Annotated in this window: 740 protein-coding genes, 7 tRNA genes, 1 other RNA gene, 2 pseudogenes, 3 riboswitches and 1 other annotated feature (2 of these 754 cut by a window edge); of the genes and pseudogenes, 371 read left to right on the forward strand and 379 right to left on the reverse strand. The window is 50.0% G+C overall.

What is annotated here, in order from left to right:
* The 4 genes from AC27N8_RS27135 to AC27N8_RS27150 all read left to right on the forward strand — a co-directional run.
* On the forward strand, window positions 1-612 hold the 3' portion of the coding sequence (locus AC27N8_RS27135) for an aryl-sulfate sulfotransferase (RefSeq protein WP_487071300.1). It extends 345 nt beyond the left edge of the window; only the last 612 of its 957 coding nucleotides appear in the window; the start codon falls outside the window, past its left edge; it ends in the stop codon at window positions 610-612.
* A gap of 313 nt (window positions 613-925) precedes the next feature.
* A complete protein-coding gene (locus AC27N8_RS27140; protein WP_487071302.1) occupies window positions 926-1957 on the forward strand; it encodes a Gfo/Idh/MocA family protein in 1032 nt (343 codons plus the stop codon).
* Window positions 1958-1965: 8 nt separating this feature from the next.
* Window positions 1966-2136 (forward strand): DUF2087 domain-containing protein, encoded by a 171-nt coding sequence (locus tag AC27N8_RS27145; protein WP_487071304.1) that lies wholly within the window; start codon window positions 1966-1968, stop codon window positions 2134-2136.
* A gap of 79 nt (window positions 2137-2215) precedes the next feature.
* A complete protein-coding gene (locus AC27N8_RS27150; RefSeq protein WP_487071306.1) occupies window positions 2216-3058 on the forward strand; it encodes a TrmH family RNA methyltransferase in 843 nt (280 codons plus the stop codon).
* Between the two features lie 167 nt (window positions 3059-3225).
* On the opposite strand, the gene AC27N8_RS27155 is transcribed toward AC27N8_RS27150, so the two are convergent.
* The 7 genes from AC27N8_RS27155 to hflX all read right to left on the reverse strand — a co-directional run bounded on the left by AC27N8_RS27155 (window position 3226) and on the right by hflX (window position 9646).
* Window positions 3226-4098: an alpha/beta fold hydrolase gene (locus AC27N8_RS27155; protein ID WP_487071308.1), complete on the reverse strand. Its 873-nt coding sequence runs from the start codon at window positions 4096-4098 to the stop codon at window positions 3226-3228.
* 109 nt (window positions 4099-4207) lie between these two features.
* Window positions 4208-5122: a helix-turn-helix domain-containing protein gene (locus AC27N8_RS27160; protein WP_487071310.1), complete on the reverse strand. Its 915-nt coding sequence runs from the start codon at window positions 5120-5122 to the stop codon at window positions 4208-4210.
* 180 nt (window positions 5123-5302) lie between these two features.
* Window positions 5303-5689: a MerR family transcriptional regulator gene (locus AC27N8_RS27165; protein WP_487071312.1), complete on the reverse strand. Its 387-nt coding sequence runs from the start codon at window positions 5687-5689 to the stop codon at window positions 5303-5305.
* A 99-nt stretch (window positions 5690-5788) separates the two neighbouring features.
* The gene (locus tag AC27N8_RS27170) at window positions 5789-6511 is read right to left on the reverse strand and encodes an SDR family oxidoreductase (protein WP_487071314.1); all 723 of its coding nucleotides are present in this window, start codon (window positions 6509-6511) and stop codon (window positions 5789-5791) included.
* A gap of 153 nt (window positions 6512-6664) precedes the next feature.
* The gene (locus AC27N8_RS27175) at window positions 6665-7003 is read right to left on the reverse strand and encodes a YciI family protein (RefSeq protein WP_487071316.1); all 339 of its coding nucleotides are present in this window, start codon (window positions 7001-7003) and stop codon (window positions 6665-6667) included.
* A 124-nt stretch (window positions 7004-7127) separates the two neighbouring features.
* Window positions 7128-8222, reverse strand: a complete 1095-nt coding sequence (locus AC27N8_RS27180) for a glycoside hydrolase family 172 protein (RefSeq protein ID WP_487071318.1) — start codon at window positions 8220-8222, stop codon at window positions 7128-7130.
* Window positions 8223-8254: 32 nt separating this feature from the next.
* Window positions 8255-9646, reverse strand: a complete 1392-nt coding sequence (gene hflX, locus AC27N8_RS27185) for a GTPase HflX (RefSeq protein WP_487071320.1) — start codon at window positions 9644-9646, stop codon at window positions 8255-8257.
* A gap of 716 nt (window positions 9647-10362) precedes the next feature.
* Here hflX and AC27N8_RS27190 point away from each other — a divergent pair.
* Window positions 10363-10950 (forward strand): hypothetical protein, encoded by a 588-nt coding sequence (locus AC27N8_RS27190; RefSeq protein ID WP_487071322.1) that lies wholly within the window; start codon window positions 10363-10365, stop codon window positions 10948-10950.
* Between the two features lie 121 nt (window positions 10951-11071).
* Window positions 11072-11557, forward strand: coding sequence for a hypothetical protein (locus AC27N8_RS27195; RefSeq protein WP_487071324.1), 486 nt, complete (start codon window positions 11072-11074; stop codon window positions 11555-11557).
* 42 nt (window positions 11558-11599) lie between these two features.
* Here AC27N8_RS27195 and AC27N8_RS27200 read toward each other — a convergent pair whose 3' ends face one another.
* Window positions 11600-11842, reverse strand: a complete 243-nt coding sequence (locus AC27N8_RS27200; protein WP_487071326.1) for a sulfurtransferase TusA family protein — start codon at window positions 11840-11842, stop codon at window positions 11600-11602.
* A gap of 550 nt (window positions 11843-12392) precedes the next feature.
* Here AC27N8_RS27200 and metG (AC27N8_RS27205) point away from each other — a divergent pair.
* The 3 genes from metG (AC27N8_RS27205) (at window position 12393) to AC27N8_RS27215 (ending at window position 15552) form a co-directional block, all read left to right on the forward strand.
* Window positions 12393-13991 (forward strand): methionine--tRNA ligase, encoded by a 1599-nt coding sequence (gene metG, locus AC27N8_RS27205; RefSeq protein ID WP_487071328.1) that lies wholly within the window; start codon window positions 12393-12395, stop codon window positions 13989-13991.
* A 240-nt stretch (window positions 13992-14231) separates the two neighbouring features.
* Window positions 14232-14384, forward strand: a complete 153-nt coding sequence (locus tag AC27N8_RS27210; protein WP_487071330.1) for a hypothetical protein — start codon at window positions 14232-14234, stop codon at window positions 14382-14384.
* Between the two features lie 376 nt (window positions 14385-14760).
* Complete coding sequence (locus tag AC27N8_RS27215; RefSeq protein ID WP_487071332.1) at window positions 14761-15552, forward strand: glycosyltransferase family 2 protein; 792 nt, start codon at window positions 14761-14763, stop codon at window positions 15550-15552.
* Window positions 15553-15672: 120 nt separating this feature from the next.
* Here AC27N8_RS27215 and AC27N8_RS27220 read toward each other — a convergent pair whose 3' ends face one another.
* Together AC27N8_RS27220 and AC27N8_RS27225 are read right to left on the reverse strand one after the other, a co-directional pair.
* Window positions 15673-17529, reverse strand: a complete 1857-nt coding sequence (locus tag AC27N8_RS27220) for a protein kinase domain-containing protein (protein ID WP_487071334.1) — start codon at window positions 17527-17529, stop codon at window positions 15673-15675.
* A gap of 59 nt (window positions 17530-17588) precedes the next feature.
* Entirely contained in the window at window positions 17589-19289 is a 1701-nt protein-coding gene (locus tag AC27N8_RS27225) for a tetratricopeptide repeat protein (protein WP_487071336.1), read from the reverse strand.
* Window positions 19290-19849: 560 nt separating this feature from the next.
* Between AC27N8_RS27225 and acnA the strand changes: the two genes are divergently transcribed.
* Both acnA and AC27N8_RS27235 read left to right on the forward strand, forming a co-directional pair.
* Entirely contained in the window at window positions 19850-22573 is a 2724-nt protein-coding gene (acnA, locus tag AC27N8_RS27230) for an aconitate hydratase AcnA (protein ID WP_487071338.1), read from the forward strand.
* A gap of 239 nt (window positions 22574-22812) precedes the next feature.
* Window positions 22813-23643 (forward strand): nucleotidyl transferase family protein, encoded by an 831-nt coding sequence (locus AC27N8_RS27235; protein WP_487071340.1) that lies wholly within the window; start codon window positions 22813-22815, stop codon window positions 23641-23643.
* Window positions 23644-23709: 66 nt separating this feature from the next.
* On the opposite strand, the gene AC27N8_RS27240 is transcribed toward AC27N8_RS27235, so the two are convergent.
* Window positions 23710-24393, reverse strand: a complete 684-nt coding sequence (locus AC27N8_RS27240; RefSeq protein WP_487071342.1) for an FHA domain-containing protein — start codon at window positions 24391-24393, stop codon at window positions 23710-23712.
* Between the two features lie 267 nt (window positions 24394-24660).
* On the opposite strand from AC27N8_RS27240, the gene AC27N8_RS27245 reads away from it, so the two are divergent.
* A complete protein-coding gene (locus AC27N8_RS27245; protein ID WP_487071344.1) occupies window positions 24661-26439 on the forward strand; it encodes a CocE/NonD family hydrolase in 1779 nt (592 codons plus the stop codon).
* A gap of 160 nt (window positions 26440-26599) precedes the next feature.
* Here the strand turns inward: AC27N8_RS27245 and AC27N8_RS27250 are convergent, their stop codons facing one another.
* The gene (locus tag AC27N8_RS27250) at window positions 26600-27976 is read right to left on the reverse strand and encodes a serine/threonine-protein kinase (protein ID WP_487071346.1); all 1377 of its coding nucleotides are present in this window, start codon (window positions 27974-27976) and stop codon (window positions 26600-26602) included.
* Between the two features lie 458 nt (window positions 27977-28434).
* Here AC27N8_RS27250 and AC27N8_RS27255 point away from each other — a divergent pair, with 458 nt between their 5' ends.
* From AC27N8_RS27255 to AC27N8_RS27280, 6 genes are all read left to right on the forward strand, one after another.
* Window positions 28435-28632 carry a KGG domain-containing protein gene (locus AC27N8_RS27255; RefSeq protein WP_487071348.1) on the forward strand — a complete coding sequence of 66 codons (198 nt, stop codon included), beginning with the start codon at window positions 28435-28437 and terminating at the stop codon, window positions 28630-28632.
* A 447-nt stretch (window positions 28633-29079) separates the two neighbouring features.
* Window positions 29080-29385: a hypothetical protein gene (locus AC27N8_RS27260; RefSeq protein WP_487071350.1), complete on the forward strand. Its 306-nt coding sequence runs from the start codon at window positions 29080-29082 to the stop codon at window positions 29383-29385.
* A 372-nt stretch (window positions 29386-29757) separates the two neighbouring features.
* The gene (locus tag AC27N8_RS27265) at window positions 29758-30498 is read left to right on the forward strand and encodes an amino acid ABC transporter ATP-binding protein (RefSeq protein WP_487074760.1); all 741 of its coding nucleotides are present in this window, start codon (window positions 29758-29760) and stop codon (window positions 30496-30498) included.
* A gap of 95 nt (window positions 30499-30593) precedes the next feature.
* Entirely contained in the window at window positions 30594-31526 is a 933-nt protein-coding gene (locus AC27N8_RS27270) for an ABC transporter substrate-binding protein (protein WP_487071352.1), read from the forward strand.
* Window positions 31527-31549: 23 nt separating this feature from the next.
* Window positions 31550-32221, forward strand: coding sequence for an amino acid ABC transporter permease (locus tag AC27N8_RS27275; RefSeq protein WP_487071354.1), 672 nt, complete (start codon window positions 31550-31552; stop codon window positions 32219-32221).
* 28 nt (window positions 32222-32249) lie between these two features.
* On the forward strand, window positions 32250-33131 hold the full coding sequence (locus tag AC27N8_RS27280; RefSeq protein WP_487071356.1) for an amino acid ABC transporter permease: 882 nt from the start codon (window positions 32250-32252) through the stop codon (window positions 33129-33131).
* A 1739-nt stretch (window positions 33132-34870) separates the two neighbouring features.
* On the opposite strand, the gene AC27N8_RS27285 is transcribed toward AC27N8_RS27280, so the two are convergent.
* The 4 genes from AC27N8_RS27285 to AC27N8_RS27300 all read right to left on the reverse strand — a co-directional run bounded on the left by AC27N8_RS27285 (window position 34871) and on the right by AC27N8_RS27300 (window position 40552).
* Window positions 34871-35692, reverse strand: a complete 822-nt coding sequence (locus tag AC27N8_RS27285) for a phosphodiester glycosidase family protein (protein ID WP_487071358.1) — start codon at window positions 35690-35692, stop codon at window positions 34871-34873.
* Between the two features lie 38 nt (window positions 35693-35730).
* The gene (locus tag AC27N8_RS27290; RefSeq protein ID WP_487071360.1) at window positions 35731-36537 is read right to left on the reverse strand and encodes a type 1 glutamine amidotransferase; all 807 of its coding nucleotides are present in this window, start codon (window positions 36535-36537) and stop codon (window positions 35731-35733) included.
* 3 nt (window positions 36538-36540) lie between these two features.
* The gene (locus tag AC27N8_RS27295) at window positions 36541-37983 is read right to left on the reverse strand and encodes a MurT ligase domain-containing protein (RefSeq protein ID WP_487071362.1); all 1443 of its coding nucleotides are present in this window, start codon (window positions 37981-37983) and stop codon (window positions 36541-36543) included.
* Window positions 37984-38383: 400 nt separating this feature from the next.
* Complete coding sequence (locus AC27N8_RS27300) at window positions 38384-40552, reverse strand: D-alanyl-D-alanine carboxypeptidase family protein (protein ID WP_487071364.1); 2169 nt, start codon at window positions 40550-40552, stop codon at window positions 38384-38386.
* A 531-nt stretch (window positions 40553-41083) separates the two neighbouring features.
* On the opposite strand from AC27N8_RS27300, the gene AC27N8_RS27305 reads away from it, so the two are divergent.
* Both AC27N8_RS27305 and AC27N8_RS27310 read left to right on the forward strand, forming a co-directional pair.
* Window positions 41084-41707: an RNA polymerase sigma factor gene (locus AC27N8_RS27305; RefSeq protein ID WP_487071366.1), complete on the forward strand. Its 624-nt coding sequence runs from the start codon at window positions 41084-41086 to the stop codon at window positions 41705-41707.
* Between the two features lie 278 nt (window positions 41708-41985).
* Window positions 41986-43371 (forward strand): glutamine synthetase family protein, encoded by a 1386-nt coding sequence (locus AC27N8_RS27310; protein ID WP_487071368.1) that lies wholly within the window; start codon window positions 41986-41988, stop codon window positions 43369-43371.
* Window positions 43372-43374: 3 nt separating this feature from the next.
* Here the strand turns inward: AC27N8_RS27310 and AC27N8_RS27315 are convergent, their stop codons facing one another.
* From AC27N8_RS27315 to AC27N8_RS27340, 6 genes are all read right to left on the reverse strand, one after another.
* On the reverse strand, window positions 43375-45066 hold the full coding sequence (locus AC27N8_RS27315) for a phospholipase D-like domain-containing protein (RefSeq protein WP_487074762.1): 1692 nt from the start codon (window positions 45064-45066) through the stop codon (window positions 43375-43377).
* A gap of 234 nt (window positions 45067-45300) precedes the next feature.
* Window positions 45301-46320 (reverse strand): ABC transporter ATP-binding protein, encoded by a 1020-nt coding sequence (locus AC27N8_RS27320; RefSeq protein WP_487071370.1) that lies wholly within the window; start codon window positions 46318-46320, stop codon window positions 45301-45303.
* 14 nt (window positions 46321-46334) lie between these two features.
* On the reverse strand, window positions 46335-47411 hold the full coding sequence (locus AC27N8_RS27325; RefSeq protein WP_487071372.1) for an ABC transporter ATP-binding protein: 1077 nt from the start codon (window positions 47409-47411) through the stop codon (window positions 46335-46337).
* Between the two features lie 26 nt (window positions 47412-47437).
* A complete protein-coding gene (locus AC27N8_RS27330) occupies window positions 47438-48382 on the reverse strand; it encodes an ABC transporter permease (RefSeq protein WP_487071374.1) in 945 nt (314 codons plus the stop codon).
* A 22-nt stretch (window positions 48383-48404) separates the two neighbouring features.
* A complete protein-coding gene (locus AC27N8_RS27335; RefSeq protein WP_487071376.1) occupies window positions 48405-49367 on the reverse strand; it encodes an ABC transporter permease in 963 nt (320 codons plus the stop codon).
* Between the two features lie 224 nt (window positions 49368-49591).
* A complete protein-coding gene (locus AC27N8_RS27340; protein WP_487071378.1) occupies window positions 49592-51295 on the reverse strand; it encodes a peptide ABC transporter substrate-binding protein in 1704 nt (567 codons plus the stop codon).
* A gap of 615 nt (window positions 51296-51910) precedes the next feature.
* Between AC27N8_RS27340 and AC27N8_RS27345 the strand changes: the two genes are divergently transcribed.
* Window positions 51911-52546 (forward strand): Clp protease N-terminal domain-containing protein, encoded by a 636-nt coding sequence (locus AC27N8_RS27345; protein WP_487071380.1) that lies wholly within the window; start codon window positions 51911-51913, stop codon window positions 52544-52546.
* A 62-nt stretch (window positions 52547-52608) separates the two neighbouring features.
* Here the strand turns inward: AC27N8_RS27345 and AC27N8_RS27350 are convergent, their stop codons facing one another.
* The 7 genes from AC27N8_RS27350 to AC27N8_RS27380 all read right to left on the reverse strand — a co-directional run bounded on the left by AC27N8_RS27350 (window position 52609) and on the right by AC27N8_RS27380 (window position 59884).
* Entirely contained in the window at window positions 52609-53373 is a 765-nt protein-coding gene (locus AC27N8_RS27350; protein ID WP_487071382.1) for a cytidylate kinase-like family protein, read from the reverse strand.
* A gap of 158 nt (window positions 53374-53531) precedes the next feature.
* On the reverse strand, window positions 53532-54431 hold the full coding sequence (locus AC27N8_RS27355; RefSeq protein WP_487071384.1) for an HpcH/HpaI aldolase/citrate lyase family protein: 900 nt from the start codon (window positions 54429-54431) through the stop codon (window positions 53532-53534).
* A gap of 101 nt (window positions 54432-54532) precedes the next feature.
* The gene (locus AC27N8_RS27360) at window positions 54533-54754 is read right to left on the reverse strand and encodes a hypothetical protein (protein ID WP_487071386.1); all 222 of its coding nucleotides are present in this window, start codon (window positions 54752-54754) and stop codon (window positions 54533-54535) included.
* A gap of 259 nt (window positions 54755-55013) precedes the next feature.
* The gene (locus AC27N8_RS27365) at window positions 55014-55709 is read right to left on the reverse strand and encodes a dienelactone hydrolase family protein (protein ID WP_487071388.1); all 696 of its coding nucleotides are present in this window, start codon (window positions 55707-55709) and stop codon (window positions 55014-55016) included.
* Window positions 55710-55926: 217 nt separating this feature from the next.
* Window positions 55927-57534: an ABC-F family ATP-binding cassette domain-containing protein gene (locus AC27N8_RS27370; RefSeq protein WP_487071390.1), complete on the reverse strand. Its 1608-nt coding sequence runs from the start codon at window positions 57532-57534 to the stop codon at window positions 55927-55929.
* 558 nt (window positions 57535-58092) lie between these two features.
* On the reverse strand, window positions 58093-58764 hold the full coding sequence (locus tag AC27N8_RS27375) for a metallopeptidase family protein (protein WP_487071392.1): 672 nt from the start codon (window positions 58762-58764) through the stop codon (window positions 58093-58095).
* Window positions 58765-58972: 208 nt separating this feature from the next.
* A complete protein-coding gene (locus AC27N8_RS27380; protein WP_487071394.1) occupies window positions 58973-59884 on the reverse strand; it encodes an SDR family oxidoreductase in 912 nt (303 codons plus the stop codon).
* A gap of 162 nt (window positions 59885-60046) precedes the next feature.
* Between AC27N8_RS27380 and AC27N8_RS27385 the strand changes: the two genes are divergently transcribed.
* The 10 genes from AC27N8_RS27385 (at window position 60047) to AC27N8_RS27430 (ending at window position 71253) form a co-directional block, all read left to right on the forward strand.
* Window positions 60047-60913, forward strand: a complete 867-nt coding sequence (locus tag AC27N8_RS27385; RefSeq protein ID WP_487071396.1) for a helix-turn-helix transcriptional regulator — start codon at window positions 60047-60049, stop codon at window positions 60911-60913.
* Window positions 60914-61101: 188 nt separating this feature from the next.
* Window positions 61102-61362: a binding site (T-box leader), on the forward strand.
* A 422-nt stretch (window positions 61363-61784) separates the two neighbouring features.
* A complete protein-coding gene (locus AC27N8_RS27390; RefSeq protein WP_487071398.1) occupies window positions 61785-61949 on the forward strand; it encodes a lysine biosynthesis protein LysW in 165 nt (54 codons plus the stop codon).
* A gap of 4 nt (window positions 61950-61953) precedes the next feature.
* A complete protein-coding gene (gene lysX, locus AC27N8_RS27395) occupies window positions 61954-62817 on the forward strand; it encodes a lysine biosynthesis protein LysX (RefSeq protein WP_487071400.1) in 864 nt (287 codons plus the stop codon).
* Window positions 62814-63875 carry an N-acetyl-gamma-glutamyl-phosphate reductase gene (gene argC, locus AC27N8_RS27400; protein WP_487071402.1) on the forward strand — a complete coding sequence of 354 codons (1062 nt, stop codon included), beginning with the start codon at window positions 62814-62816 and terminating at the stop codon, window positions 63873-63875. The genes lysX and argC overlap by 4 nt, the downstream gene beginning before the upstream one ends.
* An 80-nt stretch (window positions 63876-63955) precedes the next feature.
* Window positions 63956-64840, forward strand: a complete 885-nt coding sequence (locus tag AC27N8_RS27405; protein ID WP_487071404.1) for a [LysW]-aminoadipate kinase — start codon at window positions 63956-63958, stop codon at window positions 64838-64840.
* A 30-nt stretch (window positions 64841-64870) separates the two neighbouring features.
* Complete coding sequence (locus AC27N8_RS27410; protein WP_487071406.1) at window positions 64871-67216, forward strand: [LysW]-lysine hydrolase; 2346 nt, start codon at window positions 64871-64873, stop codon at window positions 67214-67216.
* A complete protein-coding gene (locus tag AC27N8_RS27415; protein ID WP_487071408.1) occupies window positions 67213-68364 on the forward strand; it encodes a LeuA family protein in 1152 nt (383 codons plus the stop codon). Before AC27N8_RS27410 ends, AC27N8_RS27415 begins: the two co-directional genes overlap by 4 nt.
* Complete coding sequence (locus tag AC27N8_RS27420; RefSeq protein WP_487071410.1) at window positions 68352-69641, forward strand: 3-isopropylmalate dehydratase large subunit; 1290 nt, start codon at window positions 68352-68354, stop codon at window positions 69639-69641. The genes AC27N8_RS27415 and AC27N8_RS27420 overlap by 13 nt, the downstream gene beginning before the upstream one ends.
* 38 nt (window positions 69642-69679) lie before the next feature.
* Window positions 69680-70168 carry a 3-isopropylmalate dehydratase small subunit gene (locus AC27N8_RS27425; protein WP_487071412.1) on the forward strand — a complete coding sequence of 163 codons (489 nt, stop codon included), beginning with the start codon at window positions 69680-69682 and terminating at the stop codon, window positions 70166-70168.
* The gene (locus tag AC27N8_RS27430) at window positions 70165-71253 is read left to right on the forward strand and encodes an isocitrate/isopropylmalate family dehydrogenase (protein WP_487071414.1); all 1089 of its coding nucleotides are present in this window, start codon (window positions 70165-70167) and stop codon (window positions 71251-71253) included. The genes AC27N8_RS27425 and AC27N8_RS27430 overlap by 4 nt, the downstream gene beginning before the upstream one ends.
* A gap of 75 nt (window positions 71254-71328) precedes the next feature.
* On the opposite strand, the gene AC27N8_RS27435 is transcribed toward AC27N8_RS27430, so the two are convergent.
* Together AC27N8_RS27435 and AC27N8_RS27440 are read right to left on the reverse strand one after the other, a co-directional pair.
* Window positions 71329-72444 (reverse strand): hypothetical protein, encoded by a 1116-nt coding sequence (locus tag AC27N8_RS27435; protein ID WP_487071416.1) that lies wholly within the window; start codon window positions 72442-72444, stop codon window positions 71329-71331.
* Window positions 72441-72950 (reverse strand): DUF4365 domain-containing protein, encoded by a 510-nt coding sequence (locus tag AC27N8_RS27440; RefSeq protein ID WP_487071418.1) that lies wholly within the window; start codon window positions 72948-72950, stop codon window positions 72441-72443. The genes AC27N8_RS27435 and AC27N8_RS27440 overlap by 4 nt, the downstream gene beginning before the upstream one ends.
* Before the next feature lie 357 nt (window positions 72951-73307).
* On the opposite strand from AC27N8_RS27440, the gene AC27N8_RS27445 reads away from it, so the two are divergent.
* The 5 genes from AC27N8_RS27445 to lysS (AC27N8_RS27465) all read left to right on the forward strand — a co-directional run bounded on the left by AC27N8_RS27445 (window position 73308) and on the right by lysS (AC27N8_RS27465) (window position 79721).
* The gene (locus tag AC27N8_RS27445; protein WP_487071420.1) at window positions 73308-73931 is read left to right on the forward strand and encodes a TetR/AcrR family transcriptional regulator; all 624 of its coding nucleotides are present in this window, start codon (window positions 73308-73310) and stop codon (window positions 73929-73931) included.
* Window positions 73932-73950: 19 nt separating this feature from the next.
* Entirely contained in the window at window positions 73951-75177 is a 1227-nt protein-coding gene (locus AC27N8_RS27450) for an FAD-dependent monooxygenase (RefSeq protein ID WP_487071422.1), read from the forward strand.
* A gap of 394 nt (window positions 75178-75571) precedes the next feature.
* Window positions 75572-76651 carry an N-acetyltransferase DgcN family protein gene (locus AC27N8_RS27455; RefSeq protein WP_487071424.1) on the forward strand — a complete coding sequence of 360 codons (1080 nt, stop codon included), beginning with the start codon at window positions 75572-75574 and terminating at the stop codon, window positions 76649-76651.
* A gap of 116 nt (window positions 76652-76767) precedes the next feature.
* On the forward strand, window positions 76768-77697 hold the full coding sequence (locus AC27N8_RS27460) for a hypothetical protein (RefSeq protein WP_487071426.1): 930 nt from the start codon (window positions 76768-76770) through the stop codon (window positions 77695-77697).
* Between the two features lie 332 nt (window positions 77698-78029).
* A complete protein-coding gene (lysS, locus tag AC27N8_RS27465) occupies window positions 78030-79721 on the forward strand; it encodes a lysine--tRNA ligase (RefSeq protein WP_487071428.1) in 1692 nt (563 codons plus the stop codon).
* Between the two features lie 133 nt (window positions 79722-79854).
* Here lysS (AC27N8_RS27465) and AC27N8_RS27470 read toward each other — a convergent pair whose 3' ends face one another.
* Together AC27N8_RS27470 and AC27N8_RS27475 are read right to left on the reverse strand one after the other, a co-directional pair.
* Window positions 79855-80031, reverse strand: a complete 177-nt coding sequence (locus tag AC27N8_RS27470) for a hypothetical protein (RefSeq protein WP_487064165.1) — start codon at window positions 80029-80031, stop codon at window positions 79855-79857.
* A gap of 146 nt (window positions 80032-80177) precedes the next feature.
* Window positions 80178-80669: a beta-class carbonic anhydrase gene (locus AC27N8_RS27475; RefSeq protein WP_487071430.1), complete on the reverse strand. Its 492-nt coding sequence runs from the start codon at window positions 80667-80669 to the stop codon at window positions 80178-80180.
* Window positions 80670-80912: 243 nt separating this feature from the next.
* On the opposite strand from AC27N8_RS27475, the gene AC27N8_RS27480 reads away from it, so the two are divergent.
* The 3 genes from AC27N8_RS27480 (at window position 80913) to AC27N8_RS27490 (ending at window position 82751) form a co-directional block, all read left to right on the forward strand.
* A complete protein-coding gene (locus tag AC27N8_RS27480; RefSeq protein WP_487071432.1) occupies window positions 80913-81113 on the forward strand; it encodes a hypothetical protein in 201 nt (66 codons plus the stop codon).
* Between the two features lie 125 nt (window positions 81114-81238).
* The gene (locus AC27N8_RS27485) at window positions 81239-81397 is read left to right on the forward strand and encodes a hypothetical protein (RefSeq protein ID WP_487071434.1); all 159 of its coding nucleotides are present in this window, start codon (window positions 81239-81241) and stop codon (window positions 81395-81397) included.
* Window positions 81398-81722: 325 nt separating this feature from the next.
* On the forward strand, window positions 81723-82751 hold the full coding sequence (locus AC27N8_RS27490; protein ID WP_487071436.1) for a CPBP family intramembrane glutamic endopeptidase: 1029 nt from the start codon (window positions 81723-81725) through the stop codon (window positions 82749-82751).
* 153 nt (window positions 82752-82904) lie between these two features.
* On the opposite strand, the gene ilvD is transcribed toward AC27N8_RS27490, so the two are convergent.
* Window positions 82905-84599 (reverse strand): dihydroxy-acid dehydratase, encoded by a 1695-nt coding sequence (gene ilvD / locus AC27N8_RS27495; protein WP_487071438.1) that lies wholly within the window; start codon window positions 84597-84599, stop codon window positions 82905-82907.
* A gap of 295 nt (window positions 84600-84894) precedes the next feature.
* Here ilvD and AC27N8_RS27500 point away from each other — a divergent pair, with 295 nt between their 5' ends.
* The 6 genes from AC27N8_RS27500 (at window position 84895) to AC27N8_RS27525 (ending at window position 94491) form a co-directional block, all read left to right on the forward strand.
* Window positions 84895-85680 carry an SDR family NAD(P)-dependent oxidoreductase gene (locus AC27N8_RS27500; RefSeq protein WP_487071440.1) on the forward strand — a complete coding sequence of 262 codons (786 nt, stop codon included), beginning with the start codon at window positions 84895-84897 and terminating at the stop codon, window positions 85678-85680.
* 134 nt (window positions 85681-85814) lie between these two features.
* On the forward strand, window positions 85815-87392 hold the full coding sequence (locus AC27N8_RS27505; protein WP_487071442.1) for a phosphorylase family protein: 1578 nt from the start codon (window positions 85815-85817) through the stop codon (window positions 87390-87392).
* Between the two features lie 180 nt (window positions 87393-87572).
* On the forward strand, window positions 87573-88559 hold the full coding sequence (locus tag AC27N8_RS27510) for an SIR2 family protein (RefSeq protein WP_487071444.1): 987 nt from the start codon (window positions 87573-87575) through the stop codon (window positions 88557-88559).
* Window positions 88560-88563: 4 nt separating this feature from the next.
* Window positions 88564-90141 (forward strand): NB-ARC domain-containing protein, encoded by a 1578-nt coding sequence (locus AC27N8_RS27515; RefSeq protein WP_487071446.1) that lies wholly within the window; start codon window positions 88564-88566, stop codon window positions 90139-90141.
* Between the two features lie 6 nt (window positions 90142-90147).
* A complete protein-coding gene (locus AC27N8_RS27520) occupies window positions 90148-92787 on the forward strand; it encodes a tetratricopeptide repeat protein (RefSeq protein WP_487071448.1) in 2640 nt (879 codons plus the stop codon).
* 222 nt (window positions 92788-93009) lie between these two features.
* Window positions 93010-94491, forward strand: coding sequence for a radical SAM protein (locus tag AC27N8_RS27525; protein WP_487071450.1), 1482 nt, complete (start codon window positions 93010-93012; stop codon window positions 94489-94491).
* 89 nt (window positions 94492-94580) lie between these two features.
* Here AC27N8_RS27525 and AC27N8_RS27530 read toward each other — a convergent pair whose 3' ends face one another.
* On the reverse strand, window positions 94581-95342 hold the full coding sequence (locus tag AC27N8_RS27530; RefSeq protein ID WP_487071452.1) for a 3-hydroxyacyl-CoA dehydrogenase: 762 nt from the start codon (window positions 95340-95342) through the stop codon (window positions 94581-94583).
* Window positions 95343-95677: 335 nt separating this feature from the next.
* On the opposite strand from AC27N8_RS27530, the gene AC27N8_RS27535 reads away from it, so the two are divergent.
* The gene (locus tag AC27N8_RS27535) at window positions 95678-97531 is read left to right on the forward strand and encodes a MutS family DNA mismatch repair protein (RefSeq protein WP_487071454.1); all 1854 of its coding nucleotides are present in this window, start codon (window positions 95678-95680) and stop codon (window positions 97529-97531) included.
* Window positions 97532-97540: 9 nt separating this feature from the next.
* Here the strand turns inward: AC27N8_RS27535 and AC27N8_RS27540 are convergent, their stop codons facing one another.
* The 3 genes from AC27N8_RS27540 to AC27N8_RS27550 all read right to left on the reverse strand — a co-directional run bounded on the left by AC27N8_RS27540 (window position 97541) and on the right by AC27N8_RS27550 (window position 100067).
* Window positions 97541-98443: a SirB1 family protein gene (locus tag AC27N8_RS27540; protein ID WP_487071456.1), complete on the reverse strand. Its 903-nt coding sequence runs from the start codon at window positions 98441-98443 to the stop codon at window positions 97541-97543.
* A 105-nt stretch (window positions 98444-98548) separates the two neighbouring features.
* Complete coding sequence (locus tag AC27N8_RS27545) at window positions 98549-98965, reverse strand: DUF983 domain-containing protein (RefSeq protein ID WP_487071458.1); 417 nt, start codon at window positions 98963-98965, stop codon at window positions 98549-98551.
* 121 nt (window positions 98966-99086) lie between these two features.
* Window positions 99087-100067 carry an acetylxylan esterase gene (locus AC27N8_RS27550; protein ID WP_487071460.1) on the reverse strand — a complete coding sequence of 327 codons (981 nt, stop codon included), beginning with the start codon at window positions 100065-100067 and terminating at the stop codon, window positions 99087-99089.
* A 238-nt stretch (window positions 100068-100305) separates the two neighbouring features.
* Here AC27N8_RS27550 and AC27N8_RS27555 point away from each other — a divergent pair, with 238 nt between their 5' ends.
* Complete coding sequence (locus AC27N8_RS27555; protein WP_487071462.1) at window positions 100306-102288, forward strand: acetoacetate--CoA ligase; 1983 nt, start codon at window positions 100306-100308, stop codon at window positions 102286-102288.
* 14 nt (window positions 102289-102302) lie between these two features.
* Here the strand turns inward: AC27N8_RS27555 and AC27N8_RS27560 are convergent, their stop codons facing one another.
* Window positions 102303-102563, reverse strand: coding sequence for a hypothetical protein (locus AC27N8_RS27560; protein ID WP_487071464.1), 261 nt, complete (start codon window positions 102561-102563; stop codon window positions 102303-102305).
* Window positions 102564-102953: 390 nt separating this feature from the next.
* On the opposite strand from AC27N8_RS27560, the gene AC27N8_RS27565 reads away from it, so the two are divergent.
* A complete protein-coding gene (locus AC27N8_RS27565) occupies window positions 102954-104438 on the forward strand; it encodes an IS4 family transposase (RefSeq protein WP_487064900.1) in 1485 nt (494 codons plus the stop codon).
* Between the two features lie 128 nt (window positions 104439-104566).
* Window positions 104567-104770, forward strand: a complete 204-nt coding sequence (locus tag AC27N8_RS27570; protein ID WP_487071466.1) for a hypothetical protein — start codon at window positions 104567-104569, stop codon at window positions 104768-104770.
* On the opposite strand, the gene AC27N8_RS27575 is transcribed toward AC27N8_RS27570, so the two are convergent.
* Both AC27N8_RS27575 and AC27N8_RS27580 read right to left on the reverse strand, forming a co-directional pair.
* Window positions 104740-105273 (reverse strand): hypothetical protein, encoded by a 534-nt coding sequence (locus tag AC27N8_RS27575; RefSeq protein ID WP_487071468.1) that lies wholly within the window; start codon window positions 105271-105273, stop codon window positions 104740-104742. The genes AC27N8_RS27570 and AC27N8_RS27575 overlap by 31 nt on opposite strands.
* 124 nt (window positions 105274-105397) lie before the next feature.
* Window positions 105398-106633: a hypothetical protein gene (locus AC27N8_RS27580; RefSeq protein ID WP_487071470.1), complete on the reverse strand. Its 1236-nt coding sequence runs from the start codon at window positions 106631-106633 to the stop codon at window positions 105398-105400.
* 717 nt (window positions 106634-107350) lie between these two features.
* On the opposite strand from AC27N8_RS27580, the gene AC27N8_RS27585 reads away from it, so the two are divergent.
* Together AC27N8_RS27585 and recQ are read left to right on the forward strand one after the other, a co-directional pair.
* Entirely contained in the window at window positions 107351-108472 is a 1122-nt protein-coding gene (locus AC27N8_RS27585) for a response regulator (RefSeq protein ID WP_487071472.1), read from the forward strand.
* A gap of 292 nt (window positions 108473-108764) precedes the next feature.
* Window positions 108765-110966: a DNA helicase RecQ gene (gene recQ / locus AC27N8_RS27590; protein ID WP_487071474.1), complete on the forward strand. Its 2202-nt coding sequence runs from the start codon at window positions 108765-108767 to the stop codon at window positions 110964-110966.
* 106 nt (window positions 110967-111072) lie between these two features.
* Here recQ and xylA read toward each other — a convergent pair whose 3' ends face one another.
* A complete protein-coding gene (gene xylA, locus AC27N8_RS27595; RefSeq protein ID WP_487071476.1) occupies window positions 111073-112287 on the reverse strand; it encodes a xylose isomerase in 1215 nt (404 codons plus the stop codon).
* A 297-nt stretch (window positions 112288-112584) separates the two neighbouring features.
* Window positions 112585-112785: a hypothetical protein gene (locus AC27N8_RS27600; protein WP_487071478.1), complete on the reverse strand. Its 201-nt coding sequence runs from the start codon at window positions 112783-112785 to the stop codon at window positions 112585-112587.
* 176 nt (window positions 112786-112961) lie between these two features.
* Here AC27N8_RS27600 and AC27N8_RS27605 point away from each other — a divergent pair, with 176 nt between their 5' ends.
* The 6 genes from AC27N8_RS27605 to AC27N8_RS27630 all read left to right on the forward strand — a co-directional run bounded on the left by AC27N8_RS27605 (window position 112962) and on the right by AC27N8_RS27630 (window position 118898).
* Window positions 112962-113663 carry a DUF4870 domain-containing protein gene (locus tag AC27N8_RS27605; protein ID WP_487071480.1) on the forward strand — a complete coding sequence of 234 codons (702 nt, stop codon included), beginning with the start codon at window positions 112962-112964 and terminating at the stop codon, window positions 113661-113663.
* A 457-nt stretch (window positions 113664-114120) separates the two neighbouring features.
* On the forward strand, window positions 114121-115185 hold the full coding sequence (pdhA, locus tag AC27N8_RS27610) for a pyruvate dehydrogenase (acetyl-transferring) E1 component subunit alpha (RefSeq protein WP_487071482.1): 1065 nt from the start codon (window positions 114121-114123) through the stop codon (window positions 115183-115185).
* Between the two features lie 2 nt (window positions 115186-115187).
* Window positions 115188-116177 carry an alpha-ketoacid dehydrogenase subunit beta gene (locus tag AC27N8_RS27615; protein WP_487071484.1) on the forward strand — a complete coding sequence of 330 codons (990 nt, stop codon included), beginning with the start codon at window positions 115188-115190 and terminating at the stop codon, window positions 116175-116177.
* 2 nt (window positions 116178-116179) lie between these two features.
* Window positions 116180-117457, forward strand: a complete 1278-nt coding sequence (locus AC27N8_RS27620) for a dihydrolipoamide acetyltransferase family protein (RefSeq protein WP_487071486.1) — start codon at window positions 116180-116182, stop codon at window positions 117455-117457.
* 146 nt (window positions 117458-117603) lie between these two features.
* Window positions 117604-118449: a hypothetical protein gene (locus tag AC27N8_RS27625; RefSeq protein WP_487071488.1), complete on the forward strand. Its 846-nt coding sequence runs from the start codon at window positions 117604-117606 to the stop codon at window positions 118447-118449.
* A gap of 110 nt (window positions 118450-118559) precedes the next feature.
* A complete protein-coding gene (locus AC27N8_RS27630; protein WP_487071490.1) occupies window positions 118560-118898 on the forward strand; it encodes a hypothetical protein in 339 nt (112 codons plus the stop codon).
* Window positions 118899-119016: 118 nt separating this feature from the next.
* Here AC27N8_RS27630 and AC27N8_RS27635 read toward each other — a convergent pair whose 3' ends face one another.
* From AC27N8_RS27635 to AC27N8_RS27650, 4 genes are all read right to left on the reverse strand, one after another.
* A complete protein-coding gene (locus AC27N8_RS27635; RefSeq protein WP_487071492.1) occupies window positions 119017-119637 on the reverse strand; it encodes a dihydrofolate reductase family protein in 621 nt (206 codons plus the stop codon).
* 323 nt (window positions 119638-119960) lie between these two features.
* Entirely contained in the window at window positions 119961-121088 is a 1128-nt protein-coding gene (locus AC27N8_RS27640; RefSeq protein ID WP_487071494.1) for an NADH:flavin oxidoreductase/NADH oxidase, read from the reverse strand.
* 94 nt (window positions 121089-121182) lie between these two features.
* Window positions 121183-122439, reverse strand: a complete 1257-nt coding sequence (locus AC27N8_RS27645; RefSeq protein WP_487071496.1) for an acyltransferase family protein — start codon at window positions 122437-122439, stop codon at window positions 121183-121185.
* A gap of 328 nt (window positions 122440-122767) precedes the next feature.
* Entirely contained in the window at window positions 122768-124519 is a 1752-nt protein-coding gene (locus AC27N8_RS27650) for an aldehyde dehydrogenase family protein (protein ID WP_487071498.1), read from the reverse strand.
* Window positions 124520-124831: 312 nt separating this feature from the next.
* Here AC27N8_RS27650 and AC27N8_RS27655 point away from each other — a divergent pair, with 312 nt between their 5' ends.
* Window positions 124832-128104: a S41 family peptidase gene (locus AC27N8_RS27655; RefSeq protein WP_487071500.1), complete on the forward strand. Its 3273-nt coding sequence runs from the start codon at window positions 124832-124834 to the stop codon at window positions 128102-128104.
* A 382-nt stretch (window positions 128105-128486) separates the two neighbouring features.
* Window positions 128487-129863, forward strand: coding sequence for a S53 family peptidase (locus AC27N8_RS27660; RefSeq protein ID WP_487071502.1), 1377 nt, complete (start codon window positions 128487-128489; stop codon window positions 129861-129863).
* A gap of 127 nt (window positions 129864-129990) precedes the next feature.
* Here the strand turns inward: AC27N8_RS27660 and AC27N8_RS27665 are convergent, their stop codons facing one another.
* On the reverse strand, window positions 129991-131772 hold the full coding sequence (locus AC27N8_RS27665; RefSeq protein WP_487071504.1) for a protein kinase domain-containing protein: 1782 nt from the start codon (window positions 131770-131772) through the stop codon (window positions 129991-129993).
* Between the two features lie 299 nt (window positions 131773-132071).
* On the opposite strand from AC27N8_RS27665, the gene AC27N8_RS27670 reads away from it, so the two are divergent.
* From AC27N8_RS27670 to AC27N8_RS27685, 4 genes are all read left to right on the forward strand, one after another.
* A complete protein-coding gene (locus AC27N8_RS27670) occupies window positions 132072-132362 on the forward strand; it encodes a GlsB/YeaQ/YmgE family stress response membrane protein (protein WP_487071506.1) in 291 nt (96 codons plus the stop codon).
* Window positions 132363-132507: 145 nt separating this feature from the next.
* Window positions 132508-132846: a peptide chain release factor-like protein gene (locus AC27N8_RS27675; protein ID WP_487071508.1), complete on the forward strand. Its 339-nt coding sequence runs from the start codon at window positions 132508-132510 to the stop codon at window positions 132844-132846.
* 86 nt (window positions 132847-132932) lie between these two features.
* Window positions 132933-134414 carry an outer membrane protein assembly factor BamB family protein gene (locus AC27N8_RS27680; RefSeq protein WP_487071510.1) on the forward strand — a complete coding sequence of 494 codons (1482 nt, stop codon included), beginning with the start codon at window positions 132933-132935 and terminating at the stop codon, window positions 134412-134414.
* 124 nt (window positions 134415-134538) lie between these two features.
* Window positions 134539-135345: an alpha/beta fold hydrolase gene (locus tag AC27N8_RS27685; protein ID WP_487071512.1), complete on the forward strand. Its 807-nt coding sequence runs from the start codon at window positions 134539-134541 to the stop codon at window positions 135343-135345.
* A 31-nt stretch (window positions 135346-135376) separates the two neighbouring features.
* On the opposite strand, the gene AC27N8_RS27690 is transcribed toward AC27N8_RS27685, so the two are convergent.
* Window positions 135377-136339 (reverse strand): aldo/keto reductase, encoded by a 963-nt coding sequence (locus AC27N8_RS27690; RefSeq protein WP_487071514.1) that lies wholly within the window; start codon window positions 136337-136339, stop codon window positions 135377-135379.
* Between the two features lie 189 nt (window positions 136340-136528).
* Here AC27N8_RS27690 and AC27N8_RS27695 point away from each other — a divergent pair, with 189 nt between their 5' ends.
* Window positions 136529-136951 (forward strand): PPOX class F420-dependent oxidoreductase, encoded by a 423-nt coding sequence (locus AC27N8_RS27695; protein WP_487071516.1) that lies wholly within the window; start codon window positions 136529-136531, stop codon window positions 136949-136951.
* A 250-nt stretch (window positions 136952-137201) separates the two neighbouring features.
* Window positions 137202-137687, forward strand: coding sequence for a DinB family protein (locus AC27N8_RS27700; RefSeq protein WP_487071518.1), 486 nt, complete (start codon window positions 137202-137204; stop codon window positions 137685-137687).
* A gap of 9 nt (window positions 137688-137696) precedes the next feature.
* On the opposite strand, the gene dhaM is transcribed toward AC27N8_RS27700, so the two are convergent.
* The 5 genes from dhaM to glpK all read right to left on the reverse strand — a co-directional run bounded on the left by dhaM (window position 137697) and on the right by glpK (window position 142491).
* The gene (gene dhaM / locus AC27N8_RS27705) at window positions 137697-138101 is read right to left on the reverse strand and encodes a dihydroxyacetone kinase phosphoryl donor subunit DhaM (RefSeq protein ID WP_487071520.1); all 405 of its coding nucleotides are present in this window, start codon (window positions 138099-138101) and stop codon (window positions 137697-137699) included.
* 1 nt (window position 138102) lies between these two features.
* A complete protein-coding gene (gene dhaL, locus AC27N8_RS27710) occupies window positions 138103-138741 on the reverse strand; it encodes a dihydroxyacetone kinase subunit DhaL (RefSeq protein ID WP_487071522.1) in 639 nt (212 codons plus the stop codon).
* Window positions 138742-138759: 18 nt separating this feature from the next.
* Window positions 138760-139761 (reverse strand): dihydroxyacetone kinase subunit DhaK, encoded by a 1002-nt coding sequence (gene dhaK / locus AC27N8_RS27715; RefSeq protein ID WP_487071524.1) that lies wholly within the window; start codon window positions 139759-139761, stop codon window positions 138760-138762.
* Between the two features lie 194 nt (window positions 139762-139955).
* The gene (locus tag AC27N8_RS27720) at window positions 139956-140834 is read right to left on the reverse strand and encodes an MIP/aquaporin family protein (RefSeq protein ID WP_487071526.1); all 879 of its coding nucleotides are present in this window, start codon (window positions 140832-140834) and stop codon (window positions 139956-139958) included.
* Between the two features lie 151 nt (window positions 140835-140985).
* Entirely contained in the window at window positions 140986-142491 is a 1506-nt protein-coding gene (gene glpK / locus AC27N8_RS27725; RefSeq protein ID WP_487071528.1) for a glycerol kinase GlpK, read from the reverse strand.
* 436 nt (window positions 142492-142927) lie between these two features.
* Here glpK and AC27N8_RS27730 point away from each other — a divergent pair, with 436 nt between their 5' ends.
* On the forward strand, window positions 142928-144091 hold the full coding sequence (locus AC27N8_RS27730; protein ID WP_487071530.1) for an aminotransferase class I/II-fold pyridoxal phosphate-dependent enzyme: 1164 nt from the start codon (window positions 142928-142930) through the stop codon (window positions 144089-144091).
* Between the two features lie 111 nt (window positions 144092-144202).
* Here the strand turns inward: AC27N8_RS27730 and AC27N8_RS27735 are convergent, their stop codons facing one another.
* The 5 genes from AC27N8_RS27735 to AC27N8_RS27755 form a co-directional block, all read right to left on the reverse strand.
* Window positions 144203-144940: a thioesterase II family protein gene (locus AC27N8_RS27735; RefSeq protein ID WP_487071532.1), complete on the reverse strand. Its 738-nt coding sequence runs from the start codon at window positions 144938-144940 to the stop codon at window positions 144203-144205.
* 35 nt (window positions 144941-144975) lie between these two features.
* Window positions 144976-150366: an amino acid adenylation domain-containing protein gene (locus AC27N8_RS27740; protein WP_487071534.1), complete on the reverse strand. Its 5391-nt coding sequence runs from the start codon at window positions 150364-150366 to the stop codon at window positions 144976-144978.
* Complete coding sequence (locus AC27N8_RS27745; RefSeq protein ID WP_487071536.1) at window positions 150363-154262, reverse strand: type I polyketide synthase; 3900 nt, start codon at window positions 154260-154262, stop codon at window positions 150363-150365. Before AC27N8_RS27745 ends, AC27N8_RS27740 begins: the two co-directional genes overlap by 4 nt.
* A 30-nt stretch (window positions 154263-154292) precedes the next feature.
* Window positions 154293-159560, reverse strand: a complete 5268-nt coding sequence (locus AC27N8_RS27750; RefSeq protein WP_487071538.1) for a beta-ketoacyl synthase N-terminal-like domain-containing protein — start codon at window positions 159558-159560, stop codon at window positions 154293-154295.
* A gap of 658 nt (window positions 159561-160218) precedes the next feature.
* Window positions 160219-160416, reverse strand: coding sequence for a helix-turn-helix domain-containing protein (locus tag AC27N8_RS27755; protein ID WP_487071540.1), 198 nt, complete (start codon window positions 160414-160416; stop codon window positions 160219-160221).
* 684 nt (window positions 160417-161100) lie between these two features.
* Here AC27N8_RS27755 and htpG point away from each other — a divergent pair.
* From htpG to AC27N8_RS27770, 3 genes are all read left to right on the forward strand, one after another.
* Window positions 161101-162981 carry a molecular chaperone HtpG gene (htpG, locus tag AC27N8_RS27760; protein ID WP_487071542.1) on the forward strand — a complete coding sequence of 627 codons (1881 nt, stop codon included), beginning with the start codon at window positions 161101-161103 and terminating at the stop codon, window positions 162979-162981.
* Window positions 162982-163224: 243 nt separating this feature from the next.
* Window positions 163225-164709 (forward strand): IS4 family transposase, encoded by a 1485-nt coding sequence (locus tag AC27N8_RS27765; protein WP_487064900.1) that lies wholly within the window; start codon window positions 163225-163227, stop codon window positions 164707-164709.
* A gap of 609 nt (window positions 164710-165318) precedes the next feature.
* Window positions 165319-165567, forward strand: coding sequence for a hypothetical protein (locus tag AC27N8_RS27770; protein ID WP_487071544.1), 249 nt, complete (start codon window positions 165319-165321; stop codon window positions 165565-165567).
* 81 nt (window positions 165568-165648) lie between these two features.
* On the opposite strand, the gene AC27N8_RS27775 is transcribed toward AC27N8_RS27770, so the two are convergent.
* Window positions 165649-166509 (reverse strand): aldo/keto reductase, encoded by an 861-nt coding sequence (locus tag AC27N8_RS27775; RefSeq protein ID WP_487071546.1) that lies wholly within the window; start codon window positions 166507-166509, stop codon window positions 165649-165651.
* A gap of 285 nt (window positions 166510-166794) precedes the next feature.
* On the opposite strand from AC27N8_RS27775, the gene AC27N8_RS27780 reads away from it, so the two are divergent.
* The 4 genes from AC27N8_RS27780 to AC27N8_RS27795 all read left to right on the forward strand — a co-directional run bounded on the left by AC27N8_RS27780 (window position 166795) and on the right by AC27N8_RS27795 (window position 170757).
* Complete coding sequence (locus AC27N8_RS27780) at window positions 166795-167940, forward strand: M20/M25/M40 family metallo-hydrolase (protein WP_487071548.1); 1146 nt, start codon at window positions 166795-166797, stop codon at window positions 167938-167940.
* A gap of 49 nt (window positions 167941-167989) precedes the next feature.
* Complete coding sequence (locus AC27N8_RS27785; protein ID WP_487071550.1) at window positions 167990-169201, forward strand: acyl-CoA dehydrogenase family protein; 1212 nt, start codon at window positions 167990-167992, stop codon at window positions 169199-169201.
* A gap of 21 nt (window positions 169202-169222) precedes the next feature.
* Entirely contained in the window at window positions 169223-170077 is an 855-nt protein-coding gene (locus tag AC27N8_RS27790) for a MerR family transcriptional regulator (protein ID WP_487071552.1), read from the forward strand.
* Window positions 170078-170226: 149 nt separating this feature from the next.
* Complete coding sequence (locus AC27N8_RS27795; RefSeq protein WP_487071554.1) at window positions 170227-170757, forward strand: carbonic anhydrase; 531 nt, start codon at window positions 170227-170229, stop codon at window positions 170755-170757.
* A 72-nt stretch (window positions 170758-170829) separates the two neighbouring features.
* Here AC27N8_RS27795 and AC27N8_RS27800 read toward each other — a convergent pair whose 3' ends face one another.
* Window positions 170830-172005 carry a GNAT family N-acetyltransferase gene (locus AC27N8_RS27800; RefSeq protein WP_487071556.1) on the reverse strand — a complete coding sequence of 392 codons (1176 nt, stop codon included), beginning with the start codon at window positions 172003-172005 and terminating at the stop codon, window positions 170830-170832.
* A 481-nt stretch (window positions 172006-172486) separates the two neighbouring features.
* Here AC27N8_RS27800 and AC27N8_RS27805 point away from each other — a divergent pair, with 481 nt between their 5' ends.
* The 3 genes from AC27N8_RS27805 to pheA all read left to right on the forward strand — a co-directional run bounded on the left by AC27N8_RS27805 (window position 172487) and on the right by pheA (window position 174852).
* A complete protein-coding gene (locus AC27N8_RS27805) occupies window positions 172487-173212 on the forward strand; it encodes a hypothetical protein (RefSeq protein ID WP_487071558.1) in 726 nt (241 codons plus the stop codon).
* A gap of 375 nt (window positions 173213-173587) precedes the next feature.
* Window positions 173588-173776 carry a hypothetical protein gene (locus AC27N8_RS27810; RefSeq protein WP_487071560.1) on the forward strand — a complete coding sequence of 63 codons (189 nt, stop codon included), beginning with the start codon at window positions 173588-173590 and terminating at the stop codon, window positions 173774-173776.
* 194 nt (window positions 173777-173970) lie between these two features.
* Entirely contained in the window at window positions 173971-174852 is an 882-nt protein-coding gene (pheA, locus tag AC27N8_RS27815) for a prephenate dehydratase (protein WP_487071562.1), read from the forward strand.
* 157 nt (window positions 174853-175009) lie between these two features.
* On the opposite strand, the gene AC27N8_RS27820 is transcribed toward pheA, so the two are convergent.
* The gene (locus AC27N8_RS27820; RefSeq protein ID WP_487071564.1) at window positions 175010-176044 is read right to left on the reverse strand and encodes a P-loop NTPase; all 1035 of its coding nucleotides are present in this window, start codon (window positions 176042-176044) and stop codon (window positions 175010-175012) included.
* Between the two features lie 294 nt (window positions 176045-176338).
* Here AC27N8_RS27820 and AC27N8_RS27825 point away from each other — a divergent pair, with 294 nt between their 5' ends.
* The 3 genes from AC27N8_RS27825 (at window position 176339) to AC27N8_RS27835 (ending at window position 179435) form a co-directional block, all read left to right on the forward strand.
* Window positions 176339-177028 carry a Crp/Fnr family transcriptional regulator gene (locus AC27N8_RS27825; protein ID WP_487071566.1) on the forward strand — a complete coding sequence of 230 codons (690 nt, stop codon included), beginning with the start codon at window positions 176339-176341 and terminating at the stop codon, window positions 177026-177028.
* A gap of 157 nt (window positions 177029-177185) precedes the next feature.
* Window positions 177186-178217: a decaprenyl-phosphate phosphoribosyltransferase gene (locus tag AC27N8_RS27830; protein ID WP_487071568.1), complete on the forward strand. Its 1032-nt coding sequence runs from the start codon at window positions 177186-177188 to the stop codon at window positions 178215-178217.
* A gap of 447 nt (window positions 178218-178664) precedes the next feature.
* Window positions 178665-179435, forward strand: coding sequence for a polyprenol monophosphomannose synthase (locus tag AC27N8_RS27835; protein ID WP_487071570.1), 771 nt, complete (start codon window positions 178665-178667; stop codon window positions 179433-179435).
* Window positions 179436-179570: 135 nt separating this feature from the next.
* Here AC27N8_RS27835 and AC27N8_RS27840 read toward each other — a convergent pair whose 3' ends face one another.
* Together AC27N8_RS27840 and AC27N8_RS27845 are read right to left on the reverse strand one after the other, a co-directional pair.
* Window positions 179571-180140 (reverse strand): NYN domain-containing protein, encoded by a 570-nt coding sequence (locus tag AC27N8_RS27840; RefSeq protein WP_487071572.1) that lies wholly within the window; start codon window positions 180138-180140, stop codon window positions 179571-179573.
* 221 nt (window positions 180141-180361) lie between these two features.
* Window positions 180362-181330: a hypothetical protein gene (locus AC27N8_RS27845; protein ID WP_487071574.1), complete on the reverse strand. Its 969-nt coding sequence runs from the start codon at window positions 181328-181330 to the stop codon at window positions 180362-180364.
* A 231-nt stretch (window positions 181331-181561) separates the two neighbouring features.
* Here AC27N8_RS27845 and AC27N8_RS27850 point away from each other — a divergent pair.
* The 4 genes from AC27N8_RS27850 to AC27N8_RS27865 all read left to right on the forward strand — a co-directional run bounded on the left by AC27N8_RS27850 (window position 181562) and on the right by AC27N8_RS27865 (window position 186260).
* A tRNA-Asp gene (locus AC27N8_RS27850) sits at window positions 181562-181637 on the forward strand.
* A 270-nt stretch (window positions 181638-181907) separates the two neighbouring features.
* Window positions 181908-183923, forward strand: a complete 2016-nt coding sequence (locus AC27N8_RS27855) for a TIR domain-containing protein (RefSeq protein WP_487071576.1) — start codon at window positions 181908-181910, stop codon at window positions 183921-183923.
* Window positions 183924-183977: 54 nt separating this feature from the next.
* The gene (locus AC27N8_RS27860; RefSeq protein WP_487071578.1) at window positions 183978-185507 is read left to right on the forward strand and encodes a TIR domain-containing protein; all 1530 of its coding nucleotides are present in this window, start codon (window positions 183978-183980) and stop codon (window positions 185505-185507) included.
* Between the two features lie 99 nt (window positions 185508-185606).
* On the forward strand, window positions 185607-186260 hold the full coding sequence (locus AC27N8_RS27865; protein ID WP_487071580.1) for a hypothetical protein: 654 nt from the start codon (window positions 185607-185609) through the stop codon (window positions 186258-186260).
* A gap of 4 nt (window positions 186261-186264) precedes the next feature.
* Here the strand turns inward: AC27N8_RS27865 and AC27N8_RS27870 are convergent, their stop codons facing one another.
* Window positions 186265-187239: a DMT family transporter gene (locus AC27N8_RS27870; protein ID WP_487071582.1), complete on the reverse strand. Its 975-nt coding sequence runs from the start codon at window positions 187237-187239 to the stop codon at window positions 186265-186267.
* A gap of 295 nt (window positions 187240-187534) precedes the next feature.
* Here AC27N8_RS27870 and AC27N8_RS27875 point away from each other — a divergent pair.
* Together AC27N8_RS27875 and AC27N8_RS27880 are read left to right on the forward strand one after the other, a co-directional pair.
* Window positions 187535-187607: transfer RNA gene (locus tag AC27N8_RS27875), tRNA-Asp, on the forward strand.
* Window positions 187608-187712: 105 nt separating this feature from the next.
* Window positions 187713-188288, forward strand: a complete 576-nt coding sequence (locus AC27N8_RS27880; protein WP_487071584.1) for a hypothetical protein — start codon at window positions 187713-187715, stop codon at window positions 188286-188288.
* A gap of 99 nt (window positions 188289-188387) precedes the next feature.
* Here the strand turns inward: AC27N8_RS27880 and AC27N8_RS27885 are convergent, their stop codons facing one another.
* On the reverse strand, window positions 188388-189590 hold the full coding sequence (locus tag AC27N8_RS27885; RefSeq protein ID WP_487071586.1) for a PQQ-dependent sugar dehydrogenase: 1203 nt from the start codon (window positions 189588-189590) through the stop codon (window positions 188388-188390).
* Between the two features lie 56 nt (window positions 189591-189646).
* Here AC27N8_RS27885 and AC27N8_RS27890 point away from each other — a divergent pair, with 56 nt between their 5' ends.
* Window positions 189647-189895: a hypothetical protein gene (locus AC27N8_RS27890; RefSeq protein WP_487071588.1), complete on the forward strand. Its 249-nt coding sequence runs from the start codon at window positions 189647-189649 to the stop codon at window positions 189893-189895.
* A 16-nt stretch (window positions 189896-189911) separates the two neighbouring features.
* On the opposite strand, the gene AC27N8_RS27895 is transcribed toward AC27N8_RS27890, so the two are convergent.
* Together AC27N8_RS27895 and AC27N8_RS27900 are read right to left on the reverse strand one after the other, a co-directional pair.
* The gene (locus tag AC27N8_RS27895) at window positions 189912-193166 is read right to left on the reverse strand and encodes a bifunctional cytochrome P450/NADPH--P450 reductase (RefSeq protein WP_487071590.1); all 3255 of its coding nucleotides are present in this window, start codon (window positions 193164-193166) and stop codon (window positions 189912-189914) included.
* A complete protein-coding gene (locus AC27N8_RS27900; RefSeq protein ID WP_487071592.1) occupies window positions 193163-193807 on the reverse strand; it encodes a TetR/AcrR family transcriptional regulator in 645 nt (214 codons plus the stop codon). The genes AC27N8_RS27895 and AC27N8_RS27900 overlap by 4 nt, the downstream gene beginning before the upstream one ends.
* Window positions 193808-194279: 472 nt before the next feature.
* Here AC27N8_RS27900 and AC27N8_RS27905 point away from each other — a divergent pair, with 472 nt between their 5' ends.
* Window positions 194280-194408, forward strand: a complete 129-nt coding sequence (locus AC27N8_RS27905) for a hypothetical protein (RefSeq protein WP_487071594.1) — start codon at window positions 194280-194282, stop codon at window positions 194406-194408.
* Entirely contained in the window at window positions 194408-194611 is a 204-nt protein-coding gene (locus AC27N8_RS27910; RefSeq protein WP_487071596.1) for a hypothetical protein, read from the forward strand. Before AC27N8_RS27905 ends, AC27N8_RS27910 begins: the two co-directional genes overlap by 1 nt.
* A gap of 79 nt (window positions 194612-194690) precedes the next feature.
* Here the strand turns inward: AC27N8_RS27910 and AC27N8_RS27915 are convergent, their stop codons facing one another.
* On the reverse strand, window positions 194691-195524 hold the full coding sequence (locus AC27N8_RS27915; RefSeq protein WP_487071598.1) for an alpha/beta fold hydrolase: 834 nt from the start codon (window positions 195522-195524) through the stop codon (window positions 194691-194693).
* Between the two features lie 121 nt (window positions 195525-195645).
* Window positions 195646-197226, reverse strand: coding sequence for an alpha/beta hydrolase (locus AC27N8_RS27920; protein WP_487071600.1), 1581 nt, complete (start codon window positions 197224-197226; stop codon window positions 195646-195648).
* Window positions 197227-197559: 333 nt separating this feature from the next.
* On the opposite strand from AC27N8_RS27920, the gene AC27N8_RS27925 reads away from it, so the two are divergent.
* On the forward strand, window positions 197560-198579 hold the full coding sequence (locus AC27N8_RS27925; RefSeq protein ID WP_487071602.1) for an alpha/beta hydrolase: 1020 nt from the start codon (window positions 197560-197562) through the stop codon (window positions 198577-198579).
* On the opposite strand, the gene AC27N8_RS27930 is transcribed toward AC27N8_RS27925, so the two are convergent.
* Entirely contained in the window at window positions 198572-199480 is a 909-nt protein-coding gene (locus tag AC27N8_RS27930) for a ribonuclease Z (protein ID WP_487071604.1), read from the reverse strand. The two genes, AC27N8_RS27925 and AC27N8_RS27930, sit on opposite strands and share 8 nt — an antisense overlap.
* 234 nt (window positions 199481-199714) lie before the next feature.
* On the opposite strand from AC27N8_RS27930, the gene AC27N8_RS27935 reads away from it, so the two are divergent.
* From AC27N8_RS27935 to mutM, 3 genes are all read left to right on the forward strand, one after another.
* On the forward strand, window positions 199715-200692 hold the full coding sequence (locus tag AC27N8_RS27935; RefSeq protein ID WP_487071606.1) for a hypothetical protein: 978 nt from the start codon (window positions 199715-199717) through the stop codon (window positions 200690-200692).
* Window positions 200693-200762: 70 nt separating this feature from the next.
* Complete coding sequence (locus AC27N8_RS27940; RefSeq protein ID WP_487071608.1) at window positions 200763-201446, forward strand: DUF3267 domain-containing protein; 684 nt, start codon at window positions 200763-200765, stop codon at window positions 201444-201446.
* Window positions 201447-201531: 85 nt separating this feature from the next.
* Window positions 201532-202482: a DNA-formamidopyrimidine glycosylase gene (mutM, locus tag AC27N8_RS27945; protein ID WP_487071610.1), complete on the forward strand. Its 951-nt coding sequence runs from the start codon at window positions 201532-201534 to the stop codon at window positions 202480-202482.
* 11 nt (window positions 202483-202493) lie between these two features.
* Here mutM and AC27N8_RS27950 read toward each other — a convergent pair whose 3' ends face one another.
* Window positions 202494-202970 (reverse strand): hypothetical protein, encoded by a 477-nt coding sequence (locus AC27N8_RS27950; protein WP_487071612.1) that lies wholly within the window; start codon window positions 202968-202970, stop codon window positions 202494-202496.
* Window positions 202971-203392: 422 nt separating this feature from the next.
* Between AC27N8_RS27950 and larB the strand changes: the two genes are divergently transcribed.
* The 3 genes from larB to AC27N8_RS27965 all read left to right on the forward strand — a co-directional run bounded on the left by larB (window position 203393) and on the right by AC27N8_RS27965 (window position 205014).
* Window positions 203393-204265: a nickel pincer cofactor biosynthesis protein LarB gene (larB, locus tag AC27N8_RS27955; protein WP_487071614.1), complete on the forward strand. Its 873-nt coding sequence runs from the start codon at window positions 203393-203395 to the stop codon at window positions 204263-204265.
* Window positions 204266-204356: 91 nt separating this feature from the next.
* Window positions 204357-204629 (forward strand): KGG domain-containing protein, encoded by a 273-nt coding sequence (locus AC27N8_RS27960; protein WP_487071616.1) that lies wholly within the window; start codon window positions 204357-204359, stop codon window positions 204627-204629.
* Between the two features lie 91 nt (window positions 204630-204720).
* Window positions 204721-205014: a hypothetical protein gene (locus tag AC27N8_RS27965; protein ID WP_487071618.1), complete on the forward strand. Its 294-nt coding sequence runs from the start codon at window positions 204721-204723 to the stop codon at window positions 205012-205014.
* On the opposite strand, the gene ftsZ is transcribed toward AC27N8_RS27965, so the two are convergent.
* From ftsZ to dgoD, 4 genes are all read right to left on the reverse strand, one after another.
* A complete protein-coding gene (ftsZ, locus tag AC27N8_RS27970; protein WP_487071620.1) occupies window positions 205002-206396 on the reverse strand; it encodes a cell division protein FtsZ in 1395 nt (464 codons plus the stop codon). The two genes, AC27N8_RS27965 and ftsZ, sit on opposite strands and share 13 nt — an antisense overlap.
* A 426-nt stretch (window positions 206397-206822) precedes the next feature.
* Window positions 206823-206948 carry a hypothetical protein gene (locus AC27N8_RS27975; protein ID WP_487071622.1) on the reverse strand — a complete coding sequence of 42 codons (126 nt, stop codon included), beginning with the start codon at window positions 206946-206948 and terminating at the stop codon, window positions 206823-206825.
* A gap of 103 nt (window positions 206949-207051) precedes the next feature.
* Window positions 207052-207489, reverse strand: coding sequence for a response regulator (locus tag AC27N8_RS27980; protein WP_487071624.1), 438 nt, complete (start codon window positions 207487-207489; stop codon window positions 207052-207054).
* Window positions 207490-207850: 361 nt separating this feature from the next.
* A complete protein-coding gene (gene dgoD, locus AC27N8_RS27985; protein ID WP_487071626.1) occupies window positions 207851-208999 on the reverse strand; it encodes a galactonate dehydratase in 1149 nt (382 codons plus the stop codon).
* 355 nt (window positions 209000-209354) lie between these two features.
* Here dgoD and AC27N8_RS27990 point away from each other — a divergent pair, with 355 nt between their 5' ends.
* The 5 genes from AC27N8_RS27990 to AC27N8_RS28010 all read left to right on the forward strand — a co-directional run bounded on the left by AC27N8_RS27990 (window position 209355) and on the right by AC27N8_RS28010 (window position 214078).
* The gene (locus tag AC27N8_RS27990; RefSeq protein ID WP_487071628.1) at window positions 209355-210050 is read left to right on the forward strand and encodes an HAD family hydrolase; all 696 of its coding nucleotides are present in this window, start codon (window positions 209355-209357) and stop codon (window positions 210048-210050) included.
* A gap of 58 nt (window positions 210051-210108) precedes the next feature.
* Entirely contained in the window at window positions 210109-211089 is a 981-nt protein-coding gene (locus AC27N8_RS27995) for a DUF1848 domain-containing protein (protein ID WP_487071630.1), read from the forward strand.
* A 52-nt stretch (window positions 211090-211141) separates the two neighbouring features.
* A complete protein-coding gene (locus AC27N8_RS28000) occupies window positions 211142-211930 on the forward strand; it encodes a PhzF family phenazine biosynthesis protein (RefSeq protein ID WP_487071632.1) in 789 nt (262 codons plus the stop codon).
* A gap of 71 nt (window positions 211931-212001) precedes the next feature.
* Window positions 212002-212075 (forward strand) — tRNA-Arg (locus tag AC27N8_RS28005).
* Window positions 212076-212857: 782 nt separating this feature from the next.
* Window positions 212858-214078, forward strand: a complete 1221-nt coding sequence (locus AC27N8_RS28010) for a pentapeptide repeat-containing protein (RefSeq protein WP_487071634.1) — start codon at window positions 212858-212860, stop codon at window positions 214076-214078.
* Between the two features lie 55 nt (window positions 214079-214133).
* Here AC27N8_RS28010 and AC27N8_RS28015 read toward each other — a convergent pair whose 3' ends face one another.
* Window positions 214134-214613, reverse strand: coding sequence for a hypothetical protein (locus tag AC27N8_RS28015; protein ID WP_487071636.1), 480 nt, complete (start codon window positions 214611-214613; stop codon window positions 214134-214136).
* Between the two features lie 291 nt (window positions 214614-214904).
* Entirely contained in the window at window positions 214905-217619 is a 2715-nt protein-coding gene (locus tag AC27N8_RS28020) for a phage NrS-1 polymerase family protein (RefSeq protein WP_487071638.1), read from the reverse strand.
* Between the two features lie 679 nt (window positions 217620-218298).
* On the opposite strand from AC27N8_RS28020, the gene AC27N8_RS28025 reads away from it, so the two are divergent.
* Window positions 218299-218535, forward strand: a complete 237-nt coding sequence (locus AC27N8_RS28025; RefSeq protein ID WP_487071640.1) for a hypothetical protein — start codon at window positions 218299-218301, stop codon at window positions 218533-218535.
* 386 nt (window positions 218536-218921) lie between these two features.
* On the opposite strand, the gene AC27N8_RS28030 is transcribed toward AC27N8_RS28025, so the two are convergent.
* Together AC27N8_RS28030 and AC27N8_RS28035 are read right to left on the reverse strand one after the other, a co-directional pair.
* On the reverse strand, window positions 218922-219386 hold the full coding sequence (locus AC27N8_RS28030) for a hypothetical protein (RefSeq protein WP_487071642.1): 465 nt from the start codon (window positions 219384-219386) through the stop codon (window positions 218922-218924).
* 5 nt (window positions 219387-219391) lie between these two features.
* Window positions 219392-219604 (reverse strand): hypothetical protein, encoded by a 213-nt coding sequence (locus AC27N8_RS28035; protein WP_487071644.1) that lies wholly within the window; start codon window positions 219602-219604, stop codon window positions 219392-219394.
* A gap of 169 nt (window positions 219605-219773) precedes the next feature.
* On the opposite strand from AC27N8_RS28035, the gene AC27N8_RS28040 reads away from it, so the two are divergent.
* Both AC27N8_RS28040 and AC27N8_RS28045 read left to right on the forward strand, forming a co-directional pair.
* Entirely contained in the window at window positions 219774-219992 is a 219-nt protein-coding gene (locus AC27N8_RS28040; RefSeq protein ID WP_487071646.1) for a helix-turn-helix domain-containing protein, read from the forward strand.
* A 59-nt stretch (window positions 219993-220051) separates the two neighbouring features.
* Complete coding sequence (locus AC27N8_RS28045; protein ID WP_487071648.1) at window positions 220052-223723, forward strand: type ISP restriction/modification enzyme; 3672 nt, start codon at window positions 220052-220054, stop codon at window positions 223721-223723.
* Window positions 223724-223794: 71 nt separating this feature from the next.
* On the opposite strand, the gene AC27N8_RS28050 is transcribed toward AC27N8_RS28045, so the two are convergent.
* On the reverse strand, window positions 223795-224736 hold the full coding sequence (locus AC27N8_RS28050; protein ID WP_487071650.1) for a tyrosine-type recombinase/integrase: 942 nt from the start codon (window positions 224734-224736) through the stop codon (window positions 223795-223797).
* Window positions 224737-225350: 614 nt separating this feature from the next.
* On the opposite strand from AC27N8_RS28050, the gene AC27N8_RS28055 reads away from it, so the two are divergent.
* A complete protein-coding gene (locus AC27N8_RS28055) occupies window positions 225351-225956 on the forward strand; it encodes a hypothetical protein (protein WP_487071652.1) in 606 nt (201 codons plus the stop codon).
* Window positions 225957-226057: 101 nt separating this feature from the next.
* Here the strand turns inward: AC27N8_RS28055 and AC27N8_RS28060 are convergent, their stop codons facing one another.
* Window positions 226058-227092: a DNA-methyltransferase gene (locus AC27N8_RS28060; RefSeq protein ID WP_487071654.1), complete on the reverse strand. Its 1035-nt coding sequence runs from the start codon at window positions 227090-227092 to the stop codon at window positions 226058-226060.
* 269 nt (window positions 227093-227361) lie between these two features.
* Between AC27N8_RS28060 and AC27N8_RS28065 the strand changes: the two genes are divergently transcribed.
* Complete coding sequence (locus AC27N8_RS28065; protein WP_487071656.1) at window positions 227362-228615, forward strand: RNA polymerase sigma factor; 1254 nt, start codon at window positions 227362-227364, stop codon at window positions 228613-228615.
* Window positions 228616-228764: 149 nt separating this feature from the next.
* Window positions 228765-229787, forward strand: coding sequence for a CPBP family intramembrane glutamic endopeptidase (locus AC27N8_RS28070; RefSeq protein WP_487071658.1), 1023 nt, complete (start codon window positions 228765-228767; stop codon window positions 229785-229787).
* A 57-nt stretch (window positions 229788-229844) separates the two neighbouring features.
* Here the strand turns inward: AC27N8_RS28070 and AC27N8_RS28075 are convergent, their stop codons facing one another.
* Window positions 229845-230672 carry a DUF6585 family protein gene (locus tag AC27N8_RS28075; protein WP_487074764.1) on the reverse strand — a complete coding sequence of 276 codons (828 nt, stop codon included), beginning with the start codon at window positions 230670-230672 and terminating at the stop codon, window positions 229845-229847.
* Between the two features lie 394 nt (window positions 230673-231066).
* On the opposite strand from AC27N8_RS28075, the gene AC27N8_RS28080 reads away from it, so the two are divergent.
* The gene (locus tag AC27N8_RS28080; protein WP_487071660.1) at window positions 231067-231831 is read left to right on the forward strand and encodes a hypothetical protein; all 765 of its coding nucleotides are present in this window, start codon (window positions 231067-231069) and stop codon (window positions 231829-231831) included.
* A complete protein-coding gene (locus tag AC27N8_RS28085) occupies window positions 231825-232712 on the forward strand; it encodes a hypothetical protein (RefSeq protein WP_487071662.1) in 888 nt (295 codons plus the stop codon). The genes AC27N8_RS28080 and AC27N8_RS28085 overlap by 7 nt, the downstream gene beginning before the upstream one ends.
* Window positions 232713-233044: 332 nt before the next feature.
* Here AC27N8_RS28085 and AC27N8_RS28090 read toward each other — a convergent pair whose 3' ends face one another.
* The 6 genes from AC27N8_RS28090 to AC27N8_RS28115 all read right to left on the reverse strand — a co-directional run bounded on the left by AC27N8_RS28090 (window position 233045) and on the right by AC27N8_RS28115 (window position 246546).
* The gene (locus AC27N8_RS28090) at window positions 233045-235102 is read right to left on the reverse strand and encodes a hypothetical protein (RefSeq protein WP_487071664.1); all 2058 of its coding nucleotides are present in this window, start codon (window positions 235100-235102) and stop codon (window positions 233045-233047) included.
* A 363-nt stretch (window positions 235103-235465) separates the two neighbouring features.
* On the reverse strand, window positions 235466-238000 hold the full coding sequence (locus AC27N8_RS28095) for a glycoside hydrolase family 32 protein (protein WP_487071666.1): 2535 nt from the start codon (window positions 237998-238000) through the stop codon (window positions 235466-235468).
* Window positions 238001-238517: 517 nt separating this feature from the next.
* Window positions 238518-240296 carry a 5'-methylthioadenosine/S-adenosylhomocysteine nucleosidase family protein gene (locus tag AC27N8_RS28100; RefSeq protein WP_487071668.1) on the reverse strand — a complete coding sequence of 593 codons (1779 nt, stop codon included), beginning with the start codon at window positions 240294-240296 and terminating at the stop codon, window positions 238518-238520.
* 244 nt (window positions 240297-240540) lie between these two features.
* On the reverse strand, window positions 240541-242058 hold the full coding sequence (locus AC27N8_RS28105) for a radical SAM protein (protein ID WP_487071670.1): 1518 nt from the start codon (window positions 242056-242058) through the stop codon (window positions 240541-240543).
* Window positions 242059-242297: 239 nt separating this feature from the next.
* Window positions 242298-244955 carry a tetratricopeptide repeat protein gene (locus tag AC27N8_RS28110; RefSeq protein WP_487071672.1) on the reverse strand — a complete coding sequence of 886 codons (2658 nt, stop codon included), beginning with the start codon at window positions 244953-244955 and terminating at the stop codon, window positions 242298-242300.
* A gap of 10 nt (window positions 244956-244965) precedes the next feature.
* Entirely contained in the window at window positions 244966-246546 is a 1581-nt protein-coding gene (locus tag AC27N8_RS28115) for an NB-ARC domain-containing protein (protein ID WP_487071674.1), read from the reverse strand.
* Between the two features lie 564 nt (window positions 246547-247110).
* On the opposite strand from AC27N8_RS28115, the gene AC27N8_RS28120 reads away from it, so the two are divergent.
* From AC27N8_RS28120 to AC27N8_RS28130, 3 genes are all read left to right on the forward strand, one after another.
* Window positions 247111-248133 (forward strand): hypothetical protein, encoded by a 1023-nt coding sequence (locus tag AC27N8_RS28120; protein ID WP_487071676.1) that lies wholly within the window; start codon window positions 247111-247113, stop codon window positions 248131-248133.
* Between the two features lie 72 nt (window positions 248134-248205).
* The gene (locus AC27N8_RS28125; RefSeq protein WP_487071678.1) at window positions 248206-249789 is read left to right on the forward strand and encodes a hypothetical protein; all 1584 of its coding nucleotides are present in this window, start codon (window positions 248206-248208) and stop codon (window positions 249787-249789) included.
* Window positions 249790-249791: 2 nt separating this feature from the next.
* Complete coding sequence (locus AC27N8_RS28130) at window positions 249792-252455, forward strand: tetratricopeptide repeat protein (RefSeq protein WP_487071680.1); 2664 nt, start codon at window positions 249792-249794, stop codon at window positions 252453-252455.
* A 250-nt stretch (window positions 252456-252705) separates the two neighbouring features.
* Here the strand turns inward: AC27N8_RS28130 and AC27N8_RS28135 are convergent, their stop codons facing one another.
* Together AC27N8_RS28135 and AC27N8_RS28140 are read right to left on the reverse strand one after the other, a co-directional pair.
* On the reverse strand, window positions 252706-254634 hold the full coding sequence (locus AC27N8_RS28135; protein WP_487071682.1) for an ArnT family glycosyltransferase: 1929 nt from the start codon (window positions 254632-254634) through the stop codon (window positions 252706-252708).
* Between the two features lie 278 nt (window positions 254635-254912).
* Window positions 254913-255137, reverse strand: coding sequence for a hypothetical protein (locus AC27N8_RS28140; RefSeq protein ID WP_487071684.1), 225 nt, complete (start codon window positions 255135-255137; stop codon window positions 254913-254915).
* A gap of 155 nt (window positions 255138-255292) precedes the next feature.
* On the opposite strand from AC27N8_RS28140, the gene AC27N8_RS28145 reads away from it, so the two are divergent.
* Window positions 255293-256156, forward strand: coding sequence for a C40 family peptidase (locus AC27N8_RS28145; protein ID WP_487071686.1), 864 nt, complete (start codon window positions 255293-255295; stop codon window positions 256154-256156).
* Window positions 256157-256231: 75 nt separating this feature from the next.
* Here the strand turns inward: AC27N8_RS28145 and AC27N8_RS28150 are convergent, their stop codons facing one another.
* Entirely contained in the window at window positions 256232-257410 is a 1179-nt protein-coding gene (locus tag AC27N8_RS28150) for an FAD-dependent oxidoreductase (protein ID WP_487071688.1), read from the reverse strand.
* 463 nt (window positions 257411-257873) lie between these two features.
* On the opposite strand from AC27N8_RS28150, the gene aroA reads away from it, so the two are divergent.
* A complete protein-coding gene (gene aroA / locus AC27N8_RS28155) occupies window positions 257874-259229 on the forward strand; it encodes a 3-phosphoshikimate 1-carboxyvinyltransferase (protein ID WP_487071690.1) in 1356 nt (451 codons plus the stop codon).
* Window positions 259230-259325: 96 nt separating this feature from the next.
* Here aroA and AC27N8_RS28160 read toward each other — a convergent pair whose 3' ends face one another.
* On the reverse strand, window positions 259326-262472 hold the full coding sequence (locus AC27N8_RS28160; protein ID WP_487071692.1) for an SdrD B-like domain-containing protein: 3147 nt from the start codon (window positions 262470-262472) through the stop codon (window positions 259326-259328).
* 548 nt (window positions 262473-263020) lie between these two features.
* Window positions 263021-263785 (reverse strand): nucleoside phosphorylase, encoded by a 765-nt coding sequence (locus tag AC27N8_RS28165; RefSeq protein WP_487071694.1) that lies wholly within the window; start codon window positions 263783-263785, stop codon window positions 263021-263023.
* Between the two features lie 236 nt (window positions 263786-264021).
* Here AC27N8_RS28165 and AC27N8_RS28170 point away from each other — a divergent pair, with 236 nt between their 5' ends.
* Both AC27N8_RS28170 and AC27N8_RS28175 read left to right on the forward strand, forming a co-directional pair.
* Window positions 264022-264285: a hypothetical protein gene (locus tag AC27N8_RS28170; RefSeq protein WP_487071696.1), complete on the forward strand. Its 264-nt coding sequence runs from the start codon at window positions 264022-264024 to the stop codon at window positions 264283-264285.
* Window positions 264286-264371: 86 nt separating this feature from the next.
* Complete coding sequence (locus tag AC27N8_RS28175; protein ID WP_487071698.1) at window positions 264372-265655, forward strand: radical SAM protein; 1284 nt, start codon at window positions 264372-264374, stop codon at window positions 265653-265655.
* Window positions 265656-265739: 84 nt separating this feature from the next.
* On the opposite strand, the gene AC27N8_RS28180 is transcribed toward AC27N8_RS28175, so the two are convergent.
* Window positions 265740-266726, reverse strand: a complete 987-nt coding sequence (locus AC27N8_RS28180) for an aldo/keto reductase (RefSeq protein ID WP_487071700.1) — start codon at window positions 266724-266726, stop codon at window positions 265740-265742.
* 180 nt (window positions 266727-266906) lie between these two features.
* Here AC27N8_RS28180 and AC27N8_RS28185 point away from each other — a divergent pair, with 180 nt between their 5' ends.
* Window positions 266907-267758: a helix-turn-helix transcriptional regulator gene (locus tag AC27N8_RS28185; RefSeq protein ID WP_487071702.1), complete on the forward strand. Its 852-nt coding sequence runs from the start codon at window positions 266907-266909 to the stop codon at window positions 267756-267758.
* Between the two features lie 43 nt (window positions 267759-267801).
* Here AC27N8_RS28185 and AC27N8_RS28190 read toward each other — a convergent pair whose 3' ends face one another.
* The 5 genes from AC27N8_RS28190 to waaF (AC27N8_RS28210) form a co-directional block, all read right to left on the reverse strand.
* On the reverse strand, window positions 267802-268989 hold the full coding sequence (locus tag AC27N8_RS28190; protein WP_487071704.1) for a glycosyltransferase family 9 protein: 1188 nt from the start codon (window positions 268987-268989) through the stop codon (window positions 267802-267804).
* Between the two features lie 12 nt (window positions 268990-269001).
* The gene (locus AC27N8_RS28195) at window positions 269002-269838 is read right to left on the reverse strand and encodes a GNAT family N-acetyltransferase (protein ID WP_487071706.1); all 837 of its coding nucleotides are present in this window, start codon (window positions 269836-269838) and stop codon (window positions 269002-269004) included.
* The gene (gene waaF / locus AC27N8_RS28200; RefSeq protein WP_487071708.1) at window positions 269819-271168 is read right to left on the reverse strand and encodes a lipopolysaccharide heptosyltransferase II; all 1350 of its coding nucleotides are present in this window, start codon (window positions 271166-271168) and stop codon (window positions 269819-269821) included. The genes AC27N8_RS28195 and waaF (AC27N8_RS28200) overlap by 20 nt, the downstream gene beginning before the upstream one ends.
* A 116-nt stretch (window positions 271169-271284) precedes the next feature.
* Window positions 271285-272535: a glycosyltransferase family 9 protein gene (locus AC27N8_RS28205; protein WP_487071710.1), complete on the reverse strand. Its 1251-nt coding sequence runs from the start codon at window positions 272533-272535 to the stop codon at window positions 271285-271287.
* Window positions 272532-273554 carry a lipopolysaccharide heptosyltransferase II gene (waaF, locus tag AC27N8_RS28210; protein ID WP_487071712.1) on the reverse strand — a complete coding sequence of 341 codons (1023 nt, stop codon included), beginning with the start codon at window positions 273552-273554 and terminating at the stop codon, window positions 272532-272534. The genes AC27N8_RS28205 and waaF (AC27N8_RS28210) overlap by 4 nt, the downstream gene beginning before the upstream one ends.
* On the opposite strand from waaF (AC27N8_RS28210), the gene AC27N8_RS28215 reads away from it, so the two are divergent.
* Window positions 273522-273875 (forward strand): hypothetical protein, encoded by a 354-nt coding sequence (locus AC27N8_RS28215; protein WP_487071714.1) that lies wholly within the window; start codon window positions 273522-273524, stop codon window positions 273873-273875. The genes waaF (AC27N8_RS28210) and AC27N8_RS28215 overlap by 33 nt on opposite strands.
* A gap of 186 nt (window positions 273876-274061) precedes the next feature.
* On the opposite strand, the gene ispE is transcribed toward AC27N8_RS28215, so the two are convergent.
* On the reverse strand, window positions 274062-274991 hold the full coding sequence (gene ispE, locus AC27N8_RS28220) for a 4-(cytidine 5'-diphospho)-2-C-methyl-D-erythritol kinase (protein ID WP_487071716.1): 930 nt from the start codon (window positions 274989-274991) through the stop codon (window positions 274062-274064).
* Window positions 274992-275278: 287 nt separating this feature from the next.
* Here ispE and AC27N8_RS28225 point away from each other — a divergent pair, with 287 nt between their 5' ends.
* Window positions 275279-276259 (forward strand): hypothetical protein, encoded by a 981-nt coding sequence (locus tag AC27N8_RS28225; RefSeq protein WP_487071718.1) that lies wholly within the window; start codon window positions 275279-275281, stop codon window positions 276257-276259.
* Between the two features lie 77 nt (window positions 276260-276336).
* Here the strand turns inward: AC27N8_RS28225 and AC27N8_RS28230 are convergent, their stop codons facing one another.
* Window positions 276337-277134 carry a hypothetical protein gene (locus AC27N8_RS28230; protein WP_487071720.1) on the reverse strand — a complete coding sequence of 266 codons (798 nt, stop codon included), beginning with the start codon at window positions 277132-277134 and terminating at the stop codon, window positions 276337-276339.
* A 380-nt stretch (window positions 277135-277514) separates the two neighbouring features.
* Between AC27N8_RS28230 and AC27N8_RS28235 the strand changes: the two genes are divergently transcribed.
* From AC27N8_RS28235 to AC27N8_RS28245, 3 genes are all read left to right on the forward strand, one after another.
* Entirely contained in the window at window positions 277515-278399 is an 885-nt protein-coding gene (locus tag AC27N8_RS28235) for a tyrosine-type recombinase/integrase (RefSeq protein ID WP_487071722.1), read from the forward strand.
* Window positions 278400-278427: 28 nt separating this feature from the next.
* Window positions 278428-278679 (forward strand): hypothetical protein, encoded by a 252-nt coding sequence (locus tag AC27N8_RS28240; protein ID WP_487071724.1) that lies wholly within the window; start codon window positions 278428-278430, stop codon window positions 278677-278679.
* Window positions 278680-278794: 115 nt separating this feature from the next.
* Entirely contained in the window at window positions 278795-279634 is an 840-nt protein-coding gene (locus tag AC27N8_RS28245) for a purine-nucleoside phosphorylase (RefSeq protein ID WP_487071726.1), read from the forward strand.
* 144 nt (window positions 279635-279778) lie between these two features.
* Here AC27N8_RS28245 and AC27N8_RS28250 read toward each other — a convergent pair whose 3' ends face one another.
* Window positions 279779-280441, reverse strand: a complete 663-nt coding sequence (locus AC27N8_RS28250) for a hypothetical protein (RefSeq protein WP_487071728.1) — start codon at window positions 280439-280441, stop codon at window positions 279779-279781.
* Window positions 280442-280564: 123 nt separating this feature from the next.
* The gene (locus AC27N8_RS28255) at window positions 280565-281257 is read right to left on the reverse strand and encodes a hypothetical protein (RefSeq protein ID WP_487071730.1); all 693 of its coding nucleotides are present in this window, start codon (window positions 281255-281257) and stop codon (window positions 280565-280567) included.
* 504 nt (window positions 281258-281761) lie between these two features.
* Between AC27N8_RS28255 and AC27N8_RS28260 the strand changes: the two genes are divergently transcribed.
* Entirely contained in the window at window positions 281762-282067 is a 306-nt protein-coding gene (locus tag AC27N8_RS28260; protein ID WP_487071732.1) for a Sec-independent protein translocase subunit TatA/TatB, read from the forward strand.
* A 92-nt stretch (window positions 282068-282159) separates the two neighbouring features.
* Complete coding sequence (locus tag AC27N8_RS28265) at window positions 282160-282507, forward strand: 4a-hydroxytetrahydrobiopterin dehydratase (RefSeq protein ID WP_487071734.1); 348 nt, start codon at window positions 282160-282162, stop codon at window positions 282505-282507.
* 6 nt (window positions 282508-282513) lie between these two features.
* On the opposite strand, the gene ispF is transcribed toward AC27N8_RS28265, so the two are convergent.
* From ispF to AC27N8_RS28295, 6 genes are all read right to left on the reverse strand, one after another.
* The gene (gene ispF, locus AC27N8_RS28270; RefSeq protein ID WP_487071736.1) at window positions 282514-282993 is read right to left on the reverse strand and encodes a 2-C-methyl-D-erythritol 2,4-cyclodiphosphate synthase; all 480 of its coding nucleotides are present in this window, start codon (window positions 282991-282993) and stop codon (window positions 282514-282516) included.
* A 5-nt stretch (window positions 282994-282998) separates the two neighbouring features.
* Window positions 282999-283682, reverse strand: coding sequence for a 2-C-methyl-D-erythritol 4-phosphate cytidylyltransferase (gene ispD, locus AC27N8_RS28275; protein ID WP_487071738.1), 684 nt, complete (start codon window positions 283680-283682; stop codon window positions 282999-283001).
* Between the two features lie 298 nt (window positions 283683-283980).
* Window positions 283981-285183, reverse strand: coding sequence for a PIN/TRAM domain-containing protein (locus AC27N8_RS28280; RefSeq protein ID WP_487071740.1), 1203 nt, complete (start codon window positions 285181-285183; stop codon window positions 283981-283983).
* A gap of 487 nt (window positions 285184-285670) precedes the next feature.
* Window positions 285671-287083, reverse strand: a complete 1413-nt coding sequence (gene radA, locus AC27N8_RS28285; RefSeq protein ID WP_487071742.1) for a DNA repair protein RadA — start codon at window positions 287081-287083, stop codon at window positions 285671-285673.
* 58 nt (window positions 287084-287141) lie between these two features.
* Entirely contained in the window at window positions 287142-289676 is a 2535-nt protein-coding gene (locus AC27N8_RS28290) for an ATP-dependent Clp protease ATP-binding subunit (RefSeq protein ID WP_487071744.1), read from the reverse strand.
* A 500-nt stretch (window positions 289677-290176) separates the two neighbouring features.
* Window positions 290177-291688: a 30S ribosomal protein S1 gene (locus AC27N8_RS28295; protein ID WP_487071746.1), complete on the reverse strand. Its 1512-nt coding sequence runs from the start codon at window positions 291686-291688 to the stop codon at window positions 290177-290179.
* 624 nt (window positions 291689-292312) lie between these two features.
* Here AC27N8_RS28295 and AC27N8_RS28300 point away from each other — a divergent pair.
* Window positions 292313-292942 carry an NUDIX hydrolase gene (locus AC27N8_RS28300; protein ID WP_487071748.1) on the forward strand — a complete coding sequence of 210 codons (630 nt, stop codon included), beginning with the start codon at window positions 292313-292315 and terminating at the stop codon, window positions 292940-292942.
* Window positions 292943-293164: 222 nt separating this feature from the next.
* Window positions 293165-293563 (forward strand): hypothetical protein, encoded by a 399-nt coding sequence (locus AC27N8_RS28305; protein ID WP_487071750.1) that lies wholly within the window; start codon window positions 293165-293167, stop codon window positions 293561-293563.
* Window positions 293564-293766: 203 nt separating this feature from the next.
* Here AC27N8_RS28305 and AC27N8_RS28310 read toward each other — a convergent pair whose 3' ends face one another.
* The gene (locus tag AC27N8_RS28310; protein ID WP_487071752.1) at window positions 293767-294723 is read right to left on the reverse strand and encodes a P1 family peptidase; all 957 of its coding nucleotides are present in this window, start codon (window positions 294721-294723) and stop codon (window positions 293767-293769) included.
* A 214-nt stretch (window positions 294724-294937) separates the two neighbouring features.
* Between AC27N8_RS28310 and AC27N8_RS28315 the strand changes: the two genes are divergently transcribed.
* Window positions 294938-295492, forward strand: coding sequence for an RNA polymerase sigma factor (locus AC27N8_RS28315; RefSeq protein ID WP_487071754.1), 555 nt, complete (start codon window positions 294938-294940; stop codon window positions 295490-295492).
* Window positions 295492-296343: a hypothetical protein gene (locus tag AC27N8_RS28320; RefSeq protein ID WP_487071756.1), complete on the forward strand. Its 852-nt coding sequence runs from the start codon at window positions 295492-295494 to the stop codon at window positions 296341-296343. The genes AC27N8_RS28315 and AC27N8_RS28320 overlap by 1 nt, the downstream gene beginning before the upstream one ends.
* A gap of 66 nt (window positions 296344-296409) precedes the next feature.
* Here AC27N8_RS28320 and rpe read toward each other — a convergent pair whose 3' ends face one another.
* The 8 genes from rpe to mutS (AC27N8_RS28360) all read right to left on the reverse strand — a co-directional run bounded on the left by rpe (window position 296410) and on the right by mutS (AC27N8_RS28360) (window position 307458).
* A complete protein-coding gene (gene rpe / locus AC27N8_RS28325; RefSeq protein ID WP_487071758.1) occupies window positions 296410-297069 on the reverse strand; it encodes a ribulose-phosphate 3-epimerase in 660 nt (219 codons plus the stop codon).
* A gap of 13 nt (window positions 297070-297082) precedes the next feature.
* The gene (gene pgl / locus AC27N8_RS28330; RefSeq protein WP_487071760.1) at window positions 297083-297820 is read right to left on the reverse strand and encodes a 6-phosphogluconolactonase; all 738 of its coding nucleotides are present in this window, start codon (window positions 297818-297820) and stop codon (window positions 297083-297085) included.
* A 21-nt stretch (window positions 297821-297841) separates the two neighbouring features.
* A complete protein-coding gene (locus AC27N8_RS28335; protein WP_487071762.1) occupies window positions 297842-299101 on the reverse strand; it encodes a glucose-6-phosphate dehydrogenase assembly protein OpcA in 1260 nt (419 codons plus the stop codon).
* Between the two features lie 102 nt (window positions 299102-299203).
* Entirely contained in the window at window positions 299204-300754 is a 1551-nt protein-coding gene (gene zwf, locus AC27N8_RS28340) for a glucose-6-phosphate dehydrogenase (RefSeq protein ID WP_487071764.1), read from the reverse strand.
* A gap of 321 nt (window positions 300755-301075) precedes the next feature.
* Entirely contained in the window at window positions 301076-302221 is a 1146-nt protein-coding gene (gene tal / locus AC27N8_RS28345; RefSeq protein ID WP_487071766.1) for a transaldolase, read from the reverse strand.
* 108 nt (window positions 302222-302329) lie between these two features.
* On the reverse strand, window positions 302330-304354 hold the full coding sequence (gene tkt / locus AC27N8_RS28350) for a transketolase (protein ID WP_487071768.1): 2025 nt from the start codon (window positions 304352-304354) through the stop codon (window positions 302330-302332).
* A 54-nt stretch (window positions 304355-304408) separates the two neighbouring features.
* Entirely contained in the window at window positions 304409-304681 is a 273-nt protein-coding gene (locus AC27N8_RS28355) for a hypothetical protein (protein WP_487071770.1), read from the reverse strand.
* Window positions 304681-307458 (reverse strand): DNA mismatch repair protein MutS, encoded by a 2778-nt coding sequence (gene mutS, locus AC27N8_RS28360; protein ID WP_487071772.1) that lies wholly within the window; start codon window positions 307456-307458, stop codon window positions 304681-304683. The genes AC27N8_RS28355 and mutS (AC27N8_RS28360) overlap by 1 nt, the downstream gene beginning before the upstream one ends.
* 324 nt (window positions 307459-307782) lie before the next feature.
* On the opposite strand from mutS (AC27N8_RS28360), the gene AC27N8_RS28365 reads away from it, so the two are divergent.
* Entirely contained in the window at window positions 307783-308190 is a 408-nt protein-coding gene (locus AC27N8_RS28365) for a lipopolysaccharide assembly protein LapA domain-containing protein (protein ID WP_487071774.1), read from the forward strand.
* Here the strand turns inward: AC27N8_RS28365 and AC27N8_RS28370 are convergent.
* The 8 genes from AC27N8_RS28370 to truB all read right to left on the reverse strand — a co-directional run bounded on the left by AC27N8_RS28370 (window position 308167) and on the right by truB (window position 317373).
* The gene (locus tag AC27N8_RS28370) at window positions 308167-309831 is read right to left on the reverse strand and encodes a hypothetical protein (RefSeq protein WP_487071776.1); all 1665 of its coding nucleotides are present in this window, start codon (window positions 309829-309831) and stop codon (window positions 308167-308169) included. The genes AC27N8_RS28365 and AC27N8_RS28370 overlap by 24 nt on opposite strands.
* Window positions 309828-310445 carry a hypothetical protein gene (locus AC27N8_RS28375; protein WP_487071778.1) on the reverse strand — a complete coding sequence of 206 codons (618 nt, stop codon included), beginning with the start codon at window positions 310443-310445 and terminating at the stop codon, window positions 309828-309830. The genes AC27N8_RS28370 and AC27N8_RS28375 overlap by 4 nt, the downstream gene beginning before the upstream one ends.
* Before the next feature lie 167 nt (window positions 310446-310612).
* Window positions 310613-312046, reverse strand: a complete 1434-nt coding sequence (locus AC27N8_RS28380) for an FtsW/RodA/SpoVE family cell cycle protein (protein ID WP_487071780.1) — start codon at window positions 312044-312046, stop codon at window positions 310613-310615.
* 395 nt (window positions 312047-312441) lie between these two features.
* Window positions 312442-313884, reverse strand: a complete 1443-nt coding sequence (locus tag AC27N8_RS28385) for an FtsW/RodA/SpoVE family cell cycle protein (protein WP_487071782.1) — start codon at window positions 313882-313884, stop codon at window positions 312442-312444.
* A 105-nt stretch (window positions 313885-313989) separates the two neighbouring features.
* Window positions 313990-314442 carry an FHA domain-containing protein gene (locus AC27N8_RS28390; protein WP_487071784.1) on the reverse strand — a complete coding sequence of 151 codons (453 nt, stop codon included), beginning with the start codon at window positions 314440-314442 and terminating at the stop codon, window positions 313990-313992.
* Window positions 314443-314454: 12 nt separating this feature from the next.
* Window positions 314455-315378 carry a DUF3662 and FHA domain-containing protein gene (locus AC27N8_RS28395; RefSeq protein ID WP_487071786.1) on the reverse strand — a complete coding sequence of 308 codons (924 nt, stop codon included), beginning with the start codon at window positions 315376-315378 and terminating at the stop codon, window positions 314455-314457.
* On the reverse strand, window positions 315375-316337 hold the full coding sequence (locus tag AC27N8_RS28400; RefSeq protein ID WP_487071788.1) for a bifunctional riboflavin kinase/FAD synthetase: 963 nt from the start codon (window positions 316335-316337) through the stop codon (window positions 315375-315377). The genes AC27N8_RS28395 and AC27N8_RS28400 overlap by 4 nt, the downstream gene beginning before the upstream one ends.
* Window positions 316338-316476: 139 nt before the next feature.
* Window positions 316477-317373, reverse strand: a complete 897-nt coding sequence (truB, locus tag AC27N8_RS28405; RefSeq protein WP_487071790.1) for a tRNA pseudouridine(55) synthase TruB — start codon at window positions 317371-317373, stop codon at window positions 316477-316479.
* A gap of 135 nt (window positions 317374-317508) precedes the next feature.
* On the opposite strand from truB, the gene AC27N8_RS28410 reads away from it, so the two are divergent.
* Complete coding sequence (locus tag AC27N8_RS28410; RefSeq protein WP_487071792.1) at window positions 317509-317835, forward strand: hypothetical protein; 327 nt, start codon at window positions 317509-317511, stop codon at window positions 317833-317835.
* On the opposite strand, the gene AC27N8_RS28415 is transcribed toward AC27N8_RS28410, so the two are convergent.
* The 5 genes from AC27N8_RS28415 to nusA form a co-directional block, all read right to left on the reverse strand.
* A complete protein-coding gene (locus AC27N8_RS28415; protein ID WP_487071794.1) occupies window positions 317828-318853 on the reverse strand; it encodes a DHH family phosphoesterase in 1026 nt (341 codons plus the stop codon). The two genes, AC27N8_RS28410 and AC27N8_RS28415, sit on opposite strands and share 8 nt — an antisense overlap.
* A complete protein-coding gene (rbfA, locus tag AC27N8_RS28420; protein ID WP_487071796.1) occupies window positions 318850-319263 on the reverse strand; it encodes a 30S ribosome-binding factor RbfA in 414 nt (137 codons plus the stop codon). Before rbfA ends, AC27N8_RS28415 begins: the two co-directional genes overlap by 4 nt.
* Window positions 319264-319347: 84 nt before the next feature.
* A complete protein-coding gene (infB, locus tag AC27N8_RS28425) occupies window positions 319348-322341 on the reverse strand; it encodes a translation initiation factor IF-2 (protein ID WP_487071798.1) in 2994 nt (997 codons plus the stop codon).
* A gap of 496 nt (window positions 322342-322837) precedes the next feature.
* Window positions 322838-323155, reverse strand: coding sequence for an RNase P modulator RnpM (rnpM, locus tag AC27N8_RS28430; protein WP_487071800.1), 318 nt, complete (start codon window positions 323153-323155; stop codon window positions 322838-322840).
* 18 nt (window positions 323156-323173) lie between these two features.
* Window positions 323174-324424, reverse strand: a complete 1251-nt coding sequence (gene nusA, locus AC27N8_RS28435) for a transcription termination factor NusA (protein ID WP_487071802.1) — start codon at window positions 324422-324424, stop codon at window positions 323174-323176.
* Between the two features lie 680 nt (window positions 324425-325104).
* Between nusA and AC27N8_RS28440 the strand changes: the two genes are divergently transcribed.
* The 3 genes from AC27N8_RS28440 (at window position 325105) to AC27N8_RS28450 (ending at window position 327773) form a co-directional block, all read left to right on the forward strand.
* On the forward strand, window positions 325105-326253 hold the full coding sequence (locus AC27N8_RS28440) for an acyl-CoA dehydrogenase (protein ID WP_487071804.1): 1149 nt from the start codon (window positions 325105-325107) through the stop codon (window positions 326251-326253).
* 51 nt (window positions 326254-326304) lie between these two features.
* Entirely contained in the window at window positions 326305-327192 is an 888-nt protein-coding gene (locus AC27N8_RS28445; protein WP_487071806.1) for a class I SAM-dependent methyltransferase, read from the forward strand.
* Window positions 327193-327323: 131 nt separating this feature from the next.
* Window positions 327324-327773, forward strand: a complete 450-nt coding sequence (locus tag AC27N8_RS28450; protein WP_487071808.1) for an AAA family ATPase — start codon at window positions 327324-327326, stop codon at window positions 327771-327773.
* On the opposite strand, the gene AC27N8_RS28455 is transcribed toward AC27N8_RS28450, so the two are convergent.
* The 4 genes from AC27N8_RS28455 to AC27N8_RS28470 all read right to left on the reverse strand — a co-directional run bounded on the left by AC27N8_RS28455 (window position 327761) and on the right by AC27N8_RS28470 (window position 333144).
* Window positions 327761-329068 carry a hemolysin family protein gene (locus AC27N8_RS28455; RefSeq protein ID WP_487071810.1) on the reverse strand — a complete coding sequence of 436 codons (1308 nt, stop codon included), beginning with the start codon at window positions 329066-329068 and terminating at the stop codon, window positions 327761-327763. The two genes, AC27N8_RS28450 and AC27N8_RS28455, sit on opposite strands and share 13 nt — an antisense overlap.
* A gap of 131 nt (window positions 329069-329199) precedes the next feature.
* Window positions 329200-331326 carry a (Fe-S)-binding protein gene (locus tag AC27N8_RS28460; protein ID WP_487071812.1) on the reverse strand — a complete coding sequence of 709 codons (2127 nt, stop codon included), beginning with the start codon at window positions 331324-331326 and terminating at the stop codon, window positions 329200-329202.
* An 18-nt stretch (window positions 331327-331344) separates the two neighbouring features.
* Window positions 331345-332310, reverse strand: a complete 966-nt coding sequence (locus AC27N8_RS28465) for an electron transfer flavoprotein subunit alpha/FixB family protein (protein WP_487071814.1) — start codon at window positions 332308-332310, stop codon at window positions 331345-331347.
* A gap of 48 nt (window positions 332311-332358) precedes the next feature.
* Entirely contained in the window at window positions 332359-333144 is a 786-nt protein-coding gene (locus AC27N8_RS28470) for an electron transfer flavoprotein subunit beta/FixA family protein (RefSeq protein ID WP_487071816.1), read from the reverse strand.
* A 369-nt stretch (window positions 333145-333513) separates the two neighbouring features.
* Between AC27N8_RS28470 and AC27N8_RS28475 the strand changes: the two are divergent.
* Window positions 333514-334470 (forward strand): annotated as a pseudogene (locus AC27N8_RS28475) (aldo/keto reductase).
* Between the two features lie 21 nt (window positions 334471-334491).
* Here the strand turns inward: AC27N8_RS28475 and AC27N8_RS28480 are convergent.
* Window positions 334492-335202, reverse strand: a complete 711-nt coding sequence (locus AC27N8_RS28480; RefSeq protein WP_487071818.1) for a hypothetical protein — start codon at window positions 335200-335202, stop codon at window positions 334492-334494.
* A 253-nt stretch (window positions 335203-335455) separates the two neighbouring features.
* Between AC27N8_RS28480 and AC27N8_RS28485 the strand changes: the two genes are divergently transcribed.
* Together AC27N8_RS28485 and AC27N8_RS28490 are read left to right on the forward strand one after the other, a co-directional pair.
* On the forward strand, window positions 335456-336817 hold the full coding sequence (locus tag AC27N8_RS28485) for a cytochrome ubiquinol oxidase subunit I (protein ID WP_487071820.1): 1362 nt from the start codon (window positions 335456-335458) through the stop codon (window positions 336815-336817).
* 2 nt (window positions 336818-336819) lie between these two features.
* Window positions 336820-337896: a cytochrome d ubiquinol oxidase subunit II gene (locus AC27N8_RS28490; protein WP_487071822.1), complete on the forward strand. Its 1077-nt coding sequence runs from the start codon at window positions 336820-336822 to the stop codon at window positions 337894-337896.
* 161 nt (window positions 337897-338057) lie between these two features.
* Here the strand turns inward: AC27N8_RS28490 and AC27N8_RS28495 are convergent, their stop codons facing one another.
* Together AC27N8_RS28495 and AC27N8_RS28500 are read right to left on the reverse strand one after the other, a co-directional pair.
* Window positions 338058-338285 (reverse strand): hypothetical protein, encoded by a 228-nt coding sequence (locus AC27N8_RS28495; protein ID WP_487071824.1) that lies wholly within the window; start codon window positions 338283-338285, stop codon window positions 338058-338060.
* A gap of 302 nt (window positions 338286-338587) precedes the next feature.
* Entirely contained in the window at window positions 338588-339106 is a 519-nt protein-coding gene (locus tag AC27N8_RS28500; RefSeq protein ID WP_487071826.1) for a PRC-barrel domain-containing protein, read from the reverse strand.
* A gap of 319 nt (window positions 339107-339425) precedes the next feature.
* On the opposite strand from AC27N8_RS28500, the gene menA reads away from it, so the two are divergent.
* The gene (gene menA, locus AC27N8_RS28505) at window positions 339426-340367 is read left to right on the forward strand and encodes a 1,4-dihydroxy-2-naphthoate octaprenyltransferase (RefSeq protein ID WP_487071828.1); all 942 of its coding nucleotides are present in this window, start codon (window positions 339426-339428) and stop codon (window positions 340365-340367) included.
* On the opposite strand, the gene AC27N8_RS28510 is transcribed toward menA, so the two are convergent.
* Together AC27N8_RS28510 and AC27N8_RS28515 are read right to left on the reverse strand one after the other, a co-directional pair.
* Window positions 340355-340633 (reverse strand): DUF5808 domain-containing protein, encoded by a 279-nt coding sequence (locus AC27N8_RS28510; RefSeq protein ID WP_487071830.1) that lies wholly within the window; start codon window positions 340631-340633, stop codon window positions 340355-340357. The two genes, menA and AC27N8_RS28510, sit on opposite strands and share 13 nt — an antisense overlap.
* 106 nt (window positions 340634-340739) lie before the next feature.
* Window positions 340740-341750, reverse strand: coding sequence for a LacI family DNA-binding transcriptional regulator (locus AC27N8_RS28515; protein WP_487071832.1), 1011 nt, complete (start codon window positions 341748-341750; stop codon window positions 340740-340742).
* 548 nt (window positions 341751-342298) lie between these two features.
* On the opposite strand from AC27N8_RS28515, the gene AC27N8_RS28520 reads away from it, so the two are divergent.
* Window positions 342299-343105, forward strand: coding sequence for an RIO1 family regulatory kinase/ATPase domain-containing protein (locus AC27N8_RS28520; RefSeq protein ID WP_487071834.1), 807 nt, complete (start codon window positions 342299-342301; stop codon window positions 343103-343105).
* Window positions 343106-343189: 84 nt separating this feature from the next.
* Here AC27N8_RS28520 and AC27N8_RS28525 read toward each other — a convergent pair whose 3' ends face one another.
* Window positions 343190-344002 carry an APC family permease gene (locus AC27N8_RS28525; protein ID WP_487071836.1) on the reverse strand — a complete coding sequence of 271 codons (813 nt, stop codon included), beginning with the start codon at window positions 344000-344002 and terminating at the stop codon, window positions 343190-343192.
* 286 nt (window positions 344003-344288) lie between these two features.
* Between AC27N8_RS28525 and AC27N8_RS28530 the strand changes: the two genes are divergently transcribed.
* The 3 genes from AC27N8_RS28530 (at window position 344289) to AC27N8_RS28540 (ending at window position 348972) form a co-directional block, all read left to right on the forward strand.
* Window positions 344289-345341 carry a zinc-dependent alcohol dehydrogenase gene (locus AC27N8_RS28530; protein ID WP_487071838.1) on the forward strand — a complete coding sequence of 351 codons (1053 nt, stop codon included), beginning with the start codon at window positions 344289-344291 and terminating at the stop codon, window positions 345339-345341.
* Between the two features lie 219 nt (window positions 345342-345560).
* Entirely contained in the window at window positions 345561-347309 is a 1749-nt protein-coding gene (ptsP, locus tag AC27N8_RS28535; protein WP_487071840.1) for a phosphoenolpyruvate--protein phosphotransferase, read from the forward strand.
* A 346-nt stretch (window positions 347310-347655) separates the two neighbouring features.
* Window positions 347656-348972, forward strand: coding sequence for an NAD(P)/FAD-dependent oxidoreductase (locus tag AC27N8_RS28540; RefSeq protein ID WP_487071842.1), 1317 nt, complete (start codon window positions 347656-347658; stop codon window positions 348970-348972).
* A 56-nt stretch (window positions 348973-349028) separates the two neighbouring features.
* Here AC27N8_RS28540 and AC27N8_RS28545 read toward each other — a convergent pair whose 3' ends face one another.
* The 8 genes from AC27N8_RS28545 to AC27N8_RS28580 form a co-directional block, all read right to left on the reverse strand.
* Window positions 349029-351935 carry a glutamine amidotransferase gene (locus AC27N8_RS28545; protein WP_487071844.1) on the reverse strand — a complete coding sequence of 969 codons (2907 nt, stop codon included), beginning with the start codon at window positions 351933-351935 and terminating at the stop codon, window positions 349029-349031.
* Window positions 351922-353991, reverse strand: a complete 2070-nt coding sequence (locus tag AC27N8_RS28550) for a vWA domain-containing protein (protein ID WP_487071846.1) — start codon at window positions 353989-353991, stop codon at window positions 351922-351924. The genes AC27N8_RS28545 and AC27N8_RS28550 overlap by 14 nt, the downstream gene beginning before the upstream one ends.
* A gap of 20 nt (window positions 353992-354011) precedes the next feature.
* A complete protein-coding gene (locus tag AC27N8_RS28555; protein WP_487071848.1) occupies window positions 354012-354908 on the reverse strand; it encodes a DUF58 domain-containing protein in 897 nt (298 codons plus the stop codon).
* A 19-nt stretch (window positions 354909-354927) separates the two neighbouring features.
* On the reverse strand, window positions 354928-356037 hold the full coding sequence (locus tag AC27N8_RS28560) for an AAA family ATPase (RefSeq protein ID WP_487071850.1): 1110 nt from the start codon (window positions 356035-356037) through the stop codon (window positions 354928-354930).
* A 4-nt stretch (window positions 356038-356041) separates the two neighbouring features.
* Window positions 356042-357712: a hypothetical protein gene (locus AC27N8_RS28565; RefSeq protein WP_487071852.1), complete on the reverse strand. Its 1671-nt coding sequence runs from the start codon at window positions 357710-357712 to the stop codon at window positions 356042-356044.
* A gap of 101 nt (window positions 357713-357813) precedes the next feature.
* Complete coding sequence (locus AC27N8_RS28570) at window positions 357814-358686, reverse strand: ABC transporter permease (protein WP_487071854.1); 873 nt, start codon at window positions 358684-358686, stop codon at window positions 357814-357816.
* Window positions 358683-359666 (reverse strand): ABC transporter ATP-binding protein, encoded by a 984-nt coding sequence (locus AC27N8_RS28575; protein WP_487071856.1) that lies wholly within the window; start codon window positions 359664-359666, stop codon window positions 358683-358685. Before AC27N8_RS28575 ends, AC27N8_RS28570 begins: the two co-directional genes overlap by 4 nt.
* 17 nt (window positions 359667-359683) lie before the next feature.
* A complete protein-coding gene (locus AC27N8_RS28580; protein WP_487071858.1) occupies window positions 359684-362434 on the reverse strand; it encodes a hypothetical protein in 2751 nt (916 codons plus the stop codon).
* Window positions 362435-363096: 662 nt separating this feature from the next.
* Here AC27N8_RS28580 and AC27N8_RS28585 point away from each other — a divergent pair.
* From AC27N8_RS28585 to AC27N8_RS28595, 3 genes are all read left to right on the forward strand, one after another.
* Entirely contained in the window at window positions 363097-369936 is a 6840-nt protein-coding gene (locus AC27N8_RS28585; RefSeq protein WP_487071860.1) for an RHS repeat-associated core domain-containing protein, read from the forward strand.
* Window positions 369937-370111: 175 nt separating this feature from the next.
* Window positions 370112-371209 carry a WD40 repeat domain-containing protein gene (locus AC27N8_RS28590; RefSeq protein WP_487071862.1) on the forward strand — a complete coding sequence of 366 codons (1098 nt, stop codon included), beginning with the start codon at window positions 370112-370114 and terminating at the stop codon, window positions 371207-371209.
* Window positions 371210-371303: 94 nt separating this feature from the next.
* The gene (locus AC27N8_RS28595; protein WP_487071864.1) at window positions 371304-371684 is read left to right on the forward strand and encodes a hypothetical protein; all 381 of its coding nucleotides are present in this window, start codon (window positions 371304-371306) and stop codon (window positions 371682-371684) included.
* A gap of 236 nt (window positions 371685-371920) precedes the next feature.
* Here the strand turns inward: AC27N8_RS28595 and AC27N8_RS28600 are convergent.
* A protein-coding gene (locus AC27N8_RS28600) for an IS3 family transposase (RefSeq protein WP_487063828.1) occupies window positions 371921-373095 on the reverse strand; the annotation gives its coding sequence in 2 pieces (ribosomal slippage) (window positions 371921-372820 and window positions 372823-373095; 1173 coding nt in all).
* Window positions 373096-373179: 84 nt separating this feature from the next.
* Between AC27N8_RS28600 and AC27N8_RS28605 the strand changes: the two genes are divergently transcribed.
* The 16 genes from AC27N8_RS28605 (at window position 373180) to AC27N8_RS28680 (ending at window position 387572) form a co-directional block, all read left to right on the forward strand.
* Window positions 373180-374211: a WD40 repeat domain-containing protein gene (locus tag AC27N8_RS28605; protein WP_487071866.1), complete on the forward strand. Its 1032-nt coding sequence runs from the start codon at window positions 373180-373182 to the stop codon at window positions 374209-374211.
* A 39-nt stretch (window positions 374212-374250) separates the two neighbouring features.
* Entirely contained in the window at window positions 374251-374880 is a 630-nt protein-coding gene (locus tag AC27N8_RS28610; protein ID WP_487071868.1) for a WD40 repeat domain-containing protein, read from the forward strand.
* Window positions 374881-375052: 172 nt separating this feature from the next.
* Window positions 375053-375709, forward strand: a complete 657-nt coding sequence (locus AC27N8_RS28615; RefSeq protein WP_487071870.1) for a pentapeptide repeat-containing protein — start codon at window positions 375053-375055, stop codon at window positions 375707-375709.
* Window positions 375710-375829: 120 nt separating this feature from the next.
* Window positions 375830-378034 (forward strand): RHS repeat-associated core domain-containing protein, encoded by a 2205-nt coding sequence (locus tag AC27N8_RS28620; protein ID WP_487071872.1) that lies wholly within the window; start codon window positions 375830-375832, stop codon window positions 378032-378034.
* Between the two features lie 297 nt (window positions 378035-378331).
* Window positions 378332-378979, forward strand: a complete 648-nt coding sequence (locus AC27N8_RS28625; protein WP_487071874.1) for a hypothetical protein — start codon at window positions 378332-378334, stop codon at window positions 378977-378979.
* Between the two features lie 188 nt (window positions 378980-379167).
* Entirely contained in the window at window positions 379168-380079 is a 912-nt protein-coding gene (locus tag AC27N8_RS28630; RefSeq protein ID WP_487071876.1) for a hypothetical protein, read from the forward strand.
* A 269-nt stretch (window positions 380080-380348) separates the two neighbouring features.
* Window positions 380349-381365 (forward strand): WD40 repeat domain-containing protein, encoded by a 1017-nt coding sequence (locus AC27N8_RS28635; RefSeq protein ID WP_487071878.1) that lies wholly within the window; start codon window positions 380349-380351, stop codon window positions 381363-381365.
* 97 nt (window positions 381366-381462) lie between these two features.
* A complete protein-coding gene (locus AC27N8_RS28640; protein ID WP_487071880.1) occupies window positions 381463-381873 on the forward strand; it encodes a hypothetical protein in 411 nt (136 codons plus the stop codon).
* A gap of 136 nt (window positions 381874-382009) precedes the next feature.
* Window positions 382010-382462: a hypothetical protein gene (locus AC27N8_RS28645; RefSeq protein ID WP_487071882.1), complete on the forward strand. Its 453-nt coding sequence runs from the start codon at window positions 382010-382012 to the stop codon at window positions 382460-382462.
* Window positions 382463-383066: 604 nt separating this feature from the next.
* Window positions 383067-383693, forward strand: coding sequence for a hypothetical protein (locus AC27N8_RS28650; RefSeq protein ID WP_487071884.1), 627 nt, complete (start codon window positions 383067-383069; stop codon window positions 383691-383693).
* A gap of 429 nt (window positions 383694-384122) precedes the next feature.
* On the forward strand, window positions 384123-384764 hold the full coding sequence (locus tag AC27N8_RS28655; RefSeq protein ID WP_487071886.1) for a hypothetical protein: 642 nt from the start codon (window positions 384123-384125) through the stop codon (window positions 384762-384764).
* Window positions 384765-384910: 146 nt separating this feature from the next.
* The gene (locus AC27N8_RS28660) at window positions 384911-385402 is read left to right on the forward strand and encodes a hypothetical protein (RefSeq protein ID WP_487071888.1); all 492 of its coding nucleotides are present in this window, start codon (window positions 384911-384913) and stop codon (window positions 385400-385402) included.
* A 41-nt stretch (window positions 385403-385443) separates the two neighbouring features.
* The gene (locus tag AC27N8_RS28665) at window positions 385444-385899 is read left to right on the forward strand and encodes a hypothetical protein (RefSeq protein ID WP_487071890.1); all 456 of its coding nucleotides are present in this window, start codon (window positions 385444-385446) and stop codon (window positions 385897-385899) included.
* Between the two features lie 132 nt (window positions 385900-386031).
* Entirely contained in the window at window positions 386032-386706 is a 675-nt protein-coding gene (locus AC27N8_RS28670) for a hypothetical protein (protein WP_487071892.1), read from the forward strand.
* Between the two features lie 144 nt (window positions 386707-386850).
* Window positions 386851-387363 carry a hypothetical protein gene (locus AC27N8_RS28675; RefSeq protein WP_487071894.1) on the forward strand — a complete coding sequence of 171 codons (513 nt, stop codon included), beginning with the start codon at window positions 386851-386853 and terminating at the stop codon, window positions 387361-387363.
* Window positions 387364-387368: 5 nt separating this feature from the next.
* Window positions 387369-387572: a hypothetical protein gene (locus tag AC27N8_RS28680; RefSeq protein ID WP_487071896.1), complete on the forward strand. Its 204-nt coding sequence runs from the start codon at window positions 387369-387371 to the stop codon at window positions 387570-387572.
* Window positions 387573-387675: 103 nt separating this feature from the next.
* Here the strand turns inward: AC27N8_RS28680 and AC27N8_RS28685 are convergent, their stop codons facing one another.
* The 4 genes from AC27N8_RS28685 to AC27N8_RS28700 form a co-directional block, all read right to left on the reverse strand.
* Window positions 387676-388473, reverse strand: coding sequence for an SDR family NAD(P)-dependent oxidoreductase (locus tag AC27N8_RS28685; RefSeq protein WP_487071898.1), 798 nt, complete (start codon window positions 388471-388473; stop codon window positions 387676-387678).
* A 66-nt stretch (window positions 388474-388539) separates the two neighbouring features.
* Window positions 388540-389511, reverse strand: coding sequence for an NAD-dependent epimerase/dehydratase family protein (locus AC27N8_RS28690; protein ID WP_487071900.1), 972 nt, complete (start codon window positions 389509-389511; stop codon window positions 388540-388542).
* A 99-nt stretch (window positions 389512-389610) separates the two neighbouring features.
* Window positions 389611-390261, reverse strand: coding sequence for a hypothetical protein (locus AC27N8_RS28695; RefSeq protein ID WP_487071902.1), 651 nt, complete (start codon window positions 390259-390261; stop codon window positions 389611-389613).
* Window positions 390262-390451: 190 nt separating this feature from the next.
* Window positions 390452-391069: a TetR/AcrR family transcriptional regulator gene (locus AC27N8_RS28700; RefSeq protein WP_487071904.1), complete on the reverse strand. Its 618-nt coding sequence runs from the start codon at window positions 391067-391069 to the stop codon at window positions 390452-390454.
* A gap of 154 nt (window positions 391070-391223) precedes the next feature.
* Here AC27N8_RS28700 and AC27N8_RS28705 point away from each other — a divergent pair, with 154 nt between their 5' ends.
* On the forward strand, window positions 391224-391376 hold the full coding sequence (locus AC27N8_RS28705; RefSeq protein ID WP_487071906.1) for a hypothetical protein: 153 nt from the start codon (window positions 391224-391226) through the stop codon (window positions 391374-391376).
* On the opposite strand, the gene panB is transcribed toward AC27N8_RS28705, so the two are convergent.
* From panB to rpiA, 3 genes are read right to left on the reverse strand one after another with little or no spacing between them, the layout of a single operon-like run.
* Window positions 391373-392215: a 3-methyl-2-oxobutanoate hydroxymethyltransferase gene (gene panB / locus AC27N8_RS28710; protein ID WP_487071908.1), complete on the reverse strand. Its 843-nt coding sequence runs from the start codon at window positions 392213-392215 to the stop codon at window positions 391373-391375. The two genes, AC27N8_RS28705 and panB, sit on opposite strands and share 4 nt — an antisense overlap.
* 43 nt (window positions 392216-392258) lie before the next feature.
* On the reverse strand, window positions 392259-393152 hold the full coding sequence (gene panC / locus AC27N8_RS28715) for a pantoate--beta-alanine ligase (RefSeq protein ID WP_487071910.1): 894 nt from the start codon (window positions 393150-393152) through the stop codon (window positions 392259-392261).
* A 27-nt stretch (window positions 393153-393179) separates the two neighbouring features.
* Window positions 393180-393878: a ribose-5-phosphate isomerase RpiA gene (gene rpiA / locus AC27N8_RS28720; protein ID WP_487071912.1), complete on the reverse strand. Its 699-nt coding sequence runs from the start codon at window positions 393876-393878 to the stop codon at window positions 393180-393182.
* A 416-nt stretch (window positions 393879-394294) separates the two neighbouring features.
* Here rpiA and AC27N8_RS28725 point away from each other — a divergent pair, with 416 nt between their 5' ends.
* Window positions 394295-396349 (forward strand): response regulator, encoded by a 2055-nt coding sequence (locus AC27N8_RS28725; protein WP_487071914.1) that lies wholly within the window; start codon window positions 394295-394297, stop codon window positions 396347-396349.
* Window positions 396350-396374: 25 nt separating this feature from the next.
* Complete coding sequence (locus AC27N8_RS28730; protein ID WP_487071916.1) at window positions 396375-396503, forward strand: hypothetical protein; 129 nt, start codon at window positions 396375-396377, stop codon at window positions 396501-396503.
* 74 nt (window positions 396504-396577) lie between these two features.
* Here AC27N8_RS28730 and AC27N8_RS28735 read toward each other — a convergent pair whose 3' ends face one another.
* The 9 genes from AC27N8_RS28735 to cysS form a co-directional block, all read right to left on the reverse strand.
* Complete coding sequence (locus AC27N8_RS28735; protein WP_487071918.1) at window positions 396578-397435, reverse strand: PspA/IM30 family protein; 858 nt, start codon at window positions 397433-397435, stop codon at window positions 396578-396580.
* A 139-nt stretch (window positions 397436-397574) separates the two neighbouring features.
* Entirely contained in the window at window positions 397575-399122 is a 1548-nt protein-coding gene (locus AC27N8_RS28740) for a flotillin family protein (protein WP_487071920.1), read from the reverse strand.
* A 2-nt stretch (window positions 399123-399124) separates the two neighbouring features.
* Window positions 399125-399856 carry an NfeD family membrane protein gene (locus AC27N8_RS28745; RefSeq protein ID WP_487071922.1) on the reverse strand — a complete coding sequence of 244 codons (732 nt, stop codon included), beginning with the start codon at window positions 399854-399856 and terminating at the stop codon, window positions 399125-399127.
* Window positions 399843-400181 carry a hypothetical protein gene (locus tag AC27N8_RS28750; protein ID WP_487071924.1) on the reverse strand — a complete coding sequence of 113 codons (339 nt, stop codon included), beginning with the start codon at window positions 400179-400181 and terminating at the stop codon, window positions 399843-399845. Before AC27N8_RS28750 ends, AC27N8_RS28745 begins: the two co-directional genes overlap by 14 nt.
* Before the next feature lie 169 nt (window positions 400182-400350).
* Window positions 400351-400842, reverse strand: coding sequence for a transcriptional regulator (locus tag AC27N8_RS28755; RefSeq protein ID WP_487071926.1), 492 nt, complete (start codon window positions 400840-400842; stop codon window positions 400351-400353).
* Window positions 400843-400918: 76 nt separating this feature from the next.
* Window positions 400919-401269, reverse strand: a complete 351-nt coding sequence (locus AC27N8_RS28760) for a hypothetical protein (RefSeq protein WP_487071928.1) — start codon at window positions 401267-401269, stop codon at window positions 400919-400921.
* 214 nt (window positions 401270-401483) lie between these two features.
* Entirely contained in the window at window positions 401484-402413 is a 930-nt protein-coding gene (locus tag AC27N8_RS28765) for an RDD family protein (RefSeq protein ID WP_487071930.1), read from the reverse strand.
* A 313-nt stretch (window positions 402414-402726) separates the two neighbouring features.
* On the reverse strand, window positions 402727-405183 hold the full coding sequence (locus tag AC27N8_RS28770; protein ID WP_487071932.1) for a penicillin acylase family protein: 2457 nt from the start codon (window positions 405181-405183) through the stop codon (window positions 402727-402729).
* 111 nt (window positions 405184-405294) lie between these two features.
* Window positions 405295-406719 (reverse strand): cysteine--tRNA ligase, encoded by a 1425-nt coding sequence (cysS, locus tag AC27N8_RS28775; RefSeq protein WP_487071934.1) that lies wholly within the window; start codon window positions 406717-406719, stop codon window positions 405295-405297.
* 457 nt (window positions 406720-407176) lie between these two features.
* Between cysS and AC27N8_RS28780 the strand changes: the two genes are divergently transcribed.
* Window positions 407177-408454 carry an MFS transporter gene (locus tag AC27N8_RS28780; protein ID WP_487071936.1) on the forward strand — a complete coding sequence of 426 codons (1278 nt, stop codon included), beginning with the start codon at window positions 407177-407179 and terminating at the stop codon, window positions 408452-408454.
* Window positions 408455-408513: 59 nt separating this feature from the next.
* On the opposite strand, the gene AC27N8_RS28785 is transcribed toward AC27N8_RS28780, so the two are convergent.
* The 6 genes from AC27N8_RS28785 to AC27N8_RS28810 form a co-directional block, all read right to left on the reverse strand.
* Window positions 408514-409341, reverse strand: a complete 828-nt coding sequence (locus AC27N8_RS28785) for a hypothetical protein (protein ID WP_487071938.1) — start codon at window positions 409339-409341, stop codon at window positions 408514-408516.
* 112 nt (window positions 409342-409453) lie between these two features.
* Window positions 409454-410863 carry an MFS transporter gene (locus tag AC27N8_RS28790; RefSeq protein WP_487071940.1) on the reverse strand — a complete coding sequence of 470 codons (1410 nt, stop codon included), beginning with the start codon at window positions 410861-410863 and terminating at the stop codon, window positions 409454-409456.
* Window positions 410864-410955: 92 nt separating this feature from the next.
* Window positions 410956-411183 (reverse strand): DUF951 domain-containing protein, encoded by a 228-nt coding sequence (locus AC27N8_RS28795; RefSeq protein ID WP_487071942.1) that lies wholly within the window; start codon window positions 411181-411183, stop codon window positions 410956-410958.
* A 16-nt stretch (window positions 411184-411199) separates the two neighbouring features.
* Window positions 411200-411826 (reverse strand): nicotinate-nucleotide adenylyltransferase, encoded by a 627-nt coding sequence (gene nadD / locus AC27N8_RS28800; protein WP_487071944.1) that lies wholly within the window; start codon window positions 411824-411826, stop codon window positions 411200-411202.
* A 95-nt stretch (window positions 411827-411921) separates the two neighbouring features.
* The gene (locus tag AC27N8_RS28805) at window positions 411922-412983 is read right to left on the reverse strand and encodes a mechanosensitive ion channel family protein (protein WP_487071946.1); all 1062 of its coding nucleotides are present in this window, start codon (window positions 412981-412983) and stop codon (window positions 411922-411924) included.
* A 204-nt stretch (window positions 412984-413187) separates the two neighbouring features.
* Window positions 413188-414246, reverse strand: a complete 1059-nt coding sequence (locus AC27N8_RS28810) for a hypothetical protein (RefSeq protein ID WP_487071948.1) — start codon at window positions 414244-414246, stop codon at window positions 413188-413190.
* A gap of 512 nt (window positions 414247-414758) precedes the next feature.
* On the opposite strand from AC27N8_RS28810, the gene AC27N8_RS28815 reads away from it, so the two are divergent.
* Window positions 414759-415061: a hypothetical protein gene (locus AC27N8_RS28815; RefSeq protein ID WP_487071950.1), complete on the forward strand. Its 303-nt coding sequence runs from the start codon at window positions 414759-414761 to the stop codon at window positions 415059-415061.
* Between the two features lie 444 nt (window positions 415062-415505).
* Here AC27N8_RS28815 and AC27N8_RS28820 read toward each other — a convergent pair whose 3' ends face one another.
* From AC27N8_RS28820 to mutS (AC27N8_RS28830), 3 genes are all read right to left on the reverse strand, one after another.
* Complete coding sequence (locus AC27N8_RS28820; protein WP_487071952.1) at window positions 415506-416465, reverse strand: YihY/virulence factor BrkB family protein; 960 nt, start codon at window positions 416463-416465, stop codon at window positions 415506-415508.
* Between the two features lie 191 nt (window positions 416466-416656).
* Window positions 416657-418435 carry a DNA mismatch repair endonuclease MutL gene (gene mutL, locus AC27N8_RS28825; protein WP_487071954.1) on the reverse strand — a complete coding sequence of 593 codons (1779 nt, stop codon included), beginning with the start codon at window positions 418433-418435 and terminating at the stop codon, window positions 416657-416659.
* Window positions 418432-421125: a DNA mismatch repair protein MutS gene (mutS, locus tag AC27N8_RS28830; RefSeq protein WP_487071956.1), complete on the reverse strand. Its 2694-nt coding sequence runs from the start codon at window positions 421123-421125 to the stop codon at window positions 418432-418434. The genes mutL and mutS (AC27N8_RS28830) overlap by 4 nt, the downstream gene beginning before the upstream one ends.
* 322 nt (window positions 421126-421447) lie before the next feature.
* Here mutS (AC27N8_RS28830) and AC27N8_RS28835 point away from each other — a divergent pair, with 322 nt between their 5' ends.
* Complete coding sequence (locus AC27N8_RS28835; protein ID WP_487071958.1) at window positions 421448-423106, forward strand: mucoidy inhibitor MuiA family protein; 1659 nt, start codon at window positions 421448-421450, stop codon at window positions 423104-423106.
* A gap of 52 nt (window positions 423107-423158) precedes the next feature.
* Here the strand turns inward: AC27N8_RS28835 and AC27N8_RS28840 are convergent, their stop codons facing one another.
* Window positions 423159-424856, reverse strand: coding sequence for an ABC transporter ATP-binding protein (locus AC27N8_RS28840; protein ID WP_487071960.1), 1698 nt, complete (start codon window positions 424854-424856; stop codon window positions 423159-423161).
* A 253-nt stretch (window positions 424857-425109) separates the two neighbouring features.
* Here AC27N8_RS28840 and AC27N8_RS28845 point away from each other — a divergent pair, with 253 nt between their 5' ends.
* The 4 genes from AC27N8_RS28845 (at window position 425110) to AC27N8_RS28860 (ending at window position 428226) form a co-directional block, all read left to right on the forward strand.
* The gene (locus AC27N8_RS28845) at window positions 425110-425721 is read left to right on the forward strand and encodes an ECF transporter S component (protein ID WP_487071962.1); all 612 of its coding nucleotides are present in this window, start codon (window positions 425110-425112) and stop codon (window positions 425719-425721) included.
* A gap of 125 nt (window positions 425722-425846) precedes the next feature.
* Entirely contained in the window at window positions 425847-426665 is an 819-nt protein-coding gene (locus AC27N8_RS28850) for an energy-coupling factor transporter transmembrane component T family protein (RefSeq protein WP_487071964.1), read from the forward strand.
* A gap of 27 nt (window positions 426666-426692) precedes the next feature.
* A complete protein-coding gene (locus tag AC27N8_RS28855; protein ID WP_487071966.1) occupies window positions 426693-427595 on the forward strand; it encodes a ferredoxin family protein in 903 nt (300 codons plus the stop codon).
* A 193-nt stretch (window positions 427596-427788) separates the two neighbouring features.
* Window positions 427789-428226, forward strand: a complete 438-nt coding sequence (locus AC27N8_RS28860) for a YbjQ family protein (RefSeq protein ID WP_487071968.1) — start codon at window positions 427789-427791, stop codon at window positions 428224-428226.
* Between the two features lie 97 nt (window positions 428227-428323).
* Here AC27N8_RS28860 and AC27N8_RS28865 read toward each other — a convergent pair whose 3' ends face one another.
* Together AC27N8_RS28865 and AC27N8_RS28870 are read right to left on the reverse strand one after the other, a co-directional pair.
* Window positions 428324-428698, reverse strand: a complete 375-nt coding sequence (locus AC27N8_RS28865) for a hypothetical protein (RefSeq protein WP_487071970.1) — start codon at window positions 428696-428698, stop codon at window positions 428324-428326.
* 249 nt (window positions 428699-428947) lie between these two features.
* Entirely contained in the window at window positions 428948-431980 is a 3033-nt protein-coding gene (locus AC27N8_RS28870) for a tetratricopeptide repeat protein (protein ID WP_487071972.1), read from the reverse strand.
* Window positions 431981-432175: 195 nt separating this feature from the next.
* Between AC27N8_RS28870 and AC27N8_RS28875 the strand changes: the two genes are divergently transcribed.
* Window positions 432176-433360 carry an aminotransferase class V-fold PLP-dependent enzyme gene (locus AC27N8_RS28875; protein WP_487071974.1) on the forward strand — a complete coding sequence of 395 codons (1185 nt, stop codon included), beginning with the start codon at window positions 432176-432178 and terminating at the stop codon, window positions 433358-433360.
* Window positions 433361-433443: 83 nt separating this feature from the next.
* On the opposite strand, the gene AC27N8_RS28880 is transcribed toward AC27N8_RS28875, so the two are convergent.
* Window positions 433444-434619, reverse strand: coding sequence for a carboxylate-amine ligase (locus tag AC27N8_RS28880; protein WP_487071976.1), 1176 nt, complete (start codon window positions 434617-434619; stop codon window positions 433444-433446).
* Between the two features lie 288 nt (window positions 434620-434907).
* Here AC27N8_RS28880 and metH point away from each other — a divergent pair, with 288 nt between their 5' ends.
* On the forward strand, window positions 434908-438498 hold the full coding sequence (gene metH, locus AC27N8_RS28885; RefSeq protein WP_487071978.1) for a methionine synthase: 3591 nt from the start codon (window positions 434908-434910) through the stop codon (window positions 438496-438498).
* 393 nt (window positions 438499-438891) lie between these two features.
* Window positions 438892-439938 carry a fatty acid desaturase family protein gene (locus AC27N8_RS28890; RefSeq protein WP_487071980.1) on the forward strand — a complete coding sequence of 349 codons (1047 nt, stop codon included), beginning with the start codon at window positions 438892-438894 and terminating at the stop codon, window positions 439936-439938.
* On the opposite strand, the gene AC27N8_RS28895 is transcribed toward AC27N8_RS28890, so the two are convergent.
* The 13 genes from AC27N8_RS28895 to AC27N8_RS28955 all read right to left on the reverse strand — a co-directional run bounded on the left by AC27N8_RS28895 (window position 439935) and on the right by AC27N8_RS28955 (window position 456149).
* Window positions 439935-440612: a Maf family protein gene (locus AC27N8_RS28895; RefSeq protein WP_487071982.1), complete on the reverse strand. Its 678-nt coding sequence runs from the start codon at window positions 440610-440612 to the stop codon at window positions 439935-439937. The two genes, AC27N8_RS28890 and AC27N8_RS28895, sit on opposite strands and share 4 nt — an antisense overlap.
* Window positions 440609-441916, reverse strand: a complete 1308-nt coding sequence (locus AC27N8_RS28900; protein WP_487071984.1) for a class I SAM-dependent RNA methyltransferase — start codon at window positions 441914-441916, stop codon at window positions 440609-440611. The genes AC27N8_RS28895 and AC27N8_RS28900 overlap by 4 nt, the downstream gene beginning before the upstream one ends.
* Window positions 441913-444048, reverse strand: a complete 2136-nt coding sequence (locus AC27N8_RS28905; protein WP_487071986.1) for a tetratricopeptide repeat protein — start codon at window positions 444046-444048, stop codon at window positions 441913-441915. Before AC27N8_RS28905 ends, AC27N8_RS28900 begins: the two co-directional genes overlap by 4 nt.
* Before the next feature lie 32 nt (window positions 444049-444080).
* Entirely contained in the window at window positions 444081-446312 is a 2232-nt protein-coding gene (locus AC27N8_RS28910) for a tetratricopeptide repeat protein (protein ID WP_487071988.1), read from the reverse strand.
* Window positions 446313-446465: 153 nt separating this feature from the next.
* Window positions 446466-447971 carry a hypothetical protein gene (locus AC27N8_RS28915; protein ID WP_487071990.1) on the reverse strand — a complete coding sequence of 502 codons (1506 nt, stop codon included), beginning with the start codon at window positions 447969-447971 and terminating at the stop codon, window positions 446466-446468.
* 300 nt (window positions 447972-448271) lie between these two features.
* Window positions 448272-448739 carry a GNAT family N-acetyltransferase gene (locus tag AC27N8_RS28920; RefSeq protein WP_487071992.1) on the reverse strand — a complete coding sequence of 156 codons (468 nt, stop codon included), beginning with the start codon at window positions 448737-448739 and terminating at the stop codon, window positions 448272-448274.
* A gap of 55 nt (window positions 448740-448794) precedes the next feature.
* Window positions 448795-448995: a hypothetical protein gene (locus AC27N8_RS28925; RefSeq protein ID WP_487071994.1), complete on the reverse strand. Its 201-nt coding sequence runs from the start codon at window positions 448993-448995 to the stop codon at window positions 448795-448797.
* 125 nt (window positions 448996-449120) lie between these two features.
* The gene (locus tag AC27N8_RS28930; protein ID WP_487071996.1) at window positions 449121-449732 is read right to left on the reverse strand and encodes an NUDIX hydrolase; all 612 of its coding nucleotides are present in this window, start codon (window positions 449730-449732) and stop codon (window positions 449121-449123) included.
* A gap of 178 nt (window positions 449733-449910) precedes the next feature.
* The gene (locus AC27N8_RS28935; RefSeq protein ID WP_487071998.1) at window positions 449911-450954 is read right to left on the reverse strand and encodes an NAD(P)/FAD-dependent oxidoreductase; all 1044 of its coding nucleotides are present in this window, start codon (window positions 450952-450954) and stop codon (window positions 449911-449913) included.
* Between the two features lie 66 nt (window positions 450955-451020).
* Window positions 451021-452937: a DNA repair protein RecN gene (gene recN, locus AC27N8_RS28940; RefSeq protein WP_487072000.1), complete on the reverse strand. Its 1917-nt coding sequence runs from the start codon at window positions 452935-452937 to the stop codon at window positions 451021-451023.
* On the reverse strand, window positions 452927-453811 hold the full coding sequence (locus tag AC27N8_RS28945) for an NAD(+)/NADH kinase (protein WP_487072002.1): 885 nt from the start codon (window positions 453809-453811) through the stop codon (window positions 452927-452929). The genes recN and AC27N8_RS28945 overlap by 11 nt, the downstream gene beginning before the upstream one ends.
* Window positions 453812-453913: 102 nt before the next feature.
* Window positions 453914-455482: a tRNA nucleotidyltransferase/poly(A) polymerase-related protein gene (locus tag AC27N8_RS28950; protein ID WP_487072004.1), complete on the reverse strand. Its 1569-nt coding sequence runs from the start codon at window positions 455480-455482 to the stop codon at window positions 453914-453916.
* A 238-nt stretch (window positions 455483-455720) separates the two neighbouring features.
* On the reverse strand, window positions 455721-456149 hold the full coding sequence (locus AC27N8_RS28955) for a hypothetical protein (RefSeq protein WP_487072006.1): 429 nt from the start codon (window positions 456147-456149) through the stop codon (window positions 455721-455723).
* Between AC27N8_RS28955 and AC27N8_RS28960 the strand changes: the two genes are divergently transcribed.
* The 5 genes from AC27N8_RS28960 (at window position 456148) to lipA (ending at window position 462514) form a co-directional block, all read left to right on the forward strand.
* Window positions 456148-458037 carry a PrsW family glutamic-type intramembrane protease gene (locus AC27N8_RS28960; RefSeq protein ID WP_487072008.1) on the forward strand — a complete coding sequence of 630 codons (1890 nt, stop codon included), beginning with the start codon at window positions 456148-456150 and terminating at the stop codon, window positions 458035-458037. The two genes, AC27N8_RS28955 and AC27N8_RS28960, sit on opposite strands and share 2 nt — an antisense overlap.
* Window positions 458038-458144: 107 nt before the next feature.
* Entirely contained in the window at window positions 458145-459233 is a 1089-nt protein-coding gene (locus AC27N8_RS28965; protein WP_487072010.1) for a thiamine pyrophosphate-dependent dehydrogenase E1 component subunit alpha, read from the forward strand.
* The gene (locus tag AC27N8_RS28970) at window positions 459230-460219 is read left to right on the forward strand and encodes an alpha-ketoacid dehydrogenase subunit beta (RefSeq protein WP_487072012.1); all 990 of its coding nucleotides are present in this window, start codon (window positions 459230-459232) and stop codon (window positions 460217-460219) included. Before AC27N8_RS28965 ends, AC27N8_RS28970 begins: the two co-directional genes overlap by 4 nt.
* An 81-nt stretch (window positions 460220-460300) precedes the next feature.
* Window positions 460301-461623, forward strand: coding sequence for a dihydrolipoamide acetyltransferase family protein (locus tag AC27N8_RS28975; protein ID WP_487072014.1), 1323 nt, complete (start codon window positions 460301-460303; stop codon window positions 461621-461623).
* 18 nt (window positions 461624-461641) lie between these two features.
* Window positions 461642-462514 (forward strand): lipoyl synthase, encoded by an 873-nt coding sequence (lipA, locus tag AC27N8_RS28980; RefSeq protein WP_487072016.1) that lies wholly within the window; start codon window positions 461642-461644, stop codon window positions 462512-462514.
* Between the two features lie 157 nt (window positions 462515-462671).
* Here the strand turns inward: lipA and AC27N8_RS28985 are convergent, their stop codons facing one another.
* Entirely contained in the window at window positions 462672-462836 is a 165-nt protein-coding gene (locus AC27N8_RS28985) for a hypothetical protein (protein WP_487072018.1), read from the reverse strand.
* A 465-nt stretch (window positions 462837-463301) separates the two neighbouring features.
* On the opposite strand from AC27N8_RS28985, the gene AC27N8_RS28990 reads away from it, so the two are divergent.
* On the forward strand, window positions 463302-463718 hold the full coding sequence (locus AC27N8_RS28990) for a response regulator (RefSeq protein WP_487072020.1): 417 nt from the start codon (window positions 463302-463304) through the stop codon (window positions 463716-463718).
* Between the two features lie 34 nt (window positions 463719-463752).
* Here the strand turns inward: AC27N8_RS28990 and AC27N8_RS28995 are convergent, their stop codons facing one another.
* The gene (locus AC27N8_RS28995) at window positions 463753-464118 is read right to left on the reverse strand and encodes a VOC family protein (RefSeq protein ID WP_487072022.1); all 366 of its coding nucleotides are present in this window, start codon (window positions 464116-464118) and stop codon (window positions 463753-463755) included.
* 151 nt (window positions 464119-464269) lie between these two features.
* Window positions 464270-464800, reverse strand: coding sequence for a hypothetical protein (locus AC27N8_RS29000; protein ID WP_487072024.1), 531 nt, complete (start codon window positions 464798-464800; stop codon window positions 464270-464272).
* A gap of 168 nt (window positions 464801-464968) precedes the next feature.
* On the opposite strand from AC27N8_RS29000, the gene AC27N8_RS29005 reads away from it, so the two are divergent.
* Window positions 464969-465313 (forward strand): hypothetical protein, encoded by a 345-nt coding sequence (locus AC27N8_RS29005; protein WP_487072026.1) that lies wholly within the window; start codon window positions 464969-464971, stop codon window positions 465311-465313.
* A 129-nt stretch (window positions 465314-465442) separates the two neighbouring features.
* Here AC27N8_RS29005 and mctP read toward each other — a convergent pair whose 3' ends face one another.
* The 4 genes from mctP to AC27N8_RS29025 all read right to left on the reverse strand — a co-directional run bounded on the left by mctP (window position 465443) and on the right by AC27N8_RS29025 (window position 469952).
* Entirely contained in the window at window positions 465443-467020 is a 1578-nt protein-coding gene (gene mctP / locus AC27N8_RS29010) for a monocarboxylate uptake permease MctP (RefSeq protein WP_487072028.1), read from the reverse strand.
* 131 nt (window positions 467021-467151) lie between these two features.
* Window positions 467152-467352, reverse strand: coding sequence for a DUF3311 domain-containing protein (locus AC27N8_RS29015; RefSeq protein WP_487072030.1), 201 nt, complete (start codon window positions 467350-467352; stop codon window positions 467152-467154).
* Window positions 467353-467495: 143 nt separating this feature from the next.
* Window positions 467496-468476, reverse strand: a complete 981-nt coding sequence (locus AC27N8_RS29020) for a hypothetical protein (RefSeq protein WP_487072032.1) — start codon at window positions 468474-468476, stop codon at window positions 467496-467498.
* Between the two features lie 162 nt (window positions 468477-468638).
* Window positions 468639-469952: a hypothetical protein gene (locus AC27N8_RS29025; RefSeq protein ID WP_487072034.1), complete on the reverse strand. Its 1314-nt coding sequence runs from the start codon at window positions 469950-469952 to the stop codon at window positions 468639-468641.
* Window positions 469953-470313: 361 nt separating this feature from the next.
* Here AC27N8_RS29025 and AC27N8_RS29030 point away from each other — a divergent pair, with 361 nt between their 5' ends.
* Window positions 470314-471105 (forward strand): HD-GYP domain-containing protein, encoded by a 792-nt coding sequence (locus tag AC27N8_RS29030; protein ID WP_487072036.1) that lies wholly within the window; start codon window positions 470314-470316, stop codon window positions 471103-471105.
* Here AC27N8_RS29030 and AC27N8_RS29035 read toward each other — a convergent pair.
* A complete protein-coding gene (locus tag AC27N8_RS29035) occupies window positions 471102-472181 on the reverse strand; it encodes a sigma-70 family RNA polymerase sigma factor (protein ID WP_487072038.1) in 1080 nt (359 codons plus the stop codon). The genes AC27N8_RS29030 and AC27N8_RS29035 overlap by 4 nt on opposite strands.
* A gap of 606 nt (window positions 472182-472787) precedes the next feature.
* Here AC27N8_RS29035 and AC27N8_RS29040 point away from each other — a divergent pair.
* Together AC27N8_RS29040 and AC27N8_RS29045 are read left to right on the forward strand one after the other, a co-directional pair.
* Window positions 472788-473435, forward strand: coding sequence for a hypothetical protein (locus AC27N8_RS29040; protein ID WP_487072040.1), 648 nt, complete (start codon window positions 472788-472790; stop codon window positions 473433-473435).
* Window positions 473436-473700: 265 nt separating this feature from the next.
* The gene (locus tag AC27N8_RS29045) at window positions 473701-475356 is read left to right on the forward strand and encodes a HEAT repeat domain-containing protein (protein ID WP_487072042.1); all 1656 of its coding nucleotides are present in this window, start codon (window positions 473701-473703) and stop codon (window positions 475354-475356) included.
* A 156-nt stretch (window positions 475357-475512) separates the two neighbouring features.
* Here the strand turns inward: AC27N8_RS29045 and AC27N8_RS29050 are convergent, their stop codons facing one another.
* A complete protein-coding gene (locus AC27N8_RS29050; protein WP_487072044.1) occupies window positions 475513-476805 on the reverse strand; it encodes an NAD(P)/FAD-dependent oxidoreductase in 1293 nt (430 codons plus the stop codon).
* 15 nt (window positions 476806-476820) lie between these two features.
* The gene (locus AC27N8_RS29055) at window positions 476821-478125 is read right to left on the reverse strand and encodes a DUF1015 domain-containing protein (protein ID WP_487072046.1); all 1305 of its coding nucleotides are present in this window, start codon (window positions 478123-478125) and stop codon (window positions 476821-476823) included.
* A gap of 526 nt (window positions 478126-478651) precedes the next feature.
* Here AC27N8_RS29055 and AC27N8_RS29060 point away from each other — a divergent pair.
* Window positions 478652-480673 carry a protein kinase domain-containing protein gene (locus AC27N8_RS29060; protein WP_487072048.1) on the forward strand — a complete coding sequence of 674 codons (2022 nt, stop codon included), beginning with the start codon at window positions 478652-478654 and terminating at the stop codon, window positions 480671-480673.
* Between the two features lie 85 nt (window positions 480674-480758).
* Here AC27N8_RS29060 and AC27N8_RS29065 read toward each other — a convergent pair whose 3' ends face one another.
* The gene (locus AC27N8_RS29065; protein WP_487072050.1) at window positions 480759-481394 is read right to left on the reverse strand and encodes a YbjN domain-containing protein; all 636 of its coding nucleotides are present in this window, start codon (window positions 481392-481394) and stop codon (window positions 480759-480761) included.
* A gap of 182 nt (window positions 481395-481576) precedes the next feature.
* Between AC27N8_RS29065 and AC27N8_RS29070 the strand changes: the two genes are divergently transcribed.
* The 6 genes from AC27N8_RS29070 to AC27N8_RS29095 all read left to right on the forward strand — a co-directional run bounded on the left by AC27N8_RS29070 (window position 481577) and on the right by AC27N8_RS29095 (window position 488126).
* Window positions 481577-482620, forward strand: a complete 1044-nt coding sequence (locus AC27N8_RS29070; RefSeq protein WP_487072052.1) for an aminopeptidase — start codon at window positions 481577-481579, stop codon at window positions 482618-482620.
* A 439-nt stretch (window positions 482621-483059) separates the two neighbouring features.
* On the forward strand, window positions 483060-484772 hold the full coding sequence (locus AC27N8_RS29075) for a protein kinase domain-containing protein (RefSeq protein WP_487072054.1): 1713 nt from the start codon (window positions 483060-483062) through the stop codon (window positions 484770-484772).
* 182 nt (window positions 484773-484954) lie between these two features.
* Window positions 484955-485650, forward strand: a complete 696-nt coding sequence (locus AC27N8_RS29080; RefSeq protein ID WP_487072056.1) for a hypothetical protein — start codon at window positions 484955-484957, stop codon at window positions 485648-485650.
* A gap of 242 nt (window positions 485651-485892) precedes the next feature.
* A complete protein-coding gene (locus tag AC27N8_RS29085; RefSeq protein ID WP_487072058.1) occupies window positions 485893-486657 on the forward strand; it encodes a Bax inhibitor-1/YccA family protein in 765 nt (254 codons plus the stop codon).
* 206 nt (window positions 486658-486863) lie between these two features.
* Window positions 486864-487217: a thioredoxin gene (trxA, locus tag AC27N8_RS29090; RefSeq protein ID WP_487072060.1), complete on the forward strand. Its 354-nt coding sequence runs from the start codon at window positions 486864-486866 to the stop codon at window positions 487215-487217.
* Between the two features lie 165 nt (window positions 487218-487382).
* Window positions 487383-488126 carry a GntR family transcriptional regulator gene (locus tag AC27N8_RS29095; RefSeq protein ID WP_487072062.1) on the forward strand — a complete coding sequence of 248 codons (744 nt, stop codon included), beginning with the start codon at window positions 487383-487385 and terminating at the stop codon, window positions 488124-488126.
* 255 nt (window positions 488127-488381) lie between these two features.
* Here the strand turns inward: AC27N8_RS29095 and AC27N8_RS29100 are convergent, their stop codons facing one another.
* On the reverse strand, window positions 488382-489257 hold the full coding sequence (locus tag AC27N8_RS29100; protein WP_487072064.1) for a hypothetical protein: 876 nt from the start codon (window positions 489255-489257) through the stop codon (window positions 488382-488384).
* Window positions 489258-489686: 429 nt separating this feature from the next.
* Between AC27N8_RS29100 and AC27N8_RS29105 the strand changes: the two genes are divergently transcribed.
* Genes AC27N8_RS29105 through AC27N8_RS29115 form a run of 3 tightly spaced genes read left to right on the forward strand, consistent with a single transcriptional unit; the run spans window position 489687 to window position 490825 of the window.
* Complete coding sequence (locus tag AC27N8_RS29105; RefSeq protein ID WP_487072066.1) at window positions 489687-490010, forward strand: hypothetical protein; 324 nt, start codon at window positions 489687-489689, stop codon at window positions 490008-490010.
* Window positions 490010-490504, forward strand: coding sequence for a helix-turn-helix transcriptional regulator (locus AC27N8_RS29110; RefSeq protein ID WP_487072068.1), 495 nt, complete (start codon window positions 490010-490012; stop codon window positions 490502-490504). The genes AC27N8_RS29105 and AC27N8_RS29110 overlap by 1 nt, the downstream gene beginning before the upstream one ends.
* Before the next feature lie 45 nt (window positions 490505-490549).
* Window positions 490550-490825 (forward strand): hypothetical protein, encoded by a 276-nt coding sequence (locus tag AC27N8_RS29115; RefSeq protein ID WP_487072070.1) that lies wholly within the window; start codon window positions 490550-490552, stop codon window positions 490823-490825.
* 20 nt (window positions 490826-490845) lie between these two features.
* Here AC27N8_RS29115 and AC27N8_RS29120 read toward each other — a convergent pair whose 3' ends face one another.
* The gene (locus AC27N8_RS29120) at window positions 490846-491316 is read right to left on the reverse strand and encodes a hypothetical protein (protein WP_487072071.1); all 471 of its coding nucleotides are present in this window, start codon (window positions 491314-491316) and stop codon (window positions 490846-490848) included.
* A 273-nt stretch (window positions 491317-491589) separates the two neighbouring features.
* Between AC27N8_RS29120 and AC27N8_RS29125 the strand changes: the two genes are divergently transcribed.
* From AC27N8_RS29125 to AC27N8_RS29145, 5 genes are all read left to right on the forward strand, one after another.
* Complete coding sequence (locus tag AC27N8_RS29125) at window positions 491590-491862, forward strand: hypothetical protein (protein ID WP_487072072.1); 273 nt, start codon at window positions 491590-491592, stop codon at window positions 491860-491862.
* A 279-nt stretch (window positions 491863-492141) separates the two neighbouring features.
* Entirely contained in the window at window positions 492142-493377 is a 1236-nt protein-coding gene (locus tag AC27N8_RS29130) for a hypothetical protein (protein ID WP_487072073.1), read from the forward strand.
* A gap of 12 nt (window positions 493378-493389) precedes the next feature.
* Window positions 493390-493653, forward strand: a complete 264-nt coding sequence (locus tag AC27N8_RS29135; protein ID WP_487072074.1) for a hypothetical protein — start codon at window positions 493390-493392, stop codon at window positions 493651-493653.
* Window positions 493654-493666: 13 nt separating this feature from the next.
* Complete coding sequence (locus AC27N8_RS29140) at window positions 493667-494647, forward strand: tyrosine-type recombinase/integrase (RefSeq protein WP_487072075.1); 981 nt, start codon at window positions 493667-493669, stop codon at window positions 494645-494647.
* 251 nt (window positions 494648-494898) lie between these two features.
* On the forward strand, window positions 494899-496344 hold the full coding sequence (locus tag AC27N8_RS29145) for a tetratricopeptide repeat protein (protein WP_487072076.1): 1446 nt from the start codon (window positions 494899-494901) through the stop codon (window positions 496342-496344).
* Between the two features lie 99 nt (window positions 496345-496443).
* Here the strand turns inward: AC27N8_RS29145 and hepT are convergent, their stop codons facing one another.
* The 4 genes from hepT to AC27N8_RS29165 form a co-directional block, all read right to left on the reverse strand.
* Window positions 496444-497286 (reverse strand): type VII toxin-antitoxin system HepT family RNase toxin, encoded by an 843-nt coding sequence (gene hepT, locus AC27N8_RS29150; RefSeq protein ID WP_487072077.1) that lies wholly within the window; start codon window positions 497284-497286, stop codon window positions 496444-496446.
* Between the two features lie 233 nt (window positions 497287-497519).
* Window positions 497520-497933: a molybdenum cofactor biosynthesis protein MoaE gene (locus AC27N8_RS29155; protein ID WP_487072078.1), complete on the reverse strand. Its 414-nt coding sequence runs from the start codon at window positions 497931-497933 to the stop codon at window positions 497520-497522.
* Entirely contained in the window at window positions 497933-498181 is a 249-nt protein-coding gene (locus tag AC27N8_RS29160) for a MoaD/ThiS family protein (protein WP_487072079.1), read from the reverse strand. Before AC27N8_RS29160 ends, AC27N8_RS29155 begins: the two co-directional genes overlap by 1 nt.
* Before the next feature lie 185 nt (window positions 498182-498366).
* Window positions 498367-498564, reverse strand: a complete 198-nt coding sequence (locus AC27N8_RS29165; RefSeq protein ID WP_487072080.1) for a hypothetical protein — start codon at window positions 498562-498564, stop codon at window positions 498367-498369.
* A 231-nt stretch (window positions 498565-498795) separates the two neighbouring features.
* Here AC27N8_RS29165 and AC27N8_RS29170 point away from each other — a divergent pair, with 231 nt between their 5' ends.
* The 3 genes from AC27N8_RS29170 to AC27N8_RS29180 are packed head-to-tail and all read left to right on the forward strand — an operon-like array spanning window position 498796 to window position 501468.
* Window positions 498796-500061, forward strand: a complete 1266-nt coding sequence (locus tag AC27N8_RS29170; protein ID WP_487072082.1) for a sensor histidine kinase — start codon at window positions 498796-498798, stop codon at window positions 500059-500061.
* Window positions 500061-500693 (forward strand): response regulator, encoded by a 633-nt coding sequence (locus AC27N8_RS29175; protein ID WP_487072084.1) that lies wholly within the window; start codon window positions 500061-500063, stop codon window positions 500691-500693. Before AC27N8_RS29170 ends, AC27N8_RS29175 begins: the two co-directional genes overlap by 1 nt.
* Window positions 500694-500727: 34 nt before the next feature.
* Window positions 500728-501468, forward strand: coding sequence for an SDR family NAD(P)-dependent oxidoreductase (locus tag AC27N8_RS29180; protein WP_487072086.1), 741 nt, complete (start codon window positions 500728-500730; stop codon window positions 501466-501468).
* A gap of 254 nt (window positions 501469-501722) precedes the next feature.
* Here AC27N8_RS29180 and AC27N8_RS29185 read toward each other — a convergent pair whose 3' ends face one another.
* On the reverse strand, window positions 501723-502418 hold the full coding sequence (locus tag AC27N8_RS29185) for a class I SAM-dependent methyltransferase (protein ID WP_487072088.1): 696 nt from the start codon (window positions 502416-502418) through the stop codon (window positions 501723-501725).
* 187 nt (window positions 502419-502605) lie between these two features.
* On the opposite strand from AC27N8_RS29185, the gene AC27N8_RS29190 reads away from it, so the two are divergent.
* The 3 genes from AC27N8_RS29190 to AC27N8_RS29200 all read left to right on the forward strand — a co-directional run bounded on the left by AC27N8_RS29190 (window position 502606) and on the right by AC27N8_RS29200 (window position 505606).
* Window positions 502606-503205, forward strand: a complete 600-nt coding sequence (locus AC27N8_RS29190) for a TetR/AcrR family transcriptional regulator (protein WP_487072090.1) — start codon at window positions 502606-502608, stop codon at window positions 503203-503205.
* Between the two features lie 92 nt (window positions 503206-503297).
* The gene (locus AC27N8_RS29195; RefSeq protein ID WP_487072092.1) at window positions 503298-504731 is read left to right on the forward strand and encodes a phytoene desaturase family protein; all 1434 of its coding nucleotides are present in this window, start codon (window positions 503298-503300) and stop codon (window positions 504729-504731) included.
* A 143-nt stretch (window positions 504732-504874) separates the two neighbouring features.
* A complete protein-coding gene (locus AC27N8_RS29200) occupies window positions 504875-505606 on the forward strand; it encodes an IMP cyclohydrolase (RefSeq protein WP_487072094.1) in 732 nt (243 codons plus the stop codon).
* Window positions 505607-505656: 50 nt separating this feature from the next.
* Here AC27N8_RS29200 and AC27N8_RS29205 read toward each other — a convergent pair whose 3' ends face one another.
* The 6 genes from AC27N8_RS29205 to AC27N8_RS29230 all read right to left on the reverse strand — a co-directional run bounded on the left by AC27N8_RS29205 (window position 505657) and on the right by AC27N8_RS29230 (window position 514063).
* Window positions 505657-507777, reverse strand: a complete 2121-nt coding sequence (locus AC27N8_RS29205) for an ATP-binding protein (RefSeq protein WP_487072096.1) — start codon at window positions 507775-507777, stop codon at window positions 505657-505659.
* Between the two features lie 292 nt (window positions 507778-508069).
* Window positions 508070-509572, reverse strand: a complete 1503-nt coding sequence (locus tag AC27N8_RS29210) for a leucyl aminopeptidase (RefSeq protein ID WP_487072098.1) — start codon at window positions 509570-509572, stop codon at window positions 508070-508072.
* 174 nt (window positions 509573-509746) lie between these two features.
* Window positions 509747-510145 (reverse strand): response regulator, encoded by a 399-nt coding sequence (locus AC27N8_RS29215; protein WP_487072100.1) that lies wholly within the window; start codon window positions 510143-510145, stop codon window positions 509747-509749.
* A 106-nt stretch (window positions 510146-510251) separates the two neighbouring features.
* Entirely contained in the window at window positions 510252-512741 is a 2490-nt protein-coding gene (locus tag AC27N8_RS29220; protein ID WP_487072102.1) for a HAMP domain-containing sensor histidine kinase, read from the reverse strand.
* Window positions 512742-513035: 294 nt separating this feature from the next.
* Window positions 513036-513530, reverse strand: a complete 495-nt coding sequence (locus AC27N8_RS29225) for an anti-sigma factor family protein (protein WP_487072104.1) — start codon at window positions 513528-513530, stop codon at window positions 513036-513038.
* Window positions 513527-514063, reverse strand: a complete 537-nt coding sequence (locus tag AC27N8_RS29230; RefSeq protein WP_487072106.1) for an RNA polymerase sigma factor — start codon at window positions 514061-514063, stop codon at window positions 513527-513529. Before AC27N8_RS29230 ends, AC27N8_RS29225 begins: the two co-directional genes overlap by 4 nt.
* Window positions 514064-514471: 408 nt before the next feature.
* On the opposite strand from AC27N8_RS29230, the gene mtnA reads away from it, so the two are divergent.
* The 5 genes from mtnA (at window position 514472) to metK (ending at window position 520384) form a co-directional block, all read left to right on the forward strand.
* Window positions 514472-515596 (forward strand): S-methyl-5-thioribose-1-phosphate isomerase, encoded by a 1125-nt coding sequence (gene mtnA / locus AC27N8_RS29235; protein WP_487072108.1) that lies wholly within the window; start codon window positions 514472-514474, stop codon window positions 515594-515596.
* A 6-nt stretch (window positions 515597-515602) separates the two neighbouring features.
* Window positions 515603-516256: an HD domain-containing protein gene (locus AC27N8_RS29240; RefSeq protein ID WP_487072110.1), complete on the forward strand. Its 654-nt coding sequence runs from the start codon at window positions 515603-515605 to the stop codon at window positions 516254-516256.
* Between the two features lie 72 nt (window positions 516257-516328).
* A complete protein-coding gene (locus tag AC27N8_RS29245) occupies window positions 516329-517273 on the forward strand; it encodes a PfkB family carbohydrate kinase (RefSeq protein ID WP_487072112.1) in 945 nt (314 codons plus the stop codon).
* A gap of 42 nt (window positions 517274-517315) precedes the next feature.
* Window positions 517316-518584, forward strand: a complete 1269-nt coding sequence (locus tag AC27N8_RS29250; RefSeq protein ID WP_487072114.1) for an adenosylhomocysteinase — start codon at window positions 517316-517318, stop codon at window positions 518582-518584.
* Window positions 518585-518866: 282 nt separating this feature from the next.
* Window positions 518867-518975: riboswitch (SAM riboswitch) on the forward strand.
* 161 nt (window positions 518976-519136) lie between these two features.
* Window positions 519137-520384, forward strand: coding sequence for a methionine adenosyltransferase (gene metK, locus AC27N8_RS29255; protein ID WP_487074766.1), 1248 nt, complete (start codon window positions 519137-519139; stop codon window positions 520382-520384).
* 119 nt (window positions 520385-520503) lie between these two features.
* On the opposite strand, the gene AC27N8_RS29260 is transcribed toward metK, so the two are convergent.
* On the reverse strand, window positions 520504-521796 hold the full coding sequence (locus AC27N8_RS29260; RefSeq protein ID WP_487072116.1) for a TIR domain-containing protein: 1293 nt from the start codon (window positions 521794-521796) through the stop codon (window positions 520504-520506).
* Window positions 521797-522159: 363 nt separating this feature from the next.
* Here AC27N8_RS29260 and AC27N8_RS29265 point away from each other — a divergent pair, with 363 nt between their 5' ends.
* On the forward strand, window positions 522160-523308 hold the full coding sequence (locus tag AC27N8_RS29265) for an acyl-CoA dehydrogenase family protein (protein ID WP_487072118.1): 1149 nt from the start codon (window positions 522160-522162) through the stop codon (window positions 523306-523308).
* A 64-nt stretch (window positions 523309-523372) separates the two neighbouring features.
* Here AC27N8_RS29265 and AC27N8_RS29270 read toward each other — a convergent pair whose 3' ends face one another.
* Together AC27N8_RS29270 and AC27N8_RS29275 are read right to left on the reverse strand one after the other, a co-directional pair.
* On the reverse strand, window positions 523373-525328 hold the full coding sequence (locus tag AC27N8_RS29270; protein WP_487072120.1) for a hypothetical protein: 1956 nt from the start codon (window positions 525326-525328) through the stop codon (window positions 523373-523375).
* Entirely contained in the window at window positions 525325-526137 is an 813-nt protein-coding gene (locus AC27N8_RS29275; RefSeq protein WP_487072122.1) for an RNA polymerase sigma factor, read from the reverse strand. The genes AC27N8_RS29270 and AC27N8_RS29275 overlap by 4 nt, the downstream gene beginning before the upstream one ends.
* Before the next feature lie 394 nt (window positions 526138-526531).
* On the opposite strand from AC27N8_RS29275, the gene holB reads away from it, so the two are divergent.
* The 3 genes from holB to AC27N8_RS29290 all read left to right on the forward strand — a co-directional run bounded on the left by holB (window position 526532) and on the right by AC27N8_RS29290 (window position 529454).
* A complete protein-coding gene (gene holB / locus AC27N8_RS29280; protein WP_487072124.1) occupies window positions 526532-527557 on the forward strand; it encodes a DNA polymerase III subunit delta' in 1026 nt (341 codons plus the stop codon).
* 151 nt (window positions 527558-527708) lie between these two features.
* Complete coding sequence (locus tag AC27N8_RS29285; RefSeq protein WP_487072126.1) at window positions 527709-528509, forward strand: enoyl-CoA hydratase/isomerase family protein; 801 nt, start codon at window positions 527709-527711, stop codon at window positions 528507-528509.
* A 6-nt stretch (window positions 528510-528515) separates the two neighbouring features.
* On the forward strand, window positions 528516-529454 hold the full coding sequence (locus AC27N8_RS29290; RefSeq protein ID WP_487072128.1) for a hypothetical protein: 939 nt from the start codon (window positions 528516-528518) through the stop codon (window positions 529452-529454).
* Between the two features lie 2 nt (window positions 529455-529456).
* On the opposite strand, the gene AC27N8_RS29295 is transcribed toward AC27N8_RS29290, so the two are convergent.
* Window positions 529457-530785, reverse strand: coding sequence for an ArnT family glycosyltransferase (locus AC27N8_RS29295; RefSeq protein WP_487072130.1), 1329 nt, complete (start codon window positions 530783-530785; stop codon window positions 529457-529459).
* 190 nt (window positions 530786-530975) lie between these two features.
* On the opposite strand from AC27N8_RS29295, the gene murJ reads away from it, so the two are divergent.
* Together murJ and alaS are read left to right on the forward strand one after the other, a co-directional pair.
* Window positions 530976-532727, forward strand: coding sequence for a murein biosynthesis integral membrane protein MurJ (murJ, locus tag AC27N8_RS29300; RefSeq protein ID WP_487072132.1), 1752 nt, complete (start codon window positions 530976-530978; stop codon window positions 532725-532727).
* Window positions 532728-533285: 558 nt separating this feature from the next.
* Window positions 533286-534560, forward strand: a complete 1275-nt coding sequence (gene alaS / locus AC27N8_RS29305; RefSeq protein WP_487072134.1) for an alanine--tRNA ligase — start codon at window positions 533286-533288, stop codon at window positions 534558-534560.
* A gap of 132 nt (window positions 534561-534692) precedes the next feature.
* Here the strand turns inward: alaS and AC27N8_RS29310 are convergent, their stop codons facing one another.
* The 4 genes from AC27N8_RS29310 to AC27N8_RS29325 all read right to left on the reverse strand — a co-directional run bounded on the left by AC27N8_RS29310 (window position 534693) and on the right by AC27N8_RS29325 (window position 540643).
* A complete protein-coding gene (locus AC27N8_RS29310) occupies window positions 534693-535982 on the reverse strand; it encodes a S53 family peptidase (protein ID WP_487072136.1) in 1290 nt (429 codons plus the stop codon).
* Between the two features lie 440 nt (window positions 535983-536422).
* Entirely contained in the window at window positions 536423-537604 is a 1182-nt protein-coding gene (locus AC27N8_RS29315) for a phosphoribosylaminoimidazolecarboxamide formyltransferase (protein ID WP_487072138.1), read from the reverse strand.
* A gap of 32 nt (window positions 537605-537636) precedes the next feature.
* Window positions 537637-539154: a glycine hydroxymethyltransferase gene (locus tag AC27N8_RS29320; RefSeq protein WP_487072140.1), complete on the reverse strand. Its 1518-nt coding sequence runs from the start codon at window positions 539152-539154 to the stop codon at window positions 537637-537639.
* A gap of 57 nt (window positions 539155-539211) precedes the next feature.
* A riboswitch (ZMP/ZTP riboswitch) is annotated at window positions 539212-539304 on the reverse strand.
* Between the two features lie 112 nt (window positions 539305-539416).
* Window positions 539417-540643: an acetylornithine/succinylornithine family transaminase gene (locus AC27N8_RS29325; RefSeq protein ID WP_487072142.1), complete on the reverse strand. Its 1227-nt coding sequence runs from the start codon at window positions 540641-540643 to the stop codon at window positions 539417-539419.
* Between the two features lie 398 nt (window positions 540644-541041).
* On the opposite strand from AC27N8_RS29325, the gene AC27N8_RS29330 reads away from it, so the two are divergent.
* Window positions 541042-542373, forward strand: a complete 1332-nt coding sequence (locus AC27N8_RS29330; RefSeq protein ID WP_487072144.1) for a hypothetical protein — start codon at window positions 541042-541044, stop codon at window positions 542371-542373.
* A 62-nt stretch (window positions 542374-542435) separates the two neighbouring features.
* Here AC27N8_RS29330 and AC27N8_RS29335 read toward each other — a convergent pair whose 3' ends face one another.
* From AC27N8_RS29335 to AC27N8_RS29360, 6 genes are all read right to left on the reverse strand, one after another.
* The gene (locus AC27N8_RS29335) at window positions 542436-543587 is read right to left on the reverse strand and encodes a phosphate/phosphite/phosphonate ABC transporter substrate-binding protein (RefSeq protein WP_487072146.1); all 1152 of its coding nucleotides are present in this window, start codon (window positions 543585-543587) and stop codon (window positions 542436-542438) included.
* A 279-nt stretch (window positions 543588-543866) separates the two neighbouring features.
* A complete protein-coding gene (gene ftsH / locus AC27N8_RS29340; protein ID WP_487072148.1) occupies window positions 543867-545858 on the reverse strand; it encodes an ATP-dependent zinc metalloprotease FtsH in 1992 nt (663 codons plus the stop codon).
* Window positions 545859-546217: 359 nt separating this feature from the next.
* On the reverse strand, window positions 546218-546967 hold the full coding sequence (locus AC27N8_RS29345) for a ComF family protein (protein ID WP_487072150.1): 750 nt from the start codon (window positions 546965-546967) through the stop codon (window positions 546218-546220).
* A gap of 355 nt (window positions 546968-547322) precedes the next feature.
* Window positions 547323-548816 carry a lysine--tRNA ligase gene (gene lysS, locus AC27N8_RS29350; protein WP_487072152.1) on the reverse strand — a complete coding sequence of 498 codons (1494 nt, stop codon included), beginning with the start codon at window positions 548814-548816 and terminating at the stop codon, window positions 547323-547325.
* Between the two features lie 227 nt (window positions 548817-549043).
* Window positions 549044-549508: a GreA/GreB family elongation factor gene (locus AC27N8_RS29355; RefSeq protein WP_487072154.1), complete on the reverse strand. Its 465-nt coding sequence runs from the start codon at window positions 549506-549508 to the stop codon at window positions 549044-549046.
* A gap of 93 nt (window positions 549509-549601) precedes the next feature.
* Entirely contained in the window at window positions 549602-550474 is an 873-nt protein-coding gene (locus tag AC27N8_RS29360; protein ID WP_487072157.1) for a biotin--[acetyl-CoA-carboxylase] ligase, read from the reverse strand.
* 1316 nt (window positions 550475-551790) lie between these two features.
* On the opposite strand from AC27N8_RS29360, the gene AC27N8_RS29365 reads away from it, so the two are divergent.
* Both AC27N8_RS29365 and AC27N8_RS29370 read left to right on the forward strand, forming a co-directional pair.
* The gene (locus AC27N8_RS29365) at window positions 551791-551970 is read left to right on the forward strand and encodes a hypothetical protein (RefSeq protein ID WP_487072159.1); all 180 of its coding nucleotides are present in this window, start codon (window positions 551791-551793) and stop codon (window positions 551968-551970) included.
* Window positions 551971-552135: 165 nt separating this feature from the next.
* Window positions 552136-554637, forward strand: a complete 2502-nt coding sequence (locus AC27N8_RS29370) for a sugar phosphate nucleotidyltransferase (protein WP_487072161.1) — start codon at window positions 552136-552138, stop codon at window positions 554635-554637.
* Window positions 554638-554704: 67 nt separating this feature from the next.
* On the opposite strand, the gene AC27N8_RS29375 is transcribed toward AC27N8_RS29370, so the two are convergent.
* The 3 genes from AC27N8_RS29375 to AC27N8_RS29385 all read right to left on the reverse strand — a co-directional run bounded on the left by AC27N8_RS29375 (window position 554705) and on the right by AC27N8_RS29385 (window position 556477).
* Window positions 554705-554959: a hypothetical protein gene (locus AC27N8_RS29375; protein ID WP_487072163.1), complete on the reverse strand. Its 255-nt coding sequence runs from the start codon at window positions 554957-554959 to the stop codon at window positions 554705-554707.
* Window positions 554960-554975: 16 nt separating this feature from the next.
* On the reverse strand, window positions 554976-555998 hold the full coding sequence (locus AC27N8_RS29380) for an NAD-dependent epimerase/dehydratase family protein (protein WP_487072165.1): 1023 nt from the start codon (window positions 555996-555998) through the stop codon (window positions 554976-554978).
* A 272-nt stretch (window positions 555999-556270) separates the two neighbouring features.
* On the reverse strand, window positions 556271-556477 hold the full coding sequence (locus tag AC27N8_RS29385) for a helix-turn-helix domain-containing protein (RefSeq protein WP_487072167.1): 207 nt from the start codon (window positions 556475-556477) through the stop codon (window positions 556271-556273).
* Window positions 556478-556812: 335 nt separating this feature from the next.
* Between AC27N8_RS29385 and polA the strand changes: the two genes are divergently transcribed.
* From polA to AC27N8_RS29410, 5 genes are all read left to right on the forward strand, one after another.
* Window positions 556813-559923, forward strand: coding sequence for a DNA polymerase I (gene polA / locus AC27N8_RS29390; protein ID WP_487072169.1), 3111 nt, complete (start codon window positions 556813-556815; stop codon window positions 559921-559923).
* Window positions 559924-559996: 73 nt separating this feature from the next.
* Window positions 559997-561160 carry an LL-diaminopimelate aminotransferase gene (locus AC27N8_RS29395; RefSeq protein WP_487072171.1) on the forward strand — a complete coding sequence of 388 codons (1164 nt, stop codon included), beginning with the start codon at window positions 559997-559999 and terminating at the stop codon, window positions 561158-561160.
* A 184-nt stretch (window positions 561161-561344) separates the two neighbouring features.
* Entirely contained in the window at window positions 561345-563537 is a 2193-nt protein-coding gene (locus AC27N8_RS29400) for an amylo-alpha-1,6-glucosidase (RefSeq protein WP_487072173.1), read from the forward strand.
* Window positions 563538-563714: 177 nt separating this feature from the next.
* A complete protein-coding gene (locus AC27N8_RS29405; RefSeq protein ID WP_487072175.1) occupies window positions 563715-566894 on the forward strand; it encodes a winged helix-turn-helix domain-containing protein in 3180 nt (1059 codons plus the stop codon).
* Window positions 566895-567006: 112 nt separating this feature from the next.
* On the forward strand, window positions 567007-568221 hold the full coding sequence (locus AC27N8_RS29410) for a cytochrome P450 family protein (RefSeq protein WP_487072177.1): 1215 nt from the start codon (window positions 567007-567009) through the stop codon (window positions 568219-568221).
* A gap of 22 nt (window positions 568222-568243) precedes the next feature.
* Here AC27N8_RS29410 and AC27N8_RS29415 read toward each other — a convergent pair whose 3' ends face one another.
* Complete coding sequence (locus tag AC27N8_RS29415; protein WP_487072179.1) at window positions 568244-568396, reverse strand: hypothetical protein; 153 nt, start codon at window positions 568394-568396, stop codon at window positions 568244-568246.
* A gap of 212 nt (window positions 568397-568608) precedes the next feature.
* Between AC27N8_RS29415 and AC27N8_RS29420 the strand changes: the two genes are divergently transcribed.
* Window positions 568609-570162, forward strand: coding sequence for a hypothetical protein (locus AC27N8_RS29420; protein WP_487072181.1), 1554 nt, complete (start codon window positions 568609-568611; stop codon window positions 570160-570162).
* Between the two features lie 258 nt (window positions 570163-570420).
* Window positions 570421-571368: an EamA family transporter gene (locus AC27N8_RS29425; RefSeq protein ID WP_487072183.1), complete on the forward strand. Its 948-nt coding sequence runs from the start codon at window positions 570421-570423 to the stop codon at window positions 571366-571368.
* 13 nt (window positions 571369-571381) lie between these two features.
* Here AC27N8_RS29425 and AC27N8_RS29430 read toward each other — a convergent pair whose 3' ends face one another.
* On the reverse strand, window positions 571382-573328 hold the full coding sequence (locus AC27N8_RS29430) for a protein kinase domain-containing protein (RefSeq protein WP_487072185.1): 1947 nt from the start codon (window positions 573326-573328) through the stop codon (window positions 571382-571384).
* Window positions 573329-573530: 202 nt separating this feature from the next.
* Between AC27N8_RS29430 and AC27N8_RS29435 the strand changes: the two genes are divergently transcribed.
* The 3 genes from AC27N8_RS29435 (at window position 573531) to AC27N8_RS29445 (ending at window position 575659) form a co-directional block, all read left to right on the forward strand.
* Complete coding sequence (locus AC27N8_RS29435) at window positions 573531-573977, forward strand: HIT family protein (protein WP_487072187.1); 447 nt, start codon at window positions 573531-573533, stop codon at window positions 573975-573977.
* A gap of 136 nt (window positions 573978-574113) precedes the next feature.
* The gene (locus AC27N8_RS29440; protein ID WP_487072189.1) at window positions 574114-575199 is read left to right on the forward strand and encodes a DmsC/YnfH family molybdoenzyme membrane anchor subunit; all 1086 of its coding nucleotides are present in this window, start codon (window positions 574114-574116) and stop codon (window positions 575197-575199) included.
* Between the two features lie 106 nt (window positions 575200-575305).
* Complete coding sequence (locus AC27N8_RS29445; RefSeq protein ID WP_487072191.1) at window positions 575306-575659, forward strand: hypothetical protein; 354 nt, start codon at window positions 575306-575308, stop codon at window positions 575657-575659.
* A 104-nt stretch (window positions 575660-575763) separates the two neighbouring features.
* On the opposite strand, the gene AC27N8_RS29450 is transcribed toward AC27N8_RS29445, so the two are convergent.
* Entirely contained in the window at window positions 575764-577368 is a 1605-nt protein-coding gene (locus AC27N8_RS29450) for a class I adenylate-forming enzyme family protein (protein ID WP_487072193.1), read from the reverse strand.
* Between the two features lie 199 nt (window positions 577369-577567).
* Between AC27N8_RS29450 and AC27N8_RS29455 the strand changes: the two genes are divergently transcribed.
* On the forward strand, window positions 577568-579169 hold the full coding sequence (locus AC27N8_RS29455) for a GxGYxYP domain-containing protein (protein ID WP_487072195.1): 1602 nt from the start codon (window positions 577568-577570) through the stop codon (window positions 579167-579169).
* A gap of 196 nt (window positions 579170-579365) precedes the next feature.
* On the opposite strand, the gene AC27N8_RS29460 is transcribed toward AC27N8_RS29455, so the two are convergent.
* The 3 genes from AC27N8_RS29460 to AC27N8_RS29470 all read right to left on the reverse strand — a co-directional run bounded on the left by AC27N8_RS29460 (window position 579366) and on the right by AC27N8_RS29470 (window position 582091).
* Window positions 579366-579596: a hypothetical protein gene (locus tag AC27N8_RS29460; protein WP_487072197.1), complete on the reverse strand. Its 231-nt coding sequence runs from the start codon at window positions 579594-579596 to the stop codon at window positions 579366-579368.
* A gap of 687 nt (window positions 579597-580283) precedes the next feature.
* A complete protein-coding gene (locus AC27N8_RS29465) occupies window positions 580284-580742 on the reverse strand; it encodes a hypothetical protein (RefSeq protein ID WP_487072199.1) in 459 nt (152 codons plus the stop codon).
* Between the two features lie 473 nt (window positions 580743-581215).
* Window positions 581216-582091, reverse strand: a complete 876-nt coding sequence (locus AC27N8_RS29470; protein WP_487072201.1) for a slipin family protein — start codon at window positions 582089-582091, stop codon at window positions 581216-581218.
* 172 nt (window positions 582092-582263) lie between these two features.
* Here AC27N8_RS29470 and AC27N8_RS29475 point away from each other — a divergent pair.
* The 3 genes from AC27N8_RS29475 to AC27N8_RS29485 all read left to right on the forward strand — a co-directional run bounded on the left by AC27N8_RS29475 (window position 582264) and on the right by AC27N8_RS29485 (window position 583797).
* Window positions 582264-582335: transfer RNA gene (locus tag AC27N8_RS29475), tRNA-Val, on the forward strand.
* A gap of 131 nt (window positions 582336-582466) precedes the next feature.
* Window positions 582467-583105, forward strand: coding sequence for a protein-L-isoaspartate(D-aspartate) O-methyltransferase (locus AC27N8_RS29480; protein WP_487072203.1), 639 nt, complete (start codon window positions 582467-582469; stop codon window positions 583103-583105).
* 167 nt (window positions 583106-583272) lie between these two features.
* Window positions 583273-583797: a hypothetical protein gene (locus tag AC27N8_RS29485; protein WP_487072205.1), complete on the forward strand. Its 525-nt coding sequence runs from the start codon at window positions 583273-583275 to the stop codon at window positions 583795-583797.
* 36 nt (window positions 583798-583833) lie between these two features.
* Here AC27N8_RS29485 and AC27N8_RS29490 read toward each other — a convergent pair whose 3' ends face one another.
* Window positions 583834-584502, reverse strand: a complete 669-nt coding sequence (locus AC27N8_RS29490; RefSeq protein WP_487072207.1) for a TetR/AcrR family transcriptional regulator — start codon at window positions 584500-584502, stop codon at window positions 583834-583836.
* 171 nt (window positions 584503-584673) lie between these two features.
* Here AC27N8_RS29490 and AC27N8_RS29495 point away from each other — a divergent pair, with 171 nt between their 5' ends.
* Window positions 584674-585930, forward strand: coding sequence for a cytochrome P450 family protein (locus AC27N8_RS29495; protein ID WP_487072209.1), 1257 nt, complete (start codon window positions 584674-584676; stop codon window positions 585928-585930).
* A 66-nt stretch (window positions 585931-585996) separates the two neighbouring features.
* On the opposite strand, the gene AC27N8_RS29500 is transcribed toward AC27N8_RS29495, so the two are convergent.
* The 3 genes from AC27N8_RS29500 to AC27N8_RS29510 form a co-directional block, all read right to left on the reverse strand.
* Complete coding sequence (locus AC27N8_RS29500) at window positions 585997-587769, reverse strand: ATP-binding protein (protein WP_487072211.1); 1773 nt, start codon at window positions 587767-587769, stop codon at window positions 585997-585999.
* A gap of 9 nt (window positions 587770-587778) precedes the next feature.
* Window positions 587779-588156: a hypothetical protein gene (locus AC27N8_RS29505; RefSeq protein ID WP_487072213.1), complete on the reverse strand. Its 378-nt coding sequence runs from the start codon at window positions 588154-588156 to the stop codon at window positions 587779-587781.
* 248 nt (window positions 588157-588404) lie between these two features.
* A complete protein-coding gene (locus AC27N8_RS29510; protein WP_487072215.1) occupies window positions 588405-588695 on the reverse strand; it encodes a hypothetical protein in 291 nt (96 codons plus the stop codon).
* On the opposite strand from AC27N8_RS29510, the gene AC27N8_RS29515 reads away from it, so the two are divergent.
* Window positions 588689-588859: a hypothetical protein gene (locus tag AC27N8_RS29515; protein WP_487072217.1), complete on the forward strand. Its 171-nt coding sequence runs from the start codon at window positions 588689-588691 to the stop codon at window positions 588857-588859. The genes AC27N8_RS29510 and AC27N8_RS29515 overlap by 7 nt on opposite strands.
* 59 nt (window positions 588860-588918) lie before the next feature.
* Here the strand turns inward: AC27N8_RS29515 and AC27N8_RS29520 are convergent, their stop codons facing one another.
* The 4 genes from AC27N8_RS29520 to fdnG all read right to left on the reverse strand — a co-directional run bounded on the left by AC27N8_RS29520 (window position 588919) and on the right by fdnG (window position 597029).
* On the reverse strand, window positions 588919-591543 hold the full coding sequence (locus AC27N8_RS29520; RefSeq protein WP_487072219.1) for a CDC48 family AAA ATPase: 2625 nt from the start codon (window positions 591541-591543) through the stop codon (window positions 588919-588921).
* A gap of 138 nt (window positions 591544-591681) precedes the next feature.
* A complete protein-coding gene (gene nrfD, locus AC27N8_RS29525) occupies window positions 591682-592803 on the reverse strand; it encodes an NrfD/PsrC family molybdoenzyme membrane anchor subunit (protein WP_487072221.1) in 1122 nt (373 codons plus the stop codon).
* A gap of 13 nt (window positions 592804-592816) precedes the next feature.
* On the reverse strand, window positions 592817-593830 hold the full coding sequence (locus AC27N8_RS29530; protein WP_487072223.1) for a 4Fe-4S dicluster domain-containing protein: 1014 nt from the start codon (window positions 593828-593830) through the stop codon (window positions 592817-592819).
* A 64-nt stretch (window positions 593831-593894) separates the two neighbouring features.
* A complete protein-coding gene (gene fdnG, locus AC27N8_RS29535) occupies window positions 593895-597029 on the reverse strand; it encodes a formate dehydrogenase-N subunit alpha (RefSeq protein ID WP_487074768.1) in 3135 nt (1044 codons plus the stop codon).
* Window positions 597030-597484: 455 nt separating this feature from the next.
* Between fdnG and ftsH (AC27N8_RS29540) the strand changes: the two genes are divergently transcribed.
* Together ftsH (AC27N8_RS29540) and thpR are read left to right on the forward strand one after the other, a co-directional pair.
* The gene (ftsH, locus tag AC27N8_RS29540) at window positions 597485-599332 is read left to right on the forward strand and encodes an ATP-dependent zinc metalloprotease FtsH (protein WP_487072225.1); all 1848 of its coding nucleotides are present in this window, start codon (window positions 597485-597487) and stop codon (window positions 599330-599332) included.
* Window positions 599329-599907 carry an RNA 2',3'-cyclic phosphodiesterase gene (gene thpR, locus AC27N8_RS29545; protein WP_487072227.1) on the forward strand — a complete coding sequence of 193 codons (579 nt, stop codon included), beginning with the start codon at window positions 599329-599331 and terminating at the stop codon, window positions 599905-599907. Before ftsH (AC27N8_RS29540) ends, thpR begins: the two co-directional genes overlap by 4 nt.
* 18 nt (window positions 599908-599925) lie before the next feature.
* Here thpR and AC27N8_RS29550 read toward each other — a convergent pair whose 3' ends face one another.
* Window positions 599926-601314 carry a pyridoxal phosphate-dependent aminotransferase gene (locus tag AC27N8_RS29550; RefSeq protein ID WP_487072229.1) on the reverse strand — a complete coding sequence of 463 codons (1389 nt, stop codon included), beginning with the start codon at window positions 601312-601314 and terminating at the stop codon, window positions 599926-599928.
* 877 nt (window positions 601315-602191) lie between these two features.
* Here AC27N8_RS29550 and AC27N8_RS29555 point away from each other — a divergent pair.
* From AC27N8_RS29555 to AC27N8_RS29600, 10 genes are all read left to right on the forward strand, one after another.
* On the forward strand, window positions 602192-602515 hold the full coding sequence (locus AC27N8_RS29555; RefSeq protein ID WP_487072231.1) for a hypothetical protein: 324 nt from the start codon (window positions 602192-602194) through the stop codon (window positions 602513-602515).
* Window positions 602516-602616: 101 nt separating this feature from the next.
* The gene (gene ilvB / locus AC27N8_RS29560; protein ID WP_487072233.1) at window positions 602617-604416 is read left to right on the forward strand and encodes a biosynthetic-type acetolactate synthase large subunit; all 1800 of its coding nucleotides are present in this window, start codon (window positions 602617-602619) and stop codon (window positions 604414-604416) included.
* Window positions 604409-604948, forward strand: coding sequence for an acetolactate synthase small subunit (gene ilvN / locus AC27N8_RS29565; RefSeq protein ID WP_487072235.1), 540 nt, complete (start codon window positions 604409-604411; stop codon window positions 604946-604948). The genes ilvB and ilvN overlap by 8 nt, the downstream gene beginning before the upstream one ends.
* Window positions 604949-605002: 54 nt before the next feature.
* Window positions 605003-606025, forward strand: a complete 1023-nt coding sequence (gene ilvC, locus AC27N8_RS29570) for a ketol-acid reductoisomerase (protein WP_487072237.1) — start codon at window positions 605003-605005, stop codon at window positions 606023-606025.
* A gap of 64 nt (window positions 606026-606089) precedes the next feature.
* Complete coding sequence (locus AC27N8_RS29575; protein WP_487072239.1) at window positions 606090-607268, forward strand: 2-isopropylmalate synthase; 1179 nt, start codon at window positions 606090-606092, stop codon at window positions 607266-607268.
* 59 nt (window positions 607269-607327) lie between these two features.
* Window positions 607328-607552 carry a hypothetical protein gene (locus tag AC27N8_RS29580; RefSeq protein ID WP_487072241.1) on the forward strand — a complete coding sequence of 75 codons (225 nt, stop codon included), beginning with the start codon at window positions 607328-607330 and terminating at the stop codon, window positions 607550-607552.
* A gap of 89 nt (window positions 607553-607641) precedes the next feature.
* The gene (gene thrB, locus AC27N8_RS29585; protein ID WP_487072243.1) at window positions 607642-608640 is read left to right on the forward strand and encodes a homoserine kinase; all 999 of its coding nucleotides are present in this window, start codon (window positions 607642-607644) and stop codon (window positions 608638-608640) included.
* Window positions 608621-610120 (forward strand): threonine synthase, encoded by a 1500-nt coding sequence (gene thrC, locus AC27N8_RS29590; protein ID WP_487072245.1) that lies wholly within the window; start codon window positions 608621-608623, stop codon window positions 610118-610120. The genes thrB and thrC overlap by 20 nt, the downstream gene beginning before the upstream one ends.
* Window positions 610117-612243, forward strand: a complete 2127-nt coding sequence (locus AC27N8_RS29595; RefSeq protein ID WP_487072247.1) for an ArnT family glycosyltransferase — start codon at window positions 610117-610119, stop codon at window positions 612241-612243. Before thrC ends, AC27N8_RS29595 begins: the two co-directional genes overlap by 4 nt.
* Before the next feature lie 98 nt (window positions 612244-612341).
* On the forward strand, window positions 612342-612779 hold the full coding sequence (locus AC27N8_RS29600) for a hypothetical protein (RefSeq protein WP_487072249.1): 438 nt from the start codon (window positions 612342-612344) through the stop codon (window positions 612777-612779).
* A gap of 171 nt (window positions 612780-612950) precedes the next feature.
* Here AC27N8_RS29600 and AC27N8_RS29605 read toward each other — a convergent pair whose 3' ends face one another.
* From AC27N8_RS29605 to AC27N8_RS29620, 4 genes are all read right to left on the reverse strand, one after another.
* Complete coding sequence (locus tag AC27N8_RS29605) at window positions 612951-613985, reverse strand: type I phosphomannose isomerase catalytic subunit (RefSeq protein WP_487072251.1); 1035 nt, start codon at window positions 613983-613985, stop codon at window positions 612951-612953.
* Between the two features lie 40 nt (window positions 613986-614025).
* Window positions 614026-614361: a thioredoxin family protein gene (locus AC27N8_RS29610; protein ID WP_487072253.1), complete on the reverse strand. Its 336-nt coding sequence runs from the start codon at window positions 614359-614361 to the stop codon at window positions 614026-614028.
* Window positions 614362-614482: 121 nt separating this feature from the next.
* Window positions 614483-616198: a DNA repair helicase XPB gene (locus AC27N8_RS29615; RefSeq protein ID WP_487072255.1), complete on the reverse strand. Its 1716-nt coding sequence runs from the start codon at window positions 616196-616198 to the stop codon at window positions 614483-614485.
* A 93-nt stretch (window positions 616199-616291) separates the two neighbouring features.
* On the reverse strand, window positions 616292-616963 hold the full coding sequence (locus AC27N8_RS29620) for an alpha/beta hydrolase (protein WP_487072257.1): 672 nt from the start codon (window positions 616961-616963) through the stop codon (window positions 616292-616294).
* Between the two features lie 812 nt (window positions 616964-617775).
* Between AC27N8_RS29620 and AC27N8_RS29625 the strand changes: the two genes are divergently transcribed.
* Window positions 617776-618804, forward strand: coding sequence for a GGDEF domain-containing response regulator (locus AC27N8_RS29625; protein WP_487072259.1), 1029 nt, complete (start codon window positions 617776-617778; stop codon window positions 618802-618804).
* A 59-nt stretch (window positions 618805-618863) separates the two neighbouring features.
* Complete coding sequence (locus AC27N8_RS29630) at window positions 618864-619295, forward strand: hypothetical protein (protein WP_487072261.1); 432 nt, start codon at window positions 618864-618866, stop codon at window positions 619293-619295.
* 15 nt (window positions 619296-619310) lie between these two features.
* On the opposite strand, the gene AC27N8_RS29635 is transcribed toward AC27N8_RS29630, so the two are convergent.
* A complete protein-coding gene (locus tag AC27N8_RS29635) occupies window positions 619311-619985 on the reverse strand; it encodes an antibiotic biosynthesis monooxygenase family protein (RefSeq protein WP_487072263.1) in 675 nt (224 codons plus the stop codon).
* A gap of 268 nt (window positions 619986-620253) precedes the next feature.
* Here AC27N8_RS29635 and AC27N8_RS29640 point away from each other — a divergent pair, with 268 nt between their 5' ends.
* Entirely contained in the window at window positions 620254-621075 is an 822-nt protein-coding gene (locus tag AC27N8_RS29640; protein ID WP_487072265.1) for an alpha/beta fold hydrolase, read from the forward strand.
* 5 nt (window positions 621076-621080) lie between these two features.
* On the opposite strand, the gene ruvA is transcribed toward AC27N8_RS29640, so the two are convergent.
* The 4 genes from ruvA to AC27N8_RS29660 form a co-directional block, all read right to left on the reverse strand.
* A complete protein-coding gene (gene ruvA / locus AC27N8_RS29645) occupies window positions 621081-621674 on the reverse strand; it encodes a Holliday junction branch migration protein RuvA (RefSeq protein ID WP_487072267.1) in 594 nt (197 codons plus the stop codon).
* 103 nt (window positions 621675-621777) lie between these two features.
* Window positions 621778-622320, reverse strand: coding sequence for a crossover junction endodeoxyribonuclease RuvC (gene ruvC, locus AC27N8_RS29650; protein ID WP_487072269.1), 543 nt, complete (start codon window positions 622318-622320; stop codon window positions 621778-621780).
* A gap of 143 nt (window positions 622321-622463) precedes the next feature.
* On the reverse strand, window positions 622464-623231 hold the full coding sequence (locus AC27N8_RS29655; RefSeq protein ID WP_487072271.1) for a YebC/PmpR family DNA-binding transcriptional regulator: 768 nt from the start codon (window positions 623229-623231) through the stop codon (window positions 622464-622466).
* Window positions 623232-623414: 183 nt separating this feature from the next.
* Window positions 623415-626117: a protein kinase gene (locus AC27N8_RS29660; protein ID WP_487072273.1), complete on the reverse strand. Its 2703-nt coding sequence runs from the start codon at window positions 626115-626117 to the stop codon at window positions 623415-623417.
* A gap of 492 nt (window positions 626118-626609) precedes the next feature.
* Here AC27N8_RS29660 and AC27N8_RS29665 point away from each other — a divergent pair, with 492 nt between their 5' ends.
* From AC27N8_RS29665 to AC27N8_RS29700, 8 genes are all read left to right on the forward strand, one after another.
* A complete protein-coding gene (locus AC27N8_RS29665) occupies window positions 626610-627017 on the forward strand; it encodes a YraN family protein (RefSeq protein WP_487072275.1) in 408 nt (135 codons plus the stop codon).
* 60 nt (window positions 627018-627077) lie between these two features.
* A complete protein-coding gene (locus AC27N8_RS29670) occupies window positions 627078-627599 on the forward strand; it encodes a zinc-ribbon domain-containing protein (protein WP_487072277.1) in 522 nt (173 codons plus the stop codon).
* A 177-nt stretch (window positions 627600-627776) separates the two neighbouring features.
* Entirely contained in the window at window positions 627777-628355 is a 579-nt protein-coding gene (gene tsaE, locus AC27N8_RS29675; RefSeq protein ID WP_487072279.1) for a tRNA (adenosine(37)-N6)-threonylcarbamoyltransferase complex ATPase subunit type 1 TsaE, read from the forward strand.
* A complete protein-coding gene (tsaB, locus tag AC27N8_RS29680) occupies window positions 628336-629133 on the forward strand; it encodes a tRNA (adenosine(37)-N6)-threonylcarbamoyltransferase complex dimerization subunit type 1 TsaB (protein ID WP_487072281.1) in 798 nt (265 codons plus the stop codon). Before tsaE ends, tsaB begins: the two co-directional genes overlap by 20 nt.
* 1 nt (window position 629134) lies before the next feature.
* Window positions 629135-629773, forward strand: a complete 639-nt coding sequence (gene rimI, locus AC27N8_RS29685; RefSeq protein ID WP_487072283.1) for a ribosomal protein S18-alanine N-acetyltransferase — start codon at window positions 629135-629137, stop codon at window positions 629771-629773.
* A 57-nt stretch (window positions 629774-629830) separates the two neighbouring features.
* Window positions 629831-630997, forward strand: a complete 1167-nt coding sequence (gene tsaD, locus AC27N8_RS29690) for a tRNA (adenosine(37)-N6)-threonylcarbamoyltransferase complex transferase subunit TsaD (RefSeq protein ID WP_487072285.1) — start codon at window positions 629831-629833, stop codon at window positions 630995-630997.
* 6 nt (window positions 630998-631003) lie between these two features.
* Entirely contained in the window at window positions 631004-632011 is a 1008-nt protein-coding gene (locus tag AC27N8_RS29695; RefSeq protein WP_487072287.1) for an ROK family protein, read from the forward strand.
* A 703-nt stretch (window positions 632012-632714) separates the two neighbouring features.
* Window positions 632715-634340: a DUF7779 domain-containing protein gene (locus AC27N8_RS29700; RefSeq protein WP_487072289.1), complete on the forward strand. Its 1626-nt coding sequence runs from the start codon at window positions 632715-632717 to the stop codon at window positions 634338-634340.
* Between the two features lie 29 nt (window positions 634341-634369).
* On the opposite strand, the gene AC27N8_RS29705 is transcribed toward AC27N8_RS29700, so the two are convergent.
* The 7 genes from AC27N8_RS29705 to AC27N8_RS29735 form a co-directional block, all read right to left on the reverse strand.
* Window positions 634370-634981: a MauE/DoxX family redox-associated membrane protein gene (locus AC27N8_RS29705; RefSeq protein ID WP_487072291.1), complete on the reverse strand. Its 612-nt coding sequence runs from the start codon at window positions 634979-634981 to the stop codon at window positions 634370-634372.
* A gap of 27 nt (window positions 634982-635008) precedes the next feature.
* Window positions 635009-636244, reverse strand: coding sequence for a hypothetical protein (locus AC27N8_RS29710; protein WP_487072293.1), 1236 nt, complete (start codon window positions 636242-636244; stop codon window positions 635009-635011).
* 485 nt (window positions 636245-636729) lie between these two features.
* Window positions 636730-637515: an ABC transporter ATP-binding protein gene (locus tag AC27N8_RS29715; protein ID WP_487072295.1), complete on the reverse strand. Its 786-nt coding sequence runs from the start codon at window positions 637513-637515 to the stop codon at window positions 636730-636732.
* A 21-nt stretch (window positions 637516-637536) separates the two neighbouring features.
* The gene (locus AC27N8_RS29720) at window positions 637537-637848 is read right to left on the reverse strand and encodes a hypothetical protein (RefSeq protein WP_487072297.1); all 312 of its coding nucleotides are present in this window, start codon (window positions 637846-637848) and stop codon (window positions 637537-637539) included.
* Window positions 637849-638037: 189 nt separating this feature from the next.
* Entirely contained in the window at window positions 638038-638874 is an 837-nt protein-coding gene (locus AC27N8_RS29725) for a hypothetical protein (RefSeq protein ID WP_487072299.1), read from the reverse strand.
* A gap of 65 nt (window positions 638875-638939) precedes the next feature.
* Entirely contained in the window at window positions 638940-639566 is a 627-nt protein-coding gene (locus AC27N8_RS29730; RefSeq protein WP_487072301.1) for a peroxiredoxin family protein, read from the reverse strand.
* 509 nt (window positions 639567-640075) lie between these two features.
* Window positions 640076-640555 carry a hypothetical protein gene (locus AC27N8_RS29735; RefSeq protein ID WP_487072303.1) on the reverse strand — a complete coding sequence of 160 codons (480 nt, stop codon included), beginning with the start codon at window positions 640553-640555 and terminating at the stop codon, window positions 640076-640078.
* Window positions 640556-640741: 186 nt separating this feature from the next.
* Here AC27N8_RS29735 and fxsT point away from each other — a divergent pair, with 186 nt between their 5' ends.
* Window positions 640742-643837: an FxSxx-COOH system tetratricopeptide repeat protein gene (gene fxsT, locus AC27N8_RS29740; protein ID WP_487072305.1), complete on the forward strand. Its 3096-nt coding sequence runs from the start codon at window positions 640742-640744 to the stop codon at window positions 643835-643837.
* A gap of 221 nt (window positions 643838-644058) precedes the next feature.
* On the opposite strand, the gene metG (AC27N8_RS29745) is transcribed toward fxsT, so the two are convergent.
* Window positions 644059-645723: a methionine--tRNA ligase gene (gene metG, locus AC27N8_RS29745; protein WP_487072307.1), complete on the reverse strand. Its 1665-nt coding sequence runs from the start codon at window positions 645721-645723 to the stop codon at window positions 644059-644061.
* A 212-nt stretch (window positions 645724-645935) separates the two neighbouring features.
* Window positions 645936-646955, reverse strand: a complete 1020-nt coding sequence (locus AC27N8_RS29750) for a ThiF family adenylyltransferase (protein ID WP_487072309.1) — start codon at window positions 646953-646955, stop codon at window positions 645936-645938.
* A 162-nt stretch (window positions 646956-647117) separates the two neighbouring features.
* Between AC27N8_RS29750 and AC27N8_RS29755 the strand changes: the two genes are divergently transcribed.
* From AC27N8_RS29755 to AC27N8_RS29770, 4 genes are all read left to right on the forward strand, one after another.
* Window positions 647118-647426 (forward strand): hypothetical protein, encoded by a 309-nt coding sequence (locus AC27N8_RS29755; RefSeq protein WP_487072311.1) that lies wholly within the window; start codon window positions 647118-647120, stop codon window positions 647424-647426.
* A 166-nt stretch (window positions 647427-647592) separates the two neighbouring features.
* The gene (locus AC27N8_RS29760; protein WP_487072313.1) at window positions 647593-648489 is read left to right on the forward strand and encodes a class I SAM-dependent methyltransferase; all 897 of its coding nucleotides are present in this window, start codon (window positions 647593-647595) and stop codon (window positions 648487-648489) included.
* Window positions 648490-648614: 125 nt separating this feature from the next.
* A complete protein-coding gene (locus AC27N8_RS29765) occupies window positions 648615-649079 on the forward strand; it encodes a response regulator transcription factor (RefSeq protein ID WP_487072315.1) in 465 nt (154 codons plus the stop codon).
* A gap of 45 nt (window positions 649080-649124) precedes the next feature.
* Window positions 649125-649631: a response regulator transcription factor gene (locus AC27N8_RS29770; protein WP_487072317.1), complete on the forward strand. Its 507-nt coding sequence runs from the start codon at window positions 649125-649127 to the stop codon at window positions 649629-649631.
* 45 nt (window positions 649632-649676) lie between these two features.
* On the opposite strand, the gene AC27N8_RS29775 is transcribed toward AC27N8_RS29770, so the two are convergent.
* The 8 genes from AC27N8_RS29775 to AC27N8_RS29810 form a co-directional block, all read right to left on the reverse strand.
* Window positions 649677-650681 carry an ABC transporter ATP-binding protein gene (locus AC27N8_RS29775; protein WP_487072319.1) on the reverse strand — a complete coding sequence of 335 codons (1005 nt, stop codon included), beginning with the start codon at window positions 650679-650681 and terminating at the stop codon, window positions 649677-649679.
* A gap of 30 nt (window positions 650682-650711) precedes the next feature.
* Window positions 650712-651689 carry an ABC transporter ATP-binding protein gene (locus AC27N8_RS29780; protein WP_487072321.1) on the reverse strand — a complete coding sequence of 326 codons (978 nt, stop codon included), beginning with the start codon at window positions 651687-651689 and terminating at the stop codon, window positions 650712-650714.
* A gap of 32 nt (window positions 651690-651721) precedes the next feature.
* On the reverse strand, window positions 651722-652852 hold the full coding sequence (locus AC27N8_RS29785; protein ID WP_487072323.1) for an ABC transporter permease: 1131 nt from the start codon (window positions 652850-652852) through the stop codon (window positions 651722-651724).
* A 9-nt stretch (window positions 652853-652861) separates the two neighbouring features.
* Window positions 652862-653821 carry an ABC transporter permease gene (locus tag AC27N8_RS29790; RefSeq protein ID WP_487072325.1) on the reverse strand — a complete coding sequence of 320 codons (960 nt, stop codon included), beginning with the start codon at window positions 653819-653821 and terminating at the stop codon, window positions 652862-652864.
* Window positions 653822-654151: 330 nt separating this feature from the next.
* Window positions 654152-654340, reverse strand: coding sequence for a hypothetical protein (locus AC27N8_RS29795; protein ID WP_487072327.1), 189 nt, complete (start codon window positions 654338-654340; stop codon window positions 654152-654154).
* 14 nt (window positions 654341-654354) lie between these two features.
* A complete protein-coding gene (locus AC27N8_RS29800; protein ID WP_487072329.1) occupies window positions 654355-656067 on the reverse strand; it encodes a peptide ABC transporter substrate-binding protein in 1713 nt (570 codons plus the stop codon).
* A gap of 551 nt (window positions 656068-656618) precedes the next feature.
* A complete protein-coding gene (locus AC27N8_RS29805; RefSeq protein ID WP_487072331.1) occupies window positions 656619-658331 on the reverse strand; it encodes a peptide ABC transporter substrate-binding protein in 1713 nt (570 codons plus the stop codon).
* Between the two features lie 116 nt (window positions 658332-658447).
* Window positions 658448-660193: a peptide ABC transporter substrate-binding protein gene (locus AC27N8_RS29810; RefSeq protein WP_487072333.1), complete on the reverse strand. Its 1746-nt coding sequence runs from the start codon at window positions 660191-660193 to the stop codon at window positions 658448-658450.
* A 144-nt stretch (window positions 660194-660337) separates the two neighbouring features.
* On the opposite strand from AC27N8_RS29810, the gene AC27N8_RS29815 reads away from it, so the two are divergent.
* Window positions 660338-660724, forward strand: a complete 387-nt coding sequence (locus AC27N8_RS29815; RefSeq protein ID WP_487072335.1) for a hypothetical protein — start codon at window positions 660338-660340, stop codon at window positions 660722-660724.
* 73 nt (window positions 660725-660797) lie between these two features.
* On the opposite strand, the gene AC27N8_RS29820 is transcribed toward AC27N8_RS29815, so the two are convergent.
* From AC27N8_RS29820 to AC27N8_RS29830, 3 genes are all read right to left on the reverse strand, one after another.
* Complete coding sequence (locus AC27N8_RS29820) at window positions 660798-662252, reverse strand: hypothetical protein (protein WP_487072337.1); 1455 nt, start codon at window positions 662250-662252, stop codon at window positions 660798-660800.
* A 54-nt stretch (window positions 662253-662306) separates the two neighbouring features.
* Window positions 662307-663107: a hypothetical protein gene (locus tag AC27N8_RS29825; protein WP_487072339.1), complete on the reverse strand. Its 801-nt coding sequence runs from the start codon at window positions 663105-663107 to the stop codon at window positions 662307-662309.
* 319 nt (window positions 663108-663426) lie between these two features.
* A complete protein-coding gene (locus tag AC27N8_RS29830; RefSeq protein WP_487072341.1) occupies window positions 663427-665670 on the reverse strand; it encodes a tetratricopeptide repeat protein in 2244 nt (747 codons plus the stop codon).
* Window positions 665671-666008: 338 nt separating this feature from the next.
* Here AC27N8_RS29830 and AC27N8_RS29835 point away from each other — a divergent pair, with 338 nt between their 5' ends.
* The gene (locus AC27N8_RS29835; RefSeq protein WP_487072343.1) at window positions 666009-666440 is read left to right on the forward strand and encodes a Crp/Fnr family transcriptional regulator; all 432 of its coding nucleotides are present in this window, start codon (window positions 666009-666011) and stop codon (window positions 666438-666440) included.
* A 94-nt stretch (window positions 666441-666534) separates the two neighbouring features.
* Here AC27N8_RS29835 and nrdR read toward each other — a convergent pair whose 3' ends face one another.
* The 7 genes from nrdR to AC27N8_RS29870 all read right to left on the reverse strand — a co-directional run bounded on the left by nrdR (window position 666535) and on the right by AC27N8_RS29870 (window position 671866).
* Window positions 666535-667059: a transcriptional regulator NrdR gene (gene nrdR / locus AC27N8_RS29840; protein ID WP_487072345.1), complete on the reverse strand. Its 525-nt coding sequence runs from the start codon at window positions 667057-667059 to the stop codon at window positions 666535-666537.
* 72 nt (window positions 667060-667131) lie between these two features.
* Window positions 667132-667416: a DUF6788 family protein gene (locus tag AC27N8_RS29845; RefSeq protein ID WP_487072347.1), complete on the reverse strand. Its 285-nt coding sequence runs from the start codon at window positions 667414-667416 to the stop codon at window positions 667132-667134.
* A 165-nt stretch (window positions 667417-667581) separates the two neighbouring features.
* Window positions 667582-668220 (reverse strand): hypothetical protein, encoded by a 639-nt coding sequence (locus AC27N8_RS29850; RefSeq protein ID WP_487072349.1) that lies wholly within the window; start codon window positions 668218-668220, stop codon window positions 667582-667584.
* Complete coding sequence (locus AC27N8_RS29855; RefSeq protein ID WP_487072351.1) at window positions 668166-668474, reverse strand: hypothetical protein; 309 nt, start codon at window positions 668472-668474, stop codon at window positions 668166-668168. The genes AC27N8_RS29850 and AC27N8_RS29855 overlap by 55 nt, the downstream gene beginning before the upstream one ends.
* Before the next feature lie 135 nt (window positions 668475-668609).
* Window positions 668610-669245, reverse strand: coding sequence for a ClpX C4-type zinc finger protein (locus AC27N8_RS29860; RefSeq protein ID WP_487072353.1), 636 nt, complete (start codon window positions 669243-669245; stop codon window positions 668610-668612).
* Between the two features lie 31 nt (window positions 669246-669276).
* Complete coding sequence (locus tag AC27N8_RS29865; RefSeq protein ID WP_487074770.1) at window positions 669277-670140, reverse strand: type 1 glutamine amidotransferase; 864 nt, start codon at window positions 670138-670140, stop codon at window positions 669277-669279.
* A gap of 28 nt (window positions 670141-670168) precedes the next feature.
* Window positions 670169-671866, reverse strand: coding sequence for a MurT ligase domain-containing protein (locus tag AC27N8_RS29870; RefSeq protein WP_487072355.1), 1698 nt, complete (start codon window positions 671864-671866; stop codon window positions 670169-670171).
* Between the two features lie 455 nt (window positions 671867-672321).
* Here AC27N8_RS29870 and topA point away from each other — a divergent pair, with 455 nt between their 5' ends.
* Together topA and AC27N8_RS29880 are read left to right on the forward strand one after the other, a co-directional pair.
* Window positions 672322-674778, forward strand: coding sequence for a type I DNA topoisomerase (gene topA / locus AC27N8_RS29875; RefSeq protein ID WP_487072357.1), 2457 nt, complete (start codon window positions 672322-672324; stop codon window positions 674776-674778).
* A gap of 103 nt (window positions 674779-674881) precedes the next feature.
* A complete protein-coding gene (locus AC27N8_RS29880) occupies window positions 674882-675970 on the forward strand; it encodes an isocitrate/isopropylmalate dehydrogenase family protein (RefSeq protein WP_487072359.1) in 1089 nt (362 codons plus the stop codon).
* 151 nt (window positions 675971-676121) lie between these two features.
* On the opposite strand, the gene glpX is transcribed toward AC27N8_RS29880, so the two are convergent.
* Both glpX and gmk read right to left on the reverse strand, forming a co-directional pair.
* The gene (gene glpX, locus AC27N8_RS29885) at window positions 676122-677120 is read right to left on the reverse strand and encodes a class II fructose-bisphosphatase (protein ID WP_487072361.1); all 999 of its coding nucleotides are present in this window, start codon (window positions 677118-677120) and stop codon (window positions 676122-676124) included.
* Between the two features lie 23 nt (window positions 677121-677143).
* Window positions 677144-677788: a guanylate kinase gene (gene gmk, locus AC27N8_RS29890; RefSeq protein WP_487072363.1), complete on the reverse strand. Its 645-nt coding sequence runs from the start codon at window positions 677786-677788 to the stop codon at window positions 677144-677146.
* 381 nt (window positions 677789-678169) lie between these two features.
* On the opposite strand from gmk, the gene AC27N8_RS29895 reads away from it, so the two are divergent.
* The 3 genes from AC27N8_RS29895 to AC27N8_RS29905 all read left to right on the forward strand — a co-directional run bounded on the left by AC27N8_RS29895 (window position 678170) and on the right by AC27N8_RS29905 (window position 681625).
* A complete protein-coding gene (locus AC27N8_RS29895) occupies window positions 678170-680161 on the forward strand; it encodes an Rqc2 family fibronectin-binding protein (protein WP_487072365.1) in 1992 nt (663 codons plus the stop codon).
* Between the two features lie 314 nt (window positions 680162-680475).
* Window positions 680476-680946 carry an RHS repeat domain-containing protein gene (locus AC27N8_RS29900; RefSeq protein WP_487072367.1) on the forward strand — a complete coding sequence of 157 codons (471 nt, stop codon included), beginning with the start codon at window positions 680476-680478 and terminating at the stop codon, window positions 680944-680946.
* A gap of 406 nt (window positions 680947-681352) precedes the next feature.
* Entirely contained in the window at window positions 681353-681625 is a 273-nt protein-coding gene (locus AC27N8_RS29905) for a hypothetical protein (protein WP_487072369.1), read from the forward strand.
* A gap of 151 nt (window positions 681626-681776) precedes the next feature.
* Here AC27N8_RS29905 and rpoN read toward each other — a convergent pair whose 3' ends face one another.
* Together rpoN and rnc are read right to left on the reverse strand one after the other, a co-directional pair.
* A complete protein-coding gene (gene rpoN / locus AC27N8_RS29910) occupies window positions 681777-683213 on the reverse strand; it encodes an RNA polymerase factor sigma-54 (RefSeq protein WP_487072371.1) in 1437 nt (478 codons plus the stop codon).
* A gap of 103 nt (window positions 683214-683316) precedes the next feature.
* On the reverse strand, window positions 683317-684000 hold the full coding sequence (rnc, locus tag AC27N8_RS29915; protein WP_487072373.1) for a ribonuclease III: 684 nt from the start codon (window positions 683998-684000) through the stop codon (window positions 683317-683319).
* Between the two features lie 256 nt (window positions 684001-684256).
* Between rnc and rnpB the strand changes: the two genes are divergently transcribed.
* Window positions 684257-684653, forward strand: an RNA gene (gene rnpB, locus AC27N8_RS29920) — RNase P RNA component class A.
* 92 nt (window positions 684654-684745) lie between these two features.
* The gene (locus AC27N8_RS29925) at window positions 684746-686116 is read left to right on the forward strand and encodes an ArnT family glycosyltransferase (protein WP_487072375.1); all 1371 of its coding nucleotides are present in this window, start codon (window positions 684746-684748) and stop codon (window positions 686114-686116) included.
* Between the two features lie 139 nt (window positions 686117-686255).
* On the opposite strand, the gene AC27N8_RS29930 is transcribed toward AC27N8_RS29925, so the two are convergent.
* Together AC27N8_RS29930 and AC27N8_RS29935 are read right to left on the reverse strand one after the other, a co-directional pair.
* Window positions 686256-686456, reverse strand: coding sequence for a hypothetical protein (locus tag AC27N8_RS29930; RefSeq protein WP_487072377.1), 201 nt, complete (start codon window positions 686454-686456; stop codon window positions 686256-686258).
* A 238-nt stretch (window positions 686457-686694) separates the two neighbouring features.
* Window positions 686695-687843, reverse strand: a complete 1149-nt coding sequence (locus AC27N8_RS29935; protein WP_487072379.1) for a glycerate kinase — start codon at window positions 687841-687843, stop codon at window positions 686695-686697.
* A gap of 174 nt (window positions 687844-688017) precedes the next feature.
* Between AC27N8_RS29935 and AC27N8_RS29940 the strand changes: the two genes are divergently transcribed.
* Window positions 688018-688917, forward strand: coding sequence for a cytochrome c oxidase assembly protein (locus AC27N8_RS29940; RefSeq protein WP_487072381.1), 900 nt, complete (start codon window positions 688018-688020; stop codon window positions 688915-688917).
* Here AC27N8_RS29940 and aat read toward each other — a convergent pair whose 3' ends face one another.
* On the reverse strand, window positions 688918-689523 hold the full coding sequence (aat, locus tag AC27N8_RS29945; RefSeq protein WP_487072382.1) for a leucyl/phenylalanyl-tRNA--protein transferase: 606 nt from the start codon (window positions 689521-689523) through the stop codon (window positions 688918-688920).
* Between the two features lie 47 nt (window positions 689524-689570).
* Window positions 689571-691250, reverse strand: a complete 1680-nt coding sequence (locus tag AC27N8_RS29950; protein WP_487072383.1) for a lipopolysaccharide biosynthesis protein — start codon at window positions 691248-691250, stop codon at window positions 689571-689573.
* Between the two features lie 453 nt (window positions 691251-691703).
* Between AC27N8_RS29950 and AC27N8_RS29955 the strand changes: the two genes are divergently transcribed.
* From AC27N8_RS29955 to AC27N8_RS29975, 5 genes are all read left to right on the forward strand, one after another.
* Window positions 691704-696941 carry a HEAT repeat domain-containing protein gene (locus AC27N8_RS29955; protein WP_487072384.1) on the forward strand — a complete coding sequence of 1746 codons (5238 nt, stop codon included), beginning with the start codon at window positions 691704-691706 and terminating at the stop codon, window positions 696939-696941.
* A 135-nt stretch (window positions 696942-697076) separates the two neighbouring features.
* Window positions 697077-697583 (forward strand): pyridoxamine 5'-phosphate oxidase family protein, encoded by a 507-nt coding sequence (locus AC27N8_RS29960; RefSeq protein WP_487072385.1) that lies wholly within the window; start codon window positions 697077-697079, stop codon window positions 697581-697583.
* 277 nt (window positions 697584-697860) lie between these two features.
* Complete coding sequence (locus AC27N8_RS29965) at window positions 697861-698484, forward strand: TetR/AcrR family transcriptional regulator (protein ID WP_487072387.1); 624 nt, start codon at window positions 697861-697863, stop codon at window positions 698482-698484.
* Window positions 698485-698643: 159 nt separating this feature from the next.
* Window positions 698644-699288, forward strand: a complete 645-nt coding sequence (locus AC27N8_RS29970) for a PPOX class F420-dependent oxidoreductase (protein ID WP_487072389.1) — start codon at window positions 698644-698646, stop codon at window positions 699286-699288.
* Window positions 699289-699294: 6 nt separating this feature from the next.
* Window positions 699295-699396, forward strand: coding sequence for a hypothetical protein (locus AC27N8_RS29975; RefSeq protein ID WP_487074772.1), 102 nt, complete (start codon window positions 699295-699297; stop codon window positions 699394-699396).
* 4 nt (window positions 699397-699400) lie between these two features.
* Here the strand turns inward: AC27N8_RS29975 and AC27N8_RS29980 are convergent, their stop codons facing one another.
* Entirely contained in the window at window positions 699401-701290 is a 1890-nt protein-coding gene (locus AC27N8_RS29980; RefSeq protein WP_487072391.1) for a glycoside hydrolase family 127 protein, read from the reverse strand.
* Window positions 701291-701418: 128 nt separating this feature from the next.
* Window positions 701419-702141 carry an STM3941 family protein gene (locus AC27N8_RS29985; RefSeq protein WP_487072393.1) on the reverse strand — a complete coding sequence of 241 codons (723 nt, stop codon included), beginning with the start codon at window positions 702139-702141 and terminating at the stop codon, window positions 701419-701421.
* 296 nt (window positions 702142-702437) lie between these two features.
* Here AC27N8_RS29985 and AC27N8_RS29990 point away from each other — a divergent pair, with 296 nt between their 5' ends.
* Complete coding sequence (locus AC27N8_RS29990) at window positions 702438-705284, forward strand: helix-turn-helix domain-containing protein (RefSeq protein ID WP_487072395.1); 2847 nt, start codon at window positions 702438-702440, stop codon at window positions 705282-705284.
* A 169-nt stretch (window positions 705285-705453) separates the two neighbouring features.
* On the forward strand, window positions 705454-705999 hold the full coding sequence (locus tag AC27N8_RS29995; protein WP_487072397.1) for a hypothetical protein: 546 nt from the start codon (window positions 705454-705456) through the stop codon (window positions 705997-705999).
* Between the two features lie 121 nt (window positions 706000-706120).
* On the opposite strand, the gene AC27N8_RS30000 is transcribed toward AC27N8_RS29995, so the two are convergent.
* The 4 genes from AC27N8_RS30000 to AC27N8_RS30015 form a co-directional block, all read right to left on the reverse strand.
* The gene (locus AC27N8_RS30000) at window positions 706121-707008 is read right to left on the reverse strand and encodes a carbohydrate ABC transporter permease (RefSeq protein WP_487072399.1); all 888 of its coding nucleotides are present in this window, start codon (window positions 707006-707008) and stop codon (window positions 706121-706123) included.
* Window positions 707008-707964 carry a carbohydrate ABC transporter permease gene (locus AC27N8_RS30005; RefSeq protein ID WP_487072401.1) on the reverse strand — a complete coding sequence of 319 codons (957 nt, stop codon included), beginning with the start codon at window positions 707962-707964 and terminating at the stop codon, window positions 707008-707010. Before AC27N8_RS30005 ends, AC27N8_RS30000 begins: the two co-directional genes overlap by 1 nt.
* A gap of 49 nt (window positions 707965-708013) precedes the next feature.
* The gene (locus tag AC27N8_RS30010) at window positions 708014-709375 is read right to left on the reverse strand and encodes an extracellular solute-binding protein (RefSeq protein WP_487072403.1); all 1362 of its coding nucleotides are present in this window, start codon (window positions 709373-709375) and stop codon (window positions 708014-708016) included.
* A gap of 193 nt (window positions 709376-709568) precedes the next feature.
* The gene (locus AC27N8_RS30015) at window positions 709569-711053 is read right to left on the reverse strand and encodes an alpha-N-arabinofuranosidase (protein WP_487072405.1); all 1485 of its coding nucleotides are present in this window, start codon (window positions 711051-711053) and stop codon (window positions 709569-709571) included.
* 276 nt (window positions 711054-711329) lie between these two features.
* Here AC27N8_RS30015 and AC27N8_RS30020 point away from each other — a divergent pair, with 276 nt between their 5' ends.
* Entirely contained in the window at window positions 711330-712343 is a 1014-nt protein-coding gene (locus AC27N8_RS30020; RefSeq protein WP_487074774.1) for a LacI family DNA-binding transcriptional regulator, read from the forward strand.
* A 12-nt stretch (window positions 712344-712355) separates the two neighbouring features.
* On the opposite strand, the gene AC27N8_RS30025 is transcribed toward AC27N8_RS30020, so the two are convergent.
* From AC27N8_RS30025 to AC27N8_RS30050, 6 genes are all read right to left on the reverse strand, one after another.
* Window positions 712356-714092 carry a class I mannose-6-phosphate isomerase gene (locus AC27N8_RS30025; RefSeq protein ID WP_487072407.1) on the reverse strand — a complete coding sequence of 579 codons (1737 nt, stop codon included), beginning with the start codon at window positions 714090-714092 and terminating at the stop codon, window positions 712356-712358.
* A 17-nt stretch (window positions 714093-714109) separates the two neighbouring features.
* Entirely contained in the window at window positions 714110-715102 is a 993-nt protein-coding gene (locus tag AC27N8_RS30030) for an ROK family protein (RefSeq protein WP_487072409.1), read from the reverse strand.
* Window positions 715103-715121: 19 nt separating this feature from the next.
* Window positions 715122-717569 carry a glycoside hydrolase family 38 N-terminal domain-containing protein gene (locus tag AC27N8_RS30035; protein WP_487072411.1) on the reverse strand — a complete coding sequence of 816 codons (2448 nt, stop codon included), beginning with the start codon at window positions 717567-717569 and terminating at the stop codon, window positions 715122-715124.
* A gap of 22 nt (window positions 717570-717591) precedes the next feature.
* Window positions 717592-718455 (reverse strand): carbohydrate ABC transporter permease, encoded by an 864-nt coding sequence (locus AC27N8_RS30040; protein ID WP_487072413.1) that lies wholly within the window; start codon window positions 718453-718455, stop codon window positions 717592-717594.
* A gap of 11 nt (window positions 718456-718466) precedes the next feature.
* Entirely contained in the window at window positions 718467-719393 is a 927-nt protein-coding gene (locus AC27N8_RS30045; protein ID WP_487072415.1) for a carbohydrate ABC transporter permease, read from the reverse strand.
* A gap of 182 nt (window positions 719394-719575) precedes the next feature.
* On the reverse strand, window positions 719576-720838 hold the full coding sequence (locus AC27N8_RS30050) for an ABC transporter substrate-binding protein (protein ID WP_487072417.1): 1263 nt from the start codon (window positions 720836-720838) through the stop codon (window positions 719576-719578).
* 273 nt (window positions 720839-721111) lie between these two features.
* Between AC27N8_RS30050 and AC27N8_RS30055 the strand changes: the two genes are divergently transcribed.
* A complete protein-coding gene (locus AC27N8_RS30055) occupies window positions 721112-721921 on the forward strand; it encodes a GntR family transcriptional regulator (protein ID WP_487072419.1) in 810 nt (269 codons plus the stop codon).
* Window positions 721922-722050: 129 nt separating this feature from the next.
* Here AC27N8_RS30055 and AC27N8_RS30060 read toward each other — a convergent pair whose 3' ends face one another.
* Both AC27N8_RS30060 and AC27N8_RS30065 read right to left on the reverse strand, forming a co-directional pair.
* Window positions 722051-722533 carry a cupin domain-containing protein gene (locus AC27N8_RS30060; RefSeq protein WP_487072421.1) on the reverse strand — a complete coding sequence of 161 codons (483 nt, stop codon included), beginning with the start codon at window positions 722531-722533 and terminating at the stop codon, window positions 722051-722053.
* A 63-nt stretch (window positions 722534-722596) separates the two neighbouring features.
* Window positions 722597-723517 (reverse strand): NADP-dependent oxidoreductase, encoded by a 921-nt coding sequence (locus tag AC27N8_RS30065; protein WP_487072423.1) that lies wholly within the window; start codon window positions 723515-723517, stop codon window positions 722597-722599.
* A gap of 166 nt (window positions 723518-723683) precedes the next feature.
* Between AC27N8_RS30065 and AC27N8_RS30070 the strand changes: the two genes are divergently transcribed.
* The gene (locus AC27N8_RS30070; protein WP_487072425.1) at window positions 723684-724601 is read left to right on the forward strand and encodes a LysR family transcriptional regulator; all 918 of its coding nucleotides are present in this window, start codon (window positions 723684-723686) and stop codon (window positions 724599-724601) included.
* Window positions 724602-724654: 53 nt separating this feature from the next.
* On the opposite strand, the gene AC27N8_RS30075 is transcribed toward AC27N8_RS30070, so the two are convergent.
* The gene (locus tag AC27N8_RS30075; protein WP_487072427.1) at window positions 724655-726946 is read right to left on the reverse strand and encodes a transglycosylase domain-containing protein; all 2292 of its coding nucleotides are present in this window, start codon (window positions 726944-726946) and stop codon (window positions 724655-724657) included.
* A gap of 903 nt (window positions 726947-727849) precedes the next feature.
* On the opposite strand from AC27N8_RS30075, the gene AC27N8_RS30080 reads away from it, so the two are divergent.
* Together AC27N8_RS30080 and AC27N8_RS30085 are read left to right on the forward strand one after the other, a co-directional pair.
* Window positions 727850-730681: a WD40/YVTN/BNR-like repeat-containing protein gene (locus AC27N8_RS30080; RefSeq protein ID WP_487072429.1), complete on the forward strand. Its 2832-nt coding sequence runs from the start codon at window positions 727850-727852 to the stop codon at window positions 730679-730681.
* Between the two features lie 80 nt (window positions 730682-730761).
* The gene (locus AC27N8_RS30085) at window positions 730762-731343 is read left to right on the forward strand and encodes a cation diffusion facilitator family transporter (RefSeq protein WP_487072431.1); all 582 of its coding nucleotides are present in this window, start codon (window positions 730762-730764) and stop codon (window positions 731341-731343) included.
* A gap of 40 nt (window positions 731344-731383) precedes the next feature.
* Here the strand turns inward: AC27N8_RS30085 and AC27N8_RS30090 are convergent, their stop codons facing one another.
* From AC27N8_RS30090 to AC27N8_RS30105, 4 genes are all read right to left on the reverse strand, one after another.
* Window positions 731384-733291, reverse strand: a complete 1908-nt coding sequence (locus tag AC27N8_RS30090; RefSeq protein WP_487074776.1) for an ABC transporter ATP-binding protein — start codon at window positions 733289-733291, stop codon at window positions 731384-731386.
* Window positions 733291-735018 (reverse strand): ABC transporter ATP-binding protein, encoded by a 1728-nt coding sequence (locus AC27N8_RS30095; RefSeq protein ID WP_487072433.1) that lies wholly within the window; start codon window positions 735016-735018, stop codon window positions 733291-733293. Before AC27N8_RS30095 ends, AC27N8_RS30090 begins: the two co-directional genes overlap by 1 nt.
* On the reverse strand, window positions 735015-735515 hold the full coding sequence (locus AC27N8_RS30100; protein WP_487072435.1) for a MarR family winged helix-turn-helix transcriptional regulator: 501 nt from the start codon (window positions 735513-735515) through the stop codon (window positions 735015-735017). The genes AC27N8_RS30095 and AC27N8_RS30100 overlap by 4 nt, the downstream gene beginning before the upstream one ends.
* A gap of 244 nt (window positions 735516-735759) precedes the next feature.
* A complete protein-coding gene (locus AC27N8_RS30105) occupies window positions 735760-738453 on the reverse strand; it encodes a helix-turn-helix domain-containing protein (RefSeq protein WP_487074778.1) in 2694 nt (897 codons plus the stop codon).
* Window positions 738454-738727: 274 nt separating this feature from the next.
* Between AC27N8_RS30105 and AC27N8_RS30110 the strand changes: the two genes are divergently transcribed.
* Window positions 738728-739357, forward strand: coding sequence for an RNA polymerase sigma factor (locus AC27N8_RS30110; RefSeq protein WP_487072437.1), 630 nt, complete (start codon window positions 738728-738730; stop codon window positions 739355-739357).
* Between the two features lie 73 nt (window positions 739358-739430).
* Entirely contained in the window at window positions 739431-739913 is a 483-nt protein-coding gene (locus AC27N8_RS30115) for a toll/interleukin-1 receptor domain-containing protein (protein ID WP_487072439.1), read from the forward strand.
* Between the two features lie 2 nt (window positions 739914-739915).
* On the opposite strand, the gene AC27N8_RS30120 is transcribed toward AC27N8_RS30115, so the two are convergent.
* The gene (locus tag AC27N8_RS30120; protein ID WP_487072441.1) at window positions 739916-740977 is read right to left on the reverse strand and encodes a hypothetical protein; all 1062 of its coding nucleotides are present in this window, start codon (window positions 740975-740977) and stop codon (window positions 739916-739918) included.
* Between the two features lie 273 nt (window positions 740978-741250).
* Between AC27N8_RS30120 and AC27N8_RS30125 the strand changes: the two genes are divergently transcribed.
* Window positions 741251-741841: a PadR family transcriptional regulator gene (locus AC27N8_RS30125; protein WP_487072443.1), complete on the forward strand. Its 591-nt coding sequence runs from the start codon at window positions 741251-741253 to the stop codon at window positions 741839-741841.
* Between the two features lie 143 nt (window positions 741842-741984).
* Window positions 741985-742977 carry an NAD(P)-dependent alcohol dehydrogenase gene (locus AC27N8_RS30130; RefSeq protein WP_487072445.1) on the forward strand — a complete coding sequence of 331 codons (993 nt, stop codon included), beginning with the start codon at window positions 741985-741987 and terminating at the stop codon, window positions 742975-742977.
* 606 nt (window positions 742978-743583) lie between these two features.
* Here AC27N8_RS30130 and AC27N8_RS30135 read toward each other — a convergent pair.
* From AC27N8_RS30135 to AC27N8_RS30145, 3 genes are all read right to left on the reverse strand, one after another.
* Window positions 743584-744030 (reverse strand): toll/interleukin-1 receptor domain-containing protein, encoded by a 447-nt coding sequence (locus AC27N8_RS30135; protein WP_487072447.1) that lies wholly within the window; start codon window positions 744028-744030, stop codon window positions 743584-743586.
* Window positions 744031-744133: 103 nt separating this feature from the next.
* The gene (locus tag AC27N8_RS30140) at window positions 744134-746167 is read right to left on the reverse strand and encodes a TIR domain-containing protein (RefSeq protein WP_487072449.1); all 2034 of its coding nucleotides are present in this window, start codon (window positions 746165-746167) and stop codon (window positions 744134-744136) included.
* Window positions 746168-746916: 749 nt separating this feature from the next.
* A complete protein-coding gene (locus AC27N8_RS30145) occupies window positions 746917-747348 on the reverse strand; it encodes a Uma2 family endonuclease (protein ID WP_487072451.1) in 432 nt (143 codons plus the stop codon).
* Between the two features lie 370 nt (window positions 747349-747718).
* Between AC27N8_RS30145 and AC27N8_RS30150 the strand changes: the two genes are divergently transcribed.
* Together AC27N8_RS30150 and glgX are read left to right on the forward strand one after the other, a co-directional pair.
* Window positions 747719-748540 carry an AfsR/SARP family transcriptional regulator gene (locus tag AC27N8_RS30150; protein WP_487072453.1) on the forward strand — a complete coding sequence of 274 codons (822 nt, stop codon included), beginning with the start codon at window positions 747719-747721 and terminating at the stop codon, window positions 748538-748540.
* A gap of 157 nt (window positions 748541-748697) precedes the next feature.
* Entirely contained in the window at window positions 748698-750839 is a 2142-nt protein-coding gene (gene glgX / locus AC27N8_RS30155) for a glycogen debranching protein GlgX (protein WP_487072455.1), read from the forward strand.
* A 60-nt stretch (window positions 750840-750899) separates the two neighbouring features.
* Here glgX and AC27N8_RS30160 read toward each other — a convergent pair whose 3' ends face one another.
* On the reverse strand, window positions 750900-751190 hold the full coding sequence (locus AC27N8_RS30160) for a hypothetical protein (protein ID WP_487072457.1): 291 nt from the start codon (window positions 751188-751190) through the stop codon (window positions 750900-750902).
* Between the two features lie 316 nt (window positions 751191-751506).
* On the opposite strand from AC27N8_RS30160, the gene AC27N8_RS30165 reads away from it, so the two are divergent.
* The 3 genes and pseudogenes from AC27N8_RS30165 to AC27N8_RS30175 all read left to right on the forward strand — a co-directional run.
* A complete protein-coding gene (locus AC27N8_RS30165; RefSeq protein WP_487072459.1) occupies window positions 751507-751830 on the forward strand; it encodes an AAA family ATPase in 324 nt (107 codons plus the stop codon).
* 50 nt (window positions 751831-751880) lie between these two features.
* A complete protein-coding gene (locus AC27N8_RS30170) occupies window positions 751881-752663 on the forward strand; it encodes an AAA family ATPase (RefSeq protein WP_487072461.1) in 783 nt (260 codons plus the stop codon).
* Between the two features lie 29 nt (window positions 752664-752692).
* Window positions 752693-752812 (forward strand): annotated as a pseudogene (locus tag AC27N8_RS30175) (DUF3226 domain-containing protein); the annotation flags it as partial.
* Between the two features lie 33 nt (window positions 752813-752845).
* Here the strand turns inward: AC27N8_RS30175 and AC27N8_RS30180 are convergent.
* Together AC27N8_RS30180 and AC27N8_RS30185 are read right to left on the reverse strand one after the other, a co-directional pair.
* Entirely contained in the window at window positions 752846-753055 is a 210-nt protein-coding gene (locus AC27N8_RS30180) for a hypothetical protein (protein ID WP_487072463.1), read from the reverse strand.
* 166 nt (window positions 753056-753221) lie between these two features.
* A tRNA-Leu gene (locus AC27N8_RS30185) sits at window positions 753222-753302 on the reverse strand.
* Window positions 753303-753696: 394 nt separating this feature from the next.
* On the opposite strand from AC27N8_RS30185, the gene AC27N8_RS30190 reads away from it, so the two are divergent.
* The 3 genes from AC27N8_RS30190 to AC27N8_RS30200 are packed head-to-tail and all read left to right on the forward strand — an operon-like array spanning window position 753697 to window position 757390.
* Entirely contained in the window at window positions 753697-754995 is a 1299-nt protein-coding gene (locus tag AC27N8_RS30190; RefSeq protein WP_487072465.1) for a PAS domain-containing protein, read from the forward strand.
* On the forward strand, window positions 754992-756143 hold the full coding sequence (locus AC27N8_RS30195) for a sensor histidine kinase (RefSeq protein ID WP_487072467.1): 1152 nt from the start codon (window positions 754992-754994) through the stop codon (window positions 756141-756143). The genes AC27N8_RS30190 and AC27N8_RS30195 overlap by 4 nt, the downstream gene beginning before the upstream one ends.
* A gap of 23 nt (window positions 756144-756166) precedes the next feature.
* On the forward strand, window positions 756167-757390 hold the full coding sequence (locus AC27N8_RS30200; protein WP_487072469.1) for a hybrid sensor histidine kinase/response regulator: 1224 nt from the start codon (window positions 756167-756169) through the stop codon (window positions 757388-757390).
* Between the two features lie 92 nt (window positions 757391-757482).
* Here AC27N8_RS30200 and AC27N8_RS30205 read toward each other — a convergent pair whose 3' ends face one another.
* Genes AC27N8_RS30205 through AC27N8_RS30225 form a run of 5 tightly spaced genes read right to left on the reverse strand, consistent with a single transcriptional unit; the run spans window position 757483 to window position 764996 of the window.
* Window positions 757483-758670, reverse strand: coding sequence for a VWA domain-containing protein (locus AC27N8_RS30205; protein ID WP_487072471.1), 1188 nt, complete (start codon window positions 758668-758670; stop codon window positions 757483-757485).
* The gene (locus tag AC27N8_RS30210; RefSeq protein WP_487072473.1) at window positions 758660-760978 is read right to left on the reverse strand and encodes a DUF5682 family protein; all 2319 of its coding nucleotides are present in this window, start codon (window positions 760976-760978) and stop codon (window positions 758660-758662) included. Before AC27N8_RS30210 ends, AC27N8_RS30205 begins: the two co-directional genes overlap by 11 nt.
* Window positions 760979-762103, reverse strand: coding sequence for an ATP-binding protein (locus tag AC27N8_RS30215; RefSeq protein ID WP_487072475.1), 1125 nt, complete (start codon window positions 762101-762103; stop codon window positions 760979-760981).
* A 4-nt stretch (window positions 762104-762107) separates the two neighbouring features.
* Window positions 762108-763643, reverse strand: coding sequence for a DUF5691 domain-containing protein (locus AC27N8_RS30220; protein WP_487072477.1), 1536 nt, complete (start codon window positions 763641-763643; stop codon window positions 762108-762110).
* Window positions 763644-763673: 30 nt separating this feature from the next.
* Entirely contained in the window at window positions 763674-764996 is a 1323-nt protein-coding gene (locus AC27N8_RS30225; RefSeq protein WP_487072479.1) for an SWIM zinc finger family protein, read from the reverse strand.
* A 331-nt stretch (window positions 764997-765327) separates the two neighbouring features.
* Between AC27N8_RS30225 and AC27N8_RS30230 the strand changes: the two genes are divergently transcribed.
* Both AC27N8_RS30230 and AC27N8_RS30235 read left to right on the forward strand, forming a co-directional pair.
* Window positions 765328-765708 (forward strand): hypothetical protein, encoded by a 381-nt coding sequence (locus AC27N8_RS30230; protein WP_487072481.1) that lies wholly within the window; start codon window positions 765328-765330, stop codon window positions 765706-765708.
* A 211-nt stretch (window positions 765709-765919) separates the two neighbouring features.
* Window positions 765920-766672, forward strand: coding sequence for a hypothetical protein (locus tag AC27N8_RS30235; RefSeq protein WP_487072483.1), 753 nt, complete (start codon window positions 765920-765922; stop codon window positions 766670-766672).
* A 141-nt stretch (window positions 766673-766813) separates the two neighbouring features.
* On the opposite strand, the gene AC27N8_RS30240 is transcribed toward AC27N8_RS30235, so the two are convergent.
* The 3 genes from AC27N8_RS30240 to AC27N8_RS30250 are packed head-to-tail and all read right to left on the reverse strand — an operon-like array spanning window position 766814 to window position 769682.
* Complete coding sequence (locus AC27N8_RS30240; RefSeq protein WP_487072485.1) at window positions 766814-767935, reverse strand: hypothetical protein; 1122 nt, start codon at window positions 767933-767935, stop codon at window positions 766814-766816.
* 4 nt (window positions 767936-767939) lie between these two features.
* Complete coding sequence (locus AC27N8_RS30245) at window positions 767940-769037, reverse strand: methyltransferase (protein WP_487072487.1); 1098 nt, start codon at window positions 769035-769037, stop codon at window positions 767940-767942.
* 42 nt (window positions 769038-769079) lie between these two features.
* Window positions 769080-769682 carry a hypothetical protein gene (locus AC27N8_RS30250; RefSeq protein ID WP_487072489.1) on the reverse strand — a complete coding sequence of 201 codons (603 nt, stop codon included), beginning with the start codon at window positions 769680-769682 and terminating at the stop codon, window positions 769080-769082.
* A gap of 328 nt (window positions 769683-770010) precedes the next feature.
* Window positions 770011-770091, forward strand: a riboswitch (Fluoride riboswitch).
* Window positions 770092-770160: 69 nt separating this feature from the next.
* Between AC27N8_RS30250 and crcB (AC27N8_RS30255) the strand changes: the two genes are divergently transcribed.
* The 4 genes from crcB (AC27N8_RS30255) to AC27N8_RS30270 all read left to right on the forward strand — a co-directional run bounded on the left by crcB (AC27N8_RS30255) (window position 770161) and on the right by AC27N8_RS30270 (window position 773491).
* Entirely contained in the window at window positions 770161-770547 is a 387-nt protein-coding gene (gene crcB / locus AC27N8_RS30255; protein WP_487072491.1) for a fluoride efflux transporter CrcB, read from the forward strand.
* Window positions 770547-771062, forward strand: a complete 516-nt coding sequence (gene crcB, locus AC27N8_RS30260; RefSeq protein ID WP_487072493.1) for a fluoride efflux transporter CrcB — start codon at window positions 770547-770549, stop codon at window positions 771060-771062. Before crcB (AC27N8_RS30255) ends, crcB (AC27N8_RS30260) begins: the two co-directional genes overlap by 1 nt.
* 173 nt (window positions 771063-771235) lie before the next feature.
* Entirely contained in the window at window positions 771236-772774 is a 1539-nt protein-coding gene (gene xylB / locus AC27N8_RS30265) for a xylulokinase (protein WP_487072495.1), read from the forward strand.
* Window positions 772775-772984: 210 nt separating this feature from the next.
* Window positions 772985-773491, forward strand: coding sequence for a nitroreductase family protein (locus AC27N8_RS30270; protein WP_487072497.1), 507 nt, complete (start codon window positions 772985-772987; stop codon window positions 773489-773491).
* Between the two features lie 133 nt (window positions 773492-773624).
* Here AC27N8_RS30270 and AC27N8_RS30275 read toward each other — a convergent pair whose 3' ends face one another.
* Window positions 773625-778112, reverse strand: a complete 4488-nt coding sequence (locus AC27N8_RS30275; RefSeq protein WP_487072499.1) for a hypothetical protein — start codon at window positions 778110-778112, stop codon at window positions 773625-773627.
* 204 nt (window positions 778113-778316) lie between these two features.
* On the opposite strand from AC27N8_RS30275, the gene AC27N8_RS30280 reads away from it, so the two are divergent.
* The 3 genes from AC27N8_RS30280 to AC27N8_RS30290 all read left to right on the forward strand — a co-directional run bounded on the left by AC27N8_RS30280 (window position 778317) and on the right by AC27N8_RS30290 (window position 780800).
* Window positions 778317-779057, forward strand: a complete 741-nt coding sequence (locus tag AC27N8_RS30280) for an endonuclease III domain-containing protein (RefSeq protein ID WP_487072501.1) — start codon at window positions 778317-778319, stop codon at window positions 779055-779057.
* A gap of 1 nt (window position 779058) precedes the next feature.
* Window positions 779059-780246, forward strand: a complete 1188-nt coding sequence (locus tag AC27N8_RS30285; protein WP_487072503.1) for an MFS transporter — start codon at window positions 779059-779061, stop codon at window positions 780244-780246.
* Between the two features lie 182 nt (window positions 780247-780428).
* Window positions 780429-780800: a VOC family protein gene (locus AC27N8_RS30290; RefSeq protein ID WP_487072505.1), complete on the forward strand. Its 372-nt coding sequence runs from the start codon at window positions 780429-780431 to the stop codon at window positions 780798-780800.
* A gap of 160 nt (window positions 780801-780960) precedes the next feature.
* On the opposite strand, the gene AC27N8_RS30295 is transcribed toward AC27N8_RS30290, so the two are convergent.
* Window positions 780961-783036, reverse strand: a complete 2076-nt coding sequence (locus AC27N8_RS30295; protein ID WP_487072507.1) for a protein kinase domain-containing protein — start codon at window positions 783034-783036, stop codon at window positions 780961-780963.
* 371 nt (window positions 783037-783407) lie between these two features.
* Between AC27N8_RS30295 and AC27N8_RS30300 the strand changes: the two genes are divergently transcribed.
* From AC27N8_RS30300 to AC27N8_RS30335, 8 genes are all read left to right on the forward strand, one after another.
* Window positions 783408-784115, forward strand: coding sequence for a metal-dependent transcriptional regulator (locus AC27N8_RS30300; protein ID WP_487072509.1), 708 nt, complete (start codon window positions 783408-783410; stop codon window positions 784113-784115).
* 115 nt (window positions 784116-784230) lie between these two features.
* A complete protein-coding gene (locus tag AC27N8_RS30305; protein ID WP_487072511.1) occupies window positions 784231-785547 on the forward strand; it encodes an Nramp family divalent metal transporter in 1317 nt (438 codons plus the stop codon).
* A 204-nt stretch (window positions 785548-785751) separates the two neighbouring features.
* Window positions 785752-786987, forward strand: a complete 1236-nt coding sequence (locus AC27N8_RS30310) for an NAD(P)/FAD-dependent oxidoreductase (protein ID WP_487072513.1) — start codon at window positions 785752-785754, stop codon at window positions 786985-786987.
* 283 nt (window positions 786988-787270) lie between these two features.
* Entirely contained in the window at window positions 787271-788722 is a 1452-nt protein-coding gene (locus AC27N8_RS30315) for a hypothetical protein (RefSeq protein WP_487072515.1), read from the forward strand.
* Between the two features lie 279 nt (window positions 788723-789001).
* Entirely contained in the window at window positions 789002-789292 is a 291-nt protein-coding gene (locus tag AC27N8_RS30320; protein WP_487072517.1) for a hypothetical protein, read from the forward strand.
* Window positions 789293-789441: 149 nt separating this feature from the next.
* Window positions 789442-790053, forward strand: a complete 612-nt coding sequence (locus AC27N8_RS30325; RefSeq protein ID WP_487072519.1) for a sulfite oxidase-like oxidoreductase — start codon at window positions 789442-789444, stop codon at window positions 790051-790053.
* Window positions 790023-790781, forward strand: coding sequence for a ferredoxin reductase (locus tag AC27N8_RS30330; protein WP_487072521.1), 759 nt, complete (start codon window positions 790023-790025; stop codon window positions 790779-790781). Before AC27N8_RS30325 ends, AC27N8_RS30330 begins: the two co-directional genes overlap by 31 nt.
* Window positions 790778-791044, forward strand: a complete 267-nt coding sequence (locus tag AC27N8_RS30335) for a DUF6510 family protein (RefSeq protein ID WP_487072523.1) — start codon at window positions 790778-790780, stop codon at window positions 791042-791044. The genes AC27N8_RS30330 and AC27N8_RS30335 overlap by 4 nt, the downstream gene beginning before the upstream one ends.
* On the opposite strand, the gene AC27N8_RS30340 is transcribed toward AC27N8_RS30335, so the two are convergent.
* A complete protein-coding gene (locus AC27N8_RS30340) occupies window positions 791023-791268 on the reverse strand; it encodes a hypothetical protein (protein ID WP_487072525.1) in 246 nt (81 codons plus the stop codon). The genes AC27N8_RS30335 and AC27N8_RS30340 overlap by 22 nt on opposite strands.
* Before the next feature lie 130 nt (window positions 791269-791398).
* Here AC27N8_RS30340 and AC27N8_RS30345 point away from each other — a divergent pair, with 130 nt between their 5' ends.
* On the forward strand, window positions 791399-792316 hold the full coding sequence (locus AC27N8_RS30345; RefSeq protein WP_487072527.1) for a Dyp-type peroxidase: 918 nt from the start codon (window positions 791399-791401) through the stop codon (window positions 792314-792316).
* Here the strand turns inward: AC27N8_RS30345 and AC27N8_RS30350 are convergent.
* Both AC27N8_RS30350 and AC27N8_RS30355 read right to left on the reverse strand, forming a co-directional pair.
* The gene (locus tag AC27N8_RS30350) at window positions 792313-792963 is read right to left on the reverse strand and encodes a response regulator (protein ID WP_487072529.1); all 651 of its coding nucleotides are present in this window, start codon (window positions 792961-792963) and stop codon (window positions 792313-792315) included. The genes AC27N8_RS30345 and AC27N8_RS30350 overlap by 4 nt on opposite strands.
* An 18-nt stretch (window positions 792964-792981) precedes the next feature.
* A complete protein-coding gene (locus AC27N8_RS30355; protein ID WP_487072531.1) occupies window positions 792982-794073 on the reverse strand; it encodes a sensor histidine kinase in 1092 nt (363 codons plus the stop codon).
* A gap of 544 nt (window positions 794074-794617) precedes the next feature.
* Here AC27N8_RS30355 and extP point away from each other — a divergent pair.
* From extP to AC27N8_RS30380, 5 genes are all read left to right on the forward strand, one after another.
* A complete protein-coding gene (gene extP / locus AC27N8_RS30360) occupies window positions 794618-795424 on the forward strand; it encodes a selenite/tellurite reduction operon b-type cytochrome ExtP (protein ID WP_487072533.1) in 807 nt (268 codons plus the stop codon).
* 50 nt (window positions 795425-795474) lie between these two features.
* Window positions 795475-796017: a hypothetical protein gene (locus AC27N8_RS30365; RefSeq protein ID WP_487072535.1), complete on the forward strand. Its 543-nt coding sequence runs from the start codon at window positions 795475-795477 to the stop codon at window positions 796015-796017.
* A gap of 22 nt (window positions 796018-796039) precedes the next feature.
* Window positions 796040-796735 (forward strand): Rieske (2Fe-2S) protein, encoded by a 696-nt coding sequence (locus tag AC27N8_RS30370; RefSeq protein ID WP_487072537.1) that lies wholly within the window; start codon window positions 796040-796042, stop codon window positions 796733-796735.
* Between the two features lie 112 nt (window positions 796736-796847).
* Window positions 796848-797846 carry a cupredoxin domain-containing protein gene (locus tag AC27N8_RS30375; protein WP_487072539.1) on the forward strand — a complete coding sequence of 333 codons (999 nt, stop codon included), beginning with the start codon at window positions 796848-796850 and terminating at the stop codon, window positions 797844-797846.
* 106 nt (window positions 797847-797952) lie between these two features.
* Window positions 797953-799338 carry a hypothetical protein gene (locus AC27N8_RS30380; protein WP_487072541.1) on the forward strand — a complete coding sequence of 462 codons (1386 nt, stop codon included), beginning with the start codon at window positions 797953-797955 and terminating at the stop codon, window positions 799336-799338.
* 107 nt (window positions 799339-799445) lie between these two features.
* Here the strand turns inward: AC27N8_RS30380 and AC27N8_RS30385 are convergent, their stop codons facing one another.
* Window positions 799446-800336: a class I SAM-dependent methyltransferase gene (locus AC27N8_RS30385; RefSeq protein WP_487072543.1), complete on the reverse strand. Its 891-nt coding sequence runs from the start codon at window positions 800334-800336 to the stop codon at window positions 799446-799448.
* A gap of 196 nt (window positions 800337-800532) precedes the next feature.
* A complete protein-coding gene (ilvA, locus tag AC27N8_RS30390; protein WP_487072545.1) occupies window positions 800533-801819 on the reverse strand; it encodes a threonine ammonia-lyase in 1287 nt (428 codons plus the stop codon).
* A 155-nt stretch (window positions 801820-801974) separates the two neighbouring features.
* Here ilvA and glgA point away from each other — a divergent pair, with 155 nt between their 5' ends.
* From glgA to AC27N8_RS30415, 5 genes are all read left to right on the forward strand, one after another.
* Window positions 801975-803444, forward strand: a complete 1470-nt coding sequence (gene glgA / locus AC27N8_RS30395) for a glycogen synthase GlgA (RefSeq protein WP_487072547.1) — start codon at window positions 801975-801977, stop codon at window positions 803442-803444.
* Between the two features lie 247 nt (window positions 803445-803691).
* Complete coding sequence (locus tag AC27N8_RS30400) at window positions 803692-804507, forward strand: sigma factor-like helix-turn-helix DNA-binding protein (protein WP_487072549.1); 816 nt, start codon at window positions 803692-803694, stop codon at window positions 804505-804507.
* 410 nt (window positions 804508-804917) lie between these two features.
* On the forward strand, window positions 804918-806117 hold the full coding sequence (gene larC2 / locus AC27N8_RS30405) for a nickel pincer cofactor biosynthesis protein LarC2 (protein ID WP_487072551.1): 1200 nt from the start codon (window positions 804918-804920) through the stop codon (window positions 806115-806117).
* Between the two features lie 60 nt (window positions 806118-806177).
* Window positions 806178-806738, forward strand: a complete 561-nt coding sequence (locus AC27N8_RS30410) for a DnaJ family domain-containing protein (RefSeq protein WP_487072553.1) — start codon at window positions 806178-806180, stop codon at window positions 806736-806738.
* A 90-nt stretch (window positions 806739-806828) separates the two neighbouring features.
* Complete coding sequence (locus AC27N8_RS30415; protein ID WP_487072555.1) at window positions 806829-811988, forward strand: tetratricopeptide repeat protein; 5160 nt, start codon at window positions 806829-806831, stop codon at window positions 811986-811988.
* A gap of 398 nt (window positions 811989-812386) precedes the next feature.
* On the opposite strand, the gene AC27N8_RS30420 is transcribed toward AC27N8_RS30415, so the two are convergent.
* Both AC27N8_RS30420 and AC27N8_RS30425 read right to left on the reverse strand, forming a co-directional pair.
* Window positions 812387-813199 (reverse strand): hypothetical protein, encoded by an 813-nt coding sequence (locus tag AC27N8_RS30420; protein ID WP_487072557.1) that lies wholly within the window; start codon window positions 813197-813199, stop codon window positions 812387-812389.
* A 17-nt stretch (window positions 813200-813216) separates the two neighbouring features.
* A complete protein-coding gene (locus AC27N8_RS30425; protein ID WP_487072559.1) occupies window positions 813217-813570 on the reverse strand; it encodes a mCpol domain-containing protein in 354 nt (117 codons plus the stop codon).
* Between the two features lie 261 nt (window positions 813571-813831).
* On the opposite strand from AC27N8_RS30425, the gene AC27N8_RS30430 reads away from it, so the two are divergent.
* Window positions 813832-814353 carry a tyrosine-type recombinase/integrase gene (locus AC27N8_RS30430; protein ID WP_487072561.1) on the forward strand — a complete coding sequence of 174 codons (522 nt, stop codon included), beginning with the start codon at window positions 813832-813834 and terminating at the stop codon, window positions 814351-814353.
* A 107-nt stretch (window positions 814354-814460) separates the two neighbouring features.
* Here AC27N8_RS30430 and AC27N8_RS30435 read toward each other — a convergent pair.
* Window positions 814461-814532, reverse strand: a tRNA-Thr gene (locus AC27N8_RS30435).
* A 323-nt stretch (window positions 814533-814855) separates the two neighbouring features.
* Here AC27N8_RS30435 and AC27N8_RS30440 point away from each other — a divergent pair.
* The 6 genes from AC27N8_RS30440 (at window position 814856) to AC27N8_RS30465 (ending at window position 822640) form a co-directional block, all read left to right on the forward strand.
* On the forward strand, window positions 814856-816019 hold the full coding sequence (locus AC27N8_RS30440; RefSeq protein WP_487072563.1) for a S41 family peptidase: 1164 nt from the start codon (window positions 814856-814858) through the stop codon (window positions 816017-816019).
* 23 nt (window positions 816020-816042) lie between these two features.
* Window positions 816043-816240, forward strand: coding sequence for a hypothetical protein (locus tag AC27N8_RS30445; RefSeq protein ID WP_487072565.1), 198 nt, complete (start codon window positions 816043-816045; stop codon window positions 816238-816240).
* Between the two features lie 102 nt (window positions 816241-816342).
* Window positions 816343-816939 (forward strand): RdgB/HAM1 family non-canonical purine NTP pyrophosphatase, encoded by a 597-nt coding sequence (rdgB, locus tag AC27N8_RS30450; protein ID WP_487072567.1) that lies wholly within the window; start codon window positions 816343-816345, stop codon window positions 816937-816939.
* 78 nt (window positions 816940-817017) lie between these two features.
* A complete protein-coding gene (locus AC27N8_RS30455) occupies window positions 817018-820062 on the forward strand; it encodes an exonuclease domain-containing protein (protein ID WP_487072569.1) in 3045 nt (1014 codons plus the stop codon).
* Window positions 820055-822160, forward strand: a complete 2106-nt coding sequence (locus tag AC27N8_RS30460) for a molybdopterin-containing oxidoreductase family protein (RefSeq protein ID WP_487072571.1) — start codon at window positions 820055-820057, stop codon at window positions 822158-822160. The genes AC27N8_RS30455 and AC27N8_RS30460 overlap by 8 nt, the downstream gene beginning before the upstream one ends.
* A gap of 123 nt (window positions 822161-822283) precedes the next feature.
* Window positions 822284-822640, forward strand: coding sequence for a hypothetical protein (locus tag AC27N8_RS30465; RefSeq protein WP_487072573.1), 357 nt, complete (start codon window positions 822284-822286; stop codon window positions 822638-822640).
* Window position 822641: 1 nt separating this feature from the next.
* Here the strand turns inward: AC27N8_RS30465 and AC27N8_RS30470 are convergent, their stop codons facing one another.
* A complete protein-coding gene (locus tag AC27N8_RS30470) occupies window positions 822642-823403 on the reverse strand; it encodes a PspA/IM30 family protein (RefSeq protein WP_487072575.1) in 762 nt (253 codons plus the stop codon).
* Window positions 823404-823808: 405 nt separating this feature from the next.
* Between AC27N8_RS30470 and AC27N8_RS30475 the strand changes: the two genes are divergently transcribed.
* The 3 genes from AC27N8_RS30475 (at window position 823809) to AC27N8_RS30485 (ending at window position 827206) form a co-directional block, all read left to right on the forward strand.
* Window positions 823809-825359, forward strand: a complete 1551-nt coding sequence (locus tag AC27N8_RS30475; protein ID WP_487072577.1) for an RICIN domain-containing protein — start codon at window positions 823809-823811, stop codon at window positions 825357-825359.
* 253 nt (window positions 825360-825612) lie between these two features.
* Entirely contained in the window at window positions 825613-826998 is a 1386-nt protein-coding gene (locus AC27N8_RS30480) for an RICIN domain-containing protein (protein WP_487072579.1), read from the forward strand.
* Window positions 826999-827133: 135 nt separating this feature from the next.
* Window positions 827134-827206, forward strand: a tRNA-Gly gene (locus AC27N8_RS30485).
* A 79-nt stretch (window positions 827207-827285) separates the two neighbouring features.
* Here AC27N8_RS30485 and AC27N8_RS30490 read toward each other — a convergent pair.
* Window positions 827286-828614, reverse strand: a complete 1329-nt coding sequence (locus tag AC27N8_RS30490) for a spinster family MFS transporter (protein ID WP_487072581.1) — start codon at window positions 828612-828614, stop codon at window positions 827286-827288.
* 426 nt (window positions 828615-829040) lie between these two features.
* Between AC27N8_RS30490 and AC27N8_RS30495 the strand changes: the two genes are divergently transcribed.
* Window positions 829041-829388, forward strand: a complete 348-nt coding sequence (locus AC27N8_RS30495; protein ID WP_487072583.1) for a GlsB/YeaQ/YmgE family stress response membrane protein — start codon at window positions 829041-829043, stop codon at window positions 829386-829388.
* Between the two features lie 106 nt (window positions 829389-829494).
* Here the strand turns inward: AC27N8_RS30495 and serA are convergent, their stop codons facing one another.
* From serA to pyk, 3 genes are all read right to left on the reverse strand, one after another.
* On the reverse strand, window positions 829495-831198 hold the full coding sequence (serA, locus tag AC27N8_RS30500) for a phosphoglycerate dehydrogenase (protein ID WP_487072585.1): 1704 nt from the start codon (window positions 831196-831198) through the stop codon (window positions 829495-829497).
* A 108-nt stretch (window positions 831199-831306) separates the two neighbouring features.
* Window positions 831307-832470: a pyridoxal-phosphate-dependent aminotransferase family protein gene (locus AC27N8_RS30505; protein ID WP_487072587.1), complete on the reverse strand. Its 1164-nt coding sequence runs from the start codon at window positions 832468-832470 to the stop codon at window positions 831307-831309.
* 301 nt (window positions 832471-832771) lie between these two features.
* A complete protein-coding gene (pyk, locus tag AC27N8_RS30510; RefSeq protein WP_487072589.1) occupies window positions 832772-834241 on the reverse strand; it encodes a pyruvate kinase in 1470 nt (489 codons plus the stop codon).
* Window positions 834242-834475: 234 nt separating this feature from the next.
* On the opposite strand from pyk, the gene AC27N8_RS30515 reads away from it, so the two are divergent.
* From AC27N8_RS30515 to AC27N8_RS30555, 9 genes are all read left to right on the forward strand, one after another.
* Window positions 834476-835705 (forward strand): NAD(P)/FAD-dependent oxidoreductase, encoded by a 1230-nt coding sequence (locus AC27N8_RS30515; protein WP_487072591.1) that lies wholly within the window; start codon window positions 834476-834478, stop codon window positions 835703-835705.
* Window positions 835706-836019: 314 nt separating this feature from the next.
* On the forward strand, window positions 836020-836337 hold the full coding sequence (rpsP, locus tag AC27N8_RS30520) for a 30S ribosomal protein S16 (RefSeq protein ID WP_487072593.1): 318 nt from the start codon (window positions 836020-836022) through the stop codon (window positions 836335-836337).
* Between the two features lie 44 nt (window positions 836338-836381).
* Window positions 836382-836612 (forward strand): KH domain-containing protein, encoded by a 231-nt coding sequence (locus AC27N8_RS30525; RefSeq protein WP_487072595.1) that lies wholly within the window; start codon window positions 836382-836384, stop codon window positions 836610-836612.
* Window positions 836613-836714: 102 nt separating this feature from the next.
* Window positions 836715-837284 carry a ribosome maturation factor RimM gene (rimM, locus tag AC27N8_RS30530; RefSeq protein WP_487072597.1) on the forward strand — a complete coding sequence of 190 codons (570 nt, stop codon included), beginning with the start codon at window positions 836715-836717 and terminating at the stop codon, window positions 837282-837284.
* 187 nt (window positions 837285-837471) lie between these two features.
* Complete coding sequence (locus AC27N8_RS30535) at window positions 837472-837702, forward strand: hypothetical protein (RefSeq protein ID WP_487072599.1); 231 nt, start codon at window positions 837472-837474, stop codon at window positions 837700-837702.
* A 313-nt stretch (window positions 837703-838015) separates the two neighbouring features.
* Complete coding sequence (locus AC27N8_RS30540) at window positions 838016-838258, forward strand: hypothetical protein (protein ID WP_487072601.1); 243 nt, start codon at window positions 838016-838018, stop codon at window positions 838256-838258.
* A 281-nt stretch (window positions 838259-838539) separates the two neighbouring features.
* Window positions 838540-840408, forward strand: coding sequence for a transketolase (locus tag AC27N8_RS30545; RefSeq protein ID WP_487072603.1), 1869 nt, complete (start codon window positions 838540-838542; stop codon window positions 840406-840408).
* A 247-nt stretch (window positions 840409-840655) separates the two neighbouring features.
* Window positions 840656-842311 (forward strand): diacylglycerol/lipid kinase family protein, encoded by a 1656-nt coding sequence (locus tag AC27N8_RS30550; RefSeq protein WP_487072605.1) that lies wholly within the window; start codon window positions 840656-840658, stop codon window positions 842309-842311.
* A 118-nt stretch (window positions 842312-842429) separates the two neighbouring features.
* Window positions 842430-842927 carry an LURP-one-related/scramblase family protein gene (locus AC27N8_RS30555; RefSeq protein ID WP_487072607.1) on the forward strand — a complete coding sequence of 166 codons (498 nt, stop codon included), beginning with the start codon at window positions 842430-842432 and terminating at the stop codon, window positions 842925-842927.
* 258 nt (window positions 842928-843185) lie between these two features.
* Here the strand turns inward: AC27N8_RS30555 and AC27N8_RS30560 are convergent, their stop codons facing one another.
* The 3 genes from AC27N8_RS30560 to AC27N8_RS30570 form a co-directional block, all read right to left on the reverse strand.
* Window positions 843186-844202, reverse strand: coding sequence for an ATP-binding protein (locus tag AC27N8_RS30560; RefSeq protein WP_487072609.1), 1017 nt, complete (start codon window positions 844200-844202; stop codon window positions 843186-843188).
* Window positions 844203-844270: 68 nt separating this feature from the next.
* Entirely contained in the window at window positions 844271-844642 is a 372-nt protein-coding gene (locus AC27N8_RS30565; protein WP_487072611.1) for a hypothetical protein, read from the reverse strand.
* A 29-nt stretch (window positions 844643-844671) separates the two neighbouring features.
* A complete protein-coding gene (locus tag AC27N8_RS30570) occupies window positions 844672-845031 on the reverse strand; it encodes a hypothetical protein (RefSeq protein ID WP_487072613.1) in 360 nt (119 codons plus the stop codon).
* 435 nt (window positions 845032-845466) lie between these two features.
* Between AC27N8_RS30570 and AC27N8_RS30575 the strand changes: the two genes are divergently transcribed.
* Both AC27N8_RS30575 and AC27N8_RS30580 read left to right on the forward strand, forming a co-directional pair.
* Window positions 845467-847107 carry an NACHT domain-containing protein gene (locus tag AC27N8_RS30575; RefSeq protein WP_487072615.1) on the forward strand — a complete coding sequence of 547 codons (1641 nt, stop codon included), beginning with the start codon at window positions 845467-845469 and terminating at the stop codon, window positions 847105-847107.
* 23 nt (window positions 847108-847130) lie between these two features.
* Window positions 847131-850571 carry a HEAT repeat domain-containing protein gene (locus AC27N8_RS30580; protein ID WP_487072617.1) on the forward strand — a complete coding sequence of 1147 codons (3441 nt, stop codon included), beginning with the start codon at window positions 847131-847133 and terminating at the stop codon, window positions 850569-850571.
* Here the strand turns inward: AC27N8_RS30580 and AC27N8_RS30585 are convergent.
* The 4 genes from AC27N8_RS30585 to AC27N8_RS30600 all read right to left on the reverse strand — a co-directional run bounded on the left by AC27N8_RS30585 (window position 850564) and on the right by AC27N8_RS30600 (window position 853500).
* Complete coding sequence (locus tag AC27N8_RS30585) at window positions 850564-850836, reverse strand: hypothetical protein (protein WP_487074841.1); 273 nt, start codon at window positions 850834-850836, stop codon at window positions 850564-850566. The genes AC27N8_RS30580 and AC27N8_RS30585 overlap by 8 nt on opposite strands.
* A complete protein-coding gene (locus AC27N8_RS30590) occupies window positions 850775-851629 on the reverse strand; it encodes an RNase H family protein (protein ID WP_487072619.1) in 855 nt (284 codons plus the stop codon). The genes AC27N8_RS30585 and AC27N8_RS30590 overlap by 62 nt, the downstream gene beginning before the upstream one ends.
* Before the next feature lie 165 nt (window positions 851630-851794).
* Window positions 851795-852793, reverse strand: coding sequence for a sensor histidine kinase (locus AC27N8_RS30595; RefSeq protein ID WP_487072621.1), 999 nt, complete (start codon window positions 852791-852793; stop codon window positions 851795-851797).
* A complete protein-coding gene (locus AC27N8_RS30600) occupies window positions 852790-853500 on the reverse strand; it encodes a response regulator (RefSeq protein WP_487072623.1) in 711 nt (236 codons plus the stop codon). Before AC27N8_RS30600 ends, AC27N8_RS30595 begins: the two co-directional genes overlap by 4 nt.
* 281 nt (window positions 853501-853781) lie before the next feature.
* Here AC27N8_RS30600 and AC27N8_RS30605 point away from each other — a divergent pair, with 281 nt between their 5' ends.
* The 3 genes from AC27N8_RS30605 to AC27N8_RS30615 all read left to right on the forward strand — a co-directional run bounded on the left by AC27N8_RS30605 (window position 853782) and on the right by AC27N8_RS30615 (window position 857075).
* Window positions 853782-854738, forward strand: a complete 957-nt coding sequence (locus AC27N8_RS30605) for a carbohydrate ABC transporter permease (RefSeq protein ID WP_487072625.1) — start codon at window positions 853782-853784, stop codon at window positions 854736-854738.
* 95 nt (window positions 854739-854833) lie between these two features.
* On the forward strand, window positions 854834-855730 hold the full coding sequence (locus AC27N8_RS30610) for a carbohydrate ABC transporter permease (protein ID WP_487072627.1): 897 nt from the start codon (window positions 854834-854836) through the stop codon (window positions 855728-855730).
* A 19-nt stretch (window positions 855731-855749) separates the two neighbouring features.
* The gene (locus tag AC27N8_RS30615; protein WP_487072629.1) at window positions 855750-857075 is read left to right on the forward strand and encodes an ABC transporter substrate-binding protein; all 1326 of its coding nucleotides are present in this window, start codon (window positions 855750-855752) and stop codon (window positions 857073-857075) included.
* Between the two features lie 127 nt (window positions 857076-857202).
* Here AC27N8_RS30615 and AC27N8_RS30620 read toward each other — a convergent pair whose 3' ends face one another.
* A complete protein-coding gene (locus tag AC27N8_RS30620) occupies window positions 857203-859836 on the reverse strand; it encodes a LuxR C-terminal-related transcriptional regulator (RefSeq protein ID WP_487072631.1) in 2634 nt (877 codons plus the stop codon).
* 83 nt (window positions 859837-859919) lie between these two features.
* Window positions 859920-860366: a hypothetical protein gene (locus AC27N8_RS30625; protein ID WP_487072633.1), complete on the reverse strand. Its 447-nt coding sequence runs from the start codon at window positions 860364-860366 to the stop codon at window positions 859920-859922.
* Between the two features lie 356 nt (window positions 860367-860722).
* Between AC27N8_RS30625 and AC27N8_RS30630 the strand changes: the two genes are divergently transcribed.
* From AC27N8_RS30630 to AC27N8_RS30640, 3 genes are all read left to right on the forward strand, one after another.
* A complete protein-coding gene (locus AC27N8_RS30630) occupies window positions 860723-861733 on the forward strand; it encodes a phosphotransferase (RefSeq protein WP_487072635.1) in 1011 nt (336 codons plus the stop codon).
* Window positions 861734-861802: 69 nt separating this feature from the next.
* Entirely contained in the window at window positions 861803-862807 is a 1005-nt protein-coding gene (gene deoC, locus AC27N8_RS30635; protein ID WP_487072637.1) for a deoxyribose-phosphate aldolase, read from the forward strand.
* Between the two features lie 13 nt (window positions 862808-862820).
* Window positions 862821-865229 carry an aldehyde dehydrogenase family protein gene (locus AC27N8_RS30640; RefSeq protein WP_487072639.1) on the forward strand — a complete coding sequence of 803 codons (2409 nt, stop codon included), beginning with the start codon at window positions 862821-862823 and terminating at the stop codon, window positions 865227-865229.
* Window positions 865230-865231: 2 nt separating this feature from the next.
* On the opposite strand, the gene AC27N8_RS30645 is transcribed toward AC27N8_RS30640, so the two are convergent.
* From AC27N8_RS30645 to AC27N8_RS30655, 3 genes are all read right to left on the reverse strand, one after another.
* Window positions 865232-865822, reverse strand: coding sequence for a hypothetical protein (locus AC27N8_RS30645; RefSeq protein WP_487072641.1), 591 nt, complete (start codon window positions 865820-865822; stop codon window positions 865232-865234).
* 268 nt (window positions 865823-866090) lie between these two features.
* Window positions 866091-867614, reverse strand: coding sequence for a cache domain-containing protein (locus tag AC27N8_RS30650; protein WP_487072643.1), 1524 nt, complete (start codon window positions 867612-867614; stop codon window positions 866091-866093).
* A gap of 125 nt (window positions 867615-867739) precedes the next feature.
* Window positions 867740-868378 carry a DUF4388 domain-containing protein gene (locus AC27N8_RS30655; protein ID WP_487072645.1) on the reverse strand — a complete coding sequence of 213 codons (639 nt, stop codon included), beginning with the start codon at window positions 868376-868378 and terminating at the stop codon, window positions 867740-867742.
* Window positions 868379-868941: 563 nt separating this feature from the next.
* Here AC27N8_RS30655 and AC27N8_RS30660 point away from each other — a divergent pair.
* From AC27N8_RS30660 to AC27N8_RS30670, 3 genes are all read left to right on the forward strand, one after another.
* Complete coding sequence (locus AC27N8_RS30660; RefSeq protein ID WP_487072647.1) at window positions 868942-869697, forward strand: sigma-70 family RNA polymerase sigma factor; 756 nt, start codon at window positions 868942-868944, stop codon at window positions 869695-869697.
* A gap of 382 nt (window positions 869698-870079) precedes the next feature.
* Complete coding sequence (locus tag AC27N8_RS30665) at window positions 870080-870916, forward strand: anti-sigma factor (RefSeq protein WP_487072649.1); 837 nt, start codon at window positions 870080-870082, stop codon at window positions 870914-870916.
* Window positions 870917-871002: 86 nt separating this feature from the next.
* Window positions 871003-873957, forward strand: a complete 2955-nt coding sequence (locus tag AC27N8_RS30670) for a CHAT domain-containing protein (protein WP_487072651.1) — start codon at window positions 871003-871005, stop codon at window positions 873955-873957.
* 78 nt (window positions 873958-874035) lie between these two features.
* On the opposite strand, the gene AC27N8_RS30675 is transcribed toward AC27N8_RS30670, so the two are convergent.
* The 3 genes from AC27N8_RS30675 to AC27N8_RS30685 form a co-directional block, all read right to left on the reverse strand.
* A complete protein-coding gene (locus AC27N8_RS30675) occupies window positions 874036-874596 on the reverse strand; it encodes a hypothetical protein (RefSeq protein WP_487072653.1) in 561 nt (186 codons plus the stop codon).
* Between the two features lie 287 nt (window positions 874597-874883).
* Entirely contained in the window at window positions 874884-875690 is an 807-nt protein-coding gene (locus AC27N8_RS30680; RefSeq protein WP_487072655.1) for a DUF6585 family protein, read from the reverse strand.
* Window positions 875691-875856: 166 nt separating this feature from the next.
* Complete coding sequence (locus tag AC27N8_RS30685; RefSeq protein WP_487072657.1) at window positions 875857-877416, reverse strand: chitinase; 1560 nt, start codon at window positions 877414-877416, stop codon at window positions 875857-875859.
* 532 nt (window positions 877417-877948) lie between these two features.
* Between AC27N8_RS30685 and AC27N8_RS30690 the strand changes: the two genes are divergently transcribed.
* The 3 genes from AC27N8_RS30690 to AC27N8_RS30700 all read left to right on the forward strand — a co-directional run bounded on the left by AC27N8_RS30690 (window position 877949) and on the right by AC27N8_RS30700 (window position 880324).
* A complete protein-coding gene (locus tag AC27N8_RS30690) occupies window positions 877949-879007 on the forward strand; it encodes a DUF4352 domain-containing protein (protein WP_487072659.1) in 1059 nt (352 codons plus the stop codon).
* 35 nt (window positions 879008-879042) lie between these two features.
* Window positions 879043-879417, forward strand: coding sequence for an ACT domain-containing protein (locus AC27N8_RS30695; protein ID WP_487072661.1), 375 nt, complete (start codon window positions 879043-879045; stop codon window positions 879415-879417).
* Between the two features lie 127 nt (window positions 879418-879544).
* Window positions 879545-880324, forward strand: coding sequence for a phosphatase PAP2 family protein (locus AC27N8_RS30700; protein WP_487072663.1), 780 nt, complete (start codon window positions 879545-879547; stop codon window positions 880322-880324).
* A gap of 101 nt (window positions 880325-880425) precedes the next feature.
* On the opposite strand, the gene AC27N8_RS30705 is transcribed toward AC27N8_RS30700, so the two are convergent.
* Together AC27N8_RS30705 and AC27N8_RS30710 are read right to left on the reverse strand one after the other, a co-directional pair.
* Entirely contained in the window at window positions 880426-881115 is a 690-nt protein-coding gene (locus AC27N8_RS30705) for a hypothetical protein (protein ID WP_487072665.1), read from the reverse strand.
* A gap of 233 nt (window positions 881116-881348) precedes the next feature.
* A complete protein-coding gene (locus AC27N8_RS30710; protein ID WP_487072667.1) occupies window positions 881349-881747 on the reverse strand; it encodes a helix-turn-helix domain-containing protein in 399 nt (132 codons plus the stop codon).
* Window positions 881748-882023: 276 nt separating this feature from the next.
* Between AC27N8_RS30710 and AC27N8_RS30715 the strand changes: the two genes are divergently transcribed.
* Entirely contained in the window at window positions 882024-882305 is a 282-nt protein-coding gene (locus tag AC27N8_RS30715) for a hypothetical protein (RefSeq protein WP_487072669.1), read from the forward strand.
* Window positions 882306-882385: 80 nt separating this feature from the next.
* On the forward strand, window positions 882386-882997 hold the full coding sequence (locus tag AC27N8_RS30720) for an ATP-dependent Clp protease proteolytic subunit (protein ID WP_487072671.1): 612 nt from the start codon (window positions 882386-882388) through the stop codon (window positions 882995-882997).
* 46 nt (window positions 882998-883043) lie between these two features.
* Here AC27N8_RS30720 and AC27N8_RS30725 read toward each other — a convergent pair whose 3' ends face one another.
* Both AC27N8_RS30725 and AC27N8_RS30730 read right to left on the reverse strand, forming a co-directional pair.
* Window positions 883044-883880: a hypothetical protein gene (locus tag AC27N8_RS30725; RefSeq protein ID WP_487072673.1), complete on the reverse strand. Its 837-nt coding sequence runs from the start codon at window positions 883878-883880 to the stop codon at window positions 883044-883046.
* Between the two features lie 50 nt (window positions 883881-883930).
* Window positions 883931-884932, reverse strand: a complete 1002-nt coding sequence (locus tag AC27N8_RS30730; protein ID WP_487072675.1) for a GAF domain-containing protein — start codon at window positions 884930-884932, stop codon at window positions 883931-883933.
* A 704-nt stretch (window positions 884933-885636) separates the two neighbouring features.
* On the opposite strand from AC27N8_RS30730, the gene AC27N8_RS30735 reads away from it, so the two are divergent.
* Window positions 885637-888993 carry a GH92 family glycosyl hydrolase gene (locus tag AC27N8_RS30735; RefSeq protein ID WP_487072677.1) on the forward strand — a complete coding sequence of 1119 codons (3357 nt, stop codon included), beginning with the start codon at window positions 885637-885639 and terminating at the stop codon, window positions 888991-888993.
* 15 nt (window positions 888994-889008) lie between these two features.
* On the opposite strand, the gene AC27N8_RS30740 is transcribed toward AC27N8_RS30735, so the two are convergent.
* From AC27N8_RS30740 to fabG, 4 genes are all read right to left on the reverse strand, one after another.
* The gene (locus AC27N8_RS30740) at window positions 889009-889353 is read right to left on the reverse strand and encodes a hypothetical protein (RefSeq protein WP_487072679.1); all 345 of its coding nucleotides are present in this window, start codon (window positions 889351-889353) and stop codon (window positions 889009-889011) included.
* A 25-nt stretch (window positions 889354-889378) separates the two neighbouring features.
* Window positions 889379-890422 carry an SDR family NAD(P)-dependent oxidoreductase gene (locus tag AC27N8_RS30745; protein WP_487072681.1) on the reverse strand — a complete coding sequence of 348 codons (1044 nt, stop codon included), beginning with the start codon at window positions 890420-890422 and terminating at the stop codon, window positions 889379-889381.
* Between the two features lie 368 nt (window positions 890423-890790).
* On the reverse strand, window positions 890791-891666 hold the full coding sequence (locus AC27N8_RS30750) for a class I SAM-dependent methyltransferase (RefSeq protein WP_487072683.1): 876 nt from the start codon (window positions 891664-891666) through the stop codon (window positions 890791-890793).
* A 114-nt stretch (window positions 891667-891780) separates the two neighbouring features.
* Window positions 891781-892548, reverse strand: coding sequence for a 3-oxoacyl-[acyl-carrier-protein] reductase (gene fabG / locus AC27N8_RS30755; protein ID WP_487072685.1), 768 nt, complete (start codon window positions 892546-892548; stop codon window positions 891781-891783).
* A gap of 221 nt (window positions 892549-892769) precedes the next feature.
* On the opposite strand from fabG, the gene AC27N8_RS30760 reads away from it, so the two are divergent.
* Window positions 892770-893651 carry an AraC family transcriptional regulator gene (locus AC27N8_RS30760; protein WP_487072687.1) on the forward strand — a complete coding sequence of 294 codons (882 nt, stop codon included), beginning with the start codon at window positions 892770-892772 and terminating at the stop codon, window positions 893649-893651.
* A gap of 78 nt (window positions 893652-893729) precedes the next feature.
* Here the strand turns inward: AC27N8_RS30760 and AC27N8_RS30765 are convergent, their stop codons facing one another.
* A complete protein-coding gene (locus AC27N8_RS30765; RefSeq protein ID WP_487072689.1) occupies window positions 893730-894497 on the reverse strand; it encodes a pentapeptide repeat-containing protein in 768 nt (255 codons plus the stop codon).
* 360 nt (window positions 894498-894857) lie between these two features.
* Here AC27N8_RS30765 and AC27N8_RS30770 point away from each other — a divergent pair, with 360 nt between their 5' ends.
* Both AC27N8_RS30770 and AC27N8_RS30775 read left to right on the forward strand, forming a co-directional pair.
* Window positions 894858-895199 (forward strand): gamma-butyrobetaine hydroxylase family protein, encoded by a 342-nt coding sequence (locus tag AC27N8_RS30770; protein ID WP_487072691.1) that lies wholly within the window; start codon window positions 894858-894860, stop codon window positions 895197-895199.
* A gap of 206 nt (window positions 895200-895405) precedes the next feature.
* Window positions 895406-895543: a hypothetical protein gene (locus AC27N8_RS30775; protein ID WP_487072693.1), complete on the forward strand. Its 138-nt coding sequence runs from the start codon at window positions 895406-895408 to the stop codon at window positions 895541-895543.
* On the opposite strand, the gene ltaE is transcribed toward AC27N8_RS30775, so the two are convergent.
* On the reverse strand, window positions 895540-896631 hold the full coding sequence (gene ltaE / locus AC27N8_RS30780; protein ID WP_487072695.1) for a low-specificity L-threonine aldolase: 1092 nt from the start codon (window positions 896629-896631) through the stop codon (window positions 895540-895542). The two genes, AC27N8_RS30775 and ltaE, sit on opposite strands and share 4 nt — an antisense overlap.
* A gap of 113 nt (window positions 896632-896744) precedes the next feature.
* On the opposite strand from ltaE, the gene AC27N8_RS30785 reads away from it, so the two are divergent.
* The gene (locus AC27N8_RS30785) at window positions 896745-897866 is read left to right on the forward strand and encodes an AI-2E family transporter (protein ID WP_487072697.1); all 1122 of its coding nucleotides are present in this window, start codon (window positions 896745-896747) and stop codon (window positions 897864-897866) included.
* A 215-nt stretch (window positions 897867-898081) separates the two neighbouring features.
* Here AC27N8_RS30785 and AC27N8_RS30790 read toward each other — a convergent pair whose 3' ends face one another.
* Window positions 898082-899125, reverse strand: coding sequence for a LacI family DNA-binding transcriptional regulator (locus AC27N8_RS30790; RefSeq protein ID WP_487072699.1), 1044 nt, complete (start codon window positions 899123-899125; stop codon window positions 898082-898084).
* A 259-nt stretch (window positions 899126-899384) separates the two neighbouring features.
* On the opposite strand from AC27N8_RS30790, the gene AC27N8_RS30795 reads away from it, so the two are divergent.
* Complete coding sequence (locus tag AC27N8_RS30795) at window positions 899385-900905, forward strand: protein kinase domain-containing protein (RefSeq protein WP_487072701.1); 1521 nt, start codon at window positions 899385-899387, stop codon at window positions 900903-900905.
* Window positions 900906-901040: 135 nt separating this feature from the next.
* On the opposite strand, the gene AC27N8_RS30800 is transcribed toward AC27N8_RS30795, so the two are convergent.
* Complete coding sequence (locus AC27N8_RS30800) at window positions 901041-903233, reverse strand: serine/threonine protein kinase (protein WP_487072703.1); 2193 nt, start codon at window positions 903231-903233, stop codon at window positions 901041-901043.
* A 286-nt stretch (window positions 903234-903519) separates the two neighbouring features.
* Here AC27N8_RS30800 and AC27N8_RS30805 point away from each other — a divergent pair, with 286 nt between their 5' ends.
* Window positions 903520-904767 (forward strand): phospholipase D-like domain-containing protein, encoded by a 1248-nt coding sequence (locus tag AC27N8_RS30805; RefSeq protein ID WP_487072705.1) that lies wholly within the window; start codon window positions 903520-903522, stop codon window positions 904765-904767.
* Between the two features lie 134 nt (window positions 904768-904901).
* On the opposite strand, the gene AC27N8_RS30810 is transcribed toward AC27N8_RS30805, so the two are convergent.
* On the reverse strand, window positions 904902-905096 hold the full coding sequence (locus tag AC27N8_RS30810) for a hypothetical protein (RefSeq protein ID WP_487072707.1): 195 nt from the start codon (window positions 905094-905096) through the stop codon (window positions 904902-904904).
* Window positions 905097-905224: 128 nt separating this feature from the next.
* Between AC27N8_RS30810 and AC27N8_RS30815 the strand changes: the two genes are divergently transcribed.
* A complete protein-coding gene (locus AC27N8_RS30815; RefSeq protein WP_487072709.1) occupies window positions 905225-905959 on the forward strand; it encodes a hypothetical protein in 735 nt (244 codons plus the stop codon).
* 50 nt (window positions 905960-906009) lie between these two features.
* Window positions 906010-906624: an HD domain-containing protein gene (locus tag AC27N8_RS30820; protein ID WP_487072711.1), complete on the forward strand. Its 615-nt coding sequence runs from the start codon at window positions 906010-906012 to the stop codon at window positions 906622-906624.
* A gap of 25 nt (window positions 906625-906649) precedes the next feature.
* Here AC27N8_RS30820 and AC27N8_RS30825 read toward each other — a convergent pair whose 3' ends face one another.
* The 5 genes from AC27N8_RS30825 to AC27N8_RS30845 all read right to left on the reverse strand — a co-directional run bounded on the left by AC27N8_RS30825 (window position 906650) and on the right by AC27N8_RS30845 (window position 914014).
* Window positions 906650-908248 (reverse strand): glycoside hydrolase family 28 protein, encoded by a 1599-nt coding sequence (locus tag AC27N8_RS30825; RefSeq protein ID WP_487072713.1) that lies wholly within the window; start codon window positions 908246-908248, stop codon window positions 906650-906652.
* A gap of 182 nt (window positions 908249-908430) precedes the next feature.
* A complete protein-coding gene (locus tag AC27N8_RS30830) occupies window positions 908431-911364 on the reverse strand; it encodes a tetratricopeptide repeat protein (RefSeq protein ID WP_487072715.1) in 2934 nt (977 codons plus the stop codon).
* 290 nt (window positions 911365-911654) lie between these two features.
* Window positions 911655-912053, reverse strand: coding sequence for a hypothetical protein (locus AC27N8_RS30835; protein ID WP_487072717.1), 399 nt, complete (start codon window positions 912051-912053; stop codon window positions 911655-911657).
* 196 nt (window positions 912054-912249) lie between these two features.
* Window positions 912250-912978: an endonuclease III domain-containing protein gene (locus AC27N8_RS30840; RefSeq protein WP_487072719.1), complete on the reverse strand. Its 729-nt coding sequence runs from the start codon at window positions 912976-912978 to the stop codon at window positions 912250-912252.
* Window positions 912979-913156: 178 nt separating this feature from the next.
* Window positions 913157-914014: a helix-turn-helix transcriptional regulator gene (locus AC27N8_RS30845; protein WP_487072721.1), complete on the reverse strand. Its 858-nt coding sequence runs from the start codon at window positions 914012-914014 to the stop codon at window positions 913157-913159.
* Between the two features lie 144 nt (window positions 914015-914158).
* On the opposite strand from AC27N8_RS30845, the gene AC27N8_RS30850 reads away from it, so the two are divergent.
* The 3 genes from AC27N8_RS30850 to AC27N8_RS30860 all read left to right on the forward strand — a co-directional run bounded on the left by AC27N8_RS30850 (window position 914159) and on the right by AC27N8_RS30860 (window position 916962).
* A complete protein-coding gene (locus tag AC27N8_RS30850) occupies window positions 914159-915319 on the forward strand; it encodes an alcohol dehydrogenase catalytic domain-containing protein (protein ID WP_487072723.1) in 1161 nt (386 codons plus the stop codon).
* Window positions 915320-915520: 201 nt separating this feature from the next.
* A complete protein-coding gene (locus AC27N8_RS30855; protein ID WP_487072725.1) occupies window positions 915521-916489 on the forward strand; it encodes a helix-turn-helix transcriptional regulator in 969 nt (322 codons plus the stop codon).
* A 119-nt stretch (window positions 916490-916608) separates the two neighbouring features.
* Window positions 916609-916962, forward strand: coding sequence for a VOC family protein (locus AC27N8_RS30860; RefSeq protein WP_487072727.1), 354 nt, complete (start codon window positions 916609-916611; stop codon window positions 916960-916962).
* A 433-nt stretch (window positions 916963-917395) separates the two neighbouring features.
* On the opposite strand, the gene AC27N8_RS30865 is transcribed toward AC27N8_RS30860, so the two are convergent.
* The 4 genes from AC27N8_RS30865 to AC27N8_RS30880 all read right to left on the reverse strand — a co-directional run.
* Window positions 917396-918031, reverse strand: a complete 636-nt coding sequence (locus AC27N8_RS30865) for an NUDIX hydrolase (protein WP_487072729.1) — start codon at window positions 918029-918031, stop codon at window positions 917396-917398.
* A 52-nt stretch (window positions 918032-918083) separates the two neighbouring features.
* Window positions 918084-919727 carry an AAA family ATPase gene (locus tag AC27N8_RS30870; RefSeq protein WP_487072731.1) on the reverse strand — a complete coding sequence of 548 codons (1644 nt, stop codon included), beginning with the start codon at window positions 919725-919727 and terminating at the stop codon, window positions 918084-918086.
* A gap of 81 nt (window positions 919728-919808) precedes the next feature.
* Complete coding sequence (locus AC27N8_RS30875) at window positions 919809-921575, reverse strand: hypothetical protein (RefSeq protein WP_487072733.1); 1767 nt, start codon at window positions 921573-921575, stop codon at window positions 919809-919811.
* A 122-nt stretch (window positions 921576-921697) separates the two neighbouring features.
* A protein-coding gene (locus AC27N8_RS30880) for a UvrD-helicase domain-containing protein (RefSeq protein WP_487072735.1) crosses the window boundary here: on the reverse strand, window positions 921698-922746 show its final stretch. 1093 nt of this gene lie beyond the right edge of the window; only the last 1049 of its 2142 coding nucleotides appear in the window; the start codon falls outside the window, past its right edge; its stop codon occupies window positions 921698-921700.

Raw genomic sequence — 922746 nt, forward strand, 5'->3', positions numbered from 1 at the left:
AGCCGTCGAGGATATCTGGTGGCTAGCACAGGACTGGATGTGATCATAGAATTTTCGGAGAGCGGAGAAGTTATCTGGGAATGGTGGGCTACCGAGCATGGTTTTGAGCTGACGCCGACCGGCGAGCCGCGCTATATCAACAAAGAGGAAGACTATCGAGGCGTAAAATTTGGCACTCTGACACAGACCACGCACGTCAATTCAGTCTCCGAACTACCGAATGGCACAATTCTGGCGACGCTCTTTCATCAAGGAACGGTGATCGCTATCGATCGCGCCACCGGAAACTGGCAGATTGTGCTGGATGGTCTGGATCATCCTCATTCGGTACGTATCCTGAACGAAGAATACGTCACGATTGCCGACACTGCTCATGGACGCGGCCTGCTGGTCCAGATCAAAGATCTGAAAAGTGAGATTAAGGCCGAAGTCGATGCTCAGACGAATTGGCTTCAGGATTGTTCCTATGATCCTCGTAACGATCTCTGGGTGCTCGTCGATGGCAAAAAGACGCGCCTGATCCTGCGTTCAGGACCCTCCGGCGAGAAGCTTCATAGCGTCATTGATTTAGATCCAGAATGGCGCCTCTACGAAGCCTTGTTACTCTCGTAGTGCTCTGCCAAAAAGTCATCACGCCTCTGTTGCAGAGAAAATGTGTTTCCACATAGATCCGTGAAGCTGTCGGGTGACAGGCCAGCCGACGTAGCGGCGCGGCTCCGCCGTGCTGTCTGTAACTCGTACGACCACTTTGTTTATGGCGTTGCATTGAGAGACGCCCCCAAGCCGAATCATACGAGCCACAGACAGCACGGCGGAGCCGCGCCGCTACTTTTAGTCTGTACAATCCCTTGACTAGGAGTGACATAATAATCTTTAGGCATAGTAATGAAACTTTATCTATTCACTATTCTAGAGAGAAGCTATTATGACACTACGGATTATTCAGGTTGGACTTGGTAACTGGGGCCAGAGTTGGTCTCGAAACGTGGTCGCAAAAAATAAAGATATTGAAACGGTCGCGTGGGTTGAAATAGATCCGCTATCTCTGGAAGCCGCTCGCGAGCATTTATCGCTACCAGCCGAGCGCTGTTTTACTTCTTTCGATGAAGCTCTGGCTACAGTGGAGGCGGAGGCTGTGCTGATAACTGCCAGTCTGCCCGGACATATTCCCAGTGCCCGTACGGCTCTGCTCGCAGATAAGCATGTACTGATGGAGAAGCCTTTTGCGCCCACGGTGGCGGAGGCTCATGAATTGATCGATCTGGCTGCCAAGCACAAGCGTATCCTGATGATCAGTCAAAATTACCGCTTCTTTCCGGCGGCGCGAGCGGTTGCAGATCTGGTCAAGCAGCAGGCCATCGGACGGCTGGGCACGATCAACATCGATTTTCGGCGCTACGATAATTCTTTGCCAGTGGAGGAGCACCGACATTATCATATCTGGGAGCCTCTGCTGGTCGACATGACGATCCATCATTTTGACCTGATGCGCCTGGTGACGGGACAGGAGCCGGTACAGGTGTTTTGTAAGACCTGGAATTCTCCCTGGAGCAAGTATGATGAGCCGGCGGAGGGCACGATGACGATTACTTTCGATGGCGGAGCAATCGTAAATTATCGTGGAAGCTGGGTTAGTACCGCACCTAAAACTGCCTGGGGCGGCGAATGGCACATGGAAGGCGAGCAGGGAGAAATTGTCTGGACCAGCCGTGGTGATCTGGCAAATGCCGATGATGACGTGGTCAAGCTCCGCCTTCAAAATCGAAAAACTCCTAAAAAGATTGCATTATCCGACATTGGCCCGCTCGATCGTTCAGGAAGCCTCGCCGCCTTTGTGCAGGCCGTCGCCACCAACACGGTGCCTGAAACGTCTGGACAAGATAACCTCAAAACTCTGGCTTTGATGTTTGCTGCCGTCGAATCCGCCAAAACAGGCCTGCCCATCAATCTCAAATAGCATCTGTGGTGCTGAAATGGTTCGCGACACAATTTGAGCCAGGTGTGTCCTATACAGAAAAGCAGGTCAACGAGATCGTTCAGCGGCACCACGAAGATGCTTCCTCGATACGCCGTGAGATGATCGGTGAACAGTTGCTTCAGCGTGCCAATGGCAGCTATTGGTTGGTGTCGCACTAGTTGGCGAGCTGGTTGAGCAGGCTTTTAGTGCCTGAAAAGGCGTTGAAATCCACGTAGATAGCAGAGGTCAAAAATTTCTATGAAGAAGACTACTGTACCACGTGTTGTGAAAATATATTCGGAAAACAACGATTTTCAATATGCGGAAACATTGCGTCGTAAGCGCGAGAAGCGACTACGGCAGCGAGAATTTTTTGTTGAAGGCGTCCGTCCCATCAATCAAGCGTTACGCTACAACTGGCATATCCGTGCCTTCTTATATTCACGCGATAAGCCGCTCTCGGATTGGGCGGAGAACATTTTACGGACATCGAGTGCCGAGGTCCATTACGAGATGCCCTGGCATCTGCACACGAAACTCAGTAGTAAGGCCGAGCCATCCGAGTTAGTCGCGCTGGTGACGATGCCTGATGATGATCTAAGCCGTATCCCTGTGAAAGAGGATCTGCTGGTCGTCGTGTTCGATCGTCCAGCCAGCCCGGGCAATCTGGGAACGATTATCCGCTCATGCGACGCTTTGCGGGTCGATGGCATTGTGATTACTGGTCACAGCGTTGACCTCTATGATCCAGAGACGATCAGCGCCACCACCGGCTCATTTTTTGCCGTTCCGCAGGTCCGACTGCCCTCCCAGAAGGAGTTGCTCCCCTGGATTGATCTGCTCCGACAGCAAGTGGGTGGCGTACATATCGTCGGCAGCGATGAGGATGGCGATTGCGAACTGACTGAGTATGATTTTACGCAGCCAACTTTGCTGGTCATCGGGAACGAGACGTGGGGGATGAGTGCCGCATATCGCGAATTGTGCGATACCGTCGTGAGTATCCCTATTGAAGGCTCAGCCTCATCGCTCAACGTGGCCTGTGCCACCTCGATCTTATTGTATGAGATCAACCGTCAGCGTCGCTCCCAGAGCCGCTAGTACTTAGAAGAAAAAAATTATGAGATATTCACTGAAGGAACGTGCGCACATTTGCTAAAAGAAGGAAAAACATTTCCCTTGGATACCTGCCGATGCGTTCTATAGACGAAACAACATCTCTTATTTGTGGTTTGCGTTAGCAAATGTGCGTACATTTTACTGGTGAGTTAGCGATGAAGCCAGCTCAGTATAGTGCGCGTCACCAAATCGGCTGCATCCCGTTGAACAGCATGGCCAGCTCCGGGGATAGTCAGCAAAGTCCAATCGTTTTCAAGCCACTTCCATGTATTGTTCAAACCATCTGCCAGCAAAGCTTTATCATCCAGGCCATGAATCTGGAGAACTGAAGCCTGGACTTTTGTTACCGGATCTGGCGCCTCCTCGTACGGTGGGCGAGGATAATTCTGCTTGTAATAGTGTAACATCCCCTCAAAGCTCGATCGTCGCAAAGCCTCGATATAATGCGCTCGCGCAACAGGGTCCTTTACCTTCAACCACTCATCAGTAAGCATCTCTGCTGATAGCTGCTTGTGCGCTCCCTCTTCCTGAAATTGGCGAGCATAAGCACTATTTGCACGCTGCTGTGCATTATTGGCTAATGTATGTGTTCTCCCCTTCTGGTGGGGCATATTAAGAATAATCAATCGTTCCGTAAGAGCAGGCAAGTTTGTAGCAAACTGCCAGGAGATTGCGCCACCCCAATCGTGACCGACAAGAATAGCCTTATCGTGTCCCGTGTGGTGAATTACCGACTGAACGTCACCGATCAGATAGCGCATTGAATACTGCTCACCTGCGGTTGGCTTATCGCTTAGATTATAGCCACGCAAATCAAGTGCAGCTACCTGGAAATGCGGAGCCAACGCCACCATCTGATGACGCCAGGTATACCAGAAATCGGGAAAACCGTGGACCATAACAACCAATGGTCCCTCACCAATGCTTGCATAATGGATCTTCACGCCATTACTATCAGCATACTCATGCTTCACATATTTATCGATATCATTAGGAGCAATAGAAGGGATAGCGTTCTGCATCTTTTCAATTCTCTCTTTCCATTTCCTTGGCACAGTAGCATAAGGGTATGATATAGGGAAAGAGACAAGCATATCTTTCACATTCTTGCGTATTTGTGTCAAAACCTGCTTAGATCTCCGCAACGTTTCGATAGGATCGGGGCGTGAGGCCAAGACGTCGTTTGAAGACCCTGCTGAGATGACTCTGGCTGGCGAAGCCGCTCTGCAGTGCCACTTGAGCTAGCGGCGTGTCTGTCTCAGTAAGTAACTGTCGGGCACACTCAATTCGTCGCCCCAAGACAAATTGGTGCGGACTCTCTCCCGTCGTCTGGCGAAAAAGGCGGGAAAAGTGATAGGGGCTCAAGCTAGCCTGCTGAGCCAGATGCTCTAAAGAGAGAGCTTGATCGAGATGTACTTGGATGAAGTCGGTTACGTGCCGCATCTGTTGGCGCGTCAACGTCTGACCGTTTTTCGCTGCTGGAGAGCTATCCCGTAGGAGGTGAACGGCGAGTAGCTGAGCAATAGATTGCAAATAGAGTTTTTCAGCAGGAGCCTGCCGCTTGAGGTCGTGCCAGAGGGTGAGACAGATCTGCATTAGCAACGGGTCCTGAAAACCGATGTTCTCTGTGACTGTTACTTGCTTCATCGTAGCACCTGCCAGTTCCTCAATAGTGTGAGAAACAAGATCTGTGTGCAGCTGGAGAAGTAAAGTCTGGACTGGCTGGGAAGAGATTGCATGCCATCGTAGCTCATAAGGTGCTCTCCCAGCAGGTCTCAAAAAGAGATCACCCTGGCGCAAATACTGACCTTTCCAGGGACCGTTGAGTTCTCGTTGTTCCTTATACATTGTTCCACTCATGAGCAATCCCAATGTGAGGGTGGGGACCAGAGGCATGGTTAATTGCTCGATCTCCCCTGGTTCACGGTAAACATGTACCTCCAACCCATCCCAGGCGTTCTCTTTACTTGAGTGCACGAGAAGGGGAGAGGCCGGTTCATGTCTGGATTTCTCCATCCATGGTGATGATGGCAATTTTTTTGTCATATGGATACCTCGTTTTTGTTAAAATGATCTCGCAACTTGTGGGTGAAGGTAGCTCACTGGATCGTTCCCACGTAGCGACACAAACTTGTAACACTAAAGGGATTAGCAAGAACAAAAAGCCCGGTACTCCTGAAAATGTATCACATGAAATGAAGAGGATGCTTGAGTGGCGACCTATGGTTATGATCTCTTTTGTTGCTTGGTATTCAAAGCATCCTTGTAGACCTGCATTTTTCCCTCGATGCGTACGAGATGGTGTTCCAACTCGTCGATACGAGCATGAACCCGCTGATGATGCTGTTCTAGCAGAAGCAGGCGTTCAGACGCAGATGTGTCTCCCTGACGCCGTAAGTTAACAAACGTACACATCTGCTGGATGGACATACCTGATCCACGTAAACATTGAAGGAAGTCGATCAATGCTAGATGCTCGGCTGTATAACGGCGATGACCATTTGTATGTCTGCTGACAGAATCAAGTAATCCTATATCTTCGTAATAGCGCAAAGTATAGACGGTCAGACCAGTCCGGGCTGCTACCTCTTGAATCGTGAATTCTTTTTCCATAGAGATAGTATAGTAGTTCGAGTGCGCTCGAAGTCAATAGGAGATCGGCACAGGTGTGAATGTAAGGATTCATGATGCACTTACATTCGCACCTGGGAATTACCAGGCGATGGGACCCTTATCGTGGAAGAAGCCGCCGGAAGGACCATCCTCCCCGAGGGTTGCCAGCTGGATTGCCACTACTGCTCCCTGTTCGGGTGTGCGGACTCCAGCGAAGTTATTGAGATCAGTAGCGACGAAGCCCGGGGCTCCGGCGTTGACCTTGATGGGAGTGTCAGCTAGCTCTCTGGCATAGTGGACCGTGATGGCGTTGAGAGCTGTCTTGGAGGTTGAGTACGGCATCGATGGTTGACCAACGAAAGCCCCCTCATCTCCGAGCGAGCCGCGCAGACTCGAGATGTTGACGATCCGGCCTGCCCGGGCTTTGCGCAGGAGCGGTAGCATTGCGTGGATGACTGTCACGACGGCAAAGACATTTGTCTCGTATACTTCCCGAAGCTCGGCGGCGGTTGTCTCGCTCGGCTTTTGACGTATGGCTGCATGTCCTGCGCTGCCCGCATTGTTTATCAGTACATCGAGCCTGCCAAAACGTTCGTCGATTGCTCGCGCCGCTGCCTGTACCGATTCACTATCGGTGACGTTGAGCGCCTGAAAGATGACTGTTCCCGCAGCCTGTAGCTCTGCTGCGGCCTTCTCGCCTCGCTCCCGATCGCGTGCACCAAGCAGCACAATCATCCCCTCTTGAGCCAGTCCTCGAGCAATCGCCTTGCCAATCCCCTTGTTTGCTCCTGTTACCAGCGCAATACGTGTCGTATCGGTCATGTGATTAAACCTCCATAAGCTATCTGTGCATCATGATTTGCGGCACTTGAACCGTAAAATCTTTTCAAAAACTTCTATTATTAAGAGCAGTCTAACAGCTCGAGTGCACTGGAAGTCAAGGAGGAAATCAATCACATAACGTTTTTTAATTCACTATTGTGGTAAACTGTCGCCCGGGAAACTTCGGCACGCATAGATTTCATAAATAAATACTCCAGCTTTTACGCCTGGATCTTCATCCATGATCTTGTGGGCTTCTTCCACTGAAACATTGAGGATGCCAAATCCTCTTACATCGCTTCCATTCATGACTGGACACACAATCGGTAATAATCCATCGGCACGTAACTCAAAATTCCTGCGCCCATGTTCCCAGACGATCTTTTCGGTGCCGGCCTCATTTATTTTAGGTCCAGCCTTTAGAATAACGATGCTATAGGTCCTGGTCTGCGTTAGCATGTGCTGCATAAACTCATCAGTGATTGTTGCCATTGAGAATTATCCTCCAGAGATGTTTTATTTCTGGCTTGTTATTCTTGTTTCTAGCGTGATTTCCGGTGATGATTAGCTGGATAAGGCTCCTGTGGCTGTTCACTTGATGGAGCTTCTCTTTGTTCTAGATAATCTCCATGTCGTCGAGGGTGGGTGCCGGTGGGTAAGGATTGTGTGGCTCGCTTTGATACCAATAGGCGACGGAGGCGATATCGTCCTGGAGTGCCAGATAGCGTCCGCGACTGCGCCAGCCGAGTGCCTGGATGGTGACACGTAGATTTTCTTCGAAGCGAATCGGGTCCATGACGTGCCAGCGATACATGCCGAAGCGCTGCTGACTGCTATAGAGTCCATCGGGCTTGATGACTTGTGGGAGCCCAAGATAAGCTGTCGAGTAGACGCCATATTGTCCCTGTGGATGTTCAAAGTTCCATGCGCCGCCGAAATAATCCTCGGTGCCGGTGCCGCAGATGGTTGGATACTCCTGATCGCCGTCGAGATAGAATTTGATCTCGCCTTCGCCCCACCAGCCTTTGTTGTTGACTTGCCAGGCCAGATAGGTTCCGACGTAGTGACCTTGTCCCGTGACGTTTTCGAGTAGGGTATGGACCTCTTGGGCGACCAGTGGATTGCTTCGTCGCCAGTGGGCATGGAAATAGGCGGCATCGGCCGGGACGCTGGTGAGGGTGTAGGTGATCTGGTAGTAGATGACGACTTCGACGTCGCTGAGATTTTCGATGGTGATGCGTGCGCTCTGTCTGAAGGGCATCTCCCAGTAAGAGTTCATGCCGCCAGCAGGGTTGACAACGATGGGCGATGAGTTGATATTGCAACGTTCGCCCCAGCCATTGGCGAAGAAGTCTCCATAAGGACATTCGATCGATGGTTGATCCTCATCATCCCAGTAGGCGCGTAAGAGCAGTTGCCGCCAGTGATCAGGATAGGTTGTCATCCATATGTGCTGGATGGCTCCCGCTTCCTGGATCTCGGCCAATGTGATGAGGCTATGAGGCGCGATTTTGAGCGATGGCGACACTTTCCATCCCTGACCGAGGTCGCGGGCGTGAAACGCGCCCGTCCCCTCGGTTGCCATTCCTCCTCTACCCTTTTCGCCGCGTATGTTTTCCGCGCTAATCGAACGCGTCCTGGCGTGGGAGAGGCGGGAAAGGTTTCCCAATCCCATCCCCAGCCCATTGAAAGTATCGCCTTGCTCTGTCATGATCTCATCCTCGCTGCTAGCAGGTCAGGATACTACAAAACAACTTGTTCTTTTTCCTGTCCTTTGACAGGAGCTGGCTTGGAGTCCGCTTTTAGTTGGAAGGCATGGAATGGACCACTATGGTTCTCGGGAATATGTCCACGCAGATGCGTTCCACCTTCTTCATACTCTTCGCTCTCGATGGTTCCAAATTGATGGAACTGAGCCACCAGTTCACCATGCTCATAAGGGATTAAGACGTCCATGGTGACGAATTGGGCGATCAATGCCTCGCTAATACAGTGCAGAAGCTCATCGATCCCGGTGCCCTGTACCGCTGAGACTTTCACGGCTGGGAGCGTCGCTGCAACTCCTTGCAACTCTGACTGGGGCTCTTCCGTATCAGCGATCAGATCAGCTTTGTTCTGCGCCAGGACCATCGAGAGTCCTCCCGCGCCGATGTCTTCCAGGACATGCTCGACCGCTTCAATCTGATGCTGTACGTTAGGATGTGAGGCATCTACGACGTGCACCAGCAGATCGGCTTCCGCTACCTCTTCCAGCGTGGCGCGGAAAGCCGCGACCAGCGTGGTTGGCAGGCGTTGGACGAATCCCACGGTATCAGAGAAGAGAATCTCCTGTCCGCCTGGGAGGCGTACACGTCGCGTCGTCGTATCGAGCGTCGCGAAAAGCTTGTCTTCGGCCAGGGTATCCGATCCAGCCAGACGGTTAAGCAGGGTGGATTTGCCCGCGTTGGTATATCCAACCAGTGCCACGACTGGTGAGCCGGCATATTTGCGTCGTTCGCGATGCAGTTGGCGCTGGCTACGTACCAGTTCTAACTCTTCTTCCAACTGATCCTTCTGACGACGCAGCATACGGCGGTCAACTTCAATCTGTTTTTCACCTTCGCCACGCTGATTGGTGCCGCCACCGCTCTGTCTGGATAAGTGAGACCACTGCCGTGTCAACCGTGGCAGATCGTATTCGACCTGAGCCAGTTCGACCTGCAAGCGACCCTCACGGGTGCGTGCTCTCTGCCCAAAGATGATCAAGATCAGCGCAGTGCGATCGAGCACCTGGAGATCAAGTTCACGTTCGAGATTGCGGTGCTGATTTGGTCTCAATTCAAGATCAAAAATCACCGCATCGCAGTCCTGTGCATGTGCCAGATCGGCCAGCTCTTTGACTTTGCCCGATCCCAGCAACGTGCCCGGATGCGGATGATCCATGCGCTGAACCACACGATCAACGCTGACGACTCCAGCGGTCGCGGCTAATTGTTCTAGCTCATCCAATGACTCATCGATCGGCCAATCGGTCTCGGTTGCATCGATGCTCACCAGAATGGCACGCAAGGGAGCATCGGCCAGCAGACCGCGCATCGGTTTTTGCTCATTAAGATCGGTATTTTTTTTTGCCTGAGGAATATTTTGTTCGGGCAATTCTGACTCCTTAGTACTCCAAAGCGGCTGTGTGACAGCTCTGCTGTTGGTAGCTATATATGTTATCTATCGGTTCTGATGTGGGATACTAAAATCCCTTCGTTAGCGCTGGTCTGCCAGTTGGTTTGCCGGTTTGAGTCGAGTGCAGGATATCAGAAGCGACCGATGGTGCAAACGGTGTGTGATGAAGCGTGGATATCAGGATAGTTCCAATGCGTAGGGGAAAGATGCTGATTGTGGGATATGTTCACGAGAAAAAGGCTTCATCACCAGGTACCGCCGCACCTTGCATCCAGCGCCTCGAATGGTCCCCAAATGGTACCTCAAAGCAGCAGCGACAAGTGCTAAACAGTTGATCCATAGTTAGTTGAAGCTTATCACGCGTTATTTCTCCTGTTAATAATGTAAGTACCTACAATTATACCCGAAAATAGTCCAAAAATCAAGGATGGCAGAAAGAGGTCGAGCGCAGCGAAGACCGTGTAGCGTCGCACGCTCGCGTGCGATGTCCCACTCGACGTACGAGACAGCAGCATCTCGGCACACCACGCTGGGGCCTGATCGTACGAGTTACAGGAACATCGCACGCGAGCGTGCGACTGCAAAAAAAGAAGCATATACTATTCTGTAATGAATATACCTGAGTGGCTGTATTTACATATGTACATTGACAATGTTACAATCTTTTTTGTAAAAATGGAGCATGGAAGGATTCAATGTTTTTAATGATTCATAATACAAGGTATGTACCTCTGATTTTGTCAAGGATTGCGATCTTTTCGTCGGTTATAGTAATTTTTGTTTTTTCATCCTTTAACGTGGCACAAGCCGCAGGAAAAACTACTCCGTCCCAGACAACTGCACCTGATTGTTCAGTTCTACAAGTCCAACTACATGGTTCACAACCAGCCACTACTACCTGTTTACAGATCGGAAAGGTAGTAAAACAGGTAGGGATACTACAGCCACTTACATATACGACCGAGTGTTCAATTGCTGCTCTTGAACTCACCGTAGATATCAATGCCGGGGGATTTACTCTATGTTTTCTTGGCACTGGTTTTGTCAATATGACTGATTATTGTGGCCCTGCGCCATTCTGCTGGTCGTTTAACTGGAATGATCAAGCCAGTCATTTTTTAGCAGGATGTTCTGATGGCTATTTTTATAAAGATATAAATGGTAATGGTGTTAGCCAGCATTTTAATCCTCATACTTCTGCTAATTTTCCATATGGAGCAATTCCTAACGATGCTCTCTCTTCAATTCGACTACTTGATGACTGTACAACGGCTAGCCTCTAAATGCTGGAATTGGCTTTCCCTGACGCAGGTTGTGTTAAGGTAGAAGTACGGAAGGTGAGTCAGTGCTTTGGCAATTTTACGCAATGCAACCTGTAAAATAGGCGACTGAATGGAGGTGTTTATGTATTTTCAGGAAAATCATTTTGAGCATCAAGTAGATCAGAGAGAAAAACTGACATCCGGTGTTTCATTGAGAAAACAAAAGTTAAAGAAGCGCATTTTTTTAACTATTATTATTGTTATATCTTTGATGATTGGTGTATGGTGGAGTCTGCTGCTCTATGATTTTGATGGTCAAGAGAAAGGTTTTATTGGTGCTCTACTGACATTTATTTGTTTATTGTCTTTTGATTTCCTCGTGGGATGGATACTTTTCCTGCGTCCAAAGGAGACCCGCATCTATAGATTTCATTTAAGGTTGATTGTTGCAGCAGTTAGTGCGGTGATTGCTATACCCTTTTTGTATTCGATGTGGGCTGCACTTAGCGCACTTGGGAATGTATTAATTGTCATTGCTACTTTTCTGTGTATAAATCTTATCTTAAACGTGATCCTTAACCGCAGAAGAAATATTCCAACCTATCAGCAGCGGAACAGACTATACTGATCTGCGTATCTAAGTGACGATATAGATAATAGATGGCTCAGGTTATTTTTTTTTGATGAGGAACTCGTTCGTGGTCAGATTAGCATTCAGCAGTGTATTTCCCGTTTGACGGCTCCAGACTTTGATGTCCAGCGGGGCGGCCGGATCATTGGCGATGACGAGGAGCGTTTGACCTGATTGTAGATCTTTGAGGGCGTCGGCGATATTTTCCAGTAAACGACTGCATCCTTCGGTCCCTAAATCGAGAATCTTATCTACTCGTGTGGTGGGATTTGAAACATCCATATTGTATTGAAGCCTTTCGCAAGAAATGGTGCTGATGCTCGATGCTGTGCCTGAAATAATCATAGTATGATGAGCTTGCCATTATTGTAACATACCTTAGCCCTGACTAATATGTATATTTATGACAATCTTGATCAATGAGCTATAGATAAATCTTGTCACCTCTGGATCTTGACAAAAAGAACGTTTATGCTACACTTTACATAGATAGTTTCTTCTCAACCATTGAAATATCTGCTGGAATATCCAGACTCCACATATTGTTTTAGTAGATGTATAGCCACATTCATAAGGAGTAGACATATTTTGCGACAACTACAGCCAGCCTCTTTCTCTACAATGCATGTCATGCGCTGCTGGATGCCAGGGTCTCTCATGATGATGACCATGGTATGTCGCCAAATGTCTTTGTCCTCCTTCTGCCCGGGCTGTGAAACGCTGAAACGGTAAACCCGACGGAAAATTATATACGAGGAGTACAGATGACATTCTGTACTCCTCTTTTTTTATGCATTTGCTTGCTGATTGCTGATAGATAGGAGTTTGCTTTATGACGATTGAGCACGTTGATGAGCATGTTAGTGATCCCGCTTCCCAACGCTACTACGTCACCACGGCCATCGATTATCCCAACGGAGCGCCGCATATCGGCCATGCGCTTGAGAAAGTCGCGGCTGATATCGTTGCGCGGTATCATCGTTTGCGTGGACACGATACGTTTTTTAGTATGGGCGTGGATGAGAATAGTTTACACGTTCTGGAGGCGGCCAATGCACGCGATATTGATCCGCATGCCTGGGTGAATATGCTCGACAAGACGTTTCGACGCGCCTGGAAAGCGCTTGATGTCTCCTTCGATTATTGGATGCGTACCACTGAAGAGCGTCATACGCGTGCCTCGCAGGAGATGTTCCGACGAGCGCAGGCGCGAGGGGACATCTATAAGGACGTTTATTCTGGCTGGTACTGTCCCAACTGTAACACTTTTTATGCTACCGAGGAATTGATCGAGGGACGCTGTCCTAATCATCCGACGGTCTCGCCCGAATGGCTGCACGAAGAGAACTACTTTTTTGCGCTCTCCAAATACGGTCAACGACTCTTAGAGCATATCGAGTCGCATCCGGATTTTATCGTGCCGGCCTCGCGCAAAGCCGAGGTGATCGGACTCATTCATCAGGGACTGCGTGACTTTTCGGTCTCGCGTCTGGTGCGTCCGGGTATCGAAGGCTGGGGGATTCCCGTGCCTGATGATCCTCAGCACGTGATCTATGTCTGGTTCGACGCTTTGACGAATTACCTGACAGCCGTTGGTTTTCCCGATGATCAGCAAAAGTTCGAGCGCTATTGGCCTGCGGATGCGCATGTGATCGGCAAGGATATTACCCGTTTCCACTGTCTCTACTGGCCGGCCATGCTGCTCTCCGCTGACCTGCCTCTGCCCAGACAGATCGCCGTCCATGGTTTTCTCTCCATTGAAAGTCAGCGCATTTCAAAGACGCTGGGCAATGTGATTGATCCTATCGCGCTGGTCGACAAAGTTGGCGTAGACGCGGTGCGTTACTATCTGGCGCGTCAACTCTCGTTTGCGTCCGATGGCGATTTTTCTCGTACAGGCTTGCTGCGCTTCTATAATGATGAGCTTGGCAACGATTTAGGAAATTTATTGAATCGTGTTGTTTCTATGATCAAGCGCTATCGGCAGGGGAGTGTGCCTGTCAGTGGCCCAGCAGGTGCCTGGGAATTAGAGGTGCAGGAATTGACGGCGGTAACGCGTCAACGGGCTGAGCAGGCGCTCGATAAATGGGAGATTGCTCAGGCTCAGAACACGATCTGGATACTTGTCCGCCGGATCAACCAATATATCGAGCAGAATGCGCCCTGGAAATTGGCCAAAGATCCCGAGCAAGCACAGCAATTGGATACCGTTTTATATCATGCTGCCGAAGCAACGCGCATTATTGCCATCCTGCTGGCACCATTTATTCCAACCTCCAGCAATCGTATTCTGGAGCAGCTAGGTTTAGTTCCCGTGCAAGCCGGTGCCTGGGAGTATGACACGCAGTGGGGGAGTGTGTCGCTGACACAAATAGTGCCGGGGGCGTTATTATTCCCGCGTATCGACGCAGAGATCGCTGCCAGCCTGTAAATTTTGTGGGTGCCTTATACTATTCTCATAATAGTGGTGCAGAGAGCAGTGGCCACGTCTCGTACTGTATGTAGAAAGAGGTAGATTAAAAGCATCAGGAAGACAAAGTGATTGTGTAGAGACATTCGTTCCAATTACGCTGACACAGCTTTGATTATAAAACATTTTCTACGTCTATATCTACGTAACAATCAAAATGCACAGTTGGAGGTTGTACTCCAGAAGAAGGCAAGGGACACCATGGTTGCATTTCTCGTGACATTTATCATCGTACTTGCCGTTTTGCTTAGTGCTGTATTAGTAAATTTAGCCTTGATCTGGCGCACCGCCCAGAAGGATTGGCCGCGCCGCAGTTCTGATTATTCTCAACTGGATGACATCCTCTTTGAATAAGTATTGTAGTATACGTGTAGATGTTCTAGTCGTGAAAATGCAAGGGTTCCAAATACCTGGCTCCACGTCGCATCCATAAAAACACTCTACCTGCCTTCATCGTTTTTATGAAGTTGGAGTCTTATCCCCCCGAGTGTCTCGTTGGATGAGAAGGAGATAAAGAGATCCGTTAGCTTGTTTGGCCGGATGTCGTCATCTCCTTCGCATCCAATTTTTATTTTTGGCCTTCACTGGTAGACTGATAGTGTAATACCTGGCGAATACTACTCCATTGTTTCAATGCGTCACTGCTTTGATGCGACATGAACGACGTTTCATTGATGGAAGGGACCGTGGGGCGATGATGATCATCAGTTGGGAGAGAGGTTTTCATGCGATGAGACGACAACATAAAGTTGCTGAAATGCATTCGACACATGTTGAGACATTTTCAGTACAGCCAAGCGCGCCAATGTCAGAACCGAGCTTAAGACCCACCATACCATATAGTATCTCTGTTGTGCTGCCGGCCTATAACGAAGAGGCGATCATCCAAAAAACAGTCATCATGGTCGCGCGGGCTCTCAAAAATTGGACCGACGATTTCGAGATCATCGTGGTCAATGATGGCAGTAAGGATCGCACCCAGGATATTGTAGAGCTTCTAACGCATAGTGATACTCATATCCGTCTCCTGAACCATGCTGCCAACAAAGGCTATGGATCTGCATTAGTCAGCGGTTTTAGTGCCATCCAGAAAGATCTGGTCTTCTTCATGGACTCAGATGGGCAATTTGATATCAGCGACCTTGCAAACTTTTTCCCCCTGATCGAGCAATATGATGCCGTCTTCGGCTATCGCAATCCGCGCCGGGACCCCTGGCCACGCAAAGTCAACGCCTGGGGCTGGAAGCAACTAATCCATATCGTGCTCAACGTCCGTTTACGTGACATCGACTGCGCCTTTAAACTCTATCACGCCGACTTTTTTCAGACGCTCAATCTGGAGACCCATGGCGCAATGATTAATACCGAAATCCTGTATAAGTTTATGCGTGCCGGCCATACCTATACCGAGGTAGGTGTCCAGCATCTCCCGCGCCGCGAAGGACAGGCTACTGGAGCCCATCCTCGTGTTATCCTGCGAGCCATCGGCGAATTAATCAGATTTGCTCTCAAACCCAAGTAGCGTCGCACGCTCACGTGCGATGTCCCAGTAACTCGTACGAAACGCTCGATGTCGGCATGCAACGTAGATGTGCTTGATCGTACGTCAAGTGGGACATCGCACGCGAGCGTGCGACGCTACTTAGGATTTGAAGCCCCAGCGGTTGGCGCGGCGGCGGGCCTTCTGGGCTTCCTGGTTATTGCCGAGCGACTCAAAGACTTCGGCTTTGAGGAGCCAGGCGCGTGAATAATTTTTATCCATTTCGGTCGCCTCACTGAGTGCGTCGAGGGCGGCCTTATTGTGTCCCAGATGGATCAGCGCTTCCGCTTTATTGCACCAGGCCACGGCACTGCGTGGATTAATCATCAAGGCGCGGGTATAGGCGTCGACGGCTCCATTGAAGTCGTGCAGGCATGAGCGAGCATTCCCGAGGCCGTTCCAGGCGTGGAAACTACGGGCATCGATTTTGAGTGCTTTTTCATAGGACTCCCAGGCTTCTTCTGGAAGATTCATATCTAATTGGGTGTCAGCTTTCCCGTTCCAGGCGGCGACGTAGGTGGGGTCGATTCCCAGGGCGCGTTCGAAGTGCACGAGCGCTTGCTGATAGCGCAGGAGCCGATTCAAGACTAATCCGGCGCTGACCCAGACAACGGCGTTGTTAGGTTCTATTTCGGTGGCACGTTGATATGATTCAAGAGCTTTGCGATAATTTTGTTGATTATAGAGTGCAGTCCCTTTTCCGTTCCAGGCATAAAAATTAAATTGGTCCATACGCAAGGCATCTTCGTATGCCTGTAGAGCCTGTGAGTAGAGCTGCTGCTTCAGATATTGATCTCCTTCGCGACACTTTTCACGAATGCTGCCAGTGCTAAAATTAACTCTTGCTTGATATGGTTGTTGTTCAGGTTGCGAATTATATGAACTACTGGGATGGACTTGACCTTTATTGGTACTTCTATTAGTGCTCCTATTGATACTTCTGGGTAGATTTCGATTCGTATTTCGGCTTCTGACGATAGATGCATTCGCCTGACCGGGATGGGTCAGGTTGCGCGGTAGCGCGATCGCTGGCTCGGCCATACCGGAATTGGAGAGCGAATTACGCACTCTGGGCGCGGGACGATAGGCCGCATCGAAAGCGTGCATAAAATCCAGCATATCGACGTAGCGATCCTCGGGCCGTGGTGCGAGGGCACGTTGCAGGACAGCATCAAGTTGTGGTGGCAGTTCGGGATTGAGCGAGGTCACGGCTGGAATGGCACCTCCACGTGGGTCGAGGGGATGATAGCCTGTGAGCATCTCGTAGAGCACGACTGCACAGCCATATTGATCACTGCGCGGGTCGATGATGCCGCTACTTTGCTCAGGAGCCATGTAGCCGACCGTGCCACGGACAGTGATCGTTTTGCCAACGCTGGTCCCCGGTTCCAGGGAACGAGCGATGCCAAAATCAGTAATCATCAAGCGGTAATCCTCTTGATGGATCAAAATGTTTTCTGGTTTTATATCCCGATGGATGATCGGGCGTTGACGGGTATGAGCGTAATACAGCACATGAGCCAGCTGATGGAAATCACTGATCACTTCCTGGATCGGTAATGGTCCATTCACCTCAGCCAACCGGGTACGTAAAGAGCCATCTGTATACAAGGGCATGACCAGAAAGACGCTAGAGCCATCCTTCCCATAATCGAGTATGGGGGCAATGTTTGGATGATCGAGCGTTGCAGCGATCCGTGCTTCACGCAAGAAATGATCGCGTTCATTCGGCGTAGTTTTACTGGGTAGCAGCACTTTGATGGCAATGTGGCGAGATAGATTCTGGTCTATGCCGCGGAATACTGCTGCATAGCCACCCTTGCTCAACAACTCTTCCACCAAATACCGACCGGCCAAAGCAGTTTCTAATAACGGCAATCCACATGCTCTACAAAAAAGCTCGCTGTCCCGGTTGTCATATCCGCAGTCAACCTCATCGGCGCAGCGTCGCAGTCGCATTCCTCCTCCGTATATGCGTGACACCCATGAGTGAGCGGGTGTCGGGTGTTCTTCTAGACTTAAATTTCCTGCTTCTGTTTGGCTTGTTGATCGAGAGAACGTGCCCATTCCTGACACGAGACGGCTTCTGGCTTGCGACCTATCTTTTCGAGCACGACTGCCTTATTATACCAGGCGTCGGGTTCGTCGGGCGCAAAGGAGGTTGCTTGATCTAACGCTGCCAATGCTTCATCGAGCCGTCCAAGCGCAAAGAGAGAGAGCCCCTTATTGTTCCAGGCGGCAATATAGTGCACGTCGAGTGCTAAGGCGCGGTCGAAGGCGGCCAGCGCTTCTTGATGTCGTTGTAATTCATGTAATAAGCTCCCTTTATTATACCAGGCAGAAATCAGGCCGTCATCGTTTTGCAAGGCATGATCATATGAATCCAACGCATCCTCATACATTCGTAGTGCTGCTAATACATTCCCTCGATTATACCACGCGCCAGCCAAAGTTGGGTCGAGTCCCAATGCCTGGTCGTAATCTACCAACGCTTCTCCATAGCGACGCAGGTCGCGTAGATCATTGGCCTTATCGAACCAGATCGTTGCATTGGTTGGATCAAGCTTGGCCGCCTGCTCATGCAGTGCCAGCGCTTGATCGGTTTGTCGCAGGCGACGTAAGATATTTCCCCGCGTATCCCACAGCGAGGATTGACTATCGTCGAGGGCAAAGGCGCGATCGATTGCGATCAGTGCCTCGTCGTAGCGATGCAGGCTATAGAGTGTATCGCCCATGGCCTGCCAGATCGTGCTCTGCTGAGGATCAAGCAGCAGGGCGCGATCGAACGCTACCAGAGCCTCTTCAGGCTGTCCCTGTTCCGCCAGAGCCATCCCGCGTCCGCTCCAGGCATAGACATAATCGGGATCGAAGGTCAGTGCCTGATCGTAACAATACATCTCCTCATCGGTGCGTTGAAGATCGTGCAGGACATTCGCACGCGATGTCCATAATTCTGGATCGCGTGAGCTGAGGGCGAGTGCCTGATCATAGGCCTGCAATGCTTCTTCCGCCTGACCTAGATGCAATAATGTTGTGCCTTTGCCGCTCCAGGCCTCAATCGAGGAAGCATCTTGTTGGGTGGCCATCTTATACGCAATCAGTGCCTGCTCATAATTGCTCTGCTCGTATGCCTGATGGCCTTCCTGTAACCAATTACGGCTTTCGGGCCTGGGTGTATGTGCTGGCTGAGCAACCGGCGCGCTCATCGGGACCGCGATGCGTAGCTGTGTCGCATCCTCATCGCCACTGGCCATCTGTGCGGACGTGGATGGAAAAAGGTCACTAGATATACGATTAACAATGCGTGACAGAGTTGCTACCGGCGATGTCGTTACAGGTGTTGTCGTGATGGCAGGATGCGGCATCGTTTTCACCATAAAGACGACAGGACCATCCTGTCCATAATCAAGCACGCGGATGCTGCCAGGATCACTCACATTTGCGGAGAGCGAAACGGCTAATTCGGCATCCTGTAAAAAATCTTCACGCTCTTGCGCACTGGTATCTTTAGGTATGAGTGCTCTTACCGTTACAGGTTGTTGTGTATGTTGATCCATTGCCTGGAGGGTAGCCGTTCCACGATCTTTGCCAATCAAGGATTGAATCTGGTAGCGTCCTTGCAACACCGTATCTCGGGTCGGAATGCCACAATGTGAACAGAAACGTGCCTCATTTCGATTGTCAAACCCGCAACTTTTGAAGTCCAAGCACTTCCCCATAACCGTCCGTCCTCCCTGTCCTACGCAAAAATTGTGTGCATAGAATGTATCGTTTCTCTACTATCTCGAAAGTATTACTGCTTTGCTGGTATTTGCACATAGTGTACCACTGTTCTGCAACTTAAAGCGGACTCTTTATAGGCATATATTTCAATTTTCTATTGCATTATCTGCTATCGTTCAGATGCCAAAAATATCTTCTTGATGAATAAACGCTTACTGATGAGCTTTTACGCTATTTTTGCTCAGAATCTTCCCTCTTTTTGGCGCGTGGATGGGTTGTTGCGAGTGATCCTCTCTCACTATGGTTAACGGAAGAGTCTATGATTTTGGTTTCAGTACTAGTACCTCTGCCTTCTCGACATCCGAGAGAAAGAAACAAGTATTTGTTCTGCCGGTCCTACCTGTTTTTAAGGTGCTGCTAGTGCTCACAAAGGACTTTTGTATGCTATATAATAAGGATGGGTATGTTTGCTCTTTGATTTTGTAGGTCTGGCTCGCGCACACGTTGGTGCAGCACCTGTCTCCCTACACAAAAATACTTCTAAAAGGATTGGCTTATGAATTTGTACAAAGATGTATTTGGTGCTCGTGCAACATTGGATGGTGGAACCGATACGATCCATTACTATCGCCTGGCAGCACTAGCGGAGCGTGGTGTGGGGGGTCTTGACCGCCTTCCATTTACAATTAAAATTATTCTCGAAAACTTGTTACGTCATGCCGGTGGCGAGCTGGTGACCGAAGAGGATGTTCTCTCTCTCGCTGCCTGGACACCAGGTAAAGCAGCATCCAACGAGGCCGAATATCCATTTCTGCCGGGACGCGTGCTGTTGCAGGATTTTACTGGCGTGCCTGCCGTGGCCGATCTTGCCGCCATGCGTTCGGCGGTAGCGCGTCTCAACGGGGACCCGCAAAAAATTAATCCGCTGGTGCCCGCCGATCTCGTGATCGACCATTCGGTGCAGGTCGATTCTTATGGCTCTACTCTGGCTTTTGAGCATAACGTTGAGCGCGAGTATGAGCGTAACAGCGAGCGCTATGCTTTGCTGCGCTGGGGGCAACAAGCCTTTAGTGATTTCCGCGTTGTTCCACCGGGAACCGGCATCTGTCATCAGGTGAACCTGGAATATCTCGCATCGGTCGTCATGACGAAAGATGATGCCGGAGAGACCGTGGCTTATCCAGACTCACTGGTCGGTACAGACTCACATACGACCATGATCAATGGCCTGGGAGTCCTGGGCTGGGGCGTTGGAGGCATCGAAGCCGAGGCGGTCTTACTGGGACAACCGCTCTACTTATTGACGCCTGAAGTGATTGGTATGCGTCTGACGGGTAGTCTCTCGGAAGGGACGACCGCCACCGATCTGGTCCTGACCGTCACACAGATGCTGCGCAAGCGTGGAGTCGTCGCGAAGTTTGTCGAGTTTACTGGACCTGGATTGAGTCAATTGGGATTGGCTGATCGCGCCACCATCTCGAACATGTCGCCCGAATTTGGAGCCACCGCGACGCTTTTCCCTGTAGACGCCATCACGCTGCGCTATCTGCGCGACACTGGCCGCGATTCTAAACTGGTCGATCTGGTGGAGCGCTATACCAAAGCCCAGGGACTTTTCCGCACCGACGATACTCCCGAGCCTCAGTTTGATGATCTCCTCGAACTCGATCTGGGTACGATTGTTCCCAGTCTGGCAGGACCACGTCGTCCCCAGGATCGCGTGCCGATGAGTGCCTTATCGCAGGCTTTCCGTAGCGCGTATGCCGATCGTTTCAATGGATCGAGCAGCGGCGGCGGTGCAGCCACAGCAGTGGCCGAGAAGCCTATCATGATCGATCTGGGCGGTGTACAGACGCACTTACGCAATGGCTCAGTCGCGATTGCAGCCATCACAAGCTGTACCAATACCTCCAACCCTTCGGTTATGATTGCCGCTGGCCTGGTTGCCAAGCGTGCGGTTGAGCGAGGACTTTCCGTGAATCCAGCGGTGAAGACCAGTCTGGCTCCGGGATCGCGTGCGGTTATGGATTATCTGGAGAATGCCAATCTTGTCTCCTATCTGGAGGCGCTACGTTTCCATCTGGTCGGATTTGGCTGCACCACGTGTATCGGAAACAGTGGTTTATTGTCCGAGCCGGTCGCCGAAGCGGTGCAGGATAACGATCTGATTGTGGCGGCTGTTCTGAGTGGCAATCGTAACTTTGAGGGACGTATTCATCCTCAGGTGCGAGCGAGCTTTTTGGCTTCGCCTCCCCTCGTCGTAGCCTACGCGCTGGCAGGCACCGTCGATATCGACCTGACCACCGATCCCATCGGCGTCGATGCCAATGGAGATAAAGTATATCTGCGGGACATCTGGCCCTCTCAGGAAGAGGTGCGAGAAGCAGTCGCGCAAGCCGTGACGCCCGAAGTCTTCTCGAAGAACTACGCGCATGTCTTCGATGGCGATGAGCATTGGCAGGCACTTACGAACGCCACTGGTCCTCTCTTCAACTGGGACCCGGCCTCAACGTATGTGCAGGAGCCACCATTCTTTCAGGATATCAAACCCGAACCGGCTCCCATCCAGGACATCCATGCAGCGCGTGTACTCATCATGGTCGATGACTCCATCACCACTGACCATATCTCGCCAGCAGGCAGCTTCCCCGAGAAGAGTCCGGCGGGAAAGTATCTCATCGAACAAGGCGTTGTGCGTCGAGATTTCAATACCTATGGTGCACGGCGCGGGAATCATGAAGTAATGGTACGTGGCACCTTTGGAAATATCCGCCTGCGTAACAAACTGGTGGGTGGAAAAGAAGGCTTTTATACGCTGCACCTTCCCGATGGAGAAGAGAAAACCATCTATGATGCCTCAGTACAGTATCAGCAGGATGGCGTCCCGTTGATCATCATCGCAGGCAAAGAATATGGTTCCGGCAGCTCGCGTGACTGGGCCGCCAAAGGTCCATTGCTGCTAGGAGTACGTGCCGCGATCGCCGAAAGCTTCGAGCGTATCCATCGCAGCAACCTTGTTGGCATGGGAATTCTCCCGCTCCAGTTTCTCCCCGGAGAAAGTAAAGAATCCCTGGGCCTGACTGGACACGAGACCTATAGCATTGAGGGGATTGCCCAGAACCTCAAGCCGCGCCAGCAGATCACGGTCAGCGCCACCCGACCCGATGGCTCAACCTTCACCTTCCAGACCATCGCACGCCTGGATAGCGCCATCGACGTCACCTATTATCAAAACGGAGGCATCCTGCCCACCGTATTAAGACGCTTATTGCAGGAATAGTAACGTTTAGAGAGTGATACGCACCCCCGAAGAGGGCAAACAAGCAGACATAGCGGCGCGGCTCCGCCGTGCTGTCTGTGACTCGTACGACACCGTTGCCCATGGGGTTCCCTTGAGAGACGCCCCCAGGCCGAATCATACGAGTTGCTGACAGCACGGCGGAGCCGCGCCGCTACGTGGGCGAGCGTTTGCGCTGGGGGCGAAGGGCATTTTATGTGTCATGTACTGGAGAATATTGTATGTCTACGTATATCTCGCCTTATGTTTTGCGGAGAATGAAGCGTATCCAGAGCTTGCTTGATCGTTTGCATCCGGATGAGGCTCCGCAGGCATTGAGCGTTTCCGCTCGTCATGAGCCGCGTGATGCGGTCATTGTTTTTACGGGTTCATTTAATCCTCCGACAATTGCTCATCTGGCGCTACTGAAGCAAGCTCGCAAGTATGCTAAGGCGCATGCATCTATGCATCTCTACGCGGCCTTTAGCAAGCAGACGGTTGATAAGGAGCATGTTGAGCGTCCGCTGGTGCTTGATCGTGTAGAATTATTGCAAACGGTGCTTGAGCAGCGCCTGCCGGATGTGAATATCCTGCTTTTCAATCGAGGACTCTATCTGGAGCAGGCGCAGGCGTTGCGAGCATCGTTTCCGCAGGTGCGTCGGATCTTTTTTTTGATGGGTTTCGATAAGATTGTCCAGATTTTTGATCCGCGCTATTATGAGGATCGGGATGCGGCTCTGGAGGCGTTATTTCAGCAGGCGCAGTTGTTGGTGGTGCCACGAGGTGGCTCTGGTGCCAATGATTTAACTGAGCTACTCCAGCGACCAGAGAATGTACGCTTTGCTCGTTATGTCCACGCGCAGCCATTTGCTGCGACCTATCGAGATATCTCAGCGACCCAGGTACGACAGGGAGGATCGCTCCACGAGCATGATATCCCCTGGGCGGTGCGGCGCTTCATGCGTGAGACACGAGCCTATGCGCCTCCCATCAGACGTCCTGACGGTATTGAGGTAGACCTTTATGGCGAACGTATTGCTTACTTACGTCGTCATCTTGGTCCGGTCTCCTGACGCTCTGGGCTTTTTCTCCGCACGATGCGTGCCGCTACTGGACAGGGAGAGCTGGTTTTCTGCGCTTTAAATATGCGAAGAACGAAATGTGAATGTCGTGTTGCCGATCTGGATCTGATCACCTTCTTTTAATGAGCTGCGTGTAATCGGGTTCCCATTGATAAAGGTGCCGGTGGCGGAATGGTTGTCGACGATTTCGTATTGACCATGGGATATCTCGTGGATGGTGGCATGATGGCGACTGACGCTGAGGTCTTCGAGAAATATATCGCATTCGCGACTGCGTCCAATGATCATGCCAGGCAGCAACTCGATGCTGCGCACGCTGCTGATGGGATTTGTCAGGTGCAGGCGGGCAATGATGGTTGTATTGGGATCGGGCGTTTTTGCGAGCTGTGATTCGCGGCCACGCGATGATGGTAACTGAAATGGCCGTGTCCCCTCATTCGCAAAAAAAGTAATATGGGTATTGCCAAATTGCAACTCATCGCCACTATTGAGTAGCTGCTCCTGAACGATCTGCCCATTGACAAAACTATCACCGCTACCATGATCGTCGCGTAGGATGTAGCCATAATTCGTGAGCACGATGCGAGCTTGCTTGCGATGAACGGTTACATCTTCCAGGAAAATATCACTATCGCGGCTTCTGCCGATAGTTGTGCAATCTTTCCATAATTCGATACGTTTACCTACCAGTGAGCCCTTTTGCAGGACAAGGTATGCTCCTGGTGTTGATTCTTGCGGCATATGGCTCCACTCTATTTGCACGCGATTTTGCAAGGTTTTAGAGACGGATCATCAGGCTTCCGTCATTGGACTGAGTATAACGAATGAGGTCAACGCATGTCAAGAATCTGGGTTCATCATCGCCAGTCATCATCAATCTTTGCCGCTTTCTGTGCGCCAATTTTGTGGCTGAACGCCAGCAGCTTTTACTTGTACGTTGTATTATAAGCATGTTTGCTGTAACTACGGTAGTGTCAAGTAAGCTTAGCAAAAAGGAAGAAAAAAGTTATGTCATCTCAAGCGGGTCAGCAAGTCACTGTGGATTTTGATGTGTCTGCCACTATGCGTGATGGGGTCGTTTTGCGTGCCAATGTGTATCGACCGGTTGGCGATGGACGTTGGCCGGTGCTCCTGACGCGGCTACCTTATGGGAAGGATCTCCCTGGAGCAGGTGGTGTGATAGATCCTCTTGGTGCGGCGCGACGTGGCTATGTCGTCATTATTCAGGATACGCGTGGTCGCTTTGCTTCTGAGGGTGATTGGGACCCTATGCGTCGCGAAGCTCTCGATGGTGTGGATACGATCGCCTGGGCAGCCGAGTTGCCGTATAGCAATGGTGAGGTGGGGATGTTTGGAGCTTCTTATTTTGGCTTTACGCAATGGTCTGCGGCTGTACATAATCCGCCAGCGCTCAAGGTCATGGTACCGTATATTACCTGGAATGATCCTCTCAATGGAGTGATGTTCCGGGGTGGCGCTCTTGAGCTAGGCACATCGGCCTCGTGGCAATTAATGATGGGTGCGGATGTCTTGCTACGCCGACATCGAGCAGATACAGATCCCTCTCACTTGGGCATGGATCTCTATGGTTGGGTACAATCCCTCGATACCCTGGGTCCGCAGGGCTATTGGTCATTACCTCTTAAAGAGTATCTTCCACTGACTTTTAAGAATATCGCGCCAGCCTTTTTTGATGCGATCAACCATCCAATGGATCGCGAACTTCTGGAGCCTATGACTATTCTGGGCAAGCATGAACAAGTGACTGTCCCTACATTCAATATTGGTGGCTGGTACGATGTCTTTCTGCATGATACGCTGGACAATTTTCAGATCATGCGTGAACATGGAAGTACGCCAGAGGCGCGTCAGACCAAGCTCTTAATTGGTCCATGGGTTCATGGAGGCAGTACCAATCCCATCGGTGAAAAGAACTTTGGCTTTGCCTCAACGCCGGCTCTGATCAACTTGCAAGGCGATATCATTAGCATGCAGTTGCGCTGGTTTGATCATTTTCTGAAAGATATTGATACTGGTGTGCTCTCAGAAGCGCCGATCAAGCTCTTTATCATGGGAGCAAATCGCTGGCGTGATGAGCAGGAGTGGCCACTCGCTCGGGCTACTGAGGTTCGCTATTATCTACATAGTGCTGGTCAGGCCAATACCCTCGAAGGCGATGGAAGTCTCAGCCCGACCGCCCCGGCAGATGAGTCTCCTGATCATTATGACTACGATCCAGCGCAGCCAGTTATCACCCGTGGTGGTGCTCTGCTCATGACGCCTGAATATCGTCCGGGCGTTGTTGACCAACGACCGACTGAGCAGCGCCCCGATGTTCTGGTGTATACAACCCCCGTTCTTGAACAAGATGTAGAGGTTACGGGACCCATCTTTGTTCATCTCTGGGCTACATCGAGCGCTCTCGATACAGATTTTGTGGCGCGGCTCGTCGATGTTTATCCCGATGGCTATGCTCAGAATCTAACCGATGGCATCATTCGAGCTCGCTATCGAGACTTCTCCAGAGGAGCTGAGCCATCCTTGCTTGAGCCGCATAAGCCGTATGAGTACGATATCGATCTCTGGTCCACAAGCAATCTCTTCCTGAAAGGACATCGCATTCGTCTGGACATCACTAGTAGCAACTTCCCGCGCTGGGATCGTAATCCAAACACGGGACACGAGTTTGGCACCGATGGTCCACAAGACCTTGTGATTGCTCTGCAAACAATCTTGCATGACGCCGAACACGCATCATACATCACCCTACCCATAATCCCCCAATAAGTAGCGTTGTGCCCTCGGGCACGATGTCCCACTCGACGTACGATCAGGCAGGCCAGCGTGGCTCGCCAAGATCGTGCAGTCTCGTACGAGCTACTGGGACATTGTGCCCGAGGGCACAACGCTACGTTGGCTTGCTCTCTGAATACGATGGTGAGAGATGTCATCGCCCGTGAAATACGAAAAGGATGATGGCGAGCACGCTCACTGCTACCAGTAATAAAAAGACCAGTGCCAGTAGTATGAAAGATAAAATAGGTGAGATGCGTACGAAGTTTAATGGTATCGTCTTTTGCAACTCAGTGAAGGTTGGAATAGCTGAAAATAAGCTGTGATGATCAGTGATAGCTCTCCCTTTGGCGTTGGGAGCCAGATTGCGCACTGGCTGTTCGGTTTCCTCTAACACAGCAACTTGAACGCTGCCTCTTTGGGGCTCCATGTCCTGTCTTGCGGGATGCTGTGTGGCCTTGTGCTGCGTTCTCAATGGTGCAGCTTCACGTGCCTTGATGGTAGTCCTTTGTTCCTTCGCGCTTTCGCGTTGGATCGTGGCCGGACGGCTGGTACTATGATGGTTCTGTCGGCTGTGTAAGGCCGATTGTAAGGCGGTATCATAGGCCTGCGCGAAGGCGAGTATCCCGGGATAGCGTTGTTCAGGTTTTTTGGCCAGAGCTCGAAAGAAGACTTCATTCAGTTCCTGCGGGATCGTGGGATTGAGATTACTTGGTGGCTCTGGCGGCGTGTGATGATGATGGTGTAGGAGCTGAGCAGCTGTCCCTTCAAATACGGCGCGTCCAGTCATCAGCTGATACATCATGACGGCCAGCGCGTACTGATCAGAGGAGGGTCCCACGTGCACTGACGATGCCAGTGATGGATCATCGAATTGCTCGGGGGCCATGTAGAGCGGCGTCCCTACAGAGCGATGCAGCGATCGGCCCGCACGATAGAATGAGGCCAGGCCAAAATCAGCTAACAATAAATGGGGCCTGCCATGCGGAAAGATATCAGCCAGATAAGCATATTGACCATCTTTAAGCGGTCCGCGTTCAACGCGAATTAAAAAATTTGTTGGTTTGATGTCACGATGAATAATACCATGATCATGGGCGTATTGGAGCGCCGCCGCTGCCTGTAATAAATAATATCCTGCCTCTTCGGCCGAGATCGGCCAACCAAAGCCAAATTGTTGTGTCCGCTGCTGCAACCAGTTCCACAGCGAACCTTCAGTTATGTACGGCATGACAAGATACGTAATTGGTCCAACACTCGTGTCCAGATCTTCTTCGCCAAAGTGATAGAGAGGCAAAATATGTTCATGTTCCAATTCGGCCACGGCACGTGCTTCACGCTCAAAGCGTTGTGCTGCTTGTTTTCCCTCGGGTGTGTTTGGAACCGAGCGTAGATCGCCACATACCACTTTGATGGCTACTCTTCTGCCTATACGTGTATGTTGAGCTAAGTAGATATCGCCCATACCACCACTCTCGATGAGCCGTTGTAAACGATACCCTCCGAGATGTTTCCCCACCAGCATATTCATTCAAAATTCCTCGTGATTGTAAGGCGGTGAGAGTATAAATCGCACAGAAAGAGAGCTACTCTCGACCATTTTATATTCTTCCTTATTTTTAGTATACAGGAGGACTATAAAAGTTTTAGAGTTGAATGAGACAATAGTGCTACGTCTTCCCGATCTTTCAACCTCTTGCGCACTTTATCTGCATCTTTGTCGCAACCTTTTACTGGCTCTTACCGCTTCAAAATTGCCTCGTCAGATTCATTCTAAAAAAGACGAACGAGAAAAAATTGGTCGTCTCATGTGTATCTAAACCACTAGATGAGTCGTGTTGTTAATAGTAGTGGAGAGAAGATTCCCACGAAACCTTCTATAGGTACCAGGGAGAATGCATGTCGGGCGGGGAACATAGAGCCATCTAGACTCTTCCGCCTGAATAATTTAAGAGTGGCAATCATACTGCTCTTAGGAGGAGAAAGATAATGCAGACACAAAAAGGTCGGGGTCGGGGCTTCGCTTCTATGACCTCAGAGAAAAAACGCGAAATTGCCAGCAAGGGCGGAAAAGCTGCTCATGCTTTAGGTACCGCCCACAAATGGACCAGCGAAGAGGCCCAGGCTGCAGGACGTAAAGGAGGCTCTATCAGCCGCCGACGTTCCAAATATAATGTCCAGGCATAGAGTTAACTCTTGTCCAAGCAGAAAGAAAAGGTTTATCTCTTTGAGAGCCTTTTCTTTCTGCTTGTTAGGATTGTTTTCTTTATGAGCTACTAAGCGTCGAGTGAGTAGAGAGTACATTTCATTGAGGGATGCTTCAGTGCCAGTAGATGAGAGTCCTGTGAATTAGTAGTAGTGTGCGCCTGTTTTTCAGTTTGGGACTTTTTGACCTGTAACTCAGTGACAAATATCTCTACTGATGCAGAAAAAATTGAGTTATGCTTTCCATGTAAGTCGAGAGAGGTCGGGGTGGGTTGGAAGATGGGCAATGGAATGGGTTTGGATAGTAGTAATTGGTTGTTCGGAGTGTGAGCATCCTCGCATCTCCTCTCGTCTTGCACTGGATCAAGATCCTGAAGCGTCTGTGAGTGACGTAGTAATAAGAAAGAATAGTATGGTTAGAGGCTGTCAATGATAAATAGACACAAATTGCACGTTGATCTGCTTGAGCATCCAACTGCAACTGGCACTTCGAGTAGTTCATATACAGCGGCAGAAAACGCGCTCTCCTCACACGTTCACGTCCGAGCACAGATCGAGAGTGAGGCTCGTAACGCTTTTGTGGATAGTCTTAAAGTCCAGATTGAGACGGAAGATTATTGGATTAATAGCCAAACTCTCGCCTACTGTCTACAAAAAGCTCCGCTGACAAACGCTTTGCTGCACTTAAATGTTGATAAAGCTACCAATAGATTTGATGAACCTCTGCTCACATAAATTACGCTCTGTACTGTTTGCCCTCTCTATTCCAGGTTGAGATGAAGCGTGAAGGTCTTTTTTTCCAGTTCTCTCAGACCTGGAATTGTTTTGTACCAGAACAATTCGTTTCAGTCAGTTGCAACTGGCAGCGCGAATCGCATAATTACAAAAATATTTATGGACAATCTGTCATTTTATGATATAGTTTTTAATGAACAGAATCTCTCTAAGAGAAGACACTGCCAGTGTTTTTTTATGCAAGCGTTGTCCACTTACGTTGTGTATAGACCAAATTTTATGGAGGCTGTATGCATGAACCCAGAGAAGGAGCATATCCCCACAGTTGAAGATGCATCATTAGCGGATCTTGCTCCGATTAAAGATGATGTTATCATTCGCACTGTCAAACTGAACAAGTACTTCGGCGATAAGCACGTCCTGAAAGACATTGATTTTGAGGTCAGGAGACAGGAAGTCGTTGCCTTGATTGGTCCGAGTGGCTCGGGTAAGAGTACACTGATCCGGTGCTTAAATGGCCTGGAGAAATCCACCACTGGCGATGTTTTTATTCAAGGAGATCGTCTTGATCCACGCTTGACGATCAAACAGCTTAGCCCTATCCGCCGCGAATTAGGGATGGTCTTCCAAAATTTTAATCTTTTCCCGCATATGAGCGTGCTGCAAAACGTGATTGAGGCCCCCTTATTGGTGCGTAAGATGCCAAAAGAGCAGGCAGTAGTCCTTGGCGAGAGCGTCCTGGACAAGGTTGGCCTGCTTGAGAAAAGGGATGTCTATCCGAGCCGTCTATCCGGCGGACAGAAGCAGCGCGTCGCAATCGCACGTGCACTGGCGATGCAGCCACGTGCCTTGCTCTTCGATGAGCCAACCTCGGCGTTAGATCCTGAACTTGTGGGTGAAGTGCTCAAGGTCATGAAAGATCTGGCCTATGAAGGGAGCACGATGGTCGTCGTAACCCACGAGATGCAATTTGCTCGTGATGTTTCTGACCGTGTGGTCTTTATGTCTGATGGATCCATTGTTGAAGAGGGGGACCCTGAAGAATTATTCCGCCAACCCAAAGAGGCGCGTACAAAGTTGTTTCTTGAGCGCGTGTTATCAGTTTTGCCATAAACAAGAGCAACGTCACTTTTATGCTTATTCATTGCTGTCCTACATATTCAATTTTAGTGTAGTGAACTGGTGTGTTCCTAAGAAAGGCATACTTAATGACTCATGATGTCAATAGACGCGTCTTTTTGCAGCGTGTTGGTCAGGCGAGTGGATTGGTCCTTGGTGGGAGCGTCATTGAATCCGCCCTGGCTGCTTGTGGCGGAAATATCTCTACTGGTACATCTACTGGCGGTAGCGGCACCAAAACTGCCCAGGTGGCAAATCAAGGATTGAAGCTCTCAGGCGTGTTTCAGTGGGGAGCTACTTCCGATAACGGAGCTCCTTACGTTTATCATGATCCTAAAACCAGTAAATTGATCGGGTTTGAGATAGATATTGCCAATGCGCTGGCTGCCGTGATGGGAGTCACACAAAAGGAGATTGAGACCGACTATACTCAACTTGATCAATCTTTGCAGGCTGGTGCCTTTGACGTCATCATGAATGGCTGGGAAATTACCGACGATAGGAAAAAGACCGAACTTTTTACTGATCCTTATTATCTCAATGGACAACAGATCGTGGTGCGAGCCAATGATTCCCGTTTCGCGAGTAAGACGATTAACGATACGCTCTCGTTAAAAGATCTGGAAGGCTATAAAGTTGGTACTGGTGCTGGTTATAAAGCCGAGGAACTGTTGGGCGAAGACAAGAAGATCACTTTGAAATCATACGATCCCGATCTCCCTTTCAATGATCTGGCGCTGGGTCGCATCGACGCTGTCTTGATTGACTACGCGATTGTCATCTATTACGTGCTGGGCATTGGCTCAGGTAGCGTTGCCAATCAGGCTTTGAAGTTGATCGGCAAGGCCTTCGATGCTAACGGCTATGTGATTGCAGTCAACAAAAATAGTTCCAGTGGAGCTACTCTGCAAAAAGAGCTCAATCAAGCTTTGAATATTTTGAAAGGGAATGGGACGCTGAAGAAGATCTATCAAAACTGGGGTCTTTGGAACGATCAGCAAGCGCAGATTGGTGTTAAGTAGTTCAGGTTGTCTGGAGTAACGATATGGATGTAATCTGGCCCGCCCTGCCCGCTTTTCTGATCGGTGCGCGCAATACCGTCTTTTACTGCCTGGCTTCTTTTCCACTGGCGCTGGTCTTCGGAATGCTGCTGGCTGTCATGGATGGTTCTCGTATTGCCTGGTTGCATGGTCCAGCCCGCATTTTTATTGAAATCGTACGTGGAACCCCCATAGTCGCTCAGATTTTTATTGTCTATTATGGATTGGGCGCACTTTTCGCGCTGCTGAATCCTGCCTGGGCGCTCTGGATCAATGATTGGACCGCAGGGATCGGAACACTTGCTTTGAATTATGCCGCTTATGAGGCGGAAGTCTATCGCGCTGGTTTTCTATCGGTTGAGAAGGGGCAAGCTGAGGCAGCCCTTTCTCTAGGACTGTCATCCGGCCAGAATTTTTTTCGCATTCAATTGCCACAAGCCATCCCCCTGATGATCCCGCCATTTGTGAACGATTTCATCTATATGCTCAAGGACTCGGCCGTCGTGAGTCTGATTGCAGGCTCAGATTTGACGTCGGTTTTGAACTCTTTTCTGCGCCGCAACGGGAGTAATCCGATGCCCTTCTTTTTACTGGCGGTCGTGCTCTATCTCGTACTGAGCCTGCCTGTTTCTTTGCTGGCAAAAGGTCTGGAGCGTCGTTTGCGCGCTGCCTTATAGTGGTACAGTTGCATGAATAAGGAGTACTATGGTTTCTGGATTCCTCAAGCAGCGAGATAAGCCACCTGATGTGCAGGGTAATCTCTGGCCACGCAATCGCATGGTGGGAGCCGACTATCTGTACTATCTGCTGCTAGCCGTGGCCGTTGGCGATTTTGGTTATTATCTCTACATCTATCGAGGACTCTCGCTGCTGTATCTGCCTGCGCTGCTGGGAGGTACATTGGCGACACTGATCGTCTCGCTTGTGAGTGCCATCTTTGCCATTATCTTTGGCTGGATCGGTGCCCAGGGCCGCCTCTCCAGATTCTGGCCCTTACGCTGGCTGGCCACTGCTTATGTCGAGTTGATACGCGGCACGCCATTGCTGGTCCAACTTTTCTTATGGTATTTTGGTGTCCGACTCGTGCTGTCGAACATTGGCTTTGATCCTCACACCATTTTCTTTAATGCTATGACCACGCTGCAAAGCAACAGCCTGGTCCCCGATGGCTTTGATTCCTACTTCTACGGCATTCTGGGACTCAGCTTTAACTATGGAGCATACTTAACCGAAGTTTTCCGAACCGGTATTCTCTCGGTCGATAAAGGACAATCCGAAGCCGCCATGAGTCTGGGACTGGACGCTCGCCAGACCATGCGTCATATCGTTGTCCCGCAGGCGATTCGTGTCGTCATTCCACCATTGACAAACAACTTTATCACACTGATTCAGGATAGTGCTTTTCTCTCTGCCATCGCTGTGATCGAGTTGGAGTATGTCACCTACGGTCTGGCTCTGCCGCAGACTATACCCAATCAAAAAATGTATGTCTTTATCCTGGGAGGATTGCTCTATCTCGCCATGTGTTATCCCCTCTCCGTGGTGGCCCGCATGATGGAGCGTCGTCTCTCCTCCGATCGCCTCTAGCCTGGATATTGATGGAGCTGTGTATCAAATTACATGGTTCCATCAGACCTCATCTAATAGATGGGAAAATAAGGTATTAACTTCTGTCCTCGCATCGCTCGACCTTCTTTTTGAGGATCTTCCGAGTTGCACCTGTGGTCTGCTTTTCAGCAGCGGAACTCGGAAGGACCTCAAACCTGTTGGGGGAACTTGTGTGCAATCCCTCAGATGTGGCTCTCTCATATGCTATGGGAAGACTGCGGTTTCTCTATTCTCGACTTCTTATCGTGGTGTACTTGGAGCCCTGACCACTCTTAGGAGGATCACCTTGCTTTTTGTTTGGCGTATCCCGTGGGGCCACAAGATCTCGGAATATCACACCCTCTTGGGCGGCTGATACCCTTATCTTTGTAAATGAGTTGGCTGTATCTGATCGTCTGGCGCTTTGCTGCTTTTGCTGCTTATCTCCTTGGTTAGCTGTGGTGGGCAGTACGTTCTCTGCGGGTGAGGAGGCACCATCTAGAGCAGATGGGGAAATTTTATTTCTGAGGAAGTCAGTAGCACCATTTAATCGTTGGGTTCGCCGCAGAGTTCGCTCTGGCTTGACTTCCTGGCTTGCTGTGATCGGTTGTTGTACAATCTCTCCGGATGAGGAGGTTGATGGCAGATTTAGGTCTGGTCTATTTCCTCTGATCGTTGAATCATTCCCATTAGAGGATACTGGGGTATCTGGCAGAGTTCGCTGCCGTATCAATCTGAACTCTTCTCTGGAGGAGGGAGCGTTCTCTACAGTTGATGATGAGGGTGGGGAGGGGAGATCGCGCTCTCGCCAGCCTATTGGCAATCTTGTATTGGGTGATAAAACTTCGCCTGGGCTTTCTACCAAAGGACCATGACTGTTTTGTGTGAGTGCAGTGTTTATTCTCAAGTCTTGAGTGCCAGTGCTGCCCTGAGGATCTAATGTTTGAAAACGTGGAGGTGGATCGCTCTCAGTAAAACCTCTATTTACGATTATTCTAGAATAGCCTGGTAATGCATCTATAGTACCTCCGCTTCCTCTAGTGCTTTCTCTTCTTATACGGCTAGCCTCTCTGACTAAATCTAGTCCTTGAGATGTTGTTGCTGCTCTATCCTGTGTGGACTCCAATATAGCGTTTCCTGGTATTCCTGTACCTTCTCTGCTTTCTTGGTTAGCGGGGAGAGGCGGTAGCTCCTGATATAATTCTCGAGGGGTTCTCCCCTGTGAAGTAGAAGGTGCACCGGTATTATCTTGCCGATGCTCTATTGCCCGTGCACGATGAACATCTGGATGTAATTGCTGTGAAATTCTATCCAGAGCTTTATCCGCATCAAAACTAGAATCACTATATTGTGTCGTCTTCCTTGAAAATCGCATTATTTCTCCTATATTATTAAATTTTTAGTAAATGTCAGCAATGCACTTCTGTTGTTCTTTCCTGAGTAAAATCCCGTGTTCAATCAATGAAGATTAATACATATCTATATTCATATAGCTGTATATATGGTTAATTCTTTCCAGGCTTTCGTCGAGAAGATCACTCTTTTTCACTAAATATCCCTATTGTAACATAAGAAATTAGTCTTTTATAGGTATTAGAGGGAATATTTGCCATGTTGTATTGAAAAGGTTGAGGAGGGAAAAACTGTTAAGTAATCTGACTTTGTTTTTAAACTGGGAGGAGAGGACAATAATAAGCTTGGTATTGCCCTCTCTTATGTGAGGAGAAATGCTCGCGACTCTATTTGACGATGATGACGATGGGCAATGGCGATATGGAATCAAGGCTCACCTGTTGGTTGCCTGACTTAAAGTAGAGTCCAGTTGAGGAGCCGCCGTCGAGGTTTAGAGCTATTTTGAGCTGGAGATCCGATTGCTGGAGTAGATCTGCCATCTCATCGAGCGAGAAGGCCGCAGACGGGCTTACAATGAACAGGAGCCGGCCCTGTGTGTCCATTGCAATGATGCTGCGTGGGCTGGTATCGGCTGTCTCCTCAAATTGTGTACGCTTACCATTCTCGATCAGCATCGGTCGACACTGTACGGCCTGCTCCAATTGCTGTGTATTGGGATCATAAGGCTGCTCTGCCAACGATTGAATTGAGTCCTGTCCCTGAGAGTCTACAGAGAACATGCCACAGCAGTTCTGGTAGGAATTTCCGTACGCCTGACCGTTTGAGATGAGGAGCGCGGTGGCCTGGTTCTGCGAGTTAAAGAAGCTCCCATTGATGACCGCTATCGCATTGCTCTGTTTCATCCAGGCCTTGAGCGTCAAAGGGTCATCTGGCTGATAGCCGACATTGACCTGGACTTTTCTGGGATCAAAGCGGGTAATCGTGATGGTATCAGAATTCCCGCTTGGTCCTTTCCAGTTCTCTCGTCGGATATCTACTCCTGATTTGGTCGTCGTCCAGACGTTCAATGTCGACGATCCTCCGTCCTGTTGTTGGGGAGTGACCGGAGTTCCATTCAGTGAGACACTGGGCAACGCATCGCAAGCCAGCAATGAACAGACCAGTAAGGCAATCAGCAACGTCATTTTCAGGGCATGTTTTGCTGGCATGACAAAATCTTTCTTATTCTGCTGCTAAACCCTGGAAGTTAACGCTTCCAGGCGGTTGCTTCAATTGCTGACATGGTGCCTTTAAACTCCATTGCCAGCTTTAAAGCGGCTGCATGAGCAGCATTTTCTGTACTATCGTCTAACGGGACCAACTTGATTGCTTTTCCGTAGTGATGTTCAAGGGCACGCTGGATCAGCAGGTCGGTGAGCCAGGGATTCTTCGGGAGCACTGGGCCATGGGTGTAGGTTCCAAAGGCGTTTTTATAGATAGCACCTTCTCCGCTATCTTTGCCATTGTTGCCCCAACCTGCCAGTACTTTACCAATCGGCTGAGCTTTCGGACCGAGATACGTCCTTCCGCTATGGTTTTCATATCCAACCAGCACTTTTGTCCCTGTCTCTTCAAACTTACATTCGAGAGCCATATGAGTCATATAACGTGTCTGACTACCTTCAGTATACAAATCGAAGAGACCGACCCCCTTTAGTTCGGGTCCCTCAAACGGTTTGTAGTAGTGACCAAGTAATTGATAGCCCGCGCAAACGCTCAAAAAGACGGTGTTCGACTCGGCTGCCTCCAGCAACGAGGATGCCTTGTGCTGGATGTCTTTTGAAGCCACCCCCATCTCGCGGTCGGCGGCCCCGTGGATCAGAATCAGATCATATTTAGTAAAGTCGGGTGTCTGTTTGACATAGATCGGCTCGACTTCAACTCTGATGCCGCGCCATTTGCTGCGGCGCTCGATCGAGTAGAGATTCCCTCGGTCCGCTGCGACGCTCATGAGCGTCGGATAGAGGTGTCCGATCCTGATTACCATGCCTGTATCTGCTTGTTTCTCGCTCATCTCTTACTCCTCCCAGAAGTGCTTGACCCAGCCGCGCTTCTGCATAATTCGACGTAACTCCTGGGTGGGAGTGTAGCCACTCATAATGTAGAGTGTGCCGCCCGGCTCAACTTTTTGCATCGCGGCATCTAAGGCAGATTCACGATCTTCGATTAAGGTGATATTTTTAGTTGGCATCTCGGCATACTTGAGGCGTAAAGCCAATTCTTCCGTTTTGTTTCCACTACAGACAGCATCAAGAATATCGGGCGCGATATCTTCGATCTCAACATCCCACAGCCAGGCGAAGTCCTGCCCATCCACGACCGTATGGCTCATCGCCAGCAGCAGATGCTTTTTTCCTGGATGCTGAGCGATCAGGCGAAGCATCAGGTTAAACGAGGTTGGATTTTTGACGAATGACAGGAAAATGGTTTTATCTCCCGCCTGAATCTTTTCCATGCGACCAAACGCTGTGCGGATGTTGCTCAGCGCTGTCTGGACAGAGTCCATGGGGAAGCCAAGTGCCAGCGCAACTCCGATGGCTGCCGTGGCGTTATAGATGTTGTGGAGTCCAGGCAAAGGAATCTCCAATTTCATCTCGCCAACGGGCGTGCGCAGTTTGATGTGGCTGGGTCCCTCACCGTTTTCTGCCAATGATGCCGATGTGACGGATATATCGAGAGGTGGCAATGTATAACCGCATTCGGGACAGCGATACAAACCGAGATGCGAGAGATAGGCAACCTCGTAGACAAAGTCGCTATGGCAGCGAATACAACGGATAATATCAGCTGACTGCTCCGGTACTGGTGTCCCGACTTCTTTTGTTTCTAAGCCGAAGAAGAGTCGTTTGGCTTTGGTGTTGGCACCAAAGCTTGCCACCTGTGGATCGTTGCCATTGAGCAAGATTGTCGCGCTCTCAGGCAAGCTTTCAAGCATCTTATCTAAGGCATTCGCTACAGAATACATTTCTCCATAACGATCGAGCTGGTCGCGAAAAATATTGGTAATCACGACAACATCTGGTTGGATCTCTGGTACTGCGAGCGGAATCGTGGCCTCATCGATCTCGAACAAGAGCACATCGCTATCGAGTCGACCAAAGAGGTCGGCAAAATTGACGGCGACCGATGTAATGCCCTGGATGAGATTTGAGCCTGTGCGGTTCTGCGAGACGCGATGGCCTGCGGCATCGGCCAGCGCCGCTGTCATACGTGCAGTGGTGGTCTTCCCATTACTGCCGGTAATCACAATCTTCTTGGCTTTACTGGCCCCGACAACCGATTTAAGTACATTGGGATCGATGCGGCGAGCAATCATACCTGGGAGACTGGTGCCGCCACCGATGTGAAATAAACGCCCCGATGCACCGGCAATCTTGCCTGCGGATATCGCGAAAGCCAGGCGTGCTTTGTGTAATCCATTTGGCGTTGCGCCGTCATTGCTTGAATTATCTGTTTGCATAAACCCATACCCTGACTAATTAATGCTGCAAGGCGTACCGATGGGAAATTCCCGGTAGATCACGCCACCTAAAACCCATAAACGTTCAAATACACAAATTTTGTGGCCAGACATGTGCTGCGGCACATTGCTGCTTTGAACGCCAGGCACTATAAACGAAAATGAGCGCCATACCCTGCTATCTGGTAGAGGGCATGTATGTAGGGGGTACTTCACTTTGATACCGGTTCCTACAGGTACGCCGTTTGAAGTATAACAAACATGAGTATAGCGAGCAAGAGATTTAGGCACATGGTCAGGTTGTGTTGATAGCCTGTGCCGTACATATTATTGCTCTTACTTCATGGTAACGTTATGCAACGAGTAAAAGATAGAGAAAAAGTGCCTTTTTCTGACAGGTTTAAGTTGTCTTACATTGTTTGGTCTTTTGATCGCATTGAATCGTGGCTTTTTGGAAGCGTTGATTGAGTAACGTGCTATTGGTGATGGTCGCTGGACCGATCGGATATCCAAACTTTGTCAGTCCCTTATTTTTGTCAAAGTACGCCATGATCGCTCCTGAGATCTCATATTCCGTAAAAATGTAGAACCGTCCCTGATCGCCTGTGGGAAGGGTACGCTCACGCTTATCGCTCTGAAAGTAGGTCCATTCGTTGGCATAGGGAATGGCGTATTGATTGGCATTAATTTCACGTGGCGAGATCCAGGTAAATGTACTGAAGCCATAATTCATCAGATCGCGCATGTCGGTCCACCAATCGTCCGTATGCATGACCACGCCGACCAGTAACTGATTGTTGTGCTTACACAAAACAACCTGCAAGAAGTTTGCACCACCATCCCAGCCGGTCTTGCCTGCCATCACACCTGGATACCAGAACATGAATTGGTTTTCGTTTTGCATATTGTGCTCGGCATGATGGCTTGTCTTGGGAATATCATATACCCTGGTATCGCTGATCTGCTGTACAGCTTTATTTGTCAGACTGGCTGCTCCTAATACAGCCAGGTCATGGGCGCTGGAGTAGTGTCCATCTTCCATCAGGCCATGAGGATTCATGAAATGGGTATTCGCCATGCCTAATTGCTTGGCTCTCTGATTCATCTCATCTGCGAACTTGGGCACACTACCGGCGACGGTGTCGGCGATCGCAATCGCCGCGTCATTGCCGGAGAGCAGCATCAGCCCATAGAGCAGCTCACGCTCGGTATAGCTTTCGCCTGGCTTGATCCCCATCAATGCGCTGTCGGCGGAGAGATCATTGTGCATATCCGTTGTGATGGTGCCACTGATGGAGACGGTTCGATCGAGATTACCGTGTTCGGCTGCTAGAAGAGCCGTCATCAACTTGGTAGTACTCATGGGTGGGAGGCGCAGAAAAGGATTTTTCGCGTAGAGTGTTGCTCCCGTTGTGGCGTCTATCACATAGCCTGATGTGGCGAGCAGTGGCGGCGCTGGATGATTATTGGCGGGCGGCGTGATGACCAGGCTCTGCCCATTTGTCTGTATGACCCTGGTTGGTTGTGGTTGCGAGCCGATCGTGTTGTCGGTGACGAGTTGTGTGTTTGTCGTTGGATGCGAAAAGAGATTGATGCTTAAGGGAATGAGCACAACGATAATCAATATGGAGACGACCGTGATTGAGAGTGGACGATTATTGAGCAGCATCTGCCATTGATCCAGGAGCATTTGCTGCGAACGACGTGTGCGTCGGTTGACGCGTTCGCGTGATGCTTGCACCGTTGGAAGATTATAGACAAAGGCATAGCGTTTTTGCTCTTCGGGCGGATCTTCAATATAGACTTTGGGGCGACGTGGTGCGGCCGCTCTACTCTGTGGAGCATCATCAAACTCATCATCGATGGCAACTCTGGGACGGCGCGGCGATGGTGTGCGCGTCGCTGACTCATCGTCAATATACACTCTGGGACGGCGCGGCGACGTTGCTCTACTCAATGTTTCATCATCGATGGCATTTCTGGGACGGCGTGGGGACGATGGTTCGCTGAGCGTTTCGTCGATGGCGACCCTGGGACGACGTACTGCCCGGGGGGCAGCATCGGATTCCTCGCCGCTGATAGATGGAAGACGGCGTGTGGCTTTGTTGCCGGCATTTGCTTGCGTGCCAGGCCGCTTGCGTGGCGTTGGCTCTTCCGGAGGGTCCTCGATGTAGACTTTGGGACGGCGTCGTGTTGGGGGCGGAGCCAGTTCCTCATTATTTAGATCCTGAGGAAGGCGTCGTGTCGCCTGATTTTTGCGCGACGTCTGTGCGCGCGCTTCGGGGCTGCGTCGCGTGGATTGAGTCTCGACAGAGCGTGCTTGTGTACGAGGCTTATCCAGACGAGGACTCCTACCGGTTTGCGTTGCTGGAGCAGCATCGGGATCAGGATTACGGGATGCTCGCTTTATTCTTGGTTTTTCTGGATGCTCTTCATGGTATTCATCATCGAGAGCATTCATTTTTTGTTGACGTTTATTACTATATCTCTGTGTATGATTTGTCTGATACACATCATCATCATCATCAAAATAGTCGTCTTTAGATGTATGTGGTGGCGTTCCGCGCATCCGCCAATCCTCTCCGTTTCATCCCAGTCGCTAAACCTGGATTATTTTCCCAACGAAATTATATCTAAATCTAATGCTTTATTGTTTGCTTGGCTCCGTAATTACTGTCATCTATCTTACTCAGCCGCACCCGAAATTGTCAACTTGGGATGACTATTTTTGTATGCAAAAAGAATTTACAATTCTTTCAAACTTTCCTCATTGTTTTCTGTTAGAGTAGAATTTAAGAGAATATTGTATGATCATGCCATAGGTATTATACAATATTGGAAGTATTTCTATCATTCTATGCGTCACTTTTGGCTCTATTATACTGCTCAAGCTCATTTTATCCGTCCTTCTTGTCTGCTATAAGGGATTGATCTTTATACAAACGAGATATGCATGACACCTCAGTTTTGATGAAGGTATTCTTTAAGTATAATCAAAGATTGAGATGAATGAGTCCAGATAAAAGCATTATAATGAATGATAGAACAACATGTAACTAAGAATGTGATAAATATATAGAGAGAAACAGGGTATTTTGCCATGCTTTTACTGAATGATACTACGGCTGTTGCGCCGGTCTACTCTGACAACGCACTTATTGTGCAGACACTTTCTGGCGATGAGCATGCTTTTACGCTACTCGTGCAACGTTATCATCTCCCTTTGTCCCATTTCGTCCAGCGCTCTCTCAAAGAGCCTGAGTGGACAAGCGATGTGGTGCAATTTGTATTTATGCAACTCTATCTTTCTCTGCCCAAACTCCAGCATACGCTCTACTCGTCACGCACAGAGATGCCATTAAAATCCTGGCTTTTCCAGGTGGCCTGGAATCGTTGTATCGATGAGCTACGCAAGCAGCGTTCCTTGCCGTTTTCCGAGTTGGAAGCCAGTTGCGACGACGAGGATTTCTCGCTCGTTAATATCATTCCCGATCATGATCCGTTACCCGACGTCATTGCCGAGCAGCATGAATTGGAGACAACACTTCGTCAGGCCATCCGCCGACTCCCACCGCAATTTCGCTCGATCGTCTTACTGCGCTATACGCGAGAACTAAGCTTTGGCGAGATTGGACGCGTCCTGAACATTCCTGAGAACACTGCCAAAACGTATTTTCAGCGGGCACGCCCCTTGCTGCGCGAGTCTCTTTTGCAACGCATATAGACAGGCCTATATAGGAATAGAACTGCTCCCATACTCTCTATTCGTATATCTATGCCGTAGTTCTGGACAGGTCTGGAATACTGCCAACTGGCATTTCGAATGGCTGTCTGTTGCTTGCTTCTTCTGTGAATGCTTAAATACGTCGTGGTGATTTCCTTTCTACAGATACTGTCTTGTTTTAGCTGTTTCTATCTGCTATGCTGCAATTTATGGTAGCATAGAGAGAGATATGACCAGCAGCGGATGGCATATTTCTGCTGAAGAAAGGTAAAATTGCAATGAATCTAGCCGAGGTGAAAAGGATCATCGAGGAAGGACAAGTTGAATACGTTAAAGTCGGGGTGCCCGATATCGAGGGTGTTTTTCGTGGCAAACGTGTCACGGCACCATTCTTCTTAACCTCCTTAGAAGACGGAATTGCACAGTCTGACGTGATCCTTGGATGGGATATCCAGGAGAATGTGCTTCCCAACCTCAAAGTGAGCAATATCGATCGTGGTTTCGGGGATTTTATTATGCGACCTGACCTGGCCACGTTTACGCTTGTCCCCTGGGAAGATCGTGTGGCGACGTGTGTTTGTGACCTCTGGACCGAAGATGGAGAGCCGATTACTGTTTCTCCACGCTACGTCCTGAAGTCGCTGATTGAACGCGCTGGCTCGCTCGGATTGGCGCCCATGGCCGCCTCAGAGCTAGAGATGCGCTTCTTTCGTGAAGATCAGGTCTCCTTACGCGATAAAGATTTTGGTTCTCATCTGACGCCATTGAATCCAGGCACCAACTGCTACGTGATCAGCCACGCCACCGCCGACGATTATTTGATCGGTCAGGTTGTTCGTCAGATGCGTGCTTATGGTATCGAGATTGAGGGCTACAATCGCGAACATGGTCCTGGCATGTACGAGATCAATATGCACTATAGCGATCTGCTCACTGCCGCCGACCGCACTATGCTTTTCAAGACCGGCGTCAAAGAGATCTGCCATCAAAATAATTTCACTGCGACCTTCATGGCAAAGTGGAATGATCTGGAAGATGGCAGTAGCGGTCATACTCACATGAGCCTGTGGGATCGTGATTTCGAGCGCAACGCTTTTTGGGACGATGCTGCCGAGCACCATATGTCTGAGACCATGCGCTATTTCCTGGCGGGAGTCTTACAGAAGCTGCCCGATTTTATGGCGCTCTATGCACCTGTGATTAACTCGTACAAGCGCTACATCGAGGGTACCTGGACCCCGCTCAACACCTTCTGGGGGATCGACAACCGCACCTGTGCTGTACGTGCTATTACCAGCGGACGCAACTCGATGCGCCTGGAGAATCGGGTTCCCGGGGCCGACGCCAACTTTTATCTGGTCTTTGCTGGCATGCTTGCCAGCGGCCTCTATGGCATCGAGCACAAGCTGGATCTGCCTCCGCGCCAGGAGGGGAACGCCTATAGTCCCGCCAAAATAGAGCAGGCCATCGCCCGTGGCGAGGTCTATCCGCTGGCTCGCAACCTGACTGCCGCTATCGACATCTTTGAGAAAAGTGAGGTCGCCCGCGAATATCTGGGGGCCGATTTCGTTGAGCACTTCGTCACGACCCGTCGCTGGGAAGTCCAGGAGTATGAGAAGGCCGTCACCAATTGGGAACGTCGCCGTTATCTCGAACTCATTTAAATATCAGCGCCTGGGTTCTTCGATCCAGCCATGCTCTTGTTGAAAAGGTAGCCCTTGCTCGGTGGCCTCTTCCTCTGTAAGGTAGGGGAGTAGATGTCCGATCAAGGGTTGATGCGCCTTGTAGCGCTTGAGATTATCGGTGGCGCATTGTTGCATCAACTGTACGGCCTGGAATGGATCATGGAGCGCTGTCTCAAGCTTGTGTTGGGCTTCACTGGCGAGCAGTGTTTCTGTGGCGGTGATGCGTTGCTTCCTATAGTACAGCGCGGCAAGATGGAGTTCGTCGGCGTCGAGTAATCCCAGGTGTTCGCCTTGCAACAGTAAGCGGAAACCGTAAGCCAATCTTTGATCCAGCGTGGCAACGTTGAGCTCGGTGTCGTCGTGCATGCCACGATTATTCAGATTGGCGGAGCCAACGGTCATCCAGGTATCATCGATGATTGCCACTTTTGAGTGCACATAGATGGGACGGTAGTGCGATAAGCCATCGCTCTGCTGATAGTGTGAGGTTGCAAGTGTGAAGGCCTGGACTCTGCCCGCCCGTGTCTCGTCCGGTGTCTCAGCCCTGATGCTGCTCAGAACTGCGTCACTGAAGGCGCGTCCGACGTTTGGATGATCCGGCAGGATAATGCTCAGTGTAGCTCCTCTCTGTATGGCAGCAATGATCTGACGGATGTGATGTTTCATCTCTGCGCTATCTCGGCCGGCGATGGAGATATCAACCCCATAGTAGGCCCGCAGCCAGAAATATTGGTTTTCGAGGTAGATGACATGCTGTGCCTGTTTAAAGGCGTTGCCGTAGAGTTGGGTGATCCCTAGAATCGCATCTTTACTAAACGAATAGGTGTGTTTAGGGACGGTGCGCGCAATCTGGACGATGCTCTCGCTCTCGACTGGAGCAGGTAGGGGTGCCTCAGGAATGTAAAGGTGTGCCTCCAGATGCTGATACTTCACGACATCATTCCAGCGTTGGCGAAAATTCAATTCGACATCGGCGACGGCTGGACCTTCGATCAGGGCGTGGGTGTCGTGCCAGGGATGAGGGGTCGTGCCTTTTTGCGTGCGCCGGAGCGGATTGGCGAAGGCATGTTCAGATGTGTCCCAGCGATCGAAATCCTGCTCTTTTTCGACTAATGGATCGATGCCCCCTACGAAGGCGTAGGCGTGATCTACGACGGTGACTTTTTGATGCAGTGATTCTATCTGATGATGCAGTAAGCCCTCCGCACTCTCATCGAGGATGCATGTCACGCCTACCGCTGTGAGTTTCTCATGTGCGGCCTGCGGATCATAGACCGCCAGCGCTTTTTTTGCCTTCCAGAGCAGTACTTTGACTTCAATCCCTTTATGTACCAGATATCCAAGTACCTCTTTGACCGACAGGTCATGATTGAGCCAGAAGGAGATATCCTCCTCTTGCAGCCCTTCGGCGCGTAGCCGCTCGCTAAAGGCAGAGCGAGCTTCGGGATCATCGCTTTCTGGATAGCTCTCGGCTCCGCGCACCAGGAACATATCTGGTTCCATGCCCCAATTGGCGAGATAGATAGCTTGTCGCGCTTTGAAAAAGTGGAGACACATCTCTAACAGCACTGTATGCCCATCGGCAAAATATGTAACACGTGACTGTCTCCGTACTGGAGTATCGCCGGTAGCCCACCAATCTGTCATGGGGGCTTCGTTTTTCTCGCCCTGCATACCCAAAATAAATCGGCCTCCTTTGGACTAAATTTTCTGACGCACTTGCATCCAGCGCAGCGAAGACCATGTAGCGTCGCACGCGAGCGTGCGATGTCCCTGTGACTCGTACGAGCCAGCCCGGCTCTCGGTGCACCACGCGAGCGGTCCTGATCGTACGTCGAGTGGGACATCGCACGCGAGCGTGCGATGCTACATGGTCTTTGCTGCGCTCGACCTCTTTCTGCTGGACAATTACACGACCAGAGGTGTTACCTCATTAGAGAAATGGCAGGCGGCGAAGTGTTCATGCCCCTCTTTGGCCTCAAATTCTGGCTCGACTTCGCGACAGATGGCCTGGGCCATGGGACAGCGGGTATGAAAGCGGCAGCCTGTGGGGATATTAATTGGGCTGGGAAGATCTCCCGTCAGAATGATGCGTTGTCGCTTCTTTTCTATCGTTGGATCGGGAATCGGTACAGCTGAGAGCAGAGCTTTTGTGTAGGGATGCTTGGGCGCGAGATACAGCTCTTCGCGATCAGCCAGTTCCACGATTTTTCCCAGATACATCACGGCTACGCGATCTGCTACGTGCCGTACGACGCTCAGATCATGCGAGACAAACAGGTAGGTCAGATTAAATTGTTGTTGCAAGCGTTGCATCAGATTCAGTACCTGTGCACGAATTGAAACGTCAAGCGCTGAGACCGGTTCATCTGCGATGACTAGTTTGGGATTAATCGAGAGGGCTCGTGCGATCGCGATACGTTGACGCTGGCCGCCACTGAACTCGTGGGGATAGCGGTCGATGAACTCGGGACGCAGGCCCACGACGTTCAAAAGATCTTCAGCACGTTCCCGGATCTCCTTACTATTTCCCAACTTGTAGATGCGCATTGGTTCTGCGATCAATGATCCGATTGTGAAGCGCGGATTCAGAGAGGCGAAGGGGTCCTGGAACACCATCTGTGCGCTCTGGCGCATCTGTCGTAAGGGTTCTCCATTCAGAGTTGCGAGATCCTCATTTTCGAACAGGATCTGGCCCGCGGTCGGTTTATATAACCGAATAATGGTGCGACCAATCGTCGTCTTGCCCGATCCGCTCTCACCCACCAGACCGAGCGTCTTGCCGCGCTCGATGGTGAAGCTAATCCCATCAACCGCGCGTACCTGTCCCACCACATGCTGAAAGATAATGCCCTGCGTCACCGGAAAATGCATCTTCAAATCGCGAATGTCGAGCAGGGTCTCGCTTTTCACCAGTGTCTCTACCATAATATTAAAATCCTTTAAGATGTTAGTAGTGTATTGGTTGCGGCCTCAAGTGCAGCCACTTGCGCTTCTTTTCGAGCTTGTCGACGACGTTCGGCGTATGCCTGCTCCTCCGGGTCTGTCACGTCAACCCAGCAAGCCTTCGTATGTGCGGCTTTTCCAGGGACTATCTCCAATGGAGGCATCGTACGACAGGCGTTGCGGGCAAAGAAGCAGCGTGGCATAAAAGGGCATCCCGTGGGTGGATTCAAGAGATCGGGTGGCGCTCCATCGATCGTTTTGAGTTCGCTATGGCGTTCTTCATCGAGGCGTGGCACCGAATCGAGCAGGCCTAGTGTATATGGATGGCGGGGATTGATAAACAGCTCATCGGTTGTCCCTTCCTCGATCACTTTTCCTGCATACATAACGACGACACGGTCCGCCAGCCCCGCCACGACTCCCAGATCGTGGGTGATAATAATCAGCGCGGTATTAAACTCTGCGCAGACGCCACTGATTAATTCAAGGATCTGAGCCTGGACTGTCACATCCAGAGCGGTTGTGGGCTCATCGGCAATGAGCAACTTCGGGTTACAGGCCAGCGCGATAGCGATCATGACGCGCTGCCGCATGCCACCACTGAACTGATGTGGATAGGCATTGATACGTTCGGCTGGCGCTGGAATCCCGACTTGCTCCAGCAGAGAAATGGCTCGTTTCTTTGCCTCCTCCTTACTTAATTTGAGATGTAGGCGCAATCCTTCAGCAATCTGCTTGCCAATCGTCATGGTTGGATTGAGGCATGCCATGGGATCTTGAAAGATCATCCCGATCTGTCCACCACGTATCTTTTGCATCTCTTTCTCGGACAATTCGAGCAGATCTCTATCCTCAAAGACCAAAGAGCCGCCTGCATATACTCCTGGAGGCTGAGCGACCAGACGCATAATAGATAATGCCGTTACGCTTTTCCCGCAACCGCTCTCTCCAACGATGGCAACCTTCTCACCCGGCTTGACCGCAAAGCTGACGCCATCGACGGCGTGCACGAAACCAGCCTTCGCTTTAAAATGCACTTTGAGATCAGTAACTTCTAACAGGTAGTCATTCAACGTGTTTTCTCCTTATTATCCTGTGCTTAACGTTCAGTCATATACGGATCAAGCGCATCACGCAAGCCATCACCAACCAGATTAAAGCTGAGCACAGTGAGGAAAATTAACAAGGCTGGGATAAGCACGAGCAGAGGATCAGAATCAAAAAAGCCTTCGCCATAGTTAATCATATTGCCCCAACTGGCAAAAGGAGGCTGAATACCGAAACCGAAAAAGCTCAAGACCGATTCGAGAATAATGTTATTGCCGATTAACAATGTGGCGTTCACAATGATCGCTCCGGCGGCGTTAGGCAAGATATGCCTGAACATCAGACTGAAATTTGTAGCTCCAATCGTTCGAGCAGCCATCACATACTCGCGCTCACGCAAGGTGATAAATTCACCGCGCACCAGACGAGCGGCCGTTGTCCAACCAAAGACGGAGATCAAAAACACTACGCTGGCGGGCGAGTGATCTGTCAGGGCCGAGGAGACCACAAAGAGCAAGAGATACAAGGGTACAGCTAAGACAACATCGGTAATACGCATCAGGATATTATCAATGATGCCTCCGTAGTAGCCTGCAAATGCGCCGACGCTGATGCCTACAAGCACTGAAACCAGCATCGATAGGAGACCAACCTCCAGTGAGACCTGTCCACCGGACATGGCACGGGCGAACTGGTCACGACCAACGTCATCAGTGCCAAAGGGATACTGCCACGAGGAGGGCGCAAACGTTCCCACGCCGCCAGTTAAGTTCAATTGGTCTGGTTGGTTATGCCCTGTTAATAGTGGTCCCAGAAAGCATAGGATAATCAGCAAAATGAGAAACGTGGCTCCGATTAAAGCCGGACGATTTTTAATAAAACGATCAAAGATGATACGTCCCTGACTGCGTCGCTTTTGGGTCAGGGCAGGTGTAACCTCAATCGTTGGCTCTAGCTCATCCGCCACAGTCGTCCCCATTTGATCAGGTAGTTCCATGGATATCTCCTTCTATGCAAGACTATGAATAGCGAATGCGAGGATCCATTAATGCATACAATATATCAGCAATCAGGTTAGCAGCAATCACAAACACCGCTCCAAGTACGAGCATCGCCAGGAGTACTGGATAATCTCTGGTTCCAAGCGAGTTGATAAAGAGCTGTCCCATGCCAGGCCAGGAAAAGACGCTCTCTGTAATCGCCGCACCACCTGCAATGGCTCCGAAGTCAATTGCAACGATAGTAATCAAAGGAATTAGAGCGTTTCTGAGTGCATGCTGTATTAGCACCGTGGGCATACTCAGCCCTTTTGCGCGTGCTGTTCGTATATAGTCTTGCTTTCTTACATCAATCATACTGGAACGCATATAGCGACTCCATCCTGAGAGAAACGTGATGGCCAGTACGAGCATTGGCAAGAACAAATGGTTGAGAAAATCCCAGAAGGCATTGAAGGGATCGTAGACGACGCCGGCGGTTGCTATGCCTGATGTGGGTAATACATGCAGCCAGACGCCAAAAATGCCTTGTGCTAACAGTCCGATTAGAAACACTGGCATCGAAAATCCGAAGTAGGCCAGGGTAGTGAGTGTGTAATCTGTGGCTGTTCCCTGGCGTACTGCCGAGATGGTTCCAATCACAATAGCTACGACCAATGCGATGAGTAGAGCCGTAGAAAATAGCTCCAATGTTGGGGGGAAATGTTCAGATAGAACGTCTGTGACAGGTTGGTTCGTTGCGAAAGAAAAGCCAAAATCACCGGTGAAGGCATTGAGTATCCATTTGAAATACTGTACCGGAAGCGGTTGATCAAGGCCGAAACGTGCGTTTAGTGCTGCACGTCCCGCTACACTCAAGTGCGGGTTCAAAAAGACCCCCACCGGTCCTCCGGGTAAAAGGTGTATAAGCCCAAACATGGCGATAGAGACAAGCAGGAGCAACGGGATGGCTTGCAAGATTCTTCTGATGATATATCTTCCCATATGGTTTCTCCACGATTAAAATTTCTTAGGCGAAAAGTGTAATCAATTTTCTTTTCGCTTGTCTTGGATGTAACTGGCTCACCTGTATTCTATCTCATGTAGATAGAAACGAACCTCTGGGCAGTAAAAGTTTGAGTGCTTTCACTACCTCAGAGGTTCCGGCATTAGCGTTGGGAGACGTCAATCAAAGTAATCTCTCTCATGCTTATGCAAGTAGCGCAACGTTAGCATTTGCCGCCTGTGCACCACCAGTTCCAGACATTCACCGTCTCGGATGCACCCTGATCAGCGATGATGTAGTTGTGCCCGACACTTTTGACAATGCCAGGGTTCTGTGGCGCGTACAGGGTAATGAATGGGAAGTCGGTCAGGTAGATGGCGTGGAGCTTGTTAAAGGCCTCCTGGCGCACTGCCGGATCAGCCGATGACTGCTCCTGTTTGAATAATGGATCGAGCGCATGATTACAGTAGAATGAGAAGTTCTCACCGCCATAACCATTAGCTTTGGTTGGAATCTGATCACAGGCCATTGATGCAGAGTCATCTGCGTCATAGGTGTAGGTCTGTGTGAATTCTCCCAGGTCATATTTTCCGACTACTCCTTGTGGTAAGAAGGTGCCGAAAAATGTGCTGGCAGGATAGTTGGTGATATTCAGCTTGATGCCAATGGTCTTTAATTCGCTTTGCAGGATGTCCTCATCCTCTGCACGCCACTGGTTGTTCGATGTCGAGGAATACTGGAATTCCAGTCTCTTGCCATTTTTGGCGAAGACGCCGTCAGAACCAAGTGTGTAGCCGGCATTGGTTAAGATGGCTTTTGCGGCAGTTGGATCGAATTTAGGACAAGGGGCATCTGGCTGGTAACCAGGTTTAAACGCGCTTGGGGTATCTGTGCATAACGGCGCAGCCTGACCCTGGCGAGCTGTTTTGATCAATTGGGATGTGTCAATGGCCTGTGAAATGGCCTGTCGAACTTTGACGTCTTGCAATACAGGATTCTTCAGGTTAAAGAAGATCGCTTCATAACCAGCCGCAGCAGGAGCTTTGGTGAGTGTGTAATTGGAAAGCGTTTTATAGGTTGAGGTTTTCGTGACGTCAAGATCCCAGGCAGAATCTACTGCCCCAGACTGAACATCTTTCAAGATGGTGTTCTGGTCGTTGGTGACACGGAAAACGATCTTATCAAGGTAAGGGAGTCCTTGTGCCGCCTGATAGTAATTCGGGTTGCGGGAGGCGGTATATGATGTCCCGGCTTTAACATCAGTCATCGTGAATGGTCCGCTGCTGACCGAAGGCTTGAGGTTTTCTGGAGACTTGAGGATATCTCCAGGGCTCATTTTGCTAAAGACGTGCTCTGGCAAAGGAGCTAATAATCCATCGGTCCACGTGGTGAGGAAGGGCTCATATCCTGATGAGAGGTGGAATGTGATTGAAAGGCCATCGCTTGAAACGTCGGCTGATTTAATCAAATTCAGACCACTGGTGGATTTGGCACCAAAGGCAGGATTATTCCATAGCTTCCAGGTGTAATCGATGTCTTTTGCTGTTAAAGGCTGCCCATCAGACCATTTCAGATTGGGTTTCAATTTGAAGGTCCAGGTTTTGAGATCTGCCGATATATCACCGTTGGACGATGTAGGTAACTCTGAGGCCAGCGCAGGTTTGATCGTCCCATCAGGACTGCCAACAAAGACTGGTGTCCAGATTGTTTGATCGACAATGTCTGAAAATGTTTCTACTGAGCCATTGGGGATAAGTGAATCTGGCTCTTCATACAAGTCATCGATCCATGTCCCGCCCTTGACTGGTTTCGTATTTGTGGTTGTGGTTGCCGGTGTTCCCGCTGGACCACAAGCTGTGAACAATAAAGCCAGCACTCCTATAAAGGAAACTGCTAACATTAGTGTTCTGACAGGTCTCTTATGCATGAAATCCTCCAAAAATAATACCTGTTGCATACATAGTATCTGGTCGTGTGTAACCCTCTCTGCAACGGGCTACGACTTTTCATTGATAATGGTCATCATTTTTGCAAAGTAGGTCGCGATCCCGCGAGTTATAACGCAATGATGAATTATCTAGTGTAGATGGGGAATGCCAGTGCGATAATCAACTTCGATATACTGACTAGACGTAGCTACATATGATACTACGTCAACTCTTAGATACTTCTCACATAATTTAATAAAAATTTTGCAAAAAATCGTCATGCTATCTATGATGACGCTTAAAACTCATTGCCATAGTGCCTCTTCCTCCAAAATTCAGCATATTCTGCTTACTATGCTTATGATAAAAATGTATGCTTGCCAGCGAATATAGAGTTCTTCCCGCTTGTTGTATAATGCAATGTATGCTCTACCTGAGCTCTGGCTATGCACAATCTGAGAACCTGATTTGCTCGACTATAGCGTGTCGCTATCCCGTAACGCGCATGCCGCTCTTTTTCAAGCGGGTGTGCTCCATTTTTCACGTGTCTGTGAGGGTGGATGGGTAATATAACTATGTGGCGGGCCTACATGAAGATTGGAGAGGAGAGGTCTATGGATGATCGCTTTGATCGCTTTGATGAACAGGCAAAGCGAATTTTGTCGTTGGCTCAGGAAGAGGCCATGCGTTTCAAACATGCTTTTATTGGCCCTGAACATTTTTTACTCGGTGTGGTTCGCGTTCCTGACTGCGCCGCTTGCCAGGTGCTGACTCAGATGAATGTTGATCTTCATGGTATGTATCATACGGTTGAGCAGACGATGCATTCTGATAATCAAGCTCAGGGCGGCGATATCAGGTTGGCTCCTCGCGGCAAGAAGGTAATGGAGTTGGCTGTGGATGAAGCTCGTTTGATGCAACATCACGTGATTGGCACCGAACATATCTTACTGGGCATTATTCGCGAGGGAGCAGCTGACGGCACTGCTATCTGCTCCCAACTGTCTATCGACTTGCAGGAGGCACGTATACAGACACAGAAAATCTTAGCCGCTCACAGCAACAATGATGAAGATGAATCTACTATCGCTAAAAGTTCAGTATTTATCTATCCAACTGATGCTACCCAATCAAGTCGATTAGTGCCCAAAGGAATGCCTGCTGTGATCTGTTCGCATTGTCAGGCTCGCTGTCCCGATTATTTCCACTACTGCTTTCACTGTGGACAGCGCCTGGCTGTCCATGAGTAGTATGCTCTCTATGCATTTCAGTCATCCAGGAGGTATCAGAAAGACACTTGCGCTTTCTTTCATTATGCGGTTCCCTGGATGGCTGGAAAGGCTTGCTGGATCAGGTTTGCAGCGCTCTCAAATGAGAATAGGCCTGTGTTGATGAGTAGATGATAGAAGTTGGGCTGACGGCCATCGGCACCATAGTAGTGGCGTTGATAGCTATCCTGCTCATTATCGCGCTGTTCAATCAATTCCTTTGCCTCATTGGGGCCGAGATGATACTGTTTCATGACATAATCGATCCTTTTTTCCAGGGGGGCGAAGATGTAGATGTGGAGCGTGCGCGGATTGTTGTGGAGCAGGAATTGCGAGCCTCGACCGATGATGATGGCGTTGCCTTGCGTGGCGAGCTCTAAGATGACACGTTGCGTGAGATGAAAGTACGAGAGCTCCTGCGATTGTTCCTGGGCTTTGTTGCTGGAGAGCATATAGTGGACGTTGAATGGATTGCTGGAGCGTAAGGCTTCCAGGATGTTACTGGCCATGCCACTGGCTTGTTCATCCTGACGCGTGGCATAGTTGAGATCGACTCCCAGGCGATTCGCTACCTCGGCAATGATTTGCTGGTCGATATAGTTGAGTCCCAATGCCTGCGCGACAAGATGAGCGATGTCTGTGCCACCACTGCCAAATTGACGCGTGATGGTAATTACCGCTGAGCCCTCGGCAGGGATACCTGTTGGCAACGGATCTGCTGCCAGGGCCGTTTCTGGCAGTATGCGTGTTTCTGTCTGCTTTTTATTTTTCTGTGCCTTCTCTGCTTTTGGATCGAGTGTATCCTGCATCAATTTGGTCCTTTGTGGAAAGAATCAGATCTATATTCTACTGTTTGTATCCTACAACGTAGAGGTTACGAGATGCAAAAAATAGTATGATACTCTATAAATATACTTTGCTATGCAGCTCCCTCTCTATAGAGATACGCGATGGGAGTATCGATCTGTTACATTCCTATCAGATCGGCTTTCTGGATGTTGTTTTTGACGCTTCTTATAATGGCTGCGTCGACCATCTTGCCCTCGAAGGCGATCGCTCCTCGACCTTGCTCTAGCGCCTCTGTATAGGCCGCGTCGAGGCGACGGGCATACTTGACTTCCTCGATTGTTGGTGAAAAGATCTGATTGGCGATATCGAGTTGTGTGGGATGAATGGCCCATTTTCCCGCAAAGCCAAGTGTTTTGGCGCGGAGGCATTCGCGCTGATAGCCAGTTTTATTTTTAAAGTCGGGATACGCTCCATCGATTGCGTCGATGCCCGCTGCGCGTGCTGCGATAACTATCTTGTTGCGTGCATAGTGCCAGAGATCGCCAGGATAGCCATCCAGATTGCCATCAATACCGCGACTATCGATCCCCTGGGAGGCGCTGTAGTCTCCTGGACCAAAAATCAGCGCTTCCAGCCGTGGACTTGCCTGCGCGATCTCTTCCACATGGAGCATCGCCTCGACCTCTTCTATCAGTACTTCGAGGCCGATGCGTCGCGTGAATCTCTTGTGCATCTCAATCTGATTGAGTAGCGTATCCACCCACCAGACGTCACGAGCAGATTTGATTTTGGGGACGATGAGTATGTCGATAGATTCTCCAGCCTCTTCTACGATCGTGATGATATCCTGATAGGCGTATTCTGTTTGCAGATCATTGATGCGTACGGCACGCGTCTTTTTGCTCCAATTGAGGGTGCGCAGACTGGTGATCACTTTCTGGCGTGACGCAACTTTTTCATTGGGAGCGACTGCATCTTCCAGATCAAGCAAGACCAGATCGGCCGTGCTGGCAACTGCCTTTTCCATCATATGGCTATCGCTACCGGGAGTCGAGAGTTCAGAGCGTCGAAGGCGCATGGCAAATATTCTCCTTTTAAATGAAGTTTATCATAACTCAGCGCCCTCTCGTGTGTTTCATTAAGAGGCAGTAGCATTGGACGCCCAATGGAGTTTTTGCTTTAACCAATGACTTGTTGATAAAGATCAGTAATAGTGCTTGTGGCCTCTTGCTCTCCTACCTGTTGCGTGAGCTGTTGATAATATCCATCGACATGTCGCATACGGGCATCGATAAAAGAATGACGGGCTGTGCCGCTGGCAACGCCAGATAAACCACGTTTCATAGCTTCATATTCATTGAGAATGCTCTTTTTAAGCTGCGCAACTTCACTCTGACCCACGGATAGCTCCTTATTCATATAATAGCAGAAGATGGTAGTTGTATTTAAGGTGGCATTACGGTCTGGCACTACTGATTTTTGCTGCTTCATGTGAAGTAAACGCGGAATATGGCGGGGTTGGTGGAGAAATTCGCGTATTTTTTTGCTTTTCTTAACCTGATGAACGTTATTGGTCACGCAAATGTGTCTGATAGGATAGCTCTGGCGCGACGCTCATAGATGCGTCGCGCCAGAGCTTGTGATTTTCTTGCGATTTGGACTACTGGAGATTTTCTCTCATAAAGGAGACGAGGCGGGGCCAGGCATCGGCTGCCGCTTCGGCATTACCCATCCCATGGGTGGGATTGATAAAAGCATGACCTGCATCATACTCTTTAAGTGTAAAGTCCTTATTGGCATCTTTATAGAGGCCTGCAATCTTTTGCCGCTGCCCTGCTGGAACGCTCTCATCCTGTGTTCCATAGAAAGCTAGCACTGGTGCCGTGACTTTCGCCACCTCCTCAGGTGACGGATCGTAGCCAGCTCCATAGAAAGGCGCAACCGCTCCGAGATAGTCATAGCGAGACGCTACTGTGTAGGCTAACATACCACCCAGGCAGAAGCCAATCAAGCCAACTTTTTTGGGATTAACAGACTCTGAGTTGCGAATAGTCTCTAGTGCCCCGATGATTTTCTGGGATGCGATGTCGATGTTGCTACGAATTAACATCGCCAAACGCATCGCATCATTGGGCTCGGTTGCTACTTTGTTATTATATAAATCTGGTACGGCTACCACAAAGCCATCGGTCGCAAGCTTCTGAGCCAGATCTATCACGTGAGGCTCGATGCCCCACCATTCCTGGATCAGCACTATGCCTGGATGTGTCTGGTCATCGTCAGGCTGAGCAACGTAAGCATATGCTCCACTGCCATTGACTTGTAGGTCTACATTCGCAGTACGTATGACTGCCATAAGTAAGCTCCTTTACCGTGTATGAAATACAGCCTATCCAAACGCGACACTGCTTTTAGATAGTTATATTATAGTCACGCAAAGATGCCCACAGGCGATACAGTAGCGTCGGACGCTTGCGTACGATGTCCCACTCGACGTACGAAACCACCCGATTGCGCGCGTTATCATACGAGTTACTGGGACATCGTACGCAAGCGTCCGACGCTACTTGTTATCAGGCGCGTTCCAGCATGTCGTCATACTTCTCGTCGTAGGGGACCAGACGCCCTTCTGGCATCAGCAACATGGTTGTGGGCTTGAGCAGGCGTACGAACTCGACATCATGGGTGACGGTCATGATCGTGCCGTGATAATCTCCTAGTGCCGCTCCAATGATCTCTTTAGAAATCATATCAAGGTGGGATGTCGGCTCGTCGAGTACCAACACATTAGGACCTTCGAGGACCATTTTGGCCAGAGCCAGGCGGGTCTTTTCGCCACCACTCAGGGTGCTGATCTTCTGGAAGACGCGATCGCCGGTAAACATAAAGCGACCAAGCACGCCACGGACGCGTTTGGCATCGGTGGGGAGGACTTCATTTGCCTCATTGATGACGGTGTTGTCGTAGTCGAGACCTTCGCTCTCCTGGGCGTAGTAACCGATATGGACGCGGTCACCTAAAGTGACTTTGCCCGAAGTTAAGGGGACCAGACTTAAGACTGTACGCATCAATGTTGTTTTACCGACACCATTCAGTCCAATGATCACCATGCGTTCTGAGCGATCTACCTCGAAGCTAATGTCGCTGAAGATCTCTTTAGGCCCATAGCTTTTGTAGAGATTTTCGGCCTTGACGACAAGTTGGCCACTCTGCTGCCGCACCGGGAATTCGATCTTCATACGCTTACTCGCCTGGGCTATCTGTGGCTTGCTTTCTTCCAGCGTTGCAACACGTTTATCCATCGCGATACGCTGCTTCACACGTGTCGCGCCGAAACCACGCAGGCGCTCGGATGTCTTTTTCAAGCGGGCGATCTCACGATCCTGTTGACGCTTGGTGCGCTCAGCCAATGCCTGCTCGTCACCGATCGTATTCAGGTACGTTGTATAGGAACCTTTGTACTCTTCGAGCTTATGCGTGAACTCATTGAGGCGCAAGACTTTATTGATGCTACGATCAAGCAGATCCAGATCGTGGGAGATGATCAGTAAGGCACCCTTATACGTCTCCAGGAACTCCATCAGCCACATAGTAGCTTCAACGTCCAGGAAGTTGGTCGGCTCGTCGAGCAAGAGCAGTTCGGGTGATTGGAAGAGCAGGCGTACCAGTGCCAGCTTGGTCTTTTGACCACCACTGAGCGAACTGACGTCGCGCTCCAGATCCACACCACCGATGTTCAGGCCGCTGATCAACTGCTCGCAGCGAGCATCGGCATCGTAGTAGCCAAGGACCTCAAGGGCATTCTGAGCCTCCTCGAAGCGCTGCAAGGCTGCATCAAGATCGTCATTTTCTGGATCAGCGATCTCCATCGAAAGTTTCTCGTAGGTTGTAATCGCTGTATCCAGACCTGTACCACTGAAAATGAAATTGCGGACCGTATTACCGGCATCTATCGGCGTCTCGTGCGCGACATCCTGCGAGAGATATCCATACGTCTTCGAGCGCTTGATATTTCCGCGATCGGCTTCCTGATACCCGCCGATGATTTTGAGTAGCGAGCTTTTTCCCGCTCCATTGATACCAATCAGGCCGGCTTTTTCGCCCGGTGCGACGGTGAATGAGATGTCGTCGAGAATGACTCTTGGACCATATGAGAGTTTAATGTGATTGACCTGTAACATACCTGCTTGTTTCTCCCTGTGTGCTTCTGTATGTAGTTGCTAGCTTTTCGCGTGCGTATTATTTGGATGCTAAATGCAGTTGTAGGTGGACAAAAACGGCGCTGCATCATGATAATACGAGCACTCTCGTATCTCAATGCAAACGGGAAGCACACTGTGCCGCAGACATCAGTCACGAGAGGATCGTGCTGAGCGACACACGCACATTCACAAGGTGGGCGATATAGTGAGTACCCGTTCAGGAAGGAAAAGGACGAAGAGGATGCAAAGGGCATACTTTTCTATGTACTCACACGTAGACACAGGGTGAGTAAGCATCAAGAAGCGCCAATTCCTGCCGCAAAGCCCAGGCGTGGTCGCTCATGCGGCGTGATAAACCGTTAGTAAAAAAGCCCTTTTCATTAATATCCTTAAAAAAATGTTCCATCAAAACCGAGTTATAGAAGTCCAAGACAAATCGTACCATCATATACAACAGATGTCAAGTGCGTACCAAACTGATTTAACATGCTTTTAACACTATTTCGTACATCGATACCTGCCTACTTTGCATAACTCCTACTTGAGCCAGCCAGGCATCTCGTGATGATCGATCCCAAAGTGATGTGCGACCTCATGCAGCACCGTCGCCCGGACCTGCTGTCGAATGCGGTCAGGATCTCCCTGGCAGTACGCTTCGATGGCCTTTTGAAAGATCGTAATCCGCTCTGGCAGTGCACTGTAGTGATAGCCTATGCTGGTAATGGGCGTCCCATGGTAGAGTCCGAGCAGTTGGCGACCATCTGGAACGCCAGCCGAGCGTAATGTCTCAGCATCCGGCTCGTTCTCGACAATGATAGCGAGATTATTCATATAAGGTTGAAAGTTATCAGGAATCGAGATCAAGGCTTCCTGGACCAGTTGCTCAAAATAATCGATCGGGATCTCTGGTTCGGATTGAGTATCGTCGCTTGTCGGTGTGCGATCCTCTTCATTGGCTGCATCTTTAGATGATAGATCTGTCTCTGTGTATGACGTTGCGGGTTTAGGCGTAGTGAGCCAGATAGCAATTATTCCGGCCGCCAGGAGGAATGCATAGAGAAATAACTTGCTCGCATCGCTGAGCGGCAGCTGGATAATCACAATTGCAAAAATGCAGAATGCCAGAAAGAAGCTTGCCACACGAAACAAGCATGATCCACCCTTTGGATGTTCTATACTGGATGGTTGCTCTGATGTTTGATTGAACATTATTTTCTCCATCGTGAACTTCTCTATAATCACATTATACGTTAAAACGCATATCCACAGCGTCGTAAATGCTCATTGCAGCGATGTCACATCAGAGACTTACATCCCAAAAGAGGTACAATCATCGTAAAAACAAGGGATAAAGAAATCGGGTTGGTTTGCCGAGCGCATCAACCCGATTTCTTTATCCCTTCACGCTTCAGAAGGCTTACCTGTCTATTGTGACGTCACTGGATATTTTAAAAGCGAGAGCTTCAGTCAACCCCCAGGCATCGAGTACAGTCTTTTGAAGCTGTGCTTTTGCAACGTTCAAGGATGCTAACCCCAGGTCGCTACCAGCGGTCGTTCGGAGGGGACGCGTCCCTCGTGGTTGTGCAATGAGATCGGCAACCACATCGGCAACGATTTGTGGGTCTGGTGCATCAGGGCTGTTGTTCGCTGCTTCGCTAGCCTGCAATGTTTGTGCCACGATGTCATTGATCGCTCCATATTCGCTCAAGCGTTCCTGATCATGCGGGGCCTGGTTGCTCGACATTAGCTCTGTTGGAAACAGTGAAGGCTCTACAAGGATCGATTCAATACCCAGGGGGGCAAGTTCATAATGATAGCTCTCTGCCAGTGCTTCAAGCGCCGCTTTGCTGGCACTGTATAGAGCTACAAAAGGGAAAACTAAGCCACCGGCAAGGGAGGATATATGGATCAGTAACCCATTGCGTTGCTGACGCATGTATGGAAGGACTGTGCGATCCACGTGAACGGGTCCGAAGAAGTTCACCTCCATCAGCGCTCGAACCTGATCGAGCGTATATCCCTCGGTGATTCCACCATACGAGACACCTGCATTGTTCACGACCACATCAATGTGTCCGGCTTGATCAACCACTGCCTTAACTGCTTGATTGACTGAGGCTTCGTTCGTTACGTCAAGTTCAAGGACGGAAAGAGCAAGTTGTTCGCGTTGCGCAAAGTCGCTTAATTCTTTTGCATATAAAGCGTTACGTCCATTGATATCACGCATAGAAGCAAACACTCTATGGCCTTGCCGTGCCAGTGTTTCAACAATATCGCGACCGAACCCACTTTTGCTTCCTGTTACAAGGACAACCTGTTGATAACTCATGCTATAGACTCCTTTTGTTTGAAAAGAAAAATTAATCGTCCATCAAAGCTTTGCGTGTCAGAGCAAAGTCACATTCATCGGTGTGCTAGAATTATGCAATGAGAATGAAACCAGGACCAGGATCAAAATTATTCTGGTATAAAAACTAATTGGATAAGGAAGATGATGATAAATAAACAAGAGCGACAATCAGAATTAGCCCTGTTTCTGCGGATGCGTCGTGAGCGCATCTCTCCCGGCCAGGTTGGTTTGCCTGTGGGAAAACGCCGCCGAACACCAGGGCTGCGCCGAGAAGAACTGGCACAACTCGCGGGGGTGGGAGCAACATGGTATACCTGGCTCGAACAAGGAAGAGACATTACCGTCTCGACTCAAGCTCTGGAAAGTCTGGCTCGTGCCTTACAACTCGACGCAGATGAGCAAACACATCTCTTTATTCTGGCGCGTGGGCTGCTTCCTGTCACTCCATTTCCGGCGGAGTATAATGTTGATCCTGCCCTTCAATTCATTCTTGATACGATGGGCGTTTATCCTGCCTATGTGGTCTGCTCTAGCTGGCATATCGTTGCCTGGAATCAGGCCGCTTGCCAGGTATATACAGATTTTAGTACGATGTCTCTCCACGAACGCAATTTTCTCTGGGTACTCTTTACAGATCAACGACAACGCACACTGTTCGTCGATTGGGAGGAAGAAGCGCAACGTGCTCTGGCCGTTTTTCGCATCAGCACGCAGCGCTATATTGGAGAAGCATGGCTGAAAAAAATGGTTGCAGACCTCAAAGAGGCGAGTCCAGAGTTTCGCGAATGGTGGCCGCGTTACGATGTGCAAGGATGCAACACGAGCGAGAGGAGTCTTAATCATCCTCGCGTTGGGTTGTTGACCTTACAGACAACGACCTTCCAGCTTGCAGGTCATCCCGGTTTACACATGACCGTGGACACTCCCGTCTCTGGAACAGACACGCAGGCGAAATTGCTCGATCTTTCAAAGTCTGAATCAAGACTTCAATTGCTTGGAGCTATGTAGAAAAGTTTTTTCTCTTCGGTGTCCTCGCTTCACTCGACACAGATCATAGAGATTTTGTCCATAGGAGAGGAAACTTTGTTGTAGATAATATAAACTCTCGCGCCACTGGCCAAAATTGCCTGGAGTTGCCATTGACAATGCGCTGAGTGCATGTTATAACTTCCACAAGACATCAAACAACCGCATAGCAAAAAGCTTTGACAGGACAAGTAGCGATTATCCGTTACGGACAGAGAGTAGACAGATGTTGAGAAGTCTACACGTCAACCAATCGCGAAGAAGACCCTGGAGCTGCAAGAAGAAATCGCTCGCGCGAAATTAGAACTTGCCGGTGGCCGCCGTAATCGGGTGAGAGTATGTATGAAAATACATACTTGCTGAGGTCGATATCGTGAGATATTGGCGAATGCAGGTGGCAACACGAGAGTAGAACGCTCTTCGTCCTGAGTAGTAGGATGAGGGGCTTTTTTGTTGGCCTTTTTGACTCTCTCTAAGGGGAGAGGCGTACTTATACAAAGAGAATAGCGGCGTTGTAGGGACAAGTAACGGACCCCTGGTACATCTAGAGAGCGAGCGGCTGGTGGAAAGCTCGTATGTCCATTCCGTGAAAAAGACCCTGAAGCTACAAGAAGAAATCGCTCTGGCGAGAGTAAAACTTTGTCGACTGATCCTCGTTAGCGGATCGGTGCAGTATCAGGTGATGACTGGTTCTGTGCACTGAGGCTCATACCGCAATGTATGAGTGAATAAGGGTGGTACCACGGAAGCTATTTTACAAGCTTTTCGTCCTTGCAAAGGATGAAGAGTTTTTTTATACCGAAAAATTGAGCTGTAAGAACTGTGATTTTAGATAAGAGAGGAAATTACGAAAATGGCTGCACAATGTCCAGAGTGTGAAGCGAATGTAGAGGTCCAGGGATTGATCGTTGGGGAGATAACATTTTGCCCCGATTGTAACGCGGAACTTGAAGTTATCAATGTAGAGCAACCTGAAGTAGCCCTGGCCCCTGAGGTCGAGGAAGATTGGGGAGAATAACCCTATGCGCCTGGCTATCCTGACATCGCGCGTTCGCGTGGAAGAGAAATTGTTGGTGGAAGCGTTGCGACAGCGCTCGATCGATTTCGACCTGATTGATGATGGCGAACTTCTTTTCGATCTAGCACAGCCGCAGGAGCGCTGGCAAGCGTATGATGCCGTGCTCTGCCGTAGCGTGAGTCAGTCCCGTGGCCTGGCCGTTCTCCACGTTCTGGAGCATTGGGGCATCCCGGTGTTCAACTCGGCGGCCGTGACCGCTCTTTGTAACGACAAATTGTTGACGTCGCTGGCGCTGATCCGCGCTGGTGTGCCGGTCCCGCGCACAATGCTGGCTTTCGATGCTCCACGAGCGATTGAAGCTATCGAGACGCTCGGCTATCCAGCCGTCCTGAAACCGATCAGCGGTTCCTGGGGACGCCTGCTGGCACGCGTCAACGATCGCGACGCCGCAGAGGCGGTTCTTGAGCACGCTGAGACCCTGGGTTCGGTTCAACATCACATTCATTATATTCAGGAGCATGTTGAGAAACCCAATCGTGATATCCGCGCCTTTGTCGTTGGTGGTCGCACCATCTGCGCCATCTATCGCAGCAGCCAACACTGGGTCACAAACACCGCTCGCGGAGCCATCACCGAGAATTGTCCCGTGACCCCCGAGCTGGATAGCCTGTGTCTCCGCGCCGCACGCGCTGTTGGCGGTGGCATCCTGGCGGTCGATGTGTTTGAAGATCCCGAGCAGGGTCTGCTGGTCAATGAGATCAACGCGACGATGGAATTTCGGAATAGTATCGCTCCTACCGGTGTCAATATTCCGCAGGAGATGATCGATTATATCTTCAGTCAGGTGCGCGAGGGAGTGGCGTTATGAGTCGAATACGCGTCGCCATCGTTGGAGGCTCCGGCTACACCGGTGGTGAACTGATCCGCCTGCTGCTCTTCCATCCTATGGTCGAGATCTCGCAGATCGCTTCAGGCAGTCAGGCTGGACACTTTGTGCATAGTGCTCATCCAAACCTGCGCAAGATTACAACGCTGCGTTTCTGTCATCCCGATGATCTGACAGCGGCGGACGTGATCTTTCTCTGCCTGCCTCATGGAGTCTCGTCGGGCGAGATTGAGCGCTATCGCGGGCTGGCACCTCGCGTGGTTGATCTTTCTGGAGATTTCCGTCTGCGCTCACCAGAACTCTATCAGCGCTGGTATGGACACGAGCATAAAGCTCCGGCACTCTTGTCGGAGGCGGTCTACGGACTGCCCGAGCTGCATCGAGCAGAGTTGGCTGATGCTGCCCTCGTGAGCGGAACTGGCTGTATGGCGACGACCTCGATCCTGGGACTGGCTCCTCTGTATCGCGCAGGAGTGGTGAATCAAGCGCTTCCCCTGGTGGTCGAGGCGAAGGTTGGATCATCTGCGGCGGGTGCCAAAGCTGGACCATCAAGTCATCATCCGGATCGCAGCGGGGCTGTGAGATCCTTTCAGCCGACCGGTCATCGTCACAGCGCGGAACTGATCCAGGAACTGGGACAGTTTGGCGGTGGCGATCTGGGTCAAACGGTTGCCTTCTCGGCCACCGCTATCGAGCTTGTGCGAGGTATCCTGATCACCGCTCACGTGTTTTTGAGCGAAGATCTGGAAGAGCGTGCGCTCTGGCGCATCTTCCGCGAGGCCTATCAGCAAGAGCCATTTATCCGTCTGGTGAAAGAGCGCAACGGAGTCTATCGCTATCCCGAGCCCAAGATTCTGGCGGGAAGCAACTTCTGCGACGTTGGCTTCGAGTTGGATCGCGGTCAGCGGCGGGTGGTGGTGATGGCGGCCCTGGATAATCTGATGAAGGGCGCGGCTGGCAATGGAGTACAGGCATTGAATTGTATGTTTGGCTGGGATGAGTCGTTGGGATTGACGTTCCCTGGTTTACATCCCGCATAGTTTGCAGCTAATGATCCTGAATGAGTCGTTCTGGGATAGCAAGACGATAGCAGATATCACGAAGAGAAACGGAGCTTGTCATGACAATTGTGGTAAAGATCGGTGGAGGCGCGGGCGTCGCCACAGCACAGATCATCGAAGAGGTTGCTCAGTATGTCGCTGAAGGACAGCGCGTTGTTCTGGTGCATGGTGGTTCTGATCTCACCAACACATTGTCCGAGCAGCTTGGCCATCCAATGCGGATGATCACATCGCCCAGCGGCATGACGAGCCGCTATACTGATCGCGAGACCTTGGAGATCTTCGCCATGGCGGTCGCCGGACAGATCAATACCGATCTGGTAGCGCAATTGCAGCAGCGTGGCGTCAACGCCTTTGGCATGGCTGGCGTCGATGGACGTCTCCTGGTGGCGCGTCGCAAAGCGGTTGTACGTTCGGTCAGTCCCGAGGGTCGCACGCAGATTTTACGCGATGACTATACCGGACAGATCGAACAGGTGAATAGCGGCCTGCTGGAATATTTATTGGATGCAGGGTATACGCCGGTGATTGCTCCGCTGGCACTGAGTCATCAGGGCGAGCGACTCAACGTGGATGGCGATCGCGCAGCTGCGGCTGTCGCCTCGGCCCTGCACGCCGAGTCGCTGGTGATCATGACCAATGTTGCTGGCCTGCTGGCCGATCCGCATGACGCTGCGACTTTGATCCGTACGATCCCAACCGATCAGCTGGATCGCTATATGGACTATGCTAAAGGACGCATGCGCAAGAAATTGCTGGGAGCACAGGAAGCGCTCCAGGGGGGAGTGGCTCGCGTGTGTATCGGGAGCGCCTCTCTGCATGACGTGGTAGCAGGAGTCGGAACAACGATCTCTCAGATAGCCAATCCCGGTGTCCGCGAGGCAGAGATAATCTATCGACAAGCAGAGCAGGCACCCATCCGCGAAATGGTGTCACTCAGTTAACCAGCGCAAGCATGAGGAAGGAGGTCCAGGATGAGCACAACTTTTATGGATAATACGGCAACAACCGACGATACGACGATTGTGGAGCGCGAAAACATGTACACGAGTGGTGTATATGGGAAGCGTCCAGTTGCGATCGTGCGTGGACAGGGCGCCGTGCTGTGGGATGAAGATGGGCGCTCGTATATCGATTGCATGGCGGGCCATGGCGTTGCCAATATCGGACATGGACGGCCTGAAATCGCCTCTGCCCTCGCGGCTCAAGCGCAACGATTGATCACCTGTCCCGAGGTTGTCTATAACGACGTACGTGCTCGCCTGCTGGAGCGTCTGGCACAGATCACTCCTGAGGGACTCTCACATTTCTTCCTTTGTAACAGCGGAACGGAAGCGGTCGAGGGAGCATTTAAATTTGCGCGTCTGGCGACCGGCCGGACGGGGATTGTGGCGACGCTACGCGGTTTTCATGGTCGAACGATGGGATCTCTCTCGGCGACCTGGGAGAAACATTATCGAGAGCCTTTCGCGCCTCTTATCCCCGGCGTCTCGCACATGCGCTACAACGATCTTGCAGCGGCCGAGGCCGCGATTACTGAAGAGACCGCTGCCGTCATCATCGAACTGGTGCAGGCAGAAGGCGGAGTCCACGTTGCACAGAGAGAGTATATTCAGGGTCTGGCGACACTCTGTCGCGAGCGTGGAGCGCTACTGATCATCGATGAAATCCAGACTGGATTTGGACGCACCGGAACCCTCTTCGCCTGTGAGCAATATGGAGTCAAACCTGACATTCTCTGTCTGGCCAAATCCATTGCAGGCGGTATCCCGATGGGAGCTGTCTGTCTGGGAGCTCAGGTGATGGAGAGCGGACGGATTACCAGAGGAGCTCATGGGAGCACATTTGGAGGTAATCCACTCGCTTGCGCCGCCGCGCTGGCAACCATGGACGTGATTGAACAGGAGGAGTTGCCCACCCGAGCCGCCGCACTTGGCGCTCATGCCCTGGAACGCCTTCGCGCTGTGGAATCACCGCTTATTCGCGAGGTGCGAGGACTTGGTCTGCTGATCGGCATCGAGTTAAAGAAGAAGGTTCAGCCCTATCTGGAAGCGCTCTGCGATCGAGGTATCCTGGCCCTGCCCGCCGGACCAAATGTCCTGCGCCTCCTGCCACCCCTGGTGATCACCGCAGAGCAACTTGATCAGGCTTTGGATATCGTCATCGATGTCCTGGCCGGCAATCCGGCTCCACGCCGCAGCGAGAGCGATACAAGCGTCGAGAATGTCTCCACCGATGACGAAGTGGCTCTGCTGCAACGCATGGTGACCATCCCCAGCCTATCTCGTCAGGAGAGCACACTGGCACATGCGATGGTTGAGCAAGCCAATCAGCTTGGCTTGCATGCCTATGTTGATGAGGTGGGGAATCTGATTGCCAGTACGCATCCCGAGGGTAGCGATCAGACTCCGGTGGTGCTGCTTGGACACATGGATACGGTTCCCGGCAATATCCCCGTGCGTTTGGAGGATGGCGTTCTCTACGGACGTGGAACTGTCGATGCCAAAGGACCCCTGGCCGCTTTTATTTGTGCCGCAGCGCGGATTGCCCGCAAGGGAGTAGCCACGCAACCCATCATCGTGGTGGGAGCGGTTGAGGAGGAGGCAGCGACCTCGCGCGGTGCGCGTGGAGTCGTGGAGCGCTATCGACCATCCGCCTGCATTATTGGAGAGCCAAGTGGTAGTCAAGCTGTCACGATCGGCTACAAGGGGCGGCTGTTGATCAATGGCTGTGTGACGCACCAATCGAGTCATAGTGCTGGACCTTTGCAGAGTAGCAATGAGGTAGCAGCGTCGTTCTGGAGTCGTATTCGTCTCCATGCTGATGAATGGAATCAAAACTATGCTGGAAAATCGGCCTTTGCCGCGCTTATGCCATCCCTACGTTCGATCAATAGCGAGCAAGATGGCCTGGAAGAGCGGACCCGCTTCATGATCGGCTATCGCTTGCCACCCAATCTTGATATCGCGGAGCTGCGCGTCCAACTGCAATGTTGGGCCGATGAAGATGATATACAACTGACCTTTTCGGGTGAAGAGGTTGCTTATCAGACTACACGCACTATCCCCCTGGCCCGATCCTTTATCTCAGCTATTCGAGCCACCGGAGAAAAGCCTACATTTAAGCATAAAACAGGAACGTCAGATATGAATGTCGTAGCGCCAATCTGGGGACAAAACATCGTGGCATATGGTCCTGGAGACTCAAGTCTCGATCACACGCCCAACGAACATATCCGTATCGCGGAATACACGCATGCCATCGATGTGCTCGAATTCGTACTGCAAGATATTGCATCGCAAAGGGAAACAGCATTATGAGACCACTGGCTATACTAGATAGCACCCTGCGCGAAGGGGAACAGTTTATCAAAACCTTTTTCACTCTGGAGCAGCGTGTAGCGATTGCACGCCTCCTGGATCAGATAGGTGTAACATTTATTGAGGTCCCTTCGCCCATCGCATCGCCTGAGACACGGGACTCCGTTCAGGCCATCTGCGAACTGAACCTGAAATCACGTATCGTCGCTCACGTGCGTTGCGCCGAAGCCGACGTCCAGGCCGCCCTGGATACCGGTGTGCATGGCTTAAATCTCTTCTTTGGGACCTCTACTGAGCTGCGCTCGTTCAGCCATGGGCGCGGCATTGAGCAGATCGCCAGAGAAGCGGTACCATTGATCCGTCACATTCGTGACTCAGGTCGCTATGTGCGCTTCTCGGCCGAGGATGCCTTCCGCAGTGATCTTGTTGATCTGCTGACGGTCTTCGATGCGGTCGTGGATGCGGGTGTCGATCGTATTGGCCTCCCTGATACGGTCGGTATAGCAACCCCACGTCAGGTTGACCGGTTGGTGACACTCATCGCGCAACGTTATCCAAATGTTGGTATCGAGTTTCACGGCCATAACGATACCGGATGCGCGATTGCCAATACGATTGCAGCCTTTGAGGCCGGAGCCGATTGTCTGGATGTGACCGTAATGGGGATCGGCGAGCGTAACGGTATCGCATCACTGAGCGGAATTATCTCGCAGCTTTACACACATTATCCAGATCTGCTGGCAACCTACGATCTGACACGACTGCTTGAGCTTGATCAGTTTGTGGCCGATGCCTTGCAGATAACTATTCCATATAACATGCCCATCACTGCTCCCAATGCCTTCACGCATCGGGCTGGAGTGCATACCAAAGCAGTGCTGCGCAATCCGCACGCCTATGAAATTCTCAATCCCGATGATTTCGGTCTGGTGCGTCATGTCGATATTGGCTCGCGCTTTACCGGACGCTATGCGGTCGGACATCGCGCCGTCTCATTGGGACTACAACTAACCTCAGATGAAGTATCTAGTTTGACACAGGCGCTGAAAGAGCGAGCCGAGGGCGGCTCTCTGGCTGACGAAGAGGTCAATACTTTTATTCGTGCCTGGTATGAAGAGAAAGAAGGAACACTGGTATGGGAACGCTAGCAGAAGAAATTTTTAGTTACAAATTGGGACGTCCTGTACATGCGGGCGAGACTGTGGTCGTCGATGTTGATCACGTCATGAGCCACGATACAACGACTCCTTTAGCGATCAAAGCCTTTGCTAAATTGACTGGGCAGACGACAGGCAAAGTATTTAACAAGCAGCGTTCACATATCGTCTTCGACCACATCATCCCGGCCGCCACGATTGCCGCTGCTACCCTGCATCGCGAAGTAAGAAACTTTGCCAAAGAGCAAGATATTCCGATTCTCCAGGAGGGCATCTGCCATCAAGTCTTGCCGGAGAAAGGCTTTGTCGTACCGGGCAGTATCATCGTCGGAGCTGACAGCCACTCCTGCACCTATGGAGCTTTCGGAGCCTTCGGGACTGGCATGGGATCAACCGATATCGGCGTAGCTTACGCGACGGGTCGCAGCTGGTTCCGTGTCCCTGAAACGATCAACGTCAACATCACCGGCACCCTGCCACACGGTATCTTTGCCAAAGACATCTCGCTGGAGATCGTGCGCCGTCTGGGCGTCGATGGAGCAAACTATCGAGCGATCGAATACACCGGCTCGGTGATCGAGAACTTCTCGATGAGTGAGCGTATGACCTTCTCGAATATGGCGATCGAGATGGGTGGCAAGGCTGGCTTGATTGCCGCCGATGAGACGACACGTGCCTGGCTGCATGGACGTACTGAGCAGGAATATCCGCTGCTACGTGCGGTGAATCCTCAGTACGAGCGCGTCATCGAGATCGATGTCACCAACATGGTGCCATTAGTTGCTTGTCCTCCGGATGTCAACATCGTCCATCCCGCTGAAGACGTCACCAACATTACGCTGGATGAGGTTTTCCTGGGCACCTGCACCAATGGTCGTCTGGACGATCTGGAGATCGCTGCCAATATCCTGCGCGGCAAAAAGATCAGCCCCGACCTGCGTATGGTGATCATCCCCGCTTCGCGTGAGATCTATCTTGAAGCGATGCGCCGTGGCTATCTGGAGATCTTCTCCGAGGCCGGAGCATCTGTAGGAACTCCCGGCTGTGGACCCTGTATCGGTCGCCACTTTGGCGTACTGGCTCCAGGCGAGCGAGCACTGACCACCATGAACCGTAACTTCACTGGTCGTATGGGCGATGCGACCGCAGAAATTTATCTGGGAAGTCCCGCCACTGTCGCCGCGAGTGCGCTGACCGGTCACATCACCGATCCCCGTGCGATCCTGACAGAGCTAGGTTCTGCTGTATTGGAAGAGAGTAGAGTATAGGCTGCGAGCAGCCTGAGACGAAAGGATACGTAATCACTATGGGGCGCATTTGGAAACTCGGCGACAACATCAATACCGACCTGATCATCCCTGGACGCTATAATGTCACAACCGATCACGCACAACTGGCGAAATATTGTCTCTTTGAAGCCTATCCAGAATTTTCGCAGAACGTCAAAGCCGGCGATATCCTCATCGGAGGACATAACTTCGGCTGTGGCTCTTCTCGCGAGCATGCACCGACCTCGATCCTGGCCAACAAAGTCAAAGTCGTCATCGCACGCAGCTTCGCACGCATCTTCTATCGTAACGCCGTCAACATCGGCCTGCCGATCATGGTCTGTGAAGAGGCGGTCCTCAACAGCGAAGACGGTCAGGAGCTTGAGGTGAATCTGGAGACTGGTGCGATCAACAATCTGACCACCGGACAGACCTTCCAGGCGGAGCCGTTAGATCCATTTGTGGCGCGGATCGTGGCTGCCGGTGGGATCATCAACTACATTGAGATGGAAGGGACCCTGCGATGACTGCCCGCCAATTTCAGTCACCGCCCACCGTCTGCGTCATAGCAGGCGACGACGCTGCACCGGAGGTCATGCGACCAACGGTGCGCATCCTGCGTCAGCTCGCGCCCGACATTCGCTTCGTCGAGGTGCCCTGCGGACGCGAGGCGCAGGCGCAGCTCGACACGCCCTTTCCCGATGTCACGCGTGAGGCGATTGATAACGCGGATTGTACCTTATTCGGTGCCAGCGGCGGACCCAGTCGCCCAATCCTCTGGTATCTGCGCTGGAACAAAGAGACCTTTATTAACGTGCGCCCCGTGCGCTGGATACCCGGATATAACAGTCCCATGCGGCATCCCGAGCTCATCGACTACGTCATCGCTCGCGACAACCTGGAGGGTATGTATCCTCCTCGTGAAGGCGATGTCTCCGAACTCGCCACGCTCAGCAGCAGCAGCAACTGGTGGATGGCTCCGCCAGTTGACAAAGTCGGGGCCTACTCGATCAAGGTCAGCACCGATGAGCAGATGTACCGCGTTGCCAACTATGCCTGTAAGCTCGCTTTAGAGCGTCAGGCCGCTGGCTATCCTGGTAACGTCACGCTGGGAGCCAAATACTCGATCCAGCCGCGCACCGATGGTCGCTTTCGGACCATTGTCAAGGAGACCGTCAGCCAGCACGCCAGCCTGACCTATCAGGAATTTCTCGTCGACGATATGGCGCGACGGCTGGTCGCATCGCCTGAAGCACTCGATGTGGTAGTTTTGGGCAACGAGCACGGTGATATCCTCGCCGACGTCTCCAGCGGCACCATCGGCGGCCTCGGACTGTCACCCAGCGCCTGCTACGGCGAGAATTATGCCTACTTCGAACCTGTCCACGGATCGGCCCCCGATCTGGCCGGCAAAGGGATCATCAATCCGACCGCCATGCTCCTCTCGGGCGCGCAGATGCTTTATTATCTGGGATACATCGAGCAGGCCCGTGCCCTGGAGTCCGCTATCGAGCAGACTTACGGCGATGGCTCGTTGCTACCAATCGATCAGGGTGGACAGGCTGGCACGGAGGAATTTGTTCAGGCGATCATTGATCGCTTGCCTGGCTAATTGGATGAAATTGTAGTAGTTATGCAAAAAATAAGGTGATACTTTTTAGCCTTGAATCTTTTGGATTTAAGGCTTTTATTGTGCCAATTTAAAATCATGAGGATTTTTCAACATCCATTGCCGCTTGTTCTTTTTCACAAGCTTACCTTTAATACTGACTAATTTATTGTCTCGATGGGCATTACAGGCCACTTGATAATCTTCAAAATTGAGAAAAACAATAACTTTTCCATATATGCTGGACGATATCGTAACTCTCTTATGTTTCTCATCTTCCGCATTTAATAATGTAACTTCTCCGTCGATAATCTTTTCTGCCTCGTTGATATCAAAAGACTGAGAAGCTTCTTCTAATACGCGTGCTGCTTCCTCTAAATAGTAAGATATATTTCTATTTAAACGGATAGGCGGCATTTCAACTAGATCTTGTGATGGCTGTAATTGTAATGACCATGATACTGAAATTTCAACATCCCAATTGCCTATATCTTTAAACATCTCAACTAAAGAAGTACACATGTTCGCGTTTAAGCCCGTTCCAAAATTTTGAGTAATTTCAAATGGATTTTGTGTCGCTTCGGCTTTATGAGCATCTAAGAAGCCCCTCGTAATGCGTTCCACAACTTTTCTTTCTAATGGAGTAGCAGCAATATCTGTTGGATCAAGCATTGGCACTTCAAGGGTGGATTCTAGTACCAATCCAAAGCTTCCGTAGAATGTATGGCCGAATTGGAAATGTTGTGCTTGTTGCTTGCCCTCTTTAAATGGATGAGCAAAATAGCGTTTTTGATCTCTTTCCATGCACGCTGCATAGATGACCAAGTTTCGCCAACTCTGAACAAGATGAGATGCGAGGTCAAGGGATGGAAGTATTGTTGGGGGGAGTAACATTCTCATATTTATTGTATCTCTACTTATGGCATGTATTTTCTTAAGAATATCTTGTAGATCAACTTGTTCAAGTGCTGCTATTATATTGAGTGCTATAGCTACTTGTGTTTGCTCACCTTGAGAAGCTTGGGTTAGAGGAAGTAGAATCCTGATAAGTTTTCCGGTGTCATCTGTCATTCCATTGGACATGGATATTTGATTGGTTGGATAACTAATTTGCTTCCAACCGATGAGATGCAAATAAGCTACTATATCTTCAATTTTTATGTCTTGTATTATTTGTTTGTCAAGCATAATCATAACAAAATTCCTTTATCCATCTTTTCAAATAAATTGTCAAGCGCATCAGGAGTAAAACGCTGACTTCGTGGAATATATACTTTTTTTGATGACGTATTGGGAGTTGGTACTACCTCTTTCCATAGTATCCAGTAACAACATTTGCGAAGTATAAGATATTCTTCACTAATCTCAATCCAGTCGTTAGAATCTTTAGGGAGATGTAGTACTAACAAGAGCAATGGAACTTTGGTAACTTGTTTTATCGTCACCAAACGGTTATATGCATCAGCTGTGATAGAGTAAATAAGCCCATCATCTCTAAGAGCGCATTTTGTAGATGCTTTAAGCTGATATTGTATTATGCGTCCATTCTCTATTCTTTTTCCTCCTATTATATACACTCCATGAAACGATCCATCAATCCCGTAATCATGATTAGGCTTTGCCACAATTGCGCCTGCCCTTGCTGCAATCGTGTAAATATATGCTTCGCTTAAAGACTCTTCTTTGTGCTGTTCAGTCATACCTGAAACAGATGATGTGTTGATGGCAGTAACTCCTAAAAAACCTAGCGAGGAATAATTACATACGTAATATAAGACGATCTGTGTTGGTTTTATTAAAATGTTTTTGGCGATTTGATATGTAAGTAATGCTCTGTGCTATAAAAAACTTATTCGCGGTAGCCCTTTTTGAACAGATAAGGCAGATAAGGAATGCTGAATTCTATGTGACTGTTAGAATAAAAGCGTCGATATTGATTATGAACTGAATACTAACTGCCAATTTTACCGAGTAAAATATTTGACGCACACAAATATTTGTGTTACTATAATTTTGAAATGAAAAATATAGGATTACGACAACACAAAAAGGCGCAGATGCGCCAACATATTGCTGATACCGCGGCGCGCCTGTTCGCTGTCCACGGTTATGATCAGGTCTCAATTGCCGACGTCGCACAGGCAGTAGAAGTCTCAGATCAAACGGTCTATAACTATTTTCCGTCAAAGCAAGATCTTGTGCTTGATCGGGCTGAAGAGATCCGTAAGCGTTACCAACAGGTTATTCTCAATCGGCCAGACGGAACAAGCCCTGCTACAGTTCTGCATACCCTGGCACGCGAGGATATCGAGCGGTACCGTCACGCTGATCTTGATGAAGTACGCGGCCAGTACCCCGTGCTGTGCATTACAAGCTCCAGTATTCGTAGGTTTGCTTTAGAGGCTCGCGATCAGCAGGTTGCAACCGTTGCTGCCGCCATCACTGAAACGTGCCCTACTATTCATCCGGCTGTTATATGCGCTCATGCGTCTGCGCTCATCTCGGTCTTTCAAATGATTAGTGACTGTATTGGCCAGAGCGTAGTAGCCAATACGTCCCCTATAACCGTTGCCGACGAACTGACACTCGCTGCCGAGGCCGTCTTCAGTGATCTGGATAGCCATTTCCGCGCACTTATGGATCTAGCAGTTCGCAACCCCTATAAAAAGTCAAATCTTTAATTTAAAAGGAATACAGCACATGGATCAAAATGCAGTAAGCCAAAAAAGTAACCAATTAAAAAATACGAGAGTTCTCATTTCTGGTGCCAGCATTGCTGGTCCCGCGCTAGCATTTTGGCTGCATAAATACGGTTTCGATGTGACAATCGTTGAAAAGGCGCATGAAGTGCGTGCTGGTGGCCAGGCCATCGATTTCAAAGGCGAGACCCATCTGACAGTACTAAGCCGGATGGGCATACTTGATGATGTCCGACAAAGACGAGTCGTCGGAGGGGGCGATGGGGTCGTTGTCAATGCTGATGGTCGTCAGATCGCTGTTGTACCGGGTGAATTTAGTGGCGGAGAGATTGAGATTGTTCGCGGCGATCTGGCTCACTTGCTTTATGAACGCACCGCCGCGACCTGCGAATACATATTCGGCGACTCAATTACTTCGCTTACCGAGACCAGCAGTGGTGTTGAAGTAACCTTCCAGCATGCGGCATCGCGTGTGTTCGACCTGGTGATAGGTGCCGACGGTATCCATTCAAACGTCCGCAGCCAGGCTTTCGGACCCGAGTCGGATTATGTTCAGTATTTGGGTCATTATTACGCCCTGGCGGATACCAACAGCGAAGTCAGTCGTGAAGATTTGATGTACAACGAGCCAGGCCGTATGGCAGCGGTCGGTGGCCTGAAAGCCCCGGCGTTTTTCGTATTCGCATCTGAGCCACTCAATTACGAGCGTGCTGATGTCGAGCAGCAAAAGAGGCTACTGATAGATGCCTATCGCGATGGCGGCTGGAAAATCCCGGAGTTACTGGAACAGATTCCAAGCGCGAAAGAATTTTATCTCGACTCGATCAGCCGTGTGACAATTGACCACTACGCCAACGGACGCGTCGCCCTTTTAGGAGATGCTGCTTATGGAAATGCTCTGGGTGGATTCGGTACCGGGCTTGCCATTGTCGGTGCCTACGTACTTGCTGGTGAACTACTCTGGGCCAACGGCGATTACAAAAAGGCGTATGCACAATACGAGGCTAAGTTCCGCAATTACGCGAAGGTCGCCCGCAAGGTAAACGCTGGCCGCTTATTGGCTCCATCAACCCGCCTGGGACTCTACCTACGAAATCGAATGTTCTCGGTAGCGATTCTGTTTAAAGGCCTGATGAAGTTGATGGATCACTTTGCTACAGACATCAAATTGGAGAACTACACTCAGGAGCATCAAACCTCCCGAGAAACCTCTGAAGTCCATTCTTGATGATACATTAGAGCCTACTGAGATGCTGCCCTCAGTAGATGCTTGAGTACGAGATATAATGGGCAGGCAGGTAAAGAGGAGTTTGTCCAAGCGATCATAGAGCGTTTACCTGGCTAAGTAGCTTGTCTTAAAAACTATATCGACGCTTCTTAGGGGCCTTAAGTCATCCAGCCGACTTGGGGTCTTTTGTGATGCTGTATGAGATATGTAATGGGTATATATTAAGAGTTTGATGAGTACTTGATGGCTATCTCTTGCACATCTCATCTGAAATTATTTAATAAAATAAAATATTAATATTAATATTAGAAGTAGCAAGGAATTTGATCAAATTATTTCTTGAGCGTTATCTTTATTAGAGCTGGTAAGATAGCTTTGAAAGGCGAATAACATAATGAGAAAACTTGCTATTCTCGCAGAAGGATGCTTCCAAGTAGATGCTAGTAAAACAGCAACAGGAGTGCTTCGTTATAGTAGCGATGAAGTAGTTGCAGTTATCGATAGCAAAAGAGCAGGTCAGGATGTCGCTCATGCGCTTGGAGTAGATCTTGGCAAAGGTATTCCAGTCGTGAGTAACATTAATGAAGCTCTCGATCATCAACCAGATACTCTTCTTATTGGAGCTGCTCCTAGAGGTGGTAGTCTTCCACATAAATGGCGTTGGCAAATTTTAACTGCTATTGAAAATAAGCTAGATATTATTAATGGTCTGCATACTTTTTTTTCTGAAGATGAGGAATTACAAATGGCAGCCCAAAAACAAGGTGTTACGCTTTGGGATGTACGGCTTTCCCATAATCACAAAGCTGTTTCTAGCTATGCTCCTCATCGATCTGGTAGCCATGTCGTTCTTTCAGTTGGCTCTGATTGTTCAACAGGAAAAATGACTACTATGCTAGAAATTAATCGGGAAGTACAGCGACAAGGTTTCAATAGTGAATTTGTCGCAACAGGTCAGACTGGCATCATGATTTCAGGGAATGGCTTGCCTGTAGATCATATTATTAGTGACTTTGTTGCTGGAATGGTTGAGGCAATAGTGCTTGATTTCACTTTCAAACATGATTGGGTTTTTGTGGAAGGGCAAGGCGCACTTAATCATCCTGGCTATTCTTCTGTCACCCTTGGTCTGATGCATGGCGCACTTCCAGATGCAATGATTTTTTGTTATAAGGCTGCTACTACTACTATTAAAGGATATGATAATTGTCCATTTCCTATACTTTCTCGTATGATTGCTATGAACGAAGAGGCAGTGAACTGGCTTCACCCACAGCATAATAGTAAAGTTGTTGGTATCTCACTCTTAACATATCATCTGTCAGAGGGTGAGGCTCTTCGTGAAGTAAAAAAAATAGAGGATGAAACTGGTTTGCCTACGACAGATATACTGCGGTTTGGACCGGGGAAGTTAATTAAAGCGCTGAATCAGCATTTTGGTTCTTCTGTTATCGTTTCTGAGTGCGACAGTTGATGAGTGGTAACAACATTTTTTGTAGCTTATGAATAGGTTACAAAAAATGTTGTTACTATATTAAAACCTCTGAAGTACAAAAAAGAAATGCTTGGAGCATTCGCAGGAGGTATGTTATGACAAATAGGCAATCAGAAAATAAATCAATAGAATTGTACCGTAAGCTCCTTTTTCTCATCCTGCTGAGCCTCTTTTTTATTTTCAGTGCCGTAGTTCTGGTTATTTATATAGTTGGAGGAGGTGATTCATACACATGGTTAGGAAAAGGAGAGCAGTTTTTATTAAATATCTATCCTAATATTTTGCCTGTCCCTGTTACATTGCTCTTTGGCTATTTTTTCTTTGGGCCAATCCATCAGGCAGACCAGGATGCAAATGAGGAGCGATTATTAAAAAAAATGAAGATATCCCTTCTACCTGATTTTGAAAATATACTCGCTGAACATATAAAAGAAATTCCTGGTTCTATAGAGCAATCTACCCTAAAAAGCATATTACAAGATGCTGTTACTATCCAGGATATGGGAATAATGGCTGTTGTACCGCATCTTAATTATGGAGAACTACGAAATCGCATCGCTAGGAGCAAAGAGCGTGTCTATATCTCTGATACCACGATTTTTTATCAACTTAGAGAGTTTGAAAAAGCATTCGAACAGGCCAATTTACATAGAATTCCTTTGCGCATTCTTTTGCTTGATCCAAAATCACCTGTAGCAAAACAGCGATTAATAGATCTTCATCAAGAGAGAGAACAATTAGGTCATACCTCTAAGCTGACCTCTACAATTATTGCAAAACCTTTTAAAACATTATCTTTAGAAAATCTTGAATTAAGGCTTCACTCTACAATGCCAGCAATGCAAATCTTTATCTGTGACAATCAAGCCACTGTGGGCTTTTATTTCCATGGACAAGATTCTCAGATCCTTCCACAATTAGAAGTGCTTATCAAGAATGCTAAAGGTGAGTATACGCCCTTTGGAAAACTGATTGAAAATGATTTTGAAAAGAGGTGGAGCGTAGCAACGCTTGCCCCATTCTAATTAAAGATGCAAATGTGATTAATGTCAAGCTTATTCAGGCATATAGAGACTGTTTGGCGTGGATGCTTGATTCCCTGAGGTATAATTAACAGACATGTGTTCAGACTGTCTATGCCATTGAATAGACCTGCAATCTCTCTTCTAGTAATTTATGCCCTTTTGTGAAGACTACTGTGTGCTAAACTGCTAAAATGGGCATCAAGATATAAAGTAATCATGCCTCTGGCTCTGAGTGAGTCTGTCAGGTGGGGTAGATGTTCAGTATCTATCGATATACATTGCCGCGGTATCGCTCTGATGACGCGAACGTATAATTTGGAGACATTTGAAATATGAAAGCTGATTGGGTTACAAAGGTCGCTGATCGTGTGGAAGCGAGTGTGCGGCAACGTAAGGGTGCGGACGCTACTATTGTGTGTGCGTCGGGCATTAGTCCATCGGGACCGATTCATCTGGGCAATCTGCGCGAGCCGATGACGGTCCATCTGGTGGCCGAAGAGTTGCGTGGACGTGGCTGGAAGGTTGACCATATCCATTCCTGGGACGATTATGATCGCTTGCGCAAGGTTCCGGCTGGTATTCCGGCCGAGTTTGCCAACTATATTGGGATGCCCTATGCTGATATCCCTGATCCCTTTGGCGAGTACGATTCGTATGCGACGCGCTATATGACCGATTTTATTGCTGGTCTGGCTCGACTGGGTATCCATCCGCGCTATGTGCGTCAATCAGAGGCCTATCGCCGTGGCGACTATCTTGAACAGATCAAAGTGGCGATGCGACAACGCGCCGACATTTTTGATATTCTTGCCGAGTATCAGAACCTTGAAGGCCAGAAAGATACTATTGAAGAGCGCCGCGCCGCATATTATCCCTTCAAGGTCTATTGCGAAAATTGTCACAAGGATATGACGCGTGTGACCTCTTATCGCGATGAGGATGTCTTCCTGACCTATACTTGCGATAATTGTGGACATGAGGGTGGCTACAGCCTGAACGATAAGATCGATGGCAAGCTGGTCTGGAAGGTTGACTGGCCGATGCGCTGGAGCTATGAGCAGGTCGACTTTGAGCCCGGTGGCGAGGATCATTCATCGCCAGGGAGCAGCTATACGGTCGGACAGCGTATCGTCCAGAAGCTTTTCAACTGGACAGCGCCGCAGTTCATCGGCTACGCCTTCGTGGGCATGGGAGGACGTTCAAAGATCTCCAGCTCGGTTGGCACGAACGCAACGGTTGCCTCGGCACTCGAGATCATTGAACCAGCTATCTTACGCTGGCTCTATGCACGCCGTGCCAACAATCAGGCGTTTGAGATCGATTACGGTCAGGGACTCCTGCGACTCTATGAAGAATGGGATGCTCTGGTGCGTCAGATTAACAAAGGGGCTGCCAGCGAGGTCAGTCAGAAGTTGTTTGAGCGTGCCACGAAGACGACAAGCGAAGAGATTATCTACACGCATAAGGCCGTTCCATTTCCATTGCTGACCTCCGTGATCGACGTCACGCAGGCCAACGAGGAGCAAGTGCTACGTATTATCTCGCAGACGCTGCCCGATGTTGGTTCAGAAGACTCATCCACGCTGCGTGCCGAGCTTGAGCCGCGCTTTACCTGTGCCCTGAATTGGGTCAACAACTATCTACCCGATGACGAGCGTACCCAGATCGGCACCAGCTTTGATCAGATCGCCTTTGAGCAGTTTTCGCCTATGGATCAAGCTGGAGTACGTCTGCTCGCCAGTCAATTGGATAGCTCCTGGAATCTCAGTGCACTCTCCTCGTTGATGTATAGCATTCCCAAGATTGTGCGCGGCCTGGATGTCGATACTCCTCCCAATGATGAGCTAAAACAGGCGCAACGCTCATTCTTTGTCGCACTCTATACACTCATTTGTGGCAAAGACACGGGACCACGTATCCCCACGCTACTGCTCTCCATTGGCCTGGAGAGAGCCAGGCAGTTGTTGACCCCTTCTGCCGACGACGAGAGCGAAAAGAAAGATCATCAACTGGCAACAAAGTAAGCCTCTCGGGCACGATGTCCTACTCGACGTATGATCAGGCACCCTGGCGTGGTTCGCCGAAATCCTGCAGTCTTGTACGAGTTACTGGGACATCGTGCCCGAGGGCACGACGCTACTACTCTGCCAAAGATCATCACGCCTCTGTCTCAGAGGAGATATGTTCCCAAAACAGATCCGTGAAGTCGTGGGGTGAGACGCCCACCGACGTAGCGGCGCGGCTCCGCCGTGCTGTCACTTCCCGCACGACACCGTCCCACGTGCCGATGGAAGCAACGCCAACAAGACGCTCCACGGTGGGAAGATTGTGCAATGGAACCTCATGAGGAGCATGGTCGGACGAGTCACAGACAGCACGGCGGAGCCGCGCCGCTACGTCGGTGGGCGTCTCACCCCATGAGGTGCATATCTCAGATGAGAGATCGGTACGATGACCGTTGACAGAGTACTACGTATCTATTATGCGACCTCATGCAGGCGCCCGCTATGGACATCGTAGATGAAGCCTTTAATCTCGATACTTTCAGGTATCAACGGTGATGTTTTTAGAAATGTAATATCATCGCGCACTGACTGCTCAAGATCGTTGAATGGCAGGAATGCGATATGATCGGCATCAGCGTGCAGTTCCTGCTTGATCTTCTGATGAATATCCTCATTGGTGAAGGTGAGCATTCCACAGTCCGTATGATGGATGATCACAATTGTTTTGGTTCCCAGTAGTTGCTCGGAAATAACCAGAGAACGAAGCGCGTCGGCTGCTCGCCCGCCAGCGTTGCGGATGACATGAGCGTCACCTTCTTCCAATCCCAGTATGCGAGCGGGATCAAGGCGAGCGTCCATACAAGCCAGTACCGCGACGTGACGTCCAGGTGGCAATGGAAGATCACCTTTATGGAAGTTAGCGGCATACGTATTGTTCGCTTGTACAAATTCATCAATTACTGACATTCCGATTCTCCTTACTCAATACTATAACGTTGGAACTTTAACATATGATGGTTCTTCGCATAACAACAATTATCCCTAATCTGTTATTCCTGCTGCTTATCATATTCATAACCCAGTCATATGTATGCATGTTTCCTTGCGATTTTATGACAATCTCTTCATCTTCTCTTCATATTTGGATGGCATACTGATAATGAGAGGGTGTTATCTCTGTCAAAAACGTTCGAAGATAGGGGAGATTCTATGGATGTGCGTGATGATGTGTTGCCAATGCACGATTATTTTATCTATGTTCCAGTCACGCGTGAAGATGCACATATTTTTGATGAGCAGCCATCAGGACCAAGTGTGTGGCGGCCTGCTGTGTTGCCTGTGCCAGAGCTTGATCTGTCCTGGACCAGAATTGCTCTGGCCGATAGCCTCGCCGTCTACGCCCGCTTCTAGAGCCGACGAGATCTCTTTTTCTTGTGAGAAGTTACCTTGGTCTATTCTGGATGGCGTCATACCTATAGAAGCATACCAGAATCTTTGATCGACGTTGTCTGTGCTTCAAGAAGGAGATCATTGCCATGGATACGAATAAACACGGGTATTCTATGGGGGGCGTCACGGCTGTGCGTGGAAAAGTATACAGTACATCTGAGACGGCCTTTGGATTTCTGGCAATTTTTGGTGCAGTCCTGGCTGTTGCCTGGGGGATGAGTAATCTTCCAGGTGGAAAAGCTTAGCTGTAAGTTACTACGTCCTGGTTGGGATCACATGAGTTCGGAGACATCAAAAAAGGAAGTCCATCATGCAGACAAAGCTGATGGACTTCCTTTTTGTGGGTTGGAGGCTGCTGCTTCTGGAAGGCTTAGATCGACAATTGGTTGCCGGTCTTTTTTTGTGTAAGCTTTTTGCTTGCAAAGGCGACTACTATTAGCGGGTTTTCCTATGGCTAGTCATTGCTTTGAACAATTTGAGGCGCATTGGGAGTTTTGCGGATGACCGCGAAACGTTCCATCCTGTTGTCTGGGATAGTCTAAAGGTCAATCATAATAGAAAGGTATCTCTATGTCTCTTGTACGCCGTGTGTTTTCTTCCAACATCGGGCAATTAGTGCTTGAAATTATTCTGGTTCTGGTACCAGTACTTGTGTTGACTAATCTATTGAGTCTTCTGCCCACCTCATTTCAGGAGAGTGCTGGAGGCGATCTTGTTCTCAACACGCTGGCGGCTATCGTTATCGTGGTTGTGTTTACGCTGGAGATGCATAAGCTCGAACATCGTTCTCTCGACGATGTGGGATTTGGTCGTCGACAGTGGTTGCGCCAGACGGTGCTCGGTTTCACACTTGGTGGTGCTTTGATGACATTTGTCATTCTCGTACTGGCGATTACTGGCTCCTACCACATTACTGGTGCAGATGGATTTGCCATCTTTGAATGTATCTTCCTTACCATTGCGCTGGTCCTGCTCACACTGCTCTTTGCACGTAGCCCCAAGATTGGCTTCTTCCACTATGTGCTTTTTGTGTTGTTGATTGTCGGCTTTATTTCTACCTCCGTCACGATGCTGATCATGATTGGTGGTGCGATCCAGGAGGAACTGATCTTTCGTGGTCTGATCTTTCGCAGGCTGGAGCGCTCCTTTGGTTCCTGGATAGCTCTGGGAGTCAGCGCGGCCTTGTTTGGATTTGCCCACCTACTTAATCCTAATGGCTCGGTGATAGGTGCTCTGGGGATCGCGATTACAGGCGGTGTTCTCTCCGCCATCATCTATATTATGACGCGTAGTCTATGGTGGGCTATCGGTGTACACCTGGGTTGGAACTACTTTGAAGGGCCGTTCTTCGGTGCGCAAGTCTCAGGACATAATGGCCTGCCCGGCATCTTCTCTTCCACCCTCACTGGCCCGGCTGCGTGGTCTGGCGGCACTTTTGGTCCCGAAGCTGGTCTGGCCAGCATTATTCTCATTAGTGCGTTTGGCTTTTACCTGTGTTATCGCGCCTCGCGCCGGAATCTCATGCTTCCACGCAAGCAGCCGCAGCCTCAGCCATCAGGTATCCCAGAAGATTCGCGCTCAGAGAGCGTCGATGTCTGATCTGTGCAAGAGGTAACGAACGTGGCAACCATGCCTGAAGTGACAGGCATGGTTGCCACGTTCGTCCTGCGTTTTCTGCTACTTTACAACTGGTAATAGCAATCTTAACGCGATCCCTATCTATGGCGTATGGAAGCAGGTGATGATTGGATTTTATTCCGTAATTGCACCTTCAGAGGCTGATGCGACAAGCTTCGCATATTTGGCCAGCACGCCTCCTCGGTGGTACTGAGGTGTTGGTGCCTGCCAGGCGCGTAAGCGTGTCGCGATTTCATCGTCGCTGAGATCGATGGAGAGGAGATTCTTCTCAGCATCAATCGTAATCATATCGCCGTTTTGCACGATGGCGATCGGGCCACCGACCTGAGCCTCAGGGGAGATATGTCCGACGACCATACCATGTGTGCCGCCTGAGAAACGACCATCGGTGATCAGGCCAACCGTTTCGCCATAGCCCTGACCGACGAGTGCCGAAGTCACAGCCAGCATCTCGCGCATACCAGGACCTCCCTTTGGACCTTCATAACGGATCACTACCACATCACCATGCGTGATCTTATGATTCATGATTGCGTCAAAGGTTTCATCCTCAGAATTGAAGACCTTTGCCTGTCCACGATGAACAAAGGTCTTGAGGCCGGCGATTTTGCAGACGGCTCCTTCTGGTGCCAGATTGCCTCGTAGGATGACGAGTGGACCAGAGGGATGGAGTGGCTTGTCGAAGGAGACAACGATTTTCTGTCCTTCTGACAAATCTGGGAGATCTGCAAGATTCTCTGCCAGCGTTTTGCCGGTGACTGTGAGCGCGTCGCCCTGGAGCAAACCTTCTTTGAGCAGGAGGCGCATGACAGCTGGCACGCCGCCGACGCGATCCAGATCGGACATCGCGTAGCGACCACCAGGCTTGAGGTCTGCCAGATGGGGTACGTGCTCACCGATGCGCGTGAAGTCGTCGATGGTCAGAGGAACATCGATCTGCCGTGCGATCGCGATCAGATGGAGGACCGCGTTGGTCGAGCCGCCCAGTGCCATGACGAGGGTGATGGCGTTTTCAAAGGCTTTTTTGGTTAAAATATGCTTGGGCGTGATACCTTTTTCGATCAGCTGGATCAGTGCCTGACCAGCTTTATAGCAATCCTCGCTCTTGCGTGCTGTCACTGCTGGCATCGACGAACTGCCTGGTAGGCTCATACCCAGGGCTTCAATCGCAGAAGCCATCGTATTCGCTGTATACATGCCACCGCAGGAGCCTGCTCCTGGAATAGCGCTGGCCTCCACTTTGCGTAGTTGCTCCTGATCAATCTTACCCGAACTATATTGCCCGACAGCCTCGAAGACGCTGACGATATCGACGTCCTGACCGTTGCAGACGCCTGGCATAATTGTTCCGCCGTAGACAAAGATGCTGGGAATATCCAGACGAGCCAGAGCCATCAAACAGCCAGGCATATTTTTGTCACAGCCACCAAGCGCGATGACGCCGTCGAAGCGCTGTGCGTTTGAGACTAACTCGATCGAGTCGGCGATCACCTCACGGCTCGGCAAAGAGAACTTCATTCCCTCAGTCCCCATCGAGATACCGTCACTGACTGTGATGGTGCCAAAAATCTGTGGCATCCCACCGCTCTCGCGTACACCCTCTTTCACCTTTTCCGCCAGGCGATTGATATGAGAGTTGCAGGGAGTAATCTCGGCCCAGGTACTGGCGACACCGATCAACGGCTTATCGAAGTCTTCATCAGTCATCCCGACAGCACGCAGCATCGCGCGATTGGGGCTGCGCACCTCCCCTTCAGTAATCATACTGCTGCGGCTGTTTAACTTCGTTTTCTCACTAATTTTTGCCATAGCTACAATGCGATCCTTTCCATACGAACACATCTGTTCTCGATCGAGCTGCACGTCAAAAGCATTTTTTAGTTTTTTGAGCGTGACTCTCACACTTGCGAATGGGAGCTATCTGGTTACAATGACAGTGGTATCCGACAAGTATAGTATCGAATGCATCGAATGTCTAGTTGCTCAATTAGATATGTGTATACAGATGGTACACTGATAAATAACGAGATTTCTGGCATAAAGATAGCATGACTTTCTTATAGTTTTTTGATTTGTCTCGATGTAGCAACAGGAGAATATACTGATGGGTACTTTGTCTGGACAGGTTGCTCTGGTCACAGGAGCTGGCGTGGGTATTGGTCAGGAGATCGCTATCGAGCTGGCGCGTCAGGGAGCGAAAGTAGCTCTCCATTATGCTAACAGTGCTGCGGGAGCTCATGAGGCGCGAGGAACCATCGAACAGTTTGCCGGTGAAGCGATTGTCGTTGCCGGTAATCTGGGGATCGTCGACGACTGCCGACGCCTTGTCGATAAAGTTATTTATCACTTTGGAGGTATCGATATCCTCGTGAACAACGCAGGCGTCACACATACGAATGCCTTTGAGAATGTGACTGAGGAGGATTTTGATGCTATCTTTGCTTTGAATATCCGGGGATATTTTTTCTGTGCTCAGCAGGCGATAAAATCGATGGAAGAGCGCGGGAGTGGATCGATTATCAATATCACATCGACGCATGGTCGAGCAGGCTTCTCTCGGCACTCGGTCTATGCCTCCACTAAAGGAGCCATCGACGCTTTTACACGCGAGCTGGCGATTGAACTGGCTCCTCGACATATCCGCGTCAACGCTGTTGGCCCTGGTCTGATCGAAGTACCGCGCTATCATGAGATTCCCAACTATACCACCGCCATGGGCAATACTATGGTGCCGCTGGGACGCGTCGGTAGGCCCAAAGACGTGGCTCCCATGGTCGCCTTTCTGGCCTCCGACGCCGCCTCTTTTATCACCGGACAGATTATCTATGTCGATGGTGGCACCGTGGCAAAGATGGCTCTCGATTGGGATCAAGGTGAGCAGCCTCTTTAAAATGATTGGGTGCTATCCTCGAGGATTTTGATTAAACCACATATTCCAACGTCTATAATCTTAATAGCGCTTCATACAGGTGCAACATTGATTTATCTGTATGCTTTTACCTCTTTGGCGTTGGGAAATGTGCTATGACAACTTCGTCATCCTTGAATAATCTAGTAACTGCGCTGGAATTAAGGAAGAAGCAATTCGATGCAACAAGCTATAATCTTCTTTTAACTTCAGCGATTTCATTGACTAATGATGTTATTAAGCGGATCTGTGCAATCAATAGTTGGAAAAAGTTTAGTCGCTATCTTGGAGATATAGGGCTTGCTTCTGATGATTGCTTCAATCTACTTACTGAATATGTAGGTATGCAGAATAACTATGAAGGATATTGGGCACTTGCTCATCTTGTCAAAGAAGGTTATTTCTCAACTATTCTTACGACAAATATCGATTCAACACTCGAGGATATTCTGTTTGAAATGGGGTTAGCCTTTCGGGTGCTCATTGTTGGCCGTGACCAGGACGGGTATATAGCAAGAAGCCTCAATGATTCTTCTCGCGCTGTGCAGATTGTAAAATTGCATGGTAGCCTCAAAGAGAGAGTCCTTCCAAGGCAGTTTCTGGATGCGGTTGATTATCCTTTGCGGCTACGTGCGAGTCTAGGACATTATCTCAATGATGATATTATTGTCGTGGGCTCTGTTGAACGCGATAGAGATATTGTAAGGATTATTCACGCCGGCCAAAAGAGCCGTGTTTTTTATGTGATTCCTCATATCTCTTCCCGTGATTATGTGATCAGGTTGATTACTGCACGTGGAAATATTCCTGCTTCGTCGTTAATTTCAGGCCCTGCAGGCGTTTTCTCAACTTTTTTCAAAATGCTTGAATTCAGGCTGTTGCCTGATGCACCACTTCAATTAGAAAGAGCAACTCTACTTCGTGAGGATGCAGAAAAAATTTGGGAAAAGCCTGAGTATGATAAAGAAAAGTTAGTTGCAGATGTATTGTTAGTCACCGTTACGGAAATTGAGGCCATGGCTGTACTGAATGAGTTTATACCACATCGGCTATGTTTTATCGGTGCGAGAGCTTATTATGATCTTGGCGTTGTGGGTGGTGCCAGAATATTTATGGTGCAGTCTGAAATGGGTTCGGATGGGCTTGGAGGCTCTCGTTTTACTGTGGATGAAGGTATCACCGCGCTCTCCCCCAGGGCTGTAATCGCAGTTGGTATTGCCTTTGGCACCGATAAAACAAAGCAAAAACTAGGGGATATCCTGGTCTCGCGTCAATTAGCTCCGTATGATTTCCAACGTATTGGAAGTGATAGCGCTGGAGCACCAGCCGTCTTCATACGAGGAGATCGTGTTTCTGCTCCCATCTGGCTGCTGGAGAGATTTAAAGCTGGCCTTAAAACATGGCCTTCTGTACCATTTGTGCATCTGGGGCTTATGCTCTCAGGTGGTAAGCTCATTGATAATCAAAGTTATCGTGATCAGTTATTGCGCAGTGTGGGAGAGGCTATCGGCGGTGAAATGGAAGGAACTGGCTTTTATGAATCTGCTCAACGTCATAATGTGTGCTGGCTTATTGTTAAAGCTATTAGCGATTGGGCGGATGGACATAAAGGTGAAAGCGGATCTCAAAAAGAGGCTGCTCAAAATGCAGCACGTTTCACATATCATGTAATTCAGCAAGGAGGTTTTCGTTAAGCTGAAGATTTTTTGTTTACTCTTTATCTAAAGCAAGTAAGCTTACCTTCTTGTGAAAGAGAAGAGTGAAAGATAATTTTGCTATGTAACATTCCATCTTGCTAAAAATTAGATGTATAGTTATACTTAATGATAGATGAACATAGAATAAAAGTATCCTTGATGGAAAGCAAATAGTATATGCCTGGGAAAATAGTAAAAAGAACGATCACGGATTTAGCGGAAGTGCTGAAGATATATGGCAAAAATAATCAAGGCATGGTGCTTTTCCTGGGCTCCCGTGCGGGCGACTTGTTTCGAAGTGCCACTTTTTATAACATAATGGAGCAATATAGCCCCCGAAATTTTAGCCTTCTATCCCGTGACGACCAATTTGCCGAATGTTATCGTATCTTGCAAACAGGTCGTTTCGATGCTAGTACCCTCGACAGTATCTTAAAGTTAGCGCTAAGCGATACTGTGACTATTGAAGCAAGTATCTGCTTGGCTGAATTTATCAAACAAGACTTATTTGACATTATTGTATCGACAAATATCGATGCATTTTTAGAAGAGGCACTTAAAGAGATCGGCGTGAAGGAGCATCATTTCGACGTTTTTATCCCTGAGAGTATGGCATTGGATGAACTTATGTTTTCTGGCAAAAGGCTTACAACGCGGATAATTAAGGGATTTGGAGATTTGTCATCAAGAGTGTATAATATAACAAAGCGTGATTTCTATCTTGACCATGTTCCTGAGCTAAAAAGCTACTTGGAGAGTACCTTGACGCGTGACGTGCTTATCGTTGGTTTTGATCCTGTGTGGGATGCGGAGATGCTACGTGCATTTCCTCCTGAGGGGAAAACTTGCTGGCTTATTTCTGAGGAAGAAGTTTCTACTAAGCATCCTCTGGTACTTCAGGCTAGAAATGGACGTGAGATTGAATGTATTACCGGAAAAGTGGGAAGTTATGGGCAAGCTCTCAAAGCTCTCTACTGGCATTTGTCAGAAGGGATGCCCAATAACTATCAACTTGTACGTGATACCCTGACGGAATTAAGATATATACATAACAACATCAGTTTGCTGCGAGAAATATCTGATGAGGTTCGTGCAGCCCATAAAAAGATCTCATACTTACATAGTCAATTTATACAGCATAATGATGGAGGAGAGACTATTTAAAATAATGGATACTTTTGTAAATAGAGAGGTAGCTCTGGATTATATCGACGGAGCATTTGATGCCTTGCTTGATAAGAAGCGTCTTTTACGTACTCCAATTATTGACTTTTATGGTGTCGGGGGAATTGGAAAGACCTTTTTTTTAAAAAAGGTGCAGCAACGGTGCTTGGATGAGAATCTGCGCTGTGTCTGGATTGATGCAAGCCAAAAGATCTCTACTATTTCCCGCGAGATTATACGTCAGGTACAGATTGGTGGCATGGCGCCATTGTTTGAAGAGAGTGATATAGATGTCCTCGATAGGTCTATTTTCGCTGTTAATCTCTTACTTAAACGAGAGGCCGTGGCTATCTTATTTGATGATGTTGATACAAGCAATCTCAAAGAGCAGCGCTGGCTTGAGACATTGCTAAGAGCGTTAAGTGATGCTGCCAATATTCTTCTCGTTCTGACGAGTAAAAGAAGGCTTTCTTTTGAACATGAGCGTTCATTGGCAAATAAACTTGCTTCTCTTCCTTTAGAGCCATTTGACCTTTCTGGTTGTGAAGCCTATTTAAATGCTGTCGGTAATCACAGTGAGCCAGAGGTTCGTCGTCTGCTCTTCATCTGGTCGCGTGGCTATCCTATCGTATTGGATGTTATGGTCCAGGCGCTGAATAGTGGCTTAGATCTTCTCAATGAACAAGATCAAAAAGCTATTATGTCCAGGATTACTGATCAGGTCTTGGTGCAACATATCCTGATGAAAGTGGATCCTACAGAATATTACTGGTATCAGGCTCTATTATCACTGCTCTCGGTCCCAAGGCATTTTAATCTTGTAATCATGCAGGATCTGATCGAAAAATTTACCCCCGAACAACGTCTTGCCAATAGCCTGGAGTATTTTGGGCTTCCCCGACAAATCATTCAAACCACTGAAGTCCTCAATTGGAGTGTGGCCGGGGCTGGTTATTCTGTTAGTCCCCCTGTGCGTACGCTCTTTTTATTGAAGTTTCAGATTGAACAACCAGATAGGTATTATGCTGCGCATAATTTTCTGGCCCAAATTTACTGGCATTGGGCTCGCGATGAATCGGGAGCGGATAGAATACGTTATCTCTGCGAATATCTTTATCATGGTGCTAGTGGTGAGAAGGCAACACTGTTGGAGCAGTTCCTGTTTACTGCCATTCAGGATACTGCTGAGGCGTACCCTGAATCATTTGCGCAGTTTGCCAATGAAGTTGAACGAGATAAGGATCTTACAGAATTGTTTGCCGGTAGTGTAAGTCACATAAAGTCGTTGATGCATCAACATCTGGTTCACATTTATAAAAATCAGGCTGTAGTATCATCGGGAGTAGAGCGTGTTAAAAACCTGCGGTTGATGTTTGAGCATATGTTGAGCGACTCAGAGATGAACGATCTCTCGTCCATCTTAAAACAGACTATCCAGCAGATCATGCAGCAAGAATCGGCAGATATTACCTCCAAATTATATCAGGGGCTGGCGGCCGATGAGCGCTTTAGGGTGGCCCTTGGAGAGGACTTCGAGGAACTTTCCTTACTTATTCGTACTGATTATAAGCCAGAAGGGTAGGGGCACATGAGAAATTTACAGGTGTCCGAGCATTTTATTGGTCGCACGTCCGAGCAGAAGATTTTTGCACAATGGTTAGATGATCCTCATGCCCCACATATCCTTTATTTTTATGATGCTCTCGAGGCGCCAGAAAAAAAAGGTGGTGTCGGAAAGACGCTCCTTTTAAGAAAATGCCAGGAGATGGCTCGGCTCCAACATCCAGATATGGCGCTTGCTTTTATTGATTTCTTTAATGTTGGAGACCGTAATGGCGTGGTTGTGGCAGAGCGTATCGTTGAAGCATTACGGGAAGCGTTTCCACTCTGGATTCCGGGTTTTTTTCTGGAAGCTATTGCTGAATACCGCGATGTGAATAAGCCAGAGGATGCTGAGGCGACTGAATCTCGTGGTGCACTCTTTAAGGCTTTTACGCTTGATCTGCAACAATTAGATCGACAACTTGCTCAAGATCAGAAAGCGCTACTGGTGTTTTATGATACCTATGAGTTGATAGAACAAAATCCTATCGTTGCGGCCCTTCGCTTTTCTCAACGCTTTCCTGATTCCTACCACTTTCAACATATGTATGCGGTTATTGCCGGCCGGAACGCAATAGATTGGGATCATCCTAACTGGAGAGGGCGTGAACAAGAGGTGAGAACTGTTGCTCTTTCACCTTTTAGCCAGACAGAGATGATTGAATATATTGCGGCTGAATCGGTCTATGATATAGATACATATGGTACTCAAACCGGTGCCCTGTATGAACGAACGCAGGGGCGGCCAATCTTGATAGGTCTGATGACCGATGTGGTGAATAAACATGTTGCGACCTTAGATGAGTTGGCGAGGGTCCCGCAACCTGATTTTGAACCCCATCTCGTAATGCAGATCAATAATCTGGAACACCCATTAAACTGGATTGTTCTGTTTATGGCACACGCCTATCATCGCTTTAATCAGGATATCCTGAACTGGATCTTGCGGGAAGCACACCTGAGACAGCTGGTTCAAGATGGGCAATTTGACGCTATGGTCTCCAGCTTACCTACATTATCTTTTGTGCGCCGTCCTGGATCAGGCAACGATTTTGTGTTACACGATGAGATGAGACGTCTGGTGAATCGTTACTGCTGGCCTCTTCATGATAACGATATGCGCTATCGTGCTGCCATTAGCCGTAAAGTCATTGAGTATTATAACTATCGTATGCGTATTGAACCGTCTCAACAAATGCAGCAAAATTATCGTTTGGAAGTCTTGTTTCATCGTTTGTTTCTCGATGTGGCTGATGGCCTTGATTATTTCGAGGAGCACTTTAATCGTGCCATCTATCGCTGGCAAAGCCCTTTTGCACGCATCTTTCTCCAACAAGCTCAGCAATTTGACGATAGGATGTCTGTAGATCAGCGTAATCTCTTGCGTATGTATTATGGCACACTCTTGCAGGCGGAAGATAATCCTGCTGAAGCATTGAGTATCTATCAGGAATTGGAGCGAGACGCCGATGCTCAATGGAATCATGAGAACCGTTTGAAAATTTTGGATGGAAAAGGTAGCTGCTATCTTGCTTTGAGCCTTTTTTTGGAGGCTATCAACTATTTTGAGGCATGTCTGAAAATTGAACAAGCACAACAAGATGAGTCAGCTATTGCTACTCGCCTGGGTCGTCTCGGTTACGTATACCGACGCCGTGGACAATTTGATACAGCCGTGCGCTATTACGAAGAGAGTATTGCGATTCACAAGCGCAACGAGAATCATCGTGAGACCGCGAATATGCTGAATAATAGTGGCTATGTCTATAGGCTCCAGGGTAAACTGGACGAGGCTTTGCTACGATGCAAAATTGCCTTGCGTATCCGACACGATTTGTATAGAACTGGAACGATTGGAGAAGTTCCCGTCGGCCTGACCTATAGCACGATTGGTCAGATTTATCTTGATATGGATAATATTGAGGAAGCTGAAGAAGCGTTTAAACGTGCATCTGACATTTATACCCGTGCACGGGATAGAAAATCTATCGCTTCGACGATGAATCGTTTTGGTCAGGTGGCCATGGCAAGAAGAGATTGGCAAGAAGCACAACAGTGGTTTGAGCGAGCTCAGGAGGCTTCTATTACTATTAATGCTGAGGCTCATATTAATAGTTTGAATAAACAAGGGCGTATTCTTGCTATACAAGGACACTATGCTGAGGCGATTCCTTTTTTTGAGCAAGCTGTCACTCTTGCCAGGCAGGTTCATGATGATTATCAACGCGTAGAGAGTTTAGTCGATCTTGCGGAATCGTTGACATCGATACAGCAAGCGTCGCGAGCACAAGTACTTTTACAAGAGGCGGACGATATTTCTCAGCAGTGGAATTACTTTCACTTATTGGGCCATGCGGCAGAGTTCCAGGCAGATAGAGATTATGCTGCTGGATGCTATGAGGATGCTTTTGCTCATTATAAGAAATATTGTTATTCCATGTCACAGCGTAATGCTCTGGAGTATAGTAAGGCACGGCGTAAATTGACTGACCAGCTTGTCGGCGTGCCAACAGAGCATCTTCATTCGATAATTACCTCACTGATTGCTTACTGGCGCGAACAGAATATGGTTGAGGCGTATCCAGATTTTGTCCGTGCATGTCAAGAGGTGGCTGATTCCCTCTAAAAATTTTACTGCTTGAAGAAAGTTGCCAGGTCCGATAAAGCGGCCGGGTCACAATCATAATATTGCTTTCTGTGAAGCTTTTTGTCTCTTGGGCAAAAAGGGCTTCATAGCATGTCTCTGCATGGGGATTTCAGTCACTGTAATGCTTGTTGGTGAAATATAGAGGACTTTATCCAGAGAATGTTCAATGTAGCACTGTGTCTCATTCCTAAGGTAATAATCATGAAAATTTGGTTTGATTGTGACTCTTCCTCTCAATCTGCCTACAGCAATGATTGTAGTAGGTATGTGTTTGATAAAGATAACTTGTTGTCTCAGCGAGGAAGTAATTTACAAGCTATCCATATGTACACATTGCGACAGGTTCCAGAGCTTTATTTTCAAGCTTGCGATGACACACACTGGCTTGTTTGTCATGCTATTGGTAGTGGCATGGCTGTTGTGGTAGACATCCAGGCACGCATGCTGCTGGATCTTTTTCGGGAGCCACAAACTATCGATGAAGCGCTGCAGTATATCGATACGTCTTCAACTGCTGCGGTCGAAGGTGCTGTGGCGCTTTTTTTTCAGCTAGGACTGCTTGAAGATATTAAACAGCCTCTTCTCTTGCCTGTTGCGGATCAAGAAGAGGCGTTATCTGCCTGGTTGCATATCACGAATGATTGCACCTTGCGCTGTCCTTATTGTTATCTGGGTAAAACGTCTGAACATATGGCTGACGATACGACTCGTCGTGCTATCGATGCTATCTTCCGTTCAGCTAGGAGGCATGGCTTCAAGCATGTGCAACTCAAGTACTCAGGCGGCGAGGCCAGTTTACAACTGCCTGCTGTGCTGGCTGCGCATGATTATGCCACGCGGCTGGCCCTACAACATGATATCCTTTTGTATGCTTATATCATGAGCAACGGTGTTGTCCTGCCACAGAAATCGATTGACCAGCTTAAGCAGCGTCACATTGGCATGATGATCTCTCTGGATGGCATTGGCGCATCTCATGATAAGCAGCGTCCCTTTATGAGTGGCAGAGGCTCATTTGAATATGTCGACCGTACGATTGCACGCTTGCTGGCCAGTGACCTACGTCCTCATATCAATGTGACTGTCTCGCAGCGTAATCTGGATGGTTTGCGCGACCTGACACACTATCTATTGGAGCGTGATCTCTCTTTTACTTTTAGCTATTACAGAGATAATGAGTGTTCGACTCATCTACACGATTTGCAATTTGCAGAGTTGCAGATGATTGAGGCGATGCGGCAAGCCTTTCAGGTGATTGAGCAGCATCTTCCTCAGAGACGCCTCATAGATTCGCTTATCGATAAAGCCAGTATGCGTGGTCCGTCTCAACATACATGCGGTGTCGGGCGCAACTATATGGTGATTGATCAGCATGGACAGGTGGCGAAGTGTCATGCTGATATTAAACGCACAGTTACCACTATTGATGTGCCTGATCCTTTGCAAGTTATTCGCGCCGATAAAAATGGTGTTCAGGCTTTATCAGTTGAGCAGAAAGAGGGCTGTCGCTCCTGTGAATGGCGTCATTGGTGCACTGGCGGTTGTCCACTTTTAACTTATCGCATGACTGGTCGCAATGATGTCAAGTCGCCGAACTGTGGTATTTATAAAGCACTCTTCCCTGAGGCGCTGCGTTTAGAAGCGTTACGCTTGCTCCGATATGCAACACCTGTTGTCTGGTAGTGATAAATATCCAGATATATACATATTTGTGACCTGCCAGGATGCATTGTCATGTATGGTAAATGTTATGACGATGCATCCTGTGATGGCTATTGCATGCGTAGAGCGCCATCCAGCCGAATCACCTCGCCATTGAGCATCTCGTTTTCCAGAATATGTTTGGCGAGTGCCGCAAACTCATCTGGACGTCCCATACGCTGAGGGAATGGTATCTTTTGAGCCAGCTCGGCCTTGGCGGAGGCAGGCATCATGCCCAGAATTGGCGTATCGAACATGCCGGGAGCGATGGCGACGACGCGGATACCGTAGCGGCCAAATTCGCGTGCGATTGGAAGAGTCATCCCCACCACACCTCCCTTAGAGGCCGAATAGGCGGCCTGCCCCATCTGCCCATCGAAGGCCGCGATGGACGCGGTATTGATAATCACGCCGCGCTCGCCGCTCTCGGACGCTTCGTTTTTGCTAATGACTTCGCTGGCCAGGCGGATGACGTTGAAGGTGCCGATCAGGTTGATGTTGATGACGCGCGTAAACGATTCCAGGCTGGCGGGACCGCTTTTCCTGAGTACTTTCTCGGCGATGCCAATACCGGCGCAATTCAGCACGCCATGCAGTCCGTTGAAGCGCTCAAGAGTGCTCTTGATGGCTTGTTGCACGCTGGCTTCGCTGGTGACGTCTGTCTGGGCGAAAAGTGCCCGGTTGGAGAGTTCTTGTGCCAGGGCTGAGCCAGTCTCGCTATTAACATCGGCGATGACCACGTTGGCACCCGTTTGAGCCAGGAGTCGTGCGCTTGCGGCTCCTAATCCTGATGCTCCACCTGTAATCAGAAACGTTTTGTTCGCTATCTGCATGTGACGTTACCTTTCTGCGTTGATGTGGTGTGATATAGCATCATCGCTACCACATGATTACTGGTACAAATGTCTGAGTTCTAACCATCTTGTGCTTTAGACGTATAAAATAACGGGGATGGCATGAATTAACCTGATATTATTCACAGCTATGGGTGGGGATTCTGCTCTGATAGCTTATACGCCTGTCCTTCTGCTTCACACTCTTCTGTGATTTTATCACATACGCAGGCCAGTGATGCTCGATCGGTGAGCCGTCCCTTGTCGCAATGATTGCGACGTGCTAGACTCTCGTGTGTAGCATGCTAAAGATTGCCAAAGGATTAACTTGTATCGTGAATAATAAGCAAGAACGTATTCAGTTGTTGGAGGCGCAGATAGCCCGCCTCCAGCGACGTATAGATGCTCAGACGCCGCGCAGTAATACCTATTCATGGTCGCGTGTGGCGATCTTTTTCGTGGGGATTGCGCTCGCGATGATCTTTGCCGTCCTGATTGTCTGGTGGATTGGGTTGATCGTCTTTGTGCTCTCGATGATCTGTTTTGGGATCGTGGCGCACTTTCATGGTCAGATTGATCGGAGCATCGCTCGACACACACTCTGGATGCATATCAAGTCAGCCCATGTCGCCCGTATGAAATTGGATTGGGATCATATCCCGGAGGTCTTCTCTTCATCGTCGGTCATAGATCATCCTTTTGAAGTGGATCTAGATATCACGGGACCACGCTCTCTTCATCGTCTGGTGAATACCGGTATCTCGCGGGAGGGGAGTGTGCGTTTGCGCGACTGGCTGCTCCAGACCGCGCCCGATCTGGACATCATCCAGCAGCGGCAGGCACTGGTGCGCGAGTTGGAACCTCTGACACGTTTTCGTGATCGACTGATTCTGAATTCTCTCCTGGCATCTGGAGGCAAATCTGAGCAGTTAGAGGGAGAGCGCTTGCTGAACTGGTTGGGGAAACAAGATCCTCCTTCCACGCTACGCCCTTTACTCTGGGTCTCGGCCGGTTTAAACTTGCTGACTATCCTCTTATTTGTGGCCTCGTTATTTATTGCTATGCCCATGCTGTGGATTTATACGCTCGCCGCCGGTGTCCTGCTCTTCTTTGGCACGGGCAATAGGCGTGGCGATATCTTTGAGGATGCGACCTATCTACGCTATGGCTTTGGCACATTAAGTCATATCTTTTCCTACATCGAGACCTATCCGTATCGTACGCATTCAAAGCTTGAGGCTTTGTGCGCTCCTTTTTATCAGCAGCAAAAGAGTGGTCCAACCGCCTTGTTAAAAGGGACGGCTCGTATCTCCTCAGCAGCTACCCTCAAGAACAACGGTATCGCCTGGCTGCTTGTCAACGCCTTTGTACCCTGGGATCTTTATTGTGCGGACAAATTATTATCCTACAAAGCGCAGCTTCAGGAACGCCTCCCTATCTGGCTGGATACCTGGTTTGAGCTTGAAGCACTCTGCTCATTGGCCTCTTTTGCCTATTTGAATCCCGAATACATCATGCCGCAGATTGAATTCGCGCAGGAAGCAGAAGTAGCGATGCCAGTCATTTTTCAAGCGCAAGAGCTTGGTCATCCACTGATCCCCATGGATAAGAAAGTCACTAATAGCTTTGGCCTGAATGAGCTGGGAGAGGTAGTGATCGTTACGGGCTCGAATATGGCAGGCAAGAGTACCTTCCTTCGTACGCTGGGAGTGAATCTCTGTCTGGCCTATGCGGGAGGTCCCGTGAATGCCCTGAGCTTCGAGACATCTCTCTTCCGTCTCTTCACCTGCCTACGCGTTACCGACTCCGTCACCGACGGTTACTCATACTTTTATGCTGAAGTCAGACGTCTGCATGCGTTATTGGATGCTGTCAAGCAGCCCGATCAACTGCCACTCTTTTTTCTGGTGGATGAGATCTTCAAAGGCACCAATAACCGTGAGCGCCTGATCGGGAGTCGCTCCTTCGTCAAAGCGCTGGTTGGACGCAACTGTGTTGGCCTGATCTCCACCCACGACCTGGAACTTGTCAACCTGGCTGATACTGTCCCGCAAGTCAGCAACAAACACTTCAGGGAAGAAGTTATCGAAGGGCACATGGCCTTTGATTATGTCCTGCGCGATGGGCCATGTCCCACCACCAACGCTCTGAAAATCATGGCTTTGGAGGGTCTACCTATCGATGGCTGAGCGACGGCGTTAGTTGAGTTGAGCGATAGTCTGCTTGAGACCTTTGATATGTTTGCGGATCTCATAGCGATCGCTCGCTTCGGGATTGAGCTCAAGATAGGCCTGGAGGTCTTTGATGGCTTTACCGTAATGCTTGAGCTCAAGATGGAGAAAGCCGCGATCTCTCTGTTCAATGCTGGCGTGGGGGAGGATAAGGATGATGAGATCACTGACGGCCAGTGCGTGCTCAAAGTCGCTTTTGTTGATATAGATGCCTTTGAGGTTATTGAGCATCCGTATCAGGATCTGCTTATGCGTGACTGGCTCTAGCCAGCGTGGATGCAAAGGCGCGTGATGACGGGTGATGATCTGCAACCGATCCATGCATTCTTGTTCGTTCAAGATGAGTCCATCAGAGAATGGGTCGATGTAGATGTTGCCCTCGGACCAGTGATAGCGTACCATGAAATGATAAGGAAATCCCATACCATCTATCTGTACTCCGATACGCTTGCCAATCTCCATGTAGAGTACTGAGAGGCTGATGGGAAGTCCCGTATGCTCCTCCAGAACTTTGTTCAGATAACTGTTTTTGGGATTATTATAATCCTCTTTGTTGCCGTGGAAGTGTTCTTCTGTGAAGAGTACCTGGTTGATGGCTGCGATGACTGTCAGGGGAGAGAGTGAGTTTTCAGCCTCCATAAGGTCTGCAAGCTTATCATCCTCCGAAAGTGAGAGCACTTCCCTGACTCGCCGCGCAAGCGCGTCGAGTTGAGTCAGCGATGGAGTGGGATCTAAGTCTGGATACGCTATGCTGGCAATCAAAAGGGCGGCCTGTGCCAGATCTATCTTGTTTTCGTCATCCATCATCAGCGCGGTAAATGCCTGATATGTGCGTTGTTGTGCTGCTTTTTGTGAATATTTATCTGTCATGCTGCTGGCATTTAACCATATTCCGCCTGCAATAAGCAAGTCTCGCCATCCATTTCACCACCTTTATCCTGTATCAGTCGATAGCTGTCAGGCTATCTGTACGTGTTATTGCCAATCGTCGCGGATACCACGAGACTTTTGTAACAGGGGCGATTCACTTGGTAAGTCATCGCCGGAGGCCGGGTTGAGATAATGATCCATGGCCAGCCAGATACTGCGGCTAGGGCGGTAGAGTATCAGAGGGAGCAACACGACGAAAGGGCCTCCGATTAACATTACGTTCAAGGCTGGAATGGTTAAATTGGCGGCCAGTGGCAAGACGATGGCTGCCGCGATGAGTTCGCTGACGACCAGATCAATCGCCATCGCGCTTGTGAAGTAGCCGGCCTCACGTTCGAATTTAAAGCCACAGACGGCGCACTTCTCATTCATCTTAAATACGCCACGAAAGAGTTTTCCCTGACCACATACAGGACAACGCTGACCTAAGCCACGTGCCAAAAGCGTAAAAAATCTCGACATTGTTTTTCTCTCTATCTCTCCTGATGTCAATGCGTGGTCAATTATGGGATATCAAGTGTCTCTTGTTATCTACATGAACACGTATATCTCATATTGTAACAGATGAGAGCTACCTGTGACGCTATTGGTTATGCTGGGATAAGATCTTTTGTACGAAGCTCCATTTCTCGGTTTCCTGGAAATCGCTGCCGCCCTCGTGCTGGTTATAGGGATAGATTTTGAGCGTCTTGGTACAGGTGAGATGGTTATAGACGGCAAAGCCCGTCGATGGTGGACAGATCGTATCCAGCAGAGCAACTGAGAGTAAAGTGGGGCAGGTGATACGTGGTGCCAGGTTCATACCGTCAAAGTAACTCAACGTCTGATAGCCCTGTTCGACATCGTAGGGATTTTTCTGCCAGAAGTTAACGAGTTCTGCGTATGGCCCTTCGCTGAACAGCTCGACCGCACGTCTGAAATGACAGAGATAGGGAACGTCGGGCATCGCTGCCACAATGCCTTTATCTTGCGCCAGAGCCGCCACTGCCAGCGTTAAGCCTCCGCCCTGACTGGCTCCCGTTAAGATAATTGCGCCAACCTCTGGCTTGCTGCGTATGAAATCGACTGCCCGTACGCAATCCATATAGGCGTAGCGATAAAAATATGAGCGTGGATGTGCAATCCCTTTGGTCATCCAGCCAAGCACGCTGCCGCTCTCGTAGATATGATTATCCGGAGTCTCACCACTCTGGCCTCGCGTATCGACTGCCAGGACACAATAGCCCTGTAGCGCCCATCCCATGTATTTGATCGGTAGCCCTTTAGAGCCGCTATACCCATGGTAGTGGATGATCGCTGGCGTCTTGCCATCAACCTGTAAACGATAGGATTCATTGGGAACGATATACCATCCGGCGATGCGTGTATGCTCTCCAAAGCCATCGTAGCGCACGCGATAGACCGTCACACGATCGCTTGGGAATGGATAGACTTCTGTGACTGCATTGAGCGGCTGACTGGTACTCTCCGCCAGGGTAGAGTCCCAGAACGCATCGAAATCGCTGGCGCGTGTTAAGGCTGGTTGATAATGTTCTAGCTCGGCAAGTGGTTTGTCGACAATCATTCTTTATTTCTTTCTACTGAGAGAACGAAAATAAGGGTATGTTGATAATGATAAGTATAGGCATCAGCACTGTCAAGCTTTTCACTGCCTGCTTGTCTGGTAGATTTTGGCGCAGTGCTCTGTTTGTTCCTGAATATGAGATATACTGTTCATAGGAATAGATAGGATGTTTTCTATCAAATAGTTGGTTTACCAGGGCGAACATACTGCACCGTTTTGATGAAAGGCAGCATGACACATGGACAATCCATTTGGCGAAGAACAGCCTCTCTGGTCGCCATCCGCAGAGGATCAGCGCACTGCAAATGTGACTCGGTATATGCATTGGTTGGCAAGGGAGCGGGGGCTGACTTTTCAGAGTCGAGAAGAGCTCTGGTGCTGGTCGGTGGAAGAGATCGAAGACTTTTGGGCCTCTCTCTGGAGCTATTTTGAGGTGCAGGCATCTCAAACATACACAACTGTCCTGGCGGATCGTAAGATGCCTGGTGCGTCCTGGTTTCCTGGTGCACACCTGAACTACGCCGAGCACGTCTTTCGTCATGCCACAGAGGAGCAGATTGCGCTCCTTTTTCGCTCGGAGCGCCAGGAGCTAACCGAGATCTCATGGAGTGAATTACGGCAGACTGTTGGCGCACTGGCAGATTCATTGCGGCGCTTAGGGGTGCAAGCGGGAGACCGTATCGTTGCCTATATGCCCAATATTCCTCAGACGTTGATCGCCTTTCTGGCCTGTGCCAGTCTGGGAGCTATCTGGTCAAGTTGCTCACCAGACTTTGGCACCAGCAGCGTCATTGATCGCTTTGCACAGATCGAACCAACCATTCTGTTGGCGGTTGACGGCTATCAATACGGTGGAAAAGTCTTTGAGCGCCTGACGACGATCCGAGAACTGCAACAAGCATTGCCGACGCTCAAGCAGACAATCATCGTCCCCTATCTGCATCCAGAAGTTTCCCCGGTTGATCTGAGTGGTAGCCTGCTCTGGCAAGATCTCATCAGCCGGCCGGCCGAGTTGATCTTTGCGCAAGTTCCTTTTGAGCATCCATTGTGGGTTCTCTACTCGTCGGGCACGACTGGATTGCCTAAGGCGATTGTTCAGGGGCATGGTGGTATCCTACTTGAGCATTTGAAGGCGTTGACCTTCGATGTGAATCTGAAGCCAGGGGATCGCTTTTTCTGGTTTACGACGACTGGTTGGATGATGTGGAATTTTTTGATTAGTGGGCTGTTAGTCAACTCGATCATCATCTTATACGATGGCAGTCCAGCTTATCCTGATCTCACCGCGCTCTGGCAGTTGGCACAGGATAGTCGGATGACCTGTTTTGGCATCAGCGCTGGTTATATCACGTCCTGTATGAAGGCTGGCATCGAGCCGGGTCAAATCTTTGACCTGAGTGCGTTACGCTGTGTTGGTTCGACAGGCTCTCCATTGCCTCCAGAAGGCTTCCACTGGCTCTATGAGCATGTGAAAGAGAATCTATGGATCGCCTCTGTCAGTGGTGGTACCGATATCTGCTCGGCCTTTGTTACAGGATCAATTGTCTTACCTGTCTATGCAGGAGAATTGCAGTGTCGCTCGCTCGGAGCCGCGGTGCAATCCTTTGATGAGCAGGGGCGCTCGTTGGTTGATGAGGTGGGCGAACTGGTAGTGACGCAGCCATTGCCATCGATGCCCTTATATTTCTGGAACGACCCGGACAATCAACGCTATCAAGAGAGCTACTTTGCGCAATATCCGGGCATCTGGCGACATGGAGACTGGATCAGCATCACCAGCCGTGGTAGCGCCGTCATCTATGGGCGCTCAGACTCAACCATCAACCGTATGGGCATTCGCATGGGGAGCAGTGAGATCTATCGTGTCGTCGAGGGATTGCCTGAAATCCTTGACAGCCTGATCATAGGAATAGAGCTACCACATGGAAAATATTATCTCCCACTCTTTGTGGTCCTGGGACCTGGAGTTACACTGGATGAGTCACTTACACAGAGGATTAAAAGTGCCTTACGGACAAACGTCTCACCTCATCACGTACCCGACGAAATCCTTGTCATAGCAGAGGTGCCGCGCACATTGAGTGGCAAGAAGCTTGAAGTCCCTATAAAGCGGATCTTTATGGGCGTTCCGGCCGAAAAGGCCGTCAGCCTTGATGCGTTGAGCAATCCACAAACGCTTACCTACTTTATAGAAGTAGCCCAACGCATCTTTCCAACGTAGTACTCTGTCAAAAGTCATCGCGCCGATGCGGTATTGGTGATGTGTGTCCAAAACAGCTCCAGAAGGCGATGGGGTGAGAGGCTCACCGACGTAGCGGCGCGGCTCCGCCGTGCTGTCTGTGACTCGTCCGACCACGCTCCCCATGGGGTTCCATTGCGTGATCTTCCCACCGTGGATCGTCTCGTCTGCGTTGCTTTCAGATGCGCATGGGACGTGTTCGTGTGGGGCGTGACAGCACGGCGGAGCCGCGCCGCTACTACTCTGTCAATGGTCATCGCGACGTTGCCCGGACAAGAGGGATGACCCCTTGAACGAGGCATCCACGTTTGCCGACGTAGCGCCGTGGTCTTGTAATTCGCTTGATCGCGACGTACCCGGCGGCCTCGTGACGTACGTACTGTTCAATTTTGTCACGCAATAGTGAAAGAAGAGAAAAATCATGCGACGAAGATCGTTCTGCCTGTTATTCTTGCTCGAAAAGAAATGCAATTGTGCATGTGGGGGCTGATATTCAGCAGTTTCGCACGTGAACTGGCCGCCGGGCACAAGACCACAATACTTCTCAGTTAGGCAAAGAAAAATATCCTAGAGAGATAGAAAAAGAAGTTCTTTTCTGGCACACTCTTTTTATACCGATATTCCAGTCGCCAGAAAGGAACTTCTTCATGTATAGTTTACGCCATATTGAGGCTCAAGACAAATTGAGTGACCAGCTCAACGGACATCTGTTGCTGTCCTTCTTCCCGCAAGAGATCCTCGATACGTGCTTTGCATCTTTGCTCCCAGCCAAGCAACGCCGCACACGCGTCTTTACTCGAACCCTGTTCTTCCTTCAACTGCTCATGAACGGGCTCTGCCCCGACGAGTCTCAGCACCGGGTGTGGCATGCACTGGCCCATCCCTTTGCCTTGCTGCATCCATCAGAGATCTTCCCATCCCTCTCGACGGGAACGATCAGCTATCAACGGGAACGCTTTGATGCGGACATCCTCCATCGCGTCATGATCGCGTGCTGTCGCCCGCGAGCCCATTGCAGCCGTCACCCCGCCTCCTTTTATCGAGGGCATCGTCTGGTAGCTCTTGATGGGACCAAGTTCAATGTGCCTGATACGGCGGCCAACGTCGAAGCGTTTGGGCGTTCCTCCAACCAGCATGGTGAGGGTCCCTATCCCCAAATTCAAGCGGTGGCACTCATAGAATGTGGAAGTCGTTGCGTGCTTGATGTGGTTCTGGGAACGCACGCGCAGGCCGAGATCCATGCCTTGCCCAAGCTCTTTCCCCACGTGAGATCCGACATGCTCATTCTGGGGGATTGTGGCTTTTTCAGCAGTTGGTTTTTTGAACACGTGCAGGATACGCTCAACGCCCAGGTGATATGTGCACTGAGCAGCACCGTGGGACGTCGCGTCGAGAAACGTCTCAGCGATGGAAGTTATCTGACCACCGTCACCCCCAATCGTCGTGCGAGCAACCATCAGGGGACACGCCCCGTTACGATCCGTGTGATCGAGTATGTGATGACAGATGCCAGATTTGGCACGCCCGGACGATGCTATCGACTGGCAACGACGCTGCTGGATGAACAGGTTTACCCTGCCAGTGAACTCATCGAGATCTACCGTGAACGCTGGGAAGTGGAGACGATGTTGAAAGAAATCAAATCGTCCTTGCGAGAGCAGATCAACGTGCTGCGCTCACGAACGCCTGAGGGGGTAAAGCAAGAGGTGTACGCCCTTTTCCTGGCTCACTATGCGGTGAGCGCGGTGAAATGGGAGGCAGCCGCTCAGCGACAGGTCGATGCGGATCAGATCAGCTTTACGCAGACCAAGCATGCACTCAAAGAAGCAATCAGAGAGAGTCTTCTGGCTGATCCCTCGTGTCAAAGCTGGCTGCTGGACCGCCTCATCCGACACGTGTCCATGCTCACGCTCTTGCCCGCACAGCGTGTCCGCATGAACCGACGGGAGCTCAAGCTGTATTACCAGAAATGGCATCGAAAAAAGCGGGACGTCCCTCCCTATGCGACCTTTGCTCCAGGAGAAAGCTTCCTCGATTTTGTGAAGATCTGGGAGCGACCAGAGGGGGTGGATCCACGTGAACAGGAGTGGAAGAGCAAAAAGCCCTCCCCACCCCAGGAGGTCATCGCATGAGATCCGTTTTCTGACCATCACAATGGTGAACAACAGAAGAAAAGAAACATGTTTAACTGAGAAGTATTGGGCACAAGACCACGGCGCTACGTCGGCGAGCCTCTCACCTCATTGGGATCGCGTTTTCAATGCGACATCGGCGCGATGACCTTTTACAGAGTAGTAGCGTCGCACGCTGGCGTGCGATGTCCCACTCGACGTACGATCAGGCACCCCAGCGTTGTGCGCCAAGATCGGGCTGTCTCATACGAGCTACTGGGACATCGCACGCCAGCGTGCGACGCTACGGCTGGGGAGTGTGTCAGGCTGCTGCTATGAGCTTGCGGCGATAGCGATGCTGGTTGGCTACCCAGAAGGCGATGAAGAGCAATGGAGAGGCTCCAATCGTCCATGCAATCCAGGGAGGCATGGCGCCGGGAGCTCCTACAGTGACCGGGATGCTGGCATTGCCCGTTCCGCGTGGACCATCCAGCGCAACGGCGATATTCCAGGCTCCGCGTACGGGGATCTGGACCGTTGCCTGAAGTGAACCAGTTTTATCTCCGACAGCCTTGAGGTTGGTTGGAATGTTGATGCCATCGGTGCCTGATCCAGGCTCCATGATGACTTTTCCGGTGAGCTTCAGCGATGTGTCATGGGGGACGACGTTGACTGTAAAGGGCTCGCTCGTGTATGGTGGGTTTTTTGAGACGTTGATGGTGACAATGTAGCTGCCGGCAGAAACTGTCTGTGAGAGTGCCGGCTTACTATCTGCATTGGCAATACCCGTCGTCACGATCAAGAAGAGGACACCGGTCAAGCCGAGGCTTGTGATCATGCGCAGAATTGCTTTCATAGAAAAACCTCTTTTATATTTCATGGCGTGGCATGCGGAAACGCTCACGATCGTGACGACGGGTCCGCATGCATATATATTGTGAGCAAGCACATTGAGTCATTAGCTGTGCTTGCATCTGTTGCTAGTGCTTGCTCCAGCGCCAGACATCGCCAAAATCTTCGCCCAGCCACGCGCCAAAGGCACCCATGCCGAGCATGACTACGCTTGCGGCGATCACTATGATGATCATTGATCCTGCTTCGATCGGGATGCCTTGCTCCGGCAGGATAATCGGCGCGTATTGCGTGTACGATAACAATACAAAGGGCGTGATAACTATGATAGGGATGGCGCTAATAATGCCTAGAATGAGATTCTTCTTCATTGGAAGGTTGATATCTCCTGTGCGTTGCTTCTGCCTGTATGCGACAAAGTCAATGAGGAGTGCTGATACAATGAAGGCGATCGGTAAGAAGGCGTACGCCAGACTAAATGATGGCGTGACGTTGGGATCGCGATATGGGATGCCTTGCTGTGCCACTGAGAAGCGGATGGCCCAGGGGACAAAGAGTTCGACGACGATTGTATGAGCGATCAGGAGTATGGCGACCAGTGTCGCTGTCCCTGCTCTCTGCGTGGTGCGATTTGCTGCGATCATGAACATGATACAGCCGGTAATCAATGGTAATGGATACGTCGAGATCTGGATGGTTCCAATGGAGATCAGTGGAAACTGCAAGAAGCCTGTAAGTACATAATTGAGTACGCTGGCCATTGTCATCACGATGCCGATTTCAAGTAATGTCAGCCCAAGATAGCGCCTGGGAGTCTGCTTACTCTGACGCTCTATTGCTGCTTCGGAGGCGAAAACGTAGACCATACCCAGCATCCCAATCAGGCCGCCTGTAACACCCATCATGTGAAATGGAGCCCACAATGCAATGTCGATGCCATAAAGCTCATGCCAGTAATTGTCCAGTGGAGCCGAAATCAGAGCCAGCAGTGCCCCAAAGCCAAGGACGCTGAAGCCCAGGGGAGCATGAAAGAAGCGAAATATCGGTACGGTCGATGTATCGTTGACATCGGGCACATGGTGACGATAGCGATACGTTTCCCAGAGGACAACGATTAAAGCAACGATGCCTGCTCCTGCGACACAGGTGTAAATAAGCGTATGAGGCGGTGTCCAGAATTGATCTCGACCGACGTACGCATGCCATTCGCGATCCCAGACAGCTCCCAATTCACCTTGTAATAAAAAGAAAAGCAGCAGCCATGCACTTGTGCGGCGTAAGATCCGTTCATTGACATGGGTGTTCGCACCTGTCAGAGTGCTGGATGTAACCGATGCGTTTGAATGGACTTCTGACTGAGCCATAACAGCAGTCTCCTATCCAATGTAGTCATTAACGATAGACGTGTATTTTCCCAACCTTTTGTTGTTCATAGTAACATATGTTTTTTTAATCTGCTATGTTTCGATCACTACTTTCATCCAAGGCGAAAATATTGTGATAAATGCGACCATTTGCCTGTATGAAACTCTACGCGTTTTGCGCTGGTAGAGCAGAGATAATCTCTTGTGGATTAGCTTGTAGATGAAGTATAAGAAGATGATAAGGCTATGCTGGTAGATATGAGTTGTTATACCATATTTATTAAGATGAGCAACCAGACAGTAAAAAGTACCTTTTGGTTAAACTTGTCCCTATATTTGCTTAATTGTTTGCTAAGATGATACTATAAAGTTCAGCTACCTGGTATTGGCATCAGTTGTTTGTGGGGTAAGTGTGCGGTAGGTAGTATGTATGTCTGGGGCCTGTTTAACCAGGACACCCCAAGGTGTCTTTTACTTGTATTTGTTCCTCAAATGAGACGGACTTATTAACAATATATTGCGTTAATTTTCAGTGCTACTTGCCCCCTCCGATGACCAGATTATCGAGTGTAAGTTTGCTTCGCATTGGGTCAGGGAAAGCAGGCTGAATGGTTACAATCTTTATCACACATAGCGGCTCTATCTGTGACTCAAGATGAGATATAGCTTATTGGCTACCGCACGGAATGATTTGTGTGTGAAAATGGGGGTGCGAACATGGTGACTACGCCCAAAGTTCTTGTTATTGATGATAGTAATACACAGTGTTTGTTTATGCGGCAAGCTCTACAGAGTGCTGGTTATCAGGTGCTAGTTGCTAATGATGGACAAGAGGGGCTACGTATAATGAAGTTAGAGTCCCCTCAATGTCTGGTATTGGATATAGTGTTGCCGGGCATGAGTGGCTTTGAATTGTGCCGTTATATTCGTGCTCAAGATGCATGGCATAATCTACCAGTTATTATGGTGAGCACCAAAAACTCATCATCAGATCGCTTCTGGGCTATGCGCCAGGGAGCTACACAGTATCTGCCGAAGCCCTTTAAAAAAGAAGAATTAATCAAAGTTGTGATGGAAGTTCTCTTAGAGCCTGCTCCTGATGGACTACCTCCTTTGAGACCGCCTACCCCGACTCCAGGCAGGAACTCGGCTGCCCCACAGCCAACACCAGGTCGTAGATTCTCTTCCACAACCGCAGACAATATTGAGAGTGTTCGCCCTGTTTCTGGTATGACCGGACCTCGTCATATCGTGAATGCGGGTAACCCTGGTCCTGTACCTGGTTCCAATTGGCATGCGTCAGCGAATGGCAATGTGCAATTTCCGCAGTCGAATGCGCCAGTCAATGGCAATGTGCAGTTTTCGCAGTCGAATGCTCAAATGAATACGCCTTTGAATGCTCAGATGAATACGCCGATAAATGCTCCGACAAATACTCCACGTAGTACGGCTCCGGGACCTGGCAACGGTCTGCCATCACGTCCACAGCCGCAGCCGAACAACCTACCGCGATCGTATGTCGAGGCGGGACCAGCGCGTCCGATAAATCAGCAGTCTTTATATGCATTATCAAAGTTTATTCCGCGGCGGATCGATGCTCCGGAATTGCTCTGGTCAAATAGCCCTGAAGTGCTGGCGATCCTCGATCGTCGAGCTCGACAATTCTATATGGCAATCGACGGACAGAAAAACGTTGAGGCTCTGACAACCATCACTCAGATGAATAGAGATGAGATTGTTCATTCATTACGCTTGTTGTTGAATGAGCGACGTATTCAGTTGTATGAACCGGGAGGTCGTCTTTTTGATAACTCTCTTTTTGATAGCTTATTGATATGATCATCGCTTGATCTTGTACATGCATGGGAGCCGATATGTATCGGCTCTGTTGCTGCTGAAATGCTTGTGAGTCATCATTATTGTCATGCCTGCATCCATACAGTTGATATCCTCGCCTCCCATCCTCTCGGCGCGCTGCGCAGTTCTCGCGGATAAGTCGTATCATATAATTTTCATTTTTTTGATCACAAGGTGATCTCAGCACTTGACAAGCTTTTATCTTTTGGTAGCATTTGTGGATAGGTAGTTGGGGTTGGATGATTATTCTGTTGTGATAGGGAGTACACTGAATTTGTTGCATATAGATCAATCTCTTAAGCAGTACTTTGGCTATGATTCTTTTCGCTCAGGGCAGGCAGAGATTGTTGAGGCGGTATTGGCCCAGCGTGATCTGTTAGTGCTGATGCCCACTGGTGGCGGTAAATCTCTCACGTATCAGCTCCCCGCACTCCTCTTGCCGGGACTCACCATCGTTGTTTCTCCTCTGATCGCTTTAATGCAAGATCAGGTCAGTCGCTTACAAGCGGACGGTATTGACGCAACCTTTATCAATAGCTCGCTCTCCTACGCTGAGGTGACACGTCGCGAGCAAGCAGCCATGAGGGGAGAGTTGAAATTGCTCTATGTGGCCCCCGAACGTCTGGTCAAACCTAGCTTTCTTAGTTTTCTCGATCATATCCAAAAAACCGTTGGCCTGTCGTTACTCGCCGTAGATGAAGCTCATTGTGTGAGTGAATGGGGACATGACTTCCGTCCAGAATATCGGCAGTTAGGTGCTGTCCGTCGGCGTTATCCTGATCTGCCTGTACTTGCGCTGACTGCCACCGCTACCGAGCGCGTGCGAGAGGATATTCTTCAGCAGCTTGATCTACACGATCCTATCGTGCATATTGCCAGCTTTAATCGTGCCAATCTTTCGTATGAAGTGCGTAAGAAGGACAAAAGTGCCTATGGAGAGTTGCTTGATCTGTTACGAGGCATGCGTGGAGAGTCTGTGATCATCTATTGTCTGAGCCGGTCGGGGGTCGAGAAACTCAGCGCGGATCTCTCTCTGGATGGCATCTCTAATCTGCCCTATCACGCTGGTCTATCCAATGATGTGCGTTCTCAGCATCAGGAGCGCTTTATTCGTGATGATGTCCCTGTCCTGGTGGCGACCATCGCTTTTGGGATGGGAATCGCCAAGCCCGATGTGCGTGCGGTTATCCATTATGATCTGCCGAAGAATCTGGAAGGTTATTATCAGGAGTCTGGGCGTGCCGGACGTGATGGACAACCTGCGAAATGTGTCCTGTTTTTTAGCTATGGTGATCGCATGCGCGTAGAATTTGTCATCGGGCAAAAGTCAGATGAGAAACAGCAAGCCATCGCACTGCGTCAATTGCAGCAAGTCATCACATACTGTGATAGCAATCAATGCCGACGACATTTATTGCTCAGCTACTTTGGCGAAGACTTGCCCGCCGAGAATTGTCACAACTGCGATAACTGTCTGATGACGACCGTAGAAGAAGATCGTACCGTCGAAGCACAGAAATTATTGTCCTGTGTACGCCAGACACGTGAGCGCTTTGGATTGCGACAAATTGTAGATGTCTTACGGGGTGCCAATACACAAAAAGTGCGTGATTTTCGACATAATCTTTTGCCGATCTATGGCAAAGGCAGTGATTTGAGCGTGGATGAATGGACAACGATCGGACGGGCTTTGTTGCGCGAAGGCTGTTTAAGTGAACGGAAAGAGAATTATTCGACTCTGTACTTAAATGCTCGCTCGCAGCAGATCCTGAATGGCGATGCACCATTTTATATGCGACAGGCCGAGAAACCCAGGGTTGCTGCCACAAGATCCTCTACTCCTGGCGTGGCTGAGAGCGCCGCAGACAACGATCCACTGGCCGTTGCATTGTTCCAGCAGTTGCGGACGTTGCGTAAGAGGCTGGCCGATGATATGGGTGTGCCGCCCTATGTCATCTTTCCGGATGCGACCTTATGGGCAATGGTACATACGCTACCCGTTAATCAGAGCGACTTTTTGCGCCTACCGGGAGTTGGTCAACAGAAGCTCGCTGCCTACTCTGCACCTTTTATTGTGGAGATCCAGAGTTTTCAGCAGCAGCATCCAGAGATTGGAGCGGTCCAGATTCCACGTAACACGGTAACGGAAAGAAAATCAGCGACTGTGCTGAATGGAGTGCGTCGTCATGCTTTAGAGCTTGCCAAACAAGGCTTTGATCTGAAGGAGATTGCAGGTGCCTGTAGTCGTCAGCCGTCGACCATCATCGAGTATCTGGTAGAAGCGTTTGAAAGTGGAGAACAGCTTGATATCATGCGTTTTGTGGCACCTGATCACTATGCGCCAATCTTTGCGGCCTTGCAGCAGAGCGAAGACGGAAAGCTTCGTCCGATCAAAGATCAACTGGGAGAGGCCTACTCATACGATGAGATTCGTCTGGTACGAGCTCAAATAAATGCCCAGGCCCGCCCCCAGTAGCATCGCACGCGAGCGTGCGATGTCCCACTCGACGTACGATCAAGCACGCCAGGATTGGGCTGTTTCGTACGTCGAGTGGGACATCGTGCCCGAGGGCACGACGCTACTAGTGGAGGCCGAGGATGTGTTCGATGGCGAGTTGGTCAAGCTTCTCGTATTGATAGCCGCGCTGACCAAGGGCTGTGGCGTCGAATTCAATGGATTTCAATTGGTTGGCCAGTTCTTTGCTATAGCCGCCATGGATATCCTTGAGCAACGAGATATGGTCAGCATTGCCACCATTGATCGTTGCCAGAAGCTCCTGGACGGCTGGATCGGCATCGAAATGACGCGCCTTCTCACGCAGGATATTGTAGGTCCGCATACAACCGGCTGCGAAGTCCCAGACGCCTTGCTCATCCTCAGTGCGATAGGCATGGGCGTCGAAGTGGCGAGGACCATCATAGCCAGCATTTTCCAGCAGGCGCACCAGGAAGAACATACTCTTGATGCTCTCACTGCCGAAGCGTAGATCCTGGTCAAAGCGAGGACCTTTTTGGTCATTGAGGTCGATGTGGAAAAGTTTACCCGCTTCGAGTGCCTGTGCTACGCCATGGACAAAGTTGAGTCCTGACATATGCTCGTGAGCTACTTCCGGATTTACTCCAGTGAGTTCAGGATGGTCTAACGTGTAAATAAATGCCAGCATATGTCCGATGCTTGGGAAGTAGGTATCGGAGCGTGGCTCATTGGGTTTGGGTTCCAGTGCGATGCGTAGATCGTAACCATTATCGATAATGTATTCGGTTAAGAAGTTGATGGCATCGCGCATGCGCTTGAGTGCATCGATAGGATTCTTACTGGCTTCGCTATCGACACCTTCGCGTCCACCCCAGAAGACATAGGTTTTTGCGCCGAGCTCGACACCTAAGTCGATTGCTCGCATCGTCTTTTGTAATGCGAAGGCGCGCACGCTTGGATCGACGGCTGTGAATGCACCGTCTTTGAAGGCAGGATGAAAAAAGAGATTGGTGGTTGCCATAGGTACAACCATGTCATAATCTTTGAGAGCCTGCTTGAAATCGCGCACAATCTGATCTCTCTGGGCTGGCGTGGCATCAAAAGGAACCAGATCATTATCATGGAAGTTTACTCCCCAGGCTCCTAGTTCAGAGAGTTTTTGTACACTCTTGACTGGATTGAGGGGCGGGCGGACGACATCACCGAATGGATCGCGACCCTGGTTAGCCACTGTCCAGAGTCCAAACGTGAATTTATCCGTTTTTTTGGGGGCAAATTGATCACTCAGACTTTCCTTTGTCAACTGAGTTGGTGTTGTCATGGTTGGTCTCCCTTTATCTTTGAATAGTTTCGTAGATGCTATTCATTATAGACTTTCCGCTGTAGCATTGCAAAATTTGTGGTTGATTTATGGTCGAGTCACAGGATTGTGATGCGTGCATAGAGGCGCTCTCCGCTGTGTATGTGAAGGGTGGGAAAATGGTTTCTGGCCTGAATCTCTGGAGGGCAGTTGTGCTGTGACCGTTGCCTATCACCGATAGGCAACGGTTACAATACAACTACATGTACAAACAGGTCATAGCTATAACGCATCAAGCAATGCGATTATGACGATGCATTAGTTAGCGAAATCTGTGATCTTTCCGCTTTTAAATAACCAGCGCATAAACTCGAGACGGCGATGATCCATCCGGTTCTGATCCATCTCGCTGAAACGAAACTTCTGACGAAACCTGGTAATCCGATCAATCTCTCCATGTTTGAAGCCCGCTTTACGTAACATCTCAACTGCTTCTTTGTGATCCAGATAGTGATACATATACGTCTCCTGACTCAGACTTCGGCTGCACAACGTGAAAGGATATGTACTTTCAATACGATTCCTGGCACAAACTGGATGTATCTCCTGGAAGAAGCGTCTAACCTTTCTCGTATCAGGGCGTAATATATGATAGATATGTTTTTCTTTTCTTTATGGCACGGAGGAATGCTCTCATGAGTACCAATCCTAATCAGAATCAGCAACCTGATCCAGCGCAGCCTCTTGGAGGCTATGGTGGATATAGTGGCTATAATCCATCGAGTCCAGCGGAAGACCCCTATAACGCTGGTGGACAACAGCAGCAACAGGCGAGCACTCCACGGAGTGATCCCAATTACGTCTATGGCCAGGGGGGAGGCCAGCAATATAGTGGTGGGCAGCAACAACAGCAGCAATACGCTACCGGACAGCAACAATCGAACACCTATGTGCCGCCCAGCAGTGTCAGAGGTAGTTATAGTAGCCAGGGTCAGGGACAGACTGGCTTCGCTGTGACCAAAAGCGCCCGACGCGCAGCCTTGATCAGCTATCTAGGGCTCTGCTTTACAGGTATCGGCATCTTCATCTTTGGTCGTAAAAATCGTTTTGTGCAATTTCACGCAGCCCAATCCATCGTGGTTTTTACTCCTCTGGTAATCGCCTACATCGTACTGGGGATATTGGGAGGCCTCTTTGGGCACCTCTTACTCATCGGCGGCTTGATTTCGGGTCTTTTTGGATGCATCACCGGTCTCATTGTTACCGTAGGTTTTGTACTCTGGGTCGTATTGATGGTCCAGGCGTATCGTGGTGTCATGTTCAAGCTCCCCGTTGTGGGAGATTATGCGGAGGCTCTGGTCGCTCGCTTCTCGAAGAGAACTACCCCAACCATTTAAACCCATAGTGTCTATGCGGCAAACAGGTTTTGTTGAGCTTGAGATCTCTTCCGCCAAAGAGATCAAGCTCACTGCCGCTATGTCGGCTTACATTGGTGCCTGGAGTGGCAGGGTATTTCTTCTCTCTCGAGTGAAATATATAGCCATGCAAATTGCTCTTGTGATATGATAGCGGATGGTTTAGACATTTGAAATTGACGATAGGTATAGAAATTGGTAGCTAGCTAACAGTATTTTCTACCTACCAGGGGACCAAGTATCTCTTTTAGCATGGAAAACTTTTCAATACGTGCTACAATTATCTTGGATATGTCGGTAAAGAGATATATCCATGTGGGATATATTTGTTAACAATTGCAAGATGTAGGTCCCTGTTCCAGGCGAGTCAGTAATATCCTGGATAAACGAACAATCTCCAACCCCAGCAACTAGTAAAAAAAGAAAATCAGGAGACATCATGAGTACTGAGCAGCAAAAGCGACCGGATGGACGCGATGCCACCACTACAGATAAGCCTCGTGTCGTCACGCTGCCTGAGGACGAAACTCGAGAGACATTGGTTAACTACTATCATCAGATGTTACTTGTGCGCCGCTTTGAAGAAAAATCGGATGAGATGTATAAGATGGCTCGCATTGGCGGATATTGCCATCTGAATTTGGGTGAAGAGGCCACCGTGGTTGGCTTTTGTGCAGGCCTGGGTCCAAAGGATTACCTCTACACAAATTATCGCGAGCACGGCTACGCAATTGGCCGTGGCATTACCCCCGATGTGGTTATGGCAGAACTATTTGGGAAAGAAACCGGTTGTTCACATGGTCGCGGTGGTTCTATGCATATGTTTAGTCTGGAACATCGCTTGATGGGTGGATATGGTATTGTGGGCGGACAGGTCCCTCTGGCTGTAGGCGCGGCCTTCGCTGTGGCCTATCGTGGTTCCGATGAGGTTGTCGCGGTGCAGATGGGCGATGGAGCCACCAATGGTGGCCCTTTCTATGAATCATTAAATCTGGCCAAAATTTATAAACTGCCAGTGATATTTTTTGTGGTCAATAACCTGTATGGCATGGGATTGAAGGTCGAAGAGGGTTCAGCCGTCTCTGATCTGTATCGTAAGGGGTGCGCCTTTGATGTCAAGGGTGAACGCGTCGATGGCAATGATGTGATCGCGGTGCGCGATGCGGTGCGCAGAGCCGCCAAAGTGGCGCGTGAAGAGCATGAGCCTTATATTGTAGAGGCCGTCAGCTTCCGTCATCGTGGACATTCTGTGATTGATCCTGATCGCTATCGGGATGAAGACGTTGTCAAGCGCGGTCGTGCCCTTGATCCTGTTCCTGCATTTGCCAGGCGTCTGCTCGATGCCCACTACATCGATGAGCAAGGCTTGAGTGACTTAGAAGATCAGGTAGAGCAGACGGTAGCAGCTGCCGTCCAATTCGCCGAGGAGAGCCCCTTCCCGGCCGTTGAGACCCTCTTTGACCATATCTATGCGGCTGAGGATCAGCTAGAGGAGAGTAAGTAATCATGGCTGAGATCAGCTTTCGACAGGCGCTCAATGATACATTGCGCGAGGAATTGACGCGCGATGAGAATGTCTTTTTGATGGGCGAAGAGATCGGCGTCTTTGAAGGATCATATAAAATCACCGCTGGTCTGTTAAAGGAATTTGGCGCGAAGCGTGTCGTGGATACTCCGATCGCCGAAAATGGTTTTGTTGGGATGGCGGTTGGCGCGGCTATGCTGGGACTGCGTCCCGTTGTCGAGATCATGACCTTTAACTTTATCGCTCTGGCTATGGACGAGATCCTGAACCACGCGGCGAAGATCTACTACATGTTTGGCGGACAGACGCCAGTCCCCATGGTTATCCGCACACCAGGTGGTGGTGGACAACAATTATCGGCGACCCACTCGCAAAATCTGGAAGCGTGGTTTGCGCACATTCCAGGACTCTACGTCGTCGCCCCCTCGAATCCGGCCGATGCCAAAGGCATGTTGAAGACCGCCATTCGCAGCAACAATCCAGTTATTTTTATCGAGCATCTGAGCCTCTATAACACCAAGGGTGATGTCCCGGAAGAAGACTTCATTGTTCCCTTCGGGAAAGCGCGGATCTCGAAAGAGGGTACAGACCTGACCATTATCAGCTACTCGCGCATGGCGTCTCTGGCCCTGGATGTGGCAAAGCGCATGGAGCAGGAAAACAAATGGAGCATCGAAGTGGTTGATCTTCGTTCGCTGCGTCCTCTGGATACAGAGACGATTGTGAACTCGGTCAAGAAGACGGGACGTGCGATCATTTTTGAAGAGGATTGGCGCTCGTATGGTATCGGTGCTGAGATTGCCGCAACCGTCCAGGAAGAGGCGTTCGATTATCTGGATGCTCCGGTCAAGCGCGTGGCAAATGTTGAAGTTCCTCTCCCGTATGCCAAACCATTAGAACTGGCCGCAATCAATGGTAGCAAACAGCTAGTAGATGCCATTAACGAACTGGCCCCCCGCCGGAGGAGATAAGTATGCCCGAAATAAACATGCCCCGACTCAGCGATACGATGCAGGAAGGTACGATCACGCATTGGCTGAAGAAGCCGGGCGATGAGGTCAAAAAGGGCGAGATTGTCGCTGAGGTTGAGACTGACAAGGCGAATATGGAGATTGAATCTTTTAGCTCCGGTGTCCTTGAACAGATTCTGGTGAACGAAGGTGACGTCGCTCCGATTGGTCAGCCGATTGCTATCCTGGGTACAGGTGCACAGGCTCAGAATAAGGCCAAAGCCCCTGAAGCCAAAGCAGCTCCTGTCCAGAAGCAGCAGGCCGCAAGCGGCTCTGCCAAAGCCGAGGTCGAAATTCAAGCACCTGTTAGTGCGCAAAATGGACAGGTAAAAGGAGAAGGCGTCAAATCGTCTCCTCTGGCTCGCCGCATGGCGGAAGAGCACAGCATCGACCTGACTCAACTCAAAGGAACAGGTCCGGGTGGACGCATCGTGCGCGATGATATCGAGGATTATCTTGAGCAGCAGCGCTCGGCAACCCCAGCGAGCAACGGCTCTACCTCTGCCAGTAACGGAACCGCGCCAGCCATCCAGTCAGTTGCCCAGGTGACTGAGGATGATGAGGTTGTGAAGCTGACCTCGATGCAGAAAACGATTGCTCGTCGCCTGACCGAATCGAAACTGACTGTTCCGCATTTCTATGTCAGCAACGATATTGATCTGACCGATGCCCTGGAGATACGTCAGAAGCTCAACGCCAATCTCGGCGAAGGTGGAGTTAAGATCAGCGTCAACGACCTGATCGTCAAAGCCTGCGCTCTGGCATTGGAGAAGTTTCCAGAAGTCAATGGATCTTATAACGATGGACAATTTATCCTGCACAAGCACATCAACGTCGGTATCGCCGTTGACGTCTCGGCAGGTCTATTAGTGCCCGTTATTCGAGATGCTAACGTCAAGGGCCTGCGTACCATCGCTAAAGAGTCCAAGGCGCTGGGAGCCAAAGCTCAGGCTGGCAAGCTCACGACGACCGATCTCGATGGAGGGACCTTCTCGATCTCCAATCTGGGTATGATGGATGTTACTGAGTTCTCGGCTGTTATCAATCCACCACAATCGGCCATCCTGGCTGTAGGAGCCAGCCGCAAAACCTACATCCCAATCAACGATCAGCCTGTTGCCCGTGACATCATGCGTGTCACCCTCTCGGCTGATCATCGCATTCTTTACGGAGCGACTGTCGCACGCTTCCTGCAAGAGGTCAAACGCTTGTTGCAGAACGTCTATCTGCTCCTGGGTTAAACTACCTATAGCTAATAGGAGAGAGCTTCTGGGTCTAATACTCTTAGGAGCTCTCTTTTTTTTATAGGCGCCTTTTCTTGTCTATCCTCAACTGTTTTATACTCATTAAGAGATATGCAAATATTGATGGAGGTAGGATTAGATCTATGGGAAAAAATAGCGAAAGATCACGTCGGCCTATAGAGACGGTTTCACCACAGACAGGCCAATCATCTTCTGAGCGTAATATTTTGCGCACAATCTCAAACGAGAGAAGACATCCTACTCGTTTACAGGTAGATGACATCTATCGTATTGGAGAGCAAGGTCTTCCAACATCCGACAATAGCCAACGCCCCACGCGCGAACAAGCTGATGAAATACATGCTGTTGGAAAATTGGCACATCCCTGGTTGAACCGTTATTTACTTCAAGATGCAGAAGTCAAAGCGCATCCCCAGGCAGAAGAAATGCTGATCAAAATTAATCAAGAATTTGATCGTCAAGCCAGACAATATCCGCGGCAGCATGTATCTACATTAATAGCCGATAGTATCATGAATGTGAGAGAAAATATCTCTAACCCAAAAGTCCAAGAGATAAGGACTTTTCAAGACGCTCTTACTCATCAAGAACAAATTGAAAAAAAAGAGCCAAATCTTCAAGCTATAGAGTATATAGAAAGACGCGTGCGTGATATATGGTCAGGGAAAGAGCTTAAATTAAAGGAAAAAGAATTGGCGGTGGATCGTAAGTATGCAGAAAAGCTTGATAAGGAGATAAATGCTCTTCGGGCTACAATGCAAGAGTCGAATGCTAATAAGTCTGGAATTGCGACTAAGATGGATATATATGATGGGCTTCAGAAGCAGCGGCAAATTTTAGCAAAAAGAGAAGAAGCTCTTTTGCCGAATATAAAAAGATTAAAAGATGCAGGGAACATTCCACCCCCTGAAGATCTTCCTTCTTATAAAGATGCCTTGAATGATAATACTCCTCCTTATTCTGAATAGTTCAGCCTTAAAAACGTTACTTTCCTCATCATGTGAAGCGAAAAGCTGTGCCGAGACATATTATTAGTAGTCGAAACTGTTTGCGTTATGATTTTGGAAAGAGAATAAGTATGAATACAATGTCTATCGGCCATGCTGAGCTTTATATCCACCCTGAGAAGGTAGAGGCGCACGATCGGATCGTTTCGCCGCAGCGTATCGATGTGGCGAATACCCAGGAGTTGCTTGAGGTGCTGATTGCGATGCCTGCTGAGACGAGTTTTAGTGTATTGCTGGTAATGAATGATTGTGTGGTGGGGAATGGGAAGTATTTTATGACGCACGAGACGGTGACAATTTTGCATGAATTCGGTGCTTGTGCGGGTTTCCTCATCAAGCCACTGGCGCTGTTACGCGAGGCGCGTGTGGCGCATCAGCAACGCCATCGCGAGGAGCAGACGCAAGAATAGCCGTTGTTGTCAACGGCTATTTTCTTCAACTTGAAGTAGCATTAGTCGCGCAGATTACGATTACTTCTCTCTGTTCAGAATGGTAGCATCCGCGTTCAGGATGACTTTGAAGCCTGCCTCATCGTAAATGATCAGGCAACTGATCGACTGATGCTGTTTTGAGTTCTCCCGCACGTTTGAAGGTAGCAATCATCACTCCAGATGGAGAAGCTTGCGATTCAACCAGGGTAAAAGAAGCGGGAAGTGTCCCTTGCTCAAACAAGCGTTTTCCCTTCCCGACTGTCACAGGAAAGATTTTGAGCCAGAATTCATCGACCAGATCATGCGCGAGTAACGTCTGGATGAAATTACCACTCCCATGTACTTGTAAGTCAGGACCATCTTGTTGTTTAAGTGCGCGTATTTCATCCACCACGTTGCCATTGAAAAAGGCCGACTTCCTCCACTCATGTGTCGTCAGCGTATTCGAAGCAACATACTTTGTTGCCTCATTGATGGGGTTTTTCCCACCGTCAGCATGTGGCCAATAGGTAGCAAATATCTCAAATGTTTTTCTCCCGAGTAAGAGGTCAAATGGCTTACTCATTTGCTCTTCCATGATCTTGCCAACTGCATCATCAAAGTAGGGAACTACCCATCCACCATGCGTAAAGTTCCCACTGGTATCTTCTGTTGGCCCACCGGGTCCCTGCATGACGCCGTCAAGTGTGATAAAAGAGAGGATGATAATTTTTCTCATGGTATTCTCCTTTTATTGTCAAGTAGTAGCACATGAACTATAAATCTGCGTAAAGGTGCTGTCTTGCGCAAAAACGATTTCTCAATGGCTTACGGTACGAGGGAGAAACGTGCTAGCACTTTCACCTGTATATCAGTTCTTTCAGCGTATCTATAAATGTGGTAATGAAGTGGACGGATGGGTAAAAATTGGACAACTCCGCTCATTTCTCCCCTTGTTGACTGGAAAGAGGGAACGGAGCAAGCCGAGCAGACGCAGGAATAGCCGTTGACAACAACGGCTATTCTCTTCAATCTGAGGTAGGGATGTAGCGAAGATTGCGTTTACTTCTTGCCGCGATCATACTGCTTCGGCCATTCAATATCCTGGGATAGTTCGCGAACTGCACGTTGGGGCCAGCGAGGATTGCGGAGGAACTCACGAGCCATGATGATCAAATCCGCCTGATCCTCCTCCAATATCGCGTTGGCCTGAGTCGGCTCGGTGATCATCCCGACGGCGCCGGTTGGGATCTGCGCTTGATGATGGATAGCTTCAGAGAGCGGGACTTGATAGCCAGGTCCAACTGGGATGTTGGCTTGCTTGACGTTGCCGCCGCTGGAGACATCGATCAAATCTACGCCATGCTGCTTTAGCTCGCGAGCCACCTCAACGCTCTCCTCAAGGGATAATCCACCCTCTTCGAGCCAGTCGGTTGCGGAGACGCGTACCAGCAGTGGGAAGTTATCGGGAATCACCTGACGCACCGCATCGGTGACCTCTAGCAGGAAGCGCATGCGGTTCTGAAGCGAGCCGCCATATTCGTCAGCGCGCTTGTTGGAGTAAGGTGAGAGAAATTGATGGAGCAGATAACCATGAGCGGCGTGGAGCTCGATGACCTCGAAGCCAGCTTTGAGAGCTCTGCTGGCAGCGCTAGCGAAGCTCTGGACTATCTCTGCGATCTCGCTTTTTTTGAGCGCGACTGGCACGGGATAGGTATCCGAGAAGGCAATGGCGCTGGGAGCGACGGTCTGCCAGCCACCGTTTTCGGGTGTGACTTCTCCCTCAGGAGTTTTCCAGGGACTATTGGTGCTTCCTTTTCTACCAGCATGTGCGAGTTGGATGCCAGCATGAGCTCCTTGTGAGCGGATGAACGCTGTGATGCGGGAAAGCTCCTGTATATGTTCATCATGATAGATTCCCATATCATCAGGAGAAATGCGTCCACGTGCCTCGACCGCCGTCGCTTCCTGGATCACGAGTGCTGCTCCCCCGACTGCGAAAGAGCCAAGATGGACAAGATGCCAGTCGTTCGCAAAACCGTCGACCGATGAGTACTGACACATAGGAGCTACGACAATCCTGTTGCGCAGCGTCAGGCCGCGTAATGTATATGGTTGAAATAATTTTACTGTATCTTTCGCTGTATCTGTCTGGGCGTTCTTTTCATTCCCTATTGCTTGAGTTGTCATGAATGCGGGCTCCTTGCCACTTTTATGGGTGATGTATGTTTGCTCATAGATATCTTATCTATTTCATCTATCTAAACAAGTCTCTTTAGTGAAATTATTCCACGCGAAGCTTATCTGTAATGAGCGCATTGCCGAATTTTATCCACGGCTGCTCAATCACGTTATGGAAGAGATAGCAGAATGGGATGAGCGCGATAATCATAAAAGACCAGTAGGCTCCATATATAAGGGGATGGCTCCAATGCAGCAGATAGGGCAAGATGAGCGCTTCAAATATCAGGATGAAGGGGAGGTGCCAGATATACATGCCATAGGAGAGTTGACCGATCCAACGTACTGGCCGCCACTCAAAAAAGATTTTGAGATCTGGCGGACCAAACAATAACGCAAGCACACAGAGTCCAAAGCCGCAGGCAAACGGAAGCTCTGAGAGCCATGCATGGGCTCCAATGTATGGAAGTAGTGGACTGTATAAGGATGTGTAAGGCCAGATGATGGCGAAAAAGAGGCAGGCGACTCCAAGTGCCCAGATCAGGCGGCTATATTTCTTACAGGCCACGCTCAGGCTATGGAAGGGCAGTTGTTGCGCCAGTGTATAGAGCATACAGATAAACATACCGATCGCGAAGTCTTCCAGATACTTACCATTCTGACCGTAGATGAAGAAGTTCAGGATACGATGCAGCAGAGTAGGAAGAAGTCCTGGCTGAGATGGAGTATGCTGCCAGGAAAATCCCCAATAGCGTGTGCCAACGCCCCAGATGATAATAAAAAATAAACTCAGCGACAAGCTGAGCAGGCGCCTCTGTAATGAGCCACGTTTAATAATCCAGCTCAATCCCAGTGCCAGGATGGGTAAAATCATGTAGAACTGCCACTCTACCGCCAGCGTCCAAAACGGTCCATTGATAGCTTGATACGTGCTGTGAGCTGAATCCATGAAGAAGGTCAAAAAAAGCAGGCTTTGTTTCCAGTGATCAAGATGCAGATATTCTGGATGGGAAAAGAGAACAAGCAAGGCTAAAGAGATATAGTAGCCAGGCAAAATGCGAAAAATACGTCGGATGTAGTAGCGCTTGGCTGATGGCCAGTGGGCATCAAAGAGCAGTGATTTGGCATAGGGCATAAATAAGAGGAAGCCCGATAAGATAAAAAAGAGTGTGACACCATATGCACCGCTCAGCGATAGACCCGATAAGAATGGTCCCACCTGGTGATACGACCAGAAACGTTTCCCATTGGTGATGTAATTAATATGGTAAGCAATCACACAGACGCATGCAAAGGCACGCACGCCGTCCAATACTGCGATCGTATTTTTCTGCTTGCCCTCTTTTGAAAAGGGTTTCAATGAATTCACCTGTTTCGTTTCTGTTGCTACTGTTATGTTCATATGATTTTCAACCAGCGCTATATAAAAAGAGGTACTAAGAAGCCATATGTACCGGTATGTGTAAGTATGCATTTGCATGCATGTATGTCACAAAGAAATAAGTCCAGCTTTTGGACCTATGTATGGTAGTAAAATGGTCGTAGTTCTGTCAATAGTATGGGACTTGGGTAATCTGAGCCAATAGGATGTTGTGATAATGATGCTGTTTGCTTTTCAGGCTTGCTGCTTTGTCAACGTTGCCGTACTGTGAGCAGTAGACAACGTTGATAGCATCTGTTGGCTGGCTTTATCCCGCGACTGCGGTTTTGACGATGCTTATGAGCTTGAACCAGGAGGGTGCTTTCTCAAAGTAGGTCAGCTTTTTGAAAAGTGGCAGTGCGATCTTCGTCTGGCTGACAAACCAGGGAGGCGTTAAGGGACTCCTGAACGGTGCACGCATGACACTTTTCTGTGCTTTGGAGAACATCAGGCTGTTATGGACGATGTCATTGCCGGATTGAATATTATACATAGAATTACCAGGGAAGGCTCCCCAGGGAATACAGGCCAGAGCATAACACGTCCCGGCCCAATAATTGACTCCGATGGTGCCGTAGCGCAGGTTGGAGATCGCTTGCTCGATCGCTGCGGCGATGGCTGGATCTTTAAGGGAGGCTGGATGGACGATTAAGGTGATGTTGAGTGTGCCCCAGAGATGTTCGTTGGCAAATGTGACGGCTCGCTCGATATAATCCACCACACTATCAGCCTCTAGAGCCGTCTCCGCGCTGAGACTACAGAAGGCTTCCGTGGTGAAGCAAATATCTTCAGTATGCGTTGCATCGATATCGGGAATAAATGTCCAGGGGAGATCTCCCTCGGCCGGCTTGCCGAGGAGCTCCGCTTCTGGATGCGCGTCCAGAAATGCCTGCTGACGATCTCTGGCTCCTGGATAGTAGGCTGCACGTGTCGGTAGATTGGAAAAGATCTGCCTCATGCTTTGGAGCAGCGCTGGTCGTTGTGACCAGCCTTTGTGCTGGATAATCACCCGCGTCGCGTTACAATTAAAGCCGGCATTATTCGCCAACGACGAGACAAGCTGTTCGGCTTGAAAATCGATATCCTTCTGACTCCATGGTCCAGGCACGACAATCACCGGGCTGACGTTCCCCAATTCGCCAGTGAGACGTTTCGTTAATAGTGGTTGTTGTGCTGCCTTGCGCTCTAATCCCTGCGGTCCCGGACCAAAGAGGATGCTATCAAAGGTCTTGTCAGAGCCGGTAATATGGATCTCGTCGATCCCTGGATGCTGACAGAGATAGGCTCCTTCCTCCGCTCCTCCGTAGACGATGCGCAGATAGCCGGGAGTGATCAAGGCTTGAAAGCCCTCCTCGATTAGAGGGCCAAGGTATGCATTGACCATGTTGGGCTTGAGTAATACCACTTGATTGTTCACAAATAATTTGTAGAGGAGATCCATCGGGCCGATACTGCCAATATTGCCAGCTCCCAACACGAGCGTCACTTTGCCCTCCTGATGTTGGGATTGATAACTTATTGCCTGCGTGGAGGGGAGATTTTCGGCAGTGACACCAGGTTGCATCCAGACGTCGGCCGTCACACCGCTAAAGAGCAGACGATCATAGATCCTGAATGGGAAGACTTGAGCCGTTACCTGGCCGTCTGGACGCGTGTGAATGGGTCCTGGAATATGAGGATGGCCATCCTTTTCGATATCGCTGAGGACTTTTCTTAATTGACGCAGGTTGAGCAAGATGGCCCATGCTGAATTGGCCCACTCCTCACTGACAAGTGGCGAATTGACGTCGAGTCCTTTTGCTTGTGCACCAGCCGCCACCCAGCGTGGAGCAACCGCAAGAAAATCAGCGATCAGTGCATCTATGATCGTGATGCGTGCTGCCACTGACACGTTTGTCCATGCCTGTTTCTGCTCTGTCAACACTTGGATCGCAGCGTCCATGCTCGCGCGCGAGGAAGGCACAATCTTTCCATCCGTGGTGGGAAACTGTGGCGCCCCGTGATGTGAAGTTGTTGTCATCGTGGTTTCTCCATTGATACGTGACGATATCATGTATTCATGATATTCTATTTTATTATATAGGGTGCCATAAATGTTTGCGCTTATACGTTTAGTGTAGACAAGAAATCGTTCTTTCCCTGTCGCAAAGAAACGCTCAGGTGCGTAGCTCTCATCATCTGTGTCTCTGCCTCAGCGCCTTTAGACGATTTCTGTGCGCTGTGCTACAATGTCTTTCATTAAAAAGATGCCATAACAGGTGCTACCCATTCTATTTTGTTGCTAGTGGCTGTGTACATCTCGCCTTCACGTACACTCAGGTAAGGAGTAAGTATGCCATCACAGGGTTACGTACGTTTTCCCAACATTTTTCAAGATCGTATCGTCTTTGTGTCTGAGGACGATCTCTGGCTTGTCTCCAGCGAGGGCGGACGAGCCGAGCGTTTGACCGCTGGTGTCGGTGAGGTGAAATTTCCTCACTTTTCGCCAGATGGAGAATTATTAGCCTTTGTTGGACGTGAAGAGGGTCCGAGCGAAGTGTATGTGATGCCTGCTTTAGGTGGTACGGCGCAGCGTCTGACTTTCCAGGCTGGTAGCTGCCGTGTGCTTGGCTGGTCTCCTGATGGGACAGAGATCCTTTATTCGAGCAATGTAGGACAATTTGCCAGTCGTTTCGAAGCTATCTATGCCATCAAGCCCACTGGTGGAGAATCGCGGCGCTTGCCTTTTGGGATGGCCAATGCGATTTCTTATAGTTCTAATGGCGGGGTGGTGATCGGGCGGAATATCAATATACGTGAGTTTTCGCACTGGAAGCGTTATCGTGGAGGAACGGCGGGACATCTGTGGTGCGATCAGGAAGGCGACGGCAATTTTAAGCGCTTATTGCAGCTGAGCGGAAATGTGGCTGATCCCTGCTGGATTGGTGATCGGATCTACTTCCTATCTGACTATGAGGGCGTTGGTAACATTTACTCCTGCTTACCTACTGGCGATGATCTGCGCAAACATACACAGCATACAGATTTCTATGCACGGCACCTCTCGACCGATGGGAAATTGCTTGTCTATCATTCCGGGGCAGATCTGTATCTGTTTGATCCGGAGAGCGAAGAACTGCGCCATCTGGAGATCACTATCCCCAGCCTGCGCACGCAGCGGAGCCGTAAATTTGTGCAGGCTCCCAGCTATCTGGATACCTATGCTCTGCATCCGCAGGGACATATGGTGGCGTTGACAACGCGGGGAAAAGCTTTTGCCTTTGGCAATTGGGAAGGGCCGGTGCTGCAATACGGCGAGCCTGATGGTGTACGCTATCGCTTTCTTGAGTGGCTCAATGATGGCAAACGCCTGGTGGCTATCCACGATGGTTCTGGTCGCGAAGAATTGATCGTCTTTACGCCTGAGTCCGCCGATGCGCCCCAGACCTTTTCAGAGATCGAGTTTGGTCGAGTTACAAATTTTGTGGTCTCGCCGACCGATGATGTGATTGCGCTCTCCAATCATCGCAATGAGCTTGTGCTGGTGAATCTGGAGAGTGGCACTGCGAAGATCCTGGATCACAGTGACTTTGGTGGCATCGAAGGGATTGCCTGGTCGCCTGATGGAGCCTGGATCGCTTATGGTTTTGCCATCACCTCAGCGAAAGTCGCCATTAAACTGTGCAACCTTGCATCCAGTGAAACATATCAGATCACCAATCCTATTCTGCAAGATAGATCGCCGGCATTTGATCCAGACGGGAAATACTTGTATTTCCTGGGACAGCGTGTCTTTAATCCCGTGCACGATAGTTTGCATTTTGATCTGGGCTTTCCGCGTGGTGTCAAACCGTACTTGATCACGTTACGCAATGATTTACGCTCTCCCTTTATTCCTGAATCCAAAGCTCCTGATGAGAAAGAGAAGGAAAAGGAGAAGGAAGATTCCAGCGAGAAGAAGGCGCAGTCCGAGACAGAGAGTACAGATGAGACTTCTGCAGAGGATAAGGATAAAAAAGATGAGGGGACAAAAAAGGTCCCACCTATCACGATCGATCTGGATGGTATCGTCGATCGTGTGCTTCCGTTCCCAGTTTCGGAAGCTCGTTATCGTCGTATCAGAGGCGTCAAAGGCAAAGTCCTGTTTCTTTCCTTTCCGGTTGAAGGGGTCTTGCAAAACTCTTCACACGGCAAAGGTGTTCTGGAATGCTACGACTTTGAGACCTATAAAACAGATCGCTTGAGCGATGCTGTTGGCAACTTTGGCCTTTCACGCGATAACAAATGGCTTATCTATAGTCTGAATCATCGTCTGCGTATCGTCAAGGCCGGTGAAAAGCCAAAGGGAGATAATGGGAGCGATCGTCCGACACGCGATAGCGGTTGGATCGATTTGCAGCGCGTTAAAGTCTCTGTCCAGCCATCGGCCGAGTGGAAGCAGATGTTCGCCGAGGCCTGGCGCTTGCAGCGCGAGCAGTTCTGGAATGAGAATATGTCCGGTATCGACTGGGAGGCCATTTATAAGCAATATGCGCCACTGGTTGAACGTATCAGCTCCCGTTCAGAACTATCTGACCTGCTCTGGGAACTACAAGGCGAGTTGGGCACTTCCCACGCTTATGAGATGGGAGGCGATCTGCGCCACGGACCACATTATCGTCAGGGCTTCCTGGGTGTGGATTGGACCTATGATCAGGAGAATGAGCGCTATCGTCTCGCACGTATTGTCAAAGGAGATCCTTCGGAGAGCTCATCAACCTCGCCACTCACCGGTCCTGGGCTGAATATCAAAGTGGGTGATGCGATCCTGGCGATCAATGGGCAACGTGTCAGCCCGACCAGAGGTCCCCAGGAGCTACTTGTCAATCAGGCCGGGAACGAGGTCCAGCTGCTCGTAGAGTCGGCTGAGACCAAAGAGACGCGGGTGATTGTCGTCAAGGCTCTCAGTGGCGAAATGTCCGCTCGCTATCGTGAATGGGTAGAGAACAACCGCCGTACGGTACATGAAGCCTCTAACAATCGCGTCGGCTACATTCACATTCCAGATATGGGTGGGAATGGCTATGCGGAATTCCATCGCGGCTTCCTCTCGGAGTTTGATTATCCTGCCTTGCTTATCGACGTGCGTTGGAATGGCGGCGGCAATGTCTCAGGACTGTTGCTGGAAAAGTTGGCGCGTCGCCGGATTGGCTATGATTTCCCGCGCTGGGCACAGCCTGAGCCTTATCCATCTGAGTCGCCGCGTGGCCCGATGGTCGCTCTGACCAATGAGCATGCTGGCTCCGATGGCGATATCTTTAGCCATAGCTTCAAGCTGATGGGATTAGGACCATTGATCGGTAAGCGTACCTGGGGTGGTGTGATCGGGATTAATCCCAAGCATCGCTTAGTCGATGGCACCGTGACAACGCAACCAGAGTATTCGTTCTGGTTCAAGGATGTCGGGTGGAATATCGAGAACTATGGCACTGATCCAGACATCGAAGTTGATATTGCCCCTCAAGACTTTGTCAAGGGGACCGATCCCCAACTGGAGCGTGCTCTCGCTGAGGCCCTGCGCTTGAGCGATGAGTATCCGACTCTTGAGCCGAAACCCGGTGAGCGTCCGCACCTCGGACGTTTGTAGCCCACGTTGTTTGTGCCTTCCTCTCCTTATGTGAGAGGAAGGTGTCAAAAGATCTGACCCCTCCGCAAGACATCCTGATAATTCCGGGACTTTTGTCTCTTGGCGCAACAGTCCTTTGGTGAGATAGTTAATGCGTTTCCCTCTGTATGTGTTTACCTGGTATGAAATGTGTCTTCTGAAGAGCTCATGAGGTTGAATGGCGGTGCAAGGCTGACCTATATAATGACCTTAATGGCCTTTGTGGCGGATGATATGTGATTATCTCCCCATATGCGTTTAGCTCTACTGTCGTAGGCGGTTGATCTGGATGCCGGGAAATATACGTAATAGTTGTTATTTACGTACTCTTTGATTGTGATGTGTGGTAGAAAGGTTGTGGGTAGTGCGTGATTCATTGAAATTTATTTCGCAAGTGTCTACGAATGCGCTCACGTTTTTGTTGGTGATATGTTGTTGTGCGGCTTCTTTGATCAGTATTGCGCCGTACCAGCATGCTCATGCGGGGACGCAAGGGCGCTTATTTGGTGGGAGACATGTCACACGCTGGTTGTCAGCATCTCCTCCGACCGATGCTGGCTGTCGCCTGACAAAAAAGCAGCAGTGTTATAGTCCGCAAGAGATACGCAATGCTTATGGAGTGACTCCCATTCTCAAGGCTGGCTTTACCGGTGCTGGACAGACGATCGTCATCATTGATTCGTTCGGCAGTCCAAATCCGGCCGCAGACCTGCATCAATTTGATATCGATTATGGATTACCTGATCCCCCATCGTTTAAAGTGCTCAGCCCTTTAGGGACAGTTCCGTTTGACCCGGCTAATGACGATCAGGCGGGCTGGGCGCAGGAGACGAATCTCGATATCCAGTGGGCTCATGCCATGGCTCCAGGCGCGGGTATCGTCCTGCTGACCAGTCCAGTCTCTGAGACGCAGGGTGTGCAGGGCGTGCCAGAGTTCTTGAAATTAGAACAGTATGCGGTGAACAATCATTTGGGGAAAATTATCTCCCAAAGCTGGGGCACAACTGAAGAGACATTGTTTACTCCAGATGGTAAAAAATTACTTGATACCTTTAATGCCTTTTTCAAGGATGCGACACGCCAAAACATTACCTTTTTTGCGGCTTCAGGCGACGCTGGTACGGCTAATCCAGACGTCAACAACCACAACTACTCATTTCCGACGGTTGGTTTCCCGGCTGATTCGCCATGGGTGACGGCTGTAGGAGGCACAAGTCTCTACGCGGATCTGGATGGTCATTATCAGTCAGAGGTGACCTGGAATAAAGGTTCGGGCAGTGCATCTGGTGGAGGGTACAGCAAGTACTTTAAGATACCTGATTATCAGCAGAAGTATCTCGCACCCAGTTTTGCCAACGCATCTCATGGATATCGTGGCTTACCTGATGTCGCTTTTAATGCTGATCCAGAGACGAGCGTGCCAGTCTACCTGAGCTTTATGCCTGATCCCGGCTATTATCTCTTTGGCGGCACCAGCGCAGGAGCTCCTCAATGGTCTGGTTTGATCGCCGATGCCAATCAGATGGCCGGTCACCCGCTAGGATTTATTAATCCATCGCTGTATAAGATCGGACATAATCCAGTGCTATATGCGCAGACCTTCCATGATATTGTTGTAGGTAACAATAAGCAAGGTGCAGTGGCGGGATTTAACGCGACTAGCGGTTGGGATCTGACTACTGGTTGGGGATCGCCGAAGGCGGAATACTTGCTTCCCTTGCTGGTCAATCCTCCTAAGTAGTGATCGTGTGCGACGTTTTTGATCCACTTTCTCGTGTGAAAGGATATGTATCAAGAGCTAATGGATATTTTTCCTGGTTGTTTTCAATCCAGGAAAAATATCCATTTTCTGTGCCAGGATAGCCCACTCACTCACTCTTGATGTTCCAGACCTGTACCGATCCATTTCCGTTGGCTGAGACGACGTGCTTGCTGTCTGAGAGCCAGGTGATGGCATAGGCCGATGAGGTTCGTACATGGTGCAGCGAGATATTGCTGGCGGTTTCTGTATCCCAGATATGGACTTTTTGATCCTTGCTGGCGGAAGCGATCCAGGCTCCATCGGGAGACCAGAGCATTGTACCTACCCAATCATCGTGTCCATGGTATTCTGTGATCAGATGACCCTTGTTGAGTGGCTCCCAGATCTGGACGTTGTTTTCTTCGCCAGCTGAGGCAATCCGGGTCCCATTGGGAGACCAATCGATGGCTCGTATCCAGCTTGGATGTCCACGATAGCTAAAGAGCTTTCTTCCCTGCATACAATCCCAGATGTGAATCTCGTGCCAGGCTCCGGATGCGATCGCTTTGCCGTTGGGAGACCAGGCAATCGTGCGCACCCATTGGCCATGTCCCTTATAGGCGATCTGAATTTGTGCACTGGCGGCGCTCCAGACATGGATTGTGTTATCCGTTCCGTTGCTGGTGGAGGCGATATATTTGTTATCTGGCGACCAGTCGAGCGCGGAAACGATGCCGTTATGGCCGGTGTAGATCGCTTTGGTCTCGCCGCTACTCGCGTTCCAGATGTGGATGGTGCGATCCAGGCTGGCTGAGGCAATCGATTGCCCATCGGGAGACCAGGCGATCATCGTGACGCTCCTACTGTGCTCTTGATAGGAGAGTGTGCTGTCACCAGTTGTGGCTCCTCGTACTTGAATTGTCCGACCGCGTCCACCGTAAGCGATACGCCTTTTGTCGGGCGACCAGGCGACGGTATAGATGGCGTCGGCGCTCGACTTGATCGGATCTGCTGCGCTGGGAGCGGTGATCTGGATTGGTGGTGCCGGATCTTCATAGTATTTTGCCAATGATGAGGGGGCCAGCGTGATGCCCAATCCCGCGAGATAGGTCTCTTCCAGGGTGCGAGCAAAATCCTGGACCGTGCTGAAACGCAGATGTGGATCTTTCTCCAGCGCTCGCAAAATAATCGCGTCCAGGGCTGGCGTGATCAAGGGGATCGCTTCGCTCAGCGATGGTGGCCGGTTGAAGGCGTGTTGGACCATGATCTCTTCGTAGGTTCCATGAAAGGGACGCTTTCCGCTTAACCATTCATACGCGAGCAGTGCCAGTGCGTATTGATCGCTTGCGGCTTGCGGCTTCCCACGTGCCTGTTCCGGGGCCATATAGGCGATCGTCCCCGAAACGTCCTGGATCTGCTGCTGCGAAGAATTTTGGCTGACAATTGCCAGACCAAAGTCGCTGAGCAAGATTTCGTTATTGCGTCCCAGAAGAATGTTTTCGGGCTTGACGTCCCGATGGATGACTTTGGCCTGATGTGCATAGTATAACGCGCTGGCAATCTGTTTCACGAACGCGATCACCGTCTCCAGCGCGAGAGGGATGCCAGGTGTATACCTCTGGCGTAGCGAGCCGTTAGGAGCATAACTCATGACCAAAAACGGGATATCGTCCTCGACACCGAAATCGAGTACGTGCACGATGTGAGGATGCTCTAATTGCGCGATAATCCGCGCCTCCTGCCGGAAATGCTCAATTTCGGTGGCCGAGAGATGCGTGTCAAGTATTTTGATGGCGGCACAGGTCCCAAGATAGATATGCTCGCCCATATAGACATCTGCAAAGCCTCCATGCCCGAGCAAGCGAACAAGGCGATAATGACCAATCTGTTGACCGATGCGGTCGGACATACATACACTTTCCAGGGGGCAAGGCCCCCATTTTCTTTAGAGAAAGATTGTGACCTGTTCTCTTCGATTCTAGATGCGCAATTACTAACTGTCAAGTACATACCTGAGAAAGCTGAGAAAATTTTTAGAGAATGCTTAACCTTTTGCCAGAAAGCGGCAGAAATGTATCCACTCTCATAAAGGGAAGCGTATATAACCTATAAGGGTGAGAAACAACAAAGCTCCCCAGATTGAATCATTTGTTCCTAATAATACATTTCTACGGAAATTTTGATAGCTTTGATAAAGGAGAATACATTATGATAGCTTTTGCAGATGTAAGCGCGAGTGGTCTCGTTTGGTGGTTGATCGTTGGACTGATTGCTGGTGCACTGGCAAGTATGGTTATGCGTGGCGGCGGTTATGGCATTGTCGGTGATATTATTGTTGGCCTCGTCGGTGCATTGGTCGGTGGTTTCCTCGCTGGCTTGCTCGGATTAGGTTCGAGCAGTTTGATTGGATCAATCATTATCGCTTTCATCGGAGCCTGTGTCTTTATCGCTATCCTGCGAGCGATCGCTGGTGGAAGTGGTCGCAGACGCGCCCTCTAAGCGGACCTGATCTGTATCAGGTATAGAGAAGTAAAAAGGAGCGTCCTTACTCGTGAAAAGAGTGAGGACGCTCCTTTTTTGTATATGGTATAGTAGCGTGTGGAAAGTTCTGAAGAATTGTAGTAAAGAATAGCGAAGGTTTTCATTGTATCCAACTGATCGAGCGTCTCTAGAGCGGGATTGTGATCTTGAGTTTTTTATTGGCAGCGGACCTGGCGGGCAACATCGCAATAAAGTAGAATCGGGAGTGCGGTTGCTGCATCGTCCCACGGGCATCGTTGTGACCGCGACCGAGCGTCGTTCGCAGCACACGAATCGTGACATTGCCTACGAGCGTATGGCCGAGCGTCTGGAGGAGTTACAGCGTCCTCGCATTCGCCGTAAGGCGACCCGTCCAACGCTGGCCAGCAAGGAGCGACGTCTTACGGCCAAGCGTGTGCAGGGACAGCGTAAGCAGAGGCGTTCAATTTCTAGCGATGACTAGTTTAGCTGAAAGGCTCTGATCAAGTATCTGCATATCGCCAGGATGAGATATTGATATTTGTGTATCATGTAAGGAGTGTTGACTGAATGGTTTTTATCACAAGGTTGTTCTCGGTGGCGGATAGACTTTTCAACTTCCAACAAGCTCGGATAGCCTCCCCCCAGCGGACTTATTATCTCCGTTTCTGCATGCTCTGTCTCGTATCTACCATCGTACTGGCTGGTTGTGGTAGTGGAGGAACAACTGGTCAGCAAGGTGGGACAACTACCACTCCTACCACATCGATATCCAGGGAGGCGCAAGCGTCAACGACCCATGGTTGGGATGATTGGTTGGCCTATCATCATGATGGAACGCATAATGGATATTTACCTGCCAGCCCTGATCCCCAGCATCTGACGAATGCCTGGCAGACAAGCCTTGATGGCGCCGTCTATGCGGAGCCTCTGATGGTGAAAGGGCATGTGATTGTGGCTACCGAAGGCGATACACTTTATTCGCTTGATCCGCAATCAGGGAAAGTGATCTGGCAGACAAACGTGGGAACGCCTGTCCCGCACTCCTCGTTGCCTTGCGGGGATATCAATCCGTTGGGTATCACCGGGACACCTGTCTATGATCCGGCCACCGGGCTCGTTTTTGCGGTTGCTGAGATTACTGGACCAGAGCATATTCTGGTTGGCATTGATGCCAACACTGGCAAGGTCAAGGTGCGGCGCTCGGCGGATGTTGCGGGCATGTACAATGCTGCTCATCAGCAGCGGGCGGCTTTGGTGCTTTCTCAGGGGATGATCTATGTCGCGTACGGCGGATTGGCTGGCGATTGTTCTGATTATCGTGGGACGGTTGTGGCTGAGTCTACCAGTGGGCAAGGTACCATCTATTCTTTTCGTGTGCCGACTCCTCGTGAGGGAGGTATCTGGGGGCCATCGGGTCCGATCGTTGATAGCGCTGGGAATGTCTATGTTTCGGTCGGCAATGGTGAGGAAACACATGGCGCCTGGGATCATAGCGATTCGGTCCTGCGCTTGTCGCCTCAGCTCAAGCTTGAAGACGGCTTTGCCCCGGCTAACTGGCAAGCAGAAAATAGTAGCGATGCTGATCTGGGATCCATTGGTCCCGTGCTTCTGCCCAATGGTCTTGTTTTTGTGGCCGGTAAAGATGGGAAAGGCTATGTGTTACATGCGAACGCCCTTGGCGGAGTTGGAGGACAGATGGCAGTGAAGCAGATCTGTAATGGTCTGGCGATGGGAGGAGCGTCATTGGTGGGCTCGCAGGTGCTGGTGCCGTGTACCGATGGTGCACGTCTGGTGACTGTCCAGTCCAATGGCCAGATGTCGATCGTCTGGCATACCTCAAGTCTGACGCTACCGGTGATTGTCGGGGGACATACCGTCTATGGTTTGAATACAAGTGGTATGCTGTTTGCCGCTGATCTCAGTAACGGGCAGGTGCGTATCAACCTTAATACGGAAGTGCAGGTGCCATCATTCTCGACGCCTACCCTTTCGGGAAGAAGTTTATTCTTTGGTACAGTGAACGGTGTGGCTGCTGCCACTTTCTCGTAACTTGAAGCGTGGGCCACTTTCATGTGTCCTGAAGAGTAAGCATCGATACTTTCAGTGCTTGAAGGAACTGTTTGAATTTTGATATACTTCTGCGGAAAGTTGTCATTCATGGAGGAAGAAATATATGCCGATTGCAGAGATCAATCAGACCCAGCTATTTTATACAAGGACAGGAACAGGTATACCTTGTCTGGCGATGCATGGTGGTCTGGGCTTAGATCACACCAGTTTACAAGGTTTAAACGGACTTAGTGACATCTTTGACTTCATCTATTATGACCATCGCTCTAATGGGCGTTCTGGTCGGCCCCCATTGGAAAGCCTGAGTCATGACCAATTTTCTAAAGATGCTGAGGGTCTGCGACAATATCTCAATCTAGGAAAAGTTGCGATATTAGGCCATTCCTATGGAGGTTTCCTGGCTCTGGAATATGCTCTCCGTTATCCAGATAATGTTTCCCATCTAATCCTGCTAGATACCGCACCCGCATTTGCCTACGGTGAAGAGATCGTAAAAAATGCTCTTGCCAAAGAAGCAACTCCCGCCATGCTCGAAGCATTGTCGGCCACTCCTACTGACGCTGAAAATATGAAAAGTTTGTTAAAGTCCATTTTTTCGCTGTATTTTCACCACTACAAACCCGAATATGAAGCCATCCTGGAAGAGACTGTTTTCTCAGTATTAGGCACAAAACAAGAGGAGATGCTTTCCACATACAATGTGACTCCTCGATTGCATGAGATTAGCTGTCCAACCCTTATTATCGTGGGCCGTGATGATTTTATTTGTCCCCCCTCTCAGGCACAAATCATCCATGAGCACATCCGGCAATCATCTTTAGAGATATTCGAGGATAGTGGTCATCTTCCATGGATTGAAGAACCTGAACTTTTCGACCAGAAGGTCAGAGCATGGCTAGCCAAAAATTAATCCATCTTTGGCGTAGATGCTCTTTTTTGGCTTAATTCGTTGAGGGGCTACTGCAATTACTCAGATTTTCGCCCTCATCCTGCGTAAGGCGCAGCGATAGGGCACCCAGTAGCCCGTGTGTCTGCTCAACTGATGTCGCGCTGGCAATCGGTGCCGTGATGCCAGGACGCCCAATGATCCAGGCTAAAGCCACCTGCGCCGGCGTTGCATCGTGCGCCTGCGCGATCTTTTCGACCTCGGCCAGCACAGCAAATCCATGCTCATTCATATATTTGCTCTGCACATTCTGAGCGCGTGCGCTTGCTGGTAGTTTCTGTCCCGAGCGATATTTCCCTGTCAGGAAGCCGCTGGCAAGCGAGGAGTACGTGATCACGCCGATCTCTTGCTCGAGGCAGAGGGCTTCCAGCGATGCTTCGTAGGTGGCTCGGTTGAGGAGATGATATGGTGGCTGGAGCGATTCATAACGGGCGTAGCCATGTTGCAAACTGACTGCGAGGGCCTCCGTCAGACGTTCGGAGGTATAATTGGAGGCACCAATTGCTCGCACTTTGCCCGCTTTGATCAAATCATTGAACGTCTCCAACGTCTCTTCGAGCGGGACATCTGGATCGTCGCGATGCGCCTGGTAGAGATCAATATAGTCAGTCTGAAGGCGCTTCAGTGAGTCTTCAACGCTTTTGATAATGTGCTGGCGTGATAGTCCTTTCTCCCCATTGCCCATCTGCATACCAACTTTGGTGGCAATAATGACTTGCTCGCGATTTTTGCGCCTGGCCAGCCAGTTGCCTATCACCGTTTCGGACTCGCCTCCGCTGTGACCCGGTGCCCATGCTGAATAAACATCGGCGGTATCAATAAAGTTGCCGCCTCCGGCCACGAAAGTATCCAGCACCGTAAACGACGTTGCTTCATCGCATGTCCAGCCAAAAACATTTCCTCCCAGGCAGAGAGCAGAAACTTGCAGGTCGGTACGTCCGACTTTACGCATAAGCATATATATACTCCTTTTATCTATCATGGATTCATTGCTGAACCACTATCCGAACTCTTTGTATTATAAGACATAGTTTGCTTCATTCCCGTGACCAGTGTCCTCGCTTCGCTTGACCTCTTTCCACTTGACTTCAAAGACGATAATGAATAAGGTAATCACTCGTTTTGATGTGAAGAAAGGAAGTATTTTATGGCATCATTTACAGCCGCAAGTCGAGCATTTATTTCGAATGGTACACGTACGGGCAAGCTGGCGACTGTGCGTGCCGATGGTCGTCCACACGTTGTGCCGATCTGGTTCGTTCTGGATGGCGATACGCTGGTTTTTAATACGGGCAATGCGACGGTAAAGGGGCAGAATCTGCGCCGGACCGGACAGGCTTGTATCAGTGTCGATGATGAGGCTCCCCCGTATGCCTTTGCGATGATCGAGGGGACCGTTACGCTCTCGGAAGAACTGGATGAGATGAAATATTGGGCGACAAAAATTGCGGCTCGCTATATGGGGGACGCTCTGGCTGAAGCCTATGGAACGCGCAATGCTGTGCCAGGAGAATTATTGGTGCGTCTCACGCCAACAAATGTCATCTATATGCACGATATGACCAGCTAAACGTCACTTTTACAGAACCTGTGGGAGGTCATCTATGCTCTTGAGTAGGTGACCTCCTGACTTATTTTTACCGCTCGTATTTGACGGATTTAATCTCTTTTGGTGTCATAAGGCAGAGTTTGCTGAACTCATCGTGTCTCTAAAGTAATGACGTTGTGGCTCTGTGCGCTGGATAGTTGAGCAGCGAAGTATCTATCAGGATGGTATTATTAGTACGTAAAGATAATAGTGATAGATTGGAGCATGTCTTATGCAAGCGACAGAGATACTGGAGAATAGCCACTTGTATGTTATTCAGACGGTTGATGACCTGCCAGAACCAATGTGGGATCTGCCTGGTGTCAGCGGAGAATGGTCTGCTAAAGACGTCCTTGCTCATCTCGTATCGTATGAACTCTTACTGACTGATGCGCTGGAAACCGTCCATGGGGAGCAGCCGTCGCCGTATCTGCTCAGATGGCGAGCCTCCGCCAGGGAATTCTCACAGGAGGCGGTTGCGGCACGTCGTTATCACACCGCACAACAGGTGATCAATGAATATCAGGATGTGATGCTGCAATCGACAGCTCTGGTGGCAGAACTTCCTGAGGAGTTGATCCAAAAGCAAGGGACGCTCTCCTGGCTTCCAGATGGCAAGACCAGCGTTGCTGACATGATCAATCTGGTGACTGGACATGTGCAGCAACACTGTGAAGAGATTATCCATTTTCGCCAGGAAAACAAGGCGCTGGAGTGATCTGAGCACTTATGCGGGATGTCCTTTGGGCATATCGCGACCGCTATCGGCAGCCTCAGCCACCTCCTGAAGAGAACTTCCCGCTGAGGCTTCAACGGCGGCCAGAATAGCTCCTTCAACCAGCGGGGCGGCACTGATGAGGGTGCGTGTACGTGCGCTGGCATCAAGCGTCTCGAGAGCCATCTCTGTAATCATGACGGCGCTTCCCAGATCAAGTAGGACGAGTGTGCCATCGGGATTAGCCGCTGTTTGCAAGGCAGCGGTTACTTTGGCGATCGAGGTGCCGATAGTGCCATCATCGGTACCTCCTGCCGCCGCAATCGTCACCTCACCCATTGACATCTGTCTCGCCAGCTCGGCCACACCCTCAGCCAGGCGAGCGCTATGCGAGACAATTACAATACTTACAGACATATCAGGTCCCCTTTTCTAGCGTCTCAGCCAGAGCCTGTAAAAGTAGCCAGCACGATGTCGCTCCCGGGTCCTGATGTCCCACGCTACGCTCGCCTAGATAGCTGGCACGACCCTTGGTGGCTCGCATGGCTATAGTTGACTGCATACCCGCTTTAGCACCATCTGCCATGCGTTGTACGACCGCTGTCAGGGATGCCTGTTCCGCTTGAGCCTGTTGTCCAGCCTCAATGGCTGGCGTCAGAGCATCAAGCATCGTCTTCTCGCCAGTTTGTGCCTTGCCACGGGCTTTGATGCCAGTTAGGGCCGCCTCAAACATCGCGATTACATCAGAAGCGTCCAACGTCTCCTTGCTGGCGGTCGCCGTGCCGGCTCGCAAAAACGCCGTCCCATAGAGAGGTCCACTGGCTCCTCCGACGGTTGACACAAGCGTACTTCCCACCGTTTTAAGGATGGTGCTGATATCAGCATTTTCCATCCCTGGAAGCTTGGCGGCGACGGCCTGAAAGCCGCGATCCATATTAATGCCGTGATCGGCATCACCAATTGCTGAATCGAGTTGAGTCAGTAACGCACTGTTCTCATGCAGCACCAGTACCGAACGTTCCAGCCAATGAAGTATATCCGTATGTGTGACAGGCATCGTCTCCTCCAAAATTTCTCAACGGCCCCAACGCAATGCCGGTGTATGGACAGGCGCATCCCAATATTTGATGAGCTCATCATCGAGGCGCAGCAGGGTGATCGAGCAGCCAGCCATATCCAACGAAGTAATATAGTTGCCGACAAACGAGCGGGCGAGCGTAATATTTTTCCCTTTGAGAATGCGTTGGACGGTATCAAAGACGATGTAAAGCTCGATTAAAGGAGTGCCTCCCATGCCATTGACGAAGGCAAGTACCTGTTCGCCGGATTTGAGTCCCAGATCTTCGATGATTGGGTTGAGGAGCATTTCGGTGAGCTCCGCCGCATTTGCCAGTGGGATGCGATGACGTCCAGGTTCGCCATGAATGCCGATACCAATCTCTACCTCGTTCTCGCCTAACTCGAAGGTTGGTTTGCCGGCCGCCGGTACCGTGCAGGATGTGAGTGCGAGTCCCATGCTGCGACCATGATCATTTACTTTGCGTGCCAGGGCCGCCACCTGCTCAAGTGGAGCTCCTGTTTCTGCCAGTCCTCCAACGATCTTCTCGACGAGTACTGTGACGCCTACTCCTCGACGCCCGGCTGTATAGAGGCTATCTGTCACTGCAACATCGTCGTTAGTGATCACGCTCTCCACTTTGATGCCATCGGCATCGGCCAATTCCGCGGCCATCTCGAAGTTCATCACGTCGCCAGTGTAGTTTTTGACGATGTGCAGGACACCATGTCCGCCGTTGACGGCACGTGTAGCGGCTATCATCTGATCGGGTACCGGCGAGGTAAAGACAGCTCCAGGACAGGCTGCATCAAGCATCCCATAGCCAACATAGCCGCCGTGCATCGGCTCATGTCCGCTGCCACCACCGGAGATGATACCGACTTTGTTATTGAATGGCGCTCCTTTGCGCACGATGATTTGTTGCTCAAGATCTACGCTGATGAGATCGGCATGCGCTGCTGCCATGCCAGCCATCGATTCTTTGACCACGTCTTCGGGTTTATTTATGAGCTTTTTCATTTTGTTTCCTCTGGAGTCTTTGGCTCGGAAAGTGATCCTTTAACTACACAAGTTTTATCACGTGCACTGAAAAGATAAATGCGTCTGCCGGCACTGATGATAGTTAAGAAGAGACGAAAGTTTGCAGGTAAGTTCTTTCTTTGCTTGCAGACCTTCGTCCATTCATCTGATGGTACTGAGATGAGACCGCAAGGTTAATCGCCAGCGGGCTCACGTACCGATTCTCCCATCGTGATTGTATCGCCAGAGGCTTCCATCTTACGGGCGTCAATCACTCTCCCAACGGTGAAATCGTAGATGTAGCCACCCGCGATTCCTCCCAGGATAGGAGCAACAATCGGGAGCCAGGTATAGTAATTGAGACTACGTCCGCCGTCGACGATCGCGATCCAGAGGCGCGGACCAAAGTCACGGGCTGGATTGATCGCATATCCGGTGTTGAGTCCAAATGATAAGCCAATGGCGACCACCAGGAATCCGATGATCAAGGGATTCAAGTTGGCCTGTACTGGCTGATTGCGGGCGTCGGTGATAGCAAAGATGAGTCCTACGAGCAGAGCTGTACCGACAAATTCATCACAAAAGGCCCCAAACATGCCAACGAAGGGCTTCGGGCTGGTATAGAATACTCCACCTGCTGTACTGGTGACGGTGCTACCAGCTCCGGCCAGGCTGACGGCATGATCGATGGCGCCTTTGTAAACGAAGTAGATGATCGCAGCCGCAAGAAACGCACCGATTACTTGTGCGGCGATGTAGGGAAGTACTTTTGACCAGGCGAATTTTCTGCGAGCAGCCAGCGCCATCGTGACAGCTGGATTGAGATGGGCTCCGCTGACTGCACCGGCGACGTAAATGCCGAGCATGACAGCCAGACCCCAGCCCAGCCCGATGACAATCCATTCGTTCGCAAAAGATGTGGCGGCATTATTGGGGCCAATATTATTGTAAAGTGCGAATGTAGCTACACAGCCATCTCCAAAGAGGAGAAGCACGAAGGTGCCGAAGAATTCTGCGACGCATTCACCAAAGGTACCAGCGAGTGCCGAACGGCCAACAACTGGATTTTCCATGAGATTTTCTCTCCCATTCTTAATGGTAAGTCCATACCGACAACCTTATGTATGGTTTAGTCTACGTTGCTACATGACTATAGCGCGATGTGCTATCGGTATGGGCACGGACACACGGAAAAGATGAAATTGTTCTTGTGCTGGATAGCTTCTAATCTTTGGCCCAACCCAGTGATCTCTGGACGGCCTTTTTCCAATGCTCATAGAGGTCTTGACGTTGATCCTCACCCATCTTTGGTTCGAAGGTGCGATCAACCGCCCAGAGTTTACTCAACTCTTGCTGACTCTGCCAGAAGCCAACAGCCAGACCTGCCAGATAGGCCGCTCCTAAGGCAGTGGTTTCAGCGACTTCTGGTCTTTGAACCGCTACTCCTAGAATATCTGCCTGGAATTGCATCAGCAGATTGTTGACGACTGCTCCACCATCGACGCGTAGCGTCTTCGTCTGGATGCCACTATCGGCGGTCATGGCCTCAAGCACTTCGCGTGTCTGATAGCACATGGACTCAAGTGTGGCGCGAGCGATATGCCCCATCGTTGTGCCGCGTGACAGTCCTACGATCGTCCCACGGGCGTAAGGGTCCCAATACGGAGCTCCCAGACCGACGAAGGCAGGCACGAGAAAGACGCCACCATTATCCGTTTCTGTCTGGGCCAGGCCTTCCACTTCGACGCTTGATTTGATAGCTCGTAGACCATCACGGAGCCACTGGACCGCAGCGCCAGTCACAAAGATACTCCCCTCGAGCGCATACGTGATCTGAGGTTTCTCCTTCGTGCCTAATCCCCACGCGATCGTGGTCAGCAATCCGTTCTTCGATGGGATACCTTCGTTGCCGGTATTCATGAGCATAAAACAGCCTGTGCCATAGGTGTTTTTTGCCATTCCTTTTTCATAGCAGACCTGTCCGAAGGTAGCGGCCTGTTGATCACCGGCGATGCCCGCGATACGAATCGGGCGACCAAAGAACTCAGCATCCGCCTCGCCGTAGACGGCGCTTGAGGGGAGGACGGTTGGCAGCATGGAATGTGGAATCCCTAGCTCTTTAAGGATGACATCATCCCATTTCTTCTCGTAGATGTTAAAAATGAGGGTACGGCAGGCATTGGTATAGTCAGTCACATGCACACGTCCCTTGGTCAGGCGCCAGATCAGGAAAGTATCGATCGTGCCAAATAGCAATTCGCCACGGTCAGCTTTTGCGCGTGCTCCTTCTACATTATCGAGAATCCATTTGACCTTCGTGCCTGCGAAATAGGCATCGGTAACCAACCCGGTACGCTCGCGAATCTCCTTGTCAAATCCCTTAGCCGTCAGGGCGTCGCAGATGGGAACGGTCAGGCGGCTTTGCCACACAATAGCGTTGAAGACGGGACGGCCTGTACTCTTTTCCCATACCACAGCGGTCTCACGTTGGTTGGTGATACCGATCGCAGCAATATCCGCGGTGGAGACGCCAGCCTTCTTGATGGCTTCTTGTGCGACGTGGATCTGGGAAGACCAGATGTCTTCAGGATTATGTTCGACCAATCCAGGTGCTGGATAGATCTGGGGGAATTCCTGCTGCGCCAGACTAACAATATTACCATCGTGGTTAAAGAGGATCGCTCGGGAACTGGTTGTGCCTTGATCCAGGCTTAATATATAACGAGCCATTAAAAAAACTCCTCCTCGTAAGACGTTATACAACTTTGTCAACGTCTGCTTGCTTCATCAACATTCGGTAACACGAACTACTGATCGCAGATGTTCCATATTACGATTACATTGTTTGAAATCGACTGCCAGCTATGGCTCCATGAGGGGGTCATGAGGGAGCTTTTAAACGTGAATACGACGCGCCTTTCTTGTGGGTGTATCCTCCTTTAATGATCTGGTATGCTAGAGATTATCTCATTGCATGTATGGACAGAGAAGCGTAAATACTGTCTGATTGAGTCATTTACCACGATATTATATCATTTTGGTAAGAGCGTTTTGCTTTATTTCCTGCTGAGTCCGTTGGGTTGTGTGGCGTTCGACAATGTTATAATGACTGACAATACGCTGTAACAAAAATATGTCTGCAATCATGATGGGAGTATTTGGAAGCATGTCTAGTTCTGCTCGCCGTGTTGAAACCTTTGGGACAACTATTTTTACTGAAGTAAATGTATTGGCTCAACAATATAATGCCTTGAATCTGGGTCAGGGGAAGCCCGATTTTGATACCCCTGCCAATATTGTCGCTGAGCTTGTGAAAGCGGCTCAATCCGGATATCAGAATCAGTACGCGCCTGGTCCTGGTACGGTCTCATTGCGTCAGGCTGTGGCTCGCCATGCGGCTCGCTTCTACGGGTTGGACATTGATCCCAATCAGGGCGTGATCGTGACAGCTGGTGCTACAGAAGGCATCCTCTCGTGCGTGCTGGGACTGATTGATCCGGGGGATGAAGTGGTTGTGATTGAGCCTTTTTATGATTCTTATGTGCCGAATATTTTGATGGCTGGTGCTACGCCAGTCTTTGTGCCGCTCCATCCTCCCACCTGGACGTTTGATCCTGATGAGCTACGGGCCGCTTTTACACCCAAGACACGGGCGATTATCCTCAACTCGCCGCACAATCCAACGGGACGCGTCTTCAGTCGCGAAGAATTAACTATGATTGCCGAATTATGCATCGAGCATGATGTAATCGTAATCAGCGATGAGGTCTATGAGCATCTGACACTGGGCGCCTCGACTTATATTCCTATGGCCACGTTGCCGGGGATGTTTGAGCGCACTGTGACTGTGAGTAGCGGTGGCAAGTCTTTTAGCTCGACTGGCTGGAAGATCGGCTGGGTCTATGGACATCCTGATATATTGGACGGTGTGGCGCGAGCACATCAGTTTACCGTCTTTGCCGTAAACCATCCCGGGCAGGAGGCCATTGCTTACGCGCTCAATCAGCCCGATAGTTATTATACGGATTTTAAGGCGTTGTACGATGCCAAATTGCAACTTTTGATGTCATCGCTGGAGGGCAGTGGCTTGAAGTATCGTGCACCAGAGGGGACGTATTTCATTATGACCGATTTCTCGGATGTCTTCGATGGGATGCCTCTGGAGTTTACGCATCATTTAATCAAAGAGATCGGCGTGGCCTGCATTCCGCCCGAGACGATGTATAGTAAAGGGCATGTGCATATTGGCAAGCACTATGTCCGTTTCTCTTTCTGTAAAAGTGATGAGGCGTTGCTGCAAGCCAAAAGCCTGCTCGCCAAACTGAAGTAAGCGTCGCACGCTCGCGTGCGATGTCCCAGTAGCGCGTATGAGACGGCAGGCGCACGACGCTGGCCTGCCTGATCGTACGTCGAGTGGGACATCGTGCCCGAGGGCACGACGCTACGATTGGTAAAAGGCGCTGATGCTTTGGACGAGTTGCTTCTGATATGGATGAAGATAAAAGTGTCCTCCTGGGAAGGTCTGGAGGCTGAAGGTGCTACGGGTTTGTGAGCGCCAACCTTCCAGATCTTCGACAGGGATATCCTCATCCTTGAGTCCCCCAAAGGCCGCGATTGGATAATCGAATGGTCCCTCTGGTTTGTAGTTGTAGTCTTCGCAGAGAGTGAAATCGGCGCGCAGGATGGGCAGGAAGAGCTCCATCAGCTCCTGGTTGTTCAGGATGGCTTCCGGTGTGCCTCCGAGCTTTTTGAGTGATTCCTTGAATTCATCGTCTGGCTGCATATAAATGGGCTCCTGACGGCGTGGTAGCTGGGGAGAACGATGGGCCGACACAAAGAGTTGTGTCGGCTGCGGAAGCTCTTGACGGCGTAGTTGTCGTGCTAATTCAAAACTAATCAGAGCTCCCATACTGTGTCCAAAGAACTGGAAAGGGACATTTAAGTATGGGCGAATATGCTTGCTCAATTCTGCGACGAGGTCCTCTACCTGGGTGTAAGCGGGATCATTAAATCTGGCCTCGCGGCCTGGCAGCAGTATAGGACAGACCTCTACCTCTGGTGGTAGTTCTTGCTGCCAGGTGCGATAGATGGCTGCTGCCCCTCCGCCTGCATAGGGGAAGCAGAAGAGCCTGGATGCTGGATATGCTTGACGGGATAGAATCCATGGTGACTGTGGCATGAGTGTATCCTACCTGATAGTGCAAATGATCTCAGCTAAAAGTAGTAAACGGCACAACCAACCTGAAGGCCAGAACCAACATTGATAATCAATCCGATATCGCCCTTGTGAGCCTTCTGATGATCATATGTATATTGCAACGCATAGGCCAGAGAAGACGTAAAGAGATCATGTTGAGCCTGAACGTCGACAACTTTGTCTCGTTTCACCTCAAGAGCATTGCTCAATTGCGTGATAAAGTTGCTTGAGATCTGTGGTGGCAAGATGACTTGGATCTGGGAAAGCTTCAGGTTCTCGCGTTTGAGCGTCTCAGCAACTGTCTCCTGGATACAGTGAATGTAATGCTGCTCCAGTTGTGGATGGCTCTTGAAATTCATCAACGTTTTACCATTGCGTATCTCTGAGTTGGCATGGACATCCTGTAGATATGCGGGAAAGGTCTGGAAGACAAAATTGCCGAAGCCAGTCTTGCCATCAGGACTCTCATCGAGCAGGAGCGCCGACCCGGTCTCTTCAATGCCAACCAGTTCTGTCGGTGCAAATTCTCGATTGTTTTCAACCTCCGAGGCGACGATCAATGCCGCGTGTGCTCTCTGCGCTTTGATCAGGCCGATAGCGGCGTAACAGGCATCGAGTGTGCCCAGTCCCCCATTCATGATATCCAGAGCAAAGGTCTTCTTATCCTCCTGCGTCTCAATATCGTCATTGATACCGAGCTGTCCTTCTACCAGAGCGGCTACGGCTGGTTCACACAAGAATTCGTCCCGATAGACCCCTGAATAGATCAGGAGATCAATCGTGCTTTTGTTGTAGGGATAGGCCGCCAGACATGGATCGGCGGCGGCTTGAATCAATTCCAGTGTCTTCTTCTCGACTTGCTGATCCCTGGAGGGCGTGCCAACGCTGGCGATACGGATACGTTGGGTCGTCGAGAGGCGTGGGATGAAGGTCTCATCGCTCACAACTTTCGTCGGCGTATACGTGCCTGCCTCGCGCTGACGAATCCGATCGGGAAGATCATCGAAGGTATAGAGTGCCGTTCCGATGGTGGCGCCGGAGCCAGTGATACCAAAGACGGCGTTGTTGCCAGTGTTGATGCGATTCGAGCGGATATTATCCATCAGAGCGATCATGTGGGTGGTTGTCGCCGTGTTCCCACGCTCCTCAATGTTGTTGATCACGCTGCCATCCTGACAGATCTCCTCGCCAAAGAACTTGTTGATTTCTCGTGGCACGTCGTTGATGGTTGTCTTGGATGTCTGATGCACGATGATGTGCTGGAAGGCTTCTTTGGGCCAGCGTGAGCGCTCCATAATCATCCCGGCGTGCGAGACCGCCTGTTTTAAGTTCACCGATGAGACGGTGACGGCGTCAGTGTACATGATGGCACCACCATGCTCACGATCCGTAGCCTTGCCGATACAAGCTTCGCTATAGTGTCCTAGAGTATACATCTCGAACTCGTGGAAGCCAACCTGATTATTGGGAGCTTGCTCAAGAATCAGAGCCGCTCCACCATCACCGACCGTGAGGCAGGCCAGACGCGAGTCCATAAAGTTTTCGATCTCTTTTTGTGCCGTCAGCGCGAGATGGCTGATGTATTCTCCGCTGACTGCCATGCCGCGTCGAATCAGACCTGTTTTGAGAAAAGCATCGATGACGTAGGCCGCCGTAAATAATCCTGTGCAGGCGTTGGAGACATCCAGCACGATGGCGTTGGTAAAGCCGAAATGCTCTTTGATGCGGACCGCTGTGCTGGGCTCGAAGGTGAATTGAAAGCCTGGAGCGTCGCAGCGCGAGATGTTGCCGCAAACGATCATGTCGATATCGCCTGGATTGTATCTGGAGTTTGCCAGACATTGCGCGACCGCCTGTTGGGCGATGTCGATCGAGAACTCTGTCTCTCCCGCCATGCGGCGTGTCTTGATTCCCGTCAGCTTGGCGAGAGGGAACTTAATTGGTTTGGCGCATCCGGCTAGAATCTCCTCGCTGGTGACTACCCTGGGCGGTAGATATGTGCCAAGGCTTTCGATGAGCGTATTGTTCATCTTTGTCTTTTCGACGATGGGAGCTTCTTCCTTTGGGCTCCTGGCGAGCGGCGTCTGTAAAGAAGAGGTCGCTTCTTCCAGGACAACCGCTTTTTCAGAGCTCTTTGCATCTATCGCCGTGGCTAGCTCGGCAATCGTCTGGAATTCAAAGAGCATCTCCAGGACCATGGGAAGTCCGGCATCGTTGGCTTTGGAGACCACTTCCAGGCTCTGAATCGAGGCCCCTCCCAGATCAAAGTAGTTGTCGTTGACTCCGATACGTGTCAGGCTGAGCACTTCAATCCAGATCTCGGTGAGGATGGCCTCTGTGGATGTGCGTGGCGCCACATAAGCAACCTGGAGTTCGGGGCGTTCAGTATCTGGCTCAGGCAGAGCTGTACGCAACACTTTGCCATTGAGCGCCAGTGGCAGGGCATCCATGAAGACAAAGATGGCTGGCAGCATGTAATCTGGCAATTGCGTTTTGAGGAAGTTGCGCAGGTCTTCAATCGCTGGTTGTGTCCCTGCCCGGGTTGGAACGAGATAGGCGACCAGGCGTTTGTTCCCAGGAGTATCTTCACGCGCAATGACGACGCATTCCTGAATCATGGGATGTTGATTGAGCATCGTTTCGATCTCGCCCAGCTCAATGCGGAAGCCACGAATCTTGACCTGGAAGTCGATGCGTCCCAGGAATTCGATGGCTCCATCAGCGCGATAACGAGCCAGATCTCCTGTCTTAAATAATCTGGCGTCGGGTTGCGTGCTGAAGGGATCTTTGATAAAGCGTTCAGCCGTGAGTTCTGGACGATGATAGTAACCGCGAGCGAGTCCAATGCCGCCGATATGCAGTTCTCCGGCCACGTTGATCGGCATCGGCTGCATGGCTGCGTTCAGGATATAGATCTGTGTGTTGGCGATTGGATGTCCAATCGGCACGCTCTGGACTGGCGCGTTACGCTGGCATTCCCAGTAGGTGACATCAATGGCGGCCTCGGTTGGGCCATAGAGGTTGTGCAATTTCGCTGGCACCGCGAAGCGTGAATAGAATCTCTCCTGGAGCTCAGGTGCAAGCGCCTCGCCGCTACAGATCACGTGGCGGATATGCTGACAGTCGGTGAGATCAGGCTCCGATAGAAATGCTTGTAGCATCGATGGCACAAAATGGAGCGTGGTCACATGCTGCTCGGCGATCAGTCGAGCCAGATAGGTGGGATCTTGATGGCCGCCCGGACGTGCGATGACCAGTCCAGCTCCACTCAGCAGCGGCCAGAAGAATTCCCAGACGGAGACATCGAAGCTGAAAGGTGTCTTTTGGAGGACGCGATCATACTTGTTGAGTTGATAGGTCTGCTGCATCCAGAGCAGTCGATTGCAGATCCCTTGATGCGTATTCATGACCCCTTTGGGTTTGCCGGTCGAGCCAGAAGTGTAGATCATATAGGCAAGCTGATCCGGCCTTGTTCGATTGACTGGATTGGCGATTGGCTCGGTTTGAGCACTATTCCATCCGGGCTCAAGACAGATGATCTGTGCCTGCGTCTCGGGCAGGCGGCTGATCAGATGCGACTGGGTTAGCAGTACGGGCACCTGAGCGTCGATGAGCATGTACGAGAGCCGCTCGCTTGGATAGGTTGGATCAAGCGGAACATAGGCGCCTCCGGCTTTGAGTATCGCCAGGAGCGCGACAACCATCTCAAACGAGCGCTCCATGCTCACGCCGACTAACACGTCTGGACCGACTCCAAGCTCTTGCAGGCGATAGGCCAGATGGTTGGCGGCGTAGTTCAGCTCGCGATAGGTTTTGAGGTTTCCTTCGAAGATCAAAGCGATCTCGTTCGGGGTGCGCTCGACCTGATCCTCGATGAGCTGCTGGAGCGTGCTCTCGACTTCGACTGGATACGCTTGCTGCGTGGAGTTCCAATCTATCAGCATCTGCTGATATTGCTGCTCCGTCAGGAGTGGTAGCTCCTGGAGGCGCTGTGTGGGCTGTGCGATGATACCTGCTAATAAAACCTGAAATTGTTGCGCTATGCGCTCAATTGTGGCCGGCTCGAAGAGATCTGTATTATAACGGAAATCAGCGCTCAGAGCTCCCTCGATCTCAAAGACTGTTAAGGTCAGATCGAGGGGAGCGCCTTGCTGTCCATAAGCGAAAGGCTCAAAGGAGAGATTGGCTTGTGCCAGTTGATGAGCGGTGCCATTTTGTCCCAGGCGTGCGAGATCCTGGACGGTGCGCGTGCGTGGTCGATCCCAGATAAATAGTGTCTGATAGAGCGGCGAATAGCTTGGATCACGTTTGGGCTGAAGTCGCTCGACAAGCAGCGGCAGGGGGAAATCCTGATGCTCCAGACCGTCGAAGACTCCCTGTCTGGTGTGGCTCAGCAGCTCTTTGAAGGTAGGATTATTGGATAGGTCGGCGCGTACCAGAATCGGATTGGCCAGGTAATCAACGACGCGCTCCCATTCGGATTTTGTGCGCCCTAGCGCTGGCGTGCCGACGATGATGTCTTCCTGGTTTGTATAGCGATAGAGGAGCGTTTGATAGGCTGTGAGCATCAAGGTGAAAAGCGTGACTTTTTCCTCTTTGGCCAGGGCACGTAACTGTCGATTGAGATCCGCGTTCAATGTGAAGCCGTGAGATGCTCCCTTGTATGTCTGTACCGGAGGACGTGGTCGATCCAGGGGCAGGTTAAGGACTGGTAGCTCACCCTGCAAGGCCTCCTGCCAGTAAAGCCAATGACGTTCGCCTTCATCGCCAGCCAGCATCTCATCCTGCCATTTGACGTATTCGGCATGCTGTGCTCCCGGAGCCGGGAGCGTGGCCTGGATACCTATCTGCTCGGCTGCATAGAGCAGGAAGAGCTCGTCCACGAAGATATCAAGTGCCCAGAAATCGATGGCGATATGATGCACTATCATGGCCAATACATAGTCGTCGGCCGAGCGCCGATAGAGCTTGATGCGTAGCACTGGACCAGTCTCTAATGACACTGGAAGATTGCTCTCACGTTGCAGCTCTTGCTGGAGGGAGTCGAGCGACCAGGCTGTAGCGTCGATCTCCTCAACCGTCAGGCTCCGGCTGGCGATCAGATGTTGCATCGGGAGCCCATCGTGCATCTCATAGGTGGCGGTTAGAATCGGATAGCGTTGCACCAGTTTGAGCAATGCGGCGTTGAGCGCCTGGTGATTGATCTGCGTGTTGATGCGGGCTGCGTACAAAAGATTATAGGCGGCACTATTGGGAGCCAGACGCGAGAGAAACCAGAGTGCTTTCTGATTTTGTGAGATCGGTACCCAACTCTCCTGAGCGCGAATCTTGTCGCGCAAAAGTTTTGCCAATAAGGCACGTTTGGCGTCGGCTGAAAGATTAGAAAGCTGTTTTGAGCTATCGTTCATCGATTCAAATCCTCTTTCCGTGCAATTTCATTGAGCAATGAATCTACCTGCTCGTCAGAGAGTTGGTCGATATGTGCCAATAGCAGTGTAGGATCCTGGGTAGAAAGCTCTACAGAAGCCTCGGCGTGTCCATTTGGTGGCTGTTCAGGTTCCTCAGGCATCATTTGAGCCAGGAGGGCATCGACATCTTGATCCGAGAGTTGATCTAATTGCGCTAAGAGCTGTTCCGTGTCCTGAGGAGGCGGGGCAGCGGTTGGATATGAGACGGCGAGCGTTGGTGCAGGCGGGGCTTCGTTGGCAATGATGGTCTCTGCCAGTTGCTGATGAAGCTGCTGCGCAAACTGTATGATACTGGGTCCTTGCAAAAATGTGACGATCGGGATACGAAGTGCCAGTTCGCCTTCCAGACGGTTCTTGAGCTCAATCGCCATCAAGGAGTCCAGTCCAAAGGCTGTCAAAGGCTGCTCGTTATCCAGTTGATCCTCGGAGATACGCAGGACGCTTCCTACCTGTGCTCGTAAATAGTCTGCCAGGATAGGCGTCCACTGTTCCGCTTTGGCGCTGCGAATAGTCTCCAGAATCGAGCTTGTCTGTGCTCCGCTGGCTGGTGTGTCCTCGTAGCTCTTGCTGACAAGATGGCGTACCAAGGGAAGGCTGGCAATCTGAGTATAAAATTGTTCAAGTAGCCGCCAATCAAGTTTAATCACACCAATTCTGGCGACACCTTGCGGGATAAGCAATTCGAGCGTATCCAGGACCTGTCTGGGATTGATGCGCTGAATGCCACGCGACTCCCAGTATTCATGGACGCGTAGCCCTTCGGCTGTACTGCCAAAGCCGATCTCGGAGATGGCCCCCCAGTCGATGCTAAGCGCGGACTGTCCATGAGCACGCTGATAATGTGCCAGAATGTCCATAAATTCGCCAGCCGCCGCGTAGTTGCCCTGCGCAGCAGAGCCAAAGAGTGAGGCTCCTGATGAGAAGGACACGAAAAAGTCCAGCGGAGCCGACCTCGTCAAGGTATAGAGTAGCCAGCTGCCGATTACTTTGGGACGAAAGACGGTCGTCAGAGCTTCTGGCTGTGTCTGGACCAGGGGACGTACCAGCGATTGTCCATGAGCATCCTGCCAGACCGAGGCGGCATGGATGACTCCGCGTAACGGGGGATGTCCCTTCTGGTTGTAGTTGGTCAGGAAGGCTGCTAATTGAGCCTCATCAGCGACATCGACAGTTGCGTAATGGACCTGGGCTCCCAGCCGCTCCAGTGAGCGGATGCCGGCTGCCTGGATGGCTTGACGGCTTCCGGCGGGTAGAGTATCCCAGGTTGAGCGTGGCGGAAGTGTGCTGCGTCCCAGCAGGATGAGATGTCCAGCGCCTTTCTCGGCGAAGCGATGTGCGACCTCCAATCCCAGACCCCATAATCCGCCAGTGATGAGATAGCTCGCGTCTTTGTGATAGGTTAGCTGTTTTGTCGCGCTGGCCTGACTCCGAACCATGCGTGCTACATAGCCATGCCGCTCTCGAAAGGCGATCTGGTCTTCTGTGGCATAGCTGCTGACTCCACTTAAAAGCTGGCTGGCTGCATGTCGTGTCGTCTCCTCGGGGTCCAGATCGATTAAGCCGCCCCAAAATTCTGGATGTTCCATGGCGCAGGTCTTACCTAGCCCCCAGAGAGGAGCCTGGGTGAGCTCAAGTTGCTCATTCTCCTGCGTGACCGCTTGCGCTCCTCGTGTCACCAGCCAGAGATGTGGTTGCACCGCGCTGTTACGCTGTGCCAGCGCCTGGATCAGGTGCAGGACATGCTGGGTGCTGATGAGTTGATCATCTTCCAGTGACGCGACGCTGGTGGCTGCCACCGGCGTGGTGTCAAGGCTCCACAAGTGGATGATGCCTTTCACGTCCTGTGTGCGTGCGGCCTCCTGGATAATACGTTGCGTATCTTCTGCTTGCGTTGGATCGATCTGATATTGTCCGGGTGCCAGTTCTCGATAGTGATTGCCGGCGATGACACGGAGACTGTGTGCTCCATACTTATCTAACTGCTCGATCAATCGTTGTCCCACGCCACTCTTGTCTGTAAAGATAATCCAGCTGCCTGTCAGGAGAGCGGGATCGGGCTCTTTGAGGGTGGAAGATTCCCATTGTAGCTCATAGAGCCATTGCTCAAACCCTGTGATGGTCTGAGCCGTCGTCGATTGAGGTGTGTTCGTGGCGATAGATGTATGCTGCAATTGGAGCCCGAGCGCCTCTACGAGTAGCAGTCCCTGATCGTTGAAGATGCGTACGTCGCCTTCGATCACTGCGCTGCTTGCCGTTGCTGCGGTTGTCAGTTGGGAATGGCTCCAGACGACGTTGCTCAAGGGCTGATGCATCTGGAAGCTGCGGATACCTGTGGGTAGATAGAGATCGCTGGCGCTGGCTAACAAGTTGTGTGGTAAGGCGGCGATCAGAACCTGAAGTGAGGCATCCAGCAGGGTCGGATGAATAGTGTAGGCTTTGGCGTCCTGGATGAGCTCGCTGGAGAGCTTGATCTGGCCCAGCGCTTCTTTATTGCCCTGCCAGAGATGCTTGATGCCCTGGAAGCTGTCGGCAAGCTGGACTCCATGCTGTCCCAACATCTGATAGAAATCGGTCAGGTCAACCTGTTGCTGGCAGCGTTGACGCAGCGTTCCCAGTGAAAAATCTATGGCGGGTGAGGGCATGGACCTTTCACTGCTATGCGCCGGGCTTTCTGGCTTATGACCGTTGGTGCGTTGATGCGTGGCGCCGACCAGGATATGTTCTCGTTCATAGACTGGTTGCTGCTGTAGTCGAGCATTGGCCTCATCTTTGAGTTGATTGAGATAAGGCATACTCTCCATTACGAGATCGGTGCTGACGCCAAAATCCATCTGACAGGCGATCTCGGTAACGCCAGCGGCTCTGATCTGGAGGACCTGCTCCAGACAGTCTTCTGGCGTTCCGATCAGGACGCGCTGCGTGGAAATGAGTCTGTCGGTGACAAAGTGGAGATAGTCCTCAAGATCCTGCTCTGAGAGCGTGTTCAGATCGACATTCTGCCCACGGCTGTAGGCGATGGCATTGACCAGATAGGAGGCTGATTTGAGATATTCACTAAATGGCCCCTGGATCTGCTGCCGGACGGTCTCTTTGTCTTTGCCAATAAAGGTGTGTAGCAGGGCCGATACTTGACCCGTGTCTGGATCATAGCCGTGTTCTGCGCGTGCGTTACGGTAAATGTTAATCTTTTCCGTGAGCTCCGGGACGCTTTGATTGTACAGATGTGTCAACAGGTTAGCTCCAATCGCTCCCGCTCTGGCAAAGGTGTTGGGATTGCCAGCGGCAGTGATCCAGAAAGGCAACTCGGCCTGGATCGGGCTGGGATAGGTTTGCAGTTCTACCTGTTTTCCATTACCACCTGTCATCTGAATCTTTTCACCGCGCCACAGGCGTTGGACTGTTTCGATTCCCTTGAACATGATCTCCTGGCGCTGCTCATAATTATCAGGAGCCAGCGCGAAGTCGTTTGGATGCCAGCCGGAGGCAAAGGCAACGCCCACTCGTCCCCCTGATAAATTATCGACCATCGACCATTCTTCGGCGACGCGCAAGGGATTATGCAATGGTAGGACAACGCTACCTGCTCGCAGCTTGATCTGCCGCGTCTCCCGGGCGAGGGCGGCGTGCAGGACGGCTGGATTGGGATAGAGCCAGCCATCTTTGGTGAAATGTCGCTCTGGAATCCAGATCGATGAAAAATCGTGTTGATCTGCGAATTTTGCGCTCTCGATGAGCAGGCGATACTTGTTGTCTTGTGATGATGCTTCACTGCTCGAAAAAAATATAAGTCCAAAATTGATCTGCTGATTATTTCGGGCAGCCAATAATGATGCCACAATATCCTCCAGACTAGTAACCCACATTCCTCATAAAGTTTGGATCTTGCCGGTTGCATACAGGGTCCAGAGGTTGTGTGGTTGATCTGGTACACCAACAGCATGACTATAAATAAAAAATATTGTTTGATTGCTGGTGTCGGAAGAAAGAACAACTTGAACCTTCTGGGAACCTTTCTCAGGTAAGAGCAGAAGTTTTTTCAGCTCAATCTCTTTCAGACGATACGTGCCTGTTCCCAATGCTTCTTTGATGGCTGCCTGAGCCATTTCGATATAGACAGACATCGGAAGCGCTGCGGCACCCTGGATGCGATGATCCCGTAGATAGGGTAAGTATTGGGTATCCAGAGTGCTTTCCCAGATGTGTGTGTTGACTGGATAGGTCAGCGCCATATAGGTGTCGAGAAGCGGATGCCGCTCGGCAAGTCTGGTTTTGTGTACAGGCTCCTGGATACTCGTTTCGTTTTTAACTGCTGTCTGGCTTGTCTGATTTTTCCTCTCTTCAAACCAGCAACGCTGACGCTCGAATGGATAGGTCGGTAAGGACAGGCGGTTACGGCGATAATCCTGTTCGAATGCTGACCAGTTGATATCTATGCCCAGGCTGTAAAGCCTCCCGACACTCTCCAGAAGCGTCTGCCAGTTGCCATGGTCCTTTTGCAGGGATGGTAACCATTGGACGCTTGCTTCAGGGATGCATCGTTTTCCCATGTTGAGTAAGGTTGTGGCTGGACCGATTTCAATGAAGGTATTATATCCTTGTTCTGCAAGAGTGGATATGCTGGCTTCAAATTGAACTGCGCTCTGCGTTTGTGTGCGCCAATAATGTGCATCGACAGTTTCCCCTATCGTCAGTATTTCTCCTGAGATATTGCTGACGAGAGGAATACGCAAGGGAGCAAATGTGATTTCGCTTGCTGCCTGCTCGAATGCATCCAGCATTGGAGCCATCAAAGGTGAGTGGAAGCCGTGTGAGACCACCATCGCATGCGTGGTTATGTGCTCCGCTTCCAATTGCGCGATAATCGTTTGTAACGCGGTTGGATCGCCTGAGATTACGGTGTTTTTGGGGCCGTTGATGGCTGCAATTGAAACTAGCTGTTTAACTGGTTCGATGAATGGCTTGAGTTGCTCGGGTTCGGCGAATACGACCACCATCGTGCCAGACTCTGGAAGCGCCTGCATAAGTCGTCCACGCGCCGAGATTAGCTTGAGACCATCCTCCAGACTAAACATACCAGCGACACAGGCGGCAACGTATTCGCCAACACTATGTCCCATTACGATGTCAGGGATGATACCCCAGGATTTCCAGAGCTCGGCTAACGCGTATTCGAGTGCGAAGAGGGCTGGCTGCGTGTAGGCGGTCTCATCCAGTGATGGATTCTCAAGCGCTGGATAGAGAATTGAGATCAGTGGCTGGTCCAGGTGTTCCTGGAGGATCTGATCACAGTGATCGAGTATGCGCTTGAATGTGGGCTGCGTGTCGTAGAGTTGCTTTGCCATGTTGATATATTGCGATCCCTGACCCGTGAAGAGAAAGGCTATCCTGCGCGCTGCCGTGAGTTGTTTGCGCCCAATCTGCATGGTCGGTGCGGGCTTCCCCTGGATAAAGGTGGCTAGCTGTCCGCGTAAGCGGTCAGTGGTCGTCGTGGTGATGGCAAGCCGGGATGCGAAATGTGCGCGACCTGTGTTGGCTGTGAAGGCCAGATCCGCTACCGTTGTGGCTGGATACTCTTTTAAGTATGTCTGATAGTTTTTTGCGATCTGCACGAGAGCCTCGTCACTCTGCGCCGAGAGCGTGACGATCTGGTGTGTCCGCTCCATCGCGTTTTTGAGCGGTTGGATGGCTGGCCCCGCTTCAAGGATGACGTGAGCGTTGGTGCCACCAAACCCAAAGGCGCTGACTCCCGCGATGCGCTCTTCGGTCGGCCAGGGTTGAGGCTGCGTGGGGATGGCAAAGGTTGTGTTCTCAAACGAGATATGGCTATTGAGTTGCTCGAAGTGCAGATTAGGCACGATCTCGCCTTTTTGCAGGATCAGGACCGTCTTAATCAATCCCGCGATCCCGGCAGCCGATTCTAGATGACCGATGTTTGTCTTGACTGCTCCAAGGATACATGGTTGCTCCGCTGTACGCTCCTGCATCAATACGTTTTTGAGGGCGGCTACCTCAATCGGATCGCCTAATGGCGTGCTGGAACCGTGCGTCTCGACGTAGCTGATCTGTTGCGGCTGCACTTTCGCGTTCTTGAGTGCCTGCCTGATGACTGCTTCTTGCGAAGGTCCATTGGGAGCAGTTATGCCGTTGCTGCGACCATCCTGGTTGACGGCCGAGCCTCTGATGACTGCCAGAATGGTATCACCATCGCGTTGCGCCTCGGAGACCGCTTTGAGCAGAACCAGACCGCAGCCTTCACCACGTACATAGCCATCAGCGGATTCGTCGAAGGTATGGCAATGTCCCACGGAAGACATCATGCGTGCCTGCGAGAAAGTGATTGTCAGTTCTGGCGTGAGCACGAGATTAACTCCACCGGCCAGGGCCGCTGTGCACTCATGGTTGCGTATGCTCTGGCAGGCTTGATGGATGGCTACCAGGGATGATGAACAGGCGGTATCCATTGCGATGCTGGGACCGCGTAGATCGAGTACATAAGAGATGCGATTGGCGGCAATACTATGGGCGTTGCCCGTGCCGGCATACGCGTCGATCTCACGTGGATCTTTGAATTGTAAGCGTGAATAGTCGTCGCTGCTAATACCGACAAAAACGCCGGTCTGGCTCCCGACCATCTTTTCTGGTGCTATCCCCGCGTTTTCCAGCGTCTCCCAGGCAACCTCCAGCAGCAGACGCTGTTGTGGGTCCATACCATCCGCTTCGCGTGGCGAGATGCCAAAGAACTTTGGATCAAATTGGTCGATGTCTGGCAGGAAACCACCCCAGCGGGTATTCATCTTACCAGGAGTGGCGGCGTTTTGATCATAATATGCCTGTTTGTTCCAACGATCGGTGGGAACTTCACTGATGCCATCGACTCCATCGTGGAGGAGCTGCCAGAATTCGTCGGGATTATTGGCGCCAGGAAAGCGGCAGCCGAGACCCACAATTGCGATCGCATCTTCGTCAAATTTGCGTTGCTCAAGATGCTCATCGTGCTGCTCGGAGATTTGCTCTTCATTTGTCAGATAGCGCGCCAGCGCCTCGATGTTGGGATAGTCATAGGCGAGTGTGGGAGATAGCGAACGTTGCAGGAGATCTTCCAGGTCCGCTGACAAGCTGACCGCCTGAGCAGAGTCCATGCCATAATAGGCGAACGGTGTGCTGACGTTAATGGCGTTGGTTTTGACCTTCAGGGCTGTGGCAACGTGTTCGATCAGCCAGTTACGCAGCGTCGGAAGATCGGGTGCCGTCGGCGCTAGAGCGCTCTCCGTTGCCTGTGTTGCTGGTAGCTCTGTCTCTGTCTGTGCTGCTGGTGACTCTGCCTCTTCCACTGCGGCAGTGGGAACCGTCTCAGGCGTTTCGGATGTTTCTTCTGCTTGATCCAGTTTCCAGGCACGCACGATATCAAGCGTTCCCTCAAGGAAGCTTGCTTTTGTGCCGTTGCGCTGCACTTTGCCACTCGATGTTTTAGGTAGGCTGGCAGGTTTGATCAGGTTGATGGCGTATATCTGGATCTCGTGCTGTTGTGCGATGGCTTGTCGTATGTCTGCAATGACCAGATCCAGGTTCTGATGTGAAGATATCGCCGTGCGTTCAATTTCGCTGACAACTACCAGACGCTCCTCGCCGTCTACATCAATGGAGAAGGCCGCTCCACCATTGAGCCGCAGTGCTGGATGGCAGCTCTCTACAGTCTTTTCGATATCCTGAGGATAGTGATTGCTACCACGAATGATGATCAGATCTTTTAAGCGTCCCGTAAGGAAAAGCTCATCGTGATCCATGAAACCTAAATCGCCCGTGCGTAAGAATGGTCCTGAGCCGTCGGCGAGTTGGGCCTGGAATGTTTCCTTTGATTCGATGGGACGTTGCCAGTAGCCTTGCGCAACGCTGGGACCTGATACCCAGACCTCCCCTACGCGGTTGGAGGGACAGGCAGTCTGGGTCTCTGGATCAACCACGAGCACCGTTTGATCGGCATGGCTCTTCCCGCTACTGACGAGCGTTCGAGCGTCGATAGCCTGCTCATCGGTCTCAAGGGCAATATCTTTTTTGAGCGCGTCGCCCTGGAACGATTTGCAGGTTGGATAGACTCCCTTGGTGCCGGCACTGACGACAAGCGTAGCTTCCGCCAGGCCATAGCAGGGATAAAAATAATTGTGGCGGAAACCTGTCGAGGCAAAGGCAGCGGCGAAGCGCTCCATCGTATCTTTACGCACCGGCTCGGCACCGTTCGCGACGATCTCCCAATGGCTGAGATCTAATGTTTTCTTCTGCTCTTCTGTGATCTTCTGGACACAGAGATCATAGGCAAAATTAGGACCACCACTGATAGTTGCTTGCGTACTTGTTAGCGCTTGTAACCAGCGATATGGACGTTGCAAGAAGGTTGTGGGCGCCATGATGGTGGATTCGTATCCCGCATAAAGTGGCTGGAGTACACCACCAATAAGACCAAGATCGTGATAAAGAGGAAGCCACATCACGCTATGGGCGTTGTCAGGATGCTGGCAGTAGCGCTCAACCAGTGACATATTGTGCAATAAATTCCCATGAGTAATCATCACGCCCTTGGGAACTCCGGTTGACCCTGATGTGTATTGTAGAAATGCTAAAGTCTCGCTCTGGATATCTGGCATGGTCCACTGCTCCGCGAGGGTGGATGGGAGCGTATCGGTCACCAGTACAGGTGCTTCTTGAAGTTCTGGCGTTTGCGTGAGCAGCCCTGCCACTTTGGATGAGAGAGTTGTTGACGTGAGAACGACATGAGGCTCAACGTTTTGCACAATGGCACGAAATTTGGTTAATGTGCGGTCCGAGCGTACTGTTGATGGCGGATAGACAGGGACTGCAATGATTCCACTGTATAAGCAACCAAAGAATGCAGCAATAAAATCTAACCCTGAGGGATAGATGAGTAGAGCTCGTCCTCCACGAGGCACACGCTCCTGCAATGAAGCTGCAATTTTTCTGGCTTGGTGATCAAGCTCCGTGAATGTGAGGGCATCTTTTTTTGTTTCTCCGTCAGTCAGAAAAGTGTAGATGCGCTGTTCAGGCTGTTGAGCTGTCCTCCAACGAAGGAGATTGACCAGTGTAGAAAACTTAAGCGAGGGTGGCGATATACGTGTTTCCAATTTTACTATTCCTGGTCGGAAAATATCGAGTACAATTTGCTAGTATATAAGCAAAAATTGCTCGAGTAACATATTTATTTATGCGTCTAATATTGATGATACCTTCAAGTTATGTGACTGTCAACCGTTTTGCTGTACATGGTCCAGGCTTGGTGCGCGTGAAGTGATGCCAGAAAAATCGCAACGACATAGCTTGGCTGTCCTTGCCCTCTGCCTCCTGTGAGGAGATTGTGAGTGGGCAGCTTGTATCGGTATTATGACATTATAGCAGAGTTGCATGGTCTTTGGTATGGAATAACGCCCGATCTACATGACCATGAAGCATAAATATCCTTTCTTGCTAGATAGCTAAATTCTCTGGTGGAGACGGTGTGGGAATTATTTGGTGCCAGCGCTTGTTTTTCGTCTATAATATATTGACGTAGTGAATCGCGCTCACAAGCCTATCTGATTGTAACTTTGCTTGGAGGGGCGAGTGCCGGGGAGCCTCTGGACATGGAGATAGTCTGTGGAGATTGCTGGGTGAACGTAGCCAAAGCCACTTTGGAAGAACATCTAATATAACTCTGTACTTGAACAACTTGAACAATTTGAGTCTGCGTACGCCTCTATCGATTATTCTTATAAGTGGCTTTGCTTGTGCTGCCTGGGACTGTATCTATTCAGCTGTCGTTGGGAATGCAGCATCGCCTAGTACACGATTGAGGGTGTCGCGCTTGATACGATAAGCCTGACGCTCGTTTACGTGGGGAAGAATGACAGCTTCCAATGCACCTTGTTTGACCCAACGTCTGACTGTAGTGTCATCGACACGCAAAATTTCTGCAACTTCTGATACTGTTAATAGCTCGCTCATGGTATTGATCTCCTTTTATATTTTTACATTCCTGTGTATCTATCTATGGCATTGTTTGAGACATCCTGGCCTATAATGTTGGCCAGTAGCCAGAGCCAAGGCCACCGCGTGATAGATATACACAAGACATTGTAAGAGCATTGTACAACAATGTGGTATGCAAGTAAAGTAGATACAACTTTTGGTATGTCTGAGGTGAACATGTATAGGTCAATGGTATGAACGTCATTCATCGGTGATGACTTTAGCATCCAAGTTTTTGAAAATGGATAGGTGAAACTTCTGTTTTCTTACCTGCGCAAAGTCTACAAGACTATCAATAGTTTGGGTAAGTTACATGCTATAACTATGAAAGCCACAATATTAGATAGATGCGTATCTTGTAGATACTACAGGTAGGGGGATCTCTATTGAGCGACGACTGTAAGATCTACGGTTGTTACCTGTTTAAACGAAAAATGTTTTCAGTCCGATACAATGTCTACCGTGGAGTAGAGCAAAGGAGCTATGATAACTCCATCTTTTTTTATGATTTGCAGGCATTCCGCAGTATAAGTGGGTGCAGGTCGTTTTTTGGAGTTGAAAAAAGCGTTCAGTTTTGGTACAGTAACAAGTGAAAAATACCTCTTTGCGTCCTATTCTTCTCTCTTTAAATATACGTTGTTGCTAGGGAGGTTTTGTTTTATGTCTATCGATACACAGAAAGAGACACTTGGCTTTCAGGCGGAAGTCAAACAGTTACTGGATCTAATGATCCACTCGCTATACAGTAACAAAGAAATATTTCTCCGCGAGATAATCTCAAACGCGTCTGACGCCATCGATCGTTTGCGCTTTGATGCTCTTTCAGATGCGTCATTATACGAGCACGACACGGACTTCAAGATCAGTGTCTCGTATGATAAAGAGGCTCGCACGATCACTATCGCTGATAACGGTATTGGTATGGATCGCACTGATGTCGTGGAGAATTTGGGTACGATCGCAAAATCTGGCACACGCGAGTTTTTCCAGGCTTTGACCGGCGATCAACAGAAAGATGCCAATCTGATTGGTCAGTTTGGTGTAGGTTTCTATTCCTCATTTGTGGTCGCGGATAAGGTTACATTCCTGACGCGGCGTGCTGGACTCGCACCAGAGCATGGCGTGCTATGGGAGTCCGCCGGACAGGGTGAATATTCGATTGAGACCGTTGAAAAGCAGACGCGTGGCAGTGAAGTTACTTTGCATCTGCGCGAGGATGAGGATGAGTTGCTTAGCGGTTTCCGTCTGCGTGAGATTATCCGTAAATATTCTGACCATGTGACGCTTCCGATCGTGATGAAGTCAGAAGATAAGGATAAAGAGGACGAATGGGAGGTCGTGAATACGGCTTCCGCTCTGTGGACACGTTCACGCAGCGAGATCAGCGAGGAAGAATATAACGAATTCTATAAGCACATCTCACACGACTATAGCGATCCTATGGCGTACGTGCACAGCCGCATGGAAGGTACGCAGGAATATACCTTGCTGCTCTACGTTCCAGGCCAGGCTCCTTTTGATCTCTTCACGCGAGAGGTCCATCATGGCGTCAAGCTGTATGTACGCCGCGTCTTCATCATGGATGATGCCGAGAAACTGATGCCGCGCTATCTGCGTTTCATTCGTGGTATCATCGACTCGAATGATCTGCCCCTGAATGTCTCGCGTGAAATCTTGCAGCAGAATCGCATGATCGACGCGATCCGTTCAAATTCGACCAAAAAAGTTCTGGGACTCTTTACCGATCTGATGAAAAATGAGCCTGAGAAGTATGAGAAGTTCTGGAGCGAGTTTGGTCGCGTCGTCAAAGAAGGTCTGCTGGAGGACCAGTCCAACCGGGATACGCTGGCCAAGCTCCTGCGCTTTGCCACCAGCACCTCGGGGAGCGATCAGCAGACCGTCACGCTTACTGACTATGTTGAGCACATGAAAGAAGGCCAGGATAAGATCTACTATATCGTGGCTGATAGCTATGCCGCTGCCAAAGATAGTCCTTTGCTCGAAATCTTTAAGAAGAAAGGCATCGAAGTTCTCTTACTTTCCGATCCAGTTGACCATCTTGCCATCCCCGAGCTCCGCGAGTTCGAAGGCAGACAACTTCAATCGGTCTCCAAAGGCGAGGTAGATCTCAGCAATCTGGAGGACGAGGAGGAGAAGGAAGAGCAGCAGAAAAATGCCGATGAGGCCAAAGATCTCTTAGCGCGCCTCAAAAGCGTGCTGGGAGAAGAGGTCAAGGATGTACGTGTCACAAGTCGTCTCACGACATCGCCAGCCTGTCTGGTCGTCGACGAATATGGCATTGATCCCAGCCTGAAACGCCTCCTGCAATCGGCTGGTCAGCAGATACCTAACGACAAACCGATTCTTGAGATCAATCCACAGCATGCCATCGTGCAGCGCATCAAGAGCGAAGCCGATGACAAACTCTTTGTCGACTGGGCACACGTCCTCTTTGACCAGTCAGTTCTGAGCAGCGGCGAGCAACTCGATAATCCGGTCACCTTCGTCAATCGCCTGAACAGCTTACTGGGACAACTCTAACCAGCAGCCCGTTTTCCAAAAGGACCGTATCCATACAAGATGGATACGGTCTTTTACTGTCAAGTGAAGGAGAAATCCTCTTTCATTCGAGGTCGCCAAAGCTCGCCAACGTAGCGCCGTGGTCTTGTGCCCAATACTTCTCAGTTAGGCAAAGAAAAATATCCTAGAGAGATAGAAAAAGAAGTTCTTTTCTGGCACACTCTTTTTATACCGATATTCCAGTCGCCAGAAAGGAACTTCTTCATGTATAGTTTACGCCATATTGAGGCTCAAGACAAATTGAGTGACCAGCTCAACGGACATCTGTTGCTGTCCTTCTTCCCGCAAGAGATCCTCGATACGTGCTTTGCATCTTTGCTCCCAGCCAAGCAACGCCGCACACGCGTCTTTACTCGAACCCTGTTCTTCCTTCAACTGCTCATGAACGGGCTCTGCCCCGACGAGTCTCAGCACCGGGTGTGGCATGCACTGGCCCATCCCTTTGCCTTGCTGCATCCATCAGAGATCTTCCCATCCCTCTCGACGGGAACGATCAGCTATCAACGGGAACGCTTTGATGCGGACATCCTCCATCGCGTCATGATCGCGTGCTGTCGCCCGCGAGCCCATTGCAGCCGTCACCCCGCCTCCTTTTATCGAGGGCATCGTCTGGTAGCTCTTGATGGGACCAAGTTCAATGTGCCTGATACGGCGGCCAACGTCGAAGCGTTTGGGCGTTCCTCCAACCAGCATGGTGAGGGTCCCTATCCCCAAATTCAAGCGGTGGCACTCATAGAATGTGGAAGTCGTTGCGTGCTTGATGTGGTTCTGGGAACGCACGCGCAGGCCGAGATCCATGCCTTGCCCAAGCTCTTTCCCCACGTGAGATCCGACATGCTCATTCTGGGGGATTGTGGCTTTTTCAGCAGTTGGTTTTTTGAACACGTGCAGGATACGCTCAACGCCCAGGTGATATGTGCACTGAGCAGCACCGTGGGACGTCGCGTCGAGAAACGTCTCAGCGATGGAAGTTATCTGACCACCGTCACCCCCAATCGTCGTGCGAGCAACCATCAGGGGACACGCCCCGTTACGATCCGTGTGATCGAGTATGTGATGACAGATGCCAGATTTGGCACGCCCGGACGATGCTATCGACTGGCAACGACGCTGCTGGATGAACAGGTTTACCCTGCCAGTGAACTCATCGAGATCTACCGTGAACGCTGGGAAGTGGAGACGATGTTGAAAGAAATCAAATCGTCCTTGCGAGAGCAGATCAACGTGCTGCGCTCACGAACGCCTGAGGGGGTAAAGCAAGAGGTGTACGCCCTTTTCCTGGCTCACTATGCGGTGAGCGCGGTGAAATGGGAGGCAGCCGCTCAGCGACAGGTCGATGCGGATCAGATCAGCTTTACGCAGACCAAGCATGCACTCAAAGAAGCAATCAGAGAGAGTCTTCTGGCTGATCCCTCGTGTCAAAGCTGGCTGCTGGACCGCCTCATCCGACACGTGTCCATGCTCACGCTCTTGCCCGCACAGCGTGTCCGCATGAACCGACGGGAGCTCAAGCTGTATTACCAGAAATGGCATCGAAAAAAGCGGGACGTCCCTCCCTATGCGACCTTTGCTCCAGGAGAAAGCTTCCTCGATTTTGTGAAGATCTGGGAGCGACCAGAGGGGGTGGATCCACGTGAACAGGAGTGGAAGAGCAAAAAGCCCTCCCCACCCCAGGAGGTCATCGCATGAGATCCGTTTTCTGACCATCACAATGGTGAACAACAGAAGAAAAGAAACATGTTTAACTGAGAAGTATTGTGGTCTTGTGCCCGGCGGACTCGTGACGTACGAAACGATCATTTTTGTCACTCAATGATGCAAAATGATGAGGAACATTTTCATACGTGAACTGGCCGCCGGGCACAAGACCACGGCGCTACGTTGGAGCACATTCACGCTTGAGCGAACAGGATCTCTTGGCGTTATTGAGAAGGATGGGACATCCTCTGCCATTAATTTTGGCAATGTGCACATAAAAATATATGGATTAATTTGTGCATATTGCACAAATGTGTTGTGAGAAGGTGTCATCAAGATAGTCCAATGTGGATGTATATGGGCTCTGGCGAGTGTACTGTAGATAGATGTGCATAAAGATTTTTTAGCTGTTTTTTTTTGGTCATTTTTTGGCCCCCAAACGGGATTTTATGCCGTATTATATATATGTAAGCGAAAGCGAAACGCAAACAAAGATAAAAAGGCCACTGAGGATAGTAGCTTCAATATTGAGCTTTTCCCTCAGTCATGCGCAAATGAGAGTAGTTAGTATCTAAAGGGAAACCTCAAGGAGGAGTGAAGATGAACTCACAGCATAATCATAAAGATCACATGAAAATTGGCCGCTACCAATCCTGGTTAGAAGATGGTCATCTGAAAATGTACTACCATGAATTTGGCAATCCCAGTGGCACCTACTGCAACTTGAACGCAGAGGAGACCAAGGGCCTGCTTGAGTTGTTGAGCCGTAATACAGACGGCATCAACGAAGCCATCTATCTCCATGAGAAAGAAGATCACAAGCAGAATCATGTCTCGCGCTTTCAATAGAGGCTGAAATAAAAAAAGAGCGAGGATATTGTCCAGGACAGTATCCTCGCTCTTTTTTGTCTCTGGTGCAGTGCCGGGCCATTAGACGAATAATGGCTGCATGCCTAGACGAGAGACCATCTGTGCCATCTCTTCGTCCGGAGTGGCTGTTTCGAAGCGACTGGCGGCATCGAGTACTTTGGGGAGCAGATGAATGTCTCCGACGGTGTTGAGGAAGATGTTGGGATGACCGAGTACCCAGTTGACGGAGCGATCGATATCATCCTGCTCTTCTAAGGGAGCGTACCAGACGGAACGATTCTTCGGCTCGTTCATCCAGGGCTTATAGGCGATCGACTTGATGGTCTGTACCGCTATATTTCTTTTCTGACAGGTTTCAAGTAGAGCATTGAAGTTTTCGGCATAGTAGGGACTCTGGAGCGTGACGTAGTTGCATGGCAGCAAGACGGAGTCAAAATCAAAACGCTCCAGACTGCGGCGATGGGTGGCTGCGATCTGTGCTCCGTGGCCGGTGATGCCGATGGCTCGAATCAGTCCTTGCTTCTTCGCTTCAATGGCGGCTTCGATTACTCCACCTGTACTGAGTGCGATATCCCATTCGATAGGATCGGCAAGATTATGAAACTGCCAGAGATCGATGTGATCGACTCCCATACGCTCAAGTGAACGCTGGAGCTCTTCCATCGCCTTTTTTGAGGTACGTTCACCGGTCTTTGTCGCCAGGAAAAACTGCTCGCGATGCTGCTTGAACCAGGGGGCGATGCGTAGCTCTGCATCTCCATAACTGGCGGCCACATCGATGTGGTTTACTCCATACTTCAGCAGGACTTCAAGCGTCTCATCGGCTTCAGCCTGTGTGACCGAAGCTAATGCGGCCGCTCCGAAGAGTGTGCGCGTGCTCATATGTCCTGTACGCCCGAACGGTAGCTTTGCAATTGCCATAAATAGGGTTCTCCTCAGTTATGTGTGGGCCGGTATCCATCCGATACGATGATTGTTGTGTTGCCACATTGCATCACAGCCCATTCTACAACAAATGACATCGATGAGCGCAAGCTGTGACATTGCCAGGATCCTGTTAACGATACGTACCAATGGCGTTTTTCGTTTTGTTTTATCTATCCGGAGTCGCATAATTCTAACTCTAATTTAAATGTGAGATACTATAGGTGTTGGCAGAAAATTCTGGCCTCCAATTAGTTAAGAAGAGGGTTCGAGGAGTAAAATATGGCGCTTTCATCAGAGCAGTTGGACCGCATTCGCCGGGATGCTACGGCACGGATTGAGGATGTTGTTGAGCTTACGCAACGTATTTGTGCTGTCCCGGCTCCTACTGGCGCTGAGCGCGAGCGAGCCGAGTTTGTGGCTGGCCTCTGGCGCGATCGTGGCTATACCCCGGAAATCGATGCGGTTAGCAATGTATATGTGCGGCGTGGCAAGAAATCGGATCGGCCTACCCTGATGCTACTGGCTCATATCGACACGGTATTTCCCGCCTCGACACCTATCAACATTCGCCGCGAAGGCGATCTTCTTTATGGACCGGGGATTGGCGATAACAGTGCCAGTGTGGCGGCGATGATTACGACTCTGGATATGCTGGATGCCTATGGTTGGGAGACCGATGCCGATCTGCTGGCTGTGGCCAATGTGGGTGAGGAGGGATTAGGGAATCTTTTGGGAGCCAGGACCGCCGTGCTGCGCTATCAAGATGAGCTTGGCGCCGTGCTAGTAGTGGATGGCGGTCTGGGCTGTATCGTAAATACCGGAGTGGGCTCAAAGCGGCTTAAGGTGACCGTCACCGGTCCTGGAGGTCATTCGTTTGGCTCCTTTGGCACGCCGAGCGCGATCCATGGGTTAGGCAATATTATTGCCGGTCTTGCCAGCATGAAGGTTCCTGCAGACCCAAAGACGACTTTCAATGTGGGGATGATTGAAGGTGGCACATCGGTTAACACCATTGCAGCCTCTGCCAGTGCTTTAGTTGATCTGCGCTCGGTTGATTCCCACGTGCTTGATCAACTAACGGAGCAGGCGCAGACCATTATTACTCATCAGGCGGGAATTGGCTTGCAGACAACCGTCGAAGTGCTGGGAGATCGTCCGGCAGGCAAGCGTAGTGAGCAAGATCCTTTGATTCAACTGGCGATGCAGGCAGTGCGCTGGATTGGGCTGGAGCCAAGATTCGTAGCTTCCAGCACTGATGCAAATATTCCTATCAGTCTGGATATCCCTTCTGTCTGTATTGGCATCACGCGGGGTGTACACGCGCACACCTTAGATGAGCATTTGTATATTTCACCTATCGGCGATGGCCTGGCACAACTTGTGAGGCTCTCCCTGGAGGCAAGCTCGTTTGCAGCACATAGGTAATCAAGCTTGCAGCCATCGCTAAGCACCATCACTAGCTTAAGGAGTATAGATGAGCTTCCTGTCGTATCCAACTACCAAAGAACAATCTCAATTACTGACTACCACTGGCAAACTGGCCGATATCTTTGCGCAACGCGCTTTAGAGTATGATTGGATTGGGCATTTCCCTCGCGAGAACTTTAAAGATCTCCATGCAGCTGGCTATTTAGCTTTGAGCATTCCTCGTTCCCTGGGCGGTCGTGAGGGCTCAATTGAAGATCTCGTACATGCGCAGTATCGTCTTGCTCAAGGGGACGCTTCAACTGCTCTGGTGGCTGGTATGCATCTGATTCATCTGTCTCGCCTGCTGGATGGATATAGCGAGCATCCGGAAGTAGTGAGGCGGCTGTGTAGCGATGTGATTGAGAATGGTGCCATGATTAACAGTGCAGTGAGCGAGCCCGTTACGGGGAGTCCTAGCCGTGGAGGGCGTCCGCAGACCACTGCACGCCGTCAGGCCGATGGGTCCTGGCGTATCACTGGTAGGAAGACGTTCACGACGGGGAGCCATGCACTGAGCTACTTTATTGTCGGCTGTAGTATTGTCGATGAGGCCGGCGCGGATGCTCCCTTAGCTGCTCTGGAGGCCGAGCGAGGTAATTTCCTGATTTCACACAGCGCCGCTGGCGTGAGTATTGAGGATACCTGGCATACCGTGGCTATGCGCGAGTCAGGTAGTAATGATCTTGTACTAGAAAATGTCCATGTTGGTCCGGAAGCCTATCTGGATATCCTGCTTCCCACCTCTCCGGAGCTCCAGCTCAGACAAGGCGCTCTGGGATTGATCGTCGCTGCCGTTTATCTGGGCATCGCGCATGCCGCTCGGAATGAAGCCATTCGCTTTGCACGCACGCGACGCCCAAACTCCTTAAAGCAGTCGATTGCCAGTGTGCCACATATTCAAGACAAAGTTGGCAGGATTGAGGCACTCCTGTTTGAAAGCCAGGCTGCTCTCTTTGGCCTAGCCGAACAATACAGCCAGGATCGCGAGAGCGTTGATATTGCCCTGGTAGGAGCCGCCAAGTACCTGGCAACTAACAATGCAGTTGAGATTATTGATCTTGCCATGCGCGTCGTCGGAGCCGCAAGTCTCGCGCTCTCCTCACCCCTGCAACGCTATTATCGCGACATTCGCGCCGGCCTGCATAATCCTCCTATGGACGATGTTGCCCTTACTGCCCTCGCCAAACGTGTCCTTGAAGCCCCCACAGATCTCAAGTAGCTTCAAAAAGGAGAACATGAGATGTTTCGTATTGGCGAGTTTTCGCGAATTGCTCAAGTCTCAGGCCGGCTGTTACGATATTATGATGAGATTGGCTTGCTCAGCCCTGAATTTACCGATCCGCAGACCGGATATCGTTATTACAGCGCCTATCAACTATCTCGCTTGAATAGCATCTTGGTTTTGAAGGAGTTGGGCTTGTCGCTTGAACAAGTTGCTCATCTACTGGAACAGGATACCTCGACCGTAGAAATGCGGGCGATGTTGACTCTACGCAAGGCTCAAGTTGAGCGTACGCTGCAAGAAGAAAGGAATCGTTTGCATGCTATTGAGGTTCGGCTTCAGCAGTTGGAGATGCAGGGACATATGGCAGAGCGAGATGTCGTACTGAAATCGGTTCCAGCCTGGAATTATCTGGCTCTGCGCGAAATCATGCCCGGCATGATGGCGATACGACAACTCGTTGGGAACATCGTTGATATGGTCCCACCAGCTGTAGGCAAAAACGCTCTCAGTACTCTGGCCATTGTGAGACATTCACCTATGTATGAGCCAGAAGCTCTTGATGTTGAAGTGGGATATCTGCTTAGCGGAAACGTACCTGAGCGTGTCACATTGTCGGAGGAACGGGTCCTGACCAAGTGCCAACTGCCAGCTGTCGATTTAATGGCGACGCTAATCCACGTTGGCCCTCTCATTGAAAGCCACGGGAGTTACACTATAATTGCCAATTGGCTGGAGGCAAACGAGTATCTGATCGCCGGGGCGGGACGCGAGATCCTGATACAGCCGCCTCTGGGGGGGAAAGAAATGGAGGCTGTGACAGAACTTCAATTGCCTGTGACTAAATTGGACTATCGGACGCGTTTTATTTAAGCTGCTATCTCCTGTTGGACATTGCTGCAATCGAGACTTGACTTTAACGTTACGTCAAACCGTACACTTGGATTGTGAGCGATTGAGTGAGCGTAAGGGCACAGAAATTGACCGTGCCTACGAAAAACTATCTATACAGGAGAATTGCTATGACCACTATTGATAATCTGATGAAACGTAATGCAGATTTCGTTGCGCATCGCTTTGTGAATCTGCCCCTGACCGTGAAAACAATCATCGTTAGCTGTGCCGATCCGCGTGTCGATCCGGCTCAGTTGCTGGGCTTAGAGCCCGGCGAGGCCGTCATAGTACGTAACATTGGCGGACGCGTCACGCCGGGAACGATACAGAACCTGATTATGCTCAGTCAGGTCGCCCAGGCCATCGGTGTGAAACCTGAGAGCGAATTCAACCTCATCGTTCTGCAACACACCGACTGTGGAATCAATATTCTCAATCAAGGTAACTCCGACATGCTGGCTGACTATTTTGTGCTTGACCAGGAGGAACTCAAGACCAAAGCGATCACAGATCCGCGTGCCGCCGTCGCCGTTGACGTTGCCACTCTCAATGTGCATCCCGAGCTCCCCGACTGGTGGCGTGTTTCCGGGCTCGTTTATGATGTAACGACCGGCCTCGTCGACGTCATCGTTCCCCCAACTCCGCTTCGCACCAGGTAGCGCTATATGCGGGCGTACGATGATCCGCTTGATCGCGATATGCCCTGTCCCTGTGGGAACGGAGATATGTATTTAAAATTCCTGGTGCAGGTAGGGTTGCATGGGTGGGAACATCGTTTGCATCATCGTCTGGATTTCCAGGGATGGATTACCCCAGGAGCGGAACTCGAATGTGCTAGGCTCGTGCGTGCCGTAGATAAGGGACGTGAGCGCTTCAATACTTAGTTCACAATCGGCATGTGATCCTTCGCTGATGTGCAGCCCGCCATCGCGGCTCTCAAATTGATAGATACCCTCATTCCAGGGGCAATATTCATCGCGTATACGGGCCGTAAAGCGTCCTGGACCCGTTTGCAAGCCAGCGAGCCTGTTGATGTTAATGATACGTCCAAGTGGTGGCTCAATCGCCTTTACATTGATCTGTAAGTCGGGCCACCATGTCTCTGGATGCTCAAATGGTGGGAGTGTGAGTTCAATTGCTTCAATCTGATCGATGTGGCGAGCGAACCATTCGAGCAAGAGATACTTGCCCTGAGCATCATCATACCAGAAGCGCTCTACTTTCATATCCTGTCCATACTCAATGATTTTGTAGAGCATCGCCCCTTTAATCTCACCTTGCACGCGCGCCAGCGCTACCCAATAGGCGTTTTTTGTTTGCAGTGATGCTTCTATCAATGGCGTGAAGCGCGCCAGTCCATGGATTTTATGCTGCTGTTTTTGCAAGAAGGCTTGATAGGCTTCAAAGCCATCTGCGATCTCCAGCAGCTCAATTTCACCACCGAGATCCTTCTTCAGTAGCTGTTGAAGTGCTGCCGGCGCGAAGCGCACTGTCTTTGGCTGGATAAAGATAGTGTAGCCTAGCCGTGCGTAAAACGATTCGCGAAATGGATACAGTAGTGAGACGGCATGGCCTTGTTCATTGTGATGCTTGAAGAGCTCAATGAGCATCTTTCTGGCATAGCCTTTACGCCTCCCGGACGGATGGGTAGAGACACCTGCGACGCCTCCAGCCGGATAGAGTTGCCCACGAATATTTTGCGTTAAAGGATATATGGCCGCGCCAGCAACAGCTTTCTCATCTTCAAAAACGGCGAAGCAGGCCACTTCATGGAGATGTCCACGCTCGTTTTGCCACGTCTCGGCGTTTGGAAATGGAGGTGTGGACCCGAAGGCATAGGCTGACAGGGGGCGTATAATATTGACGGTTTCGTCGTTGTGCAATTGGCGAATGACAACGTTGCTCATAAAAAATAATCCTTCCAATAAAGTAGTATGATACTCTTCCAATTAATGGAAAACTGAAGCTGTTGAAGAACAAGATCTACTCTATATTAGCACAGCTTATCCTTCACATCCTCTGGATGTTTTAGTTCGTACCAGGTTCAACGAATGAAGAGCTTTTCGTTTTTTTCTCACTCCTTCATTGCCTCATTTCGCCCCAGAGATAGAGACCCTGTTTGTGTACCAGGTTTATAGCAAGAAATTATTATATAAGTGGTATAAAATTAAAAATGTGTGGATTACCCTGGTTAATAGTAACTTTATCTCTAGTATTACATGTATTGACAAGAAGGATCATCTATGTTATTACGGATTAAATAGAGTCTTTAGGGATATATACTCTCTACTGGGGTGGATGCAGATTACACAGTATTAGAGACAAATTATATCCATAATCTTATCCGTCAGGAAGCCTCTGGTTTCCAAACCAAAGGGCTTGTGAAGAATGATCTCTCCTACTTTGGATAAAATTAGGAGACCAGATATTGCTGTAAGGATGCCTTTTATTAAGCAAGGTGTGTTTAGAAAGGAAGTAATAGATATGCCACGAGGGAGTAGAGTTAGCAGGAGTGGGGGAGAGCGTGTAATCAGCCAAGTCGACGGAATTGATAATTATAGCGTAGGCAGTAGTAGTCGTAGAAATAGAGATATACTTCAACATCATAGTGAATTTGTCTCTACAGGCCGGGAAATTATGATCGATCGACAGGGGCATATGGTGGTAGCACCAGCGCGGGATATCCAGAAATCCTTTAAGCGCGAGGCAAAAGAACTGAGGAGGGAGTATGATGGTCAAGTGAAATGGGAGAAGGAACAGTTTGAGCGTGTAGAAAAGGATCTGGATCGTCGCATAGCTACCCATACTGAAGATTATCGTAGATTTTGTGAAAGTAACGTACCTACAGAAGAAAAAAGGAAACAATTCACTGAACAGTACGTTACTCTTCAGACCTGGAAAGAGTCGGCACTTAAACAGCTTGAAAAAAATTTGAGCGCCCTTGAACATAATTATAATTATAAAAAGGAAGCTTTGGATGGAAGAGTGCAGGCTCTCGAACCTATAAATAGGATTGCACGGCAAGGAGGATTCCCTGCACCTGAGGAGGGTGACTACGATAATACGCTTTCAATTACGCCTTCACCTACAGGTTCCTACTACGGAGATAAATAGTGAGGAAAGGTTTTGATCGAGCTGACAATGACGGTTACCTTATTTGTTTCGGGACTCTACGCTCTCAAATTGTGATGGTTGTTTTCCTTCGTATCATCGCTTTATTTTCTTGCATACCCTGATGAATTACGATTGTGTCAGCGTGTTGGCTATGATATACTAGTGCAGTATCCTTGAGGCAGTTTGGCAGCGGATAACGATTCAGGGTTGCAGGCTGTGCTATTGTGTGGCGAAGAGGATACCCGCGACTATCATACAAGATCAAGACATTTGCATCGGGAACAAATGAGGACATCTCTTTGTTTTCTATAGTAGAAGCGCCACATAATAATGGTCTTCTGACAAGACGACTTCAGGCGAAAGGGGATTTCATCAATGCCTAAGAAGGGTGAACTTTCAAAAACAGCTCGTGCCTCGCTGGCGAATCGCGAGACCGTGAACCATCAGACAAAACATCTCTGTGCTTCATGCAGTGAGCCAATTATGTTAGTCGACCTGTATCCAGTCAAAGTTCTGGGTAAAGGTATGGCTTTCTATCACAAGGATCATTACAAAGTACAGTAACTCCTACGGTGAGTTGAAGTGGCTTTATTCAGAGCTGACTCTCTCACGCAGATATCAAAACACAGGCTTCCAGTAATTTTTTATATGGGGCCTGTGTTTTGTGTTACCTCTATAAGTGCTTGACAAAAATTTCATTAGCTGGCACAATCGGCACAATTATCCGTGGACAAGAGAACAGAACGAGGTAGAGTATAGTGCAATCAATCGATAAAGATCGTGTGACCGAGACTTCAGTGGGTACTGAGTCGATACGGGTAGCCTTTCAGGGTGAACTGGGTGCCTTCGGCGATGAGGCAGTACGCGTCTATTTTGGCACGCAACTCCAGAAGCATCCCGAACCAGTTCCTTTGCGTGGATTTTCTGACGTCTTTCGCGCAGTGGCCGCCGGCGATGTGGATTATGGATTGGTCCCAGTTGAAAATTCTCAGGCTGGTAGTATCAATGATGTCTATGACCTTCTTCGCCAGCACGATCTTTTTGTGATTGGTGAGATTGGTCATCCTGTGAACCACTGCCTGCTCGCGCTGCCAGGACAAAAAATCAGCGATATTAAGCGTGTGATCTCTCATCCGCAGGCGCTGGCGCAATCCGATGTATTTCTGCGCGATCTTGGGGTCGAGATTGTGGCGACATATGATACTGCCGGTAGCGCTAAAATGGTGCAAGAAGAGCATTTAGAAGGTGTCGCAGCCGTGGCTGGCGCTGGCGCGGCTGAAATCTATGGCCTGGATATCCTGGCTCGCAGTATTCAGACGGTGAAGGATAATTATACCCGCTTTATTGCGCTCTCACGCGAATCGGTGCCGCGTCGTGCTGGTCCGGCCAAAACAATGTTGGTGATGGCGACATCTCATCAGCCTGGCTCGCTGAATACATGCTTGAACTTTCTGGCCAAAAACCAGATCAATCTTCTCAAGCTAGAATCCCGTCCATCGCGCCAGCGTGCCTGGGAATATGTCTTTTACCTGGATTTTGAAGGACATCGCGACGATCCTGCTGTCCGTAACGCTCTTGCTGATCTGGCAGGCCATACCACCTTCTGCAAAGTCTTGGGCTCGTTCACCAGGAGCATTTGACATAACCAGTGTCGAGCGAAGCGAAGACACAGTAGCGTCGCACGCTCGCGTGCGATGTCCCACTCGACGTATGAGATAGCAGGATCGCGGCGCACCACTCAAGCGTGCCCGATCGTACGTCGAGTGGGACATCGCACGCGAGCGTGCGACGCTACTATTAACGTTTAATTTTCAGTGTATTTGTAAAGTTCGCTGCCAGCTCTTCGTAATCTTCCGAGTAGTACTCTTCTACTCGACCAGCATCACAGAGTGTTGTCAGGGCTGAATCTATTGGGAGAGCTCCCAGGAGTGGTGCACCAGTCATCGTCACAAGTTCTGTGCCATTGCTGGGTCCAAATATCTCGTAGCGCTCGTTATTGGGTGTCTGGAAGAAAGACATGTTCTCGACAACGCCCACGATTGATCCCTTGAGTTGCTGCACCATGTTGATGCATTTCATCACGATCATGGTGGCAAGCATCTGCGGTGACGAGACGATGACCACGCCATCCAGGGGTAGCGATTGCATGACGGTCATCGGAGCGTCCGACGTGCCTGGAGGAAGATCAACCAGTAAGTAGTCCAGATTGCCCCAATCAACATCGCTATAGAACTGCTTGATCGCACTGGAGATCATTGGTCCACGCCAGACAACGGCATCGCTCTCCTTTTCAAGGAACATATTCATCGAGACGATTTTAATGCCACCTTTGCTGCGCAGGGGCTCGATGCCACCATTGGCTGCTTTGGTTGGCTGGCCTTTGGTGCCAAACATCCGCGCAATACTGGGACCAGTGATATCTCCGTCGAGAATCCCGACTTGCAATCCTTGACGGCGCAACGAAACTGCCAGCAGTCCAGTGACCAGCGATTTCCCGACCCCACCTTTTCCGCTCATAATGGCGATGACCTGTTTGATTTTGCGATCGGGTGCTCCAGAAGCCATTGTTAAGGGCACACCGCGTCCCACAGGAGCCTTCTTTGGTGTAATTGAGGTGCTCTCACCACGGGCTGCTGCGTTCAAATCCTTGACGAGTACATCAAGCTTTTCAGCCGAAAAGCGATGGGTGCGGGCTCCGCCAGCGACACTTTCACGAGCTCCAACTGCACATGCCGTGCAGGGCAGTCCGTGACCATGAAAGACTTTAACTGTTGCGGGGTATTTTGTCACCACATCATGTATAACCATGTCGACTGTAATGGTTTCCGCCATGTTGCGTATCCTCGTGCGACACATAAGAGGTTATGCGTCGGCATTTTCTTTGAAAGATAATTAGAAACACGATTCTCAGATACTAACCATATCCGACTTCTGTACTCAGATATTATAGCACATCCCCGTAATCAGTGACCATAAAAAAGGAGCGTTCAACGCTACTTTAGTGGCAGATGCGGTGATACGCGAGCAATTGCATGTCGTAAATGGTTATGCTATCATGATCGAACAAGGACATGCGACAATGTCAGGCCATGCATGCTATATAGTGAGGCCGTAAAGGATGTTGAGATGGAGCCAGAGAACGAGTTTACCTATTTCCAACAAGTAACCATCTTTCAGGGGCTGGGGGACGATGCGATTAATGAATTGTCATCGGTGGCGCGTAGGAGGGCTTTCCGTTCGGGTGAAGTGATTTTTCATCGCGATGATCCAGGACAGGTCATGTACGTGATTAAGGAAGGCAAGGTCAAGATCTGTCTGATTAGCCCGGATGGTCAAGAGATCTCTTTGATCGTCTTTGGGAAAGGTGACTATTTTGGCGAGTTTGCCTTGCTCGATGGCTTGCCCCGTTCGGCCGATGCGATTGCTCTTGAGAAGGTAGAATGCTATACCTTGCAACGTAGCGATTTTCATAGCGCCATTATGAAAAATCCCAAAATTGCTATTCGTGTCATGGAGGTTCTCTGTGAACGTTTGCGCAAAACAGACCAGCAGGTGGAGGATCTGATCTTCCTGGATGTCTATGGGCGCGTGGCTAAGAAACTTCTTGAGCTCTCTGATACCCATGGACGCAAAGTCGAAGATGGTATCCGCATTGAGGTGCGTCTGACGCAGCAAGAATTGGCCTCAATGGTAGGGGCATCACGTGAAAGCGTCAACAAAGTTCTGGGGTATTTTACCGATAAAAAGTACATCAGTACGGATAAGCATCGCATTACATTACATAGAGTGACGGATCTGGAGCGGCGCATTTATTAGCAGATGCCGCTCCAGGATAATCCCGGTGGGTCAGCTTTGCCTGTCTACACCTGTACTTTTGGTTAACGTGTTACCTCCACTAATTATAGTACGTCCCATGATTTCAGGTGCACGTTTTTAACCGTATGTATGTATGCGCTGAAGGAAAATCAAACTCTTGGAGAAAGTTATTACAAACAACGATAGTCACTCTGCACTAAAAGAGGATGAACAGTCTTCGTCAGAGCCAGTTGTAGAGGAACTTGATACGACGCCCGTTTCCTTTTTCGCCCGCGTGAAGGCCTTGATCGCACTGATGAGACCCAAGCAGTGGACGAAGAATGGAGCTGTTTTTATTGGCCTCGTTTTTGCCGGTCAGCTATTTCAAGTGTATCCTTTAGTACGAGCGATACTTGCATTTATCACATTTTGTTTTGTCTCTAGCGCTATTTATGTTTTAAATGATCTGCTTGATATAGAGAAAGATCGTCAACATCCAGTCAAGCGTTTTCGACCACTCGCTTCCGGACGTTTACCAACGTCATGGGCTAAAGGCGCGTTGGTGGGGTTAGTTGTGATCTGTGGCGCTCTGGCGCTGCTTATGTTCATGATTCCATCTCCTCCTGATATCTACCAATCATTGGGAGGGGCAAGCTTGCTGTTTGCTTTGAGCGTGCTGGGCTATTTCGTCCTGATGGTTTTCTATAGCTTCCGTTTGAAGCATGTGGTGCTGATTGATGTGTTTTGTATCGCTGCTGGCTTTGTTCTACGTATCATCGCAGGGACTGTTGCGATTCCTGTTGTGATCTCGCCGTGGTTATATCTGGTGACCTGTTTCCTGTCACTCTTCCTGGGCTTCGGGAAACGCCGTCATGAATTAGTCCTCCTTCAGGGACAGGCAGGGAACCATCGCAAGATATTGCAGGAGTATAGTATTCCTATGCTAGACCAGATGATTACAATTGTTGTCTCTGGCACTGTAATGTCGTATAGTCTCTATACTGTCGAAGGACCGACAGGAGATCATCGTTTGATGGTGACGGTGCCATTTGTGCTGTATGGAGTTTTTCGTTATCTCTATCTGGTCTATATTCGGATGGAAGGCGGCAGCCCGGACGAGATTCTCTTACGCGATCGTCACATGCTGGTGACCGTGGCTTTATGTGTGATTACTGTAATCGGTGCGCTGTACTTGTTCCCACACGCGTAGGATTATCACAGCGAAAATTTTGTCTGGCCATTGTGCTTATAGTGTTTCATGATTTCAGGCTGCATATAGTTTTTTGATCAGAAACAGCGCATTTTCTATTTTGAGTCATGTCAGGTCTGGACTTATTACCAGTCATGATTGTTTTATCTCATCTGTATTCAATTTAGTTGCCTCTATTTTGAGTATCTGTCTCTGGTTTATCCGGGGGGTGAGAAACTGCTGATGGATAGAGGTGTATCAGATCATGTAGTGATCGATTGCTCTATCAGCAAATAGTGGGTGGTGCGGTGACGCTCTTGATTCTTCTCTGTACTCTCTGGTTGGGCCAGAGATCGGATGAGAAGCATGGATGTAGTAGAATAACGATGCCACACCCCCTATACATGGTATGCTGACGTATCAAGTATTTCTACGTTGGCATCTGCGGAGTACAGGAGAATTGTTTTTATGAAAACGTTAATAATTATTCCAACATATAATGAATACGATAATCTGCGTCCGATCCTGGATGACATCTTTTCGTATGCGCCTCAAACCGATGTCCTGATTGTGGACGATAATTCGCCCGATGGTACTGGCAAGCTGGCCGATGAGATTGGGGTTGAAGATCCTCGCGTGCATGTTTTGCACCGTGCTGGCAAACTCGGTCTTGGTACTGCCTATGTGGCTGGCTTCAAATATTCTATCGAAAATAATTATGATGCTGCCTTCGAAATGGATGCCGATTTTTCACATGATCCCAAATATTTGCCCGAGATTTTGAAGGCGATTGAGGATGCGGACCTGGTGATTGGTTCACGCTATGTCCCTGGTGGCAGCACGCCTAACTGGTCATTTACCCGCCGCTGCATTAGCGGATTCGGAAATATCTTCGCTCGCTTTATCTTGCGCATTCCCGTGCATGATTGTACGGCTGGTTTCCGCTGCTATCGTCGTGCGGTGCTTGAGAGCATCGATGTGGACACCTTGCAGTCACAGGGCTACGCTTTTCAGGTTGAATTGGCCTATCGTGTAATGAAGCAGGGTTTCAAAATTGTAGAAGTGCCGATAACCTTTATGGATCGCCGTGTGGGTACATCGAAGATGTCACGTAAAATCGTGGTTGAGGCCTTTACCTTTGTACTGCGCGCACGTTTAGGTATGGTTCCATTACCTTCTCCTGCTTTGCGCAAACAATCAGCAAAAGTTGAAGAAGTCTCCTCGGTAGTACGGCAGTAAGCGTGCTCTGATGAAATGAGCTTATTTGCTTCTTGGGATACACTGGAGTGGCGGCTGGAACATAAGCTATGTTACCAGTCGTCATTTTTATGCCTGCTGACAAGCATGCAGAGCCCTGGAAGCGAGGAGATGCGCTTATTTAAGCGTTCTTTTATTTAAACGTAGCGATTTGTAACGACGCGAGGATTTGCCTTTTTTCTTGGACTGTGGCTGTCTTTCTTCCTCTTCGTCTTGCTGGATCTTGGCGGCTGGATCTATACCGTAGATGCGGCGCATCGCCTGTCGATGCTCGGAGCGTTGCGCAACATCCTTGGGCGCGGCATTTAAGGAAGAGACAAGGCCGTGCGTGGTCAAGGAATGTCCACCTTGTTTGATCACATTTTCTTTTACCTCGCCATCATCGCTAAACGTCATCACCTCCGAGCCCTTCTCACGCGCCTCGCCCGCCAGACGTGCCAGCACCTCGTCCGCCGTTACCCCGTAAGGCGAGTAGATGACACAGATATGGTCCACGTACAATGTCTGCTCTTTGGCACCTTTGCCATCAAAGACCACTACCACGCGGTCGGTCGTGTTGCGATAGCGATTCTTTAAGTGCTTGATCAGCAGATTGCGGGCTTCTTCCCGGTTTTTATCTTCCACATATTTGTACATCGGATTGTTCTTGATGACGTTATAGCCATCGACTAAGATATCGAATCCCATAATTATCACTCCATGCTTGTATTTGATGCTCAAGAGAGAATCAGGTTGGCCGGTTAGCTGGTTGGCGATATAGGCTCATGGAGTGAATGTATTCTCTCCTCCGATCCGGATGGCCTCTTCCGCAACTGTTTTGATAAATAAGATGTATTGTACCTTACTTTGCCGTATCTGGCACGCAGCAATTTGCGGAAGAGAAGCTCAGGCGCTATGAATGGTCTCGCTTAGAAATGTATCTGTCCGATCAGCAGCCAGAGTGCGTAAACTTCGGCACGGATGTCTACATGGAGGTAATTCTGTATGAATGTGTTAGCATGTGCTGAAAACATTGCCAGCGTGATTAAGGCGATGATGCAAATCAAGATGATGCATAACAGCGTTGTGATAATCTGTTCAATCACACTTCCAACGGTATGGGTTGGTATCTCGGCCTCAAAGTCTCTCTCTGACCTCGTTACAGTTGTCTTGATGTGCGTTGGTACGGGAGCCTGTTCATACTGTGCTGTGGCTCTGCGTGTGCGAGGAGGAGGCTGTGTCTCGATTTGATCAACGTCGATTGGTGCCTCATGCAGAGGAGGACGGGTAGCGATATCCTCGATCTCGATCGTCTTGCGGCGGCGAGGAGATGGCGGCTGTGCTTTGCTCTCTGGACGTGCTAGAGCCTGTGGATGTACCTGCTGAGGTTGCTCAATCTGCTCCTCCTCCGCACGTGCCTGTCTGGATGCCGCTGATGCACGCGGCGGGACGATCGCGTTTTGCAGGGGGAATGTCTCGGCTGTATCGATAGAGGCGGCACTCTGAAAGCGGCCAGAACGGATGCAGATCAAGCGTACTGGCGTGGCATGCTTGCGACGGAGCTGAGCCTGACGCGTTGTGGCGAAGAGAACACCTTTCAAAGGAGCTGTCTGTGCACGAAATGGTAAGCCAGCTTCCAGGCAGCATTCGCCGCACACTCCATGGACGTTATCCCAGCAGTGCGGACACGCTGGACGACGGCAGCGAAAGCAAAAATGACACATACTCATGAGCGCGGATTCTAAGACCATCGGCGGCGCTTGTAAGAGATATGCATGTTCCTGAGATGGCGTATAGACAGCCTCGCAAATACGGCATGCAACAGTGTTGGTTGGTCCCTTTTTGACATGATGGCTGCTCGTCGGTTCGGGATGATGTCGGGACTGCGTGTCTGTCACAAAAGCCTCCAGAGAAATAATGCTGCACGTGATTTAATTAAATTTCTGTTATTATTATACCTTGTTCCTCCCAAATTGTGCATACAAACTCAAGGTAGTCTATAATATCTTATAGAAATAAACGCAAATTCGTATGCTTTTCGCTGGGATTTTGATTGACAGTCCCGCGTAAATCTGTTATCATCTACGCATACGAGTCGCGCTGAAGAGCGCTACGACGTAGTCTTACATGGAGCCGTGGTGTAGTGGTCAACACGTCCGCCTGTCACGTGGAAGATCGCGAGTTCAAATCTCGTCGGTTCCGCCAAAACGCTGGCATCTACTTTGAAGTAGATGCCAGCGTTTTTCTTTTTGGTGCTTAAAGATCTTTCATTGCATGCAGCTAAGTGACCATTTTATCTAAATTGATCGTGTAACAAGTATAAAGTAGATAGTTCCCTCAATTAAAATGCGCCAGAATTATTTCGTGTAATAGTACCAAAGTATAGCTTGACGAAGTGTAGCTTAGCTTGTAGAATTATCAAGAAAATCATGTTATACATACGAATTTGTTACGTTTGGAACTGGCTGGAGAATTATGAGCACACAAGCAAAGAATTCACCTGCACCCCTGCGCATAGTCTATTCTTACGCTCATGAAGATCAGCGTCTTGTGAGAGTGCTGGAAAAGCATTTGGCGGTTTTGAAGAGACAAGGACTCATCGAATTATGGTCTGATCAGCAGATTTTACCGGGAATGAATTGGGCGCAGGAAATTCATTCCCGCTTACAAACTGCTGATATTATACTTCTCCTCATTAGCGTAGATTTTCTGGCCTCTGATTATCCTTATCAAAAAGAATTGCAAGTTGCACTTAGAAGACATGAGCTTGGGGAAGCTCGTATGACCCCAATTATGCTACGCCCCACTGATTGGAAAGGTACACCTTTTGGACATATTCAAGCTCTTCCATCTGGTGGAAAGCCTGTTAGCTTCTACGAAAACATTGATGACGCATTTGCTGAAATAACCCGCAGTATACGTTATATATGCCAGGATATGCAAGCTGCTAAAGTTGATTTCTATAGGAGTGGGGAATTCAGGTCTCCTCATCTCGGCATATATCCGCTGGCGCAGGTTTTTGTAAAGTCAGGTTTTCCAAAAATAACATTTGTTGAGCCTGAAGATTTTTACCTTTTAAAGTTGGCTTTGCAGCAACCAGGGCGTGGTGTGATTATCGAGGGGCCTTCAGGTGTAGGGAAAACTACGTCAGTAGAAAAAGTGGTTGAGGATTTGACACCAGGTGGTTTGAATGCCCATTTATCTATAACACATATACTGAGTGCTCGTAATCCGAAACATCGTGAACAATTAAAAACGATTAGAGATTGGCATAAAGAGACTGTGATTATCGACGATTTTCATGCATTAGATGTCGAGAATCGGCAGATTATTGTTGATTATCTGAAAGAATTGGCTGATATAACTTCAACCACCAGAAAACTTGCTATTATAGGTATACCGCGTACAGGCCAGAATCTCGTGGATATGTCGTTTGATCTTGCTACTAGAATAGATGTGTTTATTTTTGGAAAAGCCAGTGATGAATCCATCTTACAGATGATAGAAAAAGGAGAAAAAGCGCTCAACGCGAAATTCGATCGAAAAGCAGATATTGTATTAGCTGCCAATGGAAGTCTCAATCTGGCTCAATATCTTTGTTTTAATGTGTGTGCATTTGCAAACGTTATCGAAACTCAGGAGCAGACACAATTTATTCATTGTGACATCGACGCTGCTAAAAAATCTATGACGACCGATTTAAGTAGAAAATTTTATCGCACTATTCGGGAGTTTATTGCTCTTGGTGGGTCACGAGATTTGACCAGTTTGCGTCTTTTGGAAGAACTCATTCTCAGAGAAAACGGTTCACTGCCCTTATTTCAATTGAAATATACCAACCCCCAATTAGCATCAGGCATCGAGCGTTTTTTAGCAGAAGATTGGATTGGTAAGTTACATGAGGCTTATCCTGAGTCGGAAAATCATTTATCCTTTGACTCTGTGCGCCAGACACTGGTAATCGACGATCCACAGCTTGAATTTTACCTGAAACAAGTGCGCCTGACGAATTTAGCACGTGAAGTTGGTAAGATTCCATTGCTTACCAGGCGCAAAGTATTCATCGCTTATAGCTATTCTGATGTGAAATGGTTGGACATGTTACGTGTTCATCTCAAGCCGATCGAACGAGAAGGCATCCTTGACTTGTGGGATGAGAGCAAGCTTGCAGCAGGCCAGCATCAAGAAGAGATTCTACGAGATGCTTTGGAGACAGCCAGAGTTATAGTACTCCTTATAAGTGCTAATTTTATAGCTTCGAATACTATCCTGGATGGTGAACTCACGGCAATGTTGGATCGTACCCAGGCTAGCGGTACAACCATCATTCCCATCATACTCTCTCCATCTCTTTTTATGCATACAAATTTGGGCATGTTTCAAACCATTAATTCTCCTGATTACCCTATTACAAGTATGGAGCCTATCGAGCAGGAGAACATGTTTGCCAGGGTATCGCAGACCATCATTGAGCGCTTAAGGGAAGCTTGAGCCAAAGATCTTTTTCTGCTGAATTTCTTTTTGACTACATAGGATTGCCATTGTATGAGCGAACCAGATAAAGTAATATATCCGCTTCACCAGGTTTTTGTGAAATCAGGCCTACCACGAGTAACCTATGTTGAGCCAGAGGATGCGATACTTTTAAAATTAGCGCTGGCACAACCGGTGCGAGCGGTCATCGTTGAAGGTCCTTCTGGAACTGGCAAAACTATTACTATGCAACAAATTATTGATCATTCTGTAGTTGACGTACAAAACCTATCCCCGCACATACAAAAATTTCTCAATCCATCCATACAGAAGGATCTTCAAGATATCATCACGCTTCAAGAGTGGCATACTGGCACGGTTGTGGTCGACAGTTTTCACAACCTTGATGCTGAACTGCGTGAGAACCTCACGCACTATTTAATTCATCTTACGAATGAGACAAATGTAGAGAAGAAGCTTGTCATTATAGGTACCCCTTTTATCAATCAAGCACTCTTAGATATACCCTCTCAATTTACAGCCAATATGGAATTTTACAGGTTTAAAAGAGCTGATAACGATCTTGTCCATGAATTGATTAGAAAAGGAGAAGAAGCGCTCAATATTATTTTTGAAGATAAAGATAAAATAATTCAAATGGCTTATGGAAATCTCAATCTTGCCCAACGCCTCTGCCATGATTTGTGTGCGTTGGCACATGTGACTCAAACGCAGGAACAGACGAAACTTGTGCCTCTGCAAATGAGAAATGCGATAAAACAGACGATGGTCTATCTGGATTATCGCTTTACTAAGGCCATCAAGTTTTTTATCAGCTACGGCAATGAAGATGATACAATTTGCTGGCATCTCTTAGAGCGAATTGCATCAGCAGAAGACGGCTCCCTTTCTTTATCGCACTTTAAAGAGCAAGAACCTAGCCGGGCCTATGAAATAGATCGATTGATTCATGAATGCTGGATAGATAGTTTTTATAGAAGGCATCCTGAAGCGATTAACTATCTCTTTTTTGAAAAGGAATCACAAAAACTTATTATTGATGATCGACAACTTTCTTTTTACTTAAGACATAGAGATCTTTCTCATTTAGCGCAAGAAGTTGGAAAAATTCCTAAGCGGCCTCAGGTATTTATCAGCTATAGCCATTTTGATGCAGATTGTATGGAACGTTTAATGATGTGTTTGAAGCCTATTGAACGTGACTTGCTTATCGATGCATGGGTTGATACAAAAATTAAAAGTGGGCAAATCTGGAAAGAAGAAATTGAAAGAGCGCTTCATGATGCTAAGGCGGCTATTTTACTTATCAGTGCTCCGTTTTGGGCTTCTGACTTTATTGTAAAATATGAACTACCAACACTTTTAGCTCAGGCAAGAACACGAGGCACAAAAATTATACCTGTGATTCTGTCTCCGAGTGACTTTGATCATACAGAGGTACGGAGGTTTCAGGCTATCAACGATCCGCATAATCCGGTCAGGGGCCAGGGCAAAACCGTTTGGGATTGGGATACTGTATTTGTTAAGGTATTGAATTCCCTGAGAGAGTATTTTCGCGGGGGCATGACCCGTGAGAGCTAAGCTCTGACATAGATCCGTTTTAAAAGATGGGACCTGCTAGCGATGAACTTGAAAGTGCATGAGAAAATCCTCCGGGATGCACTGGAGGATGGGAATACGATGAGTTCGCAAGCCCTGCGCTGGGTGATCGCTGCCAACAAATGGAGCGATCTTCATCAACTTGCACCTGAGCGTCATTTCGATAACGCGCCCACGCGTGAGATCCTCCGTGATCGTTGGGCGCATGGTCTGAAGGCGTATATGGATCGAGCAGTCGAACTGAGTGCTTGTCAAGGGCAAGGATTGAAGGATCGAAAAGGAGCTCTGCAAGCCTTCGGAGCAGCGTCACATGCTCTGGCGGACTTCTATGCGCATACGAACTGGGTTGAGCTTGGTGTCGCTCGCGGAGATAGCGAGACGCTGGCTCCCTTGTTCAATGATGTTTTTCGTGTGAGCGATTTTCCTGTCGAGCTGGAAAGCGGATATTTCAGTCTTCGCTATGGCATCAGTGGCTGCCCCAAGACGGGGGCTCCGCGAGGATACACCTACTGTCATGAAGGACTTGCCAAGGATCATCCAGACAAGAAGCATGGAGCGGATAGATTTCATATAGCTGGTCCAACGTATCACGAGCTGGCGGTGGCTCAGGCGATCAGAGCGACGCGCCAGTTGTGGACGACGTTGTGTGAGCGTATCCGTGTCAGATATAGCACTCTGGCAGATGTCGATGCCATTATGCTTGAGCTAGCCTGGGGAAAAGATCGGCCCGCGTAGCCGTTCAATCTTTTGTATAAACTACCTCAGCTTGATCGCTTATTGGTAGCTCCGTAAGTGGTTGCTGATTCTCTTTATATAATTTACTGCGTTTATTGACGAGTAGTACGCCAACAATGACGAGAATGCCTCCCCAGAATGCCAGCGTTGAAGGTATCTCGCGGAGCCAGACCCAGGCGATGAGGATGGAGAGGATGGGCGTGAAATTCAAGAAGCTGGTTGCACGCGAGGCAGGCATATGTGAGAGCGTAAAGGCCCAGGTGACGTAGGCGATGGCGGCTGGGAATAGGCCCATGTAGACCACGGATAGCGTCGATGGTAGTGAGGCTGCTGGCAATTGCTGGATAAGTTGAGGGGCGAAAACGAGCATAAAGAGAGTACCCGCCCAGATTGTATATGCGGTTAGCTCAATGCTGTTGTATTTGCGCAGATAGTTTTTCTGGAATATGAAGTAGATACTTTCGGAGAATGCGGCGAGCAGGATCAATAGCGTATCGGGTGTGAAGCTAAATCCACTGCCCGAGCCAAATGAGATGATGGTTACGCCAAGAAAACTAAGCAAAACCCCAGTCCATCCCCAACGATTCAGGCGCTCCTTCAAGAAAAGCACGGCGAATAATGCGGTGCAGCAGGGGACGGCTGAGATTAAAAAGCTGGCCGTTCCTGCTGGCACTGTTTGTTCTCCAAAGGTCAGACCGGCCTGATAGACGGTGATGCCGAAGAAGCCCAACAGCAAAAGCGCTGGCACATCACGCAGATCAGGCAAGCGGAGTTTAGTAATGAAGGCATAGATCATCAGCGCCAATGAGGCAATCAGGAAGCGGAAGAGGATTAGTGCTCCAGGAGAATAACTTTGCAAGGCCGAACGAATGCCCGCGAAAGCAGAGGCCCAGAGGAGTAATGTTATCAGTAGCATCGTCGCGCCACGCAGATTCATTGGTGTCTGTAGCGCGTTTTTCCTGGTCATTTTCATTGACATAGATGAATATTTCCTTGTTATCAATACGTATCTATAGATACTTTCATCAGGTTCATTAGCTAGTATAAATGATATGTGGGCGTAACGTCAGTCAAAAATGAATGTATTTGTGGCATATAGCATGAAATATGAAGGTGAATGAATGTTATCACTTGTGAATTTGTATGTTTCGGGCTTGCCACTCATCCTCCATACGCTTTGAAATTCGGTGGCACTCAGGGGTTGACAGGAGTTGGCTGTTCTGTTATTATCTGTTCACGCCGACAGTACTGAAAAGTATTAGTAAGCAAGGTAAGGAGCCGTGGTGTAGTGGTCAACACGTCCGCCTGTCACGTGGAAGATCGCGAGTTCAAATCTCGTCGGTTCCGTCAATCCCACTGAAAGCATATCCATTATGAGATATGCTTTTTTTGTTGCCTTTTATCGAAAACGAAAACCATTTCTGTATGCGCCAGGAAAGGGCCAATGATGCTATGGTACCATTAGACTTTGCCACCTTTTTTTCTGTGATGGCTGGGGTAGGGGCAACGCTGTTTGGCCTCATATTTCTTGTCATCTCTATTAAGCCTGAGATTGCTCACGCTGGAAATATTCCCGTGATACGACAAGTCCAGACTGCCAGCGCTTATAGTGCCTTAATCAATCCACTCGTTATATCGTTGTTGGCACTTATACCTCATGAAACGATTGGGAATGTTACACTTACTATGAGTGCGATCGGACTTGTCGGTACTATCCTTATGGGTGTGAGTCTGCTCCATGATGTTGGGAATTGGCTGACGAAACTGAAGAATATTTTTTTTATTCTTAGCAGCCTGGTCTTGTTCGGTTTTGAGATGCTCTATGCCATACGATTAGACATAACGCCGGGAGATCTTGATGCTCTGCATGGTCTTGTGATAGTGCTTGTGGTCATCTATCTCTATGGTATTGCACGTGCCTGGGATCTGGTAGGGGCGCGCCAGTTCCATCTGCATGATTTGTTTACTCCTTTCATTCCTAAAAATCTGGTGGAACACACTACTGATACGCCACCCGTTGATAATTAAAATCCCCCTTTGATGCTCTATGGGTAGCGTATCTCTGGCTGGCTTCAGGCAATGTTTCTACGTACATTGTGAAATCTGTCTCTTCAGTGCATGGCAAGGCTACGACGCTTTGTAGGTGATCCTGTAGATCGTGCCAACGCTGTCATCACTGACATATAATGCACCATCGGGGCCTACCACCAGACCTACTGGTCGGCCGGTGGTGCTGTTGTTTTTTTGTAGCCAGCCAGTGATAAAGTCCTGAGCTGCGCCGTTCACATGGCCTTGCGCATCCAGGGGGACAAAGATCACTTTGTAGCCTGTGGGGACGCTACGATTCCAGGAGCCATGGAAGGCGACAAATAGACCATGATACTGTTGCGGAAATTGTGTCGTATTATAAAAGGCCAGCCCGAGTGGCGCTGAGTGCGCTTGCATTTTCACGAGAGGCTTGATGACGCCGTTACAGGAGTCGGGCATGCCGAAGTCGGGATCAATGATGTCGCCAGCGTGACAACGCGGCCAGCCATAATTACCGCCATCCTGCAAAGCATAGACGGTTTCCGGTGGGATATTATCTCCGAGCAGGTCACGACCATTGTTGGTAACCCAGATCTGATTATTCCAGGGATTGATTGCCATGCCGACCGCGTTACGCAGTCCTGTGGCATAGACGTGTCCATTGCTGCCGTCCAGATGATATTGCCAGATGGTTGCTCGATGGGGATCTGTCTCGACGCAGACGTTGCATGATGAACCGGTGGAGACATACAGATAGCCATCTGATCCAATCAGAACGGTGCGTGTGGCATGTCCGCCGACGGGCAGTTTAGAGATAAGCACCTTTTTATCGATAGCCTTGTAGGTAGCGTCGATGGTGAAACGTGTGATGGTTGAGGACTCTCCCACGTACAATGCTCCCTTGTAGAAGACGAGACTGGTCGGATCGGATAGCCCACTTGCTACAACAATCCTTTGTGTGGCGCGTCCACTATGCTGAGCATCGGGGAGTGCTACAATCGCGTTACTTCCGCGCTCTGCTACAAAGAGGGTCCCATCTGGACTGAAGGTGATAAAGCGGGGGGAGCTCAGACCAGAGTAGAAGACATTGGCCTGGAAGCCAGGAGGAAGTTGTAGCTGCGCCGTGTTGCCTGCAATCTCGACGCTCTTAGAAGTGGTTAAGGAAGCAATCTGGACTCTGTTCTGATACAGAATCCCTCCTCCTGCGATAATGAGGATCAGTAAAATGAGTGCAACAATCTGCCAGATTTTTATCCGCCGAGGCGTTTTTACAACCTCTGTATTTTGTTCATGATTATCCATAAAAATCCCCTGCCGAACGCTATATCTACGAATACCTATGGTGGGAGTGCTCGTGGGTGCGCTTCATTTCTTCGCAGCAAGAGGTCGAGCGCAACGAAGACCGTGTAGCGTCACACGCTGGCGTGCGATGTCCCTGTGACTCGTATGAGACGGCTGGATCTCGGCGCACTACGCTGGGGTGCCTGATCGTACGTCGAGTAGGACATCGCACGCCAGCGTACGGTGTTCTCGCTTCGCTCAACACTTGTCCTCTTGATTATGACACGTTCGAGCGGGATGATATTTACTGTGATGCTCTGCTTTAGCATGCTAGCAAGATGACTATGCTGGCCAGACGTCGACCAGGTAGCGCTGCTCGTTGGCGAGATTGGTGAGCCATTGTTCAGCTTCCTGAGCAGATACTCCTGCCTTTTCCTGATAGACGATGGCGAAGGCTTGACGGACAGCGGGTGCCATGTCGGAGGCGTCGCCGCAGACATAGATGGCAGCTCCCTGCTGTATCAAGTCCCAGACGCGCTCCTTGTTGTTCAGGATCTGATCCTGGACGTACATCTTCACGTGTCCTTCGTAGCGAGAGAAGGCGGTGATCAGCTCTGTGACGCCTTGCTCCTCCAGGGCAGTAAACTCATCCTGGTAGAGAACGTCTTGTTCTGGATGACGGCAACCGAAGAAGAGGAGTGACTTGCCAATCTCTTGTCCTTGAGCCTTGAGCACTGCGCGTTCCTGCAAGAAGCCTCTGAACGGTGCAACGCCTGTGCCGGGTCCTACCATGATGAGTGGTACGGTTGGATCTTCGGGCAGCATGAAGGATGAGCGTGTATCCTGGATGAAGGCGTTGATGCGCTCTCCCTCGCGTTGTCGGCTCAGATAATTCGAGCAGACGCCCTGATACTGTCCATGGCCCGACCGCGCTGGAGCGTCGACGACGGCAACGGTGATGCTACACTGTTGCTCTTCCTGTAAGGGCGAGGATGAGATTGAGTAGTAGCGCGGACGGATCATCGAGAGCAGTTCCAGATAGGCGTGAAATGGCAGCTCACAGGCCGGAAAGTCTTCGAGCAGGTCGATGATCGATTTGCGCGGTGCCAGAACCTCTTTTTTGTAGGCGGCGACACTTGCCTCATCATCACCCGATAGAGCTAACAGTTTCTTTTTGTCAGGAGGACATTGCGTATAGTCGGCCAGCGCTTTGATCTGCTTGCGTGTTGCGACATCCTGAAGCTCTACGTACTCGGTGAGCAGCGTATAGACAGAGATTGGCGTGTCGACCGGCATATTGGTCTTGCGGTTGTCGCTTTTGCGCACCTGGATATAGGTATCTCTGGTGAAGTTGAAATGTCGGGCGACACGCGTCACCTGCGCCTCGCTGTTGCCAGGGATGATGCCGAGATGAAAGCCTGTACGATAGCTGACGCCTGCGGGCAGTTCTATCTCAAGATGGCGAGCCGAACGCTCAGAGGGATGAGCTCCGTCCTTTTGATAGAGTTCTCGATTGACGAGCACGGTGGCTGGACGCGCTCCGAAGCTCTCTACCTGGGGATGCGGATGCGTGGTGTTGATGATCTCAACTTCGTACGCTGATCCGACATTGGCCGCCTCGGGCAATTTGGCGTCGATGGAGAACTCCTGGAGTAGTGTGGGCCAGAAGGCTTGATACCAGGACTCGAATTGACCATCGAAATCCTCGCGAGCATCGCCCTCGCCGCGCTGATAGATGCGCTGTGCACCGAACTTCTCCAATTGTGTATCGATCAGGCGCGGGATCGCCTGGAACGTCGCCGACCAATCTCGATTGCCGCAGCCGAAGACGCTGTATTTGACTCCGTTCAAGCTTGTCGTGGCGAGATCGCCGGAGCGTAGCCAGCTGCAAAACTTTTCGGCATTATCGGGTGGCGTTCCGTTGTAGGAGGCCGATACGATCACAACTGCTCCTGTGCGGGGAAGCTTATGGCTATAGTCGTCGAGATCGGCGATGGTGGTCTTAAAGCCGTAGGCATTGCCATCCTCGAGAATACGGTTGGCCAGATCTTCAGCGGTCCCCATGTTTGAGCCGAAGAGCACCAGCAGCGGCGTACCATGTTGTGGAACCTCCGGTTTGGGAGTCACTTTGGGAGTGCTCAGGGTGACTTGCTGGACACTCTGCTGCGGTCGCGCGACGATCGTCCGATCGGCATCGGTACGTTTTTTGATCTTGATCTTGAAGTTGTCCGGCTTTAACGTCAGGGTCTCTTTGATTTTGAATTGATAGTGGTTGTGATCGATGAATTTGTAGCGTTGCAGGATCATGCCCAGGACGAGGGCCGCCTCCTGGAGCGCAAACTGACGACCGATACAGGCACGTTGTCCATTGCCGAATGGTTTAAAGGCATCGGCTGGACGACGCTGCTCCTCCTCAGGAGAGAAGCGCTCCGGCTTAAACTCTTCTGCATCGTCTCCCCAGATGGAGGCGTCTCGATGGAGCATCGGGATCAGGATGGCGATATCTTCATTTTTGGTGACCTTGTATTTGCCGCCAATGATCTCTTCGTCTTTGAGTGGATAGACGGAGAAGGCTGGCGCTGTCGGCCACAGTCTCAGCGTCTCAAAGAGGATCTGGGTGATATAGCGCAATTGGTTGACCTGATTGAAGGTCGGCTGCGCGTTGAGATCATTGCCCAGGACGCGATCCACTTCCTCGTAGGCTTTGGCGAGCACTTCCGGATGATGTAAGAGTTGGTAAATCACAAAGGAGAGCAAGCCACTGGTCGTCTCGTGGCCAGCGATCAAGAAGGTGATGATCTGATAGCGAATATTAATGTCATCCAGCTGTTCGCCTGACTGCTTGTCTATGCCAGTAAGCATATAGCTCAAAAGATCTTTTTTGTCTGACAGGTCTTCGCCTGCTTCTCGTCGTTCCTTAATGATGCGGTCGACGACGGAGTTCATGAACTCAACGTCATGATTGAACTGACGATTCTTGTGGATCAGCAGTTTATCCTCGATGGGGAGGCGGGTACCACGCTCCATCGCTTCGTGGAGCGCACGCACCATACTGTTGATGAAGGGATGCATGTCTTCGCGATAAAAGGAATTGAAGCGATAGTCGAAGCCACAGAGACCGATGGTATCCAGTGTCAGGCGTGTCATATCGCCAGGGACATCGACCTCATCATCGGAATTCAAGCGGTTCCATTTTCCGACCAATTGTTCGGCGATATCAACCATCATCGGCAGATAGCCCTGCATGGCACGCATGCTGAAGTTGGGAAGCAGGATATTGTGGGCCTTATGCCAGTTGGGCTCATGTGTCCACGAGGTGAATAGACCGTCTCCCCCAAAGGGGCGGACGTTATTCAAAGGGGTCCAGACTTTTTTGTCAAAGCGTGTTTCGTCCGAAAGTTCTTTGACCAGCTCGTAGCCGGAGACGACGGTCATCGAGTGCCCGGGCAGGCTGAGTCGATAGATGGGACCGTATTCCCGCGTTAAATTCATCAGATCCTGAACATGATGTCCCGCTTTGAGCTCAAGCAGATTGCCCAGCAGCAATTTTTCTTTTGGTTGTGGGATCTCTGAGTCAGGTTGTATATGTGTAGTCATTCGAGAAAAACCTCCGTTGCTCTATCATCTTGCATCAGTGATGCGGGTAGCCCATGACTTAACAGGGCAATAACTTGATCAGCCATTTCATCTGGAGTTGGCTCATCTTGATCAAACCACCAGATAATACCCTGGGCAATTACCCCTGTTACCAGATGTGCCAACAGCGGGACATTATAGTTAGAAATCATCCCTTGCTTGTCGGCCTTTTCCAGAACTTCGGTTAATCCCTGCGCGATACTGTCCTCCACGCGAATCGTGCGCGTCACCTGTGCCCCACTGGCCAGCGCAATGCTGAAGAGGTCGCGCTGCTCGTAGGCGTGGCGGAAGATAGAGCGGACTATGATTGGTATGGTGATTGTTTTATGGGAGCGCACTTCGGCGATGACTTGCTCTTGGAGGATGTGGAATACCTCATCAATGAGGGTATTGAACGCTTCATCCTTATCTTTGAAATGGAGATAGAATGTCCCAACCCCAACATCGGCTTCTCCAGTGATATCCAGGATACTGGCCTCATGATAACCGCGCTGCGCAAAGACTTTGCGGGCCGCTGCTAACAGATCGGCACGCGTCTTTGCTCGCTTCTTGGCCCCACGATGTTGGCGGCTGCTACTATCCGCATTTGAATTATTATTCATAAGTGAATTGTAATTCATTTTAGTCACAATGTCAAGACATCAAAAAGCAAACTTCGTTGACATTCTTGGTTTCTCCTGTTTATAATTTATGAAATGGAGCAGAAAATGCCTCTCATGAACATTATTCTATATAAATTATAGGATAATGTTCATTATTAACGATATAAATCAATTTTATCTATTATTGCCCGTGTTTACTATAATAGGAGGAAAATAACATGAAGAGATATTCAAAGAAGCAAATTAGTCTTCTTTTTATTAATTTAATACTCGCCGGCATTTTATTTTTTGTGAGTTTGTTTACACATATAAATTCTTATAGTGTCGTAAGTCTTTTTTACCCTCTGTTTCACTATATGGATGCTCGTTATAGTATCAAAAAAGTCAACGAGGTCAAAAAATTAGCTTCTGATCGAATAGATCATTCAACCATCGCTGAAAGTTGATAAAATGAGTGAATTAAGGTTTTGTCATGGATAATAATGAAATCGTTACCACAATATTTATTGCTGTTTTATTCATTGTGGTTTTTGTAGGTGGATTATTTCTTTTAATAAAAATACTTGATAAGAGAATAAAGGAAAAGAAAAAGGATTATTGATGAACCAATTTCAACAAAATCATCGATTGATTTATATGATAACACTCCTACTAGGTATTATTTTTCTCGCCTTTTCTGCTGCCGTAATGTCGCTTTATACATTAGGTATGCTCGATAACAAGCTACTAGGTGTATTTGCTGGAGCTACTTTTATGCTTGGAATAGTTTCTATTGGCATGTCATTCTTTTATAGAAAATACTAAAATGGCTCATTTCTATTTGAAGAGGAGAAAGATTTAATGCAATCTTTAGTAACATTGCAACTTCTTGCATTTCCATATTTCAAAGCATCTGTGCTAAAAATGCCAAAACTGCCTGATTAAACGCCTGTGGATTCTCGATATTAAGTAAAAGATGACTATTTGGGATGTTTACTTTTTGAGATTGTCTCACATCCTGTTCTAAAACTTTGGCTGCCGAACGAACCCTTGGGGATGCGAATTCCCCCTCCATAATTAATACGGGAACCTGTATTTCTTTAAAAAGTGATCTTAATATTTTGTGCACTTCGGGATCACTAGATGCAATTTTGGGTGCGTCAAGTATTAAATGGATGCTTTTCTGTAAAAGATTCATAGTCCATTGATAGGTTTCTGTTGGTACAGTCGTAGGTGTCATATCTTCTAATGCTAAAAACAACTCACATGCTTTTTGTTCATTTCCCTGCTTTAAGGCTTTATAAGCTGGATACCATTCTTTCATAGCAAAGGGAAGTGCGACAAGAGTTTTCAATAATGAAGTATATACCTTAAATTGTGGAGAGGCAAAAATGAGCGCATCAACTAATTGTGGATAGGCGTGAACAAAATAGAAGGCGCCTGAACCTCCCATATCTAATACATAGGCAGAAGATATTTCCAACTGATGCAACAATTGGAAAAGATCCTGTTCTCGGGAATATGGTTTGGTTGAAGCGGGAGACCTTCCATATCCGCGATGGTCAAAGCGTAAGACTCGATATGATTGAGCAAACGTGCTAAATTGCCAATCCCAAAATTGATGATCGAAAGGATTAAATCCATGCAATAACACAAGAGGATGGCCCTGACCCGCTAATTCATAGTAAATTTGTGTTTGGTTAACAGTTGCAAAAGAGGAGGTATAATTTTCCATCATGACTCCGTCGAGCACAGGTTAATGAATGCAACGATTTTCTCATGATAAATTATACCTCTTCTTATCTCTATTCACATTACTGGCGGATCTCTATTTGTATTCTTTACTCCTATCCTCGTTCTCAATCTGGAAGTTGGTAACTATTGTGATTCCCTTCTATCGGTGTAGCGATGCTGTGCTGCAGTGCGTGAGATGTGACTAATTTAGGAGCGGTATGAATTGGACCCCACTGTAACCAGCCGAGCGACTGGTAGAGTTGAGTGCCCCAGACCTTCCATGAATGGTGTCCATGTTCCTGGGCGAAAGTATATTTAATTCCCAGATGGCGGAGCTGCTGCGCATATTGCACTGTATCCGTATAGTAGGGCTTATCTTCGTAGGCATCGCCCAGAAAGATGTGGAGCTGGCGGGCTTGAGGCTGTAAGCCTATCTGCAGGAAGGCGCTGTTGTAGTGGATGTATGCGATGTTTGAGCCCCAGATTGCTCCGACGGCTTTGTAGTAGCCTCCCAACGAGATGACCCAGTTGAAGATGTTGGGATGGTGGACGGCTATATTCATGGCGCCGAAGCCTCCCATAGATAGTCCTCCGATGGCGCGATGTGCTGCGTCTGGGATGGTGCGAAAGTGTCGATCGATGTATTGGACGAGTTCATCAGCGACGTAGTCTTCGAGGAGCTGTTTGTGATCCCCACTATTTCCCCATTCGCTGGTGGCTCCTGGCGCTCCATTGCCGTCAGGCATAACCAGGATGAGCTCCTTGATTTTTTTTGTATCGATTAATGCGTTGGCCGAGTTAGCAGCATTGCCTGCTTTGACCCAATCTGTAATGGTGCCGGGCGAGCCGTGGAGTAAGTAAAGCGTTGGATAGCGTCTGTTTGCATTCGTTCTGGTAAAGTAGGATGGGGGAAAGTAGATCTCAAATGAGCGTGAGCGATTTCCCATGATGGTGCTGTGCATCTGCAATGTCTTGACGGTTCCAATGGTCGGGATTTGTGAGTTGATGCTGACCAATCTGGGGGCATTATGTAATCCTACGTCGGGCGAGATGAAAAAGAGGTCTGTTGACTGGCTGGCGAGCACAAATAGTGCGATCATCAGGATTATGGCTGCCCAACGCTCAGGATGCCAGTTGTGCTTCTGGCTGCGTGCCCACATGATGAGGGTGGGTTGGTCGGCAATATCTCTTTTACTTTTGAGATAGTCTATGGCTGTTTGTAGTAATTGAGTGGGTGGCTTGATGAGTACTTCGTAGAGGCTCAAGCCGATCGCCGCCCCTATGAAGGCGCTGAGGAGCGCTAACGCGATGATGACGAAACCGGTGTGTATTAATGCGCCAGTGTTGAGGAACTCGAGATTGCCTCCGGGGTCCGTTGTGGGTGGTATTTCGCTCTCAATGAAGGGAAGGAGGTACGTGATGATGAATATGATGCCTGCACCAACTATAGCTGCGGATTTGTTGGTGCTCACCAGTGTGCCAATCAGAGCGGCTGCTACGGTAATCAGTAGCGCAGCTATCAACTGTGAGCGCAGAGGATCAAATCCGGTATTGATAATCTGGGAGGTCAGGTTATCGTAGATAGTGTGTTGGAAAAGAAAAATACCACTCAGTATTGAAATGCAGAAAGCTAGCATGGGCTTGACGAATGGCACCATTTGTCTCTGCTGATCGTTCTTAAAGAAAGGAAGCTGTTTGTGTTTCATTCTCTATCATCTTCTATGGCATCACTGCCGATTTTTTTGTGCAGTAGCGAACTGGTAATTCTGCTGTGCTGATCTTGAAATAAGAATAGTGTTGTGCATTATTCTATTCCTCTACCATACTATACGTTCTCTTGCTGAGAAACATCTCTTTGGAAGCCGAGAGACAGATAAATAGGAAAAATAGGTGGAATTACCAGGATTAAATGTATGGAATTAGCTGGAATATGTCTTATTTGCGAAAATAATCGTGTCTTTATGGGCATAGAATCGCGTCTTATACTGTTATAACAAGTGTGACGAAAAAATTAGGTGCTAGAAAGGTTGTGGATTCCTATGTTCAAGTTATCGGACGTGCGACATCCCCGCCCTTCACTGAAGAGCTTTTTGTGGGGGGGATTAGGGAGTAGTGCAGGCGTGCTGGCCGCGGTTATCGGTGTTGGTATTTATATCGTGGATAATATTATCCGCCCAAAGCGTTTGGCTACCTTTGCCTTGTATACCTTTAGTCCATTTGAGTTGGGCTTGCCCGCTGAGGATGTGACGTTCCCCTCCTTACATGATGACCATCAAGTGAATGGTTGGTATGTCCCGTATCCCGATGCGAAGACGACGATTATTATGTCCCCTGGCTATCGGAGCAGCAAGACTGACGTCCTGGGATTGTGTGCCTTGCTCTGGAAGGCTGGTCACAATGTTCTGGTTTTTGAGTACTATGGACATGGTACTGTCGTTGGGATGCCGGTGACGCTGGGATATCACGAGATTAATGATTTCCTTGGCGCTGTGACCTATGCGCAGCAACGTGATCCTCAGGCCCGCTTAGGGGCCGTCGGATATTCGATGGGTGCAGCAGTCTCTATCATGGGAACGGCACGTACACCAGCGATTGAGGCTCTGGTGGCTGATAGTGCTTTTGCCACGCATCGTCGTGTGGTTGAGTATGCCGTACGTCGAACGCTGCATTTACCATTTTTTATCTTTGATTGGGTCACGGACCTTATTCTCTGGCTGCGTGCCGGTTATCATTTTAATCAAGTTGAGCCCTTACGCGATATTGGACGGATTGCTCCACGACCAGTCATGATTATTCATGGCATGAAAGACTCGATCGTTGATCCTCATGATGCTCCCCTGCTCTATCAAGCTGCGGGCGAACCGAAGGAGCTCTGGCTACTTCAGGAGGTTGATCATTGTGGTGCCTACTTCGCTGATCGTGCGGATTATATCCATAAAGTGATAGCTTTCTTTGATCTGTACCTGAAACAGCTCCCCTCTGTTGCTGAGCAGGCTGAGCCTGAACGTACAATTACTTCCTCGGATGGTGATGGGCAGCAGTTGTCCGAAGCTAGCTAGTAAAATCCAGTGTGACAATCATCCCATCTCGTGCAGCTCGCGTGTTACCAAAGACATTACGAGCTGTTTTTTCTGCCTGCCGTGTGTCGTGGACTTTGGGGCTGAAATGGATCAATACTAATTCATGTGCCTGTGCGTCACGAGCAATGCCGGCTGTCTCTTCCGAGGTCATATGCTTATTAGCGTGCGCCAGAGGGAGATCGTCAGCAGTATCATACATGCTCTCACACAGCAGCAGATCAACGTCCCGTGCCATCTCGACGAGTGGTTGGGTCGGACGTGTATCAGTGATATAAGCAAATGAGATGCCACGACGTGGCGCTCCCATAACCTGTTGGGGGACAATCCTTTGACCATGATGCTCTACCGTCTCCCCATGCTGGAGCCTCGACCAGAGCTGGACTGGTAATCCCAGAGCCTGTGCCTGCTCCGCTAGAAACGCTGGACGTCTCTCAAGTTCGGCTCGATAGGCCAGACAGGGAATACCATGATCGGCCTGAACACAGGTTGCCTTTAATTCTCCCGGCAGTTCAAACTGTTCGTTGCCTTTGAGCTCATGAATCAGTACTGGATAAGGCAATTCGGGAGCCAGTCGACGTAAGCCATCAATGATATAGGTCGTTCCCACTGGTCCGTAGATATGCAGTGGCTCCGTACGTCCAGCATGGGCGACCATGAAGAGGATGCCTGGTAAGCCCGCTATATGATCTGCATGCATGTGCGATAAGCAGATAGCTCCCAGTTGGCGAAAACCCCAGCCTGCTGTTTTCCAGGGTATCTGTGTTCCTTCACCACAATCAAACAGGGTGAGCGTCGCCCCCACCCGTACCAGCGCGCAGGAGAGCCAGCGTCCTGGCAAGGGCATCATACCTCCCGTGCCTAAAATACAAATATCTATCATTTCGTATCCTTCGTATTTTGTTTTCTAGCTAGAACATCATATCATGGAAAGGGGAGGGACTGAAAGCGTACTAGCACTGCTGTATCCTGTAATTCTAGCTATGCGAGTATCGCTACTTATTGCCATTCCTGCCGATCTTTTGACTTTTTTAAGCTACTCTGCTATGATGGGGAACCGGCAATACTGCTACTTTGATTGTTTTCCTACTATAATAGAGAAGCACGGAGGGGTGCCATGGAGTGGCGTGAATTTCTTGGTAATATCATCAGCAACCCATCTGAACGTGACCGTATTGCATCGGAAATCAGCGTTCACTCGGTCACCTTGAGCCGTTGGGTGAGTGGCGAGTCGTCTCCACGACCGCATAATATGCGTCAACTCTTGCGTGCCATCCCGAAGCCGCAGCGGCTTCAACTGCAAGCTTTGCTCGAAAAGGACTCATCGGATGTCTCCGATATTGAGATTGATACAGTTGAACAGGAAATCCCTTACAAATTTATCATGGAAGTCCTGGATGCACGAGCAAGTATTCCCGACTTATTGCGCTTCTGGTCTATCACGCGCCTCGTCTTGCAGCAAGCATTGCGTCAACTTGATCCTGAACGTGTCGGCCTGGCCATTACGGTTGTCCGCTGCATGCCTCCGCGTGATGGCAAGATTCGTAGCCTGCGCGAGGGCGTGGGACTGGGGACACCTCCCTGGGGTGGCGATCTCGAAGAAAAGGCTCTGCTCCTGGGGGCTGAGTCGCTGGCCGGACACGTGACCGTCTCATGTCGTTTGGAACATATCGGCGATCTGAAATCTAATAAGACCTTCCTCCCCGCTTATCAGGTAGAGCACGAAGTCAGTGCGGTGGCTTGTCCCATTATGTACGCGTGCCGCGTGGCGGGATGTCTGTTGCTATCGAGTACGCAACAGGATTATTTTGCGCCCGAGGCGCGTCTCTCGCTCGTCCGTGGCTACACCAATCTGGTGTCGCTGGCATTTAATCCGGATGAATTCTATGATCCCGAGATGATTGCCCTGCATATCATGCCGCCACCAGATCGCCAGCAGGACTTTTTTGATGGCTTTCGACAGCGCGTCCTCAAGCGTATGCAAAAATCGGCGGTGATGGAGCAGCGTCTGGCAAGTACCGATGCCGAGCAGCAAGAATGGTTGCAGATCGAAGAATCCTTGCTCAACTTACAGCCCGAAGCCAACTCGATGTAATACCATGCAAGCGGATTACGACGCTACGTCGGCTTGTGATATGATATGGAGGAGCGAGAGGAATCTTTGTATGTCATTGCAGCTAATTGATCGATATCATCCCGAGGAGCGACGCGCAAAGCAGGCGCAGATCGATGCAGGGCACTCCCGAAAAATCGAGGAGGTGGCACTGCTTGATGCTGAGCAGCTACGTCCGCTGGCCTTATTGAGTTTGATTATGCTCATCATCAGTGGCATCTTCTTCATCGCCCTGGACCTGTTGGCTTACTTTGGACACTATCAACGCTGGCTGGCACCACTCTCCCTGGGAGGGATCTTCATCTTCCTGATCCTCAACATCATAGGCTACATCCTCATTTTAGGAGTACACGAAATCATCCATGGGATCGTCTTTGCTTTTTGGGGCGGAAAACCTCATTTTGGAGCGAAACTTCCGCTGGCACTATACTGTGGAGCTCGGCAACAACTCTTTGCGCGTAACTACTATCTCGCCGTTGGATTGGCCCCTCTGATCGTTATCACATTGGTAGGGGTCATCGTGACCGTCATCTATCCAGGTGCTGCCGCCTATCTGTTGCTGGCCTTCGCCGGTAATTTCTCGGGCGCTGCCGGCGATGTGGTTGCATCCCGCAAGGCTGCCCGCTTGCCCGCTCAGGCGCTGATTGAGGATACCGAAGTGGGCTATACCGCCTGGGAGATCGTTCCTGATAGCTCTATAATAGCCACAGAAGCGCAAAAAGTAGAACGTATGTAGCTCGCTTCTCATCCAGGTGAAGTACCCTATGCATAAACGCAGGGTTTTTATGCCAATTTTGATAAAAGGAAATGTAAGGATAGTCATGCCTGAATTACCAGAAGTTGAATATACGGCACGTCAACTGCGAGCCTCAGTTGTCGGAGCCACGATTCAAGAAGCGTATGTCTTCTGGGATCGCACTATTAACCATCCAACTGTGCCAGACTTTCTGGCCGAGATCGCGGGACGCCAGATTGAAGGTGTGCGGCGACGTGGCAAGTATCTCTTAATTGATCTGAGTGGGAACCTGTTCCTCTCGATTCATCGCCGTATGACCGGCAATTTTTTATTGTTGCCTGCCGGTTACACGATTGATACGGCTCTGCGCGAGAGCGATCTGATGGCCTGGAACACCAAGGGTCCGATCTTTTCCATCCAGCAAGAGGCTGGACTATCTTATAGTCACGAGTTAAGATACTGTCGAGTGGCTTTCGCTTTCGAGGATGGTCGCTGCTTACTCTTTACTGATCCCCGTAAGTTTGGCAAGGTGGGCCTGTGGGCGCGCGAGCGTGAGCAGGATGCTTTGAAAGGACTGGGTCCAGAGCCTTTAGAGTCTGACTTTTCTCTGGCAGGCTTTGCGACCACGCTAGCTGGGCGTAGAACTGCCATTAAGCAGGTATTGCTCGATCAGACTGTGGTTGCGGGCGTCGGAAATATTTATGCCGATGAAGCATTATTCGTCGCGCAGATACATCCATTACGCCGTGCGGACAGCCTGACTGCTTCAGAAATCAAACTGCTGCATGAAGGCATCATTGCCGTGTTAACACTGGGAATTGAACATGGAGGAACATCGTTTAACGACTATCGGGATCTTTGGGGTGAGGCCGGCGAGAATTTTAATCATGTACGTGTATATCATCAAGAAGGGAAGCCGTGCACTCGTTGTGGAACGCTGATTGAGCGTATGACCATCGGACAGAGGAGTGCGCACTTTTGTCCAACATGCCAGATTGCTCCGGCGTCCCGAGGCGATGTGGTGGCTTCTGTATAAGGCAGCTCCAATTATTGGGGCGTGAAGAAGGCATGCGAGCACGGTACTTGCTTTCCTGCGATCTTGAAGGCGATATCGATAGTGGCTGCCACAAAGCGCGGCTGTTGTCCTTGTAGCCGAAGATAAAAGGTCACGTATCCGCCGCTGTCGCTGACGGGGACCTGATCGAGTTTCTTATCGCCGTAGGCGTAGTGGATTGTGGCTTGTGCAGGAGCGGCTTTGACGGGAGTGATCCCCTGATCTGTGTGTTGGGTGAGTCTGGCATAGATATTGAGGCTGCTATATGGGTTGGGCGCGTTATTGGATGACCAGGCTCCACAGAGATAGTGAGGGATGGGGGGGAGCCTGGGGATACTTTTCTGGAAGGCTTTGTTGACGGAGACGTTTCTGGTCGCCTGCCACTGGTTGGCCGTGGGGCCGCAGGCGCTTGACGCCATGCATAGTAACAGAAGGAAGAGGCTCGCTAAAAACGTCCGAATGTTTTTCATGAGGCTTTCAATGCTTTTCTGGCGTGCCTGTTTGTAGGAACGTCATAGATAATTATTGTTCCAATACATAACGTTGTTACATGTGATCCTGAAACTACTTATAGTATAACACGCTGCTGCTATCTTGCATGCTGCTCAGCAATTATGGTGATGCGTCCTCTTCGTATAATAGATAATAGCATTTTTTATACCGGTGGAGTTTCACCTGCGCTGATTCATCATGTATGATAAGTTTGCACTAGACTACTTTGCATAGCAAGTTATTGTTTACTTCTATTGAGTGAAAAATAAGTAATCACTACTTATGAGTAAGAAAGTACTACCTTTGGCTTGCTGAATAAGTTAGACTGTGCTACACTGTGACTGGTTGTAGGATGCAGATGATCAATCGTTATGTAATTACTGACTAGGGTGGTACCTTTGTGGATCACGAAATTGATAGACAATTCGAACTCTTAAATCAATTGCTCGGGGATAAACCATTCGGGCACAATACGTTTCAGACGGGACAAACTGAGCAAGGATATACGTCGACCAGTTCTATCGATGCTGGTGAAAAAGCGCAGGAATTACCGCTATCTGAACATACCGATCTCTCTGCTGACATCCAGACCCGTCCTGATAGCGGACGTGAGTTACGAAAAGGGGCTCCTGAGATCATTCTTGGGGCGACGAAGGAAACATCGCAGATTATCTCGATGGCTCATGGTCTCTTGCAGGGGACTGGACGCGCTATCATTAGTCGGCTGCGTCCTGAGTCACTGGCACCTCTTCAACAAGAGTTTCAGGCGTACGCGGTTCGCACGTTTGAGGCTGCTCGCGCCATGACCATTTATCATCCTGACTATCATCGTAAAAGTACGGGTGGGCACGTCGGAGTTATTAGTGCCGGCACATCAGATATTCCTGTGGCGCAGGAAGCGGGTCTCATCGCTGAAGAGATGGGCTGCCGTGTCACAACTATCTATGATGTTGGTGTGGCCGGATTGCATCGCTTGCTGGGGCCGCTGCGTGAGCTGCTCTCTCAGGATGTGGATGTGATTATTGTGGCCGCAGGGATGGATGGCGCTTTGCCTTCAGTTGTTGCAGGGTTGGTGCCAGTATCGGTGATTGGGCTTCCAACGTCGATTGGCTATGGATTAGGCGGTAACGGGGTTGCCGCATTGCTTTCGATGTTGCAAACGTGTGCGCCAGGTCTGTCTGTTGTCAATATCGATAATGGTGTTGGCGCAGGTATCACAGCGGCGCTGGTTGCCAATCGTGTGGCGCAGGCGCGTGAACATCAGTCGCAGTAGGGAAGCAGCGAGATGTTCTGTAGGTAGGATGTCTCACCGCTAAAATGTTGGGTAAACGTGGATTTGAAGTTTAAGAGAGGCGGGACTTTCTATGGCAAATAATAAGCGTGGTCCCGAGCCGGGATCACAAAAGGCCAAGCATGGTGGTCAAGCTGTACGTGAGAAATACGGTCCTGAGTTCTATTCAAAGATTGGCAAGAAGGGTGGTGACACGGTGAAAGAGAAGCGTGGCCCACAATTCTATGCCGAGATTGGAAAGAAGGGTGGCGAGTCAACCAAGCGTCAGCAAGGCTCCGAGTTCTATTCACGAATTGGTAAAAAGGGTGGCGAGCGTGGTCGCGCAGGGACCGATAATCCTGAGTAAACAGCAATAAGACTCTATCAATGTTCATCGTGCTCTGTCAACGGTCATCGTACCGATGTAGCATTGGGGAAACGCATCCTCATGGGCTGAAATGCTCACCGACGTAGCGGCGCGGCTCCGCCGTGCTGTCACTCGACGCACGAAAACGTCCCATGCGCATCTGAAAGCAACGCAGACGAGACGATCCACGGTGGAAAGATCACGCAATGGAACCCTATGGGGAGCGTGGTCGTACGAGTCACAGACAGCACGGCGGAGCCGCGCCGCTACGTCGGTGAGCCTCTCACTCCATCGCCTTCCAGAGCTGTTTTGGGACACACATCACCGATACCGCATCGGCGTGATGACCTTTGATAGAGTAGTAAGGTTTTTTTATTCATCGTAGCGTTTCACAAAGGGTGGCGGATCGATCGGACCATCCTGTCCAGCCGTGGGATGATAGCGGCGTGGAGGATCTTGACGGCGTCCTATACCCCTGATGCCACGTAAGTCGTCCAAGCTGCGTTGCGGTCGTCCATTTTGCGGCTGGTTGGGATCACCAGGCTGTAAGGATGGCGGCATCTGCGTTGGTGGTGGCGTGATCGGCTGGCCTACCGGCGCTGATCGTAGCGCTGGCGATGTACGTGGCATCTGTGGCATGTCTGGAAGTGCGGACGGCTGTCTCAGACCTCCCGGCCTGTCTGAGAATTGGTTTGGCGCTGTGGCCGAGCGTATGGGTACAGATGGATGAGGTTGTGTCTGACGTGTGGACAAGATCTGCTGTGAACGTACTGCATCCATCCGAGATTTATGTAGCTCCTCCATACCGGCAGCAATCAGTGTCACTCGGATTGTATCGTGGAGCGCGGGATCAATTACCGCTCCAAAGATAATATCAGCTGTGTCGTCGATCGCGGCCCCGATCCGCTCCGCTACCTCGGTTACTTCAAATAATGTCATATCTTCGTCGCCACTGATATTAAATAAGACACGCTTGGCACCACGAATAGTGACATTCAAGAAACCACCTGCGATGGCCTCCTCAGCGGCTAACTGGGCGCGATTGGGGCCTTTACCCTGTCCAATACTCATCAGTGCGGTGCCGGCCTCTAATAAGACGCTACGGACGTCTGCGAAGTCGACATTGATCATGCCCGGGACGTTGATGACTTCCGCAATGCCCTGCACACCCTGACGTAGTACATCGTCGGCTACTTTAAATGCGTCTGATAGGTTGCGATCGCGGGCCATCGTCTTGAGCAGGCGATCGTTGGGAACCGTGATCAGCGCATCAATCTCCGCACTCAGTTCGGCCAGACCCTGATCGGCAATCTTTCTCCTCCGCGAGCCTTCAAATGTGAAGGGCAGGGTTACGATGCCGACTGTCAATGCACCTAACTTTTTCGCAATGGATGCGACGACCGGGGCGGCTCCGGTTCCGGTACCACCACCCATACCGGCCGCGATAAAGACGAGATCGGCATCGCCCAGGGCTGCCATGATCTCGGCACTACTCTCGGTAGCAGCACGCATGCCTACGGCCGCATTGCCACCCGCTCCTAAGCCCTTGGTATGGTTTTGCCCCAGACAAATACGATCCGGCGCTTCACAGAGCGCGAGCACCTGGGCATCAGTATTCATCGCCACAAAGCGCACACCACGTACATTGGCCGCAATCATCCGGTTGATGGCATTCATGCCGCCCCCGCCGACTCCGACAACAACGATATCGACATGATGTGGAGCATCCTCAATCATATTCGCGTCGAAAGAATACTGGTTAGACATAGCACTTCCATCCTGGTTCTCTGCTTTTTCCTAGAGGCTGGTCAGCTTTCTTCAGACCTGGCGCCCCCTCTTCTCAGCACGTGTGATGGCAACTGCAATGATGGGCGTAACTGTACTGATTATCTGGTTGAAGATATAGGGCAGGCCTCGCTTTTGGGCGATCGGTACCTGATAAAATAAAAGCATTCCATTCGCATTGTAACAAGAGTGTCAAGTATAAAATTGAAAACTTCTTCTATAGATATGGTTATTTGCCTCTTATAATGCATAACGAAGCACACCCTAAATAAGCTTTACAGATCTTCCATAGATTTAAATAGTACAAATTGGTGTGAAGTAATAAGAGCGTTGGCCGGATAGATCATCAGTTGGATCTATCCGGCCAACGCTTTTACTCTTTCATTAGGATAAGTCGAATGCCGGGTGCTAATCTTTCTTTAAAGAGAGGGAGGCTCCGCCTTTGGATGCCTTTTTCTCTCGCTGTGCCTCTTTCTTCTGTTTATTCGATTTAGGGGCCGCTTTTTGCGTTTTCTTCTGTTCTTTGTTTGCCACGATAAGTATCCTCCTGATCTTCATTGCTGTCGGCCAGCGAAACGGCCGTGGGAATAATCTTATTGTATCAAACTCTGCATATGGGGTGGTAACGTGTTACACTTTAGGGATAATTGTACTGTTCTTGTAGGCGTTTCTCCTCGAATGTCGCCAGGGCATGTGTAATCATACGAATAACACTTCCAATATCCATCGGCTTACGAATCTGATGAATGCCTCGTAACTCTAGTTCTTTGACTGGTAACGTCGCGCTCATCATGATCGTTGGAATGCCTCGTGTCTCTTCTGCCTTTTGCAGGCGATCGTAGAGCTCCAGACCGTTGAGCTTGGGCAGCCGATAGTCGAGCAACATGAGGCAGGGATGCACGTAAGAGGTCTGCTCCAACGCGGTCTGACCATTATCGATCACCGTGGTGTGATATGGAGTTTCCTCTTCAATTAATTGTTGCAGAAATTGCGCGATGTCTGCATCATCTTCTACTATTAAGATTGTTGTGTTCCGTGGCCCTTGAGCCGCTGGCGGAATGACTTCTCGTGGCATGACGAACTCCTTTTCCGCATGCGATAGCTAAGATGCAAATGTTACTGCTATATCTTAATGTAACGGTCGTCGGGTATGATAAGTGACGCATAAAAGTTAGAATACAATGAGAATGGAAATATCTTTCCTCTCGATGTTACCCTACGTGTACTTACCCCCTGAGGCGAATACTCTGATCCATTAAGATAGTTGTGATAGAATAGAAAAATTCTTAAAGCATCCTCGCAACGTCGCAAGCGTTTTTTACTGGAGCAGAAGTGTCTACTTTTTTCTGCACATATTTTCAATAGATAATAAAAATGAAGACATTAATTTCCATATTGTACTTGATATTTTGCTAATCTGAAAGGTACCGTTACTTTTACCACTCTGCCAGGGACCCATCCTGGTTACGCCAGATAGGATTATGCCATTGATGGCCTATTTGTGCCGCTGTACGTACCTTTTCTTCATTAATCTCGATCCCCAGGCCTGGCTGCGTCGGCCTGTGTACAAAACCGTTTTCGTACTGAAAAATCCCGGGATCTACCAGATAGTCTAGCAGATCAGTTCCCTGATTGTAATGGATTTCGAGGGATTGTTCTTGAATGAAGGCGTTGGGGGTGCAGAAATCTAATTGGAGTGAGGACGCCAGCGCAATCGGCCCCAGAGGACAATGAGGGGCGACGGCGACGTCATACGCCTCCGCCATTGCGGCTATCTTGCGGGCCTCCCAGATGCCACCAGTGTGGCTGAGGTCGGGCTGGATAATATCCACTGCTCCACTTGCCAGGAGCGATTTAAAATCCCAGCGCGTGTACATGCGTTCTCCGGTGGCGATGGGAATACTGGTGTGACGAGCCAGCTCAATCAAAACGTCGTTATTCTCAGATAGGACGGGCTCTTCTATGAAGAGTGGCTTATAGGGTTCCAATTCTTTGAAGAGGATCTTCGCCATACTACGATGCACACGTCCATGAAAATCGATGCCCAGACCGATCCCGCTACCAATCGTTGCTCGTACCGTCGCGACGCGCTCCACGATCTCCTCGATTTTTTGCGCTGAATCGATCCATTCCATCGTATCGGTTGCATTCATCTTGAGAGCCGTATAGCCGGCGGCGACACGTTGTTGTGCGTGCTCAGCTGCTGTAATCGCGCGATCGCCGCCAATCCAGGAGTAGACGCGGATTTTATCGCGCACGGGACCGCCCATCAGATCATAGATGGGCACGCCCAGATGCTTTCCCTTGATATCCCATAAGGCCTGATCAATGCCCGATAGCGCGCTGGTCAGGATCGGTCCACCACGATAGAAGCCACCTCGATAGAGTACCTGCCAGATGTCTTCGATATGCGAGGGATCTTTGCCAAGCAGATAGTCAGCCATCTCCGTCACGGCGCTTTTGACAGTATCGGCTTTGCCTTCGACGATGGGTTCGCCCCAACCAGAGATGCCGTTATCAGTCGAGATTTTGAGAAAGAGCCAGCGTGGGGGAACTTTGAATAATTCTAACTGCGTAATTTTCATAGTGTGTGGGCGGTGCATTATCACAGGTATACTACTTGTTGGATAAGCACAGACTTCCTTTCGTATCATTGTTTGGTCTGGATAGAGAATCTGTACAGGAAGAATAAGCTACTATGCTTATGTGCATCTTTGCAGCGGATCTCATTCCGTTTTTTATCCCAAGTTGATCTGAGTATAGAATGAGCTTCCAGCAAATTCAAGTCCCCTCCAATAGATATCCTCTCTATAAAAATATGCTTGTCTGTGGAGAGTCGAATGGATCGGTAACGCACGGCTTATGGTATGATGTGAGCATGAAAGAAGTCTGAAAGCTTTTATAAATTATCCCTTTTTACCCAGGGCGAAAGGTTCCTTCATGATCACGGCACTCGTTTTTGACTTTGATGGTCTTATTCTCGATACTGAAATTTCTGCATATCAATCCTGGCAAGAGCTCTATCAATCCTATAATCGTTTTCTCCCACTGGAAGAATGGGCCAAATGTATCGGTACCGGCCTTGACGTCTTTAATCCTCATTCCTATCTGGAATCTCTGGTAGGGCAAGAGATTCCACCCGAATCGTATGAGGAGAAGCGGCTCCAGCGTCATCTGGAACTGATTGCTCAGCAGTCAACGCTGCCAGGAGTGGAAGAGTATATCGAGGCTGCCCATGCCAGAGGTATGAAGGTTGCAGTAGCATCAAGCTCGCCGCGCTCATGGGTTGTACAGCATCTAACGCGTCTGGGATTAGTGGATAGCTTCGATGCTATGAAATTTGGTGATGAGGTTGTGCATAAAAAGCCGCATCCAGAGCTGTATCTGGCGGCCATCGCTCTGCTCGGAGCCAGTCCGGAGCAGGCGATTGCTCTGGAGGATTCTCCGAACGGTGTGCGTGCCGCGCAGAATGCCGGTATCTACTGTGTGGCGATCCCCAATCCAATCACCGCCCAGCTGCCTCTGGAGCACGCGGACCTGCGTCTCACGGCAATCAATGAGTTATCATTGGATCAACTGATTGAAAAAGTGGAACAACATCAGCAGTCATCATCGGAGAAGCAAACGACTCATTAAGCGATACTTCGGGGAGAGCTTTGCTTGCTGAGCTCTCCCATGAGGTTGAGGGCAATTTATGATTATCTCTGCCAGCTATAAAACCGATATTCCCGCTTTCTATGGCCCATGGTTTATGCAACGTTTACAGCATGGCTATTGCAAGATGGTAAATCCTTATGGCGGTCAGATCTATACAATTGATCTTTCACCCGAGCAGGTAGATGGTATCGTGTTTTGGACTAAAAATATTGGTCCATTTCTGCGCTATCTGCCCGAGGTGGAGCAGATGGGATATCCATTTTTGATCCATCATACCATCAATGGCTATCCCCGCTCGCTCGAATCCCGTGTCGTCGATACCATGCAGACTATCGCCTACATGCATCAGTTGGCTGGTACCTACGGTCCGGAGCGGCTCGTCTGGCGCTATGATCCGATACTGTTTACCTCACTGACACCTCCAGAATGGCATCTGCACAATTTTGAGCGGCTCGCACAAGCATTGCGGGGAACGGTCGATGAGGTCATCGTCTCTTTCGCCTACATTTATCAAAAGAGTGCACGCAATATCAATGCAGCGGCTCGCGAGCAGAACTTTAGCTGGCATGAGCATAGCTCCAGGGAGGCTGAGGAGAACTTCCGTAGTTTGATTACCTCTCTGGCCTATATTGCTCGTGATTGTGACATGCAGTTGCGTATCTGCGCTCAAAAGCGCTTTCTGGTTCCGGGCCTGATTGAGGAGGCGCATTGCGTCGATAGTGCACGCTTGGCACGGGTGGCGCGGCGCGATGCGATTGTGGTCAAGAGACAGAGCGGTGGACGGCAGGAATGCGCTTGTAGCGCCTCAAAGGATATTGGAGCCTACGATACGTGTCCGCATGGCTGCGTGTATTGCTATGCAGTGCAGCAGAGAGAGCGAGCTCTCCAGGCCTACAAGGACCATGATCCATCTGGAGAGTTTTTGTTTCCACCTGATGCAGTCGTGCGGAAGCCATCAACTCCATCCATTTCATCGACCCCATCGTATAAACAACAAACCTTCGAGAATTGGTCATAAAAACCGCAGTCAAGCGCTGCTTCATACGTTGCCTCATAAAAGGAGGAGAAAAATGCAAACGATCATACAAGTCGATGCATTTGCACCGGCGCCATTTACTGGGAATCCGGCCGCCGTATGCATTCTGGCGGAGGAGGCCGATGAGCGCTGGATGCAAAATGTGGCGAGCGAAATGAATCTCTCCGAAACAGCTTTTTTAGTTCCTAATGGTGATGGCTTTCACCTACGCTGGTTTACACCTGCCGCAGAAGTCGAATTATGTGGTCACGCCACACTGGCCAGTGCACACGTCCTGTGGGAGGAGAGCTATCTCAAACCCGACGAGATCGCCCGCTTTTATACGTTAAGTGGACTCTTAACTGCCCGCCGTGATAGTTCGTGGATCGAGTTGGACTTTCCCGCTGATCAAGAACAATCTACTCCGCCGCCTGCGGGACTGCTGGAAGCCTTGGGTGGCATCCACGCAGACTACGTTGGACGCGGCAATTTTGATTATCTGATTGAAGTGCCCACGGCTGAGATCGTCAGGCAGATCACTCCCAATTTCGCGCTCCTCAAAGAGATAGATACGCGTGGCGTGATTGTTACCAGTCGCGCCGAGGATGCAAGTTATGATTTTGTCTCACGCTTCTTTGGTCCACGCGTCGGCGTCGACGAAGATCCTGTCACAGGCTCAGCGCACTGCCTGCTCGCTCCCTACTGGAGTAAAAAACTTGGTCGTGACACTCTGACTGGATACCAGGCATCAAAGCGTGGCGGCCTGCTACGCGTGCATCTTCAAGATGATCGCGTCCTGATTGCAGGGCAGGCCGTCACAGTTATGAAAGGCATACTCGTATGAGCGCGTTTTTTCTTATATTCTATTGACAGCTCATAAGCGTTGTGCTAAATTGAGGAGGTCTTCTAAGATATGCGCCCATAGCTCAGTGGATTAGAGCATCGGTCTTCGGAACCGAGTGTCGGGGGTTCGAATCCCTCTGGGCGCGTCCTCACTCCCAAGCCGCCTGTAAAGCCAACTTTTCCGAAGACTCCACTGAGCTATGGGCGGGAGAAAATAAATGTGTCCTTACCTCGGACGGTCACAAACTTTACTTCGGAGAGCGATAAAACCGTACATCGGAATTATGTTTTTTTGTCTCCGAGGCAAGAATAACACAACTTCTTTTGAAAATGCAAGAGGTCATGTTTATTGATGTTGAAGGCGATAGACACGGCGATAGAAATAATGAATTAACATATATCCTCTGCTCTCCCCCACTTATCTGCTCATGCTGTTGCGTTACATTACTCCGATGAACATATTTCTCACATGTAAGTCTCTACCTATAAAGTAGGTTGATAGGATGACCAGATGTAGGAGTGTGGAATCTGGTAAAACTTGGGATTGCAGCGGTCCTCGATAATGAAGCCGAGACGGGTGGGTAGTTACCTCTCAAAATGAAACGATATTCCTGAAAACTAGGCGAGAGAAAATATTGGTTGGTATCGCTCAATAGCGAAGACTGCTGTTATACAACCCTTCTATTTCTAGCACAGCATGAAAGGCTGTGAAAAGACTGTGTTTGCGAGAGACTGAGCAAATTATTATTTTTGATCTCTCTATGAAATGAAGTGGTAAATGAAGTGGTTGAATGTAATGATCTTTTAAATAATACTTTAGAGCAATGATTTAGTGTAAGATGGGCGTGACAGCTTTTTAAAAATAATCTTCTTCGTCACATTTTGAAATTTGTGAATTTGCAAACGTCTCTATTAACGGAGGTGAATTATGGCAAGCAAAGAACATATGGATGTGTTGAGAGCAGGAGTAGATGTGTGGAACGAGTGGAGAGAGGAGAATCCTGAAATAAAATACCCAGACTTGAATGATGCCGATATTAGTGGAATGAATCTTGAGGAAATAAACTTTGATAATGTTCGTCTTCACCGATCTAACCTTAGTGGAACAAATCTTTACAAAGCAAGTCTTAGGAATGCATGCATTGACAAATCGTTTCTTGGTGGAGCTAGGCTTGATGAGGCTAATTTAAGTGGGGCAAACTTTTACTCCGCAGATATTTTCCATACTAGTTTAATTAGAGCATATCTTTCCAGTGCAGACCTTAGGAGGGCATATATTAGAGGAGCGAATCTTCAAAGAGTGAATCTTCAAAGAGCGAATCTTCAAGAGGCGAGTCTCAGAGATGCAAATCTCGGTTCGGCTAACCTTTATCGAGCAAACCTTCAAGGAGCAGATTTTAGCGATGCAAATTTGAATAAGGCGGATATTAGAAGAGCTAATTTAAATAATGCTATTTTAGTCAGAACAACTCTGGACGATGCTGATTTAACAGGCTGCTCTATTCATGGTATTTCTGTTTGGGATGTTTCGGTAAAAAATACTAATCAATCAAATCTTATTATTACTAATCTTGGTGGTACTAATCTTGATGATATTGATTTTGATGATCCTAATTCTAATGAGTCAGAAATTACTGTAGATAACCTTAAGATCGCTCAGTTTATTTATCTTCTCTTGAATAATAAAGAAATCAGTGATGTTATTACTACAATTACTTCTAAAACTGTTTTAATTCTTGGTCGCTTTACAGAAGAGAGAAAATTAGTCTTAGATGCTTTACGGGAGGAGCTACGTAAACACAACCTTTTACCAATAGTATTTGATTTTAAGTCATCGCCAAAAAGAGATTTGACTGAAACAATTAGTACACTTGCCCATATGTCTCGTTTTATTATTGCCGATCTTACCGATGCAAAAAGCATACCGCAAGAACTCCAAGCCATTGTTCCTCATCTTCCTTCGGTTCCAGTTCAGCCTATTCTCCATGTAGGTGATAGGGGATATTCAATGTTTGAGCACTTTAGGCGCTATCCCTGGGTACTGGAAACATATTGCTATCAAGATATCCCTACTATACTTGTATCTATCAGAGAAAATATTGTCGAACCAGCAGAAAAGAAGGCTGTGGAGTTGGAAGGTCGAAAATAATTGTAGTAGAGATTGATAATCCTTTCAGAAATGGGGGTTAAAATTTACTAGAAACCTAACCTTGGTGCTTGATAAGCTTCTTTATTGATATCCTGATTTTATCATAGGTTTTATCTGATTTACCTGAAATTTGCATGATTTTATCCATTACTTCCTTGGCTGTTAATTTGTCATATTCACACTTAATTTCTCTTATATCAACAATATAATTTCTCAACTCCATGATATCTTTATCCAATGAAGGGGCGTATAAGTCTGTTAACATTATAAGTTTATTGATTGGATTTTGGTGATCTTGAATATTTAATTGGGGTTGTTGGGTAAGTGATCTTCCCAGTATTTGGAACTCTCCATCAATCCATAGTTTTACTTCAGTAGTGAGCTGATAAATCTCTTCTATTTTCTTGCGTATGACCTCGTTTTGATTAGACCTCCTGGTGAAACGATAGGTTAATGTTGCGCCTAATGCCGTTGCAAGTAGGGTTCCTGTGACCGTGACTATATTCAGGACAAGTGCTGCAGTGTTTGAGTCCAATTCCCCTCCATTTTATTACAGTTACTCTTTTAATACCTATATTTTAACATTTATATAGTTATAGAACGAACATGTCTCGTTTTCATCAAATGACCAGGATGTATTTCACAAGCTGAATTTAGTCCATAGCTCTTCTGCTTTTGTTAAAATAAAATGTTTCAGCAAGAAGTTTTTGATGGTGCACACTACGTACTTTACTGTTACCACTACCCATAAAATAATTTATATGGGAGTTAGTAACACTATCAACACAGTGGGTGATGTAATATAGTGTGCCCTTCCTTTTCCCTCTCATCCAGTCATTTCATTCGCCATATTATCCCCTTCCCTTACAACAATGTCACTCATGAATGGAGCAGTTACTCTCTGCTTTGCTTCTTTCACATATGCACCGACCGTTTTATTGTTCATTTTAGAACCATGAAGCCTCTTTAACTCTGCTTGCATTTTCCTTGTCGAGAGCTTTTCTCCGTAGATGCCACTCACTCTTAATGACTCCTCGGCCTGTCTCATTCTCTCCTGGTCATAGTCTGCCTTTGCGTATCCCTCTTGACTAAGTACGGGTAGATTAGTGATCTCTGTTGTGATAGGAAGAAAGCCAACATTTCCATTACTGAGTGTAATCACAATACGCCTATCATAGCGGAGAGGTCTGTTTCTGTGTGCGGCCTGCGTTAGCTCTGCATCTATCAGATAGTCAACCAGTCCTTTTAGACGTTCATCTTTAAACTGCCCATCCCCACCTTTTCTAGCATCTATCGGTTTTGGATCATCCGCATATAACATTTGTGCCCAATGAATAATGCTATCAAGATTAGGCGTCGGAGTACCCACAATAAGCAATATTTCACAGTCTTCAAATGCATTGCTTCCGCGTATTGCCCAAAAGTGCCCTTGCCGCTCTTCTGGTATTGCTAGGGCTTTTCCAATCGTATCTTGACATGCAGCATAGGTTATGAGTCCTATAGATTTTTGTCTATCGGGATCAATCTCTCGGAGGATGTAGCGAAGCTCTTTAATAACACGTTGAAGATCCTTTTCACTGTTTTTTTCATTCGTCAACGTTCCTTTACTATAACGCTTCCCTGTTCTTACTGCGATATGTTTCATGTTGGGAGGTGGGTCAATCTCTATTGTTTTCACCTCGATAGGCCGTCCGAAAAGTTTGGAAAAGAGTTCAGGGTGTGCCGTTGCGTCAAGGATCGCAAGTGGAATATTCCCCTGGAACCTACGTGGCTCCTGAATAAACAGGGTATACTCATCATCGTGTTGGCCTACGTGTATGCGACTATTCCAGTCTTGCCCCGTCTTCCATTGTGGTATCTCTTGCTGGAAGGTATTGACTATCATTGGAATGATGATATGCCCCAACTCCTCTAGGAATTTCACATCAATCACTGGTCGTTCTTGCATGAGCCATGGAGCAGCAGCAAGTTCTTGAAATCCTTCTTCTAGTTGTCCGTTAGATTGTTCGTTGAGCGTATCAAACAAGCCTTTGCCTGTTAGGGACTTTTTTGTCTCTTGAAGGATTGCCTGTAATTCTCTGAGAACATGGTAAGCTTTGTCCGTGTCTGGACGCTTGACTCTCTCTAATGTACTAAGTATCATCTTCGTTGTAATCACATGTTCTATAACCCAGCTCGATAAGTTTAGTTCATCGACGACGACAGCTTTATGTGTCACTGGATGTGATGTCTGAGCATGAGCAATTTGATACACGGCGCTTCCTGGTATATTAAACTGTTGATAGTACTGACAAAAGTGCTTACGGTGAAAAGGCCACATGTTAAAGCCTAAAATGCTTCCTCTTCTGGCAATCTCTGATTCTGGACAATTGGTAGGTGAGCATCCTAGTATGTGTCGATAGTCATGCAACCCTCTGACCTGTTCATATTGATCATGTCTTTCAACAATGTATGCAATATTCTGGTCTTTTCCCCAGTTGGCGATAGTGGTAGATTTTCCTGCTCCTGGGGGGACTTTCACAACAAGAACAGCGTCATTTTGCTCATGGAGGTGGGTGCTTACTATATCTTTTATGTCTTCTATCGTCTTCAGCAGGTTTCTATCTTCCTGTATTTTTTGCCAAGGATAAGCATGCGCTTCACGTTTATCTTCACGCTTTTTTTGTAGCGTATACGTTTCATCAAGATTATCAATCGCTTTTTCTATCGTATCGAAAAGATAACGAGGATGCTCATCCCATTTACTACGGTGGAGTCCTGAGCGGCGTACTATACGTTCTATCTGCTCTATGTTTTGCGTATAGAAGGCGATACAACTACATAGTGCTAAATCTGCTTCAGAATGAGATGTATATTCTTCTATCTCTCCTTGCCAGAGCTGTTCAAACTTTGCTTTATTTGCTGCCTTTTTGAGCAGAGTAAGTACTTCCTCGTCTTTGAGTACTTCGCTTATATTAGGGGCACTTATCCGGTGGCGTATAAATGTAGGGAATGTTTTGTGATACCAGTTTTCTACTTGTTCCTGTCTGTTTTCGATCCTGTTTGTGTTGCTGATACGTTGGCCTGTTACTGTGAAGAATCGCTGTGTATTGTAGACCTCTATGCATCCATCTTTTCTATTTCCTCCACTGAGTAAAATATTGGCCTGAACGAAGATTTTGACCCCCGTTCCAGATGGAGATATTTCTGTGTATCCGTCGATATAATCTATTATCTCTTGCGCCCATGGTGCTATCTTCTCATTAGAAATGCATCCATCTAGATCGATTCCTATAAATGCATCATTGTCGCTGAAGACGAAACCGATACCATCATAGGTCTCTTGCTTAAGAGCCGTTATTGCCTCTGTGTAGGTTATCCACGTTTGTCGACTAACTGCGTTTGCCTCTTTGTGTGTATGTGGGTTGTAGGGGACTTTTCCCATCCTTCCATTAGCACGAGGGACTTTTCTCCACATTACCCACTGTGGGCAATTTTTTAATTCATCGGGGATCGTGAGGTAAGGGTTTGGAGTGGCCTGTCTGCTCGTTAGTTCTACCATGTACCAATATACCAACCTTTTCTAGCAACAAGTCTTTATGATCACTACATGTTGTGTCTATGTGGATGGGTAACACAATATATAGTAGCACGCTTGAATTTGTGGGCGGTGATTTCTAGGACTAATTTCTCATGTAAACGAGCGGTTTACTGGTGGTTTATTGGGATTTTAAGGTAATTAATGACCTATTTATTCTCCTTATTTTGTATGATTAATCAACTGATTGAGCTTAAAACACTAGAGACATACTCACAAACATAATCTTTCAGATGGGGGGACACAAGAGTAACCATTAAAAAGTCCCGATATCCATTTTTTAACCCGTAGCCTTTAAATTATCTGTGTAAATTTAAGAGAGTCTAGCTTAGAGCATATTGGTTTTTATATGGCACTTGAAATATTGTCTGCTTACTTGACATCGTTCTCCGCGTATGTTATTGTTTTTTACACAAAGAACCACAAAGATAACAAAAACCACAAAGATAACAAAAACCACAAAGATAACAAAAACCACAAAGATAACAAAAATGATATTAAGGGCTACAATTATAAATTGCTCTGAGGGAGCATAAGTTTTATTGTTATCAAGGATGTGAAATGACTAATACGTACGTAGCCCTGCGGTTACATGTAACTCCTTTATTCCTTGTTTTAGGCGAGGACGGAGGATATAGTTGCCGTGGAAAGACGTCATTGGATCTATGCGTTTTTTAGACGTATTCTGCCAAAAAAATTTAAAGAGTCATTAATGGTTCTAGCATTAGGTTATGCTATGGCATCGCATGATTCTCGGCTTGTTTTGGAGATTCTAACTCTATCAGTTTCTGGCTCTAGTATTACGACGATTGTTGATACTGTCGCTAAGATAAAGAAGATCAATGGGCGCAAAAATGAACCTCCAAATGAAGAAGAATAAAGGTTGGTTAATTTCAATCCCTTTTTGTAATCTATGCTGATCTTTTTGTTTGGGGGGATAGCATATATACAGAACATAGAGTGCCAAAGAAACCCATATCCAACAATTTAAGGTACTTGGGCAACTTCGGCATTCTATATTGACAAATTTAAGCTGCGTGGACGTATATGTCTGATAACGTGTATCGTTTCTTGGCGAGAGTTGAGAAGGCAGTCATAACTTTTTCTGCAATAATTTTTTGCGTGAATCCACCAACTTCAACGATATATGATTGGTAGAGAGGGATATTTGCTGTCTTTGCGAGCTGGCTAGATGTAATATTATGCTTTCTTCGTAATTCTAATAATGTGGGCTTTCGTTCCATGATACGTAGATCCATCCTTTTTTTATTCGTTATTAATACTTTCTTCTGCTTGTATATAGCCAGGGATAAAAGTTCTGCCAACAGTGAGACCCTCTGGATGGGCTGTGATGTTGCAATGGGGATATTGAGGACGTTGTGCAAGCCATTCCTTTGTTAACTCGGCGGCGTGTTCCTGGTTTTTGGCATAGACAAAGGTGAACTCATCAGGGGTTGATGGCTCCCCATTCGTACTTGCGCGTACAATCCACAGCATTTGATACTCTTCCCATACAACAATATCCACTTGCTCCAACGTGATTTCTATTCCAATATGATGAGCTAACGCCTTCACAATCTTCTCAGCCTCTACGCAATAGATGGGATGCATGAGGAGTGCTTGATAGATCGTCTGTGTACTTATCCCTGCCTCCATCGCAATTGTTGGGAGATCAAAGTGGTGAAGTGTTCTTACCTGTTCCAGTGTTGGTTTCTTCTTTCTTTCACACATGTTCATTATCCTATGGCCTGAATATATGCCTCGACTGCTATCAGTGCTGCTTCTTTCTCACCTACAAATGACGCTAGTTGCTCCTGTAAGCTCCCTATGCTGTTGTATCGATGATTGATAATGTCATGTGAAGATGTAACGCGAAAACCCTCCATTGCTTGTCTCATAGCCTCACATTCCTGCTCTATCTGTTGACGTAACCTTGCAATTTCACTCAAGAGAAAATCCTTTCTTGTCGATAGATGAAATAACACTCAACCCCACAATGATAACATTACACTGTATACATTGCAATGCATATCACTAAAGGCTTATTGTTTAGGTCATATTCTGCTAACCATTTCGCTCTGATACACTAGCCTCGAATGCATATATAGGAGCAGTGCTATGTTACGTCTCAGGGTAAAAGAAGTTGCGGAGGCAAAGAGGATTAGTATCGCCAAGCTTGCAAGAAAAGCAGATTTAGATAATCGAACTGTCTACCGAGTTGTGCATGATCCTTTTGCTGAAATTACTACTATTACATTGGGAAGACTAGCTGAAGCTTTAGGAGTATCTGTAAAAGATTTAGTTGAGGATGCTCCATCCCCCCTGTCCGAGGAATAAGCCTTACTCCTTTGTGCTCTTCTTGGTGAGTAGATTTTAACCTGCAAGGAGTGCTATAGATGACTAATCCGCCCATCGAACTCTTCTATTCATACGCCCATGAAGATGAAGACCTGCGTAATCAACTCGACGATCATTTGATTCTGCTCAAACGGCAAAACCTGATTAGCGGTTGGTATGATCGTGATATTACTGCTGGTGCGCGATGGTCTGAAGAAATACAAAGTCACTTGCGTTCTGCCCGCATTATTTTACTTCTTGTCAGTCGCTCGTTTCTTTCATCGGATTATTGCTATGATGTAGAAGTACAAGAAGCATTGAAAAGGCACGAAGCAGGCGAAGCAGTTGTTATTCCTATTATTTTGCGTTCCTGCTATTGGGAGGTTGCTCCCTTTGGACAATTTCAGGCATTGCCGAAGAATGCAAAAGCTGTTACATTGTGGTCAGATCGGGATGCTGCTTTTACGGATGTAGTAAGGGGGATTGTGAAGGTAATTAAAGAACTGGATAGCCCCAAGAAAACATCACCAACTCAGCAGAACGGTAAACAAAAGCGGAGGAGTGGAGAGAAGATGGAAGAGGATAAATTTGCACCTGGATTGCCAGAAAAACCACATACACCTACATCATTCAATAAAACGCTTAAGAAGGCTATTGAGCGCTACTACAGAGAACTCAAAGAGTATGAAGGCAAAGCAGACTACGAACTAGCTTTAAGATCAGCTTTTCAGAACTTATTAGCGGATGCTTGCCGCCTTGTGAAGTGGATACTTATTCCAGAACAAACATTAGAAGGTGGGATACGGCCCGATGGTGTTGCACGCGATGATTATTTTGCTCGGGGCTACTGGGAAGCCAAGGGACCAAAGAGTGACTTGGAAAAAGAAATAGCGAAAAAGATTGCAGATAATTATCCCCTTACTAATACACTCTTCGAAAATACACGTAAAGCAGTACTTTATCAGAGTAAGAAACGTTTGCCCTATGAATATGATTTAACTCGGCCCAATGATGTAAGTGATCTGCTGCAACGGTTTGTAAATTATACAGAGCCGGATGTTGCAAACTTTGAGACAACTATTAACGATTTCAAGGAAAGTATTCCAGAGCAAGCTACGAAAATCCTTGAGTTAGTTGAAACAGAAGAGAAGAGAAATAGTAAATTTATTGCCGCCTTTGGAAATTTTAGGACTCTTTGTCAAGCATCGCTTGATCCTAAAATTAGTGATAATAATCTGAAAGAGATGCTTGTTCAACACCTACTTACTGAACGTCTCTTTCGTACTATTTTTGATAACACTAACTTTGTTAATCGCAATGTTATAGCGGTTGAGGTAGAGAAAGTCATCCAGGCACTTACTAGTAGAGAATTTATTAGCAATAATTTTTTAATGCCTTTAGATCGTTTTTATGTTGCCATTGAGCGTGCAGCTAAAGATATTGGGAGTTGGGCTGAAAGACAACGCTTTCTGAATACAGTCTATGAGCGCTTCTTTCAAGGTTTTTCTGTGAAGCAGGCTGATATACTAGGAACTGTCTATACTCCACAAGAGATTGTTGATTTTATGTGTGCAAGTGTTGAGGTAACCTTACAAAGAGAGTTTAGCACTTCAATCGCTGAATCTGGAATACAAATTCTTGATCCTGCTACTGGTACAGGTAGTTTTATTGTTAATCTCCTACACCGTATTCCCCGCCATCAATTGAAGTATAAGTATCGCCATGATCTTTTTTGTAACGAAGTTGCATTACTTCCATATTATATTGCATCACTGAATATTGAGCATGAGTATTTCGAAAGAGTAGGAGAATATGAACCGTTTGAGGGAATTTGTTTTGCTGATACATTAGAATTGGCTGATGGGCAACAATTACCTCTATTTGTAGAAGAAAATACTGAGCGTGTACAGAAAGAAAAAAGTGCTCAGATTATGATTGTAATAGGAAATCCCCCTTATAATATGGGTCAGAAAAATGAAAGCGACAATAATAAGAATCGTTCATATGCTATCATCGATAAACGTATCAATCTGACATATGCAAAAGATTCCGATGCAACTCTTAACAACAAACTTTACGATGCATATGTTCGCTTTTTTAGATGGGCTGTTGATCGATTACAGGGAAATGATGGTATTGTCTGCTATGTTTCAAATAATTCTTTTGTCGACCAAATCGCTTTTGATGGTATGCGCAAACATTTATTAAAAGATTTTGATCAAATTTATCATCTTGATTTACATGGCAATGTTCGGAAAAACCCTAAATTATCGGGAACAACACATAATGTTTTTGGTATACAAGTTGGTGTGGGTATTACCATAGCAATAAAATCATCAAAAAGCGTACGTAAGGCTTTATATTACTATCGTGTTCCAGAATTTTGGCGTAAAGAAGAGAAACTTCTATATTTAGAGCAAATGCAAAATATTTTTGAAATCGATTGGAGAGAGTTAAAGCCAGATGCTAAACAAAATTGGATTACGGATAATATGCAAAGCGACTTTCTTGGGTTTTTGCCAATAGGAAATAAAGATGTGAAAAGATCTAAAGGGTCTAGTTTTGAAGCTTTATTTAAAATGTATTCATTGGGGGTGGTTACTAGTAGAGATGTTCATGCTTATTCATTTAATTTAGAACAGTTGCAACAGCAGGTAATTAAGTTCATCAACATTTATAATAGTGCTGTGGATCAGGTAAAGAGACTAGGTAACCAGCTTGATACTACATCTTTGATAGATAACGACGATCCTCGAATTAAATGGACACGCCAAGTTAAGGCATCCTTAAATAAAGCTCAGTATAGCCAATTTGATTCAACACATTTGCGACAATGCCTCTATCGGCCTTTTACAAAGAAGACTTTATATTTTGATGATTTTTGGAACGAGGAGAGATATAAACAGCACTTAATGTTTCCGACACTAGCTAGTGAGAGCGAAAATAAGGTTATCTGTCTCAGTGATCTAGGTTCCGAAAAACCGTTTATGGTTTTAATTGCTAATACTATTGTTGATTATCATTTAGTTGGTGCTGGTGCTAGTACTCAATGTTTTCCTTTTTATCTTTACTCAGACCATGATAGTAATTATCGTGAAAATATAACTGATTGGGCATTGAAACAATTTCAAGTTAAATATGGTGATCAAGTCACAAAATGGGATATCTTTTATTATACCTATGGGCTTTTACATCACTCTCAATATCGAGAGCGTTATATTGAAAATCTTAAGCACGATTTACCACATATTCCTCTTGTCCATAGTTTGGAAGTTTTTACTACCTGCATTAATATAGGTAAGCGCCTTATGGATATTCATCTAAACTATGAGTCATCAAAAGAGTATCCTCTAGAGTGGTTCGAAAGTAATGATATTCCCTTTAGTTGGCGTGTAGAGAAGATGCGTTTATCAACAGATAAGCGCGTAGTTGTTGTTAACGAAAGCTTGAGACTTGGCCCATTACCACAAGAATGTTTTGAGTATCAATTGGGTAATCGTTCTGCACTTGAGTGGGTTATTGATCAGTATCAAGTGACTAAGGATAAGCGCAGCGGTATAGAGAATGACCCCAACCGACTAGATGATGAAGAGTATATTGTGCGCTTGGTTAGTAAGGTTGTGCAGGTAAGTGTTGAGACAGTACGATTAGTGAATGATTTGGCTCAAAAAGTAACTGTGGAGGATTGGACAGAGGAAAGAGTAAACTTGAATGAGGGTGCAGAGATATAGAGCCAGAAGAAAGAGGTATGAAGGGTGCGTATTGTGCTTTTCTCCATACCCCTATCAATTCTATCGCTTCGTTACTTGATACGTACTCGTTGCCTTGTTGGATTGGGTGTCCTTCTGGCTTCTTCGGCCTGGAACGTCTTCAGATAGACTTCTGTGACCTTGACTGAGCTATGCCCCATAAGGATACTCAATCGATAGATGTCACCTCCATTACGCAGGTAGTTGACTGCAAAGGTATGTCTACACGTATGGGCGGAACAGCGTACACCTTCGATCTTGCTCCATCGTTCCAATCGGTCAAATAGAAGATCAATCCCTTTCGGTGTTAAGCATTTACGATAGCGTCCTACAAATACCGTTTCATCCTTTTCTGCATCCTGCCGATATCTGTCGATGTAGCGGCGTAGAGCGCGTCGGGTTTCATTATCAAGCCCTACCTCTCGCCACTTTCTCCCCTTTCCGTAGACTTTGATATGAGCATCTTTCGCGTCCAGGTAGGTATTATTGATGGTGAGTTTGCATAGTTCATTCGCTCGAATGCCCGTGTTGAATAGGACATCTAAGACTAGCCTGTCACGTTCCTGAAGATGGTGATCACATTCTTTCTGACAAGCGCGATAGAGGTTATCAATGTGGTGTTGGGTAAATGTTTCGATGATAACTTCGTCTACTTTGGGCGATTTAATGCGCTTAATGGCTTTCTCGCTGACATGTATTTCGTACTCTTCATCTTGCGTACACCACGTTGCGAATCCCTTGATGACCTGGACATAGCCGTGTATGGTGTAACTGGATAGCATTGCATTTTTGCGAGGTGAGCGCGTGTGTGAGAGATGATCTTGAAACTGTGTGATGGCGCGATTATTCAGATCCTCAAGCTCGATGCCCTTCTCCTGGCACCACGCGGAGAAGACGGCTAGCTTTTGTTCATACCATACCAAAGTCTTTGGCTGTAATGTTTTGCACTCTTCAATATAGTCTTCAATCGCCTGTGAAATTGTCTTGCTGCTCATATTTGGTCCCCTTTAGAGAACCGTACCTCTGTTGGGGCATATTTATTCTATCGGCCTGTGGAGCGGATTCAAAGGGTGTCCTAGAGCATCGGTCTTCGGAACCGAGTGTCGGGGGTTCGAATCCCTCTGGGCGCGCTTTTAAATTTTGAACTCAGTGAGCTCTTTTTTGTTTCTCGACCTCCTCATATGTGAATGTCGGTCTTCCTCAATTGAATGTCGGTTTATCTCATAACCGATGGTGTGTTCCGAGAACTAATGCTCTAACTTCTTGGACTATGTCGTACAAAATGGAAATTAGTATGTACTAGTTGAATTCATTAACAGTAATTTCCAATATTATTGAAAAGAGTGCATATTCGCATTGATGGTAATATATTTGCATATTTAAATATAAAATTTTACGGGACTAAAGGAGTAATTTTTTGTGGACTATAGTCCATAGATCTTCGGTCATCCTCTAGCTAAACTCACCCCATAGAACAAACGTGCGAGCAGAAGCGTGCTGGCCATTCATTTCTTGTTTTCTTGAGCTTAAGCTCTTTGGCAAAAACTATTTATTTGATTTTAAAGGTTGAAATGACCTGGGGATTCCATAGGAAGGAACTAACAATTTTATGAAGATCATGGAAAGAGAACGCTTAATTGATGTGGGTGGTTTCTCTTCGACACAAACTTGGAAAAGGATTGAAGATGATGTGATACAAGCAATAGCTACTATCGAATGGCCACCAAATTCTGGTTCATTTACGATCTATCCACAATCTGGAAAAGGGAGAGGTGAAGGTAATGGAGTGAAGCCAATTAAAGATGCATTTATTCTTCATCTCCAATCGCGTGAGTGGTCATTAGAACAGCCCATCCCAGTACTTGGTACAGGACCAATGGACGCAGCCTTTTTTACTGAAAAGGGTCTTTTTTGTGTAGAGTGGGAGACAGGTAACATTTCTTCGAGCCACAGGTCTGTTAACAAAATGGCAATGGGCTTAATACGAGAGGTTTTAATTGGAGGAATATTGCTAGTACCGACTAAAAAAATGGCTAGATATCTCACTGATCGAATAGGTAATTTTCCAGAATTATCAGCCTACTTCCCTTACTGGCAGGCTCAGGCTCAACTTGTTAAAGAAGGGATACTGGAAATAATTGCTATTGAGCACGATGCTGAAAGTTTAGATGTTCCTAGAATCACTAAAAGCACTGATGGTCGTGCATTGGCCTGATCTGCTGAATAAAAAGAATTTGAGATAGCCGTTCTATCTCAGAATAAATTGTTGACATAATAAGCGTGGAGGAGAAATATTCTTCCCACGCTAAAAAAACTTTAAAAGAACGTACTATTTTTTTTCTTTTCAGCCACTTCATCATTTCCATAGACGTGATCAATCGCTCCATTTTTCCATTCATTTGGTACTTTAGACACTTTCCCTTGTGGTTTATAGAGCTCTCTTTCCATTGGTCGTATTGGTAGTTTACCTTTATAGAAGTCGATGATCCGATTTTTAGCAATATCTATATATGTTTTTTCTTTATCACATCCAATAGCTTTTCTTTCTTGTTTAAGGGCAGCGATGAGGGAGGAACCAACCCCTGCATATGGATCAAGAACCCAGTCATCTTTATCTGTAAGGGCCAGCACACAACGCTCGACCAGTTCAATAGGATACTGCGCAGGGTGCTCTGTTTTTTCTGGATGTGCCGCTTTAACTTGGGGGATTTCCCATACTTCTTCTTCCCATTGTTGAGATAAAAAATCCCATATGTCAGAAGGGTTTTTTCCAAGTGGATTCCCTGATGGCTTTCCTTTATTTGGACCTTTATGATGTCTCTTTCCTGGATATTTAGATGGAATTCTAACTGAGTCAAGATTGAATGTATAATTTTCACTTTTTGTAAACCAAAGTATAGTTTCGTATCGCCCCGAAAATCTTCTAGATGTATGCAAGCCATGATTATAACGCCATATGATCCTATTTCTCAGTTTTAATCCATAGCTTTTGAAAATATTATAGTAAAAAGTGTCTAATGGAAAAACTTCTCCGTCTTCTACATAATTTCCTACTTGCCAGCAAATACTCCCATTATCATTAACTAATCTTATAATCTCTGCTATCACCTTTTCTTGGACTTTGAGATAGGAATATATTTCATCACGTTTTTCATATGCCTTGCCTACATTATAGGGTGGAGATGTAATAATTAGTTGTGCAAATCCATCTGGTAATGTTTGTAAAAATTTATAGGTATCACCGAGATGCAGAACAATTTGGCTCTTCTCTGTGAGTGTATCTGAAATGATTGGGCTATCATCATCTTCATGATAATTGTCATCAGACCATAGTTGCAAAGGTGTTAGCATTCCTTATTTCCTCTTCTAAACAACGATTAATCCTGAAAAATCCTACTTATAAGTTCATTATACATCAGCGGAGCCTGAAAGAAATGTGATAAGCGTAACAGCTAGGACTGAAGGTTGTGTGCCAGCATGCAAAGTGAGGAAGAACCTTTTTTTGTGTAAGCTTTTTATCTGCAAAGGCGACTTTTTAATAGAGGGGTCAAAATATGAGTAAGTAAGAAAGGCTACCTGAGCGTATAGCAGCTATAATGATATTTATGGATAAGTATGTTGTGAACAAGGATGAAACAAGCGAAGATCCATACAAGGCTCTGGAGGAGAATCTCGAACAACTTTTACAGACGGCCGAACCACGCCTGATACAACTTGCCAGGCGGTATGGTGTGCCGCCTGACGTGGTGGGAGATGTTGTACAGGAAACACTTGTTGCCGCCTGGCAAAATCTGGCGCACTTACGCTCGCCGGATCACTTTGCGTTCTGGCTTGACGGTATTTGCCGCAATATGAGTATGCGTTGGGCACGTGCACAGAGGACAGCTGATTCTCACCAGCAATCCTTTTCCTCGCTGCAACCTGAGCACGACTCATTGCAAGCCGAACAGAAACAGCTCAACGAATCTCCTCTCCTCAATATCGTTGATCCGCAATCCATCGATTTGTCTGAAGAGCTTGGTCGTCATGATCTGGCTGTGCTGCTGGATCGCGCGATGGGCTATCTTCCGGCTACGGGACGCAAGGCAGTGGAGATGTATTATCTGGCGGATCTGCCACAACGCGAGATTGCTTTGCAACTCGGCATGACTATCAATGCTCTGGAGGTAAAACTTCATCGTGCCCGTCGCCAGTTACGTCAGATACTCCAACAAGAGTTACGCGCCGACGCCGAGTCCTTTGGCCTGCTCTTTACCGGTGAGATGGCAGAACAGGGATGGCGTAATACAAGTATCTGGTGCTTCTACTGCGGGCAGCGGCGCTTACAGGGATGCTTTGAGCCACACGTCAGCGGCGAGGTTAGCCTACGTTTGCGTTGTCCACACTGCTCTTCGGTGTGTAACGACGACCTCATCAATACCACTACGAAAGTGCCATTCGCGCATATGCGATCCTTTCGTCCAGCGGTCAAGCGTGCGCTACAGATATCGCCATTCCTCTATTTAGAGGATTTTACCACAGGTTGGCAGCGCTGTCATATCTGTGGACAACCCGCCACATTTCGTGGTGTCGAGCCGGAAATTCTGCCCAAGCCTTTCCATACGCGATTCAATATCGTTTTCATCTGTCCAGGTTGTGGACCTCTAACATCCAGTATCTTCTCACTTTGCCTGACCTATCCTTCAGTTTCTCAATTCGTTATTCAGCACGAACGCTTTATCGTCGAGCCTGAGGAATTGATTGAATATCAGGGGCAATTAGCGATCAGTGCCTGCCTTCGCGATCTTGTAACTGGAGAGCATCTCACGTTGATCTTACATCGTCATACCCTTCAATTGCTGGCTGTATTCCAAATCGTGGGGAGTTCTCCATAGAGGCTCTCCTGAGATGGATCATATTGCATACGAACGAGCCCATCAAGCATATTTGAGGGTGGGGGTCTATAAAGGCGCTCTCCCTCTGCCAGCAAACCCGGCAACGAACCATTGTATGTATCTACTTATAGATAGAGAAAGGTATTTCTATGTCTCTTTTGCGTCGTACACTTTCTTCCAACCTTGGGCAGATGGTGCTTGAATTTATTCTGATTGCGATTCCAGTGTTTCTGGTAACAAAACTGCTCGGCCTTCTGCCCGATGATTTTCAGCAGAGCGCCATTGGAGACCTTGTCCTCAATATTCTACTGGCGGCCGCTATCGTTGTGGTATTCGCGCTGGAGATGCATAAGCTAGAGCATCGTTCTCTCGCTGATGTGGGATGGGGTCGCCGCCAGTGGCTGCGCCATACATTGTTCGGTTTTACGCTCGGTGGCTCTTTGATCACCGTTGTCATTCTTATACTGGCGGCTACTGGTTCCTATCACATTACGGGCATAACGGCATTCTCTCTCGCCGAATTTGTCTCTATTGTCGTTGCGCTATCCCTGCTTACGCTGCTCTTTGCACGCAGCCCGCGGATTGGCATCATCCACTATGTGCTTTTGGCTGTACTGCTCTTCGGCTTCTTTTCCACCTTCGTCTTGCTGCTAACCCTGATCGGTGGTGCAATCCAGGAGGAAGTGGTTTTTCGTGCTCTCCTCTTCCGCAAATTGGAGCGCTCCTTTGGCTCCTGGATCGCCCTGGGCATCAATGCCTTCTTGTTTGGCATGATCCATATACTCAATCCCAATAGCTCGCTGATAGGAGCGCTAGCGATTGCAATCGCAGGAGGTGTTCTCTTTACCGGCATTTATATCCTGACGCGTAACCTATGGTGGGCCATCGGTGCATATCTGGGCTGGAACTACTTCGAAGGACCGGTTTTCGGCACGCAGGTCTCAGGACATAATCTGTCTGGCATCTTCTCATCCACCCTCAGCGGTTCCCCCGCATGGTCTGGTGGTAGCTTCGGACCTGAAGCGGGTCTGGTGTGTATTATTTTTGTGAGCGCGTTTGGCTTCTACCTGTGTTATCGAGCCTGGCGACAAAACCTCATCGTGCCACGCAAGCAGCCACAGAGCATTCCAGGTGATACGCAACCAGAAAGTGCAAACATTTTTTCTCGATAAACATGACTCTACCCAAACCCCAGTGTTCGCTGAAATTATGTAGGGAGGCGCTATCTTTCACGATGTTTTCTCCTCATTCTTCTTTCTATCGAATCTTCGATCAGCGAATTTGGTTGAGGAGTTGTCACGCACCAGATCGATCAGTGCTGTAAGGACGAGGAGGTTGGGAATCGTTTCCGTGGGCAAGCTTGCCCACGGGAGCTTTTGTTCTTGCTTATAGATCAAAAGAAACGTTTCTTTGATCTCGAAACGGGCGAAGTGTGACCAGTAAAGCCACATGTCATCATGAAAAAGACCCTCCTGATGAACACCACATGGGCCAAATAAGACCCGCTGGCCCATATCATATTGAGCAAGCAATTGGGGCAAGAGACGTTCACAGAGATGCTCATTGATTATCGTCGTGACCTTGTTTAGGTCACCTTCGTGTTGAGTAAGCATGACCTTGTAGCCGTCTTCACGCTGGATTGTGCAGTTCTTGCTCAATGGTGAACTGTTTCGACTCCCATGTGTGAATGATAGCCAGATGGCTTCGATCTCGTTCCATAAAAAAGGTTGTGCTGCCCCTTTGCGTTTTTGGATAATACAACCTTTCTCATAGATGTACACAAACCAGCCATAGACAATGCTTTCATGCATCCGATAGATGCCCAGGCCAATAAACGAGAGCATCAAAATACCTATTATAAGAAAAATATATTCTATTATGGCAATCCATCTATCTGTTAACCTTCCTTGATAGAGCTGCGTAAATATATAAAAGGCAAGGTAAAATATACTAAATATCATAAGGAGAGAAGTAAAAGCAATAAGAATAAAATTCGAGGTATCGAATTGATTCCGATAGATGGAGTACCAGCGGCCAAGGTGGTGCTCATGTGCCATCTTGGAGATGGGGCGAGACACAATGGGAGATCTGAGTAGATAGTTTGACGAAATATAGGGCACTTCAGCGCTCCTCAATTTTTAACATAAATAGGGTTTTCTCATATGGTATGCAATAGACTCTTTTATATACTTCACAAAGGTCGATTTGCCCAGTTCAAAGCTTTTGATATAGAGTACAACGTATAAAGTGGCTTACATTCCAATAGATTTCTCACAGGATATGATTCTGCAAATCGCCCGCTCAATTGCATCTCTCAAAATTGGTATGTTTATTGCAGCAGTACATGTGTCATCTTCATGGTTGATCGACATTTATCAATGTATACTTACTCAGTATACAGGAAAACTCCTTTTCTAAACTATGGATATGTAGTTCTTCTGAGGGGGATCTATGGATGATATACATGCTATCCTGGTTGGTTTAGTTACCAATTTTGCCTGGTTACCCATTGGAGTCATTTTTACTCTTCTCGGTTATTTTATTCAGGTGCGTATACCTAAAAGGCGTTTATGGCAAGTGAAAGATCCTTCTCAGCTTATTGTATGCTCGGCTGCATCAACGAAGACAAATACAGGTGTGTATCATCGGCCTGCGACCGGTATAGGACAAGTACGCGCTCTGACATTGGCAACCCGGTCATTGAATCAGGCATATAGTAAGAAGTTGGATGTTCGGAATATTTTATTATCTGATGAGAATCTCCATGGGCACATTGAAAATGATCTTCTTCTCTTGGGAGGTCCCAAAAATAATCGTGTGACGGAAAAATTCCTGGATCTTTTGCGAGACGAGCAACCTGCAATGTCATTTGATAGTGTCATTGTTTGGAGGGTTAATCAAGTAAGTGGGCATTGGGTAGATCAAGGTGCTATTAAATATGAGGGGCAAGCAACTAACCGTAAAATTATAATTGATTATGGCCTCATTGTTCGCTCTCAAAATCCCTTTACTTCTCGAAATAGTACTGCTATTCTTTTTGCAGGATCGCATACATATGGTACAGTTGCAGCGGCGAAGTTTTTTACTGAGGATCTTCATAAGCAGCTTCGTAAGCTTACAGGAAATCGTAGAAAGAACTTTGTTGTACTTATAAGTGCACATATCATCGATGGATATCCAGCAAAGATGAAAGTTGAGAGAAGTTACTCATGGTAAATACGAGCGATGAAATTCATCCTCCTGAGTCAAATATTCCTGACTATTCCATTGTTGAGCAGGCATTAATATCGAAAACAGGTCGTGCAGAAACATGTGAAGATGCTCTTTATATGGGTCTTCATTTTGTCGCAGTGATTGATGGGGCTACCTCTAAGACAGAGAGAAGATGGGGTGGAAAGGCAGGAGGAAGAGTTGCTGCGGAGGTGATCAAAGATGCTTTTGATCTTCTTCCTTCGGATGCGACAGCTCGCCAAGCGGTTGATCTTCTTACATCTGCTATCCATGCATTTTATAAGCAACATGATGCAACTGAGATGGTACAGAGTACACCTATCGAGAGAGCAATTGCTGGTTTTGTGGCAGTCAGTGTTGAGCGCAAAGAAGTTTGGTTTGTAGGTGATTGCCAATGTTTGCTCAATCGGGAGCTTATTCAATATAGAAAAGAAATTGATACAGTCACAGCCAATGCTCGTGCTCTGTTTCTTGAAGAAGAGATAGCACAAGGAAAGTCTATCGAAGAACTGCGCCAACACGATACTGGTAGAGAGTTTATTTTACCCCTCTTGGAGCGGCAAATGGCTTTTCAAAACAATCCTCTGCTAGGCCCGTATTGGTTCCCTGTGATTGATGGTTTTACCGTACCGGATGAAGGTATACACGTGCTTACGCTGACGGACGATGTTGATACGGTTGTACTGGCCTCTGATGGATATCCCTTCCTAAAAGACTCTCTGGAAGCATCTGAGCAAGCTCTCCAAGATGTACTTCAAGCCGATCCTTTACTCTTCCGCATGTATAAAACAACCAAGGGATTACAGGATGGGAATATTTCGTTTGATGATCGCGCGTATGTGAAAATGGTGTTGAAGCACCGTTAAAGAGAAGCGTGAATGAGGTATCGACGAGGCGCTGCTAGCGAGTTCTTCTTGTTTGCTATGTATGGTCCCAGAGATGGTATGTATAATTGTTGATCGAAGATGGGATGAATAAGATTGATTATTACAGTGTGTTTTTCATGGCTTAAAACGAGATACAATCCTGAGTCAGTAGATACTGTATAGGATACTGTGTGTAGATATGTAGGTCATTTTGAAGGGAGTGAAACGAAGATTACACGTTTTACTCCCTTATTTCATTTTTCTTACTGTAATTAATTTTATTTGGAGTAATTCCTGACAGTTTTGTTATCAGTTATACTCCTAACGCACTATTATTGTGCGATGAAGTTTGCTGTTGTTAATAGTTGTGGCCCATTTGAATAGTTTAATGCTGTTACATGATAGATTTGGCCGCTGACGAGGTCGTCGGCTTGAATAACCTGAGTAAAGCTGCCATTCTGATCGGCATCTACTGCTGCATATGTTCCATGTGGTAATCCAAAGTTGTTAGGATTGTATGGGAATGGTCCGTCCCAGCCAACAGGTATGTACACACCGGCAGGAAAATGTGTCCCTGTGACGGTGATGGTTGTTCCTGATGGTCCTGAGGTTGGGGTTATCGTGAGGGTCGGTTGGTAGTAGAAGGTAACGACGTCAGAATAATCTGCACCGGCCACCAGGCCACTATTGACGCCCACTGCTTTTACTGAGATATTTCCAGCGCCATTACTGACACTTTCGAGTGCAGGAACTGTGAATGATGTCGTGTATGACCCGTCTGTCGCGCTTGTTGTGGTTGCCACGACTGTATCGTTAAATGTGATATTGATCGTTTCACTGGCGGCAAAGTTTTTTCCTGCGAATGCTACGGTATCGCCCGCATTTCCAACCAAATCCGATCCGCTATCAGGCTGGGGAACAATCGTTTGCCATCCAAAATGTGTGCCTGTGGCAACGAGACCTGTTGCTTGTCCGATAACTGCGAATGGAACAGTTGTCTCATGGGGAGTGCTGGGCCAGGTAATGGCTGAGCGTGCAGAGCCCTCCGCATCGGTGGTGAGCGTTAGCATGTTGACTTGATTGGATTGTTGATAGCGATCAACGATTTGTACACTCTCGTTCGCGCCGAAACCAGATATTGAAACGGAGCCTGATGAGGTATCAAATGCGTAGTTGCTGCTCGTACTTACCTTTGGTGTTGCATAGGTAAATTGTGCCCGCGTGTGGGCAGTTTCCGCCGCGTTTTTTGCGTAGACATAATAGGTTATTGTTGGTGAATAGTTTAGTGGAACCTGAATAGTTGTGCTGAAACTACCTGTGCTATCGGTTGTCACTGCGGTGATACCGTTTTTGACGGTTTGGAAATAGATGTTAACTTGCTCATTCGCGTTAAATCCGCCTCCATTGACCGTGATGGTGCCTCCAGGGTTACTATTGGGATTGTATAGGCTAATTCCAGGGCCTATATTGATGCTTGTAGTAATTGAGAGACCACTTGTTGTCCCTTGGGCAGTAAGTGTGTGGCTACCCAGAGGAGCTAATTGCAGTGGGAACACAAATCTGAATGCACCAGTGCTATCAGCAGCATCATTATAGAGTTGCTGACCACCATTGGCATCCCAGGTAAGATTGACATATTCATTGGGCTTAAAACCAGTGCCACGTACCGTGATTACCTGTTGGTTTTTTGCGCCACCTGGAGCTGAAAGCATCAATGGATAAATTTTTATATGTGCTACAACAGTTGCTGGTGTGCTGTTTGTACGGACCAGGGTGACTGGATATGATCCTTGATCCAATTGATCCGGTAAAGTGAATGAGAAGGAAAGAGAACCTCGTTCATCACTGGTTGCCGTACCCTCAGGAGTTCCAGTGACTGCATCACCAAAGTAAACCTGATCCGTTTCAAATGCTCTAAATGCTTCTCCCTGTATTGTGATTGGGAGGCCAGCATTGCCGGTAAGGGATGTAAGAGTTGGAACGACCTGAATGCTGGTTTGAGCAGTAACAGGAGTTGTATCATTTCTGGATGCTGGATAAAGCAGTACTGGATATGTACCTTGCAAAATAGGATTGAAATTTGAGAGAAATGTAATGGTTTGTGATACATCTCCATTAGCATCTGGCCAGATATAATCGCCGAGAGGGTATAGGCCGTTTTCCTGATAGGCCAGGAATAATTGATATGGCGTGTTTGCTGTTAGTCCAGAGGCTGTGAGCGTTAGTGTCTGCCCTATATGAGCTTTCTTACTGCTGAGTGTGATGGTGGGAGCTGTGGTTGCTGCATGTGCCGTGTTGTGGTACCCAGACAGGAGGGGACCTCCAATAGAGAAAAAGCCAGCGAGCACAAATGCAACTATATACATGAGACGATGTTGCTTAGTATACATTGATACACCTTTTTGCTTCATGGTAGTAAAAAATGAGTATATTTCGATAGAATCATCACATAATATATAGTAAATATAAAGGGAAGTCAATGTATTTAGTGATTGTTTGTATTGAAGTTTAAATCAAGCAAATCTACCAGGATCTCCGCTAAAGTTTTGGAGATCTGATTGCCTTTGTCTATATGTTCTCAGGCTATTGGTGTGCGTGCACCTGGTTCACGTTGCCGCATTTTTAATCTGTTTGATGCACGTCTTTTATAACTAGAACTGTTCCAATGTTCTGCCATTCAATAGTAGCTTATTGGAACATTTCTAGTTATGAGGATACTTTGCCCTTAAGCCATTAATCTATCTATTTTGTAATTATGAGGTAGGAATTAATACATTATCAATATTGATATGCCCCCAGCCCCCGGTTGCTGTATCGACGATTTTGATGTACACATATGTTCCAATGTAAGCTGATGCATTCCAGGTGACCTGCTGGTATGTTTCTGAGTTTTGTCCGGTGGCCTTGAAGAGTTCGGCACCATCTGAGGCCCGTACCAGGGCCACATAGAGGTTAGTGAGATCATCGCCGCCGGAGGTCCACAAACTCACCTGCCCATTGCCTCCCAATTTTACTGCCTGCGAGACCATCACCCCTATAGGAGCATCGCCGCCGCCCTGAAATCCCCAGACATGATAAGTACCGTTTTGGTGAAATGGTTGACTATTGCCGCCGACACCTGGTGTGTATGCGTTTGTCAGTCTGCTCACGGACGCATTGCTAAAGGTTGTGCCACTCAGGACGGCCCAGCCGGTCAGATTGCCCATCTCGAAATCTGGATTGACTAACCCACCTGTTGCTGTGAGGAGAAGGGTTCCTGGCAGATGCACATCGGACAGATTGATATGTCCCCAACCTCCAGTGGCCTTGTCGACCAGTTTGAGGTAGACTGGCGTTCCGATATACATTGAGGCATCCCAGACGACGCGCCGATACGTCTCTGTATTTTGTCCGGTGGCCTTGAAGAGTTCGGTGCCATCGGAGGCCCGTACCAGGGCTACATAGAGGTTAGTGAGATCATTGCCGCCAGAGGTTTGAAAATCGACGAGCCCATTGCCGCCCAAAGTCACAATTTGCGAAATCATTATCCCGGTTGGACTATCACCATTTGCTTGATAGCCCCACAGATGATAGGTGCCGTTCTGGTAAAATGGTTCTCCGTTGCCGCCTACGCTGGGCGAGGATGCGTTTGTCAGATTGCTCACGTCGCCATTGCCAAAGGCGCTCCCACTAATGACGCTCCAGCCTGTGAGATCTCGTGTATGGAAATCTCCATTGCTCAGCGCTGTGCCAGGAGCGGTCCAGGAGGGATTCATCTGATAGAGATCCAGCGTATTCAAGGTAACGTTGCCGCCAGTCGTGTACAGTGCCAGACCGATACTGTTGGCGTCCGGGAAGATCTGATCGGTGATGACGACTTTACCGTTGTTGCCAAAGACCTCAATCGATGAGCGATCAACCAGGAGGCGCAGACTGATGGTCCCGTTGATTGGTGCGAGCGGAGCCGTGTGTGTGGTCGCGAACGAGCTGGTAAAGCTGCTTGCTCCCGACTGTGTGCGATCCACTGAGAGCTGGCTTGTACTGACATTGTAGCCAATTGTTGTCTGCTGAGAGCCGCCAATGCGCACTTTGAAGCCAAAGGCGCTCGCTGTGTCCAGAGTAAATGTCGCGCTGATATCAAGCGCGTCTCCGTTGATGCCGGCTAGCAGATTGGAGCCAGGAGAGATTGTCTGACCGGTCAGGGAGAAATGTTGTCCATGCAGTTGCGCCAATTCTGCGATAGGATTCTGCACCAGTCGGACTCCTTCAGGGAAGGTCTGGAGCGTCAGGCTGCGTGGTTCTGTCATGCTACTGCGCCAGGGACTGGTTGGGGTCTGTTGAGCGTAGCCAGGATTACTCATCCAGCCGAGCCAGAGGTAGCGACCATTGGAGGCTGGAATATTACTCCATGATTGTGCGGCGTAGAAATCTGCACCGTAGTCCGTAGTAAACGGACCGGATTCGGTGGTGAAGTTGTGTCCATCAAAGCTACCGAGATAGTATTGGACTCCACCCATGCTCAGTACCCATTTTTTGTTGCTGCTATTACCATCGATAGGCAACGCAAATAGATCGGGGCACTCGGTGTTGTAGCTTAGCTGGCTCTCCAGTGTCCAATTTTTCAAATTTGGAGAAGAATAGATGTGGACATTACCACCGGCTACGATCATGATCCAGCGACCGGTAGGAGCGTACCAGAGAACCTTCGGGTCGCGAAAATCGTTCAGACCAGGATTAGCAATGACCGGATTGCCCGCGTATTTTGTCCAGGTACGACCACGATCGCTGCTATAGGCGATACTCTGCTGCTGCGGAACCGTGTTGGCATCCGTGTAGATGGCGACCAGGCCAGAACCACCAGAGAAAAAGCCACTGGTATTATTCGCATCGAGCACCGCGCTGCCTGACCAGATATCGCCATTGGCATCGGGATAGAGCGCAATAGGGAGATTGGTCCAATGGATAAGATCTGTGCTAATCGAGTGTGCCCAGTGCATTGGTCCCCAGACGTTGGCGTCCGGATTGTATTGGTTGAATAGATGATACTCACCCTGGTAGTAAACGAGCCCGTTTGGATCGTTGATCCAGTTCCCGGCTGTCGTGAAGTGAAACTGTGGTCGATATATCTCGTTGTATAGAGCTGTCGAGATCGGCGTAGGAGCGGTCCAGAGGGACTGTCGCGCTTGTGCCAGTGCCACTTTACTTTTTGATAGTGTGAGCAGTCCAAGCATACCTGCCCACTTAAGGAAATCGCGGCGCGCCAGCTGATATTGTGCCAGATATTTTTGGACTCTATCCTGTTCTCTCACGTTCGTATCTCCTCCATACTACTGAGTAAGCATGCTGAGGATAATATGGCAGAGCAACATGGGGAGACTTTGGCCGATGTGGCAGGTGTGGGCATGTAAAGACGATATGGTGGGTACGCAAAGATAAGCCCGCAGTGTGATTTGGGATCTCTGAAGGATGATCTGTTTTGTCCCAGCATGTCTGCATACAAACGCCATGCCGTCCCTGGCACGAATGCATGATGTACTCTCATTTCCACGCATTTCTGCATAGATATCTGCCGTCCGTAGCAAATATCCTTCCGCAAGCATACTTCATTATATCCAGACGTTGTTACTACGATGTAAGTGCTACGCCTGACCTGGCTTATGTGTGAAAACTGTCATAATTCAGGAAAAATAAGCATATGAAGGTCTTTGAATCATCGTATTTGCCTGAATTGATTAGGAATAGTATAAATTAAATGGAAGCATAAGTCAAATCATGGTATGAGAGACGTAGATACTGATACGCGGTGAAGATTATCTCAGGTGTGGCTCACAGCTTCCTGGTACGATGATGATCGAAGCCACCGCGTTGTAGCACATGGCGTGTAAACATGGCGGCATTGCTGGCAGCCAGCCTCTGTCGATGATCCATGTCGATACTTTTCGCGCCGTCAGCCCAATCACAGATCGCCTTGACGAGAATCCAATGCACGTTGTGATCGGAAGCGGCATGATATAATCCTATACCTTCCATCTCGCCCCCGATGGCATCTGGAGCGATCGTGCGTAGAGCCTCGCGATAGTCCAGGTTATCGACGAGTTTTGAGCCAGAGAGTATCAGGCCATATTCGACTTTTGGTGGTTCGCCTGACCAGGCGCTGCGGAGAGAGTACTGTCCGGCGATAAAGAGATCAAGTAGATGTGGCGAGGCTGAGGCTTTGTCACCACGATATTCCAGCTTTTGTTTATTATCTGGTCCAAGGCTGATGCGCTGTGGATCGTAGTCCTGTATTTGTCGAGAAACCAGAATGTCTCCGATATTGCCTTTGCTAGAGTTGATGCCAAAAGCAATTCCAACCATAATCACGTACATAGGGGAGAGCGCTTTGATGGCTCTTTCGATACTTGTACGTGAGCCTGCAATGCTATGTGATCCCAGATGTTGAGGCTGCACCAGGGCTATACGGAGGTCATTAATCTCACCCAGTTCATAGTAAATCTTTCTGCTGATGCTAATCTCTTTGTAATCTGGAAAGAGTTGCAGCATCGCCTGTGTCTCAACAGTGGTGACGGTTACCAACAGAATGTCGGCTTTCAGTGAGCGTTTGCGTGCTATGGATGGGAGTTGTTGAGAAGTGTTTGTATACTCATTCGCTTGTTCTATACTCTTACCTTGATTGGATTTGATACGGGTGGGCGGCTTATGCGTGCCATTGGTTGTGGGCTGTATGGGAGGAAGTGGCGGCATGAAATATTCAGGGCTGTGGCGTAGTGGGTGGTAGTAGAAAATGTGTGGCGTGGTCTGGGCGAATAGACCTTTACAAAAGTCCTCGTAAGTGCAGGGAGTATAAAAAAGATTTTTGACATGAGGGCACTGTGCTATAAACTTGTCTTTGACGTATTCGTCTTCGTGGACAAACCAGATCGTTTTGACGGTGTCAGGCAATGCCTTTGGCAGTATTTCATCCCAGGCCGGATTCCAGCCGACGATGAGCAGTTCGTCGATTTTCCATTTATCTAGCAGCTGCTGTGTGTGATTGCTCAGTTCGGCTTGAAAATCTGGATTGTTGAGCCCATAGATAAATGAGCGCTCGTTGTTATAGATTCTGATAAGTTTACAACCATCGAATTGTGTGTACTCGAGGATCTTGGGCACGGTATTTTCTGATGCCCACTTTCCAAAGGGGAGATCAATGAAGTCTTGTTCATTGATCATATCTTGTGCTTCAAATGTGGTATAGAGCATGTCATCTATATTGAGGGAGAAGATGGTATTGAAGATATTTTCTTTGACCATCTCGGCAATGATGATATTGGCTGTCAATTGATTGGCGTCTTCAATGGCGTCTCTGACTATCTGGTTGATTTCTCCGATCGCTTGCCGGGCTTTGGCAGCTTTGAGTGTCTCGTAAGATGCGGTAAAGCGTCCGCTAGTCGAAAGTGACTCCAGATTGGGCAGGCTGAGGAATTTGATATCTTCGTAAAAAGGTTTACTGTGGAAGAGAGTACCGGTGTTTGAACCCAGGATCAGGACGGTTTTGAGCTTTTCATGCTTGCGCTTTTCAATCTTTTTAGCTAAAAGCTCGATCGTAATTCTTGTTTCTTTCATAGGTTTGGTGTCCTACGGGTCAATCTGTACAGGTTGAAAAACCTGTACAGTTGCAATCTGAAAGATTAGGAAGCAAGGAACACGTTGACTTTCACTTCTACTTGTTTCTCTATAAAATACATTCCTTAATCATCAGCACTATTCGCAATCTTTCTGCTACTGTACTTTCATCGTGTATAATAATATCATGTCATATTATGAAAGGATTTTGCAATAGCAATCAGAAAGTATAGGTCGAGTTTGGTTAGATTGTGACAGGTTTGGTATAGGTCAACAAGCGTAATGCTTCGAGTTGTAGGACATCGGGAAAAAGCGCCTGGTAAATGTGGCAGTTGGGCGATTGGATGTCGTAGCGACCAGTCATACGATAGGTGAGGGCAGGGCAACCTCCTGTGCACCAATTGCGCCATGTACAGGTACGGCAACCTTCTTTCTCATCGACTGTCAGACCTTGTACGCCATCTCGATCAGCTCGAATAAATTGCAATGGATCGTCGGCCGCGATGGTCGTGACGGTGTGCTTCATCTCAACCTGACATTTTGCTACTTCGCCACGTTGATTGATGACCATATAGTTTCGTCCGACACCACAGGTATGGCTATGGGTGGCTTTGAGATTGGCTTTATCAATCAGAGAGTTTAGCAGGCTATAACCGGGTACATGCTCTTTGATGGTGGTGAAGGCGTGGCGCATGCCTGCAATCATTCGCTCCTCATCTAATTGCATATCTACAAGATGGGTCGAAAGATCGTTTTCGCGATAATAGTTGAGTGAGAATTGGAGTTCGCGTTTAAGAATATATGCTAATAAGGTTGGTATGCCAGTGATATTGCGCGATGAGACGGTAACAGAGATGAAGGGGTGAAGATTATGCTCCAGTAAACGTGTAATTGTGCGATCTATACGGGCAAACGATCCTCGGCCGTTGACAAAGGGACGCTGTTGATCATGTTCATCTCCCACCCCATCTAAAGAGATCATGATTCCAATCCCGCGACTCTTGAGTTGCTCAATTATTTTTGTGGATATATAAACACCATTACTCATAATATAGGCCGATAAGTCCAGATTGTGCGTGCGAGCCAATGTCGATGCATAATCGTGTAAGGCAATCACATGATCAGCTTGCAAGCTTGCTTCTCCACCAGCGTATTGCAAGCGGACAGATTTAAAATGATGCTTGACGGCCGAGCGAAAAATGGCATCGATGGCTTGTCGGCCTGTATCTTCGTGCATGTGTTCAGCAGATTTTGCGATATAGCAATAAGAGCAATTGAGATTGCAGGCGTTGGTTACATGTATCCAGGCGGCCAGCTCCTCGAATTCGGAGGGCGGCTGCGTGTAGATGGGATCATGTTGCTTGCGTAACAGGCCAGCAGAGTAGAAATAATGGACGGCTGTCTCGATCTGTGTGGTTGACAGGTGATCGAGACGATAAATAATTTCTTTTAGCATTACTGGATGCTGAAAGCATTGTAGTAATGCTAATGCTTCCGTATCAAGTAACACTACGATTCCTGAGCCTGTTGGACAACATACCTGTGTATATGTGTCCAGATAGGGCTGAATGTATAATGGTTGAGCATACTGGAGTGCGTCTATATATAAAGACGCTCGTACTTGCTCTGTGTAGGTCTGCTCTATTTGTTGAAGAACAGCTGTGCGGTGAGGGCCACTAGGACAATCCTTACTGTAGTCGTTTTGTCGTTCCTGATGGAGATCAGGCCTATCTGTTTGCCCCGAATCAATCCAAATTTTCATCCCGAAAATATCCTTATATTTTATATTGATACTCACATGGGCAAAATGCTCTCCTGGGGTGCAAGTAGATACAAAAAGCTTCTGTTAGTACATATATACATTGACGTATATATGATTTGCTTAATAACTTGAGCTATACTCATGTCATGGAATGGTCTATATGGCTATATTTTAATTGCTGTACAAAATGATACATATGTATATTCGTATATATCGACTATTAGGAGATTTAAATTATTTTACTCTTCCATAAGATTATCTACCTCTTCACATGAAATAATAAAGCCCGGGAATTTTTCGTCCATATTTTGTGCCTTCCAATAAGCAATCAGTGATTGGGTAATACCTACGATTTCTGTCCCCGATAACTTGAGAAGTGTGTCAATCATGATGCGTAAAAACTTATTGTATTTGATGGAGTTGTAGGAAGCCATAAATCGGCATGCCTCTCCATAATAGCGAAAGGCATCATGATATTCAGCTCTCTCGGCATGAAAATCTCCCAGTGCCGCCCTGGACAAACCAAGCAAATAATTGTAGTTGTATCTCTGACATATTTCTTCTGAGGTTTCTAAAGCGGCTTCGAATTTTTCTTGCTTATCTTCACGCTTATAAATCTTGATCAGATCTATTAACGCTTCCACCTGTTGATAGTAGTCGTGAAAAATCTCTGCAATTTCAACCGAGCGCGCCAATATCGTCTCTGCTTGCTCGAACTGATTGGTCTGGATAAAAAGTTTTCCCTGAAGATTTAAGCTTTTGATCTGGGAATCTACATCAATGTTTCCAAGCGAGTTGGTATAGGCTTTTTGATACCATTCAAACGCTTCATCTGTGTTGCCTCTGAGAACATCCAGCTGGCCGAAATGATTATATATTACTGCCTGGCCCTTTTTACTACCAATACGTGTGAATATTTCTAACGCTTCTTGAAAAAATTTCTCAGCTGCTAACAGATCATCGATGTCCATATAGATGATACCAATCGCATTCTGGCTCCAACCGACGAAGACTTCACTAATCTCTCCTTGTTTGAACAGATCATTACGAATACGGCTGGCAATCTTTGTGCGTCGTAGCGCTTCATCGATCTTGCCTTGCAGTCGGTAGGTATCTCCGATATTTGTGAGGATACTGGTGTAGGGAACGCGATTCCCCAGTCGTTTGTGGATGACGATACTTTCGTCAAAATACTGCAGAGCCGTATTCCATTGTCCTTGGCGTAGATAGGTCGCACCAAGCCAGTTGAGCATGGATGCATAATCGGCATCGTTCTTCTGTTTTTGTGCTCCATCTTTTACCTGGGTAAATGATGCGATCGCCTCTGGAAATTTACGCAGTTGAAAATAGCAGACACCTTTTTCATAGGTGATATCTGCGCCCGCTTGCTCGATCCATTCAGGATTGGCCTCCTGCTCTAATTGTTCATAGAGGACAAGCGCCTCCTCTCCCTTTTCCTCCTTTTGGAGAAGTTGAGCTTCATAACGCTTGAGCATATATTGTTGCCCTGTTGACAGTGTGGATGAAAACTTTTTTGTCTCTTGTAATAGAGAACGTGCAAATGCTCTCAGCCATAAAAGGATCGCCTGAGCGAAATTCTCTTCGAAAAACTTGTAGCCAGTATTAATGTCCAGGAACAATTTATGATAGAGCATTTCGACAGTGTATGCCTGGCGTAAAGGCTCTAGTTCTGTATGAGAAAGTTTCTCTTGATAGTAAGCAATCACATGCCTGCTAATCTCTTTACGTGATCTTTTGTCTGGATCAAGTTTTTCCCAACAATATTTCGTAATTAACGGTCTCATCTCATCATGTAGCACAAAGTCGTTTCCGGTGCTTGGACGTCGTACAAATGAGAGATCTAATAGTTGTTGCATGAGAGCTTCATCGCTCATGGTCTCGAGCGTCTCCTGCGTATGGGTGTGTTGGAGTAACCAGTTGACTAACTCGAAATTAAAGCGGTGATAAGCATGAGCCATCTGAAGTAGAATTGTATCAAAGGGACGCTCGAAATCATTGATTTTGGCAACCAGGCTTGATTCAAAGTTCTGACGTGAGATTGAGACCAGTTCGGGTAATGAAACGACGCGACGATTGAGGGTATCAGTAACCAGGCCAACCAGTATTGGCCGCCCCTCTGTTCGCTCATATAATGCATGGGCATGTTCGCGCATGAGTGTTTGATCGATACTCGAGTGAAGATCTGAATATTGAAGCACTTCTTCCTCGTCAAAGGGGGCGAGAGCTACTTCGCATACTTCAGATTCACGATCACGCCAGTTTGGCTGTGTCCAATCTAGTCGATTTCTTCCTGCAATCACGATCCCGATACGTTCAAAGTTATAGATATCTGGAAACGACTGTGAATAGCGTAAAACCGCTGCAATGGGATTTTGCTCGATTAATTCATAAGTGTCGAACAAGAGTAGTAAATAGATACGGTCTTCTTGTAATCGCTCTTCTAAGTAGCTGAGATCTGCCAGGAGTGCATCTGCTAGCTGGCTGCGCACAACCCCCAGATGCTCTTTTCCTGAGCGAATCGAGGCGAGATAGGTTGACATGGTGCGTGTATATTGTTTGGGTTTCCAGGTTGGATAGATAGCTCTTAATGCCTGGACGAGATGGTCCGCAATGATAACTCCATCGCGGTCGGCTACATTGAAGAAGTCGATACGCACAATGGCCAGATCTGGATAGATCTGTTTGGCCAGTGTCTCACAGCGTTGCAAGAGCCAGGTTTTACCTACGCCTCCTTTTTTGTCGGCTTGCTCTAAGGCATCATAGAAATACAAGATCCAGGGCGCTTCAGGATCGGGATTGAGCAACCAACTGCGAAAGATGGCCAGTTCCTTTTCGCGTCCAATGAAATGCTGTGTGATTTCCAGATGACTTTGCATGGTTATCTACCTATCCTTCCACTGAAATCTCCTGTAGCGAAGTAGTAAAGACGGTCAAATATTGGTCCAAAGTTTTTCTGAAGCGCTCTTCGTGGGCCAGAGTGGCAAATTCTAATTGTGAAAAGATAGGGGGGGCTTCTGCCATAAGCTCTTGAAGAATGCGCTTCATCTCAGAGTGATGATCATCTATATATGGATTGCGCATCGCAAGATATAAGAAGTTGGATAAATGGTCAAGCCGTTCAGCTTCGAATGTTTGGCGAGCCATTTGAAGCTTCATTTGTGACTGATGTCGGTAGAGCAAAGAATAGATGAATATTACTTGCTCTTGTCCTAACTGCTCTTGAAGTTCTTTGTCCAATTCAAGCTCTTCATAGAACTGGTCGACTAAAATAGGAGGCCCCTGTAAAATCTGCTGCATCGATTGCTGTAAAATCTGTTTCATCTGCTCAGAGTCGACACAAAAAGAACTGTGATACAGATATTCACGGATGTACCAGATGTAATCAGTGCCAGACATCTCGTCAGCAATTTCTTTATTGAGTCTGGTGAGAAAACGGTGGATTTCCAGGTAGAGCTCTTTGCGCTCAATCTTGTTTTTGAGCAGATAGATATGGCGGATGGGCGTCTCGACAGAGAAGCCTCCTTTGAGCCTGTTCCAGCTCATAATTCCCGTTTCACGAATCATCTCTTTCGACAAATTTATGTAGGAGAGGCTATTTTCATACTTTTGTGTGAACTCAAAATTTTCTATTAGTTCCTGCATAATGACTAAATTGAAGCGTCGTGGAATCGAGAGTAGTAGGAGCATGGGATGATACTTGTTACGTCTTAATGGGTTGATGGGGGCCAGCACTTTTTCTTCGACGACGTGGTGAAAAATCAGATTTATTAATGGCTGCTGGTTGGCTGTAATGCGTGGATCAAGTGCCTGCTGGATAATCGCTTTAGTCATGACCTCAATGGCTAGTGGATAGCCTTGTGTCCAACTATAAATGTAGTTGCGTATTTCTATCTCCGCTGGTATGCCCACTCTATCAAGATAGTCGTCGCAGCTCTTTTGATCAAAAGGTTTGAGTGGTACAAGGGTGAGGTTCCGTGCGACCATACGCTCGGATTCAAAGGACAATACTTTTCTGCTCGTCAGGACCACAAAAAGCTTGTTTTCGTTGATCATGGCTCGTAGTGTCGTGGCGATTCTCTCTACTAACTGGTGATTTGCGGTGTCGATGGCATCAAGCAACATCACAACAGCATCGTTTCTGAGTAACTCTCGAAGTTCCTCAATCGAATGCTCAAGTAGGAGTTCATCAGGATAGCTGTCGGAAGAGTTTTGATCATCTTTCGCTTGTCGGATGATATCACGCGAAAAATCCTCTGCATTTTTGGGAGCGCTGATACGTATATAACGCATATTATACATCTCGCACATACGGCCTATGTGCCTTACAATCGAGGTTTTCCCTATACCGCTAATCCCATGAAAATCAATGATAGGTGTACGTAACGTGTTACTTCTACCATTACTCAATGCACGGATAGAGTCTTCTATGATTTTCCTTTCTTCTTCTCGGTTAATAAATGCATTCATCTAGCGTTTTTTCCTCCGACTCTTCAGATGTCTCTGGTTGTGCAGACGACGTACTCGTTTGAAGCTATACATCTTGTATAGCTCGTTTGGCATAAGGCTACCGCCTCTCTGCACTGCTGAGGATACTACAAGCAAAATAAGTATAATACTTTAGAGCGAATATATCAATAGATCAATGAATATATTTACTTGGTGATGAATTGCAAGGCATAATAGCATTGGATAATTTTATGCTAGAAGGAATACATGAAATGCTATCTTAAGTAAGAGCACATATATAAAGTGGATTTCTGTTTTTCTGGGTGAAACAGTGGCTCATCGAAGGTTCCCCGCAAGGATAGAGATCCTTTTAATTTTAGCTTTAGCAGAAGATATATTGTAATCTCTCTTAGCATGTACTATAGTATCCCATATAGCATAATATTATAGGTTTGTAGATTGTGATTGTACGGCTCAATCAAGATTTTTATGGTAGTATGGGCCAAGTGCCAATATAGACGTATTATACTTTTTGAATGAGTATTCGTTTTATAAAGGGTAAAGTAATGGGAATTGTAGGATGCCATGCCTCAAGAGACAAGAATAGAAATTGAGAATTTAGCCAGGGAACTCGAAAATCGGAAGCACGAAAAATCTAAAACTGTTCTGATTCTTGGATCGAGGGCGGGCGCACTATTCCGTAGTCCAAAGTTTTACGAGGAGATGACTTATTATAGCCTGAGTCCTCAAAATCTGTCCTTACTCTCGACCACAGGACAATTCAGTGAGTTTTATTCCATCCTTAAAAAGGAAAGAAGTAGGAGTTTAGTCGAGGATATTATCATTTTGTTGAATAGCGCGATTACAGCCTCAATGAGCTCGACAGAAGATACCAGTCTGGCAGTGCTTGTAGGTCAGCATATTTTTGATAGCATATTTTCGTTAAATATGGATGATTTACTCTACAATTCTTTTATCAAGCATGGCTTAGAACTTCATCAGGATTTCGCGGATTTTGCTTTTGGCCAGTGGCAACCAGAGCACATTGTCCAGGATATTCTTGATTATACACGCCTAAATGTCTGTAAACTCATACGCGTTTACAACGATGAGCAGTCATTTATTTCTTGGCTGAATAATGAGAAGGCACACAACGAGGAATATAGTCGTTGTATGAAGTTACTACTCGAAAAATGGAGGATACGGGAAGTATTAGTGGTTGGTTGGGATCAGGTCTGGGATGAGATGCTTCCGTTGGCACTTCCTACCTCACTCGATACTGTCTGGTTTGTGAATGAAGACGAAGATACCAAAAAAGCTTTTTTGGCCCGCTGCCAACCGTTTGAGAACCTTTATTATATCCGTACCACCTATAAAGCTTTTTGTAATAATTTGTGTATGCAAGTTGTTCCCGATGCTATCTCTCAACAAGAATTTTCCAGTACAGTCCTCCATGATATGCGTGCTCTCCGCAGTGAGATGAAAGAACAACAAAATCTGATTGACCAGTTGCAAAGGAAAATGGGCCAGATACATCAAACTATCATTTCCACGCACAATGAAATGATCCATCTGCTATCAAATCTAGAACGAGAGAAACATGATTGACGGCTTTCCATTGAAAAGGGGGAAGATAATGCTTCCAGCTAGCGTCGTAGTGCATATACATGGGGTGCAGTAATGACGGTGTTTATTAATCGTGAAAACGAAAGAAAGATTATAACAGATTCTTTACAGACCTTGAAAGGTGATAAGAACATTTTATTGCGCGCACCTATTCTCAGCTTTCATGGCATTGATGGTATAGGTAAAACGTCAATATTAAGTTATATTGAGGAACGATGCAATGATGAGCAGATGAAATGCATCTCTATTAAGGCCAATAAAGATGCTCAAGAGTTTTCTCGTGACATCATTGAGCAGGTTCGCCGCTATAATGTCATTATTGATGAAAATGATGATCACTATCTGCTGAGGCAATCGATTTTGGCAACCAGGGACTTGTTAAGTAAAGGCGTTGTTGTGATGCTGCTTGATGCCATCGAGACCTCTAATCAGGAACTGGTAGAGAGGATTGCTCATACGCTCAGTGGTGTAATCGAAGAGCATAAGCTTTTTGTTGTTTTAGCAAGTAGAAAAATATTATCATTTGAATCGGAACGTGCGGTAGCACGTAAACTCACTTCCGTCATCCTCAAACCTTTTGATCGAAAAAGCTGTGACGAGTATCTTGATAAAGTTGGTAATGTGTTAGAACCGGAGGTCCGAGATTATATTTATAATTGGACGCAAGGTTATCCATTAGCACTAGAGGTAATGACGAATGCTGTTATTCAACATTCACTTGACCCGCGTATTGTTGCGCACCAGAGACCGCTCATGGAACGCATCTTCCACCAAGTTATAGAAGCAAAAGTGCTTCTGCGCATCAAACCGGCGATGCGTGAGAAATATCAACGGTTGTTGTTGCTCCTTTCGATTCCACGACGTTTTAATCTTGGAATTATGCAAGAACTTATCGAAAAATTTGAGCAGCCATACAAACTTGAAAGTAGTCGTGCCTATATAGATCTGTCGCAAGAAATGATTCGAGAAACAGGCGTGCTCAGTTGGAGTATGTTCAAAGGGGGATTCTCCGTTGATGCTCCTATTCGTCACATTTATCTTTTAAAAAAGAAGATTGAGCAGGGAGAACGCTACCTCGATATTCATCGTTTTTTGACGAAGCTAAATGCAAGCTTTGCAGAATCCATCAGTGGTGCTGACCATATCTGGTATATACGTGAATATTTGTACCATAACTCTTTTACGCTAGATAGCACACAACTGACAACTGTCTTAGCACAAACTGTTGAAAACATTGTGGTCGGGCCTCTAGCCTTATTTAAACAGTTTTATGAAGAGTTTGATCAAGATATAGAGCTACAGGACCAATTAGGCCATGAACAGGTTCTATTTGTCTACTCTTTGCTTTATCATCACCAGGCGCAAATAAGCCTTAGCTTAGCCCGTCAGGCGATAAATGCTGAGAGGCTTGATCATCTGCGTTTATATTTTGATTTTACAGTCAAGGATCAACTCCTAATCGATCATCGCTCTCATCTTAACAAATTACTTCATAATCTTATTGGCGAAAACCCTCAAGACTTCTCTCCTCAGCTCTTCGCAGAATTGGCTCAGGACGAACGTTTCAAAATAGCTCTTGGCCACTATTCTGCACTCTTCTCGGCTCTCGTCCAGGATATTCTCACAGAGGAGCAATAGCTATGCAGTATCAACAAGAGAACGCACAATATTTTATTGGACGAGAAAGAGAACTAGCCATCTTTCGCGAGTGGCTACTTACCTCCGATCCTGGAAAGCCCTGGATCTTGTATTTTTATGATGCTTTACGAGAGGTCGAAAAGAAAGGCGGGGTAGGCAAAACCTGGCTCTTGCAACGTTGTGAAAGCCTTGCCAGACAAATATATCCAGATCTAGCCATTGTGCGTATCGATTTTTTTAATTTTGCAGATCGTGGTGGTACTATCATTGGAGATCGGGTCGTTCATGCTTTAGAAACGGCTTATCCGTGTTGGCAGGCCAGACGATACGCACAGCGTGTGCCTGCCTATTTGGATACTATTCGCTCGGGGCTAGAGAAGGTTGAAGAGGTGCGCTCTCGTTTGGCTGATGCATTGCTGGCTGATCTGAGTGAATTGAGTGAAATTCTGCAGGAACAACGCACATATCTTCTCCTGCTATTTGATACCTATGAACTTATTGAGCAAAATCCTAGCATTGCCGTTCTGCGTTATTCACAATCATTTCCAGATGATTATCATTTTGAGCACATAGGGGTGGTGATGGCAGGGAGAAATCAACTTGATTGGATGCAGCCAAATTGGCGCGATCGTGAATCTGAGGTTCTCGAGGTGGCTCTTGCGCCGTTTGATGAGGCTGAAATGGTGCAGTATTTCGATCAAATCTCGTCGATTAATCTGGATGTTATTCATCAATATACACGCGCATTGTATCAACGTACGGAGGGGCGTCCGATTCTTGTTGGCCTGGTGACTGATGTCTTAAATCGCCGTTTGATTACTATTGAGGAACTGGTCACCATATCACAAACGGATTTTAATGCGAGTCTGGTTGCGAAGATCAATGAGTTTGATCGGCCTTTTGATCAGATTATTTTATATATGGCTCATGTCTATCATCGCTTTAATTTTGAACTATTATATTGGCTGTTTGATCAAACACACAGTTATGCCATGCTGAGCGATATGGATACTAGAGCACTTTGGCAGCAATTGCTGAATCTTTCATTTGTGCGTCGTTCGGGGACTGATGGCGAAGATTTTGTGCTGCATGATGAAATGCGTCCATTGATTAACAAATATTGTTGGGAGATGCTTGATCCTGATAAACGCTTGCGTAAAGAGATTAGCGGGCATGTGATCAAGTACTATGAGAACAAACTTGCGGTGAAAGATCTTTCGGAGCAGTTGCGTCAGGCCTATATTGTGGAAATGCTCTATCATACATTATTTCTTAATGTTGATGATGGCTACGCATTTTTTGAGGAAAGTTTTCATCAGGCCAATCTTTTCTGGCTTAACGCTTTTGCGCGTTCTCTGCTGGATGAAGCAAGCAAGTTTTCCCTTTTATTATCGGCGGAACAACGCTATATGTTGAAGCGCTATGAAGCACAGTTGCTGCAAAGAAAAGAGAAAGGCGATGAGGCACTTGTCCTCTATGAACAATTAGAGCAAGAGGCCAATCCAAGATGGCTTGAGAAGCAGAGTGCGGATATTGTCTATGAAAAAGGTGTCTGCTACTACCAGTTGAGCAAAATTCCCGAGGCAATAGTATCTTTTACGTATGTAAAAGATCTGGCAAAAAAAAATAATGATGATGCAGATTATGCCTCCATGCTGAACTGGCTTGGTGCCACCTATCTGCGTCAGGGTCAGTGGGATACCGCACTTCGTTACTTTGATGAAAGCATTGTTATCCATAAACGATTGGGTAATCGTGTACCTTACGCCAGTATTCTCACAAATATGGGTGATACGTATCGCCTGCAAGGCAAGATCGATGAGGCTCTGCGACGCACAAAAATAGCTCATCGCATTCGTTATGAGCTGTTTACTCAGGGGAAGATTAGCGAGGTTTTTGTCGCCTGGAGCCTGAGTGCTATCGGCACTATTTATATGGATGTGGATGATCTCGTGCAGGCTGAAAAATCCTTCATCGATGCTCAAGAGATCTTTACACGTATTGGCAGTAAAAAAGGTCTGGCTACGATGTATAATCGGTTTGGTCAGTTAGCTAGTTTTCGTGGCGGGCAAGATGAGGCACTAGAATGGCATCAAAAGGCCTATGCGAGCGCCCTCGGAAATATTGATATGACCTCACAAATAAATAGCTTGAATAAGCAGGGTGAGCTACATATCCAGCAGAAAAATTTAACCGAAGCCGAGACTGTGTTGACACGTTCCGTTGAAATAGCACAACAATGTTTCGATTACTATCAACAATCAGAAGCGTTAATTAGCCTTGTGAAGGTGTATAAAAGACAAGCACAGTTGGAGAAAGCAGATTCATCTCTTCTCTCCTTGGAAGAGATTTGCCAGAAGTACAATTATAATTACTTGTTGGGTCTCTCACGGTCAGCACTGGGCGATTTTTATGCTGAAAAAGGGGAATATTCAGTCGCGTTTCGGTATTATGGTGAAGCTTGCCGTTTCATGGCCGCGTATAATACGATCAAGTATTATAAATTCCTACGCTCAATGATTGATTCATTGCTGCCACTAGCGGAAAGTGAAATTGCCGCTATCACACAGTCATTGGTTACCTATTGGCGAGAGCAGGATCTGGATAAAAAATTTCCAGATTTTATAACCTCTTGTGAGGAGGTTAGGAGTTTGATGGCTTCCTAAAGGCTGTTTACTAAAAATAGAGATGTGAGGACTGCTATCTCCGATTGGGGTGATGGTGATAAGAACAAGGAGAAAGCTTATCGGCAGCAGCTAGCTGCTCGTAATGCTGCTCTTTTTATGCATTGCGTATTGCAACGTGGTGGTTTCACGCCTCACCGCACAAAAAGGAAAAAGTAAAAGGACTCAGAATCGATTCTGAGTCCTTTTACTTTTTCGTGTGAATAGATGCTTTTCTCCACCCGAAAGAAATTTATGGATTTCTTTGCAGGATGTAGCAGTAGATCGTATTGCCACCCATGATTGTATGGACAACATGGTACTGTGTGGGCCATTGGTTGCCGCGTTGTAGTACGTGTTTAGGCCAGACGACATAAGGATAATCTGCTGCGGCCAGATTGCTGAGTAGCTGTAGATTGACGGCATTGGCCGGTTTTTGCGCGGTATTGGTTGGATCTATCTGATAGAGATCAAAGCGTTTCGTGAGATCCGAGTTATAGTAAAACCAGTTCGAATTTGAGCCATAGCCGTTGAGGCTACTACCGATCAAGCCGACTGCATCGTGATCAGGCGTCTGTGTCTCAATCCACTGGAGCGCTTCGCGATAGGCGGGATAAGCTACCTGGAGTCGTGAATTCTCATCATTATTAAAGAACTCATTGGTATATCCCTCGGCTCCATAGACTGTTGTGATCCCGATCAGGCCGGGCACAATTGCCAGGATGGCGAGCAGTAGTGTTGGGACCAGGACGCGTAGCTCCGTTGTCCTCTTGCCTCTCTGTCCAATAGGAGCGGCGTTTGTGTGCTTGTTGCTGGTCTTATTCGTGACGTCTTTGGGGAGAGTGTCCTGAACGGTTGTATCTGAGTCGTCTCCGGATCTGCTCTCTGTGCTGGCATCGCTGCTCTCTTCGGATGTGGTTTTGACATTGTCGGTATCTGTGACCGCGCTGACAGGTTTTTTCCAGATGAGGCCGGCAAGATAGTTCAAGATGATGGCCAGTCCGGAGACTCCTGCGATGGAGAGAGCCGGTGTCAGTGGCAGATAGTAATGAGATCCGACGGCGATGTTGAGCAGGCTGAACATGCCCAGGATGCTGAGAAACCAGATGATCAGATAGGCATGGCTGGCGGCCCGAGTGATATCAAGGTTGGATTTGCGCAGATGGAAGCGTACCAGTGCGATCAGAGCAAAGATGACAAAGAATGCCGCAGGTATGGTCAGGAAGGCACTCATTTTTGTGAACACCATATAGACAATTGTCCACTTTGGCACGTGTGTCAGCGTTTCACCAGCGACATAGATCAGATGTCCATTGGTTGAATGAGTTTCTTCAAAGGCAAAGCTATGCAGCAAGCGTCCGATTGGATTTGCCCAGATAGCCGGATCGACGATCAAAAAGCTGATTGGGGCGATGATGACGGTTGCTATCCACCAACGCCAGGGCAGGGCAGGACGCTGTTCTGCGGGCATCATGGGGCGTAGTAGGAAGTAGTAGTAGGCGGTATATACGACGACGCCTGGTACAACGAAGACGGCTGGATATTTACTGGCGGCTCCCAGTCCGACCAGGATGGCTACGACAGGGAAGAGCCAGGGACGGCGTGTGGCGTGCCAGAGGACCAGATAGGCCAGGGTGATAAATGAGGCCATGGTCATATCCAGATAATCGATGGCGCTAAAATAGACGAGCCAGGGACTTACGGCCAGCGCCAGTGCTGCGATCAGGGCAATCGTATCTCCAAATGGTTTGCGCCCCAACCAGTAGACTGCTAGCACGAGGATCGTTCCCATGATGACACTGGGTAAGCGACCTGCGAGCAACTCGGCCAATGGATGTCCAAGCACATTATTCAGTTCGATAAAGATGCCGATCAGGATTTTGACCAGTGGCGGATGCTCGTAATTTGCACTGGCCCATTGCTCCGAGCCGAAGTTGAGATGCGTAATTAATGGCAGATAGACTTTGCCTCCCCATATATAGACAACTTCATCGGTGACGATATCAAGTTGGATTGCCAGGATCAGGCGTGGAATCAGTGCTGCAATCGTTAAACCGATCAGTGCCAGCACGGGGAGTGAAACGAGCGAGCGTCTATTATGAGTCGTGGTAGGAGATTTTTTTGAAGCGCTTGATAATGAAGGAGGACGATCTTCAATTGTTGTCGCTGGTTCCTCTGGCATAATTCCTCCAGTATATATATGACTACATCAAAAAAAAGAGCATACGATCAGAATATGCTCATCAGCGAGAATATGAAATTATTTGTATGGCCTCAATGGCATGCTTTTTATTGCATGATCAATGGTGCATCTGATGATTATCTCAAATAAAGTGTTGTCTGGCACTCTAACTAAGAGCATAGTATATCATTGTAGATATTTAAAATCGCGCTATCCTGCCAGAACACGACCAATATCTTATGGGAAGCACTTCCCTACTGCTGCCCGGTTACTTCATCTCAGTCCTGGACCTGCACGCGTTGGCTGGCAGTTGTACCATCGTTAAAATCGACCACGAACTCTATCTCAGTTGGCTCATCTGGATTATTTGGAATAATCTCTATATTCTCAACGCTCTCGATTGGTCGGTGTAGCTCTTCTGTGATCCAATCAACCAGAAATTTTACCGATGGATTCTCTTTATTGGCCTGTAGCCATGCCTGTGCCCTGGATGGTGCTTCCATATCTGTCTCCATTTGCAAATTTTGTATAGTATAACAGGTTCGTGTAGCTGGAAAAAGAGACTATCCCTGTTGGTGGGACTTCGTGATGAGTTATAATAAGGGGAAAGAAAAATGTACGTGACGTTTTTGTTTCTCATCAATGGGAGGGTTGTACATTGACTCTAGAGGATATCATTACATCCGATTTTGTGATTGCCACAGCTGTGGCGGATATACACCGTGATCCTGATCCGGAATCTGAGCTCGTGACGCAGGCTTTAATGAATGCTCCTGTGCTGGCTGGCGAGACTTCTGGAACCTGGACGCATGTGACTCTGTCGGATTATAGCGGCTGGATTGCGACTGATAAGATTGAGTTACCTATTGTACGCGGCATCTGTGATGGTGGAGAAGGTACCTGTGGAGTCGCTTTGCCTTATTCGGTGGTGGTGACGGCAACACATGCCCCTGTCTATACACAGGCGGATGGGGATGAGCAGCTTGTCGATGTTTATCTCTCGACTGTGATGCCCTATATCGACTTGTCGCATCCGCGCCGTATTCGTGTGGCCCTTCCCGATGAGCGTGCTGGATGGATCTCCCGTGAATATGTCGACCTGCGCCATAATGATGCTCTCTTTCCTCTTCAGGAGATATCCACCGTGACTGCCTATGCCAGGGAGTTTCTTGATGTACCCTATCTTTGGGGCGGAACAAGTTGGCAAGGCATGGATTGCAGCAGTTTAGTACAACTGGTGTATCGCATGGGTGGCACTATTCTCCCACGTGATGCGGATCAGCAACACGATAGCTTGTCTCACACGATCCCTCGTCAAGAGATGCAGGAGGGCGATTTGATCTTCTTTGGGCGCACAAGGATTACACATGTTGCGCTGGCCCTTAACAATCATGAATATATCCATGCCGAAGGTGTGCAATATAATCGCGTTGTCATTAATAGCTTTGATCGTCAAAGTTCGGTTTATAATGAGCGTTTGGATACGATTGTTTGGGCCATTAAACGTGTTCGCCAGGTTTAGCGATTACAAATCAATGCCAGCGACAAGCATGCCTTTCTGCTGAAAGATCAACCTATGTGTCTCTCTTTTTCTTTTTCAGGCTACAGAATGCTCCGCTCTGAGCAGTGGACTCCATTGGCTAAAGCGTGAAAGCTGGAATCTCTGTGTCGATACCACAGGTGCTTGTTCCCATAAAAGATCACTTAATAGCTCCCCCAGCAAAATACCAAATTTAAAGGCGTGACCAGATAAACCTGTACCCAGGATAATACGTTTATCATCTGGTAAATAATCTAAAATAAAATCCTCATCCAGGCTCACATCGTACATGAATGCCTCGACATGTGCCAATACCGCATGTTGGAGCGCCGGGATAAGCTTATAGAGCCTTTGTACCACCTGATTGATTGGACGCTCGTCGATAGTGTGTGGTTCATCAGGATCAGCTGGCGCACCAAAGTTATGGGAAGCTGCTTTGAGCCAGCTTGGCCTATTCTTTCCCATGGGATACATCGGGCAACCATAGAGATCATCAGCCATAAAAGAAGGAAATGCATTGATACCATATGTCTCTTCGGGGAGGTGCGCAAAATAGAGAAGATATTGATGGGTGAGGCGTACTGGTAAGTTTAACTTGCCTAAAAGGCGATGTACCCAGGGACCAGTGGCGACGATAACACGATCCGCTAGCATTGTCTCTCCGTTTGCCAACTGTAGACAAATAGGCCTGTGTATATCTTCATGGTCGATATTGAGTACACAATGATGTTCCAGTACGATGCCCCCCATATCGATGATACAGTCGCGTAACGTTTGTAGACAAGTTGATGCGTGTATCATACCGCCGTTTTGATTGTAGGAAATAAAGTCGTATTCTTGTGTATCAAATTGAGGAAAATTTTTTGCACAGGCGCTGTATGTGAGTCTTTCCGGCGACTGACCAAGATTACGTAAGACATTGTACGCAGGTTCGACAAAATTATCATCCTCGTGGCCGAGAGTCAGTATACCTGTCGGCGTATAGAGATGTTGTCCTGTTTGGCGCTCGAGATCTCTCCAACGTATCTGGCTCAAGTGGACCATTTCGGAGTAGAGGCTATCGCTGCCGTATTCGAAGCGTAATAATCTTGAGGAACCATGCGATGATCCTCGATCGTGATCAACGGTGGCTTGTTCGAGGATGACGACGTTTGTCATCCCTTGCTGTAATAAATTATAGGCTGTTGCAAGTCCGATGACACCTGCGCCTATAATAACAATATGTTCTTGGGTCACTGTACATTTGCCTCTCTGGATATCTAAATAAGACGATTATAACAGAGGAGAAACTAAAATTCAATTATGTGGTATGTTCAGGTAAAAATCAGTTGTAAAGTGAAAATAATAAGTGCAAAAATAAATTTGAATTGAATAGCATTGAAATAATATATTTTTCTATAATAAAAGTGAGAAGAGGAGATGTATCGATCGTGATTTGCCATTGACCTGGATAAGATCGGCTCTCTCGACAATGCTCTATGATGTGGATTACAATGAGTCAAGGTGTCGTGCTTAATTAAGCTCCTTACATGAGCTATTAGTATGACGTGTTACTATAATCACTTATCAATTTGCGGTTCTTGTGTCCTTGCATTGTCTGATCTGATAGTTGTAATCGCCGAATTTGGCCATTGATACACTTGCACTTGCATTGTCTGACGGAGAGGCTCAAGAAATTTTAACTTTGTGGAAAGAATGAATGAATAATAAACTTGTCGAGCCTGTAGTACAAAAGTTGTTTATTGCGCCATCAACCCTGCTACCTGCACAACCAGAAGTACCATCCTCCAAATACTACACCTTGCGCTATGTATTGGCTGCGACCCTGGCTCAGGGGGAGAGCCGCATTATCCTGCCAGCCTTTAGTGATGATAGTGATGCTCTTTTTCGAGGCTGCCGCGCTCTTGGAGCCGAATTAACCTGGGAAGATGAGCAAAAAAGTATTCTCATCGTGCGCGGAGTAGGATATCCTCGGAGCGCTGGTCCTGTCACTATCGACGTTGGGAACGCTGGAGCTGTATTGCGCTTGCTGCTTGGTCTGGGTGCCGTTTTACCCGATGTAACGTTTGTCACTGATCATCCCGAGTCTTTAGGCAAGCGTCCTAACCGTGAGTTACTGGAAGCTCTGACGACTTTAGGCGTCGTTTGTGAAGCAACAGGGCCTGAGGGATACTTGCCGATCACACTGCATGGGGAGCAGATTCATGGTGGCCATGTTACTATTTCAGGGGCACGTAGCTCGCAATATTTGAGTGCTTTACTCTTTCTTGCTCCTCTGCTGCCTGCTGGTCTGGAGATTGATGTGGTCGATGGCCTGAAGTCTCAGCCGCTGGTGTATGCCACGCTTGATGTCTTGCACGAAGCGGGGATCACTGTTCTCTATGATGATGGCTTGCAGCATTTCAGTATTGCAGCTGGACAGCAATATCAGCCACGCACCTATCATATCCCGGGTGACTATCCATCAGCGGCGGCTCTTCTTGCAGCCTACGCCGTCTCTAACGATCCGACTAGCGAACTGCGATTGTCGCGCCTGCGTCAGGGCGATGAAGTCGGCGAGCCGTTACTCCACGTCTTTCAGCAGATGGGCGCGGATCTCCATATCGATGGCGAAAATATCACGTTACGAGGTGGACGTCGCGTGCAGGGCTTCTCCCTGGATGGCGATCCAATTATTGACTGTATTCCGGCTCTCGTTGCGGTTGCCTGTTTTGCCGAAGGGGAGAGTATCATTTACAACATTGAAAGCCTGCACTATAAAGAGTCCGATCGCATCAACGACCTCTGTGCCGAGTTGCGTAAGCTGGGATGCGATGTCGAGCCACAGCAGGATGCGATTATCATTCAGGGGCAACCGCAAGGGATTGAAGGTGGCGTGACCGTTGATGGACACAATGATCATCGCGTTCTGATGGCTCTGACAATTGTGGGCCTGCGTAGCCGTCGCGGTCTGACCCTGACTGGCGTTGAACATATCGCCAAAAGTTATCCTCGCTTTTTCGATGAACTGCGCCGTAGCGGCGCTGATATTCACCCTGTGGTTTCTCATCAATAGTAATTTATTGTCTACAAGCTACTGATCGCAATGATGAGAAGATCCAGTGCAGTTCAAAAGATGAGCCGCACTGGATCTTTTGGCTTTCATATTGATCTACTTTCTCTGTCGATGCTGGTTATGCTGATGATGGTTGTCCTTACATTGATCATCCTGTTGCTGTTTGCATGCATGATGGTGATGATGATAGTTTCCGCATTGATCATCCTGTTGCTGGGTGCATGGATGGTTTTGAGGATTATTGATAGGCTGATCGTGCGGGGTATGTGGCTGATGGCGCGGATCATGTAACTGATAGTTGTGTTCCAATGCTATGATCGTTGCTATTAGCGGCGGTACGGGGGTGGAAAGTGGTACGGCTGTTGATTCTGGTATCGGCGTGGATAGTGGTGTGATCGTTGCTTCTGGTATCGGTGTGATAGGTACCGGTATCGGCGAGACATTGATTGCTGCATATCCAATATTACTGGCTGTCGTACTATCATTTGGTGTCAGCAGGGTGGCTGTGTTAACAAAATCAGGTACCGCATGTTGTGTCAGCTTGCCTGTCAGGGAAATTGGTGGCAGGGAATTTCCGGGCTCGATCGGATAGGCTCCGGTATAGGTCGCAATTAGCGTGGCTGGACTGATCTTACTGCTGAGCGTCACGTTCCAGCCATTTTCAGAAACAGTCAGATTGGTTAAGCCTATTGGGAGCGTATCGATCACTGTAATAGGATTTCCTGCTACGACCGGTCCATGTGCGGCCTCTCTGTTATGGGTCGTCAGGATATAGTTGACGTTCTGGCCTATGTGATAGTTGCTACCAGTTATGATCTTGATTAAAGACATACTGGGCTTATGGGCAAAACCAACATCGAAGGTGTGATCATTTTGACCAGGCGAGAGTGCCTCAATTGCGATCTGTGGATAGTTACCGTTGCCAAGAGGTTGATCAGCGATTGGCAGTATGCCTTTGGAATTAATGCTTGCATTGTTTCCTTGCATGGCCGCCGTGAGTTGAAGTCCAGCCATTGCTCCATTGGCGGCGTAATCGGCTGGATTATCCAGCTTTATAACGTGAGCTACATAAGGAGCAATCCCGGCAGTACCATTTTCTGTCACGTTGGATGCGTTAAAGTAGTAGTTTCCGTGCTGATCCGTGATGGTTGTGCCAAGTGAAGTGGTCCCATCGGCAGCATAGAGGTGTATTGTTGCGCCTGCAATAATCGGTTCACCAGGGTCCTGAATGCCATTGCCGTTGTTATCCATCCAGACACGATTACCAATCTCAAGCGGTGCGGGCTCAGTGAGGGCGACTAAGGAGCCTGTACCATTCGCTTTCCCAAATCTGCCTGGTTCTAAATTGCTATAAATCTCGTAGGCCATGGCATTTCCGTTTAACAGCTCAATCGCTCCAGTAGCATTATTATAAACGCGTGTTCCACCGGCAAAGTATCCACTCAGAGGATCATAAACGGTATTCATCACGCCTGGAAAGCCGGGTATCTGTACCGCTCCACCTAAACTTATATAATCGTGAGCGAGAAAGATGGCGTCGAGCAACGGAGGTACAGTGTTCTGCTGCTGATAATAATATTCACCACTACCAGGACCACCTGCATTATTTGTTCCATTTGTGGTAATGCTCCCGCATGTAGCATCGCTTTCAAGTGTCCAACCGCTAGCAAGATCCCCCGGCGTATTCAAGCACGCTCGCAAGAGATCGCCAGCGGTCCGAGCATTGATCCCGAGATTAAAGGGAAGATTGTATCCACCTTCATCGCCGATGCGGTCACGTAGACCAAGTATCAGGTTGCCATTGTCAAACGTAAGTGCCGTCAACATTGGCATTGGATAGCCGGAATGTCCAAACCTTGGATAAGAAATAGTATGGTTATACTCCCATGGTAGCCAATTTGCAGGGTGAAATTGGTGGCAATTTGCAAAACGAGCGCCATCGTAACAGAGGCGGGGATAGGCTAGGTTTGTGATCTCGAAGACGGGCGTAGGATTGAACTTATGAATCGTGGGAGAGTACGCAAAGACGTAGGCATGAAGATCCGTTTTCTGCTGTGTTGTCTCTGCTGAGCAGACGGCTCCTACATAGATGAGATTATCGTGAGCGGTCACGGCAAAGGGACGAAAATTTATATTCGCGTCCGGACAATCGGCCGCTTGAGGAATTGTGATGCCATGCGGAGTACCCACTGTAATCGCAGTAGGAGAAGTACCAAGTGGAATGCTGTAGAGCTGACGGTCAAACAGGTTGACCGCATATAAAATTGAATTATCTTCTGACATCGCTAGTCCACCGATGCCCACCTTGCCAACAGCATCATAGGCAGAATAATCTGGCAGATAGTTGCCCGCAGGATCGTGTGGATCGGCTCCTGCATTCAATGTAATCAATGGTGCTGTCTCCACTGCTGGCGTTGTGCTGTCGGCTCCAGAAATCAGATAGATACTACCAGGATTACCACCGGGTTTATATGCTGCCAACTGTTTAGTATAAGTCGCTGCAAATAAGCTATCGCTGCTGTTTCGATATGCCAGCCCCCAGGTTGTTCCTAATTGTGAGGCATTGGCCAGCGTCGTATAGGGGGCCGTTTGGATTGAATCATATGGGAAGCGTACAAGTACCGAGTTACGCTGTGTCTGATCTCCCTGAATGTAATTGGATGTGGCCATGTTCGGATTGGGCTGGCTGTACTCGCTTGGACGCTCAATGCCCAAATTGACCGTATTGATCGCCTGTAGACCATCCACAAACGCTACCGTGGTACCATCCGTTGCTCCATGCACTGATGGATAATATCCAATCAAGGCAGGCACCGTCGAGAAGCTTCCAAAGTTACTAAACTGTACGCGCACCGGACCTGTACCAGCAGGAATGACAATCGCGTATTGACCAGGGATATGGGCGATAGTTGTGCTGGTGGTTCTACTCACGACTCGATTGTTGACATCAGAGGCTGTAACAACAACGCCATTAATGCCCGGTTCATGAATATTTTGAGTCCCATTTTGATTATAGTCATCAAATACAACGCCATCGATGAGATAAGGAGTTGAAGATAATGCTGCGTGTTGTTGTTTGGTGGAGTGTGCCTGTGCAGGCATTCTTGGAGCGAGTATTGTCGTGAGGTTGCTCAGAAGCATGAGAGTCAGACAAAATCCGCGTATCACTCTGCTTAGAATGGATAGGCTGAACCTTGATGCTGCCTTATATTTTTTTATGCTGGGATCAGACACTGCTTTCATCTTTCTTTTCCATAGAGGGAAAATTCAGGAATACAAATAGCAAGAGTTTCTTTATACAAGAAGCGTTAATGGATATTTGCTTGCTTGTTAGCTCTATTTTAGTATAGAAGGGCTCTCAAATATGTAGGAGTACTGGAAGGGGTTGTTTTCGACTTTAGATAAGCATATGGCTCCACTGAAGAGGTCAAGCAAGCAGACGTAGCGCCGTGGTCTTGTGCCCGGCGACCAGTTCACGTACGTAACGTTCAATTTTGTTACTCAATGTCGAAAGAGGAGAAAGATTTTCATCGTATGATCGTTCTGCCTGGTATTCTTGTCCAAAAATACAGGCAATTGTGTATATGTAGTGAACTGGTCGCCGGGCACAAGACCACGGCGCTACGTTGGCGAGCATTTGCGCCTGATGCCAAGAGAGCTATTGGCTGACTGAAGTGTATTGTGGTCAAGCCGACGCCGCTACGTCGGCTGGCCTAGATGCCTGACACATCGCGATCAAGCGAATTGCGCAGGATCATCCGGGTTGGCTGGACCACGGCGCTAGGACATATCTACAATTGCAGGCATGCCTCGGCTGCCAGCCAGAAGAGCTTTTCGCGCACGGAGGTCTGAGTGATCCAGTTGCGAGAACTCCAGGTTTCGCTGCCGACATCGTCGCCTCCATACAAGATCTGTGCGAACTCGACATGACGAAATTGCGCGACGGCGAAAAAGGCCGCAGCCTCCATATCAACTGCCAGACAGCCTTCCTCTCGACGTTGTTTTACTTTCAGTGGGGTTTCACGATAGATAGCATCAGTCGTCCATGTTTTTCCGCGCACATATTCGCAGTTGTGCTTCTGAAGCACCTGCTCTATTGCATCGACCCCGCGCTGACTCGCCATTACTTCCCTGCCCGGTGGTAAATAATGGTAGGATGTTCCCTCATCCCTGATCGCGCTGATTGGAACAATCACATGACCGACCGCCAGCGTATTATCGAGTACGCCCGCGCCCCCGCAGGCCACAAATTTGGTCGCCCCAAGTGCAATGGTTTCTTCCAGGATGCCGGCTGCCAGTGGAGCTCCTACGCCAGGATGCGCTACTGCCAGTCGTTGTCCATCTATCTCTATTTCGTAGATGGGATGAGGTCCAAGTTCGCTGCGCAGGCGATGGATGATCCGTGCCTGATGCTTGTGAACTAGTTGGGTGATGACATCTTGAAAGAAACAGATCACAGCATGCCTGGGGATATCGATTTTTTGCACAAGGCTGTGAGGTTCTAAAAGCGCGTGTGGATTGCTATCGAACTCCAGTATAGGATAGTCCTGTGGCATTGAATAGTCCTTCGTCTCTACCTGTATTGACAAATATTAGCGTGCAGAAGCTGGATAAATCGGGACGTTTTCGGTGTCGGGTATAGCAAAATTTGTAATAGAATGATACAATACTTTTCGGTCATAAAGGATGCTATTTCTGATTGTCTGGTGGGTGTGCTATTTTTGCATTCAGCCGAAAGGATAGAAATTTGTACAGGTTTAAGGGCTTTGATAGCGCTATCTGTGGAGGAAGTATGTCCGCACTAGAGGCTATCATCAATGCCTGGATGGATGAGGAACACCCACGCATTCGGCATATGAGTCAGAGTGTTCGCGGTCAACATATTGTCTTAAGCTTTGTCTATGAGGATGTTGGCACGCTGGAGCAACGCATCTCGACGCAGCAGGCAACTACCATTACCGGTGCCTTCCCGCGTATTTTTGACGAGGACCTGACCGAAGATCGGCCAACGAGCCCAAGCATTCCTGCGACCCCACCTCCGATGCACTTGCACTAAAAATCTTTTCGCGAGCGATCGATCCGACGATAGCCGGCAACAAAAATATTCAAAGCAGATCATAAGGGAAATTAATAAGGACAAACATGGCGACTCCATATCTACTCTATGTAACACCAGAGGGCGAGATCCTCGAAGACACACGCTTACAGGCGCTTTCTTTTGGAGATCATCCTTTAAAAGCGAGCGATCTGATTCCGCTCCCCGATGGGGTGACTCTTTCCATGATGCCAGATCGTCTGGCTGTTGGGCAGAAGCGTTCGGGACAGCGACAGATCCTGCCCGCATCGCGAGGCTGGGCGGTGGCTGCTCTTTTGCCGATTGGTTATACGCGCACCTTATTGCCGGCCTACGAAAAGGTGCCTGATACGGAGCCGTTACCTTTCTTTGGGTATAGCGCTGTGGCTGGTATGAATGGCAAGCTGTATGTCGCAGCTGTGAAGACGGATGAGATGCGTAAATGGCATCCGCGCTCGTTTCCGCCACAGAAATTAGAGCGTCTGGTGCGTGCGAAGCAGGAAGCCTATCCAGAAAATCGTATCATCGGACAGCATGCGCATTGTGCCCTGGACTATTCCTGTCCCACGGCCAGTAACTTGTTCTTCGAGCGTTGGGAGATGGCGATTGCGGTCTCTCCGAGCTGTAACGCACGCTGCGTTGGATGCATCTCCAAGCAGGAAGAAGAGGATCTGATCTCGCCTCAGGATCGTTTAACCTTTGTGCCTTCGGTTGAGGAGATCGTTGAAGCGGCGATCGGACATCTGGAAAAGGCCGAGGATGCGATTGTAAGCTTTGGTCAGGGTTGTGAAGGTGAGCCGCTCCTCCAATGGCCGAGGATCGCCAAAGCCATCAAGGCTTTGCGCCTCAAGACCGAGCGCGGCGTGATTAATATCAACACCAATGGCAGCAATCCGCGCTGGGTTCAGCATCTCTACGACGCCGGTCTTGACACTATCCGGGTGAGCACGATCTCTGGTCATACAGAGACCTATGATGCTTACTATCGTCCTCTGGGCTATACTTTTGAGAACGTCAAAGAATCGTTGCGACTTGCTCACGACGCAGGCGTGTACAGCTCTATCAACTTGCTCTGCTATCCCGGCCTGATCGATCGTGAACGCGAAGTTGAGGCATTGTTGACCTTTGTGCGCGATACCCACTTGAAATTGATCCAACTGCGTAACCTCAATATTGATCCTGAAGTCTTCCTGCCGCGTATGCCGGACTTCAATACGATGGGTAAGGCGCTGGGCATGCGTAAGCTGATCGATATCCTGAAGCAAGAACTGCCGGACGTCGAGATCGGTAATTTCAGTCGCCCGATCAGCCGTCCGGCACAACAAACTTCGTTAACTCCCACGCTTTCGTAATGTATTGGGTTATTTAATAACTTGCTTGATCTTTTGGGGGAATGCCGATTCTCCCATTATTCTCCCATTTTGTTGGTTTGCCCATTACCATTGAGGCATCATAACGGCTGGATATCGACTACCAAATGCTCCGTGAGGTAAGATTTGGTGTATGCGGTCGAGATCAGCCTGATTGAGTATGACGTCCGCCGCCGCCACATTTTCCTCCAATCTGATAGGGCTGCGCGTTCCAGGAATCGGCACAATATCCGGCCCCTGTGCGAGCAGCCATGCGAGTGCTAATTGCGTTACTGTGATACCTTTGGATGCTGCGAGCTCCTTGAGTTGTCCTATGGCCTGGACGTTTGCTTTGTAGTTTTCCCCTTGCCAGCGCTCGTCGAAGGTACGCATATCGCCTTCGGGATATTCGTTTCCTGGCTTGACGGTGGATGTGAGAAAGCCCCGTCCCAGTGGAGAGTAGGGGACAAAGCCGATGCCCAACTCGCGGATCACGGGTAAGATATCTGGCTCGACGTCGCGTTCGAAGATTGAGTATTCTGTCTGTAGCACGGAGACTGGCTGTACTGCATGGGCTCGTCGGATAATATCTGGTCCGGCCTCACTGAGCCCGAAGAAGCGCACCTTGCCCTCGTTGATGAGCTCTTTGACCGTGCCAGCTACATCCTCGATTGGTACGTTCGGATCGACGCGGTGCTGATAGAGCACGTCGATATAGCCTGTTTTTAGGTAGCGCAGGCTGTTCTCTGTGACCTCGCGGATATGTGATGGTCGGCTGTCCGTCGCTATACCGATTTTCTGTGGATCGGACAGGTCGAATCCGAATTTGGTGGCTATTACCACTTTGTCGCGGAAATCCTTGATGGCTTGACCGAGGAGCAACTCGTTTGATCCCGCTCCCATACCATAGAGTTCGGCCGTGTCAAAGAGCGTCACGCCGAGTTCGTATGCGTGGCGGATTGTGGCAATGCTCTGCTCATTATCGCTGGGTCCGTAGGCCATTGTCATGCCCATCGTGCCCAGACCGAGGGCTGAGACATCAAGTCCCTGTTGACCAAGTGTGCGGTGTTTCATGCTGATCTCCTGTGAATTATCGCTCTGATATAACTTGTATTCTTTATGTGCACACGTTTTTCATTTGTCTCGATGCTATGATCTCGTGTGATAGAATTATGCAGTCCTTTTTGATTTCGAGCCAGTACTTAGCTTATCCAGGGATAAAAACTGTCAGGCTAGATAGGGAAAGAGGGAGCGATGAACGAGAACAAACGACGTCAGGAACTGGCGCAATTCTTACGCACACGACGAGAGCGGCTCTCGCCAGAACTGGCGGGATTGCCGGTTGGTTCGCGACGGCGCACACCAGGATTGCGCAGGGAGGAATTGGCACAATTGGCTGGGATTGGCGTGACGTGGTATACCAGATTAGAGCAAGGACAGGATATTGTCGTTTCTCCGCAAGTTCTAGAGAGTCTGGCCAGGGTATTTGATCTGAATGCAGATGAGAGAAACCATCTCTTTGTGCTGGCGCGAGAGCAGGTGCCTGCCTCTTCATATCCATTAGCGAGCACGATCAGTTCTCAATTGCAGGCTGTGCTAGACACGATGCACAATAATCCTGCCTACGTAATAAATCCTCGCTGGGATATAGTTGGCTGGAATCAGGCTATGCTCCACGTTTTTTTCGACTTTAATAGGCTTCATATTCATGAGCCTAATATACTGCGGGCCATGTTTCTCCATCCTGCGCAGAGGACATCATTCAAAGACTGGGAAAAAGAGTCGCGGATGATATTGGCCATGTTTCGTGCGAGTACCGATCGTTATGTTAGAGAGCCATGGTTCAAAGCTCTGGTTGCGGAGCTTCAGCAAACGAGCCCAGAATTTCGAGCATGGTGGCCGCAACACGACATCCAGTCAATGTATACAGGGCTAAAAGAACTGAATCATCCTTCGCTTGGGAGGCTGATCCTTCAAACAAGTACATTTCAAGTTGCCGATGCACGCGATCTCCAGATGCTCATTTTTACCGCAGCAGAAGCCGAGACTGAGAGAAAATTGCTCCAACTGACGTCGCCGCAGGAGGCTCAGCTTGCCGGACGGTGATGATCTTTTTTCATCGCGCTGAGCCATGTGGTTCTGCTTTGAGTTATAGACGATGCTCATTAACTGTGAGACGCTTATAGTTGCTGACATCCCGCAGCATTTTGCGAGCGGCTATGGCGACTGGATCCACCTGGAGCTGTGTGATGCAATCATGGGTGGAGCATCCCTCTGGCGTCCCCAGCAGATGGCCGCTATAGAAGCAGGGCATACAGGGCAGATCGAGGCGTACAATGGAGGCGCGTTTGCTGTTTGGATCGCCGGTATAGGGTCCCCAGGCCTCTGCGTTTGAGAGACTGAAAATAGCCACGGTCGGAGCTCCCACCGCGGCTGCCAGATGCATCACGCCTGCATCGTTGCCCACAAACACATCCACGAGTTCCAGGACCGCAGCAGTCGTTTTGATGCTGCCTTTCCCCGCCAGACTGCGTATGGGAACCTCTGACCTGACCTGACTGATGATCGTCTGGTGCAATTCTTTTTCCTCAGGACCGCCCAGTATGATCACTTGACCTCCGAAGTCACGATAGAGCGTATCGGCCAGCTGTGCAAAACGCTCGGGGGCCCAGCGTCGAGCGATACTATAACCACCGCTCCCCGGATGGAGAGCGATCAGCGGGCGAGCAATGGGCTCGTGCGTGTTATCGCTGCCAAAGACGATCTGTCGTGCCTGTTGGCGTTCTGTGTCGCTCAGGGGTAGGATCAGATGTTTGTCCTTGACGACTGCTCCCACAGCCTCGGCGATTGCCAACGCATAATCTGCTTCATGCATGGCTCCAAAGCCTCTATCCTTGACGCGTACATTGAGGAACCAGCCGTGACCATTATCCAGACCGACGCGCCATCGCGCACCCGTGGCACGCATCAGCAACTGATGCTTGAGACGTCCGAAGGGAAGCGTCAGATGATGCAAGAGCAGTACCGCGTCGTAATGTCCAGCTCTGAGTGTCTGCCAGAGCTCTTTGAGCCGTAGGAGCGTTTGAGGTCGCTTGATGATCTGCTGTGGACGGTCAAAGAGGTATTTGTCGAGCACGATGATGTTGTCGATGGCTCTCCAGCCGTTGAGTAGTCCTGCGGAGTCGGGCGTGACAAGCAGATCGATCTGCGCCTCCGGATAGGTGTCACGGAGCGCCTGTATCGCTGGTGTGGCCAGGAGCAGATCGCCTATGCCTGCCATCTTGACAAGCAGTATATGCGCATTCGGAGGTAGTTTTCTCTGTATGTTGTGCTGCATTGCTTTTATTTCTCAAGCATCTGCTGACGCAAACGCTAATCTATAATGGTGTAATTGACAATAATCTTGAAAGCCGAGACGTCGATAGAGTGCGTCGCTCATTTCTGTCGGTGAGAGAGTGACAAGGGCGTACCCATGTCTGGCTATTTCGCGCAGGATATGGTGGATTATAGTGGTAGCCGCCCCTTTTTTCCGTGCATGAGGTAGTGTTGCGACGCCGTATATGCCAGCCACTCCTTGATGTAAAAGAACGGCAGCCACCGTGACTGCCTGACCATCTTGCCAGCCGATATAGTGATGCCAGTGTGCATCATGACCAAAGCCACTCTGCATATATGTCTGATAATAATCTTGAGCGACGCGCTCCGTCGCATCGAAGCCGATTCTTTCAATGCTGCATTTTAGCAAGAGCTCGTCACTTGTAAGGACTTCCTTAATCTCGATGCTCTCGTTTTGTGGAGATGCGATGAAGGTGTCTGTGACCTTCATAATCATGCAGGTGGTGGTGGCTTTATGGCTGAGATTATGGATTTCTAGATAGTTGGCCAGGTCGGGTGGATTCGAGGTTGGACCAATACGCCAGCCGATCTCGCGTACCTGATGCGACCTGAACAGGTTGAGCGTTTCTTCAATGCGATTATCTATATAATCCTGCTCATCGTGTGTGAAATTTGTGAGCAAAATACCATTGGGACCCGTTGGGCCAGTGAGAAACCAGGTCAATTCATCATCTTGATGGAGCATACTACCTGCTAAGCTGCGACCAAAACAGGCCATCTCTTCGGCAAAGTTACCTTCTACTGCTGCCAGCAATCCTGGTTCTGAAAGACTATGAAAGATCTTGCTCATGCGACAATCCTTCTGCTGCTACCTGCTTCACTGCTGTAGGGAGTACGTGCTGCTGCTGGAGTTTGTTCTGTACCGCTTTGAATACCTGATCGGGTGAGATGTTTTTCATACATTGGGTCGTATAGAAGCGGCAGTCCGCTGGGAGTCCTTTGGCTTGATAGCAGGGACTACACCAGATTGTGTCGCGTAGGATCGTTGCCTGTGGACTGACTGGACCGCTCAAGCGTGGATCGGTTGGTCCATGAATGGCGATCAGATCGGTTTGCACTGCGCCTGCGATATGCATTGGTCCACTATCGCCTGTCAGTAGCAGATCGACGCGTTGTAAGAGCGCGGCTAGCTGTGTCAGACTGGTTTTTCCGGCCAGATTAATGGCCTTTTCGTGCATACGTGCGTTGATGGCGGCGATCAATGGCTGATCGTCTGGTGCGCCTGTAAAAAGAATGGTTGCCTGTGTCTCATGGATCAAACGATCGAGCAGCGTGGCCCAATATGGAAGCGGCCAGCGCTTGGATTGTCCATTATTTGCGCTGACGTGGCAGGCGATTAAGGTCGCTTCATGAGATATCCCCTCATGTTGCAGCAGGAGTTCGATCTCCTGGCGGGCTTGTGCTCCCACATGAAGCACCGGGATGCGGTCCGTGGGCTCGATAGTTGCTCCTGCGGCCTGTGCCAGCTGAACGCAATAATCGACCTCATGCAGATAGTCATGGGGAGCCCAGTGTTGTCCTGCCACATTATCGGTCATCAGACCTGGATAGCTCTCTTTTTCGTAGCCGAGACGTCGTTGAGCTCCACTAAAGACTGCCAGGATGGCCGCCCAGGGACCGAAGACGCTGATTGCCAGATCATATTTCCTGTCGTGGAGCTGTCGATAGACTTTGCGTGCCGTCCGCCAATTTCCCACTTTTAACAGGCTCTGCGGACGTCGCCAGATATTGGGATCATAGGTGATGATGGTATGTATATCTGGATCGCTGGCAATCACTTTGGCGCTGGATGGTAGGGCCAATATGTCGATCTCGGCCTGTGGATACGTTCGTGTGAGGATGCGTACGATGGGTAGAGATAAGACCAGATCTCCAATCAGATCCATGCGAATGATCAGGATACGTTTGGGCTGAAAATTTTGCGGATTCAGCTCTGGATACTTTTTTCCAGCACGTTGACTCCGTAATAGCGTGCCAAACCCGCTCATAAATAGATAAATGATAGTTAGAAGTGTCTTTTTACTGAAACGCACCATGGTGTTCCGCACCCTTTTGCGTACAGTCGGTGGTGGCGGATAACCATAGTCGTCTCTATTGTATATTGGTAATGCTCGTGCCATATTTTTATCCCTGATTGATTCATAGGAGATTTCTCCCTGTCATTATAGGAGGCGGAGCATGAAGTTGCAATCAAACGGTAGTTATGGACTCTTCTTTTTACGAGCGCAAGTGCTACTCACTCACTACTCATTGTTGGTCGCGTCGGAGTGCTTACCAGCACCTTTTGTATTTCTTGTTCGACCTGCTGCTCAGAAATACGGCGTACACAGGGATGGTCAGGTAGCTCTGCGGCTGAGAAATCCAGGCGACCGCAGGGAATCACTGGACATCCAGGACAAGGGATGGTCGCTGCGAGGACTCTTTGCTTCTCAGGATCTCCCCAGGGACCAAAGATGTGAGGATCGGTTGGTCCAAAGAGACGCAGCGAGGGCGTGCTCTGGGCCGCGGCGATATGCAATGGTCCATTATCGACGCCGAGCACGAGATCAGCACGTGCCAGCAACGCGGCTAATTGCCCGACGGTCATATCGGACATCATCAGAGGCGTTTGGGAGCTCTGCTGAGAGATATGTTGTGCGATCTCTTCCAACATTGGTTGCTCAGACTTGCTTCCCGTGAGGATGATCTGTGCTGGTGCGGAGAGGAGCTTGTTACTTGAGAACTCTTGCGCAATATGTGCCCAACCATCTACTCTCCACAGTTTCACGGCTCCGCCAGTGCCTGGATGAATCACCACCAGAGGCATCTCATCAGGGACTCCGGCTTCGTGCAAACGTGCCTCGACCCATGCTTGCTCAGCTGGTTGTGGCTTGAAATACAGTGGATATAAGGAGGGCGTGTATGGCTCTGTCAGAGCTACAGCTCCCAGGGCTTGTATGCCCGCGCTCGCCAGACGCAGGTTGGACACGGTTGCATGCTCCGCCGCTGGGAATGGAAGTGCTTGCGTGAGAAATGCGCTGGTGAGCTCGGTGGCATAGCCGATACGTTGGGGGATGGCGGCCAGATAGAGTAATGCTGCACCCCACCAGAAATCGGGACGTAGATTGATCGCCAGATCATATTGAGCGCTACGCAGTTGTCTGGCTGTACTGAAGAGCAATGTATACGGCTCAAGCGCTTTCTGCGAGGCACGTTGGAAGCCGGGGAAGGGACAAGTAATGATCTGATGAACATCTGGATGCCTGGCGATGATCTCTCGTGACCATGGACCGACCATCATTGTGATCTGAGCGTTGGGTATCTGTTGCTTGATAGCCTGGAGGATTGGAGTCACCAGGATCATATCTCCCAGATGGTCAGGCCGTACAAGTAGGATGCGTGGCGCTGTATGTGATCCTGGGATGCTCTTTTTCGTGGCAGACCGAGCGCGATTTGCTCCATAGAGACGGACGAATGTCAGGATCAATGATCTAAGCAAACGCTTCATGCATGCACCTCTTGTGTGTCTGTATGACCGATCAGCTTCAGCACGGCATCCCAGACATTATCAACCGTTACTGACTGCATGCAGGTGCAGTTGGCACAGGCTTGCATCTTTCCCAGGAAGAAGCATGGTTGTCCGGTGGGATGATTCCAGATCGCGATATGCCGTGGATCATCAAGAGGATAGGGTCCGTATTCCGTAGGACTGGTAGGCCCGAAGATGGCGATGACTGGTGTGCCTACGGCTGCTGCCAGATGCATTGGACTGCTGTCGTTTCCAATGAAGAGGATGCAGGCTTCGATTTGAGCTGCAGTCTGTCCAAAGCTTGTCTTGCCAGCCAGATTGATCACGGTGCCGTCTGGCACATCGATGCCGTCGAGTAACTGCTGATTCAAAGCCATATCGCTCTCGCCGCCGATCAGCAAGACCTGCATCCCCAGTTCACGGACCAGCCTGCTTGTCAATTCTCGATAGCGTGCGATCGGCCAACGCTTGGAGGTCAGATCCATCCCAGGATTACTCCCCCCGCCCACAAAGACCGCGACCTGTTTGCCGTTGGCGGGATATATGCTCTGACGTTCCTGCTCTGTCGGGATAAAGTGCATGTGGGGATGGTCGACATGCAGGCCGATGGCTCGTGCCAGATCGAGATAGATCTCCGCCTGATGCTGAAGTTGTGTTGGATCGGCAGAGACCTTCACGCGATCGGTGAGCGAGAAGCCGCGTCCCAGACTATCGGGACCAACGCGACGCGCCACACCGGCCAGCCACGGCAGCAGAGTCAACATAGGTGAGCGATCGAGCACAAAAGCCAGATCGTAGTGTTGAGAGCGTAACTGCCGTGCTAATTTCAGATAGTCATTCATCTTATAGCGTCCAGGGATGCCCACGCTGCCACAATCGATGATGTTATCGACCGCCGGATGATGTTCGGCAATCGCTTTCGACCATGTTCCCGTCACATAGGTGATTTTGGCATCAGGATAATTTTGCTTGATCACTTCAAGCAGGGGAGTAGTCATAATCAGATCACCGATACAGCAAGGCTTAACCAGCATAATCGAGCGTGGATGTCTTCTTGCTTGCCTGGTCCAGGGCCTGAGCAGTATATCGAGCAGCGCGAACGGCAGGCGCAGGGCTGTACAGATGGTTGTAATAATTTGTTGACGCAGAGTATTAATCCTCCTGATTCAATATCTGACCAAGACACGCATTTTTGCTACCTTCAAGCATCATATCTCTTTGCTCCAGGAGCAAATGCTTGCCGACGTAGCGCCGTGGTCTTGTGCCCGGCGGCCAGTTCACGCACGAAAACGCCCGCTATAAGGATCTATGAACAATAATTACCTATCTTTTCGATATTGAGTGACAAAAGTGAACGTTCCGTACGTCACGAGTCCGCCGGGCACAAGACCACGGCGCTACGTCGGCTGGCTCGCTCTCTTCAGTTGAGCCATATACTTATCTGAAAAGTATTGTGGTCTGTGCCCGGAGACCAGTTCACACAAGAAAACGTCCATTCTATGTGTTTATACGAAAAAATCTATCTGCTCTCCTGATGGATTGATTGGCTGTGTTACATAGACCTCATATCCCTGCTCGCGCAGACGGCTCTGGACTTGCGCGGCGTCTGCGAGATTGTCAAAGACTGAGAAGAGTGTTGGACCACTCCCGGAGAGCCGTACATTGCTTGCTCCCGCCTGTAAGAGATCTTTTTGCGCTTGCGCGACTTCGGCGTATTGCTCCAGCACACCTCTTTCCAGGCTATTCGACAGATCATCTGGTCGTAGCGCGCTGCTTGTCTGTAGCGCCGCCTGTACTTTTTGGCTCTGAGTACCATCTGCATAATCGCTGGCGCTCAGCTGGCGAAAAACGTTGGCCGTTGATACGCCGATGGCTGGTTTTAGCAGTAGGAGCCAGCGCATTGAGGCAGGCCAGTGTGATGCCAGTGGCGTGATGCGTTCACCTCGTCCTGTGCAGAGTGCCAGGCCGCCGTTGAGAAAAAATGGGATATCTGAACCAAGCGCTGCCGCAATCTCCCAGAGATCGGTCAGCGAGAGCGGGAGTTGCCACCATTGCTGGAGCGCTATCAAGACCGCCGCCGCGTTACTGCTACCGCCTCCCAGGCCAGCAGCTACAGGTATACGCTTGTTGAGCTCGATGCTCAGTCCCTGGGTCAGTCCCAGCTTCTGACGGATAGCCTCGGCTGCTCGTACCGCCAGATTATCATGGGTACTCAGCGCCGATTGGTTGCAGATCATGCTGACACTATCCTCATCTGTTGTGGTTAAACAAATGGTGTCATAGAGATCGATGGTTTGCATGATGGTTATCAGTTCATGATAGCCGTCCGCTCGCTTTTTTAGTACATCCAGGGTCAGATTGATCTTGGCGTACGACTGGACAAAACGCATTTTGCCCGCAGGAAAGTTGTGTCTGATGTGCGTTGGTTGACTCATACGTGCATTGTGCCCAGAAAAGGGGGAATTGTCAAGATAATTGGTATCCAGCGCTAGCCAATAGGTCAAATAGTTGTGCTAAAAGCTTGCGACGCTCCGTTCATTTGTGATGATGGGTAGTAATTTTTACTTTAAAAATAGAATATTTTGGATATCTATATATAGCCTAAAGCTCCCTATATTTAGGCTATTTTTAGCTATCATGTTATACTGTGAAGAATGTGTGTGGGTAAAATATTGTACAAATTCCTCCGCTGTTTACTTTTGCGGCCTCAGGGGTAGGTAAGATGGATATCACAATTGCATATTTCCACCCTTTATTTCGTCAGGATATGGTTAAGCGCGATTTTGAGCAGATCCGTAGTTCTGGTGCAAATAATATCGTTTATGCGCTGCATGAACAGGAAGAGCAGCGCTGGCCTCGTGATATAGAGCGCGGTTTGCGTCTGGCGCACGAGGCGGGTTTAAAAGTATATTTGAGTCTGGGTCGTTTTGGGAACCTCTTTGCTGGTCCCAGCTACATGCCCAGTTGGTATACCTTCCGTCACGCGGAATCCCTGGTCAAAGATCGCCATGGTCGTGCTCACGAAATGACGTGTTTTAATCATGAGGCATTCCGATCCTGGCTCTTCAACGAGATAGAATATTATTTAAAAACGTATGCCTTTGATGGAATTTTGATTGACGAGCCTCGTGTGCCAGATGTCACCTGTTTTTGCTCTGTCTGTCGAGCGCTTTGTCCTGATATTACCGATTTGCAACATTTCCGTCGTCGTTCAATGATTGATTTTTTTAATGAATTGTTTTCTTGCGTCAAACGCGTCAATGATCAGGTCAAGACGACGATTGTTCTCCTACCTCAGGACCTGAGCCTGATTGAGGAGCTGGCCATTATTCCCACCCTGGATACCGTTGGTTGCCATCTCTTCTGGCAATTGTTGGGCTCGGATGTCTCGATGGTCGAGACATGGGGACAACAATTGGTTGAAGCGACGAAGCGCAATGGGAAGCGTAGTCAACTCTGGCTGCAAAATTTTAATCTGAGTGAAGCCGATGAGGAATTTCTGGAGCCTGCCTTCTCTGGACTTCTGAGCGCTGAGCCCGATGAAATTGCTGCTTATTTTTATTGGCGCAATAATGACAATCCCGATCATATCTGGCAGCAGACACGTGGCCTCTTACGGCGTATCCCGCGCCGCCAGCTCTACTGGCAGACCACTCCTCGCATACCTGTTCCGCAGGTCGAGAGCAGTAAAGAAGATGTTTGAGTGCATAACTATATGCCTATATGGAAAAGGAGCGTATCGACACGGCGATACGCTCCTTCTTTTTCTGGCGGAGAAAACTACTTTTTACTCGTTCCTGGGAGGGAAGGAGCATCTTTCGCATTCTCGTCTTCGTGTACTTTGGCCAGCAATGTACGCAGGTCTTTGATCTGCTCGATCGTCTTCTCTTCGACATCTTTTGCACTGAGCACGACTGCCTGGATGCCCAGGGTGTTGATGGTATAGGCATCGGATTCGCTCACCGTGTTGCTTACGTTGATGAAGGCTGGAAAGCGCACTGCTTCTCGTACGGCGCGATAATCGAGGATCTCCTCGATGGTCATCTTGCCGACCTTGTCGCCCAGACCGAAGTCGAGCAGAACGGCTGCGATGTTATCGAATGCGGTCAGGTTGCGGATGTAGAGAGGATAGCTTTCCTCTTTACGCATCGGGACAACGATGACTTTTTCCAGATCTTTCGTCTCCTGCGCCAGTAAACGGGCGGGGGCGGTAAACGGTAAGATGATGTATTGGATGCCTTGCTCTTTGATGCTTTTTAAGGTCTCTGCTGTCAGCTTGTCCGCGCCACCTGTGATTTTTAGACCGGTGACTGCATTTTCGCTATGAGCTTTGGCTGCCTCGGCTTCCGCCTTGAGCGTTTCGAGTTGTGCCGTATCGCCACCTTCCCAATTGAAGAGGATACCATCGGCACCAGCCTTTAAGGCTGCTTCAGTGTTTCCAGCTGTAACTTTGTCAAATTCGACCACAATAGCGGCTGAGCGGGGTTTGGTCTCACTTCTATTTTTCCCCAGGAAACCCATGCCACCATTACTTTGTGCTCGGCGTGCCTGCGAAAACATATCTTGCAGTTTAGCCATTCGTCTTACTCCTTATCATAAATCGAGCTTGCTGCTACCGACTCGCGTATGTGTGTAGAAAAACCCCTATGGAGGTGATCTGTGCTTATAGAGTGTCTAGATAAACTCTCTAATTGTTCTCGTCACGCGACTCTATGCGCTCAGCGCGAGGTAAAGTGAACGTTACTGTATTATAGCACTTACAGGAGCACAGTGTTTCCTCGTGGATCATGTTCATCCAGACCTTCTCTCGCGTGACGTGCCAGACCTTTTCCGTGCCTTTATCTGGCAGGAGGTACTAGATGCTTTGCCTCTTATGCCCGTATAGATTATAATGGCGGTACTGAATTGCTAAATTGGGCGGTAGGAGAGAATTGTAATTGAATAGAGGTGGAATGTGTATGCTGTTGCAAGGTGCTGTTGATGATTTCGTTGTTTCTCTCGCGAATGGAGAGGTTGATCGTAGTGGTGGAAGTCGCAATACGATGATGGCGTACCGCAACGATTTAGGGCAGTTATGTAATTATATGCTCGCTCTCGGCATGACCGATTGGCTTTATGTCACGCACGATCACTTAGATGAGTATATTCGCGAGATGCGTGAAGGACATGTGTATCGACCGACGACGATTGCGCGGAAACTGGCGGCCGTAAAATCCTTTTTTCGCTACATGTATCAAAAGAAGATCCTCCTGTTTGATCCGGCGGTCGGATTAGCTCTGCCCTCCTTTGAAAGAGAGTTGCCTCAAGTATTGAGTCCCGATGCGATCTATGATCTTTTCAGTCGCATTGAGGTCGACACCCCCATTGGTATCCGCGATCTGGCGATGATCAAATTACTCTATGCCACGGGCATCCGCACATCTGAATTGGTCTCGCTCGATACCGATCATTTCCAGGCAGCCAATGCCAACTTGCAATGTGTCAGCATGCGGGGGAGCGTCAGGCGTGAGCGATCGTTGCCGCTCACATCCGTCGCCGTAGATGCGATGGACAACTATATGCTGCATGGACGTCCACGTTTGCTGCGCTATACAGGCGAACAAGCCCTATTCCTCAATCATCACGGCGAGCGTCTGACGCGTCAAGGCTTCTGGCTCATCATCAAGGGATACGCGCATCGCGCCGGCATCGACGATCTCACGCCGCACCGCCTGCGCCACTCCTTTGCCATCCTGATGCTCAATAGCGGCATGGACCTGGGCTCGGTACAAGAGCTATTGGGGCATGCGCATATTTCAACCACCCAGCTGTATTGCCAACTGGTTGAAGCCGAACAGATATAGATCTGGGGAAAGGAGAACTTTCCCCGATGTGATCAAGCAAGCATGCGTAGCGGCGCGGCTCCGCCGTGCTGTCTGTGACTCGTCCGAAAACGTCCCACCTGCATCTGAAAGCAACGCAAACGAGACGATTCGCAGTGGAAAGATCACGCAATGGAACTTCATGAGGAGCGTGGTCGGACGAGTCACAGACAGCACGGCGGAGCCGCGCCGCTACGTCGGTGAGCGTCTCACCCTATTGGGATGCGCGTCTCTAATGCAACATCGGCGCGATGACTTTTGACAAAGTGCCATCTGGCAGGCTTTTGTGTCATGGGTGCAGGACCTCCTATGTGCTAAACTTTCTTGCAGACCACAAGCAAGCGTGGCGTTTCTGAAAAGACAGAAGGAGACAAATTATGCTTTATGATCAGGTTGTTGAAGCGGTGCAGACCATTCAGGCGAAGAGCGCTCTCAAGCCGTCAGTGGCGATCATTCTGGGCTCCGGCCTGGGTGATCTGGCGGCAGAAGTTAGAGACGCTGTTGCGCTTCCGTATACAGAGATCCCTCATTTTATGCAGTCAACGGTGGTTGGGCATGCCGGACGTTTGTTGCTGGGTACGTTGCAAGGGATACCCGTGGTGGTGATGCAGGGACGCTTTCATATGTACGAGGGTCATGCTGCGCAGCTGACGACCTTGCCGGTACGTGTGATGCGTCTGCTGGGAGCCGAGACATTGATCGTCAGCAACGCCGCCGGTGGAGTCAATCCAGCGTATCGTCCGGGGGAATTTATGCTCTTACGGGACCATATCTATCTGCCGGGGATGACTGGAGCCAGTCCGCTGGTAGGACCTCATGATGAGCGGCTGGGAGCGCGTTTTCCTGCTGTCGCCAGATCGTATGATGCAGGATTGCGCGCCCTCGCGCACTCAGTTGCCAAAAGGCATCCTGACGTGACGCTGCACGAAGGTATCTATAGTATGCTGGTAGGTCCCAGCTATGAAACTTCTGCGGAGCTTACCTTCTTGCGTATGATTGGTACCGATGCGGTTGGGATGTCGACCGTGCCAGAGGTGATTGTGGCTCGTCAGATGGGGATGCGCGTGCTTGGCTGTAGCCTGATCACCAATATGGCCACAGGCAATGAAACAGCAGAGGTTAATCATGCGGAAGTATTGTCCACCGCCGATGCTGTGCGTACGAAGTTTGCCGCTCTGATGCTCGGAATTCTACAGGAGATCGGTGAGCAAGCCTGATGACTTTTCCCTGTCGGGTTGATTGTACATTTTTGCATCTTATCTCTTGCCGGGAAGCGATGACGCAAGCTTATGTTGCATCGCATGATCGCTTCTCCGGAAGGATGGTTGCTCCTCTTATTGTTTATCTGCTGCAAACCTGGTTTAGAAATTGTACTGTATCCAGCTCCAATTATAAAACGTTCCATTCCAATCTGTCAGCCCAACGACGTAGTAGGTTCCCTTCGATAATGTCTCAGAAAAGTTTACGTTCCATGTGCCCAATCCATTTTTGCAGGGCTGCGTTTGTGGGGTTGCACTATCAAACTGGAGTCCGCCCGCGACTTCATTGGGGACCGTTTGTGTCAGGTTGGCGATATTGCTGGCCGCCTTTTTGAAACTTGCCGAATTGGTCAGCTTGGTCGGATTCGAGCGGGTAATCCAGATGCGACATGTTACTCCATTAGTTTTTACAAGAGCTTTACTTCCAAGGTAGAGCGCCTGAAGGGTAAAAATATTTTTGTAATTACCCGTTAGCAATGTACTTGTACCCATGGCAGGACCATCCAGTTTTTGGGCTGGCGCAGTTGGCGATGGTATTGGTGTTGGGGAGGTGGCTACTGCTGTCCTGGTGTTTTTGTTTGCGGAAGTGTTTGACTTTGAACTATTTGTTGCTGGTGAGTTCGCTGTTGGATGGTGTGTCAATGCTCCCACGGAGAAGCCCAGGATAGCTCCTGCCAGTGCAAAGAGAGTTATCGCAGTGATAATGATAGATTGAACTTGTGGAATTCCACTATTATTGTGTTTGGATTCAGGTGTATATTGCATCCCGCCTAAACTTTCTTCTTAACTTGTTCTGAATAGTGCTCTACTTTTTATCGCTTGTCTCCTCCACATCTTTGGAGTTCTGTTACTCTGGGTGAGATTATTCCTGGCTGTTTCTTTTACTGCTTAAACGGTTAATATTGCCGACCAGCTCCAGTTATAGAATGTGCCGTTTGAGGTCAGAGCTACTATGTAGTAATGACCTTTTGCCAGGCTTGTAGCTAATTTGATATTCCATGTGCCCAGTCCATTTTTGCAGGGCTGCGTTTGCGGAGTGGCTGTATCAAAGATGAGCCCGTTCACAACTTCATGGGGTAATGGCTGTATAACGGTGGCAATTTTTTGAAACTCTGCCTCATCACTGGCATCAATCTCTGGACCGTTCGAGCCTGCTTTTGCCAGCCAGATGCGACAGGTCACTCCATTATTCGTAAGCGGCTTTTCAAGGCCAGGACTGCACCCAGTGCCTGTTGCACCTGTTTTATCCATCACTTGCAACGTAAAGGTATATGTGAAATCGCCGCCCAGGGGAGTGCCCATACCAGGAGCAGGGCAACCTAGTGGTACGGCTGTTTCTGTTGGAGTATTGTTGACCGTCGGTGTTTTGGCTACCGCCGGCTGCGTGGATTTTGTACCATTAGACTTATTTGTGTTATTGTTGGCCTGGGAGGGGGGCGCTCCATGATGCGTTAATGCTCCCACGGAGAAGCCCAGGATGGCACCTGCCAGCGCAAAGAGGGTGATTGCTGTAATAATGATAGATTGAACTTGTGAATTTCCACCATTGCTTTTATTATTTAAATTAGCTGGATGTTGCATTCCGTCTAAGCTCACTTTATGCTTTTATAAAAATATTCTTGCCTTTATCATACCATGGCCTGTGTTAGTGGCTTGCTCCAAAGATGCAAAATAGCCTGAATTGGTATTCTTCCTGGCTTTTTCGTACGTATCACAGGTAGCATATTATAAAAAAAGAAGCTGATCACTATCTTGGGGGAGATGTGACCAGCGCACTCAGCGTGAGGTGGGGGAATATCCGAGTGCGATAAACATCGCATGCTGGCGAAGGATCGGCTCACTTTCCGTGGCATCTCTGGGGAACATGTCAACGGATACGTTAGGTCGCTCCTTCACCATCGAACGTTTATTCTTATCAGAAAGAACAGCTTTTTGGCAGAATTTTGGGCACGTTGGCTATGATATATTATTCTGCTTGTGGCTTTTGCCTGCACAGAGATATAAATCGACGTAGCTGTGGTAGAATAAGAAGAGTAAATTGCAAAGAATATTCGGCGCTGATGCCTCGCTCTAAAGGAGTATTTTATGCGTATCTTAGATATCATTGTGATTGCTGGCATTGTGCTGGCCTTATTCGGCCCCAAGACGCTACAATCGCTAGCACGTCATGCGGGAAAAACTACTGGTGGAGTCAAGAACGCGAAAGATAAGTTTATGGCACATGAGGATGTCTCAAGTGTGCATAATGCCTTGACGAAGGTACCTACCAATTCGCAACAGGCTTTAAATATGATCGTCTCTTCAAACGATAACGGAGCTAAAACTGCCGCTGTGGATAACCAGAGTGTTAATCCTGTGCCATCCGCGAAAACGGTTCCCAATAATAGCTAATCGAGCTGATATCTGGTCGTATCATTTCTCGCTACCTTTTTTACCTCTTAAGACTGACTGCTAGTGCCACTACTGCTACTGGAGGCATAAACATGGAAGAATTGACACAGATGAAGTGCGAAGTATGTCGCGTCGGAGCGCCGACAGTGACCGAGGAAGAAACGGTCGAATTTCAGAAGCAGATCCCCGATTGGGTGATCCTGGAGCGCGATAACGTCAAGCGCCTGGAGCATGTCTATAAGTTCAAAGATTTTGTCACGGCTCTCGCCTTTACCAACAAAGTTGGAGAGATCGCCGAAGCCGAAGGTCATCATCCAGCGATCCTGACCGAATGGGGATCAGTGGGAGTTGCCTGGTGGACTCATAAGATCCATGGCCTGCATCGCAACGATTTTATCATGGCTGCGCATACTGACGATCTCTATAAAGAATTTGCTTGAAAAACGCTACTTTTTTTCGAGTAAAGCGACGGCGTAGCAAGCGATCCCCTCACGACGACCGGTGAAGCCCAGCTTATCGGTGGTAGTAGCTTTGATGCTGACCTGCTCAATCTCAAGTTGCAGGTGTTTGGCCAGATTTTCGCGCATGCCCTGGATGTGGGGAGCCATCTTGGGACGTTCGGCGACGATGGTGGCGTCGATGTTTCCGATCGTCCACTGATGTCGCTGGAGTAGGTCAAGCGTGTAGATCAGGAAGACGCTGCCAGGTTGATCTTTCCAGCGCAGATCGTCTGATGGGAAGTGCTGTCCAATATCTCCCAGCGCGGCCGCCCCGAGTAGCGCGTCGACGATGGCATGGATCACGGCATCGGCATCTGAATGGCCGGCGAGGCCGTACTGATACGGAATCGTGACGCCGCCGAGCACCAGTGGACGTTTTTGAACGAGTGCATGGACATCGTAACCTGAACCAATGCGTATAGTCATAATTATTATCCTTTTAAGCAGACTTCAGCGAAGAGTAGATCTTCCTGCGTTGTGATTTTAATGTTCATATAAGAGCCCGTAAAGATGGCTACCTGATGTCCCAGACGTTCGAGTAGCAGGGAGTCATCAGTTGCATCCTCCTCTGCCTGTGGGGAGTGATGGGCCTGATGAATGAGATCAAAGGCGAAGACCTGTGGCGTCTGGATTGTCCAGAGAAGTGCACGGTCGGGAGTCGCGATAATCATCTCGTTTTGGACTTGCTTGATCGTATCCTTGACAGGGACGGCCGCAATGGCTGCCTGATGTTCCAGCGCGGCGTGTAGGCCCGCAGCTATGATTGTCGCTGTGACAAATGGACGTGCCCCATCATGTATCATCACCCACTGACAGGGGTGCGCACAGCTAGCCAGAAAGTCTAGCCCCTCGCGTACAGAATCTTGTCGCCGTGCTCCTCCCAGGATGACGGCATCCACCTTATCCCAGCCTTCTTGAGCGCAGAGCTCTTGCGTATCTGTTAGCCGCTCAGCGCTGGTGACGATCACGATGCTCTCGATCAGAGATGAATGTTGGAATGCATCGATTGTGCGAGCGAGCGTGATGCGTCCCGCCAGAGGTATCCAGAGTTTATCGCGACCCATGCGCCGGCTGGCCCCGGCTGCTACGATGATCACGGCTGCTTTTTCTTGCATATGCTATGTGACAGATCTTTGCCTGTCGATCCTCTCCACAAAATGGGTGCAGTTCTTTTTTTGCACCAAGACAATCAGGTCGAGCGCTCGCGTGCGATGTTCCTGTAACTCGTAAGAGACGGTAGGATCTCGGCGTGCCCCGCTGACCGGCCTGATCGTACGTCGAGTGGGACATCGCACGCTCGCGTGCAACGCTACACAGTCTTCGCTTCGCTTGACACAGGTCAAGCGCACCCCCACAAAAATAAAGAGCACCGCGTGGGTGCTCGATAGCTACGTCTCTTTGCTCCACAGGCAATTACGCCGGTCTCTGCTTGATCGATGATTGGGGAGCAGGTGCGACGCTGGTACTATTGTTGTTGTTGCTATTGTTATTATTATTGTTACTATTAGCCTGCTTGGGATGGGCGAAGATCATGCGTCCCGCGACTGTTTGCAGTACGCGTGTCACCGACACTTCAATCGTCATATTCATATACTGGCGACCATTTTCCACCACAATCATCGTTCCATCGTCCAGATAGCCGACGCCCTGACCGAGCTCTTTGCCGTCTTGCATGATTTTGATGTAGATGTCCTCTCCGGGCAGGAGCACTGGCTTGATGGCGTTGGCAAGCTCGTTGATGTTGAGGACTTTTACACCTTGCAACTCGGCGACGCGGTTGAGGTTAAAGTCGTTGGTGATGATTGGACAGTGCTGATCGCGTGCCATCTGTACCAATTTGCCATCGACGTCGGCGATGCCTTCGACATCGGTATCGACGATCACGATCGGCACCGTTGCATCTTTCTGCAGGCGGTTGAGGATCTCAAGGCCACGGCGACCGCGATTGCGTCTCATGGTATCCGCTGAGTCGGCGATGCGTTGCAGCTCGTTCAGGACGAAGCGTGGCACGACGATGGTGCCAATAATGAAGCCTGTCTGGCTGATATCGGCGATGCGTCCGTCGATGATGGTACTGGTATCGAGCAGAATCTGGGTCAATGTGGGAGTTGGTGGCAATGGTGTCTCTTTCTCCAACTCGCGTCTCTTATTGCGCTCGCTGCGTGTCTCGCGCTCTTCATCGCGCTCGCGGCGGCGGAACTGGAACAGGTGCACGATATCGTTTTTACGCAGTACGGCTGCGCTGAGTCCGATGTAGCCAAAGAGGACCGCTCCCAGAAATGGAGTGATCTGACCTAATCCGAAGGGGAGGTACTGTAAGGGGATTGCTAACAAGACAGCAAGAATAAGTCCGATGGCCAGGCCGATGGCGGCAGCCAGAAGATCACTGGCTGAAGCTGCGCGAATCTTGTGGATCAGCCACTGATACGGAATGACGGTAACGTATGGTGTAATAATAAAGGCTGCAATTGCGCAGACGGTGGCGATAATCACGATTACCCATGGCGTGGGAAGCGGTAATGGTCCCCAGGTTGTCGCACGGTACAATGAGATAGAAATCGCGGCGCAGATTGCGACCAGGGCTCCTATGATGCGGGTAACTGTATTTACTGACATCCCTGCATCCTCCAAGCGTGCACCCCGAGGGTGCTGTCTAAGCTCAAGAGGGCTACGCTACTTCTTTGTGTGATTGGCAGGTCGAAAACGAGAAATGATGAATGAAAAAAGATAATTCCTGATGAAACACCTTGGACCTGCTGTCCAAAAAATAGGTTCCTGTTGAGCGACCGATTTTAACATGTATACGAATCAATGACGATATTGTTTTAGTTTAGGACCAGGTCTTCCCTTTTGCGAAAGGTCTCCTGATCTTCCTTCGCTACATTCATGGAATGATGTGTAAGCAGCAAGAACGTTCTTTTTTGCTACGAACTGATCCTTTTTCAACTTTGAATGTAGTACGTGTACCAAATATGCAGTATACACCGTATTTACTGAAGAATCAATAGATTGGTATCTCTATAAACTTACGCTATCCGATGTACAGGGACGGATACAAGTTAAGGATACGATTTGGAAAGAGTTCAACTTCTTTCCTCTACTGTTAATGTAATGCTATCTCAAGTGCCACCGCTAGCGTACTGGCCGTGATCACTTTGAAGTCCGCAGGAAGCCCCGCTGCCTCCAGCTCACTTTTGATGCGCGTACCCTGTCCGGCATTGGGGATCAGGCAGCGCTTAAAGCCTAGCTTGGCAGCTTCCCTGACGCGTAATGTGAGACGACTGACTGCACGGAGCTCTCCTGAGAGTCCTACTTCGCCGATCAGGACCATATCTGCTGGTATGATGCGCTCCCGATAGCTGGATGCTATCGCTGCTGCCACACCAAGATCGATAGAAGGCTCTTCAATGGTAAAACCTCCGACAACATTAGCATACACATCATGGCCTCCAACTGCAAGCCCAACCCGCTTTGTCAGGACCGCCATCAGCATTACCAGGCGATTATGATCTATGCCATTGGTGGTGCTGCGTGGATTTCCGAAGTTGCTGGGTGTGACCAGCGCCTGGACCTCAATCAGAAGTGGGCGTGTGCCCTCCATGCTGACAGTGACCACCGATCCGCTTGCATTGACGGCGCGATCGGAGAGGAATACCGCTGATGGATTAGAGACTTCAATCAAACCTTCGCCCTGCATCTCAAAGACGCCGATCTCGTGCGTTGCGCCAAAGCGATTTTTGACGCCTCGTAGCAGGCGATAGGAGTGATAGCGTTCGCCTTCGAGATAGATCACTGCGTCGACGATATGTTCCAGGACTTTGGGGCCAGCGACTGTGCCTTCTTTGGTGACGTGTCCAATGATAAAGATAGGTATCTGAGAAGTTTTGGCTAGCTGCATTAGCTGGACCGTGCATTCGCGGACCTGACTGATACTCCCGGGGGCGGAAGTGAGATGTCCAGCCATGACGGTCTGAATCGAATCGACGATCACGAGCGCTGGCTTGAGACGATTGACCGTCTCGACGATCATGTCCAGATCTACTGCAGCCAGTAGATACAGCTGTTCGCCGACGATATCCAGGCGTTCGGCCCGCATTTTAATCTGCTCGATCGATTCTTCGCCTGAAATATAGAGGACGGGACCTACATTCTCTGCGATCATGCCAGAGACCTGTAGGAGAAGCGTTGACTTGCCTATCCCTGGTTCGCCGCCTACCAGTATCAGTGATCCTGGTACGAGGCCACCACCGAGCACACGATCCATTTCTGGATAGCCCACGGGAATTCGTTCTTGGACTAACGGTTTGATTTGAGGGAGAACGATCGGGGTAGTTGATCCATGTGAAGCGCCAGCTCCTCCAAACATCAATTGACGTCGCTGCTGTGCGGGACTGGTCGGGACGTCCACCACTTCTTCCAGGGTGTTCCAGGCTCCGCAATCAGGACATTTTCCTAGCCACTTACTTTGTTCCCCACCACACTGCTGGCAGATATATTTTGTGCGTACTTTTGGCATGAATCCATTTTGCTTGAGAGAAAGGGGACATGATTGCTCACATCCCCTCTTTTAAATCTTAATTGTCGCTACTAACGCTGCTCTCTCCGCCGGCCGAGAGGGCCGCTTCGGGAGCAACTTCGGCCGGGGCTGGCAACTGCTCGATGCGGTTGCGTACCTGCAGGTGCAGATCATCATCGACGACGCTGGCTTCCACCAGATCACCAGGATGATACTTCCCTTGCAGCAAGCCTTCAGCTAATGGATCTTCGACCATGCGCTGGATGGTACGGCGTAATGGTCGCGCACCATATTGAGCATCGAAACCCTTATCGATCAAGAAGTCCTTGGCGTTCTGAGGAACGACCAGCTCGATCTGTTGCTCGGTTAACTGAGTGCGTACGCGGTTCAGTAACAGGTCAACAATCGAGTACATCTCTTCCATACGCAGGGAATGGAAAACGATGATCTCGTCGAGACGGTTCAAGAACTCTGGCTTGAAGGTATTCTTCAACTCACCTAATACTTTATCCTTCATAGCATCGTAGCCAGCTTGATTGGCTTTCTGCTTGTCTTTCGACTGCTTAAAGCCGATCGAGGCCTCTTTGTTCAAGAGGGCGGCACCAACGTTCGATGTCATGATGATGACTGTATTGCGGAAGTCTACCGTGCGTCCTTTAGCATCCGTCAACTTACCATCTTCCAGAATCTGGAGTAGCATATTGAAGACGTCGGGATGAGCCTTTTCGATTTCGTCGAGCAGGATCACGCTATAGGATTTGCGGCGCACCGCCTCGGTCAATTGACCACCTTCCTCGTAACCGACATATCCGGGAGGGGCACCGACAAGCCTTGCGGCCGCATGACGCTCCATAAACTCTGACATATCGATTTTGATCAGGGAATCTTCGCTACCGAACATGAATTCGGCCAGTGCTTTGGCCAGCTCTGTTTTACCAACACCGGTAGGACCCATAAAGATGAAGGAGCCGATCGGGCGCTTCGGATCTTTCAGTCCAGCACGGGCGCGGCGTACAGCGCGAGCAATTTTTTCTATCGCTTCGTTCTGACCGATCACGCGAGAGTGAAGTGCCTCTTCCATCTGGAGCAATCTCTGTGACTCTTCCTGAGCGATTCGCATCACAGGGATACCTGTCCACATGGAAACGATCTGAGCGATCTCTTCTTCACCGACCGTGGGTTTTTCGTTCCCACGCTCTTTGTGCCAACCAGATTCAAGTTTTGCAATACGATCGCGCAGTTTCACTTCGCGGTCGCGGAGCTCGGCTGCCAGTTCATACTCTTGCTGCTGGATCGCTGCCTCTTTCTCGCGCAGGACAGACTCCAGACCCTTCATCGCCTCTTTGAGGTTGAGAGGAGCCAGTGAATTCTGCATACGCACGCGGCTAGCGGCCTCATCGATCAAGTCGATGGCTTTATCCGGCATGAAGCGATCAGTGATATAGCGGCTGGCCATATCGGTCGCGGCCTTGAGAGCCTCGTCTGTAATGATCAGGCGATGGTGCTGCTCGTAGCGTTCGCGGATACCTTTGAGAATCTCAACGGTCTCCTCGACGGTTGGCTCGCGGACAATCACTTCCTGGAAGCGTCTCTGCAAGGCGGCATCACGCTCGATATACTTGCGATATTCATCGAGTGTCGTTGCGCCGATACACTGCAATTCACCACGGGCGAGCGCGGGTTTGAGTATATTGGCGGCATCAACCGCACCTTCAGCGGCGCCTGCTCCCACGAGTGTATGAACTTCATCGATAAAGATGATACAATCGCGGCTGTTACGAATCTCTTCTATAATTTTCTTCAGGCGCTCTTCAAATTCACCACGGTATTTGGTCCCTGCTACCAGAGAACCGACGTCCAGAGTCAACAGGCGCTTGCCTGCCAACGTTTCTGGCACCTCGCCAGAGATCAGGCGCTGTGCCAGACCTTCGACGATAGCTGTCTTACCAACACCGGGCTCACCGATGAGAGCCGGATTATTTTTATTTCTACGGGAAAGAATCTGAATGACGCGCTCAATTTCTTGATGACGTCCGATGACGGGATCGAGGGTTCCGGCGCGAGCGGCGGCGGTGAGGTCAATGCCCATCTGATCAATTGTGGGAGTCTTGGAGTGCTTGGCGTCGCGCTCGTGTGGAGTACCGGACTGACTGAGCACTTGAATAGTTTGCGTACGCACTTTTTCAAGGTTTACGCCCAGGCTTTCAAGCACGCCAGCGGCGATACCTTCACCCTCGCGGACCAATCCCAGCAAAAGATGCTCTGTCCCGATATAATGATGGTTCAGACGACGAGCTTCATCAACTGCTAGCTCGATCACCTTTTTTGCACGCGGGGTCAGACCAATCTCACCGAGAACAATCCGATCGCCACGACCAATAATAAATTCGACGGCGCTGCGAACTTTGTTGAGCTCAACACCGAGGTTGGCAAGTACTTTGGCTGCCACCCCTTCGCCCTCGCGAACAAGGCCGAGTAGGAGGTGTTCTGTACCTATGTAGTTATGTTGGAAGCGCTGGGCTTCCTCCTGTGCCAGGCTCAGAACTTTTCTGGCCCGCTCTGTGAACTTATCAAATCTATCTCTATCGTTCACCTGTTTGTCACCCCCCTATTTACATTGGCAGAGGGTGGAACCGAGCCCTCTGTGTCGCTCAGGTAAATTATGTGTTTCATCATACAACACCCATCATACAGCGTCAAGGATAACAACTGTCGCCTCCCGTCTGTCAATAAATGCGTTACATCCTATTTAGAAGTCTCCGTGTATCTCCTTTGATGTCTTGACAAGCGAGTGGCTGCGCGGATTGGCTCAGCCAGGGTTGTCGTCCCTCCATTATCAATGTTACTGGTAAATATGCAATATTGCTATGCTTTATTCTACAACAAAATGATGCAAATAACCTAACGATATTTACTATTTACTTTGTATAACTTGACGCCGAAGAGAATCTACAGTTACTTTTTTTAACTGCTCATTTCATCATACTACAACTCTTTTTATAACGTCAAGAATTCCTCTTTTGAAAGAGAACCTCCCAGAAATCTCTGGGAGGTTCTCAGTGCTATTGGTTTGTGTCTTCTCGACGTCTGCGCTTACTGCTCGGAAGAAGCATCATCCTCTTCTTTGGTCGTTGCGCGCTGGCGAGCTGCTGCGCGGAAGGCTTCCGCCATCGCTGTCAATTCGCCCTCGTCGTGTGAGCCACCGTTGTCGCCACCGCGCTCATTGCGGTCGCGGCGCTGCTCGTTGCGGTCGCGCTTGGGAGCAGATGTTTCCGGCAGGGACTCCAGTGAGGGAGTTGCTGGAACGGCTGCCTCAGGTGCCACCGCAGTCGCACTTGGCTGCGTCTCGGCATCAGCCTCTTCGACCGAGCCCTCTTCAGGAATCTCGATCTCGGCTGGTACCTCTTTGGGATCGACCTCGTCAGCCTGGCGCAGGCTCAGTCCAAGGCGACGGCGCTCGGCATCGATGCGCAGGATGCGCAACTGTAACTGAGCTCCTTCGTGCAGGATGGACTTCGGATCGGTGCCAGGTGTGAGTTCGGACAGATGGATCAGTCCTTCGATGCCGTCCTCAATGCGGGCGAAAGCACCAAATGGAGCAATTTTTGTAACTGTACCGGTGACAACTTGTCCGGGTGTGTATCGCTGTTCTACGGTCGTCCAGGGATCGACTTCGGCACGTTTGATTGAGAGTGCGATTTTCTTTTTCTCTTTATCGACACTCAGAACCTGAACTTCGACTTCCTGTCCGACATGTAGGACTTCACTTGGATGGTTAACACGGCTCCATGCCAGTTGGCTGATATGGACCAATCCGTCTGCGCCACCCAGGTCAACGAAGGCTCCAAAGTTTGCCAGGTTGCTTACGACACCCTTACGCACTTCGCCCGGTTTTAACTCATCGAGCAACTCTTCACGACGGCGCTGGCGCCATTCCTGGACTGCCAGGCGCTCAGAGAGGATCAGGCGGTTACGAGCCCGATTAATCTCGATGATTTTGAGCTGAAGCTCTTTGTCCTTCATGCTTTGAAGTTTGGCTGCTGTTTCCTGGTTTTCACCACCAGCGGCGACTTCTTCACGCTTGAGGTTCAATATTTGTGAGATCGGCACAAAACCGCGAATTCCTGCAACGTCTACGATCAAGCCACCTTTATTGTAATCAATGACTTTGGCTTTGAGGAGTTCGTTGTTTTTGTACTGCTCTTCTGCGATGCGCCATTGGCGCTCCGTGTTGGCTCTCTTGAGAGAGAGGACAGCATGCCCTTCCGAAGTTTCTGGTTGGATGACATAGACCAGGACTTTGTCGTCAAGGTGTAGTTCGCTAAAAGAGCCATATCCGCCTGATGGCAACTCTTTTGTTGAAAGGACGCCTTCGGATTTGAGACCGATATCAACCAGGATTTCGTCCTGATCAATACGCACGATTACGCCTTCGACTACATCGCCTCTTTTAATGCTGACAGGATTGGTTAATCCTAGCAATGCAGCCATTTCATTCTGGCTATACGCTTCCGACTCTTCCGGGTTGCTGCTGTTTTGTTCTTGTAGGTCATTTCCTTCGATCATCGTCTGTACCCGCCCGCTGTTTTGATTTTCCGCTGGCATTGTCGAAAGGTCGCCGTGCTATTGCGCATGCACAGGTAGTTAACCCCTTCCGATCCACGGTTGGTGCCTCGTCGACGATACTACACTCGTGCCTGCCCTCTTGATTCTGTGCTGTCTCTTTTGTCAGTTATGCCGCACTGACTTTTCCATGGTGCCATTCTCGAAAACAGTAAGAATAACAATACGGATTGTCTTACACGCTGGAACCCTGGGGAGTGTACCATCGGACTTGGGCTTAATCGGAGGAGTTGCTTAGGCGGTCATCGTTTCGGTTTCTGATATCCCAGTTTTTTTCCAAGATATAGTTGTAGAACCTCTTGTTTGCTTTACAGAACGGTGATACGAAACGATACGCGCAGGCAGTACGTCATCATGCATATGACAATGAGCGTCTGAAATGTAAGCATACTCCCACTCGATACTCTTTATTATAACAAATACTCTCACCGATTGCAAGGCAAAATCCGCCCTTTTGACAATTTACCCCGATATTTTTCCTGTTTCAAATTGTATCATATTGATGCAAGCTCTACATGAGTATACTTCTATCCTCTCGGCTCGAAGATTCTTTCACAAGCTCTACCCGAGTATGTTACAATACGCAGTATGGATGTGTTGAACTTAGTGAATACTAAAGATGTGCTACAGCTCTTGCGTCAACGCCTCTATCCTGCCGTGATGGCCGCCTCTCTGATCGATGCGATTGAGGGCGAACAAGAAGAAGCGCGCAAGTCTGCTGTCCTTCTTCCTTTTTTCGTGCAGGATGGCGTACTGCATTTGACTTTGATTCGACGTGCCTCGAGCTTGCGTGCGCATGGCGGTGAGATCGCTTTTCCTGGTGGTAAGGTTGAGCCTTCTGATTCGTCTTTGCTTATGACTGCGGTGCGCGAAACTCATGAGGAGATTGGTCTTGATCCCGCACGGATTGAGATCCTGGGCGTGCTCCCACCTGTCTTTACGGTGGTGACCAACTATTTGATTACGCCCGTAGTGGCATTTTTGCCACAAGGTCCAGGCACGTTGAAGCTTCAGGAAAGTGAAGTCGCTGAGCTGGTGATAGTTGCTCTGCCTCGTCTGGCTGATCCAGCTATCGAGCATACCGAACAGTGGACACGCAATGGTCGAACGCGTACGATCCACTTTTATGACTATGATACGTATCGTATCTGGGGAGCGACTGGTCGCATCCTGGCCATGCTCCTTGAGCTTCTCAAGCAGGACGAAGTTGTCCCACATAGTGCGTCCACATCGTAAGTGAAGCGCGAACGATGTTGTTATTCGACTACTGTTTTGAAATCAAGTCATAATTGGATAGTAATGGGGTAGAAAATCCCCCAATAGTCATAGATATCTTGCGGAAATTGGCTCGATGACTACAATTAAGAGTAGTCGGACAAGAATGCTGTATGTAGTGTGTACGTTGTAAGCTGTCCATTGTTGATGCGGTTAGCCTGTAAGCGCCTGTGGAGAAAAGCTGTGACGTTACCTGTGCGCGATACGCAATCACGGAGAACTTTGTCTCACCGACCACGAATAATCTCACCCGATCACTCGATGCCCGAAACGAACCCGGTATCTCCCCCTTTTGCGCCCTCAAACCCTCCCCCCGTGGTGGCCCAGACAGACTCCAATCCTGCGCAACACGAGCACGCCTTAGACTTCGCAACTCATTCCTGGGATCTTGCAACCGGTGGTTTAAAGACCCTGACTGCTAAACAAGAGCTTCCTCTACGATCGGAACGACGTCCTAGCGGCTTTGTTCCAGACATCCTGGCAACCTCCAGGAGCTATATGTTTGTACTGGTCATTGTAGGAAGTATGCTGCTGATGCTTGTCGGTATAAGCATCGTGTTATTTGTAATGCTGCAACCTTGACAGACAGGATTGGAGTTCGCTATTCGTCGCAAAAAAGGATTTTATTAATTTCTATCGCTAACAGATAGCTGCCTATAAAAAGCAATCGTCAATGCCGCGCTTGCGCGGCTAGCGAAGTTGCTTATGTGTCCACGACAAGTTAATCAGTTGAACTGAAAGGTGTCGCCTCTTTGGTGACTTCGCTCAGACGATTGAAAGGTATACTATGTCGTGGGACTGGCCGCTGGTATACCATGCAGAGCACGCGCTGCGCGGATCGCTTTTACAATTGCACGCGCCAGCGTTGTGGCCGCCGCTGCTCCTAACAAGCTTACTTGTTGTGCAGCGATTGCCCGGTCATGCGGTATGCTAGATGTCGTGTTGCCTGAAGCCAGCGCGAAAACGGTATCGCCGTCAAACATCGTATGTGCAGGTCGAATGACGTGTGCCATGCCGTCGTGCGCCATCTGAGCAACCTTATTCGTCTCAGCCTTGGTCAGGGCCGCATTTGTGGCAATGACCGCAATCGTCGTGTTGCCAAATGGATTTCCTGGTACAGCGCTCTGCTCGCTCGTCTGGCGGGATGCTGCTATAGCTTGCTGTGTCTGAACATCGATTACATCACCCAGTGCATTCACGATCGCAAGCGCCCCCACGATCAGCCCACCTGGAAGCTCTGTGCTGGCCGAGCCGAGACCTCCCTTCATCGCGCCCGCTGGTCCGCGTAACTTTCCCACTGTCGCGCCTGTGCCGCCGCCGATATTGCCCTGCTCGACTGGTCCACTACCGGCCTGCTCGCAAGCTGCATAGCCATCTCTCGCCTCTGGACGTACCGTTGCGGACCCGAAAGCCAGATCAAATATCGCTGCTCCTGGAACGATGGGGATGCGAGCCACACCGCTGTCATAGCCGATGCCGCGCTCGTCGAGATAGCGCACCACGCCACTGGCCGCGTCCAGCCCAAAGGCGCTACCGCCAGTGAGCAGGACTGCATGCACCTCCTCGACCATGCAGAGCGGATTGAGAAGATCGGTCTCACGCGTTGCAGGAGCGCCACCACGTACATCGACACCGCCGATTGCAGGCGTATCGCATAAAATCACCGTACAGCCAGTACCGGCTTCTAGATTCGTGCTATGACCCACACGAATACCGGGGACATCTGTGATATCATCAAACATTTGTCTACCTCTATGAATGTATCTTTCTTATAGGGATTAACATCGAGATCAGCCTATCCAAAACTCTCTTTGGTGTCAAGCTTCTGCCATCCGATGCTGGCTGTGATGATTGATGACACATAGCTTATTTTCGTCTGAAAAACAAAATGGCGTCACACTTGGATGCTCAATTCCGATAGATACAGTGAGATCTCAAGAAACTATAAAGGAATGTATGATGCATCAACCAGACGATTATTCTACACATGAAGAAATCGATATGGATACCCTTTACAAGCAGCACTCGCAAACCGTTCTGCGTTATCTCAATGCTCGTTTGGCTGTCCGAGAAGATGCCGAGGATCTCCTGGTTGAGGTGTTTATGGCCTCATTGGAGAATCCAGCCGTGCAAACAATGAGCGCTACAGAACAGCTGACATGGTTATTGCGTGTGGCTCGCAATAAATTAGTTGATCACTATCGGCGTAGTCGCCAGCAGGCAGGTCAATCCTCAATCGACATAGTGATTGAAACTCTGCTGGCGGACCATGTTGATCAGTTACCAGAACAATTCACTTTGCGCAATGAAGACCATGCTCAATTGAGGGCTTATATTGGCACATTAAATGCTCTTCAGCAGGAGGTCCTACAACTGCGTTTTGCCTATGGCATGCATTCTGTGGAGATTGGCGCGAAATTACATAAAAAGGCGCCAGCGATTCGGGCGATATTATCTCGTACCCTTAATAAATTACGTGTACGCTACGGCCAACAGGAGGAACTGTATTGATGGAAAAGCATGATGACCAATTTTATCCTCACAGCGTAGACGAAGTTATTGATCAGCTCCTACAGACTCAGGAGCAAGCCAAGAGCAATCTACCAGAGCAAGCTCACTTTGTCCAGACGCTGAGTGATCTCTATCTGGAGGAGTCTCAGGTGCTGGATCGTGCCTGGAAGCGCCTTTCTCATCAGGTATCATTACAAGAAAAAACAACATTACACACAAAACCAATCTCAATTCAGCAATATCGAACCCCAGAAAGGAATAATCACATGAAGGATCAAACCATTTCTAGTCGTCAGCACGTCATTGCCTGGAAGCGCCTATCCATGATTGCCTCAGGATTGGTTGCTGCGCTCCTGATCGCGAGCGTATTGATTGTCTTTTTCATGTATCAGCAGAGTCAGACAGCGACTATCCGTCACACCAGCCAGCCTGCGGCCACTCACCAACCGAGCCAGACGAATGATCCAGCTCCAGGGACGAAGGTGGCAGGTCCGGCAGCAAGTTCTATCATTTCAATACAGCTGACGGAACTGACTACGAAGATTGATCCAACAACGAAAAAAACCATTTTCGGTAGCAATGATTCCTATGTTTTTCAGGCCGGACACACCTTCAATGTACTCCTTCATTCGAAAGCCTATCACGACGTGGTTGGGAATAATACTTTCAAATGGTATCAGAATGGCACATTATATATGGAGAGAACACCTTCGACCACTAGCAGCGCGCAGGGGAGGGAGGGCGAGTTTCGAGAAACTCTACAAATGGTATATGAACAGCCAGGATCAGATAAGGTCGAGATTTATTCTGGGAATGAACTTGCCTTGACTGTCTACTTTATCGTGAAGTAGTCCTTATGACAAAAAGGAGCGCAGGTAATTCACCTGCGCTCTATTCGTTGTAGAAATTTCCTATAGTTAGTTTGGGATTGTGTTGCGTAGCTTTGCTAGAGCCTCTTCGACACTCTCCTTGTTATTATAAACAGCTGACCCTGCGACTAGCAGATTGGCACCTGCCTCTACGGCTAACGGGATGGTCTGTGCGTTGATGCCGCCGTCGACTTCGATATCGCACGTCAGATTGCGCTGATGCAGCATCTGATGCAGTGTACGTATCTTTGGCAGGGTTTCGGGAATAAACTCCTGGCCGCCGAAGCCGGGATTGATGGTCATGACCAGGATGAGGTCGCAAAAGGTTAGCATATCCTGGAGCATGAAGACCGGTGTCGAGGGATTGATGGCGACGCCAGCTTTTTTCCCGAGGTCGTGGATCTGTTTCAGGTTTTTGTGCAGGTGCGGGCTGACTTCTTGATGCACAATGATGACGTCCGCACCGGCTTTAGCAAATGTTTCGATATAATCTTGCGGATTGCTGATCATCAGATGGGCTTCGATGATGCCATCGAAGCAGCTCCGCACCGCTTCGAGTACCATTGGTCCCATGGTGATGTTGGGAACAAAGTGACCATCCATTACATCGACCTGGATGCGTTGGGCTCCGGCCGCCTTGGCTGCGCGAACCTGTTCGCCCAGACGGGTAAAATCGGCAGATAGAATTGATGGTACAATCTCAGCCATAGAATCAGCGCTCCTACTTATATTTAGTCAATAAAGATGCGGCAGCCGTATCGAGCATCCATGTTACCTCGCCGTGCGTGGGGCGGATAATCTGGGCTGGAAACTCATCCGGTTGATAAGGCTTCTCCAGCACTGCCTGGACGGCTTCGCTTTTGTCTGGTCCGGTGACCAGGAAGAGGATGTGAATAGCCGCGTTGAGTAGTGGTGGCGTAAATGTCAGGCGTGCCGGCGGTGGCTTCGGGACCGAGACCGGCATGATCAGACGTTCCTGTTCTTTGAGCGATGCTTGATGCGGGAACAGCGAGGCTGTATGACCCTCAGGACCCATGCCAAGTTGGATCAGATCAAATTGCGGGATATCCTCTGTGCCAAAGACTCGGTGCAGCTCCTGAGTGTAGTTCAAGGAAGCAGTATCGAGATCAGGCTGCTCTGCTCGCACACGATGAACCTGACTGGCTGGTATCGGCAATTTTGATAGCATGACTTCCTGTGCTAACAAGTAATTACTCTCAGCATTATCTGGTGGCACACAACGCTCGTCACTCCAGAAGATCTCTGTCAAGGCCCAATCGATCTGGCCGCGATAGGGCTCATCGGCCAGCATAGCATACAACTTGCGTGGCGTGGAACCACCTGATAGGGCAAGCGTAAAGCGTCCATGAGCCGCAATCGACTCCTGGGCAACGCGCACGATATACTCGGCGGCGGCAACGCTCAATTGTCCTCCATCTGGAAAAATAGAAACGTCCATACAACACTCCTCAATGACAGATTAATTTGATCCCAGCAGGGCAAACACCTCATGCAATGTTTCTTCGTAGAGGTGATCTCGTCCCGTGATCTCTAGTTCGCTATGTAGTAAATTACTCTCTTTATGTGTCGCCGCTACGTTCACCGTCCGTGGTGGATGTGTGCTATCGGGCAAGATAGCCACCGTCTGGACGTGATCTCCATCGTCGCACCGCTCAATCGTAAAGGTGGCGTGCTTCCCATGAGAGCTACCTGTCAGCCTGACAAGGTAGATGGTTCCAGGCGAGGCGTCGCTGATCTCGCGTGGCAGAATCGAGATACTGATCCCATGCAGCGGCGTGCTGATATGATTCCCGTTGGCTATCTCTGGCCTGGGTTGTGTGACGACTCTGGTCATATCACGGGCACGCATATGCCAGCCGTAGCGGCCAGATTGGGTGTCGCGTTGATTGTCGGCGGGGTCGTCAGAGAGTTGCCAGCCCAGGCGCGTTTTGAGCCACGCGGCCAACAGAAGTGCACTGATGGGATTAGGTGGTGCGGCAGGCGTTTGTGTCGCTGGAGCGACTGCATGTTCGATTGTAATTGAATCGGCCCCCATCAAGTATGGCCGGTAGTCAGCGACATCGAAGAACTGAGCAATGAGTTCGCGCCATGCTGTCAGACGTCCCCAGGTAAGGTCGCTCAGAGCGCTCTCTGTGGTATTATCCTGTAAGATCGCGGAGACCGCACGGACCTGCTCTTCGGGCTGTGAAAAATGGCCTGAGTCAATCAATACGCGCGTACTGATCCTGATCAGGCGTTGGAAGATTTCCTGATTTTCAGGCAGGTCGTTCAGCCACCAGAGATACACTGGCAAGTCTGGTTTCAGCAGTGTCTGAACTATCGAGTCCACATATTGGACGGCTTTGCCATGGACGGTGACGGAGACCTGTTCGAAGTGATGGCGCATGACGTCGGAAACGATGGGGAAGGAGCGCAATGTAATCCAGGTAGAGACTCCATCGGGACTATCATTGCGCGGGTCAAGAATTAAAAGGGTGACTCTAGCGATATGTGTACTGGACAAATCACGTAAGAGCATACTGGCCTTGTAAGCTGATTTTTCATCCTGAGCACAGATGACAAAGTTCAGCACGCTCGCTCGCACATTCATATTCTGACTGATACGCATATTATCAGCTGCTAAATGCCAGAGGGTCGTCAATTCTTCTTCGACTTTCTCCTGGCTTACCTGTTTCCCTGCCCAGGGCAGACGTGGTTTTGTGATTGCAGAGTTATCCATTGCCATTCTTACACCCTTCTTCATCGTTAGAACATCGATGTTCCCTAAGACGACACTGTGATCTTGAGTTTGTTACTTGCTCTTTCTGCCTATGATGGTGGATTAGGGGCGTCGCCAGCGACGGCCATCTCGCCAGATAAACTCATCTGCTGCCTGCGGTCCCCATGATCCTGATTCATAGGTGTGAATAGTATCGCGTGAGGCACTATTCCAGCCATCAAGGATACCTTGAACGAACGTCCAGGCGGCCTCTACTTCGTCACGTCTTGTGAAAAGAGTGGAGTCACCGTGCATTGCATCGAGCAAAAGACGTTCGTACGCTTCAGGTTGTTCGCGTACAAAGGACGATCCATAAAAGAAATCCATATTCACCGAGCGAATCTGCATGTCGGTGCCTGGAACCTTCGCGCCAAACTTGAGCGAAATACCCTCATCAGGCTGAATACGTAGCGTCAGGACGTTTGGTTCCACTTGCCCTTGCGTATCGCTGTCTTTAAACAGCATCAGCGGGGGCTGCTTGAACTGGATGGCTACCTCACTGACGCGCTTGGGTAAATGCTTCCCCGTGCGTAAGTAGAAGGGGACACCGGCCCAACGCCAGTTATCAATGAACGTTTTGAGTGCTACATAGGTTTCAGTCGTGGATGTTGGTGCGACGCCATTTTCTTGCAGGTAGCCGGGAACTTGATGTCCTCCGACCCAGCCGGGACCATATTGAGCTCGGATGGTGTTTTCAAGCACATCGTGACCGGTCATGGGTTGCAGGGCGTGCAAGACTTTGACTTTCTCGTCACGAACCGAGTTCGCGTCGAGTGCAATCGGCGGTTCCATCGCAACCAGTGTTAATAATTGTAGCATATGATTTTGGATCATATCGCGAATCGCGCCCGATTCCTCGTAATAACCGGCTCGCCCTTCCAGTCCCAGATTCTCTGCCACGGTGATCTGTACATGATCCACGTAGCGCCTGTTCCAGACTGGCTCAAAGATCCCGTTCGCCAGGCGGAAGACGTTAATGTTCTGCACCGTCTCTTTGCCCAGGTAGTGGTCGATACGATAAATTTGATCCTCTTTGAAGACTCTTCCGACTTGTTTGTTCAGCTCATGAGCCGTATTCAGGTCGTGTCCAAAGGGCTTCTCGATAATGATACGTGTCCAGCCCTTGCGGTTCCTGTTCAAGCCTGCCGCCCCGAGGTTCTGGATGATTTCCGGATACTGGCTTGGTGGAGTTGAGAGGTAAAAGATGCGGTTGCCGCTTGTGCCACGTTCCTGGTCGAGCTTGTTTAAGAGCGTGTTGAGCTTGGTGTACCCTTCAGGATCGTTGAAGTTGGATTGCAGATAATGGAGTCCAGCGACAAAGCTGTCCCATACCTGCTGGTTGACTGGCTTTTGGCGCGAGTATTGATTGATGGACTCAAGGGCCTGCTGGCGGAAGATATCGTCGTCATACGGCCGTCGTGCAAATGCAACGACTGAGAAGCCTGCTGGCAGTGGATGCTCCAATGCTAAATTGTATAGGGCAGGCAATAATTTACGGTGTGTCAGGTCGCCAGTGGCACCGAAGATGACCATGACACATGGCTCAAGGCTCTCTTTAATGCGTAACCCCTCGCGAAAGGGATTAGACGCCTCGACGACATTACGCTGAGGCATGTAGTAATCTCCTAATAATGTGGCTTTAGTTTTTTTACAACGAATGACGTATGCATAACTGTGGGATCACACATATAATTGCTGGAAGCACGAGAAAGGGATAAACCATAGGATTTCCACCTAACATCATGTGATTACTTTTGCTTGCTTGTCAATATATATGATCCAACGGTCCTGGCTAATCTCTGAATTTTCTGTAAAGTGTAAGTGTGCGCGGGCTCGCTTGTGACGGACCCGCGCACACTTACACTCACAGCGTTGCTCGATGCCATGCATCGAGCAACAAGTACTGCTGAGCATTGGGAACGCTCTTTACTCCACTTAGTCGGCTACACCTGAGGTTTTGATAGCATTCTTTTTCTTATCGATGCCCTCAAATAACTGATGGAAGGAGTCTGCGAATTTCTTCACACCTTCATCCAACAATTGTTGTGTGACCTGCGCATAGTGAATACCGCTCTTCTCAAGAGCATCCAGGGCAGCCTGCGAGCCAGGAATGTCATCCTCGATGCTGAAGCGCGCTTTCCCATGATCGCGGAAGTTGTTGATGGTCTCCAAAGGCATGGTATCTACCGTATCGGGGCCGACCAGTTCTTCTGCATAGAGGACGTCGCGATAGGCTGGATTCTTGGTGCTGGTGCTGGCCCAGAGCGGACGCTGTACATGTGCCCCGGCTTGCTTGAGTACCTCGAAGCGAGCATCGCCAAAGATCTTTTTGAAATCCTGATAGACGACGCGTGCATTAGCGATGGCGGCTTTCCCTTCCAGGGACTTCAGTTGAGCCTTTTCGCTCTCATCGTTGCTGGCCTTGATCTTATCCTCAAGCAACTGGTCGACCAGTGTATCGACGCGGCTGATGAAGAAACTGGCGACCGATGCCAACTTCTTGATGTCTTCGCCACGGCCGTGACGAGCCTCAAGGGCGCTGATGTAAGCCTCTGTGACGTCTCGATAAGCCTCGATCGAGAAGATCAGTGTCACGTTGACATTGATCCCGCTGCTGATCACCTCGTGAACTGCTGGAACGCCCGCTGGTGTGGCAGGGATCTTGATCATCAGGTTCGGACGATCGACCATACTCCAGAAGCGTTTGGCCTCTGCAATTGTGCCCTCGGTATCATTGGCCAGTTCGGGAGAAACTTCCAGGCTGACATAGCCATCCTTACCCTCAGTCTTATCATAGACAGGGCGCAGCAGATCAGCGACGGTACGAATGTCCTGGATCACGACTGCGTCGTAGATCTCGTTGGTGCTCTTGCCTTCTTTAATCAATTGAGTGATCTGGTCGTCGTAGGCGTGGCCTGCGCTGATGGATTTCTCAAAGATGGTTGGATTGGCGGTAACACCCAGAATGCCGTCGGTCTCCAGCATGGTTTTGAACTGGCCCGATGCCAGTTGTGAACGGTCAATGTTATCGTACCAGACGCTCTGGCCTTGGTTTTGTAGGTCTACTAAAGGATTCGTCATGTGACTGTGCCCTTTCTTTTTACTGACTGCGTAAATTTTTATGGATCTGGCGGTGCACACGAGCGGCGTCGTCAGGTCTTTTCCGTCGTCACTCAGAACAACAGCTGTTTACTTCTGCAAAAGAGCTTTTGCTCTTGCTACGACATTTTCTACTGAGAAGCCAAATTCCTTGAACAGGATCTGTGCGGGCGCGGAGGCACCGAAGTGATCCAGAGCGATGATGTCACCATCAAAACCCGTATATTTCTCCCATCCCATCGATATGCCTGCTTCAATCGCGATACGGGCACGCACATCTTTTGGCAAGACAGCTTCTTTATATTCTGCACTTTGTGCGTCGAACAATTCCCAACTGGGTACACTTACTACACGGACGGCAACGCCATCCTGACGCAACCGATTTGCTGCATCAAAGGCCAGAGACACCTCGGAGCCGCTCGCCATGAGGATGAGATCCGGTGTGCCTTCGCTATCCACGAGCACATAAGCGCCCTGAGCCAGATTATTGGCCTTTGGATAGACATCACGATCCACCGTGGGCAGATTCTGACGCGTCAAAGCGAGCGCGACTGGACCACCTTGATGCGTGATCGCTACGCGCCATGCCTCAGCTGCCTCGTTTGCATCGGCCGGACGAATAACGGTGACGCCTGGAATTGAGCGCAATGCTGCCAATTGCTCGACTGGCTGATGGGTTGGACCATCTTCGCCTACCCCTATACTATCATGTGTGAACACATAAATGATTCTCTGCTTCATGATGGAGGCCAGACGAATCGGGGGGCGCATGTAGTCCGAGAAGACCAGGAAAGTCGCGCCGAACGTCACCAGTCCGCCATAGAGCGCCATCCCATTCAGTACGCTTCCCATCGCATGTTCGCGGATGCCAAAGTGCATATTGCGACCAGTTTCGGTGGCGCTGAAATCGCCCAGCCCTTTCATGTTGGTATTGTTGGATGGAGCCAGATCGGCTGATCCTCCAATCAGATTGGGCAGGTTGACGGCGATCGCATTGAGTGTTTTACCGGCCGCTACGCGGGTGGCTACTGCTTCACCAGCTGGAAAGACAGGAATATCCTTATCCCAGCCATCCTGCAACTTGCCGCTGAGCTCCGCCTGCCATTGTGCTGCCAGTTCTGGATACTCGGCTGCAAAAGCGTCATAGACCTTCTGCCACTCGCGCTCCTGCTCCTCGCCGCGCTCGATAGCCTGACGGAAGTAGTTCAGGGACTCATCGGGAACGAAGAAAGGCTCCTCAGAAGGCCATCCAAGGTTCTTTTTGGTCAGGATGATCTCTTCAGCTCCCAGAGGTGCTCCATGGGCGTCGTGTGAGCCCTGTTTGTGAGGACTTCCATAGCCAATCTTGGATTTGACGATGATGAGCGATGGTCTATCGGTCTCAGCTTTGGCGGTGTTGATTGCTTGATCGAGGGTGTCGAGGTCATTGATGTCCGCTACATGCTGGACATGCCAGCCATAGCTTTCGAAACGCTGGCCAACATTCTCAGAAAATGCCAGGCTGGTGCTTCCTTCAATGGTGATACTATTGTCATCATAGAAATAAATCAGTTGACCCAATTTGAGATTACCTGCCAGGGAGGCAGCTTCGGAGGAGATCCCTTCCATCATATCGCCGTCGCCAGCGATCGCGTAGATATGGTGATCAATGACTGTGTGTCCGGGGCGATTAAAGCGGCTGGCCTGGAAGCGCTCGGCGATCGCCATACCTACGCCATTACCCACGCCCTGTCCCAGTGGACCGGTGGTGGTTTCGATCCCGACCGTATGTCCGTATTCGGGATGTCCCGGTGTGAGGCTTCCCCATTGGCGAAACTGTTTTAACTCCTCTAGAGGCAGACCGTAACCGGTTAAATAGAGTAAGCTATATTGTAACATCGAGGCGTGGCCTGCCGATAGCACGAAGCGATCGCGGTTGGTCCAGGATGGATTTTTTGGATTGTGGCGCATGTGGCGAGTGTACAGTACATAAGCGAGAGGGGCTAGCGCCATTGGGGTGCCAGGGTGCCCTGAATTTGCTTTTTGTACACCGTCCATGGCTAGTGTGCGAATGGTATTAATGCAGAGATCTTCAAGTGCTTTTTTATCGAGATGTGTCTGCTCTTGCGTTGTCATCTTTCCTCCAAATTCGGTCTTTGATTATTGTACACAATACACTAACCACTGATATCATACCACATTTTGACGCTCTTTGCCGCACAAATCGGCGCTTAATCTCTCATCTGGCATAACCCTTTGCACCAGGCGTAAAAGCCAGCCGACGTAGCGGCGCGGCTCCGCCGTGCTGTCACTCGACGCACGAGAACGTCCCACTGTGGGAAGATGTCTCAACGGAACCCCATGAGGGTCATGTTCGTACGAGTCACAGACAGCACGGCGGAGCCGCGCCGCTACGTCGGTGAGCCTTTCACCCCATTGGGATGTATGTCTCCAGTGCACCATCAGGAATCCTGCCTGGCTTTTTGCTGGAGCGCGTATAATTTACTGATCGCTTCGATGGGCGTCAGCTCATCAATTGCCAGATTTTTGATCTCTTCAAGCAGCGGATGCGGCTCCGCTGCCAAAAGTGTCATCTGCCAGGCTGCGGGCATCGTCATGTCGCGCATGGCTTTGCGACGTGTTTTTGCATCTCCTTTACGTTCTAACTCTTCCAGGATCTCCTGTGCCCGATGAATCACCGGACGCGGGATGCCAGCCAGTTGCGCAACATGGATACCATAACTTCTGTCTGCGCCGCCGGGCACAATTTTGCGCAAGAAGATGACCTGACCGGCCTCCTCTGTCACTGCGACATTCAGACAGCGAATCCGAGGAAGCAATTGAGCGACTTCAACCAACTCGTGATAGTGTGTGGCGAAGAGGGTGCGTGCTCCGCTGCGTTTGTTATTGTGTAGATATTCGACCACTGCTCGGGCGATCGCCAGACCATCATAGGTACTGGTGCCGCGACCGATTTCATCCAGAATAATCAAGCTTCTGGGCGTGGCGTGATGGAGAATATTTGCGGTCTCAACCATCTCGACCATAAATGTGCTCTGTCCGGTTGCGAGATCGTCCTGAGCGCCGATACGTGTAAAGATACGGTCGACCATACCGATCGTGGCGCTCTCGGCCGGAACATAGCTGCCGATCTGAGCTAATAAGACGGCGAGGGCTACCTGTCGCAGATAGGTTGATTTTCCGGCCATATTGGGACCTGTGATAATACCGATCTGCGCTTCGTGATTTGAGAGATTGACATCATTGGGGATAAATGGTGTATCGGACTGTGCTTGCTCGACCACGGGATGGCGTCCGGCGATGATATGGATGGTGTCTTCTTCGTTGAGCGTGGGACGACAATAATTCTGTCGGGCGGCGACATCGGCCAGGCTTTGATAGACATCGATCTCAGCCAGCGCATGAGCGGTCTCCAGAATCCGCTCTGCCGCATGTACCGCGATATCTGCTCTGAGTTGCACAAAGAACTCATTCTCCATCTTATTGACGCGCTCTTGCGAATTGAGAATCAGTGTCTCATACTCTTTGAGATCGGGAGTGATATAGCGCTCGGAGTTTGTCAGCGTCTGGCGGCGAATATAATTTGCGGGCACGCGGCTGAGATTGGAGGTGGTTACTTCGATGAAATAACCGGTGGCCCGGTTAAAGCTGACCTTCAAGGTACTGATCCCTGTCCGCTTGCGTTCGCGCTGCTCCAGGTCTGAGATCCACTTCTTCCCATTTTTAGAGGCATCGTGTAACTGATCCAGCTCAGCACTGAAGCCTGCGCGAATGATGCCACCTTCGGTGATACTCATTGGAGGCTCATCGGTAATTGCGCTTTCGATCAGCTCAATGATGTCGTCGTTATTGGCCAGATGCTCGACAAATTGGAGCAGCGTGGGCTTGCTGGATTGATCCTCTTCGGTCAGGCTATTGCGTACTTCTGCTGCTGCTCGTAAGCCATTGGCAAGAGCGACCAGATCGCGTGGAGAGGCGATGCGCTGTCGCACGCGATTGATCAGGCGTTCGATATCGCCGGCTTTTTTGAGTCCCTCGGTCAGCCGGGCTTGCAGGAGCGTATCGCCGAACAACTCGCTCACCGCCTCCTGACGTTTATTGAGGATGGCGATATCCAGGAGTGGCTGACCGATCCAGCGACGCAGCAGACGGCCTCCCATCGGCGTACGTGTGCGATCGAGCACCCAGAGCAGTGATCCTTTGACCGAGCCGCCGCGTCCGGTTTCAAAGAGCTCAAGGTTGCGCCGGGTATAAGGATCGAGCGTCATAAAGCCATTTGTGAAGTAAGTCTCCAGCGCGTTGAGCTGTTGCAGCAGTCCTTTTTGCGTCTCCTGGATGTAGGCCAGGATAGCTCCTGAGGCGCGAATCGCCAGCGGCAGATGCGCACAGCCAAAGCCTTCCAGCGAGGCTACCTGGAATTGTCTCAGTAGACGATGGCGAGCATCATCTTCGTTGAAGTAGCGTGTATCGTAAGGAGTCACATGACCGGCCACACCTTCCATTAATTTTGCCAGAGGTGCTGCATCATCTTCCTCCTCATCCAGATCCGGGATGTTGGCATTGGCATTGCCGTTGCTGCCAACTTTGGTGACTTGCTTTTCGTTCATCACCGCCGCCAGCCAGCGACGTTTACGACTGCCGGCGCGACTATAATTCGCTTCGACCAGCACTTCAGCGGGTCCGACGCGAGCGATCTCCTGCTGTGCGGAGAGGTCAGGCTCGGATGAGCTGAACTGGGTAACGGCAAATTCTCCTGTGGTGATGTCAATGTAGGCGATGCCAACCGCGTCGCGGCCAGTTACGACGGCGGCTAAGAAGTTGTTGCGCTTGGCGGCAAGCATCGAGGGATCAATGATGGTTCCTGGCGTGACGATGCGGATCACTTCGCGATCGACGAGTCCTTTGGAGAGAGCCGGATCGGAAGTCTGCTCGCAGATGGCAACGCGATATCCTTTACTGACCAGGCGAGCAATATAGCCATCGGCTGCGTGGTGGGGGATACCGGCCATGGGAGACTTCTCTCCACGGCCAAAATCGCGGCGTGTCAGGGCAATCTCTAACTCGCGAGCGACGATCTCTGCATCATCGTCGAACATCTCATAAAAATCGCCCATGCGGAAAAACAGGATTGCGTCAGGATTTTGACTTTTTATGTTCAGGTACTGTGTGCGTACCGGGCTGTGATTCGGATTGGCTTTCTCGAAATCTTCAAATAGCAACGTATTACCTCCCTCGTGACCCACCCAAGTATATGCCTATTGTGGCACCTCGTCAATTTGCCCCAGGGCAATGAGGTTCTATTGGGTTCCCTCTGTTTTAAGAGTCCTATTTTGTCATTTTGAATATAAAATGCGGCATTCTGCGTATTAACAATAAGTCCAATGGTTCAGGTATGTGTGTAGATGTAGTAGATCTGGCAGATGTGTTAGCCATTTGTTTCACTGCTTGCCTACTGGTCTGCGTTCATGTAATATGGCTGCATGAGTCATTATAGATAGTTCCTGTATTCTGGCAATTATATTTGATAAAGAAAGGAGGCCATTATGTTTGTCCTCATTCTGATACTATTCTTATTGGTATGCGGAGGATTGGCAGCGCTTACCATTTTTAACTTTGCGACACAAGTGCATCTGGTTTTCATGTCCTGGCAGTCGCCCGACCTCCCCATTGGCATGTGGATGTTGATCGCGTTCTTCATCGGAGCGTTTTTACTTTATCTTGTCTCGGTCGCTTCAGCGTGGGCCGATCGACGCGAGATCAAGAAGTTGCGTAAGCACAATCTCGAGTTGCAGCAACAAACTCTGGATTTGCAGCAGCAATTGATGGCATCGCATCCGCCAGTATTGAGTGTGCCGGAAAATTCGCATAAGTCATCGATGCCCATGCCAAACTCGAATCCCCCCTATTCAGGAGCGCGAGAAGGAAACTTAACGTCGGAAAGTTCCCGCTAATAAACGTCTAAAAAAGCCTGGCTTTTTTTTTTCCGGTCCTTGAGAAGCCTCTTCGCGAGGCTTTTTTTTTACCTCTTCTGGCTGAACTGGTGCGCTGGCGAGCGTTTCACTTTGCCTACCAGCATCATCCGGCAGCGAGGCGGGTAGGGATGTATTCTCTATCTCTTGATACGCATAAGGCCATTGGGTAGAAGATCCTTCTTGCGGCTCTTCTACCGCCTCGGTTGTGGTGATCATCTCTGGCTCCTGCTCGCTCGCATCCTGGGTCAATGCTTGATCTTCAACCAGCGTCTCTTCCGGACTATGCACAGTTGCCTCTGTTTCATCACCCATATCTGGTAATAAAGATTCGACAAATGCGGGTGTTACCAGATTATCATCTGACTCTGAGGCAGGAGGCGTATCATCTGGACTGATCACAGGAGGATCGGGGATGAGATGCGTCTCGTCTTTATCCTCGCTCTCATTCTGGACAGTTGCAGTTTCTCCATCAGAGAATGCTTGTGCAGTTGGTACGTCTGTCTGGATGTCCGCTAATGCCGAACTGTCCTCCGGGATGGCATTATCTGCTTCATTTTCATCTGACTCTGGAGTAATCACCTCTATCTCAGCTGGTCCCGCCACTGCTTGTGGAGACGCAATTGCGCTGGCTTGCTCGGTGGATTCCTCAGTCTCCTCCCACTCGCCTCCTTCGGTGCTGCTATCTGTCTCAGCCGGAGGTTGCTGTACTTGATCTACTATCTCAGCCGTAGCGTGAGCAGGCTCCTCAATCTCTACCGGGAACAGATCCTCAAGCTTTTCGGCCTGCTCGTCCGCTCGCAATTTCTCCTGATACGACTGCTGCTCGGCGATGGAGCGCGCTCTCTCTTCCTCATCTGTCGAGTGAGACGCACTTGCAGGCTCCTCGATCTCGATCGGAAAATCGCTGCTATCAGCATCCTCCGCCTCTTCGGCTTCCTCAACTTCAGAGGCTGTAGCTACTCCGTCCGGCGTCTCCACCTCATCCTCGTGCGTCGGCAGCGGTGGGAGATCCTGTGTGATTCTGGCCAGCGGGACGGTAATTCTTTTGCTGGTGCTTCCATCATCGCTCATGAGCTTGCGTAAGAGCTGATCTTCGGTGACGATATCGGTTGGATCGGTATCCATCAGAGCCTGTAAAGGCAGTTCCTCGGATGCGGCCTCGGCATGGAAATAATCGTGTAAGCTGGCGTCATCCATCGAGCCCATCCACTCGTATGCGCCCTCCAGAGCATGTTCGCACCACTGTGTGTAGTTGCCGCGGATCACGTTGAGATCTTCGCAGCGCTCAAGGAGTTGCATCGTATGATCGAGCCATTCTTCACCGCGCTCAAGCATGCGATCGAGCAGATCGATGTCATCGACTCCACTGGCTCGTAACTGTGCCAGCGTGGCGAGCGCGACCGCTGAGGGAGCCGTTTCTTGCATGCGGAGAGCATTCTGTGCCTGCTTCTCCCGCAGCTTACCGATCTCTTGCTGGATGCGTGCAAGTTGCTGATGCTTTGACCAGAGCTGGTAGGTTTTGTAAAATTGTTCAACTTCCTGGGAGGTGATCTGGGAAAAGAGCTCGTTGATTTCAGCCTGGTTGATCAGATTATGTGAACTATCGTGTCTATTTTTCATTGGCCGGGCTTCTCCTGCGCTTTTTCTGACTCAGTGGCGCTATTTCCCCAGCGTTCAAACCAGCGTTGGACGTACTGATTGGTGCGCTGACTTAACTGATCAATGGGTTGCGTGCTTTGTGGATCTTCTTTTGTGGGTGGGTGAGTATCGCGGAGCCACCAGGGAACTTTGATCTGTGGATCGGTCTGACTACTATCTTCTGTGAAGGTGCTGAGATCCTGGGGGAGCAGATTATCGTGGGATGGCTGAAACTGAGGTGCGAGAGGCTGGTTTTGCGTGTCAGTGATTGGACGCTGGATATCCTGCGTGTCGAAGTTTGGTAGATTGCCCCAGCCAAAGAGTGCCGCTGAGACGCTTCCTCGCTGCAGATCTGGTATGCCCTGCCCTTCGAATAAGCCGGGAGTATGCGCCTCTGATCTCTTGCGACCTGCTTTCTCGGCCTGTTGGATGCCAATGAGCATTTGCAGAATGAGGTTCTCTGGATAGTTTGTATCAGCTTCAAGCTGGTCTATTTGTGCATAGAGCTGGGCCAACTCCTGCTCAGATTCTTTGATCTGGCTCTGGAGCTGCTGATCAGCTTCGCGATAAGATAGCCATTGGCGGTATTGCCCCATAGTTTTTTCACACTTCTTGCAAAACAATTTTCAAGGGCAGTATAACATGTGCCCTCATTTCAGACAAGCAAAGAGCGCCGATCTATGCCTAATGTTTTGTTGCCTCCATCTTTGAGGCCCATGCCACATCGGCCTCAAACGATCGGCGCAATGCCTATCTGATGGATTTAGTAGATTTTTCCTCGTTCGATCGCTGTATTATGCGAGATGCGCAACAGGATGCCGACAATGATAAAGTTTGCCAGGATCGCATTACCGCCATTGCTCAGATACGGTAACGGGATACCGGTTAGTGGCAAGAGCTTCATGTTGGCTGCGACAATAATGATCGTTTGCAGTGCAAAGATCGATGTTAAACCGGCGGCAAGCAATTTACTAAACGTATCCGTAGCTTCGGCGGCGATACGAAATCCGCGATGGACAATCAGCAGGTAGATGCCGATGATGGCAAACAGTCCGACCAGACCAAATTCTTCTGCGTAGGCTGAGAAGACCATATCAGCGTCGACCACTGGCAGATCAACTGGATAGCCTAAACCGAGTCCTGCCCCAAGTATGCCACCACTGGCTATATTAACGATGCCCATGAAAATCTGGAAGCCACCATTTTGTTCGAAGGATTCCTCCGCTGGCGTTAGTTGCGCCCAGTTGACGGGATTAAACGTTAAGGCGGCGAAGCGATTGCGTACATAAGCCAGCAGGCTATAGCCAATAAAGCCGAGCACGACGAAGGCAATCAGACTCACAATGGCGTACGATTTTTTGCCGGTGCCAATATAGGTGATGCAGAGGAATAGACCATATACCAGCATAGCCAGACCGAGTTCGCGCACAATCAGAAAGCTGATCAAGCCGATGAAGAGCATAAAGACCATTGGACCAAGTTGGCGTAGTGGTGGCAAGCGCAGCGGTCCGAGACGGTAATGCCCCTCCGCCAGAATATCGCGATTATCCGTGATATAGCCTGCGAAGAAGATGACCACGCCAATTTTCAAGAATTCAGATGGTTGAAGATTAAGTGATCCAATTCCCAGCGTGTCGCGTGTTGGATCGCCACTTTTGAGCGTCGTGATACCTTTGATCACGCTTGGGAGTAGCACAACGAAGCAGAAAAGCATCCAGGTATACTTGTAGCGCGAGAGCCAGGTGACATTGCGCAAGATAAACATTGTTGCCAGACAAAGTGCCAGACCGAGTAAGACCCAGATCAGTTGTCGTGAGCCCAGATTGGGGATTGGCCCACCATATTTCACCAACATATCTGGACCGAGCCGTGTCATCATAATCACACCCAGCCCACTCAACAGAGCCACCAGAGGGAAAAGTACCTGATCAGCGCCACGGAAGAAAATCGTGAGGATGATATGTACTCCCAGTATCGCGGCGAGGAAGCCCAGGATTGGAATGAGACCATCCCAGATAGGGAGCGTGCGTAGCTTGTTGAGATTATTTAACGTGATACCTGGGTCAGTGCTGGATCTGATAATGAGCAACTGACTCATCAGCAGGAGTAAAATGAGGGCTGGAAGAATTAATAGCCCCAACTCATTCCAGCGATACTGCCGGATTGTTCCTGTCGCTCGCTGTAGCATTTGTGACATCTCTCGAAACCTCTTATCTCTAGTGCAAAGTACATGCTCATTACCAAAGAAAAACTTCCCACCATCATTACACTAGAGTAACCCTTCATATCGAGGATGTCAATCAATTCAACCTGAATTCTTATACCATCATAGCTTTTTATGCGATATCTTGTCCCTTTCTGAGAGCAATCCCTTTCCCCAGAAGAGATCAAGCAAGCCCACGTAGCGGCGCGGCTCCGCCGTGCTGTCTGTGACTCGTATGATTCGTCTTGGGAGCGTCTCTCAATGGAACGCCATGAGGAGCATATTCGTACGAGTCACAGACAGCACGGCGGAGCCGCGCCGCTACGTGGGGTCTCTTTTGTGCCGCAGGCGAAAGGATCTTTCACCTTATTAGGTCAAGAGGTAAGAGGTCAATATATGTCGCCGCGCTCGATCGCCGTGTTATGCGAGATGCGTAACAGGATGCCGACGATAATAAAATTTGCCAGAATTGCGTTACCACCATTGCTCAGGTAGGGCAATGGAATACCGGTCAGGGGCATAATTTTCATATTGGCGGCTATAATAATGATGCTCTGGAGCGCAAAGACAGAGGTTAATCCGGCTGCGAGTAGCTTGCTGAAAGGGTCTGGAGCTTCGGCCGCGATACGGAATCCGCGATGGACGATCAGTAGATAAACACCTATAATGGCAAATAGTCCCACCAGGCCAAATTCTTCTGCATAGGCAGTGAAGACCATATCAGCGTCGATGACGGGTGTTCTTACGGGATAACCCAGCCCGAGTCCTGCGCCCAGTATGCCACCGCTGGCGATATTGATGATCCCTTGAAAGATTTGCAGTCCTCCATTTTCGACATACGTTTCCTGCGCTGGAGTTAGCTGTGACCAGTTAGGAGGATTAAAGGCTACCGCTGCAAAGCGGTTTTGTACATAGGGGAGTATGCTATAGCCGATAAAGCCTAATACCAGGAAGGCTGCTAAACTGACGATTGCATAGGATTTTTTACCGGTTCCAAGATAGGTAATACACAGAAATAATCCATAGACAAGCATGGCCAAGCCGAGTTCGCGCACGATCAGGAAGCTTAACAGACCAATCCCAAGCATGAAGATGATAGGCCCCAGATGCCTCAAAGGTGGGAGCCTTAAGGGACCAAGGCGGTAATGACCTTCCGAAAGGATATCGCGATTGTCGTTGATGTAACCAGCAAAGAAAATCACGACACCAATTTTCAAGAATTCTGAAGGTTGGATATTGAGTGCACCGATACCTAGCAAGTCGCGGGTTGGGCTGGCATCTTTAAATGATTTGATGCCTTCAATGACGCTGGGAAGCAGCACTGCAAAGCAGAAGAGCATCCAGGTATATTTATAGCGGGCTAGCCAGTTCACATTACGTAAAATGAACATTGTTCCCAGGCAAACCGCAAAACCCAGTAAGACCCAGATCAATTGTCGTGTGCCAAGACTTGGAATGGGATAAGGGAGCATATCCGGCCCGAGTCGCGTCATCATCAAGATGCCCAGGCCACTCAGAAGAGCTACCAGAGGGAAAAGTACTTGATCCGCGTGGCGAAAGAAGATATTAAAGATAATGTGCAATCCTAAGATCGCTGCGAGGAAACCCAGAATAGGGATTAAGCCATACCAGATAGGCAGATTACCTATCTTATTGAGATTGTTCAATGTAACGCTTGGATCGTCGCTGGAACGAATCAAAAGCAACTGAGTCATCAATAAAAGGAGAATGATGGCGGGAAGAAGTAGTAAGCTTAATTCTTTCCAGCGGAATTGTCGGATTGTCCCGGTTGCTCTTTGGGACATCTGTGATATTTGGGACATTTGTGCCATCTATTGTAACCTCATGTCTACAAGGGAGTAGATGCTAAAGGACGTTGTGTCTTGGGCACAATAATAGCCAGGTACCCTTTTTTATCTGGCAGGGTCTCCTGGCTATTATTGTGTGAGTTTGAATTGAATGTAACCGACGCGTACAATATCGCCAGCCCGAGCTGGAATAGGCTCACGCGCTGGTTGATTATTCACAAAGGTACCATTCACACTTCCTGCATCCTGGACATACCAGACTCCGTTGCGGAACGAAAGTCGTGAATGTTCCGAGGAGATAAAGTTGTCCGAGATCTGAATGGTATTGGTTGGTCCACGCCCGATATTCGTTTGTTGATCCAGATCGAAGCGCATCCCCGGCTGAACGACGGTGCTGGGGCCGCTGTCGACTACCACTAGATGACCCAGGACATGCGAGATACGACCTCCTTCAGCGTCATCGCCGATGGCGGCCGCTTTGCGTAGGTCGCGCGTGATCGCGATTACCACCTGCATCAAGAAGAGATAGAGGAGAACGATGAATAAGAGACGCAATATAAGTAAGAATGTCGTAAGTTGCATAGGGCGGAGATCTCACCTTCTCTCGAAGTAAAAATCATAGCTGCCTATGGTGAACTGATCACCATTGCGCAGAATATGTTGGCGCATATGCGGCGTATTATTAATAGTGATGCCATTAGTGCTGCCAAGATCGAAAATGGCAAATTGTCCATCTGGCTGATATTTAATTTGAGCATGAAAGCGTGAAACGCGTTTATCTTCAACTATAATATCATTACTTAATTGTCGACCGATATTGACCGGCGACTTTTCTATCCGATAGGTTTGCTGTCCCGCCTGGGGTAAACGAATTGTCAGCCATGCCTGCGGTATCGCTGCTGGTGCCACTCCTGCTTGTGAATGGGCCGGCGGATTATTAAGTCCAGGATTGCTGTATCCAGGATTACTGTGTCCAACGCCGCTATTGCGATGGCTGGCCCCTGAATGTTTTGGCGCGCTGTTGCCGGTGATCCCTGGTAGCTGCTGATCTGGCGCGAGCTGCGCACGTATCTGTGCTAGCTGCTCGGCACTCAGTGCCTGAGTAGACATCATGCCGCCTTCGCCGTTAGAGCTCGCTTCTGCTTGCTCCGCCTCGATGCGTACCGTGCCGGGGCGCAGGGATGTATCAGAGTGCAAGCGAATCACGGGCACCGTCTTCAATGTATAGTGGCGTCGACGAGCGAATTCTACCAGTTGATTCTGCCAATCACGTGTCAGCGAAACCTGGCTGGGTGCTATCTGCTGATGGTCTTTGATACTCAGATAGATATCATAACTATTGGGTGCCAGCCGCCGGCCTTCGCCTTGTAGCATCGTATTATCGTCCATTGAGCGTTCCAATTTGCGGGCAATCTCAATCGGCTCTAACTTTGAGGGGAAGAGCCAGTTAAATGGACTTTCGACAACACGTTGCATAAACGTTTCTAATTTTGCTAATGGGTTCTGGCGAGCTTTCAATTGCTCACTCTCCTGCTTGCTAGAATCTGACGTGCGTGTTGCACATCCAGAGAAATTTGATCTTTCAAGGCCTCAACTCCTGAGAAGCGTTGCTCACCGCGTAGATACTCAATGAACTCGACACGTAGATACCTGTCATAGAGATTCAAATTGACATCCAGCAGATGCACCTCTACAAGGCGGTCTTTTCCATTAAATGTAGGGCGAATACCGATATTAGTTACACCATTATAGACGGTAGAAGCTTCTTCTAAGTCACGTGTGTTACCATTATGGATACTCGCACGTACGGCATAGACGCCGTTGCCGGGCAAAAGCTGATGCGCATCATTATGAATATTAGCTGTAGGAAATCCAATCAGGCGTCCGCGTTCATTCCCATGTTCCACGATGCCACCCAGCACGAAAGGATGTCCCAGTAAGGTATTGGTCTCAGCTATTTTGCCTTCACTTACTAATGAACGGATACGGGTGCTACTTATGCGTGCCTGACTGGCTTGTTCTAATGTCAGTGCACGCACCTGTATCCCATGTTGTCGTCCATATTCTTCAAGAAAGGCGACATTTCCCATCCGGTTATGTCCGAGACTGAAGTCCGAGCCAATAATCAAGCCGCGTATAGTAAAACGTTGACAGAGGCTATCCATAAAATCCTCAGCCGATAAAGCGGCCACCTCAGGGGTAAAATGGATCACAATCGTATCTTTGACGCCGCCGTACTGTTTGGCCAGAGCTAATTTCTCTTCGAGCGTGGTTAGACATTGAATTGTTAACTGTGGGCGTACCACCATCAACGTATGTGGATCAAAAGTAACTATGACTGGTTGACACTCTAGCGCCTGTGCCATCGAGGCAAGCTCGTGTAAAAGATACTGGTGCCCAAGATGGATGCCATCGAAATTCCCAATGGTAATTGCGATCGGTGTCGTTTCTGATAGGGTTGTCTGGTATTCGGTCATACTTATCGCAGGCCCTCCGTTGTTGTTATCCCTGGAGGTACCTAATCCTTGTTATTCTCTTGTTATAGTATCACAGCAATTGCCCGCTCGCAATAAATGAGACGTGTGCGACACTCAATTATGGCAGAGCTTTCTCTCTTTATGCGAGAACTTTCTTCGGCTTCCATTGTTGTTGTTGTGCATCCCAGGTCGCGATCGCCAGAAATTGGCCATCAGAACCGTACACGCGACCGATTCCTGCGGATGTCATACTGTCCAGATCGGGATCTGCATAGCTAAAGGCATTTCCGTGCAGCACACGCTGTGTGATCTCCGCGTCGAGATGCAGGGCTGGATAGCTTTGGAGCGCAAAGTCGGCCGGAAAGAGATGCTGCGCCAGCGTATCTTGCTCGCACGCTTGTGCTAACTGCTCCAACGTGATACTGTCTGACAGCAAAAATGGACCACTTTGAGTACGTACAAGTCCTGTCAGATAGGCGCCACAACCAAGATGCTCTCCTATATCATACGCAAGAGAGCGTATGTAGGTTCCTTTACTGCACGAGACATCCAGAATCATGTTGGGCTTGTCCCAGGAGACTATCTCAAGCGAGCGAATCTCAACTGGCCGTGGCTCTAGCGTGATCTCTTCGCCGGCACGTGCGCGTTTATACGCAGGCTGCCCCTGGATTTTAATGGCTGAGAAACGTGGCGGCATTTGGAGTTGTGGACCGCGAAAATGTTCTAGAACCTCTGTAATCTGTGAGCGTGTCAGAGAACTGATATCAGCGGTGCGGAGCACAGTCCCTTCGGCATCATAGGTATCGGTGACCGTCCCGAACGTCACGGTCGCCCGATAGGCTTTACCGCTCTCGCTCAGATACTCGGCGACGCGTGTCCCCTGTCCCACGCAGATAGGCAAGACTCCGCTCGCCTCCGGATCAAGGGTCCCCGCGTGACCGACGCGCTTCTGCTTGAGTGTTTTTCGCACCTTTGCCACCACATCATGCGATGTCATATGCAAGGGCTTATTGATATTAAGAATTCCATCCACCACGTCCGGTATCTCTCCTTTGCCATTAACGTCATAATCTGCTTAATCGCAACGTCACCCAGACCAGAAGGATGACCCCTGGCACCAGGCATCCAGGCCGCGCCGCTACTACACCGTCAAAGGTCATTACAACGTGGTTTGACTAACCAGGATGACCCGCTCGTTCCCGATATATCCGCTCGCCAGCGTAGCGCCGTGGTCTTGTGCCCGGCGGCCAGTTCACGTACGGAAACGTCCCCCATCGCCGATCTTTCGTCTCATCTTACCGCATTGCGTGGCAAAAACGAACGAATCATACGTCACGAGGCCGCCGGGCACAAGACCACGGCGCTACGTTGGCTGACGTGTACGCTTGGTGCCAGGAGTCATCCTTCTGGTCTGGGCGACGTCGCGATGACCATTGACAGAGCACTACGTCGGTGTGCCTTTCACCCCATTGGGATGCATGTCTCCCACGTTACTTGAGCATTTCGCGTTCGATTTCGGCAATGACCAGAGGGATCGCCTCCAGCATGGGCTTCTCAATGGTCGCACCAGCGGCGCGAACATGTCCGCCGCCGCCCAGGCGCATGCAGATGGCCGAGACGTCATAGGGTGCGCTGCTGCGCAGGCTGACACGCGTCTGAGCTGGATTGCCGTAGTTCGTAAAGAAAGCAGCGACGCATACACCCTCTATATCGCGCAATATGCCGGATGCATTGGTATCCATATCGCTGGTCGCGCCTGTCTGTGCCATGATATGGTCGTTGGCGTAAGACCAGATGATGCGTCCATCCTGCGATGTCTGAGCGTTGTTGATGGCCGCCGCGCGGAAGCGTTCCTGAGCCAGCGGCTGTGTGCGAAATACAGGTTTGACGATGGTTTCCGCATCCGCTCCTGCCTCGATCAGTGCCGCGCCGACCCTCATTGTGCGTGGAGTTGTGTTGGAATATTGGAAAGATCCTGTATCGGTGATCAATCCTGTGAGCAGACAGATGGCGGCATCTTTTGTCATTGGCAGTTGAGCCTGTTGCTGAAATAAGACCAGCAATTCGGTGGTAGAAGCTGCATCTGGCTCGATAATATTGACCTGTCCGCAGCCGGAACTGCTGATGTGGTGATCGATGTTGATGATGCTGGCCTGATCAAGAAAGGCGCGATGGTTTTGATAGAGCGCTCCATAGCGAGTCAGCTCGCCGGCATCCAGTGCGATCACCAGATCGAACTGCTCATCGCCCAGCGTGGTTTGCAGCGTTTCAACGCCTGGCAGAAAAGTGAATGAGCGAGGAGATGGATCGGCACAGGCTGGCACGCATGTTTTGCCTATCTGACGCAGGATCTGCGCGAAGCCGAGTACTGCTCCAAGACAATCCCCATCGGGACGCTCATGAGCGAGCAAAGCGATCCGCTGTGCTCGCTCGATCAGAGCCATGGCCTGCTGGACTTGCGTGGGATTGAGTTGGTCGGCGAGTGATGGGTTGGTGGGACAAGGAGTTTCGTTCATTCGTCCTCTTTCGTCACCTCTGCTGCCTGCTCTTTTTCGCGCTCGGCCTTGGTGATGCGATCCTCTTCGGTGACGCGGCTGATCAAGCCCAGGATGCGTGCACCTTCCTCGATCGAGGCATCAAGTTTAAAGGAGAGATCGGGCATATAGCGTAGGGTCAGGCGACTTGCCATCTCGTGACGCAGATAGCCACTGGCATTTTTCAGTCCCTGCATCGTCTCGGCCTGCTCCTCGGGCGTGCCCATGACGCTGACTAAGACTTTTGCGTGGCGCAGATCGCCACTGACTTCGACGCGGGTGATGCTGGCAAAGCCTACGCGTGGATCTTTGACACGGGTTCGAATGAGCTCGCTCAGATCCTCAGCCATCAGTTCGCCGAGCTTTTCTTGCCTATGGAGATTGTTTGGCATGGTTATACCCTCCTGAACAGTGCAGAAGTGGCCATCGAATGTAGAGCCTGTCTGGCACTCGATGACCACTGAGCATCCTGCATATTATGCGGTTGGTAGTACGCGCTCTTTCGAGTAGGTCTCGATGATATCGCCAACTTCGTAGGCGTTGTAATCTTCGAGTAGAATACCGCACTCGTAGCCGGTTAAGACTTCTCGTACGTCATCTTTACCACGACGCAGTGAGGCAACTTTTCCGTCGAGGACGACCTCATCCTTACGCTTCAGGCGAACCTGTGCGCCACGGGTGATCTTGCCATCCAGTACACGACAGCCGGCGATAACGACCTTGCCAGCCTTAAAGGTTTGCATGATCTCGGCATGACCGTCGATGACTTCGCGGAACGTTGGCTCCAGCATACCCACCAGAGCGGCCTGGATGTCCTCGATCAGCTTGTAGATGACGGTGTAGTAACGAATGTCGACGTGCTCACGCTGAGCCTCCTGCGCGACTGCTGCATCCGCTTTAACGTTAAAGCCGATGATGATCGCTTTCGAGGCGGCTGCCAGATGCACATCTGTTTCGCTAATGTTACCGATACCTTCGCGGATCAGGCGTACCTTCAAGTTATCCTCGCTCAGCTTGGAGAGCGATCCCTTGATGGCTTCAAGCGAACCCTGCACATCACTCTTAATGACCACGTTCAGCTCTTTGACGGTGCCCTTCTGCATCTGCATATAGAGCGTGTCCAGACTGATCTGACCCAGAGGCTGTGCTTCGTCTCTACGCTTGGTGCCTTCAGCTTCAGCTTGCTGCTTGGCTGTACGCTCGTCAGAGGTCACTTCCAGGCGATCACCGGCGTTTGGTACTTCCGGTAAGCCGAGAATACTGACAGGTGTACTTGGCGTTGCTTTCTGAATGCGTTTGCCGCGATCATTGAACATGGCGCGAACTTTACCTGAGATAGCTCCTACGACGACGTTGTCACCCATTTTGAGCGTTCCCTGCTGGACCAGGACGGTGGCTGTTGCGCCGCTGTTCTTCTCCAGTTTGGCCTCAATGATGACGCCTGTGGCGAGTCGATCAGGATTGGCTTTGATGTCCTGAACTTCTGCGACCAGCAGGATGTAGTCGAGTAGCTCGTCGATACCTTCGCCGCGTCGTGCAGAGATCGGTACACAGACGGTATCTCCACCGAACTCTTCGATGACGATACCCATCTCTAGCAATTGCTGCTTGACATGGTCTGGATTCGCGTTTGCTTTGTCGATTTTGTTCAACGCGATGATTATCGGCACTTTCGCCGCCCGTGCATGGTCGATGGCCTCACGGGTCTGCGGCATGACGCCGTCATCGGCTGCTACGACGATAATGGCGATATGCGTCACCTGAGCTCCACGAGCACGCATGGCCGTAAAGGCTTCGTGACCAGGAGTATCCAGGAACGTAATCTTCTTACCGTTGACTTCTACCTGATAGGCACCGATATGCTGGGTGATACCTCCAGCTTCGCCGGCCGCCACCTTCGTTTTACGGATGGTGTCCAGCAGCGATGTTTTACCATGGTCAACGTGTCCCATGATGGTGACCACCGGTGGAATGGTGACCATATTTTCTTCGTTGTGCGTGGCAAGCATGGCTTCGTTCGCCGAAAGCGGACGTTCGCCACGTACTGCCGGGCTGTCGGTGACGGCGACCGGACTTGGCTCGAAGCCGAGATCCTGAGCTACCAATGAGGCTTTATCGTAGTCAACTACCTGATTGATGCTGGCGAAGATCGCATGCTTATTAATCAGATCTCGTATGACTTCGATGGGCGTCACTCCAAGCATGTCGGCCAGATCTTTTACGACGATCTGAGGTGGCAGCGAGATTGGTCCCGTTACCTTTTCTTTGACTGCCGCTGTTCGACGCTCTTGTGCTCTATTGTTGCTGTGTCCGCCTGGACGTCCTCCCGGACGATGACCATGAGCTCCGCCTGGGCCACTATGCCCGGTATTGCCTCCCGGACGTGCGCCTGGTCGAGCTGGTCCTCCTGCCCCACCCTGTGGACGAGGGGCTCCTCCTCCACCATCGCGACTATGGTCACGACTGCGGTCGCGATCACGGTTATGGTCAGGTGAGTAAGGTCGAGGTGCCACACTGGTATTACCTACTGGGCCTGCACTCGGCCCTGGGCGTGACCCCTGTCCGATTGGTGCGCCGCCGCCACGATATGGTGGACGACTGCCGCCGATCGGTCCATTTGGTCCGCTGCCTTGATTATTGTAAGGGCGAGGGCCAGATCCTGTTCCACCCTGATTATTGTAAGGGCGAGGGCCAGATCCTGTTCCACCCTGGTTGTTATTGTTGTTATAGGGAGGACGTGGTCCGTTGCCCTGATTGTTATATGGACGCGGTCCTGTTGTTGGTCCGTTGCCCTGATAAGGACGAGGACCGGAACCACCCTGGTTGTTATTGTTGTTATATGGACGCGGTCCGTTGTTATTGCGTGGTGGATATCCACCCTGGCGCGGGGCACCACCTTGTCCACCCTGGTTATTGTTACGATACGTTGCCTGCGGTGCTGATGGATTAGCTGGCGCAGACGTATTCTGTGTTGTTGATGTGTTTGCTCTTGGAGCGCTTTGCTCCGGTGCGCCAGGAGCGGCTGCTCGAGGCGTTGTCGCCCTGGGAGCGGCCTGCTCGGCGGTACTGGAAGCGGCTGCTCGAGGCGTTGTCGCCTTAGGTGTGGCCTGCTCAGCGGTGCTGGGAGCGGCTGCTTTAGGCGTAGCTTTTTCAGCGGCATTTGCGCTGGCTGCCGCCTTGGGAGCGGCTGCTTTAGGAGCGGCTTTTTCAGTGGTACTCGCAGTAGTCGCCTTAGGAGCGGCTTTTTCAGCGGTACTGGCGGCTGCTTTGTGAGCGGTCTGCTCGGTTGCAGTCGCACTATCATTTGCTGGCGTGGCTGTGCGACGCCGAGGCGCGGGCTTTGTTTCTGGTTCCTGGCTGCTTATGGTTTGGTTCTCCTGTTTTGCTCGAGGGGTCGATTTAGGTTTTGGGCTGGTCGCTTTGACCGGCGGCTGTTCGGTCCCCTCTGGAAGCTCTGATATATCTTTCATGAAGAAGACTCCCTTCTTATCGGATGATGCGCCAGAATTGGCGGCGGAATCTCTCTTCACAGCCATAAAAAAGGTCTGCCGCCCTTATCAGAATCGAAAAAGGGGACAGATCCTCGTTAGTGCAGTGCCAGGCGAATATTAGTCTGCGCTCTCAAGCGTAGGCTATGGTTTATCTAATCATAGCAATGTGCTCCGCAAATATTCGCTTCAAGCTGCCCAGTCTACGAGGGGCTGTGTCTCTATCAAGAGTAGAGAAAAAAAGAAACATTGTTCAATCCTCATCTAACCCGTAGATCAGATGCCAGTATTGAAAACTCTATTCCAAATAGTTGGAATAGGGACAACATACATACCGACTCTCAGTATAGCGTACTGAATAGATCCTGGCAATATCATCCTGCTTGCTTATCTGATGAGTTTTGACATCTTTAAGGTAAGTTGATGATATTGCCTCGCTCACATTCTGGCGCTTACCGGCACTTTTGTGGTTGTTGCCTCAGGATAATCTAGGATCACCCTTTGGCAAGGTAGCTATATATTCATCGAGAGCTAGACGATCTGCCTCGGAGATCTGTATTTCGAATTCTTTCTCGATCCGATGCTCTTTGAGCGCCTTTTGCCAGCAAGAAAGTTTGGCGCAGAGATATGCTCCTCGCCCAGATTTCTTTCCGGTGGCGTCAATGAGTACCTGACCTTCGGGGGTACGTACGATGCGTAAGAGTTCGCGCTTCGGTTTGCTCTCATGACAAGCGATACATGTCCGCAGCGGGAGGTGCTTTGGTTTCTTTTGTTGTGTTTTGACGGCTTTTACCATTGATGCCCCTCTCCCTCTCTAGTCGCGTTCATATCCGTAGCCGGACCCTGAATGACTATGACGATTCCCATTGCCACTACGATCGCGGCGATCATTGTTGCGTCGAGTCGACGAGCCATTGTCTCGTTCGTGACGACCCGTCGAACGTTCAGAACGTTCGCGTCGTGGATACGCATTCCCATGAGAAGATTCTACACTATCGTCAGCCCGCTCCTCAAAGACCTCTCCTTCGACCGGCTTCGTCACATCGACGCGCCATCCGGTGAGCTTTGCGGCCAGACGAGCATTCTGTCCATCTTTTCCGATTGCCAGAGACAATTGCTTCTCCAGCACCGTCACCAGCGCTGTATGATCCTCTTCACGCAGTTCCACCTTTAATGGTTTCACCGGGCTCAGCGAATTCGAGACAAAGGTCGCCGGATCGGGACTCCACTGGATAATGTCAATTTTTTCGTCGTTCAGCTCACGCACAATATTATTGATACGCGAACCACGCACTCCTACGCATGAGCCAATGGGATCGAGTCCCTCTTGACGCGCCACGACTGCCACCTTGGATCGACTTCCGGGCTCACGTGCGATCGCTTTGATCTCGACTGTGCCCTCATAGATCTCGGGTACTTCGGATTCAAACAGACGGCGGACGAGATCACGATGAGTTCGCGAAACAAGTATCTGTAACATACGTCCCTGGACGCGTCGCACATCATAGACCAGCACACGCAGGCGCTGACCCACGCGATTGCGCTCGCTTACCACATCCTCATTGGGAGGCATGATGCCCTCAACTTTATCGACCTGATCTAGATCGAAATCGAGGATCCAGCCACGCACAGGATCTTTACGCGTGAGCGTCCCCAGGCGGATTTCACCCACCCAGTTTTTGATTTGATCATAGAGATGCTCATGCTCAGCTTCACGAATGCGCTGGAGGATAACTTGTTTGGCTGTTTGGGTTGGAATACGAGCGAAGATGAATGATGAATCCACATCGATCATTTGACCAAGCGCGGCATTGGGAATGACCAACTGAGCCTCTGCCAGAGATACTTCCTCATTGATGTCTTTTACCTGAGCAACTACGCGCTTTGAAGCCCATACATGCACTTCACCGTTTTTATCAACCTCGATGCGAACATTTTCTCCGCCTCCAAAGCTTTTCCGGTATGCTGCCAGTAGAGCAGTAGCCACAGTCTCCATCACCACTTCGCGGGGTAAACCCTTTTCGGCAATTAGTTGTGCGATCGCCGCCTGAAATTCGCTCCTCATAACGCCATGCTCCTCCCACTTGGTGGCTGGGTAATAATTACATCAATTTGTTCGAGTGCAACGAAAAAGCGTCTGGCAAACAGAAAAGTGGGGCTTGCCCACTTTTCTTTCCATGTCCACTTAATTCTGTAGCTATTATATCACGTAGATCGTCGTTTGGCTAGAGGGAAGCTAGCCTCTTACGCCCGTAATCCCGTTACCTCAGACACCCGTATTTGACCCCCTGTGACTCGTATGAGCCCGCTTCTCAAGAATGCTTACAGTGGAACGAGATCACTGCCTGATCGTAGTGATCAAGCGAATTACCGCGCCGCTACTACGCCGTCGGCCGCGCCGTACGGACGGGCGTGGGCGTCGGAGCCGGGGTGCGGCCGCCGACGTAGCGGCGCGGCCCGCCGTGCGTCACTGCCGCGACGCCCATGCTGTGGGCCGCCTGGCGTCCCGGTGGGAGCACGCAGGCCCCATGGGGGCGTGGCGACGAGTCCGCGCCGGCGGAGCCGCGCCGCACGTCGGGAGCGCCCCCACGCCCGGGGGGACGCCCCCTACCGTCGGCGCGATGACCTTTGATAGAGCGCTACAACTGTAACGTTAGCTAGCTTCATCTATTTATGATCTGGTATATGCTATACTCGCATCTAGATAGAGTAATCGTTAAATTCCAGCAATAAAGGAGTTGGGACATGGCTGTTTCTCATGTCAGTGCAGACGAACGGGCTTTGATCGATGCTATTCGGGCGCTTGCTCAGGAGCGCATAGCGCCGCGTGCGGCTGCGATAGATCATAGCAGCGAATTCCCCTGGGATATGAAGGATCTGCTGGCTCAGCAGGATATTCTGGCGATGCCTTTCCCGGAGGAATATGGTGGCCTGGGGGCCAGCGAATTGGCGCTGGTGATGGCGATTGAGGAGATCTCACGTTGCTGTGCGACTACTGGTTTAATTCTGGCTGTACAACAACTTGGTAGTACTCCTATCTTACTCTTTGGCACCGATGAGCAGAAGCAGAAGTACTTTCCGCGTTTAGCCAGTGGGGAGTGGTTGGCGGCTTTTGGCCTGACCGAGGCTGGTTCGGGCTCTGATGCGGCGGCCATGACGACGACGGCGGTACGTCAGGGTGATAAATATATTTTAAATGGCTCGAAGCGTTTTATTACTAATGGTGGACTGGCGCAGGTCAACTCTATTTTTGCGCAGACCGATTCCTCTCAGGGGACGCGAGGCATTAGTGCGTTTATCGTCGAGAAGGATTTCCCAGGCTTTTCTGTGGGACGCATCGAGGATAAGATGGGGATCAAGGGGTCGCAGACCGCAGAACTGATCTTTAACGATTGCGAGGTTCCGGTGGAGAATCTGTTGGGCCGCGAGGGCGATGGTTTTAAGCTAGCAATGATGACGCTTGACCGTACGCGTCCAGGGATTGGGGCTCAGGCTGTGGGTATTGCTCAAGGGGCATTGGATCTGGCGGTCGCATATTCCAAGCAACGCATCCAATTCAACAAGCCTATCGCAGATAATCAAGGCATCCAATTTATTCTGGCGGATATGGCGACCAGGGTTGAAGCTTCTCGTCTTCTGGTCTACAATGTGGCTGAGCTGATTGATAGTGGCGAGAAACAATTCAGTCAATACGCTGCGATGGCCAAGCTGTTTGCTTCCGATTCTGCGATGGAAGTCACAAATGATGCGATTCAGGTGCTGGGTGGCTATGGGTACATGACGGAATATCCTGCTGAGAGGATGATGCGGGATGCCAAGATCACGCAGATTTATGAGGGGACAAACCAGATCCAGCGCCTGGTGATTGCTCGGGCTTTATTGACTGCGCAATAGATTGATCCATGCTCAGAGTCTCTATCTCACACTGAGCAAAAGGAGATGCTTATGTCCTCATTGTCTTTTGATGGGGTTGCTCATCTGTATGATCAGACGCGTGGTTATTCTGATGATGTGGCCACTCATGTGACGCGTGCCATCATCGAGCACGCGCAGGCCACTGCTCAGACCGACTTTCTTGAAGTAGGTGTCGGCACTGGTCGTATCGCCCTGCCCCTGGCTACGCTTGGACATGCATACACGGGAGTCGATATCTCTGCAAAGATGCTGGCCCGTTTGGATGAAAAGGCTCAGACTTTGGGATGGCATAAACATTCTCAGCCCTGGGGAAGTTCTCCAGATGAGGAGAAGCTAGCTTTGCCTACCTCATCTGTACGCTTTGGCCGTCTGGATAGTGCTTCGACTTTGCGTCTGGTCAATGCCGATATTACCCAACTCCCATTTCACACGGCCTCCTTTGACTGCGTCATCGCGGTGCATATCTTTCATCTCGTCGATGGTTGGCAGCAGGCTCTGGCCGAAGTGATACGCGTCCTGAAGCCCGGTGGACGGCTCTTACACTGCTGGGATACGTATGAAAAGTCCGAGACCTCGGTAACGCAAACTATGCACGAGCAGTGGTATACCATCATCAGTGAGCTTGGAGGGACGGCCCAACGTCCTGGAGCCTCAATTCCGGTCGTCAAGCACTGGCTGGCTGCCCGTGGTTTCTCGGCTGACGATGAGCCAGTCTATGCCTGGAAACAGCCAGTAGTGCCTCGTGATGCCCTTGAAGCTATCGCCAGACACTACTGGTCGAGTACGTGGTGGGTCCCCAATGATCTTTTTGCCGCATCGATAGAACGTCTCAGGGCCTGGGCCTCCGATTATTATGGCGATCTGGATCACGAATATACGCAAGATCGTCAATTTATTATCAGCACCACCATCAGGTAACGTCGCTGTGCTACTTCATTTAATCCGTGTCGAGCGAAGCGAAGACACCGTAGCGTCGCTTGACCTCTTTCTGTTTGTCTTTCAGGGCAAAACGAATGATACCCCTGATCTGTTATACTTGTCCTATGGATATGATTATTTTTGTGGGATTACAGGCTTCGGGGAAGAGTACCTTTTATCGTACCCAATTTGCATCCACATATGCCTATGTAAGTAAAGATCTGTTGCGCAATAAGAAGCGTCCGGCCATCCTTCAACAACAATTGGTTGAAGAGGCATTGCAGGCCGGACGCTCGGTTGTGATCGATAATACAAATCCCACTCCAGAGGATCGAGCGCCTTTGATTGCTTTGGGACATCAATATGGCGCTCAGGTGATTGGCTATGCGTTCGAGCTCCAACTGAAACGCAGTCTGGCCTGGAATGCTCAACGTACGGGAACCGCTCACGTTCCCAACGTCGGGATTTATGCTACGCTCAAAAGGTTAGCTGCCCCTACTTATAAAGAAGGCTTTGATCAGCTCTATACTATCAATGCTCTCGCAGATGAGCGCTTCGAAATTACTCCCTATTTGCGTTGAATGAGCACCTTATCGATGCGTCGCCCATCCATATCCATGATCTCGAACACGAAGTCGCTGATCGTCACCTTATCCCCAGTTTTGGGAATGCGACCGCTATGTGCCAGTATAAAGCCGGCCAATGTATGATAATCGCGACGCTTATCCTCATCGTTAGGGATACCGATCTTGAGCAGGACTGTCTCATAATCGGTCATCGCATCGACGAGCCAGCTACCGTCCTCACGCTGAATGATGGCCTTATCCTCGGGCTGATCATATTCGTCCTGGATCTCACCGACCAACTCCTCCAGGATATCCTCTAGTGTGACCAGGCCCGTAACCTGACTATATTCATCGATCACGATAGCGATATGAATCCCTTTGCTCCTGAACGTATTGAGGAGATCATCGACGTGCTGAAATTCGGAGATGAAGAAGGCTGGGCGCGCCAGGGCTCGCACATTGATATCTTCATCCTTCTGATTCTCGGCCCGCGAGCGCAGCAGATCCTTGGCATAGATCACTCCGACGATATTTTCCAGCGAATTTTCGTAGAGGGGGAGACGCGTATAGCCGGAGGTCATAAACATCTCAATTACCTGTGAAAAGGGCGTCCCAACTTCTATTGCCACGATTTCCGTGCGTGGAATCATCACGCTACTCACCGAGCGATCGGTAAAGCGGAAAATGCGACTGATAAATTCCTCCTCCTCGGACTCTACGGTTCCGCTCACCGCGCCTTCGCGAGCCATATAGACAATATCTTCTTCAGTCACTGTCTCTTTGGTTGGATGGTATTGTCCGATCATGCGCAAGAGCAGCACTGCCGAAAAGGTGAGCAGCATAACTATCGGCCGACCAATTTTTGAAAGCGTGTTCATGAGTGGCGAAACAGCTATGGCGATCTTCTCGGATGACTGGAGCGCCAGACTTTTCGGCGCGAGTTCTCCGATCACCAGGGTGAAATAGGTGATGCCGATCACGACGAGTGCAAGCGCGATAGTGTTCGAATAAGGCCGCAGTAACGGAATGGTCGCAATCCAGCCACTTAGAGGATCGCTGATACTTGCCCCGCCAAAGACGGAGGCCAATGTACTGATTAATGTGATGCCTATCTGCACTGTCGCTAAGAAGCGATCAGGATTTTCTGAGAGCAGCAGTGCTTGCTTGGCACCAGGAGTTCCTGCATCTGCTTGTTGTTGTAAACGTCCGCGCCGTGCCGAAACAATAGCAATTTCTGAAGCAGAAAAAAAGCCATTGGCGACAATAAGTATAAAAATAAGGACTATTTCAATGCCCATAAAACCGCTCATCGTATTGATCCCCTTCGGAATAGAGATTATTTTAAGGTTTATTGTATCATGGAGGAGTGCCTTAGGGGCGATTGACATAAAAATAGGAGGATCGGTCACAGGTGTAACCTCTCCTCCCCATTTTTTAGGACTTACTTGGCTTCGATGGCGCGCACGATGATCTCTGAGATATCCTCAATTTTCATTTTCTCTTCGGCCTCGACGCCCTTAACTCCGTCCTCGAACATGGTGATGCAGAAGGGACAGGCGGCCGCCATGACTTCTGCCTCTGTCTCCAATGCCTCATTGACGCGGGTCTGATTGATGCGCTTGCCGACCTTTTCCTCCATCCAGACGCGACCGCCGCCGCCGCCGCAACAGAAGCTCTTGTTGCGATTGCGACGCATCTCAGTGACGCCATCGTTGTTGAGCACCTTCAGGACACGTCGCGGCTCCTCGTAGACGTCATTATAACGTCCGACGTAGCAAGGATCATGATACGTCATCTTACGCGTGTCGAATCCGGCTGGCAGCTTCAGCTTATCGTTCTCCATCAACGAATCGATGAAGACAGTGTGATGGATGACTTCATAGTCGCCACCCAACTGTGGATATTCGTTTTTGATTGTATTGAAGCAGTGCGGGCAAGCAGTGATAATCGTGCGATGTTTTGTCTGTGTTGCCACAGCTGTCTGACCGTCTTGGCCATCGCTGCTGGCAGGCTTCTTTGTATTGAAGCCGTAGCCATCGAGGGTCTCGATATTCTGTGTGGCCTGCATCTGCCAGAGATATTCATTGCCGATGCGCCGTGCGGGATCGCCGGTACACGTCTCCTCGGGACCCAGGATCGCGAAATCGACGTTGGCCGCCTTGAGCACTTTGGCGACCGATGTGGCGACCTGCTGATTTCTCTGATCAAACGATCCCATGCAGCCGACCCAGTAGAGGACGTCCGCATCAGGATTCTCAGCCAGCAAAGGAATCTCCAGGTTAGCGGCCCATTCGGCACGCTTATCGTTACTGATCTCCCAGGGATTGCCGTTGCGCTCGATGTTATTGAAGAGCGAAGTGACCTCCTGGGGGAAGTCGCTCTCCTCCATCACCAGCGAGCGGCGCATGTCGACAATTTTCGGTACGTGCTCGATCGATACTGGACAGATCTCTACGCAAGCCATGCAGGTCGTGCAGGCCCAGAGCGCTTCTTTCGAGATGATGCCGCCGATCATTGGCTCATGATGCGCATCCTTCTCTGCTTTCGTCTCATCGGCTTTGACCGCTGCGATCCCAAATCTGTTGTAGATAGAATTTTCTCCCAGGATCGCAGCACTCTCGACGAACAGCGCCTCTTTGGCTCCCAGGATAATCTCCTTAGGAAAGAGCGGCTTGCCAGTCTGCTGAGCAGGACAGACTGTATTGCAGCGACCACATTCGGTACAGGCATAGCCATCCAGGAGCTGCTTCCAGGTGAACTGCTCCACCTTCGAGACGCCATAATCGTCGCGCTCCTCGATATTTTCGATCAGCGGTAGAGCTCCTTTTGGCTTATAGCTGCGGAAGAAGACGTTAAAGGGAGTCGCCAGTAAGTGCAGATGCTTGGAACGTGGCAGATAGATCAGAAAGCCGAAGACCGTGATCATGTGAGCCCACCAGAAGACGCGGTAGATGATGGTATCGGCGGCCGGGCTGATGCCTTTGAGTAATGGATAGAATACGGCTCCGATAGGAGTCCAGGCGGCTCCTGCGGTCGCGGCATACTCAAAGGCTTCCACGAGGGCGAGCGTGATGATAACCAGAAGGATCAGGCCGAGAATGATGAAGCCATCCCAGGGACCATGCAGCGAGCTGCTAAGCTGCTTGGGGCGGACGATGCCACGCCGAATGGCGAAGACGACGAGTGCAAAGAGCACCAGCACGACAAATACATCGAGAATTGTGGCAAAGGCTGGACTCGCGCCGATCCATGGCAGCGATCCATTAAAGGCTCCGAGCATGAGATTCAGGAGGCCGAATTGGATCAGGATAAAGCCCCAGAAGGTAAAAAAGTGTGCGATACCTGGGATGGGATCGCGTAGTACTCCGCTCTGTCCCAGCACGACTTTGAAAAAAGCACCGACACGATCGTTCATGTGGTCGGTGCGATTCTCGGGACGCGCTTTGACGAGGAGGGTGATTAATCTTCCTGCACGCGTCCCAAAGAGTGCCAGTGCTGCGATAAACAGCAAAACAAAGAGCGTGGTACCAAGCCATCCCCCGGTGGGTGAAATTGCAGGGGGAGTCATATAAGAACCTCCGTTGGTTTATGCTTTTCGTCGTTTCACTTCGCTGGTGAGTTGTGGTAGGATTGTGACTGCATCGCCAATGATTCCCAGATCGGCGACGGAGAAGATTGGAGCATGTTCGTCTTTGTTGATCGCGATAATATATTTTGCTCCCTTCATTCCGGCCAGATGCTGGATCGCTCCGCTGATACCTGCGGCGATGTAGAGCGTTGGCTTGACTGTCTTGCCTGTCTGCCCCACCTGATAACTATAAGGTAGCCAACCCAGGTCCACGATAGCGCGTGTGGCACCAGGAGCGCCATCCAGCACGACCGCCAGCTCCTCGATAAAGTGATAGTTTTCCGCTTTGCCGAGTCCGCGTCCGCCACTGACAACAACCGTAGCATCTTCCAGAGCAGGACCTTCGCTCTTGACCTCGATCGTCTCAATCACGCGTATTGTTTGTGCTTCCGCGCTGATCGTATCGCTGAGCGTCGTAATCTCGGCCGTACGTCCCTCATATTGCTCGATGGAGAAAGCTTTGGGACGCGTCAGCACGATGCCTGGACGTTGCTGTGTGAATGTTGTTGTGACAACCGTCTCGCCACCCCAGGGAACGGTAACTTTCAACCCAGCGCCGTCTACCGTCAGATCGGTGGCATCTGTGATCAGTCCCATCTCGCTGCGAATGCTCAGGCGAGCCGCAATATCGCGCAGGTCATAGGTGGTCGGGAGCAGTAAGACCGTTGGTTGCTGCTGTTTCAGCAGGGAGCTGATTGTCTCGACGGCTGGCAGCGTTAGATAGTTGTCATACGTGGCATCTTCATGGACGTAGACGTGTTCCGCGCCATATGTTCCCAGAGTTGCGGCAACGCTAGCAGCGCCACTGCCAAAGATAATCGCCTCGGCCCGACCAAGTTTGGCCGCTTTGCCCAGAACTTCTAGCGATGAGCGTACCGGGACCCCGCCTTCCAGCTCTACCAGAACCCAAATAGTGTCTGTCATTATGTACCTCCTCGTGCAAAATCACGTCATCTCTCATGGATACAGGTATTAGAGTAACTGGTAACGCTGCAAAAATTCTGCGATCTGCTGCGCGGCGTTCCCGTCGTCTTTGATGATCTGTCCAGCGGCGCGTGCTTCGGCTGTGCCGATCGATAGCACCTGCTCGCGTGCGCCAGCCTCACCAACCAGTGTCGCATCTACGCCGATATCGGCCAGTTTCAATTGTGAATAAGGCTTTTTCTTTGCCCCCATGATCCCTTTCATGGTTGGATAAATGGCTTCATAAGAGCCACTCGCAATTGTGATCACGGCTGGCAGAGCGCTCTCGACGGTTTGATATCCTTTGGGGATGACGCGTTTGATAACGGCTTTCTGTCCTTCAATCTTGATTTCGCGTGCGAAGGTGAGCTGGGGGATATTTAAAAATTCTGCGATCCCGCCCGGGACCATACCTGTATAGCCATCGGTGCTCTCAGTTGAGCAGAAGATCAGGTCCGCGCCCTCTTTTTTGAGCACTGCGGAGAGCACACGTGCGGTACCAACTGCATCTGAGCCAGCCAGAGCCGGATCGGTCACCAGGATTGCGCGATCCACACCCATGGCCAGAGCGCGTCGCATCGCCTCTTGAGCCTTATCGGGACCCATGCTCAGAGCGACCAGCTCGCTATTGCCGACCATATCGCGTATCTTTATCGCCGCAGAGATTGTACTCTCATCGCCCGGGTCCAGGACAAGTGACACACCACTACGTACAAGTCGTTTTGTATCTGGATCAAGTTTGCTTAGCGTAGTATTCGGATCAGGAACCTGTTTTATACAAACAAACATCTTCATTGTTTAGCGCCTCGTCTTCTAGTGTAGTGGACGTAGGATTATAAAGGGAAACACCATCGTTTCTCAGAGCTATTTTATTGTACCCATCCGAAAAATCACGTGTCAATGTAACTGGCTAACAATATTTGCGTAGCTACCGCCTTGCCATCCCTCTCAACGTGATGATTTTCCGCTATAGGGATCATCTGGTTGCTATGGCGAGCGTAGATGATGCACTGTTTGCGCCTGGCTGGATGCATGGGATAAGATAGGATGCAAAGAAGATGCTTTACTATTCATCTTTCCCGGCGTTTCGATGAGGTTAGTTTTGGAAGACTTTTCTGGTCGGAAGTGACGTAGAGATTAGCTGTTTGATCACTGGAGAATCACATGCAGAAAAGACATTTAGGTGATACCGATCTCGCTATTACCCCGCTTGGCCTGGGAACATTTGCGCTGGGTGGAGAGGGTTGGCCAGCGGCCTGGGGTCCACAGGATGATAACGAGTCGATTGCCACGATCCAACACGCGCTCGACCTTGGCATCAATTGGATCGATACGGCTGCTGTCTATGGTTTCGGGCACGCCGAGGAGATCGTTGCTCGTGCTCTTCATGGACGCAGTAATCGTCCTTATATCTTTACCAAAGGCTCACGGCTTGCTACCGCTGATGGCAAGATCAAAGGTAGCTTAAAGGCCGCCTCGCTACGTAATGAGGTAGAGGCAAGCCTGCGACGTTTGCAGGTCGATGTGATTGATCTCTATTAGATCCACTGGCCCGATCCAGATGCCGATATCGAGGAGGGCTGGACGACGCTCGCTCGTCTCAGAGATGAAGGCAAGATTCGCCACATCGGGGTATCAAATTTTAATGCCCGACAATTAGCGCGAGCGCAACGGATCTCACCCATCAGCTCATTGCAGCCACCCTATTCTTTAATCAGGCGCGAGGTCGAAAATGATGAGCTCGAATTTTGCTTGCAGCATAATATCGGAGTGATTGTCTACTCTCCGATGGCCTCAGGTCTGCTGACTGGCACATGGAGCGAGCAGCGTGTCAAAGATCTTCCAGCCACCGACTGGCGTAGTCGCAGCAAAGATTATACGCCGCCGCGTCTTCAGCGTAATCTGGCGCTCGCGGAGACATTGGCGGAGATTGGCCATTCCCATGGTCGTTCAGCGGGCGAAGTCGCCATCGCCTGGACCTTACGTCATCCAGCCGTCACGGGAGCCATCGTTGGAGGACGTCATCCGGCTCAAGTTGATGAAATCATTGGAGCTGGCGACTTCCGTCTCGATGATCAAGAGATTGGGCAGATCGAGGCCTACGTTCAGGAGTATCCCTGATCCCATTTCGTTTCTATTGATTTATTTTTTTGTTAAGCGGGATAGGAAGCTGGCTCCGACGGCTACGAAGCCAGCTACGAACAATGGGATGCTTGTGCTTGCGCTGTGTGTGATCGATAGGAGATAGATGCCGAGGATTTCGAGCAAGATACCTCCGACTAACAGCAATGTTGTAGCCAGAGGCGTCTTCTCAAATGGTCGGATGATCTCTTCTTGAGCGTAGATGGGGGTCTGTGATGCGTCGGCCTGGACTTGTATTTGATCGGCTGACGGTTGCTCGTTGGTATCCGTCTCCGTTGCCTCCATGGAATCCGGCGAGATCTCATCTGGCGTTGCTATGTGCGTGTTCTTTTCTGTAAGCATACGCAGGGTGTCGTAGAGTTGGACGCTTTTTTGTTGAGGAGTTCGAATGTATACTTTATGTGTACTATCACTGATCATAATCTCGCGAAAGATCGGTTCATAATTTTTTTTCCGCCACATGACTGTACCTATATCGGCGAGAGTGATCGTCTCAATGAAGATGCGTTCACGAGGAAAACTTCGATAATAATAGCCCAGCAGGCGTTGGTTTGTGACAATCACATCGCATGCCGTGCTATGGTTATTCGTACCACTATCCCAGATGGCGGGGAGGGCTAAGATAGGCTCCTCACCTGCTTGCATCTGTGCACGTAATCCTCTCAGATGCTTAAATATTTTGTCCGCTGCTGTGCTTGTTGTATCCGGCATGCTTGATCAGAACCTCTCTCTCTCATTTGCGAAAATTATAGCACATGTGCTCTGGTTGTCCATGCTGCTCTCTTACTCTGATGGGGGATGTAACAGATGAACAACTGGCAGCAGACAAATCATACTCGATATTGCTCACTTTGCAGCTCTGAAATGGTACTCTTAAAATAGAGGTATAGTAACTAACTGCCTGGAGGCAAACGTCTATCGAGGATTTCTATCTTCACATTTAGATGTAAAGGAAGCGCATAGTATGTCTGATCTTTTTGCTGCCCGTGCCCAGATGGGAACATCACTTGCATTTCATATTATCTTCTCAGCTCTGGGTGTTGGTATTCCCTTGCTCCTCTGTATTGCTGAGGGCCTGGCTCTCTATACAAAGAATCCCGTCTGGATGATGCTGACACGGCGTTGGGCACGAGCTGCTGCGATCCTCTTCGCGATCGGAGGCGTATCTGGCACCATTCTCTCCTTTGAACTGGGATTGCTCTGGCCGACCTATACGCGTTTTGCTGGTGCTGTGATCGGATTGCCGTTCCTTTTGGAGGGCTTTGCCTTTTTCGTCGAGGCCATATTCCTGGGACTCTATCTCTATGGCTGGGATCGCTTGTCGACTCGTGCTCACTGGTTCTGCTCTTTCCCGATCTGGATCAGTGGGATGGCTTCCGCCTGGTTTATTGTCAGCGCCAATTCGTGGATGAATACTCCGGCGGGCTTTGTGTTCAAAGATGGCAAAATCGTCGATATCAATCCTATCCAGGCCGTTTTCAATCCCAGCACCCCGTTTGAGACCGTCCATATGATCCTGGCTTCCTATGTGGCGACCGGCTTCGCGGTTGCGGCCGTCTATGCCTTTGCCTACCTGCGCGGCAAACGCGAGGAATATTATCGCAAAGGATTGATACTGGCTATGCTGCTGGCTGTTGTTGCCACGCCCCTCCAGCTTGTCAGCGGAGACTTCAACGCCCGCTTTCTGGCGAACTATCAGCCGGCCAAGTTTGCTGCGATGGAAGGCATCTTTCACACAGAGAGCGGAGCACCCATCTCGATCGGAGGTATCGCCGATGCTCAGACCGGTCAGGTAATCTACGCGATTGAGATCCCTAAAGCTTTGAGTATCCTGGCGTATAACAATCCGAACGCGGTCATCAAAGGGCTGGACCAGTTTCCCCGGTCGGATTGGCCTGATACCATGATTGTTCATACCTCCTTTGATGGCATGGTAGGGAGCGGGATGTTTATCCTGTTGATGGCTGTCTTGTTCTGGGGACTCTACTTTTTGAAGAAGCGCAACTTGCCCCAGAATCGTCTGCTCCTCTGGGGTCTGGTGATCTGTGGTCCATTGGGATTTCTGGCGATTATATTAGGATGGATGGTGACTGAAATCGGTCGACAGCCCTGGGTCATCTATAACTATCTGCGCACCAAAGATGCGGTGACGACAGCCCCATTTCTCAATATAAGCTTTACCATCTTTACACTTATCTATGTTCTGCTGGCGGTGGCGCTCATCTGGCTACTGCTTAAAGTAGTTCGTCGGCCGTTGCCGCAAGTGACTCTTACCGAGGATGGCTATGATGTACAGGAGCCTGAGTTAGAAAAGGTCGGTATGTAAAAATGGATGTTGCTTTAATTGCGCTGGTCGTACTCTGGTTTGCTTTGATTGTCTATGCCTCGCTTGGTGGGGCCGACTTTGGTGCAGGCGTCTGGGACCTGTTCGCGGTCGGTAGTGATGCGACGCGCCAGCGCCGCCTGATCAATCATGCACTTGGACCTGTGTGGGAAGCAAATCACGTCTGGCTGATCTTTTTGATCGTTGGATTGTTTAATGTTTTTCCCAGTGCCTTCTATGCGCTCTCAATCGCTCTGTTTTTTCCGTTTTCGATTGTCCTGATTGGTATTGTGCTCCGTGGGGCCGCCTTTGTCTATCGCTACTACGCCATCGATGAGAAGAGCATCTTTGCACGTGTCTGGAGCCGCGTCTTTAGCGCCACCAGCATCATTACTCCCTTTTTCCTGGGAGTATGTGCGGCGGCGGTGGCCAGCGGGAAGTTAATTGACTCATCAGGTATACCTGTGGCAACGAATATGGCTCCCTTTCTCTCACCTTTTGCGTTGGTCATTGGCTTGATGGCTATTACTCTCTGCGCGACGCTGGCGGCGAGCTATCTGCTGGTTGAGGCCAGCACGTCAAAAGATGATGAGGAGCTGCTTGCCACTTATCGACTCAAGGCGCTGATCGCAGGAGGCATTACGGCTGGGCTGGGGGCGTTGGGATTATTCCTCTCTATCTCGGAAGCTCCAGGTATCTGGAATGGCATGCTCACCCATGCTCTGCCGGTGGTGATTGCGACCATGCTTATCGGAGCGGCTACTGCGATTACGCTATTTGTCCGGCGCTATCGACTGGCCCGGACTTTGATGATCGCTGAGACGGCTTTTCTATTGGGATCATGGGGACTTTCCCAATATCCATATGTGATCCCGCCGCACTATACTATCGACAACTCATCTAACGCTCCTACTGTTATTGTCACCTTGCTGATTGCTATTTTGATCGGCATGCTCATTCTCATTCCTTCATTATATTATCTCTTTTCAGTCTTCAAGCTGCCATATCCCATTCCTGGCCTGCGGCGTAAAGAGCAGCAGAAGCAAACGCAGGAGCGGCGCAATGAGGAGACGATTGCGTGATACATCGCCTATAAATAGAGGGTTTACCATTGTAGGTTAAATTAAATATGTCGTGGTGGAGGTGGAAGAGTAGTTGCTGTGAGGCAAAAAATATTTGTATGCATGAAGGTACTCAATGATTATATATTGAGTACCTTCATGCATACAATCAATCAAACAGCTTAGTGGGTGCTTGGGCGAAGTATTTTATGAAATACGCCAAACAGCAGGAAGGTTGGAGGCCATTGGCCCACAAAGATGCTCCAGTCACGTTTGTTGGAAACAAACAAGATCGCGGATGCAATAATTGAAGCTAATGCTGCCCAATACCAGATCTCTTCTGGTACCTCATCGGTAATACGAAAGTATTGTTCCTGGGCACTTTGCGTTGCGTCTTTTACATCTGCCATTGAATATGTCCCTTTCTTACTAAATTTATCTCTATGCATAATGGTCTGTTGTAAACGGGTTCCTGATATAGGACGTGCTCTTTGTAAGAAGCGGGTACACTTTTTTTGTGGGATTACTTTCTTTATAATGGAGGCTTGTCTGGCTGGAGATATAGCTAATTGTAGAGTATATTTGTATTAGCTATATCCTCTTTCCTGTGCTTATTGTATATAAAATGGAATATATATCAAGCAATAGATGAGTCTGGATGTCAGCTTATCCTCTAGTGGTTCACGCTTTGAGGTTTTCAGCTGTGGATACCTTATTTCGAAAGCTCGGTAGCGATCGCATCGGGAATGACCAGCACATCTTGTCCATAGCGCATGATCTGCTGTGAATCGAAGGTGGCAAAGTGCTTGGTCAGGCGTTCACGCATGCTTCGCGAGAGCTCAAAGGCGCTGATGCTGATGGCTTGCGGGAGGGCCAGCGAAAAAATGGCATCACCGACCGTTCCTATTACGGTACCTCCCTCGCTCAGGACGCGATAGCTTAAAACGTCTTTTCCTTTCAGAGCTACGTTCAACGTTTGTTCCGCTTGCTCTTTCAGCAGTGCATCTTCAGAGGCGAAGGTCAGCGCGTCCGTGCCGATGCCGTTGAGCGATGCCAGTAGAAGAATACGATGGGCAAATAGTCCAGTTTTAATCTCAAAACCTAAAATGGCATGATTCTGGGTGTCCAGATAAAAATCTTCAACGGTACCAACTTTTTTGCCCGTGTCGATAGTCACGGCTGCTAGCCCTTTAATTTCTGACCATTTCTTGGTCACAATGGTATTCTGCATAATTGTCTTCTTCCTCTCATTGCCTTCCCGCTGCCCGGGGAATAGCTCTCTCCTTGACGACGTTATTGCTAACAGGAAGGGGAGTTCTCTTTTCATTATATGCTATCTGCCTCTGCATAAGATGGAATCTTCTGCCTCTGCTTGTAAGACGGAATACAGAGGGCATTCGGCTACGCCTCAAGAGCTTTGCGCTAAAATCGGAGAGGTTTGAGATTATGCCGGATTTTTGATATCCTTGAGGGAAGCGTGATTATAGATTTTGCGCCCTGTTGCTACTTAAATCATCAAGCCATCGGGCCTGTATACGAGAGAATTTATTATGAGAGATGCACAGACTGTCAACGAGCCATCGATTCATACGCTCAATTGGAAAGCTATCTTAAAGACGAGCCGTCCTTTTACGCTGGCGGCGGCCGTAAGCCCGGTCATTGTGGGGACCGCGCTGGCCGGTTATCAAGGAACCTTTCACTTCTGGATTTTTCTGACAACCTTTTTGTCTTGCCTCTTTTTGCAGATAGGCACCAATTACTTCAACGAATACTTTGATCATCGCTATGGCTTGGATCACGCAGGCTCGCTGGGAGCGTCAACGGTGATCTTTACACGTGAGATGACGGCTGCACAGGTGCTTGGTTGTGGCATCTTCTGCTTTGTCGTCGCCACGTTGCTTGGTATTGTGCTGATCTTTACTGTTGGACCAGAGATCATCCTCTTTGGCCTCGCAGGCGTTTTGATTGCTTACTTTTATAGCGCCAAGCCCTTCAAATTTTCCAATCGAGGCCTCGGCGATGTGATGGTCTTTCTCGCCATGGGCTTTCTGATGACCTGGGGATCATACTATGTGCAGATCCATCACTGGTCATGGAACGCCCTGGCGGCCAGCATACCTGTGGGTTTTCTCGTCACAGCCATCCTCAACATGAACAATGTGCGCGACTACCAGGATGATCTTGCCGTCAATAAAAGAACCTTGCCTGTGCGCTTTGGACTTAAATTTGGTCAACGTTTCCATGCCGGCTTATTAATCGGCAGTTATGTCATGCTCACCCTTTTTGTTGTCGTTGGACTGCTCCCCTGGCTGGCGCTGCTCACCTGGATAACTTTTCCACTGGCCTTTATCAATGTGCGTGCCGTGTTGAACGCCACCGAGCGGAAGGTCTTCATGATTGGTATCAAGAAAACCTCCATGCTCCATCTCGCCTTTGGAGTTGCTTTCGCTTGCTCCTTGCTACTCGCAACCCTCCTACGCTACCTGGGGTGAACGATGGGATAGAAATTCACTGTCCAGCCCACACCGAAGGGGCGTGGGACCAGGATCTGTGAGGTTTCGCTGTTCCAGAAAGAGCTGCGGATACTTTCTCTGGTTGGGATACGGAAGTCGTAGGGGATGCCGAATACTTTGCCTTGCCAGGTGCGTTGCTTGGGTGGCAGGCTGAGTTGTTCTCGGACGGCTATGGTGACCAATGTGGCACCACCGATTCCAATCAGGGCTCTGACCAGACGCTTGGTTGATTTTTTCTTGCTCATAATAAATTTCCTATACTTTCTCACATAAAAATAGCGTTATTGGACTATCAATGATAAATACGGAAGGGCTATCTAAAAGTTATGTATTTTTGCGTAAAGTACCGCTTTACGCCGATTCGCGCTTGATAAATTGATAGGGGATTGTGATGTGACGGCCTGGTCCGTGATAGGTGCCGCGAATACGATCGAGGAGTAATTGTCCGATCGCCTGTCCAATTTTGTAGGCGGGATTGAGGACGGTGGTCAGCGTTGGATGAATGAGGGCGGCCGCTTCTATATCATCATAGCCGATCACGGCAATATCTTTGGGGATAGAGAGCTTCTGCTCGCGGATCGCATCCATGGCGCCGATGGCGACCATATCGTTGGCACAGAAGATCGCTGTGGGACGTTGCTCTCGCTTACTTCCTGCAAAGCGCTTTAAGAGTTGTTGCGTCGCTTCCATTCCGCCACTGCGCGTGAAATCTTTTTGGGCCACAATTGACTCATCGTAGAGAATACCCGCAGCTTGTAAAGCATCTTTGTAGCCCGATTTGCGGATCTCATAGGTTGGATGTTGCTGAGAGCTCCCGATCATCCCAATGCGGCGATGGCCTTTTTTGAGCAAATACTCTATCGCGTGTTTCACTCCGCGATAGTCATCTGACGTCACCGTATCCACATGTGGCAGGCTGATACTATATTCGAGCGAAATGAGCGGTATTTTTTCGTCGATAAACTCGCGTAAAATGCTGGTGCGATCGTAGTGCGACGCCAGCACAATGCCATCCACACGTCGACTGATCGCTTCCGTTAGAAATGTGATCTCTTGCTCAAGTGCGCTCTCGGTATTGCAGATGAAGACATAATATCCTGCCTGGATGAGGAGATCCTGTAGTCCGCGAGCCAGAGTGGGATAAAACGGATTGGTGATATCAGGAATCACGAGTGCTATCGTCTGTGTCTGCTGCGCACGGAGGCTCCGCGCCAGGGCGCTCGGACGAAAGTTGAGGTCCTTGATCACCTGCGCGATGCGTGCTTGTGTCTGTGGGGCAACCGGGCGTTTGCCACTTAATGCATGAGAGACTGTTGTCTGACTGACTCCCGCTTGCCTGGCTACATCGGATATGGTTACCACTTTTAATACCATCCTGATGATCAACTTTGTAATTGTATATGGAACATAGCATAACTTTAAGCATAGATCAAGGGAATTTTGTCCATGGTTGAGCCTTCTTTGATAGAGTCTTTATTCATGAGCCGTGATTTCATGGTTGACAAGTGGTTTCATTGTCTGTTATGCTTGTAAAAGTAGAAAAAAATAATGTCTGGCCCTGAGTTATTGTGACTCACAACAGCGAAAGGAGAGTGTCTCATGCGATATATTCGTAGAGCGTCACGTCTCCGAGAGGGCCATCCGCATCTATTCAGGGGCGATCTGCACTTGTAGTGATCGCTACTGTCATCCAGTGACAGCGTCCTGATATCGGCCATCTCATGAGAAGATGGCTTTTTTCATGTCTGTGAGAAAGCCGTAAGCGTGATGCTTACGGCTTTTTTTGTTGGTTTCTGAAAATATATATGGAGGTGCTGTATGCAAACTGTTCTTATCAACCAGATTGGCGGATGTTTTGAAAGTCAATGGATCTATACATGTTATGAGAAATATAAGAGGAGTCTGAAAAATTGTCTAAGCGAAAACAGATACGTGCTATGGAAGAGCAGGAAGAGTTAGAAGCTTTACAGGCGCTGGAGCGTCCGGGATCTGATCCGGTGCGGGCGTCCCTGGATAGTTTCTTTGCTGATGCTGTGATCACAGAGATTCTCCATGTAGTTAAGAGCGGGAAAGAGGCGACGGTCTATTGTTGCCGTGCACATCCATCGCAGGGAGTGCCTTACCTGGCGGGTAAGGTGTATCGGTCGCGCAATAACCGTGGTTTTAAAAACGATGCGGTGTATCATGAAGGACGCTATATGGGCGATCAACGTACGACGCGAGCGATTAAAAACAAGTCGAACGTCGGTCGTGAGTCGCAATTTAGCCAATGGGTGGGACACGAGTTTGCTACGCTGACCATGCTCTATGAGGCGGGAGCGGCTATTCCCAGGCCGATTGCACGTAATAGCCACGCGATCATCATGGAGTATCTTGGTGATGAACAGGAGCCCGCGCCAGCTTTGCAGCATGTGGAGTTGGAGCCGGATGAGGTCTATCCCACTTTTGAACTGCTGATGGATAATATTCATCTCTGGCTGAAGCACGATATTATCCATGGGGACCTCTCGGCGTACAACATCCTGTACTGGCAGGGCAAAGCGACTATTATCGACTTTCCGCAGGCGATCGATCCACGCTTCAACTCTCATGCCCTTGAGCTGTTGACACGCGACATCGAGAACGTCTGCACCTACATGGCGCACTACGGTTTGAAACGAGATGCTCTTCAGATTGCACAGCGTCTCTGGTATCAATTTCAGAATGCTCGCTTATAGATGGCATAAGCTGCTTCCGGCGAGCTCTATCGCTGGCGGGGCATTTCCTGGTTGTCCCGCCAGTTGGCGTTCATTGTGAACACGTTACTTATGTATGATGCTCGTCTTTGACGTGTCCTGGAGGGCTGCGTTGAGGGATTGCCAATCGGTCTCGCTTTTGGCGAAGATACTGATCAAAACCGAGATAGCCAGAAAGAGAATCGTTAATCCTCCGACAAAATACCACCACTGATTGTTGGGGATCAGATTTGTCCACGAGAAGAGTAGCGTGTCGACGGTCGTGAGGATACAACTCAGCAGCCCTATGATCACGCTGGCCCAGATGATTGCCATCGGGAAGATATGCTGACTATAGAAGAAATGGGGATTTTGTAAGTAGCTGCCCATGAGGCAGATAAAGAGAAATGCTGATGAGATGGTCCAGACCAATGCTGCCGAGGCCTGGCTGATATGGTAAATTTCGACCGAGAAGTCTTTTGGGCGGTCCGCCAGGATGATAAAGGGGGCGATATTGAAGATCAAGATGGTAAAGGCAATGGCCAGGATGGTCTGCAAGACAATGGCATTCATCGGGGCGTGTTGTTTTGTATGCTTGTCGATACTTAGAGCAACTCTCTGGTCAACTTCAGAGACGAAGAGCAGCCGTGCGTAGAGGTAGGTGTAAACCAGGATTGTGGCGAGAAATGAGCACATCAGACAGATACTGGTCACGATCGCGAAATCGTCTCCCAGTATCCTATGCACCATGGTAATCAGAGCAAAAGGATCATAGGCTGTCTGCTTGCCCATCACAAGTAGAATTGCCAGCGTATTAAAGACATAGGTGAGAAAGAGGAGAATTGCTCCCCATTTCAAGTGACGCGTCACGACATAGCGCCTAGTAATTTCTCTAGCCATCTTGAGAGGACCTTCCGTTCCAAAATATGCAGATGTGACAAGACTAAACATGACAATATTTCCAGGCATGAGACTCCAAAAGCTATCAACTTCTAATCCTCCCTGACCCTCCTTCGAACACCTTATGCACTTTTATCAAAGTAAAATAATGTAATGTTCTACATCTTACTCAGTTAGCACATTAATGTCAACGCCCATATTTTGCCGTGCATGTATGGTACTATTTGATCTTCAAAGTTGTATACTATATTGATAGTTGTATCGACAAAGATGAAAGGTTTTATCGTTGAAGGCTGTTATGATTACTGAGCCGGGATGGGCTCATGTGACTGAATTGGAACGACCAACGATTCGTCCCGATGAAGTGCTGGTGCGGGCGCGTGTCGTTGGATTAAGCGAGAGCGATAGTGAGGTCTATCAAGGGAAACGTGCCAAAGAATATGTGCGTTATCCACTGATTCCCGGCCATGAGTGGGCCGGGGAGGCTGTTGTGGTTGGAGATTTTGTCCAGAACATTGTGCCGGGAACCAAAGTGGCCGTAGAAAGCATCTACTTTTGCGGTCTTTGTCGTAATTGTCGTGATGGTCAGACCAATCTCTGTGAGGCTGGCTACGATGAGATGGGTTTTACGCGGCCTGGTGGATTGGCTGAATATGTAGCTGTCCCGGCGCGTCTGTTGCACGTTTTACCCGACACTGCTTCGTTTGAGGAGGCTGCTTTATTAGGGACCGTGGCAGTTGTTGTTCATGCCTTTCAGCGTGCTCAGCCGCGTCCAGGCGACACGGTGGTGATCGTTGGTGACGGCCCGAGTAGCTTGTTGGCGGTCCAGATTGCGCGGCTATTTAGTCCCGCTATGATCATTCTGCTGGGTTTTCGTGAGGAGAGGCTCCAGTTAGCGCGTCAGTTTGGAGCAACTCATACGCTCAATATGAGTAGAGAAGACTCTCAGGAGGCTTTACATACTCTGACAGGTAATCGTGGCGCTGATCTCGTCTTTGAAGGCACTGGCCATATCCAGGCTGTTGAAGAGGCCCTTCTTGCCGCCAGGCGCGGTGGAACCATCCTCCTGAGCGGGCTTGAAGCATCGACAGCCACCTTAAGCGTCTCAAACGACGTCTTTATCCTCAAGCAACTCACCATCAAAGCCGTCTTTGGAGCCAGCTCATCGGCCTGGAGCTATGCCGTCCAGCTCTTCAGCCAGGGAACGTTGCAACTGGCCGAGCTCGTCTCGCATCGCTTCCCACTTGATGAATATCAAGAAGCTCTCGAAGCGCTCATTTTTCGTCCAAGCAAAGCCTTCAAAGTACTGATTGTGCATGAGCTGTACGTCCCATGGTAATATCTCTTAACTTATGCGATACTTAGGGATGACAAGTATTTGTTCTTGAGTCTTGATGCAGGCTTATCTATCTACATTATTTATAATGGAATGGGCCTGCTATTTTATTCGACCAAGTTGCACGGACAACTAGATAACATAATAGGTGTTTAGCCTATATGAGATGCTCCGAAGATGCAACGATTGAAACTTATTGATAGAAAAAGGATGAGATTACATATGTCTTCAAAGTTACATGGTATCGCAGTTACTGGTGGAGTGGCAATCGGCTCCTGGATTGTCTATGATCCTGCGCCTCCTATCATCGCCAGGACATCGATTGAGGCGGACGCTGTCGCGCATGAGAAGGAGCGCTTTCAGCAGGCGGTGCAGGGATCGATCGCCGAGGTGACACTACTGCGAGATCAGGTATTGGCACGTCTGGGGGAGGAAGAGGCGGCCATCTTTGATGCTCACTTGCTGATGATTGAAGATGAGTCTCTTCAGGATGGTGTTTATCAGCGTCTTGAGGGTGAGCACATGAACGTGGAGCGGGCGGTCTGGGAGGCTTCTGAGGAGATTGCTCAGATTTTTACGGCGATGGACGATGCTTATTTTCGAGCCCGTGCTGCTGATGTCTATGATATTCGTTTGCGTATAGTCAATCATCTGCAAGGACGCCCGACGGCTCAGTTACGTTATCTTGACCAGCCAGCCATCGTCATGGCGCGAGATCTGCTGCCATCCGACACGGCGGGACTTGATCCAGCGCTGGTACTGGGACTGGCCACCGAACAGGGAGGACCGACCTCCCATACAGCCATTCTATCGAGGCAGATGGGCATCCCGGCGATCGTAGGGATCAAGGGACTGATCGAAAAGATTGCCACACTTCCATCCGATGCCAGTCAGAGCACAATGGTGCTGGATGCCAGTAGTGGGGATGTCGTATTCAATCCCGATGCCGAGACGCTTCAGCATTATCGAAGCGCCTCGGAGACATATCAACAGCAACAACAACAGCTACAAAGCTTGCGGACACTCTCCGCGACAACCACTGACGGCACAACCATCGACGTCGCAGCGAACATCGGGCGCTCTCGTGATGCCCAACCTGCGCTTGAGGCTGGTGCGAATGGCGTCGGATTATTTCGGACCGAATTTCTCTTTTTAGATCGGGCAACTGCGCCGTCCGAGGAGGAGCAGGTAGCATCCTACACCGAAGTCCTGCGGACCTTTGCGGGCAAAGCTGTCATCGTGCGTACTTTGGATATTGGTGGAGATAAAAGCGTCCCCTATTTAGACCTACCAAAGGAAGATAATCCCTTTCTCGGCGTGCGTGGTATTCGACTCTGCCTGGCTCCGGAGTATCAGCACCTCTTTCGTACCCAGATACGAGCTCTGTTGCTCGCCGCCCAGACAAATCTGGCCTCCCTGTGGATCATGTTTCCCATGATCTGTGACCTGCGCGAACTGCGACAGGCTAAAGCCTTCATTGCCGAAACAGAAGCTCAACTATTACAAGAAGGCAAATTACAACAATCCGTGCAAGGGCTCTTACGCCTGGGCATCATGATTGAGACCCCTGCCTCTGTCTGGCTGATCGATCAACTGGCCACGGAAGCCGATTTCTTCAGCATCGGTACCAACGATCTGGCACAATACACCCTCGCCAGCGATCGTATGAATGCTCAACTGACCGAACTACATCGTCCCTTTCATCCTGCTGTCATGAGAACCATTGCTCATATCGTACGCACCGCGCATAAATATCAACGTTGGGTCGGTATGTGCGGCGAAATGGCCGGCAACCCACGTGCCAGCGCATTTCTGCTGGGACTTGGCATCGATGAACTGAGTATGGAAGCTGGCTCGCTTAATGCCGTCAAGCAGATCATTCGTAACACTACCACGGCACAAGCGCAAGAAATTGTCGAGCGCGTCCTGGCTGCCGACAGTTCGGCTCAGATAGAGACCTTGCTGGCGTAGCTAAAGCTGGGATCTTTGCCAGGCGGGATTGGTGAACTTGGTATCGTCGGACTAAAAGATCGCCATATCAATAGATATATCCAGCATGCATCAAGTATACAGAACTTAAAGCGCTTTAAGTCTAGCGTGATTTTGCTTGTTTTTGAGAAGGCATGTACCTTCTCTGCATGAATGTAGGGAGGTACGGTCTTCTTTGATAAGACGATACATAGACGATCCCAAACGATCTTTAAGCATATGTCTATTACCTTTTATACTATTAACATAGGATTTCTCTCACTGTTAAGAGAGAGGCGAGAAAAGAAAAATATATATCATGATAAAAAATTTTGGAGAATAACTATTTATGCTCAACAGAAGTCTTTTCTTTCCTCGAGAAAAAGAGACCTGTGCTCTCGTGATCGGGGGAAGCATCGCAGGATTGCTTGCCGCTCGTATACTTTCTGAGTATTATGATCAAGTTCAGGTAGTTGAAAGAGATATATTGCCAGCACCCCTGGAGTATCGTATAGGTACTCTACAGGCGTTCCATTTGCATCGCTTGATGAGTCGTGCTCTCGCGGGCATGGAACACTTTTTCCCCAATATTAAGCATGAATTATTAAATCACGGAGCTATCTCAACCTTTCAAAGAAATATACATGTTGTAAACCAATTTGGACAATTTGATATCCGCCATCCCAGAAGAGAAGTATCATGTAGCCGCTCCCTGCTGGAATGGACGATGCGTCAGTATGTGCAGGCGCTTCCCAATGTCCTGTTTATTACCGGCCTGGAGGTGACCGGCTTGCAGATGCAGGTATATCTGGGGCAAAAGTGTGTCACAGGGGTCCATGCCAAAAAGTATGGTGATAAAGAGCAAACGGCAACGCTCACAGCCGATCTGGTTGTTGATGCCACTGGCTGTGGCACGAAGCTCACAAAATGGCTCCAGGCACTGGATTATGAAGTGCCAGCACCGGAGCGTCTCAAGACGAATCTGGACTATAGCACATGTCATTATCAGATTGCTGAATGCGTGCGTCAGCGCTTTGATCAAATGGAGCATTGGCCGGCGGGTCTGTTAGTGATGGGCGATGCCCTTTGTAACCTGGACCCTATCTATGGTCATGGCATGACGGTTGCTACCTTAGAGGCGGAAATCCTGGAGTGTTGTTTTAAGGAGCAACTAAATAATCCATGTTTTGATTTCGAGCATCGTGTACTCGCCTCTTTTCAGGTAGCGGTTGAGCCGGCGTGGTGGCTTGATGCGCTCCTTGATCAACGCTGGGCGGGAGCTACCTATAACGAGCAGGAACCATCCCCACAGACCAGATTGCTTCAACGCTATCTCGATTTGTATCTGCAAGAGGCGACCAGACGCATGGAAAAGCAGGCCCTTCGTGGCAGTGTTGGAGCCTCATCTGTACTGGATCCTTTTTCTCCTCAGCCGGCGTATGCTACGTATGCCTTGGTCACCGAATTGACACTATCTCCCAGGATCATTTTCAATGCCACTACCTATCATTTACTGCTGGAGATTGAAGCCATGCAGGCAGGACCACGCCGCTTACAAGCGTTGACAGACGAATATCATCTACCGCTTGACGTGATCCTTGATCAGCTTCTTCCGGCGTTTTCTCTACCTTTCTTAAGTCCTCTGGCTGAACCAGTATTCAATTAGCGATATTGCTCTCTGCTATTGCCGTGTGTTGGTATCCAGGGTGATCAGTACAAAAATCATTTTGTCTCTTGTGCTCTTTGACGCTTTGCCTTGATGAGTTGAGCTGTCGTCGATACCTCTGTTGCACCTGCCGCCGATTCTGAGCGGGCAGAAGATTGAGTTGGTCCTGTAGCTGGGAGTGGTCGCGTTTCTGTTACTTGTGTGGCAGATCTCTGCATTGTTTTCTCTGCCGCTGCTGCTTTTGTGACGCGTCTGGGATGTTGAGTAAGCGACTCTTCCATTTGACGTTTCTTTTCTGTGCGTTGTGCGCGTATGGTCTGGAGAGGAGCAATATCCGTATGTGATCCTGGGGTAGCGGAGGTAGCCAATTGCCTTGTGCTCGACCTGCTGAGTTGCTGCACCAGCCATTTGTACGCGACCACGAAGAAGTCTAGATTGGCCAGTCGGCGGGCAGCGATATCGATGGGAAGTAGCAGCGCCGCCAGGATCAGGAGCCAGAAGACAATGGGAATGGAGGCGCTGGTCGGGATGAGCTTTTGGCTGAAGGCTGTCGTGACGTTATTTGGATCGAGCAGGATACCGCCTCCGGCCTGGGCTAACAATGTGAGGAAGCGCGTATCGACTCCCTGAGTATGATATTCAGGCGAATAAGGCACAACCAGGCCCGTAGTGGCGGTGAGCAGGCTTTCCTTTTTATTTGCTCCTTGCCAGGTGACTTGCACCAGATATGCTCCCACCTGCGAGGCTGGAAAGTCTCCCTGCCAGCGTTCGGGCGCTGTTGGCTGGAGGCTGATGGTGGATTGCGAAAGGTCCGGGGCGATGATATGTACCTGTACCTGTTGTTGTCCACCTTCGGCGGTCGTGTTGGCTGGAAGGTCGACCGTTAGCTGTCCGGTACCATTTGTCACGCTTCCATTGATATTCATACCGCCATCGGTCGCAGCAGGCAGCGTCCAGGTGACCAGATTGGCCCACCAGCGAGGAGCATCATTCCAGGACAACCAATTTTTGGTCCATAGACCCAGGGCATCGCTGGTCCAGGCGGCCACGCGTCCCAGCCCATACTGCCACACCGCCAGGACGGGATCGTCAAGTTGGCTGATCAGTACCTGTTGTGCGGCAGGCTTGGGCGTCGTGGCGACATAGCCTCCGAGCGAGGGAAGGCCGTCCAGACCTGTAAGTATCGGATGATTTGTGACGATAGCCGGATTGAATGTTTCGTTGATCAGAGAGCGTCTGGAGGCTCTCTGGGTCTCTTTGAGCAGGATCTGTGGGATGACTGCTGGATTATCGGCACGATAGAAGCGTCCTTTGCCCCATTGAGCAATATTCTGCATCGTGGCCAGATCTTGATTGCTTAACGCATTCGTCTCGACGGTTGAGATGGTAATGCTCTCACCTGCCAGCCTGGTAGCGATGGGAGCATAGTTGTCGTAGGCATCTCCATCGCCGAGTAAGATGATGTGCTTGATTTGCGCGTTCGTGTGCAGCAATTGCTGTTCGGCGTTGGCCAGATCGGGGATGTAGCTGGGTGGATCTGTCGGATTCATGGCGTCTATCGCCTGATCGATGGCGTTTTTGTTGGTGACATGCTGCATGGGGATACTGAGTGTGCCGTATCCCGATGAGATGCCCACCTGATCCTGAGGAGTCAGCAGACCGATCACTTCCTTGCTTGCTTCTTTGGATACGTTGATCTGGACCTGTGACTCCAGACTTTCAACGATCAGCACCACTGCAATACTGGGAGTATCTTTATGCTGCGGAATCTTCATACTGACTGGTAGTGTCTCCTCCAGAGGAGTATCTGTGTAGCCTCCCACTCCATAGCTATTCTGTCCGCCGCTCACGACCAGACCGTGACCAAGATCGCGCACAAATGATTGGAGTATCTGCATGCGTGTATTGCCTAGCTCAATGGCCGGGACATCGGCCAATACCACGCTACTATAAGGCAGAAGCCCATCGAGCGTCTCCGGGACGTCGCTCGGCGTGCCGACTGTGACGTTGATGTTTGTGGCCTGAAGCGCTGCCGCGATATTCTTTCCGTTGCCTGGTTGTCCCTCGATGACCAGCACGCGGGGAGGCCCCTGCACGTTGACAAAGGCGGCTGCCTCGTCATTCTGGGTGATGGAATCCTTAGGAGCATCGAGCGTGATGCGGAAAGTATGGAAACCAGCACTGGGAGCAGGAATGTTATAGCTCAGCTCTTGCTCGCCCGGCGCTAGCGAGACTTTTTGTTGCAGGATAATGGTGGTATCCAGATAAACGCGCACGGTAGTGCTCTGTGCGACGGTGCTATAAATTTTTGTCTGTAGCGTAAAATGCTCGCCTGTATGGATATTTGTAGGAGCATTGAGGCTATCGACGCGGGCGTCATCGCCGCTGATGGCTGGAAGCGGCACGATATCCAGGCGGATGCCTTCTTGCTGGAGCAGTTGTGCTTCCTGAAGCGCATCTTCGATATTCTGCTGACCGTCGGTGAGCAAGATAATATGGCGCTGGCTGTCGGTGGGCAGGATGGCTGAGGCCAAGCGCAATCCTGCGGCGAGATCGGTATAGTTGGTGTCGGGAGTGGATTCAAAGTGTGAGAAGTCGGTGATCTGTGTCTGGACCGATTGTTCAACGAGTGCGTTATGTCCGGTCGCGACGATGCCGATCTGATCATCGGGACGTTTATGCTGGATTGCTGCACGTATCCATTGCTCGATAAAGCTGCGCTGTGGACCTGTACTGGCGGAGATGTCACCCACAAAGACGGTCGCTTGTCGTGAGACAGGCATCGCCCAGGCTGCCCCCGACAGCGCGAGGATGATCGCGCTGAAGAGCATAAGACGGCAGCCTAAGATGAGCCAGCGCTGCTTTTTGGAGTAGGGGAGTGACATGCGTTTCCATGTCAGATAGACCAGCAAAGCAATTGGCAGTAAGAATAACAGTAGCAGTGGTTGCTCAAATGTTAACACGGCGTCGTCCCTTCGCTTGTTTCTTTAATGTTGTGCGTACGCGTTTTTGCAACCTCCTGCTACGCTTCCGTGCCTGATCCCATCCATCAAGCCATTGATCTTGCCAGCGGGCGAGCAGAGGATATGCGTCGATCGCTCTCCGCCGTGCTTTACCGCGCTGCGTTGTCTGTGGCTTCTCGCTGCTGTGCTGACTGGCCGTGCTTTGTGCGCGATAGTTGCGGCTAAAGAGCCACCATTCGGCGCACAGGATGAGAATGAGTAATGCTGCGATCCAGGGCCATATTTCACGTAACTGGCGCGAGACAATATTCTTATTGGCCGTCACGGTTGTGCTGTTCGTGACAGGAAGCGTGTGTGCTGGCGCGAGATTTGATTGATCGGGATTAAACAAGTTGACGGTAAATGCTCCTCTGAGAACCTGCCCGTGTACGCGCTGATTGACTTGATAGATGCCGACAGTGTTTGTATTGGCATCGGGCATGACTGGAAAAGGTGGTCCCACCTTTGTGGTTTGTTGATCAGGTCCGGTGATCGTCACCTGATCCGCGCCGGGCCATGTCTGAAGCGTGACCGGCGCGCCAGGGATAACCTGTCCATCGCCTGCCACGGGAGCCGGTAGGAACCAGTTCATCATGTTCGTGATCAGGATGGGAAATGCGGGCTGGAGTGGGAGATCTGTCTCATGCATATCAAAGCCAAAGGCGGCGACGCGGCGATTGTCAACCTCTCCCGCTATGAGCAGCGGCGTCTCAGGCGTATTGATGATCGTCTGTGCCCACAGCGCTGGCTTGAGTTGATGGCTAGAGCGCATCGTATGAATACTACTGAGATCGATATTGCTGAGCAAGTTCTGCTTGTCGTCCCCCGAGCTGATGTGCGAGACGGCGATAAGTGGTCCCGCTGTGCCAAAGATGTATTGATGATCTGGCGGATTGATAAAGAGTAAGTTTCCTGTCGGGAGCGTGGGCGGATTATAGCCATCAAAGATGGTGAGATCGTAGCTGCCGACGCTATGTGGATATTTATCGGGCGTGATCGTGAACAATGTGATGTTGGATTGCAGTCCCAGAGCGGTCTCCAGATACGTATTGCCCTTAGTGACCAGCAATACGCGTCCCGGGAGTGCATTGCTGACCAGGGACCAGGCGTCGTGATCGGATGTCATGGCATCCTGTGAGAGCAGGCGAGCATGGAGTGTCGTCGTCTGAGCTGGTAGTGGTCCCCATTGTATGGTGCCGCTGGCTCGGGCATTCAATGTGACGGTTTTGACGCCAAAGAGCTTTCCATTCGTATAGAGCTCCACGGGCAGTGAACGCTGAGCAGGGCTGTAATTTGTGACTTGAGCGAACGCGGTCAATTTTCCCTCGACCGAGCGTGAAGAGAGAGCCATTAAGGCGACATTGGGCGTATCAGTACCGATCGACATATAGCGCACCGGGAATGGCGTATCGAGCGTCTGGCTACCATTGAGTACATGACCATCGCCGATCACCAGCACCTGAGCATTCTCCTGCCCCGCCACCAGCGAGCCCGCGAGCGAGAGAGCTTGCTCTAAGTCGGCATCTTGATTTGTCACGCGAGCACGCTGTAGAGCTTGCGTAAGCAGTCCCTTATCCTGCGAACCGGCGATTAAGACCTGTGGCGTGCGAGCCATCAGGATGAGCGAGAGATGATCGGCTGGACCGAGTGTATCGATGTAGTTGCTGATCGTCTCTTTGGCCTGCTCGAAGCGATTAGGGGCGACGTCGGTGGCCTGCATGCTAGCCGAGGCTTGCAGGATAACGATAGTGTTTCCGCTGATGGGGCTGTTCATGAAGATCGCTGGACGGATCAATATCAGCACGATGATGATCGCTGCCAGCAACTGGAGCAGGAGCAGCGGCGTGATGCGCAGTCGTTGCCAGGGCCGACTCGCCTGGAGATCCTGCATCGCCTGCCGCCATAAGAGTGTGCTGCCCACAGTCCGCTCTTGACGCTTGGGACGCATGAAGTAGAGCAGCAGAATGATTGGTATAATCACAGCGAAGGCGAGTGCGGCCGGAACAAGTATACTCATAAATAGGTTATCCTCATAGACTACCGCACCAATTCTACTTGCCGTAACAAGCGTTGAACGACATCCACAATATCGGTATCGCTGGCAATCAACGTATAACTCCCCATCGCATTGTGCGCTACCTTTGCCAGCTCCTCGGTGAAGAGCGCCAGCCGCTCGCGATAATTCTGAAGGATATGCGACGATGAGCTAACCTCAACGCTGGCGCTCCCTTCGCTATCGCGTAAGCGCCAGTCGCCCTGAATCTGCGGATCGATTTCGTCAGGAGCCAGGATCTGAAGCAGAGCTACCTCCTGGCGCAACTGACGCACCGCTCGCACGCCTGTCTGATATCCCTGCGGAGCCATAAAGTCGGAGATGACGATGGTGAGTCCGGGAGCGCTGACTGCACGTCCAATATCGTAGAGCGCTCGATTTAGATCCGTATTGCCAGTCTGAGGCAGGCGTTGCAGAAATTCTCCCACCTGCCAGATCGCGTTTTTTCCCCCACTGATGCGTCGATAGTTGACCAGGCGATCGGTGAGTGCTCCCAGGATGACACTGTCCTCGCACTTGAGCGCGATGTAGGAGAGCGCTGCCGCGATTGCTATTGCTAGCTGTGCCTTGGTCGGCGAGCCATAGTGCATCGATTCCGAGCAATCGAGGAGGATAGTGACGGCGATATTCTCTTCAGCCTCGAAGACACGTAAAAAGAGTCGCTCTAAACGTGCGTAGGCGCGCCAGTCGATGCGTCGAAAATCGTCGCCGGGTGTATAGCGTCGATAGTCGGCGAATTCCAGCGACGAGCCTGCCAGCGGAGAGCGACGACGTCCCGGCCGACCAGTCGCCATTGGATGGCGGGTGAGCAAGGCGATATTATCCAGACGCTGCAAGACGCTTGCGTCCAGTGGAAAGCGTGCTTTTTCGCTATCAGACATAGGGATTCTTTCTCATTTGCTAGTCCTCATCGATCTCAGCGATAATCGTCTCGATCAGCTGTTCTGTCGAGATATTATCGGCGAGTCCATCGAAGTTCAGCACAATCCTGTGGCGCAGCGCCGGATAGGCGACCGCTTTAATATCCTCGATCGAGACGTTGTAACGCCCTTCGAGGAGTGCACGTACTTTCCCAGTCATGATCAGCGTTTGCAGGCCGCGTGGACTGCCTCCATAGCGCACATACTGGCGCACTTTCTCGGGAGCGGCGGGCTGATCGGGATGCGTGGCGAGCAGCATACGGACGGCGTATTCTTTGACGTGTGTGGAGATAGGGACCGCTCGTGCTGTCGTGATCATCTGTGCCAGTTGATCGCCGCTGGCTACCGTCCTGGCTCGAGCTACCTGTGTGCCGAGCGTGCTCTCAATGATCTGCATCAGATCGTCTGCTTTGGGAAAAGGCACAATGATCTTGAACATAAAGCGATCGAGTTGAGCCTCGGGCAACGTATAGGTGCCTTCCATCTCCAAGGGATTTTGTGTGGCTAGCACAAAGAACGGCTGTGGTAACGGTCTGGTGCGATCGCCGACGCTCACCGTACGTTCCTGCATCCCTTCGAGGAGCGCGGATTGGGTTTTGGGGGTGGCACGATTAATCTCGTCGGCGAGCACGATATTGGCGAAGATTGGTCCAGGCTGAAAGGTAAAGGCGCGTTTGCCACCGGTCGAGCCTGGATCGTTTTGTTCAGAGACAATATTTGTACCAACGATGTCGGCGGGCATCAGGTCGGGTGTGAACTGGATACGGGCGAATTTGAGCGAGAGCGCGTCGGAGAGCGTGCGCACAAGCAATGTTTTACCCAATCCAGGTACGCCTTCTAGCAAGACATGTCCACCGGCCAGCATCGCGAGGAGAAGCTCATGAACTACTGTCTCCTGCCCCACGATAATGCGCCGTAGCTCCTGCTCTAAGAGTTGCGTGGTCTCAATAAACTGTGTTATATCCTGTTCACTCGGCTCTGCACCAGCTTGTGATGTGGATGTCCCGGTATCCTCGTCCGCTGTATGAGCAGCTTCCGCGTCGGCAGGGAGCTGTGAGGGTTGCGCTGTATGATCGTTTGACGCTGTCATAAAATTATTTTTGTCCTTCTAGATTATTAAAGTAGTTGTGAACTAAATCTTTTACATCGGGTGAAACATCGCTGCTATCAATCGAATCGTGGGCTTGCTGGTTGTATTGCTGAATGACTTGCGAGTATGGGACATCTGATCCCGGTTGGATAGCTCCAGGGTTGTTGTCTGTGCCTTGTGTGCTCGATCCGCTAGTTTTTTGACCACCGACATAGACTGGCTCATCTTTATGGGTGCCCGTGCCTTTCGAGTTCCCTGTTCCACCAGTGCCCCCTTGACCTTGTCCACTTTGCCCCTGCCCCTGTCCCTGCCCTTGTCCTTGTCCCTGACCAGATTGCTGCCCCTGACCCTGTCCTTGACCAGATTGCTGCCCCTGGCCCTGTCCTTGTTGCTGCCCAGATTGTTGTCCCTGACCTTGTCCTTGCTGCTGCCCAGATTGTTGCCCTTGTTGGTTTGATTGTTGACCTTGACCCTGCTGTTGCGCCGTTGAGTTATCTGTCGAGTTGGCAAGATTGTTCGCCGCTGCCTCGACACCTTGCGCTGCTTGATTGATGGCCTGCTCATTCGCTTGCTCTGTGGCGGCCTGACTATTGGCCGCTTCGACCGCTTTAGCAGCATCTGAGATCTCGCTTGCATTGCCATCTGTCAGCGATTTTGCCAATTGATGCAGTGCGGCGCTCTGTTGAGGGTCCTTGCCGGCCTGATTGGCAGCTTTTTCAATATCCTGTGCCATCTGCTTGCGCTGTGCTGGCGAGGCCGTACTGGCTTGCTTTTGCAGATCCTGAAGTGCCTGAGCCAGACTTTTACTGTCGCCATTGCTGATAGCCTGTCCAGCGCCTTTGATGCTTGAGTTGCTACTGTTTTGCAAGGCTGAGCCGGCGGCGGTGCGTGCCTGATTCTTGTTGGTGGCCTGGGGATCATGAATCTGATTGAGCTTGCTCTGCGCATCTGAGAGCGCTTGCTGTGCTGCGGTCGCATTATTGGCTTGTTGGAGCTGTTTTTCGAGGTTCTGTAAAATCTGATCAATTTTCTTTTTTTCGGCCGGCGTGCTGGTTGGATCATGGGCGGTCGCCTGTTGTATTTTCTCGATCGCGCTGATCTGCTTGGCTATCTGTGCCTGGAATGCCGCTTGCTGCTTGAGAATGGTGTCCATGGGATTCGGCACATAGATCAAGGTGGCCAGGATGAGGAGCAGCAGGACGATTGTGATGCTGGTGGCTCTACCTGGACGTAGTGAAATGCTGCCGGCCGGTGTATGTGCATGCAATTGTTTGAGAGCATCTTGCCTCTGTAAGCGTGGCAGTACCGACTCCTCTGCGCGCAGCTCCCAGGCGGTACCGACACGGTCGTGGAGTGCCAGACGTTCGTCAACGTCGTGAGCGGTTGTGCTCAAGGAGGGCCGTAACCAGAGCGCCAGTGCCAGCGCCAGGATAGGACATAGCACGCCACAGCCGATGGCCCACAAGGATGCGCTGGCCCACGGAATTAAACGCGAGATTACCAGGATCAGGCAAGCCAGCAGTCCTCCTGGTATTAATGCTGCGACAGCCCACAAGATTATCTGCTGCATCCAGAGTCGCCCGCGCCAGGGGCGCAGTGCAGCCGTAAGTTTGCTTCCACTTGAGGACGCCAGCCTGTCCGTGGGTATCTGCTGCGATGGCATTAACGTTGCCATACCGCTTCCTTTCTTATAGCATTGATTGCTATGCAATTGTATGCTTGAAGCCGCCTGAGAGGCTTATTTATGCGTTTCTTTTTGCTATGCTTCATTTTCCATTACGCTGTCGCCGTAGCTTTTGTTTCGGAAGTATGGGGCACGTTCTTTTGCCTGTTGAAGCGCTGCTTGAGTCTTCTCCACGCCTGAGGCTTGACCGACCAGATGCTGATTGCCAGCAATAGCAACGTTGCGATACCGCTGATAATACAATACACAAGCCAGACGCTGATTTGTAGGAATCCGATAGATGGGAGGTTGACGAAGTTGGTAAATGTACTCATGATTGCTATCACGGGGTGCCAGACGAGATAGATGGGCAGATTTGAACTTCCCCCTGTGCTGGCTTCGTAAACTATAGTGATGAGTAGCGGTAGGCCGAGCCACAGCAGCAGAAGCATATAAGTGACAGCTGTCGAGATGGCCGGACGGCTTATTAGCGTTGAGCTACAGATGCCCAGGCTGGCTGTGAGGATGGCTGTGACGATAAATATCACCAATCCCAGCAGAGCTTGTACTGGTGAGATGCCTCCGAAGAAGAAAACAAGGCTGAAGATAGGTAAGGAGGCTGCAATCAGTAATAACGAGTTAAGCAATCCTGCGAGTAGTTTGCCGATGATGAGCGTGGTCGCTGAAAGACGTGAACAGAGGAGCAGGTCGAAGGTCTGTCTCTCTTTTTCTCCATTGATTGCCGTCGCCGTAAACGCGGGCGTGACAAAGATGATCAGCAGGAGCTGGATGATTAAAAGATAGGTATATAGGGTTGTTCCGATGTTTGACCAGTTTCCACTACTGCTGGAATTGATGCTGTTGGCGCTGATATATATCCAGCTGATGAAGCCGAGCAGCACGATGTAGCCGATGAGCAACCAGATGGTGCGTTCTCGCCGCAGCCTTAAGCGCATCTCTTTTACCAGAAGCGTCATAAATATCATGATGGATTACCTCTTTCAGTAATGCGTAAGAAGACCTCTTCGAGCAAGCCGCCGCCGGAGCGCGGGGCAAACGAGACGACGGGAACCTGTCTGGTTATCAGTTCGACGAGTACCTGGTGGAGCGCTTGATCATCGCCACTGAAGTTGGCCTGGATCGTTGTCTCATCGCTTTTTGTGATCACGCTCAATTGAGGGATGGTTTGCAATACCTCGATCGCCTCTGCAACGTGAGCCTCATCTAGGATACGAATTTCGATCTGCCGACTACCATCCAGCTGATGCGTTACCTGCTCAACGTCGCCTGCGATAACCAACTGTCCATTCTGGAGGATCGCGATATCTGTACACATCTCAGCCAGTTCCAGGAGAATATGCGAACTGATCACAATTGTCTTGCCCATATCTCGCAACGTCCGCACCAACTCGCGTAGCTCGATACGAGCGCGTGGATCGAGTCCTGAAGCAGGCTCATCCAGCAGGAGAATCTCTGGATCGTGCACCAGCGCACGCGCCAGACAGAGGCGTTGCTTCATACCACGGGAGAGCGTTTCGACCAGTGCATCGCGCTTGCTGGTCAGTTCGACCAGTTCGAGCAGATCCGACACAAGGCTGATACGCTTCTGACGTGGTATGCCATGAATCCCCGCATAGAACTCAAGATATTCTACCGAGGTCAGATCTGGATACACGCCAAAGAAATCGGGCATATAGCCCACCTTACGCTGAATGACTGATGGCATCATGCTGACTTCCTGATGATCCAGCCAGACCTGCCCCGATGTGGGCTGGAGCAGGGCGGCTAAGATGCGCATCAGCGTCGTCTTACCGGCGCCATTCGGACCAATCAGTCCATAGATAGTCCCGCGAGGGATTTCTAGATTGATGTCCTGCAAAGCGTTCGTGGTGTGATAGCGCTTGGATATATGCTGTATTTTTATAAATGCGTCTGTCTCTTCTAACGTCGGTGGTGATACTACCATGGACGGACCCCCTCTGATTATTTTACCGTTACTTGTGCATCTAAGTCTGGTTTGTCAAAGAGCACGGTTGATTTTTGATTGTTCAGATGCAGTAGGAGACGGTTGCCCGGTCCAATATACGCTTGTGCATTGTCCACTTTACAGGAGAAGTTCTTAAAGGTCACAGTATCCCAGTTGCCTGTCTGCCAATTATAGAGAGAGGCTTGCAGGCTATTAATATTCGTAGTGGTGCCGATATTTGGCGCATTCACCATGCTGAGATTGGTCGATGATGAGAATGTAAGTTCACTACTCTTGAGCTCTGCATTGGTGGGTAGTGAGTATTCGAAAGTCATGTCCCCGTTTGCCAGCATGTATGTATTGGATGACAACTCTTGAATATCAGATGCGCTGCTTTGTTGCAGGTGGACGATCTGGCTGCTGATCAGGCTGGGGATGATGTGAACGCTTCCAGCCATGGTGACGTCAAGAGGTGCTTGTACGAGCGTTTCCTGCGCTGTATTGGCGCTTTGTCCATTGACCGTGATATTGCCGCTCTTAATCTGTGAACTTGGTGTCCAGCCAATAATCGTGGCGGCCGATCCGGGCAGCAGTAAGGAATTTTGACTGATGCCCGCAGCGTTGTTTTGAACTGCTTTGACGGTCACTCCATTGTTATTCGTAATCTGAGTAATTTGGTTGTTGCAGAAAGAGTTGATATTGCAGTATTCACCACTCATGGCCTCAAGCATCAGCACGTGATTGTGGGCGGCATCCTTTGGAGTGTTACTGCTATTAGTGCCAGATCCATTGCCATTATTAATATTCACACCACCGCTATTCATCGCAGGCTGCATGCCTCTACTTATCGCGATTTGATCGGCAATGGGTAAGTCATCTGCCGTATTGGTTGAGCTTTTATCCAGTGTGATATGTATTTTCTTGCTGCTATGTGACGCCAGGTCACCAATCGAAATGTAGGAATTTCCTATCACGACAAACGCGTCCGAAAGTGTATAAGGCAGCCCATTGCTGACGGTGCCGCTGACGACGTTCTGCTCCAATTGTAGCTGTGAGGTGATGGCTCCCGTGGTATGGATGTCGTTCTGAGCAATTAAGGTCTTTGAGGTCCAGATATTGACGCTTTGTAGGTCGACATCTGTGCTATCACCATTGATGTTCACGATGGATCGCTGATCGCCTGTGGCTGCGCCAGAACCAGAACTGTATGTATTGGTTGAGTCTGTCGGCTGCACCAGACTGGCTCCGGGCAGGTGGATCTGGAAATCTCCCTGATTGGGCACAAAAACTCCGACAAAGGTGGTCATATGACCATCGGTCCTATTGCCATCGGGCGCTTGCAACTGCACTACGCTGAGGCTGCTATTGATGATCTCCGAGCCCTTCTGCTGAAGTGCCAGACCATAGCTCAAGAGCGTAAATGCTACGATGGTTCCCAACACAATGCGCCAGGTCCAATTGCGACGCTTGAAGATGCGCACAATCAGCAGGCGAATCGGTCCCAGTATGAGGATATAGCTGGCCAGTAAGATGAGGATGAGCCAGATGGATGGATAGGTGTTGGGAAAGAAGCTTTGTAGAAAATCGATGACATTCGATGTGTTGTAGCTTGCGTTTTGCCATGATGTCGTCGAGATGTTGCTGGCATTCGTATTCACGTTTGCATTGGTATTGGATGCGTTTATAAGGATGCCATTAGCCAGCGTGCGGATGAGGATGGATGACCAGATTTGACTTGTCTGCGACCAACTGGCGAGAGGCTCAATCGTTGGATCGTAGGCCAGATAGTCGGTCATACCCGCTCCCAGACTCTTTTGCACGATGATGGGGATCGCTTTGGAACTGAGCAATACTTTGCTTCCGTCTGTCGGCTGCGCGATACTGATCGGTACGGTCGATGTCAAAGTATCTGTTGCCGGTTGGTTCGATTTTGTGGGATCGTTAATCGGTAGGAGATGCGTACCGGCTGGCAGCGTTCCATTGCTCTTGCCCGTAGCTGCGAGCAGGCCGACAGGAAGGTTACTGGATGTGCGCTTCCACTCGGGTCCACCTGTCACGATGAGCGTGCCACCCTGATCTATCCAACTATGCAAGGCTGAGATCTGCTGCTGGCTCAGCGTCGAGGTAGTAAAGTTATCGATCACCAGAGCTGCAAAATTTTGGAGCACCTGTGCTTGAGAGGGAAGTGTTGCCGCCGTCAAGTTCTGGAGTTGTCCAGACGTCTTCAACAGCGTCGAGAGCGCCAGATTGAGCTGATTGAAGTTGTTGGGCGTATCAGATAACACGCCGATCAAGGTAAGCTTGGCGTCATTTGTGGGAGGCTTGAACGCTCTATGCACAACAACATGGTTGTTGCTATCTACCAGATCGATCGAGACTTGAACAGTACTACCCTGTAATGCCAGACTGATTGGTATCTCTATCGTCACCTGCTTTTGAGATCCTGGCGGCAGATTGACGGCCTCCTGATAGGTATTGGTCGATGTGTTAGTGTTGACACCACCCAGCGAAGGTACAGGCACGCTTACCGCTATCTTGCCATTGAAATCCTGACCAGTATTGCCGAGATCAACCTGGATCGGAACCCAATTGCCATCCTGATAGAGTCCATCGAAGCCGACGCTCACTTTGAGGATATCTGGGCCGCTGGCCGTGCTCTGGACCTGCTGCGCAAAAACGTGGACAGGGAAAAGGAGCGACATGAAAAGTAGAAATACTATCCAAAGGACACCTCTAGAGGAGAAGCATCGCATCTGTGCTATCTTCAAAATTTGACTCCCTGAATTTCTCTTCATATATAGATATATGTATTTGCATCATAGAATATACAAAAGAGCTTGATGATGTAAGACCCACTCACATCGCAATAGTTGCCAAATGCAAAAACATTCAGACCATATATACGTAGAACCACCAATATAGTTAGTATAGTAGACGTTCTGTGCCATAGTTTTGTTACACAGGTAAAGAAGTAAAGGATGTATGTTTCATCTTTACCCAATCATACCAGATGATCATATGAAATACCACACAATTTAGTTATCTTTATGTGCGTACATTATGACAATGGAACGAGCATTGGATGATATGAGCTAATGCTTTATTGTTCATCGAGATAGACGTCAAAAAGAATTCCCTGCTGTTTTATACGTAGTTAAAAAAATATGATAACCAACTACTCTTTTATGAGTAATTCACCAAGTGGAGAAATATAACCTTGACAAATAAATAGATCAAAAATATACTTTTATTGATATCAATACTTTTCTATCCTTATGGTACTTATGGATGAACAAGCGTTCTTTTCTTGAATCTATGTATGTATATTTATTTCACATGGATATGAGCAAGGAATCATGCTAAGTGGAAAGAGGATGAATGGGAAGGATAGTCAGGCAGCGATACCATATTTTGAATCGTTGGAGTTCGCATGCATCGCAGTATTTTTCGTATCCTGCCGACGCGAGATGGATCTCGTGGGCAGGGCAAACGTCCGTTGCCTTTTTGGATGTCGTTCTTTATCGTTTTTGTCGTGCTTACCCTCTTGGTGAATACCTACGGGACTGTGACACTCGTTCATGCTGCGGCCGCAGCAACCGATCCCAATCCCCCCATTGCTGCTCCAGACTGGCTCACTCCGCCAGCGGCAGTGCCGCCACCTGATCTGGGCATCTATAATAGTGGTCAACCTGATACTTCTCCACAACTTATCTCGTCTCCACCACTGCCACAAGTTCCTCAGACGTTTCTTCTCACGCCCGAGGCTCAACAGATTACCACACAGGATCAACACCTGGAGGTTGATGTGGTGGCCGATACCGTGAGCGCTCAGCAGGTGAGTGATGCGGGCGGGAAGATTCAACTCACGATTGTCCAAACGGATGCTGGAAGTGGAAGCTCTCTGAGTGGGGAGATCATGTTGGGTACGTATCAGTTGTCGCTCACTGATGCGCAAGGAAATGCACTGACCACGCTGGTGCTCGCTTCTCCTCTCACGATGCGTTATCATGTGTTAGCGGATCAAGGGACGTCCTTGTGGCAAGACCAGACTGTCTATGCGCTCTGGAATACGGCCACTCCAACGACGACGACCACCTCTCAGGCGAGCAAGATAGGACCTCAGGTCAAAGCGGCGGCAACAACCACCGCCCCGATCTTCCTCACGGCCAAAAAAGATGCTACCAAGGCAAGTTGGAGCACCTCGACCAACCTCTCGACTGTTGTTTCCAGCCAGCCATCGGCGGTGAAGAAAGCGGCGAGTCAGGCGACGACCACGACGGCCGCAGCCGCAGCCAGCAGTACCATTTCCTTTAGCACCCAAGCCCCGGTAGCCAGCTGGGGAGCTGCACAACAGGTCGATGTTGGATTAAGTGCTGGATCATTGGACTATAGCTATCCGATCAGTGTTCCGCCAGGTCCAGGAGGCTTTGTTCCCAATCTGAACTTGAGCTATTCCAGTGGCTCGGTCAGTGAAAGCCACAATGCGCAGGCCACGGCTCCCTGGGTCGGAGAAGGCTGGAACTTAAGCCTGGGGTCGATTACCTGGAGTCAGATCACATCCAATGCCGATGTGACCCCCGTTAAGTTGGATAACGTCTGGAGCATCAGTGACTCCAATGGCATCAGTGGACAGTTGATTCCTCCCGGCTACGGGACCACTGCGACGGATATTGACACCACGGCTGTCTGGCATTCGGCCCCCGAGAGTCATGCCAAAATTAAGCAGGTCAATTTCAATAATCAGATCTGTTGGCATGTCTCACTGCCCAATGGCATCATGGAAGAGTTTGGCTGTACCAATGAATCACGTCAATCCGCCACCGATGCCAATGGGGTCTTTCACCCCTATCGCTGGGATCTCAATCTGATGGTGGATCGTTTCGGTAATCAGATTCGTGTGCATTATCAACAGAATCGCCCCGGCAACGATGTGCGCGATTCGACTATGTCCTTTGTCGAATATGATGATCCCACGTGCCATAATACCTCGTACGCGAACAATGCGGTCACCGCTGGCTGTAGCACCTGGAATCCTCAGGTCACGATCGCGCTTAATGCCAAGACCGCAGCCGATCATATTCTGGCGGGTGGGACCGTCTGTGATACCTGGAGTGCCTCGCAGGCCAATCGCTGCGACGTACCAGAGGACCTCTCGGGATCAGGTGGGTTACCGGCTCCCAAAGCCTTCAATACCTATGTGCTCAACAATATTATCATCCAATCGCAGGGTCATGTTGAGCATCGCTATGAGTTTACCTACAATCAAAAGCCTGCTTATACTGTTCGGGATGCATTGAGTGGCCTCAATGAGAGTGTGGCAGGCTATCTGCTGTTGCGCCGCATCGAGGAGTGGGGCACCGATGCAGACCCATTGAATGCGCCTATCACCAACATGTCCTATATTGCAGAAACCGAGCATTATGAGGCATCTGATAAGGCCCATCCGGCCCAACCGGCGACGAATTGTGGTCCGGCCTGGACGCCACATTTGTATGATGGAGGTCCCTGTTGGCTCTGGCAACAAACCTATAACAAATATTTCATCCAAAATCTGGATAATGGTCGAGGATGGAATGAGACGGTGAACTGGGCGGAAGCCCACGGCAATACCCATAATACGGGTGAAGGTGCGGGCAATAATGCGCTCACCTGTAATAATTATCGGACAACAGATATATTGTGTGCCAAGGCTGATGACCGCAGTTGGAGCCGTATGGTGGTCTATAATCGGACCGCCGTCACCAATGGTGTCTCGTCGACCTGGCAATATCAATATTATGTGAATACATTGACGGCCAAATGGTGTAATGCATGTATTTATGGCTATACCTGGGGTGATGTCAATGACGAGGATTATGCTGACTATTATAACGGACAATTTACGAGCTTTGCCCATGTTCAGGTGACCCTGCCTGATAACTCATCCCAGCAGCACACATTTTACTCGACGAGGGGATGGGGGATTGCGAAAAGTAACATTGAGTGTGACTACCAATATGAGACAGAGCCGAAGAATTGTGGCGTTGATCCCTACTGGGACCCAGATCCAGGTTTAGCCGGACGCGAAAAAGAGGTCTTGAACTATGGTATCGATGGTAAACTGCTCTCGGCCCAGACCTCGAATTATCTCACGATGTGTCCCCCACCTGGGGTAGGTCACAGCGAAGGGGCTGGAGGGGGCCAATATGATGTTGGAACACAATACCTGACCAGCCAGCTGGATCGCAATAACCCGGTGATGGTCTGTGATCCTCGTGTCACGCAGACCGATGACTATCAGGTGGATGGCGTGACCGACGAAAATGGCTATCAAAGTAACGCCAATGTGGTGCATAAGACGACAACCTATAGCTACGATGGCGATGATCAGGGAACGAGTCATATCTCAGGCTATGATTATGGCAATGTCGATAGTGTCGATGTCAGTGGTAATGATGTCAATGGGAGTCATTACATCTCAAGTGCGACCTATTATCCCAATGACACCGCTTCGGTCTATCTGACCAATCTGCCGGGACGCACGACGACCGAGGATAGTGCTGGCGTGCAATATGGCTGCCACGTCAATTTCTACGGTGGATCGAGTAGTTATTCGGCTCCTCCCTCGTTGCCTGATGTGACACGAGAGGAAGATCATACCGGCTACAGTGATCCCAGCAATGGCTGCGCCGCAGCGGGCTCGCTGATTGCGACTCAGGCCACCTATGATGCATCGGGTAATGCTATCACGACGATCGATGCCGACAATCATCTCGGCTGTACGAGTGGATCTTCAACCTACAGCGCCTGTGCAAGCTATGATAGCCTCAAGGCGCATCTGGTCTCGGCAAGCAACGCGAAAGCCCAGGCGGCGACGGTCAGTTATGCGAACACGACAGCCGGCGGCTATGGACAATGGGTGATGTCCACGACGGATGCCAATGGACAAAGCACGGCGTATCAATACGATCTGCTGGGGCGACTGACGGCTGTTGCCTCCCCGGGAGATACCCTGTCCAGCCCGACTGTCTCCTACACCTATAATAATAGCTGCGCTGTGGGGACCACGGCCCCGTGTCTTGAAATCGATACCACGACGCGTCAGACGGTGGGTGCGAGCCAGACCATCACGACGAAGCAATGGTACGATGGGCAGGGCAATGTGGTGGAGAGTAAATCCCCTGGTCCCAATGGCTCGCTCTGGCTGGTGACCTACACGATCTATGACAAACTCGGGCGAGCCGTCACCAAGAGCCTCCCCTATGCGGTCTCAGGGAGTGGCTACGTCGCACCCGATCTCACCCAGGCTCGGACGACGACGACCTACGATGGACTGGGACGTGCGTTAGGAAGCGTCACATATGCAAACGCGAGCACGATCAAGCTTTCCAGCAGTATCGCGTACACGGTGGCGCAAGGGTTGCCCGCGTTTACCCAGAGTACGACGCTGCCCTTCGAGCGCACGACGACGCTGGATGCCTATCATCATCAATCGGTCAGCTATACCGATGCCATTGGTCGACAGCGGTATACCCAGCTCTTTGCGGGGACCGGCTCTCCGTATACGGTCGTGCGTACGGTGCGCTATGACCGGGACGTCAAAGGAAATCTGTATGCCACATTGACCTTTGATAACACAACCACGCAACTGGCCTATCAAAAAGCGACCTTTGATGGAGTCGGGCGCAAAACGGGACTCAACGATTCCGATTCCGGCTCGTGTAGCAATACACCGTTGCCCGCAGGATGCAGTAGTAGCAGTGATACCGCTTGGGCGTACAGCTACGACAGTGATGGCAATCTGCTCAACCAGCAAGATCCACGTGGGCAGAACACGTACATGAGCTATGATGCGCTCAATCGCCCGCTCTGCAAAGGAACCACGTCTGCATCGGTCAATCCTTGTGGAAGTAGTGCCTATGCGACCTTCTTTTATGACAGTTACACGAATAGTAGCAATTCAGGTGTGACCTTTCCTACGGGGTGTGTCGCTCCCAGTGGCTCGTATGCCTCTGATCCTATTGGCAAGGAAACGGCGGAGACCTTTCGCGCAACGGCTGGCACTGGCTGGCGTTGTGCTGGGTACAACCAACGTGGGCAGACGGATCAAAGTGGCCTTTCTGTCACCGCTGATGGCACCACTACGACGCAGTCGGTGTCATTGTCCTACAACGACATGGGACAGCCTACCACCTTGATCTATCCCGATGGTGAGGCGTTGACCGCTCAGTATGATACCAACGGATATTATCGCTCCTCCTACTTTGGGACTCCAACGAGCACCGGTTCCGTCAATTTTCTGGTGGGACAGGCCAGCTATACCAACGCTGGACAGATCGCAGGATTATCCATGGGAGGATCAGCGGCGCTGACCGCTCAACCCACACCGGTCTTTTCGACCGTGGACAGCTACGATGGGATTCAGCGTCCGGTAAGCAATAGCGCGACTGTGAATGGGACGACCATCTGGAGTCAGACCAAAACGTATGACAATGTAGGAAACACGCTCAATCTGAGTACTACCCTTCCAACGACCTCGGGAGGCACCCAGACCGACTCCCAATCCTTTTGTTATGATTCCTTGAACCGACTCATCTGGGCCGGAAACACGGGCACGCCCTCCGGAGGAGATCATTGTGGATCAACTCCCAGCGGTACCACCGTTTCTCCCTATCAACAATCCAACAGTTATGATGTCCTGGATCGTCTGATCGCGGGACCAGCGGGGACAGAGACCTATGGGACCACCCCGGTTCATGGTGTCAACACCCTGAGTACGGTGCCTAATCAGTATGCCAGCTACGACGCCATGGGCAATATGACCTGCCGCAACGTCGATACAACGGTTGGATCAACACAGAGTTGCGGAACGACACAAACTGGCGCGTTAATGAGCTATGACAATGAAGGTCGTCTATCCTCCTGGACAGCACCTGGTCTATCCACACCCAGCGATCAATTTCTCTATGACAATGGAGGAAATCGTGTCCTGCAACGGATAAGCACAGGAACTGGAAATCCTACTGATACGATTACCTTTGACAGCTTTACCGATACGAGTATCAATGGTAGTCAGACCTCAACTACGAAATACTATATAGCGTCTGGACAACGTATCGCCATGCGCAAGGATGGGGTCGTATCCTATCTGGTTCCTGATCTCCTTGGAAGTGTGAGTCTTGCTCTGTACGCTGATGGATCAACACAGTCTGTGCAACTCTATGCTCCCTATGGCACTACGCGTTATAGCGATGGAGTAACGCCGACTACCTATGGCTTTACTGGTCAGCGCGCTGATAGCTTGACCGGGTTGATGTATTATGGAGCGCGTTATTATGATCCATTCAGTGGACGATTTATCAGTGCAGACACAATCGAGACCAATCTTTTTGGCCTTGATCCCTATGCGTATGTCGCTGATAATCCGGCAACATTTACTGATCCAACAGGTCATTTTATTCCTCGCGATTTAGATGGTGGTGGTGGTGTGAGTGACGATGGGGTTGGTGATGGGGATAGTAATGGGGTAAGGGGTGGAGGAGCCGAGGGTGATGGTCGTGGAGGAGATGGTGGAGAAGCCGCTGGAGGTGGAGGCGGAGAACTCAAAGGAGGTGGAGGAGTTGCCGCTGGAGGTGGAGGCGGAGGAATGGCTGGGGGAGGAGGCGAATTTGTAGGTGGCGGAGAAGAATTTGGTGATGGGAGTGAGGAAGAACCTACAAATAGTGGTAGCGAGAATACGAATTCTGGCAATTCTAGTGTACAAGAAACACCCAATTCAGGATCACAATCGACAGATGATCCGATAAAAACGGTAGGCAATACTAGAAGCCCATTGCCTGCTCCCACCTCTAGCATGGCGGATATTGCTAAAGCAATACTTTCGAATTTACAAATGATCAATGAGAATGAAGATTTTCCAGGAGGGACTACTGTTTGGGAAACTGATAAGGGATTTATCTTGCGCCATTCCGTGAAGTTGAGCAAAGATCTCAATGGTTTTGGTCAGTGTGGAGAGAGGCAATGCCTTGGCTTTACGGATAAAATAGATGCATTTCCTCTCGTTGATGATGGCGATTTTGCTCAAATGTACGAGTTTCAAATTTATATGAGAATGCCTTGTGAGGAGTGTACTCAAGCTTTAAAAGAAAGGTCAATGGAATACGGTCCCATAAGAGTATGGGGAGGATATATAAATAAGTACGGAGATATTTCTCAACTGCAATATCAAGATTTTGTAGAAGGTGACTCTTATGGGCCATTTGAGCCAGGAATGATATTTGATGAACCATAAAGAAGGAGGCAATTATGTAAAAGAATTTATGCATTTTTAAACGTTATACAGCATAGTGCTTCTACATTTTATACAAGTTGAGGCCTATGCTGTTAGATACATTGTATAATAATCTTGGTATGTTCTAGAAAAACTATTCACTTTGATTTAGGCATACATATAGAGGTGAAAATGCATGAATGATAAATCTCTGAGAGGCATTCCTGACAAAATAGCTGTAAACCTTTATCAGACATTGCAAGGTCATGATGATTCGGTGCTTCGTGCTCGCTTTTCCCGGGATAGTCATCTGATCGTCTCCAATGATTTTGGTGCCATTCATGTTTGGAAAAGAGATCATCAACACCAGTACGTTTCTCATCGTGTGATTGAAGCTGAAACGACCTTTGTTGCAGTGTCTCAGGATGGGTCCTTGATTGCTTCTATTTACGAGCATAGAATCTTTGGGATAAAAGTCAGTTTGTGGTCTTCTGAGGGGGCATGGATCACTGATCTGTCTCACGATAGTAGTGCGCTGGCAGCTATATTCACTCCTGATACAAGACATCTTGTGGTGATAGATACATTTGGGATACTGACGCTTTGGGATGTAACAACATTCGCTCTTCTCTGTACGTCAGAAGCCCCTCCAAATAGTACTAAAACAGGATTTAGGCCAAAGATATCCTATGTTGCTTTTGCTCCTGATGGCCAACGCCTCGCTTTTGCGTGGTTTACAGGAAATGGTGCAGTACAAATCTATAATATAGGAGAAAATCTTGATGAAGAAGAGGTACAATACAATATAAGATGGAGTGGCGCAGTTGCTCCTGAGATGTTACAACAACGTTCTCGTGTAAGAGGGCTTTGTTATTCACCTGATTGGCAATATCTAGCGGTAGCTTCAGACAGGGAATGTATGGTTCGGATTTTTGATGCTTTTTCCTTAGATTTGGTACGATCTTTTGAAATGCCAAGAACTCTTGCGGGCATCGCGGACATTGTATATTCTCCTGATGGAATGTATTTTGCGCTTGCACATGCTGATGGCACAGTGTGGATCTGGGATGTAGAAAATCAAGATCCCGCCCCAATACTTGTCTTTACTGCGCATCCGACGGAGATTGCTTCCTATAGTACTGTGATTGGCACGATTGACTGGTCACCAAATGGCAAGTTGCTCATGACGACTGGTGTTGGGCGGTATGAATATCCGGAGTCGAAAACAGGTGTCTTTGAGAAAATGGATAATACCGTAAAGTTATGGAAAATACACAAAAACCCTTCCGTATAGGTAACAACGTTTAACTAGCTGATGGGAAAAGCGTTCTTTGAATGTTTAAAGAATAAAGTTTCTGCCCTGAATGAGATAGACAAAGGTGGTATACATGAGTGAAAATATCAGTAATGACGGGCCAATCGCAACAGTTTTATTGAATACAAGTGATCCCAACCATCCGATTGTGAGAAACACGACATCACCCGTTTTTGATAACGATTTTGGACTTGTGACATGTGCAGAAGGCAGTTGTCTCGTTGAGGCGAAGAATCTGATGGCAAAGGGGATCAAGTTTCCAGGTCAACAAGGAAATATCAATGAGATGTATGTGTATCATCGATTGGGTGAGATGCCATGTGAGGTCTGTCAAAAACAACTCCAGTTGGCGTCGAAGATGATGGGACCGTTTCGTGTATGGGGAGGAAAAGAGGGAAAAATGTGCTATCTGGATATTGTGGATGGTGTACTTTACGGCCCATTTGATGTGTAGATGATGAGAAAAAAGGTCAGAATAGAGCTTTTTGAGCTTGATCAGTACCATTGATGATTGTGCACAATGCTCCTGTCAGGAGAAACACGTGTGAGAGGATTGCGTGGAAAGAAGGAAGAAACGCAGTATGCCTCCAGATGCAACCCCAACTCTCTTGCAACCTCGTGGGTCATTTCTCTTGCCTGAACTCCAAGAGCAGTGGAAGTGACCCGCAAAGATAGAGAGACAAAAGATGGTTAGCTCATCGGTTGATCGTTTGCCTGCTCAAACGAGATCGGACTGACATAGGCTAACGTAGAATGAAGCCGAATTGAGTTGTAAAAACATTCTAAGTACTCAAAAACCGCTTGACGTGCTTGTCGCCGTGTTTGAAAAGAGGATCGGTAGATACACTCTTTCTTCAGTGTTGCAAAGAAAGACTCCATCGCAGCGTTATCCCATGCGTTCCCGGTCCGACTCATACTCACCTGAATTCCTTCCCCGGCCAAACACGCTTGATAGCCCAGGCTGGTATATTCGCTGCCCCGATCTGAATGATGTAACAGTGGAAAACAGTCACTTTCAGGCTGCCGCCGAGCTAAGGCCATGCGGAGTGCCATCGTCACCAGCGCCTCGTCCTCAGTAGCGGCCATCGCCCAGCCCACAACCCGACGTGCGAACAGATCAAGGACGACCGCGAGATAGAGCCATCCTTCCTGTGTCGAGATCATGGTGCAATCGGTGACCCACTTCGTATTGGGTGCCGATGCATTGAAATCACGATCCAACAGATTGGGTGCAAAGCGGGCCGTTGGATCGCTCGCGGTGCCCATGGGACGACGAGACCGCTTAGGCAAGGCTGAAAGACCCAACGATTGCATCAAGCGCACCACCCGTTTGCGTCCACAATGAATCCCCTGTGTGGCGAGCAGCGCATGAATACGTGGGCTCCCATAGACCTGGCGATGCTCGAGAAAGAGTTGTTGAATCAAGGCGGAAAGTTTGGCATCTTCTCGCTCGTGCGTGCTGGCCGGACGGGTTTCCCAGGCATAATAGCCACTTTCTGAGACGTCCAATGTTCGACATAACACGCGAATAGAGTAGTCCTGACGGTGATCCGCAATAAACTGATACGTCAGATCTGGTGTCGTGAGAAGATGCCGATAGCTTTTTTTAAGATGTCACGCTCCTGTCGAAGGACATCAACTTCTCGCTTGAGTTGTCGATTCTCCTCTTCTAATGGAGGAAGATGCCCACTTCCAGGAAATGCTTGTTCTCCTCGTTCGATGAACTGTTTGCACCAATTGCTGAGCGTGCTGTCTGCAATACCCAGGTCTCTGGCAATTTGCGCTTGCGATTTCTGGCTCGATTGCAAGAGCTGCACTGCTTCCAGCTTGAATTCTTTCGTAAACGTGCGTATCATTTTTGCCATGTTCTTGACCCTCCTCTTGGAGTCTTTCTCCAAGTTTACCATATCCATCCTAGCGGGTCAAGTCCACAGGGTTTTACACGAAGAATGGGAGAGGGACAGCTTTTTCATGCGATTCCCATCACCGATAAATATCTTCTTATCCATACCGATGTCTCTGTCTCTATACGCTCGATCTACACGCCAGAAATCCTCTGGGAAATTGACTGCCCATCTTTTAGCTGGGTTTGCAACATCGAACACAATCTGCTGGCGCTTGCTCTTGAAGATACGACGATCATTCTGTGGGATCTGCGCACTGGTCAGATCATGCAACGCTTCACCTATGAGGTATTCGGTGAAGTGTATCGCGTGAACATCCATGGATTGGTATTGAGTCGGGATGGCAACATATTGGCGGCCAGCCTCAAAGATCATGTGGTCCTCTGGGATGTAACTACCGGGCGGCGTTTGCATGTCTTGTCAGTTCCGCCAGGCAGCATGTGGACCGAAATTCATCTTCTCGCATTTCATCCTTCTGGGACGGTCATCGTGGGAGGGAGCTTTTACGACCATAGAATTTGGTTCTGGAGTGTCCACGATGGCAGTCTTCTTACGACCTGGGAGCTGCTCGGTGATGATGACTCCAATGCCCATCCTCATACTCTGGAGTTTACCAATGATGGAACCCTCCTCTTTGTGGCACTCAGACAATTCGGGCTCTGCATCTGGGATTGTGAACGCGCCTGCCAGATTGCTAGCCGCATAGGCGATCTGAGGCCAAGTGCCTGTGTGATTGATCCACTGGGGCGCTATGTGGCGGTCTCCCAATTTGATCGACAAAGGTCGGTAGTTCAATTGTTAGAGATGGAACAGTGGAAGGTACTCTATGAATGGAGTGGAATAGGACCTCGTCCCCATTTTAGTCCGGATGGACATTTTCTCACCATCACTGAGTCGATAAAAGGATGTGTGACTCTTCGAGAGGTCGAGAGTGGTCAAGAACGGGGAAGAATGATGCTCAACACCGCTATCGGCAATTTTCTGGCATTACATCCTTCGGGTCAGCTATTTGTGTCTGGACCGAGTGATAGCACCACTTTTTTCCTCTGGAATAGCATCAATGGTTCATTGCTTTAGCGATTTACTCTGCCTGAGGGGAGACATGCAGGAGATGCCGTGGCCTTGAGTCCAGATGGCCGCTTCTTTATCGCGACAGAAAGCACTCCTCGCAAAAGAGTTTCTTTCTGTCTCTGGCACGTTGGTAATGAGGCTGCACCTACCATAGTCATAAATCTTACACATTATATATCATGTGTTGTTTTTCATCCTAATAGTCGCTTATTTGCTCTTGGAAGCGCAGATAAGACCATTCGTCTGTGGAACACCACACAAAAGCAAGAAATGCTGTGCTGGGAAGCTCATACTGCCGCAGTGCTCTGTCTGGCATGTGCACCTCATAGTTTCATTCTGGCTTCAGGCTCTCGTGATACCACGATCCATCTCTGGGAAGCTGAAAGTGGGCGCTTGCTGGGTGAGTTACATGGTCATGATGCGGGTGTATGTATGCTTGCGTTCAGCTCCAATGGACAATTTCTGGCATCCGGTGATGAGCAAGGCAGGCTTTGTGTGTGGGATGTTGCTGAGCAGAAACAGACACAGCAGGCGCACCTGTCTGACCAAAAGATAGCAAGTCTGGCATGGAGTCCTGATGGACGCTTCCTTTGGATCAATTCAGTATTGATAACTTACTGCCGGCTTTCTATTTTCTCTCCTTTTCTAAAAAGGATAACTACATTCCAATATTAGAAAAATACATCCATCATCCCAACAAGATTGTGAGGGATGATGCAGTAATGGCTATAGAGGGTATTCAAGAGAAGAGGTCTTTAGGCTGGGAGAGGAAGCGATAAATTATTTGTAACTACTCAGAGGATATTCGTGATGATTTTCTATGCACAAAAAGAGGCAGTATTTAGTTATGGGGAACCAACATTTGCTTGATCTTCTTTTGGATGATGTTTTTGCGTGGAATAAATGGAGAGAAACGCAACCAAACGATATAGATATTGACTTGAGCGATGTTGACTTTGTGACCAAAGGACAGAAGGTCAATTTAAGTGGAGCTAATCTATATCAAGCTCGCTTAGTACGAGTGAGGCTTGACATGGCTGATTTGGATGGAATTAACCTGAGTTTAACTGATCTTACCGACGCGATTTTTAATGCAGCTGTTTTGAATGGAGCATATGTAAAAGATGCAAATCTAACGCATGCTGATTTCTCAGACACTGTTATGCAGGGAGTTACATTTGAACGATCTAATCTTACTCATGTGAGTTTAGCTTGGGCCATGTTGAATGGAGCCCAATTTATCAAGACCAATCTGACAGAAGCAAATTTAACACATGCGAATCTATCTGGATGTACATTTCATCATGCGATTCTTCGAGGTGCGAATCTTCAGCATGTTAATCTGAGAGGGGCTGATCTAACAGATGCAGATTTGACCGATGTGGATCTAAGGCATGCAGATTTAGCAGGTTGCATACTTCATGGGACAATACTTAAAGGTGCGAATCTTCAGCATGCAAATTTGAAAGGAGTTGATTTAGCTGATACTGATTTGTCAAATTAATGTCAGGTGTGGTAATGGTTGGCGTTGAACAGAATATACAGTATAAGGTGGGCTTTCAGCATATGGTAAGCAATAGCGCAACCGTGAACGGGACGACTATCTGGAATCAGACAAAGACGTATGATAAATGTGGGCAACACGCTCAATCTGAGTACTACCCTTCCAACGACCTCGGGAGGCACCCAGACCGACTCCCAATCCTTTTGTTATGATTCCTTGAACCGACTCATCTGGGCCGGAAACACGGGCACGCCCTCCGGAGGAGATCATTGTGGATCAACCCCCAGTGGTACCACTGTTTCTACCTATCAACAATCCAACAGTTATGATGTCCTGGATCGTCTGATCGTGGGACCAGCGGGGACAGAGACCTATGGAACCACCCCAGCTCATGGTGCCAATACTCTGAGTACAGTGCCCAATCAGTATGCCAGCTACGACGCGATGGGTGATATGACCTGTCGCAACGTCGACACCACCGCCGGATCGACGCAGGCCTGTGATGCCTCTCAGACCGGTGCCCTGATGAGCTATGATAACGAGGGACGCTTATCATCGTGGACGGCTCCAGGCACATCGGCACCCAGTGACCAGGTCCTCTATGATAACGCCGGGCACCGGGTCTTACAACGGATCAGCAATAGTGGTACAAATCCCACCGATACCATTAGCTTTGATGGCTTTACCGATGTGACCATCAATGGCAGTCAAACCTCAACCACCAAGTACTACACCGCTTGTGGTCAAACCGTGGCGATCCGCAAAGATGGCGTGCTTTCCTATCAGCTCCCCGACCTGTTGGGAAGTGTGAGCCTGACCCTGTCTGCCGATGGCTCAACGGAAGCCGTTCAGCTCTACACGCCCTATGGGACGGTTCGCTACAGCAACGGAACGATGCCCACCGTCTATGGTTTTACCGGACAGCGCTTCGATAGCCAGACCGGATTGATGTACTATGGGGCGCGTTATTATGATCCCATCAGCGGACGTTTTCTCAGCGCGGACACTGTCGTCACGAATGCGACCGGCAATGATCCCTATGCCTATGTCAAAGGAAATCCGGAGACCAATACAGATCCCACAGGACACGCTGCCTGCCCGATGTTTGCCGGGGGATGTGGCGGGAAGCCACCAGCACCGCCACATCCAACGCCGACACCGCCAGTTGGCACGGGAAATCCTGGATCAGGTGGAGGCAGTGGTGGCGGCGGAGGCAATGGTGGTAGTTGCATTTTTGAGCTTGGCTGTAGTGGTGGGACAACAACTGGTTCGAGTGGGTATCCTGCAAATGCTCCATCTGCCTCCTCGGGTCCAGCGCCCTGTGAATTGGCTTGCCAGCTAGCTCTGTGGACTCTCTTATTGGGATTCAATTATTTTCAACCAGAAACGATCAGTTTAGATTCTGGAGTAGTAGCCTGGGAAGTGGAGGAGAGTCAAAACTCTGTAGAGGCTGAATCGGAAGAGGCTGTAGAGGCTGAATCGGAAAAGGATGAGGGAAGTTTCACTTGCAGTTTTATGGCCTCCACTCCAGTAGCGACAGAAAATGGGAAGCAAGCAATTGGTTCATTGAAGACAGGTGAAAAGGTTGTCTCATATAATCCAAAAGCAAAGCAGACAGAATTAGAAGTGATTCGTCATGTGTGGATTAATCATGATGATGATCTTGTTGACCTGACCCTTACCACGAATGCTTCAGCAACGAAAGAGAAACCTGCTCATCAGACTAGCGAGACCCTCCACACAAATATGAAGCATCCGTTTCTCACGGTAGAGAAAGGTTTTGTTCCTGTTGCTCAGTTGAAGCGTGGCATGCATGTGGTAGAAGCAGGAAATCGTATAGGGGTAATAACCGGATGGAAGAATGTGTCCGGTGCTCAGACGATGTATAATTTGGAGGTCACACAGGATCATACATTTATTGTTGGCGTTGGTCAATGGGTTGTCCATAATGATTGTGATCCCAATCCTAGAGAGCAGTATGTGGCCGACCATCTTGATCAATTGGTTCCGGATCATGGTGGTAATGTAATAACTGACCAAAAAGCCATGCCGTCCTTCAATGGTTCGAGACCAGATATTATTACTAAAAATGCTATCATCGAAGTTACCGGAGATAGTGGTTATGGGCAGGCTCCTGATAAACTTCTGTCTAATGCTAGAGGAATTAATCAGCTTACAAATTTTGCGAAAGGGGCAAATGGCAGAACTGTGTATTTACTCTATGATGGAGATACTAGTAATATCACAGCAGACACTTGGAAAATACTAAACAAGTGGAATATACAAGTTGTCCCGTTCTCTCTTGTAAAGTTCTCTTCACCATAAAGTTGAGTAACGAGCTTGAAAACATAATTATAATATGCTTTATCATCAATGTGACATTTCACCCTCAATTTTTGAGACACAAGTTATAAGATAAGTTAGAATGCAGTGATAAAAAACATCTCTGCATTCTGAAGTAGCCTGAGATGCCAAATTAAGATTCGCTGGTGGTAAGTAGATATTTGAAATACCTTAATATATAAAAAGTAAAAATTTATATATTAAGTATATTGTGGAGATATAAAACTTGCAGTATTTACATTTATATACTGCAAGTTTTATATGAGAAATGAGGGTGTTATGAGCGATTATTTGTATGCAACATTTTGTCTTGATGCGAAGAAAGAGGAACAATACTGGTGGCCACTTATCTTTGAAGCTATGTATCGTGCCTCATTGACATTTACTTCTCCTCATGAAGAGAGTGGAAATGGCGTGTATTTTTCTGGCCGTGAAAGTGATGAAATTGCTTGCTCTTTTCGAGATGTCTGGACCACTATTTACGATCAAAAAGATAGTGTTATTCTCTCTTTCTGGATACCTGGTGAAGATTTTTGTCTTAATGTGACGCTTGTTTCAATGGAGCATGCTTGGAAACTTGATATAACCATTGAAAACAGTCGTTTGGACTATAATAATCAGACGAACATGAAACGTCAGGTCAACGTTTTTGTGGAAAGCTGTTTGGCTGTATATGATATATGTAAGCCAGACACTGTACGCATGTATTGGGATGAAGATATATTATCCTATCCAAGACAATTGAGTTTGATTTCTCTGATCTCAACGACTACACATGAAATATCTCCTCAAGATTTTACATTTAGAGAACACTATTTACAATGGAGAGTGGTTGCATCTCTGCATGATCATACGCTATTTCTCGTTGATCCTTTTCCTTTGTGGTTAGGAAACAACTGGGAATATATTTCATTTGTTGACGTCTAGCCAAAAAAACTGTAAAGGAGGTCAATATATTTATATGATGGAAGTGTATCCAATAAGGGGCTAGTAGCCTTGATGATCTGGTGACACGGAGATCGGACCAAAAAATGACCTCCAAAAGTTTTAAACTGATTGGTGTCGTCTTTGACGTTGATAAAAAGGGCTTTTTAGTGGTATAGAGAGGCATACAATTGGCATCAACTGAGCAACTCCCATCCCTTGATCAATGGGATACATATTTACCACAGGAATGTGAACAAGTCGCATTAGCTCTCCTTCAATATCTCCCTTCGTCATTTCGCTATCTTAAGGTTGAAAAACATGTACAAGGGAGCAAAAGTCATTGGGTTGCCTCTTTTGAGTGGAGATCGCCTGTACAGGATCAGGAATCAATCCTCTTTGCATTTCTGCCTGGAGGAAAGGTGACACTTGGCTATGATCGCACACATCCTTTTCGCCCGACGGCTGAACAATTAGAGAGTTGGCAACTCACGGTGAAAGAAGGATGGCTTTCCTGTACACTTGAAGCTTATTTGGACATGGTGATGTCACCTCTGAGAGAAGTGACACTTGACCCCTTTTTATTGCAAGTTAGCTTAACGAATCCTATGACCCCTGAGGTGCTACCTGATGGAAGAATAAAATATCATCGATCCATTCGGTTTGATGATGTTCGTAGGATAGTAACAACTGAAGGTTTTCGTCTCCCTCATTCTGATGAGTGGGAATATGCTTGTTCTGCTGGAGCACGAACCCTGTTCCGGTGGGGGAATGAAACACCCTCTGAAACAATTCCTGATCCTGAAGAAGATGATGAATTTGAGTGGAAAGAACATCTTCGGCCAAATGCGTTTGGATTATCTATTGCAATGAATCCATATCATTGGGAACTATGTGGTGAACCTACTGTGACGATACGTGGAGGTGACGGCGGTGCCGCTCTTCATCGAGGTGTCGGTACATTTACTGAGTGGCTTACTCTTGCCTCTCCTTTTGTCCGCAAAATTCGGAACGTGTTTCTCGAAGATGGAGAGATATCTGGCTTGCATTTTAGGCGACTCTATCCTTTAAAGAATATTTTTATTGAACGATCATCAGATTAAATCCGAATAGGCGCAAAAGGGAGAAAGAACAGCCTTTTCCTCAAGAAGGAAGATTTCTTTCTCTTTTATTATTGCTTCACCTACGTTGGGACTCCAGAAAGCACTATACTGTTTCTCGTGAGAAATGATCCCATAGGGGAAAGTAAAGCAGAGGTGTCCACTATGTTGATTGATCGGAAGCCAAAATGCATGAATGATAAATCTTTGAGGGCATTCCCGACAAAATAGTTGTGCGCCTCTATCAGACCTTGCAGGGTCACGATAACTCAGTGCTTCGTGCCCATTTTTTTCAGGATGGTCGCCTGATCGTCTCCAATGATTTTGGTGCCATTCATGTTTGGAAAAGAGATCATCAACACCGTTACGTTTCTCACTGCGTGATTGAAACGAAGACCGTATATGTCACAGCTTCTCAAGATGGACGTCTGATTGTCTCTATTTACGAGCATAGAATCTTTGGAAGAAAAGTCCGTTTATGGATATCTGAGGGGACATGGATCACTGATCTGTCTCACGACAGTAGTGCTCTGGCAGTCATATTTACTCCTGATACGAGACATCTTGTGGTGATAGATATTGTTGGCGTACTGACGCTTTGGGATGTGACAACATTCTCTCTTCTCTGTACATCTGAACCCCCTCCAAATAGTACCCAAACAGGATTTAGGCCGAAGATATCATATGTTTCTTTTGCGCCTGATGGACAACGTCTCGCCGTTGAATGGTTTACAAGGAATGGGGCGGTACAATTCTATGATATAGAAGAAATCTTGAACAAAGGAGAGATACAGTACAGTATACGATGGAGCGGTACAGTTGCACCTGAGATGTTACCACAAAGTTCTCTTGTGAAAGAGCTTTGCTATTCGCCTGATTGGCAATATTTGGCGGTAGCTTCAGACAGGGAGTGTATGGTTCGGATTTTTGATGCTTTTTCCTTAGATCTGGTAAGATCTTTTGAAATGCCAAGAACTCTTGCGGGCATCGCGGACATTGTATATTCTCCTGATGGAATGTATTTTGCGCTTGCGCATGCTGATGGCACTGTGTGGATCTGGGATGCAGAAAATCAAGATCCCACTCCAACACTTGTATTTACTGCGCACCCGACGGAGATTGCTTCTTACAGCACTGTGATTGGCACGATTGACTGGTCACCAAATGGCAAGTTGATTATGACAACTGGTGTCGGGCGGTATGAATATCCAGCGTCGAAAACAGGAGTCTTTGAGAAAATGGATAATACCGTGAAGTTATGGAAAATACAAAAAAAACCTTCCGCGTAGATAAAAACGTTTCACTAGCTGATAGGGCAAGCGTCCTTTGAATGTTTAAAGAATAAAGTTTCTGTCCTTGATGAGATAGACAAAGGTGGTGGTAGACATGAGTGAAAAAGCCAGTAATGAAGGGCCAATCGCAACAGTTTTATTGAATACAAGTGACCCCAATCATCCAATTGTAAGAAACACGACATCACCCATTTTTGATAGCGATTTTGGACTTGTAACATGTGCCGAAGGCAGGTGTCTCGTTGAGGCGAAGAATCTGATTGCAAAGGGGATCAAGTTTCCAGGTCAACAAGGAAATATCAATGAGATGTATGTGTATCATCGATTGGGCGAGATGCCATGTGAGGTTTGTCAAAAACAGCTCCAGTTGGTGTCGAAGATGATGGGGCCGTTTCGCGTATGGGGAGGCACACAGGAAGCATTACAATTTTTGGATGTAGTTGATGGGGTCCTTTATGGTCCATTTTATTTTAATGAGGATATTGCAAAAAAGCGTCAATCATAGATATGTTATCTACAACTCACCCACCCTCGATTCCGTGGGGAAGGCCACTGCGACAACCTTTGGCTCAGCAGCAGACAGCGACTGGGAGTGTAGTAGCTATGATCAATGAGGAGAGACCGATCAACGTGGTCTCTTGGTGATTGCAGATAGGACCACTACGACACAGTCGGTCGAGCTATCCTACAACGACATGGGACAGCCTACCACCTTGATCTATCCCGATGGCGAAGCGTTGACGGCTCAGTATGATACCAACGGGTATTATCGCGCCTCCTACTTTGGGACTCCAACGAGCACCGGTTCCGTCAATTTTCTGGTGGGACAGGCCAGCTATACCAATGCCGGACAGATCGCTGGATTATCCATGGGAGGAGCAGCGGCGCTGATCGCTCAACCCACACCGGTCTTTTCGACCGTGGACAGCTACGATGGGATTCAGCGTCCGGTGAGCAATAGCGCGACTGTGAGCGGGACGATCATCTGGAGTCAGACCAAAACGTATGACGATGTTGGAAACACGCTCAACCTGAGCACGACGCTCCCAACGGCTTCGGGAGGCCGCCAGACCGCCCCCCAATCCATGCCTTGAGTCGACTCGTCTGTTCCGGAAATACGGGCACGCCCTCCGGAAAGCCAGCCTGATATTGAGATACCTAATGCCATTATTGAAGTAACTGGTGCAAATCCAGATGGATCAGTTCCCAGTAAACTTTCACTGGGTGGTAGAGGAATTAGACAACTTACTAAGTTTGTCGAAGGTGCCAATGGCAGGCAAGTATACTTAGCTTATGATGGTGATACTAGCCAATTTAGTGCTTCTCTAAATCGCTTTTTACAAAGCAATAACATTATAGTAATTCAATTCAGTACTGAAACATCAGGAGAATAATGAAGGGCTTCAGTAGATATTTAGAGTGTTGAGTTGGAATACTACCTTGTAAAATCGCCTTATGTGAAAAAAACACCAACTTATGATTTTTCGTTATAGAAACAGCTATATAAAAATGCTCAAGGTGATTTATTTACGCGTCTCTAGTAGAGGCTTGGTAATTTAATTAAACCTACAGCGTTTCGTAAGTCAGTACTTTATATAGAAATTATCATAAGTTTGGTGGCTTACTTTTGAGGATCAAATTCTGTTTATCTATATAGTATAGGTAAACATCAATCAAAAAAGACTTAGGAGTTTATGTATGTCGCATTACTTATGCATGACGATTGAAAAAGAACGACATCTAGTCCAACAAGCATACTGGTGGACACTTGTTTTTGAAGGAATGCATCAAGCCTCCTTTCAATTTTATAATCCAAAAAAAGAAAGAAAAGCAGGCAATTATTTTTTTGAGAAAGAGGAGGAAGGCTCCTTTCAAAAACTTTGGAATTTACTCTATTCCACGAGTGATACTCCACTTGTTTCATTTTGGTATACATCTCCTGTTACCTCTTTCTCCTTTGATTGTGAGGTTTCTGTGAAGGAACATGTTCATGATCATTGGGAAATCTGTATAACTCTCGATGATACGCATTTTTGGGATAAAAATGGTAAAGATCGTTTCTACTTTTTTCTCAAAGCAGGAATTTCCCTGTATGAATTGTGTATGCCTTGCTCAATTCATATGTATTGGGATGAAGAGTTTATTTCTCAACCACTTTTACAAGTAAGTTCAACAATATATGAAGACCATTTAGATACACTAAAATTCTTTGAAAAAAAGTTAACCTGGAAAGAATTTGCACAAGTAGATGGAGAATATATATTCATCCCTGACCCTATGCCTATTTATGTAGGAGGAAAAGAAGTTTTTCGTTTTCTTGAGTAAAGCATCTTATGATGAACATATGATATGACATTGCTGGTGGGAGTCTTTTTTTCTTCACATAACTATTGAACACAAGAAGTAAGAAGTGCTCGAATTTCTAACAAGGAAATAAGATAAAATTGCGTATACTACTCAGAAGGGCTCTACCCCTTGTATTCATGAGCAAACTCACGCATAGTAAAAGTATGGAAAAAGATCAAGAATATATTACACGTCAGATGCATATTTTGCTATGATAATGTAGGAATCAAATATATGTATATGTTTGTGTAAGAGGAGCATTTCCATAAGATTTGTTGATGTAGTGAAAGAAATAGTCTTACTGCCATTCCGTCAGAATAAAATTGAAGCTATGGATAGCATAGATCTGATCGAGGAAAAATCATAGTAGAATTACCTAAACCACTTGAACTCGTGGAAAAGATTGTTTTGGAAACCCGATCTGGCAGAGCATGGATCGCTCTCAGTATTGGCGGCTGTGGTATTCTCGCCAACGCAAGCATTGGCAGGCATCTGAGAGAGCACCAGGAGGAACGAAGCATTGCCTTGAAATTTGCGTCCCGAGTCCTATACGCGCTGGGATCTTCTTCTGCTGATGAGCGACCTCCAACGCCTCAAATCCTTGTTGATACTGCCGTTGCTGTGATTGATGATCCGCAGCACGTTGGTCTATTTTGCACGACCTGGCAGTGTATATCAATAGGTATGGAGATCTGTTCAGTGGGAACGAATTCTGTGCTTGTTTTTGAAGGAGATGATGCTATACAGGAGGCTGTTGATCCCCATTCTGTGAATACAATCCGGCGTAACGAGGGACTTCCCGCTGATCCAGTAAGAGGAGGACGAATACCTACACATGTACTGGGAGGCCAAAAAAGTTGTACCATTGATGACGTGAGGGTGGCTCATATTCCATTGTTACCCACAACGACGATCGCTATTATTGAAGACAGGCGCTTAGCGGATGCAATTATAGAGCAGGCTGTGCCACAGAATGAGCTTCCATCTTTTATTGAAGCATGGAACCCTCGTGGGAAAAGGATCAGAACCAGCGTGCTTATCTCACTTTAAATGGACAAGTTGTCTATTTGATGTATAAAACTGAAGAGATACGATTCTCTTCAGTTTTATAATGGAAATGACGTTTTTAATGTGCAGACAAGAGCTAATCTAGGAGTGTGAGATCTCTCTTTTTCGCGTTGAGAGGAAGGGATAAGATGAGTATGGTCACAGATATCATGAATATCTATCAAGCATACATTGCAAAACCCATGGATGAAAATGAACTTGACTCAGAATTAGCGAATATCTCCTATCGCTTTGAAGTAGATCATTCGCTTTCAACCGCCGATCTTGTCACTGCGGTCTCTCTGCTTACTGAATATGCTCTTGCAACGGATAGTGTATCAGCGAGGGAGTCTTTATTTGAAGCTATTTTTGATGCAATCCTCTATAATCAGGTGAGCGAATTTGTCAATTGGGATGATTTAGTGGCTCATTTAGATCAATTGAGTATTGATAACTTACTGTCGGCTTTCTATTTTCTATCCTTTTCTAAAAAGGATAACTACATTCCAATATTAGAAAAATACATACATCATCCCAACAAGATTGTGAGGGATGATGCAGTAATGGCTATAGGGGGTATTCAAGAGAAAAGGTCTTTAGGGTGGGAGAGGAGGGACGCTTATCATCCTGGACTGCTCTAGGCACAGAGGAAATCTTTTTGGTACGATGAGAGGAGGTTGCAATGAACATTATCACACATGTACAACACTTCTGCCAGGAATACACGTCACATCACCTGGATGATGATGACCTGGATAGTGCGTTAATATCTCTTGGCATTTTCTTTGAATATGATCATTCGCTCTCCATGGATGATCTTGTTGAGATTGTGGCACTTCTTGTCGACTATGCAGTCGTCACGACGCGTCCATCTGCTCGCGAATCTTTCTTTAACGCCATTTCGCAAGCAATTCGTTATCGAGGTGTTAGTCCATTTATACCCTGGGATCATCTTATCGCTCATTTAGATCAATTGAGTATCGATGACTTGTTAGAAGCGTTAGTGTTTTTGGCTTTTTCAAAAAAAGAAAGCTATATTCCAATTATAAAACCTTATACCAATCATCCTCGCAGCTCTGTGAGAGAATATGCACAAAATGCCATAAGTAGCATACAATCCAAACAAAATGTAGAATAATGTTGGAAACGAGCTCAATTTAAGTACGACACTCTTAACCACCTCCCAAAAAAGCTGTTCAGGTAAATGAGTTAGCCCAATTATTCTTCCATATGTTGGCCTTACTTGAAACAGAAAGAGGAAAACGTTATTATGGCTAGAACGTTGCAATGCGATTTTTCCCTCAAAACAGAAAGAGGACCGGCCTATTGGTGGCCATTACTGTTTGAACGTTTGTGGGCTTATAGTTTTCAATTTGCATCTCCACAATCTCCGGAGGGGTGGGGATATTATCTTTCATCAGGAGGATGGGACACGGTCAATAACAACTTTACAGCGTTATGGGATGAAATATATGCTGAGAGGAAAGAAGGCCTATTAGCCGTTTTCTGGTTTGGGGAGGGTGATGATTCAAGGACTCTTGAGCTGGTCTCAAGTTGGAACAAAGGCACCTCTCTTTTTACGTTTTCCTTTAATATGCCTGGTGCTGACTTTGCACTCCTCTCATTGGAAGAAGCTCGCAAGTGGTTATTGCATATTCTTTCCTTGACCAAAGATGTGTATGAGCTCTGTCTCCCTACATCCGCTCAAATATTATGGGAAGACTCAAGTGGTAACTTTGGGCCGTGGGCATCATTTGAAATTGCTCCAAAGCTTGCCCCTGAAGTTGCTCCGATACAACTCTCGGAACAAAAATATCTCTCAAAGAGAGATGCCCAACATCTATGTTCTGAAGAACTTGCAAGTGGGAAGATGTTTTACTATATTGATCCTGTCCCTCTTGCACGAGAGAATGGTTGTCGGGATGCAAAAGGAAGTGAAGTTTGATAAGCTCTCTCATCCTTCTGAGGCCCAAGAGGAGTCGTGATAGGATTTTCAATGGAGTTGCAGTTATAATTTTGGAGCAGTGAAATGTTTATATGCCATATAGGCCGATACAATTTTCACCTTTTTTCTGGCGACCTCCCAACCATGTATCGTGATTTGTATCTTCCCTTTGCTGAGCTTATTGATGAGATTAATTTGGACATAAGAGAAAAAGATCCTGTTGATAGTAGTATCTGTTTTCTTGCTGTGCAGCGTGCTGGAGCAGTTGGGAAATATGTATTAGTTCTTGCTTTAGGATATGCTCCATCTGAGCCAGCGTTTATACCTGCTATGATTTTTGTTCCTGAAACTAGTACAGTCTACATTGGAGCCGGAGAGAGTGTTCTTGCGTACCAATTAGATCCCCCTGTGAAACGATCTGAAGTAAAAGCAGATGTTGGTTTTCTCTCCTGGGAAAGGCATCTGCAATATATTATGATGAGCGCAGAGATGAAAATTGCAGTTTGGGACCTTGCGGGAAAACTGTTATGGTCTCAGTTTGTTGAGCCGCCTTATACATATACTTTTGATAAGAATACAATGCATCTGACTATTGTTGGAAAAACTTTTTCTTTCCCTCTTGCTACAGGACCAGAGTCTCCTCTCCAATGGATGTAATAATTGTGATGGCATTTATTATTGATATTGAAGGGGCTTTTGAGGTAGATAGATTTGTCTTTGATCAGGAGAATGAAGAATTAATTGTGTATACAAAAATAGGGAAAGATATTGATACTGTTGTAAAGGTACAACATTTATTCCTTGAGGTATTTAAAAATTTTAGTGAGGACTATGGATTCTTTTTGCCGCTTCATACGAAGGTGTGAAGTTGGTGACCACTGAGTAACTCCCAGACCTTGATCAATAGGATACATTTTTGTCAGATGAATTGATCAGGTATGGAAGCTACCTCTGGTCGTCTCTTTCTCTCTAAAGTACTGCTTTGAGTGTGCCACCATCTATGATATAGTCGGCACCAAGTATTGCGGCTGCATGATCTGATGCCAGAAATACGACGAGAGCCGCTATCTCATCGGGCTGAATCATGCGGTCGATGGTCATATTGCTCAACTTTGGTAACTGGCTTAAGACTGTCTCTCGATCTGCCCCGAATGCCTTTCCCATTATATCGGCATTTCCTCCATCGCTGTCCCATTGTGGAGTAAGAACAGCTCCTGGAGATACAGTATTGACGCGCACACCTTTGGGGCCGAACTCTTCCGCTAAAGCTTTTGACAAATTGCTGGCAGCGGCCTTCGCTGCACAATAGTTTGTGATTTGTGCAACTGGCAAATGCGCATTCACAGAGGAGATATTGATAATGACCCCGCCCCCATGTTCAATCATATGCGGCAACACAGCTCTCGACGCTCGCACAGTACTCATGACATTCATATCAAAGGTCTGATACCAATCGCCATCGCTGATAGAGAGGAAACCACCAGCGTGCATAGGAGTCCCACCAACATTATTGATCAGGATATCAACTCTCCCAAATCTACTGACTGCACTCTCTATGAGTTGTGTTGGACCATCAGGCGTACTGAGGTCTACCGCAACAGGGAGCACTGAAAAGCGCTCTACCACATTGGTCAGTTCATTACTCGATCCACGACTTGCCGCTACCACGCGCACACCTTCCTGAGCCAGAGCCTCAACAATAGCTAGCCCTATTCCTTTACTTGCTCCTGTGACAACTGCAACCTTATTCTGTAAACGAAGATCCATTATTTTTCTCTTTTTCTGCTGAACAAAAATTGACAACATTCGTTATTGATTAGGGGTGACTCGTGTTCAAACGCTCACGCTCGCTGTGTTGACCTGCTGCTGCTGATACCATTGGATGGTGGCATGAATGGCATCCTCTAGAGGTGTGGCATACAGACCAAACGCTTGCTCAATGGCGCTGGCATCAACAATTTGTGGCTCAGTATATTGGTAAAACATTTCAACCATCTCATGCATGACTGGATTAAACAGGCCAACAGCCTGAATGGCTAGTTTAGGGAGAGCTTGAATGTGGATCGGCTTGCCAAGTGCCTTGCCGACCTGTTGAGCCATCTCGCGCTGACTGATTACCGGAGTTACCACAGGCACATGCCAGACCTTTCCCAGCGCTTCCTCGCGTGCTCCCAGCAGTGCTAGTGTGCTCGCCACATCTCCCATGTAGCTATAGCTGTGAGGGAGATCAATATTACCTAAGAGTTGGATCGATTTGCCTGCCAGTGTAGCGGGAAAGACGCGATCTCCGAACGACGAATTGAGGACACGTGGACCAAAGAAATCAGCCGATCGACCAAGGGCAACACGCACTTTGCCCTCGCGATGGGCTTTGAGATAAGTCTCTGCAACCCGTGCTCGCATCTGCCCCTTGCGTGTGGTGGCGGCATATGGACTACTCTCTGTCATGACCTGCCCATGGGTCTGTCCATACATATAGAGCGTATCCGTCACAATCAACTTGGCTCCAGTCGGCGCAATTCCTTCTATCATGCTCTCTTGTAAGCGAGGAATAACAGTCACTTGCTGGTCATAGGCAACGTTAGCACAATGGTAGACGTTAGTTGCTCCCTGACAGAGGGTACGAACGACCTCCGACTGTAACCCATCGCCAGCCACCAGTTCAGTCCCTGCCGGAGCATGCCCCTTGCCGCTGCGATTCACTAGACGTACCCGCTTGCCTGAGTCCCTCAACTGCTCAGCCAGCGTGATCCCCACCGGACCAGTTCCGAAAATGACGTGCAATTCCTGATCTTTATTTTCCATGGAAGGTTCCTTTCTCTCTAATGTCCACGCTCCAGGTGAACATGACATATAGCAATTTATTATTTTCGAAGTATCACGCGCATCCGTTTTCACACCAGCTTATCCACGAAGCAGGCGGCTAGAAGAACGCTGGACGGTGATTGCTTGAGATTGCCTGCTTTGACCACGACGCAGACGTCTGGTGAGCACTATATTTGTCCATCCTGAACCCAGATTGATAAGCCCACAGACGATCCCATTGGTGACTGCCCAGCCTGGCAGCGTATCTCCTGTTTCTGGCATGAACAAGACGCTGACAATGGGGAGAACCGTGAGGAGACCTCCTACGAGAGAGTAATGTGGGAGTCGTAGGAGAGGCGCGAGGGCGAGCATGAAGAGACCAACGGACACGATAATTGCTGGTAATGCGAGGGATGCGTACCCCCACAGTGTGAGAAGTATCGGCCCAACGACACTGGCGACGAGCTGGATGATGCTCACAATGGTGATGTACTGGCCTGCCTGCTTCATCGCCCGTTGGTCACCGACGGGAGGGAATTGGCGTGCCGTTATGAAGAGACGCAGACATGCAATGATCATGCTCAGTGTGAGGAGTGCCAGGGCTCCGGCAAGCAAGAGCGTCACCTGTGCTGAAGCTTGTAGCGCATTGATCCCCTGGGCAACCCACATGGTGCCGAAGACGGCAGTGGCCGTGGCCCCTATCGTAAGTGAACGCGCAATGTAGAGGGGATCAAGTGATTTTGGAAACATGATAATCTATCCTTTCTTTTTTGTCCAGAAGATAATCTAACGATGGTATAAAATCTAATGGCAGTAGATAAAGAGCAAAAAAATAATGAAATTTCTTCCTGTCTGCTTTTTGGCTCCTTGCTGGCTATTCTCAATGGCGCTCTTCGTAGAAGGGGAACATGAGAGGAGTCTGAAGAGGGCGAGAAACCACTCATTCAGTGTGTTGCTGCATCGTTCCCCAGATCAGCAGTGCCTCAATGCCCTGGTGCAGTAACCGCCTGGCTTTTGGCTCTCCTCCTTCAATACGCTCAACCATCGTCAGGCTCACCAGGCCATGCATCAGGCTCCAGGCCATTTCAACTGAGCCAAAAGCATCTTCCAGAACGATCCCCTGCTCCTGTGCCCAATCCTCTAATGCTGCCAGTGAGACCATGCCAGCCTCGCGTCCTACACGCGCTGTTTCCTGAATATCAAGTGGGACGCCTCCCAGCCCATTCATGATTTGATAGAGTTCCGGGTTGTTCTGAGCAAAATCCCAGTATGCATCAACGATTTTGAAGAGACGTTCTCGACGATCCTCTGTCGAGAATCGAGCCTGTTGCGTACTGGCGATGAGTTGCCGATAGCCCTCACGCATTAATTCCAGGAGAATCTCGTCCTTATTAGCAAAGTACTCGTAGATCATCGGTGTACTATACTCGATGGCATCGGCCACTTTGCGGATTGTGAGCGCAGACCATCCATCTTGCCGCGCAATCCGATGTGCCGCAGTCAGAATACTCTCTCTGGTAATTTGCTTTTCGCGCTCGCGCCTCTCTTTGATACCCATTTATCTATCTCCATTAGTAAATCTAACGTTGTTAGTAATAATACTACCAGAAGATATCCTGAAAGTCAAGGGCTTTTTCTGCCATCCACTCATATCGGCTGTCGTGAGGGTGATTCATTTTTTATCGGATAGGCTTCGTGGAGGATCAGGTTGCATGAGTGTCGAGCGAAGCGAAGACATCGTAGCGTCGGACGCTTGCGTACGATGTCCCACTCCACGTACGATCAGGCAGGCCAGCGCGGTGCTGCGAGATCCAGCAGGCTTGTACGAGTCACAGGGACATCGTTATCATCCCATTGGATTTTAATACAGTTCGCGTAATTTTTTCGCCACATCGCTATTTGTGTGATACGTCTCGCCATCGGCGGGGAAGGTGCCGGACTGGACGTCGGCGCTATAGTGCTGGAGAGCCTCGGTTGCCAGTTGAGCCAGTTGAGCATATTGGCGCACAAATTTTGGCAGATGATGATCCGAGCTAAAGCCCAGGACGTCATGGAAGACCAGCACCTGTCCGTCGCAGGAGGGTCCAGCGCCGATGCCGATGGTGGGTATGTCGATAGCCTGCGTGACGATTTCGGCGAGTACGTCTGGGATGCCTTCCAGGACCAGCGCGAACACACCTGCTTCGGCCAGGGCTTTGCCGTCGTCGATGAGCTCCTGAGCAGCCTCAAGCTCTTTTCCCTGGACGCGATAGCCGCCCATGGCATGGATCGATTGTGGGGTGAGTCCAAGATGTCCCATGACAGGAATCTCGGCTGCGAGGAGGGCCGCGATGACCGGTAAGCGCTTGCGTCCGCCTTCTAATTTCACGGCTTCGGCATGTCCCTCGCGGACCAGGCGGCCGGCGTTGCGTATAGTCTCTTCGAGCGAGATGTGATAGCTGAGCCAGGGCATGTCGGTGACCAGGAGTGCTGATGGCTGGGCGCGTGCGACGGCTGCGCTGTGATGGATCATGCTCTCGACGGTTGCCGCGAGCGTATCTGGATATCCCAGGACGGCTGTGGCTAACGAGTCGCCGACGAGGATCATATCGATGCCGGCGTTGTCGACGATCTGAGCCATCGGCGTATCGTAAGCCGTAACCATTGTGAGCTTTGGACCCTGTTTTCGCGCTTTGATAGCTGGAACTGTCATTTTAGTACGCATTAGTAGTTCTTTCTGCTTGCTTGTCTACAACGGACGCGATAAGCTAATGAGATGTCTCTGGATGCTTCGCTGGCGTGCCAGTATTCCAGCTGCCATCGGGTTGGAGCGCAAAATTATCGATCAGGCGTGTGCTCCCGATGCGTACGGCTATCAGTATGATGGCTGGAGCTTGCAGGATGCTATAGGATTCAAAGGTGGTAGGGTTGCGGATGTCGATATAGTCCACCTGCGCTTCTGGCACCTGAGCAATGACCGCTTGTATCGCCTGGATGACCTCTTGCGCGGAGGTTTTCTGCTGACTTGTGAAGGCTTCCTGACCGGCTTTAAGGGCTCGATAGAGAGCTGTTGCGTGCGCCCGTTCGGTCGGTGTGAGGTAGCTATTGCGACTACTCATGGCGAGTCCATCGGCTTCTCGGATGGTCGGTAGGACACGGAGGGCGATCGGCACATTGAGATCTGCGATCATGCTGGCGATGACTGCGACCTGTTGAGCATCTTTTTGTCCAAAGTAGGCTGTGCCTGGCTGGGTGATCTGAAATAACTTGAGGACGACCGTCGCGACGCCACGAAAATGTCCGGGACGCACGGCTCCCTCGCCCATCTCGACCAGAGGTCCTTGCGGCGTGACATAGGTTGCGAAGCTCGCTGGATACATCTCTGCTGCCGAGGGGATAAAAACTGTATCTACATGCAGCGCTTCGAGCATCTGGAGGTCGCTCTCGATATCTCTGGGATAGGCTGTGAGGTCTTCGTGAGGACCAAATTGGGTCGGGTTGACGAAGATGCTGACGATGACGTGTTCATTCTCGGCTCGCGCTTGCTCGACGAGCGAGAGATGACCCGCGTGAAGATAGCCCATAGTTGGGACCAGTCCAACTGAACTGGTCCATTGTGCGCGTTCATGCCTCATCGCTTGCACGGTGCGAACTATGCGCATTGATGACACCTCTTTCTCTACTGTATACTATTGGGGATAGATCTCGACTCCCTCGGGTCCGCCAATGATGATCTGTTTGGCGAGATTGATGAAGAGTCCGGTCTCGATCACGCCGACGATACTGTGGATGCTGGCGTCAAGCTCGGCTGGATCGCTGATACCATCGGGGAAAGTGCAGTCGAGGATCACGTTATGGTTATCGGTGATAAAGGTGGTTCCATTGCGTTGACGTAGCTTGACCAGAGCTCCTAGCTTTGTCAGGCGCAGCGTGATCGGATGAATTGCCAGTGGCACGACTTCGACGGGGAGGGGGAAGAGATGTCCGAGCTGCTCGACCTTTTTGGTGGGATCTGCGATGACGATGAAGCGCTTGGCGGCCGATGCGACGATCTTTTCGCGTAAAAGTGCTCCGCCAGCTCCCTTGATCAGACGCATCTGTGGATCAATTTCGTCTGCGCCATCGATATAGAGGTCGAGTTCGGGATAGATATCCAGGGACGTGATGGGAATGTTGACGCTGGCTGCCAGCTCGGCGCTGGCCTGCGAGCTGGGAACGGCTCCCACGATGTGCAGTCCATTGTGTACCCGTTCTCCCAGCGTCTGAATCAGATAGTTCGCTGTAGTGCCTGTCCCCAGGCCGATGATCATGCCATCGGTGACGAGATCGGCTGCGGCCAGTGCCGCATGTTGTTTCCATATATCTTGTGGATTATTTATTTGTGTCATGTGCTATACTCCTTTTCTTGTGGCGCCTGTGCCAGCATTGACGCGAACGGATGCCTTGAACGATGATTTTTCTGCTCGGAGACCGTTCGCTGTGTCGAGTATAGCACGTGCGATGAATAGCCTACAAATCGCGTTCTTGAGTTGCGTGGTACCTGCTGCTATTTGTCTTGCCAACCCTACAGTGTCGTGATACACTCTCCGAGTAATCATAGAATCTCGGCTGGTGCGCATTGCACAGGGACGTGACTGCTCTGGCTTGCCGCGTAAGACCATCGCTCAGGTTATAAGCGTATAGAAGGCGATGTATCTACGTCGCAGGAGAGCGAATTTCTGTGACCGCTTATTGTCGATACACTATTTTTGGTCTGCTTTGATACGGTTAGAATAGCCGAGTCTGTTTCAGGTGGTAATAAATAATGTCTGATGTCTGGCGCATTGTTGTGGTCGCTGGTGAAGAGACCTTCAACCAGAATTTAGTCAACTCTCTTCGCAAGGATGGCTACGTGGTACTGGGGGTGACGAGTGGCGCGGATGCAGTGCGTATCCTTTGGTCAGAAGAGTATGATGTAGTCATTTGCGATTTGAAGACTCCTGTTACTGATGGCTTTGAGCTGCTTCAATGGTTGCGTGCATATCGTGCCAGTACACGTATGATCATGCTCGGAGATGCCGGTTCGGCCTCGGTACGTATGCAGGCTCTCGAGAGTGGTGCCGTTAGTTATTTTGAGATGCCCTTAGATATCCGCTTGCTCAAGGAAGAACTTCGTCGCCTGTTGCAGCAAACGGGCTTTTCGGCCAGCCTGGACTCCTTTGATCTGCTGGATGTGATCCAGATCATCAATATGAGTCATAAAAGCATCACGTTGTTGATCAATACTGGTCTGGAGGAGCGAGGAGTGCTTCGCTTTCAGAATGGTGATCTGATCTGGGCCGAGTATGGTGTGTTGCGTGGAGATGAAGCCTTTTTTGCCCTGGCGGCGCACAAAAATGGGACTGTGACTCAGCAAGCTTGGAACGAGCAAGTCTCCGCGAACGTCCAGCAGCCGCTCTCGCGTCTCATCTTTCAGGCATTGCAATATCGCACCAAATATGCCGACCAACAGCCTTACAGCGGCGAGATGGAGACCGTTGGCGGTCCCTCTCTCTCATCCCCGTTTTCTGACGAGATCGATGATACTCCTTTTGCGGTCCTTACCGAGTACGAACCGCCGGCCGGGACGCCAGCTCCCATGTCTGCGACGCCCGCGCCCATGGCATCTCCAGAATGGTTAGGTAAGCTGGGCGAGCAGAAGCCTGCGCAGCCCAATGCAGCCACCTCCAGCTTTGATAAGGAGTGGTGGGAGAATACCGGACACCTGCCTCGTGTTGATGCACCTCCTCAAGTCTCGCCGGGCTCTTTTGATAGTGATACCTCGGCTGCCTCTACATTGGCTCTGGATGGCAATGAATTGCATAAATTGTTGCAAAGTATGAATGCTCAATCATCCACCATCGAGGCGCGAGCCAATGCTCAGAATCAGCGCTCCGATCTGCCTGGTTGGTTGACCGATCAGCCCACGACCTCGCAACGAGCTATACCGCGCACGACGCAGAATTTCCAGGTGGGTGGGACTCCACCTGTCCCTACCACGCCACAGATCGATACGAATATTAGTGAGTGGATGCCCACTACTCCGACATATGAGCCGTTGCCCACTACGCCCACATACGAGCCGCTTGTGACAAACGAACATGTCTCTCCTCGTCCACCCGAGCGGTCGGCGACCGGACAGATATCGAACGCCGGAAGATTACATCCATCGTCTGCTGAATGGGGATCTGATCCCTATCTTCCATCGCCAGTCGAGATGAGTAACTCTACTCCCATCTTGCGTAGCGTTCCGGTCGAGATGAGTGGTTCTCCCGAGTTTTATCTGCCACCGATCGACCGAAGTGGCTCCTCTGACTCCTTGAGCTCGATCTATGCCAGCCAGCACCTCCCCATCCCTGATGTTCAGGTGCCCAGAAACCCAGCGCCAGCGCCGGCAGAAGTATCTCCTGCGCAGTCAGACGTCCAGCTATCGGCCGGTATCAAGCAGGCGCAGGAGGCGGCACGGCGTAATTATGCCACCCTCGTCTCCGCCTTGCAGACGTTGGGATATTCGATTCCGGGCTTCATCGCCGCCGCCATCGTCACCGTCGATGGACAGTCGATTGCTCAGGTGACGATGGATGATATGGATATTTCTAAACAAGCTCGTGCCTTGAGCAATATGCAAAAAAGTGTTTTTCTGGCGGCCTTTGACCAGGAAGGATGGGGTCCACTGGAGCATACAATTATCACCAGTAGAGATCGTCATCTCCTGATGCGCATGATTACTGGCGACGTCAGAGCTTTCCAGATCTTGATTACGACGCGAGAGGCCGACCCAGGCGATTGTATGGAGACGATGGCAAATCTTGAGGACACTATTAGTGCAGCTTTACGCTGATTTTGTAGAAGGAGGAATGATCGTGATGAGTAAGAAGACAGAGCCGGTGGTACACATAGAAGAAGAGGAAGAGCCCAATAAGATGTACTCTTTTATTATTGGTGGAGTCATCGTCATCGCCATTATGGTCCTGTTCGCCATCTTGTTTCACTGAACCAACCATCTGTGGCGGCACATACATAACGCATGCTCGTAGCAGCACCACCAATCATGACAAGGGCATCTTTTTCAGGCATCTAAATGTCGTGAGGCTTCAAACAGCTTTTTGAGGTATTCGAGATCGAGATCTTTATCCGTCGATACTTCCGTTGAGGGGTTGACGGCTTTGGATTGAGGTCTGACACGCTTTTTATTGGTGGTCCAGTTGTCCGAGGATAGAGGTACCAGTGGGCCTGTCTTAGGTTGTCGCACCTCATTTTCTACGGATGGCTTTACGCTTTGCTGCTTGCTTTTGATGTTAGTGAGTTGCTGCTCGATAGCCTGTTCGCTGCTCAATTGATCGAGTTCGTCGTCTACGTTGCTTTGATCCAGACTGGCCAGAGCTTGCGCTCGTGCTTCATCATTCAGCAAGGTCTCTTTGACTTTTGTGGTCTCAAGATCTTTATGTCCTACCTTTTGTAAAGCCTCGAACACGCGTTGCTGGATCAGGGCATTGCGCTTGCGGGTTGCCAGCAATTCAATCGTTGTTTCCGCCTCGGAGATCTTTTCATCCAACTTTTGGAGCGCATGGCGCAGAGTTCCGACGAGCTGTTCCTGCTCTTTTTTTTGTTGCTGATACCGTCCGACGATCTTGTTGATCGAGTTGTAGTGGATCAGTGCCTGACGTGCCAGCGTATCGTTCCCTTGTTGGACGGCAGCCTCAGCCTTTTTCAGCCATATATCCGCCTCTGCCTGTTTCGCCTGGATGCGTTTCAGCAACACGTGACCTTCTGCGATAGCTTTGGCGACCTCAGTCTTTACCTGAACAAGTTGATTACGCATATCAAGCTGAAGTTGTCGTAGAGCTTTCTCTGGCTCGGCGGACTTTTCGGCTACCGAGTCGAGGTTTGCTCGTAGCAGGGTGAGGACACGTTCCAACAAGTTCATAAGCTATCTCCAGTAGTTATTGTATGTAGTTATTGTCTGATTTTTGCATATATGCGGGCTACCGACAATGGCATCCCTCCTGTCTGGCTAGAGGGAGTAGCTTCTCTCTGAATCTACTCCCTCTGCTATGTATTACGACTTATTTGACGATAGCATCAACGGCACCGGTACCATTGGCTTGTGCATTCTGATCTCGGACTTTATCCTCTTCTTTGGTGCGTAGCGCGGGGATGTTGTCCATCAGGTCGCCGATGCGGGTTCCGCTAAGTAGTTCGAAGAGAGCTGGCACCTGAGCGACCATGTTCATGACGTCACCTGTGAGGCGACTCGCTCCGACACCGTTATGTGCACCATCGCCGCCAGTGGAGACGATCGTCACCTTATCGACTTTGCTCAGAGGCTCAGCAATCGCACGGACGATTTCCGGCATGCCTGTCAGGAGCTTATCCAGTACAGCGGCCTGATTGTATTCGTGGAAGGCGGCAGCTTTCACTTTCATTGCATCGGCTTCTGCTTCACCTTTGGCGCGAATGACTTCAGCTTCGGCGAGACCACGAGCGCGAATAATTTCGGCTTCGGCAAGACCACGGGCGCGGTTGGCATCTGCATCACCGATACCGCGAGCTTTCGCCGCATCAGCTTGACCTTGAGCTTCCAGGATTAAACGTTGACGTTCGGCAGTTGCGACTGTCTCAACGCGTCTGCGCTCAGCCTCAGCACTCTTCTGGATCGTTGCCTGCAACTCTAACTCACGGCGCTGGATTTCAGCCTGCTGCACGCGGATCTGAGCGTTCTTCTCTACCTCGGTAACACGTACGGCTTCCTGGATTACCTGCTGCTGTGTGATGTTCGATTGGATATCATAAGCTTTGTCGGCGGTTGCCTGCTGCTTCTTGATTTCGGCCTCGAACTCAGCTTTTTTCAGCGAGAGGTTACGTTGTGACTCAGCCTGCAAGGCCAGTGATTCGGTTTCTGCTTTCACCTGCTCTTGATTGGCGAGCGCACGGGCGACCGCCGACTCACGAGAGGCGTTAGCCTGCTGGATCTGTGTATCTCTTTGAGCCAGAGCGGCGGAGATATCAGCCTGCTTGCGAATCTGAGCAATCTGTGGACGACCCATATTGACGATATAATCGTTTTCGTCACGGACGTCTTTAATCGTGAAGGAGATTACTTCCAGTCCCATCTTCTGCATATCTGGAGTGACGGTGCGTAGCATCTTGCCGCCAACGCTTTCGGGATCTTTAACCAGATCTTCGACGGTCAGCTGACCAACGATACCACGTAGATGACCTTCCATGACCAGACGAATCAGATTTTCTCGATCATTTTGTGTCTTACTCAGGAACTGCTCGGCGGCTGTCAGAATGCTCTCATTATCTGAGCGCACTTTGATCTGGGTGACGGCTTCGACGTTCATCGCGACGCCCTGGGTTGTGTAGAGAGCCTGACGTGGTGCTACATCAAAAGACATCAATTCCAGAGAGAACTCCTGGGCTCGTTTCAGTAAAGGAATCACAAGTTTGGCTCCGCCAGTGATCACCTGTGTACCGCCCTGACCGTAGACAATCAATGCCTGGTTCGGGCCTACTTTACGTAGGAGGCTTCCATATACACGTACGAATATGGTGACTATGAGCACAAAGGCGACGATGCCAATACCAATGGAAATTAATAAGGGATCCATATTTACTGCTCCTTATGACTATCATTGCGCATAACATATTCAGAATCAGAATCAGTTTTTTCAGAACCTTCAAGCAAGGCGCGTAAGGTGGCGAGATCGTCGGAGTCAGGAGAGGGAATACTGACGGCGTCTTCCTGGTTTACAAAGTGATCCCAGGTATCAACTTCTGCCACGCCGTGTTGATAGTTTACCACTACAACCTCTTGATCCCGTTCGAGTCGGCGACCATCTACACTACGAGCCGGTACACTCTTACGCATCCCTCCGGGGGAAACGTAGAGCATCTCGCCCATACCATTTTCCTGGATGGTGATGCTAACCTTCCCTAATAAGCCGGTGCGGTCCGAAACGTCCTGAACCGTTGCGGCTTCACTCTCTCCAAAGATACGCGAGAGCATTACCAGTAAAAGTGTTGCTACAACGAAGCCACTTACACATGCCAATGCTAAGATAAATGGTATAGTAAAAGATGTACTTATATGTAGAGCATATCCAAAGAAACCAAAGCCGATTAGAAAGAGTACTACACTACTGGGATTAATCACAGTGAGAAGCGAAAATTGGCTTTCTCCTCCCGCTTGATGATGACCAGTCCCGACATGGCCTACATGGACATGGTGTATCAGCCCATGACTATGGGCTAAACCGCCAAAGAGCGAGCTCACCAGCAGGTAAAGGAAACCCAGCAGAAAACAGCCAATAAACAGCAAAGAAAGCGGATCAGTTAAGATCATAGCGCTGCTCCTTTATTTCTGGAGATACGAGTGCGAATGCTCTCCGCTGCTCAACATGCTCAATGATGTTGACAATACCGGTGAGTATCCCGCATGTTCCTGACACGCACGCCAATAAGAGACATGGCATGACAGGTGAAGCTCCAACAACTGCGAAGATAGGAAATAGGCTGTCAGCATAATAGCTGGCGATGGCGAATGCGAGCGAGCTACCAATCAAGATGAATGGAACGAGCACTGGATGCCGTTGTACAAGCGGATGGCGCTTCTGCCAGTGATGAGTGTAGCTTCGTTGACTGCGGACATTGTACTGTCTCTGCGTCATTTCCTTCCTTCTTTTTTTAGAGAGAGTAGCTGATGCATAAAGTGATGACATCATCGAACGAGAAATTGGCTCTTCCAGTCTGGATCGTTGTTCTACTAATATTTCACTCCGATGCACTGCGCTATAGAGTATAAACGTTGCATAAAAGTAAAAATACAATCAGCAGGACCTATTCGTCTTCCACTATCTCCTCTTGCATATCGAGTGCATCGACAATCGCTTCAAGCTCTTCAATCGACAACTCCATAAATGTACGGAAGACCGCCAGATAACGTCGAGGCTCCTCTTCTTCTGAGAGCAACTGTAAGAGATCGTGTAGCACAGGTTCGCCCCGCCATTCAGCCGCACTCGCCATCAGCCAGGTTCCCAGGCGATCGCTATCCTGACCCATCTCAGTCAGCAAATCCGTGCTATAGTCGGCAGGATCACTCACCAGATAGCCCGGATGCACCTTGAAGAAGCGCGAAAGCAGTTCCCGACTCGATGCCGTAAGATGCACTCTCTTCGACTTCTCCAACTGCGACAGGTACGCCTGACTGATACTTTCTCCCAGTTCCTGCTGCATCGTCTTGACCACTTCCATTTGTGTCATCGGACGATTAAACCCCCGTAGCTCACCTTCAACATCGCGTAAATGTTTAATCTTTTCTGCCAGATTCATATTCGTCCCCATAACTATTTGCTATAAGGAGTATAGCTGTCTGCTATTTAATTGTCAAGAGGAAATAGAGGTATTTTTATGCAACCGGTGACCTGTGTCGAGCGTAGCGAGGACACCGTAGTACTCTGTCAAAAGTCATCACGCCGATGCGGTATCGGTGATGTGTGTCCCAAAACAGCTCCGGAAGGCGATGGAGTGAGAGGCTCACCGACGTAGCGGCGCGGCTCCGCCGTGCTGTCTGTGACTCGTCCGACCACGCTCCCCATAGGGTTCCATTGCGTGATCTTTCCACCGTGGATCGTCTCGTCTGCGTTGCTTTCAGATGCGCATGGGACGTGTTCGTGCGTCGAGTGACAGCACGGCGGAGCCGCGCCGCTACGTCGGCGAGCCTGAGTGCCTGGTTCAAGGAGCCATCCTCCTTTGCCACGCAACGTCCTTCTGTGTCTTGACTGAGTTAGTGGCGTCGCACGCTCGCGTGCGATGTTCCACTTGCCGTACGATCAGGCAACGCGAGCGTTGCTCGCCAAGATCGGGCTGTCTCGTACGAGAAACTGGGACATCGCACGCGAGCGTGCGACGCTACACGGTCTTCGCTGCGCTCGACCTTTTCTGCTTCATCATTTTTTGTGAAAGCGGCTCTCTTACGGAGACTGATCACGGCAGACTACCTGCGAATTTGCGTAATCTGGTAGCCAGGACTGTGTCGTCCACTGCCAGATGAGTGTAACGACCCCTTTACACGCATGTATTTTGTTGGCGGACGAATATATTGAGAGGAAATCAATTGGATAACTGACTATCTGTTGTCCTTGTGTATTGTGTCCCCAGGATTTTGCGCCCAGCGTATAGTGTGTGATGTGTTCGCCTGGATAGAGTACATGTGTGCTGATGTTGTTCTGGATAAAAAGAGGTGGTTGCCCGAAGTAAGTAAAGATCGGACATCCGATGACGATGATCAGACACAATCCGAGCATTACCTGGACTCCGTACCTGACGCGTTGTCGAGACATGGTGAGGGATGGTACCGATGCTTTGTCGACAACCAATGTATCTGCGAACATATCACCTAATCTTCTGCGTCTGGACGAGCCAGCGCAGACTAATCCCCCTAATAGGTACATGCCGAGGGCGTCGATGAAGCGGGCAAGGTTGCGGAATAGTGCACCTGGAATGATGAGCGTGCTGTATTTGGTGTAGTTGTAATGGCTGATCACGCGCAACTTCATAATCATCTTTCCTATAGTTGCGCCAAAAAACATTTCTTGTAGAAAGAAGTATAGGAATACCACTATGAGTTGCATGGGTAGGCTTAAATTGATTGTCCAGGTTATTGTGCCACCTACTCCATTCGGTAGGGGATAGTGGGGGCCTCCACTGCCAAATAGGAGTCCTGGAATTGGGGATGCTGTTTCTACATATGCTACTCCAAATGCTCTGGCGCTCCAACCTATGGTAAGTGCTACTATGCATGAATCGATAAATAATGCGACCAAACGCCTGCCCATCACATGGCTATCAGGCTCTAAGATGCTGGCTTGCGTGGTATTTATTGGGGTGTTTATCTCCTGCATAAATCTGCTTCCTTGCTCTTGCGTATTATTCTGCTTGAGTGAAGTATGCCCAAATATATAGGACGTAGCTTCAAGAGTGGTGTCAAATGTGTATGCTGTGGGTCTGGGAAATGGATTGCGTAGATGTTGTGGCGGTTTATATGGAAAAGTCGGTGGAAAGAGATAAAAAAGATGGAGGCTTGTTCGCATGTACAAGCCTCCAAGTCGAGCGAAGCAGAGCCTGTGACTCACTCTTGCTGTTCACATGAGAGAAGTATACTCTTGAATCCTCAAGAAAGCGTCATAGATTTGTAAAGATTTATGCAGATGCAGCTTACAAATTTTTTGGAAACAGGCGTAACTTATCCTCCTCGGCTGCCTCCACGGCTGGGCGACTGAAGAGCATCTTATGATAGAGTCCGTCGAGCCAGAGCTGGATGAAGTCATCATAGTGCTTGCTGGCCGGATGCCCTGATTGGCCGGGTGAGTGGATGCTCTGGGAGTTGTCGAACTGCTGCGTGTCTATGATCTGTCGATACGAGGCGACGGAGACGACGTTGTATGGATCAGCTACGGTGGCGTGGCTGACGTTGGCGGTGTCGCTGTTGCCTCCGATTGGGAATGGTCCGCGATTGAAGAAGTTGGCGAGTGCTTTGACTTCTCCGAGCGCATGGGGATAGGTGATGGTGTGTATGCCTCGATATTGCCAGCGTAAGATATTGCCTCCGAGCTTCTCCGTTAGTTCGCCGATGGTCGCATCGAAGGCGCGTTCCAGGGCGATCTGCCAGGAGGTGGGACCATTTGTCAGGATCGAGTTGGCGAACCATTGGTCGTCCTGCTGGTGGATGAGGCGCAACAGCAGGGGCAGGTTGCGGTTGAGGTTGCCATTGGGCAAGTTGAAGCCACCGGCTCCTTGTCCCAGATAGTGGTGGAGCAGAAGGTTGTCGTGACCGAGAGGGGCGTCAAAGACGATGCGTTCCAGCTTGTGCACAAAGGTTGTGTAGATGCTGGCGGCGATACTATCCGTCTTCAATTGATAATCCCAGCCTTGCAGAATTTCGTTGGCTGCGCGTTTGATGCCGGTATTGGTCTCGATCTTAAGCATCAGGGGAACGATCTCTTCGGCTGGTAGGGAGTATTGGTCGAGTTGGATAGCAGCCATATCGTCGAGCGTGAGCTTTTCCTTGCTGGTCAGGAGATCCTGGATGCGTTTGGCGCGGTAGCCATTGGCCCATTCGTTGGTGATGTAGTATGGATAATTATCATCAACGACGCGATTGTTGGCGGTGACGATAAAATGCTGCTCCGGATTATAGGTTTGTGGGAGTTCATCAAAGGGAATTGTGCCGGTCCATTCGTACTCGCCGGTCCAGCCCGGAACAGGGATGATCGCCTGTCCTTTGGCACGGATGGGGATGGCTCCGGCCATGATGTAGCCAATATTGCCTTGTACATCGGCGTAGACAAAATTTTGCGGAGGGACATTCCAATTGCGCAATGCCGTTCGAAACTCCTCCCAGTTCGTGGCGCGGTTGAGCTGGCGCACTGCTGAGACCAGCTTGCCGGGCTCAAAAGCTGTCCAGCGCAACGCGAGAGGAAGCTCCGCACTCGCGTTTGTGCCGTCGGCCTGTTGTGCCTGCTGGATCGTGGGTAGATGTGTCAGAATCGGACCGTGGCGCGTCACGCGTACCTCTTCTATGAGAGGCTGATCCATATCTTTGACCACAATCTCCTCGCGAATAATTTGTGCCTCTTCCCACTGCCCGGCGAACTCGTATTGGCCTGGATGTTCGGGATTGAATTTTTCGATGTACAGATCCTGGATGTCGGAAACCGCATTGGTGACTCCCCAGGAGATGTGCTGGTTGTGCCCGATGATAATCCCTGGTGCGCCTGGGAAGCTGGAGCCGATGACATCGATATCGTTGGCGATCAGATGGCATTCGAACCAGATTGATGGCAATGCTTGCCCCATATGTGGGTCGTTGCAGAGCATGGGAGCTCCTGTCGCGGTCATCGTGCCATCGACGACCCAGTTGTTGCTACCACCCATCACGCTAAAGCCGCTCATCAGCCTGATCTGTTCGTATTGTTCTAGAATCTTGAGATTGGTTCCCTGATAAGAGGCACCAGGTGGAATAATCAGGGGAAGTTGGGCCTCGTAACCGGCTTCGAGTTGCGCTGCTCGCTCAGCGCCCAGCTTATCGACGATCCTGGCCCGGATCAACTCATTCTCCCAGTTGCTCGACAGGCTCAACGCCTGGAGTTTCCCCCATTGTAAGGTATCGATCGGTTTCCATGGCTCGGGCTGGATGTGCAACAGATTAAATTCAATGGGGAGCTTCTGTCTATTTTGTTGGATAAACCTGTTCACGCCATGCGCGTAGCATTCGAGTATGTGGAGATCTTCTTTGGGGATGGTCTCGATCTCGGCGGCTGCTGCGCGATGCAAGCCCAGACGCCGTGCGAAACGATCGACTTCTAATGTCTGCTTGCCCACTATTTCTGAGAGTCGACCAGAACTGACGCGTCGATTAAACTCCATCTGCCAGAGCCGCTCTTGAGCATGGATATAGCCCTGCGCAAAATAGAGATCATCTTCGTTGTGTGCATAGATATGAGGGACTCCATAGCTATCCGTGCTGATCTCGACTGGTTGCTGTAGCTCTTCGCAATAGATGGTGCCGCTCTTTTGTGGCTGTCGGCGGTTGGTGAGGAGTGTGACTGCGCCGCCTGCCAATGTTGTGAGATTGTTGGTTGTGGTACGGGTTTTTTGCCACCAGGATGCCATATTTCGTCCCCCTTGGCTAGAAAGACTCCCTGTCGACGCATCAAACGTCGTAGGTGGTGCCAGTCATATCTCAGAGAGAAGCTGGCACCTCTTTTTATGATCTTCCCCTCATTATACCAACTTTGTGCCCTGTGGCGTATCGCGTACCTCGAAGCCCAACTCTTTGAGTTGATCACGCAGGCGATCAGACTCTTTCCAATTGCGAGCGGCGCGAGCGTCGTCGCGTTGTCGTACCAGATCCTGCACCTCATTATTGATCGCCTGCGTGGCCTTCGGCTCAACCTTATCGAGCTGGAGCCCCAGCACGCGATCGAAGTCCAGCAGTAGATGCCGCCGCTCGGCTGGATCAATTTTGTTCGTTCGCGCTGCCTCTCGCGTGATGCTGAGCGCGATCGGGAAGTCAAGATCGTTGTTGATGGCTTCATGGAACGCTTCACGTGTGCGTTGTGCCTCTTCAGACCAGGGACCTGGAGCTGCTGTGGTGGGCAGATCCATCAGATCTGAGCGCAGATTGTTCAAAGCATTCTGAGCGGCATTGATCGAATCGTCTGTGAAGTTGAGCTTTGAGCGATAGTGAGCGGTCAGGAGCAGATAGCGGTATGCCATCGGCTCAATGCCGCGCTCTTTAAGTGTGCTGAGCAGTACGACATTGCCGATCGAGCGAGACATCTTGCTGTTCCCGAGATCCAGAAACTCGTTGTGCACCCAGTATTGGACGGGCTGCTTGCCCGTTGCTCCCTGACTCTGTGCGATCTCATCCTCGTGATGTGGAAAGACAAGGTCAATCCCGCCGGTATGGATATCGAATTGTTCGCCCAGATATCTGGTCGCCATTGCCGAGCACTCGATATGCCAGCCAGGGAAGCCAGCTCCCCAGGGACTCTCCCAATTCATCTGCCGTGTGGTGTCTCCATGTTTCCAGAGCGCAAAGTCCTCATTGTGCTGCTTATCTTCAGCGACCTCCATCTGCACGCGACCATGACCGCCCGCCCGCAGATTTTCGACCGTGTTGCCGGAGAGGGCACCATACTTTTTGAAGTTGCCTACTGCATAATAGACGTTGCCATCGCTGACGTATGCCAGACCACGCTCTATCAGCTTTTCCGTCATCGCGATCATCTCCGGAATATGATCAGTCGCCCTGGGCAGGAGATGGGGCGGCAGGATATTCATCGCGTCGCAATCGCGCAGGTATTGAGCGGTATAATGGGCCGCAATCTCATAGGCGGAGCGTCCTGTCGAGCGAGCCTCATGCTCAAGCTTATCCTCGCCGCCGCGAGCATCGTCATCCTCGTGCAGGTGACCGACATCGGTAATGTTACGCACCAGCGTGACATCATAGCCATTATATTCCAGCACACGGCGTAGCCAATCCGTGGTCGTGAACGAGCGCAAGTTGCCGATATGCACATCCTTATAGACCGTTGGACCGCAGTTATAAATGCCTACTTTGGGTGCGTGCAGCGGCTTAAAGAGCTCTTTGGTGCGTGTCAGCGTGTTATACAGGTAAAAAGGCTTCTGTGAGACCATAGTCATGGCTAATCTCCTCTATGATTAAATTCTGTTGTTTGGCTTGTCTGTTTGTTTCGTGCTCAAAAAATCTTATAGCTCTCGTAGAGCCAACGCATAACAGCGTGCGAGGTGGTCTTAGCTCAGACTGAAGACGTGTGGGGGGATGATACCGGAATATATTGGAGGACACGCCAATTACGTTCACAAAGGGCTGAGCTACTTCTGGGCACTGCCTCTGTGAACGTATCGACAGGTGTAGTTGTGCATATATATGTTGATGCTTATTTCAATAATGCTCACAAATTGCTCCAACGTCATCTGGATATGGGTTGGATGACTTCACTACCAGTATACCATAGAAATCAAAGTGCGCCTATACCTGTGCCTCTTTTTAGCTGGACTGCTCTAATTAGGACCCCTTATGTCCACATGCAGTGATAAATTAAGGCAAAGATTTAATTGATGGGGCATGGAGATACTTATGAACCTCTTTTTTTCTTCTCAAGGTCCGCGCCTGACACGAGCCTTACAATCAAGGGCGTTCACCTGGTTCTGGCTTGGGCAGACAATTTCGACGCTTGGCGATGGTGCCTTTATGACTGCTTTAGCTATTGCAGTCTATCAATTGACGGGATCAAGCCTGATCATGGGCTTCTTTTTGATGGCTCAGATTCTCCCGGAGCTGCTTTTCACCTTGTTTGGCGGCGTGATTGCTGATCGTTTCCCACGGCGTTTGGTGATCATTTGTGCCGATGCGGCCCGGACCGTGATCGTACTCTCGATTGCGGGATTATCCTGGCTTCATCTCTTGCAACTCTGGCATCTCTTTGTGCTGGCCGTGCTCTTTGGCTGTGCGCGTTCCTTTTTTAATCCGGCCTATCGAGCCATTACTCCAGAGCTTGTTAGCAAAGATAATCTTGCATCGGCCAACGCGCTGACCAGTTTGAGCGTGCAGTTTGGGCAGTTGCTTGGTCCAATTCTGGGAGCGGCCTTTGTTGGTCTGGCGGGAGGATCTGCCAGTCTGGCCTTTGCCTTTGATGGTCTCACCTTTGCCATCTCGGTCTGTTCACTCTTCGTGCTCCGCTTGCTCCCATCGATTGCCGATGGCGCTGTGAGTGATGCGGAGCCACTTCCGATGAGTTTGCGGAGTCTGCTACAAGATGTATCTGAAGGCTTTGGAACTATCTGGTCCTCGGCCTGGCTGCGCTGGTCGATGCTGGTGGCTACCTTTGGATTGGTCGCTGAATTAGGTGCCATGTCAGTAGCGCTTCCGAAGCTCGTTTTTGCAGTCTATAGCAATGGTCCCTGGCTCTTAGCCGCGATTGCCACCGCCTCGGGACTTGGCGCTGCCGCCGGAGCAATTTTTGTGGGCCAATTGCGCTTGAGGCGGCGAGCGGTGCTTGGCTTGCTTGGCTATGTAATCACAGGACTGGCCTTGAGCGCTTTTGCTCTCCCACTACCACGTGACATAATTCCCTTTGTGGTCCTACCCGCCGGATTTCTGGTGGGAGCCGGGATGAGCACGATGTATACGATCTGGTCGACGCTCCTCTATGAGCTTGTCCCTGGGAAGATGCTGGGTCGTGTGGCGAGTGTCGATCTGCTCGGATCGCTTGGCTGCTTACCTCTGGGTTATGTGCTGGCTGGTTGGCTTAGTGATCGCTTCGGGCCGGCTTCGGTCTTTTTACTGGGCGGATTGGGTATGGTCGTACTGGATCTGCTCCCTTTGTTGCTCCGTGACATCCGCGACCTGCAATAGGATTACTGCTCGTCTGGTTCTATCTCAATCTATCGCTTGCGATCAGAAGCTGTTTGAGGTCAACGATAGACAAGATAGACCAGCGCTTCGGCTATGATTGCAAAGATAATGTCGAGTACGAGCAGAATACAGAGAGCGAAGTCGATATGCGATGAGACAAGCGTTGCGACGATAAAAAACTGGTCGAGCAGCTGCAGATACCAGATAAGCAGGAACACCAGCGCCAGGATAATGCCTAGACCCAGGACGAACCAGCGTGCTCCCTGCCAATCCTGGCGACTGGGCCAGAGTTCGGAGGTGATGGTGAGGATTAAATAAGGTGCGAAGCTGAGGGTCCAGAGTGGCCAGCCAGGTCGAATGATCTGCCATTGATTGTGCGTGAAGTCAAAAGGGATTTCCCAGATATAGTATCCTGTGGCGACCCAGTAGAGGAAGATAAATGCAGCGATGCCGCCGATCAGAGGAGCAATGCCGCTTAAACCATCCCCAATGTAGCTGCTCACACGTCCCTGTGGGCGCATGTACTGGACCTCTCCGAGTTGGAGCGATTGTGGTCCATTGCTGCGCACGATCCGCCCTCTGGGATCGCGCTGCGCGATCGGTCTGATACGGAAGAGGGTGACACTGGTGATGCGGAAGCCAAACGGGGTGAAGAGTAGGACTACAATTGCATGGCTGAGTTCATGAATAATCACGCCTGGCGCATTCAGCCAGAACCAGATCAACAAACCGCGTTCGCGCATAAAACGATACCCGATGGTATCTATGCGCCGCCGTAACGATCTCCTGGTGATGCGTAACAGGGTAAAGAGAACAAAAACGCCGGCAATAATCAGCCAGGGTTGATATGGAGCCATCAGGTCCATAAGTTCTACGCGTGGGTCCATTTCTCTTCTTCCTCGCTTATATTCGCTTTATCGTCTTTAGTATAGTGTAGATCTTATAATTTTTACTAATCAATAGTACCTGCTATCGTGTTCGGATTGGTACTTTTAGATACTAACCCTGATGGCTTTTTTGTATTTGTAGCTCGGCCTCGGCTATTTTTATCGTTGGATGCTTGCGCTCGTAATAGACTCCCCAGATGCCAAAGGCTAAATTGCAAGCTGCCATGATATAAAGAACGCGATCGATCCCCAAAGTATCGGAGAGCGCTCCAATCGATAGGATGATTGGAATAGCACAGGCATTGTACAGGACAAGTTGTAAGGCCAGAACACGTCCTTTAATCCATTCCGGTGTCAACTCCTGCATCGCTGTTTGCGCTGGAATATTGATACAATCGAGCGCCATACCTGCAATAAACATCAGTAAACCCATCACGAGCAACAACTTGGGATCGCCATTCCAACTTTCTGGCTCAATCCACTTGAAGAACATGGTTGCCAGTGGAAGAAAAAGCGTTGTAACCGTTAAGCCAAGGCTGCCAATGAAGACCGTACGCAGCTTGCCTACTTTGGTGGCAAACCTGGGCATAAAGATCGAACCAATCACCAATCCAACACCAGCCGGCGCGAAGACGACCGCCATCAGATTTGCTGATAGGTTCAAGAGCTGGGTAACGATCGGCGTGGCGATCTGTCCAATCACCAGGATCAGCACACCCGCGAACGAGAGCTGAATCACAGCCAGAAGCAGTGCATGCCTCTTGCGGATAAAAATCCAACCCTGACGCATCTCATCATTAATATTGTGCAGGATGCCAAGCGTCTGTACTGCGATATCTGGTGCAGGCTCTCTTTGTATGCTCTCCTGCTGTTTGAAGCCAGTTTGTGGGATGGCGAGAATCAATCCTGCGCAGACAAGATAGAGGATGGCACCGATCGCATAGAGTTGCACGATCGAGTCGAATTGAATATGAAAGAGCGTAAATGTCGGTAAGAGGCTTAAGGCGATTGGCGCTAAGAGTACATAGCCCAGGGCCTGTGAGAGCATAAAGGTGATATTAAACAGCGACAGTGCAGGCATCATCTCATCTTCATCGACCAGCATCGGGATCGTTGTGCCCTCGGCTGGCGTAAAGAATTGGCCGATCGATGAGATGACAAAGGTGAGCAAATAAATAAAGACAAGCACGCTTGAGCGGTTTGCCAGCAAGATGCCTACAAAGAGCACGGTGGCCGCAGCCCGTAAACAATTACTGCCCCACAGCACGCGACGTTTATCCATGCGATCAACGAAGACGCCCGCAGGAGCTCCAAAGAGCACGGCGGGAGCGCTGAAACAGATGATAGCCAGTCCTAACATCGTGGTGGAGTCGGTGATGTTATGGATCAAAATAATGAGTGCATAGTTGGTGGCATTCAGACTAACCATGGAGATAAGTTGCGCGAGCCAGAGACGTAGAAAGTTTTTATTTTTCAGCAAGGTCAGAAAGCCCTTATTCGGCTTGGGCTGGTCTATTGCCATCGTACCATATCCTTGTCCATTATAACCTCTCTTCCTCTAACGCTGAGTATACAGGGATTTGGCAGCAAGACGCAAGGGGCCATCTGCTTCCTCTATTCTTCATCGAAAAAATCATCATCAGTACGCTCTTTAGGTGGCAGAACCTGTTTGACACGGCGTTCCACCTCAGCACGTGATAAGAGAATGCGACGCCCACATTTTTCGCACAGGAGCCCTATATCTGCTCCCAGACGTACAACCTCCCAATCGAAGCTTCCGCAAGGATGCTTTTTACGGAGGCGTAGGCGATCTCCCATTTGGAACTGCATTGGCTTCTGCATGATACTCTTTAACTTTCTAGCTCTGTTGGTGCTTCTGATACAGACCATGGGAAAAAATATACTCTTCCACAGCCTCTGGTATCTGATAACGAATTGGCCTTTTTTCCGTCACACGTTGCCGTAGATCGGTGGAAGAGATATCCAGTTGAGGGACAGGCACGATGCACAGACGTTCCGTTAAGCCGGGCAAACGCGTCTCCTGGCGCTGATTGTAGCGCTCATCGTCCACGTGTCCCGGTCGCCGCACTGCTACCAGATGATCAAGGAGAGCAAGTATCTCCTGTGGCCGATACCAATCTGGAAAATCTTCTAGACTATCCCATCCGATCACAAAGGAGAGCTCGACATCGTTGTCCCACTGCTTGCGGAGCAGGCGCAGCGTCTCGACCAGATAGGATGGTCCGGGACGGTCGAGCTCGATGCGCGAGATCGTGAAGTGAGGATTGGAGGCGATGGCTAATTCGACCATTGCCAGGCGATGATGAGCTGGCGTGGTTGGACGCCCGGTTTTATGCGGTGGTTCGCCAGCTGGAATAAAGACCATCTCTGAGAGGCCAAGCGTTGCACGTACCTCTTCCGCGATAATGAGATGGGCATGATGGATAGGATCGAATGTGCCACCCATTAAGCCGATTGATCGCATACCTCTTGCTCTTCCCCCTTATGTCAGCGCTCTTCAAATCTCTACCAGAGATTTTATCTTATCATAAAGGGAAGCATTCTGAATAGGGACAGGCATCAGACTGGTTCTTTGACTGTAATATTGGCCTCTGGCAAGAGCTGATGGAGCTCGTAGAGAATGGGTGAAACATCGATGACCTGTTCAGTCGCGACCCAGAACCGCACATCCAACAGAATATTGCCACCTTGATAGCCGTTCACCATCACGATTGGCTCGGGATGCTCCATCACTTCATCGTGGTTTTTGAATAAGAGCATTATCTGACTGGTTGTCTCGTCGCGTTTGAAATCATCCTGCGGGATTGCCAGCAAGAGCATCGCACGTCGTTCGCCAAAGTGCGTATTGTTGATGACTGCGTTGCTAAAGATGACCAGGTTGGGCACACTGACCTCTTCACCGCTCGTCAGGTGCAGGATCGTTGTCCGTAACTGAATATCCTCTACCTTGCCCACATAGGTAATCGTGCCCGAGGTAATATTTACCTGATCGCCGATATGAAATGGTCGCTCGACTAAGATATAGAAGCCCGCCACCAGATTTTTGAGGATATCCTGCAATGCCACTGTGAGCGCGACAGTAAATGTTCCCAGCACGGCAACTGGCACGCCAATGGGAACGTTCCAGACGGTGAGCAGAAATGCGAGTGTCACACAGAGCGCAATAATATAGAACACGCGGGCCAATAGCGTCCGAATATTGATATCGATGCGACTGGTCCCCACGCTATGGAGTGTCACGGCCCTGATCGTTCTTGCAATCCCGTAGCCTATCACCACGATTAACACCGTTTGGACAATACTCCCAACGCTATTGAGAAGATAGAGCTGAGTGCTTGCTGTCCAGTTCTTTTGTAGCTCAACAACGACAAAATGAGCATAAAAAATGGCCAGTATACCGATAAGTCCAAGGATAGATGGGATTACGACCACGAGGATGCCCAGTGTGTGAATAATCCAACCATCCCACACCGTCTTTTTCAGTCGATGTAACAGCACGCGGCGCAGCAGGATACCCAATCCGATCGCCGCCACGACCATTCCGATACTTAGAGCAATATCGGCAACCTTACTTGTTACTACCACTGCTGTAAGCGTTATGCTATTGATTGTCCATCCCATAGCTAAAAAGAAACCCGCCCTCTGATTTGTTGTACCTACGCATCTATCCGTAACTCTATCACAAAGCGCAAGACAATTCGCTGTATCCTGCGCTTTTGATAGTGTTGTATATTGGGCGCATTATATCATATTGTTTTTATCAAAAAGAAGAGGCGGGATGATACTTACTCATACCGCCTCTGCTTATGAAGAATGTAACCATGATTACTTTTTTGGGGCGCTCAAATTTTTTTCGGCTTTCTGATAATCGTTGGCACTTCCTATATGGAAGACAATCTGCGTTGTCGTATCAGGGGCTCCAACTTGATTTAAGGTCAATGTATCGTTGTTATCATTGATTTTGCCCATCAGCGTGTCTGGGTTTCCATTGACGATGACTACGACGTAAATGATGTGATTATCTCTATTGTACATTCCTGTTGTTGGCGCAGTGAGCGTTTGTGGTGAGCCATTGGTGGCCACGCCTGCGAGCTGGAGTTGGCCCTTTAATTCGCCATTCTGATTTGTCCAGTGCAGATAGTAGATGATCTTTTCACTGGTACCCGTTGTCGATGTCGGTGTTATACTGGCGATCCAGTCAGTTGGTGGGTCTTGCGGGCGGTTGATAAACAACAGAAGTGAGACAACTATAATTGCGAGCACAAGTATAATCGCCGCCCCAATAAGCACTCCGCTGTGTATAAAGATGCCTGTACGCGACTCTTGAGCAGGAATTGGCACTTCCTGGGCTGCCTCGAAACTTTCATCGCCATCTGTCGGAGAGGTTTCAGACCAGGCTGGCGTGGCTGTATCTGACCACACTGGAGCTGCTGCCTCACCCTCAGACCAGCCCTGTGCCGTCACTCCGGCTTCATCGGGAGCAGAAGCCTCGGACCAGACCTGAGTAGGAGCTTCGGCCTCGTCAGGCGTAGCATTCTCAGACCAGACCTGGGTAGGAGCTTCGGCCTCGTCAGAAGTAGAGGGTTGGGACCAGACCTGGGTAGGAGCCTCGGACTCATTAGAAGTAGGGGGCTGGGACCAGACCTGAGTAGGAGCTTCGGCCTCGTCGAGAGCTGGTTGTTCCGCTTCATCTTTTGGTGGCTCAGTTGCTGATGCCGATTGGGTAGGAATATCCTCTGAAGCAGAGAGTACTGGTTGCTGTTCTGTCTCATCAGTAGGTAGATCGGAAGCAGGCAATGTCTGTTTCGGCGTTTCTTCTGAGGAATGGAGAGCGGGTTTCTGCTCTGGTTCCTCGGACGATGGAGGCTGTGGAGGTAGACTCATGAATGACCAATCCTTTCATCTTAGCAGAATACCATCGCTTACGTCAGCTGAAGCGCTTTACAGGTACTTGCAGCATAAATAACTGTCTGGCAATTATATATATAATGTAAATTTTGTCTGATCTACACTATATAATTCAATTTACGCATCTTAACAGAAATTATTATCTCTGTCTAGGCCACAACCATCAACGTGCGGAAAAAAGAGAGCTATTTAGTAGCTCTGGCGGCATGCTAAAGATACCTTAAAAGAGGAGAAACTGAAAAGTTATTATGTGCAAAATCAGTGTGAGAAAAAGCGATTGAGCAATGCCATAGCTCAGTCCTGGCATTGCTCAATGCATTACGGATCACTATCCATTAGATTGTGGTTAGAAAGTATCATCCACTTTCAAGGAAAAAGACGAGTAAAAATCACTCTATCTCCAAGCGCGCGTCGTTCAGACGTGGGGTATTTGGAACTATTCTCGATTATGTGAGACCTCTATGAGATTGTTGCATGCCATGGAGGCGGTGGCGAACCGAAATGCGGAGGTGGAGGTCCCCAGTGAGGTGGCGGACCGAAATGCGGAGGTGGAGGTCCCCAATGAGGTGGAGGAGGCCCCCAGTGAGGTGGAGGAGGTGGAGGTCCCCAATGAGGTGGAGGAGGCCCCCAGTGAGGTGGAGGAGGTGGAGGTCCCCAGTGAGGCGGAGGAGGTGGCGGGCCAAAATGAGGCGGAGGGGGTGGTGGGCCAAAATGAGGTGGAGGAGGTGGCGGGCCAAAATGAGGCGGAGGGGGCGGCGGGCCAAAATGAGGCGGAGGGGGCGGTGGACTAAAATGAGGCGGAGGAGGTGGATATAAGGGTGGGATTGGAGGTGGAAGTGATCGGGATGTATCTTTGTTCAATGCTGTTGATGCTTGATGTATCTGTTGAATATGTGTCATGGCATGTACATGAGAGGGTGTGTGTATGGCGGTAAATCCCAGGAAGAGAGCCGCGACGCCTAGCACCTGTGTACTTTTGGCTAGTGTTTTGCGATGTTTCCTCATTTATTACCTCTTTTTGTTAATTACTGTAGTAGTAAACTTTACCCTACAATTGATGGATTTATACGATATAAATCCTATTTATATTATAAAATTTGTGACAATCGAAAATAGCCAATTAACATGATTATGGACACATTTTATAGAGCTATAGGGAGTTTTTGCAGGATTAAAGGATAAAAAGAGCCCCCGATTAATATTTGTCGTTAATCGGGGGCTCTTTTGGTAGTTTTTTAGTTGCTGTGGCTGGCGCGGGTCACAAAATCGTGGGGCGTAGGTTGAATATTTTCAACGAAGTATGCGTTCACTGTTGCTCCTACCAGCGTCACCATGGAGATGAGGTAAAAGAAAATCATGAAGACGAGCGCAAATGCGATCTGGTTTACTACGCCGCTTGTATATTTACTTGCATACAAAGGGAAGAGGACCAATCCTATTTGTAAGAAGATTGCGGCTGTTGCTGCGCCTAACACGCTTGACTTGAGCTTACGCTGTAAATTGGCCTGACGATTGGGAAGAAATGTGTAGATAATTTCAAACAGTAGAAAGGAGACAATTAAACTGCTTGCGATACCAACGATACGATTGAGAATATTTGTCGGCGCGTTGAGCGCTGTATTCTGTAGCAGAGATAGTAGCGCTTCTGGCACGATGGAGGCGAGCACCAATAAAGGCGTCAAGACCATAAAGACCAGTACCATGATAATTGCCCGTAGATTTTTTTGCTTGGGCGAGCGCTGGGGCACGCGATAGATGATATCAAAGCAAGCCTCCAGCAATGTAAAGAGACGAGAACCGAAGACAATAGCGGTAATGATACTGATAACAATCCAGATGCCCGAACTCTGGGAGAACTTTTGGAGCGCTGACTGTGTGATCTGTGCTGGTAAGATCTGCGCTGGTAGAAATGATTGCAAATGCTTCACAAATTGCGTACGAGCCTCATTGTTAAGTGTCCCAATGAACTGGCCCACAATGGCTACGAGTAGAATACCCAGGGGGATGATCGATGTGACCAGGCTGAAGGTGAGTGCCTGTGTCAGGTGTAAAGACCAATCATGATAAAACTTTTTTATGAAATCTCTAAACGTCTTTGTTCCGGACTTGAGTGTATCTGCCGCATCAGAAGCCATATCCTGAGCCTTTTGTTGGGTCTCTGAGTCCCCTTTTTGTGTGGATTGGTGCGCTGCCACGCTAGGCCCTCCTCTATGTATAGCTATATTTATAAATCCATATGATTTTAGCGCGCAAAAAATAATTGCATTTCAAGAAATCGCAGTGTCAGGTGCGAATTACTCGCTAATGGGTCTACGGATGACCTTGTTCGATCGTTTCAAGCACCTATTCATCTCCTGTAGACGTGCCGGAGAGGCTGGAGGATCGACTACCAATCGAATCTGTCGATCAGAAACGAGCGGCTATAGTGGAGCAATATGGGGCTTCCATGTGGGCAGACTGCAGGTGCTGCGGCTCTAGCAAGCGCTTTAAGTAGCGTATATTGCTCGCCGGGACTCAATGTACGCCCGCGACGTAGTGCGGAGTGACAGGCCAGACTTATCAGGAAGTGCTCTTCCCACTCTATGCTATCCTCGGCGGCGATCTCGACCAATTCTTGCATATGAGCCGCAAGCTGTTCGCTACCCTGGCTGGCTGGAACTGATCGAATCAAAAAGCTGCGTCCACCGAAGCGTTCACAGTCGATGCCAAAGCTTTTGAGCATCGGCAGGCGCTGCTCAAGCAGTTCAGCCTCGTAGCGTTTCATTTCGATCATCACGGGTTCGAGCAGGAGGTGGGTATTATTCTCTGTCCCTGCATCGGTGACTCCCGTATAGGTGCTCCGCAGATGTTCATAAATCACGCGCTCGTGAGCACGATGTTGGTCGATGAGATATAAGCTGCCATCTGGAGCCTCGGCCAGAATTACCGCTTGCTGCAATTGCGCCAGGCATTGTAAGCTGGCGATCACCTCCGCCGTTCCTGGTGTGGCTGTCTCGATGCGATAGCCTTCCGAGGTTTCTGAGACGTGTAAGCCCTGTCGCCGAGGTCCAGGAAGGCGTCTCTGGGTCGCGAGGACGGGTCCAGGAAACTGCACTGCAAGCGGTGAGGCAGGAATCCTCTCCAGGACAGCTTTGATGGTCTGCGTGATGGCTTCTTTGATGGTAGCTTCACGAATGAGATGAATATCTGTTTTTGCTGGATGTACATTGACATCCACCTCTTCAGGAGGCACGTCCAGGAAGAGCACCAGCAGAGGATGCTTCCCCTTTGGGAGCAGGTGTTTGTATCCTCGCTCGATTGCATCCTGGAGGGTACGCGATTGGATCGAGCGACCGTTGATGAACAGGGAGATGTATTGACGGCTGTTCTGCGATAAGACACGATTGCCAATGATGCCGTTGATCTGATAGTGTACGCCATCATCGCTATGCATCTCCTGTAACAGATCATGGAGCGAGAGATGATACAGCTCGGTAAGCGTTGTCTCCAGATTGCCGCTTCCGCTTGTCTGTACGGCGATATGTTCATCGATGCTGAGCGCAAAGCGGACGTCCGGATAGCCAATGGCGTAACGGCGTAGCAGCTGAATGATATGACCATTTTCTGTGCGGGCGGCTCTAGTATAGCTCAAGCGGGCGGGAACGTTATAGAACAGATCGGCGATCGTTACGGTTGTGCCGTGTGGACGCGCACGTCGTCCGCGCTGTATCAGCTCACCGCCGCGCCAGGTGATCCAGAGGGCTGACTGGACTGCTCCATCCTGCTCCGTCTCCACGGCGCGGCTCAGGATGGTCGTCTCAGAGACTGTCGCGATACTTGCTAAGGCTTCGCCGCGAAAACCCAGCGTCCGGAGGTGATCAAGATCCTCAAATGCCTGAAGCTTGCTGGTCGTATGTCGAATGCTAACCTGTTCCAGCTCCTGTTCGGGGATACCATAGCCATCGTCGCTGACACGGATCAGACGTAGCCCACCCCCTCTGATCTCAATCCGTATCTCATGGGCGGCGGCATCCAGAGCGTTCTCCAGTAATTCTTTTACGACCGATGCTGGACGTTCGATCACCTCGCCCGCAGCGATGCGCTCGGCGACCGCTGGCGGCAGCGCCTGTAACGGTGAGCGCTTAAAATCGGCTACTTGTCTCTGTGAATGAGAAAATTGCTTCATCGATAAGATATCTTCTTCATTTTTTGTTGGAGAAACAACAGGTTCAAAGCATCGAGTGGAGTAATGGCATGCACATTGATATCGTCCAGAGCGGACTCCTGACCGCTTTGTTCTAACCGTTGGGCTATCTGTCGTGCCTCCTGGCTCTGCCACGCGAAGGTGTGGGAGCGTTGATCTCTTCCTGTTGTAGCATAAGATCCATTGGTTTCAGCCACGCGGGTTGCTTGTTGTGTGGAGTGGGCTGGTCCAACGGCATGTGTGCCCGTTTCCAGTTGCTCCAGCACCGTCTCTGCGCGTCTGATGATCTTCTGTGGCATGCCAGCCAGTCGGGCAACGTGGACGCCGAAACTATGTTCAGCGCATCCCGGCACGACATGATGCAAAAAGATAATCCCGCTCTGCTCATCTTCACTGATGGCGACCGTGTAGACATGCAGATGAGCCAGTTCGTCGGCCAGTACCGCGAGCTCGTGATAATGTGTTGCGAACAGGGTGCGCGCCTGGATATCGTTGTGCAGATGTTCAACGACGGCGCGAGCGATAGCCAGACCGTCGTAGGTGCTGGTCCCGCGTCCGATCTCGTCGAGAATAATCAGACTGTGACTGGTGGCATGATGCAGGATGGTCGCTGTCTCTTCCATCTCCACCATAAAGGTGCTTTTGCCCGATGCGATATCGTCTTCCGCTCCGACGCGTGTGAAGATACGATCCACCAGACCGATCCGAGCCTGGCGAGCTGGAACGAAGCTCCCAATCTGAGCAAGCAGCGTGATCAATGCGACTTGGCGCAGATACGTCGACTTTCCGGCCATATTCGGCCCTGTCAAAAGCAGGATACGCTCGCCATTCTCAGCCTCCAGACGGGTATCATTGGTGATAAAGACATCGCCATTGAGCGTATACTCTACCACTGGATGCCGTCCGCCTGTGATCTCTAAGCGTTGGCCTTGCTCAATCACAGGTCGTGCATAACCCTGATGCGCAGCAACCTCAGCCAGACTTAAGAGCACATCGATCCTGGCGACCGCCGCCGCACTGGTCATGAGTGTCTGATAATGCAGTGCCAGCTGGCGTAAAACATCGGCATAAATTGTGTGTTCCATCTCTTCGATGCGCTCGACGGCGCTGAGTATACGAGCTTCATGCTCTTTGAGCTCCGGCGTGATATAGCGTTCCGCATTGACCAGTGTCTGCTTGCGCATATAATCATCTGGTATCAGCTTGACATTGGCATGACTCACTTCGATATAGTAGCCGAAGACCTTGTTGAAGCCGACTTTCAGCGCTTTGATATTCGTACGTTGACGTTCACGTTGTTCGAGCGAGATCATCCAGCGTCGCGAATCGCGGATCGACGTAAAGAGCTCATCCAACTCGGCGTGATAGCCTGGACGAATCAACCGCCCTTCATCGCCCTGCTCAAGCTCCTCATCGCGTCCGACCAGAGCGTGTTGGATTAATGCGCTGACCTGCGGACAGGGATCAAGCTCTTCAGCGATCTCTAACAGGAGCGGCGACTCACAGCTTTGCAGGAGATCGCGTAACGTGGGCAGGACGGCCAGATACTCGTGTAATCCCAGAACCTCATTGCGCACGGCTGTTCCCTGTCGTATGCGTCCAGAGACGCGTTCCAGGTCCCCCAGTTCTTGCAGACACATCGAGAAACGGCTACGGATAGCCGGACTCTCATACAGCTCTTCGATACTTTGCAAGCGTCCATTTAACTCCTGGAGATCTAGCAGAGGCTGTGTAAGCGTACGTCGCATCTGTCGTGCGCCCATCGGAGTGATCGTGCGATCCAGTACACCGAGCAGGCTGCCCTGGAGCGATCCGCTGCGTGTGCCCTGGAGGAGCTCCAGATTGCGTTGCGTATGGGCGTCAAGGACCATAAAATTCGTTGTGCTGTATGAACGCAATGATGTCAGCAACGCCAGCAAAGAAGCATTCATCTTTTCCAGATAGGCAACAATCGCGCCAGCCGCCGCGATGGCCTGTGGCTGTCGGGCGCAGCCATAAGCTTCCAGTGATTGCACACCAAATTGTCGGCACAGACGTTGCTGAGCCGCTTCCTGCTGATAAAAATATGGCGGGCAGTGCGTGATCGTGATGTTGCGGGACGGAAATTGATACGCATCTTTGGGGCTACCCTCAATGAGCAGGCATTCAACCGGAGCCAGACGTTGCAACTCGGCATCCAGAGCCAGAGGGAGCTCATCGGGAGTAAACCAGCTGACGATAAACTCGCCTGTGCTGACATCCACTGCTGCCAGCCCGGTCTGTGTGCGTCCAGGCGCAATCGCCACCAGATAATTATTCTGGCGTGCTGGCAGCAGATTGGGCTCGGAGAGTGTCCCCGCAGTCAGGATGCGCGTCACGGCACGGTCAACCACATCGCGGCCTTTGGGAACCTCGCTGCTCGTCTGCTCGCAGATGACCACCTTGTAGCCGCGTTGCACCAGCTTGCCGATATAGTTATCCAGCGCATGAACCGGGATACCAGCTAACGGAACGCGCTCTTTTCCTTTGCCATAGCTACGCGTTGTGCGCACAATCTGCAACTCGCGTGCAGCAATATAGGCATCCTCATCGAAGGTCTCAAAGAAGTCGCCGACCTGATACATGAGAATCGCATCAGGGAATTGTTTTTTGAATTCAAGATATTGTTTGCGGGCGGGACTCAAGCTCGACATAGCCACACATTTCTTTGTATTGAGATGAAAAAGAGAACCTCTGTACATTACCGTATTCTGCACATGTTGTCAAAAGGTGGTACTTGTCGAAACGCCAATCAGGGGATTCCTACGGCACAAGCAGACAGAAGGGCTAGAGAACCGCTGAAAAAAAGCTGTGACAAAACTTTTTCGCTCATAGAGCGTATTTTATACTAGGGACATTTTACAACCCAGGAATGCACACGTCTGAAAAAGAGAAAAATCACATTTCTACACAACACAGCAGATCCCCAGAGCCAATCTCCAACGTTCTCAAGACGAAAGAAGGAATTTTACTATAATGACAGACCTTATCGCACCGATTACAGCTGTCACCGTATACTCAGATCGTGCTCTAGTCACGCGTCGCGGGAAACTGACGCTCGAAGCGGGCGAGAATGAACTACGTATTAACAACCTGCCTCCATTTTTGCGTGACTCACTCAGAGCCTCTGGCCGTGGACCTCAAGGAACGCGCATTTTAAATGTTGACGTGACAACTGCCTTTTATCCACGTCCGCCCGAGGCTGACTTTGCCCAACTGCAAGCCGATCTGGAGCGCTTACAGCATCAGAAGCAGCTCCTTCAGGCCAGGCAAGATGCCTTGCAAGATCGAAGACAATGGCTGCGTGCGCTTGGTGAGCAGTCAAAGGACTTTGCGCGTGGTCTGGCTCAAGGACAGATCAAGCCCCAGGACTGCGCAGATTTCTTTCAGTTTATGTCGACCCAGGCCGGTCAGGATGCGGAAGCTGCCCTCCAGTTAGAGCTTCAGATTCAGCAGGTCCAACAAGAGATTGAGGCCCAGAAACGGGCGTACAATCAGCGCCAGGGAGACTTAATCGTTGCCGATCGACAGGCTGCCGTTGTGGCTGTCGAGCTTGGAGAGCCCGGTGAATTAGAGTTAGAAATCTCCTATCTCGTCCGTAACGCCTCCTGGTATCCACAGTACGACGTGCGTGTGCAGACCGATGAGGTGCAGACGCGTGGCACGGTCGAACTTACCTATATTGGCATGGTACAACAATCCACTGGCGAAAATTGGGATAATGTCGAGCTTTCGCTATCCACCGCCCGGCCCAGTCAGGCATCCATCTTGCCGGAGCTTCAGCCCTGGTATCTCAAAGAATACACCGCGCCACCTCATCCTCAGGCCGTCGCTGCGCCCATGATGGCCATGACATCCAGGCCCAGAAACAGATCGGTATTAGCAAAAGCGAGTGCCATCGGCGCAGCCAGCGAAGAATCATTTGGAAGTGAAAGTCTTGACCTGGATGTAGCCGAACTATCTGCGTCATCGCTGTTCGAGGCCGAAGTAGCTATTGCCGCCGTCGAGAAAAGCGGCACGGCACTTGTCTTCCGCGTCGGACGCTCAATCGACATCCCATCGGACAACTCGCCGCACAAAACAACCATCGCTCGCGACGACCTGCCCTGCGACTTTGACTATGTCAGTGCTCCTGCGCTTGAGACTAACGCGCACATGCGAGCCACCATCATCAACAGTACCGAGCGCACCCTGCTTGAAGGACAGGCCAGTATCTTCCTCGGAGCCGAATATGTCGGCACAACCACGCTGGCCTTCACCGCCGCCAGAGAAGAATTTAAAGTCTTTCTGGGCATCGATGATGGCCTCAAGATCAAGCGCGAGCCCACCGAACGTGCCGTCGACAAAGGAAACCTCTTGCAGGGAGACATCCGGCGTAGCACCTATGCCTATCGTATCAACATCCACAACTACGCCGCCGGTCCACGCAAAGTCATTGTTCGCGATCATCTGCCCGTACCCCAGCACGAGCGCATCAAAGTCAGAGTGCAGAGCATCACGCCACCGCCCGTCGAGCGCACCAAGCTTGAACTGCTCACCTGGGAATTCTCATTGGCTCCTGAAGGAGAGTACACCATAGAATATCGCTTTATCGTAGAGCATCCACAAAGCCTGCCCATCATCGGACTCCCGTAGGGCTCTGTTAAGGATCTATGGCTCCACTGAAGAGAGCAAGCAGGTGGACGTATCACCCGATGGCCGTCACCACCTGCTCCATTGTTAATAAACCGGGTGTGCCAAGGCGATCCGCGAGTTCTGTGAGTGGTGGCCGGATCAAGTTGGCTTGGGCAAGTAAGTCGGGTCGTGTAAAGAGAGAGGCAGGTGTGTCATGAAAAATGAGCTTGCCCATACTCATAACAGCCACATGTTGTGCATATTGCGCGACCAATGTCATATCATGCGTGATGATCACTATCGTGTGCCCTTCGTTGTGGAGCGTGGATAGTAGATACATTAAAGCTTCTGCATTGCGTTGATCCTGACCAAAGGTCGGCTCGTCAAGGATTAAGATATGTTGCCCCGCTGCAAGGACGGTCGCGACGCTTAAGCGGCGCTTTTCGCCATGGCTTAGTGTAAAGGGATTGGCCTTCCTGAGACGTGTCAGGCCGAAGCGCTGGAGTAAAGCCATCGTACGCTCTTCTATCTCCGCCTCGGATAGGCCGATGACGCGCATGCCGTAGCTGATCTCATCAAAGACGGAGTCGGTGATAAATTGATGTTCGGGATTTTGAAAGACGTATCCTATCTCATGCACGAGATCACGCGGGGAGAACCTGATGATATCCTTGCCATGGAGTAGAACCGTGTTCGGAGCAGGATGAAGAATATCTACCAGATGATGTGCCAGTGTTGTCTTGCCTGCTCCATTGGTGCCTACCAGAGCCAGGAAGTCTCCCTGGGGGACGCTCATGGTGATTTTGTCGAGGATTGTGCGCTGGCCATGGCGAAATGAGAGCTTCTGGACCTCGATGGCGGCTGGTTTGTGCGTCTTGTCGGAAGCCGTCAAGATCGGGGTGACAATGCTTGATCTGGTTCTGCGGCTTGCTTGTTCTAAGGCATCCTGTGCCTCGATGAGAGTGATTGGATATGCCTGAGTAGCGATTCCCTGTGCATGTAACTGCTGCATCAGCAGGACAATCTGTGGCACCCAGACACCGTAGACTTGCAGGATCGTAATCGAGTCATAAAAGACACTGCGTGCTGGTCCGTCAGCGATGATAGAGCCGTTCTGACCAAATACAACGACGCGATCTACCAGATCCATCAGATCATCAAGCTTGTGCTCAATTAAAATAATCGTATGCGTCCCCTGAGTCTTGATTTCGCGCAGCAGAGCAAAAACATCGCGTGTCCCCACGGGATCTAGATTGGCAGTCGGCTCGTCAAAGACGAGAATCCTGGGCTCCATTGCCAGCAGCGAGGCCAGAGCAATACGCTGCTTCTCGCCACCAGAAAGCTGATCTACCTTACGATAACGATGCTCCGGCAGCCCGACAGCCAGCAGTGCTTGCTGGATACGTGCATTCATCTTTTCGGGAGGAAAACAAAGATTTTCTAGCCCAAACACAATCTCATCTTCGACTGTCAAGGTGGCAAACTGCGCCTCTGGATCTTGAAAGACGATTCCTACGCGTTGAGCCAGCTCAGCCACGGTCTTCTTTTGCGTATCCATGCCATCGATGTGCACATTTCCCTGGATGATAGAGCCGATCTCGTGCGGTACCAGACCATTCAAGGTGAGAGCCAGCGTACTTTTTCCACATCCCGATGCTCCCAACAATAGCACTGTCTCACCTGCCTGGAATTGTAAATTGACAGCTTCCAGAACAGGCTGTTTGCGTCCAGGATACTTGACTGTCAACGCACTCATTTCAATTAATCCCATGTTATTCCTCTTGTCTGATTGCTGGCAGAGCTCATGATTATTTTTTATCTCTGCCCCTTGACAAGTATATTAGCATGACCTAATATCTTAGTAAAGAGGTCGGATATTAGCATGTGCTAATGTCTTTGTTTTGTGGGAAGCAATCGATCTCTTGTGTGTAACAAACATGGTCAGCCTTATTTGGATCAGGCCCCAGCCTGATGAAAAGTAAGGCGTGATTATACAGGCGTCTACGTCTGGAAGGAAACGAACAATGAGTGAATCTTCTGCCATATCTCATAAGAGGTATAGCTGGCTCGCGTGGAGTACCAGGGATATTTTGTTGATCGCTGCGATTGGAGTCGTCTTTGGTATTGTTCTGACAGTGCTTTCATATCCCTATCAACTATCCGTCGTCTTTGGACCATTGGTGGCCTGGGCCTGGATTGGCCTCTATATTTTACCAGGCTTTTTTATCGCGTACATTTTACGTCGTGTGGGAGCTGCCTTTCTTATAGCTATACTGTACAGTCTGGTTATTTTGCCTTTTTCACCCTATGGGCCTTCGGTTTTAATCACAGGTCTGATGTATGGTCTTGGTGCTGAAATAGCCGTTGCCCTTGTCACACAATATCATCGTTTCAGTGTCGTCTCCATGCTGCTCACTGGTGCGATTGGAGGCGTCGTATTGTTAATTATCTATGCTATTCTCTACCCGACTGCCTTTAATCTGGCAGTGCCGGTGCTGGTGGGCGTGATCGTAGTGACGATTCTGAGCAGTACTGTAGGGGCATTTCTGGCCAAGCAACTGGCTGATGCCGTTGCCCGCACGGGTGTGCTCTCAAGGACGGCCCTGAAGGCCGGAGGCTTGCAAGAAGAGATCTAAGGAGTTAGTTCTCCCTTAAACTCTACGCGATGTGGGTGAAAAGCTGATCCTATTTTCAGAGAAATTTTTACTCATATCGTCTGAAGTTTGAGGTTCAAGACAAACATAGAAAGCATCAAGTGATCGTGAATACGTTTTATCAGGAGACGGACTCGCCGCTTCATCGGCTTAATCCGCTTAGCAAGTTAGTCGCGCTGATCCCTATCCTGCTCTTTGTGTCGCTGACCAACGCTCCCTGGCTCCCGCTGGCATTTATCATCTTGCTTATCGGCATCATCCTGTTGATTGGGCGCACGTCTGTGATGCGTTTCATGCGTATTAATGGACCCCTGCTATTTATGATGCTTGGCTTTTTTATCTTTTATCCATTGACCATTCGCCCTGAGCTCGTGGGATCTTCGCCGGTGCTTTTTCGTCTGGGACCAATCAATGTGTACCAGATCGCCATCTACTATGGAGTTGGCGTTGTGGTACGTGCTTATGCGCTCATCTTGATCTCGCTCTGCTTCAGCTTGACAACTGACTCAAGTGACTTTATTCGTGCGCTGGTTCAGCAATGGAAATTGCCTTATAAAATTGGTTATGGAGCTCTGGCGGCTTTTCGTTTTGTCCCGATGTTGCAGGGAGAATTGAAATTGATCCAGGCGGCCCATAAGATCCGTGGTGTCGTGGATCAGAGAGGTTTACTTAGCTTCTATGTGCGTATGCGTCGCTACGCCGTTCCTTTGCTGGCGACGGCCATTCGTCGTGCTGAGAGAACCGCGCTGGCGATGGATGGTCGTGCCTTTGGCATGTTGGCGACACGCACATATTATAAACGCTTTCGCTTTCATATCCGTGATTATGTCTTTGTGGGATGCTTCTGGCTGATCTGCATTCTGCTGATCATAATCTTCTGGTATTTTGGCTGGCTAGGACCCCTGTCATGGTTAAAGCAGCTTTAAACAGTCGTGTGAGAAGAGGATAGCACCGTGGACGATAAATATTTTTGTGCTCAGATCTCTGAAAAACGGCAAGATCCGCTTATTGGTCTGGCGACCCATGCGGAGCTCTGGCTGATGGTAGAGTATACAGGTCCGTGGGAATATATTGCGGTATATCATAATCGGTTGCCGGAGCCTGTCAGAGAATGGCTTAAGGAACTGGCCAATAGCTATGCGACGACACATACTATTGTGCTCTTCATCCGTAAAAGCGTGCGGCCTGTGGAGGGGATACATTGCTTTGTTGGTGTGACGTGTGAAGAGCGGGAAGCACTTTACTCCTTTCGCTTTGATCGTTATGAAGATCTGCTCGCGCTCGACTTTGATGCTCTGAGAGCTGGTGCACCCGCTTATGATAGCGCTCTTACCTCCGAGCCAATGTATCTGATCTGCACCAATGGGAAGCATGATCGCTGCTGTGCCAAATTTGGGATGCCGATCCATCAAGAGGCGTCTCGCCTGGCAAGTGAGCACACGTGGCATTGTACGCACATGGGAGGAGATCAATTCGCCGCTAATCTATTATGTCTTCCACATGGCGTCTGCTATAGTCGTGTCACAACGGCTGAGGTAGCGCCTATCCTGGAAGCGGATCGACAGCGCTGCGTCTATCTTAATAAATATCGCGGCCGCACCTGTTATCCTGATTTTGTGCAGGCTGCCGACTACTATCTGCGCGTGCAGACCGGCAATACCTCTCTGGATGCTTTTCGCCTGCTCGATGTCAGGAGTGAAGATCATGATAAGAAATCTATCCTTTTCCGTTGTGTCTCTGATCAGAGTCTACACGATGTGAGTATCAGTGGCGTATTGAGTGAGTTAGCCCCCACGCCATGCCTGTGTGAGAATCCTGCCAAAAATGTGCGCATGGAGTTCCAACTCCTTGGATAGCTTCCTGGCATAGTTTCTTTCCGCAGATGTGTGGAAGTTGCTATTGGAAATTGTCTGCTAAAGCACGTTTATCCTTCACAGAGGGAGATCCAGGGGCTGATGTCGTGTAACATGGCGTTGCGCCTCTGGTTTATCTTCTGCGATCGACAAAAATTTCAGGCGGATGATACGTAAGAAAGCGAGTAACCTTCACATGGCTGGACCTAGAAATGCAATGGATGTCAAACCAGGCTATCGCGGCCGTGCTTTCACATCAGATCTTACCGGACAAGAGTTTTGGCTGGTTATCGATAAAGGATTTCAACCGATGGGTATGGTGGTTGGGAACTGCATCTATTCCATGGGAGCAGTGCGTAACTGGCTCGTGGGTATTAAAGGAAACTTCCAGGGAGAACTGAAAGAATATTCCGAATTGATGTATCAGGCGCGTGAGCTCGCGATCAGTCGTATGCAATTCGAGGCTGATCAGCTAGGTGCGGATGGTGTCATTGGGGCCGATGTGAAGGTTGAGTTTATGCATAATAACGAATGGATGGAAGTCACTGCTATTGGAACTGCCGTGCGTTATGTTGGGGCGGGACCTAACTTGCCACCAACGAATCAGGGGCGTGTAGTAATTCCTACCAATTAGCCACCTGTATCAGGCAACCAAAGCCCCATCTGTAACAGAATATAGTTACAGATGGGGCTTTGGTTCATTATGAGAATAAGTTATACATTTTTATAGGCTATACATGTTCATAAGAATTTTCGGGAAAGATCTTTTTACTTAGCAGCAGTTCTATAATGTCATGACGGAGACGATAGATTTCTTGCAGGTCATTGAATTCTTGCCCGCAGGAAGCGATAATTTCACGTGGTTTGAGGCCGCAATGATAGAGTAGATACGCCAGACGTTGACTACGGGGATTGGGTAAAATCTCCTGGATCTTTTTCCATAGATCTTCGCTATTTGTAGGAGAATTCTCCTTAATTTCAGGAACCTGTCGCATTGAAGACCATAGCGCTGTTTGTGTTGCAGATAGCTCTTGAGCTTTCTGCTTTTGTAACAGATGTTGTGTTTGATTAGCTAGTGGCCCAGTAAGCATTGATCTTTCTATCATAATACGCTTAAACTTTCTTCCTTTGCTTTGAGCCTGACGAGACAAAGCATGTGAACACACAATTGCCGTAGGTTTGGATGAAGGCTGATACAGATAGTGTACTGTGCTAAAAATGATCGTGCATCCCTAAAAAGAGGGAATTTTGTACCGGTTTGTAGATTGCCGATCCAGGAGTTATCCACCTATTTCTAGGTAGATATTCCTGGATGGTCTGAGATATATCAGGAGCGAAAGCGGGAATGGATGATCTTATGTGAGATGATGGTCAATGGCGTAGCGCGTGGCTGCACTGCGAGAATTTACGCCAATTTTACTGTAGATAGAGCGAATATGGCTATTGACTGTCAGAACAGTAATGAAGAGTGCCTCGCTGATCTGGGCACTGCTGAGACCAGCTGCAAGTAAGCGTAGGACATCTTTCTCGCGTGTTGTGAGTGCGGCCAGGGGGGCCTGGGATGTTATTGCCACTGGTGTGGAGATTATCACAGGTTCCTGACCATTGATTACCTGTTCAAGTGTCATCGTCCTCCCCGTCTCCCATGCGCTTTTAAACGCGGTCTCACCCAATTGGGTGCGTAAAACGGCGATCAGTCTTTCGTAGACAGGGCGGAGGATGGGTGGCACAGGAGGACCGTCATCTGTGGTGCGGATAGTTTCAGCGGCACCCCAAAGGCGCGTCGCCCACGCTAGATGTCCCTGTGCCGAGACTGCACTGGCCAGTCCTTCCAGCCCCAGGGCAATAAAAGATTTGTAGGCATAGTCAGACCGCATGAGGATGATAAGACTCTCTTCGTAATAGGCGCGTGCCGCTGCAAAATCTCCCTGGCTGAAGAATGCCCAGCCGAGCCCGGAGAGCGCCCAGACTCTCCCGCGTCGATCGCCGACCTCCATGGAGTATTTTATGCTCTCTTCCAGCGAGGCGCGTCCGGCTACATAATCGCCTCGTATGCAGGCTACATAGCCTATGATGGCTAATGAGTATGCGAGAGTCCTCTTATCCCCGATTTTTCTCGATAATGACACAGATTCAGTCAGTAATGGCTCTGTTCGGGCGAGATTGCCTTGCGTAAAGGTGACGAATCCCAATCTATCGAGTGAGCGAGCGATGCCCCAGGTATCGCCGGTTGCGCGGGAAAATTCCAGCGCCTGTTCGCCATAGAAGAGTGCCTGACTAAATTCTCCTTCATCCGTTGCGATAGAAGCCAGGCGTTCCAGCGTGGAAGCGATCCCCCAGGAAGCGTCGACCTCCCGAAAAAGCGTCAACGCCTCCTCCTCTAACGAACGGGCCGCCGCACAATTGCTTTTCATCAAAGCCACATTGCCCAACATCCAGAGAGAAATCGCGCAACTTTGGATATTTTCTTGCTCCCGGAAGAGCTCAAGGCTCTCCTGGCAGAGCGCCTCTGAGCGGCCAAAGTCTCCCTGCATACCGGCAAGTACTCCAACGGCGTTGAGTGCCTGTGCTCGTACACTTATCGGGATGTCAACTTTTTGACTGGAGTTGAGCGCTTGCTCTAATGTCTGACGGCCTTCGCTTAAATAGCCGCGAGCCCACCAGAAGCGCCATAAGGCGTTCCCCATGCGCAGCGATTTCTCCCACTCTTGCTGCTGCATAAACCACTGCCAGGCCGCCTTGATATTCTCATAATCCTGTTGTAGACGCTCGAACCAGAGACCTTGTTCCACTCCAGTCAGCTTGAGTTCTGCTGTTTCGGCCAGTTCTAGATAATAGTTGGCGTGTGCTTGTCGCATGGGGACCATCTCGCCGCTGGCGATTAGCTGTTCCATGCCATATTCACGGATCGTCTCCAGCATCACCAGACGAGACTCGTCATCATCCTGTATTCTCTGATGGAGCAGGCTTTTGTCGACGAGCGAAGTGATCGCGTCTAAGACCGAGAATGGATTGTTCTTGGGAGTAGCATTGCCTGGCTGACAGAGCTCCTCTGCGGCTTCTAATAGACAGCCATCCACAAAAACAGCCATCTGGCGAAAGAGCCGTTGTTCCTGAGCATTCAGAAGATCGTAGCTCCATGCCAGTGTATTGCGTAAGGTCTGCTGGCGTGTTGGTATATCTTGCTGTGTGCTGGTTAATATCTGCAAGCGATGCTCCAGTCGCGTGAGCAATCCCTGGGGAGAAAGCAGCTTGATCCGTGCCGCTGCGAGCTCGATGGCCAACGGTAAGCCATCCAGGCGTCGGCAGATAGCCGAGATGGCTTCGATATTATTGGAGGTCGCTTTGAAATCGGGTTTGATGACCTGAGCACGCTCTAAAAAGAGATTAATGGCTGAATAACGTGTCACATCTTCGCGCGTAAATAGATGGTTTGCTACGGGTAGCGTGAGTGGTTGGACCGGGAATGTATATTCGCCACGAATATGTAAAATAGCCCGGCTGGTTACAACAACCTTCAACAATGGGCAAGCATCGAGCAGTTCGGCAATCCTGGGGGCGGCGGGAACCACCTGCTCAAAGTTATCGAGCAGGAGCAGCATATGTCTATCGCGGAGCGTGGCATGGAGTCGTTCTAGCTGTGACCAATCACTGGCTTCTCTCAGTCCGAGTGTATACGCGATGAATGAGATGACCTGATCAGGATCGTCGAGCGAAGCCAGCGGGACGAAACGCACCCCATCTGCAAAATCGGTGCGTAGCTCGCTGGCGATCTGCAAGCCCAGACGAGACTTACCAATGCCGCCCGTTCCTGCGAGCGTCATCAAGCGCACCTCGGGGCTTCGTAAGAGCGTACAGACAGTCTCAACGTCCTGTTCGCGTCCGATCAAAGGGGTCAATTGTACCGGGAGCGCATAGGCTCCGGGGATGGCAGTCTCTGCTTGATAGAAAGAATCTGCATCTTGCTCTATATCATAGGGAGAATGATGCTCTCTCATGGTTGAATGGGTGCTGGAGAGCGTTGTATCCTCCGCGAAATCATTTGCGGTCATCTCTACTGTTGTTTCGTCGGTATCCTTGCCGATGAGCACCGCAATCGCCATATTCAAGCGCCGGAGCGTTAAATCTTTACTTCTACCAAGATAAGCCTTGCGCATCTTCCCATCTTTTTTGCGATAGGCATACCAGTACCAGCCCTTACCCTGTCTCTCTCGCTGTACCGTACAGGTCCCGAGATGACTTCTGAACGAAAACGATCGATGTTGCTCGTCTGCCAGCCAATGATACCAGTCTTCTGATCCGACGATCACCGCAGGGAGAAATCCGCTTTCCATGGCTGGTATTAACAGACGGTTACCAGACACAAACGGAATGTGGACAGATGACATCTTACATAATCCTTCTCTGAGAAACTCTTCACTACCAGTTACCTAAATCATCACAAATGTACCATTTTTTAGGTAACCTGTCGAGCTTGCGCGTGAATGTGTTTTCTTCAAAAAGGAGAAGCAGAAACTGGTAGGATTTGTATAATAAGTTATGTCGGGTCTGCTACAATAGAGGTTAAAAATAAGGAGTAGAGCATGCCTTTATTTGATATTGAGAGAGCACGTCAGGAGACGCCAGGTTGCACCAATGTCCTGCATTTAAATAACGCAGGCTCGTCGCTGATGTCGCAGCCGGTGCTGGATGCTACGATTGGATACCTGCAATTGGAGGCGCAGATTGGTGGCTATGAGGCGGTTGCCAGAAGCCAGGAGACACTGGAACATGCCTATGATGCTGCTGCTGAGCTCATCAATGGTACACGTGAGGAGATTGCCTTTGTTGAAAATGCCACGCGTGCCTGGAACATGGCATTCAGTGCCATCCCCTTCAAGGCGGGCGATCGTATTCTTACATCGATGGCTGAATATGCCAGCAATTATATTTCATATATACAAGCTGCGCACAGAATTGGCGTCGTTGTTGAGCCGATTCCCGACGATACGTATGGACAGGTCTCGCTGGAGGCGCTACGCAATATGCTCGATGAGCGGGTCAAGCTGATCTCGGTGACGCATGTACCGACCAACGGTGGACTCGTTAATCCGATTGAGGGGATTGGGAAGATTGCGCGTGAGGCTGGCATTCTTTATCTGGTTGATGCCTGTCAATCTGTGGGACAGATGCCGATCGATGTGCAAAAGATTGGCTGTGATATGCTTTCGACCACTGGACGTAAATATCTGCGAGCGCCGCGTGGGACAGGTTTCTTGTACGTACGTCGTGGAATCATCGAGCAGCTAGAGCCAGCGGGTATCGATATGCACTCGGCAAATTGGGTCGCCCCCGATCGTTATGAGATGCGCTCAGATGCACGACGCTTCGAGAATTTTGAAACCAGCTACGCCAGTAAAGTTGGACTGGCGACGGCCATCGATTATGCTCTGCAATGGGGAGTAGACAACATCTGGCGCCGCATCAAACTGCTATCCTATCAACTGCGCACCCAATTGAGTCCTCTCCCAGGCGTGATCGTCCATGATCGTGGCATTACGCAATGCGGCATTGTGACCTTTACCGTTGAGGGGATTGATCCGGTTGCCATTCAACAAACATTGTCTCAACAAAATATTAATGTATCTGTGACGATACGCAATTCGACCCTGCTGGATATGACCGCTCGGGGTCTGACGACAATGGTGCGAGCATCAGTCCACTACTATAATACTGAAGAAGAGTTAAACCGTTTCAGCACTGCTATTGAGCAGCTGGCCGAAGCCTGATTGTCTCAGAGGAGCACTATATACATCCATTTTGTGAGGGAGTACGCTTGCTCCTCTGATTTTTTTGGAATGCCTCTGGTTTTTTATTGCGCTTGTGTGATGTTTTGAGCTGCAAAACGAAGAAATTTATCGTGGAGCATCGCATCATCGAACTGGACTCCTTGCATTGTCTGTTCGATCAGGAAGGCGCTGACTTTGTCGACATCGTGCGTCTCGTTGTAGATGGCCATCTGCCGATCCGCACCCGTGCCACGCTTATCGTCGAGCAGGTTCTGAATATACTCTATTTCGCGACGGCTTCCTAGTTCATCGACGACATCATCGACAAAGGCCAGCAACTCACGAATCGAATCGCGCATACTCAGGAGGCGACGTTTCGAGAAATCCACGATCTCGGCATCCAGACCGTAGCGCATCGCACGCCATTTATTCTCATCGATATAATTGCGTTCCAGGACAGGGACCTTCTCGCCACGATCATCCAACTGTGTCAGCTTGGCGACCAGAGCCTGGCAGAGTGCGGCCAGTGCCAATGTGTCCTCGATCGTTGCAGGCATATCGCAGATACGAAACTCGATCGTGTCAAAGAATGGATGCGGTCGAATATCCCACCAGATCTTTTTTCCGTTATCGATACATTGCATCTCGACCAGATCGTTGACAAAGCCATCAAAGTGAGCCTGATTCTGGAAGACCTCTGGTGTGCCGCTGCGCGGAAAGCGTTTCCAGACGACTGAGCGATACGATTTAATCCCGGTCATGCGCCCGTTCCAGAATGGCGAGTTTGATGAGAGGGCCAGGATATGGGGAAGCCAGGTACGTACCTGGTTCATGATGGTGATGGCCTGTTCTTTAGAAGCGATTGAGACGTGGACATGCATCCCAAAGATCAAAATTGAGCGTGCCACATCCTGATATTCTTCGACGAGTTGTTGATAGCGTTCATCCGGGCTAGGCTCCTGATCCTGCCAGATGGAAGATGGATGCGTACCAGCACTGATCAGGGCTAAGTTTTCGTCTTGGAGTACACGTGACAACAAAGCTCTTGAGGCATGTAATTCCGTCCGAGCGGTCTGGATATCTGGTAGAATTGGTGAGACATACTCTATCACCGACTGGAGCATTTCAGGCTTAATCTGCTCTTCAAATATAGGTGTACTTTTATCCAACATGCCCGGCGCGCGCGAAGCCAGCTTACCCGTCCTGGTATCGACCAATTGAAACTCTTCTTCAATACCGAGCATAAAACGCTTAGCCATGACCAACACCTCAACTTTCTTTACTCTTCATACGGTTAACAGAGGCGTAACGTTCCAAAAAATGATGCGCCCATCCAATACATTTCAAAGAGGGCGAAATCTCTCTTCTCCTCAGGCGGAGCCGCGCCTTTACGTCTCTCTTAAGGAAAGACGATCTCGGCTCTGTAACTCATGGTATAATACAGCATGACAGCTAAGCACCAGGGTGGAATAATATAATATAACAGGCTATTTTTTTTCAGCCATCATCGTTTTAAGATCGCAACCCCTGGAATCTGGAGGGAATTTATGAGTCTATTTCTTGATACACTGGCCCAGCGTATTTTAATTTACGATGGAGCTATGGGTACCAATATTCAAAATTATCAACTGACCGCTGAAGATTATGGTGGCGAAAAAACCGAAGGTTGTAATGAGTATCTTGTCTTGACCAAACCTCAAGTCATTGAGGAGATCCATGCGGGCTTTATGGAGGCGGGCTGTGATGTGCTCGAGTCCGACTCGTTTACGGCCAGTCGCTTGAAGCTGGACGAATATGGGATCGGTCATCTGACGCATGAGATTAATTTTGCTGCTGCTCAACTTGCTCGTAAAGTTGCAGATCGCTATAGTACTCCAGAGCAGCCGCGCTTCGTGGCTGGATCGGTAGGCCCGACCGGCATGCTGCCATCTTCCGACGATCCCATGCTCAGCAACATCACCTATCAGCAACTTGTCGATCTGTTTTGCGAGCAAGGGACAAGCTTGCTTCAGGGTGGTATCGATGTCTTCATCATTGAGACCAGTCAGGATATTCTTGAGGTGCGTGCGGCGATCACTGGTTTGCGTCGGGCGATGCATGATGTTGGACGACAGGTTCCTATCCAGGCGCAGGTCTCTCTCGATACCAGTGGACGTATGTTGCTGGGCACCGATATCGCTGCCGTGATGACGACCCTGACCGCTTTGCGTGTAGATATTGTGGGCCTCAACTGCTCAACTGGTCCAGAGCATATGCGTGAGCCAGTACGCTATCTGACCGAAAACTGTCCCCTCCCGGTTTCGACCATCCCCAATGCGGGCATTCCGCTGAACGTCAACGGATTAGCTGTCTATCCCATGGAACCTGAGCCGATGGCGCAAGCTCTGCGTGACTTCGTAACTGAGTTTGGAGTGAACATCATCGGAGGCTGTTGTGGTAGCAGCCATGAGCATATGCGAGCGATCGTGCAGGCTTGTCGTAACGCTCCCCGCCAGGCGCGTCCTATCGCGGATAACAATATCCTGGATAAAGATTTCCGCAAGATCATTCCGGCCGCAGTCTCCAGTGGTATCCGAGCCGTCACTATGCAGCAAGATCCAGCGCCTCTGCTGGTGGGTGAACGTGTCAACGCGACCGGCAGCCGCAAAGCCAAGAAGGCCTTGCTGGCCGATGATTATGATACGCTACTGGCGATCGGGCGTGAGCAGGTTGAGGGTGGTGCTCATGTGTTGGATGTGCAGGTTGCTCTGACCGAGCGGACCGACGAGGATCTCCAGATGGCCACGCTGATCAAGAAGCTCTCGATGGGCCTGGAAGCGCCGCTGGTGGTTGATAGTACCGAGGCGAATGTTATCAAGGCAGCCTTAGAGATCGCTCCGGGGCGTGTGATCATCAACTCGATCAACATGGAGACCGGACGCGAGCGTATCGATAATGTGATACCTATGGCTCTCGAACATGGTGCCGCTGTGATCGCTTTGACCATCGATGAAGTTAGCATGGGTAAGACGACCGCCCGGAAGGTTGAGATTGCGCATAAGATCTATGATATCTGCGTCAATGAATACGGCCTGCCACCGAATGCCCTCATTTTTGATGCCCTGACGTTTCCGATTACCACTGGTCAGGAAGATCTCCAGACGGCCGCGATCGAGACGCTGGATGCGATTAAACAGATCAAGGCGGAACTTCCGGGCGTCTCAACGATTCTGGGTGTTAGCAACGGCTCGTTTGGATTAAAGCAGCACGCACGGGCGGTCTTAAATAGCGTCTTCCTCTATCACGCGGTCAGGGCAGGATTGGATATGGCGATCGTGAATCCGACGCACATCACGCCCTACGCCGAGATCGATGCCGAGCAGCGACAATTGGCCGATGATCTTATCTTCAACCGTCCAGACGCTCTTCCTCGCTTTATCGCCTACTACGAGGAGCATGGACCTCAAAAAAATGAGGGGAATGACAAGGTTGATCCTACCGAGGGTATGAATGTCGCTGAGAAGATCCACTGGCAGATTCTCCATCGCCGCAAAGAAGGCGTCGAGCCATTGGTCGACGCAGTTGTGGCAGAGCGGGCGCTTGAATTGAATTGCACGCAGAACGAAGCCGCCGTAAATGTCCTGAACACGGTGCTCCTGCCTGCCATGAAAGATGTTGGTGATCGCTTTGGGGCTGGAGAGTTGATCCTGCCCTTTGTGCTGCAATCGGCCGAAGTCATGAAGCGCTCGGTGGCGCACCTCGAAACGTATCTGGAGAAGCAAGAAGGCTACACCAAAGGGAAAGTCGTCCTGGCGACCGTCTTTGGCGACGTTCATGACATCGGTAAAAACCTGGTCAACACCATTCTGAGCAATAACGGCTATACTGTCTATGATTTAGGCAAGCAGGTTCCGCTGAATGTGATCCTGGAAAAGGCCATCGAGGTGAATGCCGATATCATCGGACTCTCCGCCTTGCTTGTCAGCACCTCCAAGCAGATGCCGCTCTGCGTCAAAGAGTTAGATAAGCGTCATTTGAATTTCCCCGTTGTCATCGGCGGGGCCGCCATTAATCGCTCGTATGGTCGACGCATTCTCTTCGTCGATGATCAGGCTGCCGACACGACTCCTCGCGCCTACGAGCCGGGTGTCTTCTATGCTCGCGATGCTTTTGAGGGTCTTGACATCATTGATAAACTGACAAATTCGCCGGAAGAGCGCCTCAAATTTGTCCAGAGTAATCAGCAGGCCGCGCTCAACGAGCGCCTGAAAAAGCAGGAGAAGCCAGCAACAAAGACATCAGATGTAGATATCGATCACACGACGCCATCCAGTAGTATCAAGCCAGCGCTCTCCATCCCCGTGCCGCCATTCTGGGGAGCTCGCGTGCTCGATCGGATCGGGCTTGAGGATGTAACTGCATGTATGGATCTCAAGACGCTCTATCGTCTCCACTGGGGAGCGAAGTCGCATGGAGAAGAATACAATCAGATCGTCAAGCAGGAGTTCGAGCCGCGCCTGGAGCGGATGTTACGAGAGGCGCGTCAACAGCGCTATCTGCAACCCAGAGTGATTTATGGATACTATCCCTGCCAATCATCGGGCAACGACGTGCTTATCTATGATCCAGAGCTCTACCAGCGCGACGGCACCTTGCGCGAGTTGGAGCGCTTTTCCTTCCCGCGACAGACTGAGCGTGAGCGCCTCTGTATGGCGGATTACTTTGCCTCCGTGCAGAGTGGCCAGGTTGATGTCGTACCGTTCCAGGTAGTCACGATGGGAACGCAAGCCAGCGAAGCCATCCAGGTCCTACAAGACCGAGGAGACTACTCGGAAGCCTACTTCCTCCACGGCCTGTCCGTCGAGATGGCTGAGGGACTCGCCGAATATAGCAACCGCCTGATTCGTCGCGAGCTAGGCATCGAGCAGGATGAGTCCCGTGGACGCCGTTATAGTTGGGGCTATGCCGCGATACCCGAGCTAGCCGATCATGCCAGACTCTTCAAGCTCATGCCCGTCGAGCAAAGCATTGGAGTCCATCTGACCGAAGGCTACCAATTTGATCCCGAGCAAACAACCGCCGCCATCATCACGCATCATCAGCAAGCCGTCTACTTCGCCGTACGAGCTCAGGAAGAGCCCGTAAGCGCCCTCTCGTAGCGTCGTGCCCTCGGGCACGATGTCCCAGTTTCTCGTACGAGACAGCAAGATCCAGGCAAGCCACGCTGCCCTGCCTGATCGTATGTCGAGTGGGACATCGTGCCCGAGGGCACGACGCTACGAGAGGGTCTGTATTACCATTATCCTATTTGTGTATTTGCAAAATAGGTAAGCTACGTATATACTGGGGCTGGTAATCACCAATGAAATGTGATGCGTTTAATTGCTTTTTTGATGCCTATTGTTTTTGACGCGTTCCACTGATTGTGTTTCTATATACATCGGAAAGTCTAAACCGGCCTATCATAGGCTTCCGTTGTCTTGCGATACTGACTCATGCATTTGTCAGAGCGGACTGAATATGAGTCTACATCTTTGAAGGAGACAACTTCCATGGTTGATGGAAATGGTATTTCCCATCTATCCCCATCGCGTTTTGCCAAAGAATATGCTGAATTAAAGCGTCAGGTGAAAGTTGCAGGGCTTCTCGATCGTCAACCCGTTTATTACATGTCCAAATTTATCATCTTGCTGTTGCTGCTTGCCATCAGCATCGCCATCTGCATCTTTGTGAAACCTTTCGGCTTTCAACTCCTTAACGCCGCTTTTCTCGCCATTATTACCACTCAACTGGGACTGCTCGGGCATGCTGCTGGTCATAGGCAGATTTTTAAGAGCACCAGGAAAAATGACATCGTCGGGCTGATTGCTGGCAATCTGCTTGTCGGCCTGGATATCGAGTGGTGGATTGAGCGTCACAATAAACATCATAGCAATCCCAATCAGCACGACGTCGATCCTGATGTTTATATTCCCATCATCGCCTTTGCGCCAGAAGATCTGGAAGGGAAAGGGAAGATGCTGCTTAGCCTGATGCGCTATCAGGCCTACTTTTTTTTCCCGATGCTCTCGCTCGCGCTGATTGATATGCATATCAACAGCATCCGCTTTATGTTCAAGCGAGACCTGAAATACGCCTTTGCTGAACGATTGCTACTGTCGTTGCATTTTGTGCTCTACATTGGTCTACTCTTCACCTGTTTTAATATCTGGCAAGCCATCACCTTCATACTCGTGCATCACATCCTTTCGGGAGTATATCAAGGATCGATCTTTGCGCCCAATCACAAGGGGATGCCGGTGCTGGAAAAAGATAGCCAGATGGATTTCTTACATCGTCAGATCCTTACTGCTCGCAACGTCTATGCGCATCCGGTCACCGACTTCTGGTATGGCGGCCTGAATTATCAGATCGAGCATCACCTCTTCCCGAGTATGGCGCAGAATAAATTGCGGGAAGCACAATTGATCGTCAGAGCCTTCTGTCGGGAGCATGCGATCTCTTACTATGAGACTAATCTGTGGCAGTCTTATCAGGAGACGTTATCATCTCTGCATGCGGTAACGGCTCCCTTGCGTGAGGCGCGCGTGCTTTCTTAAGCGTGGCGCGTCGTGTTGATATGACACTTTTCAGACCATGGGCACGCTGTCGTTGTGCATCCGCTCGCTTGAGGATGTATAGAGAAGCGTGCCAGCAGGTCTATCAGCGTACACAGAGGTAGTCCAACGACGTTGTAGTAGCAGCCATCGATGTTCGCGGTCGGCTGAAACTGTGTATGCTGGATACCGTAGGCTCCAGCCTTATCCATTGGATCGCCGGTGGCGATATAGCCTTCAACCTCCTCCTCGCTGTACGCACGCATCAGGACGGGCGTGCTCCGGCTGGCCCCATGCATTTGTAGCTGGCCGTCGATCATGCGACTGACCACTATACCGGTCACCACGCGATGCCAGCGTCCACGCAGTGAAAGCAGGAGCTCGCGGGCATGAGTCTCATCGCGTGGCTTGCCGAGCACCTGATCATCGAGAAGCACCGTTGTATCGGCGGTAATCACCACAAAATCCTTCGTCGTAGGCAAAGAAAACATCATCAGAGCCTTATAGGTAGCGGTCCACTGGGCCAGATCCTCGCTTGCGCCATGAAATTGTGCCTGAGCGGCATCCTCATCGCCGGGAGGGACGGCGACTTCATAGGCTAGTCCCAGCTGTACCAGGATCTGTCTTCTGCGTGGAGATGCCGACGCCAGTAACAATGGATGTTCTCTCGTACTCATAGGTATGCCAGCTCCAATACTGCGACGTTTTCGATGTGCGCAGTCTGTGGAAACATATCCAGAGGTTGAACCGAGCACAGGCGATAGGTTGGGTTGATGTTACAGAGAATGTTGAGATCACGGGCCAGTGTCTCTGGATCACACGAGACATAGACGATGCGTGCCACGGGATGCTGAATGAGGGTCGCAAGTACGCTTGGTTGACAGCCAGCTCGTGGTGGATCGATCACAAAGCCATCGATCTGTGATGAGAGCGTCGGGAGGATATCTTCGACTTTGCCTTTGAGTATTTCGACATCTTCAACATCACGCAGATTCCATTGTGCATCCTTGATTGCGCTGGCTGACTCCTCGATGGCAATGACCTTGCCCACGTGCGGAGCCAGTAGTGCCGCGAAGGTGCCCACGCCGCAATAGGCATCCACCACCGTCAGCTTTTTGCGCTCTTCTGGCAATTGATCGGCCAGCAGACCGTGTAAGACCATCTGAGCCATCTTCTCGGCCTGTGCTGTATTGGTCTGGAAGAACGAGCTGGGTCGAATACGGAACGCCTGCCCGCCGAGGACCTCATCCATGGTTTCGGGCTGAACGGCGATATCGATCTTTGCCAGTTCCTGTAGTACCTCGGGAGGCTGTGCGGGCTGCATGAGCATCTGATTGTTGTCGGTGGCGCAGCGGATCAGCACCTGTGGCCTTGGATTGATCTGCTGATTGACGATGCTGAGTGCCTGATTGATGCGTGGATGCGCGATTGGACACGCTTCAAGCGGGAGTACCCGCCGTGATCCTCGGGCTGTCAGGCCTGCCAGGCCGTCGCGGTTAACCGAGAAGCGCATATGGTTGCGATAGTGCCAGGGATCGTCGCAGGGAACTGTGTCTAGCAGTGGAGGATCTGAGAAACCGCCGATCTCGTGCAAGAGCTGGCGTACGATCTCGCGTTTCCATTCCAATTGTGCTGCATAGTTCAGATGTTGTAGCTGGCAGCCGCCGCAGGTGCCGAAGACAGGACATGGAGCTTGAATGCGGAGCGGCGAGGCTTCATGGATCTCTGTAATCCAGACGCGTGGAGGTCTGACCTTCCAATGGCGGCGTTTGCGTCCCGGCCTGGGTAGGGGTGGGGCTTCGACTGCGATGGTGACCCGCTCTCCAGGTAGTCCTGCGGGTACCTGAAGTGAGCGAGTCTGTGACTCGCCCGCTTCAGCTTGTTCTGTGATCTCCGCTGAGGCATGTCCCTCGCGGATGAGAGCGCCCAGCGTTACGGTATAATACGTAACGATCGGTTCTTCAGTTTGTGTTTGTGTCATCTCTTCTTTGCTTTGTTTTTCTTGTGCGATTTATTGTTCGTTGTGTGTGGTCGCTGTTTGATCACCTCGTTATAACGTTGACGAGCTTCCAGGACAAAATCATCTTCGCTATCGAGGGACTCGGCTTTGATCAACTGTCTATTAGCGCTGGCCAGATCATTATTATGCACATAGATCAAGGCCATGGCAGCATAGAGGTCTGCCGCCTCAGGATTTTCATCCAGCCCCCTCTGGATCGTCTCGCGAGCCAGTCGGGCATTGCCCTGGATGATGTAGATACCTCCCAGTTCTGTGTAGGCTTCCGTCATCTCTGGATCGAGCTCAATACTCCGCCGCAGGGCTTTGATCGCCTCGTTGGAATGCTCAAGGTTTTGATGAATATGACCAAGGCGATACCAGATGTGTGCCTCTTCGGGAACCAATTTGCTCACCGCCTGGAAGTGTTTGAGCGCTTTCTCATAGTCCTCGTTCAGGATGGCGATCTCGCCGAGCCCGGTCTCGACATTTACCGTGAGCTCTGGTGTGAGTGGACCCTTTTGCGCTTCGACGAAGAGTTTTTCCGCTTCTTCGAGGTCGCCGTCGTTGAGGACAAGGATCGTTGCCAGGGCCGTCAGATTGACCGGATTTGGTTCAGCTGCAATCGACTCGCGCAAGGCTGGTTCAATGAGATCATCAAAATGTTCCTCACGCTCATGATCATCCTCTTCGTGCATTCTGATGGAGAGCGATTGATAGCTCATCGCGAGATTGGCAAAGGCGATGCTACGTTCATCAGGGGCATAGACTGTCGCCGCCCGAGCATAAATGATTGCTCGCTCCAGATCATTGATCGTGCGCGATAACGTGAAGGCATCTTTATAATAGTAGGCGTAGGTGGTAGGATCTTTGGCAAAGATGGCATCATAATAGTGTAAGCCCTGGATTACCAGACGTACCATTGCATCCATATCATCGAGTGAGCTATCGAACAGTTCAGCCACCTCATCAAAATCCTCGTCATCCTCATCCTCATCGACGATTTCTGCATCGAAGGCCGGGGGGAAGTCAATCACCTTGGCATTTTCACTGGGGCCGCTCGGGTCAAATGTTATCTCGATATTGCCATTTTCATCGATGGACTCTTCAATCTCATCCTCCTCGTCCTCGTCATCCTCGTCCTCATCCTCCTCTTCTCCAGCCCTCTCTGCGACGCGTTGGCTTATCTGCTCAATCTCGCTGCGGTTGGCCTCGATCTGCTGAAGGATTTCTTCTGCCGGTAATTCCAGGAGAGCGCTGGCTCGGTTCGTCACCGACTGGATGACCCAATTTTCCTCTTCTTGCACTACCGCAAAGCGTAGCCAGTACCAATGGCGTCCGGTCTCTGGAAAACTGATCGTGGCTGGAGGCCACTCTGGTAATGGTTGCGGATCAGTCATTTCGAGCGATAAGCCGACCTCAACGAATTTTGGTTGTGCCGCGTTCTCGTTTTGAGTCGTCTCGTCCGGACGGATAAACATAATCTGCATGTCATTAGGGACGGTCTTACGTACCCATGTATCACGCTTATCTAGCCAATCATCGTAGTCGAGACCTTCTTTGATAGGACTCTCCTCGGACAGCAGAGCATAGACATCGACAAAATCCTCATTACTCCAACTCTCAAGAAAATCCTCAACGGCCAGTTGAAAGCTTGGCCCGTCACTTACTCCTTCGTTCTGGCTAAAAAGCGCTTCTAAATCCGATAGGATGGCTTCTGCCTCTTCGGGTAGCTCTTCTGTCTGTCGGACACTTTCCAAGGCTTGAGCGAATGTGGGAGTGGTCTGAGGAAGTGTCCAGTTGGCGTAGATATCGCTGCCTTCCAATTGAATCTGGCGACGACGGGCCTCTTTACGTACTTCTTTGCTGGGGTTCAGTGTGTTGATGGCTTGCGTGATATTCGCTGCTTCGATGTTTTTCTCTTTTGCCAGGGCTTTGAGAAACGCGATCTGGACGCTCTCTGTCTGGCTCTGAATGGGCTCTAATGCACTTTCCGCCTCTTCCGGTGCTTGATTGTCCTCTAATGCGGCGGCAATTGCGGGATATTGTTGTAATAATGCCGCGACTATCTGCGACTCATCATCCTGGTTGGATGTGTGAATTTCTTGATCTGCCATGATGAATTGTTTCCCCTCCACATCTTAAATGTTCAGGCGCGTTTGCGCCCGGCTGTAATTTGTTCACGGACCGCTTCAGTTAACGGTGACTCGGGATCGAGGCGTTCGGCCTCTTTGAGATGGATGAGCGCCTGCTGGTTCTCTCCTTGAGCTCCCAGGACAGAGGCCAGCAATGCGTGTAGTGAGCCTGCTTCAGGATAGCGTTTCAGTGCCTCCTCCAGGAATGTTTGTGCTTTGGTCCCATCTGCACGCTGCATATAGATCGCGGTAAGTTCGCTATACAGGCGAATATCTTCGGGTTCTCTTTGTAGTGCCTGTTGGTAATACGCTTCAGCCTGAGAAATGTGTCCGAGTAAGCGATGTGCAAAGCCCAGACTGAAGTGGATCCTTGGGTGGTCAGGATTGTTGTCGACGACATGTTCGAAGTGGGTAATCGCCTCGTCGATATGTTCCTGGCGCATGGCAAGATTACCTAATCCGGCCTCAATGGTCGCGACAAGTTTGGGATCTGCTCCTTGTTGGGGGAGCAGTTGCTGCCCTGTCAGTAGCTCCTCACGAGCTTCATCATTGTGGTTGATGCTCATCAAGAATTCACCCAACAGGATATGACCTACTGTCGTGTTATCGATGGTATTGGCTTCGCGTAAATGTGCCTCCGCTCGTTCCAGCAAGCGTTGACGCCGTTCTGCGTCCTGAGGATTATCGTATTGGAAGGCCCATTCAACCAGCGTTGCGCCCAGCGTGCGTATCTTATCGGCGCTCACGTTTGGAAAACGCTGTATCAGACGTTCCAGGTAGGCCACAATCCGTTCGGAATCCCCTGATAAGATGGAATGATTGTATGCCGCTTCGTTTACCTGCATATCCTGCGGCGCTTGTGCGATGAGTGCGTCGTGGAAATGTAGCACCTGATTGATGCGCCAGGACATCTCTTCGGCAAATTCCTCGGGATTGTTCTCTCTTTGTCTGGCACTCTCTTCGATGGCTTTGAGATAGTCGTCGATGCGTTTTTGTAGCTCGTTGGCTGAGAGGGCTTGTAGTGCCAGTCCCTCGTCTCGCAGTTGCTGGATGCGCCACATATTTTGCTCTTTGACCAAAGTGAAGTTTGTCCAGAACCAATGGCGCCCGGTCTCCCTGCTGATTGTCGTCCCCATTGGCATGTCTTTGAGTGTTCCGCTCAAGGGTGTCTCAATTAGCTCCAGTGACCAACCAACTTCAAGCTCTTTTTTTGTGCTGCTGCGTATGCTGAGCGCCGAGTTGGGGAGCCAGAGGGCGCTCTTCACTGGAGCCGCTTCATGGACAAATTTGAGCTGCATGCGGGCCGGATGTGCCTCATCGCTCCATGCACGATGCTCCTGTATCCACTCATCGCGTGTCAGATTAGCGCGTAAGGTATTATCAGTTGTGAGCAGATCGTAGGCAAGTCCATAGTCTCCAAAGGACCAGGCTCCGATGAAGTTTACCACGACCTCTTGTTCCTCCAGGACTGGAGTGATCAAGCTTCGTCCGCTATCTTCACCGACCTCACTGGCCTGGAGAATGAGTTTATTGATCAGTGGTAACTGCGTGCGATAGTCGTCAGATGGTTGGACGTGTCGCCAATCGTTGATCTCCAGAGCCTCTTCGAGCAGGCGCTTGCCTTCGGCCAGCGTACAGGGAACCAATTCACCTTCAGGCATCTCATGGCGTATCTTCTGAATTTCGCCCTCGATCTGCCTTTTGGTTCCGGTCACTGTAAAGCAATCCTTCACGCCATCGTGCCAGAAATCAAATAAGAAACCGAGCAGGCGAGTCTCACTATAATCATAGCCCTGCTCCCAGCAGAGTATGAGCTGCATCTCACCGGCTTCCCGGGTCTGCGTCACGAAGCCGCTTGAGAAGCGTGGAGGATTCGATGTTGCAAGCTGTACGGCGGCGGGGGCTGCGGCGGCTGGCGCAGTCCAATGTGGTCGTGTTTTGGCGCTTTCCAGGCGTAGCAGGCCGCGACGCGCTTCCTTACGAATCTCTTTGTGAGGGCTGAAAGCATTTATCGCGACGAGGATGTCAGCGGCCGCAGATCTGTTTGCTTTCGCCAGCGTCTTGATCAGGACTAATTGAGCGGCTTCTGATAGGTCACTGATTGGAGCCAGTACGGCCTCAATCTGTGCCTGATCTTGACTGGCATGAAGTTGTTCGGCTATCGATGGATACTGTGAAAACAGATTGTCGGTCTGCGTTATCTCCTCTGGAGAAAGCTGAATTGTTGGTTCTTTTTTTTGTGGCATAGTGCTCTCGACTCCTCACTGCAACATTTTATCCTGTCGATTGTACCACGTCGCGCCGGAAGAGTCGAGAATTCTTGTTGAGAAGTGAAAAAGATAGAGGCTGCTGAGAGAGGCTTATCGTCGTCGATGAAAACTCTCTCAAAAGCCTCCTTGTTACAGGGTGGCTGTGGTTGGAACGCGGCTCTCGCTCTTCAGCGCGTGCAGGAAGGCGAAGGCTGGATGTGGATTTGTCGCTTTCTCGGTCGTCTCGGTAGCTGATTTTCTGTATGCTGCCAGGAGGATAAAGGTAGGAAAGGCAACACAGTAGAAGTAGGACGAGAGGCTACGCCAGGCCAGGAAGAGAGGCAAGGATGCTAAGAGCAATGCGGCCTCTGGTCGTTGACGGGCGATGCGCCAGTACCAGGCATACGTGAGGAGCATACCACCATACTCCAATCCTGAATAGACCCAGGTTGGCAGGTAGGGGATAAGATGACTGGTGCTCAAGCTGATGATGCCCACTCCCATTGGGAACATGGGATCAGCGATGGGGGCCATGATGCCTGCGAACCAGGTCTGATAATCCCATATGATGAATGGCAGGTTGATTGCCAGTGTGAGTGTGCCTGCGATCGCTAGACGCGAGATGGTATCTTTCCAGCCATAATGTTGTAGTGTCATGATGGCATAGAGTGGTACATAGTACCAGGCGATCTGTTTGGTTGATAGGGCTAATCCCAGGAATATGGCTGACCACCAGCGCTGATCGCGTTTGAGAAAGCAGACCATCAATAGCAGCGTATTGAAGATGTCGAGATTTCCACCAATCGTGGAGGCGAGCATTGGAACGTTGGCGATTGCCAGCACGACCACCCATGGCCGTAGCTCTCGACGAACTGTTTTCCAGGCGATAAAGACGATCAGGAGGTAGGAGAGCAGGTAGAATGGGAGGACGTTGTAGTCCTGGAACAGAACAAAGGGGATCAGTGTCAGGAATGAGAGCGCGGGGTAGCTGACTTTGGCTTCAAACTCTGGTACGACTCCGGCTTTGTAGGATGTGTTGAGCACTGACTGTAGGGTGGACATACTTGGATAATCAACGAGGTTGGCGAATTGTCCGCGACGGAGAGGAGTGGTCCAATTGGCCTGAATGGAAAAGCGGCGGAACAGTTCAGGAATGTTGGAGTCGCTGTAGGGATTGCGTCCCTCGACGAGTAAGATGGCGGCGTTTGTATCCAGTGAGGTGCCATCGTTCGAGAACTTGGGTGCCGATACGGACCATAAGACACCGCTCCCGAATTGAAAGGCTCCGGCTGTCGTCAGGAGAAGGATCAATATCAGTACGATGCGCTGCCAGAGTCTGGGACCCTGATGGGTTAGCATCGACCTGGTTTGTTGTCGCTCGGATCTAGGTCGTAGCGCCATCCACAGTGCTGCAAAGCTCCCCAGCATCAAAATGGTTGGCAGCAGTTGGCTGACATCCGCGATGTGAGGGATCTCGTTGCAGGCTTGTAGCAGAGTGGCGACTGCTATCCAGGCGGCACGTTGTTGCAATGCAATGATGGGGCGGTGGGCGTGCGCTGTATCCTCAGAAAAAAAGTGCCGCATCCACCGGTATTGAAAAAGTTGTGTATCTTTTTTTGTCAGAGTGGTCTGTGCTTCTACAGATCGCTGTGCCATAGATGTACGCTTTGCCTCGTCATTGCCACGCGTTGTATCGTCAAGAGTATATATACTGTATATGTATATTGCACGTGAAATGATGATTATGAGGCGAGGCGCTTTTACCTCCCATCGAAGTACCGAGAAAGACAATGACTTATAATCTATAGGCTTATATCCGATTATATGCGGAGGTTTTCTCGGTCCGATTCTTAAGACGAAGAGCATAAGTCATCCGTCACAACTTAGATGATGAGTTGTGGAATTTTGAAGAAAGTGGAGGTTTCCTCGTGGCTATTCTTTTGTAGCAGATTGCAATTATAGTGATAAGCGGTAATAGAGCTCCCGGTGTTTCAATTGGAATCCCAGTTTTTCGTAGAGACGGATGGCCGAGTGGTTTTGATCCCAGACATGCAAGTCGATCGAATGCAGTCCCAACTCATTTTTTGCATAGGCGATTACATACTCGATCATTTTTTGCGCGATACTTTTCCCGCGCTGCTCTGGATGCACAATCACACGTTTAACATATCCGACGGCGGGATTAGCGTCGCCGGAAGGGATCATCAACTCTGCCTTTGCGATCACCTGTTGATCAAGCTCTGCCAGGAAAATGAGCGTGCGCTCGTGAGTCGTTGGATCAATTGAGCCAAAATATTTATCCATGGCACGATGGATATCGCGCGTGGGCGAGGCACTAAAGCTATCAAGCCACTCAATCAACTCGATATCTTCAGGGACGGCTAAACGGATGACCAACGAGGTGGCATGAGAATTATCTGTCATACAATTTCCTGGCTCGCTAATAGGGTCTGTGATAACCCGGGATGTATCGTATCTGTTATGATTGCCTTTTACGTGGTAATTTTAAAATGGCCACGAGAGCTGTCACCGAACAGGCGAGAATTAAAAGCGCATACACAACGCTTTCGCCATCGACTGGCTTGGTTGTCAGACTGCCCTGGAGCATGACAATGCCCCACCATAAAAACCCGATAAAAACCGCAAACAACAAAATCGTGCTGGTATATTTCTTATTCATGAAAAAAGATCCTTGATAACACGGTGAGACAACAATGAAGGGTGCTCACCATTTGGCTAAAATTATATCATACGCCACCAATGGATGACCTAAAATAGGATTGTTGGATGGCTGGCGTACAGTTTTTACGCTTGTAGAGCCTCCCAGACTACGCGATGAGCAATGGCTCTGAATCGTCCCCAATCATCCCATTCGCCGCGCAGCTCTGGACTATATTCATCACCCAGGTTTGCCAGATGATCTGCCTGGGTCAGCAACTCGTCAGGCGTGACCTCACGAAAATCCTGCACGTCCTCCTCCTCATCTTCGGGTGCCAGAACCCCGGCGACCTCATCGAGGAGAAACGCAAAGGTATAGAAGATCGGCTTACGCTCCTGGCTCTGATCAGCATCGGGCTGATAATAGCTGATGGCTGTCAGAAAGCGCCTGACCTCAACCTGCAAGCCTGTCTCCTCTTGTGTCTCGCGCAGGAGAGCATCGAAGACGTACTCACCATGATTGATGCCGCCCGTCAAGAGTCGATAGCATCCCTGGGGATAGTACGACTTGATCATCGTCAGTAAGCGACCGTTTTTACGGCGGACCACCATGCATACTTCTCCATAGCGATCCGTTTTCCCTAAGGGATCAAAACGCTTGCTGGCCGTTAGATCGGCATCCCTGACGAGAGGCTGTCCATAGCGTTGGGCAAGCTTTTGTAGCTCATCTTGAATAGATGATGGTAAAAATGAAAACATAAATCTCCTCTTATTTGTAGCGTCGCACGCTCGCGTGCGATGTCCCAGTAGCTCGCACGATTCAGCAGGCTCTCGGCTCACCACGCTGACCTGCCTGATCGTACGTTGAGTGGAACATCGCACGCGAGCGTGCGACGCTACGGTGTCTTTGCTTCGCTCGACACTTGTCTTCAATGAATCACATCCGATGCTGGCTTGTGATGATCTGATTGCCGATGGTGATGCCGTGCTCAAGTGCGAGATGCAGGCGTCCTCCGACAAAGGCGTCGCCCGCGAACGCGAGATGGTATGGCATCGTGCTGGCATTGAGGAGGTCTCCGTTGGCCTTCTGTGAGGGTAAGCCGTATGTCCAGCGCTGGACATCGCTGAAGATGGGTTCTGGCAGTTCTTCGTGGATGATTTCGGCGACTAACTGCGCCGCATCGCGTGCAATCTCCTCATCGGTAGCCTGCATCTGCTGTGTGCTATAGGCCGGAGCCATCTGTACGAGGAGTAATCCCGTTCCTGCGGGCACGCGCTCTGGAGCCTTCTCGTGTTCCCAGGCCAGCCAGGAGATGGGATGCTGCTTGTCAGTGTTGACCAGCGCGTAGTATGGACGTACATGTGGTTGGGGCTGGTAGCCCAGCATGACGGAGATGATGGGATTATAGTGAGCGGCATCCAGTTGCGTGCTGATGGTTGTTTGCAGTTCGGTATCTAGCTTACTCGCTTTGATCAGTGCGCTAGCTTGCGTGGCTGGTATCGTGATCAGGAGTGTATTAAAGGGACCATAGGCTTGTTCTGTCTGATCAAAGATATGCCAACCCGTGGACTGTTGCTGGATCTGAGCGATGGATGTCTCACGTTTGATGTTGAGTCCTGTCGCCATCTGCTGGGCCAGGATATTGAGTCCGTGCCGATAGTTGAGCTTCTGCTCGTTATTTTGCTCCGTATCACCTTCCTGGATCTGGCCCTGTCCATCAAAGGTCCAGATGGGCTTCTGAATATCAATCAGATCGGGTGACTTGAAGCGCTCGGTGATCAATGCCAGGCTGATAGGTGTCCCTTCCTTTACGTACTGGGCACCGTGATCATAGATGAAGCCCTGTTGCTCGCGTGTGGCGGCGCGTCCGCCGACCTCAGGGCTTTTTTCAAAAAGTGTCACTGTAAATCCGGCATCGACGAGCGTATGAGCGGCTGAGAGTCCACTCAATCCAGCTCCAACAATTGCGACAGATGGCATAATAGACCTCATTGTGCTTTGCTTGCTCTGGCTTCTGTTCAATGAGTGCTTCTGGCTGCATGAGCTCTACATACTCAATGTGGGTCGTCGCCAATTGTCTTTCCACAAGTTAGAACGTCCCAGCATTTCCTCAGCACTCTTCATCGTGATCTCGGTGACGTTGCCGCCCATGATGTGAGCGATCTCGCGTACCCGTTGTTCTGGACGCAATTCGTTCACGATGGTCACGGTGCGATCATCGAAAATTTGCTTATTTACATTGTAGTGCGTATCCGCAAACGCTGCAATCTGAGGCAAATGTGTAACGCATATTACTTGATGACTACCGGTCAACTGCCAGAGCTTTTCTCCGACCACACGACCGCTCGCTCCACTGATACCAGCATCGATCTCGTCAAAGATCAGTGTTGGAGTAGCATCGGCATCGGCCAGGATCGTTTTGAGCGCCAGCATCAGGCGCGACGTCTCACCACCGGACGCGATTTTAGTCAGTGGCTTGAAGGGCTCGCCTGGGTTGGGCGCGATCAGAAATTGGACGCGGTCGATGCCGGTGATATCGCAGGCATAATTTTGTTCGTCTTGACCTGCGATGCTGGCGGGCACGCCCTGCTCATCGGGTATCTGTACGATCTCAACCTGGAAGCGAGCGCGGCGCATATTGAGATCATTGAGCTGCTCCTCCATCGCCGTTGAGAGCGTCTGGGCGGCCAGATGGCGCTGCTCTGAGAGGACCTGTGCGAGCTTGCCGATCTCCTGGCGGAAGATGCCATCCTGTTTTTTGAGTTTCAGAATGATATCGTCGCGATTGACAAGCGTATCCAACTCCTCCTGATCCTCGACCATACGTTGCAGAATCTCCTCGATCGTATTCCCATACTTGCGTTTGAGGCGGGTAATCATATCGAGTCGGTCTTCAATTTCGGCCAGACGATTGGGATCATCCTCGATATCGTCCTCATACGCGCTGATAGAAGCCGCCACATCCTCTAATTGATAGATGGCACCGGCTAACGTCTCTTCGTATTCTTCCATCGACTTATCGAGGCGAACCAGTTCGCTCAGGGAGCGCTGTGCCTGTCGCAGTTGATCAAGTGAGGACTGCGTGCCGTCGCTATTGAGATCAGATCCCTGAATAGAGCCGTATATGTGGGCGCTGAGCTCGCGCAGGCGTTCGGCGCTGCCGAGTACCTTACGCTCCTCTTCCAGCTCTTCGCTCTCGCCGACATGTAAGTTCGCCTTCTCAATCTCCTCGATCTCGTATTGCAGAAACTCGGCTCGTCGCTCCTGCTCGCGTCTATTCTGTTGCAGGGATTGTAGCTGCTTGCGAGCATTGCGCCACTCGCTCACCTTCTCGCCAATCTGATCGCGTAGAGGGAGTGTTTCGGCATAGCGGTCCAGGAAATTGATATGCTGATCGGAGCGAAGCAGGCTAATGTTCTCGCTCTGACCATGAATATCCACCAGCCAGGTTGCTACCTGCTGCAAGATCGGCAAGGAGAACGTACGTCCATTGATACGTGCAACAGTACGTCCGGTACGGTGAATGTCGCGTGTGAGAATCAGCTGACCATCTTCAGGCTCGATGCCGTAGGCATGCAGCAGCGATGCCAGCGCAACGTGAGCATCGGCACTGTGCGACGCGACGGCACCATTAGAGGCGGCAGCTTGTTCTGTTTGTTCTATGAGGCTGAGGAGTGGCGAGCTATCTGACTCGTCCACTTCAGGCTGCTCCTCAAAGGGCAGCCACTCAGCTGGTGGGGTTGGAGATGCTTCAACCGTGAAAACGCCTTCGACGGTCGCGTTGCGACAGCCAGCGCGTACGAATTCAGCACCGATTTTCCCACCTAATAATGCATTTACCGCATCAATAATGATCGACTTGCCTGCCCCTGTCTCTCCTGTAAATACATTGAAGTTGCGATCCAGGCGGATTTGCAAGTGATCAATGATGGCGAAATCTTTGATTGTTAACTCAATTAGCATGGTTTGTTTCGTTTACAGACGGACTTTCATTATTCAACTTCGCGTTAATAATCTGATAAAAATAGGTTGGTGGCCGACGCCTGAGAAATCTGGTTATGTACTGGCTCTTCTTCACCGTGATGATCGCTCCATCTTTAAGCTCGCGATTCAACTGACCATCGGCAGAAAAGACGCCATTCTGTGAGCCGGTAAAAATTTGTAGCTTGATCTTTGCTTCCGGCGGGATGATTAATGAGCGGTCAGCGGCGAGATGAGCGGCGATAGGTGTCAGGACCGAGTTTTGCACTTGTGGATGGAGCAAAGGGCCTCCAACAGCCATATTATAAGCGGTTGAGCCTGTTGCCGTTGAAATAATCATACCATCCGCATAACTTGTATTATAATAATAATCATCCACCCAGGCAAGGACTCGCACAACACGCGGCCAGGTGCCACGAGCGATCACAACGTCATTCAGGGCCAAAAACTCTTCGCTCTTGCCATCCTGCTCAAGGACTGCCTGAAGCATTGTGCGTTCATCTACCCAGACCGAGTCATCGCCATCGAGATAGTAGCCGAGATCGTTCATCAACTCGCCTGGTTCCATTTCGGTCAGGAAACCCACGCGCCCAAAGTTGACGCCCACAATTGGGATGCCTGTACTGGCGCACATACGTGCGGCGTGGACAATTGTACCATCTCCACCCAGGACCAGAATCAGATCGCAATCCTGGAATAAGGGACGATCGTTAATCGACTCAGCTTCAAGACCTTCTTGATGAATGTCGATGGCATGCACCTTATGTCCTTGTTTTTGCAAAGTCGGAACAAGTTGGGCTGAGAACCTGGACGAATCTTGTTTGCGTCCCTGATAGAAAATCGCAATCGTCTTCACAAACATCTCCAATTGGCAAGCGAGGGCGAACACGATGTGCCGCCCTTACATGTTTAGCCTCAGTAATGGTACGCCATGAGACGTGTCTTGTCAACACTTTTTTTAGTATAAATGTTCTTGTTTTTCTCTTGCGGACCGTAATTGTTGTAATTTTTCTTCCGCGAACCAGATGACCTCATATTTGGAATGGAGCTCACCGTCCGCCTGAGCTTCAGAGATCGCTTCCAGCAATTGTCCTACCAGAGGTCCTGGTTCAAGCTGGAGGCGGCGCATTAACTCATCCGCTTGCACCAGACGGGGAGGAATAATACTTTCTCGCTCGCGGATATAGCGCGTGAGCAAGAGCCGTACAGTGGCGCGATGCCGCTCCCAATGCACCGTGAGTGGATCGGGTCCGCGCATCGCCAGATGATCTGCCAGAGAGATCAGCGCCACATAGAGCCCATGTGGTCCCATATCCACAAAGAAGCGCCGTACCGCCCGAGCCGTAATCGGTGCCTGACTGAGCTGTCCTGGCCGCATATGGTTGGCTGCTACCTGCTGAATCAAGCGATTATCGTGCGTGCTGAGAGCCAGCCTCCGAGCGATCTGCTGGGCGATTGGCACTCCTGCTTGTGGATGATGGTAAAACGTGATATTCCCTTCCTCGTCGATGGCGTATGTGGATGGTTTCCCTCCATCATGTAAGAGCGCCGCCAGTTTCATCTGAGGCGATGTCAGCACTGCGAATGAGAAAAAACCTTGCTGCTCAGCCTCGGTTAAGAGTTGCTTGATCGCCAATAGATCACCCTGACCGCCGACCTCCAGCGGTGAGGCTTGCATCTCAGCTGGCGTTTGCTGTAGCGTCTCCGCCAGCTTTTCCAGCATCGAGACGGTCTCTAGCGAATGCTCAAAGACATCCCAATGATGGAGGCTTGGTTGCATCATACCACGCGCCGGATCAAGTTCTGGAAAGAGCTGGCTCAGCAACTGGAGTTGGTCCAGGAGGCGCAGGTGTTCTGTGGCCGCACCGAACTGCAAAATAGCATAGAGCTCTTCACGGATACGTTCAGGCGCGACTTGAAACAGTAGCGTTGCGTTTTGCTTGATCAATGCCTCTGTTTCGGGGTCGAGCGTCAGGTGATAAGCAATCATGAAGCGTACCGCCCGGAGCATCCGGAGTGGATCGCGTTGAAAAATTGTCGTGGACGTGGCGCGTAATCTCTGTGCTGCGAGATCGCTACTACCGGCGAGCGGATCTATCAGCATGCCGGAGAGTTGTAACTGTGTGGATTGATCATCGTGTGTGAGTGCCTGGATGACTGCTCCAAAGGGGGCCGCGATCGCATTGAGCGTAAAATCCCGCACAAGGAGATCTTCCTCTATCGAGGCTCCCTGGAGAGGCGAAACGTCAATGATTAGATCTCCTTGTGGATACTTTATCACCACGCGATTGGCTCGTTCGTGTAGAGGAGCGTAGAAGCCTCCTAACGTATCGGCCAGCTGGCGAGCGATCGAGCGTGTATCGCCGGCTGTGGCGACATCCCAATCAACACAAGGCTTGTGGAGGAGAAGGTTGCGTACTGATCCACCAACCAGATAGGCCGGCTGATGCAGTTCTTCAAAGAATGCACTGCTTTGTTGTAACGCAGATAATACCCACTCAGGGAGCGTTACATCTTGTTTCGTCATGCCCTCTCTCAAATAAATCCCTACTAATAATAGATTGTGATTGATAGCCTCAGACTTATAGTATCATCTCTGTCTACCTGATAAAGGCGTACCGCTGATGTGTGCCTTGTCATATCGGATCTCTACATGTATATTAAGAGCAGAGATGCTCTCGGGACCTTCTTGCGACATGGTACAATTGACAGTATCATGCGATAAAAAGCATTTGTCAGCGCCGCGTACACGCGGCTAATACTTTTCAGATAAGCATAGGGCTCCACTGAAGAGAGCAAGCAAGCAGACGTAGCGCCGTGGTCTTGCGCCCGGCGGACTCGTGACGTACGTAACGTTCAATTTTGTTGCTCAATGTCGAAAGAAGAGAAATATCTTCATCGCACTGTTCTTCTTGTCCAAAATGACAGGCAATTGTGTATACACAGAGCCTGATATTGGACGTTTTCGTACGTGAACTGGTCGCCGGGCACAAGACCACGGCGCTACGTTGGCGAGCATGTGCGCCTGGCACGTCGCGATCAAGCGAATTGCCAAGAGAGCAATTGGCTAACTGAAGTGCATTGTGGTCTTGTGCCCGGCGGGCGTGGTGACGCTGTGGATATGTTCGTGTGCATACAAGAAAAGAGGGATGGAACTGGTGTTGGCTTTGTCCTTGTTCGTTGGAGATGTGCATGAGTGAGAAGCAAAACTACGGCGTCCTGCGCGTTATTCATGTGCCCTCGCACAATCAGAATGTCCATAATAAGAGGATGAAGCACCTGAGCCATCCCGGCAGCCGACTGTTTGAAGAGCGTCAGGTGTACGTGCTGACCGGCCGCGAGACGACGATTGGGCGTGCGCTGAACAACGACCTGATTGTGATGGACCCGACTGTATCACGTGAGCATGCGCGTCTGGTGCTGAGCGCTGATGGCTGGTGCTTACACAATACCACTGAGCAGAATATTCTGCATGTGAACGGCGATGTGATTCAAGCAGGATCTCATGCCTCCATTCAATCGCAGGATTTTTTTATCCTTGGCCATACGATGCTTCAGTTGATCGTCCCCAAGGGCGGCGCTGAGACGCCTCGACCAGATCTGGATGTCGAGCGGCAGCTTGAACAATTTCCTGTTACTCCTCAAAACGGTGATGCTCAAACGCAGATACCTGTCTCGTCGCTGTCTGAGATTCAGCATGCAGAGCAGATATTAGCTACTTCCTCTATAAATCAAGACGAGCAACAATTGTTGCGTGAGAAATACAGACATCGCTTTACATCTCATGCAGCGAAAGGCTGGTTTACTACTACTGATCCTGCTCATAGCCTCAATGGCCGCCCGTGGTTTGAGGATATCCGCCTGTTTAAAAGTGAAAACAATCTGGAGTATGCGTTTCTTCAACATCTAAAAACGCATATCAACTGGATGGTTGGTAGTATCGCACTCATTTTATTAGTTTTGGGTGCGATTGTTATTATCATTCTCAACAACTTGCTAGGCATCGTCTCTCTGGTGCAGGAGAACCCTGTCACGCTCTTCTCGGTGATCTCGATCCCGATTGTCACGGCGCTCGGTATTAATCTACTGGTCAATTTTATCGACCGTTACGAGCGAGAGCCCTGGTTTTTGCGCCTGTCCGCATTTTTGTGGGGAGCTGTGATTGCGATTCCACCGATTACCTTCATTGAAGGCAATGTTGATGCGTGGCGCTCAACGATACTGGGACCTCAAGCGGGAAAGGCGCTCAATGCACTTTTTTCTGCCTTGAACGCCGGGATTACGGAGGAGACCGTCAAGGGATTAGGATTGCTGCTGCTTTTTATGGTGCTGCGCGATGAATTTGATAATGTGACCGATGGCATCGTGTATGGAGCTTTAATTGGTGCCGGCTTTGCGATGGTTGAGAATATTATTTATTTTGCTGGCAATCCCAAAGCGATTCTTTTTCTTTTGATTGGACGGATCGGTTTAGGCTGGCTCAATCACTCGACCTTTACCGTCTGCTTTGGGATGGCTCTGGGATATATTCGTCATACGCGCTTGCGCTGGCAACAACTCGTTGTTCCGTTGCTCGGTTATCTGGCATCGGTTGGTGTACATACCGCCTTCGACTTCATCTATTCTTTCTCCAGTGCTCTCTTTCTTGCCGCGCCGGATAACGCCAATATTCGCACCTTCTTCTTGATGGCGAATATTGGTGATTATTTCCTGCCCTTTATCGCACAGATGGTGATTATCTACTGCTTGATCAAAGCGCTGGCCCACGAAGCGGCCATTATTCGTGAATTTTTGACCTCCGAAGTCAGCGATGGCATTGTGACCGTCGAGGAATACGCGCTCTTGCCGCATTCATTTTTGCGTACCCGGATCGAGCGTCAGATTCTTCGTCGTAGCGGCATCAAGCAATGGCTCCGCGTCAAAGCGCTCTATCAGACCGAGATAGGGCTCGCCTTTCGCAAATGGCATGTCCACATGGGTGACAAGCCCAAACTCGGCTATCTCCAACCTGAAGATGCCTATCGCAAGCGTATCCAGCATCTGCGCCATCTCATACTCACAAAAGAGTTGCCTCGATCCTGAGCGTCATAGGCAAACAAACACAAGCAATGTAGCAACCTTGACACCCCTTCTGATTGCATGTTAGCATGGACGCGAGTGTAGCTTATACAGAAAAGGATAGGTGATTTATGGAACTGGGGCGAGCTACCCTGTTACAGATCTATCACTTTATGCGCCTTACACGTGCTCTGGAGGACCGCATTCGTACGCTGTTTCTACAGGGACGCATTGCTGGCGGTGTCTATACGGCACAGGGGCACGAGGCGACAACTATCGGGGCAGCGATGATGCTCCACGATGGAGACTGCATTGTTCCGCAGCACAGAGATCTGGGAATGCATATTGTACGAGGAACTGATCCTCGCAGTATAATGTGCCAGTGGCTTGCTCGCGGGAACTCTCCTACGCTGGGGCGTGATGGTCAGATGCATATTGGTGATATGCATCACGGTATCGTTCCTATGATAAGCATGCTGGGAGAGTCGCTTCCGGTAGCTTGTGGTGTGGCGTTGACCATGCAGATGCGTAAACGCTCGACCGTGGTGCTGGCGTCCTGTGGCGATGGCGCTACGAATACTGGATCATTTCATGAGGCGCTGAACTTTGCGGCGGTCCAAAAGCTGCCCCTGGTGCTGGTGATTGAGAATAACGGCTATGCTTATTCAACTCCTACTGCCAGGCAGTGCGCCGTGCAAAATCTTGCGGATCGTGCACTGGCCTATGGTATGCCAGGGGTGAGCGTTGATGGTAATGATGTTCTGGCCGTGATCGAGGCGGTGGAGCAAGCACTCGCACATGCACGTAGTGGTCAGGGACCAGCCTTGATCGAATGCAAGACCTTTCGGGTGCGTGGCCATTCGGAGGCGGATCAAGCGGACTATGTGCCACCTGAGTTGCGTGCTGAATGGTTACAAAAAGATCCCATTCGACGTTTTGAAGAGTATTTGACTGCGGAAGGTGTGTTAACTGTGACTGCTCGTGCTGAGATCGATGCGCAGATCAAGACGCTGGTCGATGATGCTGTACGGTATGCTGAACAGAGTCCTGCGCCGGATGGAGCAACGGTGGCGCAATATGTATATGCTCCCGATGGACCAATTGCTATTGTTGGCGAACCCGGTGCGAACGATCCTCTGTATGTCAATGCTCGTGATAGCCGTACAGGACAGCCGTTCAACATCGTGTACAAGGCAGAGGAGGCCGCTGGACGACGATGAGTGACAAAAAAGTAACCTATCTTGAGGCGATCAGCCAGGCTATCCGCGAGGAGATGCTACGCGATGAGGCCGTTTTTCTCCTGGGGGAGGATGTGGCTTCTTATGGCGGGGCCTTTAAGGTAAGCGCTGGACTCCTGGAGGAATTTGGCGCGGAACGCGTGATCGATATGCCTATGTCTGAGGCTGCTATTATTGGCTCGGCTGTCGGCTCAGCTCTGATGGGGATGCGTCCGATTGCTGAAATGCAATTCATCGATTTTATTACCTGTGGCTTTGATCAAATTATCAATATGGCCTCCAAGATGTATTGGCGCGTGGGGATGCCGGTCCCGATCGTGGTCCGTGGACCTTCAGGTGGTGGGACGAAAGGCGGTCCCTTTCACTCTGCGAGCCCGGAAGCCTGGTTCTTTCATGCGCCGGGCTTAAAAGTGGTTGTGCCGTCCACCACCTATGATGCCAAAGGCATGCTCAAAGCAGCGATCCGCGACAATAATCCTGTTTTGTATTTAGAACATAAGTTGCTGTACCGCATGCCCGAACTGCGCGAAGAGTTGCCGCTGGACGACTATACCGTCCCGTTGGGGAAGGCGATCGTGCGGCGTGCGGGCAACGCGATGACGATGATTACCTATGGAGCGATGGTCCATCAATGTTTGCTGGCGGCTCAAGTTTTGGAGGAGCGCGACGATCTGGCGGTTGAGGTGCTGGATCTACGTAGCCTCTCGCCATTGGATCGTGAGGCTATCATGACATCGGTGAAGCACACGAATAAAGTTCTCATCGTGCATGAAGATACGTTAACGGGTGGCATCGGGGCCGAACTGTCAGCGATGCTGGCCGAGGATCTGTTTGAGTATCTGGATGGACCGATCACGCGTGTGGCCGCACCAGATGTTCCGTTTCCTTATGCGCCTCCGCTGGAGGAGGCATATCTACCAAATGCCAAAAAAATACTTACGGCTGCCAGAGAGTTGGCTGCATATTAAGTAGAGGGAGTATATATCTATTATGAGTCCTGATACTGAATATAGGCTTGTCACAACAGGAGAATTTGAAGAGGTGTATAGATGCCCACTCCAGTAACGATGCCGCGCCTCGGTGAGTCGGTGGCGGAGGGCACGATCGGTGCCTGGTTGAAGCAAGAGGGTGATGCGATCGAGCGCGATGAAGCTATCGCGGAGATTATCACCGACAAAATTAATGCTGAACTACCATCACCGATTGCTGGTCGTCTGGTTAAGATTCTGGTACAGGTCGACGAGACTGTACCGGTTGGCGCTCAGATCGCTATGATCGAGGAAAGCGCCGATGTTCCTGCTGCGGCAGTTGAACCTGAGGATGTTCCAGCTCAATCTGCCGCGCAGGTTGCTACTCCTGTAGCCGAGCCACAATATGCCCAGGTCAGCGCCGGCAATCATCGGAATGGTTCCATGCACGCGGCTACACAGCTCGAAGAGGAAGAGCGTCTGCGCATCTCGCCGCTCGCTCGTCGTCTGGCTCGCGAGCACGATATCGATCTGCGGGCAATCGCTGGCACGGGTGCTGGTGGACGGGTACGTAAAGAGGATATCCTGGCATATGTAGAGCAGCGGCAGGTCTCTCAGAGCGTCGCTGTGAAAGCACCGAGTGTCGCGCCCATCGCTCCTGTAGCGGCTCCATCTCTAGAGGCTCCGGTAGCGGTCAACGCGGGCGATGAGGTAATTATCCCTGATCGTATGCGCCTGGCTATTGCTGAGCATATGGTGCGCAGCAAGCGGACATCGCCGCATGCTACTACGGTGGTTGAGATCGATATGACCAACATTACCAGGTGGCTGGCTAAAAATAAAGATGAGTTTAAGCGTCGCGAGGGCTATGGCATCAGCTATGTCCCATTTGTGATGAAAGCCGTCTGCGAAGGCATCCGTAAATTTCCGGCCATCAATTCAACCTGGACCGCAGATAATCGGATCATTATTAAGCGCAGCATTAATCTCGGCATGGCGGTAGCGACCGAGACAGGGTTGGTGGTTCCTACCATCTATGATGCCGATCAGTATACGCTGGCTGGACTGGCCAAACAGGTGCAGGCTATCGCGCAGCGTGCCCGTAGCAATAAATTAACGGTTCGGGATTTGCAGAACAGCACCTTTGTGGTGAATAATCCCGGCGTATTTGGTACAATTATATCAATGCCGATTATCAATCAGCCGCATGCAGGCATTCTTAGCATGGATGCGGTCGTGAAACGGCCCGTTGTGATTGAAGATGATGCAATCGCTGTACGTTCGATGATGTTTATGTCATTAGCATTTGATCATCGTATTCTGGATGGCGCGGGCGCTGGAGGATTTCTCCAGGCGGTACGCACCAGATTACAAAGCTATGGACGTGAGATCGACGTATATTAGTAACCTAAGGAAATATCCATGACGACCAGTATCCCGGAACGCCGTCCCGAGTGGCTCCACGTACGAGCCCCAAAGAGCGAGAACTATCAACAACTGAAGCAACTGATGCGCGGACAGTCGTTACATACTGTCTGTGAAGAGGCCCGCTGCCCCAACATCGGAGAATGTTGGAGTAATAAAACAGCCACCTTTATGATCCTGGGCAGTGTCTGTACGCGTAGCTGTGGCTTTTGTGCCGTCGCCACCGGACGTCCTCTCGGCCTGGATTGGGAGGAACCGAAGCGGGTAGCGGAGGCGGCGCGAGAAATGGGATTGCGTCATGCTGTGGTGACCTCTGTCAATCGTGATGAGCTGAAAGATGGTGGAGCAGCAGTCTTCGCATCCACTATCCGCTGGATTCGCCGCCTGAATCCCGAATGCAAGGTCGAGGTCTTGACGCCCGATTTTAAAGGGGATACCGCCGCCTTACGCGTGGTGATGGATGCTAAGCCGAATATTTTTAATCATAACGTCGAGACCATCCCCAGACTCTACAGGCAGGTACGCCCACAGGCCGTCTATCAGCGCTCATTGCAAGTGCTCAAGAATGCCAAAGAACTGTATCCAGAGACTCGTACCAAGTCCGGCTTTATGCTTGGTCTCGGCGAGACCTGGGATGAAGTTATCCAGGTGATGCATGATATGCGCGAATATGATGTCGATATCCTCACCATTGGACAATATCTGCGCCCCTCGTTCCAACATCTGCCGATTCAGCGCTATGCCTCTCTCGAAGAATTTGCCGCGCTCAAGGCCGAGGGTCGCAAGATGGGCTTCCGTCATGTTGAATCTGGACCTTTTGTGCGTAGCTCATATCATGCTCATGAACAGGCCGACGGCGCAGCCAACTAAAAGTAGCGTCGCACGCTCGCGTGCGATGTCCCTGTGACTCGTATGAGACTGCAGGCTCTCGGCGCACTACGCTGGCCTGCTTGATCGTACGTCGAGTGGGACATCGCACGCTCGCGTGCGACGCTACTACTCTGCCAAAGATCATCACGCCTCTGTCTCAGAGGAGATATGTTCCCAAAACAGATCCGTGAAGCCGTCGGAGTGAGACGCCCACCGACGTAGCGGCGCGGCTCCGCCGTGCTGTCACTTCCCGCACGACACCGTCCCACGTGCCGATGGAAGCAACGCCAACAAGACGCTCCACGGTGGGAAGATTGTGCAATGGAACCTCATGAGGAGCATGGTCGGACGAGTCACAGACAGCACGGCGGAGCCGCGCCGCTACGTCGGTGGGCGTCTCACCCCATGAGGTGCATATCTCAGATGAGAGATCGATGCGATGACCTTTGACAGAGTACTACTTTAGAGGTGCCATGATCATCGGCAGAACTGCATAGAGCAAAAGTACGATACACATAGCCTGAATTTTTCATGTGTTTGGAAGCAATTTCTTATTAGTGGCTTCCAAATAGTGCATTTGTAATTGCAATTGTTATACAATGTCGTAAGTTATTTGCGACGAATTGTCAGGAAGTATATCAGAGTATCCCAGGTGGATAATGCTAATCCATCTGGGATACTCTGATATACTTCCTCTCTCTACGTGTCAGATCTTATGTGTACGCTGTTTTGTTCCAGGGATTTTGTGTGATGAAGAAATTCTGGTGTAGTGAAGGACCGGAGGAGCATGATTCAACCATCGCTACGGCATGAGGGGCGTTCGCCTGTTGTACTTGTTGTTGATGATAACCCTGCGATTCGGAATATGGTTTCCTGGGCGCTGACTCTCGAAGGATACAAGTCAGCTGAAGCCTCTGAAGGCCAGGAAGCCCTGGATTGGGTACGTCGTGCAGCTCACGAGGGATGTTATCCAGCCGTAATTCTATTAGATCTTTCAATGCCTGGTATGGACGGTCCAACATTTTTACAACGTTTGCGTGAATATTGGAATACGGATAGTGTCATGCGCCAGCATCCATCAGTAGTTGTCATCACCGCCAGCACCGACGCGCCAAATGCCGCCTCACTTGGAGTGGAGCAGATTATTGTCAAGCCATTCCATGTACAGGAACTGCTTCATACTGTACGCTCCCTGGCAAAATGACGCGCTGGCGAGAGCTGTTATGACCAATTGATATTTACGCCGGGCGCTTTGAGTGGAATAATCCGAGTTGGTTGCCGGCTGGATCGGCAAAAACAGCCCATGATCCCACCAGCGGGATATCTGTTTGGGGGAGGATCGTTTTTCCTCCGTGTGCCTCTATCGTTGCCAGTGTGGCATCGATGTCGTCTGTGGAGAGATAGACAAGTAGCCTGCCTGGTTGGTAGGTGGGCTCCTTGGGATCGGTAAAACCACCACGGGGACCCCCCTCGGAGTTGAATGTGACATAGTTGTACGTTTGATTAGTCTCAATTGTCCAGCCAAATACGTCGCTGTAAAACTGTCCGGCTACGCCAGTATCTGTGGTGGGAATCTCAATATGTGCGATTGAATGATTTGCCATGAGTTGTTTCCTTTCCTGGTGATCGATGCTCTCGTGCGTGAGAACTATTTACCAGGAGAGTATAGCAGCGCAATGGTGACAACCCTATGTCACATTTCAGTGGAATGTTGAGCAATTTTCTATATCATCTGCTATATCTGCTTAATTCATGCTAATCCTGTTCATAGTTAGCTGCCACACGTTCTACTCGCTGTAGCACTTCTAACAGAGCCTGCACACGAGGCGTTTCTTCCTGATCATGTTCCTGTAAAGCGGCCTGAACTTCTGTCTCAAGCTGTAGATAATATTCTACCAGCAAGCGTTCTCCAATCGTCGTGTGATCCACACAATCTTCCAACCAGACCTCCGCCTCTGTAAAGGTGTCCAGGCGCTCCTGATCCTGCACAAACGAGAGCTGGAGTCGTTGGACCCGCTCCATCTGTTCCTGATAGGCGCGTCGACGTAGTGGGACTCCACCCTCGCTCTGCTGAGAGTCCTGTAACTCCAGAGCAGTGTTGCCCATTGTCAGCTTGATCTCACGTTGTCGGCGCTTGAACCAGGCTCGGACTGCGTGCAGACGCACCAGCGTATTCGCGTCTTCGGGTAGGCGTAGATTATCATCGGAGAGCAACTCATCGCTGCCAGCCTCTTCGGTATCGTTACTATTTATCAGATCGTCATCCTGCTCATCATCAAAATCCATCGCGGGTCATCCTTTTGCTAGAGATACATTTGTCGTAATCGTAACATAGCCTGCAAGCAGGCAACATCCCAGGCAGTGCTTGAATGATACCGATTTTTGCATCTTGTATACCTGTGTTATTCTTTAATCGTAAATATTTATAAACGAGGTAAGAGGGGTTTTTATTCCATGAGAGAAACCAGGTTTAATCCTGATGGTCCTATTGCTAATCCAACATCAAACACTAGAAGTAGCAGCCCAGAATCAAGCTCTAGAAGTGGTAGGCTAGAATCAAGTTCTGCAATAGCAGATGCGGGATCTCACCAGAAGGATGTTCTACGCCAAATCGCGAAAAGTAATTTGCTGAAGCACGAAAGCTCTTTGAATCAGACAAGCGACAAACTGAAAAAGTCTATGGACAGAGAACAGCTTGAACAAGAGGCACAAGCGCTTCTACCTAAGACGCAGGAAGATTTTAATGCGCAGCAGAGAGCTAAAGGAGAAAAAGTGGGGCTGTTAAGAATCCAGTGGTAGCATGAAAGATTTTTTGCATAGAGGCATAATTTATGCTTTTTATGCTCGTATGTCAGAGCATTAAACCGACTCACTGACAAAATAGAAAGTTGAAAGTGAGTCGGTGTTGTCCTCATAGTATATTCAATGTTAGCCTAAAGCTTCTTGTCCCGTCTCTGGAATCTCGACTGGAGCAAGCTCTTCGTCATAGTCGGAAGCTTTGGTGCTATCTTCTCCTCGCCTCAGCCCGACCAGCTCAAAGAGTGAGGTGAGGATGATGGCGAGCAGGAGATTCAGGATCAGGACCGCGACGGCGATGTAGATGGGTACATTGAAGATAGCCAGCGTGGGTTTATTGCCTGCTGCGATAAACATCCATGTGCCAGCGATCATCGCTGCTGCCCAGCCGATGAGTAGCGCCCAGCGATTGAACCAGCGGGTATACAGTCCCAGGAAGACCGATGGTAACGTTTGCAGAATCCAGATGCCTCCCAGCAATTGGAAGTAGACGACTTGCGCGGGATTGATGGTGACAATAAAGAGCAGGGCGCCAAATTTGATCACCAGTGAGGCGAGCTTGGCACTTTGAGACTCTTCGCGCTCTGACGCCGTTGGACGAATGTATTCTTTGTAGATATTGCGTGTGAATAGATTGGCGGCCGCAATCGACATCACTGCTGCGGGGACCAACGCTCCAATGGAGAGCGCCGCAAATGTAAAGCCCGCAAACCAGGGTGGGAAGATGGCATTAATCAAAGCGGGTATGGCGCTATTGTTGCCAAAGTTGCCAAAGGGCTTGACCTTTTCCGCGATCGCCATATAGCCCAGCAGTGCCAGAAAACCGAGCATCAGCGAATAGATAGGTAGTAGAGCAGCATTGCGCCTGACCACCTTGGTGCTGTTGCTGCTGAGCACTCCTGTGAGCGAGTGAGGATAAAGGAAAAGCGCCAGCGCCGATCCGAGTGCCAGCGTTGAGTAGGCGATGGCTTGATTAGCAGGAATAATATCCGAGAATGTTTTGGGATTAGCCAGCGCCTTTTGATGTGCGGCATCAAAGATAGGTGCAAAGCCATGAAAATGGATGGGAACGATGGCCAGGATCGCGAAGAGCACAATAAAGATCATCACGTCTTTGACCAGAGCAATCATCGCCGGAGCCCGCAGACCGCTTGTATAGGTGTAGGCGGCCAGGATCACAAAGGCGATCAGCAGTGGTAGGTCAACGGGAACTCCCAGGATCGGCACTGTCACCGGGATACCTATCGCTGCCAGCGAGATCTGGATACCGTACATTTGTAGCGCGATATACGGCATAGTTGCCAGGATACCAGTAAACGCGATGGCCAGGGCCAGACCTCTACTGCCAAAGCGATCTTTGACAAAATCTGACGCCGTCACGTAGCCACGCTGCTTACAGATGGTCCAGAATCTCGGCATGAGCATAAAAACGAGCGGATAGATGAGAACTGTATAGGGGATGGCGAAGAAGCCCGATACCGCGCCAACTCCGTACATGGCAGCTGGGATGGCGATAAATGTATAGGCCGTATAAAGATCTCCACCGAGTAAAAACCATGTCACCACAGTCCCAAAGCGGCGACCGGCCAGGCCCCATTCCTGAATCTGATCGAGATTGCCGCGCCGCCAGCGTGCGGCAACGAAGCCGAGGACAGTCACAACAACAAAAAAGAAGATAAAAACGGCAATGGCTGTTGTGTCTAATCTCATTGACACTTGCCCCTTCCTTGTATAAATAGAGACGATCGTTACGCATGCGTGTTATGGATGTAATCTTGTCCTGAAGTTGAGGCCGTCAATATTGGATTGGCAGCGTATCTCAAGCTGATCAGGAGTATTGTCTAGGTGGTGGTGAAGTACACAACAGCCGTAATGATCGAAGTGATGATGATCCATACCATCTGATACCAATAGAAGAAAGGAATGCCAATCAGTGGGGGAGTCAACGAATTGTAAAAAGCCGGGATGAGTAAGAAGATGAAAGGAATGATCAGTAAAAGTCGAATCCAGCGCTTTTTGCTTTTTGCTGGGCGAGTTACCATAGCTTTGCTCCTTTGCTATTTTACCTGGGAAACCAGCCAACTACAGGGATCATATGTTATTCCTGGCTGCTTTGTCAAATAGTATTAGCGCTAGATTGTGCTCGTGTTAGCTGCATATCCATCTGCACAATCCGCTACTATGATTAGATGCTACAGAGGAGCCCCAATTTATATTGGGCTGCCATGCGGATGACTTTGATGAATGTCCCGGCATGCTCAGGTAATATTTCGTCGAGCAGGCGCACCGACTGTCCTGACTCTTGTTGATGAAGACGGAAGAGTGCATAGTCGCCTTTGGCCTGTACCTCATCGTGTGGCTGCACGTGGCGGAGACAATGGGCGAGCTGTTTGACCTCATCGGGGGTCAGATAGCCAATTGTATCCTCGAAGGGCTCCGCCGAGCGATAACCAAAAGGCATGCTCCTTCGTCCACATGCCAGCAACTCGAAGAGCGCCATGGCTCGGATTGAGATGCTCGCCAGCCAGCCACGCATCTGGATGGTGTTTGGGTTACGACCAATTTCGACGCCGCCAGCTGCTGGATGACTCTCATGGTCGGGTAAGTCATCTGCTATGGAGGCCCGCATATCCTGAAGAGATGTCTGCCTTCTAATATTTTGTGCCAGCTCATTGAGTCCGGCCGCCGTCAGTAATGACAGGATTTCTCCCCGGCTCGTCGTTTGCTGATGCGTTATCATCTCCTCGTCGTGTACGTTCTCTTCCTGAGCATTTTCGGGGGGGATGGTAAAGCAGGATTGGCAATATTCTTCGATGATGGCTCCCCAGATTGCTCGTAGTGCATCCGAATGCTTATGTAACTGTGGCGGATGCCTGTGAACGTATCTATCGCTGAGGTCCGTGAAGGCTGTCGCTGTGCAGAGTATCTGATATTCATGCCGTGTCTGGGCTCCCTGGGGGAGTTGCTGTACAAATATCTGCGCACGATTCCAGGTACGTACAGTCAACATGGGGAGCGGGAGAAATTTTTCTTCACGTGCACAGCGTGTGTTTTCATATAGTTGATAGATGAGCGTCTCATCGCCCTCGGTCAGCCAACTCTGGAAAGCGGGCATCACACGCCTGGTATAGTTTTCCCAGTCGAAACCGTAAATGCGCACAAACATACTATCCTCTTCCACATACTATTTTTCTCTCTCCATATCGTACTGATATTTGCCTCGATCTCCAAATCTATGGCTCTAGAGTACTTCTGGCCAGGAAAATGAAAAAGGTAGTACGTCATGCGCATCTTTTACCGTTGCGTCATTGAGCGTTGTCGATGTGCTCTACGACAGGAACGAGTCATTCATTTCATCGCTGGGATCGCTGGGAGCTTTATCGGCAATGGCATAAATGCCCATTTGCGCTTGCCGCATGATGGTCTCCAGGATTGGATCATCCTGGATGCTCGGTGCGATGAGCGATGAGGCGGCAATCGGATTTTTTCCGGTGTTGGTTGGTACATCCCAGATTGATTCGTTGCGTCCGCTAGCTGGCGGCAGGATACTGGCGAAATCCAGATTGTCCAGCGGCAAGGGATTCATATCGCTGGTGCTCACTGGATTTTTCTGGGGGAAGCCTTTCCCAGGTGCAGGCATCGGGGCTGTGATTGGCCGTAGGTCGCTCGATGATGGATACGGTATCGTTTCGTAACCTTGCTGATTAAATGCGGGCCTGGCTGGAGGCGACACAACCTGGCGCTTTTGCGTCGTACTCGGCATCGGGATAGCTATCTGCGCACCGTTATAGGCCGATGGAGGCGCCGGGGTAGTAGAAGCTATCTGTTGTAGCTGTGTCTGCTCATTCGCTGCGGCTACACGATCTCCTCCCGGAGTGACAAATGCGGCATGCGCGTTCGCCTGGTTGAGCCATGGCGTCGGCTGTGCCGTTTGCGCTAATGCCTGACTGAATGTGCTGAAAGGGATTGGTTTGCTGCCTTTTTGCTTCCTTAAAAAGAAGATACCTAGAAAGATACTGATCAGAAATGCCAGAGCGAGCCCAATAGCAATTGATCTTACCAGGGGACTCATCCCGCCACCGTTTGCATTTTGACTTTGATCCGGTGTGGAACCCGATGTACCATCTGTGTTGGCGGATGCCGTGGCTTCCGCCGTGGGCGTGCTTGCGGTTGCGGTACCAGTCGCTTGCGACGAAGGCGTCGGTGAGGGATTCACGGTTGGCGTTGTCGCGGTGGTTGGGATGATACCTGGTGGAATGATTCCTCCGCCCACAGGAGTTGGAGTTGCCTGCAGGATCGGTATCTCTGGCGTCGGTGTGGCTGCCGGAGCTTTGGTGGGCGCAGGAGTCGGTGTAGCTACAGGAGCTTTGGTGGGCGCAGGAGTTGGCGTGTCTACCGGAGCGGTTGTGGGTATAGGAGTCGGCGTGTTCGTTGGCACGGTAATAGTTATGCCTATAATGGGGGTCGGTGTATCGTCTAACACAAGGGTTGGATCTGCTGCGGTTGATTGCATAAGGATGGTGGCCTTTGCAACGCTGAGATATGCTGCGTGAGCTCCCGTTTTTGTGATGATGATGCTCAGGCAGACACAAAGTATGATAAAGAATGCGCCACAGACGATTGTTGCCTTGAGTTTTTTCAAGGGTTGTTTCCTTCTATTTTTGTTCACTTGCCTCAGTCTCCCGCAGTCATGATGTGTGATTGGAGTTTGCCGGTCCGCCCTGACTACTCCATGTTTTAGTGGAGGTATAGGGGATTTTTCCATGCATAATTACAGATCGACTCAAGTGTAGATGTAATTTGTCTGCGGCGTCAAGCCCATGCCAGAATGTACTAGTGTATGTCAATATTTAAACGTTAGTGCGTTATTGAAAAAGTAACTTACTCTCTTCTCCACATTGTATGCTTGGCTATATATTGTGTAACACTGGAAGATTTTTGACGTAAATAGTTTAGGCAATCTACCACATGTTGTGTCGCCCACTAGAGAAGGAGTAAGACTCATGCTTGTTTCTGGCAGGGTTACTTTGTGTTGTGGCGAATTTCTCCGACAAGAACTTGAGAGCACGTTAGTGCAACATGGCTGCCTTACCGTGATGGATATTGTTGATCTTCCTTTCAACGAAGATTTCATTATTGCGGCGATTGAGGTTGTGATTGTACGTACGTTATCTCTCTGGTGCGATCTCGAAACCAGCGCTCATGCACAACGTTTGGTTGGATTAGCGGAGGCTGTTGGGATCTCCTTACAACTCGATAAGAATGATCTCATGTTATTGCGTCTGGCGGCTTTGCTGCACGATATTGGAAAAGTGGCGATTCCAGAGGCTATTTTGCAGAAGAATGGTCCTCTGGATGGCGATGAGTTGGCCTTAATGCGTTTGCATCCAGAGCTAGGTTGCACGATTCTCCATCATGCTGGCGGATTTTTTGAGCAGGTTGCCCTCCTGGTCGTTGCTCATCACGAGGCGTGGGATGGTGGTGGCTATCCCATTGGATTGGTTGGGAAAGAGATTCCTCTTTTAGCGCGTATTCTGGCGGTTGTCGACTCATACGATGCTATGACCTCTTATCGCTCCTATGGGAAGCCGCTGCCGATCTTACAAGCATGTCAGGAGTTGTTGCGTTGCGCCGGCTATCAATATGATCCACTGGTGGTCGACGCCTTTTTGCGCTTGTTCGCTTACCTGCCGATTGAACTGGAATGGCAGCGATCAGGTATGCTGTTCCACCTGCCGTGGCGCAAGGCATACCTGATCAAGCTACACGAGCTGGACGAACTGATGATCTCTTAGGCGAAATCACGTAATAAATGGACCTGGATCGGTTGACGAAGCGTGCGCAGCGCTTTGACTTCTATCTGACGAATGCGTTCACGTGTTAACTTGAAGTAGGCGCTGAGCTCTTCCAGCGTATGACAATAGCCATCCTGTAAGCCATAGCGCAGCTCGATGACCTGACGTTCGCGCTGGCTCAGGCTCTCCAGCGACCGTGAGATCTGGTCACGCAGCACCTGATGCGTGACTACTTCGGCTGGAGCCGCTGCGTGTGGATCTTCAATCACATCGGCCAGATGATACTGCTCATCATCGATAATGGGGGCATCCAGTGACATGGGTGCCTCGGCCATGCTTTGGAGTTCCACAATGCGCTCCTTGGTCAGATGAATCGCCTGCGCAATCTCTTCTGGAAAAGGATCGCGACCAAGATCCTGATATAGTTGACGACTGATGCGTTTCATCTTGTAGATCAGCTCTACAACGTGGACCGGTATATGGATGATACGTGTATGTTCGGCGACCGCTCGGCTAATCGCTTGCCGAATCCACCAGGTGGCATAGGTGCTAAAACGAAAGCCGCGCACGGGATCAAATTTTTGGGCGGCCCGGATTAATCCCAGGTTTCCCTCCTGTATCAGATCCAGCAGGGAGACGCCATGATTATTATAACGTTTGGCGATGCTGACCACCAGGCGTAAGTTGGCTTCGACCAGATGCTGCTGTGCTTTGATGTCTCCGCTGATGACCAGGCGTGCCAGATGCATCTCCTGAGCGGCTGATAGCAGTGGATAGCGACCGATCTCTGCCAGATATTGTCGGATGGCATTCTCGGCTTCGAGATCTCCACCCTCTTTTTCTTCTTCTTCCTCCTCCTCCTCTGTATATTTTTCACTTTCTTCTTCATATTTTAAATCTATGTAGGTGGCGCTTGCTTGATTTTTGCGCTGCCCTTTCCCCGGCTTGGGAGTTGGCTGCATAATGTTTTGTTCTCCGCCTATAATGACTGTATGGATGGATGAATCCTGCTCCTGGGTATAAGGGACTTTCTTTCCGGCTTTTTTGACTATTGCTGTGGGGTAAGTTGCTGTCATAGGTTCTTTCTTTACTATTGATTGCTTCTCATGGTGTTCTGTCGGTATATATTGCTGTAGTGCGATGGGGTCCATTTCTCTTATAGATAACTGTTTATTCATGGCTACCATATACGTACTCCTCCTTATGCCTCAAATCCCAATCCACAAATCTGGTAACCGGAGATATTTATCATGCCTCGAACAATGAAGCATGATGCCCGAAATTTTCTACGGGCATATCCCCCTACATAGTACATGTGCAAGATATGTGCCAATATAGAGCTTTAGGGATATATTCTGGCTTCAGCCTCAAATTTAGCTAATTTTGAGTGAAATTTGAGGACTCATGGGCGAAAGTACTCTGTATTACTAAGTAGCAAGTGGAAAAAATTTCCATCAACTGCGTAAAATTACGCAGCACTGTATATTGAAGAAAGTGCTGCTATCATCACGTACATCTGTTCGTAGAATCAGCAAAAAACCCTTATGGTCTCGTTCATTTACACGAGATATGCCTGTGAGGGCGATCTCGAAGGAAGATACAATTGTCTCAATGGCAGATACGATTGGTTGTATTGGAGCGAAATTTTTTTGACTAACCATGATATTTAGGGATCAATAACTATGGCAACATCAATCCATACAGCAGGCCATGCCTTCCGTTCACGCGGTGGACATTTTTTAGTCGGTGATTATAGTCCTGCCCAGCGAGCATCTGCACTCTCGGTTGTCCCGGCTCGTACCTCGGGGCATCCTGATGAAGTTGCCAATGTTCGTTCGCGCTATGCTCGTACGACGAGCGGAGAGACGGCCAAAGATTTTACCTGTGTCCCAACTATGCCGCGACCACGATCCGTCTGGCGCTATGAAACACTGAACTACACAGCTGGCAGTAGCCTTGAGCATCTTTCTGTGGCGCTCACCGATACTGATACTATTTTGAAGGCGTTACCGTCGCGATCGCTCACTATCGTTTCGGCGAAACAGAAGCAGTATGGGGATCAGCCACGCGAGCGTTCCATTATCGAACGTTTACGCAAGCATGATGTGACAGATATCGATACCTTTCCTCCGCTTATCTCGCATGCTTTTGGAGAGAGCATCAGCACTAAATTTCCGCTGCGACCTGGTGATAAGTTGCGCTGGTGGTTGCTGCGGCCCGGGCGTTTAGAGTTCTTGCTGTGGTTTGTGGGGACGCTTGTTCTGATTGCTGTGACAGTTGCCTTACTATTACTTTTGTTGTCGAGTCTGGGTTATCTGACCATTCGCTAATGGGTGAGTTGATGTAATGTGGGCGTGATACTCCTTCGGACACACTTTTTCCTGCCGGCAATTCAAGGCTGAGCAGGAAAAAGTATACTCCTTTTGTATTTTTATGCCATCTCTAAGAGTGATAATGGTATATCAAATTGCGGAAACCTCTGCTATCTGGGTGAGTGATCTCGACTCTTGCGAGTCAACGTGGTACAATTTCTTGCATTGATGCTTGCCCAGGATGGGTGTGCTTTATTACTCTACTAAAGGAGAGCGAACGCTTATGCCAAAAGGACGCAAGGGATCTCCTCAGGAGAGTGTGGATAGTATTCTGCTTGCGATTAGTCGGCGCGAAGATATTGATACCGACTCGATGGCTCACTATCTGGATCGTCTGGATGAAGAATGGGCCGAGGGTGCACGCGAAAAAGTTCTGCACCTGCTGTGTAGCAGCGATGCCCTGGCTCAGGCTGCTGCCCTGCGCATTCTTGCTGAGTTGGCAACCGATTTTGATCTGGAATGCCTCGAAGATTTTATCGCTGATCCGACCGTGGGTGATCTGGCAAAGCTTTCTCTGTCTCCTATCCTGAAGGAGCTGGGATCAGAGATGGCTGATGATGGTATCGTCGAATATCTCAACGATCCCGCTGGCGCAATTCGACAGATGCAGATGCGTCTCCTGGAACTCGTCGGGCAAAATGAGATGGGGGTGGAGACGATCCTTGAGGATGTGGTGGCTATGCCTGTGGAGCGGCGTTTTGCTTTTATCAACTGGCTCGGCAATAGTAGCGATCCACGTGCCGCCAACCTGTTGATTCCTCTACTGGAAAATCAGACCGGAAAAGTTGTGCTGGCCGTGATCGATGCTCTTGAACAATTGGGACCGATCGCTGTCAATCAGACGATTCCTGCGCTCAACCATATCATCGCCGTCAGTTCGAATCGACAGGCGAAGCAACAAGCGCGTACTGTGCTTGGACGCTTGACGATGCAATCCATGCTTGGTTCTGAGGATGCAGCGATGTTTGAGGCGCGTCAACAGCAGTATCCACAACATCAGGCTCGCGTGAGCTCCATCGATGGTTCCGGCACACAGCTGATCATGCTTTCCTGGACACGTCCCGATGGCTTAATCAAAGGCGTCAACGTTCTCTATCAAGACCAGAAGGGGATTAAAGATTGCTATGGCGTGGATGAGATGGATGTGGAGCAGTGGGAGGCTCTCGTCGGCGATCTTGATGAACAGGGCTTTAGTAGCTTTACGGTCCCGTTTGCCTACGCTCTGGCCGTTATCATGGAGGCACGTAGTCTCAATCGACGCACGCGCTCGAAATTGCCCATTGCCTATGCCATCTGGCGTCCTCTAATCGAAGCCGGCCTGCGCGATAAAAAAGCCCTGGCACAGCTTCCATCCACCACCCTGGGGCCACTGCCCCTCAATGACGATACAATCAAGCAGGCGCAGAAGGGCGAAGAGATCTTCTATTTAAAAGAATTTGCATCCTGGCTGTATGAGCCCATTGATCGCATTGAGCCATACATCACTCGTTACTGGACCGCCCAAAATTCAACTGAGTCCAACTCCGCAGGAAAACGCAAGAGCAAGCCAAGACAAAAAGATCAGCAGCAAATGCTGGATAATCTGGTGGATGAGGCTTTGAAGGAGTTGCTCGACGATAAGTGGCGCAGTATGTATACCGCACGCCTGGAGCGTCAAGCCGCGCTCTTTCAGCAAGTCCAACAGAAACAGCACGTCCCACACCTGCTCGCCATCGCCGCGCTGCTCCAGCCAGAATCCCACATCCCCCTGCAAGAGCAGGCGTTTCCACGCACATTCCTGCGCATCTCCATTGAGCAGGGACCCCTGCGCCTGATGGTTGAATCGTTGCGTAGCGGCAGCCTGGGCTCCTTCCCCGTAGAATTTTTACAACAGGAGTAAGGAATCATCACCCCCGCAGAGAACACGCCAGCCCAAGTAGCGTCGTACGCTTGCGTACGATGTCCCGGCTCATCGTAAGAGACGGCTTGCCAGTGCCGCTATCGAGGTTATCGTACGAGTTACTGGGACATCGTACGCGAGCGTACGACGCTACTTTTAGGAGGGGCTTGGTACCAGGTGGGGAGCTTTTAATACCTCGCGTGCGGCATATTCTCCGCTCAGCATGGCGCCGTGGATGCTACTCGATTGGGTATATTCGCCGGCGATATAGAGTCCAGCCACATCGGTAGTGTTGTTGGGCAGCTGCTCATATATGCCTGGTTGCTGCGCAAATTGGGCAAATGGGATGCGGTAGACGGCCAGCAATTGCCAGTAACTCAGGTCATGATGAGGGAACCAGCCTGCGAGCTCTGTCCGGCAGCGCTGAGCGATCTCCTTGTCGTCTTCTTTCGGATTTCCCAGCACGGTCGCCGATAACAGATGTTTACGCGGTGGAGCGTAGGTCGGGGCGATGTTGCTGACCAGGACGGCATTGTTGACGTAGGCATGGGGATCTGTGTTGAGGAGGATTTTCCGTTGCCCATAGAGACGTTCGTCTCCTGCGAAATAGACGCAGACCGCACTGACCGCTTGATCTGGTAGTGGCTTCTGGATGAATTTTTCGGCGATGGGACTCGATGTCGCGATGATTACTGTATCCCCCTGGATACGTTCGCCGTTGATGAGACGCACACCGTCCACGCTGCCAGCGTTGATGAGCAACTCGCCAACGCGAGCGTTACAGCGTACCGTTCCGCGTGGTAGTTGTGCCGCAAGCTGTTCCGGGATGCGCTGGATGCCTTCCGCCGGGAGGATGATCTCTCCCGTTGACAACATCTTAAAGGTGAACTGGAACATGCGAGCGCTCGTCTGTAGGGAGCGATCGAGAAAGATGCCTCCATAGAAGGGGCGGAAAAAATTATCGATGATCTTCTCCGAGAAGCCCAGGCCTCTAAGATACGCCTCAGTTGTTTCATCCTGCCCATCTTTTTGAGTGCGCCCCGCGAAGATGTCTTCCGTCGGCGTGTGTGCCAGTTTCCTGCTTAGGGGCAGGATGCGCAATTTGTCTGCGGTCGAGATGAGGGGATTAAATAATCCCGGGAGCGTATGGGCTGGTTCGCGTGAAGGGTCGGTAATCGTATAGTGTTTGCCTTTTTTGATCAGGATTGCTCCCGGATCAAATGTGCGCTTTTTTAAAGTTGTATAGTTTAAATGTCGTCTGGCTGCTTCATAAGAAGTGAATAATACCTGAAAACCGCGATCTAAGCGATAGCCATCCTCATGATAGTCGGTTCTTATGCGCCCCCCAACCTGATCGGCGGCCTCAAGCACCTGTACTTTATGACCAGCTTCGACCAGTAGTTTTGCGCAGGTAAGACCCGCCAGACCTGCGCCGACAATGATTATCATTGTGTGTTTTCTCCCTTACCATAAAGGATTAATGACCAGACCGGTGATGAGCTTTGGATAGAGATATGTGGATTTCTGTGGCATTTTATCGTCTGCCAGAGCCACATCGCGTACTTGCCGGAATGGAATGCCGTTGAGTAGAATAATTGCTTGTGCCTCTTTTGTTTGAAGCGTCTGCAGTGTCTGTTGTGTGTCGTGTTGATAGCGGATATGCTGACCAGCTGCGACATCCTCTGCTGTAATCTGGAGCAGGGTTTCGAGCAGGACTTTTTGCACGATGGCGACGTCTAGATTATTCCATGCAGCGGAATGATCACTCGTCTGCATGAGCTGCTGGCCCTGCTGATTGAGGGTGAGCAGCAACGTCTGAGTTGCAGTTTTAAGGGCCAGCGTTGGCTGTTGGGTTCCGGCTGTGGCAAGTTGATCCAGTAGTGCCGCATCGGTCGCGGCGTCTGGCTCTGTGATGTTGAAGTAGGATGCTAGATTCTGAGGCGTGAGTTGCTGAAGTTGTGCCTCGGTCAGATCGAATAAGATGCGATGCGTCGGGAGCACCAGCATCCCCGGATCATCCACATCGATCAGGGCCATGAGCATAAAGTTTGCGCCATCCTGTGGATGTAGTGAGCGACGCTGCTCCTGCACTTCATCGCGATAATTCAAAGCGGTGGTGTAGCGATGATGTCCGTCTGCAATATAGAGCTGGCGCTGCGAGAAGAAATCCTGTATCAGGGATACATGTGTGGCATCCGTGATTGGTTGCAGAAGATGTTCTTCGCCTGCCTCATCGAGTAGTGAGATCTCTGGTTGCTGCGCGTAGCTTGCAAGCAAGCGCCGTATCCGCTCTTGAGGATCATCATACATGCACATAATCGGGCTGAAATTTGTCGCGCAGGAGCGTAACAATTGTAAGCGATCCTCTTTATCTTTTGTTCTGGTGTGTTCGTGAGGAAGAATCACGCGAGCGCTCCAGGGCTCCAGTCGCACGCGTGCCAGGAGGCTGGTGCGTGTATAGCTCTGACCAGCGTAATTGAAGCGTTGCTGATACAGATAGTAGCAGGGAGATGGCTCCTGGCGCAGGATACCTTTGAGACGCCACTCGGCTAACGTGACCGCTGCTCGTGTATAGACATTATTCAGCCTGGTATCCTTTGGATAGCTTCTTCCCAGTTCCAGGCGGATGATATTGTAAGGGCTGCGTTGATAATAACGTTCTTGTGCTTCTGGACTGATCACATCAAATGGTGGCGTGATCATTTGTGTTGGCTCTCCCGCTAGCTCCTGGTTATATCGTAGTCCGTGAAGTGGTTGAACATCTGCCATACAACAATTCTCCAATCCTGCTCTACCAGCGCTGAATGCCATAATGCGCTGGCTGGTTAACGCATCTACTGATGCACTGTTGTCTGAAAAAGTAGACGATAATTCCTCGTGTGTACGTATGAGGGAAAGATCTTCAGGGTGTATTGTACCATTTTTACCAGAGACGAGCCCTCAACATGGGACTATGGCGGGTTGGTTGAGATTGTATGTGTATCTGGTTGAGGTTCTATGTGAATTTGTGATCCACAAGTCCTGTTTGGCGCTCGTTAAATTGACTCACTTTGGTTATAGAGTGTAAATTTAGCTATGTAGATACATGGACAAAGACACTTTCCCATACAATTACTCCTATTGGTGAAAATTTGTAGTGATTGTGACGTGGAAATTATGAATAGATACCAATGGTCGTTACTAATGAGCTGTTGCGGGTGTGCCTCTCAACGCAGATGTAGGTAGTACCAACCAGGGAATTGATAGAAGTGTACGTTGTTGACAATATGGAATTTGTACTTTGGAGAGATGTTGGATGCAGATATTATCAGAAGAGCAACTCGTCGGACAGACGCTTGGAAACTATCGTATAGAACATTTGGTAGGTAAAGGGCAGTTGACCGCTGTCTACCTGGCTCGTCATATGGGTGAGCAGCGTGTTGATGCTCTCACGCTTTATCTGATGCCAGAGAGCTTTTCAAACGAATCCCATGCGTTATTCCTGACACGTTTTCGCAAGGAAGCGGCTTTGATTACCACCTTAGATCATCCACATATTCTGCCTGTCTATGCCCATGGCGAGGTCAGTGGATATCCTTATCTGGTAACACCTTATATGATGCATGGTTCTCTGTCCGATATGATTAAACAGCAAGGCCGGATCGAGCATACTCAGGTTCATCAGTTGCTGCATCAGATCGTCGAAGGATTGAGCTATGCTCATAATAGGGGCTTTATTCACGGGACGCTGAAACCTGCCAACGTCGTGTGGCGTAAAGATGATACATTGCAGGTAGCTGGTTTTGGTCTGATGCATATGCTCCAACGGAGCGGAGTAGACCCGGCTCCACCGCAGTATGCGCATCTGCTCAGCGTGGCAAACACCTTTTTAGCTGCTCCAGAATACGTTGCGCCGGAGGTAGTCGCGGGCCAGTCGATTGACCAACGCTCGGACATTTACGCAGTCGGTTGTATTCTCTTTGAACTTTTAAGTGGGAAGACCGCTGTTTCCGGTAGTAATCCCTTAGAAGTTGCGCTTCAGCATACCAAAGCGCCGGCGCCCTCCCTGCGGACAGTATGTCCTGATGTACCGATTACTCTGGCCCTGGTGGTTGCTCAGGCCATGATGCGCGATCCATCGCAGCGTTTTCAAAATGTGAATGAGCTAGATGAGGCGTTTGCGCAGGCATCCCTTGGATCAACTCAGCATAGCGTTCCAGCTGTGAACGTGCGCACTGTGAATGAATTCACGACAACTGGTCAAAGGACCGCCACCGGTTCCTGGCAATTCTTGCCTCCCATCGTGACGGGTCGTATGCCATCTGTCAAAGCGCCGGCGGACAATGTGGCGTCCCTGGGCATCTCTAAAAGTACCATTCCGGCGGTAAAGCGTCCTGGAACTGGTTCATACCCGGTACCGGCTCCACCAACCCTGCCGCCACCGCTACCTGTTGCGCCTCCTGCGGCCGTTGTTGCTGAGCCAAAGCCGAAGTCGCGTGTACAAGTTGTTCAGCCAGCTCCTGTCAATGAGCTGACAATGCGGGCTGCCAGGGATCCCAATGCCATGCCGATGCCTGGTGTGACGCAAGCTGGAGAACTCCTGTCACAAGAAGAATTGATGAAAACCTATGGCTGGTGGTCTGATTCTGAAGGCTTGAAATCGGCTACTGAGTCAAATAAAGCGGCACCAAAACCCGCCGCACCGTCGCCAGATCCTAAGGCGCTGGTCTTGCCTTCTACCGATACACTGGATTGGGGCCTGGATGATGTCAATCCTTCATCTCGGAATAAAAAGCGTCGGACGACGACGACTCCACTGGCGGAGCCAAAGCGTAAAATGAAGCGTCGTCGTGTGCTGGCTTTGATGGGGACCAGCGCGGTCGCCGCCGGAGTGGGGATTGCTGTGGCCTTTCGGATGCGTGGTATTCCTGGCATGGATGCTATGCAGCAGGCCATGCAGTCGTCTACACAGACGACCGGCTCCACTGGCACAACGAATCCTAATATTAAGAAGAACACAAAGGCCACGCACACAGGTACCGTGGTTGCCATGCAGACGCTGGCTAAAAACTCATCTGCCATGTTTACCAATCCGACAGATAAGCAGAGCAGTCTGTTGATCCATCTGGCGAGCGGAAGCTTTGTTGCCTATGAGCAAGCCTGTACGCATCAAGGAGTCCATGTTAACTACGATCCCAAGACCCAGATGCTGGTCTGCCCGGCGCACGGAGCCATCTTTGATCCTGCTAAAGGTGGAGCCGTTGTACAAGGACCAGCTACCACGCCAATTGCGAGCGTCAAGGTGAGTGTTAACAGCGATGGCACGATTACTGTCTGATGATGCTAAAGATAAAGTAAAAGATGATCTGATCCGGATGTAAATATCCTTAAAGGGCATAAAGGATGCTTACATCCGGATTTTTCTACTCTTGACGTCTCTTAAAGAGGAGTTCTACCTCTGCCAGTACTTCATCAATATCTAATTCAGACGCCTCTTCATCTTTGACGGAGTTTGTAGTCTGATGCTCAGTGACATGAGCCATCATCGTCGATGCATACATCTCTGTTTCATGGTGAGTGTTATTGAAAAAGTCATCTTCACAGGCTTTGATTGCCTCTTGGGCCGATATATCGCCATAGATAATGCGAGGTAACAAATCCTGGTAAATAGAAACTGTCTGTATCAGGGCACTGAAAGCCAGACGGAATTGCTCAAATGAGACGCTCTGCTCAGCCAGAGGGATACTCTCTTCAAGGCGGACCTCGCCATCCACCGGATCAAAGCCGAATTTTCCCAGCGCGATGCGATAGTTGACAGTAAGTAACGCTTCAAGACATGTAAGACGCTTTTGTGTGGTGACTGTTCCAAGGTTTGGTGCAATCAGCATCAGCTTGCTTGCACTTCCACTATGATGAATACCCACAATCATCCGCCATTGTCCATGTTCACTGGTAAAGGTTAGATCGATCGTTGTTTGGGCGTCTTTGACCGGGGGGAATTTAAGTCCTAGTCGTTTGAGGTATTCAGCAACGTGGAGAATGCTGAAACTATCTGCCATGAAGCTCTCCTTGGTAGTGAACTGATAGTGAAGGTGACTAAGATAAAAGGGTCTGAAAATAAAGAGCTTACCCCATCAATAGGGATTGGCTCAAGTATAACATATAGTGTAATCCTTGCACGCTCACAACGAATATATTTATAATGACATATTGAATGTTTTTTTAGAGGAGGCATATTTCGATGAATGATAGAACAAATCATCCAGGGTTGGATCTTCAGACACTTACTTTTGATGAGCGCATGCAACTGGGCTCTGATAATGCTCTCAATTGTATGGGCGTTTCCGCCGGAGAGCGCGTTTTTATCCTGACCGACTTTGCGCGTGAACATATTGCACGGCGCGTGGCGGCCGGTGCGCTTGCACGTCATGCTGATGTGACTGTGCGTTTTCTCGAACATTATGGAGAGCGTCCACTGACCGCCTTCTCCGATCAACTCCGTGCCGATCTGATCCAGGCGCGCCCAGACGTCTCCTATTATATTGCGACCGCTCAGCCGGGCGAGATTGCCTTCCGGCTACCGCTGTTGCCTCTGCTGGTGAGAGAGTTACGGGTGCGTCATGGTCATATGATTGGGATCGATGATCGCTTGATGACTGAGGGCATGTGCGCTGATTATGATGAAGTGTATACGATCACTAATCGCATTTATGAGATTGTCAGGCATGCGAAAACGATCCACGTTACCTCTGAGAAGGGGAGCGATGTCACCGCCACATTCCATCCAGAGTGGAAGTGGATACCTTGTAATGGACGCTATAGCGAACCTGGCAAGTGGGGGAATCTGCCCGAGGGTGAGGTCTTCACAGCTCCCGCGACGGTTGATGGCGTGCTGGTCTGTGACGTTTTAGGCGATTACTTTTCTGAAAAGTATGGTGTGCTTGAGCAGCCGCTTGTCATCACTGTCAAAGATGGCTACATCACCGAACTGACCAGCGAGAATGCTGCAATCGCTCAGGAAGTACGCGATTATCTCTTTTCCGTCCCGAACGGCAATCGTGCAGGAGAATTTGCGATTGGCACCTTGACCAGTCTGACCGGTCTGGTGGGTAATCTTTTGCAAGATGAAAAACTCCCGGGGCTTCACGTCGCGTTCGGAAATCCGTATCCAGAATTCACGGGAGCAGACTGGGACTCCACTGTCCATGTCGATGTTATTCCCACTAAATGTACGATTGAGATCGATGGGCGCGAGATTATGCGTGCAGGACAATTTGTCCTTTGAGGCGTGTTGGCCTGTTGTGGAACCTTTGCCGCTCCCACCAGGCCAGTACATTTCAAATGAGAGAAGAGTGTTTCCTCAGAGAGGAGATAAGCAGGCGTAGCCAAATATTGATATGCCAAATAGGATAGTTGACAGAGTATGTAAGACAGGATTACAATTGTTATAATTCCTACATGCATGGGTAGAAACAAATATATCTTATTCTGTTGCACATCTACATAGATCGCAGATGGTTTTCAGGAGGGAACTCAGAACCTTCTTCTTCTTTTTTTGCCGCCTGGAGGCGGCATCTTTGGCGAATTCAGACGCGAGCGTGTGCACAGGGAAATCTGAGAGGCATGCCTGAATTTCTCGCGACTCACTACATCTTACAGTGTTGTGAGCATAAGAAGGAACATTGGTACGAGTTCTGATGGGGAAGCGAGAGAGGAGTTTTGGCGTGGTCGCACTGAGGGGACAGCATCTTATTGGCAAGATGTTAGGCTCATGTGTCTTAGAGAGATTACTTGGTCATGGTGGCACTAGTGCTGTATTTCTGGCACAGCAACAACATCCCGACCGCAAAGTAGCGATCAAGGTTTTTCTACCACGGGTGGCGATGGATCTCCGCATGCAACGCGATTTTTATCGTCGCTTCTTGCGTGAGGCCGAGGCTGCCAGTAAATTAGAGCATGCGAATATTTTGCCCATCTATTCGTATGGTGAGCAGGATGGCTTGCCGTATATTGTGATGCCTTATATGCCTGGAGGTACTCTGGCTGACTATCTGGCCCGGAGGGGACCTCTCTCTTTAAAAGAGGCGCAGTGGTATCTGGAACAGATTGCGGCTGCGCTTGATTTTGCACATGCACATGGCTGTGTGCATTGTGATGTCAAGCCTGCGAATATTTTGTTGGATAGCGATGGGCTTGTGATGCTCTCTGATTTTGGTATTGCGCATCTTACTCAGAGCGAGATCGATCCCGGACAGACAGACGCCAAGCATCAAGAGGCTGTCATGGGTACGCCCGACTTTATCTCACCTGAGCAGGCCTTGGGACAAACTCTCGACGGGCGTTCAGATGTGTATTCTCTCGGCGTGACCTTTTTTTTTATGTTGTCGAAACGGCTCCCCTTTCAGGCCGACTCGGCGATCGCTCTGGCCTTATTGCATGTGCATGAGTCTCCACCATCGCTGGCCTTGCTGCGTGCTGACATCACACCCCTGCTTGATCGCGTGATACGCAAAGCGCTTGCCAAAGACCCTCAGCGACGTTTTCAGTCGGCGGGAGAATTCTCGGCGGCTTTTTCAGCGGCAGTGGCTGCCAGCGAGAAGCGTTCCTCTGGTGTCGATCTGCCGCTCTTTGGAGATGAGGCTGACTTTTATGAGGAGACTCCTAGTGCTCCTATCAAGTCTTTTGTGAGCATTAAGCCTGTGCGGGGTCGCGAAAAAAAAGGATCGTCGTTCAAAAACATCTTTGTTGTCTGCATGGCTCTGATTATTGTTGTCTTTTCTACCGTGCTTATCTTCGCATTGCTTGGTCAGAAGTCTGCTCCGCCTGTCGCGAATGCAACGCCGATAGCCACAACGGCCGTTGTTACAGGCAATGTGATGCCACACAATCCCCTCACGTATACCGATGTCTGGCCGACATCGCAGAGAGCTTTTTTTGATAGCAAGCATCGCTATCACCTGAAGGGAGATCCCAAAAGGGGGGTCAGCCTGGCACTCTTCCCCAATGCTCAAATACAGAACTTTAAACTTAGCGTGACCATGTCAGAGATTACTCCCAATGATGCCACCTTTGCCGACTTCCAGGGGGTTGTCTTTCGGGCCACGTCGGATGAAACGCGCTACTACATGTTCGAGATTGCTCCATATAGCAACAACGGCCAGTTTAATTTTGAAAGTTATAACGAAAGTAGTAAATCGTCTCCATGGGACCATCTTGCTGGTGGCATGAGTCAGGCTATCATTCCTGGACAAAGTAATACGATTACCGTAGAGGCTCGTGGCAATGCTTTCACCTTCCTGGTCAATGGCACGCAGGTGCTGCATACAGAGGTGAAGGGTTCTTCCAGCATCTTGCAGGCTGGTATGATTGGTCTTTACGTTGAAGATGCCACCGAAGAGGTTGCGTTCTCGCAGCTCTCTGTCGAGGTGTACAAATGATCAATTGGATGAAGAAAAAGTGAGCAGTTGCCAGATGCAAAAGTTCAATGATAGTTGCCGCTGGCAATTGACATCATCCCTATAACCCACTATACTGAAGTTGGTTCCCAATGGAGTGTTGCCGTGGTGCCTACATTTCTTTACACACATACACAACATCTTTTCTTATGGAGTGAACCTCTATGCCTATTACTCGACGAAGACGTGCTATAAATCCACCTGAGTCAGCAGAGCAGACAAATGCCGCGGCAGAGCGGACAGAGCCAGTTGCAGATGCTGTGGCGACTGACAAGGTTGCTGAGGAGACTTCACAGGCTCCTGAGCCTCAGACGCCAGCTACTCCGACGCGCTCGGATCAGACCGCTCCCGCAACCTTTGCCGCTGCTCAGCCGCCGGTAACGCCTGTGCTGAACAATGAGCGAGAGCATAACTCTGCTCCATCTACGACGCCGACACCGCGACCTGAGCGTCGTCCAGAGCGTCACGAGCGCCATGATTTTGCTCCCGGTATTGAAAGCGGACGACGTACCGCGCGTGGCGAACTATTCCGCCGGCCTCCGCAAGTACCGCCTTCTCCGGCGCAGCAGGCGACTCCCGCGGTGAATCCGGCACCCTTGCAGCCACCCTCGCACGAAATCAGCCTGCCTCTGGGGAATCTGTTACATCTTGCCTATAACCCTGGTTATACAGGCTCAGATGAGGCTCGTAGAGCCTTGTTACAGCAGTTATCCGATGAGAGTAAGGCCGGTGGACGCGCTCGCTGTTGGAGCTGTGGTTCCCTGGCGATTGTGTATGATCGCTGGAATACACGCAGCAAAAATTTTGGTGAAGTTGGCGTGGCTTTTTGTGAAATTTGTGGTGTCTGGAGCGTCATGTAACGGCTGGCTGCGTATCTATCCTCTCTATTACGAGATGGGGATGTTTGCTCCCGGTTCCCGACGTCCAGGCAATGGATAACCTCATACTTTCTTCATGTGTGTTTGTGGTAGCGAGTGGCCAGCCAGCGTATAGCGTGACGTGCAACCAGATTTGTTCTTGTGCGTATATATACGTTGAAAGTAGTCTTCTGAGGAGATGTCTCCTGAAGGTCATTGAGAAAGTTTTAAGCTGAGGTTCATGTATGTTTAATCAAAATAATAATTCACCTTACGGGAATAGCCCCTTTGGACGCGGAAATGGTCGGGGAAACAGCTCGTTCGGTAGCCAATATCAGTACCAGACACGCCCCTATGGCTATCAGGGAGCCACGAGCAGCGGCCTGATTGGGAAAGTCATGGCATTGCTCGCCTTTTCGTTTCTCTTTGCCACGCTCGGCACGCTTGTGAGCGCCTTGTTTTTGCCAACCATGGGCATGGGTACCTACCTGATTATCATGCTACTTGGTTTCGGCGTCTTGATTGCTCTACGCGTTTTTATCCAGAAGGAAGGCTTGAACCTGATCCTGCTCTACCTTTTCACCTTCATTGAAGGGATCTCTCTGGGACCAATTGTCAGCGCCTATACTGGTGCTGGCATGAGCAATATCCTGGGTGAGGCTTTTGTGATCACCGCTCTGACTTCGCTCGGATTGGGCCTGTATGCCTGGACGACCAAGCGAGACTTCTCAGGTATTGGGGATTACCTCTTCTTTGGGGTGCTGTTGTTGTTGGTGACAGGGATTATTGGCATTTTCTTTCATAGCACGCTCTTCGCATTAATTGTCTCTTTTGTGGGCGTCGCGATCTTTTCAGGCTATGTCCTGTTTTATGTGCAGCGTGCCAAATATATGGAAGATAACCTACCGAACGCGATTGGTTTAACCGTGTCGCTCTTTATCACAGTCTTGAACCTGTTTCTCTATATCCTGGAGATTCTCTCAATTGTGAATGGGGGACGCCGACGCTAAGGATAGCTGAGGGGTTGCGATCTTCCAGCTCTCTCAAGCATGCTCGCGTTGTACTTACATACTCGGTAGTGCGTAATGGGCTCGGTTCAGCAGATGGAATAATATCCTTACTTACTGTGTTTTCTCTAGTAGTAAGAACAAGTTTCCATCCCGACCCGATGTGAAGCATCAAATAAACTTAATTTGGAAAGTGAGTGTGAAGTAATATGAGCGAGAATACAAATCTTTTTCATGTTGGCGACCAGGATTTTGACGCCAAGGTATTGAAATCCTCAGCACCCGTAATCGTTGATTTTTGGGCAGCCTGGTGTGGTCCCTGTCGCAATATTGCCCCTGTTTTCGAGCGCTTGAGCAGCGAATACAATGGGAAGTTGCAGTTTGCGAAAATGGATATTGATGAGAATCCTGCCGCACCAACACAGTTTGGCGTACAGGCTATTCCAACTCTGTTGATCTTCAAAGATGGTAAGCCGATTGGACGTCTCGTAGGTCCTCAGCCAAGTCGCTTGAAAAACGAAATTGATCGCGTATTAGCCGAAAACGACATTGCAGTGGCTTGAGCACAAAAATATGACCTGGTATCTCTTCGAGTTTACCAGGTCATATTTCATGTTTATTCAAATTTATTCTACTACCCCCTCGACTCTCTTCCCTTTTTGTGATATATTCTTCCCATAATCTTACATATCCTAAAATTTGTTGTATGGACATAAGGGGAACCGTATATGCCAATATTGGAGCGCTCAAATCCTCTACCGCTTTACTATCAATTAAAAGAAGTATTAAAGCAGCAGATTCGTGCCGGGCACCTGGCCCCGCATACCGCTATACCTTCAGAGCCAGAACTTGTCACACAGTATCATGTCAGTCGTGCCACCGTTCGTCAGGCTCTGACTGAGTTAGTTCATGAAGGCCTTTTGTATCGCCAGCATGGCCGAGGTACCTTCGTGTGCGAGCCACGCGTGCAGCAACAGACCATCAGTGAACTAACCAGTTTTTCTGAAGAGCTACGTCGTCTTGGGAAGCGTCCGGGTGGAATGCTTTTCAAGAGTGAACTCGTGCGTGGATCACAAACGGTGCGCGAGCAACTGCGTTTGACCGATGAGGAACAGGTCATTCGCCTGGAACGACTGCGGACCTCTGACGATGTCCCCGTCTCTTATGAGGTCGACTACCTTCCCTATCCCCGTGCTGGTGGTGTCTACCAGCGTGCTAAGGAGACCGCCGATGGTTCTCTCTATAACTTGATGTCGTCAGAAGGTTTGCATCCCTATATTGCCGAGCAATCCATCAAGGCCGATGTCGCTTCCGAGCGTGAGGCGGAATTGCTACGCGTCGCGCAAAATGAAACTGGCTTGCGCCTCTTCTGCACCGCTTTTGACGATACTGGTGCCCCCATTGAGTATACCGAAGCTTTCTTCCCGGCGAATTTGTATGAATTTCGCCTGACTTTGCGTGTTACAAAGTAGCAACACGTATAGTGTTACGCGTCTTTAAGATAATGAGGTCCTGCATGGATCAGTCTTAAAGGCGCGTCTATCACGTCCGAGCCGTGATAGCCAGTCGCCCCCCTTTTGCAGAGTAGGATCGCTTGATAAAGAGGGAAAAGTATCCGCTGCTGTCTGTTTTTGTCGTCTGCTCTAAAGCAAAGCAGGGGCAAGGCGTGCTATACTACGCAACTATTGGAATGTGTGAACTGGCTCTACAGGCTGGTTCACACTACTTTATGCTCTTGAGGTGATATACTTACCGGTTTGCTTCGTTTTTTTGTTTTCTATGTTTAGTTGCTTTGCTTCTTTCCGTGATTTGATTGCATCTTTATATTCTAGTAGCAGCTTGGTTTCTGCTTGTTGAATATCCAGTTCAAAAGTGAAGCGACCTGCACTTACCTCTTTAATCTCTTTGAAACCTGCATGCCTGATAATTCTTATGCCTGACGGTGTGTTACTTGCTGCGTAGACCTTTTCAATATCGATGTCGCTTTCTCCCCATTCTTTGAGCGTTTTAGCAAAGTTTTCTAGTAGGATTTGACCATAGGTGCCTCGTCTAGCCGGTGGTACTGCTGGGGTGGTTGCCAGGTCGATTATGATGCATTCAAGGGGTTCGTTTGGTTTGAAAAGTTTAACTTTGTCTGCTCCCAATATCCATCCTCTTGTGCCTTCTTTGAATTGCTCTATTGCATCGTGTTGCATAGGGAAAATGTTTATATATGCAACTAGATGATCTCCTTCATATAAGTGGAAAGTAGTGTCTGGATTCTCTTCTCTAAAAGCTTTCCTAAGTGCTACAGCTTCAGGTAGTCCTGCCCTGGCACCGAAAACAAGGCTAGCTAGCTCCACTTCTGCGTCTAGATCGTTGAGAGTAGCTTTTCGATACTCTAGCCCTATAGCTCTCTCTGAAAGCATTGTTGCTTCGATTTGGCTTGCTATTTTATTGATTTCTTGCTTTGAGTAGACAGGATGCTTTCTGCCTGGGAGATAGGTTCGTTTGATGCGCTCTGTTTTCCCCCAGTATTGAAATGACTCTTCGTCTAGCCCCAGCACTTTTCTGGCCTCTGCTGCGGAATAATAGATTTTCGATAACTCACTGCCTAATTTCATAACCGCCTCCTTTGTGTTTCCTTGGAAAATCAATAAAGTATGATACTTTAATTATATTATATATTTTATGGTTTGTATATATTGTACGGTTATAGCATTTTTTCCGTATTGTATGGCTTTTGATGACAGGAGCCATTACTTATTTTACGGAATTTACGGAATGTGTTGACAATCCGCATTTGTTTGGAGTATACTATTAACATGGTTACGGAATTTGTGGTTTTTGTAGATGTTACGGAATTGGTTTTTAGCGGCAAGCCATTAGAGGATAAATAAGCCGTGTAGTGTGTTTTTGTAGGGGTGCTGGCCTGGGTCGGTCAACTCAGGTCCAGCGATTGAACACTAGTTTTTGCCGATAAGCGTTGCTAGGTGCTCATGTCCAGTATGCGTGACATGGGGCTAGCTTGTCAATCCATGAGGGAGCAAGCCATGAACATGAAACAAGTCCAGGTGACGGAAATCACTATGTTAGTGCCTCTTGATGTTGTCAACATTGATGCTAGTATGGCTGGTCCGTGTGTTGGTGCTACGTATTCAGTGTGGTTTATTCGGGATAGGGAATGTGGTCAACCCGCTACAAGTCGCATTAACCGCTTTTGTATTTTACTGATTTATCATGACAGCTATGGTGAACGCCACCTTGAAATCCATAGAGGCTGTCGAACGGGTAAGCCTGTTTTTTTCTCTCGTGAGTCTGATGCGAAACGCTTAGCTGCTGCCTTAAATAGGGAGCTTGTCAAGGAGGTGGCCTAATGGAACAGGATTTTGCATCATTGGTTCGTGAGTATCGCCGTAGTATGGGATGGACACAGACTTTCCTTGCCGAAAAGTGGTCCTATTCCTTTGAAACAATCTCGGCCTGGGAGCGTCGAAAACGCATCCCAAGCAATCAAGAAATACACCGATTATCCAACTTCCTCAGCATGACTGAAGATGAGTTGTCTGCCATAATAGCAAGAAGCAAGGGACAAGCTCGTCCATACGTTTCAATGGCTAGCCGTGAGACACCTGCACCGCCTTCTGAACTTCCCTTTCCCTCTGGTCGTTTGTTATGGAGTCTTCATCTGGGCATGGATGAAGACGGTCTTCAATGTGTCATTTCGTGCCCTCTTCCCTCTGGTGAATCCTGGCAGGTCGCGCTTGATCCTGAGCAGGACTCACATGATATTCAGCATATGTACCAACTCGTCAGTGAGCGGATATGTCGTGGAACTGGTGGGGGTCGTTCACAGTTGAGAGTTGTTTGATGTTTTCTGACTGGTTGAGGCCATAAGAAAGTTTGGAGGTGGCTTATGGGATTTTATGAATATTGGCATGAGAAGCATGCACAGCAGATAGAGGATTTGCACATGCTAATTGAGCGTTCTCAATCCTGGGTTGGATGTCGTGTGTGGATTACACACCATATGGGCGTGCATGGTGCTCCTCAGACTTACGGTGAGATCGAAAGTATTGATGAGCGTGGAACGGTAAAAATCATCATTGGTTATAGCCCAGATGATCAGCCTTTCTATTACACCGCGCACGTTGCTGCTCTTGGTCATTCTGTAACGCTTACTTATTCTTGATGGCTAGCCATTAGTCACTATCATCGTTTGTTTCTTTTCTGTCTTTTCTGTGGTGCTAGTTGGCTTTTCTCTGGTGAAGTGGTAGGAACCGGCTTTTGTTCCTTTTGTGGGGAGGCAACAGGGAATATACGGTGTCCTGTGAGGACCATGATTGCAGCAAGAAAGGTAAGCCCAACAAAAGTAATACTAATACTAGAAGAAAATCGCCAGAGGGCTGAAGCAATGCCTACAGCGGTATTGGCGAAAGCAAGGGTACCTAGTATTGCATCAATAGGCGTACTCTTTTGGTGGATGCGCCTAGCAATAATTGCTCCTGCTGACGCTGGGATACCAACTGAGAAGTTTGTAAGTGCGGTATTCACATAAAATCCTGGATCAGCACTAAGGAGGTTTTGAAGAAACAAGAGATTGATTGCAAGCATTCCGGTATAAATGGTGTCGAGGATTTGACTCCTTTGTTCTTGGGAAATTTTGTGAAGCGGTGGTTGCATAGGCTTTACCTCCCATTGTTTATTCTGCTAGCTGTACTTTTAGTGTAGTAAACGATAAATGGCAATATGTATCAAATAATGAGGAAGAGGTGATTTATGATAGATGCGGTTTTTTCTATTGTGGCGATTGGTACTCCTGTATTGTCGATGATTGTGATGGTCTCTCTGGCTGCATGGTCACTTATTCAATCATTCAGGCAGAGGTATATAAATAAAGAATATTCTGAAGACACATTGTCGTGACGGCTACATATGGCCTGCCATTAGGGAGCCATGTTGACTGCTGCGGTGGGGCTGGAGGTGAGAGCCAGCGGCTCACCAAGCATCCTTGGGAGTCTTGAGGCAAAACCTCGAAGGGCGTTCATGCTGGCTCATGTCAATGGTGAGGAACAAGCGATGCCGCCAGGCCCGACCCTTGACCGGGTGATTACACTGACCGATCAGAGAGCGACCGGGCTGCTGTTCGGTTCCAATGCAGTACCAGGTCGCTCTCGGCAAGTGCCGATCAATCACCCGAGTCAAGGGCGGCATCGCCCTCACCATTGACTGCGATAATGCTGGATTGGCGTCAGCTTCCACGCTAGGGGCGTTCGTTCTGTTCGCTCTTGGCCTGGGTGGCCGGCTTGTACGCGCCGGGTGGGGTAGGGGCCCCGCACGGACGACGTACAAGCCTTCGGCGCGAACTAAGTATATCGCGCCGATTAAAATACAAGGGGTGTGAGCAAGGGACTGGTTCATATACAAAGGGAGCGAGATACAAAAATTTGTGGATAAGAGGAAGCCATAGTTTCTAATGGCTAGTCATTAGGATGATTGGAGATGTGTATGGAAAAAGTGAAGATAGTGAATCAAGGCATTGATACCCTGGTGATCAATGGATACTACACAAGCCATAGTGGCGAAAAGGTGAAACGAGAGTTAGGGGATTCCTTTGTGGAGCAGTTGGAAGAGTGGAAAAAGGAAGCACAATTGCAGGGTGAGTTGTACCCTACGCCGCTCGTCTTTAACGGTGCCCGGTTACATATGTGCCCCAATGGAGCGATGCATGGTCAATATCCCTGGATGCTCAAGACCGATGATATCACGTTATATGTCTCGCGTGGTCAATTCAATGGGGTTGCCTCTGTTCGCTTCAATTCTCGTTTTTTGTGGTCCTGTCAAAGTTTGCTCGAAGCAATTATCAAAGTGCAGGAACTTCTTGACGACCTTTTTCAAGGCGAAATGTATCTTCAAGTATCTGCCGTTGATTTGTGTGTAGACGTTGTTGGTTGGGATGATATCACGGCATTAGATCGCACAAGGAATTTTGTGTCCCGCTCAAGAAAAAGGATGGTCCATTCTGAGCCGGGTTGGGGATATGGTGAGACGCTTCAAGAGCACTCCTATGGGATGCAAGAGACTGGGTTTGATTTCTCAAAACGTGGTCCGATATCCTGTACCATTTACGATAAAACGCGGGAATTAGTGCGTTCTGGAAAGGATTGGTTTTATGACTTGTGGCGTGCTCATGGGTGGTCTGAGGAAGAGGGCGGTAAAGTGTGGCGTGTGGAGTTCAAGTTTAAGCGTGAAGCCTTGCACGAACTTCAGCAAGGGGATGCGTTCCATGGGATAGAGGATGTCTACGAGCTGCTTGACCGTTTTGGTCTTCTCTGGGCATATGCGGCTGGTCACGTCGCTGGAGGTGATGATGGGTTGCCTGATGGCTGGCTGCGTTGTGTGGTCTCTAATGGGGATAAGAATCGCTCACGGTGGCCGACACATCCAGCATGGCAAGTTATACAGAGTGCCTTTGCTGAAACGATGGAAAAGCCCGAGCAGTTTGGAAAGGTGGTTCGTAAACGGTGGGAAGATCACAACATTGATCGGGGAATAGAGGCAGTGATTGGATATCTGAGTTCTCTTGCTGCCTGGTCGGGTGGTGAACTAGCAGAGGATGGCGTTGATCTCTCCATTGTGCTTCACTGGCTCGCTATCGAGGGACAAGAGTATCTTAATCGGGTAGATCGTGATTTCTCGGCAGAGATATTACGTAAGCGTATCCGTATTGGTAAAGGTGAGTAAGGAGGCGTGTCTATGGGAAAAAAAGCCAAAAAGATATATAAGGGTGGTCGGGTTACTAAATGGCAAGCCATTATCTTTCAAGCTCGTCAAAAATGGCTTGGGAAAACTGTCAAGCTGAGTGAGCAAACTGGGTATAGAGATACCTACTGTAAGGTGTTAAGCATTTCTAATAGTGGTGATGTAACTGTAGAACCTCTTCCTGGTCAGGCTGATCAATTTGCTGGTGCGGTGATGTCTCTTGGGTACATTGATCAGATGTTAATCATTGTGGATTAGAAAGGGGTGTTCTATGAGACTTGATGAGACAGTGAGGCATTATCTGTTGAGCCTTGTAACTCGGCGTCTTTCTCCTCATACGCAACTTGCGTATCGTCATGCTTTGACGTTGCTTACTCGTTTGTTGTTTGAGGTATGCGGTGTGGTCGATCTAGAGCTTATTACAGTGTTCCATCTTCGTCAATGCGTGAATCACCTTCTTACTGTATCTGTAGAGGCTGAAAAATCACGTCGTCCGCCTATAAACGGCGTTACTCTTTCTCCTGTAAGTGTGTGTGATTATATTCGTCGCTGGAAGACGTTCTTTAATTGGTGTCAGAGAGAGGAGTTGATTGATAAAAATCCGGCTACCCGTTTGGAATACCCGAAAGTTGATGAGAGGATTATTGACGCTTTCTCTGTTAATCAAATTGAGCAAATGATTAACATCTTTGACCTGTCCACTCCTGATGGCTTCCGTGATTATACTATCCTGCTGCTTATGCTGGATACGGGCATTCGGCGTTCTGAGGTGGCTACGTTGCGTGTAGAGGATGTTCATGATACTTATGTTACTGTTTTTGGTAAAGGACGTAAGGAACGTCAGATAGGCATTCATCCTGATATTAGTAGCCTGCTATGGAAATATGTTCATAAGTACCGTCGTCCTGCTCGTGCCGATGAGCCTATCTTGTTTATCTCCGTTGGTCGTGGCAATACTGGTCAGCCTTTTGGTCGTGGTGGTATGAATGCCTTAATGAAGAGATTGAAAACAGCTACTGGTATTGATGACGTGCGTTTGTCTGCGCATACATTTCGTCATACCTTTGCCTGCATGTACTTAGATGCGGGAGGCGACGTTTTTAGCCTGTCACGTGAAATGGGGCACACAGATATAAAAACAACTGAGAGATATCTTAGAAGCTTTAAGAGTAAGAATGCTCGTATGCATCATGACGAACATTCTCCTATTAATAGCATAAAACTGCGTTCTGGCAAGAAACCGAAAAAGTGAAGTATAGCACTTGTGATGCTCTTTTGAGGTGATATACTATTATAACTAGGTGCTTGAAAAACTGGGCCATTGGGGAATAAATCCTTGATGGCTATTCGTCTTGGTTCGTCTTGCAGACTTATCTCGTGATAATTTGTGAAAATATTTGTCCTGGGGTTGGATGGGTCGACGTGTGATATACTACGCAAGGATTTATCATGATATTTTTGCGGACAGTACAACGTAAAATATAGAGGAGAATAAGCTACCTTATGAGTGACACACAGGATGAAACCAACATCAATCCTAAAAATAATAGTGTACCCATCCAATTTGTAAGTCGCAGCGATATGGCAAATGATGAGCAGTCCTGGACTGATCGCGGCAATACTGCGGCCCAGAAGGGTGATTATGAGACCGCTGCGGAAGCCTTTGCACAGGCTGTAGAGGTCAGTCCCAATAATGCGCGGGCTCGTTACAACCTCGCGCTTGCGCAGCAATATCTTGGTGACGTTGAGACGGCGATTGCGGGCTATCGCCGTGCTATTGACCTTGATCCACAGCTGATCGATGCCTATGTGAACCTGGGGAATCTTAATGGCGAACTGGGTATGTATGAGGAGTCGCTTGAGACTTTCCAGCAGGCGATCGAACTCGATCCCGAAAATGACGAGCTCTACTTGAGTGTTGGCGATGCATATCGTACACAAAATCTCTATCAGGACTCGATTCAGGCCTATCGGCAGACGCTGATGCTCAATCCAGACAATCAACTGGCCGCCAACAACCTGATGGATGTCCGTGAGCGCGTCAACGAGCAGTGGCGTCGAGTGATGGAGCAAGAGCACAAAATCGATGATCTTCCGACGGATGCTGCACGCTATGCCGAACTGGCCAATATCTATCTGGATATGCGCCGCTATGATGATGCTTTGTCCACCGCCAATCAGATCTTGACCCTGGACCCCGAGGGACGCATCGGCTACGATACGCTGGCTGCTATCTACGAACAGATGGGCGAGCGCGATCAGGCTGTTGAGATCTATCGCCAGATTGTGGTGATCGATCCAGAGGATGCCGAAGCCTGGGAGCATCTGGGGACCTGGCTCTCGATCCAGGAAAAGAGCGATGAGGCCATCGATGCCTATACCAGAGCCGTACAGATTGATCCTCAGCGTGTGACGACACGTTTCAGTCTGGCTGAAACGTATCTGGAGACCGAGCGCTACGATGATGCTCTGGCTATCTACCAGGGATTGGTTGAGTCCTCTAATCGTGGCGAGCTACAACTCGACGATCTGGCCGCCGCCTATGCTGGTCTGGCCGAGACGTACAACTCGCTGGGACGTTATGAGGATGCCATGCAGACGGCTGAAACGCTCTTAGAACGCTCTGAGGACGATCCAGAGGGTTACTACCAGCTGGCCACGGCCTATGACGCTCTAGGGAGATTTGATGAGGCTATAGAGAGTTATCAGAATGCCATTGAAAGTGATCCGCTGAACGCAGACTACTACAATGACCTGGCTGATACGTTGCGCGAGGTCAAACGCTACGATGAGGCGCTTGATACCGTGCAGCAGGCGATCTCTATGGACCCGACGATGCTGCTGGCTTATGAGACTATGGCTCAGATTTATGAGGCCACTGGTCGCTCAGAGGAAGCCGCCAAAGCGATGAGTCAGGCCAATGCTCTGCGCTCAGTCAGTGAAGTATAACGTGCTTGCTCGCTGGGGCATAGAAAAGCGGATATCTTTGTCAGGAGGATATCCGCTTTTCTATGTGTCGCGCACATGATTACGGGTGATCACTGGTGCTTAAGCATCGCGCTTCTTTTCCTCGATTGTGGTTGCGAACTCCAGGAAATCTCCCAACTTGTCTTGCATATAGTCATACAGAAGCGCTCGATTAAGCGCCTCCGGTTCATGGACCAGCGTATCACGCAGATTGGTGAGTTGCTCCAGACGATAGGCCAGGGCGCGTGGAATGATATTCTGGGATGCAATGATGCTTAATAGCTCATGATAGCTTTCGGCACGACGCAGGCCGAAGGCTGCGATGAGCGTACTACAGGTGGAGAGGCAGGACTCGACTGCGAGCTGCATATAGCGCTCGGCCAGGCCATAGATGTGATAATCCTCAACGAACTTTTCAAGTGGATGTTGGCTGAGCTCCTGGAGGATCTTTACGGCAGCGCGCAATTGCTGCAAGAAATTCTCCACCAGGTTTTTGTCGAGGGGCAGCCGATGTCCATAGAGCCGTCGACCGAGCGCCTGATTTTGGATATCATCAAACTTTTTAAAATCGAGATAGTCCATCACCGCACGCGTCTCAAAGGTCACACGTTGCTTCTCATTACGACTGAACAGAATCTGCCCATTTTTAATTACCTGGAGCTTGAGGAGCAACGAGGCTTGGTTCAAGATGACCACATCGATCGTATCTGATTCCATTCTTTTTGCCAGCTCACTGACAAAGTAGAGCTGATAATCAAGAAATTCATCGGATTTAATCTGATCCATCATGAGCACAGCGACATCGACGTCACTTAGTTGACCAAACGTGCTTCGGTTCGAGAGAGAACCTGCGAGGTAGGCAGCATTAACGGGGCTCTGAGTAAACAATTGATTAAGACGGGATTGCTTTTCGAATAAGTTCATCAACGACCTCCAAGAAACCCCTGGAATCTGTCCCAGATCGTTGTCTTTTAGTATGGAAACGCACTTAAACTATACTCGCTTGTGCCAAGTATACCATAAAAAAAGTGCTAACCCCAGCTTTTTGGGAGATGATTATCTCCTTTTGGATCGTCACGCGAACAACTCGTTATGACGTCATAAGTATAATAAGTCAGCTATTAACGTGTGGTGCTCCTACGTAATGGGATTGATCTCTAGCCCTCTACCCACTCTTCGCCGTTGGTGGCAACCTCTTTCTTCCAGATGGGCACACTACTTTTGAGCGTATCGATAATATAGCGGCATGCATCGAAGGCTTCGCCGCGATGAGGGGTGGCGACCACAATAATCACGCTGGCCTCACCGATCTCCAAACGGCCAAAACGATGTGCCACAGCCACATGTTCAATCTGCCAGCGTGACCTGGCCTCGTCGATGATGCTGGCGATCTGCTGTGTCGCCATCTCCACGTAGACATCGTATTCCAGATACTGTACCTGCTTGCCCCGAGCGTTATCACGAACGATGCCCTCGAAGACAACAATCCCGCCATCGCTCGGATGGCTGACTGCCTTTACCAGAGCATCACGATCGAGCGGCTCACGCGTCAACTGAATAATGGGATCCATTAGCAACCACCTCCTGTGGGAGGAATAAAGACCAGCTCATCGCCCTCATGCAACTCTGTCTCAGCCTTCACGTAGCGATGGTTGACCGCGTTGACTGAGCGCTCCATGATAGGTTCCAGACGTGGATCGCGCTCGCTAAGTAGCATGCGGACATCCTCAACCCTGGCTGTATCGGCTATTGTGAGCAGCTCTTCGCTCTGCCCAACAATATCGCGTATTGAAGCAAAATAGCGCAAACGAATTTTCATCTCACGATTATACCACACTTCACAGGAGACTTAATGTACATCCCAGAATGCTGTGGGCGAAATTCGTAGAATTCTGCGGGGCATTCCCTGCCAAACGTCAGTAGTGCAGAGACTACTTGCCCACTCAGAGAAGAGCCGTCAAATCTCCCGCAGCATTCTGGGATGTACCATAAAAAATTGGCGCTTCAGGCAGCTCTTCGTTTCGACCGAGCAATCAGTGAGGCGATAAACCAGGTGACTAAAAAGGTGAAGACCCCGATAATGAGCGCGACAATGAACGTGTTTTGCTCGAACCCATTGGTGAAGATGGAGTAAAACATGTAGTACATCGGGAGGGCGATAAGGGCTGCGAGTAGCGAGCTGTAAACATTTTTCGGATTCATGAGTGTCTGGACTCCTTTCTTATTCGTTGAGATTCCTACTCTCAATGAAATCATACTTGCCCCGGTGCTGTCATCGATCACCTGATGCATTTTGCTTTCACCAACTGGTGGATAGACACCCTCCACCAGTTGGTGGATGCATTTTCGCACTTCGTCTGTTATACTGCAGGGGAGCTTTTCTCCATTAGACGAGCAAGGATGAGAAAGCCCGACGCAGAAAAGAGGATCACGATGACGAGCTTTTCGCAGGAAAACCACGTAGGATCGCTCCACCAGGATGTGCCGCAGCAGTGGATGCTTTTTTGGCATGGTGCGTTCTACGTCTCTCTCATCGTTGCCACAGGCTTAGCGTTGACGCTTGGCGCTTCGACCTTTCAGCAAAACCTGGTTCTCTGCGCGCTCTCATTGATGCTGGGAATCTGGTATGTAGGATGTGTCTTTGTCTCTCTGGAGTACTGGCGCGGCCGAGTATTGTTCACCTGGAGCTATCTGCTGATCGGTTGGATCATCTGGACCGGACTGATTACCGAGAGTCCCATCTATCTCTTCGTCCTCTTTGGCCTCTATCCGCAGCTCTTTGTCTTCCTACGCCTCCCCTGGAGTATTGTCGGTGCTTGCATCCTGCTCGGGATTTCCCTCTGGAGCCAGGTGATAGGACAAGGGAATTGGAGTATGGGCGTGATCGTCCTCTTGAGTGGGCCTGCGAGCATCGGCTTAGGCTTGTTCATTGAAGCCCTTATCAGACAGAGTCGGGAGCGCGCACAGTTGCTCCATGAGCTTCAGGCAACCCGCCAGGAATTAGCGCTCGCCGCGCGTCAGGCCGGGATCATGCAAGAGCGCCAACGGCTCGCGCGCGACATCCATGACACCTTTACCCAGGGCTTGAGTAGCATTGTGATGCAGATCGAAGCGATGGACGTGACGCTTTCGGCAGACGATACAACGGGCAGGCAACGCCTTTCGCGGATGCGTCGGATCGCCCGCGAGAATCTGGCGGAGGCGCGTCGTCTGCTCTGGGCTCTGCAGCCTGAAGTTTCTGAGCGGGCCTCGCTGCCCGAAATGCTGCCGCCACTGACTGAACGGTGGACGGAGGAGAGTGGGATAAGCGTGCGCGTAACTATCACCGGGCAGGCCACCTCCCTGCGCCCAGAGATTGAAGTGACCCTGTTGCGTGCCACCCAGGAAGCTCTGGCCAATATCCACAAACATGCACAGGCCGGCTCCGTGGTACTAACGCTTTCCTATATGGAGGATATCGTGGTGCTGGATATTGCTGATGATGGGATTGGCTTTGATCCGTACTGTCTGCCTGCTCCATCGTTGGGAGAGACGAGCGGCAGATTCGGGCTCAAAGCTCTTCGTGAACGGATCGAGCAGTTGGAAGGAACGTTCACCCTTGAGAGTACTCCGGGCTCGGGGACGACCATCGCTGTGGCGCTGCCTGCTGTGGAAGCCAGCGTGCAGCCTGAAGATCTTCGCGGAGAGGAGCAGTGCTAATGGGCCGCATTCGTCTCGTGATCGCTGATGACCATCCAGTCGTGCGAGCAGGTCTGCAAGAAATGCTCAGCAGCCAGCCCGATTTCGAGATTGTGGGCGAGGCGAGCAACGGGGTCGAGGCAGTCGCTTTGGTGAAGCAAGTGCAGCCAGATGTGGTGCTGATGGACCTGCGCATGACGCTGCTCGATGGGGCTGCGGCCACTGCTCAGATTCGCGTCCAGCAAGCGAAAACAGCGGTGCTGATCCTGACAAGCTATGAGAGCAATGTGGATATTCTGCGTGCCATCGAAGCTGGCGCGATGGGCTACCTGCTCAAAGATGCGAAGCGGGAAGACCTCTTTACCGCTGTGCGCACCGTGGCTCAGGGGAAAGCGGTCTTCGCGCCAACCGTCGCCACCCTCCTACTGCGCCAGGTGCAGAACCTGAGCAAAGGAGCACTCAGCTCCCGCGAGTTAGAAGTCCTGACCCTGGTCGCGCGCGGGTCCAGTAACAAAGAGATTGCTCGGACGCTGTATCTTTCGGAGGCAACCGTCAAATCCCACTTGCTCCACCTCTTTGCCAAACTCGCGGTCTCTGACCGGACTGCCGCCGTGACTGCCGCTCTTGAACGAGGCTTGCTCCATCTGGATTGATAAAAATCTTGTGCACACAAGTAAGGAAGTGAATATGTCTACCACTCAAAATACCAATCTCCAGGACCAAAGGGCGCTCGTGACGGGTGCGACGTCCGGCATCGGTCGTGCCATTGCTCTCCAACTGGCCAATGACGGAGCCGAGGTTATCATCCACGGACGCAACGCTGCACGTGGTAAAGAGACTGTCGATGCGATCATCGCTGCCGGTGGTCGGGCAAGCTTCGTCTCCGCCAACCTCAGCGATCCCGCTGATATTCGCCATCTGGTTGAAGTCATAGGTGATATTGATATTCTGGTCAACAATGCCGGTTCGGCCGTGTTCGGCGCAACCGTAGACCTCGATATCGATGCTTTTGACTCTATGTTCTACAACAACGTACGTGCACCATTCTTACTGGTTGCTGCGTTTGCGCCAGGGATGGTCGCAAGAGGCAAAGGCAGCATCATAAATGTTGGCAGCATGGCCGGTCAGATCGGGCTCGCTAATGGAGCGGCCTATGGAGCAACCAAGGGAGCTCTCGCTTCGATGACGCGGGCCTGGGCAGCCGAGTTCGGTGCCAGCGGTGTACGCGTGAACGCCATTGCTCCAGGACCAGTGTATACCGGAGCCCCAAAAGATGAATACATTAAAATCCTTGGGGACACAACTCTGCTCAATCGCGCCGCCGAAGTCGGAGAGATTGCTGAAGTCGTCGGATTCCTGGCCTCCCCTCGGGCAAGTTACATCACAGGCGCGATCATTGCCGCCGATGGTGGGCGCACAGCGGTCTAGCTTTCTCGGCAGCCCAAGACCTGACGCTACGTGATTGACCGTGACTCGTACCCACGAGTCGCAGACAGCACGGCGGAGCCGGCTTGCTTGCCGCATTTGGTGGGAGGGGTTTGATGCCTCCGGCTGCAACAGATAAATAGCATACAAACATTTCTAAATCGATCGGCGCCTGGATGCTTTTGTTTCCAGGCGTTTTCATGATCTCAGCGCCTAAAATTCCGTTGTACTGTGACGATTTTCACGCCTGTACGCATTCAATTCGAGTTTTTGTGGGCCAGGACAAAGCCTGCTCCGGGGAATGCAGAGAAGCGTGAAGGCTGCATCTCCTCCGTTTCTATTTGCGAGAAACCGGCCTCCAAGACGAGAGCAGTCAGATCCTGCGTGCGGCTTCCCCCGGCGTGGAAGTGTGCGGCCTGACCCTGTCGCTCCCGCTTGTGGGTGAAGTCGACAATGACCAGCCGTCCTCCGGGCTTGAGTACGCGGGCGATCTCCGCCAGTCCCAGGCGTTTGAGGGGAGCAGGCAAATGATGGATCATCAAGCTTGAGAATACCACGTCAAAGGTCTGGTCGGGGAAGGAGAGTTGCTCAATCGCTCCGATTTGCAACTCGATGGGCTCCTTGCGGCGAGCCGCTTTTGCGCTGGCCCACATAATCTGCTGGCTTGAGGGATCAATGCCCACAACGCGACCCGTGTGGCCGACGCGGCGAGCTACCTGCATCAACAGTGTTCCTGTGCCGCAGCCCACATCCAGCGCTGCCTCGCCCGGCTGAAGGCGGGCCAGATCGATAGTTTTCTGCCTCAACTTGCGCACTTTGCCGCCAAACTTGAAGATGTCGGTGAGCCATGTGTGCAGATCGTAGCGCCATCCACCGCGCCCCAGTAAACCTTTTGTTGCCAGATCCGAGGTCTCGTTCGCAGCGCTATGGTGATGCTGTGAAAACGTATGCATAGATCTTACTCCTTTGAGATGAGAGAAATTTCTCTTTTGCTAAAAGTTATTCGTTGACAGTCAGACTCGTTTGAGACATACTGTCTCAAACGGATCTCTGTGATCTTTTTCTCAGTGTAGTTGGGAGAATGCCGAAAGACAAGGTTCAATCAAGGAGATGTGTCTCGAATGAGACAAGGAGCACAAAATGACTCAAGTGGCGCGTAATCTACGCGTGAGACGTACGCAGAAACTGTTGCGGGAGGCGTTAATCGAGTTGATCGAGGAGCGGGGCTTTGATGCGCTCACCGTTGGCGAATTGACCGAACGTGCTATGGTGAGCCGAGCCGCGTTTTATCGCAATTATCAAGATAAATATGCCCTCGTGGAGCAGATCTTTGAAGAAGCCATGAGTGCCTTGCTGAATGCGGTTGGAGAGATGGGTCCGGAGCAGCATCCCCCGGAGGTCTGGGTGACGTTCTTCGAGCATATCGCACAATATGATCGGCTCTATCGAGCGCTGCTGGGCAGCAAGGGAAGCCCCTGGTTTGTGCGGAAGATGCGTGCGTCTATGGCTGATCTGATCAAAGATCATGGGCGTGGACATGGCATGGCGCGGCTGTCCACAAATGGCGCGCCAGTCCTTGTGTTTTCCGATGATCTGGTACCAGATCTGGTATCCACGATGCTTGTGGAGGCCATCACCTGGTGGCTTGAACAGGGGAGAGTGTCCACTCCTCGAGAGATCGCCACGCGTTGCACCCTGCTGGTGTCTGCACTCTTCAAGGAAGTGAGCACCTGGCACTGAGTGTCTGGTCAGAGGGAGATCGGATCAGGGTTCCTTGTGCTGGTCTTTCATTGCAGCTATGTGCTACAACTCTTAAGAGGGAGGTGACTTTTATGGCTACTCATTATGCTTATGACGCTGTCGTGATTGGTTCTGGACCGAATGGTTTGGCGGCGGCACTGGTATTGGCGCAAGCGGGTCATGCGGTGCTGGTGGTTGAGGCACAGGATACTATCGGTGGAGGTGCGCGTTCAAAAGAGTTGACTTTGCCAGGCTTTATGCATGATATCTGTTCAGCGTTTCATCCGCTGGGTATCGGATCGCCCTTCTTTCGGACATTACCGCTGGAGCAGTTTGGCCTGGAGTGGATTCATCCCGATGTGCCGCTGGCCCATCCGCTCGATGATGGGACGGCTATGCTGTTGCAGCGTTCTGTCACGGAGACGGCCCGGACGCTGGGTGAGGATGCGGCTGCGTATGAGGCGTTCATGGGATCATTTATCGCGCACTGGCCGCGTATCGAAGCGGCCTTTCTGGGACCATTGAGGATGAAGCCGCTGCTTCATCCCTTTGCGCTGGCGCCCTTTGGTCTGGATGCGTTACAGTCGGCCTCCGCATTGGCGCAACGACTCTTTAAGGGGGAGCGTGCGCGGGCGTTGCTGGCGGGGGTGAGTGCTCATTCGATGCTACCTCTGGAGCAGATGATGAGTGCGGCGGCTGGTGTGCTGCTCATGACGGCTGGACACGTCTACGGCTGGCCGCTGCCGCGTGGAGGCTCGCAGTCTATCGTCGATGCTCTGGCGGACTATCTGCGCTCTTTAGGCGGTGAGATCATGACAGATACCGAGGTGAAGAATATCGATGATCTTCCGTCTGCTCGTGCCTATCTATTTGATATCACACCGCAGCAGATTATTCGCGTGGCCGGACATCGTTTGCCCGGGAACTATCTTCGTCAGTTGGAGCGCTATCGCTATGGACCGGGCTCGTTCAAGCTTGATCTGGCGCTGGACGGTCCTATTCCCTGGACTGCTCAGGAATGCTTGCGGGCGGGCACTGTCCATCTTGGTGGAACGTTAGCTGAGATTGCCGCTTCGGAGCGCCAGGTCTGGCGCGGGGAGCCATCAGAGCGTCCCTACGTATTGGTTGGACAGCAGAGTCTGTTCGATGCCACGCGTGCCCCTGAGGGGAAGCAGACGGTCTGGGCGTACTGTCACGTGACGAATGGCTCTAAGATCGATATGACGGAGCAGATTGAGGCGCAGATCGAGCGTTTCGCTCCCGGCTTTCGCGAGCGTATTCTGGCGCGTCATATGACGGGTGCCGCTGAGCTTGAGCGCTATAATGCCAATTATGTGGGTGGCGATATCAATGGAGGCGTACAGGATATCTGGCAGATGTTTACGCGTCCCACGTTACGTCTCGATCCTTACACGACTCCGGCGCAAGATATCTTTATCTGTTCGTCCTCGACGCCTCCCGGTGGTGGTGTGCACGGTATGTGTGGATATTTCGCGGCTCGGTCGGTACTCAAGCATCGCTTCTGAGTTTCTGCTATCATGATGGTGACGTGTGCGCAAGATTGTATGCGTCTCCGATTGTCGCGTATACTCGACAGCGATGCTATTGCTGCGGTTACGCACACCTTTAGTTTATCAAGATGCTTACACAAAGAACAGGGAGATATATCATGGATGCTAATGCTATCGCAGCTGCGAATTTTGAGCTTCTTAAGCACAATCCTTATCCTGGAAGGGGACTTGTGATCGGGCGTTCGTCAGTCGATGACGCCTGGTTGATGATTTATTGGATTATGGGGCGTAGCGCCTCCAGCCGCAATCGAAAATTTGTTGTCTCGGGCAACACGTTGCGCACCGAGCCGGTTGATACGCAACAGATGGAGCATCCCGAGCTGCTGATCTATGATGCCATGCTTGAGTTGCCTGATATCTATCTGATCAGCAACGGTGATCAGACGCGCACAATTTATGATGCTCTTCTGGCAGGCGGCTCGTTTGATTCGGCGCTGGAGAAACGTGAGCGCGAGCCTGATGCCCCTCATTACACACCGCGTATCAGTGGCATGCTCGATCTGCGCAACTATCCTGGGGTTGTCACGCTGAGTATTCTCAAAGCCAACCTGGCCAATCCTGCTAATACTGATCGCTTTACCTATCATCCGGCCAAGTCGCCGAGAGGTTTTGGGGTCGGCTTGACTACGTATCGCGGGGATGGCAATCCGCTGCCGAGCTTTAGTGGTGATCCGCTGCTGCTGCCCTGTAGTGGCAAGGCTGAGGCGATCCTTGAGGCCTATTGGAATGCTTTGAACGCTGAGAATCGAGTCTCTCTGGCAGTCAAGCAGATCTCTGCTCAGGAAGGCACCAGTCGCCTGCTGATACGTAATCGCTTTGCGGCTCAATAGCTGCTCGTAGTGTCAAACGCTCGCGTTCGACGTTACATCTAAATCTAAATCTAAACCCAATTCTGTCTTTGATCGGCCAGGCGCTGGTTCCACTCTTCCGCTTTCGTGGGAGAATTTGCCATCTGATAATGGTACGCGATCTGTTCGGTAAGAGCGGTGATGACGTGTTGTTCTGCTCCACGCGTAATCATCGCTTCGGCGGCGCGTCGATGGAGGAGGCAGCGTCGTGCCTGGCTGGTCTCGTCGTAGATGAGCCGGCGCAGTTGTCCATGTTTGAACGTATAGAGCAGATAATGCATTCCCTCATTATTTTTCTCCTGCTGCGCTGCGGGCACCTCTCGAATCAATCCCTGATTGATTAGCTGCTCTAACGCGATAACCATATCCTCCTCGCCGTGTCCACTGATCTCGCGCAGCATATCGAAATCGAACGCGTACCCGATAATCGAGGCTGCGCTGAGAAGTTCCCGCCCAATATTTCTGACGGATGTCAGTTGGGCGATCAGCATATCGCGTATCCTGCGCGGAACCGGCCAGACATCGTCTTCGGGATGGAGCATACCACTTTTAATCGCCATGATATATTCCGTGAGAAAAAAAGGTAGCCCTTCAGTCTCTGCAAATAGACGCCTGGCCAGCTCTATCCTGACCTCTTCTTTGAGGAATGTCAGGCGTTTATGCACCCACTGGAGAACCATCTCTGCGTCCAGGCGCTGCAGCGTTGGCCAGGTTGCCAGCCCTTCGTAGAAGAGATCTGTGATGACATGCGCGAAGGATTGAAGTTTTTCCGGCTGGGGTGAGCGCCATGTGAGGATCAGGCAGAGCGAGGTTCCATAGTAGCGGTGGAGAAAGTATGTCAGGAGTTGGATGGATTCTACGTCGGCCCATTGCATATCGTCAAAGAAGATGATGTTGGGAGCGGTGGTCTGATTTTGTGCGCTGAGCGTGATGAGAAATTGGCTCATGGCATCGTAAAAGCGATGCAAGACTTCCGGCCGATCTGTGATGGAGGGGATGACAGCCGAGGATGTGAATTGTGGCAGGAGACGTACAATTTCTTGCAACCAGGAGTAGGCACCCTGTGAAGCGGAGTTTGGATTCTGGTACTCTGTTAGTGCGGACTGGAGTCCATTGGCGATCGGGCTGTATGCGATGTTGCTTTCATTTTCGTAGCAACGGACGCGTATAATCGACGCGCCCTGTTTCTGGGCATAGGTCATGATCTCTTCTGCCAGGCGTGTTTTGCCAATGCCAGCCTCACCTTCAAGCAAGATAACCTGTCCATGAAATTGTGCCTGGGCATAGGCGGCAAGCAGCTGAGTCCAGACCTCGGTGCGGCCGATGAGCGGATCATTTTCGGTTGATGTTGCTGCATCGAGTGTCGGAGATGTTGTGTTTAGGAGGCTCTGACTACTGCCTGTCTCCGCGAAGATGTTCTGCTCCGGCTGGATCGGAATGGAGGTGGGGAGTGCGAGACTCTGGTTTTCTTTGATTGCTGTATAGAGTTGTCGTGTCTCAGGCATCGGCTCAATGCCAAATTCCTGGCGCAGAATACGCACGCACTCTTCATAGTATTGCAGGGCTGTGGCGCGATGCCCGGCCCAGGCATACAATTGTATCAATGCATAATAGGCAGGTTCATGGTAACGATCCAGATTGAGCCAGCGCTGAGCATAGTCTATCGCCACATCGAACTCGGCACGCTGGATATAAGATTGCACCAGTTGCTCAAGGGCATACGCATATTCGCGTTTGAGGGTATCGGCATGAAAAGACTGCCAGCTGTCAAAGTTGATACTGCTTTGAGAATGGAAGCCCGCCAGAAAATCGGCTTGATATAAGGTTACAGCTTGCTTGAGTGCTTCTATACGTGCCGGATCCACCTCGGCTGCTGGATAGGTAGTCATGCGGCATTCGGCAATATATTGGAGAAACGTCTCGCTATCGATCCAGATGGGCATAGAGGGATCAAGGGCAATCGTATCGCGATCAGCCAGCAGCCAATTGCCATCCAGTGCTTTGTTGAGCGCTGATAACGTGCGACGTAGTGTGGCGCGTGCGTGAGCCTGATCATATTCAGGCCAGAGCAAGTTGGCCAGCATATCACGTCTGTGGCCTTGTCGCGTGATTGCCAGATAAATCAAGAGCGCCACCGCTTTACGGGTATCCATTGTAACGCTCGTACCATTATATTTTATGCGAGGAGAGCCGAAAAGAAATAAAGACAAAGTAGAAATAAAACACCTCCACCCCAATATAAGTAGTGAATCTTTCTTTGCACTGGTAAGGAAAACACAATATCAGTTCCTACATTATCATGCCTTACACGAGAGTGTCTATATTTCTATATATTGCCAAACTATTGTGCAGGAAACTCGAATAACGGTGTGTCGCGATCGAGCGAGCGTTACCTGAGCGCCTGATCGCGACCGCCGCCTGTGCGGGCGTGTTTTCCTCGATGGACTAGTTTTGGGAGAGGTGGATGGCGAGTTCGGCTAATGTGCGTACACCGACACCTGTGCCTCCTTTTTCCTGATACGATTTGACATGCTCTTCGTAACTGGTGCCCGCGATATCCAGATGAGCCCATTTGGCGCTGCCGACAAAGTTCTCCAGGATCTTCGCCGCTGTGACTGAACCAGCTTCGCGTCCGCCTGTCTGCTTGATATCGGCAATGTCGCTGTGGATATACTCGGAGTATTCAGGGTCGAGAGGCATGGGCCAATATTTTTCGCCACTGGCCTGACCGGCAGTGATCACATCCTGCGTAAGTTGCTCATCATTGCTGAAGATGCCTGTCATCGTATGACCCAGCGCCACGATCATTGCCCCGGTGAGCGTTGCCAGATCCAGGATCGGCGAACAGCCCTCATTGACGGCGTAGGAGAGCCCATCGGCCAGGATCAGACGTCCCTCGGCGTCTGTATTGACGATCTCAATGGTTTTGCCATTGGAGATGCGCACGATATCGCCGGGGACGAACGCGCTGCCGCTGGGCATATTATCGCAGGTGGGGACGATACCGGTGACGTTGATGTGTGGCTTCAGGCGCCCGATGGCTTGCATGGCACCGATAACTGCGGCCGCTCCGCCCATATCTCCCTTCATCTCGTCCATGCCAGCGGCGGGCTTGATCGAGATGCCGCCCGTGTCGAACGTAATGCCCTTCCCGACGAAGGCGATCCCTTTATCCGTACTGGCACCGCCGCGATAGCGCAGCACGATGAAGCGTGGCGGATTGACACTGCCCTTTGAGACGGCCAGCAGTCCGCCCATCCCTAATTCCTGGATTTTGGCTTTATCGAAAATCTCGCACTCCAATCCGACTTCTTTCGCCATTGAACTGGCGCGGTTGGCGAGCTCTATGGGGGTAAGGACGCAGGGAGGCTCGTTGATCAAACTGCGTGCGAAATTGGTTGCTTCGGCCAGTGCCTGTGCGCGGAAGAGTGCTTGTGAAAAAGCATCTTTCTGATCTTCAGGTGTATGGAAGAGTACGGAGGTGACGGCCTGTGTGTTTTCGTTACTCTGGTAGCTACGGAATGTGTAGAGCCCTAGCTGGACACCTTCAGCGGCTGCTTGCGCTTCCTGGATCGCATCAAAGCTACTGCTGCTGAAACCAGTAGCGACCGCAATTTTTCGGGCACCTGTTTTTTGTAAATGGCGTGCGGCAATGGCGGTTGCGCGTCGCACGGACTGTGTATTCACTTTATCCTGGGCACCCAGCCCGACGACTATGACGCGCTTCGCCGCGAGTTTTCCCGCCGGATGCAGCGTCAATAACTCACCAGTATTTCCTTTAAATTCGCCGTCAGCGCTGATCTCATAAATTAGCCCTGCCAGAGCAGCATCGATTGTCGTAGTGGAGCTGGCTAATTCCACACCAGTATTCGTCTTACGAGCTGCACTCACAATCAAAGCATCACAAGCGATCTGTTCAACGGCCTGCGTTGTCAGGTTGATCTCCATGCTCTCTCTCCTTTGTGTGCACTTAGGAGGATGCTCTTTCTGTATCTCACCTATGGAATGCACGAAAATAAAATAAACCGCTCAAACATACGTGTTCTTGTCGGTTGAAAACGGCGTTGGATATTTATCCGTTTCCAGTATGACACATGGTGGTAAAGGATAACAAGTTTGTCCTCAGGGCTGCGTGTTGAGCAAGCGCTCAACGACTTCTAGTAGCTGACGGGGCTTGAATGGTTTGGTCAGATACTCGGTGCAACCTATCTGCCGGGCGGCTTCACCTTCATCGCTGAGGGCAAAGGCGGTGACGGCGACGATGGGGACATTTTCCAGCCCGGGACGGGAGCGGATCAACTGTGTGGTGCGATAACCATCGAGGACAGGCATCGAGAGATCGGTCAGAATCAGATCGACATGCTCGTGATCCAGCAGTGCCAGAGCTTCGCGCCCGTTGCCGGCCGATACACAGCGATATCCACGCGTTGAGAGCACGCGCTCGATTAAAATGCGATTTGACGCCTCGTTTTCGATGACCAGAATTGTAGCCTGGGAGGTCTCAGAATTTGATGTATTCATTATTAGCTCTCTATATATCTGCATCCGTTTTGTCTTCAGATACTATTATATGCGTAACGATAAATTAATCATACCTGATGGTGGTGCAGATCCGTCTAAAAAATCATCAGGCCAAAATCATGGGCAAGGTAAAAGAGAAAGTGGAACCTTCGCCTGGAATACTTTCCACTGCGATCTCGCCACCCTGTAACTCAATCAGCTTCTTGGCGATCGTCAAACCCAGTCCCGTGCCACCGAAGCGCCGTGTCGTACTGCCATCGGCCTGACGAAAGGCCTCGAAGATATAGCTCAGAGCGGCTGGCGAGATGCCGATGCCTGTGTCGGTGACAGCGATCTGTACCATGCCGCGCTGTTTCAGATGGATACAACGGATGGTGACTCCACCCTTTTCTGTGAATTTTAATGCGTTGGAGACCAGATTGATCGCCACCTGCCTTAAACGATGTCCATCTGCGGCCACCATGGGCAATCCGTCCTCCAGTTGCAGTTGAAGCGAGAGCTCTTTGTTGTTGGCGAGCGGCTTTAATTGTTCAACGACTTCGGCCAGGCTGAGCGAGAGTGTGATAGGCTCTGGCTTGACTTCAATGCGATCCGCCTCGATTTTGGATAGATCTAGCATATCATCAACCAGATGCGAGAGATCTTCGGCTCGGTTAACCATAAACTGGATATGTTGTTCCTGCTCGCTTGTCAATGTTCCATCCAGGAAGCCTTCCAGGATCAACGCGCCATAGCTAATGATACTGTGCAGGGGCGTGCGTAGCTCATGTGTGACGTTGGCCAGAAACTGGGATTTCAGATTATTGGCACGTTCCAAAGCGGCATTTTTATCTTTGACCTCTGCAAAAAGCAGCGCATTTTCTATCGCCATCGATGTCTGTAAGGCTGCCGTACTCAGCAAAAACGTGTCCCGGCTACTGATCGGACGTGCCTCTTCAGTATAAAGTATAAATGCGCCAATGGCCTGATCTTGCAAGAGCAATGGTACCGAGATAGCTGAGCAATAGCCGGTCTCCAGGGCCAGGCGCGCCCAATCCTCATGACGCTCCTTGTAGATGGCTGGAATATCTTCACCATAGACTATTTTTTGCTTTTGCTTGGTCATACGGGCCAGGAGCATATCTAGTTCGCGTAGCGCGTGATTGGGAATGCGCGATGGTCGACCGTTATGCGTGGGAAATGCCAGGCTGAAGGTGCCTGGTTTGTTGACATGTGAAATGGCGGTTAGCTTTGTTGTTACCGCCATGGTAATATCGTTATCCGGATCGGTATACACTGCGACTGCGTGTGACTCCTCCGTACTCGGACTCATCACGCCCTCAATGTCGCCGGGCCAATGAGCTACCACCCAGGGAGCGATACTTTCGCGCCCATAGAGCAGTAAGGCTACATGTTTGGCTTTCATGACGTGTCCCATCCGCGAGATAAATTCACCCAGCAATTGTTCCAGATTCAGAGTTGACATCAAGGCATCGTTCATAATCAGCAGATTGCTCATCTGATTGATGAGGGCGTGGCTTTCATTGTAAAGCGATTCATCGAGGAGATGAAATGCCTGTGCCAGCATTGGTAGCTCGTTGTCGCGTGTGATCTCGATGGATTGTCCCGTGTTTTGCGTAACCAGGATCTGCGCGTGCGCCTGTAAGCGTCGTAGGGGACGGATCAACAGGATGCTGGTAAAGAAGGTGTAGAGCATAATGCCTGACGCAATGACGGTTAGACCTATCCCGATGATGAGCAATCCTACACGTCGGTTGAGCCGATAGAGCGGCTCGACTGTAGCCATTGTGAGTTTAGGTGCCTGGGCGGCCATTTGTGGCAAGATCATGGTCTGTGCCTGGAACCAATAGGATTGCGAGTCTGAGACGATAGTTGATGATCCTGGATGACAAATGGTCACGGCTGTCGCCGGGCTGGAGGCCGTTGTGGAGATGCTCAGCAGCGTGGTTGTGTCCAGTAACTGATTGCCGAGGCAGACCACCACTTGAGCGTCTGCATGCTGGCTGAGATCTTGCGCCAGGATACCGTTGATGGGCTGGGCTGCGACCAGCATCCCACTGACTTGCTGATCCTGGGGCGTAAAGATTGGCACCGCTATTGTCATTGTCCATTGATGTGCGATCTGCGCCTGACCTTGAGCCGTTGCTGTTGAGGGAATATCTTGCAGTGTCGTCGCCGACTGTCCATGCTGTACCTGAGCGATAAGCTGGCGGATTGTCGCAGTATTCAGGCTATTGCTACCAGCGACCACCTGACCGCTCTCATTGAAGATAGCCAGCGCCATAAGATGATCATTGATGGCGTATTCATCCAGAAAACTACGCGTTGAGACCTCATCGCGTGGGCCTGTCAGGGCCGCGCTGACACGTTCATCGTGGGCGATAGTGATGACGTTGTTGGTGAGTGTCTGTGTATGTTTCTGGTATGCTTCGTGAATCAGGATAAGATGTGCTTGAGCGCTTTTCTGGGCCTGTAAGGTCGAATAAAGTTTGTATCCACCCCAGGACAAGAGTATAAAGAGCAGCAGACAAAACAAGAGTATCATGGTTGTAATCACGATGAGTTTGCCGCCAAGAGATCGTGCCGTGAGTCGCATACGCCCCTTCCTACCCATGCATAAAAGCAAAGGGAGAACGGGGTGCCAGCTCGTCCTCCCAAATGCCACGCGCCTGCATCTTGCGCGACGCGAAACTCCAGGAGGTGCGCGTGCGAACCCCATGGGGAAAAGGTTGCACGTAATATCTTAGATGTACGCTACAAGCTGCTCGTCGAGGTGGATCTACTTGCCTACGCACACCCCGCCATCCATCCCAGGCCTATGTATTATAACGTATAATCTCACTCAAAGTAAATAGCTCTGAGAAGATTTTGCCTTTTCTTTATAAATACTTTATGTATTGTACTTAACTTTTCTTATGCCATCCCAGCAGTAGCGTCGTGCCTTTGGATAGGAGATCCACTTTATCGTATAAGATGCCCGATAGCGACGCTCCACGTACCAGCGAAAACGAGCAGAATGCCCCGGAAGCGCATTGGTGATCTGCTTCGTACGCGCCATAGGACGACAGCTCTGTCCCTGATATGACGCTCTGGAATAAGTTTTTTTGGATAAACGCACCAGCGTCAGAACCGTTTTCTGATAGTCCCTGCCATGATGCAGATGATATCGGTTGGGAGTCTGGCAGATGGCGCTTTTTCGTTGTGAGGATGGTGGTGTCAGATAGGGAAGCTGGATCAGGAGGGCGTCAAAGCGATAATAATCGGAGAGAACCGCGCTACACTCAACGCAGGTAGCGAGATGCGCTGTTACGCTTTGACGCTCGGGCACTGAGAGCTGATCATCAAGGTATGCACTGAGCAACCCTCTGATCGGCTCACAATTCATCTAGTGCCTCCTCCTTGTTCCAGGACTCGATAATGTTCACGAAATGACTGCCGTGCACGTGAAAGATACATTTTGACACCACTCTCGGCAATATTGAGCGTCCGTGCGATCTCACTATAGGAGAAGCCCTCTTGCGTATAAAGAATCAACGCCGCCCTGTATTGCTGAGGCATCCGACGGAGAGCGGCACGCACCATCTCTGTCGTTCCATATATCTCCTGTGGATCTGCGCTTTCGACATCGGCTGGCTCATGATCCAGATCCTGCCAGGGCAACCAGGCGATCAGCTTGCGACGACGAAGCGCGTCGTAGGCTGTATTGGTCGCAATACGATAGAGCCATGCCGATAATTTGAGATTCGCATCCATTTTAGGCAGTGCGCGAAAAGCTTTTAGAAACGTATCCTGGGTTAAATCGTCAGCTTGCTCGCGATCACCGACCAGGTGATAGACATAGTTATAAATAGGTGTCTTATATTCATCGTAAATTTGTTCGAAAGACCAGGAGTTTTCCTTGGTTTCCACCCGGACCATGCGCTACAATCCCTTCGATAGCTACTGTTTTTTCTTGACCGTTCCATGCAAGAAGTGGCAGTAGCTGTCTCCGAGCCGAGGCGTAAATGGGGATGACATGAGTGATCAGTCATACCTCCAGGCGGGTACGGAAACGCAATTTCCTTCTGTCTAGTGGAACGGACAACTAACGCTATCAGTAACATGATAGAGTAGTCCATGCATACTTGCTGTTGAGTGATGTATCGTTTATCATGGTAGCATACTCGGGTGGATTTCTAGCAATCATTAACTAATATCTTAGTACTATTGGGTGACGAAGGGTAGCTGACGTTACCCCTTCGTTGAATATGGGGCAATTTGCCATCCGCTCTTTTCCCGCTGCGAGAAGTGTATGGGGGAAAAGATTTGTAAGGAGGCCGAATTTTCATGAATGATCAGCGGGTACGAACAATCTGTTGGGAAGCAGGAACGTCTGATAATGCGGATGTATCGATATGCATACTTGATCAGACGCTGTTACCACAAAGGATTGTTTATGCTCATCTTGTCCATGAGCAACAGGTCGCAGATGCAATTATGCAGCTGCAAGTGCGCGGTGCACCCCTGATCGGTGTGACTGCTGCCTTTGGGGTTGCTCTGGCGGTGACACGGCTCTGGCGGGCCGCGCAAGCGCAAGAGGTCACGCTTTCATTGGATGAGGCCATGGCTCAGGTCCAGCAAGTGAGCCAACTCTTGCATGCGACGCGTCCGACGGCGGTGAATCTGTTCTGGGCACTCGATCGAATGCAGCACCGCGCACGAGATGCTGCGTCCCAGGGATTGTCCGTGCCACAGTTTGTGGCTGCCTTACAAGAGGAGGCACAGATGATCGCTGATGAGGATGCCCAGTCTTGTCTACGCATGGGCATGTATGGAGCTGAACTTATTGCTGATGGTGATACACTCTTAACGCACTGCAATGCCGGCGCACTGGCGACAAATGGAATTGGCACCGCACTGGCGCCGATCTATGCCGCTGCCTCCAGTGGCAAGCAGCTCCACGTATTTGTCGATGAGACGCGACCGATTCTCCAGGGGGCACGCTTGACGGCGTGGGAACTCCAACAAGAGCATGTGCCACTTACTTTGATTACCGATAGTATGGCGGGTCACTTTATGCGACAGGGACGTATTCAAGCTATTTTTGTGGGCGCTGACCGTATCGCGCTCAATGGTGATGTGGCGAATAAGATTGGCACGTATAGTTTATCTGTCTTAGCGCATGTGCATCATCTTCCTGTCTACGTGGTTGCACCCTGTTCAACGATTGATCTGACGCTTCCGACTGGTGCGCACATCCCGATTGAGCAAAGAAAGCCAGAAGAAGTCACGACATTTGCGGGAATGATCACTGCTCCTGATGGCATTCACGTCGCGAATCCAGCTTTTGATGTGACGCCTAATTCCTATGTCACTGCCATTATTACCGAAAAAGGGATCGCCCGACCTCCATATAGAGAGACTTTGACCGCTCTCTGTCTGGAAAATTCTATTCCATTGGAAGGTGTGTAGCTTTATATGGTTATTGCAACAGATGTGATGCAAGCGGTTGCTCAGCATGCGGAAGAGGTGATGGGAAGTGAAGGCTTTCTCTACGTATGTGCTGTCGTCGCGAATTGTAAGATGCTGGCGTTAGAGCTAGAAACGCCAGCGGAAGAGAAGGATGAGGAGGCGTCCGTGTCGATTGATACCGACGCTTTAGTCATCGCTGGCTATCTGCATGATATCTCCACCGTAGAACATGGCTTTCAGGATCATCAAATTAAATCTGCCGAGATGGCGGCCGAATTCTTGCAGGGTCTCAAGGTTCCTGAGGAGACGGTTGAGAAGGTGAAGCAGGCGATTTTGACTCATACGACGGTGGTCGATCCCGAGCAGAAGGATGAGCCAATAACGGAGGGACGCATCTTATATGATGCAGATAAGCTTGGTCGCCTGAGCGGTCTGGCGATTGTGACTTCGCTGATCGAGTTTGGCGCTCGCTATCCTAATCGAGCCGTCACCGGTGAGGTCCTGGCTGCCATCTTGCGTCATGTCGAGGAGCGCTTCATTGAGCTCTACCAATCGCTCAACACCGAACCGGCTCGCAACATGTCACGCGAAAAATTTCATCATGCGCTGGCGTTTCTTGATGGCGTAATCGAGCACCTGACCGACGCGACGCCTGTATAGTCTCTATCTGGTGAAACTTTATGAGAAGAAATCTTCTCTCATTCTATGATACAATTTTTATGGAGGCGAACCTTGCCTATTCTTGTTGTGGGCTCAGTGGCCCTGGATACTGTTGAAACTCCTTTTGCTAAGATGGAAGGTGTCTTAGGAGGGGCTGCATCTTATTTCGTTACTGCCGCATCTTTATACGATCGGGTCAATCTGGTCGGGATCGTTGGGAGTGACTTTCCACACGAGCACCTTGATTTCTGGAGTAAACGCTCGGTGGATCTGGCTGGTTTGCAAATCCAGGAGGGAAAGACCTTCCATTGGCATGGGCGCTATCATATGGACATGAATTCTCGCGATACGCTGGATACTCAATTGGGCGTTTTCGCAGATTTTCATCCGGTGGTGCCAGAGGCCTACGCCGATAGTCCACTGGTCTTTCTGGCCAATATTCAACCAGAGTTACAGTTAGAGGTGCTCAAGCAGATGCCACGCGCCAGACTTTCCGTGCTGGATACGATGGAACTGTGGATTGAGACAGCTCGCGCTCCTCTGACTGAGGTGATGAAGCAGGTGGATGTGCTTTTGATGAGCGAAGAGGAGGTCCGTCAGTATACCAATCAGGCGAGTATCCTGGTAGCTGTGCGGCACTTCTTTACACTGGGCATAAAATATGTGGTAGTGAAACTTGGCAGTTATGGTGCTTTGCTCTTTGGTTCAGATGGGACCTATTTTAGTGCTCCATCGTATCCATTGGAAGAAGTAGCCGATCCCACTGGAGCTGGCGACTCCTTCGGTGGTGGGTTCCTGGGATACCTGTCGACTGTACAGCCTGATGCATCCGGGCGCTACTCGGTTGATGATCTGAAGCGTGCGGTCGTGCATGGCAATATCCTGGGTTCTTTCGCCTGTACCGACTTTGGTATCACTGGTCTGTCCTCACTGACGATACAGGATATCTCTACGCGCTATAATGAGCTGGTTGGCTATTCCCATTTTGATCCCAACTGGACTTCTGCGCGAGCATAGTCTGTTTTATATCCATTAGATGGAAGGAATGTAATAAATTCAATGACAACAACAACGAGCGGAGACGTCAAAGACCTCTCCCTGGCTCCTCGCGGTAAAGACCGTATCGAGTGGGCTGCTAAAGAAATGCCTGTGCTACGCCTGATTCGCGAGCGCTTTGAGAAGGAACTGCCTCTCAAAGGTATTCGTATGTCTGGCTGCTTGCATATTACGACTGAGACGGCTAATCTGGCTATCACCTTGAAAGCCGGCGGAGCTGATCTGGTGCTGTGCGCCTCCAATCCTCTGTCAACTCAGGATGATGTGGCTGCTGCTCTGGTGAGCGAGTATGGGATTCCTACCTACGCTATCAAAGGCGAGGATGAGCAGACCTACTACAATCACATCAATGCAGTGCTGGATCACAATCCTCAGATGACTATGGATGATGGCTGTGATCTCGTTTCAACCATCCATACGACCCGTAAAGACCTCATCCCTGGCATCATTGGTGGCATGGAAGAGACCACAACCGGCGTCATTCGTCTGCACAGTATGGAGAAGCAGAAGGTCTTGCAATTCCCTGTTCTGGCTGTCAATGATTCCGATACCAAGCACATGTTTGACAACCGCTATGGTACAGGCCAGAGCACTCTGGACGCCATCATTCGCTCCACCAACATCTTGATTGCTGGTCGCACAGTGGTCGTCTTCGGCTATGGCTGGTGTGGTCGTGGCGTTGCCTCACGTGCCAATGGTCATGGCGCGAACGTAATCGTCTGTGAGGTCGATCCTACACGTGCTCTGGAAGCTCTCATGGATGGCTATCGCGTCATGCCTGGTATCGAAGCAGCAGCTGTCGGAGATATCTTTATCTCAGTGACGGGCGACCTGCACGTGATCGATCAGGCTTTGATGGAAAAGATGAAAGATGGCGCTTTGATCGCCAATTCAGGCCACTTCAATGATGAGATCAACATCCCTGCATTGGAGAAGCTGGCAGTCAACAAGCGCCGTGTCCGCGACTTTGTCGACGAGTACACGTATGCCGATGGACGTAAGGTCCACCTGCTGGCCGAGGGTCGTCTGGTGAACCTCTCAGCCGCTGAGGGACATCCTGCCAGCGTGATGGACATGAGCTTTGCGAACCAGGCTCTGGGCTCTGAGTACATGCTTGAGCATGCCAAAGAGTTAGAGCCTCATGTGTACACGCTCCCAGCTGAGATGGACAAAGAGATCGCTCGCCTGAAGTTGCATGCCATGGGTGTCAAAATTGATACCCTGACCCCTGAACAGGAGAAGTATCTCAATTCCTGGGAATCGGGAACCTAAGCCACTATCTTGATCTGTGCTGGAAGCGACCAGAGTTGTGTATAGATTGCCAATGCTGATCGCTTCCAGCTACACCTGCTCCAGGCTCCATGGTGCTCTTTCTCGGATATATGTTATACCTGTCCACCAAATGTTCAATTGGACCATGCGTTGTGCACGCATTATCTCTTTCACATCAATCTCTTATTGACATTTGTCTTAACTATAGCGTACAATCTAGAGAGATTACAGGTAGTTCTACACTATCTGGCACATGGACAACTGAATACATGAGTGTAATCACTCTCATCAAGAGAGGTGGAGGGAAACGGCCCGATGAAGCCCGGCAACCCGCTGTCCAGACAGGACGGGTGCCAATTCCGGCGGTGCATGCTATGCCGCAAGATGAGGGGACTGTGCAAGATGTACAACCCCTGCAAAGAGGGGTTTTTTTGTGCCTGAAAATCCCATATCTAACTCTTTACGCCTTCAGCATAGATAAAAATGAACCGCGCAGATCACTATAAATCCTATAAAAAGTATTTGTGAAAGGAAAGGCCCATGACAAGTTTCATGCGCAGCCCAAAAACGTTCTTTACCAGTGAATCCGTGACAGAAGGTCATCCCGATAAGTTATGCGATCAGATCTCTGATGCCATTCTGGATGCTATTTTGTCACAAGATCCGGTTGCTCGCGTCGCTTGTGAGACCGCTACGACCACGGGCCTGGTGCTGGTGGCAGGTGAGATCACAACTGAGGCCTGGATCGATATGGCGGCGGTGGTCCGTAAAACGATCGAGCAAGTTGGTTATGTCAATGCGGATTATGGCTTTGACTATCGCACCTGCGGCGTCACGACCTCTATTGGTAAACAGTCGCCCGACATCGATCTCGGAGTCAGCACCTCGCTGGAGTCCCGCGGTGGGCGATCCCAGCAGCTTAGCGACGATGAACTGGAGCTGATCGGCGCTGGCGACCAGGGTATGATGATCGGTTTTGCCTGTAACGAGACTCCCGAATTGATGCCGATGCCTATCAGTCTGGCTCATAAGTTGACCCGGCAACTCTCAACGGTTCGCCGCTCCTCATGGAGTGGGAAGGGGCCAATGACGTATCTGCGCCCAGATGGTAAGGCTCAGGTGACTGTACAGTATGAGAATGGCGTCCCGGTTCGTGTTGATACGATTGTCGTTTCGACTCAGCACGCCGACTATGTCGATCGCGAGCAGATTCGTCAGGATGTGATTGAGCATATTATCAAACCAGTCATTCCCGCTGAATTGTTGGATAGCGAGACCAAGATCTTTGTTAATCCTACTGGTCGCTTTGTGCTGGGTGGCCCCATGGGAGACGCTGGCCTGACCGGTCGTAAGATTATCGTCGATACCTATGGCGGCATGGCTCGCCATGGTGGCGGTGCCTTCAGCGGCAAAGATCCGACCAAAGTTGACCGTTCAGCGGCTTACGCAGCCCGCCATATCGCGAAGAACATCGTGGCTGCCGGACTGGCGGATCGCGTTGAGTTGCAGATCGCTTATGCCATCGGCGTAGCGCGTCCGCTCTCCCTCTTTGTCGAGACCTTTGGCACTGGCAAAGTCGCCGACGAAGAGATCATTCGTCTGATCAACGAGCACTTTGACCTCCGGCCCGCCGGGATCATCCAGGCTCTCGACCTGCGCCGACCGATCTATCAGCCCACAGCTGCCTTTGGTCACTTCGGACGCACGGATGTCGATCTGCCCTGGGAAGCCCTCGACAAAGTACCGATGCTCCGTAAGGGCGTTGGTGCCAATGTGCAGAGCGGCGAAGCTGTCTCATAAGAAATTTGCTCTTGTAAAAGCCCCTGTGACTATCCATTGGGATAACCACAGGGGCTTTACTTTTTGCTCCTACTTATTAGTATATAGCACCATTCTGTGTAAGAGTGGCGCCCTGCGATCTATGGTTCCCAAAGTTTTAAGTTCTGAAAGAGTGCGACTGTTACTCCCTTTAGATCTGGATCGGCGTTTACACCAGTTCCGATAGTGCCTCCTGGATATGTATCATCACTGATTGTTGGAAGTTGAATGCCATTGATCCAAAATTGGAAGGAGTCGTTGACGATCATCACAGCCAACGTATTCTTTGCCTTTACTCCTCGACGGATAGCCGAAGAAAAAGGAGAGCCTGTTGTCAGTCTTTGATCGCTTCCACCTCCACTTTTATTGTGCCTTGTGATGATGTATGTGCCATCGATAGAAATATCAAAGGCATAATAGTTGTCGTTGAGTACCCGACAGACGAGTCCTGCTTGATGACCTTGAAGAATAGTTACATCGAGAACAAAAGCTAAATCAGTAAAATAATGCCCATTTCCATAGATACAATCATCAGACCCCTCACCTGTCTCTTGATAACCATTCGGAGGATAAGTACAATTTGAGTCCCCTGCCCAGTCTGAATGGTCCGTCGGTGGAGAAACACCGGCAACCAGATGCCAGGTTGATGGAATTTTTGGCCCCGCTGAGCTTATCGATGCGGTTGGGGTTTGTTGTGATGATGTGTTTGTATGATTGGCTGTTGCTCTCGATGTGATGAAATCATTTATTGCCAAACTACCAGGTACTATTAGTATAAGTATGAGTGCGACTATGATCGCAATCTGCGTAGGTGTTTTGATTCTCTGTCTTTCTGGCCCAGGGAGCGCGTTTGAGTATGCTTGTACCATGTTGGACGACTGTTTTGTTTCCGTATATTTGCTATGTGTGTGTTGACTTTCTTTATTCTGAGCAGAGTTCGGTATGTTTAATAGGTTGACCACACGATGAATCCCCTGGACAACATTATCAAGTGCGTGATCCTGGTCTGCCCAAAGTGTGATCGCTTGAGTATTTTTCGGAAGAACGCTGAGATGTGCAATAGGGGTGCTTTGCCAGGATACAGGACGAAACAGAATCGGGATAATACTGATCTCCTCTTTTTGGTCTGGCTGCGTTATTTCTTGCATGATCTTATAGCAGTCATCTGATCTGAAAAAATCCGGGCTGATAAGCAAGAGGACGATCTGAGCGTTATGAAGATGCGTGTTAATCTCATCTTGTGATGATTTTCCAGGAATAATCTCATCGATTGACCAGATAGAAATAATCTTCTCTCGTTCTAGTGGTGCAAGGTGTGCTTCTAACTTGTGAAATAATATGATGTCTTCAGGATTAGGATCATAGCAGCAAAATATTTCTATAGTTCTACCCACTTGTGAACCTCATCTTATGTCTAATATGACAATCCGATTTTATATTTAAGAGATATTATAGCATTTTTATTATGATTTTTCCTTATATACAATTTATAGATTACATACGTTAGTAGCGTCGCACGCTCGCGTGCGATGTCCCACTCGACGTACGATGAGGTAGGGTAGCGTAGTGCGCCGGGATCGGGCCGTCTCATACGAGTCTCAGGGACATCGCACGCGAGCGTGCGACGCTACACAGTCTGGTCTCTTTCTGCAAAAATATGCTTACCTATATCTCCATATGGAGATATGGATTATACTATGGAGAGTACAAAGTAAATATGCTTATCTTGATAGTGGTGCAGAAAGGGAGCAATCTCCATGGATTTTACACTCAATGAGGAGCAGACGGCTATCCGTCAAACGTGCAGGGAATTTGCCGAGCAGGAGATCAAGCCTGTGGCGGAAGAACTCGATGCTACCGGGGCCTTCCCCTATGCGCTGATTCGTCAGATGGGTGAGCTTGGTCTATTAGGCTTACCTTTTCCGGAGGAATATGGAGGCGCGGGCGCGGACTTTCTTTCTTACTGTCTGGCGATTGAGGAGATTTCGCGTGGAGATGTCTCCGTCGGGATCACTATGGAGGCGCATACGTCGCTGGGGGCGACGCCATTTCATCTTTTCGGTTCTGAGCAGCAGAAGGAGCAGTATCTGGTGCCGCTGGCGCGTGGAGAGCAGTTGTGGGCCTTTGGTTTGACTGAGCCCGAGGCGGGTTCGGATTCCGGCGGGACACAAACTCGTGCGACGTTGCAGGATGGCTACTGGCACATCAATGGCTCCAAGGCTTTTATTACGAATGCTGGTACCGAGATGACTGGCGGCGTGACGATCACGGCTGTGACCGGCATGCGTCCCGATGGGCGTAAGGAGATCACCAATCTGATTGTGCCCAGGGAGACGCCTGGCTATCAGATCGGGAAGGCGTATAAAAAGATGGGCTGGAAGGCTTCTGATACGCGTCCATTGGCCTTTGAGGATTGTCAGGTGCCGCAAGAAAATATGCTGGGCCAGCCAGGCGATGGTTTTAAGCAGTTTATGGGCATTCTGGATGCGGGACGCGTTGCCATTGCGGCTCTTTCGGTGGGATTGGCTCAGGCGTGTCTGGATGAGTCTCTGAGCTATGCTCAGCAGCGCAAGCAGTTTGGCCTACCGATCAATAAGTTCCAGGCGATCCAGTTCAAGCTGGCCGATATGGATATGGAGATCGAGTTGGCTCGCTTGATGTATTATAAAGCGGCCTGGCTGCATATGCAGGGATTACCTTTCACACGTGAAGCGTCGATGGCGAAGTTGTTTGCTTCTGAGATGGCCAAACGAGCTGCCGATCAGGCGGTCCAGATTCATGGCGGCTATGGTTTTATGGATGAATATCCGGTGTCGCGTTATTGGCGCAGTGTGAAGATCAATGAGATTGGCGAAGGGACCAGCGAGGTTCAGCGCCTCTTGATTGCCAAGCAGCTTGGCTGTTAGATGGCTATAATCTGTGCGCAGATGAGCAAGAGACTTTGGCCTTTTGCTCATCTGCGCACAGATATTATTTGGGCCATTTGATGGTATTGAAGGTCACCTTCGTCTCGCTTGAGGCGTTAGGATCACTTTTGGGGGCTACATATTTTGTCCAGACAATGGTGTTTCCGTTGACTGAAATGAAGGCTGTGCTTTCCCTATCAATACTATCGATGCCATTGACCATGACTTTCTTGCTGGCGTCATACATCGCCAGATTCTTTTCGCTATCCTGCCAGATCAGGAATGAGCCACCGCTTTGCAGATCCGAAACGATCGCATTGTCGTTGAGTGTGGTGGTGGCCGCTTCGCTGCCATCAGATGTGAAAGCGAGCAAATGTCCTGACACAAGCGTATCAATCTGTGCTGTTAGCACCGTTGGGTCCGTGCTGGTCGGATTCATCAGCAGCTTGGAGACATTCTGTGCTCGTACTGCCGATGTCGCCGAGGCATCGGGTGTCGGTGTGGCGGCTGGTGTACTGGTGGGCAGTGCTGTCGGCGTTACAGCAGGCGTCTGCTGCGTCTGGGTAGCGGGATCGCTATTCGATTCTATCGTATCCGCAGGCGTTTTATTCAGCAAGAAGAGTGTTCCTCCTGCTATCTGGGGCCGGAACGAGAGTCCGTCATCGCGATAGAGATAGGACTGAGTCTGTGTATGAGGTGTCCAGCGTCCAGACTGTGGCGCGGCGGCTGTTGTTTGTTGCGTCCAGATATTGCTATTGAGTCCATCGGTAGCGGTAAGCCATTCTTCTGACCAGTAAATGCTATTCCCGTTGCTGGTCGCCGCTGGCGAGGTGAGTACATGTTGGTCAGTGGCGCTGGCGAGCAAGGTATGTTTGACGACTTTGCCCTGCTTGAATTGATAATTGATCAGATCGGCGTTGCCGGTACTATCGATCAAGGCAAGCAGTGCGTGGTTGTCGTAAAAGGATAGGCCCTGGATCGGTGTTGTGACCCAGGATGGAGCTGTCACTGGATTAAATGTACCAGTGTCCAGAGTAATAGGCGTCACGGTATCTGTTGCGCCTGGCTGCTTGCCACTTTGTGCCGTCTGGATCTTTGGTCCGATATAGAGTGCTTTAACGCTCCATGGTCCAACAAAGTTGCTTGCGGCTGTCGAGGATGCGGATGTATTTTGTGTTGTTGATGTTTTCCCTCCAGATTTTTTTTCGGGTTCCATCTGAAGCCAGACAAGCCAATCCTGATCGCTCCCTAAAATAATGATAGGACGCGTGCTCGGAACTGTCAGTAAGGGAGTGCTTTCAGGAATCGAACTGGTCGTGTTTTCCTGGCTGAACGTTTCCAGCATCCAACGGCTCTGGTCATCATTGTAGGCCGAGTAATAAATAGATGTGCTATTGGCGTTGGCGCTGGCAATATGAGGATACAGCGTCTGCGTGGCTGCTGCTGCTGTATCAGCCTGGGCTACTTCGGGATGTGTCAGGTTGGCCTGGTTAGAGGGAAGCTCAACCGTTTGTGATCCCTGATTGGCCATAAAAAGAAGCGACATCAATCCACCCATCATGACGACAACCATAAACGAGGCGGCCAGGCCAATCATAGTAAAGGGCTGCATCTTAAGTGTCCTGCGGCGAGGTTTCATGGCTCTCACGATGGGCAAGGGACCTGTATCAGCTGTCGAGAAGACAGCCAATGAGTCGGCTCCCGCTTCTTGCTTCGCAAGATCGTTTAAATATGGTGCCAGGAAAGCGGGTGCGGGTATAGCGGGTGCTGATGGTGCTGCATGCTGTAGAAAGCGGACGTGTTCAGCTGCTAACGCCTGCATCAGGTTGTGACGTGCTTGTTCAGAGGGTTCGATCGATGGCAGAGAACGTATGCGCTCCCCAACAAATTGGGCTTGAGCGTATGCATCTTTGCAATCAGCACAATCAGCCAGATGATCATTCAAGTCAGGCGTATCCGTCGGCTCCAGTATATGTTTACGTTGGGTGGCGAGCAGTGCTCGCGCTTGATGACAGTTCAATCTTCTTCACCGACCTCTTTTTGATACAAACCAATAAATCGTTCTCTTGCTCGCATTAAACGCATCTTGACTGCCGATGAACTGATACCCAAAACATCGGCAATTTCGGCGCAAGATAAACCATCATTCTCGTAAAGCCAGAGGCAGACCGAATATTTCTGGGGGAGTTGCTGAAACACACGCTCCACGATCTCACGATCTGCAACCCGACTTTCAAAGCGTCCCCCATCGTAGCCATTGCGCTCATACATCGACGTAACTGTGCTTGGACGCACCGCTGGACCGTTTTCTTCGCCGCTGCTCAGCCCATCCACAGGATTTCCTCCGGACTCTGAGACCATGCCCGCGCCGATACCTCGATCTTCATTAAACAGAGAGAGCGGTAACCACGAGATCAGACGTCTGCGCCGAAGAGTATCGGTAGTGGTGTTGGCTGCAATGCGGTAGAGCCATGCCGATAGTGCTCCCGGTTGGACGACTGTTCCTCCTAAAAGTGCTTTGTAGGCTTTTACGAATACATCTTGAGCAAGATCATAGGCCTGTTCGCGATTCCCAATGAGATGATAGATGAAATTGGTGATTGGTCCCTGGAAGCGTGTAAAAATTGCTTCAAAATCGGCGACATTAACCTGCTCCGGTTGTGTCACCAGATCGGGGGGAGAAAGTTCTGGCAACGTCTCCGTGGCTTTTTTCTCCTCATCACCAACGCCCTCCGCAGGCATCGGGATCGTCGAATGGCCCTGCTGTTCATCATTTGTAGATGAACTCAATCTGCTATTCGTATTGTAGAAACGTATAGAGGTATCCATCGGTTACATCGGCCTTGTATCTTATAATGTTTTGGTCAAGCGTGTACATGCAGCCACTGAGCTTATAATAGATATGCATTGGAAGTAGCATTGCGCATATGCAATATAGTAGCGATTATAGAAGCTTTGATTGTCGATTTATCACCACCTCCGCTAAAGGTTATGAGATCATCCATCGATATTTTTTGCATTGCTTACATAATCTATAGATGGAGCGGAAACAAGCACCCATAGGCTACAGTATACCATATTTGTCCTGAGATTGATGTCGTTTCTGCACTTCATACGACAAAAAGGATAGCAGGTGTAGAAGATTTTATATAACTTCTCTTGACAGCACTCCTTTTCCATACTTTTACTTGCCATTCTGGCATATTTCTGCTAGGATGCTCCTATGACAACCCATCAAATGCAAACACCTGGCTGGAATATTGTTGGTCATGAGCACATTATAGATATTCTGCGCCGCACACTGGCGGCACAGCAGGTGCGCCATGCCTATCTCCTTACCGGTCCCCAACATATCGGCAAGAGCTTGCTGGCCCAGCGTCTCGCTCAGACGCTCCTCTGTACCGGTGGACCTGATCCGGACATCTCGCCGTCAGAGCCATGTAATCGTTGTCTCTCCTGCCGCAAAGTGCTCCATGGGAACCATCCCGACATCCACGTCATCAGCAAAGCCGCCGACAAGCAATTTATCCTGATCGAGCAGGTAAGAGCGCTCCAGAGCGATGCCTCGCGCCGTACGTTGGAAGGTAGACGCAACATCTTCATCATCGAGAACGCGCACGAAATGAACGTGCAGGCGGCCAACTGTATCCTGAAGACGCTTGAAGAGCCGGAGCCTGACGTTGTTCTCCTGCTGACCGTTCCGGATGCTGGTTTGCTGCTTCCGACCATCTTGTCGCGTGTCCAATTATTATCCATGCAGCTGCTGACGGCTCAGCAGATCAAAGACGCCCTGATCGAGCGCTGGGAGGTTGAAGCGCAAGAGGCCGCACTGATTGCCTCCCTCTCGGCTGGACGGCTTGGTTGGGCGGTAGAGGCGGTCGAAGATGAGGATCTGCTTGACGAGCGTCGTACTCAACTCGAGGGACTCTCTAAACTTCCCACACTGACACGGGTGCAGCGTTTCGATTATATCCAGCGCCTGGGTACCGACGCCGAGAAGGTTCGCCATATGCTTGAGTTGTGGTTATTATGGTGGCGTGATATGGTATTAGCGGCCAATAATTGTCTGGATCTCACGGTGAATGCCGATATGCGCGATCTGCTCAAGACGCAGTCCGCGAAAGTGAGCACGCTTGAAGCCGAGCGTATGGTGCGTGCCATTTTGCAGACGCAGGAATCGATCGAGCAGAACGTCAATGCGCGTGTGGCGCTCGAAGTGTTGATGCTCGACACCCCAACCATTAAGTAGCGTCGCACGCTGGCGTGCGATGTTCCTGTGTCTCGTACGAGTCAGCCTGATCTTGGCGAGCCACGCTGGGGGTCTGATCGTACGTCGAGTGGGACATCGCACGCGAGCGTACGACGCTACTGTTGCTAAGGAAGAAGAGGAGTGTAATTTTATGCGCAACGATTTTCAGCATGTGCTGGTGCAAGTTGATGATGGCGTTTTGACAATTACCATGAACCGTCCCGCGGTCTTGAATGCCTTTAACGATCTGATGATCCATGAATTGATTGAGGTTGTTGCAGAGGCTGCGCAAGATGATCAGATACGCTGCCTGGTCCTGACAGGAGCCGGGCGAGCTTTTGGGGCTGGTCAGGATCTGTCAATTTTTGTACAGGAGCGTGCTGCATCTACAACTGGCCAGGAGACAGTTAATCATCTGCAACTATATCACAATTTGATCCAGGCATTGCGACAGATACCGAAGCCCGTGATCGCAGCCATTCATGGGGCTGCTTCTGGCATCTCGCTCAACATTGCGCTGGCCTGTGATCTGCGGATCGCTGCCGATAATGCTCGGCTCTCGGAAGCCTTTGCGCGTATTGGCCTGGTCCCCGATGGCGGCGGAGCTTATTTTTTGAGTCGTCTGGTCGGAGCCGGGAAGGCATTGGAGTTGGCTTTGCTGACCACTGAATTGAGCGGCGCAGAAGCTGAACGTCTGGGACTGGTCAATCGCTGTGTCCCGCTGGCCGAGTTCGAGGCGACGACAAGATCCCTGGCACAACGTCTGGCACACGGTCCAACGCGCACGTATGGTCTGATTAAAGAGCTTTTTCAGCAGTCTCAGGACAAAGATCTGGCATCAGTGTTACAATTAGAGGGTGCATTTCAGACGAAAGCACTTGAAACTGCTGATCATCATGAGGGGGTGCAGGCATTTTTGCAGAAGCGACCTCCGAACTATACCGGGAAATAACAGATCGTGCGAATAGATACACTTATTTCTTATAATAATCAGATGCAAGGAGCGGAGCGGCGTGCCTGGTTTCGTCAGCACGCCCCGCAGCATCTAAAAAACTGCGCCTCATTTGTTTCCAAGGGACTCTTGCAGAGACCCGTGGAGACATCACGTAGCAGTGTGGTGTTGGGCGCGGGAGCCTGTACCGAGGTTCCTCTCTCCGATCTTGCGCGCTCCTCCGATGAGGTTGTCCTGGCCGACCTGGATCTGGTTTCTATGCAGCATGGACGCGATGAACTGTCCGCTGCCTCCCTGCGTAAGCGTATTCGCTTTGTGCAATGCGACATGACCGGAGGTGTCAGTACTAATCTGACGCGTCTGCTACGTCGTGAGAACTGGGAAGAGCTAGCGCAACAAAGCAGCCAGGCTTTTTTTGATAAGGCGGCGCAATGTCTGGATCAATGTGCTGTTCCTGATCCGCCTTCAATCTACACATTGGGGACTGGAAATTTTGGGCTGGTTGTCAGCTCGCTCGTCTTATCGCAGCTTTTCAGCTATCCGCTGCTGGACATTCTGGATCGCGCTCAAAAAGTGTCTCCGGAACTGGCTGTCGAGCAGGAGCGTCATCGCCGCTATCAGGATGCAGCTCAGTCCTTCCGTATTCGCGTTATCAACGCGCACCTGCATTTTATCCGCGATCTCCTTGATCTGGGAGGCGTGGCCGTGCTGCTCACAGACATCCGTGGCTTCGCATTTGATGTCCTTGGTACCAATCATGATGCCCAGCATCGACGCATCCTTCCGCTTGTCCCACGAACCTTCCCGGAGCTTATCCGTGTGCCATTTACCGTCGCCGAAGAGGCGCAATGGGAGTGGTTAACCGATTTGCCCGACAACGATCGTCCGGGTCGCGGTTACGAGATCGCGGGCTATGTGCTGAAACCTCTGGTAGAACCAGACTGACATTATGCCTCAGCTAATGAAGAGTCATGGCTCTCCGGCAAGGCATTTCCTATAGTTTTTGAGCGCTGACGCCGCAGTTTCTGCCAGAGATGCCAGCCGCCTCCCACAGCGAACAGGACCAGCCATGGCTCGATGGGAGCACGGAAACGTGCGATGCCGTAGAAGGCAATACTTTGTGCTACGGTGATGAAGATGGTGAGATAGATGAAAAGAAGTTGACGCCAGCGCCGCCACATGATGATGGCACCCCACAGCGCGCATAGAAAGATGGGAATGGGGATGGTTTGCATCATTCCTGAGACAACATATGATGAGTATTGCATAGGGAAGCGATCCCCTGGTAGATCTGCCTCATGGATACTGGGCGTCCACATCTTCAAAAAATGGCTGGTGAGCATCATTGGCATCTGAGACAGGTGAGTTTTTATCCAATAAAATGCTGTCTGTTTATAGATGTCTTCGCGCTTTATTTCGCACTGAGCATCGCAGGCGACCACGGGAAATGTTTTGGCGAGTGCCGGAGATGAGTGTAAGGGATTGATCCAGGTGATTTGTGACCAGGGTTGCGCGGCGACCTGATCGTTGTATGCACCAAGGAGAACAGTACCATCTCCGCTGGCAATTGGTACAAAACTGCGTGTTACCGTATAATTACGAATGGCCCAGGGGGTGACCAGTACCAGCGTAATCGCTATAATGATCGCAGCATGTTGTAACGTCGTCTTCCATCTGGTCAGATCTCGTCCCGCGAGCACGCAGAACCATACTAGAAACGGGACCAGTACCAGCAAGCCATTGGGTCTGGTGAGGGCCAGGAGACCAAATAAGAGACCACTAACCAGTACATAGATGATCCGTCGTTGCTGGTGGTAAAGATAAAGGATATAACTGAGCATAAAAAGTAGAAAGGTATAGAGCGTCTCTGAATAGAGCCAGCCAGTATACACAAATAGCCCGGGATAGAAAGCCGCAATGATGCCGGCGATGATGCCCAGGCGCTGATGAAATAATTTGCATGCAAAGGCATAAATGATCAGACAAATAGTGGCATTTAACACGCAAAGAAACAAACGTACTGGTAAATCATTCGTATTAAAGACAAACGAGAAGAGACCCAGGATAATTGGCCACAGCGGTGCCCTATTAACGGTAGAGTAGGGCAGATGAAGGCAATAACACTGATTTTTCAGGAAGTTGATGCCAATCATTTGATATTGTAGAGAGTCACGTTGGGGCGTATAGTGAGTTGCTACTGTGAGATTGTAGATGATGCAGATAAATAAAGCTAAAAGGAAAATAAACGTCGCATTACGTGCTGATATTTTGTGCAAGAGTAGATCCTTGTCAATGCAAGAGCAAAAAAAAACGTTCTATTAGTAAAAGTATATCACCTGTCATCGTAGAGGATCAAAATTGGATGTGTGGCGCATCATTTTATTACCAGTCAGCCACAGGGCGGCCTTGATAAGGTGAAGTTGCCACGATGTTTCGCTGTTTTCTTAGAGAAATGGATCATTTTGAATGACACAACAAAATAATGAAAGAGAAGATAAACAAACAGGCATAGATATAGATGGCCAGGAAGATAGAGATGCTGCTGGTGCTGATGTGGCTGTGAGAGTCGAGGATGCTGCGGTTGTACCTGTCGGTATCCTGGAAAATGCACCTGCTACGCTGGTAGAGACAGAGGAGACATCTTCCTCGACCGAGCGCAGACATCTTGTCCGCTCGGCTGCGCTGGTCTCGATTGGTAATCTTGGCAGCAGCCTGTTGGGAATGGTACGCCAGGTTGTCTCAGCAGTCTCATTGGGGGCTGCGAAATTTGGGGATTTCAATGCGGCCATCACTCCGGTCAACAATTTTTACCAGTTGCTCGCCAATGGCTCGACGGACGGCGCGTTAGTTCCGGTGTTTAATGAATACGCTACTCCTGAGAAGCGCCTGGAAATGCGGCGTATCGTGTTTACGGTGGTAAATCTGGTTCTGATTGTTGCTTTGATCACTTCTATTCTTTATTTCTTTATTTCTCCATGGTTTATCTCTTCTCTGGTCAACGGTTTTAAACCAGAGGATCAAGCGCTTACCTTACGTTACTCACGGGTGATTATCTTCTCACTGGTATTTCTCGGCCCCTTTGCTGTACTGCTGGCTGCGCTCTTTGCCCTGAAGGAGTTTGGTTGGCCGGCCTTCGCTACGGCCGCTTATCATCTCGGAGTGATTGTTGGAGCAGTCGTTGCCAGTAGCTCCTCTTCTTTGGTCCTGGCCTTGCCGATTGGCCTCTTAATTGGCGCTGCTGGTCAGATAGTGCTGTTATTGCCTGGCATTCGCAATCGACGTCTCTATTATATGTTTGTGCTGGATCTCAAGCACCCGGCGATACGACGCATTCTAAAACTCTATTGGCCTATTGCTATCAGCTATGTTTTCTCTATGCTATTGGTTTTGCTTGATCTACATTTGCAGTCAAATACGCCCGAGCATAGTCTGGCTACATCTTCGATGGCTCTGGCTACGACTTTGATTCAGTTCCCCGTGGGGATTGTGGCCCAGGCGCTTGCTGTGGTTGTGCTTCCTACACTGGCCGAGCATGCACGCGCGGGAAACAATGAACGTTTTAAAGAGACGCTCTTTCTGGGTTTTCGTCTTGGTTCGCTGCTGATGGTTCCAGCTATGGTTGGTTTGATCGCGTTACGAACTCCGATTATCTACCTTATTTTTGCGCACCATAATTATCACACTGGTGATGCTAATCTATCGGCTCTGGCGCTGCAATATTACGCCTATCAGCTACCATTTTTAGTCGTCGATCAACTTCTCATCGCCGCATTCTATGCACGAAACAATACCAAGACACCGGTAGTGATTGGGATTGTAAGTATCCTCTTTTATCTGAGCATCGCACTGCCATTCTATCAAACGGTCGGCATGAAGGCTCTGGTGATTGCTAATACCGTACAAAACTCTGCCCACGCCGTGATTTTGCTGATTCTGCTGCGCCTGGCTATCGGTCCATTGCATATTCGTAATAACTTGCTGGTCTTCTTAAAGATTGGCTTGTCGGCTGCTCTGATGGGATTGGCGGCCTGGGGAGTTCTGGCAGTGCTGAACAACATTGCTTTTTTCGCGCTTAATCACTTTCTCGGTCAAATAGCGACCGTGCTTGTGGCCGGAGCTGTTGCTGTTGTTGTGTACTTCGGCTGTATCCTGCTTTTCAAGGTGGAGGAAGTTCACCTGATCAAAACGGTTGTCCTGGCAAAGCTGAAGAGAGCTTAACAATCCAATGTTTTCGCTTGACTTGCTGGCCTTAAGTAGCTATACTTGATGTATCATATGCATAATCGTTGCGAGGGACGAGTACATGTTGCTATGAGGACCAGCGAGTCGGAGCCAGTGGAAGTTCGACATCTCATGAGGCGCGTGGAATGCCCCCCTCTGATAGGGAGCCTGTGATGGCTCTGTATCGCGATGCGGGACGAACACAGCATCTATGCTGTCAGTAATTCTAGCCGGTAGCCCACCGTTATCGAGGGGCAGGACATCGAATGTAGGTCGTCGTACACAATCGTATATTCCGTGTCTGATAAGTGGGAAATTCGCACACTAGCGTGGATTCCAATCCAGGTGGTACCACGGGTTTTGATAAAAAATATATCAGCCCGCCCTGAGCTTCTGCTCAAGGCGGGCTTTTTGTTGTGTTGCGGCTGTGTGTGGTTCTAGCTTGCAGATCAGGATGGATGTTGATGAGTTGGACAAATTGAACCCTGTCTACCATGAGATCAGCGTAGATAGGTGCGAGGTTGTCCCGTATGAGTTGCCAGGAGGAGTGACACGATGGATAGTAATCAGGTTCGACAGATGTTTCTCGAATACTTTCTACAAGAAGATCACAAGCGCTTGTCCAGTAGTCCGCTTGTGCTACCAAATGATCAAAGCTTATTGTTTGTCAATGCGGGCATGGTGCCATTCAAGAACACATTTCTGGGTCTGGAGAGCCAGCCGTTTCAACGCGTTTGTAGTGTGCAAAAATGCCTGCGTGTCTCTGGAAAGCATAACGATCTGGAGCAGGTTGGCATCTCGCCTCGGCATCTGACATTTTTTGAGATGCTGGGGAATTTCTCCTTTGGCGCTTACTTTAAGCGCGAGGCGATGCTTTATGCCTGGGATTTGTTGACCCAAAAATTTCTTCTGCCTATTGAGCGTCTCTGGGTGACCGTCTATATGGATGACGATGTCACGGCTCAGCTCTGGGAGGATATTGGGGTGAGCAAGGAGCGTATTCTGCGCTTTGGTGCTAAAGATAACTTCTGGTCCATGGGCGATACCGGACCGTGTGGACCGTCCACGGAGATCAACTATTATCAGGGGGCTGACCTTGCATTGCAGCGTCCTGAGGGTGTTAATTCGGATGATGATGACTACCTGGAACTCTGGAACCTGGTTTTTATGCAATACAACCGCGATGAGCAGGGACAATTGACACCACTCCATACTCCCTCGGTGGATACCGGCATGGGACTTGAGCGTATCACCACGGTCCTGCAAGGAGTCAAGAGTATCTATGACACCGATCTTTTTGTACCTCTGCTTCAACATATTAAAAAGATCTCCTGCCAGGGAGAGGAGATCTCTACCGAACATCGCGTCGCGGCGAACGTGATCGCTGATCATAGTCGTGCCATGGCATTTTTGATTGTAGATGGTATCCGACCCGGTAACGTTGGACGTAGCTATGTGCTCAGACGAATTATTCGTCGTGCTGCATACTTTGGTCGGACACTTGGTCTGACTCAGCCATTTCTCGCATCGGTCGTGCAGGTGACCGTTGAACAGCTAGGATTTTATTATCCGGAGCTCCAGATGCGCAGCTCCGAGATCTATGATGTGGTTACGGCTGAAGAAAAACGTTTTCAGCGGACGTTGAGCAGAGGTTTACAGCATTTAGAGAATCTGACCGGCCAGATGGTGCAGCAGGAGCGCCGTATTATGTCCGGATCTGAAGCGTTCAAGTTGTATGATACCTTCGGCTTTCCTCTCGATCTGACGCAGAGGATCTTGTCTGAGTGTGGTTTGAGCGTTGATGTTGTGGCATATGAACTTGAGCGCTAGGAGCAGCAACAACGTTCGCGGGCACATGCGAAATTTAAGTAAAAATAGCAGTGGCCCTCGCCAATGTTTTATCACATTGGCGAGGGCCACTGCCTCATACGTTTTAATTAATGCGTTTGACTGCATCGATGATTAGAAGCAACTTAATCCATTGGGCGAACCAAGGCCGGCCTGGAACTCGTAGGCTGTGTTGTCGACTGTATTTAAGCAGCTGCTGGCGTTGGCGCTATTATTGGTCCAGGGAATGGATGCTGAACTGGTAATGTTGGCTGTGCCGCCAGCGAGTGCGAATGTCGCGGCGATGATTGGTGTGGCGGCGCTAGTTCCACCGGCCTCGAAGCCACCACCTTTTCCATATGTATCATAGATATACACGCCGGTATTAGGATCGCCCACCGCGGAGACATCAGCTGTTGCGCGTGTGGCGCAGCCCGTGGTGGCACGTGACTGCCAGGAAGGGACTGGTATCAGTGCGCTACAGCCGCCACCTGCTGCTGATGTGGTGCTGGTATTCCAGGCTGTCTCGGTGCCATCCGCATTGAGGGATGTTCCGCCCACTGCGGTGACGTTGGGACAGGAGGATGGAAACCTGACACCGAGTCCGGTATCGCCGGAACTGGCTGTGACTGCTATCCCTGGATGATTGTAAAATACCTGGCAATAGGTGCTCTCGCCAACAAACTCAGCGTTACCGTAACTATTGCTGATCGCGGTGGCGCCAAGCGTGGCCGCCTCATTCGTAGACGCACCCAGGTTTGCGAAGCTGGCTGAGTTTGCCTCGACGAGCAGGATGTTGCAGTTCTGGCAGATTGCGCTGACCATATCCAGATCCAGCGAGATCTCCATCGCCCAGCTGACGTTCGCCGCTGGATAGGTTGTTCCACCGGTTTGATTGACTTTGCGGAAACAGCCATTGGCGGTTGAGCATTCGGGCAGGCCAAACATCGAGCGATACGTTGCCAGATCGGTCTCCGCATTTGGATCATCGAACGCATCGATAATCGCCACGGTCTGAGGGGTTGGCGCAGTCGTCGGAAGATTATATGCGTTGTGGAGCGCTGTCGGACTATAAGGGGCCGCGCTTCCAGTGGCATTGGCTATGAGAGCAGGAGTAGCGTTTGTGCTCATACTTTTTGCGAACCTGTTCGTATGAGCTTTCGCCTTTGCAAAAGTTGGCTTCACTGTTTTTGTGGAGACCATTGCAAGACAGCGTGCGTAGCCCGCTGGTGCATCTGAACAGGCGGGAGCATAGGACTGAGGAGAGGCGCTACTGCTCGTGGGAGCAGTTGGGGTCCCAGTGCGATGACTTTGCCCGATCGTCGGATTGGCTGCATGAGCTGCAAACAGTTGAGTCGTCGGGATAGCTATCGCTATGGTCGCAAGTAAAATAATCACAGTGATAGTTGGAAGGTACTTTTTCAAAAAATTACTCCTTTGTCTCAATCAGGAACAACCTGCTCGCCCGCCAGCGTTGCCGTTTGTTGAGACTCATTATTCTGGTTGCCTGCTTGCACTCACGGATAAGACAACCGATAAACATACATAGGTCAGAAGCATAATTGTTAATTTGGCATATATGAATATATTGTTAGACCCTACCATATTCGTTACCTGATCTATTGTAACTTTATTTTCGTGTATATCTGTACAATTATTCCCAAAAGTACTAAAAGGTACTATTCAAGTGGGAATTGAATGTGCTCTTTTTTTGTACGACGTAGCGTCGTGCCCTCGGGCACGATGTCCCAGTAACTCGTACGAGACAGCAGTATTTCGGCGCATCACGCTGGCTTGCCTGATCGTACGTCGAGTGGGACATCGTGCCCGAGGGCACGACGCTACGTCGTTTCTCACAATGTGGCTTAATGATGAAAAAGTCGTGTATTGGTAAAGGCCATCGCCATCCCATAATCGTTACAGGCCTCAATCACCACATCGTCGCGGACCGAGCCGCCGGGCTGGGCGATATACTTGACGCCGTAGAGGGCGGCGCAATCGATATTATCGCGGAACGGGAAGAAGGCATCCGAGCCAAGGGCGACGCCTTCGAGGGTCTTGAGCCACTCATGTTTTTCATCGCGTGTCAGGCGAGGTGGGACTGTCTCAAAGTTCTGCGCCCAGGCTTCTAGCTCGACCGGTGTGGCGTCGTCGATCAGATAGAGATCTATCGCGTTGACGCGATCCTGGCGCTTGACGCCTTCCTTCCATTGGAACTCTGAGATGCGCGGATGCAGACGTAGATACCAGGTGGCGGCTTTCGAGGCAGCCAGGCGTACGCATTGGATGCGTGATTGTTGTCCCGCGCCGATACCGATGCATTGTCCGTCGACGGCGAAGCAGACGGAGTTGGATTGTGTGTACTTGAGCGCGATCAGAGAGATCAAAAGATCACGCTGAGCGGCTGCGGGGAGATCTTTATTCTCGGTTGGAATGTTGGTCAGCCAGTCGGGACTGGCCAGGGCGGTGTTATGCTTCTGCTCGAAAGTGACGCCGAATACTTCGCGCCGCTCGAATTCTTCGGGCTCATAGGTGGGATCGATTTGCAGGACGATATAGCGTCCCTTTTGTTTGTTGCGCAGGATCTCGAGTGCTTCGGGCTCATAGCCGGGAGCGATGACGCCATCGGAGACCTCGCGGTTCAGCAGGCGAGCCGTCGGGACGTCGACGATATCGCTCAGTGCGGCCCAGTCGCCAAATGATGCCAGCCGATCGGCTCCGCGTGCGCGTGCGTAGGCGGTGGCGAGAGGTGAAAGCTCCAGTGTCTCGACGCCATAGGCTTTTTTGAGCTCATCGCTCAGCGGCAGACCGATCGCTGCTCCGGCCGGGCTGACGTGTTTAAACGATGCCGCCGCTGGCTGTTGCAGGACCGTTCTCAACTCTTTGACTAATTGCCAGGAGTTGAGCGCATCGAGCAGATTAATGTAGCCGGGAGCACCATTCAGCACGGTAAAAGGCAGATTACCTTCTTTGGCGAAGACACGCGCAGGCTTCTGATAGGGATTGCATCCATAGCGCAACAATAATTCGTTGGTCGTTGTTGTCATAATCTCTTTTCCTGTTATCTGATGGCTAATACTTATGCTTCTGACTGGAGGAGTTCGAGATCCAGCTCTGGATAGAGCGGATATTGTGCCAGTAAGGCTTGTATGCGTTGCTGGGCTTCGTCACGGATCTGCTCATCCAGGATGTACTTGTTGAGACTCTTTTTGCCGCTGGCGGTCTTCGCCGCGGTGACGTTTGCTAGGACGCGTTTGAGGATACTCGCGATCTCGCGCATCTCCTGTGGACCCATGCCCAGTGTCGTCGTCGCTGGCGTGCCGATGCGCAATCCGCTGGTATACCAGGGTCCATTTGCGTCGAAGGGTAGCGAGTTGCGATTGAGCGTGATCTTACATTCGCGGAGTACCGATTCCGCCTGACGTCCGGTCAGTCCAAACGTTTTGGCCACATCGATCAGCAGCAAGTGATTATCCGTGCCGCCGGTGAGCACGTTCAGTCCTTGAGAGACACTGGCCTCTGCCAGCGCCTGCGAATTCTCAACGATCTTATGAGCGTACGTCTGGAACTCGGGGCGAGAGGCCTCACGGAAAGCGATGGCCTTCGCAGCCATCACGTGTGGGAGTGGTCCACCCAGCAGGGCGGGACAGCCTTTGTTGACCCATTCGACGAATTCTTCCTGGCAGAGCACCATGCCGCCGCGTGGTCCGCGCAACGTTTTGTGGGTGGTGGTGGTGACAACATGCGCGTGAGGCACTGGATCAAATTCGCCTGTAAAGACCTTACCAGCGACCAGACCAGCGAAGTGAGCCATATCGACCATCAGAACCGCGCCTACCTCATCGGCCAGCTCGCGCATCTTAGCGAAGTTGATCTTGCGTGGATAGGCGCTATAGCCGGCCAACAGGATCAAGGGACGAACCTCATGCAGTTGTTGACGTAAATGATCCAGATTAATCAGGCCATCCTGGGGATCGACGGTGTAGCTGTAGACATCGAAGAGATGGCTGGAGATATTATGTCGATAGCCATGGGTGAGGTGTCCGCCGGAATAATAATCCAGTGCCAGCAGACGCTGATTATGTACGGTAGCGCGAACCTTATTCCAGTCCTCGCGACTCAATTTCGATGGATCTTCTTGTCCGAGCTCGCTCAGGATCGGCTTTTGTGCTTTAGCCGATAAAATTGCCAGATAGGCGACAAGGTTCGCGTCGGCGCCAGAATGAGGCTGGACATAGGCATAATCGGCTCCAAAGAGATCTTGAGCCAGCGTAGCCGCCTCCGCCTCAATGGCATCGACGTTATCGCAACCGGCGTAGAAGCGATGCTGTGGATAACCTTCGGCATACTTATCGGTGAGCAGATTGCCCATCGCCAGCTGTGAAGTAAGCGAACTATAATTCTCGCTTGCAATCATCTTCAAATTGCTGCGCTGATCGCGCAACTCCTGGATAATCCCTGCCGCAATTGTCGGAGAGACTGTCTTGATCTGATCGAGGGAAGCGTAGAAAGCCGCCGGTGCGGACTGAGGAACCTGTCCATTTAAGCCCTGGAGGTAGCGTATCAGGAAGGATTGATCGGTAGCGATAGTAGTCATCGTCGTGGACTCCTTTGCTGTCGACATAACAGAACGTTGCAGTCAACGTTCATCCATATGTCCAGCCCAGGCGAGCGACTGTGAAATCAGATTAAATTCTTCGGGCTTCCTCGTGGTTAATCCACTGTATCGCCAGTTGCCGGAAGAAGGTCAAAGTTTTTTTGGAGAGGCGCATGCACAAATGTGATGCGCCTCTTTATTAGTATAGCAGCCACAGTAGAAGAGTCAAGTGCTTCGCGAGGAGATTTTCTCCCGCTATCTTTTACTGCTGTGCGGCTGGCAGTTCGGCTACTTTGGCGAGCGTCTTGTCGAGAAGCTCGGTAGCTTCATCGATATCTGCTACGCTGAGGATCAGGGGTGGCAGCATGCGTATGGTATCGGGCGCCGTGCTGTTGAGCAGGAGTCCATGCTCCAGAGCGCTTTGGACAATGCTGGCACCGAGGCCGTGTTTGACGTTGACGGCACGCATCAGACCGATACCGCGTGGGCTATCGATAAATTCATACTTGGCACACAACTGCTCCAGCTTGCTGCCCCAATAATTGCCCATTTGGGTGGCATTGTCGAGCAGGTTGAGCTCGTTGATGGTCCTGATGGTGGCACCGGCAGCCGCGCATGCAATTGGATTGCCTCCAAACGTCGTGCCGTGATCGCCAGGAACAAAGATATCGGTGCGTGGATCGGTCAACATGGCACCAATGGGGATGCCGCCCGCCAGACCTTTGGCCATCGTGACGATGTCCGGGCGAATGCCATAATGTTCCCAACTGAAGAACTTGCCTGTGCGTCCCGACCCTGCCTGGACCTCGTCGCAGATCAGAACAAGATTCTGTTCATCGCACCATTGGCGCAGTCCTTGCATATACTCCAGGGAAGTTGGCCAGATGCCGCCCTCTCCCTGCACCGCTTCGACCAGGATCGCTGCCGTCTTGGGGCTGGTGGCATCTTTGATTGCCTGGAGGTCATTAAATGCTACCTGCTTAAAGCCGTCTGGCAGAGGAGCCCAGGTAGCTTGATAGGCTGGCTGACCGGTGGCCGCCGTTGTGGCCAGCGTGCGACCATGGAAACTATTATTGACGCTGATGACTTCAAATGCCCCGTTGCGCTGCGTGCGACCATATTTGCGAGCGAGCTTGATCGCCCCCTCATTGGCCTCCGCACCGCTGTTGGAGAAGAAGGAGCGCATGCCGTTGCTCTGGATACCGAGCAGTTCGGCCAGCTCAATCTGACGCACATTGTAGTAGAGATTAGAAACGTGGACCAACTGAGTTACCTGTTGCTGGACGGCCTCGATAATCGCTGGATGGCAGTGACCGAGAATATTCACAGCAATACCAGCCACAAAATCGAGATACACCTTTCCATTGCTGTCCCATACCCGTGTACCCTCGCCGCGTACCAGCGTTAGCGGTTGGCGTTTAAACGTGCCCTGATAATATTGATGTTCAAGACTCACCCAATCTCTTTGGTTCAGTTCTGTGGTCGTCATTGCTTGCTCCTCTTCATCCGTCGTAACTGTCTCTATTGATGCATAGAAATCGTATCGAGGCTGATCAAATAAAAAAAGCAAAGCTCCAGATCTCTGCCTGCACCTCTCCGCTCAGTTTTTTCTGCTGAGAAAATGCGCGTCTGGAACTCTTTGAATACTCCCATTGTACTATGTGCCCTCAAGGGGTGCAAATAACCAGAGCTTTCCCCGGCTGCTCGTTTGGGTAATAGTATAGATAGAAGCTATCTCGTTTACATTTTGTTATTGTGAGATAAACGCGGCCAAAGATTTTTTATTGACACATGTATCTGTTATTGTGTATAAATTATTCTATGATATCTAATGAAAAAAGTGTATCACAGACAAAAATTTACCTTGTCTGTGGATGTATCGTTGCTGTGATAGCACTATTTGTCACCATCCTCTACTATCTCAGTCGTCCTTATGTAGAAGTTACCGCTGATACGTCCAGCTACCTCGCCGTTGTAAACCAGATGCGCCTCACTGGAAATCCTCTGAACATTTTTCGGCTTCCCATCTATCCCCTTTTCATCCTGATTATCTGTGCTGTGGCGGGTCGAGATAACCTATTCGCCGTAAGCATCGTGCAGGGAGGCCTCTTTGTTCTCACGACGCTTGAGCTTTATCTGCTGACCGCCTTGATCTTCAGACGTAGCTGGTTGGCTTTGTTGATTGGTATATTCGTCGGGACGAATGTTATTCTGATCTCCTATAGCAAGCCGATCATGACTGAGGGATTGTCTCTCTGGCTATTGACGACAAATATCCTGCTTGCAGTCTCCCTGATGCGGACCTGGAGGCTGTGTTTGGTCTGGGTGCAGTCTCTCTTTCTGCTATTACTCTTCTTTACGCGGCCTGAATGGGTCGCTTTTCCAGTTCTCTTATTTGGCTATCTGCTGCTTGTTGGCAGAGGCCGTTCTTTTTTTCGCCCTCTGCTGATACGTGTATTGCTGGTCGTTGGCGTTCTCTACCTCCTCGTCGGAGCATATATTGCTGGTAATAGTATTGTGAATCATTATGTAGGACTCACCTCAGTTGAAAATATGAATCTGCTTGGAAAAGTTATTCAGTATCGTATGTATAATGAGACAACTCCTGAATATCAATCAACAGGTCAGATCATTGCACGGTATGTTGCGCATGGTCAGACGAGTCCTTATCAGATTCTGGGAAACGAGCCAGCATTGGCGGTCCATAATGCTCAACCAGTAGGAGACTTTGCTCGCTCAGTCATCCTGCATCATCCACTGGAATTTGTGGTTAAGACCCTCTCAATTGTCTACCCTTCGCTTGTCAACTACTATCCAGTCTCGATTGTACCAGTCACAGACGTAGCGCTACATACTCCGTATGACAATGTTCTGGCGTGGCTTTTCGCATTCCAATTGCTATTGTATCGCTGCAATGGACTTTTCCTCATATGCGTTCTGCTCTGGCGTAGATTGCTTGCCTGGCATGTGACGAGAAAGAGCTATCTGGTACAGGGGATGGGCCTGGTTGTGCTGACTGCTGTATGGGGGATTATAATTACGGCGCTGGGAGGCTACTATCTGGCTGATCTGATGCGTGTGCATATCGTTTTTGATCCATTGATCACACTTGCCGTCTGGGGAAACTTGTGCTCTGGTCTGTGGGTGATTGTACGCGCTCTGTGCAGGCATGCACTCGGATTTTATAGAGGTAGCAAGAAGGGGACGTCGTTGTCCTGATCCTTTATAGTGCCGGGGACACCGTAGCCTTCTGGAATAGTTCTGGTTTGCAAGACAGAGGCTTACTCATAATGAGATATATCAATATTGAGTTCTTTTGCCACATCGAGTAAGAACTCATATTTTCTATCCGTTATCTTGGCAAATCCGGCGATCCCGATGGTATTAATAATCACAGGATCTATGTCTTCAACTGTCAAAAAAGCGTCCTCGATGCGCAGAGCATCGTAATGTTGGATCTCTTTACGTACAACAATCGGCCCCTCTGGAATATCACTACTTTTAAACAGAATGACAATTTCACCTGTCCGAAATCTTCCTTGCCGCAAGGCCAGATTATACATATTGCTTGAAATCGCGCCAGCAGAGACCTTTCCGCTCAGGACATCGTTCAAGACGCTTAGATGTGCTCCTGAATAAGAGCTAATGATGTCCTGATTGGCGTCCAGGCCGGCCTTTTTGAACGCATATCTGGGCAATAGATTGCCGCTTGTCGATAAAGGATCAACAAAGGCAAACGTTTTTCCTTTGAGTGCTTGTAGTGTATGAATGTTGCTATCAGCCCTGGTGATCATATAAGACTGATAGGTCTTTTGACCTTTAGCAGTCAAGCGGCATAAGATAACGCTGGCACCATAATTTCTGGCTGCATAGAGGTAACTAAGTGGGCCAAGCCATCCCACTTCAATCTCTTTATGCGCTAAAGCGTTGACGGTATCCATATACGTTTTTCCTGGGTACAACGAGTGAACCGGAACAGCTAGTTGATTGCTGACGCTATTTTCAAACATACTGGTCTGGAATTTTCCTAACGACTCAACTCCTGCTGGTAGAAAACCGATGCGTAGAATGGACAATAGACCTTTCTTTTGAGTATCCAGCGCCTTTTGTTGACGCTCCAACTGTTCTGCTTCTGCCTTCAGATCGGTCTCCTTTAGCAGGAGAAAACTTCCCAGTACTGTCAAGAGTGTGACCGTGCCTACAGATAAACGGGCATGCTTGAAAAAAGCGCGGCGCTCTTCGGGATCGGCGGGCCTGCCAGCTTTTACTATCTCGGCCAGTATATAGAGTGCGGTGAATGCAATAACGAGAAAGAGGGCTACAGTATTTATCCAGGTAGGTAGCGAGATCGCGTTAGTGAGTAGATTGAGGATGAGACTCAGGAAAATGCCAATCAGTAGAAAAAGACGGGATTCATTCGCAGGATTGCCCATAATAATCAAATTCTCCGTAGCATGATTTTTCTAGGCGACAGAAGTGTGAAGTAGAGTATCCCCCTTATATAAACGGATAGTGCACCTATATATAAAACTAGCAGAATAGCACAAAGTATCGACAGGCAGGATAAACTATTGGCAGAATCTACATAGTGGTGATGGAAGGGGAAATAATAGACCTTATGCAAGTGTAATAGAAAGACCTGTCAGATCCTGTGTGGCCGCCTCACCAGGGGGCAACTTTGCCCTCTGGGATAGTAAGTACGCGGGAGGCTCTTACGAGGCATCAGTGCTTTTGTAAGGAGGCTGTAGTTGCTGCGGATAGGATGGACGAGGTAGTGCGAGACTTTTAGGCATTTCTGGATCAGAAGTTGGGACTTCGGGAATGCCGGCTAAAATCGAAGGAGACTCATATTGTTGGTCGTCGTTCATGGGTTGGTTGAAGAGCGACTCAAAGAGAGGCCCTTCTAACGTCTCTTCTTTGATCAGGCGCTCGCTGATCATGATTAAGCGGCTCTTGTTTTGTAAGAGGATGTGATGTGCTTTATTGAAGGCTTCTTGAATGATGCGATGAATCTCTTCATCGATCTCGCGGGCAGTCTGCTCGCTATAGTTGCGTTGTTCGCCAAAGTCGCGTCCAAGAAAGACCAGCTCTTCTTTATGTCCTAAAGCCATGGGACCGAGTCGCTCGCTCATGCCATACTCTGTAACCATCGAGCGAGCGACCTTCGTGACGCGCTCGATGTCGTTCGAAGCTCCGGTGGTGACCTCGCCAAAGGTGATCAACTCTGCGACATGTCCGCCGAGCGCATAGGCAAGCATATCTTCGAATTGCGGCTTGCTCCACAGATAGCGATCCTCGGTTGGCAGGAGCATGGTGAAGCCTCCGGCCTGTCCACGGGCGACGATGGAGACTTTGTGAACTGGATCGGTGTTGCGGAGCATCCGTGCGACGAGTGCGTGTCCGACTTCGTGATAAGCCGTGATCGACTTTTCGCGCTCGCTGATGATACGGCTCTTGCGCGCAGGACCGGCCACAACGCGATCGATGGCCTCTTCCATCTCACTCATCCCGATCTTGCTCTTATCGCGGCGGGCGGCCAGAATCGCGGCTTCGTTTAAGAGATTTGCTACATCGGCCCCCGAAAAGCCAGGTGTCTGCTTGGCGAGCACTTCGAGCGAGACATTCGGCTCCAACGGTTTGCCCCTGGCGTGCACTTGTAGAATGGAGATACGTCCGCGGATATCCGGTCGATCCAGGATGACCTGACGATCGAAGCGTCCTGGACGTAGCAGCGCGGGATCTAAGACATCGGGACGATTCGTTGCCGCAATGACGATCACATTCGTATTCGTATCGAAACCATCCATCTCCACCAGAATCTGATTGAGGGTCTGTTCACGCTCATCGTGAGAGCCTCCCAACCCGGCACCACGTTGGCGTCCCACGGCGTCGATCTCATCCACAAAGACAATGCACGGACTGTTACGCTTGGCCTGCTCAAAGAGGTCACGTACGCGACTCGCGCCCACTCCGACAAACATCTCCACGAATTCAGAGCCGCTGATACTGAAAAACGGAACGCCCGCCTCGCCGGCTACGGCGCGTGAGATCAACGTTTTGCCGGTTCCTGGCGGCCCTACCAGGAGTAGGCCTTTGGGGATGCGGGCACCGAGTGCGGCAAATTTATCTGGATACTTTAAAAATTCTACAATTTCCTGGAGCTCCTGCTTGGCCTCCTCCACACCGGCTACATCCTTGAAGCTCACTGAAGGCTTATTGCCCATAAATATGCGGGCACGGCTCTTTCCAAAAGATAAGGTTTGATTATTGCTGCCCTGAGCTTGTCTCAACATGAAGATGAAGAGGACGCAAAGTAAGATGAAGGGGACAAATCCTAATAGCGTTCCAAGCCAGCCCCAGATGGGGTTTGGGTTATCAAATTGTAGTTTCAGGAGCTGCGGATTGGAGTAATCGATATTGCTGTTTTTCAGGACGTTGGTGATATCGATGTTATTATTGATGCTCGCAGTTTCCTGTAGTGCGTTTTTTGTCTGTCCTCGGATCAGGATAACTGTTCCGTTGGTGACGGTGAGTGTATCGAGTTGATGCCTGTTTATATCGGTCTTCAGATCGCTCAGCACCATTGATAGCGATACCGACTGGTTGCTCTGTGCACGCACAACAAAGACGATGCTCAGAATGGCGATCAACAAAATCAGGAGCCAAAAAAAGCTCGTTTTAAGCCATTTTCCACTAGTAAACATGGAGGCTCCTCTCTAAAAATGAGCAGGCACAAATAAGAGCAGAAAAACGTGTAGCATGCTCATTAAGGCTATCTGGTATGGAATGTGTTACACTTGTGTGCTTTATTATAGCATACTTGTCCGTCGATCTCTGACGGAGTGTATGAGAAGAGATCTCTCTAGCGCTTTCTATGTTGATATCTATAAATGCTTGCATATCAGTCAATCTTCTGATGTTTCCCTTCCTTAAGTAATCTCTATACCATATGCATATCAGACCGCGAAATTCTCTTTTTGGGAGGAGGAAGAGTACTTTTTTCTCATAATTTTTGTCAGTATTGGATCAAAATTATCGTCAGTGAGAAGTTTTTCTACTCTCTTTACGTGAGAGGGTTACACTTTGTGACAGAAGGATGGGCAAGTACCAGTCCCCAGACTTCCCGGCAGCCAGCCGCAAAGAGGAGATTGGCGCATGCTTCGAGCGTTGCACCAGTTGTGCATACATCGTCTATAACAAGAATTTTACGATTAAGCAGGGCCTGGGTTGTAACACTAGAGTGATAGTCGAATGCCCCTTGAAGATTTGATCGACGTTCTTGCGCTCCAGATCTCACCTGTGTAGTCGCCTTGTGCCTGCGTGCAAGCACGGTCGTGGACATGGGAAGCTGTAGTCTTTTGGCACATGCGGCCGCCAATAATTGCGCTTGATTATAGCCCCGTTGCCGTAAACGCTCCGCATGGAGAGGAACTGGAATAATCAATTCGGCCACCATACGATGTCGAAGGTAGGTCTCTGCCAATAATGCCCCTAATGGATCTCCTAAATGCGTGTTTCCCTTATATTTGAACGCATGAATAATTGAGCGCAAAGGCTCCGTATAGTCACTAAAAGCACGCAAGCCATTAAATTTGAGCGGCCTGTAAGCACAATGGAGGCAGATACGTCCTCCCGCTTGCGGATCGCCGCATCGCGGGCATATAGGAGGAACAAAACGCGGAAGCGTCGCCTGACAACCAGCGCAGAAACTTGAGCCGACGCCGTGACATCGCACACAGCAACGTGGAAAGAGCATATCGAGCAACTGCGTACACGATTGTTTGAGCATGGAAAGAGCTTGTAAATTTTTCATAGGCCTCCTCGTTATTCTTTAGATGTTCATTTATTCAATAGGCGGGAGAACCTTTCAGAGAGGAAAAATATACGGGCCAGATCTCTTCCACCGAGGAGGTATGAAACCCGACGTAGCGCCGTGGTCTTGTGCCCGGCGGCCACGTGACGTACGATTCACTCGTTTTTTGTTGCCCAATGCTGCAACACGATAAGGAATGTTTTCGTACGTGAACTGGCCGCCGGGCACAAGACCACGGCGCTACGTCGGCGAGCATTTGCGCCTTGAGCGAAGGATATCTCATGTGTTTTTTGGAGGAAATCTCTCCACGTTAAGACGTCAAATTCTGGTGCTACATTTACTGCATGATTATATGTTATTGTTCTTCGCGAGCCTGTTCTTCGGCTGTTTTGCGCATGGTGGGGAAGAGGATAACGTCGCGAATCGACTCCTGATTAGTCATGAGCATTGCGATGCGATCGATTCCGAGCCCGACTCCGCTGGTGGGAGGCATGCCGACCTCAAGCGCCTCAAGGAAATCTTCGTCGAGGAGTTGCGCCTCATCATCGCCGTGTGCACGCTGCCGAGCTTGATCCGCGAAGCGCATGCGTTGCACGATGGGATCATTTAATTCGGTGTACGCATTGCCGCACTCCAGGCCACCGATAAAGGGTTGGAAGCGTTCAACCATGCCTGGCTGTGTGCGATGCTCCTTGGTGAGCGGTGAGACGTCCTCTGGATAATCCAGGAGAAAGATGGCCTGCTGAAGTTCGGGGATATTTAAGCGGAACATCTCGCTTTTAAGATCGTCGATCAAGCGTCCGTGGCCGGCTTTGGGATCAGCCTCGAAGTGTTTTTCACGCATGGCTGCGGCCAGACTGTCGCGATCAGGAAATCTGCGCACGTCGATGCCTGTGTATTCGGCGATGGTATCCAGGAGCGGGAGGCGTTTCCAGGGAGGTGTTAGATCGATCTCCCGGCCTTGATAGATAATCTGAGTTGTCCCTTTGATTTGTAGGGCAATAGCCGCGATCATCTGCTCGACGAGATGCATCGTATCATTGTAGTCCGCGTATGCCATATAGAACTCGATCATGGTGAACTCTGGATTGTGACTGCGATCGATGCCTTCGTTGCGGAAGTTGCGTCCGATCTCGTAAACGCGCTCGAAGCCTCCGACGATCAGGCGCTTGTGATACAGCTCGATGGCGATGCGCAAGAAGAGGTCGCGGTCCAGTGTATTGTGATGGGTGGTGAAGGGGCGAGCGTTGGCACCTCCATAGAGCGGTTGGAGTATCGGCGTCTCGACTTCGATAAAGTCGTGCCTGTCCAGGAACTGGCGCATCGCTGTGATCATGCGGCTCCGCGTCACGAATATCTGCTTGATCTCGTCGCCGTTGGCGATCAGATCAAGATAGCGCTTACGCTGGCGTGTATCGCGATCTTCCAGCCCATGATATTTATCGGGCAGAGGACGGAGTCCTTTTGACAGCACGGTCAGGTTCTGGACATGGAGTGTGCGCTCATCGGTGCGGGTACGGAACAAGAAGCCGTGGACCTGGATAAAGTCTCCGATATCGAGCAGCTTGAGGAGTTGATAGGCATCCGCTCCCACATCGTTCAGGCGTAGATAGACTTGAATTCTGGCTGTCCCATCCTCTATCTGAGCGAAGGTAGCCTTGCCCATATCGCGTAGCAGGCGGATACGTCCCACCAGTGTATAAGAGCCCTCGGGTCCGGCAAATTCATCAAAGTGTGCGAGAATATGTTCAATCGTGTGTGTGCGTTTGACTGCCTGAGGATAAGGGTTCAAGCCGAGGTCGCGAATCGACTGGAGATGGTGCAGACGTACATCCCGTTCTTCTACCATGATGAATTTAACTTTCTTGCTATCTAAACATGCATCTTTTCTTTCTATGCTCCTGGCATATCTGTGGTTTATTATAGCATGTTTTGTGGCGCGATACACGAGGGGAGCTTGTGTTCTATGTGGTGAGCAAGAGAGCTACCGTGCGGTAGCTCTCTTGCCCGTATGTCTGCTTTGTCTGCCCACAAGCTGACCTGGATCAGTGGCGGGACTTTTGTGGAGGGCAGGTGTTATTCGATGGAGGTGATGGTATATTCTTTGACGCCTCCGGGAGTGGAGACAATGACGAGTTCGCCTGCTTTGTGTCCGAGGAGTGCTCTGCCGACCGGAGACTCATTCGAAATACGCCCGGAACTGGGATCAGCCTCGAAGGCTCCCACTAATTTATAATGATACTGGCGTCCGTTGCTTGTCTCAAGGTGGACCAGAGAGCCGAGAGAGACGATCTCGCTGTGGACATCGTCGATGAGCTGGGCGCTGGCGAGCATATGCTCAAGCTCATGAATGCGCCTCTCGAGTTGTGCGTGTTGGACCTTAGCCTCTTCATAGGCTGCGTTATCGATGACATCGCCTGATTCTTTGGCGTCATGCAGATATTGGGCAATTTCGGCACGTTTGACTGTGCATAAAAAGTCGAGCTGATTGGCTGCACGCTGTAAACCATCATTGGTGAGGAATATTCCTTGTGATTCCATATATGCGTTCCTCTCATTGTCTGAAGGAGGGCGTCCCTCCACATTATCTAGTACATCTCTTGATGATTTTGGGAGACTGTCTGAATAGCGCTTTTATCCGATCAGCGCGACATCTCCCCAGGTAATAACCGTACATTCCCCAGAATGATGGCGGAGTAACAGCTCTCCTTGATCATTCACATCCTCAGCCACGCCGCTGAGTAGCTTTGATCCCTGTCGCACTTGGACGGTACGTCCGAGTGTCGAAAGATGGTGACGCCATTCTTCTCGTATCAAGCGAGAAATAGGTCCAACATGATACGTTGTGGTCTCTTGCGCCTCTTGCTGCAATGCCAAATAGCGTGTTTCGATCTGGTATAGCAAACTTGCGATGAACGCTTCGCGACTCACTACATGACCACTTGCTTCTTCAAGTGTGATGGCTGTCGTAACGAGCCCTTGCTCGGTCTGTAGTTCTGCCTTGACGGGGGCGTATTGAGTCATGCTCCCGTTCACATTCACGCCGATGCCCATAATAGCCACAAATTGGCCTGCATGATCCTTACTGGTTTCAATCAGGATACCAGCAACTTTACGCTCACCAATCAGAACATCATTGGGCCATTTAATCGTTGCCGTCACCCCACAGGTAGAAGTAATCGCGTCGACGACAGCCAGAGAGGCGATCATCACAAGTTGATATGGTGGAAAGAACGGACGGAGTACAGTCGAAGCCAACACATTCCACCCCTGCACATCCACCCATTGCCTTCCTTGTCTTCCGCGACCGGCCGTCTGACTATCAGCAAGCACAACCACCCCTTCTTCTGACCCCTCGCGGGCCAGTTTCATCGCTAAAGAGTTGGTTGAATCGACTGAAGAGACGTATACAATATGATTGCCATTCCCTACTTTTTCGGTATCCAGCAGACGATATATCTGATCAACAACGAGTTTTCTGGGTGGCGGAATCTCAATCTCGTTCAAGCTCTACCACTATCTATTTATCAATCTAACGTGTTTTTTCTTTACTCCATCTGCAAGCCCCCGTCGTTCAGACGTGGGGTACTTGACGAGCCTGTGAACAGTGTTTTCGGAAGTACAGCATGCGCATAGGTGATCTGAATGCATCATTCAGGGCTACCTGAACCGTGATAGGTAATGCCTTGAGAAATAGTTCGCAGAACTATGCTCTCCGCGAGAGGTGCTGTCTGTGAAAAGACAACTGGTGCATGCTTGCAACATGAGAAAAGTGAATTATCGGATGAGATACAGGGATCTACAAAAATCCCAGAGCAAGGGCAAAAGTTGTTCTCGCCAATGCTCTGGGGGTGCTGCACAGGCAGGTAAAATGCACTACCCACCAGTGTGTTCTTAATAAGCCCTCACCAAGCTCTAGAGCCAGGTGTTTAGAGCAGGCGACTTAACGCCTAACCCCTCTCAACTGGAAGGTGTGGGATTCAACACCGCTGCCTGTGCAGCGACTAGGTTCACTCATTACACACCACCTCCTTTCGATGTCGATAGTGTACCATCAGCTTTTAGCGTTTGTCAAGATTACTCTTAAAACTCATTGCAGGCATGGTCGGTATTTGCGAGGACAACTGGCTTCTGATGAGGATTGAGCGCGCAAAATTGCCTGTGAAGATTGTGTGAAGATATATCACTGCCTGCTTGCCGAATTGTTGTGCTAAAATCACTGCTAGAGCCGATGCGTACCTTTTGCTGCTGATGTAGCATGGGGAAGCACCTATGTGCTATACTAGTGTAAGTAACCCGTAAGAGAGCAGTAAGTGATTGCCTATGGTGCTCGGGGTTACATAGCGTATGCTCCTGTTCATGCACGGCGTACTGTTGACACATTGATCGGGACCTCCCCCCCTCAGTGGCAGGTGTGCAGCTGCGATTGGATCGCTTGCGTGTACACAAACAAAGCTGTTTGGATCTAGCCAGCAGTTGGTCGCGTGCTTCTAAATGAGTAAGAGCATTTGACCTTCGTATACAGATGATCTAACTGTTTCTCACTGACTATAGCGACGTATCTAGTTTTCTGTACCGCCCATGGTCTCTGGAAAGAGTATCGTCTTGTCACTTCAATCGACCCAGCTAATGCATGCTTATCCGCCCGTAATTTGTGACGGATTGGTCGTCTCCCAAAGCAGGGGGACAGCGTTGATGGTGTCCATACCAGTGCTGTCGACCTGGCGCGTCGAACATTGTGTGCGAAAGAGAGTTCGACGTTTTCCTCAGGGGTCGGTTGGTGCATGTGTCGCGGTAAGAAGACAGGAAGGAGGACTTTAATTATGCAGCAATATATAGATCTGCTCGTCGATGCCCTCCTGGACGAGGGTTTTAGCGTAGAGGAAGCTCAAAGGCTGATTCAGATGCAGCAGCAATATGAAGAGCGGAAGGCAACAGAAGAGACAAATTATCATCGTTTTGTACGCTGGATGGTAGAACATGGGCGTTTTAGCGAATGGTAATCCCCTCGCGATCGTGCGAAAACGGTCTTGCGACGCTCTTTATGGATGTTGTACAATGAAAGTAAGCGGAGCAGATAGGACGGCGTGGCATTGCTACGCCGTCCTTGTTTTTCCTATAGCACTTCGAGTAACTATGCAGGTTACTTGGACACAAGGGAGGCCTCTATGAAAGCGGTTGTTATGGCCGGAGGGGAAGGATCGAGGCTACGACCATTGACGATTCGACGTCCAAAACCGATGGTTCCGATCGTTGGGAAACCTGTGATGGAACATATCCTCAACCTGTTGAAGCGTCATGGAATTACCGAGGTCGTCGTTACGGTTCAGTATCTGGCGAGCAACATTGAAGACTATTTTGGGAATGGTTCTCAGTTAGGGATGCGCATTACCTATTCGCGTGAAGATGTGCCACTGGGTACGGCGGGGAGCGTCAAGAATGCTGAAGAGCAGTTGACCGAGCCTTTCCTCGTGATTAGCGGCGATGCTTTAACTGATTATGACTTGACCAAATTAATTAATTACCATAATGAGAAAAAATCACTGGCGACCCTTTTGCTGGCGCACGTGCCCAACCCTCTTGAATACGGTGTGATTATTACCAATGAAGAGGGCCATATCACGCAATTTCTGGAGAAGCCTAGCTGGGGAGAAGTGTTTAGCGATACGATCAATACCGGCATTTATATGCTTGATCCCAAAATTTTTAGTTACTTCGAGAAAAACAAAAATTTTGATTTTAGTCAGGAACTCTTTCCGCAAATGCTCAAGCAAGGCGATCCTATCTATGGCTACGTCGCGACCGATGGTTATTGGTGCGATGTTGGCAGCCTGAGCGAGTATATGCGTGCCAATGCTGATATGTTGCAACGCCATGTCAATCTTGACATTCCGGCCAGACATATCGGAAACAATATCTGGTGCGAAGAGGGCGTCGAAATTGACGAAGATGCTCAAATCTATGGTCCGGTCTATCTGGGACGAGATTGCAAGGTTCGAGCGGGTGCGATTGTCCATGGGCCAAGCATGATTGGCAGCTATTCGATTGTCGACGAGCGTGCCCAGGTGGATCGCAGTATCGTCTGGAGCAACTCCTATATCGGTGATCGAGCCGAGCTACGGGGTGCCATTGTTGGCTCCTCGACAAACATCAAGAGTAAGGCCGTGATGTTTGAAGGTTCGGTGATCGGCGATAACTCGATTATTCAGGATGGCGCTATTATCCAGCCCAACGTGAAAATCTGGCCTGATAAAGAGGTTGAAGCCGGTGCCGTCGTGAACACCAGTATTATCTGGGGCTCGCAGGGACGCCGTAGTCTCTTTAGCCGCTATGGTGTTACCGGGTTGGTGAATGTCGATTTAACGCCGGAGTTTGCCACCAAACTGGGTGCCGCCTATGGAGGCATTTTGTCCAAGGGCTCGATTGTCTGCCTGAATCGCGATGCTCATCGCACCTCCAGGATGATTAAGCGCGGTATCAACGCCGGACTCCCCTCTGCTGGCATCGATGTACATGATATCAATCAAGTGCCTTTACCGGTAGCTCGCTACTACATACGCACAACTGAGTCGGGCGGTGGTGTTCATGTCAGTATGTCTCCCGTCGATAGGCGTGTGGTGGAGATCAAGATTTTTGATCAAAATGGTCTCGATATCAATAAAACCACTGAGCGCAAGATCGAAAATCTCTATTTCCGCGAGGATTATCGCCGGGTGTATCTGGATGAGATCGGCGCGATCGACGTGTTAAGCAATACCGATGTGGTCGGCCATTATCTTGAGGGCTTTAACCGTGTCGTGGACTTTGGAGTTGTCCGCAAGCGAAAATTTCAGCTGGTTGTGGACTACGCTCATGGTAGCACGATTGATATGTTGTCAAGTATCCTGGCAGATCTGGGCTGCGAAGTCATTGTGTTGAACTCGGGTGCTGAAGAGGCCACAACGGCTCGTACCCCCGACGAGTTGAACAAAGATATGCAGCGTCTGGCTACGATTAGCTCGGCCTTGAATACTGATATGGGTATTCGTATTGATCCCAGTGGCGAGCGCATCTCTGTCATTGACGATCGCGGACGCATTCTGGATGGCATGAAACTGCTTGCGGCGATGTCGAGCTTATTCTTACGTCGTCATCGTGGTGGCACTGTGGCGGCTCCTGTGACTGCACCAAGCGCCATCCAGCATATTGCGAAACGCTATGACGGTTTTGTGCAGCAGACCAAAGTTTTGCCTCATGCCTTGATGACTGCGGCTGGACGTGAGGGCGTTGTATTGGTCGGGGATGGTAGTGGACAATTTGCCTTCCCAGAGCTGCATCCAGCCTTTGATGGCCTGCTGGCCATCGCCAAACTGCTGGAGTTACTGGCCGTCTTCAATATGCGTCTCTCCGAGGTCGTCGATGATCTTCCCGCTTACTATATGAGCAGCGCCAGTGTCGCCTGTCCCTGGGAGAGCAAGGGCAAGGTGATGCGTATTCTCAGCGAGCAATATCGTGAGCGCCGTTCTAAGCCGATCGATGGCATTAAGATTGACCTTGGCAAAGAGTGGGTGCTGATTCTCCCCGATGCGGATAGCCCCTTCTTCCATATCTTTGCCGAGTCTGTCTCTAACGAGCAGGCCCAGGCTCTGGCCGAGAAGTATGCCCGTGTGGTCAGCGGCCTCCAACAATAATCACCAGACTTGATCACACAAGCAGGGCAGATCGACAATACATTCGATCTGCCCTGCTTGTGTCTGCTTATATGCCAGGATATGTCGCCACCACCATTTTTGTCAATGACCATTTGAAGACGGTGAGCCAGCCAACGTAGCGGCGCGGCTCCGCCGTGCTGTCACATCCCGCACGACAACGTTCCCCATGATGCTCCATTGAGACGGCCTTCCCCGAGAGACGCCCGCGAACCGCTTCGTACGAGTCACAGACAGCACGGCGGAGCCGCGCCGCTACGTCGGTGAGCGTTGGCGCCGGGAGCGAATGGCGTTGTTCGATCATGTTTCATGGTCAAGTATCAGGCGTGCGTGAGTGCGTTCTCTGTTGTCATGCTGGGATAGGGTGTAAAGGGTGTGTTGGTGACAAGCTGCGGGATTTTTTGTGCTTGCTGTTCTGGCAGTAGGATGCGTCGTGTGGCCAGGCGGATACCTTCGGAGAGGGATATCTGCGGTTGCCAATCGAGAGCCAGACAAGCCTGTGTGTTATCCAGAATGATGGCCGAGCTCACCAGATGTGATCCCGCAATATATAAAGGTTCCAGATGACTATCCTGGACGAGTGCCGCAACGTTATATAATTGCTTCAGTGAATATCCCAGCCCTGAACTAATATGAAAGGTTCGGTTTTCGGCGCGGGGCAGCGCTTTTTGCAGGCGTAGATGAGCCTGGATGACGTCGTCGATAAAAATATGATCTTTGACTTCGTTGCCAGTGCCTCGAATGACGGGACGTTGTTTTTCGCGCAGCATGCGTATAAAATAGCTGACTGGATGATGAAATGGCAGTCGTTCGTCTTCTCCATAAATATCTGCATAGCGCATGATTGTGTGCTTGAGTCCGTATTGTTGGCTGTAGTAACGCACGTACCATTCTCCTGCAGCCTTGCTGATATCCTGGGCGGTACGTGGATGGAGGGGCGTGGCTTCTGTCAGCGGGAGCTGTTCAGCGTCGACGCGCCCGTATAAATTATTTCCGCCTGAGGCAAAGATAAATCTTTTCACTGAGGCGTTGACACAGCTATCTAAAACGTTAATTAAACCTCTCACGTGGACATCAGCGTCCGCCAGGGTGTGTGCACCCGTTCCTGTTTCGTGCTGTTGAGTTGCATGGTGGATGACCATATCTGGGCGCTCTCCCTGGAGGATATCCAGAAGTCTCTTGTCACGGATATCCACTTGATAGAAGCGTGCTCGCGGATCGACAACTTGCTGTAATCCTGATGTCAGGCTGTCTATCACAAAGATGTCGTGTCCCGCGTCCAGATAGGCATGCGTTAGATGGCTTCCAATGAAACCTGCTCCACCCATGATAGCTATTTTCATATCGGGCCTCTCCATGTATTCTAATTTTGCTATGCGTCTACGGTAGAAGACCTGCCTCTCCTTTTTAGTATATGGATGTGTCCTAGTGTTTTATGACGAGACGTGTCAGGCGTAATCAGTCAGATGATAGAGAGGGGTTTGGAGCCGTTCCGTCACAAAACGGCTCTCCCGCAAGGGACGTTCCCATCCAAGGAAGGAAATGGAGGCGCACTCCTTCCCAAGCTTCAAGATAGGGGTATCCGTGCAATTGAATGATGATGTTGGGGGTGTGTTTAGTTGGTTGGGATTGCCCCCTCCAGCAAACTCTCCAGGGTGGAGCGTTTGATACGATAGGCCTGGCGTTTGCCTCGATGCGGTAGAGCGATTGCTTCAAGTGCATCGCTTTTAATCCAGCGACGTACCGTTGTATCATCGACGCGCAAGCGGCGAGCTACTTCACGAACCGTTAGTAATTCTTCACGTTTATCATCTGCAATCATGTCAACTCCTCTAAGTGGCTGATACATAGTAGAAACATCGTCATCAGTGATACTGGTGCCATTCTGATTATACAAGTCCCTCCATACTATACGTCTTCAGGATGTACTGAAGACGTGTCCTTCTAACTAGAATTTCATCAGAGAACGAACTATCTAGCTGCTTTGACAGAGAGAAGGGACATTAACTATACTATACATCTCGACCCAAACATACTAAAATACAGCCAGCGCATTACCAGATTCGAAGTATCGATCAAGAAATAGAAAGAATAAGACCATCGTTTGTATGCTATCTAGGCGCGTTGAAGAGTAGTAGAGAGAAAATTGGATTAATCATGACAAAAGAGCAGAAACGTAAAAAGCTGGTTTTAATCGATGGACACGCCATTATTCATCGTGCCTTCCATGCTGTGCCAGAAGACTTTTCAACGAGCACGGGCGAGCCGGTCAATGCTACCTTTGGCTTTACGTCAATGTTGATGAAGGCGTTGCTTGAAGAAAAATCCGACTATGTTGCAGTCACCTTTGATCTGCCCACGCCAACATTTCGTCATCTTGCCTATGCCCCTTATAAGGCGCAGCGCCCGACGCTGCCGGATACTATGAGACCTCAGTTTGCGCGTATTCGTGAAGTTGTGCAGACGTTCGGGATTCAGATCTATGAAAAAGCCGGTTTTGAGGCTGATGATATGCTTGGGACGCTCTCTGTGCAGGCGACGCAGCAGGGGGTCGATACCGTGATTTACACGGGCGATATGGATACGCTTCAACTGGTGAATGATCATGTGATGGTGAAGGTGGCGAAGCGTGGCATCAGCGATGTGACCGAATATAATGAGCATGAAGTTAAGGTGCGTTACGGTTTTGAGCCGCGTAAATTGCCTGACTTCAAAGGGCTGGTCGGTGATAAGTCGGATAATATCCCGGGGGTGCCCGGTATCGGTGAGAAGACGGCGAGTCGTTTGCTCAACGAATACGGCGATCTAGAAGGCATTCTGGCGCATATCGATGCGTTGAAGCCGAAGGAACAGAAGCTCCTGAGCGCCGCTGACGAGCAGGCACGTCAGAGTAAGTATCTGGCGACTATTGTGCTGGATGCTCCCATTGAGCTGGATCTGGAATCCTGTCGTATGACGCATGTTGATGGTAAGCAAGTGATCACACTCTTCCGCCAATTGGAGTTTCGGACACTGATTGAGCGTACCTTATCGCTCTTTCGCCAATTAGGTATTACTGTTTCGGATGCTGCCGGTTCCAGCTCAGCTTCAGACTCAGATGATGAAAGCGGCGAGGATGGCACGCCTGAACTGGCGTTGGGAGAGAATCCTCTTTATTTGCCTCCAATCGGTGTTGTCCCGATTCTTGAACCCCCTCTTCCTCCAGGCGAGGAGACCGTCGTTCCGCTGGATGTCAGAGATCCATTGTCTATTCAGAACGCTAGCGTGGAGCGCATCGGGGCCTCGCATGAGTCGAGCACAAGCGCCGTAGCGCTTCAGGACCAGCCAGCCCAAATGAGTCTCTTCGAGGTAGAAGTGCCGCACGAAGAGATTGTCCATACCCTGCACTTGCCGAGTCTTCCGGGCGTGCGTGATGGCCTGTTTATTGATAACGAGCAGGTGAAGCAGACGAATACTATGGTCGTTGATACTGAAGAGGCTCTGCGCGTCCTGATTAAAAGCCTGACCGATGCTGGAAGCTTTGCTATCGATACTGAGACCACTTCGGAGGATGCGCGTCGTGCTGAACTGGTCGGCATCTCTTTATCGATGGCTGAGGGTGAAGCATACTACATCCCTGTTGGTCATCAGCGGACCCTTGAGGGCCTGGAGTCGACGACACAGTTGCCCTGCGCCTATGTGATGGAGCAGCTGAAGCTGGTGCTGGAGGATGAAAATGTCCTCAAGTATATGCACAATGCCAAGTATGATCTGGCGTTGCTGCTGCGCTATGGCGTTGATGTTAAAGGATTGGCTTTTGATACTATGCTGGGAGCCTATCTGGCTGAGCCGGGACGACGTGGCGTTGGCTTAAAGGATCAGGCCTTTCAACGGCTTGGGATTATCATGACCTCGATTAGCGAATTGATCGGTACGGGAAGCAAGACGATCTCGATGGCTCAAGTCCCCATCCGCAAGGCCGCCGACTATGCGGGTGCCGATGCCGATATGACTCTGCGATTGGTCGAACCGATCCAGGCTGAGCTGCGTCAGCACGGCTTGATGGACATGTATCAACGTATCGAGCTGCCACTGATCCATGTTCTGATGCAGATGGAGCTCTATGGTGTCGCTCTGGATGCTCTCTTCTTGCGCGAATTTGGTCAGTCTCTTGAGACGCAACTACACATTCTCGAAGAGACGATCTATGCCGCTGTTGGACATCACTTCAACATCAACTCCACCAAGCAGCTGGCCGATGTCCTGTTTGTGGAACTGCATCTGCCGACAGGTAAAAAGACGAAAACGGGCTTTTCCGTCAATGCAGATGTGATTGAAGGACTGCGTGGCAAGCATGAAGTCGTTGATTACTTGCTGGAATATCGACAACTGAGCAAACTGAAGTCGACCTATGTCGATGGCTTGCTGACTCTGATGGATGGGAATACAGGAAGGGTCTATACATCCTTTAATCAGACGATTGCTTCGAGTGGACGCCTCTCCTCAAGCAATCCCAACCTGCAAAACATCCCTGTGCGCACAGACCTGGGTCGTCAGATCCGTCGTGCTTTCATCGCCGATCCCAGCTATGTTCTGCTCTCGGCCGACTACTCGCAGTTTGAGCTACGTATCCTGGCTCATATTACGCACGAGCCACGTCTGGTTGAGGCCTTCAACAACGATGAGGATATCCATACCATTACAGCTTCAACGCTCTTCTCCGTGCCGGTTGAGGAGGTGACCAAAGATCAGCGTCGTCTGGCAAAGACCGTGGTCTACGCGACACTCTATGGTCAGTCCGCTTATGGTCTGGCGCAGGTGACTGGTATGAGCAATGCTGACTCGGCTGAGTTCATCAAGCGCTATCATGAGATCTTCCCGACCGTCAAAGGATATGTCGATCGTACCTTGCAACAGGCGCGTACGCAGAGTTATGTCAACACGCTCTTTGGGCGCAAGCGTTTCTTTCCTGATATGCAAGCGCTCTCGCATACCGAGCGGCAGGCGCTGGAGCGTGAGGCTATCAACATGCCGATTCAGGGAACCAACGCCGACTTGATTAAGATTGCGATGATCCAGTTACATCATGCCTTAAAAGAGCAGCGCCTGAAGACGCGTATGATTCTCCAGGTGCACGATGAGTTGGTATTTGAGGTTCCCGTTGAAGAACTTGAGCGCGTGAAACGCTTGATTAAAGATAAAATGGAGCATGTGACACAATTGGACGTGCCAATTGAGGTGGAAATGAAAATGGGTAAGAACTGGTTTGAATCAGAACCTATGGTATAACATAGGGGAGAGCAGCAAGGTATATGTTATCTCCTTGCTGCCATAGTCCCGTTAGATGTGAGGAGTTCTACCCGTGCAATTGTCCAATCTCATTAATAGCTTACCGCCGTATCACTTTGCGAATGCGCAGAAAAAGATCGCCGATCGCGTGGCAGCTGGTGTCGATGTGATCTCGCTCTCGATGGGAGATCCAGACCTTCCAGCGCCCGCTGCCGTGATCGAGCGCTTATGTACATCGTTACAAGACACAGCCAATCATCGCTATCCCGAATATCGTGGTATGCGAGCGCTACATGAGGCGATCGCCGCCTGGTTTGAGCAGCGTTTTGGGGTGCAGTTGACTCCTGAGCAAGATATTTTACCGCTGCTGGGATCGAAAGAAGGATTGGCTTATGTAGCGACATCGGTCCTCAACGCGGGAGATATTGCCTTAGTGCCAGATCCCTATTATCCCGTCTATGTCTCGGGGACCACGACAACCGGGGCTGAAGCCTATTTATTGCCCATCACCGAAGCCAATCATTATCTCCCCGACCTGGAAAATATCCCGGCCGATATCCTCAAGCGAGCAAAATTGCTCTGGCTGAACTATCCCAACAATCCCACCGCAGCCTGGGCGGATCAGGAATTTTTTGAGCGGGCCGTCGAATTTGCTCGCCGCAACGATATCGTGATTATTCACGATATGGCCTATGCGGAAGTCTACTTTGACGAGTTTCGCCCCATGAGCATTTTCCAGATTCCCGGGGCTCGTGACGTCGCTGTTGAACTCCATTCGCTCAGCAAAACGTACAATATGGCTGGCTTTCGTATCGGGATGCTGGTAGGAAATCCTGCCCTCGTTGACGCGGTCGGACGCCTGAAGAGCAATATCGATAGTGGTATTTTTCGTCCGATTCAGTACGCAGCCATTGAAGCGCTGCAACTTCCCCCATCCTGGCTGGCTGAGCGTAATGCTATCTACCAGCAGCGCCGTGACCTGCTCGTGGAGGGCTGCAACGCTCTGGGCCTGACGGCACAAAAGACACGCGCTGGCCTCTATGTCTGGGCACATGTGCCTGAAGGCTATTCATCACGCGATTTTACTACCTGGCTCTTCGATCAAACAGGGGTCTTCCTGACGCCTGGGACCAATTTTGGGGCTGGTGGCGAGGGGTATATGCGTATCTCTATGACTGAACCCGCGGAGCGTATTAGTGAGGCACTCACGCGTATAAAGCAGAGCTTGCAAAAATAATTGCTGATCTTGATCCGGAAAGATGATGTTAGATCTGAATATATGCTATTATTGATTCTACTAAGTCTTTCGGAGAAAGAAGTTTCATCGTTTTTTAGGCGTGTTTGTGCAACAGCCATGCGCATTGAAACGTGTACCATAGGCAAGATGTCGTCTACAGCAATAATGGCAAGAGGATATAATTATGGTCCTGAAACAAGGTGCATTAGTACCTCTGCATACGCAAGCGACTCCCTGGAATCTTCAGGTTGGGCCTGAACTTTGCCATGATGTCCAATTTGGCCTCGATCACGAATGGCTGGTAACAAATGGATTAGGAGGATATGCTGCAGGTTCTCTCGTTGGTGCGGCCACGCGTCGCTATCATGGTTTATTAGTTGCGGCACTGCATCCTCCTGTTGAGCGTACTGTACTGGTTACCAAGGTAGACGAAGTTGCCTATCTTCCCAATGGACAAAGAGTAGCTCTTGGCGTCAATGAATACGCAGATGGAACTATCGATCCATCTGGATATTCATATTTTGAGACTTTTTTTATCGATGGAGATATTCCTTGCTTTTTTTATCGCCTGAGCGCAAATTTGACACTAGAGAAACGCATCTGGATGGAATACGGACAAAATACCACCTATATTCAATATGTTGTGCATGGCGTTTTAGACGATCTGGAGGGTCAGGACACTCCAGACGTCACGACGCCATCACCAACGTCTCTGACTCTGGAGGTTATTCCTTATTGCCTTTCGCGTGATTATCACGATGTGACGGACGGTAGGGCTGATTGGCATTTTCTGGTCGAGAGCCAGCCACATCGTTGTCGTATTCGTGCCTCTGAAGACACGCCTGCTTATCATTTGATCGCTGACCGTTCCGATACCTTTACCCCTACTGGCGTGTGGCACTGGCATATGTGGCATCGCCGTGATCATGAACGGGAGCTGCCCGCGCAAGAGGATCTGTATGTGCCAGGTGTATTTCGTCTGGCACTGGTACCTGGAACGCGTAAGACTCTTGTCATGACGGCTGAAAACAAGACGACGTGCTCATGGGGCTATGGTGGTCGTCGTCATGAAGAGATCATTTCGCACGCACTGATGAGTCATCAACGTCGGGTGCAGCAGATTTTGATGGAAGCTGATCGCTCCGTCACGAATCTGGCAGAGTCCGACCCGATGCAGGCCCGGCTGGTAATGGCCGCCGATCAATTCATCGTGGCTCGCCCGGATTATACCCAATATACACCTGGCGCCTCTGATAATAAAAAAGCCAGACCTATTCTCAAGGATCACGACCCATTACGCCTCACGCCGGATCGAAAAACGATCGTTGCCGGATATCCCTGGTTCACCGACTGGGGCCGTGACTGTATGATCTCGTTGCCCGGTCTGCTCATATGCACGGGACGCTATGGCGAAGCCAGGGGATTACTCAAAGCTTTTGCTTCTTTTGTCCATAATGGATTGATTCCCAATCGCTTTCCCGATCATGGCCAGGACCCGGCCTACAATACGGCCGATGCTACGCTCTGGATGTTTCGCGCTCTTGATTATTATGTGCTGAGAAGCGGCGATTGGTCGCTGATCAAAGAGCTTTTTCCGACCATGTACGAGATCATTCAATGGCATGTCACGGGGACCGATTATGGCATCCGCATGGACCCATCTGATGGTTTATTGCAGGTCGGGGCTCCCGATGTGGCGCTCACCTGGATGGTCATGCCACGCCGTGGCAAGCCTGTTGAGATCAATGCGCTCTGGTATTACGCCCTGGCGGCAATGGAGACCTGGGCTGTCCGCATCTCTACCGATGCAGCCTTATATGGTCATCTACGGGGTCAGGTGCGGCAGAATTTTGCTGCTCGCTATTGGTATCCAGAGGGAGGCTATCTCTACGATGTGATTGACTGCAATGGCGTGGCGGGACAGCATGATACGTCGCTGCGTCCCAATCAACTGCTTGCGGCCTCGCTCACGCGGGACCTCTTGACCGAGTCGCAAACGGCGAGCATGTTGGAAAAAGTCACGCACAGCTTGTTAACCCCTGCTGGTTTACGCTCGCTTGATCCTGCTGATCCTGCCTATCAGAATCATTTCAATGGGAATCAGCAGCAGCGCTATGCCGCCTATCATCAAGGGACCGTCTGGCCGTGGTTCATTGGACCCTATGTCGACGTGCACTTGCAGGTGCATAATGATCCTGATGCTCTGCTGCCTGTCCTGGAGCCCTTTGTACAGCAACTTTGGGCCGCCTGTCTGGGCACGCTCAGCGAGGTTGCTGAGCCCGAGCCGCCCTTTGCGGTCGGTGGATGCTTCGCTCAGGCCTGGAGCGTGGCCGAAGTGTTACGCAGCTGGTTTGTGGTGAGAACCAGTCGCCGTTGAGCGTTTCTAGTGTGTTAGATAGAGTGGGAAAGGATCAACTCTCATAACTTGTTCGGGAAGCCTTAATGATATCCACTTGCAGCTCTTTTGAGCGCGCTTTGTGGATATGATCTGCTGTTCGGGAAGCCCTGGTACTATTCTGGCTGACAAGATTTTGGTTGCAAAGAAAGTTACTCTATGGAGTTGTTATCTGCCCATACTGGTACTGTCTCCCATGATAAATTAACGTATCAACAAGATGGACAAGAGGTGTCGATCGAGATTAGTTCTCCCGCCTGGTTCCAGTGGTTAGATACTGCGACATCGTTTACTTTTCAGAGCGCTGATGGGACGTTTACGGCGCACAAAGAGCGAGCCAGTAATCATCGAGGTGGATGGTACTGGCGAGCTTATCGTCAACAGCATGGACGTCTGCATCGCTTTTACCTGGGCGTCTCCTCGCGCCTGAACCTTGAGCGCTTGTATGCGGCAGCTTCTCAACTGGAGTTGCCCAATCATCGTGCATCTGATCATTTTGCACAGAAGCATCCCGTATCATCGACTCCTGCGGCTGAAAGATCTCTTGCGCCCGTCTTGAACACAAAATTTCAGCTTCCCCGCCTTTCCGCGCAACATATTCCGCGTCTGCGTGTCGTTGCGTTGTTGGAGCAAAGTGTCCAGCGAGCCCTTACGATGGTCTGTGCGCCTGCTGGATCAGGTAAGACTACCCTATTGGCGGAGTGGGCCGTGACAGCTACCTGTCCGCTGGTCTGGATCTCGCTTGAAGCAGCCGATAACGATCCGATGCGCTTTCTTTCTTACCTGATAACTGCTCTGGCCCGCTTCGATGGAGATAGTGATCCTACTACATCTATCCAGGCTCTAGAACAGAGAGATGATTATGTATATGCCCTGACCAGCGTGCTGAATCGCCTTGCGGACCGGCTCCAGCAGGATGTGGTGATGATTATAGATGATTATCACCTGCTAGACGCTCCCATGATCCATACTATGCTCCAGTTTCTGCTTGATCACCTGCCGACACGCTTGCATTTGATGCTTGGGACACGTATTGAGCCGACGCTGCCGCTGGCTCGTCTGCGTGCCTCCGGCCAGTTGAGCGAGCTGCGCTCCGCCGAACTGCGTTTCGCTGTGGATGAGGTGGAGGCGTTTGGACACGCGATGGGACTTGCTCTCTCGCCCGAGACGACCCAGTTGCTGGAGCAGCGTACTCAGGGCTGGATTGCTGGGGTCCAGTTATTGATGCTCGCGTTGCGCCTGCAACCTGATCCACTCGAATTCCTGCGCACCTTCCGAGGTAATCATCGCTTTCTGGTCGATTATGTCGGTGAAGAGATCTTGACGCAACAGACCCCAGACATCCAGCGTTTTTTATTGCGAACCTGCTTTCTAGAGCGTCTATGCGGCTCTCTGTGTGATGCTGTGACCGGTCAGCCTGGAGGCGAGGCGCATCTCAAAGAACTGCTACGTGCTAATCTATTCGTGCAGGCTCTTGATGATACAGGGAGCTGGTTTAGCTATCATGCGCTCTTTTCTGAAGCGTTGCATGTGCATCTTGAGGCGCTAGAGCAGGCGTTGATCCCTGAATTGTATCATCGTGCCAGTATCTGGTATCGAGAACATCACTACCTTGAGGAAGCCTGTGAGTATGCTCTCCTGGCGGGAGATCAATCGCTTACCATGGAACTGCTTGTGGAGCTTTTCCCTTTTTTGATCGAGCAAGGAAAGTTAGCGCGCTTGAGTCAATGGCTTGATCGTCTTCCATCGGCGTTAATTGCGACATCTCCTCAACTCTGTATCCTGTCGATCTGGATCAGTATCATTCGCAGGCGTTCGCTCGAAAGTATCGAGGAAATTATCGAGGAGATGGAGCAGCATATTCAGAGGCAACCTCAAGCTACAATGGCAGATTGGGCGGAACTGCGGAGTGAACTTACCTTGCTGCATGCTGCTACCACCTTTTTGCGCCATGACTTCTCTGGCACTATTGCTCTGCTCCAGGAAGTCTCGCGTTCCTTGCCAGAGCGCGAGACCTCTTTGAGTCATATCATTTCCTTGCAGAGGAGTATATTCCTGAGCCTTACCTATCGCCTCAGTGGAGATCTCATCACTTCCGAACGCCTGCTCCTCGAAGCCAGCGTGCCAAAGCTTGCCGAAACCTATCATCCCATGAACATGGTGGTGGCGCGGAGTCTGGCGGAATTCTATGAGGCGCAAGGAAAATTGCGTAAGATCGGATCTCTCTATGAGCGTATTTTTCAGGCGCTTGGATCGGGTAGAGAGTCTCCATCAGCCCCCCTGGCTGCCATCCAGATGAATTACGCCACGCTGTTGTATGAATGGAATCGCTTACCTGAAGCTGCATTGGCTATGCAGCAGGCACTGGAGACGGCTCAAAAAGTTGGACTTGTTGTATTTCCCCGGCTGCATCTATGGATACAGACGCGTATTGCTCTGGCACAAGGTCATCACGAGGCTGCCATGCAACTGCTTCAGAAGCAGCAACGCGAGAGCAAGCTAGCGGTCACGAAGATTGAGTTGCACAATGTGATGCTCTCTTTGGGGCACATCAGCCAGTTTGTGGTGAGGAATAGTGGAAGTTATATCCTCGATGACTTTGCCGAAGAGGCGTATATGAATACACTTCAGGTGCGCCTGGCGCTGATCTGTGGTCAGATGGAAGAGGCTCTGCATTGGAGTGAGTCATGGACGAGGCATACTTATGAGAAGCCATTGGAGAGTAGAAGCTATTTTGACGATGTGACACGCGTACGTATTTTGATCGCTCAAGGACGCCTTCAGAGGACCAGTGCACCTGTGAAAGAGGCGCTGAACTTGTTGGAACATTTACGTCAGGTCATCTCCAGGATGGAATACAACGGCTGGCTGATAGAACTTCTGATGCTGACTGCGCTGGCGCTACAGGTGCAGGGAAAAACCAGGCAAGCCTTATCCAGATTGGGACAAGCTCTGGATCTGGCCGAAGCTGAGGGGTATATTCGCCTTTTTCTCGATGAAGGTGAGCCGATGTCTCATCTGCTGGTTCAAGTCGCAGCCTACACGTCTGCTTCGGCGAGCTACCTGCAAACATTACTCACCAACTTTCCTCCTATCCAACCTGCACAGCCTCTTTTAGCGCAGCAGGCGCCTCAACGCTCACTCATTGATCCGCTAAGTGAGAGAGAGCAAGAAATTTTGCTCCTTCTTGCCACCGGACGTTCTAATCAGCAGATTGCCGATCAGCTGGTGATTAGTATTCATACCGTTAAACTGCACGTCAAGCACATTCTTGCCAAACTCACCGCTACCAATCGTACTCAGGCTGTTGTGCGTGCTCGCGACCTCCACCTCCTGTAAAGAAAGTACAAACACTCCCTCCAATACTTCTTTCGAGGTAGGACAAACTTCATCTATTGCCGTAAGCTATCTGTAGGACACGTACCATAGACACGAAAGGAAGTTAAACACAATGGTACAGATTACCCTCAAAGATTTAATCTCGCAAGAAGTTAAGCGCGACCCGGCTACATATTATGCGCATATGCGTGAGCAAGGTCCCTTTGGCTATCTGGCAGACTTTAATGGTGCCGGGCCTGCCTGGATCGTGACCGGTTATGATGACGTACTGGCGATCCTCAAAGATCCACGTTTTATCAAAGACCCATTGAAGGTTCCGGCTCTGACTGGTGGAAAGCCAATTGTCTTAGGTGGTTCGTCAGTGGACGGAGATCTTTTTCAATGGAGGCGCGATATGCTGATGGTTGATCCGCCCGATCATGGTCGGCTACGCAGTCTCGTCTCAAAAGCGTTTTCGCCGCGCATGATCGAGCAACTGCGTCCGCGTATCCAGCAGATCACCGATGACCTGTTAGATGCTATCCAGGATAAGGGAAAGATGGATCTGATCAACGATTTTGCCTTTCCGCTGCCCATTACAGTCATCTCGGAACTGCTGGGCATACCTGTCGAGGACCGTCCACAATTTCGTGTCTGGACGCAGGCGCTGTTAACGATGCTTGATCATCCTGATTCAGATACCGTCAAAGCCTTTCCGCGCTACATTCAAACGTTATTGGCGGAGAAGCGCAAGCATCCCGGCAATGATGTGACAAGTGGATTGGTGCGTGCCGAGGAGGACGGCGATCGGCTGAGCGAGCGGGAGCTCACATCAACCATTTTCTTGTTGATCGTTGCTGGTCATGAGACGACTGTCAATTTGATCGGCAACGGCATGCTGGCGCTTCTGGAACATCCTGAGCAGCTGCACCTGCTGCAAAAAGATCCATCTTTGGTCGCGTCCGCGATTGAAGAATTGCTGCGCTATACTGCACCGGTAAGTCTGGCCTCGCCGCGTTGGGCGAGCGAGGATATCATCATACACGATCAGCTGATCAAAAAAGGTGACATGATGTTTGTCTCCTTAATCGCCGCCAATACTGACGCGCAGCATTTTACTGATCCAGAGGTGCTGGACATCACGCGTCAGGAAAATCAACACCTCGCCTTCGGAAAAGGGATTCACTTTTGTCTGGGAGCCCCGTTAGCACGCCTTGAGGGACAGATTGCCTTTGAGACATTGCTGCGTCGCTTACCCGCTATCAGTCTGGCAATCGATCCTGATCAGTTGACCTGGACGCGCACGCCTATCTTGCGCGGTCTTACGTCATTGCCTGTCACTTTTTAGTCAGGCGGTACTGAAAAATCTCTTATTGGCCGCGAATAGCGCTGGCAGCCAACGTAACGTCAGCGCCAGCGCTATTCGCGGCTTCTACCAGCATATAGGCCAGCTTCTGAGGCCATCTCATTAATCGAGGATCGCTTTGAGCTGCGCCAAAGAACTCTTTCCTCTGAATAGCCATTTTTTGCTATCATACTATTTTGCCAAAGGACCTTGGCTTATGCTATAAAATAGGAATGGTTTGGCTATAAAGAATTTGTAGTAAAATTACTATCCACAAAACTAATTAACGCCATTCTTTTTAGAGAGGCAGTCGTGCTGTATGAATGGCTTATTTTCACATCTTATTTTATTTTGCTAGCTTTGTCTATATTGCTTTAATTTGGAGGGATTATGTCCACACTATCCAAAGTCTTTATTACTACGGTAGTTGGAATCTCATTGATAGTAGTCATTATTGTCACTTTCCACCTTGGTGGTACGACTGCCTTACATATTGGACAATTTGCTCCCGTCGTTGGAGCGCTTGTTGGTGGTTGCCTCGTTCTCTTTCATACTGATGCAGCAGAGTTTGTTTTTGGATCTAAGGCTGAGCCATTAGGAAGTAATGAGCGCATGGCATGGAGGTTCATTGGCCTTGGTATGCTTGCATGGGGAATTGGTGATGCTATCTGGCGTCACTATATTTCAATTGATAAATCTCCTTTTCCTTCATATGCTGATATCGGTTATAGCTTTTTTCCCTTATTCGTTTTTGTTGGGTTACTGCTACTGCCAACGGCGAACTTGCGAGGACGGCGCTTCGTGCTGATCATGGATTGCTTGATTACTATGGGCTCCATCCTGGCCATTGCCTGGTATCTTTTATTAGGGAATCTGGCTCAAGCACCAACCGAACCTAATTTAGGAAAGTTCCTTGGTCTCTATTATCCACTGAGTGATACAGCACTTTTGAGCTGTATTATTTTTTTACTCCTGCGTGGACAGGAAGCCAATGCTCCTCAAGCCTGGGCAAGGCGTCTTAGCTTATTTGCGATTGGCCTTGGGTTGTGCTTTTTTGTTACATCTGATTTTATTTTTAATATTCAGCAGAATGCCGGCACGTATGTTGAAGCGACGTGGATTGATCTTGGTTGGCCTGTAGGCATGCTAACGATTGCCATTGCGGCGCATTTACGTCGTTATCCGCCAGCTCCTTCGAAGCGTCTGAGCGTTGTCGTCGGCGAACAGGCTGACACATATACGCTCAATCCTTTACAATTTCTGCCCTATGTGCTTGTACTGGCTCTCTTTATGACTCTGGCTGCCAATGTACTAAGCCTTGATGCCGGTCAACGAGCCATACGTTTCGTGCTTGTGGTTGCCACGCTGAGCGTTGTCTTTTTGATTATTGCGCGTCAGATCTTTACCATGTGGGAAAATTCTTTGTTGTTGAGGAGCCAGATGGATGCTTTGAGTCGTTTGCAGCAGGCAAATAAGCAAATGGCTATTCAATCAGAGCAGATGGCGCAACAAAATGCTGAATTAGAACGAGGCATTGATCATATCAAGGGAGTGCATGCGAGCCTGTCAAATGGAAATTTCCGTGCACGTGCCACTCTTACACGCGGCATTCTCTGGCCTCTGGCGGCCAGCGTTAATCTGATGGCAGAACGTTGGACACGTGTTGGCCAGGATCTCCAGCGTACTCAGCGTCTCATAAGTGCGCTTGACCAATTAACTGGCATTATTGAAAGAAGGGCTCCGATCCTCTTTGCGGATATGTATGATGATCTGCCTGAGGTTAATCGCCTGATCACTGTCTTGTCAAAAAATGATGAGAAACCTGATAATAATGATGCCTTCAAAACAACTATCACTGATGTGACCAAGAAAAATAGTCAACCATTATCTCCTAGAATACCACGTTCAACCGGCTTACGGAATATGCTCCCAAACGAAGAATAGCGGTGCCATAAGCTAAGTATTGCATTGGTGATATGTCACCAAACATATGGTAAGAGTGTCCGGAAAAAGCAGAACAAGTGCGCATCTACCTCTTTTTCAGACGTTATCTGCACTATATGTATGAGAGAAACATCGTTTGCTCTCTTTTGAGATAGGATTTAGGTGTGCGCATTTTTAGGTTGTCGCATTAAACTGTAGCAAAGGAGAGCGGCTCTTTCTCTCAGTGTAGAGGTTACCTGAGCGTTTCAGTCGTACAGAATGATTTTATCTGGTATTGTGTTTGGCCTGACGGCCAGTCTTACTTTTGGTGTGCTCGATATACTAATCGCTTCAACTTCTCGTAATACTGGTGTTATTCGATCTTTAGTATTAGCACAAGCTATTTCAGCCGGCATTCTTTTACTTTATCTTCTCCAGGATTTTCTCAATGGTTTTACCCTACTAGACTTTTTATCTTTGCTTATGGTCGGTGTCTTACTTGGGATTGTCAATACCGGAGCCAATTTGAGTCTATATAAAGGTTTAGAACTTGGCCCCATCGCTGTCGTTTCTCCCATCTCTGCTTCCTATGGATTGGTCACTGCTCTTCTCGCACTATTTATCTTCCACGAAACTCTTTTTCCGCTTCAATATCTGGCACTCTCTCTCATCGCTTTAAGCCTTATACTTTCTTGTTCGAAGGGCTTTCGCATGTTGTTCGGTTTGCTTCAGAACAAGAAGCGCGTTCATTTTTTACATCCGGTTGATTTATTTATGCATACGCGCAATATCTATAGTTATCAATATAAAGGTCTGCTCTTCGGTTTTATCTCAATGTTCTGCTTTGGGCTGGAGTTTTTCGGTATCAGTGTCGCAACCGAACACTTTGGACCACTCCAGCCGATTTTCTGGTCGCGCCTCTGCTCTGTGATTATTTTGCTGATCTTTACTTCGTCCACGGCAAGACGTGTCTCGAATAAGATCAATGTGAAGCAGTTGGGCGTGATTGCTATGATTGGAGTGCTCGATACGATCGGGATGGCCTGGTACGATTTGGGGACGGGAAGGAGTGCTACAAGCGTGATTGCTGCCCTCTCTTCCACCTATACGTTGCTGCCTGCATTGGCTGGCGTTATCGTCTATCGTGAACGTTTGCCACTCTCGCAATGGGTGTGGATTGGGTTATTGATTGCTGGTATTTTGCTCTTTTCTTTGCCTATTCATTGATCTTTATCTTCCTTTACTGGACGCGAATGGCGATGGCGCTGACGTTACGTTGGCCGCCAGCGCTATTCGCGGCTTCTACCAGCATATAGGACAGCTTCTGAGGATCATCTTCTTGATCGAGGATCGCTTTGATCTGTGCGTCAGAGAGCATATGCCAGAGTCCGTTGGTGCAGAGAATGATCAGATCATTGGGCTCCAGATCGCATTGCAGCAGATCGGTTGAGACGGTATAGTGTTGTCCCAGATAGCGATAGAGCTCGTAGCGTTTGGGGCTCTGCGCGACCTCGTGAGGCTGTAGCAGATTGGCTTCGACCAGATTGGCGGCCAGCGTGTGATCTTTGGTGAGGCAGTGGAGCTCTTTCTTTGCATTGTAGTGATAGGCGCGACTATCTCCGACACTGGCGACAAAGAGCCGGCGTTTATAGAGCAGAGCGAGTGTGAGCGTGCTGGCCATTGTGGCATCATAGTCGGCGTTACAATGATAGATCACCTGATTAGCCTGTCTGGAGGCGTCGCGTATCCACTGCTCTAGTAGCGCGTTGGGCGGGATCTGAGGACGATGCTGCGTACCTGATGGTGTCGTGGGCCGACTGGCAGTATTATGATTCTGCTGCGATGGTGTGATTGGCGGTGTGGTCAGTAGTGGCAGCAAGATATCGGCGATTGTCTCAATTACGAGCCGGCTGGCCTCATGACTTTTTGCGGGTTGTCCTGGCCGCACGTGTAGGCCGTCGGCGACGGCAAAGAGTCCGAATGGACGTGGTGGAGGCGCGAGATTGCTGCATAATCCCTGCACAATCAGGAGCATATCTTCGTTCTGTTGCGAGGCGTTGCCACTCTCGCTGAGATAGCCAACCTGACAGGCATCATGAACCAGCGGCGATGTATCGCTCAGGCTATGTCCGCAGTAGCGGCAGAAGCGCGACGCGAGACGGTTTTCGTGACCACATTGTCCACATGGATTTTCTGGAATGATCATGCGAACCAGGATATTCTCTTGCGAGTTGGCCATTAACGTCGCCATTGCGCCATCGATGATCGTAGGCTCGGACCAGAAATCGTGTCCGGATAGAGCCATATTCAGCGCATCGGCGAACTCCTTGCCGGAGTGATAGCGCTTCCCAGGATCGATCTCAATCGCTTGTAGTATGACGCGATCGATGGCGATGGGGAGTGCGCTATTCAATGTGCTTGGACTTGGTAGTTCGGTAGCATGGTTTTTGATCACTGCTTGAAAAGGGAGCAATCCGGTGAACATCTGATAGCAGACGACGCCCATCGCATAGATATCGCTGGCCGGTTCGGCCTTCCCATGTTCCTGCTCGGGAGCGGTATAATGCTCTGTGCCCAGCGACCAACCCTGCTGCGTTAAAGCTTTCTCCTGCTGCATGGCGCGAGCGATCCCAAAATCGGTTACAACCAGGCGCTGGTCGTCCTGATGGATCAAGAGATTGGAAGGCTTGAGGTCACGATGAATAATCTGTTGTGGATGTGCATGAATCACGTCGATCGCCTGCGCCAGCTCATTGAGATAGCGTTGTGCCAGCTCGGTAGGCAATGGACGTTCTCCCTTGAGTAACGCTTTGAGTGTCCCTCCTGTGATCAACGGCATCGTAATGTAGAGGAGTGGCCCATCCTGTCCGAAGTTGAGGACCGAGACAATGTTGGGATGACGCAATTGATGCGCATAGCGAGCCTCGCGACGGAAACGCTCGCTCGCCGTCTCCAGATCCATCGCGCTGGAAGCGACGCTCAATATTTTCAGTGCCACCTGCTCGCCTTCGAAGGTATCGCTGGCCCGGTAGACAGCTCCCATACCGCCAATACCGATCAGCGTCTCAACGCGGTAGCGTCCCGCTACAATCGCCTCCGGCAGCAAACAGCGACAACGGGGATTGGTACATTGGGTCGTTCCGGCCGTATAGACAGATTGGCAACGGGGATTCGGGCAAGTTGGCATGCTTTCTCTCTCAATAGTTGATCTCTGGAAACGTTGAAAGATTCTTTATCTGGACATACCTTCTTAGTCTAGATGAATTTCGAGTGCCTGTCAATATAAGCCTGAATGCATTTGTCGGCAGGACCGATTTTATCGACGTTTCATGTGCTATACTCATATGCCGGCTTCTATAGTTATAGTGTCACAGAAATGAGGATCATTGATGGAATGTCTGACGTGCTTGAGCCTGAGTGGTGAGCGACGCATCTCACCTGGCCCCTATATCTATCAGACGGAGCATTGGCTCGTCGATCATGCCTATCCCACGACGCAGCCTGGTTGGCTGGTTATTCTTCCCAAACGCCACATTGAAGCTCTCCATGAGCTGAGCAGAGAGGAATTTTTAGAGCTGGCGGAGCTGGAATATAAGCTTGTCCAGGTGATGCACACCGATAGCTCTATCCAGAAGGAGTACATGATGTGTTTCGCCGAGGGCGAGGGATTTCACCATGTCCACATTCATGTCGTGCCACGCTCTGTTGATCTGCCTGCCGAGCTCAAAGGGCCGCGTGTTTTCGCGTTGCTGGCGGTTGACGAGGCTGATGCGCTTGCTCCTGCGGTTGTGACTGCCTTCTGCGAGGATTTCACGCGCAAGCTCCAGGATCTGTAAATGGCGTCATCGAGCATATCGGTGAAAGCGTTTAGCAGTTGTCGAGAGCATGGAACAGCGTTATAATCTTAACGGTGCTGGAAGATTTCATGCTCCAGACACTGATTGATCGCATTCATAAGGATAAAAGGATATCATGCTACAGACGTTACCGTTAGTTCTTTTTATAGTCATGGCCGAGGTCTCAATTGGCGCAGTCAGCGTGCTTGTTTTTCTAGATTGGCGTAACGAGGTGAAGCGTGGTTTTCTGGTCTCGTACGCACTTATCTATCTTGTACTGGCGGGTCTAACCTACTGGTTCCAGCAAGGTTTTTCGACACCAGAACTATTGAACACCTATCCCCAGCTCGATAAAGCCTGGACTGGATACCAATCGTTACCACTCCTGCTCTTTTTTCTATTGCTGATTCCATACAGCTTTTTTCTGCTCATCGACCGCTCGGCAGGTGTCCAAAACGTGCCCGAGGCGGCAAATGAAGTGGTTGGCGCAGAGGGCGAAGATCTTCCATCAGATGCTGATGCGATTGCCGCCGTTGTTTATGAGGAAACTGCGATGTCTGAGGATCTCTCGGATGTGGCGAAGACGGAGCCAGAAGCAGTGCGACCACCCAATAAGACGATTCGCAATCTGCGGCTCTTGAGCGGTGTGGCAACCGTCGTGGCAGGACTGATTACCTTATTTGTGATGGCGATGATCTATCGACCGTTATCGGCTGGCACCCTTGGTGGCTTTTTCACCGTTGCAGGCTTTTTTGCCGCCGCATTTGCCCTGGGTGGTGTCCTGACTGCCATGTGGCTTGGTCACTGGTATCTGGTGACTCCTGCGCTCTCAGGGAGGCCATTACAATTCTCAACCACCCTGGTCCTGGTAGCCATTGTGGCCCAGGTGCTCTTTTTTCTTGTTGGCGGATCAGCTTCGACCGATGCCAACCATACAAACACATCTAGTATACCAGTGATTACTGCCCAGACTACTCCAGCCTCTACTGGTGGAGTCAAGCCAGCCGATGCAACCGTGGTCACACCCCTGAGCTCGGGTGCGATCAGCTGGATTCGTATCCTGGTCGGCTTTGTGATGCCTTTAATCTTAGGAGCCTTGGCCTGGAAATTAATCCGTGACCGCTCCTTCCAATCGGCAACAGGCATGCTCTACCTGGTCGTCGTCTGCACGCTGGCCGGAGAGATCATGTCGCGTGGACTTTTCGTCGGCGGCCTCCTGTAGCGTCGTGCCCTCGGGCACGATGTCCCACTCGACGTACGAAACGCTTGCGCACGGATGTCCCACTCGACGTACGCAAGCGTTTATGCTACCGAGAAAGGTATTCACAATGTTATATATTTTCCTTCTTTCCCTAAATCTTCTGGCTTCCTTCGCTTCAGCGGGGGCGGCAGTGATTGCTCTTCTCCGACCAGCCTCTTTTTCTGGCTCAAGCCACGTTGTCAGTAGTGGTGAGATCTTCTATGTGCGTATGTACGCTGCACGCTCCATTCCGTTCGGGCTTGCAGCCGGAATCCTGCCATTTTGGCCTGGTGGGCCAGCGGTTGCATGGGTTCTCTTTACTGCTGCAGTGATTCAAATCGTGGATGTCGTCATTGCGGCAGGGAAGAAGGAGTGGGGTATGATGACAGGTGCATCTGTTGGGGCAATCGTGCATCTTCTTTGCGGCATGGCGATCAGGTAGGTTTGTTGCCATTCGACGTACGATCAGGCAGGCCAGCGTTGCGTGCCAAGATCGGGTTGTCTCGTACGTCGAATGGGACATCGTGCCCGAGGGCACGACGCTACTTATTGTTTTTGACGTGTTTTCTCGCGTTCCTGGAGTTCGCGGCGTAGAATTTTGCCGGAAGCTGTTTTGGGAATAGCATCGGTAAATTCGATGAAATGTATGCGCTTATAACCAGCGAGTTTTCCATTGGCAAAGGAGAGTACATCCTCAGTTGTCAGCGTAACGCCTGGTTTGATGATCACGATCCCTTTAATCAGTTGACCGGCCTCATCATCGGGCACGCCGATGACGGCTGCCTCGATGATGTGTGGATGTTCGAGGAGGAGCGCTTCGATTTCAGCCGGGGCTACGCCAAAGCCGTGATATTTAATCATCTCCTTTTTACGATCCACGACATAGGTATAGCCATCATCATCGACATAAGCTACATCTCCGGTATGGAGCCAGCCATCTCGCAGTGCGAGAGCGGTCTCCTCGGGAGCATGCCAGTAGCCCTGCATGATCTGAGGGCCACGGATCAATAACTCGCCCCGTTCTCCTGGAGGGAGTTCGCGTGTGCCAGTCTCGATATCCACAATCTTCTGTTCCGTATTATGAGTTGGAAAACCAACGCTTCCCATGCGTACCAGCTTCGCATCTCGTGCATGTGAATGCGTCAGGGGAGAGGCTTCCGTCAAGCCGTATCCCTGGATGACGGTAGCGCGAATCTTTTCTTGTAGTCTGCGTGCGGGATCAATTGATAAGGGCGCGGCTCCGGAAAAGATATAGTTCACCGAGTTCAATTTGCTTAGATCGACGGGGGCATTTGCCAGACCCAGTATGATTGGTGGGACGGCAAAATACATGGTGACGCGATGCTTTTCACACAGTTCTAGCGATTGAAGCAGGTCGAAGCGTTCCATGATGACCTGTGTGCCACCGCAAGCGAGCATGCTTCCTGTCAACATCACGCCGTAGATATGATAAAAAGGAAGGAAGAGGAGTGATATATCGGTACGATTGATGCCCATTGAGTTGCAGAATTGCAGATTGTTGCTGACAAGATTGCGGTGGGTTAACATCGTCCCTTTAGGAAGTCCGGTGGTGCCAGAGGAGTACGGTAAGGCCAGGAGATCGTCACTTGTGACCTCAACATGCGGCGGTTTGCGCGGTGATGAGCGGCGTAGCAACGTTCCAAAGGCCAGCGCATTGGGCAATGTCTCCGGCGCACTTTCACCCGTGACGATGATGTGCTTCAGTAGAGGGAATTTACCTTGCGCCAGTGCAAGATTAAGTACAGGGACGAGTTCTTGCTGTACGAGAATCGCTTGCGCTTCTGAGTTCTCAAGCTGATAGGCGACTTCGCGCTCTTTGTACGAAGGATTCATCGGGCTGACAACGATGCCAAGGGTGGCGGCGGCGATAAATGTGATAATGTATTCTGGCCGATTGGCTAGAAACAGGTTAAGATGATCTCCTTTACGTAGTCCCAGGTCGTGCAAGCCATTGGCAATGCTGTTGACCATTGAGACCACTTCTCGGTAGGTGAGGGAGAGATCATGGTAGATGATTGCTACCTGTTCAGGATTCTGGGCGGCAGCTATGCGCAGGAGGTGATCGTATGGAACTTCTGGAATATCCAGTGGGGGACGGAACAACTCTGGTGCAAACATCTTTTTTGACATGCCATGCGTCCTTTCTGGGTGAACTCGACTATGAGTATTCAGAAAACATCTACAAAGACAGGAGGCTTTTAATGATGGAATGCTCTCGGTGCAGCTCTTTTTATGCTTGTATATGCAAGCATACTCTGCTTTTTGGGGAAGGTCAAGCATGTCTTTTTATGAAGTAGCGTCGACTGTTGGATAAGAAAGAGGAACCTGTATGCGTAGCGAAGTTGCCAATCTAGATTGGTCCGCTGGACGAATTATCCCTGCCTTTCAGCCTGTCGCTCAGCTGGAGGTCTATGATCTGCGTGGTGCTTCACGTGCGGATCAGCTCACTGCCACTATTGTTGCCGGGTTGGTGAATCGTCCTCAGCCCCGGATCTATCTGCTGACAAACGCTGATGATCTCTTCTGGTTACAGCAAGCTTTTAGCCATCTGCCTCAGACCATTTCTCCCGCCACGGGATTAGCTGCTCTACATGCGATGCTCTTAGCGTATCGCTCGGTTGTTCAGGGGATGATTATTTATAATCCGAACTTGCCTGATACCATCAATGTGGCTACTACGCTGGCGGGACAGCTGGATTGTATGATTGTCTCTCCCACTCAAGCTGAGGATCTTGGTGCAACTTATCAGCTAACCGTGCTCGACGACCTACGTAAGTATCCATGGCGTAATCGCCTGGAAATATATCGCTGGGCGCAGCAGCACCTGCTAACCAAGTCATCATCGCGAATTATCGCCGGCTTAAATCCCGAGGCGTTCTGCGGCCTGCGCTCGTTTCTGGTGGCCACACGAGCTTTTGTCTACTGGCTGGACTCGCATCAGTATCGTCCTGAACTCTCAGCTCATCTACTCTCTGAGCGAGCTTTGCTGCGACAGATCCTGGCAAGCTACTCAGCAGGTGCTGTGCATATGGGATGGGTTATCCATGAGCAAAGCGGTGTCTCGCTGGCCTCTGAAGTTGGGATGACTGTGCTTGCTTCTGACTACGCCTTGAATCTTGAGGTGTGGACCGCATTACCTCATGCTGCTCAGTCCTTGCCACGGCCGCTTAAAAAGCTAGAGTTGCCTGCTGTCCAGGAGAAAGTCTACATCTCGTTTACGATGAGCGATGGAGATAACCTTCAATATTGCCAGTATCGTATGCGCTCGCTCTGGCATGATCCCGCACGAGGCGCGGTCCCCATCGGCTGGACGCTGTCGCCACTTTTGGTCCAGGCGGCTCCTGCCATGGCGGCGTATTACGCTCGCACCGCCAGTGCCAACGATGAGTTTATTGCGGGACCAAGTGGTATGGGGTATATGTATCCCTCGCGCTGGCCGCGGGCACAATTGGAGCCGTTTTTACATCAGATGGGCGCAATGATGCAATCGTTGGGGATGACTTCGCTCAATATCCTGGATGTGGATACTGTGTATGCGACCGGACTTCCTGTGTTAGCCGCTTTTAGCTGGCATGGGATGCGTCTGACGAAGCGTCATGTTCAGCAGCAGTTTGCACAGGTGCTTGCCGACTACGGTGTCCAGAGTATGCTGAATGGATCTGGTTTTACAGGGTTACCGGCTCATTGGAAGCATATTGGGCAGCTACCCATTTATAATAATCTTGGCTTCACCAGCACGGTTGCCCAGACTGTCAGATTGATCAAACTGGCGACACTGTTGTATCGTCGTCGTCCACTCTTTTTGAATGCCTACTTAATTGCCTGGCAGATGACTCCCACGATGGTCCAGGAGGTGATGCAACAGCTTGGTGATGAGTATGAATATGTCCTTCCCGGTACGTTACTGACATTGCTTCCTCAAACTCATTGAACAGCATCGTCATTCCGGGTCGTGAGGAGATGTTGTTGGTCTGTCTTGCTCGTGAGATCTTTCCGGTGGAGATGTCGTCGATTGAAGGGGATTAATCTGGATGGTTGAGTCTGGCACGTACAAGCGGCCAGACTCAACCATCCATCAACGCTGTATGCGTGGGATAGAATTTGAGGAATTCTGATCGTGAAAGTCGCTACTTTTTTTGCGCTTCTTTCTGGGGAACTGGATCGCTTTCTATCTCCTCATCTTCGTCGAGTGCTAACTCTTCCTCAAAATCATACTCGTCGTCATCATCCTCTAGTTGCTGACCGATCCATTGTGTTCCGCGTGCATCGCGTTTGTATGGTTGACGCTGTTCTCCATCAGGACGACGTAATGTGTCGCGTCTGTTAATGGAGCTTTTGTCGCGTAATTTTCCTCTCATGCTATCACCCCCTCCCTGCGGAGGCGGGAATGCGCCCATAGCTAGCATGCACAAATAATAGATTAAGCAAGTGTTGTTTTTCCTACTTTACTGATAGAATAATGATCTGGCCATTGTCTACATACAACAATCTTGTAAAGTGTAACAATCACGTACAATGCACTACTTTCTCTCTTTGAGAAAAGTAGCTTTAGTTGAGATGAGGAATATTGTGACGCGGTGGGGGATCTGCGAGGTTGGTAGATAAGCCAGGACTGATCCTGGCTCCAGCTGTGCTTGGCATCATGTGCCTGTCGCTTATGCTGTAATGATGCTGCTCGGTTGTGTCCCATGTCCCCGCCCATAATAAAATGCGAGTATCTGTATATCTTGCATAGGACGTACCTCCGAAATCTGTTTCATGAAGCGATTGCCATTTATCCGCTAATAGTACAAAACACCTACTAACTGCTAGTGAGTTTACTTGGCAACTGGATAATTGTCAAGCCATTTTCATGCCACATTTTGGAGATCGTTTGATAGTAGCAGAATCTGGCTATGTCTGGCTCTGGTGGAGGGACTTCTGCCTTATGATGAGGAGGACTTCAGGGGAAGTTTGATCGACCTGTTTACACCTTGCTGTGGATGCAAACAGGTCAGTATGCAGGCTGCTTGTCGAAAATCTGTGCTTGCTGGCTGCTCTCTCTGCTAGCGTGCAACTCGATAATTTCCGGCTTGCGTCAAGAACGTTTTTAGGATGCCACGTGCAATCACAGCGAAGATACCCAATTCGACAACGATCATCGTGATCCAGACCCAGATTAATTGTGATTCCTGTCCCTGCCCGGTTTTGAGGGCTGAAATAGAGTTGTATAGCAGTGGTATCAGGATAACCAGGGGGATAACAAAGAGCGCGACGCAACAGATAATCACGACCGCAGGCAGCAGAACGCGCCAGAGGCCCGAATCGCGTAAATTTTCGGTCTTAGCTGTCCCGTAGGCTTGTCGATGGTCACGATCGGCCCGTTCCGTTGAAGAGCCAGCATCCTCGACCACCGTAGCTTTTTTATCTGTAGAAGTATCTGACGCCGGAGCGGATGAAGTATCCGGCTCTGTAGTGGGTGTATCTGACTCTGTCGTAGAGTTTACATTACTTTTTTCGTCCATAAAGTCTCTCCTGAAGATTTTTTATGATAACTTTGCCTTTAAGTATATCATAAATGCTGCGCTGTCCCCCTGAGTACAATGTCCCAGGGGTGCGCTCCCATAACCAGTGTCAAGCGAAGCGAGGACACCGTAGCGTCGTACGCTCGCGTGCGATGTCCCACTCGACGTACGATCAGGCAGGCCACCGTGGCGCGCCGAGATCCAACAGTCGCGTGCGAGTCACTGGGACATCGCTTCGCTTGACAGCTTTCTACCGGCCTCCAGGGGTACGACGCCACGGGAGGCGACGTTACAGGTGTTTGTCGATCTGCTCGAAGAGACGCTTCTGGACGACTGAGATAATAATTGGGACCACGATGAGGCTGACGACCCATTTGGCAACAGTCTTTTTCATAAGTTTAGATCCTTTCATGACGGCAAGCCCTCTTCATTAAGAGCTTGCCTTCTCTCTCAATTAGAACGTATGGTAAGTGCTAATCGTTTCTCGCACGTGCGGGCAGTGGCTTCGTCTGATCGGGATAGACGTTCAAGGGAATCGAATTTCCCTCTTGCTGCTCCGCTGGCCTCTCTGGAGTCTTCTGACTATTCTCTTGATCGTTTTGCGGGAGCGATTTTAAGAATGGTTGGATGATGTCCATGGGAAGTGGGAAGACAATCGTTGAGTTTTTCTCGACGGCTATCTCCGTGAGCGTTTGCAGATAGCGGAGCTGCAAGGCGGCCGATTGCGAGCCGATGATGTTGGCAGCTTGCGCTAACTGCGTTGATGCCTGTAACTCACCTTCGGCATGGATCACCTTGGCGCGTTTCTCTCTCTCGGCTTCAGCCTGCTTGGCCATTGCACGCTGCATGGTGCTGGGGAGCTCGATGTCTTTGACCTCGACGGCTGTGACTTTGACGCCCCAGCTCTCTGTATATTCGTCGATGATGGTCTGAAGGCTCTGGTTGATCGTCTCGCGATGGGCGAGCAGTTCATCCAGCTCTGACTGTCCGAGCACGTTACGCAAGGTAGTCTGCCCGATTTGCATGGTGGCGTCGATGAATCTGACGACGTTGATAACTGATGCCTCGGGATTGACGACGTGGAAGTAAACGACGGCTGTCACTTTGATGGTGACGTTATCGCGGGTGATTACTTCCTGTGGTGGAACTTGCATCGTTACGATACGCAGATCAACTTTTACCATGCGCGATATGAAGGGAGGAACCCAGAAGACACCTGGCCCCTTGGCTCCATGCGAGCGACCCAGTACAAAGACAACTCCTCGCTCGTACTGTTGTACGACGCGAAGACCGGGTAAGACAAATAAGACTATGATAATCGCTAATATTGTCACAAGAAAAAAGCCCATGGCTTGACTCTCCTTCAGCTCGATTGATGTATCCAGCGCGCTAGCTGTACCAGAAACACCGTCGTTTTTATCGGTCTAGTATAGCATAGAGAGAACTATATGAGACCTGTGGTCTGTTGCATAGCTTGACAATTTGATCTGCCAGTGATATAGTGATTCTCATCAGTTGTTAGGGCGCTTAGCTCAGTGGGAGAGCGCTTCGTTCACACCGAAGAGGCCACTGGTTCGAAACCAGTAGCGCCCATCCTTTTCTCCTGATGAATATTTACCCACCTCTTATTGTTATTACGATCCTCCCCCTGTTGAAGTTGTTAAAATTATGCTATCGAGATTGTATGTTTTGACCGCTTGAAAGATGTTCTTCCGCTGGTTGTTATGACAGACGCTTTTGCTTTGCAACGACAACAATTGATTGCTCAGTTGGCACAAAACGGTATCAAGGATGCACGTGTTTTGCAGGCTCTAACCGCTGTGCCACGTGAACTATTTATCGATAATCAACTGCGCTCCATGGCGTATGCCAATCAGGCCTTGCCGCTCGTGTTGGGCCAAACGATCTCACAACCTCTCATGGTTGCTGTCATGACACAAGCGCTTCAACTCACAGGCACGCAGCGCGTCCTGGAGATTGGGACCGGTTCGGGCTATCAAACCGCTATTCTGTCACGTCTAACCTCTCACGTATATAGCATTGAGCGTCACGCCCAGCTCTCTGAACAGGCGCAGCTACGGCTGGCGCAACTTGATTATAAAAACGTCTCTCTGCACGTTGGTGATGGCTCTATGGGTTGGCCTGAGCATGCTCCTTATGATCGTATTTTAGTCACTGCGGCAGCTCCTCATATCCCCACGCAACTGGTCTCACAACTGACGCCAGGAGGTATATTAGTCATTCCCATTGGCAATCAGAGTCAGCAGGATTTGCGGGTGATTCGGCGTGTTCCCTGGGGGAAATGGGAACGTTCTCTTGGAAGTTGTGTCTTTGTGCCTCTGATTGGTGAAGATGGATGGTAAACAGCTGTTTTTTCTTTTCAGCCTTCTACCTGATTATATTTCGATATTGTGGGTGAGATTATATCTATTTTGGCTGTACAATTGCATGAATATGAATTGGTGCTTTATAATAGAGTCAGTAGAACGTGTTCTCTAAACTTCAGCTTCTTGCCGTGGAGGGATTTTGCATGCCAGGTTTTTTAAGTGGTCTCCGTATTACAAATGTCCTGGGTTTAGTCATGCTTCTGGTCATTTGGATTATCCTCTGTGAGTTAACGCATGTTCTTGTATTGTTATGGCGGCATGAACCTCTCGTTGGTTGGGCTGTCGGTCCCTTTGGCTTAACGCTGATGTCTCTGCGTGAACCTTCTCTCCTCTCTATCTGGCTTGATGTCATCGGACCGGCCTGCGTCTCTGTTGGAGTCCTGATGGTTGGATTATTTTCTCCTCTCAGCCCCATCAAATACGCTGCTGAACCGCTCGCGAAAGTTGGAGTTATTGTCTGTGGCGTCCTGCTTGCAAGTGCCGCTGATCTTATCAATGCACTGCGAGACTTACGCTATCCTCTATGGGGAGAGGCACGTGTGTTGCGCACAATGCAATTGCTGCGTGCGAATTGGTCACAGATTCATTTTACTCCCTTTGGCCACTCTTATGTACGCACACGTTTTGGCTCCAACCCATCTGAACTGTTGCAACTGCTCTCATTGTAGCCAGCCAATCTAGAGTTCTGGCGGTAGAGGTAATTTTTAGCCCCACGTGTTCGCCTCAAGTAGGCTGGCATGAATGAGATGCTGGGAATACTCAGCAATCTGTTTAGGGGGATAAGGGCGGTCATGCTCCAGCCACCAGCTGATGGCATCAATTAGCTGTCCAGCCAGGAGCGTTGGCAAAAATCCTTCCTCTATCACTTGCCGCTTACCCAGAGGTGTCGTATTCTGCCCTGAAGGTATATTTTTCGCGCGCTCAAGTAATAGGTCTGCCAGGTAATTACGCATTTTTTTGCGAAACCAGGAGCTTCCATTGTCTCCCAGAAGTGCTTTATAAAGATGTTCATATTCGGCAAAATGTTCAAAGACCTTTATCCAGGGAGCGAGTGGTAAATCCTTATTGGCCAGACGCTGACGATAATGAGCCTCCGGTGATGATGATGGGATATCTTGTATGGTTTTCTGTCGCCACTGATCTAATTCTTTCATCATCGTTGTGAGAGTTTCTTCAAATATTTGCTCGACCATGTCGTATTTGTCCTGATAGTAGCGGTAAAATGCAGCTCGACTGACCATAGCACGTGCGGCTATTTCTCCGACAGTGATTTCATCGAAACTCCTCTGCTCCTTCTCAATCAAGCTAATTAAAGCTTCTCTGAGCAGTTTACGTGTGCGCCGTACTCGTAAATCCTCAATTTTTTGAGTCATTTTTCACCTTTTGTCTTATAACTGACAAATCCCATAAATTGCTTCTTGTTCCTTCTCGCTTGTTGACTTACACTTGTATGGAACAGAGTGTCTCAGAATGTTCACTTTGTCATAGCAAAGCATGTTTGTCAAGCATATAGACATAAATAGAAAGAAAGAGTGTGAAACGATATGCCACAGACACGATCACTAGCTTCTATCACCCGGGATGACCTGGTCAACCCCGAGACGAAACGTCATCCATCTGCATTCTATGCCCGCTTACGCCAACAGGGACCCTTGACCCGCTTACCTAACTTTTTTGGGAGAGGTGATGGCTGGCTGGTTACTCATTATGATGATGTGATTGCTGTACTTAAAGATCCTCGCTTCGTCAAGGATATCCATAAATACGCACGCCAACCCGCTGGACAGTCCACTTCAGGCGCGGCTGAGATGACTGATAAGCAGCCAGCGTTCCCTGAACGCTTTGCCTGGCGTCGAGATATGCTTACCAGCGATCCTCCAGATCATACACGCCTACGTCATCTCGCTTCTAAAGCCTTTACGCCGCGCATGATCGAGCAATTACGCCCCCGCATCCAGCAGATTGCCGATGAACTCCTGGATGCAGTCGAACCTAAAGGAGAGATGGATCTAATCGCCGATTTCGCTTTTCCGCTTCCGATCACGGTCATCTCAGAAATGCTTGGCATTCCATCGGCTGATCGCCATCTGTTTCGCACGTGGACACAAGCAATCCTCAACTCAGCCAATCGCACTGATGCTGCGGCTACTGACGCTGAAGCAGCCTTTATGCAGTACCTTAAGGATCTACTTGCGAGCAAGCGTGCCCAACCAGGCGACGATCTGATCACTGAGATGTTGCGGACCAAAGAACAAGACGACGCTCTGAGTGAAGATGAGCTCATCTCAACGATCTGGTTGCTGATCGTGGCCGGACACGAAACAACGGTCAATCTCATTGGCAATGGAACATTAACGCTGTTAGAGCATCCTGATCAGCTTAATTTGCTCCGACGCGATCCATCTTTGATAGTAACGGCTGTTGAGGAATTGTTACGTTATACGTCTCCGGTCAGCCTCTCAACGTTTCGCTGGGCCGACGAGGATATCGTAATGCATAATCAGCTCATTCGTAAAGGGGATCAGGTTTTCGTTTCTCTGATTTCTGCCAATACTGATCCACAGCAATTTGCAGATCCCGATACCCTGGATCTCACGCGCCAGATCAATAAGCATCTGGCCTTCGGCAAAGGCATTCATATCTGCCTGGGAGCTCCACTGGCGCGGCTGGAGGGACAGATCGCCTTTGAGACACTGCTGCGCCGTCTACCAAATCTGCAATTGGTAGGGGACCCCGAAAAACTGGGTTGGACCCTCAATCCAATTTTGCGCGGTCTGACAGGTCTTCCTGTCACATTTTAAAACTGGCTCCATACTACTAGAGATCCCCCGAATATTTTCAAACGTTCGGGGGATCTCTGCATGCCGTTACTCCTGGTTGGTATTAGTTTTTTTTATACTTTTGGAGGGAGGCACAGCTGGCACTGTAAAGTGGAATGTTGATCCTGTACCCTGGTTGTTTTCAAGCCAGATATGTCCTCCATGCCTGGAGATGATAGCTCGCGCGACATAAAGTCCGAGTCCAATGCCGGCGTAATGTTGGCTGGCGGTGTTGTGGATGCGATAGAAGCGTTCAAAGATGTGCTCGAAGTGTTCTGGATTGACTCCTACTCCTTGATCTTTGACGCTAACGTGGTAGATGCCATCGTTCTGTCCTTGCAAACGGATATGGACCTGCCCTCCATGGGGAGAGTATTTAATGGCGTTATCCAGGATGTTGCCAAGTACTTGTTCGAGCCGAGCTCGGTCTGCTGTCACAGGGGTGTCAGATGTTTGTACCTCGAGTGTCAGCATATGTTGCTCTGCGCTGGCTTGTACAGAGCGCACCATATCGTTAAGCAGATCGGACATCTGGAAAGTATCATAATGGAGCTCGATCTTGCCCCATTGTACCTGTGAGAGATCTAACAGGTCGCTTACCAGGCGTTCCAGATGTTCTGTCTGACTCTGAATAATTGCCAGGCTATGCAGATCACTTGTTTCTGGTATCTCTGACAACGGTGTATTTGTCGTTTCGCGTATCTTACGCGAGCGTCGCTCGATGCGTCGTACCAGATGTTGTGTATATCCCTTGATAGCAGTCAATGGAGTGCGTAACTCATGTGAAACGACCGAGACAAAGTCATCTTTGAGACGTTCTACTTGTTTGCTTGAAGTGATATCATTGAGCACCGCGACCACACCGATCGGATGATGCGTAAATTCGTTACCCTCACGTAGAGGAGCTGCGCTGATACTCAACGTCAAAGGCACGCGTTCATCTTCTTTGCCGGCGACCAGCTCCTGACTCTTGACTGTCTGGCCATTCAGCGCCTGATGAATAATCTTTACGAGTGAAGGCAGCCAGGGGACCTGGCTGGTTTCTGCTAGTGTTTGCAAAGGAACACCGGGGATGAAGCTTGTCTGGGCCTGGGCCAGGAGCTTTTCGGCTGATTTGTTCAGGGATGTGATCGCTCCTTTGGCGTCGGTGATCAGCAAGCCCTCGGCCATGCTTCCAATGATGAGCTCCAGACGCATACGTTCGAGCTCTGCTTCGCGCCAGAGAGCATTTTCACGCTCACGTAAGCGGACATTATCCAGTGCGACCGCCGCATAATCGGCGATCATCGTCGTAAGCTTGAGCGCATCGGTATCGAAGGTCCCATGTTTCTCATCGAACAGGCTCAGGATGCCGATGATCCGATCTTCAACCGTCAAAGGGATACTCACGCAAGAGCCGATTGTCGTGCTGGCGATCGTCCCTGAGGCGCGGTTCTGTGTCAGGATATCCGGGGCATCGAAGTAAGCTGAGCGGGCAAGTTGTTCGGGGGTTACAGCGGGGAAGTCAAGTGCGTTGGCAGCGCCAGCGATGCGCTGAATCATAGATTCTAAAAACAGTCCATTTAAGGGATAACACGGAATGATGAAGAGGTCGAAGGGGTCGCCTTTAAGTAGGATACAACAGGCTGAAAAGCTGTAGAGTTCTTGAAGCGCTGCTAATAAAGCTCGATGGACATGAAAGCGATCGAAGGCGGCGACAAAGCGTTTCCCGATCGTATTGATATACTCCATGGCGATCAGACGGTCCGCGCTCTGACCATGGGGAGGGCTATAAAAACCAGACTGTACCGTGTGTGACTCAGTTTTTAAACTGCTCTCCATTCTGCTCCCTTACTGTAGTTGCCTTAATTGATGTACTACTTCATCACGTAGGGGTGGAGCGATCAGATCACCTGTCAATTCGCGCAGTCCCGCAAAGCACGCATCCAGTAAAGCATTGAGGCCTTCTGTAAGTTCAGACAGCGTGACACCATGAACATGCTCGTGAATCATTGATGGGACAATATGAGTATATGGACGATTAATCAGGCAAGTAAGAAACGGGTAAGCATCAGCCATGCTCCTGGCGGCACCTTGCACAAGAACACGAGTCGTGGCTTTCCCCAGATAAGGGGCTACTCGCTCATCAATCAACCCAATGGCATTCAGGTACGCCTCTGTAACTTGCTCACGGGAGACGGAAGAGGAGTCATCATGTGTGGATAACACTGTATCCTCCCTTCGCTTGTTGATAATGTTCTCCGTGTTAATTATAGCATAGTCACCTATATATTGTAAGTGTATAGTACCTACATATTGTTCACTTTTCATGTGTGCAAGCACTTGTAGGGTTCTGTTTATTTTGTATAGAAATATATTTTTTATTTGTATAATAGCGTCGCGCCCTTGGGAACGATGTCCCACTCGACGTACGAGCCACTCGATCTCGGCGCGCGACGCTACTACTCGGTCAACGGTCATCGCGCCGATGCGGTATCGGTGATGTGTGTCCAAAACAGCTCCAGAAGGCGATGGGGTGAGAGGCTCACCGACGTAGCGGCGCGGCTCCGCCGTGCTGTCTGTGACTCGTCCGACCACGCTCCCCATGGGGTTCCATTGCGTGATCTTCCCACCGTGGATCGTCTCGTCTGCGTTGCATTCAGATGCACATGGGACGTGTTCGTGCGGGAAGTGACAGCACGGCGGAGCCGCGCCGCTACGTCGGCGAGCCTGAGCGCCTGGTTCAAGGGGCCATCCTCCTTTGCCACGCCACGTCCTTGGATCGTCTCGTCTGCGTTGCATTCAGATGCACATGGGACGTGTTCGTGCGGGAAGTGACAGCACGGCGGAGCCGCGCCGCTACGTTGGCGAGCCTGAGCGCCTGGTTCAAGGGGCCTCCTCCTTTGCCACGCCACGTCCTTCTGTGTTTTGACAGAGCACTACTGCGCTTGATCGTACGTCGAGTGGGGCATCGTGCCCAAGGGCGCGACGCTACGCCAGGCCGAAGAGGCGGGCGAGCCAGAGGCGGAAGCCTCTCAAAGGTGGTTTGCCATCGGCTTGCTCGTCGGCGGCCATCTCGATCAGGCGTTGGCGACCGCGGTCCTGGCGCTCACGCTCTTTGTCAAAGCCCTCCTGGATCGAATAGCGAGCTTTCTGCTCCTCGATGGCGTGAGCAAAGTGTTCTGGACGAATCTGGAAGCGTCCAGGCAGTGCTCCGGTGGTGCTACTGAGCTGTTCCGGATTGGTCGCAACGCTCTCGGTCTCCGTAGTTGTCTTTGTGCTCTCGATGACGTTTGGATCGTTGACGGGCGTGACCTGGACCGGTGCTGGATTGATCCGAGGTGCGATCCATTCGCGCAGAGCCAGCATGGAGGCGCGTCGGCAGATGGCTTCGATATCGGCACCGCTGCGTCCAGGAGTGATCTGAGCGAGTTCGTCTATCGTGACCTCTGGCGCGATCGGACGGTCGTGCAGATGGACTGCGAAGATGGCACGTCTCTCCTCCTCCTCGGGATATTTTAGCTCGACGGCCAGATCAAAGCGTCCAGGACGTAGGAGTGCGGGATCGATCATATCGGGACGGTTGGTGGCCGCCAGGACAATCACACCTTCGCGCCCTTCAATGCCATCCATCTCGGTCAGGAGCTGAGCGATGACTCTGTCACCGACATTGCCATCGTTGCCGCTGCCGCGTCGAGGTGCCAGAGCATCCAACTCGTCGAAAAAGATGATGCAGGGTGCAGCTTGCTTGGCGTGCCGAAATGTTTCGCGAATTCCCTTTTCTGATTCGCCGACCCATTTTGAGAGCAGCTCTGGTCCTTTGATCGAGATGAAGCTGGCTTCGCATTGATTCGCCAGTGCGCGAGCGATCATCGTTTTACCCGATCCGGGAGGGCCTGACAGCATCACGCCGCGCGGTGGCTCGACATGGGCGTTGGCGTAGATCTCAGGATAGCGTATCGGCCACTCGACGCTTTCCGTCAGCAAGTTTTTGATATATTCAAGACCGCCGATATCGTCCCATGACGTGTCGCTGACCTCGACATAGACCTCACGCGTCGTTGATGGTTCAATCTCGCGCAAAGCGGCCTGGAAGTCAGCCATTGTGATATTGAGATTGACCAATGTCTCGTAGGGGATGTAGCCGCGCTGATAGTCGATATGCGGCAGGACACGCCGTAATGCGATCATCGCCGCTTCGCGGCAGAGCGCCTCCAGATCGGCACCAACGAAGCCTGGTGTCAGCTGAGCCAGGCGCTGGATATCGACATCATTTGCCATCGCCGCATCGCGACTATGAATCTGAAGAATCTCCATGCGACCATGCTTATCGGGAACGCGCAGACCGATCTCGCGATCGAAGCGTCCGGGACGTCGTATGGCCGGATCGAGCGCATTTGGCTGGTTAGTGGCACCGATGATCACGACCTGTCCACGTGACTCCAGACCATCCATTAATGCCAGCAACTGTCCCACGATACGGCGCTCCACCTCGCCACCGGTTTCAGCTCGCTTGGGAGCCAGCGCGTCGATTTCGTCGATAAAGATGACGCTGGGTGCACGTCGTTGTGCCTCCTGAAAGACTGAGCGTAGCTTTGATTCGCTTTCGCCGTAGAATTTATTGATGATTTCTGGGCCGTTGATAATGAAGAAGGCCGCATTAGTTTCGGTGGCGACGACGCGAGCGATCAATGTTTTGCCGGTCCCGGGAGGTCCATACAAGAGCACGCCCTTTGGAGGCTCAACGCCCAGGCGGTCAAAGACGGCTGGATATTTGAGTGGCAATTCCAGCATCTCGCGGATACGTTGCAGCTCTTTTCCCAGCCCACCGATATCCTCATAGCCCACATGTCTGGGCGTACCATTGTTGGCGCCGCGAGCCTGAGCTCGTACGATCGTGCCCTGCTGGACCAATACCGCTTCTACTTCGGCCGATGCTGAAGGGGTCTCTACGATAGGCAGATCACCAACTTTTCTATTTTTTAGCGTATAAGCTGGCGTGGCTGGACTTGAGCCGATAATTAAGAACTCGCGTGGCGCTGTCCCGGGCGTGCCTACGCGTAAGAGATCGCCGATTGTCACCGGCAATCCTATCAGATAGCGAGCGATATATTGGAGGTCTGTCTCCTGGATCGGAGCGCCTCCGCTTAGAGGTAGCAATGTAATCTTTTCAGCTGTCTGGACGGCTGCCTTATGGATTGTCACGCGCTCGCCCAGGCCAGAAGCGCTATTTTGCCGCACCTGACTATCCATCTGAATCGATTGCTGTCCACGATCGGGTAGATTATTTGGGATCACCTTCGCCGCCGTCGTACGAGCACCCTCAATCATGATGATATCGCCGGCCTGACAGCCAAGCCGGGCCATATCGCTGGGATCAACCCGCGCAACGCCGCGACCCACCTGGAATCCCTCAACCACCGTCAACGGTAAACGATCCATCGCCGCCTGAGTATCTTGCTCCGACTCAGTCGCAGTTGCTGTACCTGTCTGATCGTCTGCTAACAGTTTGGCCGTCGTATGTTTAGGAGTGCCATTGGAAAGTCTCGTTGTCGTTGCTGTCTCGGAATGTGGAGTGTTCTGTGTATCTGTGTTGGAAGTGTGTGGCTCCTCCATATGTCCCTCTCTTTGCCTACGTCTGACGTAGGAATAGCATGTTACACCATTCTGGATGTACAAAGCATGTACGATGAAAGCGAAATAAAGTTCTATCCCCTGGAGGAAGGGGATAGATGTCTTACTCTGCCCTATTGTTTAGCGTCTGGCGTTCCACAGGGTTGTGCGTGGATCGTTGCTGGAGGCGTGTCCGGCATGAATGATCGTATGGCGTAAGAAATAGCCACCTATCAGTACGAGCAGTGAAACGAGCAGCCCCATGCCGCCACGCTTAATCTTTTTTGTCGCCTGCCTGGGTGCGATGATCAGCAGCAGCGTTTGCAGCAGCCATGGGAGCATCAGACCTCCGCCAAACATGAAGCGCCAGAAAGTTGGACCTTGTTCGCCTGGTTCTGTCCCGACGAGCGCCTTGGCTGCTCGTCCCGATGTGCGTAAGTAGGTGAGCAGGCAGATAATCTCGATGAACATATTGGCCCATTCGATCTGCTCCAACTTATGCAGCGTCTTTTCGGGAGCGCCGATGATGCGCAAGACGACAGAAATCAAGGCGGTGCTGGTCGATGCCGCCGATGAGACAAAGACGGCTCCGAGCATCTTACTGCGTGACCAGACGGAGATGCTGGTCGATGTGATCAAGACGCCGGTATAGCCCCCCAGAAAGATAGCCAGGAGGCTGCCAGGGATCGCGATCAATCGCTGAGGGAGTCGAGCCAGCAGACGGGCTCCCCACCAACTTCCTAACAAACCGTCGCGAGCGACCTGGATCATACCAGTGAGTCCACTAAAAGCGGAGAATGATAGTAAGCCCCAGGTGCCCATAGACATCGCAGATTTAATCTTGAAGACACGTAGCATATTAAAGAACTTGGCAGGCCGTCCCAGATCCTTAATCAGCAGTGGTGGACAGGGAAGGAGAGCCAACAAAGAGGCATAATAGCCGATGCGTGTCACAACGCGATCCTCTTCGCGTCCAAAGAGAGAAGCGATCGTCGCGAGCAGATAACAGCCTCCAGCGAGACCTCCCATAAAGAAGTACCAGATAATCTCCCATCCCCACAGTGGAGCTTTCACGGCTGGATAGTCGTAATAGGTCTTTTCCTGGAGCTCGCGTGTCGGATCAGGAGTATAACCGGTAGTCAGGCTCGCCATCTTATCCAGCAGCATCGAAATAGATCTCTGCGCTGTCGCCATATCAGGCAGTCTACTGCCGGAACTGGAAGGCAGTGGTAGACCAGCTCCAGGCACAGATGTCTCTTTCATATAGTTATCCTGTCTAATCTTTGCTAAAGAAGAATGATCCTATCAGGCCCATCACTGCTGCTGTCACGACGACTCCCAGAGAGGCAGGCCATATGTGCGTGCTTGGGCGTGATGGATTGCTTGGTAGGTTGTATACTTCGGGCTCATCCATGATTAAGAAAAAGGAATGCAGGCCGCCCTCAAGGATAGTATCGTCGGCACCATAGAGAGCCGCGTCCTTTACCCCTAGCGCCTGCAACTGGCCCACCCGCTCCTGAGCGCGGAGCTTGAGCGCGTTTACCTCTCCATATTGAATAGATTCGGTCGGACAGGCTTTAGCACAAGCCGGTACCATATCGTCTTTGAGCCGATCATAGCAGAGCGTGCACTTATGAGCTTGCCCATCGCCTTTGGAGTCGCGGGCAATGACGTTGAACGGACAGGCCACCACGCAGTAGCCGCAGCCATTACAGATATCCTGTTGCACGTAGACCGTATTGAACTCTGTATGGATGATGGCACCTGTCGGACAGGCTTCCTGACAGGGAGCGTTGGCGCAATGTTTGCAGACATCGCTATGCATCAGCCAGCGATCGCTACTGAAGAAGGGCAGAGCCGTCCCGGTAGGTTGGCCAATAGGGAGCGTGTCAGAGCTGCCCTGGAACGCTGAGAGCGATGGATCAAGCAGAGGGAGATTCAGCAATCCGATGGTCTGTGTGGATGGCTCAATCTGCTCGGCCGCCGCAGGCGTGTGACGCTCGATCTGCTCGATGAATTGGACGTGACGCCAGGTTGTCGCTCCCAACGCCTGCGTATTATCATAGCTTGTCCCGGTCCAATCGGGATCGGCGGCTGGCAACTGATTCCACTGCTTACAGGCTATCTCGCATGCCTTGCAACCGATACACAGACTGGTATCGGTAAAAAAGCCCATATCAGGCTGTTGCGGGAGAGGCTTTTCTTTCTTGAGATTGCTAATTAGCTGTGTGACCTGCTTGACGCCTGCCGCGATGGGCGCGTACGTCACGCGCCCAACTTCTGCATTCATCGTTGAATCCCTCTCTAACTACAAAAAACATGAACTTTGCAGCGTTCTCATGTGACATCTTTTATCAAAGACGTCCGGGACGCACATTACACGTAAATGCCTTTGCCTCCTCGATGCTTACATTCGGCTCAAGCACAGCGTGTGTCAGATCGTTGGTGATGCTACCGGTGACGTTTCCCTGGAATCCCCAATGGAAAGGCAGGCCAATCTGATGGATGACGCGTCCGCGTATCCGTAACGGTTGCATGCGTCGCGTGACGAGAGCACGTGCTTCTATCTCGCCGCGTGGCGTACGGATCACCATCCAGCCGCCGGGAGTGATATTCTTTTGCGCTGCGAGTTCAGGACTGATCTCGGCGAACATCGAGGGCTGTAGCGCATTCAGCCACGGCATCCAGCGCGTCATGGGGCCGCTGACGTGATGCTCTGTGAGCCGATAGGTGGTCACAATGTATGGATAATCTGGATCATCCACTTTGGACAGCAGATTATCTTTCCGCTTCCGATTGTATTTTGCGGCTGGATTGCTCTGTTGCTTATACAGCGCATTATGGACCGGTGACTCTATTGCCTCATAGTGCGTCGGGAGAGGACCATCCTTCAGGCCAGACGGCGCGTAGAGCCAGGCTTTACCATCCGGCTTCATCATAAAGGGATCGATGCCGGAGATAGCATCCATACCGACCGCATTGGGAGCCGGTCGATAGTCAGGAGCCTTATTCACCGGAAAATCGGGAATATCGTCTCCCACCCATTTGCCCTGCTCTTTATCCCACCAGATATGCTTTTTACGCTCCGACCACGGATTCCCGGCGGGATCAGCCGACGCTCGATTGTAGAGAATACGGCGGTTGGCGGGCCACGAGAAGCCCCAATCCAGATTCATCTTGCCATCATTGATGCGTGAAGCGGCGCGATTCCTTCCGGGCTCGGGATAGATGCCGCTATAGATCCAGGAACCACAGGCTGTACTCCCATCAGCTTTAAGCGCCGGGAAGTTTGGCACGTGCGGAGCCGTATGGAAATCATACTCGGTTGTCTGACCCTGCTCATCGGTTTTTGTCAGATAGTAGCCATTGATCTCCTTCAAAACCAGCTCTACCTCTGGCTCTACGAAGCGACTTGAGCCGGGCTCTTCCTCGTAGTCCCAGGTCAGATTCAGCAGAGGCTGATCTTTGGGCTCCGTACTGTTGGCATAGAGCTCTTTAAGTCGTTTACCTAGATTGTAAATGAACCAGAGATCTGAACACGCATCTCCAGGTGGATCGACGGCTTTATCGCGCCATTGAACCAGACGCTGCGTATTGGTAAAGCTGCCTGCCTTCTCTGTCGAGGCAGCGGCGGGTATGAAGAAGACCTCTGTCTTAATGGTCTTGGGATCGACAGGACCATCTACTCCGTTATACCAGAATGCCGCCGTCTCCACCTCGTATAGATCCGCCACCACCATCCAATCCAGATGGGCGAGGGCCTTGCGCTGCATGCGCGAATTTGTGCTACCGGCAGCGGGATTCTGTCCCATCAGGAAGAAGCCCTTCACCTTATCATCGAGCATCTCGTAGCTGGTCATGATATGGGAATGATCGCCAACTATCTTGGGAATCCAATGATATCCCCAATCATTCTCTTCGGTGGCCGCCGCGCCATACCAGGCTTTGAGCAGACTGGTGATATAAGCGGGCATATTCGACCACCAACCGAGCTTCTGCCCGGCTGTATCGATATATTCTTGTAGCGTCTGTTGCGTACGCTTGTGAATATGTTTGTCCTGTGTTGCGCCCCAGGTCGTTGAGTTCGGCTCATCCTTTGTTTCTGGTTTCGCCGTGAGCATCTCGCTGGGTTGCGGCATATAGCCGGCGAGCAGATCGTAGAGCGTTGGGACATCGGTCGAGCCCTGAATTGAGGCATGCCCACGTAGTGCTATGACACCTCCTCCTGGACGACCAATGTTGCCCAGTAAGAGCTGGATAATTGCGCCTGCACGAATGATCTGCACACCCTTGGATTGTTGAGTCCAGCCCACCGCGTAGCAGAGCGCACCCGTTTTTTCGCGACCTGAATTTTCTACCAGCGTCCGAACGACCTGAAACCATTGCTCTTGTGGCACGCCGCATTCCTCTTCAACCATTGCTGGCGAGTAGCGAGCAAAATGGCGACGCATCACCTGAAGCACGCAGTGCGGATCTTGCAGCGTGGGATCGCTTAAAGGTTTGCCATATTCGTCGCGTTGATAGTCCCAACTGCTCTGATCAGAATAGGTATTGGTTTCAGTATCAAAGCCAGAGAAGATCCCATCAAGCTCTTCAGTATCTTTGAAATCCTCGCCCACCAGCATCGCGGCGTTCGTATAATTTTTGACGTATTCTTCGAAGTACGCTTTATTCTCCAGCAGGTAGTTGATGATTGCGCCTAAAAAGACAATATCCGAACCTGCCCGCGTGGGGACATAGAGATTTGCCAATGCGGATGTGCGCGAGAAGTGCGGGTCGACATGGATAATTTTGGCACCGCGTTCCTTGGCTTTGACGACGTTCGCAAAACCGACCGGATGTGCTTCAGCCATGTTGCTGCCCATAATCAGGACGCAATCGCTATTGACGAGATCTTGAGGAAATCCTGTGGCACCGCCACGACCAACCGTTGTGCCCAGACCGGGCACTGTAGCGCTGTGTCATATGCGGGCCTGGTTCTCGATCGAGACGATACCCAGACCGGCATTGAAGAGCTTTTTAATTAAATAGTTCTCTTCATTGTCCAGTGTCGCGCCTCCCAGAGAAGCGATGCCCAGAGTATGATTGACTTCGCGTCCATCGTCGAGACGCTCAACGAACGTCTCATCGCGAGCCTGCTTGACGCGCTGAGCGATCTGCTCCACGGCCCACTCAAGCGAAACGGTATCCCAATGATCGCTATAGGGAGCGCGATGCATCACCTGCGTGACGCGTTTGGGATTAATGGTATATTGGTAGGTCGCCGATCCTTTGGGACAAAGCGTCCCGTGGTTGATAAAACTATCGGGGTTGCCTTCGATATCGAGGACTTTGCCATCCTTGACGTAGACATTGAGGCCACAGCCGACAGCACAATAAGGGCAGACGCTGTGAACAACCTGGGCGTCGCGAATACGTGGAGTTTTGTCATGGCTCTCTTTGCTAAACGGTTGTACCCGGGACCCGATCTCTATCACATCTGATAGCATCGGTAACACCTTGCCGGGTATGCGTGATCTTTCTCGCATCGCTTGCTATCTCCTTATTCCAGCACTTCTGACCTCAGTGATTTCTTCTCTTATTGTACCATGTCGGATGGTTGATATATAGCTGTTAGGCCCATTTGGCAGTCTCTGCATGATTGGTATTTCGCTTTTATTCGGGTTCATGCACAGAGTTCTGACTAATGATAGTGTTTGATGTACCTTAGTACTACGCTCTAAGTATTCTAAGCATTCTAAGCTTATACTTATCTTGCTAAGCAAATTTTTATCAGCTATACTATTTTTAAGCGTCATAATGAATAGGAAAAACACACCAAAATACACATTGATATGCAGGTGCGTGCTCACAGAGGCATGCACTTTGATGCGAATGAATAATGTCCCCCTTATGAAGGTAAGTACGTATTTAAAAAATAAATAGAAGGGTCTACTATTAACGCATGGAAATGCCTCCAAAGGACAAGCGAGAAATAAACAACTCAAATTCGCGTAAATCAGCTCCAAAGGCCAGCAAGAAGCGTAGTTTCCTGGCTCGTTATGGCTTCCCGATGGCACTCGTTATTATTGGAGTGTTGTTATTGGGAATCGTTGGAGTAAGACTGCTCTCTGTGGCACAAAGCGCTGCCGCTGCGGAGTCGCGACCCATCAGCACCGTATTAGATATGGCAGATCAGCATCATTTGAAATCAGTTATTCTCACTGGCGATAGCGTGACTGCGACGGATGTTAATGGGAAAAAGTACACCTCATTTAAAGAGAGTGATCAAGCGGTCACAGAAATATTTCGACGCGATGGCGTACAGGTTAACATCGAAAATAATCAACAGGATCAGTGGTTGCAAGAGTTGTTGGGGCTGGTGTTGGTCTTAGTCCTTGTTGGCCTGACCTTTCTTTTCCTGCGCCGCAGTGGTATGGGCGGACAAGCGTTGCCATTCTCGCGTTCAAAGGCGAAACGTTTCTCCGAGTCTCGTCCGTCGGTGCTCTTCAAGGATGTTGCCGGCGTAGAAGAGGCGAAGATTGAGTTGCAAGAGATTGTAGAATTTCTGAAGCAACCCGAGCGCTTTACCGCCATGGGAGCGCGTACTCCGAAAGGTGTCTTATTAGTCGGAGCTCCCGGCACTGGTAAGACCTTGATCTCACGTGCTGTTGCTGGAGAAGCTGGTGTCTCATTCTACAGCGTGAGCGGGTCTGAATTTGTCGAAATGTTTGTCGGTGTTGGTGCTGCACGTGTCAGAGATCTCTTTAAAGAGGCCAAAGAGCACGCGCCATGTATCGTCTTTATCGATGAGATTGACGCCGTTGGCCGTCAGCGTACTAACTCTGGTACGGGTGGCAACGACGAGCGTGAGCAGACCTTAAATCAGCTGCTGGTTGAGATGGATGGCTTTGATAAGAGCTCAAATGTGGTCGTCATTGCCGCAACTAACCGCCCAGACGTGCTTGATGCCGCCTTGCTCCGTCCCGGACGTTTTGATCGTCGCGTCATGTTGGATGCTCCAGATATCCGTGGACGTCATGCCATTCTTGAAGTCCATGCCGCCGATAAGCCGCTGGCCGAGGGTGTAACCTTGCTCGATTTGGCGCGTCAGACCGCAGGCTTCTCCGGTGCTGATTTGTCGAACCTCCTCAACGAGGCTGCTCTGCTGGCTGCGCGTAAAGGCATGTCGACGATTGGCAAGATTGAATTGGAAGAGGCAATTTTACGTGTCATGGCCGGTCCAGAGCGTAAAAGTCGTCTGATGAGCGAAGCCGAAAAAGCCATTATCGCCTACCATGAAGTCGGACACGCAGTCGTGATGCGCTCTATGCCCGGTGCTGATCCGGTTCAGAAAGTCTCCGCCATCGCGCGTGGCATGGCACTCGGTATCACCGTCCAGGCGCCTGCTGAGGATCGTTATCTGCAACGTCGCTCCGAACTGCTCGCCAAGATGGCTGGAGCGATGGGGGGGCGTGCCGCAGAAGAGATTATCTTCGGTGACGTTACGACCGGAGCCAGCCAGGACATCGAGTATGTCTCGAATATAGCGCGTCGCATGGTCTGCGAATTCGGCATGTCACCTTTAGGAATGGTCTCTCTCAAGGCCGACGCCGAAGGCAACACCATAGTCGGGGGAGAACTGGCTGGTCGTATCGATCGAGAGGTCTCTGCCCTCATCGATCAAGCGTACTCGACCGCACTAAGAATCCTGCGCGAGAAACAGGACAAATTATCCTTGATCGCCGAGCACCTGATCCAGGTTGAGACCATCGATGGCGAAGAACTGGATAGAATGTTGTTTGCCGCATGACCCGCACGTTTATCTCCCTTGAGATGAATGAAGCGCTACAGCGCCACCTGCACGGAGTGATCCGGCAAGTGGCGCTTGTGCTTCCCAACATGCGCTGGGTTGATCCGCAGAGCATCCACCTCACCCTGGCTTTTCTGGGTGAACTCGATCGAGATCAACTCGCTGCCGCACATAAAGCCACACAGAACGCTGCTCAACAGGCCTCTGCCTTTACCTATCAGCTCACGCGCTTGAACATCTTTGGAACCCCACAGCAGCCACGCGTCCTATGGATGGGCATAGAAGAGCCTACGGGCACGCTTAAGCGCCTCCATGGAGTCTTGCAGCGCCAATTAGAGCAGCGTGATTTCTCCACTGATCACCGACCTTTCTCTCCCCATCTGACCCTGGCGCGAGGAAAAGCTACTCTGCGACCAGATGAGCAAGCCGCGCTCCAACAGCTGCTCACAGGCACTTCGGAGCAGATGAGCAAGCCTCAAATATATCCGGCGGCCCATCTGCACGTCATGAAAAGCGAACTGAGCTCCGCTGGCGCAAAATATACCTCCCTGCATACTTATCCTCTGCGCCCGTGACGGCTCTCTGGTCATCGATCATTTTTCTAACGCGTGAATGACTTCTGACCAGCGTACTTGGGCGCTTTTCAGCACAGGCAGTGTTGGTGTGATCTGTTCCTGGTTGCCTGTTGGTTGGAGAGCCTCTGCTTGATTGAGCAACTGCCAGAGTGCGTCTTCTCGTTCTTCTGGCGAGGACAGCTGTTCTGGCTCACAGAGCAGGCTTGTCGCCAGACGCAGACGGAGCACCTCTGGCTCTTCATTGAAGGCCGAACCGGGGAGCGTTGCAAGGTCCCATTCCTCCAGCAGATATTGTGCCAGATCCTGGCTGGTGCTGATGCCGCGCTGCTCCAGAGCCGCTTGCCATGGGGAGAAATCGGGATAGAGATAGAAGCCTCCAGCCGGACGTGGACAGGAAACACCGAGTTCAGTTAGCGTGTCATAGAGCTGACTTGTGACATAGCCGTGTACAAGAGCAGAGTGTCGTACGTATTGTTCAATGGCTGGATCTGGCGTCAAGGCGGCGATGGCGGCTGCCTGGATCGGTGCTGCGGTCGAGGTCCAGATTTCGCTGGCGAGTGCACGTAAGGCTGCAATGGCCGTTCTGCCTGCTGAGGTGGGAGGAAGCATCGCGTATCCGAGCCGCCATCCTCCCACTGAGAAAGTCTTCGAGAGCCCACCAGTCACAATACATCCTGCGGGATAGAAGCGGGCGGGTGAAATGTGCTCGCGCCAGCCATGAGCCAGTTCGGCATAAATTTCATCGCTGATCAGTGTTATCCCCTCTTCCTGAGCCCACAGTGAGAGCGCCTCTACATCGGCGGGATCAAACATGCCCCCAGTGGGGTTGCTGGGCGAGTTTACCAGCAAGATCCGTGGATTGGCTCCCTCTTTACGTGCCTGCGCGAGTGTCTGGGAGAGCACCTGAGGAGTCAGGCGATGGTGATCATTACGATCAGTCTGCACGCTGATGACACGTCGGCCAGCCAACTGCGCCATTGGTGCATAGCTGACCCACGAAGGATTTGGCAGGAGCAGATCACCGTCAAGGATCTGTAGTAGCGCATAGAGCAGTGGTTTGCTTCCCGGCCCGACGACGATCTGATCTGCGGAACATATAATCCCACGCGTGCGTTCGAGGTACGATGCGATGGCTTGACGGAGCGCTGGTGTGCCGAAAACAGGTGTATAGTGTGTCTGTATTGCCGCCTCAATCAACGCGCTTTTCAGTCGAGGATGCAGAGGGAATGAGGCTTCGCCAAAGCCCATATGGATGATCTTCCGTTCAGATGTACGTCTCCTGGCGACAGTCTCATGTATGGCCAGCGTCGCAGAGGTTGGAAGATTTTTGGCGCTCTCCGTCAGGCGGAGAGGCATCGGTATAGCCGCTTCTCCTGTGTTTGTCGCTTCAGGATGAGTTGTATTCATCGTGGCTTCCTTTGATCTTGTTCTCTATCGCCCATAGGTACGAGCGTAAGCGAACCCGGAGAAAAAGAGCCCCACTCGTTGATAAAATGCGTCTCTTTAAACCGTTTTTGTCAAAAAAACCATAAATGTAGTAAAGGGGTTTTACGCCCCTGTGAGATTCCTATGCCGCTTGTGCGACATCACAGCTTCCAGATTCTCCTTGAAAAACAATCGCCAAGAGACTTTGACGGGATGGAAGCTCACAGGGGCGTAAAATCCCTGTGCTACATTTACGTTAAATAAAGGAAAAAATGTATTTAGAGCACACACTTTTTAGAGAAAAGATTGTAATCGCTTACGTTTGCATCTATGGGCTTGCCCCTTGCAACTCAGTTTTACAAGCGGTCTGAGTGCTTGAGAACAGAAGTTCTCAATATCTGGGACGACTCATGTCTATCTACCTGTATTTTACAGAATTGTTGTGTGCATCGTACAGAAGAAATGAAAGATGTTTCTCGTCTTTTCGCCCGAAAGGTAAAGGGAAAAAGCTCAATGACTTTACATGTTGTGAAAGAGAGGGGAAGGGGAAGATTTGTTATTCCTATGTAGGACTATATCCACATAGTATAGCATAATCAGTACCAGCAATCAAGCCTCATAAGTAAAAATCAGTGTGATAAACATACATAGCAGCTTCTTTTTGTGTGTATGCTTTCTCCAAACTGTTGGTGGGAGCATTATTTAGTCTTGACAGTCTATAGCAGGTAGTGTATTCTCAAAAACATCAGCGGGATGTTGTGAATCGATCTGGCGATGTAGCTGGAAATCAGATACGCAATTGAGAGCGGATTCCAATACTTTTTGTTAGCACGAGATAATCATGAATGGAGCTGGAGCAATGATGGCAATGTCTGCACGAGGGATGATGGCTATAAGTGCCAATCAACGTCCTTCTCGACATATGCCCTGTTCGGCGGCCGCCTCTCGTAGTATGGCCCCTTCTGCGGCTGCTACGAGTGCGATAGCTTTCATGATTACAACCGACGTTATTACGTCGGTTTCTTTATTTGTGCTTTTGCACATACTTGTTCCCGTTTCCCTGCTCGTCGGACTTGTGGTCCTTATTAGCCTTCTCCTTACCGGCCTTACCGGACTCATGAGGCTTGAGAGTCTGGTAGGGCTGAAAAGTGAGATAGCCACAAGATGTGCACAGGGAGTTTAAGCGGGAGCAAAGAAGCCACCCAATCCAAAGAAGGTATCCTTACGAGGGCCTCCCTGCACAGGGAGGTCTTTTTTTATAGGTAAAGTTTTTTAGGAGGAATCATGGCAATCGCAGCAAAGGATATTCAAACGGCGGGTAAGGCTGATCAGATCGCTACCGGCCAGCATGACGATGAGGTTCGCGAGTTAACGGGAACTGAGATAATGTGTGAGGTTTTGATTCGTGAAGGCGTTGATTTGATGTATGGCTATCCCGGTGGCGCCATCATGCCATTCTACGATGCTCTTACCTCATATCCAGCGTTGCATCACGTGCTGGTGCGCCATGAGCAGGCTGCTGCCCATGCTGCTGATGGCTATTCACGTGCCACGGGCAAAGTTGGTGTGTGTATGGCGACCAGTGGTCCTGGAGCAACCAATCTGGTAACTGGTCTGGCGACTGCGTTCATGGACTCTGTCCCCGTGATTGCTTTAACCGGTCAGGTAGCGCGGACATATCTCGGGCGTGATGCTTTCCAGGAGACCGATATTCTGGGTGTTACGCAGCCGATCACCAAGCATAATTTTCTGGTACGCAACGTTGAAGAGCTGGCATCGGTGATGCACGAAGCGTTCCGTGTCGCGAGAAGTGGCCGACCTGGACCTGTCCTGGTCGACGTGCCGAAGGATGTGCAGAATTCTCGGGTTGCTTATCGCCCCTCCGACAACATCACGTCCGACGAATATCTGGCCCAGCAGAGCGCAGAGACTGCTCCCATTTCAGAGCAATTATTATCCCAGGCCGCAGAATTAATCCAGCAGTCGAAGCGTCCAGTAATCATGGCGGGACATGGAATCATCCTATCAAATGCTTATGCTGAACTCAAAGCCTTCGCCGAGAAATCCTCGGTACCGGTGATCACGACTTTGTTGGGTCTGAGCGGATTTTCAGATACGCATCCATTGCATATAGGTATGCCTGGCATGCACGGTCCCGCCCATACCAATCGTGCCATTGGTAGCGCTGATCTGATTATCGCTGTTGGCATGCGTTTTGACGATCGTGTGACAGGTGACGTTACGCGCTTCGCCACGCAAGCCAAACTTATCCATATTGACATCGATCCTTCCGAAATCAACAAAGTGAAGATCGCAAACGTCCCGATCGTATCCAATGCGCGAGAAGCCCTGGCCGCCCTGGCAGCAGCCATGCAGCCCTCAGATCATAGCTCCTGGCTGAACGAGATTCGTTCCTGGGAAGCTGCTAACGACGAACGTGGGAAGCAGATCAAGCGCAACGATGACATTCCAGATCCGATCAGCATCTTGAGTGCGATCCACAAGGCCACAGACGGCGAAGCGATCGTGGTCTCAGACGTTGGTCAGCATCAGATGTGGACCGCTCGCTTCTATGATTGGACGCGTCTGAACAGTCATATCACCTCCGGCGGCCTGGGCACGATGGGATTCGCTCTGCCGGCTGCTATGGGTGTGAAGATGGGTGTTCCTGATGCTCCTGTCTGGGCTGTCGCTGGTGATGGTGGTATTCAGATGAATATCCAGGAACTGGCAACCTTGCAGCAAGAAGGTGTCGCCGTCAAAGTTGCCATTATGAACAATGGCTATCTGGGCATGGTGCGACAGTGGCAGCAATTCTTCCATTCTCGCAACTATTCTGAGACTCCGATGACCGGACCCGATCACGTCAAGCTGGCTGAGGCCTATGGCTTGAAGGGCATTCGTGTTAAGCATAGCTCTGAGATCGAGCCAGCCATTCGCGAGGCAATGGAGACCCCGGGGACCGTCATCGTTGAATTTATCATTGAGCCAGAGGCTAACGTCTATCCGATGGTAGCTCCAGGTAAAGCGATTACCGAAATGATCGAGGAGACATCGAGCCAGGAGAGCGAGAAGCATGACTAATAGTTCACCCATCATCTCCCGTGCGCATCATACCAATGCTGCGCAGGGGACCGAAAAAAATCATACGTTGATCATTTCCGTTGCGGATCGTCCGGGAGCCATCGACCGTGTGGTCGGAGTGTTACGCCGTCGACGTTCACAACTGCAATCATTATCGCTCGGCCCTGGTGCCAGGCCCGAAACCTTTCGGGTCACCGCGCAGGTACGCGACGCGGAAGTTGTCATCGATCATCTGATCGAGCAACTCCGCAAAATCATTGATGTTCAGAATGTCACTCAAGTTATTGCCGAGCAAGCGGTTACACGTGAATTGGCACTGATTCAGCTTGAGACCACCGTTGCTGGTCGTCAAGAGATCATCAACGCTGGAGCGCAGTTCTCTGCCCGCGTCGTTGATGAAGCTCCCGACACTGTCACCCTTGAGGCGACAGGAAGCAGCGAACAAATTGATCAGCTATTGATTGTCTTGCAGGCCTATACTATTCGTGAGATTGCGCGCTCTGGCAGCGTCGTAGTCTTCCGAAACAAGTAAATGCCGATTATTTAAAACATGTAGATTTACATAAAAACAGAGGAGTTAACGATAATGGCACAAGTTTTATATGACACTGATGCCAACTTGGACCTTCTTCTTCAGAAGCGTATCGCCATCATTGGTTATGGTAGCCAGGGGCATGCGCACGCGCTCAACCTGAAGGATAGCGGTTGTGACGTGGTGATTGGTCTTCCTGCTGGCAGCAAGAGTCGCGCCAAAGCTGAGGCAAATGGCTTGCGCGTCCTGACGCCAGCCGATGCGGCACAGCAGGCCGATGTGATCATGATCTTGATTCCTGACGAACTGCATCGCGAAGTCTTCGAGCGTGATATTCGTCCAGGCCTGGCGGCTGGCAAATTGCTGCTGGTGGCCCATGGTTTCAGCCTGCATTTCGCGCAGATTGTTCCACCTTCCGACATCGACGTTGCCATGGTTGCTCCTAAGGGACCAGGCCACATGGTGCGCCGCGTGTATGAAGAGGGTGCCGGCGTTCCCGCGCTCTGGGCGGTCTTCCAGGACGCTACTGGACAGGCTCAGGCTGCGACGCTTGCCTATGCACGTGGCATCGGTGCTACTCGTGCTGGTGTGCTGCAAACGACTATTCGCGAAGAGACCGAGACTGATCTGTTCGGTGAGCAGGCAGTGCTGTGCGGTGGTGTATCGGCATTGATCCGCTCCGGTTTTGAGACGCTGGTCGAGGCCGGTTATCAGCCCGAGATCGCTTATTTTGAGTGCTTGCACGAGATGAAGCTGATCGTTGACCTGATCTATGAGGGTGGCATCAGCAACATGCGTTACTCCATCAGCAACACCGCTGAATATGGAGACTATGTCTCTGGTCCTCGTATCGTCAACGATGAGACGCGAGCTGAGATGCGCAGCATTCTGCGTGAGATTCAGAACGGTACATTTGCGAAGAACTTTATTCTGGAGAACCAGGCAGGCAAGCCAAGCTTCCAGGCCATGCGTCGCGCCGGAGCAGAGCATCAGATCGAGGCCGTTGGTCGTGATCTGCGCGCCATGATGCCCTGGCTGAAATCGAAGCAGGCTGAAAAGGCCGAATCGGCAAAATAGCGGAAGGGATGGGGCTCAAAGGCCCCATCCTTTCTGAACATGATCGCAAGGAGGTTACGGGACAATGGGAGATTCCGAAGTAGTAAAGATTTTTGATACAACGTTGCGTGATGGTGAACAGTCTCCGGGTGCTACCATGAGCATTGAGAAAAAGCTCCAGATTGCCAGTCAGCTTGAGCGCTTGCAGGTAGACATCATCGAAGCCGGTTTTCCGGCGGCCTCACCTGGAGACCTTGCGGCCGTCAAAGAGATTGCGCAGCGCACGCATGGCATCGCCGTTGCGGGACTTGCCAGGGCTCATAAAAGTGATATTGACGCCGTCTGGGAAGCCGTTCGTGATGCAGAACTTCCAGTTATTCACGTAGTCCTTGCCACCTCCGATATTCATCTTCAGCACAAACTCAACTTGAGCCGAGAAGAAGTGCTGCAACGCGTCCGATCGATGGTTGCCTATGCTCGCAACCTCTGTCCCACCGTTGAGTTCTCGGCCGAAGATGCAACCCGTAGCGATCAAGATTACCTCTGTCGCGTGCTGGAGGTCGCCATCAAATCTGGAGCGACCACCGTCAATCTGCCTGACACCGTTGGCTACACGTTACCGCATGAGTATCAAGCCTTGTTTCGCAGCATGCGCGAGCGCGTACCGGGGATAGAAAACGTCACACTGAGTGCTCATTGTCACGATGATCTGGGGATGGCCACCGCGAATACGTTAGCAGCCATCCAGGGTGGAGCGCGTCAGGTAGAAGTGACCGTCAATGGCCTGGGAGAGCGTGGAGGCAATACCGCTTTGGAAGAAGTGGTGATGGCCTTACGGACGCGTCCAGATGCATTTAATCATTGTGATACGCGGATCAACGCCGCACAGCTTCTGGCCACCAGCCTGCTTGTCAGCAAACTGACAGGCATGGTCGTCCAGCCCAACAAAGCGATCGTAGGCATCAATGCATTTGCGCACGAATCCGGTATTCATCAGGACGGAGTGCTGAAAAACGCCCTGACCTACGAGATCATGACACCGCAGTCCGTCGGATGGGCCGAGACCAATATCGTGCTGGGCAAGCATTCCGGCCGTCACGGCCTGGACGCTCGCCTGCGCAAACTTGGACACCATCTAGACTCGCAAGAATTGCAGTCTGCGTATCAACGCTTTATCGCCCTGGCCGATCAGAAGAAGTCCATCACCGACGCTGATCTCTCGTACATTATCGAAAGCGGAAAAGACACGCCCGCCGCCATATAGTAGCGTCGCGTCGGATCTTGCGTAAATACTGTGAAGATAGGGAGAAATCCCTTTCCCTCATGGCATCAACGCTCACCGACGTAGCGGCGCGGCTCCGCCGTGCTGTCTGTGACTCGTCTGATTCGGCCTGGGAGCGTTTCGCAATGGAACGCTATGGGCAACGTGGTCGCGCGGGACGTGACAGCACGGCGGAGCCGCGCCGCTACGTCGGTGAGCTTGATCTCTTTGGGGAAAACCAATGCCCTTCTGGATACGCTGCAACCTTACTTTGGTACCCGGAATAGCGTTGGCATTGCATACCATGATAGAATAGATTGATCAAAGAAAGGATGAACAATGCATTCATCATCATCAGAAAGGCAGGTAGCCGGAGATGGCACTGGTATTACCTGTTACCGTTACAGTCTTAACTCCCGCAACTTCCGCTAATCTTGGTCCGGGCTTTGACAGCCTGGGATTGGCGTTACAACTCCACAATCGCTTTGAGGTTGAGGAATGGGGAAGTGATCCCGATCATCCAACGATTGAGGTGATTGGTGCCTTAGGCGAAGGCTTATCCACTGGACCAGATAACATGTTCTTTCAGTCATTTGCACTGCTCTTTCGGCGTTTGCAATTGCCCGTTCCAGCGGTACGTATCCGCATGTTGATCAACATCCCACATGGCTGTGGCCTGGGAAGTAGTGCGACAGCGGTCGTTGGTGGTCTGATGGCAGCGAACGAATGGGTACGCCCTCAAGGTTTGGCTGTTCCCAAAGAAAAGTTACTGGGATTAGCCGTTGAGGCAGAAGCAGGCAACCATCCAGACAACGTCGCTCCCGCTCTGTTGGGAGGGCTTGTGGCTACTACCAGCCGTGATGGCGAGTTTCAGGCCATCAGGACGAAGTTCCCTGATGATCTCAAGGCCGTCATCTTTACCCCCTCTTTCCCGATGGATACTGTGGCGGGACGCAAGTTGTTGCCCGCAAGTTATTCGAAAGCGGATGTGACCTTCAATACTGGTGGTGTGGCGCTGTTATTGACCGCGCTCCAAACCGGGCGCTATGAGTTGATTGGCGATGCTATGCGCGATCGACTGCATCAGCCATATCGTGAAGTGCTTTTCCCCGCCATGCCTGACATCATCCGTGCAGCGATAGAGGCGGGAGCACATGGGGCTTGCCTTTCGGGAGGTGGTTCATCTCTGATCGCGTTTGCCAGTTCACGTTTTCACGATGTGCAGCATGCGATGCAGAGGGCGGCTACCGATGCGGGTCTGAGTGGAACGGGCAGGATCTTACGTGCAGATCAGAATGGGGCACGCATTGTGAAGACGTCTCGTAGTCGCATACGAAAGGAAGTCAGTGCGCGTTATGGCAATCAATTCTACTAGTCCCCAGTCTGACCTGGGAGCCGACAATAATCGTTATCGATCATCGACATCCCCTGCTCCTGATGTGGTTGAGGCTTTAGCCTCAACCTCGTTGCGTTGCGTGGAATGTGCAACCATCTATCCCGCGCTGGTCGTGGGAGCGCCTCCGCGCTATCGCTGTGACTGCGGCGGTGTCCTGGATGTGGAGATGGATTTTCAGCTCCCGACGGCGTCTGCCAGGACAAAGACAAACCATGAGGCCGATTCGATGCTTTATGGTCTGGATTCAGATCTGGATGGCGGCACTCCTTCCGCTGGCTCGGCCTGGAGACAAGTATTTGACGAGCGAGCATCGAATCCCCCCATCTGGTCGATTAGCTCAGATGCAATGTTGCTTGATGGGAGCGGTGTCTGGCGCTATCGTGAGTTAATCCTGCCCGCGCCGGAACGCTTTGTCGTCACGCGCCCGGAAGGTAATACCAGCCTGTACCCGGTAGGTATCGAGAACTGTAGTGGGAGCCGTGCCGGACATCGGCAGATTGGTGCCTACGCAGGTCTGGAACGCTTCTTTCTGAAGCATGAGGGTGAGAATCCCACCGGCAGCTTTAAGGATCGCGGTATGACCGTCGGCGTGACGATGGCGAATATGCTGGGATCAAAAGCTGTTGCCTGTGCCTCAACCGGAAACACCTCGGCCTCGCTGGCATCCTATGCTGCGCAGGCAGGCATGCAAGGCATCGTCTTCTTGCCAGCTGGAAATGTCGCCGCTGGAAAGCTGGCGCAATCCCTGGCCTACGGTGCGAAGACGGTGCAGATTGAGGGCGATTTCGACGATGCGATGCGTCTGGTGGAGCAGGTTTGTAACGAGATGGGAATCTATTTGCTCAACTCGCTCAACCCATTTCGTGTTGAAGGGCAGAAGGCGATCGGATTTGAGATCTTGCAGCAATTAGATTGGCAAGCTCCTGACTGGCTCGTTCTGCCAGCGGGCAACCTGGGAAACACCTCAGCCATCGGTAAAGCGTTCCGACAGGCGTACAATCTGTCATTGATCAGTCATATCCCGCGCATTGCCTCGATCCAGGCAGCGGGGGCCAATCCATTTTATAAGAGCTTCAAGCAGGGCTTTGCCCAGCGTGAAACCGTTGTGGCCGATACTGTCGCGACCGCGATTCGTATTGGGAATCCTGTCAGCTATACGCGAGCGCGTCGCGTCATCGAGGACTGTGATGGCGTGGTGGAGCAGGTTACCGATGAGGAGATATTGGCGGCGAAAGCTGTCATTGATCGCTCCGGCATTGGATGCGAGCCGGCCTCCGCTGCGACCCTGGCTGGCGTGCGTAAGCTGGTTGCGAGCGGCGTCATCAAGCGTGATGAGCAAGTTGTTGGCGTATTGACTGGCAATCTGCTCAAAGATAGCAAAACAGGCATCCCCCAGGTTATCAGCGGGGCATCTGTGAAAGCCACTATTGAAGCTGTCAGGAGTGTTTTGAATTCATGAGTGTGGAAACGCAGAAGGATACTTCTGCCACAACCGATAAAGATAATCCCTCTGCTTCAGCACGTTTACCTCTCTGGATGTTACTTACATCCTGGGAGGTATATATTATTTTGTTGATTGCAGCATTCTTGCGCCTGTTTCGTATCGGGACCACCGAGTTCGATGGGGATCAGGCCGATATTTTTATGATGGCTTATAATGCTGTCAGTCATGGCCATCTCGTTGCCACGAGCAACGTTGCATCCATCCATATATTTAATCCGCCCGCTATTATTTATGCCTTGATGATCCCTGCCGCGCTCAGTTCCAATCCTGTCTGGGGATCTGTGCTGATTGCGCTGCTGGCGATCGCCTCTGTCCTCTTAACATATCTCTTTACGCGTAAATACTATGGCCGGCTGGCTGCTACTATCGCCGCCTTATTCTATGCGGTTGCCTCGGTGCCAATCTTCTATTCGCGCTTCATGTGGAACCAGAATATGCTCTTGTTTTTTGTCCCCCTGCTGATCTGGTTTCTCTTTCGCGGAGTGGTGGCACGGCGAACGAACTGGCTTTTTCCATCAGTGATTCTGATCGCTTTACTGGTGCAGTTTCACGCCTCAAGCATTGTACTGACTGCTTCGCTGCTCGTCGCCATCGTGCTGGCGCCACGAAAAAGTATGCGCTGGTATGATATCCTTTTGAGCGTTGTGGGTATTCTTGTCATCTATGCTCCCTATATCTTGTGGCTGGTGCGTACGAACTTTCAAGATGTCCACATTCTTCTGGGAACCTCAAACGGGCATAGTATCGTCGATACGCAGGACTTGTTTTTTTATTTGCAGTTTCTTGGTTCTTTTGCGGCTCCGATTACCAATCCGCTTTCGATCCTGTATCGCTATCAGCCAATCTTATCCTTACTGGAACCGATCATGACCGTGCTGCTGATTGCCGGTGTGCTGCTCGCGTTGAAAAATGCGTTCTGGTCGCATAGCCGTGTCCAGGGAAAGAGCTTTATGCATGCGGCGGGGAGTAGCCTCTATCGCTGGTGGCAGGATTTGCGAGCGTCACCTGAGCGTAGTGGATTATGTATTCTCTTATCGTGGCAAATTGTCCCCTTGCTCTATCTGATGCGTCATGATATAAATCTGCATTTGCATTATTTTATTATGCTTATGCCTGGACCATTTATCCTGATTGGCATCCTCTTTAGCAGTGGATTTGCATGGCTCCGCTCGCACATCGCTGAAAAAGTGGTCCTGCGTGGCCTGTTGATCGGCGTCTCCGTGGTCCTGATTATCGCTCAGGGAGTGGCCGCGCTTGGCTATGTGCTTGATTCCTCGACTGGGCGCTATGATGATCATGCCTGGGCTGGTCAGTATTATAATGATTTAGCGTCGCTTCAGAATGCGATGCAGCAGGCTGATCAGCTTGCGCAGCAGCGCCACCTGAACCACATCTACGTCAGTGCTGACCTGGCGACCCAATCCGCGTTTTTCTATCTTGCCGGTCAGACGAAGACACCGACAACCGTTGTTGATGATAGCTGCCTGGTTGTTCCTGGAGCACAGTATGGTTCAGCCGTCTTGCTCATGGCTCCGCACAGTTATCGACTCGATCTGGTGACCGCGGTTGACCATGCGACTCCGGCCGGCACCATGCCGCATCCGGCCGGACCACCGTTCCGCTACTATATCCTCAACCCGTTAGCCAATGTGTCAACCCACAGCGATAATTACACCGAGGATCTGAACTTCGTCTCAACTATCCCCTTCCAGAGCGGCGCTACCAAACAGTTGGCGACGCGTTGGACGCTTGAAGGTTCCGCGCAGGCAAAGTATCGTACGAGTTATAATTATACGTTTACGCGCAGTGCCTCGGCGACAGATACAGTGATAGCGCAGCGTCAATGTACTGTTGATTCTGTTCGCAGTGGTGATCAACTGCTTGCCAACCTGGGTGAGGCTGCGCCAACAGCATCCAAACTGAAAGCAAGTACATTTACAACCTTGTCTACAACCCTCTCGTATAATTTAATGGGTGTCTTCCATATGCAGTTTGACACGTTCCAGCTGTATACTACTCCGAAAAAATCACTCAAAACGAAAGCTGGAGCAACTACGATCAACATTGCTGGTACCTGATCATCCTGACACAGAATGCAAAAAAGAGGAAGCCATCTACTTGATGGTTTCCTCTTTTGCGTTGCCAATGCATTTCAATTGGCTAAAGAAGGTCTATCGTGCGTAGATACAAACATTGGCGCGACTTGATTCCTGCCTGGAACATGCCGTCAGATCCAGTCAAAGCCGTCTGGTGGTTTTTGCACTGGTTTTTAAAAGTCCTCATGAATTTTTTCTGGCTGCCCATTATTGTGATGGTCATCTATGAAGCCATCACCAACGGCCTGGTCGGAGGCATTTTTAACGGAGTCGTGAGTGGTATTGTGACCTTACTGATTGGACTCGTCGTCTGGGGAGTCTTATCGGCCGTTGTGGTTGTTCTGAATATCAGTACCGGAGTCTCACAGCTTATGGAGAATGTCAAACGTGGACAGCAGCAAGACTTTCTGCATCAGACCTACAACCCCCCGATGGGGAGCAGATCAGGCAGCGAAGAGCGCATTGTAGAGGGAACCATCACCGACCTCGACGAAGAACGCCAAAAGCGCCGTAGCTAGGGAGAAATATCCTTTTAATCTCGATGTGGACGCCCACTTACGTCGCGATCAAGCGAATTGCCGCGCCGCTACGTAAGTGGGCCTATCACACTCCATTGGGATGCATATCTCCAATGCCACATCGGTGTGATGGCCTCTGAAGTGTAGTGGCGTCGTCGATGTGGTTAATGGTTACGCATTATTTTGTGCTTGCCAGGCCTGTCGGATCTTATCATCTGAGGCGGGCACGTATGAATAGAGCAGCGTGCCACTCCCCTCGATTTTAAACGCTCCTAGCGCCGCTGGTAGCACGACTGTATGGCCGCGGCTAAAGTGCTCGCTCTGGGCAAGCTTATCACCGTAGAAGACCTGTACGTCGGCTCCTAGAGACGTCAGGATGATGCAGCTTCCCTGTGTGGTATCCTGAAATGTGCCAGACTTTAAGAGAATCTCGCGTGTCAAAAAGTAGTCGCAGGCGACGAGACAGCGATCCTCATAGGTTTCCGTCTGAGCAACCTGGACCGGCTGCATCTTGACCCTGGGCGAGGATGTGTAGTGGGAAACTTCCAGGGAGCGTTCGACGTGGAGTTGGCGTGGCTTCCCATCTGCGCTGAGGCGTCCATAATCGTACATGCGGTAGGTGACATCGGAATATTCCTGGAGCTCGTAGAGCAGGATGCCGCTACCGATGGCATGGACTGTGCCTGCTGGCACAAAGATTACGTCGCCGGGCTGTACGGTCTCAGGATGCATCAGATCTTCGAGCTGGACCTGCTCGATGGCGTTTCTGACCTGCTCTGGTGTGGTATTGGTGTTAAAGCCATGGACGATCGTGGCGCCGGGATCGGCGCTCAAAATATACCAGAACTCTGTCTTGCCCAGTTTGCCGCCTTCAAAAGTGTTGGCGTAGCGGTCGTTGGGATGCACCTGGACGGAGAGTTGTGCGTTGGCATCAATGAATTTTGCCAGGAGCGGAAAACGCTGCCCAAAGATGGCGACGGCCTGCTCTCCCAGGAGAGACGTTCCTAATTCATCGACTACTGCACCGAGCGTCTGACCTTGATAGACACCATTTTGCACGATATTGCTGACTTCTGTCTCCCAGGATTCACCGATGAGGACGTTCTCGGAAGGGAGGACTTTCCACTGATCACGTTCCAGGCGGCGGCCACCCCAGATGGTTTCGTGAAGGGATGAGTGCAAGCGGATAGGGTAAAGATGCAACAAAATACAACTCCTCTATAGTGACAATTGGAATGGAGGGAGTTTAGCTCGCGAGCAAGACACCCTCGATCTGGCGGCGCAACTTCTCGCGCATCACAATGCCAGTAATGCGATGTTTTTCGTTGCCGCCTTTGAAAAAGATCAGCGTCGGAATGCCATCGACTTTCCATTGCTTCGTTAAATCTTCTTGTCCACTCACATCCAGGCGAGCGAACGTCGCGCGGCCATCGTAGCCCTGACTAATCGCTTTGAGTTCTGGCTCTTGGATCTTACATGCAGAACTTTGCTCGCTTGCAAAAAGGACCACAACTAACTCTGGAGCCTGTAATACCTTTTCTGCAAAATCAGTAGGGGTTACCTCTATATAGTTATCTGCCATGTCATCCTCTTGTAATCAATAATAAATGACAATCTTGCTTCACAAAGTATCACCATGCATGGGTAGATGTCAAGAACCACGCTGCATGACTGCTCTAGATAAAGTTGAGTTTGCTGTCTCTCTATGGTTGTGGAGCCATCAGCGTTTCTGCATCTTCAATCGAATAGCGATAGCCCTGTTCCGTCAGGAAGAGCTGTCGATTGGCGGAAAACTCCTGATCACGCGTATCGCGTGTGACCACCGAGTAGAAGTACGCTTTTCCACCATCCTCTTTTGGTCGCAGGATACGGCCCAGACGTTGCGCCTCTTCCTGGCGCGAGCCAAACGTGCCCGAGACCTGGATCGCGACGTTGGCGTCGGGCAGATCGATAGCAAAGTTTGCGACTTTACTCACGACCAGACGCTTGATCTCTCCCTGCCGGAACTTTTCATAGAGTTTTTCACGCTGTGCGGTCGGCGTGCGGCCGGTGATAACGGGAGCGTTTAACTCTTCGGTTAAGACTTTGATCTGCTCAAGATACTGCCCGATGATCAAGATCTGATCGTTTTTGTGCTGTTCGATCAGATGACGCACTATATCTAACTTGGCCGGATTTTCGGCGGCGATGCGATATTTCTCACGTGTCTCTGCCATTGCATACGTCAGACGCTCATCCTCGCCTGGGAAATTGACACGGATCTCATGGCATTCGGCGGTTGCGATCCAGCCCTGATGCTCAAGCTCACGCCAGGGGACATCGAACTTCTTGGGACCGATCAGGCTAAAGACATCGGCCTCGCAGCCATCCTCGCGTACCAGCGTCGCGGTCAGACCTAAGCGGCGACGAGCCTGGATCTCAGCCGTGAAGCGGAAGACTGGTGCTGGCAGTAGATGCACTTCGTCATAGATAATCAGTCCCCAATCATAATTCGTGAAGAGGGAGAAGTGCGGATATATTTTTTGGGGAGCGTCGTGCTCCGGCACTCCCTCTTCGTTGCGGCGATACGTCAGAATCTGGTAGGTGCTGACCGTAATCGGCGCGATCTCTTTGCGATCGCCGGTATACTCGCCGATCATCTCGGGAGGGAGATCAGTCTTGTCCAGGATTTCATGTATCCATTGGCGTACGGCAACCGTATTGGGTGTCAGGATCAGCGTGGCACGTTGGATTGCAGCCATCGCAGTCAGGCCAACGATCGTCTTTCCTGCGCCACACGGAAGCACAACGACCCCACTGCCTCCGCTGGGAGCGCCTCCGGCATAGAATGCCGCCACGGCGTCTGACTGATACTGGCGTGGGACGAATGCTTTCTCGTGCAGGGTTGTCTCGCGCAGTTGCAGCGGTAGGGGAGAGCCTTCGGTATAGCCGGCCAGGTCTTCGGCTGGAAAGCCGATATGGATCAACGCTTGCTTGACGTGTCCACGACGTGAGGGATCAACCTGGATTGTGTTGCGATTGAGCTGCTGCTCCAGGTACGGCTGCATCTTTTTGTGTCCGACGATTTCGGCGATTAAGGCTGGATCGTCGGAATGCAGCAGGAGCAGATCACCTTCGCGTATCAGTTTGACGCGTCCATAACGATGAATATATGTGCGTATCTCAGTAGTGATATTTGAGGGCAAGGGATATTTGCTGTAGCTCGTGAGCAGATCCACAATCGAAGCCGCATCCATACCGCCCGCCGCCGCGTTCCAGAGCGAGAGTGGAGTCAGGCGATAGGTATGGATATGTTCCGGAGATTTTTCGAGCTCTGCGAACTGTGCCAGTGCATCTCGTGCCTCCGAGTGCAATGGATGATCCACCTCAAGCAAAATGGTACGGTCACTTTGGACAATCATCGGATTTGCTGGATTCATTATTCCTCTTCTCCCACTTCTGATCGCATCTCATATCCGGTTACTAACGAAAGATTGCAAGACTGCTTTATCTGCATGCAAGGAATTATCACTTCAGACTCCGGGCATAGCCGCCCACGCTTTCACATATTTCAGGATCGCTTGCGTCGCTTGTTCTTCATAACCATGCATCAGATGCCGGGCTCCAATGATCACTTTGATGCCCTTGGGACCGCTCTGCTGCTCTACAAATGGTTCAAGTTTAAATAGTGGACATATCTCATCAAATTCGCCGGTGACGAACAATTTTGGGCGCTCGAACTGTCGTGGAAAGCCGCTGCTGGCGCGAAACAGAGGTAAGCTGATTGCCACAATCGTGCGGATACGAGCATCAAATGGAGCATACAGCATTGTGGTATACGCGCCAAATCCATGTCCGATCACGCATAGCTTGCCTGGATCGACTCCCGGAAAGGTCAAAGCGGTCTCAACGGCCCCTGCCAGATCGAGTGGCTCCAGACGGCCATCTGTTTGCTGGCCCTTGCTCTGGCCGACGCCGCGAAAATTAAAGCGGAACGCTACCATTCCTGCCTCGGCTAGCGCTCGTGCCAGCGTCACATTGAGCGTGTCATTCATATCGCTGCTCGCTGGCTGAGGGTGACAGAGAATAATGATCGGTGCCCGTTCTGCTTTAGGGGGTGTATGTACAACGCCTTCGAGAAGATGGGCTGGTTGCCCTTTGCTTTGGAACGTGATTGGTCGTCCCGTTTGTACTGATAAGGTCATCAGTGATCCTTCTGCTTCCCTAGTAATCTGCCTTTGTTCTCAATAGTATATCAGTCGGACGCATGCGTCAACATTTTTATTTTCTTTCCCGAGCGAGCCGCCAGATTCGTATTTTTTTAACTCCAGCCCCCTATCACATTGGGAAAGAAAGCTCTTCCAGGCTTCATTTTAGCACCAATTGATTTTATATGTGTAGTTGTCGATCGTCTGTATCCTGATGGGTGTATTTTTCCCCTCCCTTGCCTGCTCGTTTTTGTTTGGAGCTGACCCAAAAGTCACAGTTCTGTGACTTTTTTGCAACTTGTAACGAATCGCGTTGATTTGTTCAACAAAACCTTTGCATGCAAGCCGAAGAATGTTATACTAACTATGACATATGTATACTTATTTTTAACCATGATGGTACATGTGTTCATATGGAAGGCAGCCAATCCTTATCTCTTTTCATGGTATATCGTGTATAACACTGGCTTTCTAGCGGGCTTGATGACCTTCCTTTTGTCATGGATGGGTTGTATTTGGAGGAGGTCTTACTCATCAAATACGCACTGCCGCGTATATTGTGCCACCTATGCTCTGATGGCTTTAAGACACATTTTATTTATTGGGGATCTTTATGTGATGCGGGGAAATGTGCACAAGATGTTGAATCTACCACGTCTAGATGTCTACTGCAAGCGGTGGACCCTATAGTTACATGACTCGTACTTATTTTTTTACAAATGTTCACCAGGCTAGCGGTAAAAAAATTGATGCAGGGTCTTCTAAGGTGTACACAGTGTATATAGTGAAATGTAGAGGTAGGAGCATATATGTCCAGCATTTTAGTCGTCGAAGATGAAGAAGTCATCACAAAACTGGTCCAGAAACGGTTCTGCGATGAGGGATACCAGGCCGTTAGGGTTGTCAGTGGCGAAGATGCTGTACAGTTTGCCATGCGTGAGATGCCAAGCCTGGCAATTCTTGATGTGATGTTGCCCGGCATAGATGGTTATCAAGTTATTCAACAATTGCGCGACCATCCTAAATGTATGCATATACCCATTATTATGATCAGTGAATATGCATCGCTCGCCGATAAGGTACGCGCCTACGAGTTAGGCGTGGATAGCTACATTACGAAGCCTTTCAATGCCGACGAACTTATCGCTCACGTGCGCCGTCAATTATGTCGCATGCAGCAAAGCACCCTCTCTCCTTTGACTCGTCTTCCTGGTGGCCTGCAACTTGAACGCGCTATCGACTACAAACTGCGCGGTTCTGATCCCTGGAGCGTCCTGTATCTCGACCTCGACAATTTTAAAGCCTTCAACGATGCCTATGGTTTTGTGGCTGGCAACGATATGATCCTTCTCGTTGGGCATATCTGCCAACGCGTGGTCTATGAGTATGGCAATGCCGATGATTTTGTTGGACATGTGGGTGGCGATGATTTTGTGATCGTGACCACTCCTGATCGCGAAAAGATGCTCTGTCGCCATATTCTGGCCCAGTTTAAAGAAGAGAGCCTGCTTTTTTATCGGCCTGAGGACGTCAAACGAGGATCGATCATCGGTGTCGACCGCCATGGGCGTCCCTTTCAATTTCCGCTGGCTTCGCTCTCTATTGGAGTTGTCAGCGATCAAATTAAATGTTCCCATTCCATGGGCGAGGTAAGCACCCTGACGGCTGAAGCCAAGCGTCTGGCCAAGCAATCCTCGAACAACGTCTCGCACGTCTCTCCGCAATGGAGTATGCCTACACCGGTCTCACATACGCCAGCTGCATTTCATCTTGTGGGGAACGGGGGAAGGAACATGTTTCAGTTTTCGGAAGAAGATATCCTCGCAAAATTTAAATAGCTATGCTATGCTAATATATACGCTGTTTTAGATATTCATTTATTGCGTGGAAGGTTGTCATGTCTACGAGTCAGGACTATCCAGAAGCTTCTCTTGAGCAGGAAGACGATTTAGCCGTACAGGAGCGTGAAGCTCATCGCTTAGCCATACGCGAAAACTCCAAGCAGATCCTCCGCGAAAGCGGACTGGCCGAAATGATGCAGAGCATCAACAAAAATCTCCTCAAGGGGCGCGGACACTTTGAGGACTACGATACATTTGTGCTTTTCCGCTGGGGGACGCAATCAACGCTGCGTCACATGTGGATAGAAGTTCGTGGGAGCTCAATTTTGTTTCGTCTGCACCCGCATCGCAAATGCGCGGCTGCGGCCCCCATCTGTGATGGAGAATATCATACCTTCACCAGTTCCATGTGGACGCAGCAAGATTTCTTCAAAGCCGAGCTCAAAAAATATTACGATCGGCCCGTCGCCGAAACGTCTGCCGATTAATCTCGTGCGCGTGCCTTAGATTGGCTCCAGCGCGATCGTATGGATGGCACCCTCGCGCTCTGCCATACTTTTGATGCTCTGATAATGGGGATCGGCATAAAACTCTTCGCGTTCAACCTCGTTGCCCCAGCTCAAAAAGCTGACGAGTAGCGAACTTTGAAGCTTAAAGATCTCACGATAGCCTCCTGCGTGGGGAGCGGCAGCGATTCTGGTCGCAGTCGGCGTATCGTTGATGCCGCGTGCCAGAAAAGCAAACGTGAGCAGCGACTGAAGCTCTGGCTGGCGCAATCCCCCCATCCATCCCTCCTGGACCGCCTGGATCATCTGAGGTGCTACTGTGATCATCTGCACGGCTGCTAGCTGTGAGGGATTGGTTGGCCGGGTCCAGCCCCAGATATAGTACATGAGCCATTGTTCGGGAATCGCGCTGAGAATATCCTGTGTCCCGAGCAGCAAGCTTTTAGGCGTATGACGCTCTTGAGCCTTGAGCCAGCTCTCCTCATCCTCCCAGGTTGTCAGGAAGAGATAAGCAATTCCGTTATCACGACCGCGATAGATCTGCGTCGAAATCAGACCCACTGCACTCTGCAACGCTTCCGCAATCGAGCGTATGTGGGCACGAGCCTCTCTCTCTTTGCCTGGCAGCACATGGGCCAGTGTCACAACCAACAACTCCGTACTTTGTTGCAAAATATCTTGCCTCATTCTCGCTGCGCGTCTAAATTGAGCCGTCATCCTCCGCTAGGATAGCATAGGCATAATGTCTATGCAAGGGGCTAGCAGGTAGAAGGTGCTCTTTAGCAACGGAAACGCAGCAACCAGTGTCAAGCGAAGCGAAGACAGTTTCTGCCAGCCTCCCTGGTATGCGGCATGATTCTATCTGCGTAAATAAATGATATGATGCTTAAATCAAGTGGGGATTTTTGTGTGATCATGTTTTTGGTCAAGGGAGATTTTTATGATAGTGAAGCAGCGAGAAACTGGCTTTTTGGGAGAAGAAGGAGCACGTTTGTACTATGAAGTTGCTGGTACTGGTTTTCCGCTTCTCTTGATCCATGCAGGGATCGCAGATAGCAGGATGTGGGATGAGCAATTTGATGTTTTTGCTCAGCAGTATCGCGTTATTCGTTATGATGTGCGTGGCTATGGGCAGACCGAGGTGCCTGCTGGAGCCTTCTCTAACACTGGAGATGTGGCTGCTCTATTTAAACATTTGGGAGTTGAGCAAGCTCATATGCTTGGCAACTCCTACGGTGGTCTGGTGGCACTGGATTTTACGCTGGCATATCCAGAGATGGTTGCTTCATTGACGCTGGTGGCTCCTGGTGTCAGTGGGCGTCCTGCGTCGGACCAGATCAAGCAATTTGGCGCTGATGAAGATGCATATCTTAAGCTGGGGGATCTGGTTAGCGCGACCGAACTTAATCTGCGTATGTGGGTTGATGGTCCCAAACGCACGCCCGAGCAGGTTTCGCCGCGGGTTAGAGAGCGTGTACGTCAGATGCAAATGCACGCCTTTACTGTTCCTTTCCCGGAGGAGGCTGAGCTAAGCGAGCTTATTCCGCCCGCCATAGAGCGCCTTGCGGATGTACATGTTCCAACATTGCTCATCGTTGGCGATGCTGATGTCCCAGATATGCTTGTCACGGTCGACGAACTTACCGCGGCTATCGTAGGAGCTCAACGCGTGATCATCCCGGACGTTGCTCATATGGTCAGTATGGAGAAGCCAGAGGAATTCAACCACATCGTGCTTAAATTCCTGGCCGATCAGCCATAGCTTTGCTATTGGCGTGCAAAGGAGCGTAAGGCGAAGGTGACCTGCTCTTCCAGAGTGAGTTCCTGGCCGGCTGGAATTTTTGCCAGGGCCGCTTGAGCTTCGGCACTGGAATATCCTAATCCCATCAACGCCTCTAGTGCTTCTGCCTGAGCTTTGACGGAGGCGGGAATGGTGCCGCCGGGGCTGAGTGCCGCCAGGGATGGTAGCTTGCCTTTCAGTTCGAGGACCAGATGAGCGGCCAGCCGTTTGCCGACGCCTTTGGCCAATCCCAGTTTTTGTTGATCTTCGTTAGCGATGGCCTGATAGAAGCTGGCTGCGTCCATGACTGAAAGGATTGCCAGAGCGACTTTGGGGCCAACGCCGCTCACGCCAATCAACTGCTCAAAAGCGTCGCGATCGACCTCGGTTGCGAAGCCATAGAGAGAGATCCCATCTTCGCGCATATGGAAGTGTGTTGACAGTGAGACCTCGCTGCCGGCTTCGCCCAGCTGATTGAGCGTTGAAGACGGAGCAAATACCCGTATGCCGAAACCGCCCACGCGTACAATCGCGTGATCTATGCCGGCTGCCTCAAGAACTCCATGAATGCTTGTAATCATCGTCCCAACAAATCCTCTCCCATGTCTGAATACAGATAGACATAGTACTCATAGCCACAAAGATCTTTTGCCCAATCATTTGTGAGGCAAGAGTTCCTAGTAGCTATGAGCGGTTATAGCGCAAAAGATTGGCCGCATAGGTTGCCGTGTGTAGGTGGCAGATAGCGATGGCGGCGGCATCTGCGGCATCATCAGGCTTGGGAATGGCGGTCAGCTTGAGCAGGACACGTACCATTTCACCTACCTGATTCTTATCGGCCCCTCCGTATCCGGTAACGGCCTGCTTGACCTGCTTGGGCGTGTACTCGGCAACGGAGAGACCACCGTTCGCCAGGGCGAGCATCGCGACGCCACGTGCGTGTCCAACCGTCATCGCGGTGCGAGCATTTTTCGCAAAGAACAGCTCTTCCATCGCTGCCTCATGCGGTTTATAGAGCACGATGAGCTTACTGAGCCCCTCATAAATAATTTGCAAGCGCTGAGCCAGAGGCATGCCAGCCGGGGTTGTGATCACGTCGCATGCGAGCAGACTGAGTTCACTTCCCCGTGCCATGACCACGGCGAAACCAACGATTGCTGTGCCTGGATCAATCCCGAGCGTGATACGCCCATCGGGAGGCGGAGGCGGCGTCAGGTCTTTGTGCATCTGCCATGTTCCTTCATTTCAGTACGTCAAGCATTTCATCACCCTCAAGCGCATCGACACGACGTCGCTGCGGGCCTCTCGCTGCTTGAGAAGCGTCTGGTGGGAAAGCCGCAAAGGCTATCTTGTTGGTGCTAAGGATCTGCTTAGTTGTAAGAATCCGCAAATTCCTCAGGGAAATCTGCATTGGTGTACACATTTTGTACATCGTCCAGATCTTCCAACTTATCGATCAAGCGAATCAATTGATGCGCTGACTTTTCATCGGGCAATTCGATTTTTGTTTTAGGCACCAGTGTACTCTCGGCTCGGCGGACATGATACTTGTGCTCTTCCAATCCTCGCTGAACCTTCTCAAGCTCTTCATGTGAGGGATCGGTATAGACGATCAAGACCTCGTCATCGGGTTGCGCGGGCTCGACGTCATCGGCTCCCAGGTCGATGGCTTCCAGTGAAAGCTCATCTGGATCATGCCCTTCTAACTCCACTTCGATCACGCCTTTGTTCTCAAAGAGCCAATCGACGCAGCCATTCTCACCCATATTGCCGGCGTTCTTGTTAAAGGCGTTTCGTACCTCTGCGACGGTACGATTGCGATTCTCTGTCAGTGTCTGTACCAGGATGGCGGTACCTGCTGGGCCATAACCTTCGTATGTGATTTCTGCGAGATTGTTGTCCTCGCTTCCGCCCAGTGCACGTTTGATTGTGCTATCGATATTATCCTTTGGCATATTGGCATCGCGAGCTCTTTGGACAGCGATGCGTAGGCGGAAATTCATGTTGGTATCGCCACTATTGCCCTCGCGCACCGCGACCACAATTTCGCGTCCCAGTCGAGTAAATAACTGACCTCGGCGCGAATCATTGACGCCCTTTGAGCGACGAATCTGTGCCCACTTTGAATGTCCTGACATGATCTAGCTCCCCTCCTCTATTCAGACGGTTCTTTCTGCTATTGTTAGCGTCTATACGTAATTATGTGCATTACATATATGTGCTCTATCCGTGCTGGTCTATGATAAATTGCTTTCGGGCCTTATTTTAACACGAACGGCTATAGAGAGTCGAGGGGGGGCGATCTGCCAGCAGGTTGCTGATCAATGGAACGTACCCAACACTTGCTGGATGTCGATTTCGTTGCCGTTTTTACCGTTCTGGACGGATAATAAGACCAGCGCTTTATCGATTGGATTATGATTTGCGTCGAAGCGGATGCTTCCACTGACTCCTTGATAGGGGGCTATGGTTCCCGTGCCTAGAGTCATCAACGCGGCGCGTACCCCGTCGCCTGTGATGGAGCCGTGTATCAGGGCCGCTGTATGGACAAAAAGCCCTGTAGCATCATAGATCATCAATCCTTTGTAGCTGGGGTCCGGTGCATTGGTGCCCAGAGAGCCTTGATAGGTCGACTTCCAATCGCTGATAAATGCTGGCCACTGAATCTGAGGGATATTAAGTGTCGACCATTCTTTGAGATCGGCAAAGGTCGTAAATGTCAGACGGCGCATATCCTGTGGAAAGTTGAGTGCCAGCGTCGCATCGTCGCTGCTGCCCTGTCCCAACAGCAGCCCCGAGTCGACGGCATCGCCACCAATGACTTTGAGCTTGCTCAAGGACAGATTTGTGGGATTGGCGCGGGCTATCTCGCCGATGGCGTGTGATAGGCGCACCGCATCCACATTGTAGCCGGCCAGAAAGATGACATCGGCAGGCGTCGTACTGTTGATCTCGTTGTTCACAATCATTTGCTCATATTGGTCGACCGTCGTCGTGTTGGAGGTAAAGGTGTCGTTGGATAAGGTCCCTCCTAGTGTTTGTGCACTGGTCGCGAAGGCATTTGCCAACGAGACGCTATATGCATCGGTCGGATCGCGCAGAATCAGCACTTTTTTGGCTTTGAAGGTTTGAATTGCCAGCTTGCCCAGGACCTGTCCCTGGAAATTGTCGGGAGGTCCGATACGAAAGAGGTAAGGACTTGAGCCAATCAGCTTCACGCTTGATGCTGTCGGAGCGATCAGCGGCAGATGCACGCTGGCTATGATATCGCGTGCGTTGATGGTCTGGCTGCTGTTATACCAGCCGATGACTCCGATGAGATGATCAAGGTTGCCATCCTTTGAGACGCGATTGGCTATGAACTGGGCTACCGTGGCGACATTGGCGTTATTTGAGCCGGAACTGGCTATGATGATGCGTAGCTTTAGACCATCAGGGAGCTGATTTTTGCTGTTGGCAGTGTGTTGAGCGAGGTAGACAGATTCGAGCTGTTCGCGTACTGCTCCTAGATGTAGCGCTGTATTATCGATCGGCAAGCCTACCACCAACGTGACGGTGGATGCATTGCTCTGTAGCAGATGCAAGTTTTCGTTATAGATCTGTGCCTCACCGTCTGTCGGATCTGCGTTGACCGCCTGATTTAGAAAGTTGACAGCGGCGCTGGTATTCTTCTGCTGGATAGCCGTCGCTGCCTGTTTCTTCAAGCTGACGTCGGTACGTCCCGTAAATGTATCGAAGACGATCCGCCCATCGCTCAGACCGATATCTTTCTGCTGATAGTTCTGCAACTCCAATGCCAGCTCGGCATTCAGTGCCGTTGTATCCTGATTGAATTGAGCCACGCTGGTGGCCGTCGCATTGGCCTGATTGAGCGCGGCCGAGCGGCTCGACATATAGGGGATCAGGAAGATAAGCATACAGGCGACAATGACGCTGATAGTGCCGATAATGATCATATTGTTTTTGCTGAATAGAGTACTGTTACGGGTTACCTGATTGGCTGGAAGCGACAAGCGTGCAGTGGGATATGGCGACGCTGGCATCTCATCAACTGCGGGATAGGATAGGAGGAGCGCATCTAAGTCTTTCTGCATATCTTCCGATCTCGCGTAGCGTTGCGAGATAGAAAAGCGAAGTTGACGTGTCAGAATGGACTCCATGCCTGCGCTGACCACTGGATTGAGGCGCCGGGCCGGAGGATAGAAAAAAACCATACGTTCATGCGGATCGAAGCCTGTCACTGCATGATGCATCACCGCTGCCAGGGCGTACAGATCGGAGGAAGGTTGCGTCCCGCCACCGCGAGCCTGCTCGGGTGCGGCATAACTTGCTCCTATATTGTCGCTGGGCAAAGCTTTTGCGGGCGTAAAGAGTGGGAGATAGACCAGAGAGACGCGGCGCTCATCCGAAATAATGATGGTATCGGTGCTGATCGCGCCGTGGATGAGCGGTGGTTGCTGCTGAGCAAGGGTGGTTAAAATGCTACAGAGCTGTCGCCCATATTCTGCTACATCTCGTTCCGGCAACGAACCACCTTGTTCATGCATCAATGTGGAGAGGCTTTTCCCATTTGGATATTTCTGGACAATATAATAAATACCCCGTTCTTGAAATGCATCAATAATCGGAGGCAGGCCGGGCTCTTTGGTTAAAGGGGCCGTACGTTTAATCGCTTGATCCATCAATTGTGGAGCCTTGTCCGGCATCGCACTTAAAAAATCTAGCTTGTGTACCAGAACACGATTTCGAGTTGACTGTGTATCCATCGCGAACCAGGCACTTCCTTGCTCTTGCTGGTTTTTTGGCAGGACTACATCTTCTATCAGGCGATAGCGTCCTTTCCGGATCGTATCGCCGCGCATCAAAGACCATCCAGGAGCACCTGTATTGCTGGTTACTCCTGTTAATGATATAGCTTGGGGCTGTGATTGCTTTTTTAGAGCGGTCAAATCGTACACATATCCACAGCGAGTGCAGGTACCTTGTGGTAAGGAGACGATAGATCCGCATCGAGGACAACGCATAGGCTTACTCCTCAGGTTTACCTTCGAGCGATGAAAATAGATTATTTGAGAGAAAAAGATTGATAAACTATTTGATTCCCGGTCCTTCTGTACTATCACGTTTTGATTAAAAAAAGGTACTCTAAATATTGTAAAATTGTAGCTCACTATGTCTATTAAAGAAGTTACATTCTTCCCTTTATATATGGAAGAATAACCGTGTAACTCACATAATGTCCATCCTCTAGGAGAAATAGCTAGAGTGGTAGCTGAAATTCCTCGGATCTGACAACTTTTGCTGTGTATTACAACGTTGTTCCCGGACACAACTCTACAAGGTCTTTGCTTCGCTCGACCTCTTTCTGCTGACCTCCTAATATTATGTGCTAAAATATATGTTTGTTACTCTGCTCTGCGCAATATCTGGGAGATAACCGCGGCTGATAAATGGTACGTTGTTAACCGTACAACATAGTGGCTTATGTCACGTACATGCTTACAGAGGGGATTTGTGTGGGAAGGGTGAAGCAGGATTCTGGAGATGCGCATCCAGGAGGAAGTCGTCAGGGCTTAGGACGGACTGGTGAGCGTCTGGCTGCCGAGCAATTAGTGCGAGCAGGTTATTGTATCCTTGAGCGCAATTTTCGTTGTCATTATGGAGAGATCGATTTAATTGCCGAGCATCAACGCGAGCTTGTGTTTGTCGAGGTCAAAACGCGGCGTGGTACAGCGCATGGCTTGCCCGAGGAGGCTGTAGATAGACGGAAACAACGTAAAATATTACAAGTAGCTGCATACTATCTATCTATACAACAAACGACCATTGAGCTATCCTGGCGTGTAGATGTGGTAGCGGTCCAGCTCAGCACTGTTGGAGTGCTTGAAGAGATACGCATCTACCAACATGCATTTAGCGAATGAGGTAGAAATACCCATTGCATATAATATACGATTGCAAAAGAGATATAAAAGGGGAAAAGAATGAGTGATTTCCTATCATCAGCCAAAAATTTTGTCAACTCGGCAGTCAGCCGGACCGGTTGGGAGGCCCAGAAACAGTTACGTGTGCGTAATAAGCAGACCGAGATCGATAAGCTTGTAGAGCAGCGCCAGCATCTCATGGATGAGCTTGGTCAAATAGCGATGAACCTTTATCAGCAGGGCTCACTGACCGACACTCAACTCTCGCGCATCTGTGCCGCCATCTTCGAATTGGACCACGATCTGCGCAGTCGTGAACAGCAGATGCAAGAGATCAAGAGCGAAGGATATTCCGTAGATCAATTTGCTCCCGAGCCGACCGTTAACTACGCTCCGCCCTCGTCAAACACACCGCCGCCCTCGTCGGCTACACCACCACCGCCGCCACCGCCGAACAATGGCTTTGGTGCTCAACAGTCGTCTGGAACCTCCGCTGCATACCCGCAAAATTGCCCACATTGTGGTAGCACCCTGCGCTCCAACTCCCTCTACTGCCGCAGTTGCGGCTCCAAGGTGATGTGACCTGCTCATAAAACGGGCATAAAGCACATCTGTAGCCTGCGACTTCACGGGAGCGTAAAACTCCCGTGCTACGCAGGTTTGCGTATGCTATAATGAGTACGCTGTTCCCTTTTTGCTGGGGATAGGTATTTTTATGGCCGTTGAGGCGGTGCTAGCAGACGATGTAGGAGGGTTCCTGTGCGTGAGTGGAGCGATGCCGGTGGTCAGTCAACTCAGGACAAGACGTGTTCTCTTGAGGTGATCAGTCAGCGTCCTACGCAGACGCAGCGCCTTGGGGCTGCTTTGGGTGCGTTGCTCCGGAGGGGGGACCTGATTTTGTTGGATGGTCAGCTTGGCGCTGGCAAGACGACTTTTACTCAGGGCCTGGCAAAGGGGATGCATATCTCTGAGGTGGTCAATAGCCCGACTTTTACGCTCTTGAAAGAGTACATGGGATCGTCGACTGCCCCTCAGGGAGCGGATGCTGATCCTGCGGGGGCGACGAAGCTGGCTCTGTATCACTTCGATCTCTATCGATTAGATGATCCCGATGAGATCGTGGATCTGGGTTTCGAAGAGTATTTTTATGGTTCAGGTGTGTGCGTGGTTGAGTGGGCTGGCAATGCTGATGAGCTCTGGCCTGATGATCGCTTGTACGTTCACCTGAGCTCTGTGGATGAAAAGAAGCGTCGACTGTTGTTTGTAGCATCAGGTTCGCGCTATTGTGAACTGCTCCAACAGTTTCAGAAGAACATACATGTTATTACTCGCACTTGACACCTCAACTCGTTACGCCAGCGTAGCTTTATGTTCGGAAGACGAGTTGTTGAGTGAATATACCTGGTATGCTGAGAACAATCATAGTGTCGACCTGCTTGAGCGTATTCAACGCAGTATCGTAGAACGACAACTCTCGTTGTCACAGCTTGATGCTATCGCTGTGGCGACTGGCCCTGGATCTTTTAATGGTGTGCGCGTAGCGCTCTCGACGGCCAAGGCTCTGGCCTTCGGCTTGCAGAAGCCTCTGCTTGGCATTCCTACACTGGATCTTATCGGGGTACAGCAGCAGTGGCAGGGATTTATCTGTGCTGTCCTTGAGGCTGGACGTTCAGAGCTCTACGCGGCCTGTTATTTCTCGACTGCGTGCCGCCTGAGTAGTGGTGAGGTGACGTATCGCCTTGAGTTGCTGGGTGATTATATGCTCTGCGCGCCAGAGCAGTTAGTCGAGACCCTCCAGAAGCATCTACTCGCCAGAGCGCAAGCTCAAGCGCAGGTGCTTTTTTGTGGGGAGATCAAGACGGTCTCCTGGCAAGCTATACAGCAAGGATCAGAGGAGCAGTACCTGCTGCGCGGTGCTCTGTCATCGACGCGGCATGCATCTTTCCTGATTCCGCTAGCGATGCAGCGTCTACAGGCCGGGCAAACGGATGATCCTCTGCTCTTAGAGCCTCTTTATTTACGACGTCCGTCCATTACGAAGAGCACTCGCAAGCAACCATTGTTTGGCGAGCGACTCGCAACGACCAATGGGCCATATACGACAGAAAGGGAATAGGGTGCGTTACGTCATTGATAGAATGACGATGTCGGACGTGCCTCGCGTGATCGAGATTGAGCGTCTCGCCTATCCATCGACGTGGCCTCCGAGCGCCTATCGCAAAGAGCTACAGGATAATCGCTGGGCGCACTACATCGTTTTACGCGACAAGCATGTTCTTGAAGAGCAGGCAGCAGTGCCGTCCGAGCCGGAGAAGCTACGTAAAAACCGTCCCTTCCCGCTCTCACTCTTGCCGAGTCGTCCAGCTGCCATCGTCCCATCGCCAGATCTCGCGTCAATTATCGGTTTTGCAGGCCTCTGGTTAATGGTTGATGAGTCGCATATTACGACCATTGCCATGCATCCAGATTATCGTGGCCAAAAATTGGGTGAATTTTTGCTCGTCAGTTTGATTGACATTTCCTATAATATCGGAGCAAAGTGGGTGACATTGGAGGTTCGTGTTTCGAACTATACGGCCCAGAATTTATATCGTAAATATGGTTTCCGTGAAGCAGGCGTGCGTCATCGCTATTATAGTGATAATCAAGAAGATGCTTTAATTATGTGGACCGATGAGATCAACTCTGCCAGTTATAAACAAAAATTTTTAGCATTAAAAGCGACGTTGTTACAGAGACTTGAGGAGCAATCGTGATCTCTGCTTGCATATCCTCTGCCCGCAACGACGTTTTTCGCCAGGAAATAGACTGCTATGCTTGTACTTGGAATTGAAAGTTCCTGCGATGAGACTGGTGCTGCCCTTGTCCAGGATGGTCGTTATCTACGTTCCAACGTTGTTGCGTCCCAGATTGAGATCCATAATCGTTATGGAGGTGTCGTACCAGAAGTTGCCTCACGGCATCAATTATCAGCGATCATCCCGGTGGTTGAGACCGCTCTGGAGCAGGCTTCGTGCTCCTGGGACGATATCGACGCGATCGCGGCAACCTATGGACCTGGTCTGGCTGGATCATTGCTCGTTGGTCTCACTGTGGGAAAAACGCTGGCGCTGGCGCGTGACCTGCCTTTTCTAGGCGTCAATCATCTGGAAGCGCATATGTATGCCAACTGGTTACGCTCGGGAGCGGCACCAGCTGAGTCTGTTGCCGCGCTCGATCAGGAGGGAGATCCTCTCTTTCCCTTGATCTGTCTGGTCATATCGGGGGCGCACAGCGAGATCGTGCTGGTGCGCGATCATGGTGATTATGAACTGCTGGGGCGCACACGCGATGATGCCGCCGGTGAGGCGCTGGATAAGGTGTCACGCGTGTTAGGTCTGGGATATCCAGGTGGACCTGCCATTCAGAAGATGGCTCAGCAGGCGGAAGCGCCCTATGCACAGCAAAGTAAAGCACTCAAGAAGGCACGGAATGCGTATCGCCTGCCGCGTGCCTGGCTGCATGGTAGCTATGACTTTAGCTTTAGCGGTGTCAAGACTGCGATGCTCCATCTGGCTGAAGGAGCTGTTGCAGCACCGATCACCTATGAGGACGGGAAGCCTTCCAGCCAGCACACACGTTATACACGTATGGGCGAGCAGGCTGTACAGGGTGGAGAGCTTGATGTGGCTTTATTAGCCTCAAGCTTTCAGGAATCCATTGTGGATGTGCTGGCGGTCAAGACGCGTAAGGCGGCCCAGCAATACAACGTCAAGCAAGTCATCCTGGCGGGAGGCGTCGCTGCGAACCTGAGCCTGCGCGAACGCATGGTGCAAGAATTGCAGCCGCTTGCGATTCGCTTGAGTTATCCGCCCATTGATTTTTGTACAGATAATGCCGCAATGATTGCGAGTGCAGCTTTTTTTCATCTGAACTTAGGCGAGCGTCACGGGATGGAGCTCGATGTTCAACCTGGATTGAGCCTGCCTTTTAGAAAGTGAGAACATATGTCAAAGCCAAAGACTTATGCATTAGGGATCGATCTGGGCGGCACAAAGACGCTGGCCGCGGTGGTAGATCTCTCCGATGGAAGTATCGTCGCTTCCGCTCGCAAGCGTACACGCGCCGAGCGTGGACAGGATTTCGTCACGCAGCGTACCATTGAACTGGCGAATAACGCCATTGAAGGTGCCAAACTTTCTGAGGAGGATAAATTAATCGCGATCGGAGTCGGCGCCGCTGGCCAGATCGATCGTGAAAATGGTATCGTGCTTGATGCTCCCAATCTTGGCGTGCATAACATGCCCCTGGGGAATATCTTGAATAAGAGCTTTAACCTGCCGGTCTTTGTTGGCAACGACGTCGAAGTGGCGGCGATGGGTGAAAGCCAATTTGGTGCGGGACGCGATTATGATAACTTTGTCTGTCTATTTGTCGGTACCGGGATCGGCTCAGGTATTGTCCAGCATGGCCAGATGTATACTGGACTGACCGGCACCGCTGGCGAGGCCGGTCATATGACGATCCAGGCCGATGGACGTATCTGTGGCTGTGGCTCGCGTGGTTGCCTGGAAGCGTACGCCTCGCGTACCGCCATCACCAAAGCCATCCTGGCAGAGATCCATCACGGACGCTCCTCCATCCTCTCTGACGATTCGCTGGGACAGCTCAAAGAGGGCGATACAGTCATTCGTTCGGGGATTATTGCCAATGCCATCCAACAAAAAGATGAGCTGGTCACCGAGGTCGTGATCGATGCTGCCAACTTCCTTGGTTATGGCCTGGCATCAATCATGAACTTCTACAATCCAGATGCTATTATCCTGGGCGGTGGCGTCATCGAAGCCGTAGATCTGCTGTTTGATACCGCTGTGCATCGCGCTCGCAGCGCTGCCCTCTCCGCCTCGTCCAAAAAGACACCCATCCTGCGTACCAGATTGGGTGATTTCTCAGGTGTCGTCGGCGCTGCGGCTCTGGGAGCCATGAAGACCGGTTTTACTATCAACGAAGACTGAAATGCTTAGCGCCTGCGTTGATTTGAAATCAAAGTAGCTGTTCCAATCATTCCTGCGAATAGGAAACATAATCCCATGAATGTATTAACATAGGGTCCGGGTGGAGGAGGATACAAAGCTTCCATCGTAAGACCCACAACTGCTAAAACAATGCATACGACAACAGGAAAGACTACATTCTTGAAGAAAGACATAATTGGTCTCCTTTTGGGGTAACATCAATCAAAAATGCAATGATATGCATTTTTGATTGATCATCTCTTCATGCAGAGGGTTTCATACCCTCTGCACCTTTGTTGTTTATCAGACTTACTTCTTGCAAGTTCAGCATGAACTGGCCTTCTATCTTTAAAAGACAGTATTAATACTCACTTATATTAATCAGTTTACGTCGATGAATACTCCTTTGTTTCCACATAAATTATCTTCGATGGCGACTACTGCGCCTGGAACTGCGACAATTAGTACGGCAATAAATGCTCTTGCAACATCTCCTATTATGCCTCCAATTGATTGAAAACTATATTATACAGTATTGAAGTTTTATGAATCGATAAAGAGATGCGTTGCTATGGGCGCTACTTAATACTATAATAACTTATAGAATGCATAGCTCATCTAGGCAAAAGGTACAGTAAATGAATAAATAAAAGACAATCCTATTTTTTAGTGGAGTTCCGTGAAATATTTAGGAAGAAGTGACATGTATAAACCTAGCAAATATACATTTGGAGAGTATCTAAGACAATTCCGTGTGCGTGAGCAAATGAGTCAGCAAAAACTAGCGCAGGCTGTAGGCGTTCATCGTAACAGTATTGTTGCCTGGGAACAAGGTGATACCCTTCCAAAGGGTCGGTCGAGAATAATGACTTTGGTTGATGTTTTGCATCTTGATGACCAAGATACAGAAAAATTACTTCAAGCAAGTTTGCTTGGCATCTCTAAAGAACAACCGTCACCAGTTTCTACTAGTCTTTGGAGCATTCCTTACCAGCGTAATCCATTTTTCACAGGTCGAGATGCTATCATTGTGCAATTACATGATGTTTTCTTAAGTAAAGGGCAGAATTTTATCGTAACACAAGCTCAAATACTGAATGGATTAGGTGGGGTTGGGAAAACTCAAATAGCTGTAGAATATGCCTATCGTTTTCATCAAGAGTATGCTGCTATTTTTTTTGTGCGTGCCGAGAATCGTGAGGTTTTTACGACTGATTTTATGACGATTACCTCTCTGCTTGACCATTCTCAGGAATATGAAGCGTATCGATTGAGTCGAATTGAGGTAGTTAAACAGTGGTTGAAGGACCATGATAAGTGGTTATTGATTTTAGATAATTTGGAAGATATGGCTATATTTCAGCAAATTTTTAATTTCGAAATTCGTGGACATGTGCTGATAACAACGCGTAATCAAGCGGCCGGAAATTTGGCTCAACAGATTTACATTGAGTGCCTGACTTCCAATGATAGTATTCTTTTTCTTCTGCGCCGTGCCAAATTGCTTTCTCTGACGGCTTCTCTCAATGCTGTATCTGAGTTAAATCGATCAATCGCATTTACACTGACCCAGAAAATGGGCGGTTTGCCATTAGCTCTTGATCAGGCAGGGGCTTACATTGAGGAGACTGGATGCGGTTTTGATGCTTATCTTGCTCTTTATGAATGTCAGCCGGGAAGGGCTCTCGCCTTACGTGGTAAGGATTTTGATTGCCATCCTCATTCGGTATATACAACATTGTTGCTTTTATTTGATAAGATTGAACATCTCAACCATTCTGCACTCGATTTTTTACGCCTTTGTGCTTTTCTTTATCCAGATAGCATTCCTGAAAGTATGATTATGAAGGCTAGCACTGAGCTTGGCCCTATCCTTGGACCAATCGTCTCGGATACCTTCTCATTTGATATGGTGGTTGCTACTTTACGTGCCTCTTCTCTTTTGCATCGAAATGCTGCATCTAAGATATTTACTATCCACCCACTGACTCAGATTGTGCTTAAAGATAGCATGGATGATCTTGCTCAACGTGAATGGGCATATCGCATCATAAACATGGTAAATCTTTCCTTTCCTGATGGTAACGATGTTATGATGTGGCCTCAGTGTCAATATTTACTTCCTCATGTGATGATTTGTGTAGAGCTTATTAAACGTTGGGAGATAACAACGCAGGCATCTGAGCGTCTTCTCAACGAGGTTGGTATTTATTTGAGGGTACAAGGTGTATCGGCTCAAGCAGAGGAGCTTCTTCACTATGCTAAATTGATGTGCGTAAAAGTATTGGAGCACGAACACCTGGATCGAACTCAGAGCTCTAGTGATTGAGTGTATTTGCCTTCGTCTGAGAAGCTAAATTATCTCCGTTTAACGAAATAGCTAGAGGCTGGAGGCTTCATCGATGGCGTATGTGTGTTAAATAACTGTTTTGAAGATATAGTCATTGACTGTACTTGATATAAACCCCATAATATACGTATAAACAATATACAAAATGATAAAACAAGAGAAATCATGATAGATAAAATTTGTTGCATCGTAAAAAAAGAACCGAAAGAAGAAAATCCGATAGTTGTCCTCATCACAGTGATCAGCACAAATAAAAACAACAATGCATTTCTTGTAAGAGCAACAGGGTAAGATGTTATGCTATTGCTCTCTCCAAAACAGTTACAAGAGATTTCTCGTTTTTGCGCCCAACTAATGACCAATGCTCCGCTAAAAACAAATAAAAGCGCAATGAGGAGAAAAGATGGCCAGGGATACAATAGATTAAGAAAAAGTGAAATACTGGCCAAAATTTCAAGACAGGGAAATATCCAAGCAAAAATTTTACTCCCTCTGTTTGATAAAAGCTGAAAAGCATGTATGGAACGATAAAATTGTGGGATGTCTCGCAATTTTTGAATTCCTGCGTAAAGAAAAAGAATACTTACAAAGGAACGACTACACAAAAGGATAAACAACATAATAGTTTTCACCTCACTTATAAGTCTCTACTGAAACAGTAACACTGTACGAAGTTTATGCCAACCCGCAATGTAAACAAAGATAGGGCTAAGAAAACTGACAACAATTAAAAGTAAAAAGATATGGTCTCCTTGTGGAGTTCCTAAAGGCAAGTGAGTCAGGCCAGTCAAGATGGTTAAGAGCAAATTTCGTAGTGAAGCATCAAGTGTAGAAAAGACAACACGTACTAAAAGAGACTCGAACGTGATATAAAGACATGTATTTGTAAAGAAAAAGAGGAGTCCTCCAAGACGAGAGTCATTTTTATTCATTTCACTATCTACGGCAAAAGCACAAGTAGCTACCCCCAACATGCTGATAATTAATGCACCACATGTTCCATACAAGAAGGTCATTGTCACTAAGTATAGTGGAATGCGCAAAAGAAAAAACAAGGGCACACTGATAAACCAGGTAAGTAACAATGCAGGTAGAGAAGTAGCTAAAATACAGCTCCACAAAATTGTCTCGCTCGAAACTGGAGAGGATTGTAGCCATCTTTTAGCTTCCATGACACGACTGAGGGAGCGCAGCCCAATAATCCGTACAACCAGTGTGCTAATGCCCATCATCATAGCCAGCAAAAGAGGAGCAAGAAGAAAATTGACAGATAAGCTGGGTAAAAAGATTAAAATCATCAGTACCGAAGTCACTACTGTATACCAGCGGGTCCAATCATACAGAGCATCTTGCCAACAAAACCCCATGATCCCAACCACCTGAGAAGAGAGAAAGGGGATTCTCCATGCTAAACGCCAACAAAAACCTCCATCGACAATGGACAAAGACTGTACGCCAGTTTCTCTTAGGACCGAAGATTTCTGTTTGCCTGGAGCAGATTGTAAACCTTCCCAACCGACCCAGTAGGTAGAACGCCCAATCAATATACATACTCCTATCAGGAGCAACGGAATACTTACAAGAATACTCATTTCACTCATAAGTTCCCAGCCATGTGGCTGTATAAAGCCGATCACAACCTGATCAGTAAGGGTTAGTGGGACACTTGCCAGAATCATCCCAGGAGCGTAATGGCCCAATAAAATAGGGGTAAGCACATGGAGAAGAGGTTGCGTAAATGTGGGAATACTAAGCAACACCACCAGGATAATGGGTAGGAGACACAGAGATATGGCACATATAAGAATCATTGACCGTATATGGTGTCTACCGAACGTATAGACCAGCGCAAGATTCAAGATCAGGGCAAGTTGTGTTGCCACAAATGTTTCATAAAGTAGGATGCATGCCCAGGCAAAAAATTGTACAGGACTAATCTGCAATGAGCGCATGACGGCAATTGTACACGCAAGAAGCAATATATCTGCGCTTCTTGACCCACTCAATAGACGCAAAGTGGCTCGACCTAAGATATAGACAGTGGATACAGGTGCGCACGCAAACCACAGTGCATCAGTCATATTCCATAATGCTTCTGGGGCCTTCAGACATTGCCAACCAAAGATTACAAAAAAAAACAGGCAAAAGCCAATGGGTAGTAAGACCTCTAAATGCAGTAATCCCTGTAGAGGTAAATTAGCCGCTCGCCATGAACCCAGCTCCCATGCTCCTAAAAGAACAAGAATAATCACAACCAATTCACGTATGGAACGCATGGGATGCTCCCGCCATGCCTTGCTTCGTACACGCCATCCCAAATGGAAAAGTGTCAGGGTTTGACGATAAGATCCCATAAGAAAAGCATACTTCATATTTGAAATTCCATTTTCGTTTGTTTTTGTTGCTCATTTAAAGCAAAGAAGACACTCTCCAGTGTAGATTGCTCCGATTGATGTGACGTTTGGCGTAGACGCTCCAAGGGACCATCGGCAAGTACTAGTCCCTCTCGCAAAATTATTGAGCGTGGACAAAGCCGCTCAGCCACATCCAATAGATGGGTAGAAATAAGAATAGCACACCCTTTCTGACAGAGGCGTGTAAACATATCTTTTACCGCTCGCACATGTACTGGATCGAGCCCATTTAATGGTTCATCCATCAATAATAATTGAGGTTCATGCATAAGGACAGCACATAATGCCAGACGTCGACGCATACCTTGGGAATAGCTCTGGATGCGTTGATGGGCTACCTCATCTAGATTCATCTCATGTAAGAGAGATCGGGCACGAGTTGCACAGAGTAATCTGGGTAAGCGATAAAGGGCTCCGGCAAAGGCCAGGAATTCAAATCCAGATAACGTTGGATAAAGGAAAGGTTCTTCAGCCAGATAACCAATCTGTTGTTTTACGGCATTCTCACGTCGAGTAACCTTATTTCCTTGCACTATTACGCTTCCACTATCAGGGGTGAGAATACCTGCTATGATCTGGAGGATAGTGGACTTACCTGCACCATTTTCTCCTAAAAGAGAAACCAATTCTCCTGCTTGAAGTTGAAAACTTACCTCTTTGACTGCACAATGCTCACCGTAAAATTTTTTTACATCATTTACGGATAAAAGAGGTTCTAGAAGTGAATCAGATGGATGCAATTTTTTCTCCTTCTAAACAGATTATTGATGGAGCAAGACAAACTGTTGAATTAGAAAGGCAATGCCGATGATCAAGATCACAATAGAAAGCAGAAAAAGCCGGAAATTAGATCTTCTTGATGTACTACTATTTGATGTTGTACGTGCCAGTGGCAATGAAAAAACGAGACCGACAATACCACAAATGAGGAGAAGTATACCCAAAAGCACAGTGGCATTTATGAATCCTTGTCTATGGCCATTAAGAATAAGCGTTTGTGAAATAATCGTATATAACAAAATGAGTAGTACGGGAATCGCGGCAATCGCGACCATTCGTGGATTAGGCTTCATAAAGCTTTTCCTTCTTCTTGATTACGAATTGTGATGAGTTGCAAGCCAGATCTTTGATGACTTGCAACTCATCAGCAAACAAATGTATTTATGTCAACATCGATGAGTAGGGTGCAATCACATATATGGAATACAATTCTGGGCAAGGTATTTCATGTATGTGTTTATTCCCATTTTTCACCGCGTCTCTCAGCAATAGCCATTGCTGAAACAAATGCTTTGACAATTGGTTTCGCCTGCACTACAAATCGCCACGAAGAGAACGCCACAAAGAATCTCACATGGGACGTCCTCAGGTCCACCACACCACAGAACACACGAAGCAACACCCCAGAAAGAACCCAACCCGCAAAGTGTCGCAATACCTCCGCAAATACTTATGCAGAGAGAACAGCTAGCACTATTAGGCTGAACAACGTTCTCTGTGAGAAGCTGTTGTTTTTTCGAGATTACTACGTCAGCTTGATTGACAGGCTTCAATATGATATCGGAGCCATTTGCCTGCATTGTACCCAAATAGTTAATTGTATGAGGCGAAACTTCATAGACAGCCTGGCTCAATGGAGTTGTATTCTGACGGATCGTAAAGCCAACGGTATAATCGGCACTACTATATTGGAGGGCCAGAAATGCACTTTCACTGCTAGAAGAATAACGTAGGATTAACACAGTATGGGATGCCCAAACAGTACCAGTCTTAGTAAAAACCTGGACCCCACTAGCAATCCGATCACTGCTGCTAAAGCCTTTCGCCTCCAAAGAGCGACTGGCAATTTTATATTCTTGACTGGTAGTAAACTTCTTTACCTCAGCTTTCAATACAGAGCCAGTCAATTCAGCAATGCGAATATCACTTGACATATTCAGGCCCAGTGCTGATGCATGCACTCCTGGGACATTAGCTAGGACCGAAGTAGCGGCTGCCGCACCAGTACCAAAGATAAGCGTACGAAGAGCACGGCGACGATCAATTGTTTTAGCAAATGACTGAGCGAGAGGGCTATCAAACAGGTTGCCAAGATTCATAATTTTACTTCTCCATTATTAATAATAATCTGACTGTCAAGATATACAATATATCTTGGTTCTACTCACAGCCCCGGAACAACAGGTGAAGGAATATTGCCTTTTCCATACAATTCTGTCATATTGATCTCTATCTGAGCAGCTTCCATTAAACCTACTATTTGTTCAACTTTACCAAGTGGACCTTTCCCTGCTATCTTGCCATCAGCCGAGATAGCAATTCCAATTGGAGCTGAAGTTACTTGATACTTACGGGATAGCTCCCATTGTTCCTGAATCAGAATAGGAAAATTAACCCCCAGGTGAAATGCAATACGTTGCATTTCACCTGGATCGCCACTACTCACCCCCAAAACACGACCTCCTTTCTGCGTCCACTGCTCTTGTATTGCCAACAACTGCACCATGACTTGGTGGCAAAGTGGGCAACTGGGGGAGAGAAAAATAAGCAACGCGGGATGACCAAAAAGATCATTTAAAGAAAATGTACGGTGCTTGTCCAGAGTGAGAAGTTTAAAATCAGGTGCCACCTGACCTAACAAGGCTTCTGTATGTACTGGTTTCTGGGACTCTGATTGATTAACGTAACGTACTAAATCCGTGTGTGCCCGACCAAGCACTAAGAGTAACAAAGCTATCAGCCCTATGACTAACCAGCACAAGATGTTTGAAACAATCAGCAGAAGTGTCATATACAACCTTTCTTACCCACATTTTGCAGGGGAATTGACAAAAAAACGGAAATTAGCTAACGAACACGTGACTGCCATTATTCATTGCTACTTGCGTGATCCGCGAGGATTTCAAGCAATGAATATTGACTTTGCTAATATACATGAATGTGATATTCCGCTGTTTTTGTAGCCGCTGCATCGTAAGATCATTTCATTACTCGGACCAACCTATCAACAATTCTATTTTCCAGATTGAAACTGCGAAATGTAGATATCAAGTAATGAAAAATCATATTATGGGACATTAAAACTTTGTGGATATGTAGAACGATATGTTGCTAATGCATCATTCGTTACTATAGTACTTTATCTTGTGCATAGTTTACCCGGGCAAAATGCACAGTATGTGCACAGTAAATAAATAAGGATAAATTCGTTGTGCATTTTCCTGAGAAGAGGCTCTCCGCACTTATATATACCCCTATGGGCTTTTGCCCCTGCTGAGGTTCGAGATGACTTCTATCTCTTCAAGAGAGTATCAGAGGGATCGAAACACCTGGCTGCTGATGACTCCAGATAAACATTGATTGCTCACAGATGTGAAGTAGCCAGGCACAAAGGCGCGAGAGTGCGTAAGCCAGTTGGAGTGGAAAGGCTGGTTTGGCAGGATAATGAAGTTGTTTTTTGACCACGAGAGTTCCATAGACCAGTTTCCCATAGCGAATGGGAAAATCGCTATGGCAGTCCAACGGAAGTTGTGCCGTTTCAGGTGATTGCTGAAAGAAAAAGCAAATGTTATGATGCGCTCTTTGCTCAAATGATGCTAACAAATTTTTGATCTCTTGAACCGTCGTATGCTCATTGAAATGTTGCCAAAAGACGATTATATCTTCAACATAAGCCAGAAGTTCCACGGAGGTATCAACATCGGGAATACACAGCCCGTTTATCCAAGTTTCAGGATGTGTGGTTTCTAAAATGAGCTTGTCCGATGATACAACTGCCATATTAATGCCTCCATAAATCTATTCAAGTCTCCCTTTATGATTATTTAGCGTAAGAGACCCGATATTTTAATCAATAGCGTTATATATTTACTCTGGTACTAGTATTATGATAAATTATTGAGTGCATGAAATAGCTGTGCATTTTCTTGTAATTTTTTAGTTTTCTTTAGAAGATGAAAGGCTAGCATGGAGACTAATTTCTCCGGTTTCGGAGATCTGCTCAAATTATGGCGCAAACGACGCCAACTAACACAGAAGAAACTTGCGACACTGATGGGAGTCCACCGCAATACCATTGGAACCTGGGAACTTGGCAATTTCCTTCCTGAGAGCAAAACAGTTGTGTTGGAACTTGCCCGTCAGTTACAATTAGATAACAATGAAACGCGTCGGTTAATGGAAGCTAGTCTTACTGCACTCTCTCCCTATTGGCATGTTCCCTATCGACGTAACCCCTTCTTTACCGGTCGCGAAGAGGTGCTTCAGCGTCTGCACGAGTCCTTAGTACAAGAACATTCGGCTATCCTGAGCCAATCTTATGCTTTGAATGGGCTGGGAGGCATTGGTAAAACGCAGACTGCTATCGAATATGCTTATCGCTACGCTGATAACTACAACGGCGTCTTCTGGATTAGTGCCGAAACCGTCGAAACAATCCACTCTAGCCTGATCGCGATTGCAGATATCCTCAATTTGCCCGAAAAACTGCAAAAGGAGCAGGAAAAAGTCGTGGCTGCTACCACGCGTTGGTTTAGTAATCATAGAGACTGGCTACTGATCTTTGACAATACCGAAGAGCCAGCCCAGATCAAGCCTTTTTTGCCTTCAATACGTTCTGGTTCAATACTCTTTACCTCGCGTCGCCAATCGCTGGGACTCAGCGCGCAGACGTTGACTCTCGAACGGATCCCTCCCGATGAGGGGTTACACTTCTTGCTTCAGCGTACTCAAAGGAATGCACTGGCGCAACTTTCTGCCAGTGAGGGTGCTCATGCTCAAAAAATTGTCTCTGCGATGGATGGCCTTCCACTAGCATTAGATCAGGCTGGAGCATACATTGAAGCAACGCAATGCAGTTTTGCGACCTACTTGCAACTCTTTCAGAGCTCGGAGGTGCGTCTGCTAAACGAACGGGACGCTTACGATGATCACCCCTTATCCGTAACCAAAACCTTTCAGATGGCATTCGCGCAATTGGAGAAGCATGATCCAGCGGCAGCCGAGTTGTTGACTATTTGTGCCTATCTCGCTCCGGATGACATCCCCGATATGTTTTTTCAACAGGGTGCAGTCTGGCTAGGCTCAACGTTTGAAAAATTTGTTGCCGATCCATTGGCATTCCATGCTGCGCTCAAAGCGCTGTTAACCTATTCCTTAATACAACGCAATAGCATACAAGAGACGCTCTCCATCCATCGCCTTGTACAGGCGGTACTCAAAGTACATATCACAGCAACGATGCGCCATCCATGGATGGCGCGTGTGTTGGGCACCATGGCGCAGCTTTTCCCTACCCCCGAAGATAATCAGATAAACGACTGGAAGATGAGCGAGCAACTCCTCTCGCATGCACTTCTATGTATCAGCCAGAGTGAGCAATTGAGCAATGATAAGGCACTACAGACGACATTGATCACCTTGATGAGCCATGTCGCAAGCTATCTTTTTAAGCGTGCTCGCTATACTGAAGCCGAAACGCTCTTCCAACAAGCATTACAGCGAGGAGAACAGATACTCGAACCGGAAGACTTCTTGCGTACGGAAGTCCTCTACGAGTTAGCCAATCTCTACAGAATACAAGGAAGGTATGACGAGGCTGAGCCACTCTTCCAACGAACCATCCAGATCAGAGAACGCACCCTGGGGCCAACACATCCCTCACTGGCGGCACCTTTGACAAAGCTTGCCACAATATACTTCAATCATCAAGCGAGGTATGAACTCTCAGAGGAACTGTTCTTGCGAGCTTTATCTAATCTGGAAGGAAGAATAGGTGCTGAACGTTTGCAATTCACGGCTACGCTGAACAACCTGGCGACTCTCTATATCAGACAATGTAAATACAAAGAAGCCGAGCGCGTGTTAATGAACGTGATGAACATCTGGGAACATGAATTAAAAGCTGATGATTTAACCATCAACCATCCACGGATCAACCTGGCAGCCTGTTACTCCTCACAGTGGAAATATGCACAAGCAATCCCTCTTTATCAACAAGCGTTAAGCTCCTGGGAGCAACAGCTAGGGCCAGAGCATCCTCAGGTTGCATATCCGCTTTATGGGTTAGCGATCACCTATTATCAACAAGGACAATATGCACAAGCCGAGCTATATGGACAGAGGGCTTTACTTATCCGTGAAAAAGCATTTGGATCGATTCATTATGATTTAATAGAAACATTAAATATCCTGGCAATTATTTACCAATTTCAAGGAAAATATGTGCAAGCTGAGGAGTGCTACCAACGAGCATTACATATCTGTGAACAAATCCTGGTGCCCGAGCATGCCCTTGTAGCCCGTGTGCTCAATAATGTAGCTGATCTCTATACTAAACAAGAAAAATATACACAGGCTGAGACTTGTGGTTTGCAAGCAATGCACATCTCCACACAAATTTATGATTCCGATCATTTAAATATGACCTATGCGCTCCATGGATTAGCTAATTGCTATTCCAGGCAGGGTAAACATAAACAAGCGGAACCCTTTTATCAACGTGCACTATACATACGAGAAAACCAATTAGGGCAGCATCCAGATACCGCCGAGATCCTCTATGACTTCGCAGTATTCCGAGAAGCTCAGGAGAAGTTACAAGAGGCGATGTCACTGTATTATCGAGCCCTCACAATTCGCGAACAAATATTAGGTCTAACACATCCAGATACAAAAAAAACACAAACGCAATATACACGCATCTTACATACATTAAAGTCAGCAAATGAAACAGAGCAACTCCTCCGCCTTTCAGAGCGCAGGAGACAAACATCTGATGTGTCGAACCAAGCAGATATTGAACCAGGCAGAGAGGGCTATCCGTTTTGCCCCACCTGTCAACGCACTGACACAGTCGTACAAAGTGGTGTCAATCGCACTGGCACGCAACGCTTCCGCTGTCGTTCCTGCCAACGCTATTTCACGCCTGGAGCAAAGCAACGTGGTTATGATGCAACATTCAAAGAGCAGGAGTTGAAACCCACACGAGCAGGAGTCACCACCCGTAAGCTTAACATCCATCACAATACCGTCAGTCACTGGGCCAGCGAGGATCATAAATAAATGGAAGCTTGCCTTGCTGCGTCCATTGCCTTTGTGTTGTTCACAGCTGCATCTTTGTTGCATTCTCGTATATATTATTTGGCTGCTTATTAGCCCTGACTTTCTGGCTTTAGATTATTAATATTGTAAGGTAGAGCTATGGCTGTCTCCATAAAGAAGGGGCCTGGCACCTATAGGTGTAAGGCCCCTTCTGCTACTTTTGCGATATATTTATGATAGCGTCAAGCTGTAACAGGAATCTCCAACTTGGGGAAGAGAGGTCCGGGCTTGGGCAACGTGATCCCAGCCGCGATCTCCTGATACTTCCATGCCTGCTGGCTGACATCGCCCTCGATGCCCAGATACTCATTCAGTTTCTGTGAGGAGAATGGTAGGTAGGGACAGAAGAGGATGCGTAGTCCGCTGATGACTTGCAGGATGACATAGATGGTCGTCCCGGCGGCTTCGCGATCAACTTTGATCTGCTTCCAGGGAGCCTGCTCGTCCAGATAGCGATTGGCGGCGCGTGCGACGATCATAGCGGCATTGAGACCATCTTTGAAGTGGCAGAGTGCGATCTGATTGCCGACCGCTTCAAATCCTCTCTCAAGCTCGGCCAGGATCTCCTGATCGGCGGGGCGTAACGTCTGAGGTTGCGGCACGACGCCGCCAAACTTGCTCTGTAAGAAGGTCAGGGAGCGATGGACCACGTTGCCATACGTTGCGACCAGCTCATCATTATTGCGACGCAGCATCTCATCGAACGTGAAATCCGTATCGCGTCCCTCTGGAGCGGTGGCCGAGAGATAATAGCGCAACGTATCCGCGCCGAATTTTTCCAGCACGTCGCCGGTCCAGATCACATTTCCGCGACTACTCGACGCTTTCGCGCCGCTCATCGTCATAAACTCGTTGGCAGGGACGTCATAGGGAAGATTGCGGTCTCCATAGCCGATGAGCATGGCGGGCCAGATGATGGCGTGGAAGGGGATGTTATCTTTGCCGATAAAGTAGTAGGGCTTGACCGCTGGATCGGTCTGGCCGGGCACCCACCAGGTCTTCCATTCGTCGGGCGTGCCCTGTCTGGTGGCCCATTCAACCGAGGCTGACAGATAGCCAATCACGGCATCGAACCAGACATAGATGCGTTTATCCTCATAGCCTTCGAGAGGAATCGGCACACCCCAATCCAGGTCGCGTGTAATGGCGCGAGCCTTGAGTCCTTCATTGAGCCAGTTCTGCACAAAGGCCACCGTGTTGGGACGCCAATGCTCCTTGCCTTCAGAAAGCCAGGCGGCCAGAGGCTCCTGTAACTTTGGCAGATCGAGGAAGAAATGCTCCGTCATGCGCATCTCAAGCTTGCTCTCTTTGCTGCCACAGAGGCGGCAGCGTGGATTGATCAGATCGATGGGATCAAGCGTATGTCCGCAGTTATCGCATTGGTCTCCTCGAGCGTCTGGATAGCTACAGTGGGGACAGGTGCCTTCAACATAGCGGTCGGGCAGGAAGCGACGATCGGTGGGACAGTAGGCAGACTGCATTGTATCTTTAAAGATGTAGCCTTTATTGTACAGGGTCAGAAAGAAATCCTGCGTAATGCGATAATGGTTCTCGGTGCCAGTCTCGGTATAGAGATCCCAGGAGATCCCGAGCTGCTCCCACACCTTTAGGATCTGGTTATGGTACTTGGCCACAAAGTCACGTGGCGAAATGCCCAGACGCTCGGATTCGACGAGGATCGGAGTTCCATGCTCATCGCTTCCTGAGACCATCAGGACAGAATCTCCTGCCATGCGATGATAGCGTGCGAAGATGTCAGCAGGCAGATAGGCGCCTGCGATTTGTCCAACATGAGTAGCGGTTTTCGCATAAGGCCACGCTACGCAGACAAGAAAATGCTCGTTCATTCAGTTATATATCTCCCTTATTCGGCTTGAAGGATTGCTTGCTTGCTTGCTTGATTGATAGGTGGGGAGGGTAAATCCACTCTTCTGATTATCTCGGTTCGTGCGGAGCGAGAATGACAGGAGATGAACCACGGCTATTATAGCAAAGTGTGATAGGAGAGTACAAGAACCACAAAGCGGACCCCTGACCACGGTCCCATACTATCCCCATCTCACATCCCAATATAGCGCGTATAGACGGAACGAGCGACCAGCTCATCATCCGTCCCCTTAATGATGGCGCGTGCATCTGGAAAGACCGTAAATTCATAGCCCTCAACGTGAAAGCGCAAGAGATGCGCATTATAATTGACATCCCCGACCGTTTGCAAGCGCTGGGCCAGCTCAGAGAAATTCAGGCGCTGGCCATGTTCATGCAGAGTGCTGCGCACCTGTACGGCATCACGGCCACAAAGGCTGGTACTGGAGTTACCACGCGCCTCAAGAAACGTATATTCGTGCTCTCCGCAGGTGGGACATTCCTCTTGACGTGGGATTTCAAGGCGCTCAAACGTATTATCCCAGAGATCGAGCCAGGTCAGATCGCGACTGATCTTATCGCTCCCGAGCAAGATTTTTAAGGCTTCGGTCGAAGCCATCCCTGTAATTGCTCCCACAATCCCATTCAGCACGCCGGCCGTGTCACAGGTGGGAGTTGCTCCAGGATAAGGGATATCCGGAAATGCGCAGCGCAAGCAAGCGGTCTCTTCGGGCAAAATATTCATCGTGACCCCGTAGGCCGCGATAACTCCGCTGTAGATCCAGGGAGTATGATGCTTCACGCAGGCATCATTAATGATATAACGCGTCTCAAAATTGTCGGTTGCATCCAGAATAATGTCCGACTCACGGACCAGCGACTCAATCCCATCGGCCGTAATATCATCGACCAGAGCCTCAACCCTGACATCGCTATTGATCCGTTGCAAGCGATTCTTCGCCGCGATCGCCTTGGGGAGATGCTGAGCTACATCATCTTCATCATAGAGAATCTGGCGCTGTAGATTATTCAGCTCGATATAGTCGCGATCCGCTATCACAAGATGACCAATACCCGCACGACACAGATTATTCGCCAGCACCGTCCCCAGCGCACCACAGCCAATAATAGTCGCCGTAGCAGCCTGTAGACGTTGCTGTCCATTTTTTCCAATCGGCGCAAACAACGTTTGTCGTGAATAGCGGTCCAGCATCTGGGCACCCCCCTTTGTGTACTCGGTAACAGATAAGGTCTCCCTGTATTGTAGCATACCAAACTGAAACATCGTACGCTCGCGAGGGACGCAAACAAGTGGGTCACGCTGCATCAAGCGGATTGCCGTGCCGCTACTACTCTGTCAAGACACAGAAGGACGTTGCGTGGCAAAGAAGGATGGCCCCTTGAACCAGGCGTAAAAGCCAGCCGACGTAGCGGCGCGGCTCCGCCGTGCTGTCACTGGACGCACGATCACGTCCCACCAGCATCTGAAAGCAACGCCGACGAGACGCTCCGCAGTGGAAAGATCACACAATGGAACCTCATGAGGAGCGTGATCGTGCGAGTCACAGACAGCACGGCGGAGCCGCGCCGCTACGTCGGTGAGCGTCTCACCCTATGGCTTCTCGGTGACATTTTGGATGTATGTCTCCAAAGCATCGGTAAATGTATTTGTATATATCATTAAAAAATTATGTAGATCGTTATTTTACACTGGCAGAGAGTAGCAAAAAATTATTTTGTCATTTATAATGTATTTCGAGTTGTCAGGGAGACCAGGAAAGCTGAACAAAGAATGGGAGACGATAAAGAATCATCTCTCTTATATATCGCCAGGGAGGGAGTCCAAGGATATGCGATTAGTTCGATGGATCATGGGAAATAAAGATGCCGCGCATTCATCACAAGCTTCAGAGGAGCCGCAATATACGCAACCTGCTTCCGCGGAACGGGCAGGTCTGGCTGATATGCCCTATGTGCTACCCAAAGATAAGCTGGAAGAAGAACGCATGGCCTTTCAACATAGATTTCTCAAGGGAATATTTAATTTACACAACGTTCCTTTTCCCGACAATGCCAATATTCTTGATGTCGGATCAGGTGCTGGCATGTGGTCCAGGGAGATGGCACATGATTTTCCGAAATCCCAGGTGTATGCTATCGATCTGGAGGAGCCAAAGATAACTGGACACCTGGAACCTATCAACTATCACTACGTGCAAGCCAACATCCTCAAGAAATTTCCCTTTATCGAAAACACCTTTGATTATGCCTACCAGCGCCTGCTGGTGGCAGCTATTCCGACCACGATGTGGTCATTTCTCTTTTTGGAAGAGATGCGCGTCTTAAAAAATGGAGGCTGGCTAGAAGTCCTTGAGGTGTCAGATGTGTGCGTGAACACCGGCCCGATCATGGATCAATTTCTGGACTGGGGTCGTACATCATGTGCCAAGAACGGTATCTATCTGGCGGCCGTCAAGGACATTGGTAGCACGCTGAAGAACATCGGATTGAAAAACGTGACCAGTAAAGAGGTCAGCGTACCGATTGGTGCGTGGGGAGGACCCAACGGTAAGAAGTTTGCCATTGATATGTTACATATCTTTGGTGCCTTAAAATATTTTTATCAAAAGAATGCCGATGTTCCTCTTGAGAAGTTTGATTATTTTCTGCAATTACTGCCCGAGGAGTGGGAGCAATATCAGACTTCCTACGTTTATTATCATGTCTACGGACAAAAAATAGTCTAGCGAGGTGAGGAGCCCTGCTATAAGTTGGCAGCAGGGCATAACTGTGTTACAATGCGAGAGGTGCGAGATCCTTTTTTGACAATCTGTAAGCAGTGCATTGTGCGACTCTTTGCGGAGGCGGCTATATGAGCAGTGTGAATGCGATAAAAAAAGTATTGGTTATCGACGATAACCCGACGATAGTCGAGCTCATCAAGTATGCTGTGAATTTACAAGGTTCGTACCAGGTCGTAGTTGCATACGATGGCGTTCAAGGTCTTGAGAGCGTCTTTGCCGAGCAACCCGATTGTGTCATTATTGATGTGAAGATGCCTAAAATGGACGGCTATCAGTTGGTGCGCTGCTTGCGCGGCGATATGCGTACGGCGGATGTTCCACTCATCATCTTGAGTGCCATGACCCGCGATGAAGATCAAATGACTGGCTTGCTTTCTGGCGCTGATGAGTATCTGACTAAACCGTTTAAACCGACCGCTCTCAATGCTGCCATCGAACGTGTGTCACGCCTGACTCCTGCTGAGAGGCAACTTCGTACTGACTCTCTGGCACAAAATCACTATGACCCCTATCAGCAAGATGGGAACGACTAGCCGTGTTTTGTTTCGTTGCGACGATGTTAAGGGCTGACTTGTATATTGAAATATCGAGAAGCGCTGGCTGTATTCTGCTCTGCTGAGCGGAATATCGCTGAGCGTTTCTCTCAAGTCGTGATAAGAGAGCGCTTGCGCTCGTGTGGGCTACAGGCATTGCGTAGGTTACAGATTCTTTTTGTGGAGAGCGATTCACGCGTACATGCAAAGATGGAACTGGCGCTGGGTGCTGGATATACTATACATAGCGTCGGGTCTGTTACTGAGGCGAAGGCGTATCTTTCTGTATCGCGGCCCGATATTGTGATCTCGGAAGTGGTTGTCGGCTCAGAGAATGGATTAGATCTGTGCCGCTATATACGTACCGTCCTCTCTCTTCGGCATCTCCCCATTATGCTATTAACATCGAGGGCAACCCTCTCTGATAAAGTGGCCGGCTTCCAGGCTGGCACTGACGATTACGTTGTCAAACCTTATGATGTACGTCATCTGGCTGCACGTATCAGGTTGCTCACACGAATCAAGCGTCTTGAGGATCATGACAACCCTTAGACGCCTGCTTCTTATGCCTTCTAATCTGCTTGCTTCATGGCTACTCTAGCCGGGGAAGTGACAGGCCGCGTAGTGGTTGGATTGCTTTTCTTCCAGCTGCGGAATTACTTCACGGCAGATGGACTGGGCTTTCCAGCAGCGTGGATGGAAGTTGCAGCCGCTGGGTGGATTGACCGGACTCGGCACGTCTCCTTCCAGAATAATACGTTTTCGGCGTAGCTCAACGTCTGGATCAGGGACCGGGATCGCTGAGAGGAGCGCCTGCGTGTAGGGATGCAATGGTGTCTCATACAGGTCTTCACTCTTGGCCAGCTCCACCACGCGTCCCAGATACATCACAGCGACGCGGTCGCTGATATGTTTTACTACCGAGAGGTTGTGGGCCACAAACAGGTAGGTCAGTCCCATTTTCCCTTGCAGATCTTGCAGCAAGTTGAGGACCTGCGCCTGAATGGAAACGTCGAGTGCAGAGACTGGCTCGTCAGCGACGATGAAAGATGGATTGAGGGCCAGGGCGCGAGCAATTCCGATACGCTGACGTTGACCACCACTGAACTCATGCGCGAAGCGGTTGACGTAGTAGGGATTGAGTCCCACGGTCTCCATCAAGTTGGCCACCTGATCGACGACCTCTTTAGCGTTGCCGCGCTGAAAGTTCTGCAATGGCTCCGAGATGATCTGCCCAATCGTATAGCGAGGGTCCAGTGAGCTATAAGGGTCCTGGAAGACCATCTGCATATCTGCACGCCTCTGACGTATCATATTGGCAGGCATCGTGGTGAGTTCTTCTCCGTTGAGCTTGACAGTGCCCTCGGTGGGCTTGATCAACTGAAGAATGGCACGTCCAGTGGTCGATTTGCCGCAGCCACTCTCTCCTACCAATCCTAGCGTCTCACCACGGCGGACGAAGAGGTCTACACCGTCGACCGCCTTTACGTGGGCCACCGTACGTCCCAGGAGACCTCCCTTGACCGGGAAGTGAACCTTCAGACCTTTGACCTCGACGAGGGTTGTTCCGATCGCCTTTGGCTTCTGAACTTGTTGTACCATCTTTTTCCTCTCATACCTGGAAATATCGCGCTAGTTTGGATAGAAGCATGCAGCGGCTTGTTCACCACGACCTACAAGTTGCAGTTCTGGTCGCTCCTGCCGACAGCGGGTCTGTACTTTCGGACAACGCGCCGCGTATGGGCATCCCGATGGTGGATTGATCATGTCGGGTGGCTGACCGGCAATCGGTGTCAGGCGTGTGCCACGCAGATCATCGACTCTGGGAATCGATTGCAGTAATCCTACCGTGTAAGGATGCGCTGGCGTAGAAAAGATCTGTTTCACTGGTGCTGATTCTACCACGTGCCCCGCATACATAACATTGACATATTGACATGTACCTGCAACCACGCCCAGATCGTGCGTGATCAGCATCACGGCGGTCCCGAATTCCTGTGAGAGGCCTTTCATGAGTTCCAGCACCTGCGCTTGAATTGTCACGTCGAGAGCGGTGGTTGGCTCATCGGCAATTAACAATTGTGGATTACAGGCCAGAGCGATGGCGATCATCACGCGTTGGCGCATACCACCACTGAACTCATGTGGATAGCTCTTTGCTCGTTTGGCGGCATCAGGGATACGCACCAGATCGAGCATCTCGACGGCTCGGCGCCAGGCCTGATCTTTATTGACATCTTTACGGTGCCGCTTGACCGTCTCAGCGATCTGATAGCCTACAGTAAAGACCGGATTCAGAGAAGTCATCGGGTCCTGGAAGATCATTGAGATCTTACTGCCGCGTAATTCGGTCAGCTCATCGATGCTCTTGTTTAAAATATTATCGCCATTGAAGATGATCTCTCCGCCTGCGATCTTGCCGGGGGGAGTTGCAATCAAGCGCATCACCGAGAGTGCGGTCACGCTCTTCCCGCTGCCGCTTTCGCCGACGACTCCCAGGGTTTCACCCGGCTTCATTTTAAACGAGACATCATCAACGGCTTTGATGACCCCTCCTCTTGTATAGAAGTAGGTTTTCAGATTGTTTACTTCCAGCAAATTTGCTGCCATTTGTCTATCTCCACTCCCTCATTAAATTGTGATCAGTCTTTTGAATGAGGATCGAATGCATCTCGTAAGCCATCACCGATGAACGAGAATGCTAGCACAATGATTACCAGGGTTAAAGATGGGACTAAGAGTTCCCAGGGATAGACCATCAGAGAATCTGAGGCATCAGCGATCATCAGTCCAAGGCTTGATCCTGGAGGGACAACACCCAAACCAAGATAACTAATACCTGCCTCGCCGATAATCGTGCTGGAGATATTCAGCGTTGAAGCCACCATCACGATACTGAACAGGTTCGGTACAATGTGTCGCCAGAGAATTGTCAGGTCGCTACTGCCCGATGTTTTTGCGGCTTCCACAAATTGCTGTTCGCGTAGCTGAAGCGTTTGTCCACGAACGTACCTCGCCATCAGCGGCCAGGCGGTAAATGCCAGCGCCATTGAGACAAGGAGCAGACGTGCGTCACCATTGGCTCCAATGATTGGAATGGAACTCAGGTTGTCCTGAGCCCAGGGTCCTAAAATACCTGAGATCAAAATCACAAAGAGCAATCCTGGGAAGGCAAAGAGTAGATCGGCCAGACGAGCGAGCAACTGATCTATTATACCACCATAGTAGCCAGCAAGTACGCCTACGGCTACGCCGAGCACGATGTCGACCACTTCCACGGCGACTGCCAGGACGATTGAGACTAACATTCCTTGCATCAGGCGAGCGAGGATGTCGCGTCCGATGCCATCGGTCCCCAGCCAGTATTGAGCCGAAGGTAGCTCATCCGTGCGATCCAGTTCCTGGTGATCGAAGGTGTGATAGACTTCGGGTCCAATGGTTTTGGTACTGAATGCTCCGGTGTAAGAACCGCCGATATGCTGGTAGATAAATGGGCCGATCAGCGCGATGACGATGATGACCAGAATGATAATCAGGCTGCCCATGGCACGCTTATCGCGGCGGAAGCGGCGCAGTGATTCCTGAAAAGGGGTAGCGGCTTTTCTGCCATCGTCTTTGATTGGTTTGGTCTCAGCGATCGCTGCATCTGTCAGTGGAGTTCCTGCTGAGAAACCTACGACGTATTTGGCCTCCTGTTCTGGTTCTACTGCCCGACCGGTGGGAGCGATAAATCCAGACGCACGTGTTTCTGAATTCGGATCCTGTGTATTCATATCTGTCTCCTACGAAACTTTGATGCGCGGATCTACGACCGTATAGAGTAGATCTGATACCAGATTGCCTAGCACGACGGCGGCAGCTAGTAAGACGGTTGTTCCCTGGATCACAGGATAATCACGCGTGTTGATGGATTGGATGGTGATGTATCCGATGCCTGAAATGTTGAAGGCGTTTTCGATAAAGAAAGCACCCGTGACGAGAAAACCAAGGGATACGCCCAAGACGGTGATAATTGGGATCAGAGCATTGCGCAGCGCGTGCCGATAGATAACAACCTGTTCACGTAATCCTTTGGCGCGTGCAGTACGAATGTAATCCTGGCGGAGAACTTCGAGTGTGCTGGTACGGGTCAGCCGGGCGAAATAGGCTAAGCCGGTGGCTCCATAGATAATTATCGGTGCCAGCTTAAATTGAATATCCGTTAAGCTATAGCGCCATGTGTTTCCCCAGCCTTCGACAGGCCAGAAGAAACCGGTGGAATTATGGAGATACACAATCAGTACCTGTACCAGTACGGCGAGCACAAAAGTGGGAATGGCGTAGAGAAAGATTGCCACGCCCATGCTGGCTGAATCGAACCATTTTCCTGCATAGAGTGCAGCCGCAATACCCAGTGGCACTCCGACTCCTAGTTCGATCACCAATCCCCAGAAACCCAGTTCGAGCGATGTAGGAACGCCATCCTTAAGAATATCCCAGACCGCACGGCCCTGCGTTGAAAACGATATTCCTAAGTCACCATGCAAAAGATTGATTACATAATTGAAGTATTGCTGATACCAGGGAAGGTCTAACCCATACAGATGCTTGAGTCGCAAATAGGTGACCATATTGAAATGGGGACCGAGCATCCCTTGAATAGGATCGCCTGGGGCCTTGAATCCTATGATAAATGTAATAAAAGTTACACCTATCAGGACGAAGATCAGGCCGAAAAGCCTTTTGATCAAAAATTGAGTCATGTTAAATACCTTGTACTTCCCTTATCGAACACCCAATTGGTCAACGATGGTTGTATCTGCACAACTGGCATAAGGCATAAAAAGGGACTCAGCGCTCAACAGAGTGCTTTCTTGCTACCTACACAATGGCACCGTTGGGTAGATATTCGTTGAAGAATTATGACTGCTGGTGATGATGCTTGAGTCAGGCTTTTTTGCTATTTTATGTGAGGCTACTCATAATGTCAAGGCGATAAAATAGTAATAATGGAATATTTCACCAGGATTGTCGCGATTATTTGGTAGAAGTATCCATGCCACCTGCTATCTCTGTATGCTGTTGTTGTGCTTCTATTCCTCTGGGTGTAGAAGCTGGCACGCAGTTGGGATAATGATCAGCAAGCCGATCATTATCCCAATGGGATGCCATTCAATCGTCTGAGCGAAGCCGCGTGAGCGTGGCGTTGACGATTGTCTTTTACAACGTGTGATGCCTGGCGACGTCATTTCAAGCGTCTTGCTTGATCCTGACGCGCCCATCACTTGCGCCGTGACTAATGGTTGGTGATATAGACCGCAGACCACTCAAATGGTGGGACTAAGCCACCGGCGTTAAAGGAGTATCCTTTGACGTATGTTTTGAGGACCGCTGACGCATTTGCCTGATAGATGGGCAACCATGCGACGTCATTCACCAGCTGCTGCTCGGCTGTGTTGTACATTTGCAGACGCTTGGTTGAATCTTTCTCGATATCGGCTGCGGCCAGAGTAGCTTGCGTGGCAACCTGTGTTACGGCGTTAGCTGCTTTGTTTTGACCGTAGTTGGTCGCGTTATTGGGGGAATTTGGTGTGAACTGGAGGGTTGTGAAGTCCTGAGGATCAGGATAATCATCGATCCAGCCACTCTGGAACATCGCCAATGTGGTTTTGCCGTTGTTCTGAGACTGCTGCGAGCTCAAAGTCTCGAAGTCTGTTGGAGCAGCCTGAACGGTGACGCCCAGTGTATCTTTCCACTCCTGAACAGCGATTGCGATCTCCTTGTCTTCGTCTGCACTACCACTTGCATAAGGGAATGAGATTTTTGGCAAGGCAGAGGCACTGGCGTAGCCCTCTTCTTTTAGTCCCTCGGCGAGCAGTTCCTTGGCTTTGGTTGGATTGCCACTGGTGCTGGCGGTGCCATCCGGGCCTTTCAGATTTTCGTCGTAGCCAGGCATGCCTGATGGGACGATATGGTTGGTTGGTGTCAGTACGTTTTTGTAGACGACGCTGACAATCTGCGTTTTGTTAATGGCGAGCTCAAATGCCTGCCGAATCTTGACATTGTTGAAGGGCTTGCTTAAGAAGTTCAAGCCATAGTAGAAGATCGCCAGCTCAGGTGTTTTGTGGTACTCGGGGGAGTCTTTCACCTGGCTCAGATTGGCGGTTGGGACGCCTGATTCATCTACCTGACCATTGCGATAGGTCTGATAGGCGGTGGTGGAGTCTTTGTAGAAGGTGTAGGTGACTGTGACGATTGGCTTGGCTTTGATGTAGTTTGCATTTGGCTCGAACACGATGTTTTTGCCGTGCGTGTACGATTTGACTTTGAATGGGCCAGATCCGCCGCCTTCGGTCAAATGATCGGTGAATTTGGTATTGCCATATTTGTCGATCAGCTTCTTCTCGACGACATCGCCTGTCGAGTAAGTCAAGGTGGCCAGGAAGTAAGCCACAGGCTTGTTGATCTTGATGACCACGGTATTGGCATCAGGAGCTAAAACGCTGTCACCGATGATCGTTTTGATCTTGCCAGCCAGCAATTGATCGGAATCTTTGATCAGGTTCAAGTAGCTAGGAGCCGCTGGAGAAGCAAGAGAAGGCTGAAGCGCCCGATCAAGACTATAGACCACATCGGTTGATGTTAAAGCTGTACCGTCGCTGAATTTCAGATTCGGCTTCAGCTTAAAAGTCCAGGTGAGGCCATCGCTGGATGTTGTCCAGGATTCGGCTAACTCGGGCACTACTTTCTGGCTGTTGTCCAATGTGACGAGCCCTGTGTAGACCATGCTGATGGCGTCGAGGGAGGTTGAGGTTGTTGCCATCGCAGGATCGAAGGTCTTGATGTCTGAAATACCGGACAACGGCAGATTAAGTACCTGCTTATTTGCTGGAGCTTTTCCGCTGTCTGTTGTCGTACTACTGGTAGCCCCGCAGGCGCTCAGCACTACACCCATGACGACTAATAACGTCGTGATGATTGCCAATGCTGACTTTTTCGATGTTCTCATTTTAAGAACTTCTCCTTGTTAGTGAAGGAATAATGATAAGTAAATTGTACATTCCTGATGGGATTTTTAATGTGATCTATGCACACCTGCATAGATAGATATAGACTGGTAATTTAGTTCAAATAAGTGAGTATTCTCCCTCCTGGTATTTGTCATGAATGCCTGTTGCATATTATTGCATGTCATCCATGCTCTATAGGCTGTAGCTTTTTGATCATATATACGACATATAGTCGGCATGCATAGATTGTTTGGCCAGGCCTATCTATAGTAATTACGTTGCATTTTACATAAATCTCACAAAGAATAATCGCTATATTCTACTAGCAATAAATCAAAATCTTATCGAGTTATGATTTACATACAAAGTAGTAAAAGATGGAAAGAAATTTTGGGGGCGTCGGATGTTATAGTGAGATTAAGAGTACTCTACAATTGCTAGAATTACTAGAATCATAAAGTACTCTCAAGAAAATAAAATTGTATCTAAAAAAGCTCACTTGCTTTCCTACAGGAAAGCAAGTGAGCTAAGTGCTCGTCGGCACAGGCATTTAATGCTTTATGATATAAACCTTTGCCCAATTGAACGGTGGAACAAGATTTGTCGCATCAAAAGTATAGCCACTGACATATGTTTTCAGGGCATACGATGTTGCACCCTGATACATAGGAAGCCAGGTTACATCATTCACTAATTGCTGTTCCGCATCGTTATATAATTTTTTCCGCTGATTTGGATCTTTCTCAGCGTCTGCCGCGCTCAACTCTTGCTGCACCTTGACCTGTTGTGCTGCTACTGTCGTATTATTTTGTCCATAATTAGTCGAATTGTTTGGCGAGCCTTTGCTGAACTGAAGCGTGGTAAAGTCCTGAGCATCGGGATAATCATCGGTCCAACCTGTCTGAAACATCTGCAATGAGCTATTCCCTACAGTTTTTGGCTGCTCGCTTGTCAACGTCTCGAAGTCAGTGGGCACCGCCTGGATATCCACTCCCAGCACCTCTTTCCACTCTGCAATGGCAATTGAAAACTCTCTATTGGTGTCCGCATTGCCACTCGCATAGCGAAATTGGATTTTGGGTAAGGCTGCAACGTTGGCGTAGCCTGCTTCCTGGAGTCCCTGAGTGAATAGTTGCTTGGCGAGCGTTGGATTGCCGCTGGTACTCATTGTGCCGTCTGGACCTTTGAGATTGGGATTATAGCCCGGGATGCCATTCGGGATGATATGGTTGGTCGGAACGACGACATCTTTATACACGATTTTGACAATCTGGCTTTTATCGAGTGCCAGGTCGAAGGCCTGACGAATTTTGATGTTGTCGAACGGCTTGGATAAGAAATTCATGGCGTAATAAAAGATCGCCAGGATAGGCGTTTTATGGTATTCTGTGCTGCTCTGCATCAGGCTTAATGCGGTACTGGGGATCGGGGTGAGATCCAGTTGACCGCTGCGATAGGCCTGGTAGGCCGTGTTGACATCCGGGTAGAAGAGGATATTTACTGTGATGCCTGGTTGGGCTTTGATGTAGTTTGGATTGGGTACCAGCACGATGCTTTTGTCATGCGTATATGATTTGACTTTGAAGGGACCTGATCCTCCGCCTTCATTGAGATGGTCCGTGAAATTTGTGTTGCCATATGTGTCGATCAGTTTTCTCTCAACCACAAAGGCGGTTGGATAGGTGAGAGTGGCTAAAAAATACGAGACTGGTTGATTGATTTTGATCACCACCGTATTCGCGCTCGGAGTCAACAAGCTATCTCCAATCAGCGTTGTCAGCTTGCCAGCTAGCAGCTGATTGGCGTCCTGGATCAAGTTTAAATAACTGGGAGCTGCTGGCGAACCGAGATCTGGCTGAAGTGCTCGATTAATGCTATAGACTACATCGGCGGAGGTCAAAGGGGTGCCGTCGCTGAATTTTAAATCAGGTTTGAGGGTAAAGGTCCAGATCAGGCCATCGCTGGAGGTCGACCAGGATTGAGCTAGCTCCGGGACTACCCTTTGATTGTCATCGAGTGCTACCAGTCCTGTAAAGACCATACTGATAGGCGTCAATGATGTGATGGTCGATACCATCGCCGGATCAAAGGTCCTGATGTCAGAAATACCGGTGAGTGGTCGATTTAATACCTGCTGGTTTGCTGGTGCTCGATTGGGGTTAGTGGTGGAAGTTGCAGAGCTCGCGCAGGAACTCAGTATGAGGGTTAGGGCTGTCAGCAAAGTGGGAACGACTCCAAATGCTGACATTTTTGTCAATCGCATGAAGGGCTTCTCCTTTGTGAAGGAATAAAGATACATATTGAAGGGAGTATCAGCAACGTCAGATACGGTGGCAGCCAGCTTTGAGCGAGGTGCCACCGTATCTGTTTTCTTCCGGGCTATTGGACGCGATAAATATTGGCCCAGTCATCAGGGGGAATGATGTTTTGAGCATTATCTACGATGCCAATGATATCCATGTTTCTCAGAAAGACTTGCTTCTCTTGCTCTATTGGTAGCCAGGCGACGTCATCGACAAGCTTTTGTTCGGCTTGCTGATAGCTTTGTATACGCTGGCTCGCGTTGCTGGTATTGGCGTCGGCGCTGGCGAGCTGTTGCTGGATAATTTGTTGCTGTGCCGCCGTCGAGCTTGTATTCTGACCATAATTCATATTATTGTAGACGGTCCCCTTGCCAAACTGTTGCGATAGCCAGTCTTGCAAGTCAGGATACTCGCCGACCCAGGACAGTCCCCACATCTGGATGCCATTGGCGTTGCCAGTGGCAGCAGTCACCTGGTCGAGGAGTGTATTGTAATCGACGGCATTGGCGGTCACCTGCACATTGAGTACCTTGTGCCAGTCCTGTATCAGAGCAGTGACTTCTTGTGTGGAGGCGGCTATGCCTGAAACATAGGTGAGTTGGATGGTGGGCATGTCAGCGACGGAGTTCCAATTCTCTTCCTTGAGACCTTGCTGGAGAAGTTTTTGCGCTGTTTTGGCATTTCCTTTGAGATTGGTGGTGCCATCGGGACCGGTGAGATTGGCATTAGAGCCAGGCATCCCTGTGGGAACAATATGGTTGGTGGCGATAACGGTGTTGTTCCAGACGTTTTTGGCGATCGCTGTCTTGTCGATCGCCAGTGCAAAGGCCTGCCGGATATGGATATTATCGAATGGCTTGGTCAAATAATTCATCGTATAGTAGTTGATCCATAGCTGTGGCGTTTGTACAAAATCCTTGCGCTTTTGATCGCTACTGTAATTACTTGCTGGCACGCCTGTCATGTCAAGCTTGTTGTTGAGATAATCCTGATAGGCGCTTTGCTCGGCTGGATAGATAACATAAGAGACTTTTTGCAGTTGCGGCGGCTTGTTGTAGTATTTTGTGTTCGGCACAAAGTCGAGATGAGAGCGATGGACATAGCTGGAGACTTTAAATGGTCCATCTCCGCCGCCTTCGCTGAGATGATCGGTAAAAGTGGCGCCGTATTTGGTGATCAGGCTCTCCTCGACAACGTAGGCGCATGGATTAGTTAAGGCTGCCGGAAAATAGGCCGCTTGCTCTTTTGTGACAATCACGATCGTCTGAGCATCGGGCGTCTGAATGCTATCCCCGATCAGCGTCGAGATGCGTCCCGCCAGCAATTGATCGGAGTCTTTAATTAATCCTAAATAGAGTGGCGCGACCGTCGATTTGGTCGCAGGGAGCAGGGCTCGATTCAGGCTGTAGGCGACGTCTTTCGAGGTGAGTGGTGTACCATCATTAAATACGAGATGGGACTTGAGCTTGAATGTCCAGGTGACGCCATCGCTGGCGAGCTGATACGATTGGGCCAGTTGAGGCTGTACCTGAAGTTTGTCGTTGAGCTGGACCAGTCCCGTGTAGATCATTTGTACCGCGCTGCTTGAGGCTGGATCGTGTGCCAGAGCCGGATCGAGCGTATCGAAATCAGAGATACCAGTCTGAGGAATGGTATACGTCTGTTTCGAGGCCGGTGCCTTTGTCAACTGTTTGGAGTTCGTGTTGCCTCCAAATGGATTGCTACAGGCTGCGGCGGTAATAGATAAGAGACAGAGCATAAGGCATAATGATTGGGTGATGGTCGCTCTATTGATACGATAATCTCTTTTTTTGACAGGCATATACTGCGCTTCAGCTTTCTTCTAGGGTAAAAATAACTATGATGATTTTCTCAACAATTTGATTTTTTTCTAACTATACCTGAAGTATAAGTTGTTATTTTGGTATTGCCAAGCGTCATGGTAGAAAATGGCAGGATTGTATATATGTCTTCTAGTACTGCTCAATCAAGATTTACCGTAACCCAACGTAGCGTCGCACGCGAGCGTGCGACGCTAATACTCAGTCAAGACACAGAAGGACGTTGCGTGGCAAAGGAGGATGGCCCCTTGAACCAGGCGCTCAGGCTCGCCGACGTAGCGGCGCGGCTCCGCCGTGCTGCCACTTCCCGCACGAACACGTCCCATGTGCATCTGAAAGCAACGCAGACGAGACGATCCACGGTGGGAAGATCCCGCAATGGAACCCCATGTGGAGCGTGGTCGTACGAGTCACAGACAGCACGGCGGAGCCACGCCGCTACGTCGGTGAGCGGCTCCCCCCATCGCCTTCCAGAGCTGTTTTGGACACACATCACCGACGTAGCGGCGTGATGAATTTTGACAGAGTATTACGTTGGGCTATGAGCGATTGTGCCTGGTACAACCGCTCACAGCAGGGTTTTTCTTATAGTTGAGAAACGAGCGCATCGCGTTTGCCGAATAGGGCTGCGCGCAGGGCAATTTGTAGATACACGTTTATGTTTGTGCTTTTGAGATCGCGAGGCCAGGTCGTATATTCTTCACCGGCCGCCTGTATGATCTGGAGAGAGTGGCCTTGATCGATGGTGGTATCATTCTGGGCGGCTACCAGGCCGATCGTGCCAAACAGTGCACGGGGATCATGTCCGAGCATCAGATAGCGCTGTGCTGTGTTGGTGGCGGCATGGAGATCCTTGTTCAGCAACTCTTCTTCCAGCGCTTCCAACTGGTTGACGGCGATGAAGCCACCGCCTCCGACTGCTTTTGCGCTGGTCGCGGGGACTTCGGTGTGCTGGGATGGCGTTTTCCCCAGCGCGGAGACCTCTTTGAATAAGTTGTTGATGTATGCGGCTGCGGTAAAGAGTAAGTTATAGGCTTCTACGTCCTGGACCTGACGATAGACGTTGTGTGTGGCCGATGCAAAGAGCAATCCATGGGCGGTGCGAATGAAGAGATCTCTATCTTCGTCATCTACTGACTGGGTGATCTGCGTGGCGGCCAGTGCAATCACAGCGGCTACCGCTAATGGTGCAGCTTCTCTGGTAATCAGTGTTGTATAGACCTGCTCGCAGACGGTTGCGGTATCGGCGTTACTGAGGATAACTTCTCGTAGAGCCAGAGCCTGCTCATTTTTCGGTGCAGACAGGCGTGTCCGAATACTGGCCAGACTATGTTTGGTGTCTGCCACATAGTCGCGCACGGTCTGGACCCACTCCGGTTCTGGTTTGGCGGGATTAATTGACAGTTGCGGCGTGAGCCAGTGTAAAAGAACAGGAACTTCTTTGCCCCATTCGACGGCATCAAGCAATTGGAAGCCGCGCACGGTGTCCTGAAGGGGATGCCCGCCATTTGAAAAGGTAGTGGCGATGGCTTCGTATGCACGTACCTGCAATGTACGGTAGTCTGCTCCCGTGCCATAGAGGCCCAGCAGGATGCGTTCTGCCAGTTCTGGATCGTTCTGCTGGATTGCGTCGTTCAATGCCTGGTTGACGCTTTTATTCTGATCGATGAATTCGCTGGGAAAGAGTGGTGCCGGCGTCTCAGTGGTTTTATTCTTGCCGTTGCGTATCGCGGGTCCTGCTGTGATTAATGCTCGGATGAAGAGCGGCAGGGCACGTATTTGGGGTGGCACTTCCGTATCCAGCGGTGCCGGTCGCACACGTAAGAAGCGAGCAAGCATGGCTGCCGCCGCCAGCGTGATGGTGACATGGCCTTCTGGATCACCCTTTGAGGCCAATAAACCGATACGACCAAGCAGCACATCGGCGTTACGTTCCTGTTCTAAAAGACTGCGCGTGCGGGAAACCATGCCGACACTGTCTCCGCTCAATACTGCGTCAATAAGAGCTGAAAGATCAACTCCTAGTTCTACTGCGGCCATAGATTAACTCCTACATGTGTAAGTATATATGTATAAGGACATGCATTGAGAGCGCTATTCATCTTTTAAATTGCGAATAGCGCTCTCAATGCCAGGAATTTCAGCATATTCTTCATCCAGCAGCTTATAGGCCCGGCTCAGATATAACTCGGCTAACCTGGCACCGCGCTCGCTTGGATCTGTCGCCGCTTTAGCGATCTCTGTCCCACGATACTTGTCGGGGAGGGAGCGTGTCAGGCGCTCAATCCGCTGTCTGGTATCCTGAAGGAGAGTAGTATCCTGACCCTCCAGAGCGTAGCGTGCCATCCCGACCAGTTTGCCGACTTCGGCCAGCTTCTGCCGTTCGGAGAGCGTCTGGACAAACAGGTCGTCAGCATCCAAATCCCTAATTGGTGTCGCGTGGGTCTCTTCAAAGGTCGCCTCTTTTGGCACGGCCTTCGGTTTGACTTTGGGGAGTTGCGTTGTTTGCGAGAGAGCATTGGCGTATAATTGTGCATACTCCTGACAATGGATCGTGGCCATCTGCATACGTTCCATCTCCTCGGAAGAAGAGGACCCCAGATCGCAGAGATCATCGTCGCGCCGCTCAGCCAAAATTTGCAATTGTTCGAGGCTCATTCCCTCTTCCAACATTGGAGGAATGGGCATACCCGCAATACTCTCCGCGCCCTGCAATTCTTCTGAAGGAATCTGTGCGGCGAAGAGAGGTGGTAGGTACTTCGCAATTGACATGGGTATTGGCGGTACAAGACAATAGGTACTATAGACAACTCGCGCGTTGTTTCTACTTCTTGCTATGAAAATAGCATGCCCTTTGGGAGCTTGTGGATTTCCACGTAAGAACTGTATACCCATAACGAAGTGTCCCTTCAGCTTTTCAGTGCGGAAGGCGATGGTTCATAGATCGCCGCGCCTGCCTTGTTTTGATTTTTACCTATTCAGCGCTGTGATGACAACTGCTTGTTGGCATCATACATGGTGTGTTGCGTATTGAATAGTCCATTTGAATCCCAGTTGCTGTCTACTAGCTGGGAAAGACGTCTGTAGAAGGAATGCTGGATGGTTGCTTTGCCCTTCTTCAGGCCCACAACACGCCTTCTAGTATATCATCGATTGCAAGGTATTCACCCAGCCCGCTTACAACGATCGTGCTCTTCTATTAATCATAGCGTCATTAAAGAATACGACGCAACTGTGTCAAACGTTTGACGAGATCTGTATTGGTCTGAATATCCTCGGCTGACAACTCTTCTCCTCCCAGCGGGATGGCGGCCTCGTACGCCTGGAGATGCTGCAGGAGTTCGACTGATCCCGCAATACGTGTGAAATCCTGGAGGAGCTTACTGGCCTGATCATCTTGATGCTGGCGCAGGTCGGTAATTGCCGTCTCCGCATATTGCTCTGCATATTGGCGCAGGAACGTACCCCAGCGTTGTGGCGTACTGATACTATTCATGACTTTTTCTACCTGGACGATCGCTTTACTTTGTTCATCGCGTGCCTGTGCCAGATCGCCGCGCAGCAGCATGACGGAGCCACGAGCAAAGCGCGTATCCGCGACTCCTAAGGGACGGCGTTGCTGATGGTAAAAGCGTAGCGCCTGCTCAAAATCGACAAGTGCGGTATCGAGCTCGCCCTTGGCGCGTTGAGCCAGTCCTCGTGTGAGGATCACATCGGCCTCGCTTAACTGATCATCTGTTTGTCGGAAGCGAATCAGGGCGGCCTCGCAATTATCGAGTGCCTCCTCCCATTGCTGCTGTCCCATATGGACCTGGGCCACGCCCAGCACGGATGCGCCATCGCCATTGGTATTTTCCAACAGTTGGAATTGTCGGCCGGCCTCAAAGAAGGTTGTCAGTGAGGACTCCAACTCGCGCTGTGCCAGGCGAGCCTGTGCCTGTCCGAGCAGTGCCTCGATGGCCAGGGTGGATTGCTGTAACGCATCTGCCTGATTATGCACTGTGCTGTAGATGGACTCTGCATCCGCAAAATCTCCTTCGGTCAGACGTAGCTGAGCTCTGACTGCCAGGATCTCTGGTTGGAGTTGGCTGGCCTGGATATTGGCTGGCGCTGCTGCCTTTTCTGCATCTGCTAGATGACTCTCGGCATCTTTTAAATTGCCGCCTAAAATGTCCAGGCGAGCTAAGCCTATGTTGGCCTGGATGCTATAAGGAATGCCCAGCAGCGGATCAATCTTTTCGGCTTGCTCACGAGCATCGTTGAAGATATTTCTGGCGGGACTCAACTCCCCCTTTTGACGTTGCACCTCTCCCAGGCCAAGCAAGCCCCGGGTCTCGACTGGCAGATCGTGGAGCGTATGAGCCTGTTGCATCCCATTTTCCAGGGTTTGTTGTGCACGGCTGAGGAAGCCGCGTCTGGCTTGAATCAGACCCAGTCCAATCGTCGTTTCGGCCTGTCCCAGACGATAGGCGACCGCCTGATAGGTGCGCAGCGTGCGTTCCATAATCGAGTTTGCGTAAGAGAGCTGTCCACGGCGTAGATTGACTTCTCCCAGGATGCGTCCCGCGTTCGCCGTGCCCAGGGCATGGCGCTGGTCAGTATAGATCTGAAGCGCGGACTGAGCTCCAATCATCGCTTGATCGATCTGGGACTGCAAGAGATTCACTTCGGCCAGACCCAGATTCGCATCTGCCTGACCAAGCTCATACTCGATCAAGCCGGCCCGATTGAGTGCGTCGGCCAGGATCGTCGTGGCCTCGTCCAGTCGCCCCTGATCGAGGTAGATACGGCCGAGTCCGGTCTGCGCATCCACAATGCCGTAGTTATCTTTTGTCTCCTGATAGATCTCCAGTGCCCGCTGATAGGCTGTCTCGGCCTCCGCAAATTGACGGTTGAGGCGCTGGATATCTGCCAGACTACGACTGGCATCGGCCTCACTGGTGCGCTCATTGGCCTCTTTAAAATAGCGAATTGCGTCCTGATAGTGATCGGCTGCGTAGGAGGTGTTTGCTCGCTGCAACTCGATGTGACCCAGCGCCAGCTCAACGTTGCCCAGACCTTTGGAAGATTGCTGTTTCCGATAGATCTGTTGCGCTGCCTGATACGCGTCCTGAGCCTGATCCAGATGGGCTAAACGTCGTTCAATGTGGCCTTTGGCAAGCTCGCTGGCTGCGACCAGCAGTGGCAGATCGGCTTCATTATAGTGGCGAATCGCCCGTTGATAATTGTTGATCGCCTGCTCAAGCGCGTTATTCTGCTCAGAGATATCGGCGATCATCGCACGAGAATCGCCTGCTTGCTTAAAATCTCCGCTCATGCGGAAACGAATCTCCGCATCCCCAAACGCCTCGGAAGCCTGATCTAATCGGCCCTCATTGTAGGCTGTAAAGCCAGCTTGCAGGCGCTTCTCTGCCAGTTGACGATCTTTTTCTTTCTTTTCGTTTTCTGATGTCGTCATAAAAATATATCCTTAAAACTCATCTATCGCCGAGTGATGTCGTTGAAGTATTATTGTGTTCTTGCCTCATTGTATATTCCGTGGCTTTCGAAAGTCAAAGATTGCTCAATTCTTGAGGTTAAAATGGAGTAGATGAGTGCAGAGAAAATTGTCATACTATCCCTGCTGTATGCGCAGAGTCTGGTTAGCTGATGTTATAATGAAGAGCAAAGAATGCTCCTGACACAGAGATAATCTATCGTCTGATAGCATTTATTCATTCCCAGCGGCTTGGAGATTTTGGGCGTTATAATTTGCTAGCAATCATATGCTACTTTTTTCGAAAGGCAATGTTCACTATGCATGAAGACACTCTTGGACGCGTCGATCTTTTTTCGGTGCTAGATAAGAAAGAAATCCAGTCACTTGCGAAAAGCAGCCAGGAACGTTCCTACAGTGCCGGGACGGCCATTATTGAACAAGGCTCTACTGGTGTGGGACTTTACATCATCATCAGTGGAACGGTGCGCGTGACGCAGGCCAACGATCCTGACCGTGCGGAAGCGGATCTGGGCCTGCTAGGTCCTGGGAGTGTCCTGGGGGAGATCGCGCTGATTGATGATCTGCCTCGCTCTGCCTCCGTGACTGCGGTGGACGATGTTGTGGCTTTATTGCTGCCCGTCTGGGAATTTCGCGGGTTCTTACGCGATCATCCGGAGGCTGCGCTCAAGCTGCTGGTTGTCTTGAGTCGTCGCCTGCGCAAGGCGGAAAGCCTGAGAGCGGCTGAATAAGCAGCTCTGGTTTGTTCAGCGTGAATATCGCAACACAAAAGCGCGACATTCACGCTGAACTTTTTTTCTACGTGTGAGCAGTACAGTCTTGGCGCTAAAAGTCGTCTGGATTAAATGAGTTGTTGAGCGGTTCGCTCCTGGTTAGTGGATTGAGCTTTTCGGGGTCAGGCTTTTCTCGATTGAGCAGCTTCTGGATCTCTTCAAACATCGTTTCGACGTCGCCAAATGATCGATAGACACTCGCAAAACGAATGTAGGCGATCTTGTCCATCCGTCGTAGATGTTCCATCACGAGCTCGCCGATCACGCTACTGGGAATCTCTTGTTTCCCAAAGCGATAAAGCTCCAGCTCGATCTCCTCGACAGCCTTCTCAACCTCGCCCGCAGGCAGGGGACGCTTCTCACAAGCTTTACGCAGTCCGACATAGAGCTTTTGTCGATCAAAGGCTTCACGGCGCTGATCCTGTTTGATGATCATCAAATGAAACTTCTCAACGCGCTCGTATGTGCTAAAGCGACCTTTGCAATGATCGCATTCGCGCCGCCTATGAATAGCGTCACCAATATCCCGCGAATCCTTCACCCGTGACTCGCTCTTTCCACAAAAAGGACATTTCATCCCACAGTCCCCAAATCCTTGTTCCGAATACAGTTTAGGGACATTCTATCACACAAGCTATAATGATGAGCGTTAATTTATGGCACGCGAGACCGAACCGGCTGGATATCCTTCCGTTAACCCGGGCTGAACCCGCTCGTTTGCGTCGCTACCTGAGCGGCTTAGGGCTCGCGTTTTTTGAAAAAAGGGACGAATTTTTCCAATATATCCCGAGCGCAGGCGGGAACCCTCGCGCCAATAGGCGTACCAATAAGGACCATGTCCCTGACCGTTGCGACACGTACTGCATGAAGTCTTCCCGCATTTGCGATATTGTAATTGATAAGTAATATGCTGATCACTAGGTATCTCTGCCATAATCATGCCCCCTTCCACAAAGCAATATACTTAAACTTGATTTTTAAATGCATTACTATAATACCATCATTGTATGAACATTTTATGAATATGTTGTGCAATAGTATTAAACAATGTTCATGTGCGAGGGGGATTTCTGGCGCAATATGTTATATTGATAACACATTATTCATACTTATAAATATGCCGTTCTCTAAAGGTCATTGTATCAATGTCGCATTGGAGACGCGCCGCTACTACTCTGTCAAAAGTCATCACGCCGATGCGGTATCGGTGATGTGTGTCCCAAAACAGCTCCGGAAGGCGATGGAGTGAGAGGCTCACCGACGTAGCGGCGCGGCTCCGCCGTGCTGTCTGTGACTCGTACGACCACGCTCCCCATGGGGTTCCATTGCGTGATCTTTCCACCGTGGATCGTCTCGTCTGCGTTGCTTTCAGATGCGCATGGGACGTGTTCGTGCGTCGAGTGACAGCACGGCGGAGCCGCGCCGCTACTGCTCTGTCAAAGGTCATCGCGCCGATGCGGTATCGGTGATGTGTGTCCCAAAACAGCTCCGGAAGGCGATGGAGTGAGAGGCTCACCGACGTAGCGGCGCGGCTCCGCCGTGCTGTCTGTGACTCGTCCGACCACGCTCCCCATAGGGTTCCATTGCGTGATCTTTCCACCGTGGATCGTCTCGTCTGCGTTGCTTTCAGATGCGCATGGGACGTGTTCGTGCGTCGAGTGACAGCACGGCGGAGCCGCGCCGCTACTGCTCTGTCAAAGGCCATCGCGCTGATGCGGTATCGGTGATGTGTGTCCAAAACAGCTCCAGAAGGCGATGGGGTGAGAGGCTCACCGACGTAGCGGCGCGGCTCCGCCGTGCTGTCTGTGACTCGTCCGACCACGCTCCCCATAGGGTTCCATTGCGTGATCTTTCCACCGTGGATCGTCTCGTCTGCGTTGCTTTCAGATGCGCATGGGACGTGTTCGTGCGTCGAGTGACAGCACGGCGGAGCCGCGCCGCTACGTCGGCGAGCCTGAGTGCCTGGTTCAAGGAGCCATCCTCCTTTGCCACGCAACGTCCTTATGTGTCTTGACTGAGTACTACGCCTGCTTGCTTGATCTCTTTGGGGGAGACGATTCCTTCACTTGACGGAGTTGGACGCAAGCGTACAACTCTACTTTAGTTGTCGTACGCTCGCGTATTGGTTTACAAAGTGATGTCGAAGTGCCAGGCTTGAGGGGATGGTTCTTCGAATTGTCCTAAGGGATCAGCGGCGCGAATTGTCAGAGTCTGCGCGTCGGGAGCGGGTAGTGGTCGGAAGCGTGCGTTGCCCTGATAGACGGCATTGTTCGGGCCGCTAGCGAGGTCGGGACGTGCCAGAATCATACCGCCGCGATCGCCGGTCCACTGGGTACCGGAACTGTCTTTCAGGAAGAAGATGATGCGTGGGACAAAGGTAAAGCCGGCTGTAAAGGGTGGCCGAATCCAGAGATACTGGAGTTCGAAGGAATCCTGATAATAGTGGATGCGATGCAGCAGTAGGGTCATCCCCTGCTGCTTTTGTTCTATTTCGAGGGTCACCGTGCGCAATGGGTCGCGTGTGCCTACCTGTTCGCTACGATTCTGTGCCGGCGCAGGTGGAGCGGCTACGACTATCGGAGGGCGAGATGCTAACTCCAAAGCCTGGGTTGAAAAGGGCGTTGGATCACGGAGAATATCATTACACAACTGTAGACAATCGTCGCAAATGTATGCGGCCCCCGGTCCAGCGATCATGCGCCGGACGTCTGATGAGTGGCGGCCACAGAATGAGCAACGAGCCATTGACCGATCAAAACTCATAGCTTATATTCCCCATCAATTGAAAACTGACTTAACCCTGGTGAGTGCGCCAGACGGAGGCCGCCTCACTATATAATCCGAGACGCTCAAGTATCGAAGCGTGAGCCTCCCATTCTAAAGTATCGTTAAGAGGAGTCAGTAATGGTGACAAATTCATTTGTTGTAACTCTAATACAGTCGAACCATTTTCAGATGGAGAGATCGCGTGGGTTCCATTGGATAACGGCGGCTCTTCAATGGATTGATATGCATATTTTCTTTGTAGTGCCAGTTCGATCAAGTGATCTGCAAAATGAGGATTCTTGGGGAGTAGTGAACCGTGTAAGTAGGTCCCGTAGGCATTGCGGTAGATAGCTCCCTCGGTATGATCTTCCGCATTGTTGCCATATCCCTTCAGCACTTTACCCAGTGGGAGTGCTGTGCCCAGATAGGTCCGACCACCATGATTTTCAAAACCGACCAATGTTTGATTCTGCCATCGAATCGCGATATCTCCGACACAACGTGTAGCTTGCGAACCTTTATGTTCTGTCCAAGCATCAAAGACGCCTAAGCCGCGCATATCGGGTCCTTCAGCTGGCCGATAGTAATGGGCCAATAGCTGGAAGCCGCCGCACACGGCCAGAACAGGCATATCATCTTCGATCGCAGCCCACAGCCCAATCCCTTTGAGCTCGTGGAGATCTTGCGAAACGGGAGCCTGTTCTTTGTCTTGTCCACCGCCTATAAATAACAAATCGTACTCGTCAGGAGCCAGAGCATCACCGACGCCTAGACCCACTACTCGTAGCTCGATGCCGCGCAACTGACAGCGTCGTCGAAATGTGAGAATATTGCCGCGGTCGCCATAGAGATTCAATTGGTCTGGATACAGGTGTCCTAAAGTTAGACTCAGAGGCTGGTTTCGATTGTTCGACAGCATGTTACGCATCTCTGCCCTCCCAGTAATGTGGTGCGAAACCGCGCTGTTCCAGCTCACGATGTACTTCCAACAGACCGGTATACGAAGGAACGATAAAGAGTGTCTCTCCGATGGGCGTGTATTGTAGTGCGCTATCGAGAGCCTTATTCAAACCATAACGATGCTCCGAGAACTTTTGGTCCTCTTGGATAGTATACTCTAAAAATTCACTTTGTGTGACATTTTTACGCGTTCTTTTAGATCTTTTGGCGGGCAATGTCACGCTCTTTTTTTGTGCTTTGAGTGGAGCTGGAGGAACAATCACGATCTCTTTTTCGCCAAAGCCGGCGTATTTTAAGCGGATCGCCAGGTCCAGAGCGCGGGTGCCGCCAACCACCAGCGTTTGCACATGACCGACAATACTTTCAAAATCGACATCCCAGATCCAGGAAATATCCTGACCATCTGCAATGTTATCATTGAGGACAAACAAAATGTGACGCGGCGTGCCGTCCGCGAAGAGCGTACGCAGGACTTCGTTGAAGCCGGTGGGATTTTTCGCGAGCAGCAAGCGCATAGTGCGCCCTTCCGCCTGGATACGTTCTCCACGCCCAAAGACAGGCTTGGATTGTTCGATGCCTGTAATGATTGGCTCCCAATCGATGCCGAGTGCCACTGAGGTCGCCACCGCCGCCAGTGCATTGTAGATATTATAAAATCCTGGCAGCGGCACGATAATTTCACGTTGCTGCTCAGCGTAGGCAACTTGTAAGCGTAGGCGATCGAAGCTATCCACGTGGACCGAGGTCACACGTACCTCCGGGTCTGGACGCTTGTTGCCACAGTTGGGACAATGATAGTGTCCCATATGGCTATAGAATTGTCGATCGTATTCATAGGTGTGTCCACAGCGTGGGCAGACACGCGTATCGAGTACCTGATGTCGTTCTACAGTTCCGGTCTGCTTCTCTGCATCGAGAGGAATGTCGTCGATGCCATAGTAGAGGACACGGCCCGCGAAGAGCTCTCCGAGCTGTGCGACCGTGGGATCATCGGCGTTGAGCACCATGATAGTACTTGTGGGTAGCTTCGCAATCGCTCTCTTCCACGTGCTGACGACCGTATCGACTTCGCCATAGCGGTCGAGCTGGTCTCGAAATAGATTCGTAAAGACCAGGACGCGGGGAGGAATCGATTGTACCAGGGATGGCAGGGCGGCTTCATCGACCTCTAAAATGGAGATAGCTTCGCCCGCTCGGCGTAGATGGCCATTGGGACGTGCGCGGATCACGAGTGAGCTGGCTACTCCGCCCACCAGATTTGATCCTTCGCGATTGCGCCAGACGCGTAGACCGTCATCGCGCAGAATCGCGGAGATGAAACTGCTCGTAGTCGTTTTGCCGTTGGTGCCAGTGATCATCAAGCTGCCATGTTCAAGCTCGGTCGCGAGATGTCCAACGATATCGGGGTAGACGCGTTGTGCAACCACCCCAACAATACTGGTGCCGCCGCCTAAGTGCAGGCGACGGCTTAATGCTCCAGCGGTGCGACCGGCGATGACAGCCATCCCGGCTCGGACCGCGCCATATGAGCGCCTGCGTGGTGATTTTTTATGTGCCTCTGTTTGTGCAGTAGGAGGCAATGCAGCATCCGTAGGAGTCTCTTGTGGCGGATGATCTGTGTCAGGAGAGTCTGGCTGAGAAGGGTGTTGTTTTCGCATGCTGTTCCTCCGAGTTGGCGCTTCTGCTTCTATCCTCTGTAGTAGATGTATGCAGCATAGCATGCATGCCCAATGGGGTCAAGGTCCATGGTAATGATAGGTTCGCTGCTACATTTTTTTCGGCTCAGAGTCGTCCGAAACAAGATTTTCTGGTGTGATCAGATTATCCAGGGGAGAAATATTCTCTTGCCACATATGGTATGCTTCAAAAGAAAATTTTGACGGTTCCTTTCACCTTGTCTGATTACCTTGTTGAGAATAATATCCCGTAGATACATCTGCCGGTTGAGAGCGTAAAGGTAGGGTTCTGAGGTAGGACATAGGCGAAAATTTTAAATAGATGCAAAATCGGATAGAATACCTACTTGTCAACCTGTGCTATTCTATCCTTGAAGACGAACACAAAAAACTATGCGGGTTTTGTTCAGAGTATTAAAGGTCAGGTAAACAGCTCAATGGCAAAAAAACTTGTAATTGTTGAGTCACCAGCCAAAGCAAAAACAATCGAGAAGTTTCTTGGTCGCGACTATGAGGTTCGCGCTTCGCGAGGCCATATCCTTGATTTGCCCAAAAAAGGGCTTGGTGTGAATACGCGGAAAGATTTCGCTCCTAAATATGAAGTGATTGAGAAGAAAGATCAGCTGATTGAAGAGCTGAAGGCGGCGGCCAAGCGTGCCGATGAAGTCTATCTGGCTCCAGACCCGGATCGCGAAGGCGAATTTATTGCCTGGTCGCTGAAAAATCTGCTCGATTTGCAGAATCCTCGGCGAGCGGTCTTCAACGAGATCACGAAGCGAGCCGTACAGGAAGCGATCCGGAAACCTCGTCAGATCAACGAGGATCTTTTTAACGCACAGCAGGCTCGTCGTGTCCTTGACCGGCTGGTCGGCTACAAGATTAGTCCCTTACTCTGGCGCCGTATTCAATCCGGTACCAGCGCTGGACGTGTCCAATCGGTTGCCTTACGTCTCATCTGTGATCGCGAGGCCGAGGTGCGTGCCTTTATTCCCGAAGAATATTGGAGCATCGCCGTGACGCTGAGTAAGCATCAGCAGAGCGAGCGCTTTGAGGCGATGCTGATCTCGCGCTTAAAAGATATCGACGAGGTGAGTCGCGCTGAGGATGCTGTCGAAGGTGCGGAGCCGGCCAAAGCCGAAGCCGCTCAGAATGGAAAAGCCGCCAAGGCTGCGCCAAAAGCTGAGAAGGGACGCATCAAGATTACCTCTCAGGAAGAGGCGCAGGCGATTGTCCAGGAATTGCAGAACGCAACCTATAGCGTCTACAAATACGAGGAGCGTGAGCTCCGTCGCCAGCCACCTCTACCTTATACTACCAGCACGTTGCAGCAGGATGCATCCTTACGGCTCTACTTCAAGCCGAAGAAGACCATGAGTCTGGCGCAGCAGCTCTACGAAGGTATTGAACTGGGCGAGCGTGGCCATCAGGGTCTGATTACCTACATGCGTACCGACTCGACGCGCATCTCTGATGAGGCTCAAGGCAAAGTCAAAGAGCATATTGAGCAAGAATATGGCAAACCATATGTTGGTTCCGGCCGTGTGGGCAAATCCAAGGCGACAACCCAGGACGCTCATGAAGCGATTCGTCCTACCGAGGTCTCTTTGACCCCTCAGATGGTGAAGTCTCATCTGACACCGGATCAATTCAAACTGTATAACATCGTCTGGCGGCGCTTTGTGGCCAGCTTTATGACGCCGGCTGTCTTTGATACTGTGCGTGCCGATATCGTTGCCGCACAATATATCTTCCGTGCCACGGGATCGAACCTGAAATTTCAGGGTTTCTACGCCGTCTGGCCGCGTGAAGAAGATGAGAAGTTGCTGCCACTGATGCAGGTGAAAGAGGTCCTGGATAGCCATGGCTTGAAGCCGGAACAGCACTTTACGCAGCCACCTCCACGCTTCTCGGAAGCCAGCCTGATTAAAGAGCTGGAAGAGCAAGGTATTGGACGACCAAGCACCTATGTGCCTATCATCAGTACGATTCAGGATCGTGGATATGTAGATCAGGAGCAGCGACGCTTTGTGCCGACCTGGCTTGGTGAGACCATCAATGAGGTCATGAACAAGCATTTTCCCAACATTGTCTCTCCAGGTTTCACTGCAGACATGGAGCGTCAACTGGACGATGTTGAGGATGGCAAACGCTCCTGGACAGAGTTTTTAAAAGCTTTCTATGGCGATTTTAAGACCTCGCTGGAAAAAGCTGAATTGGAGATGAACCGCGTTCAGAAGCCATTGGAAGAGACCGATGAGATCTGTCCCGAATGTGGCAATAAGCTGGTGATCCGTACTGGACGCTTTGGCAAGTTTGTCTCCTGTGGGAATTTTCCCGAGTGTCGCTATCGTCGCTCGGTACTGAATAAAACAGGAGCCCTGTGTCCGCAGTGCGGAGGTGATCTGGTGGAGCGCAAGACGCGTCTCAAGAAGCGCGTCTTTTATGGTTGTGCCAACTATCCGACCTGTAACTTTGCCAGCTGGGAGCGTCCCGTCGAAGAGCTCTGCCCGCGTTGTGGAGGCTTGATGGTCATCCCCAGAGGGAGCAAAGAGGCTGTCTGCTATAGCGAGTTTATTACCGCTCAGCAGAATGCCGAGGCCAAACCTGGTCAGGCGGGAGAGGAGAAGCCCACGCGTGTCAGTCGTGCAAAAGCCAGCGCGACGGCCGATGGAGTGACGGCTCCCGTACGTGCTCGCACAACCAGAAGCAAGAAGGCTGGCAGCGACAAAGCTGTCGTGGGATCTGATGGAGTGGTTACGGAAAAGAAGGTTACGAAACGCACCACCGCCAGTAAAAGTAAAGCCAAACCAAAATCAAAAGCTCCTGCACGTCGTGCAGCAGGGTCTACATCAACTGCCGCTACTGCTGTCAGACGAACAAAGGCCACAAAGTGATCAAAAAAGCAGAAAAATATGGAGAAAGTGTGCTATAATCGGAAAAACCTACTCTCTCTAAATTACGAACGTCGAGAGAGTTCTGCTTACGATGGAGGATTTCATGCCGCATGCAGTGACGCTGATTCCCGGCGATGGAACTGGCCCAGAGATCGCGGAAGCGACCTGTCGTGTTCTTGAAGCAACGGGGGTGCAGTTCGATTGGGATGTGCGACAGGCGGGAGCAGAAACGCTGGCAAAGCAAGGGACGGTTTTGCCAGATGAGGTTATTGAGTCGATTAAGCGCACACACGTTGGACTAAAAGGTCCTATCACTACTCCGATTGGCAAAGGGCAACGCAGCGCCAACGTCACCTTACGCAAACGACTCGACCTCTATGCTAATCTGCGTCCTGCTAGAACCTATCAGGGACTGCGTTCCCGTTATGAGAATATTGATCTTGTGATTGTCCGGGAGAATACTGAGGATCTTTATGCCGGAATTGAATTTCAGCGTGGTTCGGCTGGTCATGACGAATTAATCGAGTTGATCGGTCGAACCAGCGGCCATAAGATAGATCTCGACTCTGCACTGAGTATTAAATATATTTCTGCAGCCGCCTCACGCCGTATCGTCAAATTTGCCTTTGAATATGCACGAGCGAACAAACGTCGCAAAGTGACCGCCGTCCACAAAGCCAACATCATGCGCTTATCTGACGGATTATTTCTCTCCATTGCGCACGAAGTCGCCAAAGAATATCCAGACATCCAATATGAAGATCGTATTGTAGACAATATGTGTATGCAACTGGTGCAAAAGCCTGAATTATATGACGTCCTTGTCTTGCCCAATCTCTACGGAGATATTATTTCTGATCTCTCCGCTGGCCTGATCGGCGGACTCGGAGTTGCTCCAGGAGCCAATATCGGCATCGATTATGCCGTCTTCGAGCCCGTACACGGCAGTGCACCCAAATATGCCGGCCAAAACAAGGTTAACCCTATGGCCATGATGTTCTCCGGCGTGATGATGCTGCGTCATTTAGAAGAGCGTGAAGCGGCGAATCGTCTCGAAAAAGCCCTGATGCGTGTCCTGGCGGAAGGGAGATCCACCACTTATGATCTCAAGCCCCGCCCCGACGATCCCAGTGCTGTAGGCACCTCGGATGTGGCTGATGCCGTCATCGAACATCTCCGAGCCCAATCTTAAGGCGAGAAAATATCAAAGCCGAACTTTGACGTAGCGTCGGACGCTTGCGTACGATGTCCCAGTTCATCGTACGATCAGGCAGGTCAGCGTTGCTCGCCGAGATTGTGCTGTTTCATACGTCGAGTGGGACATCGTACGCAAGCGTCCGACGCTACTGGGGTTTTTGACGCCACTTGTGGCGCGCCTGGATGTAGCGCACGGTGCCGGAATGCGAGCGCATCATGACGGATGATGTGCGTGCGCCCCAGCCAAAGTATTGGATGCCGTCGAGCATGTCGCCGCTGGTGATACCGGTAGCTGCGAAGCTCACGTCGTTACTTTTGACGAGGTCATCGGTGCGATAGACGCGCTCAAGATCGATGCCATCGGCCTTGAAGCGCTCGCGCTCCTCCTCAGTGCGGGGCCAGATCTTGGCCTGGATCTCGCCTCCCAAACATTTGAGGGCGGCGGCGGCCAATACCGCTTCTGGTGCTCCACCGATGCCCATCATCACATCGATGCCGCGAAAGTCCTCCATGGCGGCCTGGATCGCTGCTGCGACGTCTCCATCGGTGATCAGGCGGATACGTGCTCCGGCTTCGCGAATCTGGCGAATGAGATCCTGATGGCGTGGGCGATCCAGTACGACGACCGTCAGGTCATCGATATGGGCTCGGCGCTCGCGTGCGATCCGATCGAGATTGACTGCCACTGAGGCATTGATATCGATCACATTGCGCAGGGCCGGTCCAACGGCGATCTTATTCATATAGTAAACGCCGGGAGGGGCCGAGTACATGCTGCCTCTTTCGGCGATCGCGATCACAGCCAGAGCGCCGGGGAGTCCCAGGGCCAGCAGGCGTGTGCCATCGACTGGATCGACGGCCACATCCACATCTGGCTTATTGCCGTTGCCGATCTCTTCTCCGACGTACAGCATGGGAGCTTCATCTTTTTCTCCCTCGCCAATTACGACCACTCCGTGCATATCGACGCCGTCAACCGCGTGACGCATCGCGTCGACGGCGGCCTGATCGACCATCTCCTTATTGCCCCGACCCATCCAGCGTCCAGCGCTCAAGGCGGCGGCCTCGGTGACACGTATCAACTCCATACCAAGATTGCGCTCTATCGTGCGCGACGGTTCAAAACGTTCATCTATTTGAGACATGTTTTCCTTAACCTTTTGCTTGCTTAGATGTCAACATATGAGGGACGTGTACGACAATGTTCTGCTTGCATGACTGCATGTAGATTGTTGACGGCATCGGCAAGTTGTCCCTGGCGGTTCACTATCACATAGTCATAGTGATCCTGCTGTGCTAACTCATGTTGGGCGTCGGCGAGGCGACGCGTGCGTTCGGCCTCAGTCTCCGTATCGCGGTTCGTCAAGCGTTCAACGAGCTCATCGGGTGTACCGGGGACCAGGAAGATAAAGATTGCTCCTGGCACTTTGGCGCGTACGGTTGCGGCTCCCTGGACGTCAATTTTGAGCAGCACATCGTATCCTTGTTGTAAATTGTCTTTGATCTGTTTGAGAGGTTGTCCATACCAATTGCCGTGCACTTGTGCGTACTCAATGAGTTCGTTGTGCTTGATCATCTCCTGGAACTGGTTATGGCTCACGAAATAATAGGGATGCCCTTCGCTCTCGCCGGGCCGGGGAGAGCGTGTCGTTACTGACGCCACCACGTGAAAGGGCACGCCCTTCTCTTTGAGGGCGTTAATGACGGTATCTTTCCCAGTTCCAGAAGGTGCTGAGAGGACGAATAAGAGTCCTTGCCGGGGTGACGCGGCCTGCTGGGACTTTTCGGTAGTTAGTTGAGTCTCAACTTGCATGCTTCTCTTCCTGGTGTGGCTCTACCCATAGACATTCATACACGCTGGTGCGCGAATTACGTCGCGTTCAAGCGAATGAGAAAGATACTATGACACCTTTCTGATATGAATGCAAGGAAAAAGCAAATAGAGAGAGAATGTGTGTACGAACAAACCTCTCTTTGTTATACTGTAAGTTATGGCTGCGAGCACAGGGCCGGGAAGATCCATATGCATTTCATATAGATAAGTCTATCCGTACTTACGCTTGCACTACTATTGTACAACATGGTCAGGTAATCTCGAAAGTTGTCTTGTTGAAACCTGTGGACGTCGTTCGGAGACATCCAGCCTCAGCAACGATTATACCTGCTGGGATAGCGAAATAGATCGGAAATTACTATGTATGTTGATGCGCTTACTCTGGCGGCGGTTGCCGATGAATGGCGGAAATTGTTGATCGGTGGACGGATCGATACGATTATCCAACCGACAGAGCATGCGGTGGCCTTGCAGTGCTACGTGCCGAGTGCGCAAGAGGGTCAGGGTGGGAAAAATCGCTGGATCTATCTCTCCGCGCACCCGCAGCTGGCGCGAGCGCATATCACCGCGCTGAAGCCGCAGCGCATTGCGCACGAGCCGCCAGCCTTTGTGATGTTGCTACGCAAGCATCTGGAGGGCGCACGGATCGAATCGATTGTGCAGCCTGAGTGGGAGCGTGTAATTGAGATCGTAGCGGGCTATCGCAAAGAGAGCGAAGGCGATGAGCGGATCCGCTTTCGCATCATTATCGAGATCATGGGACGCCTGAGCAATATCATCTTTTGCGATGAGCAGGGGATGATTCTGGGAAGCTTGAAGCGTGTCGGTGCGGATGTCAATCGCTATCGCGTGATTGCGACTGGCGTGCCGTATGTGCCGCCGCCGCCGATGCTGCGCACGATCGCGGGACAGTCATTGCCGCGACTAATACCGGGTCATGTGACGGCTGCTCAGTTAGTGATAGCGGCCGGTGATGTGACTCCCGAGCCAGTGACCGACAAGAAGCGCAAGCGCAATGCCGAGGCTCCAAAGGTCTGGCAGCTACTCTCCAGGCAGATCGCTGGTTTTAGTCCTCTGCTGGCGCGTGAAGCTGTTTTTCGTACGACCGAGGATGCCGAGACGCTGATGACGCAGACCAATCCAGCCACCTGGGAAGAGCTGGCCTGGCATATCAACGATCTGGCGGAACTGTATCGACAGAAGCGCTGGCAGCCGCGGCTGATCGAGCGTCAACTGACGCCGGATGAGCTACAGAATACCTTTGCCACTGCAGGAGCCGAGCGCTACGTGCCGCAAGCCTTCGCCGCCTATCTGCTGGAGCAATATGCGGCCAGGGAGGACCTGCGTGTGCAGGAATCGCCCTCGATCAACGTCGTGCTGGATGAGTATTTCGCTCGGGCCGAATGGCGTGATGCGCTTGATAGCTTACGTTCACCGATCCGTAAGGCGCTCCAGACCAATATCGATCGCTGCCTGCGCAAGGCCGACCTGTTGCGTCAGGAGATGGTGCAATCTGAGGAAGCCGCGCAGTATCGTCTCTATGGAGATCTGCTGCTGGCGCATCAGCACGAAGTGGGACAGGGGCCGACAAGTGTTGTCCTGGTGAACTACTTTGATCAATCGGGTGCTGACGAAACCGCTCAGATCAGTGTGCCCCTTGATCCACGCTTTGATGCTGTGACCAATGCGAACCGCTACTTCAACAAATATCATAAATTGCGCCGCGCACTGGAACTGGTCCCGGCTCAGATCGAGCAGAACAACCTTGAATTGACGATGGTAACTCAGTTCATGTCTGATCTGAAAATCGCGGAGAACGCTGCCGAGATCACTCATGTCCAGTCCGAAGTCCAGGCGGCGGGCTACATGCGTGGCAGCAAAGTCGTGGTCGATAAGAAAGCGCTCAAAGCGGCCAAAAAGATCCAGGGTAAAGGAAAAGGAAGCAAGTCTGCCAAAGGCAAGCCAGTGCCACCGGGTGGTGGTGTCCCTCTGCATATCCAGAGTCGTGAGGGTTTCACTTTGTTAGTAGGCAAAAATAGCCGTCAAAATGAAGAAGTTACGTTTCATCAAGCGACCTCGAATGACCTCTGGCTGCATGCTCGTGGCGTGGCGGGAGCTCATGTCATCATCAAATCCGCCGGACGTGAAATCCCGCATAACACCATCAATCAAGCCGCCAGCCTGGCCGCCTACTATAGCGAAGCGCGTGGGACTACCAGCGCCTCGGTTGATTATACTTTGCAGCGTCATGTACGCCACATGAAAGGTGGTGGTCCCGGCATGGTCATTTATGAGCGTGAACGCACTATCTATGTCGAACCCGACAAAGCCATTGCGTTGCTTAAAGTATAGAACTCCATAAAATGTAAGTGTCCCTTTTTGCTCTATGCTCACGGATTTTTTCATGCTTATCCTCCATATTTGAGAACAACAAAGTATCAAGATTTGTTTTAATCTGATACTTTGTTGTTTTGTCAATTTTTCTCAAAAATGCATCTATAGATAGAAAAACGCAATATCTGATATTTTATTACGAAGAACCAATTGCATTAATCTATCTTTATTGTCACTATGTACCACACTGTCAAGGCAACCCATAGGTGTTCCAGCATCGCTCCCACAGGAAGCGGCACCTATACTGTTACCTTCCAGCAAACTGGCGAGCAATGGGGCTTCAATCAGTATGGCTCCTTCGCATCTGTATCATCTATCCTAACAGTACCGGCATGCTGTTTAGCTTTGATGCCGCCGGACGCGAGCTCACCAACACAGGTGGCACCATGAATAGCCTCCTTTGTACTGGCTCGACGGCAGTGACAACCCCGATAACCGGGTACAGCTACAACTATGGGACCTCCACAGCTTCCAAAGATGTGATGCACACAGCAACGATCCATGCAGCAGGTAACTATTCGACGGTCGTCACGAGCACTTATACGTATGATAGCCAGAACCGTTTGACGAAAGTGGTCAATCCAAGCCAAACGTGGACGGTGGGCTATGATCCCAATGGGAACATGACCTCCAAGACGTATGCTGGAGCTTCAACCTTCAATGCTTCGTATACCTATCTGTGGTGCATCACAATGGGAATGGGGAGGCTAAGTAATTGGATGCCTAAAGTTATACTAGACTAATTTACAAAAAATTTGCAATACTATCTACAAAAATGTACTTAAAGATTTTGTAGATAGTATACGAAGCTTATTAAATCCGAACATCATTAGTAATCATCAATAAAAACCATCATGGGAGGAAATAAACATGCTCCTTACAATTTTTCGATGCACTTTAATCTTTGTGAGCCTATTTGGGCTCGTATTTATTTATAATAAAAATTTTCGTACAAATCGTTTACATTCTAAACGCGCTAACTTCTATTTCATTTTAACACTTTTTGCTGTTATTCTTGAGTTTTTTGTGCTTTATGAAAGTTTTGTAAGCCCTCACAAAATTTTCATAGATGAGACGCTAGCTATTCTATTATTGACAGCTCTTATTGGTTTTATATATAGATACTGTACGCCAGATAAATAATTTTGTATGCGTCAGTCCTTAAGTAGGCTAGAAAGGGTTGAGCACCAACAGCAACGTTATGATCTACACCAGCCTGGGTTTAGTAGCGAAAAAACGTCGGCGACCACCGGCAACGAGTATGTGCGTTGTAGTTGTGGCCCGCTCAACAGCGAACGGACCTCGGCAGGACAGGTCTACTACTCTCTCTTCGATGGGCTCGGCTCTATTGCGGGCATGACCGATAGTAGTGGAGTGCTGGTGGTAACTTGTAAGATAGGGAACGAGCGCGTTACTGCATAGCAGCACGTTTCTCGTTCCATCTTTCGAACTGGAGGTGTCATTCAGCTCTCCATGCTTGGACACTTCTCAATCATTTGCTCTATTGAGTATCCAACGTAGATTTTTGTATGATCGGTCGCCCCTTCATATACATTGCTTGAGTAGCGAACCCTTACGCATTGCGTTCGCGTGATGAGCCAATGCCGATCTCCTCGCGATACTTTGTGATCGTGCGGCGTGCCAGAGTAATCCCGCTTGAGGTCAGGAGGCGCGCCAGTTCCTCGTCGCTGAGACGATGCTGCGGATCTTCAGATTGAATCAGTTCGCGTAGCATATCCTTGATTCTCAGTGAGCCATCGAAGAAATCCGAGATCGGGATCAGGCGACCGTTGGGCAGGAGGGCATACTTGTTCGCGGTGGCGCGACTCACCGTGCCCTCATCCAGATGCAGGTTAGTGGCCACCTCGGCTCGTGTGAGTGGATAGAGATAGCGAATGCCTTTCTCCAGGAAGTCCTTTTGATGGCTGATCACGACCTCCGCGACGCGCTTGAGCGTGCGCCAGCGCCTGTGGATGCAGTCGACAAAGAAGCTGGCGCGATCTCTATTCTGATGCATATAGCGCTGAATATCGTTGTTCGTCTCAAGTGGCTCTGGATGATCGGTATAATGTGAGCCAACGCGAAAATTATAGCGCTTTTCTTCGGTGAGCTCTACCTCGAAGCCATTTTCTCCCTCGCGAATGATGATATCTGGATGGATATAAGTGGTGCCGCTGCCCAGAGCGGTGTCGTTGCTCGCAGCGCGGTACAGATGTCCGGGATAGGGATGTAAGGTGCTGCGTATATAGTGTGATGCCTGACGGACTTCCTGCTCGCTGACCATGAGCTTGCGAGCGATCTCAGCATAGCGATTGTGTCCGAGCTCTTCCAGATAATCCTCGATGAGCCGATACGCCAGCGGATGAGGTTCGTGCTGCTCACTCATGGCGACGAGTTGGATCTGGAGGCATTCGCGGATATTACGAGCCCCGATGCCACACGGTTCGAGCGTCTGGAGCTGGCTCAGGACATAGGCGACGCGTTCATAGGGAACTTGTAAGTGGTCGGCGATCTCTTGCAGGCTGATCTCCAGATAGCCACGTTCATTGAGGTTGCCTACCAACTGCTCGGCGATTAACGCGTCGTCCGGGGAGACCTGCGCTTCTAGCTGCTGGAGCAGATCCTCAGAGAGCGTCTCGCCAGTGGCGATGTGGGCCATGGGATCATAATCGTCATCGGCATCCGAGAAGCCATAGTTATCGCTGTCATAGAAGAAAGGTGGCTGTTCCCATTGACCCTCCTGAGGAATTTCCTGTTGGCTGGGCTCAGGAGTATGGTGGACATTTTGCGTAAAGCGTCCACACACGGTGCAGGACTGTCCATACAAAGGTGTTGAGCAGAAGAGACAAATGCGTTGTTCTGTCACCTCCAGCACGGGATTGTCTGTCTGCTCCTGATTGATCGTGCGTTCAAGCTCATCAGCTGAAAGATGTAAAATGGTGCTCGATGTGACGAGACGAGCACTTACTCTCACGGTTTGTTCGGTTCTTGGCGTTTGTTCTAATCGCATCCCACGTACCTCCGACCCAATTCCCTGTATGCGCCTGTGTCGTTGCTCTTACATCCCTGCCAGACCTTCACGATTTCGACTCTTCAACATTAGAATGAGATCTCTATGTCCAGTTTCGACTTACAAGAGCGTTGCGTGCTGCTTCCTGTTCCGCCGTCTGTTTATTGCGACCCTGACCACGACCAGCCACCTGTTCTCCCAGCATGACTTCTACGGTAAATTCGCGATTGTGTGATGGTCCCTCTTGACTGACCAGGCGGTACGAAGGAGTAATTCCTTCATGAGCCTGCGCTTGTTCCTGGAACAATGATTTATTATCCTTAAACAGGCGCTTTGTCACAATCGTCTGTGCGAGTGGCTCAAGACGAGGAAGCAAGAAAAGCCGGGCCGCCTCCAGACCTTGATCCAGGTAGATTGCTCCCAGCACCGCCTCAAAGGCCGATGCCTGGACGCGCTGTCCTCCTCCACTATTTTGTTCACCTTTTCCCATCAGCAGGAAGGTGCCCAGATTAATTTCGCGCGCAAAATTCGCAAGCGTCTCTGTACGCACAAGCACTGCGCGTACATCTGTCAACTCACCCTCGCTCAGATCAGGAAAGGTGCGATACAAAAAATCCGCACTGATCAGAGCCAGAATCGAGTCCCCCAGGAACTCCAGACGTTCATTCGAACTTTGTCCGACGCCAGACGTTTCATAGATATATGAGCGATGTGTTAGAGCCAGTTTCAGAAGGAGTGGGTCCTGAAAGTGTACTTTCAAAATCTCTTCCAATAACGGTTCGTGCATGAATATACCTCAAGATGACATTGGTTCTCTGCATATAATAAGTCTTATAGAAATCACTTTCTAGCAGACACGCAGCAATTTTTGTAGTAGCCGTCATTGTAGCGCGTTTTGACACGAACTGCAACGCTCTTGTATAGGAATATTCGGCAGTAATAGCGGCCAATAGAAGGTATTCGATACTTTTGACGGTAATCACGTCGCCTCTGTAGTGCTAGACGGCCCGTGTCAGATATGTTACTCTAAGGGACGGTAGGTTTGAGAAAGACTGGTAATTGCGGATCGAAAGGTCCGAGGAAAGTCCGAACTCCCTAGAGCAAAGATGCTGGCTAACGGCCAGTGGAGGCGACTTCAAGGAAAGTGCAACAGAAACATACCGCCCGGCCAGATGCCATCTATGGTCAGATGGCCGGGTAAGGGCGAAATGGTGAGGTAAGAGCTCACCAGCAATCAGGTGACTGATTGGCTGTGCAAACCCCATCTGGAGCAAGACTAAATAGAGGGGACAGGTCCCAGACCTGGCAGATGGCTCGTCTGTTAACCTTCGGGTTGGTCGCTTGAGGCAATGGGCAACCATTGTCCTAGATAGATGATTACCGCCCGGACGCGTGTAAACGTATCCGAGTACAGAATTCGGCTTATGGCTTTCTCAATCCCACCAACCCACCTACTTTTTTGTTGAATAGACTGAAATATTTCAAACAACAAGCATTAAATAAGAATTATGTCGTATCTCTGTGGAGTTTTCATGAAAATTCGGAGATTTCTACCATCATCTTTTGCCATCATTTTTATCTTCTTTTTAGCTTTGGCTGTAAGGCTACTTTATAATGCGACGGTTGCGAAAGGCTATCAGCCTCTTTTTGATGCTGGTAACTATCAAACGATTGGCTTTAACCTGCTTTATTTACACTCCTACTGCCCTAAAGGCGATCTGCAAACGTTGGGCTGTCTGGCTGGGCGTGCACCTTTGTGGCCATGGATTATTGCTGTACTTGCCTGGCTCTTTGGACCAGCTAACTTGTATTCGCGTCTTTTCTTTTGCTTGATTGGATCAGGTACCTGTATTATTCTTTATCTTTTCGCGCGTGATTTATGGGGTAAGCAGGTCGCATTCATCACAGGTATATTGGCATCGCTCTATGTTGGGCTATTTCTCTATGATGGTTGGATGTATACTGAGTCCCTGTTTACTTTTTTGCAGCTCAGTTTCTGTTACCTACTTTTCCGTTTTCAGCGTAGTGGACAGTATAGATGGATCATATTGAGCGCTATTGTCCTTGTACTGGCATCGTTAACGCGCCCTAATGGTCTTGATCTATTGGGACTGGCCCTCATCTGGGCTCTATTGCTTCTCTGTTCGCATCATTTCTCCTGGCGGCAGGCTATCTCAGTACTACTGATCATTTTTATACTTACGATAGTTCTGATTGCTCCCTGGACGATACGCAATTATCGTGTCACTCATCAATTTATTCCGATTGCAGTTGGGAATGGAGCAGTGCTTGCTGGCGCGTATAATGATACTGTTTTACACCCTAATCCGATGGGTGATTATAAGTGGATGCCTGCTGATAGTCCGATGAGCAAATCTATCTGGATAAATTTACAAGGACGAGGTCTCTGGGTTTCTTCTGCAGAGATAGAACCTCCCCTAGATTTGCAGCATCATACAGATAACGACGCTTATCGAAGCGCGTATGCCTTCCATTGGATTAAAGGGCATCTCTCTTCCATGCCATATCTGCTGAGCTTACACTTCGTTAATACCTGGACTCCCTATACTTCTGAAGAGGGATTACCCATGGTCCAATTCCCTACGCGCCTCTCTTCACAGATTGTGTGGTATATGATCTGGTATGTCACACCAGTTGTTCTTCTTCTGGCAGTTTGTGGCCTGATTGCAACCTGGAGGCGCTGGAAGCAAGATTTAATTGTCGTCTACCTCTGTATCCTCTTTACTGTTGGTCTTAACATTGCATTGTATGGGAGCTCGCGTTTTCGTGCGCCCATTGAACCCTTTTTTGTCTTGTTGATTGGTGGATGCATCTGGTGGCTTGTGCAGTATGCGTCGCGTGTCAGGTCTTCATCCAGTCGGCCAAGAACGTCCGAGGACTGAATTCCAGGCTTTAGAGGCTTTAGAGCTCTCATCTGGCAGATAGATTGGCAATCACAGCAGGTATGCTAGCAATAAAAAGGGAGCCAGGATTGGAATATCCTGGCTCCCGATGACTCATCTATCTGATAGGTATCAGCGCTTAGTGGCTGATACGATTATGTTCATTGAGCCAGCGCATAAAGTCGAGACGACGACTCTCTTGCAGCATTTCTCGATATTCAGTTTGCTCGGCGACATGATCCCTCATATGAACGAGTTGTGTGGCTTCGGCTTCTGAAAATCCTAGCGAGAGCAGACTTTGTAGATCGGTACTTTCGGTGGCGTATGAATATTCTGACATGATGGCAGCTCCCTTTACTATGACCGAACAAACTTCATGAATAAGCCCGTCCTTGCAGAGATTTTGAGTGTTGCTAGCACAGCCCCACAAAGAAAGCTATTCCTACTATATGTAACGTATTCCAGCGACTAAAAATTTCCGGCGTCACGAACACATATCGAAAAGAAGTGTACCGACGTTTACATTCCGTCTTACATTATTATAAACGTTTGGCATAGTGGGTATTTGCGGACCACGCTTACATTTTTTTGAAGTTGATGCCCATTTTGAGGAGTTTGAGTGCGCGTTCGGTTGCTTCGCTTGTCAAAAGATAGGCATGTTCCATGGCGTAGACGAGCGGCATGGGACCCGAAGGGAGCACGGTGATGGCGTCGATGCCGAGATCATACAGACTCTTGTACTGCTCGCCTAAGCCTCCGGTGAGAGCCAGTACGGGGACGCTGTATTTCTTGGCGAGTGTGGCGATGGCGGCGACGCTTTTGCCATAGGCGGTCTGTTCATCGAGTTGTCCCTCGGCGGTGATGACGAGGTCGGTGTTTTTCATATATTCATTAAGATGCAAGGCGTCGATCACGATCTGCGCGCCTGGACGCAGTGTGGCTCTCAGGAAGGCGATGGCACCCGCTCCCAGACCGCCAGCCGCGCCAGCTCCTGGGATGTTACGAACGTCGATCTGGAGATCGCGCTGAATAATCTGTGCGTAGTGGGCGAGAGCGGCGTCGAGTTCGGCGACGACGCTGGGTGATGCTCCTTTTTGCGGGCCGTAGATCGCTGATGCTCCTGTGGGGCCGCAGAGTGGATTGGTGACATCGCAGGCGACCTCAAAGGTACATTCCTGAAGTCGGGGATCGAGAGTGTCTATGCTGATGTGGGCAAGCGTTGTGAGAGCCGCTCCTCCGAAGGCGATTGGTTTGCCATAGGCGTCGAGTAGACGAGCACCAAGTGCCTGAGCCATCCCAGCGCCGCCATCATTGGTGGCACTGCCGCCGAGGCCAATAATAAAGTGTCTGCGACCTTGATCAAGTGCGGCTTTGATCAGCTCTCCCACCCCGTAACTGGTTGCGATGCGCGGATTGCGTCTCTGTGTGGGAACAAGCGGCAGTCCTGAGCTGGCGGCCATCTCGATGGCTGCGGTTCGACCGTCACCAAGCAGGCCATAGAAAGCCTTGACAGGCTCGCTCAGTGGACCTGTGACTATCTGGGTGCGTATCTCTCCTCTGGTTGCATCGACCAGAGCCTGGACCGTTCCCTCACCACCGTCCGCGATCGGGATAATCGTGATCGCCGCATCGGGAAAGGCCGCATGGGCTCCCTGTGCGATCGCTGCTCCCGCCTCGGTGGCCGAGAGACTTCCTTTGAGTGCTTGCGGAGCAATCAGAATACGCATGATACGTGCCTCTTTCTTTCTGCTCAATCCGTAGTTGAGCTACGTGCATTATATCAAATGCGCCAGGATCTTGTTTGCACGATCTCATAACCTGTCCTATACTATGAGATGGTTGTTGTCGGGCTGAATCTTCTCGTGCCTATCTCTGCTGAAAATAGTTTGTGGAGTCTTTCTATGTTGTATGGTCTCTCGCTCGCCTGGTCGTGGAGCCTGGGCGGATTTCTTTGTTTTGTGCTTCTGGGAGCGCTTTATCTGTTTGGCTTGTGGCGAGTACACGTCCGGCATCGCAATGATCCGCAATCCCCCACCGTCGGCGTGCTGCGGATTATCTCATTCTGGATCGGCCTGATTATTTTTGCCCTGCTATTCTTCTCGCCGGTTCAGATCATTGGTCGGACGCAACTTTTTTCGGTGCATATGGCAGAAGTGGTGGTCTTGACGACCTTCTGTGCTCCGCTCCTGGTGGGAGGCTGTTCGGCGGTGCTTCTGGAGCCGGTGTTAAAGATTCCGGTTGTCAGCTCGATTGTGCGCTTTCTGACGAATCCGATCGTGACGTCGATCATCTTTAATGCGACGTTTCTGCTCTGGCACGCGCCGAAGATCTATAATGCGGCTGTGGGGAGTGTGCCTATCTACAACATCATGATGATCACCATCTTCCTGGCCTCACTGCTCAACTGGTGGCCGGTCGTAGGGACGCTATCGGAACTGAAAAAGATCGGTTATCCGCTTCAGATGCTCTATATTATCCTGGATGGAGAGCCGATTGACATCTTTGCCTTTATTCTCGTCTACAGTAACGTGCCGCTGTACACCCACTACGCCATCCCTGCCTCTTTTGTCCAGATGGGCTTCACGACCTTTGGCGATCAATCGGCGGCTGGTGCGATGTTGTTGCTGCCTGGCCTGATTGATCTGGCTGTCATGACGCCGCTCTTTATTGCCTGGATGGGACAGATGGAGCGCCGTACGCGGCTGGCTGATGAGCGTCGTCAGGCCGAGCTTGAAGAGGTCTATTATGATGAAGATGAGAATGAGGATGAAGCGAATTTGCAGCAGATGAACCTCTCGTAATCACGCACGGCTGTACTCGGTCCAGATGCAGTCCAGCTCCAGAGCGGCTTGCAGGCGTTCCTCATACTTGTGGCGTGGGACCTCGGTGACACCGAGTGTGGCGAGATGGGGAGTAAGAAATTGTGTGTCGTGGAGGACGTAGCCGCATGCCTGGAGATGCTCTACCAGCGCGACCACACAGACTTTGGAGGCGTCCGTGGCGAACGAAAACATACTTTCGCCCATGAACGCGCCTCCAATCGACACGCCATACAACCCGCCGACCAGATCTCCATCCTGCCACGCCTCGACACAGTGAGTGAATCCATGCCGATAGAGATACGTATACGCCTTGATAAACTCCTCATTGATCCAGGTCTCCGGGCGTGCCCCGCAGCAGCGCATAACCTGCTCAAAAGAAGTATCCATACGTACCTGATAGATCTGCTTACGTATCGTCGCCCGCAGAGAGCGCGAGACGTGCAGATCGGTATGCTCCAGGATCGCACGTGGATCGGGAGCATACCAGTTGATTTTCCCATTTTCATCCGCCATCGGGAAGATTCCCTGGGCGTAGGCGTTAATCACAAGGATTGGATCAAGCGGCTCAGGCCTCGGCTGTGTCATGAGATTACTCTTCCTCTTCTTCTCGCCACTATCAGGTTGATGTTTATCTATGCAAGTTTCTTTGTTGACTGTCGGGTAAAGGGATGCAAAAATTTCGCGATTTTTGGATTCATCTGCTGAAGCATCGCTATATCCATCGAGCTGAAAGGTTTAATCCATAGTAAAAGACCCAGGCATAATAGCACAAAGACGCAACCAGAAATACCCAGCAGTATCCGGCTGCTTGGATGCCAGAGTAAAAATGGCAGTGCGGCAATGGCCAATGCCAGCATAAAGCGTAGCGTGAAAACGCTTAAATTGATACGATTCTCGCGCGGAATATAGCTCAGGATGGAGATAAGGAGCAGGAGGCCGGTTGTGAGTTTTGCCAATCCGTCAGCCATCAGAGCTCCGGCCGCTCCAAACATGGGGATGAGTATACAGCCGGCTCCGATCACAACGCCGATACCGATCCACTGGCTAAAGACGACCAGCTTGGGATTCCCGACGATGTAGAGGCTGGCTTGATGGATGGTTGCTCCTAGTATGCGTACAAATAAATTGAAGAGTAGAAAGATCATCAGGAGTTCTCCTACGGGAGCATATTTGCTGCCATAGAGCACCTGCGTAATGGTACCTGCGTTGAAGAGGCAAAAGACCAGTCCAGGGGCGGCCAGTACTGTTTCGACTTTAATCAAGGACTGCCAGGTTTGCCCTAAGCGCGCATGATTCTTTCCTACGTATGCCGCCGATAGTGCTGATCCACCAACGCCTGAGAAGCCTCCGACGAGCAGGACGTTAGCGGCGTCCGCCAGTTGGAAGGAGAGGTTAAAGTAGCCGATGTCGGTGTAGGATATCAGGTAGATACCCAGCAGAATCACTGATATCTGCTTGAGTAGCGCTCCCGAGGCGAGGTTGGTCAGCCAGGCTGAAATACTGAGCTTGAGCACGGCTCGCAGCGGCGTTTTATAATTTGTCCGGGGCGAAAATAAAAATGGGAATTGCCAGATAACAAAAGCGAGCGCATTGGCTATCGCTAACAGCGCTTGCAGCCATAGAATGGCTGTGATGCTCCCTCCTTGTGAGAGCAGTACAAAGCCAGCGATCAGGAGAATGACCTGTGTGCCGCCACTAATGGCTAAGACGATCTGTGTGCGTAACTGGGCTGAGCAGAGTGCTGTGAGCGTGTTGCCAATGCCAGTTCCAAAGACATAGAGCATAATTGGTATATTATACGTCACTAAGATAGGATCTTGTAATCCTGCGCTGATACTTTTTGCTCCTGCGAGGGGAATGAGCTCGATACCCGAGGCGAGCAGTGGTAAGCCAAAAGCGAGGACAGCAATGCTGATGACAAGCATCAATAGACGTAATCCGACAATCTGTCGGGCGAGTTTGGCCGCATCCGCCTTCCCGTTTTCGGCCAGAATGCGTGGGATAAATGTGGTGGTGGCATCTTCGAGTCCCAGCGCGGCGATATAGGTGATTGTATTGATGGTGGTCTGGATGACTGCGTAGATGCCATACTGATCTGGTCGAAGCTCGCGGGTGAGTAGAATCGTAAAAAGAAATGAGGAGACAAGAAACCAGAAGCTATATACCTGATTGAAAAGATAGCTGCTTGGGGCACGTTTGAGTAAGTGTAGTGCTCCCGTCTGGTGCGATAAGGGCGCCGTATCAGCTGTCGAGACGTGCATCGTCCTTTTGTTTTCTGGCTGTGATTGGTTTGCGGCAATTTTTCTAGACACGATATAAACCTGTAAAGCCGTTTCCTGATCGCATACCGGCTTGTTCCTTTCTTAAGGTACGGTGACTCCGTTGATACGTGCGTGTTGTCACATGTTTGCGGCAAAGCAGCACTACACTCTGGTCGTCATAATTTCCGATGACATCTGTAGGCTGCAACGGTAATTTTTGCATGCTTCCATTTTAACTCATTTTTGACACTTAGGGCTTTTACTAGCTAATAGATCCTAGCGAGTTAGCGGGCTTGACCATAGTGACTTCCTTTAGCGCGTAATTGATCGCTCTAGAATAGAACGTTCCAAAGGTAGATTTATGGTTGCCGGTACTATTTGGGGTCTTATTTGCTCTGTCATCTTGATGCTTATAAGGACTATTTCGTATTGCTTGTTCGGATGGATTGATTGCGATATACTGTTTTTACTATGTTTATAAAAAGAAATTTGGAGTAATTATAAATGGAACAACAGGTTCAAAAAACAAATGCCTCCCCGCCGTCAGGCGGAGGACGAGGGATGGGGACGGTCTTGCCGCGCCTAATCCCCTGTGTTCTGCTGGGCCTGGGCGCGACTGCGATTCTAACACTTCTACTTGTCTTTGGTCTCCTTTTTCCCTTGCATCTTCTGGCTCAATTGACATTGTTTCTCTTACTGGCTATACCCGAACTTTTAATCTTTACTGCAATCTTTTTCTTTCTTGCCAGACCCTGGGCCATCGTGCGTTATCTGCGCACCGTGCATGGAGCTCAACAATCTTATCATGATCTGTATACGCCTCTGACCACTCTGACTAATATTCGTACTACCAGGGACCTCGCCCAGGAGCAACCGCAAGCTCTCGATGAGCCGGTCCAGCACAATGAATATATTTCTCTTTTGCAACTGGTTGAACATCAGCAGACGCCTCTCCTCATCCTGGGTGTACCGGGAGCCGGTAAAACGATGGCTTTACGAGCGTATCAATATCTTACCTCCGAGCAGCCCTTTAAAATTGCTACCAGCGGCGGCAAAATTCCCATCTATGTGCCGATGAAGAATTATAGCCTCTACCTGAAACAATTGCAGGTCGAAACGTTGTTAGCTGATGAAGAAGCGCTCTCACCCTCGCTGCTCTCATACCTCGTTCAGAGCGATCTACCGGGGATGCGCTACCTCCATAGCTATATCATTCCTTTATTTAAGCAAGGACGGCTGCTGTTCCTCTGTGACGGTCTCAATGAGGTTGATAGTGACTATCTGGCTCAGGTGGGGACCGAACTGGCTGCGATTATGCGCACGAGCCAGAATCGGCTGGTCATCACCTGTCGCGAGGTGGATTATCGGGAGCAGGCCGATTTCGTTGAGCTGGTTGAGGATGGTCGAGCGACCCGCGTCGTTGTTTATCCGTTGCAACTCGATCAGGTCTATGCCTTTGTCGAGCGCTACGTCGAGCAGCAATCCGATCAGTGGCGGCATACGGCCGGACAGATCATGACGGTCATCGATCGCAGTCGCTTGCGCTATCACTGCACGAACCCGATGATGCTCTTCACATTGATGGGCATTATTGATAAGATCGGTGTCGAGTATGGGAAGCTGATAGATACACGTGGACTCTTGTTACGCGAGTCTGTTACGCAGCTCATCGCTCAGGAGAGCGATAAGTGGGATGGTACTGCCCCCGCTGAGCAGGATGTTGTAGGCTTTCTGAGCGAAGTCGCCTGCGCGGCTCGCTGGGCGCAAGATAGAAATGCGATTCAGTTGATAGCTCCCACGCGTACGGGCCTGACTGTGCCACGCGGAGCGCGTAACATCGAGGTGATTCGCGATGAGCTGACGTCCTGGCTACAGGAGCATCGTGCTCAAGGACCTTTTGTGGTTGAGAGCGAGCCGGTGCGTGCCTCTTATGGTGATACAGCTCCCCTGCTCCGCTTCGCGCAAAGTGCGGGACTGATCGACATCAGTTCGGATGGCGTGCTGAGCTTTCGACATGAGCTGATCGCTGAGTATCTGGTCGCTGAGTATTTTCTGGCCTGCGAGCAGAACGATTTGACTCAGTTAGCGATCCGCTCCGAGCTGCTGGAGGATGTTGGTCGCTGGAGCGAGCCAGTGGCGATCTGGGCTGGTCTGCTGGATGATCCTCTGGAGTTGGCCGAATGCTTTGGACGCTTAGGCGTGAATAAGCAGAGCTATGTGCTTCAGGCTCTCACGTTGGGATTAATCTGTGTTGGTGTGCTGTGGACCCCTCCCCAGGCTGATATCCAGCATCATGTGGAACTGCCTCCCTCCATTGGTGAAGCGCTGTCCATCGCGGTACAGAACAAAGCTGCTCGCGAAGAACTGGCTCAGCTTTTTACGCATAGCGCTGAGGAGGGTGGCCTGGAGGTCTATCGTTCCTTGCTGCCTCTGGTAACGCTGGATGGCATCGAAGAGTTGATCATTTTATTGGATCGCACGGTGGTGCCGGATCTGCTCTTTACACAATTGCAGGATGCTATCAGTAATCCTGCGTATGAGCAGCAAGTGAAGCGTATTATCCGTGTCCTCGGCCTGTTTGGAGCGGTTGTGGTGCCCCGTGCCACTGAACTGAGCTTGCCAGCTCCTGAACGCTCTTTGCGCTTACGCGCCGCCGCTGTGAATACCCTGGGAGGCACGAACGATATTTCTGCGGTTGAGCCTCTGATGGAGCGTTTGCAGGATACTGAGATGTTTATTGCTCAACGTTCTACCAATGCTTTGATCCGTCTGGGGCCGCAATTGACTTTGGAACGTGTGCTTGAAGAGCTCGATGCCAATGCCAATCGGCCATTTTCGTCTCGTGTGCATCAGGCGGTGCTGACCGTGGTTGATCGCTTTCTGGACGATAAGGATAGCACCAGATATCTGGTTTCGCTGGCACAGTATCAGCAGATTCTGGAGCATGTGGTGCTCATGCTGACTTCGCGCTATCAGAACGAAGCGGAGACACAGCAGATGGCCCGCGAATTCCTGGTCAAGCAGGCCAAAAATGCTGCGCCGCTGGCGCTCCGCGAGAAGCGTGGTGAGAAGGCAATTGATGCTTTACTGGGCTATCTGTCGTCCCAGGATGCTTCTGCGGCTCGCAATGTGTTGCAGGCCTTACAGGAGATCGGAGCGGCAGCCGTCCCGCGCCTGATTGAACGCTTGAGCGATCCTTCAGAGACCGTGCGCGTGCGCGTGATCGATATCCTTGTCGATCAACGTGATTTCCGCGCTCTGGATGCTCTTTTCCGCTTACTCAGTGATAGCCAGGCGACGGTGCGTCAGCATACGATGCGAGCATTAGAGGTCTACGCTCCCGAAAGCATTCCTGGGCTGATCGACGTGATCCTGACTGGCCCCGACGATATGGTGGCGGAGCGAGCCGCGACCGTTCTGGAAACTATCGGTGTGGCGGCAGTCGATCCTGTGATTGAAGTGCTGACCTCAGCTATCTCTGCTCGTACACGCTTCCTGGTCCAGGTCCTGGAAAATCTGCACGATCCACGTGCCATTCCTGCTTTGATCAGCCTGCTGGCTCAGCCACAATTGCCAGTGGAAGAGCCTTTGTTAGCTGTTTCGATTATCCGAGCGCTCTGCCTCTTCTCCGATGCACGCGTCGTCCAGCCCTTATTGAATCTGTTATCTGTCGGTAACACGCTGGTCTACGAGCAGGCGATCATGGCGCTGAGTCAGTTGGGTATGGTTGCCTTTGATGAGTTGATCCTGGCACTCGATCAGCCTGCTGAGCCAGTGGTGATCCAACGCGTACGTCGCGCACTTATCCTGATGTCCCCCTTCCCCGGCGAGCAGCTTATTGAGGTGTTGGAGCAGCGTCGTAGTGCAAATCAGGCCGAACAGGTCATCGAGATCTTGCGCGATAAAGGCCAGGAGGCGGCTCCGGTATTGGTCTCTCATCTACTGCATCGCGATGAGTCTGTGCGTGAATATGTGCAGCAGGCATTGGGACAGATGTCTGGTACGGTTGTGGTTCCCGCTCTGCTTGAAGCTCTCTATCGACCCGATCTGCGAGCAGTTGTATCTGCATTGCTTCTCCGTTATCCCGATGCCGCCATGCCGCCACTTGTCGGTCTGCTCGGCGAGCACGAACGTAGCCTGATCGCCGCTGATCTGCTCCCGCGCTTTGGACCGGCTGTGCTGCGACCATTGGTGGCGGGCTTGAACGATCAACGTGCTTCGGCCCGCGAGCTGTCTCAGCATGTGATCATCTCGCTGGCTCGTCAGCGACAGGGTCAAGATCAGCAGGAGATCCTGCTGGGAATCGTCCGACTCTTTCATCCGACGCTGCCGCCGTACGCCCGTGAGGCTCTGCTCGAACTACTCACCGATACTGTCGCGGATGTCAGCATGCCTGCTCTCATGGATGGCTTAGAAGACGCTCGCTTGATCGAGGATGTCGCCGAAGCTTTTGTGCGTCTGGCCCGCAAGCCAGAGCTCCAGGATGTCGTGCTTGACCGCCTGATCGGAGCTCTCTTCGTGGATGAACAGCGTCAGGGAGCCGAGATCGCGCTGATTAGAAATGGGGGCCTGGCAGTGGCGCGGGTTGGAGAGTTGATCGTTAATCCAAACGCAGCTGTAGCCCGCTCGGCGCAATTTATCCTGGGAGAGATCGGTATTCCGGCGCTCTCATTTATCTGGACTGCTCAGAGCGATCGCAGTAATCTGACGCGTCGCGAGGCTGCCATGGCGGTTTTCCGCAATATGCCTCCTGAGGTGATCAAGGATGAGTTGGTGACTCTGCTGGTGGGCGATGATCGCGATGATATTGCCATGGCGGTCTCTCTCCTGCTGGCCCGCGTCCATGAGGAGGCCAAGCTGGAGTATCGCGATCATGTGATGGTTCCCGAACTGATCGAGTTTGTGCAGACAAGTTCGCAGCCGGAGACGAAGCTGCGTATCATGGCGTTGCTCCTCTTGATGGGCGAGCCAATCATCACCGATCATCTCGTGCAGGCTCTCAGCGATGATCCACAGCAGAGTCGCAGCCTTCTCTATCTCTTCTTCCTGCTGGGACCCTCCACTCAGGATGTGTTGCTGCATATCTTTAACGATACATCTGCTTCGCTGACTTTGCGTGCGGAAGTTGCAACGATCCTGAGCATGACCACGGTCCCCGAGGCCATCAATGATTATGTCTACACGATCAGTCGTCACGGCATCGCCAATAAACGACCTGGAGGTGGATATCCTGAGCAACTGGCCGTCTCGTTGCGAGCGCTTGGTGGCCTGCTCGCCAGCGGGCAGTGGGATGTGGATAAGCTCCAGGAGCTACGCGAGGATGAGGACGATGAGGGAGCTTTGCGTGAGGTGGCGAATGTCCTGCTGGGATGGCGTTATGAGCCTCAACTCACAAAGTTGCAGCAGGATCTGGCTATCCAGCGCGATACCTTCAAGAAAGAGCTACTTGTTTCGACCATGAAGATGGCCGAGCAACAAAATCGTATTAGTTCGCTGGAGGATGATGTCGAGCGGATGCGTGAGGAGCAAGGCGAGCACGATGATACGCTTAAAAAGGTCATGCGTGAGAAAGAAGCGCTCAGTGCCAGTATCAGCAAACTTACGCGTGAGCACAGGCTTTTGCAGCTAGAGCATGATCGTCTTGAGCGCGAGAGAAGAGATCTGGCCGTAGAAAATCAGTCCCTGCAAAGACAACAGCCGCCGCAGCGAGGCTCAGGGAGTCAGCATCAACAAATCCGTTGATGTGAGCTTCAATTGTTCGGGTAGCTTGCGGTTACGTATTGCATCCTCTTATGCAATCGCATCGTGTACTCAGTATCTATGGGAAAAACTACTATTGTAAGCGTTTTTTGATGATGGAGATTGGAGGGCTTTTTCATGAGTTCACATACCGAGCATAAGAGCGATGCCGCACTGCTGAGCGAGAAGATTAAAGATATCCGTATCGCGATGATGACGACGATTGAGCCAGATGGCTCTTTGCATAGCCGTCCAATGGTCACGCAAGACATCGAGGCTGTCAAGTTTGATGGGGATTTCTGGTTTCTCGCCTCGGCAGGCTCCCCAAAAGTTCGTGAAATGGAAGAGCATCGGCAGGTCAATCTGAGCTATAGCAAGCCAGATAAAAATCTGTTTGTAACCGTCTCGGGCACAGCTCAACTGGTCGATGATCGTAAAAAGATCAAGGATCTCTGGAACCCTGTTGCCAAATCCTGGTTTCAGACCGGTCCCGAAGATCCCGATGTCATCTTAATCAAGGTCCATGTGGAGAGTGCTGAGTTTTGGGAAGGTCCGTCGAGCAAAGCTGGTGGCCTGTTTAAACGCTTTGCGTCACATGAGGAAAGCTCGGGCGGTGCTGATGTGAAACTTGATCTACATTCCTGATCATGAAGCACGAAAGAGGGGCAGACCCTGGCCAGTGTCAAGCGAAGCGAGGACACCGTAGCGTCGCACGCTCGCGTGCGATGTCCCTGTGACTCGTACGAGACAGTTAGAACTTGGCGCGCCACGCAGGCCTGCCTGATCGTACGTCGAGTGGGACATCGCACGCGAGCGTGCGACGCTACACTGTCTTCGCTTCGCTTGACATTTTCGGAGTGTATATATTATACTGAAAATGTCCGATCGGTCGGACATTTTCAGTAGAGACGGTGGCTTTGACATGGATCTGGTTGTAGGAAAAAAAAATAGCTCACGTGGTCGTGAGAGTATTCTTCACGTGGCGTTGCAGCTCTTTAGTACGCGAGGTTATGATGGGACGTCGATCGACGATATTCGGCAGGCGGCCGGCTTTAAGTCGAAGGCGAGCTTGTATACACACTTCAAGAGTAAAGATGAGATTGCTGCAGCTCTCTTTCAAGAGATTGTGATGGAAGAGGATCAAGTGTTAATGCAAGCGTATCATGCAGCCAGTCCAGATCCAATGCATCAATTTGTCGCCATTGGCAAGGCTTTTGTCGCGTGGAGCATCGATCATCCCCAGGCGTATGCGTTTTGCTTTCTGCGCGTGCAGCAGGATGCATTGATTCAGGGGAAATCTGTGTCCGAGGATGCACGTCCGCCTTCGGAACACATCTTGCTTCAACTTATTCACGATCTTCGTCGTGAGTATCCCGTGCGCGATATAGCTGATCGTGCGCTTTTAAGTATGAGTATGAGTATAGTTAGTCGGGTGGTAATCGATCCGGCGGCTTTCGGCGCCGTTGATCGTGAGACAATGGTGCAACAAATTATAGAAAGTTGCGTGGGCTTACTCTTTCTTGAAGCTGTACCTCTGCCTGAATAGTATCCAATTTTTTTTGTTCTGTAAAAAGTCCGAACGTTCGGATGTTCTAGTGTGAAAAATAACAATGTAATCTCTCAAGAGACCTTGCCAGTCTTTGTCAAAGAGAGAGATGCAACGTACTGTGATGAGCCACAGCCAGTTATATTGGAGAGATTTCTTATGATAGATTTGAACAATCCACAACTACAAAAGATACTTCAAGCTCAGAATTTTGCGCATCTGGCCACTCTGGGCTCCAATGGTGAACCACAGTCCTCACCGATGTGGTTCTTGTGGGATGGTGAATATATCAAATTTACCCATACCACCAATCGCAAGAAATATCAGAACATCAAGAGAGATCCACGTGTCTCGATCTCCATTACGGATATGGATGAGCCATATTCCTATGCCGAATTGCGCGGCGTGGTTGAACGAATTGAAGAAGATCCTGATGGAGCCTTTTTTAATACGCTCGCCGAACGTTATGGTTCTTCTTTGCTCTATGCGGGAGATCCTCGTGTAATATTATGCGTTAAGATTCAGCATATTGCCGGCCAGGTCCTGGCGAGTCGTTATACTCAGGTATTGATAGCCAGACCTGATATGGACATCTATGCAGCATTTGCTAATTTCGCCGGCTTGCAGGGGCAACAAATTCAGATTGTGCAGGAGGTCAGGACCAGTGAAGCACTGATCTATGTCTTCAAGACCGGTGCAGTGCTCAGTGCTGAAACTGCTGAGGAGATGCTCCACGCTCCCGGTGTATTGTACATCGGCGCAAATCTGGATGGCACGCAAAGATCCCCGTACTTATCGTTGTGAAGCGCTCTGTGGACGCAGCTGGTTGCCGAGCTGCCGTTCTATGAGGCATATCAGCAGAAAACGACGCGAGACATCCCGATGGTAATCCTGCATCCTGCTGTTGCATAGGACACTAAATCCTTATCCAGATCCGCATCTGCGAAGAGCCTCGCTGATCCCAGGCGTAGTAAGGGATGGCGGTTAGTTGATAGTCTCTACTCTTTGGCGGCGTGTTGCGATAGAGTTCATCAGACCAATCATCTGTGCTGGGGACCCGCGCTGCACCCTGGATGACGACGACACCGTTGAGCAGTGTTGGATTGAAGACGCTGCTCAACTGAGCATCTGCTGGTAAATGAGTCTGCTGTAAAGGGACGGTATTATCTATCCCTTCCAGACAGTAGACCAGAGGACCACGCTGGAGGGCGATGCAATCTCGATCGGCGTCGATAGAGGGATGAGCATAGATCCGCTCAATGGGCATCTCCAACCTGAGCACGACCTCGTCGCCAGATTGCCAGGTGCGTGTCACCTGTACATAGCCTGTCTGATCGATCGTGAGTGCTATCTCCTCGCCTGCAACTGTCAGATGGGCCTCGTTACACCATCCAGGGATGCGTAGGTTGAGACCGAAGGTGGCAGGCTGATCCATCTGCATTGTCAACTGGATTGTTCCATCCCAGGGATAGTCTGTTTTCTGGTGCAGCACGATGGTCGTGTCACCAACTTTGAGGGTGCTGGTACTCTGTGCGTAGAGATGGACGAAGATGTTATCTGCATTCATGGAGTAGACGTATTGTCCCAGCGACAACATCAGGCGGGCGAGATTGGGCGGACAGCAGGCACAGGTGAACCAGGGCTGGCGATGATGCTCTCCGGAGCTCTCTAATGGATTGACGTAGAAGAATGCTTTTCCGTCGAAGGAGATGCTACTCAGCACACCATTATAGAGGGCTCGCTCGATGGCATCTGCATAGCGGCGTTGGGTATCCAGAAGCAAGAGACGCTGCGAGTACATGATGAGTGCGATAGATGCGCAAGTCTCTGCGTACGCTGACTCATTGGGCAGGTCATACTCGGTGGTGAAGCCTTCGTTACTTGCCGAGGGTCCCAGGCCGCCCGTGATGTAGAGTTGCTTGGAGTAGAGATGATGCCAGAGCCGTTCGCCAGTCTGCTTGAGTTCGGTATCCTGGAGTTCGCGTCCCAGATCGGCTACGGCGCTGCCCAGGTACATCGCTCGTACGGCGTGCCCAACCACCGCCTGCTGCTCGCGGACGGGGATATGCGATTGGTTGTATTCGTAGGATGCGGCCCAGAAGGCGTCAGGATCTTCTCCCCGAGCGCGTGCCTCGCTGTCGAAATAGTGAGGCTGTCTGCCACGCTCCTCGATAAAATAGTCGCTGAGATCAAGATAGCTACGCTTGCCGGTCGCATGATAGAGTTTTATCAGTGCCAGCTCGATCTCCTCATGACCACAATAGCCGCGTCGCTGCCCCTCGTCTCGACCAAAGACCTGCGCGATGTAATCTGCGTAGCGACAGGCTGCATGCAGGAACTCAGTCTTGCCCGTAGCCTGAGAGTGCGCCACGGCGGCCTCGATCAGATGTCCGGCGCAGTAGAGCTCGTGATAGTCGCGCAGATTAGACCAGCGTTTATCGGGCTCGACTTTGGTGAACCAGACATTAAGATAGCCATCCGGCTGTTGCTGCGCTAAGAGAAAGCCGATCGCCTTGTCGACGAGTGCGGCCAACTGCTCGTCTGGAAGTGTTGCCAGGCTATAGCTGGCCGCTTCTATCCACTTTGATATATCTGATTCCCAGAAGAGATAAGGCAGTGGAGGCTTACCGGGCTGCCAATTATCATCGGAGGCGGACAAATGTCCATCGCGCAGCATCTGCTCATAGATAAAGGGCAAGGTTTGTTCGCGCATCGTCTGGATGCGTGGTGCCCAGAACGTGTCTTCGAATGCAACTGCCGTGTACGGGACATGCTCTGTCGGCTGTGAGTGGGTTGATGATGTCATGCTCTGCCCTTTCTCTAAACACTGTGTTTGAGGTAGCTATCTACGTGTATGATATGACTTTGGCGAGCAATGTGTAAATACTCTTGTACTTGGCCTATATTATTTCTGCTCATCCTGCTCTGGCAACTTTACTCTCGTAGTTGGATTGCGTAAGAGCTCAGTTCAGATTGATAGCGAGTGGATATTTGGGTGATAACTGTCCCAACGGATTGTTGCATGTACACCTGGGGGCAATAGAATGGTGTACCGAGAGTTGATGCCATGAGACGTCGATTGAGACGTTCCGGGAAGTGAAATTGGGCAAGAAACTGATCAGGGTTTTTGGGAAAAATACATAGGTATCTATATTTGGGATAGCCATAAGTGAGATAAACAGGGTCATAGGAAGATGAGGAGATCATAATGATCTCATTCCATGGGATGAAGAAGCTACTATGCAGAGGCATTTTATATACTCTAATCCCTTCGCTATTAATCACCAGCATCGGTATGGCTGTAGGATAGAGTAGAGACGCCATGCTCCAGGTCGTTTTGCCCATGAAAAGGATTAGAGCCAGGAAAGCTACAAATACCACTACCATAAAGGGAATTTCTTCAGGATCAAAGGCATTGTCATCGGTGAACGTGAAACTGAATAATGAAACCATCAATCCAATTAATAACAGCAAAACACCAGTCAGAAGAGCTGTAAGCACGATAATATACTTGCGATTGGTATTGACAATAATCTCTAGTCTGTGTGTTGCAGTTGGGCGACTCTGTTGATCTGGCTGGACAGAGGGCGCGTCAGATGGAATCTCTGATGACGAGGGTGGCTGAGAGTCCTGCTTTTGATATTGTGGATCTTGCATAACCGTTTCCTCCTGAGAATACATTTAGATGATCCATTATAGCATAGTAGTAGGAGGAATTTGTAAATGATGTGCTGCACCTGGCTTGTTTTTCTCGTGCCTTTGCTCTGTGTAAGCGTGGAATATATTGCAGCAATTGATATTTTGCTAGTGCAGTGCTATTTTGTATGAAAGTAGCCATATACCGTCTATGTTGGACTGGCATTTTGCGATGCTGCGGCTGTATAATGCTGTTTGGGAAAGCTCTGCATGAACTGATCTATCAATAAGAAATGTTACGCTCATGGAACGGCGAAATGATGAAGAAGCCTGCGAAACTGGTTCCCAATCTTCAAATCAAGCGTGCACGTGCGAGTCATGGTTGGTCGCAGGAATATGTGGCACGTGAGATTGGTACTGATGCTTTTACCGTCAGCAGGTGGGAGCGAGGCGCGACTATGCCCAGCCCACACTTTCGCCAGAAACTTTGTACGCTTTTTGGTTTGAGTGCTACTGAGCTAGGCCTGGTGCCGCTTGAGTTACATGAATCTGCCAGTAACGATTCTGCTAGTCAGGAAGCGCTACAACTGGATCATGGCGTATCTCCGCAGCCTCCACTGCTTGATCCAGCCATTCCACCTCCCTTCCTGGGCGAACACGATCTTGTTGGACGTGATGAATTGTTGCGTGGTATCAAGCAGCAGCTACTCGCGGGTAAGCACGTGGCTCTCGCGGCCCTGTATGGCTTGCCTGGAGTTGGCAAGACTGCTTTGATTACTGTGCTGGCTCATGATCAAGAGGTACAGGCACATTTTCATGATGGTGTCCTCTGGGCTGGTCTGGGCTATCAAGCCGACATACTGGCCTTATTAAGTCGCTGGGGAGCTATGCTCAACTGTGTACCTTCAGATCCGGCGCAATATAATCATCCAACTGCCTGGGCTGCCAGTCTGCGTGCGGCCATTGGACAGAGGCGTATGCTGCTCGTTATCGATGATGCCTGGGATCTCGCCGATGCTCTGGCCTTTCAGGTTGGTGGACCTCATTGCGCCTATGTTGTAACAACGCGCTTTCCCGAACTTGCGCAGCGCTTTGCTCTCAATGGCACGACTGTGGTGCGCGAGTTGGATAATACAGATGGTCGCATGCTGCTGATGCGACTGGCGGCTGATGTGGTCCAGGCTGAGCCGGAGGAGGCACAGGAGCTTGTTGCGGCTGTTGGAGGCTTGCCATTAGCTTTGACCTTGCTCGGCAATTTTTTGCGTGCGCAGTCTTATAGCGGTCAGCAACGCAGAATCCACGCCGCCTTTGAGCGCTTACGCAGCGCCGACGAGCGCTTGCGTTTGACTGAGCCGCAGAGATTGCTCAGTGATCGTCCTGGTTTATCATCCTCCATGCCTTTGTCGCTTCAGGCGGTAATTGGGATGAGCGATCAGCAAGTCAGCAAAGATGTGCAAGCTATCTTGAGAGCCCTCTCGGTTTTTCCTCCTAAACCGAATACTTTCTCCGAGGAGGCTGCTCTGGCTGTCAGTGCTGGATCTATTGAGTCGCTTGATGCTCTGGTGGATGCAGGATTACTGGAAAGTAGTGGCTCTAATCGTTATACGCTGCATCAAACGATTCGCGATTACGCACAGGCTCATCTCTCCGAAGAGACCGTCGCTGAGCGTCTGGTATACTACTTTGCTGCTCGTTTGCAAGCTCAGGGAGTGACCTATACGATCCTGGACTATGAGAGTAGTAATATCCTGGCTGCTTTGGATGTGGCGTTTACGCGTACAATGTGGCCTGAGTTGATACAGATGGTACGAACGCTGGCTCCTTTACTGATCACGCGTGGACTCTATCGCGTTACTGAGACGCAACTCCAGCGCTCGCTGGAGGCAACGATCGCGTCCAATGATAGTGTAAGTCAAGCGCTTCTCTGGTGCTATCTAGGAAAAGTAGCGCAACTGCAAGGGAATTATGCGCAGGCGAAGGATCATTACGAGCATGGATTGCAGTTGGCTCATCAGTATGGCGATGATAGTAGTATCGCTCAGACGCTGTTAGAATTGGGCAATCTGGCCTGGGAACAAGGAGAACTCCAGCAAGCGCATCGGTTTTTAATGGAGTCGCTGGATATCTTACGTCAACTGGGTGATCAGAGCGGGGTGGCAGGGACATTGAAGAGCTTAGGCAATCTTGCGGCGGATCAGGGACAACCTGTGCTGGCTCAACAGTTTTACGAAGAAGCTCTCGCAATGTTCACTGCCTTAGGACATCAACTAGGTGTCGCCTTTACCTTACAGAACCTGGGGATTATGGCGCGAGAGCGGGGACAGCCAGGACGAGCTTATCAACTTTATCAGGAGTCGCTTACGATCTGTCGTGCTAGCGGCGATCAGCGTAGCGCTGCTGTGATATTGAATAATCTGGGCAACCTCGCACGCCAGCAGGGACAGGCCGAGCAGGCGCGTCAGTTCCTGGATGAAGCTCTGGCGACGCAGCGCTATCTGGGACACCGTCGCGGTGAAGCTTTCACCATATTTAATCTGGGCATCCTGGCCGTGGATCAAGGAGCGTTTGATGAAGCACATCAACTCCTTGATGAGGCGCTGACCGTTTTTAAAGAGCTTCATATGCAACGTTTTATTGGGCTTGCCCTGCTGGAATTGGGTATCCTGGCGCGCAAACAGGGCCAGTTGGCGCGTGCCCATCAGCATTTGGACGAGGCTATGCTCATCTTCCAGCATCTCCATGATCAACGGCAGGAAGCGTTTACACTGCGCGAACGCGGTATTCTGAAGCGTGAACAGGGTCAGCTAAAGCAGGCACAGATATTTCTGCGTCAGGCATTAACTATCTTGCAGCAGTTAGATGATGCGTATGAAGAAGCGATCACGTTGCGAGAATCGGGCATACTGGCACAGATCCAGGGACAACCCGAGATAGCTGATCAACTCCTGCGAGAGGCGTTAGTGACGCTTCGTCGCGTGGAGAACAGGTATGAAGAGGCGATCACATTGCGAGAATTAGGCTTCCTCGCACAAGCGCAAGGACAGCTAGAGATGGCTCATCAGTTTTTGGACGAAGCGCTTATCATTCTAAGCCAGCTAGGAAATACCAGGGTGGAAGAGTCGATCCGTCAGGAACTTACTCGTCTGGATGTTGGAAAAAAATAAGACTAGTAGATGACTAGTTGATGATCTTATTTTCAAGAACCTTCTGCGGCATACTTTGGACATCGAAGTGGTCGCGTCTCCTCATTCCAACGTGAAAAGTGGTGGCCGCGACAAAATGTTCAATATGTTTACACCAGTGGATTTACCACGGAAAGGTTCAAGAACAAGCATGAGTAATCTATGGACTATGATCGGGACATATCGTTTTAGCGGCAAAAGATTCTTCCCTGCGGTGATTTTAGCCGCGCTTCTCCTGGGAATCTTCTCAACCACATCTATCACCAGTGCACATGCCGCCAGTGCAGCTCCAGATAGTAATGTTCTGATGCATCAATCAGCGCAGTCTATGCATTGTGCGCAGGCTATCTGCTCTGCCGTTCATCCCAATGGAACGAATGGCCAACAGCTTGCCCTATGGATCGGTTCCAGCCTCCTGTACGAATCGGTGGCCGCTTACGGCACGGACCAGAATGGTAATTATTCCTCTGTCTGCTTCATCGGCCCCAACGGCACAGCCATCCCTGCAAATCAATGGCATTATTATGGTGGTTATTGGTGGGTGGGCAATGTTTCTCTGCACTATTATACCGGCACCCAATGTTCTGGTACAGATGCGTATGATACGACTACAAATGTTCCAGGCTATAATTTCTGGAGTGACTACTGGTGTGTCTCTCTGCGCACATCTCTTGATCCCACGCCTGGCGGTTGCTAAGTTCGATCTGCTCGTGAAGTAAGCCTATCTTCGCCTCGAATGCGCATCTCTTTCATTGATGAAGATAAGAAGGTCACCGCTTACGCTTAAAGCAAGCGGTGACCTTCTTTTTGCGTGTGCGTTATCCTTTTATGCCGGTTCCGGCGATGCCCGCAACGATCTGTCGTTGGAAGAAAATGAAGACGATTAAGGCTGGGATGCCTCCCAGTACAGCGGTGGCCATGATCTGGGCGTAGTGAATACCAAAGGATGTTTGTACGGTTGCCAATCCGACTGGCAAGGTCATGAGGTCGTTACTTGAGATGACGATGAATGGCCAGATGAAGTTGTTCCACGAGGTGACAAAGGTAAAGACGGCGACAGTGGCGATGGCTGGTCTGGCTAAAGGCATCCAGATTTGCCAGTAGACGCGCAAGCTGTTTGCGCCATCCAGGACCGCTGCCTCTTCGAGTTCGTGGGGGATGCCGTCAAAGTACTGCTTGAAGATGAACATCGCGACCGGCGAGGCGATCTGCGGCAAGATGATCCCCCAATAGGTGTCGATCAGGTGGAATGTCTGCATCTCCGTGAAGAGCGGCACGATCAGGATCTGCCCCGGTACCATGATGCCTGCCAGGAAGATCCAGAAGAGCAGATTGCTGCCGCGAAATTTGATGCGCGAGAAGGCAAAGGCGGCCAGACTCGCCAGAATGACGGTGAGCAGGCTGATGATCGCGGAGGTCAGTGTGCTGTTCCAGAGCCAGAGGAGCAGGCTACTGGACGTCAGTGTGGTAATAAAAGCGTCCAGAGTAAAGTGCGAGGCAAGCCAGGAGATGGGAATGTTGGTGGTCTCGCTCTCGGGCTTTAGCGATGTGTCGATGGCCCAGGCAATCGGAATGATCCAGATGATGGCGAGCGCCACGAGTAGTATGTAGGCTACCCAGGAGGCAATCCGCCCCGGCAAGCGATTGGAACGTTTTTGCTGCTCGGTGGACGCAACGGTTGCTACATCTATACTTTGTGCGGACATCAATTATTCCTCCCCGGGCGCATGAACAGCGCAAATTGAGTCAATGAGACCAGCAATACAATGATAAAGAAGATATACGACATGGCAGCTCCATAGCCCAGCCGGAAGGTGGTAAAGCCCGCGTCGTAGATGTATTCGATGACTGGTCGGGTGGAGTAGTTTGGACCTCCTGATGTTAACAGATAGGTCTGTGAGAATAGTTGGAGCGAGGCGATGACCTGGAGCACGATGATGAGCGATGTAAAGCGATTGAGCAGCGGAATAGTGATCCAGCGGATGCGAGCGCCCGTATTTGCGCCATCGATACTGGCGGCTTCATAAAGCTCGGTAGGTATCTGCTGCATGCCAGCCAGGTAGAGGACAAAGTTGAAGCCGAGAGTCCACCAGACCGTGAGGATAATAATGGCGATCATCGCAACTTGTGGCTGCGTCAGCCAGGGAACCTCTTGTAGGCCCAGTCGATCGAGTGTACCGTTGATCAGGCCGAAGCCTGGCTGATAGATCCAGTTCCAGATCAGTGTGATGACCGAGACTGGCAGGATAAAGGGAGCAAAGAAGATGGTACGGAAGACTCCTTGTGCGGGTATGGCCCGATTAACCAGCAGTGCCAGTCCCAATGCTCCAAGCACCAGGATCGGGGTGCTGATGACAGTAAAGATAATCGTCACACCCAGGGATTGCCAGAAGGCCGCATCCGCAAAGAGCTCTTGATAGTTTGCGAAGCCGAGAAACTGCGACGATCCATTGCCACCAATGGTCCAATTGAAGAAGCTCATGCGCAGACCAAAGAGGATGGGCCAGACGAGGAAAATGAGAAAGACGATCAGAAATGGGAGGACAAAACTGAAGCCGACCAGATCTCTGCGCCAGCGTCTGTTGTTGCGCTTGTGCGTCTGGACCCGGCTCTGTGTTGTAGTGGAAGCATGTAACTCTTCCTTAAGTGACATCTCTGACATAATTATTCCTTTCGTTGACAGCGTTGTCAATCAATCTGATATGAGCTCTTCAGTTTAAGAAAGGAGGGATATCCAATAATTTTTGGATGGCGGCTTGAAACTGCTTGAGACCTTGTGCGGGTGTCAACTGCCCTGTAAAGACTCCCTGGAAGGCTGCCCCGGCCTGATTTTCCAACTCGGAGCCGGAGCCGCTGAACCAGGCGGTCGGATCAACGACGACGTTGGCTGCCACGCTGGCATAGTTGGATTGAGGTTTGAGGTCCTGATAGGCGCTGCTGTTGGTGACTGGTAAATAAGCAGGAATGTGTCCGCCCAGCGCCCAGGCCTGACTCGTCTTGAGCATATAACTGATAAATTCAAGGGCCGCCGCCCGGCTTTTTGTATCGACTGCGAGTTGATGAGGCAGTACAAAGGAATGTGAATCGGCCTGGACCCGATAGGTGTCATATAATTTGGGAAAGGGAACCATGTTGAATTTCAGATTTTTCTCAGCCTGGAACGTGGTAACTTCCCATTCGCCATCCCATAGAAAGCCCGCCTGACCGCTGCCAAAGAGCGCGACTGCTCCTGCTGCATCGACCTGCGGCGAAGCTACCTTGCTTTTCAGCGTCAGATCGGCCATAAACGATAAGACCTTAACTCCCTTATCCTCATCGATGACTAGCTGCTTGCCATCTGCCGAGAGCACCTCGCCGCCCAACTGTGAATAGAGCGTATAGAAGACCCTCCACGCCGTAATTGCGCCGGCTTCGGCGGCCAATCCCAATCCTCCCGTGACTTGCTTGGCGCGTGTGAATGCATGGATGAGAGCGTCGGGACTGTCCAGGGGCTTGAGTGAGTCATCGTCGTTTAGCAATCCGGCTTTTTTGCAGATATCGATGTTGTAGTAGAGCACGAAGGGATGTGTGTCAAGGGGGATACAATACAGCTTTCCGTTGTAGAAGGCTCGTTGCCAGATGGGAGCGAGAAACTTATCTTCGGTGATACCTACTGTGGCGAGCTCATCGATATCGAATGGATCAAGTAAGTGTTCGGCGGCATAGATAGGAACGCGTGTCATGTGGGAGATAGCCACATCGGGAGCGCGTCCGCCGGCTGCGGCCATCGCCAATTTCGTATAGTATGGAGCACCCCAGGCGAGCGTGACCGACTCCAGATTGATCTGACGCTGGCTCTGTGAAAAGCCATCCTCCATTCCGACCATGCGTACACCATCGCCACCCGTAAAGAGGTTCCAGTAGGTGACTGGCGTGCCAGATGCGTTCAGAGGATTTCCGCAGGCGTTAAGTAGAGTCAGAGCGGCACTACTCCCAACTCCCAGGGCCAGCGACCGTTGCAAGAAGTCGCGGCGTGTGAAATGTCTCATGCGGTTATGTTCGGGTTCCATTGATGGGCGTTGCTCAGAGATCATAACATCTCCTCCTGAAATGATATCGCAAACCGTGCGATACAGCGCTACAATGAACTGTTATCTCAAGCTATTCTGCCCCGCTGGCCGATGATGATGTCTTTATGTGTTCTTGATCAGTCTGTCTTCCCTCTCTATTTATATGCAAAAGATACAAAATCGTTTATTTATCGGTGACATTTGATGACGTATTCTATCAAGCTAACTCCAGGTGGAGCAGGGTGAGCGAATGAGCTGGAAATGTGTATGCGAAATCCTGCTGGCTGACATCGACTTGCTGTTCCTGGATGGTGACTTGATCAGGGTTTTCAAATGAGTTGGATGTGTTTGGATCGTTGGCATTGACTTCGTAGGCTCTAGCGCTCTGTATCCTGGCTGTGTCGGCGAAGGTGATAGTAGATGTCTGGGCTTTTTCTCGATCACGATTGACGACTGCGATGGTCAGGACTTTGCCCGCCGTATCGCGAGTAGCTGAGACGTCGAGGACTGCAAAGGGTCCGAGTGCTCCAAATTTGGGGCCGAAGGGAGAAGTCTCCTGCGCCCTGGTGAAAGGGATCGACTCGCACTCAACGAAGATGTCGAGGGCGATCTCCTGCATCTGCTCCACGAAGAGGCGTAGCGGATGATAGATTGTCTGGAGAAATAAACCCTCTTTGTTAGTGAAGATGGGGGCGATGACGTTTACGAGCTGTGCCAGATTGGCGATCTTGACGGTGTCGCTATGACGAATGAAGCTGTTGAGATAGGATGCTACGGCGAGCGCATCCGCCAGATTATAGATCTCTTCGAGGGCCGTATCGGCTTCGCGCTTACGATACCAGACGTTCCATTCGTCGAAGGCTATGTAGATGGGATGCTCGATCTGTTGATTGTAGCGGGCGCGCTCGATGATCGCCTGACAGCTTTCGAGACCGAAGTCTACCAGAGCGGTAGGGGCCAGGACATTGCTATAGTAATCGGCGCTGCCAGTATAGGCGTGCAGGCTATAATAATCGATATAAGCAGCCAGTCCCGGAACGACCGTATTATCCCACTCGGACCAGCCATTCTCTCCGCAGCCTACCAGCTTGATGCTGGGGTCGGTCCACTTCATGATCTTCGCAAACTCACGTGCCTTCTTAACATAATCATCAGCATCGAGGTGTCCAATCTGCCAGGGACCGTAGACCTCATTGCCGAGCCCCCAATATTTGACATTGTATGGCTCCTCGTGTCCATTCTGACGCCTCAGATTAGCCCAGTAAGTATTATTTGTTCCGTTGCAGTACTCGACCCAGGCTCGCGCCTCATCCAGCGTGCCCGTACCCATATTGACGCAGAAGTATGGCTCAATCTTGAGCGTGCGGCAATACTCGATAAACTCATCGGTGCCAAAACGATTGGACTCAATCCAGTGCCATGCCAGGTCGGTATGTTGCGGACGCTTCTCGACTGGTCCAATCCCATCGGTCCAGCGATAGCCACTGACAAAGTTTCCACCGGGCCAGCGTAAAAGCGGCACCTGCAAATCCCGTACAGCTGCCATCACATCCTTGCGGAAGCCATGCTCATCGCTCAGAGGCGAATTTTCCTCATAGATGCCTCCATAAATACAGCGTCCCAGATGTTCGGTAAAGCCTCCGTAGATGTTGCGATCGACAGGTCCCACCACACGATCGTTATCTATTTTAATCGTTGACAAAAATATCCTCTCCTTCTTTGTAGAGAAAGCTACTCTGCTTGCCGTTTACAACGTTGTAAATTACATACCATATCCGATTTGTATTTGTCAATGCCATGTAGAGGTCCTCGCTTCGCTCGACACTGGTCATGGGAACGCTGCATATAGATATGCATAGGGACAAATTCTTTATGAGAGGGTATTTTCCCATGGCAGTAAGGTTGTGCTTTTGGATTGTTCCTAAGGTACAATAGAGATGATGATCGTTGTTGAAGAAAGATGGTGCTACGATTGGCTGTGACATTGAAGGATGTGGCTCTGAAAGCGGGTGTTTCGGTTAAAACTGTCTCCAATGTGGTCAATGACTATCCCTATGTGACAGACGAAATACGTACGCGTGTCCAGCGTGTACTGAAGGAGCTCAATTATCAACCAAACCTGTCTGCGCGTTATCTGCGCAAGGGACGTTCTGGTATCATCGCATACGCGATCCCTGATCTGAGCAACGTCTACTTCTCAGATATTGGAACGGCCATCATAGAGGCAGCGGCAGCGCAATCATACACAGTTCTGATAGATCATACTATGGGCACTCGTGCCAACGAAAAGCACGTAATTCAGGGATTGACCCCTCATCTCATCGACGGTGTTATTTTGAGTCCCTTTGCTCTGAAGCCAGAAGACCTCCTGCCGTGGAAAGAATCTATCCCCATCGTGCTACTGGGAGATCGTATCTACGACGTCCCATATGATCATGTTACCTATGACAACGTCTCCACCGCTCGACTCGCCACGCAGCATCTGATCGACATAGGCAGAAGGCGCATCGCAGCTATCGGCGTTCAGGAGACCGATGCCCGCGAAACCGAAACTTCTCGCCTGCGCCTGCGTGGTTATATGGATGCCTTGAATGCGTCTGGCTTGTCACTTGATCCAAATTTGATCGTACGAGGCATCCCTATCTTTAGCCGCCTGCTAGGAGCCAGTGCCATGCGGCAACTGCTCTCCCTGGACGAACCACCCGATGCCGTCTTCTGCTTTAACGATCATCTTGCCCTGGGAGTCATGCGAGCTATTCACGAAGCCGGCTACCGTGTCCCTGATGATATCTCTGTCGTTGGCTTCGACGATATCGAGGATGGCCAATATTCCGTCCCATCGTTAACGACCATCTCGCCCGACAAAAACAAGATCGGCGAACTGGCTATCACCTTCCTGCTCGGTCGCATCGACGGCTCCCGTACTGGCCCGCCCGAACGGATTGAAGTTCCATGTCGTCTCATCATCCGAGAAAGCAGCCAGCCTGTTTGAGTTGTTCTGGACTCATTTTACAAAGGCCTTGACTACTTTACAACTGATACTGCCCTTGTTGCGCAGGATATAGCTATCTACACTGGCTGGAATGATGATACTTTCAGCGAATCTCAACTCAACCAGTGAGCCATCTGAGGTGATAATCTCGCAGCGATCTCCTTCGACGAGATTGAGGGCGACAAATTTGCCATATGTTTGATCCTCAATGGTGTCGATAAATTCAAGCCGATGAATGGCGAAGAAGAGATGCTCAATGTCGCCGATACAATATTCGGCCCAGCCTGATCCTTCTCGTATCAGCTCTGGCTGCGGTATCAGATGCTGTTGCACCCAGTCTGTTGTGCGTGTGCTGTCGATGTTGGCGAAGGCATGATCAAGGTGAACGTGACGTCGATTCCCTGACAGGTCTGTACGGAGGTAGTCATAGATCTTGAAGGTGAAGATATAGGGTGTGGCGCTAATCTCCAGCACCAGATTATTGGCCCCACTACAATGGACTGTACCACTGGGGATGAGGAAGAGGTCGTGTGGCTTACTGGGAAAACTATTCACGTGATCGGTGATCTCAAATGGGATATGCTCATCGCGTGCCGCTACGGCATCAATTTTGAGCGCCTCCACGCTTGTATCCTCGCGCAGACCCAGGAAGACGCGAGCATCCTCTTCACAGGCCACAATATAGTATGTCTCATCCTGTGTGAGCGGCTCGCCAAACTCGCTGCGGATATAGTCTATGCGTGGATGTACTTGGCAGGAAAGATTTGTTCCTCCCATGGTATCGAGGTAGTCGAAGCGAATAGGAAAATAGCTACCATAGCGAGCGGCTACCGGAATACCAAGTACTGCATCTGTTTCAGCCCACAAAAGATAATCGAAGGCACATTCAAAATACTCTGCGGTATTGCCCAGCAGGATGCCATTCTCCGGAGCGATCAGTTCAAACGACCAGGCATAATTGGGAGCTTCAGCAGGTAAGCCGAACTGTTCTTTCATCCACTGCCCACCCCAGGGACCGGGCGCAAACCAGGGCTTGACACGAAATGGCTTTTGCGCCATCTCATGCAGGACGCGTCGGAAGTCAGCTCCACGTACGAGTTTGGGGAGGAGGGGAAGACTGCCATCGATAAAAAAGTCCATCCTGGCTAATTGTGTACGCTTGATACGGTTCAGCAGAGGCCAATCCACAAAATAAAAGCGCTTATACATCAGGCCAAAGGCATCAGGCTCCTGAGCACCCAGATTACAAATCTTTTTTTGCCCGGCCAGCTGTTGACTGAGATCCTTGGGGATGTCGATGTAGACATGGATGCCCTCGGCTGTGACAAGTGAGGCTCCAAAGCCATAGATTACGGTGAGAGGTTTCTCTTCAGCTGCTGCTCGTGTTTGTAGCCGGGAAAATTGCTCTGGCTGCCAGATGTCTTGCAGTTCTCCGTGAAAGATGCGTCCGAAGACTGGATCTTGTGTCAGCGAGGTGGCCAGAATATGTTGTATCTCCTGGGCGGGACGAAAACATACCTCAGTTGAAAGCCAGCATATCTCTTGGGCGAAACTGCTCAACTCGTCGCGCAGCTGGCCAATGAAGTCCTGCCAGATGATGCCCATAAAACCATCGATGACAATCGTTTTGGGACCGGATTGTTGGCTAACGGCCTCAAAGAGTGTTTGTGCCAGCAGTTTATAGCCTGTCTCTAGCTCAAGCCAGGAAAAATTTTGCACGGGATGGGTCCGATATGTAGATGATTCCATTGGAATATGTTCTCTTTTCATTGTAAGACAGATATGCCACGAGCAAGCGCAGCCGCACCTACCAGTGCAGCTGTATCCCCCAGTGCAGCCGTTGTCACAAGCACTCTGCCACGGGGATATGTCCAGGTGCGTTCAGCGACATATTGCTGAAGCGCTGGCAGAAATTGTGGGGAAGAGCCAGCAATGCCCCCACCCAGGATGACTATGTCTGGATCGTAGGTATGGATTAATGAGACAAGGCCCGCACTGAGATAATGCGTAAAGTAGGCAACGACTTCTCTGGCCACCTCATCGCCATTTGCCGCCCGCATAAATATCTGTTGGAGCGATGATGCTTCCCCGGCTGGCTGTGGTAATGCACGCATCTTATACAGCTCTGTCGCTTTCCTCAACAAAGGAGCCGTACCGATAAAAGCCTCCAGGCAGCCGATATTGCCACAGGTACAGACTGGACCATCCACCTGAACGGTAATATGGCCGCCCATCGTGCCGAAGAGCCCGCGTGCGCCTCGCAGCACACGACGCTGTAGCGCTACACCACAACCAATCCCGGTCCCCAGGGTCAGGCAGAGCAGATTGTCTACCTGCCTACCTGCCCCGCAGAGCATCTCGCCCACCGTATACATGCGGGCATCATTTTCGACGAAGACCGGAAGGTGTAACTCCTGTGCCAATACCTGAGCCAGAGGCATCCCGATGAGAGCAGATAATGCTTCATTTACATCCAGGATCGTGCCCTGTCGAGGATCGATGATCCCTTTCATACTGACACCGATTGCCTGGCAGGCGTGATCGACCTGGAGCCGTTTCCCTGCCTGGACTAGCGTATGGATCACGCTGGCGGCATCTTTCTGTTCAGGCAGAGCCGTTATCATCAGCTCTGATACCGCCGCGCCGCGTACGATTCCCGCTTTGATGCGTGTTCCACCAACGTCAAAAGCCAGGATCTCGGCCTGCTCAGATAATGGTTGCCTGACAGCGTCTTGATTGCTCTCCCCTGGTATAGTCACAGTGTTCTCCCCTTGCTCGCTAATGCCATCCCAGCGCCTCGACCGGCATCACCGCATCGATTGCCTGCTCCGCATTGGCAAATCCTTGCTGACTGACAAATCGATAGCGCAGACGAAAGGGGCCGCGTTGACTGGTCGGGAAATTCGTGTGCCAGTAATGATTCACCGGCATCGAAGCCAGGAAGCCATTCCACTCCCAGGGCTCGGTCTCCCAACGATTGAAGTTCAACTCATTGGTCATCACGAGAGGAGCATCAATTGGCAGCCAGAAAGCCTGTGCCCCATTTTGTCCAGTCATCCGAGCGGCCCGCTGAATCGTATAGTAGCTTGAACACGTCCCAGGCAGTTGCCCTCCTGTTTGATGACTACCGGGCCGGAAAAATCCCCCGCCGGTCTCCAGATCAAGCGTCATCTGTTGTTGATTGAAAGGGAAGGTCACATAAGCGGCCTCAGGTAGATCGCTCCAGGGCTTATCCCAATCAATTACCAGCTCGATACAGGGAAGCGTATGATAAAAGCGCCAGCTGAGATGAGTCGCTCCCAAAGTTGTGTCTGTGCTGGAGAACTTCAATTCATCAAAGAGCGCACCTCTGGTTGTCACAGGCTCCGCCTTGAAGCGGGCTGAAGATCGTTCAAACACGGGTACATCTGGATAGCTTTGCTTGAGCTCTTCATTGGCGACATCGAGTGCCATCAGACGTTGCTCGTTGCCAACCGCCTTCCAGCCCCAGGGATGCACGACGCGCTCATGGACAAGTTGTCCAAAACCATACTCATGGTGTGTATTGACCCACTCGTTAGCGGTTGCTCGCTCATACAAACTGTGTATGCTGCCATTGCTTGCATCGATGCTTATCTGCCAGGCGGCTGTTCCCACTTCAATGAGCCCCGCATTGTGCGAGACGCTTATCGCAGACGAATGCTGTGGCGGCGGGGTTGTTGTCAGCTTGAAGGCTGCAACCGTTGCTGATGTCAGCGGAAGGTGCGAGATAAATTGAGCCAGCTCATCATTTTCAGACTGAAATGCATAGTGCTGTCCATCGCTTGTCTGGAGCGATTGCCGGGCCGGATCAAGATTCAGTTCTTCGGATGTGAAATGGACGAGATACATATCATCTGGTCGTACTGCTGATCCTGCATAAAGGGTAGAGTTCGAGGTATCTGATTTGGGATGTGCGCGGAGCGCCGTACTGGCTGTCTCGTTCAGGTAAAGTTCGGAACGCTGAAAAAAGAGCTCTTTGACGCTTTGCTCAAAGCTGTTGACCCATGCTGTTGGACGCTCGGTGGTAGACCAGGCCCCAAAGGTATGTTCTAAGGCCATGCGCTCCTGTTCCAGTGCCCTGGCAAAATAAGCGGTAGCTCTCGGCGAGTGATGCTGTGAAAGTAGGGCACTGATATCGGCTCGACGACGTTGCGAGCGTCTTACCTGAGCCACACGCGCTGTACTGGAACCCAGACCGTGCGCCCAGGAATCCGGCCATGCTACCTGGTAGGTGGGATATGACGATTGATGGCTGTGCGTGGGGAGATCATTGAACCATTCGCTGATAGTGGCTGTGCGCAGGTGAATATCGTCGTGTTTCTGATTCCATTTTTCAATCAGTTGATACCAACGCGTATCGGGAGGAGCGTTATCAATCAAGAACCCTCCAGTACTGATCAGCAGTGCATTAAAGGCATAGCCATTGGCCCGTAAACGTTCCACATAGCGCGTCACGCGTTCTTGTGCCAGGACATAGAGATCATCGACACTATCGCGGTCGGCCTCAGTGAAATAGCGTGTCTTATCTGCATGAAATCTCTTTGTTCCTGATAGAGCCAGCACATTTCCCAGCAGATACTGATCACTGAGCCAATGCAGAACACTTCCTCCCTGTGGCCCCTGCCACTGGAACGCCTGAGGAATCCGGAATGGAGCATCGGGGCGTAGCAAATTTTCCCAGTGGAGCGACAACTCATAGTTAAGGCTCCCGCGACGTCCCAACGGATCGGTTCCCATATCGAGATTGAGATGGCTGACAAAGTTTGGAATATGGTTTTCGGCTAAGATATCGGCGACGGCCCAGGGCCAGCCGTTGATGTCGCAGTGCATGGCTGTACGTAAAGGGAGATCGTGTTGTTTGCAGTAGTCGACCGCCAATGAGACGCTTTTCCGATAGGCATCCGCATCGATCAGATCGGTGAAGTGTGCATATACGGCAGTAATCTCAATCTGCCCTGTGCGGACATAGTGTAAAAAATCATCTTCGCGTTCAGGTCTATGCGAAAGATAATGACGCACCTGCCAGAAGGTTTCACACGTCCACTTGAAACGATGCTCTTCTGGCGCATGCTCTGTCTCGCGGCACAGATCGAGGACACGATCATAGTAGTCCAGATACATGTCTTCGAGCTGTTCCTGTGGATGCGTATAACCGATATCCGTGTGAGCTGACTGCATCACATAGATCGTAAATGGCTGAGTCATGATATCCCTTTCTATTGTTCTGCTATTTCTTCACGGACAACGTTAAGCCTTCGAGGAAGTATTTTTGCAGTCCCAAGAAGAGAAGTAGCGTTGGAGCAGATGCCACCAGCGCACCGGCCAGGACGATGGTAAAACTTGATCCTCCATACACGCCCGATAGACTCGATAAGCTGGGCATGACAGGGCGAACGTCGTTGGAATTGCTTAATACGAGGCCAAAGAGCAGATCATTCCATATCCAGGTAAATTGCAGGAGGAAGACGACCAGCAGTGCTGAGAATGACAATGGCAAGTAGATATGCAAGAAGACTCCTAACTCGGTACTACCATCGACGCGAGCGGCAGCCGCAATCTCCTCTGGAATCGTGCTAAAAAATCCGCGCATCACCAGTGTGGCGAAGGGGATACTGATGGCCGTATAAAAGATGACCATGCCGATCTGCGTGTCGTATAGATTGAGTGCATTGTACATTTGATAGATGGGTACAATGTAGATTTGGAACGGGAAGAGCGTTCCGCTATAAATGACCAGAAACCAGAGGAACGAGCCAGGAACTTTCAGCACGACCAACCCATAGCTGGCCAGACCTGCCACGAAGATCGCCAGGACCGCTCCTACAACGCCATAGATGAGACTATTTAAAAAGCCTTGCCCTAAACCTGCTCCGGCCCACGCCTGAGCCATATTTTGAAAGAGATTGAACTCGCGTGGGAGTTGCCAGAAAGCATTATTGATAAAATCGGGCGTTGATTTCGTGGCGGTTATGAGCGTGACGCAGAGTGGTAATAGCCAGATGAGCGCCAGGATGATCGCTATGGCGTAGAGTACAAGTGAGTTTATTTTGATGGGTCGTCGTGGTTGAGTGCTCTTAATCAGACTGGACATACTTTTCCCCTTTACACGCTTTTCCGTAGATAAAATGCCGAAATCAGCAACACAATGATCATGAGTACGACCGCAATCGCTGATCCATATCCTACGCGGAAGAGTGAAAATGCTTGCGTATACATCCAGACGGCGAGCGTCGACGATGAGTTATAGGGTCCTCCCTGTGTCATGACCCAGATAAGATTGAACGATTGTAAGCTATTCACCAATGTGATGGAGATAATCACGGCTGTTACCGGTTGTAACAAGGGAAAGGTCACATAGCGAAACAGCCTGAAGCCTCCAGCGCCGTCCAGGCGCGCGGCCTCCAGAGCGTTTTTGTCCAGGCCATTGAGGCCCACCAGGAAGAGCAACATATTCGTGCCCATGCTTTGCCAGGTGGCGACGATGATCATGGCGAATGTGTTCATTGGCACAGAGGTGAGAAAATTATACTGTGCAAACTGTTTGAGTCCAATCGTTGCCAGGAGCGTTGGGAGGCCGTCATTGGATAGTAAAAAGGTCCATATCACGCCAGTTGAAGTCAATCCAATCGCGTAGGGCAGATAGAAAACATTTTTGAAGATGCTCTGTCCATGCAAATTTTGTAACATAATGGCTGCGGCCAGACCTATACCGACGGGTAATATAACCATTCCGATAACCCAGATGAGGGTATTACTGACACTGGTACCAAATACCGGATCATGCACCATATTGACGTAATTGGTGAGGCCAATAAAATTAGGGGCAACCAGACCTTCTGAGTCCGTAAAACTTATCATAATTGTGAATATGACGGAGTACCAGAACATACCTACCACCAGCACGATGGCCGGCAGGATAAATGTAAAAGAAATGCCTCGTCTTATCCATGTGCGTCGTTTGATTTGCACCTGTATATCGTGGGAGGATTGGATATAGTTTGCCGTGTGTAGCTTTGTAGCTTGTGCCATATATCTCTCTTTATCTAGCTGGCTGAAAACAACTTTATTTTCATGTAGACAAATAGCTGCCCTGTCCTGTTCGATGGAGACCTATAAGTGTGTCCGGTCTGACTCGCGAAGAAGGTCCATCTTCTGAGCGAGCCTTCCTTTTACCATATCTCGACACAACTCTTGTTCAGATACAAGCGTATCTACTTATTTGTCGACCAGTATTGCTTTGCGATTGATTCACAATTGTTTAGCACTTGCATATAGGTGTCTGGATGCAGGACAAATTGTATCAGCGCTGCCGCCGCCGGGACCGCGATCTGGGATGGTGTAGCCTCCCAATAGCGGTTGTGGAGGGTGACACCAGTCGTTGTGACGTCCTTATTGATCTGAAGATTGACGTCGTTGTTGGCTGGCACTGAAGTATCCGCGCTGACAAAGCTCGTTGCGGCGACCCATTTCTGCTGGACGTCAGGGCGCATAAAGGTGTCAACAACTTTAATCGCCTGATCCTTATTGGCATTATGGGCTGACACGACGATCGGACTGGTCTCAAAGATAAGCTGTGGCTTGATACCAGGAGTGATGGCTGGCATGATAAAAGCCCCAAAGTCTGACCCTGCTTTCATGCCGGCATCGATCAAGCTGGACTCATACCATTGACCAACCAGATCCATGGCGACTTTCCCTTGTACAAAATCTTTGGGAGGATTCGCCATGTTCGAGGGGGTACCGAAATAGCCTTTGTCTTCCATTGACTTCCATAGCTGCATCACTTTGACCACACGTGCGTCTGTATAGGAAGCCTTCCCTTGCATCAAATCCTCATAGAGTTGTGGATCAGTGTTCACCAGTAGATTCTCAAACCAGATAAAGCCAGTCCAGGAGTCTTGTGAGTACTGCATAAGTGGAGTTACCCCATGCTTTTTCAGGGTATCATTTAATTGCATAAACTGCTGCCAGTTGGTTGGTGGTTGCAGGTTATACTGGCTGAAGACGTGCTTGTTGTAGAAGATAACCCAGTAAGAGAGATAGCTGGGAGCGCCATAATAATGCCCATTATATTCAAAAGCCTTGGCAACATTAGGATTCACCCCATCATTTTTGATCCACCCTTGCATTTGAGGGGTGAGGTCAGCGATGGCTCCAGCCTTCGCCAGGTCTTGAATCTGCGTCCCTGACCACCAGGTAAAGAGCGGGGGAGCTTTTGAGGTCATCGCAGCAGAACGAATCACCCCCTGGTAGGTCGGTGTGTCAGAGTAGGGTTGGGATTGAAAGCCGGCCTGATATTTGCTGGTCATGTATTGACCAACAGAATTGAACCAGGGAGCCCATGTGGCCTTGTCATTTGCCAGAGAGAGTTTGCTGGGATTGGTCGTGGCAGCACTCGATCCACACCCGGAGAGGATGACCATCAACGTCAAGAAACCGATGAGCACGATTGGTAAAGATAGGCGTCTTTGCACACTAAATCTCCTTCCTGGACATATACGCTTGAAAGAACAACAGGACGTTAGAATCTCTTAATGGATACGCTCGATTAAGGTAGCAATCCAAGTCACTATGTCGTTATAACGATATGATAACCAGTATTTGAAAGCTTGTCAATCCCTTGACTAGTTAATCCATCTCAATTAGAATATCATTATAACGTCATACCTATTCTTTCGCGTGACGGTGACCATTTCTGTTTGATTCATAGGGTAGGAAATGGTAGAACGACTTTCAGAGGATTGTATATGGCACTCAACCAGGTTCCGAGTATGCAGGCGAACAGCTCAAATGGTCTTCCTGTTCCCAAATATTATCATCTCAAAGAAACGATTCTGGCCAGGATCGCTAATGGCACGTGGACGGCGGGATTGGCCATTCCACCGGAGCCCGAGTTATGCCGGGAGTTCTGTGTGAGCCGTATTACGGTGAGGAGAGCTATTAGTGATCTCGTGCATGAAGGCAAACTCTACACCATCCAGGGGAAGGGGACGTTTGTGGCACGACCCAAGCTCGATGAGCGCTTCGTGCAGCGTGCCTTTGGCTTCTATGAGGATATGGAGCATCAGGGACAACCTTTGACGACGGAAATCTTGCAACAGCAAGTTATCCCCGCTCCTGAAACGGTGGCGACCTGTTTAGAGATTTCACCCGGGACGCCTGTGCACATCCTGGTGCGTGTACGCTCGGTCCACAATGAAAAAGTATTAGTTTCCACTACCTACATCCCGGAAGCGCTCTGTCCTGCTCTGGTGAATGACGACCTGACGACTGTCTCGCTCTATCGCTGGCTACAAACCCACTATGGATTGACTGTGGCACGTGCTGAACGCAACGTCGAGGCCGTCGCGGCCCAGCAAAAAGAGGCTAAAATTCTGGATATCGCGCTGCACAGTCCCCTGTTACTCCTTGAGAGCGTTGTCTATCTGCCCAACGACAAGCCGCTTGAATACTCGACCACCTTTCATCGAGGAGATCGCACACGTGTCAGTATCAGCTTTGTGCCAGCCGTTGATGGGCAGGTCCAGTTGAATACCCATGATGCTGGTACGAAATAGGGAATGTATCCTTCAGCCTCCCAGAATGCAAGAGGTCGAGCGAAGCGAGGACACTCGCTTCGCTTGCTACGGATGCAACGTTGTTCTCTATAAAGTCTATCTGATTGCAAAAAAGTAACTTTTACCTATCTAGTGTGCATCTGCTTCCAGAGGTGGTCCAACTACCACGATCCCATAGCGCTTATCGATGGGCTCGAGCGCTTTTGGATCGAGCGGTCCCGGCATGGCTACGGCGCTGACCTCTGCGAAGTACTTACTCATTCCTCCTCCGGGATACGCCTCGATGAGCAGTTCTCCGTCTTCCGACCCTATATTGCGGAAGGTATGAGCCAGGCCACGAGGGATGAAGACCCAGCTACCTTCAGAGACTTCCGAGATGTGTCCATTAGCTTTGAAGAGGAACCTGCCTTTCACAACCCAAAAATTCTCATCGTATTGGTCATGTATATGTTCAGGTGGTCCCATATCGGGTGGAGTCACCTCAATCCATGCATCCAATCTTCCATCTGTAGTCTCTCCTGTGGCTTTCCACACCTGATACCAGGTTTTTGAGAGATACGTCATTTCACCCTGACTTGCTTTTAGTATGGTTGGGACTGAATCCGATGCCATCTGATTTCTCCTTCTGATTTTTAAGAGCGCAAGCGCTTAACGAAAAAAGTTGTCTCTGACAGGCTAGGCAATATGGAGTATGATGCGGCCTCTACCATGGCCATTCTGACTAAACTCCTGGGCTTTGTCTGCTTCGCTCAGTGGAAAAGTGGCGGCAATAGAGGTTTGGAGCTTACCATCGTTAAGCGAGTGGGCAAACATTGCCAGCAGATCCGACGAGACTTGCATATTTAAGAATTCGGCACTAATGCCTGCTGCCTGTGTTTGTGCTTCGTTAGCCGGCGCTGCGATGGTGACGACGCGCCCACCGCGTTTCACGGTGGCAAGGGCGCCTTCTGTCGCTGGACCGCCTACCGTGTCGAAGAGCAGATCAACGTCATGGATCTCATCCTCTACCCGTGTTTTGGTATAGTCAATGACAGTATCGGCACCAAGCGCACGCACAAATTCTATGTTGCTTGTCGAGGTGGTTGTGATCACAGAGGCCCCTTTTTGATGCGCAAACTGGATTGCAAAACTTCCAACACCTCCTGCACCCCCGAGGATTAAGACACGTTGTCCTGCTTGCAGATGACCAGCATCGAAGAGCGCTTGCCAGGCTGTACTTGCTCCCACCGGAACCGCAGCCGCCGCGTCAAAACTGAGTTTGGCAGGTTTCAAGGCAAGATTTTTTGCGGGGACGGCACCATACTCGGCGTAGGCGCCCGCCGCGCTATGACCAAACACCTCCTGACCCGCTTGAAGCGTCGTCACGCCAGGACCAACGCGTTCAACCACGCCGGCCAACTCAATACCAGGCACGTAGGGGAACGTCAATGGCATAAAGCTCTGCATCATGCCTGAGCGGATTTTCCAATCGAGGCCATTAACTCCGGCCGCATGGACATGTACAAGTACTTCGCCTGCCTGGGGTTCTGGTTGTGAAATCTCCTCAAGACGAAGCTGGCTGGCATCACCATAGCTATGAACTTGTATTGCATGCATATATCCACTTCTCCTCTACTTTTTAACTGTGTTGTATCTCATTTTTTAATGTATCTCATCGTCCAGGTTACTCTCTTATCTTATGTTGACGAGGGTGTGATAAACAAGACATAATGATGCATGTATCCATAGACTCAAAGCTATCAGTAGTGAAAGAAAAGAGCACATGGACCTTCTACAATTACATTATTTCCGCGTGGTGGCACGTACTGAGCATATGACGCAAGCGGCTGAGGAACTTTCTATTGCTCAACCTTCGCTTAGTAAGACGATTCGCCGTCTGGAAAACGAGTTGGGCGTTCCTCTGTTTGATCGTCAAGGAAGATCTATCCAACTGAATCGGTTTGGCAAAGCATTTCTTGAGCATATCGATACCATGTTTTACTCTCTGGAGGAGGGAAAACGTACCGTACGAGATATGGCTGGCCTTGAACATGGAGTAGTTTCGCTGGTGACTGCCTCTATCTACTGGCTCCCAGACTTGCTCTACCGCTTTCAGATCCTCCATCCTTCTGTGCGCTTTCACCTCTTCCAGAGTGCACTCGCCGAGATGCCACGGCGACTCGAAACGGGAGAGTGCGATTTCTGTTTTCTCTCCATACCTTTGAACAAGCCGGGCATTCAATGGAGATCCTTACTGACAGAAGAAATTTTGCTGGTTGTTCCCACAGGACATCGGCTGGCCAAACTGGATCAGGTGCCTTTGTTTGAGGTCTCTCAGGAAGCTGTGGTGATTGAAAAAGTTGGGAATGGTCTGCGCGATCTGGTCGACAAGTTTTGTTACGAGGCAGGTTTTACGCCTCAAGTCGCGTATGAGATAGATGAGCCTGCGGCACTCTATGGATTTGTCAAAGCTCATCTTGGCGTAGCGTTTGCCCCCGCATTGATGAAGAGACAGATTGAGGAACAGGGTCTGGTCGCGCTGCGATTGATCAATCCAACCTGTCTGCGTACCTTCGGCATTGCCTGGCAGGAGGAGCATTATCTCTCCGAGGCCTCGCGCTCCTTCCGCCAGTTTATCATGGAACATTTTGCTCATCTGGAGCAAGAGATGCTTTCTTTGTCGTCTTTCTCCATTTTTTAAAAGATGCTTGCTGCTTTTCTTCAGAGGCGGTTGATCTAGCTGAAGATCTTTTCTTATTTCTGCATTGTTGTCAATTGAATTTGTGGATTGGGTCCACAGCTTACATTGTCCGAGCGAAAATAGGGGCTGTCGGTGGGAGTGGTCCCGCACCACCCCAGTGCTCGTTCGATGACGCTGTGCCAGATTGGCAGCGCTCCGGTTGCGCCCACGACGGCGCTATTCATACGCGATCCATTGACATTGCCGACCCAGGTGCCAACGACCACGTTTGAGGTATAGCCAATTGTAGTATTGCCGTCCTCCGTCTCGTCGGTGTTACTGGTCTGGACGGCGACTGGATATTTGCAAGCTGATACACTATCGGCGCATTGAGGATCTTGATCGGCAAAAGAGATCCGTTGATCGTCGCCGAATTTATCGGCGCGGGTCGGATTATCGCTCAAGTCGGTGGTAATACTCCTGGCAATTGCTGCGGAGACTGCTTGTGTGGCCGGAGGTTGTGTCGTGTTGTAGCGATATACTTGCTTCCCATTTCGATCATAGATATCGAGTATCCCTGTGGGGGATACGATTTTTCCCTGATTGGCGAAGGCCTGATAGGCACCGGTCATTTGCAGGAGCGACGCATTGACCTGACCATTGGCAAACTTTAGCAGATTATTGTCCTCGATTGACTGAGTAGTCTCACCTTCGGCGTTTGGCTCGGGCTTGACAATTGACGGGGCTGTCATATTTTTTGGGGTTGTGATACCCAGACGATGTGCTGTCGCGATCATTTCTGTCGGGCCAGCAGTCAAAGCTGCTTTTAAACCGAAATCGCTCGATGACAGGGTCAAGTCGGCGTCGGAGGGAAAGTCTGAATCATTTTGGCGGGACAACGTGCTTTGAAGTGAGGCTGCGTAGTCGATAGGATACATGGTTGTGCCTGGTAAACGTCCTGCCGGAATATTTGGGTCCCAGCTGGAAGGCACAACCATATTATATTCGCCACCAACTTCTGGATCTGTGGAATTATAATCGGCACCGCCCACCATTGCCAGAACCTCACCGGTCTTTGCATTTATCACGACGACGGCGGCGCTATGGATGTTCAACTGCTGACTGAGGACCATGTCGCCACGCAGACTCAGGGGATAATATTGATAGTCGGGCTTGTTGATGTGTTGATCAATTGCCCGTGCGACGTACTCTTCCAGATTCACATCGATTGTCGTATGAATGTTATAACCACCATGTTCCAGCAGATCGATACCTGCTGCGTAGTTGCCATCTCCCAACTGCAAGGCAATCTGATTGACAACCCAATCCACAAAATAGGGAGCGCGTTTTGTGTGCGGATAGGCTGCAAAATTGGTCTGAGCTATCAGCTTTTCGGCTTGATGGGCCATTGAAATCGTAATGGCCTGTCCATCCACGCTCATATGCTGCAAGATCATAGCCTGTAGCACGATTTTTTGCCGTGCGAGGGCTCGCTGTTTAGCCTCTGGCCCGAGCGTTGGATCGATGGTGCCAGGAGCGTTGGGCATGGCAGCCAGGAGCGAGGCTCTTGCCAGCCCCAGAATAGGATCAAGCTGTCCTTGTGCGTTATATTCCAGGCGTGCGATGCCAGGCTTACATTTGTCATGTATGGAGCAGTCGCTTCCCAGGTGAAAAAATGCTTCTGTGGCGGATTCTACGCCGACGTCGAAGGAGCCAAAGGCGGCGACATTAAAATACATGTCCAGAATTTCAGCCTTGGTGTATTTTTGTGTCATGCCGATCGCGAGGAGCGCTTCCTGAAGCTTGCGTGCCTTTGTGTGTTGCGCGTTATGTGAGAGGTTCTTGATGACTTGCTGAGTGATGGTACTTGCTCCTCCATCTCCTTTGACCGCTGCACGAAGAGTACTCTGCACGTTGACGCCGGGATCAGTCCAGAACGTTTTATCCTCGGTTGCGATCATCGCATCCTGCATCACCTTTGGGATATCTTGTAGGGCCACGGGAACTCTCCGCCCACCGTTGACCTGATTTCGATCGTAGACGTCGTAGAGCAGTACATTGTTGCGATCATAGATGTGTGAGTCCTGAGAGATGTTTTGATGGGCGTACTGATCGACTTTTGGGAGTAGCTCTTGATAGTCAGAAAAAAGAAATCCCGCTATGGTGAAACTGAGGGTATAGGCGACGGTGAGGATGGTTAAGAGTATATTTTTCCCTATGGTTCGCAGCTTTTTTCTTTTTTTTCTGCGTCTATCGAGAGGAGATACTGGCTCCTGAAGCTTTTTCGTCTCGACCTGATTAAGAAAAAGGTTTTGCGGATTTTTATCTGTCGATACAGCCGTTTTTATTTGATCTATACTATCCATATATTTACAGGTTGTCCGGTAGGCAGGATATAATAAACGACTTCACTACCTGTGAACGGACATTCTCCTTCCTCTATCTTCGCTATTGAACAGCCTTTTCACTGGAATTGTTTGGATGATGAGATCTCGTGCAAAATTAGATCCCATCGGTAATCCAGAGCTGTGCAGTGCCATCCTTGCTCTGCGCTTGCTCGACACTTTATGCCGGGCGCATCTTTTATTTCGTATCGATGAGAAGAGTGTGACATCAGTACTCATTTGGGTCATACGTCGCTGGTATATAGAGTATGTAGCTTGGTGATTGACTCAACCTGTTTCTGAGTATAGCAAAATAACTGGCATGCTTCTTCCCCTGAGTGGGGGATTTTATGAGTCGGTAGAGCTATACTAGCGAGGTGTAGTGGAGACATATGCCCAATTGATCAGAGCGTGAATGATTTTGATATCATATAACAACGCATCTCTCGTATTATGACTGAATTCTATTCCTGGTATCCTTGAATTTTTTGTCGTTTTATGGCATATAGTACGTATATGCTTTTCCTAAAGAATGAGGTGTCCAGATCTGATCAGGGATATAATTATTTTAACTGTTATAATGGTGCCAATTGCATTATAACAAATGAATACTTGTGTGGCGCATAGCTTTTTCTTGCTTTCATTGTGTGGTTTTTGCCTTTTTCTCTACATATGTGGAACACATTATATTATCCCCCTGTGAAATATGCTGGTTTTTGATGTATGCTTTCTCTACAAATTATGTTAGTTGTTAGTAGACGATTTGTATTGATGTATGCGCCTGCATTTCTCCTCATTCTTCGGGTATGTAGCATAGAGAGTATTCATGAGCGATCTGCTCTGACACTCTCTATGCGAGGCTAGAATATGGAGGTTCATGCCAATATGTTTCTACGACGCTATACGTTTAAATCGCGGCACCTTGCCTGGCATTTGATCCTGGTGCTGGCTGTTTTGGTCTTACTCCTGCCAGGCAACTCTGCATCAGCGCTTCCTTTACAATCTCACTACAACCATTTTCTGGCGACTCATCCAGAGGATGGTATCGATGATAATGGGAACGATCAGGGAACGGGCGATGCAAGTGTAGATGCCCTGACTCAGCAGCAATACGCAGACAGTGCCTATCCGCATACCAATGTGAGCTATGCCCAGACCATCGGTGCCTATAACGCCTTTCAGGGTGTGATGGGAAATGTGGCAAAATGGAACAATCAAAATTGGCAGCTGGTAGGTCCCAGTGTTGGAAATGCTGCCACTGAAGCGACATATACAGGGAGAGCTACGACAAACTCTGGTCGCGTCACCGCGCTACTTATCTCCAAGAATTGTACGCAAGCATTTTGTCCCGCCTGGCTTGGAGCGGCTGGTGGTGGTGTCTGGGTGACCTTCAATGGTCTGGCCGCGCAGCCCACCTGGAAATCCGCTTCTCTGGGTCTGGCATCCAACGCAATTGGTTCACTCTATCAAGATCCAACCGACCCAACAGGTCGCACTATCTATGTCGGAACTGGAGAGCCAAACGGCTCAAGCGACTCTGAAGCAGGCGTTGGTCTTTACAAATCGACGGACCTGGGACTCTCCTGGCATCTTGTCACGGGCAGTATTGCGGCTGCCAAAGATCGTTCGATCGCTGCCATTGCCATTGATCCTCTTAATCGCAAGCATATCTATATTGGAACAGCGCTCGCCCGCCATGGAGCTTCGGCCGTGAATGGTGGACGTTGGACCCCTCCCGATGCTCCCAAGATTGGTTTATACGAATCAATTGATGGCGGCGCAACCTTCAAGCTCACGTTTTCTCAGGCCACCGACACAACGAATCCCAACTCTCCCAATGGCAGTGACTACTTCCGTGGCGGTGTCTCTAAAATCTTGCTTGATCGTACTGGTCTGGCGGCTCATGCCTCTTCACGTGTCTACTTCTCTGTGTTTGACTATGGCTTGTACCGTAAGACAGAGAATGGAGTTTTTGAGCAGGTCTTTGCCTCCGCCGGTGGTGGAACCACTGCCAATAGCCTTGGAACTCGGACCGAGTTCGCACTGGCGCCAACGGGGAATAAGCTGCGCATCTATGTTGGTGATACAGATGGTACTACCTCGCTGCTATTCCGTGTTGATAACGCCAATGTAGCAGCCAGCACTTTGACGAATGGAGTCGCTAATCCTGGCTGGATCTCACTTTCCAATCCCACTCAGGGGACGGCTGGTTATACTTCCTACGACTTCTGTGAATCGCAGTGTAGCTATGATATGTTTGTGGCATCGCCTCCAGGACATCCCGATACGGTCTGGCTGGGTGGTTCAATGAACTACGATGAAGTCTTTACCTCGACCCCTCCATCCAATGGTCGTGCGGTGCAGCGCTCAACTGATGGGGGGGTGACCTTTACCGATATGACCGACGATAATGAGAATCCTCCTTTAGGGATGCATCCTGACCAACACGCGTTGGCCTTCTCACCGACGAATCCAGATATCACTTTTATCGGCTCTGATGGCGGTGTGGTGCGCACCGATGGACAGTTCACCGATGCTTCCAGCCAGTGCAATACGCGAGGATTAGATGCGGCAGGTTTGGCCGAGTGTAAGATCTCGCTGAAAGTTATTCCCACCCATATCACCAGCCTGAATCCTGGATTAGCCACGCTGCAATTCCAGAGCGTTTCGATGAATCCACAAGCGCCCACCACAGACCTGATTGGTGGCACGCAGGATAATGGATCATGGGCCTTCAGCGGGAGTAAGGATACAGGTACATCCTCTCTTGAAACCGTAGGTGGTGATGGAGGACAAACGGCGATTGACTATGCTCATCCATCGATCCGCTTCCACATGTACTACAATCCAAATGGTGATGTGAACTTCCACGGTAACGATCCAGCTGGATGGGACTATATGGCTCAGCCTCTGGCTGCTAGCGGTGAACGTAGTTCATTCTATATACCCCTCATTGCAGATCCTGCCGTCGGCGGAACCGTCTTTGGTGGGCTCGAACACGTCTGGCGTACCACCGACGATGCTGGCAATCAGGCGTACCTGGATCAGCATTGTAACGAATATACAGGAGACTTTTCCGTCGATGCTGTCTGTGGCGACTGGGTACCGCTTGGTCAAAATCTCTCCGATACGACCTTTGGGACCGATAAGACGACTACAGCATCCGGTGGAAGCTACGTTGTGGCTCTGGGACGCACATCTGGTGATAAGAATACGTTGTGGGCTGCAACCCGACTTGGACGCCTCTTCATCTCGAAGAATGCCAATGCGACCGACGCTGCCAGTGTCTCATTTACACGCCTGGATACAGCGGCGCAACCTGCGCGCTTCATCAGTGGGATCGCCGTCGATCCAGCTAATACCAATCATGCGGTAGTCACCTTCTCCGGGTATAACGCCTACACGCCAAACACGCCGGGGCATGTCTTCGACGTAACCTATAATCCCACAACAGGTAAGGCCACGTGGATCGACATTAGCCACAATCTGGGTGATGCTCCCGTAACAGGTATTGCTTACAATAGTAGTACGCGTGACCTGTACATCTCAACCGACTTTGGCGTTGCTGTCCTTGATCATGGTGGAAATCGCTGGCATCCAGCGGCCTCGGGACTGCCCACCGTTGCTGTTTATAGCCTGGCGATCGATCCAAAGAATACAGTTCTCTATGCGGCCACCCATGGTCGTAGTGTCTGGAAACTCAACCTCAAAGCGTAAGCGGTATCGTTTGAAACATGACGGCCTCCTCGTTCATCTGAGATACAATGTAGGTGTTTATTGATGAACTGGAGGTCGTTTTGAGTCAAACTGCTCTCCTCAAACGAGGATTACTGCTGGAATATCTTACCCTGGGATGGAATATCGTTGGTGTCATGATCGTTGTCCTGGCGGCGCTTGCCGCTCATTCCGTGGCACTGGCTGGATTTGGACTCGATTCTCTTATCGAGATCTTTGCCTCGGTCGTCGTTGTGTGGCAGCTTACTGGCGTGAATCAAGATCGTGAACGGCTGGCGCTCCGCCTTATCGGAAGCGCATTTGTTGCCCTGGTGATCTATATTGTGGCACAACTGCTCTACGTCTTTTTGACGGGGACGCATGCTATCACATCGTTGGGAGGCATGCTCTGGATTGCCGCAACCTTTATTGCCATGCTACTTCTGGCTGCCGGCAAAAGGATCACGGGACGGCAATTGAAGAATGAGGTCTTGCTCACCGAGGGGCGTGTCACGCTGGTTGATGCCTATCTGGCTGGTTCCGTCCTGGTTGGGCTGCTGCTGACAGCTCTCTTTGGCTGGTGGTGGGCAGATCCGCTGGCCTCGCTTGTGATTGTCTACTATGGAGTGCGGGAGGCGATGGCGGCTTTCAAGGGATCAAGCTAGCAAGTGTACGACGCCACTTCGGCGTCGTACACGTTTGTGTTTAACTGGCCTTGACAGGGATCTGAGGCTCCTGAAGTTCCTCTTCTGATCCGGTGGAGAACTGGCTGTTATAGAGATCGGCGTAGAAGCCTTTCTGTTCGAGCAGCCCTTCGTGTGTACCCTGTTCGATGATGCTGCCGTGGTTCATGACCAGGATCAGGTCGGCGTCTCGGATGGTTGAGAGCCGGTGTGCGATGACAAAGCTTGTGCGGCCTTGCATCAACTGGTTCATGGCTTTCTGGATCAGTATCTCTGTGCGGGTGTCGACGCTGCTGGTCGCTTCGTCCAGGATCAAGATCGGTGGATTGGCGAGCACGGCGCGGGCGATCGTCAGCAACTGCTTCTGACCTTGCGAGATGTTGGTAGCCTCTTCGTTCAGGATGGTGTTGTAGCTATCGGGTAGCGTCCTGATGAAGTGGTCCGCGTGCGCCGCCTGCGAAGCCTGAATGATCTCAGCCTCCGTTGCGCCATCGCGACCGTAGGCGATATTATCCCGAATAGTTCCGTTGAAGAGCCAGGTGTCCTGGAGCACCATGCCGAACATCCTGCGCAGGTTGCCGCGCTTGAGCTCGGTGATATTATGTCCATCGACCAGGATGCTGCCGTCGTAGAGCTCGTAGAAGCGCATCAACAGATTGACCAGCGTCGTTTTGCCGGCTCCGGTAGGGCCGACGATCGCGATGGTCTGTCCCGGCTTGACATTGATATTCATATCCTCCATCAGGATCGCATCTTCTTTGTAGCCAAATTTGACGTGATCGAATTGCACCGATCCCTGTGGTACCTCGATGACCTCGGCATTGACTGCTTCAGGAATCTCTTCCTCCTCATCGAGCAGTTCGAAGACGCGCTCGGCCGAGGCGATGGTTGATTGGATGATATTGGCGATGTTGGCTAGCTGCGTGATTGGCATCGAGAACTGTCGTGCATATTGCAGGAAAGCCTGGATATCGCCGATCTCAATCGCTCGCTTGGTAACCATGATGCCACCGATGACGCTGACGAGTACGTAGCCCAGGTTGCCTACGAAGGTGATCAGCGGCATGATGATGCCGGACATGAATTGCGCTTTCCAGCCAGCGTTGTAGAGATTGTCATTGAGCTCGGCAAATGTTTCGATGGATCGTTTTTCAAAACCGAAGGCTTTGACGATTTTATGACCGGTATACATCTCTTCAACGTGTCCGTTGAGCTGTCCCAGCGCTCGCTGCTGATCCTTAAAGTAGTTCTGCGAGCGTTTGGCGACGGTCATCGTGGCCAAGATGCTGAGCGGCAGGGTGATGATCACTACGCCGGTCAGGAGCAGATTGATGGTCAGCATCATCACGATGACGCCTACGATCGTCACAATCGATGTTACAAGCTGCGTGAGACTCTGCTGCAAGGTGCTACTGATATTATCCATATCGTTGACTGCGCGGCTGAGGATCTCTCCATGCGTGCGGGAGTCATAGAATTTCAGCGGGAGCCGCGTCAGCTTCTCATCGACCTCTTTGCGCATGTCATAGACGGTTCTCTGTGCCACGCCTGACATGATATATTGTTGCAGATAGTTGAAGCCTGCACTGATGACATAGAGCACTGCTAAGATCATCAAGATATGCATGATATTGGCGAAATCAACGCCGGGTCCACCATGCATCTTTGAGATGATGCCATTGAATAACGTTGTTGTGGCCTGACCCAGGATCTTTGGGCTCAGGATGGTAAAGATGGTGCTGATGATCGCTGCGACAAAAACTGCCACCAGAGCGATGGTATATGGTTTTAAGTAGCCCGTAAAGCGCATCAGGGTGCCCTTAAAATCTTTTGGCTTTTGCACAACCATGCCAAAGCCACTCATGGGGCCTCCGCCCATCGGGCCACCACCCATCGGACCACGTGCGGGACCACTCGTGGGTCTATTCATCATGCGATTTCCTCCGCTGACAGTTGTGAGGATACAATTTCACGATATACCTCACTTGATTCCATCAATTCGTGATGGGTACCGATACCTGTGATTTTGCCTTCATCCAGGACAATAATCTGATCGGCATCCATGACGGTACTGACTCTCTGAGCGACGATCAAAACGGTTGATTGTCTGGTCTCTTGGTGTAGTGCGGCGCGTAGACGAGCGTCGGTCTTGAAATCGAGCGCCGAGAATGTATCGTCGAAGATGTAGATCTCTGGCCGTCGGACCAGGGCACGGGCAATCGAGAGGCGTTGTTTCTGTCCACCCGAAATGTTTGTGCCTCCCTGAGAGATGGTGGCGTCAAAGCCATCTGTCATGCCTGTGATAAATTCGGTGGCCTGAGCGATCTTTGCTGCGTGCTCGATCTCTTCTTGTGTGGCATCTTCTTTGCCATAGTACATGTTGTTGGTGACGGACCCTGAGAAGAGCACGGCTTTTTGCGGCACGAAGCCGATCTTAGCCCGCAAGCTTTCCTGCGTCATTTCGCGCACATCCAGATCGTCGACCAGCACACTGCCGCTATCGACATCGTAGAAGCGCGGGATGAGATTCACGAGCGTCGATTTACCGGCTCCGGTGCCACCGATGATCGCTGTGACCTCGCCGGGCTTTGCGCTGAAGGTGATGTTTTTAATCGCAGGCTCTTCCGCCCCTGGATAGCTGAAGGTCACATCTTTAAACTCGACGTACCCCTTCTGGTCACCTGTCTCTTTGGGCTGTTCAGGATCAAACAAGGCTGGCTTGGTCTCAAGCACGGCGTTGATTCTGACGGCGGATGCTGAGGCGCGAGGGATCATGATGAACATCATCGAGACCATCATCAGCGCAAACATGATCTGGATCGCATATTGCAGGAAGGCAATCAGCGCTCCGACCTGCATCTGGCCAGCATCGATGCGTACACTGCCGAACCAGACGATCGCGATGGTTGAGACGTTCATCACCAGCATCATAATTGGCATCAGGGCTGCAATGATGCGGTTGGCGCTGATCGCGGTCTGAGTGAGATCCTCATTGGCGTGATCAAAGCGTGCCTTTTCGTGGCTGGTACGATCGAAGGCACGAATGACGCGCACACCGACCAATCCCTCATTTAAGATCAGATTTAACTTATCAAGCTTTTCCTGCATGATTTTAAAGAGCGGGATGCCTTTGCTGGTGATCAGCAGGACCGAGATGACGATGATGGGGATGACCGCGACGATGATCCAGGCAAGGGTAGCATCCTGCAGGACAGCCATAATAATACCGCCGATACAGATCATCGGAGCATAAATCATCAGGCGCAGCATAATGATCAGCACCTGCTGAATCTGCGTGGTATCATTGGTCGTGCGTGTGATCAGCGATGCCGTACTGAAGGTATCGAACTCGTGCAGCGAGAATGTTTCGACATTATTGAAAATCTTGCCGCGCATGATCTTGCCGAACCCGGTAGCGATCTTCGATGAAAAGTAACTGGCCACGATCGCGCAGAGAGCGCCTCCGATTGCGATTGCCAGCATGAAACCACCGACGCGCAAGATGTAGTTGGTGTCGCCCTTGACGATCCCTGTGTCGACGATATCTGCCATCAGCGTCGGCAGATAGAGATCAGATAAGGCTTGTAATAGTACAAAGACTAAGACGATACCGATCTGAGGTCGATAGGGCTTTAAAAATCTGAATAATTTGATCATACTTCCTCGTCTCCACTCCATGGTGACTGATTATGACTGGCTTCCTTCTCGTGAAAGTAGGTATTGACGCTGGATAATAACTCGGCAAGTTGTTGGCTCTGCTCTTCCCCCAGATACTCAACCAGACCATTAAAGGAGGATATTACGTGCTCGTGTGCTTTTTGTGTGATCTGCTCACCTTTTTGTGTCAATGTGATCACCACGGAACGCCGATCAATTGCATCGGTCTGGCGCTCAATCAAGCCACGTACTTCAAGGCCCTTGAGCAATTGTGTTACTGTCGGTGATGTTACATGCAGATACTTGCTGATCTCAGAGACTTTTATCTTGCGATGAAGATGCTCTTCGCTCTTCTGGATAATGAATAAGACCCTGATTTCGCTTGGCTTACAGCCATCGATGGGACTTTGATGCCATCCACCATGTTTGAACTGCATAATCGAAGTCATTAGCTTCTGTGCCAGTAGATTTTCGGGTGGATCGCCAGATATGTGCATTGGCTCACTTTCTCTGTCAGGTAGATTGGTAACTAATTTAGTTGGTAACCTAAGTATATTTGATCATGGCTGAGTTGTCAAGTTATCTGACAGGGTAATGAGAATACAATGCGATATATCGTTATCCGCTGTTGAGAGTATAAACGATATATCGCATTGCTGTCAAGACTAATCCTGGCAAGTCGAAAGAGTACCCGATGGCGAAAAATGTCTCACTTTCTATAGACGACAAAAGCCAGCAAAATCATGAAAGGCAGCGTAGAATATTCTCAAGAGATGTATTCTTTTCGTAATCTAATTGTGCGGTAATATGAGCAGCTTCCAGTAAATGCTTGACTTTCTCTTGCATCACTAGGAAAATTTTGCGTTGCTGTGGATGCATATCAAAGGTATGTATCCAGAATGTGGCAGCTTCCAGGAGCATAATAGCGAGATCGTTCCTTTCTCTTTCCAGCATGATTTGAGCCAAACCGATCAGACTACGGCCAACCTGCTTTTTATCACCAGGCTCTTTGTAGCCTTGCAGGACTGCGACATAGCAGTCTTGCGCATATGTCTGATCGCCAGCTGCCAGTTGGAGATCTCCCAGGATACATAATGAACTTGCGGCCTCGGATTTGTCACCTTGTTTCTGGAGGAAGTCCAGTGCCTTTTTGACCATATTGGGTGTTTCTTGCGCGACATCTCCGAGTGCGAGCGCCACTTCGGCTAATTTTAACTGCCGGCTGATAACGGTTGAGATGTCTCCAAGTTGCTCGGCGATGCCAATGCGCTGTGTGAAGAGCTCTCTGGCCTCCAGGTAGTTTCCCTGGTATAAGGCGACGTCGCCTAATCTATCAATCGTCAGAGCAATCAGAGGTTTGGTGCCCAGTTTCAGAGCAAGCTCATGGCTTTCCTGTGCAAGCTCCATGGCGTGCTCGAGATTGTTTTGCGCTATTTCTATGTTGACTTGTGTTGTCAGTATGCGTGCCAGACTTTCTGGGTCTTGCGTTCTGCGGGTCGCCGCAATACTCTCTTCCAGGAGTGCGTGGGCTTCCGCGTTTTTCCCCTGGCTGTGCATGAAGCGTCCCCGACTTTCCAGCGCATTTGCCAGAACCCAATCGTTTTTTGATTGATAGGCTACCTGTACGCACTCCTGAAGCAGATTATTGGCCTCTTCGGGTTCGTTTTCACGATACAGGACCCAGCTTAGCGAATTCAACGCACCTGCCAGATTTTCCAGGTCATGGATTTCACGAGAGTAGGCTGCACTCTGTTCAAGCTGCCAGCGTGCATCGACCAGGTCACGGAGACGATACGAGAGATGTCCTGCTCGTCGCAGTACTTTAGCGCGAATTGCCTGCTGCTGTGCTCCTGGAAGCGCGGGAAGTTGCAGAGCCTCTGTGAGACAACGCTGTTCCTCCTTCCAATATCCACGTAAGCCGCAAAATTTGCCAAATGCCTCACTAAAGCGTAAGGCCAACTCAGTCTCTTGTTGTTCAAGTAACCAGCGCAAAGCATTGCGCAAATTATCTACTTCCAGATCTAATGTTGCCAGCCAGTGTGCTTGCTCTGCCCCTTTCAACAGTGGGGCCGCTTGCTCAACGAGCTGAAGATAATACAAGGCGTATGTACGATACTGAGCCTCTAACTCACCGCTTTCACGCAAACAATCCTGTGCATACTGGCGGATCGTCTCAAGCATGATGAAACGAGGTTCCTCGTTTTCCTGTGGTTCGAGGCGCTGAATCAACGTTTTGTTCAGGACCGAATCGACGACCTCTACCATGTCTTTGATCATGGACGCTGGCTGCATGACTGCATTGAAACAGGCTTCGATCGTCTCAAGTTGTACTCCGCCAAGAAAGACAGAGAAGTGTTGAAAAAACCATTTTTCCTGTTCGCTGAGCAGGTCATAGCTCCACTTTATCATATAGTCAAGTGTGTAGTGTCGTTCAGGGACAGAACGCTCGCCATTTTTCAGCATATGCTGATCCTGATTTAGTTTTTTAAGGAGCGCCTGGGGAGTGAAGAGCTTAATGCGCACCGCTGCAAGCTCAATCGCGAGAGGCAATCCATCCAGGCGTATACAGAGTTCTGCGACGGCATTCGCGTTGGCCTCTGTAAGTTTGAAGGAGGGAAGATATTCTTGCGCTCGCTTTACAAAGAGCGCAACGGCTGCATATTGCATCATATGATCAACTGTGGGTAGGTTGTCCCGATCTGGCTTGGTGAGGGCCGGGACCGCAAAAATGTGTTCGGCCGCCAGTTGCAGCACCTCGCGACTTGTCACCAGCACCTTGATGTATGGACAATCCTGGAGGAGTTCCTCAATTATGCTAGCGGCATGGATGAGATGCTCAAAATTATCCATGACGAGCAGCATATGTTTATCCTTGAGGATATTTTTAATCTGCTGCATGGGCGTTTGCGATGTACTGTCCTGGAGGCCAAGTGCTGAGGCCAGTGTAGGAATGAGCATGTCGGGATCAATGATTGGGGCGAGTGATATATAGCACACGTCGTCAACAAAATGCTCCTCTACCTGTCCTGCGGCTACGATTGCCAGGCTCGTTTTTCCGATGCCTCCTGTTCCGAGCAGGGTCAATAAGCGGACATCGGGACGTATGAGCATCTCATTTACATCGTCGACCTCTTGTTTGCGTCCGATAAAGGTTTTAAAGATGATGGGTAATTTATGCAGCTGCAAGACTGCTGTCGGTGGTTCAGTTTTCTGGGGAGGGGATTTTTCGAGACCGAGTTCCGCAGGCGTCATCCCAAAAGCCTGGCAGAGTTGTTCACGATAATGAGGACTAGGGGTGACGATACCACGTTCCCAACGCCCCACTGTCTTAGGACCAGGCTCACCGACTCGTTTAGATACCTCATTTTGAGTCCAGTTACGTTGCTCGCGTGCGTTTCGTAGCTTATAGTTGGGTTGTTTTTTTGATTGGTCCATATTTGTCACGGGTTTGCCACGCCTCCTTATAGAATCAATCTGATTGCATTAATGTCGCTGGGAGTCTCATCGGTAAAAGTGTCACAAGTTGCCCCCATACTTGCCCCCTTCATGATGTTTTTTCTTAAGTCTTTTTGAGTTACGATTTCACTAAGCTCACTGCTTTGTTGTCTGGTTCTCCTGGCGAGCATCGCCGGAAGGAGAAGTACATCAATGCATCTACACTCCACAATAACATAAACGCAAAGAGTTGTCATAAATCATAGGAGTTATTATGAGTAAGACAAATGAGATGATACTTGCAGAGGTTGATGGCTATATCCTCGTTCAGGTAAAGAAGTTACTGTATGGACAGCAGAATTTCAGGTATGAAGATTTTAATGACTCGGAAGTAGATGAACTCACGCAACGTGTACGGATTAAATTCTGGAAGACGTTGGAGAAAGGGCTGGTCTCGCATCCTTATTCCTACGTCAAGCGCGTCGTTTATAGCGAGTTCATCGATATGAAGCGCCAGGAGAAGCGTATGGTCGCAGTACCGATCGATGATGAGGAGGTGATCGATCTATCACATGGAACGGTCGATCCTGCTGATGAGGTGATCCAGCAGATAGAGTTTCATCTCTTCTTGCAACGTCTTGTACGTATGCTGCTTGATCTTCCTCCGCGCCAGCAGCTGGCAATGATCTGCTGGCTGTGGGAAAAGGTCGATGATACCGTCCAACTGCGTAGCGTCCTGATCGGGTGCGGTTTTGATATCGATCATATGCAGCTGCCATCAGCCCGCTCCGAGCGCCATGCGATGCTGGCCTCGCTCTCCGTAGCGCGGCAAAAACTGGCTAAAAATCGTGCCCGCGTTAATGCCGAGGGCAGAGAGTTGGTTGAGGCACGTCTCTGCGGATAGGTCTGCGTTGACTTGATGCTATGTATCGTAGCAAGTGAAGACTTTTTATGCTAATCATTGAGGAGGAATTTGTATGCACGATGAATCTGTTCCGTCCCGTACCGATGTCTTTGTAAGTTATAATCGCGATGATCAGAGGTTTCTCGATGAATTTCATGTACATCTGGCCTTTTATATTCGCAAGGGGCTGATAAAATCCTGGGACGATACCCAGATTCAGGCCGGAAGCGAGTGGAAGAAGGATATTCACAAGGCTCTGAATGCTGCGAGAGTCGCAGTTCTGCTGGTGAGTGCGAATTTTTTTGCCTCTGACTTTATCGATAGAGTCGAGTTACCTCCGTTGCTCCAGGCGGCAGAGCAGGGCGAAGTGACCATTTTTTCTGTGGTAGTGGGATTGTGCGTGTTTGGTGACACTCCTCTCAGTAAATACCAGACTATTAACAACCCTGCTCTGCCTCTCAATCAGATGTCTCGTGCCAAACGCGATAAGGTCTGGACGACTTTAGCTAAGAAGATCAGGGACGAGTTGCCAAAGTCTGCCAGATGTGATGATTGAGATCATGTTCTGACACTTTCACTTAATGCTGCCTGGAAACAATCACTGGCCAGTGCCAGGTTTTCGTCGTGCTTGCCTCGGATGCGTTCCCAATAGATCATACCAGCGCATTGTTTCACTTTGGTCCATTCAAAGTGATACTCATCTATGGTATAGACCTGAAGGGCCGCATCTAGATGTCGGAGCGCTTGTTCTTGCATGACTGCTTGACCACTGTAGAGTTCTTGTAGCTCTTCATAGGCTGCTGCCTGGCGATAGGCTTCACCCAGGTAAGCGTGAACTTTGGCCCATTCTAAGGGATAGGTCGAGCGGGTAAGGACCCGTAAGCTGGATTGTCCTAGCGTGATTGCTTGTTGTAAATGGTCCGCTTTGAGAGCATCTCGCCTCATAATGGCGATCAGGACCAGCCCCTGCTGGATAATTGCCCACTGAACAGGATCGTTCTCTTCCGTGATGATTTGTAGGGCTTGTTGATAATGCGCGAGTGCGTTGTCCAGCATCTCTGGCTGGTCGCTTAGAAAGTAGCTGATCTCACTATACACGTGACCGAGTGTGGCGTGCGTGAATGCCCACTGGAATGGGAGCGTTTCACGGGTATGCACTTGCAAGGCTTGCTGACAGTACTCCAGCGCTTGTGTGAGATTTTTTTCTCTCTCCTCGGAGAGCAGGTTTCTACAAATCTCTCCTCGTGTGAGTTGTACCAAAGCCCATGGTTGAGGCTCATTCTCGCGTGTCAAAACTGTGAGCGCACTGGCGCAACACTGGTTAGCATACGCTATATTTGCCTGTTTGTCTCCAGTAATGCGCCTCACATAAGCGATTCCTAAGATCGCATGAGCGAATGCCCATTGCAATGAGCGTATCTTTTTACCCTCAAGAATGGATTGCAACCTGGTAATAGTCTTCTCCTGGTTTTTACTTTGTACGCTTATCAGCAATGGCTGCTCTTGTCGTAAAATATGCAGCACGCTTTTCCAGGAGCTTGTGTCTATTACGTCGTTGAAAGGTGAAGAAATCTCTAGAGAATGAAAGGTATTCGAATATGAAAAGACATCATTGAGCATTTTTCTATCCCTTTTACTATAATCACGATTTTTTCACTACTGTAGGGACGAAGTGTCTGAGTAAATATACAAATATGCAGTACCCAAATAAATTGTTGTAACGTATATCCTTTTCATGCCCGTACAGTAACCGTTTCTATAGAGACGAATACAAACTATAGATATACAAAAGGGTTTACCCCTTTTATTTTACTATCCTCTTGACAATGTTGTATCTACATGATATATATCTGTTAGATATATATCATGTAGATGTAGAAAGATGAGATACACATGGCGAAAGAAAATAAAAGTAAGTATGCGGTTATGGGGGTGCTGAGTTTCTATCCAAGCTCTGGCTATGACATCAAGAAATTTATGGAATGCAGTACCGGCAATTTCTGGAGCGAGAGCTATGGGCAGATTTATCCTATTCTAAAGCAATTAGTCGCAGAGGGGCTGGCAGTGCGCCATGCTGAAAAGCATGAGGGGAAGCCTGAGAAGTATATCTATACGCTGACCGAGCCAGGAAAAGAAGGGCTGCGCGACTGGCTCTCAGAGTCGGTTGAGTCTGATGTAGAGCGTATCGAGTTGCTACTCAAACTCTTCTTTGGTGCCCATATCCCACTCGCGAAGAACGAAGAGCATATTCATACCTTCCAGCAGCTTCAGTTGCACCTGCTCGAAAAATATGAAGCGATCGAGCGCGATCTGCTAGTTGCCGTGCAGGCTGATCTGCTCCTCTCGTATCGACTCATAACCGTGCGTTATGGCATTCTGCGCTGCCATGCCTTGCTGACGTGGTGTGACGAAACGTTAGAGACCTTACACCAACTGGCGCAACTAGAGGGTGCCGTACCGCAAGACGTGCAAGCTTCTATTTAAGCGTACCCAGGCGGACAGAATGAACTGGTGATTGTCTCATCGCTACTATCTTGCAGAATTAACATAGGACATCGGCTCTTCTGGAAGGAGCTGAAGAGATGTTCTCATTATAAAGAATAAGAAAACATGAAAAGGAAGAAATCATGACACAAACAGAGAAGACGACAACCGAGACAATGCGTGCCGTTGAGTATAATCAGTACGGAGCACCAGATGTGTTGCAGATAAGCATGGTAGCACGTCCTCAGGTTGAACCCGGTGAAGCGCTTGTGCGCATCCTTGCATCGAGCGTTAATCCGATCGACACGATCGTGCGCTCCGGCAAACTGCGCTTCCGTACAGGCAAGCAATTTCCTAAACGCATCGGGATCGACTTCGTGGGAGAGATTGTCGCTCTCAATACCGATGCATCGGACTTCAACATCGGTGATCGCGTCTGGGGCGTGATGCCGCTCACAATTGAAAAAGGATATGGCCAGGGCAGTGCTGCAGATTTTGTCACGATCTCGACCGCCCGTATTGCATTGAGCCCGAAAAGCCTCACCACAATTGAGTCTGCTTCGATCTCCAGTGTGGGTGCGGTAGCTATCATCGCCTTGCGCGATAGGGCCAGATTGCAGCCAGGTGAACGCCTGCTTGTGCGCGGAGCTGCGGGTGGAGTCGGGAGCATGGCGGTCCAGGTGGGGAAACTACTCGGTGCGCATGTCACTGCGCTCGCCTCGGCCAGAGATCTTGGCTTTTTGAAAGACCTCGGAGCCGACGAGGCACTCGATTACCGTACAAATCCACCATCCTCTCTGAAGCCGTTTGATGTCGTGCTCGACCTGGCAGGAACGGACTTGAATCAATATCGCAAGTTGTTAAGCCATAGCGGCAGAATGTTCTGTCTGGCTATGGGTTCGCAGAATATCGCCTACATCCTGGCTTCAAATATCTTTGGACCTAAAAGAGTACAGTTTTTTAGCGCTGCGCCTATGCGGGAGACCATGATTGATCTTACTGCATATGTTGATGCCGGGTCCATCCGTCCGGTGGTCCATAGCATCTACGACCTGGATAAAATCTCCGAGGCGCATCGGTCGCTCGAAACCGAAGGTGGTCGAGGAAAGCGCGTTGTCAGACATACAGACAACTAACGTAGAGCTAATTAAGAGAGTGGTATCTTATCATTTGTTGCATTCTTTGGTTTGCTCTATCTCCAAAGGTTATGGCAGTAACCAACAATCAGAAAATGTTACAAGTAGCTCCATTTAATATGAATAGATGAGCCTGGTTATTGATTACTCCTATTCCATACGCCATTGAAGCTGGAGACTCGTTAGATACGAGATGATTGGGTCGCTGTGATCTGGCTTTTTATTGTGCGAGAGCTCCATTCTATCTTTGCAGGATTGTATGTAAAGCTAACTAGCAAGATCTCGTTCTTGATGTTTGTGGGGGCTGGTATTCTTGATCGATCTGCTTTCAGTGAAGCTGCTGGTCTACTGGTTACTGACAGCTTGATGAATAGAGCACTTTCTGCTTACCTGCCTGTTTGATGACGTTACTGGTATGAGTGTGACAGGTGCAGTTGTCCTTGGGGTGATTGGGCCTATTCTGCCCTTTTTGGGTATCTTCAGATCCAATGCTTTTGCTCGGTAAGGAGTGGGAATTTTCAGGATCGTATTTCATTCAAGCATCATAGCATTGATGCTTGAATGAGTGAGTTCTTCTTAGAATTCTGGAAAATGAGTGAGTTCTTCTTAGAATTCTGGAAAAGGAACTGTAGAAGGTTTGGCTCGCCCTGGATGTATTCCCTTTAGTAATTTGTCGCGAGCTTTTTCTTCATTTAGGCCCACTAAGTCAATATAACCAATAGGACCAAGTAATCCAGGTATATCAAATTTTTTGATTTTAATAGGAATCAATGATCTTTGTTGAAAGGCAACAGTCCATTCATCACGTGCATATTGGGACTGTAAATATTCAGGTGAAAGTACTGCAATTGTTTGCTTGGCGATTTGTGCTGCTCTATCCATTTCCTCTATAAAGTTACAACCGGGCCGAAAATCCCAAGCTTGAATAATTGTCTTATAGTTAGCTTGCTCCAGTTCATGAGCAATCCATTCAGCCTGGGGACGATCGGTATTAGTGTAACTAATAAAAAAGTCTTTCTTGTTGTCATTACTTATGGCTTGCTCTTTTTCCATGTAAATATACCTCTATAGCTTGCTATTTGAAAAACATCGTGATAGAAAGAAATACAGTAAATAGTAACAAAATAGAATAGTATATTGACTAGCATATCTAATATTATACCATCTTGTTGTGATAGTTCTTGTATGCAGTGATGATTTGATTAGCAATAGGTATGTGAGGCCCAAAATTTGCTCGTTGGTTCCATAATCCCTGCTTGCCATTATAATAAAACAATTGTAAATCACAAGTGTGATCATCACAGGGTTCTATATGCATCATCGAGATATATTCGTATAGCACATGATCGATAACGGTTTCTTTATTGATATATTCAATGAAACCTTCTGGCATTAGTATAAGTAATGCCTCTCTATTAGGTATTTCCATTATAATACCAGGCGTGTTTTTGATTGCATTCATCATTAGAATACTGAAAAATAATACTGCGCAAGTATCCAGGAAAATTGTTAAAAAAAATATGATAGTCGTATCAAAACCTCCTGCACCCTTTGCTATAGTAATTGCAAGTGCTAAGCAGGTAGTCGTAATAAATAATAGGACAAAACATGCCCTTATTAAGGCAACTTCAAGATCTATTGTTGTGTGTGTAAGATCAGTAAAAGAGTATTTATCGTTTCGGAAAACTTTCCACGTATCAGGGATATTCCCTAATCCAATTTGGTCAATAATATCTTTTGCACTTTGAAATGGCCTGGTTGGAGGTTTGAGAGTCGCATTTGAAGAAGATATATCGCTGTTTAGAGTGGATACCGAACTAGTGGTGTTGGGTAGACTTGATCTTGTTTCTTGTTCAAGTGTAGGAGCCAATACTCTTGTTGTATCTAAATCATAAGCAATCCATTTATTTCCTATACGTATTTTATCTTCTTTTTTTAATATCACTGGAGTCTCAGGTAATATTCGTTGATGATTTACAAACGTTCCATATTCGCTCTTGAGGTCAATAATATAAAAATGATTACCTTTGAAAAAGATAATAGCATGATGAGGAGATATAGATGCATCTTCTAGAACTATGCTATTATCTTTTTCTCTACCAATACTATTATCCTTGAGTTCTAGGTGAATATGCTCTGAATTTTCACTATGAAGAGCAGTACTAACTAGTTTATCAAGTCTTTGTGTGAGTTCGCTTTCTTCTTGAGTCAATTCATCAATTTCAATGAGAACACCAATCTTAGCGGTTTCACGCTCTCTGGTTGTGATAATGATATGACCAGTATTTAACCGGGGCAAAAACCACTTGATTTCAGCAGTATCCTTGATGTTATCAAGAATTAATAACCAATTATGATGAGTTTCTAACCATTCTTTGAATAAATATGCATCAGCTTTAGTATTATTAGTTTTGCTCCTTGGAATTTGAAGTTCTTGGATTATGTTTTTTATACTTTGATGTAAACGATCGTTTGATGAAACAATTTGTGCATTGTATTGAAGCCAGAAAATGAAATTATAATTGCTTTGGTATCGATACATATATTCAATTGCAATTTCTGTTTTACCAATACTTGCTTTGTTTTGAGATATAATACTATGGGTGATAATGGGTATCAAGTTACTGTGAAGAGCAGCATTTATTTGTTTGAATGTGTATCTGCGTCCAACAAAACAAGGATTTCGATTATGCTTTGTCTCAAAGAAGCGTGGTGTGATCCCAGGAAATGGTGGTTCATCTTTTGTTTTTCTCCTTGCACCTTTTATTGAATCAATTAATTTGGTGCTGGCTTCTTTGGGATTGAGACCAATCATATCAATAGGCAGAAATTTTCCTAGAAATCCTTCTATCTCGCATACTTCGATGCGAATAAGTAATAATTGCCTTTCTTCATCAGAAAATTCGTCGGAAAATGATGTTGACCATTCTGGATGAGCATATAAATTATTCATATAATGTGGGGAAATGATAATGATAATAGACTTCACATGTGAGGTGGCTCGGTGAAGTTCGTGGATTATGTTCATTCCTGGTCGAAAATCCCATTCTGGAAAGATTACCGAGAATCCTTGATCTTCTAATTTCCATGCGATCCATTCAGCCCAACGTTGGTCAGCAGTTTCATAGCTGATCAAAAAATCTTTTTGGGAAACCTGATTGTCGAACAACCTTATTTCATGACTTTGCATTTTTTCTCCTTGATTAGACATCATCTTAAATGAGAGGATTATATAGAAATAGCTCTCGAGGGATTTCTTCCTTTGCTAATTAAAAATGACGTAGAAAAAATTTCTTTGTCAAAGCTTTTTTGCAATTTATACCCTTTATAATCTTAATGTTCCTGATATATAATAAAACTTGTAGAAAATCATGATAGCTCTTGTAGAATCTACAGGTTTTTTGTAAATAAAGGGAAATCTTTTTCATCTCTCTTCTATAAGGCTTATATGCTTTAATCAAGCAGTTTATCAATGTCACATTTGGGAGGGATGCGTTGTCTCATTGATTGCTTGATAATGTATTCTGTTTTTGCACGGGTAATTTCCGAGAGGTCATTTTTTCAGCTTGAATGTTAATTGGTGAGGAAAATCATGGGTGATATCATTTTTTAGGTAAAATGAAATCTTATTGTAAAAAAGAATATTAATTGATATAGACGAAAATTATTGTATTGGTGTTAATAAAGGGTAATTTTGGTGGTCATAGTAGACTCAAATATATGGGATTGTTGAATCGTTCAAGTGCTGATTGTGAGGTTGCTTTTCTTTTTATCGATGAAGTAAGGACTATTTCTGCTAGTTATCGTCCCTATATGTCAGCAAGGTATTCGCAATGGCAGGGAAAATCTTAAAGGTCAGGGAATACTGATTGATCATTGAAACCCGATGTAAGAATCTTTTTGCGCGTGATCTGTAGATCCACGCCTCGATATAAAGTATCAACGGCGAACTCGATGTTCAGATGTTCGAGTCTGGCCATGCTTCCTGGTCCATAAGTGCGGAACCTCCATCCGTCTTTCTTGCGATGATAGACCTCTATCCATATGCTGAAACGACCAGGCGAGGCAGGGATGCTGGATCGAGCCATCAAGTGCCTGATCGCTTTCTTCGCAACTCACACTGAGATCAGGATAGACGTAGTAGGATTCTGAGAGCTCCAAGCGTATATCTGAGTTATATGTCCAGTATGGGCTCTTTTCTAACGATTGCTCTAAAACTGCCCCGAGTCGTGAGCTGAGTGCAGAATGGTATGTGCTTCCACCTGCTAACATCTTGACTTCCCCATCGAGATATTCGTAGCGCGCATCGAGACTATGATTATCTAGCGCCAGGTAGTCGTCCACACTCATAAATAAATATTCGGGTTTCATATGGTTGCTCCTTCCAAATTATATCGTATAATAGTATCTTAAACGGTTTACGAGCACTTCATATTACCTATGTACTTGGTCAATGGTGGTAATACAGGTGGCATATAGCGAGTACTTGTTATGCCTGCTTGTTATTCGAGTAATTGCATAGATATAGTTTAATATGAATACGGGCATGCAGATTTTGGCATGTCCCACCGTTTACCTGGCAGATTGTGTCTACACAAAAGATTATTTCGCGAGCGAGCCCTCATTTCTGTCCTGGAGTGTTATTACCTTGTTTTATGATTTCTATTGCTGTCCTGGATACGAAATGTATTGTGTGTCTATGGAATTTGTACGTAGCACGTAAGAAATGAGGAAAACTGTTATGATACAACCACCAACAAATCTCTCTTCAACTGTCGGCGAAAACGCGACTGTCAATTCGGACTGTTTTGCTGTCTGCCTGGGTCAGTTTGAAATAAGGTATCGAGACACCCCGATTGAACTGTGTGCTAATCGCAATGGGCAGGCTATCCTGCGCTACTTGATTGCTCAGACCAGCCACAGTGCCACTGCGGATACGCTGATGACTCTTTTCTGGCCCGAAGAGAGTACTGAAGTGGCGTTGCGCCGATTACAAGTGACAATCAGTATCCTACGTCGCTCGTTGAGGGCTGTCGGCGAATCGCCGGGAGGCTATATTCGTTATAAGAGTGGCATGTACTTTCTCAATCCGGCAGTTTCTATCAGTACCGATGTTGATATCTTTCTGGCTCTCTATGAGAAGGGAAGGCGAGTCGATGCTCATGCTGCCGTTGCCTACTTTGAACGGGCATGTGCTTTGTATGTTACTCCCTTTCTGATCGAGGATCTGTATACCAACTGGTCTTATACGCGCCGGCTACAACTGCGTCAGATCCATGTGAACATGTGCCTGGCCCTGGCTTCTTATTATCTGGAGCGAGGTTCCTTTGAGACTGTTGTGCATTGGGTTGCCACGATCATGCAAGAGAATCCCTGCGATGAAGTTGCCTATCAATTGCTGATGCAGATGTATGCCTTGCAGGGGAGACGGGACGAATCTCTACGTGTTTATCAACGCTGTCGCCATGTGCTTCAGGAAGAGCTTGATGCCAAGCCTTTGCCGCAGACTGATGCATTATATCAGGCTATTGTGCGAGGTGAACTGTATCAGGGCATGTACTGATTTTTCAGGCTACAGGGGGAGATCAAAGATAGAGCCTCTACAAACCGTTTATAAAGCACTCTATGGTACACTAAACCAGGGCAGAAACGAAAAACTACCACCATTATTGTAGTGCATATGTTTCGACTAATCGTGTCATACTTGCGTGGAGTGAAAAATGGCTGATGCAGTACATAATATATTACAGATGGATGCCGCGTTATCTCCGTATCAGATTGAGCAGGGATATCCACGTCCAATAGGAGCAACGCCGGATCATGATGGTGTAAACTTTTCTGTTTTTTCCGAGCAGGCGACGTCGGTCGAACTCTTATTGTTTGATCGTGCCAATGATCCCGAGCCGCGACAGATCGTGCGCTTTGATCCCGATAATAATAGGACGTTTCATTTCTGGCATGTGTATGTGCGAGGATTGAAGCCTGGCGCGCACTATGCCTATCGTGTTGATGGCCCTGACGATCCTCATGGGCGCGGGACACATTTTAATCCCCGCAAAGTACTGATTGATCCTTACGCCAGAGGCAATACCGATGATCTCTGGGACCGCGTGCGAGCATGTGATGATGCTGATAATCTGGCATACTCTATGCGGAGCGTGGTTGTCGATATCTCTGGCTACGACTGGGAAGGTGATCATCCTCTACGACGACCGATGAAAGATACCATCATTTACGAGATGCATGTGCGCGGCTTTACGCAGCATCCGGCCTCGGGAGCGCAACATCCCGGGACGTTTGATGGCATTATCGAGAAGATCCCCTACTTGCAGGATCTGGGTATCACGGCCGTTGAGCTCCTGCCGATCTTTGACTTTGATGAAAAAGAGGCCAAGCAGATTAATCCTTTCAATGGTCAACCACTGACAAATTATTGGGGATACGATCCCTTTGGTTTTTTTGCGCCGCAATCCTCATATTGTATCTCGCCGGAAAGTGGTGGTCATATCACAGAATTTCGAGATATGGTGAAAGCGCTGCACAAAGCGGGCATTGAGGTGATTCTCGATGTAGTTTTCAATCACACCGGTGAAGGCAATCACCAGGGACCCAGCATCAACTTCAAAGGCTTTGCAAATGCCATGTACTATATCCTCTCGAGTCAGGATCGGCAATATTACATGAATTACTCCGGTTGCGGTAATACCCTGAATGCGAACCATCCTATCATGGAGGTGCTTATTGTCGATGCCTTACAGTATTGGGTTAACGAGATGCACGTCGATGGCTTTCGTTTCGATGAGGCTGTGATACTGTGTCGAGATGATAATGGACAGCCATTGTCGTATCCGCCAGTGGTCTGGGATATCGAGCTGTCAAACGATCTGGTCGAGACGAAAGTGATCGCGGAAGCCTGGGATGCTGCTGGTCTCTATGAGGTTGGCTACTTTCCAGGCTATCGTTGGGGCGAATGGAATGGACGCTATCGGGATGCGCTGCGACATTTTGTCAAAGGCGATAGTGGCTACCTCGAGAGCAAGACGCTGGTTGGACGCATGGCTGATGTGATCGCAGGCAGTGCAGACATCTATGAACACTCTGACAAGTCGCCGATTAACAGTGTCAATTTCATCGTTGCCCATGATGGCTTTACACTCAATGATCTTGTCAGCTACAACTATAAGCATAACGAAGCGAACGGCGAAGGCAATCGCGATGGCATGGATGATAATATGAGCTGGAATTGCGGGGTAGAAGGAGAAACAGACGATCCAGCCGTCGAGGCGTTGCGTAAAAGACAGATTAAAAACTTTACGGCGATTCTTATGCTCTCACAGGGAGTCCCGATGTTTGTCTATGGCGATGAGGTCAGGCGCACACAAAGGGGCAACAATAATGCGTACTGTCAGGACAATGAGATCAGTTGGTTTGATTGGAAGCTGGTGGAAAAGAACCAGGAGATCTTCCGCTTCTTCAAAGGCATGATTGCGTTTCGGAAAGAGTATCCTCTCGTGAGGCGCAACAAATTTTTTACCGGGCAGATGAATGAGCGCGGTCTGGCGGATATCTCATGGCATGGTTGCCAGCTTTATCATCCCGGCTGGCAGGATCAGAATTCGCATGTACTATCATTTACCCTGGGCGGGGTGGCGAACGCTGCTGACATTCATGTAATGCTGAATATGGATTGGCAGGATCTTGATTTTGAACTTCCCGTCCTTACAAACCGGCAGTGGTATCGGGTAGTGGATACCTTTGAAGCTCCTCCTCAAGATCTCGCCGCACAAAACGAACAGATTGTCATAACAGGGAATAACTATCATGTAAGAAATCGTAGTGTCGTTGTGCTCGTCTCACGCTGATATACCTGATAATACAAGATAACACAATCTCCATTTTTGTGTTATCTTGTATTAATTCCGCTACTCATCCTGCTCCCACTCCAGATATGCTTCATCTTCTTGAGTAATTATCTGCTGACAGTTATACTTGACATTGTTTGTACTTTGATCAAATGTCCATGCAAGATAAAAACCGTTGAGCTCGGCCTCGATTTCAAGCGCCTGTATCTTATTGTCGACCTCTAATCTGAAGTCGTAAGCACCTTGACTGATGCTTAGTTGAAGGTCTGGGCAGCGTTCGATCTCGCTGCCTCGTTGCTTGTAGAGTTCAATGAAGCGAGCAAGCGTTTGCTCCGAATTGAATGCTTCCATACCACCTCTCCCCTGCGCCAAATTTTCATTTAAAGCCCGATTTGCTTCTTATATTGTAGCATTAGAGGCTATATATCTACTTCCGGAAAGTCGTTAATCTGATTAAAGGTGTATTACCTGATAATTCTAATATTAGCTACCAGTGGATTAAGCCAGACTTTGTAAACATAAAATATTGAATTTACGGGCTTACGAGTGGTGATCTGTCATATTTGAATTTTTATATATATTTTTGTACAATTATATTATGGAGGGTAAATTGAGAAAGTGTTATAATAACTTTGGGATAGATACTTTCTGGTGAGGGGCTACTTATATGGTAAGAGAAGGAAATGATGTGAGAAAAATTTTGTTAAACTCCCTTATGATTCAACAGTTTAGGGGCTTTAAAGACCTGCGTATTCGGCAATTGGGTCGAGTAAACTTAATTGTTGGTAAAAACAATGTAGGGAAGTCAAGTCTTTTAGACGCATTGCAAATTTATGCTCATAGGGGTTTTCCAACTATATTATGGCAAATGTTAGAAGCTCATGACGAAGGGGTCCTTTCGCGACGAAATTCCAGCATTAGACTTCAAAATCAGGTTGATGAAGATGCCTTGCTTTCTGCAAAATATTTATTTTATGGTCGTGAGATGTAAAGGATATTTCTAAAGCTATCCATATTGGGCCAATTGGCTCTTCCGATAAGATGCTTTCCCTCAGTATAGAATTTTTTTATTCAAAAGAAGATGAAGAGGGAAAGATAAGTTTACAGCCTGTGTTATTTGAAGAAATGACTGTAGTAGAGGACCCTATTCCTCGCTTCTCTATAAAATATGGCAAAAAGAATCGTGGATCAACTTATCCTATCTCTTCTAATTCGCCACGTATGCTGAGAGGAGAGTCACGTGATGTCAATTGTGTCCTCATTAATGCGAATGGCCTGGATAAGCGTACGATTAGTACTCTTTGGGATCAAATAGCTCTAACAGATCATGAGGGAGAAATATTAAATGCATTAAAGATCATTGCTCCTGGTGTTGAAGCAATTAGCCTTGTTGGTGATCCTCAGTCGGCGAGAGAGCGCTATACCATTGTGAAAGTAGCGGGAATACGAGAGCCTCTACCTATTCGAAGCTTAGGGGATGGCATGCAGCGTGTGCTAGGTATTGCGCTCGCCCTGGTGAATGCGGAGAATGGTATCTTACTTATTGATGAGGTAGAGAACGGTTTGCATTATTCTGCACATACAGATATATGGAATTTGATTTTTCATATAGCACTTAAGCTTAATATTCAAGTTTTTGCTACTACTCATAGTTGGGATAGTGTTGTTGCTTTTCAACAGGCTTCTCAATCTAATGATGATCAAGGGGCGCCCGATGGTGCTTTCCTGGTCCGTCTTGAGAATCGCAATGGAGATATAGACGCAACAATTTTTGATGAACAAAAATTGCGTATCGCAACTCGAGAACAGATAGAGGTTCGCTAAACCATGAATGAAGGACTTATGAAGAACCCAGCAAACCTATGGGGCAAGCCATTACTAAACGCTACTTTAATCATGAGGCTTCCCATGCTCAATTATTTGTTTCCTGGATACAACAGTTATTTGATATTTCTGTTAACATTAGCACATAGATATGCAGTGATTGTAGAAAAACTGCTATATTATTATGTCATAGTAGAAGATTGCAATTTGCGTTTGAGGACGGCTGTAAATTTTGTGGGCTCATATGCTGGCTGTGTGGAATAAGGGACTAATTCGTAGCGTAGCACAATCATACTGGCCAGCTCCCAACCATTTAAGCCATAGTGATCAAGGGTTGGTATAATTTCTTCTGCCAAGAGCTTCAAGTGGAGATATTCCCACTTTTCCATCATTTTCTTCTCCACGGGATAAAAATTATTTATCTTCACTCTAATGATCTACAGGTGGTACTACACTATTAGACGTCCTTGCTATAGAAAAGTAAAAGTTTTAGGAGCACAAAAAAAGTGTCTCACGTGAGCGTTTAAGCTATGTGAGACACTTTTTTTAACTACAGAGTGCCGATGGAGAGAGTCGAACCCTCAACCCTTGCGGGACCTGTTTTTGAGACAGGCGCGTATACCATTCCGCCACATCGGCAAGTACTTGACGGAATGAATAATACCGCATCCACAGCGGGAAGTCAATAGTTTTGGGGAGATAATTTTTAATTTGCTGCGGCCTGGACAAAGTAGGCTGTGCCAGTGATGGCGTGGTACTATGGGGCTGTGATGGCTCTGGATCTGACGAACGGTATGATTTTGTTCGTGTACATATATGTATGATGAGTTGTTGAGGCTATTTTGTAGGAAACGCATCAGTTTTGAACACTTGCGTATTGTGAAAATGTTCTGTTATACTTTTTGATATCTCTTCATTCTAAGAATGGATATAAGGTGCCGAATTATCTGTCTATGCAGCTACGGTTGAGTGCTTTGAGGCTTGGGCGTGGTTTGTCTATAAAGGTTTTGTTTGAGAGCGGAGGGTAATTTCCATGCTTGATCATAACACGCACATCTCCACAACGTCGCAGCACGCGGGAAGCAAGTCGATCGGGTCTCTTGATGCAGATATTATTATCAAGAATGCACCCGATCCAATTTTTATTTCTGATCTGGAGGGGAAGATTCTTTCGGCCAATGATGCGGTTTACGAGCTGCTCGGTTTTCGCAACGATGAGGTGTTGGAGCAGTCGTTGTCGCGCTTTATCAGTGCTGAGGAGACGCGCGAGTTTACGGCTGCGTTGCGTGAGGTGATCGAGCGCGGCGTGACGCGGAATGCGCGTTTGAATCCGCAGAGTGCATCGGGAGAAGTGATCCCGACGACGCTGAATGCGTCGGCACTGCGCGATACGGATGGCAAGGTGATTGGTGCGATCGGTATCCTGCGCGATATGCGTGAGCTGGATAAGGCTCGCGCTTACGCGGACAGCCTGATCAAGAATGCACCGGACCCGATCTTTGTGTCAGATCTGGAGGGGAAGATTCTCTCGGCTAATGATGCGGTCTACGATCTGCTCGGTTTTCGTACCGATGAGGTGTTGGAGCAGTCGTTGTCACGCTTTATCAGTCCGGAGGAGACGCGCGAGTTTCTGGCGGCGCTCGAGGAAGTGATCGAGCGTGGGACGACGCGGAATGCGCGTTTGAATCCGCGGACGGCGTCCTATGAGGTGATCCCGACGACGTTGAATGCATCGGCGTTGCGCGATACGGATGGCAAGGCGATCGGCGCGATCGGTATCCTGCGCGATATGCGTGAGCTGGATAAGGCTCGCGCTCTGGCTGATAGCCTGATCAAGAATGCGCCGGACCCGATCTTTGTGTCAGATCTGGAGGGGAAGATTCTCTCAGCTAATGATGCGGTCTATGAGTTGCTCGGTTTTCGACCTGATGAGGTACTGGAGCAGTCGTTGTCACGCTTTATCAGTCCGGAGGAGACGCGCGAGTTTCTGGCGGCGCTTGAGGAAGTGATCAATCGTGGGACGACGCGAAATGCGCGCCTGAATCCACGGACAGCGTCCAATGAGGTGATCCCAACGACGTTGAATGCGTCGGCGTTGCGCGATACAGATGGCAAGGCGATCGGTGCGATCGGTATCCTGCGCGATATGCGTGCGTATGAGAAGGTCTTGCAGGATTTGCAGGAATCCAAGTCTGAGTTGCAGGAGAAGATCCTCGATCTGGAGAAGTTTGAGGAGGTGGTGGTTGGTCGCGAGCTGAAAATGATCGCTCTGGAGAGGGAGATCGATAATTTAAAGCGTGAATTGGAAAAGGTGAAGGACCAGCGTAAATGAATCTCATGCTTCAGTCTGTACCCGTAGCTGCCGATTATCAAGAGATGGACCTGGATCAACTGCGCCGGGCGTATCAGCGGCTCATGGACGAAAATACTCTGCTTGAAAAGCGGATCGTCAAAAGCGAAGAGCGTCGTCGTGCATTTATCCATATTCTCAGTGATCTGAATATGGTCAATCGTAAGTTGAATGATCAGCGCAAGGCGATGATTCATATCCTCGCCGATTACGAGAATGATCGTAGTCGACTGGAGAAACAGACGGAGCGCCTGGATAATTCTCGTCGCGCATTGATGCATATCTTGCAGGATGCTCATCAATCGAATGTGCGCCTGGAGAATAGTCGCAAAGCCATGATCCATATCATGAGCGATCTTAAAGAGACGTCGGAGGAGGTGCAGCAGCGCGAGTTGGAATTGCGCGAGAAGCAGGAGCAGTTGGTGCAGGCGGGCAAGTTGGCGACGTTAGGGGAATTGACAACGGGCGTTGCGCATGAGTTAAATAATCCATTGAACAATATCGGCCTATTTGTGGGCAACGCGATCGATCTAATTGAGCTGGGGATGGCTGATACTGAGCCTGAACGCATCCTCCAGGAGCTCGATAGCGCCATGCATCAGGTTCGTAAGGCGACCGAGATCATCTCACATCTGCGCACATTTGGCCGCGCCGCTTCGGTGAGTCGGGAGCCCGTGGTGTTGACACGTGTGATTGAGAGCTCTATCTCGCTGATGCAGGAGCAGTTGCGCTTACGGCAGATCGAAGTGATCCGCCATTTTCCTGAGCAGGATCTCATCGTAACCGGGAATGCGATCCAATTAGAGCAAGTTTTTATCAATCTTTTGACCAACGCTCGTGACGCTATGAACGACGTCACACCGAAAGTCATCACTATCACCTGTACGGTTGAGGAGCAGATGGTGCTGATTAGCGTCGCAGATACCGGTCCGGGGATACCTGAAGGGCTTGAGCAGCGTATCTTCGATCCATTTTTTACGACCAAAGATGTCGGTGCTGGTACAGGTCTGGGACTATCAATCACCTATGGCATTATCAAAGAGCATCAAGGAACCATTATGATCGAGAACCATCCTGGAGAGGGTGCCCTATTCTGGATTCAGCTTCCGTTGACCGAGGGCGAATTGTGAAGTGAGTGAGTGGACTTGCTATTATGAGTGAAGCATATATTCTCATTGTCGATGATGATACGGCTCTGTTACAGGCGCTCCCCCAGGCGCTCCATCTGCGCTTGCCCGGCTCCAGGGTAGATGTCTCTGATAGCGCTTTGGAGGCCCTGGAGCTGATAAAAAGCAATGACTACGATGCCATTGTGAGCGATATTAAGATGCCAGGCATGGATGGGCTAGCTCTTCTCGCTCAGGTGCAGGAATTGCGCCCTGCGACTCCTACGCTGCTGATCACCGGGCATGGGGATCACAGCCTGGCTATCAGAGCGCTACGCGGCGGCGCATATGATTTTATCCAGAAGCCAATCGATCGCGAATACTTTGTGGCAGCACTCCGTCGCGCCACGCAGACGCGACAGCTGAGCCGTCAGGTCATCTCGCAGCAACAGGCACTGGAGCAGCATGCCAAGTCCCTGGAGCGCATCGTACAGGAGCGTACGCGTGAATTGGTGGAAGCAAACGCCGTTAAAGATGAATTTCTGAGTATGGCTTCGCATGAATTAAAGACACCCCTGTCGAGCTTAAAGGGGATGACTCAACTTCTCCATCGGCGCCTGGCACGCGCCAATTCACCAGAGATTCCCAGTTTGGTTAGCATGGAAAACTCCATACGCCGCATTGAAGTCCTGGTCAACGACCTGCTCAATATCTCCTTGCTTGAAATGGGCATGTTCGACCTCTATTGCCGCAGTTGCAATATCTCTGAACTCACTCACAGTCTGGTTGATGAGTTTGTGCTGGGCACCAACCCGCGTCCAATCATCCACATGACGCTGGCCGATCAGCCCATCGAGGCGCATGTGGATATTGAACGTCTCAGTCAAGTGATTTTAAACCTCCTCTCGAACGCCCGTAAATATTCAGCCCCAAATTCTGCAATTGACGTAGCCGTAGTGCGTCTGGAGCATGAATATCGCATCAATGTGCATGACACCGGCGTTGGTATTCCTCCCGAACGGCTGCCATTCATTTTTGAGCGCTTCTATCGTGTACCGGATATTGAGGTACAAAGAGGCTCTAGCGTCGGATTTGGTCTGGGATTGTATATCTCCAAGCAGATCATTGAACGCCATGGTGGACATATTGAAGTTGAGAGTGAGCTCAAAAAAGGAAGCACATTCTCAATTGTATTACCTTTATCGATCGCAGCACCATCTCAGAACCAGCCCGATAGTAGCGTCGTACGCTTGCGTACGATGTCCCAGTAACGCGTACGATCAAGCCCCCCGGCGTGGCTCGCCGAGATGCTACTGTGTCGTACGTCGAGTGGGACATCGTACGCAAGCGTACGACGCTACTATCAGGCTTGGGTGCGCGTTGAAACGATATCGTTGCTGGCTGCCCACATATTCAGATCTTGACGCTGGATCGCTGCCGCCATCAGATCGGGAAACAGCTCTGGCGTGCAGGCGAAGGCGGGGATGCCCAGCGCCGCCAGCGCTTCCGCGTTGTGATGATCATAGGAGGGACTTCCCTGATCGCTGAGCGCCAGCAAACAGATGACCTGCACACCACTTGCTACCAACTCGGCGGCTCGGCGCAACATGCCCTCATTGTCACCGCCCTCATAGAGATCAGTGATCAGGACCAGAATTGTCTGGGTTGGTCGCGTGATCGTCTGCTGGCAGTAAGTGAGGGCGCGATTGATATCGGTGCCGCCGCCTAGCTGTGTCCCGAAGAGCAGATCGACCGGATCTTGCAGATCGTCGGTTAGATCGACTACTGCGGTATCAAAGACGACCATGCGCGTGCTGACCGCTTTCAGGGTTGCCAATACGGCTCCGAAGATACCTGCGTAAACGACCGAGCTTGCCATCGAGCCGCTCTGATCAACGCACAGGACGATATCGCGTAACGAGGAGCGTTTATGCCCGTGTCCGACCAGGCGCTCGACGATGATTGAGCGCTGCTCTGGCAGATAGTTCTTCAGGTTGAGGCGAATGGTGCGATCCCAATCGATCTCGTTGGCTTTTGGACGGTAGTTTCTTGTGGCGCGATTCAGGCTACCTCGCACGGCTTGTAGCAGGGGATTGGCCAGCTTGCGCTCCAGTTCCTCGACGACTTTGCGTACGACCTGACGAGCGGTCTCCTTGGTCTTTTCAGGGATGACCCGACTGAGCGAGAGGAGCGTCGCTACGAGATGCACATCGGCCTCGACCTGCTCAAGCATTTCTGGTTCAAGCAGCATCTGCGTCAGATTCAAGCGTTGCAAAGCATCCTTCTGCATCAGGCTAACGGTCGGAGATGGAAAGTAGGTACGAATATCGCCGAGCCAGCGTGATACATTAGGGGCCGAACTCCCCAATCCGCCGGAGCGCTCAGAGTCATAGAGCGCTTCTAATACCTGATCCATAGAGCGATCGGCGCCGGCTAAATCAGTTCCTCCCTGTTCTTCGCCCTGACCCTCACTCCCTGTGAGCCCCTCTGCCGCGTGCTTTCCCAGGACCAGTCTCCAGCGACGCAGGCGCTCGGTTTCATCAATTGCCATATGAGACCCCCATGAGTTGTGCTAGTATGGGGAGCACAAGCTGTGCGTGCTCCTGGTTGAGTCGTGCATCCTCGGATGTACCACCGGCACCAGCGGCCTGCGTGGTTGGACGATGTAATTTTGTGACTTTCTCTCCCATTTTTCGACGCTCGGGCGGTTGAAAGTTTGAGAAGGCGCGCCGTAAAATGGGCAGGAGTGCAGTAAAATTGTCGCCATCCAATGTATTGAGCCAGCGATCGAGGGCATACCAGAGGTCGTCCTGATGGAGTATGAGTAGCGCACTGCCTCGGATGACTCCTTCGATCCAGGCTGCTGCCTGCGTGATAGGGATCGCCGATGATAATGATAGGTTTGTCAGGCGTTGCATGTCGGTATCAGTAAGCGCCTGTTGATCCAGCAGCAGGCGGCAGCAGCGTCCACGGACCAGGCCATGGATACTCTCGCGCTCGGCCAGCGTTCTCAGAGTTGCGTGCCAGATGGCTCTCTGATCCTCACGGTCGAGTAGCTGGACGCTCTCCTGGACATGATCCAGGCTACCGATCATCTTTTGAGCGGCATCGTCGTCGAGTGAGGAGCAGGCCGCAGGCAGACCAATCATGCTACGCTCGAAGAGGCCGTCTATGATGGGTAGGATGTGCTCAGCTTTGGTCTGGCGGACATCGCTGTAGCGAGCGACACGTGCCAGTGGCGGCAAGGCATCCATCAGATGTTGAACATCGGCCGACACCGCTGCTCTCTGCTGGATCGCTGCCAGGAGCTGCTCAATAGCTTCCGGTAACTCGGCCAGGATGGTCTCATTCAGGATCTCGGTGAGCTCAGGTAACTCGCTCTGTTTGTGTGCGGTGTCACAGATGTAGGAACTGGCTGCAACCTCAATCGTGTTGCCCCAGATATTGGCTTCAATGATCGCCAGCGCAAATTCGACTTTCCATTGGACCTGCCAATGTTCGTGGAAAGAGCCGGCTTTTCCTCGCACCTGTGTCTGTTTACCCCAGGGAATTGAGAGCAGTCGTAAGCGATGGAGTAACTGGCTGCGAGCGCGATCGGTAGCCTTGCGGATATCTAATTCCAGCGTTGCTTTTTCTACCGATGGTTTGAGTCGTAGCCGACGCTGGAGATTCTCCAGATCATATTGGAGAGGAACCGCCGGAACATCTTTCGAGACATGCCCAAGCTGCTCACCAATCTCAAGCTGCTCGCGAATGAGCTGCATCGGAGCGTTATCGCCGTTGCAGAGTACGGTCAGGATCGCTTCATTATGCTCTGCCATGCCCGGCTGAGGCAGATCACGCATCGCAGCCAGCGTCTCGCTGAGACGGACTGTTTCGATGACGTTGGCCGAAGAGGCGTTGAGTCCCTGCTGACGGAGCAGATGAGCTGCCCTGGTGATCCAGCGGATCGTAACGCGATCTTTCGTTTGCCAGAGATGAGCGTACCAACCTGGCGAGCTGACGCCTGCGCCATAGCCACTCTTATACGAAAGCCGTGAATTTGTCCAGGGAATCCAGGTTGTTGCCACCTTGATCTGCTTCAGCCCGCGCAACGTCTCGCGATCTGCTTGCTCAGATCCGGGATCGACCAGCACTGGAGCATGCCAGGCACCGCAGACGACGGCGATGCGCTGAAAGCCCTCAGCTTGTGCCGCCCGGATTGACTGACGCATCCATGCCTCGCGTTGAGCCTCCTCCTCATCTTTGAGTGGAGTGCCGCTGCGCAACTCAGTCATCGCTTCTAAAATGCTCTCAAAGAGATTGGAGGCTTGCTGACGCTGCTCAATCTGGCGCTCCCACCACAGTTCCTGATCGGTATATCCGGCCGCCAGAGCCAGCAGCGTCAGAGGATCTTTGCTCAGCTCTGCCTGCTCCTCTTCCTGATCCTGATCGGTTGGCGAGAGCGTCTGCGTATTGTTTTGCGTTGCAGGTGGTGCTGCGGTTTCCTCTTCTTGAGTGAGCGCCTCTGTTTCAGCTGTGATTGCCTCATCATCAGATCTCTTTGCCAGCTGAATCGCCTGTGGAAGATCCATGAAGCGTGCAGGGATCTTCTCTTTAATCGCATACTTCAGCGCCTGCCACTCCGGCGAAAAGGTGGTAAAGGGATAATAGACGGCTTTTTTCGGTTGTTCTGGTGCGTAGATCAGCAACGCGATAGGTGGCTTCATATCGCTCTGCCCCAGGAAGTGTAGAACCTCCTGAGCGTCAGGAGGTCCCTCGACCAGCACGATGTCTGGCTTGAGCTTCTTGAGGGAGGCAAGCAGTGCGCGTGCACACCCCGGACCATGATGGCGAATGCCAAAGACAGTTGTCGTCATTTAGAGCACCTCATTAAACGCTCGATATAAGTCTTTCCAACCGTCGCGCTCCTTGACCACGGTCTGTAGGTATTCTAGCCAGACGATGCGATCCTGAACTGGATCTTTTATTACTGCGCCAGTCAAGCTAGAAGCGATATCGGCGGCATGGAGTTTTCCATCGCCGTAGTAGCCGGCCATGGCCAGACCGCTGTTGAGCACTGAAATGGCTTCGGCTGTCGAGAGCGTTCCGCTGGGGGATTTGATCTTGGTTTTGCCGTCTCTAGTAATGCCGGAGCGCAGTTCACGAAAGATGGTGACGACGCGGCGGATCTCTTCGAGGGCGGGCTTCTCTGCGGGCAGCTCTAACGCTTTGCCCAGGCTCTCAACGCGTCGATCCACGATCTGGATCTCTTCTTCGATCGTATTTGGCAGTGGCAGAATGACGGTATTGAAGCGGCGCATCAGTGCGCTGGAGAGCTCATTGACGCCTTTATCGCGATTGTTGGCGGTCGCGATCACGCTGAAGCCTTTACGGGCCTGGACCTCGGTATTGAGTTCGGGCACGGGCAAGGTTTTTTCGGAGAGGATGGTGATCAACGTATCCTGGACTTCGCTGGGAATACGTGTCAGCTCCTCAATGCGAGCGACCTTACCTTCCTGCATCGCATTCATCATCGGACTTACTACCAGAGCAGCCTCTGATGGACCTTCGACGAGTAAGCGCGCATAATTCCAGCCGTAGCGAATGGCGTTCTCGTCTGTGCCAGCAGTTCCCTGGATGAGCAGAGTCGAATCTCCTGTGATCGCTGCGGCCAGATGTTCGCTGACCCACGATTTGGCTGTGCCTGGGACGCCGTAGAGGAGAAGGGCACGATCTGTCGCGATAGTCGCAATGGCGATCTCCATCAGGCGCGGATTGCCGACGTATTTGGGAGTGATCTCAAAACCATTGGCGAGCTTACCACCCATCAGATAGGTGCGTACCGCCCATGGCGAGAGGAGCCAGTTGGGTGGGCGCTGACGGGTATCGACTTTTGCCAATTCGGCCAATTCTTCCGCGAATTGCTGTTCTGCATGTTGTCGCAAGATCGCTTGTGGTGTGCTGGTTGAGACGGCCGTTGTATCGCTATTTGTAGTAGTCATACGATTAAATCTCCTCTAAAATGCGTTTTCGTAGTTGAATGAGTTCGATAAATTGGGCGATATGACGATATTTGTGTTGTAACTGCCAGGAAACTTTTTCAGGCTGCGGTAGATTATGTAATGCCTGTGTTTGTTCGAAGCAAGATGGGTGTAGAGCCTCTACGACGGTTGTGAGAATCTGAGACCAGAATGTATAGTTTTCATTCTTCTCGTCCCGTGCATAGTCGGTGAGCATCTTCAGACAGTGCTGGCTAAAGGTGCTACTCCACGGAGCTGGCAGTAGTTCAATTGCCAGGTGCCAGTGCTCTTGATCCGTTTGGAGTGGCGCAATCAGCTCTTCTCTGGTAGTCGCCGGGAGTCTGCTCAGCATCTGACTGCATACCTCGTTCATCGGTGTTTTTTGATCTGTGCGCAGATACCAATCCAACAGCGGAGTATACCAATCAACGCTTTTATGCAGGGCGGCTGCTTGCATAATGTCCAGCAGGAGCACTTTCCCATGAGGCGAGTCTTTGATCACGCTGACCAATGTCCCTGGCGTACTGGCAAAGCGTTCTTCCCAGTGTTGCGGCGGGATATGCGCAAGCCCAAGATGTAGCCAATAGTCAGAGTTATGGTCGTCATCCTGCTTAATCTTGCTGATAGCGATCGCACTTTTCCACTCCAGCGTCATCTTTTCAGGCAATGTCACGATCAGCCGTTGTCGAAGCTTCACCTTCTTATAGTCTAACATCGCATCGATCGTCTTGATTAAGAGCTGCATTTGCGGCGATTCAGGCAGCTGATAAAGCAGAAAGACGGCTGTCTGTCGTACTCCTTCGCTGCGATCCTCTAATGCCCGCTCGATAAAGGCTTGATCATGATTCGACAGGCCCTCTTGCAGGCATGACAGGAAAGCTATGCGCTCCTCAGCCTTCTCATCTTGCCAGACCGCTTGCAGCCAGGCAAGAGCTTTATCTGGATCCTGCGCACGTAGGCGTTGTAAAATTGCCTGACGCTGCTCACGTTTGCCTTCTTGCCAGATTGTCTCGGCCTCTATGGGAAGTATTCCATTTGTCTCAGTTATCCCATCGTCGACCCAGTTCCAGAGATCTTTGAACTGACTGAGCCAGCGAGCACGTTCGCCAAGGACAGGGATCAAAGCAGCGCGGAACTGTTTATTTTTTGTTCCATAGTCCAGATACTCATTTAAGAGCCTATAAGGAATTCTTAACTGTGCTCTCTGAAGCCGCTGTAAGGCTTCTTCGGGTAATGCTGTATGGCTCGCTTTTGTGAGAAGATCCCAGAGAGAATACGCTATCCGTTCCGAGCAGGCTGGGAGCGTTTCAGGAGCGGCTGGTGCTGGTGGCTCCGGAGCTTCTAATGCTCTCTTGCCGGCCTGTTGATAAATGGCTCGCGCTCCGGCAGCCAGTAAGAATGCGCGTTCTTTTTGTTCCGACGTGCTTTGTCCGGTGAGCGTATCTACTGCGCTCTGCGTGACCGGTAAGGTGGTTTTATAATGAGCTGTCCCCACCACGGCGGCAGTAAGAAATTCATCCATAAACTCAAGTCCATCTTTCTACAAAGGTTTTTACGGGCGGTGATACGTCTGATCAGCCAGGATACCCAGTGGTAAGAGCGTCTCACCATTCCATTCGCCGACAAAGTCGACCGGATACCCTCCAGCGGGCGCAAGTAATCTCCAATACTCGTATGATGGAGTGAGCGGGAGTGCGCGTCCGGCTTGATCGCGTAGCGACCAGCGTTGTTGTGACGGTTCGTAGAGTAGTAGAGCGGAGGATAGAATGCATAGAAAGCGTTCGCGCCACGGCTGATTAGAGAGTTGTTGGGCAACTTGCTCGAAAAAAGCGTCGAACGTTGCCACACCGGGTAAGGAAGCTTGAATAGGAGTAATCTCTCCCACTTGTTGCACCACCAGTGCGCGTTGTGGATCAGCTCCGGGCCAGTAAGCAAGCTCGGCTCTTTGTCTGATGCCAACCGGATAGTTTGCGTTAAATGGACTGCCGGCAAAGGAAAATTGGAGTATCAATGCCGTTTTTCCTGTGGTAATGCCCTGAAGCCAGTTATATTTTGTTTCAGAACGTTCGGCATGCTCAGAATGCTGTCCAAGGAAAAGCCAGTCATCAGTTACATGTGTTCCGTGTTCCATGACTTCAGGTTCTTTGCGGGTCCAGCCTACCATTTGCTGAATGTCCTCCTGTAGCGGTTCTGGAGCACGCTCAATGTGCTGATAGGCTTCCGTCAGCAGCGCTAACTTTCCCAGTTGTCCCAGCAGTTTCTCGGACCATGCCTGCGATGAGTGTGGCGTGGCTGCCATACTACGAATGCTGGCCGCGAGGCCTGTGGCTTGCGCATCGACCATTTGAGCCGCTTGCTGCTCCCAGATTGAAGTCGATTGTGACTCCAAACTGCCCAGGCCGTTGCGTATCAGGTCATTGAGCCAGAGATCAAGCTGTTCAATGCCTTGTTTGACTTTGGCTTGACGCTTCTCCTTGCTTTTCTGTGTATTTTCGGCCGACTTTGGCTCTGCCGGCTTGGCTGCGATAGTCTCCTTGCGCTTTTGATTGGCAGCACGCTTGGCTAGCCAGCTTACCACCCATTCAGGTGGCTCACCTTCGATGACGGCCGTGGGCGTGTTGACGCTCAGGAGCAAGAGTCCCAGGCTATGTTTGCAGGGCAATTTACGGCTGGGACAATTGCATTGCGCTGTGAGTGTGGCAAGTTCGATCCGTACTTGATAGAGTGCACTTCCCTGACACTCTCCCCAGAGCGCCTGGGTATTGTATCCTACGTTCTTCCAGTTTTTTTGCGCGGAGAGCTTTCTACCAGCACTTGCCGCACTGGCATCTGGTGCTAATGATGTTATTTGATCGGCTGTGATAGCTAGTTCCACGGGCAATTCCTTTAAAATCTTTTTTGTATTTCTACTCAACTATTCTTTTGCCGCTTCCTTAAAGCGGAAATAAAACTGAGCCATGTAGTTAGATCTGGCGTGTCTATCATACATCTCGCCAATGGCGTATTTATAGAGCGCAAAACCTCAATGCTGGAAGCTCTGCGCATGCTGGATTGAAACTTCTGCCCCGCTCTCATACGTGAGAGTTGTAGTACTTATCGCCCTGAAAAGGGGTCAAGGGAAACGAAGACCTCGTAGCGTCGCACGCTTCGCTCGACACTGGTCAAGTGAATTACACCCGCATTTAGATAAGAATGGAGCACTGAATATGGATAATCATCAAGAGCCGACACGTATGAGTGATGATGAGCGTAAGGCTTTGAATGCTCAGGCAATCGCTGAAGGTACAACTCCTGAAAGAATACAGCAGAGGCAGACGCAAGGCAAGCCAACCAGGACTGTGCCCGGACAAAAGGATCGTGAGGGGCTCGTCGACGGCTATGCCGAGACTGAGGGTGAGGATTATGCCGCTCCTCAAGGCGAGGAGCGTGAGGGTTATGATCCTGCACATAGCGGGGTGCGACATGCCATCAATAAGCCTGGGGCCTCCGCTCAGACACCCGGTCGCGACGAGGGAACCGCCTGGTCATCGCAAGAACAGATGGGCAGCTTGCGCGATACATATGATCAGAAAAATCCCGCTCAATAGAGTAGCGTAAAAAATCAGAGGATGCGTCAGATCGCTATGCCTCTGATTTTTTTGTGGAATTTTTCTTTTTCCGTAACGTTTCCGTAACGATCAGCCTGTACAATGAAGATGCATGAATAATTAATACGTGGTCGTGGTATGTGAATCCTTAGTATCATTTATAGATGCCAATTTTTAGATTTGTACAAGAAATATTAATTGAGGTGTATGTGTGTCAGTAGAATATGCAACAGTTACGGCTGGTCCAATGATGTCCTTGTCGCTACTATCCACTCCACTGCATGTGAATTATATGCATCTGACGGAGCTAGCCGCATATTGTAAAGAAGAAATGCAGAAATATTGTCGCGGTGAGGTTGGGGATGATTGTTATGCGCTCGAAATTTTTCGTCGAGCTATGAAATTGCAAGATGAGCAAGCCTGGGACGTATTACAGCAGTGTTTCGGGGGATTGGTCTTCAGCTGGATGCGTCGTCATACCAAACGTGAGCGTGCCTACGCTCTTGATACCGAAGAGAACTATGTCGCACAAGCCTTTACGCGACTCTGGCAGGCAAGTATCAATAATTCAGAACTCCACTTTGTTACACTGGCCGCTGCTCTGAATTATTTACGCGCCAGCCTCAATGGTGCCATCATGGATACGTTACGTATTTACACCCATCCCAATGAGATATCCCTGCCTGATGCTAACGATGCAATGGAGATCGGAGAGATGGCTGCCGAAGAACAAGATGATAGCGAAGAATTGTGGCACATTGTCCGCTCGTTGCTCAGCAATGAACGTGAGATCCGCCTCGCCTATCTGCATTTCCACTGTGGACTCAAAGCGCGAGAGATCATCTCTTTCTGCCCAAAAGAGTTTCAAGACGTCCAGGAAATATACCGTTTGCGACACAACATCTTCAAGCGCTTGACGCGTAACGCCGATCAAATTCGCTGGCGCTTAAGTGGCATGGCTTAGCCACAATCCGAGAGGCATTTAGAACGCTCTCGCTCGAAAACATCACAAAGTATGTTTTGTCAACCCGCTTCACTCATCGTGTGTGATGATCACAATCGCTCAGATAATTACTATTGCGATCGTCACACACGATATCTTCATTTACCTTGCTGTATGCAGAGCGTGCAGCAAGGCATCGAGAGGTGTATTACGGCGCGGCGGGATCTTCATCAGACGCTTTTCCCTTTGTGCCTTGCGCATTTCCAGGACAAGTTCATTGACGGCTTGTGCTGTTACCTCTAGCGTGGCTTCGGAGGCGCAGGCGTTACGATAACGGTCAAAGAGCCGATTGAGCTGTTCTGCGACGGTCCAGAGTTCGTGCGTGGATGAGAGACGTACGCGTGTGTCATAGTGACTGTTGGACACGCTTTGAATGGCCTGGCTGATGGCCTGTATTCCCGACTCGAACTCTTCCTGGCGCTTGTCTGCCTCCGCTCGACTTTCTGCCAGCATCAAATTGAGCGCCACGACCTGCTCCGCTTGATTTTCGCGCTTTGTGGCTTGCAGCAAGCTGGAGACAAGGAGCGCGCTGAAGAATGCTGTGATGACTTGTAGCATAATGGGTCGTGCATAGACATCGCCAACATCGGCGGGTGAATTGAGGACCGCGACCAGATCTGGTGCGTGTGGAGCAAAGGCCATGAGCGCTATAATCACAACAATATTGAAGCCACCGACAGCGAAAGCGCTCCAGGCTGGAAGCAAGGCCACAGCGATCAAGATCGGTTGCACGAGGATATCAAGCATGGGGAGCGTGAAGACGTTGATGCCTCCCGTCACAGTGACGACTTTTAGGATGACGGTGGCTTCTATCGATGCAACCATCAGAAGACCCGCAATGTTCAGGTTCCCACGGCGATTACAGAAGAATGCGAGAAACAGGGATAAGATACAAATCAATAGTGGCCCTATCACGATGCTTCCGTTTGAGCCTGCCAGCACCACTGGTACGACAGGAAGCTCGATCAGCACGAGTTGCGCCACGAGGATGATGCTGGCCATGCGACTGCGGCGGGATTTTTCTCGATCTTGAAAGTTTGCGAGTCGATCCGTCGGCAAAGGATACGCCGCCAGGCGATACCACATGGCGCGCCAGGGGTGATTAATATCTTCATCTGTCGACAAAAAAGTTGATGAGGATTTAGGTCGCTCCAAAAATGTATCCTGTTGTCCCTGAAATTCTTGTATATGAACTGTTGCTTCTGGTCTTCCCTGGTTGCGCATAATACTAATCCTTCCCTTCTACCTGCGACACCGCTCGTCGAAACTCAAGTGCTAGTTGCTCTAACCCCAATGGGATAGCATGCGTCAAGTCAAATCCGATTGTCGCGAAGAGCGCTTGATGCTCCTCTAACGTCCGATGATGTGCCCCTCCCATCATGATCGCCATCTGAAGCGTAAAAAATTTGGTGAAGGCAGCTTCTTCGCTGATGATTGGTTCAATGACCAGGATGCGTCCAGATGGGGTATCCATGGCTCGCTTACAATTGGCAATAATTTGTAGATATTCTGAATCGGGCCAGTCCATCAGGACATTTTTGAGCACATAGCAATCGGCCTGGACTGGAATCTGATCAAAGAAGTCTCCACTTTGGCGTTGATAGCGGGGAGCGATCTCCGGTGGAACCTCTTTGGCTGGTCCTTGCTCTACCTGTTCAATGATGGCTGGGCGATCAAAAAGCGTTGCTGTCAGTCCGGGATACTTTTGTAATACCTGTACGGCGAGTTTGCCGTGTCCTCCTCCCACGTCCACCAGATGCCGCACCTCAGCAAAATCGTAGGTTGCAAGTACCGCTGGGAGTACGAGCTGGGAGGCGACAGTTAATCCGCGTTGAAATGTTCGACTCTCTTCTGGTGCGCGCTGGAGCAGTGTCCAGATGTTCTCACCCTCGCCATACAGTCCGGCAATGGCGGATTCTCCTGTCCGAATCGTATGGCTCATATGTTGCCAGGCTCGCCATTGATAACTTGCCGTCGCTAAGCGCACCAGATCTGCATCTGACATCAGTCGTAGCGAACGTTCTGTATGGACAAAGGCATGCGTATTTTCATCGACTTCGCTGAATATGCCGATGCTTGCCAGCGCACGTAGGAGGAGATAGAGTGAGGGCTCATGAGCATCTATCTCCTCCGCCAGGCGAGCCAGTTCTTTGGGTTGATCTGGCTGGATATGATTGATAAGATCAAGTTCGAGCGCCGCTTTCACCGCAGAGATTACCATCAGGCCGCCCTGCAACGAAAAGACAAAGGGATCAGGGAATGTCTCATTGAGCCGGGATAGGAGAGGGAAAATGGCCTCCTCTTGTGAAAAGGGTAAATTTGGCATCACGAATCCTTTCAAAAATGTTTCAAAAGCAGAGCAAAGTAACTACTCATCGCGTAGATAACGTACGACATGTAAGGCGGCAAGCTTGTTGAGGATTGGGATGAGTTGTTCATAGGAGAGATGAAGCATATGACAGAGCTCATCGACCGCTCGTGGACCATTCCCGAGAATCATCCATACCTGCCGATCTCTGCGCGGAAGCGCGTTGAACTGTTCCTCCGCACAATCCAGGTAGCGTGTGACATAAAATGGTGCAGGAGTACTGCGTATGTGGCTTTGAGCTTCCTGCTTACGACTATCATGATTTGGAGAATACTGAGAAAGTGCCAGTGAGTGTTTGGGATCAGGACGCACGATCCATGAGAGCTCTCCACAGAGCGCACAGAGCTCAAGTGCAGCCTGCCCCTGGAGTTGCATCTGCCCCTGTCGTCCCACGATCGCGCAAGAACGGATACGCCCCTGGATGATCGAGAGTTCAATGGTGCAGGCTGTGCTGGTCCCGCTGATGCCTTTGGCTTTGCGTGCAGCCCCAAGTGTGGTGGCTGATACCTCGGCCCACAGTTCGCATGTTTGACGATTTGCGCCGAGCACCGCCAGGAGCATATCAAGTTTCAGATTATAGACATGGTTCCCCCGACTCTCCATAATATCCCTCCTCAACTCCCTTATCTGTCCTCTTTCATGATTCATCGGCGATATGGAATGCAACTTCTGATTAACGTTAGCTCTGCTCTCCTCGTTTTTGAAGGCAGAGTGACTACATAGAGAAAAATAGAGACTATACGTGTTTAAATGATTTTATTGAAGCAGCTACATACACTTTACCATAAAGCAGCAGAGATCTCATAAGAATGTTGTAAAGATTTGCGGTATTTGGAGATCATATGGTATTTGATAAGTCGAGGATTAATGGATGAGATCAGGATAGTACACAGGGCGAGCTGATATGGTATAGTATAGATAATATCTTTTCGCATTTGATGGTGATGGAGCTCGCCAGGTCAAATAATAATTTTGACTGAACCGCAAAGTCGCTAATAGCTCCTGACAATGTCTCGTAAGACGACATTGCCAGGAGCTTTTTTGTGCATGTAGTGTGGATTAAAGAGGTGACATACTGCTTATGTCTATTGCGTTCTTATTACAACTGAGCCTTATTGGGCTGGCCGGCGCTCTCGGCGCGATCGCTCGCTATTTGCTGGGCCACTTGATTGCCAGCCGGGTCGGATCGACTTTTCCCCTTGGCACGTTGGTGATTAATGTCAGTGGTTCCTTTTTTATCGGTTTGCTCTTTGGACTCACCGCTCATCATATCGTGAGCCCGGCTGTACAGCTGGTACTTGCTACTGGCTTCCTTGGCGGTTACACGACCTTTAGCACGATGTCCTGGGAAGGGGTGCAGCTCGCTCGGGGTGGTAGTCTACGCATGAGCGTGCTGTATTTCAGTGAAAATGTGCTCTTTGGTCTGCTGGCGACCAGTCTTGGCATTGCGTTAGGATGGTGGCTGTGATGTCAAAAGAGCATTTTCATTGGAGACGCTTGCTAGCTGTCTTCTGTGGTGGCTTCCTGGGCACGATCACGCGCTATCTCTTGAGCCGTGCCATTCAGGGGACGCTGGGCAATGGCTGGCCCTATGATATCTTGCTGATCAATGTGACCGGAGCCTTTGCGCTGGCGTTCCTGACGGTACTGGCCGAGGCGGCTTTCCTTATAGGTCCCACACGTCGCCTGCTACTCACCGTTGGCTTTTTGGGGGCTTATACGACGTTTAGCAGTCTGGCTCTAGGTGATGTCACGCTGTTCTCCACACAGGAGATATTTCTGGCCTTACTCTATCTGGTTTGTAGCCTGGCTGGAGGCGTGATTGCTGTCCTGCTGGGACAGATCAGCGGTCTCTGGCTACTTCGTTCTGTCAGGTCGATGAGTAGAGAGCCTGCGCCTGAATTATTAGCTGCGACATCCGCTCATCCCATGGGCAAGCGCGAAAGCACGCAGTCGCTCAAGACAGAAGAGCAGACCTATTGATAGCTGTGATGGATTTGTGCTCAGTGGAGTTGTGCAATCAGATAGATTTTGGCGTACAATCAAGCTAGATATGATCCTTTCTTTTGTGGGAGAGGATGAACATTGCCAATTTATGCACCTGCATATATGTTGCTGTCTGAGGATGCTTTTTATTGTAAAGGAGCAAGTACATAATGCAAACTCTTCTAGGTATTGATCTCGGTACGACGGGAGTCAAGGCGGCTCTTTTCGCTGCTGATGATGGGCATGTCGTCTCTGATGCTTTCGTTGATTATGAGTTATATCATCCTCATCCAGGATGGGCTGAGCAGTTGCCATCTGACTGGTGGCAGGCGACTATTTCGGCGATCCGATCCTGTCTCACCGCCGCCGCTCAGCAGGGGGCTTCCGCCGAGGATGTCCGTGGAGTTGGCCTGTCTGGTCAGATGCATGGCGTGGTCCTGCTGGATAGCGATCAGCAGGTTTTGCGTCCCTGCATTATCTGGGCGGATCAGCGCAGCGACGAGCAGTGTCGCTGGATTACTGAAAAAGTTGGGGCCAGCAAGTTGATCGAATACGTCAGCAATCCCGCGCTGACCGGCTTCTCCGCTCCCAAATTGCTCTGGATACGCGATAATGAGCCGGAGATATTTGCTCGCGCCAAAACGATGCTGCTGCCAAAGGATTATATTCGCTATCGTCTGACCGGCGTCCTGGCGATGGAGATCTCGGATGCTGCCGGAACAGTCCTGCTTGACGTCAAGCATGGTACCTGGTCGCAGGAAGTGCTCACGGCGCTCGAACTTGATCCATCGTTATTGCCTCCCGTTGTGCCAGCCGATGCGGCCAGTGGCTCGATCACCGCTGAGGTTGCTGAATTGACCGGACTTCATCAGGGCACGCCCGTGGCCGGCGGCGGAGCTGATAATGCCTGCGGTGCGGTCGGCAATGGTGTTGTAGAGCCCGGACTGGCTTTGCTCTCGATCGGCACCAGCGGGATTGTCCTTGCACATTCGAACACTCCCCAGGTTGACGTCTCTGGACCCGTGCCACGCGTGCACACATTTAATCATGCCGTCCCTGATGCCTGGTATCTGATGGGCGTCACACAAGGTGCTGGACTCTCTCTGCATTGGGTACGCGATAATATCGGCTTGCCCGAACGTGCTCTGGAGCGCTGGACCGGCCTGGATGCTTATGAACTGCTCTCAAGAGAGGCTGAAAGTGTCCCGGCTGGCAGCGAAGGATTGATCTTCTTGCCATATATGCAGGGCGAGCGCACGCCCCATCTGGATGCCTATGCTCGCGGCGGCTGGATCGGTCTGACAGCCAGTCACGATCGACGCCATCTGGTGCGCTCCGTGCTGGAAGGTGTCGCGTTTAGCCTCAAGGATTGCTACTCAATCATCCAGGAGCAAGGACTCCAATTGGATCAGGTACGTGCAACTGGCGGCGGAGCCAAGAGTCCACTCTGGCGGCAGATCATTGCCGACGTGCTGGGCGTTGAACTGGTGATCACCAATGCCAGCGAAGGACCTGCTTTTGGAGCGGCTCTGCTTGCCGGTGTCGCTGGAGGCGTCTACTCATCTGTCCAGGAAGCCTGTGCCAAAACCGTCAAGATCGTTTCGCGGACCGCTCCCAATAAAGAGCTGGCTCCAGCTTATGAGCAAGCATACGAAGTCTACAAAGCACTGTATCCGGCTCTCAAGCCAATCATCAGTCGTCCCCTCTAACATCAGGTAACAGATGGTCGTGCTATAGAGATAGCGCGACCATCTGTTATTATGCAAAAAATCGTGTTGAATTGCTCCTGGTAATTATATACTAGAGATGTTTGTGTGATTTTATTGTATCTTGAGCGTTTGAATCAGATACTTGATAGAAGCTATTGAGTATGAAATTTTTGCTTGTCTATTTGTGAACTTGAGAAGGAGTGCTTTACCATGGAAGTCTTCGAGGCTGTTCGCACCGTGCTGGCCGTGCGTCAATTTCAGGATAAACCGATTCCAGAAGACCTTGTGCATCAGATTGTTGAAGCGGGACATCTGTCCGCGAGCAGTATGAACGGTCAGCCGTGGCATTTTGTTGTGGTACAGGAGAAGGAGACGTTACATCAACTGGGTTCTCTGGCACGTTCAGGACCATACATCGCGCAAGCTCCCGTGGCGATCGTCATAGGGCTGGAGAAAAGCCCTTATGGAGTCTCGGATGCCAGCCGAGCTATTCAGTCGATGATCTTGACGGCCTGGGAGCAGGGGATCGGCTCGAACTGGGTCGGCTTTGATAATCTCGGCCAGGTTCGCTCTCTGCTGGGCATCCCCGACGAGATCGATATTTTAGCTATCTTACCCTTTGGCTATCCCGTTGCGAACATCGGCAAGGGAGCAAAAAAGCGGAAACCGTTAGGCCAGATCGCTCATCGCGAGCGCTGGGGACAGGCGTTCGAGTAGGCGCTACTCTTTTTATCGACGCGATGCTGGCTTTACTACCGTTTTGTCGTAATCGCATAGATCAGTGATCGCGCACCTGTGGCAGAGAGGACGCTCGTAGATACAGACTCTCTGCCCTAGTCGCAGCAGTGCTTTATTTCTTCCCACTAAGAAATTCATCGACCCACTGAAACTCCTGGTAGAGGATCATTCCTATGTCAGGCTTTAGTGGAACAAGTCCTCTTACCACTGAAGAAAAAATGTCGAGTGCAAACGTTCTTGTCTCTGCCTGTAACCATGACCGCTCTATGAGCGCATATCCTCGTTCGTACTCTCCTTGTTTGAAAAGGAGATCTATCAGATAATTGAGCGTATTGACTTGTTGATAGCTATCGGAGATGGAACGAGCGATGTTTTCAGCTCGATCCCAGAGTTGAGCTTGTGCGAGGGAGTGTACCAAATCCTTCAATGCCCAGTCTTGCTGAATGCTCTCTGGGATGGAACGAGTGATGGCCTCAGCCTGTTTCCATTGTTGAGCTTGTGCAAGAGCTTGTGTTAAAGCAATTAATGCATTAGCTTGCTGAAATCTCTCAGGAATGGAATGAGCGATGTTTTCAGCTTGATCCCAGAGTTGAGCTTGTGCGAGAGCTTGTGTTAAAGCAATTAATGCCCAGGCTTGCTGATAACTATCGGAGATGGAACGAGCGATGGCTTCAGCCAACTCCCATATAGGTTCAGCCTGTTTCCAGAGTTGAGCTTGCGCGAGGTTCTGTGCTAATGTAATTAATGCCCAGGCTTGCTGATAACTATCGGAGATGGAACGAGCGATGGCTTCAGCCAACTCCCATATAGGTTCAGCCTGTTTCCAGAGTTGAGCTTGTATCAATATTGCTGCCAAGGAACTTAATGCCCTGGCTTGTTGATAGCTATCGGAGATGGAACGAGCGATGTTTTCAGATTGATCCCAGAGTTGAGCTTGCGCGAGAGCTTGTGTTAAAGCAATTAATGTTCTGGCTTGCTCATTGCTATCGGAGATGGAACGAGCGATGTTTTCAGCTTGATCCCAAAGTTGAACTTGTACGAGAGCTTGTGTTAAAGAATTCAATGCCCTGGCTTGTTGATAGCTATCGGAGATGGAACGAGCGATGTTTTCAGATTGATCCCAGAGTTGAGCTTGCGCGAGAGCTTGTGTTAAAGAATTCAATGCCTTGGCTCGCTCATCGCTATCAGGGATGGAACGGGCGATGTTTTCAGATTGATCCCAGAGTTGAGCTTGCGCGAGAGCTTGTGTTAAAGAATTCAATGCCCTGGCTTGTTGATAGCTATCGGAGATGGAACGAGCGATGTTTTCAGATTGATCCCAGAGTTGAGCTTGTGCGAGAGCTTGTGTTAAAGAGCTCAATGCCCTGGCTTGTTGATAGCTATCGGAGATGGAACGCGTGAAGGCTTCGGCCAACTCCCATACAGGTTCAGCTTGTTTCCAGAGTTGAGCTTGCGTGAGGTTCTGTGCTAATGTACTTAATACCCAGGCTTGCTGGTAGCTATCGGAGATGGAACGAATTATGGTTTCAGCAGTGGTACATAGACTCTCGATATTTATATATTGCTTTTTTTCAATAATAGCTATTCCCAGTTCACTCAATGCGCTTACTTGCTGATAGCTATCGGAGATGGAACGAGCGATGTTTTCAGCCTGTTCCCAGAGTTGAGCTTGTGAGAGAGCTTCAGCTAAAGCATTCAATGCCTTGGATTGCTCATCGCTTTCAGGAGGGATGGAACGAGCAATGTTTTCAGCCTGTTCCCAGAGTTGAGCTTGTGAGAGAGCTTCAGCTAAAGCTTTCAATGCCCTGGCTTGCTTATCGCTTTCAGGAGAGATGGAACGAGCGGTGGCTTCAGCTTGATCCCAGAGTTGAGCTTGTGCGAGAGCTTGTGTTAAAGAATTTAATGCAGTGGCTTGTTCATTGCTATCGGAGATGGAGTGAGCGATAGCTTTAGCCAACTCCCATACAGGTTTAGCTTGATCCCAGAGTTGAGCTTGTGTCAAGGCTGCTGCTAAAGAACTTAATGCACTGACTTGCTCATCGCTCTCGGGAATGGAACGAGCGATAGCTTCAGCCAACTCCCATACAGGTTTAGCTTGATCCCAGAGTTGAGCTTGTGCCAATGCAGCTGCTAAAGAATTTAATGCCCTGGTTCGCTGATAATTATCGGAGATGGAACGGGCGGTGGCTTCAGCTTGATCCCAGAGTTGAGCTTGTGCGAGAGCTTGTGTTAAAGAATTTAATGCAGTGGCTTGTTCATTGCTCCATGGAATTGAATGAGCAATCTCTTCAGCCAGTTTCCATATAGGTTCAGCTTGATCCCAAAGTTGAGCTTGTGAGAGAGCTTCAGCTAAAGCTCTCAATGCCCAGGATTGCTCATCACTCTTGGAGATGGAACGAGCGATGACTTCAGCCAATTCCCATCGTTGGGCTTGTGAGAGAGCATGTGTTAAAGAAATTAATGCCCAAGCTTGCTGATTATTCTCCGCGAAAGATCGAGCTAATTCAAACATTCTCAGAAAGAACTGCTGGCTTTCGCTTTGACGATCTGGTTGTGTTGAGAGATACTCAGCGATCATAAGAAAGACTATTGCCTTCCTTCCTGGATTGGTCAATAACTCTGCGTGTCCGAGCACTTCTTGTTCTCGTCCTTTCAGGAGGAGGAGCCGAAACAAGGCATCAGGATAGTTATCAGCTTGACTTCTTAAGCTACAGCGAAGCAAGGTATAGCACCACAACCGTGGGAGATGCTGCAATGCTTCTTCCAGGTTCCATTTCCAACCATGCCATATGGAAGCACGACGGCCATAATCAAGATCTTCAATGTATGAGCGGGCACTTACATCATAACGTTCTTTCGCTTTGCCATAACTTCCTTCATCCAGAATCGCAAACATACGATCCCACTCATGAGCAAAATACCAGTGGGCAATCGTATGCTTTCTAGCATAAAGCCGTCGTTCTTGCTCGTTGACTTCATGAGTATTTTCCCAGATAGAACTCAGTCCCTCCTGCTCACACCATGTCGCAAGTTCAGCATGCCAACCTTCTTCTTCATCTGCGGCAAACACATATTCCTGGTGTGGATTGTGCTCATCTTGTCTGAGATAATCGCGTAATTTGAGGTGGAATAACGTATAACGGCGCGATCCTGTATCTGTGAGCAAACCTCCTAAGCGTTGTATCCCATCGCGTAGTCGTTCATCGTCGATTAGCAAGATGGATCGGAGCGTGCGTAGTCCCAGTGGCTCACGTGCGGCTAACAATAATCCGAGCAAAGGTTTGAGCACTTCTCGCCATTCTAACCGTTGCCGCTTGAAACGAGCGATGGAAAGCGAGAAAAGATTGTTGGGATTATGAGCAAGACGAGCAATTAACTCGTTGGCTGGAAGTGCTCCTACCTCGCTTAGTTCTCTTGCCACGAGATCCAGAAAGAGTGCATTTTGCTCCATGGTGGAATAGAATTGATCCGCCAGCGTTCTTTCTAGTTGTACATTCCGATGTGCGAGGATGAGACCAAAATCTTCGCGGCTCAGATTCGGGAGCTTATATTTCTCAAACGGCTTGAGCAGTTCAAGTGGGTGTAGCGTATCATCAGGACGGGTGCCAAGCACAAAAACGATGCCAGGGGGAGGATTATTGGGTAAGAAACTCAGGTCCCGATAGCCATTCAAGTCTTCTTCAAGTTGATCTAAGCCATCGATAAAAATGACCTCGTGCTTTTCCAGTGCAGCGATGTCGTGTAACACCTTGGGAAAATAGTCGCGCAGAGCAGCGCGGCTATCACTTGCTACATACAGATCAGAGAGATCGTACTTGAGGATGAGGCGTGCCATGAGGTTGCGCAGCAGTCCGACTTGATGATCGGGGCCGGGATTGAGCGGAATAAAATGGAAGGCTATATTTTCACTCTCTTGACCAGCCATCTCAACCAGTTTCGCAATCATACTACTCTTGCCCTGTCCGGCCTGTCCGGTGATAGTGACATATCCCCCGGTTTGCATTGTGTCATGGATGCGTTGCTGGATCTCGGCGAACTCGCGCTGGCGTCCTACGAAACTGGCCAGACGATCCTGCATAAAGCCGCGATGATCGATCAATAAGGCTTGTAGTCTTTGTTCTCTCTCTCCTCTCTGTTTTGTGTGAGGTGAGGATTGAGCTGAAAGAATATCACGAATTGCACCTAAAATTTCTTGAAATGCTTCATCACGATTTCTGCATTTATCGATAGGCGGGCCACTGCGTGGAAGGCATTGGAGCCGCTCAATCGGTGTATCCTGAAGGTTCACGCCGCGTAATAAGATTGGTATGATGATTGCCGATGGACAAGACGAGATGGCAAATTCCATTTCCTCGTAACACTCACTGATAAAGTCGGCACTCATCAATAGCAGGATAATGGATGCCTCGGCAAGCTTCGTCTCTTTTATCTTCTGTATATCTCCTCCTGGAGGAATCTGTTGATGATGCCAGAGACGGATACGATGTTGTTTCTTTAACGCAACAAGGTGTGTTTCTAATGCTTTGCGTAGATTCTCATCTTGAGAGGCTGAGGCAATATAGATTAAGGGGAGAATATTGGCATCCATGAGCGTTTCCATACCTTTATCCACAAACACAAGTTATGCTCGTTTGCATCGATGAGCTATATTATACCTGTTTATCCAGCATGGTGCAAGAATGGATAATCTGGCGGGGCGGAAAGATGTCTTCGCTTCCATGGCAACGCAGATGTGTTGAAACAGTTTTTGAAGGCAATTCGTGTACACTACAAATGGCTTGCCACAAGAGAAGAGGAAAGAATCGTGAAACAGCCGCCCCAGCGAGCTCGGAATCCTGCGGATTATGGTTATCCGTCTGCCGATATGATTGCCCTTTCAGCCAAAGCGCTCAGAGTGATGACACGATTGACGGAGCAGTTCGGAGAAGCATCCTTTTCCCAAAAAGACCCGATGAGTATGCTGGTTGATATCCTTCTCTCGCATCGAACACGTGATGAGCAGACAGCAGCAGGCTACGCCAACCTTTTGAAGCGCTTTGGATCATGGGAGGGGGTACGAGACGCGCCAACCATGGAGGTACAGGATGCTATTGCTAACGTCAACTTTCCTGAAGTCAAAGCGCCGCGTATTCAGGCCATCATGCGCCAGATCACCGAGGAGCGTGGCAACCTGGATCTCAACTTCCTCCGTGATCTTCCTCTCGAGGAGGCTGCCGCCTGGCTCAACCGCTTTCACGGGATCGGGCCTAAAACCACTGCGTGTGTGTTGCTTTTTAGCTGTCAGATGCCCATCCTTCCCGTTGACGTCCACGTTCATCGCACCTCGATTCGGATTGGGCTGATTGGCAAGAAAGTCACGGCAGAAAATGCTCATATGCTTTTGCAAGTCTTGTTGCCTGATGATGCAAGGACTATCTACAATTTCCATAAAGGACTGCTTCGGCTTGGCCAACGGATCTGCGTCTATGAACGACCTCGCTGTAGCCAATGCCCGCTGACTGAACTATGCGATTATTATCATACAGTGGTAAAACACGAAAATTGATATGAAAAACATCTTAGATTCTCGCTCTCCTCGTCTGGACTCGGCTCTGGTCGCCTATCTATTTTTTGTGGTTATGGTGGTAGCGGTACTACCGACACCATTGTACGCGATCTATGCTCGTCAACTGGGGTTCTCGGCGGCTCTGGTCACAGCCATCTTCGCGGTCTACGCTGGCGGAGCGTTGACTTCGCTACTGACTCTGGGTCGGCTTTCTGATCACATCGGCCGCCGATCTGTGCTGGTTGGTGCGGTGATCCTGGCGTCAGTAAGTGCGCTGATTTTGCTTACTCCTTCGTCACTACTGGCGTTGTTCACAAGTCGACTGGTCTCCGGAATCGCTGTCGGTATGGTCACTGGATGCGCCACCGCCTATATTGCCGAACTCGGAGTACGGAGACCCGGATCAGGATCTCCGGTGGTGATAGCGCTTGTTGCCAACGTTGGAGGTCAGGCGTTCGGGACGGTGCTTTCGGGAGTGCTTGCCGAGTTTGCGCCCAGTCCGCTTCAGGTACCTTACTTAGCTGGTCTGGTGCTGTTATTGCCTGTCGTTTTCTGTCTCGTTCTCCCCGAAACTGTGACCAAACGCGACGGGTGGCGTGCCGGGATTCGCCAGCACGGTATCGGTGTGCCTGGCAGTATCCGAACTCCGTTTGCTGGTGCGGCCATCGCAGGCCTTGCCTCGTTCGCATTCTTCGGATTCCTGACCGCCCTCACCGGTAACATCCTCGTTTCCAGCGTACACGAGACCAGCCACCTGATTGCTGGGCTGGTAGTCGCCGCTATGTTCGTCGCCAGCGCTGTGGCGCAGTTCGCTGCCCATTCTCTTCCGGCTCGCAGAGGGGGACTCATCGGAGTGGCGACCCTGCCTCTTGCCGCTGGATGTGTCGTGGTCGCTGTGGTTGCTGCCTCGTTGCCGCTACTGGTAGTTGGAGCTATCGTCGGTGGGATTGGGGCTGGATTCGCCTTCCGTTCCGGCCTCGCGATTGTCACGCGTATCGCACCGGATAATGTACGAGGGCAAGTGACGTCGAGCTTCTACGCTGCGTCCTACATCGGCGCCGTCGTGCCTACGGTAATTGCGGGCTTGTTAACTTCCGTCTCAAGCCTGTTCGTGGCAGCCCTGGCGCTGGCGATTTTTATGGGGGGGCTCGCGATCGTGTCGGCGATGATGATCAGGCGAACCGTCTAAAATGGGTCAAGCTCAGTATGATGACAGAACGAAGAGTGTCTCTGCACGTCTGAAAAAAGTAAGATTCGAGAAGTTTTCTTTTACTTGATTGGGATATACTCAATCTGCCGATTGGGGATACTTTATCCAGTTGGCAGACTTCCCAACAGGGGCTTCCAATGAAGAGAAAGAAGAGAGGAAACATGTTTACGAAAATCGGTACCATCACGATAGGGGTCAGCGATCAGGACAAAGCCCTCGACTTTTATGTGAACAAGCTTGGTTTTGAAAAGGTAGACGATCAGCCTATGAGCGAAACTGAGCGCTGGCTGGAAATTGCTCTTCCTGGTACTCAGACCCATATCATGCTCGGCTTGCGTGGACAAAGTGGCAGTGATAAAACCGGCATGACTGGCTTTGTTTTGCACACTGACAATATAGAAGAGACGTGCGCAACGCTCAAAGCTCGTGGAGTTACGCTTACCCAGGAACTGACCACTGAACCCTGGGGCAAATGGGCGCAGTTGACAGACCTTGATAGCAACGAATTTGGTATCTGGGGACCTGCTTGGTAGCTTTCCTGGTCAGATTGTTACAAAAGTAGCGTCGGACGCTTGCGTACGATGTTCCAGTAAATCGCACGATTATGCTCGCCAACGTACTTCACCGAAATTGAGGCGAATCATACGAGCAGCTGGAACATCGTACGCAAGCGTCCGACGCTACTTTTGGGTATTACGAGAGTTTAAAGGCGTTGATCTCGTTGTTGCTGATATAGAGCCAGCCGTTGCTGACGCAGGGACGGCTGATTTTCCCGTGTCCGATCCTGAGCGAATGGATGCGTTTGCCCTGTTGGGTATCGAGCATATAGAGGTCCTGATTTCTGGTGATGAGATAGATGATATCGTTTTTGATGAGTGGGACGGCATCGATCTCGTTTCTGAGATAGGTGATCCACAGCTGCTCGCCGGAGACGATATCGAGGGCGAAGAGTGTGGTCCGCGCCGATGAGTTTTCAATGGTGCCTCCCAGGCTGACGTAGGCGATGCCGTTGACGATTTCGACATCGGTGGTCATATCCGGCTCGATCCGTATGGACCAGTAGGTCTCTCCGGTATGCATGTCGAGGGCGTAGAGCTGGTTGTCCTGCGTGAAGAGGCAGACGGTGCTCTCGTCGAGCTTGAAGATGGCGTGTAGGCGACCGACATCTGTATAGGTGGCGAGTTTCTGTCCATGATCGGCGTCGACGGAGTAGCAATGGCCGCGGGTGGTGCCAATATAAACGGTGTTGTCAGTGATCATGGGCCGGCCCTGGAGCTCGGCTTTGAGCGTGACGTCCCAATATTGCTGTCCGGTGGCGGCGTTGATCGCGTAGACGGCGTGCTGTGAGTGGATATAGACGATGTCGTTGTTGATGATCGGTGATGCTTCAAGCACTTCATCGGTTTCCAGAGACCAGAATGCCTCGCCGGTATCAGCGTCCAGAGCCCAGATCTTGCCGCCGTCGTCGGCGTGTCCCGCGCAGAAGTAGACGGTCCCGAAGGCGACGACGGGAGCGTCGTAGATGCCGAAGTTTGTCTTGTAGGACCAGAGATGCTCACCTGTGGAGGCGTCCAGGGCTCGTAGATGCTTGTGGCTCGCGACTGTCCAGGGAGCGGTGCTGTAGGTGCCTGCGTAGATGATCCCTTTTTCCACGACTGGTTCGGCATAATATACTTGATCAAGTCCCGATGTAGTGGTCCAGGTGGGAATAAATTGCGTCGTGACGTTCCTGCTCGATTGCTGCGCTATGCGCGCCGGGTTGCGCTTCGCTCCTGCGATAGGAGCTGTTATCGGACGCTCACCATCGCTAACACTTTTTCGTTCGGTGCCTGCGCTCTCGCCCTCATTCTTTTGTTCCTGTGCTGGAGCTTTTTTCGGTTTTTTGGGGACGACTTGCTTTCCTGTGCGGCGTGTGTCGAGCGCGGATGAGCGTTTGCTCTGCGTTTCCTGGGTGGCAGCATCCAGCAGTGCCTGCACGAAATCGGCCACAGAGTCGTAGCGATCGTTGTGCTCTTTGGAGAGCGCTTTGAGGATGACTCCTTCGATCAGTGGCGGGATGCCTGGATTGAGCGTATGTGGTTCGGCCGGTATTTCATAGATGTGCTTATAGCCAATAGTATAAGGATCGTCGGCGATAAAGAGTTGCTGTCCGGTGACAAGTTCGTAGGCGATGCAGCCCAGGGCATACTGATCGCTTTTCTTGCTGATCTTGCCCTTGAATTGTTCTGGCGACATGTAGGCGGGAGTGCCAATCTCATCGACGCGCCGTGTCCTCTGGACCTGGAGCGCGATCCCGAAGTCGGCGAGCATCGCTTCTCCATTGGCGTCGAAGAGGATGTTGGCTGGCTTGAGATCCCGGTGGACCACATCGAGATCATGTGCGTGCTGTAGTCCGTCCCCGGCCTGCTGTAATACCTGCAATGCCTCATCCAGCGGCATCGGTTCGCCGTTGAGCTGTTCCAGCCGATCTTGTAGTGATCCTCCCTGTGCATATTCTGCTATAAAGTAAGGATACCCTTCATATAGGTTAGCATCGAGGATGGGGAGAATATGCGGGTGGGAGAGGGTATCGAGGAGCACGGCCTCCTGAAAGAAGCGATCAAACTCTTCTTGTGAATTCAACGCGGTATTTAGGATCTTGATCGCAACTGGCGGTTTTTGTGTCAGAAGGAAGTGTTTGCCCAGGTAGACACTGCCAAATGCTCCTTGCCCTAGTAACTGTACAAGCTGGTAACTCGCTAACTGCTTGCCTAATAATTCATCTTTCACCTTACGCATCCTTTGCACCGGGAAACTATACTCGCCATATCAAATAAAATTATACCTGAATATGCAACCAGCCTGGTCACCTTACTGGAGGTCACCATCGCTGACGTTGTTTATTATACTATGCACAACATTTCTTCTTATATGCTATAACAACTATGCAAGCAAAATACCTTCTCGGGATGGATATTTTGCTGTCTATCTACTTTATCACATGCGTGACAGCTTTAGGAGGCTTGCTTTGACGCATGAAAAACTGTGGGAGCCGGGAACAGCTCACAGCGTTTATTTTTGCTGTCCTACTTGACTTTATTTTATTGTAATGGTACTATTTTTTTAGGGAGCTAAAAAATTAGTTTGGAGGAGCAGAAAAAGTGCAAAAGCCTATTCAGGAACTTGCACCGCGTATTAGCGATGGCCTAAAGCTCATCTATTCGATGCAGGAACGAGGACAAAAGGTTTCTACTTCGGCGGTGAGTGAGCATCTCGGGGTGAGCGATGCAACTGCGACGACGCTGTTTAAAGATTTTGCTGCGGCTGGTTGGGTCGAGCATGTCCCCTATCATGGGGTACGCCTGACGCCATTGGGAGAGCAGAAAGCGATGGAAGTGATCCGCCATCATCGTTTGCTTGAGCTCTATCTGGCTCGTGAGTTGGGCTATAGCTGGGATAAAGTGCATGACGAGGCGGATAAATTAGAGCACGTGATCTCTGAGGAGTTTGAGGATAAGCTTGATCAGCTGTTGGGATATCCTACGGTTGATCCGCATGGCGATCCCATTCCTAGCAAGGATGGCGTGATGATTGCGCGTGAAGGGATACAGCTCTCTCTTTTGCCTGAGGGTCAGTCGGCACATATCGTGCGTGTCAGCGATCAGGAATCCGAAAAACTCTGCTATCTGGGACAACTCGGTCTCTATCCGGGATCTCATATCGAAATCATTTCACGAGCTCCTTTCGGTGGTCCTATCAGCGTGCGCGTCGGTGAGGCTCCGCTGCAGAGCGATCATATTCTGGGTAAAGAGTTGGCGGAACATATCATTGTGACGGCCTCGAAGGTAGAAGAGTCGCTGGTTAAATAGATATATTTATAACTTACCAGACTTTATAACAAGAAGCCTGATCAAACTTTTTCTGTATGTCGGTGCTGTGTTGTGGGATGGACAGCAGCTATCAAGTAGTTTGAGGTGGTCTAAGATGGCGTTGTTATCAAAAGCACGAAATAAAGTCGAATATGATGCTCCAATTCATATTCGACTCTTATCCGGGTGGAAGCGCTCCTGGGGAGGCGAGAACCGCTGGGGGGTAGGACTCCAGGATATTCTGCGGGCTCTTGGTCCGGGTTTCCTGGTGAGTGTGGGCTATATGGACCCGGGCAATTGGGGAACTAATCTGGCGGCCGGAGCTGGCTTCGGCTATCAACTACTATGGGTGATTCTAGTAAGCAATATCGTCGCTATCTTTTTGCAGATTGCCGCTGCGAAACTCGGTGTGGCGACCGGTAAAGATCTGGCTTATCTGATTCGCGAACAATTTCCACGCCCAATTGCAAACTTTCTGGGAGTAACCTCTATTATTGCAATCATGGCAACCGATCTGGCAGAGATCCTTGGTGGGGCACTGGGTTTTAACATCTTATTCAAAATTCCTCTTTTTCCGGGCGCACTGCTCACAGGCGCGATTGTGATGGGCCTGCTGGCCTTGAGTCGCTTTGGCCTGCGTAAGATCGAATATCTCATCATGGGCTTCGTCTCCATTATTGGATTGGCCTATGTATATGAGACGGCATTATTAGACCCCAATTGGGGGGCCATTGGTTTTCATACAGTTGTCCCACAGGTATCGAGTGGAAGTATCCTGATCGCTGTCGGCATTCTCGGAGCCACCGTTATGCCGCATAACATCTTCCTGCATTCGTATCTGGCCCCAAAACGCCTGACCAGAGACGCCACTCCCGTTGAGCGGCGCAAAGTGCTACGCCTCTCTAAAATCGATACGATTGCAGCGCTGAATGTGGCCTTTTTTGTCAATGCGGCCATGCTGGTCGTCGCCGGAGCCGTCTTTTTCGGACATATCTCGGCTGATGATCTGGATTTGCAGACCGCTTATGTGACACTCGTTCCAAGCCTGGGCATCTTTGCCGGTCTGGCCTTTGGGATTGGCCTGCTGTCCGCTGGTCTTTCTTCGACGATCACAGGGACACTGGCCGGACAGGTGGTCTTGCAGGGTTTCCTGAACAAGTCTGTGCCGATGTGGCTCTGGCGTGTGATCACGCTTATTCCCGCCTTGATCGTTATCTCGTTGAATATCTCCTCCGTTAAAGTCTTAGTGACAAGTCAGGTCGTGCTGAGTTTACAATTGCCGTTCACCATCGTCTCACTGATTGTGCTGTCGCGACGTCGTGATCTGCTGGGCGAATTTGTGAATACACGCTGGCTGACAGTTGTTCATGTCTTGATCGCCATTGTCGTGATCAGCTTGAATGTCTGGTTACTCTACTCGACACTTTTCTAGTGCTGCCTCGATCTTTTTTGACATAAGGATTGTGGCAGCTATAGAATACTCGACTATGGTATTTGTTGGTCGACTGTGCTAAGATTTTTTATATTTCCTTGCATTCAAATGAGAACTGGGCTATAGCCCAGTTCTAAACACGAGCATGGCATCTTTGAATGCGTATGGGTATCACACAACAATGTGAAAGAAGGAGAGACTTTTTTGGCAACTCATGAGAAAAGATATGTGATCATTGGGAATGGTGTCGCTGGCACGACCGCAGCTGAGACGTTACGTAAGAACGATCCGAATTGCAGCATTCACCTTTTGACAAATGAACGCTATCCGCTATACAACCGTGTCTCGCTGCCGCGCTTTTTGCAAGGAGTTATTGTCGAGCAGAAGGTGATGATCCGTGATTTTGCCTGGCATGAACAGCGGACGATTCACTTGATTACCGAGACAGTAGTGACACGTGTGAATACTGAAGAGCAGGTTGTGCATACGGAAGATGGACGCGAGTTTCCTTACGATGCCTTATTGGTTGCCAGTGGTGGCTGGGCCAATCCTCTCAAAGTGCCCGGCGCAAGTGATACAAAACATATTTACAACTTTGTGACCCTCGACGATACGAAGACGCTGGTTGAGCGTATGCAGGAGTCCCGCACGGCTCTGGCGTATGGTGGAAGCTTCATCGCCTACGAGCTTTGCGATGGCTTTGCGATGCGCAAGCTGGATACTGTCTGGATGATGCGCGGACCGTACTGGCTGCGTAATTCTCTGGATACCGATGGCGGCGAGGTGGTGGATGCGATCGCGAAGAAGTTTGGGGTCGAGGTGATTCACGGCGATGAGATTGCGTCGGTGGTGCCTTCCAACGGTGTCCCGAGCTATGTCAAAACCGTAAAGGGACGCGAGATCCAGACCGATATGATCGGTGTCGGACTTGGTATTACGTTGAACACACAGATCCTGGCCGGTTCGCCGATTGAAGTCAATGGTGGCGTGGTGGTCAATGAGTATCTGGAGACCAATGTCGCAGGTGTCTATGCCGCTGGCGATGTCGCCAATTTCTATGATGCTACGACAAAGTCTCATCACACGATGGGTACCTGGGATAACGCCAAAGGTCATGGTCAGATCGCTGCGATTAATATGGCCGGTGGTCATCAGGCGTACGTCGATGTTCCTACCTATACGAGTCCTCTGTTTGATGTCAATATCGCGGTGGTGGGCAGCGCTGAATCCAATAATCCAGAGATGGAAACGATCGCCTTACGCGAGCCGGGCGAAAAGGGCAATGAAAACTATCGACGCCTCTTCTTCCTCGAAAATAAGTTGGTCGGCGTGTTGATGATTGGTAGCCCAAAGGGACGCAAGAAGCTGGTCGAGTTGGTCAAAAATCAGCAGGTCTTTGCCACTGCCAGCGAACGCGAGGCGATTCTCAGACTCAAATAAGCGCTTTTCATTGGTCGTGCGCTAGCCAAATTGGATACGTAGATACATTTTCCTTTACTGTTGCGATATTCTTAGTAGAGAAATGTGTATTCTACGTATTTTTACTTTGATTCTTTTGTTGATCTTTTGATAGCTGAATTGAAAATGCATTATTATGTCTATGGTATTGTGTCTATATATTATGTGAATCTATATTGCTTGATTGTTTGCTGCTTTTCGGCTAGTAGTCATATGAAAAATAGAACGTAGAATTTGTTAAGAGCTAGATAGTAGGAGATGCTCCGTGGCAACAGTTTGTGCTTTTTGTGGACAGGAATTACCGCGAGGAGGGGATGCGCGGTTTTGTACTCACTGTGGGACGTTGGTTCCCGATCAAGCATCAAAATCTCCGGCTGCTCCAGTAGTGAAGAATGATCCACCGTCAATCAACAAGCGGGCTCCCGTGAGTCCCAATCTTGGATGGCATGAGCAACTAGCGGCGCAGCCACCAGCTAGACCTGCACAGCCGCAAGACCCCAATGTGACTCCCTGGCTAGGACTGCCCGGCGGCAACGATGTGGGTAATGTGACGCCGTGGCATGGTTCGTCAGGACAGAAGGCGGACAATGTGACTCCCTGGCATGGTCTTCAGGGACAGGACCTGCCCCGGCCATCGGACCCGGAAGCGACACAGCCAGTTGACGAAGTCGACTACCTTCCGACCATGCCTGTTACTTCTCACAGTCCGAGTAACGCGACGGCTGCCCCTGATGTTCAGATTGAAGACTTTCCCACTGCAACCATGTCAACATCAAATATGCGTGGCGACGCGGATGTGGAAGACCGACCAACCGCGATCATCTCCTCTGATTCAGTTGCCGCTGAGCAATCTGTCAGAGATCGGAGAGAGCAACGGGAGCGTGTTAGTCGTCAACAGGCAGAAGAGATTGATCAATTGTCGACCTCGCAGATGCCAAGCCAGCTCAAAGAACAGCGACCATCGGCGGCGGGACCAGTAGCCGCTGATGCGCCGATGAATATCAACGTATCCAGACCACCTTATTCGCAGTCTCGGCCATCGGCCTCGCGGCCGCCAGTCACGCCGAGCCAGCCGATCTCCTCTCCAGGTTATGGAGCGCCAGTGCCGGAAACGCCCGGCATCTCGCTCTCGGGACGTCACTTTGAGACGCAAGCGGCTACCGCGAAACCATTGCGGGCCTCGCGTCGGCGAGGACGTGGCTGGATTGCCGGCGCCATCGCAGTGGTTGTGGTCCTGGCGGCAGCAGTGGGTAGCTGGCTTATCCTGGCGCAACCTTTCGCCGTTTCGCCCGACACAAATCCCTTGCAAACGACGACCAGCACCTCACTCGCTCTGACGATCATGTATCCGGCTGGCTGGACTGCAACACAGAATGCGACATCGCTCACGTTGTCCGATAGCAACAGTACCGATCAGATAAAAATCACGCAGTCGCAGAGCTCAGAGACCGATCAGACCAACTATCTCAAGTCGCAAGCGACCAAATTGGGCATGACAGATGCCAAAGCTGGTCCTACCGTCAGCTTTGCCGGCAGTAGCTGGCAGCAGATCCATGGAGACTTTCTGGTCAGCGGAGCAGGCTACATTGGCACCATCTATGCCACAGTCCACAATAATCAGCTTTATACACTGACCCAGATGGCACCCAAAGTGACCTTCTCGGACGAGGAGAATCTGGTCTTTGCTCCGGCACGCACGTCTTTACATTTTAAATAATATTCTCTCTGGCTGGGAATGGGCTTGTGGCGGGCGGGTATGATATAATGTGAACTTGACTCCTGTGATGCATACTTGTGAGATTTGAATGCTATATCAGGTGGATGCAGGCTGGTTATAGATGCTATGTATCCACCTGTGTAATAAATAATATATGTTCGATATCTGGAGAAAGGAGCGCGTAAGAAATCAAATTCCTACGCACATTTAACAGAGCAGATGGATGATATTCACTTCGAGCGTCATTTTCGTACGCCACACTCGGAAGGTTATTATATTATGCAGGGCAGTAACTTGCAGAGTAATAATCGTCTGGGGACGGTTGATATCCACTTTACAACCACGGCGGTTCATGGAACGCTGATTTTAGAGCGTGAACTGGAAGAGGCTGACTTGACGAAGCTGATTGAGCAAATCGATGAGGATCTGGTCCTTTCAGCAGATATGCCCCGCGATGATTTCCTGGTGAGCGTCTATGTGGGTAAGGATGTCGGCTTCTATAGCGATGAGTATTTTGCCGAAGAAAATAATGAGGGTCTCGGTCTCGATGAGGGCGATGGCCTGCTCTAAAAATAGCCTGCTATAAGCTACGATCCAGCCACCAAACGTCGCGTCGTGCCCTCGGGCATGACGCGACGTTTGGTTTGTGACGAATTCGCTCTTGTCAACGTGATTATGGTAAAATGTTGAAAAAATAGACATGATCAGGAGGTGCTGAATTGGGTGAAAATTTCATCTCGCGTGGTTTCCGAGGGCATCGTCAGCAGAGTGACGTCAGCGGCAGAATCCCTCCCGGACAGTATCTTGAGCGTGGCTTCCCGGTTCTTTCTGCGGGTCCGACTCCCCGGCCTGCGCTGGCGACGTGGGATTTTTCAATTACCGGCGACGTTGAGAAGCCGTTGCGCTGGAGTTGGGATGAGTTTCATGCCTTGCCCCGCGAGCCGATCAAAACCGATATCCATTGTGTGACCAAGTGGACGAAGTTGGATACGCAGTGGGAAGGTGTCTCCGTTGATACGTTGCTGGGCCAGGTCAAATATGACGCTAAATATCTGGTTGCTTTCTCCGATGGTGGCTATACCACGAATCTTCCCGTTGAGGAGGTTCTTGGGGGGAAAGCCTGGGTGGTCGATACTTACGATGGACAGCCTCTGGCTCCTGAACATGGTGGGCCGGTGCGCTTTCTGGTTCCTCACCTCTATTTCTGGAAAAGTGCGAAGTGGATCAGAGGTCTGCGCCTGGTCTCTCGTGATGAACCGGGATTTTGGGAGTCGCTTGGCTATAATAATCACGGTGATCCATGGAAGGAAGAACGCTATTGGGGAGACTAATCTGGCAGGTTGCTGAGGTGGTTGCGATCCGCGCAGAGACGCCTCGGACGAAAAGTCTGACCCTGGCCGTTCCTGACTTGATGAGGTATCAAGCGGGTCAGCATGTTGATGTGCGTCTGACGGCCGAAGATGGCTATCAGGTTGAGCGCAGCTATTCGATCGCCTCGGCTCCCGAGGATGAACCGCATCTGATGCTCACCGTCGAGCGGCTCGACGATGGAGAAGTATCGCCTTATCTGGCCGATGAGCTACGCGTCGGCGATAAGATAGAGCTACGCGGTCCCATCGGCGGATATTTTGTCTGGGATACGTCCCTGGGAGGTCCTCTCCTGCTCGTGGCGGGTGGATCAGGGATTGTGCCGTTAATGGCGATGATCCGTCATCGAGCCGCCGTGAGGAGTGATATCCCGACACGCCTCCTCTATTCCTCGCGCTCCTATGAGGACATCATCTATCGCGCCGAGCTTGATCAACTGGTGAAGCGTAGTACACAGCTTGAAGTGGTGCATACTCTGACACGGACACAGCCGCCTGACTGGATGGGTTATCAGCGCCGTATCGATACTGATCTACTGCGTGAGGTCGCCTGGCCGTTCGGACAACGTCCTCTGGCATACATCTGTGGACCTACACCCTTTGTTGAAACAGCATCCGCGAGCCTTGTGACGTTAGGATATGAAGCGGGACGCATCAGGACCGAACGCTTCGGACCAACAGGAGAAGCATGATGGAAAATAAACTTGATGGTAACGTGAGCGGAGGAATTCTGCAAGAGATCTTCCCATTTGATATGACACGTGCCCAGTCGACATGTATTGGCTGTGGTGCAACCGATATGATTGGTGCTCTGACCGCTTATAAGCATGGCATGGGAACCGTGCTACGCTGTCCTTCCTGCGACCATGTATTGATCCGCGTGGCGCAGACAGGCGGACGTTATTGGCTCGATATGCAAGGTGTACGTGTCCTTCAGATCAGCGTAGAACAGTAAAGTCGGACGCTTGCGTCCAAATACCGTTCAAATAAGGGGGTCTCTCCCCCAAAAGGATCAAGCAAGCCGACGTAGCGGCGCGGCTCCGCCGTGCTGTCTGTGACTCGTCTGATTCGGCCTGGGAGCGTCTCGCATTGGAACCCCATGGGCAACGTGGTCGTGCGTCCAGTGACAGCACGGCGGAGCCGCGCCGCTACGTCGGTGAGCATTAACGCCAGGAGCAAAAGGATTTTTGTTCCTATCTTAACAGTATTGGACGCTTGCGTACGATGTCCAGTTCATCATACGAGACAACAGGATCTTGGTGAGCCATGCTGGCCTGCCTGATCATATGTCGTACGGGGGGAATTATTTATGCATGCGGCACAAAGTGGGATCTTTGCGCTCGGAACCAATTCACATGCCTATCTGGAATTTGATCTTCTGCCGGGCAGTAATCCACTGACTCTGGTTCAGACGATTGCTGATCTGGAGGGGCCGGGGATGACAACTGGCGGTGTGAATCTTGTGATCGGGTTCAGGCCATCTCTATGGGAACGCGTGGCTCCCACAGAGATGCCGGTTGGAGTGTCCGACTTTGATCACGAAGTGCGTGGTGTTGATGGCTATACTATGCCAGCCACGCAGCACGATCTGTGGTTATGGGTGGCGGGCCATGCCTATCACACCGTCTTTGACGTCACGCGAGCAGCGATGCAGGCTCTTGCGCCGGTCGCTCATCTGGCCGATGAAGTGGTTGGATGGACGTATAAAGAGAGTCGCGACCTGACTGGCTTTATCGATGGCTCGGAGAATCCTCGCCTTTCGATCGCTCCCGAGGTGGCGCTTATCCCCGATGGAGCTGTGGGCGCTGGTGGAAGTGTGGTGCTGGTGCAGAAGTGGACCCACGATGTGACGGCTTTCGAGTCCCTGACGGTTGAGGCGCAGGAGAAGGTAATTGGACGAACCAAGGCTACCAGTATCGAGCTGGATGAGGAAGTTCGTGGCGCTCATGCGCACATCACGCGTACCGTACTGGTCGTCGATGGGGAAGAAAAGCATATCTTTCGTCGCAACACTCCTTTTGGCACAGCTACCGAGCATGGGACCATGTTTATCGGCTTTAGTTGTGAACAATATCGCCTGTCTCGCATGCTTGATCGTATGGCCGGCGTGGAGGATGGTATCCGTGATGCCCTGACGCTCTATACCACAGCCGTCAGCGGCTCCTATTATTTCGTCCCCAATGTTGAGGTGTTGCAACAGTTTGCATCTCCTGAGGAAGATGATTAATCTTCCAGTAGGCCGCGACGCATGGCATATTTGACAAGTTCGGCTCGGCTATGCAGGTTGAGTTTATCCATCACGTGTGTGCGATGCGTGTCGACGGTCTTGGGGCTGATGATTAAGCGTTCGGCGATCTGATTGTTGGTATGCCCTTCGGCTACCAGCTTGAGGATCTCCCGTTCGCGCTCGGTCAGGCTGCTGTAGCTATCACGCTCTTCGCCTGTGCGCACGCGCTGGAGGTAGTCGCCGACGACGACCGACTGCGCGGTGGGCGAGAGATAGAATTGTCCGCTTTTGATGACATGGATGGCTGTGATGAGCTCGGTGTCGGCGGCTTCTTTGAGCATATAGCCAGATGCTCCCGCACGCAAGGCCTGAAAGACGTACTCATCGTTCTCGTGCATCGTGAGCACGAGGATTTTGACATCGGTCAGGATGCGTTTGATCTGTCTGGTTGCCTCGATGCCATTGAGATCGGGCATGGTGATATCCATCAGAATCACGTCTGGCTGAAGCCTCTGGGCTTCCTGGATCGCCTGCCGCCCATCCTGTGCCTCACCTACAATCTCCATATCGGGCTGAGCATTCAGCATCATTTTGAGACCAGCGCGGAGAATCGTGTGGTCGTCGGCTAATAATATGCGTATTTTCATCTTTTTTTGTCCTATGTCCTAATCTGCGAGCTGTGCCGTTGTGACGGCTCTGTCTGTGGCTGCCAGTTGTACCGGGATGTGGATGTGAATGCTGGTCCCCTTGCCAATCTGTGATTCTATATGTAAGCTGCCATCCAATAATTGGGCTCGTTCAAGCATACCGACTAATCCCCAACCGCGCTCCTGTCCAATATCGGGCTTTTTGAGGAGCTTCTCAACGTCGAAGCCGCCGCCGTTATCGGTGATGATGGCATCGATGGCGTTTTGCTGCTCCTTTAGAATAACGCTGACCTTTCGTGCGTTGGTATGTCGGGCAATGTTGGTGAGCGCCTCCTGGACGATCCGATAGAAGGCGGTCTCTATTTCAGAGGTAAAGCGTTCTTTGATGCCGGTGGCTTGAAAATCTATCTCGATGCCAAACTTCTGTTGATATTCTTTGATGTACCAGCGTAGCGCAGGTAGCAGTCCCAGATCATCGAGGGCGCTGGGACGCAGGTCGATGCTGATACTGCGGATCGCTCGCAAGGTCTGATGCGCCAGCTGACGCGTCTCGGCGATGCGATCACGTGCCTCGGGTGAGGTGATGGTCTCTTCGAGGACGGCCAGGCTGATGAGCAGCGATGTGAGTACTTGCGAGGTCTCGTCATGTAGTTCGCGGGCGACACGTTTGCGCTCCTCTTCCTGCGCGTTGATGATCTGCGAGGCACGATGGCGATTGGCCTCGTCGATCGCTTCGAGCATGGTATTCAAGGTACTGGCGAGTTGATCGGAGAGCGGATCAGCTCCAGTGATGGGTGCTCGCAGCGTGCGCTCGCCTTTCTGGATACGGTTCATGACCTTGCCCAGATAGATCATGGGACGAAAAGCGATCTGGAGTAACACAAAGTTGAGCGCCACGCTGACAAGCCAGCCGACGGCAACGAAGATCACCAGTGGTATGTATGAAAATCTATCAAGTTGGGTCGCCAGCCATGTTCCTCCTGTCGCGCCGACGAAAATGATGGCGCTATTCGCGATCAAGACGCGATAAAAGACAGGGATCGTCGCCAGAGAGTCCAACAAGCGATTATTTTTTGTTCCTTTGAGGGTATTGGTTTTAGTGTCAGACATAGCAATAATCTCTTTATGGATACTTTGTTTATTGGTCACAGATAATACCTACAGTAATTGTATCGGTTCTGCGCATGAACGTCAAACGAGCAGATCTTTTCACTTGTACGCAAGAAATCAGGTATATCTGACAAGAAAATCAGGTGTGTACCTGATGCCTGCTCTTGGAGGGCGGGGTATCTTAGATTCAATGTCTAATCGAAGGTGAGAGACACTTGGGATAATTATCCATTCCTCTTCCACTTCCCCTAGACAATCCATTATAATCTATTGTAAGAGAGCAAAGTTGTTTCTTTTTCTCTTCTCTCCTTTTCATCTGCGCAAGCTCGCACTGTTTTGTGTGGGAGGTGTGTTGCTCAGCCTGGTCTAAGAGCGGGCGCTACGCCTCCCACACAAAAAGCTGGCTTAGCAGCGCAGATAGTGCTGAGGCGTCAAGAAGAGGAGATCTGAGGAGCAGTAAAAGAAAGATCTTTGAAAAATGATATCTTTCCAATTTGATCAGGCTCTAATTCTCTTATAGGTTTGATTCTTTTTAGGAGGCACAGTGAGCTCTACCAATAAAAGCTTACTCGACACGGCAACAGAGAAGATGGTCGAGAGTCAGCTTTGGCGTTCTATCTTTCGTCACGGCTATCCCGACACTCCCTTGAACCAGTCTCTGGTCATGATGAGTAACGTATTTCTACATCTTCATCCGGTGAAGGTGAGCCGCAAGGCTATGAAGATTACGTATACATGGTGTATGGGTGGAATCTCTTTTTTCTTGTTCCTGTTGCTGACCATCACCGGCGTTTTCCTGATGTTTTATTATGTCCCGGACACCAGTACCGCGTATCAAAACATTAATCAGCTCAGTAGTGCGGTCTCATTTGGTCATCTTGTGCGTAACATGCATCGTTGGGCGGCCCACTTGATGGTAGTTTCTGTGACGCTGCATATGATCCGCGTCTTCTATCACGGCGCGTATAAGCCACCGCGAGAATTTAACTGGGTGGTTGGCGTCCTATTGTTCTTTGTCACGCTGTTCTTGAGCTTTACTGGGTACCTGCTACCCTGGGACCAGATTGCTCTCTGGGCGATTACCGTCGGTACGAACCTGGCTCCTTATGCGCCATTGGTCGGTAATCCTGTGTACAAAGTGCTGGTGGGTGGAGGTGCCGTAGGTCAGGAGACGCTGATACGTTTCTACGTGGGGCACGTTATTCTCTTGCCTCTCGCTGGTGCTATTCTAATGGCCGTTCACTTCTGGCGTATTCGTAAAGATGGTGGTGAGGCTGGTCCTCCGCCCCCTTCGCGCCGTGAATTGGAGACTCGAGTTGAGCGTGAGAGTGCTTTAACTGGCTCACGTTAAGCACGAGATGTCCCGTAGCGCATGCTACGGTTCCATGAGAGGATGTCTCTATGTCGATTGAACAGAAAGATCCACAGGTACAGACGCAGTCGGCGGCGACGCAGAGACGCTATCGTACTCTGGCGGTTGTGAAGCAGGAAGCGATTACACGCGTAGAGAAGCCACTCGAAGACTCAGTCTTCGTGTGGCCGCATCTGCTGGTACGCGAGTTCTTTGCGGCAACCGCTCTGATGGTGATGGTGACCTTGCTTTCTCTGGTGATCGATGCACCATTGCAGGCGCCCGCCGATCCAAGTGCGACACCGAATCCTGCGAAAGCGCCATGGTATTTCCTGGGCTTGCAGGAGCTGTTACACTACTTTCCACCAACTTCGGCTGGTGTGCTGGTGCCAGGATTTACGCTGGCGGCGCTGGCGGCGCTGCCTTACATTGATCGTAATCCGAGTCGTGCCTATGCCGATCGCAAGGTGGCTATTGTCACCTTTACCATGTTTCTTGTCTTCTGGGCTGTGATTACGCTGGCTGGTAGCTTCTTCCGTGGACCTGGTTGGCTCTGGGTCTGGCCGTGGCAGCATATCTACTTCGATCTTTAGGCGAGGAAGGAGAATTTATATTATGGGTATTGATACTGAGACACCTCCTATATCACCTCAACAATATGAGGTGCTGCATGGCGGTGGAGCGGAAGCGGCTGAGATCGCGAATCAGCGTCTCTCACGCCGACGCTTCCTGCGCCGATCAATGCTAGCTGTCTGGGGCGTCTCGACTGTTTCTGCGGTAGCAGGGGCTTTGTACTACATGTATCCGAACATCGCCACCGGTTTCGGAGGCGTTCTAAACGTAGGGACAAAGACCGAGTTTAAGGCCGCTCTGCCCAAGGATTTTGCTTTGGAAGCTGCGGGCGTGTATCATCGACCAGCTGCGCGTACCTATGTTATGCATCTGGATGCTAAAACTGAATTCTTGCTCAAAGGCACCGATTTGAAGGACCAGTTGACGTCTGAAAACGTCTTTACTGATCCCCAGGATGGTTCCTTCTGGATTGCACTGTATCAAAAATGCGTGCATCTGGGCTGTACGGTGCCATTTCGTGATAACTGTGTCAGTTTTAAATGTCCATGCCATGGTTCGCACTACAATGTGACTGGCGAGTTCCTGGATGGTCCTGCTCCTCGTAGCCTTGACCGCTTCACCGTTTCTTTTCAAGGTGATAGTGTGATGGTCAATACGGGCGCAATTAATGCACATGTCGCACATCCAGATGCTACTACACGCCTGGTTGCTGTTCCGACTGTCGATTGTACCGCTTAGTCGCAGGACAGTCTTTTCTTCACGAGAATGAAGATAGGTGAGAATGCCTTGCCGTGACGCTTTGCTCCTTTGCGCGCGTTGCGGCAAGGATGCATATCAAAAGGTGTGTGTTATGGCGAATTTAGGACCGCAAACTGCTATTGGACTTATCATCCTGATTATAGTTATTGGCGGTTTGCTGTATATAGTGAATTCAAAGACCAACGCTGTCCAAAAGACCGGGTTGGGTTCTGTTATTATGTTGGCCATTGTGGCTTTGATGATTCCTGTGTTCTGGATCGCTGAGGGGAGCAATCAGGCTGCCGCTACGGCATCTCAGAACGAACTGGCGATTGAGCGCGGTATGGAAGTCTATGGCGCCATCTGTACTCCTAGCTGCTTCGCTATCATTACCGATGCCAGTGGCAAAGATTCAGTTAAGGATGCTGTCTGGGATGGCTATCCAATGAGCCATTTCTGGAAGATGACCGATGACGACCTGCGCGTGGCCGTGGCTTCGGGCAATTATAATCCGCAAGCGCTCATTCAGCCTGCAAATCTGAACGCGGTGCCACGTTCCGACGAATTTGGTGGCTCTATCTCGAGTAGCCAGGTTGACTATTTGATGACATTTATTCGTTCGACGAATCCCGACAGTAAAGGTACGAATGGTCTGGATCTGTTGCCATCGTATCTCAAGCTGAATAATACCACCATCTATGCCAATGCCGTGACGTTTGGCAAAGAGGGTCAATTTGGTGCGTCTCAGGATCTGTCGAAGCAAACGAGCGTGACGATTCAGATCGTCGATCCTGGCACTGATGGCGTTAAATGTCAGAGTCAACAGGGTTGTTTCACGCCGATCAATGCTACGGTCAAAGTTGGCACAAAGATTACCTGGATTAACAAGTCGAAGCTGGCCCATACGGTGGTGGCTGTACAGGGGACCGATATCTCCTCGCCCAAACCGGCCGGCCAGATTTTTGAGACGAAGAACCAGATTCCAACTGGTGGAACCTTTACGTATACTGTGACTGAGGCGGCGTATAATTTTAATTCATCGACGCACAATGTCCTGTATTATTGTTCGATCCATCCGGATATGGTTGCCCAGCTCAACATTGTGAAATAACTGCTTATCGTCGCACCTCCTGCGAGGTGCGACGGTTTTTCAGACTCTGATCGCTGCTCATGCCGATACATAAATGCAAATGGCATGTCGAAAGGGACTGCGGTTCATGCAACAAGCTACACAACAACGTGAAGTGCCAGAAAGAATGTCGTGGGCGCGTGCGATGGTTTTTGGCATCGGTTTTTTTCTGCTGGCCTCGCTGCTGGTGGGACAGATTCCGGGGTACGTTTATAACGCGATGACATCATCGAGTCTACAGACGTTTGAGAGCGGCACGTTTAGCCTCGGCCTGATCTGTCTGGCTGGCTTTGCGATTGTGATGATTATCTTGCTTCTCTTTGATCCCAAGCCAGTCGTGCCTCCTGTGGCAGTGGCCGGACTCGGTGTCGTACTGACTTTGGTTGGCCTGGCCGTTACTATCTGGGCTGCACAATCGAATAATCAATTCTTTCCAACGACGAAGACAAGCTTTCTTCCCCTGCTGGGTGGAAATGCGCTCTGGTTTCAGCCAGAAGCTGTCGATGTCGTCGCTGTTGGCCTGACGATCATCTTCGTTGGCCTGGCCGCTTTATTCTACGGCGTACTGGCTATCCGTGAGAAGAGTAATCCAGATCGTCGTGATCTGGGAACAACTCCTGCTATACGCATTATGATGATTGTGTCCAGTCTCTTACTGATCGTCTTTTTATATGGTTATAACTATCATTCCTTTCCTGATATAATTGGGAATGTTCTGATAGGTGTCGCTGTATTTCTGGCTCTTGGCGCTCTGGCCTTGCGCCTGCATTATCTGATGCGCCCTGTACGTAAGAAGACCATGTCTGGCTTGTATGCCATTGGCGCTTTGGGACTTGCTCAGACTGGTGCCCTTTTCCTGGTGCTCTGGTTTGTCTCTTATCCTTTGTTGGCCTGGCTTCATCCATTGCCTGTCCTGGGCTCATTCTTGACCAACTGCACCCGTGAGTCGGTGGTGCCTGGCACCTGCTCGTTTTCACAGGATGCTGGCTATATCGTGGATGCTCTGATTACGACCAACTTTTTTGTCGCTATGCTGGCGGCGGTCGCTGTCTGGAAGTCTCATCGTAATCTTGTCGTGATTAGCAGTATTGTTGTCACTGGCGTCTTAGCCCTGACAACGCTGGTGATGCATGATACTCCAGCCATGCTGCCAACTGCTATGATGCTCACCGCCGGCCTGCTGATTTTGGCCACAGTCTGGACGATGACTGCTCGTGACGAGTTCTCAGTCGTTGGTGAGAATAATCTGGGATGTCTGGGACAATGGTTAGTGATGGGCACCTGCCTGTTTGTCTACCTTTCAGCGTTTGCCTTCTTCTCAATCGCCAATTTTGCGACAGAAGAGACCCCGCCGAATATTCCTAGTCCCGTTCCTCCCGCAAGCGCCACCGATGCGTTCGTCATGTTTGCGCTCTTTGCGGTCTTAGGAATTATCCAGTTCTTCTTCCTGACGCGTAATCGTTATCGTGTCTGATGATTCTGCTGGATTGTTTCCTGGCTTGCTCTGATAAGTAAAAAGAGCAGGATAGTATGAGTAGTCATGCCATCCTGCTCTTTTTTGTCTTGATAGTACTCATCGCGCTATGTGGGACACTGACCGGTGGCGATATAGACAACTGTAAAACTGTGACCATTCTCTCTTGTTAATTCTGTTTTCGCCAGTGCAAGCATGGCATCGTAGTCACGTGTCGAAGCAATGTTGAGGGTAATGACTGGTCCTCGTACTGCTTCAGCCAGGGCAATGATGTTTTGTGCCATGAGATGTCCCGCCTTGCCACCGTGATCGCCAATGGGAAAGTTGACCTCATGTCTGGCGATATTCGTAAATCCGGCCTCTTTGAGAAAATGATCAAGTCGATTGCTCGCGCCTACGTCGATTCCGCGGCGGCTCGCAAATTCCAGGAGCCATTTCCAGACCGTATCGAGCCCGGTGCCGGCGTTGTAAATGATGCCCGGCTCAGCCAGTTCGATCCAGCCCCCGGGATGCACGACGCGCTTCAACTCATTGACGACGCTCTGGAAATTAGCGATAGGAAGGGCACCGATCAAGAAACGCATGTGGACATAATCAAAGATGTGATCGGTAAAGGGGAGACCTTTGAGTATATCGCGTTGGAGAAATAAGACATTTTTTGGACGCAGAGCGGCATCCGGGGTGGGTTTGATAATGTCCAGACCGACTATCTCGGCAGAGGGGAAGGCGGTCGCCATCTCGATGGCCCAGCGACCAGTTCCACAGCCGACATCAAGCACGCGACCGGGTGCCTTGAGTGGGGCTAGATAATTTTCATGCAGCATAAAGCGTAAGACGTAATGTTGCAGATCCAGACGATCAATCTCCTGATCATCTTTGGGGAACATATAGGGCGCATCTTCAACATACTCGCGTTCCCCCAACGAAACAAGGCGCTGCTTAGACTGCTCTGGGGGGAGACTCTGGCGGCCTTTCGTTAGCCACTGAAATAGTCCCATGACATTGAACTCCTAGATACTACGGCTGTATAGTGTACCGGAAGGCCTCCGACGGCGAAGCAAATAATTGTAAAACATTGTTCTCTATTGTATGTGCATTGCAACTATATTACCATAGTTTTGTACCAAAAGTAACATTTCGAGCTATCATGTAGTCATGTTGAGAAGCGTACTCATATAACATGTGCAGATAAGCTTAATGTAGGGCTTGAATCTCTTCAACCATATAACCAGCACTCTGCAACTTTTGTAGAATGTCGGTGCTTTGAGCTCGATTACGCGTCTCGAGTGTGATGATGGCTTCGTGTTGCATAAATGGCATCTGGCTGCTAATTGGCTGGTAGTGGACGTCGAGAATGTTGACGCGCATGCTTGCAATCAGGTTAAGCATTTGTGCCAGCTCGCCGGGCTGATCCATCAGGCGTGTACGGATGCTTAGATAGCGATTGGCCCCGATCAGCGCATGTTCGGTAATACGGCCGAGCAGATGAATATCCAGATTGCCGCCCGTTAAGGGGACGAGCACGTGCTGCTGCTTCAGCGAGAGATTTCCCAGGAGCAAGGCTGCTACTCCGGCTGCACCTGCACCTTCAACCAGGATTTTATGACGCTCCATCAGGAACAGGATGGCGTTGATAATCTCCTCATCGTCGACCAGTACAATCTCGTCGACAAGTTGTTGGATGATGGGGAAGGTGATCTTCCCCGGCTGCTTGATAGCAATACCGTCGGCGATCGTGGCAATGGCCGGTAATTTCTGGATCTTCCCCGCTTTGAGCGAGGCGCGCATGCTGGCTGCCCCTTTGGCTTCTACACCGATGATCTTGATCGATGGCTTCATGGCGCGAGCGGCGATGGCAATGCCTGAGATCAGACCACCGCCTCCGATCGGGACGACAATCACGTCGGCCTCAGGAAGTGCTGTTAGCATCTCCAGGCCGAGTGTACCCTGTCCTGTAATGACGTCAATATCATCAAAAGCGGGTATATAAATCGCTCCTAGCTCTTTTTGCAATTTAATGCTATGTTGAACGGCGTCATCATAAGTGGTACCGGAAAAGATTACCTGTGCTCCGTAGCTCTGGGTCGCTGTTATCTTGGTCAGAGGAGCCGTCTCTGGTACCACAATCGTGCATGGGATGCCGTAGGAGGCCGCCGCAATCGCTACTCCCTGAGCATGATTTCCGGCCGAGGCGGTGATGACTCCGACACGACGCTGTTCCTCGGTCAATTGCGAAAGCTTATAGGTTGCGCCTCGGACCTTGAATGATCCACCACGCTGCATCTGCTCAAACTTGAGGTAGATAGATGCATCTACGATCGTGCTCAAGGCGCGTGAGTGGATCAGTGGCGTGTGGTCGATGAGCGGTGCCAGAAATTGTCCCGCTTGCCAGATGGCAGCAAAGGTGATCTGTGCAGTCGCATCGTTCGCTTCATCGGGAGATGGTGAAGCGTTAGAGAGCTCTTTTTCGGCAGAAGACATGTGGTTGGCAGCCTTTCTTCGTAGATAAAATAGCTATTGCGAGTATCTTAGCACAGTTTGCATTAGAATGGATGCTTGCTGAAAAGCTTGCCTTCCGCCCAACCATGCTGACATGCTATAATGGGGATTACATTCCGTAGTGGGAGGGAACTTGTATGCAGTCTGAACAACCTCTCAAGGTGCTGATTCTTGCTGCTGAGATCGAGCCATTTGTGAAAGTTGGTGGCCTGGCTGAGATCGTGGGTGCGTTGCCGAAGGCTTTACAGGCTTTTGGTCATGATGTGCGCCTGGTAATGCCACGCTATCGGCAGGTCGATTCAGAACATTTTCAGTTGACAACGGTCCTTGATACGCTCTCTGTGCCCATGGGAAATTTCCAGGTTTCTGTCAGTATCCGCCAGACAGAGATAGGTAATCATATCCCGGTCTACATGATCGATGCTCCTCGGTTCTTTGATCGAGAAAATATATACGGCTATACAGATGATGGCGAGCGCTTCATTTTGTTCTGTCGTGCCGCCCTTGAGGCCATGAAAGCTCTGGATTGGTCACCCGATATCGTGCATTGTAACGATTGGCATACCGGTATCGTTCCCAATTGGTTACATACTATTTATCGCGAAGATGAATTTTATCATCGCACCGCGTCGGTCTACACGATCCACAACCTTGCCTATCAAGGAATCTTTGGCTATCGCTTACTCGAAGTTGCGGGCGTAGCCGCCAATGGCTTTGTCTATCCGCAGATCGAAGAGCTGGCCAACGTCGTCGATATCATGGGACGCGGTATCCTCTTCGCCGACGCGATCACGACCGTCAGCGAGCGCTACGCGCAGGAGATCCTGACGCCAACCTTTGGCGAGAAGCTGGATCATATGCTGCGCTCAAGACGCGATCGCTTATTTGGTATCTTAAACGGTGTCGATTATCAGGAAAACAATCCGACGACCAATAACCATATCCAGACCCAGTACGATGCCAACGATCTGTGTCTGCGACTCGAGAATAAGGCCGCCCTGCAGAAGCAGGCTCATCTGCCCGTCGATCCCGACATCCCGATGCTGGCGATGATCTCGCGTCTGACCGATCAGAAGGGCTTTGATCTCCTGGCGCAAATTATCCATCCGCTACTAGCACAGGGGATTCAATTTGTGCTCCTGGGCGTCGGCGATCAGCATTATCAGGAGATGTTTCAGAAGCTTGCAGCCAGTTATCCTGAGCAGGTGGCGATCTTTTTGACCTTCAATACCGAACTGGCACAGCGCATCTATGCCGGCAGCGATATGCTGCTGATGCCTTCGCGTTTTGAGCCTTGTGGGACCAATCAGATGTATGCCATGCATTATGGTTGCGTGCCGATTGTTCGTCATGTCGGCGGACTGGCCGATACGGTGCAGGAATATCAGCCGCACAGCAACGAGGGCAATGGCTTCGTCTTTCAGAATTATGATCCCTGGGAGTTCTTTGCTGCTATCGTACGTGCCCTGGCGCTCTATCCCTTCAAGGACATCTGGCAAGCGCTACAACTGCATGGCATGGCTGCCGATCACTCCTGGAGAGCGTCGGCGATCAGATATGTGGAGATCTATCGGAATGCTCTGGTCTATCATCAGACCGGAAAGTAGATTGGCTCGAATCACCTTTCAGCATCTATTGAAATTGTAGCCAAACGGGAAAAAAGTCATTGATTTTTTTCCCGTTTGGCTATTCTTGATGGGTATTGTATAAAGGAGAATACCTTTCTCTCTGGGACAAATTAACGCGTATCTTGGCTTACATTATAATATGCGGGTTGCATGAGAAAGATGCGAAAGGTGCATGTAATGATTACGGAACAAGAGTTTTGGCTGTTAGCGAGGGTGGAGGTGTGTGGTGGAAGAGATATCTACGCTGGATAATGTAAGAGCCCGTCGTAATGAGCTACTAAAAGTTTTTAATGAAATACCTCCCTATGGCTCCGTTGAATTCTGGCAAGTCGTCGAGCAGGCAAATTTTCCACGTGAGGTTTTGGTCAAGATTTTGCGCTCTACTCCTGCTATGTATCATACCGAAATAATGTGCCAGCGACTCTTATCGATGATTGTCGTTGGCATACAAAAGAAAAACGAAGCCTGGGCACTAAGTGTCTTAAAAAAATATCCCTATCAGAACTGGGATATGCTCTATAATTTATGTATGGATTTATGCGCGGATTTAAATGAAGAGATTCTTAAAGATATTCTTAATCCACGTTGTCGCTTCTGGGAAGAAAACTTCGGCCATTCTCTCAACTATAAGCGTAAACATGTCTTGCGTTCTCTGATGAGGAGAGAAGGGTATCTGGCTCGCCTCGGGCGCGGAAGGCGGATACCCCGCAGTTTACTATGCAGTTTAGATCAGCAGTTTTTCTTCTGCAATGACAATTTTTGTAATCCCTACGACATCGAAGATGAAAAAGCATATGCCCTTATGCATGCCCTGGATTCTAGCTTTCTAATGGATATTATTGAGCGCTTGCCACAGCGTTTGAAGTGCGTTGTCATGCTTGTATTCTGGGCTGACAAGACTGAAAGAGATACGGCCAGACTCTTGCACGTCACCGAGCGTACCGTGCGCAATCGTTTGCAGGATGCTATCAATCGCTTATACAACGCTCTGGTGACCGAAGCTGATTTTATCGCCATCGCGCATCAATATATTGATACGTAGAGCCAACGTAGCACTTGTCAAAGGTCATCGCGCCGATGTCGCATTGAAAACGCGATCCCAATGAGGTGAGAGGCTCGCCGACGTAGCGCCGTGGTCTTGTGCCCGGCGGCCAGTTCACGTGCGAAAATGCTGAATATCAGCTATTGCGTGACAAAATTGAACAGTACGTACGTCACGAGGCCGCCGGGCACAAGACCACGGCGCTACGTCGGCAAACGTGGATGCCTCGTTCAAGGGGTCATCCCTCTTGTCCGGGCAACGTCGCGATGACCATTGACAGAGTAGTAGCGGCGCGGCAATTCGCTTGGGTGCATCGAGAGTCATTGGCCGTTGACAGTGGTAAAATATAAGTATAAGTTTGATTGATGATAACCCTTTAATCTGTGAAACCTCTGGCGAAGGCTGAGAATATGTCTGCTAAGATTGCTTATATGGATGCTTCTAGAGGGGTGAGTGGCTCTTTATTCATCGGCGCATTATGTGCGCATGGCTTTTTGGAGACCACGCTACAAAAGATCATTGCCTCTGTCGTGCCGGATGAAATTTATCGTGTTGAAGTTCAGGAGGTGTATGAACAGGGGATACGTGGTGTCCGCGTGACGCCGCGTTCGTCTGTCCCTCCTGTCTTGCGCACGTATGCTGCCTGGATGCTTTCTCTACAGAGATCATCGCTGCCCGAACGTATCCTGGAACGGGCTCTGGCCTGTCTGGAGTGTCTGTTGAAGGCTGTGGCGAGTGTGACTGGTCAGGAGCAAGAGACGCAGCTTCTTGACGTTGCTACGGTGGTTGAGGTGCTGGGCGTTGTGGCTGGCCTGGATGATCTGGGGATTGAGCAGCTCTCTGTTTCTCCACTGCCGCTGGGTCATGGCGTGATACAGACGGCTGCGGGGATTGAGTCGGTGCCCTCGCCGATCACGCTTGAGATTCTGCGCCACGTACGGGCTCCCTGGCAGTCGAGTCCTCTGGCGGACGCTATCGTGACGCCTGAGGCAGCGGCGCTACTGGCGGTCTGTGCCGACTTTGAGGAGCTGACGCTGACTATTGATCAGGTCGGCTATGGTTTCGCCGCCGACAGGGGTTCTGGCGGACCCTTACGCATCTGTCTGGGGCAGGCGATGCAAGCGCAGCCGCTCACAGAGATACATCCGGACGGGCAGCTAGCCGATACCGATTGGGTTACTGTGATCGAGTCGCATCTTGATACCATGACCGGCGAGCTGTTGGGGGGATTGATGGAACGTCTCTTTGCGGCTGGTGCCCTTGATGTGACCTATACGCCGATCCAGATGAAAAAGAATCGTCCCGCCACGCTTATTACCATCATTTGTCCGCCGACTCTGGGAGAGAGGTTTGCGTTGCTGCTGCTGCGCGAGACGACCACTCTCGGCGTGCGGACGCAGCAGATTCGTCGCCTGAAGGCGCAACGTGAGCAGATCGAGTTGAGTACTCCTCTGGGACTGATGCTTGTCAAGGTCAAGCGTCTGGGCTTGGAGATTATCAGTGCAGCCCCAGAATATGAGGAATGTCGTCGTCTGGCTCAAGAGCATAACCTTCCTCTCATCGACGTCTATGAGGTTGCACGTCAGAGTATCAAAAGCGCTATAATCTAAGTAGATAACTGTTCGTAGAGCAGCCAGGCTCCCTGAAGATAAAGTATAGGATTAAGAAAGATGGATTTTATTGATTGGCGTAAAAGGGCGGATAAGCCTTCTTTAGAGAATGAGAAACAGCAGAAAGCTGCGAAGTATCGTGGTCGCCGTATGAGTGACCATGTCGAAGAAATGATCCGTGAAGCGCAGGCGCGTGGCGACTTTGATAATCTGAAAGGTACGGGGAAGCCTCTTGACCTTGAGAAGTATCGGCGCTCCAACGAATACAGCATGGCGAATAGCCTGTTGCAGAACAACGACATCCTTCCTCCAGAGATCATCTTGCAGCGACAGATCGAGCGCGACCTCGAACGTGCCAGGGCCAAAGTGCAGCGTGTCATCGACTGGCATCAGCGCCTGACGACCAGGAGCATCGCCCCATTTGAGCGTGAGAAAAGATCCTTCAACGCCTCCGTCGAAAAAACAGCTGTCGAGTACGACGAAGCGCTCAGAAAGATCAATAGCAAGATTTTATCCTTCATCTTGTCGACCCCCTCATCCATGCATCGTCCGCTCCTGAAAGTGAATGAGCTTGTCGAGGAGTTCCGCGAGGCATGCCCTCTTTTCCCTTTAAGTCATTAGGGAGCTACGATTTCAATATGGTATACTAGAGCATATTTTTCGTAGATCAAAGTAGCGTCCAACGCTACTTTTGCCTCTCAGGGGGTCTTTATGCCGTTTGTTGATGATGATAGGAAGCCTCGTCAGTCCCCGATAGATGCGAAGAAGCTTTTTATTGGACGCGCTACAGAGCTTTCCTTTTTTATAGAAAATATTCTCGCGCCAGAAAAACCCTCTTACAACATAATCTCCGTGTGGGGGCAGGGCGGTGTCGGTAAGACCACGCTTTTGAACCGCTTTATCAGCGAGGCTAACGCCAGCAATTTTAAGGATTACTGCTTACATGCCTTTGTCGATGAGCGGCAAACCACGGCTTCCAGTATTATGGAGAAATTGGCTCATCAGCTCCAGATAACAGGTACCTTTGAAAAAGCGTTGAATGGCTATAAAGAGACGCTGCGCAAGATACAGACTGAGCAAGATGCGGCGAAAGATAGCACGTTGCGCAAGACAGCGGGCGTGGTAAGTTCCCTGGTCAAAGAGGTTCCTATCCCTATCGTTGGCAGCGTTGCGGGCCAGATGATTAACGTGGCCTCTGAGTACGCGTTGGAGGAAGTGCATCGTCGGCAACTCATCAAAGATGCCAGGCGTTTAGAAGATCCGATCGGTGATTTAACGAAGGCGTTTGTTGAAGAACTGAATGCCCGTGTCAATACGCCGGTCTCCGTTGGAGGGGGGAGAGAAAAGCGTAAACGACGTATCCTTCTCTTCTTTGACACATTTGAACAATTGGCTCCTGAGACTGCCCCCTGGCTGCTCGACTATTTCTTAGAATTGGATGTCAGTCAAAGTATCGTGCTGATCGTGGCGGGTCGTAGCTCGATAGATCGTACAACTCCAGATGATCCCAAGCGCTGGCTCATGTATAAGGACTATATCTATTCAATTTCGCTGGAAAGTTTTACCGAGGAAGAAACTCGCAAGTACCTGACTGAAAGAGGGATTACCGATGATCAGAGTATCACGACCATCTGGCAACTCTCACGAGGTCTCCCTCTCTATCTCGGCTTTTTAACCTTTAATCCACAGGGAGCTGTTGATCCTACCGCAGACGTTGTCGCCAATTTTTTGCGCTGGATTCCCGAAAATGAGCTGGTGAAGCGACAACTTGTGCTTGATCTGGCCTTGCTCTCAAAGCCCTTTAATCAGGATGATTTCGAAGCGTTTAAGTCTTTTTCTCTCTCCGAGGATGAGCAGAGCCACCTCTATCGCTGGCTGATAGGGCAACCCTTTGTGCAGAATATCCCGATCGATGGACGCTATCGTTATCACGATCTAGCCCATGAACTATTTACGCGCCATCTGTACCGCAATTTCACCAAGCGGTACTTTACATCCCGCAGAGCCTTAGCGGACTACTATATCCAGAACCTGGAAGCATTAGAAAAATCTGGTGGAAAGGATGCCTCCAATTCGACAAAATGGTTAGAATTGGCATTAGCAATTATTTATCAGCTCTTTCTTTTAGAGGATGAAGCAAGCTCTACTAAGGCGATTGAGTTTACTTGCATGGCGTATAAGTTCATCGAGCAAAAAGGAGAGATCGTAAGATACCTGCGAGAATTGGAGCGAGAGCCAGGCAGCAATCAGCAGGACGAACTTATTACATTGCTCATCATGTATGTTCAAACCGCTGAAAATACGCGGGAGTTCATCGATGTCGTGAGTAAGCTCATCGATAAAGTGACTGCGAGGCCATCGTTTTCCTCAAGCCAATTAGCTGGCCTGTATAATGCTCGTGGCTCTGGCTATTACTACGAGTTTAATGAGAATGATCTGGGTCTGTCTGATTTTAGCCGCGCTATCGTACTGGATCCTGGGGTTGATGTCTACTATAATAATAGAGGAAATACCTATTATACACTTGGCAACTTTGAGCAAGCGATAGCTAATTATAGTTCTGCAATCGAATTAAATGATACTGATGCAGTTTATTATAATAATCGTGGCAACGCTTATTTTTCCCAGGAAGATTTCGAGCATGCTCTGGCAGACTATCACAGGGCGCTCAGTCTGGATGCTGCCTATGTGGTCGCGTATTACAATCGTGCCAGTACATATGCTCAGCAAAAAGACTATGTGCGTGCATTAGAGGACTATTCGCAGGCGATCAAGCTGACTCCAGATCAGCCACTATACTACAATGATCGTGGCAATGTGTACTATATTCAACAGGACTACGAGCAAGCGCGTGCTGATTTTACGCAGACAGTGAATGTGGACCCTACCTATGCGGTAGCGTATTACAATCGCGCCAGTACATATGCTCGGCAAAATGACTATGCGCGTGCTTTGGAGGACTACTCGCAGGCGATCAAGCTGGCACCGGATCAGCCACTGTACTACAACGATCGCGGTAGTGTTTATCTTGTTCTGAAGGACTACGAGCATGCCCTGGCCGATTTCACGCAGGCGGTGCGTGTGGACCCTTCCTATGTGGTGGCTTATGATAATCGTGGCAGTATGTATGCCCAGCAGGAGGATTACGAGCATGCCCTGGAGGACTACTCGCAGGCGATCAAGCTGACTCCGGATCAGCCACTGTACTATAATGATCGCGGTAGTGTCTATTATGCTCAGAATGACTATGAGCATGCCCTGGCCGATTTCACGCAGGCGATCAAGCTGAACACCAAAGATGCGATAACATATTATAATCGTGGTAGCACGTATGTCCAGCAGCAAGATTACACGCATGCGCTGGAAGATTTTTCGCAAGCGATCAACATGGCTGCGGATCGGGCACTGTACTACAATGGTCGTGGCGATGTCTACTTTGCTCAGGAGGATAACGAGCGAGCATGTGCTGATTATTCGCAGGCAATCACCCTGGATGCTAACTACGCGGTGGCTTACTACAATCGTGGCAATACCTATGTTCGGCAGCGGGACTATGCGCATGCGCTGGAAGATTTCTCACAGGCAATTACACTGGCGCCGGAGCAGGCTCTTTGCTATAACGATCGCGGCAATGTCTATTATGCCCAGAAGGACTACGAACGGGCTCTGAAAGATTTCTCACAGGCAATCACCCTGGATACCAACTACGCGGTCGCCTACTACAATCGTGGCAGTACGTATGTCCAGTTGCAAGATTACGAGCATGCGCTGGAGGAATTTTCAACGGCGATCAGGCTGGCGCCAGAGCATGCGCTATACTATAACGATCGCGGCAATGTCTATTATGTCCAGGAGGATTACAAACGAGCTCTGGAAGACTTCACGCAGGCAGTACGGGTAAATCCCAACTACACGATAGCCCGTTATAACTGTGGCAGTGCCTATGTCCAGCTGCAAGATTACGCGCAGGCACTAGAAAGTTTTTCAGCAGTGATCAAGCTGGCGCCCGAGCAGGCAATATACTACAATGATCGCGGCAATGTTTATTATGTCCAAAAGGACTACGAACGGGCTCTGAAAGATTTCTCGCAGGCAATCACCCTGGATACCAACTACGCGGTCGCCTATTACAATCGCGGCAGTACGTATGCTCAGCAAGAGGATTACGAGCATGCGCTGGAGGATTTTTCAACGGCAATCAAGCTGGCACCGGAGCGGGCGCTATACTATAACGATCGTGGCAATGTCTATTATGTCCAGGAGGACTATGAACATGCCCTGGCAGATTACGCGCAAGCGATCAACCTGGATGCCGACTACGCGGTGGCTTACTATAATTGTGGCAGTACGTATGCTCAGCAAGGGGATTACGAGCATGCACTGGAAAGTTTTTCAGTAGCAATCAAGCTGGCGCCCGAGCAGGAAATGTATTATAACGATCGTGGCAATGTCTATTATGCTCAGAAGGACTACGAACGAGCTCTGAAAGATTTTTCGCAGGCAATCACCCTGGATACCAACTACACAGTGGCTTACTATAATCGTGGCAGTACGTATGCCCAGCAGGAGGATTATACGCAGGCACTAGAAGATTATTCAGCTGCGATCAAGCAGGTGCCGGAGCAGGCGCTGTACTTTAACGATCGTGGCAATGCCTACTTTGCTCTAGAGGACTACGAACATGCCCTGGCAGATTACGAGCAGGCAATCAACCTGGGTGCCAGCTACGCAGTAGCCTATTACAACCGTGGTCGTGCCTATGAGCAGCTACAGGATTATGAGCATGCGCTGACTGATTACTCACAGGCGATTGCGCTGGCACCAGAGCAGGCACTGTACTACAATGATCGCGGCAAAGCCTACTTTGCTCAGGAGGACTACGAACAAGCGCTGGCAGATTTTTCTGCTGCACTCAATCTGGATGCCCACTTCATTGTAACCTACTACAATCGAGCTACCACCTACGTTCGGCTGCAAGACTATGAACATGCGCTGGAGGACTACTCAGCGGCAATTGCGTTGGCACCGGAGCAGGTGCTGTACTACAATGATCGTGGCGATGCTTATTTTGCTCAGCAAGACTATGAGCATGCGCTGGCAGATTACGCGCAAGCGATCAACCTGGACGGCTCCAATGCAGTAGCCTACTACAATCGTGGCAATGCCTATGCTCAACAACAAGACTATGAGCATGCGCTGGCGGACTACACGCGATCGATTGAACTTGGTCTATCTGATGGCTTTATCTATCTCAATCGAGGCCATATATACAGAGAACGAAAAGAATATACTAAGGCTTTGGCTGATTTTGAGAAGGAGCTGGAACTGCATCCTGATGTTGCCCAGGTGTACATATATCTGGGCCACCTATATTTGCTCATGAAAGATCTTTTTCATGCGACAGATATATACAGAAAAGGCTGGGAATTAGATACCTCTAATGTCGCAGCCGGATGGTTGACCGCATGGTCTGAGATGTGCTTACATGGCCTGAATACAACAATCAGAGAAAGATTAGCAGCCTTAGCTACTACCGAAGTAGATCTATATTTTCCAAGCGTGTGTCGAGGAGCTCTATTTTTTATAAATAATCAATTTGAGGAAGCCTTACAGGTATTTGATCAAGCTATCTCACTTAATCAGCAAGAGTGTGATGCATATTTCTGGAAAGGGATGACTTGTGCCTCTCTTGGTTTGGACGAAGAAGGGGCAGCGGCACTCAATGACTCTTTGGAGAGGGCATTGCCACCAATCTTACTTCTACCACTAGATTGGCTGAAAGAGAAAAAACCAGACTTCTATGAAAAATATGCTCTCCCATTGCTCGGTCGGCTTCCAGAAGATGCTCTTCCCAAAAGCACTGATCATTAGAAAATCATAAAACTGCGATGAATTGATAAGTCATTTTTTTACCTCAATCTTTCCTGGCCAATTTTCAAATTGAGAAAAATAAAAGCCGAAGATCGGATTTGATAACAGATAGCCGTTACTGCTTGCTATCGTGTTTTTTTGTGCTGGTGATCAATATCTTACTTCCCTTGCTGATTGCCATTGTCCGCCATTGACCGTCTGGGTTGCTACATTTATTGCTACAGTATAGCAATAAACTTTGGTTTTCAATTTATTTTCAGCTCGTGTGGTCATATTATTATAAACGATAATGCCGATAATAAAAGCCATAATACTACAGATTAAAAAGGTTAACCTGGCGATCCAAACAATATTCCATTTAATAATTTTCGCGCCATCGATGACTAGTAATTTATTTATCATTTCTTAAAAAATTTTAAGCCGCCCCATGAGTCTATTATAGGACCTATACCTCCGAAAAGCTCTACTGCTCCTATTGCAATTATTAGAAGCCAACTTAAATTATTATTTGGTCCAAGTGTTGATTGAACCCATTGCTGAATTACAACTAATGTGAAAGAAATTATTATCGCTATAATTACTCTTCTGAATTTTTTACGATTTTGCTGAGCAGAAAAGAATTCAATATTACCTATCAATGGTTTCCAATTTGGTAATATTAAGTATTGAAAATTAGGTGTGTTTAATAGTTTATGATAAAAAGTATCAGCTCCTTGTGGCTTGATTTTTAGTTCAAATAAAGAAACATTTTGTATTTCAATAGCTAGACATGCAGTTAATATATCTATACTTACTCTTTTAGATACACCAGATATATCGATGATGACATTTTCCCCGTAAGCATGTTTTAATGCCTGTAAATCATCTTTTAAAAATTGGTAGTTAACGGTTTCAATACTGTGAAATGTATTTAATATGTTCAGGATTTTTTTATATGGTTCAAAATCTTTTGCTTCAGGAGTTAGAGTAGTTACTATTTTCCCTGATCTATTTTCATTATAGTTACCATCTAATAAATCGGTTAAAGTATGTCTTAAAGAGTCTCCTATGAAATCAGCAAAATTAATTTGTTCATCTTCACCGGATTGAGAGTCAACAATGTTGACAAAAACTATTCTATCAATATTAATAGTATTTACTACATGCGCCATAGTGTTAATATATGCACCGATGCCTGGCGACATTACGAATAAAAGGAGAGTACGAGTCATAATGAAAATCTTTCTAATTAACTCATTTTATAGGTAACAATTTTTCCCCCGCCTTCAGCCTTCGCTAACTTAAGGCCGAGGTATGCCTCTGTTGCTGATGTCCCTATTCCCATTGATGCTGTTCTCCCCGTTTTTTGAACAAATATGTTGAGCAGCAATTTGCATATCTCGTCATCGAAATCACCTTTAAATAAAATGCTGTCACCCCCAGCAAATATCAAGATTCCGTTGTTATTTGACACAATTTTTTCTATTTCGTTAATTGCATTAGTGATTTTAGTACTAAAGTCACTTAGCTTGGCCATGTCATTTTTAATAAAAAAAGCTTCTATTTCTCTTCCCATTTTGTCACCATCAATGCCATATATCATATGTATTTTCTCCTTATACCCATGAAGTATAGTTTATTGTATTATACATAAATATAAGAAGGAAAATCAAGTTTTTATGCTTATTTTATATCTAACATGCTTTACGATTTTTTTTATTTTCGATTGGCTGTGATTTTCTGAATATTTTTTTGTTTTAACGAATTTTAAGTATATGAATGATAAAAACGGATCAATAAATTTTTATTGTCGTATGTATTGTGTTTCCGGGTTTGTGGTATTCTTAGCCGTGTTCCAACAAAGATGGTTGTTGAGCTAGGATCTGGTTATATAGAAGCAGAGAAAAAAACAAAGAGACGTCGTAGAAGCATTGTACTTACAAGCTTTGCTGTTGAGGCTCTTCAACAACATAAAGGAAAACAGGCAATCATAAGACAGAAAGCTGGGAACTTGTGGCAAGAACATGATTATGTCTTCTGTTCCGCTAATGGTACATTTCTTGGGCCGAATCATAACGCACTTTTTCAACTAAAGAAATTGCTTGAAAAAGCAGGATTACGAGATATTTGTTTTCATGATCTGCGGCATAGCACTGCAACGATGCTGTTTAAAATGAAAGTTAATCCTAGGATAGTTCAAGAGATACTTGGGCATAGTGAAATCAGTATGACTATGGATATCTACTCGCATATGGTACCTACGATGCAAGAGGATGCCATTGAGCGGGTGGACCAAAATTTTATGAAACGGAAGAAAAACCATGATGAGGCCAAGGATAATGGATTGGAAAATGGGGAGGAGCCAACGGACGAAACAGAGAGCTAAAAATTTGGTTGCTACAGAGTTGCTATACTAGCTCTACTTGAGCAAAAATAAAACCTCCATGAAGCGAGTAATAAAGCCACTTCATGGAGGTTTTGGGCAAAAAGAAAAGCCGAAGGTCGGATTTGAACCGACGACCCACGCTTTACGAAAGCGTTGCTCTACCCCTGAGCTACATCGGCTGGGTGCTGCTTTGAGCGCTTTTCTGCTTGCTAGCAGATAGCTTCTCTTAACACTGCCGATTATACATGTAAAGCCGCACCATGTCAAGGCTATTTTTAGAGAAATTTCCCTCCGCTGGAAATTTTGTCGCTTTCCATATAACAGGTTTTAGCCTCAAAAGATTTCTAAACAGTGTTTGTTTTTATTATTGCATGATAATCCATAGTGGCTTATAATATTTTTGGAAGAAATGCATCGGAACGTAAATATATGGCAAGTGATGTGCTAGATTAATTATCGTACACAATGGACTGTGTAAGGAATTTGAAATATGGAGGGAGCCATGACAGAAGAAGCTCTACTATATCTGAACAAAGCTCTGGATATAATGCAGACCTACTCGGTCAGGAGAGATTTGATCGATTGGCCAGAACTACGCCAGGAAGTTTCTGAACTTGCAGCACAGGCACAACAACCTGCCGATACCTATCCAGCTATCGAGCAGGCACTGAAGCAGTTGGGGGATCGTCATAGCTTCTTTCGCCGTCCGGAGCAACAACTGCTACTCAATGGAGGCAAGATAAAACGTTCAGGGGTGTACATGACCTTTCCAGAAGGTGTCATTGCGATGATTGATCCTGGTAGCCCGGCTGAGCACGCGCATGTACACGTTGGTGATCGTGTTAAAACAATCAATGGCCAGCTATTTTCTTCTCTGACTATGGAACAATATCGAAAGATACCGAGCACTACCCAATTTGATCTAACTATTGAGCCATTCTCAGGAGGATCACTCTATCAGGTGAACTTGCAAGTAGATTCCTATGAAGTACTTTGGCTGCCTCGGGGACGGCGACTTGCTAATGATATAGGCTACCTTTATCTTCCCGGGCTTCTGGCTGGTGGTGATCCAGCATATAGAAAAACCTATGCAAAGACCCTTCAGCACATTATTCGCGAGCTTGATCAACGAGCTATTCATGGTTGGGTTATTGATATACGTCACAATATCGGTGGAAGTATGTGGCCGATGTGGGCAGGAATTGGTCCCATTTTAGGTGATGGAGAGATCGTCTCTTTTGTGGCACCAGGAGAAACATTCAAGGCGATGTATCATCAGGGTAAAGTCACTGCGGAACCAAGAGGAGTGATTGATGAAGTGGAAGATCCCTATGAACTTAAACATCCCAGATCTCCTGTCGCTGTATTGACCAGTTTTTTTACGACGAGTGCCGGGGAATTTGTGGCACTCGCATTTCGTGGGCGTCCACAAATGAGTAGTTTTGGGGAGCCAACATTTGGTGTGCCTACAGGCAACGATAATTATCAGCTAAGCGATGGAGCCATGATACTTCTGACAACCCATATCGGAGCTGATAGATCAGGCCAAACGTATGGAGGTCCCCTTGTGCCAGATTATCCAGTACAGATTGATTGGACACAGTTAGATACCGATGATGATCCAGTGCTTCAGGAAGCTGTTGGTTGGCTTGCTACTATCGTCTGACTGACTTTAGAAGGAGAGTGTGTATGAGGCAGGATGTTAAAGATAATCGCTCCAGGCAGAATCCACTTGTTGGACTGGTCTTGTGTGCTGCACTTGGAATAGGCTTTGGCTTGTTTGTCGGTGATGTCTATCATACCTTTATTTCAGGCTTCGCTGTCCTGATGATTTTTTGTCTGGTCGGATTGGCTGTCTACCTCTATCAAAATAGCCGTCGAAAGTAAGATCAAGCGGCTATGCTGCTCGTAGCTTTTTGCCTCGACAACGCTACCGCGGTATGCTACAATGGGTCAAAATGTTTCGCTTCTGCTAGTTTGGAGTCTTGTATGCGCGTTCTATTGGTTGCAACCACGAATCGTCATAAGTTGGAAGAGTATCGAGCGATGCTAGCGGATCTGCCGTATCAACTGTGTTCGCTCAGCGATCTTCAGATAGATTTCGATGTCGAGGAGACTGGTACCACTTTTCAGGCGAATGCAGAATTAAAGGCCCTGGCATACGCGCGTGCTGCGGGCGAACTCACTCTCGCTGATGACTCTGGCCTGGAGATTGATGCTCTTGGAGGTGAGCCCGGTGTGTATTCTGCTCGTTTCGCCGGGGTTAATACTCCTTATGAGGAGCGTTTCCGCATTATTTTTGAGCGCCTTCGCGATGTTCCTCCAGAGCAGCGTACCGCTCGCTTCCGTTGTGTGATCAGTGTGGCTGATCCAGCCTCGGGCTTCCTTCAGAGCGTTGAGGGGACGATTGAAGGTCTGATTACGGATACGGCTCGAGGAACAAATGGGTTCGGGTATGATCCTATCTTCTACGTCCCTGCGTTGGGCAAGACTACCGCTGAGATTTCGCCAGAACATAAAAATAGGATCAGTCATCGTGGATTAGCGGCGGTGAAAGCTCGCAGTCTGCTTGAGAACTGGCCTTAATTTCTTCTTCTCCCACGTTGGTGTCTGGGATAATATTGATTAAAAGTAGTCGAGTGAGACGTGAGGAACAAAGATTGTATGGCGAAGAGATCTGCTATTCGTGTTGCCCTTGATTTAGAAACGACCGGCCTGCATGCTGAGCAAGATACGATCCTTGAGATTGCAGCTGTGAAGTTTCAGGGAACCGAAGTTATTGATACATTTGAGACATTTGTGACGCCTGGTCGCTCGATTCCCTACCGCGTCCAACGCTTGACCGGTATTACCCCTGACCTGCTGGTGGGAGCGCCTCCCTTTGCGGCCGTGGCCAAAAAACTGCAATACTTCCTGGGTGATTTTCCTATAGTCGGACATAGCATCCCCTTTGATGTGGGCTTTCTGCGTATGCGTGGCCTGGCTCGTACCAATCCGCTGATTGATACTTTTGAACTGGCTACTGTATTGTTGCCATCGCAGGTGAGCTATAATCTTGGTCAGGTGGCGGAGACGTTAGGTGTGCGCGTGCCTGAGGATCGTCATCGCGCTATGGTGGATACTGTGCTGGCGATGGATGTCTTTGTCTCGCTGCATCAGCGCCTGCTGGCGGTCGATCTCGATGTGCTCAATGACCTCACTCATCTCGATGCTCCACGTTCGTGGCCATTGCTCCACTTTTTCCGTCAGGTACTCCGCGAGCGCCAGGAGGAGGAGGGCGTGTTTGGGACGCTTTCTCGTGGCAGTTTGGGAGATCGCTTTGCGGCTCAACTGGGCATGGACCCACGCGTCTTATCTTTCGCGGTAGGCAAGCCGCAGGAGGCTGAAGCTGCTCCCGCCAAAGCACTCACTCCCGTCGATACAACCTCCCCAAAGCAGCAAGCTGGATCTCATGAGCCATTGCCGATCGTCAATCCTGCTGCGCGAGCGGCCATTCGTCAATCGTTAGAGGAGCGCTCTCCATTGCTCCTGGAACTCACCGTTGGCGGACATGACTATGTCCCGGCGTTGTTACCCGCGCTTGAGTGGCTGGTCGCGGGCTCTTCAGAGGAGTCCACGGAGCCTAGACGCCTGGTAATTGCCTGTTCTAATCAGCAGAATGCGCGACGTCTCACCGGGACGATCTTGCCGAACTTGCAGCGTGCCCTCGATTCTCATCTGCCGACAGCCTATCTTGCCGAGCACGGTGGCTACTTATGTACGCATCGTTGGTTTGGCGCGGCTATGCGTCGGACGAGTGGCGAGTTGACAGCCGAGCAGGCGCGCGGATTGGCCAAGCTGCGTCTGTGGACGCATGAGACGCTCCACGGCGAGCGTAGCGAGTTGACGCTCCTCCAGCAGGAGATGTCGGCCTGGGAGCGGATCTCATCCGGCTTTGAGCAGAAGCGCTCGGTGGATGCACGCTTTGAGACAACCTATCAACGCTGTACCTATCGTCGCAAAGGTTACTGCTTTGTGCAACTGGCCGAAGAGCGCGTGAATGCCGCCCAGATCATTGTGACGACACATGAGGGTCTACTGGATGATCTTTCACTGCCTCGCTCGCTTCTCTCTGCGATCGATCGACGTTTGATCCTGGATGCCGATGCTATCGAGGAGGAGAATATGCGCTGGGGTGGCGCTGAGGTCGATCTGGTACGCCTGCTGCGCATCCTATATAGTATCGGGGCAGAATTGCCTGAAGGACGCTATCAGGGCCTGCTGGCGCTTGCTGCTCCTCTGTTGCGCGAGAATGGGCCGGGCGGATTGTCAAAGACTCCGACGGTGGCGAAATCCGAACTGGATACGCGCTTGCTCCATTGGTTTCAAAGTCTGAAGCAGGCCAGCAATGCGGCCGAGAAATTATTTCTCTCTTTTGCTGGTCTAGTAGAAGATTTTAATCAGCAGAGCGGACGCGATAAGGGACGTGGCGAGAACGCTAACCGCTCTCATGCACGTGAGCGTACAGATCAGCCATTGCGCTTGAATAGTAACACACGCCATCTGAGCGCCTGGAATGAGACCGAGGAGACCTGGAAGCAGGCGTTGCACCGCCTTCAGACGGTTGTCGCGCTGGCGAATGAGGCCGAAAAGATTATTTTAGGTACCCAGAGCGGTCGTCGTCGCGGGACGCAGACCAGTGGCGAGGATAGTTCGGTTGCGGCCGAGCTGGCCGATGCCGCTTATCAATTGACTGAAATGCTATCTGTGATCCAGCAAGCGTTATCTCATAGCGAGAACGACTCGGTCTATTGGTTGCGCATGCCACCACCCGTGTTGGCCTCTGCACAATACAACCGACCATCCGAGCCGCATATGCCATCCGAGCCAGTGCCTACTGTCTACTCGCAGGTCGTGCAGCCAGCTACATTGCTCCGGCGCTTTTTGCTCAAGGATGATGTCAGTAACATCTTCGCGGGCACCGCGCTGTCTGTGGATGGCTCCTTTGCCTTTGCACGTCAGCGGCTGGGCTTTGAACATGACGACGTGCCGGTCTGCTCGGTGATTGCCGAGCATCATGAGCAAACGCTGATCTATCTTCCTGATGATGTGCCGGAACCGAACGCGCCACAGTATCAGCGCCATCTTGACGAGGCATTAATCAACCTGGCAACCGCCATGGAAGGTCAGGTCGTAGCACTCTTCACATCGCACGCCGCCCTGAGAAGCACCTATACATCCATCAAGCCCATTCTCGAAGCGCGCAACATCCTCGTGCTGGGACAGGGCGCGGATGGATCGCCGCGTCAATTATGGCAGGTCTTTCAATCGCAGGAGCGGGTGATCCTGCTCGGCACCGGCTCTTTCTGGGATACGATGGATGATATCAATAAGCAGCCGACCTGCTTGTTTATCGCTCGTTTGCCGATGCCGGTCCTCAACGATCCGCCCATCGCCGCCCGCGCCGAGCAATATTCCGATCAGTTGCATCAATTGACCGTGCCTATTGCCACCTTGCGCCTGCGTCGCGTGCTCGATCACTTGATGTGGGGCGAAAAGGCACGCAATTCGGTTGTCCTGTTTGATCGCCGCGTGACCTCAAAAGAATATGGAGCGACCATTCTGCACAGCCTCCCGCGCTGCTCACAAAGGCAAGATGCGGTCTCGCTGATGCCCGATACTATCCTCGATTGGCTGACGGCCGAAGGAGCATGGCAGACCGATGATTAATCAGGAGCGTCAGAACTTACGCATGGTTCATGGGGCTTGTCCACATGATTGCCCTGATACCTGCGCCTTAGAGACGCTGGTTGACGAGCAGGGACGTGCGGTGAGCGTGCGTGGCCGCTCGGATCATCCTGTGACGCGGGGATGGCTTTGTGCCAAAGTGAACCGCTATCTGGAGCGTGTCTATCATCCCGAGCGTTTACTTTATCCTCTGCGTCGCAGCGGGCCAAAGGGGAGTGGACAATTCACGCGCATTTCGTGGGATGAGGCAATTGCGGAGATCGCTTCACGCTGGCAGGAGATTATCGCGCAGCATGGAGCGCAATCTATCCTCCCCTATAGTTACGCTGGCACGCTTGGACTTGTCCAGGGGAGTGTCACGAATGGACGCTTCTGGAATCGTCTGGGAGCCAGTCGCTTGAAGCGGGCTATCTGTGGCTATGCGGCTGAAGAAGCGGTAGCACTTACCATCGGTGGTCGTCTGGCACCTTCTCCTGAAGACATCGTCAAGAGTAAGCTTATCCTGATCTGGGGAAGCAATCCAGCCAGCACCTCTCCTCATCTGATGCCTTTTCTGCGCGAAGCTCAGCGCAATGGGACCCGCATTGTGGTGATTGATCCTATTCGCACACTGACGGCGCGTTCTGCCAATCAACATATTCAGCCGCTGCCCGGCTCTGATGCCGCTCTGGCGCTCTCGATGATGCATGTGATGGTCTCTGAGGGCTTGCATGATGCTGCCTGGATCGCTCAACATACGCTGGGCTGGGAGCAACTTTTGCCGCGCATCCTGCAATTTCCGCCAGAGCGAGCTGCTCAGATCACCGGTCTGGCTCCCGAGGTAATCATCGATCTGGCTCGATCGTATGCCACTGTCAGGCCGGCCCTGCTACGCATCTCGGATGGCATTAACCGACATACGAATGGCGGCCAGACGGTGCGCACTCTGGCCTGCTTGCCGGCTCTGATTGGCGCTTATGGTGTGGACGGTGGCGGGCTGATGTATAGCACAAGCGATTGGCTCTCCTGGGACAAGCAGGCGGTCGGTCATGAGAGCGAGAGCAGCTGTCCGCCAGCTCCACGTACTCTGAACATGAATCGTCTGGGAGCATTATTGACCGGCGAAGCCGATCCAGCGCTCCACTCGCTCTACGTCTACAATGCCAATCCCGTAGCCTCAGCCCCCAATGCCAGCAAAGTGGTTGAAGGACTACTGCGTGAGGATCTCTTTACGGTGGTTCATGAGCTCTTTGAGACCGATACCGCTCGCTATGCGGACATTATTCTGCCCGCCACCAGTCAGCTAGAGCATGCGGACCTACATAAGCCCTATGGACATCTGACATTGCAATATAATACTCCTGCGATTGCTCCGTTGGGAGAGGCGCGCAGCAATTGGGATGTCATGCGTGCTCTGGCGAGTGCCATGGGCTTTGAGGATACGTGGCTGACCGGCGATGCTGAAGCGGTCATTGATGAGATTTTGCAGGCTACGGCGAGAGATCAAGCGATGCTGCAAGGGATAACCTTGGAGCGTCTCCGCTCAGAGGGGTCTATTCCGCTCGTGATCCCGGAGGAGGAACGCGTTCCTTTTAAGAACGGTATATTTCGTACTCCTTCTGGTAAGGTAGAATTGTATTCCGCTCAGGCGGCGGCGCAAGGTTATGATCCTGTTCCAGGATGGGAGCCGGAGGTTGAGACGCGGCCGGAACCTCTCAAGCCAGCGTTGAAAGATGAGCGCCTGCCGTTATTGTGTCCGGCGGCACATCATTTTATCAGCTCAACCTTTGCCAACCAGGATAGCATGATCGCGAAGGAACGCACGCCAACCTTGCGTATCAATCCCGTCGATGCTGAATTGCGTGGTATCCGCAGCGGACAGCTTGTCCACGTAAGCAACGAACGTGGCTGGTGTCGCCTGGTGGCCGAGCTCTCTGAAGACGTGCGGCCCGGTGTCCTGGCGACGACGACCGTCTGGTGGCCGAAGTTTAGTCCCGATCAGCGTAACGTCAACTGGACCACCTCCGATCGCCTGGCCGACTTCAATGGAGGAAGCACCTTCTATACTAACCTCGTTTCCGTCAGCCCCGCTGCGCTTTGATCTCTTTGAGAAGACATGTCATGTAGCCATGTGGTCTTGATCAATTTGACGCGTTTTACGCTCTATGTTACCATAGCCTTAAGCGGATTCTTTGTGGTCTGCTATTTACGAGGGGAGTAACTGATGAATTTATATGAGCAATTATTGGTAGTGAAAGAGCGACTTGAAGGCATTGGGGCACATGATGATAGCATGGATCTGGTTGAGATGTTGCTGAAAAAGGCTGCTCCTGCTAGAAACGATCGCACCAGTATCTCGCAGGTACAGGTGTTACGCCACATGTTACGAGTGCCCGAGACGCTCGATAACTACAATGTATACAATGATTTACAAGAATTAATCAGTGAGCGAGACGATGTTGAAATCGCTGCACGTGAGGATGCTGCTCCGGCAGCCTATGTAGATACTGAGCGTCGTCCGAAGCCTAAGTCCTACTATAAGGCAAAGGCACTCAAGGATAAGGAGCAGAAAAAGGGCTAGTCTACGATTCCGTAGCTGGCCCTTTAATTTGTTTTTGTGGACTGTCTGGACTTTCGAGTTGCAGTTGTTGTTTCATCGCCTGCAATTGGGCATCGACATTTTGCTGGGCGCTAATATGCTGCAACTCACGTTCGAGTGTATCACCACCGCCAGCACCGAGGAGTCCCTGTTCCTCCATTGTCCCCTGCTCGATCAAGCTATCCATCGCATTGGCGCGTGCCTGCATGTTAAGCACTTTATCCTGAGCACGCTGCATCGCCGAATTCATCTCGGTCATCTCTTGCGAGATGCCTGTTAGCGACTCGTTGATCTTTACCTGCGCCTGCGCTGCGCTGTACTGAGCCTTGACCATCTCCTTTTGTGTGCGGAACGCCTCCACGCGTCCAGAAACGCTGCGCTCCATATTGATCAGCTTCTCTTCCTGCGCCTTGAGCTGAGCAATCTGCTGCTCATAATTATTGAGCTGAGATACGATTGTCTCCTGGCGTTGTAATGCCAGGCGTGCGAGATCTTCTCGATTGGCCTGAAGCGCCTGCCTCGCTTGATTATCTAAGGTGCGAAGCTTCTCTTTGAGCTGCGATTGTTGGAGTTCAAGACGTTTTTCCTGCGTCACGACGTCCGCGATAGAGCGTTTGAGCTGTTGCAGTTGTTCGAGCTGCTTGCCATATGAATAATCCATAACTTGTCCAGGGTCTTCCACCTTGTCAAGCGCTGAACTGGCTCGCATACGAAAGAGATTGACGAGCCGAGAAAATATTCCCATAATTCCCTCCTATTACCAACAGAATAGGATCTATATAATCCTGCAACAATATACGATGCCAGAGGAAAATCGTTGCTTTTTTCTCTGTTATCATACCATACGTTGTTTCTTTTTGGCCTTCTTTTCCCCGGCGTCCAATCCTTTTTTTGTGGTAATTTCGGCAATCTATTGTAAAAAGGTAGGAATCGAATGACAATATACTAGCCCACAGGGCTGGAAATATTGACTTTGATAGCGAAAGAATATACAGTTTTTATAGAGTGATTTCATAGAGGGACATGCGTCTATAGATAAATGTCACAAAGCGCTCTCTATATGCAGAGTGTTCCTGACACCTCATTGTTTCTGTGGCAATCATTTTTGGATATTTATAGTAAAACAACAATCTTTCGGAGAGGATGTGGCATGAAAATTTCGCGCCAACTGATTTGGTCTGTCACAGCGAGTTTTCTTGTGCTAGCGTGTGTTTTTGGATTGATCTTAGAGGCAAAATTTCCTCAGGCTCATGCGGCAAGCTGGCATCAGATTTTTGATGATGAATTTGATGGTGCAAGCAATTCAGCTGTCAGTTCGCAGTGGCAATTTGATCAGGGGACTGGCTGGGGAAATAACCAGGAGGAGACTGATACCAATAGTACGACCAATATTTATCAAGATGGTAGCAGTCATCTGGTCATCAAGCCGATTAACTCGAATGGCTCCTGGACCTCCGGGCGCATCGAGACGGTGAGGGATGATCTTGCTGCTCCGGTGGGCGGTGAATTGCAGATTACCGCTTCAATTCAATTGCCCAATGTGACTGGAACTGAGGCTCAAGGGTACTGGCCCGCCTTCTGGATGATGGGATCGGGTATGCGTACCGGAGGCTCCTGGCCTGCCTCAGGTGAGATTGATGCGATGGAAAGTATCAATGGCACGAATGTAGAATATGGAACGTTGCATTGTGGTGTCGATTCGGGTGGCCCCTGTAACGAGAAGGGTGGTATCGGTGGGCATACTTCTTGTACGGGGACAACGTGTCAGGGTGGTTTCCATACTTACACGGTTGTTGTCGATCGGAGCACTTCTCCTGAGGAGATTCGCTGGTATCTGGATGGCACTGAGTTCTGGCATGTCGATTCTAACAATCCAGGTATGGATGCCACTACCTGGGCCAACGCCGTTGATCAAAAGCTTTTTGTGATTCTGAACGTCGCGATTGGTGGTGCATGGCCGGGTTCTACTACTTCTGCCACGCAGTCTGGCGCTGGTATGCTGGTCGATTATGTACGTGCCTTCACGTCTGATGGCTCGGCTGATGTTTCTGATACGAGCGTCGTGAATACTGGGTCGCCGACAGCAACGGATACGTCGACGCCGACGCCACCAACCACGGATACGCCACCAGCGACAGATACACCGACGCCGACAGCGACAGATACGCCGACGCCGACGCCGACAGCGACAGATACGCCGACGCCGACGCCGACAGACACGCCGACGCCAACTCCTACTGTGAGCTCAGGAACGCCGGTTGCTGATGGATCTTTAGCGGGTAACCATATGATCACGAATCGCCATAGTCATGAAGTATTGGATGTGGTGGATTCTTCAATGAATAGCGGCGCTAAGATCAAACAGGCGGATAAGGTAGAGGGACAGACAAGTCAACAATGGGTGTTTTTGCCTCTGGGTAATAATAATTATTATATTGTGAATCTGAATAGCAATAAGGTTCTGGACGATACTGACTGGTCGACAGACAATGGAAGTCCGATTCAGCAATGGTCACAGTGGAGAAGTCAGGATAACCAGAAGTGGCATATCGTGCCGGCTGACGATGGCTATTATTATATTATTAATCTCTATAGTCACAAGGCTTTAGATGATACTGCCTGGTCGACAGCTGATGGAAGCCTGATCCAGCAATGGTCCAAGATCGGTGGTCAGACGAATCAGGAATGGAGTCTGTCCTAAATAGGTCAGGTCAGATCTTACTCTCATCTCTGGCCGAAAATTAAAAAGTTCTGCCACAGGGCTGGAAATATTGATTTTGATAGTGAAAGAATATACAGTTTTTATAGAGTGATTTCGTAGAGTTGCATGCGTCTATAGATAAATGTCACAAAGCGCTCTCTATATGCAGTGTGTTCCTGACACCTCATTGTTTCTGTGGCAGTCATTTTTGGATATTTATAGTAAAACAACAATCTTTCAGAGAGGATGTGGCATGAAAATTTCGCGCCAACTGATTTGGTCTGTCACAGCGAGTTTTCTTGTGCTGGCGTGTGTTTTTGGATTGATCTTAGAGGCAAAAATTCCTCAGGCTCATGCGGCAAGCTGGCATCAAATTTTTGATGATGAATTTGATGGTGCAAGCAATTCAGCTGTCAGTTCGCAGTGGCAATTTGATCAGGGGACTGGCTGGGGCAACAATCAGCAGGAACATGATACCAACAGTAGAAGCAATATTTATCTGGATGGTGGCGGCAATCTGGTGATAAAAGCCATTAACTCCAATGGTTTCTGGACCTCTGGTCGTATTGAAACAAAGGCCAGCAGTCTCGCGGCGCCAGCAGGTGGAGAATTACAAGTCACCGCATCTATTCAGTTGCCCAACGTGACCGGAGCGGCTGCTCAGGGCTACTGGCCGGCTTTCTGGATGCTGGGATCACGGATACGTACAGGTGATTTCTGGCCTGGCACTGGTGAGATTGATGCGATGGAGAGCGTCAATGGCACAAACGTAGAGCATGGAACATTGCACTGCGGCGTTGATCCTGGTGGCCCTTGTAATGAAACACAGGGTCTGAGCGGTAGCACTCCCTGTACTGGCACTACCTGTCAGGCTGGATTCCACACATACACTGTCGTAGTTGATCGTAGTGCTGCTCCTGAAGCGATTCGCTGGTATCTGGATGGCAAAGAGTTCTGGCATGTCTATTCCAACCAGGCTGGCATGAATGCTACTACATGGGCGAATGCGGTTGACCAAAATTTCTTTATTATTCTTAATGTCGCCATTGGTGGTGGTTGGCCTGGCAACGCAAGCTCCTCCACGCAGTCAGGTGCTGGTATGAAGGTCGCCTACGTACGTGCCTACACTGCCGTTGGCTCTGCAAGCCCGGATGATACGGCTCCGTCAAACACGAACCCTCCCTCGACGACATCCAATCCATCGAATGTGACTATTACTGGTACGCACACCATTACTAACAGGTATAGTCACAAGGTCTTAGATGTAGCCGGCCAATCGTCCAGTAACGGTGCTAAGATTCAGCAATTTAATCCAGTCGGAGGCGAAAAGAGTCAGCAGTGGACTTTCACGCCAACGGGCGATGGCTATTATTACATCACGAATCTCAACAGCAACAAGGTTCTGGATGATGACAGTTGGTCCACTACTAAAGGTACTGCGATGATCCAATGGATAAAGCGCGACGCACAGGCCAATCAGGAATGGAGCGTCACGTCAACCGGCGACGGTTATTACTACATTACCAATCGTTACAGTAACGAAGTTCTGGATGATAGTGGCTCGTCTAACAGTAACGGCGGCCAGATCATCCAATGGACAAAGGGCAATGCGTGGGCCAATCAGGAATGGGGTCTATAGGATCGCGATGTGTCCATCTCGCTCTTGGCTCTCACGTAAACGTGAGAGCCTCTATCGTACATGTAACCCATAACAGGCGCTTGACAATGGCTTGCGGATCGGTTATAATTTTTATATTACTTCGAGAGACAAGATGCGGGTTTGGTGTAGTGGCTAACATGTAACTTTCCCAAAGTTGAGATCACGGGTTCGAATCCCGTAACCCGCTTACGACAAAAAAGATGCCCAGACGAAATCAAGTCTGGGCATCTTTTTTGTCGTAGTTGACCCATGTTAGAGTTCTTTTTCTAATCCTGATTGTCTCTATCCAATTTTTTCTGCATGGATTGCATGTCTTTGGCGACAGTCCTGATGCCAATAATGCAGATCAGGCCAGCCAGAAAGAGGCAGGTGGGTGCGGTGACGCGCAGGGCGAAGCCGAGCGAATGGGTGGCCTCGCTGATAGCTCCAACAATCAAGGGTGAGGAGGCATCTCCTAACAGATGTCCCAGCAGGAGCGCCAGTCCGATGGCGGTTGAGCGTATGTCTGGTGGGGTGATATCTTGCAGGATAGCTTGAATCGGTCCCAGGCAGAGGCTCAGGCAGACGATGGCTATGGCAAAGATAATGATAAAGGTGGTTAGATTGTGAAATGAGAGGGCTAACAGACTGAGTGGCGCTCCTACTAGAAAGGCAGCGGTCGCGACGATCATGCGGCCTTGTGGTAGGCGTCGCTGTAGGTAGTCAGCTAACCAGCCGCCGATCAGGGTACCAATTAAACTGCCTCCTGCCAGAACTGCTCCGGCCATTGTCCCTGCCTGGGCGATAGTAAGGTGGAAGTCACGATGGAGATATGTTGGTATCCAGGCGAGGGCCGCTCCCACGATGAAGAAGCTGCATATAAAGGCTGCCACGATGACCCAATAAGTGGGCGTTTTGAGCAGCTGGCGCACGACGCTGATGATATTTCCACTCAGGCTCCCATGTGCTGCACTGACGTTGTCGTTTGCTCCATGATCAAAAGTTCCCCTCTGTGGCTCGGCCGCACGCCAGATAAGCAAAGCAGCGAGTAGGCCAGGTATCCCAACGATATAAAATACCCAGCGCCAACCGAGAGCTTCTGCAACCACCCCGCCAAGTATCAGGCCGATCGCTGTCCCGAGCAGATTGCCGGTGGACCAGATCGAGAGCATCAAGCCACGCTTCTCCTTTGGAAAATAGTCTCCAATCATAGAGACTGAGGCGGGGGCATAACCAGCCTCCCCGATGCCGAGCACCGAGCGTGTCAGGAAGATCTGGATGAAGTTGCGCGTGAAGCCGCTGATCGCAGTTGCCAGGCTCCAGATGGTGACGCAGATGGCAATGATGTTTTTTCTAACCCCTCTATCCGCCCAGATGCCGATTGGCAGTGTGGCCAGGCCATAGATGAAGAGGAACGAAGAATTGAGTAGTCCTAGCTCGATATCGGTCAGATTGAAATCTGTCTGGATCAAGCTTTGGACCGACGAGAAGATCGAACGGTCAATGTAATTAAGGACGTTGATGACAAGCAATACGGTGAAGGCAAAACGTGCCTGATTACGCGTTGGTTGGATGAATTTTTTCTGCTCAACAGATGGTGAGGCTGTTGCTCTCATAAATGTTTTCCTGACCCCTTCTATATCTATCCATTGGCTGTCACAGTCAATCAATGTGGAAATAGCTCTTCTTATGAACCTATAAAACCTACGTTGTGAAGGCTCTCTCTGTTGTACTTTTTTCTTGAGATCTGCAAATAGTAATAGATCAGCAAGCTTTCTCTGTATTGTATCCCACATTCTTGTCTGATGAACGTTTGAGCTCCGTTTTTTTTGTGTGTTACGGCTACGTGTATTTTTTCAACTCCTGGTGTTTTTCGAAACTTTATGGTAGTGTTAGTACGTATAGATATGTAAGCGCATCGGTGTTCATAGATAGTGCGCATCCTCGCGTATAGCGGAATTATTTGTTTCATTTAAAAAGAGAAAGCACAATTTAGTCATATGACAGCGTTCATAAAGAAATTGGTGATGAAGGAGTAGACTATGGTGATCGGAGCCCTACCTGACGCTGTTACTATCTCAATAGGTAGTAATTCGTGGGTCATTAGCATGAGCTTTATTCTGTACCTCATTATTGCTGCTATTATTGGTGTGGTTGCAGAATTTATCGTTGGCTGGAGAGTTCCATTTGGTATTGTCGGAGCCGTAATTGCTGGCGTGATTGGCATCTGGCTCTTGACCTCAGTGATCAAGATAAATGGCTTTAGTGATATTTATCTCTATGGCGTGCCACTGATCCGTGCTCTGATTGGGGCGGTTATCTTTATCGCTATCTGGCATGCTATCACTGGTGGCTTCGGACCTCGGCGTCGTCGCTATCGTGCGGCCTGATAGGTCATAGATCCATATCAAATTCAAATTTGCCATGGGACTGAAAAGCGCTCATCGCTCGTTAAGAGCGATGAGCGCTTTTCATATAGTTTTCTTGATCCGGGTCTTAAAGTGTAACCATCTTGACGTCAAAGAATTTGCCCGTCTGATTGATCTCTTTGAGAGCCCATTCGGGAATAGCATTGTCAACCGAGATAACCATGAGCGCTGATTCTGTCGGGCGTTGAGGATCATAGGAACGAGCTTTACGTACGCTTGGACCGACGTCCATATGGCGAATGTTGACGCCCGCTTTGCCTAAGACTGTTCCAACCATACCAACTGTGCCAGGCTGGTCCATGTTGCGGCAAATGATGATTGGTCCTTCAGGCACAAACTCGGTCCAGAAGCGTCCGACCTGGACGATACGTGGCTCGTCGTGCATGACTGTTCCGCTGATGACGCTGATCTGCGCATCTTTATCAGCCCCCGCCGGATTGTCGCTGATGACGCGGAAGGTGACCTGATTGGCAAACTCTGCCGGGATCGTCGATTTATGCTCGATGATCTCAAGTCCCCACTCCTTGGCGAGCACCTGGGCGTTGATCATGTTGACGTGCGCATCGGAGACCGATTCGAGCAGACCTTTGATCAAGGCTGCTTGCAGTGGACGCAGATCGTAGGTGGCAATCTCGCCGCTATAGGTCAACTCGATTTTGTGCAGTGACTCGGGTTGGAGCTGTGTATAGAGACGTCCCAACTTCTCGACCAGAGTCATATAGGGCTGTAACACCTTTAATGTCTCGGGCAGGATCAGTGGCGCGTTGACGGCAGCGCGTGGGAAACCTCCACGCACTACGGAGACGATCTGATCTGCGACATCGGTGGCGACACCGACCTGTGCCTCTTCAGTTGATGCTCCCAGATGCGGGGTGGCGATGACGCTTGGATGTGCCACCAACTGGTTGAGCAGCTCATTGTCGCGGATGGGTTCCTGACTGAATACGTCGAGTGCTGCCCCGGCGATATGTTTGTCGTTGAGTGCTTTGAGCAGCGCTTCTTCTTCGATCAGGCCACCGCGAGCGCAGTTGATAATACGTGCTCCAGACTTCATCATCCGAAGCTCTGGCTCTCCAATCAAGCCACGTGTCCCATTGGGACCACTGGTGAGTGAGGTATGCAGGGTGACGAAATCGGCTTTTTGTAAGACCTCTTCCAATGACATCATCTCGACGTTCGACTTGCGTGCCTGCTCTGGCGACACGTAAGGATCAAAGGCGATGATGTTCATTTCGAGACCCTGCGCCCGCTTGGCGACGGCCATACCAACTTTACCCAGTCCTACGACTCCCAGCGTTTTGTTGCGCACTTCGATGCCCAGGAAGCGACTTTTTTCCCACTTGTGTGCCTTAATACTGGCGTCGGCGGCGGGAACGTGCCTGGCGAGGGACATCAGCATGGCGATGGTGTGCTCGGCGGCGGCAATGATGTTGCCGGTGGGCGAGTTGACGACGATGATACCAAGACGAGTCGCTGCAGCTGTATCGATGTTGTCGACACCAACGCCAGCGCGTCCGACGATCTTCATATTCTTGGCTGCTTCAAGCACATCGGCGGTGACCTGTGTCTCGCTACGCACGATCAAGGCGTGATAGTCACCAATAATGGCTTTGAGTTGATCGGCTTTGATGCCCAGTCTCTCGTCTACTTGAGCATCCGGGAGCTGTTCGTGGAGAAGAGCAATGCCTTCCTGAGCGATACGATCAGTAATGAGGATCTTGATCGTATCATTTTGAGTTTGAGGTGCTACCTCATCGCGTACTTGTACCATTGAAAATGACTCCTCTGTCTTTTATACCCATCTGCATCCAGAAAGGCAGTTCTCGCTGCGAGCAAGGCGTCGCGGCACCTTGCTCATCTGGACCTCAGGGGATAATACTTAGGCCTGATAACCAAATTCGTGGAGGCGTCGTTCAACGGCATCCATCGCCTGTTGCAGGTCGGCATCCGTGACGTATCCCAGATGTCCCACACGGAAGATCTTACCCTTCATGTGATCCTGACCATCGGCTAACACAACCTGATCTTCCTCGCGTAACTTCTTTAAGAAGCCTTTGATATCAACGCCCGCAGGCGCTTTGATGGCTGTAACCGTGTTTGAGGCGTAACGTGGATCGGTTGCTAACAACTCTAACCCTAACGCCCGGGCACGTCCGCGCACATACTCGCCAAATCTGACATGACGCTCAAAGATGGCGTTGCGTCCTTCTTCTACCATCAGGTCAAGAGCGACATCGAGCGCATAAAAGAGCGAGACTGGCGGAGTAGTCGAGTGCTGCCAGCTGCTCTCCAGGATTTTGCGCGCCGAACTCCAATCCCAGTAGAAGCGTGGCAGCTTCGAGGTCTTATGAGCCTGCCAGGCACGCTCGCTGGCGGCGATCATCATGATACCCGGAGGAATCATCCAACCTTTTTGTGATCCAGTAAAGACGACGTCCAGATCCCAGGGGTCCATCTCCAGCGGCAGGCTGCTGAGCGAGCTAACCGCGTCCACAACGATCAGTGCGTCTGGACTGAGTCGACGGACGATGCTTGCGAGCGTCTGGACATCGTTAGTCACGCCAGTCGATGTTTCGTTGTGCGTGATCAGAACGCCCTTGTAGTCGGCGATCTCTTTGAGGCGCGACTCTACGACGTTGGGATCAGCAGCTTCACCCCACGGGAATTCGATTTTGGTGACCTTGAGTCCGTAGGCTTCTGCGATCTTGGCCAGGCGTGTGCCGAAGTTTCCGATAATGATCGATACGACGTGGTCGCCAGGCGAGAAGACGTTGACCAGCGAGCATTCCTGTCCACCGGTTCCAGATGCTGGATAGGTGAGGACGGGGGAGGCTGTTTGGAAGAAATATTGCAGGCGTGGGGTAACTCTCTTCATGATGGCGGAGAATTCTGGCCCACGGTGATTTATCATGGGAGCGGCTTGTGCATCCAGGACCAGTTGGGGAACGGGAGTTGGTCCGGGAACGCGTAAGTTTTGTTTGGGAATAGGGATGCGTGCCTCTACCTGTGGCAGAGGAATCGCTTTGCTTTCTTGCGTGGTCATTGCTTGTAGTACTCCATATCTCTAGTGCAACTTCACTTGACCTTTTTCGGTATCCTGCCTATACATCTCTCTATAGACGGCAGGAGCCACAATTTTTCCTCGACCCCTTGAGGGTGCGAAACGTTGAGGGTACTGAAAGAGGCTGACACCAGTCCGGCTTTGTACTGATGCGCTGCAACGATATGCGGCGGGTAACTACGCTGTTATCCGCCGCAATACTTCTGGGTATTCTTTCCAAAGTATAGCATATATGCACGAGCATCGGATAGGTGAGAGGACGTGAATGATATGTTTATTTTATCTACTTCCTACTGTCTACACAATGCAATTTTACAAAATTCGTCCGCGCCTCGCTCGCCACAGGCAGGCCGCCCATGATGACAACACTATCACCTTTCTGCATCAGGTGATCCTCGATCAAGCGCTTTTCGACCATATAAATAAGTTCATCGGTTGTGCCGCCGAGGGGAATCTTGTAGGACCAGGTGCCCCACCAGAGTGCCAGGCGGCGATAGACCTGTTGCGAAGGCGTATAGGCAAAGATGGGTCGCGTGGGACGATCAGTGGAGATGAGATGCGCTGATGCTCCCGTACGGGTAAAGACGACGATCGCTTTGACGCTGGCTTCTTCGGAGAGCGCACGCGCTGCATGACTTACTGCATGCTCCTGCGTGAGCTTCTGACAGTGTGGCTGACGCGTAAGCAGACCCTTGGTCTCAATCTCATGAGAGATCCTCACCATCATGCGCACAGCCTCGATGGGATAAGCTCCCACAGACGTCTCCGCGCTTAGCATAATCGCATCGGTTCCGTCGACGATAGAATTTGCGACGTCACTGACCTCGGCTCTGGTAGGTGTCGGATTGGTGATCATCGACTCAAGCATCTGCGTCGCCGTGATCACGGGTAAGCCGAGATCGTTGCAACGCGCAATGATATGTTTCTGGATCAGGGGGACTTGTTCGGGAGGCATCTCGACGCCCAGATCGCCACGCGCCACCATGGCGCCATCGACGACCTCCAGGATCTCCTCAAGGTTTGCCACCGCCTCGGGCTTTTCCAGCTTCGCAATGAGCGGAATCGGTCGCTGATCCGGTCCATGCTGATACTCTTCCTGAAGATTTTTGATCTGCTCCTTGGCATCCAGCACATCCTGAGCCTTGCGCACAAAGCTCAACGCCACATAATCGACATCCAGAGAGACGCCGAAGCGTAGATCCTCTAAATCTTTTTCTGTCAGCGAAGGCGCACTGACATTGACGCCGGGTAAATTGATCCCCTTGTGCTCTTTTAGCAGACCTCCGTGGATCACCAGACAACTCACATCGGTCGCATTAAAAGAAAGCACCCGTAGCTCCAACAGCCCATCATCCAGCAGAATCCGATCGTCTACTTTCACGTCCTGGGCCAGCAGTTGATAGGTCGTAGGAATCTCAGAACCTGTGCCAGCCACCCTGCGCGTCGTAATTGTCACCGTCTCACCATCGACCAGCTTGATTGGCTGTCCATCTTGCAACGAACCAACCCGGATCTTCGGACCTTGCAGGTCCAGTAGAATAGCCACCGGGATACCTAAACGCTCGGAAATGCGTCGTACGCGCTCAACCACCGCCGCATGCGCCTCGTGTGCTCCATGAGAGAAGTTGAGACGTGCAACATTCATCCCGGCCAGCACTAACTGCTCGAGTTGCGCCTCACTCTCAGTCGCCGGACCAATCGTACAAACAATCTTCGTGCGCCGCATATAATAATCCCTCGGTAATTGAATCATGTGTGGTTCCGTCCTTTACTGGTTATTCACGCCACATAGGACCACATTGTCTACGCGTATTGCACTCGCAGTGTACCTTAATAGCTGGCAAGCGGCAAGATATCTATATGGGAATATGCGGAGAGTGCTTGAGATTTAAGTATCCCAGTTCTTCTATGTTATACTTTTGGTGTCAGGCTACAACTGGAGCGCGTTCGATTATGCGCTTACAATCAATATGGATAGGATGTCTAGATGTTTACAGCAAATACGTATGATGTTCTTGTCGTCGGTGCTGGTATTTTTGGGATCACGACCGCGCTAGAGATGAAAGCACGAGGTTATCACGTTGCCGTGTTTGATCCCGGTCCTTTGCCGTATCCCTTGGCGGCTTCTACCGATATTAGTAAAATGGTTCGTATGGAATATGGCTCGGATGAAGCGTATATGACGATGGCAGAGCAGATGTATCTGGGCTGGCTTCAATGGAATAAAGAACTGGGTGATGAGCTCTTCCATGACGTGGGGATAGCCATACTGAGTAGCACTCCTATGCCCGCGGGAGACTATGAGGATGAAAGCTATCGCTTGCTCCTTAAACGAGGGCACGCTCCTGAGCGTCTCACTGAGGAGATAATCTCGCAACGCTTTCCGGTTTATAAACCGGGAGCCTTTGTCGATGGCTTCTTTCATGCGCAAGGAGGCTACGTCGAAAGTGGTCGTGTGGTTGCAGCTCTTGTGCGGCAGGCCCGGACAAAAGGTATTATGCTCTATCCTGATCAAAGCGTTGCAGCCTTGATCAAAGAAGATTATCAGGTGCGGGGAGTACGTACGCGTACAGGCGATACTTTTTATGCCGAACATGTCATTGTCGCTTCAGGTGCTTGGAGTGGATTACTTGTAGATGATCTTGCGCCTGTTTTAAAGATCACTGGACATCCTATCTTTCACCTGAAACCAGCCAATCCTGATCGCTTTACTCCTCCACATTTCTCGGTCTTTTCTGCTGATGTCACACGGACTGGCTGGTATGGTTTCCCTTTTCATCCGCGTGAGCAGGTGGTCAAGATCGCCAATCATGGCGTAGGACAGGTGCTCCATCCCGATAACGATGAGCGGGTGGTAACCGATAGGGATGTAGAGCAGTTGCGAACATTCCTGGCTACGAGCATTCCGGAGCTTTACGATGCGCCTCTGGTTGCCACGCGCCGTTGTCTCTACGTCGACACACCTGATGGTGACTTCTTGATTGATCATCATCCTCACTACGCAGGTCTCACAGTGGCAACAGGTGACAGTGGACATGGCTTCAAGTTTGCACCGATCCTGGGAGAGCTTATCTCAGATGCGGTTGAAGGGAAAAAGAATCCCTGGCTCCCAAAATTTCGCTGGCGCGAATTCTCCACGTATGTTGGCAAAGCGGAAGCATCGCGCTATCAAGGGAAGGTCAGCAGAAAGAGGTCGAGCGAAGCGAAGACCTTGTAGCGTCGCACGCTCGCGTGCGATGTCCCTGTGACTCGTACGAGACGGCTGGATCTCGGCGCACCACGCAGGCCTGCCTGATCGTACGTCGAGTGGGACATCGCACGCGAGCGTGCGACGCTACAGTGTCGAGCGCAGCGAGGACACTGGTCATGGGAACGTAGCATCTATGAGGTATGGCAATTGACAATTCCGGCCCCACATGCTATCCTAATCACGCCGTAATTTAGGGGCACAACCACGTGCTGTGTAAAAATAGCACTGCTAAAAATATCAGCCCCCCGTTTGTAGTGGGGCAGAGGTGGATTAATAAAAGCATGACTGTCAAAATTCGTTTAAAACGTACTGGGATGAAAAAAGCCCCTAGCTATCGCGTTGTCGTTGCTGATGCACGTTCTCCTCGTGATGGCCGCATTATTGAAAACATTGGTTGGTACAATCCACGTGTAGAGCCATCCACCATTGTCATCGACGAGGCAAAAGCGCTTGGTTGGTTAAGAAATGGTGCACAGCCTACGGAATCTGTGGTTTCATTGCTCAAACGTGCTGGCATTCTTGAGCATTTCACACAGGAGAAGCAAGAGCAGGCGACTGCTAAAGCTGCCGCTGCTGCTGAGAAGAAGTCAGCGAAGTAGTTTTCATTTTGGACTCAGTATCTGAAAGTTAATAAGGATGCAGTATGCGGAAATTGATCGAGTATATCGCTCAGTCATTGGTGGATGACCCTTCGGCTGTCCAGGTGCGTGAAGTTCGCAATGACCGCAATGCGCTCGTGTTGGAACTGCATGTGGGCGCGGACGACTTTGGTAAGGTCATTGGACGGCAGGGGCGTGTTGCGAAGGCTATGCGTACACTGATGCGGGCCGGTGGTACACGTGAGGGTCGCCATACTTCACTTGAGATTCAGTAGAACGAGCCTGTCCCAGATCGACACGCATGGCGTGTGTGGTTATTTTGGGATGCAGGCGTTGACTGGAACTCTCCTCAGGCGGTTTTAAGAGATTAAGAGCTGATGAAAAATACGACAGAATGGGCTACTATCGGAAAAATAGTGGCCCCTTTTGGTATCAAGGGCGAACTAAAATTATTCTCGTTGAGCGATGTGCCCGATCGTTTTGTGGCTTTAAAGGCTGTCTATCTCGGTCCAGAGCATGTGCGCTATGCGCTGAAGGCGGTGCGTCCGTACAAAGGAACGATGTTAGTGGTGAAGTTCGGAGGCGTCAATGACGCGACGACTGCCGATAAGCTGCGTGGTTATGAGGTGGTGATCCCCCTTGCTGAGCTGGCAAAGCTCCCGGAGGATTCCTATTTCCAGCATGATATCCTGGGCTTGCAAGTCTTGCTGCTCGATGGTCGCGAGGTCGGGACGATTACCGATATCTGGACTACTGGCGGCAATGATGTCTATGTGCTGAAGGGATTAGATGGCAAACAAGTTTTGATCCCGGCTATCAAAGATGTGGTAAAACAGATTGACCTGATCCGACACGTGATGTATATTGATCCTATGAGGGGATTATTGGACGATGATGCGGTAATAGATGGTCCGAATGATGATCCTGATCAGGAGGAGGTTGAATAATCCGGTCGCTGTACCTCTGTATGGAGAGTGCCTTTATGCTCGCGTAGAGCGCTCCATTGCACGCTCATTATTGATGAGTTGAAACTAGTTTGTGCAACTCTCCGTATTTGTAAGTGAAACCCATATTTTCAACTGTAGTTGCGTCGATTGTATAACACGCCGCAGTATACTTGTAGGGGGGCGTCTTATGTCCGACCATATCCCGACTCTTGCTGATGTTTGTAGTGCAATTGCTGAAGGCCGCCTGGCTGTCGCTTCCGATGGCTCCGTGTATCAAGTCAACGCATTTGAATTGCGCCGCCACTTTAACAAGCTGTATTCTTTGCCAGCACTCACGTTTCTCGACACCATGCTGACATCCACCTCTCCCGAATCTCACGACACGATTCCCTGCGATATTTATAGCTGTGGCCGTTAGGGCCATTTTTTATACGTAAAAAATAGAGCGGAGACTACAAAGGGTGCGGATGAACAATCCGCATCCTTTGAGCATCAAGGTAGAACGAGATGCGGAAGTTTTAGCGCCTGGCTCGAAATGTTGCTTTGCTGAAAACGAACGACTATAATACGACTTGAATTGAGATAGACCGTCGCACGATGGTCTATTCAGCATATATCATCTGTAACTTGCCTGATCTGGCAGCGGTGTTCTCGGTCAAAAGAGAAACATAGCGTGTGGCTGGCTCATAGCCGCAGGTTGTGGCAGCAGATCATGAAGGAAAGGTATTTTAATGGAGCCACTTGACTCAAATTATGAAGTAGCTGCTCGGGAATCTGATCCGAAGGCGCGCTTTAACTGGCTATACATCTTCCCGATCTTAGGTGCAGGCTGGATAGTCTTGCTTGTCGCGGCCGCTGTATTCCAGTTTCCGCTCACAGGATTGGTTGATCCGATCATGGGATTTATGCTGATCCTGTTCTTTGTCCTGGTGGGCCTGTTCTTTTGGACACACGCACCTGCTGCTAAGAAATAATAGGTATCGATCCTGCCCGCAAGAGAGCTCTCGTCCGCGTGATTATCACGGATGAGAGCTCTCTTTCTTGCCTGGATGTCTCATGAAACTATTTATCTGCGTCGATGCGTGTTATTAGCAGCGAATAGCAAAAGAATGTAGAATATAATTATTGAGATCCATTTTTTGCCCCTTTCTTTTGGAAAGGGATAGATGAGTGTAGAGATTATTACTAGCTACCTGCCAGACACAAGGGAAATATGCCGTGCATGGAAGATACTGGTAACGCGAGGAGTTTTTTTATGACTACAACAGAGACAACATCTCAAGTGCAACAGTGGACAAATCTGGCGCAGCAGTTACGTGTCGATAGTATTCGTTGTACGACGCAGGCCGGCTCAGGTCATCCCACATCTTCTATGTCGGCGGCTGACCTCATGTCCGTGTTAATGCTGAGTCATCTCCATTATAATTTTGATGAGCCGAAGAATCCCAATAATGATCACCTTATCTTTTCCAAGGGTCATGCTTCGCCGTTGCTCTACTCGATCTATAAGGCGGCTGGAGCGATCGAGGATGAAGAGCTGATGACGTTGCGCAAGTTTGGGAGCCGTCTGGCAGGACATCCTACCCCCGAGCTTCCCTGGGTCGATGTCGCAACGGGCTCGTTGGGTCAGGGCTTGCCGATTGGCGTCGGGATTGCGGCCATCGGAAAATACGTTGAGAAGCTTCCCTATCGTGTCTGGGTCCTATTGGGAGATAGCGAGACGGCTGAGGGCTCGATCTATGAAGCCTTTCATCTGGCCTCGCATTATAAGCTGAATAATCTGGTCGCGATTCTGGACTGTAATCGTCTGGGGCAGCGCGGCGAGACCGAGTTGGGATGGGATACGGAGGCGTATGCAGCTCGTGGTCGGGCCTTTGGCTGGAACGCGATTGTTGTTGATGGCCATAATTACGCTGAGATCGATAGCGCTTACAAGCAGGCCAGTCAGACCACGGATCGTCCGACGTTGATTGTCGCTAAGACCATCAAAGGAAAGGGCGTCTCCTTCCTGGAGAACAAAGAGGGCTGGCATGGCAAGGCTTTGAACGCTGAGCAAGAGGAACAGGCGATTAAAGAACTAAATCCTGTGCGCAGCACGGTCTTCCAGGTACAGAAGCCGCAAGAGGGCCAACCCGCTCAGGATCAGAAAGCGGCAGCCAAATCGCTTGAGTTACCTCGCTACGAGCTTGGCACTTCTGAGGCGACCCGTAAGGCGTACGGAGATGCATTGCTGGCACTGGGCGCATCGAATCCCGATGTGATTGTGATGGATGGCGAGGTGAGCAATTCCACCTATGCCAATGAGTTTGCCAAAGCGTTTCCCGAGCGCTACTTTGAGCAGTATATCGCGGAGCAGCAGCTGGTGGCGTTCGCTGTGGGCGTGCAGGTACGTGACAAGATACCTTTTGCCTCTACCTTTGCCGCTTTCTTTGCGCGTGCTTATGACTTCATCCGTATGGCAGCTATCTCGCAAGCCAATATTCGCCTGTCTGGCTCCCATGCGGGCGTCTCGATTGGTGAGGATGGCCCTTCTCAGATGGCTCTAGAAGATCTGGCGATGATGCGGGCTGTTTATGGGAGTACAGTTCTTTATCCCAGCGATCCTAATCAGACGGCCAAATTGGTGGCGGAGATGGCGAATCACGATGGTATCCTGTACATTCGTACGACTCGAGCCTCCCTGCCAGTCATCTATAATGCCGATGAGGAGTTTCCCATTGGTGGCAGCAAAGTGCTACGCCAATCTGAGCAGGATCAGGCGACCATCGTTGCGGCCGGTATCACGTTGCATGAAGCTCTGGATGCTTACGAGCAGCTCAAAAGTCTGGGTATCCATGTTCGCGTGATCGATGCTTACACGGTGAAGCCGATTGATGCTGAGACGCTGATCGCCGCCGCTCAGGAGGCTGGTGCGAAGATCGTGACTGTTGAGGACCATTGGCCAGAAGGCGGCCTGGGCGAAGCTGTTCTCGAAGTCTTTTCCGAGACGGATGCCCCCTTGCCACAGGTAGTCAAATTGGCTGTAGAGTCTATGCCCAGCTCTGGTAAACCCGATGAGCTATTAGAAGCTGCTGGCATCAGTGCTCATGACATCGTTGAAGCTGTGAAGATTCTTGTAAAATAAGCTCTATCCTCTAGAATAAACACGGGACCCTCGATCGTTGGGACGATTGGGGGTCTCGTGTTGTGACAATGAAACTGAAGAAGCTTTTTTTGCGTGTCTATTTCAGTATCGTATCTCTGACAAATCGATAAGAAAATAGTCTGGATACTACTCCACCTCTCTCTTCATTGTACTCGCTCAATCTAATCAGTCGAGTGGTAAAACACCAGAGAGATAAAAAAATCTATCAGGGCATGAGAGGATATATATGTCTAAAAAAGCGATTTCTTTACTGATTAATCCGCGAGCAGGAGCAAATACTACGAAGCTAGCAGATGTGCTTGCTGTTTTATCGGCTGGTGGCTGGAAAACACAGGTACGCTTGAAAGAATACGGCAAACAGGTGATGGTCCTGGCCCGTGAGGCGGCGGAACAGAAGCAAGAGTTGGTGATTGCGTATGGCGGCGATGGTACCTTAAATCAGGTAGTCAACGGCCTCATGAGCTTGCGTGGGAAAGGGAAGCATACGACTGCTGCCCTGATCCCTGGTGGGACAGCAAATGTCTGGGCTGGAGAGGTTGGCATTCCGACTGATCCTGTCAAAGCTGCATTGGCGATCATCAATAGCGAGGTGCGCAAAGTCGATGTCGCTCGCATTGCGATCGAGTCGTTGCAGTTTCCTGGCTCGGAGCAACCTGTTGTACCTGTAGAGCCTGCTAAGGTGGGCAAAAAAGCTTCAGAGGAGAGCAGCAAAGTTCGCCATCATTTTCTGCTGATGGCTGGTATGGGGCTGGATGCCGCGATTATGAGTGGTGTCTCAAAGCCACTCAAGTATCATATTGGGCCGTACGCAGTTGGCGTCTCAGCTGCTCAGGTCTTGCCAGAACAAAGCGCTTTCCCGATCGAACTTCAGGCTGGCGAGGCTGGCGACGCTCTCTGGAAAGGTGAGGCTCTTCAGGTTGTGATTGGTAATACTCGCCGCTATGCCAAGGCCCAACGTATGACCCCGGACGCCTTTGTCAATGATGGTCAGGTTGATGTATGTGTCATCACAGCAGGCAACCCTCTCACAACATTGCAGCAGGTCTCTTCGTTGCTCCTGCTCAAAAAGCCGGATAATACGACGGCTGAATACTTTAAAGGGAGCCACGTGCGCATTAAGATTCCTGCCAGTGTCCCTTTACAGGTTGATGGAAGTGCTATCAAACTAAAGGATTATCTGAACTCGGAGGACTACGCTAAAATTGCCCATCTGGACCATGATGGACTTGAGAAAGTCTTGATTACTTATAAGATTGATGTTTTGCCAGAAGCTCTTTCCATCGCTATTCCGGTTGAGTACGACAACGAATTGTTTGAACATACCGCTTCTCCTGAAGATACTGTGCTCGAGGATGCAACGGCTAAGGAACAAGCAACCGTTGAGCATGAGAAGGAGGAAAAGCCCGATCAGCAGCTCAAACGCGGGATCTTCCAGCGCTTTTTACATCAGGATAATAAGTCAGGGGATACAGCCTCGCAGCAGCGCACCGTCGCGGTTGAATCGCTTCCCGAGTCCGAGCTGCATAGCGCCAACGGTTCTGAAGAGGAGCAGAGACATGAGGAGGAGCTTCAGCAGACGTTGCCCGATGTAGTAGAGGGACTGGTACGTCATGGACGTAAGGTCACGGTGATCGGCAAAGTTCCTAACCCTGCTCAAGCTCATACGTATGTTATTGCGGGCACACTTCAGAAGAGTTCGGGTGAGAGCGCTCCTGTTGCAGTCGTCGTCAATGAGAAAACGACGATGTTCAATCGAGATGGACATAGTGTGGCGAGTACTGCCGACGCGATCGAGGAGTTGGCTGAAGGTTCAGTCTTGATGGTCGAAGGATCAAAAAGTAAATATAGCGTCATCAAGGCCAAGCGTGCTGTATTCGCTTGATCTTGTTGATCCTCTTGCCGTTCATAGATGGATATTGCTACGTGCTTGAGAGGTTTGCTCTCTCTTCGATAGAGGTGCAGGCTTTTCAAGCGCATGGATGCAGAAAGGTACGTTGAGCATGCGCTATCATTTGCGTGAGCGGGCGTGGAGCCTGACCGAGTCTTTTACGATCAAAGATGAGAGAGGCCATGCGGTCTTCGAGGTCCATGGCAAGTTTTTTCATATCGGAGATAATCTGGTTCTGGTCGATCGGCAGAGTGGTGAGCAGTTGATGCAGATTAAGCAACGGCTGATCGCGATCCGCCCGAGTTACGATCTGTATCGCAATGGAGAACATTGGGGCAATGTCCACGAGCAGATCCATCTCTTCGGCGAGCGCTTTAAAGTCAAAGGCGAGAACGGTATGGTTTTCGAGATCGATGGCAGCGTCTGGAACTGGAACTTCACAATTAGCGATCCGCAAGGAAATTTGCTGGCCCGCATCGGTCGCGAGTTTTCGCTCTTCCGTGATAGCTATGCCGTCGACGTCGCTCAAGGGGTCGACGTGCCGTTTGTGATTGCGCTCACAATTGTCCTAGAGATGGTCAAAGAACATCATGAGCGACACGAACGCTAGCGGCGTGCTACAAGTTGAGAAATACTTTCGACCATGGTGCAAATGCTCGCCAACGTAGCGCCGTGGTCTTGTGCCCGGCGACCAGTTCACGTACGAAAACGTTCAATATCAGGCTCTGTATGCACAATTGCTTGTCTTTTCAATCAAGAATAACAGGCAGAACGATCCTCATCGCATGATCTTTCTCTTGCTTCGACATTGTGTGACAAAATTGAACATGACGTACGTCACGAGGTCGCCGGGCACAAGATCGCGGCGCTACATGGGCTTGATGTCAGCGTCCCTGAGCCTCTGGATCGATGCGAGGAGATCTTCCATCTCTACGGAGTCCCTTTGCTTTCTGGCTACGCGCACGGCTGTATCGATAATGACATTTTTTATGTCGCGTCCGCTCAGGCCTTCTGTCTGCGCTGCCAATGTGTCAAGCTCTGGATCGTGTACAGGGAACTCAGGGACGAGAAGTTTTTGCCAGATCCTGTAGCGTCTCTCTGTATCCGGCATTGAGAAATAAACATGGCGTACACGCGTTTCGAATGCTTTGTCATAGTTCTCGACCAGGTTGGTGGCGAAAATGGCAACGCCATGAAACTGATCCAGGCATAGAAAAAGCTGGCTGCGCATCGAATTAATGGCCTGTTCGGCTCCCTGCATTACATGTGTTAAGCGTCGGGAGAGTAAGGAATCGGCCTCGTCGATAAAAAGGACTGCGTTGTTGCGTTCTGCGGCCAGAAACAGTGCCTGGATGTTTTTTGGACCATCGCCTACAAATTTGCTCTCCACTTCGGCATAGCTGGCCACGAGGATGTTTCGACCAAGTTGGTGGGCGATGGCGTGGGCGGCTAGCGTCTTGCCGGTCCCTGGAGGTCCATGCAAATTCATGATGGAGTGCGCAAAGGGCTCGATCTTTCTTAATCCCCAGCGATCGAAAACAAGAGCTTCAACTTCGATGGTCTCTATGGTTGAGAGCAGGGTATCCAGCAGATTATCTGAAGCGATTAGTTGATCAAACGTGTAGAGCGGTTTTTGGGGAGTGTAGAGCTGAATTCGCTCTTCAAGCGAGACGTGTTCGTTGGCTGGCGCTTTCTCGACAGGCACCTCTCTGGTCCGCTCGTTCATAGATGAGGCCGTTCCTACAACGATACGAATTTGAGGTAGCCTTGTGGCTTTTAAGAAGTTGCTGATGGCGAGTGATATTCGGCTGCGCAGGACGGCGGCGTCTTCAGGAACCTCTTTATCTGGAATACCCTGAAAGATCAGTTTTTCGTGTGGTTGCATATACGTTACCTGTATGTTCCCTGAAGACTGTTGTCGGTGCTGGCCCTCGGATGAAGCATCGCTGAGATTTACTCAGCGATGAGGAGGTTCGTATCATCGAGGGCTGTAAGTAATTCATCGTCAAGTCGGCCAACCAGTATCTGGCGTCCATAGGGGATGTCTTTTTTATCGGCTTGCACGATGATTTCGTCCTTCTCATCCATAAACGCCTGGATAATATAGACTCCCTTTTTGGTCTCTTGGCGCAGCAGGATGGCTTTTTTTACCGGCTGATCTTTTGGAGCTTGCGTCTTAAAATACTTGATGGCAGCTTCGAATGTCAGTTCTGGTACGTATTCATCTCCTGACAGTGCATTCTTTCTCCCAATGGGCATCGCTTGGAACTGCTCGTTGGAGGCAAGATGCCGTGTCGCTCTGGAGAATATCTGATAGAAATTCATCTTTGCTCCTTTTCCTGGATGGTTGAATGCTATGTCAGAAGCACAATATCGTTTTCTTTCTTGAGGGTTTGCTCAAGTTTGTTTTCAAGTTTTTCTGCTTCGTAGATCTGCGTCGTCAGGATCTGCTCCTCTTCGACATCGTAGAAGCCGGTGATCACGCGTACTTTTCCGCTACTAATCGCTGTCTTGATGGCAAATGCGACCGCCTCTTTATTCAAGGGCTTATTTTGTCTGAGCCAGTTGTGCACAGTGTCGGTGGTAAGTGTCACAAGATAAATAATCACGGAACTTGTGAGGAAGGAGCCAGCGATGACACTGAGAAAAACTGAGAATGGATCTAGCGTAACTGTGATGAGTAGACCGATGCCGAGTAGCGTTAAAAATTTCATCTTTTTCCCTGGCCTCCTTACTTTTGCAACCATGCATCCACATGAACCTATTTCCGTCGTGACGGCATGTGCGTGTAGCTTGTATACCGTCTTTAGTATATCATAAAGCCTTCTTGCTATGGAGATGAAATATCCCACCCTTATGGATGCTTTCCACCGCAAAGTATTGCATTCTATCTTCTGGTCGGATTATAATGTTCTCGCCAATCTCTCTCTATCTATGCTGTCGATCAATACAACTCTCTTTTATAGTTATGATAGGGGACACCTGGCAACTTTCTATGCTAACAAGAATGTTTTTAGATTTTTGCACGATGAGTGGAGAATACTATTAGTATGTAGGGATGTTGGATGAAAAATGCGCGCTTTTCCAAAATAATCAGAACTTTATTGATAGTATTCCTGGTAGTTTTCTTTCTCCTGGTGATACTGTCGTTGATCACTGCTATACTTAATCCCCTGCATATCCCAGGTATCTCACCTGATATTATCCCGGTGCTCCTGGCCGCGATTACTGGCCTGGCGAGTATCATCCCGGTCATTACGGAATCAAATAAAGCCTCCCAGGAGGTTGAAGAGGGCAAAGCGCAGGCTGATGCGTCGAAACGCTTGCTCCCCTCCAAAAGGAGTCTCTCTCAGGGGGAGCAGACATATCGGGATTGGTTATACCATGCCATCGCTCAGTTTCGTCCCGAGGCGATGGGACATCCATTCAACATACGATCTTTCTATGTGCCAGAGAAGGTGTTCAGAGTCATTGTACGGAACTCTTTTGTCAGTCACACCGTCGCCATGCCTTGTCCTGCCAATGATATTTTTTATAATCAGCAGGATACACTTTTAAAGTATTTCAATGAACAGGGAGTACGGCTGACAAGCGTGCTTGATGCTCCTGTCAGCACAACTGAGGATGCTTTTCCACGCTACTTGCTTCTGGGTGAGATTGGCACTGGAAAAACCTATTCGCTGAAGCATTATGCATTGGAGATGTTGGATGTACCAACTCCCAGGAGTGGCTCAATCTTTCATCTTTTGAGGGACCGCGAGCTCTCATTTTCCTCCAGGAAGCTTCCCATTTACATCGAACTAAAAGAATTCGCCGGGCAGCTGTCGAAAAATGAATTGACGATGTTCGATTTTATTGTTGGTAAATTGGAAAGTATCGGTGTATCTGCGGCGCGTGAGTTATTGGAAGAAAAAATCAGGGCCGAAGAAATCATTTTTCTTTTTGATGGCCTGGATGAAACGCTGTCCGGTAAGAATGTGGAGGAAGCCAAAGCCTTGTATCAAAAAGTGATAGAGGCTATCAATATCTTTGCCATTAATCAGAAAAAGGTGATCCCGATCGTTGTGGCGACCCGCAAAAGCCGATATTATATCTATTCAGAGCAAGGATACAGCCTCAAGGGCTTTTCCGAGCTAGAAATGTTTGGCTTTAAACCTGAAGAGGATGTAGCTGATTTTGTTGAGCAATGGTTTGTTGAATATCCCAATCCGCTACCGCAGGTGAACGCCTCTCAATTAAATCTGCAATTAAAGCAGCAGATTCGTCTTCAGTTGCTGGCCACCAATCCACTGCTCCTCTCATTTATCGTGATTTTTTATCAGAACCAACCGGAAGATCTGGCTCACAATATGGTGCCGTTCTACGAGCAATGCGTGCGTGGCTTAGTCCACTGGAATGAAGGTCGTTCTCTCAACGTTTTTGAAAGCAAGCCAGATCTGATGGGCGCGATTGCCTGGAAGTTTCATCATGGAGCAGAGATAGCTTATCCCCAGGAAGAAATCCTGAAGACGGCCAGAGAATATTCGGCTGAAATACGGGCGCTACTTCAGAACGAGAACGTGCAGCCAGCCGAGATGTTCGTGGAGGAGATTATCGCTATTCATGGTATACTCAAGATGCAAGGCCAGAAGGGTTTAAAGAATTATTACGGCTTTTTATGCTTGCCACTGCAAGAGTACTTTGCAGCCAGACATGCCGCAGAGCACAGAGATGCCAGACGAGAGGTGCTCCGTCGACCGTCGGATGATCCATGGTGGAGCGAAGTTCAATTGCTCTGTAAGGCTATGTAACCTATCAAAGGGGCGTAAGCAGCATGAGTAAAGTCATAGAGATCTGTGGTTTTGTGATCGGGATGGCTCTACCGATAGCAGGTCTTCTACAATATATCTTCAAACATCAACGCCGTCTACATAGAAATGTGCTGATATTTTCCAGTGCCATTTGTATCTGCTCTGTGATCCTGATTGGACTAGAGATCTTGATTTCTATGGCGGAATACGAGACAAGTCAGGCATCCTTTAATCCACTGGAATTATTGATCGGGCTGATCGCAGCCCTGATTGGAATTATCTCTTTTCTGTATCAGCGCTGGTTGATCGTGCGAGCTGAACCAGCAAATTTTCAGCCAGGGAGCGCACAACTGGCGCACGATGGAAACATCAAGGGCTATTTAGCGAAGTTGCGTACCGATCCCTACATTGCGAGCATCCAAATTCTGGATATGGGTTCACCGATCAGCACAAAGGGCTTGTATGTCCAGATGAGGCTATTTAAGGTCCCCACATCGGCTTCCGAGGTCAAAAAGGACCAGTATGATGTCGATGATATCTTAGAGCGAAAAGAAGAAGAGCTCAAATCGCTGGCACAGAGATCGCTGTATCCAGGTAGAGCTATCAAGGAGTATCAACGCTGTGTGATTGTGGGGGATCTGGGTTCGGGCAAGACGACCTTGCTGAAACATCTGGCATTGGAGGCTCTCGATGGGCATTTCAATGACGAGCCGGATATCTTGCCCATCTATATTTCGCTGCACGCTTTCGCCCGCTCCAACGCCGATGATCTCCTGCACTTTGCCTCTTCGACCTGGGATCAGTACTATGGTTTTCCGCAGGCGGAAGCGTATGCCTACATGGAGCAGAAGTTGCGGACGGGGAAAGCGCTCTTGCTGCTGGATGGCTTGGATGAGACATTTATCGGGGCGACAACTTATGAGGCCGAGACTTCTTATGCTCGTGCGTTTGACAATATTCAGGAGATAGCTCTCCAGCCGCAATTTGAGCACGCCTATATCGTCGTGACGCTACGTAAGGCGGCTTACGAAGAGGGCTCGCGTACATTCTCGAATTTCACCGAGTTTGAAATCGTGGGTTTCCTTGAAGAGGATATCAAACAATTTGTGATGGCCTGGTTTAAATATCAGTTGCCGGGTGTCTCACAGATCAGCCCGGTGGAGCTGAGCGTGCAGCTCAATAGTAGCCAACGTATCAGAACGCTGGCCGCCAATCCGCTCTTGCTTTCATTGATTACGATGACGTATGACGTACATAAGGCTCTGCCCGAACAACGCGCGGTTCTTTTTGCCCAGGGCGAAGAGGCTCTGATGAAACGCTGGGATGCGACACGCGCTATTAATCGTCATACGGAGTTATCGCTTAACGAATTGCGGCAACTGTTAAAAAAGGTGGCCTGGCAGTTACAGCTCGATGGCTATTATGATTGGCCGAAAGAACGCCTCCTATCTATCATCACGGCCTTTACGCAAGAGAAAAAATTGGATGTGAATAGCGAGCTGGTCTTGCAGGATATGGTGGTGCAGAATGGTTTGCTCACGGTCCTGGAGCCCGAACTGTATGGTTTCTTGCATCCCTCGTTGCAAGAATATTTTGCCGCGCTCTATGCCATCGATCAAAAACAGTTAGCCGTCCTGCTGGAGAATCGTGCCAATACGCGCTGGGAAGAAGTGTTGCTCCACTATGCTGCGTATGCTCCTGATGTAGCTCTCTTGCTGCAAAAACTTTTAGAGCCAGGCTCCTCTTTCTCTTCAGATGAGGTTCTTTTTCATACGAGCCTGATCCTGGCTGGACGCTGCTTAACCTGCTATATTGGTCCCGGCCCGCTGGCGCACGAGCAGGAGGTCCATACGGCCCTGCTACAGACTCTGATTACTACTTCGTATGCCCTGACGCGTAAAAGAATCGCAGATACGCTGGTGGAAATTGGTGGAGCAGAGATTAGTCGACAACTGCTGGCGCTTCTCTCTCACGATAATGAGAAAGTACGTGAAGCCGTCGCAAGCAGTATCAAGCGCTATGGAGGTGGTACCATTGCTCCCTACTTGCTGGAGTTGCCTTCCGAGCAGCTCAGCGAGACCACTGCTCAAATGCAGGATGATAATATGGTTGATGGACCTTCTATCGTGCCTGGTCTGGCGCAATTGCTGGCGGCCGCTCAATCGAACGAGAAGCCATATAAGACCATCTCGGGGAGCTTAGATCCGCTGGAGGGACAAGCCCTGGTGGCTCGCTTGATGTCCTATCTTACGCAAGAGCAGATAGCCCCATCCATGCGCGTCTCCATCGTGCAGACGCTTGGCACCATCGGAGATGTCACGATTGCGTATCAGTTACTTACTCTGCTTGAAACTGCTGATGATCTTCCTTCAGATGTGCGTGAAGCGCTTGTCCAGGTGATTGGTAAGATCGGAGTGCCTGAGCTCGCTCCGCGACTGTTACAAATCCTGTCCACTGAACAGCATTTTGGTGTTGGCAGTTCGATTGTGCAAGCTCTGGGGAATCTTGGCAATACGACTATCATTGCAGAATTGGTGCAAATGCTTCAGAATGAGGAACTGGATGCCTCTGTACGTGCCTATATTGCCACTGCGATTGGCACATTGGGAACGAACAATACGGATACTATCGTTCCTGCTCTTGTCCAGATACTTGCTCGGCCAGATCTCGAATTGATTATTCGCAAGAACATCCTCCAGACTCTTTTAACACTGCGAGCAAACGTCAGCGTGCCAGATTTAATCCAGCTGTTTTCTCATCCGGCATTTGTCTCTTCTCCTGATCTGCAAAGTAGCGTCATTCAAATCCTGGGGAAGCTGGGTGATCCATCGATCATTCCCGAGCTTGCTCGTCTGGATATCGCTCCCTCTGATGTGACGCTGCGGGCGCAGCTGGCCAATACGCTGATACAACTGGGGGATCTGAGCAGGGTTTCTGAGCTCATAGACCTGCTCACAGACCCTCAACTCGATCCCTGGGTAGGAGTCGAAGTCGTGCATACCTTAATGCAAGAATCGCAGACATCGATCCATCCTCGTCTAATCCAACTCCTGACGAATCCGACACTGCACGTCCTGATCGGTACAGCTATCACACAAGAGGTACGCGAAAATGGCACGATCTCTTTGGAGTCAGATGTTGAGCAGGAACTGATCGCGATGCTTGAGAATGACAAGCTCGATTTGAAGATACGCAAGGGGATTGCTACCGTGCTGGGGACCGTGGATAATCATGAGATCATTCCTATTCTGCAAAGATTGTTGTCGAATGAGCAGCTGATACCGCTCGACGTACGATTCTCGATTGCTCAAAGCCTGGTCAAGCAAGGCGAAAGCTCTTTTGTCGTCCCCTTTCTGCGCTCCTGGCTTTTTGATGAGCAAGACGTGGATGAAAATCTGGCCGACGCCATCCATCAATTGCTCTGGAAAGTGAGGCGCAGCGAGAAAAAATTTGGCCTCACGTAGCGTCGCACGCTTGCGTGCGATGTCCCACTCGACGTACGATCAGGCACCCCAGCGTGGCTCGCCGCGTTCCTGCTGTCTCGTACGCTTGCGTGCGATGTCCCACTCGACGTACGATCAGGCACCCCAGCGTGGCTCGCCGCGTTCCTGCTGTCTCGTACGAGTCACTGGGACATCGCACGCAAGCGTGCGACGCTACAATGCTCTCAGACTTTGTATTTGGTTGCCAGGGCTTGTAACCAATTGGTTTGTTTTTCTGTCGGGGCAAAATCGCTCTTTTGGAGTCGTTTGGACATGTCGTCGATGAATTTACGTTCCTGCTCGCTGACGCGGGAGTTGTTGGCGTCAATGGCGTCAAAGAGTATTTTGAGGTTGCTGGCTTGCAACTTCAATTTTGACATCTGTGCTGGAGCGACAGCGCCCTCGGCCCGTGTCGCTACGGTTGCACTCTTCTTGCCCGGTGAGGTTTTTTTTGCGCGTGCCTCGGGTGCCTGTGATGTTTGCCAGCTATTGAAGGCATCGCGACTACCATTCCAGGCACCCAGGCCAGCGAGATAGTCGGCACGCTCATTATGTTCCTGACCGGCGTGTCCACGTACCCAGATGAATTTGGGGGCGTTTTTCCTATAGCTGAGCATCTTGCGATAGATCTCCCAGAGGTCGGGATTGGCTTTCATCTGATAGGTGCCGGTAGCTACTTTGATCGTATACTCGCTGTCACTGTATATGGTTAGCGGCAGCGCGGGCGGCGCTACCGAGAGAACTGCTAAGACGGCTGATATTTCTGCTCGATTGTTTGTCGTGGTTTTGGCTTTAGGGATATGTCCATAGCATTCAACATGGGGAGCCCCGGTAGAAATAGTTCCGTTGGGAGCGTCGGCCGCTGCCCAGAATAAAGCACTCCAGCCGGCCGGTCCGCCGGGATTTTTGATACAGGCACCATCGGTATAAGCGACAACGCCGCCGGGCTCGAGAGACGGCAATGAGGCCCGCAGATCAATGTTGAGAACCGCATCGAGAATAGATCGCCATTCGAGTGACTCTTGAATTTCGCTTACCACATCTCAACCTTTCCATGCATCTAAGTGAGACTTTTCTATAATAAATCTTGCCTTAGTATAGCGCCTCAGTTTTGCCATGTCGATACTTACGGGCATATTTGTACAAGTGTACTAATCCTACCACGCAGCGAGGAACTACTCACTGCCGTTCATCCGGGCTTAACCTTAACGCACGCCTGTATGTGTACGATAGAAGAATGCCAGATGGAAGGTTGTACCCTTGTTGACCTCAGATTTCACGGTGACAGAATGCTCAAGCTGTTTACATGCTTCCTGTACAAGGTAGAGGCCCATGCCAGTTGATTGACGATAGGTGCGTCCATTTTCGCCGGTGAAATATGGCTCAAAGATACGTGGGAGGTCAGCTGGAGGGATACCTATCCCCTGGTCAGAGATAGTGAGCGTCGCACGATCACCTTGCACCTGTGCCATCAAGCGCACTTTTTTGTGTTTGCCAGAGGAGTATTTAATCGCGTTGATCACGAGCTGATCGATGATACATGCCAGCCATTTCAGATCGGACAGAACCAGAATGGAAGGGTCGATCTGTACTTCAGGATAGACGGTGTTGCGCAGAAAGAATTGTTTGTTTTTGCGAATGATCTCGTGCGTGATTTTGTAGAGTGAGACCGGTTCGACATGAAAGTCGCTTTCAAAGGTATCAAGGCGTGCTGTATAGAGCGTCATATCCAAGCCTTGCTGAAGGCGATCCGTCTCTTCGCGAATACTCATGAACCGTGGATCATCCTCGTCTTGCGTGATGAGCGAGATCACCGACAGAGGCGCTTTCATCTGATGAACCCAGATGTTGGTGAAGGTCATATGCCTCTCCTGAGAGCGTTGATAATGGAAAAGACGTTCCTGGTAGAAACGGTATTGGGTATGTAGCAGGTCGGTCAATGCCTCACCAAGAGGAGAAGAGCCATAATTCAGCAGAGATTCATTGAGCGATGTCAATGGAGCGTTGAGCCGTCGATAAAAGATAAATTGGGTGAAATAGCGATAAAAAAGATATGTCATGAGGGTGAAAGTACAAAGCAGGAATGCATAGAGAAGCAGGTTCAGATTATGAAATCCTGCTAACCAGCAGATGAGAAGAAGGAGGCTGATTTGCAGCAAGTTGAGAAGTAGCAAGCTCGTATGATCGCGCAAAAAAAGTTTCATTGGGCTTTTCTCCAGGTATTGTTTAAACGATATCCCGACCCCCGAACAGTCTCCAGAGCGTCCTCGACTCCCAGCTCTTGTAATTTTTTGCGCATACGTGTCACGTACACATTCAACGTATTCTCCTCGACAAAGGTGGTGTCATCCCACAGAACTTCGAGCAGACGCTCACGACTCACCACACGGTCGATACGGTTGAGGAGACACTCCAGAAGTTGTGCCTCCTTTTTGCTGACGTGGGTGGTGCGTTCTGTCAGCGACACCTGTAAGCGCTCAGGATAAAGTATCAGCCCGGCGCATTCAACGATGCGCTCATCCGTACGTGCGGCGTAATCACCATAGGCACGACGCAGTTGGCTGCGCACTTTGGCAACCACGATCTCGTAGGAGAATGGCTTTGTAATGTAGTCGTCCGCACCATTTTCGAGAGCCATCACCTGATCCATCGTGCCCTCACGCGCCGAAACAAAGAGGATCGGGCAGGTGGAAACGTTGCGTATCTGCCGACACCAATAAAAGCCATCAAAAAAGGGCAGGTTAATATCGAGCAAAACAAGATCTGGCTGTATACGCTTGAACTCCTCGAGGACGTGCGCAAAATCGGTGAGAGGAACAACCACAAAGTTATATTTTTCAAGGTGAGATTGTAACAATTGCGCAATCTTTGGATCGTCTTCTACAATCAGAATCGTGGATGTTAAAGACATACCAGAGATACTCCTTTTTTATCGTCAGTATGCTCAGTATACCGTAAAATTGTATCAAGACATTGCATTTCATAAAGAATGAACCCAAAAGTAGCGTTGGATGCTTTGCATACTCTGCAATCAAGTGGATTGTGATGTCTACTTGACGTAGAAGACAATACAAAGATTTGTTAAAAAAGGACGCGATCCCTTTTAACAAATCCTTTTTAGTCCCTTTAATATATGTTAATATCAAAGAGATAGAGTATTACCGTATCTGTTGATTAGTACAAAGGAAGATTATGGAACGTGATCTTATGGTGTCATCCGCCGATCTGGCAAAAAAACGACGCTCTAAGATATGGCATGTACGGCGTTGGTTCTCGACCGGTCAAGCTTATCTGTATCTGCTGCCAGCATTTATCATTCTGGGCATTTTTTTCTATGCTCCATCGGTTTTTGTCTTCTATATGAGCTTATTTAATTGGAGCTTCTTACGTCATACGGAGCAGCCATTCATTGGTCTGGCGAACTATGCGTATCTGTGGACGAGTCCGGTCTTCTGGCAGGCTGTACGTGTGACGCTGGTCTATGTGGTCATCGCCGTACCCATCCAACTTTTTCTGGCGCTCCTGCTCGCGCTCTTTTTAATGCCGGGTATCCGTGGACGAGCGTTCTGGCGTCTGGCAATCTTTGCGCCGTTTATTACGCCGCTGGTTGCCACAACAACGATCTGGCTCTGGATGTTTGATCGCTATTCTGGCTTCTTCAATGGGATTCTGCATCTGTTTCGTCTCTCATCGATTGATTGGCTGGGCGATCCTCGTTGGACTCTGGTGAGCCTGATCTTGTATACCACCTGGAAATATACTGGCTTTAGTGTGGTGCTCTTTATGGCGGGCCTGGGAAATATTTCCCCCTCATTATCTGAGGCTGCTCGTGTGGATGGGGCACATGCGGGACAGATTTTACGCTATATTATCTGGCCGTTGCTGCTTCCGATTACTCTGGTGGTGATGCTTCTGACGACGATTGAGTCCTTTAAGATGTTTCAGCCGGCCTTTCTCCTGACAGGTATGACTGGTGGCACTGATAACGTGGTTCGCACGTTAGGTTTATATCTGTTTGAGGAAGGTTTCTCGACCAATCCACGTGATGGGCGTGGTGCGGCTATCTCGGTCGTGCTTTTTTTGTTGGTCTTTACGATCTCAATGGGACAGCTCTTTTTGACGCGGCAGAGAGATTATGCCATGGATTAGTGGCAGTAATCCTCATAGCGGTCTCCCGGGCAACTTCTTTTGATTGTACTCGTGCGCCTGACACGTTTTGTGCTAACACAATAGGAGTGGTATAGATGGTTCGTACTTATCATGCTGACGAGAGCAGCTCACAACTCTCTCGTCTCAATCGCCGTAAGACATCGCCATGGTCTGGGAAACGTTTGCAAGTCGGCATCCGTTATTTTATCATTCTCATTGCCGCCATCTGTTCAATCTTTCCGCTCTTCTGGATCGTTGTCACCTCGCTGCTCACAAAGCAGAGCGCAGCCGATGTTAATCCTCATTTTATCCCTGACTGGCAATGGTCAAATTATGTGCAGACCTGGAATCTAGCGCCCTGGGCGCAGTATTTTTTCAACAGTATCTTTATCTCGCTTTGCACCGTGGCCCTGGCTCTGATTACCTCGTTGCTGGCAGGATACGCCTTTGGTACTATGAAATTTCCTGGCCGCCAGGCCTTATTTTTGTTGATCCTGGGGTTGATTATGATCCCTTCGGAAGCAACATTGATTCCGAACTATCTGATCGTCTCTTCGCTGGACTGGATTAATACCTATCAAGCGCAAATCATTCCTTTTGGGGTGAGTATTTCGGGGATCTTTCTGCTGCGGCAATTTTTTCTCTCGCTTCCTCCGTCGCTGTGGGAGGCGGCTCAATTGGATGGCTGTAATCGCTTTACTTTTCTCTGGCGCATCGCCGCGCCGTTGGCAAAGCCAGCCCTGTCGGTTGTTGCACTACAAGTCTTTATCAGTAGCTGGAATGCATTTATCTGGCCGTACCTGGTGACCAATACGGACGCGTTGCGCCCGGTTGAAATTGGTTTGCAGGCGTTTGTCAACGGAGAGGGCGGAAATGATCCAACGGGATTGGCCGCCGCTGTGACATTTACTACGTTACCAGTTTTGATTGTCTTTCTGATTGCCCAGCGCCAGTTCATCGAAGGGATCTCGGCTGGTAGCGTCAAGGGTTAATATCAAAGAAAGGTTTTTTATGACTCATTCATATTCTCGTTTGCTCTCTGTATGTGCAGTGATCATGCTGCTTGTGCTGTCCGCGTGCGGAGGTGGAACGACGCCGAGTCCGAGTACAGATAGCAATATTGGTGTTCTCGACTCGAACAAGCAATACACGGTCAACTTCTGGGAGGTTTTTGCGACAGGTGCTAACAAGACGGCGCTGGCTTCGCTGGTGAAGCAATATACCGATACCCATAAAAACGTCAAGATTAATTTGCAGGCGTATGATTCCTATGGCACTCTCGAGACGAAAATCAATGCAGCCATTGCGGCCAAACAGCCTCCGGCCATTGCCCAGGTCTATGAAAGCTGGGCCACGCAGTATCAGCAGAACGGCGATATCATGTCCTTGCAGCCCTTGATTGCGGGGAAAAATGGTTTGAGCCAGTCGGACTTGTCCGATTTCTATGGACCTCTCTTGAAGGATGGTCAGATCAATAACGTGCAATATATGTTGCCCTTTAACAAGAGCGACGAAGTCCTGTACTATAACGACACACTGCTGAAGAAAAACAACTTACAGCCGCCTACGACGCTCACCGACTTCGCCGCCGATGTCAAGAAACTGACGAAAGCTGATGGGTCGCAATGGGGACTGTCACTGACCCCGAGCGTGGATGAATGGGCCACGATGTTTAAAGATCTGGGTGGCAAAAACTTCGTTTCGGCAGACAATCAGAGTGCCCTCTTCAATCAAGGGAGCGATGCACAATATGCCAAACAGGCGCTTGATCTCTTAGCACCGCTGGCAAAGTCGGGCGCGGTGCATGTTACGACATCATATAGCTGGCAGAACGACTTTGCCAGTCAGAAATCAGCCTTCGCTTTGAGCACCATTGCCAGCTATCCATTTATCAAAGATGCCGCAGGTGGCAAATTTGCGTTTAATGAAGCCGCCTTTCCTGGTGGGCCAGCGGGTCAGTTCACCGAATTATATGGCACGAACCTATCGATTTTTAACGGTATCAGTGACGATACGCGTAACGCTGCCTGGGATTTCATGAAATTCCTTACCAGCACCAGTGCAAACGCCTCGTTTGTGCAGCAGACCGGCTATATGCCGATCCGCCAGACCGCGTTTAACAGCCAGAGCTTACAGAGCTACTATGCTCAGAATCCTGCGCGTAAGGTTGGCCCTTTACAAATTCCCAATACCTATGTCGCCTCAGCGGCTCCTGGTTGGGATAAGTGTAGCTCTGAGATTACCAATAATTTTGCCAGCGTCTTAGGCGCGCATAGCACCTCTGACGCTGCGCTTCAGAAGATGTCGCAAGCCTGCAACAACGATCTGAGCCAATAATTTCCTGATCTCTATTGTGAGGAGTACATCCTTCTGTTAAGACAGGTACTTTCAAGGAGGATAGCAGGTCAGCCTGCTATCCTTATTTTATGGTAAGTGCTTTATGCGTTTTCATCAGGAGAGTGCGCTATATAATGTGCTGCTCATGTGCAACGCGTATGGCGGCACTACGCGATGATACCTGGAGCTTACTGTAAATATTCCCTAGATGCCAGTTGACGGTTCGTGTACTGACGACAAGTTCGGTAGCGATCTGAGCATCAGTCAAGCCATGGACGACCTTCTGCAATATTTCAAATTCGCGCCTGGTCAGCTCAAATGGGAGTGGCGTGCTGACTGGCTGCACGGTTGGTGCGGTAGATGGCGTTACGGAGTCGCCATTTTGCGTCTCAATGATGGGTTTCTGGATCAACTGCTGGATACTGCTCTGCTGGCCTGCTTGCCAGAGCTGATGGAAGTATTTCTCTGATAGCTTGCTACGCAGAGTCTTGATCATCGTCTGGTATTCAGCCTGCTCGGTAGTATTCATCTGAATCTCAATCTGGAAGCGCCTCTCGGCTGCTCCCAGGAGTCGTGTGGCCTGCTGATATTGTTGCTGGGTAATCAGGAGACTTGCCCATCCAGTGAGATGCCAGCCCATCTGTGTATCATTCTTCAACTGATCTGCCAGTAGTAATCCCTCATGAAAGGCATCGGTTGCCAACGCGCTATCTCCTTGCCGTGCTGCAACGTAGCCTAAGCTGTGGAGCGCATTCGCGATCAATAAAGCATAACCCAGCTCGCGAAAGATCGCCAGACCTTGCTGGACAAGGGCAATCGATTGAGCGTTATTGTCCATATGAGCGCTTAAATATCCCAGATTTTGCAGTGCGGTGGCGAGAAGATAGCGATCCTCTAGCTGCTGAGCCATCATGAGGATCTCTTGATTGAGGTCCATCGCCTGAGCGAAATCATGTTGCAACGTGACGACGACGAGCAGGAGAGATAAAACTTTAGCTGTCAGGGACGGATCACCAATGTTGCGCGCAAGTGTCAGGCTCTCGCGTGACAGTGTATCGGCTTGATCACTTCGTCCCAGGCTCCAGGTCAGAAAGCCCTGAGCGCGTAGAATCAGTGCCAATTCCCATTGATAGTTCTCTTGGCGACAGATCTGCTCCGCTTCTGTCAGGCATTGCTGCGCCATCGCGACATCATCCTGCTCTTGATGATAGTAGAAGCCAAGACGATAGAGGCTATAGGCGCACTCACGCTGTAATTGTAAGCTGTGACCCAGCTCCAGGCTTTTTACTAAGAACTGCTTTGCGGCTGGCATGTCATTTTGATAAAAGGCAAGTTCTCCATAATAGGTCAGGACACGAACGTAGGCTGGCGTTGGAGGTAACCTCTGAGCCAGATCTAAAATAGTTTGCATCGATGCGCGTGTCTCGTTCCAATATCCACGTAAATATTCAAAGCGAAAGAGGGCACTGGAGAGGCGTAGCGCTGCGTGAATCTCATCCTGCTCAATAAACCATTGCAGAGCGGTTCTGAAGTTCTCGCGTTCTTGATCGAGTTGATGAAGCCAGAATGGTTGTTGCGGTCCTTTGAGCAGGGACTCGCTTTGCTCGGCGTAGGCGAGGTAATAATTGGCATGGCTTTGATGGACTGTCATGACATCATCAATCTCTTGCAAACGCTCATAGGCATAAGCCTGGATGGTTTCCAGCATTGAGTAGCGGCGCTGACCTTCGCGTCCATCTTGAAATGTCAGCAGGCTCTTATCGAGCAGCGAGGAAATGATATCGATGGTTGGAAGTGAGCTCTTATCTGCTTGCATGGCTATTATCTGCTCAATGGCATCAATGGTGGCACCGTGACGAAAGATTGAGAGTGTTCGAAAGACAAACTGCTCTTGCTGATTGAGCAGATCGTAACTCCAGGTCAACGTCTCCCATAGCGTCTGTTTGCGTTGCGCGTGGAGGGTGCCTCCGTTGGTCAGGACAGTGAAACGTTTTGAGAGCTTTGTCAGCAGCACCGCTGGCGGAAAGAGTTTCATCCTGCGTGCCGCCATCTCAATAGCTAACGGGAGACCATCCAGTCGCTTGCAGATCTGAATGAGGGTTACGATATTTTCATCTGTGATGTCGAAAGTTGGGATAGTTGCCTGGATGCGTTGAAGAAAGAGTTCAACCGCAGCATACATCAATGCTGTATCTCTGGTCAGTCTCTCCGTATCTGGCGGCAATTGAAGTGGAGCGACCGGATACTCCTGCTCTCCCGGTATATACAGGACGCTGCGACTGGTCAGCATGATTTTAAGCTGGGGACATCCCTGTAATAGTTCCTCTACCAGGGAGGCTGCGTTGGTGATGTGCTCGAAGTTATCAAGAATGATCAGGACTTCTTTGCCGCTGAGGAATTGTTTGATCTGCTCAAACACGGGCCTCTCACCCTGAAGTTGAAGCTCAAGTGTGAGGGCGATGGCGCTATAGAACTGATCTTGCCTGTCGAGTGAGAGTAATTGTACAAAATAGATGCCATAGACGAATTGCTCGCGCATCCGTTGGGCTACCTGAATGCTTAAGCGTGTTTTGCCAACTCCGCCCGGTCCAATCAGTGTCAGCAAGCGTAGCTCAGGCCGTTGGAGCAAGTCACAGATCTGCTGTAGTTCCTGTTGGCGTCCAACAAATGAGGTGAGTGGCGATGGAACATTCCAGATAGGTAACCTGGGCGTTTGTTGGAGTAATGATTCTATGCTTGCTGATGTCGCAGAGTTGTTCATCACTAAATCATCCTTGATATCCCAGATGTTGCTCACCTGGCGTTTAGCCGGACCAGGCGAGCTGTTTTGTATCATGTTGGGAGTTAAAGAGGACGCACATGCATGCTCTCAAGTACTATCCATGGTAATGGTGGGGCCAGGGTGCCAGGATGCATCGCGGTGGGATCAGGATTGGTCGGATTGGGTGGTGGCGGATCAGATTCAGTAGGCTCAGGAGCCAGGGTGCCAGGATGCATCGCGGTGGGATCGGGGTTGGTCGGATTGGGTGGTGGCGGATCAGGCTCTGTGGGATCGGGATCTGTTGGGTCGGGAGCCAGAGTGCCAGGATGCATCGCGGTGGGATCTCCATGGTGAAAAGTAATGATCGTGTTGCCCTGGCTGTCAGTACTTTGAGTGGGATTTGTGTGATCCTGTGCCAACATGATTGTATTCCCGGAGATTGTAAATATGATAGCACCGCATTCAGGACATGTACCTTCCAGGCTGGCAATTCCACTACCTTTACTATCTTGATTACTCGAACTTGTCATAATCGCCTCTCTTGCTGTGGGCTTTTTTATCCAATACCCAAACATACGCTTAACCAGTGCCCGTATCAAATGTCGAGCAGAAATAGGGACAATATTATAGAAATCTCTTCTTCTGATCTGTCGAGGATTTCTATTCCTAAACTATTCTGATAAACGCGTATATCTACATTAATTTGGGTATGAACAGTTTCTATGAACAATTTGGATACTCTTAATCGTACAAAATCCCAAAGGTGTAAGAGATAGGGGACGAAATGTGGAATGTGATGGTTTATGGTAGAATTGTGTTGTTTGGAGTTTGCACACTGTGTAATGCAGTGGTTTTGAGATCGTTGGTTTTTGAAATTATGGTGTCTATGCATACAACGCAAGTTACACGTCTATGTAGTATGGGCGGGCTGGGCGATCCGCTAGCTGAGCCTACAGTGGTTACTGGTGGTTTGCTGCATCGCATGTGGAAGTTGAAGACGACGCAAGGGACGTTTGCGGTGAAGCAGCTCAATGCGGCTATTATGAAGAGGCCGCATATTCATGAAGAGTATCGTTTAGCGGAGCAGGTTGCCGCCACGATGGCTATCCATGGCATTCCGGCGCTGGCGGCTTTGCCAGATACGCAAGGCGATGTGCTCTATGATGTCGATCAGATGTCTCTGCTGGTCTATCCGTGGATCGATGGAGAGACGCTCTCGGCTGCTGCGGTTGATCATGTGCGCGCTCGACAGATAGGATCGGTCCTGGCTCGCATGCATGCACTTCAGCTTGAGGTTCCAACGACTGCATCGTTGGAATGGGAACATTTTCACGATGATGATTGGGATGTGCTGACATTCCAGGCATCTGAACTGGCCCTCCCCTGGACGAATCGGGTGCGAGCGGCGCTCCCTCGTCTGCTGGAGTGGACGCGGGCCTATGAGCGGGCTGGCCTGTCGCTGGGACAGCGTATGGTGATGAGTCATCGCGATCTGGGTCAGAAGAATGTGATCTGGAGTGATGCCACTACTCCCTGGCTGATCGATTGGGAGGGGGCTGGCCTGATTAATCCGACGATGGAACTGCTCAGTGTGGCTCTCTATTGGAGTGGCGTGGAGCTCGGCCCTCCTGCTGAAGATGTCTTTTCTGCGCTGATCGATGGCTATGTGGAGGCTGGTGGGATGATCCAGGATACCGGCATGGATGCTTTGCATGGGTTTATGGGAACCTGGCTTGCCTGGCTGCTTTTTAATATGCGTCGCTCGCTGGGAGAATCGGTGACGAGCGAAGAAGAACAACTACTGGGGATACGGGAGACATCTACTACGCTGGCCATCTTACAATCTCTGGCGGCTCATGAGGAGACATGGGCTGCTTTGATCGATGCTCGACGTTGATCTACATTTTGTTATCTCGATGCTTATGAGATAACGTGTCGCTGTTTGCCACCAAAAGGATATTTTCACATGACTCTGACAACATCGCGTACCGCTTCTGGAGATGGAGTTCAGCCGTCAGCTGAGACTTCGCTGCCACGTAATCCAGGCATGCCTCTGGATATGGGATGGGTGAATCGCGTCCATATTAATCGTAGCGCCATCGAGCGACGTGCCGCCACGCTGCCCACGCGTCGCTCTGTGAAGAAAGTGTGGCAGGCGGCCTGGCTCTTACGTGCCGTCACCTGTCTGGATCTCACCACGTTGTCGGGAGATGATACGGCTGGCAATGTGCTGCGTCTATGTGCCAAGGCGCGCCAACCAGTGCGTCAGGAACTGCTCGATGCTCTCGGCTTCAAGCATCTGCATGTTGGAGCAGTGTGTGTCTACCACACCTTTGCCGCTATCGCCGTTGAAGCTTTAAGAGGTTCTGAGATTCCAGTGGCGGCCGTCTCGACCGGCTTTCCTGCAGGGCTGAATCCTTTTGAGCAGAAGTTACAGGAGATCACGGCTTCGGTTGGGGCGGGTGCACGCGAGATCGATATCGTGATTTCGCGCCGCCATGTGCTGACTGGCGATTGGCAGGCGCTCTATGATGAGGTGAAGGCTTTTCGCTCTGCCTGTGGTGAGGCACATATGAAGACGATTCTGGCTACGCACGAACTGGCGACTCTACGCAATGTTGGTATGGCGAGTCTGGTCTGTATGATGGCGGGAGCCGATTTTATTAAGACATCGACCGGGAAAGAGCCGGTCAACGCGACACTACCGGTCGGGCTGGTAATGACGCGGGCGATCCGCGATTATTATGAACAGACCGGCTATAAGGTGGGTTTTAAGCCTGCGGGCGGTATTCGGAGCGCGAAGGCGTCGCTGGACTGGCTGGCACTGATCAAAGAGGAATTGGGGAATGAGTGGTTACAGAATACGCTCTTTCGCTTTGGGGCCAGCGGCTTGCTGTCAGATATCGAGCGTCAATTGGCGCATTTTGTGACCGGTCAGTATGCGGCGACCTATGAAAATCCGCTGGTCTAGTTGGAGGTTGTGCATGAGTATTATGGATATCTTTGAGACCATGGAGTATGGTCCCGCGCCAGAAGCGCCTGCTCAGGCCCTGGGCTGGATTCAAGAGCATCAGCCCTTTCAGCTCTTCATCAACAATAAATGGATACAGCCTGCGCAGGGCAATTATTTTGAGAGTAGCAATCCTGCGACCGGACAGGTACTGACGCGTATCGCCGCCGCCGACTCATCCGACGTGGATGCGGCTGTGACGGCGGCTCGGAAGGCTTTTACATCGTGGAGTAAGACATCTGGTCATGTGCGTGCCCGCTATCTATATGCGCTGGCTCGCAACATCCAGAAGCATGCGCGTCTGCTGTCAGTATTGGAATCGCTCGATAATGGGAAGACGATCCGTGAGACCCGCGATCTCGACATCCCTCTTGTCGCTCGTCATTTCTACTATCACGCGGGCTGGGCGCAACTGATGGAGAGCGAGCTTGCCGGCTATCAGCCAGTCGGCGTGGTGGGACAAATCATCCCCTGGAACTTCCCCCTCTTGATGATGGCCTGGAAGATTGCTCCGGCGATCGCGATGGGCAATACGGTGGTGCTGAAACCCGCTCGCTATACCTCGCTGACCGCACTCAAGTTCGCCGAGATCGTGCAGGAGATTGGCCTGCCGGCTGGCGTGATCAATATTGTGACTGGTGAGGCCGGACAGGCCGGAGAAGCGCTCGTCAATCATCCAGATGTGGACAAGATTGCTTTTACGGGCTCAACTGATGTCGGTCGCAGTATCCGACGCTCGACGGCTGGCTCTGGCAAAAAGCTCTCGCTTGAGCTTGGAGGGAAGTCTCCGTTCATCGTCTTTGATGATGCCGATCTGGATAGCGTGGTCGAGGGCGTCGTGGATGCGATCTGGTTCAATCAGGGACAGGTCTGTTGCGCGGGCTCGCGTCTGCTGGTGCAGGAGAATATCGCGGAGCGCCTGCTCACAAAGTTGCGTGCACGGATGGAGCATCTGCGTATCGGCAGTCCTCTCGATAAGACGATGGATATCGGCGCGATCATCTCGCCCGCGCAACGTCAGGAGATCCAGAATCTGGTCGATAAAGGCGTCGCCGAAGGTGCGCAATTGTGGCAGCCCACGACCGCTTGTCCCACCGATGGCTCCTTCTTCCTGCCAACGCTTTTGACCAACGTCTCTCCCGCCTCGACAGTGGCGCAAGTCGAGATATTTGGTCCAGTACTGGTTACGCTCACCTTCCGCACCCCTGCAGAAGCGGTTGAGGTGGCGAACAATACGCGTTACGGTCTGGCGGCCAGTATCTGGAGCGATAATATCAACCTGGCTTTGGATATCGCTCCGAAGCTCAAAGCTGGCAGTGTCTGGATTAATAGCACCAATCTTTTTGATGCGAGCAGTGGCTTTGGCGGCTATCGCGAGAGTGGATTTGGGCGTGAAGGCGGCAAGGAGGGTTTATATGAGTACCTCAAGCCGTCCTGGATGTCGCACAAAGCGAAGCCGCAGAAAGCTGTCCAGTCTCCCAAAGCTGAAGACTCTGAGGAGCTTGATGATCTGGATGATCTGACTGGTAGTTTGCCAGAGATTGATCGTACGCCCAAATTGTTTATCGGTGGCAAGCAGACGCGTCCAGATTCGGGCTATAGCATGGTGATTACGTCTCCCAACGGACGCGTGATTGGCACTGTTGGCGACGGCAATCGAAAAGATATCCGCAACGCCGTCGAGGCAGCCCATAAAGCCAGTGGATGGGCGAATAGCTCGCCGCATAGTCGCGCCCAGATTCTCTACTATATCGCCGAGAACCTTGCCTCACGCGAAGCCGAGTTCGCCCGTCGTATCGTCGAGCAGACCGGACACAGTATCAGCGATGCTCGCGACGAGGTCCAATTAAGCCTCTCACGCCTCTTTAGCTATGCTGCCTGGACCGATAAGTTCGAAGGAACTATCCATCGTCCACCCATGCGTGGCGTTGTCCTGGCGATGAAAGAAGCGGTTGGCGTGATTGGCATCGCCTGTCCCGATGATGCTCCCTTATTAGGTTTTATCTCGCTGGTCGCGCCCGCCATTGCCATGGGAAACACCGTTGTCGTTGTCCCCGCGACACAGTATCCCTTGAGCGCCACCGATAGCTATCAGATCTTCGAGACCTCTGATCTGCCAGCAGGTGTCGTTAATATCGTCACGGGCGAGCGCGGCGTCCTGAGTCAGGTGCTGGCCGAGCATCATGACGTCAATTCCGTCTGGTACTTCGGCTCAGCTGCCGGATCGAAGCAGATAGAGTTGGCTTCCGGCAGCAACATGAAACGTACCTGGGTCAATTATGGGCAGCCACGTAACTGGTCCGAGCGCGTCCAGGGCGAAGGAGAAGAATTTCTGCGCGAGGCGACCCAGGTAAAAAATATCTGGGTTCCCTATGGAGAGTAGTCTTAACTTTTAAAGACGATATCGCCTGCTTGTACGAGCACGGGCGTGGACATGTCTGGTAGTCGGGCATAAAATCCCCGTGTACCGTAGTTGAGAAATTGCAGCGCCTCTTTGATCTGTCCCCCGGACAGATCGGGGGCGTTTTTGAGCACAAACTGACTGAATTCGAGACATGGTGTGGCGATGGTGATACGATTGAGATAGATGAAATCTGATGTTTGGGATGATTGAATGGCCAGCGTCTCTCCCAGGTCTTCGAGCAGATAGCACTGCTCGGTCTCGATGAGGATGTTTTCGCCGGCCGCTCCCTCGTAGACGTGTTCACCGTATCTCTCGTGGATCTTTTGATAATGAGAGGTGAAGTTGAATGAGATATCGTTCTCGCCGCCTCTGTTGCGCGTCTTGATGTGTTGCAGATTGTGTACATCGATGAAGGACGTATCATCGTCGGCGATTCCAATGGCCCCCATGGTTGTCAATTGAAGCGCTTTGACGATTTGCAGGGGACTGGGATCGTAGGTCTGCGGCTTGGGACCGAGTTTCAATCCAAAACGTTGAATCTGCACGTGTTTAATCTGTCCGATTGGCTGCATAGCTGTCCCGCTTTCATCAATGCTTAAATAACCTCTATATCTAGAAACCCTTAACTATAGTATAGATGTTTTTATGCAAGAATGAAAGTTGTATATTATATGTGAGTGCGATTCATAAGTGTCGAGCGCAGCGAAGACGTAGCGTCGCACGCTCGCGTGCGATGTCCCTGTAACTCGTATGAGACTGCTGGCTCTCGGCGCACCACGCTCGCCTGTCTGATCGTACGTCGAGTGGGACATCGCACGCGAGCGTGCGACGCTACGTCTTCTATTTTCCAACGACTGAGCGTAGATCCTGCACAACCTCCTCCAGTTGTTCGGCTGCTTGTGTTGCCGATGTGGCTCCCAGATTGAATTGCTCGGTCACCTGCGTGGCGACCTTCAGGGCGGTGGCGAGCTTCTGGTTGCTGGCATTTTGGAACTGCATGGCGTTTTCAAGGTACTCGGTGGCGCGATTGACGGACATGAGTGCCTGTTCTGCCTGTTGGGGAGGGATCATTGCCCATTGTTGTTGCAAGTGTGCGGTGATCTCTTGCAGGTTGTTGGTGGCAATGATGGCGGCATCGGTATAGTATTGGATCGATTGTAAGCCAACCTGAGAGGAATCCACGACCCAGACTTGCTCGCTGGCGGCCTCTTGTTGTCCTTCGGCCAGAGTAGTCAGTGCCTGGCTGCTGCCCAGTAGATAGTCGACGACTCGCATGATGGGACGCGTGATGCCTTTTCCTGCGATGAACCCTCCGATAGCGACGATGAGCGAGGCGATGCAGGCCAGGATGACAATGTTGATCATCTGCTTGTTGGCGATGTCTGTGACGGTATTGCCGGGGCTGACGACGAAGTATTGCCAGGGCATACTGGTCAATGCATGGCGTACAACCTGGAAGTTATCCTTTTGTCCGCCTAACTGATCCTCAAAGGTTGCAGTTGCAGTCTTTTGCTGGTTACTGGTGGCGATCGCTGGATCGGCGTTGACTTTGACCTGTGATTGGTCGCCGTAACGTTGTTCGGCCTGGATCTGTTGCTGGGCGGTTGGATCAACTGGAGCTACGCTGGTAAAGAGTTGTGCCGTATTATCATCCGCCACGCGCACCCCATTATTATCCAGGATAAAGGCGTAGCTGCCCTGCCCAATCGTATTTTTATCCTGCCCGACCACATTTTGCCAGATATAATCGAGTCTCAGCGTGGAGCGTATGAAGCCGGTAAGTGGCGATTTTGTTCCTGGCAGGGCCGGTGCATAAATGGGCGAGTAGATATCGACGGATGCTTGCTTCTTTTGTGGATTGTAGAAGACGGGCGAGATAAATGTTTGTCCTGCCTGCACCTGCTTGAGTTGATCTGTGGTGAGATATGCCTCTCCGTGCTTCTGTGGAGTTGTTGGATAGGCAAGAATCACGTTGCCCCTGGTATCGAAGAGCGACCAATTCGTATAGCCTTTATCACGGCTCAGGCCTGCGACCAGCGCGAAGTTGGCGTGCGTTCTGGCGTTTACATCTCCTTGAGTGGCGGCGCCTCCAGCCAGGAAGGTCTGGACACTGGGTACCTGCGTGAGCGTCTGAGCATCCAGGCGGCGCTCTTTGAAGTAGTTATCGATCAACTGGACGCGCGTCTGAGCATCGCTCGTCATGGTATTGCGAGCCTGCGTGATCAAGGTTGGACGCGTCTGCAAGTAGATGAAGGCCAGTACGAGCAGTAACGGGATGACTGCCGCGAAGACGTAGCCGATAGCGATGCGTGTCGGTAGAGGAAACCAGCGACGTCGTCTGGCTGGCGATTTTTTTTGATCCATAATCTATCGTTTCCTTTGATCGGTGTATACCTATGGACATTCAGATTTGCTGTAATCAAGCGTCTCTGTAATAAACTTACAAAAAATGTGTTCAGGCACATCCTTTATCCGAATGCAAGGAAATATTATTGAAGTTGAATAATGCCAACGCGTTCTAAATCTTTGAGTAGCTGTATGACTTCTTCTGGCTGACGATTTACTAAACGCACTAATTCTGCGCACGATCTCTGGCCATCGATGAGGAGGTAGAGATGTCGATGAAGGCGCGAAATGTTTGCCTGTGCAAGCCGATACATTCCTTCATCCGCAGCATAGATGCGGCGTGGCACTAGAGTTGCATATGTCGATATAGGCTCTGTTCTGGGAGAGAACTGTTGTTGTCTGGGCGAGAATTGTTGCATGGGAGAGAATTGTGTTGGGATACCTTGCGCAGGCAAGTGGGCAGAATTTTGCCTCTGTATTGCCGGCAACGGTGACGATGGCTGACGACTCTGCGGTAAAGGAGCAGTCTCATTTTTAACCACCACATTGGTAAAGACAAAACGACATTGCCCCCAACTCTGTAACCAATGTAATGCGGCCTGTCCCTCGAGTTGTCCACATTGCGCAAATGTGACCTGACCATGGACAAACTTAAGCACTCCCTCTTCTCGTTGGGAGCCAATCTGGCGTTCCGCCTGGAGCTCACCTGTCTTGCGGCCCATCTGTAACACCTGAATTACATTAATGAGTTGATCTGTTGCAATACCCTGTCGTGATGGCATGCGTCTCTTTCACCCGTCCTCTCACTAGCACATTTCTATCTCAATGGTAACTTCGTACGAATGCCCCCAATGTATAGATTACACAAGCATAGCATAAAGAACGAGATTTGTAACATTTTTTTTGTGAAAGCAGACATAATGGTCTATATAGAAGTTGGGAAATCTGTACTAGATGACGTGATTTTTTCTGTTTCTCTGTATGCCGAGATGCTTCTTTTCATTTAATAGAACGTTCATAAGAGACCTTTTGGCGTGCCTGTTTTTCCACCATGGTATCCATCTGGACCTATATGTTCAGGGCGACATTGGTGTGATGACTTTTGGTGCAGTCTCTACGCCGGGTCGCAAGCCGCTCCGGCCTGTGCACGGTTGGTACCGGGGGATGGTGTTTCGTTGGCTATAACTTTTCGGACGTGCGATAATAGATAAAAACAGTTCGTGGATGTATTCGCGAAGAAACAGAGACATCTCATCTTCCAATATCTCCTGGTTTACCTGTGGATGAGTTGAGCAGCCTATAGCTGAGAAGTATGTCGTAGTCTGGAAGCAGGGAGCTATTGCCAATGGAGCCTTACAACCTCTCTAAGTCGTCTGATCTACCGCCCCACGTGAGAGGACAGAGGGAAAATGTATTACCGATTGAGCTATTATCAGTGACTGAATTAGCTCATCATTGCACGGTGGAGACGAATAAGTTTCTCAAGCAGAGCACGTCCAACGATCGCTTCTGCCTGGAACTGTTTCGCCGGGCAATTATTAGCCGTGATGATATGGCCTGGACCAGTCTTTATCAGCAGTATGCGCCCCTGGTTTTGACGTGGGTCACTCAGCATCAGAGTGCGGCGTCGATCCTGATCCAGGATGGAGGAGCCCCGTTGGTAAATGCATCGTTCGCCAAATTTTCTCAGGCACTTACTCCGGCCAAGATTGGCAAATTTGATTCGTTAGCTGCTCTCTTGAAATATCTCAAGATGTGTGTGCATAGTGTCGTGGCTGACGAAGTGCGTGTCCGGCAGTCGCGGCAGTTGGAGGATACACTCGATTCTATTGAGCAAGAACCTGCCAGCGATGATCCCGCCGATGATGTGGTGTCTAACTTATCCGCGCAGGACCTGTGGCGCATCATTCTTGAGGAGGTCCACGCTGAAGATGAGCGCATGTTGATCTATGCTGCCTATGTGCATGGGATGAAGCCAAGCGAGATCAGTAATCAGCATCCGCATTTATTTACCTCCGTCGATGAGGTGTATCGTATCAAGCGTAATGTGCTGGAGCGCCTGCGGCGCAATCGACGTCTCCAGGCATTGATACGCCATTAATCTATTTGCATAGATCTCCTGTTGAGTGTTCTTGCATGAGTTGAAAAAAAACATGTTCGAAAAGCGTGGATAGGTTCGTTTATTGTGAAGAGAAGAGAGGCAGGGTAGGATATCTTTGACGCAAGAACGCGAATCTGATTCTACAGCTGCCAGGTGTATCTGCTGGTGATCTTGGAAGTAATTTGGGGCAGTTACGAAAGTAACATGACCTGCAACAGGTTTTAGGCATGTGGAGCATATCTTTCTACTGATCTTGTATCGTAGAAGTGTTGAGTTCCGTTCTATACTTATATAGAGCTGATCATATAGGACGACCTTTCGCAAGGGGAAGAAATATATGTGCTTGAACCTGTATCCTATGTTGATGTAGAGGAAAACGCTCATGGAGTGTAGTGAACCAGGTGCGATTCGTGATGAGGAGCTCATCGCCTATCTCGAAGGCGAAAAAGTGCGGCCCATGGTTGCAATGCACCTCGCGCACTGTCAAGAATGTTCGTCTCGATTGGAGATGTATCGGGGCATGGAGCGCAATCTGATGCGCAGGCTCTATCGATGGGATTGTCCGTCGAATCAGATTCTGGGCGAATTCCAGCTGGAGATGCTGGATAGCCATCTCGTTCAAGCGGTACAGGCTCATCTGATGCGCTGTGTGCTCTGTGCCGCCGAGCTGGCGACGCTCAGCAATTTTCTGACTGCTGATCCGTTGTTAGAACAGCGTGTGAAGGTCGAAGAGCTTGTCCCGGTCATGTCTGGTCAGGAAATTCTTCGTGACGCTTTTTATCCGCTCGAGGATGCAAAGAAAAGGATTGAGCATGTACGTGAGCAGGCCCTGACCGGTATGCGCCGGATAGCGGCCTGGCTCCTTCCTACTCAGCCGGGGTTGGCGTATCAGCGCGGTTCGGCACCACAGGTGGTGTCGTGGCCACGCAATTATTTGGCGGAGGATGTTACTATTTCTTTGCAACTTGAGCAGAGCATGAAACAGCGAGGCTCGCTGCAATTAATCGGCTTTGTCAGTCGTCAAGGTCTGGCTGTCGAGGCTTTGCAGGGGACCGTCACGCAACTTATGACCTCTGAAGGTGTGGTCCAGGAGCAGCAGATCGATGATTTAGGCAACGTGATCTTTGCTGATCTGGTCCCTGCTCTGTATACCATGGAGGTGCATTTGCCAGAAGGCATCGTTGTGATTGATCAACTGGCTGTTCAAGCACAGGAATAAGCTGTAGCACTGGAGGAGATGGCGGTCCGATGGCTGTAACCAGTCGGATTGCCATCTCCTCTATCTAGATGATTTGAAAAAGAACTATGACTCCTCAAGATCTTGTATCCTCTCTGCTGGATATGCACGCCGAGCAGGGCAGACAGCTACTACAAGCGTACGTTCCTCGTTTTAGCAATGCCGCTCTGGATCGCCTGGTGTATACGCTGAAGAAAGAGACGGATCGTAGCTGGAATACCGATGCAGAGCGCTCACTGACTCTGTCTGGCTACCTCCTGCTCATCGGCGACCTCACAAAAAACACCTACTATCACGCGCTGGGCCTGATGGCGCGTGGTGATGCCCTCCGACGCCAGAGCCGCTTCCAGGAGTCCCTCCCTTTTTTTGATGCTGCCGGCGATGAATTTTTGTCGATTGAGGATGAGGTGAGCTGGGCACGGACACGTTTTGGACGTATCAATTCCTGTCTCGGCCTTAATCGTACGACCGAGGCACTTCAGGATGCTGAGCGCGCCCATGATATCTTTATGCGTCATGGCAAGTTGTTACGAGCCGGTCAGATTGATGCCAATGCTGCGATTATTAATTTTGAGCTGGGACGTTATGAGCAGGCTTTGCATCTCTTTGATCGTTGTATCGAGACCTATATTTTGCAGGGCGAGAACGTCGATCTGCATCTGGCGCGAGCGCAGGGGAATAAGGCTCTGACACTGGCGGCCCAGGGCAAGTTTCGTGAAGCGGGCGCTCTCCACGAGCAAGCTCGCTCGACTTTTGATCGCTATGGCGAGCGTGAAGAGATCTCTGTGGCTCGCGAGGAGCTCAATATCGCCGATATCGCGGCCGCGCAGGGACACTTTAGTCAGGCGTTGCTACTGTATAATCAGAGCCGTGAGCGTTTTGTACGCCATAATATCGAGTTTGCGGCCTATGAGGTCGCGCAGCAGATGTGCACCTGTCTGGTGCGTCTCAATCGCGCTCAGGAGGCATATGATCTGGCCGGTGAGACCATCGAGTATTTTCGCGTCATGCCAGGACAGCGTCATAATCTGGCGCGTTCGCTGATGCAGCAGGCGGCAGCAGCTATCCAGCTGGATGCTCTCCGCGAGGCGGAGGAGATGTTGCGCGAGGCCAGTTACCTGCTGGAGGAGGGAGGCTATAGTCGCCTGGCCGCTCTGGCGCGTTTACAGCGTGCCGAGCTTTATTTTGCCGATCAGCAGATTGAGGCGAGCGCCACAGAGGTAGAATATGTCGCCGATATCTTTGCTGAACAGGAGGATCTGCCTCGGCTGGCTCAGGCTGTCCTGTTGCAAGGGCGTATCGCCTATACACGCGATGATCTCTCAACCGCTCAGGATCTCTGTTCTCAGGCTCTGGACGTGGCGCAAAATCAGGGCCTGCTGGATCTATTGTATCGTTGCTTCGATATGCTCGGTCAGCTGGCGGAGCGCGGACGCAATTGGGATGCGGCTGCCGATTATTATGAGCGGGCGATCCAGAGTATCGATGAGGTGCAAAGTCGCCTGGTGCTGGATGCTCGTGCCAGCTTTCTTGAGAATAAGGGCGATATTTATCAACGCGCCATTATTCTGGCTCTGCGCCGTGACGATGTCGAGCAGGCATTTACCTATGTTGAGAAGGCCAAATCGCGCATCCTGGGGGATTATCTGCGTCACAATATCGATATTCGCTTGCGTTCCGACGATCGCATCAGCGACGAAATTTTGGATGCGCTGGTCAAAGCACGTGAGGAGCAGGCCTGGTTTAGCTCGATTGTCTATCATACAGAGGATGAGTCCAACCTCAGCGATACCGCCATTATGCGTATCCGTTCGGTCGATCCGGCCACGGCTCGCCAGGAGATGCAGAAACGCGAGCGACGCATTGAGCAACTCTTTGAGCAGATCCAGCTGCGCTCGGCTGGATCTTTTGTGGCGCGTCCACGTTCCAACTGGATCAATACCGTTGTCGCGTCGGTGCGTAGTCAGCTGGATGCCAGTACCTTGCTGGTCGAATACTACCTCAGCGATCAAGATCTCTACATCTTCTCCATCAGCGCTCAGGGAGTCAAAGTACGTACCGTCACCGGTGCCGTCGCGCAACTTGAGCGCCTCTACTCGCTCTGGCGTACCAATCTGGATCTTTCTGGACATGCCGCGAATACGGCTGATCAGGCACAAGCCTTTCTGGGCCTCCAGGGGAATAGCCAGGGACTCCTCAAACGCTTCTATGATCTCTTACTGCGACCCATTGATGACCTCCTCAACGTCTCGCAGCGCCTGCTGGTGGTGCCCTATGGGATCTTACATTATATTCCGTTTCATTGTCTGTTCGATGGTATGCGCTTCGCAATCGAGAAATGTGATATCTCGTATGTCCCATCCGCTACCCTGATCGATATCTGTCGACGGCGTGGACAATCGGTACTCGATCAGCATATATCGCCGCAGGAGGCTCTGGTGATGGGACTCTCCGATAGTGGGCGTCTGATGTATGCGCTTCAGGAGGCCGAGACGGTTGCTCGGCAGCTGGGAGTTCCTTGTGCTCTCAATGAAGCCGCCACCAGTGATCTCTTATGGGAACGCGCTCCTCATTGTTCAATCGTTCATATCGCGGCGCATGGCCTCTTTCGCCTGGATGCCCCCAACTTCTCGCATGTCCAGCTGGCTGATCGCCAACTGAGCACTATTGAAGTCTTTAACCTGGACCTTTCCCGCTGCTCCCTGTTGGTACTGAGCGCCTGCGAGACGGGACGCGCTGTCGTTGGTGGGGTCGATGAGGTAATCGGATTGGGGAGGGGATTTCTGTATGCCGGTGCCGCGTCTTTGTTGCCGACTCTCTGGAAGGTGGATGACGAGAGTAGCGCCGAATTGATGGAGTTGTTTTATCTGGCTTTATTGCGTGGAGCTCCGAAGGCGGCCGCCCTGGCCTATGCTCAGCGCATATTTATCGCACGAGCACGGGCATCGGGATCTCCCTATCGGGTGCATCCCTACTTTTGGGCGGCTTTCCATCTTATCGGCGATGCTGGCCCCGTGCTCTGATGTCTGCTCGCATCCGATTTGATGTACAACATCGTATTGGATACAAGCAGACATGATTACTTCAGCGCTGCTGCACTCTTAGTTGAAAACGCCATTGAATACGCGGTGGTCCTGGCTCAGGTTGATGTTGGGGCTCAAGGATGAGAATTGGGAACCATCACTGGTTGTGATCGTCAGGGTAGCATCGAATATCCATGTATCATGACCGTTAGGAGCGATCGTGATGGTAAACGTCGGTGCTGTACTGAGATCGCTCAATTTGATGTTTGAGCTTGCCAGGTTCAGGCTGTATGCGTGGACTGAAGGTGGGTTATCCCCAAATTGAGTTGATCCAGCAAAATTTGAAAGGCTCGCCAGAGTTTGATTGAGAAATCCTACCTTTTCCTGTACCAGCACCGATATGAAGGTATCAGAGTCCTTGTTATCATTATGGGTAAGAAACGAAATGCTTATATTTGTGATGGTGGCATTCGGGTCTACAAGCGGTTTTACTGTCTTTGGCAGATTTGTTGAGCTTCCACTTATTTGCGCTGCATGGGCTACATGGGCCAATCCGCCTTGTGCTATTAAAATGACAGCCAATAGACATAATGTGGCTAGAGCCCAAACAATACGTGTCCGCATAGTTGCTGTTTGCATAGTCGAATAGTTCTCCTCGATTATATGAGTGAAACGACAACAAGAGAAAAGGATCTTTCGGGAAACATACGCATTCACGGTTAATAATATGCTGCAGTCACATTGGTAAACCGGTGCTAATGCTTTGCTTACTTGTAGAAGCTTTTTTAGTATATCTGAGAGGAGGAGAATGTACATCCGTAAAATTACCGGATATAATTATTTTTATGGTGAGAGGCATGCTTTGTTTTATTAAAAAAACCAGGTAAAAATACCTGGTTTCTATTTAATTAGTAGTGCTGGTGGTTTTAGCGAGAGTTGCTGCGTGCGTGGTTGACAACTGCGTTGAAAACGCCAAGATTGGGAATCTTCCCTACAGGAGAACTTCCCCAACTGAGCGTTTTACCAATCTGTTTGACGACAAGGCTCCCTTGCCGATTGGTGATCTCTGAGATCTGATTCCAGGGGAGTGGTGCTCCATTTGTTTTGGCTATGCCTTGCTGGCTGACCGTGAATGGACCAAAGGGAATCATCTGCCCGCTATTGAACGTAGCAATTGCATGAGGCGTTTGTCTCTGCGTGACCTCATATTGGATAACCTCTCCAAGCTGTTGTACGTTGTGCACACCTGTACTGTCGATAGAGAGTGTTACGCCGTCGTTGCGTTGCAGCTTATAGCCTACACGCATATTCGAGCGGAAAAGTAATGCCCCGATCAATCCCAACGAGCCATAATAGCTCTGGCGTCTCTGCTCTTGCCAGATTGCCGCTACTTGATCCCAGCGAACTGCATCGATCTTTTCGCCCTTGGCATAGATAAGTCCTTGTGCAAATGTATAGATGCGCAGTTTGTAGTGCATTAATGCATAGATGCCATAGATGATAGCGGCAATGGGAATAGCGATAAGGATATAAAAGATGTAGTCGGTAGCCAGGAGAATGACGAAGAATAGGATGATATCGGCGACGATGGTACCAATAACGATGCCAAGAATTGCCAGAGGATTAGAGACGCGGGGCTTGTACAGTCCCGTCAATGGTCCCATCTGGGAGACGGTGGCAACCTGAGCGATCTCATTTGGCAGAGTTTGAGCTACCGGTGGATTTTGAATCATTGATCGAACTCCTTACAAAAAAGTCGTATAGAGAGTATCACAGAAAATTGTATTGAAGCATTTCTATTGGCTCTACTATACTACACTGATTCTGAGTGTAAGGCAATAATATGGAAATCGGGTCGACTGTAGTACAATCGACCCGATTTTTTGTAGATGTGGCTATTTATGGTAGGGTATTGAGATGACTTTTGACGCCAGTAGCAAAACTGTTGCCATTTGAGGCATCCCAATTGGTCGACCAATCCATGGCGCCACGGATGCCTGGATAGGTGGCCGAGGGCTTAAACGATCCACAATTGGTGCCGCTGGCGAGGCAGTCGAGGGCGGCGTTGACGACGGATGGCGAGACATAGCCGCTGCCGGCTGCCGAGGTGGAGGCTGGTAGTCCGATGCCAACCTGGCTGGGACTGAGTCCTCCCTGGAGCTGGATGCAGGCCAGAGCGGTTAAGAAGTTCTCTGTTCCCTGACTATAGACGTTGCCGTCACAACCCAGCATGGAGCCGGAGTTGTAGTACTGCATGTTGACGATGGTTAAGATGCTCTTGATCTTCAGCGCGAGCTGAAAATAACTGCCGCTGGTTGATTGCATGTCGATGGTCTGAGGCGCCAGCGTGATGATCAGGCTGCTGCCCGCTTTGGATGACAATTGCTGAAGCGCACTTGCCATGTAGGTGGGGTTGAGCCCGTTCTCAAGATCGATATCGACGCCATCAAATCCGTATGTCGTCATGATGCTGTAGACACTGTTGGCGAAGTTGGTGGCACTTGTTGCGTCAGAGACGCTGATTGTGCCGTTCTGTCCACCAACCGAGATGATGACTTTCTTGCCCTGCGCATGTAAGGTGGCGATGTCGCTGCTGAACTGAGCGCTTGTATAGCCTCCCAGTGCGGATGAGAGCCCCGAATCGACGCTGAATGTAACTGCTCCAGGATTGCCAGGATCTGCATTGGCAAAGGCTACCGCAATCAGATCATAGTTCGAATTTACGCCACTCAGGCGCTGTACGGCGGCTCCGTTGGTGAAGTCCTGCCAGTAACCGGTGAGTACGTGCTTCGGTAGACTCCCTGTTGCAGGGGGGGTGGCGGTCGCTGTGGGGATGGGGGTCGGAGTAGCTGTCGGTGCCGGTGTGGGAGTAGCTGTCGGTGTCCTGGTTGGTGTCGGAGTAGGAGTGGACGTAGGCGTTTTAGTCGGCGCAGGCGTGGGCGTTGGTGTGCTTGTGCCCGCTGGACCTCCCAGTACGATGTCATCGACACCGACACTTGCCTGAGCATACCAACCATGGACATAGATGGTGATGGTGGTCGCCGTTGTCCCGGTGGTGAATGTATATGAGAGGTTGGTAAAGCTGGTGCTGCTGGTCCAATTGGTATTGTAGCCGTTGACGCCGATGTAGGCATAAGGCCCATCGACATAAGCGCTTAAGGTGTAGCTGGTGTTGGCTTGCACGCTGATGGTCTGGGTGCATTGACCCGTGGTAGAGTTGCTGGGATTGAGTTGCAATGCATGCGCACCGCTATGAACCGGGCTGGCTACAACTGTATCACCTGCATCACAGCTCCAACCAGTGAGATCTCCAGTTTCGAATCCTGGATTGGTCACAAGATTGGTTGTATCGGCAAAGGCACTGATCGTCCGATGCGAGAGTAGAAACGCGCCTACACCACTTAAAATAATCAAGGCAATGACGGATGTAAGCATGAGAAGACGACGGGGATGCCGCATGTTAGCCTCCTTGCGTATGATTGTACCTGATTCGTGCAGATATGAAACAGGATAGAAATAATGTCATCAGGATGACACACTATGCTAACGAAGATCGCTTGTTTGTCGTGTGAGTCTAGCAATAAAGTCCCAAGAGAATAATAATCGATTTATGCTCATATTGTCAAGATGTCTATACCACTTGGCTATTGCATCAGAAAATGCTGTACATGGACTCGGAATTCCGCCAATTCTAGAGAGATAGTACTATTGTAACGAGAAATTGAGTTGAACTTCATCGCCGCGTCCGTGTGATAAGAGGTGCACTGCTTGCCATCATCTGTTACAGTGGTGGTTGTCTTCTATAATTCTTTCGTTTATACTAGATCTTCATTCAAACATTTAGAATTATAATTTTGGCAATTTTTGTTTTCTTGCGTTGAGATAATTATGCAGGTTTTCTTTTCATTCCTCCTTGGTGCGGAGTGGATGGTTATTGGAGAAGCTCTGTGTAGTTGCTGGTATTATTATTATTTAGGAGGATGTTCGTTCCATGAGTCAGGATCCTAATCAAAACCCACAAAATAATTATCCGCAGGGACAACCCTATGAGCCAACACAGGCAGCACCTGCCCCAAATTTTGATAGCCAGGGAAACCCATCGGGACAGTCGCCATATAACCCATCGCCCTCGGGACAGTCACCATATAACCCATCGCCCTCGGGACAGTCGCCGTATAACCCATCGCCCTCGGGGCAATCGCCGTATAACCCATCGCCATCATCGGGGTATGGTAGTTATCCTGACCCATCAGGTTATCCTCCGACCACGGGAAGTAACCCTTATGAGACCCCGACGCCCTATATGCCTCAGCCCCAGCCCGGCACGTTTCCACCTCAGACTCCTTATGGAGCCCCGAGTGGAGGCTCACCCTATTATCAGCCGCCTCAGCCGCCGAAGAAGAGTAAGACCTGGCTCTGGGTTACCTTAGGCGTCGTAGGTGGAATTCTCGTCCTGGGAATTGTTGGCTGTATGCTTTTCACCTCTGCCATGTCATCATTTATCAAGTCAGCCAGCACTGAGACGGCAACCATTACCGTTGATGCTACAAGCACAGCAGAGCCTACGAACACGAATAATGCTACTCCCGAGAGCACAAGTACTCCAGTCAGCAATAGTACGCTTGCTCCCGGTGAGACAAATATCTCGCCTGCCACAGTCGGCAAAACGAATACATTGCAAGGAGTCGATTGTATCGTGACATCGATCAAAAAGGTTCCTGGCGATGATTTTGCGCAGCCGAAAGCTGGAGATGAATATATCGTTATTCATGTTAAGATTACAAATAAAAGCTCAGAAAAAGAGCATTACAATCCACTTGACTTCAAGATTACTAACTCAGCGGGGAAATCATCGACGCACACCTATATTGTGCCAGATGCGTATGAAGATCAACTGTCATTTGGTGATCTGCAACCGAACCATTCAGTCGAAGGTGACCTTGTTTTTGAGGTAGCTTCAAGCGATCACACGCAGACCTTCAACTGGGATCCAGTTTTCAACGATTTCGCCGATACCCCTGGTACCGCAAATTGGACCTTGAACCTATAGAAGCCCTATGGTCCACATCATCGAAGGAGATCGCGATGCAACTGACACTCTTGCCAGACACACTAGCTGTCTGTCGACTCGCTTCACAGGAAGAGATTCCTGCCTGGGCGTTACAACGCTCGTCCTTCTTTGCTGTGACGTGGACCAGTGATGAGCTCTCGATTGTCTGTCCGGCTGCTCATGTGCCTGAAACTATTCGCTGCGAGCAGCCCTGGAAAGCGCTTAAAATAGTTGGTCCGCTCGATTTCGCTCTGGTGGGGATTCTAGCTCCGCTGGCTACAGTGCTGGCGCGAGCCAATATCTCTATCTTTGCCGTCTCAACTTTCGATACCGACTATATTCTGGTCAAAGCAGCGCAGGTCGCTGGTGCTATCGAGATATTACAGGCCGAGGGCCATAACATCCTTTGACGCGGTGCCAGAGCACTGTGATGCCTCTACCACAAATTTGATAAGAAATGTATCCTGTTTTGTTTTGTAGAACGTATCCTATCCAGTAGGTTTTCATTGCTGTGCTAGTGAAAAGAGAAGGATTGCCATGCTTTCTACCACACCTTCCCAGGATATACAGCCATCAAAAACTGATGGTGAAAAGAGTCAGGATAGCAAGATAAGCAAACGTATCCAGTTTGCATTATGGGGTCTTGCTCTACTGATCTTCATCATAAGTTGTTTCATTATTCATGCCCATCCGAAGCCATATCCCATTGATCTGACGATTACGCAAACCGTGCAGCATCTGCAACTGCCAGCTTTTGTCAATGCCATACTAATTTTTCCCAGCGTACTGAATAATCCTCTTCCATCCGAAATCGCACTGGGACTCTGGCTCATTGGCCTGTTGCTGATGGCTCTCCTTGCCAAACTACGTCATCACTCACCCTGGACCTGGTTGCAGGCGACCTTCTTTTTGATTGTCACCGTCATGAGCTCAGCTGGCCTGAACGTACTGGTGGATGATGCTGTCGGCCGACCTCGCCCTGATCCTCATACGGAGCCCGTCCACGTCGTAGGCGCGATTGTGCCCTTTCCCACTTTTCCGTCTGGTCATACCGAGCATGATATCGCATATTATGGCTTTCTCCTGTATCTAAGCTGCACAAAGGCAGTGCGTGAGTGGCGCTATCGCTGGTTTTTGCTGCCATTTCAGGTTTATGCCGTCTATGACATTCTTTGCATTGGCTACTCACGCATTTTAGAGGGAGATCATTGGTTTACCGATGTGCTAGGTGGCTATCTTGAGGGATTGATCTACCTCTTCTTCTTCATTTTTCTCTATCGCTGGTGCACAACTCTACTGGCAAAATGGCAAAAGTAGCGTCGCACGCTCGCGTGCGATGTCCCACTCGACGTACGATCAAGCAGGCCAGCGTGGCTCGTACGAGTCACAGGGACATCGCACGCGAGCGTGCGACGCTACTATGTCCATTGCGTAACGGTAACCTTGGATGAATCCTTGGCCAGTTTGCCACTAAAGACCGGATTTTTCGGCTCAGGCACGTCCTTCAGGCCGGCGCCGCTTTTCTCGTCAGTCTGCTTGACCTTGTCGTTATCGATCTGCGCTTCCCAATCCACGATCCAGCCCAGCGACGCAATGGGCGTTAAGCCCTGGGATGCAGCATCTCCCACCATGAGCCAGACTTTATGGACATCATGGCCTTCTACCTTGAACAAAGTCTTTCCTTCACCAGGGACGGACGGATCTTTGAGTTCGAATGCGCATAAAGGATTATCTTGATAAGAAATTTTGATGGTATGTGTTCCTGCTGTCGTCGGAATAGGGGTGGGGGCGACTGCAAACGGCTCTTCTGTTCCATCTCCATCGAGACACTGTCCAGGGATCGTTACGATCGCTTTCGTTTTTTTGCTTGAGTGATAGTATGCAGTCCGTGTGCTGGAAATAACATTGGCGATGAAGCCGAACTCCAGAGGGGCAGTCAAATCCTTTTTCAAAGTTATCGCCAGGGTAGAGGTGCAGAGAAAGGAATTAAGTTGCTGAAAAAGTGTAGCATCCAGGCGAACCTGGTTCATTTCTTCTACACTGCCTCCCAGACTGTATTCGATGGGAACAATCTGTCCATCTTTGAGCTTCAAATCAAATGTGGTCATCTTCTTTTCTCCGTTCCAAATCATCAATTGCTGAAAACACCCTTAGAGCTTTTTAGTATATATTATGTTTTGCATGCAAAGCAAGATTGGAATGGTATGATAAGAAAATCTTTATGTGAGAAGATTTTTATGGAACAAACAGCGGTGATGAAATGATCTAAGCTATTTCATCACCGCTGTTTGTTCCATAAAGACTGCAAGTCGCCGGAAGAACGTATCTGGCAGTCACGGTCTTATCTTGGAACGAGATGCTGGGAGAGCAGGAAGGCGCTAAAGCTAGCGACGCTTTCAACGTCTCCCTCATCGAGCATGTTCACTATGCGCTTGACGACGGTACGGCGGGGCTGTCCGTGTGTGACAGGGACGGTAAAGCCAATCACGCTGGTATATTCGGGATTGCGCTCGCGACGAATCTCCTCGGCCATCAAATCGAGCAGCTCAGCCATATCCAGGCTGAGTGCCTGTGCCAGACTCTCCAGTACTTTGGCCGATGGATACTTTTGTCCGCGCTCGATTTCTCCCACATAGATCTCTGATAGTCCCGCTTTTTCTCCCAGCTCTTTGATGGTGAAGTTGCGGTATTGTCGCTCTTGCCGAACGACGCGTCCGATAGTTTCTTGTAGATCAGGCATATGCGTGGAACCTCTTCTACTCTCGTGATTACTCTACTGCTAACAATCTTTTTGAGCAGATGCGCTCTGTTGTACCTATGCTTAGAGCATTGTTCAGCAAAAAATCTATGCTAACAGCATAGTTATGCTCTATCAGTATAGGCTATAAGGCTGCTATATTCAAGGAGTACAGGAAGTGACTGACGACGTGTAGCGTTTCTCCTGTTTTTAAGAAATCAAGTATGCTGATACGAAAAACGTTGACCAACAACATGAGCAAGAAAAAGGAGACCATCCATGTACTCAACACCTCTTCATTATACATCAAAATTCGCAGGACCAGATGAGCGGTCGTCCTTACCGATTCCTACCATCTACGAATCGATACCAGAGCGGCCAGCGAAATGGGAATATCATCTGCTGAGCATCGACCCTTCTGAGACTGAGCTACCAGGGACCGAGCAGCTCAATGCTCTGGGGCGTGAGGGCTGGATTCTGGTGAGCGTTGTCGATGAGCGTACTTCGGGGAGAGGGAAGCAGATTCATTACTACTTTGTGCGACAAGATACGACTGTCTAGCTACTGTTTTATATGTTTTGCTACTTATCAACGTGACAATCATCCGACTGTCAGGAAATATACACAAGGAGACAATTATTATGCTTTCAAGCTTATTGGTTCCAACAGTTTTAGAGAATACCGGGCGCGGCGAACGTGCCTATGACATTTATTCGCGTCTGCTGAAAGAGCGCATCATTATGGTAAATGGTCCGGTTGAGGATACGATGGCGAATCTCATCGTGGCTCAACTCCTGTTTCTGGCGGCGGAGAGCGCGGAGCGCGAGATCAATCTGTATATCAGTAGCCCTGGTGGAGTGATCTCGGCAGGATTGGCCATCTACGATACGATGCGTTCGCTGCCTTGTCCCGTTTCGACAACCTGTGTTGGCTATGCGGCTAGCTTTGGCACCATCCTGTTGTTAGCTGGCGATAAAGGCCGTCGTCGAGCGCTCCCGCATGCGCGTATCCACATGCATCAGCCACTGATCCAGGGCGGCATCGGAGGGCAGGCGACCGATATCGATATTCATGCTCGCGAGATTTTGTATACCCGCGATGTGATGAACGGGATCATTCAACATCATACGGGACAGACCCTGGAGCGTATTCGCCACGATACTGAACGCGATTTCTTCTTGAGCGCTGAGGAGGCGAAGGAATATGGCATTATTGATGAGGTATTGCCGCTGGCTGAGAAGGTAGAACTCTAGCGTTGTCAATCTCGGCGTATGGCTTTTGTTCTCCCCTGAACAGGAGTCATACGCCAGTTTGTGAAATGCTGAGGTCTGTGACCTCCAGCCATTGCGCAGCGGTTGGCGTGGCACCGAAGCGTAGCAATCCTTGCGGCGTGGCGATGGCGAATTGATTGTCGAGCCAGGCCACAAATCCCAGAGCGCGTGTCGGCGGATTGGCGGCGCGCAAGACTTCTTTTCCATCGACTTGGAAGCGGACCAGATCTTTTTGCCAATCAAGCGTATAGGTGTGCCAACTTGTCATCTCAAGATCCAGTATCGCCTCCTGTGCACCGCTGAGCCTTTGCAGCCAGCGGCCCGCTGGACGACTATCCCGCTTCATCAAGCCCCAACTGGTGGCGAAGGCGGTCGGAATGATGGCAAGGAGGGATTCGGCACGCATGGCATGTACCACCTGTGCTTTCCATCCCCAGCCCGGGATGCCGGGCACGAGGGCCATGTTGGATGGCGGCGCGGCGTAAAAGAACCAGATGGCCTCTGGTAGCATCAAGATGTCTCCTCGGACCGAAAATGGATAATTCCAGAAACCGAAGCCTGCGGTTCCACGCAGATATGTACTGTCCTTGACCGTACTCTGGCTCGTGGCCGCCGGATGCGATGAGCGCGAGCGGATCTCCATCCGCAGCGGTGGATGCCAGGGGAACTGAGATCGCGCTAGCTTTCCATAATCATCGATCTGAGCATCGGCGTACTGGTGGGCGGGCGTCTCTGCGAGCTGCATGCGCAACGTGGTGTCGCTCAGCGCGAGCGAGCCACCGCCTACACATGTCTGTGTCCAGCGTGGATGAATAATCGGAACCTGTCCGGAAGCATCGTAAAGAGTGGTGTCTGTCTTTGTCATAGCCTGTCTTTGTTGCGCTGTAGCGTGGCCGATCGGTAGTTGTTTGGTAGTTATTGGTAGTGTTTTTTGATCGGAATTTGTAAGAGTTCTTCTTCTAATTGTTTCCATACCAGTATATCAGCTTGCTGATTATTGAGCGATTGATTGTGGGCCGCTGCCAGCAAGATCTTTTGGGTCGCTATGTGTCGAAAGTTTTTGAAGTATTCTTGCTGTTCTGTTTGCAATGGCATGATGCAGAGTGCGATCTGTTCGGGTGTATAAAAATCTTCTGGATTGAAGGCGAGTGCCATCAGGTCCGCGTAGTTCTGGATCAATTCTGTACGGCCTTGAACCATAAAATAGTCGACCTGGGTGCTCGAGACCATGATGGCTCCAGCGATGCGGCCCGCATAGAGAATGGGATAGATGGCAACGCTTTTCTCGTGTTCGATGTGTGAGGCCGGGATGAGGTTGTGTTCCTTCTCCAGATTTTGAATGACGCCGGGCCGACATAACGTAACAACATTGCCGGCTAACGATTCCGCCCCGAGAAACATGGCATTTTGCTCCAGATTGCTGTTCCATGGAGGTGTGCCGACTCCGTTCCTTTCGCGGAGGCTGCGGACTTTGTTGTATGGCCCCGATGGAGGCATACAACTGACGATCCAGATGGAGAGTCCGCGCCGGTCTGGGTCCAGTTGGCCCAGTGCTTGTTGCAAGATAAGATTACTGGTCGACCAGAAACGTACATTCTCGAGCGTGGATGTATAGGTTGTGAGCACTCGTGCGTAAAATTCAGGTGGGATGCTTTGAATGATCGGATCAAACGTGCTTTGTATAATGTGATTTTCTCCTCGGACCTCGCGCACGAGTTGACGCATCTGATCTTGATATCTGGTGGGAACTTCATTGATCAGCTGGCGCAGATTTTGCAGTCGGGGTGCGGATTCCCCATTGACCCAACGTGTCAGTGTGATGGGAGTGATCTTCAATGCATCGATCAAACGTTGCTTTTCCTGGCTATCGGCGATAATATGCTCCAATAGCTCACGCCACGTCCGTGCTTCTGGCATATTTTTCGTCCTATCGCTGAATTTGCTCTGAAAAGCATCCGGTGTTCCCTATCATAGCAGCAAGTCTACATTACGTCAACAGAATCTATTTGTGGTCGTCGATTGTTATTGCTATCTCCTGGAGGCGCTGCTTCGTTCCTTTCACTCTACTTCTATGAGGAAACTTTGCATGATTTATGCAAATGTGAATAGACTATCTTGCAAGTTTAACATCTATCGAGGAATTGTTAGATAGTTTATTGCGATCTATCTATGAATAGCTCAGCCTGAAGTCTATATCTGATGGGCGTATAGTTCTTGACTATACAATTGAATTACTTGCTTCTTTTGTGTAGCTTATGCTATAGTGTTTTTAGATATCTATCCATCAAAAGAGAGCAAATCTCTTTGTGGTAGAATATTTTGCTCGTGTGAAGCGGCTTATGTGCCAGCAGTTTCTGTAGGGATGGCTTTATCAAGCGTGACTATTGTAGAGCGTGTTTTGGTGCTGGCTGGGGAACGAGAGCAGATAAGCTGATTTCAACTGACGAGCAGCGTAGATGGCATACTTGTTGAGAGACGGAGAGCTGAGATGTGACTCTTTTGCGACTTTGTATCGACACGATGTGCTGGCAAGGCCGCTGCATAAAGATCTCATACGGCATCCAGATGCTCTGATGCTGGTATGCGTATATCGTTGCTGAAACAAGGAGGAGACAGCAATTATGCGCTCCCAAAACAGTATGAAGCGTTCTTTAGCGACTATCATCACGACGCTCGCACTACTCTGCGCGATGGGTCTTGTGACCACGAACGGCAGTGTTTATGCCGCGTCGGCAAGCTTACAGAAAGCCAATGCCTCATCTACCACAAATCTGTATGCTGATGTGGATCCATTTACGGGAACAGGCGTCCAACAAGGAGCCGTTTATGGTGGTGGCGACACGTTCCCAGGTGCCGATGCTCCCTTTGGTATGGTGCAGTGGAGTCCGGATACAGTGAATTATGCTCCGGGTGGCTATGACTATACCGATAATCAGATCAAAGGTTTTAGCTTAACCCATCTTAACGGTGCAGGCTGCACCGCGTACGGTGATCTGCCCTTTATGCCCTATGTTGGCACGGTCACGGACTCACCGGCCACCAATCCCTCAAAATACGTCTCTGGCTTCTCTCACGCCAATGAATCGGCCAACGCTGGCTACTATCAGGTCAAACTGGCGAACGGCGTCAATACAGAATTGACCGCCTTACTGCGCAGTGGTGAGGGACGCTTTACTTATCCCGCTGGAAGCACAGCCAGCCTGCTCGTAAACGTCTCTGGCTCGGCCGCTGGCACCGCAGATGCTCAAGTTACTGTGACCAAAAATGCGATTTATGGTTACGCGACGAGTGGATTTTTCTGCGGAGCGACCAACTCTTATCGTGTCTACTTTTATGCCACATTCAGCCAATCGTTTGCCAGCACTGGCACATGGCATAATGGAGCTGTGTCGACAAGCTCTGCTGCCACCACAGCATCGGCCAGGGGTGGAAGTCCTATCGTTCCAGCCGTGAAAAAGGTCATGACTGCTCAGGCAAAAGTGGCGGCCGGCAAAGCCACCAGCGCAGATGTCAAGGCCAGCAAGGCGCATCCTGACACAACCGTCTCGGGTCCAGGCTCCGGCGCGTTTGTCACTTTTAATACCAGCAAGACGCAAGCGATCTCTGTGAACGTCGGTCTGTCCTTCGTGAGTACAGCCAATGCTCAGGCCAATGCCAAAAGTGATGCCTCTTCTGTAAACTTTGCCAACTCTCTTACAAAAGCTCATAATCAGTGGAATAGCGCGTTGAGCGCCATTAAAATCGCAGGCGGCACAACGACGCAGGTCAACACCTTTTATACCGCTTTATATCATGCTTTACTCCAGCCCAACGTCTTCTCTGACTCCAATGGACAATATATTGGCTTCGATGGACAGGTGCATAAAGTCTCATCTGGTCATGCTCAATATGCAAACTATTCTGGTTGGGATATTTATCGCTCGGAGATCCAATTGTTAGCCTTATTGGCTCCCGATAAAACCAGTGATATTGTGCAATCGATGGTCAATGATTATACTCAGGGAGGATTGTTACCGAAGTGGTCACAGGCAAATGGTGAATCTTTTGTGATGGTTGGTGATCCGGCTGATCCTATCATCTCCTCGGCCTATGCCTTTGGGGCCACTAAATTTGACACCAAGAGCGCTCTCGCCGCTATGATCAAAGAAGCTACCGTTGCCAATGACGATCGTCCTGGATTAAATTATCTGGATTCGCTTGGCTATGAGCCTTCGGATGGCAATTATGGTTGCTGCAATTTCTATGGAGCAGCTTCGACGACGCTCGAATACAATACCGCCGACTTCTCTATTGGAGCGTTTGCGAAGGCGCTCGGCGATACCACGAACTATCAAAAATTCACGGCACGCGCTCAGGATTGGCAGAACCTGTTCAATCCAAGCACAGGCTACTTGGAGCCGCGTAACGCTGATGGATCGTTCCCCTCTAGCTTTAATCCCTCCAGTCAGGATAACTGGGTCGAGGGAAATGGTGCACAGTATAACTGGATGGTGCCATTTAATCTAAGCGGTCTCTTTGCGGCCTTTGGCGGCAATGCCAAAGCGTCTCAACGCCTGGATACTTTCTTTACGCAGACGAATGCTGGTCCTGATCTACCCTACGCGTTTCTTGGTAATGAACCTACCCTGGAGACTCCATGGGAGTATGACTATCTGGGGGCTCCTTATAAGACCCAAAAGATTGTCAGACAGGTCCAGAACACGCTCTATACGACCGGTCCTGGTGGTCTGGCCGGTAATGACGATCTGGGTGAAATGTCATCCTGGTACGTCTTTTCCGCGTTGGGCTTCTTCCCGGAGACTCCTGGTACGGCCGATCTGGCTTTAGGTAGTCCTCTGTTCACCAGCGCCACCGTCAAGCGCTCCAGTGGTCAAACCATCCAGATCAATGCCCCACAGGCATCGACGACCACTCCATACGTCCAGAGTCTCAAAGTCAACGGCACCGCCAGCACAAAGCCCTGGCTACCGGCCTCCTTCGTCGCTTCCGGTGGCACGCTCGATTTCACTCTGTCTGATACCGCTAATACGACCTGGGGCAGTAGCAGTAGTGATGCTCCTCCATCGTATCAGTATGGATCAACCTCGACATTTGTCTCGCTGGCACCGGGTCGTCCTACCGTTGTTCCAGGCAGCAGTAGTCTTGTTACCATCAATGCCCAGAACATCAGCAGCAGCGATTCAACCGTCACCTGGAGCGCCAAGGCTCCCGCCGGGCTGACAATCACGCCGACCAGTGGCAGCCTGACAGTTCCTTCAGCGAGCACAGCGCAACAATCTTTATCCGTTGCCGCCGGTGCAGATACCGCTGAAGGCATCTATCATGTTACCTTTTCCGCCAGCATCAATGGTGGGGCCGCGCTCCCCATTACTGGCTTTACCGTCGTCGTCGCGAAGCCTGGCAACTTGCTTGGCGTCTTTAACAATGATGGCATTTCGAGCGATGGAACCTCTGGCAGCGCGAATTTCGATGGCGATGGATATAGTTACTCCATGCAGGCTCTGGCCGCAGATGGCATTACACCGGGGAGTACTTTCACCGTCAATGGCGCAAGCTATCTCTGGCCGAATGTCCCGGCCGATACGTATGATAACGTTGAAGCCTCTGGACAGGTGATCCAATTGCCACAGGCCAAGGTAGGTGCTACCAGTCTGAGCTTCCTGGGCAGCGCATCCAATGGACCATCCACTGGCACGCTCACTATCACCTATACGGATGGTAGCACGCAGACAGCGCAACTTGGTTTTAGCGACTGGACTCTCGGAGGAGGTGGAACGTCATCACCATCCTATGGGAATGTCATCGCTGCCACCACGCCTTATCGCGACACCTCGGGTGGTAGCTCCCAGCAGGTAAATACTTACCTCTTCTCAACCGCTCCGATCTCCCTTGACTCAAGCAAGCAGGTCGCCAGCGTTACCTTGCCTTCCTCGGCCAATCAGGGATCACTGCACATCTTCGCCCTCTCAGTCTACTAAACCGCTTATTCATAGTCACGCAATTGAGGAGAAGCAACTTGCTTCTCCTCTTTTTGTGCCGGGACTCTCCCGATGCAAAGTAGCGTCGAAGGCATCATCTCCCCTAAAGAGATCAGGTAAGCCGACGTAGCGGCGCGGCTCCGCCGTGCTGTCACTGGACGTACGACACCGTCCCACATGCAGATGGAAGCAACGCCGACGAGACACTCCACGGCGGGAAGGTTGTCTCAATGGAGCCCCATGAGGAGCGTAGTCGTATGAGTCACAGACAGCACGGCGGAGCCGCGCCGCTACGTCGGTGAGCCTCTCACCCCATCGCCTTCCAGAGCTGTTTTGGACGCACATCTTCGATGCTCTCACGCTGTGATGACCTTTAACAGTGTACTTACTTTGATTCATTCACACGCGACTCAATCTCGTTGTAGTCCTGTGCGGCTTGCTGGCCTAATTTGGTGACAAAAGATGCAGTGATAGGCGTCTCGCTGGCGCGTCCTGAGTGGGCAGTTGTCCCCTTATCCTTGCCAGTGGGCAAGAAGCGATTGCTGAGACTGAAGATGGAGATGACTGCTTCTGGTAGGATACCATGTGCCAGCGTCAAGATCTGTGCTGGCAGCGAGATGATCAGTTCGGCCTGTCCGCGTTTGGTGGCTCTGAGGATCTGTTTGGCGGCCTGTCGGGCACTGATTGAGATGCCGGGCAGGGTGTCGAGGAGTGAGAAGAGGGTGTATTCTGTGCGATGGCTTGCGCCTTTGATGAGTGTATTGATCTGCGAGCCGGTGCGCATCAAACCAGGGACGACTGTGGTGACCAGGATACCATCCTTGATGAGTTCGGCACGTAGTCCCTCGGAGAAGCCGACGAGGGCGAATTTGGCGCTTGAGTAAGCGAGCAGATGGGGGACGCTGACTTTTCCTCCAACTGAGCTGATATTGATGATGCGTCCGCTTTTGCGCTCTTGCATGCCTGGTAGCACTGCGGTAGTCATATTATAGTTGCCCCAGAACATAATATCCATCGACTGCTCAAAATCGTGCCGGGTCAACGTCTGCCATGGTCCGGCGCTGATAATGCCTGCGTTGTTGATCAGGATATCAATTGGACCAAAGTGAGCGCTGGCTTGTTCTACGGTCTGTCGTGCCTGCTCTGGATCGGAGACGTCACAGACTAGCGTGAAGACTTCGGCCCCCCGGGCAGTGAGTTGATCTTTTGCGCGAGCTAACTCCTGCTCATCGCGTGCGCAGAGGACAAGTCTGGCCTTTTCCTCTGCGAATGCCTCTGCAATTGCTAATCCCAGGCCGCGTGAGCCTCCGGTGATCAATACAACCTTGCCCGTGACCTCGATGCTCCTCTGGCGTGCGATTACTTCGCGTACAATGCTATATCCCGCCAGCGCCGCTAGCAGCTTCCAATTGCGTGTAATAATGCCCATAATTATTTCTCAATCTCCAATTTCTTATATTCATTTTTTAGCTGGTTGAAGAATATAGATGCTCTATCCTTTACACGCCTGGCATGTTAATTTGGGTGCTTTGTGTAACCTTTTCTGTGGGAGGAATGAGATTGGATGAGTTGGAATATGTTGTGCGAATTGTACGAGGAGCGGATCGTACGAGGTTGTAGGTGCGGTACGCTCCTGATACAGTATAGCTGGTGAAGCACCCTATGCATAAATGTAGGGTTTTTACGCCGCTCTTTGATAAATCCCGAGGTAAAAATAATTGTTTAATTATGTAACATCGGTTTTTTGGTATGAAGATTCTTTGCGTCAATACGCTACAGTATAGCGCATTTGTCGTTTTATTCCTTGATTGCGACCATTTGTAACCAGATACGTGGGACTACTTGTAGCCCTAGCTCTTCGCCAACTTTGTAGACGGCCGCTCCTAAGGCTTCAGCTCCCTGTTGCAGGGGTATGCCTGGCAAAGCTCCTTCAATAAATAGCCAGTAGTGTCCAAGGTCGTTCCAGGCGTCGAGCGAGATGGGAGCGACAGTGTATTGTGCCTCGACATCAACGAAGCCGCTCTGCTTGAGGTCTTGAATATAGTCTTCGGGTGTAAGCCATTGTCTGGCCATAGCTTTGGCGTCGCGTGATAGCCGTACATCTGGATAATTTTGTCTGAGCCAGCCCACGGCACGACGTGTCCATGTGCGGTAGAAGCGCTCGGTACCAGGTACGTAGGCCCCCTCATAGAAGGAACTGTTGCAGCCAAAGATGCCTTTGGGGGCGAGGATGGATGCGACCAGTTTAAAGGCAGCCAATTTGTCGGAGACGAGGTGGATGGCGTTGCAAAAGAATGCAGCGTCGACGTTCTGAACGATCTTAGGCAGATCTTCTGACTCGCCCTGAATAAATTCCGCTTTGATCGTCTCTGGCAGTCCTAATTCGTCCATGCCCTTCTGGGCGCGGCGTAGTGCTTCTGCTGAAGGATCGACCCCGATCAGCCTGATCTGTCCGGTGTGTCCCTGGGCGATAAGTTCTTCGGCGACCAGACGTGTGACCGCTCCAGTTCCACAGGCCATATCGACGATGGTCAGTGGTTTGTCATCACCTTGTGAACGCAAATGGGCAAGTGCTTGTTTGACGAAGACATGATTGACCTCGGTATAAAACTCCTGGGATGCGAATGGCTCAAACGTGTAGAGATTTGTTTCATCAGTTTCAATAAGACCCATAATAAAGTAAGCCCTCCTTAACCTAAATGTTTACTAGAAGATTAGATCAATTTCAACGACAACATGTTTCACTAACTTTTTGTAGTTGAGGAAGGCTCACCCGTTATTTGGATTTTACATGTGCATGGATAATCCACCATCGACGCTGAGTACTTGTCCGGTAATGTAACCAGCCTCAGGTGAGCAGAGGAAGCCGGCGGCGGCGGCGACTTCTTCGGTCGTCCCAAACCGGCCCAATGGTGTACTGTCTAACATAAACTTGCGCTGTGTGTCGTTGACGATCGATGTTAATTCGGTGGGGATGAATCCAGGAGCAATGGCGTTGGCGGTGATGTTCCGACTGGCCATCTCACGCGCGGTGCTGAGCGTTAAGGAGATAATGGCGGCTTTCGAGGCTCCATAGTTGGCTTGTCCCGCCGGACCCATCAGGCCGGCGATCGATGCAATGTTGATGACGCGCCCCCAGCGTGCTTTCATCATGCCACGTAGGACCGCCTTGGTGCAGAGAAAAGCGGCTCGTAGATTGGTGTCCATGACATGCTCGAATTCGGCGAGAGACATCTGGATAATCAGTTTGTCGCGCGTCGTTCCTGCGTTGTTCACGAGAATGGTGACTGGCCCGAGATGGTTGACCGCTTCAGCGAAGAGGCGCGTGACTTCTTCTTCTTGACTGACATCGGCTTGCACGGCAATACATCGTCTCCCCAAAGCCTCAATACTGGCTTTGGCATCTTCAGCTGCGCTAGCATTACTGCGATAATTGATGACGATATCTGCACCCATTACGGCCAGCCGCTGGGCTATTGCCCGTCCAATGCCCTGGCTGCTCCCGGTGATCAGGGCCACTTTCCCTCCTAGTGGAAGAGGATGTTCTTGTGACATTCGTTTTATTACCTCAATAAAAATAATTTTTGTTGGCTCTATGCATGTTGTAGTATAACATACCTGAGTTCTCGAAGCTTGTGCCACGCATGACGTGTTGATGCCTGTCCTGGCGCAGAAAATGAGCAGTTTTGCCACAATGAGAGAAGATCGCAAGAATGGCACACTAGAACGAATTTTCTCCTGCTATACTCCTGGCAGCGGTCGAAAGGAGGGACGCAATGGACTATCGCATGTGTATCCAGAGCAGTATCGATTATATTGAAGAGAATCTGCGGGCATGCATGACTGTGGAGGAGTTGGCACAGATTGCCGGTTTTTCTCCCTATCATTATTATCGGGTCTTTAATGCCTATGTGGGTTTGCCCGTGATGGAGTATATCCGACGTCGACGTCTGGCGTATGCGGCGGCGGAGCTTGTGCGCGGTAAACGTATCCTCGATATTGCGTTGGATTATGGCTTTGATACCTATAATGGCTTTGCGAGGGCGTTTCGTAAAGCCTATGGCTGTTCCCCCGAACAATACCGCACGCATGTCTCCGGACAGATCCCCAGAAAGGTGGATCTGCTGCTGATGAAGGAATATAACTTACGAGGAGGAATTGTTGTGGAACCAAAGATTGTGACAAAACCCGTGGCGAAGATTGCTGGCTATGAGCTGAAGACATCCTGCGTGGAGGGCAAAAACCTCCAGGAGATTCCTGTATTCTGGAATAATATGACACCAGATCATTTTGCGACGTTGCACAAAAACCTGCATGTTGTACATCATAGTGAACTTGGGGTCTGTTTTCCCCCTGACCGCACGACTGGCGAGTTTTCTTATGTGATTGCGGTCGAAGTTCATGATTACGATGATGTTCCGTCTACTCTGTTCCGTGGCGAGGTGCCAGAGGCCACGTATGCGGTGTTTAAAGTTCCTCCCACTGAGCATGTCGGGACGGCGTTTTCCGATGCTATTCAGGGGACGTGGAAGTACATTTATACTACCTGGCTACCTGGATCTGGCTATGAGTTTGCCGAGGGCAAGGCGGATTATGAGCTCTATAACTCGGGGACGGACGTTGAGATTTATATCCCAATTGTGAAGAAAGCTGCGTAGTGATAGACTCATTGTAGTTGTTCGATACTCCTATGGACGCAGAGGATGCTAGCTCCTGTGCGTCCATGCAGTGCCTTGTCAGGCCATTGAAATGCGTGGGATGCGTGGTAGGGTGATATCGATGTGGCTATCCAGGCGCGTCGTGTGATCAACGATCGCCATCTGCACCTGTTCGCTGCTCAGGTTACGCGTGTGGAGTAGCGAGGCTCCTACCAGAATCGTATCGTTCAGGTCTGTGACCAGCAGATTAGCTCCGGTGAGATTAGCTCCGGTGAGGTCTACGTAGGAGAGGTTAGTGGCGGAAAGGTCTGCCTGCACGAGTTTGGTTCCGCGCAGACACGCTCCGGTGAGGTCGGCCATGAAGAGGTTGGCCTGGGATAAATCTGCGTTGCTCAGGTCGGCGTTACGCAGATAGCGGTAGGACAGATCATGACCGGATAAGTTTACTCCCTGGAAGCTGTGTGGCAGGCTGCGGGCGAGTTGATGATGGTCGTGTGTGAGATCTGGTATCTCGAGTTGGCTGCTCAGTGGTAATGGAGTGTCTTCGATGTAGGGCAGATGCGCTAGTTCGTATTTGATACGGTCTGCTTCGCGGAAGAGACGACGCTGCTCTTCGATGTGGAGCCTCTCTATGTGCGCCAGTAGGGTGTGCTCAAGCCTGGATAGGTCTTTCTTTTGCTGTTCTTGCCAGTGCTTCTTTTGGGTATCCTGGGCTTTTTCCCAGGCGTGCTGCTGGATCTGTAGGTGCTGCATACCTCGCTTCTGGAGCTGTAAGACGCTGATCGCCAGATATATTATGATTAACCAACAAATGATCGCTCCGCTGATGAGCAATATCTCAGTCACAATCATCACTTTCCCTTTCCACATGATCTATCTGTATGTACAACGCAAGAAGTTTATCAAGAGTAACGGATAACTATCCAATCATTCAATATTTTTAGACAGATTATAAGATAAGATGATAAATATTTCTACTGGCTTATTCCTCTAGAGAGTGCCGTCGGATGATAATATGAGGATATAATAAAGTCTGCTTTTAGCATCAGTCTGGCTAGACCTGACCAGAATAAAGGACTATAATAACATTGCCCACTACTATGATTGTTCCTTTTTACCAACATGCGCTTGCCTCAACATATTGCAGTTTGTGTGACGGGTATGTGCTTCATTATACCGTAATTCAATTCACAAGAGGTGTCTTTTATGTCACAATATAGCCATCCAACTCCTACATCGTTTTTTTTGGATGAAGAGAAACGCATTCTGTACTTATCCTGGTCGGATGAGCATGAAAGCGTCCATAGTTGGGAAAAGGTACGTTGGGCCTGTCCATGTGCCTGGTGCTCCGGCGAGGGCGGACAGCCAGGGGTGCTGGCGAGCAAGCAAAGTTTGAACCGCGAGGAGACAACGTTGATCAATATTGAGCCTGTGGGCCGCTATGGTTTAACTCCTATTTGGGAGGATGGCCATAAGACGGGGATCTATACCTATGAGAAGTTGCGGGCAATGTGCGAGTGCGACGAATGTAGGAAAAAAGGGCGATAGAAGCCCCAAAAGTTAGTATTCCAGTGCGCATCACGTTGTAGCTTATGGGCACGGAACGTAGCGTCGCACGCTTGCGTGCGATGTCCCAGTAGCTCGTATGAGACAGTTGGATCTCGGCGAGCCACGCTGGGGGGCTGATCGTACGTCGAGTGGACATCGCACGCGAGCGTGCGACGCTACTATTAACATTATTTGGGAGTATTGATATGGGTACACATGGGAATACATCTATGCATAAGCTGGCCAGTAGTCCGCTGGCATCTAGAATTATCTTGCGTTTGCTTTTTGCGCTGGCGGTGAGCGTGATACTGGTGCTCGCTATTTTTGCGACCAGCGCTCATTAGTGGCTGCTGGCTGTTTTCTCCTCGACTTTGCTTAGATCTATCAGGGCGTGTCGAATGCCTGTCAGCGCTGCCTCAATGTGATGGGCCTCGATGCCATAGTGGGTGACCGCTCGCACGTTGGAGCCGCCGATAAGTCCGAGGAGGATGCCATGTTCCTCTGCTTTTTGTAAGAAGAGATTGGTCTCTTGCTGCGAAAGTGGTTGTTGTTGTGCGTCTCGTAGCGAGAAGACAAGTATATTGGTCGTGACCTCTTCTGGTTTGATCTCTATCTGTGGAAACTCCGCCAGCCCGTACGCGAGTTGTCGACAGTTTTCATGATCTTCTGCCAGGCGTTCTATCATCTGATTCAAGGCGACAATGCCGGCGGCGGCGATGATACCTGCTTGCCTCATACCTCCACCCAGTAGCTTGCGTATCCGTTTGGCTCGCCGGATAAATTCGGTGGAGCCTACGAGGACAGAGCCCACTGGTGCACTGAGCCCCTTTGAAATACAGAAGGTGAGCGAGTCAGCGTTTTGGACCAGAGTACTTACCGGCAGGTTGAGCGCGACCGCTGCGTTGAAGATGCGTGCTCCGTCGACGTGAACTGGAATGTGATGCGCATGGGCCAGAGCAGCAAGCGCGTCCATCTGCTCGACGGTGAGGACTTTTCCTCCACGGCGATTATGCGTATTCTCAATGCAGATTAGTCCTGTGGCCGCCACATGCTCGTCGCTATCATCGGCGATTCCGGCCTCAATCTCAGAGAGATCAAGCATCCCGTAGGCATCTGTGGGCAGCACATACATTGGAGCGCCTCCGAGCGTTGAGGGGCCACCGGCTTCGTAGTGGTAGATGTGCGATTGATCACCTACCATCACGCTTTGTCCGCGTCCTACATGCGTCAGGATGGCGGCCGCGTTCCCCATGGTACCCGTTGGGACGAAGAGTCCCGCCTCCTTGCCTGTGATCTCAGCCGCCAGCTCTTGCAAGCGATTAATGGTGGGATCTTCTCCGTAAACGTCGTCTCCTACTTCTGCATGGTACATAGCTTCGCGCATCGCTGTAGTCGGATGTGTCACTGTATCGCTTCGTAAGTCAATTGTCATCGAGGTATACCTTCTCGTAGCTAAGATTTTTTGGTTCTGATCTTCCAAGTATACCATTTCTCAAGCTCGCTACAATGATAAAGAGACATTGTCATCACGAAAGGATCATTGCTATGTCTACGACTGGGCGCTTGCCTCTTGATACCTCTCCCGCAGATGCGGCTGCAAAGTGGACGCGTAGACGCGATATTCCTCTGACTATTCTGGCGTGGGTAGGGGTGGTTGCTGTGATTGCATGGGGGGCAACTCATGTTGTGCGGATATTATTCTTACTGATTATTGCGTCTTTGCTGTCCTATGCGCTGGCGCCAGCCGTCAAGTGGCTGCAACGTTTGATCTCGCGTCCGCTGGCTATTGTTGTTACTTGTCTGGTGGTGCTTGTAGCTCTGGCCTTATTGTTTTACATTATTGCCTTAACCGCCTTGCATCAGTACGCCGCGCTATTTCGCAGAGTCACCTATCTATTAACTCCGGCGCGTGGACATGTCTCCCCGCTGGAGCAGACGTTGCTCTCATTTGGTGTGACCGATGTGCAGATCTTGACCTTTCGGCAACAGGTTATCTCGCGCCTTGAAGGTTTGGTTGGCAGCTCTTTGCCGGTATTTACCCACGTCCTGGACTTTTTGTTGGATACAGTGGTGGTCGCAGTAATCACGATCTATTTATTGATCGATGGTGCACGCATAACGAATTGGTGTCGGCACAATTTCCCCGCCTCCGCACAAGCCGGCTTTGTGATCGATACCTTGCAGCGCGTCGTTGGAGGCTATATTCGTGGTCAGTTGATTCTGGCGGTGACGATTGGCTTACTGGTTGGGATTGGCATGGCGCTCTTTCATGTGCCGTATGCCCTGTTGCTAGGGGTTTTAGCCTTTATGCTGGCATTTGTTCCCATCCTGGGGACGCTGGTCTCGGGGGCCATCTGTATGCTGATTGCTTTGACTCATGGTTGGCTGATTGCTCTGGGAGTGCTAATCTATTTCATTGTCATTCACGTGCTCGAAGGAGATATCATTGGTCCGCGTATCGTCGGCGAGGCTGTGGGACTTCATCCCATCGTCTCGATTGCCGCTATCATCGCAGGCTCAGAACTCTTTGGCATCGCAGGAGCATTGCTGGCCTCACCGGTCGCGGGGATGATTCAGGCTTTTATTGTCGCGCTCTGGGTTCACTGGCGCACCACGCGTCCTGAACAATTCGCTCCTGCCCCCGCAGGGGATGTTTCACCGCTGTAATACTCTGTCAAGAAACATGGGGACGTTGCCTGGCAAAGAAGGATGGCCCCTTGTAATTCGCTTGATCGCGACGTGCCGGGCGTCGACGCTACGTCGGTTTGCCTGATCGGAGGAAGCCAACGTAGATCAGGGCAATGAGTATGATGAAGAAGAGAGGGATCAAGGCGTAGGCTAAATAGGATTCTATCATGGCAGTTGGCTCCTTTTTGCGTCTGCTAGATGGTCAGGGCACGAGTTGATCCGCGTTTGATGATAGTGGTGGGTACGATTTCTATGAATGATGCTTGCACTTCGTGATTCAGGAGGGCCAGGATTTTTGTTGCGCCAGCCTGTCCAAGTTCACGCAGAGCGATGTGGGCCGTGGTGAGTCCAGGTGTGACCATCTTTGCCATCGGAATGTCGCCGAAGCCGCAGATAGAAATATCCTCTGGGATACGCCATCCCTGCTGGCGGAGTCCGCTCATGAGCCCAAAGGCGGTCTCGTCGTTGCTGGCGAACACGGCGCTTGGTCGATCGGTGGCAGAGAAATATCCAAGCAGATAGGCGGCGGCTTCTCCCTGTGCCTGGGTGAAATCTCCATGGAGCACGTATTGGGGTTGGAGTTCGATGCCGGCCTCTGCCAGTGCTTGCTGATAACCTTGTTTGCGCTGCTCGGCTACTTTGAGGTGTTCTGGTCCCGCGATAAATGCGATGCGTTGATGTCCCAGTTCAATCAGGTAGTTGGTGAGCGCGTAAGCTCCTCCGAGGTTATCGGGCTGGATGGAGGGCGCCTGGAGGTCGGTCGATGATAATGAGATGATGGCTGCTCCTCGCCCCTGGATGTTGCTTATGATATCTGTGACAAGCTCTGCTGTATTCGATATCTCAAAGCTACTACCTGCAAAGATAATCCCATCCGCTCGATAATCTTGTAGAGTGCGCAGGTACATCAGTTCGCGGTTGGGATCACGTTCGGTGTTGCAGATGATGGTGAGATAGCCATTGGCGTTGGCGACCTCTTCGATGCCTCGGGTGACCTGCGCGAAATACGGGTCAGCGTTGTCTCCAACCAGGACGGCGATCAGTCTGCTGCGCTGTACCTTCAAGCTACGTGCCAGTGAGTTTGGTACGTAGTCGAGTTCCTGGGCGGCTATGATCACTTTTTGTCGTGCTACCTCGCTGACCGGATAGGTCGAACTACTCATCACACGACTTGCCGTTGCCACAGAGACGCCGGCCTTTTTTGCCACATCAACGATAGAAGGTAATTGTGTTGACATCTCATAGCTCCCACCACCTGCTGCCAGAAACAATGTTATGCCTCTCACTTTAGCAAAATTTCGCTCCATTGTCAATTATACGATTTTAGCTTTTTTGATGAGATTTTGCTGTATGGAGGGTAGCATGCGCTTCAGGCACCTCTGTCCTGATAGCTAAAAGACGTGCTATAATTGATCTTCGGATTCGTGGCTCTTCGATGCAACTGGCGCATTTTTCCGGAAAACAATCGTCCATTCTATATATATTTTGAGGAGGCTTATGGAGCTCCAGGTTGGTCAGCAGATAGGTAATTATCATCTTGTGGATATCATTGCTCAGGGCACCTATGCGAATGTTTATAAAGCAGAACATAATGTGCTCTCTCATCGTATTGTCGCCATTAAGATCCTGCATACAGCATTTGTTGATCCAGAAGGGGAGCACGATGTGCTCTATCAAGAGGCGCATATTCTTGAGCAGTTGAAGCATCCGCATATCCTGGCGGTTGTCGATTTTGGTATGTATCAGAGTTGGCCCTATATTGTGAAGGAATATGCTCCCAATGGCTCGCTGCGCGATTATTTACGTAGCCTGCGTGGTCGTCCGATGCCGATCAATGAGATTATCTATGTACTGAGTCAGGTGGGGGATGGTCTCCAGTTTGCTCATGAGCATAAGATCGTACATTGTGACCTGAAGCCTGAGAATATCTTATTCGACTCTGACAATGTGCTCATCTCGGATTTCGATATTGCACGTGTACTCGAATCTACCAATTCATATCAACGTGGCATTGGTGGTACGCCAGCGTATATGGCCCCCGAGCAGTTCCAGGGCAAGGTGCGCTTTGAGAGCGATCAGTATGCCCTTGGCTGTATGGCCTATGAGATGGCAACAGGGAAGCGTCCTTTTGAAGGTGATAGCACGGAGTCGATCCGCTACAATCATTTTCACCTTGATCCGATTCCGCCCTCGGAACTCCGTCCAGATCTGCCACCCTATATGGATCAGGCTATTTTGCGGGCAATGGATAAAAAGTATAGCCAGCGTTTTCCTCATGTCGCCGACTTTGTAGCGGCTATTGATCCCGTCCAGCAGCAGCCCGCCCCTGATAACTGGTCTCAGCCCACGGCGGATAACTGGTCGCAGATTGTCCCACAAAGCGGACCGAAACTTATCCTGCACGAACGTGGGAAGGGCAAAGCTGCCGCAGACGAAAGTATCTTTTATGAGGATACGGTGTCGATGTATGCTGAAGCGACCGATGTCGATGTAAAACCGGTGCGACGTCGTGCTCCCGCCGCTAAATCTACCGCAGAAGGTACAGGCGCAGTCAAAAGTCGGAGCCGTTCCACGTCTGCCGCAAAGAAAACGACGACGAAAACAGCCACCCCCAGGAAAACAACTGCTAAAGCGGCTCCTGCGAAGAAAACAACTGCTAAAGCAGCTCCAGTGAAGAAAGCGACGACGAAAACAACTCCAGTCAAGAAGGCAACCATCGCGAAGAAGACCACTGCGGCTAAGGATGTCGCGTCAAAAGCGGCAGTTCCCAAGAAGGCGACCACAGCGAAAAAGACGTCGCCGAAAGCAACCACTCCCCGGAAGGCCACTACGGCTAAAGATGTCGCAACCAAAGCACCGAGAAAGAAGTCTCCCAGCAAGGATACGGCATCGTCCGAGCAAATGATCCCTGATCCTGTATCGAAAGCGCCTATTTTTGGCTTTGTGCATACCGACGGCCCTGAAAAGGCAACCTCTTCACGTAGCCGAAAGAGGTCGAGCGTAGCGAAGACCCCGTAGCGTCGCACGCTCGCGTGCGATGTCCCACTCGACGTACGATCAAGCAGGCCAGCGTGGTGCGCCGAGACCCAACGATCTCGTACGAGTCACAGGGACATCGCACGCGAGCGTGCGACGCTATGATGGGTTGCTGCTTCAGCCGATGTTGATCAGGCGCCCAACGATGCTGTAGATGATGAGCAGTACAAGGCTGATTGCGATGTTCCCCAGGATGATTAAACCAATCGCTGGAAAATGGTTGAATTCTCTTGTGTTGTAGAGGACCAGTCCTACCACGATGGCTAATGCGATGGCAGCCAGTGTGACAGAGCGTATCGATGTTCCAATACTGGGGAATTTCCTTGATCCGAGCATCGAGAGGCCAGTGGCTAATCCTGCGATACCATAGAAGGCCATGGGAAACCACCATGTATGAAATGTGCTGAACGAACTGTTGCCGAATAATGTGGCGATGATTGGATCTCTACCGGGATAGAGAAATCCCGCGAACATATCTCCGATGACTCCCACAATGATGCCGGGCAGCAGGCCAAAGGCTCCTCCAAAGAAGAGTGGAAGTACGAGGACAACTGGAATTTGATGCCCATATATGACTGGACGGAAATCATGAAAAGCACAAAAGAGTATGATACCTACAAAGGTTGAGATGATCGGCAATTTGTAGGTGTTGAGCGGTCCCAACCAGGTGGCCATTGATTCATGCGCTTCGTATGGATCACGTGCCGCCGATCGTCTGGGAGCTTCGCGGCGTGGTGGTGCCGATCGATAATCCTCTTCGTCCTCGTCGTAGTCGTTCTGCTGCTGGGGAGGATACTGATTAGGTCTGTTTTGCGCTGCCATGCCTGGATGCGATGCCTGTGGTCGGATTGGCTGACCGGCGTTTGCTTGAAAGTTGTTTGGGCCTTGTCCTTGATAGGGAGGTTGTGGCGTGTTGTTGTAGCCCTGATTTTGTTGCGGTGGGAATTGTGCCGGTGGTCGCTGCATATTGGGATTATAGGGTGGGGCACCAGCTTGTTGGAAGTTATTTGGTGGTCCGACCGGTGGCCGTTGCGGTTGATTATTCAAGCCGTTGAAGCTATTGGGGCCGCCTTGATTCGGTCCTGCGGGCTGTCCAGGATGCGCGGGAAGTATCATTTTCGAGGGACCGAATTGTCCGCCAGGCGCAGGCTGCTGTTGCTGCTGAGGATTTCTTGGATCAATACCCGTCTGTGCCACCGTTGGAGCTGAGTGCGCCGTAGGACCACTGGTATTCTGTCCCATTTGACCTGTAGCGTTTTGACCCATTTGACCAGCGGTGTTCGGCCCTGCCTGGGTTGGATTGTTAGATGGTTGAGAATTGAGTCCGGTGTTGCGTGGATCGTTGGTGGCTGATCCATATTGCTGCGATTGGAGCATGGTGTATGGAGCTGGTGTGGGTGCTGCTCCTGGTTGCGAAGGCTGTCCCGTTCCGGTGGGCATGAAGACGGTACTGTATCCTTGATTTGCCGCCGTCGGGGGCATCAGCTCGGTCTGGTAGGATTGTCCCGCTTGCTCCAGAGCGTCGGCGAAGCCTTTGATGGTCTCGAAGCGCCGCTTGGGATCTTTGTCAAGCCCCTTCATGAGCGCTTGCTCGACGGCTGGCGAGATCTGCGGCAGCCTCTCGCGAATCGGTGGCGGCGGTGCAAACATATGCTGGGTACACAGCTCGGTAAACGATCCACGGAACGGCCTATCTCCCGTCAGCCATTCGTAGACGACGATTGCGAGCGAGTACTGATCGCTGGCTGGTCGCGGCTTCCCCTGGATCTGCTCGGGGGACATATAGGCGACCGTTCCAATCACGTCCTGCGTGCCCTGATAGCGAGAACTTTGCGCGACCAAGGCGATGCCGAAGTCGCTCAGCAGGACCTCGTTTCTTTTGCCCAGGAGCATGTTCTCGGGCTTGATGTCGCGATGGATAATGTGTTCATCATGGGCATACTGTAAAGCGTCCGAGACCTGTTTGACGTACGTGATGATGGTTTCCAGTGGTAGGGCGGTGCCGCGTGGATGGATGCTGCGTAGCGTTCCATTGGGAGCATAATCCATCACCAGATAGGGAGTCTCGCCATCGATACCAAAATCCATCACGCGTACGATGTTGGGATGGGAGAGCCGCGCGATGGTTTGGGCTTCTTTTAAGAAACTATCCGTGTCGTCAGCGCCGGAGAGTCGGGTCTGTAATACTTTGATGGCAGCTTGTGATTTTAAGTAGAAATGTTCGCCGAGATATACCTCGGCAAAGCCTCCCTGACCCAGGAGTCGTACCAGTGTATAATTCCCAAGTCGCTGCCCAATGCGATCGGCCATCCTAGCTCCTTTTTTTGCCTGCGATGTCTACACGCATGCTTACTATGTTGGCACAATTGTAAAGAAACACTGCACGAACGTCAAGTCTCGATCTCACAAATAGGACACCCGAGGACTCTCATTCTTTATCTGCCTCTCTACTATGAACTGAATAGATCATGAGATAGCTGGGATTTTCTTGATGAATACTTACATTTTTGTGGACATAATTCATAAGCATTCTTTCAGTGTACTATAGTATAAAGAGATGAACCTTCTCTGTGCTCTCTATTTTGTGGAGGAATATATGCGGCAATGGTTTCGACATATCAGTATCCGTAGTTTGATCCTGTGGGTAAGTGCTTTGTTATTTGTCCCACCGACCTTTATCAGTGTGCTTCTGATTATCATTGATCATTCACGTAAGCGTCGACGTTCGCAGGGACATTTTGTTAGCTTACGCGATGAACCTTCAGTGCGCGTGGTCGATACCGAGGTGCAACTCTATACCTATGGCAACGATCTCTATATGGCGATGCTCGACGCGATTAAACACGCTCAGCGGCGCGTTTTCTTTGAAACGTATATCTGGAAAAATGATTTGATGGGTCAGAAGTTCAAACAAGCTCTGACGGAGGCGGCTCATAGAGGTATTGAGGTGTACATTATCTATGATCAATTGGCTAATCTTGTTGTACCAGCCAGCCTGTTTAAATTTGATCCGGCCATTCATGTCGTGCGCTATCCTTTAATTTCATTTCCTTACATCCCCTTTCAACTCAAGACGTATGCGCGTGATCACCGCAAAGTAATGGTGGTCGATGATGAGATTAGTTTTATCGGTGGCTACAATATCGGCGATACCTATGCCCGTGAGTGGCGCGATACTCACGCTCGCTTGATTGGACGAGGCACATTAGAGGTCGAGACTTCTTTTGTAGACTTCTGGAATACGTATAAGAAGGCGTCTCAGGTCGCTATTACAGATCCTCGACAGCGCGACTGGGATACACGTTTGTCGGTGCATAGAAATGATCCCAAGCAACTGGCCTTCCCTATTCGCTCCATCTACCTGGAATCGATCGAGCGCTCGCTCAAGAACTTTTACCTGACAAACGCTTATTTCATTCCGGATCGTGCCATCTTACGGGAGCTTATTAATGCGGCACAGCGCGATGTCGATGTGCGCGTGCTCGTGCCGGAGGTCTCAAATCATGTCATTGCGGACTGGCTCTCTCATGGATACTATACCCAATGTCTCAAAGGTGGCATACGTCTGTTCTTGTATCAAGATGCAATGATCCATGCGAAAACGGCGACCGCTGACAACATCTGGTCAACCGTCGGGACCGCGAATCTGGATCGCTTGAGTATGGTGGGAAATTTTGAAGTGAATGTCGAGTTTTATCACGAGAAAGTAGCTCGGCAGATGGAGAAAATCTTCGATTTCGATTCCGCTCGTGCTCGTGAACTGACTCTGGAAGAATGGGAAAAGCGTCCTTTTTATCGGAAGATAGCTGAGACGATGCTCTATACATTTCGTCCCCTGTTTTAAGTGTAGCGTCGCACGCTCGCGTGCGATGTCCCACTGGACGTACGATCAGGCTCCCCAGCGTGGTTCACCTAGATTTTACTGTCTCATACGAGCTACTGGGACATCGCACGCGAGCGTGCGACGCTACTTTTGGGTTAATAAATTATATAAGCGGTGACGATGAAGGCGACGATAACGATCAACAGACCCCATAAGAACCACTTTTCGAGTCTGTTGGAACCATTTTTATGGCTATTCGCCAGTTTTAAGTTACGCATCATGGCAAAGTCATTTTCTACCCGTGCCTGCCGAATTCGCACGCGCTCATTAAAACGATTCCCTGGCTTCATAAATTTTGAACTCCGATACATTTCTTTTGAATACTATTTTTAATGTGAGATAAGCTAAATGAATATAATATCTGGCAATTACATTGTCAAGCCTGATATACAATTGGTTGCTATGATAAGATAGGCACATGAATAAAAGTGATGATTTTCTGTTGCTCACAGCGTACAACAACGCCATATGGTGTGATCTCATCTGCCGCTCTCACGAGAGTCTGGGGGAGTTTCATGAGACCTTCTGGATCAATCGGCAGCATACACTTCCGTATTATCCCAATCTGGTGACTCTTTCTCCTGATGCGATGCTGACTACTGCGTCAGATGACCTCACTCAATTTCTGAGTGAGAAGAGCGATGCTACTATTTCTGTAAAGGATAGTTTTGCTACGCTGGATCTCACTCCCTTTGGATTCCATCAGCTTTTTCGGGCGCAGTGGATCATGCATCAGCCATTGCCGATAGCTGCTTCTGAGCGGGAATCTGACCTCCAATGGAGACGTGTCACGTCTGACGAGGAGCTGCTACGCTGGGAATCTGCCTGGTCGCAGCGATCTGCGGTATCCCAGCGACTCTTTCTGCCAGCGCTCTTATACGAAGCGGATGTCCGCATTCTGGCAGCTTATCGTGGAGATGCTATTGTGGCTGGAGCGATTGTGAATCAAACACAGGGCGTGGTAGGATTGTCTAATGTTTTTACTCCTGACCAGGATGCTATACTCTATTGGGTGGGATTGATCAATCAGGTAGCCACCTCTTATCCGGGCGTTCCGATGGTCGGATATGAGCAGGATGAAAGTCTGGCGCTCGCTCTGGGATTGGGATTTACTGTCCTCGGCTCGCTTGTCGTATGGATCAGAGAAGGTTGATTGACTATGCGGATCTTGTATCTTGCTCTCAGGAAAAAGGATTAATTATCATGGATACTCTTGTCATACAGGCATTTCAGCTTGCAGCTCAACTTCATGCGTCTCAGACGCGTAAAGCTTCGCTTGTCCCCAATACGCCATACCTGAGCCATCTGATGGAAGTTGCTGGCATCGTGATGTCAAATGGAGGCGACTCGGTGGTTGTGGCGGCGGCACTTTTGCACGATGCGATCGAGGATCAAGGCTCACAAACGCGTGCGCTGATTCACGATCGCCTGGGTGCTGATGTGCTGGCTCTGGTCGAGGAGTGCACTGAGCCAGGTACAGGAGGCGAACAGAAAGCTCCATGGCAAGAGCGTAAGGAGGGCTATTTGCAGCATGTCCGTCAGGCATCTCCGCAAGCGCTGCTGATCTCTTGCGCCGATAAGAACCAGAACGCTCGCGATCTCCGCAAACAGGTCTATGTGTATGGCGATGAGGCTTACGCGACCTTTACCAGAGGTAAGGCTGAAAAGAATCGCTTCTCGCGAGCGTTTTTGGAAGCGGCTCGTCAGCGCCTGAGCGAATTGCAATCCACGCAGCCAGCCGAACCTCTATTGAAAGGCATTGACTATCTCCTCTTTGATATGGCCGAAGTATTGACATATTTGGAAAATTACTCATGATGTGGGTTTTCACAAGCGTATAATGTTATGGCGCAAAAACGACATGTGCGTCTTTGGCTATGATCATGGCGGAGGATGCGTCGTTTCTGAGCGCGCCTGCGACGTTGAGATTCTTAAACGTGACGTCGACCACGTTGCCGTCCAGTCCGGCTATGACCGAGTCGTTGGAGCTAAATTGATAGGCGGTATAGTTTGCGATAGTGACGTTTTTTATATTTCCGATGCCTTTTCTATCGCTGATGCTGATATCTATCAGGCGTTGTTTGCCGTCTCCTCCGACGACCTCGGAGGAGGTATTGAAGAAGTTGACGTTGTTGAGCATGGTGCCGTCGGCCATGTAGAGTGCGATGGCACGGTCTGCATGGATGACGTCGTTCTGCATAAATGTGATATTTGAGAGCCCGGCACGTGTCTCAGTACCTACTTTGAGCGCCGATTTTTTTGTGTAGCAGACAGAGTTTTTGATCATAATATTCTGTGTCGGTTGGAGGATATGTAAGGTTCCGCTTGTTTTGACTGCAAAGCAGTCATCTGTTGTATAGATGAAGGCTCCATCGATCGTTACATTACTTGAGCCATCGGGATCGATACCGTCGTTGTTGGTGTTGGCTGAGTCGTTGATGATCTTGAGGTTGGTGATGCGGACGGAATCTGATCCTAAAATGTGGACGGTCCAGGACCCTGAGTCGCGTAGCAAGACATCCTGGATGTCGATGTTGGTTGAGCTGATTGTGCGGATGATTTTAACGCGTCCAGCATCTCCCGCGCTATTGCGTAGCGCCATGCCGTGGAGGTCGATGGCTCCGTGGCCATACAGGCGGACGCTATGGACGTTTTTGAACTGTAGGAAGTTTCCGGGCGTGTCCTGCGCGTTGCCTGTACCTCTTAACAACGCTCCACTGGCCAGATAGATATTGGCATAGCTGCGCATTTGTAGCATCCCACTGACGTATTTTCCACGTGGAAAGTAGACGGTGCTATGCGTGGTGGAGGCTGCATCGAGCGCACGTTGTATGTTCGCCGTCTGTGGCGTGGCTCCATTGGTATCAGTGACATATCTGGTCACGTTCAGCACATTTGAGCTATACGGTGTGGGGGGACTCTGTTCGGGAGCATCGGCGAAGATAAACAGTTTATCCGCTCCCGCCTGAAGGATAAGTTTACTGGGTGTGGTCAGTGCGAAGGCGAGCATGTTACCCTGTCGCTGGGCCTGAATGTTGAATCTTTTGGGGCTGATACTGTAGTTGGCTGCGTTGGTTGCTGTGATTATTATATGAGCGGTTCCAGTAAATGCGAAGCGTCCATAACTTATATCTTTATAGCGCTCCACAAAAACGCTTTGCCCATCGACTGTCATATGTATGGGACTCGTGAGTGCATCAGGTAGCCGATCGTATTGGATGATCTGATCGCTGCCCCGGTTTTGGGCTGACGCCGGGGGGATGAGTGGCGTCTTCGATAGCGAGAGCGACGTTGGCGATGCGAATGTCTGACTCGCGCTGGGCATAATCGCTGGCTTCGAGACGCTTTGTGCTTTACATCCAGGCAGACTGACACCCATGAGGATGATCCCACCGCAGATACTCAAGCAGATACGCGCATATTTTTTGGATAAAAATAGCATGTGAATTTTTCCCTCTACTCTCTTTACATACAAAAATGATAGATCTCGTGTTGAATAGAATAAGCTGTAGCAATGTGCTCTCATACATAGAGTATCGGGCGCTTTTCATATTACGTCAGGGAGAGTTGTGAACTGCTTTGATGCGTAGGGGATATGGAATGGGGGCATCTGGCGGTAAAAATTTAGTTCCGGGCACTCTCTAATGTTTTTTCAACGATCTGCTGCATTTGTGAGGGCGTGTTCGAGCTCAGTGCATCAAAATCTTCCTGGCTCATTTTTTCTTTGATACGCGCAATTTGTGCTTGTATTTTGTGCTCATGATTATCTTCTATATCTTGATCATTGCTTTGTGCCAGCATGAAAAAGGGGAGGGCGATTGTGTATTGCTGCTGTGCAAAATATAAGAGACCGATCTCGCATAAGATGGTTCCCGCTTCCCAATGGTTGTTGATGCTTGTGTATCTACTCAACGCTTTTTCATAGCATTGGAGGGCCAGATCGTTTTTCCCCATCAGAATGTAGGTTCTGCCCAGATTCTTGAGGATGCGACCGTCGCGCCAACTATGTTCAATCTTATCGAGAACGTGGAGCGCCTGTGTAAAATATGTCTGTGCCTTATCTATTTGTTTCAGATTCGCATAGGTCTTGCCCAGATCGGTCAACGCTCTGACTTCTCCGCGCCGGTTGCTCACCTCGCGGCGGATGCGTAGCGCCTGTTCGAGGGCTGATATCGCTAGTTGTTCCTGTCCCAAATCTACATAGACTCGGCCCAGATCGTTGAGGGCAGTCCCTTCGCTGCTCAGATCGCCGACTTCTCTGAGGATCTCCAGGGCTTGTTCAAGATACTCCAGCGCTTTTTTGTGATCTCCCAATCGATTGCTGACCCGACCCTGGTTGCAGAGCATAATCCCGACGCCATTGCGGTCTCCCACTTCTTTTAAGACCTCCAGGGCCTGCGTGTAATATTTTTGCGCTAAGAGAGTATGTCCCATATCGGCGTGGACGCGCCCTAGATACCCATAGGTTGATCCTTCACCGGGCTGATCATGGCCGTTTTTGCAAATCTCGAGTGCCTGCTCGAAGTATGCCAGTGATTGCTCAAGGCTTCCGCGATCATAGTAGAGCCATCCTAGATTGGTAAAGCATCTGCCTTCACCATCCAGGTTGTCGATGTGCCGGAATAGATCCAGGGCTTGCTCAAGATACGTCAGGGCTTTTTCGCTTTTTCCTAGCGTGTTGTAGATGCGGCCCAGATTGTTGCGAGCCCATCCCTCCTCGAACGGAAGTGAGATCTCCTGGCATATCTGCAAGGTTCGATCGTAGTAGTGCATAGCTTGCTCAACCTGCCCCAATATCCAGCAGACGTCACCCAGATTGTTGCAGAGGTCCGCGCACTGTAAGCTGATCGAGGACCATTGAGTGGATTGCAACAACGTTTGACAGATCTCTAGCTGCGTGGCGTTCCTGCCCCAGCGCTTCAGGGTAGGGAAAATCTGTTCAGTTTTTATCAGATCGTAGGCCGCTTGCCATTCTCTCGCCTGGCAATGATGCCAGATCGCTTCCAGGAACGGATGGATGTCGTTCACATCTCGTCGCTTCTCCAGGCTCGGGGATGTCCTCGCAGCCTGACGTAGATAGTAGATGGCTGCTTTTTTATGTGCTTCGAGCAGGATCTGCTGATTGGTCTGATCATCCCCCTCGTCAAAGTGGTTTTGTGCATAGCTGGCAACCATTGTATGCAGTTGATAACAACCGTTTCCTGTCGCCTGCAGTAAGTGTTGTCCCAGAATGGCGTACAGCGCGTTTTGGATGGCCGATGTTCTGCTCTCCATCTCCAGAATCGTGCAGGCGGCTTCTATGTGTACGGGCTCGCGATAGACGGCAAAGCTGCTGAGCAGGCGGCGTTGGATCTGGTTGAGCTGCTGCTGATAGATGTTGTCGAGCAGGTTGCGGGCGATGTCTCCCTCCCAGAGTTGGGTATAGGTATCATCGAGGAAGAGCGTGTGTAAGGTGAGGTTGTGGTTGCGGGTGAGCAGTGCCAGCAGGATGAGGGCAAAGGCATGACCATTGCAATAGGCGACGGCTTTGCGTAACTCTTCATCCGTTCCCTGCACCTCCTGGCGACGGAGTAGTTGCATACCCTCATCGATAGTTAATCCCGCCACGCGATACTCTTGCATGTGGATCGATGGGTATTCGCGTGTGCCCCTGGGCCAGGGACGGCTCGTGAGTAGGATACGGCAGCGGCATTGTTGACTGTTAATCGCATCGAGCCATTCACCAATGCCTGGACGGCTCGCCAACGTGTGACCTGTCTGCCAGTCCAGCAAATTCTCAAACTGATCCAATACAATCAAGCGCGGTTGACTGATCGTGTTGAGCATGTTGAAGAGACGCGTCGCTTGCTCTTGTGGGAACATATTGTTAAAGTCAGGCAGAGGTATCTCGACGAGTTCAAAGAGCGTTCCAAACAGGTCGACCATGGTCATTGCCGGATCAACTCTGAGCCAGATCGCTGGAGCCGCGAATGGTCCCGCCGCGAGACGGCGTTGCGCTTCGGCATAGTGATAGACCAGCGCGGCGAGCGTCGATTTTCCAATCCCACCAATCCCGGTGAGCACAAGCGCAGTTGTATCCTCCTGGATAACGCGCTCGTAGATATCTCTGACTTCCTGCTGACGCTGTTGAATAACTCTGGCGTTGGTTGGTGGAGGAAGTCCCGCCATACTTCGATAGTTGGTCGCTGGCGGCGCTAGCAGTGTGCCAGTGATAGAAGGGGCGATTAATGCGCCAGTGAGCGGTGTAGACAACAGGTCTGTGTTGATTTTGACAAAGACGGGCGTTGTGGCCGGATCGGGAGGGGCTGTCCTGGCTTTCTCATGCTCTGCGTTGAGCGATGGCAAGATAGCTACAATAATACCAATCACTGTGGAACTGACCGAGAGCGCTGTGGCCCAATAGCTGGGGATACTTCCCAGGCTGCTGAGAATCCAGATGATGATGATGGCCAGAGCGATAAAGATAATTGTAGTAATCAGGATATATTTTTGATTTCTGTTTTTCCTATGCGATGATGTCTGATGAACCTCGGGGCGTGGCTGTGGCTCTTCTAGCATCCCATTTGCCTCACAATCGGAAGATTGTTACGTGTGAAAGGTGAGCACTGAAATGGATGCAATGTCGTATCTGGCTTGGCCTGACAACGTATATCTATTTGCATAACTCTTTAGCTTATGGCAGCTTACAATTGCTAGTGAAGAATCATCTAATTATAAAGTAATCTCATACATTTATAACATGTGGTAATTGGATCGTCAAGATAGAAAAGGAAAACGGAGCAGGATTGTCTTGCTGCAAAAAAAAGAAGCGTACTCGTAGCGTCGCACGCTCGCGTGCGATGTCCCACTCAACGTACGATCAGACAGGCCACCGTGGCGCGCCGAGACCCAACGATCTCGTACGAGTCACAGGGACATCGCACGCGAGCGTGCGACGCTACTACTCTGTCAAAAGTCATCACGCCGATGCGGTATCGGTGATGTGTGTCCCAAAACAGCTCCGGAAGGCGATGGAGTGAGAGGCTCACCGACGTAGCGGCGCGGCTCCGCCGTGCTGTCTGTGACTCGTACGACCACGCTCCCCATAGGGTTCCATTGCGTGATCTTTCCACCGTAGATCGTCTCGTCTGCGTTGCTTTCAGATGCGCATGGGACGTGTTCGTGCGTCGAGTGACAGCACGGCGGAGCCGCGCCGCTACGTCGGCGAGCCTGAGTGCCTGGTTCAAGGAGCCATCCTCCTTTGCCACGCAACGTCCTTCTGTGTCTTGACTGAGTACTACACTGCCTGACAGCTTTCTGCCGACCTCCCAGGGGAAAACGTTCCTCTGTAAAGACCATGGAGCTACGTTGGTATGCTTTTGCCCGCAGCGCAAAAGCGTATTTCTCCCTATCTGAAATGTATTACCTGACTCAGTCCTTGATCCTATATCCAGGTGTGTTATCTTAGATGCTGGCGATGGCGGTTTCTTGCGCGTTGACGCTGCCCACATAGGCGCATTCTTTATAGAGAGAACATTCCGAGCATTTTGGCCTTTGTGCATGGCAGATGAGTCGTCCATGTGTGATCAGGTTGACGTGCAGCGGATAGACCCATTTGGCAGGAGTTACGCGGGCGAAGAGCACATGCGCCTGATTGACGTTTACTCTGGGACCAATCAAGCCGAGACGCTGCGCCGTACGAAAGACGTGTGTATCCAGCGGGAGCACCGGCTGATCCAGATTGAACATCAAGACGCAGGCAGCGGTCTTTGGTCCCACACCCGGGATGCGTTGCAGATACTTCCAGCCCTCCTCGGGAGAGAGCTTCGCCAGCTCGTCGGAGAGATAGTCGCCGAGATCCTTTGATCCGCCTTGTGCCTGCTGTTGCTCTGTCAGAGTGGCGAGAGCGTCCTGGATGCGCGGCGCTTTGATGTTGGCAAGTCCACCCGAGCGGATCGCGTCGGCGACCTGATCGGTCGGAGCATCACGAACCTTGTCCCAGGTATCGAAGGTGGCGCGGAGTTTGCGATAGGCTCGCCCCGAATTGATGTCAGAGGTGTGTTGCGAGAGGATCGTCCCGACGAGGCCGCCCAGCGGATCATAGTCAGGCTCGTTGACCGGCTCGCCATAAATTTCGATAAGTTTTTCGTAAACCAGCGCTAAGTGCAGCGTTGGCGTAATGGATGTTGTCAATGCTCTGCCCCTATCAAAATAGTTTGTGGTAAGCACTTATTTTAGCGTTGTACCCTTGTATATGCAAGCAATGCGAGGTCACTGACACGGAAGCCTGATAGATTGGACAAGCCATAGACAAAACGTGAGCCATAGACACACGATTGTACTGGTTCACAACCAGTGCAGCAATCCACCCTTAGCGTGTCACGCCTTCTACAATTTCCTCCTGTTTATATAGCTGTTCGAGTTTGATGGCGGTTTCCTCATTAGCTGGAAGATAGACTACTACTTTCAATCCTGGAGAGCCATCGATCTGAAAAGTGCCATGGTCGAGTTCAAGCAAACCTGCTTGAGGATGAAGAAGTTTCTTCTGTCCATCCTGCCTCCCTAACACCTCATGACGCGGCCACCAGCATGCAAACTCTGGACTGCAATGCTGCAAATCTGTAATCAGTGCACCTAACTGTTCATCGTCGCGATATTGGCTGCTACTTGCACGGAACTGTGCCAGGAGCCGTTGTGCCATTGCTTCCCAACCCACAAGATGGTGGCGAGATTTCTCATCGGTGAAAATGATACGCACAATATTGCGCTTCTCTACTGGCAGTGCCGCAAAGTTTGCAATAACCTGGCAAGCCGCACGATTCCAAGCCAGCACATCCCACCTCCGCCCCATAACATAGGCAGGGTTGCTTCCCTGGCAATCAAGAAACTTTTGTATAAAAGGACTGATGCGTTCCTGCTGCGGCACAGGATGCTGAAGTGATACCTGACCGGCCAGAAGAAACAGATGCGCTTTCTCTTCTGTGGAAAGCCGTAAGGTTCGTGCCAGACTGTCGAGCACCTGGACAGAGGCATTGATGTCTCTTCCCTGCTCCAGCCAGGTATACCAGGTAACCCCGACCCCGGCAAGCAGTGCCACTTCTTCTCGTCTCAATCCAATCGCCTTGCGGCGCGCTGAGCCCGGCAATCCCACATCGATTGGTGACAGTCTGGCCCTGCGCGTGCGTAAAAAGTTTGCCAGTTCACCACGTGGCTCGTTGTTCTTCACCATTTTATACTCCTTCACTGGTGGTGACAATACTAGTATCGACACGCTCTGGTAGTATCCCAGAACCTGTGGCATGCTCATATCAGGTTTAGCATGCTCGCATGAGAGCCTCAATGTCAAGTCGTAAATACAGAAAGGATATAAGTCATGAAAGCCGCAATATTCAAAACCATTGGTCAACCTCTCACCATTGAGGATATCCCTGAACCAGTACCGGGTGCAGGCGAAGTACTGGTTCGTGTACTCGCAGCTCCAGTTCTGCCCTATACCCAGGAAGTCTTCACCGGACAAAGGCACTATCCCCTCTTGCTACCACTCGCTCCGGGTTGTGGAGCTATCGGGATCGTAGAAAAAACCGGCCCCGATGCTACTCGACTCAAGTCTGGTCAGCTCGTTCTCTGCGATCCTACCATACGGTCACGCGATGACGTCCTCTCCCCAGATGTCATGCTACAAGGGTGGATCGCTCCTGGCGAGGGAGCACAGATACTTCAGTCACACTTCAGGCATGGTTCATTTGCCGAAAAAATGCTCTTACCCCTTGAGAATGCTTACTCTCTCGACCAGATACGTTCTATTGATGCAGCCAAACTTTTAGCGTTGGAATTGTTGTTAGTTCCCTATGGCGGACTCTTAGCTGCGGGCTTCCAGGCGGGGCAGGTTATCATGGTGAATGGAGCAACCGGTCACTTTGGCAGTGCAGCAGTGGCCGTCGCTGTGGCGATGGGCGCGGCTCGTGTTGTTGCTCTTGGTCGCAATGAGCGAGCCCTCAAGGCTCTTGTAGATCAATTTGGCCCACGTGTCCGCCCTGTGCTACTCGCCAAAGAAGATGATACCAGTAAAAACGAATACTCCAGAGAAGCTGCCGAAGGCTCTTCCAGCATATATTCGGCCTATTCATTGTCTGAAAACGAAGCGACGAACCGCAAGCGCTTCATAGAAGCTGCTGAAGGGCCAATCGATTGTCTGCTCGATATACTGGGACCCATCCATGATTCCGCCCCAACCCGCCGTGGGATCATGTCTGTACGCTCTGGAGGAACAGCCATTTTGATGGGAGGAGTGCAAGCAGATCTGGATATCCCTTATAATTACGTGATGCGCAACAATCTGGTGATTCGCGGGCAATGGATGTGTCCAAGACACGCACCTGTGCAGCTTATTGAGTTGATTCATAGTGGCCTGCTTAGCCTTGAACCATTCTCCGCCACTACCTTTCCGCTTGAACAGGTAAATCAAGCGGTCCAATATGCTTCTAATCACGGAGGCCCTTTCCAATTAACGGCGCTCACGCCTTCCAGTTTTTAAAGGTCAGTAGGTCACGACAGTCTGCCTTGCAGATACTTCCAGCCCTCCTCCGGGGAGAGCTTTGCCAACTCGCTGGAGAGATAGTCACTGAGATCCTTATTTGCCTTTACTTGTTAAGACGTATTATGATGCTAATCTGGGGTGGGCTACCTTGATGGGTTACAATACTATAAAGTAGTTGTGCATGTAAAGGAAGGTGTAGTGAATAAAACTGATCGTTTGTTAGCCATCGTCCTGGAACTGCAAGGGAAGGGGCGGCAAAGGGCGGAGGATCTGGCTAAGACATTTGAAACGAGCAAGCGTACTATCTATCGTGACATCCTGGCGTTATGTGAGGCAGGCGTGCCGATTATGTCCGTGCCAGGTCAGGGTTATTCGCTCATGAAAGGCTATTTTTTGCCTCCTCTGAGTTTTACTACCGAGGAGGCGACGATGTTGCTTCTGGGTAGTGGTTTTATGGCACAAAATTTTGATGCTCAGTATCGTGCGGCGGCCGAGTCGGCCAGCCGCAAAATTGAGGGCGTCCTTCCAGAGACTTTGCGCGATGATGTGCAGTATCTCCGCAGCAATATTCGCTTTATTAAAACGATTGTCCCCCCCGATTCTAAGGAGCATGAGACGCTGCAACAGTTACGTCGAGCTCTGATCGATCGTAATACGATCCGCTTTTGTTATCATGCGCGCCATCCTGGCAATGAGCCGAGCGATGCTCAAATCCGTGAGGCTGATCCCTATGGCCTGGCGTATTTGTTGAATAGCTGGCATCTGATTGCCTACTGCCATCTGCGCCAGGCTATTCGCCACTTTCGTCTTGATCGTATTGAGGATCTTGAACTCTTATCACGAACTTTTCTCCGTCCGGCTAATCCCCCGCTTGTGCAGAGCCAGAGCGATCCGTTGAGGAATATTCCCGTGCGCGTGCTATTTGATCGGGAGATATCTCGCTGGGTGCGCGAGGGACGCACTTACTACGTTACCTCGGAAGAGGAGACTCCCGAGGGTCTGTTAGTGACACTGATGGTCCGGCATACAGGAGATATTATACAATGGCTCCTGAGCTGGGGGAGCCATGCCAGGATCTTAGAACCAGCTTCGCTAAGAGTGCGTCTGGCCGAAGAAGCGCGTGCAATGCTCCAGAATTATCAGCCTGAGAACAGTCTCAAAATTTGAAAACGCTGCTGACATACTGTTGTCACAACCATACACTACACTACTGGTATAGATAAACGTGCGATGGTGCTTTACTACATAACGAGCATTGTCCTAGCTTGAGAGAGGGATTTAATTTTATGTCTACTATGCCAGTTCTCGACTTTGTAATCTTCTACGTTACCGACCTCGATGAGTCTTTGAAATACTTTACGGAGAAGCTGGGATTTAAGGCCAACCCGGAGCAGAGCGGACCAGTTTTTCGTGCCCTGACAGGTAATGAGGAAAAAATCAGCTTTGGCTTGAATGTGGTGGGCGAGAATACTCCGCCTGCCGGTACCGTAGAGTTGTACTTTAAGACACAAGATCTTGAAGGACTTCATACAGAGCTTACCGCAAAAGGAGCGGGCACGACCTCAATTGTGAAATTGCCCTTTGGCTCGATCTTCGGCGTGCAAACGCCCGACAGGCATGCGCTGGTGATGTTACAGTAGCCCGTACAATAAAGGCCATCGCGCCTTTATTGTACGGGCTACGAGCATCCAAAATATGTCAGGGAGGCGATTGGGTGGCACGTCCATCGACGTAGCGGTGTCGGCTTGGCCTGTCTTTTACCCAATACCTTTCTCGGGCAGTAGCAGAACAGAAATGCAAGCGATGGGATAACAATTTTGCATCTTTTATATGAATATAACGCAAATGTAGCACGGGGGTTTTACGCCCCTGTGAGGTCCCATAGCGTCAAAGGCCCTCCATGGATCATATTGCCAGGGAGGCGCTGGGAGCCGAACATGGGGACATGAGCGGCATGGGAACCTCACAGGGGCATAAAATCCCTATGCTACATTTGTGGATTTTACAGGCAAAAGGGGAAATTTGATATTCACTGGCGCTACGTCGGTGGGCTTGGACGCCTGGTGTAAGAGGTCATTCTTTATGTCCGGGCGAGGGTGCAATGATCCTTGACAGTAGCTTGTGGCGTAGCTCATGTAGCTGAGGCAGTGAGCTACGCAAAATGAACTGTACGGCCCAGCCCAGCGTGGTCAGATGCATGGCTTGCAGATCAATTTCGCCGCTCCAAGCCTGATCGTTAAAGGTGATGAAGTCTTGCAACACGACCTCGATATTTTCGTTTGCGTCGAGCTCTTGTTGCTGCGATGGTGTGACATCTAAGGCGAGAAAGGACCAGACGATATTGTTCTGGTTGGCGGCATTTGGATAGCTCGATCCTAATTGAAAGAAAATGTCCCCATTATAGCCAGTCTCCTCGCGCAACTCGCGCTGTATCGCCTCCAGAGGAGTACCATCTTTGCTCTCGACGCCGCCGCCGGGTAGGCCCAGCATCACTTTTTTGATGCCATGGCGATATTCTCGGGCCAGGACGATCTGTCCGCTGGTCGTGATGGCTACGACGTTGACCCAGGTGGAGCTCTCTATGACGTGATAGGGATCGATGATCAGACCTTCCTGTGTCCTGCATTGATCCGAACGTACCTTCAGCCAGGGATCGCTTACGATGACGGTACTCTTAAGTACGTCCCACGGAGTTATTTTGTTCTTCATATATTCATTATACCTTTGCTATTTATCTTTGCTAGCAATATGAGGGGCATAATCATTGTATGTCACGCTCGGCTTTCATGGCGCGTAGGCGACGCGTGAATTGTGGCAAGTGGTACATGGGTCTGTGCGTATGAAAGATCTGATTAAGTAGCGTTGTGGATAGCTCTGGCAGATCATGATCTGCCATCAGTTCGATGCGAAGATTGGGGAAGATGGGTTGTTCGTGCTCATCCTGTAGCACGCGCGAGAGCGCGAGCAACTGTCCACTGAGACGCTGGGGGGTGCTGAAAAGGCGTCCCAATAATTTATTGTACGTGATAGCAAAGGAGTTGCGTTCGGTTTCCAGATAGATGAGTAAGCTTTCGATCTCATCCGCGAACAAAAATTGGAGCTGATCGACAATCGTATCGCAGAGAGCGGTATCCAGAGCCTGCTCGATCCAGGCAGTGGACGTGCTATAGTTTTGCAAGACTCCTTCAATCAGCATGCGTTGGAACAGGTTGATCGCCTGAGCGGTTCCTAGTTGCCGATAGATGCGGATAATATCAAAGATATCCCAGGCAGTTTCAAAGGCATCTCGAAAAGCTGCTGATCCATCAAGCCATTCGATCGTGTAACGGCCAGATGGTTTCGTGCCAATTGAAAGGTATTTATCCCAATAAATGGCTTGTTCGTTTTGCTCGTCGCTGCTAAGTGCCGGGCTGAGATGGCTGATTTTCCGGAGCGCTTTGTACAGCACAATACTTTGCTCGTCATTGCGCTGTCCGCGTGTTGGCGGCAGGATCTCGATAAAGGAGAAGCGGCGCTTGAGCGCTTCGCTGATCTGGTTGAGATAGTGACGATCAAAGCTGTTGAGTGTCCCAATGACACGGAAATCCTGCGGGATCGGCAATTCGGCGCTACCATCTTCTATACCGATGCGTAGGACATCGTGACCTCCCAGAGTTGTCAAGGCATCGCCTAGAGCCAGATCTATCGGCGCACGATTGAACTCGTCGATTACTAACCACTGTCCCTTAAATGTCTGGATGCTGCTGCGATTTAGCGTGCTGGATGCTTTGATGCGTGTCCGTTGGAGTGCGACATGACTCCATCTAGCTGGATCTTCTCCCTGAAATGACCAGTTCTTGAGGATGGCCGATGTGAGATGACCATATTGGATTTTATAGTTGATCGTGCCATTTATGCCCTGTGGCGCGATGCCACTGATCAATGTTCGTGGAGTCCAGTCGTCTGTGGCGGTTACCAGACGCGTCGTATAGGCCGTCTCAGCCGTGAGCTCTTGCATTGTGTCTATATCGGAGGTACCTGCTGCTACCTCCGATCCCACCTGGCTTTGCCAGAGTATTTCTGGCAGGATGCGCGCCAGTTCGGTTTTGCCGGTTCCCGGAGGTCCTGTCAAGATGACGTGTCCGGCCAGCAATGCGTGGTAGATACGCCTGATGGTCTTTTCGTTGACGAGAATGTGGCGCTGAACTTCATGGATGAGTTGTGTCAAAAGTGGCTCTGGCGTGGCGTTGAGACGCTCGTTGTCGATCTGAAGTGATATCTCAGAAGCTGATTGGCTTGAAGCTTTCCAGGCGTTCTCGACTTCTTCGGTTGAAGCTGAAGCTTTCTGAGGCGATTTCGCCAGGATGTCAGTATTATCTGTTTCCTTGATAAGCATACTTGAAGATAAGGAGAATAAATCTTTCATACAATGCACGTCCAATCTAGATCTTTTGTTCACGTGTTTATAGAGGTGAGAGGTAGTGAGAGAGCACTATTGTTCCATTGTTTAGCTTAATGAGCTTTTACTGCCTGGCTTGTGAAAGAAGGTCAGATTGTCGCGCTCGGCGATGGTGAGGAGTAACGATGGCTGTAGGTGATGGATCTCTTCGTCGACAATCAGGATGGGTAGACCCTCGTCTTTGGATCTGGTTCGTGCAAACTGGCACTGTTCTTCTTGATCGCCACAGTAGATAAAAGTGCGCTCATATCCTTTTTCGTCGATTTCAACCAGAATGTCTCTGACGGGATCTATTGCGTGTCCGCACCAGGGACAATGTGTCAGTTGGCGAGGATTTCCCCTTCCATCGAGATAGAAGTGACTATTGGGATCGAGTGGAGATGCCTGTCTTGCCCATAATCCCAGCCGGAAAGGAGCCTGGCCCCATAGTGTCGTGGCTGGACGACGGATGGCTTCGCAGGCACAGATCAAGGCTGCGAAGCTCTGGAAATGTTGAGGCGTGAGCAATTGTGGCGTATAACGCATGACGACAGCTACTCCAGATGCGCTGGTGCCTCCCGCAAAATTTTCTTGCAGGCGGCGGACGATCATTGTATAGGCGGCTAGGGCCAGATAGGCATCGATTTTACTTTCCAGGCTTAAGGGATAGCGCAGTTCTGCACTGTTGCTCTGTATAGAACCGTGCTCGTGAGTTTTTAGGCCGGTCAGGATGGGTAGGTTCTGCAAGATAAAGGCAAGCTGAAAGGGTTGCCATCTACGGTTAGCGGGATGATCCAGGTCATGAATGCTACGCTGACCATGCCGGAGCCTCTCTTCGGCGACGCTGGTGTGGATGCGTTGCAGCCACATAGCTCGATTCATGAATATGAATGCTTGTGCCGCAGTGGAATCTCCTCCCAGCAGGTCGATGCCCGCCTGGGTGCGTTGACGCTCCTCTTGAGATTGTTGGATGGCTTGATGGGTTACCTCAGCAGAACTTTGTTGAGCATAGATCTGGACGATGTAGGCGTTGATTAATGGCGTAAGCAGATTTTTCAGTTCTCCTGGAGCAGTTATGGCTAATTGACGCATATCCAGGCAGGCATCGGTGAGGAAGGCCGCTTCGGAGATGCTATCTGGGTCAGGCTCTGTGGGCAGGTTCTGTGACTCTTTGGGCGCAAGCAGGCCTACCAGAAAATGCTTTTGCAAGTAATCATCTTCCATCGTATCAATGTTGCCGGTGGTTGTGAGCCCGGGAGGAGAAGCGGCGACCGCCATGGCTTCCAGTATGTCATGCAGTGCGGATGGAGATAATCCGGTCCCAATCTTTTTTGGTCCCTTCGGCTGAGCAGCTTTGGATCTGGATGAAGCAATTTTTACTGCCGCGATTTTTTCAGTTTTTTCACTCTGATCGGGTACTGGCATCACTGGCAAGACCATTTTCTCTTCGCTTTCTGGGAAGATCCTGAAGATCGTCTTGTTTATATCCTCATTATCCAAATCACCACCTTCAGGCAGCCAGATCTCTGGCTTGACCAAAACTTTTCTCTTTGAGAGTGGTGGTAATTTCCTGGTTTTCTGCTTCATTTGTAGCTCAAGCATATCAAAAGTAATCGCGATAACAGGCTGAAGCGATTCAGGAACAGTATCGACTCCGAGGCTGTCATAGTGCTCGGCTAAATTAAGATCTTTGAGTAAACTCTCAAGTTGTCCCGGCTGGATAGAGGCAGCGACATCGTGCCAGTCAAGACAGATCTCGCCTGCACGCAGGCGCTGATTGAGTTGTATGAGCTCATTGGATGAGGGTAGATGCTTAGGTAGACGTATGGTTTGCACGGATACTGCTCTCCTGTTCCTTCGACTTGCTATGCAGATGGCCTGGCTCTCTAAAAAATATATCACCCCATCATTATAAATGCTTTGGGGGTATTTCTGCACGCTTGGAGGGATGAAAATTGTTAAATGTTTCGTTTCAGGTCCCAATAGGTATCATCGAAGCCCTGGAGAAGTGATGTGCTGGTGTTATGCGGGATGATTACTAGCAGGGCGCGCATGGCTCGTGTCATCCCGACAAAGAGCGTTCGTTGCTCGCGGGCAAGAAACTCATCGATCTCCTCTTGCGAGGCATCCGCAGGGATGGGCGGATAGTTGCTGTTGACAAAACCAGCGAGCGCGACGATGGGGAATTCGAGTCCTTTGGACGATTGCAGCGTGAGCACTTTGATGCCTGAGCGAGAGAGATCAAGGTCTCGCCCGCTCATATACGTGGCCTCGACGCCTCGCTGCTTGAGCGTACTGGCAAGCGAACGCCCAATGTTGTCGCCGGGACAGAGAATGGCACAGGAGCCCAGGCTCAGGTGTAAGGTATGGCAGGCTTGTTTGAAGAAGCTGATCAGCAGTTGGATCTCGTTTTTGCTGCTGTTGACCGCCAGGACATCGGGACGTTGACCGTGATTGATGTAGCGACGTTCGCTCTCTACCGCCTCCAGTCCGGCATGACGTAGATATGAATGTGCCGCTTCTCCGATCTCCCTGGTCGACCGGTAGTTGGCACGTAGGATATTGGTATGGCCGCGAAAGTTGAGATCATGATGGATATCTGACCAGGTGAAGCCGCTACTGTAAATAGATTGGTTGGCGTCAGCGGTGATAAAGAGCCGGTTGGGAGCTTTACAGATCTGGATGAGCATCCTCAAGGCACTGGGATCGAGATCCTGAGCCTCGTCGATGATCACTGCGTCGAACGATTGGTAAAGGGGACTCTGTTTCGTCAAGATTTCTGCTCGCGTGCGGCGTTGCTGCCAGGTTTCTTTGTTGGCGGCATGTAATAACTGAAGCCAGCGCTGATAGATCTGCCAGATGGCTGCACGCTGAGTTGCATTTAAGCGCAATTGGCGTCCATGGCGTGGTGTTTTTTGATACTCCTCTAACGTGCTGATCTGGCGGCTAATAATCACAAAGTTACATTCATGCAATAAATAATCCAGGGTCATGCGCTCAATCGTCT

The sequence above is a fragment of the Dictyobacter sp. Z7_2 genome (genome assembly GCF_057551105.1).

What these genes read in the sequence shown, in the direction of transcription:
- AC27N8_RS27335 (WP_487071376.1), bottom strand. Translation starts at nt 49,367, where the DNA reads ATGGGAAGATATATCATCAGAAGAATCTTGCAAGCCATCCCGTTGCTC.
- AC27N8_RS30750 (WP_487072683.1), bottom strand. Translation starts at nt 891,666, where the DNA reads ATGGGTCTTATTGAAACTGATGAAACAAATCTCTACACGTTTGAGCCA.
- AC27N8_RS30065 (WP_487072423.1), bottom strand. Translation starts at nt 723,517, where the DNA reads ATGCATGCAATACAAGTTCATAGCTATGGTGATGCCAGCCAGCTTCGT.
- larC2 (WP_487072551.1), top strand. Translation starts at nt 804,918, where the DNA reads ATGTCTGCTAAGATTGCTTATATGGATGCTTCTAGAGGGGTGAGTGGC.
- AC27N8_RS27635 (WP_487071492.1), bottom strand. Translation starts at nt 119,637, where the DNA reads ATGAGAAAAATTATCATCCTCTCTTTTATCACACTTGACGGCGTCATG.
- AC27N8_RS28910 (WP_487071988.1), bottom strand. Translation starts at nt 446,312, where the DNA reads ATGCCACAAAAAAAAGAACCAACAATTCAGCTTTCTCCAGAGGAGATA.
- AC27N8_RS30665 (WP_487072649.1), top strand. Translation starts at nt 870,080, where the DNA reads ATGGAGTGTAGTGAACCAGGTGCGATTCGTGATGAGGAGCTCATCGCC.
- thrB (WP_487072243.1), top strand. Translation starts at nt 607,642, where the DNA reads ATGGCACTGGTATTACCTGTTACCGTTACAGTCTTAACTCCCGCAACT.
- AC27N8_RS27220 (WP_487071334.1), bottom strand. Translation starts at nt 17,529, where the DNA reads ATGCGACTGCGACGCTGCGCCGATGAGGTTGACTGCGGATATGACAAC.
- AC27N8_RS29695 (WP_487072287.1), top strand. Translation starts at nt 631,004, where the DNA reads ATGTCAAAGCCAAAGACTTATGCATTAGGGATCGATCTGGGCGGCACA.
- AC27N8_RS30060 (WP_487072421.1), bottom strand. Translation starts at nt 722,533, where the DNA reads ATGGCATCGGATTCAGTCCCAACCATACTAAAAGCAAGTCAGGGTGAA.
- AC27N8_RS30620 (WP_487072631.1), bottom strand. Translation starts at nt 859,836, where the DNA reads ATGAACAACTCTGCGACATCAGCAAGCATAGAATCATTACTCCAACAA.
- AC27N8_RS27775 (WP_487071546.1), bottom strand. Translation starts at nt 166,509, where the DNA reads ATGGCAATTGCAAAGCTACCGTTCGGGCGTACAGGACATATGAGCACG.
- AC27N8_RS28455 (WP_487071810.1), bottom strand. Translation starts at nt 329,068, where the DNA reads ATGAGCGGTTTTATGGGCATTGAAATAGTCCTTATTTTTATACTTATT.
- AC27N8_RS30165 (WP_487072459.1), top strand. Translation starts at nt 751,507, where the DNA reads ATGGTAAGAGAAGGAAATGATGTGAGAAAAATTTTGTTAAACTCCCTT.
- AC27N8_RS30845 (WP_487072721.1), bottom strand. Translation starts at nt 914,014, where the DNA reads ATGGTGAAGAACAACGAGCCACGTGGTGAACTGGCAAACTTTTTACGC.
- ispE (WP_487071716.1), bottom strand. Translation starts at nt 274,991, where the DNA reads ATGAGTCAACCAACGCACATCAGACACAACTTTCCTGCGGGCAAAATG.
- AC27N8_RS27695 (WP_487071516.1), top strand. Translation starts at nt 136,529, where the DNA reads ATGGCATCATTTACAGCCGCAAGTCGAGCATTTATTTCGAATGGTACA.
- AC27N8_RS29500 (WP_487072211.1), bottom strand. Translation starts at nt 587,769, where the DNA reads ATGGAGAGCAGTTTAAAAACTGAGTCACACACGGTACAGTCTGGTTTT.
- AC27N8_RS29725 (WP_487072299.1), bottom strand. Translation starts at nt 638,874, where the DNA reads ATGAATCTTGGCAACCTGTTTGATAGCCCTCTCGCTCAGTCATTTGCT.
- AC27N8_RS27485 (WP_487071434.1), top strand. Translation starts at nt 81,239, where the DNA reads ATGGATACGAATAAACACGGGTATTCTATGGGGGGCGTCACGGCTGTG.
- AC27N8_RS27460 (WP_487071426.1), top strand. Translation starts at nt 76,768, where the DNA reads ATGACAAATAGGCAATCAGAAAATAAATCAATAGAATTGTACCGTAAG.
- AC27N8_RS27615 (WP_487071484.1), top strand. Translation starts at nt 115,188, where the DNA reads ATGGCTGAGATCAGCTTTCGACAGGCGCTCAATGATACATTGCGCGAG.
- AC27N8_RS28670 (WP_487071892.1), top strand. Translation starts at nt 386,032, where the DNA reads ATGGCTAGAACGTTGCAATGCGATTTTTCCCTCAAAACAGAAAGAGGA.
- fabG (WP_487072685.1), bottom strand. Translation starts at nt 892,548, where the DNA reads ATGTCACAAGAACATCCTCTTCCACTAGGAGGGAAAGTGGCCCTGATC.
- AC27N8_RS29985 (WP_487072393.1), bottom strand. Translation starts at nt 702,141, where the DNA reads ATGCAAGATCCACAATATCAAAAGCAGGACTCTCAGCCACCCTCGTCA.
- AC27N8_RS29820 (WP_487072337.1), bottom strand. Translation starts at nt 662,252, where the DNA reads ATGGCCGCAGTAGAACTAGGAGTTGATCTTTCAGCTCTTATTGACGCA.
- dhaK (WP_487071524.1), bottom strand. Translation starts at nt 139,761, where the DNA reads ATGAAAAAGCTCATAAATAAACCCGAAGACGTGGTCAAAGAATCGATG.
- AC27N8_RS30375 (WP_487072539.1), top strand. Translation starts at nt 796,848, where the DNA reads ATGGCGAATTTAGGACCGCAAACTGCTATTGGACTTATCATCCTGATT.
- ispD (WP_487071738.1), bottom strand. Translation starts at nt 283,682, where the DNA reads ATGCAAGAAAAAGCAGCCGTGATCATCGTAGCAGCCGGGGCCAGCCGG.
- AC27N8_RS28050 (WP_487071650.1), bottom strand. Translation starts at nt 224,736, where the DNA reads ATGAGCAGCAAGACAATTTCACAGGCGATTGAAGACTATATTGAAGAG.
- AC27N8_RS27990 (WP_487071628.1), top strand. Translation starts at nt 209,355, where the DNA reads ATGATCACGGCACTCGTTTTTGACTTTGATGGTCTTATTCTCGATACT.
- AC27N8_RS28525 (WP_487071836.1), bottom strand. Translation starts at nt 344,002, where the DNA reads ATGGCTAGAGAAATTACTAGGCGCTATGTCGTGACGCGTCACTTGAAA.
- AC27N8_RS27880 (WP_487071584.1), top strand. Translation starts at nt 187,713, where the DNA reads ATGGTACCATTAGACTTTGCCACCTTTTTTTCTGTGATGGCTGGGGTA.
- AC27N8_RS30695 (WP_487072661.1), top strand. Translation starts at nt 879,043, where the DNA reads ATGCAACTGACACTCTTGCCAGACACACTAGCTGTCTGTCGACTCGCT.
- xylB (WP_487072495.1), top strand. Translation starts at nt 771,236, where the DNA reads ATGCAAACTCTTCTAGGTATTGATCTCGGTACGACGGGAGTCAAGGCG.
- AC27N8_RS27860 (WP_487071578.1), top strand. Translation starts at nt 183,978, where the DNA reads ATGAGCGAACCAGATAAAGTAATATATCCGCTTCACCAGGTTTTTGTG.
- AC27N8_RS30670 (WP_487072651.1), top strand. Translation starts at nt 871,003, where the DNA reads ATGACTCCTCAAGATCTTGTATCCTCTCTGCTGGATATGCACGCCGAG.
- nusA (WP_487071802.1), bottom strand. Translation starts at nt 324,424, where the DNA reads ATGAGGAGCGAATTTCAGGCGGCGATCGCACAACTAATTGCCGAAAAG.
- AC27N8_RS28365 (WP_487071774.1), top strand. Translation starts at nt 307,783, where the DNA reads ATGTTTGTCCTCATTCTGATACTATTCTTATTGGTATGCGGAGGATTG.
- AC27N8_RS30350 (WP_487072529.1), bottom strand. Translation starts at nt 792,963, where the DNA reads ATGAAAATACGCATATTATTAGCCGACGACCACACGATTCTCCGCGCT.
- tkt (WP_487071768.1), bottom strand. Translation starts at nt 304,354, where the DNA reads ATGACAACGCAAGAGCAGACACATCTCGATAAAAAAGCACTTGAAGAT.
- panB (WP_487071908.1), bottom strand. Translation starts at nt 392,215, where the DNA reads ATGCGTACTAAAATGACAGTTCCAGCTATCAAAGCGCGAAAACAGGGT.
- ftsH (WP_487072148.1), bottom strand. Translation starts at nt 545,858, where the DNA reads ATGTTTACTAGTGGAAAATGGCTTAAAACGAGCTTTTTTTGGCTCCTG.
- AC27N8_RS27820 (WP_487071564.1), bottom strand. Translation starts at nt 176,044, where the DNA reads ATGGCGGAAACCATTACAGTCGACATGGTTATACATGATGTGGTGACA.
- AC27N8_RS29925 (WP_487072375.1), top strand. Translation starts at nt 684,746, where the DNA reads ATGAAAATTCGGAGATTTCTACCATCATCTTTTGCCATCATTTTTATC.
- AC27N8_RS30725 (WP_487072673.1), bottom strand. Translation starts at nt 883,880, where the DNA reads ATGACAAAGACAGACACCACTCTTTACGATGCTTCCGGACAGGTTCCG.
- AC27N8_RS27895 (WP_487071590.1), bottom strand. Translation starts at nt 193,166, where the DNA reads ATGACTACACATATACAACCTGACTCAGAGATCCCACAACCAAAAGAA.
- AC27N8_RS29780 (WP_487072321.1), bottom strand. Translation starts at nt 651,689, where the DNA reads ATGGCAGCAAATTTGCTGGAAGTAAACAATCTGAAAACCTACTTCTAT.
- AC27N8_RS28090 (WP_487071664.1), bottom strand. Translation starts at nt 235,102, where the DNA reads ATGTATACTAAGCAACATCGTCTCATGTATATAGTTGCATTTGTGCTC.
- AC27N8_RS27685 (WP_487071512.1), top strand. Translation starts at nt 134,539, where the DNA reads ATGCCGATTGCAGAGATCAATCAGACCCAGCTATTTTATACAAGGACA.
- AC27N8_RS29440 (WP_487072189.1), top strand. Translation starts at nt 574,114, where the DNA reads ATGCTACAGACGTTACCGTTAGTTCTTTTTATAGTCATGGCCGAGGTC.
- AC27N8_RS30270 (WP_487072497.1), top strand. Translation starts at nt 772,985, where the DNA reads ATGGAAGTCTTCGAGGCTGTTCGCACCGTGCTGGCCGTGCGTCAATTT.
- AC27N8_RS30420 (WP_487072557.1), bottom strand. Translation starts at nt 813,199, where the DNA reads ATGACTCGTACTCTCCTTTTATTCGTAATGTCGCCAGGCATCGGTGCA.
- AC27N8_RS29670 (WP_487072277.1), top strand. Translation starts at nt 627,078, where the DNA reads ATGAGTGATTTCCTATCATCAGCCAAAAATTTTGTCAACTCGGCAGTC.
- AC27N8_RS29905 (WP_487072369.1), top strand. Translation starts at nt 681,353, where the DNA reads ATGCGTCAGTCCTTAAGTAGGCTAGAAAGGGTTGAGCACCAACAGCAA.
- AC27N8_RS27385 (WP_487071396.1), top strand. Translation starts at nt 60,047, where the DNA reads ATGATGATAAATAAACAAGAGCGACAATCAGAATTAGCCCTGTTTCTG.
- AC27N8_RS27245 (WP_487071344.1), top strand. Translation starts at nt 24,661, where the DNA reads ATGTCATCTCAAGCGGGTCAGCAAGTCACTGTGGATTTTGATGTGTCT.
- AC27N8_RS29520 (WP_487072219.1), bottom strand. Translation starts at nt 591,543, where the DNA reads ATGGAGGAGCCACACACTTCCAACACAGATACACAGAACACTCCACAT.
- thpR (WP_487072227.1), top strand. Translation starts at nt 599,329, where the DNA reads ATGACCCGCACGTTTATCTCCCTTGAGATGAATGAAGCGCTACAGCGC.
- AC27N8_RS28060 (WP_487071654.1), bottom strand. Translation starts at nt 227,092, where the DNA reads ATGCTAACACCTTTGCAACTATGGTCTGATGACAATTATCATGAAGAT.
- AC27N8_RS27215 (WP_487071332.1), top strand. Translation starts at nt 14,761, where the DNA reads ATGAGACGACAACATAAAGTTGCTGAAATGCATTCGACACATGTTGAG.
- AC27N8_RS29140 (WP_487072075.1), top strand. Translation starts at nt 493,667, where the DNA reads ATGAGACTTGATGAGACAGTGAGGCATTATCTGTTGAGCCTTGTAACT.
- AC27N8_RS30330 (WP_487072521.1), top strand. Translation starts at nt 790,023, where the DNA reads ATGGAAGGAAGAACGCTATTGGGGAGACTAATCTGGCAGGTTGCTGAG.
- AC27N8_RS28260 (WP_487071732.1), top strand. Translation starts at nt 281,762, where the DNA reads ATGCGTATCTTAGATATCATTGTGATTGCTGGCATTGTGCTGGCCTTA.
- dgoD (WP_487071626.1), bottom strand. Translation starts at nt 208,999, where the DNA reads ATGAAAATTACGCAGTTAGAATTATTCAAAGTTCCCCCACGCTGGCTC.
- AC27N8_RS27270 (WP_487071352.1), top strand. Translation starts at nt 30,594, where the DNA reads ATGACTCATGATGTCAATAGACGCGTCTTTTTGCAGCGTGTTGGTCAG.
- AC27N8_RS27580 (WP_487071470.1), bottom strand. Translation starts at nt 106,633, where the DNA reads ATGGCTCAGTCAGAAGTCCATTCAAACGCATCGGTTACATCCAGCACT.
- AC27N8_RS29415 (WP_487072179.1), bottom strand. Translation starts at nt 568,396, where the DNA reads ATGGCTATTCAGAGGAAAGAGTTCTTTGGCGCAGCTCAAAGCGATCCT.
- AC27N8_RS27295 (WP_487071362.1), bottom strand. Translation starts at nt 37,983, where the DNA reads ATGCAAACAGATAATTCAAGCAATGACGGCGCAACGCCAAATGGATTA.
- nadD (WP_487071944.1), bottom strand. Translation starts at nt 411,826, where the DNA reads ATGCGATCAATCGGCTTAATGGGTGGCACATTCGATCCTATCCATCAT.
- AC27N8_RS30810 (WP_487072707.1), bottom strand. Translation starts at nt 905,096, where the DNA reads ATGAAGCCAGGGAATCGTTTTAATGAGCGCGTGCGAATTCGGCAGGCA.
- AC27N8_RS30680 (WP_487072655.1), bottom strand. Translation starts at nt 875,690, where the DNA reads ATGATTCAAAATCCACCGGTAGCTCAAACTCTGCCAAATGAGATCGCT.
- mctP (WP_487072028.1), bottom strand. Translation starts at nt 467,020, where the DNA reads ATGAGATTAGACACAACAGCCATTGCCGTTTTTATCTTCTTTTTTGTT.
- AC27N8_RS30130 (WP_487072445.1), top strand. Translation starts at nt 741,985, where the DNA reads ATGACACAAACAGAGAAGACGACAACCGAGACAATGCGTGCCGTTGAG.
- AC27N8_RS29345 (WP_487072150.1), bottom strand. Translation starts at nt 546,967, where the DNA reads ATGAAAAATTTACAAGCTCTTTCCATGCTCAAACAATCGTGTACGCAG.
- AC27N8_RS29370 (WP_487072161.1), top strand. Translation starts at nt 552,136, where the DNA reads ATGAAAGCGGTTGTTATGGCCGGAGGGGAAGGATCGAGGCTACGACCA.
- AC27N8_RS29375 (WP_487072163.1), bottom strand. Translation starts at nt 554,959, where the DNA reads ATGATCGAACAACGCCATTCGCTCCCGGCGCCAACGCTCACCGACGTA.
- AC27N8_RS30045 (WP_487072415.1), bottom strand. Translation starts at nt 719,393, where the DNA reads ATGGCACAAGCTACAAAGCTACACACGGCAAACTATATCCAATCCTCC.
- AC27N8_RS29145 (WP_487072076.1), top strand. Translation starts at nt 494,899, where the DNA reads ATGAGTGACACACAGGATGAAACCAACATCAATCCTAAAAATAATAGT.
- xylA (WP_487071476.1), bottom strand. Translation starts at nt 112,287, where the DNA reads ATGACAACACCAACTCAGTTGACAAAGGAAAGTCTGAGTGATCAATTT.
- AC27N8_RS29550 (WP_487072229.1), bottom strand. Translation starts at nt 601,314, where the DNA reads ATGAATACAACTCATCCTGAAGCGACAAACACAGGAGAAGCGGCTATA.
- AC27N8_RS29990 (WP_487072395.1), top strand. Translation starts at nt 702,438, where the DNA reads ATGATGAAGAAGCCTGCGAAACTGGTTCCCAATCTTCAAATCAAGCGT.
- AC27N8_RS27340 (WP_487071378.1), bottom strand. Translation starts at nt 51,295, where the DNA reads ATGCATAAGAGACCTGTCAGAACACTAATGTTAGCAGTTTCCTTTATA.
- tsaD (WP_487072285.1), top strand. Translation starts at nt 629,831, where the DNA reads ATGCTTGTACTTGGAATTGAAAGTTCCTGCGATGAGACTGGTGCTGCC.
- AC27N8_RS28805 (WP_487071946.1), bottom strand. Translation starts at nt 412,983, where the DNA reads ATGGGATGGACAATCAATAGCATAACGCTTACAGCAGTGGTAGTAACA.
- acnA (WP_487071338.1), top strand. Translation starts at nt 19,850, where the DNA reads ATGAATTTGTACAAAGATGTATTTGGTGCTCGTGCAACATTGGATGGT.
- AC27N8_RS27525 (WP_487071450.1), top strand. Translation starts at nt 93,010, where the DNA reads ATGAAAATTTGGTTTGATTGTGACTCTTCCTCTCAATCTGCCTACAGC.
- AC27N8_RS27625 (WP_487071488.1), top strand. Translation starts at nt 117,604, where the DNA reads ATGGGAAAAAATAGCGAAAGATCACGTCGGCCTATAGAGACGGTTTCA.
- AC27N8_RS27565 (WP_487064900.1), top strand. Translation starts at nt 102,954, where the DNA reads ATGTATAGTTTACGCCATATTGAGGCTCAAGACAAATTGAGTGACCAG.
- AC27N8_RS28415 (WP_487071794.1), bottom strand. Translation starts at nt 318,853, where the DNA reads ATGAACGAAACTCCTTGTCCCACCAACCCATCACTCGCCGACCAACTC.
- ilvC (WP_487072237.1), top strand. Translation starts at nt 605,003, where the DNA reads ATGGCACAAGTTTTATATGACACTGATGCCAACTTGGACCTTCTTCTT.
- AC27N8_RS29020 (WP_487072032.1), bottom strand. Translation starts at nt 468,476, where the DNA reads ATGTTTGTGCGCATTTACGGTTTCGACTGGGAAAACTATACCAGGCGT.
- AC27N8_RS30710 (WP_487072667.1), bottom strand. Translation starts at nt 881,747, where the DNA reads ATGCCTGATCTACAAGAAACTATCGGACGCGTCGTTCGGCAAGAGCGA.
- AC27N8_RS27195 (WP_487071324.1), top strand. Translation starts at nt 11,072, where the DNA reads ATGTATTTTCAGGAAAATCATTTTGAGCATCAAGTAGATCAGAGAGAA.
- AC27N8_RS28055 (WP_487071652.1), top strand. Translation starts at nt 225,351, where the DNA reads ATGAAGATCATGGAAAGAGAACGCTTAATTGATGTGGGTGGTTTCTCT.
- AC27N8_RS27910 (WP_487071596.1), top strand. Translation starts at nt 194,408, where the DNA reads ATGAACCAATTTCAACAAAATCATCGATTGATTTATATGATAACACTC.
- AC27N8_RS30385 (WP_487072543.1), bottom strand. Translation starts at nt 800,336, where the DNA reads ATGGGACTATTTCAGTGGCTAACGAAAGGCCGCCAGAGTCTCCCCCCA.
- AC27N8_RS28605 (WP_487071866.1), top strand. Translation starts at nt 373,180, where the DNA reads ATGGGAGAGGGACAGCTTTTTCATGCGATTCCCATCACCGATAAATAT.
- AC27N8_RS29045 (WP_487072042.1), top strand. Translation starts at nt 473,701, where the DNA reads ATGCCAAAAGGACGCAAGGGATCTCCTCAGGAGAGTGTGGATAGTATT.
- AC27N8_RS28700 (WP_487071904.1), bottom strand. Translation starts at nt 391,069, where the DNA reads ATGGGTATCAAAGAGAGGCGCGAGCGCGAAAAGCAAATTACCAGAGAG.
- AC27N8_RS29250 (WP_487072114.1), top strand. Translation starts at nt 517,316, where the DNA reads ATGACAACAACAACGAGCGGAGACGTCAAAGACCTCTCCCTGGCTCCT.
- argC (WP_487071402.1), top strand. Translation starts at nt 62,814, where the DNA reads ATGAGTCGAATACGCGTCGCCATCGTTGGAGGCTCCGGCTACACCGGT.
- AC27N8_RS27785 (WP_487071550.1), top strand. Translation starts at nt 167,990, where the DNA reads ATGAGCTTCCTGTCGTATCCAACTACCAAAGAACAATCTCAATTACTG.
- AC27N8_RS29700 (WP_487072289.1), top strand. Translation starts at nt 632,715, where the DNA reads ATGTATAAACCTAGCAAATATACATTTGGAGAGTATCTAAGACAATTC.
- AC27N8_RS30125 (WP_487072443.1), top strand. Translation starts at nt 741,251, where the DNA reads ATGGCGAAAGAAAATAAAAGTAAGTATGCGGTTATGGGGGTGCTGAGT.
- panC (WP_487071910.1), bottom strand. Translation starts at nt 393,152, where the DNA reads ATGCGCATAGTTCGCACCGTGCAAGCGATGAGGCATGAACGCGCACAA.
- AC27N8_RS30830 (WP_487072715.1), bottom strand. Translation starts at nt 911,364, where the DNA reads ATGCTAGAAGAGCCACAGCCACGCCCCGAGGTTCATCAGACATCATCG.
- AC27N8_RS27575 (WP_487071468.1), bottom strand. Translation starts at nt 105,273, where the DNA reads ATGAAAGCAATTCTGCGCATGATCACAAGCCTCGGCTTGACCGGTGTC.
- AC27N8_RS29320 (WP_487072140.1), bottom strand. Translation starts at nt 539,154, where the DNA reads ATGACTACTATCGCTACCGATCAATCCTTCCTGATACGCTACCTCCAG.
- metG (WP_487071328.1), top strand. Translation starts at nt 12,393, where the DNA reads ATGACGATTGAGCACGTTGATGAGCATGTTAGTGATCCCGCTTCCCAA.
- AC27N8_RS27310 (WP_487071368.1), top strand. Translation starts at nt 41,986, where the DNA reads ATGAATCTAGCCGAGGTGAAAAGGATCATCGAGGAAGGACAAGTTGAA.
- AC27N8_RS28915 (WP_487071990.1), bottom strand. Translation starts at nt 447,971, where the DNA reads ATGGCACAGCGATCTGTAGAAGCACAGACCACTCTGACAAAAAAAGAT.
- AC27N8_RS30245 (WP_487072487.1), bottom strand. Translation starts at nt 769,037, where the DNA reads ATGCCAAATTTACCCTTTTCACAAGAGGAGGCCATTTTCCCTCTCCTA.
- AC27N8_RS29030 (WP_487072036.1), top strand. Translation starts at nt 470,314, where the DNA reads ATGCTTGTTTCTGGCAGGGTTACTTTGTGTTGTGGCGAATTTCTCCGA.
- AC27N8_RS30850 (WP_487072723.1), top strand. Translation starts at nt 914,159, where the DNA reads ATGAAAGCCGCAATATTCAAAACCATTGGTCAACCTCTCACCATTGAG.
- AC27N8_RS30410 (WP_487072553.1), top strand. Translation starts at nt 806,178, where the DNA reads ATGGATTTTATTGATTGGCGTAAAAGGGCGGATAAGCCTTCTTTAGAG.
- AC27N8_RS28085 (WP_487071662.1), top strand. Translation starts at nt 231,825, where the DNA reads ATGGTAAATACGAGCGATGAAATTCATCCTCCTGAGTCAAATATTCCT.
- AC27N8_RS28265 (WP_487071734.1), top strand. Translation starts at nt 282,160, where the DNA reads ATGGAAGAATTGACACAGATGAAGTGCGAAGTATGTCGCGTCGGAGCG.
- AC27N8_RS30150 (WP_487072453.1), top strand. Translation starts at nt 747,719, where the DNA reads ATGATACAACCACCAACAAATCTCTCTTCAACTGTCGGCGAAAACGCG.
- AC27N8_RS29220 (WP_487072102.1), bottom strand. Translation starts at nt 512,741, where the DNA reads ATGCGACTCACGGCACGATCTCTTGGCGGCAAACTCATCGTGATTACA.
- AC27N8_RS27540 (WP_487071456.1), bottom strand. Translation starts at nt 98,443, where the DNA reads ATGACAGATAAATATTCACAAAAAGCAGCACAACAACGCACATATCAG.
- AC27N8_RS28075 (WP_487074764.1), bottom strand. Translation starts at nt 230,672, where the DNA reads ATGGCACATGAGCACCACCTTGGCCGCTGGTACTCCATCTATCGGAAT.
- rpe (WP_487071758.1), bottom strand. Translation starts at nt 297,069, where the DNA reads ATGGCTGAGATTGTACCATCAATTCTATCTGCCGATTTTACCCGTCTG.
- AC27N8_RS30215 (WP_487072475.1), bottom strand. Translation starts at nt 762,103, where the DNA reads ATGACTACTACAAATAGCGATACAACGGCCGTCTCAACCAGCACACCA.
- AC27N8_RS27165 (WP_487071312.1), bottom strand. Translation starts at nt 5,689, where the DNA reads ATGGAAAAAGAATTCACGATTCAAGAGGTAGCAGCCCGGACTGGTCTG.
- holB (WP_487072124.1), top strand. Translation starts at nt 526,532, where the DNA reads ATGACAACCCATCAAATGCAAACACCTGGCTGGAATATTGTTGGTCAT.
- AC27N8_RS30600 (WP_487072623.1), bottom strand. Translation starts at nt 853,500, where the DNA reads ATGTCTTTAACATCCACGATTCTGATTGTAGAAGACGATCCAAAGATT.
- AC27N8_RS30305 (WP_487072511.1), top strand. Translation starts at nt 784,231, where the DNA reads ATGGCGTTGTTATCAAAAGCACGAAATAAAGTCGAATATGATGCTCCA.
- AC27N8_RS28105 (WP_487071670.1), bottom strand. Translation starts at nt 242,058, where the DNA reads ATGAAAATTTGGATTGATTCGGGGCAAACAGATAGGCCTGATCTCCAT.
- AC27N8_RS29005 (WP_487072026.1), top strand. Translation starts at nt 464,969, where the DNA reads ATGAGAGAAACCAGGTTTAATCCTGATGGTCCTATTGCTAATCCAACA.
- AC27N8_RS30320 (WP_487072517.1), top strand. Translation starts at nt 789,002, where the DNA reads ATGCAGGGCAGTAACTTGCAGAGTAATAATCGTCTGGGGACGGTTGAT.
- lipA (WP_487072016.1), top strand. Translation starts at nt 461,642, where the DNA reads ATGACGACCAGTATCCCGGAACGCCGTCCCGAGTGGCTCCACGTACGA.
- AC27N8_RS30630 (WP_487072635.1), top strand. Translation starts at nt 860,723, where the DNA reads ATGCATACAACGCAAGTTACACGTCTATGTAGTATGGGCGGGCTGGGC.
- AC27N8_RS30535 (WP_487072599.1), top strand. Translation starts at nt 837,472, where the DNA reads ATGTCCGACCATATCCCGACTCTTGCTGATGTTTGTAGTGCAATTGCT.
- AC27N8_RS27180 (WP_487071318.1), bottom strand. Translation starts at nt 8,222, where the DNA reads ATGACAGAGCAAGGCGATACTTTCAATGGGCTGGGGATGGGATTGGGA.
- AC27N8_RS28510 (WP_487071830.1), bottom strand. Translation starts at nt 340,633, where the DNA reads ATGAGCAAGAAAAAATCAACCAAGCGTCTGGTCAGAGCCCTGATTGGA.
- mutM (WP_487071610.1), top strand. Translation starts at nt 201,532, where the DNA reads ATGCCTGAATTACCAGAAGTTGAATATACGGCACGTCAACTGCGAGCC.
- AC27N8_RS27670 (WP_487071506.1), top strand. Translation starts at nt 132,072, where the DNA reads ATGATAGCTTTTGCAGATGTAAGCGCGAGTGGTCTCGTTTGGTGGTTG.
- AC27N8_RS27550 (WP_487071460.1), bottom strand. Translation starts at nt 100,067, where the DNA reads ATGATTGTCGACAAACCACTTGCCGAGCTAGAACATTATCAACCAGCC.
- AC27N8_RS30565 (WP_487072611.1), bottom strand. Translation starts at nt 844,642, where the DNA reads ATGAATTTCTATCAGATATTCTCCAGAGCGACACGGCATCTTGCCTCC.
- AC27N8_RS28995 (WP_487072022.1), bottom strand. Translation starts at nt 464,118, where the DNA reads ATGGCAAATCATTCAATCGCACATATTGAGATTCCCACCACAGATACT.
- AC27N8_RS28355 (WP_487071770.1), bottom strand. Translation starts at nt 304,681, where the DNA reads ATGGTGCACTGGAGACATACATCCCAATGGGGTGAAAGGCTCACCGAC.
- AC27N8_RS29420 (WP_487072181.1), top strand. Translation starts at nt 568,609, where the DNA reads ATGTCCACACTATCCAAAGTCTTTATTACTACGGTAGTTGGAATCTCA.
- AC27N8_RS28560 (WP_487071850.1), bottom strand. Translation starts at nt 356,037, where the DNA reads ATGACAGCGTCAAACGATCATACAGCGCAACCCTCACAGCTCCCTGCC.
- AC27N8_RS27500 (WP_487071440.1), top strand. Translation starts at nt 84,895, where the DNA reads ATGGGTACTTTGTCTGGACAGGTTGCTCTGGTCACAGGAGCTGGCGTG.
- AC27N8_RS30460 (WP_487072571.1), top strand. Translation starts at nt 820,055, where the DNA reads ATGATTAATCAGGAGCGTCAGAACTTACGCATGGTTCATGGGGCTTGT.
- AC27N8_RS28695 (WP_487071902.1), bottom strand. Translation starts at nt 390,261, where the DNA reads ATGTTTCCAAAATCACTTGATCCCCTCTACATTGCGCGTTCACTTACG.
- AC27N8_RS27630 (WP_487071490.1), top strand. Translation starts at nt 118,560, where the DNA reads ATGAATACAATGTCTATCGGCCATGCTGAGCTTTATATCCACCCTGAG.
- AC27N8_RS29795 (WP_487072327.1), bottom strand. Translation starts at nt 654,340, where the DNA reads ATGGGCGCGTCAGGATCAAGCAAGACGCTTGAAATGACGTCGCCAGGC.
- ptsP (WP_487071840.1), top strand. Translation starts at nt 345,561, where the DNA reads ATGTCTTCAAAGTTACATGGTATCGCAGTTACTGGTGGAGTGGCAATC.
- AC27N8_RS29130 (WP_487072073.1), top strand. Translation starts at nt 492,142, where the DNA reads ATGGAAAAAGTGAAGATAGTGAATCAAGGCATTGATACCCTGGTGATC.
- AC27N8_RS27440 (WP_487071418.1), bottom strand. Translation starts at nt 72,950, where the DNA reads ATGACTGAACAGCACAAAGAAGAGTCTTTAAGCGAAGCATATATTTAC.
- AC27N8_RS30455 (WP_487072569.1), top strand. Translation starts at nt 817,018, where the DNA reads ATGGCGAAGAGATCTGCTATTCGTGTTGCCCTTGATTTAGAAACGACC.
- AC27N8_RS29955 (WP_487072384.1), top strand. Translation starts at nt 691,704, where the DNA reads ATGGAACAACAGGTTCAAAAAACAAATGCCTCCCCGCCGTCAGGCGGA.
- serA (WP_487072585.1), bottom strand. Translation starts at nt 831,198, where the DNA reads ATGGTACAAGTACGCGATGAGGTAGCACCTCAAACTCAAAATGATACG.
- AC27N8_RS28295 (WP_487071746.1), bottom strand. Translation starts at nt 291,688, where the DNA reads ATGCCAGCGGAAAATCAAAACAGCGGGCGGGTACAGACGATGATCGAA.
- AC27N8_RS27825 (WP_487071566.1), top strand. Translation starts at nt 176,339, where the DNA reads ATGGAGCCAGAGAACGAGTTTACCTATTTCCAACAAGTAACCATCTTT.
- AC27N8_RS29980 (WP_487072391.1), bottom strand. Translation starts at nt 701,290, where the DNA reads ATGACATCATCAACCCACTCACAGCCGACAGAGCATGTCCCGTACACG.
- AC27N8_RS28100 (WP_487071668.1), bottom strand. Translation starts at nt 240,296, where the DNA reads ATGAAAGAAACAAGAATTACGATCGAGCTTTTAGCTAAAAAGATTGAA.
- AC27N8_RS30550 (WP_487072605.1), top strand. Translation starts at nt 840,656, where the DNA reads ATGTCTAAAAAAGCGATTTCTTTACTGATTAATCCGCGAGCAGGAGCA.
- aat (WP_487072382.1), bottom strand. Translation starts at nt 689,523, where the DNA reads ATGACACAGCCGAGGCCTGAGCCGCTTGATCCAATCCTTGTGATTAAC.
- AC27N8_RS27905 (WP_487071594.1), top strand. Translation starts at nt 194,280, where the DNA reads ATGGATAATAATGAAATCGTTACCACAATATTTATTGCTGTTTTATTC.
- AC27N8_RS27920 (WP_487071600.1), bottom strand. Translation starts at nt 197,226, where the DNA reads ATGAAACACAAACAGCTTCCTTTCTTTAAGAACGATCAGCAGAGACAA.
- AC27N8_RS27375 (WP_487071392.1), bottom strand. Translation starts at nt 58,764, where the DNA reads ATGTTCAATCAAACATCAGAGCAACCATCCAGTATAGAACATCCAAAG.
- AC27N8_RS28790 (WP_487071940.1), bottom strand. Translation starts at nt 410,863, where the DNA reads ATGGCAATAGACCAGCCCAAGCCGAATAAGGGCTTTCTGACCTTGCTG.
- rdgB (WP_487072567.1), top strand. Translation starts at nt 816,343, where the DNA reads ATGCGCGTTCTATTGGTTGCAACCACGAATCGTCATAAGTTGGAAGAG.
- AC27N8_RS29000 (WP_487072024.1), bottom strand. Translation starts at nt 464,800, where the DNA reads ATGGATTTTGATGATGAGCAGGATGACGATCTGATAAATAGTAACGAT.
- AC27N8_RS30720 (WP_487072671.1), top strand. Translation starts at nt 882,386, where the DNA reads ATGCTTTCAAGCTTATTGGTTCCAACAGTTTTAGAGAATACCGGGCGC.
- AC27N8_RS27770 (WP_487071544.1), top strand. Translation starts at nt 165,319, where the DNA reads ATGAACTCACAGCATAATCATAAAGATCACATGAAAATTGGCCGCTAC.
- AC27N8_RS30495 (WP_487072583.1), top strand. Translation starts at nt 829,041, where the DNA reads ATGGTGATCGGAGCCCTACCTGACGCTGTTACTATCTCAATAGGTAGT.
- AC27N8_RS29615 (WP_487072255.1), bottom strand. Translation starts at nt 616,198, where the DNA reads ATGAATCCAGCAAATCCGATGATTGTCCAAAGTGACCGTACCATTTTG.
- AC27N8_RS27665 (WP_487071504.1), bottom strand. Translation starts at nt 131,772, where the DNA reads ATGTCCGACCGCATCGGTCAACAGATTGGTCATTATCGCCTTGTTCGC.
- AC27N8_RS30785 (WP_487072697.1), top strand. Translation starts at nt 896,745, where the DNA reads ATGTCTACGACTGGGCGCTTGCCTCTTGATACCTCTCCCGCAGATGCG.
- AC27N8_RS29825 (WP_487072339.1), bottom strand. Translation starts at nt 663,107, where the DNA reads ATGGGTATACAGTTCTTACGTGGAAATCCACAAGCTCCCAAAGGGCAT.
- AC27N8_RS28460 (WP_487071812.1), bottom strand. Translation starts at nt 331,326, where the DNA reads ATGACTCCCCCTGCAATTTCACCCACCGGGGGATGGCTTGGTACCACG.
- AC27N8_RS29555 (WP_487072231.1), top strand. Translation starts at nt 602,192, where the DNA reads ATGATGGCAATGTCTGCACGAGGGATGATGGCTATAAGTGCCAATCAA.
- AC27N8_RS27190 (WP_487071322.1), top strand. Translation starts at nt 10,363, where the DNA reads ATGTTTTTAATGATTCATAATACAAGGTATGTACCTCTGATTTTGTCA.
- AC27N8_RS30465 (WP_487072573.1), top strand. Translation starts at nt 822,284, where the DNA reads ATGAATTTATATGAGCAATTATTGGTAGTGAAAGAGCGACTTGAAGGC.
- AC27N8_RS30625 (WP_487072633.1), bottom strand. Translation starts at nt 860,366, where the DNA reads ATGACAAGTTCGAGTAATCAAGATAGTAAAGGTAGTGGAATTGCCAGC.
- AC27N8_RS28495 (WP_487071824.1), bottom strand. Translation starts at nt 338,285, where the DNA reads ATGGCAGATGTAAAAGACGCAACGCAAAGTGCCCAGGAACAATACTTT.
- AC27N8_RS30815 (WP_487072709.1), top strand. Translation starts at nt 905,225, where the DNA reads ATGAATAAAAGTGATGATTTTCTGTTGCTCACAGCGTACAACAACGCC.
- AC27N8_RS28135 (WP_487071682.1), bottom strand. Translation starts at nt 254,634, where the DNA reads ATGCCAGAGGAACCAGCGACAACAATTGAAGATCGTCCTCCTTCATTA.
- hepT (WP_487072077.1), bottom strand. Translation starts at nt 497,286, where the DNA reads ATGAACTTATTCGAAAAGCAATCCCGTCTTAATCAATTGTTTACTCAG.
- AC27N8_RS30430 (WP_487072561.1), top strand. Translation starts at nt 813,832, where the DNA reads ATGGTTGTTGAGCTAGGATCTGGTTATATAGAAGCAGAGAAAAAAACA.
- AC27N8_RS30415 (WP_487072555.1), top strand. Translation starts at nt 806,829, where the DNA reads ATGCCGTTTGTTGATGATGATAGGAAGCCTCGTCAGTCCCCGATAGAT.
- AC27N8_RS29830 (WP_487072341.1), bottom strand. Translation starts at nt 665,670, where the DNA reads ATGACGACATCAGAAAACGAAAAGAAAGAAAAAGATCGTCAACTGGCA.
- AC27N8_RS30660 (WP_487072647.1), top strand. Translation starts at nt 868,942, where the DNA reads ATGGAGCCTTACAACCTCTCTAAGTCGTCTGATCTACCGCCCCACGTG.
- AC27N8_RS27510 (WP_487071444.1), top strand. Translation starts at nt 87,573, where the DNA reads ATGCCTGGGAAAATAGTAAAAAGAACGATCACGGATTTAGCGGAAGTG.
- AC27N8_RS30645 (WP_487072641.1), bottom strand. Translation starts at nt 865,822, where the DNA reads ATGCAGCCAATCGGACAGATTAAACACGTGCAGATTCAACGTTTTGGA.
- AC27N8_RS29575 (WP_487072239.1), top strand. Translation starts at nt 606,090, where the DNA reads ATGGGAGATTCCGAAGTAGTAAAGATTTTTGATACAACGTTGCGTGAT.
- AC27N8_RS30570 (WP_487072613.1), bottom strand. Translation starts at nt 845,031, where the DNA reads ATGAAATTTTTAACGCTACTCGGCATCGGTCTACTCATCACAGTTACG.
- AC27N8_RS28500 (WP_487071826.1), bottom strand. Translation starts at nt 339,106, where the DNA reads ATGCAGAATACCATTGTGACCAAGAAATGGTCAGAAATTAAAGGGCTA.
- nrdR (WP_487072345.1), bottom strand. Translation starts at nt 667,059, where the DNA reads ATGAAATGTCCTTTTTGTGGAAAGAGCGAGTCACGGGTGAAGGATTCG.
- AC27N8_RS27425 (WP_487071412.1), top strand. Translation starts at nt 69,680, where the DNA reads ATGGGGCGCATTTGGAAACTCGGCGACAACATCAATACCGACCTGATC.
- AC27N8_RS28250 (WP_487071728.1), bottom strand. Translation starts at nt 280,441, where the DNA reads ATGCAATATACACCTGAATCCAAACACAATAATAGTGGAATTCCACAA.
- AC27N8_RS29760 (WP_487072313.1), top strand. Translation starts at nt 647,593, where the DNA reads ATGCGATTAGTTCGATGGATCATGGGAAATAAAGATGCCGCGCATTCA.
- AC27N8_RS28890 (WP_487071980.1), top strand. Translation starts at nt 438,892, where the DNA reads ATGGTTGATGGAAATGGTATTTCCCATCTATCCCCATCGCGTTTTGCC.
- AC27N8_RS30240 (WP_487072485.1), bottom strand. Translation starts at nt 767,935, where the DNA reads ATGCGCAACCAGGGAAGACCAGAAGCAACAGTTCATATACAAGAATTT.
- AC27N8_RS30115 (WP_487072439.1), top strand. Translation starts at nt 739,431, where the DNA reads ATGCACGATGAATCTGTTCCGTCCCGTACCGATGTCTTTGTAAGTTAT.
- pgl (WP_487071760.1), bottom strand. Translation starts at nt 297,820, where the DNA reads ATGGACGTTTCTATTTTTCCAGATGGAGGACAATTGAGCGTTGCCGCC.
- AC27N8_RS30580 (WP_487072617.1), top strand. Translation starts at nt 847,131, where the DNA reads ATGAGTAAAGTCATAGAGATCTGTGGTTTTGTGATCGGGATGGCTCTA.
- AC27N8_RS29470 (WP_487072201.1), bottom strand. Translation starts at nt 582,091, where the DNA reads ATGGGCTTTTTTCTTGTGACAATATTAGCGATTATCATAGTCTTATTT.
- AC27N8_RS27640 (WP_487071494.1), bottom strand. Translation starts at nt 121,088, where the DNA reads ATGACAACTCAAGCAATAGGGAATGAAAAGAACGCCCAGACAGATACA.
- AC27N8_RS28920 (WP_487071992.1), bottom strand. Translation starts at nt 448,739, where the DNA reads ATGACAGATAATTCTCATGCCACCTCGTTGGTCATCCGTTTAGCCGTC.
- AC27N8_RS30230 (WP_487072481.1), top strand. Translation starts at nt 765,328, where the DNA reads ATGGATAATCATCAAGAGCCGACACGTATGAGTGATGATGAGCGTAAG.
- cysS (WP_487071934.1), bottom strand. Translation starts at nt 406,719, where the DNA reads ATGACTATGGTCTCACAGAAGCCTTTTTACCTGTATAACACGCTGACA.
- AC27N8_RS28730 (WP_487071916.1), top strand. Translation starts at nt 396,375, where the DNA reads ATGAGTAAGAAGACAGAGCCGGTGGTACACATAGAAGAAGAGGAAGAG.
- polA (WP_487072169.1), top strand. Translation starts at nt 556,813, where the DNA reads ATGACAAAAGAGCAGAAACGTAAAAAGCTGGTTTTAATCGATGGACAC.
- AC27N8_RS29790 (WP_487072325.1), bottom strand. Translation starts at nt 653,821, where the DNA reads ATGACTCAATTTTTGATCAAAAGGCTTTTCGGCCTGATCTTCGTCCTG.
- AC27N8_RS27885 (WP_487071586.1), bottom strand. Translation starts at nt 189,590, where the DNA reads ATGGATAATCATGAACAAAATACAGAGGTTGTAAAAACGCCTCGGCGG.
- AC27N8_RS29385 (WP_487072167.1), bottom strand. Translation starts at nt 556,477, where the DNA reads ATGATTGCAGATGATAAACGTGAAGAATTACTAACGGTTCGTGAAGTA.
- AC27N8_RS30180 (WP_487072463.1), bottom strand. Translation starts at nt 753,055, where the DNA reads ATGATGGAAAAGTGGGAATATCTCCACTTGAAGCTCTTGGCAGAAGAA.
- AC27N8_RS29610 (WP_487072253.1), bottom strand. Translation starts at nt 614,361, where the DNA reads ATGGCAGATAACTATATAGAGGTAACCCCTACTGATTTTGCAGAAAAG.
- AC27N8_RS27555 (WP_487071462.1), top strand. Translation starts at nt 100,306, where the DNA reads ATGGACAATCCATTTGGCGAAGAACAGCCTCTCTGGTCGCCATCCGCA.
- AC27N8_RS28485 (WP_487071820.1), top strand. Translation starts at nt 335,456, where the DNA reads ATGTCTGATCTTTTTGCTGCCCGTGCCCAGATGGGAACATCACTTGCA.
- aroA (WP_487071690.1), top strand. Translation starts at nt 257,874, where the DNA reads ATGAATAATAAACTTGTCGAGCCTGTAGTACAAAAGTTGTTTATTGCG.
- AC27N8_RS27545 (WP_487071458.1), bottom strand. Translation starts at nt 98,965, where the DNA reads ATGTCGAGATTTTTTACGCTTTTGGCACGTGGCTTAGGTCAGCGTTGT.
- ispF (WP_487071736.1), bottom strand. Translation starts at nt 282,993, where the DNA reads ATGACTATACGCATTGGTTCAGGTTACGATGTCCATGCACTCGTTCAA.
- AC27N8_RS28310 (WP_487071752.1), bottom strand. Translation starts at nt 294,723, where the DNA reads ATGTTTGATGATATCACAGATGTCCCCGGTATTCGTGTGGGTCATAGC.
- AC27N8_RS28660 (WP_487071888.1), top strand. Translation starts at nt 384,911, where the DNA reads ATGAGTATGGTCACAGATATCATGAATATCTATCAAGCATACATTGCA.
- AC27N8_RS28575 (WP_487071856.1), bottom strand. Translation starts at nt 359,666, where the DNA reads ATGGTAGTATCACCACCGACGTTAGAAGAGACAGACGCATTTATAAAA.
- AC27N8_RS27250 (WP_487071346.1), bottom strand. Translation starts at nt 27,976, where the DNA reads ATGAATATGCTGGTGGGGAAACATCTCGGAGGGTATCGTTTACAACGG.
- AC27N8_RS29285 (WP_487072126.1), top strand. Translation starts at nt 527,709, where the DNA reads ATGCGCAACGATTTTCAGCATGTGCTGGTGCAAGTTGATGATGGCGTT.
- AC27N8_RS27370 (WP_487071390.1), bottom strand. Translation starts at nt 57,534, where the DNA reads ATGTTACAGGTCAATCACATTAAACTCTCATATGGTCCAAGAGTCATT.
- AC27N8_RS27700 (WP_487071518.1), top strand. Translation starts at nt 137,202, where the DNA reads ATGCAAGCGACAGAGATACTGGAGAATAGCCACTTGTATGTTATTCAG.
- AC27N8_RS27420 (WP_487071410.1), top strand. Translation starts at nt 68,352, where the DNA reads ATGGGAACGCTAGCAGAAGAAATTTTTAGTTACAAATTGGGACGTCCT.
- AC27N8_RS28960 (WP_487072008.1), top strand. Translation starts at nt 456,148, where the DNA reads ATGAGTGAGAAGCAAAACTACGGCGTCCTGCGCGTTATTCATGTGCCC.
- AC27N8_RS30860 (WP_487072727.1), top strand. Translation starts at nt 916,609, where the DNA reads ATGTCTACTATGCCAGTTCTCGACTTTGTAATCTTCTACGTTACCGAC.
- AC27N8_RS30730 (WP_487072675.1), bottom strand. Translation starts at nt 884,932, where the DNA reads ATGCCAGAAGCACGGACGTGGCGTGAGCTATTGGAGCATATTATCGCC.
- AC27N8_RS28465 (WP_487071814.1), bottom strand. Translation starts at nt 332,310, where the DNA reads ATGACAGACACTATTTGGGTTCTGGTAGAGCTGGAAGGCGGGGTCCCG.
- AC27N8_RS27780 (WP_487071548.1), top strand. Translation starts at nt 166,795, where the DNA reads ATGGCGCTTTCATCAGAGCAGTTGGACCGCATTCGCCGGGATGCTACG.
- AC27N8_RS27930 (WP_487071604.1), bottom strand. Translation starts at nt 199,480, where the DNA reads ATGATAGATATTTGTATTTTAGGCACGGGAGGTATGATGCCCTTGCCA.
- AC27N8_RS30025 (WP_487072407.1), bottom strand. Translation starts at nt 714,092, where the DNA reads ATGGAATCATCTACATATCGGACCCATCCCGTGCAAAATTTTTCCTGG.
- AC27N8_RS28675 (WP_487071894.1), top strand. Translation starts at nt 386,851, where the DNA reads ATGTATCGTGATTTGTATCTTCCCTTTGCTGAGCTTATTGATGAGATT.
- AC27N8_RS28320 (WP_487071756.1), top strand. Translation starts at nt 295,492, where the DNA reads ATGGAAAAGCATGATGACCAATTTTATCCTCACAGCGTAGACGAAGTT.
- AC27N8_RS30715 (WP_487072669.1), top strand. Translation starts at nt 882,024, where the DNA reads ATGTACTCAACACCTCTTCATTATACATCAAAATTCGCAGGACCAGAT.
- AC27N8_RS28705 (WP_487071906.1), top strand. Translation starts at nt 391,224, where the DNA reads ATGAGTGTCGAGCGAAGCGAAGACATCGTAGCGTCGGACGCTTGCGTA.
- rbfA (WP_487071796.1), bottom strand. Translation starts at nt 319,263, where the DNA reads ATGCCAAACAATCTCCATAGGCAAGAAAAGCTCGGCGAACTGATGGCT.
- AC27N8_RS29775 (WP_487072319.1), bottom strand. Translation starts at nt 650,681, where the DNA reads ATGGTACAACAAGTTCAGAAGCCAAAGGCGATCGGAACAACCCTCGTC.
- AC27N8_RS28170 (WP_487071696.1), top strand. Translation starts at nt 264,022, where the DNA reads ATGTCCGCACTAGAGGCTATCATCAATGCCTGGATGGATGAGGAACAC.
- AC27N8_RS27950 (WP_487071612.1), bottom strand. Translation starts at nt 202,970, where the DNA reads ATGAAAAACATTCGGACGTTTTTAGCGAGCCTCTTCCTTCTGTTACTA.
- AC27N8_RS28835 (WP_487071958.1), top strand. Translation starts at nt 421,448, where the DNA reads ATGACAGACCTTATCGCACCGATTACAGCTGTCACCGTATACTCAGAT.
- AC27N8_RS27585 (WP_487071472.1), top strand. Translation starts at nt 107,351, where the DNA reads ATGGTGACTACGCCCAAAGTTCTTGTTATTGATGATAGTAATACACAG.
- AC27N8_RS28750 (WP_487071924.1), bottom strand. Translation starts at nt 400,181, where the DNA reads ATGACGCAGAGACAGTACAATGTCCGCAGTCAACGAAGCTACACTCAT.
- AC27N8_RS30055 (WP_487072419.1), top strand. Translation starts at nt 721,112, where the DNA reads ATGGCACTCAACCAGGTTCCGAGTATGCAGGCGAACAGCTCAAATGGT.
- AC27N8_RS28440 (WP_487071804.1), top strand. Translation starts at nt 325,105, where the DNA reads ATGGCTGTTTCTCATGTCAGTGCAGACGAACGGGCTTTGATCGATGCT.
- murJ (WP_487072132.1), top strand. Translation starts at nt 530,976, where the DNA reads ATGACACAACAAAATAATGAAAGAGAAGATAAACAAACAGGCATAGAT.
- AC27N8_RS27690 (WP_487071514.1), bottom strand. Translation starts at nt 136,339, where the DNA reads ATGCTTATGCGTAAAGTCGGACGTACCGACCTGCAAGTTTCTGCTCTC.
- AC27N8_RS27980 (WP_487071624.1), bottom strand. Translation starts at nt 207,489, where the DNA reads ATGCCACGAGAAGTCATTCCGCCAGCGGCTCAAGGGCCACGGAACACA.
- dhaL (WP_487071522.1), bottom strand. Translation starts at nt 138,741, where the DNA reads ATGCCTGTCACACATACGGATATACTTCATTGGCTGGAACGTTCGGTA.
- AC27N8_RS27365 (WP_487071388.1), bottom strand. Translation starts at nt 55,709, where the DNA reads ATGGCAGTCATACGTACTGCGAATGTAGACCTACAAGTCAATGGCAGT.
- AC27N8_RS29165 (WP_487072080.1), bottom strand. Translation starts at nt 498,564, where the DNA reads ATGAATCCGAAAAATGTTTACAGCTCGCTACTCGCAGCCCTTATCGCC.
- AC27N8_RS28615 (WP_487071870.1), top strand. Translation starts at nt 375,053, where the DNA reads ATGGGGAACCAACATTTGCTTGATCTTCTTTTGGATGATGTTTTTGCG.
- crcB (WP_487072491.1), top strand. Translation starts at nt 770,161, where the DNA reads ATGTCTATTGCGTTCTTATTACAACTGAGCCTTATTGGGCTGGCCGGC.
- mutL (WP_487071954.1), bottom strand. Translation starts at nt 418,435, where the DNA reads ATGAAGCAATTTTCTCATTCACAGAGACAAGTAGCCGATTTTAAGCGC.
- AC27N8_RS29720 (WP_487072297.1), bottom strand. Translation starts at nt 637,848, where the DNA reads ATGAAGCCTAATCCACGAATGGTCGCGATTGCCGCGATTCCCGTACTA.
- AC27N8_RS27155 (WP_487071308.1), bottom strand. Translation starts at nt 4,098, where the DNA reads ATGCAGAACGCTATCCCTTCTATTGCTCCTAATGATATCGATAAATAT.
- AC27N8_RS28595 (WP_487071864.1), top strand. Translation starts at nt 371,304, where the DNA reads ATGAGTGAAAATATCAGTAATGACGGGCCAATCGCAACAGTTTTATTG.
- AC27N8_RS27800 (WP_487071556.1), bottom strand. Translation starts at nt 172,005, where the DNA reads ATGAGCAACGTTGTCATTCGCCAATTGCACAACGACGAAACCGTCAAT.
- menA (WP_487071828.1), top strand. Translation starts at nt 339,426, where the DNA reads ATGAGAGATGCACAGACTGTCAACGAGCCATCGATTCATACGCTCAAT.
- AC27N8_RS28040 (WP_487071646.1), top strand. Translation starts at nt 219,774, where the DNA reads ATGTTACGTCTCAGGGTAAAAGAAGTTGCGGAGGCAAAGAGGATTAGT.
- AC27N8_RS30200 (WP_487072469.1), top strand. Translation starts at nt 756,167, where the DNA reads ATGAGTGAAGCATATATTCTCATTGTCGATGATGATACGGCTCTGTTA.
- ftsH (WP_487072225.1), top strand. Translation starts at nt 597,485, where the DNA reads ATGGAAATGCCTCCAAAGGACAAGCGAGAAATAAACAACTCAAATTCG.
- AC27N8_RS28225 (WP_487071718.1), top strand. Translation starts at nt 275,279, where the DNA reads ATGGATATCACAATTGCATATTTCCACCCTTTATTTCGTCAGGATATG.
- AC27N8_RS28045 (WP_487071648.1), top strand. Translation starts at nt 220,052, where the DNA reads ATGACTAATCCGCCCATCGAACTCTTCTATTCATACGCCCATGAAGAT.
- rnc (WP_487072373.1), bottom strand. Translation starts at nt 684,000, where the DNA reads ATGCACGAACCGTTATTGGAAGAGATTTTGAAAGTACACTTTCAGGAC.
- AC27N8_RS29640 (WP_487072265.1), top strand. Translation starts at nt 620,254, where the DNA reads ATGATAGTGAAGCAGCGAGAAACTGGCTTTTTGGGAGAAGAAGGAGCA.
- mutS (WP_487071956.1), bottom strand. Translation starts at nt 421,125, where the DNA reads ATGTCGAGCTTGAGTCCCGCCCGCAAACAATATCTTGAATTCAAAAAA.
- AC27N8_RS30690 (WP_487072659.1), top strand. Translation starts at nt 877,949, where the DNA reads ATGAGTCAGGATCCTAATCAAAACCCACAAAATAATTATCCGCAGGGA.
- AC27N8_RS28935 (WP_487071998.1), bottom strand. Translation starts at nt 450,954, where the DNA reads ATGCCATCTGTCGCAATTGTTGGAGCTGGATTGAGTGGACTCTCAGCC.
- ruvC (WP_487072269.1), bottom strand. Translation starts at nt 622,320, where the DNA reads ATGCACAAAGACCTGACGCCGCCTCCGCCTCCCGATGGGCGTATCACG.
- AC27N8_RS28955 (WP_487072006.1), bottom strand. Translation starts at nt 456,149, where the DNA reads ATGCACATCTCCAACGAACAAGGACAAAGCCAACACCAGTTCCATCCC.
- AC27N8_RS30735 (WP_487072677.1), top strand. Translation starts at nt 885,637, where the DNA reads ATGCGCTCCCAAAACAGTATGAAGCGTTCTTTAGCGACTATCATCACG.
- AC27N8_RS28765 (WP_487071930.1), bottom strand. Translation starts at nt 402,413, where the DNA reads ATGCAGGAGATAAACACCCCAATAAATACCACGCAAGCCAGCATCTTA.
- AC27N8_RS28175 (WP_487071698.1), top strand. Translation starts at nt 264,372, where the DNA reads ATGGCGACTCCATATCTACTCTATGTAACACCAGAGGGCGAGATCCTC.
- AC27N8_RS29495 (WP_487072209.1), top strand. Translation starts at nt 584,674, where the DNA reads ATGCCACAGACACGATCACTAGCTTCTATCACCCGGGATGACCTGGTC.
- AC27N8_RS27430 (WP_487071414.1), top strand. Translation starts at nt 70,165, where the DNA reads ATGACTGCCCGCCAATTTCAGTCACCGCCCACCGTCTGCGTCATAGCA.
- AC27N8_RS29735 (WP_487072303.1), bottom strand. Translation starts at nt 640,555, where the DNA reads ATGGCAGTTGTATCATCGGACAAGCTCATTTTAGAAACCACACATCCT.
- AC27N8_RS27415 (WP_487071408.1), top strand. Translation starts at nt 67,213, where the DNA reads ATGAGACCACTGGCTATACTAGATAGCACCCTGCGCGAAGGGGAACAG.
- crcB (WP_487072493.1), top strand. Translation starts at nt 770,547, where the DNA reads ATGTCAAAAGAGCATTTTCATTGGAGACGCTTGCTAGCTGTCTTCTGT.
- AC27N8_RS27390 (WP_487071398.1), top strand. Translation starts at nt 61,785, where the DNA reads ATGGCTGCACAATGTCCAGAGTGTGAAGCGAATGTAGAGGTCCAGGGA.
- AC27N8_RS30105 (WP_487074778.1), bottom strand. Translation starts at nt 738,453, where the DNA reads ATGGACCAATCAAAAAAACAACCCAACTATAAGCTACGAAACGCACGC.
- AC27N8_RS29485 (WP_487072205.1), top strand. Translation starts at nt 583,273, where the DNA reads ATGCCAGGTTTTTTAAGTGGTCTCCGTATTACAAATGTCCTGGGTTTA.
- AC27N8_RS30540 (WP_487072601.1), top strand. Translation starts at nt 838,016, where the DNA reads ATGGAGCCACTTGACTCAAATTATGAAGTAGCTGCTCGGGAATCTGAT.
- AC27N8_RS29900 (WP_487072367.1), top strand. Translation starts at nt 680,476, where the DNA reads ATGGGGCTTCAATCAGTATGGCTCCTTCGCATCTGTATCATCTATCCT.
- tsaB (WP_487072281.1), top strand. Translation starts at nt 628,336, where the DNA reads ATGTTATTACTCGCACTTGACACCTCAACTCGTTACGCCAGCGTAGCT.
- AC27N8_RS30095 (WP_487072433.1), bottom strand. Translation starts at nt 735,018, where the DNA reads ATGATCAAATTATTCAGATTTTTAAAGCCCTATCGACCTCAGATCGGT.
- AC27N8_RS29705 (WP_487072291.1), bottom strand. Translation starts at nt 634,981, where the DNA reads ATGTTGTTTATCCTTTTGTGTAGTCGTTCCTTTGTAAGTATTCTTTTT.
- AC27N8_RS30605 (WP_487072625.1), top strand. Translation starts at nt 853,782, where the DNA reads ATGGAACGTGATCTTATGGTGTCATCCGCCGATCTGGCAAAAAAACGA.
- AC27N8_RS29110 (WP_487072068.1), top strand. Translation starts at nt 490,010, where the DNA reads ATGGAACAGGATTTTGCATCATTGGTTCGTGAGTATCGCCGTAGTATG.
- AC27N8_RS27515 (WP_487071446.1), top strand. Translation starts at nt 88,564, where the DNA reads ATGGATACTTTTGTAAATAGAGAGGTAGCTCTGGATTATATCGACGGA.
- AC27N8_RS30640 (WP_487072639.1), top strand. Translation starts at nt 862,821, where the DNA reads ATGAGTATTATGGATATCTTTGAGACCATGGAGTATGGTCCCGCGCCA.
- AC27N8_RS29445 (WP_487072191.1), top strand. Translation starts at nt 575,306, where the DNA reads ATGTTATATATTTTCCTTCTTTCCCTAAATCTTCTGGCTTCCTTCGCT.
- AC27N8_RS30220 (WP_487072477.1), bottom strand. Translation starts at nt 763,643, where the DNA reads ATGGATGAATTTCTTACTGCCGCCGTGGTGGGGACAGCTCATTATAAA.
- AC27N8_RS27305 (WP_487071366.1), top strand. Translation starts at nt 41,084, where the DNA reads ATGCTTTTACTGAATGATACTACGGCTGTTGCGCCGGTCTACTCTGAC.
- AC27N8_RS29870 (WP_487072355.1), bottom strand. Translation starts at nt 671,866, where the DNA reads ATGCGAAAACAACACCCTTCTCAGCCAGACTCTCCTGACACAGATCAT.
- AC27N8_RS28070 (WP_487071658.1), top strand. Translation starts at nt 228,765, where the DNA reads ATGTCTCTTTTGCGTCGTACACTTTCTTCCAACCTTGGGCAGATGGTG.
- AC27N8_RS28190 (WP_487071704.1), bottom strand. Translation starts at nt 268,989, where the DNA reads ATGCAGCACAACATACAGAGAAAACTACCTCCGAATGCGCATATACTG.
- AC27N8_RS29070 (WP_487072052.1), top strand. Translation starts at nt 481,577, where the DNA reads ATGAATGATAGAACAAATCATCCAGGGTTGGATCTTCAGACACTTACT.
- AC27N8_RS29940 (WP_487072381.1), top strand. Translation starts at nt 688,018, where the DNA reads ATGTTGTATGGTCTCTCGCTCGCCTGGTCGTGGAGCCTGGGCGGATTT.
- AC27N8_RS28555 (WP_487071848.1), bottom strand. Translation starts at nt 354,908, where the DNA reads ATGTCTGATAGCGAAAAAGCACGCTTTCCACTGGACGCAAGCGTCTTG.
- AC27N8_RS27870 (WP_487071582.1), bottom strand. Translation starts at nt 187,239, where the DNA reads ATGTCAATGAAAATGACCAGGAAAAACGCGCTACAGACACCAATGAAT.
- AC27N8_RS28735 (WP_487071918.1), bottom strand. Translation starts at nt 397,435, where the DNA reads ATGAACTTGTTGGAACGTGTCCTCACCCTGCTACGAGCAAACCTCGAC.
- AC27N8_RS29730 (WP_487072301.1), bottom strand. Translation starts at nt 639,566, where the DNA reads ATGACACTTCTGCTGATTGTTTCAAACATCTTGTGCTGGTTAGTCATA.
- AC27N8_RS27260 (WP_487071350.1), top strand. Translation starts at nt 29,080, where the DNA reads ATGATAAATAGACACAAATTGCACGTTGATCTGCTTGAGCATCCAACT.
- AC27N8_RS29200 (WP_487072094.1), top strand. Translation starts at nt 504,875, where the DNA reads ATGGATGCTAATGCTATCGCAGCTGCGAATTTTGAGCTTCTTAAGCAC.
- AC27N8_RS29355 (WP_487072154.1), bottom strand. Translation starts at nt 549,508, where the DNA reads ATGGAATCACAAGGAATATTCCTCACCAATGATGGTTTACAGCGTGCA.
- AC27N8_RS29400 (WP_487072173.1), top strand. Translation starts at nt 561,345, where the DNA reads ATGGTCCTGAAACAAGGTGCATTAGTACCTCTGCATACGCAAGCGACT.
- deoC (WP_487072637.1), top strand. Translation starts at nt 861,803, where the DNA reads ATGACTCTGACAACATCGCGTACCGCTTCTGGAGATGGAGTTCAGCCG.
- AC27N8_RS29135 (WP_487072074.1), top strand. Translation starts at nt 493,390, where the DNA reads ATGGGAAAAAAAGCCAAAAAGATATATAAGGGTGGTCGGGTTACTAAA.
- AC27N8_RS29930 (WP_487072377.1), bottom strand. Translation starts at nt 686,456, where the DNA reads ATGTCAGAATATTCATACGCCACCGAAAGTACCGATCTACAAAGTCTG.
- AC27N8_RS30135 (WP_487072447.1), bottom strand. Translation starts at nt 744,030, where the DNA reads ATGGAAAAAGAGCAAGCCATAAGTAATGACAACAAGAAAGACTTTTTT.
- AC27N8_RS29125 (WP_487072072.1), top strand. Translation starts at nt 491,590, where the DNA reads ATGTTGACTGCTGCGGTGGGGCTGGAGGTGAGAGCCAGCGGCTCACCA.
- AC27N8_RS30145 (WP_487072451.1), bottom strand. Translation starts at nt 747,348, where the DNA reads ATGAAACCCGAATATTTATTTATGAGTGTGGACGACTACCTGGCGCTA.
- AC27N8_RS27450 (WP_487071422.1), top strand. Translation starts at nt 73,951, where the DNA reads ATGGATCAAAATGCAGTAAGCCAAAAAAGTAACCAATTAAAAAATACG.
- AC27N8_RS29845 (WP_487072347.1), bottom strand. Translation starts at nt 667,416, where the DNA reads ATGGCAGAGATACCTAGTGATCAGCATATTACTTATCAATTACAATAT.
- AC27N8_RS27405 (WP_487071404.1), top strand. Translation starts at nt 63,956, where the DNA reads ATGACAATTGTGGTAAAGATCGGTGGAGGCGCGGGCGTCGCCACAGCA.
- AC27N8_RS29480 (WP_487072203.1), top strand. Translation starts at nt 582,467, where the DNA reads ATGACAGACGCTTTTGCTTTGCAACGACAACAATTGATTGCTCAGTTG.
- AC27N8_RS30355 (WP_487072531.1), bottom strand. Translation starts at nt 794,073, where the DNA reads ATGTCTGACACTAAAACCAATACCCTCAAAGGAACAAAAAATAATCGC.
- waaF (WP_487071708.1), bottom strand. Translation starts at nt 271,168, where the DNA reads ATGGCACGAGCATTACCAATATACAATAGAGACGACTATGGTTATCCG.
- metK (WP_487074766.1), top strand. Translation starts at nt 519,137, where the DNA reads ATGCGCAGCCCAAAAACGTTCTTTACCAGTGAATCCGTGACAGAAGGT.
- AC27N8_RS27730 (WP_487071530.1), top strand. Translation starts at nt 142,928, where the DNA reads ATGTCTAGTTCTGCTCGCCGTGTTGAAACCTTTGGGACAACTATTTTT.
- glpK (WP_487071528.1), bottom strand. Translation starts at nt 142,491, where the DNA reads ATGGCTCGTTATATATTAAGCCTGGATCAAGGCACAACCAGTTCCCGA.
- AC27N8_RS30480 (WP_487072579.1), top strand. Translation starts at nt 825,613, where the DNA reads ATGAAAATTTCGCGCCAACTGATTTGGTCTGTCACAGCGAGTTTTCTT.
- AC27N8_RS28905 (WP_487071986.1), bottom strand. Translation starts at nt 444,048, where the DNA reads ATGGCAGATCAAGAAATTCACACATCCAACCAGGATGATGAGTCGCAG.
- AC27N8_RS28865 (WP_487071970.1), bottom strand. Translation starts at nt 428,698, where the DNA reads ATGATAGAAAGATCAATGCTTACTGGGCCACTAGCTAATCAAACACAA.
- AC27N8_RS28540 (WP_487071842.1), top strand. Translation starts at nt 347,656, where the DNA reads ATGCTCAACAGAAGTCTTTTCTTTCCTCGAGAAAAAGAGACCTGTGCT.
- AC27N8_RS27350 (WP_487071382.1), bottom strand. Translation starts at nt 53,373, where the DNA reads ATGCAGGATACACTCGATCCAAAAGCAGAGAAGGCACAGAAAAATAAA.
- AC27N8_RS29240 (WP_487072110.1), top strand. Translation starts at nt 515,603, where the DNA reads ATGGTTATTGCAACAGATGTGATGCAAGCGGTTGCTCAGCATGCGGAA.
- AC27N8_RS28230 (WP_487071720.1), bottom strand. Translation starts at nt 277,134, where the DNA reads ATGGCTAAACTGCAAGATATGTTTTCGCAGGCACGCCGAGCACAAAGT.
- AC27N8_RS27490 (WP_487071436.1), top strand. Translation starts at nt 81,723, where the DNA reads ATGTCTCTTGTACGCCGTGTGTTTTCTTCCAACATCGGGCAATTAGTG.
- AC27N8_RS29080 (WP_487072056.1), top strand. Translation starts at nt 484,955, where the DNA reads ATGCCTATTACTCGACGAAGACGTGCTATAAATCCACCTGAGTCAGCA.
- AC27N8_RS30525 (WP_487072595.1), top strand. Translation starts at nt 836,382, where the DNA reads ATGCGGAAATTGATCGAGTATATCGCTCAGTCATTGGTGGATGACCCT.
- AC27N8_RS27995 (WP_487071630.1), top strand. Translation starts at nt 210,109, where the DNA reads ATGATTATCTCTGCCAGCTATAAAACCGATATTCCCGCTTTCTATGGC.
- AC27N8_RS28165 (WP_487071694.1), bottom strand. Translation starts at nt 263,785, where the DNA reads ATGCCACAGGACTATCCTATACTGGAGTTCGATAGCAATCCACACGCG.
- AC27N8_RS29095 (WP_487072062.1), top strand. Translation starts at nt 487,383, where the DNA reads ATGCCAATATTGGAGCGCTCAAATCCTCTACCGCTTTACTATCAATTA.
- AC27N8_RS29055 (WP_487072046.1), bottom strand. Translation starts at nt 478,125, where the DNA reads ATGGCAGATGTTCAACCACTTCACGGACTACGATATAACCAGGAGCTA.
- trxA (WP_487072060.1), top strand. Translation starts at nt 486,864, where the DNA reads ATGAGCGAGAATACAAATCTTTTTCATGTTGGCGACCAGGATTTTGAC.
- AC27N8_RS28665 (WP_487071890.1), top strand. Translation starts at nt 385,444, where the DNA reads ATGAACATTATCACACATGTACAACACTTCTGCCAGGAATACACGTCA.
- AC27N8_RS27740 (WP_487071534.1), bottom strand. Translation starts at nt 150,366, where the DNA reads ATGAACGATAGCTCAAAACAGCTTTCTAATCTTTCAGCCGACGCCAAA.
- AC27N8_RS30825 (WP_487072713.1), bottom strand. Translation starts at nt 908,248, where the DNA reads ATGCTATTTTTATCCAAAAAATATGCGCGTATCTGCTTGAGTATCTGC.
- dhaM (WP_487071520.1), bottom strand. Translation starts at nt 138,101, where the DNA reads ATGTCTGTAAGTATTGTAATTGTCTCGCATAGCGCTCGCCTGGCTGAG.
- AC27N8_RS29065 (WP_487072050.1), bottom strand. Translation starts at nt 481,394, where the DNA reads ATGGCAGATAGTTTCAGCATTCTCCACGTTGCTGAATACCTCAAACGA.
- AC27N8_RS30190 (WP_487072465.1), top strand. Translation starts at nt 753,697, where the DNA reads ATGCTTGATCATAACACGCACATCTCCACAACGTCGCAGCACGCGGGA.
- AC27N8_RS27765 (WP_487064900.1), top strand. Translation starts at nt 163,225, where the DNA reads ATGTATAGTTTACGCCATATTGAGGCTCAAGACAAATTGAGTGACCAG.
- AC27N8_RS28725 (WP_487071914.1), top strand. Translation starts at nt 394,295, where the DNA reads ATGTCTGATGTCTGGCGCATTGTTGTGGTCGCTGGTGAAGAGACCTTC.
- AC27N8_RS30650 (WP_487072643.1), bottom strand. Translation starts at nt 867,614, where the DNA reads ATGGATCAAAAAAAATCGCCAGCCAGACGACGTCGCTGGTTTCCTCTA.
- AC27N8_RS29810 (WP_487072333.1), bottom strand. Translation starts at nt 660,193, where the DNA reads ATGCCTGTCAAAAAAAGAGATTATCGTATCAATAGAGCGACCATCACC.
- AC27N8_RS29155 (WP_487072078.1), bottom strand. Translation starts at nt 497,933, where the DNA reads ATGGATCCCATTATTCAGTTGACGCGTGAGCCGCTCGATCGTGATGCT.
- AC27N8_RS27620 (WP_487071486.1), top strand. Translation starts at nt 116,180, where the DNA reads ATGCCCGAAATAAACATGCCCCGACTCAGCGATACGATGCAGGAAGGT.
- AC27N8_RS29620 (WP_487072257.1), bottom strand. Translation starts at nt 616,963, where the DNA reads ATGACCTTATCAGTACAAACGGGACGACCAATCACGTTCCAAAGCAAA.
- AC27N8_RS27240 (WP_487071342.1), bottom strand. Translation starts at nt 24,393, where the DNA reads ATGCCGCAAGAATCAACACCAGGAGCATACCTTGTCCTGCAAAAGGGC.
- AC27N8_RS28770 (WP_487071932.1), bottom strand. Translation starts at nt 405,183, where the DNA reads ATGGCATCCTGGTGGCAAAAAACCCGTACCACAACCAACAATCTCACA.
- AC27N8_RS27805 (WP_487071558.1), top strand. Translation starts at nt 172,487, where the DNA reads ATGATCTCTCCTACTTTGGATAAAATTAGGAGACCAGATATTGCTGTA.
- AC27N8_RS29210 (WP_487072098.1), bottom strand. Translation starts at nt 509,572, where the DNA reads ATGGAGATCAACCTGACAACGCAGGCCGTTGAACAGATCGCTTGTGAT.
- AC27N8_RS28585 (WP_487071860.1), top strand. Translation starts at nt 363,097, where the DNA reads ATGCATCGCAGTATTTTTCGTATCCTGCCGACGCGAGATGGATCTCGT.
- AC27N8_RS29185 (WP_487072088.1), bottom strand. Translation starts at nt 502,418, where the DNA reads ATGCATACGTTTTCACAGCATCACCATAGCGCTGCGAACGAGACCTCG.
- AC27N8_RS28385 (WP_487071782.1), bottom strand. Translation starts at nt 313,884, where the DNA reads ATGGCACAAATGTCCCAAATATCACAGATGTCCCAAAGAGCAACCGGG.
- AC27N8_RS27345 (WP_487071380.1), top strand. Translation starts at nt 51,911, where the DNA reads ATGGATGATCGCTTTGATCGCTTTGATGAACAGGCAAAGCGAATTTTG.
- AC27N8_RS27560 (WP_487071464.1), bottom strand. Translation starts at nt 102,563, where the DNA reads ATGACCATTGACAGAGTAGTAGCGGCGCGGCTCCGCCGTGCTGTCACG.
- AC27N8_RS29060 (WP_487072048.1), top strand. Translation starts at nt 478,652, where the DNA reads ATGCAGATATTATCAGAAGAGCAACTCGTCGGACAGACGCTTGGAAAC.
- AC27N8_RS29175 (WP_487072084.1), top strand. Translation starts at nt 500,061, where the DNA reads ATGGGCCGCATTCGTCTCGTGATCGCTGATGACCATCCAGTCGTGCGA.
- AC27N8_RS27160 (WP_487071310.1), bottom strand. Translation starts at nt 5,122, where the DNA reads ATGACAAAAAAATTGCCATCATCACCATGGATGGAGAAATCCAGACAT.
- AC27N8_RS29970 (WP_487072389.1), top strand. Translation starts at nt 698,644, where the DNA reads ATGATAGATTTGAACAATCCACAACTACAAAAGATACTTCAAGCTCAG.
- AC27N8_RS30000 (WP_487072399.1), bottom strand. Translation starts at nt 707,008, where the DNA reads ATGTCCGCACAAAGTATAGATGTAGCAACCGTTGCGTCCACCGAGCAG.
- AC27N8_RS30275 (WP_487072499.1), bottom strand. Translation starts at nt 778,112, where the DNA reads ATGGAAACGCTCATGGATGCCAATATTCTCCCCTTAATCTATATTGCC.
- AC27N8_RS29100 (WP_487072064.1), bottom strand. Translation starts at nt 489,257, where the DNA reads ATGAAATTAGGCAGTGAGTTATCGAAAATCTATTATTCCGCAGCAGAG.
- AC27N8_RS28930 (WP_487071996.1), bottom strand. Translation starts at nt 449,732, where the DNA reads ATGTTTTCATTTTTACCATCATCTATTCAAGATGAGCTACAAAAGCTT.
- AC27N8_RS30805 (WP_487072705.1), top strand. Translation starts at nt 903,520, where the DNA reads ATGCGGCAATGGTTTCGACATATCAGTATCCGTAGTTTGATCCTGTGG.
- AC27N8_RS30120 (WP_487072441.1), bottom strand. Translation starts at nt 740,977, where the DNA reads ATGCTCAATGATGTCTTTTCATATTCGAATACCTTTCATTCTCTAGAG.
- AC27N8_RS30090 (WP_487074776.1), bottom strand. Translation starts at nt 733,291, where the DNA reads ATGAATAGACCCACGAGTGGTCCCGCACGTGGTCCGATGGGTGGTGGC.
- AC27N8_RS29315 (WP_487072138.1), bottom strand. Translation starts at nt 537,604, where the DNA reads ATGACAACAACGACCAACGAATTATTGTTGCGCTATGGATGCAATCCC.
- AC27N8_RS30610 (WP_487072627.1), top strand. Translation starts at nt 854,834, where the DNA reads ATGGTTCGTACTTATCATGCTGACGAGAGCAGCTCACAACTCTCTCGT.
- rnpM (WP_487071800.1), bottom strand. Translation starts at nt 323,155, where the DNA reads ATGGTAAAAGCCGTCAAAACACAACAAAAGAAACCAAAGCACCTCCCG.
- AC27N8_RS28875 (WP_487071974.1), top strand. Translation starts at nt 432,176, where the DNA reads ATGCCTTTATTTGATATTGAGAGAGCACGTCAGGAGACGCCAGGTTGC.
- AC27N8_RS29995 (WP_487072397.1), top strand. Translation starts at nt 705,454, where the DNA reads ATGAGTAATCTATGGACTATGATCGGGACATATCGTTTTAGCGGCAAA.
- AC27N8_RS28125 (WP_487071678.1), top strand. Translation starts at nt 248,206, where the DNA reads ATGACGGTGTTTATTAATCGTGAAAACGAAAGAAAGATTATAACAGAT.
- AC27N8_RS28080 (WP_487071660.1), top strand. Translation starts at nt 231,067, where the DNA reads ATGGATGATATACATGCTATCCTGGTTGGTTTAGTTACCAATTTTGCC.
- AC27N8_RS27755 (WP_487071540.1), bottom strand. Translation starts at nt 160,416, where the DNA reads ATGAGCGAGCTATTAACAGTATCAGAAGTTGCAGAAATTTTGCGTGTC.
- AC27N8_RS28030 (WP_487071642.1), bottom strand. Translation starts at nt 219,386, where the DNA reads ATGTGTGAAAGAAAGAAGAAACCAACACTGGAACAGGTAAGAACACTT.
- AC27N8_RS27680 (WP_487071510.1), top strand. Translation starts at nt 132,933, where the DNA reads ATGGTTTTTATCACAAGGTTGTTCTCGGTGGCGGATAGACTTTTCAAC.
- AC27N8_RS28390 (WP_487071784.1), bottom strand. Translation starts at nt 314,442, where the DNA reads ATGCAACTTACGACATTCTTACTTATATTGCGTCTCTTATTCATCGTT.
- AC27N8_RS30170 (WP_487072461.1), top strand. Translation starts at nt 751,881, where the DNA reads ATGCTTTCCCTCAGTATAGAATTTTTTTATTCAAAAGAAGATGAAGAG.
- AC27N8_RS27455 (WP_487071424.1), top strand. Translation starts at nt 75,572, where the DNA reads ATGAGAAAACTTGCTATTCTCGCAGAAGGATGCTTCCAAGTAGATGCT.
- AC27N8_RS29800 (WP_487072329.1), bottom strand. Translation starts at nt 656,067, where the DNA reads ATGAGAACATCGAAAAAGTCAGCATTGGCAATCATCACGACGTTATTA.
- AC27N8_RS30365 (WP_487072535.1), top strand. Translation starts at nt 795,475, where the DNA reads ATGTCGATTGAACAGAAAGATCCACAGGTACAGACGCAGTCGGCGGCG.
- AC27N8_RS29835 (WP_487072343.1), top strand. Translation starts at nt 666,009, where the DNA reads ATGCATGAAGACACTCTTGGACGCGTCGATCTTTTTTCGGTGCTAGAT.
- AC27N8_RS30100 (WP_487072435.1), bottom strand. Translation starts at nt 735,515, where the DNA reads ATGCACATATCTGGCGATCCACCCGAAAATCTACTGGCACAGAAGCTA.
- AC27N8_RS27170 (WP_487071314.1), bottom strand. Translation starts at nt 6,511, where the DNA reads ATGACCGATACGACACGTATTGCGCTGGTAACAGGAGCAAACAAGGGG.
- AC27N8_RS27175 (WP_487071316.1), bottom strand. Translation starts at nt 7,003, where the DNA reads ATGGCAACAATCACTGATGAGTTTATGCAGCACATGCTAACGCAGACC.
- AC27N8_RS27505 (WP_487071442.1), top strand. Translation starts at nt 85,815, where the DNA reads ATGACAACTTCGTCATCCTTGAATAATCTAGTAACTGCGCTGGAATTA.
- AC27N8_RS27735 (WP_487071532.1), bottom strand. Translation starts at nt 144,940, where the DNA reads ATGCCACAGTCACCATGGATTCTATCCCGTCAAGCATATCCAGCATCC.
- AC27N8_RS28160 (WP_487071692.1), bottom strand. Translation starts at nt 262,472, where the DNA reads ATGAAAGCAGTGTCTGATCCCAGCATAAAAAAATATAAGGCAGCATCA.
- AC27N8_RS29430 (WP_487072185.1), bottom strand. Translation starts at nt 573,328, where the DNA reads ATGCCAACTTGCCCGAATCCCCGTTGCCAATCTGTCTATACGGCCGGA.
- AC27N8_RS29265 (WP_487072118.1), top strand. Translation starts at nt 522,160, where the DNA reads ATGGATTTTACACTCAATGAGGAGCAGACGGCTATCCGTCAAACGTGC.
- ilvN (WP_487072235.1), top strand. Translation starts at nt 604,409, where the DNA reads ATGACTAATAGTTCACCCATCATCTCCCGTGCGCATCATACCAATGCT.
- AC27N8_RS29325 (WP_487072142.1), bottom strand. Translation starts at nt 540,643, where the DNA reads ATGACGACCACAGAACTGAACCAAAGAGATTGGGTGAGTCTTGAACAT.
- AC27N8_RS30745 (WP_487072681.1), bottom strand. Translation starts at nt 890,422, where the DNA reads ATGGGCATTATTACACGCAATTGGAAGCTGCTAGCGGCGCTGGCGGGA.
- AC27N8_RS28195 (WP_487071706.1), bottom strand. Translation starts at nt 269,838, where the DNA reads ATGAGCAAGATCTTTCATAGTCTTTCAGAACCAGGATTGCTGGCAGCA.
- AC27N8_RS28450 (WP_487071808.1), top strand. Translation starts at nt 327,324, where the DNA reads ATGATTATTTTTGTGGGATTACAGGCTTCGGGGAAGAGTACCTTTTAT.
- AC27N8_RS27315 (WP_487074762.1), bottom strand. Translation starts at nt 45,066, where the DNA reads ATGCAGGGCGAGAAAAACGAAGCCCCCATGACAGATTGGTGGGCTACC.
- AC27N8_RS28755 (WP_487071926.1), bottom strand. Translation starts at nt 400,842, where the DNA reads ATGAATCTGGCAGAAAAGATTAAACATTTACGCGATGTTGAAGGTGAG.
- AC27N8_RS29895 (WP_487072365.1), top strand. Translation starts at nt 678,170, where the DNA reads ATGTATGTTGATGCGCTTACTCTGGCGGCGGTTGCCGATGAATGGCGG.
- AC27N8_RS29410 (WP_487072177.1), top strand. Translation starts at nt 567,007, where the DNA reads ATGGTACAGATTACCCTCAAAGATTTAATCTCGCAAGAAGTTAAGCGC.
- AC27N8_RS30865 (WP_487072729.1), bottom strand. Translation starts at nt 918,031, where the DNA reads ATGAAGAACAAAATAACTCCGTGGGACGTACTTAAGAGTACCGTCATC.
- AC27N8_RS29190 (WP_487072090.1), top strand. Translation starts at nt 502,606, where the DNA reads ATGACTCAAGTGGCGCGTAATCTACGCGTGAGACGTACGCAGAAACTG.
- AC27N8_RS29380 (WP_487072165.1), bottom strand. Translation starts at nt 555,998, where the DNA reads ATGAAAATAGCTATCATGGGTGGAGCAGGTTTCATTGGAAGCCATCTA.
- AC27N8_RS29230 (WP_487072106.1), bottom strand. Translation starts at nt 514,063, where the DNA reads ATGGTCCGGGTGGAAACCAAGGAAAACTCCTGGTCTTTCGAACAAATT.
- AC27N8_RS30345 (WP_487072527.1), top strand. Translation starts at nt 791,399, where the DNA reads ATGCATGCGGCACAAAGTGGGATCTTTGCGCTCGGAACCAATTCACAT.
- AC27N8_RS27865 (WP_487071580.1), top strand. Translation starts at nt 185,607, where the DNA reads ATGAGTTCGCAAGCCCTGCGCTGGGTGATCGCTGCCAACAAATGGAGC.
- AC27N8_RS28115 (WP_487071674.1), bottom strand. Translation starts at nt 246,546, where the DNA reads ATGAATGCATTTATTAACCGAGAAGAAGAAAGGAAAATCATAGAAGAC.
- AC27N8_RS30560 (WP_487072609.1), bottom strand. Translation starts at nt 844,202, where the DNA reads ATGCAACCACACGAAAAACTGATCTTTCAGGGTATTCCAGATAAAGAG.
- ftsZ (WP_487071620.1), bottom strand. Translation starts at nt 206,396, where the DNA reads ATGTCTAACCAGTATTCTTTCGACGCGAATATGATTGAGGATGCTCCA.
- AC27N8_RS27600 (WP_487071478.1), bottom strand. Translation starts at nt 112,785, where the DNA reads ATGTATCACTATCTGGATCACAAAGAAGCAGTTGAGATGTTACGTAAA.
- AC27N8_RS28445 (WP_487071806.1), top strand. Translation starts at nt 326,305, where the DNA reads ATGTCCTCATTGTCTTTTGATGGGGTTGCTCATCTGTATGATCAGACG.
- AC27N8_RS28745 (WP_487071922.1), bottom strand. Translation starts at nt 399,856, where the DNA reads ATGATCTTAACTGATCCGCTTTCTTTGCTGTTTATTGGCTGTTTTCTG.
- AC27N8_RS28740 (WP_487071920.1), bottom strand. Translation starts at nt 399,122, where the DNA reads ATGGATCCCTTATTAATTTCCATTGGTATTGGCATCGTCGCCTTTGTG.
- AC27N8_RS29450 (WP_487072193.1), bottom strand. Translation starts at nt 577,368, where the DNA reads ATGTCAAAAAAGATGTTTGCACCAGAGTTGTTCCGTCCCCCACTGGAT.
- AC27N8_RS29580 (WP_487072241.1), top strand. Translation starts at nt 607,328, where the DNA reads ATGGCATCAACGCTCACCGACGTAGCGGCGCGGCTCCGCCGTGCTGTC.
- AC27N8_RS27650 (WP_487071498.1), bottom strand. Translation starts at nt 124,519, where the DNA reads ATGACAACAACTTCACATCACGGGGCGCCACAGTTTCCCACCACGGAT.
- AC27N8_RS28245 (WP_487071726.1), top strand. Translation starts at nt 278,795, where the DNA reads ATGCTTTATGATCAGGTTGTTGAAGCGGTGCAGACCATTCAGGCGAAG.
- AC27N8_RS27300 (WP_487071364.1), bottom strand. Translation starts at nt 40,552, where the DNA reads ATGCGCGGAACGCCACCACATACATCTAAAGACGACTATTTTGATGAT.
- AC27N8_RS30870 (WP_487072731.1), bottom strand. Translation starts at nt 919,727, where the DNA reads ATGAAAGATTTATTCTCCTTATCTTCAAGTATGCTTATCAAGGAAACA.
- AC27N8_RS28880 (WP_487071976.1), bottom strand. Translation starts at nt 434,619, where the DNA reads ATGGCTAAGCGTTTTATGCTCGGTATTGAAGAAGAGTTTCAATTGGTC.
- AC27N8_RS28685 (WP_487071898.1), bottom strand. Translation starts at nt 388,473, where the DNA reads ATGGATCTTCGTTTACAGAATAAGGTTGCAGTTGTCACAGGAGCAAGT.
- AC27N8_RS29465 (WP_487072199.1), bottom strand. Translation starts at nt 580,742, where the DNA reads ATGGACGAAAAAAGTAATGTAAACTCTACGACAGAGTCAGATACACCC.
- AC27N8_RS30035 (WP_487072411.1), bottom strand. Translation starts at nt 717,569, where the DNA reads ATGACTCAGCCATTTACGATCTATGTGATGCAGTCAGCTCACACGGAT.
- AC27N8_RS30250 (WP_487072489.1), bottom strand. Translation starts at nt 769,682, where the DNA reads ATGGAGAGTCGGGGGAACCATGTCTATAATCTGAAACTTGATATGCTC.
- infB (WP_487071798.1), bottom strand. Translation starts at nt 322,341, where the DNA reads ATGAAAGATATATCAGAGCTTCCAGAGGGGACCGAACAGCCGCCGGTC.
- AC27N8_RS28550 (WP_487071846.1), bottom strand. Translation starts at nt 353,991, where the DNA reads ATGAGTATACTTGTTCCGGCCGCACTCGCCTTCGCTGTGATTATACCA.
- metH (WP_487071978.1), top strand. Translation starts at nt 434,908, where the DNA reads ATGAGTCTATTTCTTGATACACTGGCCCAGCGTATTTTAATTTACGAT.
- AC27N8_RS28565 (WP_487071852.1), bottom strand. Translation starts at nt 357,712, where the DNA reads ATGGCAACGTTAATGCCATCGCAGCAGATACCCACGGACAGGCTGGCG.
- AC27N8_RS30770 (WP_487072691.1), top strand. Translation starts at nt 894,858, where the DNA reads ATGTCACAATATAGCCATCCAACTCCTACATCGTTTTTTTTGGATGAA.
- AC27N8_RS29860 (WP_487072353.1), bottom strand. Translation starts at nt 669,245, where the DNA reads ATGAGTTTTGATCGGTCAATGGCTCGTTGCTCATTCTGTGGCCGCCAC.
- AC27N8_RS30070 (WP_487072425.1), top strand. Translation starts at nt 723,684, where the DNA reads ATGGACCTTCTACAATTACATTATTTCCGCGTGGTGGCACGTACTGAG.
- AC27N8_RS27570 (WP_487071466.1), top strand. Translation starts at nt 104,567, where the DNA reads ATGCGACATCGGCGCGATGACCTTTTACAGAGTAGTAGCGTCGCACGC.
- AC27N8_RS29195 (WP_487072092.1), top strand. Translation starts at nt 503,298, where the DNA reads ATGGCTACTCATTATGCTTATGACGCTGTCGTGATTGGTTCTGGACCG.
- AC27N8_RS28900 (WP_487071984.1), bottom strand. Translation starts at nt 441,916, where the DNA reads ATGACACAAACACAAACTGAAGAACCGATCGTTACGTATTATACCGTA.
- AC27N8_RS28185 (WP_487071702.1), top strand. Translation starts at nt 266,907, where the DNA reads ATGAACGAGAACAAACGACGTCAGGAACTGGCGCAATTCTTACGCACA.
- AC27N8_RS30675 (WP_487072653.1), bottom strand. Translation starts at nt 874,596, where the DNA reads ATGCAAACAGCAACTATGCGGACACGTATTGTTTGGGCTCTAGCCACA.
- AC27N8_RS30760 (WP_487072687.1), top strand. Translation starts at nt 892,770, where the DNA reads ATGGACTATCGCATGTGTATCCAGAGCAGTATCGATTATATTGAAGAG.
- AC27N8_RS27965 (WP_487071618.1), top strand. Translation starts at nt 204,721, where the DNA reads ATGCTCACCGACGTAGCGGCGCGGCTCCGCCGTGCTGTCACTCGACGC.
- AC27N8_RS27655 (WP_487071500.1), top strand. Translation starts at nt 124,832, where the DNA reads ATGCCATCACAGGGTTACGTACGTTTTCCCAACATTTTTCAAGATCGT.
- AC27N8_RS29765 (WP_487072315.1), top strand. Translation starts at nt 648,615, where the DNA reads ATGAGCAGTGTGAATGCGATAAAAAAAGTATTGGTTATCGACGATAAC.
- AC27N8_RS28280 (WP_487071740.1), bottom strand. Translation starts at nt 285,183, where the DNA reads ATGTCAGTAAATACAGTTACCCGCATCATAGGAGCCCTGGTCGCAATC.
- AC27N8_RS30110 (WP_487072437.1), top strand. Translation starts at nt 738,728, where the DNA reads ATGAGTAAGACAAATGAGATGATACTTGCAGAGGTTGATGGCTATATC.
- AC27N8_RS27835 (WP_487071570.1), top strand. Translation starts at nt 178,665, where the DNA reads ATGAAAACGTTAATAATTATTCCAACATATAATGAATACGATAATCTG.
- AC27N8_RS28925 (WP_487071994.1), bottom strand. Translation starts at nt 448,995, where the DNA reads ATGAATAAGAAATATACCAGCACGATTTTGTTGTTTGCGGTTTTTATC.
- AC27N8_RS30595 (WP_487072621.1), bottom strand. Translation starts at nt 852,793, where the DNA reads ATGAAACTTTTTTTGCGCGATCATACGAGCTTGCTACTTCTCAACTTG.
- AC27N8_RS28235 (WP_487071722.1), top strand. Translation starts at nt 277,515, where the DNA reads ATGCTGTTGCAAGGTGCTGTTGATGATTTCGTTGTTTCTCTCGCGAAT.
- AC27N8_RS27925 (WP_487071602.1), top strand. Translation starts at nt 197,560, where the DNA reads ATGTTCAAGTTATCGGACGTGCGACATCCCCGCCCTTCACTGAAGAGC.
- AC27N8_RS28380 (WP_487071780.1), bottom strand. Translation starts at nt 312,046, where the DNA reads ATGTCACAAATGCTACAGCGAGCGACAGGAACAATCCGGCAGTATCGC.
- AC27N8_RS28335 (WP_487071762.1), bottom strand. Translation starts at nt 299,101, where the DNA reads ATGGATAACTCTGCAATCACAAAACCACGTCTGCCCTGGGCAGGGAAA.
- glpX (WP_487072361.1), bottom strand. Translation starts at nt 677,120, where the DNA reads ATGTCTCAAATAGATGAACGTTTTGAACCGTCGCGCACGATAGAGCGC.
- AC27N8_RS30075 (WP_487072427.1), bottom strand. Translation starts at nt 726,946, where the DNA reads ATGGATAGTATAGATCAAATAAAAACGGCTGTATCGACAGATAAAAAT.
- AC27N8_RS30160 (WP_487072457.1), bottom strand. Translation starts at nt 751,190, where the DNA reads ATGGAAGCATTCAATTCGGAGCAAACGCTTGCTCGCTTCATTGAACTC.
- AC27N8_RS27900 (WP_487071592.1), bottom strand. Translation starts at nt 193,807, where the DNA reads ATGAATAATAATTCAAATGCGGATAGTAGCAGCCGCCAACATCGTGGG.
- AC27N8_RS28975 (WP_487072014.1), top strand. Translation starts at nt 460,301, where the DNA reads ATGCCCACTCCAGTAACGATGCCGCGCCTCGGTGAGTCGGTGGCGGAG.
- alaS (WP_487072134.1), top strand. Translation starts at nt 533,286, where the DNA reads ATGGATAGTAATCAGGTTCGACAGATGTTTCTCGAATACTTTCTACAA.
- AC27N8_RS29750 (WP_487072309.1), bottom strand. Translation starts at nt 646,955, where the DNA reads ATGCTGGACCGCTATTCACGACAAACGTTGTTTGCGCCGATTGGAAAA.
- AC27N8_RS29225 (WP_487072104.1), bottom strand. Translation starts at nt 513,530, where the DNA reads ATGAATTGTGAGCCGATCAGAGGGTTGCTCAGTGCATACCTTGATGAT.
- AC27N8_RS27435 (WP_487071416.1), bottom strand. Translation starts at nt 72,444, where the DNA reads ATGATTATGCTTGACAAACAAATAATACAAGACATAAAAATTGAAGAT.
- radA (WP_487071742.1), bottom strand. Translation starts at nt 287,083, where the DNA reads ATGCCAAAAGTACGCACAAAATATATCTGCCAGCAGTGTGGTGGGGAA.
- AC27N8_RS28785 (WP_487071938.1), bottom strand. Translation starts at nt 409,341, where the DNA reads ATGGACCCACGCGTAGAACTTATGGACCTGATGGCTCCATATCAACCC.
- AC27N8_RS29040 (WP_487072040.1), top strand. Translation starts at nt 472,788, where the DNA reads ATGGCAACATCAATCCATACAGCAGGCCATGCCTTCCGTTCACGCGGT.
- AC27N8_RS29460 (WP_487072197.1), bottom strand. Translation starts at nt 579,596, where the DNA reads ATGAGAGGAAAATTACGCGACAAAAGCTCCATTAACAGACGCGACACA.
- AC27N8_RS28010 (WP_487071634.1), top strand. Translation starts at nt 212,858, where the DNA reads ATGGCAAGCAAAGAACATATGGATGTGTTGAGAGCAGGAGTAGATGTG.
- AC27N8_RS29170 (WP_487072082.1), top strand. Translation starts at nt 498,796, where the DNA reads ATGACGAGCTTTTCGCAGGAAAACCACGTAGGATCGCTCCACCAGGAT.
- AC27N8_RS29115 (WP_487072070.1), top strand. Translation starts at nt 490,550, where the DNA reads ATGGGATTTTATGAATATTGGCATGAGAAGCATGCACAGCAGATAGAG.
- AC27N8_RS28590 (WP_487071862.1), top strand. Translation starts at nt 370,112, where the DNA reads ATGAATGATAAATCTCTGAGAGGCATTCCTGACAAAATAGCTGTAAAC.
- AC27N8_RS29785 (WP_487072323.1), bottom strand. Translation starts at nt 652,852, where the DNA reads ATGAATACACAGGATCCGAATTCAGAAACACGTGCGTCTGGATTTATC.
- AC27N8_RS27255 (WP_487071348.1), top strand. Translation starts at nt 28,435, where the DNA reads ATGCAGACACAAAAAGGTCGGGGTCGGGGCTTCGCTTCTATGACCTCA.
- AC27N8_RS29035 (WP_487072038.1), bottom strand. Translation starts at nt 472,181, where the DNA reads ATGACAGCAACTTACCCCACAGCAATAGTCAAAAAAGCCGGAAAGAAA.
- AC27N8_RS27810 (WP_487071560.1), top strand. Translation starts at nt 173,588, where the DNA reads ATGCCTAAGAAGGGTGAACTTTCAAAAACAGCTCGTGCCTCGCTGGCG.
- rpiA (WP_487071912.1), bottom strand. Translation starts at nt 393,878, where the DNA reads ATGACACAAATAAATAATCCACAAGATATATGGAAACAACATGCGGCA.
- AC27N8_RS29205 (WP_487072096.1), bottom strand. Translation starts at nt 507,777, where the DNA reads ATGGATACCCGTAAAGCGGTGGCGCTCTTGATTTATCTGGCAATCACG.
- AC27N8_RS29180 (WP_487072086.1), top strand. Translation starts at nt 500,728, where the DNA reads ATGTCTACCACTCAAAATACCAATCTCCAGGACCAAAGGGCGCTCGTG.
- AC27N8_RS30445 (WP_487072565.1), top strand. Translation starts at nt 816,043, where the DNA reads ATGAGGCAGGATGTTAAAGATAATCGCTCCAGGCAGAATCCACTTGTT.
- AC27N8_RS27200 (WP_487071326.1), bottom strand. Translation starts at nt 11,842, where the DNA reads ATGGATGTTTCAAATCCCACCACACGAGTAGATAAGATTCTCGATTTA.
- AC27N8_RS29435 (WP_487072187.1), top strand. Translation starts at nt 573,531, where the DNA reads ATGGAATGTCTGACGTGCTTGAGCCTGAGTGGTGAGCGACGCATCTCA.
- AC27N8_RS27150 (WP_487071306.1), top strand. Translation starts at nt 2,216, where the DNA reads ATGAAGAAGACTACTGTACCACGTGTTGTGAAAATATATTCGGAAAAC.
- AC27N8_RS30795 (WP_487072701.1), top strand. Translation starts at nt 899,385, where the DNA reads ATGGAGCTCCAGGTTGGTCAGCAGATAGGTAATTATCATCTTGTGGAT.
- AC27N8_RS28870 (WP_487071972.1), bottom strand. Translation starts at nt 431,980, where the DNA reads ATGTCATCTGTCCACATTCCGTTTGTGTCTGGTAACCGTCTGTTAATA.
- AC27N8_RS28970 (WP_487072012.1), top strand. Translation starts at nt 459,230, where the DNA reads ATGAGTGACAAAAAAGTAACCTATCTTGAGGCGATCAGCCAGGCTATC.
- AC27N8_RS27480 (WP_487071432.1), top strand. Translation starts at nt 80,913, where the DNA reads ATGGATGTGCGTGATGATGTGTTGCCAATGCACGATTATTTTATCTAT.
- AC27N8_RS30475 (WP_487072577.1), top strand. Translation starts at nt 823,809, where the DNA reads ATGAAAATTTCGCGCCAACTGATTTGGTCTGTCACAGCGAGTTTTCTT.
- tal (WP_487071766.1), bottom strand. Translation starts at nt 302,221, where the DNA reads ATGACGAATCCTTTAGTAGACCTACAAAACCAAGGCCAGAGCGTCTGG.
- lysX (WP_487071400.1), top strand. Translation starts at nt 61,954, where the DNA reads ATGCGCCTGGCTATCCTGACATCGCGCGTTCGCGTGGAAGAGAAATTG.
- AC27N8_RS29160 (WP_487072079.1), bottom strand. Translation starts at nt 498,181, where the DNA reads ATGAAAATTCGTTTGCGCTATTTTGCTTCAATACGCGATATTGTTGGG.
- AC27N8_RS30370 (WP_487072537.1), top strand. Translation starts at nt 796,040, where the DNA reads ATGGGTATTGATACTGAGACACCTCCTATATCACCTCAACAATATGAG.
- AC27N8_RS28375 (WP_487071778.1), bottom strand. Translation starts at nt 310,445, where the DNA reads ATGGGGCAATACCGCCAATGGCTATCTTATCGCGAAGCTGATCAGCAG.
- AC27N8_RS27380 (WP_487071394.1), bottom strand. Translation starts at nt 59,884, where the DNA reads ATGAGTTATCAACAGGTTGTCCTTGTAACAGGAAGCAAAAGTGGGTTC.
- AC27N8_RS28640 (WP_487071880.1), top strand. Translation starts at nt 381,463, where the DNA reads ATGAGTGAAAAAGCCAGTAATGAAGGGCCAATCGCAACAGTTTTATTG.
- recN (WP_487072000.1), bottom strand. Translation starts at nt 452,937, where the DNA reads ATGCTAATTGAGTTAACAATCAAAGATTTCGCCATCATTGATCACTTG.
- AC27N8_RS28370 (WP_487071776.1), bottom strand. Translation starts at nt 309,831, where the DNA reads ATGAAAAATAGACACGATAGTTCACATAATCTGATCAACCAGGCTGAA.
- AC27N8_RS27275 (WP_487071354.1), top strand. Translation starts at nt 31,550, where the DNA reads ATGGATGTAATCTGGCCCGCCCTGCCCGCTTTTCTGATCGGTGCGCGC.
- AC27N8_RS27355 (WP_487071384.1), bottom strand. Translation starts at nt 54,431, where the DNA reads ATGCGCCTTCGACGCTCTGAACTCTCGACTCCCGGTAGCGATAGCCAT.
- rpoN (WP_487072371.1), bottom strand. Translation starts at nt 683,213, where the DNA reads ATGCGATTAGAACAAACGCCAAGAACCGAACAAACCGTGAGAGTAAGT.
- AC27N8_RS30615 (WP_487072629.1), top strand. Translation starts at nt 855,750, where the DNA reads ATGACTCATTCATATTCTCGTTTGCTCTCTGTATGTGCAGTGATCATG.
- AC27N8_RS29655 (WP_487072271.1), bottom strand. Translation starts at nt 623,231, where the DNA reads ATGTCAGGACATTCAAAGTGGGCACAGATTCGTCGCTCAAAGGGCGTC.
- AC27N8_RS27445 (WP_487071420.1), top strand. Translation starts at nt 73,308, where the DNA reads ATGCGCCAACATATTGCTGATACCGCGGCGCGCCTGTTCGCTGTCCAC.
- AC27N8_RS27475 (WP_487071430.1), bottom strand. Translation starts at nt 80,669, where the DNA reads ATGTCAGTAATTGATGAATTTGTACAAGCGAACAATACGTATGCCGCT.
- AC27N8_RS29880 (WP_487072359.1), top strand. Translation starts at nt 674,882, where the DNA reads ATGCCGCATGCAGTGACGCTGATTCCCGGCGATGGAACTGGCCCAGAG.
- metG (WP_487072307.1), bottom strand. Translation starts at nt 645,723, where the DNA reads ATGAACGAGCATTTTCTTGTCTGCGTAGCGTGGCCTTATGCGAAAACC.
- lysS (WP_487071428.1), top strand. Translation starts at nt 78,030, where the DNA reads ATGAAAGCTGATTGGGTTACAAAGGTCGCTGATCGTGTGGAAGCGAGT.
- AC27N8_RS29335 (WP_487072146.1), bottom strand. Translation starts at nt 543,587, where the DNA reads ATGGGCAATCCTGCGAATGAATCCCGTCTTTTTCTACTGATTGGCATT.
- AC27N8_RS28205 (WP_487071710.1), bottom strand. Translation starts at nt 272,535, where the DNA reads ATGAAGCGTTTGCTTAGATCATTGATCCTGACATTCGTCCGTCTCTAT.
- AC27N8_RS28650 (WP_487071884.1), top strand. Translation starts at nt 383,067, where the DNA reads ATGTCGCATTACTTATGCATGACGATTGAAAAAGAACGACATCTAGTC.
- AC27N8_RS28480 (WP_487071818.1), bottom strand. Translation starts at nt 335,202, where the DNA reads ATGCCGGATACAACAAGCACAGCAGCGGACAAAATATTTAAGCATCTG.
- AC27N8_RS27140 (WP_487071302.1), top strand. Translation starts at nt 926, where the DNA reads ATGACACTACGGATTATTCAGGTTGGACTTGGTAACTGGGGCCAGAGT.
- gmk (WP_487072363.1), bottom strand. Translation starts at nt 677,788, where the DNA reads ATGCAAGTTGAGACTCAACTAACTACCGAAAAGTCCCAGCAGGCCGCG.
- AC27N8_RS30380 (WP_487072541.1), top strand. Translation starts at nt 797,953, where the DNA reads ATGCAACAAGCTACACAACAACGTGAAGTGCCAGAAAGAATGTCGTGG.
- AC27N8_RS28840 (WP_487071960.1), bottom strand. Translation starts at nt 424,856, where the DNA reads ATGGGATTAATTGAAATGAGTGCGTTGACAGTCAAGTATCCTGGACGC.
- AC27N8_RS28780 (WP_487071936.1), top strand. Translation starts at nt 407,177, where the DNA reads ATGAACCTCTTTTTTTCTTCTCAAGGTCCGCGCCTGACACGAGCCTTA.
- AC27N8_RS30790 (WP_487072699.1), bottom strand. Translation starts at nt 899,125, where the DNA reads ATGTCAACACAATTACCTTCTATCGTTGATGTGGCAAAAAAGGCCGGC.
- AC27N8_RS30440 (WP_487072563.1), top strand. Translation starts at nt 814,856, where the DNA reads ATGACAGAAGAAGCTCTACTATATCTGAACAAAGCTCTGGATATAATG.
- ltaE (WP_487072695.1), bottom strand. Translation starts at nt 896,631, where the DNA reads ATGACAATTGACTTACGAAGCGATACAGTGACACATCCGACTACAGCG.
- mtnA (WP_487072108.1), top strand. Translation starts at nt 514,472, where the DNA reads ATGAATGATCAGCGGGTACGAACAATCTGTTGGGAAGCAGGAACGTCT.
- glgX (WP_487072455.1), top strand. Translation starts at nt 748,698, where the DNA reads ATGGCTGATGCAGTACATAATATATTACAGATGGATGCCGCGTTATCT.
- AC27N8_RS27410 (WP_487071406.1), top strand. Translation starts at nt 64,871, where the DNA reads ATGAGCACAACTTTTATGGATAATACGGCAACAACCGACGATACGACG.
- AC27N8_RS28990 (WP_487072020.1), top strand. Translation starts at nt 463,302, where the DNA reads ATGATTCAACCATCGCTACGGCATGAGGGGCGTTCGCCTGTTGTACTT.
- AC27N8_RS30820 (WP_487072711.1), top strand. Translation starts at nt 906,010, where the DNA reads ATGGATACTCTTGTCATACAGGCATTTCAGCTTGCAGCTCAACTTCAT.
- AC27N8_RS30210 (WP_487072473.1), bottom strand. Translation starts at nt 760,978, where the DNA reads ATGACGACAACTGTCTTTGGCATTCGCCATCATGGTCCGGGGTGTGCA.
- AC27N8_RS30700 (WP_487072663.1), top strand. Translation starts at nt 879,545, where the DNA reads ATGCTTTCTACCACACCTTCCCAGGATATACAGCCATCAAAAACTGAT.
- AC27N8_RS27790 (WP_487071552.1), top strand. Translation starts at nt 169,223, where the DNA reads ATGTTTCGTATTGGCGAGTTTTCGCGAATTGCTCAAGTCTCAGGCCGG.
- AC27N8_RS30655 (WP_487072645.1), bottom strand. Translation starts at nt 868,378, where the DNA reads ATGCCATCACGACAGGGTATTGCAACAGATCAACTCATTAATGTAATT.
- AC27N8_RS27210 (WP_487071330.1), top strand. Translation starts at nt 14,232, where the DNA reads ATGGTTGCATTTCTCGTGACATTTATCATCGTACTTGCCGTTTTGCTT.
- AC27N8_RS30425 (WP_487072559.1), bottom strand. Translation starts at nt 813,570, where the DNA reads ATGATATATGGCATTGATGGTGACAAAATGGGAAGAGAAATAGAAGCT.
- AC27N8_RS27290 (WP_487071360.1), bottom strand. Translation starts at nt 36,537, where the DNA reads ATGAGCGAGAAACAAGCAGATACAGGCATGGTAATCAGGATCGGACAC.
- AC27N8_RS27225 (WP_487071336.1), bottom strand. Translation starts at nt 19,289, where the DNA reads ATGGGGAAGTGCTTGGACTTCAAAAGTTGCGGGTTTGACAATCGAAAT.
- AC27N8_RS27280 (WP_487071356.1), top strand. Translation starts at nt 32,250, where the DNA reads ATGGTTTCTGGATTCCTCAAGCAGCGAGATAAGCCACCTGATGTGCAG.
- AC27N8_RS30555 (WP_487072607.1), top strand. Translation starts at nt 842,430, where the DNA reads ATGCGCTATCATTTGCGTGAGCGGGCGTGGAGCCTGACCGAGTCTTTT.
- waaF (WP_487071712.1), bottom strand. Translation starts at nt 273,554, where the DNA reads ATGACTACTCCCCTGCTTGAAGTGATCAAGCAAAATTATCCTGATGCC.
- AC27N8_RS28120 (WP_487071676.1), top strand. Translation starts at nt 247,111, where the DNA reads ATGCCTCAAGAGACAAGAATAGAAATTGAGAATTTAGCCAGGGAACTC.
- AC27N8_RS29425 (WP_487072183.1), top strand. Translation starts at nt 570,421, where the DNA reads ATGATTTTATCTGGTATTGTGTTTGGCCTGACGGCCAGTCTTACTTTT.
- AC27N8_RS28490 (WP_487071822.1), top strand. Translation starts at nt 336,820, where the DNA reads ATGGATGTTGCTTTAATTGCGCTGGTCGTACTCTGGTTTGCTTTGATT.
- AC27N8_RS28110 (WP_487071672.1), bottom strand. Translation starts at nt 244,955, where the DNA reads ATGCAAAGTCATCTGGAAATCACACAGCATTTCATTGGACGCGAAAAG.
- AC27N8_RS30005 (WP_487072401.1), bottom strand. Translation starts at nt 707,964, where the DNA reads ATGTCAGAGATGTCACTTAAGGAAGAGTTACATGCTTCCACTACAACA.
- AC27N8_RS29935 (WP_487072379.1), bottom strand. Translation starts at nt 687,843, where the DNA reads ATGCGTATTCTGATTGCTCCGCAAGCACTCAAAGGAAGTCTCTCGGCC.
- AC27N8_RS28130 (WP_487071680.1), top strand. Translation starts at nt 249,792, where the DNA reads ATGCAGTATCAACAAGAGAACGCACAATATTTTATTGGACGAGAAAGA.
- AC27N8_RS30470 (WP_487072575.1), bottom strand. Translation starts at nt 823,403, where the DNA reads ATGGGAATATTTTCTCGGCTCGTCAATCTCTTTCGTATGCGAGCCAGT.
- fxsT (WP_487072305.1), top strand. Translation starts at nt 640,742, where the DNA reads ATGGAGACTAATTTCTCCGGTTTCGGAGATCTGCTCAAATTATGGCGC.
- AC27N8_RS28690 (WP_487071900.1), bottom strand. Translation starts at nt 389,511, where the DNA reads ATGGAAAATAAAGATCAGGAATTGCACGTCATTTTCGGAACTGGTCCG.
- rimM (WP_487072597.1), top strand. Translation starts at nt 836,715, where the DNA reads ATGAAAAATACGACAGAATGGGCTACTATCGGAAAAATAGTGGCCCCT.
- AC27N8_RS29630 (WP_487072261.1), top strand. Translation starts at nt 618,864, where the DNA reads ATGTCTACGAGTCAGGACTATCCAGAAGCTTCTCTTGAGCAGGAAGAC.
- AC27N8_RS30040 (WP_487072413.1), bottom strand. Translation starts at nt 718,455, where the DNA reads ATGTCCAGTCTGATTAAGAGCACTCAACCACGACGACCCATCAAAATA.
- lysS (WP_487072152.1), bottom strand. Translation starts at nt 548,816, where the DNA reads ATGGTAGAAGAACGGGATGTACGTCTGCACCATCTCCAGTCGATTCGC.
- zwf (WP_487071764.1), bottom strand. Translation starts at nt 300,754, where the DNA reads ATGCCTCAGCGTAATGTCGTCGAGGCGTCTAATCCCTTTCGCGAGGGG.
- AC27N8_RS27520 (WP_487071448.1), top strand. Translation starts at nt 90,148, where the DNA reads ATGAGAAATTTACAGGTGTCCGAGCATTTTATTGGTCGCACGTCCGAG.
- AC27N8_RS27940 (WP_487071608.1), top strand. Translation starts at nt 200,763, where the DNA reads ATGTCATTGCAGCTAATTGATCGATATCATCCCGAGGAGCGACGCGCA.
- AC27N8_RS28000 (WP_487071632.1), top strand. Translation starts at nt 211,142, where the DNA reads ATGCAAACGATCATACAAGTCGATGCATTTGCACCGGCGCCATTTACT.
- AC27N8_RS29625 (WP_487072259.1), top strand. Translation starts at nt 617,776, where the DNA reads ATGTCCAGCATTTTAGTCGTCGAAGATGAAGAAGTCATCACAAAACTG.
- AC27N8_RS30515 (WP_487072591.1), top strand. Translation starts at nt 834,476, where the DNA reads ATGTTTACAGCAAATACGTATGATGTTCTTGTCGTCGGTGCTGGTATT.
- AC27N8_RS27285 (WP_487071358.1), bottom strand. Translation starts at nt 35,692, where the DNA reads ATGCCAGCAAAACATGCCCTGAAAATGACGTTGCTGATTGCCTTACTG.
- AC27N8_RS28180 (WP_487071700.1), bottom strand. Translation starts at nt 266,726, where the DNA reads ATGAAACACCGCACACTTGGTCAACAGGGACTTGATGTCTCAGCCCTC.
- AC27N8_RS28860 (WP_487071968.1), top strand. Translation starts at nt 427,789, where the DNA reads ATGGCTGGACCTAGAAATGCAATGGATGTCAAACCAGGCTATCGCGGC.
- AC27N8_RS27840 (WP_487071572.1), bottom strand. Translation starts at nt 180,140, where the DNA reads ATGGGATTCGATATCTTAGTCGATGGCTATAACGTCATCAAGAACAAT.
- thrC (WP_487072245.1), top strand. Translation starts at nt 608,621, where the DNA reads ATGGCAATCAATTCTACTAGTCCCCAGTCTGACCTGGGAGCCGACAAT.
- AC27N8_RS29660 (WP_487072273.1), bottom strand. Translation starts at nt 626,117, where the DNA reads ATGCGTTGTCCTCGATGCGGATCTATCGTCTCCTTACCACAAGGTACC.
- AC27N8_RS27330 (WP_487071374.1), bottom strand. Translation starts at nt 48,382, where the DNA reads ATGGAACTACCTGATCAAATGGGGACGACTGTGGCGGATGAGCTAGAG.
- AC27N8_RS29815 (WP_487072335.1), top strand. Translation starts at nt 660,338, where the DNA reads ATGTCTTCTAGTACTGCTCAATCAAGATTTACCGTAACCCAACGTAGC.
- pyk (WP_487072589.1), bottom strand. Translation starts at nt 834,241, where the DNA reads ATGATTCAATTACCGAGGGATTATTATATGCGGCGCACGAAGATTGTT.
- AC27N8_RS28810 (WP_487071948.1), bottom strand. Translation starts at nt 414,246, where the DNA reads ATGAGTCTACCTCCACAGCCTCCATCGTCCGAGGAACCAGAGCAGAAA.
- AC27N8_RS30335 (WP_487072523.1), top strand. Translation starts at nt 790,778, where the DNA reads ATGATGGAAAATAAACTTGATGGTAACGTGAGCGGAGGAATTCTGCAA.
- AC27N8_RS29050 (WP_487072044.1), bottom strand. Translation starts at nt 476,805, where the DNA reads ATGATAATCATTGTCGGCGCAGGTCTGGCGGGTCTTACCTGCGCAAAA.
- AC27N8_RS29805 (WP_487072331.1), bottom strand. Translation starts at nt 658,331, where the DNA reads ATGCGATTGACAAAAATGTCAGCATTTGGAGTCGTTCCCACTTTGCTG.
- AC27N8_RS29215 (WP_487072100.1), bottom strand. Translation starts at nt 510,145, where the DNA reads ATGAATACATCAAATTCTGAGACCTCCCAGGCTACAATTCTGGTCATC.
- AC27N8_RS28845 (WP_487071962.1), top strand. Translation starts at nt 425,110, where the DNA reads ATGAGTGAATCTTCTGCCATATCTCATAAGAGGTATAGCTGGCTCGCG.
- ilvA (WP_487072545.1), bottom strand. Translation starts at nt 801,819, where the DNA reads ATGTCTTCTGCCGAAAAAGAGCTCTCTAACGCTTCACCATCTCCCGAT.
- AC27N8_RS30010 (WP_487072403.1), bottom strand. Translation starts at nt 709,375, where the DNA reads ATGATCTCTGAGCAACGCCCATCAATGGAACCCGAACATAACCGCATG.
- AC27N8_RS30505 (WP_487072587.1), bottom strand. Translation starts at nt 832,470, where the DNA reads ATGACCACGCAAGAAAGCAAAGCGATTCCTCTGCCACAGGTAGAGGCA.
- AC27N8_RS27720 (WP_487071526.1), bottom strand. Translation starts at nt 140,834, where the DNA reads ATGGAAAATCCAGTTGTTGGCCGTTCGGCACTCGCTGGTACCTTTGGT.
- AC27N8_RS28400 (WP_487071788.1), bottom strand. Translation starts at nt 316,337, where the DNA reads ATGACCGAATACCAGACAACCCTATCAGAAACGACACCGATCGCAATT.
- rpsP (WP_487072593.1), top strand. Translation starts at nt 836,020, where the DNA reads ATGACTGTCAAAATTCGTTTAAAACGTACTGGGATGAAAAAAGCCCCT.
- AC27N8_RS30285 (WP_487072503.1), top strand. Translation starts at nt 779,059, where the DNA reads ATGAAAAACATCTTAGATTCTCGCTCTCCTCGTCTGGACTCGGCTCTG.
- AC27N8_RS30195 (WP_487072467.1), top strand. Translation starts at nt 754,992, where the DNA reads ATGAATCTCATGCTTCAGTCTGTACCCGTAGCTGCCGATTATCAAGAG.
- AC27N8_RS30490 (WP_487072581.1), bottom strand. Translation starts at nt 828,614, where the DNA reads ATGAGAGCAACAGCCTCACCATCTGTTGAGCAGAAAAAATTCATCCAA.
- AC27N8_RS28895 (WP_487071982.1), bottom strand. Translation starts at nt 440,612, where the DNA reads ATGAGTACGAGAGAACATCCATTGTTACTGGCGTCGGCATCTCCACGC.
- AC27N8_RS27530 (WP_487071452.1), bottom strand. Translation starts at nt 95,342, where the DNA reads ATGCAGATAGCGAACAAAACGTTTCTGATTACAGGTGGAGCATCAGGA.
- AC27N8_RS27915 (WP_487071598.1), bottom strand. Translation starts at nt 195,524, where the DNA reads ATGATGGAAAATTATACCTCCTCTTTTGCAACTGTTAACCAAACACAA.
- AC27N8_RS29085 (WP_487072058.1), top strand. Translation starts at nt 485,893, where the DNA reads ATGTTTAATCAAAATAATAATTCACCTTACGGGAATAGCCCCTTTGGA.
- AC27N8_RS28950 (WP_487072004.1), bottom strand. Translation starts at nt 455,482, where the DNA reads ATGACGAAACAAGATGTAACGCTCCCTGAGTGGGTATTATCTGCGTTA.
- AC27N8_RS27855 (WP_487071576.1), top strand. Translation starts at nt 181,908, where the DNA reads ATGAGCACACAAGCAAAGAATTCACCTGCACCCCTGCGCATAGTCTAT.
- AC27N8_RS28020 (WP_487071638.1), bottom strand. Translation starts at nt 217,619, where the DNA reads ATGGTAGAACTAACGAGCAGACAGGCCACTCCAAACCCTTACCTCACG.
- AC27N8_RS28255 (WP_487071730.1), bottom strand. Translation starts at nt 281,257, where the DNA reads ATGCAACATCCAGCTAATTTAAATAATAAAAGCAATGGTGGAAATTCA.
- AC27N8_RS28570 (WP_487071854.1), bottom strand. Translation starts at nt 358,686, where the DNA reads ATGATATTTATGACGCTTCTGGTAAAAGAGATGCGCTTAAGGCTGCGG.
- AC27N8_RS28965 (WP_487072010.1), top strand. Translation starts at nt 458,145, where the DNA reads ATGGAACTGGGGCGAGCTACCCTGTTACAGATCTATCACTTTATGCGC.
- AC27N8_RS30775 (WP_487072693.1), top strand. Translation starts at nt 895,406, where the DNA reads ATGGGTACACATGGGAATACATCTATGCATAAGCTGGCCAGTAGTCCG.
- AC27N8_RS30290 (WP_487072505.1), top strand. Translation starts at nt 780,429, where the DNA reads ATGTTTACGAAAATCGGTACCATCACGATAGGGGTCAGCGATCAGGAC.
- AC27N8_RS30685 (WP_487072657.1), bottom strand. Translation starts at nt 877,416, where the DNA reads ATGCGGCATCCCCGTCGTCTTCTCATGCTTACATCCGTCATTGCCTTG.
- AC27N8_RS30545 (WP_487072603.1), top strand. Translation starts at nt 838,540, where the DNA reads ATGACTACAACAGAGACAACATCTCAAGTGCAACAGTGGACAAATCTG.
- AC27N8_RS29530 (WP_487072223.1), bottom strand. Translation starts at nt 593,830, where the DNA reads ATGAATGCAGAAGTTGGGCGCGTGACGTACGCGCCCATCGCGGCAGGC.
- AC27N8_RS30800 (WP_487072703.1), bottom strand. Translation starts at nt 903,233, where the DNA reads ATGGCCGATCGCATTGGGCAGCGACTTGGGAATTATACACTGGTACGA.
- AC27N8_RS29105 (WP_487072066.1), top strand. Translation starts at nt 489,687, where the DNA reads ATGAACATGAAACAAGTCCAGGTGACGGAAATCACTATGTTAGTGCCT.
- AC27N8_RS27935 (WP_487071606.1), top strand. Translation starts at nt 199,715, where the DNA reads ATGGAGTGGCGTGAATTTCTTGGTAATATCATCAGCAACCCATCTGAA.
- ilvD (WP_487071438.1), bottom strand. Translation starts at nt 84,599, where the DNA reads ATGGCAAAAATTAGTGAGAAAACGAAGTTAAACAGCCGCAGCAGTATG.
- AC27N8_RS27960 (WP_487071616.1), top strand. Translation starts at nt 204,357, where the DNA reads ATGGCAAATAATAAGCGTGGTCCCGAGCCGGGATCACAAAAGGCCAAG.
- AC27N8_RS28315 (WP_487071754.1), top strand. Translation starts at nt 294,938, where the DNA reads ATGATGCATCAACCAGACGATTATTCTACACATGAAGAAATCGATATG.
- AC27N8_RS29275 (WP_487072122.1), bottom strand. Translation starts at nt 526,137, where the DNA reads ATGGATACCTCTATACGTTTCTACAATACGAATAGCAGATTGAGTTCA.
- AC27N8_RS30140 (WP_487072449.1), bottom strand. Translation starts at nt 746,167, where the DNA reads ATGCAAAGTCATGAAATAAGGTTGTTCGACAATCAGGTTTCCCAAAAA.
- AC27N8_RS29490 (WP_487072207.1), bottom strand. Translation starts at nt 584,502, where the DNA reads ATGACTCAAAAAATTGAGGATTTACGAGTACGGCGCACACGTAAACTG.
- AC27N8_RS28795 (WP_487071942.1), bottom strand. Translation starts at nt 411,183, where the DNA reads ATGCAGAAGCCAATGCAGTTCCAAATGGGAGATCGCCTACGCCTCCGT.
- AC27N8_RS27795 (WP_487071554.1), top strand. Translation starts at nt 170,227, where the DNA reads ATGACCACTATTGATAATCTGATGAAACGTAATGCAGATTTCGTTGCG.
- ruvA (WP_487072267.1), bottom strand. Translation starts at nt 621,674, where the DNA reads ATGATTACAAGCATTCATGGAGTTCTTGAGGCAGCCGGCATAGATCAC.
- AC27N8_RS29960 (WP_487072385.1), top strand. Translation starts at nt 697,077, where the DNA reads ATGAGTTCACATACCGAGCATAAGAGCGATGCCGCACTGCTGAGCGAG.
- AC27N8_RS29015 (WP_487072030.1), bottom strand. Translation starts at nt 467,352, where the DNA reads ATGGTAACTCGCCCAGCAAAAAGCAAAAAGCGCTGGATTCGACTTTTA.
- AC27N8_RS30205 (WP_487072471.1), bottom strand. Translation starts at nt 758,670, where the DNA reads ATGGCAATTGATGAAACCGAGCGCCTGCGTCGCTGGAGACTGGTCCTG.
- AC27N8_RS27605 (WP_487071480.1), top strand. Translation starts at nt 112,962, where the DNA reads ATGAGTACCAATCCTAATCAGAATCAGCAACCTGATCCAGCGCAGCCT.
- AC27N8_RS30080 (WP_487072429.1), top strand. Translation starts at nt 727,850, where the DNA reads ATGTTTCTACGACGCTATACGTTTAAATCGCGGCACCTTGCCTGGCAT.
- AC27N8_RS28620 (WP_487071872.1), top strand. Translation starts at nt 375,830, where the DNA reads ATGATAAATGTGGGCAACACGCTCAATCTGAGTACTACCCTTCCAACG.
- AC27N8_RS29120 (WP_487072071.1), bottom strand. Translation starts at nt 491,316, where the DNA reads ATGCAACCACCGCTTCACAAAATTTCCCAAGAACAAAGGAGTCAAATC.
- AC27N8_RS27235 (WP_487071340.1), top strand. Translation starts at nt 22,813, where the DNA reads ATGTCTACGTATATCTCGCCTTATGTTTTGCGGAGAATGAAGCGTATC.
- AC27N8_RS29595 (WP_487072247.1), top strand. Translation starts at nt 610,117, where the DNA reads ATGAGTGTGGAAACGCAGAAGGATACTTCTGCCACAACCGATAAAGAT.
- nrfD (WP_487072221.1), bottom strand. Translation starts at nt 592,803, where the DNA reads ATGAAAGAGACATCTGTGCCTGGAGCTGGTCTACCACTGCCTTCCAGT.
- AC27N8_RS29365 (WP_487072159.1), top strand. Translation starts at nt 551,791, where the DNA reads ATGCAGCAATATATAGATCTGCTCGTCGATGCCCTCCTGGACGAGGGT.
- AC27N8_RS28470 (WP_487071816.1), bottom strand. Translation starts at nt 333,144, where the DNA reads ATGAAGATGTTTGTTTGTATAAAACAGGTTCCTGATCCGAATACTACG.
- AC27N8_RS28625 (WP_487071874.1), top strand. Translation starts at nt 378,332, where the DNA reads ATGAGCGATTATTTGTATGCAACATTTTGTCTTGATGCGAAGAAAGAG.
- AC27N8_RS30705 (WP_487072665.1), bottom strand. Translation starts at nt 881,115, where the DNA reads ATGACCACATTTGATTTGAAGCTCAAAGATGGACAGATTGTTCCCATC.
- AC27N8_RS29965 (WP_487072387.1), top strand. Translation starts at nt 697,861, where the DNA reads ATGGATCTGGTTGTAGGAAAAAAAAATAGCTCACGTGGTCGTGAGAGT.
- ilvB (WP_487072233.1), top strand. Translation starts at nt 602,617, where the DNA reads ATGGCAATCGCAGCAAAGGATATTCAAACGGCGGGTAAGGCTGATCAG.
- AC27N8_RS27320 (WP_487071370.1), bottom strand. Translation starts at nt 46,320, where the DNA reads ATGGTAGAGACACTGGTGAAAAGCGAGACCCTGCTCGACATTCGCGAT.
- AC27N8_RS28140 (WP_487071684.1), bottom strand. Translation starts at nt 255,137, where the DNA reads ATGGAAGCACCATCCAGGGCACAGGCATGGCTACAGGCCAATAAAGAG.
- AC27N8_RS29405 (WP_487072175.1), top strand. Translation starts at nt 563,715, where the DNA reads ATGGAGTTGTTATCTGCCCATACTGGTACTGTCTCCCATGATAAATTA.
- pdhA (WP_487071482.1), top strand. Translation starts at nt 114,121, where the DNA reads ATGAGTACTGAGCAGCAAAAGCGACCGGATGGACGCGATGCCACCACT.
- glgA (WP_487072547.1), top strand. Translation starts at nt 801,975, where the DNA reads ATGCAGTCTGAACAACCTCTCAAGGTGCTGATTCTTGCTGCTGAGATC.
- topA (WP_487072357.1), top strand. Translation starts at nt 672,322, where the DNA reads ATGGCAAAAAAACTTGTAATTGTTGAGTCACCAGCCAAAGCAAAAACA.
- htpG (WP_487071542.1), top strand. Translation starts at nt 161,101, where the DNA reads ATGTCTATCGATACACAGAAAGAGACACTTGGCTTTCAGGCGGAAGTC.
- AC27N8_RS29455 (WP_487072195.1), top strand. Translation starts at nt 577,568, where the DNA reads ATGCGTAGCGAAGTTGCCAATCTAGATTGGTCCGCTGGACGAATTATC.